Here is an 857,835-nt window from a genome sequence, read left to right as displayed (position 1 = left end):
TGAGCTCGCTCCGCTGATCCCCCGCGCCGACCCGCGGCATCCGTTGCTCTGGATGCGACGCGGCGAGGGCATCGTGGGTCTCGGCGAGACGCTCCGCATCGAGTCGAGCGGCGCCACTCGCGTCGAGGACGCCGCCGCCGCGTGGATCGAGCTCTCCGCACTGGCCGACATCGACGACCGCGTGGGACTTCCCGGCACGGGGCTCGTGGCGTTCGGCGCGTTCGCGTTCGCCGACGAGTCCGAGGCGACGAGCGTGCTCGTGGTGCCCGAGCTCGTGCTCGGCCGGCGCGACGGGCGCGCGTGGGTCACCCGCATCTCGCTCGCGACGGGCGACGACGAGGCAGCGGATGCCGCGACATCCGTTCCCCTCGAGATTCCCGAGCCGACGCCCAAGCGTCGCGTGCCGCGCGTCACGTTCGCACCGGGAGCCGTGCCCCCCGAGGAATATGAGGCGGCCGTCGCCGAGGCCGTGCGCCGCATCGACGCCGGCGAGCTCGAGAAGGTCGTGCTCGCTCGGCAGCTCGTCGGTGAGCTGCACGAGGAGGACGGCCTCCGCGCGACCATCAACCGCCTCGCCGAGGACTACCCCGACACGTGGGTGTTCGCCGTCGACGGCCTCATCGGCGCGAGCCCCGAGACGCTCGTGCGCGTCGACCACGGCACCGTCTCGGCCCGCGTGCTGGCCGGCACGACCTCGCGCGGTGCGGGCGAGGCATCAGACCGCGAACGCGCCGTGGCCCTCGCCGCCTCGGCGAAGGACCGCGCCGAGCACGCCCTCGCCGTCGCGAGCGCAGTGAAGCGGCTCGCGCCGCACACCGCGCGCCTCGACACGAGCCCCGAGCCGTTCACCCTGCAGCTGCCCAATCTCTGGCACCTCGCGACCGACCTGAAGGGCACGCTCGGCGACGGATCGAGCGCGCTCGACCTCGTGCGCGCAGTGCACCCGACCGCTGCCGTCGCCGGCACGCCGCGGAAGGTCGCGCTGCCAGTGATCGCCGAGCTCGAGGGCTTCGATCGTGGGCGCTACGCGGGCCCGGTCGGCTGGATCGACGGCGACGGAGACGGCGAATGGGCGATCGCGTTGCGGTGCGCGCAGGTCGACGGCGACGGCACGGTCACGGCATATGCCGGTTGCGGCATAGTCCACGATTCGGTGCCGGCCGACGAGCTCGCCGAGACCGTTATGAAGTTCCGACCGATCGTAGAGGCCTTCGGCGGCTGAGGGACTTCACTGAAGCGGGTGCGTCGTCACGACGCGACGCCCGGCGCCGGCCCCGACGACCGACGAACCACCAGTTGCGGCGCCGGCGGACGGCCGATCCGAGGCGTTCCGGTACGTTCGATCTGAGCAATGAGCTTGTGGACCGATGAGCGCGCCTGGGCCTCGAAGTCGATGTGAAGGGTCGTGAGGGGCGGATCGAAGAATGCGGCCTCAGGGATGTCGTCGATGCCGACGACGCTGACATCCTCGGGAATGCGGCATCCGCGTTCCTTCAGGGCGAGCATGACGCCGAGGGCCATCTGGTCGTTCGCTGCGACGAATGCCGTCGCGTCGGGAAGGTGGGGCAGTTCCGAAACGGCCAGGTATCCCGACCGCGCCGACCAATCCCCGGAGAGGATGCCGACCGAGCGAAGTCCCTGCGCCTCGACGGCAGCGTCGAATGCGCCGATGCGGTTGCGGGCAGCCGACCATGTGACGGGCCCGGCGATGTGCACGAGCCTCGTGTGGCCGAGGCTCGCGAGGTGAGCGATGAGGGCCGGCATGCCCACACTCGTCAGATCCGAGAGGTGATTGCTGACGGCGTCGTCGGCCTCGGCGTCGATGTAGACCGGCACGCGGAACTCGATGGTCTCGAATGCGTGGGTCATCTCGTCGGTCGAGGACAGGGCGAGCACACCGGCGAGGTCGAACTGGGTGATGAGCTCGAGCGACTCCTCGATCGCGCGCGAGTTCCGCACGTCGAGTGACACCAGATCGAGGACGTACCCCGCCTCCCGGGCGGCCGCGCTCGCGCCTTGGGCGATACGGCTCGGCCCGACATTCGAGATCTCATGCGTGAGTGCGCCGATCCGGTGCGACAGCCCGGACTTGAGACTTCGCGCAGTCAGGTTGGGCCGATACCCCAGCTCATCGAGCGCCCGCACGACCTTTTCACGGGTTTCGGGACGAATGCCCTCGAAGCCCTTCAGGAAGCGGCTTACCGTCTGGTGCGACACCCCGGCTACCTGGGCGACGTCGTAGATCGTCGCGGCCTTCGCCGGCGTCACGCTGCCGCCTCCCGGCCCGAGCGTTCGTGTGCCCTCGGCCATTTTCGATCCTCCCGATGCGGTGCCGTGTACCGCCCCGACGCATCACCAGTGCAAGTTCATCACGATGGCGCGTTCTTGCTTGACACGGCGATGTTATCGGCAACATTATGGACCCGTCTGAATGTTGTCGGCAACATTCGACGGTCGTCCACAACCGAACGGCCAACGCCCACAACGGAGTACGCACGAGATGAAGCGCACCGATCCCGTCCAGCCCACCGGCATCCTCTTCGGCGCCGCCTATTACGCCGAGTATCACCGCGAGGACCGTACGGCGAAAGATCTCGACCTCATGAAGGACGCGAAGTTCTCGGTCATCCGCGTCGGCGAATCGGTGTGGTCGACGTGGGAGCCGCGTGACAACGAGTTCGACCTCGACTGGCTGCAGCCGGTGCTCGACGGGGCGCACGAGCGAGGCATCGCCGTCATCCTCGGCACTCCGACCTACGCGGTCCCGCCGTGGCTGCAGACCGCGTACCCCGAGATCGCGGCCGAGCGTCGCACCGGCGAACGCGTGCCCTGGGGCGCGCGGCAGGAGGTCGACTACTCGCACCCCGCGTTCCTCTTCCATGCCGAGCGGGTCATCCGTGCCGTCGTCGCCCGCTACGCCGACCACCCCGCGGTGATCGGCTTCCAGGTCGACAACGAGCCGGGCATGGAGCTCTTCCACAACCGCGGCACGTTCCAGCGGTTCGTGCGCCGCCTCAAAGCGAAGTACGGCGACGTCGAGACCCTCAATCGCGAATGGGGCCTCACCTACTGGTCGCACCGGCTCAGCGACTGGTCCGACCTCTGGACGCCCGACGGCAACACACTCCCCCAGTACGACCTCGCCTGGCGCCGGTACCAGGCCGACCTCACGACCGAGTTCATCGCCTGGCAGGCCGGCATCGTGCGCGAGTACGCGAACGACGAGCAGTTCGTGACAACGTGCATCGCCTATCCGCGCCCCGCGGTCGACGACGAAGCGCTCGTCGGCGCCCTCGACATCACCGCGGGAAATCCGTACTACGCGATGCAGGACCACCTCGACGCCGAGCTCGAGCTCGACGCCGTGACGGACTGGACGACCTCGGGCGTGGCCGGACTCTTCCGCCAGGCCGACCGGATCTTCTCCTCGAAGCAGTCGCGATTCCTCGTCACCGAGACCGACGCGCAGTCGATCGGCGGGTCCGAATTCAACCTGCCGCCCTACCCCGGCCAGCTCAAGCAGTCCGCCCTCGCGTTCGTGTCGCGCGGGGCCGCGATGATCGAGTACTGGCACTGGCACACGCTCCCCTACGGCACCGAGACCTACTGGGGCGGCGTGCTGCCGCACAGCCTCGTTCCCGGCCGGGTCTATGCCGAGCTGTCCGAGCTCGGCTCCGATCTCGCGGCCATCGGCGAGCAGCTCGACGGGTTCGAGCCCGACGCGGATGTCGCGATCCTGTGGTCGACCGACAGCCGGTTCGCGCTCGAGTTCTTCCCGCCGTTCCCGACCGAGCAGGGCGCGCCCGACCGGGCGTCGTACGCACGCATCATCGACGCCTTCCACCGCGGCGTCATCGACGCGGGTGCGCAATCGCGCATCCTGCACACCGGCCAGGCCCATGGGTTCGGGGCCGCCGAGCTCGCTGCGCGCTTCCCGGTGCTCATCGCGCCGGGCTTCTATGCGGCATCCGATGACGACCTCGACCTTCTTCGCGAGTACGCCGCGGCAGGGGGTCACCTCGTGATCGGCGTACGCACGGGATACGGCGACGACGAGGCGCGCGCCCGGGTCGCGATCGCACCCGACCGCCTCTACGAAGCGGCGGGCGTGCACTACGAGGAGTTCTCGAACCTCCAACAGCGCGTCGCCGTCACGGGTGAGGGCAGCCTTTCGGTGTCGACGGATGCCGCAGCCGACCTCTGGGCCGACGGCCTCATCACCGACGGCGCAGAGGTGCTCGCGCGATACCGCCACCCCCGTTTCACTGACTTCCCCGCCGTCACGACGAACGACCACGGCGAGGGGCGGATCACGGTGGTCGGCTGCGTCCCGTCGCCGACGTTCGCCGCCGATCTCGTGCGCTGGGCGGTTCCCGAGCCCATCGCCGACGATCTGGCGCAGCAGCGCGGCCCCGCCGTGACGATCTCGTCCGGCACGCTCCCCGACGGCCGCCGAGCCTCGTTCGTCTTCAACTGGAGCTGGAACGAGACGACGGTCACGCTCGCGCGCCCGGTCGTCGACGCCGTCACCGCCGCAGCACATGCGGCCGGCACTGAACTCCCCCTCGCCGCATGGTCGACGCAGACCCTCATCGATGGGTGAGACGACCGGGACGACACGTCTCCGGTCTTCACGAGAGAAGGAAAAGGACATGAGGAAAGCACCAAGAACAGCACTGGCGCTGGGCTCCGGCGCCGTGGCCGCAGCATTGATCCTCTCCGGCTGCACTCCCGGAGGTGGCGACGCCGGTGAGGATGCCGGCCCCATCACCGAAGAGCAGCGCGAGGAGGCCCTCAACACCGAGACCGAGCTCACGTTCTGGACGTGGGTTCCCGACATCGAGAACGAGGTCGCGCTCTTCGAGGAGAAGTACCCCGCGATCGACGTCAAGGTCGAGAACGTCGGCCAGGGCCTGCCCCACTACCAGAAGCTCCGCAGCGCGATCGAGGCCGGCGAAGGCGCGCCCGATGTCGCACAGGTGGAGTACCAGTACATCCCGTCGTTCGTGCTGCCCGAATCGCTGCTCGACCTGACGCCCTACGGTGCAGAGGACATCGCGGGCGACTACGTCGACTGGGCATGGGACCAGGTGTCGCCCGGCGACGAGGTGTGGGCGGTCCCGCAGGACGTCGGCCCGATGGGCAACCTCTACCGTGAAGACCTCCTGACGCAAGCGGGCATCACCGAGCCGCCGGCAACCTGGGAGGAGTACGCCACGGCCGCCAAGGCGGTGAAGGATTCCACGGGCTCGTACATCTCCAACCTCGGTGCCACCCAGGCCGGCCAGATGATCGGCTTCATGTGGCAGCGGGGAGTCAAGCCCTTCGCCTACGACGGCGAGGACACCGTGTCCATCAACGTCAACAGCGACGAGGCCAAGGAGGTCGCCGACTACTGGACGGGGCTGATCCAGCAGGATCTCATCTCGACCGACGTCGACTTCAACGACCAGTGGTACCAGGGCCTCGCGAGCGGGAAGTACGCCGGCTGGCTCACCGCAGCGTGGGGGCCGATCTTCCTCCAGGGCACAGCCGAGGGCACCTCGGGCCTCTGGCGGGCGGCTCCGCTGCCGCAGTGGGAGGAGGGCGAGGAGGTCGCCGGCAACTGGGGCGGCTCGGCCGACGCGGTGCTCGCGTCGAGTGAGAACCCCATCGCCGCCTACGAGCTCGCGAAGTTCATCAACAACGACGAGGAGTCCGCGATGAAGCTCGCGACGGAGCAGTTCCTGTTCCCGCCGCAGGTGTCGGTGCTCGAGGATCCCGCGTTCGTCGACCAGGCGTCCGAGTTCTACGGGGGCCAGGAGGTCAACAAGCTGTTCTCCGAGATCTCCGAGACGGTGGACACCGACTTCCAGTGGCTGCCGTTCATGGACTACGTCTACTCCACCTATGAGGAGACGATGGGCACCGTGATCGCGGACAAGGGCGACATCTCCGCAGCGCTCGACACCTGGCAGGACCAGCTCGTCAGCTACGCGGAGGACCAGGGCTTCACCGTCGAGTGAGTCCAGCGGGTGCTCGCCGTACGCAGCGGCGGGCACCCCGGCTCCGCCCGCGGGCCGGCCGTCGGGCCGACCCACCACCTACGAAGAGAGAAGGGATCGCCGTGTCGCACTCCCCGGCGCTCAGCGCCGAGCGCTCCTCCGCACCACCGCATCGCCATTCGAGCACGTCCAAGCGCAAGCAGAACATCGCCGCGTACCTGTTCATCCTGCCGTTCTTCGTCGTGTTCATCGCGATGCTCATCGTGCCCCTGGTCTACTCGGGGTACCTGAGCCTCTTCGAGAGCAAGCTCATCGGCGGCGAGGTCTTCGCGGGGCTCGCCAACTACGTCCGCGCGCTGCAGGACTCCGCGTTCCTCGCGAGCCTCGGCCGCATGGGGCTGTTCTTCATCGTCCAGGTGCCGATCATGCTCGGCCTGGCGCTGTTCTTCGCTCTCGCGCTCGACAGCGGCCGAGCCCGTGGGGCACGCGGCGCTCGCCTCCTGATCTTCATGCCGTATGCCGTTCCCGCCGTGGTCGCAACACTCATGTGGGGCTACCTGTACGGACCCGACTTCGGACCGATCGCCCAGATCGCCCGCGCGGTGGGCCTCGGCACGCCGGAGTTCCTCTCGCCCGAGAACATCCTCGGCTCGATGATGAACATCGTCACGTGGGAGTTCGTCGGCTACAACATGATCATCCTGTATGCTGCCCTCAGATCCATTCCGGGCGAGCTCTACGAGGCGGCCGAGATCGACGGCGCCGGCCAGTTCCGCATCGCGTGGAGCGTCAAGATCCCCGCGATCCGCCCGGCGATCCTGCTGACGGTGATCTTCTCGATCATCGGCACGTTCCAGCTCTTCGCCGAGCCGAGCCTGTTGAACGCGATCGCGCCCGATGCGATCACGAACTCGTTCACGCCGAATTACTACGCCTACAACCTCGCGTTCATCAACCAGGAACTGAACTACGCGGCCGCCATCGCCTTCCTCCTCGGGATCTTCATCGCGATCGTGTCGTACATCGTGCAGCTCAGTACGCAACAGCGCGAACGTCGCGAGAGGACCACCTCATGACCTCGATCGATACTCGCGCCTCGGTGACCATCGGAGAGGTCACCAGCCCGCGCCGCACCAGGCGCGGCTACGCCCCAGAGCGGCGACGGAGCCTGCTGCTCACGGTGCTGCTGTGGCTGTGCGTGCTGTACTTCGTGCTGCCGCTGTGGTGGCTCCTCGTCTCGGCGACGAAGGACAACTCCGGACTCTTCTCCACCTTCGGCCTCTGGTTCGGCGGGGACTTCTCGCTCTTCGAGAACCTGCAGACCCTGTTCACGATCCGCGGGGGCATCTTCACGCGCTGGCTGATCAACACGGTCATCTACTCGGTCGCCTCCGCGGCAGGGGCCACGCTCCTGGCCACGATGGCGGGATACGCGTTCGCCAAGTACGACTTCCCGGGGAGCAAGGCGCTCTTCAGCGCGACGCTCGGCGCGATCATGATCCCGCTCACGGCGCTGGCCCTCCCGACCTACCTGCTGTTCTCGAACGCGGGGCTCACCGACACCCCGTGGGCGATCATCATCCCCTCGCTCGTGAGCCCGTTCGGCGTGTACCTCATGCGGGTCTACGCGGCCGACGCGATCCCGACCGAGCTCATCGAGGCGGCTCGGGTCGACGGCGCCGGCGAGTTCCGCATCTTCTGGCAGGTGGGCCTGCGCCTGCTCGGACCCGGTCTCGTCACGGTGTTCCTCTTCTCGCTCGTCGCGACATGGAACAACTACTTCCTGCCGCTGATCATGCTGAACAGCTCGGAGCTCTACCCGATCACCGTCGGCCTCGCGCAGATCCAGGCGGCGGCCTCGGCCGGAGGCGGCTCGCAAGCGCTGTTCTCCACCGTCACCACCGGGTCGTTCGTGGCCGTACTCCCGCTGATCATCGCCTTCCTGTTCCTGCAGCGGTACTGGCAGAGCGGGCTCGCCACGGGAGGCGTGAAGGGATGACGATCTCATAGGGCGGCGTGCCGCATCCGTCGTGTGGCGGATGCGGCATCCGTCGCGAGTGGCGTCAGCTCGCCGCGAGGCGCGCCTTCTCCTCCGCCACGTCGTAGTCGGCGACCGGCCACTCGAGCTGCATCGCCTCGAGCGCCTCGATCAGCAGGTGCTGCACGGCGAGCCGCGCGTACCACTTGCGGTCGGCCGGAACCACGTACCAGGGCGCGATCGGGGTCGCCGTTCGGTCGAACGCCGTCTGGAACGCCTCCATGTAGTTCGGCCCGAGCAGGCGCTCGTCGATGTCGGCGGGGTTGAACTTCCAATGCTTCTTCGGCCGGTCGAGGCGCGCTTGCAGCCGGGCCTTCTGCTCTTCGGGCGAGATGTGCAGCATGACCTTCATGATGGCGATGCCGGATGCCGCGAGCTCCGCCTCGAACGAGTTGATCGCGCCGTAGCGACGCTCGATCTCTTCAGGCGGCGCGAGCTCGCGCACCTTGCCGATGAGCACGTCTTCATAATGCGAGCGATCGAAGACGCCGATCATGCCCGGCCCGGGAACCTCCTTGCGGATGCGCCAGAGGAAGTCCTGCTCGAGCTCTTCAGGTGTGGGCTTCTTGAACGCGGTGAGGTGCACGCCCTGCGGGTCGACCGACCCCATGACGTGCTTGACGATGCCGCCCTTGCCCGCGGTGTCGAGGGCCTGCAGCACGATGAGGACACGGCGCCCGTCGCCGCCCATGCGACTGTTGGCGAAGAGCTGCTCCTGCAGTTCGGCGAGGATGCCCGCGCCTTCGGCCAGGGCCTTGACGCCGTCGGCCTTGTTTCCGTCGAATCCGGGATGCGAGCGCGGGTCGACATCGGCGAGCCGGAACCCCTCGCCCACTCGCAGCAGTTCGCTCGGATCCGCGGTCCAGTACGACTCCCGGCTCATGCCACGCTCCCCTCGGCGACGGGCAACATCGCACATGTCAATCCTGCCCACCGGCGGCACCGCGAACAAGGGCGCCGCGCGGTCGTGAGCCGCTCAGCGCGGCAGCGGCACCTCGAGCAGCTGCGGGCTGTCGATGCCGCCCGTGAGCGCTTCGTCGAGCTCGCCGCGCGTCGTCGCGCGTGCGTATCCCCAGCCGTATGCGGCGGCGAGCGACGCGAAGTCCACGTGCTGCGGCGTGAACTGCACCCGGTCGAACGCCTCGGGCGGCGCCGAACCAGCCACCTCGAGTGCGTCGAAGATCGACCCGCCGCCGTCGTTGCCGACGATGAGCTGCAGTCGGGGCATCCGCTCTCCGGCGCCGAGGAGCAGCGACCCGACATCGTGCAACAGCGTGAGGTCGCCGATGAGGGCGCGGGTGACACCGGCGTCGGTGGTTACGGATCCCGCGGCATCGACGTCGGCCCCGGGCGGCGCGACCTGGCTCGCGATCGCGATGCCGAGCGCGGTGGCGACGGTGCCGTCGATTCCCGCGAGACCGCGATTCGCGTGCACGGTGATGCGGCGGCCGGGCACTGCGCGGTCGGCGTCGCGGATCAGCCGAGACGCGCCGAACACGAGCCGGTCATGAGGCCAGGTCGCGGCCCAGACGGCGTCGACGAGGGAGCGGCGCGTGATAGGCGCGCGCACCGTGGCGAGTTGGGCGCGCATGTAGTCGCGTTGGGCGGCGAAGTCGGCGACGTGTCCGTGCTCGCCGATGCCGCTCTGCGACGGCCCGGCCTGCGGCAGGCCCGCCTCGACGAGCGTGCGGCTCGCGTGCACCCAGCGTCCCACCCAGGCGCGCTCCTCTGCGGACTGCGGATGCTCCTCGGCGCGCACGGCGCGCTCGAACCGCCGCACCCGGCGCCCCGGGTTGAACCACTCGATGCCCGAGGGCGCGACGGCGATCGTCTCGACGCCGTCGCGGTGCACGAGCGCGGGCACCTCTCGGGAGAGCGTCGGATGTCCGAACACGACGACCCGCTCGACGAGGTCGCCGAAGCCCGGCTCAGCCAGGAGCTCCCGGTAGGCGACGACGAGATTCGGGCCGAAGTGCGCGCCGCTCGTAACCTCGGCGAGGAGCGGCCAGCCGCCGGCGCGAGCGAACTCCTCGGCGACCGGTCCGGCACCGGCGCCGGCGATCACCACCGTCAAGGGTCCGGGCTCGATGAGCGCGGCATGGTCGCCGTCGGCGTCGCGGTCGCCCTCGCCGGCCAGCGACGCCCGACTCATGCCGCTCGCGGCATCCCCACGCACCACTGACCCATCACCGAGCAGCATCCGCTCATCAAGGGTGATCGCGGCCGACAGCGGCTCGCGCAGCTGGAGGTTCAAATGCACGGGGCCGGGCCCGGGATGCGGCACGAACGCTCCGGAATCGTCGCGACCGAGTGCTGCGGCGACGGCTTCGCGGGCGAGGCGCGCTGCGGCATCCGTCTCGCCCGGCGCTCCCTCGGGAGCCGCGGCGTCGCGTTCGAGCCGCACCGCACCCGCGAAGATGCCGGGCTGCATCGTGGTCTGGTTCGAGCGGATGCCGCGGAGCTCGGCCGGCCGATCGGCCGAGAGCACGATGAGCGGCACTCCCGAGTGGTGGGCTTCGAGCACCGCCGGATGCAGGTTCGCGACCGCGGTGCCCGACGTGGTCACGACGAGGGTCGGGCGACCGGACTCGACGGCAAGACCGAGAGCGAGGAACGCCGCGCCCCGTTCGTCGATGCGCACGTGCAGCCGGATGGCGCCGACGCGCTCGAACTCGGCCGCGGCGAGCGCGAGCGCTTGCGACCGCGAGCCGGGCGCGACCACGACGTCGATGACGCCGGCCCGCACGAACGAAGCGAACAACGCCATGGTGGCGTCGCTCGCGGGACTTCTCCGGCGCTCGGGCGCCGGTTCAGCCATTCGGGCGACCGGATGGGCCGGACTCACCCGGCGTCTCTGGGGTATCGGGGCGCTGGCTCTCGGTGCCGAGCGTGTCGTCGCCGGCCTCGGTGGCGCCCGCACCGCCCGCGCCGCCCTTGCCGGCCGCGCCGGAGTCGTCGTCGAGCTCGGCGAGCTCCTGCTCGAGCCGGCGGATGCGCTCGTCTTGCGCGGCGTCGTTCTGGAGACGGCGCAGGAAGTCGGTGTCGTCGTCGGGGGCGACCTCGCGACTGCGGCCGGCGGGGATTCTGCCGACACGACCTCGCCCGATGAGGAACCACAGCACCGCGCCGATGACGGGCACGAACAGGATCACGACGATCCACCAGCCCCGGCTGAGCCCGCGAATGCGCGTGCGATCGAAGAACGCGCAGTCGGCGACGGCGTAGACCATGAAGATCACGGCGGCGACGCCGAGTCCGAAAAGCAGCCGGGCCATGACCACAGTCTAGGCGCGTCGCGCTGCACTACGGCTGGGAGACTCCACAGGCGCCACGCCTACACTGGCATGGTGAAATCCGTGCCCGTCTGGATCTGGTACACCCTGCTGCGCATCGCACTGTTCGCCGTGCCGCTCGCAGCGTTGCTCCTCGCCGGCGTGACCCCATGGATCGCCGCGGTCGTGGCGGCGGTCTTCGGGCTCAGCGCCTCGCTGCTGTTCCTGCGGGGCGCGCGCGAATCGATCTCGAGCGACCTCTACCGGGCGCGCCACCGTGAGCAGCCGGTCACGAGAGACGATGACGACGCGGAGGATGCCGCGGTCGAGGCATCCGTTCGCCAGCCGGCGCCACAGCGGTCAGAGCGCGAAGACGAGTCCTAGCCCGACGCCGTAGAGCAGCGCCGTGAGGCTCGCGAGCTGCAGCGCGGTGAGCAGTTCGCGCGGCGTCTTGCCCCAAAGCACGATCACGCACGCGGGCAGCGCCGCGAGCAGCGCGAAGAACACGAGGGTGGCCGTCGGGTACAGGAACGCCCAGAACACGACGATGCCGAACGGCGCGAGCATGAAGATCGTGAAGAGGATGCGCCCCGCGAGCGGGCCGACGAGCACCGCGAGGGTGCGCTTGCCTGCCGCCTTGTCTTGCACGACGTCGCGCAGGTTGTTGGCCATGAGCACGGCGCACGCGATGAGGCCCACGCCCACTCCCCCGAGCCAGGCCTCGAGGTTGACGGTGAGCGCCTGCACGAATGCTGAGCCGGCGGTGGCGACGAGGCCGAAGAAGACGAAGACGAACAACTCGCCGAGGCCGTAATAGCCATACGGATGCCGCCCGCCCGTGTAGAACCACGCGGCGACGATCGCCGCCGCACCCACCGCGAGCAGCCACCACTGGCCGGTCACGATCGTGAGGGTGAGCCCGGCGAGCGCCGCGAGCGCAAAGAAGCTCAGCGCGACGGCGAGCACGTGCCTCGGCTTCGCCGCGCCCGAGGCCGTGAGCCGTGCGGGCCCGACGCGGTGGTCGTCGGTGCCGCGCACCCCGTCGGAGTAGTCGTTCGCGTAGTTCACGCCGATCTGCAGCGCGAGGGCGACGACGAGGGCGAGCACGGCGCGAGCCGGATGCCACGGCCCGTCGGCGATCGCGACGACACCGGCGCCCGTGCCGAGCGCGACCGGCGCGATCGCGAGCGGGAGGGTGCGCAAGCGCGCTCCCGCGATCCAGTCGGCCGCGGTCGCCGGACGCGGGGGCGGCTTGGGATTGCCGCGCGCGGCTTTCGCCGGGTTGCCCGACCGGCTGCGCGGTGCTGCTTTCGGGGCAGAGTGGTTCTGCGCCTTCTTGGCGGAGCCGTTCGCCGCTTTCGGGGCGGAGCCGTCCGCTTTCGGGGCGGAGCCGTTCTTCGCGCGAGCTGCCTCACGCTTCGCGAGCTCGTCGGCGGGGTTCAATCTCTGGGGTTTCGGGCGGGCCACGCCACCATGCTAGACGGATGCGGCGCCGCGGCGGCGGCGCGGGGTCAGCCCTCGCGCTCGAGGAGCACCGCGAGGGCCTGGCGATCGGGCTTGCCCGAGTCGAGGCTCGGCACGTCGTCGACGACGACGAGCCGGGCCGGGCGGGCGGCAGGCGGGAGGCCGGCGGCATCGGTTGCGGCGGCGAGGGTGCTGAGGGCATCGGACGCCGCAGCGGCATCCGTCCCAGGAGCCGCGACCGCCGCTCGCTCACCCCATTCCAGATCTTCGATCCGCAGCACGACGGCATGCTCGAAGCCCGGCACAGCGCGCACGGCACGCTCGACCTCGCCGAGCACGACCTTGACGCCGCCGGAGATGATCACGTCGTCGGCACGTCCGGTGATCAGGAGGCGGCCGTCGTCGTCGTCGATCGAGCCGAGATCACCGGTGCGGTACCAGCGCCTGCCGGCGGCATCCGTCGTGAACACCGACTCGGTGAGCTCTGCGTCGCCGAGATACCCCTCTGCGAGCATCGGGCCCGAGAGCTCGACGACGCCGTCGACGATGCGCAACCCGACGTCCTCGAGGGGCCGGCCGTCGTAGACGCATCCGCCGGCCGTCTCGGTCGAGCCGTAGGTGCGCGTGACGAGCGCGCCCATGGCGCACGCGCGTTCGACGAGGCCCGTGGGCGCCGACTGGCCGCCGACGAGGATGCGGTCGTAGGAGCGCATCGCCTCCGCCACGGCAGGGTCGGTCTCAGCGGCGTCGACGAGCCGCGCGAGCTGTACGGGCACGAGCGACGTGAAGCGCAGGCCGGTCGGGTCGAGTCGGGCGGATCCCGCGGCGAATGCGACGGGATCGAAGCCCCCGCCCTCGAGCACGATGGGAGCGGTGCCAGCGATGATCGACCGGACCAGCACCTGGGCGCCCGCGATGTAGTGCGTCGGCAGAGCGAGCAGCCATTGCCCGTGACCGCCGAGCTCACGCATCACCGAGCGTGCACTCAACCGCAGTGCTTCGGACGAGAGCGCGACGCGCTTCGGCGAGGCCGTCGACCCGCTCGTCTCGATGACGAGCGCGATGCCCTCGGGCTCCAGTGAGACGACCGGGTCGTCGGGAACGCGTTCGCGGGGCATCGGCAGCACGGGCATGGCGTCGAGCAGCACGGCGTCACGCAACTGCGCGGTGAGCGCGGCAATGTCATCGGACGCCACCGCGAGGAGGGGCCAGCTGCCCCGAGCGCTCAGAAGTGCCATGGGTACGGCCCCCAGTCGGGGTCGCGCTTCTCGAGGAACGCATCGCGACCCTCGACCGCCTCGTCGGTGCCGTATGCGAGACGCGTCGCCTCGCCGGCGAAGACCTGCTGCCCCATCATGCCGTCGTCGACGGCGTTGAACGCGAACTTCAGCATGCGGATCGCCGTCGGCGACTTGGTGAGGATGGTGCGCGCCATGGCGATCGCCTCGCGTTCGAGGTCAGCATGCCCGACCACTCGGTTCACGGCGCCCATCTCGTATGCACGTTCGGCCGAGTACTCCTCGGCGAGGAAGAACACCTCGCGGGCGAACTTCTGTCCGATCTGCCTCGCGAAGTAGGCACTGCCGTAGCCGGCGTCGAAGCTGCCGACGTCGGCATCCGTCTGCTTGAACCGGCCGTGCTCTCGGCTCGCGATCGTGAGGTCGCAGACGACGTGGAGCGAGTGGCCGCCGCCCGCCGCCCAGCCCGGCACGACCGCGATGACGACCTTCGGCATGAAGCGGATCAGGCGCTGCACCTCGAGGATGTGCAGGCGCCCGAGGCCGGTCGCCGGCCCCGGTGGTTGAGTGGCGTCGGAGTCGTACTGGTAGCCATCGCGGCCGCGAATCCGCTGGTCGCCGCCCGAGCAGAACGCCCAGCCGCCGTCTTTCTCGCTCGGTCCGTTGCCCGTGAGCAGCACGACCCCGATGCGGGGATCGATGCGTGCGTGCTCGAGCGCCCGGTAGAGCTCGTCGACGGTGTGCGGGCGGAACGCGTTGCGCACCTCGGGCCGGTCGAACGCGATGCGGGCGATGCGGCCGTCGACCGAGTGGTGGTAGGTGATGTCGGAGAAACCGGATGATGCGGTAACGCCGGGCGCGGCATCCGTCCACTCGTTCGCATCGAACAATTGGGATACCTCGGGCGCCATGAGCCCAGCCTATTCCGCGGCAGCGTTCGCGACGTCGGCGATTCAGAGACCGGTGGGCGCTGCCTCGAAGAAGGACACGGTGCTCGCGATGACGAGCGAGCCCACCCACAGCGCAGCGGCGCTGATCGGGATGAGTGCTGCGATGATGATCGCCACGCCGATGACGCTGATGGCGATGTTGCGCGGTGTCGATTCGGGCGCCACTTCGCCGGCCTCGATCTCGCCGCCGAGCAGCTGGTCGAGTTCGGACCGGGGTGCGTCGACGCCTGCCGCACGAGCCGTCGCCTCTGCGCTCGTTGAGTGCGTGCCGTCGCCTGCCATGCCCCGAGCCTACCGCCAACCGGTTCGCCGGTACCGGCGCGCGCGCGTTCCGACACCGCGCCCGCCCGACACCGCGCCCTCCGCACACCGCGCCCTCCGCACGCGGGGCCGATCCGCCCGGCGTGACAGACTGGGCGCGTGAGCAACGACGTTCCGACCCTCGATCATCTGCTCGGCTCGGCGCGCGTCGTGGCGCTGCCGCTCGTGACGCGATTCCGTGGCATCGACGTGCGCGAGGCGGTGCTGCTCGAAGGCCCCGAGGGCTGGACCGAGTTCTCGCCCTTCGTCGAGTACGACGACGACGAGGCATCCGCGTGGCTCGAAGCGGCGATCGACTACGGATGGAACGCGCCGCCGCCGACCCTGCGCGACCGCATTCCCGTGAACGCCACCGTGCCGGCGGTCGACCCCGACAGCGTCGCAGCCGTGCTCGCGCGCTTCCCCGGTTGCCGCACCGCAAAGGTGAAGGTCGCCGCGAGCGACCAGACCCTCGCACAGGATGTCGCCCGGGTTCGCGCCGTTCGCGAGGCGCTCGGCCCCGAGGGCCGCATCCGCGTCGACGCGAACGGCGGCTGGAACGTCGACGAAGCCGAGCACGCGATCCACGCGCTCGCGCCGTTCGACCTCGAGTACGTCGAGCAACCGTGCGAGACCGTCGAGGAGCTCGCCGAGATCCGCTTGCGCACGAAGTACATGGGCATCCCGATCGCGGCCGACGAGAGCGTGCGGCGCGCGGCCGACCCGCTCGAGGTCGCTCGCCTCGGCGCCGCCGACCTGCTCGTCATCAAGGCGCAGCCGCTCGGGGGAATCCGCCGAGCGCTCGACATCGTCGAGTCCGCAGGCCTGCCCGTCGTGGTCTCGAGCGCCCTCGACACGAGCGTCGGCATCGCGATGGGGGCGCAGCTCGCGGCATCCGTTCCCGACCTCGAGTTCGACTGCGGGCTCGGCACGGCGTCACTGCTGTCGGCGGATGTCACGCACTCGCCGCTCCTGCCCGAAGACGGGTCGATCGCGGTACGACGGGTCCTGCCCGACCCCGAGTTGCTCGACCGCTACGCCGCGAGCGCCGAGCGCACCGAGTGGTGGCTCGATCGCCTCGGGCGGGCGCACGCGGTGCTGACGGCTGGGGCGACAGCCGCGGCGGTCGAGTAGCGCCGGGCGCTACTCGACCACCGGAGGCGTCTACCAGAGCGCGATCACGATGGGCGCCGATTGCGAGTCGGCGTAGCCCTCACCGCCGTCGAACGTGACCGTCAGCACGTGGATGCCGGCCCCGAGCTTCGGCAGCTTGACGTCGAAGCGTCCCGTGCCGTCGGCCGCGACCTGCGTCGTGGCGATGACGTTGTCGCCGTCGAGCACGGTGAGGGTGCCCACGGCGGATGTCCCGTCGGCGGCGGTCACCTGGCCCGTGAGCTTCACCGACGACCCGGCCTTCGCGAAGACCTTGTTCGGCACGGCGACGACCGAGGTTCCGACCTCCGGGGGCTCCTGTCCGTCGACGAGCACCGCCGCGGTGCGGGCGGGCACGGTGAGGGCGCCGGTCGCGGCATCCCACTCCGTCGCCTTCACGACCGGGTCGGCGCCGTTCGAGAGCGCGTCGGCGAGCGCGAACTCGCGCCCGGCGAGGCCGCCGACCGTCTCGGTGATCGCCTCGGGCGAGGCGTTGAACACGACGAGCGCACCGTCGAGCTGGGGGTCGACGTCGTCGCCCACGAGGTCGTCGATCTGCATCACGATGAGGCCAGGCGTGGCATCCGGTCCGCTGATCGGGAACGACACCTTCTCGTCGATGAGCGCCGCCGAGCCGAGCTGCAGCAGGTCCACTTCGTCTCGCACCCGCAGCAGGTCGAGCGCGGATGCCTCTGCCGCTGCGATGTCGGCAGCCGCCGGCTTCAGCGCGGGGTCGGCGAGCAGCGGCGCCATGATCGGCCACTTGCCCTCGTTGTCGGCCGCCGGCGGGAGGCCGGAGCCGAACGTCGACTCCTGCCCCGTCCAGTCGATGCGGTTGAACCAGTCGCCCGAGTTGTAGCTGTTCCGGTCGAGCGACTTCGAGCGGAGCAGCTCGGTGCCGGCGTGCCAGAACGAGGGCGACTGCGAGAGGGTCACCGTCGCGAGCGACAGCGTGTTCATGCGCACGCGGTCGGCCATCGGGGTGCCGGTCGGGAGCTTGAACACCGAGAGGTCGTAGAGCGTCTCGTTGTCGTGGGCGTCGACATAGTTGATGACCTCGTCGGGCTGGTCGGCGTAGCCGGCCGGCGAGCCCCGGTAATCGAGCGCGTCGCCGCGCACGACCTGGCCCGAGGCATCCGTCAGCTCGTAGGCGCGGAGGTTGCCCGCGAGGCCGAGCTTGACGAGGTCGGTCTGGTGCCTGAGGTCGGCGAGCGCCTGCTCGGGAGTGCCGTTGATCGGGTCGCCGTTCGGGTCGGTCGCGAGTCCGGTGCCGTAGCCCTGCACGAACGTCGACGCGCCGTCGACCGGGCTGCCGCCGTGTACCGCGTCGCGGAGCCGGTCGTTGAACGTGCCGATGCCCGTGCCACCGAGCTGGCCCTGCGTGGCCTGCTCGAAGAGCGCGTTGTTCGCGACCTCGCCGAAGTTCCAGCCCTCGCCGTAGAGGTACACCGCCGAACCGTCGACGCCGTCGTCCTCGAGCGTGAGTTCGTCGAGCGCCGCCCGAACCGCGAGCATGTTCGCCTTCGAGTGGTGACCCATGAGGTCGAAGCGGAAGCCGTCGACCTTGTACTCCTTGGCCCACAGCACCACGGAGTCGACCATGAGCTTCTCGGCGACCTCGTGCTCGGTCGCGATGTTCTGGCAGCACGTCGAGGTCTCGACACCGCCCACGGCGTTCAGGCGCTGGTAGTAGCCGGGCACGACCTTGTCGAGCACCGACTTCTCACCCTGACCGGATGCCGCGGTGTGGTTGTAGACCTCGTCGAGCACGACCTGGTGGCCCGTCGCGTGCAACGCGCCGACCATCTCCCTGAACTCGGCGACGCGGGCGCCGCCATTCGGATCCACCGCGTAGGAGCCCTCGGGCGCCTGGAAGTGGAACGGGTCGTAGCCCCAGTTGAAGCCGTCGAGATCGCGGATCGACTCGAGGCAGGCCTGCTGCTCGGCTGATGCCGGGCCGAAGCTCGCCAGGTCGCAGGCGGGAGTGGCCTGCGCCGCGCGGTTCTCCTCGATCGTCGCAATGTCGAACGTCGGCAGCAGGTGCACGGTGTTGATTCCGGCCTCGGCGAGCTCCTCGAGCTGCGCGGTGCCGGCCGAGTCGCGAGTGAAGGCACGGTAGGTGCCGCGCTCCGCCTCTGGCACGGTCTCGTCAGTGATCGAGAAGTCGCGCACGTGCAGCTCGTAGATCGCACGGTCGACCGCGCGCTCCACGACTGGCGCTGGCGTCTGCTCCCATTCCGCAGGACGGAGCGACTCGTCGTCGAGGTTCACGACGACCGAGCGAGCCGAGTTCGTCGTGAGGGCCACGGAGTACGGATCGGTGACCGAGTTCGTCTCGATCGCGCCGGTCGTCGGGGCGTAGACCTCGACCGACCAGCGGTACTCGTCGCCCACCGACGGGCCGTCGACGCTCCATGTTCCGGTGGCGGCGTCGAATGCTGCCGGGATGACGGTCGGGTCGCCGACGCCACCTGACGTCCACACCTCGAGTGCGACCGACTGCGCGGTGGGCGCCCAGAGCGTGATGGTCGAGTCGAGCCCGGTCACGTCCGCGCCGAGCGTTGCCGTGGCGAGCGCCTCGGCGTAGAGGTCGTCGAGCACGCCGGGCACCTGCACGCCGGTGAACGCGCTGAGCGCGCCATCCGTCGACTGTGCCACCGCCAGCTGCTCGGTCAGCAGCTGCTGTACGGCCGCGCGGTCGGCGCCGACCGGGTGCAGGGCGAGGAACCCCTCGAGCGCCGGGAACTTCGCGAGCTGCGCGTCGGTGAGGCCGGCCGGGTCGAGTGCGAGCTCGATGGGCGTGCCGCCACCGTTCACGGCACCGTCGGCCGCGACGAGCGCAGCGTCGGCCGAGTGCTCGAGGGTCCAGGTGGCCGAGGCAGCGGATGCCCCGCCCAGCAGTTCCGCGGGCCACGCGAGCGTGTCTTCACTCACCCAGTGCGCGCGCGACTGCCCGCTGCCCGCGAGCGGCGGATCGGTCACGATGATCTCGAGTACGTGGGTCGCGATCGTGTAGCGGAACTCGATGAGCTTGCCGCCCTCAGCCGTGAAGGAGTAGTTCGCACCGCCGGGCGCACCGCCGACGCCGTAGTTCTCGTTCCAGTTCAGGCCATGGGCGACCTTCACCTCGTACGAGCCGTCGGGGATCGACGTGGTCGACCAGGTGTAGACGCCGTCCTTGTCGCCGTCCTGCATGAGGGAGGCGAGGCACTCGGGCTGCCAGTCGCCGGGGCATCCGACCTCCGACTGGAAGCTGCCGGGCAGCGTGACCGTGGGGCCCTCGGCGGTCGAGGAGACGACCTTTGTGTTCGGGTTCCAGTAGAACGTGATCGGCCCGCCCGCGTGGGAGTACGAGACGTTCGGCCCGTTCGGCTCGCCGTTCGCGCCGTAGTTCAGGTCCCAGCTGCCGTTGATCGCGACCTTGTACTCGTAGTCGCCCGCGGGCACGTCGAAGGTGCCCGCGTAGATGCCGTCGGCGCGGAGCGTGAGCTTCGCCGCATCGCAGCCCGGGGTCCAGTCGCCGGCGCAACCCATCTCGGAGTTGTGCGAGCCCGGCACGGTGACCAGCTCGATGGGTTCCTCGGGCTCCTCCTCCTCGACGAGGTTGACGGCGTTGCCGACCGACGCATACGTACTCGCCGCCGAGCGGTGGCCCGCGGCATCCGTCGACACCGCGCGGTACTCGAGCAGCGTGCCGTTCGCGAGGCCGGCCGTGTCGTGGAAGACGCGGGGGCTCGTGTCCTCGGCCGTGCCGAGCGAGTTCCAATCGGCGGAGCCCGCGACGCGCCAGGCGAAGCTCGTCTCCTGCCACGTGTTGTCGTCGACGTCGGCGGCGACGGCGCTCACGCCGGTCACGCCGGCTCCGGCGACCGGAACCGAGACCGAGATGGCGGATGCCGCGTCGGGCGCGCTCACCGGCCGGTCGGCCTTCCACACCACGGCGCCGAGCGCCGGCACGGTGACGGATGCCACGCCCGCGGCATCCGCGGTGACCGCAGTACCATCGCCGTAGAGCACCTGGAACGCGCCGTCGCCCGTGAGCGTCGGCACGTCGACGGTCTTCGCGGCGTTCGAGTTGTTCAGGGCGACGAGGTACTCCGTCTTCTCGGTGCGGTCGACGCGCGAGAACGCGTAGACGCCCGCGCCGCTGTCGGCGTAGCGCTCGACCTGCGCGCCGGTCTCGAGGGCGGGGTGCGTCTCGCGGAGGGTCGCGAGCTCGGCGATGTGCCCGTAGAGCGGGGCATCCGTGGCGAAGTGCTCACCGGTGCCGAAGGTCTCACCCGTGACGAGCGGCTGGTTCTGGAACTCGGTGACCTGCGTGGGGAAGAGCGTCTGCCGCGCGCTCTGGTCGCCGCCGATTCCCGCGAAGCCCTGCTCGTCGCCGTAGTAGACGACCGGCTGTCCGCGGGTCAGGAACATGAGCTCGTGAGCGAGCTCGTCGCGCTGCAGCGGCTCGGCCGTCGAGTTCATGAAGTAGCCGACGCGACCCATGTCGTGGTTGCCGAGGAAGGTGGGCAGCGCCGTCGCCGACGAGTCGGGCGTCGTGTAGTAGTCGTCGCCCGCGAAGAGGGACTGCAGGCCCTTCGCCGAGTTGCCCGCCGCGAAGCTCACGGCTTGCGACTGGAAGGTGAAGTCGAGCACGGAGTTCATGTCGCTGTTGCGCACGTAGGGGCTCAGCTTGACCGGGTCGGCGTCGTACACCTCGCCGAACATGAAGAAGTCGGGCTTGCCGGCGGCGTGCGCGTAGTCGAGCACCTGCGTCGACCACTGCTCCCAGAACTCGAAGTTCACGTGCTTGGCCGTGTCGATGCGGAAGCCGTCGATACCGAGGTCGACCCACTGCTGGTACACGTCGACGAAGCCGTTCACGACGGTCGGGTGCTCGGTCATGAGGTCATCGAGGCCGACGAAGTCGCCGAGCGTGACCGACTCGCCCTCCCACGTCGAATCGCCGCGGTTGTGGTACAGCGTCGGGTCGTTGAGCCAGTCGGGCACCTTGAGGTCGGTGTCTTCGGGCGCGACGACGGGCGTGTAGGGGAAGCTCGTGGCCGCGTCGAGGGTCGGGAACGGCTGGCTGCCGTCGGCGAAGTCGGCCGGGTCGAAGACGTTGCCGTCGGCGTCGCGATACGGCTCGGTCGCCTTGTCGATGTACGAGTTCTGGCCCTCGGCGTAGTCGATGACGTCGGCCGTGTGATTCGTGATGATGTCGAAGTAGACCTTGATGTCCCTGGCGTGCGCCTCGGCGATGAGGGCCTCGAGCTCGGCGTTGGTGCCGAGGTGCGGGTCGATCTGGGTGAAGTCGGTGATCCAGTAGCCGTGGTACCCGGCGGACGCATTTGCGCCCTCGCCCTGCACTGGCCGGTTCTTGAAGCTCGGGGTGAGCCAGATCGCGCTCGTGCCGAGGCCGTCGATGTAGTCGAGCTGCGAGCGGAGGCCGGCGAGGTCGCCGCCGTTGTAGAAGCCCTTGTGAGTCGGGTCGAAGCCCGTCGTCAGGGCATCGCCGGTGAGTCCGCCCTGGTCGTTGGTCGCGTCGCCGTTCTCGAAGCGGTCGGTCATGACGAAGTAGAAGGTCTCGTCACTGCCGGGCTGACGCACGGGGTCGGACACGAGCGCGGCGTCGGATGCCTCGTCGTACGCGGTGCGGATGCCGGTCGACTCGAGGCCCACGCGCTTCAGGGTGTCGTCGAACACGACGCGAACCGGGGTGTCACCCGCGACGGTGAGCGGGATGTTGTCGCCGCCGCCGTTCAGGCCGTACGCCTCGTCCCACGAGTCGTTCACGGCGACCTTGTACTCCCAGGTGCCCGCGGGCACCGTGAAGTCGGCGGCGAAGACGCCGGGAGTGCCGGTCGCGGTGAGCTCGGTCGCGGCGCACGCGGGATCCCAGTCGGCGGGGCATCCGAGCTCCGATTGGAGCGAGCCGACGAGCGCGAACGTGCGCGGCTCCTCGGCGGCGGCCGCAAGGCCTGGAATCACGGCGATGGCGGATGCCGCGAGGGCCCCCGAAACCACCAGAGCGAACCAGCTTCGAGCGCGACCGCGTTGCGTCATCCTTGACTCCTGAATCCCGGCACGACGGCGTGCCACCGGCAATGCTGCGACGCTAGCAGCGCGGTGCGCACTTATGCAAGCGCTTGCAATTGTTGAGGACAGTTGGCTTTCAGTCTGTCGGTCACCGGCGAACCACGATGCAAATCGCGTTGTAAACGCTCTCATATCGGATGGTGACCGAGCGATCCAAGGCCGAACTCCTCGGCAACGTCGTTGGCCGCGCCATAATCGAGCATGGTCAGCGCGCACCGTCCCGCACCCATCCACGTCGACGAGCAGGAACTCGACGAGCTGCGAGAGCGGCTGCGCCGCACGCGTTGGCCGGAACCACTCCCTGCACCGGAGTGGGAAGCGGGCATCGAACTTGCTACGCTCCGCGAGCTGTGTCGATTCTGGGCCGATGACTACGACTGGCGGCCCCATGAGGCGTGGCTGAACAGTCTCGACCCGATCGGTGTGCCGGTCGACGGTCTGGAACTTCAGGTCTTCCGCGCTGCTGCTGGCGGGACCGACACCGTTCCCCTGCTGCTGCTCCACGGGTGGCCCGGCTCGATCGTGGAGTTCCGGCACGTGATCGAGCCCTTCATCGACCCTGCGCCCGGGCGGCCCGCGTTCGATCTCGTCATGCCCAGCCTTCCGGGCTTCGGGTTCGGCGGGAAACCGACCGAATCCGGTTGGGGGGTCACGCGCATCGCCGAGGCGCTGCACACACTCATGTCGGTGCAACTGGGGCACGCACAGTACGGCATCGCCGGCGGCGATTGGGGTGCGATCATCGGCTCTCGGCTCGCACAGCTCCACCCCGATGCGGTCGTCGGCTTCCACACCAACATGCCGCTGCTCAGCGCGCACCGGCGGCCCTCATGGGCAGATCAGCCCGACGAGCGCGAGCGCGGCCTGCTCGCCAGATGGGACGAGATGGATGCGACGGGTCGCGCGTATGCGCAGATTCAGTCGACGCGGCCGCAGTCGCTCGCGATGGCGCAGACCGACTCGCCTGCAGGGCTGGCCGCCTGGGTGCTCGAGAAGTTCCAGGCGTGGAGCGACGGCGGACTCGGAGTGTTCTCGACAGAGGATCTGCTGACGAACCTGATGTTCTACTGGATCCCGCGCTCCGTCGCGTCCTCCGCCATGATCTACTACGAATCTCGGCTGGACCCCGAGGGACGCGCACACCCGGTGCCCGAGGTGCCCACCGCCGCGGCCGTCTTTCCAGCTGAGATCAATCCAGCCGTGCGGCGATGGGTCGAGCCGCACTACCGCCTTCTGCGGTACACCGAGATGCCGCGCGGCGGCCACTTCGCCGCACTCGAGCAACCCGCACTGTATGCCCAGGACGTCAGTGAGTTCTTCGCACGTCTCAAGCGAGGCTGAGGCGGCGGGTGCGCGGGTCGTTTCTGCTCAGCCCTTTCAGCGGTCGTCACACGAGACGGCTGACGGCCACGTCGCGGAAGCGCTCCTCGCGCAACCGCGCGGCCTCCTGCCGCCGCTCGTGCAACTCGGCCAGCTGCTCGCGGCTCTGCTCGACGGGCGTGGGTCGCACGAGGTGGGAGATCCGGTCGACGAGCGTCTCGTGGCCGGTCGGGCGGGCGGACGCCGTTCCGGTTGCGATGAGTGCGGTGTTCATGATGACTCCTCGGGTTCCGTTCGGTTCGGCCCGATTCGGGGCCTGTATCCGTTGTACGGCGAGGGGTCGGTGCGGCTCATCGGCGACGACTACTGAGATCTCGCGCGCGCACTACCGAGATCTGCCCCGGTGGTCCAGTACGCCGAGCGAGGCGCGAAGCTACTCGTTCACCGGAGCAGGCACGAGCACCTCGGGCGCGAGTCGCGCGGCGTCCTGTCGCGACGGCACCCCGAGCTTCGCGAGGATCGCGGCGACGTGACTGTCGACCGTGCGCACCGAGAGCACGAGCCTTCCGGCGATCTCCGTGTTCGTGAGTCCCTCGGACACGAGCCGCAGCACGTCGACCTGGCGGTCGGTGAGGCCCGCCGGATTGCGCCGCGTCGGCGTCGACGGGCCACGTGGAATGCTCCGGACGCCGCGCTCCCGCAGGTCGCTGCGCACCCGGCGCGCGAGCGGCGTTGCGCCGATGCGGTCGAGGATCGCGAGCGCCTCGAGCAGGTCGGCGTCGTGCGGGCTCTCGGCGAGCGCGGACGCCTCGTGGTAGGGGCATCCTCGCGCCCGCCAGAGCTCGGCGGCGCGCGCCCAGTCGCCTCGCGCCTGAACGGCGAACGGGTGGTCGCCCTCGGGCACCTCGACCTCCTCGCCCGCGCGGCGCAAGTATGCGGCGAGCTCGGCCTGCTGGTTCACGGCCTGGAGACGCACTGCCTCCTCGTAGGCGGCCCTCGCGATGGCGCGGGCCGAGTCGAGGTCGCCGCGGAGCAGGGCGGCTTCGGCTCGTGCCGACGCAACAGGACCCGTTCGCTGCCACTCGCCGAGGTGCGTGGCGACGCGCCACGCCTCCTCGAGCGTCGCCTCACTCTGAGGGTCCCCGCGGCGCACTCCGACGAGGCCGACCACCGTGAGTGCGACGCAGCGCGCATGCGGCAGCGATTCACGCGAGAATGCGGCCGCAGCGATCGCGTCCTCCCAATGTGCCCGGGCAAGGTGCAGTCGCGCTCGCTCGACCTGCTGGTAGGTCCAGAGCCCCAAAACCTCGGTGCGCTGCGAGAACTCGAGCGCCGGGCCGAGGTGGTGTTCGGCGAGATCGAGGCGGTACTGGTCGAGCAGGCTCCACACGAGGTTGACGTGGGCGCGGGCGGCGTCGTCCATGAAGTTGGCGGCGGCCGCGACATCCGCCGCCTCCAGGAGCTCCTCGATGCCCTCGTCGCGGTTCTGCAGCAGGTGGGCGGTGCCGAGGTTGTTGAGAGCGTGCGAGAGCACTCGGTGGTCGCCGACCTCGCGCCCGATCTCGACCGCACGCGACGCGAGCTCGATCGTGCGCGGCACGTCGTGCGCGAGCATGGCGAGTTGCGCCTCATTGCTCAACGCGAGGGCGAACAAGCCGCGGTCGCGGGAGTCGCTCAGGACCTCGGATGCCTCGCGGGCCGTCGCCTCGGCGTTGCGCCGCTCCCCCGCGAGCCAGTGGATGCGCGACGACCAGCGCAGGCTCGCGCCGAGCGCCGTCGCATCGCCGAGCTCGCGCCGCAACCGCTCGACCTCGGCCTGCACCTCGACGGCTTCGGGAATCTGGCCGAAGATGTACTGCTCGATCGCGAGCTCCTGCAGGAGTTCGACGCGCTCGGACGCCTCGAAACGATCGGCGTATTCGAGCGCCGCGCGGTAGTGCGCGGCCGCCTGCCGGTGCGCCCCGCTCACGGCGGCGTCGCGAGCGGCGCGCGGCGCCCACTCCACGATTGCGTCGACGTCGCCGGCCTCGGCCGCGTGCGAGACGATGCGGCCCGGGTCGGCGCCGAGCTCGAGCAGCATCGCGAGGACGCGCGCGTTGAGCGCGATGCGACGGGACGCGGGCAGGGAGTCGACGACGGCTTGGCGCGTGAGCTCGTGGCGGAACTGCACTCCGTCTGGCCGCACCGCGAGGATCCCGCGTTCCTCGGCGGCGCCGAGCGCTCCCGGCCCGCCGGGCACGAGGCGCGCGAGCTCCGCCGATCGGACGGCGGAGGGGATGACGGCGAGCTGTTCGACGTGCGCCCTCGTGTCGGCGTCGAGGCGGCGCAATCGCCCCGTGACCGCATCGACGACCGTGCGCGGCACGTGCGCGGCATCCGCCGAGGCGACGAGCTCGCTCACGAAGTACGGATTGCCGCGCGTGAGGGCGAAGACGCGATCGGGGTCGAGCCCGCCCTCGGCGGCGAGCGCACCGACCGCCGACGGCGAGAGTCGTTGCACCGCAACGTGCCGCACGTTCGTCTGCACGTCGCCGAGGAGCCGAGTGAGCGGATGACCGCCGTCGAGCTCGTCGTCGCGATACGTGAGCACGAGCACGGCGGGAAGCTCGTCGATGCGCCGCGTCAGGAAGCGCAGCGCATCGAGCGTGGCCTCGTCGGACCAGTGCACGTCCTCGACGACGAGCACCGTTCCGGGCGCTGACTCGAGCTCGTCGCGCAACGACTCGAAGACCTCCTCGCGATCGCCCGAGCGCAAGGCATCTGCGAGTCGCGGCCCGACGAACGGCGTCAGATCGCGCAGCGGTCCGAGCGTCCGCGGCGTCGCGAGGGCATCGCACGCGCCCACGAGCACGCGGCAGCCCGCGGGCGGGCGCGACCGCAGCGCTGCCACGAGGCTCGACTTGCCGATGCCGGCTTCGCCGTGCACGAGCAGCACGCTGCCGCTCCCCTCGCGAGCGGCGCGCGCGGCGTCATCGAGCTCACCGAGTTCGTGCTCGCGCTCCAGCAGGGTCATAGTGCGATCGTGCTCTCGCGGCGGCGGGCGCGCAAGGAATCAGAGACCCGAGTAGGCGTGCAGTCCCTTGAAGAAGAGGTTGACGATGGTGAAGTTGAACAGCACCGCCGAGAAGCCGATGATCGCGAGCCACGCCGAGCGCGAGCCCCGCCACCCGCGGGTCGCCCGCGCGTGGATGTAACCGGCGAAGATGACCCAGATGATGAAGGTCCAGACTTCCTTCGTGTCCCAGCCCCAATAGCGGCCCCACGCCTTCTCGGCCCAGATCGCGCCGGCCATGAGCGTGAAGGTCCACAGGATGAAGCCGATGATGTTGACGCGGTAGGCGAGGTTCTCGAGGGTGATCGAATCGGGAAGCGTCGCGAGGAAGTTCTGCTTCATCTCCTTCGCCGTCTCGGCAATGGATTCGCGCCGCGACTGCAGGAGCTGCACGACCGAGAGGGCGAAGCCGAGCGCGAAGAAGCCGACCGACGACGACGCGACGAACACGTGGATCACGAGCCACGGCGACTTCAGCGCGGGCGGCAGCGGCACGACGCCCACGTAGAAGTTCACCGTCGCGACCCCGAGCAGCACGAGCACGAGGCCCGTCACGAACGTGCCGAGGAAGCGCAGGTCCTGCTTCACGAGCACGAGCACCACCAGGAACACGGTCGTGATGATGAGCGTGCCCGTGAGCGCGAACTCGTACATGTTGGCCCACGGCACCCGCCCGGCGGCGAGACCGCGCAGCACATCGGCGGTGAGGTGCAGCAGCCATGCGACGACCGTCATGGCCACGCCCACGCGCAGTGCCGGCGAGCGGCCGTAGACGACGGATGCCGCAGCGCCCGCCCGGTTCGCAGGACGCGCGATGCCGTCGGTGCTCCCCACCGCCGGCGCGCCCGCAGCGACCGGCACCTTCGCCTCGTCGACCGCGCGCGTCGCCGCAGCCGAGCGCCTCGCGAGGTCGATCGCGTACGCGATGAACGCGATCGCGTACACGGCCATCGCCGAATACACGCAGAGGATGGAGATCTCGTCGAGCGTGAACGTCACGGTTTCTACCTTACGTCGAAGAGGAATCGCGGTCGTGGGGCGGTTCGGCGGTCGGGAGCCCAGTCGAGAGCCCGGTCGGGAGCCCGGCGGCGTGCCGGTCGGCGAACGCGGCGACCGCGGCCTCGAGCCCCGGGTCCTCACCGCGCGCGAGTGCCGCGTACTCGAGCACGACCCGGCCGTCGGCGCGCGTCGCGGCCTTCACCCACATGCGCCGTCGCGGCACGAAGAGCGAGACGAGGAGTCCGGCGAGGATGAGGATCGCGAACACGAGCACCCACAGTTGCGACGGGTCGTGGTGGATGTCGAACGACGCGAAGCGCGGCACGCTCTGCGAGAGGTCGCCCTCGGCGGCATCCGGATCCGCATTGTCGAAGGAGACCGAGCCGAGCCCGTTCGGCAGCTCGGCCGTCTCGCCGGGCTTCAGCTCGATCGAGTCGACGCCCGTCGAGCCGCCGGTGAGCTGCTCCATGCTCGAGGGGTCGAGCGTGTACACCGAGGTCGGCTCGCCGCCGTCGATGCCGAGATCGCCCTGGTACACGTTGAGGGTGAGCACCGGGAAGATCAGGTCGGGGTAGCTCGACGTGTAGGCCCCCGAGGCGAGCTCGCTCTGCGTCGGATAGAAGAAGCCGACCATGCCGACCTGCTCCTCGAGGCCGTCTGGCACCTTGACGACGCCGATCGAGGTGAGGTTCGCGTCTTGCGGCAGGAACGGCACCGAGTCGGTGAACACCACCTCGCCGTCGGCATCGCGCACCGTGATCGTCGGCGCGTAGCCGTTGCCGAGCAGGTAGACGTCGGTGCCGTGGGTGTTGAGCGGCTCGTTGACCTTGACGGTCTCCTCGGTCGCCTGCTCGCCCTGGCCCTGCACGGTCACGTGCGCAGTGAAGTCGATCGCCTGCCCGATCGCGTCCTGGTTGCGCGTCTCGTAGACGGCGTCGAGCTCTTCGAGCGAGATCCGGTACGGCTTGAGCGACGTGTCGTCGAAGAAGCGGCCGGGGTTGAACGAGTCGTACGCCGCGAGCGTGTTGACGAACGACTGGCCCTCGACGATCACGCGCTGCCCCGCGAAGCCGAAGCCGCCGCCGATGCCCACGGCCACGAGCACGCCGAGCAGTGCGGTGTGGAACACGAGGTTGCCGGTCTCGCGCAGGTAGCCGCGTTCGGCGGAGACGGATGCCTCGCCACGCGTGTCGAAGCGCTCGACCCGGTATCCCGCCTGACGGAGCTGCTTCGCGGCGGCGGCGATCGCGGCATCCGCTTCACTGCTGGTCGAGCCCGTCGAAACCGCGCCCGGTGCAACCGGCAGCGGCCGTTCGGTGTACCCGGCCAGGCGCGAGAGCCGAACCGGGGTGCGCGGGGGGCGGGCTCGCAACGCGTCGAGGTGGTGCTTCGTGCGCGGGATGACGCAGCCGATGAGCGAGACGAACAGCAGCAGGTAGATCGCCGAGAACCACGCCGACGTGTAGACGTCGAACATCTGGAAGCCGTCGAGCACGGGCGCGAGCCCGGGATTGTCGGTGAAGTACTGCACGACGCCGTTGGGGTCGCTCGAGCGCTGCGGCACGAGGGAGCCGGGCACCGCGGCGATCGCGAGCAGCAACAGCAGGAGCAGTGCGGTGCGCATGCTCGTGAGCTGTCGCCACGCGAAGCGGATCCAGCCGACGAAGCCGAGCTTCGGCTGCGTGACGGAGCCGTCGGATGCCGCGTCGGGCGCACCCTCGACGGAGTCGATGTGATCGGCGGGCCGCGACGGCGCGCCCGGATCAGATTGCGGGGACAAAACCGGTGATCACCGCCTGCAGCTCGTAGATCCAGACCGTCCAGAGGCCCGAGACCATGAGCACGCCGATGAGCATGAGGAGCGAGCCTCCGATGATGTTGATGACGCGGATGTGCCGGCGGAGGAACGCGAGCGAGCCCGTGACCCAGCCGAAGCCGAGGGCGACGAGCAGGAACGGGATGCCGAGGCCGATGCAATAGGCGAGGCCGAGGAGCGCCCCGCGGCCCGCCGAGGCCGAGTCGGCGCTGAGGGCGAGCACGACGGCGAGGGTCGGGCCGATGCACGGGGTCCACCCGAGGCCGAACACGATGCCGAGCAGCGGTGCGCCCGCGAGGCCCGTGGCGGGCCGCCATGAGGGCTTGATCGTGCGCTGCAGAAACGTGAACTGTCCGATGAAGACGAACCCCATGACGATGAGCACGATGCCGAGCACCCGCACGAGCACGTCGGCGTAGACCTGGAGCCACGCGCCGATCACGCCGAACGCGGTCGTGAAGATGAGGAACACGAGCGTGAAGCCCGCGATGAAGAGGAGCACGCCGAGGAGGAGGCGTCGACGGTTGCGGCGTGCCTCGACGGCGTCGGCCGAGGCATCCGTGAATCCGCCGACGTACCCGAGGTAGCCGGGCACGAGCGGCAGCACGCACGGCGAGAGGAACGAGACGATGCCCGCGGCGAGCGCGATCGGCATCGCCGCGAACAGTTGCCCGTTCAGCACGATCTCACCGACGCCCATGCCCGCCGCCCGGCCTACGCCTGCTCGGCGAGCAGCTGGTCGATGATCGACTCGAGGATCGACGCGCTGTCGAGCTGCCCGAGCACCCTCGCGGCCACGCGGCCCTCCTGGTCGAGCACGATCGTCGTCGGCACGGCGGCCGGCGGCACGGGGCCCGAGAACGCGAGCTGCGCCTCACCCGAGTTGACGTCGAGGATCGACGGATACGTCACGCCGTACTTCTCCTCGAAGGAGGCAGCGGTGCCGGCCTGGTCGCGCACGTTGACGCCGACGAAGTTCACGCCCTCATCGGCGAACGCCTCCGCCACCTCCTGGAGGATGGGCGCCTCCGCCCGGCACGGCGCACAGCCCGCGTACCAGAAGTTCACGACCTGCACCTCGCCCTCGGCGTCGGCCGAATCGTAGCGTTCGCCCTCGACCGTCTCGCCCGAGAACTCGATGCGCTCGCCGCGCTGCGGCTCGTCGAACTCCGAGATGGTGCCGTCGCCCGCGATGTAGTTCTTGCCACTGCCCTCGCGGTATTGCTCGGCGAGCGGGTCGCTCGTGCAGCCCGTCAGCAGGAGAGCGGATGCCACGGCGAGCGCAACCCCGACTCTGCGGGTCGCGTGCATCACACCGCCCCCACGTCGGTCGCCTGCGCGGCGATACCCGCCGCCGGATCGCGGTAGCCGACCTCGACGAACCCGGCGCCGCGACGCTCGAACGTCGTGATGCTCGAGAGCGCGCAGCGACGGCGGCGAGGGTCGTGCGAGAGCGACATGCCCACGACACGGCGATGCACCATCCAGATCGGCAGCTGGTGGCTCACGATCACGACGTCGCCGTCGTCGACCGAGGTCCAGGCGTCGTCCATCGCGTGCAGCATGCGGGTCGCGATCGAGCGGAACGGTTCGCCCCAGCTCGGCTGGAGCGGGTTCACGAGGTAGCCCCAGTTGCGCACATCGCGGAGGGCGCCGGCACGGCCGCTCATGCGCTTGCCCTCGAATCGGTTCTCGGGCTCGATGACGCGGTCGTCGAGCGAGGCCTCGAGCGAGAACACGCGGCCGATGGGCTCCGCCGACTGCTGGGTGCGCTGCAACGGAGAGGAGATGAGGGCCCGTACCGGGCGTGATCGGGCGGCGAGGTCGTCGGCGGCGGCTTGCGCCATCTCATGCCCGAGGCTGGAGAGTCCGTAGCCCGGGAGACGACCGTAGAGCACGCCCTGGGGGTTGAATACCTCGCCATGGCGCACGAGATGGATCTGCTCGGCCGGCACGGTCTCCAGTCTACGGAGCGGTTCCCTATGAAAGCGCCGAGCGCCGAGGCCCACCGACCCGTCGAAACGCCGGCGGCCGAGACGGCCGTCGGCGCTCGCGTCGCGGCGAAGGCCAGAACTGGCCTTCGCTCCCGGCTCCAGCGCGCAAGTAGGATGGTCGATCGTGAACACCCGCACCCTCGTCAAGAACCTCGCCGCGCTCCCCGACGGCCCCGTCACCGTGTCCGGATGGGTCGAGACGGTGCGTGATCAGAAGAAGGTGCAGTTCGTCATCCTGCGCGACGAGTCCGGGGCGGTGCAGCTCGTGAACCCCGCGACCCGCGAACTCGAGGAGGGGGCGGATGCCGCGGCATCCGCTCGGCTCGCGACGACCGAGTCGATCTCGGCGCTTGCGCACGGCACCTTCCTCACCGTGTCGGGCGAGCTGAAGCACGACGAGCGCGTGAAGCTCGGCGGCCTCGAGGTGAAGATCGGCTCACTCGAGGTGGTCGCCGAGGCGAACCCCGAGACGCCGATCGCGGCCGACTCGAGCCTCGACAAGCGCATGGACTGGCGCTTCCTCGACCTGCGCCACCCGAAGCAGCACCTCATCTTCCGCATCCAGACGACGTTCGAGCACGCGCTGCGGCAGTACTGGATCGACAACGACTTCATCGAGATCCACACCCCGAAGCTCATGGCGAGCGCGAGCGAGTCGCGCGCCGAGCTCTTCGAGGTCGACTACTTCGAGGGCAAGGCCTACCTCGCCCAGAGCCCGCAGTTCTTCAAGCAGATGGCGCAGCCGGCCGGCTTCGGCAAGGTGTTCGAGATCGGCCCGGCATTCCGTGCCGACCCCTCGTTCACGTCTCGGCACGCGACCGAGTTCACCTCGATCGACGCCGAGATGAGCTGGGTCGACTCCCATGAAGACGTCATGCGAATGCACGAGGAGCTTCTCGTGGCCGCGTTCACGGCGGTGAAGGAGAAGCACGGCGCCGAGATCCTCGAGCTCTTCGGCATCGAGCTCGAGGTGCCCACGACGCCGTTCCCGCGCATCCCGCTCGCCGAGGCGAAGCAGATCGTCGCCGACCGCGGCTACGTCATCCCGCGCGACGACGCGGACATCGACCCCGAGGGCGAGCGCCAGATCTCCGCGTACGTCAAGGAGACGTACGGGCACGACTTCGTGTTCCTCACGAACTGGGACATCAGCCTGCGGCCGTTCTACCACATGCGTCACCCCGAAGACTCGGCGCTCACCAACTCGTACGACCTCATCTACAACGGCGTCGAGATCTCGACCGGAGCGCAGCGCGAGCACCGCATCGACGTGCTCGTCGAGCAGGCGAAGGAGAAGGGGCTCGACCCTGAAGAGCTCGAGTTCTACCTCGACTTCTTCCGCTACGGCGTGCCCCCGCACGGCGGGTTCGGCATGGGCCTCGCCCGCGTGCTGATGCTCATGCTCGAGGAGCACTCGATCCGCGAGACGACGTACCTGTTCCGCGGCCCGACGCGCCTGCTCCCCTAGCTCCCGCCTCCCTGCCAACTCGCGCGCTCGCCCGCTCGGGCGCGCTCGTTGCCCGATCCGACGCGCGTGAAGTGACGCAAATCGACGTTCGCACGTGGTCGAGCGTCGATCTGCGTCATCTCGCGGCATCCGCAACCCAGCCCGCCGCGAGCAGCGCCTGACGGACCCGTTCCAGACGCTCGGTTCGGCGGATGCCGCGGTGCGAACGGTTGAAGCGGATGACCCACCACCCCGCGTGGGCGAGGTCGTCGAGCCGATCGACGTCGCGCGCGTACTGCGCGGGGTCGTCGCGGTGGTGGTCGCCGTCGTACTCGACGAGCACCCGGAAGCCCGGGTACGCCAGGTCGCCGATCGCGATCAGATCACCCCACGCGTCGAGAATCGGAAGGTTCACCACCGGTTCGGGCAACCCGAACTCGACGAGGTCGAGCCGCAGCTCGGTTTCGGCGGGCGAATCGACGCCCTCGCGCACGAGCTCCAAGGCAGCGCGCAGCACACGGTTGCCCCGCTTCCCCGTTTGGCGCTTCACCGCCTGGACGAGCTCCGACATCGAGGCGAGCGGATGCTGCCGGCGCACGAGCGCGTCGCCGATCTGCACGAGCTGACGCAACGTGAGCTCGGGTGCCACCTGGCACCACGCGTCGAGCGCCGACGCCGTCGGCAGGCCGCGCACCGTCACGACCGTGATGCTGCCGGGTGACATGCGGTGCCCGCCGACGCCTGCCGCGCGGGGCAGCCCGTGCGGCGCGAAGGCCGAGACATCGAGACGGTCATCGCGACCGAACGGGAGGGGCAGCCCGTGGAGCGCAGCAGCTGTGCGGTGCGTGAAGACCTCGCAGTCGCGCATCCTCGTTCGGTAGGCGCGGCAGCGCTCCTCCATCGAGAGCGGTTGGTGGTGCGGCATCCGTACGCCGTGGAAGGGTCGGCGAAGGTCGGGCCCTCGAAGGCGCCCTTCCCCGAGCGACACCGCACGCGGGGCGGCCACCGTGAAGGCATCCGTGGAGAATTCGGCTGGCAGGCGTTGTCGTGGCGGCACGTTCCGACCCTGCCTGACCGGCACGCGACCAACACCGCGATCTTGCTCGCCTGTGGACTGTCGCCCCCTCCACAGCCGCCGCGCGGCCGAGTGGCCAGCGCTCGTGCGCCGCCGCGGGTCGGCGAGATGACGCGAATCGACCTTCGGACGTCTGTGAACGTCGATTTGCGTCATCTCGCGGGCTCGAGACGCCGCTCCCCGGCCCGCAGACGGGCGACGTAGGCTCGGAGGGTGACCGACATCACGCGCGCGGTCCGCATCGGAGGCGGTACGTTCCGCATGGGGTCGAGCGAGTTCTACCCCGACGAGACACCAGTGCACGAGCGCACCGTGGGCCCGTTCGAGATCGACCTGCACCCAGTCATGAACGAGCAGTTCGCGGCGTTCGTCGACGCGACCGGCTACGTCACCGTCGCCGAGCGCCCGCTCGATCCCGCCGACTTCCCGGGCGCCGACCCGGCGGACCTCGTGCCGGGCGGTCTCGTGTTCACGCCGACCGACGGCCCCGTCGACCTGCGCGACTGGCGGCAGTGGTGGCGCTGGGGCGCCGGCGCGAGCTGGCGGCATCCGTTCGGGCCCGGGTCATCCGTCGACGACAAGCTCACCCATCCCGTCGTGCAGGTGAGCTTCGCGGATGCCTCGGCCTACGCGGCGTGGGCCGGCAGGCGCCTGCCGACCGAGGCCGAGTTCGAGTTCGCCGCGCGCGGCGGCCTCGACGGGGCGCGGTTCGCGTGGGGCGACGAGGAGCGTCCGGGCGGGCGGCTCATGGTGAACCGGTGGCAGGGCTCGTTCCCCTACCGCAACACCGGCGCCGAGGGGTGGGTCGGCACGTCGCCGGTGATGACGTTCCCGGCCAACGGATACGGGCTCTTCGACGTCGCCGGCAACGTGTGGGAATGGACGACCGACTTCTACACGCCGCGGCACGAGGTGGCCGGCCAGGTGGCGGTCGACCCGGGCGCCCGCGAGAACCTGCTCGCCGAGGCATCCGCCGAACCGGGCTCGCGTATCCCCCGCCGCGTGCTCAAGGGCGGCTCGCACCTGTGCTCCCCCGAGTACTGCCTGCGCTACCGCCCCGCCGCGCGCTCACCGCAAGCCGACGACACGGCGACGACCCACATCGGGTTCCGCTGCGCGCGCGACGTCGCCTGACGGTCAGATGTCGCCGTCGGGCCGCTCGGTGGCCTCCAGGTCGCGGAACGCCGGCCCTTCGATGAGGCGACCGGATGCCTCGAAGCGCGAGCCGTGCAACGGGCAGTCCCAGGTCGCTTCAGCATCGTTCCAGCACAGCACGCCGCCGAGGTGGGTGCACACCGCTCGCACGGCGCGCGTGGTGCCGTCGACGGTCGAGACGCCGATCGGTACGCCTCCACGTGAAGCCACTACGCCCTTCCCCTCCGCTGGCTTCGGCACGGGCGCACGGCGCAGCTCGGCGCGCACCCATCCTGCGACGAGCTCGCGCCCGACCGTGGCGTTCTCGGCGATGCCGCGGCCGACGTCGGAGGGCATCGTGACGCGGGTGGCGAGCGTCCGGATCCACGGACGCTGCTCCGGCCACGGGTCGCCGAGGATCTCCGCCGAGATGCGCAGCGCCGCCGCCGCGCCGTTCGTGAGTCCCCACTTCGCGTACCCGGTGGCGACCCACACGCGGCCGCGGCCCCGCGGCATCCGTCCGGCGAAGGGCACCAGGTTGGCCGACTCGTAGTCCTGCGCCGACCACCGGTGGGTGAGTTCGGCTCCGGGGAAGTACCGCTTCGTCCACTCGAGGAGGTCCTCGACGCGCGCGGCGGCGGAGTCCACCCGGCCCACCGGGTGCTCGTTGCCGCCGACGACGAGCTGCTGCGGGGCATCCGGTGACTCGGGATCGGGTGCTGTGCGCAGCGAGCGGGTGCGCCCGTCGACGGAGATGAACAGCCCAGGCGTCGGCGGGTCCTCGACCCGGAACGACGCGAGATAGGAGCGGGAGTGCCGCGTCTTCGCGAAGTACAAGCCCCGATACAGCACCGGAGCAGCGGTCGTGATGACGACGTCGTCGGTGAGCAGCTCGCCGTCGTCGGTCTCGACGATGGCCGGATCCGACGCGCGCACGCCGGTGACGCGAACGCCGGTGGTGAGCGCGCCGCCGTTCCGCACGAACTCCCGCGCCATCTCGAGGGCGAGCCGATACGGGTCGAGGGCGAGCTGGCCGGGGAGCGCGACGGCGCCCGCAAAGGGGAAGGGCACCGGCATCCGCTCGACTCGCTCGACCGGCAGGCCGGCCTCGAACGCGGCCTGGAACACGTCGTCGAGCGTACGCAGCCCGCCCTGCTCCTGCGCATAGCTGTAGTCCGTCTCGAAGGCGAACGGCACGCCATGCTCTCGGCTGAACTGCTCGATCCAGCGCTGGCCGTCGAGGTTCGCCTCGATGTAGGCCCGCGTCACGCGGGCCGAGTGCGACCGCCGGATCATGCTCAGCCGCTTGCCCTGCAGCACGCTCGCTTTGCCGGTGTTGCCACCGGTCGCGAGCGCGGCGACGTCGCGTGCCTCGATGACGGCGACGCTGCGCCCGGCTCGCTGGAGCTCGAGCGCCGTGGCGAGACCGGTGATCCCCGCGCCGACCACGACGACGTCATATCGATCGCCGGGCGCCGCCCCGCGTTCGGGCAGCACGAGCGGCCGCCCCTCGAATTCGCCGGTCGCGGTCGCTTTCCAGATCGACGTCATGGCACCAGTCAAGGGGCATGGTGCTGAACCGGCAATGGCTTGACGAAGCGTGCGGCGCAGGGATACGAGGTCGATCGCGACGAATCAGTCGCCGAGCAGCGCCGTCCGCAGTCGCGTCGCGTCGACGCGCCAGAAGTCGTGCACCTCGCCGTCGATGAGCAGCACGGGGATCTCCTCGGCGTACCGCGCGTGCAGTTGCGCGTCGTCGAGGATCGAGCGCTCGTCGAGCACGATGCGCGGCGCAGCATCCGTCGCCGCCTCGAACTCGGCGATCACCCCCTGCACCACCGCTCGCGCGTCGTCGCAGAGGTGGCATCCGGGCTTGCCGAGGAGGGTCAGGCGGATGTCTCGTGCGGTCACCCTGCAAGCCTACGCATGCCGCCCGGGCGCAGCGAAAAGCGCCAGGCCTGATGCCTGACGCTCAGCTGTGTTGCGAAGGACTACTTCTTGTTGCGGCGCTGGTGGCGCGTCTTGCGGAGCAGCTTGCGATGCTTCTTCTTTGCCATGCGCTTGCGACGCTTCTTGATGACAGAACCCATCAAAACCTCACAGAAAGATCGAGACGGCCGCGCGTGCCGCAGCCGAAGGCATGAAAGCCTCGCGATAGTCTAGCGGATTCGGGCCGCCGCCCTTCGCCGATGCGTTAGCGTCGAAGGATGTCCCAGCACGACGTCGTCATCCGCACCACCGAGGCCGACGACTGGCAGGCCGTTCGAGCCCTCCGCCTCGAGATGCTGCGGGACTATCCGATCGCCTACGGCGAGACCCTCGAACACGCGCTGCTCGCCGACGAGGCCACGTGGCGGCTTCGCGGCGCGCGCGGCACGACCCGCGGCCAGACCGCGATCGTCGCCATCATCGGCGAGCGCTGGGTGGGCACCATGGGTGGATACATCCCCGACGCCAAGACCGGGCCCTCACTCGTCGGCGTCTACGTCGCGCCCGACCAGCGCGGCGACGCGGCAGGGGTGTCGCGCCTCCTCCTCGACGCCGTGGAGGAATGGGCCCGCGACTGGGGCGACACCCTGCGGCTCGAGGTGCATGAAGACAACGTTCGCGCCCGACGGTTCTACGAGAAGCTCGGCTTCACCTTCACCGGCCGCAGCCGTGCGTACGAGCTCGCCCCCGGAGGGCTCGAGCTCGAGATGATCAAGCCGCTGCGCTGAGCGAGCGGCGGGCGGCGGGCGGCGGGCGGCAGGTGCCCTGCCTCCCGGCGCCGGGAGGCCGCGTGGCGGCTAACGGATGTCGTCCGCAGCGGACAGACTGGCGCCATGCACACGTTCGCAGACATCCTGCTCATCGCCGCCATCGTGGGCACCGGCATGGTGGCCGGCGTCTTCTTCGCATTCTCGGGCTTCGTCGTGCAGGGATTCGACCGGCTGTCGCCCGCTCACGCTGCGCGGGCGATGCGCGAGGTCAACGTCACGGCCGTGCGCGCGCCGCTCATGCTCGCGATCTTCGCCACTGCGCTGCTCGTCGCGATCCTGTTCGTGTTCGCGTTCCTCGGCGAGCCCGAAGGGGGCACCCAGTGGGCGATCATCGGGGCCGCGCTCTACCTCGTGTGCGTCATCGCAGTGACGGGCGGAGCGAACATGCCGCGCAACAACCGGCTGGCGGCCGTAGCCGAGACGGATGACGCGGCCCTCGCCGCGGCCTGGCTCGAGTTCCGGCCCGGCTGGGCCGCCTGGAACCACGTGCGCACGCTCGGTTCGACGGCAGCGTGCCTCTGCCTCGTCGCCGCGCTGATCGCGAGCCATGGAGGGCTTCGCTGAATCACTCAGCAGCTGATCAGCGGCGCCGCTTCGGCGCGACGACCGCCGTCACCTGGTGCGCCGTGTCGGCGAAGGCCTTACCGATCGCCGACGCGAACGCGCGCTGGTCGTCGTTCAGGGCGATCTCGCCATTGGACTCGACGCCCGCGAGCGCAACGGCATCGGCTGCGGCATCCGACGACAGGAACGGGATGAGCCAGTCTTCAAGGGTCTCGAGCGGCCCGCGGTCGAGCTTGTAGTACCGGTGTTGGCCCTCTTCGCGCACCGCGACGAGCCCCGACTCGCGCAGCACCTTGAGGTGCTTCGAAACCGTCGGCTGGCTCGCGCCGAGCGCGGTCACGATGTCTGAGACGCTGATCTCGCCGCCCGACTGCGGCACCCCGCGTTCACGCTCGAGGAGGACCGCAAGGATGTCGCGCCGCGTCGAGTCCGCCACCACGTCGAAGATGTCCGCCATGTGCCAAGGCTAGTCACTCCCGGCGGGGAGTACCATGACATCGCGTTCGGTGACGGCACAGAGGGGGGTCGATGCGCGTACAGCCCGTGGCCCGTTTGGGTGGAGTCGACCGACGGTCGTGGCTCGGTCGGGCACGCGACGCGATCGACTCGCTCGTCAAGAGCTCCCCGTCACGATTCGCGATCCTCATCTTCACCGCACTCATCCTCGTCACCACGCTCCTGCTGTCGCTGCCGATCGCGCGAGCGGGCGAGGGGCGCGGCACTCCGCTCGCCGACGCACTGTTCACGGCGGTGTCGACGATCTGCGTCACGGGCCTGAGCACCGTCGACATGGCCACCCACTGGTCGCCGTTCGGCAATGCCGTCGTGTTCATCGGCATGAATGTCGGTGGAATCGGCGTGCTGACGCTCGCGTCGATCCTCGGCCTCGTCATCTCCCGTCGGCTCGGACTCCGTGCGAAGCTCATCGCTGCGAGCGACACGAATCCCTCGCGAATCCACGTCGGGCCGGTCTCCGAGAGCCAGGCGGTGCGACTCGGCGAGGTCGGCAGCCTGCTCCTCACCGTCGCCTCGAGCCTGATCGTCATCGAGGCGGTCATCGCGATCGGGATGGTCCCGAGCATGCTCGCCGCCGGATACGACTTCGGAACCAGTGTCTGGTACTCGAGCTACTACTCGGTGAGCGCCTTCACGAACACCGGGTTCAACCCCAATCCGGCCGGACCGGTCGAGTTCGTCGGAGACTACTGGTTCCAATCGCTGCTGATGCTCGACGTCTTCCTCGGCAGCCTCGGGTTCCCGGTCATCTTCGCGCTGCTCCGCACCTGGCGGATGCCACGCCGGTGGAGCGTGCACGTGAAGCTCACGATCGCGACCACCGTCATCCTCTTCGTCGCGGGTGCGTTGATGTTCCTGCTCCTCGAGTACAACAACCCGCGCACCTACGGTCAGCTCGATGCGGGCCCGACGATCTTCGAGTCGTTCTTCATGTCGGCGATGACCCGCTCGGGCGGGTTCGCGACGATCGACATGCACGACCTCAACAGCTCGAGCCTGCTCGTCTCCGACATGCTCATGTTCGTCGGCGGCGGCTCCGCATCGACCGCGGGCGGCATCAAGGTCACGACGCTCGCCGTGCTGTTCCTCGCCGCGTTCGCGGAGGCTCGCGGCGCGCCCGCGATGGAGGCCTTCGGGCGCCGCATCCCCCGCGACATCCTGCGCCTCGCGGTCAGCGTCGTGCTGTGGGGCGCGACGATCGTGGCGGTCTCGACGATCATCCTCACCCAGATCACGAAAGCCCCCCTCGACTTCGTGCTGTTCGACGTGATCTCGGGCTTCGCCACGTGCGGACTCTCGACCGGATTCACGGCCGAGCTTCCCTCCGAGGGCAAGTACGTCATGGCTGCCACCATGTTCATGGGGCGGGTTGGTACAGTGACACTCGCCGCAGCACTGGCGGCCAGCCAGCGCCGGCAGTTGTACCGGCATCCGGAAGAGAGGCCCATCGTTGGTTGATCGCATCAAGCACGATGCCCCAGTGCTCGTCATCGGACTCGGCCGCTTCGGTGCAGCAACGGCCGGACAGCTCGACCGCCTCGGTCGAGAGGTACTCGCCGTCGACGACGACGAGGCTCTCGTGCAGAAGTGGGCCGAGCGGGTGACCCACGCCGTCGTCGCCGACGCGCGGAACATCGACGCGCTGCGCCAGATCGGCGCGGGCGACTTCTCGATCGCCGTGTGCGCCGTCGGTTCATCGATCGAGGCATCCGTGCTCATCACCGCGAACCTCGTCGACCTGAAGGTCCCGCAGATCTGGGCGAAGGCGATCTCGGCGTCGCACGGCAAGATCCTGCAGCGCATCGGCGCGAACCACGTCATCTACCCCGAGCGTGAGGCGGGTGAGCGGTCGGCGCACCTCGTGAGCGGCCGGATGCTCGACTTCATCGAGTTCGACGACGACTTCGCCCTCGTGAAGATGTACCCGCCGAAGCCGATCCGAGGCAAGAACCTCAAGGAGGCCGGCGTTCGGTCGAAGCACCGCGTCACGGTCGTCGGCGTGAAGAGCCCCGGCAAGCCATTCACGTATGCGACCGAGAACACGGTGGTGTCGAACCACGACCTCATCATCGTGTCGGGCACCGAGGGCGACATCGAGAAGTTCGCGGCGCTCGAGTAGCGGCGAACCGCAGGAGATTCCGCATCATGGGCGTGTATGTCGCCCCATGATCGAGAATCTCCTGCATTCCAGCGAGCGGATGCCGCAGCCGACCGCGCGGGCGCCTAACTGAACAACAAGGGCACGGTGCCCACCGCGCCCGCGACGAAGGCGATCGCGAGGAGCACGAAACCGACCGTGCGGAGGATGCGCCGACCGGCGGGCGGGTCGTGCAGGCGGAGCCGATCGGGTTCGCGCTCCTTGTAGTACGCGGGTTCCTCTTCGGGCCGCAGGACATGCGCCCGCTCCTCGGAGCTGAGGCGCCGCTGGTGGAACGCGCCCTCCGCGAACCAGCGCACCGTGCTGCCGTGCTCCTGATCGACGACGACAGCCTCGGTGCGGAGCCAACGGCCGTCGGCGACCCGGATGAGGAGAGCGAGGAGAAGGAAGGCGAGGGCACCGCCGAGGGCGGTCCAGCCGATCACCTCGGCGACCACCGAGACGACCTCTGGCGCTTCCACATCCTCACGGTAGCGGACCGCCCGGCCTCATGGGATCCCGGTTGGGGAGCGACTCATTCGAGGAGGTCCGCCGTCAGTGCGGCGAGCTCGGCGAGGCGCTCGGCCTTGTCCCGGGGCGCGCCCGGGACGCCCGGGCGCTGCTGCCAGGGGTGGGCGCCCGCGAGGGGCCGATAGCCCACCCCCATCGCGTCGTAGATCGCGAGTTGCTCCGGCAGGCGGGCGGCGAAGCCGCGCCAGTCCTTGCCCGGCGCGCTCCACGCCACCTCGGCGAACGCCGCGAGTCGCGGGAACACCGCGTAGTCGAGGCGCGCGGCGGTGTCGAGGTGCTCGGTCCAGGCGTTCGCCTGCACGCCGAGCAGGTGCCGGCGCATCGCGTCGTCGGCGCCGACGGGCAGCGGCTCGAAGTCGTAGACGTCTCGGAGGGCGAGCACCGTGCCGACCGGGATCGGCTCCTCGGCGGCATCCGACTGCCGGTAATCGAGATAGGCGAAATCGTCGGGGCAGAGCACCACGTCGTGGCCGCGGGCGACGGCCACTTGCGCCCCGCGAATCCCACGCCACGACGCGACCACGGCACCCGCGGCGAGCGGCCCCTCGAGCACCTCGTCCCAGCCGTACAAGCGCCGCCCGGCAGTGGTCAGGTGGTCGTCGAGCTGACGGATGAACCAGGCCTGCAGCTCGTTCGGCGTCTCGATGCCGCGCTCCCGCATGAGCTCCTGCGTGCGCGCATCGAGCGCCCACTGCGTCTTGCGGGCCTCGTCTCCGCCGACGGCGATGATCTCCGACGGGAAGACCTCCATGACCTCGTCGAACACGTTGCGGAAGAACTCGACGGTCGACTCCTCAGCGTTCAGCACGTCGTCGTTGATGCCGTAGCCGGTCCACACCTCGTACGGGCCGCCGGTCACGCCGAGCTCGGGGTAGGCCGCGAGGGCGGCGCGCACGTGCCCGGGCGTCTCGATCTCCGGCACGACGGTGATCGCCCGCTCTGCGGCGTACGCCACGATCTCGCGCAGGTCGTCTTGCGTGTAGTAGCCGCCGTGGGGCCTCCCGTCGAGCGTCGATTCCGGGCCGTGCCCGAGTTGCGACTCGCGGCGCCACGCGCCGACCTCGGTGAGCCGCGGATAGCGCCGGATCTCCATGCGCCAGCCCTGGTCGTCGGTGAGATGCAGCTGCAGCACGTTCACCCGGTGCAGCGCGAGCAGGTCGATGAGCCGCAGCACCTCGTGCTTCGGCCGGAAACTGCGGGCGACGTCGAGCATGAATCCGCGCCACGCGAAGCGCGGGGCGTCGTCGATGACGGATGCCGCAGCCGTCCAGTCGCGGCCCGGCAGCGGCGCCCGGCGGAATGCGTCGGGCCCGAGCAGCCGCCGGAACGCCTGGCCGCCGTAGAACGCGCCGGCGTCCCTCCCGCCCGTGATGCGGACCCCGTCGGGTGCGACCTCGAGCCGGTATGCCTCTCGCGGCATTCGGTCGTCGATGGTGAGGTCGATGTCGCCCGGACCCGGCGGTCGAGGAGCGCCCGGCGCAGACGGAGGCGTATCGAGGCCCGACTCGCCGAGCAGCGGCAACTCGAACCCGGTCGCCGCAGCGAGGTCACGCTGCAGGCGCAACGCGGCTGAGCGTGCAGCCGGCGCGGCTGCGATTCGCGTGTCCGGGCGAAGCGCGAACCGACCGTCACCGGCTCGCTGTTCGCGCGGACGCGGGATCACGCGCCGGCCGCCTGCTCGCGGGCGCGAGCGAGCGCGGCATCCGTCGCCCGGTCGAAGGTCTGCTTGAACGCGGCCTCTTCGAACACCGCGATGGCGCGTTCGGTGGTGCCCTTGGGGCTCGTGACGCGGCGGCGCAGCTCCATCGGCGAATCGTCGGATGCCGCGAGCAGCTCACTCGCCCCCCGGAACGTGCCCTGCACCATCACGGCGGCCTGCTCGGGCGTGAATCCCTTGTCGACGGCCGTCGCCGTGAACTGCTCGATGAGGTAGAAGACGTAGGCGGGGCCGGAGCCCGAGATCGACGACAGCGCGTCGAGCTGCGACTCGGGCACGACGAGCACCTCGCCGACCGCCTCGAAGAGCGTGACGGCGAGCGCGAGGTCGTCGTTGCTCGATCGCGTGCCTCGGGAGACGCCGGTGACCGCGCGACCGACGACCGCGGGCGTGTTCGGGATCGTGCGGATGACCGCGACCGACTCGGGCAGCAACGACTCGAACGTCGCGACGGTCACGCCCCCGGCGACCGAGATGACGACCGTGCCGGGATCCAGTGCGTCGGAGATCTCGCGCAGGAGGTCGGGGACCATCGCGGGCTTGACAGCGACGACCACGATCTTCGCGCCGGCGACGGCAGTGCGGTTCGCCGCGGCATCCGTCTCGGTGGCGAAGGACGTGACGCCGGGAAGGTCGTCGAGCTCCGCCGCCCGTGCTGCGCTGCGGTTGGTGGCACGGATGCCGCCGTCGACGACGACACCCGAGTGCAGCAGGCCGGAGAGGATGGCGCGAGCCATCGACCCCGCTCCGAGGAAGGCGATCGAGGGCAGGTGGATGGGGGCTTCGACGGTCATGCGACCCATCCTAGGATTGGCGTATGAGCGCATCAGGCGGCACCAAGGCCATCATGGCGGCATTCCTCGCGAACACCGGCATCGCGATCACGAAGTTCATCGCGTGGGGGTTCTCGGGCTCGGCGTCGATGCTTGCAGAGGCCGTGCACTCCGTCGCCGATGCCGGCAACCAGCTGCTGCTCATCTTCGGCGGTCGCCAGGCCAAGCGGGCTGCCGACGAGGAGCACCCGTTCGGCTACGGTCGCGAGCGCTACGTGTATGCGTTCGTCGTCGCGATCATCCTCTTCTCCGTCGGCGGCGTGTTCTCGATCTACGAGGGCGTCGACAAGCTGCAGCACCCGCACGAGCTCGATCACTGGTGGCTGCCGCTGCTCGTGCTCACGATCGCGATCGTGCTCGAGTCGTTCTCGCTCCGCACCGCGGTCAGGGAGTCGAACCACGTGCGCGGCAAGCAGAGCTGGGTGCAGTTCGTGCGTCACGCGAAGGCGCCCGAGCTCCCCGTCGTGCTCCTCGAAGACATCGCCGCCCTCCTCGGCCTCGTCTTCGCGTTCATCGGCGTCGGCCTCACCGTGCTGACCGGCAACCCCTTCTTCGACGCACTCGGCACGCTGTTCATCGGCACGCTGCTCATCGTCGTCGCGATCGTGCTCGGCATCGAGACGAAGAGCCTCCTCGTGGGCGAGGGTGCCACCGAAGCCGACCACGAGAAGATCGAGCAGGCGATTCTCGCCGGCACCGAGGTGGAGCGCATCATCCACATGAAGACCCTCTACCTCGGCCCCGACGAACTGCTCGTCGCCGCCAAGGTGGGATTCCAAGCCGACCAGCGGCTGCTCGAGGTCGCCACGGCGACGAACGTCATCGAGCAGCGCATCCGGCACGCCGTGCCCGCAGCACGCGTCATCTACGTCGAGCCCGACGTCTACGTCGACCCGAACCTCACGGCTCCGCCGACCGACGCGATCGTGATCAAGGGACTCGAGTAGCCGGCAAGCGCGTGACGTCGCGTCAGTGGCGACGCAGCGGGTCGTCGAAGAACTCGACGAGCAGCCGCGCCGCGGCATCCGCCTCGACTCCCGGAATCACCTCGACACGGTGGTTGAGCCTGCGGTCGCGCAGCACGTCGTAGAGCGAGCCGGCGGCACCGGCCTTCTCGTCCCACGCGCCGAACACGACGGTCTGGATGCGGGCGGCGAGGATCGCCCCGGCGCACATGATGCACGGCTCGAGGGTGACGACGAGCGTGCAGTCGGTGAGGCGCCAGTCGCCGTACGCCTCGGCCGCGGTGCGGAGTGCGAGGAGCTCGGCGTGCGCGGTCGGGTCGCCCAGCAGCTCCCGCTCGTTGCGCCGCGCGGCGATCACGACGCCGTCGCCGTTCACGACCACGGCTCCGACCGGCACGTCACGAGTGGCGGGTGCGGCCTCGGCCTCGGCGAGCGCGAGTCGCATCCACTCGCGGTGGATCTCGAGCTCACGCATCGACATGGGCCTCCTGTACACGCGACTCTCGTATCGTATCCGGCGCTGGCCGGCGGGAACCCGCTCAGTAGACTCGAGCCCATGCGAGTCCACGTTGCCGACCACCCGCTCATCACCCACAAGCTGACGGTGCTCCGCGACGCGAAGACCCCGTCACCGCAGTTCCGATCGCTCGTCGAAGAGCTCATGACCCTGCTCGCTTACGAGGGCACGCGGGGCGTGCGCGTCGAGCCGATCGACATCGTGACCCCGGTCGCGCCCACGACCGGCGTTCGCATCGCCGACCCGAAGCCGCTCATCGTCCCGATCCTGCGGGCGGGCCTCGGCATGCTCGAGGGCATGGTGAAGCTCCTGCCGACGGCCGAGGTCGGCTTCCTCGGCATGGCCAGGAACGAAGAGACGCTCGAGCCGACCACGTACGCCGAGCGCCTGCCCGAAGATCTCTCCGACCGGCAGTGCTTCGTGCTCGACCCCATGCTCGCGACGGGCGGCTCGCTCACGGCCGCCATCGAGTACCTCTTCGACCGCGGGGCCACGGATGTCACGGCCATCTGCATCCTCGCCGCCCCCGAGGGCCTCGCCGCGGTCGAACAGGCCCTCCACGGCCGCGAGGTCACGATCGTGCTCGGCGCGGTCGACGAGCGCCTGAACGAGCTGGGATACATCGTGCCGGGCCTCGGCGATGCCGGCGATCGCCTCTACGGCACGGTCTGAGTTCTGCTAGGCATCCGTCGCTCCGAAGGATCTTCGACGGGTGCCGCGCCGCTTGGCAGCGCCACTGGGGAAGATTTTCTGAATTCGCGTTTCATCGCAGAATCTTGCAGCGGTGACATCCGCTCACCCGGTTCCTCCGAATGGTGGGCGCTGGCGCGCACCGCGTGCGACGTCACAGCCCGTCATGTGCACGTCATGAATTGACACATGCGCGAACATCGGTTTGACTGACGCCCATGACTGACACCGCACGCACCCTGACCGCCCCCGGCGATCTCAGGACTCACGGCATGATGATGCCGATGCGCGCGCCCATGTGTTGTCGAATGTGCCGCTGACCGCGACCCCACCGCCGAGTCCCGCAGCCGATCAGCATCCCGATCGGCCCCGACTCCACTGAACCGTCGTATCTCGAGGTTCGCCCGGCCGCACGGCCATTCGCTCCGACCCCGCTCCGGGGTCTGTTGTTGCACCCTTCACGCAAGGATTTCGTCATGTCTCTCGCTTTCGCTCCCGCCCGCACCGCTCCCACTCCCGTTCGCACCGCTCCGTCGCAGCCCGGTGCACCGCTCCGCTCCGTCTCGATCTCACCCCGTCCGGCCTCGACGCCCACAACGGATGCCGCGACCGAGGCCTCCCGCTCCGACGCGCCGCGCGTTCGCGCCGTGCCCGAGGGCACCGAGGCCCGTGGCTTCGTGCTCTACGTCGGCATCGACGAGACCAAGGCCACCGAAGACGGCACGACGTTGCACCGCATCGTCGAGGCGCTGCGCGCCCTCACCGCCGAAGTGGCCCCCTCGGCCGAGACCTACGCGGCCGTCGCTCTCGCTCCCGAGGGCGCAGGCGGCCGTGACGTCGACGTCGTGCGCCTCGCCCTCCAAGACCCCGCCGCGCTCGCCAAGCAGCGCCGCGACACCAACGACGACACCGACCGCCACCCCAACGGCGTCATCATCGACATCTCCCGCAAGCGCGTGCTGCTCGACGGCGAGGCCGCCGGCCTCACCTACAAGGAGTTCGAGCTCCTGCAGTTCCTCGTGCTGCGCGAGGGTCGCACGATCGACCGCCAGGAGCTCATCGAGAACCTGTGGGACGCCGACGACGAGGCTCCCAGCGAGCGCACGATCGACGTGCACGTGCGGCGCCTGCGCTCGAAGCTCGCGCACTACCAGGACATCGTGCGCACCGTGCGCGGCATCGGCTACCGCTTCGACCGCCACGCCGACGTCTCGATCCGCCAGGCCTCGACGCCGTCGCCCGACCTCTACTGAGGTCGCGGCGGCCCGCCACTGTTCAGGCGAGTGACGCGATCGCCATGAGTGCGGTCATGAGTCCCATCGCGGATGCCTCCACGGCGCCGACGAGCGGGGAACGGCGGCTGATCGAGCGCACCACGAGCCAGACGGTGAAGACCAGGTAGCCGGCGGCTCCCGCGAGCGTCACGGCGAGGGGTGACCCGAGCGACGGATGACTCGGATGCCCGGATCCCGCGACTCCCTCGTGAGCTGCAGCAGCAACGACCAGTAGCGCGGCGCCGAGCACCAATCCGAGCGCCCGATGCAGCTGCATGTGCCGGGCGTGCCCGCCATCGCCACCCGCATGGACCCTGATGAGGGCCGCGGCTGCGACGCCGAGCGCCAGGAGCGCACCGGCCCACACGAGCGGCGGCACCGCCGGCCACCCGGTCGCCATGGCGATCATCGCGATCAACATCGCCGCCGCCGGCACGACCGATCGGGCCCTGCCGCGGCGGTCGCCGACCGCACAGCAGAGCCCGACCGTGGCCGGGACCACCGCGGCGAGGTGGAGCACCTCGACCACCGGGGGTCCTAGTGGCCGTGGTGGTCGTGACCGCCGTGACCTGCGTGGTCGTGATCGGCGGGAGCGCAGTGCGGCGCGGCATCCGGAGCCGGCACGTTGAGTGCCGGATTCCTGCCGAAGAAGCCGTGCGGCTTCAGGGTGAACTTCGCGTAGTCGACGGGCATGACCGGCCAGTCCTCGGGGCGCGGGAAGTGCGTCGGCCCGAACGTGTGCCACACGACGAGGTCTTCGCCGTCGACGGATGCATCGTCGGCGATGTACCTCGTGATGCCGTCGCCGCCGGGGTTCTGGTGCACGAAGTCGCCCGCCGCGTACCGTTCGGCAGGATCGTACTTCGTGACGAAGAGGTGCTTCGTGGCGAACTCGGCGCGCTTCGCGATCGACGACGCATCGTCGGCCAGGAGCACGGGCGCCTCCTGCGGGTACAGCACGTAGGACGTCGGCCGGCCCATGCGGTTCACCTTCTCGGTGTTCGAGATGAACCACGCTCGTGAGACCGAGGCATCCGCAACCCGCCCTGAAGCGGCTTCGCTCGTGAGGCGCGTGACCTGCTTGGTGAACGCGTTCCCGTGCTCGTTGCCTGCGCCCATCGGTACTCGCGCGACGTCGACCTCGTCGACGGCGTTCGAGACGCCGTCGATCATCATGTCGAGTCGTGCGCTGAAGAGGTGCTGGTGGTACGGGCCGCCGAGGCCGGGGGCCACCTCGCTCGCAAACGGGTAGTCGTTGCCGTCGGCGTCGAGCCCGGGGTAGGCCGACGTGAAGAGGATGCCGGTGAGCCTCGCCTCGCACTCGATCGTGCCGTCGAGGTAGAGGTACCAGTAGAAGCCGTAGTCGTAGTTGCCGACCGTCGTGAAGAAGCTGATCACGAGGCGGCGAGAGCGGCGCACCTCGTTCGAGCCGGTGAACATGTCGGAATGCTTCCAGAGCGTGCCGAAGTCCTCCTCGTGCATGCAGATGCCGTTCTCGATGGTGAACGGGTTGCCGAGCTCGTCGGCGAGCACGGCATCGAAGTAGCGGATCTCGCCGACGCAGTCGCATCCGAGTGCGAGGGAGTTCGTGAAACGCCCGAAGAGGTACTCCCCCGTGTCGAAGTAGTTCTGCCAGAAGCGCACGGGCGACGGGTCGGCGTAAGGCACGAGCATCTCGTTGATCGAGGCGCGGTAGATGATGGGGCGCTCCTCGCCGGCGTCGGTGAACGACAACTGGCGCAGCACGAGGCCCTCGCGTGTGTCGAAGCCCACCTGGAAGCGCCAGTTCGCCCAGCTCACCCACTCGCCGTCGACCGAGTAGCTCGGGCCTTCGGGCTGGGTGATCGAGATCGGCTTCAACGTCGTGAGCGGCCCACCCTGCACCACCGGGTCGTCGAAGTTGCCGCTCTCAGCGGGGATGGGGATGAGTGCCGCATCGATGAGCCGGGTCACCTCGCGGTTGGCGACGTCGACGTAGGCGCTCAGGCCGTCGACGGGGTGCGCCCACGGGTGGTCGGCCGGGTGGTCCTGGCGGAACGCGAGAACCCGCAGAATGCGGCGGCCCTCCTCTTCGGGGTAGTCGTAGTACCCGGCCGAGAGGGGCACGCAGACGACGTCGTCCGGGGTGCATCCGCGAAGGGCGAGGGCCTCGACCCAGCGGGGGTCGTCGGCGACGATCGCTCCGATGGCCTCGAACTCCTCGAGGAGCACCGGCAACTGGCCGCGTGACCCGTCGAGCACGGTCGTCGACACGAGCACACCCGAGGTGAGCGACACGATGTTGTCGGTGGAGCGTCCGGTCGCCATATCGAGCAGCATCACGCGGACCCGGCGCTCGGGCAGCGGCCCGTCGCCGCCCTGCCATGCGAGCACCTCGAGCTTGTGCGGCTCGTCGAGGCCCACGTAGGCGAAGCGGGTGGCCGGAGTGAAGTCGGGCGTGGCGGCGATGAGGTCGCGGATTCGCACGAACTCCTCGGCGGAGAGGCTCGAGAGCGGGTGCGCGATGCTCGTGACGGTGTCGGTCGGCGTGGCGACTGGATCGAGGATGGTCATGTCGTCGTTTCCTTCGTGGTGGTGTCGGTCTGCGGGTCGAATCCGGGGTTGTGCCGCGCGGGTCATCCGCCGATCGCGTCGGTGATGCGCTCATACGCCTGCGGGTCGCGCACGCGCAGCACCAGCGCCTGCACGTAGCCGGCGACCGGCACGAGCGCGATGAACGCCAGGAGCGAGAGGCTCAGGACGCCGAACACCGGAATGCCCTCGGCGTCGACGTCGCCAACGAGCATCGGGAAGTACGCGGTGATGATGATCGCCGAGGCGATGAGGCCGGCGAGACCCAGCGCCGGGGCGATGACCGTGTGCCAGACGCCGGCCGCGCCGCGGTTCTTCCGCGTGAAGTACACGATGATCGCCACGCTCGTGATCGCCATGAGGATCGCGATCGCGAGCGTGGCGACGCCCGAGAACCAGGTGAACACGGCGAGCACCGGGTCGAGCCCGAGGAACGCGAAGGCGGCGATGAACACGACGCCCGTGGCGGTCTGCACGATCGAGGAGGTGTGCGGCGAGAGATGGCGGTGGTGCACGTCGCCGAGACGACGGGGCAGCACGCCGGCCGTCGACATCGAGTGCTGGTAGCGCGTGATGACGTTGTGGAACGAGAGCACGCACGCGAACATGCTCGTGATGAGCAGCACGTTGATGACGACCTCGCCGATCGGGCCGAGGTAGTTCAGGGTCGTGATGATGACCATGGCGCCCGGGTCGGCGGCGGCCGCGTCGACGACGCCGCTCGGGCCCCAGGCCATGACGATGCCCCATGACGCGATCGTGTAGAACACGCCGATGCCGATGACGGCCACGTACGTCGCGATCGGGATGGTGCGGCTCGGGTTCTTCGCCTCGTCGCGGAAGATCGCGGTCGCCTCGAACCCGATGAACGCCGCGATCGCGAACATGAGGCCGACGCCCGGGGGCACCAGAGACGATGTTCGCGGGCTCGAACGGTGCGAGCGAGAGGCCCTCGGGCCCACCGGATGCCACGACCGCGACGACGAGCGCGAGCACGATGAGGATCTCGCCGACGAGCAGCACCCCGAGCACCTTCGAGCTCAATTCGATGTGGCGGTAGCCGAGGATGCCGACCAGGGCGATGACCGCGAGGGCGTAGAGGTACCACGGCAGGTCTGGCCCGCCGACACCCGCGATCGTCACCTCGAGCACGTAGCCCATGTAGCCGTACACCGCGACCTGGATGGTCGTGTAGGTGAGGAGCGCGAGGTAGGCGGTCGCGAGGCCCATCGGCCGGCCGAGTCCGTACCCGACGAAGGTGAAGAAGGCGCCTGGCTTCGGCACGTGCTTCGCCATGGTCGCGAGCCCGACCGAGAAGAGCAGCAGCACGATGGCGGAGATGGCGAACATCGCCGGGTAGCCGACGCCGTTGCCGAGGAGGATGCCGAGCGGTGCCGCGCCGCCCACGACGGTGAGCGGCGAGGCGGCCGCGACGACCATGAAGACGATCGCCGTGACGCCGAGGGATCCGCTGAGGGTGCGGCCGTGGCTCGGGCGGGCCTCGGCGTCGATGGTGCTGGTGCCGGCGGTGCCTGGGGACTGGTTGAGTGCGGTCATGGCGACTCCTCGGGGGGTGGGAACGGATGCCGCAAGCCTGTCGAGCACGTGTTGCCCCCGAATGCCCCGCCGGTGAACAGTCGCGCACGCCCTCTGAGACACCGGGAGCAGCGCCGTCTCACCCACGGTCACACGAACGAAACGCAATGGATGCCTCGGCCGAAACCTGGCCGACTTACGATCGCGCTCTGCGACCGATCGGCCCGTCGACCCCGAAACGCGACGGAGCCGAACGTGGCGCCGAACGAGAGGACCCGCCAATGGATGCGCTCGCCCGCGCCATCGCCCGCCCCGAGCGGATCGAGGGCCTCGCCGAGCGCTCGCCGCTCTCGGGTCTGGCGAGGCGCAGCGTCGGCTTCGCTGATGTCCTCGCTCAATCGGTGTCGGCGGTCGCCCCGGCGGGCGCGGCCTTCACGACGCCGCTGCTCGTGTCGGCGGTCGCGGGCGCGACGAGCCTGCCGGCGCTCGCCGCGGCACTCGTCATCGCGCTGCTCACCGCGAGCACGATCAACGAGTTCACGCGACGGATGGCCGCGACCGGTTCGCTCTACACCTTCGTCGCTCGCGGGCTCGGCACAGGGCCGGCCTTCGTCGCCGGTGTCGGGCTCCTCATCGGGTACGGCTTCATCGCGATGTTCGCACTCGCGGGCGCCGGGTACTACCTGGCGCTGCTCATCACGCGGATCGTTCCGATCGGGCTCGGTGCGGTGGCGCTCGGCACGGGCGCGATCGTCACGCTGGGGCTCGCGTGCCTGCTGCTGCTCGCCCGCGGCATCCGGCTGTCGACGCGGGTGACCCTGCTTGTCGAGGCCACCTCCGTCGTGCTGATCCTCGCGCTCATCGTCGCGCTCATCGCGGCGCACGGCGATGGTCTCGTCGCCATCGTCCCCGACCCGCGTGATTTCGACCTCGAGGGATTCGCCGTCGCGGCGACGCTCGCGATCACGGCGTTCGTCGGCTTCGAGAGCTCAGCCTCGCTCGGCGTCGAGGCGAAGCGGCCCTTCGCGAGCATCCCCCGCGCGATCAGCTGGACGGTGCTGCTCTCGGGCCTGCTCTACCTCGGCTCCGCAGCCGCGCAGACCATCGGGTTCGAGGTGACCGGACTCGACGCGACGTCGAGCACGTCGCCCGCGAACGATCTCGCGGCGGCGTTCGGCGTGCCGTGGGCGGGATTCGTGCTCGACGTGAGCATCGCCGCATCCCTCTTCGCGTGCGCGGTCGCGTCGTCGACGGCGCTCGTGCGGGTGCTGTTCTCGATGGGCCGCGAAGGGCTGCTGCCCCAGGCGTTCGGCACCGCGCACTCCCGATTCCGTACGCCGTTCGTGGCGAGCGCGATCGCATTGCCGGTCGTCACGGCGGTGCCCGTCGCCCTCGTGCTGGTGGTCGGCGACATCTGGGCGGCGATGACCGTGCTCATCATCTTCGCCGCAGGCGGGTACATCCTCGCCTACGTGCTCGCGTGCGTCGCGGCCCCGGTGTTCCTGCACCGCATCGGCGAGTCGAGCGCCTGGGCGACGGCGAAGGCCGCGATCGCGGCGAGCGCGCTCACCGGCGTCGTGGTGGTCTACCTCATCGAGGAGACTCGCGGCGATCGGGCGATCGGAGTGTGGGGCTTCGTCGCACTGCTCGCGGCGGGCATCGCCGTGTACTGGCTGCGGATGCTGCGGCGCCCGTGGCTGCGGCATGCGATCGGGGTCTACGACCACGCCGTCGCAGGCGACGTGCTCGGCGGCATCCCCGAGGCGGAGTGGGTCGACGACTCGGGTGCGGGCGGACGACGTGGGGGCTGAACTCGGGGCTCACGGCGTGCACGCCCGGCAGCCGAAGGCGATCCACAGCGCATTCACTGTGCTGGAGGAGGTCGCGCGGTGCGGCGCCGGCGTCACGGCTCGCGAGGTGTCGGCGAATCTCGGCATGCCGCGCGCGACCGCGTATCGGCTGCTCAACGTGCTCGTGCAGGAGGAGTACCTCGTGCGCCTCGGCGACCTCTCGGGATTCGCGCTCGGGCGCAAGGTCGCCGAGCTCGCGAACCTCGTCACTCCCGCCCGTCCGCCGCAGGCCGTACGGAGCATCGTCGCCGGCCTGCGCACCCACGTGCGCGGGGGCGTGCACCTCGCGGGCTACGCGGGAACCACGCTGCGCATCCTCGACGAGGACCCCGATTTCCGGCTCTCGGATGCCGCGCGGCTGACGCGTGACCTCGGCGTCTCGGCGATGGGCCGGCTCCTGCTCGCCGACCTCGAGCGGCAGGGCGTGCGGTCGGGCATCCTGAGCTCCGGACTCGTCGCCGAGACCATCGGTCGGGGCTTCGCGGTGCAGACGGGCGCATTCGATCCGGCGCTCGGATGCCTCGCCCTGCCGATCCGCGACCTCGAAGGTCGCCTCGTCGCGGCACTCAGCCTGTCGACCACGACGGACCGCATCGAGCGCCCCGGGCGCCTCCTCGACTTGCTCCGCGACGGCGCGAGCCGGCTCGGGCCGTTGCTCTCCTAGTGCCGCTCACCGATCGCGTTGGCGGTCGGCGACGTCCGAAGCCGCCGGCGCAGATGCCGACGCGGCATCCGTCGCCGACGCGGCATCCGTCACCGTCGCAGTATCCGCTGTGGTCGCCGCCCAGCTCGCGAGGAGCTTGAGTCGTTCCTCACTCGGTGAAGCGGGCTCGGCTGTATAGGCGAACATCGTCAGCCCGGGGTCGGCCGGCAGCACCATCGCCTCGTACGAGAGCTCGAGGTCGCCGACCACCGGGTGATGGAGTCGCTTCACGCCCGTTCGGTGGAACCGCACGTTGTGGTTCGCCCACTTGGTGCGGAAGGCCTCGCTGCGGGAGGAGAGCTCCCCGATGAGCTCCATGAGGCTGCGATCGTTCGGGTTGCGGCCCACGCTGCTGCGGAGGATCGCGACGAGGTCGTTGGCCCCGCGCTCCCAGTCGACGTAGAAGTCCTTCGATCGCGGGTTGAGGAAGACGAACCGGGCGTTGTTCGGCGGCTGCACCGGCTCGGCGAACAACTCGGAGTACAGCGCGCGGCCGAGATCGTTCGCCGCGAGGAGGTCCATGCGGTCGTTGCGGATCCACGCCGGCGCGCCGACCCACGCGTCGAGGAGTCGCTGCACGCTCGGTCGCACGAGCTGTTGCGGCGCGTTGGAGCGGCGTCTCGGCGTGAGCGTTGCTCGGGCAGCTCGGGCGAGGTCGAACAGGTGCGCGGTCTCGGCCTCATCGAGCCGCAGTGCGCGGGCGATGGCATCGAGCACTTCGTCGGAGACGCCGCTGACGTTGCCCCGTTCGAGGCGGGCGTAGTAGTCGACGCTCACCCCGGCGATCATCGCGACCTCCTCGCGACGGAGGCCGGGCACGCGCCGGTTGCCGCCGTAGGCGGCGAGGTTCGCCTTTTCCGGTGTGATCCTGGCCCGCCGCGAACGCAGGAAGTCGCGGATCTCCACGCGATGGTCCATGGCTCAACCGTACGGCGATCCGCTGCGCGAAGGGAGGCACTGGCAGTACACGGACGGACCGCACTCCCAGCTCGTCGCGGTCGAGCCGTCAGGCGACGCGAACGGCGATTTCCGGGTAGTCGAGCACGAGGCCAGACTCGTCGAAGACGAGCACGCACTCGAAGTCGAACGCCGGAGATCGGTAGTCGTACCGCGCGCCGGCGCGCGTGGGGCGTGGCTCGCGCGACCCGGAATCGGCGTCGGCATCGGCATCGGCGTCGGCATCGGCAATGCGGCGATAGTCCTGTTCCAGCCGCTCGACGCTGAGATCGAACATCCGCACGTAGGCGGCGGGAGCCTCGGCTTGCTCGCCGACCTCGAGCTGCATCCGGTGCACGGGGAGGGTGTTGGTCGTGGCCGACGACTCCAAGTCGACGTCGAGGCATCCGTCGAGCAGTGGTGCCCGCTCGCCGTCGATACGCCAGCGTCCATGGCCGTCGGATTCGAGGAGAAGTCGCCGGGCGCCGGACTCCGATTGCAGCGCCACCGTTGCGCGCCTCGTCGCCCAGCCCGCGTCGACGATGAGGTCGTAGCTCACCACAGCGGTCTGACCGGCCTCGACGGCGGTCGTGCAGCCGATGAGCCGCCATCCGGATCCGTCGACGTGGAAATAGGCGACCTCGAACCCGTCGCGGGAGAGCTCATGCCGCCACGCTGCAGCAGACGGGAGCGGTGCGAAGACCATGGCAGCAGTATCGCAGGGATCGAAATTCGGGTCGATGTCGACCGGACTCTGTGGGATTCGGCCAACCGATCGAGGCTCGGGTAACCGATTTCCGCCAATTTCGAAAAATCACAGAATGATAACTAGCGCCCGTTATCGATCCGTTATATATTCGGAAGTGCACCGACTGTTTGCTGTGGCGGTCGGTGCGGAATGTGATTGCAGGACACTCTTGGTGCAAGGGAGAGGGCCGGTCGTCAGCCTCTACGACCGGCCCTCAACCGATTTCTCCTGCGGTTCCCTATTCTTGGATCAGTTCCAATCGATAAGGGGGCCCGAATGGCGGATCGAGCGATCACCGTTGCAGCTTGGGAGTCGCTGTTCCGCGCCCAGGTCACCGTTATGCGCGCGCTCGCGGCCGAGTTTCCGAGCGAGGTGCTCTCGCTCAACGAGTACGACGTGCTCTTCAATATTTCGAGGGCGCCCGGCCGACGGCTGCGGCTGAAGGAACTGAACCGCAGCGTGCTCATCACCCAGCCGAGCGTGAGCCGGCTCGTCGACCGCCTCACCGCGCGAGGCCTCATCGCGAAGTCACACGATCCTGAAGACGGCCGCGGCACCATCGTCGCCCTCACGACCGAGGGCTTCGACCTGTTCCGCAGGGTCGCGATCACGCACATGCAGACCATCAACCGGCACGTCGGCCACGCACTCGACGACGAAGAGCTCCGCAGCCTCATCGAGCTGTGCGACCGGCTCCGGCTGGGTGTCGCGCCGACGGCCGCCCGAGAGTGATTGACGGCGGGGCGGGAACCCTACCTCCCGCCCCACCGCGGCCTCCGTGGAGGCCGTTCTCGGCGGGCGACCCGAACTGAGCCCGACGAGACCGCCCCCGAGCGAAACGACCGGAAATCGTTCGCAGGTTCGCCGGCGCACAACGAACTCGCCTGACGACAGTCGGGTTCGGGCCCGACTCGGGTTTGGTGGAAGCGTAGTCCTCGCGCGCCGCACGCGCACTGCCCAAATCGAGGGTCAGTGCAAACGGGGCCGGTCGAGGCACGCGTCGAGCTCAGCGGGCGGTCACGGCCAGTCGACGGATGCCTCGTACTCGGTGTGCCGTTTCAGATACGCGCCGATGAACGGGCACTGCGGCACGATCGTCAAGCCGTCGGCGACTGCGTCATCGAGCACGCGCTTCGCGAGCCGGCTGCCGAGTCCCTCGCCCTCGTGTTGCGGATACACGACCGTGTGCGTGAACACGATCCGCCCGGGCATGGCCCGGTACTCCGCGTAGCCCGCACGTTCTCCGTCGACGGTGAGTTCGTAGCGGTTTCTGTCGTCGTGTCGGGTGATCTGGACTCGGTCGGTCTCAGTGGGCATGCTTCCTCCATGACGACAGCTGCGAACCTCGATGGCTCACAAGGGTTAACGCGGTGGGCGGCCGGAGATTCCGTGGTCCGGGGGGTCGTCTGAACTCACGCCGGCACGCCACATCGAGCGCTGCTCGTGGGAGAGGGATCCTGTTCGGCGTGATCGCCGGCGGACACGCGCATTCATCACCCCGGTCGAGCTTCGAATACTGCGCGGAGCACGTCGATCTGGGGTGTGGCTCACCGGCCCGGCCGCCGCCGTCGTGGCCCGCCGCGCGAACGAATCGACCGCGAGGTGCCGGCGGACCGAGGCATCCGGGAGCGCCTCGGCCGACTGCGATTGCGGGTGCATGGCCGTGGTCGCAACGAGCGCGATGAGCCAGACGAACACGAGGGTGAACGCGACGATCTCGAACACCGTGAGGCTGAAGAATCCGAGGCGGTCGTAGGCGATCATCGCCACCACCTCGAGGCTGAATGCCACGTACGAGAACAAGACGAGCAATCGCGGCATCTGCCGTGCCCAGACCTGCACTCCAAGGCACAGCAGTGCGAACGCGCCCGCCGCTGCCGCGGCAAAGGCGTTGTGCAGCGCCATGGCACCGTCGATCGGCACGAATCCGAGGCCGATCAGGCACACGCCGATGATGATGATCAGTGCCTTCATCGTGCGAAGTCCGCCCCGGCGGGTGCTGAACCGGCCCCCGGTGAGGGCGCGGGTGAGGCTGCGGGCGAGCCCCGCCATTCCGGCACCAGACACGATGATCGCCACATTGAAGCACGCGGCGGCGACGTCGTCGGAGGTTCCGAGGGTGCTGAAGTTGAGCGTCCACCACTCCCCTGTGGGCGTCATGCTCATGCTCGCGAGTATGCCGGTGGCGAGCAGCATCGCGACGAGATTGAAGGTGCGGTACGCGTCGTGCTCGATCGCGTGCCGATGCAGGCGATAGGTGCCGAAGCCGAGCGAACCGCCGAGGATCGCGCCGACCAGGCTGTGGCCGCCGGGCAGCACCGCGAACGCGTTCGCCGTGAAGTGCACGCCGAGCAGCGCGATGGCCGCCCACGTGAGCCCGTTCGAGAGCGCGCGCGCGCCGGCTCCCAAGCCGGGCAGGCCGACACGAGCCATGCCCTCGAGTGCGGCACGCGAAGCGGAGGCCACGACGATGGCGGCACCTGCCGCTGCTCCGCCCGCTGCGGCAGGCAGCAGCCACAGCACGTCGGCCGTCAGCGGAGTGCCGTGGAGAAGCATCCCGCGCTGCGGTGCGAAGATGCGGAAGAGCACGATCGACACGGCGATGGCGATCAGCAGCACGTAGACGCGTCGGACGAACGATCGGAACCGCCGCTCGAGCACGACCTCTGGCCGACCGTGTCCCCCACAGTCGGCAATGCCGGGAGCGGCTGCTCGCTGCCGCACGAAGCCCCCCAGTTTTGACGTGGCCGGAACGAGTCCGGCTCGGTCACCACTCATATCCGAACTCTCGATCACGGGACTCAGATTGTTCGTGAGCCTATCCAGAGGCGGGGATGCGGCTCACCGGGGGACAGAGTTGGACGCGCGGATTCTCGGCGAATTCCCAGCAAAATGTGGGCCAAGGCATGATATTTGTGCCCCGCATTGGGGCTACCGCACTCGGACACCTCCGATCAGCCGAACTTCGGCGATGCCGACGATGTACCCCATCCTGGCGAGGTCAGGGAGACCCGGGACGTCGGCGCCCTGCCATGCGGCCAGCCTGCCGGCGACCACCGACGCACCAGTGGCATCCCGCTCGGCCACGTGCCGACCGCGCCCGACAGCCGCACCTGCGTGATCGGAGGTCCGGCTGTTTCGTCGCGGGCGCGGCGCCTCACCGCGGGAGCGAGCGCTCCTCGATGCCGAGGGTCGGGGGGTACGGTCGCGGAACCGACGTACGCTCACGGGCGGTATGCATGTCACTTTTGGGCATGCGTCGAGTATCGACGAATCGAAGGGTCGCCACCGAGGGGGACACCACCAAATTGTCCAACGAGCTGCTCGACACTTGACGAAAGGAGAAGACGAGAACGGCCCGCCGAAGCGAGCCGTTCTCCTACTGTCTCAACCAGTGTGCGCCCGGAGGGATTCGAACCCCCAACCTTCTGATCCGTAGTCAGATGCTCTATCCGTTGAGCTACGGGCGCATGGGTTGTCGCCCGCGCGAAACTCGCTGATCAGGCAACCACGCCACTCTATCCCACGCGTCTCGATCTCGCCAATCGGCGCGGACCCTCGGCAGACCGCGATCAGCCGCCCGCATGCGCGGGCCGCAGCACGTCGAGTGCCGTACGCTGACGCACGTTCGCGACCTGCCGATACGAGGTCTCGATGAGCTCGGCGAGCAATTGCCAATCCGTGTCGGGCGCATCGATGTCGACGCCCACCCAGTGGTTGCGGTCGTAGTAGGGCGGGCCGAAGAAGCGCGGATCCTGCACGAGCGCGAGGTGCTCCTCGGGGTCGGTCTTCACGACGATCGAGAATGGCCGCTCCATCGACGCGCTCACATGCACGAAGATCGGCTTCGCCGCCCGGAACGTCGGCCGCCCCCACGCCTCGACCTCGACAGCCTCGGGCAGTTCGAGGCAGATCTCCCGCACCCGCTCGACGAGTGGATGCGCCGGATCGACCACCTGCGGATGCCCCATGGCCGCCAGCCTATCGAGGCACTCGGCGCCGCATCAGGTGATGACCCTGTCAAGCCCTTGCTGCTTCACAGGCGCCCCGAGAGCATCAATTCAACGGAACGCTCTCGAAAAAGGGAGGCATCATGACGAAGGCCACCACGGCTCAGAGGGCCGATGCGGCCGGTCGTGCCGGCCAGTGGGTCTACGAACACTCGCTCTTCCTCGTGTGCATGGCCATCTTCGTGCTCTGCCTCGCCGGAATGGCGATCAGCGGCCTGCAGGTCTACAACGACGAGCAGCTCCAGCACGGCGCGGCCATCGTGCCGTTCGCCGAGTACCTCACGTCTGGGCACTTCTTCGAGGCGACATTCGAGAACTGGGAGTCCGAGTTCCTGCAGATGGGCGCGTATGTGGTACTGACGGTCTTCCTCTTCCAGAAGGGCTCGTCGGAGTCCAAACCGCTCGGTGAGCCGACCGAGCAGGACCAGGATCCGCGCAAGGTGAAGGTCAACGCCGGCACCCCATGGCCCGTGCGCAAGGGCGGGTTCGTGCTCGTCCTGTACGAGAACTCGCTCGCGATCTTCTTCTTCCTGCTCTTCGCCCTCTCGTTCTGGTTCCACGCGGTCTCGGGCGCGGTGACCTACTCCGAGGAGCAGGCCCAACACGGCGAGCCCGGCGTCGGTGCGATCGAGTACCTCGGCACCTCTCAGTTCTGGTTCGAGTCGATGCAGAACTGGCAGAGCGAGTTCCTCGCGGTCGCCGCGATCGTCGGGGCATCCGTGTACCTCAGGCAGCGCGGTTCACCGGAGTCGAAGCCCGTCGCGACTCCGCACCACGAGACCGGTGCCTGAGTCGCGACGGGGTGGTTCGGCACGGGCGCGGGCGCTCGCTTCACTCCTGGCCCTCATCGTCGTGCTGTCAGGATGTTCGAGCCCTGCGTCGACGTTCGACCAGGCCATCGGGCAGGGCATCGCCGCCATCGAGACCGCGCGCATCGCGGTCGACCAGCAGCTCGACGACCGCATCTTCCCGACCACGACCATCACGGCGCTCGGCGATGCGCGACGCGAGCTCGTCGACGCATCCATGTCGGTGTCCGAGACCGATACCTCCACCGAGTCGGATGCCGCGCTCCGCACCGACCTGCTCGAGGCGCTCGCACTCGGCGTGACGGGCATCAACCAGGCGCGCGATGCGATGGGTGGCACCGGTTCCCTCGAGGAGGCGGTCCCCGCGCTGGAGCGCGCGTCGGATGCCCTCGATGCGCTCGAGGAACGCGCGTCGGCGGCGGAGGGCGGGAGACGATGAAGCGCATCTTCGCCGTCGCCCTCGGCATCCTCACCGCCATCGGCGGATTCGTGGACATCGGAGACCTGGTCACGAACGCGATCGTCGGCTCGCGGTTCGGGCTCGGACTCGCCTGGGTCGTGCTCGTCGGCGTGGTCGGGATCTGCGTGTACGCGCAGATGTCGGGCCGCGTGGCGGCGGTGAGCGGGCGGGCGACGTTCGAGATCATCCGTGAGCGGTTGGGGCCGCGTGCCGGGCTCGCCAACCTCGGGGCATCCTTCCTCATCAACCTGCTCACTGTCACGGCTGAGATCGGCGGCGTGGCACTCTCGCTCCAGCTCGCGACGAGCGTGGACCCGCTGCTATGGGTCCCCGTCGCCGCGTTCGGAGTGTGGATCGTCATCTGGCGCGCCCGATTCAAGCTGCTCGAGAACGTGACCGGGCTCCTTGGCCTCACGCTCATCGTGTTCGCGGTCGCGCTCTTCATGCTCTCGCCCGACTGGGGCTCCCTCGCGGGCCAGGCGCTGCAGCCCGGCCCGCCCGCCGACGAACAGATGTCGACCTACTGGTTCTACGCGATCGCCCTCTTCGGCGCGGCGATGACGCCGTACGAGGTGTTCTTCTTCTCCTCCGGCGCGATCGAGGAGAAGTGGACGGAGAAGGATCTGGCAACGTCGCGGGCGAACGTGCTGGTCGGCTTCCCCCTCGGTGGGGTGCTCTCGATCGCGATCGCCGGATGCGCCGCGGTGGTGCTGCTGCCCGCCTCGATCGATGTGACGAGCCTCAGCCAGGTCGTGCTGCCGGTCGCCGAGGCAGGCGGCAAGCTCGCGCTGTCGTTCGCCATCGTCGGCATCCTCGCCGCGACGTTCGGCGCGGCGCTCGAGACGACCCTCTCGAGCGGCTACACGCTCGCCCAGTACTTCGGGTGGTCGTGGGGCAAGTTCCGCCGCCCGGCGAAGGCGGCGCGGTTCCACCTCGCGATGATCGTCTGCCTCTTCGTCGCGATGGCGATCCTGGCGACCGGCGTCGACCCCATCCTCGTCACCGAGTACTCCGTGGTCTTCTCCGCTGTTGCGCTGCCGCTCACCTACCTGCCCATCCTCATCATCGCGAACGACCGCGAGTACATGGGCGACAAGGTCAACGGCCGTGGCATGAACCTCCTCGGCTCCGTGTACCTGGTTGTGATCCTCGTCGCGGCGATCGCCGCGATCCCCTTGCTCATCGTCACGGGAGCGGGCTCATGAACGATCCTCACCGACCCGCAGGGCGCGTGCTCGACGCGCACCTGCACATCCTCGACCGTCAGGTGCTCGATCGCGACGGCGTGCCGGTGACGACCGTCGACGACCTCGAGCTCGACGGCATCGAGCCAGGTGCGCCGATCGAACCCGACGCTCCGCCGCCGACCGTCGCCGCAATCCTGACCGGACCGGACCTCGCGACGCGGATCTTCGGCGGAAGGCCGCCCGAGTCCCGACACATCCGCATTCCATGGAAGCTGGTGTCCGAGGTCGGCACCACGATCCGCCTCGGCATCACCGGCTACATCCTCGACGCCACCTGGACCGAGCGCTGGGTCAGCGACCACATCATCGCCCGCATTCCGGGAGGTCGCCATGATCCTGAGTGACCTGCTCGGCTCGGAGGTCGTCGACGCCGCCGGACAGCACCTCGGCGCGCTCATCGACGTACGGCTCGAGATCTCAGGCGCGCCGCATCAGCTGCTTGCCGAGACGGTCGTCGTCGGCATCCTCGTGAGCCCGCACAGCCGGACCTCGACGTGGGGGTTCGAGCGCCGCGGTGCGAACGCGCCGGCGATCATCGCCCGACCGCAGCACTGGCTGCACCGCGGCATGTTCCTCATCGCGTGGGCCGACGTCGCGCAGATCGACGAACGTCGAGTGACGCTGCGCGACGGGTACGAGCGGCTCGACCCGGTGCTGGCCTCCACGGCACATCCCCATTGACGGATGGCGGCCGACGTTGGAATAGCCCCGGGCGACACGAAGGTCAATCCCCTACCGGCTTCACGCTCGACTTCCTAGCGTGGAGTTAGCGGATGACCCGACATCCGTCGCCGGAAGGAGCAAACATCATGGGTGAGCCGCTCAGCCGGATCCCCGGAAACCTGACAGAGGAACGAGAGAACAAAGAAGAACGAAGAGAGCCCCCGGCCCGAAACGAACAACGGCGGGACGAAGAACGGGGTGGTGTGTTCGGGGAGACCTCGCTCAGCGACCCCGACCGTCCCAAGACGGTCGACCCCCTCGACCCGCGCAAGCCGGGAAGAGCGACGGGCGACCCGCTCGACCCTGACGGGCACGTGATCTGAACGCGCAGCAGCCGGCCGTCGCGCAGCAGCCGGCCTGAGGCGAGCGACATCAGCCCTTCAGGCCGGTCGACGCGACCCCGTCGATGATCTGACGCTGGGCGAGGAAGAAGACGATGATCATCGGGATCGTCGTGATGACGCTCGCCGTGACGATGATCTCCCAGTGCCACTCCCCGCCGAAGCCGAACGCGTCGACGAGCGACTTGAGCCCTCGCGGGACCGTGAACGTCTCCGTGTCGCGGAGGTAGATCAGCGCGCGCATCAGGTCGGTCCAGACCGCCTGCACCTCGAACACGAGCGTCACGGCGAGTGCCGGCTTGCACAGCGGCAGGGCGATGCGCCAGAAGACGGCCCACTGGCTCGCGCCGTCCACCCGCGCCGCCTCGAACAGGTCGCGAGGCAGGCCGAGGAAGAACTGCCGGAGCAGGAAGATGTAGAACGCGCTCCCGAAGAGGTTGCCGGCCCAGAGCGGGGTGAGGGTGCCCACTTGGCCGAGCCCGTTCCAGATGAGGAAGACCGGGATCATCGTGACGGCGCCCGGCAGCATCATCGTGGCGAGCACGAGGCCGAAGAGCGCGCCCCGCCCGCGGAACCGGAAGTACGCGAATCCCCACGCGACCATCGCGCTCGAGATCGTGACCGTGACCGAGGCGAGCACCGTGACGATGACCGTGTTCAGGAGCCAGAGCGCGAGTGGCGCCTCCTGCCATACCTGCACGTAGTTGTCGAACGTGAAGGTCTCAGGGATCAGCCGGTTGTCGAACACCTCGCTGCGCGGTTTGAACGACGCGCTCACGAGCCAGACGAACGGGTAGACGAAGACGACGCCGAGGAGCGCGAGTGCGACCCACGCGAAGAGGCGGGTCGCCTTCCCGCGCCGACGTCGGCCGCCCCGGCGCAGGGCCTCGACATCCGTGGGCGGCACGGCCGTCGCGGCCGCGGGCAGGGCGGCGTCCCGCTTGGGACCGGGCGCGGCAGGTCCTCCGACGGGCAGGTCGACGTCGAGGCCGGTCATCGCTCCCCCTCGTAGTAGACGAGCCTGCGCGACACGATGAGCTGGATCGCGGTGACGATCATGATGACGAGGAAGAGCCCCCACGCCATCGCCGACGCGTAGCCCATGTGCAGGAACTCGAATGCCTGCTGGAACAGGTAGATCACGTAGAACAGCGCGGCGTCGTTGCTGTAGGTCGTGTTGCCCGCACCGAAGAACGCCGTGTAGGCCTCATCGAAGGTCTGCAGTCCCGCGATGGTGTTCACGATGATGATGAAGAACAGCGCCGGGCTGATCATCGGCAGGGTGACGCTCATCGAGGTGCGCCAGAAGCCCGCGCCGTCGAGCTTGGCCGACTCGTAGAGCTGCTCCGGCACGTTGCGCAACGCCGCGAGCAGGATGATGACGGATGCCCCGACCGTCCACAACGACATGAAGATCAGTCCCGGCTTCACCCAGGCCGGATCGGTGGTCCACGCGGGGCCATCGATGCCGAACCATCCGAGCACCGTGTTGACGAGTCCGTTCTGCCCGTTGAAGAGGAGCAGGAAGAGCACGCCGACCGCGACCGGCGGTGTCATCTTCGGCAGGAAGAACACGGTGCGGAAGAAGCTCGACGCGCGACCGGCCCGATCGAGGAGCAAGGCGAGCGCGAGCGACACGAGGACGTACAACGGCACCTGCACCACAGTGAAGAACGCCGTGTTGCCGAGCGCGAGGAGGATCTTCGGATCGGTCGCCATCTCGGCGTAGTTCGCCAAGCCGACGAACTCCGGGTCGTTGATGACGTCGTAGTCGGTGAGCGACAGGTAGGCGCTGTAGATCATGGGCCACGCCGTGAACACGAGGAAGCCGATGAGCCACGGGCTCAGGAACAGGAGCGCCGAGCGCACGTTGCGCCGGCTCGCCCGCCTTCGACTTCGCTCCCGCTCTTGCCGGGCGTCGGAGGGCCGTTGCCGGGCTCCGCCGCCCACGCGGCTCGCGGTGCTCGTCATTCGTCGCGGCTCTCGAGCTTCTCCCAACCCTCGTCGAGGGCTTTCTGCGCGGTCGTCTGAGCCTCGGCGAGCGCCTCCTCGGCGGTCGCCTCCCCGTTCAGCACGCTGTTCACTGCGTCCTGCATGGCCTGCTCGAACTCCGCGTCGGCGGGGTTCGCAGGCAGCGACACCGTGTTGTCGTTCGCCTCGTACATCGCCTCGACGCCGGAGTCCCACGGCTCTCCGCCGGAGGTAACCATGTCGCGGATCTCATCGTCGGCGACCGAATTGCCCGTGAGGATGCCGGTGAAGGGCTTGCCCTCCTCCTCGCGCACCGACAGCCGGGCCTCGGCAGCGGCACGCCATGCGTCGAGCGACGTCATCGCCTTCGCCCAACGGCACGCCGCCGCGGGGTTCTCGGTTCCGGAGGGGATGGCCCATGCCGAGCCACCGGCGAAGGCGATCGGCTCGCCATCGGTGGTGCGCACGGTGTCGAACGCCATCGGGGCATCCGGTGACACCTCGTTCAGCACGTTGATGTACCACTGCTCCATCGGCATGGCGCCGAGGGTGTTGGTCGCGAACTGGTTGCCCTCACCGAAGAAGTCCGCGGAGTCGCGGAACGCCTTCACGGCGCTGAACCCGCCTTGGTCCTCGTAGATGCCGACCGCCCACGCGAGCGAGTCCACGGCCTCCTGCGAGTCGAGCATCGCCGTTCGCCCGTCGTCGGAGAGCAGCGCGCCTCCGGCTGCGGCGACCCAGAGCGGCAGGAACTCGGGAAGCTTCGAGTCGAAGCCGATGACCGAGACCCCTCCGCCGCCGGTCTTCGCGAGCGCCAGGTTGGCTTGCGTCACGGCCTCGCGGTCCGACCCGTTCACGTCTTCGATGCTCACTCCGGCAGCGCTCAGGAGGTCGGCGTTCGCCATGGTGACCTGCACCTGGTTGAACTCGGGGATCCCGTAGACCCGGCCATCGAGGGTGACCTGCTCGACCGCCGACTCCCGGAACTGGTCCATCTCGATCCCCTCGCCCTCGATGCAGCGATCCACAGGGATGATCGCGCCGCGAGCGGCGAGCGAGCCGATCTGGTCACGATCGGCGTAGAGCAGCTCAGGAGGTTCGCCGGATGCCACGGCCGAGAGGAACTGCTGTATGTCGAGATCGCCCTCGATGAGCTTCACCTCGACGTCGGCACCGAGCTCGGCCTCGGTCACCTCGACCCGGGAGGTGGCGACCTCGTCGACGCCCGAGAAGCCCATCACCGAGAGCTCGCCGCTGAGCTCCGCGTCGGGGTCGTAGTCGGCGTCGTCGTCGGCGCCCCCGCCGGTGCCGACGGCACACCCGCCGAGCATGAGCGCGACGGCGGCGGCACCCGCCACGATCGCGCCGGCGCTGTGAAGTCGATTCATGATCGGTCCCCCCTCGGAACAGCTGGGGCACCCGACCCCGGCACACGGTCACGGTACTTCCGGGTGGCGTTCGGCAGTAGGGCTTGACAGCAGCGCTTGTCCGGAGAAAGGCTGACCACAGATCACGGCTTCAGCACGACCTTGATGCAGCCCTGCTCCTTCGCTTTGAAGAGCTCGTACATGTCGGGCGCACGGTCGAGCGGCACCCGGTGCGTGGCGAGATCCTCGAGGCCGAGGGGGTCGGACTCCTGTTCGGCGAGGGGAAGCAGCTCGCTGATCCAACGGTGGACGTTGGACTGCCCGAACCGGAAGGTCAGCTGCTTGTCGAAGATGCGCAGCAGCGGCATCGGATCGAGCGTGCCGCCATACACGCCGCTCACCGAGACCGTGCCGCCACGACGTACGAGGTCGATCGCGAGGTGCAGGGCGGCGAGCCGGTCGATTCCCGCCTTGGTCATCACCTGCTTCGCGATGCCGCTCGGCATCACGCCCACGGCATTCTGTGCGAACGCCGCGCCGGGGCTGCCGTGCGCCTCGAGGCCCACCGCGTCGACGACGGCGTCGGGCCCGCGCCCGTCGGTCGCGTCGCGAATGGCGGTGATCGCGTCATCCGTGAGATCGAAGACCTCGGCGCCGTATCGCTCGGCCATCAGTCGCCGCTCGACCACGGGTTCGATCGCGAACACGCGCACCCCCTCGTGCTTCGCGATGCGCGCGACGAGCTGGCCCACGGGGCCGAGGCCGAGCACCGCGAGCGAATCGCCGGGCGCGACGTCGGCGTAGCGCACCCCCTGCCACGCCGTCGGGAGGATGTCACTGAGGAAGAGGTACCGCTCGTCGGGCAGGTCTCGCCCCACGACTTGCGCGTTGGCGTCGGCAAGCCGCACGCGCAGGAACTCCGCCTGTCCGCCCGGCACCGACCCATAGAGCTCGGTGTAGCCGTAGAGCATCGCACCCGTGCCGCGGTCCACATCCTGGGTGGTCTCGCATTGCGTCGTGAGCCCCTTTGCGCACATGAAGCAGTGACCGCACGCGATGACGAAGGGCACGACGACCCGGTCCCCCACGGCGACGCGACGTACTGCGTCACCGATGTCTTCGACGACCCCCATCGCCTCATGTCCCAGGATGTCGCCGCGGTGCATGAACGGACCGAGCACGTCGTAGAGGTGCAGGTCGGATCCGCAGATCGCCGCGGAGGTCACGCGGATCACGGCATCCGTGGGCTCCAGCACCGACGGTTCGGGAACCTCCTCGACGCGAACGTCGCGTGCAGCGTGCCAGGTGACGGCTTTCATGATCCGTTCCTACCCGCCCGTCGGCGCCCTCGGCAGGGGCTTGACAGGGAAGAGCGGCCGATCTGATCACCCATTGCACATCGTCGCGGGATAGATTCGAAGCATGGGCAAGTTCATCTACAACTCCTCACCACGCGAGATCGAGATCGACGATCGCACCCTCGCCCATTTGCGCGTGGCCATCCTGAACAAGCTCCGCCGGTCGGAGAGCTTCGCGATGACGTGGGAGCACGGCGTGGAGAACGGCAGCGGTCGCACGACGATCTGGCTGCACGAATCCATCCCCCTGCAGTTCGTCTTCAGCGGCAACCGCCCCCCGAAGCTCAACCGCCTCTGGATCGAGCAGATGCTCCTCTCGGCCAACAGCACGGCCGGACTGCAGTTCGTGCCCGAGCCCGACGAATCGGCCACGTTCGAAGGCGAGTGACACGACTCAGTTGCGAGCTACGCGCTCAGTCTTGAGTGACGCGACTCAGTCGACCGGTTCGATCTGGGTTCGGATGAAGGCCTTGTCGCCGTCACCGAGCCGATCGCCCGCCGGTTCGCCGGTGATCTTGGAGATCTCGTTGCGCACGACGTCATCGAGCTCGCCGTCGAGGTCATCAAGGAGGTGATGCTTGGCCGTGATCGACAGCTGCGGCCACCAGCGCTCGGCGTGGATTCCCTGCTCGTGTTCGCTCATCGTTCCCTCCAGGCTTCCGACGCGGCTCTCGGGCTCGTCGCCCGCCGACGCCGTGGCGTACTGTTCCCTTACTCCGTGGTAGCAGCCGCGTATGCGGCTGGCAACCCCCTCGTGGTCGCGTCGCGCCGTGCCTAACGTGTCATCCGAGCGCGATAGGCGCGCTCGGAACGAGAGGATGATCATGACCACGACAGTGACCGCAGACATCGAGGTCGACGTGCCCGCGCGGGTCGCCTACGACCAGTGGACACAGTTCGAATCGTTCCCTGAGTTCCTCGGCGGCGTCGACTCCGTCAGGCAGATCGACGACGCGATGACCCAGTGGACCGTCTCCATCGGCGGCGTCAAGCGCGAGTTCGATGCCGAGATCGGCGACCAGGTTCCCGACGACCACGTGACGTGGCGGAGCGTCGGCGAAGTCGTGCACAACGGACGGGTGGACTTCCGCGCCCTCGGGGCCGAGCGCACCCGAATCGACCTCACCATCGAATGGGAGCCCGAGGGGTTCGTCGAAGCGGCCGGGGCTGCGCTCCAGCTCGACGACCTCCAGGTGAAGAGCGACCTCAAGCGATTCAAGGAGTACATCGAGGAGCGCCGCACACCGACCGGCGCCTGGCGCGGCGAGATCCACGGCGGCGAGCCCGCCGTTCCCGACCAGAACGTGAGCGGCCGGCCCACGCCACGGGACCCCTTCACCCAGCCCGGCGAGGGCATTCGAGGAAGTGACGCCGATCTGCTCTAGACCGTCTGCTTCTCTGCGCCCCGGCCCGAGGAATCGGTTTCGATCGGTTGCACGTCGACGCCCACCTGCACAGGTTGGGCGTCGGGTGTGCTGATGGGTTCTTTGTCGAGCTGTTCGGGCACGAGCTGGATGCCGCCGGTGCTGTTCGCCGAGCGCATGAGGTCTTCGACCCAGGTGCGGCTGAGCTCGGGCCCCTCGGGCTCGTCGAAGACGAAGCGGAGCGGGATCGACGGATGCAGCCACAGCGTGCTTCGACCGCGAGGCTGGTCGTCGGCGTGCTGCCACGAGAGGGTGAAGCTCTCTCCGCGGCGCAGCTTCGTGGTGATGGCGATCTTCAGATGCGCGAGGGCGCGGTCCTCGATGCCGATCGGGGTGCCTGAGTCGCCGTAATAGAGAGTGCCCACATCATTGAGATTACGCCGAGTGCGCCACCGGCGATACGTTCGAGCGCCGCGGCACGCCGCAGGTCTTCTCGCTCGAACTGCGGATGAACAGGAGAGGAGGGCGGCCCGTAGGCCGCCCTCCTCTTGCTGACCGGGTCTCAGGGCCCGATCACGCAACGCTTCGAGCTATACGGTTCGGTTCCCGCCGAGGTACCGCACGAGGAACACGATGACCGCGATGATCGCCAACGCGAGTCCGACCCAGAGCAGGAAGTTCAGGGTCTCCACGAGTCCGCCTGTGATCAGCAGCACGACGGCGACGATGGCGATGATGGCGACGAGAATGTTCATGATCTCTCCTTCTCGGGTGCCGTCCCGTCGTGTTGGACGAGCGCGGCTGGTCCTCGTCGAACTCGACGAGGGCTTGGGGCGCGGTGACGCCCGTTGGTTCGACGTTAGGGAGTCGCGAGCCCCGCCAACTAGGGGTTGACCGCCGTTTCAGCGGCGTGCTAGCCGTCGGCGCGAACTTGGAAAGCGTTCCGCTCGCACGTTCGCCACTGTCAACCCCCTGTAGGCATCGCACGCGCGCGCGTAGCTTTGGCCACTGCAATGAGGGGGGCTTTGCCATGAAGGAGGCTTTGTGATGACCGATGATCAGCTCATCGACCCTACGATCAAGCACGCTACGGGACCGTTCCCCCGCCAGGAGCAGCAGCCGCCGGGGATGACCGATCGGATGACGCCGCTTCCCGACCACGGTGAGCAGAGCTACCGCGGCAGCCGCCGGCTCGTCGATCGACGAGCACTCATCACGGGCGGCGACTCCGGCATCGGCCGCGCAACGGCCATCGCGTTCGCGCGCGAGGGCGCTGATGTCGCGATCTCCTATCTCCCGAGCGAAGAGGCCGACGCCGAGGAGACGGCACGCTGGATCGAGGACGCCGGGCGGATGCCGCTCCTGCTCCCGGGTGACCTGCAGGATGAGTCCTATTGCGAGGAGATCGTGCGCCGAACCGCGGGCGCCTTCGGCGGGCTCGACCTGCTCGTGCTGAACGCCGCGCACCAGCGGAATCGAGGGGGCATCGAGGAGATCCCGACGGCCGACTTCGAGCGCGTGATGCGGGTGAACATCTTCGCGCCGGTGTTCCTTGCGCGCGCCGCGGTGCCCGTGATGCGCGCCGGGTCGAGCATCATCACGACCACGTCGATCCAGGGCTTCGATCCGTCGTCGGCGCTCGTCGACTACGCCATGACGAAGGCCGCGCTCGTCGCGTTCACGAAGGCGCTCGCCGAAGAGCTCGGGCCACGCGGCATCCGTGTGAACGCCGTCGCACCCGGCCCGATCTGGACGCCGCTCATTCCGGCGACCGGATGGCCCGACAAGGTGCCCGACTTCGGCGGCAACACGCCGCTCGGGCGAGCGGGCCAGCCTGCGGAGCTCGCCGGCGCCTACGTCTACCTGGCCTCGGACGAGGCATCATACGTCTCGGGCGCGATCCTGCCGGTCACCGGTGGGCGCGGCCTCTGAACGTCGAGAAGGAAGGAGCACACCATGCCGGGCCGCAAGAACTCATCGCTGAAGGACCCGAAGCTCTACGAAGAGCTCCGCGACGACGGCGCCTCGAAGGAGAAGGCCGCGCGCATCTCCAACGCGGCGGCCAGCCGGGGTCGCAGCAAGGTCGGCCGCAAGGGCGGCAAGGCCGGCGATTACGACGAATGGACCGTCGACGCACTGCGCAAGCGCGCCAAGGAGCTCGGCCTCAAGGGCTACAGCGGCAAGCGCAAGTCGGAGCTCATCAGCGCCTTGCGCAACCACTGAGCGGCCGACGGATGCCGCGGCTGCGGCGCGTCGAACCGTACGTCTCACCCGGATTCATCCGGGTGAGACGTGGTCGTGGGTTCGGATACGTGCACTCTGACGGCGGCGTCGCCGGGCGCGCCGAGCGGCAGCGCATCGCCGACCTCGCCGTGCCGCCCGCCTGGGAGGACGTCTGGATCGCGGATGCCCCGAACGCGCACATCCTCGCCGTCGGCGTGGACTCGGCGGGTCGCCGCCAGTACCTCTACCACCCGGTGTGGCGCGAGCGGCAGGACACAGAGAAGTTCCTGCGGATGACGGCACTGGCCGAAGTGCTCCCCGGTGCTCGCAAGGGCGTCCTGCGCGACCTGCAGCTCACCGAGCTCCCGCGCGAACGCGTGCTCGCCGCGGCCTTCCGCACGCTCGACCTCGGCGCGATCCGCATTGGTTCGGAGGAAGCGCTCTCGATCGCACGCAGCCGTGGCCTCACGACGCTGCTCGTGCGCAACGTGTCACTGCTCGACGACGAGGCGGTGCGCTTCCGGTTCCGCGCCAAAGGCGGCAAGACGCAGAACGTTCAGGTGGCGGATGCCTCGCTCGCGGCGTTCGTGGCCCGCGCGACGCAGCGCTCGGCTGCCGCGCGGCTCTACGCGTGGAGCAATGGGCGCGGCATGCGCGCCGCCGGAGCCACCGACGTCAACGAGGACATCCGTTCGCGCACGGGAGGAGCGTTCACCGCGAAGGACTTCCGCACCCTGCGCGGCACCATCGCCGCCGCCGACCGGCTCGCCGAGCTCGGCCCGGCCGGATCGGCGCGTGCACGACGGGCCGCCGTGCGCGACGCGATCGAACACGCGAGCTCGCTGCTCGGCAACACCCCGACGATCGCACGCGGCAGCTACATCGATCCGCGCGTCATCGCAGAGTACGAGCGTGGACGGGTCATCGCCACCGCCGGGGTGCGCGAGACGGCACTGCTCGAATTGCTCGTCGAAGACGGCGGCTGAGCGTCAGGCGTCGATCTGCTGCGTCGCGCCGCCGGGCGCACGGTAGGTGTGGACGTGCTCGTCGACGAGCAGCACGCCACCCGTGCTGTTGGCCGACCGCATGAGGTCTTCGATCCACTCCCTGCTGAGTTCTGGCGGCTCGACGTCGTCGAACACGAAGCGCAGCGGGATCGTATGGTGCAGCCAGAGGGTGCTGCGGCCCCGGGGCTGGTCGTCAGCGTGCAGCCACGACACGGTGAAGCTCTCACCCCGCCGGAGCTTGGTCACGATCGCGACCTTCAGGTGCGCGAGCGCCTGGTCTTCGATGCCGATGGGGGTGCCTGAGTCGCCGTAATAGAGGGTGCCCACGAGTGAAGGGTACTCGACCCGGTGCTCACCGCTGTTTCATCGCTAGCACGACCGTGTTACGGCGCCGAACCGCCCGGATCGCCCTCCCGCACGACGTCGCCAGGCGCCTTGTCGGGACGGAGTCCGCGCCATGACGGATGCCGCGCCACGCCCGACCTCGTCCACTCGCCGAACTCGATCTCGCCGACGAGCTCGGGCCTCACCCACACGGCGTCCGAGGCATCCGCTCGGGGTACTTCGATGAACGCGGACGCGGGCTGCTCGAGCGGGCGCAGTGCCGCGATCAGGCGGTCGAGGTCGATCTCGCGGAAGCCCGTGCCGACCCGCCCCGCGTACTCGAGTCCGTCATCGCCGGGCACCCCGACGAGCAACGATCGGATGCGGCCGGTACGACTCCCGATGCCGGGGCGATAGCCGCCGATGACCACCTCCTGCGTTCGCGTGACCTTCAGCTTCAGCCACTCGTCGGAACGCACCCCCGGCCGGTACGGCGAGTCCCGGCGCTTCGCGACGATGCCCTCGAGACCGAGTCGACGGCTCTCCTCGAGCGCCTCGGAGACCGTGCCGCCGACCTGCTCCGGCAGCTCGAGCGGCACCCCCTCGCGCTCCCGCACGAGCCGCTCGAGCCGCGCGCGCCGGGTGACGTACGGCTCGTCCATCACTTCGTATCCCGCGATCTCGAGCACGTCGAAGAGGCGCAGTCGCACCGGAACGGATGCCGCGACTCGCGCGATCTCACGAAGCTTCGACAGGTTCATCCGCTGCTGCAGCAGCCCGAAGCTGGGCCGCCCATCCTCATCGAGGGCGACGATCTCGCCGTCGACGAGCGCGTCGCCGCGAAGCGCGGAGGAGATGTCCGCGAGCTCGGGGTACTTCGCGGTCACGTCATTGCCGTTCCGCGTGAGCAGGCGCACGCCGCCGTCCTCGGTTCTCGCGAGCACCCGGATGCCGTCCCATTTCCACTCGATCGCCCAGCCCGCGGGGTCGAGCGAGGCGGCGACGGCGGGGTTCGTCGCGGTGGCGAGCATCGGCCGTTGCAGGATCGGGCCGACGCGGCCTGCGGGTTTCGCCTCCGCCTTCGGTGGTCGAGTAGCGCCCGCCGCAGGCGGACGCGTATCGAGACCAGGCTCCGGGGAAGCATCGGCCCCGTCTTCGGGCGCCTCGCTCGCGTGCCGCGCCTTCGACGTCGGGCTCCAGTGCCCGGGCCGCTGATCCTTCATGCGGTGCATGAGCCACGTGCTCTTCTCGCCCTCGCCGTCGGTGCGGATGAGCGCGAGCCGCACCCGACCGAGCGGCCCACCGGGGCGGCCGTCGACGTCGACGATGACTTCGTCGTCGCGCCACTTCTCGGTCTCGTACGTGCCGGAGTCCCAGATCGTCACGGAACCCGCGCCGTACTCCCCGGCCGGGATGGTGCCCTCGAACGAGCCGTACTCCATCGGGTGGTCCTCGGTCTGCACGGCGAGATGGTTCGTGCCCGGGTCATCCGGCACCCCCTTCGGCACCGCCCAGCTCTTCAGCACGCCGTCGCGCTCGAGGCGGAAGTCGAAGTGCAGGCGGCGCGCGTGATGCTCCTGGATGACGAACGTCGGGTCGCCCCCGCCCGCGGCGCCCCAGCTCGAATCGGGCATCGGCTCGGGCGTGGCCTCGCTCGAGCGCATCGAGAGGTAGGTGGCCAGCGGACCCGCCCCGCTGCCGCCTGAGCGGGCGAGCGGTGCGGTGGGATCGAGGCCGTCGGCGACCCGAGCGAGCACCTCGTGCGCGTCGAGGTGTCGCAGGCCGGGGCGCTCGAGCTCCTCCCACGTGCGGGGCGCCGCCACCGTGGGACGGAACTGCCCGCGCAGCGAGTACGGCGCGATCGTCGTCTTGTTCTGGTTGTTCTGGCTCCAGTCGATGAGCACGCGACCTTCGCGGAGCATCTTGCGCATGCTCGAGACGATGAGCTCGGGGTGGTCGTCTTCGAGCGCCTTGGCGAGTTCGTGCGCGATCTTCGACGCCTGCTGCGACGTCTGCGATCCGTCGAGCGGGGCGTACAGGTGGAGGCCCTTGCTGCCGCTCGTCACCGGGAACGCCTCGAGGCCCATGCCCTCGAGGATGTCGCGCACGAGCAGAGCGACCTCGGCACACTCCGCGAGGCCCATGCCCTCGCCGGGATCCAGGTCGAACACCATGCGGTCGGGGTTTCCACGCGACCCGTCGGGCTGGAACCGCCACTGCGGCACGTGCACCTCGAGCGAGGCCTGCTGCGCGAGCCACACGAGCGTGGCCCGGTTGTCGGCGATCGGGTAGGTCTTCGGACCGTCGGAATGCTCGATGACCCCGTGCCGCACCCAGTCGGGCGCGTGCTCGGCGAGCGCCTTCTCGAAGAAGACCTGGCCTGGGGCATCCGGAGTGCCGACGCCCTGCACCCAGCGCTTGCGCGTGACCGGCCGGCCGGCGACGAGCGGCACCATGACCTTGGCGACCTCCGCGTAGTAGGAGATCACCTCGCCCTTGGTCATGCCCGTCTCGGGATACATGACCTTGTCGAGATTCGTCAGCCGGAGTCTCCGGCCGTCGACGTCGACGAGCTGACGCGTGCCCTCGGCCATGCACCCATCATGCCCGTGCCGGGCATTGGCGCGCCGCAACTCGACCAGATCAGGGTCGCGCACGTGATTCGCCTCGCCCCACTCGTCGAGGTGACGCAAATCGACCATCGGCCGGGCCGTGAACGTCGATTCGCGTCATCTCGGCGCGGGTCGCAACCGATCCGGGCGACGGAAGGGGTACCGGTGGGGGGTGCGCCGGGTGTCTACTTGAGGCATGCGAGCCGTCTGGAAGGGCGCGGTCACATTCGGCCTGGTCAATGTGCCCGTCAAGCTGTACAGCGCCACCGAAGACCACGACGTGTCACTGCACCAGGTGCACGACGAAGACGGTGGGCGCATCCGATACCAACGCAAGTGCGAGGTCTGCGGCAAGGTGGTGGCCTACAAGGACATCGACAAGGCATATGACGACGGCGAGCAGACCGTCATCATCACCGACGAAGACCTGAAGGCGCTTCCCGCCGAGCGCAGCCGCGAGATCGAGGTCATGGAGTTCGTGCCGAGCGACCAGATCGATCCGATCATGTTCGACCGCAGCTACTACCTCGAGCCCGACTCGGCGTCGTCGAAGGCGTACGTGCTGCTGCGGCGCACCCTCGAGTCGACCGATCGCACCGCGGTCGTGCAGATGGCGTTGCGGCAGAAGACGCGGCTCGCCGCGCTGCGCGTGCACGGCGACGTGCTCATGGTGCAGACCCTCCTCTGGAGCGACGAGGTGCGCGAAGCCGCATTCCCGGCGCTCGACGACTCGGTGAAGATCTCGGCGAAGGAGCTCGACCTCTCGAAGCAGCTCGTCGAGAGCCTCGTCTCGGATTTCGATCCCGAGCAGTACGTCGACGAGTACCAGCAGGAGCTGCGAACCCTCATCACGGCGAAGCTCGAGCAGGGCGAGGCGCTCGACACCGCGGCGACGTTCGGCGAGGTCGAGGAGGAGGAAGGCGGCGAGGTCATCGACCTCATGGAGGCCCTCAAGCAGTCGATCGCCGCGAAGCGCGGCGGCGGCGCGAAGTCGGAAGAGGGCGAGGAGACGGCGTCGAAGTCCTCGCGATCGAAGGCCTCGGGGTCGAAGTCGACGGCGTCGAAGTCCTCAGCGTCGAAGTCCTCGGCGTCGGGCGACGGCGCGAAGAAGAAGGCGCCCGCCGCGAAGAAGAAGGCCGCCTCATGAACGAGGACGCGCGGCATCCGTCGATCGGATGCCGCGCGCCGCTCTCGTTCTGAGGGACTAGCCCTCGGTGTCGCCGGAGCAGCTCGCGGTGACCTCGGCGGCCGCCGCTGAGATGGCCTCCTGCTGGGCGGCCAGCGCGTCGGCGTCGACCTCGGCCTCGGGGTCGCTCGGCAGCGTCGCGGCGTACTCGGCGGCCTCGTCGATCTTCTCGCCGAGCGCCTCGAGCGCGTCGGACAGCCCGGCGTCGTCGCCCGCCGACTTGTCGATCGCATCGACGCGCTCACGGTAGCCCTCGACCGCCGACTGGACATCGCTCGGGTCGCCGCCCGCCGCGAGGGCGTTCTGTGCGCCGTTCGAGATGTCGCGCACTTCGGAGCGCACGGTCTCGCACGGGTCGGCCGTGGCCTCACCACCGCCACCGCCACCACCGGTGGCGCAGCCGGTCAGCAGCAGCGCGCCCGCGAAAACGAGCGCCACGGACGTCTTCATTCGTTGCATGTGTGAATCCCCCTGATCGTGGTATTGACAAGCCTAGCGACGACCCTCCGACAAGTGGTGGCCGGCGCAGTCGACTTGCGGGAGCGTTCGGTGTTCTTGCCGCGGTAGTACCCGCGTCTCTGTCGCTCAGGCTCTGTGCCGTGCGAGCAGGCTGTACGCATTCGGGACACTGGCCGTTCCAAGCGGCTGCGTCCATGCCGCCGGGCCGCCAGAACGGTTCGGGATGCTCCTCCAGGTGCAGGATCTCGAAGCCTGAACCGCTGATCGCCATGATCGTCTCGGCGAATGTTCGCTGGTACTCGACAGCACCGCCTGCAGGAAACGAATCATTGACATGGCTTCGGGCGAAGTACCCACGGTCGCGCCGGACCTCGACCTTGTCTGGGTCCCAACTCCACAGCGGCGTCAGTGGGTGCGCTTCGTAGATGAAGAGGTGGCCTCCTGGTCGCAGCAGGCGGCCCATCTCGGTCAGCCATGCCTCCAGATCGTCGACCCAGATCAGCGCACCCTTGCCGGTGTAGACGAGGTCGGCCGAGTCATCCATGAGTCCACTCGCCGGCAGCGTCGCGGTCACATACCTGCAGTCGACGCCGAGCCCGTCTGCCCGGCGCTGCGCTGCGGACGCGGCTGTGGGGCTGTAATCGACACCGGTGACGCTGCGGGCACCGAGGTGTATCAGAGCAACGTCGTCGATGCCGTGGCCGCTCATCGGGTGCACCACGTCGGCGTCGACGACGATGTCGCGAAGTACGGATTCCTCGACGGGGAGCAGACGCGCGGACTTCGCCTCGTCGAGCAGCTCGTTGTACTCGCGGATGTGCTTCTGGGACGCTGATTCCCAGGCCTGCTGCGTGCGGCTGTGAACAGTCATCAACCCACACTCTCAGAAGATCAGTGCTCACACCATCGCTCAGTCAGGGAGCGGCGCGAGTCAAGGGGCTGCGGATGCCGCGTGATACGGCTTATGCTCGCCGCATGAACGGAGCAGACGAGAACGTCGAGCGCGAGAACCCCGCCGCCGGGCGACTGCGACCAGAGCCCCTCACCGACGACGAGCTGATCCGAAAAGACGTCAGCTACAGTCCCGCAAGTGAAGCCGAAACGGCCGCGAAGCAGGATGAGTCGCTGCCCGAGGAGGTCGACGACGACATCGACGAGTCGCGCGTCAGGGCCGTGCCCGGAACGGGCGGCCCCGACGACACGGGCGACGTGGACGTCGACCCCGACGAGCTCAACATGCCGCACAACCCCAGCTGAGCGGGTCGCGCGGGCGCGCGTCATCCGCCTGAGAGTTGGGTGAGAGCGCGACCAAATATTGTGGGACGTCTGGCAGAACCGACTTGACCTGCGCCGAGAACTTGTCGTAAAAGTGTCTATGACAACGATGTCAGACCATCGGCGGGGGGACCGAGCAACACCGAGGAGGACCCTGCCCATGCACCACCGGCCGCCCCGCCGCGCCTTGGCAATGCGCCGGCGCGACGTGACTCCCAGCAGCGCCCCGCTCAGAGAAGGGCGCTCGACGTGATCTCGAACCGTGACATCGGCGTCATCGCCGACGCGCAGAGGCACCTTCCGATACCTGAACACACGATCGAGCATTTCCGTCGGCTCGGCCTTCAGCCGGCTGATGTGTACGGCGCGATCCAGCACCTTGCCACCCTGCTGGCCTGCGATCCACATCACCGCGCACAGAAGGAGCTCTCCGCCGCCGACCGGGCTCGGATGCAGCAATCGCTACTGAGACGTCTCATCACCACAGCTCCGGTGATCGTCTCCGAGCTGCTCCTCAACCCCGAGCTGCTCGAATCCGGCACACCGCACCAGGAAGTCGCGTAACGAGCTGCACCGACCACAGAGGTTGGTGCCGGTATCCGCGTACTCGGTGGGATCAGCTTGATCTTCGCCGCGGCTCGCCGCCGGCAGGGCCACCGGGCATAACCCCGGCTCGAGCGACCGCGCCACACGGGATCGTCCCGTGTGGCGCGGTCGCGCGCTCGGCGACCTCTCTCGTTCGTCAAGCTGGTCGGATTCCCGGACCGCGAGTAGCCTGCCAACCGGGTGTGCAATTCACGATGTTGAAGGGTCGGATCATGGGGAAGGTGTTCAGCGACATCGCGGTCTCGGCCGACGGCTTCGCGACAGGATTGAACCAGCGGGAGGAGGCGCCGTTCGGCGACATCGACGAGAACTGGCTCCATGCGTGGATGTTCGAGACGTACGACGAGAACCGCGCAGAGGTCGACGCGATCGTCGACTCGGGCGCGACGATCATGGGCCGCAACATGTTCGGTCCGGTCCGCGGCGAGTGGGACCGCGACTGGCGCGGCTGGTGGGGCCCGAACCCTCCCTACCACGGACCCGTCTTCGTGCTCACGCATTTCTCGCACGATCCCATCGAGATGGAGGGCGGTACCACGTTCCACTTCGTCACCGACGGCATCCACTCCGCCATGGAGCAGGCGCGCGCCGCGGCGGGCGACCAGAACATCTCGATCGCGGGCGGCGCCACGACGGTCAACCAATACCTCGCCGCCGGCCTCCTCGATGAGCTGCGGCTGCACGTGACGCCCTGCATCCTCGGCGCGGGCGAGCGTGTGTTCGACGGCGTGCCGCCGCAGGCGCTGGAGCGGGTGTCGGTGCGAGCGGCGTCGCTCGTGACGCACATCACCTACCGGCCGGTGCGAGCGTAGCCTCCGCGCGACGACCCCGACGATTGTCTACGCTGGCGGAATCAGCCCGCCCTAGACTGGCCTCCCAGGGGAACATTCGAACCGCCCGTAGCTGAGGGTTGTTGCCATCGGGTCTCCCTGTATCTATTGGGAAGGCACGACAATGGAGCCTGACGACAACAAAGCGCTGGTGCGCCGTTTCTACGCCGAGATCGATGCAGGCAATATCGGTGCGATGGACGAGCTGGTCGCCGAAGACTACCTTGATCACAACCCGCCGTTTCCGGGGCTTTCGGCAGGACGGGAAGGCCTGAAAGAGGCATTCCTCATATTCCTGAAGGCAACACCGGGCCGCCACGAGATCGATGACCAGGTCGCCCAGGGCGACAAGGTGGTAACCCGGCTCACGGCTTCCGGTCGACATGAAGGGGACCTTCCCGGTCCACTCCCGGCTACCGGAGCAGAGCTGCGGGAGACGGCCGTGGCCATCCATCGAGTAGAAGACGGAAAGATCGTCGAGCACTGGTCGAACCGCGACGACCTCGGACTCATGCAGCAGCTCGGCGTGATCCACATGCCCGGGGCCTGAACGAGGCGAACGACGGGCAGGGATCGCGGAAACCAGAATCCCCCGCCTCGCCCGGATTCTCGGGGCCGACGGGGGAACGGATGGAGCGGAGACGGCGGGATTTGAACCCGCGGTCCCCTTACGGGGACTCCACCTTAGCAGGGTGGTGCACTCGGCCGGACTATGCGACGTCTCCTCGTGAACGCTTGCGCGAACACGCGAGAGCCATCATAACCCGGCCGTGCCGCCGATGACGATTCGACCGGATCGCGGCGCTACTGGTCGTCGAGGCTGCGGCCTGCCGAACAGCGCGCCTCGGCGGCGGTCTGCCCGGTCACGTCGCTCGGCAGCGCCTCGACGGGCGCCGCAGCAACGGGCGCGTCGGCCGGCGCCTCTTCGGCGGGAACCTCTTCGGCGGGCGCTTCAGCCGGAGGCGCGGCGACCGCGTTCGGGTCGCCCACCGAGGCGAAGTCCGAGTCGGCTGCGGCGGGGTCGAACGTCACCGGCAGGTCGTTCTGCAGCGCCGCGTTGACGAGCTCGGCCGAGTCGGTCGGGGCAACCGCGCCGCCGCCGTTGACGTATGCGGTGGGGTACTGGATGAATGCGATCTTGTTGAGGTCGGTGTCTTTCAGCGCCTTGGCGATGGAGATCATGCGCGTGGGATCCATGAGGCTGTCGGACAGCTGCATGTTGGCGAGCGCTGCCTTCGCGATCGAGTAGAGCTTCCCTGGATCGGAGAGGGTGCCGCTCGACTGCAGCGTGCGAGCGAGCGAAGAGAGGAACACCTGCTGGTTCGAGATGCGAGCGAGGTCGCTGCCGTCGCCGACGCCGTGGCGGGTACGAAGGAACTGCAGTGCGTCGACGCCCTTGAGCGTGTGGATCCCGGGGTCGAGGAATGTGCCGGTGTACTCGTCTTCGATCTTCTCGGCAACGCAGACATCGACGCCGCCGACCGCCTCGGAGAGCCCCGCGACGCCCATGAACTGCACGATGCCGGCGAAGGGGATGACCAATCCGGTGAGCTCCTCGACCGTCTTCAGGACGCACGGCATACCGCCGTACGAGAGCACCGAGTTCATCTTCACATCGGACTGCTCGTAAAGCGTGTCGGAGGGGTCTTCGGGATCGGTGCACTCGGGCACGTCGACGAGCATGTCACGGGGGAAGCTCACGACGGAGGCATTCGAGTGGTCTTCTGAGATGTGCATGAGCATCGTCACGTCGTTGAGGACCGCGGTCTCCTCATCGGGGTCGCCGAAGGCCTCGCCCTGGCCCGCTCGGCTGTCGCTGCCCACGATGAGGATGTTCACGCCACCCTCGATGGCGCCGACATCGGGCACACCGTCGAGCACGGCTTCATTGCCGAGGGTGATGGTGGGCTGCGCGGTGCTTGCGAGATCCCAGGCGGCGTAGGCCGCGACTGCTGAACCGGAGACGAGAGTGACGGCGACGACGGAGCCGACGACCTTTGCGAGGGTCCTCCAGGCGTTGCGCCGCTTCAGCCGACCGTGACGCGCGACGGCAGGACTCTTTGCTGCGCGACGGGAGCTGTGACGCAACTCTTCGTTCACCGGTGTCCTTTCTCTCAGGTTCGCGCGGAGGGCGTGGGATTCGAACCCACGAGGCATTGCTGCCCACTGGTTTTCAAGACCAGCTCCATCGGCCGCTCGGACAGCCCTCCTCGCCCGCACACCGCATCACCGTCTCTATGACGGCACATCCACGTGCAGGCAGGCCCCGATTCTAGCCGACGCGCATTCCGACGAGCCTGTCAGTGCTGACTGGGAGTGTCCTGATGCGGGCCGGATGCCGCGATCAGCCCTCGTTGGCGCTCGCGCAGCGCACTTCAGCGGCCGTCTGGCCGGTGACGTCGCCTGGCAGCGCCTCAGGCGGTGCGCCGGCCTCGGCAGGGGGGTCAGTGGGATCGGCCGGGCGCCTCCGCCGGCGGCGGCGCCGTGGGATCTTCGACCGTGCCGAACTCCGCGCCCGCCGTGGCATTCGGATCGAACTGCACGGGCCGGTCGGCCTGCAGCGCCGCATTCACGATCGCCGCCGACTCCGACGGTTCGACGGAGGCGAAGTCCTCGGTGTACACCGTCGGGTACTGGACGAAGGCGATCTTGGACAGGTCGACGTCCTGCATCATCCGCGCAATCGCGACGAGCTGCGTGGGGTTCTGCAGCTCCGTCGACAGGGTCATGTTCGAGAGCACCGCCTTGGCGATCGAGTAGAGCTTCAACGGGTCGGCGAGCGTGCCCTCGCTCTGCAGGGTGCGCATGAGCGACGCGAGGAACGTCTGCTGGTTCGAGATGCGGCCGAGGTCGCTGCCATCGCCCACGCCATGACGCGACCGGAGGAACGCGAGCGCCTCCATTCCCGAGATGGCATGTCTGCCCGCTTCGAGGTCGAGACCCGAGTATTCGTCGACGATTGGCTCGGCGAGGCACACCTCGACGCCGCCGACCGCCTCGGAGAGCGCCGCGACGCCGTAGAACTCCACGATCCCGCCGACCGGAATCTGCACTCCGGTGAGCTGCTCCACCGTCGAGGCGACGCAGCCGAGCCCGCCGTGCGAGAGCACGGTGTTGAGCTTCACGCCCGACATCGCCGGAAGCCGTTCGCCTTCGGGGTCCTCGCGATCGGTGCACTCGGGCACCTCGACCACGAGGTCGCGTGGGAAGCTCACGACCTCGACGTGCGAGTGATCCTGCGAGATGTGCAGCAGTATCGTCACGTCGTTGAGCTCGGCTGACTCCTCTTCGGGATCGCCGAACGCACCGTCGTCGGGACGCTTGTCGCTGCCGACGAGGATGAAGTTGAGCCCGCCCTCCATCGCGCCGATGTCGGGCACGCCCTCGAGCATCTCCTCGCTCTCGAGCTCTACAGGAGGCTTCAGCGATCCCACGAGGTCGATCACCGCGAATGCCGCCACCGATCCGGCGCTCACGGCGAGCACTGCGATGACGGATGCCGCGAGTTTCAAGTACGAGCGCCCCGTGCCGTGTCGCGGCAACCGCCCGTGTCTCGGCGCGCCGGCGGCATCGGCGATCGAGATCTGCTCATCGACGACCGAGGCCTGCTCAGAGCCACCGCTCACGGAACCCTCCCCGACCTGGATCTTATCCGCGTGACCGGGAATCCGCCCGTGGATGGCTCAGGAGAGCGAGTCGAGCACCGAGGCGAGGCCGGCGTGGTCGATGTCGCCCGTCACCTCGCCGGCCGCTTCCCGCACCTCGGCGGGGGCCTGGCCCATCGCGACCGACCGGCCGGCGGCGCCGGCCCACGTGAACATCTCGATGTCGTTGCGGCCGTCGCCGATCGCGATCACGCGGTCGACCGGCAGGTCGAGCCAGCCGCGCACGCGCTCGAGGGCCGTGGCCTTGCTGACGCCCTCGGGCGCGATGTCGAGCCAGGCGGTCCAGCCGATCGCGTAGCTCACCTGGTGCAGGCCCATCTCCTCGACGATGCTGAGGAACTCCTCGAGCTCGTGGTCGGGTGAGACGACGACGACACGGGTCGCCCGCTGGTCGAGCAGCTGTTCGAACGGGACCTCGCGGGCATTGTCGAGGTTCCAGTCGCTCATGCCCTCGGTGTACAGGCGGAACCCGTTGGGCTCCTCGACCATGAACCGGCCGTCGGGCAGGAACGAGCGGATGCGTTCGAGCACCTCGGTGGGGTCGAAGGTCTCGACGTGGGCGCGGACATAGCCGTCGGATGCCTCGTCGTCGCGCCGCATCGTGATGGCGCCGTTGGCGCACACGACGTACTCGGGCGTGAGCCCGAGCCGCTCGAGCACGGGATGGGTCGTCGCCCACGAACGGCCGGTCGCGAGGGTGACCTCGTGCCCGCGATCGCGGACCGCGGCGACCGCGTCGGCGACGACCTGGTCGATCGACTCGTCTTCGTGCATGATCGTGCCGTCGACGTCGAGCACGACGAGCCAGCGCCCGTCGGGGGCGACGTCGACGGCGTGCGGGCGCTGCGACGCGGGCGCCCCGTGGCGTTCGGGCGCTCGGTTCTCGCCGGGAGCGGGTTGCTGCGACATCCGAATCGCCTATCGAGCCGCGACGGGCTCGAGCACTTCGAGGCCGCCGAGGTAGCCGCGCAGTGCCTCGGGCACGAGCACCGAGCCGTCGGCCTGCTGGTGGGTCTCGAGGATCGCGACGATCCAGCGAGTGGTGGCGAGGGTGCCGTTGAGGGTCGCGACGGGAGCCGTCTTGCCGCTCTCCGTGCGATGGCGGATGTCGAGGCGGCGAGCTTGGAACGTCGTGCAGTTCGACGTCGACGTGAGCTCGCGGTAGGCCGCTTGCGTGGGCACCCACGCCTCGATGTCGTACTTGCGGGCGGCGCTCGAGCCGAGGTCGCCCGCGGCCGTGTCGATCACCCGGTAGGCGAGGCCAAGGTCTTGGAGCATGCCCTCCTGCCATCCGAGCAGTCGCTCGTGCTCGGCCTCGGCGTCGGCCGGGTCGACGTAGCTGAACATCTCGAGCTTGTTGAACTGGTGCACCCGGATGATGCCGCGCGTGTCGCGCCCGTGGCTGCCGGCCTCGCGGCGGTAGCACGTCGACCAGCCCGCGTACCGCAGCGGGCCGTTCGAGAGGTCGATGATCTCGTCGGCGTGATAGCCGGCGAGCGCGACCTCGCTCGTGCCGGTGAGGTAGAGGTCGTCGTCGGGCAGGTAGTAGATGTCTTCGGCGTGGGCCCCGAGGAATCCGGTGCCCTGCATGATCTCGGGCCGCACGAGCGTGGGCGTGATGAGCGGCGTGAAGCCCGCGGCGAGCGCACGATCGAGGCCCATCGACATGATCGCGAGCTCGAGGCGCGCACCGACGCCCTTCAGGTAGTGGAACCGCGCTCCCGACACCTTCGCGCCGCGCTGCATGTCGATCGCGTCGAGGAGCTCGCCGATCTCGAGGTGGTCGCGCGGCTCGAAGCCGAAGGCGGGAATCTCGCCCACCTCGCGGAGCACGATGTAGTTGTCTTCGCCGCCCGCGGGCACACCGTCGAGGACGACGTTGCCGATGCGCTGCACAGCCTCGGTGAACGCAGCTTCGGCGTCGCCGGCCTGCTGGCTCGCGGCCTTCACTCGTGCGCTGAGCTGCTGCACCTCGGCGACGAGCGCGGCCTTCTGCTCTTTGGGCGCTTGCGCGACCTGCTTGCCGAAGCTGTTCTGCTCGGCGCGGAGCGACTCGAACGTGGTGATCGCGCTGCGGCGCGCGGCATCCGCTTCGACGGCCTCGTCGACGAAGGCCACGGACTCGCCACGGAGCTCTTGCGAACGCTTGATCAGTTCGGGGTTCTCGCGGAGCAGCAGGGGGTCGATCACCCGAGCAAGTCTAGCCGTGGGCATCCGCCGGTCCGGTCTCGTGCATGCGCGTGGTTCCGGGCCTGCGCACGGCTGGATGGAATACCGTTGGCAGCGTGGCGAGACCGGGGAGGCAGGGTTCGACGGATGCCGCGAGCCCGCGCCCGCGCGCCGCCGTTATCTTCAATCCCACGAAGCTGGGCATCGACGCGCTGCGCGAGGCCGTGCGGCAAGCCGAATCGCGGCAGGGGTTCGCCCCGTCGCTGTGGATCGAGACGCTCGAGCACGACCCGGGCAGCAGCATGGCGCTCGAGGCCGTCGCCGCCGGGGTCGACCTCGTGATCGCAGCCGGGGGCGACGGCACGGTGCGCGCGGTGGCGGGGGGACTCCGCGGCAGTGGCGTGCCCCTCGGCCTCGTTCCGCTCGGCACCGGCAACCTGTTCGCACGCAACCTCGAGATCCCCGTGAACGACCCCGACGACGCCGTCGCGCTCGCCTTCTCGGGGTTCGAGCATGCCGTCGACGTGCTCGTCGCCGACGTCACGAGGCCCGACGGCACCAACGAGACGCACGTCTCCCTCGTCATGGCCGGTATCGGCATCGATGCGGCGATGATCTCGAACACCAATCCCGACCTGAAGAAGAAGGTCGGCTGGCTCGCCTACGTCGACGCAGGGCTGCGCGCGATCCCCGCGTCGAAGCCGTTCCGCATCACGCACCGGCTCGACCTCGGCCGGCACCACCGCTCGCGGGTGTCGAGCATCCTCGTCGCGAACCTCGGCTACCTGCCGGGCAACATCGAGCTCATCCCCGACGCGGAGGTCGACGACGGCAAGCTCGACGTCGTGCTGCTGCAGCCACGCAACGTCTTCGGCTGGATCCTCATCTGGCGCAAGGTGACGTGGGAGAACCGGGTGCTGCGCAAGAGCGCGGTCGGTCGCCAGTTCATCGCGCTCACGGGCGACAAGCGGCGAAGCGAGATCCTCTACTCCCGGGGCCGCGCCGTCGACATCGACATCGAGGGTGCGCCAGAGGAGTTCGAGATCGACGGCGACGAGTTCGGCACGGTCGCGTCGGTGCGGTTCCGGGTCGACCCGGCGGCGCTCATCGTTCGCGTCGGTCGCGGACTTCGACTCGGTCGCTGACCTCACGCCGGTCGCTGCGGCGGCGAAGCGCCGTCGAGAAGGACCACGTGAACACGAGGCCGAGCGCGGATGCCGCGCCCGCCATTGCGAGCGCGGGCATCAAGAGGGTGTAGGCCAGGTTCTGGAACGCCCACATGGCGATGATCTCGTCACTCGGCTCCTCGCCGCTCCACGAGACGCCCTGCATCTCGAGCATCACCGTCGTGATCCACCACAGCCCGATCAGCGCGAGTACGCAGAGGCCCCCAAGGGCGATCTGCGCCGGATGGGGCGCCCTCACCGGCCAGACTCCTTACGGCGTCCGAAGATCGCCATCGAGGCGAGCGCCACGACCACGCCGATCACCCCGGCCTGCACGAGTCCGGGTGCGAGCGACATGACGAACTGGGCGAGGGTCGCGTCGTACCCGGTGCCCGGGCGACCCATGTAGCCTCCGGGATCCGAGGCGTAGCTCCAGAACAGGCCGACCCCGAGCATGACGCAGCCGACGCTGGCACCCAGCGCGATCCAGAGCCAGCGCCAGCGAGTAGGGCGCTCCTCAGCCTCGTCGACGCCTTCGAGGTCGGGCTCCACGAACACGGCCGGATCGACCGATGCGTCGGGCTCCGCGGCATCCGCCGACGCGACCTCGGAGGTCGTGGGCGGCATTGCGACGTGCGCGTGCTCCGCAGGCTCGGCAGACCGCGCCGCGAGCCGTGGGATGCGCCCGGGCGCAGGCGCGGTCGGGGCCGGCGGCGATCGCACCACCTTCTGCGGCGGTGTCTCCACCGCTGCCGCCTCCGATTCGGGCGACGGCACATACCCGCGCTGGAACCGTGGATCGAACCTCGGGTCGATACCCTGTGCGCTCCTGCCCTCACTCATGGTCACCCCTCATGATCGATCAGGGTCACAGTACCGCGCACGAGCCATCGAGGGCGCCGACCACCGGAGCTGTCCGACTCCGATCAGCGCACGAACGAGAGCGAGCTCCACCCCGTTCCGACCACCGATTGGGGCTTCCATCCCGAGAATCCGTCGCCCGGGTAGAGCCAGAGCCGGCCGGAGGAGTCCCGCCCCATCACGTCGTCGTTGCCGTCTCCGGTGAAGTCGCCCGAGCCGAACACCGCATCGAACGCGTCCCAACCGGTGCCAGCCAGAGGCTGCCCGCGCCATCCCGCGCCAGCACGTCGACGTGTCCGTCTCCGGAGACGACGTACCCCACGTTGCGCGACATAGCCGGAACGTACCAATGTTGAGGACTTCTCGCAACGATCGATCGCAGACGACAGCGCAGCCGCGGCAGGCTCAGTCGGGCTCGCCGCTCAGCAAGGCCCGCAACCAGTCGCGCGCCTCGATGAAGATCTCGTCGTCGTACTTCGAGTGATAGGAGACCTCCTGGCGATCGGCCCGCGGATACGACCCGAGGAACAGCACGTTGGGGCTCGTGCGGCGCAAGCCGAGCAACGCGTCGGCGACGCGCTCGTCGGCGATGTGGCCGTCGAGGTCGACGACGAAGCGGTAGCGGCCGAGGGCGTCGCCGATGGGCCGCGATTCGAGGAGCGACAGGTTCACGCCGCGAGTGGAGAACTGCTCGAGCATCGCGAGCAGGGAGCCCGGCTCGTCGCTGGGCAGCTCGACGATGAGGCTCGTCTTGTCGGCCCCGGTAGGCGCGGCGAGCACTCGTGAGCGGCTCACGAGCACGAAGCGCGTGACGGCGTTGGGGTTGTCGCCGATGTCGCGGGCGAGCACCACGAGGTCGAGGTGCTCGGTGATGCCCGGAGGAGCCACCGCGGCATCCGCCTGACTGCTCTCGAACAGGGATGCCGCAGCCTGCACGTTGCTCGTCGCGGGGATGTGCCCGTGGTCGGGCAGCTCTCGTTCGAGCCAGCCGCGCGACTGCGCATAGGCGACGGGGTGGGCATTCACGACATGCACGTCGGCGAGCGTGGTGCCCTCGCGTGCCACGAGCACGAAGTTCACCGGCACGAGGTACTCGCCGATGATGCGCAGCCCCGGCACGGTCGCGAGCGCGTCCTGTGTGGCCGAGACCCCGCCCTCGACCGAGTTCTCGATGGCGATCATCGCCGCGATCGAACGGCCGCTCGTGACATCCGCGAGCGCCTCGCCCACGTTGTTGACCGAGCGCCAGTGCTTGCCCGCGGCCTCGGGCACCTGCTTCAGCGCCGCTTCGGTGAAAGTGCCGGCCGGCCCCAGGTAGGAGTACGTCTCCTCGGGCGAAGCGGGCGCGGCATCCATCATGCAGGCAAGCCTAGCCAGCCGTTCAGAATTCAGGAGCGTTGCGCGCCCGGAGCACGGTCAGGGCGGGAAACACGTAGCTTGGAGCTCGGAGGTGGCATGGATCTCCTGAATTCTGAAGCCGGCAATGTCGGTAGCGCCGAGCTTGCGACGGCAGCGCGACGCGCCCCTGTGCCGACGGATGCCGAGCGGCTCGTCGCGTTGCGACGCATGAAGCGCGTGGCGACGAGCCTGCTCGCCGTCGCCGCCGTGGTGTTCGCGGTGTCGTTCGCGCTGCAGGACGCCGTGCCGTGGCTCGCCTATGTTCGCGCCGCCGCGGAGGGCGCGATGGTCGGCGCGATCGCCGACTGGTTCGCGGTGACGGCGCTCTTCCGGCATCCGCTCGGGCTGCCGATCCCCCACACCGCGATCATCCCGAACCGCAAGGACGAGATCGGCGCGACCCTCGGCGCGTTCGTCGAGAACGAGTTCCTCTCCGACGAGGTCGTGCTCGGCAAGCTCGAGTCGATGGGCATCGCGCGGCGCCTCGGCGAGTGGCTCACGATGCCCGAGCACGCCGAACGGCTCACCGCCGAGGTATCCGTCGCTGCACGCGGGGTGCTCACCCTCCTCGGCGACGAGGATGTCGAGGACGTGATCGAGAACCTCGCCCGGCGGCATGTCTTCGCGCCCGAGTGGGGTCCGGCGATCGGGCGGCTCGGCGCTCGGCTCGTGGAGTCCGACCAGCAGCGTACGGCGATCGACGTGGTGCTCGAGAAGGCCGAGGGCTGGCTCGAGGCGCATCCCGAGGCGTTCGGCAGCATGGTCTCCGACCGCCTGCCGCGCTGGCTTCCCGGGTTCGTCGACCGCATCGTCGATGACCGCGCCTCACGAGAGGTGCGGTCGTTCGTGCGCGCCGTGCGCTCCGATCCGGGGCATCCGCTGCGGATCGCGATCGACCGCTACCTCGCCGACCTCACCCACGACCTCCAGCACGACCCGGCGATGATCGCCCGCGTCGAGTCGCTGAAAGCCGAGCTCCTCGAGAGCCCGCGGCTGCGCGAGTTCGCCGGTGAGGTGTGGGAGTCGGTGAAGCACACGCTCGCCGAATCGCTCGCCGACGAGCAGAGCGAACTGCGCGCCGGGCTGCGCGCGGCGGTCATCGAGGTGGGGTCGCGACTCGCCTCCGACGAAGAGCTCGCCGCCAAGGTCGACGCATGGGTCGCGGATGCCGCCGCCTACGTGGTGCGCACCTACCGGCACGAGATCGCCGGGGTCATCACCGAGACCGTCGAGCGGTGGGACCCCCGCGAGACGACGGAGAAACTGGAGCTGCAGGTGGGCCGCGACCTGCAGTTCATCCGTATCAACGGCACCGTGGTCGGCGCGCTCGCAGGGCTCACGATCTTCACGGTCGCGACCGGGGTGGGCGCGCTCCTCTGAGAAATGACCTCGTGACGGACCGAGGCACCGGTGACAGACTGGGGGGATGCACGAGCGAGCGGGAACCCCGGCGACCGAATCCGATCTCATCAACGTGGAGGCCCTCGTCAAGGCCTACTACGATCGCGATCCGGATGTCTCCGAGCCCGACCAACGCGTGGCCTTCGGCACCTCGGGCCACCGCGGCTCGTCGCTCACCACGAGCTTCAACGAACAGCACATCCTCGCGATCACCCAGGCGATCGTGGAGTACCGCAGGTCGCAGGGCATCACGGGCCCGCTCTTCATCGGCGCCGACACGCACGCCTTGAGCGCGCCAGCCATGACGACGGCTCTCGAGGTGCTCGTCGGCAACCAGGTGCGGGTGCTCGTCGACCGGTTCGACGACTTCGTGCCGACGCCGGCGCTCTCGCACGCGATCCTGAAGTGGAACAACGACCCGGTGCGCCGGGCCGAGGGCGAGGCCGACGGCATCGTCATCACGCCGAGCCACAACCCGCCCGGTGACGGCGGCTTCAAGTACAACCCGCCGCATGGCGGTCCGGCCGACTCCGAGGCCACGAGCTGGATCGCGCACCGCGCGAACGGGCTCATCGCCGACAACATGCGCGGCGTGCTCGAGGCCGAGCCGAGCGGCGTGGAGACCTACGACTTCCGCGGCAACTACGTCGACGACCTCGAGAACATCATCGACTTCGACGCGATCCGCCGGTCGGGGGTGCGCATCGGCGCCGACCCGCTCGGCGGGGCATCCGTCAACTACTGGGGCGCCATCCGCGACCGATACGACATCGACCTCACGGTCGTGAACGAGCGGGTCGACCCGACGTGGTCGTTCATGACCCTCGACTGGGACGGCAAGATCCGCATGGATCCGTCGAGCCCCTTCGCGATGGCGTCGGTGCTCGCGCACGCCGGCGAGTTCGACATCCTCACCGGCAACGACGCCGACGCCGACCGACATGGCATCGTCACGCCCGACGGCGGCCTCATGAACCCGAACCACTACCTCGCGGTCGCGGTCGAGTACCTCTTCGGCCACCGATCCGGATGGCGGGCGGATGCCGCGATCGGCAAGACGCTCGTCTCGAGCTCGATGATCGACCGCGTCGCCGCGGCCCTGCGCCGCCGCCTCTGGGAGGTTCCGGTCGGCTTCAAGTGGTTCGTGCCCGGGCTGCTCGACGGCTCGGTCGGATTCGGCGGCGAGGAGAGCGCGGGCGCCTCGTTCCTGCGCTTCGACGGCACGGCCTGGACCACCGACAAAGACGGCATCCTGCTGTGCCTGCTCGCCTCCGAGATTCGGGCGGTCACGGGCCGCTCACCCTCACAGCTCTACGCGGAGCTCGTCGCCCGCTTCGGCGATCCGGCCTATGAGCGCACGGATGCCGCGGCGACCCCCGCCCAGAAGTCCGTGCTCGGCAAGCTCGACGCGGCCTCGATCGAGGCGACCGACCTCGCCGGCGACCCGATCACGGCCAAGCTATCGGATGCCCCGGGCAACGCCGCCGCGATCGGCGGGGTCAAGGTCGCGACGGCCGACGCATGGTTCGCGGCACGACCGAGCGGCACCGAGAACGTCTACAAGATCTACGCGGAGTCGTTCCGCGGCCCCGAGCACTTGAAGTCGGTGCAGGCCGCGGCGAAGCAGCTCGTCGACGACGCGCTCGCCGACGCCTGACGGCGCTCCCCAGGTGATCGCGTAGCGCCGGAGCTACGCGAGCGAGAAGTAGCTGACGTAGCCGCCGCCGGTGGCGAGCGCCTGGTCGACGTCCCAGTAATCGGCGTCCTTCGTGTGCCCGCCGACCCAGACCTTGGTTCCGGTCTCGGTGTGCTCGACGCGCGTGACGACCGCCGTGTGGTCGCGGTCGCCCGAGGAGTCCCAGTCGAACTGTGCGATGTCGCCCACCTTCACGAGCGACCGCTGCGAGTCGTCGAGCGCCGTCGCCCGGTCGGGGCGGGCAGCGAGGTAGTCGCGCAGCGCGGTGGAGCTCGCCCACGCGGCACCCATCGCGCCGGTGGCCGCGTCGTGGTACCACTCGCCGTCCATCGTCCAGCCGCGAGCGATGAGCGACTGGCTCGCGAAGTTCGCGCAGTCGACACCGCTCAAGACGGTGTACTGCGCGGTGTTGTAACTGCTCCAGTAGGTGAGCACGTACCCGACCTGCGCGTCGATGGCCGCGTTGGTCGTGTACGAGAGCGTGAGTGCGTGCGGCACGGACTGCGTCGAGGCGTGCACGATGCCCGGGAGCTCGGTGGTGGATGCGATGGGAACGGATGCGCCGGCGGCGACGGTCGCGCCGGGCGCCTCGACGTCGACGGGCGCGCCGGCGACATCCGCGAATCGCACCTCCGCGCTGCCGAGCGCGTTCTCGGCAACGGCCGGGACGGCGAACGTCACCTGGCTCTCGTCGATCGCGACGATCGCCGCGGGAACGCCGGCGACGGTGACGGATGCGACCTGATCGAGCTCCTCGCCGGTGACCGTGACCTGCGTACCGCCGGTGAAGGGGGCCTCGGCGACCGACAGTCCGCTCGTGATCGCGGGACCGTCGTCCGTGTCGATGAGCGAGACGAGCTCGTCGACGGCGGCCGCTTCAGCAGGATCGACCGTCTGGGCGACCGAGGCGACCGCCTCGCGAGCCGAGACGACCCTCGTCGCGCCCTCGCCGGCGGACGCGGCGACCGTGCCGAATGCGCTCACGCCCATGATCGCGGCGACGCACCCGAACGCGATGGAACGGCGCATCCCCGGCGACTGTCGTCGATTGCGAACCGGTTCGGCGCGATGGCGAGGCTCGCCCGACCGCTCCGAAGTCGCCTCGGGTTCGGCGGGCGCGGCCGCGGCCGAATCGGACGAGTCGGACGAGTCGGACGAGTCGGCGGGAACCGGGTCGCCGATCGCAGGTGAATCGGCGGGAGCCGGGTCACCGATGGGGTACGAATCGGCAGGAGTGGGCTCACCGAAGGCGGGGTACGAGACGGAAGCGGGTTCGCGGAACGTCGAACGGCGGCGCGAGGGCAGCGTGAAGTCCTGGATCACGTGGGGGAACTCCGGTCGGCATTTCGGGGGACCGCGTTACCCCATCACGACAGATTGTGAGGGAACCTCCTAAACGCTGGGAGAAGCGTGAGAGCGCGCTCACCCAGTGTTCAGGCGGGCACGCTCGTACGCCGCAGTGCCAGGCGCAGCACGGCGATGATGAGCGGTACGAGCACGAGCACCGCCACCACGTTCACGACCGCGAAGCCGCCGATGCCGAGGATCACCCCGGAGAGTGCAGCGGATGCCGCCGCCGTCACATTCATCGCGGCATCCGTCGCGCCCTGCAACGGCACTCGGATCGCCGGGTCGACCGAGGTCGTGAGCAGCGTCGATCCGCCGATGAGGCCGCACGACCAGCCGAGCCCGAGGAGACCGAGCGCGACGGGCACGAGCAGCATGTCGTCGCCCGCGGCGAGGATGCCGATGAGCGTCGCCGCGAAGAGGATGACCGCTCCCCCGGCGATGACGCGCACCGGGCCGACCCGGTCGACGAGCCAGCCGACGATCGGGCTCGCCCCGTACATGCCGAAGACGTGGATGCTGATGACCACCCCGACGAGCGTGAGCGACAGCCCGTGGTCGGTCATGTGCACCGGTGTCATGACCATGACGCCGACCATCACCGTGTGCGAGCACACGATGGCGAGGACCGCGACGAGGGAACGCGGATTGCGCACCGCCGTGCGCAGCGCCTGCCAGGCGCCGACGCGCTTGGCGCCGGAGGCCTTGTCGGCGACTGCGGCTGCCGGCGCATCTTCGGCGACGTCGAGGGCCGGCACGTCGGCGGCGACCGGAGCCGAGCCGGCGACGTCGGCGACCCCATCGGGAGCGATCGGTCCATCGTCATCGGGGTCGGCGGCGGGCGCGCTCGTCGCGGCATCCGATGCGAGCGCTCCGGCCCGCGGCACCCGCAGGAGCGCGGCGACGAGCACCGTCGAGAGGCCGAACACGGCACCCGAGAGCAGGAACGGCCCGACGAACGGCGGGAGTCCGAGCGCGCGGCCCAGGACGTCGCCCGTCTCGGCGAGCAGGGGGCCGGCGACCGAGCCGAGTGTCGTCGCCCACAGCACGAGCGACATGGCGCGAGCCTCGAAACCGGGTGCTGCCACCTCGGTGGCCGCGAATCGCGCCTGCAGGCCCGCGGCGGCGCCCGCGCCGAACACGGCGAGCGCGAGGAAGACGAGCGCGATCCAGCCGCCCGCCGACCCCACCACGATGAGCACGGCGCCGACGAAGGCGAGCCCGTAGCCGGCGGCGAGCGCGACATGGCGGCCGGAGCGCACCGCGAGCCGCGCGAGCGGAATCGCCGAGAGCGCGGCCCCGAGCACGGTCGCGGACTGGGCCATGCCGGCGAGCACGGCGGTGCCCGTGAGGTCTTGGGCGAGGAGCGCCGCGACCGCGACGCCGGATGCCACGCCGACACCCGCGAGCAGCTGGTTGACGATCAGCACCGCGAGCGAGACGCCGCGCCGCGGCATCCGTTCAGCCATAGTCTGGCGCAGCCGGAAGGCCGAAGAACTCTTCGAGGGTCACGACGCCAGTCTCGTGCATCTCGGTCGCGAGGGGCACCCCCACATAGCGGAAGTGCCAGGGCTCGAACGAGTATCCGGTGACCTCGGTCTTGTCCGCCGCGTAGCGCAGGATGAAGCCGAAGCGCCAGGCGTTGTCGCGCAGCCAGATTCCCTCGGCGGTGTCGGCGAAGCACGGGTCGAGCGAGCACTCCCCCGACACCGAGCCGATGTCCATCGTGAGGCCGGTCTGGTGCTCGCTGTAGCCGGGCCGTGCCGTGTACAGGTCGTCGCCGTCGTAGACCGACTCCTGGGCGCTGTACGAGCGGTAGGCGCTGTTCGAGGCGAGCTCGAGACCGGCCTCGTCGAGCGCTGCCTGGAACATCACGACCACGGCGTCGGATGCCTCCTGCCGAAGCAGCGGCTCGTTGGTGTGCTCGACCGGCACGTCGACGAGGTCTGGCGGCTCGAAGTCCTGCGGGGTGAGCGGCCGGAGCTTGTTGACGACGACCCAGATGCTCATGGGGTCGTCGAGGGAGTGCGCGGCCCGATCGAACGTGTCGACGGGCGCCGGCGGCGGCGGCTCGGCGGGCGCGGGTCGCACTGTCGGAGTCTCGGTGGGGTCGGATGCCGCACCGGGGCCGGCATCGCCGTTCGAATCGTCGCCCGCAACGGCGCCGATCACGACCACGCTCGCGGCGATCAGCACGAGGCTGAGGGAGAGCGCCACGACGAGGCGCCGGTTCTGCCTGACGCGATCGGACGGCTCTCGACGCTCGCTTGCAGACACGGTTTCGAGTGTACGCCCGCGACCGCGGGGTGCTTGGGCGGGTCACGTCCTGGTAACGGTCGAACGGAATGAGAGCGCTCTCTTGACATGAGGATTCATGGCTGCTTATCATCGGGGCTGCATCGTGAGAGCGCTCTCACCCAGTGGGCCGGCGCGTCCTCACGTGACCATTCCGACACCACGCACACAAGGGAGTGACCGTGAAGCTTTCACGACGCACCAAGGCGATCGCAGGCATCGCAAGCGCCGCATCCATCGCCATCATCGCCACCGGTTGTTCGGCGCCGTCCGATTCGGGCGGCGGCGACGGCAAGGTCGAACTGACCATCGCCACGTTCAACGACTTCGGCTACTCGGACGAGCTCCTCCAGGAGTACATGGACGAGAACCCGAACGTCACGATCGTGCACAACCGGGCCGCCACCTCGAACGACGCCCGCGCGAACTACTTCCAGAAGCTCGGCAAGGAGGGCCTCGCCGACATCGAAGCCGTCGAGGTCGACTGGTTCACCGAGGCCATGGAGTACTCCGACCTGCTCGCGGAGGTCCCCGCGGACGCCAAGGGCCGCTGGCTCGACTGGAAGGAGGCTGCCGCCACCGACGGTGAGGGCCGCCTCGTCGGCTTCGGCACCGACGTCGGCCCGCAGGGCGTCTGCTACCGCTCCGACCTGTTCGCCGCAGCCGGCCTGCCGACCGACCGCACCGAGGTCGCTGCACTCCTCGAGGGCGACTGGGACAACTTCTTCAGCGTCGCCGACCAGTACAAGGCCGCGACCGGCAAGCCCTTCATCGACTCGGCCAACTCCGTGCTCCAGGGCATCGTGAACCAGCTCGAGACCGCGTACGAGGAGCCCGACGGCACCGCCGTCGCCACCGAGAACGCCGACATCGAAGACGCCTACAACACCGTCGTCGAGCGCGCGGTGCCGATCTCGGCCTACGCAGGCCAGTGGAGCGACGACTGGTTCGCCTCGATGGCCAACGGCGAGTTCGCCGCGATGCTCTGCCCGGGCTGGATGCACGGCGTCATCTCGGGCGGCGCGCCCGAGGTCACCGGCTGGGACGTCGCCGACGTCTTCCCCGGCGGCGGTGGCAACTGGGGCGGCTCGTACCTGACGGTCCCCGCCGATGGCAAGAACGTCGACGCTGCCCTGAAGCTCGCCGACTGGCTCACCGCGCCCGAGCAGCAGGTCAAGGCGTTCGTGAACGCCGGCACCTTCCCGAGCCAGTCCGACGCCTACGAGGACGAGGGCCTCACCGCCTTCACCAACGAGTACTTCAACGACGCGCCCACCGGTGAGATCGGCATCAACCGCGCCGAGGCCGTGACCGTCGCGACCTTCAAGGGTCCGAAGTTCTTCCAGTTCCACGACGCGCTCCAGAACGCGGTCACCCGAGTCTTCGACGGCGTCGAAGACCAGTCGACCTCGTGGAACACGTGGGTCACCGAGGTCAGCGCCTTCTGACCGAACGGCACGGGTCGCGCCTCCGGGCGCGGCCCGTGCCTCCATCCGACCCACCCACGCCAAAGGGAGCACCCGTGACCGCCACTGCGACGCGCGTCGACGAGTCAGCGCCGAACCGCCCCGTGCGGCCGCCGCGTGTCATCTCGTTCAGCCAGCGCCTCAGCCGATGGGACCTCAAGGTCTCGCCGTACCTCTACATCTCGCCGTTCTTCATCATGTTCGCGGTCGTCGGGCTCTTCCCTATCGCGTTCACCGCCGTCATCTCGTTCATGGACTGGGACCTCGTGCGCAACTCGGGCCAGTTCATCGGCGTCGACCAGTACGCCTGGATCCTCGGCCAGCCGCAGTTCTGGACGGCGCTGCGCAACACCTTCAGCATCTTCCTGTTCTCGGCCGTGCCGCAGCTCATCGCCGCGATCTTCATCGCCGCGATGCTCGACCGCAACATCCGGGCGAAGACCTTCTGGCGCATGGGCGTGCTCGTGCCCTTCGTCATGGCGCCCGTCGCCGTCGCGCTCATCTTCAGCAACATGTTCGGCGACAACCACGGGCTCGTGAACAACATCCTCACCGATGTCGGCCTTCCCGCGATCCAGTGGCACAAGGACGCGTTCTGGAGCCACGTCGCGATCGCCACGATGGTGAACTTCCGCTGGACGGGCTACAACACGCTCATCCTCCTCGCGGCCATGCAGGCGATCCCACGCGACTACTACGAGGCCGCGACCGTCGATGGCGCCGGCCCGTTCCGCCAGTTCCGCAGCATCACGCTCCCGTCACTCAAGCCGACGCTCATCTTCGTCATCATCACCGCGACGATCGGCGGCCTGCAGATCTTCGACGAGCCGCGCATGTTCGACCAGTTCGGCCGCGGCGGCGCCGCACAGCAGTGGCTCACGATCACGCTCTACCTCTACGACATCGGCTGGGGACAGTGGAACTTCGGCAGGGCGGCAGCGCTCGCGTGGATCCTCTTCCTGATCATCCTGATCATCGGCCTCATCAACCTGCTCGTGACGAGACGACTCGTCCGAGACGAAGGGCGGCGATAGCCATGACCGCACTCGAGACTCCTCAGGTCTCCAAGACCGAGGCATCCGACAGCGAGCGGGTGCCGCAGCCCCGCGCGACCCGGGGCCGCAACCGCACCACCAAGATCCGCGGCGTGCGCGCCGGGTTCTGGGTTTACGTCGGCCTCGGCGTCGTGCTCATCGGCGCCCTGTTCCCCTTCTATTGGTCGTTCCTCATCGGCTCGGGCGACTCGTCGACGATCAATGACCCCAACATGTCGTGGATCCCGGGCGGCAACTTCCTCGAGAACGCGGCGACGGTCGTGAACGACCCGGCCGTGAACTTCTGGCGCGCGCTCGGGAATTCGATCGCGAGCTCCCTGCTCATCGCGGCATCCGTCGTCGTGACCTCGACGCTCGCCGGATGGGCCTTCGCGAAGCTGCGGTTCCCTGGCAGCAAGCCGCTGCTCGTCTTCGTCGTCGCGACGATGGCCGTGCCGATGCAGCTCGGCGTCGTGCCGCTGTACATCCTGTTCTCGGACCTCGGCTGGACCGGCAACATCGGCGCCATCGTCATCCCGGCCGTCACGAGCGCCTTCGGGGTGTTCTGGATGACGCAGTACCTGCAGCAGTCGGTCCCCGATGAGCTCATCGAAGCGGCACGCGTCGACGGCGCGTCGATGATCCGCACGTTCTGGACGATCGGGGTCGTCGCCGCGCGGCCGGCCGCCGCGATGCTCGGCCTGTTCACCTTCGTCACGGCCTGGAACAACTTCTTCTGGCCGTTCATCGTGCTCGATCGCAGCGACCCGACCCTGCCCGTCGCCCTCTCGCTCCTGCAGTCGAACCACTTCGTGGACTACTCGATCGTGCTCGCCGGCGTGCTGCTGTCGACGCTGCCGCTGCTGCTGCTCTTCGTCTTCGCCGGCAAGCAGCTCGTTTCCGGAATCATGCAAGGAGCCGTCAAGGGATGACCACCGCCCAGTACCCCGCCGCCGCCCGACCCGACGGCTCGCTCGTCGAGCGGGCAGCGGATGCGGCATCCGTCGCCCGGCCCTTCCCCGCCGACTTCCTCTTCGGCGCGGCGACCGCGGCCTACCAGATCGAGGGCGCGGCGTTCGAAGACGGCCGCACAGCTTCGATCTGGGACGCCTTCAGCCGGGTGCCGGGCGCCGTCGTGAACGCCGACAACGGCGATGCGGCGTGCGACCACTACCACCGGATGCCGCAGGACGTCGCCCTGATGCAGCGCCTCGGCCTGCAGACCTACCGGTTCTCGACGTCATGGTCGCGCGTGCGCCCCGACGGCGGGCCGGTGAACCCGAAGGGCATCGACTTCTACTCGCGGCTCGTCGACGAGCTGCTCGACGCGGGCATCAAGCCGTGGCTGACCCTCTACCACTGGGACCTGCCGCAGGCGCTCGAGGAGCAGGGCGGGTGGGCGAACCGCGACACCGCGTTCCTGTTCCGCGACTACGCGCTCGACGTGCACGAGGCGCTCGGCGACCGGGTCGACGTGTGGACGACGCTCAACGAGCCGTGGTGCTCGTCATTCCTCAGCTACACGGGCGGGGCGCATGCGCCTGGGCGTCAGGATGTCGCGGCCGGGCTCGCCGCCGGGCACCACCTGCTGCTCGCCCACGGCCTCGCCGTGCAGGCGCTGCGCGAGCGCGATCCCGGGCTCGAGCTCGGCATCACGCTCAACCTGACCGTCGCGAAGCCCGTCGACCCGACGAGCCCGGGCGACCTCGACGCAGCCCGCCGCATCGACGGGCAGTTCAACCGGTTCTTCCTCGATCCGATCTTCCTCGGCGCCTACGCCGACGACCTGGTCGCGGATGTCGGTCACCTCGGCCTCGACGCGGTCGTGCAGCCCGGCGACCTCCAGGTGATCTCGACGCCCATCGACACGCTCGGGGTGAACTACTACCACGGCGAGCTCGTGAGCGACCGGCCCGCCGAGCACCCGCTCCTCGCCGCGGCGCCGACCGACCGGCCGACACGGTCGCCGTACCCGGCGGCCGACGGGGTCTTCAACCATCCCCAGGGCCTGCCCCTCACGGCGATGGAGTGGGAGGTGCAGCCCGACGGCTTGCGCGAACTCCTCGCGCGCGTGCAGCAGGACTACGCGGCATCCGCCGGCGTCCGTCTCTACGTGACCGAGAACGGTGCCGCCTACGAGGACGTCGTCGCGAGCGACGGCCGCGTGCACGACACGGAGCGCACGGAGTTCCTCGAGGCGCATCTCGGCGCGATCCTCGATGCCATCGACGAGGGCGTGCCGGTGCACGGCTACTTCTACTGGTCGGTCATGGACAACTTCGAGTGGGCGTGGGGCTACGACAAGCGCTTCGGTCTCGTGCGCGTCGACTACGACACGCAGGAGCGCACGGTGAAGGACAGCGGCCTGGCCTACGCGTCGATCATCCGCGAGCGCTCGCTGCCGCGAACTCTCGCCGCACGAACCACCGATCGCACCGCTGCGGAAATAGACTGACCATATGCACGGGGGTGGTGGAGTCACGGCACGGCCCTCAGCGCCGACGCTCGAGGCGGTCGCGCGTGAGGCGAATGTCTCCCGCGCGACGGTGAGCCGGGTCGTGAACGGCTCCCCCAAGGTGCGGCCCGACGTGGTGACGGCCGTGAACGCGGCGATCGCGAAGCTGAACTACGTGCCGAACCGCGCGGCCCGATCGCTCGCGAGCCGCACGACCCAGACGATCGCGCTCGTCGTGCCCGAAGACACCACGAGGTTCTTCGGAGACCCCTACTTCGCCGCGATCGTGCAGGGCATCACCAGGCGTCTCGACGCGAGCGAATACCTGCTGAACCTGCTCATCTCGACGAACGACCCCGGCCGCAAGACCATGCGGTACTTGCGATCGGGCGTGGTCGACGGGGCACTCGTCGTCTCGCATCACGTGGGCGACGACTCGCTGTGGGAGGCCGTGGGTGCAGTGCCGATGGTGTTCGGCGGGCGCCCGTCGCGCGAGACCGACTCCGAGATCTACGTCGACGTCGACAACGTCGAGGGCGGCATGACCGGCACCGAGCACCTCATCGCGATCAACCGACAGCGCATCGGTACCATCACGGGCCCACTCGACATGCCCGCGGGCATCGACCGGCTCGAGGGCTTCCGCCAGGCGATGGAGCGCGCAGGCCGGCCCTCCGACGCCGTCGAGACCGCGGACTTCACCGTGGCCGGCGCCGTCGCCGCCACCCGCCGGCTGCTCACCCAGGTGCCCGACCTCGACGGTCTCTTCGTGGCGAGCGATCTCATGGCGACCGGCGCCCTCTCGGTGCTGCGCGAGCGCGGGCGCCGTGTCCCGGAAGACGTCGCCGTAGTCGGATTCGACGACAGCCCGGCCGCGACGTCGTCGGCGATCCCGCTCACGACGGTGCACCAGCCCTCGGCCGACATGGGCTTCGCGATGGCCGACCTGCTGCTGCGGGTGCTCGCAGGCGACACCACGGTGCCGCGTCGCAACATCATGCCGACGCGGCTGGTGCGGCGCGCTTCGGCGTAGCCGCCGGCATCCGTCACACCGCCGGCGCGCCGACCTGGAACTCGACGTCGGCGATGCCCGAGAAGCGGGCGCGCATGACGGCGATCGCCTCGGGGTTCTCGTCGACGAGCACGAAGCGCCGGCCGAGCGTCGCCGCGACGGCGCCCGTCGTGCCGCTGCCGGCGAAGAAGTCGAGCACCCAGTCGCCCTCGCGCGTCGACGCCTGCACGATGCGGCGCAAGATGCCCTCGGGCTTCTGCGTCGGGTAGCCCTTCTTCTCGCGGCCCGTGGGCGAGACGATGGTGTGCCACCAGACATCCGTCGGCAGCTTGCCGAGCTCGGCCTTCTCGGGCGTGACGAGCCCGGGCGCCATGTAGGGCTCGCGGTCGACGGCGCTCGAGTCGAACCAGTAGCCGCCGGGGTTCTTCACGTACACGAGGATCGTGTCGTGCTTCGTCGGCCAGCGACGCTTTGCCCGGGCCCCGTAGTCGTAGGCCCAGACGATCTCGTTGAGGAAGCACTCGCGCCCGAAGAGCGCATCGAGCAGCACCTTCGCGTAGTGCGCCTCGCGGTAGTCGAGGTGCAGGTAGAGGGTGCCGTCGTCGGCGAGCACGCGCCACGCCTCGGCGAGGCGCGGCTCGAGGAAGCCCCAGTAGTCCTCGAAGCGGTCGTCGTAGCGCAGCAGGTCGCCGCGGATGCGCTCGTAGCGCTTGCCCTGGAAGCCCGTGATGGCTCCGGATGTCGCGGTGTGCGCCACATCCGTCGCGTCGGGGAGCCGCACGTGGCGCGTCGACCGCCGCTCCTGGGCACGCCCGGTGTTGAACGGCGGGTCGAGGTAGACGAGGGTGAACTGCCCGTCTGGCAGGGTCGGGAGCACTTCGAGATTGTCCGCATGGATGATGCGGCTGGGTTCGTCGGCGCTCACTCGCCCAGTCTGCCAGCCCGGGGTTCCAGCGGAGTGCCGATCGGCGTAGCGTGAGCCGCGTACGAGGGGGCGCCATGCACGCAGTCGTGATCTTCGAGTCCATCTGGGGAAACACCGAGCAGCTCGCCCGCGAGGTCGCCGCCGGCATCGGTGGCGAGCGCACCGACGTGATCGACGCGGCATCCGCGCCGGCAGCGCTCGACGACGACGTCGACCTGCTCGTGGTCGGCGGACCGACGCACGCCTTCTCGATGTCGACTGCATCGACGCGAGAGTCGGCGAGGCAGCAGGGCGCCGTGCACATCCCGGCGTGGGGCATCCGGGAGTGGATCGAGTCGCTCGCCTCGCCCGCCCGAGCCGTGCCGGTCGCGACGTTCGACACGCGAGTCGTCAGTCCCCGACTGCCGGGGTCGGCCGCGAAGAAGGCGATGAAGCGGCTCGTTGCGGCCGGGTTCCGTGCGGCGGCGAAGCCCGAGACGTTCGACGTGCACGGCTACTCGGGCCCTGTCGCCGACGGCGAGCTCGAACGCGCACGGACGTGGGGCACGGAGATCGCCGGGCGGCTGCCGCTCGGGTGAGTGTTGCGCACAGGTGATTTCGATACGCGTCCGGCTTCGCCGGGCGCTACTCAACCACCGGCGGGCCGGCGTCAGCCGCGGTCGACGTCGAGGCGGATGCGCCCGCGGAACCGGTCGGGATCACCCTCCTCGGCGTCGGCCGCCACGAAGGAGATGCCCTTGTCGCCGTCGGGCGTGGGCGCCTGAACGGGGAGCCGGCTCTGCCGGTCGAGCTCAGCCTGCGCCTCGTGCTTGCGGGGGGCGAACACCTCGTCGCCGATGAACATCACACCGCCACCGCCGCCGCCGCGACGCGTCTTGTCGGAGAGGTCGACCCAGCCGCGCCCCACGGCGAGCCAGATGAAGGCGACGACGAGTGCGGCGATCCCGAGCCAGATCCACCAATCCACCCGGCGATTCTAACGGGGATCTCTGGGCGTTCCGTCCGCCGTCCACAGGCGCTCGCCGGCCGGGCGTGTCGCACCGCCGACCGGCGCCGGCCCGACTCACGGCACGCGGTAGAGCCACTCCTCGGTCGCGAACTTCGACTCGGCGAGCGCCTCGGCCTCGGCCAACTCGTCAGCGGTGACGCTGCCGGCCGTCGCCCCGTAGAGGTCGGTGAACGTCTGCTTCAGGCTCTCGATGATGGCGGCGCGGCTGAGACCAGTCTGGCTGCGCAGCGGGTCGACGCGCTTGGCCGCCGACGCGATGCCCTTGTCGCTGATCTTCTCGCGCCCGATGCGCAGCACCTCGAGCATCTTGGCGTTGTCGAGGTCGTAGGCCATCGTGACGTGGTGCAGCACGCCGCCGGAGCCGAGTCGCTTCTGTGCGGCGCCGCCGATCTTGCCGAGCGGGCTCGCGATGTCGTTCAGCGGCTGGTAGGTCGCCTCGATGCCGAGGCCCCTGAGCCCCTGCAGCACCCAGTCGTCGAGGTACGCGTAGGAGTCGGCGAAGCTCATGCCCTGCACGAGCTCGCCCGGCACGTAGAGCGAGTAGGTCACGACGTTGCCGCGCTCCATCATCATCGCCCCGCCGCCCGAGATGCGTCGCACGACCTCGAAGCCGTACTTCTCGGCACCCTCGGGATCGACCTCGTTCTTCACCGATTGGAAGCTGCCGATGACGACGGCCGACTCGTCCCACTCCCAGAAGCGCAGGGTGGGTTTGCGGCGGCCCTCGCCGACGCGGGTCGCGAGCACCTCGTCGAGCGCGAGGTGGGTGCGGGGAGGTACCGCGGCGTCGTGCACGACCTCCCATTCGAAATCGGCCCAGCTCCTGGCATCCGTCATCGCCCGGCGCACCGCCACCGCGACGGCCTCTGCCGAGAACCCGAGCAGCACGGTGCCGGGCCGAAGCGCAGCGGTGATGGCCTGCGCGATCTGCTTGGCGTCGGATGCCGCGGGCAGCCCGTCGAGCGCCCGGTCGAAGTCGCCGAGCGCCTCGTCGGGCTCGAGGAAGAAGTCGCCGGCGACGCGGGGATTGCGGATGACGTCGTCGACGACGTCGAAGTCGACGACCACGAGCTTGCCGCCGGGCACCTTGTATTCACCGTGCATGCGCTACAGCCTACGGATGCGAGAGGACATGCGAGCGCGGATGCCGCGGGTGCGCCTACGATCCCATGAGGAGGGGACCACGGATGACGACGCTCTACCTTGTTCGCCACGGCGAGACCGAATGGCATGCCGAGCACCGGTATGCCGGCTCATCCGACGTGGCGCTCACGGCGCGCGGACGCGAGCAGGCCGCTGCACTGCGCGACTGGGCCGCGACGGCGCAGCTCGCGGGCATCGTGGCGTCACCCCTCAGCCGGGCGAGGCTGAGCGCGGAGCCCGCCGCGCAGGCGACCGGGCTCCAGCTCCGCATCGACGCGAGGCTCGTCGAGATCGACTTCGGCGCCGGCGAGGGCATGTCGCCCGGCGAGCTGGCAACGACCTACCCCGACGAGTGGTCGGACTTCGAGCGACGGCCGGCGTGGCATCCGCTGCCCGGCGGCGAGCCCGGCGTCGATGGCATCGCCCGTGCGATGCCCGCACTGATGGAGCTCTCGGAGGAGTTCCCCGACGGGCACGTGCTGGTGGTGATGCACGCGACGCTCATGCGGCTGCTGCTGTGCGAGCTCATCGGGCTCGACCCCGATGCGTATCGCGACGTGTTCCCGGTGGTCGACAACTGCGCGCTCATGCCGGTCGAGTTCCCCTGGCCGGGTGAATCGGCTGCGCCGGCACGTGCGCGACTGCTCGGGCTCAACGTGCCGCCGGTGCCCGCTCGGCCCTGAGCTCCGAGTGTCGGCGCACCTCAACATCTCGGAGGACATGCTGGCCACGTTCCCGCGCAGCGCCCAGGGCATCACACCGCTGCGCTGCCCGTCGGGGTTGCAGCCGTTGAGGCGAGTGGTTGACGGTCGTACGATGTGTGCGACCGGGTGCGGTCGCGACGGGCGATCCCTTCGCCACACCTGCGCTCGCCTTCCTCAGGCGAGACCCGAGCGAAGGAGTCGAAGATGGGCGACGTGCTCGGAGCGTCCTCGACTCCGGTCGAGCGACGACTGGTCGGGCGAGAGCAGGAGCGCGCGGCGCTCGAGACCTTCCTCGACCACGCGCTGGCTCGGGGCGGTGCCCTGACGCTGAATGGTGAGGCCGGTGTCGGGAAGACGCACCTCTTGCGAGAAGCCGAGGTTCTGGGAACGGCCCGGGGCGCGAAGGTGCTGCGAGCGTCAGGGGTACAGTACGAGGCCGAGCTGAGTTTCGGCGTCCTGCATCAACTCATCCGATCCGTCCTGCACCGAGTCGATGAGCTGCCGCTTCCAGCAGCTTCGGCGCTGAGGGCGGCGTTGGCGATGGGAAGTGAGCCCGCGACACGGCCGCTCGCGGTCTACACGGGTGTGCTGACCCTCTTCGAACTCGTGGCCGAGGATGCGCCGGTCCTGATCGCGATCGACGATCTCCAGTGGGTCGACGCCTCGACCGCGGCCGTCGTCCGATTCCTGGCGCGTCGCGTCGACGGGCGCCCCATCGCCATCACCGGCACCGTCCGTCTCGGCGAGCGATCGTTCTTCAATGCGGATGATGTGCCCGGCGTCGTTGTGCTGCCACTCTCGTCGGAGGACTCGCAGCGGCTCCTCTTGGAGCGGTTTCCGAGTCTCTCGACAACGGCGCGACGAACACTCGTCGAGATTGCGGCAGGCTATCCGCTCGCGCTCACGGAGTGGGGGGCGGCATTCGAGCAACGGCCCGAAATGTCGATGGATCGGCACATCGAGACACTCCCGCTTCCACGGCGAGTCGAGTCGCTCTTCGGCTCCCGCGTCGCACGCCTTCCCGTGGCAGCCCGTCGGGCCCTCCTCCTCCTCGCGCTCGACGGACGCTCGTCGCTCCGCGACCTCATCGCCGTCGGATTGCCCGTCGAAGACCTCGCGCCCGCCGAGAACGTCGGCGCGATCACCATCGACGCAAGCGGCGGATCCATCCAATTCACCCACCCACTGATGCGCTCGGCGCTCGTGTCCGCCGCCTCGACCACCGACCGCCGACGCGTCCACCTCTCCCTCGCCGAGCGACTGGGCAACGATCCGGACCGTCGCGCATGGCATCTGGCACAGGCTGCTCTTGGCCCCGATGAGGCCGTGGCGCAGTTGCTCGAGCAGGTCGCGCGTCGGTCGTTCGCGCGTGGTGATGCGGGTGGCGCCACCGCGACCTTGATCCGCGCCGCTGACCTGAGCCCGCACGAGGGAGAGCGCTCACGGCGCCTCGCAGAGGCCGCGTACTTCGGCGCCGACGTCATCGGTGAGCGCACTGACGCCTCGGAACTGCTCGACGGCGCCAGCGGACTCGGCGCCGGGCCGGGTTCGCTCTACGCCGCGGCCGCCCGCGCGCAAGTGTCGGTGAACGGCGCCGGTGATCATCGCACGTCGCTCGAATCGATCGAAGCGGCCGTCAACGCCGGCCGACATGGCTGGCGGGCGGATGACCGCGAGCTCGTCGACACTCTTCGAACCTGGCTCTTCCTTTGCTCGTATGCCGGAGACGAATCATGCTGGCGCGCCTATTTCGCGGCGCTGGGCCGCCTCACTCCCGACATTCCACACGTGCTCCGTACTCAGAGCAGCGCGATCGCCGACCCCGCACGATGCGGCCCCGAGGTCCGGGCCGATCTCATCGCGCTTGCCAGCGATCGGGATATCTGCGCCGACCCTGCGATCCTCACCACACTTGCGACGGCAGCGTTGTACTTGGATGCGCTCGAACCCTATCGAGTGCACAACGAGCGATTCGTCGACGAAGGACGGCGTGGAGGCGCAGGGCTCCCACACGCGAAATCGCTCGCGCACCTGTCGATCGACGACGTGGTGCACGGACGCTGGGATGACGCGCTCGCCCTCGCCGCAGAGGGCAAGGCCATCTGCGACGAACGCTTCTCGGCGGCCGGCAGCTGGTTCTTCGCCTACATCCAGGCGGTCATCGCGGCAAGTCGCGGCGACACATCGGCGGCGCGAGAATCGGTCGCGGAGATCGAGCAGCTCTGCACGCCACGAGGCAGCTTCGGCGCAGCGCGGTTCGCATCTCAACCGTCGGTGCTGGCGGCGATCGCCGACGACGATTGGGAAGAGGCCTACCGGCTGGCATGCGACGTGAGCGCACCTGGAGAGTTCGCACACTTCGTCCCGGTCGCGATGTGGGTTGCGTTCGATCTCGTCGAAGCGGCACTGCGAACCGGAAGGCAGGACGAGGCCCGCACCCACGCCGCCGCGATGCTCGCCGTCGGGTTGCCGAACGTGTCCGGTCGCATGGCACTGCTCACTGCGGGCGCGGATGCGCTCGTCGCCGATGAAGAGCATTGGGCCGACGCGTTCGAACTCGCGGTTAGCACCCCGGGGGCGGCCACGTGGCCCTTCGACCTCGCCAGAGTGCAGCTCGCCTATGGGGAGCGGCTTCGTCGATCCGGTCACCCAGTCCACGCCCGAGAGATGCTCGACGTAGCACTCCACGGATTCGAGCAACTCGGTGCGCGACCCTGGGCGATGCGGGCGAGTGAGGAACTGAGGGCAACCGGTGATCCCCGCTTCCGTTCCGGGACGTACCTGCAGCCTTCCGCACTTGATCTAACGCCTCAGGAGCTCGCGACCGCCGAGTTGGCCGCGAAGGGCCTCACCAACAAAGAGATCGCTCGACGGCTCTTCCTCTCGCCGCGCACAGTCAGCGGGCATCTCTACAACGCGTTTCCCAAGCTCGGCGTCACGACCCGTGCCGCCCTGCGCGACGCGCTGAACGATCGTTCCCCCAACGCGAACCGTCCACCGCACCAGTGAGGCCGCACCACCGGTCTCGAAGCGGCGTTCGACGCCGGTCGCCGAGGCGTTCTACTCGTCACCGACCAGCGGCCGTGAGAATGAGGCTCGCAATCTCGTCCGGACCAGTCCCGAGGTCGCAGGTGAAGTGGGATACCGCGCGGCGAGGGCCCCGTAGTCTTCGTTCGCATCGGGTGCTCGTGCGGCGATGTACACCAGCGCGCTTACGCTGTCATCGGTACCGGCCTCGGATATGACCGTTCCCGCCGATCGAGGTAGCCACAGCGGCTCCTTTCATCGCGGGGGTGGGATCGTGAGGGATTTCGGGGCATGCTCTTTCGCCTCGCGCGGATGGGAACGAGAAGTCGAGTAGAGGAAGTACACCGGGATAGCGACATATAGCCCGAGCGAGATGACGGGATTGACGAAGGCGAGGCCGAGTGCGATCAGGACGGGAACTCCGGAAAGCGTCGCCTCGGTAGCGCTTCGTCGCATCCATGCCACGTCGCCAGGTCGCCTGAGCAGGTGAGCGCGACGTGCAAATGCCCGAGTCATCGCGGACCACGCGACCATCACGATGAGGGCGACCAACGCGAAGGCTGCACACGCGACCACCCCACCCGTCTGGTCCTCATCCCGGATCGATACCGAGATCAGCGAGGCCGGCCACGGCAGGAGTGAAACTCCAAGTAGTAGCAGCAGGTTGTACAACACGATGACGGGCTCGACTCGCCTGACTCGTGCGTAGACGGTGTGGTGATGCACCCATATCCCGGCGATCGTCAGGAACGCCGCAAGATAGGCGACGAAGGACGGCCAGTCGTTGAGGAGCGCCTCCAGTAACGACCCGGATGCTGGCACGGGCAGATCAAGCACCAAGAGTGTGATCGCGATGGCGAACACGCCGTCGCTGAACATCTCGACGCGACGCGACTCGTTCAACGGAACCTCGCGCTCAGCGGACCGCGCTCGCACCCCGGACATCCGGTCTCCTCCCGGGCTGTCAGCGGGGCTCGCGACGCCCGAGACCAGACCATCACCACCGCTCGGTGGTGTGCACCGGACATATGACTCGGATCACTCGCGAGCCGCGAATCGAGTCGTTCACCTGAGGCGGAGACCCGCCGTCCTTTGATGGTCTGAGGATGCCAATACTTGACGACTCGCAACCGTCATCGTCTGATAATCCCCTCGTCAGGAGACGCACATCAAGAGCGAGATCCCCCAAACCATCGAGAACCTCATCGCGGCAACCAACCGCGCCGACGATGCAGCGTTCCTGCACGCGTTCACCTCCGACGCCACCGTCATCGATGGCGGAAGGACGTTCAGCGGCCGAGAGAACATCGCGCGCTGGAACGAAACGGACAACATCGGCGTCGGCATGCACTTCGACCTCGTGTCGATCACTGCCGTCGGTGGCGAGAGTTATGACGTCACCCTCTCCGCGACCAGCCGACGGTTCAGCGGCACCGGCACCATGCGCGTCAGCCTGCAGGAGAACTTGATTGCTCACCTGATCATCAGCTGAGGCGATCCCAAGCGCGCACTCTGTCCGACAAATCGAGTCAAATGCCCGGCGCCAGGTCGTCGGCGGTTAAGCGACGATCGCAGACATGAAGACAGTGCTCATCACAGGGGCGAACAAGGGCTTGGGCTTCGAGACCGCCCGCCGATTGCTCGAAGCCGGCCACACCGTCTACATCGGCGCGCGTCATGCTGAACGCGGTCGCATCGCAGCCGACGCGCTCGGCGCGCGTCTTGTTCTGCTGGATGTGACCGATGACTCGTCAGTCGACGCCGCGGCCGCCACCATCGCGGCGAAGGGTGGGCTCGACGTACTCATCAACAACGCAGGCCTCGAGGAACGCACCGCCGAGAACGGCGTACCCGGTGCGGGCGACGAGACCGCGGCAAGCATGGAGCGAATCTTCGAGACGAATGTGTTCGGGGTCGTCCGGATGCTGCACGCGTTTCTGCCGCTGCTGCAGCGCTCTCGCGAGCCAGTGATCGTGAACGTCAGCAGCGGCCTCGGCTCGCTGAGCGACCTCAGCGAACCCGACCAGCCCACCTACTTCTATCCGGGGGTCGCCTACCCGGCCTCAAAGACCACACTGAATGCGATCACAATTCAGTATGCGAAGGCGTTCCCAGATATGCGAATCAATGCCGTCGATCCGGGCTACACGAACACGGACCTCAATGGCCGCACGGGTACGCAGAGTGTCGAGGAGGGCGCCTCGATTATCGTGCGCATGGCACAAATCGGCTCTGACGGACCTACAGGCGCATTCCTCTCCGCGCAGGGCGCCGTGCGGTGGTAATCGGAACCCCATTCGCGGCGCCGGCCCGCGGCATCCGACGTCCTCGCGCCTCGGTCAGCCGAACGACGGCACCGCGACCTCGACGCGTCCGCGCGTGCTGCCCCTCGAGGGCGCCCGCGGCCGCGATAGTCGTGCTGTCGGGGTTCGTCCAGAGCCTTGCTCCACGCGACTCAGGCGTGTCAAGGGTTCGCGGACGACCGTTCAGTCGGTCGCGAATCGCTCGTCGAGCCACCGGATCAGGTCGGCCCGTACCTCGGCGCGATTCGGCTCATTGAAGATCTCGTGCCGGTCGCCCTCGTAGACGATGAGCTGCGCGTCGACGAGGCCGCACCGGCGCACGTAGTCGCGGAGGAGGCGCACGGTGTTCCGCTCGGAGGAGACCGGGTCGTCCGAGCCGACCATGATGAGCAACGGGAGCTCGGAGGGGATGCGCCGCGACGGCCAGGTCGTGAGCCGGAACACGTCGACCCAGCCGAGGAGCTGCTGGATCGTGCGATCCGTCGTGTACGGATCGGCCTGGAACGCCTTCGCGACGCCCGGATCGCTGCTCAGCCATTCGACGGAGGTGCCGCCGGGTCGCTCGAAGCCCTTGTTGAGGTTGCCGAGGTTCCCGTACCCCGGGATGAGCCGCGCGGTGCCCGACAGCACGACCCCGTCGAACGCGTTCGGCATGCGATTGAGCACATGCTGCGCCATGAACGATCCCCACGAGTGCCCGAGAAGCACGAGCGGCACGTCGGGTCCCTCGGTCTCGCGGATGATTCCGGTGAACTGCTGCATGGCATCGATCGCGGCGCGCACGCCGCCCGGGCCGAGCCGCCCCATGCGGGTGAGGTCGCCGCCGTGCTGCTCGAAGCCGGTCTGCCCGTGGCCGCGGTGATCGTCGGCCCACACCGAGTACCCCGCTTCGTTCAGCGCCTCGATGAGCTCGGAGTATCGGCCGATGTGCTCACCGATGCCGTGCGCGAGCTGCACGACCGCGGTCGCCTCGGGCACCCGCCACGACCGGTAGTGGATGTGCACGCCGTACGCGTCGGTGAAGATCGGCATGCGGCCATTGTGGCATCGCGCGGTCAGGCGACGCGGGTGATCTCGACCGTGACGAAGAGTTCGGAGGTGCTCGCTCCCGCGTAGACGCCGCGCAACGGCGGCACATCGCTGTAGTCGCGGCCCCGACCGACGAGCACGTGGAGGTCGCCGACCTCGACGAGGTTCGTCGGATCGTAGCCGTGCCATTCCCCCGCGAACCACTCGACCCACGCGTGCGATTCGCCGACGACCGTGTCGCCGATCGCGGCGCCCGCGTCGGGATGCAGGTATCCCGAGACGTAGCGCGCCGGGATGCCGATCGAGCGCAGGGCACCGATCGCGAGGTGCGCGATGTCTTGGCAGACTCCCTTGCGTTCGCCCCACGCCTCACTCGCGGTCGAGTGCACGCCCGTGACCCCGAACATGTACTCCATGGCTCCGCCGACGGCGCGGCACACCTCGAGTGCGGTCTCGCCTACCGGTGCGCCCTCGGCCGCGATCTCCGCGGCGAGCGCGGCGACGTCGGGCGGCGGCGCCGTGACGGGCGAGGGAGTGGATGCCTCGACGAGGGTGAGCGTCGACTTGGCGGCCTCTGCCAGCTCCTCCCACGAGAGCTCGCCGCGACGGTGCGGGGCTGGGCGCACCTCGACGAGGCTCGTCGCCGTGACGGCGAGCTCGCGGTGCGGGGTCAACACCTCGAACGTGGAGACCCTCGTGCCCCAGTAGTCGAGGTAGGAGTGCTGGGTCGCGCCCGGCCGGATGTCGAGTCCGGCCTGCAGCACGAACTGCTCGCCGCCCGAGTGCGGCAGCATGCGCGCCTCGTTGTACGACGCCGTCGCGGGCTGCTCGTAGCTGAAGCCCGTGCGGTGCACGATGCTGATGCGGCTCATGAAACCTCCCCGATCCAGACCGGCGCGACGCTCGTCGGGAAGTAGCGCTGCCGGATCGCCTCGCTCGCCGACGAGGTGACCGATTGGATATGCTCCATGTGCGCCGTCAGGTCGGTGAGGATCTCGGCGATCGGACGGTACTCGAGCTCGGAGCGGATCTGGCCGAGCAGTCGCTGCCCCTGGTCGGTGACGCCGACACGGCCGGCACGCGGGTCGATCTCGCGCAGCGATTCCTCGGCACGGATGACGCTCGAGATGATCGACCGCGGGAAGAGTCGGTCGAGCAGCAGGAACTCGGCGGCCGACTGGGTCGACGGCACCCCGCGATAGCTGCGGAGGTAGGCCTCATAGCCGCCGCAGCTGCGCAGGATCGTGGTCCAGCTCGGGCCGCTCGCCTCGGTGAGCGAGCGCGTCGCGAGGAGGCGGGCGGTCATGTCGGCGCGCTCGAGGGCGCGTCCGAGCGAGAAGAACTGCCACGCCTCGTCGCGACTCGTCGCGGAGTCGACGACGCCGATCGCGAGCGCGGAACGGTCTCGGACCCAGCGGAAGAACTCGTGCGTCTTGTCGCCGGCGACGCGTCGCGGCATCCGTGCATTCGTCTGGTTCAGCGCCTCCCACAGCTCGGTCGAGACGATCTCGCGGGCGCGCCTCGCGTTCTCGCGGGCGGCGGCGATGGAGTGCGCAATCGACGCCGGGTGCGTGCGGTCGACGGCGAGGAGGGCGATGACGTCGTCGCGGCCGAGCGGCACGTCTTCGTTCGCCTCGCTGCCCATCACGGACAGGAGCGACCGGCAGGCGGTGTCCTCGTCGATCCACGGGTCTTCGAGCAGGAGCTGCAGGTGCACGTCGAGGATGCGCGCGGTGCCGTCGCTGCGTTCGATGTACCGGCCGATCCAGAAGAGGGACTCGGCGATGCGGCTCAGCATGGGAACGCCTCCGCCCCGCGGGCCTGCTGCTGTTGTTGCTGCTGCTGGCGCACGGGCGCCTCCTCGTCTTGCGGTGAGGCCTCGGGTGGATGCAGCCCATGCGTGGAGCCCCCGGTGGACCCCGCATCGGCGGCCGCCACGACGGCGATCGCGCTCGTCTCGACCGCCTTCGTGGCCTGGTCGGCGACGAGCGCGCCCATGCCCGCAGTGGAGCGTCCGGCGCGCATCGTGCCCGCGGCCCCGGCACCAGCCCCGTTCGCGGAGTCGCCGTCGAGCACCCACGTGTCCTTCGAGCCGCCGCCCTGGCTCGAGTTCACGACGAGCTGCCCCTCGGGCAGGGCCACTCGAGTGAGGCCGCCGGGCAGCACCCACACGTCGGTGCCGTCGTTCACGGCGAAGGGCCGGAGGTCGGCGTGACGAGGCCGCATGCCGTCTTCGACGAGCGTGGGGATCGTCGAGAGCTGCACGACGGGTTGTGCGATCCAGCCGCGCGGGTCGCGGAGGAGCTGCGTTCGCAGCTGGGCGAGCTCGGCCTTCGAGGCATCCGGACCGATGACGAGGCCCTTGCCCCCCGAGCCGTCGACGGGCTTCACGACGACTTCGTCGAGCCGGTCGAGCACCTCGGCGAGCGCCTCGGGCTCCTCGAGCCGCCACGTGTCGACGTTGGGCAGGATCGGCTCCTCGCCGAGGTAGTAGCGGATGAGGTCGGGCACGTAGGTGTAGACGAGCTTGTCGTCGGCGACGCCGTTGCCCACGGCGTTCGCGATCGTGACGTGCCCGAGACGGGCCGCGAGCAGCATGCCGGGCGCGCCGAGCACCGAGTCGGGCCGGAACTGCTGCGGGTCGAGGAACTCGTCGTCGACGCGGCGGTAGATGACGTCGACGCGCGTGGGGCCGGCGGTCGTGCGCATCCACACCCGGCCGCCCGAGCAGAAGAGGTCGCGGCCCTCGACGAGCTCGACGCCCATGAGGCGGGCGAGCAGGGTGTGCTCGTAGTACGCGGAGTTGTGCACGCCCGGCGTCAACACCACCACGGTCGGGTCTTCCACGCCCTCGGGCGCGCTCGCGCGCAGCGCCTGCAGCAGCTTGTTCGGGTAGTCGCCCACCGGCCGCACGCGCATCGAGACGAAGAGCTCGGGCAGGGTCTGCGCCATCACCCGTCGATTCGAGATGACGTAGCTCACGCCGCTCGGCACCCGCACGTTGTCTTCGAGCACTCGCCAGTCGCCGCGCTCGTCGCGGATGACGTCGATGCCGGCGACGTGGATGCGCACGCCGTTCGCACTCGAGATCCCGGCGGCCTGCCGGTGGTAGTGCGTCGAGGAGCTGATGAGCGCGGCCGGGATGACGCCGTCGCGCACGGCCGCCTGGGGCCCGTAGACGTCGGCGAGGAACCGCTCGAGGGCGCGCACCCGCTGGGCGACGCCCGCTTCGACGATGGTCCACTCGGGTGCCGCGATGACGCGCGGCACGGCATCGAGCGGGAAGGGCCGCTCCTCACCCGCGAAGTCGAAGGTGACGCCCTGGGCGAGATACGAGCTCGCGAGCGCGTCGGTGCGCCCGCGGAGCTCCTCTTGCGTCATGCGGGCGAGGGCCGGATACAGCTCGCGGTAGGGCTCGCGCACACTCACCCCGTCGGTCGGGAACATCTCGTCCCACGGTTGCGCTCGCCGCTTGCGCTTGCGGCCCGAGCGAGCCGGGGTGTAGCCGTCGAAGAGCGTTCCCATGGCACGAGGCTCCCAGTCTGTGGTTACCGCGATGTTACCGGGGTGCGTCGCGCGTGCGGCGTGGGCGGCGCAGGCATCCGCAGACTTTACTTAGCAAGGCTAATGAGCTATGCTAAGTAATCTATGGCAACGATCGCGGAGCAGAGCACCGAACTCCGTCTCGCGACCTTCCGGCTGGCCCGCCGCATCCGTGCGCAGAAGGCCGACCAGGCCCTCTCCGACGCGCAGTTCGCGGTGCTCGGCGAGCTCTACCGGCACGGCAGCCAGACTCTCACCCAGCTCGCCGAGCGCGAGCGGGTGTCGGCGCCGTCGATGAACCGCACGGTCAACCACCTCGAAGAGGCCGGCTATCTCGCGCGCACCCTCGACGACGTCGACCGCCGCAAGACCAACATCACCCTGAGCGACGCCGGCCGCGACGTCGTGAAGGCCACGCTCTCGAAGCGCGACGCCTGGCTCACCACGCGCCTTCGCGAGCTCTCGAAAGAAGACCGCGCGACCCTCGCCCGGGCCGCTGAACTGATGGGAGGACTCGCCACCCAGTGAGTGCAATGTTCCGCTCCCTCGTCCACCGCAACTACCGAATCTGGTTCATCGGCGCCCTCGTCTCGAACGTCGGAGCCTGGATGCAGGCCACCGCCCAGAACTGGGTGGTACTCACCGAGCTCACCGACAACGACGCCTTCGCCGTCGGCATCACGATGGCACTGCAGTTCGCCCCGCAACTGCTGCTCGTTCCCGTCACCGGGCTCATCGCCGATCGCTTCGACCGGCGCAAGATCCTCATGGTCACGCAGACCGCGCTCATGACGCTCGGCGTCGCGCTCGGCCTCCTGCTCGTGTTCGGCGAGGCCGAGCTCTGGCACCTCTACGTGTTCGCGCTGCTCCTCGGCATCGTCAACGCCGTCGACACGCCCGCTCGCCAGACCTTCGTCGCCGACCTCGTGTCGAGTTCGCACATGTCGAACGCCGTGGCGCTGAACTCCGCCTCGTTCAACGCTGCGCGGATGATCGGCCCCGCCTCGGCCGGCTTCCTCATCGTGCTCGTCGGCTCGGGCTGGGTGTTCATCATCAACGGAGCCACGTTCCTCGCCGTGCTGGTCGCACTCGCGATGCTGCGCGGCAGGCAATTGACACGGATGCCGCGAGCCCCTCGCGCGCGCGGCCAGTTCGTTGCGGGCTTCCGCTACGTCGCCCGTCGCCCCGACCTCGTGATCGTGTTCGTCATGGTGTTCCTCATCGGCGCATTCGGCATGAACTTCCCGATCTTCTCCTCGACGATGGCGGTCGAGTTCGGCCGCGGAGCGGGCGAATACGGCCTGCTGTCGTCGATCCTCGCGATCGGCTCGCTCACCGGGGCGCTCCTCGCCGCTCGTCGCGACCGAGCCAGGATGCGCGTGATCATCCTCGCGTCGGGATTCTTCGGCGCCGCCGTCCTCATCGCCGCCCTCATGCCCACGTTCTGGACCTTCGCGGCCTCCACGATGCTCATCGGCTTCGGCGCGGTGACCATCCTCACCACGGCGAACGGCTATGTGCAGACGACGACCGAGCCCGAGCTCCGCGGCCGGGTGATGGCCCTCTACATGGCGATCCTCTCGGGCGGCACGCCGCTCGGAGCACCCATCGTGGGCGCCGTCGCCGACGCGTGGGGTCCGCGCTGGGCGCTCGGCGTCGCCGCGGTCGCCGCCGTCGTCGCGGCTCTCATCGGGCTCGGCTGGCTCTTGTTCGCACGGGGCATGCGCGTGGTGCGGCATCCGCGATCCGCTTGGCGACCCGCAGTGCGATTCGCGGATGCCCCGACCGCCGCGATCGCCGTCGTCGCCACCCGGCCCGTGCGGCTCGTGCACGACCGTGCCAAGCCGGGCGAGGGCGAGCTCGTGCCGCCCGTGCCGAATGACCGGCTCGTGCCGGCCGACTTCTCGGAGCAAGTGGCGCTCACCTCGCCGATCCCCCTGCCGCGGCCGCAGCCTCGCGACCGCGCCGACGCCGTGCCGCGCCGCGACCACGACGAGGCGCAGCACCGCGATCACGACGGGGCGCGCCAGGCGGCCACCGGCCCCAAGCCGCGGCCGAAGCGCGCCGACCGGCACCGCACCGACGCCCGGCCGCGCCCTCCGGTCTGATCGCCGCCGCGGCGCCGCACCCGGAACTTCCGACGAGCGAGCAATGCACGCACCAGGGCAATCGTGTGCTTGTCCTGCATACTCATCGCTATGAGCCACGCGCGAGTATCCGAAGGCGAGGTCGTCCTGGAGACGGATCGGCTGCTGCTCCGGCGTTGGCGTGTGTCCGATGCCGCCCTCCAGCGTGAGCTGTGGACCGAGCGCGATCCTCGCGTCCCTCCGCATCGTCGGATAACCGCCGATGGTCACCCGACGCTGGAGGACATCGAGGGCTGGATCCGTCGCGGAGACCCGGATGCCTCCCTGGGGCTTTTGGCGGCAGAGCGAAGGGGTTCCGGCGAGGTCATCGGCTACTGCGGCCTGATTCCAAACGCCCACGGACAGGAAGGCGAGCCAGAACTGGCCTATGAGTTTCTCCGTAAGGTCTGGCGTCAGGGATATGCAACTGAGGCCTCGTGGGCAGTGCTCAGCTGGGCGGAGGAGTCAGGCTACCGACGCCTGTGGGCGACAGTCCGTGATTGGAACACGGCTTCTCGTCGTGTTATGGCCAAACTCGGATTTGTCGAAACCACTCGAGTTGAACCTGACGACACCCACGGGAACTCGCTGTTCTACATGAAGGACTTGTAGTCGCCTTCGCGATCCAGCGAGGTGCATATGGTGGGACCGTTCTTGTTCGCGCGGGTAAGGGGATGACTGTGACGCTGTATTCAGATTTTCCCGGGCGACGAACGATGCAGATCGTGGGTGACGTCTTCGCACTCGTGGTGCTTCTCGGCGGAATTGTTGTGGCCGTGTCGATTCACAACGCGATCGCCGCGTTCGATGCGATCGGTCGGGATGTGGAGCAGTCAGGAACCGGCCTCGCGTCGACGATGAGCGACATCGGCGACAGCCTGGCTGCGATACCGCTGATCGGCGGGAGCATAAGGGCACCGTTCGACGCCGCCAGCGACGCGGGTGGGACGCTCGCTGCCGCCGGCGACGATTGGCAGCGGACCGTGCAAAGTCTCGCGGCTTTCACCGCATGGACGGTTGTCGGTCTGGTCGTGTTGATCTTGCTGTTCGGTTGGATCCGTCCTCGAATCACCGGCATCGCTCGCCGCGCCGCGGCGAAGCGCCTCACCGACTCCCCGACATCCCTGGACCTGCTTGCGTTCCGGGCACTCGCCACCCGGTCGCCGCAGGACCTCGCACGCGTGAACGCGGACGTCGCCGGCGCCTGGCGCCGCGGCGACACGGACGTCATCAGGCAACTCGCGGCCCTCGAGTTGAAAGCCTCGGGAATTCGCCTTTCCGGCTCGTAGTCTGAATGCGTGGCCGAATGGGATCAGGGGCTCCTCGACAAGATGCAAGCGGCCTTTGTCGAGCGTCACCTCGGCGTACCCGCGCTGGTGGAAGACATGTCGTGGGGCTTGGTGGACACTCACGTGCTGCATGTACGGACGGGAGACCAGGACTTCGTTGTGAAGGCGGCGGGCCCAGACAATCACCACATCCCGCGGGAGATCACAGCTTACGAGTCCTACACCGCCCCACTTGCGAGAAGTGGGCGCGCCGCCCGGCTCGTGACGAGCGATCGCGCGACCAATCTGCTGATCACCGAGTACCAGCCCGGAGTGCTCGTCGAGGAGACGCCCTTCGAGTGGGCGTCGGATGTCCATGCACAGGCCGGCCTCCTGCTTCGCTCGCTCCACGATCAGCAGGAACGAGTCGACACCGACTATGAGCGCCGTGCCACGGCCAAGGCGCTTTCCTGGCTCGATCGACCACACCGGATCTCCCCGCGGGTCGACGCAGAGGCGCGGCGCATCCTTGGCGCGTACCGCCCGGCACCTGTCGTAGTCGTTCCCACTCACGGCGACTGGCACCCGCGGAACTGGCTGATCGACGATGACCGAGTGAGGGTGATCGACTTCGGGAGATTCGACTTCCGGCCACGCGAAACAGACCTCTGCCGGCTTGCCAACCAGCAGTGGAGGGAGATCCCCGCCCTCGAAGTTGTCTTCCTCAACGGCTACGGCGCCGATCCACGTGGCGAAGAGGTCTGGCCGATCGAGCTCCTACGCGAAGCCATCAGCACCGCCGCATGGGCGTTCCTCGTCGGCGATGTCGCGTTCGAAGCGCAGGGGCATCGGATGCTCGACGAAGCAATCTCCCGCTTCTGATTCGTGCCGCGTTTGTTCGTTGCACTCGAGTGCGTCATCAAGAGCCGACAGTCACAAAGGGATGAACTGCCAGCTCCTAGAATGCGCGGGTGGACCTTTGGCATCTCGGCGCGCCGATCGGGCCGATGATTCGCGTCCACGGCGGGTTCGCCAACCGGATGTACCGGCTCGACACCGACCAGGGGTCGTTCGCGGTGAAGGAGTTGAACCTCGTCGACCGCCGCTGGACCTATCGCGTCGAGGATGTGTTCAGGTTTGAGCGGGCGGCCTTCGCTGCCGGCATTCCGATGCCGGAGCCGATCTCGGCCAGCGACTACACGCTCGTTCACCGATGGGTCGAAGGCGAGAAGGTGCCCGAAGCGCCGGTGTCGGCGGCGTACGCGTTTGAGATCGGTGAGATCCTCGCGCGCATCCATGCGCTCGACGTCGCGTGGACCCATGTGCCGATCGAGGACCCGACGTCACGGGACTGGTCCGAGCTCGCCGCGCGGGCGGCGGCGACCGGACAGCCGTGGGCCGACGAGCTCGCCTCTCACGTCGAGACGTTCCTCGCGATTGCCCACTTCGTCGACACCTGCGAACGGCCGGGCCCCGTCGTGCTGACCCACAGGGACATCCAACCGTGGAACCTGCTCGCTCGAGAGGGTCGGCCGGTGGTGCTCGACTGGGAGCTCTCGGGGATGCTCGACCTGTCCAGTGAGCTCGGCTCGACCGCGCTGAGCCTCGCGAAGGGACCTGGCTTCGACGACATCAAGCCCGCTATTTTCCGCTCGGTTCTCGACGGCTATGTCGCGGGGGGCGGAGCGCTGCCGCCGTCAGGTCCAAGCTGGTTTGTGTTCATGATCGGCGGCTGGCTGGGGCACACGAGGTGGAACATCCTCCGGTGCCTCGCCGGTGTCGAGGCGAGCACCGGCCCTGACCTCGCGCTGTCGCACGAGTCCGTGCGCAAGGGGGTGCGCGGCCTCCCCGACCTGTTCGGCCGACTTCCGGAGCTCGAGGCGCTGCTCGTGTGACAGTGACCTGCGCCGGTGCGCCCCGCAGCAGACGCCGACCGCGGCAAGCCTGCTCTCGATCGGGCGCCTGGATGCGGTCCTAGATCGCGCGAAGTACGAACTTGTTGCCGTCGGGATCGCTGAGGACGGTCTCACCCGTCTGGCTGATGGCCTGACGAGAGGCCCCGAGGGCCAGCAGTCGGCTTACTTCATCATCGAGCTGATGTCTCGCGACGGAGAGCACCAAGTATCGACGATCTCGAGCAGTCTTTGGATTTACGGTTTCACCGTTCCAGGCGATCTTTGTTCCACCGGCAGGAGACTGGATGGAGGTTTCTTCGCCCTCGTCCCACACAAGAGGCCATCCGAGTACCAGGCTCCAAAACAGTCCAACAGTTCGCGTGCCATCGCACGTGACCTCCCCCAACGGACCACATCCGGCCAAGTAGGAGTTCCTGTCTTCGATCACACAGAACTCATCTCCGACCACATCGGCCATGACCGCGTAACTGTTCTCCGGTACGTGACCGCTGCCGAGAAGCCGCGCCCCGAGCTTCAGGCACACCGCGATGGTGTCACTCTGATCACGGGGTCCGTCAGCGAGATGAAGGTGAAGGCGATTCTTCTCCTCACCATGAGGAGCGCCGGCGGTAAACCGGATACCCACCTGTCCTGACTCCCCGGCGAGCAAGATCCCGGCGCCGTCGCCTTCAAGGGGTCGGTTCAACACGGCTCCCCAGAACTCTGCGTCGCGCTGCGGATTCTGAGAGCGGAACGTCACCGACTGTAATTCGATGGTCACTCTACGAAGTTAGTACGACCTCTCCAGAGGTCGGTCGCCGGCGCGGAACATCCCGAAAGCAGAACCGCCAGAACTGCCACGGCCGCCGTCCCGATTCGCTTCATCGCATCTCCCACCTTCGCGCGACGCGGCCGAAATGCTGGCAGCGCGTCTCTCTCAGCCATCGAAGACCGAGACCCGCGAATAGAGAAGGCGCCCGCCGTCCGCCGGCGAGCGCCCCTCCAGTTGCCAGCTCTACTCGATCGCGAACAGCGTGTAGGAACCCGCGTTGTCGGCGTTGATCACGATGCAGTCGATGGACTGCTTCTCGTCTTCGCCGGTCTCGCCGGTCGTGATGAACCGGTCGGCCTGCTGCACGGCGAGCTGCGAGATCAGCACGGCCGGCTGCAATCCGGTGGCGAGGAGCTTGCCGTCGGCGATGGCCGCCACTGCATCAGGGCTCCCGTCGAAGCCGGCGATGACGACCTTGCCGGTGAGTCCCGCGGCCTCGACCGCAGCGACGGCGCCGAGCGCCATCGTGTCGTTGCCCGCGATGATGCCCTGGACATCGGGATCACGCTGCAGCAGCGTCTCGATCTTGCTGAACGCCTCATCCTGGCTCCAGTTGGCGGTCTCCTTCGCGACCTGGGTCAGGTTCGGGTACTGGGAGATGACGCTCGCGAACGCCTCGGAACGAACGCCCGCATTCGTGTCGGACTCCTTGCCGGTGAGCTCGAGGTACTTGCCGCCATTCGGAAGTGCCGCGACGAACTCCTCGGCGACCGCTGCCGCACCCTGCGCGTTGTTGGCGACGATCTGCGCCTTCGCGATGCCGGTCTCGTTGATCTCACGATCGATCAGGAAGACGGGGATGCCGGCATCCTCGGCCTTCTGCACCGGACCGATCGAGGCGTCGGCGCCGGCATTGTCGAGGATGATCGCCTTTGCGCCGTTGCTGATGGCCGCGTCGATGAGTTCGCTCTGCTTGTTCGGGTCGTCGTCGTGAGATGCGACGGATGTCTCGTATCCCAGCTTCTCGGCCTCGGCCTGGGCCGCATCCGCCTCCGCCTTGAAGAACGGGTTGTCGTGAGATGGCGTGATGATCGCGATGAGCCCGCCCGCCTCACCGTCTCCGCCAGTACCGCCATCCGCTCCGCTGGGAGACGAACAGCCCGCCAGCGCCAGTGCCGTGAGTGTGGCCGCAGCAGCCGCGATGATCCTGCGTCGCATGTCTTGCCTTTCGATCGGGTGTTTCACTAACGGGCACCGGCCGACGGCCGGCGCCCTCTCGGTCAGTTGTCCGCCTGCGGCGCCTGACGCGAAGACTGTCGGTCGGCCGCGGCGAGGGCGGCGTTCTTGGAGCGCTTGATGCGCTGCTGGGCTTGATCGAGCATCACGGCGAGGATGATCACCGCGCCCTTGATCGTGATCTGCCAGAACGTCGACACGCCCAGGAGCACGAGACCGTCGCTGAGGAAGCCGATCACGAAGGCGCCGATCAGCACGCCTCGCACGTTGCCCCGGCCCCCGGTGAGCGCTGCACCGCCGATGACGACGGCGGCGATCGCGTTCAGCTCAAACGTCTCGCCGAGTTGCGGAGCCGCGCTCGTGAGTTCGGACGAGATGATCAGTCCGGTCGTGGCCGCGCAGAAGCCGCTGATGATGTACACGCGCATCTTCACCTTCTTCACCGGCACGCCGGAGAGCTCGGCTGCGCGCTCGTTCCCGCCGGTGGCGTAGACCCAGCGGCCGAAGGGGGTCTTGCGCAGCACGAAGACGGCGATCAGGGCGAAGACGACCATGATCCAGATGGCGGTCGGGATGCCGAGAATGCGGCCGCCGCCGATCAGGAGGAATCCCTGGTTGCCCAGCTCCTCGCTGCCCGCGAGCCGCGGGTAGGTGGTGCCGTTCGAGATCAGCAGGGCCGCGCCGCGGGCCACGTACAGCATGCCCAGTGTGGCGATGAACGGTGCGACGTTGAACCTCGTGACGAGCACCCCGTTGACCGCCCCGACGAGGGTTCCGACGGCCAGCGAGGCGACCACGACGACCCAGACCTGCGGAAAGGCGACGATGTCGAACAGCTCCAGCTGCCACCCCTGCAGCAGGGTGCCGGCGACGACGCCGGACAGGCCGACAGTGGAGCCGACCGACAGGTCGATGCCGCCCTTGAGGATGACGAACAGCATGCCGATCGCGAGGATCGCGTTGTAGGCGACGTGCTTGGTCATCGTGATCAGGTTGTTCATGGTCAGGAACGAGTCCGACAGCGACGCGAAGACGATCACGAGGAGGATCAGCGCGATGAAGGCGCGTCCCTCCATGAGCAGCGACCAGATGTCGACGTTGCGGGACGGCCGCTTCGGGTCGGGCGTCGGCTTCGTGGTCGTGGGTTCGACGTGCTGGGTGGTCATGGCGTTCATCGGTGTGCGCTCCCCGTCAGTTCTTCCTCGGTCGCCTCTCCGGAGGCGATCATCAGGTCTTCGCGTGTGGCGTTCTTCGGGTCGAACTGGCGGACGATGCGGCCCTTCGACATCACCACGACGCGGTTCGAGACGCCGAGCGCCTCGCTCACCTCCGACGTGGCGAAGAGCACAGCGAGGCCGCGCCGGGCCTCACGGGCCATGAGGGCGAAGATCTCGCCCTTCGCTCCCACATCGATCCCCCTCGACGGTTCGTCGAGCAGGATGACGTCGGGTTCGGTCATGAGCACCTTTCCGATGACGACCTTCTGCTGGTTCCCGCCTGACAGCGAGGTGATCGACGCTGAGGGACCGGATGTCTTGACGCGAACGTCGGCGATGCCCTTCTCGACGGCCTCCCGCTCGCAGCGATCGCCGATCCAGAAGCCCCGCACGTACGCGATCAGGCTCGCGAGGGAACTGTTCTCCCCCACCGACATGGTCTGCACGAGTCCGTCGCGCTGCCGGTCCTCCGGAACGAGTGCGAGCCCCATCCGGATGCGGTCGGCGATCGACTCGCCGCGCAGCTCCTTCCCGCCGACGGTGACCGTGCCGCGCTGGATCGGCGCCCGGCCGGCGAGTGCTTCGAGCAGTTCCGTGCGGCCGGCGCCCATGAGTCCGTAGAGGCAGACGATCTCGCCGGCCCGGACGTCGAGGCTGAGGTCATCGACGGCGAGACGAGTGGGATTGGATGGGTCGGCGACCGTCACGTTCCGCAACGACAGTGCGATCTCGCCGAACTCGTCGCGCAGGTCGGGGCTGAGGTCGTCGGCTGACCGTCCGACCATGTTGGAGATCACCCACGCGATGTCGATCGCGTCGCGTTCCCCCGTCGCCACGAGCTCGCCGTCACGGAACACAACCGCGTGGTCGGCGATCTCGAGCGCCTCCTCGAGGTGATGGGAGATGTAGACGATGGCCACTCCCGAGTCGGTCAGCTCGCGGATGAGCCGGAACAGCACTTCGACCTCGTTGCCCGAGAGCGCCGACGTCGGTTCGTCCATGATCAGCACCCGCGCATCGCCGGCGAGCGCGCGTGCGATCTCCACGACCTGCTGCTGCCCGAGGCGGAGGTCCGCGACGAGGGTGCGCGGGTCGAGCTGCTCCTCCAGCCGTGCCATCAGTTCGCGTGTTCGCACGTTCTCGGTGCGTTCGTCCACGACGATGCCCCCGCGAACGAGCTCCCGGCCCATGTAGATGTTGTCCCTGATGCTCAGGTTCGGACACAGGCTGAGTTCCTGGTGGATGATCGCGATGCCGTGCTCCGCCGCGTCGACGGTGCTGGCCAGCTGGATCTCACGGCCGTCGAGCTCGAGGATGCCGCTCGTCGGCGTCTCGACCCCGGAGAGGATCTTCATGAGCGTCGACTTGCCCGCACCGTTCTCGCCGAAGAGCGCCGTGACCGCACCGCTCCGGATCTCGAAGTCCACGCCCTTGAGTGCCCTCGTGGCGCCGTAGGTCTTCGTGATCTGCCGTGCGCGCATCACCACGGCGTCCCGTTCGATCGCCGCGTCGCTCACGGCTGCACCTCGAACACCACGGGGACGATGGACACGAGTGCGGGATTGACCCTCGTGAACGCGCCGACGACGTGCAGCGTCTTCCCCTCGAGCGAGACGGGGTCGAGATCGCTCAGCGCCGTCTCGCGCACGCTGTTGTTCAGCTCGGTCGCGACCTCCTGGAACTCGAGCTGGTTCTTGAACTCGTTGAAGGAGACCGTGCCGGTGACGTCGCGGATCGCCGTTCCGTTGATCGCCGGGCCGATCTGCACCTGCACGGTGACACCGCCCGGGATTCCTTCGACCGTGACGGGCAGGATCGATCCGTTCGGGGCTCCCGCGACGGCCGTGAACTCCACCGGGAAGCTGTACGAGCTGCCCGCTCCCGGCGTGTGCCCGAACTCCGCTTCGTCGGCCCCGGCCGCCAGCTCTTCCAGCAGGCCGGCGAGGTCGATCGCGTCGGCCTCGATCTGCGGCGCGATCTCCGACTCGTACCGTTCGGCGGCATACCCGGCGGGGTCGAACGCCTTCCCGCTCGTGGCCGCCTGCGCGTCATCCGTCGTGACGAACCTGGTGCTGGCCACCGCGGCGGAACCGAGCACGAGCACGGCGATGGTCCACACCATCCACGGCCTGATCGGTGGGCGTCTGCGGGTCGGACGGGTCATGGGCTGCTCCTTTGCAGGTCGTGCGGGGTGGGTTCGCGGTCCGCCGGGATCAGCGTTCGATCTTGTCGAGGTGGAGCATGCGGGCGAGGTTCTTGTCGAGCTCGTCGTCGCGGAAGACGCGCTTCCAGTCGTCCTTGATGATCGCCTCGCGCCCGTAGTCCATCGCGATGAGGCACGCGTCGCTGAACGGGTTGTCGCCGCGCAAGCCGTTCGCGAGCGCGACCTGCGTGTGCCCGAGCAGGATCGAGCGAGCCGCGGCCTCAGGCACGCCCATGGTGTTCACGGCTTCGTCGAGTGCCTCCTTCAGGAGTGCGCCCACCATGCACGCGATCGTCTCGACGAGGGTGGGCTCGAGCTGGGCGAGCTGCTTCACCGTGACCCAGTGCACGTCGATGACCGGAGCGTAGATCGCCCGCACGGTGGCCTCGACGATCGCCTGCTTGGCCGGGTCATCCGACTCGATCGCCGCGATCGCGTCTTGCGGCGCCGCGATGCCGCCGAACGTGTCGGCGTACTCCTCGGGGGTGGTGCGCTGGAGGAAGATCGACGGATGGCAGGGGTGCGCCACCGCCTGGATGACGTCGTCGCGCGTGGTGAGCAGGCCTGCGTACGCGGCCGCCGGGTCGAGCGTGAGCACGATCGCGCCGGGCTTCAGCTGCGGCACGAGATCGGCCGTGACGGGACCGAGCGCGAGATCGGGCACCGCGAGCACGACGATGTCGGCATCGCGAACGGCTTCGGGCGAGTCGGTCAGCTCGCGGCCGGCCGCGCGGACGCGCTCCTGACCGGCGGGGGAGTTCTCGCTGTAGTAGACGGTGTGATCGGTCTTCACGAGGTTGTCGGAGACGCGCATGCCCATCTTGCCGCCGGCGCCGATGACGGCGATCGTGTGCGTCTGCGTGGTGGTGGTGGTGCTCATCGGATGCTCCTCAGGTAGTCGAGTGCGGTGGTGGTCCAGGCGATCTCCGCCTGGACGGTGGTCTCGGGGTCGCCCTGCCAGGGCAGCCAGTGTTCGACGATCTCGTTCACGCCGCGGGCCTCGGGATCCACCGCGGCGAATAGGTGCGCGTAGTCGTGGAGCCCCTCCCCCATGGGCGCGCCGCTGTAGGTGAATCCGACCCAACCCTCCTGCCGGGAGAAGGCGAAGTCCTTGGCGTGCACGTTGCGGGTGAGCGGCGCGCACCGCTCGACGGCGTCGCGCGGCAGCTCGAGGCCCGCGACGACGTTGGCCGGGTCGAGGCAGATGCCGATCCGATGGCTGCCGACGCGCTCGACGAGCCCGACGAGGTCGGCGGTCGACACGTGCTCGTAGGTCTCGAGGGCGAGCGTGACGCCTTCGACCTCGTAGGCGGGCATGACCTGGCGCAGCATCTTCTCGGCATCGTCGAGGCTTGGTCGGAAGCCCGGCGCGTAGATCATGCTCCGCACGAGACCGGCGTCGAATCGCTCTGCAAGGCGGAGGAACGTCATGAGGTGACCGGGCGAGACACCCTTGGTGCCGAGCTCGATCCGGATGCCGAGCCGGCGTGCCGCGAGCGCCGCCTCGTGCAGCTCGGCCGACGACATCATCAGCAGCGGTGCATAGTCGCAGATCTGGAACAGGTCGACGTCGAGCTCGCGGGTGCGTTCGAGTGCCCCGATGAGGTCGAGCGGCTCGGGTACGCGGTCCGACTGCTGCCAGAAGAAGGCGTAGCTGCCGAGGCCGATCACGCGACGACCCCAGCTCGTCGGTCGGCGAGTGCCGCCGCTTCGTCGAGCACGTCGGCGAGCGCGGCGGGGTCGTGCGCGAAGCGCCCGAGGAAGAGCCCGTCGACGGCCTCGCCCAGCCGGGTCAGCAGTCCCGGCCCCGCCGAGCCGCCATAGATCACCGTGCTGTCGTCGCGGTCGTCGAGCGCATCAACGGCGTCGCGGAGTGCGCTCGCCACGATGGCGATGTGGTCGGCGGGGGCGGGCTCAGGTGCCCCGATCGCCCACACGGGCTCGTACGCCACGATGACGCGCCCGGCGGGGGCGCTGTTGAGCGCCGCATGCAGTTGCCGCACGACCTCGGCCGCGGCATCCGTCGCCTCGAGCCGCTCGGACTCGCCGAGGCAGAGCACGGGGGTGAGCCCGTTGCGCAGGGCCGCGGCCGTCTTCGCGGCCACGACCTCCTCGCTCTCGCCGAAGAGCCGCCGCCGTTCCGCGTGCCCGACCTCCGCAAGCCGCACACCGACCTCGGCGAGCTCGGCGGCGGACACCTCGCCCGTGTACGCGCCGGCGTCTTCCGTCGCGACATCCTGCGCGCCGATGACGACTCGTGTGCCACGGAATGCCTCGATCGCCGGCAGCACCTGCACGTAGGTGGGGATCACGAAGCACTCGACTCGGCCGTCGACGACCCCCGGATGCCTCGCCGCGAGCTCCGCGACCCGCTCGAGCCAGCGGCGCGCGTCGGCGTGCCCGAAGTACATCTTCAGGCTCACCCCGACCGACACGCTCGCGGGCATCAGCAGGATCCGGTCGTCTCGTACTGGCCGATCGCCGCGACCTTCTCGGCGGAGGCCGAGGCCGGGTCGAAGCGGTAGTCGACCCACTCGCGCACGAGCCGGCGCGCGAGCTCGATGCCCACCACGCGCTGGCCCATCGTGAGCACCTGGGCGTCGTTCGAGAGCACGCTGCGCTCGACCGAGAAGCTGTCGTGCGCGGTCGCGGCGCGGATGCCCGGCACCTTGTTCGCCGCAATGGCGACACCGAGGCCCGTGCCGCAGATGAGCAGCGCCCGGTCGGCCTCACCGGCGGCGACGAGCTCGGCGGCGGCGACGGCGACTCGCGGATACGACGTGTGCCCCTCGGCGTCGACGCCGACATCGACGACGGATGCCACGCCGCCGTGCTGCTCGAGATCGCGCTTCAGGATCTCCTTGTAGTCGAACCCGGCGTCGTCACTGCCGACGACGATGCGAAGCTGTTCAGGCATGCTCGTGTTCCTTCCCCTCGTCGGTCGATCCGACGAGCACTTCCCCCACTGCGTGCACGATGAGGGCGAACGAGTGGGCGCCGGGATCCGGCGTGCCGAGGCTCTTCTCGGCGTGCGGGCGAGCGCGGCCCATGCGCGGCAGGAGGTCGGCGGTCGCAGCAGCCGCGGTGGCCGCCGTGCTGTCGGCGGTCGACCACGCCCCCGCGAGTCGCGCACCCCCGGCGATCTCGCGCTCGAGCGACTCGGCGAACGGGAGCAGCGCGTCGACCATCGTCTTGTCGCCGAGCTGCGCCTTCCCGTACGCGACGACGCCATTGGCCGCCGAGCGCACGCCCGCCGCCACCGCGTCGCGCGTCGGCGCGTGCTCGTCTCCGAGCGCCTCGCCGACCGAGCGGAGCACGACGCCCCACAGTGCGCCCGACGTGCCGCCGGCCCGGTACGACCAGGCGTCGGCCGCCCGTGCGAACACCGTGCCGGCGCCGGCGCCCGCATCGGCGGTGTCGCGCGCCGCCGCGAGTGCTGCGTGTGCGCCGCGTTGCATGCCGATGCCGTGGTCGCCGTCGCCCGCGATCGCGTCGAGGTGTCCGAGCTCGTCGACGTTCGCATCGACGACGGCGGCGATCGCGGCGATCGCCTCGACGGCGGTCGCGGCCGCCCTGCGCGACTCGGCAGATCCTTCAGGGATCGCGTCGGCCGCGGCATCCGTCGCCTCGGCGATCTCGTCGAGCTCTGCAGCCACGACGGAACCCTTGCGATAGGCGGGGGTGTCGGCCGGGGCGTTCCAGAGCCGTTCGAGCTCGTCGTCGAGCCAGAAGAGCGTGAGGGAGGTGCCGGCCATGTCGAAGCTCGTGCAGTACTCGCCCACGTGCGGGTCGACGATCTCGATGCCCGCCTCCTCGAGGAGCCCGGCGATGCGGCGATAGACGACGAACATCTCCTCGTACTTGAGGGCGCCGAGCCCGTTGAGGATCGGCACGACGCGCGCGCCCCGCGCTTCGGCGACGCCGTCGGGGAGCTCGGCGAGAAGGCTCCCGACGAGCAGTTCGGCGAGCCCGTCGGCCGTCGGCACGTCGGTCTCGTCGATGCCGGGCTCGCCGTGGATGCCGAGGCCGACGGCCATACGCCCCTCGGGCACGGTGAAGAGCGGGGCATCCGCGCCCGGGAGGGTGCAGCCCGTGAATGCGACGCCGAACGAGCGGGTGCGCTCGTTCGCGTGGCGAGCCACCCGCACGACCTCGGGGAGGTCGTATCCGGCCTCAGCTGCCGCGGCAGCGGCCTTGAACACCGTGAGGTCGCCGGCGATGCCGCGTCGGCGGTGCTTCTCGACGGCGGGCGCGCTCGAGATGTCGTCGGTCACGGTCACCGTCTCGCACGGAATGCCCGCGGCCCGCAGCTCCTCCTGCGCGGCGTCGAAGTTCAGCACGTCGCCGGCGTAGTTGCCGTAGGTGAGCAGCACGCCGCCGCCGTTCTGGGCGGCGGTCGCGACCGAGCGCACCTGGCCCGTCGCCGGCGACGCGAAGAGGTTGCCCATCGCGGCACCGTGCGCAAGGCCCTGGCCGACCAGTCCGCCGAAGGCCGGGTAGTGCCCGGAGCCGCCGCCGATCACGACCGCGACCTGGCCCTCGGGCGATCGCGTCGAGCGCACGACTCCCCCGGGCACGTGGCGCACGTAGCGGCGGTTCGCGGCCACGAAGCCCTCGATCATCTCGTCGGCGAAGTCCTCGGGCCGGTTGTGCAGGCGCGTCATCGGCGCGCCTCCGAGACCTCGTCGTCGGCGGCCGATGCGGCATCCGATGCGATGACGGATGCCGCGGCATCCGGCCCATGACCGCGTGCCACCCTCACCCGGCCGCTGCGGGCGAGCCCGACCATGAGCAGGGCCGACACGAGCATGAATCCGCCGACGAGAACCATCGGCACCTCGTAGCCGCCGGTCCAGTCGTGCACGACGCCCGTGATGTAGGGGGCGCTGAATCCCGCGAGGTTGCCGACGGTGTTGATGAGCGCGACTCCGGCAGCGGCGGCGGCCCCCGTGAGGAACTGCGTCGGCAGGGTCCAGAAGTTCGGGAGCGCGGCGAAGATCGCCATGGCCGTGATCGAGATGACCGCGATGGTGGCGGCCGGCGACCCGGCGAAAAGTGCGAGCGGGATGCTCACGGCGCCGGCGATCGCAGGCGCGGCAATGTGCCACGTGCGCAGGCCTCGGCGGGCGGCGTCTCGCGACCACAGCCAGAGGGCGATCGCTGCGGGAACGTACGGGATCGCGGTGATGAGCCCCTTCTGGAGCACGTCGAACTCGACGCCGGCCTGTGCCTGGAAGCCCTCGATGATCGTCGGGAGGAAGAACGCGAGTGCGTAGAGGCCGTAGATGAATCCGAAGTAGATGAGCGAGAGCATCCACACCCGGCCGCTCTTGAAGGCGTGCTTCATGGAGACGTGGTGCTGCGACTTCTCGGTCGCGGCCTTCTCGGAGGCGAGCGCGCCGGTGAGCCAGGTCTGCTCGGCCGGGGTCAGCCACTTCGCGTCGGCCGGGCGGTCCTTGAGGGTGAACCACGCGATGACGCCGATGACGATCGCGGGGATCGCGACGCCCAGGAACATGAAGCGCCAGCCCTCGAGACCGAGGAACACGCCGTGCTGCTGAATGAGCACGCCCGCGAGCGGTGCGCCGATCACGGTCGTGAGGGGTTGCGCGAGGTAGAAGAGCGCGAGGATCTTGCCGCGGTGCGCGGCCGGCACCCAGAGGCTCAGGAAGAGGATGGCGCCGGGGAAGAAGCCCGCCTCGGCGACGCCGAGCAGGAACCTCAGCACGGCGAGCTGCTCGAAGTTGCCAACCCACGTGAACAGGGCGGCGACGATGCCCCAGCTCACCATGATGCGCGCGAGCCACTTGCGGGCCCCGAAGCGGTGCAGCGCGAGGTTCGAGGGCACCTCGAGCAGGATGTAGCCGATGAAGAAGACCCCCGAGGCGAAGCCGAACTGCGCCGCCGAGAGCGCGAGATCCTCGTTCATGCCGTTGGGGGCGGCGAACCCGATCGCGGTGCGGTCGAGGTAGTTGATGAAGAACATCAGCGCCACGAAGGGCACGAGGCGCACGGCCACCTTTCGGATCGCGGATCGCTCGACGTCGCTCATCACAGCTGGTTGCGCTGTCCTGGTGTCCACTCTGACTCCTGTCTGTCCGACTCTGGTCCGGGCCCGACGATCGCCCCTTGCTACGTCGGGCCCGGCTCACCATATTGGCAAACCGGTTGACCAATTGCAAGCCGCGCGTCACGTTCTACCGCAGGTTCCGGTTGGTAGGTTTATGCGTATGCCCGCATTCCGCGACGACAGTTCGGCTGAGATCGCCGCCGCGCTCGGCGCGCTTCCGTCGGGTTCAGCGGTCTCGGTGGTTGCCACGCAGCTCCTCGATCTCTTCACGAGCGGCTCGATCCCGCCAGGCACCAGGTTGCCGCCCGAGCGCCAGCTCGCAGCGCGCCTCGAGGTGGGTCGCTCAGCCGTGCGAGAGGCGCTCGCGGCGCTCGAGATCCTCGGCATCGTCGACGTGCGCCCCGGCTCGGGCACTTACCTCCGCGGCACGGTGAGCGAGCTCCTCCCCCAGAGCCTCAGCTGGGGCGTGCTCATCGGCCAGCGCAGCACGACCGAGCTGCTCGAGCTGCGCTCGGGCCTCGAGATCTACGTCGCGCGCCTCGCGGCCGACCGGCTGACCGACGAACAGCTCACCGCCCTCGCGCGGCACCTCGACCGCATGCGCGCCTCGGTCGACGACGACCTGAAGTCCTTCGTGAAGGCTGATCTCGCCTTCCACCACGAACTCGCGACGAGCGCCGACAACTCGGTGCTCCTCGACCTGCTGCAGATCGTGCGCTCGCTCCTGCGCGTCTGGGTCGATCGCGCCGTGCAAGACGAAGCCAAGGCTCGCACCGCCCTAGAGGAGCACGAGGCGGTCTATCGCGCCCTTGCCGCCCGCGACGCCGACGCGGCCGCCTCGGCGATGGCGGCGCACATGGCGACGGCTTCGGCGCGACTCGCGGCCGCCCACGAGAGCGACGCCGCGGAGACCGCCTGAGTCGATCAGCCCTGCGAGGCGATCAGCCCTGCGAGTCGAGCACCGCGACCTCGAAGGGGGCCACGATGAGGTGGCGTTCACGTCCGCCGTGGGGAATGCGGAGCGCAACGGTCCGGTCGGCGAGGCTCGCCACGAGCACGCGCCATGAGCCGTCGGGCCGCGCTCCGCCGACGATCCAGATGCCGTCGGGCGTTGCGCCCCGCGGCGTGAGCAACCTGGTGCCGGCGATCGAGGCGATCTCCTCGATCGCGCGCGCCACGGGGAACGGGCCGGCTGCGTCGCGGATGCCTCGGGGCCCGACCGACTCGAAGTAGTCGACGCTCGCGACCAAGCCTGTGCTGTTGCCGGTGTCGGTAGCGGTTCCTGCGCCGGCGCCGGCGACGGCGCCCGCGCAGATCGCCGCGAAGCTCGCGACCGTCCAGGCCTCCAGCGCGACGGATGCCTGGCGGGGGTCCGTCGCACCCTCGACGACCTCGGCGCCATAGCCCTCGGCGAGCGCCGCAGCCGTCGCGAGGCGGGCTCCGCCTCCGCTCGTCGCCACCGCGTTGAAGCGCGATCGCAACGTGATCGGCCCCACGTGCAACGGTCGCCCATCGGCGATCCGCACCGCATCTCGCACGACCGTCGCCTGCATCGCCACGGACTCGACGAGCTGGGCGCGCTCCGTCGCGTGCATCTGCGGCGTCATCGCGAACGTGATGCCCTGGAGGTCCGCCGGCAGCTCGTGATGCTGCCGGTTGAGTTCCGTGAAGTGCGAACGCGCGCCGCCGATGAGTTCGGCTTCGGGCAGGCTCGTGCGCGCGGCATCCGTGAGGGCATCCCACAGTTCGGGCTCGGTGACGTGCCCGCGACCGCCGAAGACGCCGATGCGGGAGACGGCGCCGGATGCCGCGGCGACGACGACCGCTTCGTGCACGGAGGCCGGGTCGTCGGCTGTGATGCGCACGTCGAGCGGCAGCCCGCCCGCCTCCACGGCAGCGCGATCGAGCGCCGCGCGCCACGACGGCGACCGGGTGTCGAGCTCGACGAGGAGCCCGGCGACGCCGGCGGGCAGGCCGTTTGCCGAGAACGCGGCGTCGGGCACGGTAGAGGCGCCCAGAGTCAGGGTGGGCACGCGGTGGTCGGTCTCGTCGAACTCGATGATCCGATCGGCGCCCGTCGCGGCATCCGTCACCCGGCGCTGCTCCACTCGCGTCGACTCGAACTCGACCGACTGCTCGATCACGGCACCCGCCGGGATCGCGACGGGGAACGGGCGTGCGAGGGGCGTGCTGTACGTTTTGAACGAGGCGTCGGTCCAGTTGCGCTGGTCCTCCATCTCGAACACGTCGCCCGCGAACGTCGCCGTCGTCACGACGCCGTCGTGGGTCCACGCGAGCGAACGGATGTCCATGGCCGGCTGATGCGGCGCGACCTCCACAGGAAAGGCGGTGTTGCGGATGCCGCCGCTCGCCGTGGCGATCGTCAGGTCCGCGCCCGCCACGACGGGCGGATGGAGCACGATGAGGCCGAACCGGTTGCTCAGGAACTCGACGCGAGACGTCGCCACGAGCCGCACCGCGAAACGGGCGTCGTCGGCGCGAACCACGATCGCAGCCGCGATATCGGCTCCCAGGCCACGGAGCGCGAACTTGAGATCGAGGCCGTCGTCACGCTCGCCGACCGACTCGACACTGGCCGGCACGGTGGCCCAGTCCCGGTCGCGCGCGACGGCGCGCACGCTGCGCACGACGGGTGTGCCGTCGAAGGTCAGGTCGGCGAGTTCGTCTCCCCGGAGTTCGAACCGCCATGGGCCGACGGTGAACGGCATGGGCTCGGGTTCGTGGTCACCCCAGGCCCGCTCGCGCGCGGCCCAGCTCTCGCGGGTCACAGGCTCGACATCCCGCCGTCGACGGCGAACGCGGCGCCCGTCGCGAACGCGCTCTCGTCGCTCGCGAGGTAGACCATGATGCCCTCGACATCGGCCGCCGAGCCCGCGCGGCCCATCGGGATGCGACTGACGATCGCCGTGCGCGCGTCGTCATCGCCCGTGAGCGTGGAGACGAGCGGCGTCTCGGTGTACGCGGGGATGACGGTGTTGACGCGGATGCCGTCGCGCGCGTAGGCCGCGGCGACGGTGCGCCCGAGCCCGTGGATGCCGGCCTTCGACGTGCTGTAGGCGGTGAAGACGTCGCCCTCCCCGCGCACCCCGGTGGGACTGCCGGTGAGGATGATCGAGCCGCCGCCTCCACCGCCGTCGCGCGCGAGCATCGCCCGCACCGCGTGCTTCACGGTGAGGAAGGTTCCCGTGAGGTTGACGTCGATCGTGCGGCGCCAGACCTCGAGGTCGAGGTCGCCGGCTTTGGCATCGTGGCCGAACAACTGCACGCCGGCGTTCGCGACGACGACGTTCGGGCTCCAGCCGTCGGCCGCGAGCAATGCCATCGCCGCCTCGACGGATGCCTCGTCGGAGATGTCCATGACGACGCCCCGGGCCGCCCCGGCTCCCCCGGCCGCCCCGCCTCCGTCGGCTCCCTCGCCGAGCCCGGCCACGACCGTGGCGAGCGCCGCTTCATCGCGGTCGGCGAACACGACGCGCGCGCCCTCGCCCAGGAATCGCAGCGCGACCTGCCGCCCGATTCCCGAGGCTGCGCCCGTGACGAGTGCGGTCTTTCCGGTCAGGCGGTCGGTCATATCGGGCCCCTTCAACGAATCATCCTTGATAACCGGTTCGCCGGTTCATCGGTCACGTTACCGCCTCGGCGACGGTCCCTCAGGCGCGCGTCGACTCGCGAACCACGAGTTCGGGCTGGAACGTCACCTGCTCCGGGGTGAACTCGCTGCCTGCAGCCGCCTCCTTGAGCAGGAGGTCGACGGCGGTGTAGCCGATGAGCGAGGCCGGCTGCCGAATCGAGGAGAGCGGCACGACCGCTGCCGAGGCGAAGTCGATGTCGTCGTAGCCGATGAGCGCGATGTCGCCCGGCACCTCGACGGTGCCGAGCATCTTGAGGGCCTGGAGCACGCCCATGGCGAGCAGGTCGTTCGCCGCGAAGATCGCATCGGGACGCTCGGAGACCGGCCGCTCGCGGATCTGCTCGCCCGCCGCGCGGCCCTGCAGCACGGAGAGCGAATCGGTCTCGATGACTTCGAGCGACATCCCGGGGGTCGCCTCGACGGCACGACGCGCACCTTCGAGCCGGTCGACCACCTGCCGGATGCTCGACGGGCCACCCACGAACGCGACACGACGCCGTCCGATGTCGGCGAGGTGGCGCACCGCGAGCTCGCCGCCGACGACGTCGTCGACCGCGACCGACGAGTAGCTCCGATCGGCCGACTCGCGGTCGACGAGCACGACGGGAGTGCCGCGCTTCCGCAACCGCTCGAGCCGCGGCAGGTCGTCGGTGAGCGGCGAGATGAGCACGCCGTGCACGCGCTGCTGCTCGAAGAGGTCGAGGTAGGCGCCCTCACGATCGGGGTTCTCGTCACTGTTGCCGAGCAGGAGCGTCATGCCGTCTTCGGCCGCGCGATCCTCGGCGCCGCGGGCGACATCCGTGAAGAACGGGTTGCGCACATCGAGCACGATGAGGCCGATCGAGCTGCTGCGCCCGGCCCGCAACTGGCGAGCGGCGTCGTTGCGCACGAAGCCGAGCTCCGCGATCGCAGCGCGCACGCGCTCGACGGTCTCGGGCGAGACCTTCTCGGGCCGGTTCAGCACATTCGAGACCGTGCCCACGGAGACGGATGCCGCAGCAGCGACATCCCGCACGCTGACTACCACTCCGCCTCCTTCGCCGGGGCCATCTCCCACCGATACCGATACCGATCGCGTTCGGCCCTCGCCGAAACGATTCAGTCGCTGCCGTCGAGAGTACTGCCCCGATGTGCCTCGCGCGACTTCTCAGGGCACCGACACGGCGGCGAATTCCGCGACCTGACGATGGACGCCGGGCCCGAGCTCTCGCTCCCCCTCGCCGGCGAGGTCGAGCACGGCCGTCGCGCCCAGCGGCACCGTCATCTCGACCTCGAGCCGATCTGCCTCGATCCGCCAGGAGATCGCAGCGCGACCGTATGGCGTCTCGTGCTCGGCCCTGGCCCAAGTGAGCCCGCCGCCCGGGCGCGGAGCGAACCGGATGCGCCGGTACCCAGGTGCGTCGGGGGCGATGCCGGCGACCGTCCGGTGCATCCAGTCGGCCACCGCGCCGAGTGCGTAGTGGTTGAACGACGTCATGGTGCCCGAGTGCACCGTGCCATCGGGAAGCATGCTGTCCCAACGCTCCCAGATCGTCGTCGCCCCGTGCGCCACGGCATAGAGCCACGACGGACAGCTCCGCTCCATCAGCAGGTCGTAGGCGACGTCGGTGTGTCCCGTGATCGAGAGCGCATCGGCCACGAGCGGCGTGCCGACGAAGCCGGTCGAGATGCGATTGCCCGACTCGGCGACGAGCTCGGCGAGCCGCTCCCCCGCGGGCTGGCGCACCAGTTCGGGCAGGAGGTCGAATGCCAGCGCGAGCGCGTACGCCGTCTGGGCATCGCTCGTCATGATGCCGTCGTCGCCGACGTAGGCCGAGACGAACGCCGTGCGAACCTCGTCGGCCAACCGGGCGTACCTCGTCGCGTCGCCGGCATGACCGAGCACGTGCGCCATCCGCGCGACGAACCGAGCGGATGCCGCGAAGTAGGCCGTCGCGACGAGATAGCGGTCGGTCTTGCCGTCGGCCGGGTCCTGCGGAGGAGCGTCGGGGTCGAGCCAGTCGCCGAGCTGGAAGCCGTGGTCCCACAACCGGTCGGGACCCGCCAGTCGCGCCTGCAGGTCGACCCATCGTCGTGCGCTGTCGTACTGCGCGCGAAGGATGCCCACGTCGCCGAACCGCTCGAAGAGCGTCCACGGCGTGAACGTCGCCACGTCTCCCCAAGCTGCGCCCGGACGGATCGGCGTCCACATGTGGTGCGCGGGGATCACCGGCACGTACCACGGGATCGTGCCGTCGGGGAGCTGCTCGACCGCGACATCCGTCAGCCAGCCGGCGAGCATGCCGCTCACGTCGTAGAGGAACGACGCTGTCGGGGCGAACACCTGCAGGTCGCCGGTCCAGCCGACCCGCTCGTCCCGCTGCGGGCAATCGGTGGGGATGTCGACGAAGTTGCCGCGCATGCTCCAGACGACGTTCTCGTGCAACCGGTTGAGCTCAGGATCGGAGCTCTCGAACCAGCCGGTGCGCTCGAGGTCGGTGTGATAGACCGCCGCCACGAGATCGCCGCGGGCCGCGGCGACGTCGAGGTCGCCTGGCCAGCCCTCGACTTCGGCGTACCGGAATCCGTGGAAGGTGAACCGCGGCTCCCACTCCTCGATCGCGCGGCCGGCGAGGACGTAGTGGTCGGTCGACTTCGCCTCGCGCAGCGGGCGAGTGTAGAGCTCGCCGTGCTGGAGTACTTCCGCTGTGCGGATCGTGACACGATCGCCGGCCTCGCCCGAGACGCGGATGCGCACGCGGCCCACGAGGTTCTGGCCGAAGTCGATGATCCGCTTGCCGGTCGGCGACGTGAGCACCTCCACGGGGGCGATCACCTCGGTGCAGCGCACAGGCGGGCCCTGCGGTGCGACGAGCGAGGCGCGGTCTCGCTTCCGTGTCGCCACTGCGGACCACGCGGCGTCGTCGAAGCCGGGAGACGACCAGCCGGGCTGCTCGAGCCGGGCGTCATACTCCTCGCCGTCGTAGTTGCCGGCTCGCAGGATCGGCCCGACGCTCGCGCGCCACGCGGCATCCGTCGCGATGACCTCCCGACGACCGTCGGCGTACGTGAGCTCGAGCTGCGCGAGGAACGACTGGTCGAAGCCGAAGATGTTCCGGAAGCCGCCGCGCCAGCCGAGTCTTCCCCGGTACCAGCCGTCGCCGAGCCACGCGCCGATCGCGTTGCGCTGAGCGGGTGCGAGCAGCTCGGTCACGTCGTAGGTGTAGTACCGGAGCCGGCGCGGGTAGACGGTCCAGCCGGGTGCGAGCGCATCATCGCCCACCCTGCGCCCGTTGATCTCGGCCTCGTAGAGCCCGTGCGCGGTCGCGTACAGCCGAGCTGAGACGAGGTCGTCGCCGACCTCGAACTCCCGGCGCACGAGCGCGGGCCTTCGGTCGTCGGAGTCGGGGTCCTCTGGCCAGGCGCCGCCGACGGGCACCGCGGCCCAGTCGTCGGGCTCGAGCAGGCCAGCCTCGAGGTCGCTCGGGTCACTCCAGGCGCCCCAGCTCGCGCCGTCACCGCGGACGCGCACCCGCACGATCGCGTGCTCTCGCGAGCGGAGCGGCTCGTCGGGCCAGTCGACGAGCACCTGCTGTTCGGTCTCGATGACCCAACGGCGCACGCCGCCGCGGCGCACGATCTCGAGCTCGGCAGCGGCCTGGCGCCAGCCCGGCTCGCCCGACACCTTCCACGACAATCGCGGAGTCGGTTCCCCGATGCCGATCGGCGAGCGGTGGTGCTCGATCGTCGGCGGTGCCGGAGTAGCCATCATTGGAGTACCTCGTCACTTGATCCTGACACGTTTCAAACGGATGCTACATGAATGCGCCACCACTGGGGTAAAACTTGTTGAGACGTTTCAAGATGCAGTAGCATCACTCACGGCCGGCAAGCAGGCGCCGGTCGCCGCGAGGGAGAATCGATGCCGATCTACGCACCGGGTCACTGGCTCAACCCTGAGACCCGCCCCGAGGGGTGTTCGATCGCCGGAGCGGGACGAATCGCGGTCCGGGCCGGAGATCGCTTCGATCGCCACCATCACGAGGGCGACGAGGTCTGGTTCATCGCGAGGGGCCGCGCATGGATCCTCGTCGAGGGCGCTGAGCGAGAAGTGGGCCCGGGCGACATCGTGCTCGTGCCCGCGGGCACGAGCCACGATATCCTCGCCGTCGACGGCACGTTCTCCGGCTTCTTCCTCGAACAGGAGGTGCCGGGTCAGGCGACCGGGCACCTTCATCGGGATGTGGTCGATGCGGCCGGGCACGAGGTGGTCGCCCTCGCAGAGGTGGCGGGCGATGGGCAGACTGGTGGTTTCGATACGCGTCGGGCTTGGCCCGGCGCTACTCAACCACCGGGTACCGGGACGGAAGACTGATGCGGATCGCGATCCCCGGGAGCAACGGGAAGCTCGGCCGCGCCGTCGTGGAGCGCTTGACCCGCGACGGGCACGAGGTGGTCGGCTTCGACCGCAGCGGGCCGGCCGGATCGACCTTCACTCGCGTTGATCTCCTCGACTACGGGCAGACGCTCGACGCGATGCTCGGGGTGACGGCGCGACACGAGGGCGTCGACGCCCTCGTGCACCTCGCGGCGATCCCGGTGAACGGACTGGTTCCCGACGCGACGACGTTCCACAACAACCTGACGGTCAGCTTCAATGTGATGTTCGCCGCGCAGCGTGCCGGCGTGCGCACGATCGTCGCGGCATCGAGCATCACGGCGATGGGCTTCCCGTTCGACGAACCGCCGCCGTATCTCCCGGTCGACGAGGGCTTCACCGCCGCGAACAACACGTACGGCCTCGCCAAGGTGCTCGAAGAGGCGATGTTCGCGCAGCTCGTGCGTTGGCAGGAGTCGACGTCGATCACCGCGCTGCGCTTCACGAACGTCGTCGGCGAAGACGAGTACGACTCGTTCGCTCGCGCAGACGACCCGTCGTACCGACGCGACCTGCTCGGCTCGTACCTCGACGTGCGCGACGGCGCCGAGCTCGTCGCACTCGCGCTCGCGCACGCGCGCCCCGGGCTCGAGACCTACGTCGCCGCAGCGCCCGACAGTGGGCTCGAGATCCCGTCTCGAGAGCTTGCGGCGCAGTGGTGCCCGGGCGTCGAGCTGCGCCATCCCCTCGGAGAGTACGAGTCCCTCGTCTCGAGCGAGAAGGCGCGCCGCGAGCTCGGGTTCGAGGCTCGGCATCTCTGGAGGGACGAGTATCGGGGACGCAACGACACGATGAGGAAGGGAACGTCATGACCTTGGCGACCGGATCACTGGGCACGACCGGAATGCAAATCACGACCGTGGGCCTCGGCGCCTGGGCGATCGGCGGCGGCGACTGGGCCTTCGCGTGGGGTCCCCAGGACGACGAGGTGTCGATCGCGACCATCCATCGCGCGATCGAGCTCGGCGTCAACTGGATCGACACCGCGGCCGTCTACGGCCTCGGTCACTCGGAGGAGGTCGTCGCGCGCGCCCTGCGCGATGTGCCCGAGGTCGACCGGCCGTTCGTCTTCACGAAGGGCGGTCTCGTCTGGGACGACACCGACCGCCGAGCCCGCGCCGACCGGCGCGGATCGCCCGAGGCCATCCGCGGCGGCGTCGAGGGCTCGCTCCGGCGACTCGGGGTCGACCGCATCGACCTGTACCAGATGCACTGGCCCGCCGAGGATGGAACGCCGCTCGAGGAGTACTGGTCGGTCTTCGCCGCACTCCGCGACGAGGGCAAGGTGCGCGCGATCGGCCTCTCGAACCACGGCCTCGCCGAACTCGAGCGCGCGGAGGCGATCGCCCACGTCGACACGCTGCAACCGCCGTTCTCGGCCATTCGTCCGGACATCGCGCACGACGGCCTGCTCGATTGGTGCATCGACCACGGCACCGGCGTCATCGTCTACAGCCCCATGGGGTCGGGACTGCTGACGGGAGCGTTCACCGCAGAGCGCGTCGCGGCGCTTCCCGACGACGACTGGCGCAAGTCGAGTCCCGATTTCGGCGAGCGCCTCGACCGCAACCTGGCCGTCGGGCGCGCGATCGCCGACGTCGCCGAGCGCCACGGCGTCTCACCGGCATCCGCCGCCGCAGCCTGGACGCTCGGATTCCCCGGCGTGACCGGCGCGATCGTCGGCGCGCGCCGACCCGACCAGGTCGACGGATGGATCGACGCCGTCCGGCTCGAGCTCGACGATGCCGACTACGCCGAGATCACCGGCCTCGTTCCGACACGGGGAACCGCGTGAGTCACGGACCCGAGACCGTCGAGCGGTGGGGCGTCTGGGAGGGGCTGTTCCCGGGTCCGAGCGAGCCCAACGCGTCGAATGAGCCCACTGAGGCATCCGCTGCACGGCCCGACTTCGCCGTGGACTTCGAACGCGACGGCACCCGCATCTCGGTGCCGGGCTTCTTCGACGGCGACGGGCGCTACCTCGTGCGCTTCTCGCCACCAGAGACCGGCGCCTGGACCTATCGGAGCCGAAGCTCGAGCGACGACCTCGACGGCCATGAGGGCGCCTTCACTGCCGCTCCGCCGGGCCCGGGGAATCACGGCCCGGTCGGCGTCGCCGGCACGTTCCACTTCGCCCACGCCGACGGCACCCGGTACCGCCCGGTCGGGGCGACGGTGTACAACTGGGTGCACCAAGCGCCCGAGCTGTACGAGCGCACGCTCGACGCCATCGCCGAGGCCGGGTTCACGAAGCTCCGCTTCCTCGTGTTCCCGCAAGGCGGCGGCCATGTCGAGTACGTGCCGCCGACCTTCCCGTTCGCTCGCACTGCCGACGGCGGCTGGGACGTCGACCGGCCCGACCTCGAGTTCTTCCGAGCGATCGATCGCTCCGTCGCCGACTTGCTCGAGCGCGGCATCCAGGCCGACGTCATCCTCTTCCACCCCTACGACCGCGGCGAGTACGGCCTCGACGGGCTCAGCCCCGAAGAGGACGCGCGCTACCTCGACTACGTGATCGCGCGGCTGTCGGCGTACCGGAACGTCTGGTGGTCGCTCGCGAACGAGTACGACCAGCTCGAACGGCCCGACGAGCGCTGGGACGACGTGTTCCGGCAGATCGTCCGCATCGATCCGCACGAGCGCCTCCGCTCCATCCACAACTGGATCCAGCTGTACGACTACAACAAGCCGTGGGTCACCCACGCCTCGATCCAGAACGGCTGGGCCGTTGCCGAGCCCGGTCGGGCGGTGCTCTATCGCGACGCATACCGCAAGCCGATCGTGCTCGACGAGATCAAGTATGAGGGCGACACCGTCGAGCGCTGGGGCAACCTCAGCGCACAGGAGCTCGTGCATCGCTTCTGGCTTGCGACGGTCGGCGGCACCTACGCGACGCACGGCGAGAGCTTCCTCACCGCCGAGGGCACGCTGCACATCGTCGTCGGCGGGGCGTTCCGCGGCGAGAGCCCGGCCCGGCTCGCGTTCCTCCGCCGCATCCTGGAGGAAGTCGACGGCGCCGGGCTCGACCCGATCGACAAGTGGGATGACACGACGTCGACCGTCGGCATCCCCCGGCGCCTGTACCTGCAGTACCTGGGTCGCGACGCTCCCGCGAGCTGGGCGTTCTCGCTCCCCCAGGGCGTGCTCGGCGAGCGCGTGGAGCTCGGCGACCGCTACGCCGTCGACGTGATCGACACCTGGAACCTGACCGTGACGCGGCATCCGCAGGTCTTCACGATCGACGACGTGCAGCGCAACTCGGCGCACGCGCCGGGCGAGGTGCAGCTCCCAGAGGGGCAGGCGATCGCACTTCGGGTGAGCCTCGTCGACTGATCAGGAGACGGATGCCGAGGGGCCGGTCGCCGACCGGCCCCTCGCGTTCGACGTGCTGCGTCAGCCCTTCACGGCGCCGGCCGCGAGTCCTTGCATGATGCGCTGGTTGAGGAAGAGGTAGAGCGCGAGGATGCCGCCCATCGTGATGCAGATCGCCGCGAACAGCGGCCCGTAGTCGAGCTGGCCGTACTCGCCGCTGAAGCTCAGCAGGCCGGCCTGCACCGTGTTGAGCTCCTTGCGGTTCGCGAAGGTGATCGCGAACAGCAGGTCGTTCCAGATCAGGAAGAACTGCACGAGTGCGACGGTGACGACGGCGTTGCGCACCATCGGGAACCCGATCGAGAAGAACGAGCGGATGATGCTCGCGCCGTCGATCGTCGACGCCTCGAAGATCTCCCGTGGAATCGCACGGAAGTAGGTCGCCATCATGAAGATCGTGAGCGGCAGCCCATGACCGACGTAGGTGATGATGAGCGGCCAGAGCGTGCCCGTGAGGTGGATGTTGTAGTAGATCGTGAAGAGCGGCAGCAGGATCATCTGGCCGGGAACCATGATTCCCGCGAGCACCGTGAGCAGCACGGCGTTCCGCCCCTTCCAGACCATCACCTCGAGCGCGAAGCCGGCCGCGACGCCCAGCAGCACGATGAGCAGGAGCGACGGCACGGTGGCCAGCATGCTGTTGCGCACGGTGGTGGCGAGGTTGCCGGCCTCCCACGCGACGGCGTAGTTCTCCCAGTGCCACTCGGACGGCAGCCACCACGACGGCGACGAGATGAACTCCTGGCTCGACTTCAGCGAGTTCATGAACATCCAGAACAGCGGGTAGATCTCGATGACGAGCAGGAGCACGACGACGAGCGCGACGGGCGCGCGCTTGACGTAGTGCAGCGGTCCGCGACTGCGCCGAGGCGGCGGCGGCGCCACGACCGTCGGCTGGGCCACGGTGGAGTCGGTCAGGAGAGCGGTCATGTCCGGGTCCTCAGTTCGTGATGTCGCGACGGGCGGACCGGAAGATGACGATCGTGACCAGCAGGCACATGATCGTCAGCAGGAGCGCGATCGTGCTGCCGTAGCCGTAGTCGCTGAAGGCGAACGCGGTTCGATACATGTAGAGCGTCAGTGGCGTGGTGCTGTTGCCCGGCTGGCCGCCGGTCAGCGCGAGCACCGAGTCGAACACTTTGATGGTGCCGTTGATGCTGAAGATGATCGATGAGAACAGGATCGGCAGCGACAGCGGCACGATGATGTGGCGGAAGAGGCTCCAATGCCGCGCCCCGTCGATGCGTGCGGACTCGATGATGTCCTCGGGGATGTCGATGAGCCCGGCGAAGAGCAGCACGGCGTAGAACCCGACCGATCGCCAGATGTCCATGACGACGATGACCAGGAACGCGGTGTCGGCCTGCCCGAGCCAGTCGACGCTGCCGAGCCCGACGTTGACGAGGAGCTCGTTCACGACCCCGTCTCGCGGGGCGGACTGGAACAGCTTCTGGAAGAGCAGCGCGATCGCGACCGTCGGAACCACGACGGGGAAGAAGACGAGCGTGCGGATGAGCACCGACGATCGCCGCAGCACGAAGATGTAGAGCAGCGCCAGCCCGTAGCCGATGATCACCTGGCCGGCCGTCATCACCACGGCGTACTTGATGGTGAAGAAGAGGGCATCGCGGATGTCGGGATCGACGAACAATCGCGCGAAGTTGTCGATGCCCGAGAACCGGAACCCCTCGAGCGGATTGCCCTTGACGAACGTGTAGCCGAACGACCACACCACCGGGACGAGCATGACGAGCGTGTAGACCAGGAGCGCCGGACCCAGGAGGATCGCGATGGCGCGGCGGTCACCGAGTACGGATTTCATGGTGCCTTTCTGCGCGAGCGATGTGGTGACATCATCTCGCTGGTGGTGTCACGGGTGGTGGATGGCCAGGCCGCTCCACCACCCGTTCGACGGGGAGCCTTCTCGCTCGTCAGCCCGCGTCGAGGTCGGTCTGCAGGAGGCCCATGAACTCCTCGGGGCTCATCTGCCCGGTCACCAGCAGCGAGACGTTCTTCGAGGAGTCCTGGCCGGCCTTCGCGTTGAACAGCGCCTCGAACCAGAGCACGCTCTCGGTGCTGCCCGAGATCCGCTCGTGCACGTCTTGCGTGAGCTGTGGCTGCTCAGCCCAGACCTCGTCGGGGACCTTGAAGCCCGAGATCGTGTTCTGCTCCACGAGTGACATCTCGCCGAAGTTCTCGGTGATGCACTTGACCCACGACTGCACGTTGGGACCGTATGTCGCCGAACCGAACGTCGACGGAAGGCCGACATTCGACGGGTACTGGCCGATGTCACCGGCGCCGCCCTCGACGGCCGGGAACGGCATGAAGCCGACGTTGTCGACGCCGATCTTGTTGCCCTCGGGGTCGTTGATCGCGGTGAGCGCCCACGTTCCCATGTAGAACATCGCGGCGTTGCCCTCGAGGAACTCGTTCTGCGCGCCGTCGTAGTCGAGCGAGGCGATGTTCTCGTTCAGGTAGCCCTTCGCTCCGAGGTCCGCGATCGCCGCGGCCGCTTCGACGTACTTCGGGTCGGTGAGCTTGGCCTCGCCGTCGGCGACCTTTCGGAGCGCATCGGGGCCGAGCGAACGGAAGATGTACCCGCTCAGGAGGCGCGTGATCGGCCAGCCCTGTTCCCCGGATGCCGTGAACGGAAGCACACCATCGGCCTTCAGCGCCTCGGCGACCTCCATGAGTTCGTCCCAGGTCTTCGGCTCCTCGAAGCCGTGGTCGGCGAACAGCTGCTTGTTGTAGAAGATGCCCTCGATGTTGTACTGGAACGGCAGGAAGCTGAAGGCGCCCCCGTACAGCGCCTTGATGGTCGAGATCGCCCCCGGCTCGATCTGGTCGTGTACGCCGAGCTCTTCGAGCGACGTGTCGAAGTCGACGAGCTTGCCGGCGTTCCAGAGCTTCGCGCCCTCTGCCGGGGTGCCGCCCGCGGCGAACATCGCCGGCAGTGCGTCTTGGCCGACGAGGAGCTGGATCTGGCCGTCGAGGTCGGCTTGCGGGATCGAGTTGATCTCGAGCGGTAGCGCCTCGTTCTCGGCCTCGCAGACGCCCGACGCCATCGATTCGAGCACGGGCGGGATGTTGCCGTTCTCGGCGTTGACCAGATATTCGAGCTTCTGCGGGTCGGCGCCTTCGCCGGCGGGCGCTCCGCCGCCGCTGCACGCGGCGAGCACGAGCGCCGACGCGGTGGCCGCGGCGACGAACAGAGAGCGGCGTCCGAGGCGCCGCCATTGTGCTGTGGTCACAATTCCTCCTTGAAGTGCGACGCCCCGTTTGAGACGTTTCAACCGAGATGCTAACTTTGGGCACCGCGGGTGTCAAGGCTGATCATGCAACACGTACCCTGCAATGTCGGCCCACACGGGCGAACGTGGAGTCGGAATCGAGCGGTCAGGCGCAGTCGGGCAATGGTGTGCGTGAAACGTCACAACGCCAGGCGAGGATCGAGCCCGAGATGTGCATGTCGTGACGAGCTGCGCTAGTGTTCTGTTCTTGAAACGTTACAAGATGTTCACCGGACGTGAGGACCTCGAAGGGGAGAGCCGGAAATGAGTTCGATCACCGTCATCGGCGATGGCGTCGAGTGGCGAGCGAAGCACGAGGTGGCGGATCGGCGGCGCGGGAACCGGCGCGAACTGGGCGGGGGCCTGACATGACGCGATTGCAGGGCAAGCGAGCACTCGTCACGGGCGCGGCCGGCGCGCTCGGCCAGGTGATCTGCCGACGACTCGTCGCCGAGGGGGCGGACGTCGTCATCGTCGACCTCGCTCGCGACCGAGCCGAGGCGCTCGCGGCGGAGCTCGGCCATTCCCGCGCCGAGCCCGTGGCCGTCGACCTCACCGATTTCGACGCGGTCGGCGAAGCGCTGACGGCAGTGCAGCGAGAGCGTGGAGTCGACATCCTCGTGAACGGCGCAGGCGGCGGTGCCGTGGTGCCGTTCGCCGAGCTCGACGCCGAGACGTGGCGCACCCAGCTGTCGCGCAACCTCGACACAGTCTTCAACGTCACGCGCTGGGTGCTTCCGGGCATGCTCGATCGGCGCGACGGCCGCATCATCAACATCGCCTCGATCGCGGCGGTCTCGGGTGGGCGGCTCGTGCGCAATGCCACCGCCTACGCCACGGCGAAGGCAGGGGTCGTCGGGCTTACGAAGGCACTCGCCATCGAGGTCGCGGATCGGGGCGTCACGGTGAATGCCCTCGCGCCGGGGGCGCAAGCGACGCCCGGACGCGACCTGGACTCCGCCGAGCGCCGAGCGGCGTTGCTCGACCAGATCCCGACGCGCCTCCTCGGCGAGCCGGAGCACCTCGCCGAGACGATCGTCTTCCTCGCCTCCCCGGCCGCCGTCAACATCACCGGCGTCATCCTGCCGCTCGACGGCGGACATTCGATCTAGGAGCAGTCATGACCGAGCGCCTCGACAAGGGCAGACACTGGTTCGACGCCGTCTATGGCGAGGGGGCCTCCCAAGGCCTCGTCGCCATGCAGCAGGGTCGCGCGCAAGACCTCGCGCGACTCGGCATCGAGTTCAACTTCGGCGACATCTACTCGCGGCCGGGCCTCACGCTCGCACAGCGGGAGTTGCTCTCGCTCGCGTCGCTCGTGACGATCGGTGGCCTCGAGCCGCAATTGCGCGGGCACACCCGCGGCGCCATCCGTGCCGGATGCTCGCCGACCGAGGTACTCGAGACGGTCATCCACGTCGTGCAGTACTGCGGCTTCCCGAAGGCGCTCAACGCGATCCGCGTCGTCACCGACGAACTCGTCGAACTGGGCGTGGAACTGCCCGAACCGCTGGGCGGGAATTGAAACGTCTCGAAGCGCGCCGGTGCGCGCAGATCGCTCGGGTACAGTCATGTCGAGGCGCTCTTCGGAGCCCCGCAGAGGAGGCGTCATGACCAGGGTCGGCATCCGCGAGGTCGCGGGACTCGCCGGCGTCGCCGTCGGAACCGTCTCCCACTATCTCAACCACCCCGACAAGGTCTCGGAAGAGAAGGCGGCACGCATCCGCGCCGCGATCGAGACGCTCGGCTTCGTGCCCAACAACGCCGGCCGTCAGCTCCGGCTCGGCCGGAGTTCGGCGATCGCCTACATCGCTCCGGATGTCTCGAACCCGTTCTTCGCCGAGATCGCCGAGAGCGTCGAGCTCCGGGCGTCGGAACGCGGCGTCTCGGTCTTCATCGCGAACTCGCATCGCAGCCGCGAACGTGAAGACGCGTATCTCGCGCTGTTCGAGCAGCACCAGGTGCTGGGGCTCCTCGTGGCCTCGCACGAGCCGATCGAGGATCGTCTCGCCCGCAGCCGCCAGCGCGGCACGCCCTCGGTGCTCGTCGCGCAGGCCGCCCTCTCCCCCGACCAGCCGTCGGTCTCGCTCGACGACGTCTCTGGCGGCCGACAGGCGGCGCGGCACCTGCTGGAGCTCGGCCGGCGCCGCCTCGCGTTCGTCGGCGGGCCGCTGGGGATTCGTCAGGTCGGCGATCGCCTGACCGGCGCGAGCGACGAGGTCAGCACGGCGGGCAATGCCACACTCGAGGTCATCAACGAGACCGATCGCACTCTTCGCGGAGGCCGGCCGCGCCGCCGAGGCGGTGCTCAGCCGGCCGCCCGAGCTGAGGCCCCAGGGCATCTTCGCGGTCAACGACCTACTCGCGCTCGGCATGATGCAGGCGCTCATCGACGGCGGCGTGCGCATTCCAGAGGACATCGCCCTCGTCGGCTACGACGACATCGAGTTCGGTGAGTCGTCGCTCATTCCGCTGACTTCCGTGCGCGGCCGCCACGAGGAGTTCGGGTCGACGGTCGTCGATGTGCTCTTCGACGTCATCGCCGGAGAGCCGATCGACCCGATCCATCGCGTGTTCGAGCCCGAACTCGTCATCCGGGCGAGCTCGGCAGGTCGACCGGCCTGACCGCTGCGGACTCCGAGCGGCTCCGGCATCCGAGCGCCTTGGCATGGCCCGGCCGGCGAACATTCCACCGGCCGGGCCACCTGCGGAGATGACCTAGAAGTCGAAGTCCCCGATGTTGTCGGCGTTGAAGACGAACGGGTCACCGAGCAGCACGACGCCGTCGGCGCCGACCTCGTACTCGCCGAGCTTGCCGGCCTCGAACGAGTCGCCTTCCTCACCCGTGATCTCGCCCTCGATGAGCGCCTTGGTGGCGTACGCGGCGAGGTAGCCGAGGTCTGCCGGGTTCCAGAGGGCGAACGCCGTGACGGTGCCGTCCTCGACGTACTCGCGCATCTGGTTCGGCGTGCCGAGCCCGGTCAGTGCGACCTGTCCCTTGTACTCCGAGGTCGAGAGGTAGCGAGCTGCGGCCGCGATGCCGACGGTCGTGGGCGAGATGATGCCCTTGAGGTCGGGGTAGGTCTGCAGCAGTGCGGCGGTCTTGTCGAACGAGGTCTGGTCGTCGTCGTCGCCGTAGACGGTCTCGACGAGCTCGATGTTCGGGTGGTTCGCCGCGAGCTCCTCCTCCATGAGCTCGATCCACGCGTTCTGATTCGTCGCGTTGGCGGATGCCGAGAGGATCGCGATCTGGCCCTCGTCACCGATCTGCTCGGAGATGAGGTCGATCTGCGACTTGGCGATGCCCTCTGCGGTGGCCTGGTTGATGAACAGGTCGCGGCAGTCGGCGTTCGTGTCGGAATCGAACGTGACGACCTTCACCCCGGCATCGCGTGCCTCGTTGAGGGCGTCGCAGATGGCCTCGGGGTCGTTCGCCGAGACGACGAGTCCGCCGACGCCCTGCTGCGCTGCCGTCTGGATGAACGTGACCTGCGACGTCGGGCTGGCCTCGGACGGGCCGACCTCGGCGAAGGTGCCGCCGAACTCCTCGATGGCCTCTTCGCCGCCCGCGTTCGACGTGTCGAAGTACGGGTTGCCGAGGTTCTTCGGGAGGAAGGTGATGGCGAGGTTGGCGTCGCCGCCCCCGTCGCCGGCGTCATCGCCGCCGCCGTTGCCTCCGGCCGCGCACCCCGTCAGGATGAGCGCGGCGCCGAGTGCCAGTGCTGTGAACGTCGCGCCCGCGTGGCGACGAGTTCGGTCATGATTGAACATCGTTGTTTCCTTTCATGGTGCCGGATACCGGCCTGTGTGATGTGCAGGTGCTGAGTCAGATCGGCTCTGGTGCGGTCGAACTACGACCCTTCTTCCTCCCGATCGCCGAGATCCGCCTCGAGCGGAGCCAGGCGAGGAAGCTTGCGGACACCACCGAGAGCACGAGGAGCACGCCGGTGATGACGTTGATGATGTCGGAGGTCACCCCGGCGAGGCGGAGGGCGCTGCCGAGCGTGCCGATGAGCAGCACACCCGCGATGACGCCGTGGAGTGCACCGCGCCCACCGAAGATCGAGACGCCGCCGAGCAGCACGGCCGCGATGACCGAGAGCTCCATGCCCGTGGCGTTGTCGCCTCGGGCGTTGCTGTAGAGCAGGGTGAAGTACACGCCGGCGAAGCCCGAGACGGTGCCGCTCACCATGAACAGCAGGAACTTCGTGCGGCCGACGTCGATTCCCGAGAACGCCGCGGCCTCCTTGTTGAGGCCGATCGCGTAGAGGGATCGCCCGAACGGGGTGAAGTGCAGGACCAGGGCGAACGCGATCGCCAGCACGGCGAACGGCACCATGATGCCGGGGATCGGAGTGCCGGGGATGTTGTCCTTCGCGAGGTCGGTCCAGAACTCGGGGAACTCCGTGATCGCGGTGGTGCCGAGCAGGCCCACGGCGATGCCGCGGAACAGCGCGAGGGTGCCGATCGTCACCGCGAGCGACGGGAGGCCGACCACGGTCACGAGGAACCCGTTGAGGCAGCCCGCGATGGTGCCGACGAGGATCGCCGTGATCGCCGCGATGGCGAACGGCCAGCCGGCTTGCGTGAGGATGCCGGTCATCACGCTCGTGAGTCCGACGATGCTCGCCACCGAGAGGTCGATCTCCTCGGTGATGATGATGAGCGTCATCGGCAGGGCGATCAGGAGGATGGGCGCGAGATCCCGCAACAGGTAGGTCACCGTGAGCGGGCTGTCGAAGTTCGGCACGCTCGCGATCGCGGTCACGATGACGATGGCCAGGAGCGCGATGACGGCTGCCTCACGCGTGACGAGCACGCGTCGCCAGGCCGGGTGCGCGTGCGCCTTGTAGGTTCGCACGGTCTGGGTCTCGGGAGCGGTGGTGGTCATCGCTCGACCTCCCTGGCTTCGAGGAGCTTTCGAGATTGTCGGAGGGCGAGCACGCGGTCGAGCACGATCGCGCCGATGATGAGGGCGCCGACGACGGCTCGCTGCCAGAAGTCCTCGATCCCGACGATGGGCAGCGCCCGGTTGATGGTGAGCAGGAGGTAGGCGCCGATGGCGGCACCCCAGACGGTGCCGACGCCGCCCGAGATCGCCACGCCGCCGATGACGGCCGCGCCGATCGCCTGGAGCTCCAGCCCGGTGCCGGCGCCCGAGCTCACGGTGCCGTAGCGCGCGGCGTACAGCACGCCGGCGAGGCCGGAGAGCGCACCGCTCACGAGGAACGCGCCGAGCACATTGCGGGTGACGCGCAAGCCGTAGAGGTGGGCCGCAGCGGGGTCGGATCCGATCGCGTAGAGCTCGCGACCGCTCCTGAGGTTGCGGAGGTACCAGGCCGCGACGATGAGCACGATCGCGGCGATGATCGTGAGGAACGGGATGCCGAGCAGCTGTCCGGTGCCGATGCCGCGGAAGTCGGACGGCAGGTCGGAGGCGTTGACGCGGTCGCCGCCCGCCCATGCCACGTTGATGCCGCGATAGATGTACAGCGTGCCGAGGGTGATCACGAGGGCGGGCACCTTGGCGAAGGCGACGAGCGCGCCGTTGATGAGCCCGAGGAAGGCGCCGAACCCGATGCCCACGACGAACACGAGGATCGGCGGGATTCCCGGGAGGTCGATGAACAGCCGCCCGGTGAGATACGCCGTGAGTCCGAGGACCGAGCCGACCGAGAGGTCGACGTTGCGCGTGATGATCACGATCGCCTGGCCGACGGCGACGAGCAGCAGGAGCGATGGCGTGAGGAGCAGGTCGCGGAAGCCGTCGTTGGAGAAGAGGAACGCCGGGTTGCGGATCGTCGCCACCGCGATGATCGCGATGAGCGCCAGGAGGATTCCGGTCTCGCGCGCCTTGAACGTGCGCCCGGCTGCCCGGGTCACGGAATTGCCGGTGCGCGGCATGGTCGCGGTCACAGCGCGCCCTCCTTCTCTGCGGTCGCGGCGAACATGACCGCTTCGGGCGTTGCTTCGGATCGGGGGAACTCACCCGTGAGGTACCCCTCGCGCATGACGAGCACACGGTCGGCCATGCCGAGCACTTCGGGCAGCTCGGACGAGATCATGAGGATTGCGAGTCCCTGCTGGGCGAGCTCGGAGAGGAGCCGGTGCACCTCGGCCTTCGTGCCGACGTCGATGCCGCGAGTCGGCTCGTCGACGATGAGCACCTTCGGGTTCGTCGCGAGCCACTTGCCGAGCACGACCTTCTGCTGGTTGCCGCCGCTCAGGGTGCCCGTCTCGGCATCGAGCGAGGCCGTCTTCACCTCGAGCCGGCTCGACCACACCGCGGCGGCCTCGTTCTCGGGGCCGCCCCACATGAGGCCGGCCTTCGCGAGCGAGGAGCGGATCGCGAGGGTGATGTTGCGCGACACGCTCTCATCGAGCACGAGGCCCTGCTTGCGGCGGTCTTCGGGAACGAGCGCAAGGCCACGCGCCATCGCGACTCGCGGGTTGTTCTTCGGGAGCGGCCGGCCGTCGACGTGCACGGATCCGCGCTCATAGGGGTCGACGCCGAAGATCGCCCGCACGACCTCGGAGCGACCGGCGCCCACGAGACCCGCGAGGCCGACGATCTCGCCGGCGCGGACGGTGAAGCTGATGTCGTGGAAGACGCCCGTGCGCGTCAGTCCGTCGACGACGAGGAGATCGCCGCCGATCTCCGCCGGGAGCTTCGGGAAGAGCTCCGCGACATCCCGACCGACCATCTGCCGCACGAGCTCGGCGACGCTCGTCTCGCTCATGGGCGTGGTCGCGATGTAGCTGCCGTCGCGCATCACGGTGACCGTGTCGCAGAGTGCGAAGACCTCGTCGAAGCGGTGCGAGATGAACATGAGTGCGCGACCCTCGTCGCGCAGGCTGCGGGCAACCGCGAAGAGCCGTTCGACCTCGACGCCGCTCAGGGCGGCGGTCGGCTCGTCCATGATGAGCACGCGCGCGTCGAGCGAGATCGCCTTGGCGATCTCGATGATCTGCTGGTCGGCGATCGAGAGACCCTCGGTCACGCGGTCGGGGTCGATCGAGACGCCGAGCCGGGCGAAGATCGCCTGCGCCTCGGCACGCATCGCCTTGCGTTCGATGCGGCCGAAGCGGTTCGTGGGCTGGCGTCCCATGAAGATGTTCTCCGTGACGGAGAGGTCGGGGAAGAGCGTCGGCTCCTGGTAGATCACGGCGATGCCGGCGGCCTTCGACTGCGCGGTGGTGTGGAAGTCCACCTCTTCGCCGCGCAAGCGGAACGTTCCCGCATCACGGCGGTAGAGGCCGGCGATGATCTTCACGAGCGTGGACTTGCCCGCGCCGTTCTCGCCGATGAGCGCGTGGATCGAGCCCTCCTCGAGGGTGATCGTGCCAGACCGCAGTGCGACGACGGCGCCGAACGACTTCACGACCCTCGACAGCTCGAGCGCAGGTGGCGCCGACGACGATGCGTCCTCATGCACGGGCACGTCCTCCTCCTTGAGGTGAAACTGATATGAATCGATTCAGGTTCGATTCAGGCATACTCTATGTAGGTCCCGAGCGGCGGTCAAGTCGGCCTCCGCAAATGATCCCGAGCACTCGACGATGAAGGAGCACGGATGGCAGCGGCGAGCATCCGCGATGTCGCCCAGCATGCGGGCGTCTCGGTCGGCACCGTCTCCAATGTGTTGAACCGCCCCGGCGAGGTGTCGGCGGAATCGATGCAGCGCGTGCACCGTGCGATCGAAGATCTCGGCTACGTCCGCAACGATGCCGCCCGCAAGCTCCGCGCCGGAACGAGCAGCACGGTCGGCTTCGTCGTGCTCGACGGACAGAACCCGTTCTTCGGCGACGTCGTGCGCGGCGCGGAAGACGAGGCGTCGAGTCACGGCATCGCGGTGCTCTACGGGAACACCGATGAGGACGTCGCCCGCGAGCGCCTCTACCTCGACCTCTTCGAGGAGCAGCAGGTGCGCGGCGTGCTGATCTCCCCCTACAGCGACATCAACCCGAGGCTCGAGCGCTTGCGCACTCGCGGCATCCCCGCCGTGCTCGTCGACCGCTTCAGCGGCGACGGCCGCTTCAGCTCGGTCTCGGTCGACAGCGTCGTCGGCGGACGGATGGCCGTCGAGCACCTCATCGACACGGGCCGGCGCCGGATCGCGTTCGTCGGCGGACCGTTCGAGATCCGCCAGGTCACCGATCGCCTCGCCGGCGCACGTGTCGCGGTGGAGAACAGCGCCGAGCCGGTCGACATTGAGGTGGTCGCCACTGAGGCGACCACCGTCGCCGAGGGAGCGGCGGCCGGCGTGCGCATCATCTCGCGCCCGCGCCGCGAGTGGCCCGACGCCATCTTCGCGGCCAACGACCTGCTCGCGCTCGGGTTGCTGCAGGCCCTCATCGTCGACGGACGGATGCTCGTGCCCGAAGACATCGCGCTCATCGGGTTCGACGACATCGCGTTCGCCTCCGCCGCCGCCGTGCCCCTCTCGTCGATGCGACAGCCGAGCGCCATGATCGGCCGTACGGCGCTGCGGATCCTGCTCGAGGAGACATCCGACCCCGATCTCATCCCACGCCAGACGGTGTTCCTTCCCCAACTGGTCGTGCGGCGATCGACGGCAGCGAGGGGCACGTCGGGCAGCACGTAGGCGGTGCGCCCGGGTTGCGAAGTTCGAAACGGTGTCGTATCTTGAAACGATTCACAAGGAAACGGAGAGCTCGACGATGAGCACAGGCACGACCGAGCGGGTCTGCTTCCAACTGCAGGTGAAGGCCGACCGATTGGACGAGTACCGGGCGCGGCACGCGGCCGTCTGGCCCGACATGCTGCGGGCGATCGAGGCATCCGGTCGACGCAACTACTCGCTCTTCCTCCGCGACGACGGCCTGCTGATCGGCTACTACGAGGTCGACGACGACGCGGCCGCCCAGGCAGCACTCGCGGCAGATCCACGCACCGTGGCATGGGAGGCCGAGATGGCCGACTTCTTCGTCGCGCTCGACGGCCGCCGCCCCGACCAGGGCGCACCGCGCCTCACCGAGGTGTTCCACCTCGAAGACCAGCTCGCCGCACTCGCCGCCGGTGCGGCATCCGACTCCGCCTCCATCTCCGACCCCGACGACCCCGACGACTCCGAACCGGCCGCGGTCGGCACCGACACAGAAAGCAGCGACTCGTGAGCACCATCTCCACCGAACAGCTCGCCCAGCTCGAGCAGCAGGCCATCGAACTCCCGTCATGGGCGTTCGGCAATTCGGGCACCCGCTTCAAGGTGTTCGGCACGCCGGGCACCCCGCGCGATCCCTTCGAGAAGATCGCGGATGCCGCGCAGGTGCACAAGTACACGGCGCTCGCGCCCACCGTGGCCCTGCACATCCCGTGGGACAAGGTCGATTCCTACGATGACCTGCGCAAGCACGCCGAAGACCTCGGCGTCGGCCTCGGCACGATCAACTCGAACACCTTCCAGGACGACGACTACAAGTTCGGCGCGCTCACCCACGAAGACGCCGGCGTGCGCCGCAAGGCGATCGACCACCACCTCGAGTGCGTCGACATCATGCACGCGACGGGATCGCGCGACCTGAAGATCTGGCTCGCCGAGGGCTCCAACTACCCCGGCCAGGCCGACATGCGCGGCCGTCAGGACCGCCTGCAGGAGTCACTGCAGGAGATCTACGCGCGCCTCGGCGACGAGCAGCGCCTCGTGCTCGAGTACAAGTTCTTCGAGCCGGCGTTCTACCACACCGACGTTCCCGACTGGGGAACCTCCTACGCCCAGGTCGCCGCCCTCGGCGACAAGGCCAAGGTGTGCCTCGACACGGGCCACCACGCGCCTGGCACGAACATCGAGTTCATCGTCATGCAGCTGCTGCGCCTCGGCAAGCTCGGCTCGTTCGACTTCAACTCGCGCTTCTACGCCGACGACGACCTCATCGTGGGCGCCGCCGATCCGTTCCAGTTGTTCCGCATCCTCGTCGAGGTCGTGCGCGGCGGTGGCTTCAACAGCCCCGACGTCGCGTTCATGCTCGACCAGTGCCACAACATCGAGGACAAGATCCCCGGCCAGATCCGCTCCGTGCTGAACGTGCAGGAGATGACCGCTCGCGCGCTGCTCCTCGACCACGAGGCGCTGCGCACGGCCCAGCTCTCGGGCGACGTGCTCGCCGCCAACGCCGTATTCATGGACGCCTTCTACACCGACGTGCGCCCGGCGCTCGCCGAGTGGCGCGAGTCGCGCGGCCTTGCCGCCGATCCGATGGCGGCGTACGCGGCATCCGGCTACCAGCAGCAGATCGCGGCCGACCGCGTCGGCGGCACGCAGGCCGGATGGGGCGCCTGAGGTGGCCATCGAAACGTCGCAGATGACAGGTCGCACCCGCAATGTGCGACGTCTCAATGAAGGAGTGAGCGGATGTCGCAGCTGAACGAACCGTATGGCGCCGTCGACGGGCTCGTGCGGGTGTATCCGGCGGATGCCTCGGCGATGCGCCCGACGCCGGGACTCGTGTGGGCTCACGGCGGCGGTTTCGCGGGTGGCGATCTCGACATGCCCGAGGCCGATTGGGTCTCGCGCTCGCTTGCCGAGCGCGGAGTGACCGTCGTCTCAGTGGACTACCGGTTGGCCGGCGACGGATGCCGTTACCCGGTGCCGTCCGACGACGTGCTCGCCGCCTGGCGCTGGACTGTCGAGCACGTCGACGAGCTCGGCATCGATCCCGAGCGGCTCGCGATCGGCGGGGCGAGCGCGGGGGCGAACCTCGCGGCGGGAGCGGTGCTGCGCCTGCTCGGCGAGCCCGTGGTGGGTTCCGATGCGGCTGCTGCGCTGCCTGCTCAAACCGCAGCGGCCCTGCCCGCGGGGGTGTTCCTCGCCTATCCCACCTTGCTCGCCGTGCAGCCGGCGCCGGATGCCGCCCTCCGCGCGCTCCTCGACGCGAACCCCGGCGCCGACCGCTTCGGCCCGGCGAGCGTCCGAGCGATGTACGAGACCTACCTCGGCGGCCCCGTCGAGTTCGCGCCGCTCCCGGCCGTCCCCGGACTCGCGACGCCCGACGACGTGCGCGGCTTCCCACCCACCCTCATGATCAACGGCGAGACCGACGAGCTCCGCGTCTCGGGCGAGGTCTTCGCCGCGACCCTCGCCGCCGCCGATGTGCCGATCGAGCTGCACACCGAGCCCGGCACCGATCACGGGCACTTGAACCGGCCGGATGCCGCCGCGGCATCCGACTCGCTCGATCGCGTTGTGCGCTGGATCGCCACCTTGACCGACATTCGAATCACCGAAGGATCACCCTCATGACGAACCAGGCAGCATCCGACCTCATCGCACGGTCGAATCGCCTCGGCGCCGACCCCAAGAACACGAACTATGCGGGCGGCAACACGTCTGCGAAGGGCACCGAGACCGATCCGGTCACGGGCGAGCCAGTCGAGCTCATGTGGGTGAAGGGCTCGGGCGGCGACCTCGGCACGCTCACCGAGCAGGGTCTCGCGGTGCTGCGCCTCGACCGCCTGCGCGCCCTCGCCGACGTCTACCCCGGGGTCGACCGCGAAGACGAGATGGTCGCCGCGTTCGATTACACGCTGCATGGCAAGGGCGGCGCCGCCCCGTCGATCGACACCGCGATGCACGGCCTCGTCGACGCCGCGCACGTCGATCACCTGCACCCCGACTCGGGCATCGCGATCGCGACATCCGCCGACGGCGAGGCCTTGACCGCCACGATCTTCGGCGACCGCGTCGTGTGGGTGCCGTGGCGACGTCCCGGCTTCCAGCTCGGGCTCGACATCGCCGGGATCAAGGCGCAGAACCCGCAGGCGATCGGCTGCATCCTCGGCGGCCACGGCATCACGGCGTGGGGCGACACGTCTGAGGAGAGCGAGCGCAACTCGCTGTGGATCATCGACACCGCCGCGGCGTACATCGCCGAGCACGGGAAGGCAGAACCGTTCGGTTCCACCTTGGACGGTTACGAGCCGCTCGAGCCCGCCGAGCGGCGCGCGAAGGCCGCGGCCCTCGCCGCGACGATCCGCGGACTCGCTTCGCATGACCGCCCGATGGTCGGCCACTTCACCGACGCCACCGAGGTGCTCGAATTCCTCGCCCGCGCCGAGCATCCGCGCCTCGCCGCGCTCGGCACGAGCTGCCCCGACCACTTCCTGCGCACCAAGGTGAAGCCGATGGTGCTCGACCTGCCGGCCGACGCGCCGATCGACGAGTCGATCGCTCGCCTGAAGGAGCTGCACGAGGCGTACCGCGCCGACTACCAGGCGTATTACGCGCGCTGGAGCTCAGAGAATCGCGCCAGCGATTCCGCGACGCCAGCGCCGAGCGAGCCTGCGAGCGAGGTTGACGGCAATTGGCCGCCCATCCGCGGCGCCGACCCGCTCATCGTGCTGATCCCCGGCGTCGGAATGTTCAGCTACGGCGCGAACAAGCAGACCGCGCGGGTGGCCGGCGAGTTCTACGTCAACGCGATCAACGTGATGCGCGGCGCCGAGGCGCTCTCCACGTACTCCCCCATCTCCGACGAGGAGAAGTTCCGCATCGAGTACTGGGCGCTCGAAGAGGCGAAGCTGCAGCGCATGCCGAAGCCGAAGCCGCACGCCACGCGCGTCGCGCTCGTGACCGGCGCGGCATCCGGCATCGGCAAAGCCATCGCCACCCGGCTTGCGGCCGAGGGCGCGTGCGTCGTCATCGCCGACCTCGACCTCGAGAAGGCGCAGGCCGCGGCATCCGAGATCGGGAACTCGGATGTCGCGATCGGCGTGCAGGCGAACGTGACGGATGCCGCCGCGGTGCAACGCGCCATCGACGACGCGGTGCTCGCCTTCGGCGGCATCGACCTCGTGGTGAACAACGCCGGACTCTCGCTCTCGAAGCCGCTCCTCGAGACCACCGAGGCCGACTGGGACCTGCAGCACGACGTCATGGCGAAGGGCTCGTTCCTCGTGTCGAAGGCTGCCGCCCGCGTGCTCATCGACCAGGGCCTCGGCGGCGACATCGTCTACATCTCGTCGAAGAACTCGCTGTTCGCGGGCCCGAACAACATCGCCTACTCGGCGACGAAGGCCGATCAGGCCCACCAGGTGCGACTGCTCGCGGTCGAGCTCGGCGAGTACGGCATCAAGGTGAACGGCATCAATCCCGACGGCGTGGTTCGCGGCTCGGGCATCTTCGCTTCGGGCTGGGGTGCGAACCGCGCCAAGACGTACGGCATCGAGGAGGAGGACCTCGGCAAGTTCTACGCCCAGCGCACGATCCTGAAGCGCGAGGTGCTGCCCGAGAACGTCGCGAACGCGGTCATCGTGCTCACCGGGCCGGAGCTTTCGCACACGACGGGCCTGCACATCCCGGTCGACGCGGGCGTCGCCGCCGCCTTCCTGCGATGAGCGGGGCGACGGGCACCGTCGCGGCGGTCGACCTCGGCGCGACGAGCGGCCGCGTCATCCTCGGCCGCGTCGACGGCCGCGGGGCGGGCGCGCTCGAGATCCGCCAGGTGGCGCGCTTCGCGAACGACCCCGTTCGACTCGCGTCGGGCCTGCACTGGGATCTCACGGGCCTCTACCGCAACGTCACCGCGGGCCTCACCCAAGCGCTCCGCGAGGCGCCGGATGTCGCGTCGATCGGCGTCGACTCGTGGGCCGTCGACTACGCCCTCCTCCGCGGCGAGCGCATGCTCGGCGAGCCGTTCCACTACCGCGACGAGCGCACGGCCGCGGGCGTCGAAGCCGTGCACGCGATCGCCCCGTTCGACGAGCTCTACCGCCGCAACGGGCTGCAGTTCCTGCCGTTCAACACGCTGTACCAGCTCGCGGCCGAGCAACGCGACGCGAGCGACGGTGTCCGTCCGGGTTGGCTCGACCTCGCCGACACGCTCTTGCTCGTGCCCGACCTCATCGGCTTCCAGCTCACCGGCCGGCGCGTCGCCGAGCGCACGAACGCGTCGACGACGGGGCTCCTCGGCATCGGGTCCCGCGAGTGGGACGACGAGCTCATCGAGCGGCTGCGGCTTCCGGCATCCGTGTTCCCGCCGCTCGTCGAGCCCGGCGAGACGATCGGGTCGCTGCGGCCGGAGGTTGCAGCCGAGCTCGGCGCGGGCTCGCGGCATCCGCTCTCCGTCGTCGCGGTGGGCTCGCACGACACGGCGTCGGCCATCGTGGCCGTGCCCATGCAGCCCGGGTCGGCCGCCTACATCTCGTGCGGCACGTGGGGACTCGTGGGCGTCGAGCTCGAGCACCCGGTGACGTCGGATGCCGCGCGCGCCGCGAACTTCACGAACGAGGGCGGCGTCGACGGGCGCGTGCGCTTCCTGCACAACGTCATGGGGTTGTGGCTGCTGAGCGAATCGGTGCGGGAGTGGGAGCGGGACGGCCAGACGGTCGATCTCGCCGGATTGCTCGCGGCCGCGGCATCCGTCACCGCTCCCGTTGCCGTCTTCGACGCGAACGACCCGCGCTTCCTCGCCCCCGGCGACCTGCCCGGGCGCATCGCCGAGTGGTGCCGCGAGCACGACGAGCCGATTCCGGGTTCGCCGGCCGAGTTCGCGCGGTCGATCATCGAGTCGCTCGCGCAGGCCTTCGCCGATGCCGTGCGCACCGCGTCGATCCTGTCGGGCGTCGATGTCGAGACGATCCACATCGTCGGCGGCGGGGCGCTCAACGAGTTGCTCTGCCAGCGCACGGCCGACCGCTCGGAGATCGCCGTGCTCGCCGGCCCGGTCGAGGCGACGGCGATCGGCAACGTGCTCGTGCAGGCGCGTGCGCAGGGCTTCACCGGGGCGGGCATCGAGTCGCTGCGTGCGCTCGTCGCCCAAGCGTTCGCGCCGCGGCGCTACGAACCGCGCTGACCTGAGCCTCGGGCGGCATCGGCCCGGCGAGCGAGCAGCGCGCGCTCGCGCTCGTTCGAGGTCAGCGCCGCGGCCCGTTCGAACTCGACAGCGGCCTCCTCGGTGCGGCCCAGTCGTTCATAGAGGTCGCCGCGTACGCTCGGGACGAGGTGGTAGTCGCGCAACGCGGGCAGCGACTCGAGCTGCACGAGCAACGCGAGTCCCACCTCGGGACCGTACGCCCGGCCCAGGGCGACGGCCCGGTTCAGCTCGGCGACCGGCGAACCGGTTCTGCGTCCGAGGTCCTCGTAGAGTCGGGCGATGCGCGTCCAGTCGGTGTCGTCAGCGGATGCCGCACGCGCATGCTCCGCGGCGATTGCCGCCTGCAGCGCATACGGCCCCGGCTCCGCTGCGCTCGCCGTGGTGAGCTCGTCGGCGCGGGCGAGCGCGTCGAGTCCGCGGCGAATGCGTGAGGCATCCCACCTGCTGCGGTCCTGGTCATCGAGCAGCACCGCCTCGCCGTCGGGACCGACACGAGCGGCGAGGCGAGAGGACTGCAGCTCCATCAGGGCGGTGAGGCCGTGCACCTCGGGGTCATGCGGCGCGAGTGCGACGAGCATTCGGCCGAGCCGAAGGGCTTCGTCGCAGAGCGCCGGCCGCATCCAGTCGGCGCCTTCCGTCGCGGCGTATCCCTCGTTGAAGAGCAGGTAGATGACGCCTTCCACGGTGGCGAGCCGCTCGGCGCGTTCCAACCCGCTCGGCTCCTCGAGCTCGGCGCCCGCCTCCGTGAGGGTGCGCTTCGCACGGGAGATGCGTTGTGCGACCGTCGACTCGGGTGCCAGATAGGCGCGGGCGATCTCCCTGGCGGTGAGGCCGGCCACGAGGCGCAGGGTCAGCGTGGTCTGCGCCTCGCTCGTCAGCGACGGATGCGCGCAGATGAACATGAGGCGCAGCATGTCGTCCTCGATGTGATCGATGCCCGCCGCCGGATCGTCTTCGACGGTCTCGGCCAGGTCGTGGGCGAGGGCCGCAGCGGCGCGGTCGTGCTTCGCGCGGGAACGGAAGACGTCCATGGCGCGGCGCTTCGCCGTGGTCATCAGCCAGGCGCCCGGATTGTCGGGGATGCCGCTGGTGGGCCACTGCGCGAGCGCCGCGACCACGGCGTCCTGCGCCACGTCTTCGGCAACGCCGACATCGCGCACGATGCGCACGAGCGATGCGATGAGCCGCGTCGACTCGAGGCGCCAGATCGCCTCGATCGCGGCACGCGTCGCCTGGTCCGCCCCGGGATCATCCCCCACGGGAGCGATCAGACCACACGCGCCGCGCGAGGCGCAACTGCCGGCCTCGATACGCGGCGGCCTCCGGCCTGCGCTACTCGATGATCGGTCAGTATTCCGCCAGTTGGCGGATCTCGACGTGCCCCTCCCAGCCGGGCCAGTGGTCGACGTGGATCTGCATGAGCCGACGACCGAGTTCGACGGCCTCCTCGCGGGAGTGCACGTCGATCACGGCGTAGCCACCGACCAGTTCCTTCGCTTCGGCGAACGGCCCGTCGATCGCCTTGATCTTCCCGTCGGCGAGCGAGACGATCGCGCCGGCGGCGCTCGGCAGCAGTCCCTGGCTGTCGATGAGCGTTCCGTTCAGTCGGCCCTCTCGGTCGTACTCGGCCATCGCCTGGTAGAGCTCGGGCGGCGCCTCGCCTTGCGGGTTCGCCTCGTCCATCTTGACCATGCACATGAATCGCATCGCGACCTCCTTGGTTCCGGCACCCCCGTCGGTGTGCCCTCACCCTAACGTCGCCAGTTTCGCCGGCTTCTCGACACGGGGTGCGAGAAATCCCAGAACCGATTCGATGAGCGGATGTCGAGAACGGATGCCGCGCGGCGACGTCATGGTGAACGACCCGATCACCACCGATCGGATCGACCGATGAAAGGACACGTCATGGCAACCGACACCACGAGCCGAATCACCTCAGCTCGCTCCGACGACCGCCGCTCCGCTCCTGCCACCGATCCACTGACCCGTGCGCTCGTGGCGGCGGGCACCACCGCCGGGCCGCTCTTCGTCGTGGTGGCTTCGGTGCAGGCCGTCACCCGCGAGGGATTCGACCTGACGCGGCATCCGCTCAGCCTGCTCTCGCTCGGCGACCGGGGGTGGGTGCAGATCGCGAACTTCATCGTCGCGGGCGTGCTCATGCTCGCGTTCGCCATCGGAACGCGGCGAAGCCTGGGTGCAGGGCCCGGACGTCGCTGGGCGCCGGTGCTGTTCGGCGTCTACGCCGCCGGGCTGATCCTCGGTGGCGCATTCGCGGCGGACCCCGCCCTCGGCTTTCCCGCCGGGGCGCCCGCCGGCTACCCGACCGAGCTCACCTTCCACGGCATCGTGCACGCCATCGCGCCGCCCCTCTCGTTCCTCGCGTTCGTGGCGGCGACGTTCGTGGTGGCACGGCGCCTGTCCTGGGAGGGACACCGCGCCGCTGCCGTGTGGACACGCATGGTCGGCGTCGCGTGCTTCGTGCTCACCCTGCCGTTCGACCTGTGGATGAGCGTGCGCCTGTTCCTCGGGGTGGCGCTCGCGTTCGCGTGGATCGCCGCCTACGCCTTCGCGCTGCTCCGCCGCCGGCGTTGAAACCGACCTCGGATCCGAGCCGGCGCGCTCGGCTGAATGGCTCAGACGAACCGGAAGGGGATGCCGAGCAGGTTCGCCGCGGCGCGGTAGTCGGCGGCGCGGTGCCCGATCGACAGCGACCAGTGGTGCCCGACCCCCGTCGCGGCCCACTCGTCGACCCACTCGCCGGGATCGCGCCCGAAGTCGACCCGGCTCGTCGTGTTGCCGATCGCGAGGAGCGGGCCCGGCACGACGGTTCCCTCCGACGCGATGAACGAGAGGGTGCCGTCGCGGTCCTGGCCGAGCCCGAGCAGGGTCACCGGGCCGGGCTGCACGTCGAACTCGACCGAGACGCCCCAGCCGCGCTTGCCGTGGTAGATCCCGAGTCCGCGCAGGAGCGGGTCGCGACTCGACACCGCGAGGTGTGCGGGGCCGTCGTGGCCCATCTCAACGACGCCGTCCTCGAAGTTCAGCGCCTGGATCTCGCAGAACGAGCCGCCCGCTCCGACCACCTGCGTCACGAGCTGCGCGACCGAGGTACGCAATTCGTACTCCCCCGAGGCGGGGATGCCGCGGGCCGTGAGCAACGAGGCGCCGAGGATCATGCCCGCACCGAGCCGCTCGTGCTGCTCACCGTCGAGCCCTCGGTGGTAGTACGCGAGCGAGTCGAGGTCGAAGTCGTCGGCGAGGCGGTCGAGGCCGACCGAGACCCGCGCACCCCACGCGAAGTCCTCGTCGACGACGCTCTCGTCGAGGGTGAAGACCTGTCGTGCGAGGTCCATCCGCTCGGATGCCTCAGCGTCGGTCACCTGTTCGACGCGCACCCGCAGGTCGTCGAACTCGAGCACCTCGACGTGCGAACCGAACGTGACGGGCAGCAACGACAGGTCGGTGGAGACGTCGAGCATGCCCGGGTACAGATGACCCATGAGGCCATGACGAGCATGCCGGAGTGCGGCGCGCACGTGGGCCGCACTCACCCACTGCTCGATGCGTCGCCACGCCGACTCGTGGCGGAGGTGCCCGGAGACCGACCGGAACGGTACGCCGGCTCGGCGGAACACGTTCCCCACCTCGGGCACCGAGCACTGGCCGCAGTACGCGAGCCACGCTCCCGTGTCGAAGTTCGGATGGTCCATCCGCGCGGTCGGCTGCAGGTCGATGACGAGCACCGGCGTGTTCGATCGCTGGGCGATCGGCAGCACCATCGACGAGGTCAGGTACGTGGTGAGGAACATCACGATGAGGTCGCAGTCGGCCTGCCGCAGCTTCTCGGCGGCGACGGCGCCCTCCTGCGCATCCGAGATGAAGCCGACGTCGACCACGTCGGCATCCAGTCGACGGAACCGGTCCGAGACGTATCGGGCGGATTCCTGGAGTTGCGGAAGCAGGTCGGGGAACTGCGGCCAGTAGGTGCCGAGCCCGCCGGCGACGAGCCCGATGCGGGTCGAGCGACGGACCTTCGCCGCGAGCAGAGGGTGGACCGGTGCAGTCGTGTCGGACATGGCTTCCTTGTTCTCGAGCATTTTCAATCGATTCAATCTGTGTCTCGGTTTGTGGAGGGCTCGGGCTCGGGTGCGGCGCGTCTCGATTCCGAGTCGCCGTCAGCGCCCCGTCGACTCCCTGACGACCAGGCGTGGCTGGAACGTGGTGGCCGAGTGCCGGTGCGCTTTGCCCTCCTGCAGCTCGGCGAGGAGCTTCGCGACGGCGACCTCTCCCATCTCCTGCTTCGGCTGGCCCACTGTCGTGAGTCGGCGCGCCTCCTCGGTGCCGAACGCGAGGTCGCCGTAACCGACGACCGCGGCATCGCGGGGCGTCTCGACCCCTGCCTCGGCGAGGCCGCGCATCACGCCGATCGCGAGCTGGTCGTTCGTGCAGAAGACTCGCCGGGGCGCACCGCTCGCCGCGATGCGCCGACCGGCCTCGACCCCCGCCTCGATGGTCATCTCGCGCATCTCGAACTCGACGAGGCTGTCGGGATCGAGGCCCGCGGATGCCAGCGCCGAGCGGGCGCCCGTGCGCCGATCCTCGCACTGCACGATGGTGTGGCTGCCGTTGACGATGCTGATCCCGTTTCCCGGCACCCCGAGGAGGTGTTCCACCGCGATCTCGCCCCCGTGCACGTCATCGATCGCCACGGAGCACGCCTCCGACTCGTCGATGCGGCGGTCGACGACGATCAACCTCGTTCCGACCATGCGCAACTGCGACAGGCGCGACCAGTCCGCGCTGATCGGCACCACGAGCGCACCCGCCGCGCGCTGCTCGGCGAGCATGTCGAAGTGGCGCTGCTCCCGCGCGGGATCCTCGTGGCTCACGCAGAGCACAACGGCGTAGCGGTCACGGTCGGCGGCAACGACGACGGCGTCGACGATCGCCGCATAGAACGGGTTCACCACGTCGGGGATGACGAGTCCGAGCACGCGGTTCGTGCCCTGCCGCAACGTCGCCGCCGCCCGATTCGGCACGAAGTCGAGCTCCTCGATGGCCGCCATCACCCGTTCCCGGGTGGGCACGGCAACGACGTGCGGACGGTTCAGCACGTTCGACACGGTCGCCGTGGACACGCCGGCCAGCCGCGCCACGGCGGCGAGCCCGAGATTCCGCTGTCCCATCACGATGTCAGTCAAGCACGCTGGACGAACGGTCGTTCGAGTGGATCTTCGTCATCACGCTTCCTTTCGCTGAGGCGAGCTGCCCGGTGTCATCTCGCGCCGTTCCATCCCAGATCTCGAGGCGGACGGGCCCGAAGAGACCGTGACGCGTCTGCCCGGCCATCACGGCCGACGTCGGCGACGCCACGTCGAGGTAGGGAGCGAGGGTGCCGCGCACGGTGACCTCGACGAGGTACTCGCGTGCTTCCTCGACCGCCTCGCTCACATCGCTGCGCCAGGGGCCCGCGAAGAGCGTGTCGACGAGCACGCCGTCGACGCGCACCTCCGCCGTGCCGCGCACGAGACCGAGGTCGAGCACCGCTCTCGCCCCCTCGGGGCGATCGATCCGGCACCGCCGCGCGTACCGCACCGCGCCACCGAGTGCCGAGAGCCCGAGCTCGTTCCACGGGCGCAGTTCCGCCGCGACCGGGGTGACCTTCACGGCAATCGGTCCATCGAGCAGGGCGCCGCCCCTCCTGCCGTCCTCTGGCCGGAACGAGATCGTGAGCCGTCGATCCATGGCCGCGGGCGGATCGAAGACGAGCCGGTCGCCGATGCGCACGACATCCGACGCCTGCACCTCCCACGGGATCGAGGTGGGCACCGTGGCCTCGATGGTTCCGATCGGCACGTCGAAGGTGAGCGTCTCGACCCGCCCTGCCCGGGGCGCGACATCGGGCACGAGCGTGACGACACTGTCGTGCGCCGACTCTCGCTCGAGCCAGGCGGCACGCTGCAGCGGGTGGGGACGCGGCACGAGGCATCCGTATCGGGGGTCTTCGTACTGCATCAGCCGCTGACGAACGGGAACCGGCGCGAGCTCTCGCGTGACGGTCCACGAGGCATCCGACCGGATGCCGAGGCCTCCGTCGACCGCGGGAACCGAGTCGAGCCGGATCGCGACGGGCCGCCCGACATCCGTCGACCGCACCTCGAGCACGTTGCGGCCGTCGCGCAGCACGTCGCGGAGATCGTACGGGTGCACGCGCGTGAACCGTCGCGCCGAGTAGGGGTCGAAGTCGCTCTGCCGGCCGATCTCGACACCGTTGACGACGAGCGTGCTCGGCGCCTCGCTGCTCAGTTGCACGCGCGTGTCGGCGACGGCCGCGCTCGCCTCGAAGATCGTCGAGAACACGACGGAGGTCGAGCGGGATGGTGCATCCGCCGCCTCGATCCATTCGGGCCGTGCGAACCGCTCGATATCGGTCGTCAGGGCGAAGAAAGCTCGCAGATCGCCCGACTCGGCCGCGGTGAACTCGATCTCGAGCACTCGGGGGCCACGCGGAAGGTCTGCGTGGAAGGTGAGGTAGCCGGGCTCGCCGGGCGCGAGCTCGACGCCGTCGATGCGGATGCTCCGACCGGCGTTGGCACCGACGGCAAGCCGGATGGCGGTGTCGTCGGGCATGGAGATCGTGGTGCGCACGTGATAGCGCCCGCCCTGGGTGACGTTGCGCCAGAGCAGGAACTCCTCGGGGACGTATCCGTTCGGGCCGAGGCTCTCGTCGTGGATCGGGTCGTTACGGATGCCTCGCGAGAGCGACCATTCGGCCCGCGTCCAGTCGCCGTCGGGGCCGGCGACCTCGGCGAACGGACCGAACGTCGCGAGGACGCGCCGGCGCTCGCCGCTCTTACCGCCCTCGCCGCCCTCGCCGCTCTCGTGGTCGAACTCCCACACCTGGATCGGCACGATCCCGTGGCGCTCCACGTCGTCGAGGTCGCCCCACGAGTTGTCGAGCGTCGACTCGGGCGACACGAGCCAGGGGCCGTCGAGCTCCTGAGTCGAACTGAACTCACCGAGGGCGGGAGCGGTGGCGTCCGGGAGCCCGGGCCCGACGACGAGGAGGGCGATGGATCCGACGCTGAAGTCCACGTGCGCCTCGAGCACACCGTCGCCGAGCCGGGTGAGCGGAACGTCGCGCCGCAAGCCGGTGCGAGGATCCCAGAGCTGGCCCGCGACGCCATCGAGTCCCGCGCCGTTCAGCCGCACTGTGAGGGTGCGTCCCGTCGGCGGCACGAAGCGGTAGCCCTCAGTGCTCAGGCGCTGCCAGTAGTGCTTCCAATTGAAGTCGCCGGATTCCCAGGCCTCGCCGAACTCGGGCAGCATCGGCTGAACGGTGCCGGAGTGCTCGTCGTGGGCGATCGCCGCGATCAGGTGCGTGTCGCCGATGACGCGATGGAGCACGGAAGCGTCGGCGACGACCGAGACGGCGGATGGCCGCAGCATCCGTGGCACGTCATCGACGTCGTCGATCCGGAGGATGCGTCCCGCCGCGATCAGTGCCGCGAAGCGCCCCGGCGCATCGGGGGCGAGTTCGGTGTCGACGAAGCGAGTCGGGGCGGCGCCGATGCAGATCACCCGGCCGCCCTGCTCCGCGAATGCCGCGAGGAGTGCGGCGACGTCGGCCGGGATGACCTCGGTGGCCGGCAGCACCACGTTGCGGTATCGCTCGCCGCGCAGGCGCAATTCGTCGCCCGAGACCTCGGCGACGCGCAGCGAGTGCGCGCCGAGCGTGTCGTAGTCCACGCCGGCGCGCTCGAGGATGCCCCGCTGCTCGGCGTACCAGGGCGTCAGGCCGTTGAGGGCGAAGTACACGCGCTCAGCATCGCCGGCGCCGAGGTCGCGCCCATCGGCGGTGAGCCGAGACTGGACGAACTCGGTGGGGAAGAGGACCACGGTCGACGCGACATGCTCGCCCGCGGTCAGTACCGAGGAGAGCCTCGTCACCGCCTCGGCGAACACGTGATAATCGGGCCAGTAGGGCTGTCGCCAGCACGTGGAGGGCGGCGCCCACTCGAACCAGCCCGACCGGGTGGAGTAGTAGACCGCGTGGGGGTCGTACAGGTTCGCACCCCGCCGGAGGAACGGCGAGAGCCAGTCGTAGGTCTCCTCGAGCGTGCCGCCCCAGCCCGACGAGTGGAACGCCTCGATCCAGACCCGCTCGTGCCCATGGGCGTGGGCGAGCGACGAGTGGATCTTCGAGTCGCCCCAGTGGTCGCTGCCCGGGATCGCGTACGTCGAATGCGTCTCGAGGTAGTCGCCGTAGTGCGCGGTCGCGCCGATCGGCTCGCCCTCGCGCGCCGGGCTCTGCTGGTCGAAGCCGCACGCCAGGCCGGCACGATCGAGGCGGGCGGCGAGCGGATCGAAGAAGGCGGCACGGGCGAACCGGGCGCGAGCGCGGTGGTAGTCGAGCCGCACACGATCGGCGTCCACATCTGCATCGCCCGGCAGTGCGTCGCCCCAGAGCGCCGGCAGTACGCCGAGGAGGTCGTAGCCCGCGTCGTCGCGGAAACGCGACGGGAAGTCATGGGACCACGTGGGGACATCCGGCAGCTCGTCTTGGAACACTCCGCCGATGCCGCGCCCGAAGTGCTTCCCGACCCGGCGCTCGTACTCGCCGTAGACGGAGTCGAGGAGCGCGTCGCACGCGGCCGGGGAGAAGTAGTCGAAGCCGCGCATGCTTGCGAAGCACAGCACGAGCTCGCCCGGCGCCTGCCGGTGCCGCGCCCGACCTTCGTCGATGGTGACGGGCACGACCGGCGAGCCGTCGTGCGCCGCGAACCACGCGCCGAGCGGCTCGGCATCTTCGGGAACGGCCAGTTCGACGTCACCGGATGTCGCATCGGCGCGTGCCTGCGAGAGCGACCGGCCGGCATGCTCCGGATGCCTCGCGATCACGCGCCCCTGCAGGTTCGCGCCGGAGAAGCCGATCTGGTCGTAGAGCCAGATCTGGAATCCCAGCTCCTCGGCGTCGGCGCAAGCGCCCGCGAAAATCTCCCACCAGTCCTCTGACATGAAGGGCGGGTCGTCGGCGAGTGCGCCGTAGAGCGGGCCGGTCGGCGCCAGATTCATCACGACCGCCTGCCAGACGCCCTGCTCGACGAGCTGCCGCATCTGCCAGCGCAGGCGCTCGGGATCGAGTCGCTCGCCGCTCCACCACCACAGCGGCACTGGACCGTAGCGCACGGAGGGGCGCTCGAAGCGGGCGACGAGCTCGGTGGACATCGACTCTCCTGAGGGATCGGACGGGATCGGACGGGGTGAGAAGGGAGCGGCAGCCGGCGCATCCGCCGGCTGCCGCGGGACACGCTCATCCTTCGGCGTAGGCGGCATCCATCTGCGAGAGAGCGCCCTTCGCGTCGACATCACCGGCCAGGAGCTGTTGAACCACCTCGAAGTGCACCTGCTGCACCTTCGCGTTGGGCCAGAGCTGGTCCATGAAGGGATCGGTCTTGCCGGTCTCCAGGTACTCGAGCAGCGAGTCGAGCGCGGGGTCGGGCTCGAACGTCGACGACCCGAGCGCGGGGATGGCCGCGATCGGGGTGTTGTAGACCGACTGGCCCTCGTCGGAGGTCAGGAACTCGATGAGCTTCTTCGCTCCTTCGGGGTTCTTCGCCTTGGCGTTGATCCCGTAGGCGGCGCCCATGGCCGCGGCCATCCGGGTCTGCGACTCGTCGTCAGTGGCGGGAACCGGCGCGAGCGTGAACTCGGTGCCATCAGGGGCTCCTTGGCGGATGGCCGCCAAGGAGGCGTTCACCTGCACCGAGGCCATGGCCTCGCCCTTCGCCACCATGTCGAGGGCGTCCTCGTACACCGTGCCGAGTGCGTTCTCCTGGAAGCATCCGGCATCCTGCATCGCCACGTACTTGTCGAGGACGTCGACCCATGCGGAATCGGCGAAGGTCACGTCGCCCGCGGACATCTGCGCCGCGAAGTCGGGGTCGGGCCCGTACACGAGAGTCGGTGCGAGCGCGTACGAGATGAGCTGCGTGTTCCACGGCGTTGCGCCGGCGAGTGCGAAGGCCGTCTTGCCCGCGGCCTTGGCCTGCCCGCAGAACGCGAGGGTGTCGCTCCAGGTGGTCGGGATCGTCCAGCCGTTCTCCTCCATCGCGGTGAGGTTGAACGCCGACCCGATGCCGGCCGAGCTGATCGGCGCAGTGTAGGTCTTGCCGCCGTTCTGGCTGACGGACTTGAAACCCTCGGGGATGCGGGAGGCGAAGTCCATGTCGGAGAGGTCGGCGACGAGCCCGGCATCCGACACGACCTGCATCGCCATCGGGTTGCCGTCGCCGGCCCAGACGAAGAAGACATCGGGGGCCGTGCCGCTCGACAACTGGGTCCGTGTCGTCGTCTGGTACTCGTCGACGCCCGACGCCGTCACCTCGACCGAGATGCCGGTCTCGGCTTCGAACGCCGCCGCAGCCTCTTCGGCGGCCGACTTGTCGCTCGTGACGGTGGCCCACGTGAGGGTGTCTCCCCCGCCCCCGCCGCCGCCCGTGTCGTTCGAGCATCCGGCGACGGATGCGACGACGGCCGCGCCGATCGCCATGGTGACTACTGCTCTGTAGCGCATGTGTTGCTCCTTTCGTTCGTGAACCGGCCCGCGGACGCTGTGCAGCGGACCATCTTCCCCGTCGGCCAGGGCGCTAGCCCTTGAGTCCGCTGGCGAAACCTTGGATGACCGTGCGTTGCAGCACGAAGTAGACGAGCAGGATCGGGGCGATGCTGATGACGAGTCCCGCGAAGACCAGGTTCCACTGCGAGACGTACTGCCCGACGAAGCTGTAGAGCGTGACGGGCACGGTCTGCTGTCCGCTTCCGCTCAGGTACAGCAGCGGCGTGAGGAAGTCGTTCCACACCACGATGACGTTGAGGATCACGACCGTGCCCGTGATCGGCCTGAGGAGCGGGAACACCACCCGCCAGAAGGTGCCGAACGATCCGGCGCCGTCGATCGCGGCCGCCTCCTCGTACTCGATCGGCAGCGCACGCAGGAAGCCCGTGTAGAGGAAGATCGAGAACGGCATCTGCAGGCCGATGTAGAAGAGGACGAGCGACCACACGGTCCCGAGGAGTCCGAGATCGCGCATCGTCGTGTAGAGCGGGATGAGCGCCAGCTGGAACGGCAGCAGGAGTCCGATGAGGAAGCCGAAGTATGCGACCTTCGACCATCGACGACCGACTCGTGCAAGGGGGTAGGCGGCGAGCGCCGACAGCAGGACGAGCACGACGACGCTCACGACCGAGACGACCGTGCTGTTGACGAGCGCGTTCCCGAGGTTGCCCTGCACCCAGGCGTCGGCATAGTTCTGCAGCGTGAACGTCGTCGGCAGTTCGAGCGGACCGGCGGCGTCGTTGGACTCCCGGAACGAGAGGTTGATCAGCACGTAGGCGGGCACGAAGAACAGCACCGCGACGGCGATCATGACCACTTCGAGGATGCCGGTCCTCCACGTGTAGCGCTGGTACATGGCGTTCAGTCCTTGTTCTGGCGGCTGAGGACGAAGTACTGGCCGCTCGAGAGGATCGCGACCAGCACGGTCAGGACGAGGGCGATCGCGATGCCGTAGCTGAAGTCGCCGAACTGGAACGCGTTCTTGTAGAGGAGGGTCGACATCGTCTCGGTCGAGCCGCCGGGGCCTCCGCCGGTCATCACCCACACCTGGTCGAACAGCTTCAGCCCGCCGATGATCGAGAGCATGAGGTTGATGGTGATCGAGGGTGCGAGCTCCGGCCGGATGATGCTCCAGAACCGACGGAACGGCCCGGCGCCATCGACGTACGACGCCTCGATCACCTCGGTCGAGATGCCCTGCATGTTGGCGAGGAAGATCACCATGGAGTAGCCGGCGAACTGCCAGATCACGACGAGGCAGATGGCCCAGATGGCCACGTCGCCGTCGCCGAGCCAGTTCTGCGTGAGCGCGCCGAGGCCGACCCCCTCGAGGAGCGCGTTGATCGCACCGTTCGGCGAGAAGAGGTTCTGCCAGAGGTAGGCCGTCGCCACGGGTGTGATGATGGCCGGGGCGAACAGGAGCACGCGCAGCAGATTGCGGCTCTTGATCCGGCTGTTCACGCCGAGCGCCAGGAGCAGGCCGACCGCGTTCTGCACGATGGTGATCGTGAAGGCGATGAGCAGGGTACGCCCGATTGCACCTGCCGCCTTCGGGTCGTTGACCAGCTGGATGAAGTTGTCGATGCCGACGAAGGCCCGGGTCGGCGAGATGCCGTCCCAGTCGGTGAAGGCGAGGCCGGCGCCCTGGATGCTCGGCCAGAGCACGATGAAGAGGTAGAACACGGCCGCCGGGATGATGAAGACCCACAGCTTGGACGTGCCCCGATGCAGACCGCCCCGGCGCCCGGTTCTCCGTCGCGCCGATTCGGGCGAAGCCGGGCTTCGTTCTTCGAGCTCGGCTGGCACTGCGGCAGGAAGGGTTGTCATCGCGTTCTCCGACCTCCTTGTCGTGAATTCAATCGATTCAATTGCACCGATCACCCACCGTAGGCAAGGTTGCCCGCATTCGTCAAGACCCAGTCTCGAGGGGCTTTGACTGAGCTGACGGCCGGTGTACTGTCGGTGATCACGCTCCAGGCATGTCCAGCCGTGTCGAATCGGCTCGGATGGTGCATCCGATATTGAATCGATTAAGGAGACAGTCGGTTGACCTCCACCCTCAGCGCGTACGACCTTCGCACCGAGCACCTCACCGAGCCGCTCGGCATCGATGTCTCCATCCCCCGGTTCTCGTGGCGTCTGCGAAGCGGGCGGCGGGGCGTGGCCCAGTCCGCCTATCGGATCGTGGTGCGCAGCGGCGACCGGGAGGTCTGGGACACCGGGCGGGTCGAATCGTCGCAGACGTCGGGGATCGAACTCGGCACCCGACTTGCGTCACGAACCCGGTACCGCTGGTCCGTCGAGGTGTTCGATGAGACCGCCGCGCCGAGCGAGCCAGCGACTGCCTCCTTCGAGACCGCCCTGCTGTCGCCCTCGGAGTTCCGCGGAGCCTGGATCGGCCGTGACGTGCACTGGGATGCTCCCGACAATGAGCTCGATCCCCCGGTCGACGACGACATCCCGGCGAAGGTCAGGCACATCCCGCCGGCAGCGCACCTCCGCCGCGAGTTCGGCGTGACGACGCCCGTGATCCGTGCGCGCGCCTACGCCAGCGCGCGCGGCCTCTACACGCTGCACGTCAACGGCCGGCGGGTCGGCGACCATGAGCTCGCGCCCGGCTGGACGGACTACCGCGACCGCATCCTCTACCAGACGTACGATCTCACCCCCCTCGTCCGCGACGGAACGAACGCGATCGGCATCGTGCTCGCCGACGGCTGGTGGTCGGGTTACGTCGGCTTCGATTCGCGTCGCCAGGGCAAGCACTACGGAACCGCCCCGCAGGCGTGGGCCATGATCGTCCTCGAGCACGACGACGGCACGGAGACGGTCATCACGACGGATGCCGCGTGGCGGGAGCACCGCGGCGCGATCAGCTACACGGACCCCCTTATGGGCGAGCTCGTGGACGCCCGCCAGGAGCTCCACGGATGGACGGAGCCCGGCTTCGACGACTCCGCGTGGGCTCCTGCTCGTGAGCTCGCCCACGATCACGATCTTCTCATCGCGCAGGTCGACGAGCCGATCCGGGCGACACTGCAGGTGCCCGCCGCCGAGCGGCTCGCGGATCCCGACGGACGCGCTGTCTACGACTTCGGCCAGAATCTCGTCGGTCGGGTACGCGTCGAGCTCGGCGCGATGTCCGCCGGCCAGCAGGTGGTGCTGCGGCATGGCGAAGTGCTCGATGACGACGGCCGGCTCTATACGGCGAATCTGCGCACGGCGGAGGCGCGCGACGTCTATGTCTCGGCGGGATCGGCGAGCAACCTCTTCGAGCCGACGTTCACCGTGCACGGGTTCCGCTACCTCGAGCTCTCGGGGCTCGATCATCCGCCGGCACCCGATGAGGTCACCGCCGTCGTGCTCCACAACGACACCCCGTTCGTGGGCGAGATCACGACGTCGAGCGCCGACGTGAACCAGCTCGTGAGCAACATCCGCTGGGGTCAGCGTGGAAACTTCGTCGGCGTGCCCACCGACTGCCCACAGCGCGACGAGCGGCTCGGCTGGATGGCGGACGCCCAGGTGTTCCTGCCGACGGCGGCCCTCGGCGCCGACGTCGCGGCCTTCTTCACACGATGGCTCCGCGATGTCCGGTTCGCGCAGAGCCCCGAAGGTTCATTCCCCGACGTGGCGCCGGTCGTCTCGGAGTTCTTCGCCGACGGGGCGCCGGCCTGGGCCGACGCCGGCGTCATCATCCCGTGGCATCTCTACCGGGTCTACGGCGACCGGCGACTCCTCGCGGACTCATTCGAGTCCATGACCCGCTGGGTGGACTTCGTGGAACGGGAGAACCCCGACCTCGTCTGGCGACGGCGCGTGGGCAATCACTACGGAGACTGGTTGCAGATCGACGCCGAGACACCGCGGCCGGTGCTCGCAACCGCCTACTTCGCACGATCCGCCGAACTCGTGGCACGTGCAGCGAGTGTGCTCGGCCACGACGTGCAGGCGGCGCGCTACGACGAGCTCGCCCGTCGGGTGCGCACCGCGTTCGTCGAGGCGTTCGTCGACGACGACGCCCGGATCGAGGGCGACACCCAGACCGCCTACCTCCTGGGCCTTGCATTCGAACTCCTCCCTGAGCGGCTCCGCAAACGGGCGGCCGACCATCTCGTGCGGACGATCGAGGCGCACGATCGGCTGCTCACCACCGGGTTCGTCGGCGTCTCGCTGCTCTGTCCTGTGCTGAGCGAGATCGGTCGCAGCGATCTCGCCTACGCGCTCGTCGAGACCGACCGCTATCCGTCATGGCTGTACTCGGTGCGTCACGGTGCGACGACGATCTGGGAGCGATGGGACGGATGGACCGAACACGCCGGTTTCCAGTCGGTCGAGATGAACTCGTTCAATCACTACTCGCTCGGATCCGTCGGCGAGTGGCTCGTGCGGTTCGTGGCGGGAATCGACCAGACGCCGGAGTCCGTCGGATACGAGCAGCTCCGCATCGCCCCGCAGATCGGCGGTTCGCTCACCCGCGTGGCGGCCCACTACGAGACACCGCGCGGACTCGTCGCAACCGAGTGGTCGATCGAGGGCGACGACGTCGAGGTCGCGGCGTCCGTGCCGCCCGGCACGACGGCGCGGGTCTCCCTCCCCTCCGGCGACGTGCTGGAATCCGCAGGGACGCTCGTGGAGACGCCGGGAATCAGCGACATCGCGGCCGGAAACGGTCTGACCGAGTTCACGATCGTCTCGGGCGACTATCGCTTCCGTTTCCCACGCGCCGCGGGTTAGCGACGCGAAGCCCCGCATGCCGCATCCGCTCTGGAAGGATTGACGCATGACCGATGCCCCGCTGCTCGTCTCCGTGCCCGGCAACACGCTTCGCGACGCACTCGGCACTCCGCCCGACGGCGTCGAGGTTGTCGTGTGGGACATGGAGTCCGCGCCGGCGGCATCCCACATCGACCTCGTCGTGCCGCCGTACATGGGAACCGCTGCACTCCTCGGCGCACTCTCCGACGTCACCACGCGGCTCGTGCAGTCGCAGTCCATCGGCTACGACCACGTGCTCGGAGCGCTCCCGCCCGGGCACGTCTTCGCGAACGCCGCGAGCGTGCACGAGACGTCGACCGCCGAGCTCACCCTCGCGCTCGTGCTGGCGTCGCAGCGCGGCATCCCCGAGTTCGTTCGGGCGGCATCCGAGGGGCGGTGGGCGCCCGAGCAGCGCGAGAGCCTCGCCGACCGGCGGGTGCTGCTGCTCGGGTACGGCGGCGTCGGCCGTGCGATCGAGGCACGGCTCGCCCCGTTCGAGGTCGAGGTCGTGCGCGTCGCGAGCCGGGCACGCACCGACGAAGCGGGCCCCATCCACGGCCTCGACGAGCTGTCGGCCCTCCTGCCGACCGCCGACATCGTCATCGTCGGCGTTCCGCTCACGGATGCCACGACCGGCCTCGTCGACGACGCCTTCCTCTCGGCGATGCCCGATGGAGCCCTGCTCGTGAACATCGCCCGCGGACACGTCGCCGACACCGCGGCGATCCTCGACCACGCCTCACGCCGACGGCTCCGCTTCGCGCTCGACGTCACCGACCCCGAGCCGCTTCCCGAGGGGCATCCGCTCTTCGCCCTGCCGAACGTGCTCATCTCGCCGCACGTGGGCGGCGCGTCGACCGCGATGATGCCCCGCATGGCGAGGCTGCTGCGAACGCAGATCGAGCGGATGCTGCGCGGCGAGGAGCCGCTCAACGTCGTGCTCCGCAGCTGAGGGCCGGGGTTTCGACAGGCTCAACCCAGACACCGAGAGGACCCCGATGCCCCGCTTCGACCATGCCTTCGACTGGGCTCGCCGCCACGTCGAGCACGGCCCGCTCCCCACGGCGGTGCTCGGCGTCGCGACGGCCGACGGGGTGGTGGCACTCGACGCGTTCGGCACCGAGCGGGGGCGCGCGGCATCCGTCGACGACCACTACCCGTTGTTCTCGATCACGAAGCCGATCGTCGGACTCGCCGCGCTGCACCTGATCGAGCAGGGCCGGCTCACGCCCGAGACGCCGCTCGACCGGGCGCTCTCGGGCTTCGGCGCCGACCGCGACGACGTCGTGCAGCTGCGCCACCTCGTGAGCCACACGTCGGGCATCATCGAGCCGCCGCTGGACGCCCCTGGCCTGCGAGAGTTGCTGCTCGAGCCGGGGCGCGAGTTCGAGGCGGGCACCGTCTCGCGCTACTCGACGCTCGCGTTCGAGGGCATCGCCGCGCTCATCGAGCACGCGGGCGGGGTGGCGTTCGAGCGCGCAATCGCGGCGACGGCCGAGCGAGCGGATGCCGCGGGGCTCACGTTCGACGCCGACGCGAGCCCGCACGACGTCATCGACGCAGCCGACCAGGGCGTCGACTACGAGCGCTTCGCTTCGCTGCGGCATCCGGGCGCCGGACTCCTCGGACGCGCCGCCGACCTGCTCGCGATCGGCACCGCGCTGCTGCGGAACGACGGATCCCTCGTGGCACCCGTCACGTACGACGCGATGCTCACTCCGCTCACCGCCGGCATCCCGAAGCTCGAGCCATACGTTCGCATCGCGCGGGCAGGACTGGGGCTTCACGTGGAACCTCCGCCACTCGGCGCCGGGCCTGCTCGCGCGCGACACGTTCGGGCACGGCGGCTGGGCCGGCACCGAGTTCTGGATCACGCCGTCGGCCGGGGTCTGCTTCGTGCTGCTCACGAACATCGCGTCGCCGGGCCGCCTCGGGATCGACACCGACGAGCTGCACAACGCGGCCGCCGCGGCGGCCTGAGCGGTCGTCTCACTCACCGGCGGGGCTTCGCCCCGGCACGGACCGGGCCTACGATCGAAGGAACCCACAACGACGAAAGGTCCATATGGCCGTCACGGCTGAACCTCGGGTCGCGCTCTACTTCGACTTCGACAACATCGTCATCTCACGCTACGACCAGCTGCACGGCGACAGCGCGTATCGCAAAGACACCTCGCGCGGCAAGACCATCACCGCCACACCGACGGTGACGAAGCTCAACGAGGCCACCGTCGACATCGACGCGGTGCTCGACTTCGCCGCCACCTTCGGCACCATCGCGATCGCACGCGCGTACGCCGACTGGTCGACCCCCGTGAACGCGAGCTACCGCGGGCAGCTCATCAACCGCGCCGTCGACCTCGTGCAGTTGTTCCCGCTGTCGGCGACCAAGAACGGCGCCGACATCCGCCTCTCCGTCGACGCCGTCGAAGACATGTTCCGCATCGACGACCTCTCGCACATCGTCATCGTCGCGGGCGACTCCGACTACGTCGCGCTCGCGCAGAAAGCCAAGCGCCTCGGCCGTTACGTCGTCGGCATCGGCGTCGCTGGCGGCACGAGCCGCGCGCTCACCGCAGCCTGCGACGAGTACGCCGACTACGACGCGCTGCTGGCAACGGATGCCGCGGTGAGCGACGACGAGGCGACGGGCGGCGCGACGACGCCGTCGGGGGGTCGCGCCGCGGCTCCTGTCGCAGCGGCACCCGAACCCACTGCGGAGCCGGCCGCCGAGCCGGCCGCCGAACCGGCCGCCGAACCGGCACCGGCCCGTCGCCGGCGGGCTTCGACGAAGAAGGCGACGGATGCGGCATCCGCCGATGTCGTGGTCGACGGAGGCGCGACGAGCCCTCCCGAGGAGCCCACGGCGCCCTCCACGGCGATGAAGTTCGTAGCCCCCGTGGAGCAGTCCGCAGCGGGTGACGATGACGAGACGCCATCGGGCAGTCCCCGCAATCCGGGGCGCCTCCTGCTGAAGGCACTCGAACTCATGCGCGCGAAGAACGACGAGGAGTGGCAGACGATGCGCGCGGTGAAGAACCAGATGCTGCGCATGGACCCCACGTTCCAGGAGCGCCGGCTGGGCTTCGCCTCGTTCACCGACTTCCTGAAGTCACGCGGCGGTGTGGTCGAGCTCGACGAGGCCGGCGGAAACCGCGTGCGGATCCGGCCGAAGAAGGGCTGAGGATGATCATCAACTTCGCCGCCGAACTCGCCGCCGTCACCGACCACTGGACGCCACGTGTCGTCGGCCAGGTCAACAACGAGTACGTCAAGGTCGCGAAGTTGCTCGGCGAACTCATGTGGCACGACCACGCCGACGAAGACGAGCTCTTTCTCGTCGTCTACGGGCAGCTCGTCATTCAACTTGAGGATCGCGATGACGTCGTACTGAACCCCGGCGAAGCGTTCGTCGTTCCGAGAGGAGTGCGCCACAACCCGGTTGCGAAAGCGGAGTGCGGCATCGTGCTCGTCGAGACCGTGACGACGAAGCACACTGGCGACGAAGTCAGCGATCGCAGCGTTTCGCTTGACCGGCAGCTGGACCGATTCGCTTGACGCGCAGTCGTTAGATCCAGCCCGCTAAGAGGAGCGCGAGGGACCCGACCGCGAACGCGAAGAAGAGTCCGGGGAACGCGATGCTGTGGAAGACGCGCGCCCGAACGTGCGCGATGAGGGCACTGAAATAGAACAACGTGAGCCCGATGGCTGCCACGATCCCGATCACGGGAAGTCCTGCCAGCCCGACGACAAGCCCGACTGCGCCGGCTCCTTTGAGAATGGCGAGGACCGGCAGCCAGCTGTCCGACACACCGACTTCCCGCGAGTTCGCGACCACGAACTTTGCTTGCGCAATGTCCCCGATCACGATCACGACATTCATGAAGACGGTGATGCTGATCACGATGATGGTCACGGTGGGCAAGTAGGGTCCCCCTCCGGTTCAGTTCGGTGTCGCCTCTGGCAGGGTAGCGAGGCAGCACCGTGAGGCGCGACGTGGAGCAGCAGCACCTCGGCGATGTCGACTCGCCCGCCGTACCTGCTCCGTCCTCGACGCATGCGCCATGCGAGCACCGCGCTCAGCCTGACACGCTGCTCTCCCTCCTCGCCGGCACGATGATCGACGCGACTTCCTCGAGCCGGGGATGCAGCTCGTCTCCGTGGTCGACCACACCGGTGTGCCACGTCATCGTCAGCCCATCCGAGCTGTCATGCAGCACCGCCAGGTTGTTGTCGAACCAGGGACCCTTCACGATCTTCCAGCGAAAGGGCGGATCGGGAACCTTCACCGAACGGGCGGCCGCCGCACCCAAGGGCGTCGCCGGGCCGAACGACATGACCACCGCGAACCAGCGCAGGAACCGCGGCAGGGGGTTCCGCACAGGTGAGCAGACTGCCTGCAGGATGCGGCCTCCCTCCTCGCGTTCCACCTCTGCCAGGTAGGAATAGTGCACGTCACCGGACAGGAAGGTGACGGTCAGCGGCGACGGGCCGCGTTCGCCGTCCGCCACTTCCGCCGCGATCCGCGCCACCGCTTGGAAGCTGTCCTGGAACGCCGCCCAGTGCTCCAGGTCGACCGCTTGCCGCAGCTTCTCCCCCACCCAAGCGGCCGGCTTGCCCCAGGCGCCTTGGGCGATCGCCTCATCCCATGCCTCCACGTGGTGCAGGCCCAGCGGCAGGAGGAACGGCAGCGAGCTGGCGACCAGAACGTGTCGGAATCCGCCACGCATCCGTTCGCCGAACCACGCGAGCTCCTGTGCATTCAACAGTCCTCGACCGGACGGCGTCAGGTCTCGCCCCACCCGCGAGTCGACGACGATCAGGCGCACGTCGCCGATATCCCGTCCGTAGCTCCAACGGTAGCTGTCGGGTTCCTTGTCGCACCGGTCGGCGAACGCGTCGAGTGCATCGCTGAGGTCGAGCGCTTCGGTGCCGTCATGCCCGCTGATCTGCCGCCACAACTCGTCGGCTGCGCGGTCTCGGGGGGACAGATTGCCGAGGTGCTGGTACACCCAATACGACGCCAAGCCCGCGACGATGCGACCCTGCCACCATGAGGTGGCTTCCATCTTCTTCTTCCAGTCGAGCGACGCGTTCCAGTCATCCCGGATGTCGTGGTCGTCGAAGATCATGGCGGTCGGCACGCACGAGAGCAACCACCGATTGGCCTCGTCCGACCACGCGAGCTGATAGAGGTGCGCGTACTCTTCGAAGTCCTTGAGCTCCTCGCCGGGCTCCTCACGGATGTCTCGCCGGCTGCGGATGAACTTCTGCATCTCCTCTGTGGTCGAGTCGGCGTACACCTGGTCACCGAGAAACAGCAGCAGATCCGGTCGGATGTCGCGGCCCTCGGCCACCGCGAGCGCGAACGCACGCAGCGAGTCGACACCATGCGTGCGGTTCCCCGACCTGTCGTGGGCGACGCTCGTGCGGCACGAGCCGTAGGCCATCCGCAGGGGGCGTCCCGGCGTGAGCGTGGCGATCGTCGACGCCGGGTACTCGGACTCCGGCTCCGGCCAGACCGGCATACCGTCGATCTCCACCTCGTACGGCCGCTCCGTGCCCGGCTCGAGCCCATCGACCTCGACGAGGGCGTAGTGATGGCCGTGCACGGCGAAGCTGCGTGCGTGCCACGATCGTCCTTCAGCATGGACACTCACCCGGCAGTCGGCTCGCGTCTCCACCCAGATGCTGGCCGAGGTCTCGTCGACGTATCGCAGCATCGGACCCAACAGCAGCGGTGATCTTGCCATGGATGCCGTCCTCAGACGCCGACACCTTCGGTGTGCGGCTCGGCGTGCTCACGCGGGTTCGGCGTGTCGATGTGGGACATCCGTATGCTCCCCTCTCGACGCCGGCAGCGTCGTCTCGGCAAGTATCCGCCGATGCACACGACCTCCCCAGGGGGTTGCGGACCCAGCTGGACGCGCCTAGGGGCGGGCGGGTGCCCGGGCAGCACCCACCCGCCTCGACGCGTTCAGCGGTCGTCGTGGAGCAGCTGCACCTCGGCGATGTTGACTCGCCCGCCGTGCTCGTCGAGCACACGGAGCCGTTCGACGTGCGCCTCAGCCGGCAGCGGGAAGCTGTACCACTGGTCCGCGGCGACGCCGGTGAAGGTGACGAGGTTCTGCCACGTCGCACCGTCGTCGTTCGAGCCCTGGAGCACCGTCCCGTTCGCACGCGCGAGCTGCGACGACCGCGGCCGCATCCGCACGAGGTCGAAGGTGAACGTCGTCTCATCGGTGGGCACCACGGTCACCCAGCCGTTGGCCGTGGTCGTGTCGGGGAACGTCGTCAGGTCGCCGTCGAACAACCGCCATCCGTTGTCCTGCGTCGTTCCCGAGGTGCCCGGCCACGGCACCGTGGAGGCGTCGACCCATTCCCGTTTGACCTCGAGGGCGCTCACGTGGGTGTTCCAGAGGGCGAGTGACGATCCGTCGGTGGTCTCGATGACCGTCGCGCCCTGGCCGCCGGACGCGGTGCGATAGTCGGCAGCGAACACGAGGTTCCTCCCGTAGTCGACATCGTCGGGCAGCACGAGCTCCGCGGTCCACGTGAGCCCGTCGCTCAACGAGGCCGTCGCCGGGCGACCTTCGATCGTCACGTCGACGCCGGCGAGCGGCTGGTCGGCGACCAGTGTCAGCTTCACCGTGTCGCCGTTCACCGCTTTCCCCGCCTCGGCATTCGTCGACGTGAGCGCGGCCGAAGCGATCGCGTCGACCATCTCGTGGCGTTCGCCGTGGATGCGGATCTCGCTGAACGACGAGATCCCGGGATACACGGGGTCTGTCGGCACACCGGGGTGGTCGACCTGCACCTTGAGGTACCGCCACGTCGAGTCCTGCAGCTCGGCGATGACCGGGATCGTCTCGATCGCGAAGTTCTGCGCAGTCGTGTTGGTGGTCTCCCGCGACGTCAGCAGGGTCCAGGTTCGGCCGTCGTTGGATCCGTAGACGTTGGCGCCCTGCGATCGGTTGGCGAAGTTGTACCGCGCCTGGAGTCCGATCGCGTCGGCCGCGACCCGGAACCCGGCGCCGAAGTCGAACGTGAAGGGTGCACGCAGGTCGCCGGTCGTCGTGTTGAAGTCGCCGTCGACGAGGTTCGAGACGTTGGCCGCCGACAGCGTCGAGGTGACGAGTCCGCGGTAGTCGAACGAGCCATCGTCGGCCAGGCGCGGGGTGAGCAGTTGCAGCGCGGCCACGGCCTCCTGCAGCGCGGCGAGTCCGGTGAGGAAGGTCGCGTCATCTGCGGTGTCGACGGATGCCTCGGCGCTCGCGAGCACCGACTCGAACTCGGCGAGCGAACCCGACACGTAACGCTCGTCGGGGTCGTAGCCGGCGAGAGCAGTCTCGAGCGCCACCTGCCGCGTGGCGGCGACCTCGAGCTCGACCTCGAGCGTGGTGACGACCTCGCCGTTCGACGCCGCGAGCGTGAACCGGTGGTTGCCGACCTGCTTCGCGGAGGGCGTCCAGGTCAGGCGACCGGATGCGGCATCCACGCTCGCTCCATCAGGAAGCCCGAATGCCTCGTACTGGAGGGTCACGCCCTTCGGATCGGTCGCGGCGAGGTCGCGCGCGGACTCGGCACCCGCAACGCCGACGAGCCGGGTCGCCGAGCCCTGCGCGAACGCGGGGATGTCGAGCTTCCCCTTCGCCTCGAGCTCGACATGGTCGAGGTCGACGTTGACTCTGCCGGAGCCCTTCGCCGTGTAGTACGCCAGGTTGTCGCCCAGGGTGCTGCCGGGCAGCACATTCGTGTCGACGTCGTACGTGACGTAGCGCCACGCGCCATGCGTGTCGGGCAGCCGCAGCACATGGTACGGCGCGAGATCAGGATTCTTGCGGATCTCGAGGGTCGCGGGCCCATCGGTGCGGATCCGTACGCCGACCGGGCTGTAGCCGGTGCGACTGACGTACATGAGCGTGCGCACGGCGACCGTGCTGCCGCCCTTCGAGGCCTTCAATCGCGCGAACGTGGTGTCGCCCTCGGTTTCGACCTTCGTCGTGCCGTCGATGTGTACGCCGCGCTGCTCGAGCTGCACCTTTGAGTCGGTCGGAGCGGGCGGCGTCACGCCCGCGACCTCCTCAGGCAGGGAGAGCCAGTAGTCGGGCGCGTAGTCGGGGTTCGGATCCCAGAAGTTGTAGAGGTTCGCGCCCCAGTGGAAGATCGGGCCGTCGGCCTGGTCGTGCCACTGTTCGAGATGCGGTGCCTCCTTCTCGAGGTCGCGCCCGAGGTCGTAGCGGTAGACGTGGTACATCTCGTCGATGGGGTTGAACAGCCGACCGCGGTATGCCTCCGAGAGCACGCCCGCGCCGCCCGTCGTGTCGATCCACGGGATCTCGTGGCCGAGCATGTACCCGACGAACTGGTTCGCGCCGTGAAGGAGCCGGTCGTCGAGGAAGGCATACGGCGACACCGCGTCATCCGCGGTGGAGCGGGTACCGGTGACCGGATCGACCTCGGTGCCCTGCACCGTGAGGATGCGTGCCATGACGCCGAGCGTGTTGACGTCGTCCCAGCCGTGCGCCTGGTCGCGCCCCATCTCCTGGTGCTGGACGAAGCTGTACCCGTAGGGATTCAGCGGATCGTTCTTGTCGATCAGCGGATAGATGGCGGCGATCGCGCCGTTCTGCTCGGGCCTCGACGTCGTCGAGTTGACCGTGAACCATTCGACGCCCTCGTCGTAGCGTTCGCGGTTGTCGGTGAAGATGTAGCCCGACATGGCTCCGATGAGCGGATAGATGTGCTGGTTGAGGTACCGCCAGTTCGTGTGCAGGAAGGTCTCGGTCATCGGCACGATGAGGTTGTCGGTCAGCTTCGCGGTGTCCGAATCGTGCCACGCGAGGTCATATGCCGTGTAGCCGTCGGCGACCGACGAGTAGCGGAAGATCTCTGCCGCCATGAGGAGCCGCTGCAGCGGCACACCAGAGTGAATGTGGGCGTCGGGATAGTACGCGTAAGCGGCGGGATCCATGTTCGACCAGATCCGGATGATGCGCATGCCGTTGTCGCGATGCACCGGGTCGCCGGTGATCACGTAGAGCACCGCTTGCGTGTACGCGCCCCAGGCATCCTGGATCAGCCTGGACTGCACCGCCTGCGAATTGAAGGCCGTCACCGCGGGCTGGTCGAGCACCGCGGACTGGTTCGCCGAACGCAGGGCCATCGAGGCGTACTTCGTCGCCACCATCGCGTCGTAGTAGGTCGCCCATGGCTCGGCGTCCTCCTGGACGTGATCGCGTGCCCTGAGGAGGTTGTCGGCGCTCACGCCGATACCTGGGTGCGTGAAGCCGTCGTCGCTTGTGCTCACCTGGAACGACACCTCCACGTGCTGCGGCTCTTCATCGGCGGCCAAGGCGGGCACCGGGGTCGCCACCAGCGTGAACGCGGCCACGATCGCCGCGAGGCTCAGCCACCTCCGCCGGATCCGTTCGAACGGACGTTGCATCACAGGACTCCTTCGTCGTCGGATGGGCACACGCGACGTGCCGCTCGGGCAGGTCGATTGGATAGCGTTGTCCACTATGGAGTCGGCGGAGTCGAGCTGTCAAGGAATGTGTTCGGCAAGTTGGAAATCGCTATCCGCAGCGTGACGGCGGACCCGACGACCCTCGCCCGAGGGCGGATCCAACAAAAAAGAGGGATGCGGCGAGCATCGTGTTCACCACACCCCTCCTCCGGGCGTACTACTGCGGCAGTCGCGCTCGCTCAGACTCCGATGCCGGTCGCATTGGCACCCGGTTCGTCGGATCCGTCCTCGTCGAGGGCATCACTCGCATCGGGAACGCCGGGCACTTCGGACTCCTCGGTCGGAGGCGGCTGGATGTCGAACGCCATGTCCTCGTCGGGCGCGGCGTGCTCGATGTCGTTCGGCTGTGCGGTTGCGTCATCGGGTCCTTCTGCGGGCGCCTCCGTGTGCTCGCGCGGGTCTGGCGTGTTGATGTCGGACATCCATGTGCTCCTGTCTCGGCGCCGGCTGCGCCGTCCCGCCAAGTCTTCGCTGAAGGTCGCGTCGCCGGGAGGGGGTTGCGGTGTTCGGATCGGGTTCAGACTGGAAGCGTCAGCGCTGCGCATCACGCGCAGCGCACGCACCCTGTGGTCTGACCACATCTGCTACCGTGGTCTGACCACACCGGAGCGGCGAGAGGACGAGCAGCATGGCAGCTGACGCATCCGACGCTCCCCGCGCCTGGCAGAGCGTGCTCGAGCACATCGAGTCACAGCTCCTCGAGGGTCGGCTGCGCCCGGGCGATCGGCTTCCCGGCGAGCGCGCCCTCTCGGTCGAGTTGGGGGTCGGCCGCTCGAGCGTGCGCGAGGCGATCCGCGTGCTCGAGGTGCTCGGACTCATCCGCACCCAATCGGGCTCGGGGCCGAGCGCCGGCGCGATCATCATCTCGACGCCGGGCGGCGGCATGAGCGCCCTCATGCGCCTGCAGGTCGCGGCGAGCGGATTCCCCGTCGCCGACATCGTGCGCACGCGCCTCATCCTCGAGGCCTCCGTCGCGGGCGACCTCGCCGATGCTACTCCCGCGCCCGACCTCACCGCGGCCGACCGGCTGCTCGACGCCATGGACTCCCCCACGCTCACGCCCCAGGAGTTCCTCGCGCTCGACGCGGCCTTCCACCTCGCACTCGCCGAGGCCTCCGGCAACCAGGTGATCACCGCGACGATGGCCGGCCTGCGCAGCGGCATCGAGGGCTACGCGCTGCAGGGGCTCGCCGCCCTCACCGATTGGCACGCGACATCCGCTCGCCTTCGAACCGAGCACCGCGGCATCGTCGAGGCGATCAGGGCCACGGATGCCGCAGCCGCCCGCACCCGCATCCACGACCACATCTCGGGCTACTACGCCGAGACCTTCATCGATCCCGCCCGCATCCCCGCAACCGCCGCCCCGACCGACCCGACCGCCCCCACCCCGACCCCCACCACCACACCCGCGAGATGACGCGAATCGACCTTCGCGAGCGCGCGAGGGTCGATTCGCGTCACGTCGCGGCACCCGACCGAGAGAGAACCCCAGCATGGTGAAGCGCCAGTTCCCGAATCCCCGCGAGCTCACCGAGCTCATGCAGTTCAAGAAGGCCACCCTCAACCCGACCGACCGGCGGCTCGAGCGGGCGCTCACGATCGACGACCTGCGCACGATCGCCAAGCGCCGCACGCCGAGGGCGCCGTTCGACTACACCGAGGGGGCCGCCGAGGGTGAGCTGTCGCTCGCTCGCGCGCGGCAGGCGTTCCAGGACATCGAGTTCCATCCGTCGATCCTGCGCAACGTGCCGATCGTCGACACGAGCCGCGAGGTGCTCGGCGGACCGAGCGCGCTCCCGTTCGGTATCGCGCCGACGGGCTTCACCCGCATGATGCAGACCGAGGGCGAGGTCGCGGGCGCCGGCGCCGCGGGTGCTGCCGGCATCCCGTTCACCCTCTCGACCCTCGGCACGACGTCGATCGAAGACGTGAAGGCCGCAAACCCCGACGGGCGCAACTGGTTCCAGCTCTATGTGATGCGCGAGCGTGAGATCTCCTACGAGCTCGCGCGCCGCGCCGCAGCGGCGGGCTTCGACACCCTCTTCTTCACCGTCGACACCCCGGTCGCCGGCGCCCGCCTGCGCGACAAGCGCAACGGGTTCTCGATCCCGCCGCAGCTCACGCCCGGCACCGTGCTCAACACGCTGCCCCGCCCCGCGTGGTGGATCAACTTCCTCACGACCCCGAAGCTGGAGTTCGCCTCGCTCTCGTCGACGGGCGGCACCGTCGCCGACCTGCTCAACTCCGCGATGGACCCGACCATCTCGTTCGATGACCTCGACATCATCCGCGAGATCTGGCCCGGCAAGATCGTGGTCAAGGGCGTGCAGACGGTCGAGGATGCGAAGCTCCTCGCCGACCGTGGCGTCGACGGCATCGTGCTCTCGAATCACGGCGGACGCCAGCTCGACCGGGCGCCGATCCCGTTCCACCTGCTGCCGCACGTCGCGCGCGAGGTCGGTTCCGACCTCGAGGTGCACCTCGACACGGGCATCATGTCGGGTGCCGACATCGTCGCCTCGATCGCGCTCGGCGCGAGGTTCACGCTGGTCGGCCGCGCCTACCTGTACGGCCTCATGGCGGGTGGGCGCCGCGGCGTCGACAAGACGATCGAGATCCTCCGCAGCGAGATCGTGCGCACGATGACGCTCCTCGAGGTGGCGACGCTCGACGAGCTCGGTCCGCAGCACGTGACGCAGCTCGCGCGGCTCGTGCCGATTGCGAGGCCGGTGACGGATGCCGCAGAAGCGGCCGTCTCCTCGAAGCCGAAGACGGTGCGCAGCCCGCGTGCGGCCTCCGCGGCGAAGAGCTCGGCGTCGGCGACGAAAGCTGCGTCAGCGAAACCCGCATCGCGGAACTCCGTCACGAAGTAGGCCGCGCCGCCAGCGCTGTCCCCGCCGCCGCCGCCGCGGAACGTCGCCACCCCGCCACGTACCGGGGAACACGCTCGCGGTAGCGTGCGAACTCGTCGCCGAACTCACGTTCGAGCATTCGTTCCTCGTCGACGATGCCGCGGTGCTCGACGAGCACGGCGGTGGGCACGGTCGCGGCCACCCAGGCGGAGCCGCGTAGCAAGCCGACCCCGAGGTGGATGAACCACCATCCGACGTACATCGGATGGCGGCTCCGAGCGTACGGGCCGGTCGTCACGAGCGACTGCGGCTGCTCGAGCTCGAACGTTCCGGTCGTGCGACGGCGTCGCTCCGACAGCGCCCACACGTTGAGCGCACCGCCCGACACGAGCAGGAGAGCACCGACTACCCGGTGAACTGCACGCGGGCCGGGGAGCCGCGCCGGGAACATCCGATCCAGCGTCACTCCGACGATGATGCCGACGACCTGGCCCGGTGGCAGGGGCAGGTTGCGGTACACGCCGACGAGATCCATCACGAACTCCCTCCGGCCGCGGGTTCCAGGTGCGCCAAGCGGCCTCCGCGGGCCGCCCGCCCGACGTTCGCACGGGTCGTGGCCGGCGAAGCCGGACGCATCCGGCGGGCGAGGTATCGGGCGTCGCGCCCGACGCCGGGGATGGTCGCCGAGGTGAACGCGTAGAGGAACTCGAGACCGAGGAAGTACAGCCCCGGAACGGACTCGACCACGCCGCGGTTGTGGCGGGGTTCGCCGTATTCGTCGAACGCCGGCAGGTCGATCCAGCCGAAGTCGTCGCGGTATCCCGTGCACCAGATCACGCTCGATACCTCAGGGGTGGTGCCGTCGGCGAGGACCGGCTGGCCGGCACGCACTCCGGTGACTCGCGGAACGCGTTGGACACCGGCATCCACGAGGTCCGCGACCTTCGTGCGGATGAGCGGGGCGCCACGGAAGGCCGAAGCGGCGGCACGACCGACCGGATTTCCCCGGGTCAGCACGTGGGTGCCCGCGAACCGGATCACCGGGAGGACGAAACGCGCAGTCCCACGGGTCGGTCGCACAGGCAGCTCACCGCTCGGCGTTCCCGCGATCGACGTGGGGTGGTTGGCAGTGACATCCCGCGCGATCTCGGCACCGGAGTTGCCCATGCCGACGACGAGCACCGGGCCCGCCGGCAGCTGCGACGGGTTCCGATAGTCGTTCGAGTGCAGCTGCACGATGTGGTCGGCGAGCTGATCGGCGAAATCCGGCACCTTCGGCACCTGGCATCCGCCCGTGGCGACGACGACGTTCCGCGATTCCCAGCGGCGTTCGCCGGCGGATGCCACGAAGCCCTCGCCCTCGCGTCGCACCCGGTCCACGCGCACCCCGGTGCGCACCGGGAGATCGAACCGCGACGCGTAGTCCTCGAGGTAGGACGCGACATCGTCCTTACCGGGAAACGCGAGCGGGTCGCCGGGGAACGGCATCCCCGGCAGTCCATCGAATTTGGCGGGCGTGAAGAGCTGAAGCGAGTCCCAGCGCAGCCGCCAGGCGTCGCCTACCCGACGCCCAGCGTCGAGGATGACGAATTCGCGACCTTGTCGCGCCAGTTCGCGGCCCAGTGCGAGTCCCGCCTGTCCGCCGCCGATGACGACGGTGTCGACGGTCTCCGTGCTGTCGAGCATCATGTCGTGCCTCCCTGATCGAGGGTGTGAACGAGGTTCATACCGCCGACGGTACGAGGCGGCACCGCTCGGCCGCATCGGAAGAATGACCCATCTCCGCAGGCCGAGGCCCGGCCCCGGCGTACACGCCCGATCGCTAGACCAGCGCGTGCTCATACGCGTAGGCCGTCGCCGCCGCCCGGGATGCGAGCCCGAGCTTGCCGAACACATTGCTGAGGTGGTGCGCCACCGTCTTCTCACTGAGGTAGAGCTCGCGCGCGATGGCCCGGTTCGTCATGCCTGCAGCGACCAGACGCACCACCTCGACCTCACGTGCGGTCAGCGGACCGAACGCGGCGTTTGTGGCCGAACGCGCGATCGTGTCCAGCCGTGCCAGGTCCGGCGCCGCACCGAGATCCGCGAACACCGCCCGCGCGGCGTCGAGTTCCATCGCCGCGGAGTCCTCGTCGCCGAGTGCCAGGCAGGCACGAGCCACGAGGACACGACATCGCGCCGCCTCGTAGGGCGCTTCCAGCTCCTGCCAGAGCGTCCACGAGCTGCGCAGTCGCACGAGTGCGCTCCGGGCATCGCCCTCCTCGAGCAGCACCGCGCCCTCGCATCCGTCGGTCACCGCCTGCAGCATCGGCATCCAGGCGATCGGCGTCATGGCCGTCAGCTCGTCGACGGCCCGACGAGCCGCGGCGACATCTCGCATGGCGAGCTCGATCTCGATCAGCGCGGGCAGCATCCGTCGCCGGGTGGCGGGGTCGGCTTCAGCGGCCGCGTCACGGACGAGCGATTGCGCGAGCTTGGCCTTGCCCTGCGCCAGTCGAAGCAGCGCGAGACCCGGCTCGGGTGCGATTCCGGTCTCGGCGGCGCGGTGGTAGGACTCCTCCGCCGCATCGGTCTCCCCGCGGAGTCGCCGCACCTCTCCCTGCTCGTACCATGCCCCATGGATTGCGATCCGGTCTCCGCGGCGAGCGCGCACCAGGCCGGCGCGCGCGGCCGCGACCGCGTCGGGCCAGGCGCCGTGCAGGCGATAGAGCTCGGCGCGGCGCATCTGGCATTCGCCGCTGAACATCACCATGTCGGGTCGGTCGCTGCACCAGTGGTCGAGCGCGACGGTCCATTCCCTGGCCCGGCTGAAGTCGTATGCGAGTTGACAGACCCCGATGACCGAACAGTACGCGATGCCCGAGGGCACCGGCGAGAGCTCCCCGGCGGTGACGGCGACCATCACCTCATCGAACAGGGCGAACCCGGCGTCGACCTCGCCGAGCCTGATCTTGAGCTCTCCGATCCCGAGCCGGGCCAATGCGATCGTGTCGCGGTCATGGAAGCGCTCGCCGATCGTGAGCGCCTGCTCGAACGCACGGAACGCGCTCGGGGCATCGCCGCAATACAACGCGGTGAGTGCCTGCGGGACGAGCAACAGCCCTCCCGCGGACTCGGCACCGCTGTTCGATCTGACGACGCGCTCCGCGCGTGCCAGCCAGCCCGCACTCCTGGCGAGCTCACCCATTTGCATCAGGTACATGCCGATCCACACGGCGGCTCGCGCTGCGCCCGCCTCATCGCCGGCCTCGAGGAACGCTTCATGCGCCCGGGTCGCCGTGTCGAGGCCGGTCTCGCGCCCGATCAGGAGCATCGCGGTCGCGAGCCGTTCGAGGTCGTCGGCATCGAGACCGTCCCGAGCGTCGGCCTCCGTCAACGCGTCGACAGCATCGGTCCACCGCTGCTCGGCGAAGGCATCGAGTCCACGTTCGAGAGCGGCAGAGGAAGTCATGGCGCCTCCCGCGACGAGTGCGCCCAGCACACCCCTGCGGGCACCGGGCGCCCGTGGATATCGCTCACGGTACCGCCGGCTGTCGTTGACGGCAAGGTCGTCGGCCGCAAGGTCGGCGACGCACGCTCGATGCGCTGGAGTCAGACCATCGACGACGTGCTCGCGACCCGCATCTGCGGTTCGGATTGAGCCGCGATCGTCGGGCGCCCGCGCTCCCAGGCCCTGCGGTACCGCAGGAACCAGATGAGCATGAGCGCGGATGCCACGAGGTAGAACGTGTGCAGGAACCAGATCGGGCCGAGGGGCAGACTGAACACGTACAGCGAGTGCACGGCGTTGCCCACGTTGGTGATCGCGATGTTCCCGAGGCTGTACGAGGAGAGGTCCTTCGTGCGCGCGGCCTTCACCAGCATGGGCAGGTAGCTCATGGCGAAGAGGCCGGTTGACAGGATGCCGGCGATCACGGCGAGATCCATGACTCAAAGCTACGAACGACGTCGAGTCACGACATCGGGGGAATCACCCATATGCGTCTACCCATATGGATGGCGTTCATCGACGACTCCCCTTACGCCTCGAAGCCGGGCCGCCTCGCTACACGAGGGCGTGCTCGTAGGCGTACGCCGTCGCCGCCGTCCGCGACGTGATCCCGAGCTTCGAGAAGATGTTGCTGAGGTGCCGCTCCACGGTCTTCTCACTGAGGTAGAGCTCGCCGGCGACGGCCCGGTTGCTCTTCCCTGCCGCGACGAGCCGCACGATCTCGACCTCGCGTGGCGTGAGCGGTCCGACTGCGGCCGATGGCCCGCGTCGCGACAGCGCGTCGACCGCCGCCACGTCGGGCGCGGCCCCGAGTTCGAGGAACGCCGCCCTCGCGGCATCCAATTCCATCGAAGTGGATGCCTCATCGCCGAGCGCTCGCCAGGCACGCGCCGTGAGCACGCGGCACCGGGCCGCCTCGTACGGCGCCTCGAGTTCCTGCCAGCATGCCCACGCGGTGCGCAGCGAGCTCAGCGCTCCCCGCGGATTGCCCTCCGCGAGTCGAACTGCGCCGTCGCAGAGGGCGGTGACGGCCCGCAGGAGCGGCTTCGCGTCGCGAGGCATCCCCTCGGTCATCTCGTCTGCGGCCCGTCGCGCCGCCTCGACGTCGCCCGCGGCGAGTTCGATCTCGGCGGCGGCGGGGAGCCACTGGCGGCGGGTTGCCGGATCGGCCTCCTCGGCGGCCTGACGGATCATGGAGCGCGCGAGTCGCGCGTTGCCCTGCGCGAGTCGGAGGAGCGCCAATCCGGGCTGCGGCGGGTAGCCTGATTCGGCGGCGCGAAGGTACGCCTTCTCGGCCGCGTCGATCTCGCCCCGCAACCGGTGTACCTCAGCCTGCTGGTACCAGGCCCCCCATGCACCGGTCCAGTCCCCGTGCCGAACACGATCGGCGGCCACCCGGGCCGACTCGAGCGCATCGGCCCATGCGCCGTGAAGCCGGTACAGCTCGGCACGATGCGCCTGGCACTGGCCGCTGAACATCACCATGTCGGGTCTCGCCCCGCACCAGCGGTCGAGCGCGATCGTCCATTCCAGGGCCCGCCGCACGTCGAATGCAAGGTGGCAGCTGCCGATGACCGAGCAGTACACGATGCCGGAGGTGATTGGAGACACCTCGCCGGCGGTGATGGCGACCATCACCTCATCGAGGAGCGAGAGGCCGTCGTCGGTCTGGCCGAGCATGATCCTGGCCTGGCCCAGGCCGAGGTGGGCCAGCGCCATGGCATCTCGATCGCGGAGCCGATCGCCGATCGCGAACGCCTCGTCGAACGCGCGGGCGGCGGTTTCGGCATCACCGGCGTACAGCGCCCCGAGGCCGGCTGGGATCCGCAGGAGACCAGCCACCGACTCGGCGCCGTGGCCGCTCTCCGCTATGCGGTTGGCTCGCGCGAGCCAGCCGCCGCTTCGCGCCAGGTCGCCCTGGCCCAGGAGGTACATGCCGATCCACGCGGCGGAACGGGCCGCGCCCGCCGCGTCGCCGGCATCGAGGAACGCCTCGTGCGCCCTCGTCGCGTAGTCCACGCCGAGGTCCTCTCGGCCGAGGAGGAGCGCCGCGGTGGAGAGGCGTTCGAGGTTGGCTCCCCCGAGTTCGCCCTCGCCGTCGGCCTCGGTCAATGCGTTGAACGCGTCGGTCCACCGGTGCTCGGCGAACGCCGAGAGACCATGATCGAGAGCGGCGGACGAGGCCATGGCGTGCCTTTCGGCGACGAGCGCCCAACGCCCCGGGCAACGCGACGGGCGCCCGTCGGATATTCGTCACGGTACCCCTCAGCGACGCGCCCCGGCAAGGGCTGGCCATGCGGGCCTCGAGCGGCGTCGTCGTTGACTATGACCGAGCGGATGAGTCCATCATCCTGCCGCGGGATGCCGAATCAGCGCGTGCGCAGCGTGACCCGCCGCGACGATCCGTCGAGCGGCCACACGCGAGTCACGACCTCGGGCACGCGGAAGCGGGAGTCGGCGGCGAGCTCGTGCAGCTCTGGCGGGGTGACGGCAGGGTCGGCGATACGCGCCGCGATGCGGTCGAGATCCGCGGCGAGCGCGGCATCCGGCCCGTCTGCGCCGATCTCGTCGTCGATGCCCCACGTCGCCCAGAGGAGGGTCTCGTGGCCGTCGAGCGCCGTGAGGTCGAGCACGAGATTGTGCGTGAGGTACGGCCACGATCGCAGCTCGGGCACCTCGAGTTCGGGCATCACCGCGACCTGCTCGGGGTCGAGACGGCCGGCGCGAGCGGCGATCCACGCGTCGGCTCCCGTGAGGAAGCGGTCGCGTGGCACGTCGAGGAGGTCGAGCGGCGCTCCGGTCGAGGCGTCGAGGAAGCCCTCGTGCATCTGGGCCTCGACGAGGCGCCAGCGCGAGGCATCCGCGTCCCACACCTCGGCGACGACGTGGTCGAGCCACCAGCCATCGACGAAGTACCCGCCGAAGCCCACGCGGGAACGCGCCGGAACGCCGATGCGACGCGCGAGCGAGACGAAGAGCAGGGTGAAGTCCCGGCAGCAGCCGAGGATGCGCTCGGTGGGCTCGCGAGCCACACCGAGGGGCCCGGGCTTCAGCTCGGCGAGGCGGGCGAACTGCTCCTCGGCGTATCGCAGGTCGATCTCGCCGAGCCGATCAGGGGTGAACCCGTGGCCGGCGACGTCGCCGTTCGCGCGGTAGTGGAAGACGAGGCCCGAGACGAGCCGTCGCAGCTCGCCCAGATCGCGCGGCACCTCGCCGATCCATTCGGACATGCGACCCGGATCGCTGCAGACACTCTGTGCGCGGTACGGATCGAGGAGCGTGTCGGTCATCCCTCTGGTCTAGCGTGATTTGGCCCGCTTTTGCGAGACCGGCAGCACGCCACGGGCATCCATCTCGGCGCCCGACGGCCTGCGCCGCCGTTTCTCGTCGGTTTTGCGCTGCTGCTCCTCGGTCGGGGTGACGACGGCGGTCACGATCGCGTGCAGCGCGACGAACTTCGCCATCTTCTGCACTTGCTTCGCTTGCTCGCGATGCCGCTTGATCGTCTTGGCGCGTCGCTTCGCATCGGCCGCGGCGTCGGCGTACGGGGTCATCCGCATCGACGCGCTCTCGAGGCGGGCCGACGCGCTCTTGGCCGTGCGCTCGGCTCGGCGGGGTCGAACGCCGACCTCGCGCTTCGCCTCGCGGATCTCGGCGCGTGCCGATGCCTCGATCGCGGCGAGGCTCGCCCCAGCATCACGCGAGAGGGTCTTCGCGAGCTTGTGCGTCTCTTTGGCGGCACGCTTCGCCTCGTCCACGGCCTTGCCCGCGGCGCGTCGGTCGGCGCGCTCGGTTTCGGTCTTCGGTCTCGTCATGGCCCCTCCATTCCGATCCTCGCCAGTCTTCCACCGGCCCCCGCGGGTGCACAGCGCTTGACGACCGGCGCCCCGTCGACTACACGCCGATTGAGGTCCGGACATGAGTGAGCATTGCTCATTTGGGCATGGACCCCGAATGCGGATCGGAGCATACTGGCCCTGTCAGCACGTGGACAGGCGCTTCGGCGCCGACGAGCGGGCGTTGGGCCTATGCCAACGCCGTCAACGCCGCGTTGCTGCTGCCTGTCAAAGGAGACGGAGCGATGACGAGACGAAGCGCAACGCATGGTGTCGGATGGCTCAAGGGAACCGTAGGCGCACTCGGTGCCTCCGCCCTCATGGTGATGATGCTGGCTTCCCCGGCAGCGGCCGATCCTCCCACACCTGATTCCGGCCTTATCAGCTTCCCCGACGTCAACCCGTGCACCGGTGAGACCCACACGGTCACCATCGAGTTGACCTTCTACCAGCATGATCACGGTGACGGCTTCATCGAGCGCGGCGTATCGTCGGTCACCACCAGCTCGGGGTTCGAGGGCGGCGGCACGAGCACGATCGTGGAGACCGAGGGGGCCTTCGTGTTCCGACTCGTCGACGTCCTATCCGACGAAGCCGGCAGCCGCATCATGGCGCGCACGATATTCATCGTCGACCCGGCGACCGGTGCGGTGCGGGTCGATCGCAGCGACCTCACCTGCATTCACGCCGCAGGGTGACCATGATCCAGCAGTGACCGGCCGAGCGGCATCCGCTCAGTCCTCGTCGATGAGCTCAAGCAGCTTTTTCGACTCGTCGCGGATATCGTCGTGGTCGAACTGGCCGGCGCGGCTCTCGAGCGAGATCACCCCGCAGCGATGCACCTTGCGGAAGTCGCCGTACGGGAAGCTGTAGTGGCCCTTCGTCTCGCGGTCCTCGTCGTCGTCGACGCCGAGGTGCCACTTGCCGTACTCGGCCCAGCCGTGCTTGTCGATGAAGTCGTTCTCGTCGTCGGCGCTCGGGGCGTGCTCGCTCCAGTCGTCGCGTTCGTCGCGCACGACCTTGCCGTCGCGAACGAGCGACCTCGCGTGCCGGAGCCCGATCTGGTTGAGCTTCACGGTCATCTCGGTTCCTTCCCTCCCGGCGGGGCGCCGTGCCGTTCGGCGGCACGCGCCACGCACCTTGTCGGGTCTACCCGCCGCGTCACCGAGCGTCAACGGGGTTGCCAATCACCAGAACACATCCATCACGATCGGAGAAGCGGCCGCGGATGCCGCGGCATATCGTCACGGTCATGACACTCCTCCTCAGGCCCTCGATCCGTTCCGTCACCCTCGATGTGCCCGACCCCACCGCCGCCGGCGCCTTCTACGCCGCCGCCTTCGGGCTCGACGATCAGGTGCGATTGCGAACCGCGGATGCCCCGCCCACGGGCTTCGGCGGATTCATGCTGTCACTCGCGGTGTCGCAGCCCTCCACCGTCGAGGGCCTGATCGAGTCGGCCGTCGAGGCAGGCGCCGCGACACTGAAGCCGCCCGCGAAGTCGGCGTCCGGTTACGGCGGCGTCGTGCAGGCCCCCGACGGAACGGTCTGGAAGATCGCGACCGCGGCGACGAACGGCAACGGTCGGGCTACCAGGCAGATCGACCAGATCGTGCTGCTGCTCGGGGCCGAAGACGTGGCCGCGAGCAAGGAGTTCTACCTGAACCGCGGTTTTGGCGCGGCCAAGAGCTTCGGCAGCACCTACGTCGAGTTCGCCACTGCGTCGAGTCCCGTCAAGCTCGCACTCTCCCGGCGCTACGCCCTCGCCGAGGACGCCGGCGTCGCACTCGACGGCACCGGATCGCGCCGACTCTCGATCGGCGGCAACGCCGGCGCGTTCACCGACCCCGACGGGTTCGCGTGGGAGCCCGCATCCGTCTGAGTCAGTCCGAGCGCACCCGCCGCGCCCGCACCGCCATGAACTGCCGGGCGGGCAGCTCGACACGTACGGCACCGCGGTGCACTCCCGGCATCCGCTCGACCGTCATGTTCCAGGTGTCGATCACGTCGAGCTCGAAGTCGCCCTCGGGCAGCACGAGGTTGCGGAAGCTCGGCCGGTTGAACCCGAAATACGCGATGAGGTAGTCGCCCGCGACGCCGCCCCACGGCACGTCCCAATCGGAGGGCAGCGGATCGAGCACGCCCCCGGGCGCCTCGCCGACGATGCCGTCGAGGAAGCCCAGTCGCGACGGGCTCGCCCCAATGAGCTCGCCGCCCTTCGACCACCAGAGCTCCTCGCGTTCGTTGAGGTAGGTCTCGCCGTGGCCGACGTACCCGCCGCGCACGGCGCCCTCCCACGCCCGTCGCACGAGCTCCTCGCCGGTGAGGTTGCCCCAGCCCTGGTCGATGTCGCCCTCGTAGCCGATCTCGTCGATGACGACGGGCTTGCCCCACGTGTCGCGCCACTCGTTCGTGTTCTCGGCGGTGCGGTAGACGTCGACGCGCTGGGCGCTCACGTGGGTGATCCACGGCCGCGACTGGTCGTAGAACGCGTGGCAGTTGTGGATCGAGCGGAGGTGGTCGTGCGGGTCTTCGGCCTCGATGATCGCGGCGATCCGCTCCCAGTCGTCGGTGGTCTTCGCCCACAGGAGGTCATACTCGTTGGCGAGGGCCCACCACACGTTGGCGGATGCCGCGAGCCGGCGCACGACGTACCGCATGAGTCGCTCGTCGACGGCGGGCCCGAGGTCGGCGAACCCCCATCGGTCATACGCGTGGAAGAGGATGAGGTCGGCCTCGATGCCGAGCGCCGCGAGCTCGGCGATTCGCCGTTCGAGCGCCCGGAAGAACTCGACGTCGAACCGCTCGAGGTCGAAGCCGTCGGCGAGCGACCCCGGAAATGGAAACCGCTCGGGCTCGTTCGCGTTGTAGAGGTACGACTTCGGGAAGAGGCACATGCGCAGCTTGTTGAACGGCGCGTCCGCGAGCGCCGAGAGCGTGCGCTGCTGCACCTCCTCAGGCTGGTGCGTCCACGCGTACGCGGTCGTGCCGACCGGCCGGTACCGCGAGCCGTCGGCGTGGGCGAAGTGCAAGCCGTCGGCCCGCACGGGGCCGTGGGTTCCGGATGCCGCAGGCCCCACGTGCACGGCGCCCGAGATGCCGTCGAGTGACCTGGCCGTCGAGGCGGTCTCGAACCGCCACTCCCCCTCGGCCTCGGCGAGGAACCGGATCAGGTACACGCCTTCGCCGTCATAGAACCCGCCGATCTCGAACGAGCGCTCGCCGTTCGTCACGATCGCGCCGAGCTCGACGTCGACGAACGGGTTGCCGTGCGACGGCCCGTCGAAGCGCAGCTCGACGACGCCCCAGCGCGGCACCGCGTCCGTCGGCACGGTGACGGCCGCGGATGCGCTCGGCACCTCGTCGCCCTCGTAGGCGGGGTCGGGCTCGATCGCGGGCGCGTACTCCCGCTGCGCGGAGTCGCCCCCGCCCACGTCGGCGAGCGACGCCCAGAACCGCTCCTGCTCCGCGGTGTCCTCACGAAGCGCGGGCGAGATCGCGACGAGCTGGCCGAGGCGGGCGTCGCGGAACTGGCCCGCCATGGGCGAGGCGGCCACGCCGGGCAGGAACGTCTCGAGCACGGCACGGGCGCCCGCGTCGTCGAGTGCGTCGCCGAAGGTGGAGGAACGGTCGAACATCGGATGCCTCTCAGTCGAGTTCTCAGTCGAGTTCCGCGAGTGCGCGCTCGATGTCGGCGAGCACGACGGGCGGGGTGAACATGAGCGCTTGGCGCAGCGAGCGTCCCTCGGCCCACACGGTGTCGGTACGCACCGCGTCGGCGCGGGCCTCATCGTGCATCGCGAGGGTGTCGAGGAGGGTGCGGTATGCCTCGTGGTCGTCGATGATCGCCGCGGTCGGCGAATCGAGTCCGAGCGGGCGCCGGCTCGCGGCATCCGTCGACTCCGTGAACCGCCACTCGTGGCGGCCGGAGCCCACGACGACCGGCTCGAGACCGGGCAGGTCGACGACCGCGTCGGTGTTCGGCGGCACCTCGGCGACGACGATGACCGCGGAGCCCTCTCGGCGCCAGGCCACCGACGCGGCACCGTAGGGCGTGCGGTGCGAGGCCCGGGCGTGATCGAGCGCGGCGAGCGGCCGCGGCGCGATGCGCAGGCGCCGGTAGCCGGGGGCATCGGGAGCAAGGCCAGCGACCGTGCGGTGCATCCAGTCGGCCACCGCGCCGAGCGCGTAGTGGTTGAACGAGGTCATCTCGCCCGGGTTCACCGAGCCGTCGGGCAGGAGGCTGTCCCAGCGCTCCCACACCGTGGTGGCGCCCATCGTCACGGAGTACAGCCACGAGGGGCACTCGGTCTGCAGCAGCAGGCGCTCGGCCGTGGCGCGATGGCCGGCGTCGACGAGGGCATCAGCGACGAGCGGCGTGCCCACGAATCCGGTGGCGATGCGGTAGCCGCGCTCGCGCACGAGATCGGCGAGGCGCCCTGCGAGCGCGGTGCGCTGTGCGGCATCCGTCACGAGGTCGAAGCCGAGGGCGAGCGCGTAGGCCGTCGGCGCGTCGTTCATCATGCGACCGGCGGGCGTGACGTACTCGTCGGTGAACGCGGCGCGCGTGCGTTCGGCGAGCGCCGCGTACCGCGTTCGGTCGCCCGGCTCGCCGAGCAGCCCGGCGGCGTCGGCCACGATGCGCAGCGATCGCGCGAGATAGGCGGACGCCACGAGGTCGCCGTCGACCTTCGCCTTGCCGGGCTTGTCGGGCGGAGCATCGGGATCGAGCCAGTCGCCGAGCTGCATCGCGCCAGTCCAGAGCCCCTTGGCGTCGGTCACGGCGAGCACCGTGTCGACCCAGTCGCGCATGCTCGGGTAGGCGTCGTGCAGTACGCCGAGGTCGCCGAACCGCTCGTAGAGCACCCACGGCACGATCGTCGCGGCGTCGCCCCACGCGGCCACGCCTCCCCCGCCGCCGAACGACGGCAGCGCGGCGGGCACGACGAGCGGCACCACGCCGTGCTCGCGGCGCTGCTCGAGCGCGAGGTCGCGGAGCCACGAGGTGAGGAACGCGTCGCAATCGGCGAGGAACGACGCCGTCGGCGCGAAGACCTGGATGTCCCCGGTCCAGCCGAATCGCTCGTCGCGCTGCGGGCAATCGGTCGGGATCGCGAGGAAGTTGCCGCGCATGCCCCAGACCACGTTCTCGTGCAGCCGGTCGAGCAGCTCGTGCGACGAGTCGAACCAGCCCGTGCGCGGCAGGTCGCTCGCGATGACGACGGCCGTGATGTCGGCGCGGTCGAACTCGCCGGGCCAGCCCTCGATCGAGGCGTAGCGGAAGCCGTGGAAGGTGAACCGCGGCTCCCACACCTCGACGCCGTCGCCGGCGAGCTCGAGCACGTCGGTCGCGGCAGCGTTGCGCAGGGGGCGCAGCGAGAGCTCGCCGTGCTCAAGCACCTCGGCGTGCCGCAGGGTGAGGCGGGTGCCCGCCGGCCCGCTCACGCGGAGGCGCAGCCGGCCGACGAGATTCTGACCGAAGTCGAGGATGGTCGCCCCCGAGGGCGACTCGAGCACCTCGGCGACGGGGAGTTCCGCGATGCGGCGCACGGGCGGTGCGATCCTCGCCTCGGGCACCGGCACGTGCTCATACCCCTCGCGAGCGGATGCCCCGCGGCGGGCGGCGGGCCACGCGGAGGCGTCGAAGCCCGGGGCCGACCAGCCCTCGACGGCGGCCGCACGGCGCAAGTCGGCGTGCTCGCCCGCGTAGATGCCGCTGTCGACGACCGTGCTCTCGCCGAGGGCGCGCCAGCCGTTGCCGTCGCCCGTCGCCACGACTTGCGAACGACCGTCGGCGTACTCGACATGGAGTTGTGCGAGGAGGCTCGGCTGGTCGCCGTAGACGCGATCGGCGAACTGGAAGAAGCCGTACTGCTCGGTGTACCAGCCGCCGGCGAGCGTCGCGCCGAGCACGTTCTCGCCGTCGCGCACGAGGGCGGTGACGTCGACGGTCTCGTGCACGAGGCGGTCGCGATAGCTCGACCAGCCGGGCGCGAGCACGTCGCCGTCGACGCGGATGCCGTTGAGCTCAGGCTCGGCGACGCCGAGCACCGTGTAGAACAGGGTGGCGCGCCGCACGGCGCCGTCGACGGTGAACGACGTGCGCACGAGCGCCGGGTGCGCGGGTCGCGTCACGTCGGCGAGGCCGATGGGCTCGGCCACCCAGGCGCCCTCGTCGAGGAAGCCCGCGACGATCGTGAGCGGGGCGCTCCAGTCGGTCTCGGTTCCGGATGCCGCGGCCACCCGCACCCGAACCTCGCGCGTCTCCCCCGCGGCGAGGGGCACGAACGGCCAGTCGACGAGCACCGATTCGTCGGTGTCGAGGCGCACGGTCTCGTCTCCGCTGCGGAGCTCGGCCGAGGCCTGCCGCCAGCCGGGCTCGTCGGTCTCGACGGTCCAGCTGAGGCGGGGGGTGGGCCTTGCGACGAACGCGCTGTCGTCGCGCAATTCGGCGCGGAGGGTCGCGATGCGCGCGATCACGCCTTCAGCAGCGGCATCCGTCATTCGTCATCGCCCTCGTATGCGAACCAGTCGACGGCCACGGTACCCCGCCGCGCCGACAGGCCGGTGACGCGACCGGTGAACGACTCGGTGACCTCGGAGGAGAGGAAGCGGCCGTCGATCTCGGCGAGCACGCGCTCCATGCCGCCGACGACGGCGCCGAGTTCGATCACGTCGGACGTGCGCGGGAACCCGCCGTTGTCGTTCGGCCGCCGGGTGCGGAGCACGAGCTCGACCTCGGTGCCGTCGAAGGGCTCCGACCACTCCTGCCAGAGACCGCCGAGCTGCGCGTGGGCGCGAAGCCGACCGTCGCCCGCCTCGATGCCGACGTGGAACCGCTCGTCGTAGCGCACCGCGAGGCCGCCGACCCCCGCGGAGACATCTACCAGTGCACGCGACGTCGAGCGGAGGTGCTCCTGGCGACGGCCGACGAACACCGGCCGCGTGTCGTCGAGCGTCGAGCCGTCGGCGTGCAGCACGAGCGAGCCCGGGCGCTCCGTCAGCGAGCCGGCCTCGTGCGGCAGGCGGCGCACGGCAACCCAGTCCGACGCGAACTCGGCGTCGTCGAAGTCGTCGCGCGCTGCGCTGCCGGGCCGTGGCGCGAGTTCGACCGGGTCGATCTCGGGCCAGCCGTCGTCGCGCCAGCGCACGCGGGTGACGAAGGTCTCGCGCCCGAGCGCCGAGAACGCCCGCGTCATGCTGCGCGGCCGCACGCCGAGGAGCACGACGAGCCACTCGCCATCAGGACCCACGACGAGGTCGCCGTGACCGGTGTTCTGAATCGGCCGGTCGGTCGAGCGGGCCGACACGAGCGGGTTCGATGGGGCGCCCTCGAAGGGGCCTTCGGGCGAGTCGCCGCGCGCGATGCTGATGCCGTGGCCGCGCTCGGTGCCGCCCTCGGCGATCAGGAGGTACCAGCGTCCGTCGTGCCGGTAGAGGTGCGGTGCCTCGGGGAACATGAGGCCCGAGCCCGACCACAGCGAGCGCGGCTCCTCGAGCGCGCGGTGGCCGTCGAGGTCGACGCGCACCTGCTGGATGCCATGGTGCGATCCCATCTCGTCGCCGCTCAGGATCAGGCCCGAGTAGGTGATGTATGCCGTGCCGTCGTCGTCCCAGGCGAGGTCGGGGTCGATGCCGTCGACGCTCGCAGAACCGTCGGCCTTGAGGATGAGGTCGCCGTCGCTCCAGGGGCCTGCGGCATCCGTCGCCGTGAAATGCAGCATGCCCCGGCCCATCGCGTCGGTGATGACGAGGTGGAAGACGCCGTCGCGGTGCCGGATCGTGGGCGCCCACGCGCCGCCCGCCGTGGGCACCTCGTCGACGCCGAGCTGGCCCGGCCGCGTGGCGACGTGCCCGATGCGCTCCCAGTTCACGAAGTCGCGCGAGCGGTAGATCGGGATGCCCGGCAGGTACTCGAACGTCGACGTCGCGATGTAGTACTCGTCGCCGACGCGCACGACGCTCGGATCGGGGTTGAACCCCGAGATGAGCGGGTTCGGGTAGGAGGTCACGCCGCGAACACCTCAGCCGTCGAGTACGTCGCGGTGAGCGGCAGGTCGTCGACCGACGCGCCCGCGCTGAGCGTGTAGGCGCCCGGTTCGACCTTCCAACCGCCGTCCCAGTGCGCGAGACGGCGCGCGGCCACCGGCACGGAGGCGACGACGGTCTCGCCCGCCTCGGCACGCACGACCGCGAACCCGACGAGCCAGCGCACCGGCCGGTCGACAGCGGAGTCCTCGCGCTCGGCGTAGACCTGCACGACGTGCTTGCCGGCGCGGTCGCCTGTGTTCGTGACGGTCACGTGTACGAGGGCGTCGGATGCCTCGCCGTCGCCGCCCGCGGCATCCGTCACCTCGATCGCCTCGAACGACCACGTCGTGTAGCCGAGCCCGAACCCGAAGGGATAGGCGGGCGTGCGGCCGGCGCGCAGCCACGCGCGGTAGCCGAGGTGGATGCCCTCGGCGTACTCGAGGCGGTCGTTCTTCGGCGTCACGTCGACCACGGGCACGTCTTCGAGCGAGGCGGGCCACGACGTCGTGAGACGCCCGCCCGGCTCTGCCGCGCCGAACAGCACATCGGCGATGGCCTGCCCGAACTCCTGCCCGCCGAACCAGCCGAGGAGCACCGCCGCGACGTCGTCGCGCCACGGCAGCAGCACGGGCGAACCCGCGTTGACCACGACGACCGTGCGCGGGTTCACCGCGGCGACGGCACGCACGAGCTCGTCCTGCCGGCCGGGGAGGTCGAGGTTCGTGCGGTCGTAGCCCTCGGACTCGACCTTCGAGTTCGTGCCGACCACGACGACGGCGACCTCGGCGTTGCGCGCCGCCTCGACGGCCTCGGCGATCAGGCCCTCGGGATCGGTGTCGTCGGGCGCGATGCCGAAGGTGACGCTCAGCGCGCCGGCGAGCGGGCTGTCTGCGGAGCCGAGGTCGAATTCGGCGCGCACGTCGAGCGGAACGCCCGCCTCAACGGTGATCGCTCCCGTCGCTGAGGGTGGCGAGAGGAATGCGGCACCGAGATCTGTGCCGACGATCTCGGGCTGCTCGTCGACGAGGAGCACACCGTCGACGTAGACGCGGCCGTGCTTCGCGGTCGCGAAGCCGAGCAGGATCTCGCCCGACTCCGCGGGGGTGAACGTCGTGTGCAGCTCGACCGTCGACGACGCCGCGATCGGCGCGCCGCCGCCGAACCACACGAGCGCCGTCGACCGGCGGTGCTCGCTGAAGAGCTCGGCGCCGTCGGCGTCGCGGAACGAGACGACGAGTCCGGGCTCGCCCGTGCGGGGGTTCGCGATGCGGTCGAGCGGGATCTCGGCGACGCCCTCCTGCACGACCGCGCCGAGCGTGTACGTCACGTCGGCGTGCGGCAGGGCGGCGCGGATGCCGTCGATCGGGGTGACGATGTGCTCGGGCAGCACCGTCGCGCTGCCGCCGCCCTGGGTACGCGCGTCGCGGGCGTTGTGCCCGATCACGGCGACCTTCGCCAGCGACGACGGATGCCACGGCAGCTCGCCGTCGTTCTTCACGAGCACCGCGCCCTCGACGGCGGCCTCCCGCGCGAACGCCCGGCCGTCGACCTCCGGCGGCGTTACCGCCGACGAGCCCTCGAGCGCGCCGACACGCTCGGCGAGGAGCAGGAGGCGCAGCACCTTGCGGTCGAGGTCGGCCTCGTCCAGGCGCCCGTCGCGCACCGCATCGGCAAGGTCGACCCACGCCGGTGCCGGGCCGGGCATCGCGAGATCCTGCGCGGCGGGCACCGCGTCGAGGCTGCGCACGGCGGTCCAGTCCGAGACGACGACGCCATCGAAGCCCCACTCCGAGTTGAGCGGCGTCTCGAGCAAATCGTTCTCGGTCATCGTGACACCGTCGACCGAATTGTAGGCACTCATGACCGCCCACGCGCCGGCCTCGACCGCGCGCTCGAACGGCAGGAGGTAGACCTCGCGCAAGGCGCGCTCGTCGACGCGCACGTCGGCCGTGAAGCGCTCGGTCTCCGAGTCGTTCGCGACGTAGTGCTTCGGCGTCGCGGCGACGCCATTCTGCTGCAGGCCCTCGACATACGAGGCGCCGAGCTCGCCCGAGAGCCACGGGTCCTCGCTGAAGCACTCGAAGTGACGGCCGCCGAGCGGCGAGCGGTGCAGGTTGATGGTCGGGCCGAGCACGACGTCGACCCCCTTGCGGCGGGCTTCGGATGCCGCGGCGGCACCATAGCGGTGGGCGAGCGCCGTGTCCCACGAGGCGGCGAGCGCGGTGCCCGACGGGAGATTGAGCGACGGGTCGCGCTCGTCCCACGCCGGCCCACGCACACCCGCCGGACCGTCGGAGAGCGTCATCGCGCGCAAGCCGATCTGCGGCAGCGGCACGGTCGTCCAGAAGTCCGCGCCCTGCACGAGCGCGACCTTGTCCTCGAGCGAGAGGCGCTCGAGCAGTGGTCGCAGGTGGTCGGTTGACGCCGTCATACGGTGGTTCCTTCGTTCAGTGCGGTGGTGATCGACGAGCGGATACGGCTCATGCGACGGCTGCGGCATCCGTGACCCTGGCGTTGTCAGCTTCGGCCTCCTGGGCCGCGATGAAGTCGCGGTACCAGTAGGCGCTGTCCTTCGGCATGCGGGCGAGGCTGGGGTAGTCGACGTAGACGATGCCGAATCGCATCGAGTAGCCCCACGACCACTCGAAGTTGTCGAGGAACGACCACGCGAAGTAGCCCCGCACGTCGGCACCGGCCGCGACTGCATCGGCGCAGGCGCGCGTGTAGCCGGCGAGGTAGTGCACCCGCTCGGGGTCGTGCACGCGTCGGTCGTGCGTCGGGTAGTCGGCGAAGGTCGCGCCATTCTCGGTCACATAGAGCGGCAGCGGCGTGAACTCGCGGCTCACGCGCAGCAGCACGTCGCGGAGCGCGTCGGGGGTGTCCGACCAGTCGAACGTCGTCGGCGTCGGCTCGACCTGTGTCATGCGCGTGCCGGTCGGCGACTCGGGGTCGGCCGCGATGAGCGTGTTCGTGTAGTGGTTGACGCCGGCGAAGTCGGTCGGCGCCGAGATGAGCGCGAGGTCGCCGCGGCGCACGAGGCCGTCGTCGGTCTCGTCGACCGTGATGCCGTGCATGCCGAACACCCCGGCGACGTCCTCGCCGTACGAGCCGTGGAAGACGGGCTCGAGGAAGATGCGGTTGAAGCGGATGTCGGCGACGCGCGTCGCCGCGGCATCCGCTTCGCTGTCACTCGCCGGATTGAGGTTCGAGATGAGGTTCGTGATGCCGAGCTTCGCGGCCGGCCGTCGCTCGCGGAAGGCAGCGAGCGCAAGCCCGTGTGCGAGCAGCAGGTGGTGCGCGGCTCGGGTCGCCTCGGAGTCATCCGTATGCCCCGGCGCCTGCATGCCCCACGAGTAGCTGAGGAACGACGCGCACACCGGCTCGTTGATCGTGATCCAGTTGTCGGCGAGGTCGCCGAGGGCGTCGGCGACGAGCGCCGCGTACTCGCCGAAGCGGTACGCCGTCTCGCGGGCGGGCCAGCCGCCCTCGTCCTGCAGCGCTTGCGGCAGGTCCCAGTGGTAGAGCGTGACGTAGGGCTCGATGCCGCGAGCGCGGCACCCCTCGAGCAGCGCACGGTAGAAGGCCACGCCCTCGGGGTTGAGCGCGCCGTGGCCGGTCGGCTGCAGCCGAGCCCACGAGAGCGACAGCCGGTACGCGGGGATGCCGAGCTCGACCATCAGGTCGAGGTCCTCCGCCCAGCGGTGGTAGTGGTCGACCGCCACGTCGGCGTTCTCGCCGTGGAAGATCGCGCCGGGCTGCTTCACGAACGTGTCCCAGATGCTCGGGCCGCGGCCGCCCTCGGCGACGCCGCCCTCGATCTGGTACGCGGCGGTTGCGACGCCCCACGCGAAGTCGGCGGGGAGGTCGAGGCGGGCCGGGGTGAGGTCACGGGTGGTCTCGGTCATCGTCATCCTTCTGCTGCGATCGCCATGAGGCGCCGGCGCGCGATGCGCCGCTCCTCCTGCTGGTCGGGGTCGGGCACGGGCGCGGCCATGAAGAGCTTCTGGGTGTACGGATGCTCCGGCCGCGCCGTCACCTGGTCGCCGTCGCCCGACTCGACGATCTCGCCGCGGTACATCACCGCGACGCGATGGCTCACGTGCCGAACGACCGCGAGGTCGTGGGAGATGAAGAGGTAGGCGACGCCCGTGCGCTCCTGGATCTCGATGAAGAGGTCGAGTACGCGCGCCTGTGTCGACAGGTCGAGCGCCGACACGGGCTCGTCGCACACGATGAGCTTCGGGTCGAGGGCGAGCGCGCGGGCGATCGCGACGCGCTGCCGTTGCCCGCCCGAGAACTCGCGCGGGAGGCGCGAGCGGGCGTCGACCGGCAGGCCGACCTGCTCGAGCAGGGTCGCGACGCGCTGCTTCGCTGCAGCGGTGGAGACGCCACGCACGGTGAGCGGCTCGATGAGGATCTGCTCGATCGTGAGCGCCGGGTTGAGCGAGGAGTAGGGGTCTTGGAAGACGACCTGGATCTCGGAGCTCAGCTCACGCCGCTCGCGACGGTGCAGCTGGCCGATCTCACGGCCCGCGTAGCGGATCGACCCACCCGTCACCGGCGCGAGGCCGAGCACGGCGCGACCGAGCGTGGTCTTGCCCGAGCCCGATTCGCCGACGAGGCCCACGGTTTCACCCGGCAGGATCTCGAGCGAGACGCCCTTCAGCGCCTGGAACGGCTTGGCACGGAACCCCTTGCCGGGGTACTCGACTTCGAGGTTCTCGACCTCGAGCAGTGGCGCGCTCATCGCGCACCTCCCTTCACGATGTCGGCCTGTTCGATGCCGGCCTGTTCGATGCCCGCCTTCTCGATGCCGCCGCCGAGCGGGGCTCGCGCCGGGCCCTCGTCGAGGATCGCGCCGAGGAGCGAACGGGTGTACGGATGCTCCGCACGCCCGAAGATCGCACGAACCGGGCCGTGCTCGACGATGAGGCCGTGCTGCATCACCGACACCCGGTCGCAGAGATCGGCGACGACGCCGAAGTTGTGCGTGACGAGGAGCAACGCCATCTGGCGCTCCGCCTGCAGGTCGCGCAGCAGGTCGAGCACCTCGGCCTGCACCGTCACGTCGAGGGCCGTGGTCGGCTCGTCGGCGATGATGAGGTCGGGGTCGGTCGAGACCGCGCCGGCGATGAGCACGCGCTGCGCCATGCCGCCCGACACCTCGTGCGGGTAGGCGGCGAACGTGCGCTTGGGATCGGGGATGCCGACCCGCTCGAGCAGCGCGAGCGCCTTCTCGGTCGCGTCCTTCTTACTGAGGCCGAGGCCCACCCGCAGGGGTTCGACGAGCTGGCTGCCGATCGTGAACGACGGGTCGAGGTTCGACATCGGCTCCTGCGGGATGTACCCGATGCGCCGCCCGCGGATCGCGGTGTACTCCCGCTCCCCCAGGGTGTCGAGACGCACGCCCTCGTAGTCGACGGAACCGCCCGTGATGTGGCCGCCGCGCGGCAGGAGGCCGAGCACGGCGAACGCGGTCTGGGTCTTGCCCGAGCCCGATTCCCCGATGAGGCCGTGCACCTCGCCGCGGCGGATGTCGAGGGAGACGCCGTGCACGACCTCGAGCGTGCCGCCGTCGTCCTGCCCGTAGCCGATGCGGAGGTCGCGCACGTCGAGGATCGTGTCGCCGGCGCGGGCCGCGGCGCGTTCGTCGTCGGCGTGACGGATGGTCGGCTCTGCTTCGGCGTCGATTCCGATCCCACCGGTGACGGTCCCGATCGACGTGGTCACGGCGGCGATCGACCCGGTCGCGGTGGCGACGGCCCGGCGACGCCGGCGTCGCACCTGCACGGTGCGCTCGAGCGCGTCGCGCATGACGTTCGCGAGCAGGGTCAGGGCTATGGAGGTGAGGGCGATCGCGAGCGACGGCCACATCATGAGCAGCGGCGCCTTGTAGATGTTGATGAAGCCGTCGTTCAGCATCGACCCCCACGTCGGCACCGACATATCGCCGAGGCCCAGGAACTCGAGTCCCGACTGGATCGCGATCGCGATGCCGGCGACGATCGCCGACTGGATGATGATCGGCGCGCGTACGACCGAGAGGATGTGGCGCGAGATGATCCGCAGGTCGCTGAGGCCCGACACCCGGGCCGCGTCGACGTAGAGCTCGGAGCGCACCGCCGAGACGGCGGCGTACACGAGCCGGAAGTACGCCGGCGCGAGCAGGATGCCGAAGATGAACATCGCCGCCCACACCGACGGGCCCACGACCGCTCGCGCGGCCAGCAGCACGACGATGCCGGGCAGTGCCATGACGAGCGCCGTGAACCACGACGCGACGTTGTCGAACCAGCCGCGGTAGTACCCCGCGATGAGGCCCGCGATCACACCGATCAGGAGCGCGGTGACGAGGGCGACGAGCGCCGCGGCGATGCTGATCTGCGTCGCCGCGAGCAGGCGGGAGAGCACGTCGCGGCCGCCGCTGTCGGCACCGAGCGGATGCTCCGCACTCGGCTGCGCGAGCACGAGCTGCAGCGAGGCCTGGTTCGGGTCGTACGGGGCGATCAGCGGGCCGATCACGGCGATGACCGCGACGACGAGGAGGAACGCGAGCGAGATCGTGCCGAGCGGGCGGCGGATCACCCGGCGCAGCAGCGACGTGCGACCGGTCGGCGTGGGGATCGTGTTGGGTGGCGTGATGGCGGTGGTCATGACAGTCTCACCTTCGGGTTGAGGGCCGCCTGCGCGAGGTCGATGAGGAGGTTCACGATGACGACGATGATCGCGCTGACGATCACGACGCCCATGACGACGGGGATGTCGCCGGCGCCCGTGGCCTGCACTGCGAGCTGCCCGAGGCCCGGGAGCGCGAAGATCTGCTCGACGATGACGGCGGCGCCGAGCAGGCCGATGAATTGCACGGCGAGCACGGCGAGCGCCGGCCCGCCCGCATTCCGCAGCACGTGCTTGTAGACGACCCGGTTGGTGCTGAGCCCTCGGCTGCGGAGGGTGCGCACGTAGTCGCGCGAGAGCGCGTCGAGCACCGACCCGCGCACCTGCTGGGCGACCGTTGCGATGGCTCCGATCGAGAGCGCGACGACCGGCAGGGTCACCGATGTGATCCATCCGCTCGGCGACGAGGCGAACGGAACGTACCCGGTCGCCTTGAACAACCCGAGGTTGATCGCGAAGACGAGCACGAGCACGAGGGCGATGAGGAAGCCGGGGATCGCGAACCCGATCACGGACACGAACTGCACGACATTGTCGATCCAGCCGCCGCGGCGGGCCGCGAGCACACCGAGCACGACCGCGACGATCGCCGCGATGATCGTCGCGCCGATCACGATCGAGAGGGTGACGGCGAGCCGGCTCGAGACGCTGACCGCCACGAGCTGGCCCGTGAACCACGAGCGGCCGAGGTCGCCGCCGAACGCCGAGGTGAGCCAGTCGAAGTACTGGGTGAGCAGCGGCTGGTCGAGGCCGAGATCGGCGGCCTTCTGCGCGACGACGTCGTCGGTCGCGTTCTGGCCGAGGATGCGGCGGGCGATGTCACCGCCGCCGAGGTAGAGGAGCGCGTACGCGATCACCGAGATCACGAACACGAGCACGACGCCCGATGCGAGGCGGCGCAACACGAATGGCAGCATGGGTACTCCGTGGTTGTCGGAACGGGCCGGGCCCGAGGCCCGCGGTGGGACCCGGCCCGCCCTGGTCTTCCAGGACGGGCCGGGAGACTTCGTCAGCCCTTCGGCTGGAAGTCGTAGATGGCCGGGTACACGTTCGTCGGCATCATCTCGACGCTCGTGTTGGCGTCGGTCGGGACGCTGTTCTGCACGCGGTAGAACGGGGCGAACCAGGCCTGCTCGACGATGTACTCGTTGAGCTGCTTGGCCACCTCGGCCTGGGTGGCCTCGTCGCCCGCCTGGATCTGGGCGAGGTACTCGTCGACCTGCGGATCCGCGTACTTGAACGGGTTGAATACGGAGTTCGGGGCGATCATGAACTGGATGAGCTGCCAGTCGGGGTTCTGCTCGAGTGCCATGAACGACGCGGGGAACTTCGGCGCGAGCAGGTCGGCGATGAAGTTGTTGCCCGGGTCGGTGTACTCCGCCGTGATGCCGATGTCGGCGAGCTGCTGGCTGAGGAGCGTGTAGGTGGTCGAGCCGAGCACCGTGGAGCTCGGCATCGAGAGTGTGAACCCGTCGGCGTAGCCCGCCTCCGCGAGCAGGTCCTTGGCCTTCTCGGGGTCATAGGGGTAGCGCTCGTCGAGCGCCGGGTCGAACGCCGGGCTCGACTCGGGGAAGACCTGGCCGGTGACGGTGCCGTGGTCGCTCTGCAGCGCGGTGAGCAGCGCCTCGCGGTCGAACGCGTAGTTGATGGCCTGGCGCACGCGCACGTCGGAGAGCGGTTCGCTCATGGTGCCGGCGCGGTCGAGCAGGAGGAGGCCCTGGAAGTCGAGTTCGTTGGCATTGACGGTCCAGCCGGCGCCTTCGACCTCGGCGAGGTTGTCGTTGCTCGCGAGCTTGATGCCGTTGACCTCCCCGGCCTTGATCGCGTTCAGGCCTGCCGTGGCATCGGCGAGCACGTTGATCGTGAGGGTGTCGTAGTGCTGGAGGTCGGGGTTCCAGTAGTCGGGGTTCTTCGTGTACGTGTAGCTCGTTCCGGTGACGGTCGCCGCAGTGTCGAGCACGTACGGGCCCGAGCCGACCGGGTCGGTGGCGAGCGAGTCGGGGTCGGCAAGTGCCTCGGCACTCGCGATCAGCCCCGGGTCGCGGGTGAGGTAGTTCAGCATCGCGGGGTCGGGCGCCGCGAGGGTGATGACCACGGTCGTGGCGTCGGGTGCCTCGACCGAAGTGATGCCCGCGAAGTACCCGGCGTCGGGAGACGTGCCGGTCTGGAACCGCTCGAGGTTCTGCTTCACGACATCGGCGTCGAGCTTGGAGCCATCCGTGAAGGTGACGTCGTCGCGGATCGTGAGGGTCAGCACGGTGTTGTCGTCGTTGTACTCGAACGACTCGGCCAGGAACGGCTCGATCTCACCCTCGGACGTGGCGAGCAGGAGGGTGTCGTACACCGCCTGGTAGAAGGGGGCGCGGTTGCCCCATTCCGAACCGGCGGGGTCGAACGTCGTCGGCGCGACGATGGCACCGAGCGTGAGCGTGCCTCCTCCCCCTTGGGTGGATCCCGTATCAGCGGCGCAGCTCGACAGTGCGAGTGCGGCGGTGATGGCGACAGCTGCTGTGGCGGTTCTCCATCGGAGCATCTTCGGTCCTCTTGGTCGGCGGCGATACCCCTGCGGATCGCCTCGTGAGACGAGAAGTTACCATGAAACCCGAGTGACCACTAGGTTTTTATTTCAGAGCGTGACACGATGATCTTCGACGGGCCGACGGATGCCCCGCCACACGCGGCGGTTAGGCTCGTCGAGATTGAGCAGGAGGGCGTAGTGAACAAGGCCACTGCCACGACCGGGCGGAACAAGCCGCGAGGCTCGTATGCCAAGACCGGCATGAAGCGGGCCGCGATCCTCGAGGCCGCGCTCGCGGTGTTCGCCAAAGGCGGGTACCGGGCCGGTTCGCTGCGCGAGATGGCGAGCCACGTCGGCATGAGCGAGGCCGGGCTGCTGCATCACTTCCCGAACAAGAGCGCGCTCCTCGCGGCCGTGCTCGAACTCCGCGACGAGCACGCCATGGAGATGGTGCCGTTCGATGCCGCGGATCCGCTCGAGCCGATCCGCGGCCTCATCACCCTCGCCCGCTACAACGCCTCGGTACCCGGGGTGGTCGAGCTGTACTGCACACTCTCAGCCGAGGGAACCTCGCCCGATCATCCGGCTCATGACTACTTCGTCGGTCGCTACGATCTCACCGTCAGCAGGCTCACGCACAATTTCGCCCGCTGCGCAGAGCGCGGCATCCTGCGACCAGGGCTGCGCCCCGAGAGCGCCGCCCGTGCCACGGTCGCGCTCATGGACGGCCTCCAGGTGCAGTGGCTGCTCGACCGAGACGGCGTCGACATGGCCGACGAGCTCGAGGTCTACCTGCGCGGCATCGTCGACCTCGACGCCTGACCGGGCGCAGGTCTTACGGAACGCGAACGATTCGCCGATGCGAGGCGCCGCCTCCGCAGGGCGGTCGTAGTCTGTGAACGTGCCTCACCTTCCGCCGTCGTCGATCGGCAATGAAGATCTCGTGGGCCGTCGAGTGCTCCTCGTCGACGACGATCCGACGGTCGCCGAGGTCGCGTCGAGCTACCTGCGCGCCACGGGCTTCGTGGTCGAGGAGGCGAGCGACGGATTCGCCGCACTCGAGGCCGCCGAGCGGGTCGCACCCGACCTCATCGTGCTCGACCGCATGCTGCCCGGCATCGACGGACTCGAGGTGTTCCGGCGGCTTCGCGAACGCATGTCGACCCCGGTCATCCTGCTCACGGCTCTCGGGTCCGAAGACGATCGCATCGCGGGTCTCGAGGCGGGTGCCGACGACTACCTCTCGAAGCCGTTCTCGACGCGCGAGCTCGTCTTGCGGGTGCAGTCGGTGCTCCGCCGGTCGATCGGGGAGTTCACGCCCGAGTCCGTGCTCGAGTACGGCGAGTTCCGCCTCGACCCGTCGGCGCACGTCGCGACCCGGGCGGGCGTCGAGCTGGCCCTGACGGCGCGCGAGTTCGACCTGTTCGAGTTCCTGCTGAAGCATCCGAACCAGGTCTTCAGCCGTGAGGAGCTGCTGCGAACCGTGTGGGGCTGGACCTACGGCGACCTCTCGACGGTGACGGTGCACGTGCGCCGCTTGCGGGAGAAGATCGAACGCGACCCGCGCTCGCCCGTCTTGCTGACGACCGTCTGGGGCGTCGGCTATCGATTCACGATGGGCGGTGTCTCCGATGCCGTGGTCTGATCTCGTCGCGGTGGCGGTCGTCGCGCTCACGACGACTGCCGTCGTCGGCGGGCTCGCGCTCCTGGCGCTGCTGATGCTGCGGCGAACGTCGGTCGTCGTGCAGGTGTGCGTGCTCGTGCTCGCCGCGATCGTGTCGGTCGTCGCGAGCATGGTCGGCGCCGCGAACCAGATGTACCTCTCGGAGCACGACCTCACGGTCGCGATCGCCGTCTCGGCGATCTCGGGGGTCGTGTCGCTCGTGCTCGTCGCCGTACTGGGGTGGCTCGTCGCGCGCAACTCGCGGTTGCTCTCGCTCGCTGCGCGTCGCATCGGCGCGGGCGAGCGGCTCGAGTCGGCGGGCCGGTACTCGAACAGCGAGCTCAACGCGCTCGCCGACGAGCTCGTGGCGACGAGCGCGAAGCTCGCCGAGTCCCGCGAGCGCGAGCAGCGCATAGAGGCCTCCCGCCGGGAGCTCGTCGCGTGGATCTCGCACGACCTGCGCACACCGCTCTCCGGCATCCGTGCGATGGCCGAGGCCCTCGAAGACGGCATCGCGGCCGATCCCGCCCGCTATCACCGCCAGATGCGCATGCAGGTCGACCAGCTCTCGAGCATGGTCGACGACCTCTTCGAGCTCTCGAAGATCGACTCCGACGCGCTGCGCCTCTCACTCAAGGAGGTGTCGCTCTACGACATCGTGAGCGACACGGTCGCCGACCTGCGGCCCGCGTCGCAAGGGCGCGAGATCCGCGTCGAGGCGCCGCTCGCGCAAGAGCTCGTCGTGATGGCCGACCCGCGACAGCTCTCGCGGGCGATCGGCAACCTGCTCATGAACGTGATCCAGCACACCCCGCAGGGCTCGCCCATCACGGTCGCCGTCGATCTCGTCGACGACCGGGCGATGGTCTCGGTCATCGATGCGGGCGGCGGCATCGACGAGGCCGACCTCGACCGCGTGTTCGAACCCGCCTGGCGTGGCTCGAAGGCGCGCACACCCTCACTCGAGGACACCCGATCTAGCGGCGGCGCCGGCCTCGGCCTCGGCCTCGCGATCGTCAAGGGCATCATGAGCGCGCACCGCGGCGAGGTCTCGGTGCGCAATGTGCCCGGCGGATGCCGCTTCGACCTGCTGCTCCCCCGCGACGCGTCGATCGGGGCGTGAGGCCCCGAATTCGGCTCCCACCGGCGACGATCCGCGCTGATCAGGTGCGCCCTACCGGTGTTCGGTCGAGGGCGCCCGAGGCGTCCTCACGACGTCGCTTCGGGGTCGTCTGCCCGTGACCACGCGATCGCGATCAGCTGGCGCAGCACCTCGAGATCGAGGTCGTCGAGCTTCTTGGCGTACACGCAGCTGACGCCCTCCGTGAAAGTGCCCAGCTTCGGAAGCAGTGCGGTGGCCTCCGGCAGGTCGTTCAGTCCGTAGAACGTCAACTGCGCCTTGCGGGGCGAGAACCCGGTCTTGAACCAGTTCCCGCGCGTGCGCGGGTTCGCCCGCGAGATGTAGCGGAAGCTGCCGTATCCCACCATCGTGGGACCCCACATGACCGGATCCGTGCCCGTGACCTCGCCGAAGATCTCGGCGAGCCGAAGCCCTTCCTCACGGCGGCGGGCAGTCGCGGCCGCGTCGAGGAACTGGTGCACGTCCGCATCCGTCGGCACCGTCTTCGGTTCACCCATGACTTAAGTGTGGCACCGACTGCTGCTGGCCCGTCACTCACGAGAGCGGGCTGATCCGCAAAGCGATCGTTCAGCGCGACGACATGGCCCGCGCCCGTCGTTCAAGCAGAAACGGCGTCTCGACGAAGCCGAGGGCTTGATAGATGGCGAGGGCCTGCGAGTTGGCGCTCACCGTAACTCGTGGGATGCCGAGATCGTCAGCGACGACGGTCAATGTGCGGATCAATTGACTGCCTATTCCGCGAGCTCGATGACTCGGCTGCACGAACACGCTCTGGATGTCTCCTGTGCGCCGCTGTCTGTTTCGGATGTCCGGCACTCGCTCGAACACGATGAGCCATGCCATCCCGATGAGCGCCCCCTCGAGCTCCGCAACCTGGCAGATCACGCTGTCGCCCCGCTCCTGCATCCATCGAGCGAGCGAACCAGCGAACTCGGTCCGCTCCGCGTCGGTCGCGGGACTCGGAAGATCCGCCCAGGCTTCCTTCAGCCGGGCCAGCCCGATCGCATCCGCCGGACCCGCGGTTCGTATGCACACCCTGCTATCCACAATATGAGCGTCGGCGCTTGCCCTGCCGAGCGCAAGCGGATCCTCACATGAGCCGTCCGTTTGAGGATCCCAAACGGGCGAAGCCGGCGCAGGTTGACGGCGTCCTCCCGTCCAAGCGTGCCACCTCGGCGGTCAGTCGTGAGGTGGGCGACGCAGTCGCTTGACGTCGGTGCGCCGCTTCTTCGCTTCCAAGCGCCTTTCCTTGGCACCGCGACTCGGACGCGTCGGTCGTCGCGACGGTGACGGCGGCCGCAGAGCGTCGGCCACGACAGCGGCGAGCCGAGCACGCGCAGCATTCCTGTTGCGCAATTGCGCGCGGTGCTCGGATGCGGTGATCGTCAGTACTCCGTCGACAAGGCGACTGCTCAGACGCTCGAGCAGTCGCTCCCGCTGGAACGGAGAGAGGACGGCCGAGCCGGCCACATCCCACACGAGTTCCGCTCGGGAGTCGGCAGTGTTCACGCCTTGCCCGCCGGGACCGGATGACCGCGAGAACCGCCAAGACAGCTCAGACTCGGGGATCGTGAGTCCGGAGCCGATCCGAAGACCAGGACGGTGGGCAGCGGGCATGCATCCATCATCCTCCGATCGGGATGGTTGACCCCGCTCACTGTGTCCCCCACAGTTGAACGGTGCAATGGGCCCTGGCCATCCTCACCGTCGTCGCGTACGCGACGCTGCCGCTCGGCTCCGCGAGCTTCGAGCAGCAGCCGGTGCCGACCCTGCTCGTCGGGCTCGCCTACTCCGTGCTCGCGATCTTCGGGTTCCGCTTCGTCGAGGGGCGCTCGGTCTGGTGGGCGGTGGCGTTCGTCGCTGTGCAGCTGCCGCTCGGGTTCACCGTGTTCACGCTCTCGGGCGCGGCGGTCGGCGCCGTCCTGCTCCTCGTCGTGCTCGTCTCGCAGAGCGTCCTGCTCCTGCCGCTGCCGGTCGCGGCCGTGGTGGCCGCCGCCATTCCACTCGTGCACCTCGGCATGCAGTGGCAGGACGGGTTGCGCGAGGGGCTCGGCACCCTCGCGGTCACGTCCTTCACGCTCGTCGTCACCGAGCTCCTCGTGCGGGAACGGAAGGCGAGAGCCGAGCTCGCCGAGGCCAATGAGCGGTTGCGCGGTTACGCCGCCCAGGCCGAGCAGCTGGCCACCATCCAAGAGCGCAACCGGCTCGCGCGCGACATCCACGACGGCGTGGGTCACCACCTCACCGTCGTGCAGATGATGCTCGAGGCGGCCCGAGCCGTCATTCGCACGGCCGGCCCCGAGCGCCTCGACAGCATGCTCGCCAAGGCGCAGGAGCAGTCAGGCCAGGCCCTCGCTGAGGTGCGTCGATCGGTCGGCTCGCTGCGCGAGCAACGGCCCGCCCTGGCCGAAGCACTGCAGACGCTCGCCGCGGAGTCGACAGACGCGGGCGTTCCGACCGCGCTCGACGTCCATGGCCTCGCCCGCCCGCTCCGCGCGGAGGTCGAGGAATCGCTCTTTCGTGCGGCACAGGAGGGGCTCACCAACATCCGCAAGCATGCCGGCGCGAGCACCGCGGCCGTCGTGCTCGACTACCGGGAGGCCGACCAGGTACGGCTCGAGGTGCGCGACGATGGCCGGGGCCTTCCCGAGATGCCGGCCACGGGCTTCGGGCTCAGGTTGCGCGAGCGAACGACAAGCCTGGGCGGTCGGATGTCCCTGGGCCCGGCCGGCGATGCCGGACTCACGCTCATCGTGGAGGTGCCGGGATGACCGTGCGCGTGCTCGTCGCCGACGACCAGGCGCTCTTCCGCGAGGCGCTCACGACCCTGCTCGAGGTGCAGCCGGGGATCGAGGTCGTCGGCGAGGCGGCCAATGGCGAGGAGGCCGTGCGCTCGAGCGCCGAGTCACGTCCCGACGTCGTGCTCATGGACCTCCGGATGCCGGTGCTCGACGGCATCGCCGCCACTGCACGCCTCCGCGCCGAGCAGCCCGCCGTTCGGGTGCTCGCGCTGACGACGTTCGACGACGACGAGGACGTGTTCGCGGCCTTGCGCGCCGGCGCCGTCGGCTACCTCCTCAAGGACGTGTCGTCGGCGAAGCTCGTCGAGGCGCTCGTCGCGGCCGGGCAGGGCGAGACCGTGCTCCAGCCGTCGGTGGCGGCGAAGCTCGTGGCACGAGTGGCGCGAATGCCGCAGGATGGGCCCTCAACGCGGCATCCGCTCTCCGATCGGGAGGTCGACGTCGTGCGACTGCTCGCCGAGGGACGCAGCAACCGCGAGATCGCCGGCGCCCTCTTCCTCGCCGAGGGCACGATCAAGAACCTCGTCACGAGCGTGTTGTCGAAGCTCGACGTGCGCGACCGCACGCAGGCAGCCCTGCGAGCGCGCGACCTCGGCATTCTCTGACCGGCCGGACACCGACGGTGTCACCGGGTCACCGGCCACCCCGGAACATGACCCGAGGCATGACCTTCGGCACCTGACGGCACCCCTGTGCTCCGCCGAGGATTTCGTGTGTCCGAACGTGAGTCACGAGGAGTAGAGATGAACCACCAAGAGGCGACCGTCCGCCGGCACCCGGCGCTGCGGTTCGCGCAACACGCACTCGAGATGGTGATCGCCATGGTGGTGGGCATGGTCGTGCTCGAGCCGATCTGGTCGTTCGCGTGGCCGGGGCTCAGCGAGAACGTCACCACGCACGTGCTGGTGATGGCCACGAACATGTCGCTCGGCATGGCCGTGTGGATGCGCATCCGCGGCCACGGGCTCGCCGCCATCGCCGAGATGTTCGTCGCGATGTACCTGCCGTTCCTGGTGCTACTGCCGTTCCACTGGGCGGGGGCGATGCCCGCCATGGCGCTCATGACGGCCGGCCACGTGCTGATGGTCCCGGCGATGCTCGTCGCGATGCTGCGCCGCCGACGCGAGTACGGGTGGTGACCGTGCGCACCGTCCTCAAGATCGTCGTGCTCGTGCTCGCCGCGCTGGCGCTTCCCGCCGCCCTGGGCGCGCCCGCCGTCGTCGGTGCGCTGGCTCTCAACGTGCCCCGCACCGAGGCGCATCCGCCACGCCCGCATCGGTAACGCATGATCCGGCCAAGCCGACCGCGGTCGTCGTGGTGGGAGAGCGGGGCGCCGTCGTGTCGGATACGCTCGCGCCCTACGAGATCCTCGCCACCACGGGCGCGTTCAACGTCTACACCGTGGCATTCGAGGCGCACCCGGTTCCGCTGACCGGCGGGCTCGATCTCGTGCCCGCCCTCACCTTCGCCGACCTCGAGCACATGCTCGATGGGCCGGCGGACGTCGTCGTGGTTCCCGCCATGCCCGACGTCGGCCAGCCGACGACGAAGCCCGTCACCGATTGGCTCGCCACCCAGGCGAGCCGCGGGGCACTGCTCCTCAGCGTCTGCAACGGGGCCGGAGTGCTCGCCTCGGCGGGGCTCCTCGACGGGCACCGGGCCACCGCGCACTGGCTGCGGATCGACGAATTCGAAGGACGGTACCCGGCCGTCGGGTGGGTGCGCGGCACGAGGTACGTCGACGATGGCGGAGTCATCAGCACGGCGGGCGTGCTGTCGGGCATCGATGGCACGCTGCACGTCGTCGAACGACTCATCGGAGCGGATGCCGCAGCCGACGCAGCCCAGGCGATCGGGTGGCGGCACCACCACCCGGGCGGCCCGGCTCGAATGGAGCAGTCGGGGCTCGGGCCAGCCGACGCCGTCGTAGCCTTCAACACGGCGTTCGGCTGGGACCGGCCTACCGTCGGCGTACTCCTCACTGAGGGTGTCGGGGAGATCGAGCTGGCCTCGGTGTTCGACACATACGGCGAGTCGCTCGCGGTCGGCACCGTCGCCGTTGGCGCGGGACCGGTGCGGTCACGCCACGGCCTCACGTTCATTCCGAGGGCCGAGACGGCGGCCGGTCTCGACCGTCTCGTCGTGCCCGGCACGCCCGCGCACGACGCAGTCGCCGGGCCCGAGCCGGAGTATCTGCACAACGGTCAAGGATTCCCGTACGACGGCGCGCTGCAGGATCTCGCACGCATCACGGATGTCTCGACGGCGCAGTGGGCGGCGAAAGTGCTCGAGTACCCCATCGACGACCTGGCCCTCAGCGGGCCGGCCTGGCCATGGACGGAGACGCTGCGGTTCGTCGGCCTCGCCGCGGGCGGAGTGCTCGCGGCGCTCGGGGTGTTCGCGCTGGTGCGGCGGGCGGGCGTGCGCGGCGGTTCAGCCGAGGCTCGCCGCGAACGCGATCACGTCGGGGGCAGCATCCTCGAGGGTCGGGAAATGCCGGTGAGCGCCGGCGACCGGGGCCGCGCCGTTCACGCTCCACACCGTCATGCCGGCAGCGAGCCCGGCGGCGACGCCGGAGGGTGAGTCCTCCACGACGAGGCAGCGGGCGGGATCGACCCCGAGCGCCGCGGCGGCCGCAAGGTAGGGATCGGGATGCGGCTTGCCTCGAGCCGTGGTCTCGGCGTCCACGATGACCGCCGGCACGGGGAGGCCGAGCCTGCGGAACCGGCCCTCGACGCGCTGGCGGAGATTGGCGGTCACGAGCGCGCACCGCCCGGCGTCGAGGGCGCGCAGCATCCGCTCGGCACCATGGAACGCCGTGTAGAGGCCGTCGCGCACGTCGTCATCTTCGAGGTCGTCGAAGTGCGCGAGCGCGCCAGCCCTCTCGGCTTGCGGGAGCAACTCGGCCACCGTGTCGACGGGTCGCGTGCGCAGCGCGAGGGCATAGACCTCGTCGCCGTCGAGCCCGAATCGCTCCGACCATGCAGCCCAGATGCGCCGCTGGTTCGCGACGGCGTCGACGAGCGTGCCGTCAACATCGAAGAGCACGGCGCTCGATGGCGGCGTCATGTGATCGCTGCTTGTCAGCTCAGGAGCTGCGGAAGGAAGATGACCGCGAGCACGACGACCAGTATCAGCGCGAAGATGGCGAGGGATCGGTTGATGCGACGGCGACTGATCGTGCCCTTTCTGAACGAGGATCGCGACATCCGGTCCAGGTTGGGAAAGAGCGCCTGGTACGGGGGCTCCTTCTCGGGAGCAGCATCCGACTCCTGCTCTGGCTCGCGATCGTCCTCTTTGCCCATGCCTCCAAGCGTACGCAACGGCTGATCGCTCGTTGTGGCGGCAGGAGATGATCGCCATGGAGCGATTGTCAGGGAGCGTCCCAGAAGCGGTCCTCGGCAGACCCGTCCTCGGAGAACAGGTGCACTGCAGCGATCGCGCCGTCAGCGATGGTGAGCAGGTCGATGCCGGTCATGTCCATGGCGACGCTCTCACGTTGACCGGTGAAACGCACCGGGACGGCAACGAGGTTGCCGTTGACCATCGCCGGGCCCGTAACGGCGAGCTGGAAGGTTCCCCCGCTCACCTCCATCATTTGACCGAGGAGCGCACCTACCCCGTCCAGTCCATGGTGGTCGCCCGAGAAGCGGTTCGCGCCGGGCTGATGCCAGACGACATCGGGGCTGAGGAGCGCCATCGCTGCGGGAACGTCACCGTCGGCAAGCGCATCGAAATAGCGGGTTGCGACGGCTGCGGGGTTCTGGTCGGTCATCTGGGTTCTCCTTCGAGTGTGGACGAGGTAGCCCAAATGGTTACAGTCGGTAACCTGTTACCTCAACGTAACTAAAGGGAAAGATGTGGCGGCACCGGTTTGGGATGTGATGTTGGCCACGTGCCCGTCGCGGACGTCGCTGGCGAGAATCGCGAACAAGTGGACCGCGATGATCGTGATCGCCCTCAGCGAGCGGCGGATGCGGTTCGGTGAGCTGCGCACGAGAGTGGCCGGCATCAGCGGCAAAGTGCTCACGGATACGCTGCGAGATCTCGAGCGGGACGGCATCGTCACCCGGATTGCGTTTGCGGAGATGCCTCCGCGAGTGGAGTACGAACTGACCGCGCTCGGGCGAACCCTCTCGGAGCCGTTGGGGGCACTCGGCCTTTGGGCAGAGCAATACTTCGATCAGGTGCAGCAAGCCCGCGACGCCTTCGACGCGCGGCCGACCCCTTAGTTCGTCTGCTACCGGAGCGCTGCGGTCATCTGAACACGTCGCCCGTACCGAGCAAGCCCGAGTCGGTCCTCCACCTCGACGAGGAACTTATGGAAGTCGGTTGCGGGCTCGGTTTCGACGAAGCCGACGCGTGCGTAGAACGGTGCGTTCCAGGGCACGTCGGCGTAGGTCCGCAGACTCAACTGTTCATACCCGCGACGACGACTCTCATCCATCGCGGCTTCGACGAGACTCCGTCCGTAGCCACGTCGGCCAGCCTGAGGAAGCACCGAAATCTGCTCCAAGTGAGCGTTCCCGTCAATCTCAAGAACGTGCACGAACCCGACGATGCTGCCTGCCTCGGTCTCCTCCGCCACCAAGACGAACCCGGGCTCCGACGCTCTCGACAAGCCAGACGGAGCGGGCTCCCAACCCTCAGGGCTCAGCCGATCGATGAGCATCTGATCGGCGGCGTTCTCAATCGACTCGACCGCCAGGTAATCGTCAGGCGCAATGGGACGGATGGAAATGGACACGAGAAAAGCCTATGGTCGCCGTCCGATGGCCGAGCCGCCTCAGTGCATCAGAGCACGGACCTCCACTTGCGAGAACGTCGTCTCCTCGAGCTTTCCCGCGATCTCGATCGCCCGGTCGAGTGCGTCGACCTCGACGATGTAGAACCCCCCGATCATCTCCTTCGACTCGGTGAACGGCCCGTCGGTGACGAGCACGCGATCGTCGGCGCGTCGCACGACCTTCGCGTCGGTCGGGCTGAGCTCGTTGGAGAGGACGAGCTCGCCGGAAGCGGTGAGCTCTGCGAACACCTCGCGGTGGGCGGCATCCAGCGCCTCCTGGCCGTTCGTGGCCAGATCGTTCCACGCTTCTTCGTTGCCGTAGATCAACAGCATGTACTGCATGAGTGCTCTCCTATCGATGTGGCGAATCATCCGTCACACACACGACGAACGGCAAGCGTCGAATTCGACACCCGTGCGCGTGACTCCGCCACTGATGCGATTTCAGCATCAGCGGCGGAGTCACGGCCGACAGCTGGGCGTGTGCCCCCGGCCCAACTCGCAGCTCGATGCCGGTGCGGTGCGAAAATGAGGAGTGCGCCCGATCTCGACTCGCCCCCTCGTTCGCCGGGCCATCCTGGGCGGCGAAGATTCAGCGGAGGTGGGGCGTCTCGTCGAGGCCTACTTGCGCCAGACGGAGCGGGAGAAGGCGGCGCACTTGCCCGGCGCGCCCAGCGACAATGACGAGCTCCCAGCGAGCTACCGGGCGGAGGCCGAGAATCCGGATGCGGCGTACGCGGGGTCGTCGGTGTACCTGGCGGAGCTGGCCTCCACCGCTGTCGGCGTCGCGGTGCTCAAGAGAGCCGAGGGCGCGACGGAGATCAAGCGTCTCTGGGCTGACCCGGGTGCACGTGGGCACGGTGTCGGATCCACGCTCCTCGACACCGTGCTGCAGGAGCATCCGGGGCCATTGCGCCTCTCGGTATGGGACTGGCGAAGTGACGCGATGCTGCTGTACCTCTCGCGGGGATTCATCCGCGTACCGTCGTGGGATGAGCGGCCTCGCCTCGTCTGCATGGAGCGAGCCGTGGCTTCGGCCTAGCGCCCGCGGCACCGCTACGCTTGACCGCCATGGTTCCCGCGGACGGATTCCGCGTGCGAGACCGCCGAGCCGATCGACTGGCTGCTGGCCGAAGAGCTGCTCGACGAGCGTGGCATCGGCCCAGAAGCATCCGCGTCAGTGGTTGACGTACTGCATCTCCGACGGGTTGTACCGGGCGCCGTGCACGCCGATTCGCTGCGCGAGGGTGTCGAGGTCCGAGAGCTCGTCGGCCGACAGCGGCACATGGGTGGCGCCGGCGTTCTCCTCGATCCGTGAGGTGCGACGCGTGCCGGGAATCGGGACGATCCAGGGCTGCTGCGCGAGCAGCCACCCCAGCGCGATCTGACCGGGTGTGGCGTCCTTGAGGCGGGCGAGCCGCGCGACGTGGTCGACGAGCTCGGCGTTCGCGGCCCGGTTCTCCTCGGTGAACCTGGGGATGGTGGCACGGATGTCGCCGTCGGCGAAGTCCGTGGTCGGAGCGACCGTGCCGGTGAGGAACCCCTTGCCGAGCGGGCTGAACGGCACGAATCCGATGCCGAGCTCCGCGAGCGTGGGCAGCACCTCGGCCTCCGGGTCGCGGGTCCACAACGAGTACTCGCTCTGCAGCGCGGTCACGGGGAACACCGCATGCGCGCGGCGAATGGTCTGAGCGGATGCCTCGGACAACCCGAAGTGGCGAACCTTGCCCTCCTTGACGAGCTCAGCAACCGTGCCCGCGACATCCTCGATCGGCACGTCAGGGTCGACACGGTGCTGGTAGAACAGGTCGATCACGTCGGTGCGGAGTCGCTTCAGGGAGGCGTCGGCGACGCGGCGGATCTGTTCGGGGCGGCTGTCCACCCCGACGCTCTTGCCGTCCTCGATCCGCCACCCGAACTTGGTGGCGAGCTGCACCTGGTCGCGGATCGGCTCGAGGGCCTCACCCACGAGTTCCTCGTTGACGTACGGCCCGTACACTTCCGCGGTGTCGAAGAAGGTCACGCCGAGATCGAGGGCCGAGCGAAGCACGGCGATCATGTCGTCGCGGGTTCCGGGGTTGGGGCCGTAGCTCTGCGACATCCCCATGCAGCCCAACCCGACCGCGGAAACCTCGAACCCCTGACCAAGAGTGCGTCGATGCATGTCACACCTCCGTTGCGTTGCGGTAGTCCTCGTCGGTGACGTGCTCGAACCAGCCGTCGGTCGCGTCGGACCCGTCGCCGGTTTCGAGCATCGCGAGGTGCTCCATGAAGTCGTCGGGCGTGGCGCCGTGCCAGTGCTCCTCGCCGGGTGGGGTGTAGATCGTCTGGCCGGGGGTGGCGCGGATGACGTTCCCGTCGCGGGTGCCGATGAGCGCGACGCCTTGGGTGATGTGGAGGGTCTGCCCCCGTCCGTGCGCGTGCCAGGCGGTGTGGGCGCCGGGGGTGAACCGGACGCGGCTGACCAGCATCCGCTGGTCCCCCTGCTTCGGTGCGGCGAGCGGGTCCACGTACACGTCGCCCGTGAACCGCTCTGCGGGTCCCTGAGTTGTGGGCGGTTTGGATTCGATGTTCATCGGCGCTCCTCTGCTTCGCGGCGGCACGTTCACCGCATGCTGCGATCGCGACCGACGATACGCCGGCGAAAGCGCAAGAGGGATGCCCTGCCAGAACACCTCTCGTTCGATTGCGGAACGCCGGATGCCGCGCTCCGCTGCCAGCACACCCCACCGACCCTGATCAGTGTTGCGTGGCGCTCTCAGCTCATCCTCGTGAGATCGCGTATTGGCAGGGTGCTCGGGTGGGTCGCGATTATCCTTTTCGTGCCGATTGCCGTGCTGACGCTCGCCACGGGTTGGATTCACGACGGTTGGAATGTTCCGACCATCCAGTGCCTTAGCGCCCCTTATCCGGCAAGTGGTGGCCCGTTTCACGAGGGCACCGACGTTTCCGGTCATGCCACGCTTTTCCCGTTGGGGCTTGATTGCACCTACGACGTTCCCGGTGATGCCTTTGGGCCGCAGACGATCCACAATTACCGGTTCGATTCCACGCTCGTGCTCGTGGTCAGCCTGTCCGCAGTCGTTGGCGGCGCGCTCCTGATCAGGCGAGCGCGACGCGTCGAGCAGGAGATCAAGGCATAGCCGGCGCGGCCGAACGGCAATCCAGGGAACGACGACACTTCGACAGCACAGCCGAGCACTGGACAGACTAGGCCGCGGAAAGATAGGGTCCGTAAATACCGAGCGGGCGCTCGGTATTTACTGTCACATCGGACAAAGGAGTCCCATTGCCTGAGATGCCCGATCGCCCCCGAACCACGCATGCATCCGCTCAGCCAGTCAGGATGCTCCTTGGCTTCGCTGCTATCTCGACCTTCGCCATCAGCTCGCTTGGAGTGCCCGCCGCCCAGGCCTCCGAGCCAGCGGGTATCCCGGCCAGCACGGGGAGCGCGTGCGTTCGAGTCATCCCCGCAGGCACCTCGATCTTCGACGTCGCCTTCGAGGGAGAGAGCTTTGCCGTACGTGTGCACGTTCCTGACGCGCCTGTACGCCGCAGCCTGCCGTTGGTCCTCGATCTTCACGGCTCGAACAACAACGCCACGACACAGGCCGATATCTCCGACCTGGAGTCGCTCGCCGACGCGGAGGGCTTCATCGTGGCCACGCCGACGGGCGACATCGCGTTCCCGCAGACCCTGCCCGACGGCAACTGGGCATGGAACGTGCCCGGCGTGCCGCTGACCTCCGGCACCTACCCACCAGCAGGCTCGCGCGACGACGTGGGGTTCCTCACCGCGGTGGTGGACCAACTCGACACGGCCGGATGCATCGACGACCGTCGCGTGTACGCGACCGGGTTCTCAGGCGGCGGCCGCATGGCCTCTGCGCTGGCATGCGATGCCTCTGATGTCTTCGCCGCGATCGCCCCGGTCGCAGGTCTGCGTGCCGGCCGGCCCGATGCGGCCGACCTCTCCAAACCCGAGCCGGGGACGTGCGATCCGGAGCACCCGGTTTCCGTCTTGACATTCCACGGAACGGACGATTTCATCAATCCGTATCAGGGCAACGCCGACCCCCGCTGGGGCTACACCGTGCAGACGGCCGCCTCGACGTGGGCGAGCCTGAACGGGTGCCGCGTGGGTCCCACGACGACCTCGGTGAGCGAGTCGGTCGTCGCATACTCGTGGACCGAGTGCGCCAGCCGCGCCGATGTCGTGCTCTATGAGGTCGCCGGCGGCGGCCACACCTGGCCCGGCACCGACGTGCCGCTCGACCAGTTCGGGCTGGGCGCGGTGACGCGTGAGATCAACGCGTCGTCGCTGATATGGGACTTCTTCAAGGCACATCCGCGCCGCGGCTGATCACGCCGGGCGTGCCCGACGAAGGGCCGAACATATGATGCAACTGTCGCGGCTCGTCATTGCGCCGCGAGCGATAGGAGAGGATCGCACATGCCGCTGACCGGAACCGACACGACCGTCGAGGTCGACATCACGGCGGGCCGCGTGCGCGGCCGTTGGCGCGCGGATGCCGCGGGCCACCGCTCGGCGGCGTTCCTGGGCATTCCCTTCGCCGAGCCGCCCGTCGGCGAGCTGCGCTTCGCGGCTCCCGTGCCGCACCGCACGTGGCACGGCGTGCGCGACGCGCTCGAGTACGGCGCGACCGCGCAGCGCGGCGACCCCGGCGTGACGTTCATCCCCGAGCCGTCGATTCCCGGCGAGTCGACGCTCAACGTCAACGTGTTCACGCCGGCCCCCGGCGACGGATGCCTCGACGGCTGCTGCGCTCCCGGTGCTCGTCTACATCCACGGCGGCGGCTATTTCGCGGGCTCCCCCGCGAGCCCGTGGTACGACGGCGCCGCGTTCAACCGCGACGGCGTCGTGACGGTCTCGATCTCCTACCGGCTCGGCTTCGACGGCTTCGGCTGGATCGCGGATGCCCCGATGAACCGCGCTGTGCTCGACTGGCTGCTCGCCCTCGAATGGGTGCGCGACAACATCGCGTCGTTCGGCGGCGACCCCGAACGCGTCACCATCGTCGGACAATCGGCCGGCGGCGGGGCCGTGCTCACCTTGCTCGGCATGCCGCGCGCCCAGCCGCTCTTCGCGGGCGTCTACAGCATCTCGGGCGTGGCGGCCGACGTCACCCTCGAGCGCGCCGAGGCGTTCGGCCGCCGCCTCGCCGAGGCCGCCGGCGTCGAACCGACGCGTGCTGGCTTCTCTGCGCTGAGCGAGGAGCGTCTCCGCGAGGTGCAGGGCGAGCTGAGCGCTCGCGAGCAGGGCGGCAGCCCCTTCGACGAGCTGCGCCGGTTCATCGTCGGCGGGCTCGAGTTCGGCCCGGTGATCGACGGCGACGTCGTGCCGATGCCCACGGTCGACGCGATCGCCGCGGGCATCGGGGCCGACAAGCCCCTCGTGCTCGGCGCGACCGACGACGAGTTCTCGACGATCCTCGACGGCGCGAAGGGCAAGCTCCGTTTCGTTCCCGCGCGGTTCCTGCTCGGCAGGGCTGGGCTCGAGCGCGCAGCCCGTTCGCCCTATCTCGCGGCGAATCGCGACGTCGCGAGGCTCGGCGGCGCCGCGGTCGTCGGCCGCTACCTCACAGATCGGTTGTTCCGCACCCTCGCCCTCCGCATCGCCCGCGCCCGCGGCGCTGCACCTACCTGGCTGTACCGCTTCTCGTGGGCCTCGCCGATATCGGGACGGGCCGTGCACTGCCTCGACGTGCCGTTCTTCTTCGATTGCCTCGATGCCGAGAGCGCGTCGACGTGGTCGCGGGCGACGCGCCCCCTCAGGCACTCGCCGACGAGGTGCACGGCGGCGCGGTCGCGTTCGTCACGAACGGCGACCCGGGATGGCCTCGATTCACGGATGCCGCAGGCTCCGTCCGGGTCTACGACACGACTTCCACCGTGGTTGGACACGGCTTCGCCGCGGTGCGGCCGCTGCTCTCGAACTGAGCCGCGCCGGCGACACGGCGGTGGCGAAGAGGACGATCCCGGGGGCTCCCCGAACGAGCGCCGCCGTGCTTACGATGTGGTCATGGCCCTCCCCGCGCTCTGGAACCTCGATGGGCGCGTCGCCATCGTGAGCGGCGCCGGCAGCCCCATCGGCATCGGATTCGCCGCCGCCCGCGCCCTCGGCGAGCTTGGTGCGGGCATCGTCCTCACCGCGACGAGCGAGCGTGTGCTCGAGCGCGCCGAGGAGCTCCGCGAAGCGGGCATCACCGCGGTCGGCTACGTGGCGCGACTGGACGTCGAGGAGGAGGTCGATGAGCTCTCCGCAGAGCTCGCGGCCACCGGCATCCGTCCCAACATCGTCGTCAACAATGCGGGCCTCATCGCGACCGGCGACCCCGAGATGATCGGCGGCGACGCCATGATGTCGCTTGACGAGTGGAACGCTCGATTCGCCATGAATCTCACGACGGCGTTCCTCCTGACGCGCGCGATGCTTCCCGGAATGCGGGAGACCGGCTGGGGCCGCATCATCTGCGTCTCGAGTGTCACCGGTCCGGTCATGGCGTCGCGCGGCGACGTCGCCTATGCCGCGGCGAAGGCCGGAATGCTCGGGTACGTGCGCGCCCTCGCGGTCGACGAGGCGGCCTACGGCATCACCGCGAACGCCGTCGCACCGGGCTGGATCGCCACCGCGAGCCAGCTCCCGAGTGAGGCCGAGGAGGCGCTGCTCGTGCCGCTCGGTCGCAGCGGCCGGCCCGAGGAAGTCGCATCGGCAATCGCCTGGCTCGCGACACCCGGAGCTGCGTACACGACCGGCGAGCTCATCGTCGTCGACGGCGGCAACGCCATCGCCGAAGAGCGCCGTTGAGTGGTGACCTGCCCATTCGCGGGAATGATCGGGGGCGCTACGCGCTTGAAGCTCACATGAGCGCGATCGAGGCATCCGCAGTCCCCGACGTCCTCGGCGAAGCCGAGCGCAGCATCGACGCCGTGCTCGAACGCCTGCACTGGAGCGTGCTCGAGTTCGGAGATCGCGAGCTGCCCGCCGGTGTCAAGGCGCGCGACGACGGCCCCGGCATCCGCTTCCACTACGTCGCGACGGGCGCCATCGAGGTACACCGTCGCGGCGACGAGCCGCTCGCCATGCAGGCCGGCGACTTCGTCATGATCCCGCACGGCGGGCCCGTCGAGATGCACACGAGGCGCGACACGATGCTGCTGAGCGGCTCGCTCGCCCTCAACGGCAGCGACCCGATCTCGGCGCAAGCCATGCCGGCCGTGCTGTTCACGTGCGGCTTCCGGGTGCACGAGCCGATCTTCGCCTCGCTGCTCGACACGATGTACCGCGAGGCGTCAAGCGATCGAGCCGGCAGCCACTCCGTGATCGAGCGGCTCGCCGACGTCGTGGCGTCCGCTGCCGTGCGCATCTGGCTCGAACGCGGATGCGGCAGCGCGCTCGACCTGCTCGCCACCGGGCGCGACCCGCACCTGAGCCGCGCGCTCGAGGCGATCCACGACGACCCGGGCTCGCCCTGGACGGTCGAGTCCCTCGCCCGCCTCGCCCGCGCCTCCCGCTCGCAGTTCGCCGAGCAGTTCAAGGACGCGGTCGGCGACTCGCCCGCCCGCTACCTCACGCGGGTGCGCATGGAGCGAGCCGAGCGGATGCTGCGGGCCGGGGCATCCGTCACCGACATCGCCTTCCAGCTGGGCTACGAGAGTGACGCGGGATTCAGCCGCGCGTTCCGGCGGCACACCGGCGTCTCGCCGAGCCTCTGGCGCCGCGCGGCCGTGCACGCCGTGGCGTAGCACGCCGCGCGACGCCGGCCGCTAGCGGGCGCGAGCCGAGCTCAGAACGCCGGCGCCGAGCACCGCCGCGATGCCGCCGCCGACGAGCGCCGCCTGCACCCCGACCGAGTCGACGAGGAGTCCGCCGACCGCCGCGCCGATCGTGATCGCGATCTGGAACGCGGCGACGACCAGGCCGCCGGCGCTCTCAAGGCGTTCGGGCACGACGTGCGCCATCCAGGTCTGCACCATGGTCGGGATCGCACCGAAACCGACGCCCCAGACGAAGACCGTGACGGCAGCGAGGGCGACGCTCGATCCGGCGAGCGCGAGCACGATCGTGCCCGCGCCGATCGCGACCGGTGCCGCGATCACCAGCACGGGCAGCCGGCGATCGGCGAGCGGCCCGGCGACCATGTTGCCGATGAAGCTCGCGACGCCGAAGATCATGAGCAGCAGCGCGAGCAGGCTCGGAGTGATGCCGTCGATCGCCTCGAAGGCTGGTCGCAAGTAGGTGAAGCCCATGAAGTGCCCGCCCGCGAGCAGGACGATCGCGAGGACGCCCAGGGCGACCACCGGGATGCGAGCCGTCTGCAGCAGGGTTCGGAAGCCCGGGGCACCGCTCGGCGGGATCGACGGCAGCGTCGCGAGCTGGGCCGCGAGCGTCAGCACGCCGGCCACGGCCGCGAGCAGGAACACCGCACGCCAGCCGAGCAGTTCACCGAAGTACGCTCCTGCCGGCACCGCGGCGATCGTCGCGAGCGAGACGCCGGTGTTCACCACCGTCATCGCGCGGCCGAGCCGGTCGGCGGGCACGAGCTGCGCCGTCACGGCGAGCGACATCGCCCAGAAACCCGAGATCGCGATGCCGAGCAGCAGGCGCGAGGCGAGCATGAGGCCGAACACGGGTGAGATCGCGACGAGCAGACTCGACGCGATCGCGAGCGTGGTGAGGCCGGCCATCACCCATCGGCGGTTCACGCGCGGGAGCGCCGAGACCACGAGCGGGCCGCCGATGACGCCGATGATGCTCGTCGCGGTGACCAGCTGGCCGGCCGTGCCCTCGGTGATGCCGAGCTCGGCCGCGATCGGCGAGAGCAGGCTCGCCGGCAGGAACTCGCTTGCGACGAGCGTGAAGATTCCGAGGCCGAGCGAGACGACGGCGAGCCAGGCGGATGGCCGGACCGCCGGGGTCGCGACTTCGGGCGGCGTGTCCGGGGACTGCGTCGGTGTCGACAGCGTGTTCGTTGACATGGTGCTCCTTCAAGTCGACTCCCAGCCTCCCGCGCTCAGCCGACATGCGCCCGACCGATCGTCCTCCTGACCCGACCGTTCCTCCGGAAGGCGCGGCGGCCGCGGCTGGCCAGCGCTTCGCTGTGAAGGCCTAGGCTGGCGTCGTGAGCGAGCTCGACCATCTTGTCGTGGCGGCCGCCGACCTCGACGAGGGCGTCCGATGGGTCGAGGAGCGCCTCGGCGTGGCCATGGACGCCGGTGGGAGGCACGAGGTCTTCGGCACGCACAATCGCGTCCTCTCCCTCGGCCCCGACTGCTACCTCGAGGTCATCGCCGTCGACCCCCAGGCACCCGCGCCGGGCCGGGCGCGATGGTTCGAGCTCGACACCGAGGCCATGCGCGCACGGCTCGCCGACGGGCCCGCGCTGGTGCATTGGGTGGTGCGCGTCCCATCGCTCGACGGAGAGCGGCACGTGATGGAGTTGAGTCGGGGAAGCAACCGTTGGGCGCTCACGGTCGCGCCAGATGGTCGGATGCCACTGGGTGGGCTCGCGCCGTCACGCATCCTCTGGCACACTCCGCCGCCGGCTACGCGCCTGCCCGACAAGGGCATTCGTCTGGATACGCTGAGCATCTCCACTCCCGATGAGGCGGCGCTGCGCCTTCTCGTGGCCGGCGTCGTGGGCCCCGTCACCGTTAGCCCGGGCGACTCGGGTCTCGCCGCGACCTTCTCAACCCCGTCGGGTCTGGCTGCGATCGGCGGCCCTACCGGCGTGGGGGGTGAGCGACCCCGGTACGACATCGCCGTCAGCTTGCCACTTGGCGTCGACCCCGAGCCGTACGCGAAGGGCGGCGCGACGTGGTGGCTGCCGGAAATCGATCCGGGTGCGCGACTCGAGACCGTGCGCGGCGTCCTCCGCGACGGCCCAGCGGCGTAAGGACCTTCAGGGTGCGATTGTCAGTCCTCTGTGTGATCGTGACCCCATGTACGAATGGGAAACGAGCGTTGTGGTGGTCATGAACTCGACCAACCAGGTGCTGCTCGTCCGCCAGGACTACGGCTACCGGTTCTTCGGCCTGCCAGGAGGAAAGATCGAAGACGGTGAATCGCCCGACGAGGCAGCAATCCGTGAGTTGTTCGAAGAGACGGGCCTGCGCACCAACGCCGTCACTCCGCACAGCGTCCACGATCTTGTGTACCCCGGGAGCGGCAGCAAGTACCGGGCACATGTATTCAGCTGCGATCAGGCCACTGGCGTACTCGACGTGCAGATGCCAGATGAGATCTCCTCGGTGGGTTGGTATGCCTTGAACGAGCTACCTTCCCCACTCACCCCCTCGGCTCAGGCAGTGCTGAGCATGACGTGACGACCGGAAGCGACCGAACGAACTCGGTTCGCGCCGTCAGGCGTGGGAGCTCGGCGAGGAGCCGTCGCTGCCTGCGGCCCGCCTCGGCCGGCGCTTGAACAGGCTGCGGATGCCCCACGCGCTGACGCGCACCATCGCCTCGACCACGATCGCCGGGCTCATCTTCGATCGGCCGTGCGCTCGCTCGACGAACGTGACCGGCACCTCGGCGACCGTGAGCCCAGCCTCGCGCGCGTGCCAGAGCATGTCGACCTGGAAGCCGTAGCCGCGAGTGTGCACGTCTTCGAGCCGGATGCGGCGCAGCGCATCGGCCCGGAACGCGCGGTAGCCGGCGGTCGCGTCGCGAGTGTCGAGCCGCAGCACGGCGCGGGCATAGGCGCTGCCCCAGCGGGAGAGCAGCTCGCGGCGACGCGGCCAGTTCTCGATCGAGCCGCCCGGGATCCACCTCGACCCGATGACGAGATCGGCGCGCCCCACGGCATCCGTCGCCTCGAGCCGTTCGAGCAGGCGCGGCAGTTGCTCGGGCAAGTGCGAGCCGTCGGCGTCGAGCTGCACGATCGGATCGAACCCACGATCGAGCGCCCACGCGAAGGCCTCGAGATACGCGGCGCCGAGGCCGTCTTTCGCGGTGCGGTGCAGCACCTGCACGACCGGATCGCCCGCTGCGAGCTCGTCGGCGAGCTCGCCCGTTCCGTCGGGTGACGAGTCATCGACCACGAGCACGGATGCCGCAGGCACCGCCGCGCGAACCCGGGCCACGGTGTCGGCGAGGTTCTCGAGCTCGTTGTACGTCGGGATGACCACGAGGGGCCGCGACATCCGTTCTCCCCTCGGTGCGTGCTCGGACCATCGTATGGGGCGCGGCAGGCGGGTGGCTGCGTGCGGTCGACGGCGAGGCCTTCCTCCGCATTGCCGCGGCCCTACCTCAGCTTCGCTGCAGCCACGCCGTGGCGGCCGCCGTCATGAGCTCCGCGGCGCGGTCGTCGTCGAGGCCTTCGCGAGTCAGGCGGCGCCAGGTCCAGAAGTCGAGTCCCAGTCGAATCAGTGCACGGCGTTCCGCACTCTCGCCCAACCCGGTTGCGAGCGTGTCGGCGAGCTGATCGAGCCGCGCATCCGCTGTGCGTCGCATCAACGAGTCGAGCGCGGGCACGGCGCCACGGTCGCGCTGGACCTTCTCAGCCATCGGCTCGGTCTCCCGGTACCAGCCGTACTGGGCGCGGAAGACGGAGCGAACCCGTTCGGCCGGATCGTCGGCCGTCAGGGCGGTGGCGACATCAGGGAGGGGATGCTGCTGCATCCAGTGCGCCTGGCAGGCACCGAAGAGGCCGGCGTCTTCGGGGAAGTGGTTGTACACCGTGAGCCGCTGGACGCCGGCCCGACGGGCGACTTCGGCAACCGTCGTCAGGGCAGGCCCCACCTCGGTGTGCAATTCCACCGTGGCGGCCACGATGCGCTCGCGCGTCTGCTGCTGGCTCGCGGCACGAGACTTGAGCTCGTATTTCCGCTTTTCGATTGACATGGTGTTCAACGATGTTAGCATCAAGAATCGATTAACGCTCTGTTCATTGAAAGAGGGCACATCATGCTGACCACACAGGCGCGGGTTCTTCGGGCCAACGAGGGCAAACTGGCCCAGCTCGGCTCGATCGGAGTTCGCTTCATCGTCGATTCGGTCGACTCGCGCGGAGCGTTCTCGCTCGTCGAGCATCCGATACCACCGCGCAAACTCGCGGCGCCGCTGCATCGGCATCACCGCGAAGACGAGTACACGGTCGTTATCTCCGGCGAGATCGGCGTGCTGCTGGGCGACGACGTGGTGTTCGGCGCACCCGGTGATGTGATCTTCAAGCCGCGTGGGCAATGGCACACGTTCTGGAACGCGGGCTCCGAGCCGGCTCGGGTTCTGGAGATCATCTCGCCGGCGGGTTTCGAGGTCTACTTCCAGCACTTCAGCGACCTGCTCGCCGCAGAGGGGTCACCGCCCGACCCCGCGAAGGCCGGAGAGATCGCAGCTCGCTTCGGGCTCGAGCTCGATCTGCCGAGCATCCCGCGACTGACCGCGGAGCACGGGCTGACCTTCGGCAGGGGCTGACGCGGGCCGGGTCGCCCTCGCCGGTTCCCCTCGACTCGGGCGGCCCGAATTCCCCACCGGAGCAGGGTCGGTGACGCTGCTCGTGGGCCACCATACTCTCGGGCGCCGGGGCAACGGGCGAATTCCGAGCCGTTCTCGCTATCGATCCGACTCGATGCCTACCCCAGTGAGGGGCACAACCCGAGTCAGTCGCACGATCACGCGGAGGAGGAGGAACAGCAAAACCGCGCCGCCGACATATGCGAGCAGGTCGAACGGATCGAACGCGCTGCCGAAGACCAAGCGTGCCGGTGGGACCACGGTGCCGATCGCGTCGGGGATGCCGGTGAGCTGAAAGAGCTCGATCGCCGTCGCGATCGCGAGCGCGGCCGAAGCGACCACGAGTGCTGGAAGCGTGGGCCGAACGAGCAGCACCAGCAGACCGACGAGCACGACGTACAGCACGCTGCCGATCCCATCGAGGAGCGGGGATCTGCCGAGCAGCTGCAGGCCGAGTCCGAGAGCAACGCACACCACAGCGGCCAGTGCGCCGAGCACCCTGGCGTTTCTCAGCGGAGCGTTCAGGCGAGGCATCCGATCAGTGAAGCACACCGACCTCTCGTCAGGTCGCCAGCCACGACCCCACCAGCTCACGAGTCGCGTCGGGGTCGTCGTAGTGCGGTGAGTGTCCCGCACCCTGCACCACGCGGTAGTCGACGAGCGGGGCGCGCTCGGCGATCGCCTCGGCATCGGCCGGATGCAGCATCGTGTAGACCTGCGGGTCGCCGCTGACCACGAGCGTCGGGACGTCCAAGCTGCCTGCCGCATCCATCAGGTCCCAGCGACCGGTGTCGGTGAACGTGCGCGTCACGGCCTCTGGGTCGACCTGGGCAATCGACTCCAGTTTCGCTTCGACGTCGCGGGGATCCCAGTGCGGCTTCTCCGCCTCGAGTTGCGTACGGGTGAGCGCGAGCTCCGCCTGCTGGTCGGCGATGATCGCCGGCTCATCCTCGGTCGGAATGCGCCACACGGGCTCGAGCAGCACGAGCCGAGCCGCCCAGCTGGGATCCGCAGCGGCGACGAGGGTCGCGGCGCTGGCACCGAGGGAGTGCGCGACCACCGCATCCCACGGTCCGGTCGCCGCCAGGTCGGACGCGTACGACGGCAGCGCGTAGTCGACTGCCGGGCGTTGCCCGCCATGCCCGCGCAACGCGACCGCCTCGGTCGTCCATCCGGCATCCTCGAGCCAGTGCCGCACACGCCACAAGCCTTCCGGGCTCGAGCTCAGGCCGTGGACGAGGAGTACGCGGGGCATGTCGCCAAGCTAACCGAGCGGAAGGGTCATCCGGATGTCAACACTGCTGTTTGGCCGGATGTTGCGGTGGCTCGGCGCGAAATCGGTGACGGCTCATCGCATGACGCCGAGGACACCCGCCCGATCGACGGCGTTCAAATCACGCGATGATCCCCTCGGCGAGCAGCTCCTGCAGGCCGCGAGCAAACTTCTCGCGGCCGCCGTGGGCCGGATGCCGCACACGTGGCACCGTGAGTCCGCTTCGCACCAGGCTGTTGTGGGCCACGGTCCCGACCGCGATCACCGTGCGGATCGAGAAGAGGTCCTGCAACGCCAGCCACGACCACGACCATTCCGCCGCTTCCGTCGCCGAAGGCGTTCGGTTCGAGAGTGGGATGCCTGGTCGATGCGGATGCAGCGGGTAGGCGCTCCACAACACGGGGAGGAAGTCGAGCTCCACGAGCGTGCGCCACATCACCGTCGCCGTCGGCTCGGCGGCGACGACCGGGAGCTCGTCGGGCACCTCGTACCCGTTGGCAGACCCGAGCAGACCGAAATGCTCGACTCCCTGCTGCAGGATTCCGGTGTTCGTGAACGGGACGCCCGTGATCCGCATCCCGCGATACCCGGGCGCCTCCCCCACGAGCAGCACCGCCGGCCGACGCTCCGCGAGCTGGTTGAGGTACAACGCGAGGTTCCGGCGCCGGATCGCATTGTTCGGGCGCGAGAAGTCGAACTGGTTCACGCTGTTCGGGCCGGCGGAGCTCGTCGCCAGCCGCTCGACGAACGCGTCGATAGTCAGGGTGGGCACGGTCACGTCGTCGCTTGCGGCCGCCCCTTGCGGGCGGCATATGCCTTCTGCATCTTGACGATGTTGCCGCAACCGGCCATGGTGCACCATCGGCTCGATCGGTTGCGCGAATGGTCGTAGTACGCCCAGCGGCAGGAGTCGCGCGCGCACGCCTTCAGCCGAGCCCAGGTGCCGTCTTCGGTCGACTGCCGCACGGCATCGAGCATGCCGGCGAGCGCGCCTCGAACCGGCCGGGTGCTTGCCGGGACGAGCCCGAAGCTCTCCGATTCACCGAACGACACCCGCACCGGCAGTTCTTCGAGCGCTTCGTTGAGGCGCTGGATCGATGACGCGTCGGCATCATGGCCGGCGTGCAGCTCGAGCACGCCGCGCAATCCCTCGCGCAGCTTCTTGGCGAACGCGAGATCTTCCGGCGTCGCCGTGACCGCCGACGTCAGGAGTCCGCGAGCGCGCAGCCAGTCACTGAGATCGCTCGGCTCCTTCAGGCGTTCGTCGTCGAGTTGGTACTCGACCGTGTTCACGAAGTCCCGCACGAGCCGAAGGGCCGGCGGGATGACGTCGTCTTCCTTCTGAAACGCCAGATCCGTTTGTGCACCCATAACACCAGCGTAACCCCTTGACAGGTGTTACGACCAGAGGCAAGGTGGATAACACCGATAACAGCAGTTCAGTGGTGTTACGAGACGGAGGCTCGAAGATGTCGGGATACGACGAAGCCAGCGAATACGACGCTCCATTCCAGAGAGCGAGCGCACGTGTGAACGAACGCGGGGCGACGAATCCCGCGAGATCCCGCCTGCTGCGGTTCGCCGAGTGGCGTGCCAAGCGACGCGCAACCAGGCCCGAGCGGCGCGCCGCCAGGCAAGAGGAGTGGTCCGACCAGATCCCGCCTTGGTCGTTCGGCATCTTGCACAGGTAAGCGAATTGCGCTCACCCGCGCCGTGCCCAGTCAGCCTTGGGCGATGACGCCCGTCTGCGCGACCTCGCCGAGCCAGGCGAGGCTCGGCTTCGGCAGCCGCTCGAACGTGCGCGGGTCCCAGCCGATGAGCCCGAACGTCGGCTTGAAGCTCCCCCACTCGTAATTGTCGAGTGCGCTCCAGTGCAGGTATCCCTGCACGTCGATGCCATCGGAGATCGCGGATGCCACGGCGCCGAGCGCGCCCCGCGTGTAGTCGATGCGGCGGCCGTCGTCTGCCGTGGCGATGCCGTTCTCGGTCACGTACACCGGCAGCCCGTTGCGGGCCCACGAGTTGCGGATGCCGTCGCCGATCGCTGGCGGGTAGTACTCCCAGCCCGTTAGCGTGAGCTCCGCGTCATCGGGAATCGGAAGCGGCCCGTCGGCCCCGATCTTCGTGCGCGTGTAGGCCTGCACGCCGACCCAGTCGTCTCCGGATGCCGCGTCGAGGAACACGTCCTCGCGCGACCGGCCGTACTCCGCCGCGACCTGCTCGGCCCCGGGCTCGGCCTGGTAGGCCTGCGTCGCGATCGACCACCCGGCGCGGCTGCCGGCCCCGCGCACGAGCTCGACGGCGCGCTTATGCGCGTCGATCAGCCGGTCGGTCACGTGCGGCACGCCGGGCGGGAGCCCGATCGACGGAAATCCCACGGCCGGGTCGGCGAGCACCGAGACCATGTTCGGCTCGTTGATCGTGCACACGAGGTCGACCTCGTCGAGCACCGGCAGCGCGGCCTCGACGAACCGGGCGAAGCGGTCGGTCGCGGCATCCGTCAGCCAGCCGCCCTCGCGCGCGAACCACACCGGATTCGTGAAGTGATGCAGGGTCACGATCGGCTCGAGTCCGAGCCCGCGGGCGGTGTCGACCATGCGGCGGTAGTGGTCGATCATCGCCCGAGAGACGAACCCCTGCTCGGGCTCGATGCGCGCCCACTCGATGCTGAACCGGTAGGCGTTCAGCCCGGCCCCTGCGAGTAGGGCCATGTCCTCGGGATAGCGGTGGAAGCTGTCGGCGGCGTCGCCCGAGGGCGTCTCGACCGGGGCGCCGGGCAAGTGGCCGTGCTCGCGATGCCACCAGTCGGAATTGACGTTGTTGCCCTCCACCTGGTGGGCGGCGGTCGAGGCGCCCCAGAGGAAGCCGTCGGGGAAGCGGATGTCTGCCATCCAGCCCTCCTTCACTTGGATCGAAACTCGGATCGGATCGGAATCACTTGATTCCCGTGAGCGCGATGCCCTGCACGAAGTAGCGCTGCAGCACCACGAAGATGAGCAGCACGGGCACGACCACGACGACCGCGCCGGCCATCATGAGCCCGTATTGCGCCGCGTTCTGGCCCACCGAGTACAGCGCGAGCGCCACCGGCAGGGTGTACTTGTCTTCGCTCGTGGCCACGACGAGCGGCCAGAGGAAGTTGTTCCAGCTCCCGAGGAACGTGAGGATCGTGAGCGTCGCGACCGCCGGTCCGCACAACGGCATGATCACGCTGAGGAACGTGCGCCACTCCCCCGCGCCGTCGATGCGCGCCGCCTCGATGATGTCGTCGGGCAGGCTCAGCATGAACTGGCGCATCAGGAACACCCCGAGCGGCGTGATCAGGAACGGCAGGATCATTCCCGGGTAGGAGTTCACGAGCCCGAGATTCGCGGTCAGCACGAAGAGCGGAACGAAGGTCACGACGCCCGGCACCATGAGCGTGCCGAGCACGAGCACGAAGAGCACCTTCTTGCCGCGGAACTCGAGCTTCGCGAGGGCGTAGCCGACCATCGACGAGAACACGATGTTGCCGAGCGTCACGAACACGGCCACGATGATGCTGTTCGTGAAGAACGTCGCGAAGTCGAGCCTGCCGAACAGCTGCGTGTAGTTGTCGATGGTCGGCTCGATCGGCCAGAAGTTCGTCGGGTACTGGCGGATCTCGGCGGTGGTCTTGAACGAGCCGAGGAGCATCCACACGAACGGCATGACCATCGCGACGAGACCGAGCGTGAGCACGACGTAGAGCCACCAGCGCGGTCGCGGCCGGCGTCGACGACGACTGGGCGAACCGGTCGAGGTCGAGCGAGCGGATGCCGCGTCGCGGGCGGCATCCGACACCGCAGTGTCTTTCGTGGTCGCCGACATGTCAGTCCTTCTTTCCGAGCAGCCGGAACTGGATCAGCGACAGCGCGACGATCGCGAGAAAGAGCACGTAGCTCGCCGCGGAGGCGTACGAGTAGTTGCCGAATCCGAACTGGTTGAACGTGTACATCGCGGCCGACAGGGTGGCGTCGAGCGGCCCGCCTCGCGTCATCACGAACGGCTCCTCGAAGAACTGCAGGAAGCCGATTCCGGTGATGACGGCCGCGAAGAGCAGCGTGGGGCGCATCGCCGGGATCGTGATGTTGCCGAAGCGCTGGAACGCGTTCGCGCCGTCGACCATCGCCGCCTCGTGGTGCTCCTTCGGCACCCCCTGCAGTCCGGCGAGGAAGATCACCATGAGGGTGCCGATGTTGCGCCAGACCGCCATGAGGATGAGCGAGGGCAGCGCCCACGTCGTGCTCTGCAGCCAGCCGGGGCCGGCGATGCCGAACCAGCCGAGGAACCCGTTGAGCAAGCCGTCGGGCTGGAGGATGAACCGCCAGACGATCGCGATCGCCACGATGCTCGTGACGACCGGTGCGTAGTAGCCCACCCGGAACACCGTGCGGAACTTCGCGATGCCCGTGTTCAGCGCGAGCGCCACGGCGAGCGCGAGGGCCATCGTGAGCGGCACACCCACGATCACGAAGACCGCGGTGTTCAGGAGCGACCGCACGAACCGCGGGTCGGCGAAGAGTTCGGCGTAGTTCTCGAAGCCCACGAAGTTCACGTTGAACGGCGTCTGCAGGTCTCGCGTCGTGAGATCGGTGAAGCTCATCATGAGCGACGCGACGATCGGTCCGGCCATGAACACGAGGAACAGGATCAGGAACGGTGCAGCGAAACCCCACGCGACGAGCGTGGCGTGCCGGCTCCGACGCGACGCGCGAGCGCGCGCCGGAGCCTGCGGGGCGAGGGTGGCCATGATCCCTACTGGCCCGTGCCGATCGACTCGGCCTGCTGCTGCACCGCAGCGAGTGCATCTTCGACGTTGGTCTCGCCACGCGTGACCTTCTCGAGCTCCTGGTCGACGATCGCCGAGACTTGCGCCCACGTGGGGATCGCCGGCGGGGCCTTCGAATCGGCGAGCTGCTCGCCGAAGACGCTGAGGTACGGGTCGTCGGCGAACACCGGGTCGTCCCATGCGGCCTCGACGCTCGGCAGGTCGGTCGAGATGTCGTACCACTGCACTTGCGTCTCGGGCTGGCTCAGCCAGCGCACGAACTTCCACGCGGCGTCGCGGTTCTCGCTGTCATCGAAGACGGCGAGGTTGCCGCCGCCCGTGAAGCTCGTGCGAGTGTCGGCGCCCGGCACCATCGCGACGGCGAACTTGTCGGCGAACTCGGCTCCGCCCTGTTCGCGCAGCAGGCTCACGTGGTACGGCCCGCTGAAGAACGATCCGACCTCGCCCGAGATGAACTTCTGCTCGATCTCGCCACCCTCGAGGCGCACGGGCTCGGAGATGCCCTCCTCGAAGAAGCTCGCATAGAACTCGAACGCCTCCTGCCACTCGGGGCTGTCGAACTCGAACGTCTCGCCGTCGGAGTCGAGGATGTCTCCACCCTGCTGCCAGGCAAGCGGTGCGACGTACTGCCACGAGTCGAATCCGCCGGGCGGGAGTGAGACACCGGAGGTCGCGCCCTGGCTCTTCAGTGCCGCGGCGAAGGTCTTGTACTCCTCCCACGTCGTGGGGGCTTCGACGCCGGCCGCCTCGGCCAGGTCGGTGCGGTAGTAGAGCACGCGGGTGTCGACGTACCACGGAACGCCGTAGGCCACGTCGTCGACGACGGTGGTGTTCCACGAGCCCTCGAAGAAGTCGCCCTCGTCGACGAGCCCGTCGGGCGTCGGCTCGAAGGCACCGGTGGCGGCGAACTCGCCGACCCACGTGGTGCCGAGCATCGAGATGTCGGGGGTCTCGCCGCCGGCGATCGCGGTGGCGATTCGGTCGTGCGCACTCTCCCACGGCACGGCGGTGACGTCGATCGTGACGTCGGGGTTCTCCTCCTCGAACTTGGCGGCGAGCTCGCCGAGCACTTCGCCCTCGTTGCCCATCGCCCAGATCTCGACCGTGCCCGTGGCGGGCTTGTCGTCGATCTCGCCCTTGCTCTCAGGGCCGCCGGCCGCTCCGTCGCCTCGTCCGCACGCGGTCAGCATGATCGCGCCGGCAGCCACGATCGCGCCGGCTGCCACCATGCGCCCGGTTGCTCGCTGTGATCTCCATCGATTCATCGTCTCGGCCTCCATTGGTCGGTGCCCGCTTGGGCTCGTGCGACGGCTACCCGACGCAACGCGTCCCAACATAGCGCAGAAACCTTTCATGCGATAGGTTTTAGATATGGAAGGCCGGTAGGTTTTGGGTATGAACAGCAATGAGGCGACGGATGCCGCGAGCGGCACAAGCGCGTCGACGCCGACGCCCGAGGCATCGGGGCACGAGGCATCCGGTGCCCCCTCATCGCGCGCGCCGCGCGGCAGTTACGCGAAGGGGCAGGCCAAGCGCCAGGAGATCGTCGACGCAGCGCTCGTGGTATTCGGCCGCAGCGGGTACCACAGCGGATCGCTGCGCGAGATCGCGAAACGGGTCAACCTCACGCTCGCGGGACTCATGCATCACTTCGCCGGCAAGGAGGAGCTCTTCACCGAGGTGCTCCGCCAGCGCGATGCGCGCGTGCAGGAGGCCGCCGGCGACGTGTCGGAGTTCACGCTGCTCGAGCAGATGCGCAAGGTCGTCGCCTACAACCAGACCACTCGCGGCCTTACCTCGCTCTACACGGTGATCTCAGCTGAGGCCACCGACAGCGAGCACCCCGCGCACGAGGAGTTCGCACGGCGGTATGCCGACACCGCGACCTCGACGCGCGGCGTGCTCGTCGATGCCCAACGCGACGGCATCATCCGCGCCGACATCGACACCGCGCACGCCGCCCGACTCATCGCCGCCGTCATGGACGGCCTGCAGCAGCAGTGGCTGCTCGACGAGTCGGTCGACATGACGGCGGCGTTCGACGAGTTCGTGCGTGGCTACCTGCTGGCACCGCGCGGCGACGCCTGAGACCTCAACTCGCCGCCACCCCGCGCTTGACCCTGGCGTAGTGGCGGCGCGCCTTCTCGCGGTTGCCGCACGTCTCCATCGAGTGCCACTTGCGCGCGTTGGCGCGGCTCTCGTCGATGAGGAAGTGCTGGCAGTCGGAGGCGGCGCACGGCCGGATGCGGGAGCCCTGCTCCCCCTGCAGCGCGCTCCACTCCTCGATGGCCTTCGCGCCGATCGCGAGCGCGGGGTCGACCTCGTCGACCCACTCGAGGCCGCCGTCGCGCAGTTCGGCGCGCTTGCGCATGGCGCCGGCCCACGGCGCGAGCGCAGTGGCATCCGCCTGGCCTCGAAGGAACCGCACGAGCACCTCGCGCGCCGCCCGCGCATCGGCGATCTCAGCGCGGGTGCCGGCGTGGCCGTGGGCCTTGAGCCACGCGGATGACGCGGTGTCGTCGGCGAGCTCGTCGCTGACCTCGTCGCCGAGCACGAGGCGCGAGTTCACGAGATCGAGCAGCAGAGAGGTAGACATGAGGGGTCTCGATTCGGACGATGATGTTCTAACCATGTTAACGCACTGGACAGGTTGGAATAATCCCGCTATCGTAAAGTTATAACCAGCAGGGCCGGGCAATCCGGTTAGAGCATCTCACCTCAAGGAGCAGAACGAATGTCGACCATCACCGTCGGAACCGAGAACAGCACCCCCATCGAGCTGTACTACGAAGACCACGGCTCCGGCCAGCCCGTCGTGCTCATCCACGGCTACCCGCTCAACGGCCGCTCGTGGGAGAAGCAGGCCGCAGCGCTGCTCACCGCCGGCTACCGCGTCATCAGCTACGACCGCCGCGGGTTCGGCCTGTCGAGCCAGCCCACCGTCGGCTACGACTACGACACGTTCGCCGCCGATCTCAACACCGTGATGGAGACCCTCGACCTGCGCGACGTCGTGCTGGTCGGATTCTCGATGGGCACCGGCGAGGTCGGCCGCTACCTCAGCACCTACGGCAGCGAGCGCGTCGCCAAGGCCGCGTTCCTCGCCTCGCTCGAGCCCTTCCTGCTCCAGACCGACGACAACCCCACGGGCGTGCCCTCGTCGGTGTTCGAGGGCATCGAGCAGACCGCGAAGGCCGATCGCTACGCGTGGTTCGACGACTTCTACCAGAACTTCTACAACCTCGACGAGACCCTCGGCAGCCGCATCAGCGAAGCCGCGGTGCGCGCGAGCTGGAACGTCGCCGCCGGCGCCTCGTGGTTCGCGTCCTCGGCCGTGGTGCAATCGTGGCTCACCGACTTCCGCGCCGACATCGAGAAGGTCGACGTGCCCTCGCTCATCCTGCACGGCACCGCCGACCGCATCCTGCCGATCGACGCGACGGCCCGCGAGTTCGCGAAGCGTCTGCCCGACGCCGACTACGTCGAGATCGAGGGCGCCCCGCACGGGCTGCTCTGGACCCACGCCGAAGAGGTCAACGAGTCGCTGCTCGCGTTCCTCGCGAAGGAGTCGACGCAGGGCGGCGCTGCTGAGTCGCGCGCCGAGTCGTTCGTGAACTGAGCCCCTGCACCGCAGCGCACAGCAGAGGGACGGATGCCGCAGCGGCATCCGTCCCTCTTCATGTCACTCGCCGCGCAACTCCTCGAGCACGGCCTCGAGCTGGTCGACCGCCCAGTCGAGATCGCCCTGCTCCACGACGATCGGCGGCGCGAGCCGGATCGTCGAACCGTGCGTGTCCTTCACGAGCACGCCCCGGCGCATGAGCGCCTCGCACACCACGCGACCGGTCGCGAGCTCGGGGTCGATGTCGATGCCGGCCCAGAGTCCCGCGCCGCGCACCGCGACGACGCCGCGCCCGACGAGCGCCTCGAGTCGATCGTGCAAGTGCGCGCCGAGGGTTCGGGCACGCTCCTGCGGCTCGCCCGTCGCGAGCATGCGCACGACCTCGAGGCCGACCGCTGCTGCGAGCGGGTTGCCGCCGAACGTCGAGCCGTGCTGGCCCGGCTGGAGCACTCCCAGCACGTCGCGGTTGCCGACCACCGCGGAGACGGGCACGATGCCGCCGCCGAGGGCCTTGCCGAGCAGGTAGAGGTCGGGCACGACGCCCACGAGGTCGCACGCGAACGTCGAGCCCGTGCGGCCGAGGCCCGACTGGATCTCGTCGGCGATGAGCAGCACGTTGTGGCGACGGGTGATCTCGCGCAGCGCCGGCAGGAAGTCCGCCGACGGCACGAGGATGCCCGACTCGCCCTGGATCGGCTCGACGAGCACCGCGACGGTGTCGTCGTCGATGGCCGCCTCGACCGCCGCGGCATCGCCGTAGGGCACCGTGCGGAAGCCGGGGGTGTACGGCCCGAAGTCGTCGTGCGCGACAGTGTCGTCGCTGAACGAGATGATCGTCGTGGTGCGGCCGTGGAAGTTGCCGGCCATCACGATGATGTTCGCGGCATCCGCGGCCACGCCCTTCACCCGGTAGCCCCACGCGCGAGCGACCTTGATGCCCGACTCCACGGCTTCGGCGCCCGTGTTCATGGGCAGCACCATGTCCTTGCCGGCGAGCTCGGCGAGCTCGGTCACGAACGGGCCGAGCTGGTCGTTGTGGAACGCGCGGCTCGTGAGCGTGATGCGGCCGAGCTGTGCGCGCGCCACCTCGAGGAGGCGCTCGTTGCCGTGGCCGAAGTTCACGGCCGAGTAGGCGGCGAGGCAATCGAGGTAGCGGCGGCCGTCGACATCCGTCACCCAGGCGCCGTCGCCGCGCTCCACGACGACGGGCAGCGGGTGGTAGTTGTGCGCCGCGTGCTCGTCTTCTGCGCGGATGGCCGCGGCCGTGCGTTCGCTCACGCCCGTCGCCTCGGTCACGTCCGTCGCCTGGGTCACGTCGCGGCTCATCGGCGCAGCTCCAGCGTGCAGCATTTCACTCCGCCGCCGCCGCGCAGCAGCTCGGAGAGGTCGACGCCGATCGGGTTGTAGCCGTGCTCGCGCAACTGCCGCTCGAAGTCGGCCGCCCGCGAGGCGATGACGACGTTGTGGCCGTCGCTGAACGAATTCAGGCCGAGCACCGCGGCATCCGTCTCATTGACGATGATCGCGTCGGGGTACCGCTCACGCAGCACGGCGACGGATGCCTCGTCGAACGCGCTCGGCAGGTAGGCGATGTGCTCCTGGCCGGGCGTCGGGTCGAGCACCGCGATGGCGGTGTCGAGGTGGTAGAAGCTCGGATCCACGAGACGGAGGGTCACGATCTCTCGACCGGAGATGCGGCCGAGCTCCTCGTGCGAGAGCGAGTCGCTGCGGAAGCCCGTGCCGGCGAGGATCGTGTCGCCGACGAGCAGGAAGTCGCCTTCGCCCTCGTTGATCTCCTCGGGGACGCGCACGTCGAAACCGGCCTCGCGGAACCACTCCATGTAGGCGGGGCCCTCGGGCTGGCGCTCAGGGTGGGTGAACTTCGCGCCGTAGGCGATGCCGTCGATGACGAATCCGCCGTTCGCGGCGTAGACCATGTCGGGCAGGCCCTCGATGGGGTCGATGAGCTGCACCTCGAAGCCGAGTCCGACATAGGTCTCGTAGAGCGTCTGCCATTGCGTGAGCGCGAGGCTCGTGTCGGTGGGCTCGGCCGGGTTCATCCACGGGTTGATGCGGTACACCACAGTGAAGTGCTCAGGACGGCACATCAGGACGCTGCGGCCGGTGGGTCGGCGTTCGGGCCGGATCTCCGGCTGGTCTTCGGTCTGGATCACGGTCGACATCTCACTCCTCGAGTGAACTTGCGGAGGCTGCGACGCACCGTATCCGGTGGAACAGGGTCGCCTCGGTCCGCGGTATGGGCAAAGACGGCGGACCAGGTCACTCTCGCGAGCCTCGACGACGACGTTCGAGTTGCCGCCGTCGAGACGCCACTTCCAGTGTGAACGCAATCGAGCTGCGGTTCCCGGATTGCGGCGCAACTTTCGTGCCCGTTCAGGGCAGATTCGCGGCATCCGTGCGTGAATCTGCGGTCGGATGCCGCGACCCGCGCGTCTCGTCACCGGTTTTCCGCGCAGCGGGGCGGGTGTGGCATGAGAGCCGATCAGCCGCCCTCAGCCATTCTTGCCGTCGCGCCAGCGGAGCCAGTGCTGCACCCGATCGAGGTCGTAGTCAGGCCCCGAGATGCCGAGCGTGAACAGTCGCACACCGGCATCGTAGAGCGCGTCGGCGTGCTCGACGTCGTAGCCGCGGCCGAGCTCGTTCGACACCGTGATGCCCGAGACATCCCGGCCGTCCTTCTCGCCCCAGCGGGCGATCACGTCGAGCTTGTGCGCGATCTCCTCGGGCGCCACGAAGGAGTGCCAGATGTCGGCGTGGTGCGCGACGATCCGGAGCGTCTTCTGCTCGCCCTTGCCGCCGATCATGATCGGGATGCGGCGCGTGGGCGGCGGGTTCAGCTTCGCCCAGCGCTCCTCGATGCGGGGCAGCGCGTGGGCGAGCGCGGTGAGCCGTGTTCCGGCGGTGCCGAACTCGTAGCCGTACTCGTCGTAGTCGCGGTGGAACCAGCCCGACCCGGTGCCGAAGATGAAGCGCCCCACGCCGGCGCCCTTCGCGCTGATGTGGTCGATGGTGCGGGCCATGTCGGCCTGCAGGTCGGCGCCCCGATAGGAGTTGCAGTTCACGAGCGTGCCGAACTCGATGCGCTCGGTCTGCTCGGCCCACGCGCCGAGCATCGTCCACGCCTCGAAGTGCAGGCCGTCGCGATCGCCCGAGAGGGGGAAGAAGTGGTCCCAGTTGAAGACGATGTCGGTGCCGAGCTCTTCAAGGCGGAGCACGGTGTCGCGGATGGCGGTGTACTGGGCGTGCTGCGGCTGTACTTGGATACCGAGACGCACGGGGGAATCAAGACGCATTCCGCCAGCCTAGGACGATCGGATGCCGCGGCGGCGGCGAGCGCGCGATTTCCTAGCGTTCGACGCCGAGGAGTCGTTCGAGCAGTTCGAGCGAGGGGGCGGGATCGACGTCGGGGTCGAGCAGCCACTGCACCTGCAGGCCATCGGATGCCGCGATCACGAGCGAGGCGACGGATGCCACGTCGACGTCGTCGCGCATCCGGCCGGCGGCCTGCTCCCGCTCGATCTGCGCGACGAGCCCGGCGCGGACCCTGGCGAAGCGCGCTGTCGCGAACTCGCGGGCGTCGTCGTGCCCGCGCTCGAGCGCCGACGCGACAAGGGTCGTGTAGAGCTGCACGAGACCGGGAACGGCGTGATTGCGGCGCGCGGCATTCGTCATCGAGCCGACGGCGGTCGTTCCTGGGGGGTTCGGGTCTTCACGGTGCGTGCGCTCCTCTGCGGCGCGGTACACGGCGACGAGGAGCTGTTCTCGTGAGTCGAAGTAGTGGCGCAGCGCAGCGTGCGAGATCCCGATCGCCTCACCGATCGCGCGCAGCGACGTGCCCTCGGCGCCGCGCTCGGCGAAGACCTCGATGGCTCGGTCGAGGATCTCCTGCCGTCGTTCGACGCCCTTGGCGTATGACCCCCGGCGGCGATCGTCGGGGTCGGCACTGGGCGACTCCATGCGGCCATCGTAAGCCGTGCAACAAAAACCTCCACGCGGAGGTTTTCGGTGCTATCGTCATTCGGGTGACCTCATCGACGACCTCACCCACGACGTCCCCGACGACCTCCATCCAGCTGTTCACCATTCGCGAGCACCTGGAACGCGACCCCGACGAGGCGCTCGGTCGCCTCGCCGACATCGGCTATACGACGGTGGAGCCCTACGACTTCGTGCGCCGTGCAGGCGAGCTCGCCGCCGCGCTCAGCCGGCATGGGCTCACCGCGCCCACGGGCCACGCGTTCCTCGCCTCGCCGTCGTTCATCGCGCCCGACGGCAGCGGCACCGCGATCCCGGCCCCCGGCCACGACGAGGTCTTCGCCGCGGCGCGCGAACTCGGCATGTCGATCGTGATCGAGCCGTACACCGACCCCGAGCGCTGGTCGACCCGAGAGCAGATCGAGGAGACCGCCGACCTCCTGAACGCGGCCGCCGCCACAGCGGCCACGCACGGCCTGCGCGTCGGCTATCACAACCACGCGCACGAGCTCGACCGCGACATCGACGGCCGGCGTGGCCTCGAGATCCTCGCCGACGCACTCGACCCCGAGGTCGCGCTCGAAGTCGACCTCTACTGGGCGGCCCGCGCGGGCGTCGACGTCGTGGCCCTCATCGGACGGCTCGGCGAGCGCGTGCGCGCCGTGCACGTGAAGGACGGCAGCCTCGACCCCGAGCTCGTCACGGCCTACCCACCGGCCGACCAGGTGCCCGCCGGCCGTGGAGCGGTGCCGCTCGGCGCCGCCATCGACGCGGCATCCGCCCTCGAGTTCGCGGTCGTCGAGTACGACGCCTACGACGGCGACCTCTACGACGGACTCGCGCAGAGCCGCGAGTTCCTCGCCGCGCGGAGTGTCCGCTGATGGGCGCGCGCACCGGCAACGCCGTCGGCGTCGGCGTCATCGGCGCCGGCAACATCAGCGACACCTACCTCGAGCACCTCACGAGCTTCCCCGACCTCGAGGTGCACGTCGTCGGCGACCTCGACCTCGACCGCGCGCGAGCCCAGGCCGAGAAGCACGGGGTACGCGCATCCGGGGGCGCCGACGCCGTGCTCTCGCATCCCGACGTCGAGCTCGTCGTGAACCTCACGATCCCCGCCGTGCACGCCGAGGTCTCGTCGGCCGCGGTGTCGGCGGGCAAGCACGTGTGGAGCGAGAAGCCCATCGGCATCGACCGGGCGAGCGCCGCGGCGCTGCTCGACCAGGCCGCAGCGGCGGGCGTGCGCATCGGGGTGGCGCCCGACACCGTGCTAGGCCCCGGGCTGCAGTCCGCCCGGCGCGCGATCGCCCGCGGCGACATCGGCCGCCCCCTGTTCGCCCAGACGACGTTCCAGTGGCAGGGCCCCGAGCTGTTCCACCCCAACCCCGGCTTCCTCTACGCGCGTGGCGGCGGGCCCCTCCTCGACATGGGCCCGTACTACGTGTCGGCGCTCGTGCACGTCTTCGGCCCCGTCGCCGAGGTCGCCGCGCTCGGACAGCGCGGCACCGACATCCGCTCGGTGCAGGTCGGCCCGCTCGCCGGGCAGTCCTTCCCGGTCGAGGTGCCGTCGACCGTGCAGGTGCTGACCCGCTTCGAACAGGGCGGCCAGGCCCAGAGCCTCTACAGCACCGACTCCCCGCTCCTGCGGCAGGGCGTCGTCGAGATCTCGGGCACGGAGGGCACGATCGTCATCCCCGACCCCAACACGTTCGGCGGCCGCATCGCCATCGTGCGCCCGCTCGCCTCACTCGACAACGGCCCCGTCCAGGAGTGGATCGACATCGAGCAGGAGGGTGTCATGGTCGGGCGCGGCCTCGGCGCGCTCGATCTCGCTCGCGCGGTGCGCAACGGCCACACTCACCTCGCGAGCGGCGAGATCGGCTACCACGTGCTCGACACCCTGCTCGCGATCGAGGAGTCGGTCGAGCACGGCGGGTTCGTGCCCGTCGAGAGCACCGTCGACGTGGTCGGCATGATGCCCGCCGACTTCGACCCGTTCATGCGCACGGTCTGACGGTTTGCGGTCGGAGGGCGTGCTCGGCCATCTGGAACGATTCGCGCAGGAAACCCGCGTTCAGCGCTGTCCCAACGCAATGAATCCGCATATACTGCGGGGATGGACAACCTCGACCGTGCCATCCTCGACCTGTTGCGGCAGAACTCCCGGGCTGGGTACGGCGACATCGGGTCGTCCGTGGGCCTCTCGGCGTCGGCCGTGAAGCGGCGCGTCGACCGGCTCGTCGCCGACGGCGTCATCCGCTCGTTCACGATCCAGGTCGACCCCGCGGTCGACGGCATGAGCACCGAGGCCTACGTCGAGCTGTTCTGCCGGGGCACCGTCGCACCCGACGAACTGCAGCGCATCCTCCAGGGCGTACCCGAAGTGGTCTACGCGGGAACGGTCACGGGCAGCGCCGACGCGATCGTGCACATGCGCGCCCGCGACATCACCTCGCTCGAAGACGCCCTCGAACGCGTGCGAATCGCCCCGAACGTCGACCACACCCGCAGCGCGATCGTGCTTTCGCGACTCGTGAATCGAAACCGGGACTGAAGATGACGGATGCCGCGAGCAGCACGCCGAGCGAGTCGGCGCCGAACGCCCTCGACGAAGACGGCCGCAAGCACGGCCACTGGCAGGAGCATTTCGCCGACGGCCGGGTCTCGGCCGAAGGCCGCTACGAGCACGGCGTGCAACAGGGCCCCTGGCGGTACTGGTACCGGAACGGCCAGCTGAAGGCGGCCGGCAACCGGCTCGACGACACGCTCGACGGCCACTGGCGCTGGTGGCGCGAAGACGGCGGCCCGCTGCAGGAGGGCGCCTTCGTGCGCAACGAGCAGCACGGCGAGTGGCGGCGGTGGCACTCGAGCGGCGAGCTGCTCGACGAAGGCGAATACGACGAGGGCCGCAAGATCGGCATGTGGCGCAGCTACCACCCCGACGGCAGCCTCAAGCAGGAGAGATCGCATCAGCCGCTCCACTAGCGGGGATGCAGGAGTGCCGATGTTCGAGGTCGATCCGAGCAGTGCGGTAGCTCCGTTCGAGCAGATTCGCGTGCAGGTGATCGAAGCCGTGCGCAGCGGAGACCTCGCGCCCGGCAGCCGGATGCCCACGGTGCGCCGGCTCGCCGAGGAGCTCGGCCTCGCCGCGAACACCGTCGCCCGCGCCTACCGCGAGCTCGAACACGACGGCGTCATCGAGACGCGAGGACGGAACGGCTCGTTCGTGTCGGCGACCGGCGACCCGGTCCGCCAGCAGGCGCAGCTCGCGGCATCCGCCTATGCCGATCACATCGCCCGGCTCGGAGTCGACGCCGAAGATGCACTCGTGATCGTGCGCTCTGCACTGGGGCTCCCCGCTCAGCGAGGCTGATCAGGCCGACCTGGTCTCGGTTCCCGGCTGCCGGTTCTCAGCTCTCGGGGATCGGCTGCTTGGGCAGCTTCCGCACCTTCGCGCGACGCCGCCGCCGCTCGGGGATCATCGAACGCATCTCCTCGAGCTTGCCGAAGCAGAGCAGCCGGTCTTCAGCCTGCAGCTCCACGCTGCGCCGCGGGTTCGGGATGACGGTCGTGCCGCGGTGCAGCGTGAGCACGGTGATGTCGCGCTCGGAGAGTCCCGAGTCGCCGAGGGTCGTGCCGACCAGGTCGGCTCCGCCGTGCACGACGAGCTCGGCGACGCCGTAGCCCGTCGAGACGGTGAGGCGCTGGCGCACGTCGATCTCGGGGAACGCGACCTGGTTCGCGATGTGGTCGACGATCGCGCCGGCGACGTCGAGCTTCGTCGCGGTTTCGATGCCCTCGAGGCCGGGCGAGGAGTTCACCTCCATCACGAGCGGACCCTCGTCGCCCTCGAGCATGTCGACCCCGGCGACCCTGAGCCCCATGATCTGCGCCGAGCGCACCGCCGCCTGCTCGAACTCCGGTGTCAGCTCGACGGCCTCCACCGTGCCACCGCGATGGACGTTCGACCGGAACTCGTCGCCGCTCGCGCTCCGGCGCATGGCCGCGACCACGCGATCGCCGACGACGAGGGCGCGGATGTCGCGTCCGCGGCTCTCCTTGATGAACCGCTGGATCAGCACGTTCTGCTTCGTCGAGTGCAGGGTCTCGATGATCGCCTCGGCGACCTTGACCTCTGGCGCGAGGATGACGCCGATGCCCTGCGTTCCCTCGAGCAGCTTGATGACGACCGGCGCTCCGCCCACCCGCTCGATCGCGGGCCGCACGTCGGCGCGATTCCGCACGAAGGCCGTGGCCGGCATGCCGATGTTGTGCCGGGAGAGGATCTGGTTGGCGCGCAGCTTGTCACGTGAGTTCGTGATGCCGTTCGCCGTGTTGGGCGTGAAGACGTCCATCTGCTCGAACTGCCGCACCACGGCCGTGCCGTAGTAGGTGACCGAGTTGCCGATCCTCGGCAGCACCGCGTCGTAGTCGGACAGCGGCCGCCCGCGGTACTGCAGGTCGGGCTCGGGGCCCGAGAGATCGATCGCGAAGCGCAGGGTGTCGAGCACCTTCACCTGGTGTCCGCGTTGTTCCGCGGCCGCTCGGAGTCGCTGCGTCGAGTACGCCTGCGGGGCGCGCGAGAGGATCGCCAGTTTCATCAGTTGTACCCCTGCGAAGATGGTCGGGTGAACGAGACTCCCCATTCAAACACCATCGTCGGATGGCGCGAGTGGGTACGTCTGCCCGGAGCCGGCGTGCCGTGGATCAAGGCCAAGCTCGACACCGGCGCGCGAACCTCGTCGCTGCACGCCTTCGACGTGGAGGAGGCGCAGCATGGCGACGCGTCGATGGTCCGATTCGGCATCCACCCGTGGCAGGACACCGGCGAGGACGCCGTCGTCGTCGAGCTGCCGATCCACGATCGCCGACAGGTGCGCAGCTCTTCTGGCCACACCGAGGAGCGCATCGTCGTGCTGATGGAGATCGTGCTTCGAGAACGCGCCATCACCGCCGAGGTGACGCTCACGAACCGCGACGAGATGGGCTTCCGCATGCTCATCGGCCGTGAGGCCCTGCGCCGGGGGTTCATCGTCGACGCGGCGCGATCGTTCCTCGGCGGACGCGCGCCCCGACGCATCCGGCGTCGCAACCGCGGCCGGACTGCCGCGGTGGTCGAGTAGCGCTAGATGACGCCGTCGGAGAGCGAACTCGGGTTGCCGAAGCGGTGGTTCGTGATCGAGACGGCCTGCTCGCGCAGGAACGGCAGCAGCTCCACGCGGCCCGAGGGCGTCACGGGGTGCGACCACACCGCGACATCCGGACTTCCGCCGAGCGCTTCGGTGAGTGCCGAGGCGCCGCCGCCGACGAGCCGCACTCGCGTGGTGGTGATGCCGCCCTTCGCGGCGCGGGCGAGCCATCCGGCGTCCTTCTCGCGAACGATGCGCACGTCACGCGCGGCGAGCATATTGCGCACGCCCTTCGGCAGGTCGATCGCCGTCGACACCGCGAGCGGCGCCTTGGCGAGCACGCCCGCAGCGATGACGCGGAGCCCCTCGGCGAGGGTCGCCTGCTCGCCGATGCGGATCGTGACGGGCAGGGGGCGGTAGCGGAACAGGTTGCGCTCGACCTCGACGCCCGAGACATCCTTCACGACGCCGTACTCCTCGGCCCATGCGAGCTCGTCGGAGAGGGCCGAGCGGCGCAGCAGGTCGAACTCCTCGTAGCCGAGCGCCGACTGCGAGGCCTCGATGATCTCGGTGACGCGCTTCTCGAGCCCGCGCAGGTGCAGCGTGGAGCTCGCCGGGCCGTGCTCGGGCACCCACTCGCCGAGACCGAACAGGTAGTTCGGGCCGCCCGCCTTCGCGCCGGCGCCGACCGACGAGCGCTTCCAGCCGCCGAACGGCTGGCGCTGCACGATCGCACCGGTGGTGCCGCGGTTCACGTAGAGGTTGCCGGCCTCGACGCGGTCGAGCCAGATGGCGAGCTCGGCGGGATCGAGCGAGTGCAGGCCCGCGGTGAGCCCGTAGTCGACGGCGTTCTGCATGCGGATCGCCTCGTCGAGGTTCCTCGCGTGCATGACGCCGAGCACCGGGCCGAAGAACTCGGTGAGGTGGAAGTAGGAGCCGGCGGCGACGCCCGAGCGGATGCCGGGAGACCAGAGCTGCCCCGTCTCGTCGAGTTGCTTCGGCTCGACGAGCCATTCCTCGCCGATGCCGAGCTGCGTGAGCGCGTGCAGCAGCTTGCCGTTCGCGGGCTCGATGATCGGGCCCATCTGACTCCGCGGGTCTTCGGGCCAGCCGACCTGCAGTGACATGGTCGCGTCGACGAGCTGCCGGTGGAACCGCTCGGACTTCGCTACCGATCCCACGAGGATCACGAGCGAGGCGGCCGAGCACTTCTGCCCCGCGTGCCCGAAGGCGCTCTTCACGACGTCGGCCGCGGCGAGGTCGAGGTCGGCCGAGGGCGTCACGATGATCGCGTTCTTGCCGCTCGTCTCGGCGAGGAGCGGGAGGTCTTTCCGGAACGAGCGGAACAGCTGTGCGGTCTCGTACGCGCCCGTGAGGATGACGCGGTCGACCTCGGGCGCCGAGACGAGCTGCTTGCCGAGGTCGTGGTTCGCGAGGTCGACGAGGGCGAGCAGGTGGCGCGGCACGCCGGCCTCCCAGAGCGCCTCGACCATGACGGCGCCGGAGCGCTGGGCGAGCTTCGCGGGCTTGATGATGACGCCTGAGCCGGCGGCGAGCGCGGCGAGCACACCGCCGGCCGGGATGGCGACCGGGAAGTTCCACGGCGGCGTCACGACGGTGAGCTTCGGCGGCACGAACGAGGCCCCCTGCACGTGGTCGAGCTCGCGGGCGCGCTCAGCGTAGTAGTGCGCGAAGTCGATCGCCTCGCTCACCTCGGGGTCGGCCTCGGCGATGGTCTTGCCCGTCTCGGCGGCCATCGCCTCGATGAGGCGGTCGCGGTTCGCGGCGAGCGCGATGCCCGCGCGATGCAGCACGGCCGCACGCTCGGCGCCCGGCAGCTTGCCCCACGCCGCACCGCGGGCGTGCACGGAGCCGATGATGGAGTCGAGCGTCTCGGCGTCGTCGACGCGAGCGGCGGCGACGGTGTCCATGCCGACGCGCGAGCCCGGCACGCGAGCGAGGATGCGGCGTCCCCAGTCGCGGTTCGCGGCGAGCGCCGGGTCGGTGTCGGGTTCGTTGCGGAATCCGGGAGTGGCGCCCGGGCCGGTGGGCACGGCCGGCGCGGCTGGCGTCGAGTGAGCAGCGGATGCCGCGCCATCCGCGAGTTCGATGCCATCGATGCCGTCGGAGCCGCGCACGAGACCGAGCACGACGCTCGTGAGCGACTCGTCTTCGTGCTCGGTGCCCGGAGCCGGGCCGTCGGGAATCGCCATCGCCGCGGCGAGCGACTCCTCGCTCCACTCGGTGCGCCGGTTCTGCGTGCGGTTCGGGGTGGGTACAGCCGTGGTCGCGGCATCCGCTTCGAGCGCTTCGACCGAGCGGAGGTAGCGCGCCTGCTCACGCGCGAAGAGCCGCTCGTCGCCGGCGAGCTCGAACACGGCCGACATGAAGTTGTCGTCGCTCGCGTTCTCCTCGAGGCGGCGGATCAGGTAGGCGATCGCCACGTCGAACTCCGCCGGGTTCACGACGGGCGTGTAGAGCAGCAGGTTGCCGACGGTGGCGCGCACCGCTTCCGCCTGGCCGGTCGCCATGCCGAGGAGCATCTCGAACTCGACGCGATCATCGACGCCGCGATCCTTCGCGGTGAGCCATGCGTCGGCGACGTCGAAGAGGTTGTGGCCGGCGACGCCGAGCTTGACCGCGTGGGTGCGCTCGGGCGTCATCGACCAGCGGAGCACCCGCTTGTAGTTCGTGTCGGAGTCCTGCTTGGTGCCGTACGTCGCGACCGGCCAGCCGTGGATCGTGGCGTCGACGTGCTCCATCGCGAGGTTCGCGCCCTTCACGACCCGCACCTTGATCGGTGCGCCGCCAGCGGCGCGCCGGGCCGTCGCCCATGCGGTGAGGTCCTGCATCGCGCCGAGCGCGTCGGGCAGGTAGGTCTGCAGCACGATGCCGGCTTCGAGGCCGCGCAGCTGCGGCTTGTCGAGCAACGTCTTGAACACCGCGATCGTGAGGTCGAGGTCGCGGTACTCCTCCATGTCGAGGTTGATGAACTTGGGTGTCGGGCTCTTCGCGGCGAGCTCGTAGAGCGGGGTGAGCTTCTCGACGACCTTCTCGACGGCCTCGTCGAACGACCACATCGAGAGCTGGCTCACGACGCTCGAGACCTTGATCGACACGTAGTCCACGTCGTCTCGAGCGAGGAACTCGTAGGTGCCGCGCAAGCGGCGGGCGGCCTCGTCTTCGCCGAGCACGGCCTCGCCGAGAAGGTTGAGGTTCAAGCGATTGCCGCTCTCGCGCAGCGAGGCGATCGCGGGGCCGAGCTTCTCGGGCGTCGCGTCGAGCACGAGGTGACCGACCATGCTGCGCAGCACCCGACGCGCGATCGGGATGACGATCCACGGGAACGCCAGCGCGACGAAGCCGCCGAGCCGGATCGCGGCGCGCAGGTACCAGGGCAGGAACCGCGGCGTGAGCTTCGCGACCTGTTCGAGGTTGCGGCCTGCGACGCCGAGGTCTTCGGGCCGCATGACGCCGTCGACGAAGCCGACGGTGAAGTCGAGGCCGCGCGGGTCCTTCAGCACGCCGGCGAGACGCTCGGCGGCTGGCTCGGCGGGATACTCGGCGCTCTCGGCGAGCCAGCGTCGCACGAGAGCGACGACGTGATCGGTGCTCGGTCGTGCGTCCGTGGCAGCGTTCGACATGGTCACGAGGCTAGTGTCCTTTGCTTCTGGCGCGCCGGGGCCGCGCGCCGCTTGAGATAAGTGTGCGCCGATGCATCCGTTCGGTACAGCGAATGAATCCGAAGGATACTGTTCAGAGGAACTAATTGATTTCAACCGCCGGCCGAGACGGCCGTCGGCGCTGGCGTCGCAGCGAAGGTCAGAAATGACCTTCGCTCTGAGCTCCAGCGCGCTGGGAGGCCAAGATGCTCGATGTGCGCCGCTTGCGCCTGCTCGTCGAGCTCAGCCAGCGCGGTACCCTCGCGGCGGTCGCCGAGGCGCTCTCGTACAGCCCGTCGTCGGTGTCGCAGCAGCTCAGCCAGCTCGAGCGCGAGGCGGGGGTGCCGTTGCTCGTGCAGGTCGGTCGCAGGGTGCAGCTGACCCCGCAGGCCGAAGTCCTCGTCGAGCACGCCCGCGCCGTGCTCGACCGCCTCGAGGAGGCGGAGTCGGATGTCGCGCGCTCACTCACGACCGTCGGCGGCACGGTCCGCATCGCGGTGTTCCAGTCGGCGGCCCACGCGATCGTGCCGCAGGCCCTCACGCTGCTCCGCGCGGAGCATCCCGACCTGCGGGTCGAGGTCACCGAGCGCGAGCCCGAGCTCGCCCTCTTCGATGTCGCGGCGCGCGACTTCGACCTCGTGATCGCCGAGCAGTACCCCGGCCACACGCGTGCCCACCGCGACGATCTCGACCGCGTGCACCTCGCCGCCGACGTGATCCGGCTCGCGCTGCCGCCCGACGCCGGGAAGCATCTGCGGGTTGAGGAGCGCCCGGCGCAGCCGGACGCGTCTCGAAACCCAGCGACGCGGTCATCGGGTTTCGAGACGCCCGCTGCGCGGGCTCCTCAACCCGCAGCATCCATACTGGCCGCGGCATCCGGCCTCCCCTGGGTGCTCGAGCCCGCCGGAACAGCCTCTCGCGAGTGGGCTGAGCAACTCTGCCGCGAAGCCGGCTTCGAGCCCGACGTGCGCTTCGAGACGGCCGACCTCATGGCCCACATCCGCCTCATCCGCTCGGGCAACGCAGTGGGGCTCCTGCCCGATCTCGTCTGGGCCGGCGAGGTGCCCAACGTGACCCTCATCGACCTGCCGGGGCATCCGCAGCGCGAGGTGTTCAGCTCCACCCGGCTTGCGGCGGCCACGCGGCCGGCCGTGGTCGCCTGTCGCGACGCCCTCGCCCGCGCCGCCCGCGCAGACGCGGCCCCCAGACGCAGCTGAGCGATCCTCGGAATAGACTGTGGCCATGGCACGAATGCCTCGTTCCACGACACGTATCGGCGCAATCGTCGTTGCAGCGGTCGCCGTCCTGACGCTCACCGGCTGCCCGTCGAACGGCGGCGGCACCGGCGGCGGCGGGTACGGACTGGGCCCCGACGTGTCCGTCGTCGTGGACGCCCCGACCGGCGCGGTGGGCACCTAGACGATGCCCACAGGCGGCTCTGCGGGCTCGCGACGGCGAGCACCGGCCGCTGACCGCGCAGCAAGCCGGCGGCGTTACGCTGACGGCATGGCACGGATGCTGCGATTCTCGGCTCTGACCGGTGCGTTGCTCGTCGCGGCGACGCTCGCGATCGCGGGCTGCGCGACGAACGCGGGCCCCGGCGCGGCGCCCGATCCGATCGGCACCTGGGGCGACCCGTCGGAAAGCACCGAGCCGTCGATCGTGCTCGCAGCCGACGGCACACTCACCGGCACCGACGGCTGCAACCGCCTCACCGGCGCCTGGAGCATGGACGACACCACGGTCACGTTCGAGCACGTCGCGACGACCCGAATGTTCTGCGAAGGCGTCGACACCTGGCTCTCGGAGCTCGCCGCGGCGACGATCGCCGACGAGACGATGACCGTGCTCGACGAATCCGGTGCGGAGATCGGCACGCTGCCCCGCACCGAGTGAGCGGCGCTCGTCGGCTGGAGTTCCCAACTGTGCTACAGCGACAGATGGAACCTGATCGCGTCGTCGATCGCGTCGAGGACACGGGCAGGGCATCGCCCGATCGTGCCGCGAACACGTTCGACCGAGACGGCGCGAACCTGCGCGGCCTGCGCCTTGGACGGCGCACCAAGACCCATGGTGGCGAGTTCGTCGCGCTCGGAGACCAGGGCTTCGAAGCCGTTGAAAACACGCGCGACGTTCGAGGTGAGCGGAACAATGGTCACCACCCCGCGACCGAGACGACTCGCCATCGTGTTCGCGCCGTCATTGCTCACGAGCACGCACGGGCGGGCCCTCGATGCCTCGGCAGGCAGTGCGGGATCGAGTGAGACGATGACGACGTCGCCGCGTCTCACTCCGAGAGCCCGTCGGCCGTCGCGGACTCCCAGGCAGCAGCGTCGCCGGATGACTCCCATTCGTCGAAGGCTGCGGCGTAGTCATCGGCGGCGGCGAGCTCGCGCCCGAGCCGCACGAGGTCGTGAATGGCAGCAGAACGATTGCCGTCGAACCGCACGGCGATCGAGTCGATGAAGGCCACGTCGGCGGGCGGGAGACTGACGCTCAACTTGGTCATACTCCGATCCTACCCGAGCACTACTCGTCGCCGCGAGCGATGGTCGCCGCAGACGCGGAGCGGGTAGCCGCCGCGAACCGTTCGGCCTGCACCGCGAGGAACTCGAGCACCTCGGGCGGCCCCTCCACGCGGTAGGGCACGTCGCGGGGCATCCACATGAGCCCCATCATCAGGTTCTCGAGCGAGTCGGCCTCCAGCGGCCAGGCGCTCTGGGTCGCGCCGTGCGCCGTCACGTCGCGCCCGTACCATCCGAGGTAGTCGGCGAATTCAGGGTGCGGCAGGTCGACGATGACCGTGGCCTTGAAGCTCCGCTCGCGCCAGCGGAGCGCAGCCTCGACGCGATCCCGCGCCGCTTCGTCGGTCAGCCGGCGCGGCTCGAAGTGCACGCGCGTCGGGAACACCTCGCTCACCCGGTCGAGCCGGAACGTGCGCCAGTCGTCGCGCTCGCGGTCCCATGCGAGGAGGTACCAGCGGCGCGCCAAGGGTACGAGCCGGTACGGCTCGACGACGCGCGACGACTCCTCGCCCGCGGCATCCGTGTACCTGAAGCGCAGCCGTTCGGAGTCGCGGCAGCCGAGCGCGAGCAGCCCGAGCAGCTCGGCGTCGATCTCGGGAACGGGGCGTCCGGATGCTCCCCGCCCGCCGGCCCCGACCGTCGCATGCGATTGCAGGGCATCGATGCGGCGGCGCAACGCAGGCGGGAGCACCTGCTCGATCTTGGCGAGCGCGCTGAGCGTGGTGTGCTCGGCGCCGCGCAGCCCCGCCGTCGCCTGGGAGCGCAGGCCCACCGCGATCGCCACGCCCTCGTCGTCGGTCAGCAGCAGCGGCGGCATGCCCGTGCCGGCCTCGAGCCGGTATCCCCCGGCGCTGCCGCGAGCCGACTCGATGCCGTAGCCGAGCTCGCGCAACCGCTCGACGTCGCGGCGCAGGGTGCGGTCCGAGACGCCGAGCCGGTCGACGAGCTCGCGCGCCGACCAGTGCCGGTGGCTCTGGAGCAGGGAGAGGAGCTCGAGGGCTCTCGAGGTGGTTGCGGCCATGTCTTCATTCTCTCCGCAATAAGGACAGAATGTGTCCGGATGCTTCGAAAGACTGTGGACATGACGAACCACACGAATCAGATGATCACCGCTCGAGGCCTCACAAAGACGTTCCGCTCAAAAGGGCAGACCGTCGAGGCCGTCCGCTCCGTCGACCTCGATGTGGCCGACGGCGAACTCGTCGCCTTCCTCGGCCCGAACGGCGCCGGCAAGTCGACGACGCTCCGCATGCTCACCACGCTGCTGCCGCCCACCGAGGGCGAAGCGACGGTCGCGGGCTACGACATCCGCCGCGATCCTGCCGGTGTTCGCCGTCGCATCGGCTATGTCGGCCAGGGCAACTCGGGCGGGCACACCCAGCGCGTGCGCGACGAGCTGTACGCGCAGGGCTCGTTCTACGGAATGGGCCGCCGCGAGACCCGCGCGCGCGCCGACGAGCTCATCGAGTCGCTCGAACTCGGGCAGTCCGCGTACCGCACCGTGCAGTCGCTGTCGGGCGGCCAGAAGCGTCGGCTCGACATCGCGCTCGGCCTGATCCACCGGCCCGAGTTGCTCTTCCTCGACGAGCCCTCGACGGGCCTCGACCCGCACAGCCGCGCCAACCTCTGGGAGCACATCGTGGAGCTGCGCCGGCAGACCGGCACGACGATCTTCCTCACGACGCACTACCTCGACGAGGCCGACCAGCTCGCCGAGCGCGTCATGGTGATGGACCACGGCGCGGTCATCGCCGACGACACGGCGTGGGCGCTCAAGGAGTCGCTCGCGGGCGACCGCATCACCCTCGAGTTCGAAGGGGCGACGGATGCCACAGCCGCTGCGGCCCGCATCGGCGGCGAGATCTCGGGCCGGGTCGTGACCCTCACGGCTCGAGGCGGGGACCGCGCGTTGCCCCGCTTCATCCGCGACCTCGGCGACGCGGGCCTCGACGTGGTGGCCGCAACGCACCGGCAGCCCACGCTCGACGACGTGTTCCTCGCGCTCACGGGGCGCAGCCTCCGCGACGAGGGCGCGCACGCGGCGGACTCGACGGACGCTGCAGCCGAACACGTCGCCGCCTGACGCCGGCGCCACTCGACCACCGACACGCTCGACCACAACGAAGGAGCACCCAATGTCCACCACCACTTCCCCTGAGACATTCGCTCGCCCGACCGGATTCGTGCGCGACACCGCGAGCGTCTTCGTGCGCGAGTCCCGTCCGCTCGTGCGCGACCCGTTCAGCGTCATGTTCAGCCTTGTGCAGCCGCTCGTCTTCCTCGGGCTCTTCGGGCCGTTGCTCGTCGGTGCCGCGGGCGGCGACGTCGCGGGCACGCTGCAGTGGTTCGTGCCCGGCATCCTCGTGATGGTCGCGCTCTTCGGCACGGCCTCGACCGGCGCGAACCTCCTCTTCGAGATGCAGACCGGTTCGCACGAGCGCACGCTCGTGGCGCCGCTCTCCCGCAGCGCGCTCCTCGTCGGCCGCGCCCTGAAGGAGGTCGTGCCGCTCGTGATCCAGGGCACGATCGTCGTGCTCGTCGCGGTGCCGTTCGGATTCAGCGTCGACCCGTTCGGGCTCGTCTCCGGCCTCGCGGTGCTCGCGGTGTTCGGCATCGGCTTCGGCGCGCTGAGCTACTCGCTCGCCCTCGCGTGCCGCAACCGCGACTGGATGTTCTGGATGGTGCACCAGACGCTGCTGTTCCCGCTGATGATCCTCTCGGGCATGCTGCTTCCGCTCGAAGACGGTCCCGACTGGATGCAGGTCGCGGCGGCCGTGAACCCGCTCAGCTACCTCGTCGGCGCCGAGCGCGCACTGCTCGCGGGTGACTTCGGCGCCCCTGCCGTGCTCGGCGGCATCCTCGCTGCGGTGGCGACGTGTGCGCTCGGCGTGTTCGTGGGCGTGCGGTCCATGCGCCGCGCCAGCTGACGGTCAACCCCTTCTCACAATTCAGGAGGCCCCGGCGTGTCGACCGCGACACGCCGGGGCCCGGGCGCGCCACGCCGAACGCGCTCTTGAATTGCGAAACAGAGCCAGGCGGATGCCGCATCCGCTCGTTACGCTCGTTGGATGCGCCAGCCCCACGACGTCGTGATCATCGGCGGCGGCCACAACGGCCTCACCGCCGCCGCCTACCTCGCCAGCGCCGGCAAGCGCGTGCTCCTGCTCGAGCGCGACGACCACCTCGGTGGCGCGGCCGTCTCGGCCGAGGCGTTCGACGGCGTCGACGCACGCCTCTCGCGCTACTCGTACCTCGTGAGCCTGCTGCCGCAGCGCATCATCGACGATCTCGCCCTCGACGTGCAGCTCGTACGCCGCCGCTACTCCTCCTACACACCCGACCCGGCCGATCCGTCGTGCGGGCTGCTGATCGACCGCGAGGCCGGCGCCGAGGCCTCCGCCGCCGCGTTCGCCGACATCGGGGCCGAGACCGACGCACACGCGTGGAACGGGTTCTACGCCGACACCGCCCACGTCGCCGAGCGCCTCTTTCCGACCCTCACCGAGCCGTTGCCCACTCGCGCCGAGGCGCGCGCCCTCATCGGCGACGATCGGGTGTGGCGCGAGTTCGTCGAGCGCCCGCTCGGCGAAGCGATCGAGGCGCGATTCGAGAGCGACCTCGTGCGCGGCGTCGTCGCGACCGACGGCCTCATCGGCACGTTCACGAGCCTCGACGATCCGGCGCTCGACGCCAACCGGTGCTTCCTGTATCACGTGGTCGGCGGCGGCACCGGCGATTGGGACGTGCCCGTCGGCGGCATGGGGCGCCGTCAGCGGCGAGCTCGCCCGGGCCGCCCGAGAGGCCGGCGCCGAACTCGCGACGGGCGCCGAGGTGCTCGCCGTCGATCCGGGCGGCCGAGTGCGGTATCGCCTCCAAGGCGCCGAACTCGAGGCGACCGCGGGCACCCTGCTCTCGAACGTCGCACCGGCCGTGCTCGACCGGCTGCTCGGCGCCGGAGCAGCGGATGCCGCGGCGCACGCAGCACGCGAGGCTCGCGAGGCATCCGGCTCGATCGCACCTCGTGACCAGCCGCCGTTCACGCCCGACACGAAGATCGACGTCCCGCCCGTCGTCCGCGAGCGGCTTCGGCTCGCCGCCGAGCCCGAAGGCGCACAGGTGAAGGTCAACCTGCTGCTCACGCGACTGCCGCGCTTACGCGACCCGAGGATTGCTCCCGAGGTCGCGTTCGCCGGCACGTTTCACATCAACGAGCTCGAGTCGCAGCTCGACGCCGCCTACACGGCTGCTGCGCGCGGTTCGATCCCTTCGCCGCTGCCGTGCGAGATCTACTGCCACACGTTGAGCGACCCGTCGATCCTCTCGCCCGAGCTCGCGGCCTCGGGCGCGCATACCCTCACCGTGTTCGGGCTGCACGCGCCCCATCGACTGCTCGAGCGCTTCACCAACGACGAGCTGCGGTCGCAGTTGCAGGCGGCGGTGCTCGCTTCGCTCAACTCCGTGCTCGCCGAACCCATCGAAGACGTGATCGCGACGGATGCCGCCGGCCGCCCCTGCATCGAGACGAAGACCACCCTCGACCTCGAGGAGGCATTGCGCATGCCGGGCGGCAACATCTTCCACGGCCCGCTCTCCTGGCCGTGGGCCGAAGACGGCGCGCCGCTCGACACGCCCGCCGAGCGATGGGGCGTGGCGACGCGGCATCCGCGGATCCTCGTCTGCGGCGCGGGCGCCGTACGCGGCGGCGGCGTGAGCGGCATCGGCGGCCACAACGCGGCGATGGCCGTGCTCGAGGGCGACCTCGGCTGACGCACCGCGGCAGGAACTGAACTGCAGGGGATTCGCGGTCATAGCCCCGCATCGGCGCCTCTGATGCGGAATCCCCTGCATATCGCGAGCTCGAGCCTGTGCGCGAGAGCGTCAGCGAGTTCCGCAGGCGACTGGGCCACCTACGCCGCCGCGGTCAGCCAGCGGCCGAATCGGGACAGATCGACGGCACTAACGTCGTGTGGTGAAGCCAGACAGGAGAAGGATGCGATCCGAACGATATGAAGCGGCTGCCGACGCCGCAGCGTTGCGTGAACAGCTGCGGCGTGTCTACTGGATCGGTGGCGGAAGTGGTGCCGGCAAGTCGACGATTGCTCGCCGTTTGGCGAATCAGTACGGGTGGCGTCTCTACGCGACCGACGACATGATGTCGGAGCACGCCCGCCGGACCACACCCGAAGAAACCCCGTTCCTGCAGCAGTTCATGGCCATGGATATGGACGAGCGATGGGTGAACCGGCCTCCGGAAACCATGCTCGAGACCTTCCACTGGTTTCGCGGTGAGGGCTTCGGGCTGATCATCGAAGACCTCCTTCGCCTGCCACCGGAACCCTGTGTCATCGTCGAGGGCTTCCGACTGTTGCCACACCTCGTGAAGCCGCTACTTTCCGTGTCCAGTCACGCGGTTTGGCTCCTCCCCACACCCGAGTTCCGCCGGACCGCAATCCAGAGTCGGGCCACGCCCGGCGAAGGGTTCATCTGGAAGACCAGTGATCCGGAGCGAGCCGGCCGCAACATCGCTGAACGCGACCAAGCCTTCGTGAAACGTCTCTACGAGGAAACGAAGCGTCTCGAACTGCATGCCATCGAGGCTGACACCACGATGACCGAAGATGACTTGGCCAAGCGGGTGACCGAAGTGTTCTTGGGCAGTCGCTCGACGCCTCCGGGATGAGAAGCAGATCACCGGGCTCCCAGGAACGGGGCACGACGGGCCGCCCGCACTCAGCGCGGATCAACGCGGGCTGGCCCGCCGGCGCCCGTCAGCGCTTGGACTTCGGCGCCTTCGGCGGCAGCTGCGCGACCTCGTCGAACGCTCGCTCCACCCACTCCGTGAGGCGTTCGGGCTCGCGATCCCATGCTTCGGGCACGGAGACGTAGCCGCCCATGGGCCGCTCCTCGGGCCCGAACGGTCCGGCGCCCTCGGTCGACTCCAGCTCGGTGCGAACCCCCTCGTCGAGCACTCGCACGCCGATGCGATCGCCGAAGAGACCCGCGAACATGTTGCCGTTCACGAACGCGCCGAGGTTGCCGAACATGGGCTTCACGACGACGCGCGGGTCATCGGGCATCGACGACGTGAACCGCTCCTTGGCGGCATCCGATGGCTTCGGTATCTGCATTCTCCCCCGCCTCGCTCGGGTCTGATCAGGAGCGGCGACACGCCCTCCCGCAACCCATGGCGCCACTCTAATGAGCCCGATCGCTCGCGTGAAGCTCTAGTGAAAGCAGGCCGACCGCATTAGCCTGAAGAGCACGACGAGCGGGGGTCGAAGATGATCGCGAAGCCGACCGGACACTATGCGTTGAAGCCTAACGGCCTGTACCTGCAGTTCGACCGCTTGTTCCATGCGCCGATCGTCGACGTCTGGTACAGCCTCACGAATCCCACCGCGATGCAGTCGTGGATCGGCACCTACACCGGCAGCCCCGCCACGGGTGGCGTGCGCTTCATCATGTCGGCCGAGCCCGACGCCGAGTGGGAGAACGTGAGCATCCTCGAGTGCACGCCGCCGTATCGCTTCACCGCCGATGCCGGTTCGGGCGACAACGCGTGGCGCGTCTTCTGCCACCTCCTCGAGGGCGGCGGCATGACGACGCTCACGCTCGGCCAGCGATTGAACAGTGCAGCGGATGCCCCGAGCATCGGCCCCGGCTGGGACTACTACCTCGACCGCCTCAGCGCCGCCCGCTCGGGCGCGGCCCTGCCCGAATGGGATCACTACTACCCGGCGTTCTCGGAGCACTACCGCGATCTCAACGTGCCCGACGCTGCTCGGCGCTGAGCGCGATGCAGTCGGCTCGCGTAGCCACGCCTCGGCCGCTCAGTGCCAGACCGACGGCGCCTCGGCGCGCGTCGCGGGCAGCGCGACATCCGCTCCCCATCGCTCGATCCACTCGGGCAGGCCCTCGCCCTCGACGGTGCCGAACGCCTCGATGAGCTCGGGCACCGGCACGATGCCGCCCGATTTGCGCAGGAACCGCCCGCGGATGAAGCCCTGGGCGAAGACCTCGGGCACGCCGTCGGCGCCCGGCCGCACGAAGCGCTGCTCGACATAGACGGCCTTCTCGTCGAAGCCGAGGATGCGCGACTCGATCGTGAACCGCTGCCAGAGGTTCAGCGACTTGCGGAACGTGATCGTCTCGCTCGCGACGACGGGGTACCAGCCCTTCTCGCGCATGATGCGCCAGACCCCGTTGCGCACGAGCATGTCGAAGCGCGCGACATCCATGATCGAGAAGTACACGCCGTTGTTCATGTGGCGGTTGATGTCGAGGTCGGTCGGCAGGGTGATGAAGTTCGTGCGCGCGATCTCGTAGTGCCCGAGATCGTGCTTGCGGCGCGAGAGGAACAGCACGTGGAGCAGCGTGCGGAAGAACATATGCATAGTCCACGACTGTATGTCCGATTCGTGGTCGATGTTCCATCATTGGCAGGTCGCCACAGTCGGCGAGCGGATGCCGCGGCTCGCGTTGTGCGGAACTGAAAGCAGGCGCGCGGGCGACGTCGAACGGTCAGGGCAGCGTGCCCGCGACCACGCGCCCTCGCGAGACGACCGCGACGATGCCGGAAGTGTCGAGGTCACGGATGTCGCGCCACGGCCGGCCCCGCACGACGACGAAGTCCGCAGCGAACCCCTCACGCACCCGGCCGAGGGAATCGGCTCGGCCGATCGCTCGGGCGGCCCGCGTGGTCGCCGCCTGCAGGGCACGCTCGGCGGTCCATCCCAGCGTCGAGGCCATCGCGCGCACCTCCGCCATCTGGTCGCCGAAGCCGACGTGATGGCCATTGGCATCGGTGCCGAGCACGAAGTCGACGCCGGCATCGGCCGCCGAGCGCATGAGCGCATCGCGCTCGGCGACGAGCTCACTCGCCTTCGCCGCCTGTTCGGGTGTCACGCCGAACTCGCCCGCGGCGATCCGGTCGTTGATGAGCAGGGTGGGCGCGATGCTCACGCCTCGAGCGGCGATGCGCTCGGCTTGGGCGCGCGAAACGAGCGTGCCGTGCTCGATCGAGTCGACGCCCTCGTCGAGGGCGATGCCGATGCCCTCCTCGGTGTGGGCGTGCGCGGCCACGAGCATGCCGAGCGCGTGCGCCTCGTCGACGATCGCCGCGATCTCGGCCCGCGTGTGGTTGCGCCACGAGCTCTTGTCGCCGACCGACAGCACGCCGCCGCTCGTGGCGATCTTCACGCCGTCGGCGCCCGCCCGTGCCCACTGGCGCACGAGCTTGCGGCACTCGTCGACGCCGTCGGCGACGGGCTTGCGCGCCGCGACGGCAGGCGGCACGAACAGGTCACCGTGGCCCGCGGTCATGCTCACCATGCCGTGCGCGAGCACGCGCGGTCCCTCGACGATGCCGGCGTCGAGCGCCCCGGCGAGCGAGAACTGGATGTCATCGGCGGAGAGGTCACGCAGGGTCGTAACGCCGCCTCGGGCCGCTTGCCGCGCGTGCGCGAGCCCGTGCAGCACCTGTTCCTCGGGTCGCGTGGTGAGCGGCCACGTGAGGAAGTCGACGCGCCCCTCGCCGGCGTGGCCGATGAGGTGCACGTGCGTGTCGATGAGACCGGGGATGACGGCGAAGGCGGGTGCCTCGGCGGCGTCGCTCGGCCGCACGGCGACGATCGAATCGTCGCGGCCGCCGCCGCCACTCCACTCGATCGTGCGCGGCCCCTGGGCGGACTCGCCATCCCACAGCTCGACGTTCGCGAGCACCCGAGACCTCACGACCGCGCGTTCTTTCGTGGGAACACGTGGCCGAGCGCAGCGGGCGGACGCATGGTGACACCGGCGACGACGAGCACCGCGAGCGTCACGAGGTACGGCGCGGCCGTGGCGAGGCCGCTCGGCAGCGGCACGAACAGGAAGACGAGCACGAGCACGACGCCCAGCACGAGCGGGGCGATGCCGCCGCGCCGCTCGCCCTTCATGATGCGGGTCATGCCGACCACCACGAAGACGATCGCGAGGATGAACAGGAGCGCCCGGAACGTCGCGGGCCGGCCGAGCCCGACCGCGTCGCTGAAGCCGAACAGCGATGACCCGAGGAACACGCCCGATGGCATCCAGTTGCCGAAGATGAGCGTCGCGAGTCCGATGAAGCCGCGGCCGGCCGTCTGGTGCTCGACATAGCCCTGCGAGATCAGCACGAGGTATCCGCCGGCGAAGCCTGCCATGCCGCTGCCGATGAGCACGGCGAGCCAGCGTGTGCGGTGCACGTCGCCGCCGAGCGCCTGGAGCGCCGCCGGCCGTTCGCCCGCCGCGCGCCACCGGAGCCCGAAAGGGGTGCGCCACAGCACGTACGCGGTGGCCGGAATCAGCAGCAGCCCGATGACGGCGGTGATCGACACGTCGCGAGTGAGGCCGCCGACGATACCGCCGAGCTGCGCGACGACCGGCAGGCCCGACGCCTCCATGACACGAGTGAGGTCGAACGTGCCGTATCCGCCCGAGAGGAACGGAATGCCGATCGTCGGAAGGGACCCGCCGATTCTCGGCGAGTGCGCGATGGTGCCGCCGTCGACCCCGTTGAAGACGATGTCGGCCATGAAGCGGGCGAGCGCCGCCGCGATGACGTTGATCGAGACGCCGACGATGAGCTGGTTGAGCCCCATCTCGATGCAGAGCAGCGCCATGAGCAGTCCGAAGATCAGCCCGCCGACGATGCCGCCGCCGAGCGCGGCCCAGGGCCCCCAGAACCAGCCGAACAGGCCCGCCATCCAGGTGCCGCCGATCATCATGCCCTCGAGGCCGACGTTGATGATGCCCGCGCGCTCGGAGTAGAGGCCGCCCATCGCCACGACGGCGATCGGCACCGTGAGGCGCAGCGCGGATCCCCAGGTGGAGGAGGCCGCGATTCCCGGGGCATCGGCGACGTACTGGGCGATGACGATGAGCCCGAATCCGAGCAGCGTCCAGCGGAGCCCGGTGCGAAGCGCCGCCCGTCCGGGGGCGAGTCTCGTCGGCGACGGGCGCGCTGCAGCCTGCGTGATGGTGTCGGTCATCGTGCGGCCCCCGCATCATCGGCGGCGAGCGGGATCCGTCGTCTCGCCTTGATCGCCCGCCAGAGCGCGATGCGCTGGTCGGCCTTCTCGGTGAACCAGTAGCCGATCGCCGAGCTCAGGAGGATCACCGCCATGAACACCGACCCGACCTCGGTCGGCAGCTGCACCAGGCCGAGCACTTGTGAGCTGCGCTCGACGAAGGCGAGCAGGAACGCGCCGAAGGCCATGCCGATCGGGTGCATCCTGCCGAGGAGCGCGGCCGCGAGTCCCGTGACCATGAGGTCGATCGGCAGGGTGCCGTCGAAGCGGTGCGCCGTGCCGAGCACGTGCGGCAGGCCGATGAGGCCCGCGATCGCGCCCGAGCCGACCATCGCCCAGATGATGCGGCGCTTCACCCTGATGCCGGCGGACTCCGCAGCCTCGGGAGAACGTGCGGCGACCTGCAGCGTGAAACCGAACACCGTGCGGTACTGCACCAGGTAGAACAGCACGCCGAGCACGATCGCGACGACGAGGAAACCCGAGATCGCGGTGCGATTGCCGATGCCGAGGTCGACGAGCACCGGCATCGCGCCGTTCTCGTCGATGATCGCGGTGCCCGTGTCCTGACCGCCGCCTGCACGGAAGACGTCCGCCAGCAGGATGGCCACCACGGTCGTCGCGATCGCGTTCATGAGGATCGAGGTGATGACCTCGTTCACGCCGCGGTACACCTTGAGCAGCGCGGGCACGAGCGCCCAGAGTGCGCCGGTCACGCAGCCGACCAGCAGCGAGAGCGGCAGCCGCACGGCGAGATCGAACGGGAGCTGCGCGGCCGCGACGGCACCCGCGAGCGCGGCGACGCGGTACTGGCCATCGATGCCGATGTTGAAGAGCCCCATCCGCAGGGCGAACGCGGCGGCGACCCCCGCGATGTAGAGCGGCACCGCGTTGTTCAGTGCCGACACGAGCGAGGCCGGCTCGATGCCGTAGTTCCACATGACCTCGTAGGCGGATGCCGCGGAGTAGCCGCTGAGGCTGAGGAAGAGCGTCGTCACGAGCAGGGCGAGCAGCACCGACACGACCGGGCCGCCGAGGGTGAGCACGATGCGCCGGATCATTCGGCCGCCTTCCCGTCGATCGGCGCCGCGATGCGGTCGCTGCGCACGCCGGTCATGTATTCGCCGAGGGTCTCCGCGTCGGTCGCGCGAGGGTCGAGTTCACCCACGATCGTGCCGCGATAGAACACGAGCAATCGGTCGGAGAGGGCGAGCAACTCGTCGAGGTCGGCCGAGATGAGCAGCGTGCCGAGCCCGCGGTCACGCGCCTCGATGAGTTCGGCCCACACCGCCGATTGCGCGCCGATGTCGACACCACGGGTCGGATGCGCCGCAATGAGCACGCGCGGATCGGAGCCGAGCTCGCGTCCGACGATGAACTTCTGCTGGTTGCCGCCCGACAAGGCCGACGCGAGGGTCATCGGCCCGCCGCCGCGAACGTCGAATCGTGCGATGACCCGCTCGGCGACCGCCGCCGCGCCCGACCGGCTGAACCATGGCCCGCGCTTGACCGGGGGCCGGGAGTGATGGCCGAGTGCGGCGTTCTCGCGGAGCGGCATCGAGAGCACGAGCCCGTCGTGGTGGCGATCTTCGGGGATGTACGCCATGCCGACGCCGCGCCGTTGCTCGGTCGACAGCCCCGAGACATCCGCTCCCCCGACCGACACCGTGCCGCGTGCCGCAACGCGTCCGAGCACGGCGAGCATGAGCTCGGACTGGCCGTTGCCCTCGACTCCGGCGACGCCGAGGATCTCGCCGGATCGAACCGAGAACGACACGTCGTCGAGCGCGGGCACCTCGCCGTCGTCGCTGACCGTGAGCCGTCGGCCCTCGAGCACGATCTCTTCACCGGGCGGTTCCACGCGAGGTGCCACCGAGGGCATCGCGACCTTCACCATGAGCGAGGCGAGTTCGCGTGCGCTCGTCGCGGCCGGCGTCGTGTGCCCGACGACCTCGCCGGCGCGGATGACGGTGATCTCGTCGGCGAAGTCGAGCACCTCGTCGAGCTTGTGCGAGATGAAGATGACGGATGCCCCGGCCTCGGTGAACGTGCGCATCGCCGCGAAGAGCGACTGCGCCTCGCTCGGCACGAGCACCGCGGTCGGCTCGTCGAGGATGATGATGCGCGCGTCGCGGTAGAGCACCTTGAGGATCTCGACCCGCTGCCTCGCCCCGACGCCGAGGTCGCGCACGACGGCGTCGACATCGACCGAGAAGCCGTTGGCCGCGGCGAGGTCGGCCACGCGGCGACGCGCGGCGACGGTGTCGAGCCGGAGCGCGGACCCCGGCTCGTCGGCGAGCACGACGTTCTCCCACACGCGAAGCGCGTCGGCGAGCAGGAAATGCTGGTGCACGATGCCGACACCGGCACGTTGCGCGTCCCGAGGGGACCGGAACGCGCGCCCGACGCCCGCGATCTCGATCGTGCCCTCGTCGGGGTTCTCCTCACCGGCCAGGATCTTCATGAGGGTCGACTTGCCCGCGCCGTTCTCCCCGACGATCGCGTGCACCGTGCCGGCCTTCACCGACAGGTCGATGCGATCGTTGGCGACGAAGGTGCCGAACCTCTTGACGATGCCGGTGAGTCGCACCAGCTCTTCCCGCTCCACCATGTGCGCGCCCGACCGCGCTCTACAGGGCGCTCGGCACCGTGATGGCGCCCTCGATGATGGCCTGCTTGGCTTCTTCGATCTGCGCCTCGAACTCGTCGAGGAATCCGCCGCTCGTCGAGTACCCGACGCCGTCGTTCGAGAGGTCGAAGGTCTGCTCGCCCGGCTCGAGGGTTCCGTCGAGGAAGGCGGCGATGCTGTCCTCCACGGCGACGTTGACGTTCTTGATCGCCGAGGTGAGGATGTACGGCTTGATCGACTCGTCGACCTGCTGGTACACGTCGCCGTCGACGCCGATCGCCCACACCTGCGCATCCGGCGTGCTCGACGCGAGAGCCTGCTCGTACACGCCGAGGCCCGATCCGCCGGCCGCCGCGTAGATGACGTCGGCTCCGCCCGCGTACATCGAGGCGGCCGCCTCCTTGCCCTTGGTGGGGTCGGAGAAGCCCGTGAAGTCGCCGAGCGGCGACAGGTAGGTGCTGTCGACGACGATGTCGGGATTGACCGACTTCGCTCCGGCCTCGTAGCCGACGAAGAAGTTCTGGATGCTGGGCTGGTCGACGCCGCCGATGAACCCGACGTGCCCCGTCGTCGAGGCGAGTGCCGCGGCGACGCCGACGAGGTACGACGACTGCTCGGCCGCGAACGAGATGGTCGTGACGTCGGGGATCGTGGTGCCCTTGTCGATGTCGACCGCGACGAAGGCGGTGTCGGGGTGGTCGGTGGTCTCGGCCATGGGCGTGGCGTACTGGAACCCGATGCCGATCGCGAGGCCCGCGCCCTCTGAGATGGCGAGATCGATACGGTCCTGGAAGTCGTCGGAGTTCGGGCTCGAGAGGTCGATCGGGGTGAAGTCGTACTCGTCCTGCGCGTCGGTGAAGCCCTTGTAGGCGCTGTCCATGAACGAGAAGTCGCCGGTGGTGCCGTAGATCATGGCGATCTTCGGCGCATCGGGGTCGCCGCTCGGCTGGCTGGCGGCCGTCTGGCCGGAGCACGAGGAGAGCACGAGGGTGGCGGCGAGCACTGCGCCGCCGACCGAGATCACTCGGGAGGTTGCTGAACTGGACACACTGACTCCTTCTGCTGTGGGGGTCTTCGAGAAGTTACGCCGCAAAAGGCTTTGCGTGATTTCGCTGATGTTTCATTCACGAAACAATTCGGGCAACTGCCCCAGTGTTACGGGAAAGTCACGTCAGGGAGGTGCCGAATCGCCCTCAGATTGTTGCCGAGTGCACAAAACGTTCAGTGGACGGCTAGCATGCAGGCATGAGCGACGACACCCGCAAGCCCGCGGCCACGATCCGCGATGTGGCGCGGGTCGCGCAGGTCAGCATGACGACGGTGTCGCACGCATTGTCGGCGAAGCGCCCGGTGAGCCCCGAGACTGCGGAACGGATCCAGGCGGCGATCGAACACCTCGGCTACGTGCCGCACTCGGGGGCGAGAGCCCTGCATGCTGGCAAGTCCCTCATGCTCGGACTCGTCGTGCCCGATGTCTCCGATCCCTTCTTCGGACGCCTCGCCGCGAGCGTCGAACGCGCGGCCGACGAGGCCGACTACGGAGTCGTGCTCGGCGGCTCGAGCGGTGCCTCATCCCGCGAGGCGCGCTACTTCAACCTCCTCCGCTCCAGGTCGATCGACGGCCTGATCTACGTCGCCGGCGCACTCCGCCACGACGATCGCCTCAGCAAGCTCGCGCAGAGCCATCCGATCGTGCTCGCCGACGAGTGGGTCGAGGGGCTCGATGGCATTCCCCTCGCGGCGGCCGACCACGAGCAGGGCGGACGCCTCGCCGGCGAACACCTCGCCTCGCTCGGGCACCGCGACGTCGCCGTACTCACCGGCCGGCGCGGGCTGCGTTCGGCCGAGGAGCGGGTCGCAGGATTCCACTCGATCTACCCTGATGCCCTCGTTGTCGACGCCGACTTCTCCGAGGAGGTCGCCTACCACCGCACCGCGAAGCTGCTCGCGCGCGGGGGCGCCGGCGCCCCGACCGCGATCTTCGCGTCGAACGACCTCGCGGCGTTCGGCGTGCTCGACGCCGCACGCGATCACGGCCTCGTCGTGCCGCGCGACCTCTCGGTCGTCGGATTCGACGACGTGCCGCTCGCGCAGCGGGTCTCGCCGCCGCTCACCACCGTGCGCCAGCCGATCGACGAGATCGGCCGGCTCGCAACCGCGACGCTGTTCGAGGTGATCGCCGGCCGCGATCCCGGCGAGCTCGAGCGCTGCCCCGTCGAGCTCGTCGTGCGCGAGAGCACCGCCCCACCAGCCCACACCAACTGAAGGAGCCCTGTGGCCCGTGTCCTGCTCATCGGCGAATCCTGGTTCGTCCACTCCATCCACCAGAAGGGCTTCGACTCGTTCACGACGTCCGAGTACACGCTCGGCGGTTCGGAGTTCGTAACGGCCCTCGAGGCGCACGGGCACGAGGTCACCCACGTGCCGGCACACGAGGTGCCGACGCGCATTCCCACCACGGTCGAACTGCTGCGATCGCTCGCCGACGTCGTCGTGATCTCGGATGTCGGTGCGAACACGTTCCAACTGCCGCCGCAGACCTTTTCCGCGTCGGTCGCCGACGTCGACCGCACGGAGGTGCTGCGCGCCTTCACCGAGCGCGGCGGAGGACTCTTCATGGTCGGCGGCTACATGACGTTCTCGGGCATCGACGCCAAGGCCCGCTGGGGCCGCACGCCGCTCGCAGAGGCACTGCCGGTCACGGTCCTCGACCGCGACGACCGGGTCGAGCTTCCGTCGGGGATGGTCCCCCGCGTCGCCACGGCGCATCCGATCACGCACGGCCTCGACGCGGAGTGGCCCGCCCTGCTCGGGCTCAACGAGGTGAAGCTGAAGGAGACGGCCCTCGGCCTCGCGACGTGCGCGGGGCATCCGCTGCTCGCTGTCGGCCAGTACCGTGCGGGCCGCGCCGCCGCGTTCACCTCAGACCTCGCGCCGCACTGGGCGCCTCCCGCCTTCCTGACCTGGAGCGGCTACGGCATGCTCTTCGACCGCACCATCCGCTGGCTCGCCCGAGAGGAACTGCCGTGACCGACGCCGCCACCATCGACGCCACCCGCATCGACACCGTGATCACGGGAGCGACCGTGCTCTCACACACCACCCGCCCTGCATCCGACTACCCCTCGCTGCCGCGAGACGATCTCGAGGCGCGGGGTACCGCCGTCTTCCTGCCCGACCACGCGATCGGCATCGCCGACGGCGCGATCGCCTGGGTCGTGCCGACGAGCGAGGTCGACCCGGCGTCGCTCGCGGGCGCGACCGTGATCGACGGGCGCGGACACGTGGCGATCCCCGGCCTCATGAACTCGCACACACACTCGCCGATGACGATGTTCCGCGGCTCGGCCGAAGACGTGCCGACGAACGAGTGGTTCAACAAACACATCTGGCCGATGGAGGTGAACCTCACCGATCGTGACGTCGCCCTCGGCGCGCAGCTCGCGATCGGCGAGATGCTCCTCGCCGGCGTGACGAGCTTCGCCGACCACTACTTCGCGACCGACCGCATCGCCGAAGCCGTCGAGGCGAGCGGGGCACGCGCCCTCCTCGCCTCGACGTTCTTCTCCTCGGAGGGCGAGAAGGGCATCCGCAGGTCGGCCGAGTTCGCCGAGCGCTGGAACGGAACCGCCGACGGTCGCATCACGACCGCGATGGGCCCGCACGCCACCTACACGGTCGACGACGGCGACCTCGAGCAGACTGCCGAGCACGCCCGCCGCCTCGGCGTGCGCACCCACATCCACGCCTCCGAGGCGCCCGCCCAGACGGAGTCGAGCCTCGGCCGTCGCGGCGTCACACCGATCCAGGTGCTGCACGACACGGGCATCCTCGAGACCGGGGCGATCATCGCCCACGGCGCCGGCATCATCGAAGACGACCTCCAGTGGCTCGTGCCATTCGCCGATCGAGTGGCCGTGGCATCCTGCAGCAAGGTCTACCTGAAGCACGCCCAATCGGGCGGAACCCCGGTGCGGATGCTGCACGACGCCGGCATCACCGTGGGCGTCGGCACCGACGGACCCGCCTCGCACAACACCCTCGACGTGCTCGAAAGCATGCGGTTCCTCTCGCTCGTGCAGAAGGACGTGCACAGCGACGCGACGTGGCTCACCTCGCAACATGCCCTCGACCTCGCCACGCGGCAGAGCGCCGACGCGTTCGGCCTGGGCGACCGGCTCGGACAGCTGCGCCCCGGATACCGCGCCGACATCGTGCTCATGGACACCATGGGCCCCCACATGCAGCCGATGCACGACCTCGCGGCAGCGCTCGTCCTGAGTGTCAAGTCGAGCGATGTGCGCACGGTGCTCGTCGACGGCCGGGTCGTCGTCGAGAACGGGCGGCTCACGACGATCGACGTGAGCGCGGCCATCGAGGAGCTGAACCGGCGCATCCCCGAGCTCACCGACACGTCCCACGGCAGCGCGATCCAGGACTACGCGCCGTGATCGAGGCCGTGAACGCGTCGTGGACGGATGTCGCGGCGCACCTCGCCGGCGGCGCTGGCGGTGCCGGTGGCTCCGGCCTCGCGATCCTGCCGTTCGGCGCGCTCGAGCAGCACGGCCCGCACCTGCCGCTCGGCACCGACACGGTCACCGCCGCCGAGGTGGCGCGTCGCCTCGCCGAGCGCCTCGACGCCGTACTCCTGCCGCCGGTGCACTACGGGGAGACCTGGAACAACGCGGGCTACCCGGGCACGCTCTCGCTCTCGCCGGCCACGGTGACGGCGATCGCGGTCGACCTCGGACGTGCGCTCGCGGCATCCGGTGCTCGCGGCTTCGTCATCGTCAACGGCGACTGGGGCAACCGGATGCCGCTGCACGCCGCGATGCGCGCCCTCAACGCCGATGGCGTGATCGCCGCCATTTCCCTCGACTACCCGGGCATGGATGCCGCCATCGACGAGCTGCGCGAGAGCGCGCCCGCCGCGCCCGGCCTCAACCACGCCGAGGAGATCGAGACCTCGATCATGCTCGCGATCGCGCCCGAACAGGTGCTGCCTGAGCGGTATGTCGCGGAGTACCCGGAGTTCCCGAGCGACTTCGGTACGCTCCCAATGCAACTGCACCCGTTCTCGCAGAGTGGCGTGTTCGGCGACCCGAGCACGGCAACCGCCGCCAAGGGCGAAGCAATACTCGCCGCGACCGTCAAGGCGTCGCTCCGGGTGCTCGAGGACTTCAACGCCGGCGTCGCAGGCGCGCGAGAGCCGTCGTAACCGCCGCTGGCAGTTACCGTTCGACCTCGGCACGCACCCGATACCGCAAGTGCGTGGCGAGCGCACCCTGCTGGACCCCGAGCGGATCGAGCTCGATGCGGTATGGAGAGGAATCGGGGAACAGCCTCGAGCCGCCGCCCAGCAGCACGGGCGCAAGGTGGAGGCGCACCTCGTGGACGAGTCCGAGCGCGAGCGCCTGGCGTGCGACATCCGCTCCGCCCATGATGCAGACGGATGCCGCGCTGGCCACGTCGTCGGCCCGAGCCACCGCCTCGGCGACCCCGCCGGTCACGAACTCGTAGCGCGATCCGCCCCGCTCGAGCGGCTCGCGGTCACGGGTCGTCACGACGAAGACCGGGCGACCCTCGAACACCGGGTCGTCGCCCCACGGTCCCTCGCCGACGTCGAACGTGCGGCGTCCGATCACGAACGCGCCGGTCGATTCGAACATGCGAGCGGCAACGCTGCGGTCGATCTCGTCGGGTGAGGCATCCGGTGCCCCCTCGGTGCCGCCGCCGCTGAAGGCGCCCACGAAGTTGCCACCGAGCCACTCCTGCACGCGCTCGCCGCCCACGCCGAGCGGATCCTCGAGGCTCACCGCGGGTGCGGCCGTGAAGCCGTCGAGCGTCATCGTCATCTCGAGGAAGATGTGCGACACCGCTCAGCCCTTCGCCGGGACGTGCCGTTCGTCGGGGCCGTTGTAGACGGAGAGCGGCCGGATGAGGGCGTTCGACGCCGCCTGCTCCATGATGTGCGCCGTCCACCCCGTGATGCGGCTCGCCACGAAGAGCGGCGTGAACGTCTCGGTGTCGAAGCCCATGACGTGGTAGGTCGGGCCGGTGGGGTAGTCGAGGTTCGGCTTGATGTTCTTGCGCTCGGCCATGCCGTTCTCGAGCGCCTCGTAGAGCTCGAGCAGGTCGCGGCGATCGTAGTGCTCGAGCATCCGCTCCATCGCGTCGCGCATGGTGGGCACCCGTGAGTCGCCGTTCTTGTAGACGCGGTGCCCGAAGCCCATGATCTTGCGCTTCTCGGCGAGCGCGGCGTCGAGCCACGCCTCGGTGCGGTCGGCGGTGCCGATCTCGCCGAATGCGTGCATGACCGCCTCGTTCGCCCCGCCGTGCAGCGCCCCCTTGAGTGCGCCGATCGCACCGGTGACCGCGGAGTACAGGTCGGCGAGCGTCGACGTGATGACGCGTGCCGTGAAGGTCGAGGCGTTGAAGGAGTGCTCGGCGTAGAGGATCATCGACACGTCGAACGCGTTGACGACCGCGAGCTCGGGAGCTTCGCCGAATGCCTGCCAGAGGAAGTTCGCCGAATAGCCGAGGTCGGCGCGGGGTTCCACGAACTCGAGGTCGTGGCGGCGGCGCTGGTCGTAGCTGATGATCGAGGGGAGCTTCGCGAACAGGCGGATCGACTTGTCGAGGCTGGCCTCGCGCGATTCGTCGGGCGTGTTCGGGTCGCTCGCGCCGATGACGCTCACGGCGGTGCGCACCACGTCCATCGGGTGCGCCGTGAGCGGGATCTCGTCGATGATGCGCTTCACCTCGTGGTCGAGGCCGCGGTACGAGCGCTCGAGCTCCTCGAACGCGGCAAGCTGCTCGTCATCGGGAAGCTCGCCGTACCAGAGCAGGTAGGCGACCTCTTCGAAGGTGACGGATGCCGCGAGCTCCTGCACCGGGTACCCGCGGTAGAGCAGCGAGTTCGTGTCGGAGTTGACCATCGACACGGCCGTGTAGTCGACCGGCACTCCAGCCAGGCCCTTGTAGATGACGGGCTCTGCCCCCTGCTGATCGCTCATCGTGCTCCTCGCGTGACGATGCGGCCGCTGCGGCGCGACCGCTCCCCCAGCCTACGACCACGGCGCGCTCCGCCGCGCGCCTGCTCGGTCAGCGAGCGACGCGGAAGTTGAAGATCGAGGTGTCGAAGCGGTTGTAGCCCTCGTAGTCGATGAGCTCGTAGAGGTCGGCGCGGTGCTGCATGGTGCCGAGCATGCCGCCCAGCGATCCGGATGCCTCGAGCTCGTCGAGTCCGCGCCCGGCGGCGCCCATCGCGAGCCGCAGCAGCGACACGGGCCAGATCACGAGATTCATGCCGACATCCGCCAGCTGCTGCACCGTGAAGAGGTCGCTCTTGCCGAACTCGGTCATGTTCGCGAGCAGCGGCACGTCGACGGCGGCGCGGATCGCGGCGAACTCCTCGAGCGAGGCCATCGCCTCGGGGAAGATCGCGTCGGCGCCCGCATCGACGAGCTTCTTCGCGCGGTCGACCGCGGCGGGAAGGCCATCGACGGCACGGATGTCGGTGCGCGCCATGATGAGGAAGTTCGGGTCGCGGCGGGCGTCGACGGCGGCACGGATGCGCTGCAGGGCCGTGGACTCGTCGACGACCTGCTTGCCGTCGAGGTGACCGCACCGCTTCGGGTTGACCTGGTCTTCGATGTGGAGGCCCGCGAGGCCCGCGTCCTCCATCTCCTGCACGGTGCGAGCGACGTTCATCGGCTCGCCGAACCCGGTGTCGGCGTCGATGATCGCGGGCAGTTCGGTCATCCGGGCGATCTGCTTGCCCCGGCCCGCGACCTCGGTGAGCGTCGTGAGGCCGATGTCGGGCAGCCCCAGGTCGGCCGAGAGCACGGCGCCCGAGATGTAGACGCCCTCGAAGCCCTTCTGCTCGATGAGCCGCGCGGAGAGCGGGTTGAACGCACCCGGGAACCGGAGGACCTCGCCGCTCGCGAGCCGTTCGCGGAAGAGCCGGCGCTTCTCGGCAGGCGGGGTCTGGGCGTAGAGCATGGTGGGCCTCCTCCGATCCACCCTAGCCGCGCCGGGCGAAGGGGCCGCCGGGGCTAGAAGAGGCCCTGCGGGATGTCGATGCCGACGAGCGCACCGGGCGCCGCCGTGATCGTGAGGCCGCCGAGTTCGTCGGGGCCGAGTTCGGGCAGGCGCTGCGCGAGCTCGAGGAACCGCTCGATCTCTGCCTCCTCGAGCACCCACTCGGCGAGCGAGCGGAACTTCTGCACGTACTGCTCGCGACCGAACGGACGGGCACCCAGCGGGTGCGCGTCGGCGACGGCGATCTCGTCGACGATCTCGCCGCCGTCGGCGAGCTTGATGACGACCCGGCCGCCGAACGCCTTCTCGGCCATGTCGAGCGAGTGGTAGCGGCGCGTCCACTCGGCGTCTTCGACGCTCGTGACCTTCTTCCACAGCTCGACCGTGTCGGCGCGGTGGGCCCGCTCGGGCGAGTAGGAGTCGGCGTGGTTCCATGCGCCGTCCTGCAGGGCGACCGCGAAGATGTAGGGGATCGAGTGGTCGAGCGTCTCGCGCGAGGCGTCGGGGTCGTACTTCTGCGGGTCGTTCGCTCCCGAGCCGATCACGAAGTGCGTGTGGTGCGAGGTGTGCAGCACGATCGACTCGATGCGTTCGGGGTCGTCGAGGATGAGCGGGTACTCCTCGTGGAGCTTGCGCGCGAGGTCGATCCACGCTTGCGCCTGGTACTCCGCCGAGTGCTCCTTCGTGTACGAGTCGAGGATGGCGCGCTTCGACTCGCCCTCGTCGGGCAGCGGCACCTCGTACGTGGCATCCGGGCCACCGAGCAGCCAGGCGATCACGCCGTCTTCACCCTCGTAGATCGGCACGGGGCTCGTCTGCCCGCGCATCGCGCGATCGACCGCTTCGACGGCCATCTTTCCGGCGAACGCTGGAGCGTGCGCCTTCCACGTCGAGATCTCGCCCTTGCGGGACTGGCGCGTCGCCGTGGTGGTGTGCAGCGCCTGGCCGATCGCCTGGAAGATCGTCTCCTGGTCGAGGCCGAGGAGCGTGCCGATGCCCGCGGCGGCCGACGGACCGAGGTGCGCGACGTGGTCGATCTTGTGCTCGTGCAGCGAGATCGCCTTCGCGAGGTCGATCTGCACCTCGTAGCCGGTGGCGATGCTCCGCACGATGTCACGGCCGCTGAGCCCGCGGCTCGCGGCGAGGTGCTGGGCGACGGCGACGATCGGCGGGATGTTGTCGCCGGGGTGCGAGTATTCGGCGGCGAGGAACGTGTCGTGGAAGTCGAGCTCGCGCACGGCGACCCCGTTCGCCCATGCCGCCCACTCGGGAGACGTGCGGCGCGCGGCATCCGCGCCGAAGACGGTGGCGCCGTCGCCCCCGATCGAAACCGGGTGGGCGAGTGCCTGGCTCCGCGCCGACACCACCGGCCCGCGCCCGAGGGAGGCCGCCGCGACCGCAGCATTGTCGATGACCCGGTTGACGACCATGTCGACGACGCCGTCGTCGAGCTCGACTGGATCGACCGCGACGCCGGCCAACTGCCAGGCGAGCTGGCCCTCGCGAGCGAGGTTCTCGTCACTCCGGTGTGTGCGCAAATGGTGGGTCTTCACCCGTCCAACGCTAGCGGTTGGGCTGCCGGATGCCGCGGTGGAACACGTTCTCCCAGCGCTTGCGCGGGTCAGCTCGGCCAGACCGGCTCGTGCACCTGCTCCTCGAGCACGCGTGCCGCGAGCCCGCGATCGACCTCGCCGAGGGTCGCCGGACGCCACTTCGGCGAGCGGTCCTTGTCGATCACCTGCGCGCGAATGCCCTCGCGCAGATCGTGCTGTTCCATGAACCACGACACGAGCCGGAACTCCTGCTCGAGCGCGTCTTCGAGGCGCGGCAGGGTGCGGGCGCGGCGCACCGACTCGAGCGTCAGCGTGAGCGCGGTGGGCGAGAGCGTCTCGAGCTCGTCGGCGGCAGCGGCGGCGTATGCGGAGGCGGCAGGGTCGAGCGGATGCCGCAGCAGGGCGTCGGCGGGCGCGCTGCCGATGCGGCCCGCGGCATCCGCCCTGCCCTCGGAGAATGCGCGCAAGCGCTCGATGATCTCGGCGACCGTGGGCGCGGAGTAGCAGGCGTCGACCCAGTCGCGTGAAAGGGCGAGCGTCGACGGGCCCGGCGTCTCGTCGAAGAGCATGACGATCTCGTAGGGGCTGCCCGGGTCGGCGCGCTCGGTGAGGGCCTGCAGGAGGTGCGGGATGAGTTCGGAGGTCACGAACGCGTCGGCGAATCCCGCGTGCAGGGCGTCGGCGGCGTCCATCGTGCGCGAGTTGAGGCCGACGTGCACGCCGAGCTCGCCGGGCGCCCTGCCGAGCAGCCACGATCCGCCGACGTCGGGCGTGAATCCGATGCGGGTCTCGGGCATCGCCACGCGCGACCGCTCGGTGACGATGCGGATGGCCGCGTGCCCGGCGAGGCCGATGCCGCCGCCCATCGTGATGCCGTCCATGATCGCGACGACCGGCTTCGGGTAGCGGGCGATCATCGCGTCGAGGCGGTACTCCGCCCGGAAGAAGGCGCGCGCCTCTTCGTGCCGATCATCGGTGGCGTAGCCGTAGAGCTCGCGGATGTCGCCGCCGGCCGAGAAGCCGCGCTCGCCCGCGCCGTCGAGCACGACGAGCTCTACCTGGGAGTCGTTGCGCCATTCCTCGAATACGGAGGTGAGCGTGCGGATCATCTCGTAGCTCAGGGCGTTGAGCGCCTGGGGCCGGTCGAGCGTGACGTGGCCGACACCGTCGGCGACGCTCGTGGAGATATGGTCGCTCACGAGTCACACCGTAGCGGCATCCCGCCCGGCGGCGTAGCCTCCCCTTCGAGGAGGGGTCATGATCGAATCCGCGTTTCCGATTCTCGAGGTGCCCGACCTGGAGGCCGCGCTCGGCTTCTACCGCGACGGGCTCGGTGCCATGGTCGTCTACCGGTTTCCACCCGAGGGTCCGCCGGCGTACATCTCGCTGCAGGCCGGTTCCTCCTCGATCGGCATCGGCTTCGCCGAGACGGTGACGCCGCCGTCGAACATCCTGCTCTGGTTCTACGTCGACGACGTCGATGCCGTCACGGCCGCGCTCGCCGCCCGCGGCGCCGAGGTGATCGAGGAGCCCGTCGACCAGGAGTGGGGCGAACGCACGTCGCTCGTCACCGATCCGTTCGGCACGCGCGTGCGACTCGGCGCCGCGATCTCTCCGCCGCCCGACGAGGAGTGACCCGGCCGGCTCTGGCGGACGCGGGGGTAGCATCGCTCCATGGTCCCCGTCGAGAACCTCTGGGCGTTCGCCCTGGCATCCGTCGTGCTCATCCTGATCCCCGGCCCGAGCGTGCTGTTCGTGATCGGTCGCTCCCTCGCCCTCGGCCGACTGGGCGGCCTGCTCAGCGTGCTCGGCAATGCGATCGGAATGCTGCCGCTCATCGCTGCCGTGGCGCTCGGCGTCGGCGTGGTCGTCGCGCAGTCCGTCGTAATCTTCACGATCATCAAGTTCGTCGGCGCGCTCTACCTCGTCTACCTGGGCATCCAGGCGATCCGGCACCGAGCGGATGCCGCTTCCGGCGTGAACGGCGAGCTCCCGTCGCGCTCGCACTGGCGCCAGCTCGGCGAGGGCTTCGTCGTCGGCGTCACGAACCCCAAGACCATCGCGTTCTTCGTGGCCGTGCTGCCGCAATTCGTCGACTTCAGGGGCGGATCGATCCCCCTGCAGATGTTCGAACTCGGCGTGGTGTTCGTGGTGCTCGCCCTCCTTTTCGACTCGGTCTGGGCCCTCGCCGCGAGTGGGGCCCGCACGTGGTTCGCCCGCTCGCCAAGACGCGCCTCGCACCTCGCCGCGACGGGCGGCGTCATGATGATCGGACTCGGCGGCGTGCTCGCGTTCAGCGGCAACAAACACTAGGTGTACGAGGCCAGGACGTTGTGCTGTCGGCGCTAGCGGGTGAGCGCGCGTTCACTGACCACGCTTGGTTGTCTCGGTGGGGCTGATGCGCTGGAGCTTTTCCTCGGTCAACTTGAGGCGGCTCGCGCTGATGTTCTGTTCGAGGTGGGCGATGGAAGTCGTGCCGGGGATCGGGAGGACGTTCGTTGCGCGCTGAAGCAGCCACGCCAACGCGACCTGGGAGGAGGTGACTTTGAGCTCGGCGGCGACATCATCGAGCGTGCCTCCAGGACGGGCGAGGTCGCCGATAGCGAGGGGGAAAAACGGGATGAAGGCGATGCCCGCTCCGGTCGAGTAGTCCAGCACGGCGTCGTGGTCCCGAGCCGAGAGGTTGTAGTGGTTCTGCACCGCGGCGATCGGCGTAGCGAGGCGAGCTTTGCTCAGCTCGTCGATGGTGACCTCGGAGAGCCCGATGTGCCGGACCTTCCCCTGCTCGCGAAGCTCCGCGAGAGCGCCGACCTGATCCGCAATCGTGTAGGCCGGGTCTAGGCGATGCAGCTGGAGCAGGTCGATCGTCTCTACGCGCAGCCGGCGCAGGCTCAGCTCGACCTGCTGCTTGAGGTATGCCGGGTTCCCGAGCGGCACCCACTCCGTCGGCGAGGGCCGCACATTCCCTACCTTGGTCGCGATCACCAGATCCTCCGGGTAGGGGTGCAGCGCCGCGGCAACGAGCTCCTCGCTCTCGCCAAACGCGTACGCGTCCGCGGTGTCGATCAACTGCACACCCAGCTCGACGGCACGACGGAGCAGGGCGATCGCTTCGGAGGGGTCCGCAGGTGCACGCCAGATCTGCGCACCGGCCTGGGTGCCGTCACCGGTCGCGTCGGTGAGACGCATGGTGCCGAGGCCGATTCTGCGGACGGGGAGGTCGCCGCCAAGCAGGAAGAAGTCGTCAGCGAGGGATGTTGCATCGGTCATGGTCGTCATGACCATCACGGTAGGAACTGACGCTAGCGTCACATGCAAATCGCCTCGAAGGAGTCAACGATGCCCGGTCTGTACGACGACACAATCCCCATCGGCGAGCTTTCCGACCGCACCGGTGTCAGCGTCCGCGCGCTGCGCTACTACGAGCAGAATGACCTCCTCAACGCGGTACGCACCAGCGCCGGGCACCGCAGGTTCCGACCCGCCGATGTCGAGAGCGTGCGTCGAATCCGACTGCTCCTCAACGCGGGACTGCCCCTCGCCGTCGTCTCCCAGGTCATCCCCTGCTTCCTGGACGACGGCGCACGACTGCACGCTTGCGTCAGCGACTACCTTCGCGCTCACCTGGAGACCGTCCAGGCGCGCATGGAGGCACTCGACGAGCAGCAGGGTACGATCCGTCTACTTCAGCAACTCGTCGTCGCATAGATGTCTCGCCAACCCGAGCGCTCGATCAGCGTGCCGGCTCCGAGAACCCGGGATGCGCGTGCGGGCGCCTGCCGGCGGCGCGGTTCAGTCGCCGGAGGCGGTGCCCACGAGGATGCCTCGACCGAGCCCGTGGAAGAAGAGCTGCATACCGAGGCCGGCGAGCGCGGCATCCGTCGACACGTCGACGTGCGGCACGTCGAGCGCGTGCACGACGAAGAAGTAGCGGTGCACTCCCGTTCCGGGCGGCGGCGTGGGTCCCGAGTAGCGGCGCTCGCGATCGTCGTTCGGCAGCATGAGGGCGCCCTCGGGGAGGTTCTCGCCGCCCGCGGCGCCGGCATCCGTCGGCAGGCTCGTCTGGGTCGCCGCGAGGTTCACGACCGCCCAGTGCCACCAGCCCGAGGCGCTCGGGGCGTCGGGGTCGAAGCACGTGACGGCGAAGCTTCTGGTCTGCGCCGGGAAGCCCGTCCAGCTGAGCTGCGGTGACCGATCGAGGCCGCCGTGGCTCGAGCCGAGTTGCGCTCGGTCGAGGGCGCCGTCGCCGCGCACATCGCTGCTCACGAGACTGAAGGTCGGAAGGGGCTTCAACCCCTGCAGGGCCTCGTACGGGTTGTAGTCGAACATCTCGATCTCCTCGAGTCGGACGCCATCACGACGGTGCACCTCGCCGCAGAGGCGCAGATCTCTCGCGACCAGCGTACGCCGCCCATTTTTCCGGGCGACAGGCGTTGCCCGGCGAACGGTGACGTGCTCCACGCACAACAGCAACCACCCAGCGAGCGCCCGTAAAATCTGCGGGTGGCCGTCGCCAAAATCCTCCTCTACTACGTCTTCACACCGCTCGCCGACCCCGACGCCATCCGGTTGTGGCAGCGTGACCTCGCCGACTCGCTCGGCCTGCGCGGCCGCATCCTCATCTCGAAGGACGGCCTGAACGGCACCCTCGGCGGCGAGCTCGACGCGCTCAAGCGCTACGTGCGCAGCACGCGCGACTACCCCGCATTCAAGGACATCGACTTCAAGTGGAGCGGCGGCACCGGCCTCGATGGCGAGAGCGGCAGCCTCGACTTCCCGAAGCTCAGCGTGAAGGTTCGCGACGAGATCGTGAGCTTCGGCGCACCCGGCGAGCTCGAGGTCGACGACGGCGGCGTCGTGGGCGGCGGCACGAAGCTCTCGCCCGAGGCGCTGCACGAGCTCGTGGCCGCACGCGGCGACGAGGTGGTCTTCTTCGACGGGCGCAACGCGCTCGAGGCGGCGATCGGGCGATTCCGCGGGGCAGTCGTGCCCGACGTCGCGACGACTCGCGACTTCGTGGCCGAGCTCGATTCGGGCAAGTACGACGAGCTGAAGGGCAAGCCCGTCGTCACGTACTGCACCGGCGGCGTGCGCTGCGAAGTGCTCTCGAGCCTCATGACGAGTCGCGGCTTCGGCGAGGTGTACCAGCTCGACGGCGGCATCGCGCGCTACGGCGAGCGCTACGGCGACGACGGCCTCTGGGACGGCTCGCTCTACGTCTTCGACGCGCGCGGCGCGGTCGACTTCAGCGATCACGCCGCGATCATCGGCCGCTGCGAGATCTGCGGTTCGCCTGCGGGTCGAACGTTCGATTGCACGGATGCCGCGTGCCGCGTCCAACTCGTCGCGTGCAAGGCGTGCGCCCCCGCGCCGTGCTCCGAGCACTCCCTCGCGGTGGTTGAGTAGCCCGCGAAGCTCGCTGGCTACTCACCACCGCGGCGGGGCCGGGGACGGCGGGCGTAGACGCGAGCGTTGTGGCTCGAGAGTGCGAGCAGCACGAGGATGTCGAGCGAGAGGGTGATCAGCGTCGTTCGCAGCGTGATCTCGGCGTCGTCGCTGAAGTAGTCGATCGCCGCGACCGTGATGCTGATCGTCGCGAACACCATGACGGTGATGCGGGCCCAGTTGCTCCCGCGATAGACGAGCAGGGCCATGGCGAGCACGGCCAGCAGGATGACCGCGCCGATGATGAGCACCACGGTGAGGATGACAGCGGATGCCGCGGTCTCATCGGTACCCGGCTCGAGCTCGATGTCGAGGTCCTCGGTGACCACGCGGTCCCACTCCAGGGCGAGCGCGATGAGCCACACCACGCCCGCGAGCGCGCGAAGCACCACGAGCACCGCGCCGAACGACGTGGCGATCGGTCGGCGCATCTGCGGCGGCGGGGTCTCGCGCTCCAAGAGCACGGCAGGGGGCTCGAAGGCCGGACGCTTCTCGACGCTCATGACGTCTTCACCCCCGGCACCACGCGAACGCGCTCAGGAGCGGCATCCGATGCATCCGACTCATCCGACGCCTCGATCGCAGCGGCGCCCACGGCGCCCGACTCACGCACGTCACTCACGTCGAGCACCGGCAGGTCGCCGTCGGTGCGCACGGAGTCGCCGCCGCCGTTGCGCGAGTGATAGCCGGTCGAGAAGTCACGCAGGATGACGACGCGCGCGTCGGGGTTCGCGCCGAGCACGGTGCTCACGATGTGGTCGCGCTCGACGTCGATGTCGGCGTCGATCTTGTGCGTGACCTGCAGCGTGAAGAGCGAGAACCCGACGGCGCGGTCGAACGTGCCTGCCGCGAGCCAGTCCACCCTGCGCCCGCCCGGCAGGAGCCAGCCGTCGGGGGTGCGCCAGAAGCGCACGTGATGGCGCTTGGCGGGATTGCCCAGCACCTCCTGCTGGTACGCGAAGTCCTGCTGTCGGCCGAAGAGGAAGAGCGGGCTCACGGGCGCCTCGTCGTAGCTGCGGCGCGTGATCGTCGAGGTTACGATGCGCCAGCTCGAGGCGAGGGTCACGTCGTCGGCGCGAGTCCAGGCGGCGGCCCGCATCGCGGCGTGCACGGATGCCTCGTCGCCGTCGAGCGCGAGGTTCACCGGATCGCCGAGCAGGCCGTCGCTCGTTCGTGCCCGGCCGATGAAGTAGTCGGGCACGTAGATCGCCGTGAGGATGCGGTGCAGGCGCGGCAGCACGAGGTAGGCGAGCACGAGCCAGAACACGACGAAGAACGCGATGCCGAACCAGCCGAACGCGAACGTCTCGCTGAGCACGAGCCAAGCGAGCCAGACCGCCGCGAGCCCGGCATAGACGAAGAAGAATCCGTCGAGGGCGGCGTTGATCGAGAGTCGCCGCGGTGGCGGCGGCTCGGATGTGTCGGCGCCCGGCTCGCCCATGTCTGCATGCTATCGCTCACCCATTCGCACCCGAGGCCTCCGACGCAACCGGCGCCTGTTCTAGGCTCGTCCGCATGGCCTACGACGTGTCGCGCATCCGTTCGGAGTTCCCCTCGCTCGAGAGCGGGTGGGCGCACTTCGACGGACCGGGCGGCACGCAGACTCCGCGGCTGGTGGGCGACGCCGTGGCATCCGTGCTCACCGGTCCGCTCTCGAACCGAGGCACGATCGGCGAGTCCGAGGAGCGGGCCGAGGCGGCGGTGCACGGGTTCCGGCTCGCGATGGCCGACCTCGTGAACGGCCACCCGCGCGGAATCGTGCACGGGCGCAGCGCCACGCAGCTCACCTACGACTTCTCCAGGCACCTCTCGCGGGAGTGGGGGCCGGGCGACGAGGTCGTCGTCACGCGGCTCGACCACGACGCGAACATCCGGCCGTGGGTGCACGCGGCCGAGCGGGCCGGGGCGAGGGTGCGCTGGGTCGACTTCGACCCGGCGACGGGCGAGCTGTCGACGGATGCCGTGACGGCGGCACTCTCCGATCGCACTCGCTTGGTCGCGGTGACGGCGGCCTCGAACCTCATCGGCACGATGCCCGACATCCCCGCGATCGCGGCCGCGGTGCACGACGCCGAGGCGTTGCTCTTCGTCGACGGCGTGCACTATGCGGCACATGAGCTGCCCGACGTCACCGCGCTCGGCGCCGACTTCTTCACGTGCTCGCCTTACAAGTTCCTCGGCCCGCATTGCGGTGTGCTCGCCGCCCGGCCCGAGCTGCTCGACACGATCTCACCCGACAAGCTGCTGCCGGCCACGAACGTCGTGCCCGAGCGATTCGAGTTCGGCACCCTCCCCTACGAACAGCTCGCGGGCGTCACGGCGGCCGTCGACGTGCTCGCTTCCCTCGACCCCGAGACGACGGATGCCGCGAGCTCCCGCCGCGACCGCCTCGCCGCGTCATACGGGGCGCTGCGCGAGCACGAGTCCGCGCTGCTCGAACGGCTCGAGGCGGGCATCTCGGCGCTGCCCGGCGCGACGACCTGGTCGCGGGCGGCGCGCCGCACGCCCACGCTGCTCGCGACGTTCGACGGCCACGCGGCATCCGCTCTCACGACGGCGCTCGCCTCGCGGCAGGTGCTCGCACCGAGCGGCAACTTCTACGCGCTCGAGGCTTCGCGGCACCTCGGGCTCGGCGATGGCGGCGGCCTGCGCATGGGACTCGCGCCCTACAGCGACGACGACGACGTCGAGCGGCTCCTGGCCGGCCTCGCTGACGTGCTCGGCTGAGAGTCAAGGCTGAAAGCCCAGAGGTCGAGTGAATCATCGGCTGAGCGCCCATAGGCTGAACGGATGACTCTCGCCGATACCGCCGCCGAACTTCGCCGCCTGCACACCGCCCCCGAGCTCCTCCAGGTGGTGAACGTGTGGGACGTCGTGAGCGCGAAAGCCGTCGCCAGCCTCCCCGAGACCCGCGCTCTCGCCACGGCGAGCCACTCGATCGCGTCGACGTTCGGCTACCCCGACGGCGAACAGATCCCGGTCGAAATCATGCTCGACATGGCGGGCCGCATCGCCCGGGCCGTCGACGTGCCCGTGAGCGCCGACCTCGAAGCCGGCTACGGCGACCCCGCCGAGACTGTGCGCCGCGCGATCGGCGAGGGCATCGCGGGAGCGAACCTCGAAGACGAGCTCAAGCCGCTCGCCGAGTCGGTCGCCGCCGTCGAGGGAGCGGTCGCCGCCGCCGACGCCGAGGGCGTGCCCTTCGCACTGAACGCTCGCACCGACGCGTTCCTCCGCGGCAGTGACCGCCCCCGAGACGTGTGGATCGCCGACGCGATCGAGCGCGGCCGCGCCTATCTCGACGCGGGCGCGACGTGCGTGTTCGTTCCCGGCATCTTCGGCGAAGACGAGGTGGTCGAACTCGTCGACGGCATCGGTGCGTACCGAGTGAGCCTCATCGGCCTGCCCGGCGTCCCGACTCCCGCGAGGCTCGCCGAGCTCGGCATCGCCCGGTTGTCGTACGGCCCCACCACGCAGCGTGTCGCGCTCGGTGCCCTGCAGGACCTCGCGGCCGAACTCTATGCCGGGGGCGTGCTGCCCAGCGGCATCCGCGCGCTCAACTAGGGCAGCACAGCAGCCGTAACTCGCGTGGGCCGGTATCGCACGGCGACCGCGCCCGACCGGAACTCATTGCGGTCCACGAGCTCGAGCTGGATGCGCTCGCGCAGGCCGGCGAGCAACGTCGGCCCGTGTCCGGCAAGGACCGGCTGCACAACGAACTCGTACTCGTCGATCAGTCCCAGATCTGCCAACGCCAGGGGGAGCGTCACGCCACCCACCCACAGGCCCTCGCCTGACTCCTGCTTGAGCCGTTGAACCGCTGGTCCCAAGTCACCTCGCACCAGCTCGGCATTCCAATCGACCCCGCTCAGCGTGCTCGACACGACGTACTTCTTCGCCCGGTCGATGGTCTCGGCGAACGGGATCTCCCACTCATCCATCCAGTCAGGCCACGTGCCCGTGGCCGGCTTCCGCCACGCCGACTCCATCATCTCGTAGGTCACCCGGCCGAATAGCAGGGCATCGGCTCGCTCCATCTCAGCGGTCCAGTAGCGCATCGACTCCTCGTCCGGGGGGAGCCCTGCCTCGTGATGGCAGCAGCCGTCGAGCGTGACGTTGATCGAGTATCGAAGTGGTCTCATCTCGTTGCTCTCCCTTGATGCGCGCCCCGCGTTCACCGGACCGTACTCAGACGATTGCCGGCGCCATTTCCCATCGGCGCCCCGATCGCACCTACCTTAACGCCGTCATGATGCGAACCCGGAGCAAATGTTCACGAGACTCGCCCTACGCCTGATAGAGCCACGCGACGTTCCCATCCGGGTCCTTGACCACGGACGATCGCGGCATGCCCTGAAGATCGTGTGGCGGGCGGACCTCCTCGGCGCCCGCCGAGATCGCCCGCGCGTGCGCAGCGTCGAGATCGTCGACGGTGATGCCGAACGTCGCGGGTCCCACGGCACCGAGCTGGTCCGCCGTCTGGAGGTGGATCAGGAAGAAGTCGGGGTGGTCCCAGGAACCGAAGACGAAGCCGTTGAAGTCCTCGTCGTCAGTTCTCTGCGTGGTCCGCCAATCGAAGCCGAACGCGTCGGCGTAGAAGGCGGCAGCCTCGTCCACGTCCCGGACGAGCAGCTTGATCTGGACAGGTCGAGCGGTGTTGAGCGTGCTGTTCATGGGTTTTCCCTCCATCATTCGGGTGATTTGTTGAATCGCATCGCCGTCGCGGCTCTGTCGACGGCGGAGAGCATCTCGGTGTCGATCGAGGGCGTCCCTGGCGGAGCCTCCGCCGTCGAGCACCACCGCGATCTCGTCGAGGGGAAGCCCGGTCCAGCGAAGGGCGCGGATTCGTCGCGCTCGTTCGAGTTGGCTGCGGTCATACCTCCGCTGCCCGCCGTCGCTCACATCCGCGGGCACCAGTAGACCGATGTCGTCGTAGTGCCTCAAGGTGTGGATGGAGAGTCCCGCAAGTCTGCCGAACTTCCCGATTGCGTCCAATTCGCTCACAAAGGCAATCTTGGGACCTCGGGCGGCCCGAGGGTCAAGTGCGTTCTGCAAAGGAGCACGCCCTGGCCGCCCAACGGGCCCACCCATCTGGGCCCATGCGCGAATCCCCCGCGCGAGGGATGCCCCGAACCGGCCGCGGTCGCTAGGGTGAGCCGTATGGCGGTTCCGGCCGTCGGGTCGTGCGGGGGTGCGACCAGCGCGGCCATGCTCGCCCCCAACAGGAGGAGAGCGCATGCAGAGCGGCATCCCCATCGAGATCACCGGTCTCAGCAAGCACTTCGGGCACGTCGTCGCGGTCGACGACCTGACGTTCACGGTGCAACCCGGCCGGGTCACCGGTTTCCTCGGCCCGAACGGCGCCGGCAAGACCACGACGCTGCGCGTGCTGCTCGGGCTCGTGCATCCGAGCGCCGGCACCGCGACGTTCGGCGGCACGCCCTATTCGGCACTGCCGCGGCCGCTCGAGACGGTCGGCGCCGCGCTCGACGCGAACTTCCATCCGGGGCGCACGGCTCGCGATCACCTCAAGGTCTACGCGACTGCAACGGGCCTCTCCAATGCGAGAGTTCCGGTGGTGCTCGAGCAAGTGGGCATGACCGAGTTCGCCGACCGGCGGGTCGGTGGCTACTCGCTCGGCATGCGCCAGCGACTCGCGCTCGCGTACACGCTGCTCGGCGACCCTGGCGTGTTCGTGCTCGACGAGCCGATCAACGGCCTCGACCCCGAGGGCATCAAGTGGATCCGCGGCTTCCTGCAGAACCTCGCCCACGAGGGCCGCACGGTGCTCGTGAGCTCGCACCTCCTGAGCGAGGTGCAGCAGAGCGTCGACGAGGTCATCATCATCTCGAAGGGCCGCCTCGTGAAGAGTGGCACGCTCGTGAGCCTCGAACTCGCCGCGGCACCGCGCACGATCGCCGACTCGCCCGACCGGGAGGCGCTCTCCGCCGCGCTCGACGAAGCCGGCCTCGAGTACACCGAGGGTCGCAACGGCTTCATCGTCAACGAGCCCGACCCAGGCCGCGTCGGCCACGCGGCGTTCCTCGGCGGCGTCGAGCTGAACACCCTGCACCGGTTGAAATCGGGGCTCGAAGAGTCGTTCCTCTCGCTCGTCGGCGGGGGTGAACAGTAGATGCCGTTCCTCCGCGCGATCGCCTCAGAGTTCCAGAAGGTCTTCACCACTCGCATGTGGTGGCTGCTCGCCCTCCTGCTCGCCGGCTATGTGGCCCTCATGTCGGGCGGGTTCGGCGCCTTCCTCGGCTGGGCGAGTGAGAATCCGGATGCCGCGGCCTCCGCCGGCGGCGGCACCACCATCCCGTCGGGACTCGACATCGCCCCGCTCGTCTACAGCTTCGCAACGTCGATCGGCTACGTCTTCCCGGTGCTCCTCGGCGCCCTCGCCGTCACGGGCGAGTTCCGGCACAAGACCCTCACGCCCACGTTCCTCGCCGAGCCGCACCGCACCACCGTGCTCACCGCGAAGTTCCTCTCGCAGCTCGCGATGGGTGCAGGGCTCGGCGTGATCGCGTTCGCCGTCTCGGTCGGCACCGGGGCCGCGGCCCTCGCTGGCTTCGGCCTCGACACGGGTCTCGACGACGCCGACACGTGGGCGCTCATCGGACGCGGCGTACTCGCGATGGCGCTCTGGGGTGCGATCGGCGTCGGGCTCGGCGCGCTCGTGCCCAACCAGGTCGCCGCGATCGTCATCGTCATCGCGTTCACCCAGTTCGTCGAGCCGATCCTGCGGTTCACGGCCTCGCTCAACGACGTCACCGCGAACATCGGCAAGTTCCTGCCGGGTGCCGCCAGCGACGCCCTCGTCGGGGCGTCGTTCTACAACATCGCCTCGCTCGGCACCGCGGCGACGCTCGAGTGGTGGCAGGGCGGTCTCGTACTGCTCGGCATCGCCGTCGTCGCGACGTTCATCGGGGCGGCGACCACCTGGCGAGGGGACGTGTCGTAGGCGTGGATCTGGCAACGCTCCGGCAGCTGCGGCTCCGCGTGCAAGGAGTGCGCGAGCCGGTTGCCGCCTCGGCGCCCGAGGTCGTCGAGCGTTTCGTCGCCGTGCAGTCGCAGGAGTTCGTGCCGGCCCAGTGGGGCCTCGCAGCGCGCGTGCGCTCCGAGCACCGCCCCGACGCGGCATCCGTCGCCGCCTCGATCGACCGCGGCGAGATCCTGCGCACGCACGTGCTGCGCCCGACGTGGCATTTCGTGAGCCCCTCGGATGCCAGGTGGTTGCTCGAGCTCTCGGCAGAGCGCGTGCATCGGCTGAACGCGACGTACTACCGCCGTGTCGGTCTCGAGGGTGAAGCGGCCGCTCGCGGCCTCGACGTCGTGGCGCGCGCCCTCGAAGGCGGACACCGCACCCGGGCGCAACTGACGGCGGCGCTCGACGAGGCCGGGTCGCCCATGGCGGGCCTCGCCTTCGGCTACCTGCTCATGCTCGCCGAGCTCGAACGCGTGGCGATCAGCGGCGCGAACGTCGGCAGGCAGCGCACCTACGCGGCGTTCGACGAGCGAGTGCCGGCCTCGGCGCCGAAGCCGCGCGACGAGGCGCTCGCCGAGCTCGCCGAGCGCTTCATCGGCTCACGCGGACCGGCGAACGAGCGCGACTTCGCGGCCTGGTCGGGCTTCACGCTCGGCGACGCACGACAGGCGTTCGCCGACGCCGCCGACCGGAGCGACGGTCGCATCACGACGGTCGAGGTCGACGGTGAGACCCACTGGCTGGATGCCTCGGCGGTGCCGGATGCCGCGGCGGCAGCCTCGGCGACCGAGAGCGACACCGACCGCGTCGACCTGCTGCAGGCCTACGACGAATACATCATGGGTTACGCGGCGCCACGCGCGTACCTCCAGTCGCCGGAGCGCCCGGCCCCCGTGGGCGCGGAGTTCCCGCTGCACGCGCTCATGATCGGCGGGGTCATGTGCGGCCGGTGGGCGCCGGTCGTGAACGCGAAGCGTGCGGTGGTGCGCATCGTGCCATGGCGCACGTTCTCGCCTGCCGAGGAGCGCTCGCTCGCGGCATCCGTCGCCGAGCTCGAACGATTCCTCGGCCTGCCCGTCACGGTCGAGCGGAGCTCATGAGGCGCTGATCATCCGGCGGTGCTTCACCTCGGCCATGTTCGCGTCGGCCCAGTCCTTCATGTGCCACACGATCGGCATCAGGCTCTCGCCCAGCGCGCTGAGCGAGTACTCGACGTGCGCCGGGAACACCTGCTTCACCTCGCGACCGACGATGCCGTCGCGCTCGAGCAGCCGCAGCGTCTCGGTGAGCATCTTCTGGCTGGCACCGGGTATCCGTGCGCGCAGCTCGGAGTGGCGCAGCGGCTGTTCCGACAGTTGGAGCAGCACGAGCGTCGTCCACTTCGTGGCGAGGATCTCGAGCACCTGGCGCGAGGGACACTCGGCCAGGTAGTCGGCGTAGGCGTCTTTCGCGACGGCGCGCCTCTGGTCGGCGGTGAGGGTCACTCGTCCTCCATGATCTCGGTCGGGGTCGGCACCTTCACCACCCCACGGCACTTCGAAGTGCCTGCTGTTCCGGATGCCGCAGCGCTGTGAGTATCGAAACCGCCGCGCAGCCACATCCATTCCGGCCTCGCGGCCCGACTGCCCGACATCCCTCAGCCGAAGGAACCCATGACCCACCTGCTGCACGTCAACGCATCCGCCCGTGGCGACGCGAGCCGCTCGCTCGAGCTGGCCACCCGCTTCATCACCGAGCTCGAGGAGGCCGACGACGGCCTGACCGTCGACCGGCTCGATGTCTTCGACGGATCGCTTCCAGAGTTCGGCACCGTAGCTGCAGGTGCGAAGATGGCGGTCTTCGCCAGGCAGGACCAGACGGTCGCGGAACGCCGTGCGTGGGAGGATGCACGCGCCGTGTTCGATCGGTTCGCCGCGGCCGACGTCTACGTCTTCAACGTGCCCTTCTGGAACGCCGGCGTACCGTACGCCCTGAAGCAGCTCGTCGACGTGATCACCCAGCCCGGCTGGACCTTCGCCTTCGATCCCGACCGCGGCTACCGCGGCCTCCTGCAGGGAAAGCGGGCGTTCGTGGTCTACACGAGCGGCGTGTACGCCGACGGGCGGCCTCCGTCGTTCGGCGCCGACTTCACGACCACCTTCTTCCGCGATTGGCTGGAGTTCATCGGCATCGCCGACGTGCACGAGGTGCGGTACGGGCCGACCGTCGTCAATGCCGATGTCGAGGGCACGCGCCGCACGGCGATCGACGCGACCGTGGCGGCCGCGCGGCGATTCGCGGCGTGATCGTCGGATGACGTCACAACTCCGGAGACGCGCACCGATGCGCCGGCGAGCCGACCGAGTCGCGCGGCGTGTCACACGGTATCTCCGGAGTAGTGCATCGGGCCGCTCGTACGATCGCGGCATGGCCGTCATCGCGAGCATCATCGTCGCCCTCGCCGCGCTCCTGCACGGCTACATCTTCCTGCTCGAGAGCGTGCTGTGGGCGAAGCCCGCCACGTGGAAGCGGTTCGGCGTCGCCGACCAGGCGAGCGCCGATGTGACGAAGCCCATGGCCTACAACCAGGGCTTCTACAACCTGTTCCTCGGACTCGGCGCGGCCCTCGGCCTCATCCTGTTCTGGACGGGAGCCGACTCGGTCGGGAAAGCGCTCGTGCTCTTCACGACAGGGTGCATGGTGCTCGCCGCTGCGGTGCTCATCACGACCGGGCGCGGCTACCTGAAGCCCGCGCTCATCCAGGGCACGCTGCCGCTCATCGGCTTCGTGCTGTTCCTCTTCGCCTGAGCCGGATGGCCGCCGTGCGGGCGCCGACGCGCCGGCTCAGTCGGATTCGGCGTCGGATTCGGCGGCGGGTGCTGCCGACGGCGGCGAGTTGAGCTTCAGCCGGTCGATGAGCGCACCGGCGTGATTGGTGCTCACGATGAGCCGCGTGAACTCGCCTGCGGCGAGCTCGATGACGACGGCGGGCCGCTTGCCCTTGGCGATCACGAAATCGCTGCCGCCGTGGTATTTCCAGACACCCACCGCGACGACGAGCGGAATCGCCGAGCCGCGCACGCGGATGCCGCGGATCCAGATCCACGGGTCGTCGGTGATCGTGGCCGACTTGATGTCGTCACGCTGCACCACGATGTCATCGGCGCGCAGCGCGAGCGACTTCTCGGCCGGAGTGAGGTGAACCTCGATCCGGTCGGTGTGCACGCGGAGGTGGGCCATGGTTCCATCCTGCCCGAGTCGACGGCCCGCCGTGGTGTCGATGCCCGACAAACCCGCAAACGATTCATGCACGATTCCTCGCGGCACCATCTCAACTGGTTACTTCCAATGAGCGGATGCCGCAGGCCCGATCAGGCAGAGCGAGCGGATGCCGCGGCGCGAGCCGCCCCCGGCAGCGCGTCGAGCACGCGGCCGATCGCGGCCTCGTCGTGCGCTGCCGTGACGAACCACGCCTCGAACACGCTCGGCGGCAGGGAGACCCCCGCCTCGAGCATCGCGTGGAAGAATGGGGAGTAGCGCCAGGACTCCTGGCGCAGCACTCCGGCGTAGTCGTGCACTCCCCCGGCAACCGCCTCTCCGAACACGAAGCTGAAGAGGTTGCCGGCGTGCTGCGCGCGGTGCGCGACGCCTTCTGCGGTGAGCGCCGCGGAGACGGCGTCGCTGATGGTCGCAGCCGTCGCGTCGAGATGCTCGTACACCGCGGCATCCGCTGCCCTGAGTGTTGCGATGCCCGCCGCGACCGCGACGGGGTTGCCCGAGAGGGTGCCGGCTTGGTAGACCGGGCCGAGCGGCGCGAGCTGATCCATGATCTCGGTGCGGCCGCCGAGTGCCGCGACGGGCATACCGCCGCCGATGACCTTGCCGAAGGTCAGGAGGTCGGGGGTGTAGGCGGATTCGGTGCCGTTCTCGAGGCCCCACCAGCCGGCGGCCGAGACGCGGAAGCCCGTGAGCACCTCGTCGGAGATGACGAGCGCGCCGTGCGCATGGGCGAGCTCGACGAGCGCGCGGTTGAAGCCGGGAAGCGGCGGCACGACGCCCATGTTCGCGGCAGCGGCTTCGGTGATGACGGCGGCGATGCGGTCGCCGTGCTCGGCGAAGACGGCGCGCAGGGCGTCGAGGTCGTTATAGGGCACGACGAGGGTGAGCGCGGCGATCTCGCGGGGCACTCCGGCCGAGCCGGGCAGCGCGAAGGTCGCGAGGCCCGAGCCGGCCTCGGCGAGCAGGCCGTCGGAGTGGCCGTGGTAGTGACCGGAGAACTTCACGAGCAGGTCGCGGCCGGTGAATCCGCGAGCGAGGCGGATGGCGCTCATCGTCGCCTCGGTGCCCGTCGAGACGAGGCGGAGTTTCTCGACGGGAGCGATGCGCTCCTCGACGAGCTCGGCGAGTTCGGTCTCGGCGGGCGTGGAGGAGCCGAACGAGAGACCGCGCGCCGCGGCATCCGTCACCGCCTCGACGACCCTGGGGTCGGCGTGCCCGAGGATCGCGGGGCCCCAGCCGGCGACGAGGTCGACGTACTCGCGGCCCTCGGCGTCGGTGACGTAGGGGCCACGCGCCGAGACGAGGAAGCGCGGCGTGCCGCCGACCGAGCGGAACGCCCGCACGGGCGAGTTGACGCCACCGGGGATCGCGGCCTGGGCGCGGGCGAAGAGCCCGGCGTTCGTCACATCCGGCGGCTGAGGAGCCAGCGAAGCAGGCGTATCGAAACCGCTGTCGCTCACGCGAGGTCTCCCTTCCGGATCCAGTCGGCCAGTTCGAGGGCCCAGTACGTGAGCACGGCGTCGGCGCCGGCGCGACGGATGCCGCGCACGGTCTCGATCACGGCGCGCTTGCGGTCGATCCAGCCGTGCGCTGCGGCGGCCTCGACCATCGCGTACTCGCCCGACACCTGGTACGCCCAGACGGGCACGACGCTCGCGGCCGAGATGTCGGCGAGCACGTCGAGGTAGCTGCCGGCGGGCTTGACCATGACGATGTCGGCGCCCTCGTCGATATCGATGAGCGCCTCACGCAACCCCTCACGGCGGTTACCGGGGTCGAGCTGGTAGGTGCGGCGGTCGCCCTCGAGCGTCGACTCGATCGCGTCGCGGAACGGGCCGTAGAACGCCGACGCGTACTTGGCCGAGTAGGCGAGGATCGGCGTGTTGGCGAACCCGCTGCCGTCGAGCGCCTCGCGCACCGCGGCGACCTGGCCGTCCATCATGCCCGAGAGGCCGAGGAGCTGGGATCCGGATGCCGCCTGCACGACCGCCATCTCCTGGTAGCGCTCGAGCGTGGCGTCGTTGTCGACCCGCCCGAGCATGTCGAGCACGCCGCAGTGGCCGTGATCGGTGAACTCGTCGAGGCAGAGATCGGTCTGCACGACGAGGGCCCCGTCGGCCGCATCGGCGGCGACTCGCGTGGCGAGGTTCAGGATGCCCTCGGGGTCGGTCGCGCCCGAGCCGCGGGCGTCGCGCTGCTCGGGCACGCCGAAGAGCATGACACCGCCGAGTCCAGCCGCCGCGGCATCCGTCACCGCTCCCGGCAGGCTCTCGAGGCTGTGCTGCACGACCCCCGGCATCGAGGCGATCGGCAGGGGTGCCACAGCGCCCTCGCGCAGGAAGATCGGGAGCACGAGGTCGGCGGGGTCGAGCCGGGTCTCGGAGACGAGCCGCCGCATGGCGGGGGTCGCGCGGAGACGGCGCGGACGGTCGCGGGGAGCGGGCGTGGGACTCACACGACCAAGCCTACGGTGCGGCACCGGCGACCCGAGCGTCGAGCGACAGGTCAGGCGTTCGCCGTCGCCGCCGTCACGACGGCGTCGATGAGGGACTCGGCGGTGCGCTCGCGCGCCACGACGTCGACGCGCAGGCCGAGCTCGGCGGCGTCGCGCTGCGTCTGCGGGCCGATCGCCGCGACGAGGATCGACTCGGGAATCGGCCCGAGTTGCTGCTGCACCTGCTCGGCCACGCTGCCGGAGGTCACGAGCACGGCGTTCACGCGGCCGGCCCGAACGTCGGCTGCAACCTTCGACGCCACCGGCACACCCACGGTGCGGTAGGCGACGACGGCCTCGACGTGGTGCCCGGCGCGGGCCAGGCCGAGGGAGAGCACTTGCTTCGCGATCGCCGAACGGAGCGCCAGGATCCGCAGCGGGGTGACGCCGCCGGTCGCGGCCTCCCACTCCTCGAGCAGGCCCTGCGCCGAGTTGTCTTCGGCCGGCACGATGTCGACGTGGTAGCCGGCGGCGAGGAGCGCGGCGGCCGTGGTCTCACCGACGGCGGCGACCTTGGTCTCTTCGGGGATGACCGCGCCGTAGGACGAGAGCACGTCGACCGTCGTCGCGCTCGTGACCGTGAGCCAGTCGAAGCCGCCGGCGGCGAGCTTCGCAAGCGCCGCCTCGAGGGCAGGCTGGTCGTCGGTCGGCGCGAAATTGATGAGCGGGGCCACGATGGGTGTTGCGCCGCGCGCACGAAGCGCCGCTGCGACCCCGTCGCCCCACGGTCCGCCACGCGGGACGAGTACTCGCCATCCGGCCAGGGGCTTGCCCCCGCCAGAAGGCAGATTGATCGCGCCGGTCATCGGCTCGAATTCGCTCACTGCGACTCCTCAGGTGGTGCGAGTTCGGCGGCGCCGTTGCCGAGGAGTTCTGCGACGGCCCGTTCGGCGACGTCGCGTGCCGCATCCGCCAGATCGGCGGCCGAGCGGCTGTCGGGGGTGGCCGCGTGCGAGCTCGTGAGCTGCCGCGTCCCGTCGGCACTGTACACCGTCGCAGTCAGGAACAGAAGTTCCCCATCGACGAACGCGGTCGCACCCACCGGGGCGGTGCAACCCGCCTCGAGGCCCGCGAGCACGAGCCGTTCGGCGAGCACCGTGGCACGGCTCGTGCCGTGGTCGATCGAGTCGAGTGCGAGTTCGAGCTGGCGATCTCCGCGCGCTCGGCGCACCTCGATCGCAAGGGCGCCCTGCCCCGGCGCCGTGGGCCAGTCGCTGAGCTCGAAGAGCTCGGTCACGGCCTCCATGCGCCCGAGCCGGCCGAGCCCCGCGGCCGCGAGCACGACCGCGTCGAGCTCACCGGTCTCGACCTTGCCGAGGCGCGTGTCGATGTTGCCGCGGATGTCGACGGCCACCACGTCGGGCCGAGCGGCGGCGAGCTGGGCGATGCGCCGCGGCGAGCCCGTGCCGATGCGCGCACCGGCCGGGAGGGTCTCGAGCGTCAGCCCGTCGCGCGCGCAGAGCGCGTCGCGCGCGTCGGCGCGCTTCGGCACCGCACCGAGCCGGAGCTGCGGGTGGTCGGCCGTCGGGAGGTCTTTCAGGGAGTGCACGACGACGTCGCACTCGCCGGCGATGAGCGCCTCGCGGAGGGCGGCGGCGAAGACGCCGGTGCCGCCGAGCGACGAGAGCGACGCCCGCGAGGTGTCGCCCTCGGTCGTGACCGGCACGAGTTCGATCTCGGCGCCCGTGGCCTTCGCAAGCCGATCGGCGATCTGGCGTGTCTGGGCCATCGCCAGGGCGCTCGCCCTGGTGCCCACCCGGATGACCGCGGTCATCGCGTTGTCGCCTCCACTGCCGGCACCGCGGGGTCGGACGAAACGACCGCCCCGCTCGCGACGCGCGCATGATCGGGCCACGGGCCGAGGCTCGTGAGGTGCGGCCGCTCTTCGGTCGGCACGTCGTTGACGCGTTCGAGCACGAGGTCGACGAGGCCGCGCACGAACGCCGGGTGCACGCCGGGCGTGGGCACGCGGCGCACTTCGAGGCGGTGCTCGCCGGCCGTCGCGACCGCTTCGTTGTCGAGGTCCCACATGACCTCCATGTGGTCGCTCACGAACCCGAACGGCACGATCACGACGGCGTCGGCGCGCCCGCCCACGGCGAGCTCGCCGATCGCGTCGTTGATGTCGGGTTCGAGCCACGGGGTGCGCGGGTCGCCCGATCGCGACTGGTAGGCGAGCGACCACGGTGCGTCGGGCGCGGCGGCCTCACTGATGACGGATGCCACGGCGAGGTGCTGCGCCACATACGCGCCGCCATCGCCGAACTCGGGACCCGATGCCACGGCTGCGGCGGTCGGGATGGAGTGCGTGACATAGAGCACGTGGATGCGATCGGGCGCGACGCCCGCCGCGACGAGGGAGGCGGCGGCATCCGTCACCCCCTCGACGAAGGGCTGCACGAACCCGGGGTGATCGAAGAACTCACGGATGCGATCGATCGAGACGCGCGTGCCTGCGGTGGCCTTCTCGAAGTCTTCGCGGTACTGCCCCACGCCCGAATACGAGGTGTAGGCGCTCGTGACGAGGCCGAGCAGCTCGGTGTGGCCGTTCGCCTCGGCCTCGGCGACGACGTCGCGGAAGTACGGCGCCCAGTTGCGGTTGCCCCAGTACACGGGCAGGTCGATGTCGCGCGCGGCGAGCTCGGCTTCGAGCGCCGCCTTCAGCTGCCGGTTCTGTTCGTTGATCGGGCTCACGCCGCCGAAGTGGCGGTAGTGGTGCGCGACCTCTTCAAGTCGCTCGTCGGGGATGCCGCGACCGGCCGTGACGTTGCGGAGGAACGGGATCACGTCGTCTTGGCCCTCGGGGCCGCCGAAGCTCGACAGGAGGATCGCGTCGTAGTGCGTCACTACTGCAGCACCTCCACGAGCTCGGCCGTCGAGATGCGGCGGCCGGTGAAGAACGGCACCTCTTCGCGCACGTGCATGCGTGCGTCGGTGGCGCGCAGGTCGCGCATGAGGTCGACGAGGTCGGTGAGCTCGTCGGCCTCGAGCGGCAGCAGCCACTCGTAGTCGCCGAGCGCGAACGACGCGACGGTGTTGGCGACGACCCCGCGGAAGGCGGCGCCCTTGCGGCCGTGCTCGGCGAGCATACGGCTGCGCTCGTCGGGCGGGAGGAGGTACCAGTCGTAGCTGCGCACGAACGGGTAGACGGTGAGCCAACCCTTCGGCTCGACACCGCGCAGGAACCCGGGCACGTGCGCCTTGTTGAACTCGGCGTCGCGGTGCACGCCCATGGCGTTCCACGTGGGGAGTAGCGAGCGCAGGAGCCGGGCGCGACGCAGCTCGCGGAGCGCCCACTGCAGCCCTTCGGCCGTCGGGCCGTGCAGCCAGAGCATCACGTCGGCGTCGGAGCGGAGGCCCGACACGTCGTAGATGCCGCGCAGGGTGATGCCCTCGTTCTCGACGAGCGAGATCACGCCGTCGATCTCGTCGACGAAGCGCGGCACGTCGTGTCCGTCGAGGTCGTCGGGTCGCTCGGGGTCTCGACGGAGCACGGCGAAAACCGTGTAGCCCTCGAGAATCTGCTCGGCGTCGGAATCGGTTTGGAGCGCGTCGGCTGCCGCTTCGGCAGCGGGGGAAGACATGCTCCTATCCTCCCCCTTCCCCGCTGTACCGCCAAAAGCGCTACGCAGACGCATCGATGCAGACGGTGCCGCAGACGGATGACGGATGCCGCCGGCCGGCGTCAGCGCACGAGCCGCGTGAAGCGGAACGACGCGAAGCCCTCGATCGGCAGCTCCTCGATGCCCGTGAAGCCCGCCTCTTGCGCATAGCGCTCGAGCGTCGACTGGCGCATGACCGTGCCGGTGCCGACCGACCCCGGGCTCGAGAGGCTGTCGGGCAGGCAGACGAGGATGCTGTAGCCGTACATGAGCCGCTCGACCTCGTCGCCGTCGGGCGCGAACCGCTCGGCGACGGCCTCGTCCATGATGACGACCTCGCCGTCGTCGCGCGCCGCCCTCCGGATCGCCGCGAGCACGTCGACGGGATACGGCATGTCGTGCAGCGCCTCGAACACGAACGCGGCGTCGAAGCGGCCCTCCGCGGACAGCTCCTCACCGCCGACGACATGGAACCTGACATGCTCGCCGAGCCCCGCTTCCGCGGCGTGCCGGCGCGCAGCCTCGATCGACGGCGCGTCGACGTCGAAGCCCTCGACGCGCGCGTCGGGGTAGGCCCGAGCAAGGGCGAGTGTCGACCAACCGTGGCCGCAGCCGACATCCGCTATTCGGGCGCCGGGCCGTGACAGCACCTGGTGCAGGGAGTCGACCGATGCGAGCGCAGGTGCGAGCCGCTGCTCGAACCACGGCCGGTTGATGTCGCCCTGTGACTCGTGGGCGTCGTCGCCGAGTTGCTGCCATGAGACGCCGCCGCCGGTGCGGTACGCGCCGGCGAGCTGCGGGAGTTGAACTGCGGAGGCGGCGATCATGCGGGCGACGGGCGCGAGGTAGTCGAGCGATGTCTCGTCGGTCAGCACCTCCGCGTGGGCGGCCGGCAGTGCGAAATGGCGGTCGGATGCCGCGACCTCCGCGAGGTCCGCCTCGGTCTCGTCGACGGTGAGGATGCCGCTCACCGCTTGCTGTTCGAGCCACTCCCGCGCGTACCGCTCGTCGGTCCCCGTTCTCCGGGCGAGCTCGCTCGAACTCAGCGGCCCGTACTCGGCGAGCGCGCGGTACCAGCCGAGCCGGTCGCCGAGGTTGATGCTGAGTATCTCGAACGCGCCGAGCACCGACCCGAACACGCGGTCGGCGAACTGCGTGGTGGCGGCGCCCTCGATCTCCTCGCTTCCCACCGTCGATTCATCGGACATGAGCGTTCCTTCCCTGTGCCGCGGTCGGATGCCGCGATCAGCCTCCGACGAGCAATCGCGTTGAGTGCTCGAGGTGTTCGCGCAGCGCCGACGGGCCGCGAGCGGGCAGCTCGTCGAGCAGGGCGCGATGCTCGGCGATGAGGCTCCCGAGCGTGTAGTGCGGGCGCACGTGCAACAGGAACAGCAGCAGTTCGCTGCCGAGTGCCGTATGCGTCTCGATGATGCGAGGGCTCGCGGATGCCGCGACGAGCGCCCGGTGGAAATCGGCGTGGATGCGCTCCACCTCGAGCCAGTCGACGGCCTCGCCTTGCGCCTCCCGTTCGCGTACCGCGTCGAGGCGGTCGAGCGCGTCGCGCGCGGGCGCGAGCACCGACTCGGGCCACTCCTCGCCGAAGCCGAAGCGATCCCCCGCGATGCGCACCGCCTCGACCTCGAGCGCCGCGCGCAGCTGCTGCAGCGCGATCACCTGGTCGCGATCGAAGCTCGTCACCCGCACTCCGCGGTAGGCCTCGGCGACCGCGAGCCGCTCGGCGACGAGGCGCTGGAATGCGGCTCGCACGGTGTGCCGGGACACCGCGTAGTGCTCGGCGGCGGATTCCTCGCGCAAGGGAGAGCCGGGCGCGAGCGCGCCGCTCAGGATGTCGGCGCGAACGGCGGCGGCGACCCGGTCGACGGCGGTCTGGGCGACCGCGGCGTGCGCGGGGGCTGCGGCACTCGTGGGCATCGCAGCATCCGCCCGCTCGCTGCTACCGGTCGAGGTTCGCACGCACGACGAGCCAGACCGTCACCCCGACGGCAGCGACCGCCGCCACGGCGACGCCGATCGCGACGACCGGCTGCTCGTCGGCGAACCTGCGCAGGCGCACCTTGGCCTCGGCCGTCTTGATCTTGAACTGCTTCGGCACGTTGAGCTTGTCTTCGAGCGCGCTGAGCGTCGAGACGAGATCGGCTCTCGCGGCCGCGGCGTTGTCGTGCGCCTGGATGCGGGTGAGGTTTCGTTCGGTCTTCTTGTTCAGCCGGGGCCGGTCAGTAGCGGTCATAGTCGCCGACTCCCTTCACTGCGTCGAGGTCTTGGCGCACGCTCTCGATGGTCTCGAGCGGTTCGCTGCCGCGCTTGAAGCTCAGCCAGGCGATGCCGAGCAGGATCAGCACGATGAGCAGCAGCACGCCCGAGACGATGAGCGCGGCCGCCCAGCCGGGCAACACGAGCGAGAGCGCGAGGATGCCCGTGGCGATGAGCGTGCCGAGCAGGAAGATGCCGACGAATCCGGCGATCACGATCAGCCCGGCGCCGATGCCGAAGTGCTTCGCCTTGTAGCCGAGTTCGGCCTTGATCTGGTCGATCTCGGCGCGAATGAGGGTCGAGAACCGCTCGGGGAGCTCACCGATGAGGGTGAGCAGTGAGCGCTCGTCGTTCACTGGTGCAGCCATCGCGTGGTCACCTTCCGCGCGATCAGGAGTCGGATGCCGCGGTCGACCCGCGCGGCTTCGTGGCGGGTTTCACGATCTTGGGCTTGGCCTTCTCGCCCGTGGCGCCCGGACCGCCCGTCGGCTCGTCGCCGACTCTCGTGGGCCCGGAGGACTCCGTCTTGCCGCCGGCCGACGACTTCGGCTTCGCGGTCGACGACTTCGCCCCGCTCTCGCCCTTCGTGACGGTGCGGACGAACGACTTCACGTTGTCGAGCACGACGTCGCTGAGGTCTCCCACCCGTGACGCGGCGAATTCTTTCGCGGTGTCGACGCCCTCCTGCACGGCGGGCGTGTTCCAGATCTTCTCCGCGCCCTTGCGGATCTGCTCATAGCGTTCTCGGCCCGCTCGCGTGCCGAGCACGTAGCCGACTCCCAACCCGACGGCGAAGAGGATCTTGCCCTTCATGTGAAACCCCATTCCATGTAGGCGTCTAACCAGAGTAGACCCCGCGCCGCGGCGCGCAAGGGGGTTGCGCCGCAATATTCCCCTCGGGCTATGCGATGTCGCCGGGGTGCACGACGTCGTGCCGGATGCGTCGTGCAGCCGCGAGCGCGTGCGGAATCACCGACGCCAGGCCCGTGCCCGAGACCCACGAGCCGGTCGCCTCGATGCCCGGTTCCGCGGCGAGCGCTTCGTCGAGTGCGCGCACCCGATCGCGCTGGCCGAGCGCCGCGTGCGAGAGCGCGTCGCGCCACGCGGTGCGCGCCGAGGCCCTCAGCATGGTCTTGTCGAGCGGAACGCCGAGCAGCGCCGCAGCGTCGGCGAGCGCGAGCCGCGCGACCTCGTCGTCGCTCAGGCCATCGAGCGGGTTGGGTTCGCCTGCCCGCCCGTACGAAAGGCGCACGACGTGGCGACCGCCCGCGGCCTCGGCGAGCCACGACCATTTCGCGGTCGCGTGGGTGAGTGCCTTCGCGCTCACGCCGGGGGTTCCGGATGCCACGAGCACGCCGGTTCCGCGCGGTGCGGCGTCGAGCGCGGGTGCCTCGAGCACGAGGGTCACGAGTTCGACGGATGCCGCGGCCGGCCAGCTCGAGGCATCCGCCCATCCCTCGACGGCGTCGCCGAGCAGGCGGCGCGAGGTCTGCGCCGGGGCGGCGAGCACGACATAGCGGGCGTCGACCAGGAGCTCGGCCACGGGAGTCGTCGCGGTGACGCGCCATTCCGGGGCTTCGGTGTGCGATCGCTCGAGTCCGTTCACCTCGGCGAAGGTGACGACCGTCACGCCGAACCGCTCGAGCTCGCGCCGCAACGCGTCGACGAGACGGTGCATGCCGCCGCGAAGGCCCAGCACGGCACTGCCGGCCTTGCGCGCCTCGACGAGCTCGCCGACGCCGCCCGAGAGCGAGCCGGCGCGGGTCATCGCCTCGTTGAGTCCGGGAGCCACGACGTCCAGGTCGAGGTCGTCGGGATCGGCCGAGTACACGCCGGCCGAGATCGGGGTCACGAGCCGGTCGAGCACGGCCTGCCCCATGCGTGATCGCACGAGCTGTCCGAGGCTGTGGGCGCGGCCGATGCGCACGATGGGCATGATCCGGTCGGCATACGCGCGGATCGCGCCGCCCCAGCCGATGATGCGCCGCACGTCGTCGCCGAGCGGGTTCGCGGGGATGCCGAGCACGCCCGTGCGCGGCAATGGCGCTGTCGTGAGAGCGCCGCTCGAGCCGGGCATGGCGAGCCACGCGCCAGCCGGGTTCGGTCGCTCGATGTCGCCCGCGAGGCCGAGCGAGCCGAGGAGCTCCTCGACCGAGCCGCCGCGGGTCGCGAAGGACTCGGCGCCGCTGTCGAGCGAGAGTCCGTCGAGCTCGACGCGGCCGACGCATCCGCCGACCTCCTCGCGCCGTTCGAGGACCGTGACGCGCAAGCCGACCTTGGCGCACTCGAGTGCCGCCACGAGGCCCGCGACGCCGCCGCCGACCACGACGACGTCGGCTTCGAGGCTGATGGTCTCGAGGTCGTCGTCGGACCCGAGCGACACGTTCGGCTCGTCGCTCATGCGCCTGCCTCGTGCACGAGCTCGACCACCCGGGTGAGCACGGTGGGATCGGTCTCGGGCGGCACGCCGTGGCCGAGGTTGAAGACGTGGGCCGGAGCGACCTGCCCGCGGCGCAGCACCTCGCTCACGGCGCCCTCGAGCACGGGCCAGGGCGCGGCGAGCAGTGCGGGGTCGAGGTTGCCCTGCAGGGGAACGCCCGCGCCGACGCGCTGGGCGGCGACGTCGAGCGGCACGCGGTAGTCCACGCCGACGGTGTCGACGCCGACGCCCTCCATCGCGCCGAGCAGTTCGCCGGTGCCGACGCCGAAGTGCACCACCGGCACGTGGCGGGTCACGGCCGTGCCCGCGGCATCCGTCGCCTCGTACTCGAGGTCGTGCACGAAGCTGAGCGCCTTCGCCGAGGCGGGCGCGACGTGGCGCTCGTAGTCCTCGAGCGAGAGGGCGCCGGCCCACGAGTCGAAGAGCTGGGCGGCGGATGCCCCGGCGAGCACCTGTGCACGCAGGAAGCGTCCGCTGAGTTCGGCCGTCCAGTCCATGAGCGCGCGCCAGGCGCCCGCGTCGGCGTGCATGAGCGTGCGGGCGGCGAGGTGGTCTTTCGACGGGCCGCCCTCGGCGAGGTACGCCGCGAGCGTGAACGGCGCCCCGGCGAACCCGATGAGCGGCGTGGCGGTGGCGGATCCGTTGTCGGTGATGTTGAGCTCGGCGATCGTGCGTTCGACCGCCTCCGAAATCGGCCCCGATGCATCATCAAGCCGAGCAGGATCAACGCTCGTCAACTCCGCGACCCCCGCGGCATCCGCGTATCCCCTACCGAACACGGGCCCGCGCCCCGGCTGGATCTCGACATCGACGCCCACGAGCTTCAACGGCACGACGATGTCGCTGAAGAAGATGCCCGCGTCGACCTTGTGCCGACGCACGGGCTGCAGCGTGATCTCGCTCGCCATCTCGGGGTCGAGGCACGCGTCGAGCATGCGCGTGCCGACGCGCAGGTCGCGATACTCGGGCAGCGACCGCCCGGCCTGCCGCATGAACCACACGGGCGTCGTGTCCGAACGCTCTCCCCTATATGCGCGCACGAGGCGCGAGTCAGACGTGAGGCCGGCGGAGAGCGGATGCTGCGGGGAGAGGATCACGCGTGACATTGTCTCGTATCGGGCTGAGGGTCTCCGTGCGAGCGCTGCTCCAGCACGATCTGCATGGACTGGGCCGTGACCGACCGACTGCTTTCCGACGTCGATCCGCGATCCTCTGCCAGATCGCCGGCGGCGTCGCGGCGGCGCCCGCGCACCCAACTAGCTTCAGTCTGTGAGCACTGCGCAACGAACGAAGACCGTGACCCCACTCGTCTACATCGCCATCGGCGTGACGATCCTGGCGTGGGCGAGCGCGTTCATCGTCGTTCGGAGCACCGCGCCCCACTTCACCGCCGGCGGGCTCGCGCTCGGACGGCTCATCGTCGGCTCCATCCTGCTGGCCCCGTTGCTGCTGCGGCACAAGTGGATCGCGCCGACGCGTCGCGAGTGGTTGCTCCTGTTGGGTTTCGGCGGCCTGTGGTTCGGCGGCTACAGCATTCTGCTCAACCTCGCCGAGCAGACGCTCGACGCCGGCACGACCGCGATGATCGTCAACATCGGCCCGATCCTGATCGCCCTCGGCGCCGGGATCTTCCTCGGCGAGGGCCTTCCGAGGTGGCTCCTGATCGGCACGGCGGTCGCGTTCCTCGGTGTCGTGCTCATCGGCGTCGGCACGGGCGGTTCGGTGCTCGGCGCCGGCATCGGCGTGTTCTGGGCGCTGCTCGCCGCCCTCACCTACGCCGCCGGCGTGCTGTTCCAGAAGCCCGTGCTCGCGAGGCTTCCCAGTGCGCAAGTGGTCTGGCTCGGCTGCGTGATCGGAATGGTCGTCTGCCTGCCGTTCGCCGGTGAGTTCATCGCGGGCATCCAGTCCGCCCCGGTCGAAGGGCTGATCGGCATGATCTGGCTCGGCGCGATTCCCACGGCGCTCGGCTACACGACGTGGTCCTATGCCCTGTCACGGATGCCCGCGGGCCAGCTCGGCGTCTCGACCTACATCGTCCCGCCGGTGACGATCGTGCTCAGCCTCATCCTGTTCGCCGAGGTTCCGGCCCTCCTCGCGATCGTGGGCGGCGTGATCGCCCTCGTCGGCGTCGCCCTGTCGCGCCGAAGGGTGCCGAGTCCCGAGCCGGCAGAGGTTCCTGCTGCGCGACCGCCCGAGCCGGTCGGCCGCTCGCGGAAGTGACGGTCTCAAGCCGGGTTGCGACAATCGACCATGGCCTTTGAACCACGGATGCTGCAGCCGCCGATCGAGCTCCCGGCCGATGCCGCTCTGCCGCGTGGCCTCGTGGTGCGTCGCCCTCGCGTCGCCGACCAACCGGCCGTCGTCGCCGCGATCCCGGACTGGTGGGGCATGCCCGCCACCTCGCTCCACCTGCTGCTGCCGCCGCTGTTCTTCCAGCATTTCAGCGACACGAGCTTCCTCGCCGAAGACGCCGACGGCCTGGCCGCCTTCCTCATCGGCTTCCATTCCCACGCCCAACCGGACGTCGCGTACATCCATTTCGTCGGCGTGCGCCCCGACCTCCGCCACCTCGGCCTCGCCCGCACCCTCTACGAGACATTCTTCGCCGAGGCCCGTGCCGCCGGATGCCACCGCGTCGACGCGATCACCGGAGTGCCGAACCGCCGCTCCCAGGCGTTCCACGCGGCGCTCGGCTTCGAGGCATCCGGCGACACCGACTACGACGGCGTGCGCGCCTGGCGCGACTACGACGGGCCGGGCGAGCACCGGGTGGCGTTCTCGCGGGCGCTCTGACAGGCGGGCGCACTCTGGCCCCGTATGAGTCCGAAGGTGAGTCACACTTCTCACCGCCGCGAAGCCGAGACAACGGGGATCGACATATGGAGCGCGTGACAGGCACCGGTGGAGTGTTCTTCTCCATCCCTCGCCTCGCCCGCTCTACGGTTGACCCATGCCACGGATCACCACCGCATTCATCCCCGTCGAGGACCCGAAGAGCTCCGCAGCCTGGTATCGCGACACCTTCGCCTTGACGATCCGGGAGACGGGCGAAGCGAGTGCCGTGCTCGGGGGCGACGACGGCACGGCCATCACTCTGCTCGGGCCGGCAAGCGGGATCGCCCAGCGTCCGGGCCTCGAGTGGGCCACGTGCAACTTTCTGGTGTCCAACCTCGATGGCACACGGGAGTCGCTTCGCGCGGCGGGGATGGACGTCTCGGGGATTTCGGGAGACCCCGATCAATGCCGGTTCTTCACGACACGCGACCCGGATCGCAACATGCTGCTCATCACCGATCGCTGATCGCGTCCGGTCGACGCCAGACCGCTCACGTCGCGCCTGCGCACGCGCCAAGTGGGACAAGCGCCCCAAAAAATACTGTCGCTGAGAGCGCTCCCGCGCTACAGTCGGTTCCGTCGTGTTCACCCAAACATGGCGACGCGCCGAGTTCCCGATGACGCGCCTCCGCCCCCCACGGAGAAGACATGCCCGATATCGTGCTGTGCCCCCGACCCGTTGAATCACACCTGACCTCGCCGCCAGGTCCGCCCGTGTCCAGATGCCGGGTGGTCGAGCGATGAACGTCGCCGCGCCCCACCGTCGCGGCCTCACCGCGGTGATCGCCGCCGCTGCGGCGCTCCTCATCGGCGGCATCATCGCCGGCTCGTCGTTCCTCGACCGGCTGATGACCCTGCTGCCACCGGTGCCCGGCCCTCGTGCCGCCGCCAGCTTCGTCGCGATCGTGGCGATCGGCGCGTTCGTCTGGCTGTTCATGCACCTCAACGATCTTGCCCGCGCCCGCTCGCGACGAGCGGCGCTCGAGGCGACCATGCGGGGCGAGGTGAGCTGCGGCATCCGGAGCCGGATGCTCGTGCGCAGCCTGAACGACCTTCTGCCCGAGGGGTCGCGCGAAGTGCAGCTCGCGCGACGCTATTCGATCGTCGTCGACCCCTTCGGCATCTCTTTCTGGAACGGCGGGCGCCGGCCGCAGCGCGCGATTCAGTTCCCGTGGCGCGAGGTGCGTAACATCCGCAGCGACACGATCGTGGTGGGCACGTCTCTCGTCCCGGTGCTCGTAATGCGCGTGCGCCGCGGCGGCACGAGCGTCGAGTTGCCGATCATGCTCGGCACCGAACGCCCGGGCTCGTTCGCGCTCAGCGAAGCCCCGTTCTACGCGGTCGTGCGCAGCTGGAAAGCCAAGCACCGCGACGCGCTGAAGGCCGAGGGCCTCGACCTGCGCCCCACGACGGCACCGACCTCGCTGGGTCGGTCGAGGTCGCAATTGGCGATGCGCTGAGCTGCGCGACATCCGCTCGATTCACCCGATGACGCGCCACGGCAAAAGCGGATTCGACGGCGGGTAGAATCGTCTCGTGCTCATCTGCCTCACCGCGAGTCACAAGAACGCCGGGTTCGACACACTCGAGCGTCTTTCGGCGAACGCGGAACACGCCGCGCCGCGCATCCTCGCGGTCGACGATGCGGTTCAGGGCGCCGTCGTAGTGGCCACCTGCAATCGCTTCGAGGCCTACCTCGACCTCGACGCGCCTGAGGGATCGTCGCCGGTTCCGCTCGTGCACGAGGCGATCCGCGCGGTGGGCACGGCTGCCGGCCTCGAGCCCGAAGAGCTGCGCACGACCTTCGGCTTCGTGCATGGCAACGCCGTGGCCGGCCACCTGTTCGCCGTGGCATCCGGGCTCGAATCCGTCGTCATCGGCGAGGGCGAGATCGCCGGCCAGGTGCGCCGTTCGCTCGAGCGCGCCCGTGCCGAGGGCACGACGACCCCCGACCTCGAGCGCCTCTTCCAGCGTGCCTCGCAGACTTCACGCCGCGTGAAGAACCAGACCGGCATCGGCGGCGCAGGCCGCTCGCTCGTGCGCCTCGCCCTCGACCTCGCCGAGAGCCGCGTGCCCGACTGGGCCGAGGCCCGGGTGCTGCTCGTCGGCACCGGCCGCTACGCCGGCGCGTCGCTCGCGGCACTGCGCGAGCGCGGCGCGATCGACGTGCGCGTGTACTCTCCCTCGGGCCGCGCGGGCAAGTTCGCGGCCAGCCACGCGATCGACGCTGTGACCAAGGCCGACTACGCGGTCGCCGCGGCGAGCGCCGACGTCATCGTCACGTGCACCACGGTCGAGCACCACGTGGTCGACAAAGCGGTGCTCACCGAGGGCCGCGCCGTGCTCGCGGCATCCGCTTCCGACGGGCTCAAGCCGGGCGCACGCCAGCTCGTCGTCGACCTGGGTCTTCCCCGCAACGTCGCCCCCGACGTCGCCGAGGTGCCCGGCGTCGACCTGCTCGACCTCGAGACCATTCGCATCCACGCTCCGCTCGAAGAGCTCGGAGCCACGGATGCCGCCCGCGAGATCGTCGGCCGCGCCGCCCGCACCTTCGGCGAGTCGCGCGAAGAGCTCGACGTCGCCCCCGCGGTGGTCGCCCTGCGCAAGCACGTCTTCGGAATCCTCGAAGACGAGATCGAGCGCGCTCGCGCCCGTGGCGACGAAGACGGCCGCACCGAGGCCGCGCTCCGCCACCTGGCCGGCGTGCTGCTGCACACCCCGATGGTGCGCTCCCGCGAGCACGCGCGTGCCGGCGAGCAGCGCGCGTGGGTCGACGGTGTCGCGGCGGTCTTCGGTGTGACGCCGGATGCCGCGGTGTCCGAGGTTTCGCGACCGCAGTCCGCGACCGGGGCGGCCGACGCGTCCTGAGTCTCGGTCCGTCGTGTGATCGTTTCGCTGCGGCATCCGCTCGTGGACTCAGTAGATTTGTAGACGTGCACGAGACGGCCGGGCCTGCAGTGAATGACGTGGATGATGAGCGCACGAACCTCGCGGCAGCCGACGGGCCGCCCGCCCTCGCCGTGCCGTACGACGCGACGCATCTCGACGCGACGCCGCTTCGCACCGAGCGCATGGTGCTCCGACCGCTCCTGCCGAGCGACGCCGACGACGTCTACGAGTACCAGCGACTGCCCGAGGTGCTGCGGTTCATCCCGTGGCCGGAGCGCGACCGCGAAGAGGGCCGGCAGCACACCGAGAAGCGCGCCGCGTGGCGCACCATCGCCGACGACGATGACGCACTGATCTTCGCGATGGTGCTCGTGGGTGAGCCATCGCTGTCGTTCTCGCGCGAAGGTACCAAGGGCGACCGCGTCATCGGCGACCTGATGTTGCGCGTGTCGAGTGCGGAGCATGCGCAGCTCGAGATCGGATGGGTCGTGCATCCCGCCTTCCAGGGCCGCGGCCTTGCGTTCGAGGGCGCGCGCGAGGTGCTGCGATTCGCGTTCGAGTCGCTCAGGGCGCACCGCGTTCAAGCCCTGCTCGCTTCACGCAACCTCGCCTCGGCGGCGCTCTGCGAGCGCCTCGGAATGCGCCGCGAGGGAACGATGCTCGAAGAGGAGTACCACTACGGCGAGTGGGAGGACACGGCGGTCTACGGCATCTTGCGGCGCGAGTGGACCGCGGAGGCCGCCCGATAGCGCAACCGCCGAACGACTCAGCTGAAGCCGAGGAACTCCTCGAGGCGTGCGATCGGCTCGTACCAGCCGAGATCGAGGATGAGCGTCTGCAGTTGCTTGTCAAGGCCCGCGACGACCGCGACGCCGACGAGGATGAACACGACGCCGATGGTGCGCCGGAACCACCCGTTCGGGTTCGCGAGCCAGCCGAGCCGGCGCACGAAGGCGCGCCCGAGGAGCGCGATGAGCAGCAGCATTCCGGCGAGGCCGACCGCGTAGGCCACGACGTAGCCGAGCCCCTCGCCGAACGAGACGGGCAGCACCGCCGCGACGATGAGGGCGTAGGTGGGGCTGCAACTGCTGAACACCGGCCCGAGCGCCGCACCGGTGAGGATGTCGCCGGCCACGCTCTGCCGGCGCACCGATCGATCGAGCATCTCTCCACTGCGCGACTGCAGGCGGAGCGCGCTCGAGAGCCGATCCCAGAGCACGGGGAAGATGAGGTCGACGCCGAGCAGGATGATGATGCCGCCGGCGATCACCTGCCAGACCTGCGGGGGAATGCCGAGCAGCGCGGTCGTCGCCTTCAGCAGCAGGGTGAAGACCACGACGCTCACCGCGAGCGAGCCCGCGATGACGAAGGGCCGCCACTGGGCACGCCGCTCGTCGCCGTCGCGCACGATCGATCCGCCGATGATCACGGGCAGGAGCGGCAGCACGCACGGGGCGGCGACCGTCAGCACGCCGGCGGCGAGGGCGAGGGCAAGCGAGGCGGTCACGGGCCGGCGGCGACGAGCGAGGCGACCGACGGCTCGTCGTAGATCACGGCGCTCGAGAGCATCTCGCCGGCGTCATCGACGTAGACGACGGTCGTCTGCAGGGTGACGCCGTAGCGCTGGCGCAACTCGGTCATGCTGTCGTAGTCGACCTTGATGACGGTGAGCCCGTCGGGCACACCCTGGGTGCGCAGCTCCTCATCGAGGGTACGACACTGCGGGCACCAGCTCGCGTGGAAGAACAGCACCTTCCGGCCGGCGGTCGTCGCGATGACATCGTCGGTGTAGTCGACGTAGGCGCCCGGGGCATCCGCCGCCGGCTCCTCGGTCGGCTCAGCTGTGGGCTCAGCTGCGGGCTCGTCGGTCATGGGCTCGTCGGTCATCGGCGATTCCGTCATCGGCGCCGTCGTGGTCGGAGCCTCGGTGCCGCCGGCACACCCTGCGAGCGTGAATGCGGCGAGCGCGATCGCGATCATCGCGCCGGTCGTTCGTGCCTGCTGCAGCATCTCCACCTCGATTCGCGAGTCACTGCGACTCTGCTCCTCTCACGCTAACCAAGCGTGCGAGCACAGACCCGGCGCAGACCTTACGGAATGCGGACGGGATGGAGAGCGACGGCGTCGCGAGGACTACGCGCCGACGAGTCGCGACGCGAGGTATCCCTGCAGCTCGGCGAGCGGCACGCGCTCCTGCTGCATGGTGTCGCGGTCGCGCACCGTCACCGCGTTGTCATCGAGCGAGTCGAAGTCGACGGTGATGCAGAACGGCGTGCCGATCTCGTCTTGGCGACGGTAGCGGCGCCCGATGGCGCCCGCGTCGTCGAAGTCGACGTTCCAGTTCTGCCGAAGGGATGCCGCGACCTCGCGAGCGAGCGGCGAGAGCCGTTCGTTGCGCGACAGCGGGAGCACCGCGGCCTTCACGGGCGCGAGGCGCGGATCGAGGCGGAGCACCGTGCGGGTGTCGACGCCGCCCTTCGCGTTCGGCACCTCTTCGACGTCGTAGGCGTCGATGAGGAAGGCCATGAGCGCTCGGGTGAGGCCGAACGCGGGTTCGATGACGTAGGGGGTCCACCGCTCGTTCTTCGACTGGTCGAAGTAGGAGAGGTCTTTGCCCGAGTGCTTCGAGTGGGTCGAGAGGTCGAAGTCGGTGCGGTTGGCGACGCCCATGAGCTCGCCCCACTCGCCGCCGGTGAACCCGAAGCGGTACTCGATGTCGATCGTGCGCTTCGAGTAGTGCGACAGCTTGTCTTTCGGGTGTTCGAAGTAGCGGATGTTGTCGGGCTTGAGGCCGAGGCCCGTGAACCAGTCCCAGCAGTGCTGGATCCAGTAGTCGAACCATTCCTCGTCGGTGCCGGGCTCGACGAAGTACTCCATCTCCATCTGCTCGAACTCGCGCGTGCGGAAGATGAAGTTGCCGGGAGTGATCTCGTTGCGGAACGACTTGCCGATCTGGCCGATGCCGAACGGCGGCTTCATGCGCGCCGTCTGCAGCACGTTGGCGAAGTTCACGAAGATGCCCTGCGCCGTCTCGGGGCGGAGGTAGTGCAGGCCGGCCTCGTCTTCGACCGGGCCGAGGTAGGTCTTCAGGAGGCCCGAGAATGCGCGCGGCTCGGTCCACTGGCCGCGCGTGCCGCAGTTCGCGCACGCGATCTCGGCGAGGCCGCCGACGGGCTCGCGGCCCTTCTTCTCCTCGAACTCCTCGATGAGGTGGTCTTCGCGGTAGCGCTTGTGGCACTGCAGGCACTCGACGAGCGGATCGCTGAAGACCTCGACGTGACCGGACGCCTCCCATACCTGCCGAGGCAGGATGACGCTCGAGTCGAGGCCCACGATGTCGTCACGGCTCTGCACCATGTAGCGCCACCACTGGCGCTTGATGTTCTCCTTCAGCTCCACGCCGAGGGGCCCGTAGTCCCACGCCGAGCGGGATCCGCCGTAGATCTCGCCGGCTTGGAAGACGAAGCCCCGGTGCTGGGCGAGGGTGATGACAGAATCGAGACGGCTGGGTGCGGCCACGGTGGCTCCAATGGTCCTGAGGGGAATCGGGCGAGGGCCCGGAAACGTACGGAGTCCATCTTATGGGCGGTCGCGAGGGCCGCCGTGTCCCCCCGACTCGGGGCATCCGGTTCATGGCCCGGGGCCCCCGCGAAGACTACGCTGGCGTCATCGTCACTCCTTGGGGCGAGGGGGCGCACTGTGTGGGATTTCCTGCTCGACGTGAACGTGGTCGACGGTCCGTTCATCGTGGTCATGTACGGGCTCAGCGCGCTCGTGGCGATCTACCTGCTCGGCCGCGAGGCATCCGGATCCTGGGTGCTCACGGCGATCGTGCTGATCATCGTCGGCGCCATGGTCGGCGCGGGCGTGCTCTGGGCCGCGGTGTACGTGCTCAACTGGTTTGGCGGACCCGTGACGGATGCCGCGTGGTTCTGGATTCCAGCGGTGTTCGCGGGCGTCTTCATCGCGATCTGGAACCTTTGGTTCACCCGGTGGTGGCGCAAGCTCGTCGCCCTGCTCGCGATTCCGATCTTCGCGCTCACGGCGGTCTTCGGCATCAACGCGGCATACGGGCTGAACCCCACGCTGGGGTCGATGCTGAACGCCTCCACCCTCCGCGCGATCGATCCCGAAGCCCCCGACCCCAACGAGGCGGACCCGGTCGACCCCCTCTACCTCACATGGCTGGCGCCCGCCGGGATGCCGGCCAAGGGCGCGATCGGCACCGTCGAGGGCGGGATCCCCAACACGAACTCGGGGTTCCCCGCCCGAGCGGCACAGATCTACCTGCCGCCGGCAGCACTGGTCGACGACGCCCCCCGATTGCCCCTCGTGATCATGATGATGGGCCAGCCGGGCAACCCCGACGCGAGCTTCATCGCCGGGGTGCTCGATGAGTACGCAGCCCATCACAACGGCCTCGCGCCCATCGCCCTCGTCATCGACCAGCTCGGCGACCCGGCCGACGATCCGATGTGCCTCAACACGGAGCGCGGCAACGTCGAGACCTACGTGATGGGCGACGTCGTGCCGTGGGCGCTGCAGGAGCTGAACGTGCTGCGGGGGCGCCAGTTCTGGACGGTCGCGGGCTATTCCAACGGCGGCGAGTGCGCGGCGTACTTCGGCACGAAGTACTTCGAGACCTTCGGCAACCTGCTCGCGCTGTCACCCGACGAGTTTCCGGGCGCCGAGCACTCCGACGAGGTGCTCAACACGATCTTCGCGGGCGACCAGCTCGCCTACGACGCCGTGAAGCCCGCGAACATGATGGCCGCCAGGGCGCCGTATCCCGACACGATGGCGATCTTCACGGTCGGCGCCGACGACTCGGGATTCGGCCCCGGAACGCAGCGATTGGCGGATGCCGCGGCGCTGGCCGGCATGCAGACGACCTTCTTCGCCGTGCCCGATGCCGACCACGGCGCGAGCGGGCTGAAGGGCGGCTTGCGCAAGGGGTTCGAGGTGCTTTACCCGCGGCTCGGACTCGCGGCACCGCCGGCAGCTTAGGAGCGCACGCATGAGCGACACCGATCGGGCGACTGCCTCCGAAGCCGATGTCGAACCCGCCGGCCGGCTTCAATCGACCACCTCGGCCGTCGCCGGGTTCGCGCGGCGCGTGCCGTTCAGCTTCGCCTTCGCGGTGCTCGTCATCGCCACGGCGGTGATCACGGGTTCGATCGTCGGCGCCGCGAGCGCGGACACCGAGGCGACCTGGGCGGCCGGCGTCGGGACCACGATCGAACTCGGTCGCTGGTGGAGCGTGCTCACGGCGCTTGCCATCCCCGCCGATCCGTTCCAGCTGGTGGCCGGCGTCGTGCTCGCGGCGACCCTGCTCGGCATCGCCGAGCTCCGCCTCGGCACCGCGCGGGCGATCCTCGCGTTCGTCGTCACGGGCGTCATCGGCGTGACCGTCGGCGTGCTGCTGCAGTGGCTCGGCAGCCTCGCCGGCGAGTGGTGGGCGACCGGCACCTCGATCGACCTCACGCTCGATCCGCTGACGGGCATCGTCGGCGCGCTCATCACCGCCACGGCATTCATGACGGCGCTCTGGCGCCGACGCATCCGTATCGTCACCTTCGCCTTCGTGCTCGTGTTCGTGCTCTACGACGGCGACTCCTCGAACGTCTACCGGCTGATCGCGGGCCTCGCCGGACTCGCGCTCGGCGCCGTGCTCACCCGCAATCCGTCGACGCTCGCGCCTCGCCGCAGCTCGCACCGGGAGACGCGCACGCTCATCGCGACGGCGGTGGCCATCACGGCGATCGGGCCCGATCGTGTCGCTCATCAACGGCGAGGAGCTGACGCCGTTCGCATTCTCGGCGAGCCTCTTCGGCGCCGAGGTGCCCGACGCCGACGCCGTGCTCACCGAGTGCGCGAGCGTCACCTCCGCCTTCTGCGACCGGCAGCTCGCACTGCTGAGCGCGCAGGGCCCGGGCGTCATCCTGCTCTCGTTCCTGCCGCTCGTGCTCCTGCTGCTCGCGGCGTGGGGGCTGCGCAACGGCCGGCGCTTCGCGCTCCTGCTCGCCGTCGCGGTGAACATCGCGCTCGCCCTGCTGGCGTGGTTCTCGTTCGACCTCGCGGCGACGATCGCCGACGGCGAGGAGTGGACCGGCTTCGACGTTGGCGAGCTCATCGTCTGGACGATCGCCGCCGTGCTGCTGCCGGTCGGGATGGCGGTGCTCCTGCTCGTGTTCCGGCGGCAGTTCGCCATTCGTGCCCCGAACCGCGCCGTCGCGCGCTTCACGGGCGTGGTGGTCGGCTCGTTCGTGGTGCTCGCCGGTGCGTATCTCATCACCGCGCTCGTGACGATCGAGGAGTTCGTTCCGGATGCCACGCCGCTCGACGTGCTCATCGACACCGTCAAGCGATTCGTGCCGGTTCACTTCGTGGCGGCCTTCGACCCGATCGTCGTGCCGGTGCATGACGTCACGTTCGTGCTGTACCAGCTCGTCGGGCCGCTGTTCTGGGCGATCTTCGTGATCGCCGCCGTGCCGTTCCTGTCGGCGACGGCCGATCGCTCGCATACACGCGACCGCGACCGGGTGCTCGCGAACCTGCAGCGCGGCGGGGGTGGTTCGCTCGGCTTCATGGCGACGTGGCCGGGCAACTCCTATTGGTTCAGCGACGATGAGCAGGCCGCTGTGGCCTACCGCGTGGTGAACGGCATCGCGATCACGATGTCCGACCCGATCTGCCGCGAGGCGCGCGATGGGCAGACGATCCGCGAGTTCGCGGCCTTCTGCGACCGCAACAGCTGGGTGCCGGTGTTCTACAGCGTGCACGACCGCTACCTACCCGTCTTCGAGGCGCTTGGCTGGCAGCACATGCCGGTCGGCGAGGAGACCGTGGTCACGACGACGGGCCTCGAGCTCACAGGCAAGCCGTGGCAGAAGGTGCGGCAAGCGCTCAACCGCGGCATCAAGGAGGGCCTCACGACCGTGTGGACGACGTGGGACGAGCTCCCGCTCGCGACGGTCGCCGCGATCAACGCGATCTCGGAGGAGTGGGTCGCCGAGAAGGAGCTGCCCGAGATGGGCTTCACGCTCGGCGGCATGGAGGAGCTGAAGGACCCCGAGGTGCGGCTCATGCTCGCGGTCGGTCCCGACGGACGGCTGCAGGCCGTGACGAGCTGGCTGCCGACCTACCGCGAGGGCGTGCCGATCGGCTGGACGATCGACTTCATGCGCCGAGCCGACGGATCGATGAACGGCGTGATGGAGTTCCTCATCGCCTCGGCGGCGCTGCACATGAAAGAGGAGGGAGCCGAGTTCCTGAGCCTCTCCGGTGCTCCGCTCGCGACGAAGCCGCTCGCCCCCGGCGAGGAGCCGCCGCCCGCGACCGTGATGACCCGCTTGCTCGACTGGCTCGCCAAGACCCTCGAGCCCGCCTACGGCTTCACCTCGCTCTTCCGCTTCAAGGCCAAGTTCAATCCCGAGTACCACACCATCTCGATGGCCTACCCCGACCCGCTCGCCCTCCCCGCGATCGGCGTCGCGATCGGCCGCGCGTACCTCCCCGAGGTGTCGCCGAAGGAGGCGGTCGCGCTCGTGCGCACCCTCACGAAGGTGTCGTAGCGCCCGCCGCTCACAGTGCGCCCGCCGCTCACGGTGCGCCCGCCGCTCACGGTGCGCCCGCCGCATAGGGTGGAACGGATGCCGCACCTGCCCGACCTCCTCGTCGCCGCGATCGCCCTCGTGCGCGAGCGCCGGGTGCTCATGGTCACCGCACGCGACCGCGACGTCTTCTACATGCCCGGCGGCAAGATCGACGACGGCGAGAGCGCAGCGGATGCCGCGGCACGCGAAGCCCGAGAAGAGGTCGCCCTCGACCTCGACCCCGCCACGCTCGACGAGCTCTTCGAGGTCGTCGTGCAAGCGCACGGCGAGCCAGAGGGCCGGCTCGTGCGCATGCGGGTGTTCCGAGCCGAGACGGATGCCGCGCCGGCAGCCTCGGCCGAGGTCGGCAGCGTGCACTGGGTGACCACGGCCGACGCGCACCGCTGCCCGCCCGCGGGCGCCGAGGTGCTCGCCCGGCTCGCGGCATCCGGCATCATCGACTGAATCTGCGGACGCGGCACCGAGCGCACCTGCGCGGGTCAGCCCGGCAGCACACCCAGACCGTCGACGACGGGGATGGCCGCGAGGAGCCGCTGCGTGTACGGATGCTCCGGCGCCGACCAGACCTGCGCGACCGGACCGCGCTCGACGATGCGGCCCGCGCTCATGACGGCGACGTCGTCGGCGATCACCCGCACAACGGAGAGGTCGTGGCTGATGAACAGCAGCGCCGCGCCCGTCTCGACGGCGAGGTTGCGCATGAGGATCGCGATGCGGGCCTGCAGCGACGCGTCGAGCGACGCGATCGGCTCGTCGCCGATGAGCAGCTCGGGGCCGGCCGCGATGGCGCGCGCGATGGCGACCCGTTGGCGCTGGCCGCCCGAGAACTGATGCGGGAACCTCGATCGGCTGGCGGGGTCGAGCTCGACGTGCTCGAGCAGGTCGGGCACGCTCCAGGCGTCGCGGTCGGGATTCACCCGGAGGCCGTCCTCGATCTGGCTGCCGATCGTGCGCCGCGGGTTCAGCGAGGCGAACGGGTTCTGGAACACCATCTGGATCCGCATGAGTGCGGGGTCGCGCTTCCGCAGGCCGAGCTTGCCGACGGGCCGGCCGTTGAACGAGATCGAGCCACTCGAAGCCGGCTCGAGGCCGCACACCGCTCGGGCGAGCGTCGACTTGCCGCATCCGGATTCGCCGACGAGCCCGAGCACCTGACGTGGTTCGAGGTCGAAGCTCACGCCGTCGACCGCCTTGAGCGAACCGCGACCGGGCAGCTTGTACGAGACCTCGAGTTGGTCGAGCTTCAGTAGGGTCATGATGCGGTCCCGTCGCTCGGGTGCGTGCCCGACTCGGGCAGCGCATCGATGAGTGCCTTCGTGTACGGATGCCTCGGGGCGGTGATGACCTGGTGCCGATCACCGTGCTCGACGATCTCGCCCATGCGCATCACCGCGATCGTGTCGGCGAGCGCCGACATCACCCCGAGGTCGTGCGTCACGAGGATGATCGCGATGCCGAGCTCGTCGCACAGCTTGCGCAGGAGGCGGAGGATGCCGGCCTGCACGGTGACGTCGAGCGCAGTGGTCGGTTCGTCGGCGATGAGCACCGACGGCTCGCACATGAGCGCCGACGCGATGGCGATGCGCTGCAGCTGACCGCCCGAGAACTGGTGCGGGTACTTCCGCAGTGCAGCCTCGGGGTGCGGCACGGCGACGAGGCCGAGCATCTCGAGCGCGCGCTCCCGCGCGGCGCGCTTCGACGCACGGGTGTGGTGGCGGTAGTGGTCGACGAGCTGTGCCTCGATCGTGAGCATCGGGTGCAGGCTCGCCGAGGGGTCCTGGAAGATCATGGCGATCTTCGCTCCGCGGAAGCGGTTCATGCTGCGCTGTTCGAGGCCGATGAGCTCGGTGTCCTCGAAGCGGATGCTGCCGCCGAGGTCGGCGCCGGCCGGGAGCAGTCCGCACACGGCCAGGCCCGTCATGGTCTTGCCCGAGCCCGATTCGCCCGCGAGACCCGTGATCCTCCCGGCGGGCACGTCGAGGTCGATGCCCCGGAGGATCTCCTTACGCGCCTCACCGCGACCGAAGCTCAGGGTGAGGCCCGAGATGACGACGCCGCTGCCCGGCGCGCCGCCCGGTTCGGTCGGCTCGAGTCGGTTCGTGGTGCTCACGGTGTTGTCGCTCACAGCGCCCTCCCCTGCACGGCCTCTTGCGACCGCGGATCGAGGGCGTCGCGGAGGGCGTCGCCGAGGAAGTTGAAGGCGAGCACGACCGTGAGGATGGCGAGGCCCGGGAACGCCGCGATCCACCACGACGAGAACTGCTGCACGCCGTCGGCGACCATCGAGCCCCAGTCGGGCGTTGGCGGCACCGCGCCGAGGCCGAGGAACGACAGCCCGGAGAGGAGCAGGATCGCCGTTCCGACGTCGAGCGTCGCGAGCACGACGACGGGAGAGATCACGTTCGGCAGGATGTCCTTGCCGAGCGACGTGAACGGGCCGTTGCCGAGCAGGCGGCCCGCGATCACGTACTCCGCGTTGCGCGCACCGAGGACGAGCGACCGGGTCACGCGGGCATAGGCCGGCCACGACACGATGAGCATCGCGATGACGGCGTTCGTCAGGCTCGGGCCGAGCGCGGCGGCGATCACCATCGCGAGGATGATCGTCGGGAACGCGAACACGAGGTCGGCGATGCGCATGATCGTCTCGTCGATCGCCTTGCCGAAGTAGCCCGCGATCGCCCCGAGCACTGAACCGATGAGCATCGCGAACACGACGAGCATGAGGGCGAGCGGGATCGACACCTGCGCACCCGAGACGACGCGCGACAGCACGTCACGACCGACCTGGTCGGTGCCGAACCAGTGCTCGGCGCCCGGCGCCTGCAGCCGCTCGAAGTCTTGGGCGAGCGGATCGTACGGGCTGACCCACGGCGCGAGCAGCGCGACGAGCAGCCAGAACACCACGATGGCGCCGCCTGTGATCGCGAGCGGCGTGCGGAGCTGCTTCGAGATGCGCAAGCGGCCCTTGCGACGCGTCTGCACAGCGAGCACGTCGGTCATGCCACGTTCGGTCATGCCACCCTCACCCTCGGGTCGATGAAGCCGTAGAGCACGTCGACCAGGAAGTTCAACCCGATGTAGACGCATCCGACGACGAGGCCGACGCCCATGATGGCCGGCAGGTCGAGCTTGGTGGCGGCCGAGTAGGCGTACTCACCCAGCCCGTGCCAGGAGTAGACCTTCTCGACGAGCACCGTGCCCGAGAGCAGCGAGCCGAACGCGACGCCGAGCACCGTGATGATCGGCACGAGCGCGCCGCGCAGCACATACCGCGTGAGGACCACGCGGCCGGGAAGGCCCTTGGCGCGGGCGGCGCGCACGTAGTCGAGATCGAGCACCTCGAGGATGGCCGACCGCGCGAAGCGAGTGAGGAGGCCGATCGTGTAGAGCGCGAGCACCGCAGCCGGCAGGATCAGGTGAGCGACCGCATCGGCGAACGTCGCCCACTGGCCGGCGAGCAGGGAGTCGACGGTGTACATGCCCGTCACCTTCGGCGGCGGGATCGTGGCGGGCGAGAGCCGGCCCGAGCCCGGGAACCAGCGCAGCTGCGAGAAGAACACGAAGTAGACGACGAGCGCCAGCCAGAACGACGGCACCGAGATGCCGATGAGGCTCACGACGCGGATGACCTGGTCGGTGATCGTGCGCCGCCGCAGCGCCGCCCACATTCCGAGGCCGACCCCGAGGACGATGGAGATCAGGATGGCGGCGAGCGCGAGCTCCGCGGTCGCCGGGAACGCCTTGCCGAGGTCGTCGGCGACGGGCGCACGCGTCTGCTGCGACACGCCCAGGTCGCCCTGGAGGACGTTGCCGAGGTACGTCACGTATTGCACCGGGAGCGGCTGGTCGAGACCGGCGTTCGCCCGGAACTGCGCAACGATCTCGGGGTTCGCGGCGGCTTGCTCGCCGAGCGCCGCTTGCACCGGATCGGCTGGGACGAGGTTCGTGAGGGTGAACGTGACGAGCGTCACCCCGAAGAGCAGGAGGATCGTCAGGCCCGCCCTGACGCCGAGGTAGCGCGCGAGCGGGTGGATGCCCGCTCGCGCGCCCTGCTTCCCGGGAGCCGTGCTACTCGATTCCGGCAAGATCGACGGTCCAGGTCGGGTTGAGCGGCACCGCGGTGATGGTCGTCGCGGTCACCACGTTCTGCGCCGGCTGAAGCAGCGGGATGAACGGCCCGCTCGCGTTCTGCGCCTTCTGCAGCTCTTCATAGGCGGCGGCACGTGCGTCGGGGTCGGTCGCCGTCACGGCGGCGGTCGCCAGGTCGGTCACCGCGGGGTCGGCGCCGGCTGCCCAGCCGGCCCGCAGGCCCACGAGCTCACCCGGCGTGAAGGCCAGGTAGTTCGACGGGTCGGGGAAGTCGGGGCCCCAGTACCAGAGACCGACCGTCTCCTTGCCGTCGCGGTAGGCGTCGAGCTCGGTGGCGACGGGGGCGGGGGCGAGCGTGATGTTGATGCCCACCTCCTTGAGCTGCGCCTGGATCGACTCCGCGACGCTCTGGAGGGAGAGCCCCTGCACGGTGATGTCGTTCGGGAAGTTCAGCGTGACCTCCTCGCCGGCGTATCCGGACTCGGCGAGCGCCGCCGCTGCCGCGTCGGCGTCGAACTGGTTGCCGTCGGCCGCGTCGAGGGCCCCGTTGAAGATCGACGGGATGAAGCCGCCCGGACGAATGGAGCCCTCACCGGCGAGATCCACGATCTTGTCGTAGTCGATGCCGAGCTTGAACGCCTCGAGGAACTTCGGGTTGCTCGTGATCTCGCTGACCGCGGGGCTCTGGTTCAGGAACAGGAAGATCATGTACCGCGAGGGGTTCGCGATGATCGAGACCTTCGAGGTGTCGAGCTCGGAGACCTGGTCGGGATTGAGGTCGAGTGCCACTTGCGAGTCGCCGGCCTCGACGTTGAGCTTCTGCGTCGGGCCCTGCACGTTGCGGAGTACCACCCGCTCGTACGCGGGCTTCGTGCCGGTGTACTCGGGGTTCGCGGTGAACACCACCTGGGATGCCGCGTCGAAGGACTCGAGGATGTAGGGGCCCGAGCCCGCCGACTCGGTGTTGAGGAACGTCTCGGCGTCGTCGTCGGCGGTGGCGCTGCCGCCGTTCTCCTCGACGACCTCCTGGTTGACCACGCCGAGCGCCGGGTTCGGGAGGATGAACGGAAGCGCCGGGTTCGGCGACTCGGAGGTCAGCGTGAGCGTCGTCTCGGAGGTCTTCTCGATCGTCACGCCGTCGAGCAGGAATGAGGGATTGCCCTTGAGGCCCTGCACACGCTGCAGCGAGAACACCGCGTCGTCGACGGTCACGTCGGAACCGTCGGAGAACGTGTGGCCCTCGTTCATGGTGAGCGTCACGACCGTGTTGTCGTCGCTGATCTCATAGCTCGCGAGTCCGTCGACGGGCGCCGTGACGTCGTCGCCGTCGAACGTGAGGAGCGTCTCGTAGAGGGCCTTCGCGACGATCCCCCCAGTGGTCTCGTACTCGCGATTGGGGTCGGCGGTCTTCAGGTCGAACGAGGCATCGACGACGAGCGACGTGCCGGCGGCGGAGTCGCTGGCGGGAGTCGGCGAGCAGGCGCTGAACGCGAGCGAGGCCGCAAGGGCCACGCCGAGGGCGGCCGCGCCGCGCCGGGCTGTGCGGCGGAACGATCGTGACAAGGTGGTGCTCCTTATCTGATTGGAGGGATGAGTGAGAAAGTAGTGTGCGGGCAGATCATTCGTCAATCATCGATGGGATAACGAAGAAGAATCGTCTCGATTCTGCCGAAGAAATGGCATATCCTCTCAGTCGGAGCCCTTCCTCACTGCTGCGACTGGACAGATGGAGTCTCGGATGCAACTCGATGACACGCACGTTCGCATGCTGGAACTGCTGCGCGAAGACGGCCGCACCTCCGTCGCCGCCTTGGCGGAGCACTTGGGCATCTCGCGATCCAACGCCTACACGCGCTACGAAGCCCTCGTCCGGGCGGGGGTCATCCAGGGGGTTCACGCCGAGATCGATCCGGCAGCCGTCGGGCTCGGCGTGGCGGCGATGGTGTTCATCACCCTCCGGCAGAGCCAGTGGGCCGACTTCCGGGCGCGACTGTCCTCCGTGCCCGAGCTCGAGTACTTCGCAGTCACCACCGGGGAGCACGATGCCATGCTCCTCGTGCGGGCGCCCGACGTGTCGGCCATCCACGAACTCGTCGCCACTCGGTTGGCGCAATGGCCGTCGATCAAGGCGACCACGACGGTCTTCCTCATGGACGAGGAGCGCGCCCAGGTCTCGCTCCGGATGACGCGCTCGGCGACCTCCTCCGTCGAGGACTCCGGTGAGCGCTTCGGCATGACCCGATTCGTGCGCACGAGCGACGATCGCGCGCAACGCGTCCCCGATCGACGGAGGCGTTGACCGCCGAGCCGGCCGGACCGGCCGCGCTCAGACGACCTCGCGGCAGACGCTCATGTGGAGCACGCCGTCGGGCGTGCGGAACTCCTCGGTGAGCAGGAGGGTGCCATCCGCGTTCCGCGAGATGATCGACGAGGCGTTCCCGGTGGTCGTCTCGGCGTCATGGCTCCGGTGCACGAAGGAGATGTCGATCCGGGCCTGGTTCCGCACACCGCAGAAGCGGCCGACCGCCACCGTGTCGCCCACGTACTCCCCCCACAGCACGCCGTCGGCCTCGTGGTAGACGAAGCGCGTCGGGGCATCGTGGTCGACGATGCTCGAGGTGGACGAGACCATGTCGAACACCCGCCGATCGAGGTCGACGTCGGGCGTGGCTGGAGTGGTCTGATGGTCGGATCCGGTCATGACGACATTGTGTGGAGGCGAGGAAACGAGTGTCAACCGAGTCGCGTTCCGTCTCGAATCGAGGTCCTGCACCGTCGTGATATGAGACAAACTGCACCGGATGCGGTCACCCGTCCGGATGTTTCGTCGAACAGCGTTGCGACGACTTGACGGCCTTTCGCGCACGCTGGCTTACTGGGGTCCATGCGTCCAGAGCCCTTCGCCTACCGCGACCCTCGCACCCAGCCGCTCCCCGATACCGAGGAGTTCCGGCGCTACCTGGCCTCCGATTGGGGGCCCGTCGATCGCCACGCAGACGTGGTCGCCGGCGCCGGCCCCGCCGCACGGCGGCATCGCGAAACGATCGGAGCGCAGTTCCCGGGGCGCACGATCGTCGTGACGGCCGGCCGATCGCACGTGCGCTCGAACGACACGGAGTTCGACTTCCGCCCCGACAGCGACTTCGTCTGGCTGACGTCCTGCCAGGCCGAAGGCGCGGTGCTCATCATGACGCCGGCCGGCGGCGGACACGACGCCGCGCTCTTCATTCCCGAGCCCGTCGCGGCCGGCGATGAGGCCTTCTACGCCGACCCGTTGCGCGGCGAACTGTGGATCGGCCCGGCTGCGGGCCTCGCGGAGTGGGCGACCGCGCTCGAGATCGAGGTCAGGTCGCTCGATGCCCTCGGCGACGCGCTCGACACGCTCTCCGCCGACACGCTCGGAGCGGGCGCCCCCGAGCCTCGACTCGTGGATCGGGTCGCCCCGTCGGCGGACCTCCACGTCGCGCTCTCGGCGGCGAAGCTCGTGAAGGACGACTGGGAGATCGCGCAGTTGCGTTCCGCGGTGGATGCCACGGTCGCCGGGTTCCGTGCGGTCGCCGCCGAGTTGCCGGCAGCCATGGAGTTCGGTGGCGAGCGCTGGTTGCAGGCCACGTTCGAGCGCCACGCGAGGACGTTCGGAAACGGAGTCGGCTACTCGACCGTCGTCGGCAGCGGCCCGCATGCTCCCACGCTGCACTGGACGAGGTGCGACGGCCCCGTGCTGCCAGGCCAGGTCGTGCTCATCGACGCCGGCGTCGAAGCGCGCTCCCTGTACACCGCCGACGTGACCCGCTCGCTGCCCGTCGACGGCACTTTCACGCCCGCGCAGCGGGAGGTGCACGACCTGGTCGAGCGCGCGCACCGCGCGGCGATGGCCGAGATCGGCCCCGGCAAGTCGTTCCTCGACATGCGGAGCACCGCCTACGAGTCGATCGCGACCGCGCTGCACGAGCTCGGCATCCTGCGGGTCTCCGTCGACGAGGCCATGTCACCGACGGGGCAGCAGCACCGTCGGTACCTCCCGAGTGGCACCGGGCACCATCTCGGACTCGACGTTCACGATTGCGCGAAGATCGGCGACGAGCGGTACCTCGCTGAGCCGCTGCGGCGCGGGACGGTCCTCACCGTGGAACCCGGCCTCTATTTCCAGGCGAACGACCTGACGGTGCCGCCCGAACTGCGCGGCATCGGCATCCGCATCGAAGACGACCTGCTCGTCACGGCGACGGGGCATGAGGTGCTCACCGCGGCGTTGCCGATCGACGCCATGGGTATCGAGGCCTGGCTACGGGAGTCGCCCGCATAGACTGCGGGCATGCCGACGACTCGCGAGTTCCGGAGGGGCGAGCACGTGATCGTCATCCGCGAGTCGGGCGTTCCCGACGGGCCCGAGTACGTGCTCGTGCACGGCCTCGGCATGGCGCACGAGTACTGGGACGGCGTCGCCGAGGTCCTCGAGCCGACGGGCACCGTGTACGCTCTCGACCTGCCCGGATTCGGCGACGCCCCCGAGCCGCGGGAACCGCTCAGCATCGCCGCGTTGGGCGAGCTGCTCGCCGAGCTGCTCGTGGCCGAGGGCATCGAGCGACCCGTGCTCGTCGGCCACTCCACGGGCGCACAGGTCGTCGCGGAGACCGCGGCGCGACATCACGAGCTCGTCGAACGGATCGTGCTCATCGGAGCCAGCGTGAACCCGCGGGAGCGTACCCTCGCGATGCAGACGCTGCGATTCCTGCAGGACATCGCCGTCGTGAACCCCAAGGTGCTCGTACAGGGGATCGCCGCATACACGCAGGCCGGGCCGCGTTGGTTCGTCGCGAACCTGCGGCCGATGCTCGAGCACCGCATCGAACAGGCACTGCCGCTGATCGAAGCCGGCACCCTCGTGATCCGCGGGGAGAAGGACCACCTCGTGCCACGCTACTGGGCTGAGGAGATGGCGGCGCTGGCTCCCAAGGGCCGCTTCGCCGAAGTGCCCGGCCGTGGCCACGACACGATGGTCGTCACCGGGAGCCAGGTCGGCGAGATGGTCGCCCGGTACGCGCGCGGCGAGCCGGTCGGTCGTGACGTGAGCATGCCCGACGAACCCCTGAAGGCCGAGCGGATGAATCGGCTGAGCGCCGTCGGCTGGTGGGTCCGTGACTATGCCTACGCCGCCGGCCGCCAGCTCGCCCTCGTAGGCGCGCGGCGGCCACCGGCGCACTGGCGGAGGGGTGACCCCGCCAAGTCCGACATCGTGCTGCTGCCCGGCGTGTACGAGCACTGGTCGTTCCTGCGACCGCTCGGCGATGCGCTCAACGCCGCGGGCCATCGTGTGACCGTCGTACACGGACTCGGACCGAACCGGCTCGGCATCGCCGAGACGGCGGCCCGGCTCGAGCTGGCCCTCGCCCGGGTGACGGTGCCTCGGGCCGGCCGCGTCATCGTCGGGCACAGCAAGGGCGGGCTCATCGGCAAGTACCTGCTCGTCGGCGGCGACGACAGCAGCGATCGCGCCGGCGCGCTCGGCATCCGCGGGGTCGTCGGCGTGTGCACCCCGTTCGGCGGTGCGCGGCGGGCACGGCTGTTCCGCGACCCGAGCATCAGGGCGCTGCTGCCGAGCGACGAGACGATCGTGATGCTCGGCAGCGCGGCATCCGTCAACGCCCGCATCGTCTCGGTGTTCGGCACGTACGATCCGCACGTGCCCGACGGCAGCGTGCTCGACGGCGCCACGAACGTGCGGGTGCCCGTGGCGGGGCACTTCCGGGTGCTCGCGGCGCGCGAGACGCACGTGGCGGTGCTCGAGGGGATCGCGATGCTCGCGGGCGACGGGTAGGGCGCGGGGCGGGTCAGTGGACGTACTCGAGCAGGTCGAGGCCGACCTGGTGCATGCCGTCGAGCACCGCGAGGCGCGACGAGAGCATCGTGTCGGCGAAGTACATCGACACGGCGTACGACACGCTCGCCCGCGGTCCGCGGAGCACCCCGACTTCGCTGCGCACGCCGCCGTCGGTGCCGGTCTTGTTCATGAGCAGCACGTTGTGGTCGGGCATGCGGTGCGCGAGCGGGTCGAGGCCGAACGCGCTCGCGACCATCGACAGGTCGGAGTTGAGCGAGAGCCATCCGACGACCCGTTGTGAGACCTCGGGGCTCACGATCTCGCCGCGCGCGAGCGAGGCGAAGAGCCACGTGAGCTCTTTCGCCGAGCCGATCGAGAGCTGCGGGGCGTCATCGGGGCCGCGATGGTCGCGCACGAGGTCGAGCAACGCCGTGCGGGTCAGACCGAGCGTCTCGGTGCGGGCGCGCACCGCTTCGAGGCCCACGTAGCGGATGAGCACGTTCGTGGCGAGGTTGTCGCTCGTCGCGCCGATGAGCGACGCGAGGTCGGCGAGCGGCAGCGACGGCGACTGCATGTGCTGCCAGATGCCCGAGTCGCCGACGGAGTCGCGCGGGGCACGGTCGAGCACCGTGAACGCCTCGGCGCTCGTGCCCGCGAGACGGGAGGCCACCTCGACGAGGAGCAGCACCTTGCCGATCGAGGCCGTGGGCATCACGACGTGGTCGTCGACCGAGAACAACACCTTGCCGGTCGCGAGATCGGTCGCGCGTGCCGAGACCTGCACGCCGGCGAGCGCCAGTTCGCCGAGGGAGTGGAAGCCGCGCGAGAAGTTCTCGTTGGGCTCCTCCGTGCGATGCCGTCCGCGCCGGATGCTGGCGTGTCGCGCTCGTCGCTCGGATCCCTGCGACGACGTCACCACGGTGCTTGCACGATCTTCCTCAGACGGTCGGCGCTCCCCCACCGCGGTCTGCGGCGCGCTCGAACTTGGTGAATTTGGCGGTTGCGAGAAGTCGACTACCAGATCGTCACCCGCTCGGCTGGATCCAGCCAGAGGGCGTCGTCGGAGGTCACTCCGAAGCCAGCATAGAACTCGTCGATGTTCCTGACGATCTGGTTGCAGCGGAACTCGTTCGGCGAGTGCGGATCGATCGCGAGCAGGCGCACGACCTCCTCGTCACGGCCCTTCATCTGCCAGGCCTGCGCCCATGAGAGGAAGAACCGCTGCGAACCCGTGAGGTCGTCGATGACCGGCGGCTCGGCGCCCTCGAGCGAGATGACGTAGGCCTTCCACGCGATCGCGAGCCCGCCGAGGTCGCCGATGTTCTCACCGATCGTGAGGGCGCCGTTGACGTGGTGGTCGGGCACCTGAGCCGGGGCGAGCGTGTCGAATTGCGCGATCAGGGCCTTCGTGCGCTCCTCGAACGCCTCGCGATCGGCTGCGGTCCACCAGTCGGTGAGCCGGCCGTCGCCGTCGTACTTCGAGCCCTGGTCGTCGAAGCCGTGCCCGATCTCGTGCCCGATCACGGCGCCGATCGCGCCGTAGTTGGCTGCGGCATCCCGCTCGGGCGTGAAGAACGGGTACTGCAGGATCGCCGCAGGGAAGACGATCTCGTTGAAGCCCGGGTTGTAGTAGGCGTTGATCGTCTGCGGGGTCATGAACCACTCGTCGCGATCGATGGGCTTGCCGATCTTGCCGAGCTCGCGGTTGAACTCGAATTCGGCGGTCGCGCGCACGTTGCCCACGAGGTCGTCGCGGATCTCGAGCGCCGAGTAGTCGCGCCACTTCACGGGGAACCCGATCTTCGGCGTGAACTTGTCGAGCTTGTCGAGCGCCTTCGCGCGGGTCTTCGGGCCCATCCAGTCGAGCCCGGCGATCGACTGGCGGTACGCCTCGACGAGGTTCGCGACGAGCTCGTCCATCTCGGCCTTCGCCGCGGGCGGGAAGTGCCGCTCCACGTAGATGCGGCCGACCGCCTCGCCCATGGCGCCCTCGACGAGCGAGACGCCGCGCTTCCACCGCTCGCGCATCTGCGGCGTGCCGGTGAGGGTGCGCCCGTAGAAGTCGAAGTTCGCCTCGACGAAGTCGTTCGAGAGGTAGGCGGCGCTCGACCGGATCACCTGCCAGGCGAGCCAGTCACGCCACGCCGACAGTCGGTCTTCGGTGAGGAGCGCACTCAGGCCCTCGACGAACGAGGGCTGGCGCAGCACGAGCTCGTCGAAGGCGCCCGCGGGCACCCCCATGGCGTCGCGCCACGTGGCCAGGTCGACGCGGCCGCCTTCGGTGGTTCCGGATGCCGCTGCCGCGGCATCCGCCCACTTGTACAGGTTGTACGTCTTCTCGCTGTCGCGCGAGGCGACGTTGTCCCAGTGCGCCTTCGCGATCTCGGTCTCGAGGTCGAAGACCCGGACCGCGCGGTCGGCGGGATCCTCGAGCCGAGCGAGCCCGAACATCCGCTCGAGGTGGGCACCGTAGGCGGTGCGGATCTCGCCGAAGCGCTCTTCGCGGAAATAGCTCTCGTCGGGCAGGCCGATGCCGCCCTGCTCGACGAACACGAGGTAGCGCTCGGGATCGCCCGGGTCGTTGTCGACGTAGAGCTGCACGAAACCCGAGACGCCCTGGCGCTCGAGTCGGCCGAGGGTCTCGAGGAACGTGTCGATCGAGGCGATGAGCGACACCTCGACGAGCTGTCCGGCGATGGGCGTGGCGCCGAGGAGATCGGCGCGCTGCTCGTTCATGAAGCTCGCGTAGAGGTCGCCCACCTTGCGCGCCTCGGTGCCGGGCTCGGCATCCTGAGCCTCTTCGATGATCTCTCGCACCGCTTGCTCGGCCTCTTCGTGCAGCACGAGGAAGGAGCCGTAGCGCGCCTTGTCGTCGGGGATGGCGGTGCGTTCGATCCACTTGCCGTTGACGTGCCGGAAGAGGTCGTCTTGGGGGCGAACCCCCTCGTCGAGCTCGTCGTGCGCGATTCCTGAGGGGAGCGTGACGTCAGTCATTCCGCCAGCCTACGTCGCCCTCGGCCCTGAGGCGGATGCGACGTGCAGTGGATCATTCGCCCCTGCCGAGTCCTCGTCTGATCATGAACTCGACTGCCGAGTCCGTACGGACCGGGATGAGGCGGGTATCGGGATGGTCAGCGGCCCACACGCGGAACAGCTCGTCGACGAAGCCCTGCCCGACAAGATCGACGCCCTGGAAGTCGAGTTCGACCTCGGTGAACTTCTCGAGGCCCACGGCAAGCCGTTTTGCCTCACTACGACTCACGAATTCGGTGCCGAGTTCGAACAGCTTGATTCGATGCAATGCCATGCCTCGTCGGAGCCGGTTCGGTTCAGCGCAGCTGGGCGAAGTTCTCAGAGTTCGCCGTGGGACCCACCACGAGGATCGTGTCGCCCGGGCCGAGCACCGTGTCGGCGTCGGCGTTCTTCCACGCCTCTGCGTCGCGCTTGAACGCGGCGATCGTGACCCCGTACTCCTTGCGGATGCCGGTGTCGCCGAGTCGCTTGCCGAACAGCGACGACGGCGCCGACGCCTTCACGAGCGCGTAGCCGGCGTCGACCTCGATGTAGTCGAGCGCGGCTCCGCGCACGAGGTGCGCGACCTTGCGACCCATGTCCTTCTCGGGGTAGATCACGTGGTGCACGCCGAGCTGCTCGAGGATGAGCCCGTGCCGGTCGTCGACGGCCTTCGCCCAGATGATCGGCACGCCCATTCCGAGCAGCACGGAGCACGTGAGGATCGAGGCCTGGATGTCGCTGCCGATCGCCACGACGACGCGGTCGAACTCGTCGACGGCGAGCTGGCGCAGCGCCTCCTCCTTCGTGGAGTCGGCGCGCACCACCTGAGTGAGTTCACCGTTGTGCGCCTGCACGAGCTCCTCGTCGGAGTCGATGCCGAGCACATCGGTGCCCCGTGCCATGAGTTCGCGGGCCAGCGAGCTGCCGAATCGCCCGAGCCCGATGACGACGACGGAGTCGGCCTCAGCGATGCGGCGCGAGTTGTCGCCGCCGAAGATCGAGAATCTAGCCAATGGCGGGCCTTTCCTTGGGGTATTCGTAGAGGATGCGGCGGTCGCGGAGCGCGATGGCCGATCCGAGGGTCAACGGCCCGAGCCGGCCGAGGAACATGAGCGCGACGAGCACGAGCTTCGCGGCATCCGGAAGATCGACCGTGATGCCCGTGGAGAGCCCCACCGTGCCGAACGCCGAGATCGCCTCGTAGAGCACGCGGTCGAGGTCGAGGCCCGTGATGAACATCAGGGCGAGTGTGCCCGCCATCACCGCGGCGACCGCGATGAGGGCGACGGTGATCGCCTGGCGGTGCACCGCGCGAGAGAGTCGCTTGCCGAAGATGTTCACGGCACCCTCGCCGCGGAGCTCCGTCATGATGATGAAGAAGAGCACGGCGAACGTCGTGACCTTGATGCCGCCCGCCGTACCAGCGGGCCCTGCCCCGATGAACATGAGCACATCGGTACCGAGCCACGACTCGGGATGCATCGCGGCGATGTCGATCGAGTTGAACCCGGCGGTGCGCGCCTGCACCGATTGGAAGAAGCCCGCGAGAATTCGTGCGCCCGGGTCGAGGGCTCCGAGCGTCTTGGGGTTGTCCCACTCGATCAGGGTGATGTAGACGGTGCCGAGCACGAGCAGCACGACCGTGGCCCACAGCACGATCTTCGTGTTCATCGACCAGTGCAGCGGACGGCGGAACTCCTTTCGCAACTGCATGATGACCGGGAAGCCGAGGCCGCCGAGGATCACGGCCGCGGCGATGGGCAGGCAGATGAACGGATCGCTCACGAACCCCATGAGGTTGTCGCTGTAGAGCGCGAACCCCGCGTTGTTGAACGACGACACGGAATGGAACAGTGCGTGCCACGCGGCGTCGCCCAGGCTGTAGCCGTACCCGAACACGAAGCGCAGGAACAGGAGGAGGAACGTCGCGGCCTCGACCACGAGCGAGATGAGGACGATGCCGCGCACGAGCCCACGCACGTCGTCGTAGCCGACGGCCTTCGCCTCGGCCGCCGTGTTGAGCCGCGACCGAACCGAGAGCTTGCGCGCGAGCACGAGGCCGATGAGCGACGCGAAGATCATGATGCCGAGGCCGCCGAGCTGGATGAGCACGAGGATCACGACCTGCCCGAACGAGCTCCAGTACGTGGGGGTGTCGACGACCACGAGGCCCGTCACGCAGACCGCCGAGGTCGCCGTGAAGAGCGCATCGACGAAGGAAGCGCCCGTGCCGGTCGTGGTCGCGAAGGGCAGGGAGAGCAGCGCAGTTCCGGCGAGGACCGCCGCCGCGAAGCCGAGGACCACGGTCTGCGCGGGGTGCAGTCGAAGGCCGCGGCGGGCCGGACCGCGCCGCGTCGCGTCCACCGTCGAGCGTGTGGTCACCTCGGTACTCTAGACCTCCTCGCCCCTCGCCATGGTTCGCGGCGGGAAGCGCTCCTAGACTTCGGTCATGAAGACCGTGCTCAACATCATCTGGCTCGTGCTGTCGGGCTTCTGGCTGTTCCTCGGCTACATGCTCGCGGGCGTGATCATGTGCGTGCTCATCATCACGATCCCGTGGGGCATCGCCTCGTTCCGCATCGCGAAGTACGCGCTCTGGCCGTTCGGGCGCGAGGTCGTGCAGAAACCCACCGCGGGCGTGTGGTCGTTCCTCGGCAACATCATCTGGTTCGTGCTCGCGGGCATCTGGCTCGCGATCGCCCACGTCGTCTCGGGCATCGCGCTCTGCATCACGATCATCGGAATCCCCCTCGGCATCGCCGACTTCAAGATGGTGCCCATCTCGCTCGCGCCGCTCGGCAAGGAGATCGTCGAGACCTGATCGGGCGAGCGGATGCCGCGAGCCGGCCGTGTCGACCCCGCCGCGTAGGCTCGGAACCATCAGCACCACCACGTCCCGCGGCGTCGACCGCGACATCCTGCGCCTCGCCGTGCCCGCGCTCGGGGCGCTCATCGCCGAGCCGCTGTTCCTGCTCGCCGACACGGCGATGGTCGGCCACCTCGGGGCGACGCCCCTCGCGGGACTCGGTCTGGCGAGCGCGGTGCTGCAGACGATCATCGGCCTCATGGTGTTCCTCGCCTACGCGACGACCCCCGCGGTGTCGCGGCGACTCGGCGCGGGCGACGAGCGCGGCGCCGTGGCATCCGGCATCGACGGGTTGTGGCTCGCGCTCGGCATCGGCGCGGTGCTCGCCCTCGCCGGGTGGTGGGCGGCGCCCGTGCTGGCGGGCGCGTTCGGCGCTTCGGCCGACGTGACCGCCGCGGCATCCGTCTATCTCACGATCTCGATGGCCGGGCTGCCGGCGATGCTCATCGTCTTCGCGGCGACGGGCCTGCTGCGCGGGCTGCAAGACACGCGCACGCCGCTCTTCGTCGCCGGCATCGGCTTCGCCGTGAACATCGCCTTGAACTACGTCTTCATCTACGTCGCCGGCTGGGGCATCGCGGGCTCCGCCGTGGGCACGGTCATCGCGCAATGGGGCATGGTCGCGGTCTACCTCGTGGTCGCCGGCCGGCATGCCGCGAGGGTCGGCGCGAATCCGTGGCCGCACCACGCGGGCGTGCTGCGCGGGGTGGCCTCGGGAGGCTGGCTGTTCGTGCGCACCCTGAGCCTGAGGGCCGCGCTCCTGCTCGCGACGTGGGCGGCGACGGCGCTCGGCTCAGAGGAGCTCGCGGCGTTCCAGGTCGCGATCACGATCTACTTCACGCTCGGGTTCGCGCTCGACGCGCTCGCGATCGCCGCGCAAGCACTCATCGGGCACGGGCTCGGTTCGGGCGACGTCGACGCGGTGCGGATGGTGCTGCGGCGCTGCCTGCAGTGGGGCGTCGCGAGCGGCGCCGTGGCCGGTGCCGTCGTCGTCGCCACGGCGTGGGTGCTCCCGGCGGTGTTCACGAGCTCGGGCGAGGTCGCGGCGCTCCTGCCGCCCGCGCTCGTGGTGCTCGGCATCTCGGCGCCGCTCGGAGGACTCGTGTTCGTGCTCGACGGCGTGCTCATCGGCGCCGGCGACGTGCGCTACCTGGCCTGGACCGGCCTCCTGAACCTCGCCGTGTTCGTGCCGCTCGCCGTCGCGGTCGTGGCGGTGGCGCCCGCCGGGGCTGCCGGGCCCGCGTGGCTCGTGGCCACGTTCGCGATCGGCTACCTCGCCGCCCGCGCCGTCACCCTGTCGCTCCGCGCTCGAGGCTCGGCCTGGATGGTCACGGGCGTGCCGGCGTGAACTCGTGAACTCGTGAACGAAAGGCAAAGATGACCACCATCCTCGTCACCGGCGGCACGGGCCGACTCGGCAGGCCCACGGTCGAACTCCTCCGATCCGCCGGGCACGACGTTCGGGTGCTCAGCCGCCACGAGGGCCCGGGTCGCGTCGTCGGTGATCTGCGCTCGGGCCAGGGAATCCGAGAGGCGGTCGCCGGCACCGGCACGATCGTGCACCTCGCGACGCGGAGCAGCTTCGGCGACGTCCCGCTCATGCGAACACTCCTCGATGCGTCGCGAGCGGCCGGCGTCGGCCACGTCGTCTACGTCTCCATCGTGGGCGTCGACCGGATCCCGCTCGGCTATTACCGGCAGAAGCTCGACGTCGAGCACCTGCTCGAGTCGTCGGGCCTCCCCCACACCATCCTCCGCGCGACGCAGTTTCACGAACTCGTCGTCGGGCTCTTCACGGCGCAGCGGTTCCTGCCCGTCGTGTTCGCCCCGAAGATCTCGTTCCAGCCGATCGCGGCCGGCGACGTCGCGGCCCGGCTCGCCGAGCTGGCCGGCGGCGAGCCCGCGGGCCGCGTTCCCGACGTCGGCGGGCCCGAGCAGCTGCCTGCACGGGAGCTCGCGCGGCAATGGGCGGCAGCGGCATCCGTGCACCGCAGGATCGTGCCGGTGGCGGTGCCGGGCCACACCTTCGCCGCGCTGGCCGCCGGCCACAACCTCGTGCCCGGTCCCGCCTTCGGCACCACGACGTTCGCCGAGTTCCTCGCCGCGAGATACGGGGCGAGCGTATGACGCTCTCGCTGCGCATCGGCCTCGCCGTGCTCGCCCTCATGGAGCTCGTGCTCGGCGTGTGGACGTCGCTGTTCCCCGAGAACTTCTACCGCGACGTGCCGACCGTGAACCTCACGCCGCCCTACAGTGAGCACCTGTTCCGCGACTTCGGCGGCGCCACGCTCGGGCTCGCCATCGTGCTCGGCGCGGCCGCGATTTGGCCCACAACACGACTCGTCGTCATCGCGCTGCTCGCGTACCTTGCGTTCTCGGCGCCGCATCTCGTGTTCCACCTCGGGCACCTGCACGACGCGACGGCCATCGAGGCGAGTCTGCTCACGGTGGCGCTCACCGCGACGGTCATCCTGCCACTCGCCCTGATCGCGGTCGCGACCATCCGTGCGCGGCGCGCTCGCGACGGGCTCAGCGCTCCCCGAGCCACTCCCGAGCCGCAGTGACGAGGGTGCTGACACCGACCGTGAGCGTCGGCTCGATCACCGGTGCGAACTTCGGCGAGTGATTCGACGGCAGGTGGTCGGGCAACCGCCCCGTGCTGTGGAAGTCGGCGAAGAGGGCCGGGTCGGCCCCGCCGAGGAGCCAGTAGCAGAGGGGTGCGCCCGCCGAGGTGGCGAGCACGTTCACATCCTCGCTGCCCGAGACGACGCCCGGGTCCAGCACGCGATCGTCGCCGAGCAGCCGGCGCAGGGCCGCGGCCGTACGCGCCGTCGCGGCCTCGTCGTTGACGGTGCGCGGGTAATGGTCGTCGTGGTGCACCTCGGGCTCGATCATGGCGCCGGATGCCGCGGCCTCCGCCTTCACGACGCGCTCGATCGCTGCGAGCACCCTCACGCGCACGGCGTCATCGAACGTGCGCACCGTGAGGCCGAGCCGCGCTTCGGACGGGATGATGTTGTTCTTCGTGCCGCTGTGCACCTGGCCGACCGTGACGACCGCACCCTCGGCGGCCGCGATCTCGCGGGACGCGATGGTCTGCAATCGCATGATCGTCGCCGCGGCCATCACGATGGGGTCGACCGTGGTCTCGGGGCGCGACCCGTGACCGCCTGCTCCGTGCAGCACGACGGTCAGCGAGTCGCTGCTCGCGAACGCGACGCCCGCCCGCACTGCCGCGAACCCCGCTGGCAGTGGGCCGACGTGCTGGCCGAGCACGATGTCGGGCTTCGGCACCAGGTCGTACAGCCCGTCGTTCACCATCACGCCGGCGCCGCCGCCCCACTCCTCGGCGGGCTGGAACACCACGGCGAGGGTGCCCGTCCACTCGGCGCGGTCGCCGGCGAGCCGCTCGGCCGCCCCGAGCAGGCACGTGACGTGCACGTCGTGGCCGCACGCGTGCATGACCGGCACGTCGTTGCCCTCGTGGTCGACGCCGCGCGCGCTGCTCGCATACGGCAGGCCCGTGTCCTCTTCGACGGGCAGGGCGTCCATGTCGGCGCGGAGCAGCACGGTCGGCCCGTCGCCGTTGCGCAGAAGGCCGAGCACGCCGGTCGTGCCGATGCCCGTCGTGACGTCGTAGCCGAAGGATCGGAGCCGGTCGGCGACGATGCCTGCGGTGCGATGCTCCTGGAAGGACAGCTCGGGGTTCGCGTGCAGGTCACGATAGGTCGCTTCGAGGTCGACGCTCATGTCGTCAGCCTACGACCGCGCGGCCGATCAAACCCGTCAAGGTTCAGTGACGCGCGGCGCCGTCGTGTCACCGATGTGCAGGGTGCTGACGAAGGCGACGGATGCCGGGTGACTCACCCGCGAGCATCCGCACGACCGCCTCTCCGGCCGCACGGCCCTTCGCGACCGAGGGCTGCACGAGGGTCGTGAGGTCGTGCTGCAGGCCGTCGACGCGGATGCCGTCGAAGCCGAGCACGCTGAGCTCGCGCGGCACGGCGATGCCGAGCTCCTCGGCCGCCTGGATCACGCCGGCCGCGAGGAGGTCGCTCTGCGCGATGATCGCTGTGGGCCGGTTCGCGGTGTCGGCGAGCAGTGCCCGGCCCGCCTCGAGTCCCTCTTCGATCGAGCTCGCGGCGGCTGCGCGGCCGGTGGCGCCGGGAAACACGGCGCGAGCGCCCGCGAGGCGTTCGGTCGCGACGGCCGTGGTGCTGTCTCGTTCGAGCGCGGCGGTGAGCGGGCCGCGGGTGCGCTCCGCATCGAGGGGCAGGGTGACGAGGGAGACTCGCGTGTGGCCGAGCTCCCGCAGGTACTCGGCGCCGCGGCGAGTGGCGTTGCGGTTGTCGATCGAGATCTCGGGGATGTCCTCGCCCGTATCCCCCTCGATCGCCACGGCGGGGATGCCGCGCCGCCGGAGCACCTCGACCGAGTGCGCGAGCCGTGGACTGCATCCGATGAGCACGACCGCGTCGACCGGGGCGCTCTCGATGCCCACGGCCTGGCCGCCGGCCTCGCCGGTGTCGGTGAGGAGCAGGAGGCCCGCCCCGAGCGGAGCGATGCCCTCGGTGATGCCGTCGAGGGTCTGGATCTTCACGGGGTCGAGGAAGGCGGCGCGGACTCGCTCCTCGAGCACCACCCCCACGATGCCCGAGCGGCCCTGGCGGAGCGAGCGCGCTCGCGGGTCGGGCCCGGCGTAGCCGAGGTCGGTGGCGGCGGCGAGCACGCGCGCCTTCGTGGCATCCGACACCGGTCCTGAGCCGCTGAAGGCGAGCGACGCCGTCGACGCCGACACCCCGGCCTTCGCCGCGACGTCGGCGAGTGTGGGGCGCGGAGCGGAATCCGTCTGCATACGCCGATTGTAAGCCGAATCGATTCGAGTGGGCCCTGATGGGCGGCTGGCGAATCCGCGCCGAAGAAATGCAGGGGAAACGCGCCTATGCCCCCGCAGAGCGGATGCATACGTCGAAATCGCCTGCATTTGCGCCGCGGTCAGACGGCTGCGGCCACCTCGTCGCACGCCGCGACGAACGCCTCGACGCAGCGCCGGATCTCGTCGTCGGAGTGCGCGGCCGACAGCTGCACGCGAATGCGCGCCTTCTCTCGCGGCACGACGGGGAAGCTGAACGCCGTGACGAACACGCCGCGCCGCTGCAAGGCCTCGGCCATCCGGCCCGTGAGCACGGCATCGCCGAACATCACCGGCACGATCGCGTGCTCGCCGGGCAGCAGGTCGAACCCGGCATCCGTCATCAGCGACCGGAACAGCTCGGCGTTGCGGCGCAGCGTGGCCCGCAACTCACCCGACTGCTCGACGAGGTCGAGCGCCTGCAGGGTGCCCGCGACGATCGCGGGCGCGAGCGTGTTCGAGAAGAGATACGGGCGCGCTCGCTGGCGCAGCAGGTCGACGATCTCGCGTCGGCCCGCGACATAGCCGCCGGATGCCCCGCCGAGCGCCTTGCCGAAGGTGCCCGTGGAGATGTCGACACGGCCCTCGACCCCGCAGAACTCGGGAGTGCCGCGGCCGTGCTCCCCCACGAAGCCGACGGCGTGCGAGTCGTCGACGAATACGAGGGCGTCGTAGCGCTCCGCGAGGTCGCAGATCTCGGCGAGCGGGGCGAGGTAGCCGTCCATCGAGAAGACGCCGTCGGTCACGACCACTCGGCGACGGGCGTCGGATGCCGCGGCGAGCTGGGCCTCGAGGTCGGCCATGTCGCGATTCTTGTAGCGATACCGAGCGGCCTTCGAGAGACGGATGCCGTCGATGATCGACGCGTGGTTGAGCTCGTCGGAGATGATCGCGTCATCGGGCCCGAAGAGCACCTCGAAGATGCCGCCGTTCGCGTCGAAGCACGAGGAGAAGAGGATCGTCGCGTCGACGCGGAGGAACTCAGACATCCGCTCCTCGAGCCGGAGGTGGAGCTCTTGCGTGCCGCAGATGAATCGCACGCTCGCGAGCCCGTAGCCCCACTCGTCGAGCCCGCGGCGGGCGGCCTCGACGATGCGCGGATCGTTCGCGAGGCCCAGGTAGTTGTTGGCGCAGAAGTTCAGCACCTCGCGGCCGGCGACCTCGATCTCCGACGACTGCGGTCCTCGGATGCCGCGTTCGCGCTTCGTGAGCCCCGCCGCCTCGATCTCGGCGAGCTCGGCTCGCAGCTGTTCCTTCACCGTTCCGTACATCACAGCTCCGTCCAGTCGAGGATGACCTTGCCGACACCGCCGGATGCCGCGGCGTCGAACGCCGCGCGCCACTCGCGTGCCGGATAGCGATCCGAGATGATCGAGGCGACGCGATCGTGCAGCGTCTCGCTCGTCTGCAGCATCGCGCTCATCGAGTTCCAGGTCTCGAACATCTCGCGCCCGTAGATGCCCTTCATCGTGAGCATGTGCGTCACGACCTTGCCCCAGTCGATCGCGAAGGGCTCGGCGGGGAGGCCGAGCAGGGCGATGCGGCCGCCGTGGTTCATGTTCTCGATCATCTGCGGCAGGGCGGATGGCGCTCCGCTCATCTCGAAGCCGACGTCGAAGCCCTCGCGCATGCCGAGTCGGTGCTGCACGTCGTGGAGGTTCTCGACCGTCACGTCGACCGCGGCATCCGCGCCCATCTCCATCGCGAGTTCGAGCCGCGAGGGGCTGACATCGGTCGCGACGATGAAGCGGGCGCCGACGTGCCGCGCGACCGCGATCGACATGAGGCCGATCGGGCCGCAGCCCGTGACGAGCACGTCTTCACCGACGACCGAGAACGTGAGCGCGGTGTGCACCGCGTTGCCGAACGGGTCGAAGATCGCGCCGACGTTCGGCTCGATGGGCGACGTGTGCACCCACACGTTGGCCCCGGGGATCACGACGAACTCGGCGAACGCTCCGTCGCGCTGCAGGCCCACGCCCTGCGTGCGGATGCACATCTGCCGTCGCCCCGCGCGGCAGTTGCGGCACATGCCGCACACGATGTGGCCCTCGCCCGACACTCGGTCGCCCACGATGACGTCGTGCACGAGCTCGCCGACCTCGACGACCTCGCCGTAGAACTCGTGGCCCGGAATGAGCGGGGCCGCGATCGTGGAGGCCGCCCAGTCGTCCCAGCGCTCGATGTGCAGGTCGGTGCCGCAGATGCCCGTGCGCAGCACCCGGATCTTCACATCGGCAGGGCCGGTCTCGGGCTCAGGGCGATCGACGTACTCGAGCCCCGCGCCGGGTGCGGGCTTGAAAAGGGCCTTCATCGAAACCTCGGTGTTTCTCTGGAACGCGAGCCGGCTCGTCTCCGGCTCTGGGTCGGGGCGGGATTGTGTCCGGATGCCCCGAGTGCCAGTCAGCTCATCGTATCCACGGATGCCGCGGCATCCGTCACTCCTCGCACCTCGAACTCCCCGGTCACGCTTCGAGAGTGCAGTTCGTGTCGTTATTCGGCCGCCATTCCGACACCAACTGCACTTTCGACGTCGCGGAAGACGGGTGTGCGAGTGGTGTTGCGGACCTCGGGGGTCATCGATATGGTTCTTCAACCGGGGGTTGTCGAATCGATTCGACCTTCACGGCCGGGTCCGAGACAATGAAGTAGAGATCATGACGGAAACACCACGCGAAATGACACGAACGAGCCGCTCCACCCGTGAACTCATCGGGTGGCGCAACGCCATCTTCACGGTCTTCTTCCTCAGCGGACTCAGCCTCGCGAGCTGGGTGGCTCGCATCCCGGCGATCCGCGACGACACGAGCCTCAACACCCAGGGCGTCGGCCTCGTCATCTTGAGCGGGTCGATCGCCTCCGTGGTGGGTCTCATCGCCGCGCCAGGAGTCCTGGCACGCTTCGGCGCACGCGCCGGCATGATCGGCGCGCTCGTGACCGTGTCGGCGGGTCTCGTGCTGGTGGGACTCGGCGGTTCCGTCATGCCGTCGATCCCGCTCCTCGTGATCGGCCTCGCGCTATTCGGATTCGGCAACGGCGCGGTCGACGTGATGATGAACGTCGAGGGGGCGGAAGCCGAACGCGAGATCGGCCGCACGCTCATGCCGCTCATGCACGCGTTCTTCAGCTTCGGCACGGTCGCCGGCGCAGGGCTCGCCGCCGCGGCATCCGCTCTCTCCATCAATGTCGCCGTACATCTCGTCGTCATCGCGGTGCTCATCGCGATCGGTGTCATCGTCGCCGTGCGCTTCGTGCCGCTGCGCGAGGAGCTCGGCGACGACCCGCACACCGAGGCGCCCCGAGTGCCATGGCGCGAGCGCTTGCGCGAGAGCCTCTCGGTCTGGTCGGAGTTGCGATTGATTCTGATCGGCGTGGTGGTGCTCGGCATGTCCTTCGCCGAAGGCAGCGCCAACGACTGGCTCGCCCTCGCGGTGGTCGACGGGCACGGGTACGACGAGACGATCGGCGCCGCGGTCTTCACCGTCTTCACCGTGGCGATGACGGCGGCGCGCGTGCTCGGCGGCCCGTTCATCGACCGCTTCGGCCGTGTGACGATGCTGCGCGTCCTCGCGGCCACCGGTGTCGCCGGCCTGGCGCTCTTCATCTACGCCACCGAGCCGTGGATGCTCATCGTCGGCACCGTGCTCTGGGGCATCGGCGGCGCGCTCGGCTTCCCCGTCGGCATGTCGGCCGCGGCCGACGTGCCCGACCGCCGCACCGCCGCCGCACGCGTGAGCGCCGTGGCGATCATCGGATACTGCGCGTTCCTCGCCGGCCCGCCGTTCCTCGGGTTCCTCGGCCAGCAGTTCGGCATCCTGAACGCGCTGCTCGTGATCCTCGTCCTGATGGTGATCGCAGGGCTCGCGGCCCCGGCAGCTCGCGAGTCCCGGCGTGGCGCGTAGCGACGCGCCAGCTCCCCGTACACTCAACAGGTGCGTCTCGTCATCGCCCGCTGCTCCGTCGATTACGCGGGCCGCCTCACCGCCCATCTCCCGCTCGCCACGCGGCTGCTCATGGTCAAGGGCGACGGCAGCCTGCTCGTGCACTCCGACGGCGGCAGCTACAAGCCGCTCAACTGGATGAGCCCGCCGTGCACGCTCGCGACGCTCGAGCCCGACGAAGACCAGCGCGAGGCCGGCATCCGCGAGCTCTGGAAGGTCACGCACACGAAGACCGCCGACCAGCTCATCGTGTCGATCCACGAGGTCCTGCACGATTCGGCTCACGAGCTCGGCGCCGACCCGGGCCTGCAGAAGGACGGCGTCGAGGCGCACCTGCAGAAGCTGCTCGCCGAGCAGATCGAGCTCCTCGGCGAGGGCCACCGGCTCGTGCGCCGGGAGTACATGACGGCGATCGGCCCGGTCGACATCCTGGCGACGGATGCCTCGGGCGCCTCGGTCGCGGTCGAGCTCAAGCGCCGCGGCGACATCGACGGCGTCGAGCAGCTCACCCGTTACCTCGAGCTCATGAATCGCGATCCGCGGCTCGCGCCGGTGCGGGGCGTGTTCGCCGCGCAGGAGATCAAGCCGCAGGCCCGCATGCTCGCCGAGGACCGCGGCATCCGCTGCCTCGTGCTCGACTACGACGCGATGCGCGGGCTCGACGACAGCGACTCCCGCCTCTTCTGAGGATTCCCTGACTGTTCCCTGATGAAGCACCGGCCAAGGCTTTCCTGAGAATGGCTCACGTCTAAGTCCGCGTAGGATGTCACGGTGACTTCCCCGACCACACCCATTACGACGACCGTCGCGCCGACGCGCACCTGGTCCGCCGTGCTCTTCGATCTCGACGGCACGATCGTCGACTCCGCATCGGACATCACGGCGTCGCTCGCCCACATGTTCACGGAGCTGAAGCTCGACGTGCCCTCCGAAGACGTGCTGCTCGCCTACGTCGGACCGCCGCTGCTCGACAGCCTGCGGCTGAGCGCCGGGTTCGACGACGCCGAAGCGTGGGCGGCCCTCAACATCTACCGCGACCACTACGCCGACAACGTGCTCAACTCGCCGGTCTTCCCGGGCGTCGCGGGCGTGCTCGAGCGGCTGCACGCCGCGGGCATCCCGGTCGCGCTCGCGACGAGCAAGCCCGAGTCCATGGCCCGCAAGGTGCTCGATCACGCCGACCTCACCCGCTTCTTCGACGTCATCGCGGGCGCGAGCGACGACGAGGAGCGCAGCACCAAGGCCGACGTCGTCGCCGAGGCGCTCCGCCGGCTGCAGGCGAAGGGCATCGACACCGGCAACGCCGTCATGGTCGGCGACCGTGGCTACGACACGCTCGGCGCTGCCGCGAACGGCGTGCCGACGATCCTCGTCGAGTGGGGCTATGGCTCCCCCGCCGAGGCCGGCGACGCGATGGCGGTCGTGCACTCCGCCGACCAGCTGCGCAACCTGCTTCTCGGCTGAGAGCGCTCCCTAGTACCCGCCCGTCGTCTTCGGCACGACCTCGACCGTGAACGTCACGATGTCGCCGGTCTCGCCGTTCTCGAGGGTCACCTCGGTCTCGCCAACCGACTTCGCCGCGAGGCCCGGGTTGAACTGGGCACTCCCGTCGTCTCGGCCGGGCTCGAACTCGACCACATCGGAGTCGGCAATGTCGGCCGTCCACTCGGTGAAAGTGTCGTCGTCTCCAGTCAGGTCGATGGTGCCGCCCTCCGGCACCTCGACCGTCGTTCCGTCGGCCGACTCGAGCTCCACGATCACGGGCGGGAGCGCCGATGAGTCTCCCGGCGTGCAGCCGATGAGGCCGACCGCCAGCACGAATACTGCCACGACGGATGCCGCGACGCGGCCCCGCACGATCGATCCGTTGATACCCGACATCGCGCACCACCCCCGGGGCCGATCGTACGCCTGGTACGGGTGCCGCGGGGCGTGAATCGCCAGCGTGCCATCGCATCGCGAACTACGCTGAGGCAATGACCGATGCCGCGCTGATCGGTCCGGTGTCGCCACCTGACCTGCATGTGATGACCTTCAACATCCGCCGGCGCTTCGCCCGCGTCAGGCCGGGAAGTCCCGATCGTTGGGTCACGCGCAGGCAGCTCGTCCAGCGCATCCTCGCCGCAGAGCAGCCGACGCTCCTGGGCGTGCAGGAGGCATTGACCGACCAGGTCGACTTCATCGCGGACGCCCTCGGGCCGCACTACCGATGGATCGGGCGCGGCCGTAATCCGACGGGTACCGGCGAGCATTGCGCCATCTACTACGACTCGCGGCGATTGAAGATGACGAACTGGCAGCAGCTCGCCCTGTCGGCGACGCCGGATCTGGACGGCTCCAGGTCGTGGGGCAACGTGACACGGCGAATCGTCGTGTCGGCCACCTTCACCGATCGGGCGACCGAAGCACCGCTCGTCGCCTTCAACACCCATCTGGATCATCTCTCGTGGCGGTCGCGGCTCGAGTCGGCGCAGTTCATCCTGAAGCTCGTGCAGGAGGCTCGTGACGCCCAGCCGGGCACTGCGATCGTCGTGACCGGGGACTTCAACGCGGGCGAGGGTTCGGCCGTCTACCGCCGGCTGACGACGGACGGGGTGCTCCGTGACGCCTGGGAGGTGGCGGCCGAGCAACTGACGCCGCAGTGGGGCACCTTCTCGAACTATCGGGGCCGCCGCCCGGGCGGCAAGCGCATCGACCTCATCCTCCTGGGCGAGGGAGTCGAGGTGGTGAGCACGGGCATCAACGCCGCGCGGTTCGACGGCATGGCGGCATCCGATCACGAACCAGTGCAGGCGGTTTTGCGCTACGACAACCCCTCGTCGAAGGCGTCGGGGCGGGGCTAGTCTGCTGCCATGATCCGCACACTGCTGCGTGCCCCTCAAGGGGCCGGCGAGGTGGCCGCCGACGCGCTCCGGGTGCTTGCGGCGACCAGCATCGTCGTCGCGGGCATCGGCTGGGGTCCGCTCTCCGGGCTGAGCTTCGTGCTCGTGACCGGCGCGATGTTCCTCCCTCGTCTTCTGGGCGTTCGGCCCGCCTTCGACATCGTGTTCGGTGTCGCGTCGCTCGCCGCTGCCTGGAGCAGCGTGCTGGACATCTACATCACGGTGCGCTGGTGGGACCTCCCGATCCACTTCCTCACCAATGGAATCTGGGCGGCGCTCGCCTACCTCCTGCTCGTGCGATTCGGCATCGTGGCGGATGCCGCGACGCTCCCGCGCCCGGCGGTGTCGGCCGCACTCATGACCACCGCGCTCGGACTCTCGCTCGGCGTGTTGTGGGAGATGTTCGAGTGGTTCGGGCACAACTTCATCGACGGCGAGATCTACGTCGGCTACACGGACTCGATCGGAGACCTGCTCATCGGCGGTGTCGGCGCCCTGCTCGCCGGGTGCAGCATGCGCTACCTCGCCGCGCGACCCGGTGTCGCCCACGACCGGGAGCCCTCCCCGGTTGTTGAGTAGCCAGCGCCCGCTGGTTGAGTAGCCAGCGAAGCAGGCGTATCGAAACCACCCGCGCCGCGCCGCGCCGCACCCGTGGGCATCCGACACACCCGCGACACACGCCATTGCTACAACGGTGGGCATGCTCTCCCTCACCGGCGCCGAAGCGATCCTCATCGACCCCCGCACCGTGCGGGGCGGCGACCTCCATGTGGCCGACGGCGCGATTGTCGAAGAACCGCAACCGGCGGCCGAGTCGATCGACGTGACCGGTTGCGTGGTCACCGCCGGCCTCGTGAACGCCCATCACCACCTCTTGCAGAGCGCGTTCCGCACCCTGCCCGGCACCCGCAGCGTGCCGATGGCGGAGTGGTTGCCGGCGATGGCGGCCGCGTACTCGACGGCTGTCGTCGACCCCGAGCTCGCCTCGGTCGCCGCACGAGTCGGGGTCGCCGAGGGCCTGCTGTCCGGGGTGACCACAGTCGCCGACCATCACCTCACCTGGCCGAGCGGCACCGACACCGTCGGCATCGCACAGGCGACGGCAGATGCCGCCCGCGACCTCGGTGCGCGTCTCGCCTTCGTCCGCGGCGCCGCTCGCGACGATCCCGATGAGGCTGCGACCTCCGCCGAGGCGATCGCGCAGGCGCTCCCGCTCGGCGCAGGCGGCGTCTCGGCCGACGGCATGCTGCAGCTCGCGGTCGGGCCGGCCGGCGTGCACAGCGACGGCGAGGCGACGTTCCGCCTGCTCGGCGAGGTCGCCGCGCGACACGGACTCCGCCGCCGCACCCAGGCGAGCGAGCAGGTCGACGTCGCGATCGCGCTCGAGCGGTTCGGCCGGCGCCCGCTCGACCTGCTCGAGGAGTGGGGCTGGCTCGCGCCCGATGTCACGATCGCCCACCTCTGCGGCGTCACCGACCACGAGATCGGCCGGCTCGCGGCATCCGGCGTCACCGCGACCCACGCGCCGGGCTGCGACGTCATGATGGGCTGGGGCGTCGCCCCCGTCGCCGCGCTCCGCGATGCGGGCATCGTCGTGGGGCTCGGCACGAGCGGCGGCGGATCGAACGACGCGGGCCACCTGCTCGCCGACGCGCGGCTCGCGATGCAGGTCTCCGGACTTCTCGGCCCCGCGCTCGCAGCGCAGGACGTGCTCGGGATGGCCACCGAGGGTTCGGCACTCGGCCTCGGCCGGCCCGAGCTCGGGAACTTGCGGCCCGGCGCTGCCGCCGACCTCTGCGTGTGGGATGTCTCGGGCGTCGCGGATGCCGGCGTCGCCGACCCGGTCGGGGGGCTGCTGTGGGCGTCACCGGGGCGTCGGCCGAAGTACGTGATCGTCGCCGGCCGTGTGGTGGTGCGCGACTCCATGCTCGTCGGCGCAGATGAGCACGACCTCGTCGCGGCGATGCGAGCCCGCATCGGACGCTGAGCGCCCGCACTATAGCTCGAGCACGAGGCGGGGACATGCCGCCCGCGAGACGCAGATCATCATGCGATCGTTCGCGCGCTGCTCCTCGGGGCTCAGGATCGAGTCACGGTGGTCGACGTCGCCCTCCACCACGACGGTCTCACACGTGCCGCACGTGCCCTCGCGGCACGAGGAGAGCACGAAGAGCCCGGCCTCCTCGACGACGTCGAGCACGGTGCGCTCCGGGGGCACCGTGAGGGTCTCGCCCGAGAGCAGGAGCTCGACCTCGAAGGACTCGTGCAACACGGGCTCGGCGAGCGGCTTTGCCTCGAAGCCCTCGACGTGCAACGTCGAGGGCGGCCAGCCGTTCGAGAGCGACGTGAGCTCGTCGATCATCCGCGCCGGGCCGCACGCGTAGACGAGTTCCCCTGCCTGCGGGGTCAGTGCTGCGAGATCGAGGCGGCGACCCTCGTCGGCGGCGTGCAGCCGCACCCGTTCACCTCCGAGCGAGGCGAGCTCGCAGGCGAAGGCCATCCGCGACGTCGCTCCTCCCGCGTAGTCGAGAGTCCAGGAGGCACCGGATGCCTCGGCGGCGCGGATCATCGGCAGCAGCGGCGTGATGCCGATGCCACCGGCGACGAAACGGTAGCCCGCGGCATCCGTCATCGCGAAGTGGTTCCAGGGGCCGCGCACGCGAATCGACCCGCCCACCTCGAGGACATCGTGCACCCAATCGGAGCCGCCGCGGCCGCGCTCCTCGCGGAGAACGCCGATCGTCCAGACATCGCGATCAGCCGGGTCGCCGCAGAGCGAGTACTGGCGTTCGACGCCGATCGGCAGCACGAGGTCGAGGTGCGCACCCGGCCGCCAGTCGGGGAACGGCTCGCCGTCGGCTCGCTCGAGGTCGACACGCACGACGCGCTCGGCGATCGCCGTTCGGCCGCGCACGATCACCTCGAATTCGGGAGCGACCGTGGTCATGAGCCGGTGCGCTCCGTGCCCGGCGTCGGGCCGGGCGAGGTGCCGGCATCCGGTTGGATCCGCTGCTTCACCACGAGCACCCGGTACACGCCGCCATCGGGTGAGCGCCAGCGGTGAGGGGTGCCTCCGCGGTAGTAGAACGCCTGGCCGGTGTGCAGGACGCGGGTCTCGGTGCCGCCGAAGTCACCTTCGACCAAGCCGTCGACCACGTAGCAGAACTCCTCCTCGTCGTGCACGAAGTACTCGCCGAAGTCGCGATTGCGTGCGATGAACTCCATGGGCGTGAAAGCGGATGCGCCGGTCACGAGCACCCGGGCCGAGCCCTCTGCGAACGGGCCGGAGACACCGACCCCCTCGTCGATGACGACGGCACCCGACGTCGGCATCGCGGCGGGCGCGGATTGCGCGAGCGCCGCGAAGAGCTCCAGCTGCGTGGTGCCGAGTGCGCGGGCGATGCGTTCGAGGGAAGCGAAGCTCGGTCGCGCCCTGCCGTTCTCGACCTGACTGAGGAACGAGTGGGAGAGGCCCGAGAGCTCGGCAACCTGCACGAGCGTGAGGGACCGCGCCCCGCGCAGGCTGCGGATGCGGGCACCCACGAGTTCGACCTGCCGGTCGATGGCGACGCCCTCGTTGTGCGCGCCGTGTTTCACCCTCGGCATCTCATCTCCCTCCCTGCGCCAGCACTTTCGGCGCTGAGCGCCGCGGCGTCTTGGAACCGAAACATTCGGGTTACGCAGGCGAAACCACGCGTCCGTACGCTCGAGTCTGTTGAGAACATCAACATTGAGAGTATCAACATCCGCCGCCCGACGCCGTGCAGCATCCACACCCACGACCCTTGTCAGGAGGCGAACACGTGCGTCCCGAGCCCGTCTCATTACTCCGCCAGGCCACGCTGATCGACGGCCGTGTCGCTGACGTCGCCATCGCCGGCGACACCGTGACCGACGTGCTCCCTGCTGGCACGGCGGTCGTGACGGATGCCGCGAGCACCGTCGACCTCACCGGCTACGTGCTGCTGCCGGCTGCCGCCGAACCGCACGCGCACCTCGACAAGGCGCTCACGTGGGACATGATCAACCCGCCCTTCGGCGACCTCGAGCGTGCGATCGAGAGCTTCCACGCGTTCCAGGAGCATCTCTCCGAGGAGGACATCTACAACCGGGCGCGGGCTGCCGCCCTGAAGCTACTGCGCGCGGGCACCACCGCGATCCGCAGCCACGTGAACATCCTCCCGGGCGACCGCCCGTATCGCGGCGTCGACGCCCTCGTTCGGCTCCGCGACGACCTCGCCGGCCTCATCGACCTCGAGCTCGTCGCACTCCCCCCGGTCGGCATGGACGACGAGACCATCGAGGGGGCGCTCGACCGCGGCCTCGATCTCGCGGGCGGCGCACCTCACCTCGCTGCCGACCCGCACGCAGAGGTGCGGCGACTCCTCGCGATCGCCGACCGCCGCGGCATCGGCGTCGACCTCCACACCGACGAGTCGCTCAACGGACCTATGACGATGCGCGAGTTCGCGCGAATCGTGCGCAAGTGGCCCGAGCACCTCGTGCGCACCGCGGGTCACAGCGTGCGGCTCGGCACGTTGCCCGCAGAGGAGCTCGCCGTAGTGGTCGCCGAGCTCATCGATGCCGGTATCGGCGTCGTGAGCCTGCCGATCACGAACCTCTACCTGCAGGGCCGGCGGCATCCGGTCTCGACGCCGCGCGGGCTCACGGCACTTCGCTCGCTCATCGACGCGGGCGCCATCGTCGGTGCAGGAGCCGACAATGTGCGCGACCCCTTCAACCCGCTCGGCCGCAGTGATGCGCTCGAGACCGCGGCCCTCCTGGTCCTCGCCGGGCACCTCGACCTCGAGGACTCCTGGCACCTCGTCTCGAACGGCGCGCGCGCCGTGATGCGCATACCTCCGGCCGGCGCCGTGCCGGGCGCGGCAGCCGAGTTCGTTGCGGTGCGCGGGGCGAGCCTCGGCGAAGTCATCGCCGAGGCATCCGCTGAGCGCATCGTCATCCACGCGGGCCGCCTCGTGGCCCGCAGCACCGTCGTCCACCAGATCGCCGAGCCGGCACCCCAGTCGGCCGGACTCCTCATCGGAAAGGGGTGAGTGGCGCATGGCCATGACCGACAGCGCACCCGCGACGGCGTCGACACTGCTCGACTTCCAGAACGTGCAGCTGACGTACCCGAACGGAACGATCGCGCTCTCGGGTGTCGACCTCACCGTCGAGCGCGGCGAATTCGTCACCGTCGTCGGCCCCTCGGGCTGCGGCAAGAGCACCCTGCTGCGCATCGCATCCGGGCTCGAGTCCTCATCGGAGGGCACTTCGATCGTCAACACGAAGCGCGTCGGCTACGTCTTCCAGGATGCCACGCTGCTGCCGTGGCGGAACGTGCGGGCGAACGTCGAGCTGCTCGCCGAACTGCAGTGGGACACGCAAGCCGTGCGCCGCGAGAAGGCGCAGAAGGCCATCGATCTCGTAGGCCTCACGGGCTTCGAGAAGCACCTCCCGCGCCAGCTCTCCGGCGGCATGCGCATGCGCACCTCGCTCGCGCGCTCGCTCACCCTCGACCCCGAGCTCTTCCTCTTCGACGAGCCGTTCGGGGCGCTCGACGAGATCACTCGCGAGTACCTGAACGACGAACTCCTGAAGCTGTTCGTCGAGCAGCAGTTCGCGGGCCTGTTCATCACGCACTCGGTCTCCGAGGCCGTGTACCTCTCCACGAAGGTCATGGTCATGTCGGGCCGCCCCGGACGCATCGTCGACACGTTCGACGTGCCGTTCCCGATGCCGCGTGACCCCGACATCCGCTATACCGGCGAGTTCGCCGCCCTTGTCGGCGAGGTCTCGCATGCACTCCGAGAGGGGCACGGCGCATGAGCACCGAGCGCGTCGTCAATGACGGTATCGACACGGCCGAGGCGACCCGAGACCTCACGGGCGCCGAGGGGCAGGCGCTCGGGCATCACGAGGCCGAGCAGGAGATCGCGCCGAACACGGTCGCCGCGGCGCCGCTGAAGCGTCGCGGCTCGCGTGGCGGCATCGCCAACTGGGGACCGCCGGTCGCCGTCGCCATCCTCATCGTGGGCCTCTGGTACTTCGTCGGATCGGTGATCCTCGAGCCCTCGAAGTCCTACCTGCTGCCGCCGCCGCACGAGGTCTTCGCGGTCTACTTCAACCCGAAGGTCGCGCCCGACATGTACGAAGCGCTCTGGAACACGGCAGTCGTCGCACTCAGCGGGCTCTTCATCGCGATCCTGCTCGGCATCGTCTGGGCCGTCGCGATGAACCAGGCGAAGTGGATCGAGCGCTCGCTCTACCCCTACGCCGTCATCCTGCAGACGATCCCGATCCTCGCCCTCGTGCCGCTCATCGGCTTCTGGTTCGGCTTCGACTTCGCGGCGCGCGTCATCGTGGCGATCCTCATCGCGCTCTTCCCGATGGTCTCGAACACGCTCTTCGGCCTGCAATCGGTCGACGCCGCCCAGCGCGAGCTCTTCACACTGCAGCGGGCGAGCCGGTGGATCGTGCTGAAGAAGCTGCAGTTCCCCGCCGCGCTTCCGGCGATCTTCGCCGGCATGCGCATCTCCGCCGGCCTCGCGGTGGTCGGCGCGATCGTCGGCGACTTCTTCTTCCAGCGCGGCACGCCGGGCATCGGCGCGCTCATCTCGAAGTACCAGGCGCGCCTGAACGCCGAGCCCCTTTTCGCGGCGATCATCCTTGCCTCGCTCTTCGGCGTCGTCGTCTTCTGGTTCTTCGGCTGGCTCGGCAAGCGGGTCGTCGGCAAGTGGTACGACTTCGCCTGACCCCCCAGCGGTATCCCACGACATCACCCCCGCACCACCGGCATCCGCCACAGCACCCCCACCACAGAGGAGATCCCATGCGCACCACAACCAAGCGCGCGGCCGCGGTCGCCGGCTTCATGGCCGGCAGCCTCGCCCTCGCGGCCTGCAGCAGCTCCGCGAGCGGCGACACCGCGGACGCACCCGACCTGGAGATCGGCTCCGTCGACCTCGCGGCCGCCGGCTGCCCCGCCGACATCAAGATCCAGACCGACTGGAACCCCGAGGCGGAGCACGGCCATCTGTACGAGCTCGTCGGCGACGGCTACACGATCGACGACTCGATCAAGTCGGTCACGGGGCCGCTCATGGCCGGCGGCGAGTACACGGGCGTCGACGTCACGATCCTGGCCGGAGGCCCCGCAACCGGGTTCACCCAGCCGAACGCGCAGATGTACGACGACGACTCCATCTTCATGGCCTACGTCGGCACCGACGAGTCCATCGCGCATGCGAGCGACCTGCCGACCGTGGGCGTGTTCGCACCCCTCGAAAAGGACCCGCAGATGATCATGTGGGACCCAGAGACCCTCCCCGACGTGACGAGCATCGCCGACCTCGGCACCGAGGGCACGACGATCCGCGTCTTCCCCGGTGGCACGTACGTCGACTACTTCGTCGGCGCCGGCATCCTGCAGGCAGACCAGGTGGACGCGACCTACGACGGCAGCCCCGCCGTCTTCGTCTCCGAGGGCGGCACCGTCGCCCAGCAGGGCTTCGCCTCGGCCGAGCCGTACATCTACAAGAACGAGATCACGGAGTGGGGCAAGCCCGTCGAGTACGAGCTCATCAACGACGCCGGCTACCCGAAGTACGCCGCCGTGCTCTCGCTCAAGCCCGAGGCCGTGACCGAGTACGCCGACTGCCTGACCGAGCTCGTGCCGGTGCTGCAGCAGGCCGAGATCGACTTCTTCGCGAGCCCCGACGCGACGAACGAGCTCATCCTCGAGCTCATCGACGCGTACGACACCGGATGGCTCTACTCGCAGGAGGTCGCCGACTTCTCGGTCGAGACCATGAAGAGCGAGCTCGTCGGCAACGGCCCCGACGACATCCTGGGCAACCTCGACCCCGAGCGTGTGCAGGAGCTCTTCGACATCGTCACGCCGATCTACGTCGAGCAGGGCTTCGAGGTCCCCGAAGACCTGACCGCCGAAGACCTCTACACCAACGAGTTCATCGACGAGTCGATCGGCTTCTAGCCGGCGACCGGATGCCGCGCGCCGAGCTCCGATCGAGCTGCAGCGCGCGGCATCCGCACCCCGTTCTCGCACCCCGAAGGATTCCGAATGACCCCGACCACTTCCGACCTCGCCGGTCTCGTCGCCACACTCACCGAACTGCTCGGCGAGCGCGGCGTGAGCTTCGACCTCGCAACGCGTGAGCGCGCCTCCGTCGACGGCTGCAAGCTCTCGCCCGTGATCTCCGCCAAGCTCCCCCTCGGACTCGCCGATGTCGTCGCCTACCCCACGTCGGCCGAGCAGATCGCGCACGTCGTCGCCGCCGCGGTGCGCCACGGCGTTCCGATCACCCCCCGCGGCAAGGGCACCGGCAACTACGGCCAGGGCATCCCGATGTCCGGAGGCCTCGTGCTCGACATGAGCCGTGCGCGCACCGTCATCGAGATCGGCGACGGGTTCGTCACGGCCGACGCGGGCGCCGTGCTGGCCATGATCGAGAACCAGGCGTGGTCGGCGGGCCAGCAACTGCTGCTCTACCCGTCCACGGCGCAGAGCACACTCGGCGGCTTCCTCGCGGGCGGCTCCGGCGGCACGGGTTCGATCGCCCACGGCGTCATCGCCGGCGGGCCGTTCGTGATCGCCCTCGACGTCGTGCATGCGACCGGCGACGCCGAGCTCGTGCATGTCGAGGGCGAGGCCGCGCAACCGTACCTGCACAACTACGGCACCGCCGGGATCATCGCGCGAGCGACCGTGCGGCTCGAGCCGCTGCAGGAGTGGCGTGCGTTCTACGCGAGCTTCGACGACTTCTCGCAAGCGCTCTCGATCATCCGTCAGGTCGGCGACCTCGTGCCGACGCCACGGCTGGTGTCGGCCGACCTGCCCACGCTCGCCGACGCCCTGCCGTCGAACGCCGGCATCTCGAAGGGGAGGGCGAGCCTGCGGGCGATCCTCGATGAACGGGCGGTGGCGGCGGCATCCGCGCTCGTCGAATCGGCCGGCGGCACCGTCGTAGACGTGCGCGAAGGCGCCCAAGAGGTCATGAGACTCAGCATGATCTCGTACAACCACCCGATCGAGTGGTTGCAGAAGGCCTACCCCGGCACCTACTTCCATGTCGAGGTCGGCGGCGACGCCCTCGTCGAGCGCATCGACGAGGTGCACGCCGTCTATCCCGGCGGAATGCTGCACATCGAGGCCCAGAAGGGCCGGCCGATCGGCATGCTCGCGGGCGAATACGAGAGTGAAGAAGCGGTGGTTGCCGGGTTCGCGACGCTCGCCGAGCTCGGCGTGAACACGCACAATCCCCACCAGTGGTACGTCGACGTCGAGATCGAGCGCACGCGCGAACTGAAGGCCGAGACCGACCCGCAGGCACTGCTGAACCCCGGCAAGCTCCCGGCCCCGGCGCTCACGACGGCCGCGAGCAATCCCCTCATGGTCAGCGGAACCACCAGATGAGCCGACTGCTCGAGGAGCTCTCGGGGCCGGCCGTGTCCCGCACCCTCACTGCGGATTCGGTGCTCGTGCTGCCGATGGGGGCGATCGAGCACCACGGCGACCACCTTCCGCTGGCGACCGACCGCATCATGGCCGAGGCCGTCGCGACCTCCGCTGTCGAGCGTGCGGTTGCGCGCGGCATCGACGCGTGGCTCCTGCATCCGCTCGCGTACACGAAGTCCGACGAGCACAGTTGGGCGCCCGGCACGATGTGGCTCTCGGGCGAGACGCTCATGGCGACCCTCGTCGATCTCGGCCGGTCGGTCGCAATGACGCCCGCTCGGAAACTCGTCTTCCTGAATGGCCACGGCGGCAACGTCGCTCTGCTGCAGGTCGCGCTCCGCGAGTTGCGTCGGCGCTTCGGCCTGCAGACGTTCCTCATGGGCTTCCCCGTGCCGGCGGGCGACGGCGAGGCGGGCCCCGACGAGCTCGGGTACGGCATCCACGGCGGGCACGGCGAGACCTCGCTGATGCTGCACTTGCGCCCCGATCTCGTCGACCTCGACCGCGCCGAGCGGCGGGTGCCCGATCACTTGGGCGCCTACCCGCGCATCGGGTTCCACTCGAAGCCCGTGATCATGGGCTGGCTGAGCAACGACTTCCATCCCGACGGCGTGATCGGCGATCCGACCGCTGCGGATGCCACGCACGGGGCAGCGATCTTCGAGGCCGCCGTCGAGGAGAGCGCACGCTCGCTCGATGAGATCGCGCGGTTCGACCCTGCGCCGCAGATGAGCAGATGCTCCGCCGAGCCGACCGGCGACATCCCCAGCGGGACGCGCCAAGCTTGATGCATCCGGAACAGGAGAGGAACGCGCGCATGAGTGCACCTCGGCACTACCCCGTGACCATCACGAGCACGCAGACGTTCGGCGAGGACCAGCCGAACCCCGACGAGACGCTGTCCGAACCGCTGGTTCTCCTCGGCCGGTGGCTGCCCGAGAACACCGACGAGCTCCGGCCGCTGATGACGCTCTCGACGATCGACGCCGAGGGTTACCCCGACTCGCGCAACGTGCTGCTCAGCGAGTTCGACGGCGAGGCGCTCTACTTCCACACCGACGCCGGGAGCCGGAAGGCGGGCGAGCTCGCGGCGAACCCGCGCGTCTCGCTCACCTTCGTCTGGGTCGAGCTCGGCCGGCAGCTCACCGTCGTGGGCGACGCGGAGCCGGCCTCCGCCGAGGAGGCCGCCGCCGTCTTCGCATCGCGCTCCCGCTACCTGCAGCTCCTCGCCTGGTCGAACACCGCCGAGCTCGCCGAGCGCGGAGTCGCGGCGCGCCGGAAGGCATGGGCGGCCTTCGCCGCGGAACACCCCGACGGCACGCTCGACGCGCCACCGACTTGGGTGGGGTTCCGAGTGACGCCGCGCCGGATCACGTTCTGGCGGGGCGACCTCGACGGTCCGAGCAACCGGGTCGAGTACACGCGGGCCGGCGATGGCTGGAGCGCCGAGCGCCTCCCCGGCTGACCCCCGCGGGTGGTTGAGCAACTCGCGAAACAGGCGTATCGAAACCACCTCCGCCCCGCCCCGCCCCGTCGAACCGGAGTCATCGTGAACACTTCCGCAGCACCCGCACCGCTCGCAGGCCGACGGGCGATCGTCACCGGGGCCGCGCGAGGCATCGGCGCCGCAATCGCCTCCCGGCTCGCGGCCTCGGGCGCACGGGTCGCGATCCTCGACCTGCTCGAGGAGCCGGGGCGCGAGCACGCCGAGCGGATCGGAGGCGTCTTCCACCGCGTCGACCTCGGTGACGCCGACGACACGAGGCGTGCCGTCGGTGCGGCGATCGACGGGCTCGGCGGTATCGACGTGCTCGTGAACAACGCCGGCATCCTGCGGTTCGCGCCGCTACTCGAGCTCGAGGTGTTCGACTGGGACCAGACGTTCTCGATCAACACCCGCTCGATGCTCGTCACCACGCAGACGGCGGCGCGGGCGATGATCGCAGCCGGGCATGGCGGCAAGATCATCAATCTTGCGAGCATGGCCGGCAAGGCCGGCGGCCAGGGACATGCGCATTACGCGGCATCGAAGGCAGCGGTGATCGCGCTCACCCGCGTCACCGCGCTCGAACTCGGCCGGCACGGCATCACCGCCAACTCGCTCTGCCCCGGGTATGTGCTCACCGAGATGGGGGCGGCGACACGCACCGAAGCGGATGTCGCAGAGTGGTCGTCGTACTCGCCGCTCGGGCGCCTCGCCCTCGCCGACGACGTGGCCGGCGTCGCGCACTTCCTCGCGACCGACGATGCCGACTACCTCACCGGCCAGGCGTTCAACGTCACCGGCGGCATGATCATGCACTGAGCCTCGGGTCGATCGCCCTCTGCTCGGCAGAGTCCGAGGCATCCTCACCACCGGGAGGCGGATGCCGCGGCATCCGCACGCCCGCGATCGCCCCCGAATGAGGGCCAACCGAAGGATTCGTGCGCGCTCGCGCAACGGACCTGCGTCGTTCTCCACAAATCCCGCGCGGCTCTTCCATAGGCGCCGAGCTGCACGGGAGGATGCGATTTACGTCCGCCCACCGGCGGGCGCATTTCATGCCCTGCGGTCACCTCCGCGGGGCTCGAGGGGAGAAGCATGACTGGAAGCACCACACGGGCGCGTCGGCGCTCGGTGGCCGTGATTCCCGTGCTCGCACTCGTCGCCGCCGGATTGGTGACGACGAGTACGACGGGAGCGGCCACGGCGCCATCGCAGGGGGCGGCGCCCGTGATCAGCGATTCCGAGCACTACATCAACTACGTGGAGCCTCGGGCCGAGCAGGCGTTCGGCACCGACCTCAAGGTCACCGAGGGCGGCCTCGGCGCGAAGCAGTTCGCGGCCGACGCGATCGAGAAGGCGACTGCGCTCGACCGCAAGTTCTCACAGGGAAACCCGGTCGCCGCACGAGGGCTCGCGAAGCTCGAGTCGAAGTCGATCGAGACGGGCGAGAGCCCGAAAGACCTGAAGAGCCGGTACAAGCAAGCCAAGTCGACCCAGGAGGCGAAGCTCCTCACGATCCTCGTCGAGTTCAGCGAAGCGGCGAACGACGACTTCAGCGGCGTGCAGGTCCCGACCGAGTTCGGAGCCACCGAGTGCAAGCCCGGTGACGTGCAGAACGGGCCCCTCCACAACAACATCCCCGATCCGGCGAGTTACGACCGGCTCGACAACAACTCGATGTGGGTGCCCGACTTCTCGCCCGAGCACTTCGACAAGATGCTCTTCACCGATGAAGGCATCACCGACCGCGTGCGCACCGATCTCACCGGTCCCGACGGGCAGCCCGGCTTCGACATCTCCGGCTACACGATGAAGGCGATGTACGAGGAGATGTCGCACGGCGCCTACACCGTCTCCGGTGAGGCGACCCCGTGGGTCGAGGTTCCGCACTCCGAGGCCTACTACGGGGCGAGCGTCTGTTTCCTGAACGAAGAGGGCGTCTACGAGGCCGGAGCCGTGCAGGATATGCAGGGTCACCCTGACAACCCGCTGGGCCCGGGCCAGCTGCCGATCGACGCCGTCGAGGCGCTCGCGGCGGCGCAGCCCGACTTCCCGTGGGCCGACTACGACATCGAGGACCAGGGCGACCGCGACGGCGACCTCGACTTCAACGAGCCCGACGGCGTCATCGACCACGTCGTGCTCGTGCACGCCGGTGAGGACAAGTCGGGCGGCGGCGGAGCCGAGGGCACCAATGCCATCTGGGCTCACTCGTCGACCGTCATCGGCGGCGCCGACATTCCCGGCACCGACCTCACGCTCTCGAACTACATCGTGCAGCCCGAGGACTCGGGCGTCGGCGTCTTCGCCCACGAGTACGGTCACGATCTCGGCCTTCCCGACCTCTACGACACGACGGGTGCCGGTGACTCCGACATCGACTTCTGGGACCTCATGTCGTCGGGTTCGCACGCCGGCCCGATCTTCCAGTCGATGCCGACCCACATGGGCCTCTGGGACAAGTGGGTGCTCGGCTGGGCCGACCCGGTGCAGCTCGATGCCGGCGACGACGCCTCGACCGTGAAGGTCGGCCAGAACTCGCGCCCGCTCAAGGGCAGCGCCGACGGCGTGAAGATCAACCTGCCCGACAAGGTCGTGACGCTCACCGAGCCGCACAGCGGCGAGAACATGTGGGCCACCGGAGCCGACCAGGACTGGGCCGACGTGCGCCTGAGCCGCAGCCTCGGCACCGTTCCCGCCGATGCGAAGTTCTGGATGTACAACGACTATGTCATCGAGGAGGAGTGGGACTACGGCTTCGTCGAGGTCTCGACCGACGGCGGATCGACGTGGACCGAGGTCAAGGTCTACGACGAGGCCGGCGCCGAGGTGACCACACCCGACGGCTACACCGACCCGAACGGCCGCATGGTCGACTTCGGCAACAAGAAGTACGGGCTCACGGGAAGCACCGGAGGATGGCAGCACCAGTACGCCGACCTCTCGGCCTTCGCGGGAGAGTCGGTCGACGTGCGCTTGCGTCTCGCGACCGATGAGGCGTTCCTCGAGCGCGGCTGGTTCGCCGACGACTTCTCGCTCACGAGCGGCACCGAGACCGTCTGGAGCGACGACGTCGAGAGCGGCGACGCCGGGTGGACGCCCGAAGTCGCGTCGTTCACGGACACGACCGGTGAGGGCTGGCACCTCGACACGGGCACCTCGACGCAGGCGCAGTACTACCTCGTCGAGTGGCGCAACTTCGATGGCTTCGACGAGGGCCTGAAGTACGCCTACGACACGGTGTACAGCGACGGCGCGTGGAAGGTCGACAAGATGCAGTACAACGCGCCCGGCGCGCTCGTCTGGTACCGCGACACCACTTACGGCGACGCGAACCACGTGCAGAGCAATCTCACGTCGATGCCGAGCGGCGGTGCGAAGGGCGGCCTGCTCATCGTCGACAGCCACTTCGACCCGCTGCGCCGCACCGGCGAGGCGGCGGCGGCCGACCCCACCGTGCTGAAGAACATGCCATCGCGGGCGCAGTCCTCGGATGCCGCGTTCGGCGTGCGTGACACATACCCGTTCACCGAGTGCTTCACCGACGCGGCGTTCGCGGAGTACTGCACCGACGTGCCGACGCGAGCGGGAGTGAGCAACTTCACCGACGCTCAGGGCTGGGTTCCCGGCCTCGAGTACGTGCAGACCGGCGACCCTGAGGTCAACGGTCTCTACTGGCGCTACGCCGACGGTTCGACGGTCGTGCCGTCGAAGGGCAACGCGCCGTACACGACTCGCATCGTGGACTCCGCGGGCAGCCCGCTCGAGAGCCTCTACGGGCTCGACCTCGGGTTCACCGTGACCGGCACCGGCAACCCCGGCGATGCCGGCGTCGGCTTCGGCACCGTCATCGAGGTCGCCAAGACGCTCGACGGCAACCGCTCGGCGCTGATCCGGATCACCCCGCCGAGCGCGGAGTAGCCGCACCAGCAGCATCGCAGCACCAGCACCACACCACCGGCGAGGCGTCGGCCCTTCCCAGGGCCGGCGCCGCGTCGCGATTCGGGGTGCACGCCTCGTCATGATCCGCTGCGGATTCGCTGCCCTGACACGCGGCCCCCGCAGCAATACACTGTGCACAGGGAGCACGAGATGAGGAGGTCGTGTGGGCGACGCGAACACGCCGCTGACGCACGAGCGTGAGCTCACCGGTCCGGTGACGCTCTGCCTGCCGAATGGCCGACTCGATCCCGAGTCGGTGGGCTGGACCCGGCATCCGCTGCACGACACCTCAGGCATCGGCCGCGGCGGCGTCGGCCGCGGCCGCAACAAGCGCTGGGAATACTGGGTGTTCACCTCACCGCACCTGATCGCGGCCGTCACGATCGCGATGCTCGACTACGCCACCACCTCCAAGGTGTGGGTGCTCGATCGGAGCACGCTCGAGTTCGTCGACAGCGGCGCGACCATGCCGCTTTCGCGGGGCGTGTCGCTACCCCCGTCTCACGGCAGCGGCCCGGCCACGGCGAGCATGCGCGACATCGAGGCCACGATCGTCGAGGAGCGCGGCGGCACGCGAATCCGGGCGGCGAGCGCGCGCGTGACGCTCGACGTGCTCGCCGAGCGGCCCGACGGCCACGAGTCGATGGGCGTGGTGGTGCCGTGGAGCGATCGCAGGTTCGAGTACAGGATGAAGGATGTCGCACGCCCCGCCCTCGGCACCATCACCGTCGACGGCACCCGCCACGACCTTCCGCCGGGCGACAGCTGGGCGGTGCTCGACCACGCCCGCGGACGCTGGCCGTACCGCATGACGTGGTACTGGGGTGCGGCCTCCGGCATCGAGCGCGGGCGACGGCTCGGGTTGCAGCTCGCCGGCGGCGCGACCGACGGCACCGGTTCGACCGAGAACGCGGTCTCGCTCGACGGCCGCCTGCACAAGCTCGGCGACGAGCTCGAGTGGCGCTTCGACCAGGAGGACTGGCTCGCGCCGTGGTCGATCAGGAGCGTTCGCGTCGATCTGCGCTTCGAGCCGCTCTACGAGCGGGCCGAGCGCACCGCGCTCGGGGTGATCTCCTCCGAGACACATCAGTGCTTCGGCACGTATCGCGGCACCGTCACCGACGACTCCGGCGAGATCATCGCGGTCGAGTCGCTGTTCGGATGGGCGGAGTACGTGCGCAACCGCTGGTAGCCGCGGCGCCGCCTCGACCCTCAGGCTCAGGCGCTACGCGCCGGCACGCTGCCGAGCAGGCCGTCGAGCAAGCGATCGATTCCCCACGCGAACTCGTCGTCGGCTCCCGCGGGGAGCGCGAGATGCGCGGTCGCCTCGGTGAGCGGGTAGCGCGAGGCATCCGTCCAGAGGGGGCCGGATGTCGCGCGGCCCGCGCCCTCGGCGGCACCAGCTTCAGCCCCCCGCCCGGCGCGCTCTGCCGCTTCGAGGGCGCTCACGCCGAGCACGTGCGCCCGCACGGCCACGGCGGCCCGCGCGGCGTCGTCGACCGGCAGGCCGGCCTCGACGAACAAGCGGATGAGCGCCTCGCCGAGCGCGAGGGCGTGCGGTCCGTCGAGCGGCCCGCTCGTGACGAGCACCATGGCGCCGGTATGCTCGGCGAGCCTCGCTCGCACGGCGAGCGCGAGGGCGTGCACGCGGTCGCGCCATCCGCTCGACGTGTCGGATGCCCCGGCCACGTCGACGCCCGCGAGGAGCTCTTCGACCATGGCCCGCATGAGCGCGTTCTTCGACGGGAAGTACGTGTAGATCGCGGTGGGCGTGAGCCCGAGCGCCGCCGCCACGCCTCGCACGGAGACCGCGGCGAAGCCCTTCTGCTCGAGGATATCGAACGCCGCGTCGACGATGTCGACCTGGCTGACGCTGCGTCTCGGTCCGGGTCTCATGGTGCTCCTCGGGGTCAGCCACCCACGCTAATGCACGCCGCGGAGGAGCCTGTTCCGTGGGAGCGACCGAACTCGGTCACTCCCACGCGATCCGGGCCCTCCACCGCGAGCGGGACGATCGTGAGAGGAGACGGTCAGCCGAGGCGCCTGAGGAACGTGAGCGCGGAGCGGTCCTCGACGATGAGCGGATGCAGCGCCGCGTTGAACGCCGCACCGTACGACCCCGCGAGGTGGTCGGCGAACGCCTCCCGGTCGCGATAGGCCTCCGTCACGACGAAGCGGAAGCCCACGGGTGCGGGACTTGTCGCGACCACAGCCTCGGCGGGAGCAGGGGCGACGCGGTGCGGCGTGAACTCGAGGCATCCGGGCTCGTTGCGCACCTCGGCCGTGAGCGCGAGGAGGAGGCGCTCGACCTCCTCCTCGCGGCCGGGGAGCGCCGTGAACTCGGCAACGAGTTCGACGACGCCCTCGGGTTTCGACGAGCTCACACGCGGGCCGCGCCGGTCATGATCGCGACCGCGTCGGTCATCGAGTGCGACTCGGGCGTGATCGTGGCTGCGCGCTTGCCGAGCCGCTGGATGTGGATGCGGTCGGCCACCTCGAACACCTGCGGCATGTTGTGCGAGATGAGGATGACGGGGATGCCGCGGTCGCGCAGGTTCTTGATGAGCTCGAGCACCTGCTGCGATTCGCGCACGCCGAGCGCCGCCGTCGGCTCGTCGAGCACGACGACCTTCGACCCGAACGCTGCGGCACGTGCGACGGCGACGGCCTGCCGCTGCCCGCCCGAGAGGTTCTCGACGGCCACCGTGACATCCTGCAGCGTCGAGATCCCGAGCTCCTTGAGCTCGTCCTTCGCCCGCTGCCGCATGCCCTTCTGGTCGACCATGCGGAAGACCGAGCCGAGGATGCCCTTCTTGCGCACCTCGCGACCGAGGAAGAGGTTCGCGGCCACGTCGAGCGCGGGCGAGACGGCGAGGTTCTGGTACACGGTCTCGATGCCGGCGGCGTGTGCGTCCTGCGGACGCTTGAAGTGCACCGGCTTGCCGTCGAGGAAGATCTCGCCCTCGTCGGGGATCTCGGCGCCCGTGAGGCACTTGATGAGCGTCGACTTGCCGGCGCCGTTGTCGCCGATGATGGCGAGCACCTCTCCGGGGTAGAGCTCGAGGCTCACCCCGTCGAGGCCGACGACGCGGCCGAACGTCTTCACGAGGCGCTTGGCGCGGAGGATCGGCGTGCGGCCATCGGATGCCGCTGCAGCCGCCGCTCCGGCAGCGGTGGTGTCGGTGGTGTCGGTCATTTGCGTACCTTTCGAATCCACTGGTCGACGGAGACGGCCACGACGATGAGCACACCGACGGCGAACGTCTGCCAGAGCACGTCGAGCCCCGCGAGCGAGAGCCCGTTGCGGAAGATGCCGACGATGAGCGCGCCGAGGAGCGTGCCCCAAACGGTGCCCCGACCGCCGAAGAGGCTCGTGCCGCCGATCACGACGGCGGTGATCGAGTCGAGGTTGAGGTCGGCGCCGGCGTTCGGCGACGCGGCGTTCGTGCGCCCGATCTGGATCCAGGCGCCGATCACGAGGATCGCGCCGGCCGCGAGGTAGACGCTCATGAGCACCCGGTTCACGCTGATGCCCGCGAGTCGCGCCGCCTCGGGGTCGTCGCCGACCGCGTAGACGTGCCGGCCCCATGCGGTCTTCTGCAGGATGAACGCGAGCACGACGTAGAGGATCAGCATCATGAGCACGCCGATCGTGATGTTCACGCCGCCCAGGTTGAACGTCGCCCCCATCGCGGTGAGGAGGTCGGGCATCTCGCCGCCACGAACGGTCGCGCCGCCGGAGTAGAGCAGCGTGAGCGCGACGAAGATGTTGAGCGTGCCGAGGGTCACGATGAACGGCGGCAGCTTGAGGCGCGTGACGAGGAAGCCGTTGAGGGCGCCCGCGCCGAGCCCGACGACGAGGCCGAGGAAGAGGCCGAGGATGGCCGGCACGCCCATGTGCACCGTGGTCTGGGCGACCACCATCGAGCTGAGCACCATCACCGCTCCGACCGACAGGTCGATGCCCGCGGTGAGGATGATGAGGGTCTGGGCGAGGGCGAGGGTGCCGACCACGGCGACCTGCTGCGTGATGAGCGAGAGGTTGGCCGGGTTCAGGAAGCGGTCGTTGAGCAACCCGAACACGATCACGGCGAGCACGAGCACGATGGCCGGGCTGAGAGCGGGGTAGCGATGCAGGGTGTTGCGGATGCGGCTGAGCGGCGTGCTGCGGTCGAGGAACTCCTCGGCCAGATCGAGCGCCGAGGTCGGCGGCTCTGTGGTTTGCTGACTCACGTTGATTCTCCGATTTCTCAAGGGTGAGGCGGTGCGGATCGGGCGGCTGACGGATGCCGCGGCCCGGGACGGCTCACGCGACATCCGTCGCCCGAACCGCACCGCCTCACGTTGCGGTGCTGGTGATTAGCCCCAGCAGATCTCGCTGCCCTCGGCGGTGTCGATCGACTCGACGCCCTCCTGGGGGTCGTCGGTCACGAGCGCGACACCCGTGTTGAAGAAGTCGAGGCCTTCAGTGGTCTCGGGCTTCTTGCCGGTCTTCACGAGGTCGTGGATCGCCTGCACGCCGAGCTCGGCCATCTTGACCGGGTACTGCTGGCTCGTCGCGCCGATGGTGCCGTCCTTGACGGCATCGATTCCAGCACAGCCGCCATCGACCGAGACGACGACGAGACCGTCGGTGGTGCCGGCTGCCTTGAAGGCCTCGTAGGCGCCGTAGGCGGTGGGCTCGTTGATCGTGTAGACGACGTTGATGTCGGAGTTCTTCGAGAGCAGGGTCTCCGCGGCGGTGCGGCCGCCGTCTTCTGCACCCCCGGATACCTCGTTGCCGACGATCTCGTATTCGCCTCCCGAGTACGTGCCCGTCTTCGCCTCGTCGCCGTTCTTCGTCTCGTCGCCGACGTCGATGCCCATGCCGTCGAGGAAGCCCTGGTCGCGGGCCACGTCGACTGAGACGACCTTGTCGTCGAAGAGGTCGATGAGCGCGATCGTGGCCTTCTCGCCGCCGAGCTTCGCGGCGGTCCACTTGCCGATCTCCTGGCCGGCGAGGAAGTTGTCGGTGGCGAACGTGATGTCCACCGACTCGGGGTCGCCGGGCGGGGTGTCGAGCGCGATGACGTAGAGGCCGGCGTCGCGGGCCTTCACGAGTGCGTCCTCGACGGCGGGTCCGTTCGGCGTGATCAGGATGCCGGCGTCGCCCTTCGAGATGGCGTTCTCGATGGCCTGGATCTGCGTGTCCTCGTCGCCATCCTCCTTGCCGGCCGCGAACGTGAGGTCGACGCCGAGTTCGTCGGCAGCCTCTTCGGCGCCGTCCTGCATGGCGACGAAGAAGGGGTTCGTGCTCGTTTTCGTGATCAGCGAGACGCTGATGTTCTCGTCATCGCCGCCCGCGGTGCCGCCGCCGGTGTCCGAGGACGCGCATCCGGTGAAGGCGAGAGCTGCTGCGGCGGTGAGCGAACCGGCCGTGATGAGTCGGCGACGGAGTGCGCCGGGTGCTGCGTGATTCATCGATGAATCTCCTCTTGTGTGGGTGACCGTTGCCGCCCTGACAACGATGTCATATCTAGGTCTAGCCTCTTTCGTCATGTACAGTCAAGTCCAGATTGCACATTGGGGAGCGAATTGTGACACCGTTGTCAGACCAGAATTCGGCGGCTCACGGTTCCCGCCGCCCGACGATGCGCCAGGTGGCGGCACTCGCCGGCGTCGGCGTGAAGACCGTCTCACGCGTCATCAACAACGAGCCGAACGTCTCGGCAGCGACGATCGCGAAGGTCATCGCCGCGGCCCGCACCCTCGACTACGAGCCCGACCTGCACGCCGGGAACCTGCGGCGTGCCGACGGACGCACCCGCACGCTCGGGCTCCTCGTCAGTAGTGTCGACAACCCGTTCGCCGGCGCCGTGCATCGCGCCGTCGAAGACGTCGCCCTCGAACGCGGCGTCTCGGTCTTCGCCTCGAGCCTCGATGACGACCCCGACCGCGAACAGGCCGCGGTGTCGGCCTTCCTCCGGCGCCGCGTCGACGGTCTCATCCTCACGACCGTCTCCGAGAGCCAGGCCTACCTCGCGCCCGAGCTCCGGCGCGGCACGCCCGTGGTCTTCGTCGACCGCGAGCCCGCCGGCATCACCTCCGACGCCGTCGTGAGCGACAACTACGACGGCGCCGCCCTCGCCACTCGGCACCTGCTCGAGCGTGAGCACCGGCGCGTCGCCTACCTCGGCGACAAGGCGAACATCCGCACCGCTCGCGAACGCCGTCAGGGCTTCCTCGACGAACTCGGCCGTTTCGGCGTCGCCACACGCGACGTGCCCGTCGTCGAAGGCCTCCACGACGCCGAGACCGCGCGGCTCGCGACGCTCGCGCTCTTCGACTCGCCCACTCCGCCGACCGCCATCTTCAGCAGCCAGAACCTCGTGACCATCGGCGTGATCCACGCGCTTCGCGAGCTCGACCGGCATCGTGACACCGCCCTCGTCGGCTTCGACGACGTGCCGCTCGCCGACCTGCTCGAGCCCGGCATCACCGTCGTCGCACAGAACCCGCAGCAGATCGGCCGCGTCGCCGCCGAGCGCGTGTTCGCCCGGCTCGACGGAGACAACTCCCCCGCCGCTCGCACCATCATCCCGACGCGCCTGATCGAGCGCGGCTCGGGCGAGATCGCACCACGCCAGGAAGGCTGACGGATGTCCCACCCCGCCCCCGCTCCATCGACGCAACGGATCACCGTCGTCGGCGACGCCCTCATCGACGAGCTCCGCGATCCCCAGGGATCCCGCGAGTTCGTGGGCGGCGCCGCGCTCAACGTCGCCGTCGGACTCGCGCTCCTCGGCCAAGACGTGACCCTCGTCGCGATGCTCGGCGATGACGAGCCGGCGCAGCACATCCGCTCGTACCTCGACGACTACGGCGTGCGGCTCGTCGAGAGCCCGTCGGCGCTCGGCACCTCGCGGGCGATCTCGGATCGCACCGACGGCGAGCCGCGATACGAGTTCAACGAGGCGGCGCAGCACCGCAGCCTCCGCTTCGACGACGCGACTCGAGCGGCGCTCGACGAGGCCGACCTCGTGGTCGTGAGCTGCTTCCCCTTCGACAACCCCGCGCAGTATGCCGAGCTCGTCGACGCGATCGCGCGGCCCGAGGAGCGGGTCATCGTCGACGGCAATCCCCGGGCCGGCATGCTCGCCGATCGCGCCGCGTTCCTCGAGAACTTCGAGGACTTCGCCTCCCGGTCCCTGCTCGCGAAAGTCGGCGATGAAGACGCCGAGCTGCTGCTCGGCGACTCGCTCGACGCGTTCGTCGCCCGGCTCAGCCGGGATCCCGTGGCCGACGACGCGCCGGGCTTCGGCCCCGCGATCCTCGCGACCGCCGGTCGAGAGGGCGCGACCGTCCATGACGGCCGGCTGGTGGTGCACGCCGACATCGTCGAGCTCTCGGGCCCGGTCGTCGACACGATGGGCGCCGGCGATGCCACCCTCTCGGCGATCGTGCAGCACGTAGCCGAGCGTGGCCTCCCGCAGACGACGATCGCCTGGGAGGCGGCACTCCACGAGGCGATGACCATCGCCGCCGCGACGGTACGCCACGAGGGCGCGCTGCTTCGCACGCCCGCGCACGATCCGGTCTACCCGAGCTGACGTCCGGCCCGGACGCCGGCCGGACGCCCGGTCCTGACGCAGGTCGTGACGACCGCTCGCGGACGTCCGAGACATCCGACGTTCGATGACGCTCTTGCAATGTCCACCGGACAGTGCGTAGCGTCGCGCCGAACGGATTGACAACGATGTCATGGTGACATCGAGAATCGCGCAATGAAGGGCGAAACAACACGATGACGAGCAAAACACGCTGGCGGAACGCCGCCGCGGCGGTCGCCGTTGCGGCACTCTCGCTGGGCACGTTGGCGGCTGTGCCTGCGATGGCCGAGGAGCCGGCGCCAGACCCGGCTGCGGAGCAGTACCGGCCGTACCTGCACTTCTCACCGGAACGCAACTGGATGAACGATCCGAACGGCCTCGTCTACGACGACGGCACGTGGCACCTCTTCTTCCAGCACAACCCGTCCGGCACCCGCTGGGGCAACATGAGCTGGGGCCACGCGACGAGCAACGACCTCGCGCACTGGGAGGAGCAGCCGGTTGCGATCCCGCAGACCTTCGACGAGCAGGGCGCGGCGATCGAGGACATCTTCTCGGGCTCGGTCGTCGTCGACGAGGGCAACACGAGCGGCTTCGGCACGGCCGAGGATCCGCCGATGGTCGCGATCTACACGAGCGCGTACACCCCGGCGCATCCGACGCACGCCGGCAAGCAGGCGCAATCGCTCGCCTACAGCACCGACGACGGCCAGACCTGGACGAAGTACGAGGGCAACCCCGTGGTCGACCGCGACTCGGCGAACTTCCGCGACCCGAAGGTGATCCGGTACACGGATGCCGCGACCGGCGAGGCGTACTGGGTGATGGTGGCGGTCGAGGCGCTGCAGTACAAGGTCGTGCTGTATCGCAGCGACGACCTGAAGACCTGGACCCATCTCAGCGACTTCGGCCCGGCCAACGCGAAGGGCGGCATCTGGGAGTGCCCCGACCTGTTCCCGCTCGCGGTCGACGGCGATCCGGCGAACACGAAGTGGGTCATGGTCGTGAACCTCAACCCCGGTTCCGTCGCGGGCGGCTCGGGCGGCCAGTACTTCGTCGGCGAGTTCGACGGCACGACCTTCACCTCGGAGAGCACCGTCGCCGACGAGACGCTGCCGACGGGTGAGGTGTTCGCTGGCTTCAACGGCGGCGACTACGAGGGCTGGACCGTCGCCAACGAGCCCGGCAACTGGGCGAACGGCCCCTGGACGGATGCCCCGGCCGCCGGGACCCTGCCCGGCCAGAACCCCGTCTCTGGCTTCGTGGGCGCGGGGCTCGTGAACGGCTTCGCCGACCACGACTGGCCCGTGGGCACGATGGAATCGCCGGCGTTCACGATCGACGAGCCGCACGTGAACCTGCTCGTCGGCGGCGGCAACCACCCGCACGTCGACGGCACGCAGCTCGGCAACGAGCCGCCCGCGGGGCGCCTGCTGTTCGACGGGTTCGAGTTCGCCGACGGCACGACCCTCGCCGACACCGGCTGGGCGGCGACGGGCGACTTCACCACCGAGCCGTGGCGCAACCCATCGACGGCCGGCGGCGACTACCACCTCGGTCAGAAGCGCATCAACACCTGGGAGGGCGGCCCCAAGGGCGACGACAACCTCGGCGACCTCACGTCGCCGGCGTTCACGATCGCCGATGGTGAAGACCACCTGTCGTTCCTCGTCGGCGGCGGCAAGCGATTCAACGGCACCCTCGAGGTACGCCTCCTCGTCGACGGCGAGGTCGCACGCACGGCCACCGGTCCCGAGGCCGGCCAGCTCAACTGGCAGTCGTGGGATGTCTCGGAGTTCGCCGGTCGCGACGCGAGCTTCCAGGTGCACGACGACGCGACGGGCGGCTGGGGTCACCTCACCGTCGACCATCTCGTGCTCGGAGCGGAGCCCGCGCAGGCTCGCTCCGAAGAGACCTCGGTGAACCTCGTCGTCGACGGCGAGATCGTGCGCACCACGACCGGGCGGAACAGCGAGAGCCTCGACTGGACGTCGTGGGACGTTTCGGAGTTCGCCGGGCGTGAGGCATCCGTTCGCATCATCGACAACAACCGCTTCGGATGGGGTCACGTGCTCGTCGACGAGGTGATGTTCTCGGATGCCCCTGCCGCGCCGCGCATCGAGGGCTACGACTGGCTCGACTGGGGCCGCGACTACTACGCGACGGTCTCGTTCAGCAACGCGCCCGACGATCGCCGCGTGATGCTCGGCTGGATGAACAACTGGGACTACGCCAACGACATCCCCACGGGTTCGTGGCGGAGCGCGATGGCCCTGCCTCGTGAGGTGTCGCTCGTCTCGACCGCGCGCGGCCCGCGCCTCACGCAAGACGTCGTGCCCGAGTTCGACGAGCTCGAGCAGACGGAGCTCGCGTATACGGATGCCTCGCGCCCCATCGCGTCGGGCTCCGAGACGCTGCCCGTCAAGGGTGAGGTCGTGCGCATCGACGCGGTGATCGCGCCGGGCGACGCCGAAGCGGTCGGGCTCAGCGTGCTCGGAGACGACGAGTCGGCGACGCGGATCGGGTACGACGCGGCATCCGCTCGCCTCTTCGTCGATCGCCGTGACTCGGGGAGCACGGGCTTCCACCCGGCATTCGCCTCGCTCGACGACGCGCCGGTCGCGCTCGACGACGGGCGCCTCGCGCTCACCGTGTACGTCGACCGCTCGTCGGTCGAGGTGTTCTCGGGCGACGGACGCACGACGATCACCGACCAGGTGTTCCCGAACGCGGGCGCCGATGCGATCGGCCTCTGGGCCGAGGGTGACGGCGCGACGCTCGAGTCGCTCACCGTCACGCCGATGCACGGGGCGATGTACGCAGAGGCGGGTGTCGACGGCGCGACGGCGGCACCGCCCGTCGCGCAGGTCTCGGCGCTCACCGGCCCGAAGCGCGGGCCCGACGCCGACGGCGACTTCGTCGTCAAGGTGAAGGTCGGTCAGGGCGAGCCGACGACCGTGGTTCGCCTGCTCGAGGACGGCCACGTGATCGACCGCGTGTACCGCAGCTCCGACTCGGAGCGCGTGGTCGCCTTCGCGATCACGGATGCCGCGCCTGGCGAGCATCGGTACACGGTCGAGCTCGAGAACTCGGCCGGCACCACCGACGGGGGCAGCCTCGTCGTGCGAGTCGCCGGTTGAGCCGTGCGGGTGGGATGCGGCGCTGCTGACCGCCGCATCCCACCCGCTGTCGGAACGACGCGACTCGAGGACTCGTGGGCTAAACGTCCGACGAAAGCTTGACGGCATTCCGTGAGAGCGTGTAGCATCGCCGCATTCGCTGACAACGATGTCATCCTGACATCGCCAATTCCCCCAACGAAGGCGACTCCCCCAATGACGACGAAAACCGACTGGCGTACCGCCGCCGCCGCGGCCGGAGCAGTTGCTGCACTCGCCGCGCTCGGCGTGCTCGCAGTAGGCATCATGGGCGCCATGCCCGCGTTGGTCCTCTAGACCACGCCATACCGCGCCCGGCGAGCCCCCGACCCGCGACGCACAACCCGAAACACCGCCACAGCAGGCATGCGGGTGGGACGCGGCATGCTGACCGCCGCCTCCCACCCGCACTCGGATGCCCCGAGGCCCGACGGCCTCGGAGCATCCGTGCCCGCGGTTGCTATTGCACCTTGCCGCCAGGATTGACGTCGATGTTCGCCGGGATGTCAGCCCAGCCTCCCAAGCCGTCGCCGCCGTAGGAGTAGTCGACGGCGCTGCTGGCACCATCGAGGTCGATCTTCACGGTCGGGGCGAGCGTGCCGCCGCGCACGAAGTTGTCGCTCGTACCGATCGTGTCGATGAACGACTGCACCAGCCCACCCGGCATGACGTAGTGCGAGTACGCCTGGAAATGACCGGGGTGCTGGTTGAAGTCGGGTGCGAACGGCTGGCCACCGGCGAAGTTCAGGTTCGTCGGATTGCCGAGCGCCAGGCCCGAACCACTGTTCAGCGGCTGGAAGTCGCTACGGATACCGTCGCCGACGAATGCGTAAACGCCCTCGGGTCCGTCGAGGCCCTCCGCGAACGTGCTGCGGTGGCTGATCGTGAAGAGGTAGGACTTTCCGTCCTTGAACACGAACTGCGGCCGCTCGGTCTGGTCGGTGACGCAGTTCGCCGAGAGGATCGGCGGCAGGAACTCCCATTCGGTGAGCTCGTCGTTCTTCGCCTTCGCGAGGCCGATGTTCCCGATGTTGAGGGTCGCATCCGAGGCATTGACCTCCTCGACCGTCTCGGCATTGGGGTCGCCCTCGCGGTAGCCGAGGTCCTCCTCCGTGCACTGCGCGGATTCGCGCTCCATGGCCGAGTTGCCCTCGAAGACCATGTAGGTCTCGCCCGGGTGCGCCGGGTCCTCGAAGGTGAACGGGTCGCGGAAGTTGAAGAACGGGTTCTGCTCACCGGTCTGGTAGTACGTGCCATCAGCCTGGAGGAGGTCGGTGACCTTGTCGAACCCCGTGAGCTTCACGCCGTTCTTGTTGGCGTGCGCCTTGCCGACGCTGAGCGCGATGCGCGGGTCGTACGGCTTGACGTCGTTCCCGGCGGCGTCACGGTAGAAGGCGACATCCGTGAAGAAGAGCTTGATCTCGCCGCCCTTCATGATGCGCGCGGATCCCGACCACTGGGTCTGGTGGCTGTACGACTGGTCCTCGAAGATCTGCCCCGTGACACCCTCGTCGAAGACGAGGCCGCCGTAGGTCCAGCCGCCGTTCTCGGGCCGCTCCTCGGCCGGAATGCCGGCCGGACGGAAGAAGTAGCCGATCTTCGCGAAGACGTGGCGGTCGTCGAAGCCGAGGCTGCGGTCGGCCACGAGCGAGAAGATGATCTCCTGGCCGTTGATGCTGTACTGGTTGCCGTCCTCATCGGTCAGCGGCCAAGTGTCCCAGACCCACACCTCGCCGTTCGACATGTCGGGGAAGTCCTGCGGAACCTCCGGCATGGTGAGCGCGTCGGGCATGGAGTTCTCACGGGGGCCCGCAGTCGGGTCCGACAGCCGCTGGAGCTGCCGGGCATCGGCGCGGGTCCACTTCGCGGTGAAGTCGTCCTCGGGTGCGTACGCCTCCTGGGTGTGCACGGTGGGCTCCGGGCCGGGCTGCACATCCGGGGCAGCAACGGCTCCGGCCGTGCCGGTGAAGAGGGTCGCGACCAGAACTCCGGTCGTGACCACTCCTCCGGTGATCAGGCGCTTGAAGCGCCGAGTGGGTGTTGACATGTACTCGCCTTTCATAGTGAAGGGACCGGCTGCTGCCCGATCCGCGGGAATTCGATCTCCCGAGACACGGTCGTGGCCATGGCCGCGCGCAGTCGGCATCCGACGAACGGTTCGTCCGTGGATGGGTGGAGGATCCCAACGCGGGACCATCCGTGGATCGCCGCGGCGTGTGCGGCGATTGCGGGGACGGATGCGGCGACCGTACGTGGTCGCGGTCACGGCATCCGACTCCGCAGTGCCCGACTCGTTCGGCGTCAGCCGATCGATCGGGAGTCGTCGTGCGTCATCAGTCGGCGAACGGAGTCGTCGGTATGCGCACGGCGCGAGCTGGATATGGCGTGCTCGATGCACAGTGTGATGTGTTCACGTTCTTCGCTCTCCTTCGTGACCGATCTGAGCGGTGGACGAATCCTCGAGAACGTGACGTTGCGCTTCCCCCGAGACAGGAACCTATGCGCAGGCTCAGAACGCTGTCAAGTCACAACCGGGGACGCCGAAATCGATGCGTTCGCATGGAGATCGGATTGATCGCCGCCCTGTCGCCGATGGTCGCGCTCTCATTCGTTCGAGATTCGAGGAGAAGTTTGCAAAACGATTTGGTCGGGGTTAGCGTGGCCACCGATTCCTTGACTGGCGCTTGCGCTTCTCCCAACAGACAGCTGCGAAGCCGCACGGCCGATTTCGACGGACGCCCTTGCAAGACGGACGGCCTTGCAAGTGGGCTCGAGTGTCGGCGGTGTTCGAACCACGACGGAAGATCATGAACCCAGCACACCCACGCGACGCGCCGCCGGGCGCGCCCGAGCGTGCTCGGGAACGACCACGACCGAGACCCGCCGCGTGGCTCGCCGCTGCGCGTTCGCGCTTGCGGCGCTGGCCGCGATCGCTCACCTGGGTGATCGTCGCGGTCGTGGCGGCCACCGGCGTGGTGCTCGCACTCGTGCTGGCCCCCGGCGGCCGTTCGGGTGGGCCCGCGCCGACCCCCGAGGCATCCGCTGGCCCAGCGCCTGAGTACCAGCGCCCTGCGGACTGGTCACCGTACCGCCCGGCGGTGCACCTCACGCCCGGTGAGCGCTGGATGAACGACCCGCAGCGGCCGTTCTGGCTCGATGGCCGCTGGCACTACTACTACCTCTACAACGGCGACTACCCCGAGGGGAACGGCACCGAGTGGTACCACGCGACCTCCACCGACCTCGTGCACTGGCGCGAGGAGGGCGTCGCGATCGAGAAGTACGACAACGGACTCGGCGACATCGAGACCGGCAGCGCCGTGATCGACACCGAGAACACCGCCGGCTTCGGCGCCGGGGCCGTCATCGCCATCATGACCCAGCAACTCGAGGGCGTCCAGCGGCAGTCGCTCTTCGTCTCGACCGACGGCGGCTACCGGTTCGAGCCGTACAAGCGCAACCCCGTCATGGACAACCCCGGCGAAGCCCACTGGCGCGACCCGAAGATCATCTGGGACGACGCGAGCGGGGCGTGGCTCATGGTCCTCGCCGAGGGGAACAAGCTCGGGTTCTACACCTCACCCGACCTCAAGGACTGGACCTACCGCTCGGCATTCGCACGCGACGACGTCGGCATCCTCGAGTGCCCCGACCTGTTCCAGATGTCGGTCGACGGTGACCCCTCGAACACGAAGTGGGTGCTCGCAGCCGGCGTCAACGGCGGCGAGCACGGCATGACGACCGGCACCGCCTACTGGACGGGCGAGTGGGACGGCACGTCGTTCGTCGCCGACGACGAGGAGCCCGCCTGGCTCGATCGCGGCGCCGACTTCTACGCGACCGTCACCTGGGACGACCCTCGCCTGCCCGAGGCCGAACGGCTCGGGTCCAGGTACGCGATCGGCTGGCTCAACAACTGGGCGTACGCCGGCGACCTCCCGACCGACGACTGGCACGGCGGCGCCGACTCGATCGTGCGCGAGCTCGGGCTCCGCAACGTCGACGGGCGGCCGACGCTCGTCTCGACGCCTGCCGGCGCGCTCGACTCGCTCGAGGGTGAGGCGGAGACCCGCACCGATCTGCGCGTGACGGATGCCGCAACGGATGCCGCAGCCACACGGCTCCCCCCGCCGAGCTCCGACGCCTACCGGCTCCGCCTCGAGGTCGCGCCCGACCCGCGCGACCCGGCGTCGGAGGTGCGGTTCCGCATCAAGGAGGGCGACGGCTCGTTCGCCACGGTCGGCGTCGACTTCCGGGCGGGCGTCGCCTTCGTGTCACGCGAAGCGGATGCCGCAGCCGCCGACATGCCCGACGTCTACCGCGAGACGCGCACGGCTCCCGCGCCGTCTCGCGACGGGGTCGTGACCCTCGATGTCGTCGTCGACGCCTCCTCGGTGGAGGTCTTCGTGAACGACGGCGAGTCGGCGTTGTCGAGCCTCGTCTTCGGTGCGCCGGGCGCAAACGGGCTCTCGGTCGAGTCGGTCGGCGGGATCACCAACGTCAGCTCCTTCCGGCTCGCGCCGCTCGCGATCGCGAAGGTCGAGCGGGCTACGGACGTCGCGGGCTGAGTCAGCGCGCCGCGCGCACTCATTCCAGTCGCCGAATCGAGTTGCCACTTGAGGCCGCGAGGACGAGATCAATGCGGCCAGAACTGGCAACTCGGGGTGACCTGGCGCGCACGGCTGCCCGGCGCGCGTCAGCTCAGCGCGCCCGCCCGGTACGCCGCTTCGGTGCGGGTCGCGGCGCCGAGCTTGCGGAGGATCGCCGAGACGTGCACGCTCGCCGTCTTGCCGCTGATGAAGAGGCGCTCGCCGATCTGCCGGTTGCTGAGACCCTCGGCGATGAGTTCGAGCACCTGGCGCTCGCGCGCGGTGAGCTCTGCCGTCGCCGCAGTCGCCGGATCGGCCACGCCCGCCGCTGTGCCGCCGTCGGCGGCCGTCGATCCATCGTCGAGACCGAGCCCTGCCGCCCCGCAGACCCGCACGACGCGGTCACGCACGGCGCCCACGCCACTCGATTCGGAGACGTCGAACGCCGCTTGCAGCGTCGCGCGCGCCGCGACCCGGTCGCCCGCCGCGAGCTCCGCCTCGCCCTGTCGGAGCAGGGCGTACGCGGCGAGGTAGACCGGGGCCGTGGGACCTGCAGCGACGGTGACCGCATCGCGCCACGCCGCGATGTCGGTGCCGGGCCCCTCGGATGCCGCGCCGGCGAGCTCGGCCTCGAAGAACGCACCCCACAGCGGCTGGCTCGGCCAGAACCCGAAGCGGCCGAGAAGCGAGCGCAGGGCCGGCTCGGCCGCGGCGATCTCGGACGCGGTGTCGGCCGGCACGGCGTCGGGGTGTCGGTGCGCGTCGGCGATGAGGCGCCCGCCCGCCCAGATGATCGGCAGTGCATAGCCCGGCAACGGGAGTAGTCGTTCATGCAGGAGGCCGCGAACCTCGCGCCAGGCTGCAACGAGATCGCCGTTCGCGAGGGCGATGTCGGCGGCGACCCGCGCGACGCCGAGTCGCGTCTGCATCTCGACCTCCATGATGGGGGCCATGAAGCTGCGCGACGCCCGCAAGGCTTCAGCGGCTGCGGCCGGGTCGCCTCGCCAGAGCAGCGACCAGATGCGCGCGCGCTGCAGGTAGGCGGTGAACGGGGCCGGCGGGTCGAGGGCGATGGCGCGATCGATGAGCTCTTGCGCACGGTCCCACTCGCCGAGAGCGAAGAGGGGATCGACGGCATTGGAGGCGAGGATGACGCCCGAGCTGCGCTCGACGCCTTGCGTGCGCGCGGCCGCGAGACCCTCTTCAGCGAGCCGCACCGCTTCGCGATGATTGCCGACGAGGTAGTGCAGGTCGGAGGCGTTCACCCAGTACCGCAGCAGCGCGCCGCCATCACCCTCGGCGAGCACGCGGGCGCGCTCGAGCACCTCGATGCCATGCTCGACCTCGCCTCGCTGGGCTCGGCTCACGCCGGCGATGTTCGTGGCGATCGACGCGAATCGCGGCGACCCGATCTCGAGCGCCATGTCGAGCGCCCGCTCGGCCGTCTCGAGCGCCTCGTCGAGACGGCCTTCGATCATGAGCCGCCCGGCGAGCCCCGTGTAGGTGGTGGTTCGCAGTTCGCTCGGTTCGTCGCCGAGCACCTCGAGGGCCTCTTCGAGCAGGGGAATCGACCCACCGCGTCCGACGTTCGCGAGGTTGAGCGCCTTGTCGCGCAACAGTCTCGGATAGTGCGGATCGTCGCGCGGGCATTCGGCGAGCGCGGCCTTCACGAGGGCGAGGCTGCGTTCGCCCTCCCCTGCGTTGCGCAGGTGCGAGGCGGTGCGGCCCATGAGCTCGAGCTTGCCCATGCCGGCGGCCTGCTTTGGATCGGGCACGACGTCCCACAAGCCGAGGGCGCGTTCGCCGAGCTGGGCTGCGGTCTCATAGGCGGCGGCGTCACGAGCCTCACGCATCGCCTGCATCGTCGCGGGGAACGCTCGCACCGCGTCGTGCGCACCGAGCCAGTGGAAGGAGATCTCGGCCGCGAGTCGCCTCGTGCCGGCCGCAGCCATCGCCTCGTAGGCCTCGGCGTATCGCGCATGGAAGCGCGCGCGCTCACCCGGAAGCAGGTCGGAGAGGATCGCCTCACGCACAAGTGCGTGGCGGAAGGCGTAGTCGTCGCCCTCGATCGTGAGCACTCCGAAGAGCACACTCTGACGAGCCGCGGCGTCGAGTTCATCTGCTGTGCCGGCGTAGACCTTGGACAACAGGGCGTGGGAGACACGCACGCCGCCAGTGGAGATGAGGCGCAGCAGCTCTTGGGCCGATTCGGGCAGACGTTCGTAGCGGGCGAGCAGGAGCTCACGGAGGGTGTCGGGCACGAAGCCCTCGTCGCGGCATCCGTCGATGCCGACGAGCTCTTCGACGAAGAACGGCACGCCGTCGCTGCGGCGGAACAGCGTGTCGAGCACGCTCTGGCTCGGTGTCGTGTCGACGATGAGGGACTTCGCGAGCTTGCGCACCTGCGCACGGGTGAGCCGGCTGAGCTCGAGGCGCTCGACCCAGCGGTCGCGCTCGGCTTCGGAGAGGAATGCCCGCACCGGGTGGCCTCGCGTGACGTCTTCGGTGCGGTAGCTCAGCACGGTGAGCACGCGGCTCGACCCGAGCGCGCGCATGAGGAAGCGCAGCAGCGCGAGGCTCGCCGCGTCGATCCAGTGCAGGTCTTCGATGACGAACACGATGGGCCGCTCGCGCGAGAACGTCTCGAGGAGCACCGCGATGGCCTCGTGCAGCTGGCTGGCGGCCGCGCCAGCCGGCGCCGGCGCAGTGTCGGTGTCGGCACCGGATGCCGCGAGCTCGGGCAGGAGCGCCACGAACGCGGCGCGCCCGGGGCCGACCGCCTCGAGCACGCGATCGGCGCCGACCTCGGAGACGAGGGTGCGCAATGCGGTCTTCACCGGCGCATACGGCGCAGCGACGCTGCCGAGGTCGACGCACTGACCGGCGAGCAGTCGGACGTCTGACGCGAGCCCCGCCGTGAACTCGCGCACGAGCCGGGTCTTGCCGATGCCCGCCTCGCCGCCGATGATGACGGTGAACGGGGCGCCGGCACGCACCTCGTCGAGGCGTGCTTCGAGCCTCGCGAGGTCGGCGTGTCGGCCGATCATGGCCGGCGCTGACATGGTCACTGATTCATCGTCCCACGTACCGCCGACACCGAGGGAGGCCGCGTCGGGCACGGCGACCCGCGCAGTCATCGCAGGGCGAGGCGCACCGCGAAGTGGTGTCCGCGGTTACGGCTCGGCGCCGCCTCGGGCGACGACGTCGCGTCGCCCGAGCGCCGCTCCTCGATGCTGCGTCGCACGGCGAGCTCCCGCTCGGAGCGGTGCACGTCGGCGCGGTGCATCTGCAGGGCGACGAGATCAGCCGAGAACTGCATGATTCCTCCAGGTTTTCGATCCGGCCTCTCCGACCGGATGTCTCCAGCGTGCTCGCTAAGGCCCCACCCGCTCATCGGGCGATCGCCCTATTTCTCCATACGAGGAGGCGGGCGCGCCTCAGACCGTGGAGTTCCACGGCCTGAGGAGGGTGTGGGGTCGAGCGCGACTGGTCGTTTCTTCAGCTCAGCGCTGCAGCGTCGGCGTACGGTGGTAGCCGTCGCGCCGGAACTGCACGAACGCAGCGGCGATCGCCAGTGCGGCGATCAGTCCGATGACGAGCATGGTTGCGAACATCACGCACCCCCTTTCCAGCAGTCGAGTCTTCAGTTCGCGGCATTCGATGTCGCCAGTGCCGCCACCGATTTCGGTGTCAGGGTGCCGGCAGGTGTCAGCCCGGAGGGAACAGGCGCTCCCCAGGCGCGCCCGAGCGGCACCACGCCGGCCCAGGTCGTGTGGTCCTCGCCGTCGTCGGCCGCCTCCGACGGCCCGGCTGCGCGCACCTTCATGACCACGTCGTCGAGCGAGAGGCGCAGCACGCGAGTGGCCGCGACCTCCTTGCGGGTCATCGCGCGCACTTCGGCGGAGCGGCCCGGCATGAGCTTCTCCGAGAGTGCCAACAGGGCGGCATCCGCTCGCTCGCCCTCGACCGGTTCGAGCACCCCGTAGACGACCGCGCTGCGGTAGTTCATCGAGCTGTCGAAGAGCGAGCGCGCGAACACGAGCCCGTCGAGCGCGGTGACGGCGAAGGCCACCATCGCCCCCTCGGCCGCGGCGCGCAGGGCGAACCCGCCGCCGGTCGAGCCGTGCACGAGCACGTGCTCGCCGTCGCGCGCGAATCCCATGGGCACGACGACGGGCGTGCCGTCGACGGATGCCGCGAGGTGGCCGACGAGCTCGCTGTCGAGCAGCTCGAAGAGCGCGTCGCGGTCGTGGGTCTGGCGCTCGGCGAGGCGGCGGATGCGACGCTGGGCACTGGTGTTCGTCATGGTCACGCTGCTAGTGTCGCGGGCATACTGGTCGCCTCGGCAGTCCACTTCACGCGGCAACGACCAGTCCAGTTGAGGAGGACGCATGGACGGCCCCCTGCTCGTCATCGACCGCGACGCTGCCCAGCCGATCGGGGTGCAGCTCGTCGCCGGACTTCGGCGCGGCATCCTCACGGGTTCGCTGCGCCCCGGCGATCCGGTTCCGTCGACGCGGGCGCTCGCGTCGGAGCTCGGCGTCTCGCGCAGCGCGGTCGTCGCGGCGTTCGAGCAACTCGCCGGCGAGGGCTACCTCGAGATGCGGCAGGGCGCGGCCACGCGCGTCGCGGCGATCGAGCATGATCGGGCGGCGGTCGCGGCGAGCCCGATTGCTCCAACGGCACCGACGAAGCCGGGCCGGCAGGCGGGCGGATCGACGGATGCCGCGGCGCCTCCGCCGAGTGCCGATGGCACCATCCGCGCGCACGTCGACCTGCTTCCCGGGCGCCCCTCGACCGCGCGGCTCGACACCCGCGCCTGGCGCGCGGCCTGGCGGCACGCCGCATCGCTCGAGATCCCCGCAGGGCCGCCGCTGCCGTTCGGGGTGCCGCGCCTCCGCGCCGAGATCGCCGACCACTTGCGGCAGGCCCGCGGGGTGGCGTGCTCGGCCGACGACGTCGTCGTCACGGCGGGAACGAGCGAGGCCGTGGCACTCGCGGCATCCGCTCTCCGCCTGGTGGTCGACGGCATGCCCGTGATTGCCGTCGAACATCCCGGCTACCCTTCGGCTCGGCGGACGCTCGAGCACCGCGGCGCCCGCACGGTGCCGGTGGCCGTCGACGCCGACGGACTCGTCGTCGAGTCACTCGCACGGATGCCACCTCCGCTGCATGCCGTCATGGTCACGCCGAGTCACCAGTACCCGCTCGGCGGGCGCCTTCCCGTGGCCGCGCGGCTCGAGTTGCTCGAGTGGGCGCGCGCCGCCGGCGCGCTCGTCATCGAAGACGACTACGACAGCGAGTTCCGCCACCTCGGCGCTCCCCTGCCCGCGCTCGCCTCGCTCGATCGCGGCGAGCGCGTCGTGCTCGTTGGCAGCTTCTCGAAGGTGCTGACGCCTTCGCTCCGGCTCGGCTACCTCGTGCTGCCGCGGGGCTCGGGGCTTCGCGAGGCGATCGGCGACATCCGGGCCGACGAGCCGTGCCCGGTGCCCGGCGTCGCGCAAGAGGCGGTCGCTGCGCTGCTCGCGAGCGGGGCCGTGCGCCGGCACATCGCGGTGACCCGGCGCGACTACGCGCACCGGCGGCGACTCGTGCTACATGCCCTCGACGGCATAGACCGGGCACCGCTCTCGGGACTCGACGGCGGCCTGCATGCGGTGGTGGGGCTCGCGAGCCACGCGGCATCCGTCGCCGTCGTCGCCCGGCTCGCCGCCGAAGGGGTGGCCGTCGCGCCCCTCGCCGACTACTCGGCGGTGCCAGGAGACGAGCAGCCCGGCATCGTGTTCGGGTACGCGGGCCCCGGCGACACGCTGCTCGCCGAGGGCCTCGATCGCATTCGCGAGGCACTGCTCGCGCTCGCCTGAGCACACCGGCTATGGCGGGGGCGAATTGCTCACATCAGCGTGGAAAGCGTGGACCGGACTCCCAGCGAATGTCAAGGGTCTACGCAAATGGGGCCACTCGTGGTGCAGTTGAACTGCAGTCGCGACGAGATCGCGACCAACCGAAGGAGGCAGACCATGAGTGAAACCAGGAGCGTCGCCGACCGCGGCTACGCAGAGACCGCAGTGCAGAAAACCGCACTGGTCGTCGGGATCGTGTTCCTCCTCGTCGGCATCGCCGGATTCATCCCCGGACTCACGACCGGCGTCGAGACCATGACCTTCGCAGGCCACGAATCAGGTGCCCTGCTCCTCGGTGTGTTCCAGGTGTCGATTCTCCACAACATCGTGCACCTGCTCTTCGGTGTCGCCGGCTTGGCCTTCGCCCGAAGCGCAGCCGGATCGCGGAACTTCCTGATCTGGGGCGGCGTGGTGTATCTCGTGCTCTGGGTCTACGGCCTCATCGTGACCGGTGACAACCCCGCGAACTTCGTGCCGATGAACGCCGCAGACGGCTGGCTGCACCTCGTGCTCGGCGTCGGCATGGTCCTTCTCGGCATATTCGTCGGGCGGAACCTGGCGACGACCAGGGCGCGCACGCCACGCGGACGCACAGCAGTATGACCGCGGCGTGATCGAGCCAGGTGGTCGGTCGGAAGGCCGGCCACCTGCTCGCGCCGCGCTGACCAACCGCGCGTTCCAACCACGCTTTCCACAGGTGCTTGTCGGCGGGCGGGGCTACCCTGCTGGCATGAGCCGATGTGGCATCGTGCTCGCCGATGGGCGCCCGTGCTTGGGCCCGGTCGACGCCGATGCGCCGCTGAACCTGTGCAACGAGCACTTGCTCGTCGCCTACGACTGGGTGGCTCGCGACGCCGGTGTCGTCGACCTGCTGCCGAGCCCCTGCCTGGCCTGCGGTTCGCGCATCGGCGTGCGGTATCCGTCGGGATGGCTCTGCGCCGAATGCGAGTGGCGGGTGGGCGACATCCCCGACGACGAGTTCGAGCGTCCGAGGGTCGAGGTCGTCTACTACATCCGGTATCGCGACCAGATCAAGATCGGCACCTCGGCGAATCCCGGGCTACGGCTCGCGGGCATCCCGCACGACGTGGTGCTCGCGTTCGAGCGTGGCGGACGCGCCCTCGAGCGGCGACGACACGAGCAGTTCGCGGCGCACCGCTATCCGGGCACCGAGTGGTTCGCCGTGCACGACGCGCTGCTGGCGCATCTCGCCGAGGTCGGCGCGGGCGTCGACGACCCGTGGCTCGAGTACGAGCGCTGGCGTCTGCGCCAATCCGCGCTCCGCGGGTAACGGATGGAGTCGATCCGCACTCCGCGGGGAGCCGGATAGAGTGGTGCGACGGGCGCCGCAACGGGGGGCGCCATCGGCATCGGCGGGGGGCCGTGTGGCGCGCAACATCGGCATGGCAGCGGCATCCGCGAGCCTTACGGCACTCCTCCTGAGCGGATGCACCGCACCCCCGATACCCACACCGCCACCCGTGACGATCACGGCGACGGTCACCGCGACGCCGGCGCCCGAGCCCACGGCCGCTCCGGCGCCGCCCGCCGCCGAGCCGGCGCCGCCGGCCGAGCCCGTGCCCAACGCGCCGGCGCCGGTCGTCGAATGGGGGCCGGCCTACGACGTCGGCGCGACGACGGGTGCCAACGGCACACCCGTGACCGACGGCAACGGGATGCCCGTGAGCTACACCGTCGTCGAGGGCGACCACTTCTTCGACATCGCGCAGCGCTTCGAGCTACCGCAGCAGCAGCTGTTGCGCATGAACCCGCAGATCCACGACTTCGGCGAGACCGTCTACATCGGCGACGTCATCAACCTCGACTGGACGAAGACCGGCTGACCTCGGCCGATCCTGATTCGGATCTTGCTTCAGCCGCGAAGGCGGGCCACCGAATCGCGCTCGACGAGCTCGCAGCGGTATCGCTCATGAACAGGCGTGGCCTCCTCCTGCTCGAGCAGGCGCTCGACCTGCTCGATGGCCCATCGCCCCATCTCGTAGTGGGGCAACGCAATGGTGGTCAGTCCCGGGAGCAGCGCGCCCGCGACGAGCTGGAGGTTGTCGACGCCGACCACCGAGAGATCGTCGGGCACCTGCACGCCGCGCAGCGCCGCGACCTGGTAGAGGCCCATGGCCATCTGGTCGTTGAAGCAGAATGCCGCGGTCACATCGGGATGCCGCTCGAACAGCTGTTCGGCGGCCTCGCGTCCGCCGGCGGCCGTCGCGCCCTCGGGCGTGCTCACGATGATCGGTGAGAGCCCGTGCTCCTCCATCGCCGCACGATATCCGTCGACACGGCCGTCCCTCCCGAGCCCTGGCTGCTCGATCGTGAGGTGGGCGACGCGTTCGTGCCCGTGATCGATCAGGTGGCGCGTGGCATCCCTACCGATGTTGAACGAGTCGGGGACGATCCACGATGTATCGAAGCCCTCGTCTCGCGTGTTCACGAGAACGGCGGGGATCGTGCGCAGTGCTGCCGGCAATGAGGACGGACGGTGGTACATGGTCGCGTACACGATCGCGTCGACCTGCTGCGCCAGCAACGTGTCGATCTGCCGCTGCTCGATGAGCCGGTCGTTGCCCGAGTTCACGACCACGAGCAGCCAGCCGCGATCGGATGCCGCCTCTTGGGCGCCGAGCACGATTCGCCCGGCGAACGGCGTCGTCGCCACTTCGTCGCTCACGAGGCCGATGACCCCCGTGCGCTTCGAGCGCAGCCCGCTGGCAAGCCGGTTCGGGGCATAGCCGAGCTCAGCCGCGATATCGATGACCCGCTGTCGCGTTCGATCGTTCACCTTGCCCTGGCCGCTCAGGGCATGCGACACCGTGGTGATCGACACCCCGGCAGCGGCCGCGACGTCGGTGATCCCGACTCTCTTTCCGCTCATGCCTGCTTCCCCAACGCGATCGGCTGTACCGCCACCCGTTCACGTTTCGGCCCTTCGGGAGGCGAGGAAGCGTCACCCCCCTGGCTACCATCCTGCACGACGTGGCGGGCAGTTCGTGAGTCCCGCAAACGGGGCGAGCGCTCAGGCGAACAGCGCCTGGCCCACGAACTCGCCCTCGGCGATGCCGCCCGGAACGGCGAAGATCGCCGAGCCTACGTGCTTCAGGTACTCGTTGAGGCCGTCGGCTGCGAGGCTCCGCTGCACGGTGATGAACTGCTCGGGCGAGCGCTGGAACGAGAGGAAGAAGAGGCCCGCGTCGAGGCGGCCGAGCTCGTCGTTGCCGTCGACGAAGTTGTAGCCTCGGCGCAGCATCCGTGCTCCGCCGTTGCCCGAGTGGTGCGCGAGCCGCACGTGCGCATTCGTGTCGATGAGGGGCTTCTCGGCCGCGCCGGTCGCGTCGAAGTCGGGCTCGGTGAACTCGGTGCCGCCCGACAGCGGTGCGCCTTCGCCCTTCGAGCGGCCGACGAGCATCTCCTGCTCGCCGAGCTGCACGCGGTCCCAATTCTCGATGATCATGCGGATGCGGCGCGCGACGAGGTACGAGCCGCCGGCGAGCCAGGCCGGTTCGTCGGATGCCGCGACCCACACCTGCTCGTCGAGGGTTTCACCCTCTTCGGCCTTCACGTTGGCGGTGCCGTCCTTGAACCCGAAGAGGTTGCGCGGCGTCTTTTGCGCGGTCGACGTCGAGGACGTGCGGCCGAAGCCGAGCTGCGACCAGCGCAGGCTCGCGCGACCGAAGGCGATCCGGCTGAGGTTGCGGATCGCGTGCACGGCGACCTGCGGGTCGTCGGCGCACGCCTGGATACAGAGGTCGCCGCCGCTGCGCTCGGGCTGCAGCGCGTCGCCTTGGAAGCGCGGCAGTGGTTCGAGCGCCGCGGGCCGGTGGGCGGCGATGCCGAAGCGGTCGTTGCCGTCGGCGTCGGTGAAGAGGCCCGGTCCGAACCCGAACGTGATCGTGAGGCCGCTTGCAGCGAGACCGAGCGCTTCACCCGTGTCGGCCGGCGGCGCGTAATCGGATCCGCCGACGGCACCGCCATCGACGACCTCGAGCCCTTGGGTGAGGCGCGCCGCGGCATCCGTCCACTCCGTGAGCAGCTCGATGAGCCCGGCGCGATCGAGCGTGGAGCTCACGTCGAAGGCGGCGAAGTGCAACCGGTCTTGCGCGGGCGTGACGATGCCGGCCTGGTGGTCGCCGAAGAAGGGGTAGACGGATGCCGCGGCGCCGGCCCCACCCGTCGGCGCGCCCGTCGCGGCGATCGCGACGCCCGCTCCCCCGGCCGCGCCGGCGGCGGCGCCGGCGGCTCCAGCGCCGAAGAGGCCGAGGAGCTGCCGGCGGCTCACGCCCGCGTGCGGATCCGCTTCCATCAGACCCCGAGCACCGTCTGGGTGAGCTGCGAGAGGGGCTCGGCGAGGGCGTTCACCTGGTCGCTGAGTGCCTTCTTGTCGGCGTCGGTGAGCTCGGCGTAGTTCACGAAGCCGGCCTCGAGCGATCCGTATTCCGCGAGGGCGTCCTCGAGCGCGACGAATTGCTCGTCGATCTCGGCGGCGAGCGCCTCACCCTCGGGTCCCTTCGACTCGGCGAGCGCGCGCACCGCGCCGAACGCGACGCCGGCGCCCTGCACGTTCGCGGCGAAGTCGGAGAGGTCGGTGCCCGACCACCAGTCCTCTTCGCCCGTGATCTTGCCGGAGGCCACTTCGTCGAGGAGGGCGATCGCGCCGTTCGAGATCGCGTCGAGCGATACCGCGAAGTCGTCGGCGGTCACGAGGTCGTGCAGCTCGGTGACATCCGCGACGAGACCGTCGGCGAAGGCCTGGCGCTCCTCGGGCGTCGACGGCGCCCAGTCGGCGAGCGCGTCCTGGCCGTCGGAGTTCAGGTCACCCGCGGCCGGCGGCCAGAGGTCCTTCTCGATGCGGTGGAAGCCCGTCCAGTCGAGGCCGTCGGCCACGGCGTCGACCTCGCGAAAGTCGATCTTCGGGTCGAGGTCGCCGAACGCCTCGGCGGTCGGCTCGATGCGCTCGTACGGCACGCGCGTCGCAGCGAAGAGCGAACGCGCGGTCTCGTCGTCGCCCGCGGCGTACGCGGCGGCGAACGCCTCGACGGCGGGGATGAGCTCGGCAGCCTGCGAGCGAACGTAGGCGATGTACTCGGTCACGGCCTGGTCGGCGAGCGCCTGCTCGTCGGCCGAGACGGCGGATGCCTCACCGGTGACCGTGAACTCGGCGAGCCCGACGGGAGCGCCCACCTGCTGGAACTTGCACGCCGTGTAATAGGTGCCGGGTGCGAGCTGCGCGACGAACTCGACCTCCTGACCCGGCGTCACGTTCTCCTTCTCGCCGATGATGCGCAACTGGTCGTCGGCGAGGATCTCGAACTCGTTCACGTCGCTGCCGTTGTTGGCGAGGGTGAACGTCACTGCGCCGGCATCGGCCGTCGAGGTCGCCACGGCGCATCCGTCGTCGGTGATGTCGACGGCGATCGCCGCGGCGAGGTCGGACTTCGCGACGCACCCCGAGAGGGCGAGCGCGAGTGCGGTCACGGCAGCGGATGCCGCGAGGGCACGTCGGGTCATGTGTTGCTCCTGATCGGGGTGGGGGTGGTCGTTGTGGGCGTGGTCGGCGCGGGTGGCCTCGATACGCGTGCTGCGCTCGCTACTCGACCACCGGAACGCCGCCGCTGGAGCATGCCGAGGTAGAGCGTCGTCGTGATGGAGACGTAGACGAGCCATCCGATGGCCTGCGCCCACGTGGGTTCGGGCGTGAAATTGAAGATGCCGGCGAGGAGCGTGCCGTACCAGCTGCCGGGCGGCACGGCGGCGACGAGGCTGTACGCGGGCTGCCCCCACCCGGGGATGACGGATGCCTCCTGCAGGTCGCCGATGCCGTACGCGAGCACCCCGGCGGCGACGAGCACGAGGAAGAGCCCTGTCCACGTGAAGAAGACGGAGAGGTTGATGCGAACGAGTCCACGTGAGATGCCCCACGAGATGACCACCGCGGTGAGGATGCCGAGCACCGCGCCGGTCGTGCCGAGCACGGGATCGCTGCCTCCGGCGACGTTCGCCCACACGAAGAGGGCGGTCTCGATGCCCTCGCGCCCGACGGCGAGCGCGCCGAGCAGCACGATCGCGAACCACGAGCGGTCGACCGCGGCATCCACTTGACCGCGGAGCTCCTTCGACAGGCCGGCGCCGTGCGTGCCCATCCAGAAGATCATCCACGTGACGAGCGCCACCGCCACGATCGAGAGCGTGCCACCGAGGATCTCCTGCGCCTGGAAGCTCAGCGCGTAGGGACCCCACGTGAGGATCGCGCCGACGCCGAGCGAGATCGCCACGGCGATGCCGATGCCGAACCAGAGCCGTCCGAACAGGTCGCGCCGCTCGATCTTGCCGAGGTAGGCGATGAGGATGCCGACGATGAGCCCTGCTTCGAGGCCTTCGCGAAGGCCGATCAGGTAGTTGGCGAGCACGCGCGTCTCCCGGGATGGAACGAGTGGATTAGCAAAGGCTAACCTAACCTCGCGAATCTCGCGAACCGCGCGTGAACCGCTCGAGGCGAGGGCGTAGCGTGGACACGTGCTGACTCCTCCTACAACCGAGAAGCGACCCATCCAGCGCGTGCACCACGGCGACACCGTGGTCGACGACTACGAGTGGCTCCGAGCGAAGGACGATCCGGCCGTCGTCGCGCACCTCCACCACGAGAACGCCTACACGAAGGCGAAGACCGAGCACCTCGCGATCCTCCAGGAGCAGATCTTCGAGGAGATCAAGGCGCGCACCAAGGAGACCGACCTCAGCGTGCCGAACCGCGAGGGCGACTGGTGGTACTACTCCCGCACGGTCGAGGGCGAGCAGTACGCCATCCACTGCCGCGCTCCGATCGCCGGTCCAGACGACTGGGAGCCGCCAGTGCTGCCCGCCGCCGGCGAAGACGAGCTGACGGATGCCGCGAGCGGCACCCTGCCCGGCGAGCAGGTGCTCCTCGACGACAACGCCGAGGCCGCGGGCCACGACTTCTACTCGCTCGGCAGCTTCGACGTGACGATCGACGGATCGACGCTCCTCTACGCCATCGACACCGAGGGCGACGAGCGCTACACGATCCGCTTGCGCGCGATCGACGGCACCGACCGTGCATACACCGACGTCATCGAGGGCACGGCCGCCGGCGCCGTCTTCGACCCGAGCGGGCGCTACCTCTTCTATGCGACCGTCGACGAGTCGTGGCGGCCCGACACCATCTGGCGGCATGAGGTCGGCACCGCGGCATCCGACGACGTCTCGGTCTTCCACGAGCCCGACGAGCGCTTCTGGCTCGGCGTCGGCCTCACCCGCAGCCGCAAGTACCTCGTGATCGAGGCCGGCTCGAACATCACGAGCGAGACGTGGCTGCTCGACACAGCCGACCCGACCGGCGAATTCGGGGTCGTCTGGCCGCGCAAAGACGGCGTCGAGTACGACGTCGACCACATCGTGGCCGGCGGGAAGGATCGCCTGCTCATCGTGCACAACGACGGGGCCGTGAACTTCGAGCTCGTGAGCGTCGCGGCATCCGACCCCCGAGGCGACCGGCGGATGCTGCTGCCGCACAATCCCGACGTGCGGCTCGAGGGCGTCGACGCGTTCCGCGACTTCGTCGCCGTGGAGTACCGCCGCGAGGGTCTGCCCAGGGTCGCCATCGCGAAGGTGCCGCCCGCCGGTCTGCCGGCCGACGCGCGTGCCGACGACGCCCTGCACGAGCTCACCTTCGACGAGGAGCTCTTCTCAGTGGGCGTGGGCGGCAACCCCTCGTGGGAGCAGCCGACCCTGCGCATCGGCTACACGAGCTTCGTGACGCCCTCGACCGTGTACGACATCGTCGTGGCCACGGGTGAGCGGCGGCTCCGCAAGCGCCAGCCCGTGCTCGGCGACTACGACCCAGCGCGCTACACGCAGCGACGGGAATGGGCGATCGCCGACGACGGCACGCGCATCCCGGTGTCGCTCGTGTATCGGCACGATCTCGTGAGCCTCGGCGATCCCGCGCCGACGCTGCTCTACGGCTATGGCTCGTACGAGCACTCGATCGATCCGGGCTTCGGCATCCCCCGGCTCTCGCTTCTCGATCGCGGCATGATCTTCGCGGTCGCGCACGTGCGCGGCGGCGGCGAGATGGGCCGGCTCTGGTACGAGAACGGCAAGAAGCTCGAGAAGCGCAACACGTTCACCGACTTCGTCGCCGTCGCGCGCCACCTCATCGACAACGACATCACGGCGCCTGACCGGCTCGTGGCCCAGGGCGGCAGCGCGGGCGGACTGCTGATGGGCGCCGTGGCGAACATGGCGCCGCGCTACTTCAGCGGCATCCTCGCCGAGGTGCCGTTCGTCGACCCGCTCACGTCGATCCTCGACCCGTCGCTCCCGCTCACGGTGATCGAGTGGGACGAGTGGGGCGACCCGCTGCACGACGCCGAGGTGTACGCCTACATGAAGTCGTACTCCCCCATCGAGAACGTGCACGAGAACCATTACCCGCGCATCCTCGCGGTGACCTCGCTGAACGACACGCGAGTGCTCTACGTGGAGCCGGCGAAGTGGGTGGCCCGGCTTCGGGAGTGCGGCGCCGACCCGTTGCTGAAGATCGAGATGGCGGCCGGACACGGCGGCGTCTCAGGACGCTACAGCGCGTGGCGCGAGCGGGCGTTCGCGTACGCGTGGGTCATCGATGCGGCGCGAGCGCACCCGAGCGGTGAGTAGCGGTTGCCGCCCGGAACGCACGTATGCGAAGCGATGAGTTCCGCGCTGAGCGAGCAACGTTTCGCATGTCGGGGGCCGCTGCCAAACTGACGGAATGTCCATCCTCTCTGAATTGAGTGAGCGTGTTCCAGGCCGGGCGCATGGTCCCGGCGCAACCCACTATGACGCCGGCCGTACCGTGTTCGCGGGCGTCGGCGAACCCGACGCCGTCGTCCGGCCGCACACGGCCGACGAGGTCGCGATCGCCGTCAGCCTCGCCGCAGCAGCCGGCCTGCCCATCGCCGTCCGCAGCGGCGGCCACGGCATGCTGCCGGTCGACGGCGGGCTCATCGTCGACCTCGCCGAGTTCACCTCGATCGACGTCGGAGCCGACGGCCTCGTCACCGTCGGCGGCGGTGCCCGCTGGGGCGACGTCGCCGCGGCTCTCGCCGAACACGGGCTCGGCATCAGCTCGGGCGACACCCGCGACGTCGGCGTCGGCGGGCTCGCGCTCGGGGGCGGCATCGGCTGGTTGGTGCGCGAGCATGGCCTCACGGTCGACGCGGTCCGCGAGGTCGAGCTCGTCACCGCGGCGGGTGAGGTGCTCAACGTCAACGCCGACGAGCACCCCGACGTGTTCTGGGCGCTTCGCGGAGGCGGGGGCAACTTCGGGGTCGTGACGCGGTTCGTCTTCCAGGCGTCCCCGGCCGACGGTCTCGTCGGCGGGCACGTGCAGTTCGACCAGTCCGAGATTCCCGCGGTGCTTCGGGCTTGGCGCGACGTCATGCGTGCCGGGCCCGACGAGCTCAACTCGACGCTCATGGTGCTCCCGCCGTTCGCCCCCGAGATGCCGGCCGGTCCGCAGCTCGCCGTCGCACTTCGCGGCAGCGAAGAGCAACTGCGCGAGCTGCTCGAGCCGCTGCTGTCGCTCCCGTCGGTGACCAATGTCTCGCTCGCGCCCGTCGCCTACGGCGACCTGCTCGAAGATGCCCCTCCCGGTCGACCGCCGTTCCAGTTCGTCGGCGGCAACGGGTTCGTTCCCGACCTCTCCGATGAGGCGCTCCTTGCGATCGCCGGCGCGTTCGATCGCGAGGTGCCGACGATGATCCTGCTGCGGGCGCTCGGCGGGGCATTCTCCCGAGTCGCTCCCGATGCCACGGCGATCGCCCACCGCGACGCCGAGGCGCTGCTCATCGTGAACGGTCTGCTCCCGGGCGACGCCACGCCCGAGCAGGTGGCGGCAACGAAGGTCGGCAGCGATGCCGCCCTCGCCTTCACCACCGGCACCTACGGCAACTTCTCGGTCGAGCGGGGCGACGAGGTCATCCAGGCGATGTATCCGCCGGCGACGCTCGAGCGGTTGCGCCGCGTGAAGGCCGAGCTCGACCCGGGCAACGTGTTCCGGCAGAACCACAACATCACACCGGCCGGCTGAGCGCGCGGGCGGCGGCGGTCGGGGCGACCCGGCCGCCGCTGCTCGGTCGGGCAGTTCAGGCGATCGGCGGGTCCTCGTGCAGGTCGGTGTCGAGGGCGACGTGCGCCCAGCGCGTGAACCTCACCTCGAGGTCGGCTCGCATCGGCGCGCAGAGCAGCGGACCCGCCCATGCCGCGCCGGCGGTGAACGGCGCGACCCTGAGCGTGCGCCATCCGCTCGACTCGGTGCGCGCCCGCAGCACCACCGCGTCGCCGGCCACGCCGGCGCGGCTCGCCCGAATGGTCACGAGGTGTCCGGCCCACTCGGGCACCGGCGCGAGCGACCAGTCCGAGACGCCGTTCGTGACGACCGCGCCGAGGTGCAGCACCCCGTCTGACAGCTCGAGGCCCGACTTGATCCACTGCTCGGGGCCGACGTGCAGCATGAGGCCCGCCTGGTCATAGAGAGCGGTGAGACTCGAGGCGTCGAAGGTCACCTCGACCGCGACATCCGTGGGCCAGTCGGCGAGCAGCGCATGGCCGTTGTCGTGCACGAAGCCGTAGTGCGTCGTGCGCCAGAAGTCGCTGTCTTCGATCGCGGTCGCAGTGAGTGCGCCGTCGGCTGTTCGCGTTGCGGCCGGTTCTCGCGTCCACTTGCCGGCGGTCCAGTCGAGCGTTCCCAGTTCATGCGCCATGCTCACACCGTATCGAAGGCGGTCGCGCTATGAGGTGGTCGAGGGCGCGGCCTCTGTCGACTCAGTGCGCGCCGGCGCGGGCATCGGCATCGGCGCCGGCATCGGCATCGGCATCGGCAACAGCCAGCGCACGAGCGCCAACCCGAGCACCGCGCCCGCGAGCTGCGCAGCGATGAACCACGGCGCCGAGCCCGGCGCGATGCCGGCGAAGCTGTCGCTGAACATGCGGCCGATCGTGATCGCGGGGTTGGCGAAGCTCGTGGAGCTCGTGAAGAAGTAGGCCGATCCGATGTAGGCGGCGACGACGGCCGCTGCGAGGTGCGCCCGCCCCGAGCGCACGAGCGCGAAGATCGCGAGGATCAGTCCGGCGGTGGCCACGATCTCGGCGACGAGGTGGCCGGGCGACACGCGGTCGGTCGTGCTGATCGAGACCGCGGCGGCGTCGAACATGACGTTCGCGAGCATTGCGCCGGCGATGCATCCGGCGATCTGCGCGGAGATGTAGGCGCCCACCTCGCGCGCGCTCCGGTGCCCGAGCACGAGGTCGACGAGCGAGACGGCCGGGTTGAAGTGCGCGCCGCTGATCGGGCCGAGCACGGTGATCAGCACGAAGAGCCCGAGGGCCGTCGAGACCGCGTTGATGAGCAACTGCACGCCCACATCGCTCGAGAGGCCGGTAGCGGCGATGCCGGAACCGACGACGATCGCCGCGAGCAGCAGGGCGCCGAGGAACTCGGCCGCGACCCGGCGGGTCACGGCCGCGACCGGCGCGCTCACACTGAGACCAGCGGTGCTGCGACCGCCTCGAGCGAGCCCGGCACGAGCCGGTAGTACGCCCACGTGCCGCGCTTCGAGCGCGAGAGGAAGCCCGCTTCGGTGAGGATCTTCAAGTGGTGCGAGACAGTCGGCTGGCTCAAGCCCACGGGTTCGGTGAGGTCGCAGACGCACGCCTCGTGCCCCTCGGAGGCGGCCACGATCGAGACGAGGCGCAAACGCACCGGGTCGGCGAGGGCCTTGAGCCGGCGCGCGAAGGTCTCGGCGTCGGCGGGGCTGATCGTCTCGCGGGTTAGCGGCCCGCAGCACGCGGCATCCGGCGCCGAACCGATTGCGACGGTGGCGGTCTCGCGCGTGACGAGGGGCAGGTCGATGGTGGTCACGAGGCGAGTCTAGCGGAATATTGACATCCGTCGATATAGTCGCCACACTCTGTATATCGACGAACGTCAATGAACGAAGGACAGCGGATGACCCTCATCGACCTCACCACGCCGAAGCCGACCGCCTCCCGACTGCACGGACTCCCGGTCGCCATCATCGGCGCCGGTCCGATCGGCCTCGCGACGGCCGCGAACCTCACCGACCGCGGCATCGACTTCGTGGTGCTCGAGGCGGGCGACCGCATCGGCGCGAGCGTGCTCGAGTGGGGGCACGTGCGGCTCTTCTCGCCATGGAAGCACCTCGTCGACCCTGTTTCGCGGCGCCTGCTCGCCGACACCGGCTGGACCGAGCCGCCCGCCGACTCACTGCCCACTGGCGCCGAACTCGTCGAACGCTTCCTCACGCCGCTCGCCGCGCTGCCCGCGATCGCGTCGCGCATCCGGTTCAATGCGACCGTGTCGGATGTCACACGCGAGGGCATGGACCGCACCCGCACCACGGGCCGGGCACAGGCTCCCTTCCTGCTCCGCGTGCACACGCCGGCCGGCATCGAGGAGCTCACCGCGCGCGCCGTCGTCGATGCCTCGGGCACCTACCGCACGCCGAACAGCCTCGGCTCGTCGGGCCTCGATCCGCTGGGACTTCCCGAGGTCGCCGAGCTCGTGAGCCACGCGCTGCCCGACGTGCTGGGCCGCGAACGCGCCGCCTTCGCCGGGCGTCACACAGTCGTCGTCGGGACCGGGCACTCGGCCGCGAACACACTGCTCAATCTCGCGGACCTCGCCGAACAGGAGCCGGGCACCCGCATCACCTGGGTCATCCGCAACGCCACGGCGGCACGCGTCTCGACCTCGCCCGACGACGAGCTGAAGGCCCGCGCCGTGATCGGCGCTCGCGTCGATGCGCTCGTCGACGCCGGCCGCATCGAGCTCGTCGATCGTTTCGAGATCGTGCGCCTCGAGCGCACCGTCGCCGACTCGGCCGCCGACGCCACCGCCGCTTCTGCGGGAGCCGCGCGCATCACCGGCCGCCGCGGCGACGGCCTCGAGACCATCGTCGCCGATCGCATCGTGAACGCCACGGGCTTCCGCCCGAACCTCGACATGCTGCGCGAGATCCGTCTCGAGCTCGACGAGATCGTCGAGGCGCCGCGCCGCCTGGCCCCGCTCATCGACCCGAACGTGCACAGCTGCGGCACCGTCGAGCCGCATGGCTTCGCCGAGCTCACCCAGCCCGAGCGCGACTTCTTCATCGTCGGCATGAAGAGCTACGGCCGCGCGCCGACCTTCCTGCTCGCGACCGGCTACGAGCAGGTGCGTTCGATCTCGGCGTGGCTCGCGGGCGACGAGGCCGCGGCGCGCAACGTCGAGCTCGTGCTCCCGTCCACGGGCGTGTGCTCGACGGATGCCGCGCCCGCCGGCGGCGGCGCCTGCTGCGGGTAACCCCGGGGCCAAACACCCGGAATGCAGGGGATTCCGGTTCAGAGGGGCCGAATAGGCGCCCATGACTTCGAATCCCCTGCAGTTCCGGAGGCACGACGCGTGAGAGCCGGGAGTGTCGCCTGCAGGTCATCGCCGTGGCCAGTCGAATAGACTTCCGTCTATGGATGGGATGGACACGGCGCGCGGCATCCGTCTGCTGACTGATCCGACGCGGTTGCGAATCCTCGGGCTCATCGAGGCGAGCCCCGACGGTCGCGCGCTCGTCGGCCGGCTCGCCGCCGAGCTCGGACTGCGCCAGCCCACCGTGAGCCACCACGTGAAGGCCCTGCTCGACGAGGGCGTGCTCGAGCGCACGCCCGAGGGCCGCCAGGTCTGGTATTCGATCGCGCCGTCCGCCGCCGAGCGGGTGAGTGAACTGCTGCAATCGGATGCCGCGAGCCACGCGTCAGACGAAGTGCTCGAACGCGTGGCATCCGACCTCGCCCAGCGCTTCGCTGGCGTCTTCTCGCGAGAGACCGTCGAACGCTACGTGCACGAGAGCCACGACCTGCTCGCGGAGCGCTCGCGCATCACTCGATACCTCCCCTCGCTCACCTCCAGGTTCGCTGCCGACCGGCTGACGGCGCTCGCCCGGGAGCAGGCGCCGCGAGGCGACGAGCCGCCAGAGGTGCTGTTCGTGTGCGTGCAGAACGCGGGCCGCTCGCAGATCGCCGCGGCGATCCTCCGGCATCTCGCCGGCGATCGCGTGCGGGTACGCACGGCGGGGTCGGAGCCGGCGAGCGCGGTGCGCTCGACGATCATCACGGCGCTCGACGAGATCGGCGTCGCGATGGGCGGGGAGTATCCGAAGCCACTGACCGACGAGGTCGTGCGCGCGGCCGACGTCGTGATCACGATGGGTTGCGGCGACGCCTGCCCGGTGTATCCGGGGCGGCGGTATCTCGACTGGGAGCTCGACGACCCGGCGGGGCTGCCGCTCTCGCAGGTTCGCGGCATCCGTGATGACATCGAGGCGCGGGTGCGGCAGTTGCTCGACGAGCTCGAGGTGAATGCTGCATGAACACGGCCGCCACGCCGTCGGCCCGCTGGAAAATCGATAGACGCTGATCTATGCTTTGAATGTCGAAAGCGAGGGAACCATGTCTGAAAACCCCACTGTGCTGTTCGTCTGCGTGCACAACGCGGGCCGCTCCCAGATGGCCGCCGGGTATCTCCGCGAACTCGGGCGAGGCCGCGTCGAGGTGCTCTCCGCGGGCTCGGAGCCGAAAGACACCATCAATCCCGTCGCCATCGAGGCGATGGCCGAAGAGGGCATCGACATCACAGGCAACACGCCGAAGATCCTCACGGTCGACGCGGTGAAGGAGTCCGACGTCGTCATCACCATGGGCTGCGGCGACGCGTGCCCCATCTTCCCGGGCAAGCGCTACGAGGACTGGGAGCTCGAAGACCCCGCGGGCAAAGACCTCGAGACCGTGCGCCGAGTGCGCGATGACATCCGCGGCCGGGTCGAGGCCCTGCTCGCCGAGATCGTAACGACGGCGGCATAGGCCATGAGCGAGCGCATCGACCCCGTCGCATCCGCTGCGTCCGAGGCATCCGCCGCCGCTGCCGCGGCTGACGCCGAGACGCCCATCGAGGCCGACATCGAGAACGTCGTCGTCATCGGTTCAGGCCCAGCCGGTTACACGGCTGCCGTCTACCTCTCGCGAGCCGGCCTCGCCCCGATCGTGCTCGCGAGCTCGGTCGAAGCGGGCGGAGCGCTCGTTACCACGACCGAGGTGGAGAACTTCCCCGGCTTCGCCGAAGGCATCATGGGCCCCGATCTCATGGAGCAGATGCGGGCCCAGGCCGAGCGCTTCGGCGCGCGCATCGTCTACGACGACGCGGTCGACGTCGAACTCACGGGTGACGTCAAGGTCATTCGCACGATCAACGGCGACGAGTACCGGGCGCACACCGTGGTGCTCGCGATGGGCTCGGCCTACCGCAAGCTCGGGGTCGAGGGCGAGGAACGACTCACCGGCCGCGGCGTCTCGTGGTGCGCCACGTGCGACGGCTTCTTCTTCAAGGGCAAGGACATCGCCGTCGTCGGCGGCGGCGACTCGGCGCTCGAAGAGGCCATGTTCCTCACCCGGTTCGCCGACTCCGTCACGCTCGTGCACCGCCGCGACTCGCTGCGCGCCTCGCGCATCATGCAGGAGCGCGCGTTCGCGAATCCGAAGATCACCCCGTACTGGAACGCCGAGGTCATCTCCGCCGAGGGCGACGACGGCCTGGAACGACTACAGGTGCGCGACACCAGGACGGGCGAGCGCTCGTCGCTCGACGCGACCGGGCTCTTCATCGCGATCGGCCACGACCCGCGGAGCGAGCTCCTCGCCGGCCAGGTCGACGTCGACGACGAGGGCTACGTGCTGGTGGAGCATCCGTCGACCCGCACGAACCTCGAGGGCGTGTTCGCGTGCGGCGACCTCGTCGACAAGCGGTATCGCCAGGCGATCACCGCGGCGGGCACCGGATGCGCGGCCGCGCTCGACGCCGAGCACTTCCTCGCCGAGCGCGGGCTCGCCGACCCGGTCGAGGAGCAGGTCGCCGTCATCTTCGAGACGTCCTGATCCCGATCGCCCGACCCGGATGCCGCGAAGCGTCCGCTCTAGGTGAGTCGCGCCGTCGACCGCCTCCCAGGTCACCCGACGAAGTCGCGGAAGGCGTCGCCCGCCTCAGCGCGACGTGCACGTTCCGCCTCGGCCTCGCGGAGGTCGCGTTCGAGATCGACCAGCAATTCGCGCGTTCGCTCGTCGCGCTCGAGCTCGTACTCCGCGTCGACCTCGATGTCGGACCATTCACGGTCGAGGCGCGCGTCGATCGCGGCCGCGATGTCCTCCCACGCCGCATCGCGCGCGTGCTCGGTGAACCGCTCGAGGTAGTCGGGATCCTCGCGCAGCTCCCAGAGCCGCTTCGCCACCCCGGCGTACACCCGCTCGCGGTGGCGGAGGTTCACGGTGTCCACCCGGTGGTAGTCGTGCTGGTGCGCCGAACGCCCCTCGCGCTGCGATGCGCTCTCCCGCTCGACGGCGGCGCGTTCGGCGGCCTCGTCGGCCTCCTGCACGAGCTCGTAGAGCACGTCGCGCGCGATCGCCTCGGCACGCGCCGGCTCGAACCGCTCCTCACCCCGCAACGCGAACACGATGAGCCGGTTCTTCAGCGCCATCCGGCCTGCGGATTCCGCGACGAGCACGCCCTCGGCGAGCATCTCGTCGAACGACGGTGACGGCGGCTTCGGCAACGCGGATCGGTCGAAGGGCTTGAACGGCGTTCGACGAGGAAAGAGACGACTGAAGAGACGACGGAAGAAGTGCTTCATCCGCTCACCTCCGCACTCCGATCGTCCGTCGTTCCGAGCCTACCGATCCGCGCACCGGCACGAGCGGGCCGAGCGCGCGACAGAGCGGACCGAACGCCACAAGGTCGACCGGCTGCACTCACCCCACGAACACGAGCCGCATGTGGTCGGCGGGCAACGCAGGGAAGTGCCGCAGGTTCGAGCTCAGGTCTTGCGGCGGTACCCGGAAATCCGCATCGGCGATGAAGCGCGCGAACTCCTCCATGAGGGCGATCGTGGCGCCCTCACCCGGGCAGCGGTGGCCGTCGTCGACGCTTCCGGGACCCTGAGGGATAAGCGCGTTCACGTCGCCGTCCCAGGTCGCGAAGCGATCGGGGTCGAACCGGTCGGGCTCGCGCCAGATGCGCTGGTCGTGGTTCGTCGCCCAGAGGTCGAGCAGCACCCAATCACCTGAGCGCACGCGGCTGCCGCGCCAGTCGAACGCCGCGCGCGCGGTGCCGCCGACGACCGGGAAGAACGGTGCCGTGCGCCGCACCTCGTTGACGAACCAGTCAACATGGTTACCGCGCTGGATCGGCTCCTTCCATTCGGGATGCTCGATGAGGGCGAGCGCCGTGAACGTGAGGAACCGGCTCACGGCCGCGATCGGACGCAGCAGGTTGAGCAACTCCACGCCAGCGTCCTCGCCGGAGAGCGGATGCCCCTCGGCGTCGCGGTGCCGGGCGAGTCGAGCGATCGGCGAATGCTCGGCGACGGCGATCTGCCCGTGGCGCACGGCGATGATCGCCTCGCTCGCCCATCGCTCGGTACCGCGACGCCTCGCTCTGGCGCGCCAGTTCGACGGCCCGACCCGCCCGGCGTTGTCCACCATCGAGATGAGGTGCTCGGTGAGCTTCTCGGTGTCGACGAGTTCGATGGGGATGCCGCTCCAGCCGAGCGCCGCCCGCGTGAGGGCGAGCGGTGTCGCGTCGGCGATCGCGAGCGGCCGACCACCGGCGGCCGCGACCTGGGCACCCCACGCCACGGCGAACCGCTCGCGGAGCCGCTCGAGCTCGGCCGGCTCCAGCACGTCGATGAAGAGCGACTTGCGATGCCGATGCGCCTTGCCCTCGAGGGTCTGCACGCTGCCCTTGTCCTGCAGCAGGTGCTGCACGGTCGACGGCATCGCGCGCTCCCGAGAGAACCGGCGTCCCTCGGTGAACATGCGCGCCGCCTCGGCGCCGAACACCACCGTCACCGGCCGGCCCATGAGGCGCGTGCGGAACGCGTCGCCGCCCACCTGCTCGAAGCGGCGGCGGCCGAACTCGTAGCCGTCGGCCAGGAATCCAGCGGTGCTGTCGGGCACGCCGAGCAAGGGGATGCCGCCATCGCTCGATCGCCGCGCTGTCGCTCCCCGGGCCGCTCCCGGCGGTCGCGCGCTCGTTGTCCGCACCGTCGTCATCGCTCGTATCACGGTCATCGCTCGCGCCGTGTCCGCAGGAAGGAGACCAGCGCGAGCAGCAGGAGCAGCGCCCCGACGCCCATGAACAGCGCCGACCCGATGATCACACCCGATTGCCACGCGGCATCCGCCGGCGCATCGCCCTCGACGGGCGTGTTCCGCGGCGTGAACGTGTAGATCGCGACGCCGACGATGCCGATGGCCAGGGCGATCACCCCAGCGATCGTGAGCACCCCGGTCTTCGCGCCGCTCGCCTGGATCCCGTCACTCTCGTCCATGCTCCCGACGCTACGGCCGCCCTGTTCGACTGCACAGGGGGTTGACGCGCGCCGCGTCACACGCTCGGGTCGAACCCCTCCACCGTGCCGTCGGCCGAGGCGTACTTCACGATGAGGCTGCAGTCCTTGCCCCCGTAGCCCTCTTCGATGAGCTGCTCGAACTGGTCGAGCGCGAGCCTCGCGCCTGGAAGGTGCAGCCCCGCCTCCTCGCCCGCGGCGAGCGCGAACGAGAGATCCTTCTCGGCGAGCAGCGTTGTGAACGACGCGTCGAAGTTGCGGTTCGCGGGGCTCGTCGGCACGACGCCCGGCACCGGGTACCACATGCGCAGCGGCCACGAATCGCCAGATGAGACCGACGCCACCTTCCAGAACGTCTCGGCGTCGAGCCCGAGCTCGGCCGCGAGCTGCGAGCCCTCTGAGAGGCCGACGAGCGAGACGAAGAGCATGAGGTTGTTCGCGAGCTTGGCGGCGATGCCCATCGTGGGGCCGCCGACCGCGAAGACGTGGCCGGCCATCGGCTCGACGAGCGCGGTCGCCTCCCGCACGTCGGCATCCTCGCCGCCGAGCATGAACGTGAGCGTGCCCGCCGCCGCTCCCGCGATGCCGCCCGAGACGGGGGCGTCGACGAACCGGAAGCCGTGATCGACGGATGCCTCGTGGCAGTAACGCGAGGTCGCCACGTCCACCGTCGACGTGTCGAGCAGCAGCGCCGAGCGCGGCGCGTTCGCCCACACCCCATCGGGCCCCTCGAGCACCTGCCGCACGTGCTCACTGCGCGGCAGCGACGTGAACACGGCATCGGCGCCCGCGACGGCGTCGGCGATCGTATCGACCACCAGCACGCCGCGTTCGGCGGCAGCGGCGCGCGCGGCCGGCACGACGTCGACTCCCCGCACCTCGTGACCCGCGGCGGCGAGATTGCCCGACATCGGGCCGCCCATGTTCCCCAGACCGATCCACGCGATGGTGGCCATGGCCCCTCCCGACGTCGTCGACGCGAAGTGCAGTCGGCACCGGCGCCGCGAGGGCGCCCATGCGCTTCCAGCCTATGGTCGGGGCATGCGCCGGGCAACGGATGCCACGCCGCCGCGTCAACCCGCGAGCTGCTCGCGAAACGCCCGCGGGCCGCCGGGCACGGCATGAGCGGATGCCTCGGCCGCGACGAATCCGTCGCGCCGCACGAGGTACACCCGATCGGGTCGCAGCCGCCGGTTCGGATCGCGCCCGAACGCGTGCGCCTCGATGCCGAGCTCGCCCGCGATGCGCTCGACCTCGGCTGGCAGCACGCCGTACCCGTGCACCTGCCACGTCATCGAGCGCAGCACGCCGTAGTTGCCGCCCGCCCACGGGAGGCGCCGGCCGACGACGGCATCGCGGCGGCCGCCACGACCGCGACGCCCACGACCGCCGGAGTCGCTCGCCCGCGTCATCCGATAGTGGATCCTCGTCTGCGACAGGTAGCCGAGCACCCGCTCGCCCCCGATGAGGCGCGGCACGAGTCGCACGGCGATCGGGCCGAGCAGCGGCACGATGCGACCGCGCACGAACTGGGCGAAGCGCGAGTCCGAGGTGATCGTCGCGAAGGCCCGATCGGTGGTGCTCACTAGTCGCGCCGCGACCGGTCGGCGCTCCACCTCGTAGCGGTCGAGGCGCGCATCGGGCATGCCGCCGACGAGCACGTCGGCGAACGCGCATGCGAGGTTGTGCGCCTCCTGCAGCCCCGTGTTCATGCCCTGGGCGCCGACCGGCGAGTGGATGTGCGCCGCATCGCCGGCCAGGAAGAACGCGCCGTCGCGGAACCGCGCCGCGAGCCGGTGGTGCAGGCGATAGGTCGCGAACCAGCTCGAGTCGCGATAGCGCACGCCGAAGCCGCGCTCGGCGCGCTCACGCACGAGGGACTCGGGCAGGGTGCCGTCGGCGGCGAGATCGTGGTCGCGCACGATACCGAGGAGCCGGGTGTGCCCGCCGGGGCCCATCGGGAACGCGAGCAGGAAGTCGTCGGTGTTGAACCGGATGTTCACCGCGCCGTCGACGAGTCCGGTCACCCCGTGTGCATCGACCACGTAGAAGGTGTGCTCGTTCGTGATGCCCTCGAACGGGATATCGCGGAGGCCCCGCACGATCGAGTGCGCCCCGTCGGCGCCGATGCAGTACCGCGCGCGCACCGTGACGGGCCCGTCGGGCGAGTCGAGCGTCGCGGTCACCGGATGCCGCCGCCCCGCGGCATCCGCTCGCCCCGATGCCTCCTCGAGCGACGCGAGCCGGTGCTCCCAGCGCACCGCGCGCCCGAGCTCCGCGAGCGCGTCGACGAGGATCGCCTCATTGCGGCTCTGCTCGAGCACCGTGATCTCGGGGTACGGCGTGACGCCCGCGCCGAGCCCGCGCAACGCGACGCTGCCGAACGGCCGGTCGCGGAAGCCGGGCACGGCGCTGCGGGCCGGATTGCTTTCAGCGAGCACGCGGTCGATGAGCCCGAGCTGGTCGTAGAGCTCCATCGACCGAGCCTGCACGGCGAGCGCCCGCGACTCGCGCGTCGGTCCCGACTTGCCGTCGACGATCACCGCGTCGACGCCCAGTCGCGCGAGGCACACGGCGAGCATGAGGCCGCTCGGGCCCGCGCCCACGATGAGCACGTCGGTGCTGAGCTCCGTCGAGTCGCCCATGCCCCAACTCTTTCACCGCCCGGCGGCCTCGGCCAGCCCGTGCGTCGCGGCGCGCTGCGATCAGAGCAGGAGGTCGGCGGATGTCTCGAGCCGACGCCAGCCGGCCGCGGCGATCGTCTTGGGCAGGCGGTCGGCCCCGACGAGCTCGGGCATCTCGAGCTTCGTGAGCGCCGCGACATCCGCTACCGGAACCTGGAACGTGCGGAACGGCCCCAGGTCGGGCACTTCGCCCGGCAGGGGTGCCCTCGCTTCGCTCGTGTCGACGAGCGGCGCCTGGTCGACCACGAAGCCGGCAGCGGCGAGCTCGCCGCCCGAGTTCCACGCGGCGACCTTCCAGTACCTGAGCGGCACGCGGATGCCGCGATAGGCCGGATCGCCCGCGGCGAGGATCGGAGCCGTGAAGACGCTGAGCCGCGACCTGTTCACGCTCGCGTGCGCGAGCACGTGGTCTTCGAGTCCGAGCCAGAGCTCCTTCGACTGGTTGAAGCCCGACGCCTGGGGTGCGGCGTTCGGATAGCGGAACGTCTCGGCGTTCGCGCGGGCCGCGACCTCTGGGCTGCCCCACACCGGGTCGCGCCGGCGCACGAGGTGCCCCCGGTCGAGATCGTTGCGCGCGTAGATCGCCGGGCCGGCCTGCCAGTCGGCCGGGATTCGCTCGTCGAGCTGCCAGTCGTCGCCGCCGCGATCGAGCTCGACGAGGGAGGCGCCGTCGACGTTCACGCCCGTGACCCGTGCGAGGCGCCTGGCGGTGTCGAGCACCACCGAGAAGTGCACGTAATCGAGTTCGACGGATGCCGCGGCATCCGCTTCACTCACTCGCGGCATCGCCGCGTCCAGCTCGAGGAACCGTGCGTCGAAGCCCATGGCCCCACTCGACCACGAACCGCCGACACGGCGCCACTCGGCGCAGCCCCCGGTGGTCGAGTACGCCGCGAGACAGCCGTTCGAAACCAGACACGAAGATCTCCTCCGTCCGGCCCACCGGCGGCGCGGCGGGCTTCGCCCGGGGCTATCACTGGGGGTCGTGCCGAATCGGCATGAATCCTTGGCGGGGAGCCGACAGCGGCCCGAGGATGCAGGTATGCAGCCAGAACAGTGGGATGTCGTGATCATCGGCGGCGGCGCCGCGGGACTCAGCGCGGGCCTCGTGCTCGCTCGGGCGCGACGGCGCGTGCTCGTCGCCGATGGCGGAGAACCACGGAACCGATTCGCAGGCCACATGCACGGCGTGCTGACTCGTGACGGGTTCCCGCCGCTCGAGCTCGTCGCCGCCGGTCGACGCGAGGTCGAGGGATACGGCGGCGTCATCGCCGACACGACCGTCGTGCGAGTCGAGCAGGCCGACGACGGCGCCTTCGACGTCGAGCTCGCCGATTCACGGATGCTTCGTGCGCGCCGCGTGATCGCGGCATCCGGCCTCACCGACGAACTGCCCGACGTGCCGGGGCTCGCCGAGCGCTGGGGCATTGACGTCGTGCAGTGCCCGTACTGCGACGGGTGGGAGCACCGCGACGAGCGCATCGGCGTGCTCGCTACGAGCCCTGGCAACCTGCATCAGGCGCAGCTCCTGCGGCAGTGGAGCGACCGGGTCGTGTTCATCCGGCACGACGTGGAGGCGCTCGAGCCCGACGACGAACGGGGGCTCGCAGCTCGCGGCATCCGCGTCATCGACGATCGGGTGAGCCGTCTGCTCGTCGAAGGCGACCGGCTCACCGGTGTGGAGCTCGCCGGCGGCGAGGTCGTTGAGCTCGACGTGATCTTCACCGCCGGTCGCTTCGTGCCCCGCGACGGTCCGCTCGCCGGCCTCGGCGCCGCGACGACCGAGACGCCGGTCGGGCCATGGATCGCCGTCGACGGCACCGGCCTCACGAGCGTGGCCGGGCTGTGGGCGATCGGCAACGCGGCGACGCCGTTCGCGCTCGTGCCGATGGCCATGGGCTCGGGCGTGCAAGCGGCGGCGGCCGTGAACGCCGACCTCGTCGCCGAGGAGGTGCGTGCCGCGGTTGCGGAGAGCGAAGCGGTGAGCGCGGCGGCACCGTCGGTGTGAGTGTCGTGCGTCGGTGGTGTTTTCTACTCAACCACCGGGGTGCGTCCGGCGGGCGGGCGCCGCGCGCAGGTGCATCCGCTCGCCGTGCTCGCCGAAGATGCTGAGCATCTCGACTCGGCCGCCGTCGGCGCTGCCCATCCAGTGCGGCGTGCGGGTGTCGAACTCGGCAACCTCGCCCGGCCCGAGCGTGAGGTCGTGCTCGCCGAGTACGAGCCGCAGCCGTCCGCTCAGCACGTAGAGCCACTCATAGCCGACATGCGTGACCGGCTCTGGCTCGGTCACGATCCCGTCGATGGTCGTCTTGAAGGTCTGGAGTGGGCCACGCTCCGTCGTGAGGGGCTGCATCGAGACGCGGCCGCGCCGGGTGCGCCGGGTTCGCACCCTCGGGTCGGGCGTGCCGGTGCCGACGATCACGTCGAGTCCGACGCCGAGCGCGCGGGCCACTGGCTCCAGCAGCTCGAGCCGCGCTTGCCGCTGCCCGCGCTCCAGACGTGAGATCGTGCTCGGCGCGATGCCACTCGCCACACCGAGCTCGGCTTGCGAGAGGCCGCGCTTGCGGCGCCAGCGGCGAACGCGTTCGCCAGGGGTCGACGGCGCACCTTCGGCATCCGGCTCGAGTGGCATATGTCCTCCCTCCGCGACGATAGCGCCACCCTCGCGCAACGCCCCACCGCATCGACGGCCCCGCATCGACGCCCCGCGTCGACGACGCCGCGCTCACTCGTCGAACGCACCCGCCGGGAGCCGCTCGACCATCGTGACCTGCAACTCGTCGAGCGCATCGTGCACCGCCGGCTTCGTCTTGCCGCAGCCGTCGCGCGGATAGTGCACTGGCACGAATCCACCGGATCGGGCTTCGAGCCAGAGCGGCGGCACCATCTCCATGTCGGCAGTGCAGATGAGCCCTTCGGGTGGCACATCATCGGCCTCCGCGAGGGCTTCGAGCAGCGGCCCGAGGTCGCCTTCGAAGCGTTCGACCAGCCAGACGACCTCCATCTCGTCGCCCGCCTCACCGGGCTCGCCGAATTCGACGGAACAGCGAACGGCAGCGGATACCTCGAACCCCTCGGGTACCCGGCCAGGCACCGGAATCGACGGGTCGGCGGTGGGCTCCTCCGCGTTCGGCAGCAGGGAGCTCGGCTCCGACCGGCAGTCGATGGCCTCATGGAGCTCGGCCTCGGGGCGGTCGGACGGGTTCGCCCCTGGGCCGTCGGGCGCATTCTGCGCGCAGCCGCTCACCAGGATCCCGGCGAGGACCGCGAGGGTCGCGAAGCCCAAGCCACGGCGTCGGCCGTGACCGCTTGTCGTGTTCATGTCGTCTCCATCCGAGGGTGGCCGTTACTCTCTGAGACGTACGAGCGTCGGGAAACGTTGGGTTGAGAGACGCGTTGAAATTCATTGAACTTCTGGGTTCAGTGTTATACACTGAACCACATGGTTCAGCAACACACATTGGACCGGGCGTTCGCGGCTCTCGCCGACGAGACCCGCCGCGGCATCCTCACCCGCCTCGGCGACGGCCCGGCCACGATCACCGAGCTCGCCGAGCCCTCGGGCATGACGCTCACCGGCATCCGGAAGCACGTCGACGTGCTCGAGTCCGCGGGCCTCGTCACCACCGAGAAGGTCGGCCGCGTGCGGCAGGTCCAGCTGGGCACCGAGCGTTTGGACGACGCGATGGCATGGATCACCTTCTACCAGCGGCTCTGGGAGCGTCGACTCGACGGTCTCGAGGTCTACTTCACCCTCAAGAAAGGAACGGAATCATGAGCGAGACCGAATCCGGTCAGTCGACGCAGACGAGCGAGATCGGCCTGCGGATGACGCGGCAACTGCCCGCCACTCCCGAAGAGGTCTTCGACGCCTACACCGATGCCGAGAAGCAGAAGATCTGGTACTCGATCCTCGACGAGGAGCCCGGCATCGTCGAGATCGAGGTCGACCTGCGCGTCGGCGGCAAGCAGACCGCCGTGTGGGGGCCCGACCGCGACACGCTCTTCCGCGAGACCCAGGTGTTCCTCGAGATCGACCGCCCGCACCGACTCATCACCCAGTCGAGCGGCAGCGACCCGAGCGGCGTCACCATGACGACCAGGGTCGAGGTCACCTTCGAGGCCCTCGACGGCGGCACGCTCGTGACCGTCGAGCAAACAGGGTTCCCGACGCCCGAGATCCGCGATTTCTTCGAGACGATGGTCTGGGTGGGCGCATTCGACCGCATCGAGGCGTACCTCACGCGCGCCTGAGGCGAGGCATCCGTGGGCCAGCTCGGCCGGACATTGTCCCCCGCGCTGGCCCCGCTCGTCTCAGCCGGCGACCACACCGGTGGATATCACAGCGTCGCGTGTCACCCGAAAGGGGCCACGCGAATCCCACCACGGGTCGGCCGGCTGCGGCAGTATGGAGCCGTCGACGCCGAGTACCGATCGTTCGCGACCAGCACGGGCGCCGGCAGCGCGAACGAACGAATGCCGCAGCGCCGGCACCATCCGTCTGACACGCATCGAAGGAGCAGCATGTCCACTGCAGTCACCGCCGATGGGATCCCCCTCTCGGCCCCTCTCTACGGCGCCAGCCTCGGGCAGGCCGTCTCCCGCTTCTTCCGCAAGTACGCCACCTTCACCGGTCGCGCGAGCCGCAGCGAGTACTGGTGGTGGGCGCTTGTAGGCGGGGTCGTCTCAACCGTGCTCTACGTCATCGCGCTCACCCTGGGCACCACCGGCGCGACCGTGTCCGAGACCGGGACGGCCACCCTCGGTGCGGGGTTCTGGATCGGCATCGCGCTCTACAGCGTGTGGGGGCTCGCCGTGCTCATCCCGGGGCCTCGCGCTGGTGTGGCGTCGCCTGCACGACACGAACCGGTCGGGCGCGTTCTTCTTCCTCGCGTTCATCCCGTTCGTCGGCAGCATCATCCTGCTCGTCTTCATGCTCATGCCGTCCGACCCGGCCGGCGCCCGCTTCGACTGATCGGACATGTGCCGCGATCGTCTTGTCGTGGCACGGTCTGGAAATGCCCTTGGGGCGGTGCGTTGCTCGCACCGCCCCAAGGAGTTTCGCGTGTCAGAGGACGCCGGTGACGGCCGTGCCGTTGCGGGTCACCGTGTACTGCAGGGTCTGGCCGCTCCAGAAGTGGAACGTCAGGTAGGCCTGCTCGCCGTCCTTGAGGCTGTCCAGGTAGAGCTTGGTCAGCAGGATGGTCCCGTTCTCGTAGTCGGGCCGGAAGTCCTCCCAGAACCCCGGGAAGGTGGTCCAAGCGATGGAGCCGGCCGCGGTGCCGTCGGCGTAGACCGACTCCATCATGGACAGCTTGTCCCCGTTGAACGCCGCCGGGATCGCCAGCCCGGCGTTGGTTCCGGTGGCGCCCTCGATGACGACGTCCTCGGAGTTGATGAAGTTGAGCTTCCATGGCATGCCGGCCGAGAAGTGGACCGTGAGCTGACCGCTGCTGCCGATCTCCCGGTCGTCGAGGACGCTCTTGAGCAGCTTCGCCCTGATCGTCAAGGTGGTGCCGTCCAACGTGTAGTCCTTGCCGGCCTGCAGCGTGGTGTTCCCGTACTTCAGCTTCTCGAACTCGAGGCCGTTGAGGTTCAACGTGACCGATTGGTCCTGGATCTTGTCCGAGGCGTCGACGAACACGTTGTCCGTGGAGGCGGTCCCGGAGCGGGTGGTCCAAGCCGTGGAGATGTAGTCGAACTGCTCCTGGTCGCGCCACTGACGCTTGTAGCGGTCGTAGTGCCTTCCGTTGTCCCACCACATGGTCGTGATGCCCGAGGTGCGGGCCAGGTAGCCGAAGTGCTCGAAGAACTTCAGCGCCTCGCCGCGCTCGACCCTGTTCTCGTAGTTGTCGTGCAGGCTGTACTCACCGATGATGACCGGAATGCCCTGGGAGACGAAGGTGTCGACCTGTCGCTGGAAGTCCTCCTCCAAGAAGTTCTGGACCTCTTCGTTGTAGGACGGGTATCCGGCGAGGTTGGCGCTGAAGGGATAGAAGCCGTAGTTGTGCGTGGTGGCCGCGAGCATCGGGTCGTCGAGCGCCTCGATCTCGGCGGCGAGGGCGTCCATGTCGCCCGGGTCGGATCCGGTGCGGATCGTCGGCAGGACCAGGAGGCGGTCGGCGTTGTCGCCGCCGGAGGCGCGCACGATCTCATGGAAGGAGCTGTTCAGCTCCGCGATGAGCTCGTGGTCCTTGTCCGTCCCAGGGCCCCAGCCCCCGAAGCCCACCTCGTTGACCGGCTCGAACATCAGTTCCTGCGGATAGTCCTTGAAGGAGTCCGCGATCTGGGTCCAGGTGGCCGTGTACTGGGCCATGACCGCGTCGTGCTGCTCGGGCTCGGCGATGTGCTCGATCCACTGCCACGAGTCGTGGTGCGTGTTGATCATGACGTAGAGGTCCGCGTCGAGGGCGTAGTCGACGATCTCCTGCACCCGAGCCATGGTCGCGGGCTCGATCGTGTAGTCGGGCGCGGGGCCGGTGCGGGTGCCCCAGCTGACGGGGATGCGGACCGAGTTGAAGCCTTCGGCCTTGATGTCATCGAAGAAGGATGGGTCGACGCGCGGGTTGCCCCACGCGGTCTCGTCGGCGCCGGGGCTGCAGCACATGGCGTCGAGCGTGTTGCCGAGGTTCCAGCCCGGCTGCATGGCCGCGACGATCTCCTGAGCGGACAACTGGGCGGTGTCGGCCTCTTCCTGGGCCTGCGCTGTGGTCGGCAGGGCCACCATGGCGAGTGCGAGTGAGGTGGCGACGAGCAGTTTCGAAGTTCTGCGTATCAACGGACGTCATTCCTTCCGTCGCGCCATGAACTGGCTGCGTCGGTGCAGCAGGTGGCGCGCTCCCTAGAGAGAGTGGCAATATTCGCGCGCAGATGTCAACCAAAGATTGGATCTCTGACGCACGAGAATTGGCGGTTTCGGGGATGATCGCGCGCTCAATTTGGCGATGACCGGGGATTCATACGACCTTACGTCGGTGAAGCGCTTCGACAAAAATCGTGGGTGATGACCTCGTGACGGTGGGCTGCGGCAGGATGGAGCGGCACCATCCGAACGCCACGCACCTAGGAGCGCAACCGGTGACCGAGCACCTCTTCATCGCCGGGCCCGCCGCCTGGAATCGCATCGTCTACCTCGACCGGCTGCCCGAGCCGGTGCCGCACATGCAGTTCGCGCTCGACGAGTACGAGACGGTCGGCGGCACCTCGGCGGGCAAGGCGCTCGGGCTCGTCGGCCTCGGCCGGCGCGTCATGCTGCACCTGCTGCTGGGCCGCGACCCCGACGGCGCACGGCTCCGCGGCCTGCTCGAGGCCGCCGGCGTTGAGCTGCTCGCCGAAGACAGCCCCGCCACCGAACGGCATCTCAACCTGATGACCCCGGCCGGCGAGCGCGTGTCGCTCTACCTGTCGTCTCCCGGCGATCCGGTCGAGGGCCCCGGCCCCGCGGTCGAGTCGGTGATGACGGATGCCGCTGCCATCGTGCTCGACCTCGGCGAACGCTCCCGCCGACTCATCCCGGCGGCGCGCGCGACCGGTCGCCCCATCTGGACCGACATCCACGACTACGACGGCGAAGCCGACTTCCATCGTCCGTTCATCGACGCCGCCGACGCGATCTTCATGAATGCCGACCGCATCGGCGACCCGCAGCCGTTCATGGAGCGCTGCATCCGCGGCGGGGCCGAACTCGTCGTCTGCACCCTCGGCGAGCGCGGCGCGATCGCGATCGACGAGCGGATGACGCTCCACGAGGTCGCGGCGGAGCCCGTCGACGTGCTCGACACCAACGGCGCCGGCGACGCGTTCATGGCCGGCGTGCTCGATGCGACGCTCGACGGCGCCGAGCTCCCCGACGCATTGCGGGCGGGAGCCCGGCACGCGGCATCCGTGCTCGTGACCAGGCACCTGCACCCGAGCCTCGACGCGCTGCTCGCCTGACGGCACGGCCCCCGAGGCCACTGGGCCACTGGGCCACTGGGCCACTGGGCCACCGCCGCACTACACCTCGGTGTGGCCGAGGCTCGGTCGATCGACGAAGCTCGCGCTCGCGCCCGTGAACACGTCGAGCTCGAGCACGACGAGCTCGTTCACGCCGTCGCGCGTCGCAGGGCCGGGCACGTACAGCGTCTGCTGCGGCCCGCGGCGCCAGTAGCGGCCGAGCGCGAAGCCGTTGATCCACGCGAATCCCTTGCCCCATGCGCTCGTGTCGAGGAAGAGGTCGGTCGCCTCATCGAGCGTGAAGCTCGCATGCGCGATGACGGGGCCGGTGACCGGCGCGGCGGGGGCGGCCGCCGCGACAGGAAGGATGCCGCCGCCTGATGACGTGGTCGCCGCGGTCGCCACTCTTGGCACGAGTTCGAGATCGAGCGGGGTCACGCTCCAGCCGGTGATCGGAACACCGTCGAGCTGGGCGCCGCCGATGAGCCCCTTCTCCTCGCCGATCCGCGTCCCGTAGTCGACCCGGCCCTGGTCTTCGACGAGCACGGTCAGCTCACCCCGGGTGGCGGGAAGCGCAAGCACCCGTTCGTGAGCATCGCGAGAAAGCACGCCGACCGGCACGCCGTCGAGGAACAGCCATGCGCGATCGCGCACCTCACCGAAGCTCAGGATGCCGGCCCCGCCGTCGCCCTCGAGCCGGGTGCTGTACAGGGCGAGCCCGCGGTCGTGGTGGAGTTCGTCGAAGGTCGGCAGGTCGTGGTGCGCCCGCCGTTCGCCGAGCTGCGCCTCGACCGCGAGCAGCGAGGCGGTGACCTCCAGCGGCACGTCGAAGGCCGGGGCGGGAACGGATGCCGCAGGCTGCTCCTCGGGCACCGGCGCGTACTTCGCGATCACGTCGCGGAACGCGAAGTACTTCTCCGTCGGATTGCCGGCCTCGTCGAGCGGAGCGTCGTAGTCGTATGACGTCGTGATCGGCAGGTAGCGACCCTTGTGGTTGGCGCCGTTCGTGAGGCCGAAGTTCGTACCTCCGTGGAACATGTAGAGATTGACCGACGCGCCGGCAGCGAGGAGCGCGTCGAGGTCGTGCGCCGACTGCTCGGCGGACGTCGTGTGGTGGTGGGTGCCCCAGCTGTCGAACCAGCCGTCCCAGAACTCCATGCACATGAGCGGGCCGGTCGGCTGGAACTCGCGGAGCGTCGCCAACCGCTCGACGGAGCGCGAGCCGAACGAGGCGGTCATGTGCAGGCCGGGGAGCCTTCCAGCTTCGAGCATCTCGGGCACCGGCTGGTCGATCGTCGTCAGCGGGAGGGTGATGCCCGACTCGCGCGTCACGCGCACGAGCTCGGCGAGGTAGTCCTTGTCGTCGCCGTAGGCGCCGTATTCGTTCTCGACCTGCACGAGCACGACCGGTCCGCCGTGCTGCACCTGCAGCGGCGCCACGATCTCGTAGACCTGGCGGAGGAATTCCGTGACGGCGCCGAGGTAGGTCGGCTCAGAGCTGCGCGGGCGCACTGCGGCATCGCGCAGCAGCCAGGCCGGCAGGCCGCCGTTGTCCCACTCGGCGCAGATGTAAGGGCCGGGTCGCACGATCGCGTGCATCCCCTCGGCCGCGATGAGCGACAGGTAGCGACCCAGGTCGAGCCCGCCGTCGGTGATGAACTCGCCCTGGCGCGGCGCGTGGGCGTTCCATGCGACGTACGTCTCGATCGTGTTGAGCCCCATGAGCCGGGCCTTGCGGATTCGATCGGCCCACTGGTCGGGGTGCACGCGGAAGTAGTGCATCGCTCCGGAGATGACCTGGTGCGGCTTCCCGTCGAGCAGGAAGTCGTCTGCTCCGATGGCGAACTCTGGCATGAGGCTATATTGCCTTCCGATAGTGGGCGAACGTGTGCGGGCCGGTCTCCCGGCCCGCACACGTCGGACTGCGGCGATCAGCCGCGGCGATGATCAGCGCCGATCACGGCTCCGATCGGCTGCGATGATCAGCCCTTGACGTCGAAGCCCTGCTCGTTGCCGTAGTCGACCAGCTGCTCCTGCCAGGTCGCGAGTCCGGCATTGAGGTCGGACTTGTTCGCGTAGGCCTGGCCGACGGTGTCGCCGAAGATGCTGTTGGCGTACACCTGGTAGGGCAGGTACGACCAGCCGGGCAGGACGTCGCTCGCCGCCTGGGTCAGCACTTCGTTGATCTTCTGGCCACCGAAGTACTCGGACTCCTGGTTCACGAAGTCCTCGGACTCGAGCTCGGCGACCGTCGACGGGAACCCGCCGCTCTCGCCGAAGATCTTGATGGACTCGGGGTCGCTGTTCAGCCACTGGAGGAAGGCCGCGGCGAGCGCCGGGTTCTTGCTCTGCTTCAGCACGGCCTGGCCGCCGCCGCCGTTCTCGGCGGACACGGGCTCCCCGTCGTAGGTCGGGATGGGCGCGACGCGCCAGTCGCCTGCGGCGTCGGGAACGCTCGACTCGAGCACGCCCGGCATCCATGCACCGACCACGAGGCTGGCGATCGTGCCGTCAGCGAGGCCCTTGAACCACTCGTCACTCCAGCCCGGGATGTCGGAGAGGAGGTCCTTCTCGAGCAGCTGGTTCCACTTGTCGGCCCACTTGGCGCTGCCCTCGTCGGCGAGGTCGACGGTGATGTCGGCGCCGTCGACGCCGAACGGGTGGCCGCCGGCCTGCCAGATCATGCTGGTCGCGAAGCCGGAGTCGCCGGTGTCGTTGGTGATGTACTTCGTCGGGTCGGCAGCGTGCAGCTGCTCACCGGCGGCGATGTACTCGTCCCACGTCGTCGGCACGGCGATGCCGAACTGCTCGAACACCGTGGCGTTGTAGAACAGCGCCATGGGACCCGAGTCCTGCGGCAGGCCGTAGAGCTTGCCGTCGATGTTCACCGAACCCCACGTCGAGGCGGTGTACTGGTCTTCGAGCTCGTCGAGGCCGTAGGCCGAGAGGTCGACGAGCGAGTCCGACAGTGCGAACTGCGGCATCGCGTAGTACTCGATCTGTACGACATCGGGGCCGCCCGAGCCGGCCTTGATCGCGTTCTGGAGCTTCGTGTACTCCTCGGTGTTGGTGCCCGCGTTCACGAGCTTCACGTCGACCTTCGGGTAGGCCTCCTCGAACGCCGCGACCTGGGCCTCGGCGGAGGGGGTCCAGCTCCAGTAGGTGATCGTGCCGCCCGCTTCGAGGGCTGCCTCGAGGTCGGATGCCGATGCATCGCCGGTGCCGGCGCCGGCACTGGGTGCACAGGCGACGAGCGCGCCGCCGAGGGCTGCGACGGTGACGACGGCAGTGGCCATCCGGCGGAAGCCGGACCTGCTGCGCTTAGTGGTCATGGTGTTCCTTTCACTTCGTTGTAATCGGTGATCGTGATACGGGGGATCGGTGCAGGACGCGCCGGGTGAGAGGGATGGTGCTCGGCAAGACAGCGCCTCTCGTCACTGCTTGACGCTTCCGGCGCTCAGGCCCGACTGCCAGTACCGCTGCAGCACGAGGAAGGCGACGACGATGGGGACGATTGTGAGCAGCGATCCGGTCAGCACGAGGTTGTAGATCGGATCCGCCGAGGCACCCGTGGCCTGGTCGTTCCACTGGTCGAGGCCGACCGTGAGCGGATACCACGCCGGGTCGCTCAGCATGATGAGCGGGAGGAAGTAGTTGTTCCAGGTCGCCACGACGGTGAAGAGCAGCACCGTGACGACGCCCGGCGCGAGGAGCCGGAGCGAGATCGTGAAGAACGTGCGGAACTCCCCCGCGCCGTCCATGCGCGCCGCCTCGAGCAGCTCAGTGGGCACGGAGTCGACCGCGTAGACCCAGATGAGGTAGAGCCCGAACGGGCTGATGAGCGACGGGATGATGATCGCCCACGGCGTGTTCGTGAGTCCGAGCTGGCTGAACATGAGGAACGTCGGCACGGCGAGCGCGGTGCCCGGGATCGCGATCGCACCGAGCACGATGGCGAACACGGCCCGGCGTCCCGGGAACCGGAACTTCGCGAGGCCGTAGCCGGCCACCGTCGCGAGCAGCGTCGCCCCGCCGGCACCCAGCACGACGTAGAGCAGTGTGTTGCCGAGCCAGCGCACGAAGATGCCGTCGCGATAGGTGAGCGTCTCGACGATGTTCTGGCCGAGCACGAACTCGTCGCCGAACCACAGGCCGAACGTCGTGAAGAGGTCGGCCTGGGTCTTGCTGGCGTTGATCACGAGCCAGACGAGCGGCACGAGCGTGTAGATGATGAAGACCGACATCAGCACGGTGAGCGTGATCGACTTGCGAGTGCGCGGGCTGGCGTTGCGGGGTCGGCCCGCGTACGCGATGCGGCTCATCGTTCTTCCTTTCGCGACCCGCGCAGTTGCACGACGTACGCGATCACCGCGGTGATCAGGCCCATCACGATCGCGACGGTCGCCGAGTAGTTGTACTGCTGCCCCGAGAACGACAGGTTGTAGGCGTACATGTTCGGGGTGAAGAAGGTCGTGATGATGTTCGGCGCCAGCGGTTTGAGGATGTTGGGCTCGTTGAAGAGCTGGAAGCTGCCGATGATCGAGAAGATCGTCGAGATGACGATCGCGCCGCGGAGGGCGGGGATCTTGATGCCGGTGATCACCCGGAACGGACCCGCCCCATCGAGCTCGGCCGCTTCGTAGAGCTCATTGGGGATGGTGCGCAGCGCCGCGTAGAAGATCAGCATGTTGTAGCCGACGAACTCCCACGTCACGATGTTGCCGATCGAGACGAGGATCCACTCGCGCGCGAACGGCGTCACGGCCTCGAAGCCGAGCAGGTCGTTGATGTTCCCCGCGAGGCCGAAGTTGCCGCCGTAGATGAACCCCCACATGAGCACCGCGACGACCGCGGGCACCGCGTAGGGCAGGAAGATCACGATGCGGAAGAACCCGGAGACGTGCAACCGGGCGCTGTCGATGGCGAGCGCGGCGGCGAGGGCGAGCACGAGCATGATCGGCACCTGCACGACCAGGAAGAGCAGCACCCGCAGGAAGGACTCCCAGAACTGCGTGTCGGTGAACACCTCGCCGAAGTTCTCGAGGCCGACGAACGCGTTGCCCCCCATGAGCTGCTCGCGGAAGAGGCTGAGGTAGATCGCGTAGACGATCGGTGCGATGAACACCAGCACGAACACCGCCATGAACGGTCCGACGAACGCCCAGCCGCGCCAGTCGAGGCGGGCCTTCACCTTGCGGGCGGGAGGCGGTGGGCCGTGCACCGTGCTCGGGCTGGCGGCCGCCGGGGCATCCAGTTTCGACAACGTCGTCATTTCGCTCTCTCGGGCTCGGGCTATGTTCACGTAAACATGAGTCCAGCGACTGTAGCATGTTGACGTAACCATCACCAAGGGGGACCGATGACCGTTGCCGACGAGGCCACCGACGCAGGCCAGCCGCGCCGGCGGAGTCCTTCGATGGCGGATGTCGCGCGCGAAGCGGGCGTGTCCGGCCAGACCGTCTCTCGCGTCTCGACCGGCCGCCCCAACGTCGACGAAGACACCCGGAACCGCGTACTCGCGGCGATGCGCAAGCTCGGATACCGGCCGAACAGCGCCGCTCGAGCGCTGCGCTCGGGTCACTTCCGCAACCTCGGCGTCATCATGTTCACGCTGTCGTCGTTCGGCAACATGCGCACGCTCGACTCCATCGCCGTCGCGGCGGCAGCGGCCGGCTACTCGATCACGCTCATCCCGGTGCAGCACCCGACGCAAGGCGAGGTGACGGTCGCGTTCAGTCGATTGAGCGAGCAGGCCGTCGACGGCGTGATGATCATCATCGAGGCGCACGCCCTCGACGAGGCCGACATCGAACTGCCGCCAGGGCTCCCGGTCGTCGTGGTCGACTCGAGCGCCCGCTACCAGTACCCGGTCGTCGACACCGACCAGGCCGAGGGTGCCCGGCTCGCGACCGAGCACCTGCTCGACCTCGGTCACGACACCGTCTGGCACATCTCGGGCCCCGTACACTCCTACTCCGCCGAGCGGCGGCGCGAGTCGTGGGCAGAGACGCTCGCGACCCACGGGCGCACCGTTCCCGACGTCATCGTCGGCGACTGGTCGTCGGAGGCCGGCTACCGCGCGGGCCTCGAACTGGCCTCGCGTCCCGAGGTCACCGCGATCTTCGCCGCCAATGACCAGATGGCGCTCGGCGTGCTCCGCGCCCTGCACGAACGCGGCCGGGCGGTTCCCGCCGACGTGAGCGTCGTGGGCTTCGACGACATGGAGGAGTCGAAGAGCTTCTGGCCGCCGCTCACGACCGTTCACCAGAGCTTCGAAGAGGTCGGCCGGCACACCGTCAGCCAGCTCATCGAGGAGATCGAGGGCGCACCCCCCTCGTCGGTGAGCGTGCTGGTGCCGACCGAGCTCGTCGTGCGGTCGAGCTCAGGGCCGGCGCCGCGGCATCCGACCGCCGACGCCTAGCCAGACACCTCGCGCACGGCTGGTCCGGCTGCACTCCGGATGCCTCTGGACCGCGCCTCCCACAGCGCGATAGCGTGTGTGCGCGTCAAGCCCCGGAGGTCAACGATGTCCATCTATCAGCGCAGCGGCGACCAGACCGACGACGACGACTGGAACGAGAGCATCGAGGGTGTCGCCCTTGGTTCCGAGGTCTCGGTGATCCTCGTGCACACGTCCAGGCCGGGCGCCGGGCCGCGGCTGCACCGGCATCCGTATTCCGAGACCTTCGTCGTGCGCCGGGGCCGCGCCATGTTCACGGTTGGCGACGAGCGGCTCGAGGCCCACGGCGGACAGGTGCTCGTGGTGCCCGCGCTCACCCCGCACAAGTTCGAGGTGATCGGCGGCGAACCGTTCGTGTCGACGAACATCCACGCGAATCCGACCTTCGAGACGGAGTGGCTGGAGTAGAGCACGGATGACCGACTACGGGCATGACCTGATCTTCGGCACGTTCAGCACGCCGATGCACGAGAACGCCGAGCAGGTCGTTCGCGGGGCGCAGCACGCCGAACGGGCGGGGCTCGACCTCGTGACGTTCCAGGACCATCCCTACCAGCGGCGGTTCCTCGACACCTGGACGCTGCTGAGCTACGTCGCCGCGCGCACGGAACGAGTCCGCCTCGCCGGTGACGTGCTGAACCTGCCGCTCCGGCCGCCGGCGGTGCTCGCGAAGTCGGTCGCGAGCCTCGACGTGCTGAGCGGCGGACGCGTCGAACTCGGCCTCGGCGCGGGCGGCTTCTGGGACGCGATCGAGGCGTACGGGGGCCGACGGCTCTCCCCCGGCCAGGCGGTGACGGCGCTCGGCGAGGCCATCGACGTGATCCGGGCCATCTGGGACGTCGACGCACGAGAGGCGACGGCGATCCGGGGCGAGTACTACCGGCTCGTGGGCGCGAAGCGCGGCCCGGCGCCGGCGCATCCGATCGAGATCTGGCTGGGTGCCCACAGGCCGCGGATGCTGCGGCTCACGGGCACGAAGGCCGACGGATGGCTCCCCTCGATCGGTCGCATGAGCACCGACGAGATCAGGGCGGGGAACGAGACCATCGACGAGGCGGCGATCGCCGTGGGCCGCGAGCCCCGGCACGTGCGGCGGCTCGCCAACATCATCGGCCAGTTCGGACCGACGAGCCCGCGGCTGCTGTCGGGACCGCCCGAGCAATGGGTCGATCAGCTCGCGGCGATGACGATCGAGCACGGCTTCTCGGGCTACATCCTCGCCGGGGACAATACCGACGACTACGACCGCATCGGGCAGGAGGTCATCCCTGCGGTGCGAGAGCTCGTCGCCGTCGAACGAGGCCGAAGCGTGGCATCCTGACGTCGCGGTTTCGAGACGCCGCTTCGCGGCTCCTCAACCCGCGGCCCGGGTCAGATCGCCCGGTGGTCGACGAACGACATGCGCGGACCACGCCGCGGGCGCCCGCGCACCCCGGCGGCGCCGAGCAACCGCACGACCCGGTAACGGTGCCCCGCCCACGGGGTCATCGCCTCGAGCATCTCGTCGTCGGTCATGTCGCGGCCCCAGAGCGCGTGGCCGAGGTAGTTCGAGAGGTGGTAGTCGCCGACCGAGAGGGCGTCGGCGTCGCCGAACGCCCGCTGGGCGACTTCGGCGGCCGTCCACACGCCGATGCCGGGCAGCACGGTGAGGCGGGCCGCGGCATCCGCCGGGCTCATTCGCACCGCCTCTTCGAGCCGCGCCGCGTACCGGGCGGCATTGACGATGGTGCGGGCCCGGCGCGGGTCGACGCCGGCCTGGTGCCACTCCCAGCTCGGGATCGACGCCCAGCCGCTCGGCGACGGCACGACGTGCATGGGTCGCGGCGTCGGGCCGGGCGCGGAGCCGCCGTGCCGCTTCACGAGCCGCCGCCAGGAGGCGTGCGCCTGCAGGGTGATCACCTTCTGCTCGAGGATCGCCGGCACGAGCGCCTCGAAGACGCGCCCGGTGCGAGGGATGCGCAGGCCCGGGTTGCGCCGGTGCGCGTCATCGATGAGCCGGATGCGCGGCTCGAACTCCGAGGGGTCGTCGAGGCTGCCGGCCAACTCGGGCGCCGCCTCGACGGCAGCGCTCGCGCCGGGGCCCCACCCGAGGCAGCGGAGCTCGCCGGGTGACCGTTGCTCGATGCGGATCGTCGCGGGCCCGTCATCGGTGAGCGTCGTGCGCCACACGGTGCCTGCAGCCTCGATGTGCAGCGTCGGGTCGCCGCCGCCGCGCCCGAGACCCGCGAGCGTCTGCAGCAGGTCGGTCGGATGCGCCGGGCTCCACGTCAGTGCATGGTCGGCGATCATCCCTCCAGTGTGCAACACCGCACCGACGACTCAGACCTGGATGCGTACACCGCCGTCGCGCGCATCGGTCACTCGCCGGGTCGCACGACGATCGTGGGAGACGTCATCGAGACCAGCACGTCGTGGCTCACCGACCCGATCAGGAATCGGCCCACCCAATTGCGGCCGTGGCTGCCGACCACGAGGAGCGACGCATCGCGTGCCGCGAAGATGAGCTCCGCGGCTGCGCCGCCCTCCTCGAGCCGCCCCTCGGCCACCGCGCCACGCGACGACGCGATGTCGAGCGCGTCGTCGAGGATCTGGCGGTGCATGTCCTGCACGACCGCGACGTCCTCCGCGTAGTCGTCGTAGACGGACTGCCATTCCGTGGGCACTCTCCAGACGTGCACGAGCGTGAGCTGCTCGCCCGTGCGTGCGGCCTCGTCGGCGCCGATGCCGATGGCCTCGATGGACGCCGCGGATCCGTCGACGCCCACGATGATCCCCGCCCGCACGGCAGGATCGAGGCCCTCGGGTATCACGGCCACAGCGCCGCCGCCGGGCCGTCCGGCGAGGCGCGAACCGAGTGTCCAGCGTGACGAGCGGCCGTGGGATGCCGCCCCCACGACGAGGAGCGTGCCCTGGGTGAGATAGTCGTCGAGCTCGCGGAGCGGGTCGCCGTGCACGGTCGCGGTCGTGAGCCGAAGCTCTGGGTAGGCTTCGCGCACCTCGTCGGTGACCTCCATGAGGTCGACGTGCGCGTCCGCCGGTGAGCCGGCATCGCGGTGCTCGGCCGACTGGCCCGATTGGCCCGACTGCTCCCGGCCCTGCATCACCTGCACGACGACGAGCGGAACCCCGTCGGCGTGATCCACCGCCCACTGGAGGGCGTCTCGAGCTGATGGCGCGTCATCCCAGCCCACCACGATCTTGTCGAACACCGTGATCACCTGCTCTCGCACGTTGGTCGCCCTCTGTCCATTCTCCCACCGACGATCGCGCGGCACTCGGATCGAAGGGCACATGGATGTGCCTCAACCCGGCTAGCTGGCCAGTCGCAGGTTTGTCAACGGTGTTCCGTCATCACGCGAGCGGTGTTCTCCTGAGGGAGGCGGCCGACCGGTCGTCGGATCGCAGCGGCAAGGAGAAGAGCATGGCTGAACCGAACCTGACCGCCTTCGAGCCGACGCGGGCCATCGTCACGGCGTCGGACTCTGGCATCGGTCGCGCAACCGCCGTCGCGCTCGCGCAAGCGGGCATGGACATCGGCATCACATGGCGCAGCGACGAGGCAGGCGCCCTCGAGACCGCGGCCGAGGTCGAGCGACTCGGGCGAACGGCGCACGTCTCCCGACTCGATGTCACCGAGTTGACGGATGCCCCAGCCATCGTCGATCGCCTCGCCGATGCGCTCGGCGGGCTCGACGTCTTCGTGAACAACGCGGGCGCCGGACTCTCGACGCCGTTCCTCGAAGTGAGCCTCGACACCTGGCGCTCTATCATGGCGACCGACCTCGACGGCGCCTTCGTCTGCATGCAACGCGCTGCCCGCCGTATGGTCGATGCCGGGACTGGCGGCCGGATCATCGCCGTCACGAGCGTGCACGAGCACCAGCCGATGGTCGGGTCATCCGCCTACGACGCGGCGAAGCACGGCCTCGGCGGGCTGGTGAAGGCAATGGCGCTCGAGCTCGCCTCGCAGGGGATCACGGTCAACGCGGTCGCGCCGGGCGAGATCGCCACCCCGATGACGGGCAACGAAGACGTCGATCCGCGAGAGGAGCACCGCTCGGGCATCCCGGCGGGCCGGCCCGGCGACGCTCGCGAGGTCGCCGCGGTGATCGCGTTCCTCGCGTCGCCGCCGGCGGCCTACGTGACGGGTTCCTCCGTCGTGGTCGACGGCGGGATGCTGCAGATGGGGCCCCAAGCCGGGGCGGCCGTCACGAGCGACGACTGGCGGTCGCTTTAGCCACGGCGGCTGCCGGCTTCATCCCTCGAAGCGCGAGAGCACCGACGCCGGCGACGAGCAGCAGTCCGGCGAGGAGTCCGGCGGGAACCGGGTCCTGTCCCGTCGCGGCGAGCCGGGCCTCAGTTGCGGCGGTTCCGGCCACTGCGACGGGAGGAGCCACGGACGCGGATGCGGCGGTGACGGTGATGTCCTCTGAGGCGTACCCCCTGGCCTCATCATCGACGAGCACGAGGTGATGCACGCCGGCCGGAGTGGTCGCCGGTATGGCAACACTCGCCGTGATGGCGCCATCCGCGTCGGCGACGACCGTGCCGAGCTTGACGAGCGTGCCGGGCTTGACGACGGTGGTCGACCGCAGCCACATCGCAAGCGACTTGCCGGGTTCGAATCCCTGCGCGGTCACCGAGAGGAGGCCGCCTGCGGTGACCGTCTGTGCTTTCGTCAGGTTCTTCGGTCCCGCTTCTGCGGGGGGCGTGGTCCCGAACACGACATCGATGCCCGTGACAGACTCCCCGTCTACGACCGTGATGACCGCTGCCTCTTCGAACGTGGAGGCGTTCTTCCACCACCCGAGCACCTGCCGCGACGGCATGTCGAAGTCGGCCACGAAGGAGATCTTGTACGAGCCCGCGGGAATCGAATCGATGGTGAACGTGCCGTCAGCCTGGACGCCCGCCGCAGCGACCGTGCTCTCCGGCTGATTGCGTACGGAGACCAGGATCGAGTCGGGCAGCTCCGTGCCAGGCGCGGCGCTCACCCGCCCGGAGATCGAGGCGCCACGAACGAGCGTGACATCCGCACCGGTCACGTCGGCGTCTGCGACATCGACGCCGGAGATCACCGGGCGCAACGGAAGGACCTCTGCGGCGGCGATGACCGTGCCGTCACCCTCACCGGTCACGGCGCCGCTGGTCGACGCTCCAGAACTGAGGGCGGCCGCGGGACCCGCGGCGACACCCACCAATGCCAACCCGGTCATGGTCGTCGCCAACCAGATGAGCGCGCGTCGTCGAGCCGAGATCGCCATGCTTGCCTTTCGCAGGAGCTCGCAAGGCGAGCACGGTGGGTACCCCGGAGAGTCTACGAACATCCTGCGGAAAGCGCTTGTCCCCGTTCGGGAAGAAAGCGGCGTGGCCGCTTCGATCGAGAAGCGGCCACGCCGGGTGTCGGTCTGCGGCTACGCCGCCAGAAGTCGCTCGGCCCGATCGAGGTTGGCCTCGAGCTCCTCGCGGTTCTGCCGCACGACATATGCGGGCTGGTCGCGTTCGATGCGCCAGCTCTCGGAGAGTGGCCCGACGTTCACGGTGTCGTACCCGAACTCGTCGTAGAGCGCCGTGACGAGCTGGATGGCGTCGTCGAAGTCGCTCGCCGTCGCAAGGGCGCGGCGATTCGGTGAACCGGCGGGGCTGCCGTCGGTGAGGATGTCCCCCGCGTTGATCTGGTTGAACGCCTTCACGACTCGCGCCTCCGACAGGTGCGCCTGCACCAAGCTGGACGTGGTGGTGCGGGCCTCCTCGAGATCGGGGATGCGCCCGGCGCTCTCCCAGTAGTAGTTGGTCGTGTCGAGCACCACCTTGCCGGCGAGCGGGGCAACCGGAATCGACGGGTACGCCTGGAACGGCACGGTCACGATCACGAATTCGCCGGCTGCGGCAGCGGCCTCGGGGGTGCTTGCAGTCGCCCGCGGGCCGAGCTCGCCGATGAGGGCGCCGAGCGTCTCGGGGCCCCGCGAGTTGCTGATGGTCACGTCGTACCCGCGCTGGATGAGCCCGCGTGCCAGGGTTCCGCCGATGTTGCCCGCGCCGATGATTCCGATTCTCGTCATGCGAGAGGAGAACGCAGGCGGGTCGGGTGTATTCCGCCCGAAGTCGAAACCGTCGCGAAGCTCGCCGCCCGCCGTACCGTTCACGGGATGAGGCGCTGGTCGCGAAGGTCCTGGAAGATCCGGAGAAACATTGACTCGGTGTCGACGTACTCGTGGAAACCCGCCCGGCGCGATTTCGAGGTATCAGCGATGACGTCGTAGTCCCAGCCGAAGACGAAATCACCGAACTGCCACGATGACACGTCCTCGTAGGGCGTCGGAACCAGACCGTGACGTTCCACCATCTCGCTCCAGAGGCCGGCCTTGTCGGCCATGACGTCGGTAAGACCGATCGTGAGTGGCGGGGCGACGTCGAGGTCGAAGAACGCGGCGAGCTTCGGCCACATCGACGACCAACGGAACAGGTCACCGTTGGCGATGTTGTAGGCCTGGTTCCGGCTTTCCGGGTTGGTCCCCGCCCAGACGGTCGCCTTCGCGAGCAGGTCCGCGTCGGTCATCTCGATCAGGCTCGTGTACGCCCCGGGCTCTCCGGGGAAGCGAAGCGGAATCCCCAGCTCCTTGCTCATCGACGCATAGACGGCGATGACCATCGCGAGGTTCATCGGATTGCCGAGGCCGACGCCGGCCACGACGGACGGGCGAAGGGCCGACCACGACCAGCGCGCGCCATCCTGGCGTCGTTCGAGGAACTGCTGCTGGTCCACATTGAACTCGGGCGGCATGTGCGGCGGGTCGTCCTCCTTCGCCGGCGTGGCGAAGGGACCCAGATGCGCGCCGTAGACCTTGTACCCCTGCATGAGGCTGATGTGCTCGAGTGCCGGTGCCGCGGGCTCGATCGCGTCGACGACGTTCGTCAGCATCGCCAGGTTCGGTCCAACGAGTTCCGCCCAGGTGGGGCGGTCCTGGTACGCGGCGTAGAAGACGTGCGTCACGCCGGCCAGCTCGCCCAGCTTCGCGATCGCCTCATCGCGGTCGAGGAGATCCACCGCCACATGCCGAACGGCACCGGCATCCGTTCCGCCTCGGCGTGAGAGCCCCACGATGTTCCAGCCGCCCTCGCGCTCCAGGTGAGCGATGATGTTGCCCCCGATCACTCCCCGCGCTCCGACTACCAGCGCCGTCTTCTGATCCATGTCGCCCCCATCGTTACATCGTGATTTACCGATCTACTGTCTATCACACCATCGGTAAATCGCGATGTTGCGATATACTCAGCGATGTGGCTGAGTTGACGGAAGACGAGATGGTCGCAGCGTTCAAGGCGCTGGGCCACCCCACTCGGCTGGCGATCCTCGGCTGGTTGAAGGAGCCCGAATCGTTCCCGCCGCAAGACCGGCCGGCTGCCGAGGTCGGGGTGTGCCTGAAGCACATCCAAGCTCGGGCCGGGGTATCGCAGTCGACGGCCTCCCAGTTCATGGCCACCCTGCAACGCGCCGGACTGGTCACGTGCACCAGGGTCGGCCAGTGGTCCCACTACCGCCGCAATGAAGGCGCCATCGCCGCTCTCGGCCAGCAGGTCGCGCTCAACGTATAGATCGCTGGATCCTTCGACGCTCGCGGGTGGACAATGGAGAGGGGCCAGCTGCGTCCGCACGTCGCGCCCGCTGCCGTGGCCTCACCCGATCGCGGAGTCGAAGAGATGACAGCGACGCCCCCTGAGCACGGCCGGCCGGTGCCGAATGCCGATTCGCCCCCTTCCGAGGCGCGCACCGATCCGCCCGTGCCGCCGAGACCCAATGCCCACGTGACGGCGCTCATCGTGTGGCTCACGATATTCCCGCTCGTCGCCATCTTCAGCACGCTGCTCGGCCCGGTGATGATCGACTGGCATCCCGTGCTCAGAGCGTTGGTGCTCACCCTCGTCGTCGTTCCGATCGCCGCGTACTGGCTCATGCCGCAGATGTTCCGGTGGTACGGGGCCTGGGGGCGGCGTCGGGCCATGCGGCGCGCAGGCAAGCCTGCTCAGTAGCGCGGACACGTGCGCCTGTCGGCTGGCGGGTGCAGACTGAGGGCATGTGCGGACGCTTCGCGAACGACGCCAAAGTCGACGAGATGATCCAGGAGTTCGTCGCGCAGGGCAACGACTACCGCGACTGGAGACCCCAGTACTCGCTCGCCCCTACCCAGCTGGTGCCGATCGTGCGCGAGCGCCAGAACAAGGAGACGGGCGAAATCGTGCGGTCGATCGAGCCGGCTGTCTGGAACTTCCACCCCGCCTTCATGAAGGAGTCGAAGCGCCCGCAGTTCAACACCCGCATCGAGACCGTCGCCACGAACGGGCTGTGGAAGGGTGCGTTCGCGTCATCCCGATGCCTCGTGCCGATGCGCGGCTATTACGAGTGGACGGGCGAGCCGGGCAACAAGCAGGCGTTCTTCCTGCACGGCCGGCAGCCGATGCTCGCCGCGGCCGGCATCTACACGGCGCGCAAGGTCGGCGACGAGTGGGAGGTGTCGACCTCGATCATCACGCGCGAGGCTCGGGATGCCTCCGGCGAGGTGCACGACCGCATGCCGGTCTTCCTCGACCGCGACGCGTGGGACGAATACCTCGCCCCGGTCAAGCTCGACGACGCCGGCAAGGAGGACATGGTCGCGCTCCTCAACGCCGAATCCGAGAAGGTGGCCTCGACCATCACGAACTACGAGGTCGATCGCAAGGTGAACAACACGCGCGCGGTCGACCCCGAAGACCCCACGCTCATCGAACCGCTCGAGTGACCCGATGAGCACCGCAGGCCCGCCGCGCGCGGTTCTCTTCGACGTCGATGGAACCCTCGTCGACTCCAACTTCCTGCACGTCGAGGCTTGGCATCACGCGTTCGAGCGGCTCGAAGTGGCCGCCGATGCGTGGCGCATTCATCGCGCCATCGGGCAGGATTCCGCCCGGCTCATCACGATGGTGGCCGGCGAACGCGACGAGGCGTGGATCGAGCGGGCGAAGGGCCTCCACAGCGACTTCTACCGCGACCTTGCGCCGCGCCTGCGCGCGTTCGACGGGTCTCGAGAGCTGATCGCGGCATTGGCCGGTCGCGGCATCCGTGTCGTGCTCGCCACTTCGGCGCCTCGCGACGAACTCGAGCTGTCGCTCGAAGCGCTCGACGCGGGCGACGCCATCCATGCGACCACCTCGGCCGACGACGTCGAGACTGCGAAGCCCGATCCGGCCATCATCGGGGTCGCGCTGGAACGCGCGGGAGCCGAGCCATCCGACGCCGTCTTCGTCGGCGATTCCACCTGGGACATGATCGCCGCCGGGCGCGCGGGAGTCACGGCATACGGGCTCCGCTCGGGCGGCATCACCGATGTCGAGCTCACGGATGCCGGTGCTCGAGCAGTCTTCGATGACCCGGGCGACCTCCTCACCAACCTCGATGAGATCGTCGGCGGCTGAGCGACGAACGTGCTCAGCGAGGGGCGAACGCCGCGTGGAAGAGCGCCCACGCCCGCCGCGCGACGTCGCGACGATCCTCGGGGTCGCTGCGGGCGAGCACGCCACTGAGCATCGAGACGGCGAGCAGCAGGTCGTCGGTCGCGACGTGGACACCGATGCGGCCCGCCCGCCAGCTCCCGTTCGAGCGCGCGCTCGGCCGCCTGACGATCAGGCTCGAACGAGCCGGGCGATGGCCTCGGATGCCTCGCGCAGCTTCGCTTCGGCCTCCTCGCCGCCTTCCTGCGCAGCCGTGAGCACGCAATGCGTCATGTGGTCGTTGAGCAGGCCGAGCGCGACGGCCTCGAGCGCCTTCGTCATGGCCGATACCTGGGTGAGGATGTCGATGCAGTACTTCTCGTCGGAGACCATGCCCTGCAGCCCGCGTGCCTGGCCCTCGATGCGCTTCAAGCGTCGCAGGTACTCGTCTTTGTCGCTGATGTAGCCGTGGTGGCTCGTGGCCGTGTGGCTCGTGTGGCTCGTGTAGCTCATGTGCATCCTCGTTCCGCTCGTGCGAGCTGCGCTGCCCTCGGTTGACAGACTACCCCTGTGGGGTATAGGAAGAGTGTACCCCATGGGGGTATATACTTCGATGAGTTCGAGTGAGGACACACCAATGCGCGACACCAACGGATCCCACGAGCACGGCTACGACCACGCATTCGAGCAGGGCCACGCCCACGAACACGGCGCTCCGGCGCCGGCTGTGGTCACCGCCGACTTCGGCGTCGCGGGCATGACCTGCTCGCACTGCGTCTCGTCCGTCTCCGAGGAGCTCGCCCGCCTCGACGGCGTGAAGCACGTCGACGTCGAGCTCGTCGCCGGCGGCGTGTCCCGCGTGACGGTCGCAAGCGAGGCCTCCCTCGACGAGCACCGCGTCGCGGCCGCCATCGATGAGGCCGGTTACGAGCTCGTCGGTGGCCTGTCACGATGACTGCCCAGCAGGTCGAACTGCTCGTCGGCGGCATGACCTGCGCGTCCTGCGCCGCTCGCATCGAGAAGCGCCTCAACCGGATGCCAGGGGTCGAGGCGACGGTGAACTATGCGACCGAGAAGGCGAGCGTGCACCTGCCCGACGGCGTCAGCGTCGATGATGCGATCGCGACCGTTGAGGCGACCGGCTACACCGCCGAGCTGCCGGCGCCCCCGCCGACCGAATCGACCGAGACCGGCGGCAGGCCCGAGATCGGCGCCGAAGCGGCATCCCTCCGCCAGCGCCTGTTGGTCTCGATCGCGCTGACGATCCCGGTCGTGGCGATGTCGATGATCCCGGTGCTGCAGTTCACGAACTGGCAGTGGCTCGCCCTCGCCCTCGCCGCCCCGGTCGCCGTCTGGGGTGCGTGGCCGTTCCATCGCGCCGCGTGGCTGAACCTCAGGCACGGCGCCGCGACGATGGACACCCTCATCAGCGTCGGCGTCCTCGCCGCGCTCGGCTGGTCGCTCTACGCGTTGTTCTTCGGCATGGCAGGAATGGCCGGCATGACGATGAACTTCGTCCTGTTCAGCGAGCCGGGCGGCGGGGCCGACGAGGTCTACCTCGAGGTCGCCGCAGCCGTCACGGTCTTCATCCTCGCCGGGCGATACGTCGAGGCCCGCGCGAAGCGGCGTTCCAACGCCGCCATCACGGCGCTCCTCGAGATGGGCGCCAAGGAGGCGACCGTGCTCCGCGGCGGAGTCGAGCTGCGAGTGCCCGCAGCGAACCTCGTGGTGGGCGACCTGTTCGTGGTCCGCCCCGGCGAGAAGGTCGCGACCGACGGCAGGGTCGTCGAGGGCAGCTCGGCCGTCGACGCGAGCATGCTCACGGGCGAGGCCGTTCCCGTCGAGGTCGGGCCCGGCGACGAGGTCGTCGGTGCCACCATGAACGCGGGCGGGCGACTCATCGTGCGCGCCAAGCGAGTGGGCGCCGACACGGAACTCGCCGCCATGGCCCGTCTCGTCGAGCAGGCGCAGACCGGCAAGGCCGACGTGCAGCGCCTCGCAGACCGCGTCTCGGCCGTGTTCGTGCCCATCGTCATCGCGCTTGCGCTCGCGACGCTCGCCGTGTGGTTGCTCATCGGCGCGAGCCCCGAGGTCGCGTTCACGGCTGCTGTCGCGACGCTCATCATCGCGTGCCCGTGCGCGCTCGGCCTCGCGACCCCGACGGCATTGCTCGTCGGCACCGGGCGCGGCGCACAGCTCGGCATCCTGATCAAAGGCCCGCAGATCCTCGAGTCGACTCGCCGCGTCGACACGATCGTGCTCGACAAGTCGGGAACGGTCACGACCGGGAAGATGAGCCTCAGCGCCGTCGTCCCGGCAGCGGGCGAGGATGCCTCCGAGGTGCTGCGGCTCGCCGGTGCGGCCGAGACCGGCTCCGAGCACCCGATCGGCGCGGCGATCGCTGCCGCGGCCCGCGACGGCGGCGAGCCCTTGCCGGCGTTGGAGTCGTTCAGCTCCGAGCAGGGGCTCGGTGTGCAGGCCGTCGTCGACGGGCACCTCGTGCTCGTCGGTCGCCCCTCGTGGCTCTTCGCCCAGTGGGGACTCACGCTTCCGGCTGACCTCGCCGAACAGCAGGCGTCGCTCGAGATCACCGGCGGCACCGTCGTCGCGATCGCCTGGGACGGTCGGACTCGAGGCATCCTCGCGGTCTCCGACAGGGTGAAGGTCACGAGTGCCGCGGCTGTGGCACAGCTCAAGGCGCTGGGGCTGAACCCGATCCTCCTCACCGGCGACAACGAACGGGCGGCTCGCGCGGTCGCGACAGAGGTGGGCATCGACGACGTGCGCGCTGAAGTGCTGCCCGCTGAGAAGGCCGACGTGGTGCGCGCCCTGCAGGAGGGTGGCCACGTCGTCGCGATGGTCGGTGACGGCGTGAACGACGCCGTCGCCCTCGCGACGGCCGACCTCGGCATCGCGATGGGAACCGGCACGGATGTCGCGATCGAAGCCAGCGACCTGACCCTCGTGCGCAGCGACCTGGTCGCCGTCGTCGACGCGATCCGCCTCTCCCGGCGAACGCTCGCAACCATCAAGGCCAACCTCTTCTGGGCGTTCGCGTACAACGTCGCGGCCATCCCGTTGGCGATGCTCGGCATGCTGAATCCGCTCGTCGCGGGCGCGGCGATGGCGCTGTCATCGGTGTTCGTGGTGAGCAACAGCCTCCGGCTGCGCCGCTTCCGCGGTGCCCCCGACACGACCGCCGCGCCGTCCCTCCGTCAGCGCCGAGACGAAGTCGTGGTCGTCTCGACATGAGCCGCCGCTTCCGCGCCGTCCGGCGCACCATCCTGAGCACGCTCGGCATGGCGGCCGTCGTCATCGGGCTCCTGGCGATGCACTCCTCCGGAGCGGAGCATCCGGCAGTCGCCCGACTGCCCGCCGTGACCGCGACCGCGGCTGCCGTGCACACCGTGCACACCGGGCACACCGGGCACACCGGGCACACCGGGCACACCGGCCACGCTGCCGAAGCGCCGTTCGTCCTGACCGCCACCGCGGCCGCCGCCTCGACCGCGCTCGTCAGCGAAGCGGCATCCGCCGTGCACTGCGATGACGCCTGCATGCACGGCGTGCTCGATTGCGCCGCGATGGTGATGACGTGCGCGATGCTCCTCGCGGCGGCTGCGCTGATCGTGTTCGCTCGCCCGGTCGTGTATCGCGAGCCTCACGACGCCGGCGCCCGCATCCTCGCCGCCCTCCCCGACATCCCACTGCCCGTTCACCGTCCCGACCTGACCGCCCTCTCCATCAGTCGCACGTAAGCCGACCGACCTCCTCTCGCCGATTCGGCCGCATTCGCCATGCCCGTCGGCAGTTCCGGCTCGACCAATTCCGACGATGAAAGAAGATCACCATGCTGAACACACGCAAGATCGTCCTCGTGACCGCCGCGGCGGCGGTCGCCCTCACCCTGACCGGCTGCGCGGGAGGAGGCATGTCCGGAATGGACATGAGCGCCTCGGATGCCCCAGGTCCTGAAAAGTCCGCCGGCTTCAACGACGCCGACGTCATGTTCGCCCAGATGATGATCCCGCACCACGAGCAGGCCGTGGAGATGAGCGACCTGCTCCTCGCCGAAGACGGCATCGACGATCGGGTCCGCGATCTCGCAACCCAGATCAAGAACGCCCAGCAGCCCGAGATCGACCAGATGACGGAGATGCTCTCCGAGTGGGGTCAGGAGGAGAGCGGCATGGGCGGCATGGACGGCGGTGGCCTCTTGTCCGACGAGGACATGACGGCGCTCGAGGATGCCACGGGCGATGACGCGGCCCGGCTGTTCCTCGAGGGGATGATCGTGCATCACGAGGGCGCCATCGAGATGGCCGAGGCCGAGGCCGCCGACGGCGAGAACGCCGAGGCGAAGGAGCTCGCCGAGACGATCATCGCCGCCCAGACCGACGAGATCGCCGTCATGCAGGAACTGCTCGCCGACTTCTAGTCACTCGGGCAGTACGCAGCGCTCCACACCCGTCGCGTTCCAGGCGGGGGCCCTTCCTTCTTATAGGGGCCCCCGCCCAGCCTCTACTCAGAACCCGCCGCCGCTGGCAACCCCTGTCGTGCTCGTCATCCAAGCGCGACGATGAAACTCGACCCGCAAGGCGCCCGCGTTGCCGCGCGGACGAATGACGGAAAGGACACCGACATGGTTCAGCAGACATTGAAGAGCCCGACGGACCTGCTTCACTTCCAGCTCCGTACCGCGATGACGATGGAGAACGACTCGCTCGCCGCTCTCGGCGAACTGCAGAAGGCGGCGAAGACCGCCGAGATCAAGCAGCTCTTCCGCCACCACGCCGGTGAGACGAAGGAGCAGATCGCGAACCTGCAGCAGGTGTTCCGCCTCCTCGAGTTCAAGGAGTCGACGGCTCCGTCGCCGAGCACGAAGGGCATCTCCAAGCAAGCGGCATCGCTCCTCGAGCGCAGCGCCCCGAAGCTCCGCGACCAGGTCGCGCTCACGAGCGCGCTCGGCAACGAGCACTACGAGATCTCCGCCTACCAGTCGCTCATCGTGCCGACCACGGCGATGGGCTTCTCCGAAGTGGTGAGCCTGCTGCAGGCGAACCTCGACCAGGAGGTGCACACGAGCGAAGAGCTGCAGAAGACCCTGCAGAAGATCCTCGCCTGAGAGCTTGCGTGATGAGTGTCACGCACCGGCTCGAATTCGAGCCGGTCGAAATGTCAGGTGGTGCGCGAGGGGGGACTTGAACCCCCACACCCTTGCGAGTACTGGCACCTGAAGCCAGCGCGTCTGCCAATTCCGCCACTCGCGCACGTGCAGCGCGCCGAAGCGCGCCAACCAAGCGAGATTATCACCCTTGGGCGGCCAAAGCCATTCGAGCGGCGCGTCGCCGGCCGCGCCAAGCCGAGTCGCGAACCCTTGGCGATTCCTTCGAGTCTGCATTCTGCCTCGCGCTCGCCCGTCCTCGGGAATAACATCGTCTCGCGGGTTCTGGCGCCCCGGCCGACACGATGAAAGGAACGCCCGTGACCCCCTCCCCCACCTCAGACGCTGCTGCCGTCGATCTCACCGGCATCCGCGGCTATCTTTTCGACCTCGACGGCGTGCTCACGCCGACCGCCGTCGTGCACATGCACGCGTGGTCGCGCCTGTTCACGCCGATCCTCGAGGCCCACGGCGTCGCGCCGTACACCGACGACGACTACTTCGCCTACATCGACGGCAAGCCCAGGTACGACGGCGTTCGGAGCCTCCTCGAGAGCCGCGGCATCCGCGTGCCTGAAGGCGCGCCGACGGATGCCCCGACCGCCGATACCGTGCACGGCTTCGGCAATCGCAAGAACGAGGCGTTCAACGCGACCCTCGCCGAAGAGGGCGTCACGGCCTACGCCGGAAGCGTCGCCTTCCTCGACGCCGTAGAGCGCGCAGGCCACAAGGTCGCCGTCGTCTCGAGCTCGAAGAACGCGCCGTCGGTGCTCGAGGCCGCGGGCCTCGCCTATCGGTTCGACGTGGTCGTCGACGGCGCCGTCGCCGTGCGCGACGGCCTGCCGGGCAAGCCCGAGCCCGACACCTTCGAGCGCGCCGCCGAGCTGCTGGGCCTGCCGACCACCGTGTGCGCCGTCGTCGAAGACGCCGAGTCGGGCGTGAAGGCGGGCGCGGCGGGCGAGTTCGGCATCGTGATCGGCGTCGACCGCGGTGTCGGGCGCGCCGCCCTCGAGGAGCTCGGCGCCGACGTGATCGTCGACGAGCTCGATGAACTGATCCCCGCGGTCGAGCGTGCCGCCGCGGCATCCGACCCTGGGTCTCGAGACGCGACGTCGTCGCTCGTCGACCCGCATGCCAGCACCTCTATCCCCCGAGAGGACCCTGAATGAGGTTCGCCGACCACGACCCCCTGAACCGCAGCCGCTTCCCCGTCGACGAGTGGGCACTCGTCGAGACCGAGTTCGGCGTCGGCGACCTCGGCCGCACCGAGACGCTCTTCGCCGTCGGCAACGGCTACCTCGGGCTCCGCGGCAACGTCGAGGAGGGTCGCGACGGGCACATGCAGGGCACGTTCGTGAATGGCTTCCACGAGACGTGGCCGATCCGTCACGCCGAGGAGGCGTTCGGCTTCGCGCGCGTCGGGCAGACGATCGTGAACGCCCCCGATGCGAAGATCATCCGTCTCTACGTCGACGACGAGCCGCTCGTACTCACCGAGGCCGAGCTGCTCAGCTATGAGCGCCGCCTCGACTTCCGCCTCGGAGCGCTCTCGCGTTCGATCATCTGGCGCACCCCGTCGGGCAAGCGGGTGCTCATCACGAGCCGCCGTATGGTCTCGTTCACCGACCGACACCTCGCCGTGCTCGACTACGAGGTCGAGATGCTCGACGCGGATGCCGCGGTCACGATCTCGAGCCAGATCCTCAACCGTCAAGACGGCCGCGACGAGTACCGCTCGGGCGTGCTCGAGGCGGCGGGCGCATTCGACCCGCGCAAGGCCGAGCAGTTCACCGAGCGCGTGCTGCAGCCGCGCCACAAGCGTCGCACCGAGGGTCGCTACGTGCTCGGCTACCAGTGCACCAACTCGGCCATGACGATCGCGATCGGCGCCGAGCACTCGATCACGACCGACAACGCATTCACCGAGTCGGGTTCGATCGAAGACGACCTCGCGAAGCACATCTACAAGGTGCATGCCAAGCAGGGCGAGCCGATCCGCATCACGAAGACCGTCAGCTATCACACCGCACGCCGGGTGCCCGCGCGCGAGCTCGTCGACCGGTGCGACCGCACGCTCGACCGCGCCGCCGAACTCGGCGTCGGCGAGGTGTTCGCGCAGCAGCGCGCCTGGCTCGACGACTACTGGGCCCGCTCCGACGTCGGGATCGCGGGTCAGCCGGCGATCCAGCAGGCTACGAGGTGGAACCTCTTCCAGCTGGCGCAGGCCACCGCCCGCACCGACGGCGGCGGCGTCGCCGCGAAGGGCGTCTCGGGTTCCGGCTATGGCGGCCACTACTTCTGGGACAGCGAGGTCTACGTCCTCCCGTTCCTGAGCTACACGGCCCCGATCGTCGCGCGCAACGTGCTGAGATTCCGGCAACGGATGCTCGACGCCGCACGCGCCCGTGCGCTCGAGCTCAACCAGCGCGGGGCCCTGTTCCCGTGGCGCACGATCAATGGACTCGAGTCGTCGGCGTACTACGCCGCGGGCACCGCCCAGTACCACATCGACGCCGACATCTCCTATGCCGTGTGCCAGTACGTGGCGGCCACGGGCGACGAGGACTTCCTGGGCCGCGGAGCCATCGACATCCTCGTCGAGACCGCTCGCATGTGGGAAGACCTGGGCTTCTGGCGCACCAACACCGACGACGTGTTCCACATCCACGGCGTGACCGGCCCCGACGAGTACACGACCGTCGTGAACGACAACCTGTACACGAACGTCATGGCGCGCTCGAACCTCGCGGCGGCGGCATCCGCCGTCGACAACCTGCAGGTGCTCGACCCCATCGGCTACCACCGGCTCGTCGACCGTCTCGGCGTCACCGCGGCCGAGGTGGCGAGCTGGCGGCGCGCCGCCGCGCACATGCACATCCCGTTCGACCAGCAGCTCGGCATCCATCCGCAGGACTCGGCCTTCCTCCAGAAGGAGCTCTGGGACCTCGAGAACACTCCCGAAGACCGCCGGCCGCTGCTCCTGCACTACCACCCGCTCGTCATCTACCGCTTCCAGGTGCTGAAGCAGGCCGACGTGGTGCTCGCGCTCTACCTGCAGGGCGACCGCTTCACGACCGAGGAGAAACGCGCCAACTTCGAGTACTACGACCCGCTGACCACGGGCGACTCCACGCTCTCGGCGGTCGTGCAGTCGATCATCGCCGCCGAGGTCGGCTACCACGAGCTCGCGCTGCGCTACTTCCGCTCGGCGCTGTTCGTCGATCTCGCCGATCTCCACCACAACGCCGCCGACGGCGTGCACGTGGCGTCGGCCGGCGGCGTGTGGAGCACGCTCGTGTCGGGATTCGGAGGATTCCGCGACCACAACGGCATCTTCAGCTTCGATCCGCGCCTGCCCGATGGCTGGGAGCAACTGATGTTCCGCATCACCTTGCGAGGTACCCGCCTGCGGGTCGTCCTCACGGGCGATTCGATCACGTTCTCCGTCGAAGAGGGCGTGGAGGCCCGGGTACGCGTGCGCGGTGCCGAGGTCGTCGTCACGACCCTCTCCGAGGTGTCGGTGCCGCTGCACGGACAGGGCCCGCGACTCTACGGTTCGCCCACGATGCGCGACGTCACCGGCTCGCGCCGGGCCGACGGCACCCTGCTCACCGCGTCGATCCCGACCCTGTCCCTCGACTCCGAAGAGGCGGAATCCACAGTCCCTGTCGACTGATCGCAACTGGTTCACAGTCGCTCGGGCTACCATGTCACACAGTCACGGAACCGGATCGGGAGACCTGTGGGCCTACTGGACAACTTCGAGAAGGGTCTCGAGCGCGCCGTCAACGGCGCGTTCGCGAAGACCTTTCGCTCGGGACTGCAGCCCGTCGAGATCACCTCGGCACTGAAACGCGAGATCGACACGAAGGCCGCAGTCGTCTCGCGCGACCGCGTGCTCGTGCCGAACACGTTCACCGTGCGCATGGCGCCGGCCGATCATGACAACATGGCGAGCCTCGGGCCGGCGCTCATCGACGAGCTCGTCGACCTCGTGCAGAAGCACGCGGCGACCCAGCGCTTCCAGTTCGCGGGCGGCATCTCGATCGCGCTGCAGGCCGACCCCGGCCTCAGCGTCGGCATGGTGCAGGTCGACTCGCGCAACGTGAAGGGCCAGGTCGCCTGGACGCCCGTGCTCGAGGTCAACGGCAAGCGGCATCCGATCCTCAAGGGCCGCACGGTCATCGGGCGCGGCAGCGAGGCCGATCTCACCCTCGACGACTCCGGCGCCTCGCGCCGCCACGCCGAAGTGCAGTGGGACGGAACGCGGGCCCGCGTGCGCGACCTGGGCTCCACGAACGGCACCCAGCTGAACGGATCACCCGTCAAAGACGCCATCCTCGAACCTGATTCGGTCATCACCATCGGGCGCTCCCGCATCACGTTCCGGGTGCTTGCGCAAGCGACGCCGGGGGCCTCCGACTCCCGCGGTCGCACCGACCCGGCCACCGAACGCCATGACATGGGCGGGTTCTGGGGGCCCGGCGAATGAGCGAACTGACCCTCCTCGTCCTGCAACTCGGCTTCCTGCTGCTCCTCTGGGTGTTCATCTTCGCGATCATCTACGCCCTGCGCAGCGACCTCTTCGGCCAGCGGGTGCGCAAGCTGCAGCCCGATGCCGTCGCCGCACCGGTCGCCGCCGCGGCATCCGTCTTCCCGAGCTCGCCGGTCACGCCGCCGCCGACACCCGCGGTCACCTCCCCGGTCGGTCGCCCGGGCGCCGGCGAGCTCGCCTCAACCGAGAACGCCACCCGGCTCGTCATCACCTCCGGAGCGAAGGCCGGGGCCGAGTTCCCGCTCGGCCGAGACGAGATCACGATCGGGCGCTCGAGCGACTCGGCGATCATCATCCGTGACGACTACACGTCCACCCATCACGCGCGGCTCATGCTGTGGAACGGCCGCTGGATGATCCAAGACCTCGACTCCACGAACGGCACGTTCCTCGGCGGCTCACGAGTGACGGTGCCCACCCCGGTGCCCCTCGGAGCCACGGTGAAAGTCGGAGCAACGACGTTCGAGCTGCGACGGTAGCCCCGATGGCGACTGTCAAGGCGAGCGCTGCGGTCTCGCACGTCGGGCGGATCCGCGCGAACAACCAAGATTCCGGCTATGCCGGCCGGCAGTTGTTCCTCGTCGCCGACGGCATGGGCGGCCACGCCGGCGGCGACGTCGCGAGCGCCATTGCGACCCGCCGCATCGCCGAGGCCGATGCCGACTACAACGGCATCACGGATGCCGCATCCGAACTCCAGTCCGCCCTGATCTCAGCGAACCGTCAGCTCGCCGAGACCGTCGCCGAGCACTCCGAGCTCACCGGCATGGGCACCACAGTGAGCGCGCTGCTCCTGCACGACGACCACGTGGTGATCGCGCACATCGGCGACTCCCGCATCTATCTGCTGCGGTCGGGCGAGCTCAGCCAGATCTCCACCGACCACACCTTTGTGCAGCGCCTCGTCGACGCCGGCCGCATCACCGCCGAGGAGGCGATGGTGCACCCTCGACGTTCCGTGCTCATGCGCGTGCTCGGCGACGTGGAAGCGTCACCCGAGATCGACACGATGCTGCTCGACACGCGCGCCGGCGACCGGTGGATGCTGTGCTCCGACGGGCTCTCGGGCGTTGTGAGCTTCGACGACATCCACGAGCTGATGTCGGCCGAGGCCGGCGCGAAGCAAGTCGCCGACCGGCTCGTGAAGGCCTCGCTCGACGGCGGCGCACCCGACAACGTCACGGTCGTGGTCATCGACATCGGCGAGCCGCCCGCGCCCGCCACCCCTCCGCTCGTGGTGGGCTCGGCGGCGGCGCCGCTCGCGTTCGGCGCGCCCGAGCCGGTGCGAGCCCGCGGCATCCGGCTCACGCCCTTCCGTCCGCACCCCGTGCAGGAGACGCACTTCGAGCCCGACTCGGCCGATTACTTCGACGAGATCATCGAGGAAGACGCCCGCCGCCGACGCCGGCGCCGATGGATGTGGGGCTTCTGGATCGTGCTGCTCATCGGCGCGATCTTCACGACCTTCGCACTCGGCTACCAATGGACCCAGACCCGCTACTACGTGGGCGAGTCGAACGGGCGGGTCGCGATCTTCCAGGGCATCCAGCAGGACCTCGGGCCCATCTCGCTGCACGAGCTCCACACCGAGACCGGCCTCGACGTCGCCGACCTCCGCACCTACGACCAGCAACGCGTCGAGCAGACGATCAGCGCCGGCTCGTTCTCCGAGGCGTACCGTATCGTGCAGCGACTGGAGGACTCCCTTGACTGACCAGAGCGGGCCCATCGTGGGCGCCCCGCGGTCGGCCGCCCCGCCGACCGCGAGCGTGCGACGCATCCGGCTGCCCCAGAAGCTGCGCAACCTCGAGCTGGGCCTCCTGCTCGTCGCGTGCATCATCAACGCCGGAGCGATCGTGCTCGTGCAGCTCGGCGCGCTCGGCCGCGTCGACACCCAGCTCGTGCTGCTCGGCGCGGGCCTCTCGGCGCTCGTGTTCGGATTGCACATCTGCATGCGGTTCGTCGCTCGCGACGCCGACCCGTTCCTGCTGCCGATCGCGACCGTGCTCAACGGCCTCGGCATCGCCATGATCTACCGCATCGACATCGCGTTCGGCGACACCGGATGGGAGAGCGCCGCGGTGCGGCAGATCGCATGGAGCGCCATCGCGATCATCGCCGGCATCGCCACGATCCTCGTCATCCGCAACCACCGGGTGCTCTTCCGGTACACCTACCTCTCGGGGCTCGTCGCGATCGTGCTCCTGCTCCTGCCGCTCGTGCCCGGACTCGGCCGCCAGGTGAGCGGCGCCCGCGTGTGGATCGGCTTCGGCGACGTCGCCACCTTCCAGCCCGGCGAGATCGCGAAGATCGCCCTCGCGGTCTTCTTCGCGGGGTACCTCGTGCGCAACCGCGACAGCCTCTCGATGGTGGGCACCAAGCTGCTCGGCATGCGGTTCCCGCGGGCTCGCGACCTGGGTCCGCTCCTCGTGGTGTGGGCGCTGTCGATGGCCGTCATCGTGTTCCAGCGCGATCTCGGCACCGCGCTCCTCTACTTCGGCCTGTTCCTCGTGATGCTCTACGTCGCGACCAGCCGGTTGTCGTGGGTCGTGCTCGGGCTCACGCTGTTCTTGAGCGGCGCGCTCATCGCGAGCCAGACGCTCGACTACGTGAACGGCCGATTCCGCAACTGGCTCGACGCGTTCAACCCCGAGGTCTACAACGCCGACGGCGGCAGTTTCCAGCTCGTGCAGGGGCTCTTCGGCCTCGCGCACGGCGGACTGATCGGCAGCGGCCTCGGCGAGGGCCGGCCCGACATCACCCCCGTGCCGCAGAGCGACTACATCATCGCGAGCCTCGGTGAGGAGCTGGGCCTCGCGGGCGTCTTCGCGATCCTCGCCCTCTACGTGCTCTTCGTGGCACGAGGCTTCCGCATCGGCTTCGCCGGCCAAGACGACTTCGGCAAGCTGCTCGGCGTGGGCCTCGCGTTCGTCGTCGCCCTGCAGGTGTTCATCGTCGTGGGCGGCGTCACCCGCGTCATCCCGCTCACCGGACTCACGACGCCGTTCCTCGCGGCGGGCGGTTCGTCACTCGTCGCGAACTGGATCATCGTCGGGCTGCTGCTGCGACTGTCCGACACGGTACGCAACCACCCGAGGCTGGTGATCGACGGATGAATCGCGAGCTCAAGCGCGTCTCGATACTCGCTCTCCTCATGTTCCTGACCCTTCTCGTCGCCTCGACGATCATCCAGTACGCGCAGGCGGAGTCCCTCGGGGCCGACCCGCGCAATTCCCGCACGCTCTACGACAGCTACTCGGTCGAGCGCGGCCCAATCCTCGTCGGCGGCGATCCGATCGCCTATTCCCAGCCCTCCGACGACGACTACAAGTTCCAGCGCGTCTACGCGAACGGCCCGCTCTATGCCCCGATCACCGGGTTCATCCCGGTGAACGGCGAGGCGACTGGGCTGGAGCGCTCGCTCAACGACTTCCTGAGCGGACAATCGAGCAGCCAGTTCTTCGACTCCATCAACCGCTTGATCTCCGGACAGGATCCGATGGGTGCCTCCGTCGAGGTCGCGATCGACCCCGTGCTGCAGCAGGCGGCCTGGGATGCGCTCGGCGACTACACCGGCGCCGTCATCGTGACCGAGCCGAGCACCGGACGCATCCTCGCCATGGTCACGAAACCCACGTACGACCCCAATACGCTCGCGGTGCACAGCGGAGACCAGGTGGAGGCCACCTACGAAGGGCTGCTCGCCGACCCGGGCGACCCGCTCTTCAATCGCGCGACGGGCGGCGATATGAACCCGCCCGGCTCGGTGTTCAAGCTCGTGGTCACTGCGGCCGCCCTCGAATCCGGCCGGTACACGCCCGACAGCACCTTCCCGAACCCCGGAACGCTCACGCTGCCCGGCAGCGACGCGGTGGTGCGCAACTCCGGTGGTGGCACGTGCGGCGGTGGCGCCGAGGTCACGCTCGCCACCGCGCTGCGGCTCTCGTGCAACATCCCGATGGCGCAGCTCGGCATGGAGCTCGGCGACACCGCGATCCGAGAGCAGGCGGAGAAGTTCGGCTTCAACCGTGAGTTCGAGATCCCCACCCTGACGGAGTCGAGCGTCTACCCCCGTGCCCTCGACGATCCCCAGACCGGGCTCAGCGCGTTCGGTCAGGGCGAGGTTCGCGCCACACCCTTGCAGATGGCCATGGTTTCGGGGGCGATCGCGAACGGAGGCATCGTCATGAACCCGAATCTCATCGACGCCATCGTCGCGCCCGACTTCACTCCGTTGCAGGAGTTCGAGGGCTCGGAATTCGGCCGTGCGATCAGCGAGTCGACGGCGAACACCATGGTGCAGATGATGGTCAACGGCGTCGAAGACGGTGCCGCGAGTAATGCAAGAATAGACGACGTCAGCGTGGCCGGTAAGACGGGTACAGCAGAGAACGGTGAGAGTGACCCCTACACTCTCTGGTTCACAGGTTTTGCCCCCGCCGACGACCCTCAGTATGCAATCACGGTGCTCGTGGAAGATGGCGGGGGACTTGGTCAGGAGGGGTATGGCAATCTCATTGCTGCACCCGTCGCAAAGCAGGTACTAGAGGCGGTGCTGAACAAATGAGACCGAGCGCAGGGCTCACCTTCGGAGGGCGCTACGAGCTGCAATCCCGCATCGCGATCGGCGGGATGGGCGAGGTGTGGCAAGCCACCGACCTCGTCATCGGCCGTCAGGTAGCGATCAAGATCCTGAAGGATGAGTACCTCGGCGACCCCGGTTTCCTCGAGCGCTTCCGCGCTGAGGCCCGGCACGCCGCCCTCGTGAACCACGAGGGCATCGCGAACGTCTTCGACTACGGCGAGGAAGACGGCAGCGCCTACCTCGTCATGGAACTCGTGCCGGGCGAGGCGCTCTCGACCGTCCTCGAACGAGAGCACGTGCTCTCGACCGACAAGGTGCTCGACATCGTCGCCCAGACGGCGGCGGCGCTGCAGGCTGCCCACGCGGCCGGTCTTGTGCACCGCGACATCAAGCCCGGCAACCTGCTCATCACGCCCGACGGGCGCGTGAAGATCACCGACTTCGGCATCGCTCGCATCGCCGACCAGGTGCCGCTCACCGCCACGGGCCAGGTCATGGGCACCGTGCAGTACCTCTCGCCCGAGCAGGCCTCCGGCCACCCCGCCTCGCCGACGACCGACATCTACTCGCTCGGCATCGTCGCCTACGAGGCCCTCGCCGGCCGGCGCCCCTTCACCGGGGAGTCGCAAGTGGCGATCGCGATGGCGCAGATCAACGAGACGCCGCCCGACCTGCCCGTCACCGTGTCCGAACCGGTGCGCAATCTGGTCTACGCGTGCATCGCGAAGAACCCGGCCGACCGTCCGCAGTCGGCCGCACACCTGGCTCGTGCCGCGACCGCGCTCCGGCGAGGCGACGTGCAGGCTGCGGCAGCAGCCGTTCCCGCCGTGCTCGGCGCCGGCATGACCGCGGCCACGATGCTCATGCCCAACCAGGGCGCAACGGCGGCGACCACCGTGCTGCCGTCTGCAGCCGCAGCTGGCGCCGCCGGTGCCGGTGCCGCTGGTCTCGGCGTCCCCGCCGACGGCGAGGAGCCCACGAAGAAGCGCAGCCCGTGGACCTGGCCGCTCATCGTGCTCATCGCGCTCCTCGCGATCGTGCTCATCGGCACGATCATCGCATTCGCACTGAACGGTGGCGGCGGAGGCGGCGCGACACCGTCGACCTCGACAAGTCGGACGACACCAACGCCCACGCCCACGCCCACCACGCCACCGCCCGCTCCACCCACGAGCGCGGCACCCACCACCGCGCAGATCACGCGCGAGGAGTACCTCGGTCTCACCGTCGATGAGGCGCGAGCCAAGCTCGAGGGTCTGGGCATGGTCGCGAACGCCGTCGAGGGCAACGCGGCGACGACCCCCGAAGACGCCGGCCGCGTCTACGAGGTGAACCCCACCGGACCGGTGCCGATCGGCGACCAGGTGACGATCACGTACTACGCCAACCCCGTCACCCCGTCGACTCCGACCGACGCGCCCACCACCGACAAAGACTCGGTGAACAGCGGCGGCACGGTGAAGGTGTCGTGGAGTGCGCAGAGCTGCCCCGCCGGGCAGACGCTCTCAGGCTACGAAGTGCAGGTCACCGGAGACGCAGCGATCCAGGGCGGTGGAGTCGTCGGGCCGGGCAGCACCACCGTCAACGTCACGGCAGGCAGTCAGCCGTTCGACGTCTCGTACCGCTACTTCTGCGGCCAACTGAGTTCGGAGTTCTCTCCGACGACCAGTGTCGCGATCGACGGCCTCGACCTCGACGGCTGAGCGCAGTCGACCACTGACGAGATGACGAGCAGAAGGGACGGAACTGCACGGTGAGCGATGAAGGACGCATACTCGCGGGGCGATACCGCGTCGGTGCCCTCATCGGGCGCGGCGGCATGTCCGACGTGCACGTCGGTTCCGACACTCGTCTCGGCCGTCAGGTCGCGATCAAGCTCCTGAAGCCGCAGCTCGCCACCGATCCGGCGTTCCGCATGCGCTTCCGACAGGAGGCGCAGTCCGCTGCCCGAATGGCGCACCCCACGATCGTGCGGGTCTTCGACGCCGGCGAGGAGACCGTCGTCGACGCGGCCGGGCAAGAGGTGCAGCTGCCGTTCATCGTCATGGAGTTCGTCGAGGGGCGACTGCTCAAGGAGATCATCCACGACGGCCCGCTCGAGGCCGCCGCGGCAGTGCGCGTCATCGACGGCGTGCTCACCGCGCTCGAGTACTCGCACCGCGCCGGCGTCGTGCACCGCGACATCAAGCCCGGCAACATCATGATCACCACCACGGGCCAGGTGAAGGTCATGGACTTCGGCATCGCCCGTGCCGTCTCCGACGGGTCGACGACCGTCGCGCAGACCACGGCGATCCTCGGCACCGCCTCCTACTTCTCGCCCGAGCAGGCCAAGGGCGAGGTCGTCGACGCGCGCACCGACCTCTACTCGACCGGCGTCGTGCTCTTCGAGATGCTCACGGGCCGTCCGCCGTTCCGCGGCGACACCCCCGTCGCAGTCGCCTACCAGCACGTCAGCGAACGCCCGGTGAAGCCGAGCGTCATCAACCCGAAGGTCTCCCCCGCGCTCGATGCCGTCGTGCTGCACGCCCTCTCGAAAGACCGGGCTCAGCGGTACCAGTCCGCCGCGGAGTTCCGCGCCGACGTCGACGTCGCGGCATCCGGTCGCGTTCCCGTTCATCGGGAACCCAATCAGGCGACCCTGCTCTTCGGTGCACCCACCGGCTCGCTCTCGACCTCCGAGCTCGCACTGCGCCAACTCACCGAAGATGAGACGATGACGCGCACCCAGCGTCGCCCTCCAGCGATCTGGATCTGGTCGGGCATCATCGCCGTCGTCGTCATCGTCGTCGCCGTCATGTACTGGGCGTTCAACCTGCAACCCACCGACGACCTACCATCGACCTCGCGTGAGATCCCGGTGTTCACCGGCATGACCTTTGAACAGGCCGCCGAGCAACTGCAGGAGCTGGGCCTGCCGGCGACGCGCATCGACCAGACCGACGACGAGGTGCCCGCGGGCGAAGTCATCCGCACCAACCCCGCCTCCGGCGAGATCGTGAACGTCGGCGTCGCCGTGAGCATCTACGTATCGACCGGGCGCGAGGCGGTGACGGTTCCCGATGTCAGGAACAAGCCCCTCGACCAAGCGAAGGCAGACCTCGAAGCGGCCGGGCTCGTTCCGGGCACCGAAACCCGGCAGACCTCTCCATCCGTGCCGGCCGACACGGTGATGGGCACCAGCCCAGAACCGGGCACCTCGGTGGAGACCGGGTCCACCGTCGACTTCACGCTCTCGAGCGGCCTCGTGACGCTCTCCGACCTCACCGGGCAGACGCTCGCCGCTGCATCCTCCTACCTCTCCGCCGAGAACCTGCAGCTGAACCCCGTGCCGAAGCCCGACCCGTCGTGCAAGTCGCAAACCGGGTCACCGGTAACGCAGCAGTCGCTCGCCCCCGGCGACGTGCCGCAGCATTCCGACGTCGAGCTCACCTACTGCGCAGGTTGACCCGCGCGGGGGTCGAGTAGCGCCGGGCGAAGCCCGACGCGTATCGAAACCACCCACGCCCTGACGCCGCGAGCCAGCGACCCGACCGCTCAGCTCACCCGCACGAGCGGGTTCAAGTGGAGGGCGCGCTCACGAGCCTCCGGCAGGCCGGCCACGGCGAGCCAGTTGCCGAGCATGCGATACCCGCCCTCGGTGAGCACCGACTCGGGGTGGAACTGCACGCCGTAGATCGGCGCCCGTTCGTGCCGGAGCCCCATGATGACCCCGCCTTGTGTGCGACTCGTCACGATGAGTTCGCTCGGCACAGTGCCGTCGACGACGGCGAGCGAGTGGTATCTCGTGGCCGTGAACGGCTGCGGCACCCCGTCGTAGAAGGCGCTGTCGTCGTGCGTGATGCGCGAGGTCTTGCCGTGCATCAGCTCTTCGGCGTTCGTCACGACGGCCCCGAACGCCTCGGCGATCGCCTGGTGGCCGAGACACACGCCGAGGATCGGCTGCCCGGTCGCGAGTGCGGCATCGACGATCGGGATCGACACCCCGGCGTCGGCAGGCTTCCCCGGCCCGGGCGAGATGAGCACCGCGTCGTACTGCGCGATGCGAGCAGGCACGTCGGATGCCTCGATCGCGTCGTTGCGTACCACTTCGGTCTCGGCGCCGAGCTCCTGCAGGTAGCCGTTCAGCGTGTAGACGAAGCTGTCGTAGTTGTCGAGTACGAGAATGCGGGTCATTGCTCCCCTACCGTGACGTCGATCGGATTCAGGTAGGCGTCGACCAGTGGGAACACCCACGTGAAGAGCGCGAACACCACCGCCGCAGCGAGGATGAGCACGAGGATGATGCGCAGCCACACGGGGCCGGGCAGCACGCGCCAGAGTGCACCGTACATATCAGGACTCCCAGGTGGCGACGATCGAGGCGATCTCGGCGGGTGGGCCGGCGGAGATGGGCTGCCATGACTCGAGCACCCCGTAGGCGACGATGCGCTCGTCGGTTGAGTAGAGGGGGTTGCAGGTCGTGAGCGTGATGATGCGATCGGTCGGCTGCAGCTCGGGGCGGTGCGGCACCGGCGAGAGCACATCGACGGCCTCGGGGACCACGTACTCGAAATCACGGAATCGGTAGGTGTACCAGCCGTCTTGCGTCTGGATGTAGATCGCGTCGCCGAGCTGGAGCTGCTCGACCTCGTGCATGCCGCCGCCGTACGCACTGCGGTGAGAGGCGATCGCGAAGTTGCCCACCTGTCCGGGCATCTGCGTGCCTGGGTAGTGGCCCACACCGAGGTAGTTGCTGTTCAACACATCGAGCCCGATGCCTTCAGCCACGCGCCGCTGCGAGTCCTCACCGAACCGGGGCACGTACATGATCGCGAATGCCTCGCCGCTGGCGCGTTCTGCCGGGCCGACGACCGGGTCGCCGTAGTCCGCCGGCTCGGGCGGCGCCTCACTGCCGCGCGCGGCGCGATCGGCCTCGATCCATTCGGAGCTGAGGTCGGATGCCGCGCTCGACTGCTGACCGGCCATGATCGCGTCATTCCACCACAACTGCCAGCCGAGGAAGAGCAGGATCAGCACACCGGCCGTGAGGAGCAACTCGCCGAGGATGCCGACGATGCTCACCGGGCGACGGCGACGCTCATGACGTCTGGCACGCCGATCGTCGCTCATCCCGGGCTCCGAATCGGACATACTCGCGATTCTAGCTCGCACGCTGAAGAGCCCGGCTGTGTGGGGCCGGTTCACTCGGATAGAATCTCCCTCATGGCACGTACGAAATCATCGAAGCCCGCGCGCGCAGAACCGGCAAGCGGCGAAGAGGCGCCGAACCCGGTGTGGTTCAAGCCCGTCATGTTCGGCTTCATGCTGCTCGGGCTCGCCTGGATCATCGTCTTCTACGTGAGCCAGGGTCGGCTCCCCATCCCCGACCTGAACTCGTGGAACATCCTCGTCGGCTTCGGCATCGCCTTCATCGGCTTCCTCATGACCACTCGCTGGCGCTGACCAGCTCATACGACGAAGAGGGCGGGTGCTGCGGCATCCGCCCTCTTTCGTCCATTCCCCCGTGCCTTCCACCGAGTTATCCACAGGCTCACGATCAGGCCGGAGACCCATTGGCCCCCGAACTGGCCACAACTACATGCGTGTAACTCTCCCCAGCTGTGGAGAGAGCTGTGGATAACTCAGCAGGTAGCCGATCGGCAGCATGAAGTACCGCAGGCTGAGCAGCAGGAGCACCACTACGAGCGCGGCGAGCAGCCACACCTGCAGCGCCTGTTGCGATCGCTTCCGCGTCTCGATGTAGATCCAGCCGACGATCGCGCCGACGAGGAAGCCGCCCAGGTGCGCCTGCCACGCGATGTTCAGCCCGGGCAGGAATCCGATCACGAGGTTGATGCCGAGCAGCACCAAAAGCTGGGTCGTCTGCCCTCCGAGCCGCCGTTGGATCACGAGGAATGCGCCCATGAGCCCGAAGATGGCGCCGGATGCCCCGACGACGGGCACGAACGGACTGCTGAGCCAGAGCACGCCGATCGAGCCGCCGAGGCCCGCGATCAGGTAGAGCGCAAGGAATCGCGAGCGGCCGAGCATGCCCTCGAGCAACTGGCCGAAGATCCACAGCGTGTACATGTTGAGCAGCACGTGGAAGATGAGGCCGGTGGAGTGCACCAGCATCGTCGTGAGCATGCGCCACGGCTCGAAGCTGCCCGGGGCCGAGTAGCCTCCCGCGTACAGCAGCTCGCTCGTGACGCCGAGGCCGGGAACCAGCTGCAGGAGGAAGACCGCGAACGTGACGGCGATGATCGAGTACGTGACGATGGGCCCGCCGCCGCGGGCGACAGAGCGAAAGCGTGTGAGCGCGACCGGCTTCGTGCGCGGCACCGAGGCGCGCTGCTCACGCATGCACTCGGGGCAGATCACTCCGACCGGTGCCGGTGTCTGGCACTCGTGGCAGATCGTGCGCCCGCATCGCTGGCACAGCACAAAGCTCTGCCGATCCGGATGCCGGTAGCAGGTGTTCGCACGCTCGGGCCCGGCCTCACTCACTGCCGTGTCAGGCCTGCTCGATGGTGACGCTCTCGAGCACGACGTCTTCGAGCGGCCGGTCGCGGCCGTCGGTGGCCACGGAGGCGAGCTTGTCGACCACGGCCTGGCTGGCGGCATCCGTCACCTTGCCGAAGATGGTGTGCTTGCCCTGCAGCCACGTGGTGGGGCCGACGGTGATGAAGAACTGCGAGCCGTTGGTGCCGCGGCCGCCCTGGAGGCCGGCGTTCGCCATCGCGAGCACGTAGGGCTCCGTGAAGTCGAGCTCGCCGTTGATCTCGTCGTCGAACTGGTAGCCCGGTCCGCCCACGCCCTGGCCCAGCGGGTCGCCGCCCTGGATCATGAAACCGGGGATGATGCGGTGGAAGACGACGTCGCGGTACAGCGGGTCGGTGGTCTTCTCGCCGGTGGCGGGGTGGGTCCACTCGATCTCGCCGATCGCGAGGCCGACGAAGTTCTTGACCGTCTTCGGTGCCTGGTGGCTGTAGAGGTCGACCTTGATCGGGCCATGGTTGGTATTGAGGGTCGCGACAGCGGTGGGAATGGGCATGCCCTTATTCTGTCACGCACGGATTCGTCAACCGGCATGCGGTATTCGCACTCCCACCTCGCGTACAGCCGTTTCGGTGGCAAGATGGAGGAGTTCGCTGCACAACGATGGAGGTCGAGATGAGCCTGTCACGCAAGCGCCGGAAGGAACTCAAGCGGCTGCAGAGCAGTGCGGAGGAACTCTGGGGGGACCAGCAGCACGTGCTCGAGCACGCCAACGCCGTCGCTCGCGAGGCGAGCCGCCAACTGGGCCACATCACACGCGAAGAAGTCGTTCCGCGTGTGCGCACGGGGTACGAGAGTTATGTTCGTCCGGGAGTCGACCAGGCACGCCACGTCGCGCGCAGCACCGGCGAGGCCGTCGAGCGCAAGGTCGTTCCCGCGATCGGCAACGCTCTCGGCGCCGTGATGTCGATCGGTGACGTCGCCAACGACGCCCGAGTGCGCCGGGCCGTGGCCCGTATCGCGCCTCGTTCGCTCGTTCCCCAGAAGAAGGGCCCCGGAGCGGGCACCTATCTCGCCATCGGCGCCGGCATCATCGCGGCCGCCGGAATCGCGTATGCCGTCTGGCAGACCTTCCGGGCCGATGACGAGCTCTGGGTGGCCGACGACGAGCCCTCAACTGGTGCTGCAACCGACATCTGAGTACCGTAGGTTCACGAACGGCCTCGCCTCTCCACAGGCGGGGTCGTTCACCAGTTAACGCGTTGGATCCCGATTCTCGACGAATCTGAGAATCGACCTTGCACTCCACGTGAGAACACCGATAGTGTCGCATTCGGTAACGAACGACCGAAGCCCTGAGAGGAGTTGATCCCAATGATGAAGCACATCTTCGTCCCAGCATCCTCTGCCGCCCACACGGGAGTCCTCCTCACGTATCGGGCCGGCTGATTCAGCCCCGGCGACACGCCTCCTTGCGCGTGATCGCCACCTCCGCCCCTCGGGCGTGACCCGCGGCGCGTGCCGCAGCATCCGTCGACCGATCGCGTCGCCACCGCAACGACTTCGGTGAATCGGATGCCGCGCACGGCTTCCCGGCCATCCCGTCCCGGCGACTGACGCCCAGCGCGCTGCGATTCGGCGCGCCTCGCGATCCGAACGCCCACTCTGCCCACCACCGCGCCATGCCTGGCCCCTGTGCCTCGACGCGCATTCAGCACCATCCACCACCCACACCAGAAGGAAACGAAGTGAATACCAGTTCTCTCACCGCAAGTCCGCCCCGATCGGAGCAGGCAATAGTGATCCGTGTCCAGGCACGCCAGCTGCGCGAGCGCATCGCCGTGCGCGCCGGTCTCGCGTTGATCGCGTGGGGTCGACGTCATGACGAGCACCGCACCCACGTCGCCATGTACGAGCGCCGTCACAACGAGCAGGTCGCGAACCGGCTTCGTGACGACGAGTTCATCCGGGCCGTGCTTCTCGCGCGTCCGCTCATCTGACGCCATGCGCGCCAACACCACGATTCCCCCGCTGGTCGACGTCGTCGCCCGCCGCGACGGCGCCGGCCGCGGGGGATCGTCATGCACACTGCGCGGCTGCGTCGCGGATGGTTCGGCCTGTCGGGTCGGAGCGTCGGCGTCGCGGCCGCGCAGCGTGCCTTCGTCAGCACACCCCGACAACGGCGGCCGGCTTCGGCCATGCCGCCTCGGCTACGGAGCGGCCGGCGGCACTCCGTCGGCGGGCTCTGCAGCGTTCAGTCGCAGCGCGATGTCGAGCAGGCTCACACGCCGGAGTCCAGGCACCTCGTCGAGCGCGAACCAGCGCGCCTCGTCGCTCGAGCCACCGATCTCGTTTCGAAGCTCGCCGCTGATGACTTCCGCCCGGTAGACCACCCGCATGGCATAGAGCGGCGACGCACCGGTGTGTCGCTTCGACGCGGGCACGACCATCGTGTCGATTCCGAGCAATCGATCGACGGATGCCTCGTAGCCGGTCTCCTCGAGGATCTCGCGCTTCACCGCCTCGATCGGGTGCTCCGCCCCTTGCACACCGCCGCCCGGCAGCGTCCATCCGGACCGGCCGTGCTCGTTCCAGTGCGAGAGTAGGATCTGCTCGTCACGAATGATCACTCCATAGGCGGCGATGCGGATGTCCATCCCGTCACTGTAGCGGGAGCATGGCGCAGCGGCGCCGGTCGGCGCTAGGGTCGTGACATCCGATGCCGCAAGGAGCCCGCGTGACCGATAGGACGAACGGCGCCGTTCGCTCGACCGAGGTCGACGAGTTCCTCGTCGGTCTGGAGCATCCGCTCGCCTCGGAGCTGGCCCAGATGCGCGAGCGGATCCTCGAGATCGCGCCCGCGGACGCGGTCGAGAACGTGAAGTGGAAGGCGCCGAACTATGCAATCGACGGCGTCGATCGCGTCACGCTCGGGGTGGATCCGCGCGGCCGCATGAGGGTGGTGCTGCACCGCGGGGTGAAGCGAGTGGACGCCGACGGCTTCACGTTCGACGACGACACCGGCCTCATCGTCTGGCCTGCTCCCGACCGCGGTGTCATCACCCTCGCTTCAGGAGCGGAATACGCCGAGCACGCCGACGCCATCAGCGGACTCGTCGCCCGCTGGTTCAGCGTCTAGCGGGGAGCAGCGCAGCGACGGGAGTCCCTAGCGGAGGAACGACACGCGACTGGCGGCGACCGCGGTGCCTATCGTGCTGATGAATACTGTGGAGCCTAGGAGATTCGAACTCCTGACATCCTGCTTGCAAAGCAGGCGCTCTACCAACTGAGCTAAGGCCCCGAACCCGGACGCCGGAGCATCCGAGAATTATTTTCTGGAATTATCTGAGTGGGGATACGAGGACTTGAACCTCGGACCTCTTCGTTATCAGCGAAGCGCTCTAACCGCCTGAGCTATATCCCCGAAATTGGCCGAGTGAAAGACTACCCGACCCGGCGGGATTCTCCGAATCCTCGCCGCTCTTCATCAGTTGTTGGTGAACCCGACGAGGATGCCACCCGTGATCTTGACGCTCAGGTTGTAGAGCACCGCGAGGATCGCTCCGAGCGCGGTGATCACCACGAGGTTGAGCAGCGAGGCGACGACCGCGAAGCCCATCACGTTGCCGAGAGAGAGCACCGCCGTGAGGTCTCCACTTGACCCGGCGACGTCTTGCACGAGCGAGTTGACCTGCTCGAAGATGCCCGTCGAGTTCAGCACCGTGTGGACGAGGAACGTCGCGACGATGCTGACCACTGCGAGGCAGACCGCGACGAGGAACGAGAGCTTCACCGCCGACCAGAAGTCGATGTAGACGAGCCGGAGGCGCACCTGCTTGGCAGGGGTCTTCCGGTTCGACTTGCGGGCCAGCTTGTCGGCGACGCTACTCATAGACGATTACTCCTCTTCCGCGGTTTCGGCTGCCTCGGTCTCGGCGGCCTCCTCCACGAGGTTGCGCTCGGAATTCTTCGCGATCGCGATGATGCGGTCGTCTTCAGCGAACTTCGCGAACACGACGCCCATCGTGTCCCGGCCCTTGGCTGGAACCTCGGCGACGTCAGAGCGTACCACCTTGCCGCTGGCAAGGACCACAAGCACCTCGTCGCTCCGAGAGGCGATGAGCGCGCCCGCAAGATCGCCGCGGTCTTCACTGAGCTTCGCGACCTTGATGCCGAGGCCGCCGCGTTGCTGCTTGCGGTACTCCTCGACCCGGGTGCTCTTGGCGTAGCCGCCCTCGGTGACGACGAAGACGTAGGTGTCGGAGGGGCTGAGCTTCTGGCCGTTGCTCTCCTCGCCGCCGGCGGCGGACTCGATCGCCTCGGATTCGCCATCCGAACCGGCGACGACGGATGCCTCGAGCAGGCTGTCTCCGCCGCGGAAGCTCATGCCCTTCACGCCAGATGTGCTCCGGCCCATCGGGCGGAGCGCGGCATCCGTCGCCTCGAAGCGGAGCGACATGCCCTTCTTCGAGACGAGCAGGATCTCGTCGTGTTCGTCGGCGAGCATCGCCGAGACGAGTTCGTCGTCTTCACGCAGGCTGATCGCGATGATGCCGCGCGAACGGTTCGTGTCGTAGGCCGTGAGCTCGGTCTTCTTCACGAGGCCGTCGCGCGTGGCGAGTACCAGGTACTGCGCGACGGCGTAGTCGCGGATGTCGAGGATCTCGGCGATCTGCTCGTCGGGCTGCATCTCGAGGAGGTTGGCGAGGTGCTGGCCCTTGGCGTCGCGGCCGCCCTCCTGGATCTCGTAGGCCTTCGCACGGTAGACGCGGCCCTTGTTCGTGAAGAAGAGGAGCCAGTGGTGCGTCGTGGTGACGAAGAAGTGCTCGACCACGTCGTCGGCGCGCAGCTGCGCGCCCTTCACGCCCTTGCCGCCGCGGTGCTGCGAGCGGTAGTTGTCGCTGCGCGTGCGCTTGACGTAGCCGCCGCGAGTGACGGTCACGACCATCTCCTCTTCGGGGATGAGGTCTTCGACCGACATGTCGCCGTCGTAGCCGGGCATGATGTGCGTGCGGCGCTCGTCGCCGTACTTGGCGACGATCTCGGCGAGCTCTTCGGAGACGATCGTGCGCTGGCGCTCGGGCGACGCGAGGATCGCCTGGAAGTCGGCGATCTCGGTCGCGAGGGCGTCGGCCTCATCGATGATCTTCTGGCGCTCGAGGGCCGCGAGGCGGCGCAACTGCATCTCGAGGATGGCGCGTGCCTGCAGGTCGTCGATCTGGAGCAACGACATGAGCCCGTCGCGGGCTTCGTCGACGGTCGGCGAGCGGCGGATGAGCGCGATGACCTCATCGAGCGCGTCGAGCGCCTTGAGGTATCCGCGCAGGATGTGCATGCGCTCCTCCGCCTTGCGAAGACGGAACTGCGTGCGCCGCACGATGACGTCGATCTGGTGGTCGACCCAGTGCGCGATGAAGCCGTCGATCGACAGGGTGCGCGGGATGCCGTCGACGATCGCGAGCATGTTCGCGCCGAAGTTCTCCTGCAGCTGCGTGTGCTTGTACAGGTTGTTCAGCACGACCTTCGCCACAGCGTCGCGCTTCAGCACGATCACGAGTCGCTGGCCGGTGCGGCCCGAAGTCTCATCGCGGATGTCGGCGATGCCCGACATCTTGCCGTCTTTCACGAGGTCGGCGATCTTGATGGCGAGGTTGTCGGGGTTCACCTGGTAGGGCAGCTCGGTGACCACGAGGCACGTGCGGCCCTGCAGCTCTTCGACGCTCACGACGGCGCGCATCGTGATCGATCCGCGGCCCGTGCGGTAGGCGTCGTTGATGCCCTTGACGCCGAGGATCTGCGCACCCGTGGGGAAGTCGGGGCCCTTGATGCGCTGGATGAGCGCTTCCTGCAGCTCTTCACGCGTGGCTTCGGGGTTCTCGAGGTACCACTGGGCGCCGGATGCCACTTCGCGCAGGTTGTGCGGCGGGATGTTCGTCGCCATGCCCACGGCGATGCCGACGGAGCCGTTGACGAGCAGGTTCGGGAAGCGCGCCGGCAGGATGGCAGGCTCTTGCGTGTGCCCGTCGTAGTTGTCTTGGAAGTCGACGGTGTCTTCGTCGATGTCGCGAACCATCTCGAGCGCGAGCGGGGCCATCTTCGTCTCGGTGTACCGAGGCGCGGCGGCGCCGTCGTTGCCGGGCGAACCGAAGTTGCCCTGGCCGAGCGCGAGCGGGTAGCGCATGCTCCACGGCTGCACGAGTCGCACGAGCGCGTCGTAGATCGCGGTGTCGCCGTGCGGGTGGTACTGCCCCATCACGTCGCCCACGACGCGAGCGCACTTCGAGAAGGACTTGTCGGGCCGGTAGCCGCCGTCGTACATGGCGTAGAGGACGCGGCGGTGCACGGGCTTGAGGCCGTCGCGCACCTCGGGCAGCGCCCGGCCCACGATCACGCTCATCGCGTAGTCGAGGTAGGAACGCTGCATCTCGAGCTGCAGGTCGACCTGGTCGATCTTTCCGTGCACGCCGGGGCCGTCGTACCCGTCGTCGCCGGGATTCAGAACATCAGATGTCAAGGAAACGCACGTCCTTCGCGTTCTTCTGGATGAAGTTGCGGCGGCTCTCGACGTCTTCGCCCATCAGCGTGGTGAAGATCTCGTCGGCGGCTGCCGCATCGTCCATGGTGACCTGGAGGAGCGTGCGGGACTCGGGGTTCATCGTGGTCTCCCACAGCTCCTGGTGGTTCATCTCACCGAGGCCCTTGTAGCGCTGGATCCCGTTGTCTTTCGGGATGCGCTTGCCAGAGGCGACGCCGGATTGGAGCAGCACGTCGCGCTCCTTGTCGGAGTACACGAACTCGTGCTCGGAGTTGGTCCACTTCAGGCGGTAGAGCGGCGGCTGGGCGAGGTAGACGTATCCGAGCTCGATAAGCGGCCGCATGTAGCGGAACAGCAGCGTGAGCAGGAGGGTCGTGATGTGCTGGCCGTCGACGTCGGCGTCGGCCATGAGCACGATCTTGTGGTACCGGGCCTTCTCCGTGTTGAAGTCTTCACCGATGCCGGCGCCGAACGCCGTGATCATCGCCTGCACCTCGTTGTTCGCGAGCGCGCGATCGAGTCGAGCCTTCTCGACGTTGAGGATCTTGCCGCGGAGCGGGAGGATCGCCTGCGTCTCGGGGTTGCGGCCCTGCACGGCGGAGCCGCCGGCGGAGTCGCCCTCGACGATGAAGATCTCGGACAGCGACGGGTCTTTCGACGAGCAGTCCTTGAGCTTTCCGGGCATGCCGCCCGACTCGAGGAGGCCCTTGCGCCGGGTCGCCTCACGCGCCTTGCGCGCCGCGATGCGAGCCGTGGCCGCCTGAATCGCCTTGCGGATGATGTCGCGTGCCGGACCGGGGTTGCGCTCGAACCAGTCGCCGAGCTGGTCGCCGGTGACCTTCTGCACGAACGACTTCGCCTCGGTGTTGCCGAGCTTGGTCTTCGTCTGGCCCTCGAACTGCGGTTCGGCGAGTTTCACCGAGATCACTGCCGTGAGGCCCTCGCGCACGTCGTCGCCGGAGAGGTTGTCGTCCTTCTCCTTGATGATGCCCTTCTCGCGGGCGTACTTGTTCACGAGCGACGTGAGCGCCGCACGGAAGCCCTCTTCGTGCGTGCCGCCCTCGTGGGTATTGATCGTGTTCGCGTAGGTGTGCACCGACTCGGTGTACGACGTGGTCCATTGCATCGCGACCTCGAGGGCGATCTTGCGATCGGTGTCTTCGGTCTCGAAGGAGATGATCTCCTCGTTCACGACGTCGTTCTTCTTCGAGCGGTTCAGATATTCGACGTAGTCGACGAGACCGCGCTCATAGAGATAGGAATTGGTGCGAGGCCCGGCTGGCACGGTGTCGGACGCCGCCGTGTCGTCGGGGTCGATCTCGATGTGGCCGCTGCGCTCGTCGGTGAGGGTGATGCGCAGGCCCTTGTTGAGGAAGGCGTACTGCTGGAAGCGGGCGCGGAGCGTCTCGTAGTCGAACTCGACGGTCTCGAAGATGTCGGGGCTCGGCCAGAACGTGATGGTCGTGCCGGTCTCGTCGCTCGGGCCCGCCTCGATGAGCGGAGCGTCGGGCACGCCGACGGTGTAGGACTGGGTCCACACGGAGCCCTGGCGCCGAACCTCGACATCGAGCCGTGAGGAGAGGGCGTTGACGACGGATGAACCGACGCCGTGCAGCCCGCCGGAGACCGCGTATCCGCCGCCGCCGAACTTGCCGCCGGCGTGCAGCACCGTGAGCACGACCTCGACCGTGGAACGACCCTCGGTCTTGTGGACGTCGACCGGGATGCCTCGGCCGTCGTCGATGACGCGCACGCCGCCGTCGGGGAGGATCGTCACGTCGATCGTTGTGGCATGGCCCGCAAGCGCCTCATCGACGGAGTTGTCGACGATCTCGTAGACGAGATGGTGCAGGCCTCGGGGACCCGTCGAGCCGATATACATACCCGGCCGCTTGCGAACCGCTTCGAGCCCCTCGAGTACCTGGATCTCATCAGCACCGTATGCCGGCGTCTGGGGCTTCGTCGGTTCCGCTGTCATGGGTGAATCGGGCTCCTGACCGTCGTTCTAGCGACTCTCGATCTTATCAAACGGAGAGTCGCTCCGAGGCCGGAAGCGCCGATCTGCCGCGATGAAGCAAGCGGATCGACCGATTTTGTCCGATCAGCCGTAGGTATCGCGTGGACCACGCCCTGGAACCGATCTGGGGACCCCTTTTCCAGGTGGGGGCGTCAGGCCCCTGGAAGCGGATCGTCTCGACACCCGCGCCGGGGAACCGGGCGACGATCTCGGTGACCAGTTGCGTTCGCATCAGACGCAATTGCGTGGCCCACGCGGTGGACTCGCAACGCACCTGCAGCACACCGCCTTCGATCGCGATCGGCTCCGAGTGCTTCGCGGTCTCCTCGCCGGCGATCTCGCCCCACGACGCGAGCACTTCGTGCTGCGACATCGGTCCGCTCCAGCCGAGCTGGTTCGTGAGGCCGGCGATCGCGTCGCCGAGGGGCTTCGGGTCCCGGCCGGGTGTGAACGGCTCACTGCCCGAGATCTCCTTCGCGCGGTTGCGGGCCCGCGCCGACCGCGGCCTCGACTCGCCGCCGAAGACCTCGCGGAAGTGCTGGTACACGCGAGAAGCCTCAGTCATGGCCCACCTCCGCCGCCATTCCCGTTTCGGGAGCGCCGGATTCGACGATTGTTCCGGCGTCGATCTGCACGATACGCGCCGTGAGCGGCACCGGCACGTCTTCGAGCACCGCGGCGGTCACAAGCACCTGCTCGAAGCCCGCGATCGCGAGGGCGAGCCGCTCGCGGCGAAGCCGGTCGAGTTCGGCGAAGACGTCGTCGAGCACGAGCACGGGATCACCCGTCGTCGAGTCGCGGCGAAGCAGTTCGGCGGATGCCAGGCGCAGCGCGAGCGCGAACGACCACGACTCGCCGTGGCTCGCGTAGCCCTTCGCGGGCAGGCCGTTGAGCAACAGCACCACGTCGTCGCGGTGCGGTCCGGCGAGCGTGACGCCCCGCTCGAGCTCCTTCGGCCGGAGGCCGCGGAGGGCCTCGACGAATCGGGTGCGGGTATCGCCGCGAGCTGCGGATGCCGCAGCGGCATCCGTTTCACCGCGCTCGTCGTCGGGATCGGCGCCATCGATCGACAGGAGTGGGCGCAGCCCAGGGGCGTGGTCGGCATCGACGATGGAGCGGTAGGCCGCGGCGAGGGGATCGGCGAGCTCGGCGACGAGGGCGAGACGCTGGTCGATGAGTTCGGAGCCGAGCGCGACGAGCCGTTCGTCCCAGATGTCGAGGGTTGGGAGCTTGTCGGCCGAAAGGCCGCGGGCACGCGCGCTCTTCAGGAGGGAATTGCGCTGCTTGAGCACGCGTTCGTAGTCGGCCATCACGCCGGAGAGTCGTGGTGTGCGCTGCACGAGCAGCTCGTCGAGCATCCGCCGACGCACCGAGGGTTCACCGCGCACGATCGCGAGGTCTTCGGGAGCGAAGAGCACGCTGTGCGCGTAGCGCGGCAACTCGCGCGTCTTCACCGGCGACCGGTTGAGCTGGGCGCGGTTCGCGCCCTGGCGGTTCAGCTGCAGTTCGACGAGCAACTCGCGATCGCCGTGGCTCAGGAGCGCCCGCACGATCGCGGCGTTGGCCCCGGCGCGGATCAGCGCCTGATCGCCGGAGACCCGGTGCGAGCTGAGCGTCGAGAGGTAGCCGATCGCCTCGACGAGGTTCGTCTTGCCCTGGCCGTTGCGGCCGACGAACACCGTGGCTCCGGGGCCGAGCTCGAGCTCGGCCCGCTCGTAGTTGCGGTAGTCGGTGAGGGAGAGACGGGCGACGTGCACGCTGGGCTCCCTTCGACGACGCGGCATCCGCGGCATCCGGATGCCCCCTGACGCACCGGATCGCGCTTCACCACGCTACCGCCCGCCGCCGACGGTGCCCGGCGTCAGCGCAGCAAGAGGTTCGGCTGCAGGAGGTAGCGGTAGGTGTCGGGGCCGGCCTGCTCGCGCGAGGACTGGCTCGTGATGAGGACGGGGCCGGGTTTGTTCGGGTTCTCGGTCTTCGTGAACGAGATGCGCACGAACTCGGAGTGCACGGCGCCGAGCCCGTCGAGGAGGAACTGTGGCTTGAGCGAGACGACCGTGTCGTCGCCGGTCAGGATCGCGTCGATCGTCTCGGATGCCTGGGCCTGCTCGCTGCCGATCGCCTCGAGGGTGAGACCGTCGGCGCTGAAGCTGTATCGAAGCGCGGCCTCGCGCTCGAGCACGAGCGCGACACGACGCGTGGCCTCGATGAGCTCAGCCGTGTTCATGACCGCGTAGTTGTCGACCGTCTCGGGGAAGAGCCGGCGCACGGGCGGGAAGTTGCCCTTGATGAGCAGCGACGTAACGGTCTTCTTGTCGGCGCTGAACGCGATGAGCTCGCGATCGTCGCGGCTCGTGATCGCGACCGAGATCGTGCCGGAGTGCCCGAAGGTCTTTCCGACCTCCTGCAGGGTGCGAGCCGGCACGAGCGCAGTCATGGTCTCTACGCTCGCGACCGTGCCACCATCCCAGTTGATCTCTCGCACCGCGACGCGGTAGCGGTCGGTGGCGACGAGGCTCAGACTGTTCTCGCGAACCTCGAGCTGCACGCCCGTGATGACGGGGGTGACGTCATCGCGGGAAGCGGCGACGGCGACCTGGGCCACGGCTGCTGCGAATTCCTCGGCCGGCACGACGCCCGACTCGGCGCCGATCTCGGGGATGCTCGGATATTCCTCGACCGGCATCGAGAGCAGCGTGAAGGTGGCGGTGCCGCACGAAACCGTGATGCGGCTCTCCTCGGTCGCGATGCGCACGGGAGCGTTCGGGAGGCGTCCGGCGATCTCGGCGAGGAGCCGACCGGAGACGAGCACCGTGCCGGTCTCTTCCACGTCGGCCTGGATCTCGGTCTGCGAGGAGACCTCGTAGTCGAAGGAAGAAAGCACGAGTCCGCCGTCGTTCGCCTCGATGAGCACTCCGGAGAGGATCGGCAGCGTCGTGCGCTGCGGCAGCAGCTTGACGGCGAAGGAAACGGCCTCACTGAAGACGTCGCGATTGACCTGGAACTTCACGGTTCTCCCGTCGTGGTGGTCGCTGGGTGCGTCCCATGCTATCCGCAGTGCCTCACCAGGCGACGGCCATTCTCGAGCCCGACTCGCACCTGCTCGCCCGATGTGGAATGTGGAGGTTCTTGGCTCCCCCGGTTAAACATCTATCTCTTAACAGTGTTAACCGCTGTGGAAACTGTGGATGGTGTCATGCGATCCGCAGAACGACGCCGATCGGGCGCCATCCGATCTGTGCACAGTGTGTGGGTTCATCGACGGATGCCGCAAGTGAGCGGCATGGCTCATGCCGAGTTGTGCACAGGCGGGGCATCCGTCTCAACAGCTCTGGCCGGGTTGCTCGTTAACATTCCACAAGTTCTCCACAGCTGTGGGAATCGCCTCGAACGACCTCGCAGAGGCGCTCACGGCGCGCCCGAGGCGCGCTGGAGGAGGTCGTGTGCCGGCGGTGCGACTAGCGGTAGCGGCTGACCTGCTTGATGCGCGCCGTGAGTTCGGTGACCTGGTTGTAGATCGAGCGGCGCTCTTTCATGAGCTCCGAGATCTTCTTGTTGGCGTACATGACCGTCGTGTGATCACGGTTGCCGAAAAGCTGGCCGATCTTCGGCAACGACAGGCTCGTGAGCTCACGGCACAGGTACATCGCGATCTGGCGTGCCGTCGCGACGGCCTGCGACCGGCTCGAACCGTAGAGGTCGTCGACCGTGAGCTTGAAGTAGTCGGCGGTGGCGGTGATGATGTCGACCGGCGCGACGATGTTGTCGGTGTCATCCGTGATGAGGTCTTTCAACACCGTCTGCACGAGCGGCATGTCGACGGGCGTGCGATTGAGGCTCGCGAACGCCGTGACCCGGATGAGCGTGCCCTCGAGCTCGCGGATGTTGCTCGAGACCTTCGACGCCATGTACTCGAGGATCTCGTCGGGCACCTGGAGCCGCTCGGACTGCGCCTTCTTGCGCAGGATCGCGATGCGCGTCTCGAGGTCGGGCGCCTGGACGTCGGTGATGAGACCCCACTCGAACCGACTGCGCATGCGGTCCTCGAAGCCCGTGAGGTGCTTGGGCGGAACGTCGCTCGTGATGACGACCTGCTTGTTGTGGTCGTGCAGGGTGTTGAACGTGTGGAAGAACGCCTCTTGCGTCTCGGCCTTGCCCTGGAGGAACTGGATGTCGTCGATCAGCAGGATGTCGATATTGCGGTAGCGCTGCTGGAAGAGCGACCCGCGGTTGTTGGCGATCGAGTTGATGAAGTCGTTCGTGAACTCCTCGGAGCTCACGTAGCGCACGCGGATGCCGGGATAGAGACTCATCGCGTAGTGGCCGATGGCGTGCAGGAGGTGGGTCTTGCCGAGTCCGGAATCACCGTAGATGAACAACGGGTTGTAGGCCTTGGCCGGTGCCTCGGCGACGGCGACCGCGGCGGCGTGCGCGAAGCGGTTGGACTGGCCGATGACGAAGCTCTCGAATGCGTACTTCGGGTTGAGCCGAGAGTCGCGTGGCCGGTCGGGGCCGGCATGCTCGAAGACCGATTGCGGTGACGCGGGCATCTCGACCGGATCGGTCAGGTCGTCGGCGAGCATCGACTGCGGTTCGGCGGCGCGTGACTCCTCGAGCTCGGGGTTGACGACGACATAGAACGACGTGACCGCCGACGGCGCCTCGACGACGCTCATCGCGGAGAGAAGGGAAACCCGCATCCGCTGATTGAGCATGCTCGCGGTGAAGTCGTTCGGCACCTCGAGATAGAACGTGCCGGCAGCGATCCCCTTCGGCTCGACGAGATTGAGGAATCCCTGCAGCATCGGAGTGATCGCGTCATCGTTCGACAGTCGATCGAGGATCGTGGCCCAAGTATCTGAAATGGGCTGCTCTGTCATCGTTCCCCGCAATCAATCCGGTGCATCGTCTGCCGCTCATCGATCCCCCGATCGACGGAGCAAGCGGCGCGAGGCGAAGTATTCACAACGTTATCCACCTCCTGTGGGCAGATATCGGGAGTCGCCCGAGATTCCGCGCACGAAGCTGGGGATAACTGGTCTCAAACGCTATCCAATGACAGGCCCCGCGACAAATGCCGGTCGAGGGATTCGACGACGCGGGCGTGTCGGTGCTCAGGCGATCCTGAGGATCGGACGATAATGTCTCTTTTGAGCTGGGTCCGGTTTGACCGCGAGGCCGCGAGGCCGTAGTTTTAATCAGTTGACCCCTGCCCTTATCGGGCACCCAGTTTTCCCGACGCCGCGCTGCATTCACTGTGCGGCGAGGAGAGCCGACAGCCGGAGAAGAAGAATGAGCAAGCGTACGTTCCAGCCGAACAACCGTCGTCGCGCCAAGGTGCACGGCTTCCGCCTTCGCATGCGCACCCGTGCGGGCCGTGCGATCCTCGGTGCTCGCCGTCGTAAGGGCCGCACCGAACTCTCCGCATAGTCACTCGGTGCTCGCCAAAGCCAACCGCATCACGAGCGCCGACGACTATCGAGTCATCGTGCGCCGTGGCGCGAAGGTCGCCGGTGCCCACACTGTGAGCTATGTCCGCTCACGGGAGTCGGCCACCGACGCACGCTTCGGCTTCATCGTTTCGAAGAAGGTCGGCACCGCTGTGCGCCGCAACCTCGTGCGCCGGCGACTCAAGGCCGCATGCGCCGACGCGGTCGCCAACGGCACCACAGGCCTCGACGTCGTCGTGCGCGCCCTGCCATCTGCCGCCGACGCTGACTGGCAGGCGCTGCAGGCCGAAGTGGCGGCAGCGATCGCGACCAGAGGCATTCGCTCGCGACGCGACTCCGGTGTCCTCGCCGCTCCGACCGGCGCGGAGGTTCCCATTGGGGTCGCAGGCGCTGCGCGCCATGCCGGCTCCATCGACACCGTCGCGGTCGGCACCGTCGAATCGAAGGGTCGCCATCGTGCGTGACGCGGCTCTCTTCCTGGTACTGATCCCGCGCAACATCGGTGTGCTGCTCATCCGGGCCTACCGCGCGGTGATCTCGCCGCTCTACGGCGATGTCTGCCGCTATTACCCCTCATGCTCTGCCTACGGGCTCGGCTCGGTGCAGCAGCGAGGACTCCTGATCGGCTCGGTGCTGGCCGGCTGGCGAATCCTCCGCTGCAATCCCTGGTCTTCGGGCGGCATCGACGATGTCCGACCGGCCAGGCATGGTCGCTACCGCATCACGAATTTCGGGTGGGTCGTTCCCGCCGGCTTCGGCACTGGCACGGATGCCGCGGCTGATGCGCCGCGTGGCGCGCACTCGCACTCGCGTTCGAACTTGCACTCGCACGACGCGGCGGGCTCCCAGTCGCTCACGTTCTCCTCCCCCACCGTGTCCCGGAAGGACTGATTCACCCAATGGATTTCCTCAGCCTGATCCTCTGGCCCATCAAATGGGTCATCGAGCTGATCCTCGTCTCGTTCCACACGATGTGGGATCTCATCGGTCTCGACCCCGACGCCGGAGTCACCTGGGTGCTGTCGATCGTGGGGCTCGTGATCGTGGTTCGCGCCGCGCTCATCCCGATCTTCGTTCGCCAGATCAAGAGCCAGCGCCGGATGCTCGAGGTCGCGCCGCAGCTGAAGAAGATCCAGGACAAGTACAAGGGGAAGAAAGACCAGTTCTCCCGCGAGGCGATGTCGCGCGAGACGATGGAGCTCTACAAGCGCACCGGCACCAACCCGCTGTCGTCGTGCCTGCCGCTACTGCTGCAGATGCCGATCTTCTTCGGACTGTTCTCGGTGCTGAACGACGCCTCGGTGCATGACAAGGCCGGCGTGGGGCTGTTGAACCAGGGCCTTGCCGACTCCTTCGCCGATGCCGTCTTCCTCGGCGCCCCCCTGAAGGCGACCTTCATCAACGCGTGGAACAACGGGGGCCCGTGGCAGGTCCTCGTCGTGGCCGTCATCATGATCGTGCTGATGACCGCGTCGCAGTTCATCACCCAGCTCCAGATCGTCTCGAAGAACATGTCGCCCGAGACCAAGGCGAGCCCCATGTTCCGTCAGCAGCGGATCATGTTGTACCTGCTCCCCCTCGTGTTCGCATTCTCCGGTGTCGCGTTCCCACTCGGGGTCATGTTCTACTGGCTGGTCTCGAACTTCTGGACCATGGCCCAGCAGTTCGTCGTGATCCGGAACATGCCGACTCCCGGCAGCGAGGCCGCGAAGGCACGTGAAGCGCGCCTCGCGAAGAAGGGCAAGCTCGTCGAGCCCGAGCCCGGAGTGGTCCAGGTCATCGAAGAACCGAAGAAGGCCCAGCGCCAGCAGCCGATCGGCAAGGCGCGCGCCAAGAAGCAGAGCGGGAAGTAACCATGACTGACGTGCAGCACGAGACCGAAGACCGATCGATCGCCCAACTCGAAGAGGAAGGCGACATCGCGGCCGACTACATCGAGGAGCTCCTCGATATCACCGACCTCGATGGCGACATCGACATCGACGCGCGCAATGGGCGCGCCTACCTCTCAGTGAACGCCGGTGAAGGTGCGAACCTGAATCTCCTCTCGAAGCCCGAGACGGTCAGTGCTCTCCAGGAGCTCACTCGTCTCGCGGTCCAGACGAAGACCGGTGTCTTCTCGCGACTGATCCTCGACATCGGCGGCTCGCGAGACACCCGCAAGGGGGAGCTTGCGACCCTCGTCGCTCGAGCGGTCGAGCGCATCGACGGTGGAGCCGCAGAGGCGTCGCTCCCGCCGATGTCGTCATACGAGCGCAAGCTCGTGCACGACCTCGTGGCCGAGCGCGGATTCCACTCCGAGTCGCGGGGCGAGGGCGCAGAGCGTCACACCGTCATCACACGCGTCGGCTGACGTTTCACGTGAAACGATGATCGACGGACTCGAGAAAGAGCCCGCTGCAGCTGAGGCCATCTTCGGTGACCACCTGACCGCGGGCCGCGCTTTCACCGAGGCCCTTGCCCGCCACGGGGAGGAACTCGGCCTGATCGGGCCACTGGAACTCCCCCGGCTCTGGACACGGCACATCCTGAACAGTGCACTCGTTGCGCCGTTGCTTCGCCCCGGTCGGGTAGGTGACGTGGGCTCAGGCGCCGGCCTACCCGGATTGGTGCTTGCGATCATGCGACCGGATGTCTCGTTCACGCTCATCGAGCCGATGGAACGACGGGTCGCATGGCTCGAGCGACAGGCGGCCGAGCTGCAACTCACGAATGTGTCCGTGCTTCGCGCTCGGGCCGAGGAGTCGAAGCTCTTCGGGGCGCTCGATCAAGTGACGGCCCGGGCGGTCAGCGCGCTGCGCACACTGATCCCGGTCACCGCTCCCCTGCTCCGTCCGGGCGGCGAACTGGTGCTCATGAAGGGCGCCGGCGTCGACGCAGAGATCACGGCGGCCCAGAAAGCCATCCGCAAGTACCGGCTCCACGATGAAGAGGTACTGGTACTCGGTGAAGGCCTCGTCTCCGAGGTCACCCGTGTCTTTCGCGCGACCGTCGACTAGGTGCACGATCCCCCGTGGTCGAGTTCGCCGCTCGCGGCGGTGTCGAGGCCACCATTGGGAGTGACGCGGGCGCTCGAGGACGTCCCGGGTAGTCGAGTAGGACGCTTGCGGCCGTATCGAGGCAACCTCCGCCCCGACGTGCCGGGCCGGGCCGGGGGATCTTGAATTGCGATAGCTGCTCGCCCTGCCTTGAAACGCTGATACGTCGCTTCAGGCAGTCGTCGCGTGTGTTGATGGTGCGGCGTCGATGCGGAAGACGACGCCGAGCCGCGCTCGTCATGCGGTTCCTGGAGCGAGTGATCGTGCCGCTCGTCTCTCCCCCGGACTCGATGGCACGCTCCAAGGTGCCCAGTTCCGGCCGCGCGTGGGCTGTGGGAAGCTGGACCCGTGACGTTGGAGGACCTCGTCCGGCTGCGCCGGGCACGAGACTTGATGGACCGCGACTACGCGAAGCCGCTCGATGTTCCCGCGCTGGCAAGCGCCGCTCTCATGTCGCCGGGCCACTTCTCCCGCAGCTTCCGAGCCGCCTTCGGCGAGACGCCGTACAGCCACCTCATGACCCGTCGGATCGAACGGGCGAAGGCGCTGCTGCGACGAGGTGACCTGTCCGTGACGGAGGTCTGCTTCACGGTCGGATGTACGTCGCTGGGGTCATTCAGCTCGCGGTTCAGCGAGCTGGTCGGCGAGAGCCCGAGTTCGTACCGGGCCCGCAGCCATGACGAGGCCGCCGCGATCCCGGCGTGCATCGCCAAGATCTACACTCGGCCGGTCAGGAATGGAGAAGCACCTGCCGCTTCCCGGCCCGTATCGTGAAACGCATGGATATCAAGCTTTCACAGACGTTCATCGCCGTCGATGACCATGACAAGGCGCTCGCCTTCTACCGGGATGTGCTCGGCCTCGAGGTGCGCAATGACATCGCGTACGAAGGGATGCGTTGGGTGACCATCGGCTCGCCCTCTCAGCCTGACGTGAACATCGTTCTCGAACCGCCCATCGCAGATCCGAACGCCTCGCCCGCCGACAAGCAGGTTGCAGCGGAGCTGCTGGCGAAAGGGTTGCTGCGCGGTGTCATCTTCAGTACCGACGACTGCGACGCGACATTCGAGCGCATCAGCGCCGCTGGTGGCGAGGTCCTGCAAGAGCCGGCCGACCAGTTCTACGGTGTCCGCGACTGCGCTTTCCGTGATCCGTCCGGAAACATGCTGCGCTTCAGCCAGCCTCGCGCGCAGTGACCCCTGGCGCTGTGAATCGCCTCGCGCGACCCTGAGATGAAGCATTCGGATCGACCCACCGAAGCGCAGCGCCCGGCCAACGCCCGCTGGTCGTACGTGCCTGCCGGATGACCGTGACTCAGCTGCGATTCCGCAAAGTTGGAAGTGTTTCACGTGAAACATTGACTCGGCGTCCGGTCACACCGCCCGGCGGACAGGGCGTTGTTTCACGTGAAACATCCCCTTCCTACTCGGCCGGCTCCCGTTAGGCGTGGTCTGGGTCTCGATATCCGGAATCTTCCCCTCGCACGGCCAGCTCAGAAGAAGCGAAGAAAAGCCGCGTGGAAGTTCAGGCAGCTCGGACCGCACCTTCCCGCGCTTCGGACAGGTTCTCGGCGGCGGCTGCGGCGCTGGCTTCGCAGCTCTCGCGTCGACGCCGCCGTTCTTGTGGCTCGAGTTCTCCCGGTCGGTCGCACCGTTCCTAAGGCTCGGGGTCTCGTGTCGGCGGCACGGTTCTCCTGGCTCGTGGTGCAGTGTCGGCGGACCCGTTCCCGTGGTTCGAGTTCGTGCGTTCTGCCGCGTTGGCGGCACCGTTCCGGTGACGCGAGTTCTGCCAGGTCGGCGACACCTTCCGGTGATTCGAGCTCTCGCGGGTGAGCGGCACCGTTCCCTTGGGCTCGTGGTGCAGTGTCGCCGGCACCGTGCCGGTGGCTCGCGTTCTGCCGGGTTGCGGCACCGTTCCGGTGACGCGAGTTCTCGCGGGTCGGCGGCACCATCCCCGTGCCTCGGGGTCCTGCATCGGCGGCAGCGTTTCGTCGCGCGCGTCTCTCGTGTCGGCGGAAGTGTTCCCTGTCGCGCGGGTCCCCCGTCGGCGGCGGCACGTCTCGCGTGGATTCCATTTCCACTGAGCCACACATCACCGGCGAGGTGTCGACGCACAGTCCGATCTCGACCGCGGAAGCGGTCGTACGGATATGCGGTGTGTCCGCAGTAGGCAGGCTGCGGGCAGATGCCACAGCAATCGAATCGCGGGCGCTGCGCAGGGTCGCGTTGCTGCCGAGTCTGGGCTGCGTGCGCTTGATGGATCGCGCACTCCCGTCCCCACGGCTGTCCGGTCGCCGACGCCGTGGGAGTTCTTGGTTCCACGATGCGGCGGGGCTTGGAACCGAACTCGATGGAACGACGGCGGGGTCGGCGGTCCCATCCGGGATGAAGATCAGCTCCGGGTCGCGGCTGAAGGCGACCGTCGATGACACTCCCATGGCGCGTGCTGAGGTGTGGCCGAGACTCTCAAGGAGATTCGCAGCCACGACTTTGTTGAGCCGAACTGTTTCACGTGAAACGGCGCGGGCCTGGACCGTTTCACGTGAAACGGCACGGTTTCCGCCCGCGGCCAGTGGTGGCCATTCTCTAGGTGCCCAGGGAGAACTGGTCGGGAGCGTCCCCGCACGTGTGGAGGAGTCAGGAAGGCAACGGCTCGCCACGTCAGTCGCCCTCCGCAACAGGGTGAGAGCGGAAATCTCCCGGCAAGCAGTTGGAACACGCGTGCGTGTCGATGGGGCCGGTTAGGCTTGACTCTCGGATCGACCCCGGTAGGGAACGAGCCGCGAGAGATGCACACCTGCAGTGATTTGGAGTAGTCGGCATGGCACAAGGTGGGGGACGTGGGTGGTTTCATCGCAAGCGCTCCCAACCGAACCCCGAAGAACGTGCTGACAGCACCATCCATGCGAGAACTGGCAACGAGCCCCGCGAGACGGATTCAGGCGACCCGGCCGCTGGCCACGACGATCTCCGGCAACGGAGTCCGGAGGTACGCCGCGTCGTAGCTACCGACGAGACCACCACTGGCAGCCCCTCTCCCTCGTTGGGTTCCGCTGTCTCGAATCGCGCCGAGCCGTTCCCAGCTGGAGCCGACCCTGATCGACCAGAGTCGGCCGTCGCGTTCGTTGAGCAGGCGGTCGAGCAACCTCTTCGGTCCCAGCCACAGGAAACGGAGTCGCGCGCGGCAGCTCCCGCCGCGGTGGAGCCCGCATGGGCGACGCCGAGCAGCTCTGACGGTGAAGCCGATGGCGTTGAGTCGCAGCCTGTTGCATCCGCCCCTCCCGCTGCGCCGTCAGGCCCGGTGCTCACCTCGGGCATCGATTGGGATGCCGCGACTGCCGCTGCATTGAGTGAGGAACCGGTGCACGGGCACCCGACGACCGCCGCGGACGGCGGCCCGCCATCGAATGCCGACCGCCTCCTCGAAGACATCATTCGGGAGATCGTCGGAGATGCTGCGGCCGACACCGTCTCGTCATTGGGCGGGCCGCGACCTGATGTCCAGCGGGCCCAATCGCAATCTCCAAGCGCCGAGGCGCCACAGCCGCACTCCGAGGCCGCGGTGCGATCACTCGCGTTCGGCGTCGACCAGCCTTCGTCGGCCGCGCCGGCGGAGTCGGCTTCAACATCTGCGCTCGTGGCGCCTGGAGCAGTCGCGCCGGCCGAAGCGGGCGAGCACCCGGATGCAGGCGAGTACGTCGGAGTTGGCGAGCATGCGGAAGCGACTGAGCACCCAGAGGCAAGCGAGTACACCGAAGTGGGCGAGCACCCGGGAGTGGCCGAGCACCCGGAAGCGGCCGAGCACCCGGAAGCGGCCGAGCACCCAGAGGCGACCGAGCACCCAGAAGCGGACAAGTACCCAGAAGTGGACAAGTACCCAGAAGCTGGAGAGCACCCCGGAGCTGGAGAGCACCCCGGAGCTGGAGAGCACCCGGGAGCGGATGAGCGCTACGTGGCAGTCGAGCACCGAGGACCGATGGTTCACGAAGAGCCGGCCCGAGATCCTGCGAAAGTTGCCTTCGAGACATTCCCATCACGCGAGTACGACTCCACCCCAAACTCGGCGGTCACCCCTCGCGAATGGCCTTCGACGTCTCGATTGGTGGACATCCCGGCTGAAGCGGTCGACGATATACCGCAGGAGCCGGTTGCCGCTGCTCCATCGATCATCCCGATCGATGCCCCGATCGCAACACAAGCCCTCGATGTTTCACGTGAAACATCCCACGACTACGGAGGAACTCCCCTGGCCTACGAACTTGCCAATGAGACGCGACGTCGCATGGCGCTCGATGAGGCGGTACTCCCCCTACCCCCGGCAACGCGAATCTTCACGATCTCGAACCAGAAGGGTGGTGTCGGGAAGACCACCAGCGCGGTGAACCTCGCGGCAGCGCTCGCCCGATCCGGCGCTCGCGTGCTCGTCGTCGACCTCGACCCGCAGGGAAACGCCTCGACGGCACTGGGCGTCGACCACCGGTCCGAACGACAGAGCGTTTACGAGGTGCTGGTCTCAGACCTGTCCTTGGGAGAGGTCGTTCAACCCTCGACGGAGCACGAGCGGCTCGATTGCGTGCCGGCGACGATCCATCTTGCCGGCGCCGAGATCGAACTTGTGTCTCTCGTCGCTCGCGAACAGCGCCTCAGGCGAGCGCTCGACGCCCATCTTGCGTCGATGGAGAAGCCGTACCATTACGTCTTCATCGACTGCCCGCCATCGCTCGGACTCCTGACGATCAACGCCTTCGTCGCCGCTCGCGAGGTGCTTATTCCGATCCAGTGCGAGTACTACGCCCTCGAGGGTCTCTCCCAGCTCCTCAGCAACATCGAGCTCATCGAGAAGCACCTCAATCCCGAGCTTCGGTTGTCGACGATCCTGTTGACCATGTACGACTCGCGCACGAACCTCGCGCAGCAGGTCGCCCAAGAGGTACGCGACCACTTCCCCACGCAAACCCTCGAGACGATCATTCCCCGCTCGGTGCGGGTTTCCGAGGCGCCCAGCTATGGGCAGAGTGTGATCAGCTACGACTACGCGTCGAGCGGATCGCTGTCATACCGAGAGGCCGCCGCTGAGATCGCTCGGCGTAGCGTTTCGAACCCCGAGGAGTCACACTGATGGCAGCAACGAAGCGAACCGGACTCGGTCGAGGCATCGGAGCACTGATCCCAGGCGGGGATGACTCGAATCGCCACCCGGCGCGTCCTGTTGATGTCTTCTTCCCCGGCGCGGAGACCACGGCGACCGCGATGGCTGCGGTGGAGCAGGCCGCGGAAGCCGAGGGGCTGCTGGCGGTACCGGGTGCTCGTCTGGCACGACTCGATCCGAACGACATCCTGCCGAACGCGCAGCAGCCTCGAAACAACTTCGATCCCGACGACCTCGCCGAACTCGTACACAGCATCCGTGAGTTCGGTGTGCTCCAGCCGATCGTCGTGCGACCTCACCCCGAGCTCGCGGGGAAGTACGAGCTCGTCATGGGCGAGCGTCGCCTGCGCGCGACCAAGCAGGCCGGACTCGACACGATACCGGCGGTGGTCAAGGACACCGCGAACGAGGCCATGCTTCGCGACGCGCTGCTCGAGAACCTGCACCGGTCGCAGCTGAACCCGCTCGAAGAAGCATCGGCCTACCAGCAGCTGCTCGCCGACTTCGGCATCACGCAGGAAGAGCTCGCTTCGCGCATCGGACGATCCAGGCCACAGATCTCCAACACGCTGCGGCTCCTGAAGCTGCCTGAGGCCGTACAGCTGAGGGTCGCCGCCGGAGTGCTGAGTGCCGGGCACGCGAGGGCGATCCTCTCCCTCGGTGAACCGAGCGAGATGCAGCGCTTCGCCGACAAGATCGTGAACGAAGAGCTCTCAGTGCGTGCCGCAGAGGCGATCGCGACCAGTGAGCCCAAGCCGTCGCGTACGAAACCTGCCGCGGGGAGGCGGCAGGACTTCCTCGACGACCTGTCGTCGCGCCTCGGAGATCGCCTGAACACGCGAGTCAAGATTGCGATCGGTGCTCGAAAAGGACAGATCAGCATCGATTTCGCGACGGTTCAGGACCTTCGGCGGATTCTCTCCGAGCTCGGCGAGGAACTCGAAGGCGTCTGAACGTCGCAGCTGTCGAGTCGGCGATCGATCGCTCGAGCCTCACGCGGTGCTGCTTCGAGAAGAGCTCGCCGGGCCGCCGTCGTGCGGAGTCAGCCCTGTGAACGAGCGATCGCCGATCGCACGAGTCCGTCGTACACGGTCGGCGCGTCGGTTCCGGATGCCTCGATCGCGAGGGGTACGAGGGACGTCTCGGTGAGGCCCGGCAACACGTTCGCCTCGAGGAACCACGGGCGACCCTCGGCATCCACCATGAAGTCGACGCGCGAGAGGTCGCGGAGCCCCAGCGTGCGATGCGCGAGGATCGCGGCATCCGATACCGCCGACACTCCCGCCTCGTCGAGGCGAGACGGAGCGTAGAACGTTGTCTCCCCCGCGTTGTAGCGGGCTTGGAAACTGTAGACACCGGCCACGGGTTCGATCTCGACCACGGGAAGCACCTCGGGCCCGGCGCCCGTGTCGATGACGGCGACGGCGACTTCGGTGCCGAAGATCCGGCGTTCGACGACCGCGACCTCGGCATAGGTGAACGCCTCGACCATGGCGCGCGCCAAGCCGTTCGGGTCGTCGACGATCGTGACGCCCTGCGCCGATCCGCCAGAGGCCGGCTTGACGACGAGGTCGCCCTCGAGTGCGGAACGCACGACCTTCAGCACGCTCGATGCACCGAGCTCACGAAACGCCTCGTGGGACAGAACGATGGATTCGGGCACCGCGAGACCGGCTTCGGCGACCAGGGAACTCGCGACGGGCTTCGACCACGCGCGCCGGGCTGCGGCGGCCGACGATCCGACGGTCGGAACGCCGAGTGCGGCAAGAAGTTCGAGCAACGACCCGTCTTCACCGCTCGAGCCGTGCAAGGCGGGGAAGACCACGTCGGGGCGCTCGTTCGCGAGGAACGGCAGCAACCCGGCATCCGGATCCCGCAGCACCACGCGGTGCCCTGCAGCAATGAGCGCATCAGCGACTCGTCGCCCGGAACGAAGTGAGACATCGCGCTCATGCGAGATGCCTCCCGCGAGTACGACGACGTGCAGCGCGTTGGAATCGCTCATGATCTGGGGTTTCTCCTACTTGAGATCGGAAGGCGGAGCGGAGTCGTAGCCATTGCCCTGCGGGAGTTGCAGCGAGCCGGTGCCGGCGAAGGTGTCGAGCAGGTCGAGCTCCCCATTCACCACCGTGGCGAGCCGGCGTACGCCGAGCCTGATGGCCTCGGGTGTCGGATAGCAGAACGAGAGGCGCATCGCATGACGGCCGCGGCCGTCGGCGAAGAAGGCGGTGCCGGGCGTGTACGCCACGAGCTCCTTCACCGCGCGCGGCAGCATCTGCTTCGAGTCGAGCACATCGGGCATCGTGACCCAGACGTAGAACCCGCCGTTGGGGTTCGTCCAACTCAGCTGCGGCAGGTACTCCCCCAATGCCTCGATCATCGCGTTCTTCCGGTCGCGGTAGACCCCACGAAACGTGTCGATCTGCGCGCGCCAGTCGGCGGTCGCGAGGTACTCCGAGACCACGAGCTGGCTGAATGAGCTGGGCGACAGGATCGCGGACTCCGCGGCGAGGATGAGCTTCTCGCGGATCGCGTGTGGCGCAAGCGCCCATCCCACTCGGAAACCGGGCGCAAGTGTCTTCGAGAAGGACCCGAGGTAGATCACCCGGTCTTCGTCGAGGGAGCGCAGCGCGTTGGGTGCGGGCTCGTCGAAATGCAGGAGCCCGTAGGGATTGTCCTCGAGGACGAGGATCTCGTTGGAACGGCAGATCTCGAGGATCTCGGGCCGCCGCTCTGCAGAGAGCGTCACTCCCGCCGGATTGTGGAAGTTCGGGATCGTGTAGAGGAACTTGATGCGTCGGCCCTGGCCACGGAGGTGGGCGATCGTCTGCCGCAGGGCTTCGGGGATCAACCCGTTCTCGTCCATCGCCACGTGCACGACGTTGGCTTGGTACGAACGGAACACCCCGAGCGCTCCGACGTAGCTCGGCGACTCCGCGAGGATGACGTCGCCCGGGTCGATGAAGAGCTTCGCGACGAGGTCGAGGGCTTGTTGCGACCCGGTGGCCGTCACCACGTTGTCGACCGTGCCGCGGATCCCTTCGATTGCCATGACCTCGAGGATCTGCTCGCGAAGCTTGGGAATTCCCTGACCAGAGCCGTATTGCAGGGCAACAGCGCCCTGCTCTCGCATCACTCGCTCCATTGCCGAGGAGATCAGGTCGTGCGGCAACGCCGACACGAACGGCATTCCACCGGCGAGCGAGACGACCTCGGGTCGGGAGGCGACGGCGAAGAGGGCTCGGACTTCTGAGGCGGCGAGACCGGCGGCTCGCTCGGCGTAGTTCGCGTACCAGGGGTCGAGATTGTTGCCGGTCCGCTGGGGGACGCCGTCAGAAGTCACAGCTTTTCCGTTTCTGCTCAGGATTTCCATGCTAGTTGGGGTGCGGGAATGCGAAAGACCCGCCCGGCGTGTGCCGGACGGGTCTTTCGAGACCACCGACTACGAGATGTAGGCGGCGAGGTCGGCCTCGAGTGCAGGCTTCGGCTTGGCGCCGATGACGGTCTTCACGACCTCGCCTGCCTGGAACACCTTGAACGCGGGGATCGCAGTGATCTGGTACTTCATCGCGAGCCCGGGGTTCTCGTCGACGTTCAGCTTCACGATGTCGAGCTTCTCGGAGTGCTCGGTCGCGATCTGGTCGAGGATCGGGCTCACGGCGCGACACGGGCCGCACCACTCGGCCCAGAAGTCCACGAGGACGGCCTTGTCGTTCTTGAGGACCTCCTGCTCGAAGGTGGCCTCGGTCACTGCGCGTGCAGTCATTGCATTCTCCTTTTGGTGGAAGCGGATGTCGCGTCGCGTCAGTTGACGACGGCGAACTCGTTCTCGATCACGGCCTCGGCGGCCGCAGGGTTGCCGAGCGCGGCCAGGTAGTGTTCCGCGTCGAGCGCGGCGGCCGCACCGGATCCGGCAGCCGTGATGGCCTGTCGGTAGTACGGGTCGATGACGTCTCCGGCGGCGAAGACGCCAGGCACGGAGGTTCGTGAACTGCGGCCCTCGACGGCGATCGTGCCCTCAGGCGTCAGGTCGAGCTTGCCGTGCACGAGGTGGGTGCGGGGATCGTTGCCGACGGCGACGAAGAGGCCGTCGAGGTCGAGCCCACGCTCCTCGCCGGTGACCGTGTCGCGCAGGGTCACGCCGGTGACGGCAGTGGTGCCGTGGATCGCCGAGATCTCGGCGTTCCAGATGAACTCGATCTTCTCGTTGTCGAACGCACGCTGCTGCATGATCTTGGAGGCCTTGAGCGTGTCGCGGCGGTGGATCACGTAGACCTTGTCGGCGAACCGCGTGAGGAAGGTCGCCTCTTCCATCGCCGAGTCACCGCCGCCGACCACCGCGATGGTCTTCTGGCGGAAGAAGAAGCCGTCGCACGTCGCGCACCACGAGAGGCCGTGCCCGGAGAGCAGTTCCTCTTCGGCAAGGCCGAGCTTGCGGTAAGCGGAGCCGGTGGCATAGACGATCGTCGCAGCTTCGTGCTCATCGCCGTTGCCGAGCTTCACGCGCTTGACCGGGCCGTCGAGCTCGAGCGACACCACGTCGTCGTAAACGACTTCGGTTCCGAACCGCTCGGCTTGCGCCTGCAGTTTCGCCATCAGGTCGGGTCCCATGATGCCGTCAGGGAAGCCCGGGAAGTTCTCGACCTCGGTCGTGTTCATGAGCTCGCCGCCGATCTCGACCGAACTCGCGATGAGCAGCGGCTTCAGCTCGGCGCGCGCGGCGTAGATCGCGGCGGAGAACCCGGCCGGTCCAGAACCGATGATGATGATGTCGCGCAACGCTGACTCCCTAGTGCTCTCGCCTGTAAGTGGCATCCGCTCGATTCCGGAGGCCACGACATGGTGAACACAGTCTAGGTGCCGCCTATTCCGAGTCGCGAAGCGCACGCGGCCGAGAGCGGCGGATGCATCGGGAGCGACTCGCTCACGCTCAGCGGCGGCGCACGCGGCCGAGCATCGGCGCGGCGAAGCCCCGGAACTCGGGCGAACGGAGCAACCAGAGGCCGGCGAAGTACAACAGGGTCATGACCGTGCCGATGATGGCCATGGAGACGATCGCGCTGAACTTGCTCGAGAGCGCGAAGCCCGCGGCGTGCGTGCCGCCGAGGGCCACGAGCAACAGCACGCCGGCGATCACGGGAATGACGAGTGCGACCAGCGACCTCGCGAAGGTGGTCACGATGCGACGACCGTCGAGCGGTCCGATGCGCTTGCGCAAGAGCACGACGGCGACCGTGAGCTGCACGGAGCCGGCGAGCGTCGTGACGAGTGCGATGCCGAATGCCACCCAGGAGCTCGGAAGCGCGATGCAGATGAGGGCGCCCACGATGAAGAGGATGACCTGCACGAGCGTGAACATGAACGGCGTCTTCGTGTCACCGAGCGAGTAGTACGTGCGCTGGACGATGAACAGCACGCTGAATCCGATGAGCCCGATGACGTAGGCGATGATGACGTTGCCGAACGACCACACGAGCGGTTCGACGTCGGTGAAGACCCTCGCGAACAGGTAGGCGCAAACGATGAGCACCGCAGCCGCGACGACGATGATCACCCCGACTCCGCGTACGGCGCTCGAGAGGTCGGCTCGCACCCTGTCGATGGCGCCGACCGCTGCGTGCTCGCTCATGCGAGTGAAGTAGGCGGTCGCGATCGACACCGTGATCACCGAGTGCGGCAGCATGAAGATGAGCCACGCGGTCTGCAACGCGTACACCGAGGCCTCATCGGAAACAGATGCCGACACTCCGACCACGGATGTCTCGACGAAGCCCGCGACGGTCGTGAGCAAGAGCATGCCGAAGGTCCAGCCCGCCACTCCGGCGGTCGATCGGAGTCCGACGCCGCGCCACTGGAAATCAGGGCGGTACCGCAGGCCGGCGCGACGCCAGAACCAGAACAGGATGAGCGCCTGGCTCGCCACACCGAGCGTCGCGCTGCCGGCGAGGAGCATGATCATGCCCACGCTCCACTCGCCGGCTGAGCGGAGACCGTCGGGGTCGGCGCCGAAGATGAGCGCGAAGGCCGCCAGCCCAGCCAGCCCGACCACGTTGTTGAGGACGGGGACCCAGGTGAACGGACCAAAGACACGGCGGGCGTTCAGCACCTCGCCGAGGAGCGAGTACATGCCGTAGAAGAAGATCTGCGGCAGGCACCAGAACCCGAAGGCGACCGCGAGCCCGAACACGCCGGCGCTCATTCGCGAACCGATGAGCAGTGTGAGCACCGGGGTCAGCAACGTGGCGATCAGCGCCGCGCCAGCGAGAATCGTGAAGCCGAGCGTGATGATCTTGTTGATGTAGGCGGATCCGCCGTCGGCATGCGCGGCGGATCGCACGATGAGCGGCACCAGCACGGCACTCAGCACGCCACCGGCCACCACGACGTAGATCGTGTTCGGCAACTGGTTGGCTGCCGCGAACGCGTTGGCACCGGCTCCACTCGCTCCGATGACCGCCGCGAGCAGCGCGGTCTTCACGAACCCGAGAACGCGCGAGACGATCGTGCCTGAGGCGAGCAGGGCGCTCGCGCGGCCGATGCGGTCGTCAGTCATTCCGCTGCTCCGAGGCCGGCGCGCCGGTCGTCACGTCAGGGTTCGACACGGTGGAGTCGGACTCGGATGCCGCTGGCGGCATGGAAGCGTCGGAAGCGTCGTCAGAAACGTCGGCGCCGGCCTCGGTCTCGGTGGCACCGGCGGCGGCATCCGACTGGGCCGCGGCAGCCCGCTGCCGCCGGCGACGGCTGATATTGCGCCAGATGCCGATGCCGAAGACGAGCACGACGACGATGCCGAGCACGGCAGCGCCGAGTCCCTCCCAATCGGCCTGGACGTTGGCAGGGATGAGCACCGGGGTGCCGATCGGAACTCCCGTCGGCGAACTGAGGCTGACGGCGAGCGAGACCTCGCCGCTGCCGACGCCCGCCGCGACGGGCACGCGCACCGTGCTGCGGGACTCCGCCTCGATCGTGGCTTCCACCCGGTCGCCGACGATGAGCCGGCCGTTCGAAGGATCGACGTCGACGACGATGGTGACGGGGTAGGGCAGTGCGTTCAGCACGGTCGTGGGCACACCGGTTTCGCTGGAGACGACGTTGATCGGGCTGCCCGGCACCACCGAGACGGCGCCGAGGGTGTCGCGCTGCGCGAGCAACCAGTCGCCGACGGCGCCGTGCCACGCCTCCTCTTCGTCGATCCAGGAGACGTCGAGGAGGGCGAGGAGGTTGCGGCGCGTCGGCCCGCTGAGGAGACGCTCGTCGGTGAGCACCGTTGCGAACGCGGCGATCTCGGCTTCGGTGCGTACCATCCGATCGATGTTCGAGCGGCGGGCGTCGGATTCGGGCAGGCTCGCGAGCGCCCGGTCAGCAGGCGGGGCGCCGATGGCAGCGGAGAGGCCGACGGGCTGCGACCACCTGATCGTGGCGAGTTCGTCGATCGTCGCCGACACGCGGCTCGCCTGCACGCCGGTACCGCGGTCGAACGTGGCGAGCACCGTCGTCGGCTCGGTGCGCTCACCGGCGCCGAGGGCGAGCTCGGCCACGAGCCGGCCGGTCGCCGACCGCCACTCGGTGTCGGTCGCCGCGACGGATGCCGCGCGCAACGGCGCGGTCAGCCGCTCGTGGGAGACCACCGCGCTCGAACCGTTGATCGTCGAGGCCGCGTTCGCTCCCTCGGCGGCGGGCTCGACGTTGCCCGGCGCGAGGATCGTCGTCGTCAGCCCGGCCGCCTGGAGGAACTCGAGGTCACCGGCCGCGACGGTGTCGTCGGCGGGCCATGCGAGATCGGACCGCGTGTACGGCCAGTCGAGGAGGTCCTCGGTGGTCGGCACCTCACCGGGGGGCGGCGACGGTTCGGCCGTGACATCCGTTTCGCCGTCGCCCTGGGTGTCGCCGGCATCATCGCCTTCGCCTTGCGCTTCCGCGTCGCCGGCGCCCTGGTCGCCGTCACCACCCGTGAAGTTCGCGGGGTCCATCGCGTCGGAGAAGGAGGTGGGAGAGAGGATGCCCGTGAGCCCGAGTTGGGCCTGAACGGCGAGGTCGGAGTCGGCATACGCGAGGGGGAATACTTCGTTCGGCACACCGCGGAGGCGGTCGAGCCAAGCGGTGGCGGTGGCGGGGGCAGCCGTGCCGAGGGCACGGATCGAGGCGATGATGCGGGGATCGACCGCGATCGCCACCGAGCGGCCCGCCACGGCGTCGAGCTGGCGGGTCAGGAGCCCGAGGGGGCTCGTCCAGGTCTGGAGCTGCTCGGCATCGAGCAGGCCGGTGGCGTCGGCCGGCACCGTGAGCGGATAGGCGAGGGCGAGCGAGAACGGCGCACCCGCCGGCGCGTTCGTGTTCGCGAAGACGTCGGCGCCGGCGGCGACGACCACACCGTCGACGAGGAGCTCCGCGCCGAGTCCGATGATCGGCGACTCGGTGACACCGTCGAGCGAGGTGGGCGGAAGCGTGAAGGAGACGGACGTGGCGGACCCGGCCGAGAGCGTGCGTGCCTCGGCCTCGCCGAGCACCACCTCCGCCGCGTCGGATGCGTCGGGGGAGCCGGCCTCGTCGCCGGCGGCGGCGGCCACCCACGCGTCGAGCTCGGCGACCTCGTCGATCGCGTCGGCCGAACGCGTCAGCCGCACGGTGGCCGCGGCAAGCGACTCCGCCGTGGCGTTCTCGATCTCGACCGAGACGGTGACCGGGGCTCCGGGCGTGAGTGTGGTGCCGATCGTGGGGGCGACGTGCACGGCGATGCCGCCTTCGTCGGTGGGCGCGGCTTGGCCCGCGCGCTCCTGCGCGGCAGCGGCGGTGCCCTCGCTCGATGACCCGGAGCTGATGAGCGAGACGCCGGAGTCGTGAACGGAGACGAACGGGAACTCGGGCTCGAGGACGGCCCCTGCATTCGCGGCGAGGGGTGCAGCGACGACGGCGACGGCTGCCGCGGCGGCGAGCCCGATGAGGGCTGCCCGACGCCGTCGAGGGCGAGGCGAGAGGGTCGAGTTGCCGCTCGAGGCGCCGCTCGAGGTGGCGGGCTCCGCGGCATCCGTGGCCCGCTGCGGTCGGCGGTGGTGTCGACGCGCAGGGTTCGACTCGGCCACCATGCAGGCGATTCTATTGCGTGCCACTGAGGCGCCCACTCGACGTCCACAGGCCATCCACAGGCAGGCGCCACGGGCGCCGCCGACACGGAGGCAGCAGCTCGCCGGCCTTCCGCTCCCTCATCGGCGCCGGCCCAGCGCGATGTCACCGTCACGGAGCGCGCCCCACGCGCCGCTTAACATGGGGAGCATGCAGACTGTCGCTGCGGCACTCGATCGGCTCGGTGAGCTGGCTGCTTCGCCGACCGTCGCCCGACTCGCCGCGGCGTTCGAAGCCGGCGGCCACGAGCTCGCCCTCGTCGGCGGTCCGGTGCGCGACGCCTTCCTCGGGCGTGCGGTGAGGGACCTCGACTTCACGACCGACGCGACGCCCGACGAGATCCTCGCCATCGTGAAGCCCATCGCCGAAGCCCATTGGGACATCGGGCGCGCGTTCGGCACGATCGGCGCGAAGATCGCCGGCGAGACCGTCGAGATCACCACGTACCGCGCCGACTCATACGACGGTGCCTCGCGCAAGCCCGAGGTCGTCTTCGGATCGAGCCTCGAGGGCGACCTCACCCGCCGCGACTTCACCGTCAACGCGCTCGCCCTGCGATTGCCGCAACTGACCCTCGTCGATCCCTCGGGCGGCGTCGAAGACCTCGTCGCTGGCGTCCTGCGCACGCCCGCGACCCCCGAGCAATCGTTCGGAGACGATCCGCTCCGGATGCTCCGAGCGGCCCGGTTCTCGTCGCAACTCGGGTTCTCCCTCGACGACGACACCCGCGCGGCGATGTCCACCCTCGCGGGTGCGATCGAGCGCATCTCGGCCGAGCGGGTTCGCGATGAGCTGTCGAAGCTGCTGCTCACGGGGTCGCCCCGCGGCGGCATCCGTCTGCTGGTGGAATCGGGCCTCGCCGAGCGGGTGCTGCCCGAACTGCCGGCACTCAGCCTCGAGATCGACGAGCACCACCATCACAAAGACGTCTACGAGCACAGCCTCACGGTGCTCGACCAGGCGATCGACTACGAGATCTCGCGGGGCAACCTCGACTCCCCCGACCTCATCGTGCGCCTCGCGGCGTTGCTGCACGACATCGGCAAGCCGGCCACCCGGCGGCTCGAGCCGGGCGGCGTGGTCTCGTTCCACCACCACGACGTCGTCGGAGCGAAGCTCGCACGCAAGCGCCTGCGCGACCTGCGCTTCGACAACGACACGATCGCAGCGGTTTCACGGCTCATCGAGCTGCACCTGCGGTTCTTCGGGTACGCGGATGCCGCGTGGAGCGACTCCGCCGTGCGCCGCTACGTTCGCGACGCCGGCGACCAGCTCGAACGCCTGCACATCCTGACGAGGGCCGACGTCACGACCCGCAACCGGCGCAAGGCCGATCGACTTGGATTCGCGTACGACGACCTCGAGGCGCGCATCGCCGTGCTTGCCGAAGAGGAGGAGCTCGCCGCGGTGCGTCCCGAGCTCGATGGCCAGCAGATCATGGCGCTGCTCGACGTGCCGCCCGGCCCCGTCGTGGGCGAGGCGTACCGCTTCCTGCTCGAGTTGCGGCTCGACGAGGGCCCGATCGGTGCGGATGCCGCGGCCGAGCGCCTGCGCGCCTGGTGGGCGGCTCGGGGCACCCAGCCCTAGCAGCCTCGGGGGTTACGTCCCCGCAACGATGTGTCGCCGGCCGGGTGCATCCGGGTCTCGCGGGAGTACGCTCCGAACAGGAGCGAAGGCGATCCCGCGCATGTTCATTCGAGGCACGCTGGCGCTCGCGACCCTTGTGGCCGCGGCGGCGCTGACGTCGTGCTCACCGGGTTCCGGCCCGTCCCCGACAGCCTCGCCAACCGGTGCACCGACGCCGAGTTCCCCAGAGACGACGGCGGGCCCGGCGATCGTGATCGCGAGTCCCGCGGAGGGAGCGACCGTCTCTGTTCCGTTCACGGTCAGCGGCGAGTCGAACACCTTCGAGGCCGCCCTGACCATCGAAGTCGTGGACGAAGCGGGCATCGTGGCCTGCGTGCGCCATCTCACGGCGACATCGGGGAGCGGAACCCCGGGCACGTGGGAGGGCACGCTCGCCTTTCCTCCTGAGGTGAACGACCTGCCGGTCATGCTGCGGGCGTTTGCGCACAGCGCGGAGGACGGCTCGGTGATCGACCTCGTCGAGTACCCGATCACGATCGCGCCCGATCGACCGCCGATCTTCCTCACGAGTCCCACGTGCGGCCAGGTGTATGAGCCCGGCGGCGTCGTGTTCTTGACGGGCCTGGCGGCGGTCTTCGAAGCCGCGCTCAACGTCGACGTGCGAGACGCCTCGGGCACGGCGGTCGCCACGCTGCCGGTGCTTGCGGACGCGTGCTGCGAGCACTCGAACTTCAGCTCGAGCCTGACGCTGCCGGCAGACATCCAGCCGGGGCTGTACGACGTGGTGGCGTACAACCTGAGCGCGGCGGACGGCAGCGTTGAGAACGAGTTCCCGGTGCAGATCGAGATCCGCGGGTAGGCGGATCCGATCAGCGCAGCACCATCGCCGCGCCACTTGCCGGGGCACGCGAGGGATGCTCAGAGCCGAATGGCATGCTGGGGCGGCATCCGCTACGATAGGCAGGTTGCCCGTGCGCCGCACTTGCGGCCTCCTCGGGTCGACGTATGCACAACCCTCCTGCTGCAGAGAGTCTGTAGCCGTTTTAGTCCGAAGGAGGTGGGTTAGTCATGCACCAGTACGAGCTGATGGTAATCCTCGATCCCGAGATCGATGAGCGCACCGTTGCTCCCAGCCTTGACAAGTTCCTCAACGTCATCAGAAATGATGGCGGCACCGTCGACAAGGTCGACATCTGGGGACGTCGTCGTCTGGCTTACGAGATCAACAAGAAGGCCGAGGGCATCTACGCCGTCGTCGACTTCACCGCCGAGTCCAAGACCACCAACGAGCTCGACCGCCAGCTGAACCTCAGCGAGGCTGTCATGCGCACCAAGGTGCTCCGCGCCGAAGAGGCCATCGCCCAGGTCGCCGCTCACGCCAAGGCGCAGGAGGAGAAGGCCGCGAAGAAGGCCGCCGCTTCCGCCAAGGCCGGTGCGAAGGCTGCAGCTGCAGCCAAGGCCCCCGCCCAGAAGGACGCCTAGTCCCCATGGCCGGCGAGACCATCATCACCGTGGTGGGCAACCTCACTGCAGATCCCGAGCTGCGTTACACGCAGAACGGACTGGCGGTTGCCAACTTCACCATCGCATCCACTCCCCGTACGTTCGACCGTCAGGCGAACGAGTGGAAAGACGGTGAAGCGTTGTTCCTGCGCGCGAGCGTCTGGCGTGAATTCGCCGAGCACGTGGCCGGTTCACTCACCAAGGGATCCCGGGTCATCGCTTCCGGGCGTCTCAAGCAGCGTTCCTACGAGACGAAGGAAGGCGAGAAGCGCACCACCATGGAGCTCGAGGTCGACGAGATCGGCCCGAGCCTGCGCTACGCCACCGCGTCTGTGACGCGCGCTGCGTCGTCCAACCGCGGCGGCGCTGCCGGCTCCTTCGGGGGCGGCGGCGGCACCGACGAGCCGTGGGCGCCGAGCGCTCCGGCGACGCAGTCGGGCGCTTCCGCAGGCGGTGCCGGCGGCGATGTCTGGAACACTCCGGGCACGAGCTTCGGCGACGAGACACCCTTCTAGTACTCAGCGGATTCGAGACGGTCGCTGCGCGACCTCCTCGACCCGCGCATCATCAAGACAGGATCAGAAATGGCTGGAAAGAGCAGCGGCGATCGCCGCAAGCCGACCCGCGGGAAGGGCGCGAAGAACGCCGCCCCCGCGAAGTCGATCAAGGTCGGCATCATCGACTACAAAGACGTCGCGACCCTTCGCAAGTTCATCTCGGAGCGTGGAAAGATCCGCGCCCGTCGCATCACCGGTGTCTCCGTGCAGGAGCAGCGCCTCATCGCCCGCGCCGTGAAGAACGCGCGCGAGATGGCCCTCCTGCCCTACTCGGGCTCCGGCCGTTAAGGAGCACGACAATGGCTAAGGTAATTCTGACGCACGAGGTCACCGGCCTCGGCACGGCCGGCGACGTTGTCGAGGTCAAGAGCGGCTACGCTCGCAACTTCCTCGTCCCCCAGGGCTTCGCAGTGGCGTGGTCGCGCGGTGGCGAGAAGCAGATCGAGCAGATCAAGGCAGCCCGCGCTGCACGTGAGCTGCACTCGCTCGAAGACGCGCAGGCCCTCAAGGCCAAGCTCGAGTCGAGCAAGGTCAAGCTGTCCGTGAAGGCGGGCCTCGGCGGCCGCCTCTTCGGTTCGGTGAAGACGGCGGATGTCGCGGCTGCCGTCGCGGCCGCCGGCCTCGGCGAGCTCGACAAGCGCAAGATCGAGATCCCGACCCCCATCAAGGCGACCGGCGACCACGAGGCGACCGTTCGCCTCCGTGACGAGGTCTCTGCGACGATCACCCTTCAGGTGGTCGCGGCGAAGTAACTCGCACGCACGAACACGGCGGCGGTCCGGGCTTCGGCTCGGGCCGCCGCTTCGTCGTCTTCGGGCGCCATCAGCGTGCCTTCGGGGCCCCCATGCCGGCGAAGTCTGCAAGTGTCGTGCGCGGTGCTCGACCGCGTTCCTGTCCGCCTCTGGCCTACACCCGCTGGCGGTGCGAGCGCAAGTCCGCGTTCGCGTTTCCCACGATGTTGTACACAGGTGGGGGACACGTGAGGGTGGACTTCTGAAGAACTTTTCGTTCACAGGTGTGGAAACACAAAACACCTGATCGATTCAGAATTCAACCCGTGTAATTCGCCAGAATTCCACAGTTTTCCACAGGCTGAGTGCACACCTTCTTCGGCGTTTCGCCCAGTTTGTCCCCAGAGTTATCCACAGGCTGGCTTGTGGTGTTGGCAGCGCTTCCATATCGTGAAGCAGCGTCCTTCGATCAGCGGGTTCCCACCCGGTCGGCCCACTCATGTCAGAGGGTCAGACCACACTGGAGTTGCGGGCGCGGGTTGCTCGCCCGGCGGAGTCGAAATCGGAGGTCATCGAGTTGTCGATCGCGCACATCGGGCTCGCCGAACCACACGACGGTGAACCCCGTAGAAGCGGCGAACGCACTCCCCCGCACGACCTGCTGGCCGAGCAGAGCGCGCTCGGTGGCATGATGCTCTCGAAAGACGCGGTCGCCGATGTCGTCGAGACGCTCCGCGGCGTCGACTTCTACGTGCCGAAGCACGAGCTTGTCTTCAACGCCATCCTCTCGCTCTACTCGCACGGCGAGCCCACCGACGTCATCGCCGTCACCGATGAACTCACGAAGACCGGTGAGCTGCAGCGTGCCGGCGGCGTCGAATACCTGCACACGCTCACGGGCATTGTGCCCACGGCGGCGAACGCGGGCTACTACGCCTCGATCGTCGCCGAGCGCGCGTTGCTGCGCCGCCTCGTCGAGGCGGGCACCCGCATCGTGCAGATGGGGTATGCGGGCGAGGGCGAGGTCGTCGAGCTCGTGAACAACGCCCAGGCCGAGATCTACTCGGTCACTGGCTCGGTCGAGAGCGAAGACTACGTTCCGCTCACCGACGCGGTGACGGCCGCGATCGACGAGATCGAGGCAGCCAAGCACACCGACGGCAAGTTCACCGGAGTGCCCACGGGCTTCGCCGATCTCGACGACCTCACCAACGGCTTCCACCCCGGTCAGATGATCATCGTCGCCGCCCGCCCTGCACTCGGTAAGTCGACGCTCGCCCTCGACTTCGCCCGCGCCGCCGCAATCGGCAACGACCAGCCCACGATCTTCTTCTCCCTCGAGATGGGGCGCAGCGAGATCGCGATGCGCCTGCTCGCCGCCGAGGCATCCGTTCCCCTGCAGAGCATGCGCAAGGGCACCGTCGACTCCCGCGACTGGACCACGATCGCCTCGACGCGCGGGCGCATCAACGACGCCCCGCTCTACATCGACGACTCGCCGAACATGACGCTCGTCGAGATCCGGGCGAAGTGCCGGCGCCTCAAGCAGCGGGTCGGCCTGAAGATGGTCGTCATCGACTACCTCCAGCTCATGACGAGCGGCAAGCGAGTCGAGAGCCGCCAGCAGGAGGTCTCCGAGTTCTCGCGTGCGCTGAAGCTGCTCGCCAAGGAGCTGCAGGTTCCAGTCATCGCGCTCTCGCAGCTGAACCGTGGTCCTGAGCAGCGCGCCGACAAGCTCCCCGCCCTCTCCGACCTGCGCGAGTCGGGCTCGATCGAGCAAGACGCCGACATGGTGATCCTGCTCCACCGCGAGAGCGCCTACGAGCGCGACAACCCCCGCGCCGGCGAGGCCGACCTCATCGTGGCCAAGCACAGGAACGGCCCCACGCGCACGATCACGGTCGCGTTCCACGGGCACTTCTCGAGGTTCGCCGACATGGTGCAGGTCTGAGCCCCACCCTGTGTGAGCTACGCGAAGTGGCAGGCTCCATGAAGGATGGCCGGCACCTGGCCGGTCGGCCATATCGCATGGACGCGCAGCGGCAGCGACCTGCGTCGCCCACCTGGCGCAAGAACTTCTGGAAGTAGTCGGGCTGGGATCCGGCGGGTCCTGATGAGCTCGGCGTACCAGCGCGCACTGTCCTCGGACAGACGCTCGAGCGATGCCGCCGTCGAGCTCGAGTACTCGAGCCTTGGGTGCGAAGACGCGGGAGACCCGAGAAAGGCCCCTCCAAGAAAAACCGCTATTCAGTGTTGCTAACTACCGGTACTCATGCCTACTATGTACCAGTAGTCAGCAACACCGAGTAGTTGAGAGGAGGGGTTCCATGAGCAAGCAAACGACGGAGATGCTGAAGGGCACGCTCGAGGGCATCGTCCTCGCGATCCTGGCCGTGCAGCCGGCATACGGCTACGAGATCACGGCCCGGCTGCGCGACCAGGGCTTCTCCGACCTCGCCGAAGGCACCGTGTACGCCCTGCTGGTCAGGATCGAACAGCGCGGCCTCGTCGACGTCGAGAAGGTTCCGTCAGAGAAGGGGCCGCCGCGCAAGGTCTACACGCTGAACGCACGGGGCGGCGAGTACCTCGAAGAGTTCTGGAGGACATGGAGCTTCCTCGCAGAACGGATCGAACAGCTCCACCAGAACATCGAGAACACACAGGACGAAGGAGCGTAATCATGGCGGCGAAGTGGATCGAAGCCCTCACCGGCTCGCTCGAGCAGAAGAAGCAGTACAAGCAGTACAAGGCCCGGATCGAGGCCCTCCCCGAGCCGCACCGCACCGCTGCGAAGGCACTCGATCGGTACTTCATGTACTACGGCGGCATCACCGACGGCGACACCCTCGTCACGATGCTCGGGGACTCCGCCGACCTCTGGGAGCGGGCCGCCATCGACGGAACGCCCGTGAGCGCGATCGTCGGCGATGACCCGGTCGAGTTCGCCGAGACGTTCGCACAGTCCTACGGCGGTGCGCACTGGATCGACAAGGAGCGCGCTCGCCTCATCAAGGCGATCGATACCGCGACCAGCGAGAACGGAAAGGAGACGAACGCATGACCACCTCCAACCAGGCCCTCGGCCCCGCGATCAGGGTGCAGGGCATCACGAAGTCCTTCAAGGAACTGCACGTGCTGCGGGGCGTGGACTTCGACGTGAAGGCGGGAAGCATCTTCGCGCTGCTCGGCTCGAACGGCGCAGGCAAGACCACGCTCGTGCGGATCCTGTCGACGCTATTAAAGGCCGACGCGGGCATCGCGACGGTGTACGGCTTCGACGTCGCCACGAACGCCGGCGACGTGCGCGAGTCGATCAGCCTGACCGGCCAGTTCGCCGCGGTCGATGAAGTGCTCAGCGGCCGGGAGAACCTGGTGCTGATCGCCAAGCTCCGTCACCTGAAGAACCCGGGTGCGATCGCCGACGACCTGCTCGCCCGCTTCTCGCTCACCGAAGCAGGCAGTCGCAAAGCGGCGACGTACTCGGGTGGCATGCGACGCCGGCTCGACATCGCGATGAGCCTGATCGGCAACCCGCCGATCATCTTCCTCGACGAGCCGACGACCGGACTCGACCCTCAAGCGCGCATCGAGGTGTGGCAGACGATCAAGAAACTCGCGAAGGACGGCACGACCGTGCTGCTCACCACGCAATACCTCGACGAGGCCGAGCAGCTCGCCGACCGCATCGCGATCCTGCACAAGGGCACGATCATCCAGAACGGCACCCTCGCCGAACTCAAGCAACTCCTCCCGCCCGCCAAGGTCGAATACATCGAGAAGCAGCCCTCCCTCGAGGACGTCTTCCTCGCCCTCGTCGGCGAGACCGGCGAAACCGACGAGACCGACACTGATACCGCCGCCGCCGCCGCCCGCACCGAGACGGTCCCGGCAGGAAAGGAACTCCGATGACCACCCACGTCCTCGGCGACACCGGCGTCCTCACCGGCCGCTCGCTGCGCCACATCCTCCGCAGCCCTGACACGATCATCACCACCGCGGTCACCCCGATCGCGCTGATGCTGCTGTTCGTGTACGTGCTCGGCGGAGCAATCAACACCGGATCCGACGAGTCGTACGTCAACTACATGCTCCCCGGCATCCTGCTCATCACGATCGCGTCTGGCATCGCGTACACCGCGTACCGGCTGTTCCTCGATCTGCAGGGCGGCATCTTCGAACGCTTCCAGTCGATGCCGATCGCGAGGTCGAGCGTGCTCTGGGCGCATGTGCTCACCTCCCTGGTCGCGAACCTGGTCTCGGTTGCGATCGTCATCGGCGTTGCGCTGCTCATGGGGTTCCGCACCGGGGCATCCGTGGCCGTCTGGCTCTCGGTCGCCGGCATCCTGGTCATCTTCACCCTCGCCCTGACCTGGCTCGCCGTGATCGCGGGGCTCTCGGCGAAGACCGTCGACGGCGCGAGCGCCTTCAGCTATCCGCTGATCTTCCTGCCGTTCATCAGCTCGGCGTTCGTGCCCACCGACACGATGCCCGGGCCGGTCGCCTGGTTCGCCGAGAACCAGCCCGTGACCTCGGTCGTGAACTCCATTCGCGCCCTGTTCGCCCAGGAACCCGTCGGAAGTGACATCTGGATCGCCCTCGCCTGGCTCGTCGGCATCCTCGTCGTCGCCTACGCCTTCGCGATCGCCGTCTACCGTCGCAAGATCAGCTGAGACCGAGCGCTGCTCGCGCACGGCACGACCACGACGAAAGCCGCCCGCCTCCCCTGGGGACGCGGGCGGCTTTCGTCGTCCACCGTCGTCGAATGGTTGTCCGTCACGACGCAGGGGCTTACGATGGGCTGAGCGATATCAGAACCCGGCGTTCTATTATCGAACGTGCAACTCGAAGCATCCGCAGTGCCCACAACGAAGTGAGGAGAAGTCGTGCAGTTCCACCACTACGGCTACGTGTCCGGTGACCCGCGCGTGAAGCCCGTCGCGGGTGTCGGGATCGACCGCCCCGAGGAACTCCCGCACGAGGTCGACGTGCTCATCGTCGGCGCGGGGCCCGCGGGCATGATCGCCGCAGCGCAACTGTCGCAGTTCCCCGACGTCGTGACCCGCGTCATCGACCGCCGCCCCGGTCGGCTCGAGATGGGCCAGGCCGACGGCATCCAGGCACGCAGCGTCGAGACGTTCCAGGCATTCGGGTTCGCCGAGCGCATCGTCGCCGAGGCCTTCTGGCAGACCGAGATGGTCTTCTGGAAGCCCGATCCCGCCGATCCGTCGCGCATCGTGCGGGCGAAGCGCACCCCCGACGACCCGAGCGGCGTCAGCGAGTTCCCGCACCTTCTCGTCAACCAGGCACGCGTGCTCGACTACTTCGCCGAGGTGATGGCGAACTCGCCCACGCGCGCGAAGCCCGACTACGGGCTCGAATTCGAGAGCCTCGAGAACGCCGAGCAGGGCGAGTACCCGGTGACGGTCACCCTCGTGCACACCGCCGGTGAGCGCGAAGGCCAGCGCCGCACCGTGCGCGCCAAGTACGTGATGGGGGCGGATGGCGCGCACAGCAAGGTGCGCGCGGCGATCGGATGCCACATGGAGGGCGACCGGGCCAACCACGCGTGGGGCGTGATGGACGTGCTCGCGGTCACCGACTTCCCCGACATCCGGCTCAAGGCCTCCATCCAATCGGAGGCGGGCAGCATCCTGCTCATCCCGCGCGAGGGCGGCTTCCTGTTCCGCATGTACGTCGACCTCGGCGCGGTCCCGCTCGACGACCATCACCACGTGCGCGAGACCACGATCGAGCAGGTCATCGCCAGGGCGAATGAGATCCTGCACCCGTACACGCTCGACGTGAAGAACGTCGCGTGGCACAGCGTGTACGAGGTGGGTCACCGCCTCACCGACCGGTTCCACGACGTCGAGACGGATGCCGTCGGCACGCGCACGCCGCGCGTGTTCATCGCCGGCGACGCCTGCCACACGCACAGCGCCAAGGCCGGCCAGGGCATGAACGTGTCGATGCAGGACGGCTGGAACCTCGGCTGGAAGCTCGGCCACGTGCTCGAGGGGCGCGCCCCCGAGAGCCTGCTCGCCACCTACTCCGCCGAACGCCAGGTCGTGGCGCAGAGCCTCATCGACTTCGACAAGCAGTGGTCGGCGATGATGGCGAAGAAGCCCGAGGAGTTCGCCTCGCCGTCGGAGCTCGAGGAGTTCTACGCGCGCACGTTCGAGTTCCCCGCCGGGTTCATGACGCAGTACGCGCCCTCGTTGATCGTCGCCGACGCGACGCACCAGCCGCTCGCCGAGGGCTACCCGATCGGCAAGCGGTTCAAGTCGGCCATGGTCACCCGCGTGTGCGACGGCAACCCGGTGCACCTCGGCCACCACGCGACGGCCGACGGCCGGTGGCGCATCTACGTGTTCGCCGACGCGGCAGGTGTCGGCGAGTCGCGGCCGGGAGCGGCATCCGCTGTCCTCGATCTCGCCGAGTGGATGGCGACGTCACCGGACTCGCCGGTTACCGCGACCCCCGAGGGCGCCGACCGCGATGCGTGGTTCGACGTGAAGCTGATCACCCAGCAGCCGTACACCGAGGTCGACCTCGGGGTCGTGCCCGACTTGTTCCTGCCGCGCACCGGGCCGTTCCAGCTCATCGACTACGAGAAGGTGTACGCCGCCGACCCCGCCGACGACATCTTCGAGTCGCGCGGGATCGACCGCGCCGGCGCGGTCGTGGTGGTGCGTCCCGACCAGTACGTCGCGAACGTGCTGCCGCTCACGGCGACCAACGAGCTGGCCGCCTTCTTCGAGCCCATCCTTCGTGCCGGCCGGCCTGCCGTTCAGGCGCCGTAGGCTCGTGCCACGCTCTCGGCAGCGAGCTTGAGGCGGTCGGCGATCTCGGATTCGGGTCGCGGGAACGAGACATGTATCACCGCGATCGCCGCCGGCGGCTGCCCCGGCAGCGTCAGTGGCACGGCGACCGACCTGAGCGACGGCACGACCTCGTCGTGGCTCCGCGCATAGCCGCGCGCACGGCTGTCGGCGATCTCGTCGCGGAGCTCGCCGGGCATGTCCGACGGCCACGCGCTCTCGGGAAGGCCGAGCAGGATCGCCTTGCCTGGACCGCCGCGGGTGATCGGATGCCTGTGGCCCGGTCGGTACGACACGACGGCCACCGTCTGGCGCGGCGACGCGCTCACGAGCGTGACGGCCTCATCGGTGTCGACGAGCACGGCGAGCAGGCACGTCATGCCGAGCTCGTTCGCGACGTCGTTGAGCTCAGGCAGCGCGAGCTGCTGGAGGTCGCGTGCCACCCCCGAGGCGAGCGCCGCGAGGCCCGTTCCGAGAGCGAGGCGACCGGCGGCGTCGCGCGTCACGAGGCCGTGATCCTCCAGCGTGCGCAGCAGTCGATACGCCACCGAGCGATGCACGCCCAGTGCGCCCGCGAGCTCGTCGATCGAGAGGTTCCGGTCGGCGGCGGCGAGGATCTCGAGCATCCGGATGCCGCGACTCAGCGTCTGCGAACCCGCCGGCGTTGTCGCGCTTCCTGCCATGAGCCGTGCCCTCCTGCGATGCCGGGCAGGATGCTTGCGACGCTCGCTCGCTTCCACTCCCGCTCGTTCGATACTAGGACGACTCGACCGGTAATCGAACGTCAGGCCCGCCGCGCCGTGAGCGTCACCTGCACCGTTGCACCGGCCTCCTTGCCGATCGCGCGACGTACGGGCGCTGTGACCGCCAGCTTGTGACGTCCATCGCCGAGCGCCATGAACGAACCGAGGAACGGAACGCCGTCGACCGTCCCCTCGACCTTGACGAGTCCTCGCGTGCCGAAGAACTCGGCCGAGCGGGGCCAGATCACGTAGGTCCAGCCGCCTGCCGCAGGGCTGCGTTCGAGTACCGCATCGAATGACACGTCGATCGGGCCGATCTCCGCTCGCGCGTGCGATGCGCTCGTCATGGTGACCATGATCTCCTCCTTGAATCCGGTGTACAAGTGAGTCGGAGCCGCGGCCCGCGATCTCGACAGCACGCGACGCAAGACACGCAAGAAAGTTCCGCACAGTGAAGGAACCCGCCATCTTTCGCGCGGGAATCGGGCGAATCATCGAGCGGATGCCGCGTCGCCACGTACGCTGAACGACACGTGCAGCGCCGCCGCCCGGACCTCTCCGCGAGCGACACCGCTGCACTCCCCTGTCGAGAGGAGCGCCCGTGAGGGTCGGCATCGCGAGAGAGCGACGTAGCGGCGAGCGGAGGGTCGCCGCCACACCGGATACCGTGCGCCAATTGGCGGGGCTCGGCCTGGAAGTGCTCGTAGAGCACGGCGCGGGCGAGGAATCCGGTCATTCGGATGCCTCCTACGAGGCCGCCGGCGCCGACGTCGTCGACGCCATCGAACTCGGCGATCTCGACGTGCTGCTGCACGTGCGGCCACTCGAACCCGAGACGCCCGCGCGCCTGCGCCGCGGCGCCGTCACGATCGGGCTCGCCTCGCCGTCGACGGAGCTGCCGACCGTGAAGGCCCTGCGCGACGCCGGCATCACGGCCTTCGCCCTCGAACTCGTGCCGCGCATCTCCCGCGCGCAATCGATGGACGCCCTCACGAGCCAGGCGCTCGTCGCCGGCTACCGCTGCGTGCTCGAGGCGGCGATGCGGTTGCCGCGGTTCTTCCCGCTCTACATGACGGCGGCGGGCACGATCCCACCCGCGAAAGTGCTCGTGCTCGGCGCCGGGGTCGCCGGGCTCCAGGCGATCGGAACGGCGAAGCGGCTCGGCGCCCGGGTCTCGGCGAACGACGTGCGTGCGGCATCCGCCGACGAGGTGGCGTCGATGGGCGGCACCTTCGTGCACCTCGATCTCGACGCGGCCGACGCGGGAGGCGGCTACGCGAAGGAGCTCGGCGCCGATCGCGCCGCTCGCCAGCGACAGCTGCTCGCCCCGCATGTCGCCGACGCCGACGTGCTCATCACGACCGCCGCGATCCCGGGGCGCCCGGCGCCGCTGCTCGTCACAGCCGAGATGGTCGCCGCGATGCGGCCGGGCGCTGTCGTCGTCGACCTCGCCGCTGAGTCGGGCGGCAACGTCGAGGGCTCGGTCGCGGGATCGGATGTTGCGGTGCCGACCACCGACGGCGGCGGAACAGTGACGATCGTCGGCATGAAGGATGCCGCGTCGACGATGCCCGGCGACGCCTCGCGTCTCTACGCGAAGAACGTCGCGAACCTCCTCGCCCTCATGACGCACGACGGCTCGGTCGAACCCGACTTCACCGACGTGGTGGTGGTGGACGCGTGCCTCACACACGACGGCGAGGTGCGGCATCCGGCGACCGCCGATGCGCTCGAGGCGGTAACTGCTGAAGGTGGTTCCAGTGGGGCCGACGGACAGGAAGGAACGCGCTGATGGACGACGGCATCGCTCTCCTCACGATCACCGTGCTCGCCGTGTTCGTGGGCTTCGAGGTGGTCTCGAAGGTCTCGAGCACTCTGCACACGCCGCTCATGTCGGGCGCGAACGCGATCCACGGCATCATCCTCGTCGGCGCGATCATCGTCGCCGGCCAGGCGGGCGACGGCTGGACGCTCGCCCTCGCGCTGCTCGCGGTCGTGCTCGCCACGGCGAACCTCGTCGGCGGCTTCGTCGTCACCGACCGCATGCTCGAGATGTTCCGGGGGCGCAGGTCGAAGCCCACGGAGCCCGCGGCATCCGCTGCATCCGCGGCATCCGCTGCACCGCCCGCCCCCGCGGCGTCCGGCAACGGCGCGAAGGAGGCCGGCCGATGATGCTGCTCTCCCCCACCTGGACGGCGATCCTCTACCTCGCGGCGGCAATGTGCTTCATCCTCGCGCTCAAGGGCCTGAGCTCGCCGAAGACCGCCCGCCGCGGCAATCTCATCGGCGCTGCCGGAGCGCTCGTCGCGGTCGTCACCGTGTTCCTCTCGGTGAGGCTCGAGAACATCCCGTGGATCATCGCGGCGATCGCCGTGGGCTCAGCGATCGCCGCCCCCGTGGCACGTCGGGTGCAGATGACGCAGATGCCCCAGCTCGTCGCGCTCTTCAATGGGGTCGGCGGCGGTGCAGCGGCGCTCGTGGCACTGCTCGAACTGGGGCACTCGGATGACCCGTCGGTGCGCCTCGCGATCGTGTTCACCCTGCTCGTGGGCGCCGTCTCATTCGCGGGCTCGATGGTGACGTTCGCGAAGCTGCAGGAGCTCATGACGACCAGGCCCGTGGTGTTCCCGGGGCTGCCGGTCATCATGGCCGCCGTGCTCGTGGCGGCGATCGCGGCATCCGTCGTCATCATCTTCACGGGCGCCATCTGGATCGCGGTCGTGCTCATCGTGCTCGGCCTCGCCACGGGCGTGCTCCTCGTGCTGCCCGTCGGCGGCGCCGATGTGCCGATCGTCATCTCGCTGCTCAACGCGTTCACGGGCCTCGCCGTCGCGGCCTCTGGGCTCGTGCTCGGCAACGTGCTCCTCGTCGTCGCGGGCACGCTCGTGGGTGCGAGCGGAACGATCCTGACCCGGGCGATGGCGTCGGCGATGGGACGCAGCGTCGCGGGCATCCTCTTCGGCGCCTTCCGTGGCGGTTCGACGGCCGGGTCGACCGTGGCATCCGATCGACCGGTGCGCTCCTCGAGCGCGGAAGACGTCGCGGTGCTCCTCGGCTACGCCCAGCGCGTGATCATCGTGCCGGGGTACGGCCTCGCGGTCGCGCAAGGCCAGCACACGATCGCCGAGCTGCAGTCGGCGCTCGAGGCGCGCGGTATCGAGGTGATCTTCGCGATCCACCCGGTGGCTGGGCGCATGCCGGGCCACATGAACGTGCTGCTCGCCGAGGCGAACATCCCGTATGAGGCGCTGAAGGAGATGAGCGAGGTGAACCGGGAGTTCAAGACGGCGGATGTCGCGCTCGTCGTGGGCGCGAACGACGTCGTGAATCCCGCGGCGAAGACCACGCCCGGCTCGCCGATCTACGGCATGCCGATCCTCGAGGTCGACGCCGCCCGGCAGGTCGTGTTCCTCAAGCGCTCGATGCGTCCGGGCTTCGCGGGCATCGAGAACGAGTTGCTCTTCGAGCCGCAGACGACCCTCCTGTTCGGCGACGCGAAGGACTCGCTCGGCAAGGTGCTCTCGGCGGTGAAGGCGCTGTAGAGCGGCGCGCGGCGCGCGGCGCTGCGCGGTGCCTCAGACGGCGGCGCTCGGCCCGGCGCGTAGGATGGATCGGTACCCCATCGGATGAAAGAGGTCGCCGTGGCCGCCGCCCGCGATACCGCTCCGGAGCTGTCCCGATTCTGGACCGTTCCGGTCGTCCGCGGCATCTTGGCGATCGTGCCGGCCGTGGTCATCACATTCTCTCCGAACCACTCGCCCGAGTTCGGCCTGCTTGTGTTCGGCGTGTGGGCGATCGTGTCGGGGCTCGTCGTCGGCGCACTTGCGATGCGGTTCACGGCCGATCGCGGCATCCGCTCGCTCTTCGTCATCACTGCAGTCGTCACCGTCGTGGCGGGCCTGCTCGCCGTGTCGGTTCTCGGCGGCCTGCCGTTCCTGCTCTACCTCGTGAGCGTGTGGGCGGCGGTCACCGGGTTCGTCGAGCTCTACGCGGGCCTGCGTGCCCGCGGGCGCACCCCGGCAGCACGCGACTGGATCGCGGCCGGCGGGCTCACGGCGCTGCTCGCGCTCGTGTTCCTGCTGCTGCCGCCCGACTCGGTGACGGCGGTCGGACTCCTCGGCGGCTACCTCGTGATCCTCGGGGTCTACCTCGTCATCGGCGGGTTCTCGCTGAAGTGGGCCGCGGCGCCGCGCGCCGACGCCTCCCGATCGGAGCCCCAGTCGTGACGCAGCCCTCCGGTGAGTACAAGCCGAGCCGCCGTGAGGTGCTGCGGCCGGCCGAGTACGTCGGCGGCGCCGCGATCTCGGCGATCTTCACGGGTGTCGTCGTGCTCATCGTCACGCGCGAGCTCACGCTCTCCCTGATCGTGGCGGGCGGCGTGTTCATCGTCGTGCTCGTCGTGCTGGCGCTCCTGGCGATGGCCGTGAAGCCGGATGCCGCGGAGTCCGCCGAGCTCGGCGAACCGCGCCGTCCCGACGGACCCGACGGGCCCGACGAACCGGGCGCGCCGGGTCGCGGCGGCCACTGACGACTCCCCCGGCCGCGCGGCGGGCCCCGGCGGTCCACTCGAGGCTGAAATGCAGGAGATCCCGCCCTATAGCGCCGACACCGGGCGCATGATCGAGCATCTCCTGCAGTTTCGAAGTGGCGTGAGCGCGGGCGGGGGCAGCTCAGCCGAGCCCGCCCGGCCCCGCGCTCAGCCCAGCTCGTCGACGAGCTTCGACGCGATGCCCGTGTAGCCGCCGGGCGTGAGGGCGAGCAGGCGCGCTTTCGCGTCATCGCCGATCTCGAGCCCCTCGACAAAGGCGGCGAGCTCGGCCGCGCCGACGCGCTTGCCGCGCGTGAGCTCCTTGAGCAGCGCATAGGGGTCGCTGATCGACGAGCGGCCGGCGACGACCTCGGCGCGGATGACGGTCTGGATCGCCTCGCCGAGCACCTCCCAGTTGTCGTCGAGGTCGGCGGCGAGCAAGGCCGTGTCGAGGTCGATCTCGCCGAGGCCGCGCTGGATGTTGTCGAGCGCGAGCAGGGAGTGGCCGAAGCCGACGCCGATGTTGCGCTGCGCGCTCGAGTCGGTCAGGTCGCGCTGCAGGCGCGAGGTGACGAGCGTCGCGGCGAGCGAGTCGAGCACCGCCGACGAGAGCTCGAGGTTCGCCTCGGCGTTCTCGAACCGGATCGGGTTGATCTTGTGCGGCATCGTCGAGGAGCCCGTGGCGCCGGCCTGCGGGATCTGGCGGAAGTAGCCGAGTGAGATGTAGGTCCAGATGTCGGTCGCGAGGTTGTGCAGCACGCGGTTCGCGTGCGAGACGCGGGCGTAGAGCTCCGCCTGCCAGTCGTGCGATTCGATCTGGGTCGTGAGCGGGTTCCACGCGAGACCGAGCGACTCGACGAACTCGCGGGACACGGTCGGCCACGCGACATCCGGAGCCGCGACCACATGCGCGGAGAACGTGCCGGTCGCGCCCGAGAACTTGCCGAGGTACTCGGTGGCCTCGACCTGGTCGGCGATGCGCGACAGGCGGTGCACGAACACCGCGAGCTCCTTGCCCATGGTCGACGGGGTCGCGGGCTGGCCGTGCGTGCGCGAGAGCATCGCCGCGTCGCGGTGCTCGACGGCGAGGGCGGTGAGCGCGTCGATGACGGCGCGGTACTTCGGCAGCCACACGTCGCGCACCGCGTCGCGAACGGTGATGGCGTACGAGAGGTTGTTGATGTCCTCACTCGTGCAGGCGAAGTGGGTGAGCTCGGCGATGGCGTCGAGGCCGAGCAATTCGAGACGGCGGCGCACGTAGTACTCGACGGCCTTCACGTCGTGGCGCGTGGTCGCCTCGAGGGAGGCGAGCTCGTCGATGTCGGCCTGCCCGAAGTCGGTGACGACCGTTCGCAGCTGCAGCCGCTGCTCGTCGGAGAGCGGCGTCGTGCCGAAGAACCCGCGATCGGTCTGGGCGATCAGCCACTCCACCTCGACGAGCACTCGCGCCCGATTGAGGCCCGCCTCGGAGAGGTACTCGCCGAGTTCGCCGACGGCCGAGCGGTACCGGCCGTCGAGGGGGCTGAGCGGCTGGGGAGGCAGCGAAGTCATCGAGTTCCTTGTCTGAGTGCTGGAGCGAGTTGCCGGAAGAGCGCCGACGTCGACCGCTCTATCATCTCAAGCACTCGATCGAACATGACCGCGTCGGAGTAGTAGGGGTCGGGCACGTCCTGCAGGGCGGCGAGTTCGGGGTCGAACTCGAGCAGCAGCCGCACCTTGTCCAGCTCGATCATGCTCGGCGCCCAGTTGCGCAGGATCCGCATCTGGCCGCGGTCGAACGCGACGATGAGGTCGAGCCTGGGAAAGGCCTCGGCCTCGAACTGTCGTGCCCGGTGATGCGAGCCGTCGTAGCCGGCGCGAGTGAGCGCCTCGATCGTGCGGAGATCGGCAGGCTCACCGACGTGCCAGTCGCCGGTGGCCGCAGACTCGATCGCGAGCCGGTCGGCGAGCCCGGCGCGTTCGGCGAGGGAGCGCAACACGACCTCGGCCATCGGTGAGCGGCAGATGTTGCCGGTGCAGACGAACGACACTCGGAAGGGCTGCGCGGCGTCCCCGGCGGGTTCCGCTCGCGTCATGCTCCCATTGTGGACGAGATGCGGCGCGTGCGCAGCAGTCGATCCGCTGGCCAGGCTGGCCGTTCGTCCGGTGAACCTCCGGGTCTCGCCCGTCACGCGGGAGCGCCCGGCGCGCTCGGCGACTCACCCTCCACAGGCGCGGTGCGGGCCCGCTTGTGTACGGCACCGGAACGATACGGCGAGCGGATGCCGCGACGCCGCCAGACTCGTGGCGTGTCCGACTCCGACTTCGACTCCGTGATCGCCGCGCTCACGGGCAACGCCGCGACCCCGGCGCGAATCGACGCGGCGGAGCGCCACCTCGTGATGCTCCGCTCCCTGCTCGGTGACGTGCGTGATCGCCGTGCATCGCTCGTTCCCCGTGGCACCGACGGCTGGCGGTCGACGGCGGCCGATCGCTACGTCGAACGACTCGACGAGCTCCGCGCCGTTCTCGAGGCCGTGATGGAGTCGCTCGTCACGGCCGAGGCGCAGCTCGCCGAGGGCATCAGGGGAATGCGGTACGAGCTCGAGGCACGAGAGACGGCGGTGCGTGCTGAGCTCGAGCGCGCGCAGGCCGGCTCGACGGAGGGCGTGACTGCATGGACGACTCGCTGAACGTCTCCGGCGGGGGATCGACCGCCGTCGCGACCGACGAGCTCTTCGTCGACGCCGTGCGGCTCGGCGCCGTCGAGACCGTCACGACCGATTGGTCGGAGCGCGTGGGCGTGATCTGGAGAGGCCTGCTCGACCTCGACCTCGACGAGCCGCGGGTAGGTGGGGGCCTGGCTCCGGGCTGGCAGTTGCAGGTCACGACGTGGCGCCTCGCGGAGGCAGGCGAGCAGGCCGGCCGGCTTCGGGCATCCCTCATCGAGAGCGCCGAGCGGTATGGCGCCACGGAACGCATGATCGATGCCCTCTGGGCGGCGGGCGGCCGGTTCGGCGCGTGGACGCTGGGGTGGTTCGCGCCGGCGATTGTCGGCGTCGGGCTCGCCGGCGCGGCCGGGCAGGGCCTGGCGTCGCTCTTCGGCATGGGGCAGACGCCGGCCGCGGCGTGGCTGGCCGAGCGCCGCGAGCTCCTCTCCGACCCGGCCTTCGTGCGGCTCGTTCGCGCCGCTGCGGATTCCGCCGACGAGTTCACTGCCGGGCTCCTCCACCTGCCGAGCACCACGGCCCCGATCGGCACCCGGGTCGGTGCGCCCGAGAGCGCCTCGGTGCTGCTCGCGCTCGCCGGCGGACTCGGACTCGCCGGTGGCCGGCTGCTCGTCGACGGGCCGGTGCAGGTGTCCCGCGTCGGAGTGAGCCCCTCCTCTCCCGGCGCCGCCGGCGATGGCAGGGCAGGCCCGCCCGACCCCGGCCGCTCGGTGGCGGCCCCGAGCGGCGTCGGCGACCTCGCGCAGCGCGTGCCCGCGAGCGGCGACACGCAGATCCGCATCGAGCGCTACGGCCCGCCGGGCGACGCGCGCTGGATCGTCTACATCAGCGGCACGATCGAAGCCGGGCTCGTCGCCGGCGAGCAGCCCTTCGACATGACGTCGAACGTGCACGGCATCGCCGACGACTCCGCGCTCGACGACCTCCGGTTCGCCGGTGCGGACTCGGGCGCCGGCGAGCGGGCGGTGCGCCAGGCGATGGCTGATGCCGGCATCGCGCCGGGTGAACCGCTGCTCGCGGTCGGCCATTCCGGTGGCGGCGTCATTGCGGCGAGCCTCGCCGGCGATCCCGAGCTCAACACCGTGGGTGTCCTGAGCCTCGGCAGTCCGGTCGCCTCGGCCGAGCTGCGCGAGGACGTGCGGATGCTCTCGATCGAGCACGAGGAGGATCTCGTTCCGGCGGTCGGCGGTGCGGGGCATCCGTCCGACCAGCGCACGATCGTCTCACGCAGCGTGCTCGAGGCCAACGCGGAGTACTCCTCGCTGCTGCCCGCGCACGAGCTCTCGCGCTACCGCGAGACGGCAGCACTCGCCGACGAGTCCGAAGAGGAGCGGCTCACCGGGTTCCGCGCGCTCGTCGCCGACGTCGCCGGTGACGGCGAAGGCCGTTCGACCGAGTGGGTGGCCAGTCGCGACCTCAGTCGCTCGACGACGACGACGGCCGAACGATGAGGCCGATGAGCCAGCTGACGATGCCCATCACGAGCGCGCCGAGCACGCCCCACCAGAAGCCTTCGATGACGAGCCCGAAGCCCATGAGGTCGCTGATCCACGCGACGAGCAGGAGCAGCAGGCCGTTCACGATGAAGGAGATCAGGCCGAGCGTGAGCACGTAGAGCGGGAATGCGATGACCCTGATGAACGTGCCCACGATGGCATTGACGAGCCCGAAGATGAGCGCGATCAGCAGGTACGTGAGCACCGTGGCGATGGTGGTGTCCTCATAGGGCACCACGTTCACGCCCGCGACGATGAACGTCGTGAGCCACAGGGCGAATGCGACGACGATGACCTTGACGATGAACCGCATGGCTCAACTCTGGCAGAACGCCGCGGCGGTGCGAAGGGGTACGGTGGAATCCGTGACCGCACCGGAGCCCACAGGGGCAGGCGTCCGCCTTCGCCCCGAGATCGCAGCCCTTCCGCCGTACCGCCAGGGCCGTCCCGCGCCCGCCGACGGGTTCAAGCTCTCGAGCAACGAGAACCCCTTCGATCCGCTGCCCTCCGTCATCGAGGCGATCTCATCGTCGGCGAAGCAGATCAATCGGTACCCGGATGCCTCGGCCCTCCCCCTGCGCGAGGCGCTCGCCGCGCGATTCGGCGTGAGCGCCGACGAAGTGCTCGTGGGTGCCGGATCCGTCTCCCTCCTCGCCCAGTTCATCGCGGCCGCCGCCGCGCCCGGTGACGAAGTGGTCTACTCCTGGCGCTCGTTCGAGGCCTATCCGGGGCTCGTCGCCGTCGCCGGCGCCACGAGCGTGACCGTGCCGAACCAGCCCGACCACCGCCACGACCTCGAGGCGATGGCCGCGGCGATCACCGATCGCACTCGCGTCGCCATCGTGTGCTCGCCGAACAATCCCACGGGCACCATCGTCACGGCGGCAGAGTTCGACGCGTTCATGGCCGCCGTGCCCGCCGACCTGCTCGTGCTGCTCGACGAGGCGTACATCGAGTTCGTGCGCGACGACGCATCCGTCGACGGGCGCTCGCTCATCGGCCGATACCCGAACCTCGTGGTGCTGCGCACCTTCTCGAAGGCCTACGGTCTCGCGGGCCTCCGCGTCGGCTACGCGGTCGGTCCGGTCGGCATCCTCGACGCCGCACGGTCCACCGCGATCCCGCTCGGCGTCACGGCGGCGTCCACCGCCGGTGCCCTCGCCTCGCTCGAGCCGGCCGCCGAAGCCGAGCTCCTCGAGCGAGTCGAGGCCATCACCGTGCGTCGGAGGCGCCTTTACGAGGCCCTCCTCGCGCAGGGCTGGCCGGTGCCCGAGCCCCACGGGAACTTCGTCTGGCTGCCCACCGGAGCCGCGACCGCCGAGGTCGCTGATCGCCTGTTCGAGGCCGCTCTCGTCACGCGCGCGTTCCCGCCCGAGGGAATCCGGATCTCGATCGGCGAGGAGGAATCTGGAGATATCCTCCTCAGGATTCTCGGCGAGCTTGTGCCGGCTTTACAAGAACAGCTCCCTTCATAGCTGTAGCGTGGAACGGTGTCTGCCCGAGAAAGAGACTTCACCGCACCGACGGTCCAGCTCCTGACCCCTGACGGCGAGCTGCGACCGACGCCCGAGGCCGAGGCCTATCTCCCGCTCGTCGAGGCACTCGACGACACCATGCTCGAGCGGTTCTACCGCGACATGGCGATCTCCCGGCGCATCGACATCGCCGGCGCGAACCTGCAACGGCAGGGCCAGCTGGCGCTCTGGGTTCCGAGCCACGGGCAGGAGGCCGCACAGGTCGGCTCGGCGCACGCGGCCCGACCGCAAGACCACCTGTTCCCGTCGTACCGCGAGCACATCGTCGGCATCATCCGCGGGCTCGATCCCGTGAACATCCTGGCGCTGCTCAGGGGGGCGACGCTAGGCGGCTGGAACCCCGCCGAGAACGGCAACTTCCACCTCTACACGCTCGTGCTGGCCTCGCAGACCCTGCACGCGACGGGCTACGCGATGGGCCTGCAGTTCGACGGCGCCACGGCCACCGGCGACCCGGAGACGGATGCCGCCGTGCTCGTCTACTACGGCGACGGCGCCTCTTCGCAAGGCGACGCGAGCGAGGCGCTCGTGTTCGCGGCGAGCTACCAGACACCGCAGGTCTTCTTCATCCAGAACAACCAGTGGGCGATCTCCGTGCCGGTCTCGCGGCAGTCGCGCAGCCCTCTCTCCCTCCGGGGCGGCGGTTTCGGCATGCCGGGCGTGCGCATCGACGGCAACGACGTGCTCGTGAGCTACGCCGTGACCCGCCAGTCCCTCGAGGAGGCGCGCGCGGGCGAGGGCCCGAGCCTCATCGAGGCCGAGACCTACCGCATGGGCGCGCACACCACCGCCGACGACCCCACGAAGTACCGCACCGACGACGAGGTCGAGTACTGGGCCCAGCGAGACCCGATCACGAGGTACCGCACGTGGCTCGAGGGCCGCGGGGCATCCGCTGCCTTCTTCGACGACGTTGATCGTGAGGCGGCCGATGTCGCCGCCGACCTGCGCCGCCGGGCGCTCGACGTGGTCGCACCGACCCGCGAGGTAATCTTCAAGCACGTGTACAGCGAGCCGCATCCGCTCATGACCGAGCAGTCCGAGTGGCTCGAAGCCTACGAGTCGAGCTTCGAGGGCGGGTCGTCGGCATGAACGCACGAACCGAAGAGGAGCTCCGGGTGACGGATGCCACACAGGGGTCCGCCGAGGGTCTCGAGACGCAGTCCGCCGCGAGCGAGACCACGGCGACCGACGCTGCCTCGACCGACACCGCCGCCGCGGCATCCGCTGCGCCTCCGACCGAACGGGGCGTGCCGGGCGTGCAGACGCTCTCGCTCGCGAAGGCGATCACCGCCGGCCTCCGCGAGGCGATGCGCGCCGACGAGAAGGTGCTGCTCATGGGCGAGGACATCGGCCCGCTCGGCGGCGTGTTCCGTGTGACCGAGGGGCTCCAGGCGGAGTTCGGCGACAAGCGAGTGCTCGACACGCCGCTCGCGGAATCGGGCATCGTCGGCACCGCGATCGGCCTCGCAATGCGCGGCTATCGGCCCGTCATCGAGATCCAGTTCGACGGCTTCATCTTCCCCGCCTTCGACCAGATCACCACGCAGCTCGCTCGCGTCACGGTGCGCCACAACGGCACCGCGTCGATGCCCATCGTGATCCGGGTGCCCTACGGCGGACACATCGGATCGATCGAGCACCACCAGGAGAGCCCCGAGGCGTACTTCGCCCATACGCCGGGCCTGCGCGTGGTGAGTCCGTCGAATCCGCACGACGCGTACTGGATGATCCAGGAGGCGATCGCCTCGAACGACCCCGTGCTGTTCTTCGAGCCGAAGAGCCGGTACTGGCCGAAGGGCCCCGTCGACCAAGCGCACGCCGGCCTGCCGCTGCACGCGAGCCGCATCGTGCGCGAGGGCACGGATGTCACGGTCGTCGGCCACGGCGCGATGGTCGCCACCCTGCTGCAGGCTGCCGACATCGCCGCCCAAGAGGGACGGAGCCTCGAGGTCGTCGACCTGCGCTCGCTCTCCCCCATCGACTACGGCCCGCTGCTCGACTCGGTCCATCGCACCGGGCGACTCATCGTCGCCCAAGAGGCCTACGGCAACGTGAGCATCGGCTCCGAGGTCGCCGCCACCGTCGCCGAGCGGGCGTTCTACTCCCTCGAGGCACCCGTGCTGCGGGTCTCGAGCTTCGACACCCCATTCCCTCCGGCCGCGCTCGAGAGCGAGTACCTGCCGAGCCCCGACCGGGTGCTCGAGGCCGTCGACCGCGCACTGGCATATTGACCTGCGGCTCCGGCCGCGACCTGAGAGAGGCGTGAGATGAGCGAGATCCGATTCCCGCTGCCCGACGTCGGTGAAGGACTCACCGAGGCCGAGATCGTGCAATGGCGCGTCGCCCCCGGCGATCGGATCGCGCTCGACCAGGTATTCGTCGAGATCGAGACGGCGAAATCGCTCGTCGAGCTGCCGAGCGCCTTCGAGGGCGTCGTCTCCGAGCTACTCGTCGACGAGGGCAACACCGTCAACGTCGGTACGCCGATCCTGGTGATCCAGACGGATGCCGGGGAGTCGACGGATGTGTCGGCGCCGGCGCCTGCTGCAGCCGCCGCGCCTGCCGCCGCGCCCGCAGCGGCTCCCGCTCCCGCGGTGCCTGCTGCACCGGCGGCCGAGGAGGGCGGCGGCGCCGTGCTCGTCGGACACGGCAGCTCGGGCCCCTCGGCGACTCGCCGGCGGCGTCATCCGTCTCCCGGTGGAGCGCACGAGAACTTCACAGCACCCACTCCCCCGCCGCCCGCGGCGGCTCCCGCGGCGCCGGCGCCGGCTGTGGCTGCAGCCCCGGCCGCACCCGCTCCCGCCGCGGCATCCGCTCCCGGACCGCGACTTCCGGTGATCGCGAAGCCACCGATCCGCAAGCTTGCGAAAGACCTCGGCGTCGACCTCTCGCGGGTCGCCCCCACCGGACCAATCGGCGACATCACGCGCGACGACGTGATTCGCGAGGCAAGCCAGGCCAGCGTCTTCCGCAACATCCAGACTCCCGAATGGCCGGAAGGCCGCGAGGACCGCATTCCGGTGAAGGGCGTTCGCAAGGCGATCGCCAACGCCATGGTGCAGAGTGCATTCCAGGCACCTCATGTGAGTGTGTTCGTCGACGTCGACGCGAGTCGCACGATGGAGTACCTGAAGCGACTGAAGGCCTCCCCCGACTACGCGGGCGTGAAGGTGTCGCCGCTGCTCATCATGGCGAAGGCCATGATCTGGGCGGTGCGCCGCAACCCGACGGTGAACGCGCAGTGGACCGACAGCGAGATCATCGTCAAGCACTACGTCAATCTCGGCATCGCCGCGGCGACCCCCCGCGGTCTGCTCGTCCCGAACGTCAAGGAGGCGCAGGCGATGACGCTCGTGGAGCTCGCCGCCGCGCTCGAACAGCTCACGCTCACGGCTCGCGAGGGCAAGACGCAGCCCGCCGAGATGCAGGGCGGCACGATCACCATCACGAACATCGGCGTCTTCGGCATGGACACCGGCACGCCGATCCTGAACCCGGGCGAGGTCGCGATCGTGGCGCTCGGCACGATCAAGCAGAAGCCGTGGGTCGTCGACGGCGAGGTGCGCCCGCGATTCGTCACGACGATCGGCGCCTCGTTCGACCACCGGGTCGTCGACGGCGACGTCGCGAGCCGCTTCCTCGCCGACGTCGCGTCGATCATCGAGGAGCCGGCGCTGCTGCTCGAGTGATCGGGGTCGGATCGGGGCCGGTGTTCTGCGCGCCTCGTCCTCTCGACCCGGGTCGCCTCTCCCCCGCTGACGTCAGCCGAACTCCACGAAACCGTCGTCGTCGGGAGGACCGAAGAAGCCGAACCCGCCGATGGCACGTTCGTCGCGGTCGAGTCGGATGACATACGGCGCGAAGGGCGTGGGGTCGCCGTGCGACCTGATGAGGCTGAGATACATCCGTGCGACATCGAGCTCGTCGTCGGTCGGATATCCGGGCGCCCACGTGTCGTCGTGCGGGTCGCCGTCGAGGAGGCGTCGTGCGTGTGCCGTCGTGTAGGGCACGAGCTGGAGCCGATCGGTGCGGATCACCCGCAGGTCGGTCCCCGTACCGCTCGACGCATCCGCTGGGAAGGGCTCAGAGACGGATCTCATAGGTGATTGCCGCCTTGGAGCGCCGGGTCTCGACCATGCCGGCGTGCTCGAGCGTTCGGCGGGCCGGCAGGTTGGCGATCTCGGTCTCGGCACGAGCAATGGCTGCGCCAGCCGAGCGGGCGAGGGCGATGGTCGCCTGCACGATATGCAGCGCGAGGCCCTGGCCGCGCACGGCGGGAACGAGGCCGAAGTCGAACTCGACGACGCCGTCGGCGCTCGGCGGGCCGAACAGGTTGACCCCGCCGATGGCGGCGCCGTGTTCGCCGCGCCGCACGAGATAGGGCCCGAATGGCGCGGGATCGCCGCTGTCGCGCACGGTCTGCACGAAGGCGCTGAGGAGCTCGGGCTCGTCGGTGAAGGCGTAGCCGCCCTCCCACCCGTCATGCGGGTCGACCTCGCCCGAGAGCACGCGCATGGCATCGGCGAGGGTGAACGGATGCAACGTCAGCGGGCTTGTCGTCGTATCCACGGGCTTCACTCTCGCACGTCGGTACGACACTTGCCAGACCCTTTCCACAGGATCGGGGGAATGCCGTCAGGTACCTCGCGTTGCATTCTCACGAGATGGAGAGCCGCCTTCATTTTCGTGATTTTGACAACCATTATCAATAAGCGTAGCGTCGGTGACATGAGACGACGCCACGCTGAGTTCCGCCGCCCGCTTGCGCCCATTGCGGGAGTCGCGATGCTGGCAGCCGGGGCGCTCGCGCTCACCGGATGCGCTGCTACGGCGGCATCCGGCGACGGTGCTGACGGCGGTGCCAAGATCGTCGCGACGACCACACAGGTGGGCGACTTCACGCGAGAACTCGTGGGTGATGGCGCCGAGGTCACCCAGTTGCTCTCAGCCGGACAGAGCGCCCACGGCTTCGACCCGTCGGCAGCCCAGCTGCTCGCCCTCACCGAGGCCGACGCGCTCGTCGTGAACGGTGCCGGACTCGAGAGCTGGCTCGACGACGCGGTGCAGGCCTCGGGCTTCGACGGCGAGCTCATCGACGCGAGCTCCGGCATCGAGCTCTTCGGCACCGATGACCACGAGGCGCACGCCGACGAGGGCGCTGAGGAAGAGGCGCACGCCGACGAGGCCGAGGAGCACGGCGAAGAGGAGGAGCACGCCGACGACGAGCACGCCGAGGGCAACCCGCACATCTGGACCGATCCCGAGCTCGCCGAGCACATGGTCGAGAACATCGCCCACGGCCTCGCCGCAGTGCCCGGAATCGACTCCGCAACGGTCGAGGCGAACGAGTCGGCCTACCTCGACAAGCTCACCGCCCTCGACGACTGGATCGAGGAGAACGTCGCCACGGTGCCGGTCGAGCAGCGACTGCTCGTGACGAACCACGACGCGTTCACCTACTTCGTCGCCGCGTACGACCTCACCTTCGTCGGAAGCGTCATCCCCGGATTCGACGACAACGCCGAGCCGAGCGCCGCCGAGATCGACGAGCTCGTCGTCAAGATCCGCGAGACGGGCGTCAAGGCCGTGTTCTCCGAGGCATCGATCTCGCCCGAGGCCGCCGAGACCATCGCGACCGAATCCGGAGTGAAGGTCTACTCCGGCGAGGACGCACTCTATGGGGACTCGCTCGGTGCCGCAGGCACCGATGGCGAGACCTACCTGGGCAGCCAGGAGCACAACGCGCGGCTCATTCTCGAGTCGTGGGGCGTCGAGCCTTCCGCGCTCCCCGCCGTGCTGCAAGGATGACTGGATGACTGACGCCTCCGTGCTCCGCCTCGAAGGCGCCGCCTTCACCTACCCTGGCGGGGCCGGTGTGAGCGAGCTCGACCTCGCGGTCGAGGCGGGCGAAGCGGTGGCACTCATCGGGCCGAACGGCGCCGGCAAGTCGACGCTGCTGAAGGGCATCCTCGGGCTCGTGCCGCTCACTGCGGGCACCGTGCAGGTGGGCGCCGCGGCGGCGTCGGCGAACGCGAGCGCCTCGAACGACCCGACTGCATCAGCCGAGCCCGCGGCTCATGCCCGGAACGGCATGGTCGGGTTCCTCCCCCAGTCGGCCGAGCTCGACCCCGACTTCCCGATCAGCCTCGAGCAAGTGGTCATGCAGGGCCGATACCGCGGGCTCGGGCTGCTGCGGTGGCCCGGTCGGGCCGATCGGCAGGCGGTTCGCGAGGCGATCCAGACCGTCGGCCTCGCCCCGCTCGCGAAGCATCGCTTCGGTGAGCTCTCGGGCGGGCAACGCCAGCGGGGCCTGCTCGCTCGCGCCCTGGCATCCGAGCCTCGACTCCTGCTGCTCGACGAGCCGTTCAACGGCCTCGACCAGGCGAACCGCGATACGCTCATCGATACCATCCGCACACTCAAGCACCGTGGTGTCGCGGTGGTGGTGTCGACGCACGACCTCGAGCTCGCGAGGCTCGTGTGCGACACCGTGGTGCTCGTGAACGGCACCCAGCTGGCGAGCGGACCCGTCGACGAGGTGCTCACGCTCGGCAACGTGCAGGAGTGCTTCGACGGGCTCGGAGTCGAGATGGACGAGCACACGCTCGTGGTGCCCGGCCACGAGGGCCACTGAATGCCGCAGATCGCATACAACGTGGAAGCCTGGGGGAGTGGCGCCCGATGAACCTGGTCGACGCGCTCTTCGGTTCCTTCGCGATCCCGTTCATGGGGCGGGCACTCCTCGTCATGCTCGTGCTCGCGGTGGTCGCCGGCCTCGTCGGAGTCCTCGTGAACCTGCGCGGGCTCGAGTTCATCAGCGATGGGCTCACCCACGCGGTCTTCCCCGGCCTCGCGATCGGGCTCGCCGTCGGCGGCACGACCGGCCTCATGCCGGGCGCCGCGATCGCCGCGCTCGCGGGCGCCCTCGCACTCACCTGGCTCGACCGTGCGGGCATCACCTCCGATGCCGCGATCGCCATCGTGCTCACGGCGACGTTCAGCGTCGGCGTCATCGTGGTCTCACGCAGCTCCGACTATGCGGGCGAGCTCGAGGCACTCCTGTTCGGCCGCGTGCTCACCATCCCGCCGTCGGAGGTCGTGCCGCTCGTCGTGGTGAGCCTCATTGCACTCTCGGCCGTCGCGCTCACGCTCAAGCAGCAGCTCTTCCGCGCATTCGACGCGCGTGGCAGCCGCGCAGCCGGCGACTCCTCGCTCGTGCTCGACCTCGTGCTGAACGCCGCAGTCGCGCTCGTCGTGGTGGCGGCGGCGAGCACGATCGGCACGCTCCTCGTGCTCGCGCTGCTGATCGTCCCGGGCGCCGTGGCCCGCCTCGCCACCGAGCGCATGTGGTGGCTGTTCCCGGCTGCCGCGGCCTTCGCCGCCATCGCTGCGTGGCTCGGCCTCGCGGCAGGATACGCGATCTCGGTGGGCGGCGGCTTCGATCTCCCGGCCGGAAGCACCGTCGTCGGCGTGTTCGTGATCGGCTACGGGATCGCGCTGCTCGTGCGTCTGTTCCTCGATCGGCGTCACGCGCGGGCGGGCCACCGCCGACCGGCGCTCGAAGACGCTCGCGAAGCTCGGCGCGGTGCGGATATGGCCGATGTGCTCAGCACGCCGCTCCTCTCCCCCCGGAAGACCAGCTGATGGGCTACTTCGAGCGAGCGCTGTTCGCGGCCGTGGTGATCGGTGCAGGGGCGGGGTTCGTGGGCGCCCTCGTGGTGCTGCGTCGCCGCACGTTCTTCGCACAGGCACTGACGCACGCGACCTACCCCGGCGCGGTCGCCGCGGCGGCGCTCGGCGTGAGCGTGCCGCTCGGCGCGGCCGTGGCGTCCGTCGTGCTCGTAGCCGTGATGGCGGCCATCGCCCGCGTGCGCCGACAGGGCGCCCAGGTCGCGGCCGGAATCGTGCTGACCGGTGGGTTCGCCGCAGGAGCGCTGTTGCAAGCGGCGATTCCCGGGCTCCCCGTGCGCGCCGAGTCACTGCTCGTCGGATCGATCCTCAACGTGAGCGACGGAGATATTCTGCTAGCGGCATCCGTCGCCGTCGTCGCCGCCGCGCTCGTGGCGGCGTTCGGCAAGGAGATCGCCTTCTCGACCTTCGACCCGGCCGGATTCCGGGCGGCCGGCTTCAGGGAGTGGCCCATCGAGGTGCTCGTGCTCGGGCTCATCGCCGCGTCGGTGGTGAGCTCCCTGCCGGCGGTCGGCGCCATCCTCGCGATCGCCCTGCTCGCCGCCCCGGCCACGGCCGCGAGGCTGCTCGTGCCGAGGTTCCGAGGCATCCTGATCGCCGCTCCGATCATCGGCGCGGCATCCGGCGTGCTCGGAGTGCTCGCCTCCCGCACGTTCGCGATCGCGGCCGGGCCCGCGATCGCCCTCGCCGCGACGGCGTTCTTCCTCCTGGCACTGGGAATCTCCAAGCTGCGCGGGCTACCGTTGAACCGAGTCGCCTCACCTGTCGCGACCGCAGAGGACGCACGAATCGCATGAAGAGAAACACCTGGCAACGCGAAGCCGTACGCGAAGCGCTCGATGACACCGAGGGCTTCATCAGCGCGCAGGCGCTCCACGGGGCGCTGCACCAGACGGGTTCGCCGATCGGCCTCGCCACGGTCTACCGCGCGCTCGGCGACCTTGCCGCCAACGGTGAAGCCGACTCGTTGCAGTCGCCCGACGGCGAGTCGCTCTACCGGGCGTGCAGCACGACCGGCCACCACCACCACCTGATCTGCCGCAACTGCGGACTCACCGTCGAGATCGCTGCCGACGAGGTCGAGGCCTGGGCCAAGATGGTCGCCGCCGACCACGGCTTCACGGCCGCCGCGCACGTCGTCGACGTGTTCGGCCTGTGCGCCAACTGCACGAAGCTGCTGGCCGCGGGGGAGTAGCCACTCCGGTAACCAGCTGGTGTGGTTGCTCCGATGCACCGTTCAGCGGAAGCCCTGATCGCGGCTGATTTCACCGGCGCGCATTTGGGTGGCGCCTGGTTCGTCGCTACGGTTGTCCTCGGTCCACAAGACCCAACCGCCCAGTCCGCGATCTCGAATTCCGGTTTCGGAACACGTGATCGTATGGTTCGGCGGCGTGGCATACGGCCCCGATGGCCGTGTGTGACGAGGCCTGGATTCGCCTGGAGACGATGAACTCGTCCCGCGCTTGAGTCCGGGCTTCCGACGCGTCGTCAACCCGGTCGTCAACCATGAGCTCGCCCCACCGAGCGATGATGGCGCACGTCCTCGTGCGTGTCATCCGGCGTGCCTCCCGGAGCACCGATATGACCGAACCGCCCGCAATCGCGGCACGCAACCTCAGCAAGTTCTTCGGCCGCAAGCCGGCCGAAGCGATCGAGCGCCTGCGCGCCGGCGCCAGTCGCACCGAGCTCGCGCCGCTCGGCACGCCAGCCGTCGTGGACGCCGATTTCACCGTCGAGCGCGGCGAGATCTTCGTCGTCATGGGGCTCTCGGGCTCCGGCAAGTCGACGCTCATCCGCATGCTCAACGGGCTCATCGAGCCGACCGGCGGCACCGTGACCGTGATGGGGGAGGAGCTCACGGGCATCTCACCGAAGCGGCTCCGGCGGCTGCGCCGCAGCCACGTGTCGATGGTGTTCCAGCACTTCGCGCTGCTTCCGCACCGGAGCGTGCTCGAGAACGCCGCCTACGGACTCGAGATCCAGGGCGTCGCCGAGGCAGAGCGGCGCCAACGCGCCGAGCACGTGCTCGATCGCGTCGGCCTCACCGGCTGGGGCGAGCGCATGCCCTCCGAACTCTCGGGCGGAATGCAGCAGCGCGTCGGCCTCGCCCGCGCCCTGGCCTCCGACACCGACATCCTGCTCATGGACGAGGCCTTCTCGGCACTCGATCCGCTCATCCGTCGTGAGATGCAGGAGCAGCTCGTCGAACTCCAGCAGGAGTTCGGCAAGACCATCGTCTTCATCACGCACGACCTCAACGAGGCGATGTTCCTCGGCGATCGCATCGCCGTCATGCGCGACGGTCGAATCGTGCAGCTCGGCACCGCCGACGAGATCCTCACCGATCCCGCCGACGACTACGTCGCCCAGTTCGTGAACGACGTCGACCGTGCGCGAGTGCTCACCGCGGCATCCGTCATGGAGGCGCCTCGCGCGCTCGTCTCGTCGTCGGCCGGGCCGCGCACCGCGCTGCGGACGATGCGGGACCTGCAGACCTCCTCGGTGTTCGTCGTCGGACAGGGACGCCGCCTGCTCGGCGCCGTGCAGGACCGTGATGTGATGCGGCTCGTGAAACGCGGCGACCGCTCGCTCGACTCGGTGATCCGCGACGACGTGGCGTTCGTCGATCGCCAGACCTATCTCTCTGACCTGCTCGAGAGCGCGGTCGAGAGCGTGCTCCCACTGGCGGTCGTCGACGACCAGCATCGGCTCATCGGCGTCGTGCCTCGCGTCACCCTGCTCGCCGCGCTCGGCAACGTGTCGTCCACGACGGGCGAACACGCCGTCATCGAGCCGGCGGCGACCATCGCGGTCGAGACGATCACCGCCACGCTGCACGAGACCGCCCTGCTGGGCGAGTCGGATGTCGCAGAGGAGAAGGCCTTCGCATGAACGACTTCCGTTTCCCCCTCGGCCAAGTGGTCGAAGACGCCATCGACTTCGTCACGGAGGTCTTCGGCGGGCTCTTCGATGTGATCCGCATCGTCTTCCCCGGACTCTACGACGCCGTCGACCTCGCGCTCTCGACGCCCCCGTTCTGGATCGTCATCGTCGCCATCGCCGCGCTCGGCTACTTCGCCCGTGGTTGGGTGCTCGCCGTGGGCAGCGCAGTCGGACTGCTCCTCGTCGTCGGTGTCGACCAGTGGGACAACGCGATGGACACCCTCGCCCTCGTGCTCGTCTCGAGCCTGATCGCGGTGGCCCTGAGCGTGCCGCTCGGCATTCTCGCGGCGCGATCGGAGCTCGCTTCTCGAATCATCCGCCCGATCCTCGACTTCATGCAGACGATGCCGGCCTTCGTCTACCTGATTCCCGCCCTCATCCTGTTCCGGGTCGGCATCGTGCCCGGCATCGTCGCGACGATCGTGTTCGCGATGGCGCCCGGTGTGCGCCTCACCGAGCTCGGCATCCGTGGGGTCGACAAGGAAGTGGTCGAAGCCGGCCACGCCTTCGGGTCGTCACCGTCGCGCATCCTCCGCCAGATCCAACTTCCGCTCGCGATGCCGAGCATCATGGCCGGCGTCAACCAGGTCATCATGCTCTCGCTCTCGATGGTCGTCATCGCCGGCATGGTCGGCGCGGGCGGACTCGGCGGCGAGGTCGTCGCCTCGCTCGGCCGCATCGACATCGCGCTCGGCTTCGAGGCCGGCCTCTCCGTCGTCATCCTCGCGATCATCCTCGACCGGCTCACCGGCGCTCTCGGCTCGCAGCGGCGGAAGCCGAAGCGTCGCGCATCCGGCGACCCCACCACCCGGATCGGCACCCCCGATCCCCGTCGCGCGGAACCGCGCGACTCCGCATCGGCCGTGCCACAGCACGCGGGAGGAAAGGAACACCTATGAGAACACGTCGACTGACCAGTCTCATCGCCCTCGGAGCAGCAGGAGCGCTCGCGTTCACGGGCTGCGCGAGCGGTACCGGCGCAGCGAGCGGCGACCTCCTCGAGAACGGCGATCGCAGCGAGCTCACGATCGCCGTGTTCAACGGATGGGACGAGGGCATCGCCGCGAGCGAGCTCTGGAAGGCCATCCTCACCGAGCGCGGCTACGACGTCACCCTCGAGTACGCTGACCCCGCGCCCGTCTACTCGGGCCTCAGCACCGACGACTACGACGTGACTCTCGACACGTGGCTGCCGATCACCCACCAGGACTACATCGACCAGTTCGGCGACGACCTCGTCGACCTCGGCGCCTGGAACGAGGACGCCAAGCTCACCATCGCGGTGAACGAGGACGCCCCGATCGACTCGCTCGAGGAGCTCGCGGCGAACGCCGAGAAGTTCGACGGCCGGCTCATCGGCATCGAGCCGGGTTCGGGCCTCAACCGGGTCACGACCGACGACGTCATCCCGACCTATGGCCTCGACGACCTGGAGTACATCACGTCGTCGACTCCGGCCATGCTCGCCGAGCTGACGGCGGCGACGGAGGCCGGCGAGAACGTCGCGGTCACGCTGTGGCGCCCGCACTGGGCGTACGACGCGTTCGCGCTCAAGGACCTCGAGGACCCGGAGGGCACGCTGGGTGACGCCGAGGGCATCCACTCGTTCGGCGGCAAGAGCTTCGAGGCGAACTTCCCGACGCTCTCGGAGTGGCTGACCGGCTTCACGATGGACTCCGAGCTGCTCTACTCGCTCGAGAACGCCATGTTCAACCAGGCAGAGACGGATGACTACGGTCCCGCCGTCGAGAAGTGGATCTCCGAGAACCAGGAGTACGTCGACTCGTTGACGTTGTAACGCAGATCAACGGCGGGTGAGCGGATGCCGCGGCATCCGCTCACCCGCCGTTGTCATCCCTGGGCATGCACCCCCGGGCCCCTCGCTCGTGAGATACGCCTTGACCACCGCCAGCTTTTATGCATAAAATTCTTCCCGGTATCGACTCAGGAACACCGAGGGGAGGCGGCCGAATGAGCGGCGAATCGACCCGCGGGCGGCGCAAGGCGAGCATGTCCGACGTCGCCGAGCTCGCGGGCGTCTCGACGATGACGGTCTCGAACGTCATCAACCGGCCGGAGGTCGTCTCCGAGGCGACCCGCGAGAAGGTCCACGCCGCGATGCGCGACCTTCGCTACCGCAACAACCTGGTCGCCCGCAGCCTCAGGCTCGCGCAGCCGCGGCAGATCGCCTACGTGCTCCCCGCCCAGGACGCCGGGGGCAACCAGTACATGGACACGTTCCTCCACGACCTCGCCGCCGCCTGCCAAGCGGTCGAGCGGAACCTCACCCTCGTCACCGAGCGCGATGCCGAGGCGCTCATGACGGCGTGCGAAGACCTCTACTTCGGACAGTCGGTGGCGGGCTTCGTCATCTCCAACGTGTGGTCGACCGACCCGCGCCCAGTCGGTCTGCGCGAGCGCGGCATTCCGTTCGCGGCCTACGGCAGGACCGCCGAGGCCTTCGCGACCCCGTGGAGCTGGGTCGAAGGCGACGCCGCACTCGGTATCGCGCTCGCCGTCGAGCATGTCGCCGAACGCGGGCACCGCGAGCTGGCGTTCGTGGGCGCCGACCCCGGCAACGTCACCATGGCCCTGCGCGAGACCGGCTACCGCGAGGCCTGCGTGCGACTGGGGCTCACCGGATCGCTCGACGACACCCGGATCGTCCCATGCGCCGGCGACCTCGCCTCCGGCGTGCGCGCCGCCGCCGACCTCCTCGACGCCCCCTCGCGGCCGACTGCGATCATCTGCGTCTCGGACCCCCTCGCGGCGGGCGCCCTCATCACGCTGCAGCGCCGCGGTCTCGCTCCGGGCCGGGATGTGGCCGTCACCGGCTACGACGACACGACCCTGACATCTTTCGGCACGGTCGGCATCACCTCGGTCCGCCAGCAGTCGGCGGCCATCGCTTCGGCACTGGTGCGCCTCGTCATCGAACGGCCCGACGAACCCGAGCACCTCCTGCTGCCGCCCACGCTCGTCATCCGCTCCAGCACCGACGCGACGGCGTGACCGTTCTTCATGCCGCCAAAGGATTTTTCAGCTCACAACGCACCAACAAAGAGGAGAAGGTCCATATGGCCAACCAACCGATCCGAGTCGTCGTATGGGGCGAGAACCGGCACGAGCAGGTCGAGCCGTCCGTGGCCGAGCGCTACCCCGACGGCATGCACGGCGCCATCGCCGACGGCGTCCGTGAATGGCTCGGCGACACGGCGAGCATCACCACCCACACCCTCGACGAGCCCGAGCACGGGCTGACCTCCGACGTGCTGGACGAGACCGACGTCCTCGTCTGGTGGGGCCACGCGGCCCACGGCGACGTCGCCGACGAGATCGTCGAGCGCGTCCACCGGCACGTCCTCGCCGGCATGGGCCTCGTCGTCCTCCACTCCGGGCACTGGTCCAAGATCTTCATGAAGCTCATGGGCACCACCTGCACGCTGCGCTGGCGCAGCGAGCACGACCGCGAACTGGTGTGGACGGTGAACCCGCAGCACCCGATCGCGCGCGGCATCCCGAACCCGATCGTCATCCCCGAGCAGGAGATGTACGGCGAGTACTTCGACGTGCCCACCCCCGACGAGCTCATCTTCATCAGCGGCTTCACCGGCGGCGAGGTCTTCCGCAGCGGCATGACCTACCGTCGCGGTTTCGGCCGCATCTTCTACTTCAGTCCCGGCGACCAGGACTTCCCGGTCTACCACCACCCCGACGTGAACCACGTGATCGCCAACGGCATCGAATGGGCCCGGCCCGACCGCGAGCGCGAGACGCCGACCCTGCTGCGCTACGAGACCGACGACTTCTTCAACGGTCAGGGCTACCGCGGAGCGTTCGCGCGATGAGCTTCCGAACCATCGAATCCGAAGGGCCCCTTCGCCTCATCGTGGTCGGCGCGGGCGGCATGGGACGGGCCTGGGCCCAGACCATCAAGGCCAATCCAGACGCCGAACTCGTCGGCATGGCCGACCTCTACGTCGAAGCGGCCGAATCCGCCGCCGCCGACACCGGCATCCCCGGCCTCGCGGTGGGCACCGATGCGGTTGAACTCGCGCGGCGCGTCGGCGCGGACGCCATCGTGAACGCCACCATCCCAGAAGCGCACCACCCGGTCACGATCGCGGCCCTGCACGCGGGCTTCCCCGTGATCGGGGAGAAGCCGGTCGCCGCCACCGTGGCAGAAGGCCTCTCGCTCGCCGCGACGGCCGAGCACACCGGGCAGTTGTTCATGGTCAGCCAGTCCCGCCGCTACCACCCGGCGCTCCACCAGGCCAAGCGTCAGCTCGCCGGGCTCGGCGCCGTCGGGATCGTCGCGGTCGACTCCTTCCGGTCCCCCCGCTTCGGCGGCTTCCGCGAAGAGATGGCCAGCCCGCTCCTGCTCGACATGGCCATCCACCAGTTCGACATGGCCCGGTTCCTGCTCGACGCGGACCCCGTTTCCGTCTCCTGCGAGGAGTACAACCCGGGCTGGAGTTGGTACGCGGGCGACGCGGCCGCGAACGCGGTCTTCGCTATGGAGGGCGGCCGCCCGGTTCACCTACAACGGCTCTTGGTGCAGCCCCGGCCACGAGACCTCCTGGAACGGTTCTTGGCGGATCTCGGCCGAACGCGGCTCCGTCCTCTGGGACGGCGAGAATGACCCGATCACCGACCCGTACGAGGAGGCCGAGCCCGGCGACGACCCCGGCAGGGACATCGCGGGATCACTCCGCGAGTTCATCGCCGCCGTCCGGCACGGCCGAGAACCGATGGGGCGCGTGCACGCCAACATCATGAGCCTCGCCATGGTCGAGGCCGCGACGCAGAGCGCGTCCCAGGGGCGGCGGGTCGCGATCGACGACGTGCTCGACCGCTCCTACGGCGTCGCCCTCGCAACCGAGCAGGACGCCGAAGCGCTCGCCGTCCTGAAATCGTGGCCGTCCGTTCGCGAGGCCCTGAGCCCGAAAGGGGAGCGACCGTGAGCGAAACCCTCAACGTCGGCATGATCGGCTACGCCTTCATGGGCGCGGCCCACTCGCACGCGTGGCGGACCGCGCCGCGCTTCTTCGACCTGCCGCTCGCGCCCCGCATGACCGCGCTGGCCGGACGCGACCCCGAGCGGGTCGCCGCGGCCGCGACGAAACTCGGCTGGGATTCGAGCGAGACCGACTGGCGCCGCCTCATCGAACGTGACGACATCGACCTCATCGACATCTGCGTCCCAGGGAACCTGCACGCCGAGATCGCCATCGCCGCGCTCGAAGCGGGCAAGCACGTGCTGTGCGAGAAGCCCCTCGCGAACTCGGTGGAAGAGGCCGAGCGGATGACGGCCGCCGCCGAGGCTGCGAAGGCGCGCGGCGCTTTCGCCATGTGCGGCTTCAGCTATCGCCGCACGCCGGCGCTCTCGCTCGCGAAGCGTCTCGTCGAATCGGGCGCGCTCGGGCCGATCCGCCACGTGCGCGCGCAGTACCTCCAGGACTGGCTCACCGACGAGAACGCGCCGCTGACGTGGCGTCTCGACAAGTCGAAGTCCGGTTCCGGTTCCCTCGGCGACATCGGCGCGCACATCATCGACGCCGCGCAGTGGGTGGCAGGGTCGAACGTCACCGGGGTCTCGGCGATGCTCGAGACCTTCGTCAAGGAGCGTCCGGTCGGCGGCGACTTCGTGGGACTCGGCGGCCACGGCGGCACGGACGGGCCCAAGGGCGCGGTCACTGTCGACGACGCCGCGATGTTCACCGCCCGCTTCGACGACGGCGCGGTCGGCGTCTTCGAGGCGACCCGGTTCGCGCTCGGGCGCAAGAACGCGATGCGCGTGGAGCTCAACGGCACCAAGGCCTCTCTCGCGTTCGACTTCGAGGACATGAACTCGCTGTGGTTCTACGACTCGGCCGATGAACCGAACGCGGGCTTCCGCCGCATCCAGGTCACCGAGCCCGAGCACCCGTACACGGGCAACTGGTGGCCGGTGGGGCACGGGCTCGGCTACGAGCACGCCTTCACGCACCAGGTCGTGGACCTCGTCGGGGCCATCGCGAATGGCGAGCAGCCGACTCCGTCGTTCGCGGACGCGCTCCGCGTGCAGCGGGTCCTGGCCGCGGTCGAGGCGAGCGCCGCAGACGAGAGCCGCTGGACGGCGGTCTGATCCGCACGGGAGTGCGTCGATTCGTTGACGTTGTAGGGGTCGTTTCGGCCGCACCGCCCGAACCTGATAAGATCGACCTTTGGCTGGGCACTTCCACTGCCCAGACCGCGACAATCCCTATCGAACTTCGCGAGCGATCGCGGGCATTCGTGGGGATTCGTCAGCAGACAAGAGACCTTGGGAGGGGCATCCGCCCCTCGGTATTGGAGGAAACCACTATGGCCGCAGTGTGCCAGGTGACCGGAGCCGTTCCCGGCTTCGGACACAACATCTCGCACTCGCACCGCCGGACGAAGCGCCGCTTCGACCCGAACGTGCAGAAGAAGACCTATTACGTGCCGTCGCTTCGACGTAACGTCACCCTCAAGGTGTCCGCCAAGGGCATCAAGGTGATCGACGCTCGTGGCATCGAGTCCGTCGTGAAAGACATCCTGGCCCGCGGGGAGAAGATCTGATGGCAAAGCAGCAGGACATCCGCCCCATCATCAAGCTCCGCTCCACGGCCGGCACCGGGTACACCTACGTGACCCGCAAGAACCGCCGCAACAACCCCGACCGTCTCGTGCTCAAGAAGTACGACCCCGTAGTGCGCAAGCACGTCGACTTCCGAGAGGAGCGCTAAGACATGGCCAAGAAGAGCAAGATCGCGCGCAACAACCAGCGCCAGGTGATCGTCGACCGTTACGCGGCCAAGCGCCTCGAGCTGAAGAAGGCGCTCGTCGACGAGAACGGCACCGACGAGTCCCGCGAAGCGGCCCGCAAGGGTCTGCAGAAGCTTCCCCGCGACGCGTCGCCGGTTCGCCTGCGCTCGCGTGACGCCATCGACGGCCGCCCCCGTGGCATGCTCACGAAGTTCGGCGTCTCGCGCGTCCGCTTCCGTGACATGGCGCACCGCGGCGAGCTGCCCGGCATCACCAAGTCGAGCTGGTAACCCACAGCCTTGCCGAGAGGGGCGTCCCGCAAGGGGCGCCCCTTTCGTCGTCCCTGTGGACCGCGGATGCCTCGGTGCGGGCGCCCGGCATCTGCGACACGCCGGAGCCAGTCTGCGAGATGCATCCGGAAATCCGCGGGATTCCGCGGATCTCTGCTACATTCAAGGCGGCCCGATCGGCCACGGGGGCGGTTGAACGATCGTTCCCGAGAACTCACTATTGCTGTACCGAACAGCGAAGGTCCGAGGAGGACATTCAATGGCTGACAAGTCGCTCAACAAGACCGAGCTCGTCGCGAAGGTCGCTGCATCGACCGGGCAGAGCCAGGCCACCGTCGACGCCGTGCTCGGCGGCCTCTTCGAGGCGCTCGCCGAGTCCGTGGGCAACGACACCAAGGTCTCGATCCCGGGTTGGCTCGCCGTCGAGCGCACCTCGCGTGCCGCTCGCACCGGCCGCAACCCGCAGACGGGTGCCACGATCGAGATCCCGGCCGGACACTCGGTCAAGATCTCGGCGGGCTCGAAGCTCAAGGCTGCTGCCAAGTAGCATCTGAGACTCCCGAAGGGGCGCCGGCGCAAGCCGAGCGTCCCTTCGTCGTCGCCGGGGCCGCTCACGGCAGCGCCGTCTAGGCTGGTTCGGTGCCCCGCTCCGTACGCGTGCTCGGCCCTGCCGTGCTCCTCGCCGTCGCGCTTCTCGCGACGTTCGCCGGCCTCGCCTACGGCGGGGGAGCGGAGCCGTACCTCATCCAAGACCCCGGCCCGATCGCGCGGTTCGGGGTGCCGGTCGCGAAGCTGCTCGTGAACCTCGGTGCCGCGGGAATGCTCGGCGCGCTCGTGCTCGCGGTGTGGGCGCTCACCCCCGAGCGCCGCGAGTTCGATCTCGCGCTCGACGTGGCCGCGGCATCCGCAGCCCTGCTCACCGTCGCGAGCGCAGCGACCGGGTTCTTCACGTTCCTGGTCGTGACCGCGGTACCCTTCGACCTGAGCGAGTCGTTCGGGCAGAAGGTCGGCCAGTTCGCGACGACCATTCCGCTCGGCCAGGCGTGGCTCACGACGACACTCATCGCGGCGGCCGTGACGGTGCTGTGCTTCGCGGTACGCAACCAGACGGCGCTCGTCTTCGTCACCGTGGTGGCCGTCGCGGCCCTCGTCCCGCTCGCCCAGCAGGGGCACGCCGCCGGGGCAGCCGGACACTCCGAGGCCATCACTGCACTCGGGCTGCACCTCGTGTTCGCGGGCGTGTGGGTGGGCGGGCTCGTCACGATCGTGCTGTTGCGCCGCGAGCTCGGCATCGACCGGCTGCCGGTGGTGCTCACGCGCTACTCGACGGTCGCCCTCATCTGCTTCATCGTCGTGGCGCTCTCGGGGTATGCGAGTGCCGCGCTGCGCATCGGCACGTGGGACGAGCTCGGCACCCCCTACGGCTCGCTCGTGCTCGTGAAGGTCACGGCGCTCATCGCGCTCGGCCTGTTCGGCGCGGCGCAGCGGCGGTTCCTGATCGGGCGGATCGTGGGGGCAGGGGAGGGGCGGCAGCCGGCGTTCTGGGTGCTCGTCGTCGCCGAACTCGCCTTCATGGGGCTCGCGTCGGGCGTCGCAGCGGCCCTCGCCCGCACGCCGACCCCCGTGCCCGAGCAGACGGGTTCGCTCGCCCGCACGCCCGCCGAGATCCTCACGGGCGAGCCGCTGCCGCCGTGGCCCGTTTGGTACCGGTTCTTCACCGAATGGAGCCCCGACCTCATCTGGCTGCTCGCGAGCGGCTTCGGCATCTTCTTCTACCTCGTCGCCGTGCGCCGGCTCCGCAAGCGCGGCGACCACTGGCCGGTCTACCGCACGGTGCTCTGGGTCGCGGGCCTGCTGCTGCTCGCCTACATCACGAGCGGCGGCGTGAACGTGTACGAGCAGTACCTCTTCTCCGCGCACATGGGAGCGCACATGGTGCTCACCATGGCGGTGCCCGTGCTGCTCGTGCCGGGCGCGCCGATCACCCTCGCAGCACGCGCCATCCGTCCCAGGAAAGACGGCAGTCGCGGCGGCCGCGAGTGGATCATGCTCGCCGTGCACTCCAGGTTCGCGGGCGTCATCGCGAATCCGATCGTCGCGGCGCTGCTCTTCGCCGGCTCGCTGTGGGTGTTCTACTACTCGCCGCTCTTCCGCTGGACGATGCTCGACCACATCGGCCACGAGTGGATGATCGTGCACTTCCTCATCACCGGCTACCTCTTCGTGCAATCGCTCATCGGCATCGATCCCGTGCCCTACCGGCTGCCGCACGCGTTCCGGCTCGTGCTGCTGCTCGGCACCATGGCGTTCCACGCCTTCTTCGGCCTCGCCATCATGTCGGGCACCGGGCTGCTGCTCGCCGACTGGTACGGCGCGATGGGCTGGGGTACCGACGCGCTCGTCGATCAGCAGCTCGGCGGCGGCATCGCGTGGTCGATCGGCGAGATCCCCACGGTGGCACTCGCGATCACCGTCGCGATGCAGTGGGCCCGAAGCGACGAGAAGGAGTCGCGACGCCGAGACCGCCACGCCGACCGCACGGGCGACGCCGAACTCGAGGCGTACAACGCGCGGCTCGCGGCGATCGCCGAGCACGATGAGAGCAGATCATGAACCGGCCGGCGGATGCCGCAGCCGGCGCGAAGTCCGCGCCCGCGCGGATCGTCGTGATGGGCGTGGCCGGCTCGGGCAAGTCGACCGTGGGCGAGGCCCTCGCTGCACGCCTGGGAGCGGATTTCACCGACAGCGACCAGCTGCATCCGCCCGCGAACATCCAGAAGATGTCGAACGGCATCCCGCTCGACGACGACGACCGCCGGCCCTGGCTCGACCTCGTGGGGGCGACCCTCGCTGCGGCATCGGGAACCGGCAAGGTCGTGGCCTGCTCAGCATTGCGCCGGCGCTACCGCGACCGGATCCGGCTCGCCGCGCCCGACACGGTCTTCGTGCACCTGCACGGCGACCGGGCACTGCTCGCAGCGCGGCTCGGAGCCCGGCAGGGGCACTTCATGCCCGCGTCGCTGCTCGACTCGCAACTCCGTTCGCTCGAGCCGCTCGACGACGACGAGGCAGGCGTGGTCGTCGAGCTCGGAGTCCCGATCGATGAGGTCGTCGACGCCGCGCTCGCAGGGCTCAGTGGGTTGCGCCGCTGACGGTACCTGCGGGGGTCATCTCAGCTGGATCGCGATGTTTCCGTCGGGCTTGATCACGGCGGTGAGTGCCAGCGTGAACGGCCGATCTTCTTCGAGGGTGTAGAAGTCACCGTCGAAGAGGGACTGCGCCTCGACGGTCATGTGTGCGACCCCTTCGGTGGGCGGCATCTCGAACGACGACTCGCCCGGCGTGAGCGTCACGACGGGTATCGAGACCAGGCTCCACTGCGGTTCGCTCACGACACGGTCGTCGATCTCGATGCCGAAGGGGCAGTCGGTGGGCTGCAGCACCGGTTGGTCGGCGCACGCCTGAAGGAACTCGTCGACCTTGACCTGCACGCGATCGACGAACTCGGCGGTCGGCTGGGCGTCGACGACGACCGACGTGCGCACCGACGCCTCGGCTTGCACCGCGACGTGCGGGGCGTCGAGCAACGTCGAGTCGTAGTGGAACTCGTAGGCCGCAGGTGCCATCGCGAGGTAAGGGGTGACCTGCGTGAACGCGGCGAGCTCCTCGCCGGACTTCGCCGCTCGCGTGTCGAGCGACAGCGAGCCGACGGTGAAGAGCGGGTTGTGGGCGGCGGTCACGTCGATGACGGCGAGCGGGCTGACCGCGAACTCCCACCGATCGAGGAAACCGTAGAGCGGGTCGATGGGTCGCACGTCGAAGGTGGACTCGATGATCGCGGCCTCGAGCCGATAGCTCGCCGTGACCGAGTGGGAGCCATCGGGGAGCGTTTCGTCGTTCAGGATGCGCACGTCTTCGGGGCCGGCCTCGATGACCCCCGAACGCAGCATCGCGGTGGAGATGTTCGCGGGCAAACCGAGCTCTTCGAGCTCGGCCTCGTCGAGCGCGACCCCGGGAGTGGTCGACGCGGTCGCGATGTCGTCGTCGGCGATCGCCTCGAGATAGCGTTCGACGAAGCTCGAGGCGCCGTAGATCGTCTGGTTCAGACCGCCGAGGGCCGCGAGGAAGGCGCCGGCGAGGAGCACCGCGAGCCCTGCCCATGCGGCGACGGCCAGCGGTGACACCCGTCCGCCACGCACGCGAGAGCTCCCCACCCGCACAGTCTATGCGGGGTCGCAGATCGAGCCCGCGATATCCCCAGGCCCGGAGATCGCACACCGGAGCGGGGTTACAGTGGGATCGCGCCCGCGCAAGGGCGCACTCGCCGCGCGGCGCCGACTCGCGGCATCCGCCAGCTCTTCGGAAAGAACCGTCGTGCAGAACGTGACCCTCTCCCGCGAACAGGCCGCGGTGTTCCAAGCCATCGAGGGCACCCGCGAGCACGTGTTCGTCACCGGGCGTGCCGGCACCGGCAAGTCGACGCTGCTCAACCACTTGAACTGGAACACGAGCAAGCAGATCGTCATCTGCGCGCCCACGGGGGTCGCCGCGCTCAATGTCGGCGGTCAGACCATCCATTCGCTGTTCCGGCTGCCGATCGGGGTCGTCGCCGATCACGCCATCGACCAGAACGACGCGGTGCGCAAGATCCTCAACGCGATGGACACGCTCGTCATCGATGAAGTGTCGATGGTGAACGCCGACCTGATGGACGCGATGGACCGCTCGCTGCGCCAGGCGAGGCAGCGCCCCCATGAGCCGTTCGGCGGAGTACAGGTCGTGCTCTTCGGCGACCCCTACCAACTCGCCCCCGTGCCGGGCGACGGCGATGAGCGCGCCTACTTCGCCGACACCTACGAGTCGATGTGGTTCTTCGATGCCAAGGTCTGGCGCGAGGCCGACCTGAGGATCTTCGAGCTCGGCGAGATCCACCGCCAGCACGACGACGAGTTCAAGCTCATGCTGAATGCCGTGCGACATGGCATGGTGACCGCCGAGATCGCGGGCGTGCTCAACAGCATCGGCGCGCGGCGGCCGCTGCCCGAGCACGGCGCCATCACGCTGGCGACTCGCAACGACACGGTGAACCGCATCAATGCGACGCAGCTTCACCGCTTGCCCGGCACCTCGCAGGCGAATGAGGCCGACGTGAACGGCGACTTCGGCGGCAGGGCGTTCCCCGCCGACGAGCGGCTCGAGCTGAAGATCGGCGCGCAGGTGATGTTCCTCCGCAACGACAACGCCATCGGTCCCGACGGCCAGCGCTGGGTGAACGGCACGATCGGCACGGTGACGCACCTCAAGCGCGCCGTGCGCGTCGAGATCGACGGCGACGAGCACGAGGTCGAACAGGTCACGTGGGAGAAGTTCAAGTACACGTGGGATCCCACTCGCAAGAAGCTCGAGCGGCAGGTCGTCGCCGAGTTCACGCAATTCCCGCTGCGCCTCGCCTGGGCGGTCACGATCCACAAGTCGCAGGGCGCAAGCTACGACGCGGCGATCGTCGACCTCGGCCAACGCGTCTTCAGTCCCGGCCAGACCTACGTCGCCCTCAGCCGGCTCACCTCGCTCGAGGGCCTGTACCTGTCGCGGCCGCTGCGTCCGAGCGACATCATCGTCGACCGAAACGTCGAGCGCTTCATGGCCGGGGCGTCGCGGGAGATCGGCGCCGCGTTGCGCCCCAGCCCGGGCGCATAGCGCGTCTCCCCTACGGCATCGGCCCCGGCCGACGAGCATCGCGGCGGGTCCCGGGGATGGAGTCGGGACGCATCGCTGCGTATCCTCGTAGGATGCCGTGCCCCCCGAACGGGGTGGCGCAGCGACGACGAGGCGAGGTGAGCACGTGTCCGACTGGGAGCAGCGCCACGAGCCGATGCGTCGACCCCGCGGTCGTCGTGCTGCGCCGCCGGCGGCTGAGACGGTAGTTGCAGGTGGTCGCCGAGCGCGGCGCGCGGCAGCCGCGACCCCGGTTGCGGCATCCGTCGAATCGCGCATCCTGGCCGCAGCCGCGTGGCTGTTCGAACGCCGCGCGCGCGTGCTGATCTCCGCCGTCTCGGTTGCGACGGTCGCGATGATCGGCGGCGCGCTGGCGTTCATCCCCTTCGCGGGCGCACCGCGGCCCGACGGTGGGGCGGCGACGATCGTCGACACCGGCCGCCCGACGCCGAGCGATCCGACGACGCCGAGCAGCTCTGCGCCGGTCGTCGCGAGTCCGGGGCCGCGGCCATCGCCCGGTCCGACGAGTCCGACGAGCCCGACACCGCGGCCCGAAGCGCCGGCGGCTCCGGTGACCGAGGCGCCCGTCGTGCCGCCGGCCGGCCCGGGAGCAGCCGAGCCACCGCAACCTGGCACCGCACCCGCCCCGGCGAGCCCGGCCGAGACTCCGAGCGCCCCCGATCGGGCCGACGAATGCGACGAGCCGGACGGACTCCTCGGCCTGCTCTTCGGGCCGCCGTGTCCATGACGTCTCATTCGAAGCGAGGCGGCTGAGAGAGCAGCAGACGGCGTCAGCGCGCCCGGTGGCGCCCGAGCGCGCTCGTCGGCGCCCGTCTGGAATCCGACGATCCGCACGCGCGTGCGACGGTCCGAATCCGCCTTCGCGGGCTAGAATCGAATCGGACACGCAGCTAGGGGGCTAGGTGGCTGACCGCCTGGGGAAACGGCGGCGATGGAGCGCTTTCGTCGCCGTCTTTGCAGCGACGCTCGCGGTCTCCGGGTGCACCGGAGGAACCGCAGACCCCGAGGCGCGGTTCGACCAGGTCGACGCGGCGTTCAGCGACGAGGTGACCGGCAAACTCGCGGCGGTGCTCGACGAGGCCGTCGCGCTCAGCGGGTCGAGTGGCGCGATCGCTGGGGTCTGGGCACCATGGGCCGGCGAATGGTCGAGCGCGTCGGGTGCCCTCGATTTCACCGATGGCGCGCCTGCTGCGACATCCGACACCCGGTTCCGCATCGGCACGCTCACGACGGAGATCACCTGCACCATCCTGCTGCGGCTCGTCGACATCGGCGAGGTCGCACTCGACGATGAGGTGAGCGACTACGTCAGGTGGATACCCGACCTCGACGGTGTCACCCTCGAGCAGCTCTGCCGGCACACATCGGGGCTCGCCGACTACTACCCGTTGCTCCGCAGCCACTTCGTGTCGAACCCCGAACGCGTGTGGCCGCCGAATGAGCTCGTGTCGAACGCGCTCGCGATGAGCCGCGTCGGCGAGCCGGGCGAGCAGTGGGCGCACTCGCGCTCCGGCATCGTGTTGCTCGGCATGGCGCTCGAACGAGCGACCAACCGCTCGTGGGCCGACCTCGCAAAGCAGTACGTCTTCGACCCGCTCCAACTCGAGAGCACCGGCATCCCCGCGCCGAATGACACCGAGCACAGCGGCCTGCTCGGCTCGTATTCGGCGGCGATCCTGCCGGACGGCAACGTCGACTGCGCCGTGCTCCTCGACGATTCGTCGCAATCGAGCTCGATGGGCGGCGTCGCGGCCGGCGCCGTCTCGAATCTCGAGGACATGCGAAAGCTCAGCGAGGCGTTCGCGACGGGAGTCCTCCTCGACGAGGACACCATCCGCCGGCAATGGAGCCCGACCCCGATGGGCGCCGAGTCGCCCGCGTGGCAGGCGTGGGGCCTCGGTGGCGGCCAGTACGGTTCGTTGCGCGGCACCGCCGGCGAGACCGCCGGCGCATTGACGGCAGCGTTCACCGATCCCGAGACCGGCCTCACCGTCGTGGTCGCGCTCAACAACTCGTCGTCGGGGGCCGACTTCGTGCGCGAGGTCGCGTTCGCCCTGGCATCGATCGCGTCGAAGGCCGAGGCGCAGGCCGACCGTGAGCGCCCCCTTGTCGAGCTGCCGTGGTCGATCGAGCAGGCGACCGAGAACATGCGCGCGCTCGCGAAGTGCCCACGAGCGCCGGAAGCGGCGCCAGCGGAAGGCTGATCCGCACCGGAGCGAAGGAGGCGAGTCATGGGCAAGCTCATCTGCAGCGGCATCATGTCGCTCGACGGGTACATCGCCGACGATCAAGGGGACTTCAGCTGGGCTGCACCCGACGAGGAGGTGCACACGTTCATCAACGAGCTCGAGCGGCCGGTCGGCACCTACCTGTACGGACGCCGCATGTACGAGGTGATGCGCTACTGGGAGACCGCCGACGAAGCGCCCGAGCAGCCCGAGGTCGAGCGCGAGTACACGGCGCTGTGGAAAGCCGCCGACAAGATCGTCTACTCGTCGACGCTCGACCAAGTGACCACACCCCGCACCCGCCTCGAGCGGCAGTTCGACCCCGAGGCGCTGCAGCGGATGAAGGCGGTATCGGAACGCGATCTCACGATTTCGGGCCCGAACCTCGCGGCGCACGCGATCCGGGCCGGACTCGTCGACGAGTTCCGGATGTTCCTGAGCCCGGTCTTCGTCGGTGGAGGCACGCGATTCCTGCCCGATGGAGTGCACGTGCGCCTCGAGCGGATCGAGGAGCGACCGTTCGACAACGGGTTCGTCTTCCTGCGCTATGGCATTCGCGAGGGCGATTTCGCCTGACCACTGCTGGTGAGCGCTGACTGGTGAGCACCGACAGATGACCGGCGCCCGCCGACCGCACTCGTTCAGATCAGCTCGGCTCCACGATCACGCAACCCGTCAGCGAGTCGTGGATCGAGCTCGGCAGCGGGATCGACGACGATGCCCGCGGTCTCGTCGAACTCGAGCACCGGGTACGCCGACGCGACCCCGAGCTTCTCGGCGCTCGCGAGGATGTAGGACTCGGATGCCTGTTCGGCGAGGGCGCGCTTGGTGGCGGCATCGTCGAGGTCGCCAGTTGTGAGCCCGGCGTCGGGATGCACGCCGGTCACGCCCAGGAAGCAGACATCGGCCCTGACTCGCCGGATCGCCTCGGCGGCGAGCGGCCCGCTCGTCACCATCGAGTGCCGCGAGAGCCGGCCGCCGATCAGCACGATCTCGACGAGCGGATGCTCCGCCAGCGCGATCGCGACGGTGGGACTCGGCGTGATGATGGTGACCTCGAGGTCGGCGGGCAGCAGTCGCGCCATCGCGAGGGTCGTCGTGCCGGCGTCGAGGATCGCGCTCGTGCCCGGACGGATGAGCGCCAGCGCCGCGCGCGCGACCCGCTCCTTGCTCTCGGTCGCGAGCGAGAGCCGATCGCCGTACGGCCTGATCGCGGCCGAGACCGGGAGTGCCCCGCCGTACACCCGCTGGCACAGCCCGGCTTCGGCCAGGGCGCGCAGGTCGCGTCGGATGCTGTCTTCCGAGATGCCGAGCGCGGTGGCCACGTCTTTCGCGACGACGCGCCCATCGGCCGCGAGGATCGCGAGCAGATGATCTCGACGTTGGGCACTCAGCATCCGTACTCCTTCGTGGTGTTGCACGATTGTGCACGGTTAACGCTACGCTACCCGACATGGAAACTCCACTGCTCATTCTCATCGCCGGCCCGTACCGTTCGGGAACGAACGGCGACTCCGACGCCATCGCCCGCAACCTGGCACGACTCGAGGAGGCCGCCTGGCCGATCTTCCGTCGAGGGCACGTGCCGATGATCGGCGAGTGGGTCGCGCTGCCGGTGCTCCGCGGCGTCGAGGAGGCCGCGCAGGCCGACGGCGGCGGCGACGTCATGTACGAGACGGCTGCGCGGTTGCTCGAGCACTGCGATGCCGTGCTGCGACTGCCGGGGGAGTCGAGCGGCGCCGACACGGATGTCGCGATCGCCCGTCGGCGCGGCATCCCCGTGTACTTCGATCTCGAGGAGATCCCGCAGCGCGCGTGAGCCGGGAGGCGACGCTCAGCGGAAGCCCTCCGCTTGCGTGCGCTCCTCGGCGACGCGAACGCCGTAGTAGTACGCGAGCTTGCCGCCGAGCCATCCTGAGACACCGATGATCGCAAGTCCGATGACGGTGAGCACGAGGCCGACGACGCTGACCTCGTCGTGATCGGATGCCGCGCGCACGAAGTAGTTCACGGCGAACAGCACGGTGGCGGTGAGGTTCAGCGTCATGTGGATCACGGCGGTTCGCTTCGCGGGAGTCCGGGCAGGGATGACCGAGAAGTCGAGGAATCCGAACACCGCCGCGACAAGCGCCCCGATGACGCCGATGGCGATCAGCACCTGCGCGCCGAGTGCGAAGGGCGTCGGGTCATCCACGATCAGGCCGATGCCGTCGAACACGACGCTCGCGATCCAGGTGCCGATCGGGATGGTGACGAGGATCGGATGGAAGGGATGGCCGTACGGCCCGGCCAGCACAGTGCGCGGATGCTTGGCCAGATGGAGTCGAGTGAAGTCGTCCACGATTCCCCCTTCGTTCGAGCGCCGTTCGGCGGACGAGGAGTACTTGCGCGTTCCACAACCCGGTCGTGCTCTTCAATTGTCCACGGGGTGGCTCAGCCCTTGTCAAGGGGCCGCGGCGTGGACGCCCGCGGCGTAGCGTGCATGTCGTCCGGCTGGATGGACGGAGGCTGTCGCGCATGAACGGTTCATCACACGTCATCGTCATCACCGGTGCGTCATCCGGTATCGGCCGCGAGACGGCGCTCGAATTCGGACGCCGGGGCGCGCGTGTCGTGGCTGCCGCGCGCAATCACGAGGCGTTGGAGACGCTTGCCGCCGAGATACGCCGGATCGGCGGTGAGGCCCTGCCCGTCGTCACCGACGTGAGCGACTTCGACCAGGTGGCCGCGCTTGCGAAGCACGCCGCCGAGCGTTTCGGTCGCATCGACACGTGGGTGAACAACGCCGCCGTCTCCACGTACGGCACCGTCGAGCAGATGGAGGCCGAAGAACTCCATCGAGTCGTCGAGGTCAATCTGATGGGCCAGATCTACGGCATGAAAGCTGCACTTCCCTACCTTCGCGAGTCCGGCGGATGCCTCATCAACGTCTCCTCCGCGCTCGCCGAACGTGCGATCCCGCTGCAGGCCGCCTACTGCGCGGCCAAGCATGGCGTCGACGGCTTCGGGGAAGCCCTTCGGATGGAGCTGCGGGCCGCAGGATCGTCTGTCCGGGTGGTGGACGTGCTGCCGTCGTCGATCAACACTCCGTTGTTCACCCACGCTCGCTCCAAGATCGGGGTGAAGCCCAAGCCGGTGGGGCGGATCTACGAGCCGTCCGTGGTCGCCGAGGCGATCGTGATGGCGGCAGACCATCCGGTGCGTGAGGTCTATGCGGGTTTCGCCGGCCGATTGCTCACGATCGGCCAGCGCATCAGCCCTCGGCTCACCGACTGGTACTTGAGCGGACCGGGTGACGCCGTCGCCGGCCAGCGCACCGATCGTCCCGATGAGGGCGTCGACAATCTCTTCACCCCGAGCACGGGGCCGGGCAGCACGACCGGCGAGTTCGGACAGCGATCGAAGTCCACGAGTGTCTACACGAGGGTCTTCGCGCCGCATCCGGCCGCCACCCGCGCCGCCGTCATGGTCGGCTTCACCATGGCGGCGGTCATGCTTCGTCGCGCCCGGTGGTCGCCGATGAACCGGGTTCGGGATCTCCGAGTCCGGCCAGACCTGCTTTATGTGTCGAGCGGATGGAACGTGCTGATCACCGACGTGCACGGCGCCGTCGCCGGCGTCGACCCGGAGGGGTTCTACGCTCGCAATACCCGCGTGCTCAGCCGGGAACGCATCACCGTGAACGGTCAGGAGCCGAGGGCGTTCAGCACGGCCAAGGTGGGCGCGCACGCGCAGCTCTCGTACGCGAGACTCGTCGACGGCGACACCCTGCCGCGCCGCGGCGCCTACCTGATGCTGGATCGATTCCTCGGCGAGGGCCTTCGCACCCGGATTCGGGTACGGAGCTACTCCGACGTCGAGCACCGCTTCCAGCTGCGCATCGAGCTCGATGCCGATTTCGCCGACACCGAGGAAGCCGAGCGAGGGCAACGACGCCAGCGCGGCGCGGTGAGCCGGGCGTGGGATGCCGAGCGCAAGACCTTGCGGCTCGACTATGAGCATGAGGGCCTCGAGCTGGCCGTTGAGACCACCGTCGAGACATCCGTCGCCGTTGCAGACCAGGATGGCGTGCTCACCCTCGAGCTTGCGGTCGCCCCCGGCGACACCACCGTTCTCGACCTGGTGACGGAACCGCTCATCGACGGCACCAGATACCGCGCGCCACCGGCCACGTACGCCGAACCGGACGATCCGGCTGCGCAGGCCCGCACCGTACTGTGGAACGAATTGGCCACGCTGCGGTCCACCAACATCGATGTCGCCACCGCGTGGCAGACGGCCGTGGGCGATCTGTCCTGCTTGCCCCTCGGCGAGCCGCCCGGCCCCGCCGCACCCATCGCAGGACTGCCCGTCTACCAGCAGATCTTCGGTCGCGACACGCTCACCACGAGCTGGCAGGCGTTGCTGGCCGGTCCGACCATGCTGCGCGATTCGCTGCTGCTCAACGCGGCACACATCGGACGGCGCATCGACGACTGGCGCGACGAGGAGCCGGGGAAGATGTTGCACCAGGCGCGACACGGCCCGCTGTCGAAGCTCGGTCTCGATCCGTTCACCGGCTACTACGGCGACATGTCCACGACGCCCGACTTCCTCATCTTCCTCGGCCAGTACCTCGCGTGGACCGGCGACCTCGACACCGTCCGCCGGTTGCTCCCGGTGGCGCGGCAGGCACTCCAATGGCTCGCCCGCTACGCAGACCCCGATGGCGACGGATTCATCGAGTACGAGACGCGATCCGAGGGCGGCGTCAAGAACCAGGGCTGGAAGGACTCGGACACCGCGATCGTCGATGAACGTGGGCACGTCGTCGACAATCCGCTTGCCACGAGCGAGCTGCAGGGCTATCACTATGCCGCGCTTCGCTACGGCGCACTGGCCTTCGGCGCCGCAGGAGACCGTGCATATGCCGTCGACCTGACCGCTCGTGCCGCCCGCCTCCGACGCCGGTTCCACGACGAGTACTGGATGCCCGAGCACGGATGCTACGCACTGGCGCTCGGCCCCGACAAGCAGCAGGTGAGATCGGTCAACTCGAACGACGGCCAACTGCTGGCCACCGGCATCGTCCCCACCCGGTTTGCGCCGACCGTCGCGCGACGGCTCCTGGCGCCCGACATGTTCAGCGGCTGGGGAATCCGAACGCTCTCGGCGGACCACCCTGCATACGACCCGTTCAGCTATCACCGGGGCAGCGTGTGGCCCGTTGAGGCCGGCACGTGCGCCCTCGGCCTGGCACGATACGGATGCTGGGACCAGCTGCACCTCCTCGCCGAAGCCACGTTCGGCGCGGCCGCGCTGTTCGAGGGGCACCGCCTGCCCGAGGTGATCTCCGGTCTCCCGCGGGACGATGCGCATCCGTACCCCGGCGTCTATCCATACGCGTGCTCGCCGCAGGCCTGGTCGGCCAGCGCGATCGTCGCCCTCGTGCAGGCCTTGCTCATGATGCGGCCGGTGGTGACCTTGCGGACCCTCCTCGTCGACCCGCACCTGCCGCCCTGGCTCCCCGACCTCACCCTCGAGGGCCTTCGGCTCGGAAGCTCCACCTTCGACCTGATCGTGCGACGTGACCGTCGTGGCGGCGCCGTCGTGAAGGCTCGCGGCGATCGCATCGGGGTCGTCCACCAGCCGACCATGCAGGCGCGGCGTACCCACCTCGGCATCCATATTCCGCCGTCGGCATAGGCATTGGCGGAGTCTCGATCATTGTGGATGATCAGATCGCGTGGAGTCTCGCTGTCCTATGCTCTCTGGTCATGGCTGAAATTGAGGGCGCACTCCCCCGCTCAAACCTCCGCCGCATGCCCTCATCCCGTTCGGTCCCCGGCAAGGGCATCAATGCCGACGCCTTCCCAGCGGTGCTCCTTGCAGCCCAGTCGGGTGCGTCGTGGGCGTGCACGAATCTGTGGGTCGACCATGCCCCAGCGGTCACCGCCTTCCTCAGGGCTCGCGGGTCGTACGAGCCCGAAGACCTGACGAGCGAGGTGTTCCTCGCGGTCTTCGACCAGCTCGACCGCTTCCGCGGAGGCGAGGCGGAATTCCGCACGTTCGTGTTCACGATCGCGTATCGGCGGCTCGTCGACGAGCTGCGCAAGCGGTCGAAGCGCGGCCACGACGTCGAGTGGAGCGACGAGCTCGACGCGCGTCGAAGCCCCAGCGCAGAGCACGAGGCGATCGAGAATCTCACGGATGCCTCGGCGCGAGCGGTGCTCGACGGGCTCCCGCCCGACCAGCGAAATGTCATGGTGTTGCGCATCGTCGCCGACCTCACCGTCGAGCAGGTTGCCGAGATCCTCGGCAAGCGCCCGGGCGCCGTGAAGGCGCTGCAGCGACGCGCGCTCCAGTCACTTCGAAAAAAGTTCTCCGCAGGGCGTACCCCTACGGCGGCATCCGGCGATAGCAGGGAGTGAGATGAGAGACCACCGGATCACAGACGAAGAGGCTTCGGCCGTGCTGCGCGGGGAGACCCCCGAGGCACGCCAAGACCTCGTCGCTGTGGCAGACGCCGTTTCGATGTTCCGGCAGGCCTCTTACGAGGCGCCCCCTCAGCCATCGGCTGCGTTGGCGCTTCGCCTCGACCTCGAGAGGGTGGAGAGGATCTCAACTTCTGCAGACGGAATGACCGCATCGACTTCGGTGCTGGCGCCTGTGGCGTCGACGCCGAGAACAAGGAGAAGAAGAGTGTCTTTGAGTGGATTTGTCGGCCTCGGCCTGGCAGCGAAGATCGCAATCGGCGCGAGTGCCGCGGCGGCAGTGGGTATCACCGGCACCGGCGTGGCCGGCGCCACCGGCGTGCTGCCCACCGCAGCCCAGGAGGTCTTCAACGAGGTCACCGGGCAGGTTCCGGCCGAGCTGGTGACCGACTCGGGCGTCGACACGAAGGTCGACGTGAAGACTTCGCAGGAGGTCAAGCTCGACGCCGAGGTGCAGGCCGAGCTCGACGAGGAAGCCGCGCTGAAGGCCGCTGAAGACGCGGTTCAGAGCGGACTCGGCACGGTTGAGGAGCAGCGCCAGGCTGCGCTCGATGCTGCCGAGGAGCTGGGCCAGACCGGCGTCGAGAAGGTCGAAGAACTGGGCCAGACCGGCCTCGAGACCGTCGAAGGAGTCGGCGGCGCCGTCGACCTCGGGGGCGACGCCGGCGTCGACGTCGGAGCTGGAGTCGAGGGCCACTGACCCGCGCCTGACGCACTCGAGAACGGACCCTCGCCGATCGGCGGGGGTCCGTTCTCGCATTGAGCACGGCCGACCTCACCAACCCCGCGGAGAGTCCTCATCCATGCGCCGCAGCGACCTCGGCCGCCGATCGAGGTGGATGCCGGCGATCATGCAGCGGACGGAGCCGCCGGCGAGTTCGATCGTCTCGACGTCAACGGCGAGGATCCGGCAGCTCCGCTCGATGATCTCGCGCTGGGCGGTGGTGAGGCTCGCCTCAGCCCGGCGAGACATCGCGAGAATCCGCCCGCGCGAGCCGCGAAGCTCGATCGCATTGCCGGCGAACTCGTGCACCTGGCCCGCGCTGAGCACGACGACCTCCCGGCCCGAGTCGGCAAGGCGGCTCGCAACCTCCTCCCGGCGCTCTGCCGGAGTGATCAGGTCGAGTCCGACCAGGGCGAAATCGGTCGCGACGGCCATCATCACATTCGTGTGATAGATCGGCACGCCGTGCTCGTCGACCGCGTCGAACAGCATCGGCTCGTACTCGAAGTCCGCGCAGAACCGCTCGAACGCGACCGGGTCGGCCCGATGCGACCGCGCCACGTAGGCGATTCTGTTGACGTGGTCGAGCACCATTGCGCCGGTGCCCTCGAGGAAGATGCCGTCGCGTTCGAGTCCGGAGTAGTCCACCACCTCGCCGACGACGTACTCGCGCTCAAGGAACTCGATGACGTCCCACCGTCGCTCGGCTCGTCGATTCGGGGTGAACATCGGATACGTCGCGACGCGACCGTCGGGATGCGTCGAGAACCAGTTGTTCGGGAACACGCTGTCGGGGCGACTGCCATCGGGGTCCTCGAAGAGGTGCACGCCGACGCCGGCGCTCTCGAGCGCCGCGGCCGCGGCCGTCACCTCGTTATAAGCGGCGAGTGCGATCTCCTCATCGCTACGGCCGGGATCGAGCGACTGGAAGGCGTTGTCGACGGCAGTCTCGGGGTTCGGCCGGAATCGGTGCGGGCGGATGAGCACGACCGCGCTCGGCGCCTGAACGCTCAACGACGTGCCTCCTCTGCTCGTTGCTCTCACGGTACGAGTGCGCGATATGCAGCGGCAATGTGCTGAGTGCGTCATTTCGCCCAGTCAAATGTGCAGAAGTGAAGCGGGTGTTATACGGTCTGATCATGGCGATCCCGCTCGATGACCTTGACCGGCGTCTCCTGGCGGCCTTACGGGCCGATGCCCGGGAGCCGATCGCCAGTCTTGCCCGCAAACTCGACGTGACGCGGGCCACCGTGAACAGCCGGATCGATCGGCTCATCGCCTCGGGTGTCATCGTCGGGTTCTCCGCGGTGATCCGTGAGCAGGACGACCTCGACTCGGTGCGGGCGATCGCGCTCATCGAGGTCGAGGGGCGCACCACGACCGACGTCATCCGCCACCTACGGGGCATCCCCGAGATTCGCTCGCTGCACACCACGAACGGCAGCTGGGACCTCGTGGCGGAGATCCAGACCGACAGTCTCGGGAACTTCGACCGGGTGCTCGGCGCGATCCGGTCGATCCACGGCGTGCAGAACAGCGAGACGAGCCTGCTGCTCAGCTCGGTGATGCTCTGAGTCGTGGAGCGCGGATGCATCTACGCGAGTAGCGTGCTGGTTGCAAACGGCCGGTTCTTCTCAGTGGATCGCGGACACCGAGAAGTTGTCACGAGTAGACAAGGGTGTCAGAATGACCAAGTCCATCGTCACAGGGCATCCATGAGCAATCGCTCCTCGAAAGGCTTCACATGATCTCCATCGGAGTGGTGGGAGCTGGGCAATTCGCCGCCCAGTTCGCCACGCTGTTCAAGATGCACCCCGACGTGAGCGCCGTCATGGTGACGGATCTGCTGCCCGAGAGGGCAACGGAGCTGGTGGACCGTGAAGAGTTGGACGGCACGGTTGCCGACTTCGAGGCACTTCTTGCCTCCGACGTCGATGCGATCGCGCTCTTCACTCAGCGCTGGACGCACGGACCGCTCGTCGTCCAGGCGCTTCGTGCCGGCAAGCATGTGTACTCGGCTGTCCCGATGGCGATCTCTCAAGAGGAGATCTCGGCGATCATCGACGCGGTACGCGAGACCGGTCTGACCTACATGATGGGCGAGACCAGTCACTACAACCCGGCCACCGTCTTCGCGAGGAAGAAGGTCGCCGAGGGAGCTTTCGGCCGCATCTTCTATGCCGAGGGTGACTATGTCCACGACATGGACCTGGGGTTCTACTCCGCCTACCAGTACAGCGGCGGTGCCGAGTGGAAGAAGACCGCCAGCTACCCGCCGATGCTCTATCCCACCCACTCGGTCGGTGGGGTGCTGGGTGCGATCCCGGGCCATGCGGTGAGTGTCAGCTGCATCGGAGTCCGAGACGACCGCAACGACGGAGTCTTCGACAAGGAGATCAGCCAGTTCGACAACGACTTCTCGAACGCCAGCGCCCTGTTCGAGCTCGACAACGGCGGCGTCATGCGCATCAACGAGATGCGGCGCGTGGGCTACCCCTCGCAGATCAGGGAGTCCCGGTTCCGGTACTTCGGCACCGAGGCCAGTTTCGAGCAGCTTGCCACGGTCAGCGTGTGGCAAGACAAGCACGATGTCTTCGACATCAGCGACCAGATCGAGACCAAGCCGACGATGTCCCTCGACGACCCCTCGCTTGCAAACGTCGCACCCGAATTGCGGGAGGCGTTCGTGTCGGGCTACGCCGAAGTCCACGACGTCGATCGACTCCCCGAGGTTTATCACGGCGTTCCGAGTGGGCACGAAGGCAGCCACCACTTCCTCGTCGACGACTTCGTTCGTGCCGTCGTCGATCGAACCCTTCCTCCCGTGAACGCGTGGGTGGCTGCCCGGTACACGCTGCCCGGCATCATCGCGCACCAGTCCGCTCTCCAGGGCGGCGCTCGCCTCGAGATCCCCGATTTCGGGGATGCCCCAGCCTCGGCTGACGCGTCGAATACACTCGACCGACAAGCAAGCTGAGAGGTATGTGAAGCCGTGACCAACGGTGCATCGTCGCACGAGCGAGTCACGCGCTCCGACGTTGCCCGCTATGCCGGGGTGAGCACCGCTGTCGTCAGCTACGTGGTCAACGAAGGACCGCGGCCGGTCGCCGCCGCCACAGCAGAACGCGTCCGCAACGCGATCCGCGTGCTCGGCTACCGTCCCAATGTCAGCGCGCGAGCCCTCCGAACCGGAAGCACACGGCTTCTCGGGTTCATCTTTCCCGAGATCGACAACCCGCTGTGGGCGGAATTCGCGCTCGCCGTGGGGGACGCGGCGGCCAAACGCGGCTTCGATCTGATCCTCGCCAACAGTGAGGGCGATGCGACCGTCGAGCGGCAGCACATCCTCAACATGGCAGCACGGCAGGTCGACGGCATCATCATCACGAGCGTCTTGGCGCGCCCGGATGTCGCAGCTCTTCCCGATACCGGGATACCCACGATTCTGCTGAATACGTTCCGCGAGGTGCACACCTTCAACAGCGTCGGCGTCGACGCATTCAAGGGAGCTTATGAGGGCGTGCAGCACCTGATAGGCCACGGTCACACCACGATCGGTCTCATCATCGGTGGCAGCGGCGGCGCCGACATCGAGCTCCGAGAGGCAGCCTGGCTCCAGGCCATTCGAGATGCGGGCCTGCCTGACGGGCCGATCGCTCGCGACGCGTTTTCCCGTGCGGGTGGCTACCGGGCCGGCCTTCGACTCTTCGCCGGTCCCAACTGGCCGAGTGCCGTCTTCGTCAGCTCCGATCTGCAGGCCATCGGCCTGTACCGCGCGCTCTACGAGTCGGGACTCTCCGTGCCGGGCGACGTCGCGGTGGTCGCCTTCGACGGCACGAAGGAATCCGAGTTCACCAATCCCCAACTCACGGTCGTGCAGCAACCGGTGCAGGAGATGGCCGCCACCGCCGTCGAGCAGGTCCTCGACAAAGAGGTCGATGCCCCCCGGCGTCTCGTGCAGCCGGCGACGCTGGTGATTCGTCAGTCATGCGGGTGCGAGTAACCCCGCCTCGCGGCATCCGCTGCCATCAGGGACGTGACGACGCGTTCGGAACGACGGAACCGACCGATCTCATTCGTCGCTGGTCGACTCGCGTTCGATGATGCGGAACGGCGACTGCAGCTCGCGCGGTGGAACGTCGTCGGTGGTGGCGCCGCCGATACGCTCGAGCAGCAGATCGACCGCCATCGAAGCGATCTCAGAACGACCCGGGTCGACGGTCGAGAGGCTCGGTCGCGAAAAGCGTCCATCGTCGACGTTGTCGAATCCGATGAGCGCGACGTCGGTCGGCACGTCGATGCCATCTTCCTGCAGCACCCGCAGGGCGCCGAGCGCGAGTTCGTCGTTCATGGCGAACAGCGCATCGAATGGCTCGCCCCGCGCGAGCAGTTCGCGCATCGCCTTGGCGCCGTTGCTGCGGTGCCAGAGGTCGACCTCCACGACGAGCTCGTCGCGCAGCTCGATGCCGTGCTCCTGGAGCGCCTGCACGTAACCCTCGTAGCGGAGAACGGCGGAACCGAGGCGTGCATCGAGATGCGCGCCGATGACGGCAACCCGCTCACGCCCCAGCTTCAACAGGCTCGCAGTCGCCGCCGCGCCCGCCTCGACATTGCGCATGGTCACGCGGTCGGCGTTCGCGCCGGGCAGCCGCTCGCCGAGCAGGACGAGCGGCGAGCGGATGTCGAGGAGCTCGGTGTCCTCCTCCGTCATGCCGAACGGGCTGAAGATGAGCCCATCGGTGAGCTGTCGTCGCGGGCCGCGCAGGAGCTCGAGTTCACGGGCACGGTCGCCGCCACGCGTCTGCTCGATGAGGACGACGAGGTCGCGTCGCTCGGCCTCCTCGATCACTGCATCTGCGAGTTGCGCGAAGTAGGCGAGTGACAGCTCGGGGATGGCGAGGCCGATGACGCCCGTTCGACCGGAGCGCAGGCTGCGGGCGGACAGGTTGGGTCGGTAGTCGAGCTGGGCGATCGAGGCGAGCACCCGCTCGCGCGTCGCCGCGCTGACCCTGCCGAGCCCGTTCACGACGTTCGAGACGGTCTTGATGGAGACGCCGGCGTGATGTGCGACATCGTGCAGCGTCGTACTCACTCGTCCTCCGATCTCGTTCGACACCACGCAAGCGTACAACGTTGTATCTACCGCTTGACACTGGAGCCGGGTTGGGTTTAGATGCTGGTACAACGTTTACCTTACAACGTTTACCCATCGCCCGTAACGCAGGGCGCCCCCCAACCCGACGACGTCGAGCGGGATGACGACGACGTCACCACAGAAAGGCAACTTCGATGAGGAAGACGGCAACGGCACTACTTGCCGCGGTGTCGGCCGGGGCGCTTGCCCTGACCGGATGCGCCCCGGCTCAGCCCGCTTCAGATGGTCCGACGACGATCACCTTCTGGCACGGCTACACGGAAGCCGATGGCGACGTGCTCGAGCAGATCGTCGACGACTTCAACGCCTCGCAGGAAGAGGTGGTCGTCGAGACCGAGGTGAAGACCTGGGATGTCATCGACGACACGCTCCTTCCCGCACTCTCGGCAGAGGAAGGTCCCGAGATCGTCGCGATGCCCGCCGAGCGCATGCCCGTCTACGCCGACAAGGGCGCGTTCGTCGACCTCGGCGAGCTCTACGCCGACGACGAGAACGTCGCCGAGATCGTGCCCGCTGCGATCGACATGGTGACGGCAGATGGCACCCAGTTCGGCGTGCCGACCGGGTTCGTGCCCCTCTCGGTGTTCTACAACCGCACGCTGTTCGACGCCGCCGGGATCACTGAATTCCCCGCCACGTGGGACGAATGGGTGACCGTCGCCACGCAGCTCACCGTTGACGAGAACGGTGACGGCACTCCCGAGCAGTACGGGCTCGCCCTTCCCGACCACGCCACCGTCGCGAACGGTCTCTGGCCGAGCCTCTTCTACGGTGGCGGCGGCGACCTCGTCGCCGACGGCGAGGCCGTCATCGACTCGCCCGAGAACGTGGCCACGCTCGAGTACTGGTCATCCGCCGTCGCGACGAGCAAGATCTCCCCGACCGGGCTCGACGGCATCGGTGCCGACGAGCTGTTCAGCTCGGGCAAGGCGGCGATGCATGTGGGCGGACCGTGGATGGCGTCGATCTCCGAGGCGAGCGGCATCGACTACGGCATCGCCGCGATCCCGGCCGGCCCAGCGGCGCAGGCGGCGAGCGCGATCGGCGTCGGCATGGGCATCACCGCGCAGGCCGACGACGCCCAGGTCGAAGGCGCCGAAGCGTTCTTCTCCTACTTCTTCAGCGAGGAGGTCGCGACGGAGTGGTCGCTCGGCTCGGGATGGCCGCCGCTGCGCGGAGACATCCCCGCCTCCGCGGTCGAGTCGAACCCCGTCGTCGCGTCGCTCACCGAGATCGCCGAGACCGGCCGCCCGCTGCTGCCGGGCGTGACGGCGAGCGTGGACGTGCTGTCCGCCATGGACACGGCGACGCAGAAAGCGCTCGCGGGCGATGACCCAGGCACGCTGCTGGCGGACGCACAAGCCGAGATCGAGGCCGCACTGGCCGACTGAGCGTTCGGCATCCCGGGTGGGGGCGGCAACCCCGCGCCAGCCCCCACCCGATCGGAACGGAGAACCATGTCCACCACCCTGCACAAGCCGGCGGCGCGATACCGGCCGCCCGCCCCGCTCGGCGGCCGTGGCGCCGGCCCCCGGCGCTCCCGGAGCAGCCTGCTCGCGCTGCTGTTCCTCGCGCCGGCGCTCGTTCTGCTCGGGGCCTTCGTCGCCTGGCCGATGCTCTCGGCGTTCCGGCTCTCGTTCACCGACTCGAGCGGATTCGGCCGTGAGAGCTGGGTCGGCTTCGAGAACTATGCGACGGTCTTCACCGACCCGGCGGTGCTCCGGGCGCTCGGCAACACCGGGCTCTACGCCACGCTGTTCACGCCCACCGCGGTGATCGTGGCGCTCGCGCTCGCGCTTGCCCTGAATCATCCGCGCCTGCCGTTGCGCGGCGCATTCCGCACGGCGCTGTTCCTGCCGTTCGTGGTGTCGCTCGCGGTGGCGGCGTTCGCCTGGTCGTACCTGCTCGATCCGCAGATCGGGTTGCTCAACTACTGGCTGCGCGGTGCCGGGCTCCAGCTCGGCAACGTGCTGCAGGACCCTGCGCTCGCGATGCCGACCGTCGCCCTCGTGGCGGTCTGGAAGAACTTCGGCTTCTACATGGTCATCTTCCTCGCGGGCCTTCAGGAGATCCCGGCAAGCCTGCGAGAGGCCGCCGTCGTCGACGGTGCGAACGCCTGGCAGCGGTTCGTGCACATCACCCTGCCGATGCTGAGCAACACCTTCGCCTTCGTGCTCATCATCGCCCTCATCGCCGCGCTACAGGCCTTCGACCAGATCTACGTCATGACGGGCGGCGGTCCGTTCGGATCCACCCAGACGATCGTCATGGAGATCTACGAGTCGGGCTTCCGCGAACTCGAGCTCGGCTTCGCCTCGGCGCTGTCGTATGTGCTGCTGGCGATCACGCTGCTCCTGAGTCTCGTGCAGTTCGTCTTCTTCGGCCGTCGAGAGCAGGACACCCAATGACCGCGACCGATCTCCGTCGCCCGCGTCGCGTGCGCGCGGCATCCGTCATCCTCGGGCTCGGCATGCTGCTCGCGGCCGCGGCCGCACTCCTTCCGATCGCCATCATCCTCTTCACGGCGTTCAAGCCCATCGCCGAGGTGAACGCCTACCCGCCGACGCTCGTGCCAGGTGAGTGGACGCTCGAGAACTTCGCGCGCATCTTCGACGAACTGCCCTTCGCCCGGCTGATCGTGAACAGCGTGGTCTTCGCCGGCGGAGTCACCCTCTTCGCGCTCGTGTTCGACTCGCTCGCCGCCTACGCGCTCGCCCGGATCGACTTCCGCGGCAGCCGGGTGCTCCTGATCGCGATCATCGCGAGCCTCATGATCCCCTTCCAGGCGACGCTGATTCCGATATACCAGCTCGTCGCCGACCTCGGGTGGGTCAACACGTTCGCCGGACTGATCGCACCTCGCGCGGCCGACGCCTTCGGCATCTTCTTCCTGCGGCAGTTCTTCCTCTCGCTGCCACGCGACCTCGACAACGCGGCGCGGATCGATGGCGCGAGTGAGTTCCGGATCTTCCGCAGTGTCATCCTGCCCAATGCGGTCCCCGCCCTGCTCACCCTCGGCATCTTCACGTTCGTCAACAACTGGAATGACCTGTTGTGGCCGCTCGTGTTCACGACCGACGCCGAGATGGGCACCATCACCTCGGGGCTCACGTTGCTGACGGGGCCCGGCGGGATCATCCCGCAGGGCGTGATGATGGCGGGCTCGCTCATCGCGGTGCTGCCGCTCGCGGTGATGTTCTTGATGATCCAGCGACGCTTCATCGAGAGCGTCGCGACGACGGGAATGAAGTAAGTGACGACGAAAGCTCAGTGGTGGAATGACGGCCGGCTGCACTTCGGTGCGGGCATCGAGAACACGTTCGTGCCGCAGGAACGGGCGGGGGAGCGGCCGATCGACGAGTACGAGCTCACCGAGCACTACGACCGGTGGCACGACGATCTCGCGCTCGCGAAGTCGGTCGGTGCTGAGTTCCTCCGATGGGGCATCCCGTGGCATCGGGTCAGCCCGGCGCCGGGCATCTGGGATTGGGATTGGACCGACCGCGTCATGGCGCGCTTCGGCGAGCTCGGTGTGCGCCCGATCGTCGACCTGCTGCACTACGGCACGCCGCTCTGGCTCGAAGACCAGTTCCTGAATCCCGACTACTCGAAGCACGTCGCCGAGTTCGCGACGCGAGCGGCCGAGCGGTATTCGGATGTCGCGACCGACTGGACGCCCGTCAACGAGCCGATGATCCACGCGCTGTTCTGCGGCGAGTACGGCTACTGGCCACCGTATGGACGCGGGCCGGCCGGGCTGGTGGCCATGTCGGCGGCGCTCGCGCGGGGCTTCGTGGAGACGCAGCGCGGCATTGCCGACGTGCAATCCGATGCCACGTTCGTCCACGTCGATGCCTCGCTGCGCTACGTCGGCGACATCGATGCGCCGGAACATCGCGCGGAGGCACGGCGACTCAGTGAACAGGCGTTCCTCGTGGAGGATCTCGTGACGGGGCGCGTCGGCGACGAGCATCCCCTCGCACCGTTGCTCGCCGGGCACGGCGTCGGCGATGACGAGCTCGCCTGGTTCGCCGACCACGCGGTCAGGCCAGATGTCATGGGCGTGAACTACTACCCGCGGCATTCCACCGAGGTCTTCGAGGCGGGCGTCCATCACAGCGGAGGGTTCGCCGATCCGCGGCCGACGCGCGACGACGGCACCGCGGGGCTGACCGAGATGCTCCGCATGTACGCCGACCGATATGGCGCGCCCGTGATGGTCACCGAGACGTGTTTGACCGGAAGCCCTGCCGAACGAATCGAGTGGCTGGAGTCGTCGCTCGCCGCGATCGAGGGCATTCGCTCGAGCGGCGTCGACGTCGTGGGCTACACGTGGTGGCCCCTGTTCGACATGATCGAGTGGACCTACCGCCATTCGACCGAGCCACCCATGGCGCACCGACTCACGATGGGTCTCTTCGACCTAGCCGAGACGCAGACCGGCCTCGAACGACGCCGCAATGCCGTCGCCGCCCGATTCGAAGCGCATGCGCGCGCCGCGCGCCTGCCTCCCCGTGTGAGGGAGACAGGCGCGCTTCAGTAGCAGCCGACCGCTATCCGCGAGTCCACTGCTGGGTGGTGGCGGTCGCGTCGCATGGTGCGAGCACCGGGCCCCACTCGTTCTCCGGGGTGGCGAGGCACAGGCCGGCATCCGCGGCGCTGCTGATCGTGAGGTCGGCGTTGAGCTCCCACTGCTGGTCGGGCGTGCCCGTGCAGTCGGCGATCATGAGCCGGCTGCCGGCGGCGACCCCGTCGACGGGCGCGACGCACAGGTCGCCGTAGACGGAGAGCTCGCGCTCGGCCGTCCAGTTGAACGACTGGTTCCCGCCGCCGTTGCAGTACCAGAGCCCGAGGGTGGTACCGGCCGTGGTCGAGAATCCCGGGACGTCGACGCACACACCGTGCTTCACGCTCACGAGCGGCTCGCCGGGAGGGGCGGGGGGCAGGTCGTTGAGCTGCTCCTCCTTGAGGAGACCCCAGCCCCACTGGATCTGCGCCAGGCCCGACTCGTTGGTCACCTCGAGCTCGCCGTCCGCGCTCAAGGTAGTGAGCGTGTAGGCGTCGTTCGTGCGCAGGCCGGGCCAGTAGACGAGGCCGATGCCCTGGTCGCGGGCCACCTCGGTGAGCGCGCCGAGGTACGACGTGTAGACGTCGCCCTCGTGGTTGCCGTAGTTGAGGCCCGTGGTCATGGGTGAACCCGCCTCGGAGACCACGGTGCGCCAGCCGTACTCGCCGATTCGGGGCAGGAGGTTCTGCTTCCACTCCTCCTCGGTGGTGTGGTCGGCCCAGAAGCCGTAGAAGTGCAGCGACAGCAGCGTGCCCTCGAGCTCTTCGGCCGCGCCGACGCCCGTGACGTCGTCGTTGTAGCCGGTGCCCGAGATGATCACGCGCTTGCGCGGGACGTCGCTGTGGTCGTCGAGCCAGCCCGAGGTGAGGGAGACCCACTCGTCGAGGGTGTAGCCGAACGGCTCGTTCATGGGCTCGAAGTACACGAGGGGGTTCTTGCCGTACTCCGCGACCACGGTGTCCCACATGGCGTCGAACGCCGCCGGGTCGTCGGCTCGGCCGTCCTTGGCGTTGTCGGCCTCCCAGTAACTCAGGATGACCTTGAAGCCGTGGCGCGTGGCGGCGTCGATCGCGCCTTGGTACGACTCCCACCATGCCGTGCCGACGCTCGACGGGTTGATGGGCAGCCGCACGGTGTTGGCGCCCACCTCCTTGCGGAACTCCAGCACGATGTCCGACGCCTTGGCGTAGGTGGTCCGGTAGTCGTCGTCAGTGTCCAGTCCGGACGGCACGACCTCGTCGTCGGCATAGTTGTCGCGCGGGTCGGCCCAGTTGACCCCGCGGAACTCACTCGTACCGCCGGGGCCGATCGAGGGAGCGGCGACGGCGGGGAGTGGGGCGGCCACCGCCGTGAGGAGGGCCGCCGCGAGGACGATGCCCATTGGGTTTCTCATCGGTCTCCAATCTTCGCGGGGCGTCGATGCGCCGCGATCTCGGGATGTTGACGTCAACATCAGAGTCCCGAAGCTCTCACACCTCGGCCCCTCAGCGCAAGAGGTCTCGTCCGACCGTCCCGGATTACGTCGATTTCGGCACCTACCGTGAAGGCCGATCTGCCGGGCGTCGCTCGACCGCGATACCATATGCGAAAGCAGCATTCGTATATGAAAGTGGGCCGACATGTCCGAACTCCTCGAGCGCGGTGCCTCTCGCACCAGATGGATCAGGTCCCGGATGCCGCTCCTCGCCGCAACCCGTCGCGAGTTCGCCGAACGCCTGCCGTTCGCCGGCCGCCGCGTCGGCATGTCGCTGCACCTCGAGCCGAAGACCGCGGTGCTCCTCGAGGTGCTCGCCGCCGGCGGAGCCGAGATCGTCGCGACCGGCAACCACGGCTCGACGCAAGACGACGTCGTCGCCTACCTGCGTGACGCCGGCATGACCGTCTTCGGACGCCGCGACGACACCCTGGCCGAGCACGAGGCGAACGTGGCATCCGTCGTCGCGGCACGACCCGACATCGTGCTCGACAACGGCGCCGACCTCGTGGCGGGCATCGTCGCCGCGGGTGCGGCCGGCTCGGTGATCGGCGGAACCGAAGAGACGACGAGCGGCGGCATCCGTCTGCGCACCGAGCTCACGGGCCGCGTGCCGTTCCCGACGATCGTCATCAACGACAGCCAGTTGAAGGCCATCGGCGAGAACCGGCACGGCGTCGGCCAGTCGGTCGTCGAGAGCATCATGCGCATCACGAACCTGATGATCCCGGGGCGGCGGTTCGTGGTCGCCGGCTACGGCTGGTGCGGGCGAGGAATCGCGCAGTACCTCAGGGCGTTCGGCGGGCGCGTGGCCGTCGCCGAGATCGACGAGATCAAGGCGTTCGAGGCGGCGCTCGACGGTTACCGCGTCGACGAGCTCGGCAACCTCGCCGAGTGGGGCGAGTTCTTCATCACGGCGACCGGCCATCCCGGCATCATCACCGAGGAGATCATCGAACGGATGCCGAGTGGCGCCGTGCTGGCGAACGCCGGCCACTTCCCGTGGGAGATCGACACCGAGGCGCTGTACCGCGGCTCGACGGCGGTCACCGAGCTCGATGCGGCGATCGAGCAGATCGACCTCCCCGACGGACGCGAGCTCATCCTGCTCGCCGGCGGACGCATGGTGAATCTCGCGGGCCGGGAGCCCAAGGGCAACTCGCTCGAGGCGATGGACCTCGGGTTCCTGCTGCAGTCGCTCTCGCTCGAGCGGGTCGCCACGGCGGCGGCGTCGCTCGCGCCGGGCGCCCAGCCCGTGCCCGACGACCTCGAGCGCGAGATCGCCCGCTTGTTCGTGCGGGCGCTCGGCGCGAACCGCTGAGCAGGGCGTGAGGGGAGGCATCCGCATGACTGAACACGCTGCCGATCGCAGTGCCGGCCGCGCGACCGACTACTCGGCGCCCGCGCTCGACAAGGCGCTCGACATCCTCGAGCTCCTCGCGGGCGAGGCCGGCGGACTCACCCAGACCGAGATCGCCGAGGCGGTCGGCCGCAACGTCAGCCAGATCTACCGGGTGCTCGCGACGCTCGAGCGCCGCGGCTACCTCACGCGCGACGGCTCGGGGCGCTACGTGCTCTCGATGGCGCTCTTCGACCTCGCTCACCGTCACCCGCCGTTGCGCGGCCTCGTGCAGCTCGCCGCCGGGCCGATGCGCGCGCTCGCCGACGAGATCCGCCAGTCGTGCAACCTCAGCGTCGACGACGCCGGCGCAGTGCGCGTCATCGCACAGGCCGAGTCGCCCGCCGACTTCGGGTACCAGGTGCGAGTGGGCGCGCGCTTCCCGCTCGAGAGCACGGCCACCGGGGCGGTGCTCTCGATGCGGTCGACGGATGCCGCTGCCGCCGCCGAGCCCGCTGTGCTCTTGTCGGGCGACGCCGAGCAGCTCGCCGCCGGCTACCTCACCCGGCCCGACCGGCTGCAGGCCGGCATCACCGACGTCGTGGTGGCGATCACCGATCGCAGAGGCGACACGGTCGCGGCGCTCACCGTGCCGTACATCGGCACGTCGTACAGCGCCGTCGAACTCGACGACGTGGTGGCCGCAGCCCGCGCGACTGGGGCGGAGATCTCGGCGCGCCTCGGCGGGCGCTGACGGCGGCCGTCGTACAGGGCGATTCTCGAACCGCGCGGCCAGATAGGCACGTCGCCCCGTGATGGGCGCGGATGCCCGGGGCCCACCCCGGGCACCTCCCGGGCGCGACATCCGAGGCCCGCGGGCCACAGTGGCCCCATGAAACGACAGACCCTGCTCTTGGCGGCCATCGTGCCTCTCATGGTGGCGATGATTCCGGTCGCCGCCCAAGCCCACGATCTCAGCCGTGGCGGCGCGGGACGCGGCGAGCCCACACGGTGACTACGAGGCCGATGTGCTCGGCGGCGTCTACGACGTGCACTGGCCGGAGTGGTACGCGCGGCACATCGCCGGCACGCTCGTCGCTCGAGGATTCTGCCTCGTCGGCCCCGAACGCTGACTCGCAGCGGATGTCGCGCGGCGAGTGAGTGCGCGTGAGCGGGCCGTCGTGCTCCGCGGTGTGCACCGGGCCGTCGCTCAGCTTAAGGATGAACGTGCCGCACGTGCCGGCCGCGCCGACGGCGCTCAGAACACGATCACCGGCTTGACGGTGACGCCGCGGTGCATGTCGTCCGCCGCGCGACCGATCTCGTCGAGCGGGTAGCGCTTCTCGAGCCTCTCGAGCGGCAGCTTCCCCTCGGCGTGCAGCTCGATGAGGAGCGGGATGAGCGTCGCCGGGTCCGTGTCGCCCATCGTGACCCCGCGCAGCACCTTCCCCGACAGGATTCCCTGGATGTCGACGGGGATCTCGGTCCCGGGAGGCGGGGCGCCGCACACGAGCACCGTGCCGCGCACCGATGCGGCATCGAGGGCTCCGCGCGCGACCCTCGGGTTGCCGGTGGTGTCGAAGCTCAGGCTGACGCCGCGACCGCCGGTGAGCGCGGCGAGCCGCGCGCCGACGTCCTCGTTGGCTGCGTTGATCGTCGCCGTCGCGCCGAACTCCTCCGCGAGCCGCAGCCGCTCATCGACGAGATCAATGGCGATCAGCTGGGACGGATTCCGCTGCGCCGCCGCGATGACCGCTGACAGGCCGACGGCGCCGGCCCCGTAAACCGCGACGATGTCGCTCTCGCCGGGATCGAGCACGTTCCACATCGATCCGAAACCGGTGAGCACCCCACAGCCGAGCGGGGCGAGCACCGTGAGATCTGCCCCTGCGTCGACCTTCACGGCTGAGCGCTCGTCGGCGATCGCGTACTGGGCGAACGACGACTGGCCGAAAAAGTGGCTCGCGACGGGCGTGCCGTCGCGCGTGACATCCGCAGAGCCCTCCGGGCGGAGCATCCCGAGGAGGTTCCGCGGCAGCCAGGTCTCGCAGTAGGCCGGGTGCGCCGAGTCGCACGCCTCGCACGATCCGCATGAGGTGAAGCTCAGCAGCACCTTGTCGCCGACGGCGAGGCCCGTCACGCCCTCGCCGACTCGGTCGACGATGCCGGCGCCCTCGTGGCCGATGATCCCGGGCGAGGGGAAGGGGATCCCACCGGCGATCACGCCGAGGTCGGTGTGGCACAGGCCCGAGGCCACGAGCTTGACGAGCACCTCTCCGGGTCCGGGGTCGGCGAACTCGACGTCACTGACCAGCAGTTCGCCCGGCGCCTCGAGGACGGCGGCGCGTCCCGCCGTCACTGGGCGGTCCCCTGCTCGAGGTTGAACACGATCGAGTGCGAGCGCTGATACGAGGCCATCGCCTCTGGTCCCCCCTCGCGACCCCACCCCGAGGCCTTGACCCCGCCGAAGGGAGTGGCGGGGTCGAGCAGGGCCCAGCCGTTCACCCAGGTGATTCCCGCGTCGAGCCGCGCGGCGACGCGGTGCGCCTTCGCGAGATCCGAGGTCTGGATGCCGCTCGCGAGCCCGTAGCGGGTGGAGTTCGCGAGTTCGATCGCCTCCTCTTCGGTGTCGAAGGGCTGCACGGTGAGAACGGGGCCGAAGACCTCCTCCGCCACAGCCTCGGCGTCGCCGGCGAGGTCGGCGAGCACCGTCGGAAGGAAGTAGAAGCCGTCGAGCTCGGACTCCTCGCCTCCCGCGATCACCCGGGCGCCGTCCGCCTTGGCACGGTCGACCATCGCCGAGACCTTCTCGAGCTGGTTCGCGCTCGCGAGCGGCCCGATCACCGTCTCGGGATTGGTGATGTCGCCGAAGGGCACCTGCGGCACCGCCTCGGCGAGGATGCCCAGCACGACCTCGTAGATGGGACGTTCGACGAGGAGCCGGGGTCCCGCCATGCAGAACTGCCCGGTGTTGAAGACGAATGCGGCGATGACGGTGTGCATCGCCGTGTTCAGGTCGGCATCCGCGAAGAGGATGTTGGCGGCGTTGCCGCCGAGCTCCGCGGTGAACGGCTTGAGAGTGCTGCCCGCGAGCTGCGCCGCGTGCGCGCCGATCTCGGTCGAGCCGGTGAAAGCGACCTTGTCGACGCCCGGATGCGCGACGAGGTGATCGCCGATCACGGCGCCCGAGCCGGTCACGACGTTGAAGACGCCGTCCGGCACGCCGGCCTCCTGCAGGATCTGCGCCATCAGCAGCGCACTCAGAGGGGTATCGCTCGCCGGCTTGTGCACGATCGTGTTGCCGGCGATGAGTGCGGGGGCGATCTTCGTGCTCGACAGGATGAGCGGGAAGTTGAACGGTGTGATCGCCGCGACGACGCCGATCGGCTCGTTCTTGACATAGACGTGCGTCTGGCCGGTGCTCTCTCGCACCGAGCCGTCGAGGTGGTGCCCGAGGCTCGCGTAGTACTCGTACAGTTCAGCGGCATTGTTGACATCGACGACCCGGGCGAAGGTGATCGGCTTGCCGACGTTCGAGCTCTCCGCCTGAGCGAGCTCCTCGGAGCGCTCGCGCATGAGCGTGTAGGCGCGCTGCAGGATGCGCGCTCGTGCGCGACTGGACAACCCCGACCACACCCCCGAGTCGAACGCGGCGCGCGCGGCCGCGACCGCGGCATCCACATCGGCGGTCGTCGCTTTCGCGACCTCGGTGAGCTTCTTCCCGGTCGCGGGGGCGATCACGTCCATGCGGCCGCCGTCCGAGGCGTCCCGCCACTGCCCGCCGATGAACAGTCGTCCGCGTGGGGGAGCGGTGGTGGATGCGGGGGTCTGGGTTTCGGTGAGGGTCATCGTCCTGCTCTCCTCTGAGTGGTGGATGCGGTCATGGGGTGAGTCGTGAGTTCTGGTGCTCGGTTGTCCGACTGGCGCAGTCAATTCGCGACGGACGAGAGCGCCGAGACGCGCTCGAGCAGGTCCGCGAAGCCGGCGGGGTTCTCTTGGAACGGCGCGTGACCGTGCGGGATGCGCACGATCTCGGCGCCGCTGCGCAGGGCGAGCGACTCTTGGAACTCGGGCGCGACGACGCCGTCGTTCTCGGTGAGGATGTACGTCGCAGGCTTCACCCGCCACGCGACGCGTGAGACCTCGTCGCCGAACGAGGCCAGCGACTGCGGCCGGAACAGATCGGCGAGCTGCTCGGATGCCTCGCGCGGAACTCCGGCGGGCATGTCGGCGGCGATCAGGTCGACGCGCTCGTCTCGGCTGCGGCCCATCGTCACCTGACCGTCGGCGATGCCCCACGCCTCGGGGAGGGAGCCGCCGACCGAGGAGATGACGCTCTCACCGGCGTCGAGCGCGAACGCCGCGACGTACACGATGCGCTCGACCGCGGGGTGATCGCCCGCCTCCGTCACGGGCACGCCACCGTAGGAGTGCGCGACGAGTACGACCGGCCCGTCGGCGCGATCGATCGCGGCGGTGATCGCCGCGGCATCCTGGAGCATGCTCTCGGTACTTCCGGTCGAGGGAAGATCAAGCGCGTCGACCTCCCAGCCGCGCTCGCGCAGGATCTCGATGAGCGGGGCGAATTCCCACGGGCCCACCCAGGCGCCGTGGACGAGGATGATTCGAGGGCGGAGTTGCGCAGTCATCGGGATTCCATGCCTTTGCGGACGGGATGCGCACGGGTTCGCTCTCGCGATGCCCGACGTTGCGCATCTGCTGGGTGGACGTCGGTGTCGTTTCCCCAGCGTGCCTTCGCGCGTCGCGAGGCGGTATCCGTAGGACTACGTAATCGGCGACGTGGACGCGAACGTCGCCTCGTACCAGGCCGCGATCTGAGCACGCGAGGAGAAGCCGAGCTTGCCGAGGATGCGCTGCACGTGAGTGTCGACGGTGCGCACCGACAGCACGAGTTCCCCGGCGATCTCGCGATTGCTCATCCCGCGATGGATGCGCATCGCCACGTCGCGCTCACGCGCGCTGAGCCCGCCGGCGACCGTGGTCTTCGACTCGAGGGCGAACGCGACGGCCTCGTCGGAGTCGAGGTGTCCGCCCGCACCGACGAGCTTGTCGTACCGCTGCGGGCCGAGCCGCCGCCGGAGTTCATCGACGCACCGATCGTGATGCGCGGCGAGCTGCGGCCCATGCACCGTGATCGCCGACCCGATGAGCCGCCAGCGGGCGTCGGTCGCCCCCAGGAGGATCGCGGCCCGGTCCGCCAGGCCGCGCTCTGCGTCGACCCAGCTGAGCACCTCGAGCATGAGGCACTCGCCGACGGGATCATCGAAACCGCGATCGGTCACGATGGCCTCCCGCGCGAATCGCTCCGCTGCATCCAGGTCACGCTCGACGAACGCGGCGAGGCCGAGCGACCACAGCGCGTGCGCGCGCATCCAGGTCTCGTGCACGGATTCGGCGTAGGCGAGGGCGTCCCTCCCGGCACGGGCCGCCTCGGGCTCGCGGAGATGGCTCAGCGCCGTGGTCAGCTGGAACTGCGCGAGAAGGGCCTCCTCGGGGTGGCCGCACTCCTGAGCGGCGCGGATCGACGCTTCGAATCGGCCTACCGCATCCTGCGGCCGGCCCGAGAACATCGCATGTGTGCCGCGCCAGCGGTCGATCTCGACGCGGATGGTGGCCGCCCGGTCTGCTGAGAACGAGGCGCCCTGCGTCTGGCTGTCGGCCTCGTCGAGTCGTCCCGCCGCTTCGACGAGGTCGCCCTGCAGCAGGCACAGCCAAGCGGCGTTGATGAGAGCTGGAACCCGGTGGGTGGCGGACCCTCCCGGCAGGGCGAGCACGCGGGTCGCCCAGCCGCGCCCCTCGGGGATGAACCCGCCGACCGCCCAGTGGTAGCAGAGATCGGAGAACAGGGCGAGGGCCGTGTCCGTGTCGACCGCGGTGGCCACGGTGAGAGCGGCCTGCAGTTCGGCCCGGTCGGCGCGCAGTCGCGCGAGGACGGCGGTCTGCCCCGGGCCATACCAATCCACGCGCGAACTCGCCGCGACGGCCGCGAAGTGGTCGAGGTGGCGCCGGGTCAGCACCGGCAACCGCCCCTCCTCCTCGGCGCGCTCGCGCCCGTAGCCGCGGATCGTCTCGAGCATCCGGAATCGACCGGTCTCATGATCCGCCTCGACGACGGACTGCGCGACCAGCTCGTCGAGCGGGTCGACGACGTCCTTGATCGTGTAGCCTCCGACCGCCGCGGCAGCCTCGAGTTCGAACGGGCCGGAGAACACCGCGAGCGCGCACCAGAGTTCCCGCTGCTCGGGCGAGCACAGCTCGTAGCTCCAGTCGACAACCGCCCGCAGGGTGCGTTGACGCCCGACGGCGCTGCGAGAGCCGCTGCGAAGGAGGGTGAACCGGGAGGAGAGACCGCTCGCAAGCTCCGCGATCGAGAGGGTCCGCAGCCGCGTCGCGGCAAGTTCGATCGCGAGCGGCAGCCCATCGAGGGAGCGGCACAGCTCGGCGGCGGACGCCTCCTCCGTCGGACCGAGCTCGAAGGCGGCGTCGGCGGCACGTGCCCGGGCCACGAGGAGCGACACCGCATCGGATGTCCCCTCCGACGCCGCTTCCAACGAAAGCGGTGGCACCGGGTAGACGAGCTCGCCGTCGAGCTCGAGCGGACGGCGGCTCGTCGCGAGCACGGTGAGCTGCGGGAGCGCGAGCAGAAGTTCGTCGGTGAACGAGGCGGCAGCATCGATGATCTGCTCGCAATTGTCGAGAACGAGGATCGCAGGCGTATCGCGAAGTGCGGCGACGACGACCTCGAGCGGATCGCGCCCCGATTGGTCCGCGAGCGGAAGGGCGCGCACCACCGCGAGCGGCATGCGTTGCGGGTCCTGCACGGACTCGAGTGGGACGAACCAGCAGTCGATGCCCTCGTGCTCCGAATACCGGTTCGCCGCGCGCATCGCGAGCCGGGTCTTGCCTGCACCGCCGACGCCCGTGAGGGTCACGAGCGAAGATGCGTCGAGGAGCGACTGGAGAGTCTCCAACTCGCGATGGCGACCGACGAACGCACTTCGCGGCTCTCTGATCATCACGACTCCAGCGTCGTCGCCCGCAGCAGGCGGGTGAACTCGGGTGGCTCGATTATCGCAGCGTTCCAGCGCCGATCGGCTATCGTGCCCACATGACGACTCTCGAGGGAATCGCGCCGAGCGGCGAGCGGCGGACCCCCACTGCGGTCGCCGCGTTCGTGTTCGGGCTGCTGGCGATCACGGGTTGTGCTACCTTCGCGCTCGGGAAGGCGCTTCCGGACGCGATGGTGTTCGCGGTGATCCAGGGGATCCTCATCGCCGCGCCCGCGCTCTGGCTGGTCGTCGTCGTGCTCGCGGTCGCACTCGGGCATACGGGATTCGCGCAGGCCCGTCGACACGGCGGCGCGGGGCGCGGCCTGTCGATCACCGCGTTCGTCCTCGGCTACCTCGCGCTCGTACCGATGGCCATCATGCTGTGGCTCACAGTTTCCGGCCTGGCGCTGTGGGGGCCCTGGTTCGGCATGCTCCGCTGAGCAGCCTCGTTCGACGGTGCGCACGAACTCGACTCAGTGCGCCTGCTCGATCCAGCCGTCGCCGGTGACGGGCTCGCCCTGGAACGTGCCGTCCACCGAGCCGATGCCCTCGTACACGGGAGCGCCCTGGACCGGGAACTCCTGGTCAGGGATCGCCGCCGTCACGGTGAAGTCCGCATCGAAGAGCGGGATCTGCACCCGGATGCGCGTGTAGTACGTCTCCCCGGTGACCGGGCTCGTCCACGACGGCGCAAGCGGCGTCATCGTGCTCCCGACGTAGTACATCTGCCCGTCAGGGCTCTGGAGTGTCGAGAACGACGGGACCGCCACATCCGCGGGAGGATCCTCGCCGGCCTTCGAGAGGAAGTAGTTCGACAGCGTCCAGCCGTTGTCGAGCTGCTGGTCGGAGAGGTTCCACTTGACCGGATTCGCCGAGTCCCCGAACACGCCGTACTCGTGGTCCATCCAGGTCTCGCCGGTGACGGGGATCTCCTCTCCGTCGAGCGTGATCGTCCCGGTCGTCTGCAGGTGAGTGAGCGAGAAGTAGTAGTTCTTGTGCTGCAGATCGAGCGAATGATCGGCCGAGTTCACGCCGGTGCCGAAAACGATGAACGGGCTGCCGTGTTGCGTCTCCGTCAGGTCGAACTGCACCGGCGTCAGCGTCGCCTCGTCCGCCAGGAGTGCCTCCACCCGCAGCCCCTGCGTCGGGTCGTCCCCCGGCGCCGACATCGCGACGTACGAGGAGTAGGCAACGGCCTTCGCGCCGGGTCCCGTCGCCGCTGATCGTGATCTCGGGCGTCGAGGTGTAGCCCGCGCCGGGGTCGCTCACCAGGACGTCGCCCACCCCGCCGTCGGCGCCGAGCGTGGCGATCGCGGAGGCACCGGTTCCGCCGCCGCCGGCGATCGTCACCTTCGGCGCGCTCGTGTACCCGGTGCCGGGGTCGGTGACCACGATGCCGCCGAGCTGGCTCGCCGGGTCACCGAGGCGGGCGAACCAGTTCTTCGTCGGGTCCGACTCGGCCCAGTGTTGCGGGTCCCAGGACTTCGGGGGGAGGTAGACGGTGGTCGACTGGTAGTGCTTCCCGTTCTGCACATCGGTGAGCATGATCTGTGTGAAGGCAAAGCCGTTGACAGGGAACGCGGCCGCGTTGATCTCGAAGCCGAACACCCGGTCGCCCGCCCGGAGCGTCCCGATGTTCCACCACCACTCGGTCGGAGCGCCGAGGTGGAGGTACATGTCCTTCGGCAGTCCGACCGCGGCGCTGTCTGCGGGAACCGGAATCGGCGTGCCAGTCGACTGCGGTACAGCCGGCGGCGCGGGTGATGTGCACCCGGTCAACGCCGCAATCGCGGCGGCCACGATCAACGTGCCGACCATCCGACGCACCCGGCCTGCTGCTCGCACGCTCACGCCCCCCAGCGTTGGTTGGTGCTGAACGTACCACGCGGGGTGCGTTTCCGCAGGTGCCTAGGTGGTGACGGGCACACCCGCCTCGGCGCGGACTTCCGCCGCCTCACGCCTCGCGCCCACGAAGCGCTCCGTGTCCGACACGGCGGAGGTGAGCAGCGCGACGAGTCGATCGTCGGGATCCGCGACGCATGCCCGTGCGATCCCATCGACGGCGCCGGTCACGATGTCCCGGCACTGCCGCGCCGTCATGCCCGGGCGGCCCGGACCGACTTCCTCGATGAACCGGATGGCCCAGGCGTCGGCGGCAGGTGCGGCGTGGAGGGCGGCCTTTGCCAGTTCGCGCGATTCCGCGGCGAGCTCGTGGTCGCGTTCCGCGAGGACGGTGAGGGCGACGCGCAGGCCCACCGCCTGCGAACGCTGGCGCTCCTCAGCGGCGATCGGCAGGGCGGCGTGGGCGGCTCGCACGGCGAGCAGGACATCGAGCAGCGGGTCGTCGCTCGTCAGGCCGATGACCGTCGGGATGAGCGGCGTGAGCCGGGCGCGTCCGGCGTCGCTCGTCTGGTCGTTCACCATGCGTGCGAGATGTGCGAGCGTGCCGTGCGTACATGCGGGATGGTCGCTCCAGCGCTCCCCCGCGAGGTACGACGCAAGTTCCATGAAGCAGGCCCCGCGCAGCGGCGAACGGTGCCGGCCAGGGGAGAGGATCGGCATGACCTCCGGGTGAGCCATCCAGTCGCGCATGGGACCTCCTCACTCCTTCCACTGTGCGCCTGCCGCAGCCGAGATTCAAGCGCCTCGGCCGGATGTCCCAGCGCGGGGGACGTGGCCGCGATATTGTGACGGGTGGTGGGTTCTCGGGGCGTGGGAGTGATTCGAGTCGGGGCGTGTCAGACGCCCGAGATCATTGGCTCCGTTGACGATGCTCTGGCGTGCATCCGTCGTCTTGCGGCGCTCGCGGCGACCGATGATGTCGACTTGGTGCTGTTCCCGGAGTGCTTCCTCCAGGGCTATCTCGTGGAGCGGGCTCACGTCGAGGGTTCGGCAATGGGGCTCGATTCGCCTGAATTCGCGGAAGTTCTTCGTCGACTGCGGGATGTATCACCAACGTTGGTCTTCGGCATCATCGAGCGTGATCGCCAGCGGATCCTGAACACTGCCGTCGTCGTCCGTGAAGGCGAGCTTCTCGGCGCGTACCGCAAAACTCATCTCACCGCGGGAGAGTCACTGTTCGACGCGGGTCGCGAGTATCCGACGTTCGATCTGCGCGGGGTGAGGTTCGGAATCAACATCTGCCACGACGCCAACTTCAGCGAGCCGGCCAACCGCGTGGCAGCGGGCGGTGCAGATGTCCTGCTTCTGCCCGCCCAGAACATGATGCGGCGATCGAACGCCGAGCTGTGGAAGGACGAACACAGTGTGGTCCGCGCTCGTCGCGCGCGGGAGACCGGCATGTGGCTGGTGTCTTCAGATGTCACGGGAGCTAGGGACGCTGAGCGAGTCGGCTGGGGGCCGACATCCGTCATCAATCCGCGTGGTGAGGTCGTCGCCCAGGTTCCGCAAATGGAGGTCGGGCTCGTTACCGCGGATGTGCCTGCGAGGCCGTTCCGGGAGCATGTCGTTGCCCGTTGAAGCTCGCCGTCGGACTCTGTAGCGTTACATGCCGGCTGATCAGACGGTTGCTCGATCTCCCGATTCCCCATCGCAAGCATAAGGAGCTTTCTCCATGCCGGATCAGTCCTGGGTTCCTCCGCGCGTCGTCCCCGACGACGATGCTGCCGCCCTTGCCCGAATTGATACCGTTATCGCCGACGGCCCCTTCGAGGACACCTGGGAGTCGCTGCGCGGCTACCGCCCCGCGAAGTGGTTCGGCGATTCCAAGTTCGGGATCTTCATCCACTGGGGCGTCTATTCGGTTCCCGCATACCGCGACGAGTGGTACTCGCGAAACATGTATCGCGAGGGCACCGCGGAGTTCGAGCACCACCGCACGACGTATGGCCCGCACTCGGAATTCGGCTACAAGGACTTCATTCCCCAGTTCCACATGAACCACTACGACCCCGACGCCTGGGCGGCCCTGTTCCGCCGGGCCGGCGCGCAGTACGTGGTTCCCGTGGCCGAGCACCACGACGGATTCGCCATGTACCGCAGCGATCGCACGCGCTGGGACGCGAGCCGCGTCGGCCCGCGGCGCGACGTGTTCGGTGACCTCGCCGTCGCGGTTCGCGAGCAGTCGATGACCTTCGGTGGATCCTCTCACCGCGCCGAGCACTGGTTCTTCATGAACGGCGGAGCCAGGTTCGAGTCCGACGTGCGCGACCCCGCGTTCAGCGACTTCTACGGCCCGGCCCAGCGCGAGGAGACCGAGCCATCGAGAGCGCACCTCGAAGACTGGCTGCTGCGCACCGTCGAGATCATCGACCGCTATCGCCCACAGCTGTTGTGGTTCGACTGGTGGATCGAGAACCCGGCGTTCGAACCCTATCTTCGCAAGCTCGCGGCCTATTACTACAACAGTGCCGCCGCGTGGGGTCGCGAGGTGGTCATCAACTACAAGTGGGATGCCTTCGCCGACGGCAGTGCGGTGTACGACATCGAACGAGGAGCGATGGGCGTCGCTCAACCGTTCGTCTGGCAGAACGATTCGGCGGTGTCACGCAGTTCGTGGTGCTGGACCGAGGGTCACGTGTACAAGAGCGTCGTCGAGCTCCTCAGTGAGCTGCTCGACGTCGTCTCCAAGAACGGCAACCTGCTGCTGAACATCGGGCCGAGGCCCGACGGCACGATCGCCGAGACCGAAGTCGCCATCCTCGAGGCGATCGGGGCCTGGCTCTCGGTCTACGGAGAGGCCGTGTACGGCACGGTTCCGTATGCAGTGCCCGGCGAGGGGCCGCTCCAGGTCAAGGGCGGGTCCTTCGTCGACGGCGAAGCATCGAGCTTCTCATCCGACGACCACCGATTCACGGTGCGCAACGATGTCACCGGCTCGTACCTCTATGCGTCGACGGTGGCCTGGCCGGAGACCGACGAGGTCGTGCTCACGACGCTCGGACTCCGCCACCAGGTGGAGCCGAGAGAGATCGACGAGATCCGGATGCTCGGTGTCGCCGAGCCACTCGTCTGGCGTCGCGAGCTCGATGCGCTCTATGTCGAACTGCCCGGAGCCCGCCCGAACCCGCACGGTTATGCGCTGAAGCTCAGCTTCGTGACGCCGGCCCCGCCCAAGCGCACGGACTTCCTGCATCAGCTCTGACATGTCGCACAAGACTCAGGACAAGGTCGGCAGGACATCCGTGGCCACGGTGTCGAGGATCGCCTCGTCACCCGCGAACGGGCCCTCGTGCCGCGGCCATGGCGCCAGGACGTCGGTGAAACCCAGTTCTGCGGCACGGCCCAGGAAGTCGCGGTAGACGTCGACGCTCGACAGGCTGAAGACCGGCGCGGCGTCGGTCTGGAGGAAGCGGCGCACCGTGGCCGGGTCGCGGGACTCGGCAGCCAGGGCCTCGTCGAACCGGGCCGACAGCTCGGCCAGCGACTTCCACCACCCGTCCAGGCTGTCGTGGACGGTGCCGATGGTGATCCAGCCCTGGCCGTGTCGGGCGGTCAGCGCCAACGCTTTCGGACCGTTCGCGGCGAGCACGAACGGGGTGCGCGGACGCTGGACGCAGCCGGGGGCGTTGCGGGCGTCCGCGGCCGTGTAGTACTCGCCGGAGTAGTCGACCCCGTCTGTGGTCAGCAGCGCGTCCAGCAACTCCACGAACTCCTTGTACCGCCTCGACGGGCTCGCGGCCTTCGTGGTGCCGCCGAAGACGTCCACGTCGTAGCCATCCACTCCGCCTGCACCCACGCCCACCGTCAACCTGCCGTCCGACAGGTCGTCCAATGCCGTGACGTCCCTCGCGAACGACACCGGATGCCGGAAGTTCGGCGACGCCACCATGAAGCCCAGCCCGATCCGCGACGTCGCCAGTGCCGCCGCGCTCAAGGTCGGCACCGAGCCGAACCACGGGCCGCCGACCAGCGGCCCCCAGCCGAGGTGGTCGAACGTCCACGCGTGGGCGAAGCCGTACGCCTCGGCCGCCTGCCACCTCGGCTTCGCCTCGGCCCAGCGGTACTCCGGAAGGATCGTGATCCCCGCCCTCATCGATCTTCTCCCCTGTGTCGATCCCACCCAGCTGCACAACTGCCGTGCTCATTCGAACAGAATGCCCATTCATGGTCAAACGGCGGACGAGCACCCGCCTTCGACAAGCAGACCCAAAATCAGCGCCACCTCATCGAGACGTTCGCGCAGGCTGCCGATACGTCGCGTCCTGTTTCAAACTGAGGGCGGAATCCCCAGCCCGGCATGGGCGAACGGGCCGGGGATTCCGCATGCACTGAACGGCCGCGGCCAATGAACACCGGCCCGGACCCGGACAGCGGTTCCAGGCCTTTCGTGCCGTTATGCACCGGCCGGCTGCTGGCCGGGCCGGAGCAGCAGCACGACGCTCGTGGCCAGGACCCAGACCAAGAAGAGCAGGAAGCCGCTGAAAGCGGCGATGCCGACCACTCCCTCGACGGTGGTCTGGAATACTCCCGCGAGAGAAATGAGCTGCAGCACGGCCGTGGCGGCAGCCAGCCAGCCCAGCCACCGCGGTAGCGCCCGGGTGGTCAGGATGGCCACCGTCGCCCCGAGGAACATCGCGACACTGGGGGGCAGAATGGCCGCACCCACCCACTGGTTGAGGTCGGTGAGGGCGGGAAGCACCGCCGGGTCGGGCTGGCCTCCGGAGGCGTACTGGACGAGCGCCAGGTGCAGGCCCCCCGAAATCAGCATGAGTGTGACAAAGGCAGCGCCGGCGGCGAGGATCAGCGCAGCGAACATCCCGGCCGGGCCCTCCCATCGGCGCAGCCTGCTCCAGAGGCCGGCCAGGAATACCAGGAAGGCGACGTCCGCGAGGAATCCCAGCAGCAGCGAAAGCCGGTGGGCGGTGTTGTCCGCGGCAAGCTGGGCTGCGATGTCCTCCGCCGGGCTGTCGCTACTGGGTATATCGGGCATGAAGAAGCTGGCCACAACCAGGGCAGTGAACACCAGACCAGCCACCGCGGCCCAGCGGTCCGGTCTCCCAGTCGCCCCTCCGGTTCTAACCTGGCCGGACGTGGGGCCGCCCAGCGGCTCGGAATTCTCTCTGGCATCCATGGCGTTCTCCCCTGGCGCTGCGCCCTGAGCGTACCGCAAGCACGAAGGGTGCAAACCTACGATCAGTGTAGACCGTTCTTCGCATCTCTGATCAGGCATTTCATCGCCTGCGAGGCCCGCGAGTGCCGATTGCAAACCGACCTTGTGGTCACCTAATAGTCACAAATTCCGACGCGGCCCCACCTGGGCGGCGGTCGTAGCGGAATCGTCTGCGGCCCGCTGACCGATCCACGTGTGCGGTCGCGACATCGTGAGTGGGGTTCCTCAGCAGCTCCGTCAACGCGACTACGAGCGGTAGCGCTTCCTGTTGCCAGAAAACTGACCTGATCAGGGCGGATGACGGGAATCGAACCCGCGCTATCAGCTTGGGAAGCTGAAGTTGTCAAGTGGTGGTTCACAGCACTTCACAGCGCCCTACTTTCGCCAGATTTCGCGGCTCCATGAGCTACTCCCATCCACGCGCCGAATGCGGCTGCTTGTCGATTCCGGGGAAGTCGGTTGTGTACTCGCCCCAGCCCATGTGCTTCGTAGTACAACGTCATGGCCTCAAAGTGATTGCGGGCCTCCACTGACCAAATCAGCTCGGCGCTCGACGACAAGTCGGATCGGGCATCGTCTCGCAGCGGACCTGCCAAGCAGAGCGTCAGACGACCGGTTCTGGGTCTTTCCAGAGAACTTGTCTCGAGTCTGCGGAAGACGTCGAGGCAGCGAGTGAGCAGCTCGGGCATTCCGGCTTTCGCATCACGGCGCGGTTCTGAGTCCCAGCATGGAGCTGAGGCGCCGCCAACGAACGCGACGATGTGCCGATGATCTTCTGCTTCCACCTGAGGTTGCCCTATCCGTCTGGGCTCGTCCTCCGCTACTGTGTGGCAAACCCGACGCGACCGTGTGCGGACCTGAAACTGATCAGAAAGCTCCGTCATGACCCATGCTCGCCCAGGAGGGGTCACCCTCGTCGCTGTCATCGCCTGGATCTCAGGCGCCGTCAACATCATCGCTGGCATCCTGCTGCTCATCGCCGCTCTGATGGCACCGGCTGCCTTGTGGTTCGGGTTGATTCAGCTCGCGCTCGGAATCATCACGATCGTCGTGAGCCTCGGCCTCCTTCGCGGGAGAAGCGGGGCGCGCATCCTGGTCACGATCGTCTTCATCCTGAACCTAATCTCGGCGTTGTTCGTCATCTTCGCGCAGCACGCGCAACTCTGGTCCGGGATCGCGTCGGGCATCCTCGCGGTGATCGGCATCGTCCTGCTCTACACACGCAGGGCGAACGAGTTCTTCCAGTCCTGACAAACGCCCGCCGCCAAGTTCGTCGCTAGCCGCTCGTCCAGCGCTCGGACGTGCTTCGGCTACGGCTCGTCCGTGACAGAGGACAACTCTCTCTAGACCTCCAGCCGGTGGTGACAGATCCTCTCAGGCTGGAAGGACCCGAGCGTTCCAGGGCGCGAGCCGCCTCGAGGAACTCAACGTGGCGGAGCGGCATTGTGTGCGACCCGCGCCACCCCGTACGGTCGACTCGTGCCGACTCGGAGACCAACGCTGACCGCCGCCGTTGCCGTGATGCTGCTCCTGTCGGGTTGCGCCGGCGCCGCCGAGGGACCGAGCGCGCAGGCCGCCCTCCTGGGCTGCGACGAGCTGGCGCCGTCCGGCGACCTCGTCGCCGCGGCACTCACCGACGTCGCGGGCGTTGAGCCCAGCCCCGTGCCGGCGATGCCCCCGCTGGAGTTCGACCCGTTCCCGATGCTCCTGCCGGCGGCCGGCGGTCTCCGCTGCTCGTGGAACGCTGGCACGCCCGCCGTCGACTTCACGAGCGATTGGGGCTACCTCTCGGTCGAGGCGCTTCCGTACGACGGTGATGCCGTCGCGGTGCGAGGGGTCGACGGCGAGCCGATCGCGTCATCGCGGTCGATCGGGGGCTACGACGCGGTCGCGGCGTGCCGGGACTGGGCGTTCGAGTGCGTCGTCGCCGCGTCGGTCGAGGGCGTGTGGATGCAGGTGCGGCTGCAGTGGCCCGCGTTCAACAGCGTGTCGCGATTCGCAGCGGTCGATGACGAGCTCATGCTCGACCGGCTTGCCGCGGTCGCCGAACCCGCGTTCGCGGCGGTCGCAGTGGCCGAGCCCGAGCGCCTCGACTGGCCGGTGGTCACCGGCGAAGCCACCTGCAGCGGGATCGCACCGAAGGCGCCACCCGGAGGCATGCCCGCCGACGTGCTGCCCGAGTTCACCCGGGTGATCGTCGAGCGCGCCGGAGTCGTGGCGTGCGCGCTCGAAGGCGGACGGCTCTACATCGTGCCGGGAGGGAGCGAGCTGGTGGAGGGGATGCTCCGCGAGCCCGACTTCGACGGGGCGTTCGAGCCGCTCGACGATCGCGTCGGCTATCCGGCGCTCGGCCGGGTGTCGGGCCCCGGCGGCATGCTCGTCGTGCTGACGATCGAGGAGGACGCGTATCTCATCGACGCGGGCGAGGCGGTGGCGTACGCCCGCGACATCCTCACCGCTCGCGTCGCCGACTACGAAGGGCCGCAGCGCGACGAGTCACTGAACGCGCCCCACATCGACACCGCGGAGGCAGAGGGGCTCGCGCTCGTCGAGGCGACCGCGGCGGAGCTCGGACTCACGATCGCCACGAGCTATCCACCCGAACGCCGTCGGTGCGAGCATCCCGATGGATTCCCCGGCGTCACGTCGCAGATCGCAGCGACCACCGAAGCGTCGTCGACGCCTGATGAGGAGCTCTTCGAACGCGTCGACCGGTACTGGTCGACGCGGGGCCTCACGGTGTATCGGCCCGACAACGGCATCGCTGCAGAAGGGGCAGAGGGCGATGTCCTCAGCACGGTCTCCCTCACGACGTCGGAGTACGGCGGCGGGCCGAGCATCCTCGTGCAGCTCGCCTGCGCGGTGGATGAGCTGAGCGGCGAGCCCGAGGCGTGAGCCTCAGTCCGTGCCCCAGAACACGTCCTCAGCCGCGCCATCCTCCGAGAACAGGTGCACCGCAGCGATCGCGCCGTCGGAGATCGTGAGCAGGTCGATGCCCGTCATCTCCATCGCTGAGCCCTCGCGCCGGCCGGCGAACCGCGCGACGCCCAGGCATCCGTCGCCTGGGCCGTACGGCCACCCGAATGCTCACAGGGCAACACTAGACCTCCACGCCGACCGGCATCGGAAGGTTCCAAAACCATCCGGACGGGATCTTCCACGGCCGACGACTGTTCGCGCCGCGAGCGTACGCTGACGACGTGGCTATCTTTATGCAAGGTCTCGAGGTGGCGCTCGGGGTACTCGCTCTCGTGGCACTCGTGGTGGGGATTGTGGCTTTCATCCGCTGGTTCGCCGCGCCTCGCATGGGAGCGGAGCCGAGTCGTGAGCAAGTGCTGGAGCGCGTGTGGATCAGCGCGCTTGTTGTTGCGGCAGTCCTCGGGCTCCTGGTATTCGTCATCGGGCGTGATGTGATGCACCTCTTGTGATTGCGTTGACGCACCGAGAGCCATGGGGCACCCTCGATGACCGGTGCGTTGCCGACGGTCAAGTCTCGGGATATGTGCGGTCTCTGCCACGGTGCAATGATTTATCGTCCGTCGCCGACGGCTTTGCAAGAGGAGATGTCCATGCGTGATTGGACGGAATTCGAGTTCCCTGCCACGGTGCAGGGTTCGTCAGTGAGCCGCCCGGGAACGTCGCTCTCTCGATGGCTGTTCCAGCACACTGTCCAGCCTGTCGGCCCGGAGAGCACGGAGTCGACCGTCGAACAGCACTCTTGGTGGAAGGTGATGTGCCTCACGGGTGTCGACTACTTCTCCACATTGTCCTACCTGCCCGCCATCGCCGTGCTCGCGGCAGGGGCGTTGTCGCCATTGGCCACGCTGCTGATCGTGGCCTTGACTCTGCTCGGCATGCTGCCGATGTATCGCCGCGTCGCGAAAGAGAGTCCGAACGGACAGGGTTCGGTTGCGATGCTCGAGCGGCTGCTTCCGTTCTGGCAGGGGAAGATCTTCGTCCTCGTTCTGCTCGGCTTCGTTGCCACGTCGTGGATCATCACCATCACGCTGTCGTCCGCGGATGCGTCGGTGCACCTCATCGAGAACCCCTTCATGCCCGAGGCGCTGAAGGGGCAAGCAGTCGCCATCACGATCGTGCTGCTGCTCGTGCTCGGTGGGGTGTTCCTGCTCGGATTCACTGAGGCGGTGAACGTCGCGATCCCGCTCGTTGCGGTATTCCTCGGGCTGAACGCGATCGTGATCTTCGCGGGCCTCTTCGTGGTGTTCACCGATCCAGTGCCGGTTGACGATTGGCTCGCCGCGCTGACCGCCGGCGGTGGAGGATTCTCCGGGATCGTGCTTCCTGCCGTCCTCGCGTTTCCACTGCTGGTGCTCGGGCTCTCCGGTTTCGAGACCGGTGTCAGCATGATGCCCCTCGTCGCCGCGAAAGGTCAGACACCACAAGAGCGTCTCGTCTCCCGGATCCGCAATACCAAGAAGCTCCTCACCACAGCGGCCGTCATCATGAGTGCATACCTGATCTCGAGCAGCGTGGTCACGACGTTGTTGATCCCCGCCGAGGAGTTCGAGCCGGGCGGAGAGGCCAACGGCCGCGCGCTCGCGTACCTCGCCCACGGGTTCTTCGGGGACGCGTTCGGAACGGCCTACGACATCAGCAGCGTGCTCATCCTCTGGTTCGCCGGGGCATCCGCGATGGCGGGACTGATCAACATCGTGCCCCGCTATCTGCCGACATACGGAATGGCGCCCGAATGGAGCCGCGCGGTTCGTCCTGTCGTGCTCGTGTACACCGCGATCAGCGTGATCATCACCGTCGCGTTCAACGCCGACGTCGACGCACAGGCGGGCGCGTATGCAACGGGGATCCTGGCGATGATGGTGTCCGCGGCGGTCGCCGTCATGATCTCGGCGATTCGCCGGCGTCGAATCCCCTCCATCGTGGGATTCGTCGTCCTCACGGTGGTCATGGGTTATGCACTCGTGGAGAACGTGATCGAGAAGCCGGACGGGCTCGCGATCTCGGCGCTCTTCATCGTCGGCATCGTCATCGTGTCGGTGATCTCGCGGGTCTCGAGGACGACGGAGATCCGCGCCGAGCGCATCGAGTTCGATGAGACTGCACGCCGATTCATCACGGAGTCACTGATCCACGACGGCCGGCTCAGCGTGATTGCCAACCGACCCGGCACCGGCGACGCCGCCGAATACGCCGAGAAGGAAAAAGCACAGCGTCGGCTCAACCCGGTCCCAGGCCCAGCCGACGTGATGTTCCTCGAGATCCACATCGTCGACCCATCCGAGTTCCGGGAAGTGCTGCAGGTGAGGGGTATCCAGGTCGACGGCCATCGCGTGCTGCGGGCCGACAGCCCGGCGGCACCCAACGCGATCGCGGCGATCCTGATGGCGATGCGCGATGCCGCGGGCGTCTACCCTCACGCCTACTTCGAGTGGTCCGAGGGTAACCCCCTCATGCATATGTTCCGCTACCTCCTTCTCGGGCGCGGTGACACCGCCCCTGTCGTGCGGGAGATCATCCGGGAGGCCGAGAAGAACCCAGCAGACCGGCCGGTGATCCACGTGGGCGGGTAGCCCAGAAGGGGTGTCTACTGCGCGAGGCCGTTTGCGGATTTCTTTGAGCGTGCGCCCTTCGGCGCGGCGGTGGGCCGCTCCGCAAACTTGAGCGGAGCCCACTCATGAAAACAAGTTGAATCCTTAACCGTGAGTAAACGGCTACCAAGTCGATCGGCGGCAGATCGCGGCTGCTTGTGCGAGGATCGAAAGTGCCGCTGATCAGGCATAATTTCCGAAGAGCGGATGACGGTTGGGAAGCTGAAGTTGTCAAGTGGTGGTTCACAGCGCTTCACTGCACCTCACTTTCGCTAGATTTGGCGGCTCGGTGAGTTCCTGTGAAGCCAGGTGAACTCCAATTTGTGGCGATTAAGCGGAGACTTCGGAAGTGACTACGAGCGTATGGACGCGGCGGGTCGCCGGTATCGCATCTCGACCTTCCCGTCATCCTGGGCCTCGATCGAGACGCTCGAATCGAACGACGCCCGCCCGGCGTCCTGATCGCCGATCGACTCACGTTCATGTGAAGCGATCGCTTGCCCCGAGAGCTGGTGGAGCCCCCTTGGGACGCGTTGAGGGCGCGAGTAGTGTTCTGACCAGATCGCGGTGCTGCGACAAAGGGATGCGACATGCATGGAAAGCCAATCTGGTGCCGGCTCGGTTTCCACAAGTGGGTGCTCCGGCGTGAACCCGACGTGGAACCCTACTTTGAATGCGCCCGTTGTTCGAAGGTGCAGGTGACGGCGCCGCGCCCAACCGATCTCGGCGGGGGCTTCTGATAGCGGTAGACACCCAGTCAGAGCGGATGACGGGAATCGAACCCGCGCTATCAGCTTGGGAAGCTGAAGTTATCCAGTAGTGGTTCACTGGGCTTCACCAGGGCTCACGAGCCCCGGAATCACGGGGAAGTGTGAACTCGGGTGAACCAACGTGATGCCGAAATTGTGACTATTAAGTGACTACGAGCCGAGCCACGAGTGGTGCGATCAGCCGCGGACCTCCTCGAAGGTTTGGGTCGGTCTCCGCCCGAGTTATCGGCTCAGTGTGTAGCGGCAAGCACCACGCCGAAGGCAAATACGCCGCCAGACCCGTCAGGAGTGCCGTCGACAAGATGAGTAGCGGACCTGGAAGAGCATTCGAATCGGCGCCGGTGAGGGTCGCTGTTCTACGCGAACACCGACCCAGGACTCGTCAACCTCTTCGTCGACACCGCGCAGCACTGCATCGCCTCGGTCGACCCGGTCGAGTTCTACGAGCGGTACGTCGACCGTGTCACCGGGTTCCACTTCAAGGAAACCCGACACCGCGACGTGATCGGCGACTACCGCCGCCGTCCGTACTCCGAGATCATGGCCGGGACCACCCCGCGCTGGTTCCACGAGATGGGCGACGATGGCGGACTCGGGAGGGGATGACGGGAAGCGAAGCGCTGCTAGCCGATGAGCGAGTCCAGCCACTCGAGTGGCTTCCGGTCTTCCCGGGCGCCGACGGCGGCCGCTCCTGACTCGAAGATCAGGGCGATGGTCACCGCGCCGGGATCGAGCACGCCCCTGGCGAGTTCGCCGACGTAGCTGGCTCGGCCCCGAGATGCGACAAGATCGGCAGTGGATTCTGCACCAGCTCGCGCTGCGAGTGCTGCGGCGGTGAATGCGGCCGGCAGTGACGCGCCCTGGCCAGCGGACTCGCTGAGCGCATCGGCTGCGGGCGACAGGGCGTCGATCATGGTGTTGTCGCCGACCTTCGCTCCGCCGAGTTCCTGGATGGTGGCGAGTCCGGTCGCGACGCCGTCCGCGAGTTCGGCGGCGCTTGCTCCGGTGAGGGAGGCCGACCGGGAGATGTCTCGGAACCACATGCCGAACAGAGGGCCGCTTGTTCCGCCGGTTGCGAGGAAGCCGCGCGAGGTGGCGCCGAAGACCGTCGCGAAGCTCGCGATCTCGCGGTCGGGGAGCGCGTCGGTGGCACGTCGCAGGGCGGAGGCGATGTTCGTTCCGAAGTCGCCGTCTCCGGCGAGCCGGTCGAGCTCAGTGAGCCGATCTTGCGCTGCGTGGAAGTTGTCGGCGAAGTGGGTGATCCAATCGAAGGCGATCGTGCCGGAGATGGAGATAGTCATGGTGCTGGTCATTCCTTACCAGGTCAGGTTGGGGGTGCGGACGGGGGCGTCCCAGGCGCGAACGAGTTCGTCGTCGGCGCCGGTCAGGGTGATGGACGCGCCGTGCATGTCGAGCGAGGTGACGTAGGAGCCCACGAGCGATCGGGCGATGGTGACGCCGCGGTCCTCGAGCAGTCGGTAGACCTGGCGGGCGATGATCGAGAGCTCGAGGGGGTACGTGCCGCCCAGCCCGTTCACGATCGCGACGACCGACTGACCGCGCTTCAGCCCAAGATCCGCCGCCAGTGGGGAAACGAGTTGCTCGACGAGTTCATCGGCCGAGGCGAACGGGATACGGGAGGTGCCTCGTTCGCCGTGAATGCCGACGCCGAACTCGACCTCGTCGGGAGCGAGCTCGAACGCGGCCCGTGATTCACCCGGATGGGCGCAAGCATCCAGCGCCAGGGCGAGACTCCGGGAGCGGGTGACGACGTCACGCCCGCGAGCGGCGACGGTGGCGAGGTCGGCGCCGGCCTCCGCGAGGGCTCCGCAGATCTTCTCGACGGTCACGACGGCGGCGGTTCCGCGTCGACCCGGGCCGTCGCTTGCGCCGTCGGAGGCGAGGTCGTCGTCGACGATGACCGCCTCCATCGGGATGCCGTCGTCGCCGACGAGCTCGGCCGCGATCTGGAAGTTGAGGACGTCTCCCGTGTAGTTCTTCACGATGTGCACGACTCCGGCGCCGCTGTCAGCGATTCGGGTGCCGGCCTGCACCTGCTCGGAGGTGGGGCTTGCGAAGACGGCTCCACAGACGGCGGCGTCGAGCATGCCGGTGCCCACGAAGCCGGCGTGCAGTGGCTCGTGCCCGGAGCCCCCGCCGGATACCAGGCCTACCTTGCCGACGGCGGGAGTTGCCCGTGAGACCACGTTGGCGGTGGCGTCAAGAGCAAGGAGCTTCGGGTAGGTGCGCACGAGGCCGTCGAGGGCTTCCGCGATGACGTCGTCGGGCCGGTTGACGAACTGGCGGCGGGTGGTGGTGGTGGTGGTGAGTGTGGTCATGGTGTCTCCTGTCGTTGCAACTGCGGAATGGGGGGTATCGGTGGAGGAGGTGAGGGCTTGGAATAGGAGTGCCGTGGATGCGGCCCCCGGGTCGAGGTGGTCGGCGCTGCGTTCGCCGAGGTAGCTGGCGCGGCCCTTGCGGGCGATCAGCGGGATGGTTGCGTCCCGCCCTTTCGCGGCCGCGCTGGATGCTGACCGCAGAGCATCCTGCAACGGTGCATGATTCGCCGCGGCATGCGTCAATGCGTCGATTGCCGGAGTGAGGGCGTCGACCATCGTCTTATCGCCGGTCTCGGCGCGGCCCAAGGCGACGACACCGGCGAGGCCGGCTCGAAACGCTCCCGCCAGGGCTGAGGAATCGAGTTCCCTGGCGGAACCGATGTGGCGCGCCATCTCGACGAACATCGTCCCGTAGAGAGCACCGGCAGCCCCGCCGACCGTTGAGACGAGCGTCATTCCGCATTTGCTCAGCAACTCGCCCGCGTCGGCGGGAGTGTCATCTCGGAGCCGCTGTCGCAGTGCGGTGGTTCCCCGTGCGAGGTTGACACCGTGATCGGCGTCCCCGATCGCGGTGTCGAGCTCGGTGAGCCAGGCGAGATGGCGGCCGGTAAGGTCATCGAAGCGCTCGATCCAGGCAGTAAGGTCTGCGACGGTGAGGAGGTCATCCCAGCGCCCGCCGGCCTCGACATCAGACACGAACGTCCTCTTCGACCGGTGCCTCGGTGGGGATGGCGCGGTCGGCCCTGGTGCGTGAGATCACTCCGAACAACAGCCCGGCGGCGACACCCGCGGCGAGCTCGGCGAGCACATAGACGGGCCACTGTTCCCAGTGCACGGTGCCGCCAAGGAATTGCTGCACGAGCATCGGCCCTGACGTGCGCGCTGGGTTGATCGAGGCGCCCGTGGCAGGTGCGATGGGGATGATCGCGGCGAAGACGACCAAGCCGATCACGACACCGGCGAAACCTGGGGCGGCCTTGCGGTGGATCACACCGAAGACAGTGAAGACCAGGATGAACGTGCCCAGGAACTCTGCGGTGAAAGCCTGCCAGACAGGGATGTCTCCGTACGACGCGACGCCGAGGCCGACCTCGCTCGCCTGAGGCCCCAAGCTGCCGACGATTGCGAAGGATCCGGCGACCGCGCCGAGCACCTGGGCGACGAGGTACCCGGGAACGTCCCGCCAGGCGAACTTCCCTGTCACAGCGAGAGCGATCGTGACGGCCGGATTGATGTGGTTGCCCGAGATGTACCCGAATACGTAGACGGTGGCGATGACGACGGTGGCGAAGGCGAGAGAGATGAACCCCAGACTCGCCATCGTGAACGGTGCGTCGCCGTTGATGATCAGAGCAGCCGGAACCGATCCGACGCCGATGAACACCAGGAAGGCTGTGCCGAGGAATTCGGCGGCCAGTCGCTGCCAGGTTCTGTTCTCGTCCATGTAGCTGTTCTCCTTTGAACTTGATCGACTGCTGATCTTCGTTGAACGCAAACTCCCGACTTCCATTCGACATTGTCGAACTCAATTCGGTAATATCGAATAATGCACCGTCATCCAAGAGATGTCAAGAACTCCGCGAGAATGGGCATGGCACGCGCGACGGCGGGCAAAGGGAGTACGCAGTGATCCAATCGATCGACCGGGCGGCGAAGATCCTCTCGCTGCTGCAGGGCGCGCGCCGGCTGGGCATCTCCGAGCTGGCCGCCGCCCTCGAGCTGCCTCCGTCCACGGTGCACGGCATCGTGAAGTCGCTGCAGTCGCACGGACTCGTGGCCCAGGAACGCGCGGGCAACCGCTACGTCCTCGGGCCGGCGCTCGTCAAGCTCTCGAGCGTCTACCTCGACACGCTCGACGTTCGGGCCCGCTCCATCCGTTGGATGCACGACCTCTCGCGCAACACCGGGTACGCCTCGCGACTCGGCGTCGAGCTGTTCGGTGAAGTGCTCGTCATCCATCACGATCGACGTCCCGACGGCTCGGAACAGATGCCCGAGACCGGCGTCACGATTCCCAGCCATGCCTCCGCGCTGGGGAAGGTGCTGCTGGCCTACGACCTCGATCATGCTCGGGACGCGCTCAGTCGTCCCTTGGGGACGCTGACCGGTTACACCATCACCGATCCGACACAGCTCGAGGAGGATTTCGAGCGAATTCGGCGAGGCGCGTTCGGGTTCGAGGCGGAGGAGGCCGTCATCGGAGAAAGCTCCGTTGCCGCCCCGGTCTGTGACGGAACCGGGGGTGTCGTCGCCGCAATCTCAGTCGTCGTCCCGGCCACGGAGTGGCCCGTCGAGAAGTCCGTGCTCACCCACCTTGGTGACGCCGCGAGGAACGTCTCCCGAGAGCTGGGCGCACCGAGCTGGTCCCCTGCATCGGCTTAGAGAGTGTTCCAGCGCTTGAGGTTGACTCAACAGGAAGTGAGCAGCGCCACGAGTCGATCGTCGGCCCCTCAGTTCCAAGAAACGAGCTGTCTCGGGCCGTGAGTTTGAGAACAATGTGGCGAATAAGTGACTACAAGCCACGTTTTGCCATCGAAAACCGGGGCTGGAGGAGCTCTAAAACCCCTGATCAGAGCGGATGACGGGAATCGAACCCGCGCTATCAGCTTGGGAAGCTGAAGATATCCAGTAGTTGTTCACTCGGCTTCACCAGCACTCACGAGCCCCGGAATCACGGGGAGGCGTGAAGCCGGGTGAACCAACGTGATGCCGAAATTGTGACTATTAAGTGACTACGAGGGGCAACGCATGCGCTACTTGGTTTCGTTCGGGTGGTGGGTGTGAACCTGCTCAAGGTAGACCACTTGACCTTCGACGTAGAACCAGATTCGTGCGTCTCCCTTGGCCGTCGGCTTGTGCTGCCAGCGCTCGTGTCGGACGCCGTCGCGCATGATCATTCCGAGTTCTCCTCGGAGGGGATAGTTCGTGGGTGTGTTCGCCAACGGGGTGCGTGTCAGGAAGTCCCAGGCGTCCGTGAGCGGGCCGCGGATCGTGGCGCGGAGGTCGTTCCAGCCGCGTTGCGCGGATGCGCTCGCGAATCGGATTTCGTACTCACTCTTCTTGGTGGGTCGTTCGACCTTGAGGTTTCTGGCCATGCTTAGGGACGTTCGACCGGTTCGCCGTCCTCGAGCCACTCAATCGTGGCGTGACCCAAGCCGGCAGCGATGGCTGTTGCCGTTTCCTTCCAGGCGGTCAGTTCCGCGACCGCAAGGTGTGGCTGTCCGGTCGCAAAGGAAGCGCGCGCGGCATCGACAAGGTCCTTTGCGCACTGGACCTGGTCCTCGGCGCTGAGCGCGAGCATCCAGGGGAAGCTGTTCGACATCCGTTCTGCAAGGGATCCGCGCTCGTCCGTGGCCACCGCGATCAGCTGTGCTGCGAACTGGAGGAGCTGCTCTCGCGCGTCTGCCTCGCGTTTCGACATGAGCACCAGGTCTTCGCCGTCGCGGCGCGTGACTTCGACGGGGTGGTCTTCCGCCGCGGCGAAGACCTTCGGTGCGTGGCGGCTCAGGTCGGACGACTGGAAGGTCCGACCCGACCGAGATTGAGTGGCGGCAGGCATGGATCAAAGCATACTTCAGAATACGTTCAGATTTGCTGGTGCGTCTGAACGTTGTGCGGAGCCTGCTGCGCTATGAGTTCACGGCTCTATCGACCCAGGGCGATGATCGCCCGGGTCAGTTTTCCTTGCTTAGCGCGTCGCCGTCGTCAGAGGAACGGTCGCGGTACGCACCGACCGCGGGCTCGGCAACGGGGTCACCTCCCTGGTCACCGACCACCACGGCACCCCGATCGCAGCGATCCCGAACGGCGGCCACCCCGGCTGCGACTTCGATCAACCGGCTCTACACCGATCCGTTCGGCGCCACCCGTGGGAACTCGGATGCCACAACCGTGCCCGGTGATAGCCAATTCCTCGGGAAGACCCGCGACGGACCGGGTGCACCAAGAATATGCTTAGATCGCGCCCTAGCGGGGTGTCAACCGTACGACAACGCATTCAAAGTCTCGAAGGCCGTCGATCCGTAGTTCACCCTCCTCCACGAGGAGCGAGGTGGCACCACCCTGAGGTGGCTCTCCCCAGTCCGGTGGATCAGCGTGTGCTCAAGGCTCAAACCGTCGGCGGACCGCAGCGCGGTGACAATGCGGGTCACGTGTCCGACACGCTCAACCACGTGGTCCGCTGGGCGAAATCGGGAGGTGGAAGGCGACCACCGCATCGTGCGTCCTTGCCCCCACCCGCCTGTCGCAGCATCGCCCCGTAGCGATACGTGCACCAACGGATCTAGTGAGCGCGTGAGCGGGTTGCCGGCCCCAGGTCGAGTTGCCATGTACGTCTCGTCGCCGATTCCACTGCGCGCCGTTACTGGCTGAACCGAAGTAGGACGAAGCACGAGTCCCACGGATTTCGGTTGCAGTCCGCGGGCTCCACCACCCGGCGCGGAGGGCGCCGAGCGCCACTGCCACGGCAGTGAGGTTCACGAGCTCTCCCCCAAGGAACCAGGGCAGGTCGACGCCGACGCAGAGAGCGGAGTCGATCTGGGTCGGTGCCAGCACGCGGAACGCGCCGAACCACAGGAGCACCAGGGATGCCACGAGGGCGAGTGCCCACGTGACGACGACGACCACACGCTTCACTCGACTCCCTTGTCAGCGCCCAATCTGTCTCAGCGCGAGCGCGATCAGGTGTCGTGGCGGACGGCCAGCGCGACGTAGCAGACTGCGCCAAGGAACGAACACCGATAAAGATACGATGTATCCGCTCAAGATCGGCAGACATACAGAAGGGGAAGCCCGTCGGTGTGCGGATACGCCGCGATGTGGCTCAGATCCGCGAATCATTCATTAGATCTTTTGGATAGAGTGGATACCGCCCGCATCGAAGCGAGGCTGAAGATCGACTGAGGAGCGGGCATCGTGAGCGTGCGAACAGGGTTCTGGAGTTCCTCCGTTGCACCCGACTGGGAATACGGACTCGTCGCGGGCACCGGGACGATCGGCGCCGTACTCTCTGGCGATCCTGTGCGGCACACCGTCCACGTCTGCCACGAGGAATTCTTCCTCCCGGTGAACTCCGCCAAGCCGGCGCCAGCTATTGCGCCTCGCATCGCCGAGGTTCGCGCGGCGGCGATCGTCGGCGATTCGGACGGCGCTGCCGAACTCACGGCCGAGCTAGCGCGCGCCGACGGATACGACGGCGCCATGGTCTGGACGGACCCCTTCGTCTACATCGCAGCGATCGACTGGATTCCGGACTCGAGCGAGTCGACGCGCGACTATCGGCGCGCCGGCGACTTCACCACCGGGCGGGTCGAGACCGCGTGGTCCGACGCCGGCGGTGGTCGCAGCGGCATCGCGCTGGTTCCCGACCGGGCATGCGGAACTTTCGCGATCGAGCTGTCGTCTGACACCGAACTGTCCGGGGTTCTCGCCGTCGGCTTGGGCGACGACGCCCGGGCCGAGAACGAGTATCCTGCCATCGACTACAACGCCTACCTGCACCCGGCCGTCGCGTCGTTCGAGGGAACACGAGTGACGCTCGACGTGCGGGTCGATGAGAGCACGCTCAGCTCGTTCGTTCGTGAGTACCCGCCGAGTCCCTCCCAACCAGACCATGCGCGGCTCACCCTCACCCTTCCGAGCGGAGTCGACGCCGAGGCGGCGCCTGGCGGCGTGCGTCTGCGGGCCGCGGGAGGCGCGGCCGTCGTGCTCCAGGTAGCGATCGAGCTGTTCGGCGGCACCATCGCTTCCGCCGAGCCGACGGGCGAGTCGCATGAGTCGCTGTTCGGCGCGTCCTCGCTCGACCTGCACAGCGGCGTGGACGAGAGCGTCGCGTACGACACCGTGCTCGAGCTGGCGAAGGCCGGAGACCCGGCGGCGACACTCGCGGCGGTCGAGCTCGCGTTTGCCGCCGGACGGCACACGATCATCTCATCAACCGGCGTGCTCCCGCCGACGCTGGTCGGAATCTGGCAGGGCACCCGGCGACCAGCCTGGTCTGGCGACTGGACCCAGAACGGCAACGTGCAGCACGGCGGGGTTGCGTCGCTGGTCTCCTCGGGCACTCCGGAGCTGTTCACCTCGTACCTGCGCGCGATCTTCCGCCATGTCGAGGACTACGCCGACAACGCCGAGCGTGTATTCGGAGCTCCGGGATGGTTGCTGCCTGCTCGATTCGATTCGCACGGCCATGCCAATCACTTCGCGACGGCGTACCCGCACCTCTATTGGATGGCCGGTGGCGCGTGGGCGCTACGGATGGCCTGGGACCAGTTTTCGGCTACCGGCGACCTCGAGCTACTACGAACCTACGCCTGGCCGCTCGCGCAGAACGTGATGGCCTTTGCGGTCGCCGTCGCCGAGCTCGGCGAGGATGGGACGCTGCACCTTGCACCGTCATACTCACCGGAGAACACCCCGGCCAATCGCCCGAATCCGATCGCGGCGGACGCGACGATGGACGTAGCTTCGTTCCGAGATGCCGCGCGCATCGCCGCGCGCATCGCCGGCCGGCTGGGAGCTGAGGCCGACCTCCAGCGGTGGCGCTCCCTGGCGGACGGACTGCCGACCTTCCGGGTCGCCGCCGACGGCACATTCTCGGAGTGGCTCAATCCCTCGTTCGAGGAAGAGCTCGGTCATCGGCATGCATCGCAGCTCTACCCGTTCTGGTATGAGGACGACCCGGCGGCGTCCAGTCCTGAACTGCGGGCGGCCGCGCGCGAGACCATTCATCGCAAGCTCGCGTGGCGCGACGAGCGGCCGTGGGGCGGCCGGGAGGGGCGGATGGAGATGGCGTTTGGGCTGGTTGGGCTCGGACTCGCCGCCGCCCGACTCCGTGACGCTGACGCTGCTCGGCGCTGCGTGGAGTCGCTGGCGAGCGACTTCTGGCGTCCCAATGCGGTGTCCACCCACGATGGCGGAGCGATCTTCAACGTTGACGCGAGCGGGGGGCTCCCGGCGCTGGTGATCGAGATGCTCGTGCAGTCCCAGCCCAATCGTCTGTCCCTCCTTCCCGCCCTGCCGGAATCCTGGGGTCGAGGCACCATCCGCGGCGTGCGATCGCGAGGCGGCGTGGTCGTCGAGCGGCTCGACTGGGATGAGGACGGTCTCGACGTGACGCTGCTTGCCGCGCCCGGTTCGTCGGCAGCGCGTGATGGCGATCTCGTCGAGGTGGCCGGCCCCGACGGCACGACCGTGCTGATGGATTTGTCCAGGGGTCCGGTGACGGCCCACATCCCGCGGTCCGCAACTGCGCAAACGAAATCAGGAGAACCACACGATGGGTGAACGCAGGCGAGCACTGGTGGTGCGCGGTGGATGGGAAGGTCACGAGCCGGTGCAGACCACCGATTCAGTGATTCCCTTCCTCGAGCGCAATGACTTCGACGTGCGCGTTGAGGAGGGAACGAGCGTCTATGCGGACGAGGAGACGATGCGAGCGACCGACCTCATCGTGCAGGTGAACACGATGAATACCATCGCGGATGCGGAACTCGCCGGTCTCGTCGGCGCAGTGGTCCGTGGGACGGGCATGGCCGGGTGGCATGGGGGCATCGCGGACTCGTACCGCAACAGTGCCGACTACCTCCAGATGATCGGTGGCCAGTTCGCGCACCACGCCGCGGTGCCAGCGGCGGAGCGGCTAGGCGAGCAGTCCGACAACTACCTCGACTTCCGGGTCTCGATCGTCCCAGAGCAGCGCACTCATCCCATCGTCGAGGGACTCGACGATTTCGACCTGCACACCGAGCAGTACTGGGTGCTCTCCGACGCCTACAACGACCTTCTCGCGACGACGCAGATCGTGCACAGGGACTTCGACGCCTGGCACAACTCGTTTACCGCGCCCGTGGTGTGGACACGCCTCTGGGGCACCGGCCGCATCTTCGTGTGCACCGCCGGCCACAAGCTCAACGTACTCGAGGAACCGTCTGTGCGCACGATCGTAGAAAGGGGACTGCTGTGGGCGAGTCGATGAATGAGGGTGCCGGGACACCATTACGGGTGGGACTGGTCGGGGCCGGCTTCATCTCACGGATGTACTTCGACACCCTGAAGCGCATCCAAGACGAGGTGCGCCTGGTGCGCATCGCCGACGTGGATCTCGCACGCGCGGTCGAGACGGGTGCCGCGCAGGGGGTGCCCGGCGGCAGTGTCGACGAGCTCCTCGCCGACCCCGAGGTCGACGTGGTGCTGAACCTCACCATTCCGATGGCGCACGCCGAGGTGGCCACCCGGTCGCTTGAGGCGGGAAAGCACGTCTACGGCGAGAAGCCCCTGGCCGTCACCGTGGCAGAGGCCCGGTCAGTGCTCGACCTCGCGCAGCAGCGTGGGCTCTGGGTCGGCTGCGCACCCGACACGGTGCTCGGCACGGGCATCCAGACCGCGCGTCGCGCCGTCGATGACGGGATGATCGGCCCACCGGTGGCGGCCACCGCGACGATGGCCATCCCCGGGCACGAGGCGTGGCACCCGAATCCCGATTTCTACTACGCGCCCGGCGGCGGCCCGCTGTACGACATGGGGCCCTACTACCTGCATGCGCTGATCACGTTGCTCGGCCCGGTGGCGCGAGTCTCGGCATCCTCGTCCCGACCGGTGACGGAGCGCGTCATCGCATCCGGTCCGCGGGCTGGCGAGCGGGTGCCCGTGCTCACCGACACGCACATCACGGGGCTGCTGGAGCACGTCGACGGTGCGATCACCACCCTCACGATGAGCTTCGACACCGTGGGCACACGCACTCTTCCGATCGAGGTGCACGGGGTCGAGGGATCGCTGCTCGTGCCCGACCCCAATGAATTCTCGGGGACCACGTCACTCAAACGTCGCGGCGAAGACTGGGTGGAGCTGCCGATTTCGGCCGGCTACGAGAACAGCGCTCGCGGGTTCGGCCTGCTCGACTTCCATCGCACTCCTGCCGGTGAGGCGCCGCGTGCGGATGCCGGGATTGCCTTCCACGCGCTCGAGATCATGGAGAGCATGATGCGGTCGTCGGTCGAGGGCGCACGCCTCGATCTCGGGGCAACGGCGGGGCGGTCCAGGCCCGTCCCCCTCACGTCGATCTGAGACGAGTCATGCGCTCCGTGGATCGGGTCCGGGCGGCGCTGGCCGGCGCGCGCTGAGCGTCAGTTCGCCACGAGGTCGACCGAGGTCGAACCCAGCCCGGCCGCCGTCGCTGTCACCGTGATGCTCCCGCTCCCGGACGGGCGGACGACGGCGAGCGCGCGCCCATCGTGCAGCGTGTGCCGAGCATCCGCGAACGACTCCTCGGTCGACATGACCGCACTGCCGAACCCCTGGAGCGCACCCGGCCCGTCGACCCGCACCTCGACCTCAACGTCGCCGTCGGTAGCCCTGACCCCGCCTGCATCGACCAGTTCGACCACAATGAACGCCAGGTCCCGACCGTCCCCACGTAGTGCCGTGCGCTCTGCGGTCAGTGCGAGCCGGCGCCTGCTCTCCGCCGTCCGCACGGCGGTTCGCTCGGCGGCGACCCCCTCGCGGATTGCGACGGCCTCGAGGCTGCCCGCGGTGTACTCGACGGCAAACAGCGCCCGGTAGCGGTGGCCGGGCCCCGCAGGCTGTCGTCCGAGCGATCGACCATCGATGAACAACTCGACCTCTGCCGCGTCGCTGTAGACCTCAACCTCCAGCGGCTCGGTGCCGACGTCTGACCATGTCCACGACGAGATGCTGTCCGTCCACGACCACGGAGCGGACTTCATGGCCTTCCCCCGGGTATGCGGCCGCCGCACCACGATGTATGGCACCCGCCGCAGCCCGAACACGATCTCCCGGTAGTACGACGCGGGGCGACGTTCGCCCGTGATGTCGATGTCGCCGGCGCCGGAGGTCAGGAAAGGGTATGCACCCAGCGGCCCGCCTCCCGCGGGATCATCGCGATAGTGCATCCGACCCAGGCCTGGTTCGCCCAGATAGTCCCAACCCGTCCAGGTGAAGTCGCCGATGACATGGGAATGCTCGAGCACCAGCGCCCAGAGCCTGTCGATGTGCGTGGGGAAGGTCTCCGACCCGACGATCACGCGGTTGGGGTACAGCCGGTGGTCCAGCGCATAGCGCGAGTCCTGGTAGTTCATGCCGGCGATATCGGGGCCGCCGTAGGCCTCCTCCGTCAACTCGGTAACCGCCTCGGTGACCGCGAGGGCGCTCATCCACTCCTCGAGGCTCAGCTTGCGGCCATTGATCTCCTCGGCCTCGTCCAGCGACGCCCCGCCGAGCAGTTCCGGTTCGATGTCGACGTGACCGGGCATGACGAACAGGGCACCGTTGACCGCCGCGGTGACGTACCGGGTGGGATCCAGTCGCCGGGTCGCCGCCGTCATGCTCCTGGTCAACTCGGCACCCGAGCGGGTCGCCGCCTCCGGTATCTCGTTGCCGATCGAATAGATGATGACGCTCGGGTGATTGCGATCCTTCGCCACCATCGCCTTGAGGTCGGCCTGCCATCGTTCGAGGAACTGGTCGGCACCATCTTCGGGTGACTTGGACCGGGTCCACACGTCGGTGAGCTCGTCCATCACGAGCATCCCGAGCCGGTCGCAGGCATCGAGCATTCCGCGGCTCATCGGTTGGTGCGCGCTGCGGATCGCGTTGAAGCCGGCTGACTTCAGGATTTCGACGCGGCGTTCTTCTGCGCGGTCGAAGGTCGCGGCACCGATCACGCCGTTGTCGGCGTGCACGCAGGCCCCGCGCAGGTTCACCGGTTTGCCATTGATGCGCAGGCCGCGCGCGGCGTCGAGGTGCAGCGACCGGATGCCGAACTGAACCTGACTGCGGTCGACCTGCCCGTCGTCGCTGACCGAACTGAGGGTCGAGTCGACGCGGTAGAGGGCGGGCGAATCGACGGACCAGCGCTGTGGTGCCATCACGAGAATGCGCTGGCTGACCTCCGCGGTGCCCCCGGCGGGCACGCTCACCCTGATGGCGTCGACGCCCACGACCTCCCCCGATGGGTCGAAGATGCTCGTCTCCAGTCGCCGCATCGCCGGAACGAGTTCGGGGTTGCACACCGTCGTGACGACCTGCACGAGCGAGGCCTCCCCGTCGTGCTCGGGCGTCGTCACGGCGACGCCATCCAGCGGAATGTGCACTCGCGGAGCTATCGCGAGGTACACCGGCCGGATGATTCCGCCTCCGGTGTACCACCTCGCGTCCCGATTCGCCCGGGCCTCGACGACGATTTCGTTCTCCGCTCCGAAGCGGAGGTGTCGATCGAGGTCTACCACGATCGCGGTGGCGCCCGCGGGCTGGCGCGCGGCCAGATTACCGTTGACGAACACGGCGGCCGAGCGGTAGATCGCCTCGAACTCCAGCACGACGTGCCGGTCTCGCCATTGCTCGGGAGCGGTGAACCGCGTCCGATACTCCCAGGCCCCGGCCGGGAAATATCCCGACGCGAGCTGCGCCGGGTCGTCGACGCGCCCCGAAGCGAGCACAGCGTCGTGCGGGAGCACGACCGGCACGAAGTCCTTCGGGTCGCCGGTGTACCGATCCCGATACTCCCACTCGTGCGGATATGGCTCACGATTCATTCCGACCTGTTCCCTGTCGACATTTCCCGCCACGCTAACATCGCGGGTAGCATGTGTAAACATCTGATCTTAGGAGGTCGTGTGGAACCATGCGACATCGCGTCGATTCGGCCGCGCGAGGCCAGCGAGGGCCGCGATTTCGGCGTCATAACGGCGAAGTCGGCCGCCCGGACCGCCGGTCTTTCCGCGCGGCGGACCCGAGCGCGGTTGGTGGTCGGGGGACGAGATGGCGCGATAGATCGAATGATCTAGGTTCCGATCGACCACCACGAAGGGACGATTGATGACAGTCATCAGTGGTGTTCGTGTGCCTGACGTGCGTTTCCCGACCGCCCGACCCTGCATAACCACTCGACTGAGAAAAGCGGCCTGAGCGGCCACACCTGAGCACGTGACCGGATTCGAGGAGAGAATGAAAGCGACGCCTGACTGGAACGACCCCGCCGTCTACGAGTGGGGGAGTGAACCCGCTCATGCCACTCTCGTGTCGTACGACACGCTGACGCAGGCGGTGCGGGCCGATCGCTCGGCATCGCTCTTCCGGGTCAGCCTCGACGGGGACTGGAGGTTCCGGTGGTCACCGAACCCAGAATCGCGGCTGTCTGATTTCGCAGACGAGAACGCCGACGATTCGGGCTGGGACCTACTCCCGGTTCCCTCGAGCTGGCAACTGCACGGGTACGACTACCCGATCGGGGTCAACACGGTCCTGCCATGGACCGGCGAGAACGGTAAGAACGAACAACCCGCTCCCACCGGCGACTACCCGCACGCCCCAACGCGCTACAACCCGGTCGGACAGTACCGGACGACATTCGAGCTCCCTGACGGCTGGACCGGCCGACGAACGTTCATCCAGTTCGAAGGCGTGGAATCCGCGTACTACGTCTGGATCAACGGCCAGCGCGTCGGATACCGCGAAGACAGCTATACCCGTGGCGAATTCGACCTGACTCCGTACGTACACAGCGGACGCAACGTGCTGGCCGTCGAGGTGTACCGGTGGTCCACAGGGTCCTACCTGGAGAACCAGGACAATGTGCGGCTCTCGGGCATCTTCCGCAGTGTGCTTCTGCTCTCTCGCCCGCCGGTCCTCATTCGGGACTTCACCGTCAGAACTTCGCTCGCTGACGATTTCTCTGAGGCGGCTCTCGAGCTGAGCGTCGAGGTGCGCGACTACGCCGGCACGCACACCGGGGAGGACTTCCAAGTCCGGGCGACGCTCTTCGACGGAACGGATGCGGGGGCTGTCGAAGTCTGGTCACGATCCGCGCCGGTTGAACCGGTGACGCCCGGCCGAGACGTATCCGCGGCGCTTACGGAGCCAGTAGTGTCGCCTCGGCTCTGGTCCGCTGAGCGCCCAGAGTTGTACACACTGGTCGTCGAGCTCTGCGACGCGAATGCGTCGGCCGTGGATCGCGTATCTACCCGCGTCGGCTTCCGCCGAGTCGAGATCGTTGACGGCGTGTACCGGATCAATGGGCAGGCGATCTCTCTTCGAGGCGTCAACCGACACGAGTGGAATCCGCGAACCGGTCGCAGCCTCAGCTCGGCCGACATGATCGCTGATATCACTCTGATGAAGCAGAACAACATCAACGCCGTCCGCACCTCCCACTATCCGAACGACCCGCGGTGGTATGAACTCGCCGACGAGTACGGACTGTACGTGTTCGATGAGGCGAACAACGAGACCCACATCAACCGCGTCGACGCTGACGGGCGACCGAACATCCCGGGCGATCGCCCAGAACTTCGGGCGCCCCTGCTGTGGCGGATGCGGAACATGGTCGACCGGGACAAGAACCACGCGTGCGTGATCGCCTGGTCGATCGGCAACGAGTCGGGAGTCGGCTCAAATCTGAAGGCCATGTACGACTGGGCCAAGGGGTGCGACCCGACCCGCCCGGTGAGCTATCAGGATGCAACCGGCTCCGGCTCGCCGGTCGTCCCCTCGGACAGTTCCGATTTCGACGGTGACTTCTACCCGCCGGTGGCCGCACTGATCAACCGCGCCGGCCGTGATCCGAGGCCCTACCTGCTCATCGAGTACGCGTTCAGCCAGGGGAACACGTCTGGCTACTTAGATGAATATTGGGCGGCCATCCGCGAAAACCCGGGTCAGGTGCTGGGTGGCTTCCTTTGGGACTGGGCCGACAAGGGGCTGTGGTGGGAGATCCCGGGACGGCCGGGTGAGGAATTCCTCGCCTACGGCGGCGATTGGGGCGACGATCCCAACGAAGAAGGCGCACACATGAGTGGCCTGCTGCTTTCCGACCGAACACCGACACCGAAGCTGGAGGAGGCCAAGCTGGCCTACCAACCAGTGAGCATGACCCTTTTAGACCTAGACACCTGGATCATAGGGATCACGAACGAGTATCTGTTCACGAGCTTGCATGGGCACAGACTGCAATGGGCGGTCACTGAGGACGGAAATGCGATCAGAAGCGGAACGATCCCTGGCTATCAGCTCTCCATAGGACCGCTGCAAAGCGGGGAAATCACACTTCCGTGCTCACTGCCGGAGCAGCTGCGGGCCGGTTCCGAATACCGGCTGGAGCTCTCGATCGTTCTCGACGCTGCTACTTCCTGGGCGGAAACGGGCCACGTCGTAGCCAGAGCACAAGTTGCACTTCCCGTCGTTGCTCCCACCCTCTCGCTCATTCCGTCGGCGGAGCTGGCCTCGCCGCAAGTGCGCCAGACCGAGGAGATGATCGAGGTCGCTGGCGAAGGCTACGCGGTCAGGGTCGACCGCTCCACCGGCCGGCTGACGTCTTTGCGATATGACGGCCGCGAAATGCTGGCAAGCGACCTGATGCCGAACTACTGGCGTGCCCCGAATGATCCGGAGCTGTCGATACCTGAATTCAGAGCGACCCTCCCGGAGCCATCTCAACCGTGGCGCGGCGTCGGTGAAGACTGGGCTATCAGCGAGATTGAATCGTCGTCTATCCCGGGTGGTGTCCGGGTAGCCGTGCGCGGAAGCGTTACCACCACGATGCCGTTCCGTCCCAGCCACCACATCACGACTTCGCCCCAGTCGATCGTCTACACGATCTACGGCAACGGGCAGGTGGATGTGCTGTCGACATTCGAGCCGGTGCCCGGCACCCCCAACCCGCAGGTCGTCGGGACGACCTTCGGGCTTCGGGCCGAGTTCGCATCCATCGAATGGTATGGCCGTGGCCCGTGGGAGTCGACCGTTGACCGGCGGGGTTCAGCATTCTTCGGACGCTACTCGGGATTCGTTGCGGATCAGGTCACCCGATACAGCCGACCACAGGATAGTGGGAACAAGGCCGACACCCGCTGGGCTGCTCTCACCGACGATGCCGGTAGGGGAGTGCTGCTGGTGGCTGGAGGAAGCATGTACCTCAACGCCCAACCGAACAGTCCAGATGAACTGGCCGGACACCGTCACTGGCACGAGGTGCCGGAATCGTGGCGGACTGTCGTTCGCGTAGACGCTGCGCAGGAAGGCCTCCTAGGCGGCAACTGGGACCTGCTGACGCGCCCGGACAAGTACAGCAACACGCCGGCCAAAGGGTCATACAGCCTGCTCTACCGCGTACTTCCCCTACGCGAAGGGCAGAATCCGGCAGCTTTGGCAACGCAATACGTGAAGACCGACCTCCCGTATTCGCCGCCGGCGACCCCGCACGAAAGTCCGTCTACTGGCTCGTCGGCCCTCACGACCAGCAACACGTTCGGTTCAGAACTACCGCTACGAATGAGCAATAGATGACAGTCATCACTGGTGTTCGTGTGCATGATGTGCGTTTCCCGACCTCGCTCGATGCTGACGGGTCTGACGCGATGAATAAAGACGGCGACTACTCCGCCGCGTATGTCGTGCTGGAGACTGACTCCGATCTGCGCGGCCACGGGTTCACGTTCACGATCGGGCGCGGCAATGACCTGTGTGTCGAAGCGGCCCGGCAGCGCGCGCTGCCGCTCGTGGGCCGCGACGTGGACCTGCTCTTGGATGATCTCGGTGGTATCTACCGCGAACTCGCCTCGGACTCGCAACTGCGTTGGCTCGGACCGGAGAAGGGCGTCGTGCACCTGGCCATGGCCGCGGTGATGAACGCGCTGTGGGACATGGCCGCACGCCGCGCAGGGGTGCCGCTCTGGCGACTGCTCGTCGACATGACGCCGGAGCAGCTCGTCGATGCCGCAGACCTGCGCTATCTGTCTGACGCCCTCACACGGGAGGAGGCGCTCGAGCTGCTGCGCGCCGCAGAGCCTACACGGCAGCGGCGGATCGACGACCTCACCGACCGCGGCGGCTACCCCTGCTACACGACCAGCGCTGGCTGGCTGGGTTATTCCGACGACAAGCTGCGCACTCTCCTCCTGGAGGCGGTCGACGAGGGTTACCGCCACTTCAAGCTCAAGGTCGGCGCCGACCTCGAGGACGATCGGCGACGCCTGCGGATCGCTCGCGAGGTCATCGGATGGGACGCCGAACTCATGATCGACGCCAACCAGGTGTGGGACGTGCCGCAGGCGATCGACTGGATCAACTCCCTTGCCGAGTTCCGACCGCTCTGGATCGAAGAGCCGACGAGCCCCGACGACGTGCTCGGTCACGCCGCCATCCGCAAGGCAGTCTCGCCGATCGGCGTCGCGACCGGCGAGCACGGCATGAACCGCGTGCTGTTCAAGCAGATGTTCCAGGCTGGGGCGATCGACTTCTGCCAGCTCGACTCCGCCCGGCTGGCCAGTGTGAACGAGATCCTCTCGGTCTACCTCATGGCGCACAAGTTCGGCGTGCCGGTGTGCCCGCACGCCGGTGGCGTCGGCCTGTGCGAACTCGTGCAGCATCTGTCGGTTTTCGATTACGTCGCCGTCTCCGGATCACTCGACAATCGCCTCACCGAATACGTCGACAACCTGCACGAGCACTTCGTCGACCCGGTGGTCGTCGCCAACGGCCACTATGTGCTGCCCTCGCGGCCCGGTTATAGCGCGGAACTGTACGTGGAGAGTGTCGAGCGCTACCAGTTCCCGCTGGGCAGCTACTGGCTCGCGCGAAGCAGCGAGGGCGCGCTCGTCGGCTAGCCGCCGAGCTCTGGTTCCATGGTCGACGGCACGTCGACCGCAACCGGGTGCTCAGCCGCGAAGACCTCGACGCCCAAGAGGTGCGCGGCCATCCGGATGCGCGCCCGCTCTGCGTCGCGCGTGCGGAGGGCTGCGAGGATCGCGCGGTGTTCGGCGTGCGCCTCACCGACAGAGTCCCGCTCTGTGATCGCGCGCCAGAGCCTGCCGCGCAACGTACGGGTCATGAGGCTGTCGATGAGCGCCGCTAGCGCCGCGTTGCCGCTGGCAACCGCGATCCGGCGGTGGAAGGCGGCATCCGCGTCGATGAACGCCTCGGGGGCGAGGTTGCCCGTGGTCAGTCCGACGTCGATGTCGGCGAGGATGCCCTCCAACTCGGCAAGTTCGTCGTCGGTGAGCCGCACCGCCGCAAGCCCAGCGGACTCGGTCTCAAGCACACGACGAACCGCGAGGAGTTCGGCGGACTGCGTCGCCTCCTGCAGGCGGGCCCAGAACTCGAGCGGGCGCAACAGCGAACCGGAATCGAGCTTTGTCACGTAAGTACCGTCACCCTGTCGGGTTTCGAGCACACCCAGGGTTGCCAGCGACCGCACCGCCTCGCGGAGGGAGCCGCGCGAGACGCCCAATTGGGCAGCTAGATCTTTCTCGATGGGCAAGCGGTCGCCCGCCTTGAGTTCGCCAGATCCGATCATCAGCATGACGTGGTCGATTACATGATCTGATCGCGACCCCGACCCTGCGGGGAAGTCTCCGGTGTCGGTTACCACGCGATCAGTGTATGGGGCTATTCGGCTCGAATCGCCCAAAGATTCTACCAAATGGCGTGTCCGGCCCGGGGCAGCTGTTGAGGCATTGAGTCAAGGAAGCCACGGCAGATGCGTGAAGTAGCGATGTCTTATGGTCAAAGCAGCCCTCGGCATCCTTATCTCGAATGAATCGTCAACGAAACTCGCGACGAGAACGTCATACGAATTTACCCGGATGGCATTCACGGAACGATCGCATCAGCCCTGCGACGGCACCTGCCGGAGGCTGTGGTGCGCACCGCCACGCTCCAGGAGGAGGAGCACGGTCTCACCGAAGCGGCGCTCGATGAGACCGATGTGCTGCTCTGGTGGGGGCATACCGCGCACGACGCCGCGACGATGCGGTGGCGCAGCGCGGGCGAGGGGGAGCTGGTGTGGACGGTTTGACGTCTCGCACCCGATCACCGAGGGGGTGCCCAACCCGATCGTGATCCCTGAGCAGGTCTATCACCACCGCGACATCCAGCGGGTCATCGCTAACGGCGTGCAGTGGGCCGCCCCGCGCACGCGGACGCGGACCGTCCCCCAGCTCGATGGGCCCGTGAATCCCGTCTAACCGGACCCGAATCGCCTTAAGACCGCGCAGCCCCAATGAGGGGCAAGCGTTCCGGTAAAGATTCAATCAATTAGCGTCGCTGGAACCTCCCCGCCGCCAGACGCTGCTGCACTGAGCCAGATCAACATAGTCGTTGACACATATTGATCAGACGATTACGGTGAAGTGAGCCTGCACTGTTGCAGAGAGGAGAACCCGGATGACATCCCACATGAGGTTGCTCACGAGCTTCGCTTTCACTGTTTCTCCTCTGCACTACCGCCCCGCGAGGTGCGCATGGTGATGCCGGGCGGCATCGCCCTCGACGTGGGCGGTGTCACCCGAAAGATCAGCGCCCGCGGCAACGAGCGCGGTTTGCGCGGCTTGAAGCGCAGTTGGCGGCGGCACTGGCAGCTGTACCTGCTGATCCTGGTTCCGATCGCCTACTTCATCGTCTTCAAGTACGTGCCAATGGCGAACACCATCATCGCGTTCAAGGACTACAACGTCGTCGATGGTGTCTGGGGCAGCGACTGGGCCGGGCTGAAGCACTTCGAGCGCTTCTTCAACAACCCGGTCTTCTGGCCGCTGCTGCGAAACACATTCCTGCTGTCGGCCTACGTGGTGCTGGCGAGCTTCCCCATTCCGATCATTCTCGCGCTCGCGCTGAACGAGGTGCGGCTCAAGTTCTTCAAGAGCACCGTGCAAATGGTCACCTACGCGCCGTACTTCATCTCGACGGTCGTCGTGGTGTCGATGACCATCCTCTTCCTCTCTCCCCGACTCGGACTCGCCGGGCACGTGACAGAGTTCTTCGGACTCGGTTCAATCGACTTCCTCAGCAACCCGGACTACTTCCGCCACATCTACGTCTTCACCGATGTCTGGCAGACGATGGGCTATTCCGCCGTCATCTATCTCGCGGCTCTCGCCGGAATCGATCCCACCCTGTACGAGGCGGCCCGCGTCGATGGAGCGAGCCGGTGGCAGAAGATCGTCAACGTCGACATCCCGGGCATCCTGCCGACAGCGATGATCGTCCTTGTCCTGGGTGTGGGCAACGTGATGGCGATCGGGTTCGAGAAGGCTTACCTGTTCCAGAACAGCCTGAACGTCTCGCAATCCGAGATCATCGCCACCTATACGTACAAGGTGGGCCTGCTGAGCGCGGACTTCAGTCAGGCGGCGGCTATCGGATTGTTCAACGGCATCATCAACCTCGCCCTGCTGCTCGGCGTGAATGCTGTCGTCAAGCGACTGACGGGAAACGGATTATGGTGAGCTCGACCCTTGAAGAACGTCCGACCAGAACCCGCAAGCTGCGGGTTCCGGAGCCCCCGAACGGGCGGAAGCCCACGCGCATCAAAGACCCGCTTGTCGACCGTGTCTTCATGGTCGGCGTTTACATCCTGCTGACCACGTTCCTGTTGGTAGTGCTCCTTCCCCTCATCTATATCGTCGCAAGTTCGTTCAGCGATCCGCAGGCCGTCTCATCCGGCCGGGTCACCTTCTGGCCCATCGACTTCACCCTCGAGGGCTACCAGCGGGCGCTGAGCGACAACTCGATCCTCACCGGCTTCGGCAACTCATTGATCTACACGATCGCCGGCACAGCGATCAGCCTCGTGCTCACGGTGGCGATCGCCTACCCGCTGTCGCGCGCCGATTTCTGGGGGCGCCGCGGGATCACGATCTTCGTCATCTTCACCATGCTCTTCGCCGGCGGCATCATCCCCACCTATCTCGTCGTGCAGAACCTCGGCATGCTAGACACCCGTTGGGCGCTCATCCTGCCGCAGGCCGTCGGCGTATGGCAGGTCATCATCGCAGTCGCCTTCTTCCGAACGTCGATCCCAGACGAGCTCTACGAGGCGGCGCAGATCGACGGCGCCAGTGACCTGCGCTTCCTGATCACTACGGTAATCCCGCTTTCCAAGCCGTTGCTCGCAGTCATCGCGCTCATGTACGCGATCTACCAGTGGAACTCGTACTTCGATGCCCTGCTGTACATACGGGATCCAAGCCTGTATCCACTCCAGCTCGTGTTGCGGAACGTACTGATTCTCAACCAGGCCGCCCCTGGGCTGGATGCCGCGGCCGCCTTTGAACGTCAGCAGCTCGCCAGCCTCCTCAAGTATTCACTCATCGTCATCTCCACCGTGCCGGTGATGCTCGTGTACCCCTTCGTTGCTCGATTCTTCAACAAGGGAATTCTTGTGGGCGCTGTGAAGGGGTAATGCGACGTCTCGCGCCACGTCCATTTTTCCAAGTAAGTGTCCAACCCACAGAAAGGCAACACCGTGAACAGACAAGCACTGTCCGACAGGAGGCGACGGCGTAGTCGCTCCATCGTTGGCATGGCGTTGGTGGCGACCGTCGCCGCCTCTCTCGCTGGCTGCGTACCAAACACCGAGGATGACCAGAAGGTCATTACGATTTTTGGCTCGCAAGGCGGCCAGATGGACCTCAATACCAACTCGTTCACGCTCCTTCTCGAGGAGAAGTTCGACGTAGACATTGAGTTCGAGACGACGGGCTATGGGTCCGCAGAAGCGAACGAAGCTCGACAGATCTCGCTCGCGGGCGGTGACTTGCCCGAGGCGTACATGCTCGTGCCCTGGGCGTCGCAGTTCAGCAAGGCGGAGCTGCAGCGCTACTCCGATCAAGGCGTGATTGTTCCGTTGAACGACCTGATCGACGAGTACGCGCCGAACATCGCCGACGCGCTCAAGGCCGAGCCCGCGTTCGCGGAGCTCGCCACCACCCCAGACGGTAACATCTTGGGCCTCCCGCAATGGAACGACTGCTTTCACTGCTCGTATCCGTACAAGTTCTGGATCAATTCGCAGTGGCTCGAGAACCTTGGCGTTGAGATGCCCACCACGCCCGACGAGTTCTTCGATGTGATGACCGCATTCAAGACCGGGGACCCGAACGGCAACGGCGTCGCCGACGAGATCCCGATCACCGGCAGTTCGCAGTGGTCGATCGTGCCCTACATCATGAACGCATTCATCTCCAACTCGTTCAACACCGGCGCAAACGCGAACGGCCAGCCCGTCTCCCTGGGGCTCGACGGCGACACCGTGCAGATGCAGACGATGCAGGACGGTTGGCGCGAGGGTCTGAAATTCCTGAACAAGATGTGGGCTGCTGGCCTCTTCGACCCCGCATCGTTCTCGCAGGGGGATGACGCGATGCAGGCGACCGGAAACTCCGTGGAAGGTGTATTCCTGGGCGGTGCCACAGTCATCCACCCCGGCCTCTTCGTGAGCTTCGCCCCACCGAACCCGGACGCCCGCGAGAACCAGTACGACGCCGTACCGCCGCTCAATGGGGCCGAGGGTCAGATCGCCACATATCAGCTGCCAAGCGCTCCCGGCGCGACGTTCGTGATCACGAAGGCAGCCGACGAGAATGAGCAGAAAGTCATCATGGAGATCATGGACTACATCTTCACCCCGGAAGGCCACCTCCGCGCCCAGGCCGGCGAGGAGGGCATCGGCTGGCGCGCGCCAGAGGAGGGTGAAATCGCCCTTGACCAGTCGCTCGAGCCGAGCTTCGTCGATCTCCCGTTGGATGAGGAAAACGAGGCGGATTACAACGGCAACTGGGGCCCGATGGCGCAGGTCTTCGACACCGAGGAGTGGCGGAACGCCCAGGTGCAGCCGCTCGACATCTACACCATTGAAGGGGCCGAGCGGCGGTTCTTCGAGGCCACCGAACTCTACGAGGGCCTGGAGTCCGACGCGCTGTTCCCGTACTGGAACCTCTGGGTTGCGAATGAGGACGCCAGCGAGCTCTCCACGCTCACGACCAATATCGAGAGCAATGTTGCGACGTCGACAGCTGAGTTCATCACCGGTGTTCGTGACCCGAACAACGATGGTGAGTGGCAGGCCTACCTCGACGGTCTGGCTGGTCTCGGAGTAGACCGCTACATCGAGATCTGGCAGAAGGCGTACGACCAGTAACGCCCCCTTAAGTGAACGGGCGCGGTCGATTCGGCCGCGCCCGTTCTTATTGCACCCGGACACCAAGAGCACTGCAAATGAAATGAAGACGTCGAATCGAGAGTGAACATGCCGCAGAACGACATAATCCAATGGCGCCCGGGCGCCGTCGAGCTCGACCTCGACCTCGGTACCGACGGGCCGCCCAGCGTTCGACGCCTGGTGTCCGTCGGCGACCCCAGCACGTCGGACGCATCGACGGGCCTCCCGATCGCCGAGGTCCATCTCGGCGGCGAGGGCTCCGGCGCCAACTCGTCGGAGCGGCTCGCGGGCAGCGCCGTCGGCCGGCGGCTGCGCGCGGCTGAGCACCGCAGCTGGGATGAGGGCGGCATGGCCCACCTTGAGGTGACGGCGCGGGACCCGCGCTCCGGCATCCTTACGATCTCACGCTGGTCGGCCTGGCCCGACCTGTCCGTCGTGCGCACCGACACCGAGATCGTCGCGGGCGGCGGCGCGGTCGAGCTGCGAGCGGTGTCGTCGGTCGCGCTCGGCGGCATCTCGGCGCCCGGCTCGCAGTGGTGGCACGACCACGAAGTCGGCTTCGCGCACAACACCTGGTTCCGTGAAGCGGTCTGGCAAGCCCGCACCCCCGCAGAGCTCGGACTCGACGACATGGGGTTGCGCACGTGGGACATCCAGAGCTCGCGCGCGTCGTTCGCGCTCGGCCAGCGCGGCAGCTGGTCAACCGGCGGACACCTGCCGATGGGCATCCTTCGGTCGCGCACGGGGCGTCGATCGCTGCTGTGGCAGGTCGAGCACAACGGCGCGTGGGGCTGGGAACTCGGCGACCAGGGCGACGCGCTCTACCTCGTCGCGAGCGGCCCGACCGATCAGAGCGCGGCATGGATGCGGCGGCTCGAGCCGGGAGAGCGATTCCGCTCCGTGCCGGCGACCCTCGTGCTCGGCGGCGACGACGACGAGCTGTTCGGTGCGCTGACCGCGGCCCGGCGGAGGGTGATGCGTCCGCATCCCGACCACGAGCGGATGCCCGCCATCGTCAACGACTATATGAACGCGCTCATGGGCGACCCGACCGCCGAGAACATGCCGCCGTTCATCGATGCTGCCGCGCGCGCCGGAGCCGAGATCTACTGCATGGACTCGGGGTGGTATACCGACGGCGCCACCTGGTGGAACGACCTCGGGGGCTGGGAGCCATCGGCGCGCCGTTTCCCCGAGGGGCTTGAGGCGATGACGCAGCTCATGCGCGACGCCGGCATGGTGCCGGGCCTCTGGCTCGAGCCGGAGGTCGTGTCGGTGGCGAGCCCGGTAGCCGATCTGCTGCCGGCCGAGGCGTTCTTCCAGCGGGACGGTGAGCGCGTAGTCGAATCCGGCAGGTACCAGCTCGACCTCCGGCATCCCGCCGCCCTCGCCCATGTCGACGGCGCCGTCGAGAAGCTCATCACCGACCTCGGGCTCGGCTACCTCAAGTTCGACTACAACATGGACGTCACCCAGGGAACCGACGTCGACGCTGACAGCCCCGGCGACGGCCAGTTCGGCCACCAGGCAGCGCTGCTGGCCTGGGTGCGCGACCTCATGGACCGCCACCCAGGGCTCGTCATCGAGAGCTGCTCGAGCGGCGGGCAGCGGATGGACGGCGCGACGCTCGCCGTGCATCCCGTGCAGTCCACGAGCGACAACCAAAACCCGCTGTTCACCGCCGCGATCGCCGCGGCGGCACCGACGGCTGTCCTCCCCGAGCAGGGCGCGGTGTGGGCGTATCCCGACCCGTCCTGGTCCTACGAGCGGATAGCGTTCTCCCTCGCGAGTCCGCTCTTGGGCCGCGTGCACCTCGCGGGGCAGATCCATCGGCTCTCCGACCCTCAGATGGCGCTCGTGCAGGAGGGGATGGCCGCCTACCGCGCCACCCGCGCGCGCACCCGGACGGCGCTGCCGTTCTGGCCGCTGGGGCTGCCCGGCTGGCACGACCCCGTCGTCGCCCTGGGGATGCGCGACGACGAGGGCGAGCTCGTCACGGTCTGGCGCCGTTCGGGGCCGTCAACGGTGCGGGTGCCGCTCCCCGGTCACGTGGGGCGCCCACTCGAGATCGAGGTCGTGTTCCCCACTAGCCTGCCGACGGGGGTGCATTGGGACCGCGATGCCGGCGCGATCGTGCTCGAGCTCCCCGACGAGCCCGCGGCCCGCACCCTGCGCCTGGTGCTCGTCCGGTAGGGCGGGACTCAGCCCAGGCGAGTTCCACCGTCGCGAAGGAGTGCGGCGCAGACCCAACCACGGATCAGGGTCGCGAGTACCGGCCCGGTAAGACTTGTACCAAGCGCGAATCGCGCCCCGGCGCAGAGGAGCACCCACGCAACGCGAGCAGTGAAGCGTTGTTCAAGAACTCGGGCCAGCGCAGGGTGCCGTGGCGAGCTCACGCCATGCTTCGAGGCACTCGCCAGCGGCGAATCAGCTGCAAGAAACCAGCTGTTTCGGCCTTTGAGCTTGAGAACGAACTGGCGAATAAGTGGAGACAAGGCCATTGGATTGCCACGAAACCAGCCCAAGCAGAGGTCTAAAACGCCTGATCAGAGCGGATGACGGGAATCGAACCCGCGCTATCAGCTTGGGAAGCTGAAGTTCCTAAGTGCCGTCTCACATTGCTTCACTCGGGCTCACGAGCCGCGGAATCACGCGAAACGTGAAACGTAGTGAGTTCGGGTGAACTCGACAAAACCGTGAGTAAACCGTGAGCAGCCCCAAGCGAAGCGGTTGGAGCGCGCCCCGGGGTGGACGATCGATTTCGGTATGACGGCGGCGCGCAGCCGCTGAGCCTGATGGGCACCGCCGACTACTTCAAGTCGCCCCCATGCGCGCTCTACCTCGGCAAGCACTGCCGCGCCGGCGCGTTCTGCCCGGCAGCAACCCACACCGAAGACTGCGAACCCTGCCGGTCGTCCACGATCTTCCTCATCCCCGCTATCCTCACGACCGCGGGGCCGGTAGCGCCGGATACGAAACCGGGATGGCTTTGAACTACCACCGCGCCCTGGAAGAGCTCGCCGATCCGGACGTCACCGTCGCGCCGTTGAGGTTTTCAGTCCACACGTCGTACCCAAGTTTGAGGATCAGCACTGTGACGACGCTGAGGAAGATGATGCGGATGAAGCGGTTGCCTCGCGCAATTGCCATCCGTGAGCCGAGGTAGCCGCCGACCGTGTTGGCCAACCCCATACCGATGGCGAGAGCCCACAGGACGTCCCCGTTGGGGATGAAGAACAGTAGGGCGCCGATGTTCGTGGCGACGTTCACGATTTTTGCTTTAGCGCTGGCGAGGACGAAGTCGTAACCCAGTGCGGCGATGAGGGCAATGATCAGGAATGTGCCTGTTCCGGGACCAATGAGGCCGTCGTAGAAGCCGATCAGGACGCCGAGTGCTCCAGCGATCACGAGGTGCTTTCGTCCGGCGTGTCGTAGCAGATTGATATTGCCCAGGTTGGGTTTAGCGATCGTGACTGCGGCGACGACCACGAGCGCGACGACGATGACTGGTTTGAAGATCGATGCCGGGAGGGTCGCGGCGAGGTTGGCGCCGCCGTAGCTGCCGATGAGGGCGACGCCTGCCATCGGGAGCGCTGTCCGAAGGTCGGGTCGTGCCCGACGGTACCAAGTGACGGCGCTGGTGGTGGTCCCGAAGAGGGAGGCGAGTTTGTTGGTGGCGAGTGCTTCCACGGGGGTGATCCCGGGAACGAGCAGCAGAGCGGGCAGCTGCAAGAGGCCGCCCCCGCCGACGACCGCGTCGATCCATCCTGCGGCGAGGGCTGCGGTCAGCATCAGGATCGCGACTGTGATGGTGATGTCGCCGAAAAGTGATGCGTGTCCCACGAGTGCCTTTCATGGTCATCAGACGGTGAGAGAGCATCTGGTGCGTGCGGTCGAACGCACACCAGCTGCTCGATCAGGAGCACAAACGGTCAGAGCGCGTAGTCGTACTGTTCGATATATCGGGGCTGGGCGCCGAGGGTTGTTGCTGCGTTGTTGATCCAGGATGCGTCGCGAAGAAGGGGACGCCCGAGGAACAGCGCGTCGGCGTGGCCGTCGGCGATGAGTTCGGCGGCCCACACGGCGTCGTTAATGCGACCGACGGCAGCCACGGGGAGTGCTGTTTCGGTGCGGATGCGTGCGGCGTTCCGGGTTTGGTAGTCGCGCTCGCGGGGAATGGGTGCGGGTTCTGTCCCGCCGCTTGAGCTGTCGACGAGGTCGACCCCGTGCTCCGCGGCGAGACGGGAGAATTCGATTGTTTCCTCGACCGTCCACCCGGTTCGTTCGTCAGCCGGGTTTTCCTGGATCCAGTCCGTCGTCGAGACTCGCAGGAACACGGGACGGTCCTCGGGCCACACCGCGCGAACTGCGTCAATGACTTCGAGGGGGAACCGGATTCGATTGTTGAAGCTGCCCCCGAAATTGTCTGTCCGGGTGTTCGACGCGGGCGAGAGGAACGAGTGCAGCAGGTATCCGTGGGCGGCGTGAACCTCAACCACCTGGAACCGCGCCTGAAGTGCCCGGGTGGCTGCCTGGGCGAACGCGTCGACGATGTCAGCGATCTCCGTCACGGACAGCTCCGCTGGCGCCGGGTAGCCGGGGAATGCAGTCTCGCTCGGACCTACGATTGGCCACCCGTTCTGTGTCTCGTCGAGGGGGCTACCTCCAAGCCAGGGCTTGTCAACAGAGGCCTTTCGTCCGGCGTGGGCGAGCTGGATGGCCGGCACGGCACCTGCGGCTGTAATCGAGGCGGCGAGGCGGGTGAACGCTGCGGTCTGGGTGTCATCCCACAGACCGAGGTCATAGGGCGAGATGCGGCCGTCGGCGCGGACTCCGGTGGCTTCGATCATGACCAGGCCTGCGCCGCCTGCGGCGCGGGCGGTGTACTGGGCGAGGTGGAAGTCCGTGGGGCTACCGGTTGCGGGCCCGGTCGCGTTGGCGCTGTAGGTGCACATGGGTGACATCCACAGCCTGTTGCTGATGTCGAGATCGCGAAGGCGGAGAGGCGTGAAGGGGGTGGTCATTGTTCTTTCTTTGGGTGATGGTGCTGGCAGGTGAGAGACGCAGTTGAGGTGGATCGACCGGTGTGGTGGACTCCAGCGATGGAGTAGAGGTAGCCCTTGATGTTGGTGTCGATCATCTTCTCCCAGTCGTCGACGGCGAGGTCGGACCAGTAGGAGAACAGCATCAGTCCAGCGTTGTTGACGAGGATGTCGATCGACCCGTAGGTGTCATTGGCGAAGCGGGCTAGAGCTGCGGCGTCGTCACGGTCGGTGACGTCGGAGACGCGGAAGACGGCGGTGCCGCCGGCTTTCTGGATGTCGGCGACGAGGGCGGTGAGGCGTTCTTCGTTCCTCGCGGCCAGGACGACGCGGGCACCCTGAGAGGCGAGGGCTTTCGCAGTAGCCGCGCCGATGCCGGAGGAGGCTCCGGTGACGATGACGGTCTTGTTGTCGAGGTGGTTCATATGCATTTCCTTCGAGGGGCGACCGTCGAGTGACCGGATCTCCATCGGTGGGGTTGTGGGGCGGCAGGTTCAGCCGCCCCACAGGAGTCGCTTTGGAGTTAGGCGGGCTGCCGTGTGTCAGCGATGAAGTTGATCTCGAGCAGTTGGCCGGGGAAAAACAGGGCCTCGACCCCGACGGTGGTGCTGGTGGGCCGGTGCTCTCCGAAGTAGGCGAGGTGGGAAGAGGCAACGGTGGCTGCGTTCTCAGGAAGGTTCACCACGAATACGCCATCCTGAACGATCTGGTTGCGGGTGATCCCGTAGTGGGCGAGGACCTTGTCGAGGTTTGCCCAGACCTGCTGGAACTGGCCGTCGAGGTCGTCGGCGTGGAGAAAGTCGCCTTTGTCGTCGTGCGACAACTGCCCGGAGATGTAGATGGTGTCACCGACCTTGATGGCTTGGGCGAACCCGAACTCCTTTTCGCCGGAGACGTCGTGGCTGAAAGTGTCGATCGTGCTCATAGTGGTTCCTTTCTTGAGGTTGGGTGAGAACTTGCGGAGTTAGTGAGCTGCGAGGCGGGTAGCGGCTTCGCTGACCGGGATGGTTCCGTCGGTGAGTTCGACGATGACTTTGTTGATGCGTGGCTCGTGCAGTGCCGCGTCGATGAATGCGGCGACGTTGTCACGGCGAACGTCGCCGTACTCGATGGCGAGTCCTGCGGTCACCATGCCGTCGCCCGGCTCGTCGCGCAGCAGGCCCGGCCTGACGATGACCCAGTCCAGATCGGTGTGGGTGAGGTAGACGTCGGCGGTCTTCTTCACCCTCGTGTAGTGCTCGAAGCTCTCGCCCAAGCTCTTGGCGCGCTCGGACTCCGGAAACGCCGACACGAGCACGAATCGGGACACTCCTGCCTGTGTTGCGGCGTCAGCTGCCTTCTCGAGTCCCTTTCCGTCGATCAGGGTTGTCATGTCCTCGCCGGTGCCGTGTGCGCCGGCGGAGAACACAACCGCGTCGTGCCCAGCGACCTTCGCTGCGAGCTCATCCACGGTGTCCGCGATGAGATCCCCGAGGAGCGGGGTCGCGCCGGTCGCGGCGATGCTCTCGGCCTGGTCGGGGCGACGATGCATGCCCGTGGCGTGCTCGCCGCGGGCGGTCAGCAGTTTCGCCAAGCGCCGGCCGACTCCGCCTCCGGCGCCGATGAGGAACACGTTCATGGCATTCGTCCTTCCGTTCGTTTCGACACCACTAGCCAACCGCCGCTGCCGCAGTTGCCTTCCGCAGTAGCGAGCCTTGTGCTGCCTAGGACTGCCAGTGCCACCCACGGCCAGGCGCAAAGCCGCGGTCAGGAGCGAAGATGGGTCCATGACAAGAAACGCCGAACTGGGCGAGTTCCTGCGGGCCTGCAGAGCGCGCCTCCGGCCCGAGGATGTCGGGCTCGATGAGGAGCGCCGAGCGTCCAGCGCCGCGGCCCGCCGGGTTCCCGGCCTGCGACGTGAAGAGGTCGCCCACCTTGCCGGTGTCAGCGTGGACTACTACTCCCGGCTCGAACAGGGGCGCACCAAGCGAGTCTCACACTCTGTCCTCAACGCGGTGGCGACGGCGCTGCGCCTCAACGACACCGAGCGGGAGTACTTGATCACCCTCGTCGATTCCCATGTGCAGGCCCCCCGAGCCGGTGCCGCGAGTGCCGCACGGGTGCGCCCTGGCGCTCGGAGGCTGCTCGAACTCTTCGACAACGCTCCAGCGTTCATCCTCGGGCGAGGCACGGCGATCCTTGCAATGAACGAACTGGCTCGGAGCCTGCTGTTCGATGTCGACGAACGACCCCTCGCGGAACGCAACCTCGCAGTCTGGACCTTCCTCGACCCCGAAGCGCGCACTCGATACGTCGACTGGGACAGCGTGGCGTCGGACACCGCGGCGATGCTCCGAATGGACGCTGCGGACGACCCCAACGACCCTGACCTCAACGCCATCGTCGGGATGCTCTCGGTAAGGAGCGAGGACTTCCGTCGTTTCTGGAGCGAGCACAACGTCTTCGAATGCACGTACGGCCGCAAGCGCTTCTCTCACCCCCTGGTCGGGCGGCTCGACCTCGACTACGAAGCCCTCGATGTTCCGGATGCACCGCCTCAGAAGCTTCACGTGTACAGCGCACCGAACGGTTCTCCGTCCAATGATGCTCTTCGACAACTCGCCGCATGGATCGACCCGGCGGCGAACATCACCGCCCTACCGGACTCGACGAAGCGTGCACCGCACGCCTGAGTGGTTGAGAGAGACAGGCGAGACATGCGCGCCCTGATAGTGAACGACGCTGACCCTCGCCGAATTGGCATACACGAAGCTCCGCGGCCATCAGAGGCGCCAGGCGGAGTACGCGTGGACGTGAAGGCCATCTCCCTGAACCGGGGCGAGATGCGCATGCTCAAATCCGCGCCCGAGGGGATGGTTCCGGGGTGGGATTTCGCTGGCATTGTTCGGGACGACCACAAGCACCTCAAAGCCGGCACTCGCGTCGCCGGGATCGTGGAGAGTAGCTCCTGGGCAGAGGAGGTGGTGGTTCGCGCGGACTGGTTGGCGCCGATCCCGGATGCCGTCTCCTTCACCGATGCCGCCGCACTGCCGACCGCCGGTCTCACCGCACTCCGCACGCTGCGAATGAGCGGTGCAGGGCTGGGCGATGACGTCCTCGTCACCGGCGCTGCCGGCGGCGTCGGCCGATTCGCCGTGCAATTGGCCGCGAGGAGCGGCGCCCGAGTCACCGCACTCGTCACTCGCGGCGGCGACCTTGGGAAGATACTCACCGGCCTCGGCGCGAGCTCAGTGGTCACCAAGCTCGAGGAACTGTACGGGCCGTACGACGCCATCATCGAGTCGGTGGGCGGCGACGTCCTGGGACGAGCGCTTACCATGCTGGACCCGCGAGGAACACTCGTCACCTTCGGGAACAGCGCTGACCAGCCAACGACGTTCGACGTTCGCGACGTGTACAACGCCGCTCTGGTGAGGATCCTCGGTTTCGAGCTGTTCTTCGATCCGCTGCCGTTCGGCCGGGACATCGGCAGGCTGCTTGCGCTTGTCGAGCACGGCGAGCTCGACCCGCACGTCGTGGACGTCATGTCATGGACACGCATGGCCGACGCGCTCGAGCGGTTGGGCCACCGCTCCCTCGGCGGCAAACTGGTCCTTACCGTCGACTGATCGAGGGGCGAGGGCACACGACGCACCATCGCCCCACTTCGCACGTCATCCGCTTAGAAGCCTGAGGGGAACCGGTGCGAAATGCAGTTACGGCGCCGGTCCGTCTGCTTTGCACAGAGTGCCCTGCGACGTGAAGACTGTGGTGATGAACGATTCCCGCGCCCTGCCCGCCTTGCCCGCGCTGACTGCGCGGAGCACGGGTGTGTGGTGCATGGATTCAACGCCAAACATGGTCCATCTCCTGGCCAGGTCCGGTTTTGACTGGGTGTGTCTCGATGCCCAGCACGGAACGTTCGGCCGGGCCGAGGTCACCGCGGCTGCAACCGGCTATCCCGGCGGTGATGCGGCCGGGTTTGTCGTGCGGGTGCCTGGCGTTGACCCGAGCTGGATCGGGTTTGCCCTGGACGCGGGGGCGGCCGGGATCATAGTTCCCCAGATTGAATCACGGGCAGACGCTGAGGCCGCCGTTGAGGCCGCATATTATCCGCCCATGGGTAACCGGAGCTGGGGGCCCATGGCGGCGCTCTCCGGGCAGCCCGTACCTACCGCAACAGAGGCCAACAGCACCATCCGCTGCGCCGTCATGATCGAATCCGCACTGGCCCTCCAGAACGTCGCTGACATTGCCTCCGTGCCACGTGTGGACATGCTGTTCGTCGGTCCTTACGACCTTTCGTTGTCCCTGGGCACAACCGTCGCCGAACTCCTTGACGACACCGACGCATCCTCCCCGCTCCGGGTCATCGTTGCCACCGCGGCCGCGGCAGGAATTGAGGTGGGCGTTTATGCCGGCAACCCGGAAACCGCCAAACGCTTCCGCGAGCTCGGGTTTGAATGCGTCGTCCCGGCCAGCGACATCGCGCTCCTCCAAGCAGGAATCCAAACCATCCTGCGATCATCATTGCCAGAACAGCCGCGGACCTACTGACGCCGCCAAGGTAAGCCTCAGATGACTGCGGAGTTGGTCAGATGTCCTCTTCGCCTGTGGACAGAATTTCCTGGTAAACGGCCGGGGCCTCAAGCCCTGCCAGGTGACCGGTCAAAGCCAACAGCTCCTGACGGAACCTATCCCAAGCCAAACAAGCCTCTCGGGTAAGGTTTCGGGTTTTCAAGCAGAACTTATGGGCCCCACCGATGACTAGCCATCCGGGAGAAACTACGCCGCCAGCGACGTCAATTCCGGCGCCGAGCGGCCCGATGCCCGCATCCCGCGGCCGAACGTGACGGAACACCGGCGACGGAGAGTTGCGGAACGATCGCCGCAATGCGCGTAGGGCGCTACGTCGGGCAACCTCGATCGCGAGCCGTGAGTGAAGATCGATCGACACGACGGGCGCGCGGGCGCTATGCCTGCGCGAGGCGCGCGTAGCGTGTGCCCATCTTCCATTGACCGCGTTCGCTGGGGTGGAGTCCGTCGGGGAGAAGGCCGGCCTCAACATCGTGCTGACCAAGGAGCAATCGACCGTCGAGGTAGCTGAGGGCTTCGCCGACGCCAGCGCGTTCCGTTACGATCCGTTCCAGTTCCTCCCGGACCTTGAGAAGAGTGAGTTGATCGTCGTCGTACGGCATCTGCGCCTTCGAGAAGATCAATCCGGTGCGCGAGTCGGTGAAGGTGGGGCCGGGGGAGCCTTCGACGGCCGGACATAGCACGGGCGAAATGACTTCCACGGGTGTCTCCGGATGCCCATCGCGGATCGTGTCCAGGAACCCGTGAACGGCCGGACCGAAGGCACGGAGTCTCATGAGGTCGGTATTGACGATGTTGATTCCGAGCTTGAGCGTGATGACGTCTGCTGGAGCATCGCGGATTGCTCGTGCCACAAACGGGTCCAAGAGCGCATTGCCGGCGAACGCGAGGTTGAGTAGGTCATAGTCGAGCGTGCGCGCAGCGATAGCAGGCCAAGTGGATGTTGGGCGGCGTGCTTCGCCAGCGTGGGTGATGGAGGATCCGTGCACTACCCATCGCCGTCCGGCGAGTGCGGTGGAGGGTTTGAGGGGCGCATTCGCGCAGAAGTCGAACAGGTCGGTGACTGCCATGTGGGGCAACCAGAGCTCGATGTCCTTGGTCACGGGCGCTAGCGAGTCGAACACCAGCGTGGATGGCCGAGACCGTGTAATTTCTACGTGGTCTCGGTCAAAATCCAGTCGTGCGGGCGAACTGCTCGCCTCGACGGCGCCGATCAACTGTTTGTCGACGACAAGATCGACGGCGGCAGAATGCGCCCGCGTGCCAATCACCTGAAGCGGATGGATCGCAGCGCGAAGTTCGAGGCGAGTCGCCGTGGTTGTGAAGCGGATCCGCACCCCAGCGCTCGTGGCCACCATGAGTCGCATTGCTGAGGTCGGAACACGATCGAGCAGATGCTCGGGAAGGCGATGCGGACGGACTGCGCCGCCGCCGATGGGCTCCACGAACGCGGCCCCGCGTAGGTCGATTGCAGGATCCGTGAGGGGATAGCGATGCATGTTCGTCCTCCGACTGCTGGTCAGGATACGACGACTAGCGGCCCACTCTTGAGGTGGATCGTTCTATCAGCTTCACGGGGATGACCTCAGTTCGCGCCTCGGTTCGTCCGGCGATTCGTTCGGTGAGTAACTCGATTGCGGTGCGTCCCATGCGGTGAGCGTCCTGGTCCACCGTTGTGAGCCCGACGAGTGGATGACCAGCGATTGCGGCGTTGTCGTATCCGACGACCGCCACACTGGCCCAATCCGTACCAGGGTTCCGAGTCGCTTGCAGGGCGCCGATCGCGAGGTCATCGTCGCCCGCGAAGATGGCGCTTGCGTACTGATTTTTAAGCGCCGCGCCGACGACATCCGCTCCGCTGTGATCGGCTTCCGACGCGCGAATGACGCGCACCTCATCCGCTAGGTCGTGCGCCCGCATGAACGACTGGTACTCCGCTAGCCGGACGGCATGTGTTGTCCCGGTCCGCGCATCGGTGACCTGCTCGGCGCGAGTCAGGTGCGCGATCTTCCTGTGTCCGAGTTGGAACAGGTGCTCCATAGCAAGTTGGGTGCCATGTATGTCGTCTCCGACGACACAGTCGAAGGAGTTGCTCCTGGTGTGCAATCCGAGCGTCACCAAAGGAACCCGCTCTGCAACACGCTCCAGCCACCCGGTTGACACCAATGGAGCGATCGTAAGGATTCCGTCGACCTGCTGATCCATCAAGGTCTCGATCGCATTTACCGCGTCGTCGTTGGTACGCGTGGGTGCCACGAGAAGTTGATACCCGGTCCCCGCAATCGCGCTGGATGCGCCGTCGAGAATCTCGGCAAGGAACTGGTTGTGCAAGGAGGGCAATTCGATACCGAGAGTGAAGCTCGACCCGCGCATAGCACGGGCGGCTACTCGCGGACGATAGTGCAGCTGCTCGATGGCTGCACGAACCTTGGACTTCATCGCCGGGCTGACACCGTACGCGTTTCGGATCACTTTCGATACCGCGGCCTGCGAGACCCCGGCAAGGTTTGCGACGTCCGCGATCGTTGCGGCCCGTTCACCTGCGTTTCGATACAAGACGGTTCCTTGGGTTCTCGACTAGTCCAGAAGTGTACTTGCGAACTTTTGTATAGCGGTCTACATTCGTATCTTACATCGCGTAGACCGATGCACATCCAGTGCGATCGCGATCACATCAATCGAGGTGCACACAGCAACCTCACTCATTCAAGGAGGAATGAAATGCCCCCTCGCACAGCAGTTCGAGCGGCCGCCATAGTCTCGGCCGCCGGTCTCGCACTCGTGGCACTCACGGGTTGTGGTGGTTCCGCAGCGAACAACACATCGGCACTCAAGAACTTCACGATGCTGACGTACACCGAGAACACGTCGGTACCAGCGACTTTCGAGGCTCTCGCGAATGGTGCTTGCTCCGCCGAGAACGAGGCTCTCCCCATCACCACGGACAACGTTCCTCAGGCGAACCTTGACCAGAAGCTCCAACTGCTCGCGAGCCAGGACGATCTCCCGGTCGTCTTCCCGGCGGGCAACGTGGAGCTCGACAAGGACCTGGCCGACGGCGGATACCTCACCGATCTCGGACCGGTGTTCGAGGATCTCGATGCGACCGCCGACATCCAACCCGCCGCAGTTGCCACCATCAAGGCGCTGTACGGGGACTTCCTTGTATTGCCGACCCAATACAACATCGAGGGAATCTGGTATAACAAGGCCATCTTCGACAAGTACGGCCTCGAGGTGCCGACCACCTGGGACGAGTTCCTGACAGTTGCCAAGACCCTCTCTGACAACGGTGTTCAGCCGCTCACTGCGAGCGGCGAGGCGGGCTGGCCCCTGACCCGCTTGATCTCGAGCTATCTCTTCCGTAGCGTCGGCGATGACGCCATGGAGAAGGTGATCTCGGGGGAGAAGAAGCTCACCGACCCTGAGTACGTCGCCGCTGCACAGGCCGTCGCCGATCTTGGTGCGGCCGGCTACTTCGGCCCCGGTGTCGGGTCAGTTGACTACGACTCCGCGACAAACTCGTTCCTCAACGGGACGGCGGGCATGGTCTACATGGGAAGTTGGATCCTCAGCAACTTGAACTCCGACTCCAACAAGATCGGCAACGACAACGTCGGCTTCTTCCCGTTCCCGGATGTCCCTGGGGGCAAGGGAGCGTCAGGCGCACCGGCATCGAACGTCGGCCTGCCGTTCGCGTTCAACGCGAAGTACCTCGACAACAAGGACGTCAAGAACTGGGTCAAGTGCATTGCTGAGAACTACGGCAGCGTGGCACTGAGCGAGCAGAACGTGATCTCGGGCTTCACCGTCAATGAGCCCGTCGAGGTCGATGCCCTCACCCAGGGTGTTCAGGACACGATTGCCAACACGAGCGACACCACACTCTGGTTCGAGGCGCTCATGGATCCGAAGGCAACGGCGACCGCGCAGACCAACGCAGCACAGCTCGTGACCGGCGCCATCACCGCTGAACAATTCATGGAAACCGTCCAGAACGACATTACGGTCAAGTAGAACAGGAATGGGTGGGGGTCGGCCCTGGCGGACGGCCCCCACCCGAACTCTTTCATGAACCCACTTATCGGTGACCGCAAGACCTTGCTGATCCTGGTCGGCCCGGCACTTCTCGTCTATACAGCTTTCACGCTCATCCCCATCGTGTGGTCCTTCGGATACATATTCACCGATGGGAACGCCATTACCGGATTCACCTTCACCGGAATCGACAACTTCGTCGAACTGTTCCGAGATGCCAAGGTGCGGGACGCACTGTTCTTCTCGCTGAAATACGGCGTGGTGATGACCATCGGCCAGGTGACCCTCGGTTTCCTGCTGTCGCTCGCCTACGTCTTCCTTCTGCGCCGGTCGTCGTCCTTTGTGCGAACGCTCGTCTTCTTTCCCGTCGTGCTGCCCACCGTCGCCGTCGCGCTGTTGTTCCAGCAGCTTTTCGCGATCGCTCCCGCTGATGGGCTTGTCAATTCGTTCGTCCACCTGCTGGGTGGAGACTCGATTGATTGGCTCGGCAACAGCACGAGCGCGTTCCTGGTCCTGCTGACCATGGACCTGTGGCGCTCCATGGGCTTCTACGGTGTGCTGCTGTACGCGGGCATCCTCGACATCCCTGAGGAGATCATCGAATCCGCAAGAATCGATGGCTCGGGTGGGCTGCGACTGGTCCGCCACATCGTACTTCCGTTGTCGATGCCGGTGCTGTTGTCAGCGCTGGTGCTCTCGATCAACGGCACGCTCAAGGTCTTCGACAGTGTCATTGCCCTGACGAACGGTGGGCCGGGCAACACCACGACCCCCCTGACCGTCTACATGTTCCAAACTTCGTTCCAATACGGCGATTACGGCTACGGCAGCGCCCTGGCGTTCCTGCTGACGCTGATCTGCCTGGCGGCGACGATCTTCATCGTGCGCGCGAACCGCCCCGACATGAAGAAGGTCCGATAATGACCATCACAATTCCAAGCCGCGGCACCACGAGCGTGCAATCGGAGAGTCGCGTGACGAGCGTGCGGTCGGTGAGTCGAGTCCTGAGACGGATCCCGGCTACCATCCTCGCCGTGTTCCTTGGCGCGATCGTCATTGTGCCGATGCTGTGGATGGTGCTCAGTTCCTTCAAGACTCAAGGTGAGTTCCTGAGTGGTCATTTCTGGGAACTGCCGCAGAGCTGGAACCTCGACAACTACGTCGAAGCGTGGACTCGCGGCCGCATCGCAGAGTACTTCACCAACACAGCCGTCACGGTTCTGCCGGCACTGTTCGTGGGCCTGCTCATCGGTGCGGCCGCCGGATTCGCCCTCCAGGTCCTGGTGTGGAAGGGCCGCAGCGCGGTCCTTCTGATATTTCTGGCGGGAATCATGGTTCCTGTTCAGATGACCCTCCTTCCGCTGTTCACGATCTATTTCCAAACGGGACTCACGGGTACCCTCTGGCCGCTCTTCCTCACTTATACGGCGGACATTCTGCCGCTCACGGTGTTCCTTCTTGCCACATACTTCCGGGCCATTCCGCGGGAGATCTTCGAGGCGGCGACCATGGACGGAGCGAGCCTCATCCGGTCCTTCTTCTCCATCGGGTTGCCCATGATTCGAAATGCCCTGTTCACGGTTGGCCTGGTGCAGTTCTTCTTCCTCTGGAACGATCTGCTTCTCGCGCTGACCTTCGTCAACTCCTCGGATCTGCGCACGTTGCAGGTTGGTCTCCTCAATTTCGCAGGAGAGTACGGATCGCTTCAGTACGGTCCACTCTTCGCGGCCATTTGCCTGAATGTCGGGGTCATGTTCTTCGTGTACCTGCTCCTCAACCAGCAGATTCAGAAGGGCCTGGTGGCGGGCTCCGTGAAGGGATAGCGCGCTCCACGATCCGGATGGCACATGCCGATCCGTCGAGTCCTTACTTCGATGCCCGCAGTACGCCGCACGTTCGGGCACCCTTCTTCACTCCGAAAGGACCATTGTCTTGACCACGAGTTCCGGCATCGCCGAGACCCCCATGACCGCGTCATTGTTGGCCGGGCGAGCGCTGCCATCAGCACCCAGGTTCGAGCACGCAGATGATGCGCTCGGAATCGGATGCACGCAGCCACGCATCAGCTGGACGACCACCGCACCTACCGGGTGGGTGCAAGCCGCCTATGAGCTTGAAGTGACACGGGGCGAGGTCTCGGAAGTCTTCAAAATGACGAGCGCAGCCCAAGTCCTGGTTCCCTGGCCAACGCACCCATTGGCCTCACGCGAACAGGCAACGGTCCGTGTCCGAGTTCACGGTGAAGACGGCACGCTCAGTGCATGGTCGATGGCCAGTGTTGTCGAAGTCGGGTTGGTGGATCCACTCGATTGGACCACGTCGGGAATCATGCCGCCGTGGCCTGAAGATCACTCGGATCCGGACCGACGCCCACCCTTGTTCCGTCGCGCGTTCTCGCTGCCCTCGGCACCTGTGAAGGCTCGTCTCTACGTGACGGCCCACGGTCTGTACGAAATGGAACTCAACGGTTCCCGAGTCGGCGCTGAGGCCCTTGCGCCCGGATGGTCGGTCTATTCCGATCGCCTCCAGCACGCGACCTACGACGTGACCGAGATGCTCGTCGAAGGCGACAATGCCATCGGGTCGTGGATGGGTGATGGGTGGTGGCGAGGCCGCTACGGCTTTCACGGCGGCACCCTGAACATTTACGGCACCGATATCGCTCTGCTCGCCCAGCTCGAGGTCAAATGCGCAGACGGGTCCAAGATCGTCATCGGTACCGACAAGCATTGGAAGGCGAGTCCCTCACCCATCCTGAGAAGCAGCCTTTACGTCGGTGAGGAGTTTGACAACGACGCGATGCCCGGGCCGTGGTCGTCTGCGGAGTTCGACGATATGGGATGGGCCCCCGTGAAGATCGCGCAGTTCCTTACTGGCACGATCGTGCCCCAGGAGGGTCCGCCGGTGAGATGCACCGAGGAATTGGTGCCCGTCTCGACCGAGCGTCGAGATGACGGCAGCATCCTCGTTGACTTCGGTCAGAACTTCGCCGGCCGACTTCATCTTCGCGCGCCCTCAGGGGTGGGTAGGGAGTTGGAGGTCAGGCATGCTGAGGTGCTCCAGGACGGGGAGCTCTACGTGCGTACTTTGCGGGACGCAATCTCCATCGACCGCTATCTCGGCTCAGAAGGATCAATAGATTGGGAACCCCGGTTCACAATCCACGGATTCCGATACGCCGAGATCTCCGGGTATACCGGAGATCTCAGCGACTTGAGCATTCTGGGCCGGGTGTATCACTCCGATATGCGACGCACCGGCTGGCTCACCACATCGAATGAGAGCCTCAACCGGCTTCACGAGAATGTCGTGTGGAGCATGAAGAGCAACTTCGTCAGTATTCCCACCGATTGCCCGCAGCGCGACGAGCGGCTGGGGTGGACAGGCGACATCCAAGTGTTCGCTCCCACTGCGAGCTATCTCTTCGACGTCGACGGCTTCCTGTCTGGCTGGCTCAAGGATGTGGCACTCGAGCAGAATCGCTTCGGCACCGTTCCCTGGTACGTGCCCGTCATTCCGGGAGCCCCACAATGGACTCCGATCGTCCCTGGGGCGGTCTGGGGTGATGTCGCGGTGCTGACGCCATGGACACTATTCGAGCGTTACGGGGATAGCGGAGTCCTCCGGCAGCAATACCAGAGCGCCCGCGACTGGGTCGACCAAGTGGCACGATTGGCTGGGCCCTCACGCTTGTGGGACACCGGACGCCAACTCGGTGACTGGCTGGACCCGGCCGCCCCGGCCGACCAGCCGGCCATGGCGCTCACGGATCCATACCTTGTCGCCACGGCGTACTTCGCCTGGTCTAGCCGACGCCTGTCGTTGATTGCCGAGACGCTCGGGAAGCTCGACGACGCTCGCTACTACCGTTCCCTCGCCGACGAAGTCCGCGAAGCCTTCCTGACGCGCTGGTCGACCGGCGATGGTCGGCTGGTCAATCCGACCCAGACCGGCTACGCCCTCGCCATCGTCTTCGATCTGGTCCGCGATGAGGCAGCTCGCCGGGCTGGTGCTGAACTTGCGGCGTTGGTGACGGAGCGAGGCAACAGGATCGGCGTCGGGTTCGCCGGCGTGAACCTGATCTCGGATGCCCTCACCATGACTGGGCACCACGAGGAGGCCTTCGCCCTGCTGTTGGAGGAGCAGACGCCGTCGTGGTTGTCGATGGTCGCCAAGGGAGCCACGACAATCTGGGAGCGGTGGGACAGCCTTCTCGATGACGGGACGGTGAACCCGGGTCAGATGACATCTTTCAATCACTATGCCCTCGGGTCAGTCGCGGACTGGATGCATCGGACTATTGGAGGAATAGCCCCGACCGAAGCGGGATATCGATCCGTGCGCGTAGCGCCGATCCCGGCCGGAGGGCTCACCGGTGCCCGGGCAGACTTCGACAGCCCCTACGGCCGGATCACCTCGGACTGGAAGGTCGATGACACGACGTTCCACCTCGACGTCGTCGTGCCGGTTGGCTGTTCTGGTGTCGTGGACCTCCCTGACGGTTCTTCGCGCGAGGTCGAACACGGATCTCATCACTTCACGGCATCACTCATTGGCTCGTCGACTCAGAGAGAAGCTTCATGACAACGCTTGACTCCTTCCGGCCGGGCGCGACTTGGTTGGACACCTCGGGTGAGCCGATTCAAGCGCACGGCGGCTCCATCTTCCGCGAGGGCGACACCTACTACTGGTACGGCGAGAACAAGGAGCGAACGAAGCCCGGAAGCGGGATCTGGCACTGGGGAATCCGACTGTACGCCTCTCGCGATCTCTACAACTGGGAGAACCTCGGAAACATCATCGAGCCCGAACCCGACGACGCCACGTCGCCGTTTCATCCGGCCCGGCAGGTAGATCGCCCCCACATCATCTTCAACAACCGCACCGGGAAGTACATCTGTTGGGTGAAAATTCTCGGGGATGTCCAGACAGTCACCATCCTTGAGGCCGACAAGATCACCGGCCCCTACACCATCTTGCGCACCGGCCACCGACCGCTCGGGATGAGCGCCGGAGACTTCGACCTGGTCGTGGATCCGGAAGGCGGCAAGGCGTACTACTACTTCGAGCGAGTGCACAGCGAACTCATCTGCGCCGACCTGACCGATGACTACACGGATGTATCGGGCTACTACTCGACTCACTTTCCCCATCCCCACCCTCCGGCCGTACGGGAGGCGCCTGCTTACTTCCGGCGCGGATCGACGCACTACCTCATCACCTCTGGGACGTCGTGGTACTACCCGAATCCCTCGGAGATCGCCTCGGCGGCCACATATCACGGCCCCTGGGACGTGCTGGGCAACCCGCATCCGGAAGATACGACCGGCACGTCCTTCCGCACGCAGATCAGCTCGGTCTTCAAGCACCCGGACAAGGACCTCTACATCGCCCTCGGCGACAGGTGGCTCCCCAACGCAACGCCCGCCGAGTCCGCGAAAGTCATGGATCTCTTCGACAGGCACTTCTCCGGAGACGAAACCGTGCGGGAGGAACTCCACTCATACCTCGGCGACGACGACACGTCTGTCGCGACCTATGTGTGGCTCCCGGTGACTTTCGACGACGGGATGCCCCGCATCGATTGGCACGACAAGTGGCGGATCGAGGACTTCGGCTAGGCCGAAGAAGCCGATGGAATCGAGCGTGAAATGATCGAAGGAACAGTCGCTCCCGGGTATGAGCGGGTCAGGTCGGCGTTTGCGGACGGGCAGGCAAGCGACCCCGGCGGTGCGCAACTCTGCGTTCACGTCGACGGAAGAGTCGTCGTGGATCTCGTCTCCACACCTGCCGACACCAAGGGCTTCGATCGCAATTCACTCACGATGGTGTGGTCGACCACCAAGGGAGCCATTGCGATCTGCGCTGCCATGCTCATGGAAGCGGGGGAGCTCGATGTCGACGCACCGGTGACCAAGTACTGGCCAGAGTTCGGCGCGTACAACAAGCGGGAGGCCACAACCGCGCATCTTCTCGCACACACCGTAGGTCTCCCTGTGTTCCCCTCGGCAGCTGGCATCACAGCGGAAGACTTGGCCGATCGAGACAAGTGCCTGAACGCGTTGGTCGGTGCCGAGCCCATGTGGCAGCCCGGTACCACTCGCGGCTTCTATCACGCGTTCACCTTCGGGTATCTCGTGGGCGAAGTCATCCGCAGGATAACCGGACAGACCGAGGGTGAGTTCTTCGCGGAGAACGTCGCTCGTCCTCTCGGTCTTGATCTTTGGATCGGCCTCCCAGAAGAGCAGGAACCTCGAGTCTGGCCACGGTCCCAGTGGGGAACGCCGCCCGCGCTGGGAATCAGCGAAACATGGGCGACCAGCGGTGTAGACCCGACCGCCCCCGTCATCAAAGAACTCCTACTGGGGCTCGCAGCACAGGACAACTTCCTTCCCTTCCTCAACACTCGGGAAGGGCGCGCCGCGGAGATCTCCTCAGCGAACGGCGTGGGCACCGCCAAGGCAGTATCCAGAATGTACGCGGCCCTAGTGGGTGAAGTGGACGGACACAGACTCCTCAACTCGAACACGCTGGATGCCGCACGCGTCAGCCGCGTCGCGCAGCTTCCGCCGTTCAGACCCCTCGCCAGCGTTGACCAGGGATTCGATCGTGGACTGGGCTTCTGGCTGTCAGACCCGTCAGGACCGTACCTATTGCCCGGTGGATTCGGCCACCCCGGCGCGGGAGGTGTCCACGGGTTCGGCGTCCCCGACAAGAGACTGGCCGTTGGTTACACCTGCACGAGCATGAATATTTCGGACCAAGATCCTCGAAAGACCTGGGTACAGGCCCTCGCGCAATGCGTTGAAGACCGTCGCTGACCCATTCATCACTCAAGGCAAAGGAAGGAGCCGGCGTTTGGTCACCGTGGTGCTCGATGACGATCCGACTGGCACGCAAGCGGCCGCGAACGTATCGGTGTTGCTTGAGTGGAACGCTGACAGCATCGCAGCTGTTCTGCGGTCGGAAGGCTCGGTGTATCTCCAGACCAAATCCCGCGCCATTCCCTCGAGTGAGCCCGACTGCTCGCGGAGTCGATCCGGCGCGACATCCGGTCCGCCGAACGCACAGCCGTGGGCATCAGCCGGCACCGCGGCTGCCACGGGACAACGGCATCGTGTTCTACGTCGCGCGCGGCCGCGCCGAAGGCTTGGATGCTATGCGACCTCTGTACGGAGATGAGTGCTCCGCAGCGCGCCTTCATCGCCGCGGATTGTTCAGTTGGCGCCGCGAACGGCCGGAACCAGGGCATCACCCCGTAGGTACCGTGCGGGGATGGTATGAATGGGCCTGGGAAGAGGAGGCGCCGGTGGCTGCAACGATGGCTGACGTCGCGCGTCTCGCCGGCGTGTCGAAGAAGACGGTTTCGAATTTCTTCAACGGGTACCGTTACATGACTCCGGAGACTCGCTCCCGTATCGAGGCTGCGATCGAGGCGCTCAACTACAAGGTGAATATCTCCGCCCGAAATCTCAGTTCGGGACGCACTGGGACGATCGCGCTTGCGGTGCCCGAAATCGCGCACCCCTACTTCGCGGAGCTGGCGCAATCGGTTGTATCGTCGGCGCAGCATCGCGGGCTCAACGTCGTTGTCGAGGTGACGGATGGAGACCACGACCGCGAGCTGGCGCTCCTGCACGGTGAGCAAGGGCGATACGTCGACGGTCTCATCCTCCACGCCATCGCACTCGGACCGGACGACATCGAATCGGCCACGCTCGATGTGCCGGTGGTGCTGATCGGTGATCGCATATACGGCGGCCGGTTCGACTTCGTGACCGTCGCGAATGTGGAGGGCGCGTATGAGATGACCCGCGTTCTGTTGGATCATGGCCGTCGCCGCATCGTCGCACTCGGGATGGAGCGTTCAGATCTTCCGACCGCGGCGGCCCTCCGGTTCAACGGCTACGAGCGGGCACTGGCAGAATATGGTGTCGCATTGGACGGCGACCTCTTGCTCGGACCGATCCCCTGGAATCGCCTGTCCGGCGCGCGGGCGATCGCCGGCGCGATCACGGCGGGTGTCGAATTCGACGCTGTGTTCGGATTCAATGACGCCCTGGCGCTTGGTGCGCTGGGCGAGCTGCAGCGGAGTGGGTTCGAAGTGCCACGAGATGTCTCGGTGGTCGGGTTCGATGACGTTGAGGAGGCGGCGCTGGCGTTCCCCCAATTGACGACCCTCGATTCGGGTCGGAACTGGATCGCGGAGAGCGCCGTCGAGCGCCTCGCGCAGCGGTTGCGGGAACCGGATGCACCGCCGCAGGTGGTCGTCGCGGAGCACCGAGTCGTTCGCCGGGCCTCCGTCTAGCTCACGGTTCGAAACTCAGCGCCATCTCGAACACATCGCTCTTGCGCAGGTAGTACACCGGTGTACTATGACATTCGTGCACCGGTGTACTGCCGGCTTCTCGCATCCATCCCGCTCAACGAGGAGAACCATGGTTAGCCCCTCACCATCGCTCGTGGTCCCGGCCGCGCCCGCCCGCGCGACCGCGCGGCGCCCGCTGGATCTTCGCCGGGTACAGCTCAACGGCGGCTTCATCGGCGACTGGCAGCGCGTGAACCGCGAGGGCACGATTCCGCATTGCATCGAGCGGATGGAGACGAGCGGCGTCATGGACAACCTGCGCCGACTCGTCGGCGCGAGCGAGGCGTCATTCCGCGGACCGTTGTTCGCGGACTCCGATCTCTACAAGACGCTCGAGGCCATCGGATGGGAGGCCGCGCGCGGTGACGTCACCGAGTTCCTCCCCTTCGTCGACGAGGCGATTCGCCTGCTCGAAGCTGTCCAGGAAAGCGACGGGTACCTCGACAGCTACTACCAGGGCCCGCGCGCGGGCGAGCGCTTCACCGACCTGCCGCAGGGGCATGAGATGTACAAGCTCGGTCACCTGGTGCAGGCTGCTATCGCCTGGGCGCACGCCGGCCGCACCGACCTGCTCGATATCGCGATGCGATATGTCGAGCTCGTGCATGACACGTTCGGCGAGGGCGGCCGCGACGACATCGATGGTCACCCCGAGATCGAAACTGCACTGGTCGAGCTCTCGCGCCTGACCGGCGACCCACGCCACCGAGCGCTCGCGAAGCGGATGATCGAGTTGCGAGGGTACCGCACCATCGGCGAGGGCCAATTCGGCGGAGCCTACTACCAGGATTACACGCCCGTCCGCGAGGCGCGTGAGGCGATCGGGCACGCCGTCCGTCAGCTGTACCTGCTCGCCGGCGTCGCCGACCTTGAACTCGACGAGGAGGCCGCCGGATACCGAGAATCGCTCCACGCGCTGTGGACGAGTGTTCACCATCAGAAGATGTACATCACAGGAGGTCTCGGCTCCCGGCACCGTGGCGAATCGTTCGGTGACCCGTACGAGCTCCCAGCCGACCGGGCCTATTCAGAAACGTGTGCGGCAATCGCGAACCTGCACTGGAACTGGCGCATGCTGCTTCTCGACGGCCACGTGCGGTACGCCGACGAGATCGAGCGCGGGCTGTACAACGCGATCGCGGTCTCGACCTCCATCGACGGCAAGTCGTTCTTCTACTCGAATCCGCTCCAACTGCGCAGCGGACACACGCACGAAGAGGACGCCCCCTCCTCGCGTCTGGACTGGTACTTCTGCGCCTGCTGCCCACCGAACCTCGCACGACTGTTGTCATCCATCAACGCGTACCTCACGACGGAGTCAGACGACGCAGTGCAGTTCCACATCTACACACCCGGCACCGTCGAGATCGGCGACGGAATCGTCGCGACCATCGAGACGAACTTCCCGTGGGCCCCTGACGTCACCATCACCTTCGATGCGCCGACAACGCGACCCACCGAGTTCCGAGTGCCGGCATGGGCCGACGGCGCAACCGTGGCGTTCGACGGCGGCGCAGCGCTTCCGGCATCGCCCGGTTACCTCGTTGCGGATTCCGGCACCACCTCGGTACGCCTGAACTTTCCCGTGGAGCCCGTGTTCGACCGTGCACACCCATGGGTCGACGGAGCCCGCGGCACGCTCGCACTCCGACGCGGACCGGTGTACTACTGCCTCGAAGAAGCCGACCTCCCGGAGGGCCTGCACTTAGAGGACATCGTCATCCCCGCGCACCCGACGGCAATCGACGTCGGAACGGATGTCGAACTCGGCGTTCCTGTGCTCGACATCGTGGGTGCCCGGACACAGCCCGCAAAGACGGCGCTCTACCGGCCGGTCGCCAACATGGAGCTGGCAACTGACTCCCGAACCGTTCGCGCCATCCCGTACTACCGGTGGGCAAACAGGACCCCCGGAGCCATGCGCGTCTGGATGCCCACCATCTGAGCATGCAGGCGCGGCCGGTCCGCCGGCCATCCCTTACACAGAGAGGAACCACGCAATGAGGCGTCACACCACTTCGCTCATCGCGCTCACCACGGTCGCCGCCCTCGGGCTGGGCCTCGCAGGTTGTAGCTCGGACAGTGGCGGCGGAGGCGATTCCAGCACAGTCAAGCTGTGGGTGCGCGACTCCCAGTCCCGATTCATGCAGCAGCTCGCTGACGCATTCAATGAGTCCCACGACACGCAAGTCGAGGTCACGCTCGTGCCGGCCGCCGACTATGTGCAGAAATTCGGGACGGCCGCAGCGGGAGGTGACGCCCCTGACGTTGCGTCCATCGACCTGGTGTACGTGCCGTACTTCGCGTCCGTGGGCGCGCTGACCGACATCAGCGACCAGTGGAACGACCTGCCCTACAAGGACGACATGAGCCCGGGCCACGTGGCTCAGGGTGAATACGACGGCGGCGTCTACTCGGTGCCGTTCACCGCGGACGTCTCAGCGATGTTCTACAACAAAGACCTCTTCGCCGCCGCAGGCCTCGACCCCGAGACCCCGCCGGCCACCATGGCCGAAGTACAGGCCGCGGCGGAGGCGATCTCGGCGACGGGCGACGGCAACTACGGGTTTGCGTTCTCGGGGGCATGCGGCGGATGCAACATCTTCACGATCACGCCCTACGTCTGGGCGAGCGGCGGGAACGTGCTCTCGGATGACGGCACGGAAGCGCAGCTCGACTCTCCCGACGTGACGGCGGCGATGCAGATGTATCGCGACATGTGGGACGCCGGGGCCATGCCCGAGCTCGTACAGTCGGATTCCGGGTCCAACGCTGGAGACGCGTTCAAGCAGGGCAAGGTCGGCATCTTCAACTGGGGCACGTTCTACATCGGCTCGCTCGAGGACGAGGCCGACGGCGCGAAGTTCGACTGGGGATTGGCTCCGATCCCGGGAGCCGAAGCGGGCGAGATCGGCTCGTTCGCAGGCGGCGACAACCTCACCATCCCCGCAGGAGCTGAGAATCCCGAAGGAGCTTGGGAGTTCCTGGAGTGGGCGACTGGAGACGAGGCGCAGGGAGTCATCGCCGACAACGGTGTGATGCCCACCCGCATCGACCTCCTGGAAACGCTCTACATTTCCAAGGACCCGCGATTCCAGGTGTTCGCCGACGCGCTCGAGGTCGGCAAGGTCCCGTACAGCGTCATCGAGAATGAGCTGTTCAACGACCCCAACGGTGTGTGGTCCACGATGATCCAGGAGGCCGTGTTCGGTTCCGGCTCGGTCGACGACGCCTTGGCGAAGGCGCAAGAAGCCGCCCAGGCTCTGCTCGACGAGTCCAACGAGTGACCACCATCGTGCGACGGGGCGGGCCGCCGGGCCCGCCCCGTCACGGATCGGGAGCAACGACGATGACTGCACTTCAGCAAACCGCACCACCACAGCGCGCACGCGCCGGGCGCATGGCGCGTCGGCGAGGATTGCTGGGCCTGGCGATGAGCCTGCCGGCCTTCGTGCTGCTCGGCATGTTCTTCATCTGGCCGCTCATCCGGACGGTCACCATGTCACTTCACGACTGGCCGCTGCTCGGCGTGCCCGAGTTCATCGGATTCGACAACTACGTCAAGGCCTTCCGCGACAACCAGTTCCTCGGGGCCGGCGCGTTCACCATCTTCTACACGGTGGTGATCACCCCGATCCTGCTGATCCTCTCTTTCGCCCTGGCGTTCCTCGTCCGCCGCGGCACACGCGCGCATCGGTTCTTCCAGACGATCTACTTCCTTCCCGTCGTCATCGGCCTCGCCTCGGGAAGCTACATCTGGTTGTTCATGTGGCAGTCCGACATCGGCCCGACCACGTTGCTGCTCGGCGACCTGGGGCTGCTGGATCCGAGGACGAACTACTTCGCCGATTTCTGGTCGGCGTTCGCAATCGTCGTGACGATGGTGACATGGAAAGTCGTCGGCTTGCAGATGCTGCTGGTGCTCGCCGGCATCCAAGGCATCCCGGAAGACGTCACCGAGGCAGCTCGGATCGACGGGGCCAACGCGTGGCAGAGTTTCTGGCACATCACGGTGCCGCTCCTGCGTCCCACACTCGCGCTCGTGCTGGTGTTCTCAGTCGACGGCTCGCTCTTGGCGTTCGACCAGTTCTACATCATGACCACGGGCGGTCCGGCCGGCTCCACCATCACCGCTGTCTTCCAGATCTACCGCACCGGCTTCGTGCAATTCGACGTCGGCTACGCCTCAGCGCTGTCTCTCATCCTCATGCTCGCGCTCGGGCTCGTGAGCCTCGGGCAGATGCTTCTCCTTCGGAACTCGGACAATTCATGACCACAACGCTCCCGGCCACCACTGCAACACTGCTTCCCGACGCGGCCGAGGTGCCACGACGTCAACCGGTCCTTCCCCGCATCGCGTGGTGGGCAATCAGCATCTGCCTCGCCGTGCTGTTCCTGTATCCGATCGGCGTGATGCTCTCGCAGGTCGGTCCCGACGACATTGCGCAGATCTTCGACTCCAGCAAGGGACTGAGCGTCGTACAAAGCGCCGGGAACTCCGCCTTCGTGTCGTTGGTGGCGACCGGTGTGGCGGTCCTGGTGAGCACCCTGGCTGGCTACGCGTTCGCGAAACTGCCCTATCGGGGCAGCCGGATCGCGTTCTTCGTCACACTCGTCACCTTCATGGTGCCCTTCCAAGCAATCATCACGCCGTTGTACCTCGTACTACGTGATATCGGCCTCCAGAACAACCTGCTCGGCGTCGCCCTAGTGATCGCGACGTTCAACCTGCCGTTGGGCATCTTCCTCATGCGCAACTCGTTCGCCGCGATTCCCGCGTCGCTCGAAGAGGCCGCGCAGATCGATGGAGCGAGCGCATTCAGCGCGATGTGGCGGGTCATGCTGCCGGTGGCCGTCCCCGGCCTGGTCTCTACGGCCCTGCTCTCGTTCTTCGCCGCGTGGAACGAGTTCTTCGCCGCGCTCATCCTGATCACCGATCAAAGCCTGTACACGCTGCCGGTCTCAATCGGCATCCTCTCGGCCGACGCGAACTTCCAGCTCGACTTCGGGCTCATGCAAACCGGTGTCGCGGTCACCGTCATCCCGTGCGTGATCGTCTACCTCGTCCTGCAGCGTTACTACGTAGCCGGCCTGCTCGGCGGGGCATTGAAGTAAGCAACCGCGATCCAACCCAGAGGGCGGCACCGTCGCGCCCGAAAGGAGCATGAATGCACATCCCTCCTGGTTTCCTCCTCGGCTCCGCGACCGCGGCTTACGAGATCGAATCCACAAGTCTCCACAAGGAGAACACCTAGGTCGTCTCACCGCGCACGAGTTGGACGAGGGCCGTGGCCTCAACTCGCGTCGTCGGCGTCTCCTGACCGGAAACGGACTTGTCACGTATCGTCGTCAGCTCCGAGACGAATGACTCCATCAGGGAGGGCATGTCGATGGCGACCGTGGTCAGGCGTGGCGAAACGAGCTGCCCGACGTCGGTTCGGTCGACCCCGATGACGGAGACGTCGTCGGGGATGGTCTTCCCGACACGACGGAGTGCGGCGATCACCGCGATCGCGACGTCGTCGTTGTAGCAGCAGATACCGATCGGTCCGTCGCCGGCTCCGACCAGCACTTCGGCCAGGGCGGCATGGGCGCCGGCGAGGTCCAGCGGCACGCGGATCTCCGCGGCGTCAGGCAGACGGTGCTCCGCGAGCTCTCGCCGGATCCCCTCCAGGCGCGGTGGTCCGAACGGGTCGAGTCGATCGTCGGCCAGTGCCGCATAGACGATGGTGCGAGATCCCCGCCTGACGAGCTCGCGCACCTGGACACGACCGATCTGGATGTCGATCGGGTCTTGGTCTTCGCCTGCTTCCATGACCTGCGTTGCCGAGGGGATGGTGCGGATGCCCGCGGCGTTCAGCTGCGCGCGCTGCGACGGTGCGAGTACCCCGAGGTCGACGACCGCGGTCGGGCGGATGTCCAGCACCGACGTGAGGGTGCTCTCGTCGTCGGGGCGGCCGAAGCGAACGACGACGCTCAGTCCCTGCGGTCGCCGATGCGTTCGTGATGCGGTCTACCGAATCCTGCAGGTGAGGGCCGAACGTCGCATACGGCACGAGCACGACGACGATGTCACTGAGGCCGGTGACCAGGGCCCGGCCGGCTCGAGAAGGGCGGTAGCCGAGCTGTTCGGCGGCAGCCCTCACCTTTGCCCGCGTCTCCGCCGGGAACCGGGCATCCCCGTTCAGGACCTGGCTGACGGTCGACTACGAGCCGGGGGCATTGGTCGCGGTCGCCTACCGCAATGGAAAGCCGGCCGAGCGGCACGCGCTTCGTACCGCCGTCGGGTCACCGCGACTCGTCGTCGGGGAGGAGACGGATGCCTCGGCGGGGGTCGCCTCGGACCTCGTCTACGTTCCCGTAGTCCTGGCTGACGACGCGGGCAACGTCTTCACCGATTCGGATCGCCCTATCTCGGTGGAGGTCACTGGCGACGGCGTGCTGCAGGCGCTCGGCAGCGGGAATCCCGCTCCTGAGCAGGCCTACGGCGCGCCGAGTCACGCGACGTTCGATGGTCGCGCGCTCGCGATCATCCGGCCGACCGGGAGCGGCCCGATCACCGTGGAGGTGAGCGCGGACGGATGCCTCCCGGTGACCGTCGCGCTCCGCGGTGAGCCGGCCCTAGCCGAGTTCGTCGCGACGGCGTGACAGATAGGCGGTCTGTTCGCCAGGCTCATCGGCCTCGGCTGGCTCAGCTGGCGCGTCGTCGGAGCACTTGCAATAGCAGCCTCGATCCCACTGCTCGCGATCGTGCCGCCCATGGCGGCACTCGCGGCCGTGGCGGCGCTCATGGGCGCGATGCTCGTCGCGGAGGCGACCACGCTGCCGTCGTCTCCGCTCCCAGTCACAACGCCTACCTAAGGCCGCTAGTCCCGGCCGCGACCGTCGAGAGCGAGGCTGGGCAGCCACGTCAGACAGGCGTTTCAGTTTGACGGGGCGGACCGGCTCACCCAGGGCCCGAGGCTCATCATCGCCCTGGGCGGGCGCGAACGCGGGCGTGATGTGAGCCGCAGGGGCTTGATGTACGTGCGTCTTTCGTACGGCCAAAGGCCTTTCGACGGAGTTGAGCGTGGTTTGCTCACGAAAACAAACTGATGATCGGACGTTGTGGATGATGAACCCGGACAAGCTGTCCGGGGTTACGAGGGTTGGCACCTGAGCTGTGGGCTGTCATTCTGAGCCTGTGATAGGCACCGACGGTAATGGAGGACCTGTGTGTTGACGTTCCTGATCCTGATGGTGGGCTCGATACTCGGCGTCGTGGCGTCCGCCGAGGCCGCGCCGTACTCGACCCGCCCCGATGGGGCCTCGCATCCGCTCTCAACCTGCCTCCATAATGTCTGAGATTAACCCGGCCAAGCGGCCTCTGCGAGTGCGTATGAGGGCCCGTGCGGCGGACGAACCCCACCGCCCTGCCAGCCAGCTGGAACTGCTGTTCGATCTTACTTTCGTGGTCTCCGTCGCAAGCCTTACAGCGCAGCTGGCGCACGGGGTCGCTGAGAATCATGCCGCGGAGTCGATCCTGCCGTTTCTGCAGGTGTTCTTCGCGATCTGGTGGGCGTGGATGAATTTCACCTGGTTTGCGTCCGCGTTCGACACAGACGATGCGTTCTACCGGCTGCTGACGATGGTACAGATGGGAGGCGTACTGCTGCTGGGCGCAGGTGTGCCTGCGGCGTTCAACGACGGTGACTATCTGGCGGTCACCCTTGGGTATATTGTGATGCGCATCGGTTTGATTGCCAACTGGCTACGGGCTGCGGTTGAAGAACCGGCCAGCCGCAGGACCGCGTTACGGTACGCGGCCGGGTTCGCGGTCCTTCAACTGGGGTGGCTCCTGCGGTTGGTGTTGCAGCAGACCGGGTTATTGCCGGAACAGCTGCAACTAGTCGCGTTCGTCATGCTCGCCGCCTTGGAGCTCACAGTCCCGAGGTGGGCCGAACGCACCGGTCACACCAGTTGGCACCCTTATCACATTGCCGATCGCTTTGGCCTGTTCGCGATCATTCTGCTCGGCGAAAGCGTGCTGGCCGCATCGAACGGCGTGGCCGCCGCATTGAAATCCGGCGGCGTGAGCGCATCACTGATCGCTATCTCGGCCGCCAGCCTCGTGCTGTTGTTCGCCCTGTGGTGGATGTACTTCCTCCAGCCGGCGGGCGAGACACTGTCCACAAATCGTGACAAATTGTATCTGTGGGGATACTGGCACTTCGTTATCTTTGCGGCGTTAGCCGCCCTCGGAGCAGGCCTGGAAGTTGCGATCACGCTCCCGCTGACCGGTCCTCAGCTCCACGCGGAGGCGTTTATCGTCGGGTACTCTGTCGCTATTCCGACCGCCGTTTTCATGGCGTTGTTGTGGGCGATTCACGCGCCGCTCACGGTCCGGCGAGTCATCCGTCCGTCGGTTATATTGCCCGCGGCGGTGACGGTGCTGGCGCTGCCGGCGGGCGTCAGTGCGTTCGGGGTCGTCGGGGTGGTGGGCGGAATCGCGGTTGTGTGTGCGCTGGTCGTCGTGGTGACCGTGATGCAGGCCGGACAGAAGCGGGAAGCGAGCTGATGGGATCACGTAGTCGGCCAGCGACGATGATGCGGCCACCATCGGGCAACGCTCAGGCCTCCTGAAGGGTGAAGAAAGTTGCCGCGGATGTTGATGTTGACGACGCGTTCGAAGTCTTCCTCCGTGAGGTCGACCATCGGACGGTCAATGATCTCGACTCCGGCGTTTGCCACGACGACATCGATCTGCCGAACGACTTCGGACCTCGGCGAAGAGGTTCCGCCACCTGCTGCGACTTCGATACATCACTCTGCAGGACCAGGTGCGTGCCGCCGACGTTCTCCAGATCGCTGGAGAGTGCGTTCGCGGAAGCCATGGTTATTAGTGCCTTTGCGGGCGTCGTCCAGAGCCCGCTTGCGCCACGGCTGTCGCTAGGTGTTGCCGTGCGCAAGCGGGCTGAACTGGCCTGCTGCGAGGATGGTTGTGGTGTCAGGCGGAGTGATTGAGCGCCGTAACGGCGGCGTCGTATCGGTTCTCAACTTCGGCGAACCGGAGGAACTTCACCGCCTCGACGAGGATCTCCGTTGCGTCGGGCTGGGTTTCGATGAGCGACATGACCTCGTCGGCAAAGGCGTCGAGGGGCAGGTAGTGCTCGTTCACCGACCCCCCGGGCATGAGTTCGGTCTGCACGGCCGGGGGCACGATCTCGACGACCTTGACGCTGGTTTCAGCGAGCTGCAGCCGGAGGCTCTCGCTGTACTGGTGGATGAACGCCTTCGACCCGTTGTAGGTCGGGGTGTAGGCCAGGGGCGTGTGTGCCAGGCCGGAGGAGACGGTGATGAGCGTGGCGGCGGGTCGGGTCTGGAGGTGTTCGATGAACGCTGAGACCAAGCGAAGCGTGCCGTTGATGTTGGTCTCTACAATCTGTTCGGCGATCTCGAAGGAGCCGGCGCTACGCACGTCCTCGGGGATCATAATTCCGGCCATGGCGACAAGGATGTTTAGGTCGCCGTGCTGGGCCAACACCTGGTCGCGGGCGGCCAGAACTGATGCCGGGTCGGTTGTATCGATGGAGACGGTCGAGAAGCCGTGCTCGGCGGCGAGGCGTTCCAGAACGTCGGTGCGGCGCCCGCCGATGACGACAGTATTGCCGGCCGCCTGCAGCCGCAGGGCGAGAGCGAGTCCGATGCCTGACGTGGCGCCGGGGATGAAGATGGTGTTTCCGTGAATGTTCATGTTACTAATCTGAGCCAACTCTTCCGATAGCGGGAGAGGAGCCGTTGTCGTAGGATCCCCGGTCCCTGTATAACGGCCGATTCGTAACGGATACTGAAGTCATGGATCGCCCTGCTCTCGCCGAATTCCTTCGGTCCCGCCGCGATGCGCTGCGCCCGGAGGACGTCGGGCTTGCAACGGGATCCCGCCGCCGAGTACCCGGCCTGCGCCGCGATGAGGTTGCTTCGCTCACAGGAATGTCGACGGACTACTATGTGCGATTGGAACAGGCGCGCGGTCCGCATCCCTCCGAGCAGATGCTTGCGGCGCTGGCGAGGGCGCTCCGGCTCAGCTACGACGAACGCGACTACCTATACCGTCTCGCCGACCTCAACGCCCCGGCGCGTTCGTCACTCGACACTCATGTTGTTCCCGCGCTAGCGCGCGTCCTCGACCGTCTCGACGACACGCCCGCCCTCATCCTTTCCAGCCTCGGCGAGACGCTGCTGCAGAACAGACTGTCGAAGGCCCTCCTCGGAGACCACTCCCGGTACGCCGGGCCGGCGCGCAGCAGCGTCTACCGATGGTTCACAGACCCCACGGAGAGAGAGTCCTATCCGGCCGCCGACCGTGCGCGGCAAAGCCAGGCCCAGGTGGCGAACTTGCGAGCGGCATACGCAGCAGCTGGGCAACAGTCGCGCGCGGGAGTGCTGGTAAGACAATTGCAGAAGCAGAGCGCTGAGTTTGCCGAGATCTGGAGAACGCACGTTGTCGGGACGCGATTTGGGGACCATAAGACCTTGGTTCACCCCCAAGTCGGCCACATCGAGCTCGATTGTCAGGTGATGTTCAACGAGGACCAGAGCCAGGCGCTTCTCGTGCTCACCGCTGCACCGCGAAGCGAAGCAGCTGACAAGCTCGCGCTCTTAGCCGTTCTCGGACAACAGCAATTCACAACTTCTGCACCCACCACAAGTTCATAGCGTTTCGGGCAGTCGTTTTTCCGAATTGCCCAGCGCACACCTTCGCCCAATGGGTGGAACAGAACCGAAAGGTATTCGCATGAACGACGAGACACTGCGCGGGCGAGAGCCACTGGACCGATCGCCCTCTAGCCTGCTGCCCGAAGCTGCGCAGAAATTTATCGACGCGACGAACAATGAGGACCGCGAAGCACTCCTCGACGTCTTTACTCCGACTGGCACCCTCGACGACTTTGGGCGCACCTTCACCGGACGTAAAGAAATCGGCGTGTGGAGCGATCAAGAGAACATCGGTACCCACAACCGAATAACCGTTCAGCGCGTCACCGAGACAAACGAGACGATCCTCGCCGAGATCACGGTCTCGGGTCTTGGTTACAACGGACGCGGCACATTTGTCTTCCACCTCGCCGACCACTCGATTCAAAGGCTTACCATCCGCTGATGACGTAACGTTGGCGACTCGGAAAGCAACCGGTTGCTAAGACGGAACGTCGGCGGCGTCACCCGGTCGGCAGGTCCCCGGAAACCCGGGAGTCATCTTGTCTCAACGTGAGCACTGCAGAGCAGTCTGCCGAGCTTCAGACAAAGGCGCTGAAGAAGGCCGGCTGTGACCGGGAAACGCCGGCACACGGGCTCAGCCAAACCGTGTCGTCGACTGTGACCCCACCCGGTGGCGCCCCGTCTTCGACGGTGCTCGAGCAAAATCCCGTCGGGCAGGTGGAGAAGGTCATCGTCGATGGCCTGTGAGCTTGAGAACAAGCCGGCGAATAAGTGGAGACAAGGCCATGATTTGCCACGAAATCAGCCCGAGTGGAGAAACAAAAAACCCCTGATCAGAGCGGATGACGGGAATCGAACCCGCGCTATCAGCTTGGGAAGCTGAAGTTCCTAAGTGCCGTCTCACATTGCTTCACCCTGTCTCATGCGCCGCGGAATCACGCGAAATGTGAAACGTAGTGAGACACGGTGAACTCGGCAAAACCGTGAGTAAACCGTGAGCGAAGCGCCCAGTGGACATACCAATGCCGAGTGGCCGTCGGCGGTAGCGAAGCCCGAGACGGGTGTGTTTTCGAGAGGGCTGCGCGCGAACGTCCATAGTCCATTGCCAGTGCCTCGCTCACCGTCTTCGATGCCCTGCGATTCGCAGGTACGCGGCGGCCACGAATCCCCGTTAGTCAGACAGGAGATTCGTCCCCCGCGACCACCCTGCAATTCGAACCGGCAAAGCGCAAGAGCGCGCGCGAATCGCTGCGGGCTCAGAAGTGCGCCTGGAACCGACAGTTGCGCGAGTACAGGCGAGGAGCCGAATCGTGAAACGCAATAGGACGATCCGCTGGAGCCCCGCCACCTACGGTCCCCAGCAGATGACGATGCCGAGGCTCGCCTCTCTCACCGGTCGCGAAGGCTTTCGCGGTGCGTTCCGGGAATGCCTTTCGGAGAATCACGTCGGCGATGGCCGCCCCGCGTCGCGCGGAGCGGCCATCGCCCGTCAGGCGGCGATGTCGCCGTAGATGATGCCGCGGCCGTTGGTGGCGAGATAGACGCGGCCGTAGAGGAGCGGGTCGCCGGTGATCGCGGCCCCCGCATAGGCCCACTGGTGCTCGTCGTCGTTAATGCGGTACCACTTGTTGCCGCCGTCGATTGAACGGTAGATGCCGGCCTTGCCCCCAGTCAACGCCGACGTGTAAATCGCCGGATATCCGGACCGCTTGGCGGCCTTGCCGAAGCCGATCGAGTCCGCCGTTTCGAACTTGGTGACTTGCTTCCAGGTGGCGCCACCGTCCTTGGAGCGCCACATGCCCCCGACGATGCCTTCCTTCTCGTCCCCGCGCCCGGCCAGCCAGACGTGGTTCTTGCGGCCGGGGACGGCCCGGAAGTCTTCGACGGCGCCGGTGGGCAGGCCGGTCGCGCCCGTGTCGGTGAACGTCGCGCCCCCGTCGGTGCTCCGATAGAACGTGCCGCCCGAGAACGAGTAAAGGACCGACGCCTTAACGCGGTCGGACCGAATCTTCGCTCCCGCCGGGAGTCCCCGTACCGGGTTCCACGTCTCGCCCAGGTCGGTGCTGTACACCGGAGTGACCTCGGTTTCGCTCGGCGACCAGAAGATCCTGGACCCGTCGGCGCTGATCGCGACGGTGCCGCCGTGGCCGTCGCCGGGGACGCCTTCGACGCGAGCGGCGTTCCTCCAGGTCTTGCCCCGGTCGGTGGAGACGCCGACGTGGCCCTTCTCGTTGCCGTGCACCCTGCCGGTGCCGACGACGACGTCAGGGTTGGACTGGGCGAAGTCGACGCTGGTGCCCGTGGACCAGTCGGTGTCGATCATGGGTTCCGCCCGGTCGAGGTCGGTGTGGACGAAGCCGCCGACATCGCCGACCGCTGAGACGAGTGTTCCGCCGAGCGCCGCGAGGTCGAGCACTGCTGTCTCCTCCAAGCCTTCGACGCGGACCCCCACGGTGAACTTCTCGACCGGCAGGGCGATCCGCCGGCCGGCCTCGTCCTCGCCGATCAGCTCGCCCTGCGAGTCCCACCGCGTCAGCTCTTCGCTGCCCCAGATGGTCGCGCCGGTGCCCCACATGATGCGATCGGGGTCATGCGGGTCGATCGCGAGGGCGTCGATCATCCACCCGTGCTTGACCGCGTATGCCGCGCCCTGGTCCTCGCCGTTCCACGACAGCCAGGGGCTGCCCGAACTGTCCATGTCGAAGCGGTCGGTGCGTTCCTCGCCTTCGGCGTAGTCCCAGCTGAGCTGCCAGGTCTGGCCGGAGTCGGTGGAGCGGTAGATGATTTCGTCGGGCCACCAGTTGTTGCGCGTGGCCGTCATGAGAGTGCCGGGGTTCTGTCGGTCGACCGTGATGCCGCCGAAGCCCGGGATCATGCCGCGCGGGTTGTAGGTCGGGGTGACGTCGGTCCATTCGCCGGTCTGGGTGGTGAGCCGCATGATCTTGCCGCCGTTGCCCGAAGCGGCCGGACCGTTGCCGGGGCCCGGGTCGTGGCTGGTGGCGATGTACAGGTATCCGTTGGTGTCGTCCACTGCGGACTGGTTGGGAATGGTGCGGTTCCCGTCGACTGCGCCGAGCGCTTCGGCGGCGCCGGGGACGGCCTGCCAGGTCGCCCCGCCGTCTTCGGAGGCGTAGAGCGGGTCGACCGGGTCGGCAACGCCCACATAGATCTTGCCGCCGATCTGGTCGAAGTCGATCCAGATCACGCCCTGGTTGTCGGCGAAGATGATGTTGCCCGGGTCGATGACGAAATTGCCGGGGTTGGGGAAATTCTCCACCGCGGCCCAGGTGCGGCCGTAGTCCTTGGAGCGCCATAGGCCGTTCCCGTTAGGGGTGCCGAGGTACAGCTCGGCGTTGTCGGCGGGGTTGACGACCAGTCGCTCGCCCATGCCGCGGCCGGGCATGTTGCCGCCCTGCTTGAACGGGAGCTCGGCGATGCCCCAGGTCTCGCCCCTGTCGTCGGAGTAGAGGATCGCGCCGCTATTGGGGTCCCAGTCGAGGGTGTAGGTGCCGACGGCGGCGTAGACGCGGTCGGTCTCGACCGGGTCGGTGGCCATGGAGACAACGCCCGCATAGCCCCACTTGTCGCGGCCCACCCAGTCCAGGAGCGGCTTCCAGGTCCGGGAGTCCTCTTGCCACCGGTAGCAGCCGCCGATGTCGGTGCGGGCGTAGATCAGGTTCTGCTCGGTTTCGTTGAACACGATGCCGGACACGAAGCCGCCGCCGTTGATGACGGCGTTCTTCCAGGTGTAGCCGTTGATCTGCTTCGAATCGGAGTCCTCACCAGCCCAGGCGGAGAGGGGCCCGGAGAAGGGGTCTACCGCGACCGCGGCGACCGCCACGCCGGCTCCGGCGAGGAAACCTCGACGTGACAGCCCGGCGCCTTTGGGGAATGTGGTCATGGTGCGTTCCTTCCTAGATGTGATCGAACGTGTGGTGCGGGGGTGGTGTTGGGTGTGCTGTGTCTCGAGACCGGTGGATCAACGCTGCACTGTGAAGATCCTGGCGGCGGGCCCCGCAGGAACCTCGACGACCGGCGTCTCGCCGTCGGTGCGGATCGTCCACTCCGGCAGGGCGACGGGGTAGACCTGCTTCAGGTCCAGCCCGCGCAGCCCTGGCAGCGCGACCTGGGCAGCCTCACCGCGCGACCACAGCGCCAGCAGCGACTCGGATCCGGTGTTGAGCTGGAGGGCGATCACCTCGTCCCCCCAGCCCGGGAGTCCCAGCGGCCATACCGGATGCGACCTGGCGATGCGATGCCGCCATTCCTTATGCAGCGCAATGGCTTCGCTTACCAGTGCGGACTGCTCCGCGCTCAACTCATTGAGGAATCCGGAGAGGTACAACCGCCCCATGACACCAGCCGTCATCGCGAACGCCGTTTCCTCCAAATTCATCGACGCGGCCGGATACGCCCAGTTCCCCGCCTGCTCGGGCAGGACACTCGCAGGCGCCGCCGCCGCGATCGGCACGTACTTCCGGAAGTCCTCCTGGTCTGAGGTCGACTGCAGATGAGCCACCGATAGAAGGTTGTAGTCCATGCGCAGCGCACCCGAACCGCAGTTCTCGAACAGCACTCCCGGATGCCGGCGGTGCACGCCGAGCAGCCAGTCGCGGAAGGCTCGGGTGTGACCGAGCAGCCCTGCCCCTGGCGCGTCGGCGTCCACTTCAGTCCCGCCGCCTATGTTCCTGTTGTAGTCGAGCTTGATGAACTCGAGCCCGAACTCGTCCACCAGCCGGTCCACCGTCTCGTCCAAGTGTGCGCGCGCCGCCGGATGCCGCAGGTCGAGCTGGAAGTTCCCCGCCACGATCACTCGCTCGCCGAACCGCTGGAAGAACGCCTCTTCCGGCAACCGCCCCGCCATCGGCGACTCGAACCCGACCGACTCCGGCTCCAACCACAACCCGGGCCGCATGCCGTTGGCGCGGATGGCATCGATGACCGACAACAAGCCGCCGGTGAACCGCTCGGGAGCCTCGAGCCACTCGCCCGCGCCGACCCACCAGGCGCTGCCGGGCGTGGCGTACCACCCGGCGTCGATGCAGAAGTACTCCGCGCCCGCCTCGGCCGCCGACTCGATGAGCGGTAGCAGCTTCTCCGTCGACGGCTCGCCCATGAGAGTGTTCATGTAGTCGTTGTAGACCACCGGAAGCCGAGCGTCGACCGGGCGCACCTCACGGATCGCGCGCCGGTAACCCGTGAGCGCCGCGAAGGCCGCGTCCCGGCCGCCATCGGCGACGCAGAGTCCAGCCGGCACCGAGGTGAACTCCTCACCCGGCGCCAGCCGCGCGGCGAACTGGTGGTGCCTGTCGGTCGCGCCGTGCACGCCCACCGTCACGCTGCTCCCAGCCTGTGCCACCTCCCAGTGCCAGCCAGCGCTGGTCTCGACCTGCCACGCGATCGAAGGGACGGTCTCGGCCGCGAGGACCCCGGTCGGCAGGAACGAACCGGTCGACCAGCTCCCATGGCTGGTCAGCGAGAAGAGCCCGCGCGGGTGCTGGCCACCGTGCATCACGGGATCGATGTCGGGCAGCAACTCGCTCAATGGGCGCTGTCGCCAGCGCCCCTCGGCCCGCCATTCGCTCTCGCCCCAGAAGAGGTCGTGCGCGCCGTCGGCGGGCACGGCCACGAGCGCTGAGCTCACCGAGAGCAGTACGAGACTCCGGTCGGCCACGTTGCGAAGGGTGTGTCGGATCTGGAGGCCCGGTCCAGCGACGCGGAAGACGCTGAGCACCTCGAGGCCGAACTCCGGTGCGCGCTGGCGAATCCGCAGCTCGGTCTCGTCCGATTCGTGGCCCGCGTAGCGGAGCCGCTGCCCGGCACTCGAGTAGAGGAGGCCCTGGTCGTTGCTGGCGCGGTGCTCGACGCCGGCGGTGATGACGTCGATGATCGCCCAGGGCGCGGCCGCGGATGGCGCCTCGGGTGCGGTCGCGAGGCGCGCGAGCCGCACGGGCCGGTCGTCGCGGTGGTCGAACTTCAGGTGGAGCCCGGGGAGGGCCCACTCGAAGACCGGATCCTCTTCACGACGCAACTGCGCTTGCGATGTCATTACCACTCCGCTCTCGATTGAAATACGTCTATGCATCAACGGTGCCGGGGCTCGCGAACTTGGTCCCGGTCGCGCCGCCGTCATTCGAAGGACGCTTTGGGGGATTCCTTGCCGCTGAGGATGGCACCGGGTCAGAGGGTGGATTCGGCTGGATCCCACGACTCCGCGAACGGCGTTGGCTTCTCCACGGTTGAAGTCACCTCTACCCCCTCACGGCGCTCAGCGGAGTCGGCGATCGCGAGGAGCGTGTCGAGAACATGACTCGCGAGTGTACCGCTGGCCGTTTCGGTAGGCCCACCGCGCAAGGCTCGAGCGAGGTCGACGACGCCGGAGCCACGGCCATGGAATGAACCGGTGGCCGTGATGACCTGCGGCACCTCCGAGCCGAAACGATAGAGCGTGCTGTCGCCCTCGAAGGTGTTCGGGTCGGGAAGCACCAGGGTGCCCTCCGTTCCACTGATCTCCACCATTCCCGCGCGGGACAGCGCGTTCTGGAAGCTGAAGGTCGTCTGTGCGGACTGTCCCGATTCGAAGCTGACCAGTGCTGCGTGATGGGTGGGCACCTCGACCGGGAACTGCTCCCCCTGCCGGGGACCGCTGCCGATGATCCGGCGGTCGTGGGATCGGGAGGACACCGCGGATATCTGATCGACCGCGCCGAATGCATGGACCAGAGCCGTGAGGTAGTACGGCCCTATATCCAGCAGCGGACCGGCACCGATCGCATACAGGAAGTCAGGATTGGGGTGCCACAGCTCCGGGCCAGGAACGTGGAACATCGTCGTCGCGGTCAGCGGCTCACCGATGTCACCGCGGGCGATCGCACGCATCGCCGTCTGGATCCCCGCTCCCAGGACGGTGTCGGGCGCGCAGGCCACCCGGAGTCCGGCCGCCGCTGCTTCGGCAAGCAGGTCCGATGCCGCGTCTCGGTCGAGCGCGAGCGGCTTCTCACTCCACACGCTCTTTCCGGCCGCGATGATCCGCCGGTCGACCTCCACATGAACTCTGGGGATCGTCAGATTGACGACGATCTCGATCTCGTCGATCGCAAGCAGCTCATCTACGGTGCCGTGGGATGGGACGTTGTACGCCTCCGCCTGGGTGCGCGCCCTATCGAGGTCGAGGTCAGCGACGAACAGCACCCGAAGGTCGGGGAAGCTCGTCATGTTCTCGAGATAGGTGTTGCTGATGACGCCGGCGCCGATGATGCCGACGCCGACGGGTCCCGTGCCGCTCACTTGTCGTTCTCCTGCAGCCAGGCGAGCGACTCCGCGACACCTTCGAAGATGTCGTGTGCGTAGTCGTCGAATTCGACAACGCGGATGGCGTCCGGTGCGGCGGCGAGGATCGCCGCTACGTCGACGTTGCCCTGACCGGCGGGGGTCTGTTCCTTGAACGCCGCGGCCAGAGCGTCGGGTACGTCGAGCGCGCTTTCGCTGCTGGGAAGGGCGGTGGCGATGTCGCCGTTCACGATTCCATCCTTGACGTGCAGAAACTTCACACGATCAGCGAGGGCTCGCAGGAGCGCAGGCGTGTCCTCGCCACCGACGGTCGACCAGAACGTGTCGAGCTCCAGGATCACGTCGGGCGAGAGCCGCTCGACGAAGAACGAGTAGACCGATCGTCCCTGGTCCTTGTTCGCGAACTCCCACTGGTGGTTGTGGTACCCGAAGCGGAGATTGCGCTCCCCCGCAAGCGAGGCGAGTTCATTGACGCGGTCCGCGAGTCGGAATGCATCATCGGCGGTCTGCCACCTCTCACTGGGCACGAACGGATCGATGACCGACTCGATCCCGAGCTGCTCCGCAGCGTCGAAGACCAGGGCGGGGTCTTCTGCATCGATGACAGTGGCATGGCCGGAGGGTGCGGTCACGCCGGCCGCGGCGAATGCGCGCGCCAGCTCATCCGTACGCTCAGCGAAGGCGTACGGCTCGACGCGGGTGAACCCGATTTCCGCGAGTCGGGCGATCGTGGCCGTGAGGTCGTTCGCGATCGCGTCCCTGACGGTATACAGCTGGACGGACGGTGACGAAGGCATGACGTTGCTCCTTGCTGGTGGGTGGAAACGCAATTCGGGAAGATCGTTGAAAAGAGACTGCGAGCGGGCGGACATCAACGTGCCGGCTTCTCACCGAGACGAGCGAACCGCGCGAGCTTGTGGAACATGTCCTCCAAGAGCCACCTCGTGTCTAGGGACTCGCAGACCCGGACAGTCCGATTGGCCACATCGCTACTGAGATATCGGATTCCGGTACCGAGGAGAACCGGGGCGGAAGCGAGGTGTGGTTCGATCATGCGGCAGTCAGGGGTGAATCTCGGCCGGGGGTAGTCCCGCCAAATCGCTCCACTCGGGTTCATGACCACCCCGATCGCTGGACTGTCGCCAAGGGTGCGCAGTTCGAGCCCCGGCTGGTGTTCTGCGTTGAAGTCAATGAGATACTGCGTCAAGTACTCGCCAAGCGGTCCACACGGCCGCACCCGCTCCTCGAGCTCGGCGTAGCCCACGCCGACCATCGTGTACACATTGATCGGAATCTGCCAGATCATTAGCGATGATGCGAAAACGACGTTAGCTGCGTGCACGTCGTTCGACAGGTTGAACTCGTGCGAGTACTCAGGGACTGTGCCGCCGTACGGCGGTCCACCGATCCACACCACAACGACATCACGATCCTGGAGAGTCGGCTCCTCCAAGATCGCGGAGGCCATGTCGGTGAGGGGACCGAGGAATGCGACGTAGAGACGTTCGTCTGTGGCGAAGGCCTCGTCGATGATGAGTCGCGAGCCTGCGGACGGGCGTGGCGTGCGTTCGTCCGGCAAGGCGGCGTCAGCGCCATTTGCGACGACAATGTCTCCGTTCATCCCGAGGTAAGCAAGAAGGAGGTCCACTTCTTCGCGGGAGTCCTGCCTGCTGTTCGACGTACGGCGGTCACCGAAGTGTGCAGGGATGATCCCGCGGATGTCGAGGGAGTCGGACAGCAGGCCCTGAACGATGGCGAACTGGTCGTCTGCCTCGTTCTTCGCATCAGTGTTGATGATCAGTCTGTGTCGGGTCATGGTGATTCCTATGTGGCGGGTCAGGGTGGTCTGCGGAGGCGGCCGGCTCCAGGGGTGAAGGAGACGGCCGCCCCGGCGGACCGGGTCAGGCGAGTGTCAGCTCGATCGTCGCGAAGGAGTGCGGCGGCAACGTCACGGTCAGGGTGCCGCCTTCCAGTCGTGCCTCCAGCGGCCGCGGCGCGACACGGCCCGGCCGGTCGGTGTCGTTGAAGTCTGTAGTGCTCTCGCCGGTGAGCACCCTGGCGCGAGTGAGCGCCGCTCCGCGGCCGCGCAGGTCGATGCTCAGCTCGCAGTCCACGTCGGCGGAGAGGTGCGTGAGTGAGAGCAGAGCTTTCCCGTCCTTGGTGGATGCCGACATCGAGACGAGCGGCAGATCCTCGCCGCGCACGCCCCGCACCGGGCCCTCAAGCAGATGCGCGACGAGCTGCTGCGCATCCTGATGGCCCTTGTTCATCTCGAAGACGTGGTACGTCGGGGTGAGGACCATCTGCTCGCCGTCGGTGAGGATCATCGCCTGCAGCACGTTCACGGTCTGGGCGATGTTGGCCATCGTCAGCCGACGCGCATGACGGTGGAAGATGTCGAAGTGCAATCCGGCCACGAGGGCGTCTCTGACCGTGTTCTGCTGGAACAGGAATCCGGGATTCGTCCCCTCCTCGGCGCTCCACCAGGTGCCCCACTCGTCGCAGACCAGGCCCACCCGGTTGTGCGGATCGTAGGAGTCCATGACGGCGATGTGCCCGCGGATGACGCGATCGATGTCGGCGACGTGGGCCATCGTCTCGTAGTACTGCGCATCGCTGAAGGATGCCGCCTCTTCGGTGTTGGCGCCGGATCCGGAGTGCGAGTAGTAGTGGAACGAGACGGCCTGGTAGGGCAGGCTCCCCCAGAGGGTGCAGCCGTGGCACTCCATCAGGGTCTTCATCAGCACGCGGGTCCACTCGAGGTCGTCCTCGTGGGCGCCCGCCGCGATGCGGACGAGTCTGTTCTCGCCGTGATTGTGGCAGAAGGTGGCGTACCGCCGCGCCTCCTCCGCATAGTGCGCGGCCGACATGTTGCCCCCGCAGCCCCACGCCTCGTTGCCCAGCCCCCAGAACGGAACCAGCCAGGGTTCGTCGCGGCCGTTCTCGCGGCGAAGCTGCGCCATCGGACTGTCGTCACCGCGGGTGAGGTACTCGACCCACTCCGCCATCTCCTGCACGGTGCCGCTGCCGACGTTGCCGTTGACATAGGCGTCGGCGCCGAGCAGGTCGCACAGGTCCATGAACTCGTGCGTGCCGAAGTGGTTGTTCTCGACGACGTCGCCCCAGTTCGTGTTGGCGATCCTCGGGCGGCTCTCGCGCGGGCCGATACCGTCGCGCCAGTGGTAGGTGTCGGCGAAGCATCCGCCGGGCCACCGGAGGTTGGGAATGTCCAGGGCGCGCAGTGCCTCGACGATGTCGAGCCGGATGCCGCGCTCGTTCGGGATCGTCGAATCCTCGCCGACCCAGAACCCGTCGTAGATGCAGCGGCCGAGGTGCTCGGCGAAGTGCCCGTACAGGTGACGGCTGATGTGATGGCCCGTCACATCGAGATCGATGATGGCGCGCGCAGATGCGGTCATCGCATCCTCCAATTCTTTTCATTCGTGAACGGAACGAGCGTCGGGCGCTCGGCGGTGGTGGTGAGCGCGATGCGCCTACCGACGCAGGCCGCCAGGCGTGAGAGTGCATGCGCCCATGAATCCGGTCCCGATGATCGCCACGCGCAGTGTCGTCGCCATTGATCTCATCCTTCGCCGTTGATGGAGTGTGTGCGGATTGCATGAAACTCTGCCAGTCGGGGTGGCGGAAGGCGCAAAATTTGCGCAAAATAGGCAGATGCCCGCATCTAGTCGAGTCACGCTCGCGCGCGTGGCCGAGGATGCCGGCGTCAGCGTCTCGACCGTGTCGCGTGCCCTGCGCGGCCGCGGCGACATGGCGCCGGATACGCGGTCACGGGTGCTGCGCTCGGCCCAGACAGTCGGCTACACCTTCGCCGGCGAGTCGCGGGGGCGCCCGCGCCGGGGGACCTCCTCTCTCGTCTTCGACCTCGTGCTGTCGCATTTCCACGGCCCGTACACCGATGAGGTCACTGCCGGTGCACGCACAGCGGCTGCGCAATTGGGATACGACCTGGTGCTCACGGCCGAGCGCGAGGACCCCGATGATGACTGGCCCCAGCGGATCCGCTCGCGTGGCACGGCCGGGGTGATCCTCGGGCTGATCGTTCCCACCGCAGCGCAGATGGCGGTGATGCGCCGGGCGGGAATCCCGGTCGTGCTGCTCGAGCCGTCATCGGAACCGCCGATGAGACTGCCGAGCGTGCGCACCACAGACCGCGTGGGCGGGAAGGCGGCCGCCGAGCATTTGATCGACAACGGGGCCCGACGCTTCATCGTCATCGGCGCTACGCCGTCCTACCGGTACGGTCGCGGTCGGGTGGAAGGGTTTCTCGAAGCGCTGACGCGAATCGTCCCCGGTGCGCCCAGTGTGCGCGCGGATGCTGATTGGAGCGCGATGGACGCCTGGCGCTCGTGTGCGAGGGCGCTGTCCGAACTTCCAGGGGAGGGGCCGATCGGCCTGTTCGCATGCTCGGACGAGATGGCGGCTGGCGCCTACCGGGGCATCGCCGAAGCGGGGTTGACGATTCCCGGAGATGTTCTCGTCATCGGCTTCGACGATGTGCGCGGGGCCCGGTGGCTGCATCCTTCGTTGACGACCATCCGCCAGCCGATCAGAGAGATGGCGGCAGCGGCGGTGCACACTCTCGCCGGGGCGGTGGCGGGTGCGGAACTCGGCGATGAGGTCATCGAACTCCCGACAGAGCTCATCGCGCGCGGCTCGACAAGGGCGACGTTCCCGACCGTGATCAGGGCTGCCAGGGCCTAGAGGTACTGCCCCGAATCATTCGTTGACTTAGGAGATCTCCGGTATCGAGTTGGAGCTGTCTAGTTGTTCTGCCGCTCGTTCGTACGGAGGTCTCGTGTCTCACGCTGATGCCCGGCTGACTCCGGCTGGCAGGTTGATCATGGTCCGATGCCTCGGGTCCAGGCGTGCATGTTGCGGCGGAGATGGGTACCTCCCGCACGACGGCGTGGCGGTGGTGGCGCCGGTTCCGCGATCAGGGCGTTGCCGGCCTCGTCGACCGTTCGAGCGTCACTCACTCACACCCGAACCGGACGGGGCCGTGCGTGGAGACGCGACTGCGGATCCTGCGGCATCTCACTCGTCGGAGACCGGCGTGCATCGCGAGCGAACTCGGGATGCAGGCGTCGACCGCGGGCTGGGTGCTGCACCGCTACCAGGTGCCGCTGCTGTGGGAACTGGACCCGGTGACGGGGACCGTGATCCGCGGGACCCGAAGTAGGTCTCCCGGCTGCGGATGCCGCGGGTCATGAACCCGGGAACCGAGCCGTCCGAGCCGTGCGGATCGGGAGTGTCGCCTCCGGTGCCCCATCCGCTGCCCTGGCCCCGGGTGCCCATCAGCACGTGCACGTAGCCTGCCGCTGTCCACTGCAGACGCTCGCCCAGGACGCCCCGGCCGCCGTTGTATCCGATGTACTCGAGGACCGTCGGCAGCGGGGAATCCGAGTGCGGCCGGGCGACCCAGGCGCGGATCGGTTCGCCGCCGTGGCCGCTAGAAGTGAGGTCCTCCACGATCAGCTGAGTGATCGGAGTGGCCACCGGCCGCGCCTGCGGCGCGCTGGCAAGAGCCCTCGATTCGGTGAGGGTGCACGCCCAGAAGTCGTCGAGATCCGCGGGCTCGGCCACGTCGGGGTCCTCGCGCTCGGCCGTGAGCACCAGGTCGTATCCCAATTGCGCAGCCGCTGTGCGTGCACCGGCAGTGACCTCATCGGTGTACGGGCCGTGGAAATGCGACAGCACGAGGTCGAAGACGAGAGAGGAGGTCCCCCGGCGCGGGCGCCCCCGCGACTCGCCGGCGAAGGTGTAGCCGACTGTCTGGGCCGAGCGCAGCACCCGTGACCGCGTATCCGGCGCCATGTCGCCGCGGCCGCGCAGGGCACGCGACACGGTCGAGACGCTGACGCCGGCATCCTCGGCCACGCGCGCGAGCATGACTCGACTAGATGCGGGCATCTGCCTATTTTGCGCAAATTTTGCGCCTTCCGCCACCCCGACTGGCAGAGTTTCATGCAATCCGCACACACTCCATCAACGGCGAAGGATGAGATCAATGGCGACGACACTGCGCGTGGCGATCATCGGGACCGGATTCATGGGCGCATGCACTCTCACGCCTGGCGGCCTGCGTCGGTAGGCGCATCGCGCTCACCACCACCGCCGGGCATCATGCTCGGCGCGGTCAAGGGCTGACCGCCTCCGGGCACAATCTGAAAGGAAAGCAATGAAGCTCCCAAAGAAGGCGGTCGCGATTGCGTCCGCTCTGGCGATGGTCGGCCTGCTGACCTCGTGCATCGGCGGCGCGCCAGAGGCCGAACGCGCCACCATCTCCGAGTTCCCCGACAAGTGGGATGAGGAGATCACGATCGATGTCTTCGACGAGGTCGCGAATTACATGGGCAGTCAGGAGGGCTGGTTCGGCGACCTCGTGAAGAAGAAGTTCAACATGAAGCTGAACTTCATCGCCCAGAATGTCGCCGGCGGCGGCGACACGCTCTACAACACCCGCGTCTCGGCCGGCAATCTCGGTGACCTCATCGTCATCAGCAAGGGGAAGAAGCTCGACGAGCTCGTCCAAGGCGGCCTGGTGTTGGACAACGCGCCGTTCTACCCTGCGATGGAGAACGTCGAGAAGTTCGACACCGCGGTCACGCATCTCAACGACGGCAAGGACGGCGTCTTCGCCTTCCCGACGATGATGTCGTCGATCAAGCCCACCGAACCCGATGGGGGGGTCGACCCGACGTTCGGGCCGTATCTTCGCTGGGACCTCTACAAGCAGCTCGGCTACCCGGAGCTGAACACCCTCGAGGACCTCCTTCCGGTGTTGAAGGACATGCAGGACCTCGAGCCCACCGCCCCCAACGGCGCCAAGGTATATGCCATCTCCCTGTTCAAGGACTGGGACGGCAACGGGATGGTCACGGCGGGGCAGCCGCCCGCGTTCTACGGCTACGAGGGGCAGGGCTTCGCGGCAGCCAAGCCGGACGGCTCGGACTACCAGGCGATGCTCGATGACGACAGCGAGTACCTGCGCGCGCTGAAGTTCTACCACGAGGCCAACAAGCTCGGACTCATCGACCCCGAGTCGACGACGCAGAACTACGACACCATGTTCTCGAAGTTCCAGAACGGGCAGGTGCTGTTCTCCTGGTGGCCGTGGCTCGGACAGTCCGCGTACAACACCGATGCCAACACCCAGGCCGGCAAGGGCTTCCAGATCGCCCCGCTCAAGGATATGAACGTGCTGTCTTTCGGTGCCGAGATATACGGCGGAGCGCAGACTTTGGCGATCGGCTCGAAGGCGAAGGACCCCGAGCGGATCGCCGCGTTCATCGATTGGCTGTACTCGCCGGAGGGGCGCTACGCCAACGACGGTAAGGTCATGGCGGCCGCAGGTCCGAAGGGTCTCACCTGGGAGCTGGATGACTCCGGCCAGCCCGCGCTGACCGAGTTCGGCAGGAAGGTCTTCATCGAGGGCGATGCCGAGGTTCCGGCCGAGTGGGGCGGTGGCAGCTTCGTCGACGGGGGATCTCAGCTGAACGTGTCGACTGTGCTCCCGGCCGACATCGACAAGGAGACCGGCATGCCCTTCAGCTACAGGAGCTGGCCGACGTATCAGGCGCTCGTGGAGACGCCGCTCTCGGCGGACTGGAAGGCCAAGATGGGCGGGGCGCCGACCACGATGGACTACCTGAAGGACAACGACCAGCTGCTCGTCGCGACCGGCGCCAGCTACACCACGCCGACGGACTCCTCGGAGATCCAGACCCTGCGCAAGCAGGTCGAGCCGGTGATCGTCCAGTACTCGTGGAAGATGGTGTTCGCCGGCAGCGACGCCGAATTCGACCAGCTGAAGGCCGACATGCAGGCAGAGGCCAAGGGGCTGGGGTACGACGAGGTCCTCGAGGTCGACCTGGAGCGCGCCAAGGAGCGCAACGCGGACCGCGAGAAGGTCGCTGAAGAATTCGGCTGACCGATCCGCGTGACGGAGCACCCCCGGGCATCGTGCATGCGCCCGGGGGTGCTTGCGTGCGCGGCGCGAGTGCTGCGCGGCGGATGCTACAGGCGATGAGGTGCGAAGACGCCTGATGACCTGCGCCGGACGGTTGAGTTCCTCGCCTCCCCGGCCCACTCACAGCCGGGAATACGAGGAATGACGATTACCATACCCACCTTGAGTTCGAAGATCGCAGCTGCGAGCCGGACCTTCGAATCCAGGTAACCGAACGATCACCTAGCCGCAGTTGATCCAGCTCTCCACACAGTGAGATCGCAACCGGCGCCGGCCACCTTTCTGTGGAGAGCTCCGGCTCCTTTACTGGACAGTCCCTCAAGGGGGTGGAACGAGACGACTCTTCCGTGCGGTGAGCAAACCGACTCGCCTTCCGGGTACACGTTCGACGCGGCGGGCCGGCTCACCCAGGGCACCCTGCCAGACCGCACCATCGGTTACGGGTTCGGTGACAGCACCGGCTGCGCGGCACACGCGTTCGTCAAGGTAGTTCGGCCTGCATTCCATTCAGACTCTGCTTCCCTGCCCGCGGTTCGCGTGGGGCGGGGCGCCAAGGTGTAGGGAGTGGTAGGGCCCGAGCTCATCATCGCCCGGTGCGGGCGCGAACGCGGGCGTGATGTGAGCCGCAGGAGCTGCACGTGGCGTCGTTCGGTGTCCACCAAAGGCCGCTCGACGGAGTTGAGCGTGGCTTGCTCACGAAAACAAACTGAATCATTTACCGTGAGTTGACCGTGACGCGACAAAAGAAGTCGAATTCACGAGTGTCGATATTGAGCCAGAAATAAGTTCTGATCAGGCAATATTCACAAAGAGCGGATGACGGGAATCGAACCCGCGCTATCAGCTTGGGAAGCTGAAGTTGTCAAGTGGTGGTTCACAGCGGTTCACGGCGCCTCATTCTCGCTAGATTTCGCGGCTCCGTGAGTTCCTGTGAAGCAAGGTGAACTCCAATTTTTGGCGATTAAGCGGAGACTTCGGACCGCGCTCGGAGCTGCGATTTGTCTAGCGTCTGTTCGGACACGACACAAATGTCGGCCTACTTACTGCCACGGGTTTGATCGGCATCTAGAGCTCAGGACGGCGCGCCCGTGAGCACGAGAATCGCGACGTCGGCGCCGGGCGCTGAGTACATAAAGCAGTCCGATGAGCTCGCAACCGTTCAGAGCGCGAGGAGCCCGTTTGGATCAGCATCGCAATGCCGGCGAGCACAGCACCCGGGTTGCCGGATCCGGGGAATGCCTGTCGGATCCGGATGGTTATCCATGTTGCATAAATGCAACGCTGGGTGCATTCTTAGTGCAGTGATGTGAGAAAGGATGTGGTGGTGATGGCCGCCGAAGATGTTTTCTGGGAAGACCTCCAGGAAGACCTTAAGGACCCGGAGTTCGTGCGTAGTTATGTCACACACTGGGTGCGCATCGCTACGACGGATGCGATCGTAAACGCCCTTGATGACGCTCGGGAAGGTGCCGGGCTCAGCAAGGCTGCGCTCGCGCGGGCGATCAACGCGGACCCGTCGGCACTTCGGCGGCTGTTCGCGCATGGGAACCGATCGAACCCGACGATCGGGACGGTTGCTGAGCTCGCGGCGGCGCTTGGTATGCGACTCACTCTGGAGCCGATGCCGGATGAGGATCGTGAAGCGACGACTCGTCCGTTGCTCGAGGGTGAGGTCGAGGATGCGCGAGCCTTGGTCGAGCGTCTAGGAGCTCCTGCGCTCGTATAGCGACCTGGGGTTGCGCGACCAGTACTCTTTGCCGAGCATGCGGACCTCAGCGTAGTCGTCGGACGCCAACTCGGTCATGAAGGGTTTCACGCGGCCGTCGATGACCACGAGTAGCGGCTTCTCCTTCCCGATGGCTTCGTAATCGAGAAGGCAGAAAAGTCGGTGGTGGGTCCGGCCTGGGCCATCGACCCGGATCTCGTGCCACCCGGTCATCTCCCCGTGCATCGCTTCCCAGTAACCACCGCCCGAGAAACGCTTCGGTGGCGCCGCAGCGACCGCAGCCAGAACCGCCATCGCCTGCGACCTGACACCGAACGGCCAAGAACGGAGCTGGGCGTATCCGGGCGCCGGCCGGCGCGGATCGTCCGCAGGATGCCGCTGGAAGAACACCACGTCGTGCGCATCGTCGCTTGAACGGATCGTCGGCGCGGGCGGCACGCCGACTGACTTCTTCGGCTTGGCCTGCTTTCGCGCGCGACGGTCTGGTGTCATAACGATCTGAACCTATCTACTCCGTGCGACATCCTGTCTTCCCGGGAGTACCGAGTGGGCAGAGCGTTCCGGACACTCCGAAGTCCGAGGCATCGGTCGGAGAACCAACGCTTGTGCCGCGATTCGCGCTCGACATGCTCGCGCGTCGTCTCATCGATCGATGCGTACTCGGAACTCATGTTTGCGTCGGCCCGGAGGTTCTCCAGCCGAACGAAGCGCGAGAGCGGAACTGTCGAGTACCGAGACGCACGCGAGCGATGCCTCAGACGTTACGCATCCACGGCCCCCGTTATGGGGTATTCGTTCTAGCCAGACGTGCGCATACAGTCGAGCCACTGCGTGTCTTTGTCCCCCAGCTGAGTGGGATAAGTTTCGTTCCCGAAACGCCCGCGCGCGGTCGCGGGTGCGGGTTCTGCGCCAGTGTTGTGCGGAACGGAAGGTTCTCAGTTGAGGTCGTGGCTGGCGGCGGGGTGTCGCTTGTGTCCGGCGACTCAGGCAGCCAACCTTCGGCAAGCAGTGGTGAAGTACTCTGGCGGTGAACGATGATTGTCCGGTCATTGCGTTGGAAGACCCTCGGAGCGTACAGCTACTTTGGTGCTTTGTTCGCTGGCGGGTTGACACTTGGAGTGGTCGGGGTTTTCATCTCCCGTAACCCTGCAAACGCCATGTGGGCCGTCTTTGCGTCTCCCCTGTACTGGGCGGCGTTCTTTATTGTCGCGGAGATTGTCGTCGTCGCCATTGTCCTTCTCAGGCGCATGGAATTGAGGTTGAGTGGGGGATGGCGAGTCCTTGCGTTGGCCGTGCCAGCTGCATTGGGCGGAATCGCGATCGGGTATGTCTTCTGGTGGTGCATCGAGTTCGAAGCTCCTCCGCTCTGGGCCGCGGCAATTGCGGCGTTTGGTTCGGCGGCGGCGTTCGGGTGGTACGCGCGGCGCTATGAGCTCAGTCACGCTCAAGGACGGCCAATCAATCGCTAAGTACTTCAAGACATAGCCGGACGGGACTCAGGTGTGGGCCGAGGTGCGAACTGGCGAGATCACGAACGGAGGCCCCAATGTTATCCCCCGATAGCCGCAACTCGGACGCTGACCTGATTTCGACCAGGGAAGCCTTCCTTGCGATGACTGACTTCATCTGGCAGTTTGCGCAGCGCGCCGGCGATGATCTGCTGACTCTGATCGGTGACACCGGAATCGAGGCCGATGGCGGACCGACCGACTCTGCCGCTTGGGATGACTGGCTCGCGTCCGTCGCGAAGATCCGTGCGGGCCTCCCGCCGCGGAGCGAGTGATGCAGCCCTGCGTGCCGGGATCCTGGGCCGGCATCTCGAAGTTCATCGAAGATGTCTTGGGAAGTTCAAAGGGGCTCGCAGTCGAGGGCCCCGATGGAGAGACTCGTCTGTCGTTCACGAGCGGCACCGTCCAGGTGATCACCGAGAACAACATCGTCATCACGGCAACTAATAGATGATTCTTTCCGACTACAACGCCTCGAACGCCATGCATTGCGTGATGCGCTCGATGACGCGTTGCGAGGATCGGACTACGCTCGGGCGAGTGTCTAGTCGGCCGTCCGGATGGCGGGCTCGTTCTTCCGACAAACGGCTTGTGGTGCAACCGACGCTGGGGCAGTGATGATGGCAGATTCGGGTAGTAACGTGGACGGCCTTGTGAGTCACCTCGAGTCGGTGCTCGGCCCGATTCAGGAGGGGTGGGCGCTTGATCCAGCTGGCGATCGCATGCCATTTCAGATCGTGCGCTTCAAACACGGATCCGGCCCTGGCTCGACTGCGTACGCAACGCTCGGTCTCGGCAAGCACGGACTGACATCTCGTGCGTCTGGTCGTTCGATCAGGCAGGAGTTGCTATTGCTCGCCCCCGATGACATCAGCCGCGACGTAGTTGCTTCCCTTCTCCACGACGCCGGCAGCGCCGCGCTTCGAACTCACATGGCGTATCTGCGCTGAGACGTCCTCGGACCGCGCGGGCACATGTTTCCCGGGGCGACTACCAGCGCGCTGTACGTGACGGCACCGGTCTACTTTCCTGACGAGTTCGCCACGGTTCGGGAAGCTGGCCACGATGTGGTCATCGCCTGGCTTGTGCCAATTACGACGAGCGAGGCGGAGTATGTCAAGGCACACGGTTGGGAGCGTTTTGAGGACGTGCTCGTGGAACAAGCCCCGGATCTGATCGACTTCAGTCGCGCCGCGGTTCAGCCGTAGAACGCTATTCGGAGACGGACAGGGCTATTCACGCAATGACACGGAAGGAGCTAGGAAGAGTGTGAATATCGGGCAAGTTATTGGGGGCTGCGCGGCGATAATCATCGGCACTGTGCTCGTCGTTTACCGGCAGGCAGTATCGAGAATCAGCCAGGATTCACAACGTGCTTTTTTCGGCAAATTGGCTGAAGATTCCGCCCGTAACGCGACGCCGGGCAACACGCTGCTCGTGAGCGTCGGGTTTATTCTCCTTGGCGCGGGGCTCGTATTGTCGGGCTTGGGCGTCCTCACTTGGGGTGGGTAGTCGGGTGCCCAGTTGGAGTTGAGCAATATCCTCATCGTCGGGATCGGCGTCTTGGACATCGTCATCGGCGGAGTTCTACTGTTGCGTCTCAACGCTGTGAAGGGATGGCTCGCGAGGAGATACGCTCGCCTAGCCTTGCGAGATTCGGACGAAGAAAGCGCTCGGCCCGGCGGTCCATGGGTTCCTGGCCGTCCTGCCATTGTGGCTGTCGCCGTCGGCGCAGTCCTCGTCGGTGCGATCTCGATCGGAGTCGGCCTGATCGGCTGAGAAATGGCGAGATGGCCTGAGCGAGCCCGAACGGCGATCTCGTGTCGGGGAATGGAGCGGTTCTCGCGCACCTCGACGCGCTTCGTTGGCGGCACCTCAGCTGCAAAACGAGCTGTTTCGGCCTTTGAGTTTGAGAACGAACTGGCGAATAAGTGGAGACAAGGCCATCGGATTGCCACGAAATCAGTCCGAGCGAAGGGACTAAAACCCCTGATCAGAGAGGATGACGGGAATCGAACCCGCGCTATCAGCTTGGGAAGCTGAAGATATCCAGTAGTGGTTCACTCGGCTTCACTCTGGCTCACGAGCCCCGGAATCACGGGGAAGTGTGAACTCGAGTGAACCAAGGTGATGCCGAAATTGTGACTATTAAGTGACTACGAACCGTTCAAGACCGTGTGGCCTCGACCCCGCTGATCGATTCGTGGCGTGGCTGGCGCATCGTGAAGCAATCTATCTGTTGGGAGGCAAGAGACCCTCCGGCGGTTATGGTAGGTGCCCGATAGGGGATCCCTCAGTGGGGCTGGAGGAATTGGCGTGGGGATCCATCGGCGTGCGCATTGAAAGCGCTGAGGGCGGCGCCAGCCTTGGCGATCGGCGACTCGATTGCCCAGATGAGAGGTTGCGTTGGCGTCAATTTGACACCGTTGGGGTGCGCACGCCATGCTGCTCTCGGCGTGCGGCAGCCCGCCCGTGTGACGACGCATAACGCGCCTCGTCGTGAGACTCGCAACGAGGAGTTCGCAGTTGAATAATGAGGGCGGCGTAGTCCCGGACAGCAGTGAGGCCATCGCCGAAGGGGGGCTCGACAGCGCAACCGATTCAATGTCGCCTCAGGCTGAGGCGACTATCCCTGCCGAGTTGGCGAAGAAGCGTCGTCCGCCCCTTGCCGTGCTCATCGTTGTGGGCTTGCTCATCGCGGTGGGGTCGTGGTGGGCGACCAGCGCGTTGCTCAGTACTTTCGAATCGGCTGATCTCGGCGAGCCGGCACAGGTCGGCGGTCATGTCTACACCTCAGCCGCCGGCGGGTATGAGATCACCTTCCCGGGAGAGCCGGAGGTGACTAGCGCGGTCATCCCGATCGGCGACCTCGAGGTCGAGCAGATCACGGCGGCATGGTCGAACGACTCCGGAGCGCACGTCGCTGCAACAGCCGAGTTCCCCGCCGATATCGTCGCTGCGGCCGGAGCCACCATCCTCGACGCAAGTCTCGAGGGGATGGTCGCCAACCTCCCCAATTCGGAGTTGCGCGAACGAACCGAGATCACGCTCGACGGCGAGCCAGCGTTGACCGGCATGATTGCGAAGGACGGCAATGACATCTGGTTCACGGTTGCGATGCACGGCAACACCCAGGTCATCCTGAACGTGTTCGTCCCGACTGGCGAGCCGGCCCCGACGTTCGCTGAGACGTTCCGGTTCATCGACTAGGCAGTCGGAGGAGCGGAGGCAACTCACGGCGAATCCTGAGTGATCCGCTCAGGGATCGCGATCAGGCATCCTTAGTCTTTGCTTCAGCGCCCGGCGAGGGCATCCTCACTGGATGGGGCAGCTTCGAAGTCGGACTCGTCCCTGCTCGTCCGCGTGAGCGAGGGAGACGACGCTGCGTGGGCTCGGTGAATCAAGCCTGCCCCATTCGTAACCAGGCGGCCCATACGCGCACGCGCGCAAAGGGATGGACCATCGGGCAGGGTGCGGTGCGCTCACGGAGCGGGCGCTGTAGCGCACTAGTTTTGGCACATGGATTCGTGGAGCGGACTGAAGATCGACACCGGGGAACTTCGCGAGGTGTTCGACCGTTTGATCACACATCTGGAGCAGACCCGGGGCAAGTCCGTAACGCTGCAGGAGGACTACTTCTATTCGCTCCCGTTTCCTGAAATCTATGATGTGACGAACGACCCGCCGTCGCCAACTATTGGTCAGCTCACCGAATCGTGGACGAACCTCCACCGCACCCAGGACATCGAGTCCACCACCACGTTCGAGCTTGTGTGGTTAAGTGACCTACTCAAAGCTCTCGGCCATTCGGCTTAGAGGGATCGATCGGGCGCCATGCTATGGGCGGAGAGTGATCGCATGAACGACGAGCAGAGCCGATCCGACGGAGTGGCGTGGGCTGTTCTGCTCGAGCGTCCCGAGCTGTCGACGCGGCCGGCCGCGACCGACGCTGAAGTGATCGCTGCTGAGGTGGAGCTCGCCACCAGCTTTCCTCCCCAATTGCGACAGCTGTATCTGCACACCGATGGCGTGTTCGATCGATCCGGACTTTGGCACGTCATCTGGCCCCTGGGTGACCTGCTGGAGCGGAACAGCGGTTCCGCTGGAGAGCGCGGCGCTATCGCGTTCGGCGACGACGGCACAGGAAATCCATTCTGTGTCCACCGAGATGGGACCGTCAGCTACTGGTCAGAGATCGACGCCGAGCACACGTTTCTCTCGCCGGATCTCACGTCCTTCTGGACGGCCTGGCTTCGCGACGACCTGCCTCCCCATTAATGCTAAATGGCGCCATCAATATCACCCGCGTCAGCGGCGTCAACCCGGAGTTCTGAAATGAAAAATGCTGGCCCCACCTTGTATCTGAGTTCGCTGGAGAGTGAACGATTCGTCCCCGTACGAACGTGTCGATTTATTCGGCCCATTACGGTTGGCGATAGCAAGCCGGGGATGCTCGTTCACCTCTCGCCCGGCGTGCCGGGGCAGGAATTTGGGTCTGGCGATGACCTCACGTCGGTTATCCTCACGACGCGTTTTGAAGGCGCTGACATTGGACGAATTGAAGAGTTTCCCTGCTTCGTGTTTATCGCTCTTCCGCGCGAGACCTGGAATCCCGATACCGACCGCGTGACTGCCGAAGAACTGCAGGTGATTGGCTGGGGCGAGCTTTATCGAACGGCGTCTGATGCACAGGAGCATCGATTCGGATGAAAGCGTTTGACGGACGTTTTCGCAAGCATTCGGAGGCGGGACAGGACCCTTGACGCAATGACACAGAAGGAGCTTCGGGCACGGTGGTTGACCCCGGCCGGCCGGACACTTCGTGACAACGCAATTGAGTGGCTCTCCGGTGCCAGGCTCCAAGGCGGCGGAGAGGTTGTTGATTATGCCGTCGATGTGGGCGGAGGTGAAGAAGGCGTGCTCCTGGTGTTCGGGAAGCCACGAGCCGACCACTGGCGTCGCCACGCTCAGGCCAGCCCGCGCACGGTCAGAAGCTCACGCGCCCTCAGAGTCGAACGCTCCATGGAGTCATATTGGCCCAGAATCCGGTGCGATGAGTGATCTGCGGTGGGCGCTGCATGATTCGACCGGGTGGTTGACCGTAGCCGGTCGCTACGTAATCCCGTAGGCGGATCCTGTTGTGGACGCGAGGCATGCGCGTATGGTTCTGCCGGCGCCGTGCTTGACGTACCTCCTTGAAGGGCGGCGCTCCTTTCCTGAGTGACATGTCGGGCAGACTACCGCCGTGACCAACCATTCTTTCGACTCATTGGATTTCGCCCGTGCCGACCAGCCCGAGCCGACGGGCGACCCCAGGGAGGATCTCCTCGCCTGGTTGGCGTATCAGCGTCACGAGTTTCTGCGGAAGCTGCGCGACCTCAGCGTCGACCAGCTGGTGGAGTGGTCCGTGCCGCCAGTACAACTGTCTGTACTCGGCCTCGTGCGCCACATGCGGCAGATGGAGCACGTCCATCTCGTCTGGGGTCTGGGCGGCGGCGAGCAAACCGAATACTACGGTGAGGACGACTACGCCGGCGGTAGCGCCGCCACCTTCAAGGACGACCTGCAGGGCTATTTCGCCGAGGTGAGCCGAGCGGATGCTGCCATCGCGGCGCTGCCGACTTATGACGCTCCCGGTCTCGGACACGGTCGACCACTCGGCTACACGCTGATCAAGATCTTGCACGAATACACGCTGCACAGCGGTCAAGCGCACATGCTTCGGTTCGCCGCGCTCGGCGATCTCCGGCGTTGACTGGCGCCCTGGGTGATCAAGGGCGGCGCACTATGGCGTGACCCTTAGCGCGGTCGCGTGAAGCGTCCGCCGGCGGACGTCCGCAAGCGGATCCCTCAGTGCTTCAGTCGGACGCTCGTGGGGGCCGTGCACGGAATTTGTGACTATTAAGTGACTACAAGGGTGGTTTGCAATCGAAAGTCGCGGGCCTCGCAGGCGATGAAATCCCTGACGAGAAGTGGGAACGTGTTCGGTCGCGACATCGTGACTGCGGTTCCTCAGGAAGTCCGTCAACGCAACGACAAGCAGTAGCGCCTCAGGTCGCCAGAAAACGCACCTGATCAGGGCTTTCGCATCAGAGCGGATGACGGGAATCGAACCCGCGCTATCAGCTTGGGAAGCTGAAGATATCCAGTAGTGATTCACTGGGCTTCACCCAAGCTCACAAGCCCCGGAATCACGGGGAGGTGTGAACTCAGATGAACCAACGTGATGCCGAAATTGTGACTATTAAGTGACTACGAACCGTTCACGAACGTCTGGCCTCGACCCCGCTGATCCTTTTCATCCGTGCAAGAAGTCGTGACGGGGTGGCCGAGCCTCGTCTTCGAGGTAGAGCCGCACGACCGGACCCGCTGCCGTCGCCGATTGGGCCGGCAACGTCACATCAAGCGACTCAGCGGATCGCTGCCAAGCAACGTCTTCGGCAGAACCGAGGACTCGAACCTCCCGGATTCCTCGGTTAAGGAGCCCGGCGCCGCTTCCAAACGATCGGATTCTGGCGATTCCGTCCAGCGGATATGCAAGCAATGTCGCGTACACGTAGTCGCCGGTGACGTGGGTCCGTGTCGTGAAGCGGATATCCGCGGCGGTGTATTCGGGCGAGGAGCTGTCGACGAACGAGCCGGCGGTGACCTCCGTCGGGCCCTCCCCGGGAATGATCCACGGCCGACTGCCGTAGATGGCCTCGCCGTTCCGGGTCAGCCATTCGCCGATGGATTGGAGAAGTCGACGTTCCTCCTCCGGGATGGTGCCGTCCGGCTTCGGGCCGACGTTCAGCAGGAGCACGCCGTTCTTCGACACGGTGTCGGCCAGCTCGGCAATCAGTTCGTGGGCGCCCTTGTAGTCGTGTCCCTCGACCCAGCTCCAGGAGGTGCGCGACACCGAGGTGTCGTTCTGCCACACGACATCGCGGATGCCGCCCATGGCGCCGCGTTCGATGTCGTAGACGGCGCTTCCGGGCGCGAAGGAGTCCCACTTGAAGTTGATGACGACCTCACGGCCCCACTCGGCGGCCCGGTTGTAGTAGTACGCCGCGAAGCGACGCAGATACGGCTCAAAGGCGGCCGACTCGATCCACCAATCGAAGTAGAAGATCTGCGGTCGGTACTTGTCGACGATTTCGACGCATCTCAGAAGCCAGTCCTCGAGGAAGCGCTCATTCGGCGCGATCTCTTCACGCTGGGCCGGACCGTAGAAGTCTGCGTAGGCGGGATCGCGAACGTCGGAGTCGAACCGGCTCCCCCCGTTCATGAAGAACCAGTGCTCTGCGCGATGACTCGACGCGCCGACAACCATCCACGCATGATCGACCGCGTCGCCGAGCTTACGGAAGATGTCCTGGCGTGGGCCCATGTTCGTCACGCTCCACCGCGAACGATGGGTGTCGTATAGGGCGAATCCGTCGTGATGCTCAGCCACCGGAACTACGAACTGCGCGCCGGCCTCCTTGAACAGGGCGGCCCAGTCGTCGGGCTGGAACTTGTCCATGGTGAAGCTCGGGATGAAGTCCTTGTAGCCGAACGCGTTCTGCGGTCCGTATGTCTTGACGTGATGCTCGAATGCCTTCGTCCCTTCGAGGTACATGGAGCGGGAATACCACTCGTCGCCAAAGGCGGGAACGGAGAAGACCCCCCAGTGGAGGAAGATCCCGAACTTCCCGTCCTGGTACCACAGCGGTGCCCGGTAGCCCTGAAGCGACTCCCAGGTCGAGTCGAAAGGTCCCGCGTCGATGACCTGCTTCACGCCGGCCAAGGCTGCGGTGTTATCAGAAACGTCGACCGGATCGGGGAGGTCGTCAGGGTTGATCAAGGGCAACGTCATTGTGGATCCTTCTCGCGGCCATCATCGAAATCGAGGTCGTGTCGACCAGAAGTCGACCTGGATGGCAGTTGACAGCATGGGCGCTCTGCGGAACAGTGTATCCGTACTTGGAGCGCTCCAAGAAATGACCGTTCAAAGGAGAATGGATTCCCATGCTGACTAGACCGAAACATCAGCGAGGCCTGCTCGCGCTCCTCGCCGCCGCGGTCCTCGCGGTGACGGTACAAGGCAACGCCGGGGTGGCAAACGCCGCGGGATCAGATCATTTCGTTGATTGCTCCGCGAGCGCGAATGGCCTGGGGACTCAGGCGAGTCCGTGGAATTCCCTTGCACCGGTGAATTCCATGCAGTTCGGGCCGGGCGAGCGCGTCCTGTTCAAGGCGGGAACGACCTGCGTTGGTCAGCTCACACCCTCCGGGTCGGGGGCGGCAGGCAGCCCCGCCGTCATCACGAGCTATGGATCTGGCGCCAAGCCGGTCATCGACGGCAACGGCGTGGTGGGTGCGGTGATCAAGCTCCTGAATGTCCAGCAGTGGGAGCTTTCGGGTCTCGAGGTTCGCAATGCCGCGGCTTCTCCCGCGTTCAGGTCGGGAGTCCTCGTCGAGAATTCGTCGGGGACGACGCTCTCCGGCATTTCCATCACCAACATGACGGTTCGCAATATCTCTGGATGGTCGGGCGGCTGGTATTCGTCGAACGCGGGAGTCGGTATCCAGACCGACCACACCACGCCCATCTCCACCTGGAACGACATCACGATCGCCAACAACACCTTCGACCACGTCGACCGCATCGCGATTGCTGTCACACCAGAAGGCAACGGTGACGGCGTTGGGCAGACCACGAACGTTCGCATCCTGAACAACAACATCCGGTACTCGGGTGGCGACGATATCCTGGTGGTCCACGGCGCCGGCGCGCTCATCGACGGCAACGATGCGGCGTATGGCGGGTCCAAAGCAACGACCGGATGCCCACCGTCGGGAAATATCTGCAATACGGCAGCAGCTTCGATCTGGGTGGCAGGCAGCGACGACACGACGATCCAGAACAACACCGTGGCATGCACAATTAACAAGCAGGACGGTATGGCGTTCGACGTTGACTGGGGCAACCACAATACGACGATCCAGTACAACTACTCGCGCAACAACTCGGGCGGTTTTCTGATGATGATGCCGAAGATCTCGGGCTGGACCGAAGAGCCCCGCTCTGCACTGGCGAGCGATGGAACGGTCGTCCGGTACAACGTGAGCGAAGACGACACGAACACGGCCGGCTGCCCGAACCACACTACCTTCAACCGAGCTCACAATGTGTTCGACTTTTCCGGGCCTATTCCCAACCGGCCTGGCTCAGCGGCGCCACTTCCCGACATCTACAACAACACGATTTACATCTCTTCCGGACAGCCGACGTCGGTGGTTGGAACGCGATCCGGCACCACGCAGTCCGGTTCCTACAAGTTCCGAAACAATCTGGTGCTGAACTTCGGATCCAAGGGCTACCTCCAGACGACTGGTTCCGTCTTCGCCAACAACCTGCTGTATGGGCCGCGCAACTTCAATGAGCCGACGACGGGGACGATCTACCTGTCGCCACAGGTGGTCGGTCCGCTGCAGTCCGCGACCCAGGCCTCGGTCGGTGCGGCGGCCTATCAGCCGCGCGAATCGTCGCCGGCCTTGGGCGCTGGTGCGCCCATTGCCTCCAACGGCGGCCGGGATTTCGCCGGCAACCCGATTGCGGCGGTCCCCAGTATCGGTGCCTATGAGACCGCCACCACGAATCTGGTTCCGAATGGCAGCTTTGATTCGGGGGCCCTTGCGCCCTGGACGCTCAGTGGGTCAGGATCGTCGCTGACGACCAGTACGCGGTTCAACGGCACCTCTGCCGTGCAGACCGGGAACGCGAACAGCGGAGTCGAGAACGTCGTCAGCGGGCTCACTCCGTCGACCACGTACCTCCTCTCGGCATGGGTCAAGGTGGGTGTCGTCGGCGAGCAGCTCGCGATCGGGGTCAAGAACTACGGCGGAACGGAGACCTACAGTAAATCGACCGACTCTGCGTGGGCGCTCAATACGGTGGCGTTCACGACCGGATCCACCAACACGACCGCGACGGTCTACTGCTACAAGAACGCCGGGACCGGCCCGGGCTTCTGCGACGACTTCAGCATCGTCAAGTTGACGAACCCCGCGAGCCTGGTGGCGAACGGGGGCTTCGAGACGGGTTCCCGATCACCCTGGGGCCTGTCCTCGCCGGTCGCCGTCAGTGTGACGGCGTCAGCTGCCCACAGTGGGTCGTTCGGGCTCACAACCGGAGCGGCGAACAGTGGGGTGCAGCAGACGATCAGCGGACTCCAGCCCGGCACGACCTACGTCCTCACCGGGTGGCTCCATGCCGCGTTGGGCGAGCAGATCGCCCTCGGCGTCAAGTCCTTCGGTGCCGCCGAGTCGTTCCATCAGGTGGCCGGGGCGGCATACGCCCCCGCCGCGGTGGTGTTCACCACGGGCACTGCCAGCACACAGGCGACCGTCTACTGCTATAAGAACACTGGATCAGCTGCGGGGGCGTGCGATGACCTCGCCGTGACGGCCGTGGGCTAGGTCATCCCCTCACGGTGGTCGTGTCGGCAACTCACCGACACGGCCACCTTCCGCGCGCGGCTCGTGTGTTTGGTACGCTCCAAATGAGGTGCCGCGAGGGGCCCTCCGCGCGGTGGGCTGAGGATCGAAGGATGCAATGGGTCGGCAAGTAACACTCGAAGACGTCGCCGCCGAGGCGCAGGTCTCGAAGAGCAGCGTTTCGAACGTGATCCGGAACCATCCGCACGTTCGGGAGTCAATGCGCCAGCGCGTCAACGCTGCGATCGAAAAGCTTGGCTACCGGCCGCAGGCAATCGGTCAGAACCTCGTTTCGGGGCGGACGGGTCTTGTGAGTCTTGCGATCCCCAATTTTGCGCAGCCCTACTTCGCCGAGTTGGCGCGAGCTGCGGTGGCCGCAGCAGGCGACGTGGGGATGCGTCTGATCGTTCAGCAGACCGACAACCTGTTGGAGCGCGAACGAGAAGCTGCAGACTCGTGGAACCTGGGCTCTGCCGACGGTCTCATCTTCAGCCCCTCGGTGATCGAGGACGAGGAGATCGAGTTGAGGCGTGGTCGCGCCCCGCTCGTTCTGTTGGGCGAGCGATCGAAGTTGTCGTCCGTCGATCGCGTCGGGATTGATTCAGTGGCGATCTCGCATGCTGCCACCAAGCACCTGTTGGATCAGGGTCGCTCGCGACTGGTGATGATCGGCGACAAGACGTTCGGTGACCCGTTTGTAGTCTCGGAGCGTGAGGCGGGTTTCCACCGGGCACTAGAGGAGGCCGGCTTGCGCGAAGCCGGGCCCGTTGGAGGGGTTCGAGATTGGACTCGCGAAGACGGAGCTCGCTCTGTCGATGAGTTCCTCGACGCGGGCCTCGAGTTCGACGGGCTTTTCTGCGCGAACGACTTGCTCGCTCTGGGGGCGATGTCGGGGCTTCGGCGCCGCGGGCTGAGGGTGCCGGAGGACGTCGCGGTGATCGGAATCGACGACATTGAAGATGGCCGATTTGCCTCACCTACGCTGTCGACCATGTTCATCGACAAGGAGTGGATGGCGCGTGAGGCTGTCCGACTTCTTGCCAAGCAACTCGCCGACCCAGACTCGCCGCCGGAGCAACTCACCGTTCCGTTCCACCTCGTCGCGCGCGAATCAACCAGATTGTCCCGCTGACTTGACAAAACGATCAGGGGTGCGCATCCTGTAGCTTACGCGCATTTGGAGCGCTACAAATTCTCAATGGAGAGGACGCCATGAATCACAGCACCAGCCACGCTCGCGGGGCTATTGCTCCTGCTAGGGGCACCCGAGTACGCCGGAGGCACCTCGTTGCGGTGGCTGTGCTCGCCGCAGCCACCCTTCTTGTCGCGGGCTGCGCGCCGACCAGCGGCAGCACAGAAGACGGAAAGACCGTCCTGAAGGTTTATGGCTGGAAGGGCGGGGACGCTGAGCCAGCGAACGTGAAAGAGATCAACGCCACCTTCGAAAAGGCGAACCCGGACATCACGCTCGAGTACGAATTCATCCCGTCAGCCGGATATCCGCAGCGGGTGCAGTCGGAGCTTCTCGCTGGCAACACCGCCGATGTCCTCATGACCGACTCGGCCAAGGTTCAGGACTGGGGATCGTCTGGATACCTTGAGGACTTGTCTTCCCAGCCTTGGGTGAGCGGTGTGCGCAAGGAGATCAAGCCGTTCATTGAGAACGACGGCAAGACGTATGCGCTGCCGATGGAGGTGATTGGCATCTCGCTCTTCGCCAACAACACCCTCCTTCAGGAGGCAGGGATCGAGGAGATCCCGGTGACGTGGCCCGAGTTCGAGGCGGACCTCCAGAAGTTGAAGGACGCCGGCATCACGCCGCTGTCTTTGCCCAACAAGGGTGGGTGGACGGGGGACGCGGTGATCAATGCCATTGCTGCCACCCTGGTCTATCAGGACAATCCGTCGTTCGACGCGGACTTCGTTGAAGGAAAGGCGTCGTTCTCTTCGTGGGAGTCGTCGCTGGAGCAGATGATGGATCTGCAGTCGAAGGGGTTCGTCGACTTCAAGAGCGAGCTCGGTATCGATGAGTGGAGCACTGGCATCTCGGACTTCCAGGCGGGCAAGAGCGCCTTCTACGTGCAGGGTGCGTGGAACCAGTCGACGTTCACGGCGGCCGGACTGGACGACTCGTTCATCCCGTGGCCGGCCACCGACCAGGACGATTCGAACGCGAACCTGTTCGTGGGCACGATGTTCAGCGTCAACGCGAAGTCGAGTGTCAAGACGGCCGCAGAGAAGTACGTCGAGTTCTGGTCTGAGAATGAGAACGCGTCGCTCTACCTTCAGGCGGAGAACGCAGTGTCGCCCTTCACCAACGGCGACAGCCCCTCCTCAGCCGCGACAACGGAGTTCGTCGAAGCGGTCAACGACGGAAGGTACCGCATCCTTCCTTCTAACACGTGGTTCAGCGCTGCGGGCGAGAAGACACTGCAGGAGCAGATCCAGGCCCTGTGGCTCGGTCAGCAGAGTATCGATCAGACGATCAAGAACCTCGACGAGAAGCTCAAGCCCACGAAGTGAGCAACGGCGGGGGCCGAGCGCCATCCAGCTCGGCCCCTGCCGTTCAGTTTGATTGAAGGAAATCCGATGATCCACCGCAAACCGCTCATAGCCGTCGCCTTCATGGCTCCGGCCGTGGCCATGTACCTCGCCATAATCGTGTACCCGCTGGCGCAAGGGCTCGTCTTGAGCGGCACGGACAGCAAGATCGGCAATCCCGGCGCCTTCGTCGGGGTATCCAACTACGTCGCGCTGGCAAGCGACAGCGACGTAATGCGAGCACTGGGCATCACGGTGGCGTACGCCGTCGTCGTGGTCATCGTGCAGAACGCGGTCGGCCTGAGCCTCGCCAGGGCTCTGTATATACGGCCCCGTGTCCGTCAACTGGGCAGCACGCTCATTCTCGTCCCAACCCTGATGTCGGCAGTGATGGCGGCGTTCGTCTGGAACTCGCTTCTTGCACCAGACGGAGCGATCAATTCCCTGCTTGAGTCGCTGGGTTTGAGCTCGCTTGCGCACGTGTGGCTCGGCGATCCCTCCACTGCGCTCTGGGCGATCGCGCTGGTCAACATCTGGATGTTCTCGGGCTATTCAGCCGCCATCTTCCTGGCCGGGTACATGAATATGTCGAGTGAACTCCTCGACGCGTCGAGTGTGGATGGCGCAGCAGGCTGGCGCAGATTCGTCTCAATCGAGTGGCCCCTTCTGGCCCCGGCGACGACCGTGGCTGTGACCCTGTCGCTGATCGGGTCCCTCAAAGTCTTCGAGCTGCCCTTCGTGATGACGAATGGTGGACCAGCAGGCTCGACCACGACCCTCACCATGCTGATCTTCGCCAAGATCTTCGGAGGACAGGGGAGCTTTGCGTACGGCGCGACCATCGCCGTCCTGCTTCTCGTGGTTGTCGTGCTCTTTGCCGGAGTGACCCAATCACTTCTTCGACGTCGCGAGGAGCGAATCTGACATGGCGAACACAACAATCAGCGAACCTGACATGGCGAACACAACAATCAGCGAATCCGACATGGCGAACACAACAATCAAGGCAGCCCCTACGGCGTTTCGAGCGCAACGTCGAGCTGGCGGACGACGAGTACGTCGGGGACCCTTATCGCGGATCGGCGACGTGATCCTGGCCATCACGGTGATTCTGATCTCTGCGCCGTTCGCCTACACGGTGGTGACGTCGTTGCGCCCCGCTTCGGACGTGATCAACGATCCGCTTGGCTGGCCGACGAGCCTGACGGTCGACAACATCGCCAACGCCTATTCGAAGATGAACTACACGCAGGGATTGCTCAGTTCGACGATCGTCCTGGCCGGCACAATGATCTTGACCATCGTCGTCGGATCGCTTGCCGCCTACCCGCTCGCCCGTATCAGCCGATCGTGGACGACCTGGGTGTACCGCATCTTCATTGCGGGCTCGACAGTGCCGATCTTCGTTCTGATCGCTCCGCTATACCTCTTTCTTCGAGACCTTGGTCTGCTGAACAGCTACGCAGGAGTTATCCTCACCTACACCGCCATCAACCTTCCGGTCGCGATCTTCTTCTACACGTCGTTCTTCCGACAGATTCCGATCGAGCTCGAGGAGGCGGCCGCGATCGACGGATCGGGACCCGTTCGCACGTTCTTCGTTGTGCTCTTCCCGCTGCTTCGACCGGTGACGGCGACGCTTGCGACGTTCCTGACTCTCAGCGTCTGGAACGACCTGATCGTGCCGCTGGTCTTCGTCCAGGATCCGTCATTGAAAACGGTGATGGTGAATGCCTACTCGCTCGTTGGCAGTTACACCTTGGACCCGAGTTTGCTCTTCCCCGCCGCATTGCTCGGCGTCGCGCCACTGCTCATCGTCTTTGCCTTCTTGCAGCGGTACATCGTGAGCGGACTCACGATGGGTGCCGTGAAGTCCTGACAATGGCGAACAACAAATCACAACAGGCAACCGCTCTCCACTCCACGAACCCACGCCACGCCACGATCGAACGGCCCGACTTGCGCATCCGTGACCCGTACATCGTGGAGTACGACGACCGCTACCTGCTCTTCGGGACGACGGATCCGAGCCCCTGGCACGGACTCGTCGTTGCACTCATCCTGATCCCATTCGGATTCACCGTGCTCACGGCCTTCCGACCGGAGCGGATGTCGCGGCAAATATTCACCACCGATCCCACCGTGCTGTTCCCCGCAGCACTCCTCGGCGCGGCCCCGCTTCTCATCGTCTTCATGGTGTTCCAACGACACGTCGTCGCCGGCCTCACCATGGGCGCGGTCAAATCCTGAGCACCACCCAACCACCGAAAGGACAATGATGACCTTTACCAATACGCGTGACCGGAGATCCGGAGTGCGACGCATGCTCACGATGGTGGCTGCCGCCGCCATCGGACTCGGCGGCTCCGTGATCGCGGCGCAACCGGCCGCTGCGGTCGACACGGATTTCTACGTGGACTGCGCGGCGCCATCCAACGGCACGGGGACACAAGCCTCTCCCTGGAACGCACTCGCCGCAGTCAACGCACCGACGTTCGGACCCGGTGATCGCATTCTCTTCAAGTCAGGGACGACGTGTACAGGCCAGATCGAGCCGAAAGGATCGGGCGTGCCGGGGAATCCCATCGAAATGGGTGCGTATGGCACGGGCGCGAAACCAATCCTCACGGCGGCCGGCGCTACTGGGGCCGTTATCACACTGCGGAACGTGCAGCAGTGGGAGGTCTCGGGCCTTGAGCTCCGCAACCCCGCAGCAGCGCCCGACTACCGCTCGGGCATCCTGGCGATCAATTCCTCGGGCGGCGTGCTCCGGCACATCCAGATCACCGACATGACGATCAGCCAGATCAGCGGGTACTCGGGCGGATGGTACTCGAGGAACGCTGGTGTCGGGATCCAGACGGACCACACCACACCGGTATCGACTTTCGACGACATCGTCATCGCGGGCAACACGTTCGACAGGGTCGACCGCATCGCGATCGCCGTCACACCCGACCGGGACGGCGAGGGCACGGGGCTCACCACGGGAGTCAAGATCCGGAACAATGTCATCCGCTACTCGGGCGGCGACGACATCCTCGTGGTGAAGGGCCAAGGTGCTCTCATCGAGGGCAACGACGCCGCATACGGAGGAACCAAGTCGAACTGGGCCTGCCCGCCGTCCGGCCAGTATTGCAACGGGGCCTCCGCGAGCATTTGGATGGCCGGGAGCCTCGACACCGTCGTTCAGGGCAACAGCTCGGTCTGCCACGTCAACGAGTCAGACGGCCAGGCCTTCGACGTCGACTGGGGCAACCGCAACACGCTCATCCAGTACAACTACAGCCGCAACAACCGCGGCGGGTTCATCTTGATAATGCCGCCCATCAACGTGTCTGGAGAGCCGATGTCGCGCGTTCCATCCGACGGCACCGTCATCCGGTATAACATCAGCGAAGACGACACCCGCACGGATCCGTGCCCGGTGCAGCCTCGCTCGAACGGGCCGCGCGACGTCATCCACTTCGCCGGTAGCGTGCCCAACCGAGCTGGCAGCGCGAGCGCCCAACCCGACATCTACAACAACACGATCTACATTCCGCAGAATCGCGGGACGTACGTGATCGGCAGCCGGAGCGGCGTCAACACCAACGGTTCCTTCCTGTTCCGCAACAACCTCGTCGTGAACTACGGTACCGGTGGCTACGTGAACACGACTGGATCGACGTACGCGAACAACCTCCTCTACGGAACCGCCCATTCGACGGCGCCCACCGCGGGCACGATCACGGAGGATCCGCAGCTCACCGGTCCGCTCCCCACCGGAGCAACCGGAATGGCGGGCATCGAGGCGTTCCGACCCGTGGCGTCCTCGCCAGCGGCGCGTGCCGGCGTAACGATTGCGAACAACGGTGGTCGCGACCTGTTCGGTACGACGCTTCCGACCGCCGCACCGGGGATTGGCGCCTTCGAGGCGACCTTGCCGAACCCGATCCAGAACTCCGGCTTCGACTCCGGGTCGCTCGGGGCGTGGGCGACGTCAGGTTCGGGAACTACTTCCTCGGTCTCGTCGGTGTCGCCGGCTCGAGGCACCCATGCCGTGCAAACGGGCGCGGCGAACAGTGGCGTACAACAGACGGTGTCCGGGCTCGTGCCCGGTGCGACCTATCGCCTGACGGCCACCCTCAGAGTCCAGACCGCCGACGAACAGATCGCCCTCGGGGTCAAGAACTACGGTGGAACCGAGGCGTACGCGAAAACGACCAGCTCGGTGAACACGCCCATCGCCCTGACCTTCACCATGGGCGCTTCGTCCACAGCGGCGACCGTGTACTGCTACAAGAACAGCGGAACGGGCGCCGGGTACTGCGACGCGTTCAGCCTCGTGCGCGTGACGGCGCCGACCAATCTGGTCGCTAATGCTGGGTTCGAGACCGGAGTTCTCACGCCGTGGGCGGCCACCGGGTCGAACGCGTCGGCGACATCCGTCTCTGCGTCGGGTGCCTCATCCGGCTCCTTCGGCCTCGTCACCGGGGCATCGTCGAGCGGAGCGCAGCAGACCGTCGGAGGGCTTGCCCCGTCGACGACCTACGTCCTCACCGGGTGGCTGCGGGCGGCTGCAGGGGAATCGATCGCATTGGGTGTGAAGGGCGCCGGCGCCGCAGAGGCTTTCCGGAGTGTCTCGGGGGCGACGTACAGCCCGGCGAGTATCGCCTTCACCACCGGTAGCGCCAGCACGACCGCGACGATCTACTGCTACAAGAACAGCGGATCATCGACCGGCGCATGTGACGAGCTGACCCTCACCAAGCTCGGCTAGCTCGACAAGGGGGCGGCCACGAGAGTCGTGGCCGCCCCCGCGCTCAGCGGAGCCGCCGGAAAACAATAGGAAGATAACGTGCAGAGACTCGACGACATCCACATCCGCGACCCGTTCATCCTCCCCGTGCCGGAGGAGGACGCGTATTACCTCTTCGGTACCACTGATGAGACCGTGTGGGCGGGCCCTGGGGAGGGCTTCGATTGCTATCGGAGCACCGATCTCGTGGTCTGGTCCTCTGCGCATCCGGCGTTCCGCCCGCCAGCCGGCTTCTGGGCAACGGAACACTTCTGGGCTCCGGAAGTGCACCGCTGGCACGGGCGGTACGTCATGCTCGCGACATTCGCCGGCCACGGAGATAACGGGCGCCTGCGGAGAGGAACCCAGTCCCTCGTCGCCGATCACCCGGCTGGCCCGTATGTGCCGCTGAGCAAGGGCACTCTCACTCCGGCCGACTGGCTCTGTCTCGACGGAACGCTGTTCATCGACGCATTCGGCACCCCGTGGCTCGTCTTCTGCCGGGAATGGCTCGACGTGAACGACGGACAGATTCTCGCTCAGCGACTGAGCGAAGACCTCGCCTCCGTGGAGGGTTCCCCACGCCTCCTATTCGCGGCGTCGGAGGCGCCGTGGACTCGTCCGCTCGACTCGGACACCGGGTCCGACTACGTCACGGACGGCCCCTCGTTCCGTCGACTCAGGGATGGCGGCCTCGCCATGCTGTGGTCAAGCCGCAGCTCGAAAGGCTACGCGGTCGGCGTCGCCTACTCGAACAGCGGCGAGCTTTTCGGACCATGGGAACACGAATCGACACCGATCTGGGACCACGACGGCGGACACGCCATGACCTTCGACGCCGACGGTACCTCCTACCTCGTGCTGCACCGACCGAACGAGGCGCCACTCGAACGAGCCGTGCTGACTGAACTGGTGGAGGACGCCGATCCGGGCGCTCCACGGCTTCGCATCGGCGCGCACGACCCACTCACCGTCTGACGCCACCAGTGAAGGACCCGAAAGACACCATGAACTCCGCAACGACGCCGTCACCCGCCACTTCCGAGCCGAACTGGTCGGACCTCGATCGCCCGATTCCGCACTGGTTCGACGAAGCGAAACTGGGCATCTTCATCCACTGGGGCCCGTATTCGGTGCCGGCCTGGGCTGAGCCGATCGGTCCGCTCGGCACGATTGACGGACCGACCTGGTTCGCTCACAACCCGTACTCGGAGTGGTACGCGAACACGATCCGGATTGCCGACTCTCCCGCCGCGGTGCATCACCGCGACGCCCACCGGAACGCACCGTATGAGGACTTCCTCGACGACTGGAAGGGAGACCGGTTCGACCCCACTGACTGGGTCGACGTGTTCCGCCGAGCCGGCGCCGACTTCGTCGTCCCCGTGACGAAGCACCACGACGGTATCGCCCTCTGGGACGCGCCGGGGACACCCGAGCGCAACACGATCACCCGGGGACCAGGCCGCGACATCGTCGGCGAGCTCGCCGATGCCGTCCGAGCAGCGGGTCTCGAGTTCGGCGTGTACTACTCAGGGGGACTCGATTGGTCTGTCACGCCGCATCTCCCGCCCATCCGCGACCATCACGAGGTGCACTCGATCCGGCCACTTGACGACGCGTACCACCTGTATGCGTCCGGGCATGTGCGAGACCTCATCGATCGCTACCAGCCCTCGATGCTCTGGAACGACATCAACTGGCCGGACGCCGGAAAGCACCTGGGTGACGGGGGACTCTACGAGCTCTTCCACTATTACCGGTCCGTCGTGCCGCACGGTGTCGTCAACGATCGATGGGGTGTGCCGCATCATGACTTCCTCACGAGCGAGTACGCGTCCGACGCCGACAACGAGACAGGATCGTGGCAGCACACGCGAGGGCTGGGCTACTCGTTCGGGCACAACGAGTTGGAGGACGAACAGACGATGATGAGCGGTGCTGAGTTGTCGACGCTCTGGGTCGACATCGTCGCTCGCGGCGGGCAGCTCCTCCTCATGTCGGGCCAGACGCGGAAGGTCGCATACCGGATCTCCAACGCGCGGCGCTCGATGACTTCGGCTCGTGGCGATCGGCGCTCGACCGGCTGCCAGGCGGCGTCCGGGCGTGGGCAGATCCCAACGACGCCAGGGAGGCGACTGGCGAGCCCTGGACACGGTTCTGGAACCTAAATGACCGAGTCGTGGTTTTTTCTTCCGCAAGCGGAGCTCGCGACGTGCGCGTACCTGGCATCGGCACCGTGTCTCTCTGGTTCGACGACTCAGCCGTCGGACCAGCCTTCGCGATTGTGCCGAGAGAGGTTCGCTCGTAGCGACACCGGCTGGTGGCCGGCGCTGAGAGAGCCGGCCGGGCGCCGGCCTTTTGCTTGCCCGCCCGCGGGCATCCCGTCCGACTACTCCATGCTCGCGGCCCACGGCGGCCTGGCTCACCCCGGGGCCCGTGGCTCATCATCGACCGGTGCGCGCGAACGCGAGCGTGATGTGAGCCGGAGGAGGCAGATGTACGTGCGTCCTCGGTGCGCCAAAGGCCGCTCGCCGGAGTTGAGCCTGGTTTGCTCACCAAATCAAACCGAATCATTAACCGTGAGTAGAGCGTGACGCAGCGAGAACAAATCGAATCGACGGGGTCGATCTTCATCCAAAAATTGGCTTTGATCAGCGATTATTCACGAAGAGCGGATGACGGGAATCGAACCCGCGCTATCAGCTTGGGAAGCTGAAGATATCCAGTAGTAGTTCACTGCGTCTCACTCGGGCTCACGAGCCCCGGGATCACGGGGAAGTGTGAACTCGGGTGAACCAACGTGATGCCGAAATTGTGACTATTAAGTGACTACGAACCGTTCACGACCGTGTGGCCTCGACCCCGCTGATCGATTCGTGGCGTGGCTGGCGGAGCGCTCGGATGGATCACGTTGAATCGACGTAACTACCGGACGATGATCGCGGTCGTGCGAGCGGCGCTACATGGGGCGTCCCCTCACCGGGCAGAAATGCGGGCGAGTCATACGGGAATCGGACCACGGTCGGACGCCGCGGATTCGCAGTCCGGCTCGTGAACGAGCCGACCTTCCTCGTGACCGACCGGCTTTCGGGCAGTCGAGTGCGGGGTCTCGGTGGGTCGAATGTGGCTGATTAGTACAACCCGAGCTAGGGAGCTTCATTGTCCGCCGGTGGCACCAGTTACCTCTACCAAGGCGGACAAGGTGCCGGTGCTCGACCTGCATACCTATCGAACGGCGGTCGCCACGGGGTCCAGCAGGAACAGGCACGAGCTGGCTTCGTAATCGTTGATCTCAGCCGTGACGTTCAGATTCGTTCCCACACCGATCGTGTCGGGCGTGGTGCCGACGAACTTCAGATCGTTCGTCGTGTTCACGTCACGGAACTGGAAGGCGGGGCCGAGCGCCGTGGTTTCACTGAAGTCGCCGGCGCCGATGAGGATGTCGTACCTGGTGGTCGCGCCGTCGTGAGGGGCCAGCGCGCCGATGTGTCCCGGGAACGCGATCGTCTGACCGCGGTACACGTCCGCGAATGCCGCGATAGAAGGGTCGCAGTAGTCGGTGAGTGAGAGGAGGGCTCCCAGTTCAGCGTTGTTCTCAGGCGTGAGCACGACGTCTCCGGGATCCAGTGACGATTCCGACGCGCCCGGGGACGAGGATTCGCTCGGCGTGGCAGATGACTTGATCAGCGCCCCGCTTGAGGTCTCGCCGGGCGCAGCGTTCCGTTCCCCGATAATCCCGAAAATGATGATGACAGCAAGGACGATCGCGAGGACTGCGCCGCCGGTCGCCCAAAGGAGCCAACGCGTCTTCGGCATCGGACGCCGGAATGAGATTTCCGTCTGAAACTTTCCTGGGGTCTGGGACACGAGTTCCCATCCGTCGGCCTCCCACTTGGTCACCGTCCGCGACTCCATGCCGCGGATTGCCCGGGCCGTTTTCGTCTCGTAGGTGACCTCGGCGTCCGCCATAACATCTCCCAGCCTGTTTCGCGCCGGAACGGTACCGACCTCGCCGAGCCTACCGACCCGGCAGACCTCAGAATCGCGGTCGCACCTGACCCGATCAAGGATCGGCTGCCGGGCACACCGCGGAGCTGCGGCGCGCGAGCGCCTGTCGGCGTCAAGCTCGAGGAAGTCCAACCCGGTGCGGGTCGGGCGGATGCCGCTACTCCCGAAGAACGAGCGACTCTACCGCTCGACATCCACCAGTAAGAGCGCGGTGGGAATATGCCGCCAGCCCGGCCGTTGCGGGAGTCGTCCGCCCGACGGACGCCGCCCGCGTCACGCGCTGAGGGCCACCGCCTCGCCCGAGTCGGCAACGCTCGCTCGGACGGGCTCCGTGCGGAACGCCGGCTGCGTCCGCTGCGTTGGCTGCGTCGGGGCTCCCTCGGCGGAGCGGAAGCGTCGCTGGTATTGGGATGGGGAGATGCCGAGCCGGGCGACGAAGGCACGACGCAGCGACTCGGCGCTCGAGAGGCCCGCGTCGATCGCCGTCTGGGCGACCGAGGCGCCTGCCTCGAGCCGGCAGCGGGCGAGGTCGAATCGGAGCTCGGCGAGGTATTCGGCGGGCGAGGCGTCGAGCTCTTCGCGGAAGAGCCGTGTGAGGTGGCGCACGCTCACGTTCGCGTGCCGCGCGAGGTCGGTGACGGTGTGCGTCGCGGCAGGGTCGGCCTCGAGCAGGTCGGTCACCCGGCGCACGACGCTCTCCTGCGGGGCTCGCGCCCGCAGCGGCGTCGAGAACTGCGACTGGCCGCCCGAGCGCTGCAGGTAGACGAGCAGGCCCTGGGCCACTCGCCGGGCGACATCGGGTCCGTGATCGTCTTCGACGAGTGCGAGCGCAAGGTCGATGCCCGCGGCCACCCCGGCCGACGTTGCGACGTGCCCATCGCGCACGAAGATGCGGTCGGCCTGCACGTCGATACGCGGGTAGCGGCGCGCGAGGTCGGCGGCGAACTTCCAGTGCGTCGTCGCGCTCCGGCCGTCGAGCACGCCGAGGGCGGCGAGCACGAACGCGCCGCTGCAGATCGAGACGACGCGTCGACTGCGAGCCGCGAGCGCCGCCGCCGCGACGAGCAGCTCACCGCGTGCGAAGACCGAGGGCGGCTGCTCGCTACCCGGCACGACGAGCGTGTCGAGGTCGGCCACGTCCGCGGCCGACGCGTGTACCGAGACCCGGCCGCCGAGCGAGGTCGTCACGTCCTCGCCGGTCGGCGAGAGCAGGACGACCTGGTAGTCGTCGACGGTCTGGTTGGCCTCGACGAACACCTCGGCCGGACCGACGTAGTCGAGCGCCTTGACGCCGTTGAAGAGCAGGAACCCGATGCGGCGGGATCGACCCGACCGGGTCGGCGTGGGAAGCGCTGCCATGGGCACCATCATTCTGGAATGATCGCTCCAGCAAAAGTCGAACCAGAGAAGCGCCGGTCGCAGCGGCGATTCGTTTTCCTCAGTTCGCACGAGCAACGGGCTCGCCGGGCGAGGCGGATACGCTGGTCGGATGGCACGGCCTCGCCAGTTCGATGACGCCTCCTTGCGCGCCGCCGCGATGGAGGAGTTCTGGTCGCGCGGTTTCGAGGGCGCCTCGGTCGGTGACATCGCCGCCGCCAGCGGTATCGGCAACGGAAGCCTGTACGCCGCCTATGGCAGCAAGCTCGGGCTCTTCCTGCTCGTGCTCGAGGCATACTGCCGCACCCGGATCGACCTCGTGCGCAGCGCCATGGCCACCGAGGGGTCCGCGGGTGCCGCCATCCGGGCGCTGCTCGATGCGATCATCGACGATTGCGCCGCCCAGCCGGGGCGGCGCGGATGCCTCATGCTGAACAGCATCGCCGAGTTCGGCGAACGCAATACCGAGGTGCTGGAGCTCTGCCAGGCGACGACGCGCGACATGGAGGCCGAGATCGAGCGGCGTCTCGCCGCGGAAGTCGGCACGGGTACGGGCGACATCGGGCCGGCTTACGTGCTCGCCGCCGAAATCCTGCTCGTCTCGCAGGGCCTCATTCAGGCGAGCCGCCTGCACGCGCCAGCGACCGAGCTGCGGGAGATCGCCCGCGCGTACGCCGACCGGCTCGGGCTCGACTGAGCGTCTCGCATTCGGAGCTGTCCCGATTCGAGGGATAGTCGGCCGCTGGAGCGGGGGCATCCGCTGCCGGCCCGCCTGAGGATGGCCGAGACCCATTCCATCTCGAGCTCGGGAGCAGCATGCCCACCTTCACCACGTCCGACGGAACCGACCTGTACTACTCCGACTGGGGCACCGGCCAGCCGGTCGTCCTGAGCCATGGCTGGCCGCTCAGCTCCGACGCGTGGGCCGTCGAGCGCAAGCTCCTCGCCGACCACGGCTACCGCGCCATCGCGCATGATCGTCGCGGTCATGGCCGCTCGGCGCAGCCCTGGAACGGCAACGACATGGACACCTACGCCCGCGACCTCGCGGAGCTCATTGACGCGCTAGACCTGCGCGACGTCGTGCTCATCGGGCACTCGACCGGAGGCGGCGAGGTCGTCCGTTACGCGGCCCAGCACGGCGCCGGCCGTGTCGCCAAGGTGATTACCGCAGGTGCGGTGCCGCCGGTGATGGTGCAGTCGGAGTCGAACCCCGAGGGCACGCCGATCACGGCGTTCGATGACATCCGGGCCGGCGTGCTCGCCGACCGCTCGCAGTTCTTCCAAGATCTCTCGCTGCCCTTCTTCGGCTTCAACCGGGAGGGTGCTGCGGTATCGCAGGGCGCGCGCGACGACTTCTGGCGGCAGGGCATGCTCGCTGGCATCCAGGCCGCCTACGAGTGCATCACGGCGTTCTCCGAGACGGACTTCACCGAGGACCTGAAGGCCCTTGACGTGCCGATCTTCATCGCGCACGGCGACGACGACCAGATCGTGCCGATCGCAGCCGCCGCACTGAAGTCGATCGAGCTCGTCAAGCACGGCACCCTCAAGGTCTACGCGGGAGCGCCGCACGGAATCTTCGGCGACTACCAGCAGCAGCTCGATCGCGACATCCTCGAGTTCATCAAGGGCTGATCGCAACGCGAAGCGGCCGCCCACCCGAACGGGAGGACGGCCGCTTCGTCGTGTCGACGAGGTCGACTCAGGAGGCGAGACGCTCGCCCTCGCTGCCCTCGGCGAGCTCGGCGATCGCGCTCGTGATGACCGCGGCGACCTCGGCCGGATGCGTCTGCATGACGAGGTGCGGCGCGTCGAGCTCGACGACCGAGCGGAGGCCGGCGCGGGTGTAGCCGAAGCGCTCTACCTCGGGGTTGATCGTGTGGTCGGCGCTCGAGACGATGCCCCAGCCCGGCTTTTCCTTCCACGCCGCCGCCGGGGCCGGCTCCCCGAACGCGACCGCGGTGAGGGGCCGCTGCGAGACCGCGAGCACACGCGCCGTCTCGTTGGGCACGCCGGCCGCGAAGACTGCGGGGAATGCGTCGATCGCGACCGAGACATCCGTACCGTCCTCACCGGCTGCGACCGGGTACGGCGTGGTACACGAGGTTCGCGGCAAGGTCGGAGTCGGGGAATCCGCCTTGCAGCTGACCCAGGCTCTCGCCCTCGTCGAGGGCGTAGCCCGAGACGTAGACGAGGCCGACGACGTTCTCGGCGACGCCGGCGACCGTGATCACGGCGCCGCCGTAGGAGTGGCCGGCGAGCAGCACTGGGCCGTCGATCTGCTCGACGAAGGCGCGGATCGAGGCCGCGTCCTCGACGAGACTGCGGTTGTAGACCGGAGGCACGCGAACGGTGTGGCCCTGCTCGAGCAGCGCCGCGGTGACGGGGGCCCAGCTGGCGGCGTCGGCGAACGCGCCGTGCACGAGCACGATCGTTGGAGTGGCGGACATGAGATCTCCTTCAGAGATTCGACGGGCGTGCGGCCGCACGGGCGGCGACCGCCCGTGCGGCGTCGCGTTCCCGGTTGGCTCCAGCTTCGTTCTCAATGCCGTCTCGCATCCGGTCGCGCACGGCCGGGTATCCCTCGCTTTCGGACGGATGCCGCGAGCCTCAACTCCGGCCGCACGCGCGAACCGCACCATCCTGACGGTGTGACGCTCTCGCCCCGCTCCGCCGCAGTCCGCTCCGTCGGCGAACACCTGCCCTGCCTCCGAGAGCCTGATCGTGCGACCGGTGCGCACGAGCAGCGGCACGCCGAGGCGCGTCTCTGCTCGCTGCAGATGCTGGCTGATCGCCGGCTGGCTGAGCCCGAGTCTGTCGACCTCGAGATCCATGGGTCTCCCATCGTAGCCAATGGTCATCGGGCCGCCGCGTGGCGTTCCCAGGACGCGGTCGTGAGGGCCGCGGCGATGACGAGAGCCGCGACGAGGAACAGCACCGCCAGCGAAGGAAGCCCCACGGCAACCACGCCGAGCACGGTCGAAGTACCCGCGGCGATCAGAGGCGGGCGGCTCCAACGGCCGACCATCACTCGGGCGAACAAGCCGAGGCCGAGTAGAAAGCACGCGAGCCCACCAGTGAGTGCGATCACCGCGACCCAGTGTGCCGGAGCGCCGGGCGCGACGAGGACGTCCTGGAGGATGAGCCGGATGCCGAGCGCGACGTACATCACCCCGGCGACCAGTGGGAGGTGCCCGAGGGTGTAGCCGTCGCGGGCGAGCGCGGGGCGACCTTTCGGCCCGGCACCCAGCAGGGCATGCTGTGCTGCGGCTGACGGACCACGGAAGTAGGCCCACCAGAGCCCGACGACGACGACGAATGCGAGCGCGGCCGCGAGAATCGACAGACCCTGGACCGTGCCCTCGTTCAGGGTCGAACCCAGCCCGGCTCCCGACGAGAGGACCGTCTCGCCGAGCGCGATGATCAGGACCAGGCCATGCCGCTCGACGAAATGCGCCGGACTGGTAACCCGCCATCCGTTGTACCGAGAGACGAGCCATCCCACACCGAAGTCCAGCCCGAACGCCACGGCCCAGCACACACTCTGCAGGTCCCCTCCGAGCACGGCTCCGACGATCAACAGAACGCTGGATAGCGTCTGCGGGATCGCATCGATCAGCACCTGCGTGCGTAGTCGCCGGTCGCCGCGCGAGGTCCAGAGGAACGTCGAGACGTAGCTGGACCGAACCACGGTGAAAGCCAGCGCGAGTACAAGCGCCGGGCTCAGCCAGCCGGAGTGCGGCTCCCAAGCGTACGGAATCACCAGCGCGGCGATAAACAGCGCCGCCATGGACACGAGGATCGCGACAACGACACGACCGCAGTCGAGGCGCACCCGGTTGCCGAGCCAGATGAACGCGCACCACGCCCACCAGAGCAGGAGCAGCAACAGCAGCCCCCGCCCGAGGCCAGCCCATCCCGGCTGCGTCTCCATAAGCTCGATCACGCGCATGAGGGCGAACACGAAGACGAGGTCGAAGAAGATCTCGAACATCGTGACGCGATCAGCCCCGGGCAGCACGGAGGCGGCCCCGGCGGCTTCGGTCACTCGGCGCGGTGGGCCGGCCACGCGGAGTGGCCTCACGGTGTCGTCGCGGTTCGCGTTCACAGCACCGCTGGCCCGCTGCCCGGGAAATCGGTGGATGCGGCAAGCTCACGACCGGAGTCGAACTCGGCGTGGAAGCGGCTCAGCTTCTCGCCGATACGACGGTACGCATCGCTGCCGAGGACCAGCCAACGCCTTGGGTCGGGAGCGCGAACGTTGCGGACGATCGCCTCCGCGGCGCGGTCGGGATCGCCGGGGAATTGCTCCGGCCGCACGGCCGACACCGCTCGGATGAACGACCCCGAGGTCGCGTCGTAGTCCGGGATCGTCCGTCCCGACACGTGCGTGCGCTTCTCGATGCCGGTGCGGAACGATCCAGGCTCGACGAGGAAAGCCCGCAGCCCGATCGGCTCGATCTCCTGCCAGAGCGACTCGGTGAGGCCCTCCAGTGCGAACTTCGTCGCCGAGTAGTACCCGTTGGCGGGCAGGCTCGAGATGCCGTCCATCGACGAGATGTTGACGATGATGCCGCTGCGGCGGGCCCGCATGCCCGGGAGCACCAGCCGGATCAGTTCGATCGGTGCGAAGACGTTCACTTCGAACTGGGCACGGATGTCGCGTTCGTCCTGCTCCTCGAGCGCGCCGAGGAAATCGATCGCGGCGTTGTTGACGAGCACGTCGACCCCGCCCGCCCACGTCTCGGCTGCCGCGATCGCCTGCCGGCGCTGCTCCGCGTCGACGACGTCGAGCTCCACGGGCAGCGCGGTCTCGGGGTACCGGTCACGGACCGCGGAGAGATCGTGACCGCTGCGCGCCGCCAGGACCACCCGATCGCCGGCATCGAGTGCGGCCTCGGCGAGGGCAGCGCCGAGGCCGCTGCCGGCGCCGGTGATGAACCAGGTCAGGGTGACGCTCATGCTGCAGCTCCTTCCGCTGCCTCGGCGCCGGGCGAGCGGAAGTCGGCTGAACGGCTGACAGGTGCCCACGCCTGCGCCTCGTTGAGACGACGTTGTTCCCCGTCCAGCACGCGGGCGACCGCGTCGCTGCCGAGCGGCAGCCGGAGGGGCAGGTCGGCGCCGGCTCGGCCGAGATCGCCGTGGGCGAGGCCGACCAGCACACGTGCGCCGCGCACCGGGTCACCCGGCTGCTTGCCGTCGCCCTGATCTCGCAGCGCGTGGATCGCGCCGACTGTCGCCTCGTAGTCCGATCCGACTGGGTGCTTGGTCATCGAGTCGCCCTGCCAGTCGGTGCGGAATGCACCCGGCTCGACGATCACGACCCGCACCCCGAAGGGGGCCGACTCGGCGGCCAGCACCTCGGAGAAGCCCTCGACGGCGAACTTGGCGGCCTGATAGGCGCCCAGGCCCGGCGTTCCGCCGATGCGGCCGCCCACAGAGGAGAACTGCAGGAAAAGACCCGCCCGCTGGGCGCGCATGACCGGCAGCGCCGCGCGGGTGACGTTGACCACGCCGAAGAAGTTGGTCTCGACTTGAGCCCGGAAGTCCTCCTCCGGAGTCTCCTCAATCGACCCGCTGTTCGCGTACCCGGCGTTGTCGACCACGACGTCCAGCCGGCCGAACCGGTCAACGGCGCGGCCAACGACCTGTCTCGCAGCCTCGGCGTCGGTGACGTCGAGCTCCGCGACCACTATGCGATCCGGGCCGTACTGCGCGGCGATTTCGTCGAGTGCCGACGCGCGCCGGGCGGTGGCAACGACGAGGTCGCCGCGTTCGAGCGCGGCTTCGACGATCCGCTTGCCGAAGCCACGCGAGCTTCCCGTGATCAGCCAGACCAGGCTGTCCGTGGCCCTCCGTCGCTCGTTCATGAGTCTGTCCCTTCTGCGCCTGCCGTGCGCCGACGCTCTACTTGATCCAGCGTGCTGCCCGATGGTGCGGCATCGCGCCCGGGTAACTGCCCGGAAGGGCCCCCGGTGTCGCGGAACCGGTGAACCCAGGGGCCGAGTAGCCGGTGCGCAGCTGATGCCGTGACCCACCGGTCGACGGTCGGCACCCGCCCGGGGGTCGACCGGTCGTCCACCCGGGCGCGGGGGCGGGCAGCTCCGCGAGAACGTGGTGCGGTGTCGATCGTTCGGTACCACCGCTCAGCACGTCGGAGAAGGAAGGGAACCCCATGCCGACCGTCAGATTTCACCTCATTTCCACGTTGACTACGCCTGAACTCATGGCCGTGCTCACCGATTTCAGTCCGTCTCGTGCCGAGCGCTGGCCCACGATCGACGCCGAGCACTTCGAGGTCCATGCCCTCGGTGACCACTGGGCCGACGTGACCGAGGGGACCGCCTCCGCTTGGGAGCACGCCCACTACGACTGGGATGACGACGCGAATCGCGTCACCATTACCACCATCGACTCGAAGGTGTTCGGGCCCGGGGGCGGCTGGGTCTTCCAGCTCACGCCGCTGGCCGACGGCACCCGCGTCGACGTGGAACTTACCCGGCAGCCCGTCACGCTTAAGGCCAAGCTGCTCGCGACGCTGCTCCCGCTCGTCGCCCCGAGCTCGCTGCGCACGTCGTTCAGCGGCCCGCTCCAAGCCGCGCCGGTCGCGGCCGACTAATTGCGCGACACGCAGAGAGGAACCACCCATGCGAATGATCGACCGAATCTTCGGCCGCAAGGTCGAATTGGAATCCGAGCCGGTGCCAGTGGGCGTGCCGATCGCCGATGCCCGAGCCGTCGACCGATACCAGCGGATGCTCCGCACCGCGCCGCCCGAAGTCATCGAGCGTGCCCACGTCGAGGCCTTCGAGCGGCTCACACCGGCACAGCTCGACTTGTTGTTCGAGCGCCTCACCAAGGACGCCGAACAAGCTGACGAACGGCCCGCCGATGCCCTGCCGGCCAGCCTGGCCCGGTCGGTCGAGCGCGCCGAGCGTCGCCGTCCGGGCGCCATCGCGCGGTCGGTCGAAGCGGTGGAGCCTGGCGTCGGCGCGAGCGCCTGGCTGGGCGCGTCGATCCTCGACGCCGTCGTGTGGTACTTGATCGCGTCCGTCGCGTGGAGCGTCTGGAGCGCACCGGAGGAGCAGGCGGGTGATCCGTCCGCCGCGGCTGCCGACCCGCCCGACCCAACCGACGCCGGGGACTTCTGGGACTGGGGCTTCTGAACAGCGACTTGTGGTGTACGCCCCCGGTCCCGGGTGGCCACCAGTGTGTCGCACGGGCGCCTCCGCCCACCGGGCGGCGGCATCCTCGAATCATCCGAACGAAGGAAAGGGATGTTCCCATGGACACCGAAACGAAGGACGTCGCCGCGACCGTACCCGGCACCGCGACGCACGACACGACCGCTGCCATGAAGCTCGAGGTTGTCGTCATCCCCGTGACCGACGTCGACAGGGCGAAGGCGTTCTACGCGGGCCTCGGGTGGACGCTCGACGTCGATCTCGATATCTCCCCCGATTACCGGGTGGTCGAGTTCACACCTCCCGGCTCGCCGACGTCGATCATCTTCGGCACCGGCGTGACCGACGCCGAGCCGGGGTCGGTTCGTGGACTGCAGCTCGTGGCATCCGATATCGAGGCGGCGCGCGCGGACCTGCAGGGCGCCGGTGCGCCGGTCAGTGACGTCTTCCACGACGCGACCGGCATCTTCCACCACGGCGGCACTACTGCTCGCGTGCCCGGCCTCGCGCCCGAGCGTCGTTCGTACGGCTCATGGGTCGCGTTCGAGGACCCGGACGGCAACGAATGGCTCGTGCAGGAGGTCACTGAGCGGATCCCCGGCCGAATCGTGCAGACGCGGTACGACTCGCCCGCCGAGTTGGCAGCGGCCCTCCGCACGGCCGCTGAGGCGCACGGCGTGCACGAGGCCAGGATCGGGCACGAGGATGCCGGGTGGCCTGAATGGTATGCCGAGTACATGGTGCGTGCGGCAGCGGGCCAGGAGCTGCCTGAATGACCGACCGTTCCGCACCGCTATCCCGTCTGCTCGTCTTCGAGGAGCTCCGCTCCCTGCAAGGCCGGCTCTGCCGTTCCGCCGGTGACCGAGCCTGGGACGAGTTCGAGCGATGCTTCGCCGACGGAGGGCAGCTGCGGGTGTTTGACCCAGACGGTTCCCTGGCGTGGTTCGCCCTCAGCCCCCACATCGGAGCAACGATTGACCTCGAAGCGGGCGACGCCACCCTTGTCGTGCATGCGTTCGGCGCCGAGCTCACAGTCCGATCGGAGACGCGTGCCGAAGGTGTGTGGGCGGCGGAATATGTCGTCGGTCGGGATGCCTCACCGGGCCGGGTTCGGCGCGGATACTGCCGGCTCCACCAGACCTACATCCGGGATGGCGAGCGATGGGTCATCCGATCGATCGATCTCATCCGACAGCTGCGGAACTGAACCCGGCGGTGGGACCGCGTCGGCGAAGCACATAGGATCGGCCATCATGGAGCACCGCACGCCTGGCCCGTCACTGTTGGGCCGTCGGCGTGAGTGCGAGGCGATCGGCCGAGTGGTCGCGAGCCTCGGCGGTGGCCAGAGTCGCGCGCTCGTGCTGCGCGCCGAGGCCGGCGCCGGCAAATCGGCGCTGCTCGACTACGCAGCCGAGTGCGCCGCCGCCTGCCAGGTGCTGCGCGCGACCGGCGTGCAGTCCGAGATGGAACTCGCCTACGCCGGTCTGCACCAACTGTGCGCCCCGGTGCTTGACCGCCTCGACGCGTTGCCAGAACCTCAAGCGGCGGCGCTCGGCGTCGCCTTCGGCCTGCGAGGCGGGGACGTGCCGGATCGGTTCCTGGTCGGACTCGCGGTCCTCGGGTTACTTGCGGAGGCCGCGGCTTCTCGACCGGTGCTCTGCCTGATCGATGATGCACAGTGGCTGGACCGCGCGTCCGCTCAAGTGCTCACGTTCGTCGCACGCCGGCTCGTCGCCGAGTCGGTCGGCCTCCTCTTCGCGGTGCGCGAGCCAGTGGGCGACGACTTCACCGGTATCGAGGACCTCGTCGTCGAGGGGCTCGAGCCCGCTGACGCGCGGCTGTTGCTCGAGTCGGTCATCTCCGGTCCGATCGATCCCGATATCCGGGAACGGCTGATCGGTGAGGCCCGCGGCAACCCTTTGGCGCTCCTCGTCCTGTCGCGCGGACGAGGAACGGTGGAGATTGCCGGCGGGTACGGCATGACTTCACCGCCGAGCCTGACGAGTCGCATCGAGGACAGCTTCGTCAACCGCATCCGGACCCTGCCGCCCGAGGCGCGGTCGGCGCTGCTGGTCGCAGCTGTGGAACCCATCGGCGATCCCGCGCTGATCCAGCGGGCGGCAGACGCGCTCGGCATCGAGGCGGAGGCGATAACTCCTGCGATCGAGGACGAACTGATCGAGTTCGGCGCCCGCGTGAGATTCCGGCACCCGCTCGTGCGGTCCGCTGCGGTGCGCGCGAGCCCGGTCGGCGCGCGAAGAGCCGCCCACCGGGCACTCGCGGCCGCGACCGATCCGTCCTCCGACCCCGACCGGCGTGCCTGGCACCTGGCCGAGGCCGCCATCGGCTTCGACGAGGCGGTCGCCGCCGAGCTTGTGCGCTCCGCGCGGCGCGCGCAAGCACGAGGCGGGGTTGCCGCAGGCGCGACGTTCCACGCTCGCGGTGCCGAACTCACGCCGGACGCGGGCCTTCGGTCTAGGCGCGCCCTCATGGCGGCGGAGGATACGTACCGGGCGGGCGCGATGAATGAGGCGCTGCGGCTGCTCGACCTCGCGAATCCTGCACTACTCGACGAACATCAGCGGGCCCGCATCGAGCTGGTGCGCGCGCACGTGGCATCGAGTACTACCCGCGGACGTGACGCCGCTGCGGGCTTGGTGGCGGCAGCTCGCCTGCTCGAACGACACGACGGAGAGACCGCCCTGGCGACCTACGCCGACGCGATGATCGCCGCGATCTCGGCCGGAACGCACGCCGAAGCCGTCGGACTTCCCGAGGTCGCGGTGGCAGTTCTCGCCGCCGACCCAGCGCCACCCCTCAGCGTCCCCGCCCTCGCGGCTGCCGACGCCCTGCGCGGACTCGCCATGCTGATCACCGACGGGTACACGGCGGCGGCGCCGGTGCTCCGGGACGCGCTCGCCCGGCTCGTGACGCTGGCTGCCTCCGACGAGCCGACTGTGCCGACGGCCGACCCTGACCCGCGCCGGGGCCTCGGCGAGGACGCCGCGCCGCCCGGCAGTCTGCTGCAGTGGCTCCCCATCGCCTGCGCCGTCGCACGCGTCCTGTTGGACGACGACGCCTACGACGTGCTCGCGTTGCGTGCCGTTCGCATCAGCCGCAGTCAAGGCGCGTTTTCGCAGCTGCCCCTGGTCATGGCCGAGCGCACGTCGGTCCTGCTGCTCAGCGGCAGAACCGACGAGGCTATGTCGATTGCACAGGAGCTCCAGCCGATCATCGAAGCGACAGGAATGCCGACATCGATGACCCGCAGCGGCTGGCTCGCCACGTTCCGGGGCGACGAGTCGGTGAAGGCGGAGGTGACCGAGCGGCTCCGTCCGGAGATCCTCGAGCGCGGCGAGGGCCAATGGTTCATCACCGTGGCCTGGCAGGACGCGCTGCTGTACAACTCACTTGGGCGCTACCCCGAGGCGCTCGCGGCGACTGAGCCCGCAGCCGGTCACCCGTACGACATCGGGCTCGCCGGCTGGATTCTGCCCGAGCGCGTCGAGGCGGCCGTGCGCGCCGGCGCCCCGGAACGAGCAGCCGAGCCTCTCGCCCGGCTCGAGGAGCTGGCAGCGGCATCCGGCACCCACTGGGCTCGAGGTCTCGCCGCCCGCGCGGCGGCGCTCGTCGCCGACGACAACACGGCCGAAGGCCGCTACCTCGAGGCAGTCGCATGCCTCAGACGCACTCGGATCCGCACCGCGCTCGGTCGGGCACACCTTCTCTACGGCGAGTGGCTGCGACGCCAGAACCGCCGCGTCGAATCCCGCGAGCACCTGCGCCTCGCACACGAGATCTTCGTGGATACCGGAAGCGATGGGTTCGCGGAGCGCGCCCGACGTGAACTTGCCGCCACGGGCGAGGTGGTGCACAAGCCCGCATCCGGCCCAGTCGACGAGCTCACGGCCCAGGAACGCCAGATCGCCGTCCTCGCCGCCGCCGGCAGCACGAATCCCGAGATCGGCGAGCAGCTCTTCCTCAGTCCGCGCACCGTCGAATGGCATCTGCGCAAGGTGTTCGTGAAACTCGGTATCTCATCTCGACGGCAGCTCGCGCGAGCACTTCGCATTGCGCATCCGGCGTCGGTGTAGCCGCCGGCTCGGACCCGAACCGGCAGTCTTCGCCGCGAGCGGTACGCCAACGCGCTGGATGCCCGGCAACCGTGCCCCCCGTGCACCCGGGTCTGCGGTGTCGGGACACCCGGGTGCTCACCCGTCACCGGCACGGGTGCCCGCGGAGAGCAACTTTCGGCACCGTGGTGCCATGAACATCAACTCGCCAAATCAAGTCGCACACACCTCGGTACGCACTGTCGACGTGAAGCGCATCGCCTTCTCGATCGCGGCGGTCGCCGCCGCGATCGTCGTCCTCCTCACCTGCTGGGCGTCGATCGTTCCGGCGGCGCATGCCGAGACCCTCACAACTGCCGCGGCGGGCACCGCTGCCAGCGATGCACCGATCGTGCAGACCGCCAACGGACCCGTCCGGGGCCTCGCGACGCCCGCCGGTGTCGAATTCCGCGGCATCCCCTATGCCGCGCCACCCACCGGCGAGCTGCGGTGGACCGCGCCGCAGCCCGTCACCCCGTGGTCGGATACCCGTGAAGCCACCGTCTTCTCACCGGTCTGCCCGCAGGGACCACCGAGTCCGTGGGGGCAGAACGAGGACTGCCTCTATCTGAACGTCACCGCCCCGGCCGCAGACGCCACATCGGTCAGTGCTCTGCCCGTGATCGTATACATCCACGGTGGCGGATTCTCCTACGGGGAAGGCGCCGACTACGACCCGGCGAAGCTCGCAAGCGAGGGCGCCGTCGTCGTCACCGTCAACTACCGAATCGGTCTGCTCGGCTTCCTCGCACACCCGGCCTTCGCCGAGAGCCCCGACGGAGCCACCGGCAACTTCGGCTACCAGGACCAGCAGGCAGCGCTGCAGTGGGTGCAGCAGAACATCGAGCAGTTCGGCGGCAACGCGCAGAACGTCACGATCGTCGGCCACTCGGCCGGAGGACTCTCCGTGCTCGCGCAGCTGGCCTCGCCGGGCGCCAAGGGGCTATTCCACCGCGCGGTGATTCAGGCCGGCGCGTTCGCGCTGGAGCAGCAGTCGCTGGCAACGGCGGAGCAGGCAGGCCAAGCCAGTGCGATCGCACTCGGCTGTGCCGACCAGTCCGCTGAGTGCCTGCGAAACGTGCCCGTGGACGCGTTGGTCGCGAACGCCCAACCATCGTTCACGCCGGGATACGTCGACGGCGAGGTGCTCCGCGAGTCGGTCGGCTCGGCGATCGCCAGCGGCAGATTCAACCGGGTGCCGATCATCAACGGCACGAACACGCAGGAGGAGCGGATCTTTACCTCGATCGGGCTCAGCGTGACCAAGGGCGCAACCATTCAACTGCCGAGCCTGAACATCGATGCATCGAGTTACGTGCCGACGATCGCGACGAACTTCGGCATCAGCAAGGCGAAGGCGGCCATCATCGCGGCCGCATACCCGCTGTCGAAGTACGCCACCCCAGCGCATGCGTTCGCCACGCTGAACTCCGACGCGAACTTCTCCTGCCCCGCGTACGGGCTCGACATCGCCGCGTCCCGGTACGTGCCGACGTTCGCGTACGAGTTCAACGACGCCCTCGCGCCCCAGCGAGACGTCCCCGACGCGCTCGGCGAGCCGCTCGCGGCCACGCACCAGTCGGAGCTGCAGTACCTGTTCGACCTGCCCAACGCGTCGTTCCCCGGCGGGCTCTCGGCCGACCAGGAACAGCTCGCCTCGAACATGCGCGCAGCTTGGGTCCAGTTCGCAGCAACCGGATCTCCGTCGACGGATGCGGTCTCCTGGCCGAAGTTCAAGACGCTGAACCCGCGCATGCTCTCCCTCGAGGCGCCTGCGTCCAGGGTGGAGAAGGATTTCGCCTCCACGCACAAGTGCGGGTTCTGGGCTGCCGCCGCCCTGTTCGGGAACCGCTGAATCCATCCATCCGCCCATCCTGCTGGGGGTGTCAATGGCACCCCCAGCAGGGAGCCGGACCAGCCTTCGGGGAGGCCGCCATGTTCCACGCACCCGTTCGCGACATCCGCGTCGTGAAGCGGTACGAGCGGCGGCATCCGCTCGGCCGATCGATGATCACCACTGTCGAGGTCGCCGAGTTCGACCAACTCACCCCCGCCCAAGCCGACCTGCTCTGGACGAGGTCGAGCAGCGGCATCGCCGTCAAGGCGCATGCTCGCCGGAATCGCGTCGAAGCCGCGATCGATTGGCTGACCGGCACATCCGCTTCCTCAGCGGGCGCCTTCTGCGTCGCCGTGAACCCCTACAGCCCAGCCTACGGCTGGTGGGCGATCGAAGCCGGGCCGCGAGCGGACCGTTCCGAGACAACGTAACCGCGAGAGGACCAGACCATGCTGAGCGAGCTCGAAACCGCCAACCGAGTGGTCGATCGCCTCGACTCTCGCTTCCCCGGCGCTCCACTTACTGTGATCAAGGGCGCCGTCGCGAGCGAGCAACACGAGTACGCCGACGCGGCCGTGCGCGGTTACCTGCCGGTCCTCATCGAGCGCGCGGCACCTGCACGGTGACCTCGCCGATCTCGGTCCGCACCGTCTTCGGACTCGACCCGTTCCGGCTGTTCCCGCTCCCGCGACCTGCCGGCGCGTACCGGTCGTAGCTGAGATGATCCGACAGCTCGGCCTCTAGCGCGGACTGCAGCATTTGCCGGGTCAGCCCCGTCAGCAGCCCGTCCGGACCGGTCAACTCGATGCCCTGCGCCTGCGCCTGCGCGACCAATTGTTCCGCGAGTGCGGACAGATCGACGTCCGCCTCGATGAGCTCGCCGGTTTGCGCGTTCACGTGCGTGACCCGTTGCAACTCCTTACCCATGCGCGATTCTCCTCACGCCACGGCTCACCGCGGCAATCACGCCGAGCCAGTTACACAAAGTTCCTGACAGTCCCGACGCACCCTCTTGCCGGCAGAGGCTGGCCAGCGGTACTCGTTGAGCATGGGCGAGCGGATGAGCTGGGAAGAGTATCGCCGCGCAAATGACATCAGCGACGGGGCGGAGGGCGAGGCGTTCGCCGCGTATCTGCACTACCTCTCGGGCGGCACCTGGGACGGCGAGGCCCGCGAGGTCAAGGGACCAGCAAAGCCCGGCTGAGCCAGCGGCGACGGTCGGCCGCGTGTGCGGATGATGTACGCCGCGGCGGCCGTACTTTCCCGGCCGCACTCGCTCCCCTGTCATAATCAGCGCAGATGAATGAAGGACAGGACAGCTCGGAAGTGGGCGCGCAGATCGACACATCTCGTGCGCCGCTTGGAGTGCGAGCCGCCTTGGCTCTGGTGCAAGCAGTGGCCGCGAGTGACGATCGAGTCGAACGGCACTATCTAGAGGTCAAGGGCGATCTCGACCTCACCAAGAAGAACGACATCGCCAAGATCGCCAAGTTCATCTTGGGCGCGGCGAACCGACTCCCAGCGGTCGCGAGCGCCGCGTTCGAAGGGTACGGCGTGATGATTATCGGTGTCGTGCCCGGTGAGATACGGGGCGTGCCTCCGATTGAGGTTCTCGACATCGACAAGATCGTGAGCCAATACCTTGGAGTGGCCGGCCCGCATTGGGACTTGGTGCGCGTGCCTGTGAAGGGCTCGAATAACGAGGTGCTTGTCATTCTTGTTGATCCGCCCCGAGACGGCCAGGACCCCTTCCCTTGCCGGAAGGAGGGCGACAACCTCTTCAACGGCCGCATTTATGTACGTGCTGACGGCGAGACCCGTGAGGCTAAGGCTGAGGAGCTCGACCTGCTTCTGAGGCGCGGCAAGTATCAGCCAGCGGCAGAGGTCGCCTTCGAGGTCGAGATTCTCGGCCTCGCTCGGCCTGTGCAGATCGACCACGAGAAGACAATCGAGGCTTACATCGCCCGCACGAAGTCGTGCCTGCTAGATGCGCTACCCAAGCCCGAGCCCGAGCCGGAGGTCAAGCCCGTTCACCTGAGCCGCGGCTTCGACGCCCCGGGCGCGGTGCTGCGGGCGTCGGCGGCCGAGATGATGCAGGAAATGGGCAAACGAGCGGGGTTCCCCAGCCTGGGCATGTCAGTCTTGGGGTCCGATCCCGAAAAGCGAACCGAAACTCAGTACCACGCTTCAATCGAGCGGTGGGAAGGGCGGGTGCGTGAGAAGTGGGGTGACGCGCCGGACATACTTGCCGGCTATGCACTCAAAGGCGTGGCCGTACGCGTTTCAAATGCCACAAAGATCTTCTTCCACAAGGTGGAGGCGCGAGTACACCTGGACGGAGATGTCCGCGGCATCCTTTGGAGAGACGGCTCCCTACCTCTAAAAGATCTTGATCTTGACCTTCCTACGCCGCCGAGGGCATGGGGGCCAGTACCGCGCAGTCCGTTCAATCCGTACATGTCGGGGCAACCTCAATACGCCTCGCCATCCATCGCACTTCCCTATCGCTCACCTCTCGACTGGAACAACTCAGGGTCCGTTGACCTCACATTGGACGTCGGGGACTTACGCCCCCGCCAAACCTTCACCCCTGACGACGATGAGCTGATCCTCGTGCTGCCGCCGACAGCACAGGGCGAAGTGCACGGAACGTGGGAGATCACAGCTCGCGACCACAACGAGATCTACACCGGTGAGATCGGCGTCAAGATCGGAGCACCGCTGGACCTCACCGGCGCCGTACGCGAGTTCTTCGAGCTCGACTAACCCGATATCGGGTGTCCGTATGGCGATCCGTCACCGGGCGTCTGTTGCGTCCTTCGCTCGGACCATTCGAACCTCTCGCACGTCGTCTTCGGTTTTGACCGCCCCGTCGGCCACGAAGCCGTGCTTTCGGTAGAAGGCTTGCGCGGGCGGGTTAGGGTCGGCGACCCAGAGCGCGGCAGGCGCGCTCCGGTCGATGACCGCATTGAGGAGCGCCGTACCGACGCCCGAACCGTGGAACGCGGCAAATACGTAGAGGACGTACAATTGCTGCGCCCCGTCGTCGTCGCCAAGGGAGGGGCCTGACATTGCAACGCCGATCAGCTTGCCTTCATGCGAAGCGACGGCGGCGGTGTTCTGGCCGTATCGCGGATCGGTCAGGGCCGCGGTCCAGAACCTCTCGCGCGAGCTCAGGAGTCCTGGATCGTCGAGCACGGCATCGCTCATCAGTCCCCTGTATGTCTCGCGCCAGGTGTCCACATGAACTTTCGCAATGCTTGGCGCGTCGCCCGGCTCGGCGCGACGCACGGCAAAGTCGATAGTCATTGGTCCACGGTACTGGCAGCGATTAAGCACGTTACGGCTCACGGCAAACAAGGCGGCAGCAGTGTCCGATTGACGGTCCCTTAGAGGGCATCGCGGCGTCGGGCGACGAGAGCTGCCAGCGGGCGCTGGCCGGTGGTCTTCCTGATGTGTGATTCGAGCACGTCGAAGCCAGTCGCGTTCAGCTCGGTGCCGAGGTCATCCACTGGCCATCGGTATGCCGGTGTGACGGCGTGAGCGAATTCTTCAACCGCCTGGCCTTCGAAGAATCCGACAAGCAGCGTGCCGCCGGGCTTGAGCGCGCGACTGAACTCCAGTAGAGGAATCCGTATCGTCTCAGGCTCGTAGTGAATAAGGGAGTACCACGAAAGGATCCCACCGACTGAACCCGTGCCAGCATCGAGCGAGTCGAGACTGCCGAGCGTGAAGCTCACACCGGGAAAGGTGTTCTTGGCATACTCGACGAACTCGGGCACCAAATCGACGCCGCGAGCAGCATGGCCTTGCTCCGCGAGAAAGTTCGTCCAATGACCGGGACCAGACCCGGCATCGATGATCTCCCCGTGGACATCGCGGGCCCACGTGGAAACGAGTTGGAGATCCAATGGATGCACGGCAGTCATCGATCCCAAGAGTTCGATGTACTCCGCCGCTCGGCGTGCGTACGCTGCCCTGCTGGCCTCGTTCACCATGCGATCGAGTCTAGGCAGGACCGATTTGCGTGCCCGTTGGCGGTGCCTGACCGGGACGCTACATGGCCGTCCGGTCTTGCCGCGGACGGTGTGATCATGCGACGCCGGGATGAGGAGAATGTGGGTCAGGTCGGTAACCCTGCGCGTCGCTGAGCGGTGACGAGATAATTCGGTTGGGTCGCGTCGTACGTGGACCCTGCGAGGCTTAGACCTGCGGCCGCGACATCGGCTAGGAGTTCCTCGTGGTGGAAGGGCCAGATCGGCAGCAGTTCGGTCGTCACCTGCAGCTGGTCACCGTCCTGGAGTGCTGCCACGGAGATCTGCAGGTGGTGTTCGGCGTCCCATGAAGGCGGCACCTGCCAGGAGTACACCACCATTGCCTTGCGGCCGGCGCGTTCCACGAGCCGGTCCCAGACGTCCAGCCTGCTGCCTGCTGAGCGGATCTGCTCCCAGTTGCGGGAGGTCAGCGCCAGCACCCCACCTGTCGCCAACACGAATGCCATGCCGTCGAGTGCGGCGCGCCGGCCACTGCGTCCGACCGCGTGCGCGAGCGAGTTCCCGACGCACAACACAGCGTCGAACCGGTCCTGCCAGCCTTGATCGGGTAGCTGGTCCCAGCGGCATACCCGCGTCGACACCTCGACTCCGTGAGCGCGAGCCAGCGCCTGGGTCCGCTCGACCATCGCCGGGCTGGCATCGCACGCGGTGACCCGGAACCCGGCCTCAGCCAGCCCCACCGCCAGCAACCCAATCCCGCAGGCGCAGTCCAAGATCTGTCCCCCCGGGTCGAGCCCCGCCGTCACCATCTCGAACGCCTGCGCATTTCCCGCCGGGGACGCCTTAGCATCCGGTACCAGCCACTCATACACCGACGCCAATGACCCGTAAGCAACCTCACCCACAGTGATCCCTCCCCACGCACATCGTGGCACGCCCCTTGTCGTTTTGTTTGCCTTCCTGGCCGTTCATCGCAGATCCCTCCGCGCGGATGCTCGGCTCAAGGTTCAAGGCTCGATCGCGCCTAGCGGCGCAAAGCTCGTTCCTCCACCGGTGGGCCATGCGCGGGCTGCTGGCCATCGCATACCCCGATCCACTGAAGACGAATCGAGCGGCCTCATGCGCTCGTGCAAGGTCCGCCCCAAGGCCGGTCCGTAATGGGACGTGCGCAAGCAGATCGCTCAGCGGGCCCGCTGGTTTAGCTCTCGTGACTCATCGCGATCGGCCGGGGCCACCTCAGCGCAGCTGGTCGCCGGACTCATGTCGCCGGCCGCCGGTCGCTCGTGCCCGCCACCGAAGTTAGCCGGTCGCGTCCGAGCGTCGACGAAAGCGGGTTCTCAGTCCGCACGAGGGGTGAGCTGCAGGACCGGGATTCGGCGATCGGTCTTCTTGAGGTAGTCCCCGAACTGCGGCTCCTCGGCCGCGATCGCGCTGTACGCTTCCCGCCACTCGTCGCCCGTGATCTCGGTCGCCATCACCGGCACCGTCACGATCTCGCCGTCCACGAGAGCCTCGATCTCGAACGACGGGTTCGCCCGCAGGTTGTAGTACCAGGCGGGATGCTCCGGCGAGCCGCCCTTCGACGCCACCACCCGCCACCCAAGCTCGTCGCGGAAGCCAACGACGGGATTCAAGTGCGTCTCGCCCGACTTCGCCCCGATCGAGTGCAAAATGATCAGCTTCGAACCCCAGTAATTCTCGGTGCCCTTGCTGCTGCGGAACGTCTCTACGACGTCGTCATTCCAGCCCATACAACCGTCAACGGAGGTGCAACCGAGAACCTTCCCGCTCCAGCCGATCAGTCGATGCCGAACGCAACGCATTGAGCCATCGGTCAGCGGGCAGACGATTCCGCTACGACCGCCGCCGAGGTGGGGGCCCGCGCAGGGAATTTGTGACTATTAAGTGACTACAAGGGCAGTTTGCAATCGAAAGTCGCGGGCCTCGCACGCGACGAAATCCCTGACCAGAGATGGGAACGTTTTCCGTCGCGACATCGTGAGTGAGGTTCCTCAGGGAATCCGTCAACGCAACGAGAAGTAGCAGCGCTTCTGGTAGCCGGAAAGCCGATCTGATCAGGCTTTTTATCGGAGAGCGGATGACGGGAATCGAACCCGCGCTATCAGCTTGGGAAGCTGAAGTTCTACCATTGAACTACATCCGCGCGCGGCATCCGTCTCAGGATGCACGGTGACCATGCTAGCAAGACGAGCCGCGCTGTTCCTCCCGATCCGGCGCTACTCCGGAAGCTCCGACCCGAACTCGAACGCTTCGACGAGCGGGCGCACCGCGTCTTCGAACGCGTCGTCGACGAAGTACGCCTTGAGGTGGTCGCGCTTCAGCTCATTGCCGATCGCACCCATGATCATCGACTGGTCGAGGCTCAGGTACCGGTCGGCGATCGTGCCGCTGCCCACGGCAACGGAGTCGTAGAACCCGCCCGGGCCGTACGCGCCGAGCTCGTCGCGAAGGCCGTCGAGGTTCTCGAGCACCGCGTCCTTCGCGTACGGGAGCGCGAGGAAGGCCGCGTGCGGCGTGACCACGCCGTCGCCGAAGTCGGGCGCGGGGTTGGTGGCCTCGCGGCATCCGTCATATCCGGCGTCGACGTTGGTGCGCTCGACGTCACTCGCGTACCCGTCGGAGCTGATGCCGATCGCCTCGACACCGTATTCGCGGTATTCGGCGAAGGGGTCGGATGCCGGTGAGAAGCCCCAGTAGCCGTAGCCTGCCTCGTCGAGCCCGTGCTCGATCTGCGCGCGCACGGTGGCGGGGTGATTGACCGCCCAGGACTCGGCGCCCCACTCCGCCTCGGGGATGAACAGGTCGGGCATGAGCGCCTCGAACATGCTGCCGCCCCACGCGGGCACGAGCTTCAGGTCGCGGTACTCATAGACGCCTTCGTAGACGGGCACGCCGAGGTACTCGCGCCACTCGCCAGCGGGCTTCTGCTCCTGCCAGGCCCAGTCGCAGCCCTGGTCGGGCATCGTGCGGAGTGTGCCGTAGTAGCCCTCGGCGGGGATCTGCCCGTTCGCGATGCCGAGGTACGTCGCGATGCGCGACTCGCTCACCGTCGTGTCGTACCAGTGGCAGGTGTAGAAGACGTCGGGGCCGTCGTCGCCGTAGTTGCCGGGCACCGAGCAGCCCGGAGGCGCCTCGACCCAGAAGCCGCCGCGGTTGATGCCCACCTCGGGGCGGGCGGCGAGGTCGTGGAACCATCCGAAGTCCATCGACGCGTAGAGCGCCTGGGCGTCGTGGGCGAGCTTCGGCTCGGCGCCGGCGACGACGCGCAAGGCGGCCGCGAGCCATCCGTTGTCCACGGTCGAGAGGAACGGATGCACCGTGCTGCCGTTGGCCGGCCACGTCGTGAGCTTGGCGCCGTCGGCCGGCGAGTACCAGTTGTAGTACATGCCGCTCGGCTCGTGCCGTTCCATCGTCGTGAGCGTCGAGAGCGTCGTGCTGATCCGCTCGCGCGCCTCCTTCTTGGAGATGAGCTCGAGGTCGCGCGCCACGACCGTGGACCAGAGGTACCCGCCGATGTTCGTGGGACTCGTGTACCCGCTCGCCGCCGTGAGATCACCCTCGATGTTGTCGGCCACGAGCCCGGTGTCGTCGTCGGTCATGGCGACGAGCGAAGTCCAGGTGTCGGCGGCGTAGGTGCGCAGCACCTGATTCGCGGATCGTCCGCCACGGGCCGCGTCGTCGTCGCCGCCGTCGCTGGCAGCGGCGGCGGACGCGGCCGTCGGTGGGATGGCGAGTGCCGCGAGTGCCACCACCATTCCGGTGATGGTCATCGCACGCAGAGTCGATCGCATGTGAACTCCTTCGTTCGCGTCCTCGGCAGGACGTCGTCCTGACAGAGTTGCATTAAAACCTGCCACATGAAAGGTATTGCTGCGAGGTCGACGGATGACGCATCCGCGGCTCGACGGATGACGCATCCGCCGATCGATGCGGCACGCCGTTGCTACGCTGGCACCGTGCTTCTCTCGGATCGCGACATCAGGGCCGAACTCGACCAGGGCCGCATCGGTCTCGCGCCCTATGAACCGGCGATGATCCAGCCGTCATCGATCGACGTGCGCCTCGACCGCTACTTCCGGTTGTTCGACAATCACAAGTACCCGTTCATCGACCCGGCCGAAGACCAGCCCGAGCTCACCCACCTCATCGAGGTGCGGCCCGACGAGGCGTTCATCCTGCACCCGGGGGAGTTCGTGCTCGCCTCGACGTTCGAGGCGGTCACCCTGCCCGACGACGTCGCGGCTCGCCTCGAGGGCAAGAGCTCGCTCGGCCGGCTCGGCCTCCTCACCCACTCGACGGCGGGGTTCATCGACCCCGGCTTCACGGGGCACGTCACGCTCGAGCTATCGAACGTCGCGACCCTGCCCATCAAGCTCTGGCCCGGCATGAAGATCGGCCAGATGTGCTTCTTCCGCCTCTCGTCACCGAGTGAGCGGCCGTACGGCTCGGCCGAGTACGCGAGCCGCTACCAGGGGCAGCGCGGGCCCACGGCGTCGCGCTCGTTCCAGAACTTCCATCGCTCGGATGTCGGCGTGACGGCGGCCGGCTCACCTGGACACTGAGTACCATGCAGGCGCTGCTCATTCGGCCGGTTCGGGTGACGGATGCCGCTGCGCTCGTGCCGCTCATGGGCGAACTCGGGTACCCGTCCACGACCGAGGAGATCGAGTACCGCCTTGCGCGCAACGCGCACCAGCACGAGTCCGAGGCCTGGGTCGCCGTGCATGACGGCGCGGTGGTCGGCTTCGCGGCGGGACTCATCCTATGGTCGTACGTGTCGAACGGGGCATCCGCTCAGCTCACCTCGCTCGTCGTCTCGTCGGAGACTCGCGGCACGGGCGTGGGTCGGCAGCTCGTCGCCCACTTCGAGGTGTGGGCTCGCGGCCGTGGAGCGAAGCGGGTCGTCGTGACCTCCGCCCTGTATCGAGACGACGCGCACGCCTTCTACCCCGCCATCGGCTACCCCGAGACCGGCAAGCGCTTCGGCAAGCCGCTCGACTGATGAGTGCGGCTGGCTCAGAGGAAGCCATGAGGCGGCAAGTCGCCGGCGGCGCTATCGTGTGGGCATCAACGCCGCGTGTCGGCGGCCGGCCGGGTGCAGGATTCACGTATTGGGGGCCAATCATGAACGACAGCAAGGATGAAGCGGTGCGGAACCTCGGGGGCGAGCTCACCCTCGAGGACCTCAGGGAGGCGACGATCGCGCAACCCACGAGGGCCGGGCGGATGACACCCGCGAAGCTGCGCGACCTGGTGACCGAGCGCGAGGGACAGAGTTACGACATCCTCGACGCGCCAGCCGTCACGCTCTCGGCGCGGCACCCGTGGGACCCGGCGGCGAGGCTCGACGTCTACCAGCCTGGACGCTGGGATACCACCTACAACCTCATCTACATGTCATCGGACTTCGCGCCGAACAGCGCGTCGTTCGGATATGTCGACTTCGTCGCGCCGGCCGACAGCGTCTACCTCGCGAGCGTTCGGTTCAGCGGCCATCAGACATCGCTACGCGTGAACGGACCTTGGGGCGTCGTGTCCGCGTCGTCCGCGACGACGAGCGACCACCCGACGGTCACGGGCGTCTGGAACGGCACGCTCGGTGCGAACCTGCACTTCAACTTCTCGTTCAGAGGCGGGATCATCGGGTACATCGAGTCGATCGAGATCTACCAGGTGTCATAGTGGGGTCTCTCGTGTAAGGAATGGAGACTTGCCCCGGCAAGCCTCCAAGCCCCGCTTCCCTCGAGTTCGAGTACGGCCAGCGGGCGCCTACGACGCCGCGACTCGAGCCAGCTCACCGGCCTCTTGGAGCCGGGATCCGAAGGCTCCTCCGGTTGCGCCGGCTCCGGCGACGAGAACGCGCATTTTCGATCCCTTTCCGTGGTGCTTCGGCTTGCGGGGTATCCGCATCCAGATTGTCAGCTTGAACGTGGTACGGCAGCAGGCCGGTCGCCCGCGACGAACAGCACGCCGATCACGATGAACAGCCACGCTCCCGACGCCGGTAGCAGGGCTGCGCAGAAGACGCCCCAGATGGCCAGTATCCAGCCGAGCACACCCGGCACCCGGTTGCCCTTCCTGGCGGAGAACACCACGAGGATTCCGAGCGCGAGCAGCGGCACGGCGAAACTTCCCGGGGTGAGCCAGAACGCCTCGGCGAACCGAAGCTGCTCAGCGCTCGGCCGCAGCGTCACCGTGCCCCACCAGCCGGCCGAGACGATGTCGCGCCAGACATCCGCTCGCGCGATCGACGTCAGCACCAGGTGGATCACGCTGCCGCCGATCGCCAGCCAGCCGCCAGCCGCTGTGAGGCCGAACCTCTTCACTTCACGTTCTGCTTCGGTCGCCGTCATGGTCTGATCCTTGCAAGGACACCGGAGCGAAAGATCACCCGTTCGGAGGATGTGCGCGAGTTGGCGCGCGCGGGCCGATCCAGGTCAGGCGACGGATGCCGCGACGCCCGCTTGCCCGAGCCCTGCGCGATCGAGCGCCTCGATGCCGCCGTTCACGAACGCCGTGACTGCGTCGAGCGTGGCGTCGGCGCCGAGGATGCGCGAGTGGCCGGCGCCCTCGGTGACGATCAGGCGCGAGCGCTCGCCGTGGGCGGCGTGCAGCCGCGTTCCTTCGCTGGCCGCCACCTCGCGATCACCATGATCGTGCACGACGAGCAGCGGCACCCCGGCGGGGAGCGGCGTGGCCACGGCGTCGAACCGCGCGTAGGGATCCTGCTGTTCGTGCATGACGAGTCGCGCGAACTCGCGAGCGAGCACGTCGGCGGTGGGCGCGCTGAGTCCCAGACGGCCGGCGAACGAGTCGACGAGGAAGCGGGCGTCGGCCATGCCCGAGATCGCCACGACGCCGCCGGTTGCCAGTCCCTCGCGCACGGCGGTGAGCGCGGCGAGCCCGCCGAACGAGTGTCCGATCACGGCGCGGAATCTGCCGTGGCGTGACTGCAGTGCCTCGATCGCGGCGAGGTAGTCGCGGATGTCGGTGCGCCGGGCTCTCGACTCCCCGTTCGCGGGCGCATCGAAGGCGACGAGTCGATACCCCTCGGCCCTGAGCTCCCGCACGATCGGCGCAAACTGGGCGGCGCGGCCGCGCCATCCGTGCACCAGCAGCACGGTCTCAGGGCCGTGACCCCATTCGTACGTGGCGACGTCGCGGCCGCGAACGTGGAGCGAGCTGCGGGCGGCCGACTCGTGCACCGCTCGCTCGCCGGGGCGTACCGGCAGGGCGGGCCCCACCCTCTTGAAGAGTGGCAGCGCCAGTCGTGCCGCGACCTCGGGCGAGACGCGATCGGCGGCGCGGATGGCGGCGAGTGTGGCGGTCAGGGCGGGGTGCATGGTGTCTCCGATCCGGGAAGCGAGTCGCGCCGAGGTGCGAATGCGCAATCAATACGAACGGTCGTACGTACACTATACGAACGATCGTGCGTAAACTGAAGAGCATGGAGGAAATTGATGGCCGACGCTTGCGCGGCGACGCCTCACGGCGCGCCGTACTCTCGAGCGCGGCCGACCTGGCGTCCGTCGAAGGCCTTGACGGGCTCTCGATCGGCCGCCTCGCAACGGCCGCCTCGGTGAGCAAGAGTGGGGTCGCGACGCTCTTCGGCAGCAAGGCGCGGTTGCAGCTCGCCACGGTAGAGGCGGCACGCGAGCGCTTCGTCGCCTCGGTGATCGAGCCGGCGCGTTCCGAGCCGCGCGGCCTCGGCCGAATCGTCGCGCTCCTCGACAACTGGATCGCCTACTCGCGCGACCGTGTGTTCCCGGGGGGCTGCTTCTTCGCGGCCGCGGCGGCCGACTTCGATTCGAAGCCGGGCGACGTGCGCGACGCCCTCGAGCGCGCGCTCGACGACTGGAGCGGCTACCTCGCCGCCTCATTCCGCTTCGCGATCGAGCTCGGCGAACTGCCCGAGCTCAACGACGCCGAGCAGCTCGCCTTCGAGTGCACGGCGCTCCTCGACGCGGCGAACACCCGCTCGGTCATGCACGGCTCGAACACGCCGTACCGCTTCGCGCGCGTCGGCCTCGCCGACCGCCTCACGTCACTCGGCGGCTTGGCCGAGGTGATCGCCCGATTGCGCGACGTCGACGACGAAGCGGTCGCGGCGCCACGCTGATCCGCGAGGGTCAGCGGCCCGGGGCATCCATGTCAGCCATGCTCGTCTGCCTGTGGGGGCAGCACGGCCACGACGGGGTGGTCCTTCGCGATCATGCCGACCTTCGCGGCGCCGCTCCGCGCGCTCCTCTCGTCGCGGAAGCCACCGACAGCCGCATCCGGATGCCGCGGCACTCGACGTGCTCGAGGAGCGCTCGCGGCTCGTGCTCGAGACCCTCGCTGATGCGGGCAGTGTGCGCGCTACGGCATCCGTGCTCTGCATGGCACCATTCGAGCGGGCAGGCACGCCTCGATGCCCTCACGGGCCAGTTGGGGATACGACCCGCGTTCGCCCGCCGGACGGACCCGCTACGCACTCGCCCGAGCGCTTGCGGCGCTCGAGCGACCCGGGCTGGGCTGACCGCTCCGTCGGCCCCACTGTGACGTCTCGGTCGCGGACGGAGCGGATGACGGGCTTCGCAGCCCACCCAATTCGGGGGACAGCTTCCCCGACATCCGCGAGATTCCGGGCCACGACGCCAAAACACCCCATAGGCGGCGCCACCATCGCGGCGTAGTATGCCGCCAAACGCGATACCCGATCGCACTGCAAACCCGAAACACCCGAATACCCGATTTACCCGATTACCCGGTTCACCCGAACCACGGTTCACCCGGACCGTGATTCACCCGAACCACGGTTCACCCGGACCGTGATTCACCGAACCCGGGTCGCCCGAGCCACGGTTCGCCTGAGCCACGGTTCAACCGCCCCATCACCCATTTACCCGATTTCCCGGTCTCCGGTGCCGAGTCAGCTCGACGTACCCGAGCCAGCTCGACGTACCCGAGCCAGCTCGACGTACCCGAGCCAGCTCGACGTACCCGAGCCAGCTCGACGTACCCGAGCCAGCTCGACGTACCCGAGCCAGCTCGACGTACCCGAGCTACCCCTGTTACCCGACCCATCTGCAGTGTCGTCTCAAGGTTTCGCGGGATTGGGATTCCCGTGCCCGAGATCATCCTCGCCCACGACTACCTTACCCAGATCGGTGGCGCCGAACGCGTCGTCGCCGAGTGGGCGAAAGCACTGAGCGCGCATACCGTCGTCACGCTCGCGTACTCGCCGGAGGACACGTTCGACGACTTCCGGCACATGGAGGTGCGCTCGAGCATCCCTCGGTCGCTCGCGAACCAGGTGGAGCGGATGCTGCCCACGCTCCCCTCGATCGCGGAGCACACGGTGGTGTCGGGCGGCGACGTCGCGCTCGTCTCCAGCAGCGGCTGGGCGCATCGATTCGAATTCAAGATCCCGCACGTGGTCTACGTGCACAGTGCTGCCCGTTGGCTCTACGCGGCGGAGGACTACCGGCTGCGGCTGAGTCCCCTGCGCCGGGCCGGGCTCAAGGCGAGCACGCCGCTGTTGCGACGGGGCGATCTCGACGCCATGCGCCGCGCCGACGCCATCCTGTCGAATTCGCTCGTGACCCGCGATCGGATGTGGTCGGCCTACGGCCTCGACTCGGTCGTCGTGAGCCCGCCGGTGGAGCCCGTCGCTCGCGAGGCCAGGCCACCGGCGCGGCGCCTGCCCGATGAGTTCGTGGTCATCGTGGCGCGGGATCGCGGATACAAGAACGTGCCGCTCGCGGTCGATGCCGCGACGATGGCCGGCCTGCCGATCGTCATCGTCGGCGCCGGCTCCGAGGTGCTCGACGCACCCGAGCAGGGCGTCTACGCGCTGGGTCGCGTGACGGATGCCGAGCTGTGCTGGGTGTACCAGCGCGCCTCCGTCGTCGTCGGGGCGGGCCGGGAGGACTTCGGCCTCACGGTGCTCGAGGCGTCGCTCGAGGGTACGCCCGCCGCCACGATCGCCCTGGGCGGCTACCTCGAGACCGTGCGGCCGGGTGTCAACGGTTTCCACGCGGCATCCGCCACGCCGGAGGCACTCGCGACCGCGATCCTCCGCGCACGAGACCTCGACGCCGGCGCCTGCCGAGCCTGGGCCCATCGATTCAGTCGTGACACGCACCTCGCTCGTCTCGCTGGAGTGATGAAAGAGGTGATGCATCGGGTGTGAGCGAATCCCAGGTCAGCCGTTGTCCCGTTGCCTCGCGACGACCGCCTCGCGAACGTCCTCCTCGACGAGGTCCCCGTTGATGTCGCTGCCCGCGAGGTTCCCGGCCGCCATCGCGACGGGCACCGACGACTGAGCGGTCGCGATGTTGCCCGCAGCCCAGAGCCCGCGCACGTTGGTGCGACCCGACGCGTCGACGAGCACCCAGTTGACGCCGTTCTGGCGAATGGAGCGCGCGCGGAGATCGCTCAGCAGGCGGTCGTTCGGCACGGGGCGCGGGGCGACGAAGATCGAGTCGGCGTCGTGCTCGGTTCCGTCGTCGAGGCGGATGCCGCGGAGGCCGCCCCTCTCGTCGCCGACGACCTCCACGGCCGTGCGCGACTCGATCGCGATGCCGCGTGCCTCAAGCCCGACGCGTGCCGCATCTGGGAGGCTCACTCCTTGGGAGTAGAACGTGACGTGTGGCGAGAGCTGCCGCATCAGCTGTGCCTGGTGGGTGTTCGCCGCGTCCGTGGCGATGACGGCGATGCGGCGGTCGCGCACCTCCCATCCGTCGCAGTACGGGCACAGCGCGGCATTGCGGCCCCACTGCTCGGTGAGGCCGGGGATGTCGGGGAGCTCGTCTCGCAGGCCCGTGGCAACGAGCATTCGTCGTGCCGTATGGCGTTCGCCGGTCTCGAGCACGACGTCGAAGCCGATGTCATCGACGTCGAGCGGGGTCGCTGAGACGACCGTGCCTGACTCGATGACGACGTCGTCGTAGCGCGTGAGCTCGGCGCGCCCGGCGGCGAGCAGGTCGAGCGGCGGGGAGTGGTCATGGCCCAGCACGCCGTGCATGTGCGCGGAGAAGCGATTGCGCGGCTCGCCGCCATCGATGACGAGTACGCGGCGGCGCGAGCGGCCGAGCATCAGCGCGGCGCTGAGGCCTGCGCTACCGCCGCCCACGATGATGACGTCCCATTCGGACCGGTGCATGCGTCAACTATGTCAGGAGGCGTCACTCCCGGGCGTAAGATGCCGCAGACGCGACACCGCGAGAGGGGAAGCCGTGCCCGAAGTCGTCCTCGCCCACGATCACCTCGTGAAGGTGGGCGGCGCGGAGCGCGTCCGCCGCGACGCGCACCTCGCCGACTCGGTAGGGTGATCGAAGAGGTGGTGCAGCGGGCGTGAGCGAATCCCAGGTAAGCGTGCCCCTTTCCGTGCGCCTGCGGTTCGGACATGCGGCTGTGCAGCATCTCGCCGATCGAATCGGCGTCGAACTACTCCACATCAAGGGGGCTGCTGTCGAACCATCGTTGCGGCCCGGCGGCTACATGGGCAGCGACGTCGACGTACTGGTGCGGCCGGCGCACATCGCCACGCTCGATCGGGCGATGCGGCGGCACGGATGGCACCTCTACAGCACGTTCGATTACGGCTCGCCGTTCGGCCACGCGCAGACCTACCTCCACCACGCGTGGGGCTACATCGACATCCACCGCTTCTTCCCGGGCATCCGGCTCGAGCCCGAGCGCGCGTTCGACGTGTTCTGGACCGGCCGCCACGAGATCGAGATCGCCGGCATCGGATGCCAGGTTCCGAGCGTGCCCGCGCAGGGCGTGTTGCTCGTGCTCAATGCGGCGCGCTCGACGATGCGTACCAAGCCCGATGTTCAGGTGGTCTGGCACGAAGCCTCCGAGGAGCGCCGCGCGGAGATGCAGTCGCTCGTCTCGGAGCTCGGCGCCCATGTCGCCTTCGCCGCAGCTACCGGCGGCCTTGAAGAGCACCGTGGCGAGCGGGACTACCGGCTATGGAAGATCGTCTCCGAGGGCGGGGCCCGCTCGGCCGAGTGGTGGGCACGCCTGCGCGCTGCCCCGAGCCTCGGGACAGCAATACGCGTCGGGGTCCGCGCGCTGTTCGTGAACGTCGACCACCTCGCGCACCGACTCGGGCGGCCGCCGACTCGCTCCGAGGTCGTCAGTGAGTTCTTCCGACGCCCGGCCCGTGCCCTCCGGGAGGTATGGCTCGGCCTGCGTCAGACGGGAGCGCGACGATGACCCGTCTGCGGCAGGCGGGCGGCGTCGGGATCGTCGAGGACGACGGCACCGTCTACGCGGCGCGCCTGCCCGACGGCCCGATCGTCGTGCTCGACGGAATCGCCGGGCTGATCTGGAGCGAGGCCTGCGGGGGCGACCGCGAGTCGACCGCCGATCGCGTGGCCGAGGCGACGGATGCCGCGCCCGACGCGATCCGCGCCGACGTCGAGGACTTCGTGGCCGACCTCGTGGCGCGCGGGCTGCTGGAGTAGCGCAGAGACCGCGCTCCCCCCACGCCACGAGCTGTGCATTCGCGCGGCTATGATGCCGTGAGGCCCGCCCTCCCGAGATCGAGGGCGAGGTGCGGAGGGAACAGATGGCACGAAGCGGACGCGGCCGGAGTCTGACCTCACAGCTGCGCATGATGCTCGACATGGCCGGCGCTGACCCGAAGCGGTGGCTCATCGGGACGGTCGCCGCGTCGCTCGTGCTCGCGGCGCTCGACACGATCGGCGTAGCTGCGATGGTGCCGCTCACGCAGCTGCTCACCGGCGACACCGAGAGCTGGTTCGTCGAATGGCTCTCGGAGCAGCTCGGGACAACCGACCTATCCACGCTGATCCCCGTCGTGGCCGCGTTCATTACGCTCGTGTTCATCCTCAAGAGCGTCGGCGCGATCGCATTCCGGTGGTGGTTGCTCGGCCGGACGACCCGGATCTCCGCGCTGTCGTCCGCCGAGCTCGCGCGCCGGTACGCGCTCGCGCCGTACGCCGACCACCGGTTGCGCCGCATCAGCGAGATGTACCGCAACATCAACGATGCGACCGTCCAGTCCGCGAGCGTCCTGCTCGGGATTGTGAGCACCGCCTCGGACGCGATCGTACTCCTCGCGATCACCTGCGTGCTCGCGCTCACGTCGCCCGCGGTCACGCTCTTCGCAGTCGTGCTCTTCGGAGTGCTGGTATTCGGCGTGCAGATGCTGCTGCGTCGCCGGCAGTACCGCATCGGCGAGGAGCTCGCCGCGGCCGGGCTCGAGGCTTGGCAGTTCCTCCTGCCCGGACTGGACGGCTTCCGAGAGGCCCGCCTGACATCGAGTGCGAACGCATTCATCGACGGGTTCCGTGCGGCAAGGTTGAAGCGTGCCAGGGCCTCGCGCGTCATGGGCATCCTGGCAGACGCGCCGCGGTACCTGCTCGAGATCGGATTCGTCGTCGCAATCATGGGCATCTCGGCGATCCTGTTCACCACAAGCACTCCCGCCGCGGCGCTGACGGTGCTGGGCGTATTCGCCGCAGCGTCCCTCCGCGCGCTGCCGGCGATGAACCGCGTCGCCGCCAATCTCGCCACCGTGCGGACCGGGCGGGCGGGTCTGGGGATCGTCTCGGCGGCCGTCGACGAACTCGCCGCCGGCGGTCTGCACGACGAACTGCCACGCAACTCGGAGGGGTTCTCGGGCGGCATCACGCTGCGCGACATGAGCTTCCGATTCCCCGACTCCGATGAATATGTTCTGCACGGGATCTCGCTCGGTATCGCCGAAAACCGCACGACCGCGTTCGTAGGCTCGAGCGGCGCCGGCAAGAGCACTCTGCTCGACATCGTCCTCGGCCTGCTCCAGCCCACGGAGGGCTCCGTCGAGGTCGGTGGCCGGCCCATCGCCGACGACCTCGCCGGGTGGTACGCGGGGCTCGGCGTCGTGCCGCAGGACGTATTCCTGCTCAACGACACGCTCATCAGGAACATCGTGTTCGGCGTCGCGCGCGACGACGTCGACATGGTGCGGGTCCGCGAGGTCATCCGGATGTCGCAGCTCGACGGCCTCGTGGCCGAACTGCCCGATGGGCTTGACACGGTCGTCGGCGAGCGCGGTGTTCGGCTCTCGGGCGGGCAGCGGCAGCGCATCGGACTCGCGCGCGCGCTCTACCGGCGGCCCCGCGTGCTCGTGCTCGACGAGGCGACATCAGCGCTCGACAACGTCACCGAGCACGAGATCGCCAAGACGCTCGGCACGCTGCAGGGCACGCTGACGATCGTGATCGTGGCGCACCGCCTGTCGACCGTGCGGCACGCCGACACGCTCGTGTTCCTCAGGGACGGCCAGATAGAGGCTGAGGGCACCTTCGAGGAAGTTCGGGCGCAGAGTCCCGACTTCGCCCGCTTGGTCGAGCTCGGCGAACTCGACTGACTAACCCTGCCGCTGCGGGCCGGCGAGCCGACGTCGGCTTGTAGCACGTGAGCTGTCCGCCCTCAGTGCGGATCCCCGGCGCTCCGATACGCATGGCGCAGTCTAACTGACCGCGCTCGCCGAGCGCCGCCGGGCCCTACCGGTCAGTGATTCAGCTCCCCACAGCGCGGCTACAATCGGCTCACGAGCTGATACGAGGAGCTGATGGGCGGGAAACCAGGGCTGAGTGTTTGCATCGTGACATATGAGCGTCCTGAGTTCCTCGTGCGTTGCTTGCTCTCCCTTCAGGACTCGCTCAGCGATGACACAGAGGTCGTCGTCGTCGACGCATCCGCGGCGGATCAACGCGAACTCGTGCATGCGATCGATCCGTCGATCGTCTACGTCCACGCGGCGCATCTTGCGGGTTGGATGACTCGCTCACGCAATGAAGCCTTGAGATGGGTGCGCGGTGATATCGTCAGCTTCCTCGATGACGATGTGGTCGTTCGTCCGGGCTGGGAAGAGGGTGTCCGGGCGGCCCTCAGCGATGCCAGCGTGGCTGCAGTCTCAGGACGCACCTGTAACGGCGTGCCCGGCGAGGAACTGTATCATCTCCCGATCGGGCGATTACTCCCGGACGGGACCCTCACGGATGGATTCGCGTCACTTCCGGATCGACATATTGTGGATGTCGATCACGGCATCGGCGCGAACATGTCGTTCCGTCGTTCGGTGCTCGCCGTTCTGGGCGGGTTCCGCGATGATTATCCTGGGACTGCCCTTCGCGAGGATACTGACATCTTCCTGAGGCTTCGCGCGATCGGCGCGAGGGCAGTATTTGCCCCCGACGCGGCGGTCGACCATCGGCCTGCGCCGCATGTCCGCGGCGCACGCTTCGACACGCGGTACAAGCTCTACGGTCGCCGAAATCACATGGTCCTGCTCGCCCGTGCCGATGGCATCGGCTCACCGATGCTGAGAAGGTGGATGATTCGGCAATTCCGGTCTGTAGCTGCTGTCCCCGGGGTAGCGGCTAAAATTCGCCGACTGGGGGTCACGGTCATCGGTCTGGCATGGGGGCTCGCCGCATTGCCGCGCGCCGCGCGCTGGCAACCCTTGCCTCCTGAGCGCGACGATCCAACAGGTCGCGAAATACGCGGTCTGCTGGACAGTCGGGCTGGTACGGGAGACCAGTGAGATACTGGGGCGGATCGGCCAGTAACTTCTCCACTCGACCGTAATCCGAGCTATTCTGCGCATGCCGCAACGAGGTGATGAATGCCAGCTGCGGCCAGAAGTGAAGGGAAGACGCCGATGTCGGCAGCGTCTCCGTCCGCGAGTGGTGGGCGCTCGCCGTCTGTCAGCATCGTGCTGGCGACCAATCGCGACAGCCCGTATCTCGCGGAGACGCTGCGAAGCGTCCGGGCACAGACGATGCGGGACTGGGAATTGCTCATCGTCGATAACGGCATTCCGCATCCTCAGCGAGTCGAGCAGTTCATCGAGGGCGACGACCGCATGAGCAAGATCACGATCGAGTCATCGGCAACGGCGGGCGTGGCGAGAAACGTTGGTGTATCGCAAACGACGGCCGAACTCATCACCTTCCTAGACGACGATGACGTGTGGGCTCCGGAGCGGCTCGAACGACATCTCCGCGCGCATTCTGAGCATCCGACTTCACCTGCCACGTTCTCGGGTTACTGGCATATCGACAATGAGGGGCGTCCTTTTGGCGACGACTGGAGGTCACGTCAGACCGACTCGGCTGCGATGTTGAGTGGACGGGCGGACACGCCGCTTGGACCGACTCTCGTCATTCGTCGGTCGGATTTCGTGGCTATCGGTGGGTTCAGTTCTGAGATCCCGATCCTTGCCGACTTCGAGCTCGCCCTTCGGCTCGCGCTTCGAGGTGATCTCGTTTACCTCGACTCGCTCCTGGTCGGCTACCGGCGCCATGCGAACAACATGACATCGACTGCGCCCTCGAATGCTCTGCTACGACGGAATGCTATGGAGGATATGGTCGACCGCCAGCGCTGGGCTGCGGTCGGCCGGGGCAACGTAGAGGCAGCAGGGCTCTTCCGCGAACGACTTGAGCGATTTCGACAAAATGAAGCACGGCTCGCGGGTACAGCGCTGTTCCGATTCTTGAAGCGCCGCGACTACTACCACGCTTGGAGCGAGTTGGCCTGGGGGTTGTCGCGGGCGCCGGTCACCTTCCTAATCACGGTCGCGACCGCGCCTCTCGTCAAGACGAAGGCGATGCTTCGTCGTGGGCGACGCTAGTCCAGGCTCCGCGTGTCGGTGGCGGACCAGCGGGCTCAGGTTCTCCTTTCGTGCGCCTGTGGGAGTCTTCTCGTATGACACGTGAGATCGACACGGGCGTGGGAGGGCGTCCTGACCCCAGGCCGCCAATCGTCACGATTGTGATCCCGCTGTACAACGGCGGCCGGTTCATCGACGAGACGCTGCGGTCGGTGCTCACACAGACGTATAGCCAATTCGAGGTGGTCGTCGTCGACGACGGATCGACCGACGACGGACCGGGCATCGTCCGCACGCACCTGTCGGATCCACGCGTTCAATTGGTGCAGAATCCGCTCCTCGGAGTTGCGGAGGCCCGGAACATGGGAGCAGCACGTGCCTCGGGGCACTCGATGTACCTAGTGTTCCTCGACGCCGACGACCTCTGGGATCCGGAGGCGCTCGGAGCCTTGGTCGACGCAGTCAACCGTCGGCCCGACGCGGCGGGCGCGTTCGTACTCGCCGAGTACATCGACGGTGATGGCAATGTGCTCTATCCTGGCGACTTTCCGCGGCACATGCGCGGGCGTGAGGATCTACGTGGTGAACGTCTGGTCCCGCGCGACAGCACCGCCGACGTGCAGTTCGAGCACCTCTTCCTGTCGAACCTCGTGTACCCGCCCAGCTGTCTTCTGGTGCGCCGTACCGCGTTCGAGGCCGCCGGGGGGTTCGACGGCCGATATCTCGCCGAGGACTGGGAGTTCGTGGTGCGACTGGCGAAACAGGGCCCGTTCGTTCCGGTCGATCGTGTGCTGGTCGGGTATCGCCGGCACGCATTAAACACCTCGGGGAACCGTGCGCGGAACGTCCGAGGCGCGCGTCAGATCTGGGCGGCCGTGTACCACGGCGACTTCGAATCGGACGGCACGCGAAAGCTCATCCGCGGCATCTGGCGAGCACATCAGGCCCGCACCGCTCGACGCAAGCTCGCCGAGGCTCGCGCCCTCATCGTTCGCGGCAAGCTCTTGTGCGGGATGTCGCGGGCCGCTGACGGGATCGCGCACGCGTTGCTGCGCCAGCCGCCTCGCATCTGGATGGCGCAGGGTGCGAAGGTGCGCGAACACGAAGTCCGGTCGACCGTGTTATCCCGCTTCGCCGGCTGAGGAGTCGAGCGCGCCACGCAAGAAGATCAGCGACGATGCGCGGAGTTTCTCGCGTCGTGCCTCGACGGCCTTCCAATCGGTATCTGTGAGCTTCTGCAGCCCTTCCACGCCCGTCGGCTGGGTTGCCAGGCCGTGCTGCGAGATGAGCTCCTCCCAGCGCGCATCCCGCGCGAAGCGGGAGCGAAGCACGATCGGGCGGTGGAACAGCAGTGCGAAGATGCCCGCGTGGAATGAGTCCGTGTACACGACGCTGGCACGTGAGATCGCAGCGACGAAGCCCGCGGGGCCGACGTCGGCGAACGCCTCCTGGTCAAGAGCATGCAGGTCGACGATTGCGAGATCGGCGTCATCGGCATGGAGTCTCAGCCAGGCGTCCTGCTCGGGCGTCGGTCGGCCGAGGAGGAAGCGCACCGCGTAGGGTCCGCTGGTGATGGGTGGCTGCCTCGCGATGAGATCATCCCAGACGGGCCGGCCCACCAGCATCGTGGGATCCACGACGACGGGGACGTCTCGGCCGGTCAGCTCTGCGACGATTCGGCGGCCGTTGGATTCCCGAACCGACATGTTCGGGATCCCTTGCAGCCACGTGCGGTACCGGGAGCGGAGGAACCCCTGCACGTGCTCGACGCCGAAGCTCGCGGCATATGCGATCCGCTGCGACTCGCCGACGAAGTCCAAGAAGTCGATGCCCTGCGCCCGTCGGTAGGTCGGGTTCCACACCTGATCCGATCCGACGATGGCGCAGGAATAGCGGTCCGCCCAGTAATCTGAGGGCATCTCTGAGTAGCGATGCGGCGAAGAAGCGAGGTGTGCGCGGGCGAACTCTCCGATGGCAGATCGTCGTTGCTCCAGGAAGGCCGGCGACTGCGGAGATCCGCGGCCCAACCGCCCTCTGGTTCGAGTCCAGGCCCTGCCCGCGACGCCAACGGCGTCGTGACGGAGATCGTCAAGGATCCGCGGAGCGAGGAGTGCGCGCTCCCACGCCGGTGGCCGATTCCGGAGGGTCTCCGGCTCCCACCCGAGCGAGCGCACGACCTCCTGGAGCGCGAAGTTCTGCAGCCGGTTGCCGTAGTTCGTGTCGTCGTTGATCGTGACGATCGCCACCCTGCGGTCGATCATCGAGGTCGACCGCGCCGCTGGACGGATGGGATGCCCATTCAGTCAGACTAATGGCGCACCGCATGTGGGGTGCGATACTGGACCGAATCACACCGAAGGACCGGGCATGACTTCGACGAGCACGCGCCGAGAACTCTGGCGTGAGCGGATCGCCGACTTGTGGGCGAACACGTGGCGCTGGGTGCTCGCCGCTTTCGGTGCGGTCACGGCCACGTATTTCATCCTCGAGCGCGGGGTTGTGGGCGGCGCCACGTTCGCCGTGGTCGTCGGCGCGTTGGTCATCGCGGCCGTTCTCACCACATCGACGCCTCTCGCCATCGCGTTGTTCGCGATGCCGGGCCTGCTGATCTCCCAGCGCATCGGCCTCGGCGGGGGCGACCTCTCAGTATCGGATGCCGCGCTCGCGGCTGCCTTCGGCACGGCACTATTGCTCGGCCATCGGCCCTACAGCAAACCGTTGCGTCAACTGCTGCTGATCAATCTCGTATACCAGTTCGCCACGCTGTTCACCGTCGTCGTGAACCCATACGCGCTCAACACGATCGAGTGGTTCCACGCGTGGATACTCGTTTCGGGCGCGCTCATCGTCGGGTGGGCGCTCGGCGCTGCGGGGCACGCGAGGCTCGCTCTCTCCCTCATCGTGTTCACCACGTGCGCATTCGCGATGCTCACGGTCGTGGAGGCCGCATTCCAGTATGCGGTCGGAAACTTCGGTCCGGCGACACCGAGCTGGCCGTTCTCGATGCACAAGAATTTCATCGGAACGGTGCTCGCGTTCGGAGCGATCATCGCGTACCTCAACCCCGACTGGGTGGGATGGACGAAGGGCTGGGCACGGTTCGCGTTCGGGCTGATGGCCGCGGGAATCGTGGTGGCACAGTCCCGTCAGGCACTCATCGGCCTGGCGGCCGCCATCGTGGTCGCGGTGCTGCGCCGGAGTACCACCGGACGCTCCCGACTGGTACTCCTTCTGCTGATCCCCGCGGCCTGGCTCGTGATCTCGATGGTGGTCGACCAGATCGAATCACAGAACCGGCACAATTCGGTGTTCCAGCGAGTCGAGTGGCTCCGCGAGGTGTACCACTTCTGGCGAGAGTCGCCGATCTTCGGGCACGGACTCCGCTACTGGTACAACCCCGGCGAACTGCCATACCAGCCGCCGCAGGCAGAATTGGAGGTTCTCGCCTCCGCGGGGGTCGTCGGGCTCATCGGGTTCCTCGTGATGTGGATCGGCGTGCTCGTCGCGCTCTGGCATGTCGACCCGCGGTTCGGCACCCTGGCTGTCGCGGTGCTGCTCAGCCGCTTCGTGCAGTCGCAGTTCGACCTGTTCTGGGTTGCCGTCCAGGTCTCGGTTCCATTCGTGGTCGCGGGCATCTGTCTGGGCGCGATGGATCATGAGCGAAGCACGAAAGAGGGGCCTGACGAGCTCGTCACCCGAGTGCCCCTCGGCCGGCGCGTGCCATTCAGTGCCGGCGTCGGCTGGCGTCGATGAACCCGATTGCACGCACATCGGGGACCATTGGCATACCATGGACCCTACCCATGGAAGGGTCTGCCGCGCCGCGGTAACTCCTTGGCCAGCAGGGAGGTTGCATGGAGCTCCGCGACTACCTGCGCGGACTGCGCAGGCACTGGATCGCCATCCTGCTGATGACGATCGTCGGCGCCGGCGCGGGATACGGCTGGACGCTGCTCCAGACCCCCGTCTACGTCGCGGGTGCGAGCGGCTACGTTTCGTCGACCGGTGTGGAGGATCTCGGCACCTCGACACTCGGCGACTCGCTGGCCAGGTCCAAAGTGGCCACCTACCTCGAGATCGCGGGATGGCGCACGGTCGCCGAGCACGCGATCGAAGAACTCGGTCTGAGCACCACGCCCGAGGCCCTCGTGCAGCGGATCGAGGTGTCGAACCCCGTCGACACGACGTTCATCAAGGTCAGCGCACAGGGCCCGTCGCCGGAGTCTGCCCGAGCGCTCGCAGAGGCGTGGATCGATGCGATGAAGGTCGAGATCGACGGCCTGGACGGTGACGGCAGCCCGGGCTCCGCCCCCGTCACAGTTCTTCCCCGGCGATGTGGCCTCGCTGCCCTCATCACCGAGCTTTCCCGACGTGCAGACCGCGGTGTCGGTCGGCGGCATTCTCGGTCTCGGCTTCGGCATCGCGTTCGCGATGATCCGCACGGTGTCCGATCGGCGCATCCGGGCGGCAGACGATGTCGAGCAGCGCACCGGCGTCGCCGTCGTCGGCACGATTCCGATCGTGCCGGGCCTCGACGACGAGACCAGGCTGATCGAACCTTCGACCCAGTCCACCGGCAAGAACGGCACCTTCGCGGTTTCCGAGGCACTCCGTGCGCTGCGCACCAACCTCCAGTTCATGGACGTCGACCACCCGCCCAAGACGATCGTGGTCACCAGTCCGCTTCCTGGCGACGGCAAGTCGACGATCGCGTGCAACCTCGCGCTCACGCTCGCGGCGGGTGGGTCCCCTGTGGTGCTTGTCGATGGCGACCTGCGCAGGTCGATGGTCGCGAAGACGATGGGGCTGCCCGGCGGCGCCGGGCTCAGCGACGTACTCGCGGGCCGGGCAACTCTCGTCGAGGTTCTCCAGCACACGCCGAAGGCGAGCAACCTCCTGGTGCTCGCGGCAGGCAGTGTTCCCCCGAATCCGAGCGAGGTGCTCGGCTCGGAGCGCATGCACGCGCTGATCGCTGAACTGACCAAGCACGCGACCGTGATCATCGACGCCCCGCCGCTCCTGCCTGTAACGGATGGCGCAGTGCTGACCCATCAGGCCGACGGCGCGCTGGTTGTGATCACCCTCCGGAAGACGACCTTCGACCTGCTCGACAAGGCCCTCGACACCTTGCACAAAGCGCGCGGTCGGGCGCTCGGCATCGTGCTGAACCGGGCGCCGCTGCGCGGAGCCGACGCGGCGGCCTACTCGTATGAGTACCGTCGCGACTACACGACATCGGCGGATGGGGAGGCGCTCCCCGCCGAGGAACCCACCCCCGCCGTGGCGTCGCGCGACGCCGACTCCGACTCCGACGACCTCGTGGCCGAGACTCCGGCGGCGCCGTCACGCCGGAGTGGGCGCCGCACGTGACGCGTGGACCACGGAGCTCCTGACACCGCGGATCCAGCGGTCGTCGCGCGACCGCGTATCGCACTCGTCAGCTCCTCGTACGCACCGTATGTCGGCGGGGTCGAGGAGCATGTGCGCCAAGTCGCCCGGCAACTGAAGAGCGACGGCGTCGATGTCGAAGTCTGGACAGTCGATCGCGGCGAATCGCTCGGCATCCGCGATGTGGAAGGCGTGACCGTGCGCTACCTGCCGACACCGCTGCCCGCTGCGTCGCCGGGCGCCGTACTCCGGTTCCTGCTTCGGCTGCCGTCCGCGTGGCGTCGCTGGGCGGACGCGCGTCGCCGGTTCGAGCCCGACCTCGTGCACGTCCAGTGCTTCGGCCCGAACGGCGTCTACGCGCTCGCGATCGGACGGCGCTTCAAGCTGCCGCTCATCGTCACGTCGCACGGCGAGACGGTCGCCGACGATCACGCGGTGTTCTCGCGTTCGGCGTTGCTCCGCTTCGCTCTGCGGCGCGCCCTGGCCGCGGCGACAGCGGTCACCGCTCCGTCGCAGTTCGTCATCGACGATTTGCGGGCGAGCCACGGCCTGATCGGCGGCACAGTCGTGCCGAACGGCGTTGACCTCGAAACTCCGGATGACCCCGAAGGTGCTCCCGAGGGTCGGTACCTGCTCGGCGTTGGGCGTTTGGGCCACATGAAGGGCTTCGACCTGCTGATCGACGCATTCGCCCGAGCAGAGCTCGCTCGCGACATCCGGTTGGTCATCGCGGGCGATGGACCCGAGCGGGATCGCCTGCAGGCGGCGGCGGAGCAGCTCGGCCTCGGAGATCGCGTCGAGTTCGCGGGCCGACTGGATGCCGCGGCAGTCGCCGGCGCGATGTCGGTCGCGCTCGCCGTGGTCGTTCCGAGCCGCATGGAAGCGTTCGGCATCGTGGCGCTCGAGGCGTGGCGCAGTGGGGCGCCGCTGGTCATGACGAACCGGGGAGGCGCGTCCGAGTTTGTGCGCGACGGGGTCGACGCGATCCTGGTCGACCCCGAGGACCCGGTCGCGCTCGGTAGTGCGCTCTCGCGCGTGAGCGCCGACGAGCGTTTCCGGGTGCAACTCGCCGCCGCCGGTCGCACGCGGGTCGGCGAGTTCACGTGGGTGCGCGTGGCGCGCGCGTACGAGGAACTGTACGCCGCGATACCCCTCAGAGACGGGGCCGCGGCATGAGCTACTCCGGGGCACTCACGAGACGACTCCGGCAGTTGAGGCGCGCTGCAGTCGCCACCACCCGACGCCCGATGTGGCGTGGCGGCATCGTGGTGCCCACGCACTGGTGGGACGGTCATCCGAACTTCGGTGACGACCTCACGCCGTGGCTCCTCCCCAATTACGGGGTATTGCCGATCCACCGGGTCGCCTCCCGTGCGCGGCTCGCGGGCGTGGGGAGCATCCTGGAGTTTCTGCCAGCCGACTGGGACGGCGTCGTCTGGGGAAGCGGCCTCTTGCATGGAGAGCCGCACCCGCTGCCGCGGGCGCGGGTGCTCGCGGTGCGCGGACACCTGACGCGAGAACTGATCGGCGCACCCGACGTGGTTGCGCTCGGCGACCCGGGGATCCTCGTGGCGCGTCACCGGCCGCGGCCGGAGCAGCGATGGGACGTCGTGCTCGTGCCGCACGGCCACCACCGATCGCACGTGCCGTTCCTCGCGCTCGCCGAGTCGGCCGGCCAGCGCGTGCGTATGGTGAATGTGCATCAGTCTGCGGAACGCGTGGTTCGCGAGATCGCGGCCAGCGGTGTCGTCATCACCACGTCCCTGCACGGACTGGTCACGGCCGATGCGTACGGGATCCCTGCCGTTTGGACCACGCTCGATCCACCGCTCAGCGGCGGCGCCTTCAAGTTCCACGACTACGAGTCGGTGGTCACGCCCGGCATGTCGCGGTTCGTTCGATTCGGGCTCGGGATTTCGCTCGCAGAGATGCTCGCATCGGCGACTGCTGCGCCGCGGGAGACCGTCGAGGCGTCCTGCAATGCGCTCGAAGCCTCGGCGGCTTTGCTGCCTGAGGTGCTGGCTTCGCCCGGCCGGTTCCCGAGAGACGTGCTCCGGTTGCTCGCGGGTCGCGCATGACCGTGGTCATGCCAGCGACGCCCACACGCGGGCGTGCTCCTCGGCGCACCGTTCCCACGTGAAGCGGGCGGCTCGTTCACGCGCCGCCCGGACAAGGGCACCGGTCGCGTCCCCGCGGGTCGCCTCGAGCAGGCCGCCCGCAATTCCCGCACCGGTCGGGTCGACGAGGATGCCGGTGCCCCCCACGACCTCGGGCAGCGAGCTCGTCGCCGCGGCGACGACCGGCACGTTCGCGGCCATCGCCTCGAGCGCGGGCAGGCCGAATCCCTCGTACAGCGAGGGAACGACGACGGCGCCCGCGGCTGCGACGACGCCGGGCATGACCTCATCAGGCAGGCGCCCCGTCAAAACGACACCCGGCATACCGTCGAAGAGTTCATTGCGACGTCGATGCGGCGGACCGGCGAGCACGAGACTGAGGCCGGGTCGTTCTCGATGCACCAGCGGCCAGGCCTCGGCCAGTGCCTCGAGGTTCTTCCGGCGGGATGCGCCGCCGGCGTGCAGCACGTACTCTTCGGGTATTCCGAGCGATCGACGGGTGTCGATGGGCAGCGGGTCGGCGTCGAAGAACCGATCCTCGACGCCGTTGTGCACCACGTGCGGCTCCGTGATCCCCAGCAACTCGACGGCCTCGCGCGCGCTGAACTCCGAGACGCAGATCACCGCCGCCGCTCGCCGCGCTTCCTCGATCGCCGCGGGCACCGGCAGCGATTCATCGGGGAATCGCCACGCGACGACATCGTGAATTGTGATCACGTCCATCCCAGGGGCGGGCGGGAGTTCGAGGTTCATCCGGTGCGTGACCGTGTTGCGGCCGTACAACAGCCTTCCGAGCGCCCGTCGTACCGCTGGCGACGCCGACGATACCCGTGCGACCGGAAATCGCCGGTCACCAGGAAGCTTGGACCGCAATGAACGCACGACGAGGCGGCGGACATTCCAAGCGCGATCGTCCACAGATTGCAACCCGGCCGCAGCGCGACGGGTGACCTGGTCCTGGTACATCTGCGCACCCATCGGAGTCTCGGTCGCCATCGTCACGATGGTCAACCGTGGGTGCGTCGGATCAAGTCCGATGGTGCTCACCTCCGACCTGGTCCGAAGCCGAACGGGTTGGGCTGCAGCAGCCATTGGATTCCCAGAGTAGAGGAGTCCTGAGTTCGGCGTGCGCCGTCCCCCCTTCTGGGCCTCCGATCGAGGCTGAAAGAGGCGTGGGGGCGGGTAGGCTCCGTGGTATGCCAACAGCCTTCGACGTGCGTGCACTGGAGAGCAGGGTGCGCATCGAGCTTGATGACTCGTTGAGTGCCGCCGACCAGGAGTCGATCAAGGCGCACTGGGTCGACCTCACCCACGACGGAGCCGGCGAGCCCGACCTCGTCGTCCGCGCCGGCCTGGGCGACCACTCAGATTCATCCCACGGTTCGTACTCGGTGCGCGCGGACTCGGCCGAGGCGCTCGCCCAGCGAATCAGCTCGGACGTCACGATCGGGGCCATCGGTGGGCTTCGGGGCGAGGCGCTCATGCTCCACGCAAGCGCCGTGGCCCTCGATGACGGGCGCGTGATCGGCTTCGTCGGGCCATCAGGCCGTGGGAAGACCACTGCCTCCCAGACGCTCGGCCGCATCTACGGCTACGTGACCGACGAAACGCTGGCGGTGCGCGCCGACGGTTCGGTCATAACGTATCCCAAGCCGCTTTCGATCGGGTCGTGGCCTGGGGTGAAGGTCACGGAGCCTGCTTCGACACTCGGCCTCCGTGCTGCGCCAGCCGACGGCCTGCGCCTCGCGGCGATCGTGCTGCTCGACCGGCGGCCGGACATTGAGCAGCCGTTCGTGGAATCGGTGCCGATCATCGAGGCGCTGTCCGAACTCATTCCGCAGACGAGTTACCTGTCGGCGCTCGAGCGCCCGCTCCGGACCCTCCTCGAGGCGATACTCTCGACCGGCGGAGTGCGCCGAGTCGTATATTCCGAGGCAGCGTCGCTGCCCCCGCTCATCGATGGCGTGCTCCGGGAGATCGACGACGATGCGCCAGTGCTCACGGATGTCGCGAGGATGTCCGAACGCGAGTGCGACTGCTTCTCGGGAGCTGCAGAGAGGCGGTCTGATCCTTCACTGGCCGAGCGACCCGGCGCGTTCTGGCGGGCGACGTATATCGATGCTCTAATTGTCGATGACTCGCTGATCGTGTTGGTGTCGGGTAGTGCGGTCGTCCTCGCCGGCGTCGGCCCGACCCTGTGGCTTGCTGCCGATGGCCTCACCGAAGCGGAGTTCCAAGAGATCGCGTTGCGAGAGCTTCCTGACCCCCCTTCCGGCATTGACGCCGCCGTGGTCATTTCCGACGCCGTGCAAAGCATGGTGGAGAAAAGGATCCTCGTCCGCACGTGAGCCGGTCCCCCGAATGAGGGGTGATATAGCGCTCGACGAACCTTTAGAGTTGGCTGAGTAACCCGAACTGCGGCCATACCCACCGCACAGGAAGGCACTATCATGAGTGACCTCGAAGAACCGAAGCCTGGCGTCAGCCGCCGCACGGTCGCGAAGGCGATGGCGTGGTCCGTTCCTGCGGTTGCGCTCGCCGTCCCGACGCCTGCCTACGCGGCGTCGCCCGGCGTCATCACGGTCACCGGCGCAGGCTGCAAGCTGCCGGGCGCCTCGCAAAACGCCGTGTTCAAGGGATACGCGTTCAGGGCAACCATCTCCAACACGACGAACACCGCGATCACCGTCACGATCGTCGACATGACCCTGGATGGCGACGATCTCGGTAACGTCGGCGTCATCCGTCTCGACCCCTGTACAGACCTGGGAACGAATACGTTCACTGTGGCGGCGAACAGCACCTTCGATGTAGCACTCCTCACTCAGAACGCCGCCACCAGTGCGAACGGCCAGCTCATCATCAGCTACACGGTGGATGGCGGTCCCGTACAGCAGGTGAGCACGGATGCGAACGCTTCACCCCCGATCCAGGGAGCATCCTGCACGGCGTTCTCGGACAGCGAGCAGGACTGCATCGTCAGCGAAGCATAGTTCGGCTGCGATGGCAGAGACCGGTGGGCCGCTCGGCTCGCCGGGTCTCTGCGGTTACGGGGCACATCCGACGGACCGAGCGATGGCATGTTCGACCGGGCTTCGTGCTGTCGTGTTGAGAACCCCAGCGCTGGCTAGCATCGGCCACATGCGGAGAACGGCCGGGCGCTCGTGACCGACGTATTTCACGCCATCACCCCCGGCGACCACTTCTCGCCCCGCACCGGATCGGCGATTCCTACCGTGGTCGACGGACTCGCCGCTGCGGCGGTGCGCGCCGATGCGCCGTTTCGGCAGTTCGTGGTGCTCGACCGCACGACAATGCGGCCACGATACGACAGCGCGGCCATCATCGAGTACTCGGGTGCAAACAGCCCTACACGACGTGAGCGCGTGATCGACCTTGCTCGGGGTCGGGTGGGCCTCCCGCGCACAGCTGTGGCACGGTACTACGCGCCCGTCGCGCAAGAGATCCGCACGCGAGAGCCCGCGTTCGTGCTCGCGCACAACGCCCCTGTTCTCCCCTGGCTGCTGCGTGACACGGAGCATCGGGTCGTGCTGTACGCACACAACGACCTCCTGCGCACCTACTCGCGCTTCGACTCCGGTCGCATGCTCGACACCGTTGCGGCGATCGTCTGCGTCAGCGAGTCGCTGGCCGACCGCACGCGGGCCGCGCTCCCCAGGCGACTCGCCGAACGGGTTCGGGTCGTACGCAACGGCATCGACTGCGAGTGGTTCACACCCGCGGCGAATGGTGAGGGCGCGGCATCCGTCACCCCTGATGCGAGGCTGCGCGTCGTGTTCGTGGGCCGAATGGTCGCCGAGAAGGGGCCCGACGTGCTGATTCGGGCCGCGAAGCACCTCGGGCGTCGCGATCTCGAGTTCCTGCTGGTGGGGAGCCAGGGGTTCGCCAGCGATTCCCCGTTGTCGCCGTATGAACACGAGTTGCGCGGGCTCGCCGATGAGGCAATGGCCGCGTCGGGCGCCCGCATTCGCTTCGAACCGTTCGTCGACCGGATGGCACTGCCTTCCCTGCTTCGTGGCGCAGACCTGCTCGTGGTGCCGTCTCGCTGGGAAGAGCCGAGCGGTCTCACCGCCGCCGAAGGTCTCGCCACCGGACTCCCGGTGATCGTCAGTCGCGTGGGCGGGCTGCCGGACGTTGTCGGGTCGGCCGGCCTGCTGGTCGAACCGGACGACCCGGCGGCGCTCGCCGAGGCGATCGCCATGCTCGCCGATGATGCGGAGGCGAGGCGGCGGATGTCGGAACGCGCCCGGGCGCACGCGATCGCACACGACTGGTCGTGGGCCTGGTCGAATCTGCGGCGGGGTGCTCGAGGAGCTTTGACGCCGGGGACCTATCCTCGGGAGACTTCGAGACCCCGCAGCACCGCGGCCATCGCGGCAGCGCGGTCGCTCCAATCGGCGACAGCCCCGTCGGCGCCGGCCGGGAAGCGCGACGGCGCCGGCACCGCAGCGGCGACCGCCGCCGCGAACGCGTCGCCGGAGGCGATCATGATGCGCGGGTCATCCTCGTCCCGGAAGCCCGCGACAGCGGTCGAAACCACGGGCCTCCCGACCGCCTGATATTCGTAGAGCTTGATCGGGTCGAGGCTGTCGGTGAACGCGGTCACGACATGCGGCACGACGAGCACGTCGGCGTGCTGCAGGTAGCCGATCACCTCGTCACGCGAGCGCGGGCCGAGCAGTCGGGCGCCAGCCGCGTGCAGGCGCGCCGCCTGATCCGGCGAGAGCAGGTTCGGGCCGACGAGCACGAGCGTGCCCGTCGAGCCGAGTGCGCGCGCGGTCGCCTCGCACAGGTCGACGTCGATGCGGTCAGGGTGCACGGTGCCGAGATAGAGGGCGACCGGACCATCGGGCAGATCCGTTGGCCGCGGAGCGGGGCGGCGGTAAGCGTCGACCTCGACGGCGTTGGGGATGAGCGTCACGGGTCGGGTCGCGCCCTTGCGGCGTGCCAGCTCGGGTGAGCACACGACCACCTCACGGGCGAGTTCGAACAGCCGCGCCTCGTTCGCCGCGACCCGGCGAAGTTCAGCAGCCGGCCGGTCTGCTGTGAGCCAGTCGTCGGTGATGTCGTACAGCGTCGGCCAGCCCGATCGTTCGGCGAGCGCGACCGCGCCGGGGTCGTTGATCCAGAGCAGCGGATGCCGCATGTCGAGCGAGTCGGCGGCCCGCATCACGGCGCGCGCGAGGCGCTCGTCGGTACGCGGGTCGAGCCGGCGGGGCATCCACTTCACGGGGCGCACCGTGAACAGCCGGCCGGGCGCGACATCCGGAACCTCCCGCACGCCCCGGGCGAACGATGGACGCCGCCGCGAACGCAAGTCGTGTGTCGGGTCGGCCGGGGGTTCGACGAAGAGCACGCGCAGCGCGGCATCCGTTCGCAGAAGGCCCGCGACGAGGTGCTGGTTGCGGCGCCACACGTCGTCCCACGCCTCGAGCGACATCACCACGAGATCGGTCATCGCGCACTCAGGTAGACGGCCTCGGTTGCGGCAGCCTGCGCGCGCAGGGAGAACTCGCCCTGTTGGCGCTTGCGCACCGCGAGCGACAGTGCGTTGCGGCCGGTGTCGTCTTCGGCGAGCGAGCGCAGGTTGCGGGCGGCCGCGTCGGCATCGCCCGGCGGAAACATCGCGCGCGGATCGAGCCCTGCGAGCACGTCGAGATGTCCGGCCGCACTGGCGGCGACGACCGGGAGACCGCCGGCCATCGCTTCCAGGAGGGTCAGCCCAAGCCCCTCGACCGGGCACGGGGCGATCAGAATGCCGGCGCGATCCATGACCTGCGGCAGATCGCCGCGATACCCGAGGAACTCGACCGCCGACGAGATGCCCAGCTCTTCGGCCAGCGACTCCAGCGCCTCGCGCCCGGGTCCGATGCCGGCGATCTCGAGGGTCCAGCCGTCGTCGGCGAGACCGGATGCTGCGAACGCGCGAATCCCCACGTCCGTGCGTTTCTCGGGCTGGAGCCGCTGCGCCATGAGGACGACGCGTTCGCGCAGAGTGACGTCGCGCAGCGGGCGGCTCTCGATTCCCGAGTGGACGACAATGCTGGGGCCGTCGGCGGAGTCGGCAACGGCGCGGCTGATCGAGATCTGCCCGTCGATGCGGCGTCGCACGAAGGGGCCGATCGGCACTGGGCCGACTCGTCCCCGCGCCTTTGCGAAATGCCGCGTTGCGACGACGGCCGGGCGGCGCGACCGGCGAGTGAACCAGAGCGCCACTGCCATACCGACCTCGGCGGCGGTCATGTGGGTGTTCACGACGTCGAACCCGCCCCGGAGCTCTCGCACGGCGCGAGTGACCTCGATCGTGCGTGCCGCCGGGACGTGCTCGATGCCGGCCTCGGCGAGGGGAGGCCGCATCCGGTCGGTGGCGCCGCCGATCACGGTGACGCGGTGGCCGTCGGCAGCCTGTGCGAGCGCGAGGCGCAGCACGAACTGCTCGACGCCCGAGAAGCCATCGGAGCGGATCGCGTGCAGAATGCGAAGCGGCCGCGTCATCTTGTTCCCGTCGCCGAGGCTGACGTCACTGTCCTCGCCTTCGGCGCTGTCGCGCCGCAACGACTCGATGAGCGCGAGATACCGACGCGCGATCTGGGGCCAGGCGTACTGCTCCGCCGTGCGCCGTGTGCGGTGGCGCCACTCGTCGAGCGGCTGTGACGCGAGCTCGGCCAGGCGCGTGCCCACCGACGCGGCGTTGCGTTCCACGATGAAACCGTTGTCTCCGTCGACGAGGATGTCGGGCGCAAAGCCCACGCGCGTCGATACCACCGGCAGACCGCACGCGAGCGCCTCGAGCACGACCAATGCATTCGCCTCATAGGCGCTCGGCAACACGAGCACATCGGAGGCCCAGATGAAGGGGATGGGGTCGCGCTGGGAGCCTGCGAAGTGCACGCGTTCACCGACGCCTGCCTGCCGTGCCTGTGCCCGCGCCCTGCGGATCATGTCGGGTGAGCCGCCGACCACGAGGAGCAGCACGTCGGGTGCCGTCCGTAGGGATTCGATGGCGATGGGGAGGCCCTTGCGTTCGAACTCGTGGCCGATGAACAGCGCGATCGTGCGCTCGTCGTCGATTCCGAGCTTCGACCGAGCCTGCACGCGCTCCGCGGCATCCGGCGGCCGGAACCGCTCGATGTCGACGCCGTTGGGAATGACGTGGATCGGCGCGTGCACGCGGCCGTAGGTAGAGCGCAGCAGTTCGGCCTCGGTCGTCGTGAGGGCGACGACGGCTCGGTGTGTGCGACCGCGATACCGGATGCGGTCGCGAAGCGCGGTGAACAGGTGCACCGGGTTGCGCACCATGCGCCAGATGTATTCGCCTCGCGCGCGCATGGCGGCCTGCAGGAGGCCGTGGTTCACGTAGACGTCGCCTGCCATGACGTCGTTGTGCGTGATCGAGACGGCATCTGGACGCGCGGCGAGGAACTGTCGGGCTCGCCGCGTGCCCACGGTGCTGAACCAGATGACGTTGCGTGCACGAGTGAGATGGGTGGCAACGGGTGTGCGCACGCGCGGCCTTCCCGGTGGCCTGCCGGCGTCAGCGGCCGTGAACCGCTCGACGGTCGCTCCCGCGGCGACGAACTCGCGCTCGAGCGCGTACGCCACACCCGCGACGCCGCTGCCGGGAGCGATCGCCGGGGCGATCTGCACGATGTGCGTCATCCGCCGGTCCTTGCAACCGGATGCCCCGAACCGCCGTGCTCGCGCTCGGCCTGCAGCTCCTCGGCGAGTTCGAGATACCGCTCGGCGATCCTGCGCCATCCATAGGGCTCGACGGACTCGCGGGCGCGGCGACCCCAAGCGGCGAGCTCGGTCTCGTCGAGGTTCGCGAGCTGCTCCATCCGTTCGCCCACCGCGCGCCCGTCGCGCTCGACGAGGAATCCGTTCACTCCGTCGACGACCACCTCGGGCGCGAACCCGACGGGCGTGGCGATCACCGGCAGCCCGGCGGCGAGCGCCTCGAGCACGACGAGCGCATTCGCCTCGTAGGCGCTCGGCAGCACGAAGAAGTCGGAGGCGTGCAGGAATGACACCGGCGGCCGTCGTGGACCGAGGAACAGGACGCGCTCGCTGACACCGAGCTCCTTCGCCTCGGCGTAGGCCTCGGCGATGATGTCGTCGTTGCCGCCGATGATGAGCAACAGCACGCTCGGCGCGTGAGACAGCCCCTGGATCGCGAACGAGAGCCCCTTGCGCGAGAACTCGTGCCCGACGAAGACGGCCACGCGCTCCTCGGTTCCGAGCTTCAGTTCGGCTCGCGCGGCGTTGCGTTCGTCGGGCGTGGGAGGTCGGAACTGGTCGAGGTCGACGCCATTCGGGATGACTTCGATCCTCGGGTGGACGGGGCCGTACGTGGTGCGCAGGTCCGTGGCATCCGCTTCGGAGAGGCATACCACCGCGCGGTGCGTGCGCCCTCGATACCTGATGAGGTCGCGGAGGTAGATGAAGACATGGATGGGATTGCGGTAGATGCCCCAGAACGACCGTCCCCGCGCCCGCATGGAGGCGAGAAGGAGGCCGTGGTTGACGTAGACGTCGCCGACCATCACGTTGTTGTGCGTGATCGTCATCGCATCCGGCCGGTCGGCGAGGAACCGGCGAACGCGCAACGTGCCGATCGTGCTGAACCAGACCATGTGCCAGCCGCCGAGGATGCGCTTGAGGACGGAGTTCTTCGGCGTTCGTCGCGTTCGTCGCGTTTGGGCGTCGATGAACGTGAAGCGCTCGACGTCGACGCCGAGCGCGCGGAACTGCTGATCGAGGTGGAATGCCACTCCGGCTACGCCGGTACCCGGGCCCATGTAGGGGACGATCTGCACGATGCGGGTCATGCGGTGGTTCCCTCGGTCGGGGTCGGGGTCGGGGTCGGGGTCGCCGTTGCTGCCGTCGCTGCGAGGGCCGGCCTCGTCGCAGACGCACGGTACTGCGCCTCGATGCGCACGGGCCCGAGGCGATACAGGGCCGCGCGCCTGCGGGCCGCTCGCCCGCGCTCGCCAGGCAGCACGACCGAGCGCGTCATCGCACCGAGCCATTGCCCGGCGCGCGCCCACTGCCAGCCCAGCGCACCGTAGTGCTTTCGCAGGAACCGCTCCTGCGACGCGTGGAAGTGCGCCTCCCGGCGCCGCGGATCGCCGCCGGTACCCGCGCCGACGTGCATCGCGCGCGCCTCGGGCACGCCCGCGTGACGCCAGCCGAGCCGACTCGCGCGATACGCCCAGTCGGCCTCTTCGGCATAGAGGAAGAAGCGCTCGTCGAAGTGGCCCACCTGGGCGAGCGCCTCAGCGCGCAGCAGCAGCACCGACCCGATCACGTAGGTCGGGTCACGGCGGAGGCGTGCGAGCCCGACCGCCTCGAGCCATGTGCCGCCGGGCGACGGCAGCCACCAGTCGACCCGTGCCGGACGGCCGTCGTCGTCGACCTGCGCGGGCCCGACGCTCGCGAGGTCGGCGCGGGCCCGCAGGCCGCGCTGCAGCACGGAGACGTCGTCGGCCGCGATCGTGGCGTCGGGGTTCAGGAGGAGCACGTCGGCTCCCGGCACGAGTCGCTCGCGCAGGGCGACGTTCACGCCCGCAGCGAAGCCGCCGTTGCGCCCCGGGTCGAGGTAGCGCACGTCGAGTTCGGCGCAGAGTGCGGCGATGTCGGCCATCGACGAGTTGTCGACGACCGTGACGGGCAGGGTGGCGAGGGGCTCGAGCGCCCGCCGGAGCAGCTGGGGCGAGCCGTACGCGACCACGATCACCTCGACGCCGACCTTCGATGCGTGGGCGGATGCCTCGTGCACGACCGAACGGTAGAGATCGAGGTACTCGCGACCCACGGCGGTCCAGCTGCACGCGGCGGCGCGTACGTACCCGCTCGACCGCAGCTCGGCGGCGCGGTGCCCGCCGGCCTCGGCCAACGCGGCCGCGAGGGCTGGCGCATCGCCTGCCGGCACGACGATCCCGGCACCGCCCACGACGTCGGGCAGGGCGCCCGCGTCGCTCGAGACGACCGGAATGCCGCAGGCCATCGCCTCGACGGCTACGCGTCCGAACTGCTCGGTCCATGTCGGGGTCGGCAGCGATGGCACGGCGAGCACGTCGAGCGTGCGGTAGAAGGCGACGACGTCGTCGGGGTCCACCGGTCCCAGGAACTCGACGCGGTCCGAGAGGCCGGTGGCAGCAGCGGATGCCTCGAGGGCGGCTCTGAGCGGTCCGGAGCCGCCGATCCGGAGCCGGAGCCGTGCGTCTTGCGCGACGGCCTCCAGCAGGACCGTGAGGCCCTTCTCGGGCACGAGACGGCCGAGGTACCCGACAAAGATCGGAGCGAGCGAGTCGGGGTTTCGATACGCGTCGCTTCGCGTCGCTACTCGACCAGCGATGATCGGCGCATCAACGTCTGCGGCGGCATCCGCGGGCCTGAAGCGTTGTTCGTCGACGCCGAGCGGGATGACCCGGGCGCGCCCGGCGAACCCCTTGCCCTCGACGATGCGGGCGGCCTCTGCGTTGCACGCCGAGATACCCGATGCCTTGCGGAGCGCCCATCGCTCGAACCAGCGGAAGGGCACGAGGTAGCGCTTGCGGATGTTCTGCGCCGTGTAGAGCACGACGGGCGTGCGGCGGGAGCGGCGTCGGAGGGCACGGAGCAGGAGGATCTCGGCGGTCGCGAGCGCGAACGGCTCCTCATGGATGTCGATCACATCCCAGCGTTCACCGACTGCCCGCCAGATCGGGCGAGGGTGGAACAGGAAGAGGGCTGGATGGCGACCGACGGTCGGAACGCCAGCCACCTGCTCACCCGCGCGTGGCTCGAGCGACACCTCCGCGCCGCCCGCATGCCAGCGGCGCGCGCTCAACAGCACCACGTCGACTCCGGCGACCGTGAGCGCGCGCTCACGACCTCGCCACTCGTCGACGACGGCGCTGTGTGAGACCCTGAGTACGCGCACCGCACCCCCTCGTAGACTCCTAATGGAAACCTTATCCGGGGAGCGGTCCCGGATCGCCGGCCGGCCATTTGGGGGGGGTGGGGGAGTGAGTCCTGACGCGTTCACGGTGCTCGTGGTCTGCACGGGCAACGTCAACCGATCGGCACTCGGCGCCACGCTGCTTGAGCGATGGGCGGAGTGGTATCTCCCCGAGCCGGTGGCCGCAGGCATGCGAGTGACGAGCGCGGGCCTTGGTGCTCCGGTGGGCACTCCCATGGGCCGGCGAGCCCGGATGATCGCTGAAGCGCTCGGCGCCGACGCCTCCGTGCACCGGGCCGTGCAGCTCACCGAGCAGGCCATCCGCGACGCCGACCTCGTGCTCGTCGCGTCGGCACGCCAGCGCGACGATGTGCTCGGGCAGGTTCCCGGAGCCCTGCATACGACCTTCACGATCCGTGAGGCGGGGCGCATCGCCGCCAGCCTCCCCGATCTGCCCGCACCCGACTCCGTCGCGGCACTGCGCAAACGGGTCGAAGCGATCGCCCAGAATCGGGCGAGCAACGAAAAGGGTGACGAGGACATCATCGACCCGCAGGGCAAAGACGACGAGGCCTACCGGCTCATGGCGCGTCAAGAGGTGCCGGCGCTCGCGCGCATCGCGCACACGCTGTTCGGGATGCCACAGGGCGAGGTTCTCGCCTACGACGCGGTCGCCGAGGCAGCGGCATTCGCCTTCGCGAAAGACGCCGCTTCCGATTCGTCAACCGACACTCGCACTCGCCCGCGTGGGCGGCGAGGCGTGACCGCCCTGGGCCGCCCTCGCGGCACTGACCGCGAGTCGGCATCGTCGCGCCGCGCGCTCCGCGTGCTGCACCTCGACCACACGAGTGTTCCCGGCGGTGCCGAGTTCGCACTGCTCCGGATGCTGCAGGCGGAACCGGCATGGTCTCCGTTTCTGCTGCTCGCGCCCTCGAGCGAAGGGTTGGGCGTCTACGCCGACCTTCCCGACCGGGTTCCGAGCCGGATTGCGGGAGTTCGCCAGCCCGCAGGAGTGAGCGCCGGCGGAGCGCGTGCGGCGCTCGCCGGCGGCGCGCGCGTGCTCGCCCAGGCCGTGGCCACCCGGTGCGCGCGGGTGTTCCGCGGTGCCGACCTCGTGGACGCCAACACCGCCCGTTCCGCCGCCTACGGCGCGCTCGCCGCGCGGTGGTCGCGCACGCCGTTCGTCGTGCACCTGCGCGATGTCGTCGACCCTGACGCGCTCGGCCGGTCGGGGCACGCGCTCATGGTGCGCGTCGTGCTGCCGCGAGCTGACGGGGTCATCGCCAACTCACGTGGCACGCTCGAGTCGGCACGGGCGCACCTGCGGCCCGGCGTTCTCGCCGAGGTGATCCCGAGCGCCTCGGGGGTTCGGGTCGGCGCGGCGGTGGGGCCGACGCCGAGCGACGATTCGAACGACGGTCCCGTGCGCACAGTCGGAATGCTCGCGCGCATCGACCCGTGGAAGGGCCAGCATCTCCTCCTCAAGGCGTTCGCCCGCGTGTATGGCCGCCGCGAAGTGCGCCTACAGCTCGCCGGTGACGCACCGTTCGGCCACGAGCGGCATCTCGCCGAGCTCCGTCGCAGGGCGGAGGCGCTCGGTGTCGCCGGGCAGGTCGACTTCCTCGGGCACGTGAGCGACATCGATGCGCTGCTTGCACGGTGGGATGTCGCGGTGCAGGCGTCGACGCGTCCTGAGCCGCTCGGCCAGAACGTGCTGCAGTACCTCGCGGCCGGCCTGGCCGTCGTTGCGGCCGACGAGGGCGGCCCGACCGAGTGGATCGCCGATGGCGTGAACGGCCTGCTCGTGCCTCCTCGCGATGTGGATGCACTGGCATCCGCCCTCACCCGCCTGGATACGGATGCCGCCCTGCGCGCCCGCCTCGGAGCCGCCGCGGCGGCAACACCCGGGTTGCTCGACGACGCCGCCGTGACGCGGGCCCACGCCGCGTTCTACGAACGCGTAGTGCGCCTCGTCGCCGAGCGTCGTCGTTCGGTGGTCGAGTAGCGCCCGGCGGAGCCGGACGAGTATCGAGACCGGGTGCCCGCGTTCGAAATACCACCACGTCTCGATACGCGTCGCCTCCGGCGGCGCGACTCGATGTTGAATGGCTGTGTGTACCATCCGCCCCTTACGCCCGAGCCGCCTCGGCCTGCGGCGGCAACGCGGCGACGAGCGGGTGGTCGAAGTCGAGCACGCCCGTCTTCGCGGCGCCGCCGGGCGAGCCGATCTCGTCGAAGAACTCGACGTTCGCCTTGTAGTAGTCGGCCCACACGTCGGGCAGGTCGTCTTCGTAGTAGATCGCCTCGACGGGACACACCGGCTCGCACGCGCCGCAGTCGACGCACTCGTCGGGGTGGATGTAGAGCGAGCGCTCACCTTCGTAGATGCAGTCGACCGGGCACTCGTCGATGCACGCGCGATCCTTGACGTCGACGCACGGCAGCGCGATGACGTAGGTCACGAGCCGACCAGTGCGCCGTCGCGGGAGATGCCGACCTGCTCGTCGCGGGGCACGACCTTCACGCGCTCGCGCACGAAGGCATCGGTCTCGCCGAGGGCGCGCTCGTGCGCGTCGAGCGCGAGCCAGCCATCCCACGTCGTGTAGTGGATGCCGCGGTCGTCGAGCAGCTCGAGGAGCGCGTCGGCTTCGGCGACGGTCGGGGCGGGCAGCGAGTCGCGATCCTCGATGAGGTTCGCGATCGTCTCCATCGCGTCGCCCTTCGTGTGGCCGATGAGGCCCACGGGGCCTCGCTTGATCCAGCCGGTCGCGTAGAGGCCCGGCACGGGCGTGCCGTCGGCGTCGAGCACGCGCCCGCCGTCGTTCGGGATGACGCCGCGGCGCTCGTCGAACGGCGCACCGGGTACGGGCGAGCCGTAGTAGCCGACCGCGCGGTAGACCGCCTGCACCGGGTAGTCGACGAACGTGCCGGTGCCGACGACGGCGCCTGATCCGTCGCCGACGGGGGCGTTCCGCTCGAAGCGCATGCCCTCGACGCGTCCCTCGCCGAAGACCTCGACAGGCGTGTGGAAGAAGTGCAGGTGGAGCCGGCGCGAGGCGCTGCCGACCTCGCGGGTGCGCCAGCTCTGCAGCGTGCGCAGCATGACCTTGATCTGGTTGTTCGCGGCGGCCGCGGCATCCACGCCGGCGAAGTCCTCGTCGGAGACGACGATGTCGACATCGGGCACCTCGCCGAGCTCGCGCAGCTCGATCGGGGTGAACTTCACCTCGGCGGGACCGCGACGGCCGAAGACGTGCACGTCGGTGACGGGCGAGCCCTCGAGGCCCGCGTAGACGTTGGCCGGGACATCCGTCGACCGCAGGTCTTCAGGGTGCTTCGCGAGCACGCGGGCCACGTCGAGTGCGACGTTGCCGTTGCCGATCACGGCGATGTCGGTCGCGTCGAGCGGCCACGTGCGGGGCACGTCGGGGTGGCCGTCGTACCAGGCGACGAAGTCGGCCGCGCCGTAGGAGCCGGGCAGGTCGATGCCGGGGATGTCGAGATCGGCGTCGCGGATCGCGCCCGTCGCGAGGATCACGGCGTCGTAGTGCGCGTGCAGCTCGTCGAGCGAGATGTCGCGGCCCACGGTGACGTTGCCGATGAGCCGGATGATGCCGGCGTCGAGCATCTCGTGCAGGGAGTTCACGATGCCCTTGATGCGGGGGTGGTCGGGCGCGACGCCGTAGCGGATCAGGCCGTAGGGGGCGGGCAGCGACTCGAAGAGGTCGATCGCGACCTCGCTGCCGCGCTCGCGCACGGCGTTGTTCAGGATGTTGCCGGCGTAGATCCCGGCGGGGCCGGCTCCGACGATCGCGACGCGAAGGGTCGGGAGGGTCATGGCTGTTGTGCCTTTCGATTGGAGATGGCCTCGGGGGCGTAGGGGCTGAGGGTGACGACATCGCCGACGACGATCACAGCGGGAGAGCGGATGCCGCGATGCGCCGCCTGCACGGCGATCGTCTCGAGCGTGCCGACTGTGACCCGCTGGCCGGGTCCGTAGCCGTCTTCGACGATCGCGACCGGGCAGTCGCCGCCGCGCTCGCCGCGGGCGAGGGTCGCCGCCGAGTTCGCGAGGGTGTTCATGCCCATGAGCAGGACGACCGTGTGGTCGCGGCCGCCGCTGAGCTCGCGGAGCTGCTCGTGGCCCGTGACGACGCTGAACGCCGTGGCGAGGCCGCGGTGCGTGAGCGGGATGCCCGCGATCGCCGGCACGGAGATCGCGCTTGTGACGCCGGGGACGACCTCGACGTCGATGCCCGCGGCGCGGCAGTACGCGACCTCTTCGCTGCCACGGCCGAACACGTAGGGGTCGCCGCCCTTCAGGCGCACGACGCGCTTGCCCTCGAAGGCGAGCGACACGAGCAGCTCGTTGATGCCGTCTTGCGGCACCGGGTGGTGGCCTGGGAGCTTGCCCACGTCGATCACCGGGGTGTCGAGCGCGAGCTCGTCGAGCACGGCGCGAGCGCCGAGCCGGTCGGCCACGATGACGTCGGCGGCTTCGAGGGCGCGCAGGCCGCGCACCGTGAGGAGGCCGGGGTCGCCCGGTCCGGCGCCGACGAGGGTCACACGGCCGGCGGTGACGGGTGCCACTCGAGCACGCGGGCTCATCGCACGCCTCCCGGCAGCAGGCCGCGGCGTCGCAGCATCCGTCGCTCGAGGGGGGCGAAGAACGCGAGCTCGATGAGGATGCCGATCGCGAGGATCACGAGGATCGTCGCGAGCACGCCGGCAAGGTCGGCGAGCTCGCGGCTCTGGTCGAGCATCGAGCCGACGCCGAAGCCGATCGTGCCGCCGGTCGCGATGATCTCGGCGGCCATGAGCGAGCGCCACGAGAACGCCCAGCCCTGCTTGAGGCCGGCGACGTAGCCCGGAAGGGCGGCCGGCAGTACGACGAGGGTGGCGAGTCGCGCAGGTCCGGCGCCGAGCACCGTGCCGACGCGTCGGAGTTGCGGCGGCACCTGCTCGACGCCGGCGATGAGTCCGTTCACGATCGACGGCACGGCGCCCATGAGCACGACGAAGTACGCCGTGGCATCCGTGAGGCCGAACCAGATGATCGCGGCCGGCACCCAAGCGACCGACGGCAGGACCTGGAGGCCCGAGATGATGGGACCCATCGCGCGACGGAGCGGCTTCACCTCGGCCAGCAGCAACCCGAGCGGGGTTCCGATCACCACCGCGATGAGGAATCCGAGCACACCGCGCTCGAGGCTCGTCGCGACGGCGAGCTGCAGACGACCCGACTCCCATGCCTGGCCGAGCGCGGTGAAGACATCGAGCGGGCTGGGCGCGAGGTCAGGACGAGGCTGGGCGATCACGATGTACAGCTGCCACGCGACGATGAGCGCGACGACGAAGACGATCGGGGGCAGGACGCTCGTGGTGAAGCGATTCCACGCGCTCGGGGCGCGGTCGGGGTCGGTCTGCAGCCGGTCGAGGCCGGCTTCGAGGCTGCGGAAGTCGTCGTGGGCGTCGGTACCGCGGGTCGAGGAGCCGCGCAGCGGCGTCTCGAGACCCGGTGCTCGGGTGTCGCTGGTTTCGACAGGCTCAACCAGCAGGTGTGCGGTGTCATGCGGCATTTCGGCGGATCTCCTTCCGGAGCTGCTCGGTGATCTCGATCGAGAGCGCCGCGACTTCGGGCGACTCGATGCGCCGGCCGGTGGTCTCGGCGATGCGCCATTCTCCGGCGACTCGGCCCGGCCGGCTCGAGAGCAGCACGACGCGCTGCCCGAGGCGGGCGGCCTCGCGCACGTTGTGCGTGACGAACACGATCGTGCGGCCGGTGCGGCGCCATACCCGCTCGAGTTCCTCGTGCAGGAGGTCGCGCGTGATCGCGTCGAGCGCGGCGAACGGCTCGTCCATGAGGAGCACTGGCCGGTCCTGGGCGAGGGCGCGGGCGAGGGCGACGCGCTGCCGCATGCCGCCCGAAAGCTCGTGCGGGCGCTTCTCGGCGGCATCCGCGAGGTTCACCGTGTCGAGGAGTTCAAGCGCTTCGCCCCGCCGCGATGCGCGCGGCACTCCGCGCAGGCGCAGCGCCAGCTCGACGTTCTGCCGGGCGGTGAGCCACGGCATGAGTGCCGACTCCTGGAACATCACGGCGGCGCCCTCGGGCGGCACGTCGATGCTGCCCGTCGTGGGTCGGTCGAGACCCGCGATGAGGTTCAGCAGCGTCGACTTGCCGCAGCCCGAAGCGCCGAGCAGGCAGACGAACTCACCCGCCTCGATCGAGAGGTTCACGTCGTCGAGCACGAGGGGTCCTGCGCCGAAGCGCTTGCCCAGCTGCTCGATGCGGATGGCCGTCTGCCCGCTCATGTGGTGCTCCTACTCCTCGCCGAGGCCGCCGGCGGAGACCGGCTCCTCGCCATCGGTCTCGAGGAGGCCGTTCAGCAGCCGCAGGTCGAAGAGCCCGTCGATCGAGCCGTCCTTCTGCGTGCCCGCCGCAAGGCCGTTCTTCACGAGGGTCTCGAAGGTCTCGGCGTGCGGGTCGACCGAGAAGGTCACGTGCTCGAGCGCGCGGGTGATCACGGCGTCGGCGAGCGGTTTGCCCGTCTCAGCCTCGAGTGCGGCGTTGATGACGGCGGGAGCCTCGTCGGCGTGCTCATCGAGCCAGGCGACGGATGCCACGTGGCCCTCGAGCAGCGCCTCGACCGTCTCCGGGTGTTCGGCGAGGAACTCCGCACGCACGAGCAGCACCGTGGTCGGGAACGCGCCGTCCTCCCACAGGTCGGCCTCGTCGACGAGCACGTGCGCGCCCGCATCGACGACGAGACGCGAGACCCACGGCTCGGGCAGCCAGGCCCCGTCGATGCCGCCCTGCTGGAACAGGGTGAGGGCCTGGGCGTTCTCGGTCGGGGTGACGTGCACATCGCCGCCACCCGTGGTGTCGGTCTCGAAGCCCTCGTCGGCGAGCCATGAACGGAGCGCGACATCCTGCGTGTTGCCGAGCTGCGGCGTCGCGAGCGTGGTGCCCTCGAGGTCGTCGACCGAGTCGATGCCCTCGCGCACGACGAGTGCTGCGCCCCCGGTGGCCGCGCCGGCGACGATGTGCGCCGAAACACCGCGGCTCTGGATGAACGTGTTGATCGACGGGTTCGGGCCGATGTACGTGGCATCGATCGCGCCGGCGGAGAGCGCCTCGATGGCCGCGGGGCCGGCGTTGAAGACCTGCGTGCTGAGCTTCGTCTCGCCGAGCGCGTCGGCGAAGAGGCCCTCCTCGAGCCCCACCAGGGCGGGGGCGTGGGTGACGTTCGCGAAGTAGCCGAGGCGCAGCTCGTCGGCGGGCCCGGTCGTGGCCGCTGCATCCGCCTCGGATGCAGCGCCCTCGGAGGCGGAGCAGCCCGTGAGCATCATCGCCGCCACTCCAAGAGCGGTGATCGTCAGGGTGGTGCGGGTGGTACGGATGTTCACGGTTGTCGCCTCCTTGCTTACTGTTCGGTGATGCCGGCGGCCAGGGTCTGGCCGTCGGCGGGGTGAATGACGAGGAACGAGCCGGCGTGGCGGTTCGCGCCGTACGGCTCGAGCGGCAGCGGTGCCGCGAGACGGAGGCGAGCGCGGCCGATGTCGTTCGCCTCGAGCGTCTCGGCGGGCTCGTGGGCGAGCGTGTCGAGGTCGCGCTTGGAGTCGACGGATGCCACGAGTGCCTGCACCGTCGCCGTGCCGTGCTTCACGAGCACCCGGGCCCCGGGCAGCAGCGGTCGCGGGTCGAGCCAGAAGAGCTCGGCGTCGACGTCGCGGCGCCCCTCGGGGAGTGTTCCCGTCTCGACGATCACGGCGCCGCGAGCGGCGTCGATGTCGTCGGCGAGGCGCAACGCCACCGACTGGGGTGCCACCGCCTCGTCGAGGGATGCTCCGGCCTGGTCGATGCCCGCGACGGTCGTCTCGATGCCCGAGGGAAAGACGCTCACCCGGTCACCGACGCGCACGCGGCCCGAGCCGATGCGGCCCGCGAACGCGCGGTAGTCGCGGAACGACTCGGCGCGCTCGGGGTCGCTCGCGACATCCGGAGCCAGACCTCCCTGCGGGCGGAGCACGAGCTGCACCGCGAGGCGGAACGCGTCGAGCTCGGTCTCGAGCTCATCGAGGGAGGGCAGCTGCTCGAGCAGTTCGAGGAGCGCGGGGCCGTCGTACCAGGGGGTGCGCTCGGAGCGCGTGACGATGTTGTCGCCCTCGAGCGCCGACACGGGCAGCACGTGCACGTCGTCGAGGCCGAGCTCGGCGGTGACACGTCGCACGTCGGCGTCGACCTCGATGAACGCCTGCTCGTCGTAGCCGAGCAGGTCGATCTTGTTGACCGCGATGATGACGTGCGGCACCCGGAGCAGCGCGACCACGGAGAGGTGGCGCCGGGTCTGCTCGAGCACGCCCTTGCGGCCGTCGATGAGCACGACGACGGCGTCGGCCGTGGTCGCGCCGGTGACCATGTTGCGCGTGTACTGCACGTGGCCGGGGCAGTCGGCGAGGATGAAGCTGCGCGCCCCGGTGGTGAAGTACCGGTAGGCGACGTCGATCGTGATGCCCTGCTCGCGTTCGGCGCGGAGTCCGTCGGTGAGGAGTGCGAAGTCGAAGCCCGTGCCGTCGCCGAAGCCGCGCTCGGCCGAGGTGCGCGCGACGGCCTCGAGCTGGTCGGCGAGGATCGCCTTCGAGTCGTGCAGCAAACGGCCGACGAGCGTGGATTTGCCATCGTCGACCGAGCCGGCGGTCGCGAAGCGGAAGAGCGTGCCGGTCATCAGAAGTACCCGTCTTTCTTGCGGTCCTCCATGGCAGCCTCGGAGATGCGGTCGTCGGCGCGCGTGGCACCGCGCTCGGTGAGGGTGGACTGGGCCACCTCGCGCACGACGCCGGCGACGTCGGCGGCATCCGACTCCACGGCGCCCGTGCAGCTCATGTCGCCGACAGTGCGATACCGAACCGTGCGGAGTTCGACCGTCTCGTTGGGACGCGGGGGCGAGACCTCGCCCACTGCGCGCCACATGCCGTCGCGGCGGTAGACCTCGCGCTCGTGGGCGAAGTAGAGCCCGGGCAGCGGAATGCTTTCGCGCTCGATGTAGCTCCACACGTCGAGCTCGGTCCAGTTGCTGATGGGGAACGCGCGCACGTGCTGGCCCGGGGTGTGGCGCCCGTTGTACAGGCTCCAGAGCTCGGGGCGCTGGTTGCGCGGATCCCACTGGCCGAACTCGTCGCGCAGCGAGATGATGCGCTCCTTGGCGCGGGCCTTGTCTTCGTCGCGACGCGCTCCGCCGAAGACGGCGTCGTGCCGGCCGGCCGCGATCGCGTCGAGGAGCGGCTGCGTCTGCAGCGGGTTGCGGGTGCCGTCGGCGCGCTCGTGGAGGCGACCGTCGTCGATGTAGTCCTGCACGGCGGCAACCTCGAGGCGCAGGCCGAGGCGCTCCACCGTGGCGTCGCGGAACGCGATGACCTCGGGGAAGTTGTGGCCCGTGTCGACGTGCAGCAGCGGGAACGGCACGCGCCCCGGCCAGAACGCCTTCGCGGCGAGGTGCAGCACGACGACGGAGTCCTTGCCGCCCGAGAACAGCAGCACGGGACGCTCGAACTCCGCGACGACCTCGCGGATGATGTGGATGGCCTCGGACTCGAGCACGTCGAGCGCGTCGAGTTCGGTGCGCGCGCCCTCTTGAACCCGCGAGAACGTGGTGTCGGTCATAGGTGCAATCCGCATTCGGTCTTGGCGAGGCCGGCCCAGCGGCCGGACCTCGGGTCTTCGCCCTCGGCGACGGGCTTGGTGCACGGCTCGCAGCCGATCGACGGGTAGCCGTGCGACATGAGGAGGTTCACCGTCACCTGGTTGGCGCCCGCGTAGTCGAGCAGTTCGTCGAAGGTCCAGGCCGCGAGCGGGTTCACCTTGATGAGCCCGTTGCGCTCGTCCCACTGGAGGAGCGGCGTGTTCGCGCGGGTCGGTGCCTCTTCGCGGCGCACGCCCGTGAACCACAACTCGTAGCCGCCGAGGGCTCGCTGGAGCGGCTCGACCTTGCGGCGTGCACAGCAGAGGCCCGGGTCGCGGGCGAAGAGCTCGGCGCCGAACTCGGCGTCCTGCTCGGCGACGGTCTGCTCGGGCAGCACGTCGACGACGCGCACATCGAGCGCACGGGCCACCTCGTCGCGGGTCACGTAGGTCTCGGTGAAGTGGTACCCCGTGTCGAGGAACAGCACGTCGACGCCGGGCAACTGTGCGGCGACCACGTGCGGCAGCACGGCGTCGGCCATCGAGCACGCGACCGCTGCGGCATCCGCCGAGAAGTTCTCGGCCACCCAGGCCACGACCTCGGCAGCGGATGCCTCGGGGCCGCCCTCGGGCGAGAGCAGCGCGTTGCCCGATTCGACGAGCGCGCGCAGGGTGTCGGCGTTGCGGCGGGTCGTGGCCTCGATACGCGTCGCCTCCGGCGTCGCTACTCGACCACCGGGAGTCGCCACTCGACTCCCGGAGGCACCGAGGTTGCGGGCGCTCACTGGAGTGCCTCCTCTTCGGCTCGGTGCGCCCACTCGGCGAAGGTCTCGTCGATCGCGGCGTCGCGGTCGGCGAGGAACCGCAGCACGAGCCGCTCGACGTAGTCGACGAGCCCGTCGGCGGTCACCTTGAGTCCGCGCACGGTGCGGCCGAGGCCGGCCTCCTCGCGGTCCTTCGACGCGAGTCCGCCGCCGAGGTGCACCTGGAAGCCGGGCGTCTGGCCGCCGTCGCCGTCGGGGAGGAGCTGGCCCTTGAGCCCGATGTCGGCGGTCTGGATGCGCGCGCAGGAGTTGGGGCATCCGTTCACGTGCAGGCTGAGCGGATGCGGCAGGTCGAGCCCGGCGAGCCGCTCCTCGAGCGCGAGCACCGCGTCGGTCGCGGTCTGCTTCGTCTCGACGATCGCGAGCTTGCAGAACTCGATGCCCGTGCACGCGATCGTGCCGCGGCGGAAGACGCTCGGCTTCGCCGAGAGGCCGAGCTCCTCGAGCTCGGCGACGACCTGCTCGACGTCGCGCTCCTCGATGTCGAGCAGCACGAGCTTCTGGTGCGGCGTCGTGCGCAAGCGGCCCGAGCCGTGGCGCTCGAGGAGGTCGGCGAGGGCGGTGAGCTTGGAGCCCGAGACGCGTCCGACGAACGGCGTGACGCCGATGTAGTAGCGGCCGTCGTGCTGGCGGTGCACGCCCACGTGGTCGCCCTGCGTGCGCGGCTTGGGAGCTGCCGGGCCGTCGGGAAGCGGGGCGCCGAGGTACTCGGTCTCGAGCACCTCGCGGAACTTCTCGGGGCCCCAGTCGGCGACGAGGTACTTGAGGCGCGCCTTGTTGCGCAGGCGCCGGTAGCCGTAGTCGCGGAAGATCGCGGCGACGCCGAACCAGACGTCGGGAACCTGCTCGGGGGCGACGAACGTGCCGAGCCGCACCGCGAGGTGCGCGCTCGTCGAGAGGCCGCCGCCGACCCACAGGTCGTAGCCGACGCCGAGTTCGGGGTGGGTCACGGCGACGAAGCCGACGTCGTTGATCTCGTGCACGACGTCTTGGCTGGGGTGGCCCGTGATCGCCGTCTTGAACTTGCGCGGCAGGTTCGCGAGTTCGGGGATGCCGATGTACCGCTCGGTGATGGCGTCGATCGAGGGCGTCGGGTCGATGAGCTCGTCGGCGGCGATGCCGGCGACCGGGGAGCCGAGCACGACTCGCGGCACGTCGCCGCACGCCTCGGTCGTGCCGAGCCCGACGGCTTCGAGGCGCCGCCAGATCTCGGGCACGTCTTCGACGCGAACCCAGTGCAGCTGCACGTTCTGGCGGTCGGTGAGGTCGGCGCTGTCGCGGGCGAACTCGGTGGAGATCTCGCCGATCACGCGGAGCTGCTGCGTCGTGAGCTGGCCGCCGTCGATGCGCACCCGGAGCATGAAGTACTCGTCTTCGAGCTCGTGCGGTTCGAGGGTTGCGGTCTTGCCGCCGTCGATGCCGGGCTTGCGTTGCGTGTAGAGGCCCCACCAGCGGAACCGGCCGTGCAGGTCGGTCGGGTCGATCGACGCGAAGCCGCCCGCGGCGTAGGTGTTTTCGATGCGCTCGCGCACGGCGAGGCCGCCGTCTTCCTGCTTCCACACCTCGTTGGCGTTGAGCGGAGTGGTGCCGTCGATCTTCCACTGGCCGTGCGGACGCGAAGCGGGGCGTGGCGGGCGGTTGCCACGGTCGGTGCCGGCCGGGCGTTGGGGAGCGGCATCCGTTGTCGTCGGGGTCGTCACGGGCTTCCTCCTTCCTCAACCGGCGCAGGTGCGCGAACGGTGGTATTCGCTCGAAGCTAGGCGAGGTCGGCGGCTGCCGACAATGTGCGTTGTCACGCCCGGTCACGTCGTGTCGCATTACGTCACAGAGCGACGCACGAATGCGCGCACGGGTTGCGGGGCCGAGACTGGCGGACGAAGTGACGCGAATCGACCTTCGCGCTGTCGCGAAGGTCGATTCGCGTCATCTCGCGGGCCTGGCTGAGATGGTGCCGGCCGTTGCGGCGCGTTCAGTCGAGCTGAGCGGATGCCGCGGCGTAGCGGTCGAGCACGATGTCGACGAGCTCGGACGGCGCCGGCTCATCCGGCACCAGGAGCGGGCGCGCGGTCACGTCGGCCCCGGCGCGCACGGCGAGGCGGTCGAAGTAGCCGGGAGCGAGCAGGTAGTTCGCGACGACGACGCGCTCGCCGTCGGCCGCGGCCAGGCGCGCGGCGGCCACCGCGTCGGGAAGGGACGGCTCGGCGGCCGACAGGAAGCCGAGGGAGATGTCGCGGCCGGATGTCTCAGCGAGCCGCGCGGCCATGTCACGACAGTGATCGACGGCCCGAACGTCGCTCGACCCGGCGACCGCGAGCACGACGTGGTCGCCCTCACGGAGCCCCGCCTCGTGCAGGCGGCGCTGGAGCACGGCGACGAGTCGATCGTCGGGTCCGAGCGCGCCGGCGAGCACGACCGTACGGTCGGTCTCGGTTTCGACGGCCTCGGTGAGGTCGACGTGCACGTGGTAGCCGGCCGAGAGGAGCAGCGGCACGACGACCGCGGGCTCGCCCGGAGCCAGGGTGGCGAGCGTCGCCGGCACGTCGGGTTGCTCGACGTCGACGTGCCCCAGCCGAACGGAGGAGGCAGCCGACGGATGCCGCGCGGCCACGGCCGCCTCGACGGCCTCGTGCAACCCGCGCACCGCCCGCCTTCCCTCATCGGAGGACGTGCCGTGCGAGATGCCGACGAGTGCAGGAGGCCGTGCAGTCATCCGCCCATGGTGCCAAATTCGCGGCGGCGACGCATTCCGGTGCGTCGTCTCGTGACGTCAGCCGGCACCTGGAGGTCGAGGAGAAGCCGCCTCAGCCCTCGAGCACGAGCGCAAGCGACGTGTCGCCGCACGGCACGACGGTCGCGCCGCCGGGCAGCGCCGCGGCATCCGTCTCCGTGACCGCATCGCGCAACGGCGTGAGCGCGTCGACGAGGCCGTCGAGCCGGAGCAGCGCACCGGTGGCACGATGCGGGTCGGTCGACGTGACGATGCGGCCCGAGGCGTTCACGAGGGAGCACGGATGCCCCGACTCGCGGATCACCGGGAGCAGCACGCGCTCGAGGCGCGCGACGTACAGGTCGGTGCCGACCATGCCCGCGAGCTCTCCGGCGGCCATCACGGGTGTCGTGATCGTCACCGTGTAGTCGTCGGTGCAGAGGTAGTCGACGTAGGGGCCGGTGAGGTGCCGGGTGCCGGTGCGCTCGGGCACCCGCCACCACTCGAGCGTCGTATAGTCGCGGAACTGCTCGGAGTCGGGGTCGTTCACCGCGTCGAGGCGGCGCAGCCCGGCGTCGGGCGCCGCGCGGAAGGTGTTCGCCCCGCTCAGCCACCACGCGAGATGCCACGGTGCGTCGAGGAGGAACCCGGGCGTCGCCACGAAGCCGGCGCCCGTGATGAGGCTGCCGGTTCGCTCGAGCTCGGGAGCCACGAGGGCGGCGATGAGCGGGTCGAGCGTCGCGGCACGCGGCTCGGGTTCGGTCGCGATCGCGCGCTCGACCGCGTCGCGCCAGCCGTCGATCATCGCGAAGACGGGATCGATGGTCGAGGCGATGCGCTGCGCGATCAGTTGCGCGGTGACATCGACGGTGACGGTCATGTCGCGCCTCCTTCCGTTCGTTCGGCGACGGATGCCCCTGGCGGCCCGGTTGCTCCGGACGCCCCTGGCGGTTCGCTCGCCTCGAGCCGCACCTTCTCTTCGATGAGCCATTCGACGGCCGAGGCGATGTGCTCGGTCGTCACCCGGCGGGCCCGTTCGGGCTCCACCGCTCGGATCGCCTCGATCACCTCGAGTCGCGCCTGCCTGCTTCGGTCACGATAGTCCTGCTCACGCAGGCAGAGCCAGAGCAGACTTCCGGTCTCGGCCTGCAGGCGCAGCTCCTCGTGCACGAGTCGAGGCGACTGGCTGACCGCGGCGATCTCCAATTGGAAGCGCCCGACAGCCCGACGTGCGCCGCCCGGAGTGGTGAGGTCGGCGCGCTCGTCGATCTCGACGAGGCTCTGCACGTCGTCGTCGCTCGCGCGATCTGCCGCGACCTCGGCGGCCATGCCGGCGATCGCCGCATAGTGCAGCGAGAGGTCGCGCAGCTCGATGCGGCTCTGCGATCGCACGCGCTGGTCGACCATTCGTGTCGTCGTGTCGCGGTCGTGCGTGACGAAGCTGCCGCCGTCGCGACCGCGCCGAGTGAGCACGAGGCCCTTGTCGCGCAGCGACTCGAGCGCCTCGCGTGCCGTCACGACGGCAACGCCGAGACTGCGGGCGAGCTCGGATTCGCTCGGGAGGCGCTCGCCGTCGCGCAGCACGCCCGCGACGATGGCGTCGGTCAGGCGCTGCTCCACGAGCTCGGCGCGCCCGGCGCCGTCGAGCGGCGAGAAGACGACCGCGCGCGTGGCGTCGGCGCGGCCCGTGGCCTGCGGCATCCGACCTCCCGGCATCCGTGCTGGCGAATCTGTGACATGACCGTAACACGGGCCTCTGGACATTTACATCTGGAGCCATATGATTTTGAGACACGAACATCTGGTTCCAGATGTTTTGGTATGTCGAAGGAGATCCCATGACCGACTCGCAGCCGGCCATCCGCCTGACGGGGCTCACAAAGGAGTTCGGTTCGGTCACCGCCGTCGACCACGTCGACCTCGAGATCGCGGCCGGCGAGTTCTTCTCGATGCTCGGCCCCTCGGGCTCGGGCAAGACCACCGTGCTGCGCCTGATCGCGGGCTTCGAGCAACCCAGCGGCGGCACGATCGAGCTCTTCGGGCGCGACGTCACGAAGCGCGCGCCGTTCGACCGCGACGTCAACACGGTCTTCCAGGACTACGCGCTCTTCCCGCACATGAACGTGCTCGACAACGTGGGCTACGGTCTGCGAGTGCGCGGCATCGGCCGCAAGGAGCGAAACGAGCGGGCGATGCGCGCGCTCGCCGCGGTTCGGCTCGAGCAGATGGCCGCCCGCAAACCCTCGCAGCTCTCGGGCGGCCAGCGACAGCGGGTCGCGCTCGCCCGCGCCACCGTCGTCGAGCCGAAGGTGCTGCTGCTCGACGAGCCGCTCGGCGCCCTCGACCTTAAGCTCCGCGAGCAGATGCAGGTCGAGCTCAAGGAGATCCAGCGCGAGCTCGGCATCACCTTCATCTTCGTCACGCACGACCAGGAGGAGGCGCTCACCCTCTCCGACCGCATCGCCGTCTTCAACGACGGCCGCATCGAGCAGCTCGGCACGCCCGCCGAGCTCTACGAACGACCCGGCTCTCGATTCGTCGCGGACTTCGTCGGCACCTCGAACCTCCTCGACGACACGCGTTCGCGCGAGCTGCTCGGCCGAGCGGGCGAGCACTCCGTGCGGCCCGAGAAGATGACCGTCGGCACGGGCGAGCTCGCGGGCGACGGGGTTCGCAACGCGTGGGGCACCGTCGTCGAGGCGATCTACCTCGGCAGCGGCATCCGTCTCGTCGTCGACCTCGACGCCGGCACTCGCGTGACCGTGCTCGAACAGAACGACCGGCACCGCACCCACGACGACGAACGCGGCGATCGCGTCGTCGTGAGTTGGCACGACGCCGACGTCGTCGCGCTCGCTGTGGCGGCGGATGCCGCGGCGTGAACAGACCAGCACCACACGGCACACCACACAGGAACAGGAGAGAACCATGAAGCGGATTCCCCGCACGGCACGCCGTGGCGCGACAGTGGGCCTCGCGATCGCCTCGATCGCGCTACTCACCGCTTGCGGCACGACGGCTGCCAACGATGGAGGCGGCGAGGCGGCCGACGAGCTCGGCGAGTTCGAGGGCCAGGTCTCGCTGCTCGCGTGGCCCGGCTACGTCGAAGACGGCACGAACGACCCCGCGGTCGACTGGGTGACGCCGTTCGAGGAGGACACCGGTTGCGAGGTCACCTCGAAGACCTACGGCACGTCGGATGAGGCGTTCAACCTCATGAAGACGGGCGAGTACGACGTGGTCGCGGCATCCGGTGACGCGTCGCTGCGCCTCGTCGCCGCGGGCGACGTCGCGCCCGTGAACACCGACCTCATCCCGAACTACGAGGGCATCTACGACTTCCTGAAGATGCAGTCGTGGAACTCGGTCGACGGCGAGGCCTACGGCGTGCCGCACGGCTACGGCGCCAACCTCCTCATGTACAACACCGAGCTGTTCCCCGAGGCGCCCACCTCATGGGACGTCGTCTTCGACAAGGCGAGCGAGCACTCCGGCAAGGTCACGGCCTACGACTCGCCCATCTACATCGCGGATGCCGCGCTGTACCTCATGCACCACCAGCCCGGGACCGGTATCACGAACCCGTACGCGCTCGACGAGACGCAGTTCAAGGCGGCCGTCGACCTGCTGAAGGAGCAGCGCGCGCACATCGGCGAGTACTGGTCGGACTACCTCAAGGAGATCCAGGCGTTCGAGACGGGTGACACCGTCGTCGGCACGAGCTGGCAGGTCATCCAGAACGTGCTCGAGAGCTCGGGAGCGCCGACCGCGGTCACGCTGCCCGAGGAGGGCGCCACCGGATGGTCCGACACGTGGATGATCGCGTCCGAGGCGAAGAACCCGAATTGCGCGTACGCGTGGCTCGACTACATCGCGAGCCCCGAGGCGAACGCCCAGGCGACTGAGTACTTCGGCGAGGCGCCGTCGAACGAGGCCGCGTGCGAGTTCCGCTCCGAGGGATCGTGCGAGGCGTTCCACGCCGGTGACGAGGAGTACGCGTCGCAGATCTGGTACTGGTCGACCCCCATCGCCGAGTGCCTCGATGGGCGCACGGATGTCGAGTGCGTCGACTACTCCGGCTGGACCGAGGCCTGGTCGGAGATCAAGGGCTGATGACCTCGACCCCCGCGGAGCTCCGTCCTCGTCGCACAGCGGCGAGGGCGGGCTCCGTCTTCCTCAGCACGCACCCGCGGGCGCGGCTCGCGCTGCTGCTCAGCGCACCGCTCTTCTGGCTCGGGCTCGTCTACATCGTGGCGCTCGTGCTGCTGCTCGTGACCGCGTTCTGGTCGGTCGACAGCTTCACAGGGCAGATCAGCCAGACGTGGACGCTCGACAACATCCTCACCGTCATCACGGGCTCGCTCTACCAGACGGTGACGCTGCGCACCCTCGGCGTGGCGCTGCTCGTGACCCTCATCGATGTCGCGCTCGCGCTGCCGATCGCGTTCTACATGGCGAAGGTCGCGACGCCGCGGATGCAGCGCATCCTCGTCATCGCGGTGCTCACGCCGCTGTGGGCTTCGTATCTGGTCAAGGCGTATGCCTGGCGCTCGGTGCTCTCGCAAGACGGCATTCTCGAGTGGCTCGTCGCGCCGTTCGGCGGGCACACCCCGGGCTACGGACTGCCCGCGACGATCATCACGCTCGCCTACCTGTGGCTGCCGTACGTGATCCTCCCGATCTATGCGGGACTCGAGCGCGTGCCCGATTCGCTGCTCGAGGCATCCGGAGACCTCGGCGGCAAGACCTGGTCGACGCTGCGGCTCGTCGTCTTCCCGCTCGCGCTGCCGGCCATCATTGCCGGCACCATCTTCAGCTTCTCGCTCTCGCTCGGCGACTACATCACGGTGAACATCGTGGGCGGCGCGAACCAGATGCTCGGCAACCTCGTCTACACGAACGTCGGTGCGGCGAACAACCTGCCACTGGCATCCGCGATCGCACTCATCCCGATCGTGATCATCTTCGGCTACCTCTTCCTCGTGCGCCGCACCGGTGCGCTCGACAACCTCTAGGGATCACGGATGCGACTCTCCCGCCTTTCCCGCACGACGCTCGGTCTCGTGACCGGGCTCATCCTCCTGGTCGTCTACGTGCCGCTGCTCGTCGTGCTCGTGAACTCGTTCTCGACGTCGACGTCGCTCACGTGGCCGCCGCCGGGCCTCACCCTCGAGTGGTGGGGGCGCGCGTTCCGGAGCGCCGGCGCGCTCGAGGCCGTCGGCACGAGCGTGCAGGTCGCGATCGTCTCGACGATCATCTCGCTCGTGCTCGGCACGCTCATCTCGCTCGCGCTGCAGCGATTCGAGTTCTTCGGCCGCGAGGCGATCAGCCTGCTCATCATCCTGCCGATCGCGCTGCCGGGCATCATCACGGGAATCGCGCTCAACAACTTCTTCCGCACGATCATGGGCGTGCCGCTCTCGATCTGGACGGTCGTGATCGCGCACGCGACGTTCTGCATCGTCACGGTGTTCAACAACGTCATCGCGCGGCTGCGGCGGCTCGGCACGAATCTCGAGGAGGCCTCGGCCGACCTCGGCGCCGGCGTCTGGACGACGTTCCGGCTCGTGACGTTCCCGCAATTGCGGTCGGCGCTCCTGGCGGGTGGTCTGCTGGCGTTCGCGTTGAGCTTCGACGAGATCATCGTCACGACGTTCACGGCGGGGTCGGGGGTGACGACGCTGCCGATCTTCATCCTGAACAACATGTTCCGGCCGAGCCAGGCGCCGATCGTGGCGGTCATCGCGGTGGTGCTCGTGCTCGTGTCGATCATCCCGATCTACATCGCGCAGCGGCTGTCGGGGTCGGAGCAGCAGCGACGCTGAGTGCGAGGAGGCAGAATGTCCGATATGGATGCCTCCCTCGCCACCGATTTCTCCGCGTCGCTGCCCTCGTGGCTCGTCGACGACCTGCCCGCGCTCGCCGCGTCGCCGCTCCGCACCCCCGAGGATCGGATGCGGCTCGTGAACGAGCTCGCCGATCGCAACTGGCGTGCGGGCAACGGCGGGCCGTTCGCGGCGATCGTCGTGGACGCGGCATCCGGAGCCCTCGTCTCGATGGGCGTGAACGTGGTGCTCGCGAGCGGAATCACCTCGATGCACGCCGAGGTCATGGCGCTGAGCCTCGCGCAGCGCGCGGTCGGCCGGTGGGATCTCGGCGCGGGCGGCGCCGACCTCGAGCTCGTCGTCAACTGGCGGCCGTGCGTGATGTGTTACGGCGCGACGATGTGGTCGGGCGTGCGGCGGCTCACGATCGCGGGCGAGGGAGCGGAGCTCGAGCGGCTGACGGGGTTCGACGAGGGGCCGATGACGGAGGACTGGGAGGGCGAGTTCGAGCGGCGCGGCATCCGCGTGTCAGTCGGCGTCGGACACGACGACGCGCTCGAGGTGTTCCGCGCCTACGGGGCGTCGGACGCCGTCGTCTACAACGCCCGAGGCCTGACGGAGACCGGCGGCGCGTAGCGGCAGGCTTCCCTTTCGGCGACGGCGACGGCGACGGCGGCGGCGGCGGCGGGCGTCGCGGGCGACGCAATCCAAGGGGATGTCTCTCTGCAAAACCGGTAGATTCGTCGATTTGCTTACCGGTTTCGCGGAGAGAACATCGCCTGGGTTGGACCCGGTGGGTTACCGGGTCACTCGGTAGTGTCCGTGTGGTCGGTGTCGCTGTCGCGACCGTGCACGTGATCGCGGTGGCCGAAGCGGTGGCGGTGTTCACCGTCGTGACGGTGGTCGAACCCGTGCCCGCGCTCGCCGTCGTGAGAGTGGCCGAAGCCGTGGCCGCGTTCGCCGGGGCGACCGTGGCCGAACGAGCGGCGGCGCTTGCGCGGCATCCGCTCGTCTTCGCTCCAGCCGAGCTTGCGGGCGATCGCCTCGAGCGAGCTCATGGTGGTGGCGAAGTCCTCAGGGCTGACGGCCTCAGCGACGGTCGAGCGGAGTGAGGAGACGCGCCCGTGCAGGGACTGCAGGGCGGCCTCGCCGGCTTCGGTCAGGCTCCAGGAACCGGGTTCGCCGGTGCCCAGCCGCGTTCGGCGAGCGGAGCGATGCGCTCGGGGCGCGCTGCCAGCCGCTCAGTCATGCGCGGGTCGGAGACCGTACCGGCGATGAGGTTGAGCCGACGCCAGTCGCGGCGGCTGATGCCCTCCGCGGCGAAGAGGTCGCGCATCGTGTCGTCTAGGCGACGGTCGATGACGCGGAGCCAGTAGCCGAGGGGCCGCGGGCTCGTGGGGGCGGTGGTTTCGTTGTGGTTGTCGTGGGTGGTCATGCGTGTTCCTTTCGTGACGCGGTGCGCGTCGGTGTTGCGGGCGGCACTCGAGGCTCGCCCGCTCGGGGAGGTGCTCACGGGCGGCGGATCCGCTCACGCCGGTGTCGGGCACCTGATCAATTACATGCACTAGTACATGTGTATGTAGAATGACATACATGAACGGATCGCGTCAAGTCCCGCCCGGTGAACGCTCAGGGTCGGATGGCCAGGCCGACCCGAACGACCCTGTCGCCCTCATCGAAGCGGCCCTGGTTGCCATGCGCCGCGACCAGGGCCGGAGGCGGCTGCAGCGTCGCGCCGAGGCCAACGAGCAAGGGTTCGGTCATGTCGACGGCGATGCCTCCGGGCATGCCCACGCGCACGACGAGCACGCGCACGAGGAGCACTTTCGCGGACACGGCCACCGACGTGGTGGTCGCTGGGCAAGCGGGCCCGACGCTGGCGACGCCGAGGGCGACGCCGGGCTGCGGCATCCGCATCATCATGGCGGCCGCCGCGGCGATGGACTCGCGCAGGCCGCGCGCTTCCGCTTGCTCGACGCGCTCGAGGGCACCGATCGCCCGCCGTCGGTCAGCGAGCTCGCCGACGCGATCGGGGTCGACCAGCCGCGCGCGAGCCGTCTCGTGCAAGCGGCCGTCGACGCCGGCCACGCGCGGCGCGAAGCCGACCCGGCCGATGCGCGCCGCAGCGCCATCGTGCTCACGGCCGCCGGCCGGAAGCTCCTCGCCGACGCGAGGGGCACGCGGCGCAACGCCGTCGTGACCGCGCTCGCCGACTTCACCCCCGACGAGCGCGCCGAACTCGCCCGCCTGCTCTCACGCTTCGTCGCGGCCTGGCCGCGCGACTGACCCCGGCGTTCACGCGCGCCGCGCGCCGCTCCCCTTCACCGGGATCAGCAGTGCGAGCCCGAGTGCGAGCACGAGCACGATGCCGAGGATGCCGAAGTACGGTGCCCCTCCGATCGTGACGAAGAGCGCGAACGCTGTCGGCGCGAGGAAGCTCACCGCGCGCCCGGTCGTCGCATAGAGCCCGAACACCTCGCCCTCGCGTCCAGGCGGGATGAGTCGCGCGAGGAACGTCCGGCTCGCCGATTGCGCCGGCCCGACGAAGAGGGTGAGCGCGAGGCCGGCCGTCCAGAACACGAGCTGCCCGCCGTCGTGCAGGAGGAAGATGATGAGCCCGCTCACCACGAGGCCGATGAGCGCGGCGATGATCACGGGCTTCGCACCGAGCTTGTCGTCGAGCGCGCCGACCGCGATCGTCGAGGCCCCGGCGACCACGTTCGCGGCGATCGCGAAGATGATCACCTCGCCGGCCGAGAATCCGAAGACGGATGCCGCGAGCACCCCGCCGAACGTGAACACGCCCGCGAGGCCATCGCGGAACACCGCGCTTGCGAGCAGGAACCAGACCGTGTTCCGCTGCTCCTTCCAGAGCCGCTTGATGTCGCGGCCGAGGCGCGCGTACGACGCGAAGAAGCCGACACGTTCGCGGCCGACTGCCGCCGGATGCCGGTACTCGGGCACGGCGAAGAACACGGGCAGCGCGAACAGGCCGAACCACACCGCCGCCACGAGCATCGAGACGCGAACCGCGAGTCCGTCGTCGCCGGTCACCCCGAACCATCCGACCTCGGGGGCGATGAAGCCGAAGTACACGATGAGCAGCAGCACGATGCCGCCGACGTAGCCCATGCCCCAGCCGAAGCCCGACACCCTTCCGATCGTCTTCGGAGTCGACACCTGCACGAGCATCGCGTTGTAGTTCACGCCCGCGAACTCGAAGAACACGTTGCCCGCGGCGACGAGGAAGAGGCCGAGCAGCAGGAACTCTGGCGCGGGCAACACGAAGAACATGCAGATCGTGATGGCCACGACGATGTACGTGTTGACGGCGAGCCAGAACTTGCGACGCCCGCTCGTGTCGGAGCGCTGCCCGGTGATCGGCGCGAGCGCCGCGATCAGCAGCCCCGCGATGGCGAGCGCCCAGCCGAGCTGCGCCTCGACCGTGCCGGTCGGTCCGAATGACTCGCCCGTGAGGTACACCGTGAAGACGAACGTCGTGACGACGGCGTTGAACGCGGCCGAGCCCCAGTCCCACAGGCCCCACGCGAACACCTGTCGGCGCGGGATGACCCGCCCCGTCTGCAGCTCGAGGCCCATCACCTTCACGGCTTCGCTGTCGACGGGGGACGGGTCGGGAGGAAGGGTCATGGCTGAAGCCTCGTTCGGTCGGATGAACGGGAGGTGACGCGAGCGGCCGGGCGTGGCATCCGTCTCCGTTCGTCCGGCGCTGATCTTCGAGCACTGTAGCGCTCACGGATGCCGCTGCGGTAGCGGCTCGCGCACGCGCGTTCGCCCGTGGCGATCACCTGTGAGACGCCTCCCGGCGGCTGCTTCACTGGACACATGGCAGAGCACGACGAACTGTTCGACTACCTCCGCTCCACCGACACCGTGCACATCGTCACGACGACCCGCGACGGGCGCACGATTCCGACGCCGATCTGGGCCGTCGCGGTCGACGACGCGATCTACGTGCGCTCGGCGTATGGGCCCGACGCCAAGTGGTACCGGCGTGCGACCACCAATGGCGGTGTCGCGTTCGACACTCCGGCCGGGGCTCGCGCGGTCGCGATCGAGGCGCCCAACGATGCGGGGCTCGAGGCTCGGATCGACGACGCGCTCCAGGAGAAATACGCTGCAGAACCGGCATCCGTCGCCGAAATGCTCACCCCGCTCGCCCGGGGTACGACGCAGCGGGTGACGCCCGTGTCCTAGCCCGAGTGAAGGGCCCGAGCGCGGGCAAGGGCACGAGCACGGGCAAGGGCACGAGGACAGGCAAGGGCACCGGCACGCCGAGCCTCGCCGCTCACCGGTACACCTCGGCGATCAGCTCGCTGAAGAGCTCGTCGGCGTCGCACTCGAGGCGCTGCCGGCTGAACCAGTCGCAGACGTTGACGCAGTCGCGGTGCAGCAGGTCGAAGCCCTGCGGATTCGAGACGAGGTCGACGACCTGCGGCAGGTCGATCGCGACCACCCGCCCGTCGTGCACGAGCAGGTTGTACGGCGAGAGGTCGCCGTGGGCGAGCCCAGAGCGCGCGAGCGTGCGCGTGAATTCGACGATCTGCTGGAACAGCTCGCGCAGCTCGTCGGGTGTCGCCCGCACCTGGGCGAGCCGAGGTGCGGCGACGCGGCCATCGCCGATGAACTCCATGAGCACTTCCGTGCCGCCCACCTGCACCGGGTAGGGCACGGATGCCTCGAGCTCGGTCAGTCGCTTGAGCGCCTCGAACTCGGCATAGGCCCATTGCACGCGAGCGACCTCGCGACCGAACGTCGTGCTCTTCGCGACGGCGCGGGCGTCGCGGCTGCGGCGGGTGCCGCGGCCCTCGGTGTAGACGTTGGAGCGATGGAACTGGCTGTGCTCGCTTCCGCGGTAGCGCTTGGCCGCGAGCAGCACGCTCTGTCCCGGCGTGCCGGGCTCGGCTCCGGGCACGGCACGTTCGATGAGGTGGAGGTCGGCCTCCTTGCCGGTCTTCACGACACCGAGCTCGGTGTCGATCGCCGCGGCATCCGTGACGAGCCAATCGGGACGCGGCAGCGGGCCGCGTTCGGAGGGAGTGGTGGCCGGCCAGGTCGACCAGCGCTGGTCCTCGCCGGGCTCCGTGAGCTGGAACGCGAGGTCGCCCGCGTCGAAGCGCGGGGTCGTGAAGGGGCGGGATGCCACGTGCGAGCGCACGACGGCGGATTCGTCGAGTGACGGGGTGATGTGCAAGGTGGTTTCTCCGAGATTCACGGAGGCCACCGAATGCCCGGCGCGACTGCGCTACAGGCGGGCGGCCTCACAGGGAAGGGTGTCTGCGATGCGCACGACAATGACGGTGTTCATCGATTTCTCCTTCCGGTCTCGGGCGACGGATGCCGCGACGGGCGGCCCGCACGAGAGCATACGCCGCCGGGCAGCGCCGTGTCTATGGAAATCCTGCAGCTGTTCGCGCCCGGACCGACTTGCCGTTTGCGGCCGCTTCGCGGCCTGACATGCGGCCGAAAGTGGCAACTCAGCGCGCCGACCCGCTCCAACCGCGCGCGCGAAGCGCCCGATCGAGCTGCGCGAGTGCGCGGCGAAGAGGCAGGCGACGCCCGACGCGGATGACGATCCAGCTATCGGTTGCGAGGTCGTTGAGCCGCTCCACGTCCCGGTGGAACTGTCGATCGTCGGTGCGGTGTTGCTCGCCGTCGTACTCCAGCAACACGCGGTACCGACGGAAGACGAGATCGCCATGCGTCATCCAGCCGGCCGAGAGCTCGATCGCGCCGTTGCATTCGGGTTCTGGGTAGCCGTGGCGCAAGACGTTGAGTCGCAACAGAGTCTCCCTTCGTGATGCAGAGCGCGGCCGGATATGGATGCGCGCACGGCGTAGCGCCGCCACGCCGGGTCTCGAGCCGAAACGAACGATCGCCTGGTCGAGCTCGTCGAGCGTGGCGAGGGCGTCTCGCCAGCCGAGCAGTCGATCGCCTGCAGCGACGAGGTCATCGGGGCCGAGTGAATCGGCGAGCTGACACCACGCGTCGCATGGTGCGACTACCGGCAAGCCGGCGATGAATCTCGTTTCGGCGTGGGTTCCGAGCCGGTGCCCCACCACGCCCTTCATCCGCGGCTGTCGCAGCGGGGCGGGGACGGCGACGTGCAGGGGAAGCGGAGCCGAGTCAGGGAGCGGTAGCTTCCAGAGCATTGCCGCGGTGCGATGGCTGAAGACCTGGCCCTGCGGCATCCTCGTGGCATACGCCTTGCAGAGGCCGATCAGGTCGAGGTTGTCCGGGGAGGTGCGCACGCCCCGGAACGGTGTCGTCAGGTCGCGCGCCCGGGTACGCCGACGCGTGAGGCCGTAGGCGGCCGCCTGTCGCACCGTGAACGGCGCGGTTTCCAGTTCGGCCGGGAGTCGAGATGGTTTGGCCACGCGCGATATCGTCTCCCGGCCACGGGTCGCGATTGCCGCATCCGCTCGAAGTGTGGTCTGGCCGCGTGCCATCTGTTCCTGTCGAGGACCAGTCCAGCTGCCCGATTGCCGGTTTGGGCCGCCTTCGGGGTGGCTGGGCGGCCAAAAGTGGCAATCCGCTCGGTGGACGGGCGATGCGATTCTGAGGGTGCGAGGTAGGGTCGGCGCCATGTGGGGAGGCGAGCAGGTCGAGGCATCCGCCACCGTCGTGCTCGTCGAGGGCGAGAGTGATCGGCTCGCGGTCGAGACGCTTGCGGCGCGGCTCGGGTGCGACTTGGTCGGAGCGGATGCCACGATCGTCTCGATGGGCGGCGTCACGAACTTGCGCCGACACCTCGCCGAGCTGTCGGCGGCTCCGGTCCGCCCGCGGGTGCTCGGCCTCTTCGACGCCGGTGAGCTCGCGTACGTGCATGCCGTCGTCGAGCGTGACCGACTTCGAGATGCCGGCGCCGGCGACGGCACAGGCATCGGCGCACCCGGGACGCTCGCCGGGCTCGCGTCGCTCGGCTACTTCGCGTGCAAGCCCGATCTCGAGGGCGAGCTCATCCGCGCGCTCGGCACCGATCGGGTGGAGCAACTGCTCGCCGAGCACGGTGAGCTCGCGCGATTCCGCGGCTTCCAGCAACAGCCCGCGCAGCGAGCGAGGCCGACGGACGCGCAGCTCAGGCGATTCATGGGCACGCACAGCGGCCGCAAGGCGCGCTTCGCACCGATTCTCGTCGGCGCGCTCGAGGAGTCGCGCATCCCCGTGGCCCTCGCCGCTCTGGTCGCAGCGATCGGGGCGGGCGCGGGCTGACCGTGGTGGTTTCGATTGGGGTGCTTCGCGGCCTACTCAACCACCGCATCGATGAATGGGCGGAGGGCGTCGACCTCAGCCGGGTCGAGGTCGTCGGCGTAGAAGCGGTGGATGTTCGCCACCTGAATCGCCGCGGCTCCTTCGGCGTCGCGAGCGCTGATCGCCTCCACCAGCCGCGCCCCGTCGAGGGCGCTGCGCTGCACGATCGCCAGCTGGTCGGCTTCCGTGTGCAGTCGCCTCACCATGAGCTCCGCCGTGATTCCGCCGATGACATTGCCGCAGATCTCGATGAGCTGGTTGCCGGAGGCGCGGCGGATCGAGGCATGGAATCGGGAGACGTGCTCGCTGAAGAACTTCGCGCCGTCCGCCTGGATGCTCGCCTCGAGCTCCCGGTGCCGGGCCCTGATCAGGTCGAGATCGGCCTCGCTCCGGTTCCTCGCGGCGAGGCGGGTCGCGCTGCCCTCGAGGAGCAGCCGGAACTGGAGCACCTCGACCCGCGAGACGCTGTCGAGCCGGGCGAGCTGCGACATGGACTTCTCCAGCAGGCGGGGCGAGTAGTGCGAGATGACCGGCCCGCGAGGGTCACCCGGGCGGGGGACTCGACCACACCCGTCGCCTGCAGCACGCGGAGCGCCTCCCGCACGGTCGCGCGGCTCACCGAGAAGTCCGCCATGAGCTTGCGCTCGCCGGGCAGGCGGTCGCCCGCCTTCAGGTCCCCGTTCGCGATCGCGCTCTCGATCTGCAGGACGATCGACTCGTAGGCACTGACCTTCTGCACGGGGGTGAATGGCACGCGGCTCCTTCGGTCTCAGGGGGCGAACGTAAAAAGTGTGTTTCGGGGGCTTGACGGCTCCGGCGGATTCATCATAGCTTTCCGTGTACTGGTCAGACCAGTACCAATCCCGCTCACCACATTGGAGCCGTGCAGTGTCCCCCACCACTCGAACTCTCGCCGCCACGGCCGCCGTGGGCGGCCTCCTCGCCCTCACGGCCTGCACCGCCGGTGCGACCGCCTCATCTCCGAGCGGCGAAGCCCACGACGCATCCGTCACCATCGGACTCACGGGCGAGCCCGTGAACTTCGACCTGACGACCACCGCGGGATCGGCGATCCCGCAAGTGCTCATGAACAACGTCTACGAGGGCCTCGTCGCGCTCGACCAAGACGGAGAGCTCCAGCCGAAGCTCGCCGAGTCCTGGACCGTGAGCGACGACGGCACGACCTACGATTTCGTGCTCCAGGAGGGTGTGACCTTCGCGAACGGCGAGGAGTTCACCGCCGACGACGTGAAGTTCTCGCTCGAGCGCATCGCGACCGACTGGGCGATCAATCAGCCCAAGATGGCCCTGCTCGACCACGTCGAGGTCGTCTCGCCCACCGAGGCGAGGGTCGTGCTGCAGAAGCCGAGCAACATCTGGCTCTACGACATGGCCGGAACCGTGGGCCTCATGTTCGACGCGAGCGGCATCGGCGATCTCGCGAACACGCCCGTCGGCACCGGGCCGTACACCGTCACGGAGCGCGTCACGGGCGACCACATCAGCCTCGCCGCTCGCGAGGACTACTGGGGCGAGGAGCCTGCGATCACCGACGTCGAACTGCGCTACTTCGCCGATGTCGTCGCGAGCACCAACGCACTGCGCGCCGGTGACGTCGACATGCTCTACAACATGCAGGCGCCCGACCTGATCCCGCAGTTCGAGGCCGACGACGAGCTTCAGGTGATCCAGGGCTCTTCGAACGGCGAGATCCTGCTCTCCATGAACAACAAGGTCGCGCCCTTCGACGACGTGCGCGTGCGCCAGGCGATCGCCTACGCCCTCGACCGTCAGGCGATCATGGATGCCGCGTGGGCCGGTTACGGCGAGAGCATCGGCGCCATGGTGCCGCCGACCGACCCGTACTACGAGGACCTGAACGACCTCTACCCCTACGACCCCGAGAAGGCCGAGGAACTGCTCGCGGAGGCCGGCGTCGAGAATCTCTCGATCACCTTCGACGTGCCGACGCGCCCGTACGCCACGGCGGTCTCCGAGGTCGTCGTGTCGCAGCTCGCCGAGGTGGGCATCACCGCGACGATCGCGAGCGACGAGTTCCCGGCCGTGTGGCTCGACAAGGTGTTCACGAAGCACGACTACCAGATGTCGGTCATCCTGGCCGTCGAAGCCCGCGACCTCCTCACGACCTTCAACAACCCCGGCTACTACATCGGCTACGACAACAGCGAGATCGCCCCGATCGTCGCCGCCGCCGACGCAGGTTCGGAAGAGGAGTGGGTCGAGGGAATGAAGGAGGTCGCCGAGATCACGGCAACGGATGTCGCGTCGCTGCCGTTGTTCCTGTTCCCGAACATCGTGGTCGCCGACGCACAACTCGGCGGGATCGCGGGGAACGCCGTGACCGAGTCGCTCGTGCTCTCGGGCCTCCACTGGAACTGATCGCCTGACCGCCTGACCGCGCGCGACCCGCGCGTGTTCGCGCCCGACCCGGGCGTGGCATCCGCTCCACTCGATCCTGAAAGGGGGTGACCGTGGCCGTTCGATTGCTGAAGCTCCTTGGGAGCTTCATCGCCACGGTGCTCGTCTCCACCGTCGTGGTCTTCCTGCTCCTGCGCGTCCTGCCCGGAGACCCGGCCACGGTCGCCCTGGGGATCGAGGCGACGCCTGATCAGCTCGCCGCCTGGCGCGAACAGCACGGCATGAACACGCCGCTCGTCGTGCAGTACTTCGAATGGCTCGGCGGGCTCCTCCGCGGCGACTTCGGGGTGTCGTACGTGACCGGGCAGAACATCAGCCCGGTGATCACCGACCGGCTGCAGGTCACGCTCATCCTCGTCGGGCTCGCCATGGTGATCGCGATCGCGGTCGCCGTGCCGCTCGGCACGATCGCCGCCATCCGCCACCAGCGGCTGTCGGGAGCGGTCATCTCGGCCGTCTCGCAGTTCGGCGTGGCCGTTCCCAGCTTCCTCGTCGGCATGCTCCTCATCGTGTTCTTCGCGATCGAGCTGGACTGGCTGCCGTCGGGCGGCTGGGTGCCGCCGTCAGAGCCCGCCGAGTTCCTCCAGCACGTGACGCTTCCCGTCATCGCGCTGGGCACGGTGCAGGCGTCGATCCTCACGCGCTACGTGCGCTCGGCCGTGCTCGAGATCCAGCGTGAGGACTTCCTGCGCACCGCGCGCTCGAAAGGGCTCACCGCGAACCTCGCGCTCGTGCGCCACGGACTGCGGAACGCAGGCATCCCGGTGCTGACCGTCGTCGGCCTGCAGATGGCGGGACTCCTCGTGGGCGCGGTCGTCGTCGAACGGGTGTTCACGATTCCCGGACTCGGCAGCTACCTCGTCGACTCCGTCGGAAACCGCGACCTGCTCGCGGTGCAAGCGGTCGTCGTGGTGCTCGTCATCGCGATCGTGCTGATCAACTTCCTCGTCGACCTCGCCTTCACCCTGCTCGACCCGAGACTCCGGAGGGCCGCATGAGCATCGTCACCACCCCGTCGGGGGAGGCATCCGCTTCCGCCACCGCCGCTGCCGATCCCGCGGCTGACACGACGAGGGATCACGGCACCGAACCCGTCGGCAGCTCGCGCCGACGTCGCCGCGGCCCGAATGCGCAGCTCGTCGTGGGCGGCGGTCTCATCGCCCTCATCGCGCTGGCGGCGCTCGTCTCCCTCGTCTGGACGCCGTACGACCCGACCCACGCGGTGGCGGTCGACCGCCTCCAGTCGCCGAGCCTCGCTCACCTCATGGGCACCGACCGCTACGGGCGCGACGTGCTGTCGGGGATCATGGCGGGCGCCCAGATCACCCTCCTCGTCGGCACCGTGTCGGTGCTCATCGGTTCGGCGATCGGCGTTCCGTTCGGAATCCTCGCCGGCATGCGGCCGAAACGGCTCGGCGTGCTCATCATGGGCGGCAGCAACGTGGTGATGGCCTTCCCGGGCCTCCTGCTCGCGATCGTGTTCGGCGCCGTGTTCGGCGGCGGCACGCTGAGCGCCATGATCGCGCTGGGCATCGGCTCGGCGCCCGCCTTCGCGCGCGTCGCCCGCTCGGGAACGCTCCAGGTGATGTCGATGGACTACATCTTCGCCGCACGGGCGGCCAACCGCTCGGGCCTTGCGATCGCCCTGCGCCACGTGGTGCCGAACATCGGCGGCATGGTCATCGTGCAGTGCTCGGTGAACTTCGCGATCGCCGTGCTCGCCGAGGCCGGCCTCTCCTTCCTCGGCCTCGGCACGCTGCCGCCGACCCCGTCGTGGGGCCGGATGCTGCTCGACGCGCAGCAGTTCCTCGCCACCAGCGCGTACCTCGCCGTCTTCCCCGGCGTTGCCATCGCCCTCGCGGTGCTCGGGTTCAACCTCCTCGGCGACGGGCTCCGTGACCGCTTCGACCCCAAGATGAGGAACCGATGACCTCCACCGCGCACCCCTTGGCGAACAGCATCCCCCTCGCCGACCGCCCGGCACTCGAGGTGACGGGCCTCACCGTCGCCACCGACGATCACGAGCTCGTCTCGAACCTCGCCTTCCGCATCGAGCGCGGCGAACGGGTCGGCCTCATCGGTGAATCGGGCTCGGGCAAGTCCCTCACCTCACTCGCCGTCATGGGCCTCCTGCCAGACTCGCTCACCGCGACCGGCCGGGTCACCGTCGGCGGCGACGACCGCAACGTCATCGGGCTCGGCGAGGCGCAGGCCGCGAAGCTCCGCGGCGCGAACATGGCGATGGTCTTCCAGGAGCCGATGACCGCGCTCAACCCGCTCATGCGCGTCGGCCGACAGATCGCCGAGTCGATGCTGATCCACGGCACGCAACCGAATCGGTCCGCCGCCGAGCGGCGAGCGGTCGAGCTGATGACGGATGTCGGTCTGCCGACGCCGACCGAGACGGCGCGCGCCTACCCGCACCAGCTCTCGGGCGGCCAGCGCCAGCGCGTCGTGCTCGCGATCGCGCTCGCCAACGACCCCGAGCTGCTCGTCTGCGACGAGCCGACGACGGCCCTCGACGTGACCGTGCAGAAGCAAGTGCTGAAGCTCGTGCTCGAGACGGTGTCCCGCAGGTCGACCGGGCTGCTCTTCATCACGCACGACCTCGCGGTCGTCGGCGAGACGTGCGAGCGAGTGCTCGTCATGAACAAGGGCGTCGTGGTCGAGGAGGGCCCGATCGACCGGGTGTTCACGAGACCGCAGCATCCGTACACCCGAGGCCTGCTCGCGGCATCCGACCTCGATGCCACCGACACCACCGGCCGCCTCTTCACGGTCGCGACCGCCGCCGACTACGTGCCCGGCCGATCGGTGACACGGGTGGCTGCCCGGCCGGTCGCGCCGGTCGCGCCGGTCGCGCTGACAACGCCGACCGCCCCAGGCGACCGCCCGAGCGAGGTCGGGATCTCGCCGCTTCCGTCGTCGACGCTCGTGCGCGCCGAGCAGCTCACGAAGCAGTACCGCCGCGACCGCACGTCGCTGCGCACGCCGGCGCCGACCGTCGACGCGCTTCGCGGGGTGTCGTTCGAGATCGAGGCGGGGCAGCGCTTCGGGATCGTCGGCGAGTCCGGATCGGGCAAGTCGACCCTGCTCCGCATCCTTTCGGGGCTCGACCAGCCGACGTCGGGAACCATCGACGTCGTCGGCCGGCGCCTGAACGGCGCGCGGCATGCCGACCTCGCCGAGCTCCGCAAGAACCTGCAGATCGTCTTCCAGGATCCGATGGCGTCGCTCGACCCGCGCATGCGCATCGGCGAGATCATCGCCGAGCCGCTCATGAACGCCGCGAACCTGCAGGGCGGAATCGCGGTCTCGCGCAAGGAGCGCGCCGCCCTCGTCGCCGAGATGGTGCACGCCGTCGGCTTGCCGACCGACTCGGTCGAGCGGTTCCCCCACCAGTTCTCGGGCGGGCAGCGCCAGCGCATCTCGATCGCCCGCGCACTCGTGTGCCGGCCCCGCATCCTCGTCGCCGACGAGCCCGTCAGCGCCCTCGACGTGTCGGTGCGAGCTCAGGTGCTGAACCTGCTCGCCGACCTCGTCGACGAGTACGAGCTCACCCTCGTCTTCGTCTCGCACGACCTCGGCGTCGTGCGTCACCTCTGCGACCGCGTCGCAGTCATGCAACGGGGCGAGATCGTCGAGCAGGGGGAGACCCGCGCGATCTACAAGAACCCGTCCCACCCGTACACGCGCAGTCTCATCGAGGCGACGCCGACCATCCGACACACGCAGGAGCAGGAATGACCGAGTCCGCCGCAGCGGCAACCTCCACCGCCGCCACGACCGCCTCGGCCGCCCGAGCCTCGCTCTCCGGCGCGGCTCTCACCACTGCCTACGCTTCGGGCGACCTCTCGCCCGTGGAGGTCGCCGGCGCGATCCTCGACGACATCGCCGAGCGCAACCCGGTCATCAACGCGTTCAGCGATCTCGACCCCGAGCAGGTGCTCGCCGACGCGCGCGCGAGCGAAGCGCGCTGGGTGCGCGGCGAGCCGCGCGGCCGCCTCGACGGGATCCCCTGCACCGTCAAGGAGAACCTGTACCGTGCCGGCATCCCGGCCTTCGCGGGATCGGGTGCGAGCGTGCCCGTCATCCCCGCTCGGAACTCCCCGGTCGTCGACCGCATCCTCGAGGCGGGCGGCGTCATCATCGGCTCGACGACGATGCCCGACTGGGGGATGCTCTCCTCCGGAGTCTCGAGCGTGCACGGCATCACGCGCAGCCCGTGGGACTCCACTCTCACGGTCGGCGGATCGAGTTCGGGAGCCGGGGCCGCCGCCGCTGCGGGATTCGGCACCTTCCACGTCGGCACCGACATCGGCGGATCGGTGCGACTGCCCGCCACGTGGCTCGGCCTTGCGACCCTGAAGCCGAGCGACGGCCGAATCCCCATCGACAACCCGTACCTCGGGCGAGCGGCGGGCCCGATCGCGCAGTCGGTCGCCGACGTCGCGCTCGGCATGTCGGTGCTCTCGCGTCCCGATGCGCGCGACTACACGTCGCTGCCGCCCGAGGACCTCGACTGGGACGACCTCGAGGTCGACGTGCGCGGCAAGCGCATCGCCGTGCACCTGGAGCCTGGCGCCGGCTTGCGCGTCGACCCCGAGGTGCGAGCCGCGATCGAACGCGCCGCTGCCGCGTTCTCCGACGCGGGCGCCGAGATCGTCGAGCTCGCGCCGTTCATCAACGACCGATTCCTCGACGAGCTCGACCTGTTCTGGCGCGTGCGCTTCTGGCGCACCTATGTCGACCTGAGCCCCGAGGCCAAGGGCCGGGTGCTCCCATTCATCTCGACCTGGGTGCACGGCGGTGCGGATGTCTCGGGCCGCCGCGCACTCGAGGCCTACGACGCGATCGCCGAGATGCGCCGGGTCACGGTGGAGGCGACGCATCCGTTCGACGCCGTGCTCTCGCCGGTCTCCCCGGTCGCCGCGTTCCCGGCGGAATGGCCCATGCCGTGGGGAGACGACGATCAGCGGATGTCGCACATCGCCTTCACCGCGCCCTACAACATGACGGGACAGCCCTCGTCGAGCGTCAACTGCGGCTTCACCGCCGATGGACGCACGATCGGACTGCAGATCACGGGCCGGCGCTTCGCCGACCTCGAGACGCTGCGGTTCACGGCCTGGTACGAGCGCACGCGGCCGGCGTCGGCGGTGCCGGAGTTCCCGACGGGCGGGTAGGTCGGCTGCCTAGCCCTGGCGGGCCTTCATGCGCGGGTTCTGCTTGTTGATCACGAACGTGCGGCCTCGACGGCGCACGATCTGCGCCCCCGGGATCTTCTTCAGTGCCTTGAGCGAGTTGCGAACTTTCATGGATGCCTCCTAGTTGAGAATGATTATCAGATAGCCTAGCTCCCTGATGACACGAAACGGGGCAGCATGCGGCAGGATCCACCGAACGGGCGCACCGGGCCGGTGCTCGACGTCACCCTCGTCAGCGGCTTGCGCCGAGCCGACCGGAGCCGCTTCGCGGCATTGACCAGCGGCGCAGCGGCCGCGCAGCAGGTGGAACCGTCTTCGACCGGCCACGAGGAGTTCCACCTCGAGCTCGCCGATCGTCTCCTCGAGCTCGCGGCACGCGGCCGCGCGGGCAGCGTCGTCGTCGACCTCGACCCACGCGTTGACTGCCTCGAGGCCGGCCTCGTGCTCCGCCACATCTTCGCGGCAGAGGCATCCGATGGCATCCCGGTGCAGTTGCGCGAACTCGTGACGATCGCCCGCGTCGCCGACATCCGCCGATGGCTCTTCCGTGAAGGACCTGACCACACGCGGCGCGGCGAATACGACACGAGCGAACGACTGGCGGCGCAGCTGGAGTCGGCGAGCACGATCGTATTGGCCGACCTGACGGATGCCCCGTCGGTCGCCGCCCGTGAGGTCATCGCGCTCCTGAATCGCCTCAACCCGAGCGCGAGGATCCTCCCTCCGAGCGAAGCGGAGCATCCCGCAGCGAGCTCGGTGCCGGCGAATGACCGGCTCGATGCACTCGGCCGGGACATGGGATGGATGCTCGAGCTCGAGGGGCGCGCGGGCCTGCCGACGACCATCTCGGGGATCGGTGCATTCGTGTTCCGAGACCCGCGCCCGTTTCATCCGACACGGCTCGGACACGTCGTCGAGCACTTCCTCGATCCCGAAGACGCCGGCCTCATCGTGCGAAGTCGGGGCCTCGTGCGCCTCGCCTCACGGCCGGGCAGGGTCGGCTCCTGGTCGTCGGCGGGGCGAGTGCTCTCGCTCGACCCGACCGCGATGCTCAGCTGGGACGTCGACTCGCCGCAAGGACAGGAGCTCGTGTTCTTCGGCCGGGAGCTGCAGCCCGAGTATCTCGCCAACGTACTCAGTGCGGCGCTGCTCGCAGACGACGAGCTGCTCGCCGGTCCGATGGAGTGGGCCGGGTATCGCGATCCGTTCCCGGCTTGGGGGCTCGAGCACGATCACTGAGGTTGGCGCGGTCGCGGGCAGGTGGCTTCGATACGGCTGCTTCGCTGCCTACTCAACCACCGAGTCGTCGAGGACCGAGGCGCGCGCCTCCGCGATCACGAGTCCGATCTCCTCGAGGTGCACGGCCATCGCGCGTTCGGCCGCGTCGGCGTCGCCGGACTCGATCGCCGCGAGGATCCGGGCGTGACCCCGGCGGGAGACATCCCGGCCGCGCGGTTGCAGATGCGAATACGCGCGTTCGCTGATCGTCCAGCTCGCGGTGAGCCCGCTGAGCGAGGAGAGCAGACGGTTGCCGGCGGTCTCGGCGACGGCGAGGTGGAACGCGATGTCGAGCGACATGGATGCCTCGACGTCGAGTTCGGTCGCGGAGGCGTCGAGGATCCTCCGCATCTCGGCGACGGTGTTCGGGGTGGCGCGATTCGCGGCGAGGCGCGCGATCTGCGGCTCGACGACCGCGCGGAGCTCGGCCGACTCCGCGAAGTCGCGCTCCTCCTGCGAGAGGTGGGCCACGAGCCGGGCCGATGACGACGGATCGTGCGTGACCCTCGTTCCGCTGCCCTGCTGGCTGTGCACGAGTCCGGCGCTCTGGAGCTGTTGCAGCGCCTCGCGCAGTGCCGCTCGCGAGACGCCGAGCTCTGCCGCGAGCGCGCGCTCGGCCGGCAGGCGTCCGCCGTTCGGGAATGCGCCGGTGACGATGAGCCGCTTCAGGTGCCGAGCCACGTCGTCGGCGACCGACGCACCATGCCTCGGCATGGGCCCCATCGGTTCAGTGGCTGAGGGCATCGAACTCATTCTCGACGTGAAGACGGAACTGGTGGGTGCCCTTGACGCGACACCCACCAGTTTCCCACGTGCGGTTACGCCTTCGCGGTCTCGAGCTGGACGGCGTCGACGTTCTCAGCCGAGAACGCCGCCCACATCTGGTCGTAGTCGAGCTGCTTCTCCCAGCGCGACACGACGAAGGCGGCGACGCAGTTGCCGAGCAGGTTCACCGAGACGCGCATCGAGTCCATGATGCGGTCCGCTCCGAGGAGCAGGGCGACGCCGGCGACGGGGAAGAGGCCGAGCGCCGTGGCCGTCGCCGAGAGTGCCAGGAACGACGACCCGGGAACGCCCGCCATGCCCTTCGAGGTGAGCAGCAGGATGCCGAGGGCGCCGAGCTGCTCGCCGAGCGAGAGGTCGACCCCGAACGCCTGCGCGAGGAAGAGGAGGGCGATCGACAGGTAGATGGCGGCGCCGTCGAGGTTGAACGAGTACCCGGTCGGCACGACGAGGCCCGTGATCGAACGCGGGCAACCGGCTGCGGTGAGCTTGGCCATGATGCGGGGCAGCACCGCCTCGCTCGAGGCGGTGCCGAGCGCGAGCGCGAACTCCGAGCGCGAGTACTTGATGAACTGCCAGAGCGGCACCCGAGCGAATCCCCAGGCGACGAGGAAGAGCAGGCCGATGAAGATGATCGCGGCGCCGTAGCAGGCAGCAATCAGCACGGCATAGGTGCCGAGCGTCGCGATGCCGTACTGGCCGATGATGAACGCCATCGCACCGAACGCACCGATCGGCGCGACCCTCATGATCCAGCCCATGATCTTGAAGATGATCGTCATTCCCGAGTCGAGCAGGTCGACGACGGGCTTCACCTTGTCCTTGCCGATCACGACGATCGCGGCGCCGACGAACACCGAGAAGAACAGCACCTGGAGCAGGATGTTGCTCGCGAACGCGCCCATCACGCTCTCGGGAATCACGTTGAGCAGGAACTCCGACGCGGTCGGCAGCTCGCCGCCGGCCGTCTTCGCCTCGAGGGCGGACGTGTCGAGCGACGCGGGGTCGATGTCGAGTCCGGCACCGGGCCTGACGATGTTCGCGACGATCATGCCGAAGACGAGCGCGAACGTCGAGGCGATCAGGAAGTACGTGAGTGCCTTCACGCCGACCCTGCCGACCGACCTCACATCGCCGACGTGCGCGATGCCCGTGACGATGACGAGGAAGATGAGCGGCGCGATGATCATCTTGATGATCCGGATGAAGGCGTCGCCCAGTGGCTTCAGCTGCGCGCCGAGGTCGGGGAAGAGCCATCCGATGCTCACACCGAGCACGATCGCCACGATGATCTGGAAGAACAGGGACTTGTAGATCGGTTGCTTCACACGGATGTCGTGCTCGGGTGTCTCTTCGAACAGCCCGTCAGAGGTCTTCGCCATTGGTCGGTTCCTTCGCGTCGGTCCGAATGGACACGGAAAGTGGTCTGACCAATTAAGGCGGTGCGATGTTGCCCCGGCTTCGCCTCGGTGTTACGAGGGCGTAAAGCTTTCGAGCGGTCCGGGTGTGGTGCGCGACAGCGGCATCGGTCAGAGTGGACCCGTGAACACGCTCATCGCCCCCGTGCCAGCGAGCTTGCGCCAGAGTGACATCCGCCTCATCGGACAGGCCATCCACTCGCGCGGCCTCAGCCCGATCCGCCTGGACATCGGCGAGCCCGACCTGCCGGCGTCACCGCATGTGATCGAGGCGGCCATGCTCGCTGCCGGGGGCCCCACGAGCTATACGCCCGCGGCCGGCACCGATGCCTTCCGCGACGCCGCAGCCGACTACCTGCGGGTCCGCCATGCGCTTGAGGTCTCGCCCGACGACATCGTGATCGGGAATGGCGCGACCGGTGCCCTCATGAGCTGCTTCCAGCTCCTCACCCGCGCGGGCGACGAATGGCTCGTTCCCGTGCCGGCCTTCCCGTGCTACCGAACGCAGATCGCGCTCGCCGGGGGCGTCGCCGTCGGCTACCCGCTCGCTGCGGAGCACGACTGGATCCCCGGCCTCGCCGACCTCGAGGATCGCATCACGTCCCGCACCCGCGGCATCGTCATCAACACTCCGGGCAATCCCACCGGCGCGGTCATCCCGGCTGAAACTCTGAGTGCCATCGCGGGCCTCGCCGGGCGGCGAGGGCTGGCGATACTGAGCGACGAGGTCTACGCCGACATGGCCTTCGATGCGCCGGCCGTCAGCGCACTCGCGGTCGATCGCGCCCGCACGTTCTCGGTGTTCAGCCTGTCGAAGACGTTCTCGATGACCGGATGGCGCGTGGGCTTCACGGTCGCGCCTCCCGGCACCGGGGCACAGCTCGCCGCCGTCAACTCGCAGAACATGGCCTCGGCGAACTCCGTGGCCCAGGCCGTCGCGATCGCCGCCCTCACGGGGCCGTGGGCCGACGTCGAGACGCGACGGGAGACCTTCGCCCGGCGGCGGGACGCAGTTCACGCCTGGCTCGGCGAGCGCAGCATCCCGCATACAACTCCGGGCGGAGCCTTCTACCAGCCCCTTCCGCTCCAGAGCGGGACCGACTCGTTCGATGCGGCCATGTCGCTCCTCGACGATGGCGTCGCGCTGGTTCCCGGGCGCGCGTTCGTCGAATCGGCGGCACAGCCGTTTCTGCGGATGAGCCTCGCCGCCGACATCCCGATCCTGCTCGACGGCCTCGCGATCGTGGAGCAGCGCTTCTGGAGATGACGGATGCCCCGACGGCGTGCTGCCCGCCCTCGTGGGCTTCAGTCGACGTCGGTCGGCCTCTCGCCCGCGAAGACATGCGCGAGCGCGTCCCGCACTGCGGCGACACTGGTCCGTTCGAGCGCGGCGCTCCGCGCGATCGCGACGATGTCGCGCGTGGATCTGCCCGGGAGCGGGGCGATCGGACTCTCCGTCGGATGCAGGACCATCATCAGCGGCGTCGCCAGGGTGATCCCGATGCCGGATTCGGCCATGGCGATCGACACCGCCGTGTCGGTCACCGTGTGGATGACGTGCGGATCGATGTCTGCCGCAGCGCAGGCCAGCCGGGTGGCCCTGCCGAACGACGAGTCGATGGGCGGAAGGATCCACTCGGCCTCGTTGGCGTAGGCGAGCAGCTGCTCTGGCGCATCGAGGAGCTCTCGGGCGGCCGACGGCAGCACCATGTGGAACGGTTCCCGGCGCAGCAGCGAACTGACGACGCCTCGTTGCGGTGGCACGGGAGCGTCGGAGTAGTTCAGCCCGAGCGCGATGTCGATCTCGTTCGCGAGCACCGCTTGCGGCATCCGTTCGACGTCGACCTCGAGCGCTCGCATGTCGACGTTCGGAGCGACTTCGCGCAAGCGCTCGGTGACCGGTCGGATCGCCGACACCGCCGCCGAGCCGAACACCCCCAGGATCACGACCGTCTCGTGTGCCGTCTCGGGGCCGCTCAGTGCCGCCTCGGCCCGGCGTTCCGCGTCGAGCACCTGTCGAGCATGGTGCCGCAGGATCCGCCCGGTGTCGGTGAGGGTGAGGACGCGCCCCGATTTCACGAACAGCGGGCGGGCGAGGGTCGCCTGCAACGCGCTCATCTGCTGGGAGATGGCACCGGTCGTGTAGCCGAGCCGTTCAGCCGCCGCCGTCATCGTTCCGAGCTCGGCGACCGCCGAGAAGGTGCGGAGCTGGTCGAGCGTCCAATGCATATAGCAATGCTAAACGGTTGATGAAAATTACCTCGATTGTCCTAAACGCCTTCCGCGAGCATGCTGGAACCAGCCCGGCGAGAGGAAGCCATGCAAACCGACCACGTCGAGAACGTCGTTCCCCTGGTCGAGCAGCCCGAGACGAAGCTGCCCTCCAGCGCGGAGGTCGTCATCATCGGAGCGGGCATCATGGGCACGAGCATCGCCTTCCACCTCGCCGAGGCGGGCGTCCGGAACATCGTGCTCCTCGAACGCAACACGCTCGGTTCGGGCTCATCGGCGAAGCCATTGGGAGGCGTGCGCGCAACCTTCTCGGACCCCGGCAACATCCGTCTCGGCCAGCGCAGCCTCGACGCCTACGAACGTTTCGACGAGCGGTTCCGGACCGACATCGGGCTCCGGCAGGTCGGCTACCTCTTCCTCTGCCGGGACGAGTCCGAGATGGCGTCGGTCGAGTCGAGCACCCTGGTGCAGAACAGCCTGGGATGTTCCAGCCGGATGGTCACTCCCGCCGAAGCGCGAGAGATCAACCCGTTCCTCGATCCTGAGGCGCTGCTCGGCGGTTCGTTCTCCCCGCGAGACGGATTCGCCCAGCCCGCTCGCGTCGTGAAGGCCTACGCAGAGGCGGCCGTCGAGCTCGGCGTCTCGATCTGCGAGTACACCGAGGTGCTCGACATCGACGCCGACGGCGGCGCGGTGCGCGAGGTGCACACGAACCGCGGATCGATCACCACGAGCGCGGTCGTTCTCGCGGCTGGCGCGTGGTCGACCAGGTTGGGAGAGATGGCCGGGGTCTACCTGCCCGTCGAGCCGGTGCGCCGCCAGATCGGCTTCACGCGGCAGCAGGCCAGGCCGCTTCCCACGGTTCCGTTCACCCTCGACCTCTCGACGACCCTGTACTTCCACAACTACCGCAACGCGATGCTGCTGGGCATCTCCAACCAGGACCAGGAACCCGGCTTCGACCGCGAGTTCTCCTACCGGTGGAAGCCGGCGTTCGATCGGGCCGCCGAGATCATCGCTCCCACATTGGCCAACCTCCCGCTCGAGGCCGGTTGGGCAGGACTCTACGAGAACACGCCCGACCACAACGCGATGATCGGCCGGTCCGACGACGTGCAGGGCGTGCTCTACGCCACCGGGTTCTCGGGGCACGGATTCCTGCAGGGGCCGGCTGTCGGTGAGCTCGTTCGTGACCTCTACCTGGGACGCGACTCGTTCATGGACGCCACCTCGTTCAGCGCCATCCGATTCAAGGGCCTGCAGGCCCGACTCGCCGAAGTCCACATCATCTAGCCGGTCCAGGGAAGGAAGAAACCACCGATGACCGCCACCACCGAGCTGACGCTGTCGGATCTGCGCGCAGCCTTCGCACTCCGCCTCGCGACGCTGTACGGCAACGAAGTGCCCGTCTACAACACGCTCGTCGACGTGTCCAAGGAGGTCAACGAGGACTTCATCCGCAGGAACGGAGCGGATGCCGAACGACTCGGCAGCATCGAGCGGGTCACCGCTGAGCGCCACGGTGCCATCCGCGTCGGCTCGGCCCGTGAACTCGCGCAGGTCGCCCGGGTCTTCGCCGGGTTCGGCATGCATCCGGTCGGCTTCTACGACCTGCGCGACGCATCCGCGAGTTCCGTTCCGGTCGTCTCGACCGCGTTCCGTCCGATCGACGCCGACGAGCTGGCCAGGAACCCCTTCCGCGTGTTCACCTCGATGCTCGCGCACGACGACCGCCGGTTCTTCGACGAGGAGACGCAGCAGCAGCTGGAGACCTTCCTCGACGCACGAACCCTCTTCGGCGAAGAGCTGCTCGGCCTCGCCGACAGGTCGGCTCGGGACGGTGGTCTGGAGGAACCGGATGCCTCGCGCTTCCTCGATCTCGCGACCGCCGCGTTCGAGCTCTCGCAAGAGCCCGTCGACCACGACTGGTACTTCAAGCTCGAGCGGATCTCGGCCGTGGCGGCGGACATCGGCGGGGTCCCCTCGACGCACATCAACCACCTCACGCCCCGCGTTCTCGACATCGATGACCTGTACGAGCGGATGGAAGCGCGCGGCATCACGATGATCGACGAGATCCAGGGTCCGCCCGATTGGGACGGACCCGATGTCCTGCTGCGCCAGACGTCGTTCAAGGCGCTCGCCGAGGAGCGCCGATTCCGCCACGCCGACGGCGAGGTGCGCACGGGATCACTCCGCGTGCGATTCGGTGAGGTCGAGCAGCGGGGCATCGCCCTCACCGCGAAGGGCCGCGACCTCTACGACCGCCTGGTCGCCGAAGTCGACTCGCGCCGTGCCGCCGCCCCAGCGGGAACAACTCGAGTCGAGGTAGCCGAGGTCGTCTGGAGCGAGAGCTTGCCCGCCACCGAGCGTGAGCTCGCCCTGCAGGACCTCGCCTTCTTCACGTACCGGGTTGCGGATGCCGCTGCGCCCGAGACGCAGACGGAGTCCGCGACGTTGCGCGAGCTCGTCGAATCCGGCGCCCTCATCCCCGAACCGATCGTCTACGAGGACTTCCTGCCGCGCTCCGCGGCGGGCATCTTCCAGTCGAACCTCACCGACGACGGATCCCGCGACGACGAGCAGGAGGGCACGTTCTACGACATCGAACGGCTCTCCGAGGTCATCGGGATCCGCATCAGCGATCCGACCGACCTCTACGCCGCCCAGCAGCGAGCCTCCCTCACCGCCGCAGAAGCCGCGCTCGACCTGCGTATCATCACCGACGCCTGACCAACCGGGTTCGCCCGGAACACAGAAAGCAGACACCCATGACGAACTTCCCCAGCACCGCCTCGATCACCGACGACGTGCGTCGCGCGCTCGAGGCGACCGGCGTCGACCTCGACGCCATCGGCGGCGACGCCGAAGTGCGCTCGCCCATCACGGGAGAGGTCATCTTGCATACCCGAACCCACGACGACGAGGAGATCGACGCCGCCATCGCCGCAGCCGCTGAGGCGTTCAAGACCTGGCGTGAGGTTCCCGCACCGGTGCGCGGGGCGCTCGTGAAGCGATGGGGGCAACTCCTCACTGAGCACAAGGAGGACCTCGCGACCCTCGTCACCGCCGAGGTCGGCAAGATCCGCTCCGAAGCGCTCGGCGAGGTGCAGGAGATGATCGACATCGCCGACCTCGCCGTCGGGCAGTCCCGCCAGCTCTTCGGCAAGACGATGCCCTCAGAACGACCGGGCCACCGACTCGCTGAGGCGTGGCATCCGCTCGGCGTCGTCGGCATCATCTCCGCCTTCAACTTCCCCGTCGCCGTCTACGCCTGGAACACGGCGCTCGCCCTCATCGCGGGCGACACCGTCGTCTGGAAGCCCGCGGATGCCGTGCGGCTCTCCGCCCTCGCCACCGATGCGCTGCTCGCGCAGGCGGTGCGCGAGGTCGGAGCACCGGAAGGCCTTCACCACGTGTTGCTCACCGACCGCGTGGGCGGCCAGCGACTGGTGGAAGACGAGCGGGTCGCCCTCGTCTCGGCGACCGGATCGGTGCGGATGGGGCGCGAGATCGCACCGCTCATCGCCAAGCGGTTCGGCCGCGCGCTGCTCGAGCTCGGAGGGAACAACGGCGCCATCGTCGCGCCATCCGCCGATCTCGACCTCGCCTTGCGCGGCATCGTGTTCGCCGCCGCCGGCACCGCGGGCCAGCGCTGCACCTCGCTTCGGCGCCTCATCGTGCACTCGTCGATCGCCGAGACGCTCACCTCGCGCATCATCGAGGCGTACAAGACCCTGAACATCGGCAGCCCGACCGTCGAGGGCACGCTCGTCGGACCGCTGATCAACAGGGCCAGCTTCGAGGCCCAGCAGAAGGCCCTCGCACGGGCCGTCGACGAAGGCGGAGCAGTGCTCTACGGCGGCACCCGTGTGCTCCACGACGAGCATCCCGAGGCGTACTACGTCGAGCCCGCGGTGGTTCGGGTTCCCTCGCAGTCGGGCGTCGTGCAGGAGGAGACGTTCGCACCCATCCTGTACGTGCTCACCTACGACACGTTGGACGAGGCCATCGAACTCCACAACGGCGTCCCGCAGGGCCTGTCGTCGGCGATCTTCACCAACGACCAGACGGAAGCCGAGCGGTTCCTCTCCGCCAGCGGCTCGGACTGCGGCATCGCCAACGTCAACATCGGAACGTCGGGAGCGGAGATCGGCGGCGCGTTCGGCGGCGAGAAGGAGACCGGTGGCGGCCGTGAGTCGGGCGCCGATTCGTGGAAGCAGTACATGCGCCAGGCCACCAACACGGTGAACTTCTCGGGTCAGCTGCCGCTCGCACAGGGCGTGAAGTTCCTCTGACGGTGAACCCCCTTTCCGACCTCATCGCCAGGCTCGGCGGCCGGGTCCTCACCGATCCGGCCGACCTCGCCAGCTACAGCACGGATGCCTCCCGCGCCCGGCCCGAGGGGCTGCCCGCCGCCGTCGTGGTCGCCCGGAGCAGCGCCGACGTCGCGGCCGCGGTGGAATGGGCGAACCGCAACGACGTCAAGGTCTCGGTCCGCGGCAGCGGCACGGGGCTCGCGGGCGGGGCCGTCGCCTACCCCGGCGGCCTCGTCATCTCGCTCGCAGGGATGAACAGGATCGTCGCGATCGATCCCGCCAACCGGCTCGCCGAGGTCGAGGCAGGGGTCATCACCGCAGACATCGACAGGGCCGCGGCGGAGCATGGCCTGATGTACGCGCCCGACCCCGCCAGCTACCGCGAGTCGACGATCGGCGGCAACATCGCCACCAACGCCGGAGGGCTCCGCTGCGTGAAGTACGGCGTCACCGCAGACAGCATCGCCGCCCTCGAGGTCGTGCTCGCCAGCGGCGAGATCATCCGCACCGGCTCGAGGACCCGCAAGAACGTCGTCGGCTACGACCTGACGAATCTCTTCGTGGGATCCGAGGGCACGCTCGGCATCGTCACCGCCGTGACGGTGCGCCTTCGGCCGCGGCCAGTCGGCACGACCGTCACCTTCCGCGCGGCGTTCCCGACTATCGCCGCGGCCGGCCGCGCCGTCAGCGCGATCATGAGCAGCGACGTCGTGCCCGAGGTGCTGGAGCTCATGGACCGCACGAGCGTCGACGTCGTCGAGAAGTTCTATCCGACCGGGCTGAGCACCGACGGAGCTTCCGCCCTCCTCGTCGGCCAGTTCATCGGCCGCACCGCGATCGGCGATCTGGAGCAGGCGACCACGATGTGTCGGAAAGCAGGGGCAATCAGCGTCGAGCAGGCGGAGGGCGACATCCTGCTCGAAGCGCGTCGCGTGTCGAGCCGGGCGCTCTCGGCCGAAGGCCTTCGGGTGTCATCGGATGTCGCGGTGCCCATCGCTCGCCTCGCCGACATGTTCGAAGCCGTCGAGCGGATCAGCGCCGAAGAGGGCGTGCCGATCCCGACCTTCGCGCACGCCGGCGACGGGAACCTGCACCCCTCCGTCATCGTGCGAGGTGACGACGACGAGACCTACGTCGATGCCGAACGCATCCTCGACCGGATCACCGACACCGCCCTCAGCCTTGGGGGCACCATGTCAGGGGAGCACGGAGTCGGATCCCTCAAATACGGCTCGCTCGCGAAGCAGCTCGATCCGGCGACGCTCGCCGCCCACCGGCTCATCAAGACTGCGTTCGACCCGAAGGGGATCCTGACGCCTGGGCGCGGCGTCTAGGTCATTGTGCCCGTCGTGTCGCGGTGGCGCTGTCTCTCGCGTGTCAATACCGTGGATGAGGAGCGTCATCCCGTCGGCGCTGCCACGGAAAGGATGTTGCTGATGAAGGTCACCGTGAACCCCGTCACGTGCATTGCCTCGGGGAACTGCGGGCTCACCGCTCCGAACGTGTTCCGCAACCCGCCGGAGGAGGGCGGCTTCGTGGAACTGATCGACGGGAACCCACCCGAGTCCGAGTGGGCGGCCGTGCGCGAGGCGAAGGAGCTGTGCCCGTCGGCAACCATCTACGTCGAAGACGACGCCGTGCGAACCTGAGGCTGCAGGTCCTTGTGGTGGATCACGAGATCGCACGGCGTCGCCAGATGAACAGCGAGCGCCGGGTAGGACTCCTCGAGGCGACCGGTGCGAACCGGGCGATAGCCGATTCGGGTGTACCAAGCGGTGAGGAACTCCTTCGACGGATGCGACCACTCGCGCGGCACGAGGAGCTCGAGCTGCATGATCTCCCGGCCGTGCTCCACCGCGAAGGCCTCGGCGAACCGCACCAGCTCGCGACCGATTCCGGCGCCTCGCCGATGTGGGGCCGCCGCGAGCATTCCGAACTCGCAGATCCGATCGGACAGTTCGTGAATCCGAACGCATCCGACGAGCTCGCCGTCGAGGAACGCGGCGGTGATCTCACCTGAACGGAGGAGCGACGCGACTTCCTCGGCCGTCGTCCTCGCGCTCTGCGGCTCCCAAAGTCCCTGCTCCGCGACCTCGTAGACGCCGTTGACCAGGTGCGAGAGCGCCGAGACGAGCTCGGCATCGTCGGCGTGAGACGCCGAGAGGGTCGTGAGTCGGATGCCGCTGGTCATGCGCCCATTCTTGCGGGTCTCAACTGTCGAGCAATTCGCGCGCGGCGGCGGCGATGTGGTCTGCGTCCAAGCCGGCCCACGCGAGGAGCTCGGGGCCGGATCCGGAGCCGGGCATGCCGCGAACCGCGAGGTGCGCGAGAGACAGGCTCGTCGGCCCCGCGGCGAGGAGCGCGTCGGCGACGGCCGACGCGAGTCCGCCTTCGGGGTGGTGGTCCTCGGCGACCACGATCCGCCCGGATGTGGTGCCGATCGCGGCGGTCAGCGTGTCGGCGTCGATCGGCTTCACCGAGTAGCAGTCGATCACCCGGGCCGCGACACCCTCCTCCGCCAGGATCTCGGCGGCGCGCAGGCACGCGTGGAGCGTCACGCCGGCGCCGACGAGGGTGACCTGGTCGTCATCACCTGAGCGCAGCACCTTGGACCCGCCCACCGGGAACGCCTCCCCGTCCTCGTACAGCACGGGATACGCGCCGCGAGTGGTGCGCAGGTAGCTGATGCCCGGCGTCGATGCCATCGCCTCGACGAGCGCGGCGGTGCTCGTCGCATCGCTCGGATACAGCACCGTCGAGCCGTGCACGGCGCGCATCATGGCGAGGTCCTCGAGCGCCATCTGCGATGGACCATCGGCCCCGATCTCCACGCCGGCGTGCGAGCCGACCAATCGGAGGTCGACCCCCGAGATGGCGCCCATCCGGATGAAATCGTGCGCACGGGTCAGGAACGCCGCGAAGGTCGACGCGAACGCGCGGTAGCCGCGAACGCTGAGGCCGGTCGCGGCGGCCACGAGCTGCTGCTCGGCGATGAACATCTCGAAGTACCGGTCGGGAAAGGCGTGCGCGAATGCATTGGAGTACGTCGAGTTGCTCACCTCGCCATCGAGCGCGACGATCCGCGGGTCGGCAGCTCCGAGCGCGACGAGCGCGTCTCCATAGGCCTTGCGCGTGGCCACCTCGTCGCCGAGGGCGTACCGAGGCAGGATCGCGGCGGCCCCGGCCGGTTCGGCACTCGCGTCGGTGGAGGTAGCGGAAGCGGGCTCAGGACGCGGGCCGCGAAGCACGAGATCGCGGATGCCGCCGAGCTCGGCGATCGCCCGGTCGGCCATGTCGGCGGGGAACGGCTTGCCGTGCCAGTCGGGCTTGTCCTCGACCTCGGAGAAGCCACTGCCCTTCACCGTCTTCGCGAGGACCACCGTCGGCCGTCCATCCGTGGGATCGGCGGCCGTGCCCAAGGCGTCGTCGATGGCGCTCAGATCATGCCCGTCGACGACGAGCACGCGAGCGCCGAACGCCTCGGCACGGCGGGCATACGCGTCGAGATCCCAGCCCAGCTCGGTCGGCCCGCTCTGGCCGAGGCGGTTGACGTCGACGATGGCGATGAGGTTCGACAGCTCGTAGTGGGCGGCCTTGTCGAGCGCCTCCCAGATGGATCCCTCGGCGAACTCGCTGTCGCCGCAGAGCACCCACGTTCGATAGGGCAGCCGATCCAGGTACTTGCCGGCCAGCGCGATCCCGACGCCGTCGGGCAGACCCTGGCCAAGCGACCCGGTCGCGACATCCACCCATGGCAACACCGGAGTCGGGTGGCCCTCCAGGCGTTGCCCGAAACGCCGGTACCCGTTCATCAGCTCGTCGTCCGAGACGACGCCGACGGCCTTGAACACCGAGTACAGCAGCGGCGAGGCATGACCCTTCGAGAAGATCAGGTGGTCGTTGCCGGGCGCCGTCGGGTCATCCCAATCGAAGCGCAAGTGCCGGGTAACGAGCACGGCGAGCAGGTCGGCCGCCGACATGCTGGAGGTCGGATGCCCCGAACCGGCGCTCGTGCTCGAGCGGATCGAGTCGACGCGCAATTGGGCGGCGAGCTCAGCCACGGTGTCGAGGTCGATGTGGGACGTCTGGGTGATGGTCACGGTCGCTCCTTCATGACTGCGCCGACGACGATGCGCCGACGACGCTCCTGACTACGATGCGAGGAATCTGTTCCCACCCTTATTCACCCACGAGCTTGGTGCCGCCTGAATGCATTCGATGCGTACCCTGTGTTGCGGGGTGGCGGCCGTGACGAAGCCCGGAATTCTGGGCATCCGCTGTGAGTTGAGTCAGGTGCACTCAAGTTCCACGGCGCCAACTTGACACGTCGAAACGGCGTTGAGACACTTGAGTCGTCAGGGCTCAAGTCTTGACACACCGACTTCGGTCGCGGGCCAGCACGGCCGGGCCGACCGCTCTGGAGCGCTGCGGCATCCGCTCGCGAAGCCTCCAGGCAGAAGGAGAGACACACATGTCACGAGCAGTAGGAATCGACCTCGGCACGACCAACTCGGTCGTCTCGGTCCTCGAAGGTGGCGAGCCCACCGTCATCGCCAATGCAGAGGGCTTCCGCACCACCCCCTCGGTCGTCGCATTCACGAAAGACGGCGAGGTGCTCGTCGGCGAGACCGCGAAGCGCCAGGCCGTCACGAACGTCGACCGCACGATCGCCTCGGTCAAGCGCCACATGGGCACCGACTGGAAGTCGTCCGAGATCGACGGCAAGAACTACACGCCGCAGGAGATCTCGGCGCGCATCCTGCAGAAGCTGAAGCGCGACGCCGAGCAGTACCTCGGCGACACCGTCACCGATGCGGTCATCACCGTGCCGGCGTACTTCAACGACGCCGAGCGCCAGGCCACGAAGGAGGCCGGCGAGATCGCGGGCCTCAACGTGCTGCGCATCATCAATGAGCCCACAGCGGCAGCGCTCGCCTACGGTCTCGACAAGGGCAAGGAAGACGAGCTCATCCTCGTCTTCGACCTCGGTGGCGGCACGTTCGACGTCTCGCTCCTCGAGGTGGGCAAAGACGACGACTTCTCGACCATCCAGGTGAAGGCGACTGCCGGCGACAACCGGCTCGGCGGCGACGACTGGGACCAGCGGGTCGTCGAGTGGCTCATCAAGCGCTTCAAGGACTCCACCGGTGTCGACGTCTCGAAGGACAAGATCGCCCTCCAGCGTCTCAAGGAGGCCGCTGAGCAGGCGAAGAAGGAGCTGTCCTCGAACATGAAGGCCAGCATCCAGCTGCCCTACCTCTCGCTCACCGAGAACGGCCCCGCCAACCTCGACGAGACGCTCAGCCGCGCCGAGTTCGAGAACATGACGAGCGACCTGCTCGACCGCACGAAGAAGCCCTTCGACGACGTCATCCGCGAGGCCGGCATCAAGCTTTCGGATGTCGCGCACGTCGTGCTCGTCGGCGGATCCACGCGTATGCCCGCCGTCTCCGAGCTCGTGAAGCAGGAGACCGGCCAGGAGCCCAACAAGGGCGTCAACCCCGATGAGGTCGTCGCCGTGGGTGCCGCCCTTCAGGCGGGCGTCCTCAAGGGTGAGCGCAAAGACGTGCTGCTCATCGACGTCACCCCCCTCAGCCTCGGCATCGAGACCAAGGGCGGCATCATGACGAAGCTCATCGAGCGCAACACCGCCATTCCCACGAAGCGCAGCGAGACCTTCACGACCGCCGACGACAACCAGCCGTCGGTCGCCATCCAGGTCTTCCAGGGTGAGCGCGAGTTCACGCGCGACAACAAGCCGCTCGGCACGTTCGAGCTGACCGGCATCGCGCCGGCGCCCCGCGGCATCCCGCAGATCGAGGTCACCTTCGACATCGACGCCAACGGCATCGTGCACGTGTCCGCGAAGGACAAGGGCACCGGCAAGGAGCAGCGCATGACGATCTCCGGCGGCTCCGCGCTGCCGAAGGAAGACGTCGAGCGCATGGTGCGCGACGCCGAGGAGCACGCCGCCGAAGACAAGAAGCGCCGTGAGTCCGCCGAGACGCGCAACTCCGCCGAGCAGCTCGCCTACTCGATCGACAAGCTCATCAAGGACAACGACGACAAGCTGCCCGCCGACGTCAAGTCCGAGGTGCAGGGCGACGTCGACGCGCTGAAGTCGGCGCTCGCCGGCGACGACGACGAGGCCGTGAAGACCGCGTTCGACAAGCTCTCGCAGTCGCAGGGCAAGCTCGGCGAGGCCATCTACGCCCAGAGCCAGACGGCGGATGCCGCGGCCGGCGCCGGAGAGGACTCGAACCCCACCGGCGAGCAGGCCACCTCCGATGAAGACGTCGTCGACGCCGAGGTCATCGACGACGAAGACACGTCGACGAGCTCAGAGGCCAGGTAATCATGACCGACGAGAACCAGATCCCCGAAGAGCCGGTCATCCGCGACAAGCGGCGGATCGACCCCGAGACGGGCGAGGTTCGCCGTCCGGCGCAGGAGGCCGAGACTGCCGAAGCCGCCGAGGCGCCGGCGGCAGCTGAGGCGGTCGAAGGAGCCGATGGCCCCGAAGCCGCCGCCGGCGAGGCCGACACGATCGAGGAGACGGATGCCGCGGCATCCGAATCCGACGACGACGACGTGCCGCTCACGGTCGACGACATCCTGAACGCGGCCACCGCCGAGATCCGGGAGCCGAGCGACGAGCACCTCGCCGACCTCAAGCGGGTCACCGCCGAGTACGCGAATTACCGCAAGCGCACCGAGGCGAACCGTGAGGTCGAGCGCGAGCGCGCCGTCGGCGCGGCCGTCGCGGTGCTGCTGCCCGTGCTCGACGACCTCGACCGGGCCGAGAAGCACGGCGACCTCGAGGGCGACGCCCCGTTCTCGACGATCGCGGCGAAGCTCCGCGCGGCCGTCGAGAAGCTCGGGCTCTCGTCGTTCGGCGAGATCGGCGAGCCGTTCGACCCGCAGCGCCACGAGGCGATCTTCCAGCAGCCGAGCGACGAGGTCGACACCGACACCGTCGCCGACGTCGTCGAGACCGGCTACCTGCTCGGCGGCACGCTGCTTCGCGTGGCGAAGGTCGTCGTGAAGACTCCGCAGTAGTTCCCTCAGGTGGGTGAGTAGCGTCGGGTTTCGCCCGGCGCTACTCGACCACCAGGGGCTACCGGGCGAGTAGATTTCGAGAGAGGAGGTGCCGATGGCCAGTCAGGATTGGTTCGACAAGGACTTCTACGAGGTGCTCGGCGTCTCCAAAGACGTGAGCGACGCGGAACTCAAGAAGGCGTACCGCAAGCTCGCGCGCAAGTACCACCCCGACTCGAACCCCGGTGATGACGCGGCGGAGGCGAGGTTCAAGGAGATCAGCGAGGCGCACTCGGTGCTCTCCGACCCCGAGCAGCGCAAGGAGTACGACGCGATCCGGGCGATGGGCTCGGGTGCGCGATTCACCGCGCCCGGCGGCGGCGGCGCGGCAGGCGGCTTCGAAGACGTCTTCGGCACGATGTTCGGCGGCCAGGGCGGTCGCACGTACCAGCAGGGTGGCCAATACGACGACCTGCTCGGCGGGCTGTTCGGCGGCGGCCGCTTCGGCCAGCCCACCGGTGGATTCCGAGGCTTCGGCGGCCCATCGAAGGGCCGCGACGTCACCGCCTCGACGACCCTCGACTTCATCACCGCCACCAAGGGGCAGCAGATCACCCTGCAGGCATCCGACGGCAGGCCGATCACCGTGAAGATCCCCGCCGGGGTCGCCGACGGGCAGAAGATCCGGCTGCGGGGCAAGGGCCAGCCCTCGCCCGACGGCGGCGAACCCGGTGACCTCGTGCTGAGCGTCTCGGTGCGCAAGCACCCCGTGTTCGAGCGCGACGGTCTCAACCTCCGGGTGACCGTGCCCATCACGTTCGCCGAGGCGGCGCTCGGCGCGACCATCCAGGTGCCGACGCTCGGGGGTGACCCCGTGAAACTGCGCGTCGCCCCCGGCACTCCGAGCGGACGCGTGCTGCGCGTGAAGGGCCGCGGCGTCGAGACCTCGAAGGGCACGGGCGACCTCCTGGCAGAGGTGCAGGTCGCAGTGCCCTCGCACCTGTCGAAAGACGCCGAGGAGAAGCTGCGCACCTTCATCGCCGAACTGCCCGACGAGAATCCCCGAGACGGGCTCATCGCGAAGGCCAGGGGCTAGGAGCGACCATGAACGAGCTGAGTCCGCTGTTCGTCATCTCCGTCGCGGCGGAGCTCGCGGGAATGCACCCGCAGACGCTGCGGCAGTACGACCGGCTCGGTCTCGTCTCTCCGACGCGCACGGCCGGCAAGTCCCGCCGGTACTCGATGCGCGACGTCTCGCAGCTGCGCGAGATCGCCCAGCTCTCGAGCGAGGGCGTGAGCCTCGAGGGCATCCGGCGCGTGCTCGGCCTCGAAGACCAGGTCGCGTCGCTCGAGACGCGCGTGCGCGAACTCGAGGCGGCGCTCGCCGACGAGATGCTCAACCGCCCGGGTCGTCGCGTCTTCGCGGCCGGTGCTGCAGGCGAGGTCGTCTCGATGCGCGCGGGCACGCGAGTGCGCCGCGAGAACGCCGTCGTGGTGTGGCGTCCGCTCGACCGCCCCGGTGGCTAAGTAGGCGGGATATCGCCGGTGTATCGAAAACCGCATACGTCCTGACAACACCGGGCTGCCTTGACTGGAGGCATGGCCAACAGCGAACACGCACGAACAGCGCCCCGCGGCATCCGATCGCTGCCGTCCACGTTCTCCTCGGCTGCCGCTGACCATCGCGGTGCGTTCGGCAGGGCGGATGCCGTCGGCCCGGGAATGGGAATCTCGATTTATGGGTGCGGGCCGGATGAGGCCGTCGTGTTCCGCGAGGTGGCGCCTCGCTTCGGCGTCGCACTCACGATCACCGATGCCGCGGCATCCGAGTCCACGCTCGGGATGGCCGTCGGGAATCGATGCATCAGTGTCGGCCACAAGACCCCCATCACCAATTCCACACTTCGCTCGCTCAGCGAAGCCGGCGTCGCCTACATCTCCACCAGGAGCACGGGGTATGACCACATCGACGTGGACTTCGCGCGCGACGTCGGCATCTCGGTCGAGGCCGTCGAGTACTCGCCCGACGGCGTGGCCGACTACACGCTCATGCTGATGCTGATGGCCGTGCGGAACGCGCGATCGATCGTCGCTCGCGCAGAAGCTCATGACTTCAGGCTGAATCGCGTGCGCGGCAGGGAGCTCCGCGACCTGACCATCGGAGTCATCGGAACCGGCCGCATCGGCGCAGCAGTCCTGGAGAGGCTGCAGGGCTTCGGATGCCGCGTGCTGGCTCATGACCGCAATCCCAAGACCTCTGCGGACTATGTCCAGCTCGATGAGCTGCTCGAGCGGAGCGACCTCGTCACGCTGCATACGCCACTCAGCGCGGAGACGAGACATCTCCTGGATCGTCAGCGGATCGAGCAGATGAAGGATGGCGCAATCGTCGTCAACACAGGTCGCGGTTCGCTCATCGACACCGAGTCCCTGCTCTCCGCGCTTGAGAGCGGCAAGTTGGGCGGCGCGGCGCTCGACGTGCTCGAGGGAGAGGAGGGCATCTTCTACACCGATCAGCGGAACCGGCCGATCGAAAGCCGACTCGTCCTGCGATTGCAACGGCTGCCGAATGTACTCATCACTCCGCACACCGCCTATTACACGGAGCACGCACTGTACGACACGGTCGAGAACACCATTCGCAATTGCCTCGAGTTCGGACGGCGGCAGCATGGCTAGGTTGAGGGTCGCGGTCATATTCGGAGGCGCCTCGGAAGAGCACCCCGTCTCGGTCAAGTCTGCGCAAGAGGTCGCGCGAAACCTTAACCTCGCCAAGTACGAGCCGTTCTATCTCGGGATCACCACAAGCGGCGAGTGGAAGCTCTGCGAGAGCCCTGACGCGGGCTGGGAGGACGGCGACGGTCGTCCGGCAATGCTGTCACCCGACCGAGGCGTCCACGGATTGCTTGTTCAGGCGGATGGCGGATACGACACGGTTCACCTCGACGTGGCGCTTCCCGTCTTGCACGGCAAGCTCGGCGAGGACGGCGCTGTCCAAGGCCTGTTGGACCTCTCCGGCATCCCGTATGTGGGGTGCGACGTCCAGAGCTCTGCCCTGTGCATGGACAAGTCCCTTGCCTATCTCGTCGTTCGAAGCGCAGGAATCGCCACCCCGAGGTTCTGGACGGTCGCGGCCGACGGGCAGGTCGACCCCGACAACCTGACGTATCCCGTCTTCGTGAAGCCGGCCCGATCGGGATCGTCCTTCGGCGTCAGTCGAGTGGACCGAGCGGAAGACCTGCCGAGCGCGGTGGCGGTCGCTCGACAGTACGACTCGAAGGTGCTGATCGAGGAGGCGGTCCACGGCAGCGAGGTCGGGTGCGCGGTGCTCGAGAGCGCCACGGATCTGGTCGTCGGCGAGGTGGATCAGATCCGTCTGTCTCACGGCTTCTTCAGGATCCATCAGGAGGACGCGCCCGAGGTCCGCTCCGAGAACTCGACCGTGGTCGTTCCCGCCGACATCACGGCGGAGGCGCGCCTCCTCGTGCAGCAGGCGGCTCGAGCGATCTATCGCGCGTTGGGATGCAGGGGACTCGCACGGGTCGACATGTTCCTGAAGGAAGACGGAGAGGTCGTGCTCAACGAGGTCAACACCTTCCCGGGCATGACCTCATACAGCCGCTATCCGCGAATGATGGCGGCCGCCGGGCTCCCGCTCGCCGAGGTCATCGACCGGCTGGTGTCGTTCGCACTGAACGGTCAACGTCGATGAGTGATGACTTCGTTTTCGTGGACGAGCTGGTTCCCGGCATCCGCTGGGATGCGAAGTACGCCACTTGGGACAATTTCACCGGCAAGCCCGTCGACGGATACCTCGCCAATCGGGTCGTCGGTACGAAGGCCCTGTGCGGAGCTCTGGAGCGCGCGCGCGACAGAGCCGCAGCCCATGGCTTCGGTCTGCTCCTGTGGGATGGCTATCGCCCTCAGCGCGCAGTGGACGACTTCCTGCGCTGGTCACGGCAGCCGGAGGATGGCCGCACGAAACTCCGGCACTATCCGAACATCGACCGACCCGAGATGTTCGAGCTTGGCTACGTCGCCGCGAAGTCGGGCCACAGCCGGGGCAGCACCGTCGACATGACGCTCTACCATCTGGCGACCGGCGAACTCGTCGCCATGGGCGGCGACCATGATCTGATGGACTCGGTCTCGCATCACGGAGCCGAGGGAATCCCAGAAGCCAAGGCTCGAAACCGGCAACACCTGCGTTCGATCATGGAGGCCTGCGGGTTCAGCTCCTATCCGGCCGAGTGGTGGCACTACACGCTGCGGGACGAACCGCATCCGGACACCTATTTCGACTTTCCCATCACCTGAGCCTGATCGTCATCAGCCAGTCCGCGGTGGCGCGGCAGGTAACTGCACCGTGACGCGGAGCCCTCCAGCGGCGAGCGGAGTCAGCGTGAGGGTTCCGTCGTGTGCTCGGGTGATGCTCTTGACGATGGCCAGGCCGAGGCCGACACCTGCGTGGTGAGCGCGGATGCGTCCGGTGCCGCGCTGGAACGGTTCGGTGAGGGTCGAGACCAGTTGTGGAGTGAGCTTGTCGCCGGTGTTCTCGACCGTGAGCACGACGGACTCGGGGCGGGCGGTGGTGCTGACCTGCACGGTGCCGTGTTCGGGGACGTTGTGGACGATGGCGTTGTGCAGGAGGTTCGTGGTCAGCTGCAGCAGGAGCGCGTGCGAGCCGATGGTGGGGGAGATGTCGCCGGAGGTCTCGATGGTGAGGCCGCGTTCTTCTGCAAGGGGGAGGAGCGTCTCGGTGGCTTCTTCCGCGATGAGCGACAGGTCGACGTGTTCTCGCGTGAAGGATCGCTGGTCGGTGCGGCTGAGCAGGAGCAATGCCTCGGTGAGGTCGATCGCTCGGGTGTTGACGGAGTGGAGGCGTTCGACGAGCTCGACGGCGTCGCGGTTCGGATCGCTGCGGGCGACGTCGAGCAGCGTCTGTGTGATCGCCAGTGGGGTGCGCAGTTCGTGGGACGCGTTGGCCGCGAACCTCTGCTGTTCGGCGACGTGGGCTTCGAGCCGTGCGAGCATGGCGTCGAACCGGTCGGCGAGCTCGCGGAACTCGTCGTTCCGGCCGTCCAGCTCGATCCGGTGCGACAGTGATCCTCCCGCAGCGATGCGCGTGGCCTCCGTGATCCGGGCCAGGGGCGCGAGCATGCGGCCGGCGAGGATCCACCCTCCGAGCAGACCGAATCCGAGCAGGAAGACGAGCGCCCACGCCACGGCCGGGACGAAGGCGCGCACGAGGTCGTCGCGGTTGGGCACGCCCGCCCCGAGTGTCATGATCGGACCGTCGGGCACGTAGCGCAGAAGGAACACCCAGACGACCGCGAGCAGCAGGGCACCCGCGATCATGAGGAAGCCCGCGTAGCTGAGGGTGAGCTTGAGGCGAACGCTCAACCCGGGCGCCCTACTCATCGTCGCCTCCGCCGAGTCCCGCGCCGGGCGCCGTGTCGATGCGGTAGCCGACCCCGGGAACCGTGGCGATGATCGAGGGTTCGCCGAGGCGTTTGCGCAGTGCCGAGACGGTGATGCGCACGGCGTTGGTGAACGGATCGGCGTTCTCATCCCACGCTCGCTCCAGGAGCTCTTCGGCGCTGACGATCCCTCCCTCGGCGGCGACGAGTACCTCGAGCACGGCGAACTGCTTGCGGGTCAGCGCGACATAGCGGCCGTCGCGGTAGACCTCGCGGCGGAACGGATCCAGACGCAGCCCGGCGATCTCTCGCACGGGCGGCCTGCTGTGGGCGCGCCTGCGGTCGAGTGCCCTGAGACGCAGCACGAGCTCTCGGAGCTCGAACGGCTTGGTGAGATAGTCGTCGGCGCCGAGCTCGAATCCGGAGGCCTTGTCGTCGATTCGGTCGGCCGCGGTGAGCATCAGGATCGGCATGCCGCTGCCGGAGGCGACGATGCTCTGGGCGATCTCGTCGCCGGATGGCCCGGGGATGTCGCGGTCGAGGACGGCGATGTCGTAGGCGTTGATGCTCAGCAGTTCCAGAGCGGTGTCGCCGTCGCCGGCGATGTCGGCCGCGATCGCCTCCAGGCGCAACCCATCGCGGATGGCCTCCGCCATGTAGGGCTCATCCTCGACGACCAACACGCGCATACTCGCAATGCTAGGAGCCGGTGCATATCGTCGGCGTATCGAAAGCCGCATACGGGCTGGCAACACCACTCCGCCTTGACTGGCAGCATGAGGCGATCTGCTCGAGGCCCTGCGCGAAGCGGGAACGGATGCCGCTGACGTCGGGATCGAGGTCCACGTCAACAGTGGCTGGCGTTCCGCGGAGTACCAGGATCAGCTGCTTCGTGAGGCGATCTCGACCTACGGGTCCGAAGAGGAGGCCGCACGATGGGTCGCCACTCCGGACACTTCCGCTCACGTATCAGGGGACGCCGTCGACATCGGATCCTTCGACGCCACGGCGTGGCTGTCGGAGCACGGCGCCGAGTACGGGCTGTGCCAGATCTACGCCAACGAGCCCTGGCACTACGAACTGCGCCCCTTGGCGATCGATGGTGGTTGTCCTCCCATGTACGCCGACCCCACGCATGCGGCGGCCGAGTAGCGCGGTCACCAGGCGGAGGGCGGGGCCTGGATGATCGGCACGGGCGAGGTGGTCCAGTTCGCGCCGTTGCCGTAGTGGCTCGACGCCCACGGTGACGCCCAGATCGCCTGCGCCACCGCCGCTGCCGACGTGCCGTCCTCGAGCGCAGCGACGATCGCCGTGTAGAACGAGCGCTTCACCAGGTTGTCGGCGGCGTAGAACGCCGCGGTGTCGAGGCTGTCGTAGCTGCCGAGTCCGCTGCCGCCGCCCGAGCCGTGGCCGTTGTTCAGCGGGTTGTTGCGATTCCACCAGTTGTCGGGGCCGTTCTCCTCGCGCATCCACTGCAGGATCACGGTCACGTTCTGCTCGGTCACGGGCCAGTCGCCGTAGATGAGCACGAGCTTCGCCCAGTCCGCGTTGGTGCCGCTCGCGATGAGCGTCTCGGGGCCCGTCGCCGCCGTGTACGACTCGTGCGAGACCGGCGGCGCCGTGACATCCGGAGCGACGGTCACCGTCTGTGCCGTGCCCAAGGATGCGCCGGCCTCGGCGATCGACATGTCGACGCCGGCCGGTGTGACCGGCGCGAGCGCGAGCGTGGCCACGATCGCGATCACGGCGATGGCAGCGCCCGGAGCGGTGAACCGACGCTTCGACCTGCGGGCATGAGCGCCGCGCGCTGCGGCCGAGCTCCTGGCCGCGCGCGATTCCGCTGGTTGCTCTTCTTCTACGCCCCGCATGCGGACCCGAGGGTAGCAAACGTGCCCGGGAACCGCACCCAGCCACGCGAATGGCCCCGGCCGCCCGGCCCCGTACCCTTGGGGCATGGCCTTCGACTTCGGCGCCCTGCGGCGTCATCCCGACGTCGAGGGCCACGGACTCGAGGCGTCGGATGCCGCAGACCGCCTCATCCTCGATGAAGCCGCCGCCCGCATTCGCGCGGCCGGCCCGGGCGAGCTCGTCGTCGTCGACGACGCGTACGGCGCCCTCGCGCTCGCCGCCGCAGCAGCCGGAGCCCGCGGCATCCGCTCGCACGAAGACCCGATCACGGGCGAACGCGCGCTCGCCGAGAACGCCGAACGCGTCGGCCTCGCCGACGCCGTGCGATCGATGCCGCTCGCCCCTGAGCTCGTCGCGGGCGCACGACTCGTGCTCCTGCGCCTGCCGCGATCACTCGACCGGCTCGACGAGGTGGCGGGCCTCATCGCCGCGCACGCGGCCCAAGACGTCGCCGTGGTGGCCGGCGGGCGGATCAAGCACATGTCGCTCGCGATGAACGACGTGCTCGGCGCGTGGTTCGAACGGGTCGACGTGAGCCACGCCCGGCAGAAGTCGCGCGTGCTCACCTCGACGGGGCCGCGCGGGTCGCGGCATCCGGTGGCCGAGCCTTGGCCGCGCAGCGAGCGGCACGACGACCTCGACCTCACGGTGGTCGCGCACGGCGGGGTGTTCGCGGGCACGGGGGTCGACATCGGCACGCGATTCCTGCTCGAGCAACTCCGCGAGGCGGTTCCGGATGCCGCGAGCGCCGTCGACCTCGCGTGTGGGACCGGGATCGTGGCGGCGTGGCTCGCGCGCGCAAGGCCCGCGCTGACGGTGACGGCGAGCGATCGCTCGGCGGCGGCCGCGGCATCCGCTCGCCTGACGGCCGAGGCCAACGGCGTCGCCGACCGAGTGCTCGTGCACCGGGCAGACGGACTCGAGCCGCTCGCCGATGCGAGTGAGCCGCTCGTCGTGCTGAACCCGCCCTTCCACAGCGATGCCGCCGTGCACGCGGGCATCGCCGGCCATCTCTTCACGGATGCCGCGCGCGTGCTCGTCCCCGGCGGCGAACTGTGGTGCGTGTGGAACTCGCACCTGAGGTACCGGCCGTTGCTCGAGCGGCTCGTCGGCCCCACGCGCCAGATCGCACGCAACGCGAAGTTCACCGTGACGGCGTCGACGAAGCCCGACGGCGCACGCTGACGCGCGCTGACCCACGCCTGACGGGACGGGTGCCACAAGACGACACGCGCGTTTGCATGATCGCAACGCAACCGGGTTCCCTCGCGGGAAAGGTCGTGTCAGGCTTGTGGGATGACCGACACTCTCGAGCACCTGGACACGGAAAGCGTCGTGAACACCGCGATCGACGTGCCGTGGAGCACGATCGTGTGGGACGACCCGGTCAACCTCATGACCTATGTGAGCTACGTGTTCCGCAGCTACTTCGGCTACCCGCGCGAGGAGGCCGAGCGGCTCATGCTGCGGGTGCACCAGGAGGGCCGTGCCATCGTGGCCACGGGCAACCGCGAGGCGATGGAACGGCACGCCGAGGCGATGCACGGCTACGGCCTGCAGGCGACGGTCTCGAAGGCCGCGCCATGATCGTCGCGGGCCGCGACGGCGGCGAGGGGGTTCGGCTCGTGCTCGAGACCGAGGAGGCGATGCTCCTCTCCGAGCTCGCCGACCAGGTCGACTCGGTGCTCCTGCTCGGCGAGGTCGACGACCCGGCGCTCGGCCGGCTGCTCCCGAACGCGTATCCCGACGACGTCACGGCGGCTCAAGACTTCACCCGCTACACGCGCGACAGCCTCGTCGACGGCAAGCGGCAGGCCGCCCAGCAGGTGCGCGACGCCACCGCCGTCGACGACGACACCGGCCTCGTGCAGATCGAGCTCGACCAGGCCGAGGCGTGGAGCTGGCTCACCTTCCTCACCGATTTGCGGCTGATCCTCGCCGAGCGGGTCGGCATCGTCGAGGAGGGCAGCGACGAATCCGACGAGACCCGCGACGACTACCTCCGGGCCGCCTATGAGTGGGCGGGATTCGTGCAGGGGTCGATGCTCGAGGTGCTCGACCCGATCAAGGGCTGACGCGCCGCGGGCCGACGCGCCGCATTCCTCGCGCCGCACCCTCGCGCCGCTGCCGCCGGGCGCGAACGTCTGCCTAGACTGAATCATGGCCGTCACGCTCAGAGCTGTTTCGACCGCGGTCCCGCCGACCACCCTGGTGCAGAGCGAGGTGCGCGACGTCTTCGCGGCGCAGCCGGGCCTCAACCGGCTCGCGCAGCGCATCGTCGCCACGTCGTTCAACGTGTCGGGCATCGAGACCCGGTACACCGTGCTCGACGAGCTGAGCTGGGACGCGCATCCCGAGGAGCCCGTGTTCTTCGACATCACGAGCGGCGAGCTCCTGATGCCGGGCACGAAGGCGCGGAACGAGGTCTACGCCGCCGAGGCCACCAAGCTCTACGTCGAAGCCGGCCGAGCTGCACTCGCTGCGGCTCCGGGCATCGAGGCATCCGATGTCACGCACGTCATCACCGTCTCGTGCACGGGCTTCTACGCGCCGGGCCCCGACTTCATGCTCGTCCGCGACCTCGGGCTCGGCCCGGCCGTGCAGCGCTACCACCTCGGATTCATGGGCTGCTACGCGGCGATGCCCGCGTTGCGCACCGCGAAGCAGTTCTGCGCGGCCGACCCGAACGCCGTGGTACTCGTGGTGAGCGTCGAGCTCTGCACGCTCCACCTGCGCTCGTCGAACGACCCCGACACGATCGTCGCCTCGTCGCTCTTCGCCGACGGCGCCGCAGCCGGCATCGTCTCGTCGCGACCGCTCGGTGCCGATGAGCGAGCGCTCGACCTCGACCGGTTCGAGACGCGCATCACGCCCGTCGGCGAGGGCGACATGGCCTGGAAGATCGGCGACCACGGGTTCGAGATGGTGCTCTCGAACGCGGTGCCCGCGATCATCGACGACCACATCACGGGCGCCCTCGAGCCGCTCCTGGCGCACGAGCCGGCGCTCGGCGAGGCGCTCGCGACGGATGCCTCGAGCGACGCGATCGAGCACTGGGCGATCCACCCCGGCGGGCGCAGCATCCTCGACAAGGTCGAGTCCCGCCTGGGCCTCACCGAGGCCCAGCTCGTGCCGGCCCGCGAAACGCTTCGCGACTTCGGCAACATGTCGAGTGCGACGGTGCTCTTCGTGCTGAAGAACATCCTCGAGTCGGATGCCGCGGGCGACGGCGATCGCGTCGTGGCCATGGCGTTCGGCCCGGGCCTCACGGTCGAGTCCGCGCTCATGACGGTGCGCACGTGACGCCGTGACCGGGGGGCTCAGGGGCATCCGCTCGCTCGATGCGCTCGGTGCGTTCGATGCGTTCGATGCGCTCGGTTCGCTCGGTTCGCTCGGTTCGCGTGACGAGTCGGCGACCGAGCTCATGGACGACCCCGCCGCCGATCTCGCGATGCTCGAGCGCACCTACGACCGGTTCCGCCTCGTGAACGTCGTCGTCTCGAACATGCGCGCCGTGTACCGCCGCTGGATCCGGCCGCGGCTGTCGCCGACGCGCACCTGCCGGGTGCTCGACATCGGAACGGGCGCCGCCGACGTGCCGCGCGCCCTGCTCGCGTGGGCTCGGGCCGACGGCGTGCGGCTCGAGGTCGTCGCGATCGATCCCGATCCGCGCGCCCTCGATTGGGCGCTCCGCCAGCCGGCAGAGCCCGGCCTCTCGCTGCGGCGCGTCTCGAGCCGCGAGCTCGCCGTCGCGGGCGATCGCTTCGACGTCGTGATGTCGAACCACGTGCTGCACCACCTCGACGGTCGCGAGTTCGGCGAACTGCTCGCCGACTCCGAGCGCCTCACGGCGGAGAGCGGCGTGGCGGTGCACTGCGACATCGAGCGCTCCCGGCTCGGGTACGCGGGATTCGCCCTCGGCACCTGGCCGTTCGCCGGCAACCTGCTGGCGGGTTCGTACATCCGCGCCGACGGGCTCACCTCGATTCGCCGCAGCCATACCGCGGCCGAGCTCGCGGCGTCGCTGCCGCCCGGGTGGCGAGTTCGTCGCGGCTTCCCCTCACGCCTCGAAGTGTTCTGGAGCGCGGATGCCGCGAGCTGACGCGCGCCGCGAGGCCCAATCCCGACGCGAGGCATCGGGTCCCTCGGCCGCGCAGCCGCACCACGACGTCGTGATCGTCGGTGCCGGCGCCGTCGGACTCCTGCTCGGATGCCTGCTCGCCCGCCGCGGGCTCGACGTCGTCGTGCTCGAGCGCCGCACCGAGCGCGGCGGACGGTCGCGCGCGATCGGCATCCACCCGCCGGGGCTGCGCGCACTCGGGCTCGTGGGACTCGAGCACGAGGTGCGATCGCACGCAGCGGAGATCCGCTCCGGCCGGGTCATCTGCCGCGGGCGCGTGCTCGGCGCCCTGTCGTTCGCGCGCGCCGGCACGGTGCTCTCGCTGCCGCAACTCCAGACGGAGGACGTGCTCGAGCGCCGCCTCGAAGAGCTGCGGCCCGGGAGCCTGCGCCGCGGCGTCGAGGTGGTCGGACTCCGCGACCGCGGCACGCACGTCGAGGTCGCGGGTACGGCCGGCGGCGAGCCGGTGCACGTGAGTGCGCGCTACGCCGTCGGCGCCGACGGGGTGCGCAGCGGCATCCGTCACCTGCTCGGACTCGGCTGGGAGCAGCGGCGCGGACGCGGGCACTACGTGATGTGCGACACGCGCGACGACACGGGCGAGCCGTCGACGGCGTTGCTGCACTTCGAACCCGCGGGCGTGGTCGAGTCGTTCCCGCTGCCGGGGGGTGGGCGTCGTTGGGTCGCGTGGGTGCACCGGCCGCCGGCCGAGCCGTCGGCAGTGCAGCTCGAGACGATCGTGCGCTCGCGAACCGGCGCCGCCTTCGACCTCGACGACGCGGGCGTCCCGAGTGCGTTCGAGGCCCGCCAGCATCTCGCCGAGCGGATGTCGCGCGGCCGCGTAGCGCTCGCCGGCGACGCCGCGCACGAGATCAGCCCGATCGGCGGACAGGGCATGAACCTCGGCTGGCTCGACGCGGTGCGCCTCGACCACGAGCTCGCCGCGGCGCTTTCGGCGGGCGCACCGTTCGAGGCGTTCGAAGCCTACGACCTGGTTCGTCGGCGGGCCGCCGCGCGCGCCATCCGGCAGGCCGCGTTCAACATGGCGATGGGGGCGCCGGCGCACGGCCTGCGTCTCGCCGCCCGCAATGCCGCGGTGCGCGTGCTCGCCATGCCGCCCTTGCGTGCGGTTCTCGCCAACGCGTTCACCATGCGCTGGCTCTGAGGGGCCGCGCCTCCGCGCCTTCACCTGTTTCCGCGGCCGGCCGCCGTTCCTTGCGGCGGGCTGCGAAACGAGAGAATTTCGAATCGGCTCTTGACAACGATGTCAGCAGGTGGTCAGAATGAATCCGCTCAATCGTTTTAGCAACCACGACGAAGTGGAGGTGCCGTCACAATGCCAATGCCACGAGTTCGAATCTCGGATGTCGCTGCTGCCGCCGGCGTGTCCATCTCCACCGTTTCGCTCGTCATGAACGATCGCGACGCCCGGATCCCGCTCGAGACGCAAGAGCGTGTGCGAGCGGCCGCCGCCGCGACCGGGTACACCCCGAACTCCGTCGCCCGGGGCCTGCGGATGCAGACCACCCGCACCATCGGCCTCGTCTCCGACACGATCGCCACGACGCCGTACGCGGGCCGCATGCTCGCGGGCGCCCAGGATGTCGCGCGCGAGCACGGCCACCTCGTGATCCTCGTCGACACCGGCGCCGACGTCGAGGTCGAACGCGACGCGATCCGCGCCCTCGCCGACCACCAGATCGACGCACTCATCTACGCGTGCATGTGGCACCGGGTCGTCGACGCGCCCGAGCACCTTCCGGCCCGCACGGTGTTCCTCGACTGCCGACCGGTCGACGGCGGCCACCCGGCCGTCGTGCCCGACGACCGCGCCGGCGGCGCCACGGCGGTGCGAGAGCTCGTGGCGGCCGGCCACCGTCGCATCGCCTTCGTCGACGTCGACGAGCCCAACCCGCCCATCGCCTCGGCGCTCCGCTTCGAGGGCTACCTCGAGGTGCTCCGCGAGGCGGGCATCGAACCCGACGCCGAGCTGCACGTGCACGGCGCCACCACCACCGCGGCGGGCGGCCGCAGTGCCACGGAGCTCCTGCTCGACCTGCCAGAGGCGCGCCGCCCGACGGCGCTGTTCTGCTTCAACGACCGCATGGCGGCGGGCGCGTACGTCGCCGCGCGCCACAGAGGTCTCGAGATCCCGCGTGACCTCTCGATCGTCGGCTTCGACGACCAGCAGCTCGTCGCGGCCGAACTCGACCCGCCGCTCACGACCGTGGCCCTGCCTCACTACGAGATGGGGCGATGGGCGACCGAGGTCGCGCTCGGCGTACTGGCACCGGATGACCCCGGTGCCGTGCACCTCATGGAGTGCCCGATCATCCGACGGGACTCCGTGGGCCCGCCGCCGGCAGCAGGTGGTGACCCCGGCCGACGGCGGACCTGACGAAACCCAGAGACCGCAGAAGGCGGTCGCCGAGTGGTACCCGACCTGGACGTCGGGCACCGTGAAAGGAATCAAGCAATGAAGCGCAGATCCCTCCCAGTGATGGTATCGCTGGCTGCCGCGTCAGCCCTCGCGTTGACGGCGTGCGGGCAGGCCGGACAGGGCGGCGGGTCCGGAGACGGGCCCATCGAACTGACGATGTGGACGCACTCGGCGGGCAACCCCGCCGAACTCGAGGTCTACGAGAAGATCATCACCGAGTTCAACGCGTCGCAAGACGAGTACAAGGTCGTCGAGGAGTCGTTCCCGCAGGGTGCGTACAACGACGCGATCACCGCGGCAGCCGCATCCGACGACCTGCCGTGCCTGCTCGACATGGACGGCCCGATCATGCCGAACTGGGCGTGGGCCGGATACCTCGAGCCGCTCGACCTGCCCGAGAGCATCACCGACGAGCTCCTGCCGACCACGGTGGGCACCTACGACGGCGAGATCTACTCGGCCGGATACTGGGATGCCGCGTTGTCGATCTTCGCTCGCAAGTCGGTGCTCGACGCGAACGGGATCCGCATCCCGACGATCGACGAGCCGTGGACGATCGACGAGTTCGACGCTGCGCTCACCACCCTCCAGTCGGCCGGGTATGCCACGCCCCTCGACATCGGCGCCGAAGACGCGGGCGAGTGGTGGTCGTACGCGTACTCGCCGATGCTGCAGAGCGCCGGCGGCGACGAGGTCGACCGCGACACGATGCTCACCGCTGACGGGGCCCTGAACGGCCCCGAGGCCAACGAGTTCTTCACGTGGTTCCAGGAGGCCTTCGAGAAGGGCTGGGCGAGCAACGCCGGCACCCTCGGCAACCAGGAGTTCGTCGACGACGAGGTCGCGCTGAGCTACACGGGCGTCTGGAACGCGCTCGCGTCGATCGAAGCGGTCGGCGACGACCTGCTCATCCTTCCCCCGCCGGACTTCGGCAACGGGCCGAAGATCGGCGGCGGATCCTGGCAGTGGGGCATCTCGTCGTCTTGCAACTCGCCCGAGGGTGCCCGCGCCTACCTCGAGTTCAGCTTCCAGGACGAGTACATCGCCGAGTTCGCCGACAAGCAGGTCGTGATTCCCGCGACGGCGGGCGCCGAGGCGCTCACGGAGCACTTCAGCGAAGACGGTGCGCTCCGTCCCTTCGTCGAGCTCTCGCAGAAGTTCGCGCTGGCACGCCCGGAGACCCCCGCGTATCCCGTGATCTCGAGCACCTTCGAGAAGGCCGCGAAGGACATCATGAACGGTGCCGACGTGAAGTCCACGCTCGACGGTGCCGTGCAGGAGATCGACGCGAACATCGAATCCAACGACGGGTACGGCTTCTAGGCCGACCGTCCTGAGCGGTGGGGGCGGCGTTGCCGCCGTCCCCACCGGATCGGATCTCATCATGCTCCAGACGACGACCTCGAGCGCCGCATCCGCGGCGCCGCCGGCTCCGGTTCCCGAGAAGGCCGACCGCACCCGCGTGCCGCGGCGCTCGAACCGCGCGGCACGCCGGGAACGGCGTACCGGCCTCGCGATGGCGGCACCCGCGGTGCTGCTGCTCATCCTCTTCCTCATCATCCCCGTGCTCCTCGCCTTCGGCCTGTCGTTCACCAACGCCCGCCTCATCTCGCCGAACCCGCCGCGGCTCGTGGGCATCGACAACTTCCTGCGCGCCTTCAGCGATCCCGTCTTCCTGCGCTCGACGCTGAACACCTTCGTATTCGCCGCCGTCATCGTGCCCGTGCAGGCCGCCCTCGGGCTGCTGCTCGCCGTGCTCGTGAACCAGAAGATCCGCGGCGTCACCGCGTTCCGGGTCATCTTCTTCATCCCGGTGGTCACCTCGATCGTCGTCGTGTCGATCCTCTGGAAGTTCATGTACCAGCAGGACGGCCTCGTCAACTCGTTCATCGACACGATCACGTTCGGCGCCTGGCAGGGCACCGCGTGGCTCAACGATCCGAACACCGCCCTCGGCGCGATCATCGTGCTCTCGATCTGGCAGGCCGTCGGCTTCCACATGCTCATCTGGCTGTCGGGACTCCAGACCATCCCTGAGGAGCTCTACGAGGCCGCGCGCATGGACGGCGCGAGTCCGTGGCAGCAGTTCGCCAACGTCACCTGGCCGGGCCTGCGCTCGACGATGGTCTTCGTGCTCGTGACGATCACGATCGCCGCACTGGGCCTCTTCGTGCAGGTCGACGTGATGACGCAGGGCGGCCCGCTGAACTCGACGTCGACCCTCGTCTACCAAGCGGTGCGCAAGGGCTACCGCGAGCAGGAGATCGGCTATGGAGCCGCGATCTCGCTCATCTTCTTCGTGCTGGTGCTCATCGTCTCCCTCGTGCAGCGCCGCCTCACTCGTGACAAGGAGGACTGAGCCGTGACCACGCTCACCCGCAACATCCCCGAGGTGCGCTCGACGGGCCGCCGGGGCGACCTCGGCGAGCGGCAGTTGCGCCGCCGCCGACGCAACTGGACGTACGTTGCGATGACGGCGCTCGCCGCGTTCTTCCTCTTCCCGCTCGTCTTCATGTTCGTCTCGAGCCTGAAGCCCTCCGGGCAGATCCTGTCGGATGTCGACTCGATCCGTGCGTTCCTGCCCGTCGGCGACATCAGCCTCGACAACTACGCCGGCGTCTTCGATCGCGTGCCCGTGGTGCAGTTCCTGCTCAACTCGATCTTCGTCACGGTGGCGATCGTCGGGGTCGGCCTCGTCGTCAACTCCCTGTGCGGCTTCGCGCTCTCGCGATTGGAGTGGAAGGGCCGGGGGCTCGTGCTCTCCGTCGTCATCGCGACGCTCATCATCCCGTTCGAGACGATCGCCGTGCCGATGGTCTACTGGGTCTCGAAGCTGCCGACGCTCGTCTTCGAGGACGGACTCCTGAAGTACGACTTCGGGTGGCTGAACACGTACCACGTGCAGATCATCCCGTTCATCGCGAACGCGTTCTCGATCTTCCTGTTCACGCAGTACTTCTCGACGATCCCCAAGTCGATCGACGAGGCCGCGCGCATCGACGGGGCCGGCTGGTTCACGATCTACCGCCGCATCATCGTGCCGCTGTCGGGCCCGGCGTTCGCGACCGTCGCGATCCTGACCTTCCTGCCGGCCTGGAACCAGTACCTCTGGCCGCTCATGGTGGTGCAGCAGGAGGAACTGCGTCCCGTCATGGTCGGCATGCAGTACTTCTTCCAGCTCAGCCCGCAGTGGGGCGAGGTCATGGCGTATACGACGATGATCACGTTGCCCGTGCTCGTGGTGTTCCTGTCGTTCCAGCGCGCGTTCGTCTCGAGTGTCGCCGCGAGCGGCGTGAAGGGTTAGCGGATGTTCGCGCTTCCCGACTCCTGGGTGTGGGACTTCTGGTTCGCCGACGACGGCGAGCGGTACCACCTGTTCTTCCTCTACGCCTCGCGTGCACTGCACGACCCCGAGGCCCGGCACCACCGTGCCTCGATCGGACACGCGGTCCTCCGACGATCTCGAGGAGTGGACGCGCGTCGCCGACGCGCTCGTGCGCGGCGATGCGCCCGCGTTCGACGACCTCGCGACGTGGACGGGCTCGGTGGTGCGGCATCCCGACGGCACGTGGTTCATGTTCTACACGGGCACGAGCCTGACGCCCGGCGGCAATATCCAGCGCGTCGGCTACGCGACCTCGGCCGACCTCATGGAGTGGCAGAAGTCGGCGTCGAACCCCGTCGCGCGAGCCGACCCTCGCTGGTACGAGACGTTCGGCACGGGTGAATGGCGCGAGGAGGCGTTCCGCGACCCATGGGTGTTCGCGGACCCGGCGGGCGACGGATGGCACATGCTCGTCACCGCGCGCGCGAACACCGGCCCCGCCGACGACCGGGGTGTCGTCGGCCATGCCTGGTCGCCCGACCTGCGGAACTGGGAGGTGCTTCCGCCGCTCAGCGAGCCCGGTCAGGGCTTCGGCCACCTCGAGGTGTTCCAGGTCGAAGTCGTCGACGGGCGGCCGGTGCTGCTCTTCTCATGCACGGCGGCCGACTTCGCGGCGAGCCGGCGCGCGAGCGGCAAGACCGGGGGCGTCTGGGCGAGCCCCGCGGCATCCGTGCTCGGACCGTACGACCTCGCGGGCGCGCAGCTGGTCACCGACGACTCGCTCTACGTCGGGCGCCTGCTGCGCCGGCGCGACGACGGCGAATGGGTGATGCTCGCGTTCCACAACATCGCGCCCGACGGGTCGTTCATCGGCAGCATCAGCGATCCGATGCCCGTGCGGTGGGAGGGCCGTGAACTGCACGTGACGCCGGCGGCCGTCCCCAGCCCGAGCAGGTGACCCCGCCTCGAGCGGGCCGCGGCAGGGTGGGCCGCGTCAGCCGTCAGTGCGCGTGAGCAGGAACACCGGGATGACCCGGTCGGTCTTCGTCTGGTACTCGGCGTAGGCCGGCCAGGTCTCGAGGGCCCTCGCCCACCAGGTCGCGCGCTCGTCGCCCTCGAGCTCGCGCGCGAGGTAGTCGTGCTTCTCGGCTCCGTCTTGCAGCTCGACGTGCGGGTTCCTCTTGAGGTTCCAGTACCAGGTCGGATGCTTCGGGGCGCCGCCCTGGGAAGCGACCACCGCGTACTCGCCGTCGTGCTCGACGCGCATGAGCGCGGTCTTGCGGAGCTTGCCCGACTTGGCGCCGATCGTGGTCAGCACGATGACGGGTCGGCCGCGCAGCGTGTTGCCCTTCTGTCCGCCCGACGCCTCGAAGGTCTCGGCCTGCTGTCGAGCCCAGGCTGAGGTGCTCGGCGCGTATTCGCCCTTGAGTGGCATGTGTCTCCTCGAAGATTGGTGGGTCCGCTCACCCCAACGACACTGCGCCGGCGGGAATTCCTTCCCGCCGGCGCACGTGATCATGATCGTGAGACGTCACGCCTGCCGGATGACGAGGGAGAACTCCACGAAGCCGTCGGGCTCGACTGAGACGAAACCGAGGTTCGGCGCCTCGACGCCGTAGTCGGCGAACGTGATGGGGATGCTGCCGGCGACCTGTCCGCCGGAGCCGTCGAAGACGGCCTCGAGGTCGACCGTGACGGTGTTGGTGACTCCCGCCACCGTGAGATCTCCCGTTGCGGTGAGCTGCTGCACCTCGCCGGCGACGGGAGGAGCCTCGGCCGTGATCGGCCCGGTGAGCTCGAACGTCGCGGTCGGGAACTCGGCGACGCGCAGTGCGGTGTCGCGGAAGTAGGCGTCGCGGTTGTCGGAGTCGGTCGCGATCGAGGCGACGTCGACGGTGAACTCCGCGTCGGTGAGCGTGAGGTCGTCGACGGTGAGGGTGCCGGTGACCTGTTCGGTGCGGCCGGTGACCGTGACATCCGTTCCGTTCAGCACCTCGTCGACGCGGTAGCCCGCGAACGAACCCTCGCCCACGGTCCATGAGCCTGAGAGCTCCGAGGCGTCGACCGAAGCATCCGTCGACGGCGCTGCCGTCACCGAGGGCGCTGCTTCTGCCGGGCCCACGATCAGGTCGCGGTAGACGATCGGGCCGGCCACGGCCGCCGTCGTGCCGAGGACGACGGCCCCGGCGATGATCGAGACGATGACGGTACGTTTGCGCATGGGCGGCTCCTGAGCGTTCGGGGAGCGGTAGGTGCTCCGCATTCGAGCCTGCCGAAGATCTGTTTGAACTCTCTATGTGTTGCCTTGGATGTGGCTGGGAGGTGATCGAGTGCCCCTGGCCGGTTAGCGGAAATAGCACTCGCTCGGGAAAAGTTGACTCTAGTAGACTCAAGTTTGTCGAAGGGAATAGCTGTGGCCAATATGCAGGGTGCGCCGGGCACGCAAGAGGAGCAGAAGTCGGCGCTCGAGCAGTTCGGCATCAACCTCACCGAGATCGCCAAGGCGGGCAAGCTCGATCCGGTGATCGGGCGCGACGCCGAGATCCGTCGTGTCAGCCAGGTGCTGACGCGCCGCACGAAGAACAATCCCGTGCTCATCGGTGAGCCCGGCGTCGGCAAGACGGCCGTCGTCGAGGGGCTCGCACAGCGCATCGTCGCCGGCGATGTCGCCGACTCGCTGAAGGACAAGCAGCTCGTCGCGCTCGACATCTCGGCGCTCGTGGCCGGTGCGATGTACCGCGGCCAGTTCGAGGAGCGCCTGAAGGCCGTGCTCCGAGAGATCAACGACGCCGAGGGCCAGATCATCACCTTCGTCGACGAGTTGCACCTGCTCATGGGTGCCGGCGGCGGCGAGGGCTCCGTCGCTGCCTCCAACATGCTGAAGCCGATGCTCGCGCGCGGCGAGTTGCGGCTCATCGGCGCCACGACCCTCAACGAGTACCGCGAGCACATCGAGAAGGACGGCGCGCTCGAGCGCCGCTTCCAGCAGGTGTACGTCGGCGAGCCGAACGTCGAAGACACGGTGGCGATCCTCCGCGGGCTCAAGGGCCGGTACGAGGCGCACCACGGAGTGACGATCTCGGATGCCGCGCTCGTCGCCGCGGCATCCCTCTCCAATCGCTACATCCCGGCACGCCAGCTGCCCGACAAGGCCATCGACCTCGTCGACGAGGCGATGTCGCGCCTCAAGATGGAGATCGACTCGTCCCCTGTCGAGATCGACCAGTTGAAGCGCCAGGTCGACCGCCTGAAGCTCGAGGAGCTCGCGCTCAAGAAGGAGAAGGACGAGGCGTCGAAGGAGCGGCTCGCGAAGCTGCGCGAGACCCTCGTCGACCAGGAGCGGGAGCTCGCGTCGCTCGAGGAGCGGTGGGCGCGCGAACGCATGAGCCTGAACCGAGTCGGCGAGCTGAAGAAGCGGCTCGACGAGGCGATCACCGAGCGCGACCGGGCGATGCGCGAGGCCGACTACCAGCGCGCCTCGAAGCTCGAATACGAGACCATCAAGCAGCTCGAGCGTGACCTCGCTGCGGCCGAGCAGGCCGAGAGCGCACCCGACGAGCCGCGCATGGTCAACGAGCAGGTCACCGAGGAGGACATCGCGCAGGTCATCGCCGCGTGGACCGGCATCCCCGTCGGCCGGCTGCTGCAGGGTGAGACCGAGAAGCTCCTGCAGCTCGAGAGCGAGCTCGGCAAGCGGCTCATCGGCCAGAAGCGAGCGGTCATGTCCGTCGCCGACGCCGTGCGCCGTTCGCGCGCAGGACTCAGCGACCCGAACCGCCCCACCGGCTCGTTCCTCTTCCTCGGCCCCACGGGTGTCGGCAAGACCGAGCTCGCGAAGGCGCTCGCCGAGTTCCTCTTCGACGACGAGCACGCGATGGTGCGCATCGACATGTCGGAGTACGGCGAGAAGTTCTCGGTCTCCCGGCTCGTGGGTGCCCCTCCCGGGTACATCGGCTACGAACAGGGCGGACAGCTCACCGAGGCCGTGCGTCGGCGCCCCTATTCGGTGATCCTCCTCGACGAGGTTGAGAAGGCGCACCCCGAGGTGTTCGACGTGCTGCTGCAGGTGCTCGACGAGGGGCGGTTGACCGACGGCCAAGGCCGCACCGTCGATTTCCGCAACGTCATCCTCGTGCTGACGTCGAACCTCGGCTCGCAGTACCTCATCGACCCGACGCTTAGCTGGGATGACAAGGAGCAGGCCGTGCTCGCCGCCGTTCGCCAGGCGTTCAAGCCCGAGTTCGTGAACCGGCTCGACGACATCGTTGTGTTCTCCTCGCTCTCCGAGGAGGAGCTCGGCGAGATCGTGAACCTCTATGTCGACCGGCTTTCTGCGCGGCTGCACGAGCGGCGACTCGAGCTCGGCGTCACGCCCGATGCGCGGGCCTGGCTCGCCGAGCGCGGCTACGACCCGCTCTACGGTGCTCGCCCGCTGCGCCGCCTCATGCAGCACGAGATCGACGACCGGCTCGCGCGGGCGCTCCTCACGGGCGACATCCGCGACGGCGACACGGTCATGGTCGCGCTCGCCGACGACGGCGAGTCGCTCACCGTCGCCAAGGCCGACGTGCTCGCCGACGACCGTGACCCGGGTGCCGAAGGTGACGAGGTCATCGACGCCGAGATCATCGACGACGAGCTGTGACGATGTGCGGCGTCAGCCGCTGACCGGCTCCGACGTGCGAACGCCGTTCGCGCTCGCCGGGATGCGGCGTTCGAGCGCGGCGGCCAGCACGCCGATGCCGACACAGCCGAGGACCATGACGACGATGTACACCTCGTTCAGGCCCCAGTCGAGCAACAGGCCCGCGGCGATCGGCCCGGTGATCGCACCACCCTGGAACGCCGCCGAGTTGATCGCGTTGTAGCGGCCGCGGTTGTGATCGGAGGCGAGGTCGTTGTAGATCGCGGGCACCGTCGGTTGCAGCAGGGTCTCGCCGAACGCGAAGACGCCCATGAATGCCAGGACGCCGATCGCGGCCGCCACAGAATCGGGCAGCAGCCCGGCGGCACCCAAGACCAGCCACGAACACGCCCACACCGCCGCCATCACCCACATGACGCGCGTGCGACGGCGCCCGCTGATGCGCTTGAGCACGGTGAACTGCAACAGCACGATCACCGCGGTGTTGACGGCGAACGCGAGCCCGACCACCCTGGTCGAGACTTCGGCGACCTGCCGTGCGTAGGCCGGGAACCCAGCCTCGAACTGGCCGTAGCCGACGAAGACCGCGAGGAAGGTGAGCAGCGTCAGCCACAGCACCGCGGGCTGCCGGAGGATCTCGCGATAGCCGCCGACCGGTGGGGCGTCGTCGTCGTGCTCGGCCTGCGTGCGGACGTGCCGGAGCGGACCGAGCAGCAGTGCCACCGGCACGAGGCAGCTGATGGCGTCGACGAGGAAGATCGCGGTGAAGGTGGCGGGGGAGTCGACGTCGACGAAGAACCCGCCGATGACGCCGCCCACGCCGATGCCGAGGTTGACGAGGGCGAAGTTGACACCGAAGTACTGCTGCCGCAGGTCGCCCTCGACCACCGCCGCGATGAGTGCGTTGAAGCCCGGCCAGGAGACGCCGAAGTTCACGCCGATGAGCACGAGCGCGACGGCCGCGACCGCGGGGTGGGTCGCGAACGCGAGCAGGGTGCAGCCGGCGATCATCGCCGCGAGCCCGATGAGCAGGACCTTGCGGGCGCCGAACCGGTCGATGAGGGTGCCGCCCGGGCCGGTGACGATCAGTCCGACGATCGCGATCAGGCTCATCAACCCGCCGGAGAGCCCGAGGTCGAAGCCCCGCACCTCGTGCAGGTAGATGATCGTGAACGGCAGGGTCAGCCCGCGGCCGAGCGTCTGGATCGCGACCGTCGACAGCAGCCATCGACCTTCGGTGGGCAGCGCGCTCCAGAACCCCCTGATGCCGATCACCTCAGTATTCTGCCCGACCCCACCGACATCGCACGACGGTACCTCCTGTTGGGTATGGATGCCGGGCCACCGGAGTGCCATCGTGGGTTCATGACGCGCATCGTCGAAGCGGACTATCTCGTGGTCGGAGCCGGAGCCATGGGGATGGCCTTCACGGACGCCCTGACCGCCCAAGCCGACGTGCGCGTCGCCCTCGTCGATCGCCGCCACGGCGTGAGCGGACACTGGCTCGAGGCGTATCCATTCGTCCGGCTGCACCAGGCGTCCGCCTTCTACGGGGTCGCCTCGACCCTGCTCGGCGGTGGGCAGGTGCAGCAGCGCGGGCCGGAGAAGGGCCTGCAGGAGCGCGCCACCCAGACCGAGATCTGCCTCTACTACGCGCGGGTGCTCGACCGGTTGGTCGAGTCCGGCAAGGTCGAGTTCTTCGCCAACAGCGAGTACCTCGGCGGCCGTGCCTTCGTCTCGCGCATCTCCGGCGAGCGGTTCGAGGTGCCGGAGCACTGCCGGATCGTCGACGCACGCTACCTGGCGCCGAGCATCCCTGCGGAGAAGCCTCCCCCCTTCGGGGTCGCCGACGACGTACACGTGCTGCCGGTCAACGACCTCGCCCGGCTCGAGGACGCGCCGAGTCAGTACGTGATCGCCGGTGCCGGAAAGACGGCGACCGACGCCTGCATCTGGCTGCTCTCGCACGGCGTGGACGCCGACGCGATCTGCTGGGTGCGGCCCCGCGAACCGTGGATGCTCAACCGCGCCGTCGTGCAGCCCGACCCGCCCGTCTTCCTGGGCATGGCCGCCGACACGATGCAGCTGGCGGCGGGCGCCACCTCCCTCGACGACTTGTTCCTCCGGCTCGAGGACGCCGGCGTCATGCTGCGGATCGATCGCTCGGTCATGCCGACCATGGCGAAGGCGCCCACGCTGGCGACGTGGGAGCTCGACCAGCTTCGGACCCTCGAGAACGTCGTGCGTCGCGGGCACATCGTGACCGTCGACCGGGGCAGGCTCGGCTTCGCCGACGGATCGGTCGCCGTCGCCGACGACGCGGTCGTGGTGCACTGCGCGGCGGACGGGCTCAAGTATCCGCCGCTGATCCCCGTTTGGCGGCCCGAGGCCATCACCCTGCAGCCGATCCGGGCAGGCTTCCCCTGCTTCGGAGCGGCGCTGATCGGGTACGTCGAGGCGACCCGCCACGACGACGCGGAGAAGAACCGGATCTGCGCGCCCTCGCCCTTCCCTGACTCGCTCGCGGCATGGGCGCGGATGGTGCTCGTCGGCACACGGTCCACGATGTCGTTCGGTGCGGAGCCGGACATCGCCGAGTGGTCCGCCCGCGTGGCGATCAACCCGGCGCGGATCCCACCGGGGCATCCCGGATCGCCGGCGCTCGACGACGCGCGGGCGCGGCTGCGGGAGTACAGCCGGCCGGGGCTGGAGGGGCTCGCGCGGCTCATCGGGGAGTCGCTCGCGTAGCTGGAGTCAGCTTCTCGGTGGTGCAGCGTCATACGCCCTCCACCGACATCCGCACACCGGAGGTTCACCTTTCGGCTCTACGCTGCGGACATGCTGTTGCGCGAGGGGACGCCACGCGAACTCGTGGTCGAGACCGACGCGGGCGCACTGCGCGGCATCCGCCGTCGAGGGGTGCGCCTGTGGCGGGGCATCCCGTATGCAGCGGCGCCGGCGGGTGAGCTGCGGTTCCGCGCACCGCGACCGTCGCCCGGCTGGGACGGCGTGCGCGACGCCTCGGTGTTCGGTCCGGTCGCTCCCCAGAAGCGCAAGGGCCAGTTCATCGGCGCCGCCGACCACCTGCCGCGCAGCGAGGACTGCCTGAGCCTGAACGTCACCGCGCCCGACGACGGCGAGGCGCCGGGTCGCGGGCGCCCGGTGATGGTCTTCATCCACGGCGGCGCGTACAGCGTCGGCTCCTCGGGCGAGTATCCGCGCCAGGGCGAACGCCTCGTGCGGCGACACGGCGTCGTCTACGTGAGCCTCAACTATCGCCTCGGGGCCCTCGGGTGGCTCGACTTCCGTGCCTATTCCACCGCCGATCGCCCCATCGAATGCAACCTGGGACTCCGCGACCAGGTGGCCGCGCTCGAGTGGGTGCGCCGCAACATCCGCGCCTTCGGCGGCGACCCCGACAACGTCACCCTGCTCGGCGAGTCCGCCGGCGCCAACTCGGTCACGACGCTCATGACGGTGCCCTCTGCAGAGGGGCTGTTCGCGCGGGCGATCGCCCAGAGTTCGCCGGCGAACGCGGTCTACCTCCCCGAGACGGCGGCGACCTGGGCGCGCGAGTACGTGGGCATCCTCAGCGGCATCGTCGACGACGACGACCTCGAGAGCGAGTCGACGGATGCCGCGGCGGCGATGCTCTGCGCGGCCGACCCGATGGTGCTCGCCGAGGCGACGACCGCCCTCACCATCCGCACGCCCGACGAGAACCCGGGCACGATCAGCCTCGCGCCCGTCATCGACGGGGAGTTCCTCCCGCACCGCCCACTGGACGCATTCCGCGACGGCCTCGCGCACCGCCTACCACTCATCATCGGCACGAACGACCGGGAGGGATCACTCTTCGAGGGGCGCATCAGCATCCTGCCGACGACGAAGCCGCGCATCCGCGCGATCTTCACGAACACGAGGAAGAAGTCGCGCAAGGCCATCAAGCGGCTGTATCCCGGACTTCCCGAACGCAGGCCCGCCGCCGACTTCGCCGGCGACTTCACGTTCTGGTTCCCGACCGTGAAGGCCGCCGAACGGCACTCCCGCTACGCGCCCGTATTCTTCTACCGGTTCGATGCAGCACCCCGGACCGCTCGACTCATGGGTCTCGACGCGACGCACGGGCTCGAGCTCTTCGCCCTGTTCGAGCGGTTCGACACGGTCGTCGGCACGGGGCTCACCCTGCTCGGCGGGCGCCGGATGTTCCGTGAGGTCGGGCTCCGGATGCAGCGGCACTGGACCCGGTTCGCGGCATCCGGCGCACCGGGCCCTGAATGGCCCGCATACGAGGAAGGCGAGCGCCGCACCCTGGTCTTCGACGGCGTGGACCGCGTCGAAGCCGACCCACGCCGCGAGAAGCGACTCGCGTGGCAGGCGTTCGTGCCCCACGTGTGAGGCGCCGGCGGGCCGGCCTCGAAACCAGCCGGTCATCTCGTTCGAATAGGCTCGATTCCATGCTCGCGACCCTCATTCACGCCGAACGTGACATCCGCGTCGAGACCGTGCCCGACCCCGTGCTGTCGACCGGCGTCGATGCGATCGTCAAGGTCGTCGCCGCCTGTGTCTGCGGCTCCGACCTCTGGCCCTACCGCGGCATCACGCCGACGCGCGAGCCGCACCGCATCGGGCACGAGTTCGTTGGCGTCGTCGAGGAGATCGGGCCGGATGTCGCGAACGTCGCCGTCGGCGATTTCGTGATCGCCCCCTTCTACGTGTGCGACAACACGTGCGCGAACTGCCGCAATGGCGTGAGCACCTCGTGCCTGGGCGGCGGTTGGTGGGGCGGCAACGACCGGACGGGCGCCTTCGCCGACGCCGGCCAAGGCGAGCGAGTGCGCGTGCCGCTCGCCGACGGCACCCTCGTGGTCGTGCCCGGACCGGTCCCCGATGAGCTCGTGCCTGGGCTGCTGACGCTCAGCGACGTGATGGGCACCGGCCACCACGCCGCGGTGTCGGCCGGCGTCGGCGAGGGCGACACGGTCGCCGTCGTCGGCGATGGCGCCGTCGGGCTGTGCGCGATCATCGCGGCGAAGCGGCTCGGGGCGTCGGTGATCATCGCGATGTCGCGGCATCCCGAGCGCCAGGCGCTCGCGCGCGCGTTCGGCGCGACCCACGTCGTCGAGGAGCGCGGCGACGAGGGAGTCGCCCGGGTGCGTGAGCTCACCGGCGGGATCGGCGCCAACCAGGTGCTCGAGTGCGTCGGCACGAAGGAGTCGATGGACCAGGCGATCCGCTCGACGCGCCCCGGTGGCATGGTGGGCTACGTCGGCGTGCCGAACGGCGGGCCCGAATTGCCCGTGCGCACCCTGTTCGACCGCAACGTGGGCGTCAACGGCGGCGTCGCGCCCGTGCGCGGCTACATCGAGGAGCTGCTGCCCGACGTGCTCTCGGGCGCGATCGAGCCCGGCCGGGTCTTCGACCTCGAGCTGCCGCTCGCCGAGGCCGCCGAGGCGTATGCCGCGATGGACGAGCGCCGGGCGATCAAGGTGCTGCTGCGCCCCTGAGCAGCGAGCGCAACTCCGGATGGCGGTGCGACACGCCGCTCCCGCGGAGTGGGCGAGCGGTGTGTTCAACGGATGCTCCGGAGTTGCGCACGCGACGAACCCGAGCGGCGCAAGATTCGTTCATCCGACGCACGTTCCTGCCGCGTCACGCCGGAGCACGCCGATTCGGCGGCTCATGCGCGCGTCGCTCCTGTCCCCCGTTCACGGGGCATGGAAGTATCGCGCTCATTGACCGCTCACGGATTGGACGCATATGCCCGGATTGAGATCTCTCGCCGCGACATCCACCCTCGCACTGGCCTTGACGGCGCTCGTCGCCTCGCCGGCCGGTGCGATCACTTCGGCCGACAGCGAAGTGGCGGGTGAGCAGCAGTATGTCGTGCTGTTCGCCGAGGGCGCCTCTGAGTCGGCTACGCGAGCCGCAGTGGAGGCAGCCGGCGGCACGATCGTCGCCGAGAACACCGAGGTCGGCGTCGCGACGGTCGTGACCACCGACTCGGACTTCGCCGCCCAAGCCGCGGCGCAATCGGTGATCGAGGGGACGGCCCTCAACCGTGTCATCGCCGACGTGCCCGAGGCGCAGAAGGGCGCGGGTGCCGGCAAGAAGCTCGATTCAGCGAAGGCCGACCTCCGCAGCGCCGGGACTGGGGCAGCTGCCGTGACCGGAGCCCCTGCGACGCGCCCCTCGCAGGGGAAGCCGATCGCCGAGCCGCTCGCCGACCTCCAATGGGACATGCAGGCGATCGGCGCGACGGTCGACGGCTCGTACCGACACGACAAGACCAAGGGCGTGCTCGTGGGCATCATCGACACGGGCGTCGACGGTTCGCACCCCGACATCGCCCCGAACTTCGACGCTGAACTGAGCCGCAACTTCACGGTCGACATCGAGGTGGACGCGAACGGTGATCCGGTCGACGGCCCCTGCGCCGACGAGCCCGACCAGTCGTGCGAGGACGCAGCCGACGTCGATGAGAACGGACACGGCACCCACGTCGCCTCCACGATCGGCTCGCCCATCAATGGCATCGGCATCGCGGGCGTCGCGCCCGACGTGACGCTCGTGAACCTGCGCGCCGCCCAGGACTCGGGCTACTTCTTCCTGCAGGCATCCGTCGATGCGCTCACCTACGCCGGTGACGTCGGCATCGACGTCGTGAACATGAGCTACTACGTCGACCCGTGGCTGTTCAACTGCACGTCGCACCCGGCCGACTCAGCTGAAGACCAGGCCGAACAGCAGACGATCATCACCGCCATGCAGCGCGCCCTCGACTACGCGCGCGATCACGGTGTCACGCTGGTATCGGCGGCCGGGAACGGCGCGACGGACTACACCAAGGCGATCTCGGATTCCTCGAGCCCCGACTTCGCGAGCGAACCCGGCGAGGTCGCGTACACGCGTGACCTGCTCGACCCGGCTTCGTGCATCTCGATGCCGAGCGAGGGCGAAGGCGTGATCACGGTGAGCAGCACGGGCCAGAGCGACCGCAAGGCCTACTACTCCGACTACGGGAACGGGTACGTTGATGTCGCCGCTCCCGGCGGTGATGTGTACGACAACGCCGAGGGCACCCGCCAGTACCCCGGCGGCATCCTCGCGGCCTACCCGGCCGCTCTCGCTGAGGAGGAGGGCGCGATCGACGAGAACGGCGACGTCGTCGTTCCGTGGGCGGTGAAGAACTGCGACGCCTCGGGCGAGACCTGCGCGTACTACCAGTACCTGCAGGGAACGTCGATGGCCTCTCCGCACGCTGCGGGTGTCGCCGCGCTCATCGTCGGGCAGTACGGCAAGTTCGACAAGGCGCACGGCGGCACGACGCTGTCGCCCGCGAAGACCGAGTCGATCCTGCTCTCGACGGCCGTCGACACGGCGTGCCCCGACCCGGCGGCCTTCACGTACGTGCGGCACCTGCCGACCGGTGCGACCGCCACGACGACGCACACCTGCGAGGGCGGGCCGACGAAGAACGGCTTCTTCGGCGACGGCATCGTGAACGCGCTCGCTGCGATCGGACGCTGATCCGCGGCATCCGCTGACGCACACCGACCGGGCCGGTCTCTTCGGAGGCCGGCCCGTTGCGTTGCCGGCGAGCGCTTCGGAAACGCCCGCCGTCACTCGCCGGCGAGCACGAGCTCCTCGAGCGGCTTGCGCAGGCGCGGCGCGACCTCGCGCTCGCGCAGTACGTCGGGCAGGGTGTCGAGGTCGCCGAGCACGCCGATCGCGGTGATCGACACGACCTCGAAGCGCGCGTCGAGGTCGAACTCGGCGTGGAGCCTCGCGGCGTCGAACCCGCCCAGCTGGTGGGTGTGCAGGCCCTCGTGCTGCGCCTGCACCGTGAGGTGGGCGACCGCCTGGCCGAGGTCGTAGCGGGCCCACGGGCGTGCCTCGCCCTCGGTGTCGATGATCTCGGCGACGTTCACGATGAGCACGGCGGCCGAGTCGGCCCACGCCTTGTTGAAGCCCGCCATCGCGTCGTGCACCGTGGTGAACGCGTCACTGCCGCGACGCGCGACGATGAAGCGCCACGGCTGGGTGTTGTTCGCCGACGGCGCCCAGCGCGCGGCCTCGAGGATCGTTCGGATCACGGCGGGGTCGACCTCGGCGGTCGGGTCGTAGGCGCGCGGGCTCCAGCGCTCGACGAGCGGGGTGATGAGCGGGGCCTCGGTCTGGGCGTTGCGGGAGGTGACATCGGTGATGAGCGTCATGCGATCACAGCTTTCATGGGGATGAACGGGTGCCGGGGCGCCATCGTCCCGCGTGATGCAACGTGCCGTGGCATCCGCTATTCCATGATTATGCATATTCTCAGGCGAGGGCGCCCGTTCGCGGGCCCAAGCCGCTTACGCGCGCGCGAGCTCCTCGCGGATGCCGGCGACGAACGCGTCGATGTCGGCCTCGCTCGTGTCGAACGAGCACATCCAGCGCACCTCGCCCTTCGCGGCATCCCAGTCGTAGAACCGGAAGCCACGCTCGCGAAGCCGGTCGGCGACGCCGGCCGGAAGCGTCGCGAACACGCCGTTCGACTGGGTCTGCTGCGTGAAGCCGAGGCCGGGCAGGTCGCCGGCGGCGATGCCCGCATCGAGCGCGTCGCGCAAGCGCCGCGCCATCGCGTTCGCGTGCCCGGCGCTCTCGAGCCAGAGGTCGCCCTCGAGCAGCGTGATGAGCTGCGCCGAGACGAACCGCATCTTCGACGCGAGCTGCATGTTGAGCTTGCGCAGGAACTTCAGGCCCTCGGATGCCTCGGGGTTCAGCACCACGATCGCCTCGGCGCCGAGCGCGCCGTTCTTGGTGCCGCCGAAGCTCAGCACGTCGACGCCGGCGTCGCGCGTGAAGGCGCGCAGGGGGAGGCCGAGGGATGCCGCGGCGTTCGAGGCGCGGGCGCCGTCCATGTGCAGCTTCATGCCGCGCTCGTGCGCGTGGTCGGCGATCGTGCGGATCTCATCGGCCGTGTAGGCCGTGCCGAGCTCGGTGGTCTGCGTGATCGACACGACGAGCGGCTGCGCGCGGTGCTCGTCGCCCCAGCCCCACGCCTCGCGGTCGATGAGCTCGGGGGTGAGCTTGCCGCCGGGCGTCGGCACCGTGAGCAGCTTGATGCCGCCGACGCGCTCGGGCGCCCCGCCCTCGTCGGAGTTGATGTGCGCGGTGGTCGCGCTGATGACCGCGCCCCAGCGGGGCAGCATCGACTGGAGCCCCGTGACGTTCGCGCCCGTGCCGTTGAAGACGGGGAAGACCTCGACGCCCTCGCCGAAGTGCTGCGCGAACACCTCTTGCAGGCGGTCGGTGTAGACGTCTTCGCCATAGGCCACCTGGTGCCCGCCGTTCGCCGTGGCGATCGCGGCGAGCACCTCGGGGTGCACCCCGGAGTAGTTGTCGGAGGCGAAGCCGCGGACGGCGGTGTCATGGAGCTGCTCGGTCACCGAACCATCCTCCCACCCGCCGGCATCCGCTCAGCCGCGGAGCGCCTCGGCGAGCTTCACACGCGCACCCGTCTTCAGCAGCGAGTTGCTCGTCGCCTCGACGATGTCGAGCTGGTGCGACGAGAAGAGCACTGGGGCGCCGGATGCCGCGACGTCGGCGAGCACGCCCTGCACCGTCTCGACGGCCATCGGGTCGAGCCCGGAGAACGGCTCGTCGAGCACGAGCACCTCTGGGCGATGCACGAGCGCCGCCGCGATCTGCGCGCGCTGCTGGTTGCCGAGCGAGAGCGACTCGCCGAGCGGCATGCCGCCGAGGGTGACGCTGCCCGAGTCGGCGGCGAGCACGCCGAGGATGATGCGCATCGCGGTGGTCTTGCCGGCGCCGTTGCCGCCGACGAATCCCGTGAGGCGGCCGTCGCCGGCGGTGAAGCTCACCGCATCGAGGGCGGGCCGGTCGCCGTAGCGCTTGCTGACGTCATGGAGTTCGAGCATGGCTCCACGCTACGGATGCCGCGTGGCCGGGGCATCCGCCGCACGATGGGTTCTCGTGCTCCGTCGTGCTCCGTCGCGCGGCGTCGCGCAGCGGACGCGGAGGGGGCTTCCGGATGTCGCTGCCGCTGGTTAGGATCGCACGGTGACCAACGGATTCAACGGATCCGAGGCGGGGGAAGCGTCGACATCGACGTCGACCCCCACGTCGTCTACCGCCGTGTCGCCTCCGCCGGGCGGCATGCGGATGTTCCTGCACGTGCTCGCGAACACGATGATCGCGAACGTCACGACGAGCTTCCTCTGGTTCGCGCTCACGTTCTGGGTGTACCTCGAGACCCGCTCGGTGCTCGCGACCGGCATCATCGGCGGTGCGTACATGCTCCTCATCGCCGTGTTCTCGATCCTCTTCGGCACGATCGTCGACCGCCACCGCAAGCACCGGGTCATGGTGCTCTCGAGCGTCATCACCCTCGGCTCGTTCATCGTGGCCGGGCTCCTGTACCTGGCGCATCCCGAATCCACGCTCGTCGATCTCCGCGGGCCGTGGTTCTGGCTGTTCTCCGGCATCATCCTCTTCGGCTCGGTCGTCGAGAACATGCGCAACATCGCGCTGTCGACCACAGTCACCCTGCTCGTGCCCGAGGAGCGGCACGCGAACGCGAACGGCATGGTCGGCACGGTTCAGGGGCTCGCGTTCATCGTCACGAGCGTGTTCAGCGGGCTCGCCATCGGCTTCGTCGGCATGGGCTGGACCCTCGCGATCGCAATCGCGGCGACCCTCGTCGCGCTCGTGCACCTGTTCTTCGTTCGCATTCCCGAGGACCACCCGGTCGCCGATGGCGAGCGGCCGCCGCCGATCGACCTGAAGGGCAGCATCTCCGCGATCCGGGCCGCGCCCGGACTGTTCGCCCTCATCCTGTTCTCGACCTTCAACAACTTCATCGGCGGTGTCTACATCGCACTGATGGACCCGTACGGCCTGACGCTCTTCCCGGTGGAGGCGTGGGGTGTCGTGCTCGGCGTCACCGCGACGGGGTTCATCATCGGTGGACTCGTGATCGCGAAATGGGGGCTGGGTCGCAACCCGATCCGCACGATGCTGCTCGTCGTCGTCATCATGGGGCTGCTCGGTGCGCTGTTCACCATCCGTGAGTGGTGGCTGCTGTACGCGCTCGGCATCTGGCTCTACATGACGCTGATCCCGGTGGTCGAGGCGGCCGAGCAGACCGTCATCCAGAAGGTCGTGCCGTTCCGTCGCCAGGGCCGCGTCTTCGGCTTCGCGCAGGCGTTCGAGGCGGCGGCCGCGCCGATCACGGCGTTCCTCATCGCCCCCATCGCCCAGTTCTGGATCATCCCCTACATGGACTCCGCCGACGGGCGAGCGACCTGGGGATGGCTGCTCGGCGAGGGTGACGCCCGCGGCATCGCGCTCGTGTTCTTCTTCTCCGGGCTCATCATGGTCGCGATGGCCCTCATCGCGTTCGGCACGCGCTCCTACCGCCTGCTGTCGGCGGAGTACCAGGGCGCTGAGCCCGAGGAGCCGGAGGGCGAGACGCATGTCGAGGGCGAGGCCGGGGAGCCGGAGGGCGAGCCCGAGGCATCCGACCCCGCGTCGACTCAGCGCACGACGTAGCGGAGGCTGACGACGCCGCCCGGCCTCGCCTCGACGTGGTCGAGCTCGAGCCGGCGGTCGCCGACGTCGGCCGGGATGAACGAGCGGCCGTCGCCGAGGAGCACCGGCACGATGCGCAGGTGCAGCTCGTCGACGAGTCCTGCGCGAAGCAGCGCGTCGGCGAGGGTGAGGCTTCCCCACACGATGACGGCCTTGAAGCGCTCCTTCAGTGCGGCGGCGGCCTCGGCGCCGTCGCCGCGGAGGATCTCGATTCGTCCGTCGCCCCACGGCGCTTCCGTCAGCGTGTTCGAGACCACGAACTTCGGCAGCCGGTTGATGAGCTCTGCGACCTGCTCGACCTTCGGGTCGACCGCCGGCCAGTAGTCGGCGAACATGCGGTAGGTCGTGGCGCCGAAGAGGATCGCGTCGGCCTGCGAGACGTAGTCGAGCTGCTCGGCGTCGTTGAGGTCGACCTCGCCGTTCTCGCCGGGCCGCACGAGCGCCTCGAAGAACTCGATGCCACCCTCGAGGTCGGACGCGTAGCCGTCGGCGGTGACGACCTGCTCGACGATGAGGCGTCCCATCAGCCTTGCCTTCCTTCGTCGAGCCGCTCGACGAGCACGTCGAACGCCTCGCTCCAGCCGTCGTAGACGTTCTCGTCGCCGGGCACGCCCGCGATGCCGTCGAGGTGGAAGGTCATCTCCGTTCGGTCGCCGAGCTCGGCGAGGGTCACCGTGATGAGCGGTGCGACGTCGTCGGCATCGCCGGGCGACCCCCACGTGAAGACGAGTCGCTCGGGCTCGACGACCTCGCGGTAGACGCCCGCGGTTGGGTACTCGGTGCCGTCGGGTGCGATCATCGTGTACCGGTAGCGGCCTCCGGGGCGCACGTCGATCTCGACCGATTCGCGTGGAGTGGTGACCCCTCGAGGGTGCCACCACGTGGCGGCCTCGTCGGGATCGGTCCACGCCCGCCAGATGGCCGCGCGGGGTGCGTCGAAGACCCGCGTGATGGTGAACTGCTGCTCGCTCGTGGCGGTCTGTTCAGGCATCCGTCTTCCCTTTCAGTTCGCGGAGTCGCTCATCGAGCAGGTCGAAGCGCTCGGCCCACTCGCCGCGGTGGCGATCGACCCAGGCGGATGCCTCGTCGAGCGGTTCGGTGCGAAGGGTGCACGTGCGCCACTGTGCCGAGGCGGTGCGCTCGATGAGGCCTGCCCGCTCGAGCACCTTGAGGTGCTGCGAGATCGCGGGGCGGCTCATCGCGAAGGGCTCGGCGAGTGCGCCGACGGTCATCGAGCCGTCGCGGAGGCGCGAGAGGATCTCGCGTCGCGTCGGATCGGCGAGCGCCTGGAACACCCGGCTGAGCTCGTCGGGCGAATCGGCCAAGGTAAGCAACTCCTTATGTAAGGATTTCCTTAAACGTAACGCGGGATGCCGGCTCCGTCAACCCTCGGCGCACAATGGGTGCATGAGCTCCGAGCTGCGAAACTCCGACGTGCGAAACCTCACCGCGACCCTCGACGCGTTCACCGAGCACTGGGCTCCGCGCCGGCTCGTGACCGTGAACGACTACGACGTGAAGGTCTTCAAGGCGCAGGGCGAGTTCACCTGGCACTCGCATCCCGACACCGACGAGCTCTTCCTCGTGATCTCTGGCCGCCTCACCATCCAGCTCCGCGACGGCGACGTCGAGCTCGGACCGAACGACGTGTACGTCGTGCCGCGGGGCGTCGAGCACTGCCCGCGCGCCGACGGCGAGGTCTCGGCGCTGCTCATCGAGCCGCAGGGCACCGTCAACACGGGCGACTCTCCGAGCGAGCGCACCGCCCCCCTGCAGGACATCGGCCTCGACTGAATCGCGACGGCCCGAGATCGCCTCGCCCGCCGAACGCAGGGGAATCCGTGTCATAGGTGCTGAATAGGGGGTCATGGCGCTGAATCCCCTGCATTTCGGCAGGAGGCGCTTTGTCAGCCGCGCCACCAGACCGCCGAGCACGCGCCGAAGGAGAGCAGGTTGGTGATCACATTGATGAGCCCGTAGGCGAGGTACGGCGAGAGCGGCCCGTCGCCGCCGCGCGAGAGCTCGGGCAGGTAGTCCTGTACGGCCGAGTAGAAGATGAGGTTCCAGACCCAGAGCGCCGACCCCCACCACGGCGCGCCCTCGCCGAAGCCGGTGGCGCGATAGAGCACGACCCTCCCGGCCGTGCCGGCGGCGAGCACGAGCGCGACCACGAGATCGCGGCGGAGCCCCAGGCGATCCGGGCGGGGGCGCACCCATTCGACCCCGTCGATGACGGGCGATGCCGCGATTTCGGACATGATCCAACGGTATCGGCGGGTGTCACCCGAGCGGATCCGTCGCGCGGCGGAGACCCGGCCGCGGCGCGCGCGTGACGCACGCCGCGCCTCTTGGCGTGACGCGTCGAGTCGAGCAAGATGAATCCATGAGCCGTCGGGGGAGCACATGAGCCAATCCGCCGCGCCCGCCGCGCCCAACCCGGCCGCCCGCCGCGTGCAGTCGATCTACTTCACGCTCCTGGTCGGCAACACGCTCGCGGCATCCTTCATCTGGGGAATCAACACGCTGTTCCTCCTCGATGCGGGCCTCACGAATCTCGAGGCCTTCGCCGCCAACGCGTTCTTCACCGTCGGCATGGTGCTCTTCGAGGTGCCGACGGGCGTGGTCGCCGACACTTGGGGCCGGCGCGTGTCGTACCTGCTCGGCACCGTGACTCTGTCCGTGACGACCTTCCTCTACTACCTGATGTGGGTCGTGTCGGCGCCGTTCTGGGCCTGGGCGGTCGTCTCGGTGCTGCTCGGGCTCGGCTTCACGTTCTTCTCGGGGGCGGTCGAGGCGTGGCTCGTCGACGCGCTGCACGCCACGGGCTACCGTGGCAGCCTCGAGAAGGTGTTCGGCCGCGGCCAGGCGGCATCCGGCGCGGCGATGCTCGGCGGCTCGGTGCTGGGCGGAGTGCTCGCGCAGGTGACCGACCTCGGCGTGCCGTTCCTCGTGCGCGCGGGCATTCTCATCGTGATGTTCATCGTCGCCGCCGTCGTCATGAGAGACCTCGGCTTCACGCCAGCCGGGCGGGCCAACCCGCTGCGGGCGACGCGCGAGGTGTTCCAGGCATCCGTCAGGCACGGGCTCGGCAACCCGCCGGTGCGCTACGTGATGCTCGCGTCGTGCTTCAGCGCTGGCGTCGGCATCTACGTGTTCTATGCGCTGCAGCCGTACCTGCTCGAGCTCTGGGGAGACGAGGGCGCCTACTCCATCGCCGGTCTCGCCGCCGCGATCGTCGCCGGCGCACAGATCGCGGGCGGATGGCTCGCGCCGAGCGTGCGCCGCCTGTTCCGCAAGCGCACGACGACGATCATCATCGCCACCATCTCGAGCGCGTTGATCCTCGTGGTGTTGGGCCTGAACCGCAGCTTCTGGGTCGCGATCGTGCTGCTTGCGCTGTGGGGCCTCGTGTTCGCCGCGGCCGGACCGGTGCGGCAGGCCTACCTGAACGACATGATCCCATCGAGCCATCGGGCGACGGTGCTCTCGTTCGACTCGCTCCTCGGCAGCGCGGGCGGCGTCGTGATCCAGCCGGTGCTCGGGCGCTCGGCCGACGTCTACGGCTACCCGGGATCACTCCTGATCGGCGGGCTCATCGACCTCATCGCGGTGCCGTTCCTGATCGCGAGCCGGCGGCAGGGATCGGCGTCGGATGTCTCGACCGGCGTCGCGTCGGAGCCCGAATCCGATGCCGCGCCCGATGCCGCCCCCGATGCCGCCCCAGGGGCGCCGCCGGCGTCATCCGCCTGACCGTCGCCGTTCACGTCCGCGTCACCGTCAAGCCCCCCGTTCGCGGGTCAACCGTGTAACATGACCGGACACGCCGAACGGCCGAGGGGCCGACCGGTGCAGGCGAACTTGGGGGTGCGCGGTGCGAAAGGTCATGCTGGCGAGCGTCACCGCGATGGCCCTGCTCATCGGCGCGGTGTTCGTGGGGGTCGCTGCAGCCACGACTGGCGCGCCGATCCGTGAAGACGCCCGCTACGTGCAGCCGGCTCCCGTGGCGACCGACCGATTCGGCGTCGTCGAGGGCCCTGACGGCGAGGTCGCTCCCGACGCGGCTGCGCCCGTCGACGAGGCGGACACCGACGACGCTGCACCGCCGAGCCCCGAGCCGACGCCGGCTCCGGCTCCGGCTCCTGAGCCGACTCCGACGCCGACTCCGGAGCCCACCCCGACCCCGACCCCGACGCCCACGCCCGCGCCGACTCCGACGCCCGATCTCGACGGCACTCCCGATCCCGACGCCGCCCCAGAGGCGACTCCGTCCGAGGCCGAGCAGGAGGCGTGGCTCGCGTTTCAGCGGCTCGTGCGCGACTGCATGGCCGGTGCCGGCCAGGGCTACGTCATGTGGGAATGGTGGAACACCGATCATTCGACCGGCACCCACCCCGGCATGCCGACCGGCCTCACCGAGGCGCAGGCCGCAGCGTGGGAGCTCGCGCTCGACGGCAACACCGGAACGGGCGACGACTACCGCTGGGAAGACGCCGGCTGCTGGGGCTACGCCGTGCACGCTTCGGCCGGCGCGAGCTGAGCCGCCGCGACGAGCGTCCCGGGTCAGGCGGTGAGTTCCGTCACGGTTCCGTTGAGCGTCGCGGCATCCGCTCGCCAGAGGTCGACGACGGAGGTCGCGAGCCGGTCTTCGAGCCCCGCGAGCGCGCGCACGCGGAACGTGACCGCCGCGGCCGTCGCGCCGCCCCCCTCCCCGGCCGCCGTGAAACCGTGCGCGAGCGATCGCATCCACGACTCGCTCGCGGCCTTGACGGCGGCGTAGTTCGCCCCGCCCGCGGTGGGAGCGGCGACCGTCGTCGAGGAGACGATCGCGATGCGACCGGCATGGGAGGCGAGCAGGTCGTCCCAGAATGCCCGGCTCACGTGCCGCAGCGCGGTGAACGAGCGCTCGAGGAATCGGTAGTCCTCGTCGCTCTGGCCCGGGATGCCGCCGCCACCGCGCCATCCGCCGACGAGGTGGATGATCCCGTCGATGTCGCCCACCCTGGCGTGCACGCGCATCGCGAGCTCGAGCACGTCGTCGACGTCGGTGAGATCGGCGTGCTCACCGATGGCGCCGGGCAGCTCGTCTTCGAGGGCGCCGAGGCGGTCCTCATCGCTGCCGATCGCGATGACTCGCGCGCCCGCGTCGAGCAGCGCGCGAACGACGATGCGGCCGGACGCGCCGGTCGCTCCGGTGACGAGCACCGTGCGACCGGTCACGCCCACCTCAGCCATCGGCCCGCGATCCCGTGATGCCGACGGTCGACTCGATGACCGGCTTCATCTTCTTGTCGAGCGCCTCGTAGAACATCGAGAGCGGGAACTCGTCGTCCATCACGAGGTCGGTGTAGCCCTTTGGCGGGCCGGCGAGCACCTCGCGGGGCAGGCCGGCGGCCCACACCGACGCCGGATTCGGCGTCAGCACGCTGCGCACGAGTTCGTACGCTGCGAGCCAGTGCGCCGTCTTCGGGCGGTCGATCGACTTCCAGTACAGCTCGTCGATCGCGTCACCGAGCGCCACGACGGCGTCGGGCACGGCGTCCCAGTCGAAGCTCAGCGAGACATCCGTCCACTCGAGCACGCCCTTCTGGTGCAGCCACGCGAAGAGCAGCTGCCCGCCGAGCCCGTCGTAGTTGCGCACGCGCGAGCCCGTGATCGCGAACCGGAAGATCCGGTCGAAGATCACGGCGTACTGCACGAGGGTCGCGTGCTCGAGCATCTCGCCCTCGAGCGCGCTGAGCGTCTCGCCCCCGGCGACGCGGGCGCGCAGGGCCCGCGTGATCTTCACCGACTCTCGGAACGCGGTGAGGTCGCACCGCAGCTCCTCGAGCGAGTAGAGGAAGAACGGCATGCGCTGCTTGATCATGAACGGGTCGAACGGCAGGTCGCCGCGCATGTGCGTGCGGTCGTGGATGATGTCCCACATCACGAACGTGCGCTCGGCGAGCTCCTGGTCGTCGAGCAGGCGCGCAGCGTCGTCGGGAACGTCGAGCTTCGTGATCTCGGATGCCGCGCGCACGACGGTACGGTACCGCGCGGCCTCGCGATCCTGGAAGATCGCCCCCCACGTGAACGCGGGAATCTCGCGCATCGCGACGGTCTCGGGGAAGAGCACCGCCGAGTTGGTGTCGTATCCAGGCGTGAAGTCCACGAAGCGAAGGCTCACGAAGAGCTTGTTCGAGTAGTCGCCCGCCTCGAGCGCGGCGATGAACTCGGGCCAGATCGTCTCGACCACGAGTGCCTCGACGTGCCGGTCGGTCGACCCGTTCTGCGTGTACATGGGGAAGACCACGAGATGACGGATGCCGTCGATGCGATGCCGCTGCGGCTGGAACTCCTGGAGCGAGTCGAGGAAGTCGGGCACGCCGAGACCCCCGGCCTGCCAGCGCCGGAAGTCCTGCACGGATGCCGCGACGTACGCCGCCTGGTGCGGGAATCGCGGTGCGAGCGCCTGGATCGACTCGACGATGGCGTCGACGAGGTCGGATGCCGCGGGCCGGTCGCCCTCGTCGGGAACCGAGCCGTCTTTCACCTGCAGCGCCTGCAGCGCGGTCGCCGACTCCTTGAGGCGGAGCCATGCCGGGTCGTGCTCGACGCCCTCGGCGAGGGCGAGCTGCGTGGCCGTGATCTCGTCTTCGAGAACCTCGGGTTCGCCGATGATGGCGTCGACACTGGTGGTGCTCGACATGTGAACCTCCGTTCCCGGTTGCGTGCCCGCGCGTGCGGCGCGATGCGGGGTGATGCGGCCGATCGGCCCTGCATCAAGGCTAGGTGCAAGCTTCCCGCGATGTGTTGCGGCCCGGTGCAGCCTTCTTGCGCGCACGCAGGATTTCGCGGCGGACTTCGCCGCTCCGCGCAACGCCCGCGCCGCGCGAGGGCTCTCAGGGTGGGGAGGCTCTGTTCGGAGTGGTCGCGCGGCGTCGACACTGAGGAAGTCTCAGGAAAATTCCGAGGTCGAGGGCCGGGGCTCCCCGGATTCCGCGCGCCCGCGTCGCGCATACCTTCAGGGCATCCCACTCGAAAGGAATGGAACCATGAACACAAGGAAAGCGGCACCGGTGCTCGTCATCGGGTCGCTCGCAGTACTCCTGAGCGGTTGCGCTGGAGCAGCCGTGGAGAGCCAGGTGAACGACAACCTGAAGCCGCTGGCCAACGCCGCGGCCATGGGTCTCGCACGTGGCCACGTCATCGACAAGGACGCCTTCTCGTCGCAGCCGTTCAGCGCCGAGGCGATCCGTGAGTTGAAGGGCAGCGCACCGACCACGGTCGAGCAGCCGTTCAGCGCCGAGGCGATCCGTGAGTTGAAGGGCAGCGCACCGACCACGGTCGAGCAGCCGTTCAGTGACGCAGCGAAGCGCGAGCTGAAGGGAAACGCACCGGTCGCCGAGAGTGCAGCAGACACGCAGGGCAGGCGTCTCAGCGCGTACGCGGAGGCATACGCAGCTGCCAGCGTGACCGCTGCAGAGATGCAGGGCGCGCGCCTCAGCGAGTACGCCGAGGCATGGAGCGATGCAGCGAAGCGCGAGCTGAAGGGCAGCGCACCGGTGCCCGTCGACGACTACCTGTCGCCACTCGGAGGCCCACGCTGACCGGCGATCGGGAATCTCCCGCTGACGGGCGCGGTGTGTCGATGATGACACCGCGCCCGTCCATGTGCGCGAGTGGCTGTCGTGTCGCCGATCGAGGTGATTCGCGGCCGAGTCTCACAGGGGCACGTTGAACCTGATGAGCGCCCCTCGTTCGACGAGCGCGGCGGCGTCGGCGGCCGACGGAAGCTCGACCGTGGTCACGGCGGTGTTCGCGAGACCGGGGAAGCGCCTCCGGTACTCGTCGAGCGGCAGCCCGAGCACGCAGCACAGCACGAGCCGGATGAGCGTCGAGTGCGCCACCACGAGCACCGTGCCGTCGGCACCGGCGACCCGCGTGAGCCCGGCGACGGCGTCGAGCCCGCGCGCGACCGCCGCCGCGCCGGGTTCGCCACCCGGAAGCGGCGATGAGGCCGGTGCGGCGACGAACGCGGCGAGCTGCTCGGGGAAGAGCTCGGTCATCTCGGCGCGCGTGAGGCCCTCGCCGGAACCGAAGTCGACCTCGCGCAGCCGGGCATCGATCACGAGGTCGACGCCGAGCAGCTTCGCGGCCGCGTCGCCCGTCTCGACCGCTCGCGAGAGGTCGGAGGTCGCCACCACGTCGATGCCGGCTTCCGCGGCCCACCGGGCGAGCGCGGCCCCCTGCTCCCGGCCGAGAGGGGTGAGGGGCACGTCGCTCGAACCCGCGTAGCGGTTCTCCGCGTGCCAGGTCGTCTCGCCGTGGCGTGCGAGGTGAACGGTCGTCATCGGATGCTCCGTTCCCGTGCGGATGCCGCGAGCTCCGCGCCGATCCAGCCGCGCGCGTCGAGCTCGTCGACGAACCGGTTGTACGCGGGCATCAGGCGCTCGTGTCGATCCGCGGCGGCGGGCACGATGCGCGGCGGCCGGAGCATCCGTTCCGCTGCTGCTGCAAGCGGGTCGTCGGAGGTCGCGCCTGCGCTTGCACGAGTGCTTGCGTCTGAAGCGGCGGTGGCGCCCGCGGCGGCGAGCACGGCCATCCCGGCCGCGCCCTCGCCGTGCTCGGGCAGGTGCACGGGCCGGCCGAGCACATCGGCACGGAGCTGCGTCCACACGGGATTGCGCGCGCCCCCGCCCGTGACGAGCACGGGTCCGTTCACGTCGTAACCCGTCGCGGCGAGGAGATCGAAGGCGAGGCGCTCGACGAACGCGACCCCGTGCAGGATCGCCGCGAACAGCGAGGCGTCATCACCGTCGCCCGGCAGGAAGGCCTCGGCGTGAGACGAGACGAACGGGAATCGCTCGCCGCTCCCGACGAGCGGGTAGGCAACGGGCGGCGGAGCACCGGCGTCGAAGGCCCCCGTCAGCGCGTTGAGGTCGCGGCCCGGCAGCCACGCCGAGATCGCTCCCGCGCCCGTGCTCGAGGCGCCGCCCGGGTACCAGCCGGAGCCGAACGGCGCGCGGTGCGAGTACACGGCACCGCTCGGGTCGACGCGGCGCTCGAGCGCCACGCCCTTCAGCACGAGGGTCGTCCCGAGCACGGAGTTCCAGGCGCCCGGCGCGAGTGCTCCGGCGGCGATCTGGGCGGCGCAGCCGTCGGTCATGCCGGCCACGATCGCGCAGCCGGCGGGCAGGCCCGTCTCGCGCGAGGCGGCGTCGCTCACCTCGCCGACCAGCGCGCCTGAGGGCGCGAGCTGCGGCATCCGCTCGACGTCGAGGCCGAGCTCCTCGAACACCGAGATCGGCCAGGAGACCGTATCGAGGTCGGCACCCGATTTCAGGGCCGAGCTCAGGTCGCTCGGCATCGGGTGCCCCGCGAGCCGGCTCGTGATCACGTCGGGCTGGTGGGCGATCGCGCTGCCCCGCGGCAGCGCGCCCTCCTCGAGCATGGCCAGGAGCTTGGGCAGCGCCCACGACGCCTGCATGCGGTAGCCGAGTCGGGTCCAGACGGCGGACCCCGCGGCCGCCACCCGGTCGAGGTGCGGCGCGCCCCGGCGGTCGTCGTACATGACGGCCGGTCCGGTCGCGCGGCCGGAAGCGGCGTCGACCGGGACCACGGTGCCCGAGGTTCCCGAGACGGCGACCGCTCGCACTTCCACCCCGGTCGGCAGCTGCGAGGTCACGTCGCCGAGCACCGACACGATGGCCGACCACCACTGCTCGGCGTCCTGCTCGTGCCGGCCGCCGTGCCGCGAACTGCGCAGCGGCGACGACGCCGAGGCGAGGCTGCGGCCCTCGTCGTCAAGGGCGATCGCACGCACGCTCTGCGTGCCGAGATCGACGCCAACCCAGGCCGGCTCGCTCAACGGCGCGGCTCCGCGGCCCAGGCGGTCCACCGCTCAGCGAGTGCAGCGCGGGTGGCGAGGAAGTCGTCGTGGCGCTCGTCGAAGAACGCGCGGCGTGAGGCATCCGGTTCGAAGATCCCGCTCGTCGCGACGAGCGCGTCCGCTGCGTCGGCGAGCGAGGAGTAGCGACCCGAGGCCACGAGCGCGGCGAGCAGCGCGCCCTTCGCGCCCACCTGGGTGCCGTCGACGCGCCGCGTTGGCACGCCCGTGATGTCGGCGATGCTCCGGCACCAGAGGTCGCTCGCTGAGCCTCCGCCCGAGAGCACGAGCTCCGACGGCGATGCGCCGGATGCCGCGAGGCAGTCGCGGATGACGTGCGCGAGCCCTTCCACCGTGGCTCGCGCGAGGTCGGCCCGGGTGTGCTCGAACGACATGCCCGCGATGACGCCGCGTGCGGCCGGGTCGAGGAAGGGCGCCCGCTCGCCGGCCGGAGAGAAGTACGGCCAGACGCGCACCCCGGATGCCCCGGGCTCCGCTTCGCCCGCGAGGGTGGTGAGCTCGGCGGCGTCGGCGAGGCCGAGGAGCGCGCGCATCCACTCGATGACGCCCGTGCCCGCGAGCGTCGGGAACGCCCGTACGACGGCATCAGCGCGACCGTCGAGGAGGGTGAGCCCCGAGGGTTCGCCGGTGGTGTCGGGGGCGTCGAGGAGGATGCCCGTGCAGAGCGTCGTGCCGAGGATGCAGAACGCCGAGCCCGGTGCGACCGAGCCGCCGCCGAAGGCCGTCGACACGACGTCGTAGGCGGCAAGGGTCACGGGGATGCCTGCGGGGAGGCCGAGTCGCTCGGCGATCTCGGGCAGGAGCGGCTGGGTGAGTTCGTCGTCGTGCAGCACCGCGGGCACGAGCGATCGCACGTCGGTGAGTCCATAGAGTTCGAGGAGGTCGTCGGAGATCGTTCCCGTGGCGATGTCGAGCCACGGCGCGGATGCCTCCGACGCGTGCAGCCCGTGCGTTCCCGTGAGCGAACCGAAGATCCAGCTGCCGCACGTCGTGACCTCGGCGACGCCGTCGAGCGCCGACGGGTCGTTCGCACGGGTCCACGCGAGGATCGCGTGCGGCAGGCCGAGGTTGCCGAGGGAGCCGTTGGTGCGGAACGCCGCCTCGAGCACGCCGTCGCGAGTCCATCGATCGATGACGTCGTGCGCGCGCGCGTCGTTCCACAGCACGGCGTTCCCGACCGGGAGGCCCGCGGTATCGAGCATCCAGGCGCCGTCGCCCTGGGCGGTGAGGGCGAGCGCGTCGATCGGCAGGGGCGACTGGCGTGCGGCCTCCTCGACGCACTCGAGCACCGCGCCGAGCACTTCGTGCATGTCCTGCTCGGACCAGCCCGGACGCGGGGAGCGGATCGCGGTGGTGCGCCGCGTGACGACGAGCTCCCGGCCGGCATCGTCGAAGACGACGGCCTTGATGAGCGTCGTGCCGGCGTCGACGCACAGGGTGGCGGCGGTGGGGGTCGTGCCCGTAGTGGCGGTCGTCATCGCGCGACTCCTGGCCGCAGCCGCTCGAGCACCGCGGGATTGGCGAGGTGCTCTGGAGTGCGGCCGGCGACGAAGTCGGCGACGTCGCCCGCGACGATGTCGGCCGCGCGCATCGCCGTCTGGCGGGTGGCACCCGCGAGGTGCGGCGACACGACGACGTTCGGGGCGCTGAAGAGCGGCCAGTCGGCGGGGGGCGGCTCGACGTCGTACACGTCGAGGGCGAGCCCGCCGAGGCGCCCGGAGCGCAGCAGCTCGGGGAGCGGGGCGTAGTCGAGAAGGCCTCCGCGGGCCGAGTTCACGAGCACGGCGCCCTCGGGCATCAGGTCGAGTGCGCGCCGATCGATGAGGTGCCGGGTCTCGCTCGTGAGCCGGGCGTGCAGGCTCACGACCGAGCTGCGCCGGAGGAGGTCGTCGAGCTCCACGGTCGCCACGCCGTCGGACACGAGCGCCGCCGGATCTGCGTAGGGATCGAATGCGAGCACGTGAGCGCCGAACGCGCGGAGGATCCGGGCGACGATACGACCGATCGCGCCGTACCCCACGAGTCCCACGGTGGCGCCGCCGAGCTCGCCCCCGACGTTCTCCCACGCGTAGTGGTCGCCGCGCCAGTCGCCCTGCTTCAGCGCGGCATCCGTCATCGGGATGCCGCGCATGGCCGCGAGGATGAGGCCGATCGTGAACTCGGCCGCCGCCTGGGCGTTGCGTCCGGGGGCGAAGGTCACGAGCACCCCTGCTGCCGTCGCGGCCTCGAGGTCGACGTTGACAGGGCCGCCGCGGCACACGCCGATGAAGCGGAGTGCCGGACTGGCGGCGAACACCTCTTCGGTGAACGGCGCCATCTGCGTCACGGCGATGTCGACGCCGTCGAGTGCGGCGATCGTCTCGTCGACGGTGCCGCTCGCCTCGTGCACGCTCGCGACGTCGCCGAAGGGCTCGTGCGGCCACGGCAGGGTGAGCTCGGTGTACCGCGGCGATTCGGTCTCGGGCAGCTCGCGGTCGAGCGCGGCCCTGAACAGTCCAGGGGTGACGAAGTGGTCGCCCGCGATCAAGATGTGCGTCATTGCGCGCCTTCCTGCAGTGCAGCAGACCGTGCATGGTGCATCGGTCGAATCGTGCCGAGCGTAACACGCAGGATGTTATTTTTACCAGTCGTGGTGGGGGCGGTGGTGATGAAGGGTCACCGGATGACCCCGCGTGAGGGGATCGCCGCAACGTGCACGGTGGCGTGGTCGCCGATGCGCTCGACCATGGCGGGGTCGACATCGTCGGTGAGGATCACGTCCGTGAACTCCGCGATCGGCACGAAGCGGTGGAGGGAGGTGTGCCCGACCTTCGAGCCGTCCATCATGAGCACGCGGCGCCGGCCGGTCTGCAGCATCACGCGCTTCATGCTCACGACGTCCTGCTCCTGGTGGTAGGTCATGCGCTCGTCCATCGTCGACGTCGACTGGAACGCGACGTCGACCGCGTAGGCCTCGAGGTTCGTCTGGTCGGGCGGGCCGATGAACGAATCGTGAGTGCGCGAGTAGGCCCCGCCGATCATGATGAGGTGCACGTCGGGCGCTTCACGGAGCTCCTCGAGCACCTGCCGGTAGTTGGAGACGACCGTGAGCGGAGCCTTGTCCTTCAGCAGTCCGGCGAGCGCGAGCACCGTCGTGGAGTCGTCGAGCATGATGGCCATGCCCGGTTCGACGAACGACTGGGCGACCTGGGCGAGCGCAGCCTTCTCCTCGGCCCGGCGGTGCATGCGGAACTCCGAACTCGACTCGAACACGCTCGTCGGGAGCGCCGAGACGCCGCCGTGGAACTTCCGCACGAGCTGGCGGGCCGCGAGGTCTTCGAGATCGCGGTGCACGGTCATCAGGCTGCGTCCCGTGAGCTCGGCGAGCTCCGCCGCGGTGGCGGAGCCGGCGGTGAGCACGTGATCGAGGATCATCCGTTGCCGTGCGCTGCGCGAGGACGGGCCGTTGCTGTTCGAACTCATGGGTCCTCCTTCGAGCCTGCCGAACTTTACCAAGCCGATCGAGAGAACGACCAGCACCGGGTATCGACGAAAACCCGATCTACCAAACAAGTTGACAGTTATAACGCGCGGTTTGGTAGAGTTCCCGGCAACGGCCCAGTGAATGCGTCGCGACACCACAGGGCCGCCCTTGCACCGGACATCCTCCCCGCCCCGGGGACCCACCGAGGAGATTCAATGAAGAAATCCCAAAAGCGACTCGCAGCAGTACTCGGGTCCATCACGCTCGTCACGGCGCTCGCAGCATGTGCGGCCGACACCACCGGCTCCGGCGGCACCGGCGACGGTGCGGCATCCGGCAAGATCGCCTTCCTCATGCCCGACCTCGCGTCGACCAGGTACGAGCAGCAGGACAGCCCGCTCTTCACGGCGAAGATGGAGGAGCTCTGCCCCGACTGCGAGATCATCTACCAGAACGCCGACTCCGACCCCGCGAAGCAGCAGCAGCAGGCGGACTCGGCGATCGCGCAGGGCGTGAAGGTCATCGTGCTCGACGCGGTCGACACGAAGGCCGCGGCATCCATCGTCGTGAACGCCCAGTCTCAGAACATCCCGGTCATCACGTACGACCGCCCCATCGTCGACACCCCCGCCGACTACTACGTGTCATTCGACAACGAGGGCATCGGCGAGCTCATCAGCACCTCGCTCGTCGAAGGCCTCGCGGCGGCCGGCGCGAGCGGAGGGGTGCTCATCGTCAACGGCTCGTCGACCGACGACGCCGCCCAGCTCATCAAGAAGGGCATCCACACGGGCGTCGACTCGAGCGACTTCGAGGTACTCGCCGAGTTCGACACCCCCGGTTGGGAGCCGCAGAAGGCACAGGACTGGGTCTCGGGCCAGATCACGCAGTTCGGCCCGCAGATCGTCGGGGTCGTGGCGGCGAACGACGGAACGGGCGGCGGATCCATCGCGGCCTTCAAGGCGGCCGGCGTCACGCCGACGCCACCCGTCACGGGCAACGACGCCGAGATCGCCGCGATCCAGCGCATCATCGCCGGCGACCAGTACAACACCATCTCGAAGCCGATCCGCATCGTCGCCGAGGCGGCGGCCGAAGTCGCCTACGCCTTCCTCACGGGCAACCCGCCCGAGGGCGAGACGACGCTCTTCGACACCCCCTCCCAGTTGTTCACGCCCGAGGTCGTGACGCAGGAGAACGTCAAGGAGATCATCTTCGACGGCGAGATCTACACCGTCGACGAGGTATGCACCGCCGAGTACGCTGCCGCGTGCGAGGCGCTCGGCATCGCCTGATACATCGGATGCCGCCCGCGCACGTCGCGGGCGGCATCCGGGCGGATTCACCCACCCGACTCACACCCCACCGCATCGCACCGACGAAGAGGTCACCCCGTGAACGCAAGCACCGCAACCGACACCGCGGCCGCGCCGGACGGCGCCAGCCCGAACATCCATACCGTGCTCTCGATGCGGGGGATCTCGAAGAGCTTCGGAGCCGTGGCCGCCCTCACCGACATCGACCTCGACGTCGATTCGAGCGAGGTCGTCGCGATCGTCGGCGACAACGGCGCCGGCAAGTCCACCCTCGTCAAGGTGCTCTCGGGCGTGCACGCGCCCGACTCGGGCACGATCGACTTCGGCGGTGAGCGGGTGACCCTGCCGACCCCGATGGCTGCGCTCGAGCGCGGCATCGCCACGGTGTTCCAGGACCTCGCCCTCTGCGACAACCTCGACGTCGTGCAGAACCTCTTCCTCGGCCGCGAGCGGCGCCCGTTGCGGCTCGACGAGGTGGGCATGGAGGTGCGCGCCTGGGAGCTGCTGCGGCAGCTCTCGGCGAAGATCCCGTCGGTGCGAATCCCGATCGCCTCGCTCTCGGGCGGCCAGCGCCAGACCGTCGCGATCGCTCGCTCGCTCCTCGGCGACCCGAAGCTCATCATCCTCGACGAGCCCACTGCAGCGCTCGGCGTCGCGCAGACGGCCGAGGTGCTGAACCTCATCGAGCGGCTGCGCGAACGCGGGCATGCCGTCATCCTCATCAGCCACAACATGGAGGACGTGAAGGCCGTCGCCGATCGCGTCGTCGTGTTGCGACTTGGCCGCAACAACGGCGAGTTCCGGGTCGGCGACGTCTCGACCGAGGAGATCATCTCCGCCATCACCGGCGCAACCGACAACGCCGTCACGCGCCGACGCTCCCGGGGCGACGCGGCATCCCCGACCACCGACGCCATCACCACCGAGGACGCGGAACGATGACCACCACAACCACCCCCAGCCCGACCCCCACCGACCTCCAGGACGAGCGGCTCCGTGCCGACACGGGCGTGGGCGGCGCCATCCGTGCGGGCATCGACCGCATCCGGGGTGGCGATCTCGGGTTCCTGCCCGTCATCGCCGGGCTCGCGATCATCTGGACCATCTTCCAGGTGCTGAACCCGTACTTCCTCTCCAGCGGCAATCTCACGAACCTCCTCATGGAGTCGGCCCCGGTCGGCGTCATCGCACTCGGGATCGTCTTCGTGCTGCTCGTCGGCGAGATCGACCTCTCGGTGGGATCCGTGAGCGGCCTCGCCGCCGCCATCATGGCGATCAACTTCATCGACAACCGCTGGCCCCTGCCGCTCGCCATCGCGGCAGCCGTCGGCATCGCGGTCGTGATCGGGTTCGCCTACGGCTTCATCTACAACCGGATCGGCGTGCCCTCGTTCGTCATCACGCTCGCCGGGCTCCTCGGGTTCCTCGGACTGCAGCTGTTCGTGCTCGGCCCGAAGGGCACGATCAACCTGCCGTTCGACTCGCCCCTCGTCTACTTCGGCCAGCTCGCCTTCGTGCCCCAATGGCTCGCCTACGCGTTCATCGCGCTCGCCGCCGCGGCGGTGCTCATCGGCGGGATACTCCGCGCCCGCATCCGCCGAAACGCCGGCCTCTCGGCGCCCGCGCTGAGCCTGATCCTCATCCGCGCCGGCCTGCTCGCCGTGCTGCTCGCCTTCGCGGTCTGGTACCTCTACCAGGCGCGGGGGGTCGGCTGGATGGTCGTCTTCTTCGTCGCGCTCGTGCTGTTCGCGAACTACGCCCTCACCCGCACGAGCTGGGGCCGCTCGCTCTTCGCGGTCGGCGGCAACCGGGAGGCGGCGCGGCGCTCCGGCATCCGTATCACCGCGATCTATACGTCGGCGTTCATCGCGTGCACGACCCTTGCCGCGGTCGGCGGCCTGCTCGCGGCCGGGCGACTCGCATCGGCCGCGCAATCGAGCGGCGGCGGCGACGTCAACCTCAACGCGATCGCTGCGGCTGTGATCGGCGGCACGAGCCTGTTCGGCGGGCGCGGATCGGCGTTCGCGGCGCTGCTCGGCATCCTCGTCATCCAGTCGATCTCGAGCGGCTTGACCCTGCTCAACCTCGACTCGTCGATCCGCTACATGGTGACCGGCGCCGTCGTGCTCATCGCGGTCGCGCTCGATGCGGTCGCCCGTCGCTCCCGCAGTTCGCACGGTCGCGCTTGACCGGGCGGCCGGCGCTGACGGCACAGCGCCGGCACATGGGCACCGCTTTCCATTGACAGCGGCACGCGAGCGCTGCCAGTATGCGTTCGGCAGTTCGCCGATCTCAAACACAGCAAGGAACCCTCATGACTACTCCCGCGCCCGCTCCCGTCCCCGCTCAGTCGGCGCCCGCCGAGAAGTGGAATGTCCTCTCGATCGTCGCCTTCGTGCTGTCGCTCGTCGGCTTCAACGTCATCGCGATCGTGCTCGGCTTCATCGGCCTCAACCAGGTGAAGAAGACCGGTGAGCGCGGCCGCGGCCTCGCCCTCGCTGCGATCATCATCGGCTTCGTGTCGCTCGTCTTCATCATCATCTGGGTGATCGCGGGCATCGCGCTCGTCGCGGCGAACCCGGAGCTCACGACCTACTAGGCCCTCGGCTCCCGAGGTTCCAGGGAGGTTCCACCGAGGTTTCACGCACACGGAGTCCCCGATCGGCCAGGCCGGACGGGGACTCCGTTGGCGTCTCCGGCGCTGGCCGGCGTCCGACGACGAGGGCCCCGCTTCCATGTGCGCAGGCATTCATGCTGTCGCCGGCCGCCACGCCGCGCCATGATGTGGAGCATGGAATCCTCGGTGGCGAAGCCCGACCGCACCCTCATCGTCATCCTCGGCGTGATCGGCGTGCTGGTGATCGTGGCGCTGATCGTCGTGTTCGCGAGCGGTGAGCCCGAACCCCTCGACGAGTCCACGCCCGAGGGCGTCGTGCAGCGCTACTCGGCCGCGGTGATCGAGGGCGATGAGGCGGTCGCCATGGAGTACCTGGTTCCCGAGCTCGCCGACTCCTGCGAGCGCACGGCGATCGGCCCCGTCGACGGCATGCGGGTGACCCTCGTCTCCACCACGGAACGCGACGACTCGGCCGACGTGAACGTGCTCATGGTCACGTCGTACGACGGCGGCCTGTTCGGATCGTCGGAGTACGAGGAGGAGGCCGTGTTCGACCTCGTCGCGGCCGACGGAGGCTGGCTCATCGAGTCGGCCCCGTGGTCGCTCTCGGTCTGCGCTCCGAAGGTGGTGCAGTGATGACCGCCACGACACTCCCCGCCGGACCAGGCCCCGGCCCCGGCCCGGGCCCGAGCCCGGTCACGGGTTCGGCGCAACGTACCGTGCGGCGCCTCATCGTCTACACGCTCCTCTTCGTACTGGTCACGATCGCCGCCGTCGGCCTGAGCGGCCTCCTCGCGCGGCTGCTCGAGACCGGCACTCCGCTCACCGCCGGCGGCAATGCGGGCCTTGCGCTGTCGCTCGCCTTCATGCTCATCGGAGGGCCGCTCGCGGCGCTGCTCTGGTGGGTGGTGTGGCGCCGGCTCACGGATGACTCGGAGCGGTCGTCGCTGGCATGGGGCCTCTACCTCGCCCTCATGTACCCGGTGTCGCTCGTCGTGGCGACCTCGGCGCTCGTGGGCACGTTGTCGTCGCTCGTGGGCGACGGGTGGCGTCCGGGGGACTTCTCCATCGGCGTGGTGTGGGCTCTCGTGTGGGCCTGGCACCGATGGATGTGGCGGCATCCGGCCAGGGGCCCGATCAGGCTGGGCACGGTGCCCGTCGTCACCGCCTCGGTGTACGGCCTCATCATCGGCATCGGTGGCGGCGTGACCGCACTCGGTTCGCTCTTCGACACGGCGATTCGGCGAGCCTCCGAGCAGGTGTTCGCCGGCACCACGTGGTGGCAGGCGCCGCTCGAGTCGCTCATCTGGGCCGTGGCCGGCGCGGCGATCTGGTCGTGGCACTGGTTCCGCGACGATGCCAGGCGACTCGACGCCGGCCTCGCCCGAGTGGCGCTCGTCGTCATCGGCGTGCTGTGGGCCGGCTTCGTGATGCTCGCCGGACTCGGCACCGTGCTCTTCGTGCTGCTGCGGCTCGCTTTCGACCCGAGTGACCCGGCGAGCGAGATCCTCCGCCCACTGGGAACGGCGCTCGCCGCGGCATCCGTCGGCGCTCTCGTGTGGGTCTACCACCGCGGCATCGTGGCCGGGCACTCGGCGGGCACGCGTCGTGCCGGCGCGCTCGTCATGTCGGGTCTCGGCCTCGTGGCGGCCGCGTCGGGAATCGGCGTCATCATCAACGCGACGCTCGCCGCGCTCGTCAGCCCCCTCGCGGCATCCGACACCCGCTCGCTCCTCCTCGGCGGCATCAGCGCGCTCGTCATCGGCGGACCGGTCTGGTGGCTCAACTGGAAGCCCGCCCGGCGAGTCGAAGCAGCGGAGGTCGGCTCCACCGGTCGCCGCGTGTACCTCATCGCCGTGTTCGGCATCAGCGCCATCGTGGCGCTCATCACCGTGCTCGTGGTCGGCTACCTGCTGTTCGAGTTCGGGCTCGATCCCACGACGACGGCCAGCCTCGTCGACGAGGTGCGCGCGCCGTTCGGCCTCCTCGTCGCGACCGGGCTCGTGTTCGGCTACCACTTCGCGCTCTGGCGGCGCGACCGCTCGGTGATCGCCGCCGAGGGCCTGGCGCCTGCGCGACGGATCGGGCGGGTCATCCTCGTGACCTCCGGCGACGCCGTCGCACTCGAGCAGGCGATAGCGGATGCCACAGGCGCGTCGGTCGCCGTCTGGCGCTCGCTCGACGAACCGGGTTCTGGTCCGGATGCCGCAGCGCTCGCCGGCGCGCTCGAGGGCGTGACCGGCAAGCGCGTGCTCGTGCTTGCCGGCCCCGGGAGTCGCGTCGAGGTCGTGCGCCTCGCGGACTGAGTCGGCGGCTTGGCTGGGTCAGAGCCGCTTCTGCTTGTGCATCGCCGCCGTCTCATAGCCGAGCTGGTCGTAGAGGCGGATGGCCCCCTCGTTGTCGGCGAACACGTTGAGCCGCACCGACGTCGCGCCCTGCGAGCGGGCGACGTCTTCGGCCAGCAGCATGGCGGCCCGGCCGATCCCGCGCCGCCGCAACGCATCATGCACCCTGATGTCCCAGACCCACCAGCTCGACGCGTCGCTCGAGGGCCCGATCCAGAGCCATCCGGCGTCCTCCCCGTCGGCCACGATCGTGAAGAGGAAGTGACCGTCGATGAGCGTGCCGTCGGGGAAGAACTGCTCCTCGGAGGCCTGCCGGGCGATGGCCGCAGCCTCGGGGGTGTCGCCTGCGGCAATGCGGGCCTCTTCGTAGGCCGACATCGCGATCGGCAGCCATTCCGCGGTCTCGTCGACGGACTTCGGCACAAGGCTCAGGTCGTTCGTCACCATCCGTCCATGCTCGCATGACGATCAGGACCATCATTGAACTATCTGGTTCAGTGATTTACACTGAACCGTATGGTTCAGCAATCGCTGGTCTCACGTCCCACGCGGCGCCTGCCCGGGCGTCCCGCGATCGTCGCCGCGACGGTGGCGGTCGCGGTCCTCGTCAACGTCGTCATCTCTACAGCCGGGCGCGCGGCCGGCGGATCCTTCCGGTTCACGACGCAGTCCGGCCCGGCCGAGGTCGACGTGCTCACGGTCGTCGGGTTCACCGTCGTCCCGTTGCTCGTCGGCATGACCGTCGTCGCGCTCCTCGTGCGCGTCTGGCCCTGGGTCGTGACCGTGGCGCTCTTCGTCGCCCCGGCTCTCGCGCTGACGACCATCCCGCTGATGACCCTTCCCGCGGCGTTCGACGCGACGAGCACGGTCACGCTCGCGCTCTGCCACGTGGCACTCGTGCCGACGACCGTCCTGGGCCTGCTCGCCCTGCGAGCCGCCAGCGGGGGCAGACTGTGAGCATGACAGTGGCATTCGAGACGGTCGACGAGTACATCGCCTCCTTCCCTCCCGACGTACAGCCGGTGCTCCAAGCCGTGCGTGAGGCGATCCACGCGAGCGTGCCGGGGGCCGAGGAGAAGATCCGCTACGGCATCGCCGCCGTCATGCTCGGAGGACGGTACGCGATCCACTTCGCCGGCTGGAAGCACCACGTCGGCCTCTACCCCGTGCCCGTGTTCGACGGCGACCTCGAAGCGGAGGTGGAGCCGTACCGCGCGAAGAAGGACTCGGTGAACTTCCCGTACTCCCGGCCCGTGCCATACGACCTCATCAGCCGGATGTCGGCAGAGATCGTGCGGCGTCGAAGCGGGGCATCCGCCGACTGAGCCAGGCGCCGCTCACGGGCGACCGCGCATTGATTGCGAGAATGGGGGGATGACGAGAACGGTGCGCGGCGCGAAGGTCCTCATCACCGGCGCGGCCGGTGGCATGGGCCGCCTGTTCGCCGATCGAGCGGTGGCCGAGGGCGCGACCTCCGTCACCCTCTGGGATCGCGACGTCACCGCGCTCTCTCGCGCGGTCGACGAGTTGGGCGCCGCCTCACGCGGGATCACTCGCGTGCAGTCGTACGTCGTCGACGTCAGCGACCCCGGCGCGATCGCGAAGCACGCGCAGCGGGTGCGGCGCGACGTCGGCAATCCCGACGTGCTCATCAACAACGCCGGAATCGTGCGCGGCAATCGCTACTTCTGGGAGACCGACAGCGGCGACGACACCCGCCCGACGATGCAGGTCAACGCGCTGGCGCCCATGTACATCACCCGCGAGTTCCTCCCGGGAATGATCTCCTCGTCGTACCGCGCGGCGCGCATCGTCAACATCGCGTCGGCCGCCGGCACGCTCGCCAACCCGCGCATGGCTGTATATGCGGCCTCGAAGGCCGCGCTCATCGGCTGGAGCGAATCGCTGCGCATCGAGCTCGAGCAGGCCGGCCACACCAACGTGCGGGTCACGACGGTCACGCCGGGCTATGTCTCGACGGGAATGTTCGCGGGCGCCAGGGCGCCGGTCCTGGCTCCCATCCTCGAGCCCGAGTATGTCGTCGACCGAGTGTGGCGCGCGATGCTCGCGGGCAAGCCGCTCCTCGAGCTGCCACGCAGCGTCGGGCTCTCGCGGGCGGTGCGCGGCATCCTGCCGACGCGGGTGTTCGATCGCGTCGTGGGCGACGCCTTCGGGGTCTACCGCTCGATGGAGCGGTTCACCGGTCGCTCGTAGCTGCTCGACGAGCGCCCGTCAGAGCCCGCGTTCGCCGAGCCAGTCGAGCAGCACGAGCTCGAACTCCGTCGGCCGCTCGAGGTTCGGCAGGTGCGCGGCATCCTCGAAGCTGAATCCGGTCGCGTCGGGCAGCGCCTCGAGCACGTGTTCGTAGTGTGCTCGCGTGGGCCCCAGGTCGTACTCGCCGACCAGGATGAGTGCGGGGATCCGGATGTCGGCGAGCCGGCCGTACGCGGGCGGTTCGAGCGGCTCGGGGCTCACCGCCTCCTCGGCGTGCGCGACGTTCGGCGCCGCGATCTCGTGGACGAGCGCGACGAACTCGGGATCGAGATCGTCTTCGAGCCGACCGCTGCCCGCGGCCCACATGGCGGTCTCGAGACGGGCGAGGCGTCGCCAGTCGGATGCCGCGAACGCCGCGTCGAGCTCGTCGATGCGGCGATGCTCCTCGTCGGAGAGCGGGAGCTCGGGGAATCCGCTCGGGCCCGATCCCACCGTCACGATGCCAGTGACGCGGTCTGGGGACTCGAGCGCGAGGTCGAGGGCGGTGGTGCCGCCTCGGCCGGCGCCGATCATCGTGGCACGCTCGACGCCGAGGTGGTCGAGCACCGAGCGCACGTCGTCGCGATCGGAGAAGGGCGCGCCGTCGTGCCGCGTGGCACCGAATCCGCGTGCGTCGAGTCGCACCACGAAGTGACCCGTTGCGAGCGCCGGCACTTGCGGTTCCCACATACGCATCGTCGCGATTCCCGAGTGCAGCAGCACGAGGGCGGGCGCCGACGCGTGACCGGCGGATTCGTAGGCGAGCTCGGCACCCGGGACGGCGAGGTGGGGCATGTCTCGAGGGTACGGGACACGATGCGCGCGGCCAGCCGGCCACCGGCATCCGTCAGTCCTTGCCCGAGCCCTTGCCCTTGTCGCCGTCTTTGCCCTTGTCGCCGCCCTTGTCGTCGCCGTTGCCCGGCCCATCGTCGTCTTCGGGCGCGGGCGTGGGCGTGGCGATCGGGGTCGGGGTGCTCGCCACCTCTGCCGCCTCGAGGTCGGCCCGCACGAGCGCGATGGCGTCGCGGATGTCGCGCTCGCGCGCCGCGTCGAGATCGCCGTCAGTACCGGCCTCGGTGACCTCCGCTTCGAGGAGGTCGAGCGCAGCGCGGGCCGCCGCGAAGTCGCCGCTTGCAGCATGGTTCGCGATGCTCACGACGGTGCCGTGGAAGTCCTCGGACTGCGATGGACCCTGTGCCGCGCACGAGCCGAGACCGAGGCCGAGCGCGAGTACGAGTGCGACCGCGGCAGCACGGGAAGCGGATCGACGGGTGCGCACGCGAGCGCCCGCGCCAGATCTTGCGACCACGGCGCTCAGCCCTCGCCCTCGTCGTCGGGAGGGTCGGTGGCGGGTGGCTCGGTGGTGGGTGGCTCGGTGACCGGTGGCTCGGTGACGGGGGGCTCCGTGGCAGGGGGCGCAGTGGCGGGTGGCTCGGTGCTGTCGCCCGAGCCGCTTCCGCCGCCGTTCCCGTTCCCGTTCCCGTTCCCGGAGTTCCCGCCGTTCTCGTTCCCGTTCCCGTTGCCGTCCCCGTCGTCTCCCTCGTCGTCGTCGTCGGGCGCAGGCGCGGGCGAAGGAGTCGCGGCGGCCAGGGCCGCCTCGAGGTCGGCGCGCACGAGATCGATGGCCGCGCGGATCACCTGCTCGCGATCGGCATCGATGCTCCCCGCGTCGAGCGCGACCGTGACGTCGCGATCGAGCAGTTCGAGCTCGGCAAGGGCACCGACGAAGTCGCCCGCCACGGCCCGTTCGGCGATCTGCACCACCGACGAGTGCATCGCGTCGGCCGTCTGCTCAGCCGAAGCGCACGCCGACACTCCGAACGTGAGGGCGACGGCGATCGCCACGGCGGGAAGGACCGCGTGCCGGCGCGGGAGGCGCTGCGCACTGCGCGTCATTCGCCGGTCACCGCCTCGTCGAGCTCTTCGAGGTGCACGCCCAGCTCGCCCGGCACGGCCGGCAGCGGCTCGGGCGTCGTCGCGGCCTGCTCGGCGTTGAGCGACGAGAACACGAGCACCGCGACCACGGCGCCGATGACGGCGAGGAGCGAGATCGCGATCGTCGGCCGCACCCAGCGGCGCGAGCGCTGCTCGGATGCCGCGTGGGCCGCGCCCGTCGTCGGCTCCGCCGTTTCCGTGCCGGCCGGAGCCTCGAAGAACGACCGGTCGGGCGACGGGAGCACCTGCGTGGCAGCCGTCGCGGAGCCGTTCTCCGATGATTCGGCCCCTGATGACCCGACCCCCGATGCCGCGACCTCGGCCGGCTGGGTTGCTGCAGCTGAGACGTCGGCGAACGAGATCGTCGGCGCGGTGACCTCGCGATCGGCGGTGCTCGACGGGTCGAGCGAGGTGTCGAGGGTCGTGGCGGCGACGGCGACGTCGAGTGCGCTCGGCCGGTCGCCCGGCTCACGAGCGGTCATGCTGCGAAGCAGCGACACCCAGTCGGCGCCGAGCGAATCGGGGATCTCGGGATCGCGCACGAGCCGGGCGCTCGCGGCCTCGACGGCCGGCCCGGGGAACGCCGTCACGCCCGTGCGCGCCTCGAGCACGAGGAGGCCGAGCGAGTAGATGTCGGCGGCGGGACCCGGCGCCGCACCGCTGACCTGCTCTGGGCTGAGGTAGCCGGGGGTGCCCACGAGGAGCCCCGTGCGGGTGAGCCGGGCGTCGTCGATGAGCCGCGCGATGCCGAAGTCGGCGAGCTTCGCGTTCCACGCGCGCCCGGGCAGATGCGCGGGTTCGAGCAGCACGTTCGCGGGCTTCACGTCGCGGTGCACGATGCCGCGGGAGTGGATGACGTGCAGGGCCTCGGCGAGGTCGGCGAGCATGCCCGCGGCATCCGCGGGGCCGACGGACCCGAACTTCAGGGCCTCACGCAGGTCGCGGCCGTCGACGAGCTCCATCACGAGGAACTCGCGACCCGTCGCGGGATCGCGGCATGCGTCGTACAACCGCACGAGCGCTCGGTGCGTGAGGCTCGCGAGCAGCGCGGTCTCGGATTTGCGGCGGTCGCTGTCGTCGATGCCCTCGGCGGCCTCGGCGAACACCTTCACCGCGACGGCGCGGCCCAGGGCCAGGTCTTCACCGCGGTACACGGCCGCCATTCCGCCGCGGCCGATGAGGGCGTCGAGGCGGTAGCGGGAGTCGAGCGTGGCGCCGACGAATGGATCGCCGACCACGCGATCAGGGGAGGTCGTCACATCTTCGAGGGTACCCGCCCCGCCTGAAAGAGCTCCGTTTCACGACCGGGGTTGGCTGTGGAGCCGAGGTGCGGTATTACGCCGACCTGTCAGCCGGATGTCTGTCGAAGGTCAGCCGAAGATCATCGGGAGGTCATCGGCATCTTCGGAGAGGGCGACCTCGACGAGCACGGGCACGTGGTCGGACGGCACGTCACCCTTGCGCTCATTGCGGTGGATGGAGGCATCCGTCACCGCTTCTGCGAACTTCGCCGAGCCGAGGATGAAGTCGATGCGGAGCCCCTCGTTGCGCGGGAACTTCAGCTGCTTGTAGTCCCAATAGGTGTAGCCCTCGGGGATGCGCGGGCGCACCACATCGGTGACGCCGGCGTTCTCGAGGTTGAAGAAGGCCTGCCGCTCGGGCGGCGACACGTGCGTCGTGACGCCCTCGACGACGGCCGGGTCGCCGTTGTCCTGGTCGAAGGGCGCGATGTTGAAGTCGCCCATGAGCACGAACGGCAGCTCGGGCCGTGAGGAGGTCTCGGCTCGGGTGTGCTCGGTGAGGGCCGCGAGCCAGTCGAGCTTGTAGGTGTAGTGCGGGTCGCCGAGCGAACGGCCGTTGGGCACGTAGAGGCTCCAGATGCGCACGCCGTCGACGGTCGCCCCCATGGCTCGCGCTTCCTTCGGCAGGTCGGGGCCCTCCTCGCCCTTCAGGAAGCCGGGCATGCCGGGGAAGCTCGTGGCCACGTCGAGGATGGGCGAGCGACTCGCGATCGCCACGCCGTTCCACTGACTGAAGCCATGGATCGCGAGCTCGTAGCCCGCCTCCTCGAACGCCGCCGCCGGGAACTGCTCGGGAGTGCACTTGATTTCCTGCATCGCGAGCACGTCGACGTCTTCGCGCACCATCCAGTCGACGACACGGCTGAAGCGGGTGCGGATCGAGTTGACGTTCCAGGTGGCGATGCGCATGGACCAAGCCTAGGACGGCCGGGCGACAGGGCAGGTGCTGTCGGTGAGCGTCAGTCGCCGGCGGCCGCGTCGCCGGCATTCCGCACGCCGGCGGCCGCGTCGACCACGTCCGCGTCGTCGCCGACCTCTGCGGCCTGCAGGCGCGGCAGCACGAGCCAGAGGGCCGCGAGGATGACGGCACCGATGCCGAGCGCCACGAAGCCGGCGATCCGGCTGAGGGCGAAGTCGAAGACGAGGCTCGTCACGCCGATGACGAGCAGAGCGACCACGGCGAGGTCGGCGATGAGCAGCCGGTTGCCGGTGCGCACGACTCGTTCCTTCGCCTGCCGCCGGAACAACGTGCGGTGCAGCGTGACCGGGGCCAGCCCGATCACCGTCGCGAGCCCGGCGAGGGCGACGAGCACGAGGTAGAGCGTGAGCTGGTAGGCGTCGAGCTCCTCGAACCGCGGCTGGAACGCCACGGCGAGCAGGAAGCCGCCGATGAGCTGCGTGCCGGTGAGCGCCACGCGCAGCTCCTGGAGGATGTCGTTCCAGTTGCGGTCGCTGCGCTCGTTGGGCGTCTCATTGCGTCCGTCGTCGGCGCGGTGATTCACGCGGTTCGCGGGATCGACGCGGCCACTGGTGCCGACGGGGCCGACCTCGGGCCTGGCGTGGCGACGGTTCATGCTCGATCGTAGCCACGAGGAGGGAGACAGGTTCAAGCCCTTGCGCGCAATCGTGGAACGCGCCAGCCTCCATCGTCGCGGGATCCACCGCCCGCGATCGCATTCTGGCGGGCCCGCAACCGCATTCTGGCAGGGGCGCACGGATGCTGCCAAGATCGAGGAGTATCGACGAGCTGGGGGTGGCCGTGAAGTTCAGCATCGAAGGCGTCGAGGGGCTCCCCGAGATCACGCGAGGCGACGACCTCGCCGCGCTCATCGTCGACGCGGTCGATCTCGCCGAGGGCGACATCCTCGTCATCACGTCGAAGATCGTCTCGAAGGCCGAAGGGCGCTTCGTTCAGGCCGCCGACCGCGAGCAGGCGATCACCGACGAGACCGTGCGCGTCGTCGCGACGCGCGTCTTCGAGGGCGGCGTCACCCGCATCGTCGAGAACCGCCAGGGCATCATCGGCGCGGCGGCGGGCGTCGACGCGTCCAACGCCCCAGACGGCACGGTGCTGCTGCTTCCGGTCGACCCGGATGCCTCGGCGCGAGCGCTCGCCACCGGCATCCGTGCGCTCACGGGCGCTGCCGTCGGCGTCATCCTCTCCGACACCCTCGGCCGGCCGTGGCGCGAGGGTCAGACCGATATCGCGATCGGCGCCGCCGGCGTGCACGTCTTCGAGGACCTTCGAGGGTCGACGGATGCCGCGGGCAAGCCGCTCGCCGTCACGATGCCGTGCGTCGCGGACGAGATCGCGGGCGCGGGCGAGCTCGTGAAGGGCAAGAGCTCGGGAGTGCCGGTCGCCGTGGTGCGTGGACTCGGCCGGTTCGTCGGCGACCTCGACCTGCCGGGTGCGCGCAGCATCCAGCGCCCCGCCGACCGCGACCTCTTCCGCATCGGGGCCGATGAGGCGTACAACGAGGGGTACCGCGACGGCTTCGACGAGTCGCAAGCCGAGGGTCCGCTCGATTCCGCCTGACCAGAATTCAGGAGCTCGCCCTTCAGAATTCAGGAGGGGTCGTCTCGATCGGCCGATCGGGTGCGCGAAATCACGCGTCTCGGGCCGGTGAGACCGGTGGGTTCCTGAATTGTGAACAGAGCCGACAGGCTGGTTCCTGAATTCTGGAGATTGCGAGGGCCGAACGCGGGAGGATAGGGGGATGCCAGTGCACATCGGCTATGCCGCGATGCTCGAACGGTTCCCGCCCGCCGAAGCGGTGACGCTCGCCGCGCTCGCCGAGTCGCACGGCTTCACGGGCGTCATGGCGAGCGATCACTTCCAGCCGTGGCTGCCGGCGCAGGGGCAGTCGTCGTTCGTGTGGAGCGTGCTCGCCGCGCTCGGGGAGCGCACCACGGGCGACCTCGGCCCCGGCGTGACGACACCGACGTTCCGCTGGCATCCGGCCATGGTCGCCCAGGCGAGCGCGACGCTCGGCGCGCTCTACCCCGGCCGGCACTGGCTCGGCATCGGCTCGGGCGAGGCGCTCAACGAGCACGTCGTCGGCCACTACTGGCCAGAGGCCCCCGAGCGCATCAATCGCATGTTCGAGGCCGTCGACGTGATCAAGAAGCTCTTCGCGGGCTCGCTCGCCGGTCGCGACGTGCGCCATTCGGGCCAGTACTTCAAGCTGGAGTCCACGCGGCTCTGGACGATGCCCAAGGTCGCGCCCCAGATCTTCGTCGCGGCATCCGGCCCCGTGACCGCTCGCCGTGCGGGGCGCAACGTCGACGGACTCATCACCACGGGCGCGCCCACCGACCGGCTCGCCGCGCTCCTCACTCGCTTCGCCGAGGGCGCGCGCGAGGGCGGGCGCGACCCCTCCAAGATGCCGAAGGTGCTGCAACTGCACCTCTCCTGGGCCGCGACCGACGAGGAGGCGATGCGCAACGCCCTCGTCGAATGGCCGAACGGCGGCATGCGCTTCGCACGCAGCGACATCCGCTCGCCGTTCGAGTTCGAGCAGCTCGCCCGTACGGTGCGCGCGGAGGACTTCGAGGGCCAGATGGTCGTCTCGGCCGATCCTGACGTGCATCGCGCCGACATCCAGCGGCACCTCGACCTCGGCTTCGACCGCGTCTACCTCCACAACGTCGGCCGCAACCAGGCCGAGTTCCTCGAGGTCTTCGGCCGCGAGGTGCTGCCGGCGCTCCGCGCATGAGCTCGACTGTCGCGCGTTGGACCGTCGTGATCCCCGTCAAGGCGCCCGCCGTCGGCAAGACGCGACTCTCGCCGGCGCTCGCCGACGACGCTCGCGCGCTGCTCGCCCGGGCGTTCGCGCTCGACACGATCGCCGCCGCCCTCGCGGCCATCTCGGTCGAGCGGGTGATCGTCGTGGGCGACGACGCCTCCCTCGCCGACGGAGCGGAGTTCCTCGCCGAGCCGGCCGGGGCCGAGCGCGGCCTGCTGCCGGCGATCCGCCACGGTATCGCGCATGCACGTTCCATGGGGCCGAGCGCCGTCGCCGTGCTGCTCGGCGACCTGCCGGGACTGCATCCTGATGAGCTCGACGCGGCGCTCGAGGCCGCGGCGCGGCATCCGCTTGCCTTCGTCCGCGATGCCGACGGCACGGGCACGACGCTCGCGACCGCTGCAGCCGGGGTGCCGTTCGAGCCGCGGTTCGGGCCCGGTTCGGCGGCGCTGCACGTCGCGGCCGGGTTCGTCGAGCTCGAGGCATCCGCCGCCCCTGGCCTCGCCCGGGACGTCGACACCGTCGACGGACTCGAAGCCGTGCTGCACCATGGAGTGGGCGACCACACCGCCGAAGCCGTCGCGCGCCTCGCCGACCGAAAGGGAACACCATGACGCTCACACTCGGATACAAGGCCTCGGCCGAGCAGTTCGCCCCCCGGGAGCTCGTCGAGATCGCGGTCGCGGCCGAAGGGCACGGCATGGAGTCGGTGTTCACGAGCGACCACTTCCAGCCGTGGCGGCACGAGGGCGGGCACGCGCCCTTCTCGCTGGCGTGGATCGCCGCGGTGGGCGAGCGCACTTCGAACATCCGCATCGGCACCTCGGTGATGACGCCGACGTTCCGCTACAACCCCGCCGTGCTCGCGCAGGCGTTCGCGTCGTTCGGCTGCCTCTACCCCGGCCGCATCATCCTCGGCGTCGGCACGGGCGAGGCGCTCAACGAGATCGCGACGGGATTCCGCGGCGCGGGCGCGCAGGACTGGCCCGAGTTCAAGGAGCGCTTCGGGCGGCTGCGCGAGTCGATCCGGCTCATGCGCGAGCTCTGGACCGCCGATCGCGTGAACTTCGAGGGCGACTACTACTCGACGCACGACGCGTCGATCTACGACCGCCCCGAGGGCGGCGTGCCGGTCTACATCGCGGCAGGCGGGCCGGTCGTCGCGAAGTACGCGGGCCGCGCGGGCGACGGGTTCATCTGCACGTCGGGCAAGGGCATGGAGCTCTACACCGAGCAGCTCATCCCCGCCGTCAAGGAGGGGGCGGATGCCGCGGGCCGCTCGTACGACGCGATCGACCGCATGATCGAGATCAAGCTCTCGTACGAGGAGACCGAGCACGCCGCGCTCGAGAACACCCGCTTCTGGTCGCCGCTCTCGCTCTCGAAGGAGCAGAAGCACGACATCACCGACCCCGTCGAGATGGAGCGCGCGGCCGACGCGCTGCCGATCGAGGAGATCGCGAAGCGCTGGATCGTCGGCACCGACCCCGACGCGGTCGTCGCCGACATCAAGCAGTACGTCGACGCGGGCTTCAACCACCTCGTGTTCCACGCGCCCGGCCACGACCAGCGCCGGTTCCTCGAGCTGTTCGAGCGCGACCTGGCGCCGCGGCTGCGGGCGCTCGACGCCTGACGGCGGCTTCGACGGCGTCATTCCCGACACTCGCGATGCCGGCGGGCGTACCATCAAGCATGGCCAGTACGACCCGGCCGGACCCCAGCGGCGAGAACGCCGCCCCATCGCCGCGCCTGCAGACCTTCATCGTCGACGGCGTCATCGAGCGGCAGTCGGGGGTCGAACTCGAGGGCGTGCCCGACGAGGTGGTCGAGGCCCAGAGCCGCCACGGCTTCGTCTGGCTGCACCTGGTGGATCCCGACGAGCAGACCGTCGACGACGCGCGCAAGGTCCTGGGCATCCATCCGGTGGCCGCGGCCGACGTCGTCTCGGGGCGCCAGCAGCCGAAGGTGCAGCTGTTCGAGGGGCATCTCTTCGTGCTCCTGTGGAACGTCCTGGAGAGCACCGAGACCGACGAGCTGGTGCTCGGCCAGACGTACCTGTACATCGGCGACGGGTGGTTGCTCACCGTGCAGCGCGGCAACGGCGGGAGGCTGCCCGACCTACGGCAGCTGCTCGAAGACGGTCCGGAGGATCTCCACGATGGCGCGATGGCCGCGGCGTACACGATCATGGCGGATGTCGTCGACGGCTATGCCAAGGCCGCCGCGAGTGTCGAGGCGTACCTGGGGGAGCTCGAGGAGCAGGTCTTCAGCGACGCCGGCGACACGGACCACCGGCGCATCTACAAGGTTCGCAAGGACATGGGTCGCATCGACCGTGCCGTCTCGAGCATCGCCGCCGCTCTGCGGGAGAGCACCGATCACCTCGAGGAGACGAAACTCGGCAAGAACCTCATCGTCCCCTACCTCCACGACCTGCTCGACGACACCGCGGGCACCGTCGCATTGATCAACAACCAGTCGAGGGCGCTCGACGCCGTGCTCTCGAGCCATGAGAACAACGTCGCCGCCCGCCAGAACCAGGACATGCGAACGATCTCGGCGATCGCCGCGCTCCTCGCCGTGCCCACGGTCATGGCGGGGCTCTGGGGGATGAACTTCAAGAACCTCCCATTCGTGCAATTCGAGTACGGCTGGATCGTGGTCGGCGCCGTGATCGTGACCATCGATGTGATCGTCTACCTGATATTCAAACGCCGCCGGTGGTTGTAGGGGCCGCTGCCGCGATCGGTCAGTCTGCGGGCTCGACGACCAGCCCAGTGCCCCCGCCACGGCGTACGGGTTCGGCTGCGGCGGTCATGAGCCCGCTCGAATCGACCTCGATCGCGGCGGCGGCCCCGATCTGCGCGGCCGAGGTGAACTGGTCGCCCGACGGTACGAGCACCTGCCCGTACGGCGTGAGCACCTCCTGGTAGGCGGCGATGAACTCGGGCTCGGCCGTCGTCGCCGCGGTGTTCCGTTGCGCGGCTCGCGGCGCGGCGACCGCTTCGGGCAGCGTCATGCCGAGGTCGATCCGGTTCATGAGGATCTGCACCACGGTCGTGATGATCGTGGATCCGCCCGGCGAACCGACCACGAAGCGCACGGCGCCGTCTTCGAGCACGATCGTCGGCGACATCGACGACCGCGGGCGCTTGCCTGGCTCGACGCGGTTCGGGTCCGTCTCGCTCGGGAGGAAGCTGAAGTCGGTCAGCTCGTTGTTCAGGAGGAATCCCCGCCCCGGCAGCGTCATGCCCGACCCGCCGGTCTGCTCGATCGTGAGCGTGTACGCAACCGCGTTGCCCCACTGGTCGACGACCGAGAGGTGCGTGGTCGAGACGTTCTCGGTGTCCTCGCGCTCCTCGAGCGCGACCGCGGCGCAGCCGGCGGCATCCAGATCGCCGGGGGGAACCGGCCTCGTCGAGGCCTGGGCCGGATCGATCTCGCAGGCGCGGGCGTCGGCGAAGTCCTGGCTGAGCAGGGTCTCGGTCGGCACGTCGACGAATGCCGGGTCGCCGACGTACGCGTTGCGATCGGCGAAGGCGTGAGCCGTGGCCTCGAGGTACAAGTGCAGGCTCTGCCCGATGTCGTCGGCTGAGAGGTCGTAGTTCTCGAGGATGTTCAGGGACTCGCCGACCGTCGTGCCGCCCGACGACGACGGGGCCATGCCGTAGACGTCGAGCCCGCGGTACTCCACGTGGGTCGGCGCCTGCTCGAGGACCTCGTATGCCGCGATGTCGTCCGCCGTCATGAAGCCGGGCGGCGCGGGCAGCGGCGAGGCCGGATCCTTTCGCGGCTCCTGCACGAGTTCGGCGATCTCGTCGGCGATCGGTCCGGTGTAGAACTCGTCGGTGCCCTTGAGGGCGATGGTGCGCAGGGTCGCGGCGAGATCGAGATTCTTGAAGATCGAGCCGACCTGCGGCGCATCCCCATCGGGAAGGAACAGCTCGGCCGTGTCGGGGAAGGCCGCGAATCGAGCCTTGTTGTCGAGCGTCTGCTGCCGGAACGTCTGGTCGACGGTGAACCCCTTCGTCGCCAGGAGGATCGACGGCTCCAGGATGTCGCGAAGCGACTCGGTGCCGAACCGGTCGAGCGCGGCCTCCCACGTTGCGAGTGTGCCCGGCACACCGACCGAGAGGCCCGAGGACACGGCGTTCGCGAACGGGTACGGCTGGTCGGTTGCCGGGTCGATGAACGCATCCGCCGGCATCGTCGCCGGCGCCGTCTCACGTCCGTCGATGGTGGTGACCTCTCCCGTCGCGGCATCGAAGTACACGAAGTATCCGCCGCCGCCGATGCCCGCGCTGTACGGCTCGGTGACCCCGAGCGCAGCGGCCGTGGCGACCGCGGCATCCGCTGCATTCCCGCCTTCGCGAAGCACCTCGAGGCCGACTGCACTCGCCGAGGCATCCACCGACGAGACGGCACCCCCGTACCCGGTCGAGGTGGACGGAGCCGGCGGCGTCGGGCGACCGGTCGAGGCGGTCGACGGGGCGGCGAGTGACTGCGCGGACGCCGGCGCGGCCGTGGCGACGGCTCCCGCCGCGAGTGCGGCGGCGAGACCGAGCGCCACCCGGCGGAGCGCGGAGCGGTCGTGGGCGACGTAGCTGACCATGTGATTCCCCCCGAACTGGGTACAGAGCATCTGGTGCCTCACGCTAGACCCGAGCAGGGACACGGGGCAATGGTTGGTCATGGGGGCTGCGATGAATATCGGTCTGAGCCAGGTGAGCGGCGCCGTGATGATCCTGGGATCGGTGCTCTTCCTCGTCGCCGCCTTCATGCCCATTTCCGCCCGGGTGTTCCCCGAGACCTCCCCGGCGAAGAAGCTGGAGCGCATCTCCGAATCCATGAGGGCCTGGATCGTGTCCCAGGTGCTGTTCGGTCTCGGGTCGCTCGTCACCGTCATCGGGATCGGCCTCCTCGCCTCCGACGGGCGCGACGGGTCGTTCGCCTGGCTCATGTTGATCAGCACGGCGCTGCTGATGCTCGCGCTGGTTCCGTGGTTCGGGCACCTGTACGCACGTGCCGCGGATCCGGCGGCGTTCGCCGAGGGGGCGATGCCCGCCTGGCTGTTCCTGCTCTACGCCGCGCTGACCGAGGTGGGCCTGGCGATCTTCGGCGTGGCGCTCCTCGTGAGCCCGTATCCGGACTGGCTCGGGTGGGTAGTGATCGTCGGCATGGCGCTGCTGATCGTCCTGACGATCGTCCTTCGGGACATGCCACCGTTCTTCTTCTACGTCGTCACCCTGCTGGCGGGAGTGGTGATCCTCCTCACGTCGCCGTCGCTCGCGCCGTAGGGACGTGCCGTAGAGACGACCTCGCCTGGAAACGACTGAACCGTGGCGCCCCCCAGAAGCGTCACGGTTCAGTTCGGGGTCAGCCGCGGTTCGGGCGCGGCGACGCCGACGTTCGCGAGCAGCATGTCGCTCGCGTCGCATCAAGCTATCTCGATGGCGGCGTCGGCGCCTCTCCCCAGTTCGGGGTGCGTTCGCCGATCGGCGGCGAGCGATAACGCCCGTGATCCTGAGTGTTCCCACTGATCAGGTCCCGGATGCCGCGGGCAGGCGTAGCCTGAACCCATGCGCGCCCGCGACACCGGGGCCTCCCACAGGCTCACCCGCTGGATCCCCGCCATCGTCGCGCCGATCGCGATCGGCGTCGGCGTGGTGCTCGTGCCGTTGCAGGCGAATGCAGCGGTCGACCTCCCCGATCTCACGCCCGCCGAGCTCCTCGAATTCGCCGCGTCGAGCGACGTCGAGTCGCTCTCGGGCACGATCGAGCAGCGCTCCGAGCTCGGCCTCCCCGACCTGTCCGGTCTCACGGGGGCGATGGGGGGCGGCAGCGGTGGCGGCGGCACCGAAGACTTCGGCCACGGTGACAGCGAGGGCGACGGCGACGGCGGCGCCGCAGCATCCGCCACCGATCTCGACGACCTCATCTCGCTCGCGACCGGAACCCACACGGCCAAGGTCTACCTCGACGGCTCGAACGCGCGCCTGCAGGTGCTCGACCGGCTCGCCGAGCGCAACGTGTACCTCTCCGAAGAGGGCGCATGGATCTACGACTCCGCTGAAAAGGCCGCGACGCACTTCACCGTCGACCAGGCTGCACTCGACGCGCTCGAAGCCAAAGCGCAGGCGCACCACGACGAGGCCCGCGATCGGCTCGAGGCCGAGCTCAGCGCACCACTGCCGACCCCCGAGCAGATGCTCGACGAGGCGCTCGCGAAGCTCGACCAGACGACCGACGTCTCCGTCGGCACCGATGGTCGCGTCGCCGGCCGTGAGGTCTACGAGCTCGTGCTCGAACCGCGCGACGCCGACACGCTCGTGGGCGACATCACCGTGGCGATCGACGGCGACACGGGCGTCGCGCTCGCGGCATCCGTCACCGCTCGTGGCGCCGACGAGCCGGCGTTCAGCGTCGCGTTCACCGATGTCTCGTTCGAGGCGCCGGATGCCGCGGTGTTCGCGTTCACCCCGCCTGAGGGCACCGAGGTGACCGAGCACGCCGTGCCGATCCCGACCGTCGCAGAGCTCGAGCTGTGGAAGGCCCAGGCGGAGGCGGAGTCCCAGGCCGATGCCGAGCCCGGCGACGAGACGGCTCGCGTCGTGCACGGCGAGGGCTGGTCGGCCGTCGTCGAGCTGCCGGCGGCAGCCGTCGGTGGCGCCGGCTTCAACGGCGAGGCGGCCGCGATGCTCGGCACACTCACCGAGCGCGTCGACGGCGGACGCATCCTCTCCACCTCGCTCGTCACCGTGCTCATCACCGACGACGGCCGCGTGTTCGCCGGCGCGGTGACCGCCGATCGCCTGCTCGACGCCGCCGCAACCGGGCGCTGACGGCAGCCGCAGTGCCCGACCTCGCGATCGAGACGCACGGCCTCACCAAGCGCTTCCGCTCGCAGGTCGCCGTCGACGGGCTCGATCTCGCCGTGCCCGAGGGCTCGGTCTTCGGATTCCTCGGTCCGAACGGCTCGGGAAAGACCACGACGATCCGGATGCTGCTCGGCCTCGTCGCGGCGACTGCGGGCGATGCCCGCGTGCTCGGTGCCGAGATGCCGCACCACGTCGACTCGGTGCTGCCGCGCGTCGGCGCACTCGTCGAGGGACCGGCCTTCTCGCCGTACCTCTCGGGCGAGGCGAACCTGCGCCGCTTCGACGCCGCCGACCGGCACGCGCCGCGCGGCACCCGATCGGACCGTGTGACCTTGGCCCTCGAGCGCGTCGGGCTCTCGCACGCCGCGAAGAAGAAGGTGGGCGCCTACTCGCTCGGCATGAAGCAGCGGCTCGGGCTCGCGAACGCCCTGCTGATGCGGCGGGAGCTCCTCGTGCTCGACGAGCCGACGAACGGGCTCGACCCGCAGGGCACGCGCGAGGTGCGCTCGCTCATCCGCTCGCTCGCCGACGGCGGCACGACGGTGTTCGTGTCGAGTCATCTCCTCGCCGAGGTCGAACAGGTCTGCACGCACGCCGCCGTGATGAGCGTGGGCCGACTCGTGGCACAGGGCACGCTCGACGAGCTGCGCGGCAGCGGCTCCAGTGTGCTCGTACGCACGCCAGACCCCGGCCGGGCTCGTGCCGTGCTCGCGGAGCTCGGGCTGCCGATCGGGGAGACGGCGGCGGGCGGCATCCGCTCGGCGATGGATGCCTCGGGCGACGAGCTCGTCACGGCTCGGCTCGGCAGCCGAATCGAGCGCCATTCGGCGGACGGCGGCTCGGGGGACGGTGGCTGGGCGGATGGCGCTTCGGCGGATGGCGGCTACACCGATGCAGCACCTGAGGCGATCGTGGCCGCGCTCGTGAACGCCGGCGTGCGGGTGCGCGGATTCGAGATCGAGCGAGCGAGCCTCGAGCAGCGCTTCGTGGACCTGACGGGCGAGGGATTCGATGTCGTCGCGTGAGGCGAACGACGGGCCGGTGGGGCTCGACGCGCGCGTGGGCCGCAGCGGCGGCGCTGGCGGCGGCACGCTCTCCCTGCTCGGCTCCGAGCTGCTCACGCTCTTCCGTCGCCGGCGCACGTGGGCCCTGCTCGGAGCGCTCGCGCTCATCCCGATCCTCATCGCGCTGGCAGTCCGCCTGTCGGGCGGGCCGCCGACCGGGCGCGGGCCGGCCTTCCTCGACCAGATCACGAACAACGGGTTCTTCGTCGGCGTCACGGCGATCCTCGTCGCGATCCCGCTCTTCCTGCCGCTCACGATCGGCGTCGTGGCGGGTGACGCGATCGCCGGAGAGGCGAGCCACGGGACCCTCCGCTACCTGCTCATCGCGCCCGCTGGCCGCATCCGGCTGCTCCTCGTGAAGTACGTCGCCGCCGCCGTGTTCTGCGTGGCCGCGACGCTCACCGTCGTCGTGGTCGGCACGCTCATCGGCTGGGCGCTGTTCCCGATCGGGCCCGTCACGCTCCTCTCGGGGGCGACGGTGGGCGTCGGCGACGCCCTGCTGCGCTTCCTCGCGATCGCGGCGTACGTGACCGTCTCGCTTCTCGGCCTGTCGGCGATCGGTCTCTTCCTCTCGACCCTCACGACGGTGCCGATCGGGGCGATGGCTGCCACGGCGATCCTCGCGGTCGTGTCGCAGATCGTCGACGCGCTCCCGCAGCTCGAGTGGCTGCATCCGTGGCTCTTCACGCACTACTGGCTCGGCTTCGGCGATCTCATGCGCGATCCGATCGTGTGGGACACGTTCGCCGACAATGCGCTGCTCCAGGCCGGCTACCTCGTGGTGTTCGGCGCGCTCGCCGTCGGCCGGTTCCTCACGAAGGACGTGCTGTCGTGACGGATGCCGCGACGGATGCTGCCGCGACTCAGCGTCGCTCGCCCACGCTCGGCGGCAGCTTGCAGAGGTCGTAGAAGTACCGCTTCGGGGCGGACTCGTCGGTGACGTCAACGATGACGTTCACGCCGGCGTGCGGCAGTTCGTCTCCGGCGAGTGTCCACGCCGAGAAATGCCAGATGCCGCGAACGGAGTCGTTCAGCAGTCGGCGCCCGTCGACGACGAGCACCGCGTCGGCGGCCTCCGCGCCCGGAAGGATCCCGGCGCGGAACGGCTCGATGGTCTCACGGCGCAGCGTCGCCTCGTCGACGTCGCCGAGCGAACGGCGCACGACGGTCTGCCCTCGCGTTGCGAGCACCGCGGCCAGGTCATTCGCGAAGCGGGCTGCGGGCTCGTCGGATGCACCCTCTACCGCGACGAGTCGTCGCCCTGCCCACGAGTTGTGCAGGAACTCCTCTGCGATCCAATCGAGCAGTGAGCGCCTGTTCTCGCTCAGCTCGCCGAGCTGGCTCAACTCCCTCAGCTCGCCCTGCTCCCTCACCTCGCTCATGCGATCAAGGCTACGCCTCGGTACTGCCCGTCGGGACGGGTCGTGCGTGCGGCATCCGCTCATCGGCGACATCTGAATAGGCGATGAGCGGACGACCGGTCACCGGATGCTCGAGCACCGCGGCCTCGACACCCCACACGAGGCGGATGCGTTCGGGCGTGAGCACCGTGCGCGGCTCACCGGCAGCGACCACACGGCCGTTCGCGAGCACGATGACGTGCTCGGCGTAGCCCGCGGCGAGGGAGAGGTCGTGCAATGCCGCGAGCACCGTGAGCCCGCCGTGCGCGAGTTCGCGGAGCAGCCGCAGCATCGTGAGCTGCGCACGTACGTCGAGGTGGTTCGTCGGCTCGTCGAGCAGCAGCAGCTCGGGCTCCTGCGCGAGGGCGCGTGCGATGTTCACGCGCTGGCGCTCGCCGCCCGAGAGCGATGCGTACTCCCGGTCGGCGAGCTCGACGAGCCCGGTGTCCTCGATGCAGCGGCGCACGACCGCGCGGTCGAGCTCGCCCGGTCCGGCGAACGCCCCGAGGTACGGGGTTCGGCCGAGTGCGACGACCTCCGCGACGCGCAGCCCCGGGGCATCCTGCACGTCCTGCTCGGCGAGGGCGATGACGCGTGCACGGTCGCGTCGACGCATCGCGGCGAGATCGCGGTCGCCGAAGTGCGCGGTCCCGGCATCCGCTCGCTCGATGCCCGCGATGAGATGGAGCAGGGTGCTCTTGCCGGCGCCGTTCGGGCCGAGGAGCGCACCGACGGTGCCGGCCGGCACGGTGCAGTCGACGTCGTCGATGATGAGAGCGCGTCCCCGGGAGAAGCGCACGCGGTCGGTATGGAGGGTCCCGGTCATGTGAGCCTCCGGTTGCGGAGCATGAGCACGGCGAACACGGGGCCACCGATGAGGGCGGTGAGGATGCCGACGGGCAGCTCGCGCGGGTCGAAGAGGGTGCGTGCGCCGGTGTCGGCCCACACGAGGAAGATCGCGCCGGCGAGGGCGGAGAGCGGCAGCAGCGCGCGGTGGCGCGAACCGACGATCAGGCGCACCGCGTGTGGCAGCACGAGACCGACGAAGCCGATCGAGCCGCTCACCGCGACGAGCGCGCCCGTGAGGAGGGCCGTGCCGGTGAGCAGCAGGGCGCGGGTGCGGCCGACGTGCACGCCGAGCGCCGCCGCGGCCGTGTCGCCGAAGGCGAACGCGTCGAGCGTCGTCGCGCTCGTGAGCAGCGGCACGCCGATCACGACGACCGCGCCGCCCGCGATGGCGACCGAGCTCCAGTCGGTGCCGGCGAGCGAGCCGAGCAGCCAGTTGAGGATCTCGCGGTAGCTGTCGCCCGTCGCGCTCCAGAAGATGACGAGACTCGTGATCGCGCCGAAGACGGCGGACACGGCGAGGCCCGCGAGCACCGTTCGCGTCGGGCTCAGCGGGCCGGCGGCGTTCGCGAGGGCGAGGGTCGCGACGAGGGCGACGAGCGCGCCCGCGAATGCCGCGAACGGGAGCACGAGGCCCGCGCCCAGCACGATCACGATGACCGCGCCGACCGACGCGCCCGACGAGAGGCCGAGCAGGTAGGGGTCGGCGAGCGGGTTGCGCGTGAGCGCCTGCATGACGGCGCCGCAGAGTGCGAGGCCCGCGCCGACCGCGGCGGCGGTGAGCACTCGCGGCATCCGGAGCTGCCACACGATGCCGTCGCGCAGCGGGCTGAGCGTCGGTTCGCCGATGCCGAGGTGCGCGAGCACACTCGCCCACACGTCGGCGGGGCTGAGACCCGCGGGTCCGATCGCGACGGCGGTGACGACGGATGCCGCGAGCAGCACCGCGAGCCCGACGGCCCACGCCGCGGTGCGCACGCCGCCGTCTCCCGCGCCTCCGCGCGTCTTCCGCTCCCCCTGCGCCTGTGTGCCCGCGCCCACGCCCGGCTCCGCGCCCGGCTCCGCGCCCGGCTCCGCGCTCACGCTCGCATCCGCATTCACGCCCGACTCCGCGTCGCTCGTCGAACGCGTCACATTGGGCCGATCCGGGGCGGATTCGTCGCCCGGAGGTCGCGAAGTGACGCGTTCGTCGGCGTCGGAGTGCGGGGGAGGCGGCATCGCTACCCGAGTTCCTCGAGCTGCTCGACGAGCGACGCCACCGCGCCGACGTTCCGCACGCCGGCCTCGGTCGCGGGGAAGTCGACGACGAGGTATCGCTGCTGCTGCACGGCGGGAAGGGCGGCCGTCGCGGGATTCGACTCGAGGTGGGCGATCTTCTGCTCGGCGGTGTTCCAGGCGGCGTCGACGAGCACGATGACGTCGGGGTTCGCCTCGACGATGGCCTCCCAGCCCATCGCGGTCCACGTGTCCTCGACGTCGGCCGCGATGTTCTCGAGGCCCGCTGCCGCCATGATCATCTGCGGTGCGCCGATGCCGGCGCCGACGTACGGGGTGTCGTCGCCCGAGCTGTACCAGAGCGCGGTGAGGCCGGCCGTGCTGGGCTCGATCGCGTCGAGTTCGGCCTGCTGCGATGAGACGAGGTCGGCTGCGGCATCCGTCACTCCGAAGATCGCGCCCGCTTCTTCGAACTCGCGGAAGACCTCGTCGAACGTCAGCGGGTTCGGCATGTAGCCCTCGCCCTTGCAGGCCGCCGGCGCCACGTAGCTCGCGACGCCGAGGCTCGCGAGGGCGTCGCGGTCGCCTGCACCCTCGGCGGTGAGGTTCGACTCCCAGCCGGCGAAGACGAGGTCTGGCTCGGCTGCGAGCGTCACCTCTTGCGAGGGCACCTTGTCGGAGAGCACCTCGAGGCCGGATGCCGCGTCGGCGTACTCGTCGGGCACCGGGCCGTCACCGAAGGCCGTGCCGACGATGCGGCTCTCCAGCCCGAGGGCGAGGAGCAGCTCGAGCGTCGACGACTTGATCGTCACGACGCGCTCGGGCGCGGATTCGAAGGTCACCTCGGTGCCGCAGTTGTCGAGCGTGAGCGGGTAGCCGGATGCCGCGTCGCCGCCCCCAGCGGCCGCGTCGTCGCCGTTCGGCGTCGCGGTGCCCGGGGTCGCGCACCCCGCGAGCAGGAGCGCGAGTGCGGGAACGGCGAGGAGCGCCGCGCGAGCACGACGGGGCGATGCGTTCACGCTGGATCGGGGGAACGACGGGAATTCGGGCATGAGGCCTCCGGGACGGGTGTGCAATCGGAATCCGACGACGTCGGCGACTCGCGGCCCAATCCCGGGCCACACTCACCGGTGATTCGAACCGGCGGGTCGCCTCAAGTCTATTGGGTGCGGTGCCGGCGGGTGGCGCTTGCGGCGAGGTCGATGGCGGCGCCGGCGAGGGCCGCCGAGGTGTCGAGGTCGTGCATCCAGAGTGGGACGGATGCCGCGTGCAGGCCCGATGCCTCGAGCGAAGCCGCCGCTGCGTCATCCGCTTCGTCGACGAGCCAGACGTCGAGCAGGCCGCCGCTCGCGCGTGCCCCGTAGTGGCGCGCCACGGCTTCGGCGCTCGTCGCCACGCCGATGGCGCTGAGGCACGCGTCGGCCATGCCGCGCACGACCTTGCCGCCGATGATCGGCGAGACGCCGACGACGGGGGCCGACGTCTCGGCGAGGGCCTCCCGCATGCCGGGCACGGCGAGGATCGTGCCGATCGAGACGACGGGATTCGACGGCGCGATGAGCACGACGTCGGCGCCGAGGATCTCCTCGACGACGCCGGGAGCTGGCCGAGCCGTCTCGATGTTCCGTTGCCGGAATGCGATCGCGGGGAGAGCGGCGCGATACCGCGTCCACCACTCCTGGAAGTGCATCGTGCGCTCGCCGCCGGGCTCGTCGGGGTCGGCGACGTCGACGTCCGTGTCGACCTCGGTGTCGGTCGCGGGGATCAGCCGGACCCCGAGCGGCCACCGGGTCTGCAGTCGGGTCGCGACCTCTGACGGCGTCGCGCCCTCGCGCAACCACGACGTGCGGGCGAGGTGCGTGCCGAGGTCGAGGTCGCCGAGCGTGAACCACGGCCAGCCGACGCCCCACTCGCGCAGTTCGGCGGCGACGCGCTCGCTCTCACCCGCGCGCCCCCAACCGCGCTCGGTGTCGTTGACGCCGGCGAGCGAGTAGAGCAGCGAGTCGAAGTCGGGCGACAGGCGCACGCCCGCGAGCCAGAGGTCGTCGCCGGTGTTCACGATCACGGTGACGGATGCCGTCGTGCCGCCGTTCCCGTCGGGCCATCGCCTCGCGCACTCCTCGCGCACTCCGCGCACGAAGCGCGATCCTCCGACTCCGCCAGCCAGCACCGTGATTCGCACGAACCCAGCCTAGGGATGTCCGTGCCTCTGGCATTCCCGGCCCGATCGGTCCACGATGGACGGACAGATCCGCATCGCCGCGGGAGGCCCCATGAACTCGGCATCGATCCCGACCCACCGGACCGTCGCCCTGGTGGGCGGCACAGGTTCGGGCAAGACGACTCTGGCCGAAGGGCTGCTGTTCCGCGCCGGCGCGATCTCGCGAGCCGGTGACGTCGAGCACGGCACCACGGTCGGTGACCATGACCCCGAGGAGATCGCGCGAGGCACGACGCTCGGGCTCTCACTCGCCCCGTTCAACTGGACCGGCCCCGACGGCGCCGAGCACGCCATCACGCTCGCCGATACGCCGGGGCATCCCGACTTCGTCGGCGGTGTCGACACCGCGCTGTCGGTGGCGGATGTCGCGGTGCTGGTGGTGAGCGCGGTCGACGGCGTCACGGCGGGCACCCTTGCCATATGGACCGCTGTCGAGGCGGCGGGCGTGCCGCGCATCGTCGTGATCACGCAGGAGGACAAGGCCCGAGCCGACTTCCGCAAGGTGCTCGGCGAGCTGCACGCGGCGTTCGGCGACCACCTCTGGGCGGTCGAGCTGCCGCTCGGCGAGGAGCAGGCGTTCCGCGCGATCGCGGATGTGCTCAGCGAGCAGGCGCTCGTGTACGACGACGCCGGCGGTCATCGGAACGCGCCGTTGCCTCCCGAGGCCGAAGCCGAGGAGCACCGGATGCACGTGGACGTGACCGAGGAGATCGTCTCGCACGACGACGAGCAGCTCGAGGCCTACCTGGAGGGAAGGGAGCCGGCCGCTGAAGACCTCGAGCGGACGCTCGCCAAGGAGGTTGCGACGGGTGAAGCTGTGCCGGTGATCGTGTGCTCGGGTGTCACGGGCACGGGGGTGGACCGTCTCGCCGATCTGCTGTGCTCGCTGGCGCCGTCGGCACTCGAGCATGATGGCCGGATCGTGCTCGGGGGCGCTGGGGGCGCTGAGGATTCCAGGGGCGCCGGGGGCCTCGGGGGCGAGGGTGGCGGCGAGGCGGGCACCGAGCTCAGGGTCGCTCCGAACCCCGAGGGCGAACCGCTCGTGCACGTGTTCCGCACCGTCGCCGACCCGTTCGTCGGGCAGGTGTCGATGCTCAAGGTGCTGTCGGGCGTCGTGCGCACGGGTGACCGGTTGCACAACGCGACGAGCGGCGCTGACGAGCGCATCCACGGCCTCTTCCTGCTCCGCGGCGCGGAGCACCTGCCGATCGACGCGCTGCGAGCCGGCGAGGTGGGTGCGGTCGCAAAGCTGACGGAGTCGCCGTCGGGATCCCTGCTCTGGTCGCGGACCAACGGCACAGCGCGACCCGCGCCGCTGCCGAGGCGGGCCGCGGTGTTCGCGGTGACCCTCACGCCGGCGTCGCAGTCGGACGACGAGAAGCTGTCGACCGCGCTCACCCGGCTCGTCGCGGAGGATCCGACGCTCGTCGTCGATCGTGTCGGTGGCACGCCGATCCTGCGCGGTCTCGGCGACGTGCACGTCGCGGTCGCGGTGGAGCGCCTTGCGCGCGTGTTCGGCGTGCACGTGACCACGGGGCCGGCGCCGGTGGCGTATCGCGAGACGATCGCGAGGCCCGCGCAAGCCGAGGGCAAGCTCAAGAAGCAGTCGGGTGGCCACGGGCAGTTCGCGATCGTGCAGTTGCGCGTCTCGCCGCTTCCGACGGGCCAGGGATTCGAGTTCGTCGACAAGGTGGTCGGTGGCGCCGTGCCCAGGGCATACATCCCGGCCGTCGAGAAGGGCGCGCGCGATGCGCTCGCCGCGGGCGGGCCGCAGGGCCACCCGGTGGTCGACGTGCGCGTCGAGCTCTACGACGGCAAGTCGCATTCGGTGGATTCATCGGAGATGGCGTTCCGCACCGCGGGGTCGCTCGGGGTCAAGGCTGCGCTCGCTGAGGCCGGCACGGTGATCCTCGAGCCACTGTCGGTCGTGACCGTCACCGTGCCGTCGGAGCTGCAGGGCACGGTGCTCACCGACCTGTCGGGTCGGCGCGGGCACGTGAGCGCGACGGAGTCGGCCGAGGATGGCCGCACCCGGGTCGTGGCGAGTGTTCCCGACGTGGAGCTGAGCCGGTACGTGCTCGACCTGCGGTCGATGACCGGCGGGCAGGCGGAGCTCACGATCGCGCCCGACCGGTACGCGAAGGCGCCGAACTCCTCCGTCAAGGCATGAGCGAGGATTCGTTCAGGCGCGGCGTTCAGTCCGCTGCATCCGCTCGATGCGCCCCTAACCGCCCACAATCCACCCCGCGGCATCCGCCGGGCCCAGCCTCGACGCTCCGGAACGCCCAGCCATCACGCCGCGGCATCCGTGTGCAGCCTCGACACGCCCGTAATTGCACACACGTGACGCCACGGCATCCGTGTGCAGCCTCGACGCCCCGGAACGGCCGCATCACGCCGCCGCATCCGCCTCGCCCATCTCGAATCGCGCCCTCCCGCCGAGCCTCGGAACCTGTTGCGGATCGATATGCGGCGGCGGAATGAACCAGACCTCGCCCGCCCTCACCCGAATGCGCCAATCTTCTCGATGCACGGTGTGATGGCAGAAGCTGCAAAGCATCACGCCGTTGGCGATGTCTGTCGGGCCCCGGTCGCGTTCCCACCAGTCGATGTGATGGGCCTCGACATATCCGATGTTCTGGCCACAACTGGCGCAGCCGCCATCGCGCTCGGCGAGTGCGAGTCGCTGTGCGCGAGTGAACAACCGCGCCGCTCGCCCGAGGTCGAGTGGAAGGCTCTCACGCCCGAACACCGCGGGGATGAGGTCGGCGTCGGCGGCCATGCGGCGAGCGGTCGACGCGGAGATCGGCTGGTCGATGCCGTCGATGCGGGCATGGCCGAGGCCGTCGAGAAGCGTCTCGAGGTTCATCCGCACCACGACCGTGGTCTTCGCGAGTGGAGTCACGGTCTGCGTGCATCCGAGCGTGTGACGAGCGAGCGCCGCGAGAGCGTCGGCCTGGATCTGCGGGATCGACCGCGAGTCGTCGAGCACCGGACCCGCTTCACAAGACTGGGGCTCACGACGACGCAGCACGTCGCTCACGAGTGCCTCGATCGCCGCCTTGACTGGGGCGGCGCTCTCAGGGTCGAGTCGCGCATGCAGGTGCACCATGCCGTTGCGGTCTTCGCGCATCGTGAGCGAGCGCTCTTGGCGAAGCTCTTCTTCGCGAGGTTCGACGCCGTCTTGGTCGAGCCGCGCCTCGGCTTCTCGCACCCCGCGAATGAGCAGCTCGAGCGACGCCTGCGACGCCAGCCGGACGAGTGCGACCTCCGCGATCTCGGCCTGTGCCGGGTCGGCCCGAACCGCCACGCGGTCGAGCATTGAGGTGATCGCGCATGCCGCCTCGAGGCTGAGATCGGCCGTCTGAAGGGCGGCCGCGACATGCGGATGCCGCGACGGCAGGCGCTCGCCGCCGAACGTCTGCCGCTCTGCCGTGGCAGTGCCGACCGCGATGAGTTTCGCGGCATCGCTGCGGGACGCCCCAGTGGATGCGGCGATGAGCCGCTGCGGGCTATGGAAGCCGTGGGTCTTCGCCAGTCCGGTGTCGCCGAAATCTTGACTTGAGCGGTTGGCGACTTCGGCCGCCACGCGTGCGAGCAAGGCATCGGCATCGCGTCGCACTTGAGCGAGCAGGTCGGTCACACGCACGAGCCCGGTGTCGCTCATCTGCTCGATCTCGGTCTGGGCGCCGCCGAACGTCGCCCCGAATGCCGGCATCGAGTCGGCCCACGCCGCACGCAGCGCCTCGAGGTCTCGCTCGAGGGTGTCTAGGGGCCGCTGCATACTTCGATCATGCATCCACCCACTGACATTCGAGCGGCGCACGAAATCGCGCCTGATCAGCACATCTCCTGTGGATAGATCGCACGAAGGTCACCCTGTGGAGGACAAGTCGATTGGGCGCCTCGGTGGTGTCTGGTCGAGCAACGCTGGCGGCTGGCGGCTGGTGGCTGGTGGCTGGTGGCTGGTGGCTGGTGGCTGGTGGCTGGTGGCAGCTGGTCGGGGTCACCCGTCGGTCCTAGTCTGAGCAGGCGATATGCCTCCGCCTCCAGGAAGGTCCCGGCACAATGACCGAGAACAACACGACAGCAGCCCAGCCGAATACACCAGCCGCCCACATCAGCACGGCAGCCGCCGCCGACGCCCTCGTCCGCCTCGGCCTGCCGGCGAACACCGCCTCCTCCGCCTTCCGGCCGGTGATCCCCGGCGCACACGCGAGTGGCCCGGCGATGCCGATCACGCACCTCGGCAGCGTCGACGTGCTGCTCGAGACGATCGCCGAGGCGCCGCCCGGAGCCATCATGGTCGTCGACAATGGCGGCCGCCACGACGAAGCGTGCGTCGGCGACCTGTTGACGCTCGAGGCCAAGCTGGCCGGCCTCGCGGGCATCGTCATCTGGGGATGCCACCGCGACACGGCCCAGCTCGTCGACATCGGCCTCCCCGTCTTCAGCCTCGGCGCCTACCCTCGCGGGCCGATCCGGGTCCCTCCGGCCGGCCCGGCGATGCGCACGGCGATCATCGACGGGATCCCCGTGCTGCGCGACGACTGGGTGATCGCCGACGACGACGGCATCCTCTTCGTGCCCGGGGCATCCGCCGATGCGGTGCGCGAATCGGCGGCATCCATCATCCAGACAGAGCAGGTGCAATCGCAGCGGATGCTCGATGGTGCCTCACTGCGCGAACAGATCGGCTTCGCCGACTATCTCGCAGAACGCGCCGCGAATCCGATGTACTCGCTGCGCGACCACCTCAAGGCCCGGGGAGGCGCCGTCGAGACCTGAGGTCGAGACCTGACGTCGAGACCTGAGCGCGCGAGCGAGGCGCGCTTCACGCTTCCGGGCGACGGGCGACGGGCGCCGACCGCGCGCCGCCACCCCGCATCCGCGCCGCTCACCACCCCTTCAGTACCCGCCCGCCGCCAGATGCTGCGCCGCGGTCGCGAGCGCGTCGGCCACTTCCTCGGCTCCCTCGCGCAGCACGCCGACCGTCACCCGCACGAACTCGTCGCCGGGTCGCCCGCGCCCGGCGTTCGAGGCATCCGTCGAGTCCGCCGCCGCGAGGAACGGCGTACCGGCAGCCACTCGGATGCCGGCGGCCGCGAGCTGCACGAGCGCCGAGCGTTCGCTCAGCACCGGCATCCACAGGTTGATGCCGTCGGCGGGTGCGACCGCGACGCCACGCGCGCGCAACGCCTCGCCGAGTGCGCGTTGCCGTGTGTAGTACTGGCGCCGTGCCTCCGCGACGGCGTCGATCGACGCGCCGTCGGTGAGGAGGTCGAGGAGGATCGTCTGCAGCATCCGCGAGGTCCAGCCCGGCCCGAGCATGCGCCGGGCGGTGATCCGCTCGATGAGGTCGCGCGGGCCGCCGACCGCGGCGATGCGGAGGTCGGGTCCGTGCGACTTCGAGAAGCTCCGCACGTGCACGACGCGGTCGGGCAGGGAGTTCCCGAGCGTCACGTCACCTTCGGTCGAGATGAGCCCTGAATGGTCGTCCTCGACGACGATGAGCCCGTCGACGTCGTTGGCCGAGCGGATGACGCGGGCCAGCTCGGCCGCGCGCGAGGCGGTCATCGACGCGCCCGTCGGGTTCTGCGCGCGGGGCTGGAGCAGCACGGCGACCGGTCGACGGAGGAGCGCCCGGGCGAGCGCCTCGGGCACGATCCCGTGCTCGTCGAGCCGCACGGGCACCGCCTCGGCGCCGAGCACGTCGAGCAGGTCGAGGAACGGCGGGAAGCCCGGGCTCTCGACGACGACGCGATCCCCGAATCGTACGAGTTGCCCGAGCGTGCGCGAGATCGCGTCGAGGGCGCCGTCGACGACCATGATCGACTCTGCCTGCGACGGCCACGAGTCGGCGAGCACCGCGGCGAGCGCGGGGATCACGGGCTCGTCCTGGTAGCTGTCGGTCTCGGCGCGAACCGAGACCCGCGAGAGCGCCGGGCCGAGGGCCGGCAGGAGCAGCGGGTCGGGCGTCCCTCGGGAGAGGTCGAGCCGAACCGGATCGTTCGGCGGCGCCATGCCGCGCATGCGCGGCGCGAGCCAACCGGGCGAGCTCTCGCGCACGAAGCTGCCCGCGCGGCCGCGCGACTCGATGAGGCCGGCCCGCGACAGGGCCTGCCACGCCTGGCTCACCGTAGCGGGGCTCACGGCGAGCTCGCCCGCGAGCTCGCGCACGGTCGGGAGTCGGGCGCCCTGCGGCAGTTCACCCGTGTTGATGAGGCGCGCGAGCACTCCGGCGATGGCTCGCGGCGTCGTCTCGGGGAACTCGGCGAGCGCGATCAGCGCCGAGACGTCGACGCGAACGCCGGTCAGCTGAGCACCTGCCATCTGAGCACCTGCCATATGAATACCTGACACGACCATTGCCTCCTCACGAAGCAAGAGACAAGATAAGTAACCACAGCGTCACAGGGTGAAACAAAAGAGAAATGTT

812 protein-coding genes, 10 tRNA genes and 17 pseudogenes are annotated in these 857,835 nt (G+C 68.6%); 442 read left to right on the top strand and 397 right to left on the bottom strand.

Annotated features, from left to right (window positions below):
* Positions 1-1,222 (top strand): isochorismate synthase (locus tag QFZ29_RS20335; RefSeq protein ID WP_306896545.1); only part of this gene is annotated, 1,222 nt, incomplete at its 5' end.
* A gap of 26 nt (positions 1,223-1,248) precedes the next feature.
* Here QFZ29_RS20335 and QFZ29_RS20330 read toward each other — a convergent pair.
* The gene (locus tag QFZ29_RS20330) at positions 1,249-2,310 is read right to left on the bottom strand and encodes a LacI family DNA-binding transcriptional regulator (RefSeq protein WP_306896544.1); all 1,062 of its coding nucleotides are present in this window, start codon (positions 2,308-2,310) and stop codon (positions 1,249-1,251) included.
* A 190-nt stretch (positions 2,311-2,500) separates the two neighbouring features.
* Here QFZ29_RS20330 and QFZ29_RS20325 point away from each other — a divergent pair, with 190 nt between their 5' ends.
* The 4 genes from QFZ29_RS20325 (at position 2,501) to QFZ29_RS20310 (ending at position 7,983) form a co-directional block, all read left to right on the top strand.
* The gene (locus tag QFZ29_RS20325; protein ID WP_306896541.1) at positions 2,501-4,603 is read left to right on the top strand and encodes a beta-galactosidase; all 2,103 of its coding nucleotides are present in this window, start codon (positions 2,501-2,503) and stop codon (positions 4,601-4,603) included.
* 49 nt (positions 4,604-4,652) lie between these two features.
* Complete coding sequence (locus QFZ29_RS20320) at positions 4,653-6,005, top strand: ABC transporter substrate-binding protein (RefSeq protein WP_306896540.1); 1,353 nt, start codon at positions 4,653-4,655, stop codon at positions 6,003-6,005.
* Positions 6,006-6,106: 101 nt separating this feature from the next.
* Positions 6,107-7,060, top strand: coding sequence for a carbohydrate ABC transporter permease (locus QFZ29_RS20315; RefSeq protein WP_306896539.1), 954 nt, complete (start codon positions 6,107-6,109; stop codon positions 7,058-7,060).
* On the top strand, positions 7,057-7,983 hold the full coding sequence (locus QFZ29_RS20310) for a carbohydrate ABC transporter permease (protein ID WP_306896537.1): 927 nt from the start codon (positions 7,057-7,059) through the stop codon (positions 7,981-7,983). Before QFZ29_RS20315 ends, QFZ29_RS20310 begins: the two co-directional genes overlap by 4 nt.
* A gap of 64 nt (positions 7,984-8,047) precedes the next feature.
* Here the strand turns inward: QFZ29_RS20310 and QFZ29_RS20305 are convergent, their stop codons facing one another.
* From QFZ29_RS20305 to QFZ29_RS20295, 3 genes are all read right to left on the bottom strand, one after another.
* Positions 8,048-8,905 carry a polyphosphate kinase 2 family protein gene (locus tag QFZ29_RS20305; RefSeq protein WP_306896536.1) on the bottom strand — a complete coding sequence of 286 codons (858 nt, stop codon included), beginning with the start codon at positions 8,903-8,905 and terminating at the stop codon, positions 8,048-8,050.
* A gap of 93 nt (positions 8,906-8,998) precedes the next feature.
* Positions 8,999-10,840 carry a 2-succinyl-5-enolpyruvyl-6-hydroxy-3-cyclohexene-1-carboxylic-acid synthase gene (gene menD / locus QFZ29_RS20300; protein ID WP_306896534.1) on the bottom strand — a complete coding sequence of 614 codons (1,842 nt, stop codon included), beginning with the start codon at positions 10,838-10,840 and terminating at the stop codon, positions 8,999-9,001.
* Positions 10,833-11,297, bottom strand: a complete 465-nt coding sequence (locus QFZ29_RS20295; protein WP_306896532.1) for a PLD nuclease N-terminal domain-containing protein — start codon at positions 11,295-11,297, stop codon at positions 10,833-10,835. The genes menD and QFZ29_RS20295 overlap by 8 nt, the downstream gene beginning before the upstream one ends.
* 72 nt (positions 11,298-11,369) lie before the next feature.
* Here QFZ29_RS20295 and QFZ29_RS20290 point away from each other — a divergent pair, with 72 nt between their 5' ends.
* Positions 11,370-11,678, top strand: a complete 309-nt coding sequence (locus QFZ29_RS20290) for a DUF4229 domain-containing protein (protein ID WP_306896530.1) — start codon at positions 11,370-11,372, stop codon at positions 11,676-11,678.
* Here the strand turns inward: QFZ29_RS20290 and QFZ29_RS20285 are convergent.
* The 4 genes from QFZ29_RS20285 to QFZ29_RS20270 are packed head-to-tail and all read right to left on the bottom strand — an operon-like array spanning position 11,655 to position 15,228.
* The gene (locus tag QFZ29_RS20285; RefSeq protein WP_306896528.1) at positions 11,655-12,761 is read right to left on the bottom strand and encodes a 1,4-dihydroxy-2-naphthoate polyprenyltransferase; all 1,107 of its coding nucleotides are present in this window, start codon (positions 12,759-12,761) and stop codon (positions 11,655-11,657) included. The two genes, QFZ29_RS20290 and QFZ29_RS20285, sit on opposite strands and share 24 nt — an antisense overlap.
* Before the next feature lie 44 nt (positions 12,762-12,805).
* Entirely contained in the window at positions 12,806-13,996 is a 1,191-nt protein-coding gene (locus QFZ29_RS20280) for an AMP-binding protein (protein WP_306896526.1), read from the bottom strand.
* Positions 13,984-14,907 (bottom strand): 1,4-dihydroxy-2-naphthoyl-CoA synthase, encoded by a 924-nt coding sequence (locus tag QFZ29_RS20275; protein ID WP_306896524.1) that lies wholly within the window; start codon positions 14,905-14,907, stop codon positions 13,984-13,986. Before QFZ29_RS20275 ends, QFZ29_RS20280 begins: the two co-directional genes overlap by 13 nt.
* 42 nt (positions 14,908-14,949) lie before the next feature.
* The gene (locus tag QFZ29_RS20270; protein WP_306896522.1) at positions 14,950-15,228 is read right to left on the bottom strand and encodes a hypothetical protein; all 279 of its coding nucleotides are present in this window, start codon (positions 15,226-15,228) and stop codon (positions 14,950-14,952) included.
* A 138-nt stretch (positions 15,229-15,366) separates the two neighbouring features.
* Here QFZ29_RS20270 and QFZ29_RS20265 point away from each other — a divergent pair, with 138 nt between their 5' ends.
* Complete coding sequence (locus QFZ29_RS20265) at positions 15,367-16,380, top strand: o-succinylbenzoate synthase (RefSeq protein ID WP_306896519.1); 1,014 nt, start codon at positions 15,367-15,369, stop codon at positions 16,378-16,380.
* A gap of 30 nt (positions 16,381-16,410) precedes the next feature.
* Here QFZ29_RS20265 and pulA read toward each other — a convergent pair whose 3' ends face one another.
* On the bottom strand, positions 16,411-22,449 hold the full coding sequence (pulA, locus tag QFZ29_RS20260; RefSeq protein WP_306896517.1) for a pullulanase-type alpha-1,6-glucosidase: 6,039 nt from the start codon (positions 22,447-22,449) through the stop codon (positions 16,411-16,413).
* A gap of 234 nt (positions 22,450-22,683) precedes the next feature.
* Here pulA and QFZ29_RS20255 point away from each other — a divergent pair, with 234 nt between their 5' ends.
* Positions 22,684-23,823: an epoxide hydrolase family protein gene (locus tag QFZ29_RS20255; protein WP_306896516.1), complete on the top strand. Its 1,140-nt coding sequence runs from the start codon at positions 22,684-22,686 to the stop codon at positions 23,821-23,823.
* Positions 23,824-23,869: 46 nt separating this feature from the next.
* Here QFZ29_RS20255 and QFZ29_RS20250 read toward each other — a convergent pair whose 3' ends face one another.
* The 7 genes from QFZ29_RS20250 to QFZ29_RS20220 all read right to left on the bottom strand — a co-directional run bounded on the left by QFZ29_RS20250 (position 23,870) and on the right by QFZ29_RS20220 (position 31,624).
* Positions 23,870-24,076, bottom strand: coding sequence for a hypothetical protein (locus QFZ29_RS20250; protein ID WP_306896515.1), 207 nt, complete (start codon positions 24,074-24,076; stop codon positions 23,870-23,872).
* Positions 24,077-24,235: 159 nt separating this feature from the next.
* Positions 24,236-26,815, bottom strand: a complete 2,580-nt coding sequence (locus tag QFZ29_RS20245; RefSeq protein WP_306896514.1) for an ATP-binding protein — start codon at positions 26,813-26,815, stop codon at positions 24,236-24,238.
* A 39-nt stretch (positions 26,816-26,854) separates the two neighbouring features.
* Positions 26,855-27,805, bottom strand: a complete 951-nt coding sequence (gene ccsB, locus QFZ29_RS20240; RefSeq protein WP_306896829.1) for a c-type cytochrome biogenesis protein CcsB — start codon at positions 27,803-27,805, stop codon at positions 26,855-26,857.
* 58 nt (positions 27,806-27,863) lie between these two features.
* Complete coding sequence (gene resB / locus QFZ29_RS20235; RefSeq protein WP_306896513.1) at positions 27,864-29,633, bottom strand: cytochrome c biogenesis protein ResB; 1,770 nt, start codon at positions 29,631-29,633, stop codon at positions 27,864-27,866.
* Positions 29,617-30,369: a cytochrome c biogenesis CcdA family protein gene (locus QFZ29_RS20230; RefSeq protein ID WP_306896511.1), complete on the bottom strand. Its 753-nt coding sequence runs from the start codon at positions 30,367-30,369 to the stop codon at positions 29,617-29,619. The genes resB and QFZ29_RS20230 overlap by 17 nt, the downstream gene beginning before the upstream one ends.
* Positions 30,370-30,383: 14 nt before the next feature.
* The gene (locus QFZ29_RS20225; protein WP_306896509.1) at positions 30,384-30,980 is read right to left on the bottom strand and encodes a TlpA family protein disulfide reductase; all 597 of its coding nucleotides are present in this window, start codon (positions 30,978-30,980) and stop codon (positions 30,384-30,386) included.
* Positions 30,980-31,624 (bottom strand): histidine phosphatase family protein, encoded by a 645-nt coding sequence (locus QFZ29_RS20220; RefSeq protein ID WP_306896508.1) that lies wholly within the window; start codon positions 31,622-31,624, stop codon positions 30,980-30,982. The genes QFZ29_RS20225 and QFZ29_RS20220 overlap by 1 nt, the downstream gene beginning before the upstream one ends.
* A 163-nt stretch (positions 31,625-31,787) precedes the next feature.
* On the opposite strand from QFZ29_RS20220, the gene aspS reads away from it, so the two are divergent.
* The gene (gene aspS, locus QFZ29_RS20215) at positions 31,788-33,131 is read left to right on the top strand and encodes an aspartate--tRNA(Asn) ligase (RefSeq protein WP_306896506.1); all 1,344 of its coding nucleotides are present in this window, start codon (positions 31,788-31,790) and stop codon (positions 33,129-33,131) included.
* 115 nt (positions 33,132-33,246) lie between these two features.
* Here the strand turns inward: aspS and QFZ29_RS20210 are convergent, their stop codons facing one another.
* On the bottom strand, positions 33,247-34,035 hold the full coding sequence (locus QFZ29_RS20210; RefSeq protein ID WP_306896504.1) for a hypothetical protein: 789 nt from the start codon (positions 34,033-34,035) through the stop codon (positions 33,247-33,249).
* 363 nt (positions 34,036-34,398) lie between these two features.
* Here QFZ29_RS20210 and QFZ29_RS20205 point away from each other — a divergent pair, with 363 nt between their 5' ends.
* The gene (locus QFZ29_RS20205; RefSeq protein ID WP_373426254.1) at positions 34,399-35,319 is read left to right on the top strand and encodes a formylglycine-generating enzyme family protein; all 921 of its coding nucleotides are present in this window, start codon (positions 34,399-34,401) and stop codon (positions 35,317-35,319) included.
* Between the two features lie 3 nt (positions 35,320-35,322).
* Here QFZ29_RS20205 and QFZ29_RS20200 read toward each other — a convergent pair whose 3' ends face one another.
* From QFZ29_RS20200 to QFZ29_RS20190, 3 genes are all read right to left on the bottom strand, one after another.
* Positions 35,323-36,870 (bottom strand): FAD-dependent oxidoreductase, encoded by a 1,548-nt coding sequence (locus tag QFZ29_RS20200; RefSeq protein WP_306896503.1) that lies wholly within the window; start codon positions 36,868-36,870, stop codon positions 35,323-35,325.
* An 84-nt stretch (positions 36,871-36,954) separates the two neighbouring features.
* The gene (locus tag QFZ29_RS20195; RefSeq protein ID WP_306896501.1) at positions 36,955-37,230 is read right to left on the bottom strand and encodes a glutaredoxin family protein; all 276 of its coding nucleotides are present in this window, start codon (positions 37,228-37,230) and stop codon (positions 36,955-36,957) included.
* An 80-nt stretch (positions 37,231-37,310) separates the two neighbouring features.
* Complete coding sequence (locus tag QFZ29_RS20190) at positions 37,311-37,409, bottom strand: 30S ribosomal protein bS22 (RefSeq protein WP_003792170.1); 99 nt, start codon at positions 37,407-37,409, stop codon at positions 37,311-37,313.
* A gap of 117 nt (positions 37,410-37,526) precedes the next feature.
* On the opposite strand from QFZ29_RS20190, the gene QFZ29_RS20185 reads away from it, so the two are divergent.
* Positions 37,527-38,036, top strand: coding sequence for a GNAT family N-acetyltransferase (locus tag QFZ29_RS20185; RefSeq protein WP_306896499.1), 510 nt, complete (start codon positions 37,527-37,529; stop codon positions 38,034-38,036).
* 105 nt (positions 38,037-38,141) lie between these two features.
* Positions 38,142-38,642: an anthrone oxygenase family protein gene (locus tag QFZ29_RS20180; RefSeq protein WP_306896496.1), complete on the top strand. Its 501-nt coding sequence runs from the start codon at positions 38,142-38,144 to the stop codon at positions 38,640-38,642.
* Between the two features lie 16 nt (positions 38,643-38,658).
* Here the strand turns inward: QFZ29_RS20180 and QFZ29_RS20175 are convergent, their stop codons facing one another.
* Positions 38,659-39,099 carry an ArsR/SmtB family transcription factor gene (locus QFZ29_RS20175; RefSeq protein ID WP_306896494.1) on the bottom strand — a complete coding sequence of 147 codons (441 nt, stop codon included), beginning with the start codon at positions 39,097-39,099 and terminating at the stop codon, positions 38,659-38,661.
* 71 nt (positions 39,100-39,170) lie between these two features.
* Here QFZ29_RS20175 and QFZ29_RS20170 point away from each other — a divergent pair, with 71 nt between their 5' ends.
* Together QFZ29_RS20170 and QFZ29_RS20165 are read left to right on the top strand one after the other, a co-directional pair.
* Positions 39,171-40,616 (top strand): TrkH family potassium uptake protein, encoded by a 1,446-nt coding sequence (locus QFZ29_RS20170; RefSeq protein ID WP_306896493.1) that lies wholly within the window; start codon positions 39,171-39,173, stop codon positions 40,614-40,616.
* Positions 40,609-41,277 (top strand): potassium channel family protein, encoded by a 669-nt coding sequence (locus QFZ29_RS20165; protein ID WP_129519337.1) that lies wholly within the window; start codon positions 40,609-40,611, stop codon positions 41,275-41,277. Before QFZ29_RS20170 ends, QFZ29_RS20165 begins: the two co-directional genes overlap by 8 nt.
* A 104-nt stretch (positions 41,278-41,381) precedes the next feature.
* Here QFZ29_RS20165 and QFZ29_RS20160 read toward each other — a convergent pair whose 3' ends face one another.
* From QFZ29_RS20160 to proC, 3 genes are read right to left on the bottom strand one after another with little or no spacing between them, the layout of a single operon-like run.
* Positions 41,382-41,777 carry a hypothetical protein gene (locus QFZ29_RS20160; protein ID WP_306896490.1) on the bottom strand — a complete coding sequence of 132 codons (396 nt, stop codon included), beginning with the start codon at positions 41,775-41,777 and terminating at the stop codon, positions 41,382-41,384.
* 53 nt (positions 41,778-41,830) lie between these two features.
* On the bottom strand, positions 41,831-43,489 hold the full coding sequence (locus QFZ29_RS20155) for a beta-N-acetylhexosaminidase (protein ID WP_306896488.1): 1,659 nt from the start codon (positions 43,487-43,489) through the stop codon (positions 41,831-41,833).
* Positions 43,486-44,337, bottom strand: a complete 852-nt coding sequence (gene proC, locus QFZ29_RS20150; protein ID WP_306896487.1) for a pyrroline-5-carboxylate reductase — start codon at positions 44,335-44,337, stop codon at positions 43,486-43,488. The genes QFZ29_RS20155 and proC overlap by 4 nt, the downstream gene beginning before the upstream one ends.
* A 23-nt stretch (positions 44,338-44,360) precedes the next feature.
* Here proC and QFZ29_RS20145 point away from each other — a divergent pair, with 23 nt between their 5' ends.
* Positions 44,361-45,323, top strand: coding sequence for a cation diffusion facilitator family transporter (locus QFZ29_RS20145; protein ID WP_306896485.1), 963 nt, complete (start codon positions 44,361-44,363; stop codon positions 45,321-45,323).
* Positions 45,324-45,345: 22 nt separating this feature from the next.
* Here QFZ29_RS20145 and tadA read toward each other — a convergent pair whose 3' ends face one another.
* On the bottom strand, positions 45,346-45,822 hold the full coding sequence (gene tadA, locus QFZ29_RS20140; RefSeq protein ID WP_306896483.1) for a tRNA adenosine(34) deaminase TadA: 477 nt from the start codon (positions 45,820-45,822) through the stop codon (positions 45,346-45,348).
* 75 nt (positions 45,823-45,897) lie between these two features.
* Here tadA and upp point away from each other — a divergent pair, with 75 nt between their 5' ends.
* Both upp and QFZ29_RS20130 read left to right on the top strand, forming a co-directional pair.
* Positions 45,898-46,530, top strand: a complete 633-nt coding sequence (gene upp / locus QFZ29_RS20135; protein WP_306896482.1) for a uracil phosphoribosyltransferase — start codon at positions 45,898-45,900, stop codon at positions 46,528-46,530.
* Positions 46,531-47,024: 494 nt separating this feature from the next.
* The gene (locus QFZ29_RS20130; protein ID WP_306896480.1) at positions 47,025-47,801 is read left to right on the top strand and encodes a winged helix-turn-helix domain-containing protein; all 777 of its coding nucleotides are present in this window, start codon (positions 47,025-47,027) and stop codon (positions 47,799-47,801) included.
* A gap of 22 nt (positions 47,802-47,823) precedes the next feature.
* On the opposite strand, the gene QFZ29_RS20125 is transcribed toward QFZ29_RS20130, so the two are convergent.
* The 3 genes from QFZ29_RS20125 to QFZ29_RS20115 form a co-directional block, all read right to left on the bottom strand.
* Positions 47,824-48,351, bottom strand: a complete 528-nt coding sequence (locus QFZ29_RS20125; RefSeq protein WP_306896478.1) for a hypothetical protein — start codon at positions 48,349-48,351, stop codon at positions 47,824-47,826.
* An 8-nt stretch (positions 48,352-48,359) separates the two neighbouring features.
* Complete coding sequence (locus QFZ29_RS20120; protein WP_306896476.1) at positions 48,360-50,375, bottom strand: primary-amine oxidase; 2,016 nt, start codon at positions 50,373-50,375, stop codon at positions 48,360-48,362.
* Positions 50,376-50,437: 62 nt separating this feature from the next.
* Positions 50,438-51,301, bottom strand: a complete 864-nt coding sequence (locus QFZ29_RS20115; RefSeq protein WP_306896474.1) for an APC family permease — start codon at positions 51,299-51,301, stop codon at positions 50,438-50,440.
* Between the two features lie 909 nt (positions 51,302-52,210).
* Between QFZ29_RS20115 and QFZ29_RS20110 the strand changes: the two genes are divergently transcribed.
* Positions 52,211-53,740, top strand: a complete 1,530-nt coding sequence (locus QFZ29_RS20110) for an APC family permease (RefSeq protein WP_306896472.1) — start codon at positions 52,211-52,213, stop codon at positions 53,738-53,740.
* Complete coding sequence (locus tag QFZ29_RS20105; RefSeq protein WP_306896471.1) at positions 53,730-54,443, top strand: IclR family transcriptional regulator; 714 nt, start codon at positions 53,730-53,732, stop codon at positions 54,441-54,443. The genes QFZ29_RS20110 and QFZ29_RS20105 overlap by 11 nt, the downstream gene beginning before the upstream one ends.
* 6 nt (positions 54,444-54,449) lie before the next feature.
* On the opposite strand, the gene QFZ29_RS20100 is transcribed toward QFZ29_RS20105, so the two are convergent.
* Positions 54,450-55,400 carry a helix-turn-helix transcriptional regulator gene (locus QFZ29_RS20100; protein WP_306896469.1) on the bottom strand — a complete coding sequence of 317 codons (951 nt, stop codon included), beginning with the start codon at positions 55,398-55,400 and terminating at the stop codon, positions 54,450-54,452.
* An 88-nt stretch (positions 55,401-55,488) separates the two neighbouring features.
* The gene (locus QFZ29_RS20095) at positions 55,489-56,124 is read right to left on the bottom strand and encodes a putative glycolipid-binding domain-containing protein (protein WP_306896468.1); all 636 of its coding nucleotides are present in this window, start codon (positions 56,122-56,124) and stop codon (positions 55,489-55,491) included.
* Positions 56,125-56,442: 318 nt separating this feature from the next.
* On the opposite strand from QFZ29_RS20095, the gene QFZ29_RS20090 reads away from it, so the two are divergent.
* On the top strand, positions 56,443-56,898 hold the full coding sequence (locus QFZ29_RS20090) for a MarR family winged helix-turn-helix transcriptional regulator (protein WP_306896466.1): 456 nt from the start codon (positions 56,443-56,445) through the stop codon (positions 56,896-56,898).
* 285 nt (positions 56,899-57,183) lie between these two features.
* Here the strand turns inward: QFZ29_RS20090 and QFZ29_RS20085 are convergent, their stop codons facing one another.
* The 4 genes from QFZ29_RS20085 to QFZ29_RS20070 form a co-directional block, all read right to left on the bottom strand.
* Positions 57,184-57,483, bottom strand: a complete 300-nt coding sequence (locus tag QFZ29_RS20085; RefSeq protein WP_306896465.1) for a GNAT family N-acetyltransferase — start codon at positions 57,481-57,483, stop codon at positions 57,184-57,186.
* Positions 57,484-57,528: 45 nt separating this feature from the next.
* Positions 57,529-58,944 carry a hypothetical protein gene (locus tag QFZ29_RS20080; protein ID WP_306896463.1) on the bottom strand — a complete coding sequence of 472 codons (1,416 nt, stop codon included), beginning with the start codon at positions 58,942-58,944 and terminating at the stop codon, positions 57,529-57,531.
* 619 nt (positions 58,945-59,563) lie between these two features.
* Positions 59,564-59,636, bottom strand: a tRNA-Arg gene (locus QFZ29_RS20075).
* 102 nt (positions 59,637-59,738) lie between these two features.
* On the bottom strand, positions 59,739-60,137 hold the full coding sequence (locus QFZ29_RS20070) for an MmcQ/YjbR family DNA-binding protein (protein WP_306896461.1): 399 nt from the start codon (positions 60,135-60,137) through the stop codon (positions 59,739-59,741).
* A 122-nt stretch (positions 60,138-60,259) separates the two neighbouring features.
* Here QFZ29_RS20070 and QFZ29_RS20065 point away from each other — a divergent pair, with 122 nt between their 5' ends.
* The 6 genes from QFZ29_RS20065 to QFZ29_RS20040 all read left to right on the top strand — a co-directional run bounded on the left by QFZ29_RS20065 (position 60,260) and on the right by QFZ29_RS20040 (position 63,738).
* A complete protein-coding gene (locus tag QFZ29_RS20065; RefSeq protein ID WP_306896459.1) occupies positions 60,260-60,967 on the top strand; it encodes a DUF6766 family protein in 708 nt (235 codons plus the stop codon).
* Entirely contained in the window at positions 60,960-61,424 is a 465-nt protein-coding gene (locus tag QFZ29_RS20060) for a hypothetical protein (protein WP_306896457.1), read from the top strand. Before QFZ29_RS20065 ends, QFZ29_RS20060 begins: the two co-directional genes overlap by 8 nt.
* The gene (locus QFZ29_RS20055) at positions 61,421-62,650 is read left to right on the top strand and encodes an Nramp family divalent metal transporter (RefSeq protein WP_306896455.1); all 1,230 of its coding nucleotides are present in this window, start codon (positions 61,421-61,423) and stop codon (positions 62,648-62,650) included. The genes QFZ29_RS20060 and QFZ29_RS20055 overlap by 4 nt, the downstream gene beginning before the upstream one ends.
* Positions 62,647-63,036, top strand: coding sequence for a hypothetical protein (locus tag QFZ29_RS20050; RefSeq protein ID WP_306896453.1), 390 nt, complete (start codon positions 62,647-62,649; stop codon positions 63,034-63,036). The genes QFZ29_RS20055 and QFZ29_RS20050 overlap by 4 nt, the downstream gene beginning before the upstream one ends.
* On the top strand, positions 63,023-63,373 hold the full coding sequence (locus QFZ29_RS20045; protein ID WP_306896451.1) for a PRC-barrel domain containing protein: 351 nt from the start codon (positions 63,023-63,025) through the stop codon (positions 63,371-63,373). Before QFZ29_RS20050 ends, QFZ29_RS20045 begins: the two co-directional genes overlap by 14 nt.
* Before the next feature lie 128 nt (positions 63,374-63,501).
* Positions 63,502-63,738 carry a hypothetical protein gene (locus QFZ29_RS20040; protein ID WP_306896449.1) on the top strand — a complete coding sequence of 79 codons (237 nt, stop codon included), beginning with the start codon at positions 63,502-63,504 and terminating at the stop codon, positions 63,736-63,738.
* Positions 63,739-63,787: 49 nt separating this feature from the next.
* On the opposite strand, the gene QFZ29_RS20035 is transcribed toward QFZ29_RS20040, so the two are convergent.
* The 4 genes from QFZ29_RS20035 to QFZ29_RS20020 form a co-directional block, all read right to left on the bottom strand.
* The gene (locus tag QFZ29_RS20035) at positions 63,788-64,753 is read right to left on the bottom strand and encodes a carbohydrate ABC transporter permease (RefSeq protein ID WP_306896447.1); all 966 of its coding nucleotides are present in this window, start codon (positions 64,751-64,753) and stop codon (positions 63,788-63,790) included.
* Positions 64,750-65,727, bottom strand: a complete 978-nt coding sequence (locus QFZ29_RS20030; RefSeq protein ID WP_306896445.1) for a carbohydrate ABC transporter permease — start codon at positions 65,725-65,727, stop codon at positions 64,750-64,752. Before QFZ29_RS20030 ends, QFZ29_RS20035 begins: the two co-directional genes overlap by 4 nt.
* Positions 65,724-67,115, bottom strand: coding sequence for an ABC transporter substrate-binding protein (locus tag QFZ29_RS20025; RefSeq protein ID WP_306896443.1), 1,392 nt, complete (start codon positions 67,113-67,115; stop codon positions 65,724-65,726). Before QFZ29_RS20025 ends, QFZ29_RS20030 begins: the two co-directional genes overlap by 4 nt.
* A gap of 122 nt (positions 67,116-67,237) precedes the next feature.
* On the bottom strand, positions 67,238-68,413 hold the full coding sequence (locus tag QFZ29_RS20020; RefSeq protein ID WP_306896441.1) for an alcohol dehydrogenase catalytic domain-containing protein: 1,176 nt from the start codon (positions 68,411-68,413) through the stop codon (positions 67,238-67,240).
* Between the two features lie 103 nt (positions 68,414-68,516).
* Between QFZ29_RS20020 and QFZ29_RS20015 the strand changes: the two genes are divergently transcribed.
* Positions 68,517-68,840, top strand: coding sequence for a DUF7882 family protein (locus tag QFZ29_RS20015; protein ID WP_214871237.1), 324 nt, complete (start codon positions 68,517-68,519; stop codon positions 68,838-68,840).
* A gap of 45 nt (positions 68,841-68,885) precedes the next feature.
* On the opposite strand, the gene QFZ29_RS20010 is transcribed toward QFZ29_RS20015, so the two are convergent.
* Positions 68,886-69,095: a hypothetical protein gene (locus QFZ29_RS20010; protein ID WP_306896438.1), complete on the bottom strand. Its 210-nt coding sequence runs from the start codon at positions 69,093-69,095 to the stop codon at positions 68,886-68,888.
* A 181-nt stretch (positions 69,096-69,276) separates the two neighbouring features.
* Between QFZ29_RS20010 and QFZ29_RS20005 the strand changes: the two genes are divergently transcribed.
* The gene (locus QFZ29_RS20005; protein WP_306896436.1) at positions 69,277-69,837 is read left to right on the top strand and encodes an SRPBCC family protein; all 561 of its coding nucleotides are present in this window, start codon (positions 69,277-69,279) and stop codon (positions 69,835-69,837) included.
* On the opposite strand, the gene QFZ29_RS20000 is transcribed toward QFZ29_RS20005, so the two are convergent.
* Entirely contained in the window at positions 69,834-70,241 is a 408-nt protein-coding gene (locus tag QFZ29_RS20000; protein WP_306896434.1) for a DUF7882 family protein, read from the bottom strand. The genes QFZ29_RS20005 and QFZ29_RS20000 overlap by 4 nt on opposite strands.
* Positions 70,242-70,406: 165 nt before the next feature.
* Positions 70,407-70,571 carry a hypothetical protein gene (locus tag QFZ29_RS19995; protein WP_164990367.1) on the bottom strand — a complete coding sequence of 55 codons (165 nt, stop codon included), beginning with the start codon at positions 70,569-70,571 and terminating at the stop codon, positions 70,407-70,409.
* A 292-nt stretch (positions 70,572-70,863) separates the two neighbouring features.
* Between QFZ29_RS19995 and QFZ29_RS19990 the strand changes: the two genes are divergently transcribed.
* From QFZ29_RS19990 to QFZ29_RS19980, 3 genes are all read left to right on the top strand, one after another.
* A complete protein-coding gene (locus QFZ29_RS19990; protein WP_306896432.1) occupies positions 70,864-71,748 on the top strand; it encodes an SDR family oxidoreductase in 885 nt (294 codons plus the stop codon).
* A gap of 24 nt (positions 71,749-71,772) precedes the next feature.
* Positions 71,773-72,039: a DUF7218 family protein gene (locus QFZ29_RS19985; protein WP_306896430.1), complete on the top strand. Its 267-nt coding sequence runs from the start codon at positions 71,773-71,775 to the stop codon at positions 72,037-72,039.
* Between the two features lie 89 nt (positions 72,040-72,128).
* Complete coding sequence (locus QFZ29_RS19980; protein WP_306896428.1) at positions 72,129-73,025, top strand: DNA topoisomerase IB; 897 nt, start codon at positions 72,129-72,131, stop codon at positions 73,023-73,025.
* A 3-nt stretch (positions 73,026-73,028) separates the two neighbouring features.
* Here QFZ29_RS19980 and QFZ29_RS19975 read toward each other — a convergent pair whose 3' ends face one another.
* Positions 73,029-73,373: a DUF7882 family protein gene (locus QFZ29_RS19975; protein WP_306896426.1), complete on the bottom strand. Its 345-nt coding sequence runs from the start codon at positions 73,371-73,373 to the stop codon at positions 73,029-73,031.
* Positions 73,374-73,429: 56 nt separating this feature from the next.
* Complete coding sequence (locus QFZ29_RS19970) at positions 73,430-76,072, bottom strand: ATP-dependent DNA ligase (protein ID WP_306896424.1); 2,643 nt, start codon at positions 76,070-76,072, stop codon at positions 73,430-73,432.
* A gap of 106 nt (positions 76,073-76,178) precedes the next feature.
* Here QFZ29_RS19970 and ku point away from each other — a divergent pair, with 106 nt between their 5' ends.
* Complete coding sequence (gene ku, locus QFZ29_RS19965) at positions 76,179-77,129, top strand: non-homologous end joining protein Ku (protein WP_306896422.1); 951 nt, start codon at positions 76,179-76,181, stop codon at positions 77,127-77,129.
* A gap of 57 nt (positions 77,130-77,186) precedes the next feature.
* Here the strand turns inward: ku and QFZ29_RS19960 are convergent, their stop codons facing one another.
* Positions 77,187-77,627, bottom strand: coding sequence for a hypothetical protein (locus QFZ29_RS19960; protein ID WP_306896835.1), 441 nt, complete (start codon positions 77,625-77,627; stop codon positions 77,187-77,189).
* On the bottom strand, positions 77,536-78,336 hold the full coding sequence (locus tag QFZ29_RS19955) for a class I SAM-dependent methyltransferase (protein ID WP_306896419.1): 801 nt from the start codon (positions 78,334-78,336) through the stop codon (positions 77,536-77,538). The genes QFZ29_RS19960 and QFZ29_RS19955 overlap by 92 nt, the downstream gene beginning before the upstream one ends.
* Here QFZ29_RS19955 and QFZ29_RS19950 point away from each other — a divergent pair.
* The 5 genes from QFZ29_RS19950 to QFZ29_RS19930 all read left to right on the top strand — a co-directional run bounded on the left by QFZ29_RS19950 (position 78,298) and on the right by QFZ29_RS19930 (position 80,888).
* The gene (locus QFZ29_RS19950) at positions 78,298-78,462 is read left to right on the top strand and encodes a hypothetical protein (protein ID WP_306896834.1); all 165 of its coding nucleotides are present in this window, start codon (positions 78,298-78,300) and stop codon (positions 78,460-78,462) included. The two genes, QFZ29_RS19955 and QFZ29_RS19950, sit on opposite strands and share 39 nt — an antisense overlap.
* A 140-nt stretch (positions 78,463-78,602) precedes the next feature.
* Positions 78,603-78,884: a hypothetical protein gene (locus QFZ29_RS19945; RefSeq protein ID WP_306896417.1), complete on the top strand. Its 282-nt coding sequence runs from the start codon at positions 78,603-78,605 to the stop codon at positions 78,882-78,884.
* A 267-nt stretch (positions 78,885-79,151) separates the two neighbouring features.
* Complete coding sequence (locus QFZ29_RS19940; protein WP_306896416.1) at positions 79,152-79,466, top strand: hypothetical protein; 315 nt, start codon at positions 79,152-79,154, stop codon at positions 79,464-79,466.
* A 254-nt stretch (positions 79,467-79,720) separates the two neighbouring features.
* The gene (locus QFZ29_RS19935) at positions 79,721-80,320 is read left to right on the top strand and encodes a dihydrofolate reductase family protein (protein WP_306896415.1); all 600 of its coding nucleotides are present in this window, start codon (positions 79,721-79,723) and stop codon (positions 80,318-80,320) included.
* A 142-nt stretch (positions 80,321-80,462) separates the two neighbouring features.
* Entirely contained in the window at positions 80,463-80,888 is a 426-nt protein-coding gene (locus tag QFZ29_RS19930; protein ID WP_306896413.1) for an ester cyclase, read from the top strand.
* 86 nt (positions 80,889-80,974) lie between these two features.
* Here QFZ29_RS19930 and QFZ29_RS19925 read toward each other — a convergent pair.
* The 6 genes from QFZ29_RS19925 to serS form a co-directional block, all read right to left on the bottom strand.
* A tRNA-Ser gene (locus QFZ29_RS19925) sits at positions 80,975-81,063 on the bottom strand.
* Positions 81,064-81,142: 79 nt separating this feature from the next.
* Complete coding sequence (locus tag QFZ29_RS19920) at positions 81,143-82,438, bottom strand: LCP family protein (RefSeq protein WP_306896410.1); 1,296 nt, start codon at positions 82,436-82,438, stop codon at positions 81,143-81,145.
* Positions 82,439-82,463: 25 nt separating this feature from the next.
* A tRNA-Ser gene (locus QFZ29_RS19915) sits at positions 82,464-82,548 on the bottom strand.
* A 234-nt stretch (positions 82,549-82,782) separates the two neighbouring features.
* Entirely contained in the window at positions 82,783-83,964 is a 1,182-nt protein-coding gene (locus tag QFZ29_RS19910; protein ID WP_306896408.1) for an LCP family protein, read from the bottom strand.
* 57 nt (positions 83,965-84,021) lie between these two features.
* A complete protein-coding gene (locus tag QFZ29_RS19905) occupies positions 84,022-84,912 on the bottom strand; it encodes an HAD family hydrolase (RefSeq protein ID WP_306896406.1) in 891 nt (296 codons plus the stop codon).
* Between the two features lie 9 nt (positions 84,913-84,921).
* A complete protein-coding gene (serS, locus tag QFZ29_RS19900; RefSeq protein ID WP_306896404.1) occupies positions 84,922-86,193 on the bottom strand; it encodes a serine--tRNA ligase in 1,272 nt (423 codons plus the stop codon).
* 95 nt (positions 86,194-86,288) lie between these two features.
* Between serS and QFZ29_RS19895 the strand changes: the two genes are divergently transcribed.
* Positions 86,289-87,317 (top strand): diacylglycerol/lipid kinase family protein, encoded by a 1,029-nt coding sequence (locus QFZ29_RS19895; protein WP_306896402.1) that lies wholly within the window; start codon positions 86,289-86,291, stop codon positions 87,315-87,317.
* Here QFZ29_RS19895 and QFZ29_RS19890 read toward each other — a convergent pair.
* The 4 genes from QFZ29_RS19890 to pheA form a co-directional block, all read right to left on the bottom strand.
* On the bottom strand, positions 87,277-87,597 hold the full coding sequence (locus QFZ29_RS19890) for a hypothetical protein (protein ID WP_306896400.1): 321 nt from the start codon (positions 87,595-87,597) through the stop codon (positions 87,277-87,279). The two genes, QFZ29_RS19895 and QFZ29_RS19890, sit on opposite strands and share 41 nt — an antisense overlap.
* On the bottom strand, positions 87,594-88,181 hold the full coding sequence (locus tag QFZ29_RS19885; protein WP_306896398.1) for a hypothetical protein: 588 nt from the start codon (positions 88,179-88,181) through the stop codon (positions 87,594-87,596). The genes QFZ29_RS19890 and QFZ29_RS19885 overlap by 4 nt, the downstream gene beginning before the upstream one ends.
* Positions 88,182-88,264: 83 nt before the next feature.
* Positions 88,265-88,423 carry a hypothetical protein gene (locus QFZ29_RS19880; protein WP_306896394.1) on the bottom strand — a complete coding sequence of 53 codons (159 nt, stop codon included), beginning with the start codon at positions 88,421-88,423 and terminating at the stop codon, positions 88,265-88,267.
* A gap of 181 nt (positions 88,424-88,604) precedes the next feature.
* A complete protein-coding gene (pheA, locus tag QFZ29_RS19875; RefSeq protein ID WP_306896392.1) occupies positions 88,605-89,558 on the bottom strand; it encodes a prephenate dehydratase in 954 nt (317 codons plus the stop codon).
* 96 nt (positions 89,559-89,654) lie between these two features.
* Between pheA and QFZ29_RS19870 the strand changes: the two genes are divergently transcribed.
* Both QFZ29_RS19870 and pgm read left to right on the top strand, forming a co-directional pair.
* Positions 89,655-90,977 (top strand): DUF445 domain-containing protein, encoded by a 1,323-nt coding sequence (locus tag QFZ29_RS19870; protein ID WP_306896390.1) that lies wholly within the window; start codon positions 89,655-89,657, stop codon positions 90,975-90,977.
* A gap of 46 nt (positions 90,978-91,023) precedes the next feature.
* Positions 91,024-92,655 carry a phosphoglucomutase (alpha-D-glucose-1,6-bisphosphate-dependent) gene (gene pgm / locus QFZ29_RS19865; RefSeq protein WP_306896388.1) on the top strand — a complete coding sequence of 544 codons (1,632 nt, stop codon included), beginning with the start codon at positions 91,024-91,026 and terminating at the stop codon, positions 92,653-92,655.
* Between the two features lie 33 nt (positions 92,656-92,688).
* Here pgm and QFZ29_RS19860 read toward each other — a convergent pair whose 3' ends face one another.
* From QFZ29_RS19860 to QFZ29_RS19850, 3 genes are all read right to left on the bottom strand, one after another.
* Complete coding sequence (locus tag QFZ29_RS19860) at positions 92,689-94,017, bottom strand: amidase domain-containing protein (protein WP_306896385.1); 1,329 nt, start codon at positions 94,015-94,017, stop codon at positions 92,689-92,691.
* Positions 94,018-94,127: 110 nt separating this feature from the next.
* Entirely contained in the window at positions 94,128-95,498 is a 1,371-nt protein-coding gene (locus tag QFZ29_RS19855; RefSeq protein ID WP_306896383.1) for an MFS transporter, read from the bottom strand.
* Between the two features lie 4 nt (positions 95,499-95,502).
* Positions 95,503-96,318: a M15 family metallopeptidase gene (locus QFZ29_RS19850; protein ID WP_306896382.1), complete on the bottom strand. Its 816-nt coding sequence runs from the start codon at positions 96,316-96,318 to the stop codon at positions 95,503-95,505.
* A gap of 194 nt (positions 96,319-96,512) precedes the next feature.
* Here QFZ29_RS19850 and QFZ29_RS19845 point away from each other — a divergent pair, with 194 nt between their 5' ends.
* The 5 genes from QFZ29_RS19845 (at position 96,513) to QFZ29_RS19825 (ending at position 102,324) form a co-directional block, all read left to right on the top strand.
* Complete coding sequence (locus QFZ29_RS19845; protein WP_373426249.1) at positions 96,513-97,784, top strand: ABC transporter substrate-binding protein; 1,272 nt, start codon at positions 96,513-96,515, stop codon at positions 97,782-97,784.
* Positions 97,785-97,858: 74 nt separating this feature from the next.
* On the top strand, positions 97,859-98,836 hold the full coding sequence (locus QFZ29_RS19840; RefSeq protein WP_306896379.1) for a carbohydrate ABC transporter permease: 978 nt from the start codon (positions 97,859-97,861) through the stop codon (positions 98,834-98,836).
* Between the two features lie 2 nt (positions 98,837-98,838).
* A complete protein-coding gene (locus QFZ29_RS19835) occupies positions 98,839-99,768 on the top strand; it encodes a carbohydrate ABC transporter permease (protein ID WP_306896378.1) in 930 nt (309 codons plus the stop codon).
* Positions 99,765-101,291 (top strand): GH1 family beta-glucosidase, encoded by a 1,527-nt coding sequence (locus tag QFZ29_RS19830; protein WP_306896377.1) that lies wholly within the window; start codon positions 99,765-99,767, stop codon positions 101,289-101,291. Before QFZ29_RS19835 ends, QFZ29_RS19830 begins: the two co-directional genes overlap by 4 nt.
* 4 nt (positions 101,292-101,295) lie before the next feature.
* Positions 101,296-102,324 (top strand): LacI family DNA-binding transcriptional regulator, encoded by a 1,029-nt coding sequence (locus tag QFZ29_RS19825; RefSeq protein ID WP_306896374.1) that lies wholly within the window; start codon positions 101,296-101,298, stop codon positions 102,322-102,324.
* Positions 102,325-102,337: 13 nt separating this feature from the next.
* Here the strand turns inward: QFZ29_RS19825 and QFZ29_RS19820 are convergent, their stop codons facing one another.
* Positions 102,338-103,228, bottom strand: coding sequence for a DNA-methyltransferase (locus QFZ29_RS19820; RefSeq protein ID WP_306896372.1), 891 nt, complete (start codon positions 103,226-103,228; stop codon positions 102,338-102,340).
* 74 nt (positions 103,229-103,302) lie between these two features.
* Here QFZ29_RS19820 and QFZ29_RS19815 point away from each other — a divergent pair, with 74 nt between their 5' ends.
* The gene (locus tag QFZ29_RS19815; RefSeq protein WP_306896370.1) at positions 103,303-103,806 is read left to right on the top strand and encodes a flavodoxin family protein; all 504 of its coding nucleotides are present in this window, start codon (positions 103,303-103,305) and stop codon (positions 103,804-103,806) included.
* Between the two features lie 71 nt (positions 103,807-103,877).
* On the opposite strand, the gene QFZ29_RS19810 is transcribed toward QFZ29_RS19815, so the two are convergent.
* Both QFZ29_RS19810 and QFZ29_RS19805 read right to left on the bottom strand, forming a co-directional pair.
* On the bottom strand, positions 103,878-104,195 hold the full coding sequence (locus QFZ29_RS19810) for a hypothetical protein (protein WP_306896368.1): 318 nt from the start codon (positions 104,193-104,195) through the stop codon (positions 103,878-103,880).
* Positions 104,196-104,291: 96 nt separating this feature from the next.
* Positions 104,292-105,341 carry a lipoate--protein ligase family protein gene (locus QFZ29_RS19805; RefSeq protein ID WP_306896367.1) on the bottom strand — a complete coding sequence of 350 codons (1,050 nt, stop codon included), beginning with the start codon at positions 105,339-105,341 and terminating at the stop codon, positions 104,292-104,294.
* 83 nt (positions 105,342-105,424) lie between these two features.
* Here QFZ29_RS19805 and QFZ29_RS19800 point away from each other — a divergent pair, with 83 nt between their 5' ends.
* Positions 105,425-106,063, top strand: a complete 639-nt coding sequence (locus QFZ29_RS19800) for a histidine phosphatase family protein (protein ID WP_306896366.1) — start codon at positions 105,425-105,427, stop codon at positions 106,061-106,063.
* Between the two features lie 225 nt (positions 106,064-106,288).
* A complete protein-coding gene (locus QFZ29_RS19795; RefSeq protein ID WP_306896364.1) occupies positions 106,289-109,093 on the top strand; it encodes an ATP-binding protein in 2,805 nt (934 codons plus the stop codon).
* A gap of 273 nt (positions 109,094-109,366) precedes the next feature.
* On the opposite strand, the gene QFZ29_RS19790 is transcribed toward QFZ29_RS19795, so the two are convergent.
* Complete coding sequence (locus QFZ29_RS19790; protein WP_306896361.1) at positions 109,367-109,990, bottom strand: TMEM175 family protein; 624 nt, start codon at positions 109,988-109,990, stop codon at positions 109,367-109,369.
* Positions 109,991-110,456: 466 nt separating this feature from the next.
* Here QFZ29_RS19790 and QFZ29_RS19785 point away from each other — a divergent pair, with 466 nt between their 5' ends.
* Entirely contained in the window at positions 110,457-110,603 is a 147-nt protein-coding gene (locus QFZ29_RS19785) for a hypothetical protein (protein ID WP_306896359.1), read from the top strand.
* An 85-nt stretch (positions 110,604-110,688) separates the two neighbouring features.
* Complete coding sequence (locus QFZ29_RS19780) at positions 110,689-111,396, top strand: SDR family NAD(P)-dependent oxidoreductase (protein WP_306896357.1); 708 nt, start codon at positions 110,689-110,691, stop codon at positions 111,394-111,396.
* Between the two features lie 201 nt (positions 111,397-111,597).
* On the opposite strand, the gene QFZ29_RS19775 is transcribed toward QFZ29_RS19780, so the two are convergent.
* From QFZ29_RS19775 to QFZ29_RS19760, 4 genes are read right to left on the bottom strand one after another with little or no spacing between them, the layout of a single operon-like run.
* The gene (locus QFZ29_RS19775; RefSeq protein WP_306896355.1) at positions 111,598-112,446 is read right to left on the bottom strand and encodes an alpha/beta fold hydrolase; all 849 of its coding nucleotides are present in this window, start codon (positions 112,444-112,446) and stop codon (positions 111,598-111,600) included.
* 23 nt (positions 112,447-112,469) lie between these two features.
* Positions 112,470-113,315, bottom strand: a complete 846-nt coding sequence (locus QFZ29_RS19770) for a transglutaminase family protein (protein ID WP_306896353.1) — start codon at positions 113,313-113,315, stop codon at positions 112,470-112,472.
* Positions 113,312-114,241 (bottom strand): alpha-E domain-containing protein, encoded by a 930-nt coding sequence (locus tag QFZ29_RS19765; protein WP_306896351.1) that lies wholly within the window; start codon positions 114,239-114,241, stop codon positions 113,312-113,314. The genes QFZ29_RS19770 and QFZ29_RS19765 overlap by 4 nt, the downstream gene beginning before the upstream one ends.
* Complete coding sequence (locus QFZ29_RS19760) at positions 114,235-115,968, bottom strand: circularly permuted type 2 ATP-grasp protein (RefSeq protein WP_306896349.1); 1,734 nt, start codon at positions 115,966-115,968, stop codon at positions 114,235-114,237. The genes QFZ29_RS19765 and QFZ29_RS19760 overlap by 7 nt, the downstream gene beginning before the upstream one ends.
* A 123-nt stretch (positions 115,969-116,091) precedes the next feature.
* On the opposite strand from QFZ29_RS19760, the gene QFZ29_RS19755 reads away from it, so the two are divergent.
* The 6 genes from QFZ29_RS19755 (at position 116,092) to QFZ29_RS19730 (ending at position 121,275) form a co-directional block, all read left to right on the top strand.
* Positions 116,092-116,514 (top strand): MarR family winged helix-turn-helix transcriptional regulator, encoded by a 423-nt coding sequence (locus QFZ29_RS19755; protein WP_306896346.1) that lies wholly within the window; start codon positions 116,092-116,094, stop codon positions 116,512-116,514.
* Positions 116,515-116,519: 5 nt separating this feature from the next.
* On the top strand, positions 116,520-118,094 hold the full coding sequence (locus QFZ29_RS19750) for an MFS transporter (protein ID WP_306896345.1): 1,575 nt from the start codon (positions 116,520-116,522) through the stop codon (positions 118,092-118,094).
* 90 nt (positions 118,095-118,184) lie between these two features.
* Positions 118,185-118,724, top strand: coding sequence for a GNAT family N-acetyltransferase (locus QFZ29_RS19745; RefSeq protein WP_306896343.1), 540 nt, complete (start codon positions 118,185-118,187; stop codon positions 118,722-118,724).
* Positions 118,725-118,786: 62 nt separating this feature from the next.
* A complete protein-coding gene (locus QFZ29_RS19740) occupies positions 118,787-119,401 on the top strand; it encodes a hypothetical protein (protein ID WP_306896341.1) in 615 nt (204 codons plus the stop codon).
* Positions 119,402-119,410: 9 nt separating this feature from the next.
* Entirely contained in the window at positions 119,411-120,262 is an 852-nt protein-coding gene (locus QFZ29_RS19735) for a phosphotransferase (RefSeq protein WP_306896340.1), read from the top strand.
* Positions 120,263-120,351: 89 nt separating this feature from the next.
* Positions 120,352-121,275, top strand: a complete 924-nt coding sequence (locus QFZ29_RS19730) for a phosphotransferase family protein (protein WP_306896338.1) — start codon at positions 120,352-120,354, stop codon at positions 121,273-121,275.
* A gap of 79 nt (positions 121,276-121,354) precedes the next feature.
* Here QFZ29_RS19730 and QFZ29_RS19725 read toward each other — a convergent pair whose 3' ends face one another.
* The 11 genes from QFZ29_RS19725 to QFZ29_RS19675 form a co-directional block, all read right to left on the bottom strand.
* The gene (locus tag QFZ29_RS19725) at positions 121,355-122,056 is read right to left on the bottom strand and encodes a VOC family protein (protein WP_306896336.1); all 702 of its coding nucleotides are present in this window, start codon (positions 122,054-122,056) and stop codon (positions 121,355-121,357) included.
* A gap of 234 nt (positions 122,057-122,290) precedes the next feature.
* Complete coding sequence (locus QFZ29_RS19720; protein WP_306896335.1) at positions 122,291-123,265, bottom strand: D-ribose ABC transporter substrate-binding protein; 975 nt, start codon at positions 123,263-123,265, stop codon at positions 122,291-122,293.
* Between the two features lie 62 nt (positions 123,266-123,327).
* On the bottom strand, positions 123,328-124,449 hold the full coding sequence (locus QFZ29_RS19715; RefSeq protein WP_306896334.1) for an ABC transporter permease: 1,122 nt from the start codon (positions 124,447-124,449) through the stop codon (positions 123,328-123,330).
* A 5-nt stretch (positions 124,450-124,454) separates the two neighbouring features.
* A complete protein-coding gene (locus QFZ29_RS19710) occupies positions 124,455-126,017 on the bottom strand; it encodes a sugar ABC transporter ATP-binding protein (protein WP_306896332.1) in 1,563 nt (520 codons plus the stop codon).
* On the bottom strand, positions 126,014-126,664 hold the full coding sequence (locus QFZ29_RS19705) for a DUF2291 family protein (RefSeq protein ID WP_306896330.1): 651 nt from the start codon (positions 126,662-126,664) through the stop codon (positions 126,014-126,016). Before QFZ29_RS19705 ends, QFZ29_RS19710 begins: the two co-directional genes overlap by 4 nt.
* A gap of 49 nt (positions 126,665-126,713) precedes the next feature.
* Positions 126,714-127,583: a phosphogluconate dehydrogenase C-terminal domain-containing protein gene (locus QFZ29_RS19700; protein ID WP_306896329.1), complete on the bottom strand. Its 870-nt coding sequence runs from the start codon at positions 127,581-127,583 to the stop codon at positions 126,714-126,716.
* Positions 127,580-128,374: a TIM barrel protein gene (locus QFZ29_RS19695; RefSeq protein ID WP_306896328.1), complete on the bottom strand. Its 795-nt coding sequence runs from the start codon at positions 128,372-128,374 to the stop codon at positions 127,580-127,582. Before QFZ29_RS19695 ends, QFZ29_RS19700 begins: the two co-directional genes overlap by 4 nt.
* Positions 128,371-129,150 (bottom strand): triose-phosphate isomerase family protein, encoded by a 780-nt coding sequence (locus QFZ29_RS19690; RefSeq protein ID WP_306896326.1) that lies wholly within the window; start codon positions 129,148-129,150, stop codon positions 128,371-128,373. Before QFZ29_RS19690 ends, QFZ29_RS19695 begins: the two co-directional genes overlap by 4 nt.
* A complete protein-coding gene (locus QFZ29_RS19685; protein ID WP_306896324.1) occupies positions 129,150-129,620 on the bottom strand; it encodes a ribose-5-phosphate isomerase in 471 nt (156 codons plus the stop codon). Before QFZ29_RS19685 ends, QFZ29_RS19690 begins: the two co-directional genes overlap by 1 nt.
* Complete coding sequence (locus QFZ29_RS19680) at positions 129,613-131,367, bottom strand: dihydroxyacetone kinase family protein (protein WP_306896322.1); 1,755 nt, start codon at positions 131,365-131,367, stop codon at positions 129,613-129,615. The genes QFZ29_RS19685 and QFZ29_RS19680 overlap by 8 nt, the downstream gene beginning before the upstream one ends.
* Entirely contained in the window at positions 131,364-132,755 is a 1,392-nt protein-coding gene (locus QFZ29_RS19675) for an MFS transporter (RefSeq protein WP_306896320.1), read from the bottom strand. Before QFZ29_RS19675 ends, QFZ29_RS19680 begins: the two co-directional genes overlap by 4 nt.
* Positions 132,756-132,933: 178 nt before the next feature.
* Between QFZ29_RS19675 and QFZ29_RS19670 the strand changes: the two genes are divergently transcribed.
* Entirely contained in the window at positions 132,934-133,692 is a 759-nt protein-coding gene (locus QFZ29_RS19670; protein WP_306896317.1) for a FadR/GntR family transcriptional regulator, read from the top strand.
* A gap of 22 nt (positions 133,693-133,714) precedes the next feature.
* On the opposite strand, the gene QFZ29_RS19665 is transcribed toward QFZ29_RS19670, so the two are convergent.
* The 4 genes from QFZ29_RS19665 to QFZ29_RS19650 all read right to left on the bottom strand — a co-directional run bounded on the left by QFZ29_RS19665 (position 133,715) and on the right by QFZ29_RS19650 (position 140,173).
* On the bottom strand, positions 133,715-135,562 hold the full coding sequence (locus tag QFZ29_RS19665) for a hypothetical protein (RefSeq protein WP_306896315.1): 1,848 nt from the start codon (positions 135,560-135,562) through the stop codon (positions 133,715-133,717).
* A complete protein-coding gene (locus QFZ29_RS19660; protein WP_306896313.1) occupies positions 135,559-136,365 on the bottom strand; it encodes an SDR family NAD(P)-dependent oxidoreductase in 807 nt (268 codons plus the stop codon). The genes QFZ29_RS19665 and QFZ29_RS19660 overlap by 4 nt, the downstream gene beginning before the upstream one ends.
* Before the next feature lie 79 nt (positions 136,366-136,444).
* Positions 136,445-137,452: a LacI family DNA-binding transcriptional regulator gene (locus tag QFZ29_RS19655; RefSeq protein ID WP_306896311.1), complete on the bottom strand. Its 1,008-nt coding sequence runs from the start codon at positions 137,450-137,452 to the stop codon at positions 136,445-136,447.
* A 120-nt stretch (positions 137,453-137,572) separates the two neighbouring features.
* Positions 137,573-140,173, bottom strand: coding sequence for a glycoside hydrolase family 78 protein (locus QFZ29_RS19650; protein WP_306896309.1), 2,601 nt, complete (start codon positions 140,171-140,173; stop codon positions 137,573-137,575).
* A 153-nt stretch (positions 140,174-140,326) separates the two neighbouring features.
* Between QFZ29_RS19650 and QFZ29_RS19645 the strand changes: the two genes are divergently transcribed.
* From QFZ29_RS19645 to QFZ29_RS19630, 4 genes are read left to right on the top strand one after another with little or no spacing between them, the layout of a single operon-like run.
* On the top strand, positions 140,327-140,779 hold the full coding sequence (locus QFZ29_RS19645; protein WP_306896308.1) for a cupin domain-containing protein: 453 nt from the start codon (positions 140,327-140,329) through the stop codon (positions 140,777-140,779).
* Positions 140,779-141,654, top strand: a complete 876-nt coding sequence (locus QFZ29_RS19640) for an NAD-dependent epimerase/dehydratase family protein (protein WP_306896306.1) — start codon at positions 140,779-140,781, stop codon at positions 141,652-141,654. The genes QFZ29_RS19645 and QFZ29_RS19640 overlap by 1 nt, the downstream gene beginning before the upstream one ends.
* Entirely contained in the window at positions 141,651-142,637 is a 987-nt protein-coding gene (locus QFZ29_RS19635) for an aldo/keto reductase (protein WP_306896304.1), read from the top strand. The genes QFZ29_RS19640 and QFZ29_RS19635 overlap by 4 nt, the downstream gene beginning before the upstream one ends.
* Positions 142,634-144,175: a DUF5060 domain-containing protein gene (locus tag QFZ29_RS19630; protein WP_306896302.1), complete on the top strand. Its 1,542-nt coding sequence runs from the start codon at positions 142,634-142,636 to the stop codon at positions 144,173-144,175. Before QFZ29_RS19635 ends, QFZ29_RS19630 begins: the two co-directional genes overlap by 4 nt.
* 60 nt (positions 144,176-144,235) lie before the next feature.
* Here the strand turns inward: QFZ29_RS19630 and QFZ29_RS19625 are convergent, their stop codons facing one another.
* From QFZ29_RS19625 to QFZ29_RS19615, 3 genes are all read right to left on the bottom strand, one after another.
* Positions 144,236-145,144 carry a carbohydrate ABC transporter permease gene (locus tag QFZ29_RS19625; protein ID WP_306896300.1) on the bottom strand — a complete coding sequence of 303 codons (909 nt, stop codon included), beginning with the start codon at positions 145,142-145,144 and terminating at the stop codon, positions 144,236-144,238.
* Positions 145,145-145,154: 10 nt separating this feature from the next.
* The gene (locus QFZ29_RS19620; protein ID WP_129522018.1) at positions 145,155-146,036 is read right to left on the bottom strand and encodes a carbohydrate ABC transporter permease; all 882 of its coding nucleotides are present in this window, start codon (positions 146,034-146,036) and stop codon (positions 145,155-145,157) included.
* Between the two features lie 109 nt (positions 146,037-146,145).
* On the bottom strand, positions 146,146-147,468 hold the full coding sequence (locus QFZ29_RS19615) for an ABC transporter substrate-binding protein (protein WP_306896297.1): 1,323 nt from the start codon (positions 147,466-147,468) through the stop codon (positions 146,146-146,148).
* A gap of 407 nt (positions 147,469-147,875) precedes the next feature.
* Between QFZ29_RS19615 and QFZ29_RS19610 the strand changes: the two genes are divergently transcribed.
* The 4 genes from QFZ29_RS19610 (at position 147,876) to QFZ29_RS19595 (ending at position 150,132) form a co-directional block, all read left to right on the top strand.
* Positions 147,876-148,619, top strand: a complete 744-nt coding sequence (locus tag QFZ29_RS19610) for an SDR family NAD(P)-dependent oxidoreductase (protein ID WP_306896295.1) — start codon at positions 147,876-147,878, stop codon at positions 148,617-148,619.
* A gap of 8 nt (positions 148,620-148,627) precedes the next feature.
* Entirely contained in the window at positions 148,628-149,032 is a 405-nt protein-coding gene (locus QFZ29_RS19605; protein ID WP_306896293.1) for a carboxymuconolactone decarboxylase family protein, read from the top strand.
* A gap of 85 nt (positions 149,033-149,117) precedes the next feature.
* Positions 149,118-149,963, top strand: coding sequence for a LacI family DNA-binding transcriptional regulator (locus QFZ29_RS19600; RefSeq protein ID WP_373426248.1), 846 nt, complete (start codon positions 149,118-149,120; stop codon positions 149,961-149,963).
* Positions 149,848-150,132, top strand: coding sequence for a substrate-binding domain-containing protein (locus QFZ29_RS19595; RefSeq protein ID WP_373426280.1), 285 nt, complete (start codon positions 149,848-149,850; stop codon positions 150,130-150,132). The genes QFZ29_RS19600 and QFZ29_RS19595 overlap by 116 nt, the downstream gene beginning before the upstream one ends.
* Before the next feature lie 93 nt (positions 150,133-150,225).
* On the opposite strand, the gene rhaS is transcribed toward QFZ29_RS19595, so the two are convergent.
* Genes rhaS through QFZ29_RS19575 form a run of 4 tightly spaced genes read right to left on the bottom strand, consistent with a single transcriptional unit; the run spans position 150,226 to position 154,949 of the window.
* Positions 150,226-151,278, bottom strand: coding sequence for a rhamnose ABC transporter substrate-binding protein (gene rhaS / locus QFZ29_RS19590; RefSeq protein ID WP_306896291.1), 1,053 nt, complete (start codon positions 151,276-151,278; stop codon positions 150,226-150,228).
* A 55-nt stretch (positions 151,279-151,333) separates the two neighbouring features.
* Positions 151,334-152,398 carry an ABC transporter permease gene (locus QFZ29_RS19585; protein WP_306896288.1) on the bottom strand — a complete coding sequence of 355 codons (1,065 nt, stop codon included), beginning with the start codon at positions 152,396-152,398 and terminating at the stop codon, positions 151,334-151,336.
* Positions 152,395-153,411 (bottom strand): ABC transporter permease, encoded by a 1,017-nt coding sequence (locus QFZ29_RS19580; protein ID WP_306896826.1) that lies wholly within the window; start codon positions 153,409-153,411, stop codon positions 152,395-152,397. Before QFZ29_RS19580 ends, QFZ29_RS19585 begins: the two co-directional genes overlap by 4 nt.
* Before the next feature lie 8 nt (positions 153,412-153,419).
* Positions 153,420-154,949 carry a sugar ABC transporter ATP-binding protein gene (locus QFZ29_RS19575; RefSeq protein ID WP_373426247.1) on the bottom strand — a complete coding sequence of 510 codons (1,530 nt, stop codon included), beginning with the start codon at positions 154,947-154,949 and terminating at the stop codon, positions 153,420-153,422.
* Positions 154,950-155,081: 132 nt separating this feature from the next.
* Between QFZ29_RS19575 and QFZ29_RS19570 the strand changes: the two genes are divergently transcribed.
* The 6 genes from QFZ29_RS19570 to QFZ29_RS19545 all read left to right on the top strand — a co-directional run bounded on the left by QFZ29_RS19570 (position 155,082) and on the right by QFZ29_RS19545 (position 162,318).
* Entirely contained in the window at positions 155,082-156,113 is a 1,032-nt protein-coding gene (locus QFZ29_RS19570; protein ID WP_306896285.1) for a LacI family DNA-binding transcriptional regulator, read from the top strand.
* A 76-nt stretch (positions 156,114-156,189) separates the two neighbouring features.
* Entirely contained in the window at positions 156,190-156,645 is a 456-nt protein-coding gene (locus tag QFZ29_RS19565) for an L-rhamnose mutarotase (protein ID WP_306896283.1), read from the top strand.
* Between the two features lie 5 nt (positions 156,646-156,650).
* Positions 156,651-157,808, top strand: a complete 1,158-nt coding sequence (gene rhaI, locus QFZ29_RS19560) for an L-rhamnose isomerase (protein WP_373426279.1) — start codon at positions 156,651-156,653, stop codon at positions 157,806-157,808.
* Between the two features lie 72 nt (positions 157,809-157,880).
* Positions 157,881-158,768 (top strand): alpha/beta hydrolase, encoded by an 888-nt coding sequence (locus QFZ29_RS19555; protein ID WP_306896279.1) that lies wholly within the window; start codon positions 157,881-157,883, stop codon positions 158,766-158,768.
* Entirely contained in the window at positions 158,765-160,861 is a 2,097-nt protein-coding gene (locus QFZ29_RS19550) for a bifunctional aldolase/short-chain dehydrogenase (protein WP_306896277.1), read from the top strand. The genes QFZ29_RS19555 and QFZ29_RS19550 overlap by 4 nt, the downstream gene beginning before the upstream one ends.
* Complete coding sequence (locus QFZ29_RS19545) at positions 160,858-162,318, top strand: rhamnulokinase (RefSeq protein WP_306896275.1); 1,461 nt, start codon at positions 160,858-160,860, stop codon at positions 162,316-162,318. The genes QFZ29_RS19550 and QFZ29_RS19545 overlap by 4 nt, the downstream gene beginning before the upstream one ends.
* Here QFZ29_RS19545 and QFZ29_RS19540 read toward each other — a convergent pair.
* Positions 162,303-163,598 carry an RNA polymerase sigma factor gene (locus tag QFZ29_RS19540; RefSeq protein ID WP_306896273.1) on the bottom strand — a complete coding sequence of 432 codons (1,296 nt, stop codon included), beginning with the start codon at positions 163,596-163,598 and terminating at the stop codon, positions 162,303-162,305. The two genes, QFZ29_RS19545 and QFZ29_RS19540, sit on opposite strands and share 16 nt — an antisense overlap.
* 88 nt (positions 163,599-163,686) lie before the next feature.
* Positions 163,687-164,046, bottom strand: a complete 360-nt coding sequence (locus tag QFZ29_RS19535) for a YciI family protein (RefSeq protein WP_306896272.1) — start codon at positions 164,044-164,046, stop codon at positions 163,687-163,689.
* A gap of 198 nt (positions 164,047-164,244) precedes the next feature.
* On the opposite strand from QFZ29_RS19535, the gene QFZ29_RS19530 reads away from it, so the two are divergent.
* Entirely contained in the window at positions 164,245-164,931 is a 687-nt protein-coding gene (locus tag QFZ29_RS19530) for a DUF998 domain-containing protein (RefSeq protein WP_306896270.1), read from the top strand.
* A gap of 41 nt (positions 164,932-164,972) precedes the next feature.
* On the opposite strand, the gene QFZ29_RS19525 is transcribed toward QFZ29_RS19530, so the two are convergent.
* The 6 genes from QFZ29_RS19525 to QFZ29_RS19500 form a co-directional block, all read right to left on the bottom strand.
* The gene (locus QFZ29_RS19525; RefSeq protein ID WP_306896268.1) at positions 164,973-166,415 is read right to left on the bottom strand and encodes an L-fucose/L-arabinose isomerase family protein; all 1,443 of its coding nucleotides are present in this window, start codon (positions 166,413-166,415) and stop codon (positions 164,973-164,975) included.
* Between the two features lie 99 nt (positions 166,416-166,514).
* A complete protein-coding gene (locus tag QFZ29_RS19520) occupies positions 166,515-167,540 on the bottom strand; it encodes a LacI family DNA-binding transcriptional regulator (RefSeq protein ID WP_306896266.1) in 1,026 nt (341 codons plus the stop codon).
* The gene (locus QFZ29_RS19515; protein ID WP_306896261.1) at positions 167,533-171,567 is read right to left on the bottom strand and encodes a hypothetical protein; all 4,035 of its coding nucleotides are present in this window, start codon (positions 171,565-171,567) and stop codon (positions 167,533-167,535) included. The genes QFZ29_RS19520 and QFZ29_RS19515 overlap by 8 nt, the downstream gene beginning before the upstream one ends.
* Positions 171,568-171,652: 85 nt before the next feature.
* The gene (locus tag QFZ29_RS19510) at positions 171,653-172,915 is read right to left on the bottom strand and encodes an ABC transporter substrate-binding protein (protein ID WP_306896259.1); all 1,263 of its coding nucleotides are present in this window, start codon (positions 172,913-172,915) and stop codon (positions 171,653-171,655) included.
* Between the two features lie 73 nt (positions 172,916-172,988).
* A complete protein-coding gene (locus QFZ29_RS19505; RefSeq protein WP_306896257.1) occupies positions 172,989-173,813 on the bottom strand; it encodes a carbohydrate ABC transporter permease in 825 nt (274 codons plus the stop codon).
* A 5-nt stretch (positions 173,814-173,818) separates the two neighbouring features.
* Entirely contained in the window at positions 173,819-174,784 is a 966-nt protein-coding gene (locus tag QFZ29_RS19500; RefSeq protein WP_306896256.1) for a carbohydrate ABC transporter permease, read from the bottom strand.
* Between the two features lie 219 nt (positions 174,785-175,003).
* Here QFZ29_RS19500 and QFZ29_RS19495 point away from each other — a divergent pair, with 219 nt between their 5' ends.
* From QFZ29_RS19495 to QFZ29_RS19470, 6 genes and pseudogenes are all read left to right on the top strand, one after another.
* Entirely contained in the window at positions 175,004-177,694 is a 2,691-nt protein-coding gene (locus QFZ29_RS19495) for an alpha-L-rhamnosidase (RefSeq protein ID WP_306896255.1), read from the top strand.
* Between the two features lie 46 nt (positions 177,695-177,740).
* Positions 177,741-178,667, top strand: a complete 927-nt coding sequence (locus tag QFZ29_RS19490) for a 2-hydroxyacid dehydrogenase (protein WP_306896251.1) — start codon at positions 177,741-177,743, stop codon at positions 178,665-178,667.
* A 46-nt stretch (positions 178,668-178,713) separates the two neighbouring features.
* Positions 178,714-179,463: pseudogene (locus QFZ29_RS19485) on the top strand (serine hydrolase domain-containing protein); the annotation flags it as partial.
* 67 nt (positions 179,464-179,530) lie between these two features.
* Positions 179,531-179,695: a serine hydrolase gene (locus tag QFZ29_RS19480; RefSeq protein WP_373426278.1), complete on the top strand. Its 165-nt coding sequence runs from the start codon at positions 179,531-179,533 to the stop codon at positions 179,693-179,695.
* An 85-nt stretch (positions 179,696-179,780) separates the two neighbouring features.
* Entirely contained in the window at positions 179,781-180,899 is a 1,119-nt protein-coding gene (locus QFZ29_RS19475) for an NYN domain-containing protein (protein WP_306896249.1), read from the top strand.
* A 2-nt stretch (positions 180,900-180,901) separates the two neighbouring features.
* Complete coding sequence (locus tag QFZ29_RS19470; RefSeq protein WP_306896247.1) at positions 180,902-181,273, top strand: cupin domain-containing protein; 372 nt, start codon at positions 180,902-180,904, stop codon at positions 181,271-181,273.
* A gap of 10 nt (positions 181,274-181,283) precedes the next feature.
* Here QFZ29_RS19470 and QFZ29_RS19465 read toward each other — a convergent pair whose 3' ends face one another.
* The 4 genes from QFZ29_RS19465 to QFZ29_RS19450 all read right to left on the bottom strand — a co-directional run bounded on the left by QFZ29_RS19465 (position 181,284) and on the right by QFZ29_RS19450 (position 187,666).
* Positions 181,284-181,631: a DoxX family protein gene (locus QFZ29_RS19465; protein ID WP_306896245.1), complete on the bottom strand. Its 348-nt coding sequence runs from the start codon at positions 181,629-181,631 to the stop codon at positions 181,284-181,286.
* A gap of 163 nt (positions 181,632-181,794) precedes the next feature.
* On the bottom strand, positions 181,795-183,468 hold the full coding sequence (locus QFZ29_RS19460; protein ID WP_306896243.1) for an alkaline phosphatase D family protein: 1,674 nt from the start codon (positions 183,466-183,468) through the stop codon (positions 181,795-181,797).
* A 224-nt stretch (positions 183,469-183,692) separates the two neighbouring features.
* The gene (locus tag QFZ29_RS19455; protein WP_306896241.1) at positions 183,693-187,163 is read right to left on the bottom strand and encodes a putative Ig domain-containing protein; all 3,471 of its coding nucleotides are present in this window, start codon (positions 187,161-187,163) and stop codon (positions 183,693-183,695) included.
* Between the two features lie 260 nt (positions 187,164-187,423).
* The gene (locus QFZ29_RS19450; RefSeq protein WP_306896239.1) at positions 187,424-187,666 is read right to left on the bottom strand and encodes a hypothetical protein; all 243 of its coding nucleotides are present in this window, start codon (positions 187,664-187,666) and stop codon (positions 187,424-187,426) included.
* A 206-nt stretch (positions 187,667-187,872) separates the two neighbouring features.
* Here QFZ29_RS19450 and QFZ29_RS19445 point away from each other — a divergent pair, with 206 nt between their 5' ends.
* Both QFZ29_RS19445 and QFZ29_RS19440 read left to right on the top strand, forming a co-directional pair.
* Positions 187,873-188,664, top strand: coding sequence for a FadR/GntR family transcriptional regulator (locus QFZ29_RS19445; protein WP_306896236.1), 792 nt, complete (start codon positions 187,873-187,875; stop codon positions 188,662-188,664).
* Between the two features lie 76 nt (positions 188,665-188,740).
* Positions 188,741-190,120, top strand: a complete 1,380-nt coding sequence (locus QFZ29_RS19440) for an alpha-hydroxy acid oxidase (RefSeq protein WP_306896234.1) — start codon at positions 188,741-188,743, stop codon at positions 190,118-190,120.
* On the opposite strand, the gene QFZ29_RS19435 is transcribed toward QFZ29_RS19440, so the two are convergent.
* The 7 genes from QFZ29_RS19435 to QFZ29_RS19405 form a co-directional block, all read right to left on the bottom strand.
* Positions 190,110-190,634 (bottom strand): methyltransferase family protein, encoded by a 525-nt coding sequence (locus QFZ29_RS19435; RefSeq protein WP_306896232.1) that lies wholly within the window; start codon positions 190,632-190,634, stop codon positions 190,110-190,112. The genes QFZ29_RS19440 and QFZ29_RS19435 overlap by 11 nt on opposite strands.
* The gene (locus QFZ29_RS19430; protein ID WP_306896230.1) at positions 190,634-191,788 is read right to left on the bottom strand and encodes a flavin-containing monooxygenase; all 1,155 of its coding nucleotides are present in this window, start codon (positions 191,786-191,788) and stop codon (positions 190,634-190,636) included. The genes QFZ29_RS19435 and QFZ29_RS19430 overlap by 1 nt, the downstream gene beginning before the upstream one ends.
* 133 nt (positions 191,789-191,921) lie before the next feature.
* Positions 191,922-193,550 (bottom strand): helix-turn-helix transcriptional regulator, encoded by a 1,629-nt coding sequence (locus QFZ29_RS19425; RefSeq protein WP_306896228.1) that lies wholly within the window; start codon positions 193,548-193,550, stop codon positions 191,922-191,924.
* 140 nt (positions 193,551-193,690) lie between these two features.
* The gene (locus QFZ29_RS19420; RefSeq protein WP_306896226.1) at positions 193,691-194,026 is read right to left on the bottom strand and encodes a hypothetical protein; all 336 of its coding nucleotides are present in this window, start codon (positions 194,024-194,026) and stop codon (positions 193,691-193,693) included.
* A 118-nt stretch (positions 194,027-194,144) separates the two neighbouring features.
* Positions 194,145-195,776 carry a helix-turn-helix transcriptional regulator gene (locus QFZ29_RS19415; protein WP_306896225.1) on the bottom strand — a complete coding sequence of 544 codons (1,632 nt, stop codon included), beginning with the start codon at positions 195,774-195,776 and terminating at the stop codon, positions 194,145-194,147.
* A 182-nt stretch (positions 195,777-195,958) separates the two neighbouring features.
* Positions 195,959-196,879 carry a transglutaminase-like domain-containing protein gene (locus tag QFZ29_RS19410; RefSeq protein WP_306896223.1) on the bottom strand — a complete coding sequence of 307 codons (921 nt, stop codon included), beginning with the start codon at positions 196,877-196,879 and terminating at the stop codon, positions 195,959-195,961.
* Positions 196,880-196,888: 9 nt separating this feature from the next.
* A complete protein-coding gene (locus QFZ29_RS19405) occupies positions 196,889-197,404 on the bottom strand; it encodes a hypothetical protein (RefSeq protein WP_306896221.1) in 516 nt (171 codons plus the stop codon).
* Between the two features lie 128 nt (positions 197,405-197,532).
* On the opposite strand from QFZ29_RS19405, the gene QFZ29_RS19400 reads away from it, so the two are divergent.
* Positions 197,533-198,123, top strand: coding sequence for a hypothetical protein (locus QFZ29_RS19400; RefSeq protein WP_306896219.1), 591 nt, complete (start codon positions 197,533-197,535; stop codon positions 198,121-198,123).
* Between the two features lie 36 nt (positions 198,124-198,159).
* On the opposite strand, the gene QFZ29_RS19395 is transcribed toward QFZ29_RS19400, so the two are convergent.
* Positions 198,160-198,507: a hypothetical protein gene (locus QFZ29_RS19395; RefSeq protein ID WP_306896218.1), complete on the bottom strand. Its 348-nt coding sequence runs from the start codon at positions 198,505-198,507 to the stop codon at positions 198,160-198,162.
* A 170-nt stretch (positions 198,508-198,677) separates the two neighbouring features.
* Between QFZ29_RS19395 and QFZ29_RS19390 the strand changes: the two genes are divergently transcribed.
* The gene (locus QFZ29_RS19390) at positions 198,678-199,307 is read left to right on the top strand and encodes a VOC family protein (protein WP_306896216.1); all 630 of its coding nucleotides are present in this window, start codon (positions 198,678-198,680) and stop codon (positions 199,305-199,307) included.
* Between the two features lies 1 nt (position 199,308).
* Here the strand turns inward: QFZ29_RS19390 and QFZ29_RS19385 are convergent, their stop codons facing one another.
* From QFZ29_RS19385 to QFZ29_RS19345, 9 genes are all read right to left on the bottom strand, one after another.
* Positions 199,309-201,063, bottom strand: a complete 1,755-nt coding sequence (locus tag QFZ29_RS19385) for a DUF5605 domain-containing protein (protein WP_306896214.1) — start codon at positions 201,061-201,063, stop codon at positions 199,309-199,311.
* Positions 201,064-201,085: 22 nt separating this feature from the next.
* On the bottom strand, positions 201,086-203,929 hold the full coding sequence (locus tag QFZ29_RS19380; RefSeq protein WP_306896213.1) for an alpha-L-rhamnosidase: 2,844 nt from the start codon (positions 203,927-203,929) through the stop codon (positions 201,086-201,088).
* On the bottom strand, positions 203,926-205,437 hold the full coding sequence (locus tag QFZ29_RS19375) for a glycoside hydrolase family 43 protein (RefSeq protein WP_306896211.1): 1,512 nt from the start codon (positions 205,435-205,437) through the stop codon (positions 203,926-203,928). The genes QFZ29_RS19380 and QFZ29_RS19375 overlap by 4 nt, the downstream gene beginning before the upstream one ends.
* Positions 205,434-207,887: a beta-glucosidase family protein gene (locus tag QFZ29_RS19370; RefSeq protein ID WP_306896209.1), complete on the bottom strand. Its 2,454-nt coding sequence runs from the start codon at positions 207,885-207,887 to the stop codon at positions 205,434-205,436. The genes QFZ29_RS19375 and QFZ29_RS19370 overlap by 4 nt, the downstream gene beginning before the upstream one ends.
* A gap of 49 nt (positions 207,888-207,936) precedes the next feature.
* Positions 207,937-209,361, bottom strand: coding sequence for a GH1 family beta-glucosidase (locus QFZ29_RS19365; RefSeq protein ID WP_306896207.1), 1,425 nt, complete (start codon positions 209,359-209,361; stop codon positions 207,937-207,939).
* 2 nt (positions 209,362-209,363) lie between these two features.
* The gene (locus QFZ29_RS19360; protein ID WP_306896204.1) at positions 209,364-210,203 is read right to left on the bottom strand and encodes an ATP-binding cassette domain-containing protein; all 840 of its coding nucleotides are present in this window, start codon (positions 210,201-210,203) and stop codon (positions 209,364-209,366) included.
* A complete protein-coding gene (locus tag QFZ29_RS19355) occupies positions 210,200-212,110 on the bottom strand; it encodes a dipeptide/oligopeptide/nickel ABC transporter permease/ATP-binding protein (protein ID WP_306896202.1) in 1,911 nt (636 codons plus the stop codon). Before QFZ29_RS19355 ends, QFZ29_RS19360 begins: the two co-directional genes overlap by 4 nt.
* On the bottom strand, positions 212,107-213,048 hold the full coding sequence (locus tag QFZ29_RS19350) for an ABC transporter permease (RefSeq protein WP_306896200.1): 942 nt from the start codon (positions 213,046-213,048) through the stop codon (positions 212,107-212,109). Before QFZ29_RS19350 ends, QFZ29_RS19355 begins: the two co-directional genes overlap by 4 nt.
* Before the next feature lie 92 nt (positions 213,049-213,140).
* Positions 213,141-214,664, bottom strand: a complete 1,524-nt coding sequence (locus QFZ29_RS19345; protein ID WP_306896198.1) for an ABC transporter substrate-binding protein — start codon at positions 214,662-214,664, stop codon at positions 213,141-213,143.
* 183 nt (positions 214,665-214,847) lie between these two features.
* On the opposite strand from QFZ29_RS19345, the gene QFZ29_RS19340 reads away from it, so the two are divergent.
* From QFZ29_RS19340 to QFZ29_RS19330, 3 genes are all read left to right on the top strand, one after another.
* Entirely contained in the window at positions 214,848-215,471 is a 624-nt protein-coding gene (locus tag QFZ29_RS19340; RefSeq protein ID WP_306896196.1) for a TetR/AcrR family transcriptional regulator, read from the top strand.
* A gap of 73 nt (positions 215,472-215,544) precedes the next feature.
* Positions 215,545-216,294: a response regulator transcription factor gene (locus QFZ29_RS19335; protein WP_306896194.1), complete on the top strand. Its 750-nt coding sequence runs from the start codon at positions 215,545-215,547 to the stop codon at positions 216,292-216,294.
* Complete coding sequence (locus tag QFZ29_RS19330; protein ID WP_306896192.1) at positions 216,281-217,435, top strand: sensor histidine kinase; 1,155 nt, start codon at positions 216,281-216,283, stop codon at positions 217,433-217,435. The genes QFZ29_RS19335 and QFZ29_RS19330 overlap by 14 nt, the downstream gene beginning before the upstream one ends.
* A gap of 86 nt (positions 217,436-217,521) precedes the next feature.
* Here QFZ29_RS19330 and QFZ29_RS19325 read toward each other — a convergent pair whose 3' ends face one another.
* The 3 genes from QFZ29_RS19325 to arfB form a co-directional block, all read right to left on the bottom strand.
* Positions 217,522-217,950, bottom strand: a complete 429-nt coding sequence (locus QFZ29_RS19325) for a DUF1801 domain-containing protein (protein WP_306896190.1) — start codon at positions 217,948-217,950, stop codon at positions 217,522-217,524.
* 70 nt (positions 217,951-218,020) lie between these two features.
* Positions 218,021-218,500, bottom strand: a complete 480-nt coding sequence (locus tag QFZ29_RS19320; protein ID WP_306896188.1) for a GNAT family N-acetyltransferase — start codon at positions 218,498-218,500, stop codon at positions 218,021-218,023.
* Positions 218,501-218,632: 132 nt separating this feature from the next.
* Positions 218,633-219,070, bottom strand: a complete 438-nt coding sequence (gene arfB / locus QFZ29_RS19315) for an alternative ribosome rescue aminoacyl-tRNA hydrolase ArfB (protein ID WP_306896187.1) — start codon at positions 219,068-219,070, stop codon at positions 218,633-218,635.
* 62 nt (positions 219,071-219,132) lie between these two features.
* On the opposite strand from arfB, the gene QFZ29_RS19310 reads away from it, so the two are divergent.
* The 5 genes and pseudogenes from QFZ29_RS19310 to QFZ29_RS19290 all read left to right on the top strand — a co-directional run.
* Positions 219,133-220,224: a sensor histidine kinase gene (locus QFZ29_RS19310; protein WP_306896185.1), complete on the top strand. Its 1,092-nt coding sequence runs from the start codon at positions 219,133-219,135 to the stop codon at positions 220,222-220,224.
* The gene (locus tag QFZ29_RS19305; RefSeq protein ID WP_306896183.1) at positions 220,221-220,859 is read left to right on the top strand and encodes a response regulator transcription factor; all 639 of its coding nucleotides are present in this window, start codon (positions 220,221-220,223) and stop codon (positions 220,857-220,859) included. The genes QFZ29_RS19310 and QFZ29_RS19305 overlap by 4 nt, the downstream gene beginning before the upstream one ends.
* A gap of 138 nt (positions 220,860-220,997) precedes the next feature.
* The gene (locus tag QFZ29_RS19300; protein WP_306896181.1) at positions 220,998-221,393 is read left to right on the top strand and encodes a hypothetical protein; all 396 of its coding nucleotides are present in this window, start codon (positions 220,998-221,000) and stop codon (positions 221,391-221,393) included.
* The gene (locus tag QFZ29_RS19295; protein ID WP_306896179.1) at positions 221,390-221,536 is read left to right on the top strand and encodes a hypothetical protein; all 147 of its coding nucleotides are present in this window, start codon (positions 221,390-221,392) and stop codon (positions 221,534-221,536) included. The genes QFZ29_RS19300 and QFZ29_RS19295 overlap by 4 nt, the downstream gene beginning before the upstream one ends.
* Before the next feature lie 32 nt (positions 221,537-221,568).
* Positions 221,569-222,051 (top strand): annotated as a pseudogene (locus QFZ29_RS19290) (DJ-1/PfpI family protein); the annotation flags it as partial.
* Positions 222,052-222,687: 636 nt separating this feature from the next.
* Here QFZ29_RS19290 and QFZ29_RS19285 read toward each other — a convergent pair.
* The 3 genes from QFZ29_RS19285 to QFZ29_RS19275 form a co-directional block, all read right to left on the bottom strand.
* Positions 222,688-223,323 carry an HAD family hydrolase gene (locus QFZ29_RS19285; protein ID WP_306896177.1) on the bottom strand — a complete coding sequence of 212 codons (636 nt, stop codon included), beginning with the start codon at positions 223,321-223,323 and terminating at the stop codon, positions 222,688-222,690.
* A 14-nt stretch (positions 223,324-223,337) separates the two neighbouring features.
* The gene (locus QFZ29_RS19280; RefSeq protein WP_306896175.1) at positions 223,338-223,559 is read right to left on the bottom strand and encodes a hypothetical protein; all 222 of its coding nucleotides are present in this window, start codon (positions 223,557-223,559) and stop codon (positions 223,338-223,340) included.
* A gap of 68 nt (positions 223,560-223,627) precedes the next feature.
* Complete coding sequence (locus QFZ29_RS19275) at positions 223,628-224,029, bottom strand: nuclear transport factor 2 family protein (RefSeq protein ID WP_306896173.1); 402 nt, start codon at positions 224,027-224,029, stop codon at positions 223,628-223,630.
* 109 nt (positions 224,030-224,138) lie between these two features.
* Between QFZ29_RS19275 and QFZ29_RS19270 the strand changes: the two genes are divergently transcribed.
* Positions 224,139-224,486, top strand: a complete 348-nt coding sequence (locus QFZ29_RS19270; protein ID WP_306896822.1) for a winged helix-turn-helix transcriptional regulator — start codon at positions 224,139-224,141, stop codon at positions 224,484-224,486.
* 8 nt (positions 224,487-224,494) lie between these two features.
* Here the strand turns inward: QFZ29_RS19270 and QFZ29_RS19265 are convergent, their stop codons facing one another.
* Together QFZ29_RS19265 and QFZ29_RS19260 are read right to left on the bottom strand one after the other, a co-directional pair.
* Positions 224,495-225,001 carry a GNAT family N-acetyltransferase gene (locus QFZ29_RS19265; RefSeq protein WP_306896171.1) on the bottom strand — a complete coding sequence of 169 codons (507 nt, stop codon included), beginning with the start codon at positions 224,999-225,001 and terminating at the stop codon, positions 224,495-224,497.
* A gap of 39 nt (positions 225,002-225,040) precedes the next feature.
* The gene (locus tag QFZ29_RS19260; RefSeq protein WP_306896169.1) at positions 225,041-225,382 is read right to left on the bottom strand and encodes a YciI family protein; all 342 of its coding nucleotides are present in this window, start codon (positions 225,380-225,382) and stop codon (positions 225,041-225,043) included.
* Between the two features lie 259 nt (positions 225,383-225,641).
* On the opposite strand from QFZ29_RS19260, the gene QFZ29_RS19255 reads away from it, so the two are divergent.
* Entirely contained in the window at positions 225,642-226,082 is a 441-nt protein-coding gene (locus QFZ29_RS19255; protein WP_306896167.1) for a GNAT family N-acetyltransferase, read from the top strand.
* A gap of 135 nt (positions 226,083-226,217) precedes the next feature.
* Here QFZ29_RS19255 and QFZ29_RS19250 read toward each other — a convergent pair whose 3' ends face one another.
* Both QFZ29_RS19250 and QFZ29_RS19245 read right to left on the bottom strand, forming a co-directional pair.
* Positions 226,218-227,204: an aldo/keto reductase gene (locus QFZ29_RS19250; RefSeq protein WP_306896165.1), complete on the bottom strand. Its 987-nt coding sequence runs from the start codon at positions 227,202-227,204 to the stop codon at positions 226,218-226,220.
* A gap of 1 nt (position 227,205) precedes the next feature.
* A complete protein-coding gene (locus tag QFZ29_RS19245; RefSeq protein WP_306896164.1) occupies positions 227,206-227,616 on the bottom strand; it encodes a (R)-mandelonitrile lyase in 411 nt (136 codons plus the stop codon).
* A gap of 246 nt (positions 227,617-227,862) precedes the next feature.
* Here QFZ29_RS19245 and QFZ29_RS19240 point away from each other — a divergent pair, with 246 nt between their 5' ends.
* The 5 genes and pseudogenes from QFZ29_RS19240 to QFZ29_RS19220 all read left to right on the top strand — a co-directional run bounded on the left by QFZ29_RS19240 (position 227,863) and on the right by QFZ29_RS19220 (position 232,808).
* Complete coding sequence (locus QFZ29_RS19240; RefSeq protein ID WP_306896162.1) at positions 227,863-228,183, top strand: hypothetical protein; 321 nt, start codon at positions 227,863-227,865, stop codon at positions 228,181-228,183.
* Between the two features lie 155 nt (positions 228,184-228,338).
* Positions 228,339-229,403, top strand: a complete 1,065-nt coding sequence (locus QFZ29_RS19235; RefSeq protein ID WP_306896820.1) for an extracellular catalytic domain type 1 short-chain-length polyhydroxyalkanoate depolymerase — start codon at positions 228,339-228,341, stop codon at positions 229,401-229,403.
* A 90-nt stretch (positions 229,404-229,493) separates the two neighbouring features.
* Positions 229,494-229,736, top strand: a pseudogene (locus QFZ29_RS19230) (carboxylesterase family protein); the annotation flags it as partial.
* Between the two features lie 97 nt (positions 229,737-229,833).
* On the top strand, positions 229,834-231,870 hold the full coding sequence (locus QFZ29_RS19225; protein WP_306896160.1) for an SDR family oxidoreductase: 2,037 nt from the start codon (positions 229,834-229,836) through the stop codon (positions 231,868-231,870).
* 56 nt (positions 231,871-231,926) lie between these two features.
* Positions 231,927-232,808: an AraC family transcriptional regulator gene (locus QFZ29_RS19220; protein WP_306896158.1), complete on the top strand. Its 882-nt coding sequence runs from the start codon at positions 231,927-231,929 to the stop codon at positions 232,806-232,808.
* Positions 232,809-232,829: 21 nt separating this feature from the next.
* Here QFZ29_RS19220 and QFZ29_RS19215 read toward each other — a convergent pair whose 3' ends face one another.
* Positions 232,830-234,041 (bottom strand): MFS transporter, encoded by a 1,212-nt coding sequence (locus QFZ29_RS19215; RefSeq protein WP_306896156.1) that lies wholly within the window; start codon positions 234,039-234,041, stop codon positions 232,830-232,832.
* 143 nt (positions 234,042-234,184) lie between these two features.
* On the opposite strand from QFZ29_RS19215, the gene QFZ29_RS19210 reads away from it, so the two are divergent.
* A complete protein-coding gene (locus QFZ29_RS19210; protein ID WP_306896155.1) occupies positions 234,185-234,958 on the top strand; it encodes a VOC family protein in 774 nt (257 codons plus the stop codon).
* 46 nt (positions 234,959-235,004) lie between these two features.
* Complete coding sequence (locus QFZ29_RS19205; protein ID WP_306896153.1) at positions 235,005-235,388, top strand: NUDIX hydrolase; 384 nt, start codon at positions 235,005-235,007, stop codon at positions 235,386-235,388.
* A 36-nt stretch (positions 235,389-235,424) separates the two neighbouring features.
* Here QFZ29_RS19205 and QFZ29_RS19200 read toward each other — a convergent pair whose 3' ends face one another.
* Positions 235,425-236,207, bottom strand: coding sequence for a polyprenol monophosphomannose synthase (locus QFZ29_RS19200; protein WP_306896151.1), 783 nt, complete (start codon positions 236,205-236,207; stop codon positions 235,425-235,427).
* A gap of 106 nt (positions 236,208-236,313) precedes the next feature.
* Positions 236,314-236,907, bottom strand: coding sequence for a TetR/AcrR family transcriptional regulator (locus QFZ29_RS19195; RefSeq protein WP_306896149.1), 594 nt, complete (start codon positions 236,905-236,907; stop codon positions 236,314-236,316).
* A gap of 63 nt (positions 236,908-236,970) precedes the next feature.
* On the opposite strand from QFZ29_RS19195, the gene QFZ29_RS19190 reads away from it, so the two are divergent.
* Complete coding sequence (locus QFZ29_RS19190; RefSeq protein ID WP_306896147.1) at positions 236,971-237,480, top strand: cupin domain-containing protein; 510 nt, start codon at positions 236,971-236,973, stop codon at positions 237,478-237,480.
* Positions 237,481-237,618: 138 nt separating this feature from the next.
* Here QFZ29_RS19190 and QFZ29_RS19185 read toward each other — a convergent pair whose 3' ends face one another.
* The 8 genes from QFZ29_RS19185 to QFZ29_RS19150 form a co-directional block, all read right to left on the bottom strand.
* On the bottom strand, positions 237,619-238,017 hold the full coding sequence (locus QFZ29_RS19185) for a DUF2809 domain-containing protein (protein ID WP_306896145.1): 399 nt from the start codon (positions 238,015-238,017) through the stop codon (positions 237,619-237,621).
* 64 nt (positions 238,018-238,081) lie between these two features.
* Positions 238,082-238,774, bottom strand: coding sequence for an alpha/beta fold hydrolase (locus QFZ29_RS19180; RefSeq protein WP_306896143.1), 693 nt, complete (start codon positions 238,772-238,774; stop codon positions 238,082-238,084).
* 139 nt (positions 238,775-238,913) lie between these two features.
* Entirely contained in the window at positions 238,914-239,564 is a 651-nt protein-coding gene (locus QFZ29_RS19175) for a uracil-DNA glycosylase (RefSeq protein WP_306896141.1), read from the bottom strand.
* Positions 239,565-239,566: 2 nt separating this feature from the next.
* On the bottom strand, positions 239,567-240,163 hold the full coding sequence (locus QFZ29_RS19170; RefSeq protein ID WP_306896138.1) for a CGNR zinc finger domain-containing protein: 597 nt from the start codon (positions 240,161-240,163) through the stop codon (positions 239,567-239,569).
* A gap of 350 nt (positions 240,164-240,513) precedes the next feature.
* Complete coding sequence (locus tag QFZ29_RS19165) at positions 240,514-241,683, bottom strand: glycoside hydrolase family 1 protein (protein ID WP_306896136.1); 1,170 nt, start codon at positions 241,681-241,683, stop codon at positions 240,514-240,516.
* A 43-nt stretch (positions 241,684-241,726) separates the two neighbouring features.
* Positions 241,727-242,641 (bottom strand): carbohydrate ABC transporter permease, encoded by a 915-nt coding sequence (locus tag QFZ29_RS19160; RefSeq protein WP_306896134.1) that lies wholly within the window; start codon positions 242,639-242,641, stop codon positions 241,727-241,729.
* Between the two features lies 1 nt (position 242,642).
* Positions 242,643-243,563 carry a carbohydrate ABC transporter permease gene (locus QFZ29_RS19155; RefSeq protein ID WP_306896132.1) on the bottom strand — a complete coding sequence of 307 codons (921 nt, stop codon included), beginning with the start codon at positions 243,561-243,563 and terminating at the stop codon, positions 242,643-242,645.
* A 5-nt stretch (positions 243,564-243,568) separates the two neighbouring features.
* On the bottom strand, positions 243,569-244,831 hold the full coding sequence (locus tag QFZ29_RS19150) for a sugar ABC transporter substrate-binding protein (RefSeq protein WP_306896131.1): 1,263 nt from the start codon (positions 244,829-244,831) through the stop codon (positions 243,569-243,571).
* Between the two features lie 166 nt (positions 244,832-244,997).
* Between QFZ29_RS19150 and QFZ29_RS19145 the strand changes: the two genes are divergently transcribed.
* Positions 244,998-245,690, top strand: coding sequence for a TetR/AcrR family transcriptional regulator (locus tag QFZ29_RS19145; protein WP_306896129.1), 693 nt, complete (start codon positions 244,998-245,000; stop codon positions 245,688-245,690).
* 4 nt (positions 245,691-245,694) lie between these two features.
* On the opposite strand, the gene QFZ29_RS19140 is transcribed toward QFZ29_RS19145, so the two are convergent.
* Complete coding sequence (locus QFZ29_RS19140; RefSeq protein WP_306896127.1) at positions 245,695-246,198, bottom strand: CGNR zinc finger domain-containing protein; 504 nt, start codon at positions 246,196-246,198, stop codon at positions 245,695-245,697.
* 138 nt (positions 246,199-246,336) lie between these two features.
* On the opposite strand from QFZ29_RS19140, the gene QFZ29_RS19135 reads away from it, so the two are divergent.
* Positions 246,337-247,221, top strand: a complete 885-nt coding sequence (locus QFZ29_RS19135) for an alpha/beta fold hydrolase (RefSeq protein WP_306896126.1) — start codon at positions 246,337-246,339, stop codon at positions 247,219-247,221.
* 63 nt (positions 247,222-247,284) lie between these two features.
* On the opposite strand, the gene rocD is transcribed toward QFZ29_RS19135, so the two are convergent.
* The 4 genes from rocD to QFZ29_RS19115 all read right to left on the bottom strand — a co-directional run bounded on the left by rocD (position 247,285) and on the right by QFZ29_RS19115 (position 251,202).
* Positions 247,285-248,550: an ornithine--oxo-acid transaminase gene (rocD, locus tag QFZ29_RS19130; RefSeq protein WP_373426245.1), complete on the bottom strand. Its 1,266-nt coding sequence runs from the start codon at positions 248,548-248,550 to the stop codon at positions 247,285-247,287.
* The gene (gene ddaH, locus QFZ29_RS19125) at positions 248,547-249,332 is read right to left on the bottom strand and encodes a dimethylargininase (RefSeq protein ID WP_306896816.1); all 786 of its coding nucleotides are present in this window, start codon (positions 249,330-249,332) and stop codon (positions 248,547-248,549) included. Before ddaH ends, rocD begins: the two co-directional genes overlap by 4 nt.
* A gap of 405 nt (positions 249,333-249,737) precedes the next feature.
* Positions 249,738-250,538 carry an LLM class F420-dependent oxidoreductase gene (locus tag QFZ29_RS19120; protein WP_306896124.1) on the bottom strand — a complete coding sequence of 267 codons (801 nt, stop codon included), beginning with the start codon at positions 250,536-250,538 and terminating at the stop codon, positions 249,738-249,740.
* 52 nt (positions 250,539-250,590) lie between these two features.
* A complete protein-coding gene (locus QFZ29_RS19115; RefSeq protein WP_306896122.1) occupies positions 250,591-251,202 on the bottom strand; it encodes a TetR/AcrR family transcriptional regulator in 612 nt (203 codons plus the stop codon).
* A gap of 65 nt (positions 251,203-251,267) precedes the next feature.
* On the opposite strand from QFZ29_RS19115, the gene QFZ29_RS19110 reads away from it, so the two are divergent.
* The 5 genes from QFZ29_RS19110 to QFZ29_RS19090 all read left to right on the top strand — a co-directional run bounded on the left by QFZ29_RS19110 (position 251,268) and on the right by QFZ29_RS19090 (position 254,593).
* Positions 251,268-252,101, top strand: a complete 834-nt coding sequence (locus tag QFZ29_RS19110) for a sugar phosphate isomerase/epimerase family protein (protein WP_306896120.1) — start codon at positions 251,268-251,270, stop codon at positions 252,099-252,101.
* Positions 252,101-253,234: a Gfo/Idh/MocA family protein gene (locus tag QFZ29_RS19105; RefSeq protein ID WP_306896118.1), complete on the top strand. Its 1,134-nt coding sequence runs from the start codon at positions 252,101-252,103 to the stop codon at positions 253,232-253,234. Before QFZ29_RS19110 ends, QFZ29_RS19105 begins: the two co-directional genes overlap by 1 nt.
* A gap of 102 nt (positions 253,235-253,336) precedes the next feature.
* On the top strand, positions 253,337-253,774 hold the full coding sequence (locus tag QFZ29_RS19100) for an Lrp/AsnC family transcriptional regulator (RefSeq protein WP_129518914.1): 438 nt from the start codon (positions 253,337-253,339) through the stop codon (positions 253,772-253,774).
* 2 nt (positions 253,775-253,776) lie between these two features.
* Positions 253,777-254,205: a toxin-antitoxin system YwqK family antitoxin gene (locus QFZ29_RS19095; protein ID WP_306896116.1), complete on the top strand. Its 429-nt coding sequence runs from the start codon at positions 253,777-253,779 to the stop codon at positions 254,203-254,205.
* Between the two features lie 19 nt (positions 254,206-254,224).
* A complete protein-coding gene (locus tag QFZ29_RS19090) occupies positions 254,225-254,593 on the top strand; it encodes a GntR family transcriptional regulator (protein WP_306896114.1) in 369 nt (122 codons plus the stop codon).
* Positions 254,594-254,630: 37 nt separating this feature from the next.
* On the opposite strand, the gene QFZ29_RS19085 is transcribed toward QFZ29_RS19090, so the two are convergent.
* Entirely contained in the window at positions 254,631-255,821 is a 1,191-nt protein-coding gene (locus tag QFZ29_RS19085) for a RimK family alpha-L-glutamate ligase (RefSeq protein ID WP_306896112.1), read from the bottom strand.
* 27 nt (positions 255,822-255,848) lie between these two features.
* Between QFZ29_RS19085 and QFZ29_RS19080 the strand changes: the two genes are divergently transcribed.
* Complete coding sequence (locus tag QFZ29_RS19080) at positions 255,849-256,343, top strand: ATP-dependent zinc protease family protein (protein WP_306896110.1); 495 nt, start codon at positions 255,849-255,851, stop codon at positions 256,341-256,343.
* A 2-nt stretch (positions 256,344-256,345) separates the two neighbouring features.
* On the opposite strand, the gene QFZ29_RS19075 is transcribed toward QFZ29_RS19080, so the two are convergent.
* A complete protein-coding gene (locus tag QFZ29_RS19075; protein WP_306896109.1) occupies positions 256,346-259,993 on the bottom strand; it encodes a proline dehydrogenase family protein in 3,648 nt (1,215 codons plus the stop codon).
* 224 nt (positions 259,994-260,217) lie between these two features.
* On the opposite strand from QFZ29_RS19075, the gene QFZ29_RS19070 reads away from it, so the two are divergent.
* From QFZ29_RS19070 to QFZ29_RS19060, 3 genes are all read left to right on the top strand, one after another.
* Complete coding sequence (locus tag QFZ29_RS19070) at positions 260,218-261,228, top strand: LysR family transcriptional regulator (RefSeq protein ID WP_306896106.1); 1,011 nt, start codon at positions 260,218-260,220, stop codon at positions 261,226-261,228.
* A gap of 25 nt (positions 261,229-261,253) precedes the next feature.
* On the top strand, positions 261,254-261,430 hold the full coding sequence (locus QFZ29_RS19065) for a hypothetical protein (RefSeq protein WP_306896104.1): 177 nt from the start codon (positions 261,254-261,256) through the stop codon (positions 261,428-261,430).
* An 87-nt stretch (positions 261,431-261,517) separates the two neighbouring features.
* On the top strand, positions 261,518-261,907 hold the full coding sequence (locus tag QFZ29_RS19060) for an META domain-containing protein (protein ID WP_306896102.1): 390 nt from the start codon (positions 261,518-261,520) through the stop codon (positions 261,905-261,907).
* Positions 261,908-261,939: 32 nt separating this feature from the next.
* Here the strand turns inward: QFZ29_RS19060 and QFZ29_RS19055 are convergent, their stop codons facing one another.
* Genes QFZ29_RS19055 through QFZ29_RS19045 form a run of 3 tightly spaced genes read right to left on the bottom strand, consistent with a single transcriptional unit; the run spans position 261,940 to position 263,557 of the window.
* On the bottom strand, positions 261,940-262,362 hold the full coding sequence (locus QFZ29_RS19055; protein ID WP_306896100.1) for a type II toxin-antitoxin system PemK/MazF family toxin: 423 nt from the start codon (positions 262,360-262,362) through the stop codon (positions 261,940-261,942).
* Positions 262,299-262,520: an antitoxin gene (locus QFZ29_RS19050; protein WP_129518923.1), complete on the bottom strand. Its 222-nt coding sequence runs from the start codon at positions 262,518-262,520 to the stop codon at positions 262,299-262,301. Before QFZ29_RS19050 ends, QFZ29_RS19055 begins: the two co-directional genes overlap by 64 nt.
* A gap of 20 nt (positions 262,521-262,540) precedes the next feature.
* Complete coding sequence (locus QFZ29_RS19045) at positions 262,541-263,557, bottom strand: helix-turn-helix transcriptional regulator (RefSeq protein WP_306896097.1); 1,017 nt, start codon at positions 263,555-263,557, stop codon at positions 262,541-262,543.
* 60 nt (positions 263,558-263,617) lie between these two features.
* Here QFZ29_RS19045 and QFZ29_RS19040 point away from each other — a divergent pair, with 60 nt between their 5' ends.
* The 4 genes and pseudogenes from QFZ29_RS19040 to QFZ29_RS19025 all read left to right on the top strand — a co-directional run bounded on the left by QFZ29_RS19040 (position 263,618) and on the right by QFZ29_RS19025 (position 268,216).
* The gene (locus QFZ29_RS19040) at positions 263,618-264,619 is read left to right on the top strand and encodes an ATP-binding cassette domain-containing protein (RefSeq protein WP_306896095.1); all 1,002 of its coding nucleotides are present in this window, start codon (positions 263,618-263,620) and stop codon (positions 264,617-264,619) included.
* Positions 264,620-264,671: 52 nt separating this feature from the next.
* A complete protein-coding gene (locus QFZ29_RS19035; protein ID WP_306896093.1) occupies positions 264,672-265,463 on the top strand; it encodes an ABC transporter permease in 792 nt (263 codons plus the stop codon).
* 141 nt (positions 265,464-265,604) lie between these two features.
* Positions 265,605-267,303: pseudogene (locus tag QFZ29_RS19030) on the top strand (phytoene desaturase family protein).
* Positions 267,304-267,526: 223 nt separating this feature from the next.
* Positions 267,527-268,216, top strand: a complete 690-nt coding sequence (locus QFZ29_RS19025; protein WP_306896091.1) for a shikimate kinase — start codon at positions 267,527-267,529, stop codon at positions 268,214-268,216.
* 88 nt (positions 268,217-268,304) lie between these two features.
* Here the strand turns inward: QFZ29_RS19025 and QFZ29_RS19020 are convergent, their stop codons facing one another.
* The gene (locus tag QFZ29_RS19020; RefSeq protein ID WP_306896089.1) at positions 268,305-268,664 is read right to left on the bottom strand and encodes a TfoX/Sxy family protein; all 360 of its coding nucleotides are present in this window, start codon (positions 268,662-268,664) and stop codon (positions 268,305-268,307) included.
* A gap of 183 nt (positions 268,665-268,847) precedes the next feature.
* On the opposite strand from QFZ29_RS19020, the gene QFZ29_RS19015 reads away from it, so the two are divergent.
* Positions 268,848-269,327: an SRPBCC domain-containing protein gene (locus tag QFZ29_RS19015; RefSeq protein ID WP_306896088.1), complete on the top strand. Its 480-nt coding sequence runs from the start codon at positions 268,848-268,850 to the stop codon at positions 269,325-269,327.
* 39 nt (positions 269,328-269,366) lie between these two features.
* On the opposite strand, the gene QFZ29_RS19010 is transcribed toward QFZ29_RS19015, so the two are convergent.
* The 6 genes from QFZ29_RS19010 to QFZ29_RS18985 form a co-directional block, all read right to left on the bottom strand.
* Entirely contained in the window at positions 269,367-269,924 is a 558-nt protein-coding gene (locus QFZ29_RS19010; protein WP_373426244.1) for an acyl-CoA thioesterase, read from the bottom strand.
* A gap of 133 nt (positions 269,925-270,057) precedes the next feature.
* On the bottom strand, positions 270,058-271,269 hold the full coding sequence (locus tag QFZ29_RS19005) for an amidohydrolase family protein (RefSeq protein ID WP_306896084.1): 1,212 nt from the start codon (positions 271,267-271,269) through the stop codon (positions 270,058-270,060).
* On the bottom strand, positions 271,266-272,546 hold the full coding sequence (locus QFZ29_RS19000; RefSeq protein ID WP_306896082.1) for an ABC transporter permease: 1,281 nt from the start codon (positions 272,544-272,546) through the stop codon (positions 271,266-271,268). The genes QFZ29_RS19005 and QFZ29_RS19000 overlap by 4 nt, the downstream gene beginning before the upstream one ends.
* Positions 272,543-273,646, bottom strand: coding sequence for an ABC transporter permease (locus QFZ29_RS18995; protein ID WP_306896080.1), 1,104 nt, complete (start codon positions 273,644-273,646; stop codon positions 272,543-272,545). The genes QFZ29_RS19000 and QFZ29_RS18995 overlap by 4 nt, the downstream gene beginning before the upstream one ends.
* Positions 273,643-275,196: an ABC transporter ATP-binding protein gene (locus QFZ29_RS18990; RefSeq protein ID WP_306896078.1), complete on the bottom strand. Its 1,554-nt coding sequence runs from the start codon at positions 275,194-275,196 to the stop codon at positions 273,643-273,645. Before QFZ29_RS18990 ends, QFZ29_RS18995 begins: the two co-directional genes overlap by 4 nt.
* A gap of 19 nt (positions 275,197-275,215) precedes the next feature.
* Positions 275,216-276,262, bottom strand: a complete 1,047-nt coding sequence (locus tag QFZ29_RS18985) for a BMP family lipoprotein (protein WP_306896076.1) — start codon at positions 276,260-276,262, stop codon at positions 275,216-275,218.
* A 197-nt stretch (positions 276,263-276,459) separates the two neighbouring features.
* On the opposite strand from QFZ29_RS18985, the gene QFZ29_RS18980 reads away from it, so the two are divergent.
* Genes QFZ29_RS18980 through QFZ29_RS18965 form a run of 4 tightly spaced genes read left to right on the top strand, consistent with a single transcriptional unit; the run spans position 276,460 to position 280,432 of the window.
* On the top strand, positions 276,460-277,479 hold the full coding sequence (locus QFZ29_RS18980) for a LacI family DNA-binding transcriptional regulator (protein ID WP_306896074.1): 1,020 nt from the start codon (positions 276,460-276,462) through the stop codon (positions 277,477-277,479).
* Between the two features lie 9 nt (positions 277,480-277,488).
* Entirely contained in the window at positions 277,489-278,244 is a 756-nt protein-coding gene (locus QFZ29_RS18975) for a glutamine amidotransferase (protein WP_306896072.1), read from the top strand.
* Entirely contained in the window at positions 278,241-279,665 is a 1,425-nt protein-coding gene (locus tag QFZ29_RS18970) for an amidohydrolase (protein WP_306896070.1), read from the top strand. Before QFZ29_RS18975 ends, QFZ29_RS18970 begins: the two co-directional genes overlap by 4 nt.
* Positions 279,662-280,432: a creatininase family protein gene (locus QFZ29_RS18965; protein WP_306896068.1), complete on the top strand. Its 771-nt coding sequence runs from the start codon at positions 279,662-279,664 to the stop codon at positions 280,430-280,432. The genes QFZ29_RS18970 and QFZ29_RS18965 overlap by 4 nt, the downstream gene beginning before the upstream one ends.
* Before the next feature lie 13 nt (positions 280,433-280,445).
* Here the strand turns inward: QFZ29_RS18965 and QFZ29_RS18960 are convergent, their stop codons facing one another.
* The 5 genes from QFZ29_RS18960 to QFZ29_RS18940 all read right to left on the bottom strand — a co-directional run bounded on the left by QFZ29_RS18960 (position 280,446) and on the right by QFZ29_RS18940 (position 286,009).
* Positions 280,446-281,090 (bottom strand): dihydrofolate reductase family protein, encoded by a 645-nt coding sequence (locus tag QFZ29_RS18960; RefSeq protein ID WP_306896066.1) that lies wholly within the window; start codon positions 281,088-281,090, stop codon positions 280,446-280,448.
* A gap of 3 nt (positions 281,091-281,093) precedes the next feature.
* A complete protein-coding gene (locus QFZ29_RS18955) occupies positions 281,094-282,230 on the bottom strand; it encodes a bifunctional 2-methylcitrate synthase/citrate synthase (RefSeq protein WP_306896064.1) in 1,137 nt (378 codons plus the stop codon).
* Between the two features lie 88 nt (positions 282,231-282,318).
* Positions 282,319-283,218: a methylisocitrate lyase gene (prpB, locus tag QFZ29_RS18950; RefSeq protein WP_306896063.1), complete on the bottom strand. Its 900-nt coding sequence runs from the start codon at positions 283,216-283,218 to the stop codon at positions 282,319-282,321.
* 53 nt (positions 283,219-283,271) lie between these two features.
* Positions 283,272-284,810, bottom strand: a complete 1,539-nt coding sequence (locus QFZ29_RS18945) for an MmgE/PrpD family protein (protein ID WP_306896062.1) — start codon at positions 284,808-284,810, stop codon at positions 283,272-283,274.
* Positions 284,811-284,878: 68 nt separating this feature from the next.
* Entirely contained in the window at positions 284,879-286,009 is a 1,131-nt protein-coding gene (locus QFZ29_RS18940) for an enoyl-CoA hydratase/isomerase family protein (RefSeq protein ID WP_306896060.1), read from the bottom strand.
* A 58-nt stretch (positions 286,010-286,067) separates the two neighbouring features.
* Here QFZ29_RS18940 and QFZ29_RS18935 point away from each other — a divergent pair, with 58 nt between their 5' ends.
* Positions 286,068-286,445 (top strand): VOC family protein, encoded by a 378-nt coding sequence (locus tag QFZ29_RS18935; RefSeq protein WP_306896059.1) that lies wholly within the window; start codon positions 286,068-286,070, stop codon positions 286,443-286,445.
* Positions 286,446-286,484: 39 nt separating this feature from the next.
* Positions 286,485-287,123: a LysE family translocator gene (locus QFZ29_RS18930; protein WP_306896057.1), complete on the top strand. Its 639-nt coding sequence runs from the start codon at positions 286,485-286,487 to the stop codon at positions 287,121-287,123.
* 51 nt (positions 287,124-287,174) lie between these two features.
* On the opposite strand, the gene QFZ29_RS18925 is transcribed toward QFZ29_RS18930, so the two are convergent.
* On the bottom strand, positions 287,175-288,089 hold the full coding sequence (locus QFZ29_RS18925) for an aldo/keto reductase (protein ID WP_306896056.1): 915 nt from the start codon (positions 288,087-288,089) through the stop codon (positions 287,175-287,177).
* Between the two features lie 60 nt (positions 288,090-288,149).
* On the opposite strand from QFZ29_RS18925, the gene QFZ29_RS18920 reads away from it, so the two are divergent.
* A complete protein-coding gene (locus QFZ29_RS18920) occupies positions 288,150-288,518 on the top strand; it encodes a MerR family transcriptional regulator (protein WP_306896054.1) in 369 nt (122 codons plus the stop codon).
* A gap of 84 nt (positions 288,519-288,602) precedes the next feature.
* Here the strand turns inward: QFZ29_RS18920 and QFZ29_RS18915 are convergent, their stop codons facing one another.
* Entirely contained in the window at positions 288,603-289,139 is a 537-nt protein-coding gene (locus QFZ29_RS18915) for a YbhB/YbcL family Raf kinase inhibitor-like protein (protein ID WP_306896052.1), read from the bottom strand.
* A 174-nt stretch (positions 289,140-289,313) separates the two neighbouring features.
* Between QFZ29_RS18915 and trhO the strand changes: the two genes are divergently transcribed.
* Positions 289,314-290,216: an oxygen-dependent tRNA uridine(34) hydroxylase TrhO gene (gene trhO / locus QFZ29_RS18910; RefSeq protein ID WP_306896050.1), complete on the top strand. Its 903-nt coding sequence runs from the start codon at positions 289,314-289,316 to the stop codon at positions 290,214-290,216.
* Between the two features lie 17 nt (positions 290,217-290,233).
* Here trhO and QFZ29_RS18905 read toward each other — a convergent pair whose 3' ends face one another.
* Both QFZ29_RS18905 and QFZ29_RS18900 read right to left on the bottom strand, forming a co-directional pair.
* Positions 290,234-290,758, bottom strand: coding sequence for a hypothetical protein (locus QFZ29_RS18905; RefSeq protein WP_306896048.1), 525 nt, complete (start codon positions 290,756-290,758; stop codon positions 290,234-290,236).
* Positions 290,755-291,696: an LssY C-terminal domain-containing protein gene (locus QFZ29_RS18900; protein WP_306896046.1), complete on the bottom strand. Its 942-nt coding sequence runs from the start codon at positions 291,694-291,696 to the stop codon at positions 290,755-290,757. Before QFZ29_RS18900 ends, QFZ29_RS18905 begins: the two co-directional genes overlap by 4 nt.
* A gap of 74 nt (positions 291,697-291,770) precedes the next feature.
* On the opposite strand from QFZ29_RS18900, the gene QFZ29_RS18895 reads away from it, so the two are divergent.
* A complete protein-coding gene (locus QFZ29_RS18895; RefSeq protein WP_306896044.1) occupies positions 291,771-292,982 on the top strand; it encodes a cysteine desulfurase-like protein in 1,212 nt (403 codons plus the stop codon).
* Positions 292,983-293,045: 63 nt separating this feature from the next.
* The gene (locus tag QFZ29_RS18890; protein ID WP_306896042.1) at positions 293,046-293,819 is read left to right on the top strand and encodes an isocitrate lyase/PEP mutase family protein; all 774 of its coding nucleotides are present in this window, start codon (positions 293,046-293,048) and stop codon (positions 293,817-293,819) included.
* Here the strand turns inward: QFZ29_RS18890 and QFZ29_RS18885 are convergent.
* Complete coding sequence (locus QFZ29_RS18885; protein WP_306896040.1) at positions 293,816-294,397, bottom strand: dihydrofolate reductase family protein; 582 nt, start codon at positions 294,395-294,397, stop codon at positions 293,816-293,818. The two genes, QFZ29_RS18890 and QFZ29_RS18885, sit on opposite strands and share 4 nt — an antisense overlap.
* Positions 294,398-294,542: 145 nt before the next feature.
* Positions 294,543-295,259, bottom strand: coding sequence for a MerR family transcriptional regulator (locus tag QFZ29_RS18880; protein ID WP_306896038.1), 717 nt, complete (start codon positions 295,257-295,259; stop codon positions 294,543-294,545).
* A 232-nt stretch (positions 295,260-295,491) separates the two neighbouring features.
* On the opposite strand from QFZ29_RS18880, the gene QFZ29_RS18875 reads away from it, so the two are divergent.
* From QFZ29_RS18875 to QFZ29_RS18865, 3 genes are read left to right on the top strand one after another with little or no spacing between them, the layout of a single operon-like run.
* Positions 295,492-296,388 carry an ABC transporter ATP-binding protein gene (locus tag QFZ29_RS18875; RefSeq protein WP_306896036.1) on the top strand — a complete coding sequence of 299 codons (897 nt, stop codon included), beginning with the start codon at positions 295,492-295,494 and terminating at the stop codon, positions 296,386-296,388.
* Positions 296,389-297,219: an ABC transporter permease gene (locus tag QFZ29_RS18870; protein ID WP_306896034.1), complete on the top strand. Its 831-nt coding sequence runs from the start codon at positions 296,389-296,391 to the stop codon at positions 297,217-297,219.
* 2 nt (positions 297,220-297,221) lie between these two features.
* Entirely contained in the window at positions 297,222-298,343 is a 1,122-nt protein-coding gene (locus QFZ29_RS18865; protein ID WP_306896032.1) for a winged helix DNA-binding domain-containing protein, read from the top strand.
* Here the strand turns inward: QFZ29_RS18865 and QFZ29_RS18860 are convergent.
* Positions 298,338-298,727, bottom strand: coding sequence for a winged helix-turn-helix transcriptional regulator (locus QFZ29_RS18860; protein WP_306896030.1), 390 nt, complete (start codon positions 298,725-298,727; stop codon positions 298,338-298,340). The genes QFZ29_RS18865 and QFZ29_RS18860 overlap by 6 nt on opposite strands.
* A 168-nt stretch (positions 298,728-298,895) precedes the next feature.
* Between QFZ29_RS18860 and QFZ29_RS18855 the strand changes: the two genes are divergently transcribed.
* Both QFZ29_RS18855 and QFZ29_RS18850 read left to right on the top strand, forming a co-directional pair.
* Positions 298,896-299,528, top strand: coding sequence for an FMN-dependent NADH-azoreductase (locus QFZ29_RS18855; protein WP_306896028.1), 633 nt, complete (start codon positions 298,896-298,898; stop codon positions 299,526-299,528).
* Positions 299,529-299,649: 121 nt separating this feature from the next.
* Positions 299,650-300,030: a DUF1304 domain-containing protein gene (locus QFZ29_RS18850; protein ID WP_306896026.1), complete on the top strand. Its 381-nt coding sequence runs from the start codon at positions 299,650-299,652 to the stop codon at positions 300,028-300,030.
* A 36-nt stretch (positions 300,031-300,066) separates the two neighbouring features.
* On the opposite strand, the gene QFZ29_RS18845 is transcribed toward QFZ29_RS18850, so the two are convergent.
* The 14 genes from QFZ29_RS18845 to hemE all read right to left on the bottom strand — a co-directional run bounded on the left by QFZ29_RS18845 (position 300,067) and on the right by hemE (position 312,414).
* Positions 300,067-300,462, bottom strand: a complete 396-nt coding sequence (locus tag QFZ29_RS18845; protein WP_306896024.1) for a hypothetical protein — start codon at positions 300,460-300,462, stop codon at positions 300,067-300,069.
* A gap of 131 nt (positions 300,463-300,593) precedes the next feature.
* Positions 300,594-301,907: a glutamate-1-semialdehyde 2,1-aminomutase gene (gene hemL / locus QFZ29_RS18840; RefSeq protein WP_306896815.1), complete on the bottom strand. Its 1,314-nt coding sequence runs from the start codon at positions 301,905-301,907 to the stop codon at positions 300,594-300,596.
* A gap of 50 nt (positions 301,908-301,957) precedes the next feature.
* Positions 301,958-302,956, bottom strand: coding sequence for a porphobilinogen synthase (gene hemB / locus QFZ29_RS18835; RefSeq protein ID WP_306896022.1), 999 nt, complete (start codon positions 302,954-302,956; stop codon positions 301,958-301,960).
* Between the two features lie 50 nt (positions 302,957-303,006).
* Positions 303,007-303,801, bottom strand: coding sequence for a uroporphyrinogen-III synthase (locus QFZ29_RS18830; RefSeq protein ID WP_306896813.1), 795 nt, complete (start codon positions 303,799-303,801; stop codon positions 303,007-303,009).
* A gap of 14 nt (positions 303,802-303,815) precedes the next feature.
* A complete protein-coding gene (gene hemC, locus QFZ29_RS18825; RefSeq protein WP_306896020.1) occupies positions 303,816-304,769 on the bottom strand; it encodes a hydroxymethylbilane synthase in 954 nt (317 codons plus the stop codon).
* Positions 304,766-305,842: a ferrochelatase gene (locus QFZ29_RS18820; protein WP_306896018.1), complete on the bottom strand. Its 1,077-nt coding sequence runs from the start codon at positions 305,840-305,842 to the stop codon at positions 304,766-304,768. The genes hemC and QFZ29_RS18820 overlap by 4 nt, the downstream gene beginning before the upstream one ends.
* Entirely contained in the window at positions 305,842-306,579 is a 738-nt protein-coding gene (hemQ, locus tag QFZ29_RS18815; protein ID WP_306896016.1) for a hydrogen peroxide-dependent heme synthase, read from the bottom strand. Before hemQ ends, QFZ29_RS18820 begins: the two co-directional genes overlap by 1 nt.
* A 101-nt stretch (positions 306,580-306,680) precedes the next feature.
* Positions 306,681-307,805 (bottom strand): class I SAM-dependent methyltransferase, encoded by a 1,125-nt coding sequence (locus tag QFZ29_RS18810; protein WP_306896014.1) that lies wholly within the window; start codon positions 307,803-307,805, stop codon positions 306,681-306,683.
* 37 nt (positions 307,806-307,842) lie between these two features.
* The gene (locus tag QFZ29_RS18805; protein WP_306896012.1) at positions 307,843-308,529 is read right to left on the bottom strand and encodes a GntR family transcriptional regulator; all 687 of its coding nucleotides are present in this window, start codon (positions 308,527-308,529) and stop codon (positions 307,843-307,845) included.
* Positions 308,530-308,551: 22 nt separating this feature from the next.
* Positions 308,552-308,845, bottom strand: coding sequence for a DUF3618 domain-containing protein (locus QFZ29_RS18800; RefSeq protein WP_306896011.1), 294 nt, complete (start codon positions 308,843-308,845; stop codon positions 308,552-308,554).
* Positions 308,832-309,236 (bottom strand): phage holin family protein, encoded by a 405-nt coding sequence (locus QFZ29_RS18795; RefSeq protein WP_306896010.1) that lies wholly within the window; start codon positions 309,234-309,236, stop codon positions 308,832-308,834. The genes QFZ29_RS18800 and QFZ29_RS18795 overlap by 14 nt, the downstream gene beginning before the upstream one ends.
* 22 nt (positions 309,237-309,258) lie before the next feature.
* On the bottom strand, positions 309,259-309,681 hold the full coding sequence (locus QFZ29_RS18790) for a YtxH domain-containing protein (protein WP_306896008.1): 423 nt from the start codon (positions 309,679-309,681) through the stop codon (positions 309,259-309,261).
* Positions 309,682-309,769: 88 nt separating this feature from the next.
* Complete coding sequence (gene hemG, locus QFZ29_RS18785; protein ID WP_306896006.1) at positions 309,770-311,269, bottom strand: protoporphyrinogen oxidase; 1,500 nt, start codon at positions 311,267-311,269, stop codon at positions 309,770-309,772.
* The gene (hemE, locus tag QFZ29_RS18780) at positions 311,266-312,414 is read right to left on the bottom strand and encodes a uroporphyrinogen decarboxylase (RefSeq protein ID WP_306896005.1); all 1,149 of its coding nucleotides are present in this window, start codon (positions 312,412-312,414) and stop codon (positions 311,266-311,268) included. Before hemE ends, hemG begins: the two co-directional genes overlap by 4 nt.
* 163 nt (positions 312,415-312,577) lie before the next feature.
* Here hemE and QFZ29_RS18775 point away from each other — a divergent pair, with 163 nt between their 5' ends.
* The 6 genes from QFZ29_RS18775 (at position 312,578) to QFZ29_RS18750 (ending at position 317,781) form a co-directional block, all read left to right on the top strand.
* Positions 312,578-313,528 carry a DMT family transporter gene (locus QFZ29_RS18775; protein WP_306896003.1) on the top strand — a complete coding sequence of 317 codons (951 nt, stop codon included), beginning with the start codon at positions 312,578-312,580 and terminating at the stop codon, positions 313,526-313,528.
* 30 nt (positions 313,529-313,558) lie between these two features.
* Positions 313,559-314,101 carry a GNAT family N-acetyltransferase gene (locus QFZ29_RS18770; protein ID WP_306896001.1) on the top strand — a complete coding sequence of 181 codons (543 nt, stop codon included), beginning with the start codon at positions 313,559-313,561 and terminating at the stop codon, positions 314,099-314,101.
* A 157-nt stretch (positions 314,102-314,258) separates the two neighbouring features.
* Positions 314,259-314,609, top strand: coding sequence for a VOC family protein (locus QFZ29_RS18765; protein ID WP_306895999.1), 351 nt, complete (start codon positions 314,259-314,261; stop codon positions 314,607-314,609).
* 274 nt (positions 314,610-314,883) lie between these two features.
* Positions 314,884-315,603 (top strand): hypothetical protein, encoded by a 720-nt coding sequence (locus QFZ29_RS18760; protein WP_306895997.1) that lies wholly within the window; start codon positions 314,884-314,886, stop codon positions 315,601-315,603.
* Positions 315,604-315,679: 76 nt separating this feature from the next.
* Positions 315,680-317,011 carry a glutamyl-tRNA reductase gene (locus tag QFZ29_RS18755; RefSeq protein ID WP_306895995.1) on the top strand — a complete coding sequence of 444 codons (1,332 nt, stop codon included), beginning with the start codon at positions 315,680-315,682 and terminating at the stop codon, positions 317,009-317,011.
* A 65-nt stretch (positions 317,012-317,076) separates the two neighbouring features.
* A complete protein-coding gene (locus QFZ29_RS18750) occupies positions 317,077-317,781 on the top strand; it encodes a GNAT family N-acetyltransferase (protein WP_306895993.1) in 705 nt (234 codons plus the stop codon).
* 17 nt (positions 317,782-317,798) lie between these two features.
* On the opposite strand, the gene QFZ29_RS18745 is transcribed toward QFZ29_RS18750, so the two are convergent.
* From QFZ29_RS18745 to QFZ29_RS18735, 3 genes are all read right to left on the bottom strand, one after another.
* Complete coding sequence (locus QFZ29_RS18745; protein ID WP_306895991.1) at positions 317,799-318,539, bottom strand: cytochrome c biogenesis CcdA family protein; 741 nt, start codon at positions 318,537-318,539, stop codon at positions 317,799-317,801.
* Positions 318,536-319,042, bottom strand: coding sequence for a thioredoxin (locus QFZ29_RS18740; RefSeq protein ID WP_306895989.1), 507 nt, complete (start codon positions 319,040-319,042; stop codon positions 318,536-318,538). The genes QFZ29_RS18745 and QFZ29_RS18740 overlap by 4 nt, the downstream gene beginning before the upstream one ends.
* A gap of 123 nt (positions 319,043-319,165) precedes the next feature.
* Positions 319,166-320,551, bottom strand: a complete 1,386-nt coding sequence (locus tag QFZ29_RS18735) for a glycine--tRNA ligase (RefSeq protein ID WP_306895987.1) — start codon at positions 320,549-320,551, stop codon at positions 319,166-319,168.
* Between the two features lie 180 nt (positions 320,552-320,731).
* Between QFZ29_RS18735 and QFZ29_RS18730 the strand changes: the two genes are divergently transcribed.
* A complete protein-coding gene (locus QFZ29_RS18730; RefSeq protein WP_306895985.1) occupies positions 320,732-322,039 on the top strand; it encodes an alpha/beta hydrolase-fold protein in 1,308 nt (435 codons plus the stop codon).
* A 69-nt stretch (positions 322,040-322,108) separates the two neighbouring features.
* Here the strand turns inward: QFZ29_RS18730 and QFZ29_RS18725 are convergent, their stop codons facing one another.
* Positions 322,109-322,570 carry a hypothetical protein gene (locus QFZ29_RS18725; RefSeq protein WP_306895983.1) on the bottom strand — a complete coding sequence of 154 codons (462 nt, stop codon included), beginning with the start codon at positions 322,568-322,570 and terminating at the stop codon, positions 322,109-322,111.
* Between the two features lie 236 nt (positions 322,571-322,806).
* Here QFZ29_RS18725 and QFZ29_RS18720 point away from each other — a divergent pair, with 236 nt between their 5' ends.
* Together QFZ29_RS18720 and QFZ29_RS18715 are read left to right on the top strand one after the other, a co-directional pair.
* Positions 322,807-324,606, top strand: a complete 1,800-nt coding sequence (locus tag QFZ29_RS18720) for a bifunctional lysylphosphatidylglycerol flippase/synthetase MprF (RefSeq protein ID WP_306895981.1) — start codon at positions 322,807-322,809, stop codon at positions 324,604-324,606.
* A gap of 78 nt (positions 324,607-324,684) precedes the next feature.
* The gene (locus QFZ29_RS18715; RefSeq protein WP_306895979.1) at positions 324,685-325,092 is read left to right on the top strand and encodes an NUDIX domain-containing protein; all 408 of its coding nucleotides are present in this window, start codon (positions 324,685-324,687) and stop codon (positions 325,090-325,092) included.
* A gap of 35 nt (positions 325,093-325,127) precedes the next feature.
* On the opposite strand, the gene QFZ29_RS18710 is transcribed toward QFZ29_RS18715, so the two are convergent.
* From QFZ29_RS18710 to QFZ29_RS18690, 5 genes are read right to left on the bottom strand one after another with little or no spacing between them, the layout of a single operon-like run.
* Complete coding sequence (locus tag QFZ29_RS18710) at positions 325,128-325,904, bottom strand: ABC transporter ATP-binding protein (protein ID WP_306895978.1); 777 nt, start codon at positions 325,902-325,904, stop codon at positions 325,128-325,130.
* On the bottom strand, positions 325,901-326,773 hold the full coding sequence (locus tag QFZ29_RS18705; RefSeq protein ID WP_306895976.1) for an ABC transporter ATP-binding protein: 873 nt from the start codon (positions 326,771-326,773) through the stop codon (positions 325,901-325,903). The genes QFZ29_RS18710 and QFZ29_RS18705 overlap by 4 nt, the downstream gene beginning before the upstream one ends.
* On the bottom strand, positions 326,770-327,666 hold the full coding sequence (locus QFZ29_RS18700) for an ABC transporter permease (RefSeq protein WP_306895974.1): 897 nt from the start codon (positions 327,664-327,666) through the stop codon (positions 326,770-326,772). The genes QFZ29_RS18705 and QFZ29_RS18700 overlap by 4 nt, the downstream gene beginning before the upstream one ends.
* Positions 327,663-328,736, bottom strand: coding sequence for an ABC transporter permease (locus tag QFZ29_RS18695; RefSeq protein ID WP_306895971.1), 1,074 nt, complete (start codon positions 328,734-328,736; stop codon positions 327,663-327,665). Before QFZ29_RS18695 ends, QFZ29_RS18700 begins: the two co-directional genes overlap by 4 nt.
* Complete coding sequence (locus tag QFZ29_RS18690) at positions 328,720-330,303, bottom strand: ABC transporter substrate-binding protein (protein ID WP_306895969.1); 1,584 nt, start codon at positions 330,301-330,303, stop codon at positions 328,720-328,722. The genes QFZ29_RS18695 and QFZ29_RS18690 overlap by 17 nt, the downstream gene beginning before the upstream one ends.
* Positions 330,304-330,478: 175 nt before the next feature.
* On the opposite strand from QFZ29_RS18690, the gene QFZ29_RS18685 reads away from it, so the two are divergent.
* The gene (locus QFZ29_RS18685) at positions 330,479-331,039 is read left to right on the top strand and encodes an Lrp/AsnC family transcriptional regulator (protein WP_306895968.1); all 561 of its coding nucleotides are present in this window, start codon (positions 330,479-330,481) and stop codon (positions 331,037-331,039) included.
* Between the two features lie 27 nt (positions 331,040-331,066).
* Here QFZ29_RS18685 and QFZ29_RS18680 read toward each other — a convergent pair whose 3' ends face one another.
* Complete coding sequence (locus tag QFZ29_RS18680; RefSeq protein WP_306895967.1) at positions 331,067-331,441, bottom strand: hypothetical protein; 375 nt, start codon at positions 331,439-331,441, stop codon at positions 331,067-331,069.
* A 183-nt stretch (positions 331,442-331,624) separates the two neighbouring features.
* Between QFZ29_RS18680 and QFZ29_RS18675 the strand changes: the two genes are divergently transcribed.
* On the top strand, positions 331,625-333,046 hold the full coding sequence (locus QFZ29_RS18675) for an aminopeptidase P family protein (protein WP_306895965.1): 1,422 nt from the start codon (positions 331,625-331,627) through the stop codon (positions 333,044-333,046).
* A gap of 9 nt (positions 333,047-333,055) precedes the next feature.
* Positions 333,056-334,558, top strand: coding sequence for an alpha/beta fold hydrolase (locus tag QFZ29_RS18670; protein ID WP_306895963.1), 1,503 nt, complete (start codon positions 333,056-333,058; stop codon positions 334,556-334,558).
* Positions 334,559-334,571: 13 nt separating this feature from the next.
* Here the strand turns inward: QFZ29_RS18670 and QFZ29_RS18665 are convergent, their stop codons facing one another.
* The 5 genes from QFZ29_RS18665 to QFZ29_RS18645 all read right to left on the bottom strand — a co-directional run bounded on the left by QFZ29_RS18665 (position 334,572) and on the right by QFZ29_RS18645 (position 339,958).
* Complete coding sequence (locus QFZ29_RS18665) at positions 334,572-335,477, bottom strand: serine hydrolase (RefSeq protein ID WP_373426243.1); 906 nt, start codon at positions 335,475-335,477, stop codon at positions 334,572-334,574.
* A 98-nt stretch (positions 335,478-335,575) separates the two neighbouring features.
* Positions 335,576-337,555 (bottom strand): M13 family metallopeptidase, encoded by a 1,980-nt coding sequence (locus QFZ29_RS18660; RefSeq protein WP_306895960.1) that lies wholly within the window; start codon positions 337,553-337,555, stop codon positions 335,576-335,578.
* A 52-nt stretch (positions 337,556-337,607) separates the two neighbouring features.
* Entirely contained in the window at positions 337,608-337,868 is a 261-nt protein-coding gene (locus tag QFZ29_RS18655; RefSeq protein WP_306895957.1) for an STAS-like domain-containing protein, read from the bottom strand.
* Between the two features lie 22 nt (positions 337,869-337,890).
* Positions 337,891-338,589: a potassium channel family protein gene (locus QFZ29_RS18650; protein ID WP_306895955.1), complete on the bottom strand. Its 699-nt coding sequence runs from the start codon at positions 338,587-338,589 to the stop codon at positions 337,891-337,893.
* Positions 338,582-339,958, bottom strand: a complete 1,377-nt coding sequence (locus QFZ29_RS18645; RefSeq protein WP_306895953.1) for a TrkH family potassium uptake protein — start codon at positions 339,956-339,958, stop codon at positions 338,582-338,584. Before QFZ29_RS18645 ends, QFZ29_RS18650 begins: the two co-directional genes overlap by 8 nt.
* A 67-nt stretch (positions 339,959-340,025) precedes the next feature.
* Here QFZ29_RS18645 and QFZ29_RS18640 point away from each other — a divergent pair, with 67 nt between their 5' ends.
* The 4 genes from QFZ29_RS18640 to QFZ29_RS18625 are packed head-to-tail and all read left to right on the top strand — an operon-like array spanning position 340,026 to position 343,006.
* On the top strand, positions 340,026-340,397 hold the full coding sequence (locus QFZ29_RS18640) for a YccF domain-containing protein (RefSeq protein ID WP_306895952.1): 372 nt from the start codon (positions 340,026-340,028) through the stop codon (positions 340,395-340,397).
* 28 nt (positions 340,398-340,425) lie between these two features.
* Complete coding sequence (locus tag QFZ29_RS18635) at positions 340,426-341,790, top strand: MATE family efflux transporter (RefSeq protein ID WP_306895950.1); 1,365 nt, start codon at positions 340,426-340,428, stop codon at positions 341,788-341,790.
* 29 nt (positions 341,791-341,819) lie between these two features.
* Positions 341,820-342,569, top strand: a complete 750-nt coding sequence (locus QFZ29_RS18630) for an SDR family oxidoreductase (RefSeq protein WP_306895948.1) — start codon at positions 341,820-341,822, stop codon at positions 342,567-342,569.
* The gene (locus QFZ29_RS18625) at positions 342,566-343,006 is read left to right on the top strand and encodes a DUF4345 family protein (protein WP_306895946.1); all 441 of its coding nucleotides are present in this window, start codon (positions 342,566-342,568) and stop codon (positions 343,004-343,006) included. Before QFZ29_RS18630 ends, QFZ29_RS18625 begins: the two co-directional genes overlap by 4 nt.
* Here QFZ29_RS18625 and QFZ29_RS18620 read toward each other — a convergent pair.
* The 4 genes from QFZ29_RS18620 to tdh all read right to left on the bottom strand — a co-directional run bounded on the left by QFZ29_RS18620 (position 342,972) and on the right by tdh (position 347,668).
* Entirely contained in the window at positions 342,972-344,192 is a 1,221-nt protein-coding gene (locus QFZ29_RS18620; protein ID WP_306895944.1) for an amidohydrolase, read from the bottom strand. The genes QFZ29_RS18625 and QFZ29_RS18620 overlap by 35 nt on opposite strands.
* A gap of 67 nt (positions 344,193-344,259) precedes the next feature.
* Complete coding sequence (locus QFZ29_RS18615) at positions 344,260-345,297, bottom strand: LacI family DNA-binding transcriptional regulator (protein WP_306895942.1); 1,038 nt, start codon at positions 345,295-345,297, stop codon at positions 344,260-344,262.
* Positions 345,298-345,437: 140 nt separating this feature from the next.
* Complete coding sequence (locus QFZ29_RS18610) at positions 345,438-346,625, bottom strand: glycine C-acetyltransferase (RefSeq protein WP_306895941.1); 1,188 nt, start codon at positions 346,623-346,625, stop codon at positions 345,438-345,440.
* Positions 346,625-347,668 (bottom strand): L-threonine 3-dehydrogenase, encoded by a 1,044-nt coding sequence (tdh, locus tag QFZ29_RS18605; protein ID WP_306895939.1) that lies wholly within the window; start codon positions 347,666-347,668, stop codon positions 346,625-346,627. The genes QFZ29_RS18610 and tdh overlap by 1 nt, the downstream gene beginning before the upstream one ends.
* 364 nt (positions 347,669-348,032) lie before the next feature.
* On the opposite strand from tdh, the gene QFZ29_RS18600 reads away from it, so the two are divergent.
* The 3 genes from QFZ29_RS18600 (at position 348,033) to QFZ29_RS18590 (ending at position 350,759) form a co-directional block, all read left to right on the top strand.
* A complete protein-coding gene (locus tag QFZ29_RS18600; protein ID WP_306895937.1) occupies positions 348,033-349,256 on the top strand; it encodes an MFS transporter in 1,224 nt (407 codons plus the stop codon).
* A gap of 30 nt (positions 349,257-349,286) precedes the next feature.
* The gene (gene nucS, locus QFZ29_RS18595; protein WP_129519014.1) at positions 349,287-349,982 is read left to right on the top strand and encodes an endonuclease NucS; all 696 of its coding nucleotides are present in this window, start codon (positions 349,287-349,289) and stop codon (positions 349,980-349,982) included.
* Between the two features lie 84 nt (positions 349,983-350,066).
* Positions 350,067-350,759 carry an HAD hydrolase-like protein gene (locus tag QFZ29_RS18590; protein ID WP_306895935.1) on the top strand — a complete coding sequence of 231 codons (693 nt, stop codon included), beginning with the start codon at positions 350,067-350,069 and terminating at the stop codon, positions 350,757-350,759.
* A gap of 9 nt (positions 350,760-350,768) precedes the next feature.
* On the opposite strand, the gene QFZ29_RS18585 is transcribed toward QFZ29_RS18590, so the two are convergent.
* Positions 350,769-351,152 carry a hypothetical protein gene (locus QFZ29_RS18585; RefSeq protein ID WP_306895933.1) on the bottom strand — a complete coding sequence of 128 codons (384 nt, stop codon included), beginning with the start codon at positions 351,150-351,152 and terminating at the stop codon, positions 350,769-350,771.
* A gap of 119 nt (positions 351,153-351,271) precedes the next feature.
* Here QFZ29_RS18585 and QFZ29_RS18580 point away from each other — a divergent pair, with 119 nt between their 5' ends.
* The 3 genes from QFZ29_RS18580 to QFZ29_RS18570 all read left to right on the top strand — a co-directional run bounded on the left by QFZ29_RS18580 (position 351,272) and on the right by QFZ29_RS18570 (position 354,164).
* The gene (locus QFZ29_RS18580; protein WP_306895929.1) at positions 351,272-352,138 is read left to right on the top strand and encodes an endonuclease/exonuclease/phosphatase family protein; all 867 of its coding nucleotides are present in this window, start codon (positions 351,272-351,274) and stop codon (positions 352,136-352,138) included.
* A gap of 9 nt (positions 352,139-352,147) precedes the next feature.
* On the top strand, positions 352,148-352,756 hold the full coding sequence (locus tag QFZ29_RS18575) for a hypothetical protein (RefSeq protein ID WP_306895928.1): 609 nt from the start codon (positions 352,148-352,150) through the stop codon (positions 352,754-352,756).
* A gap of 121 nt (positions 352,757-352,877) precedes the next feature.
* Positions 352,878-354,164, top strand: coding sequence for an amidohydrolase family protein (locus QFZ29_RS18570; protein WP_306895927.1), 1,287 nt, complete (start codon positions 352,878-352,880; stop codon positions 354,162-354,164).
* 9 nt (positions 354,165-354,173) lie between these two features.
* Here QFZ29_RS18570 and QFZ29_RS18565 read toward each other — a convergent pair whose 3' ends face one another.
* Together QFZ29_RS18565 and QFZ29_RS18560 are read right to left on the bottom strand one after the other, a co-directional pair.
* Positions 354,174-355,124 carry a PDR/VanB family oxidoreductase gene (locus QFZ29_RS18565; protein ID WP_306895925.1) on the bottom strand — a complete coding sequence of 317 codons (951 nt, stop codon included), beginning with the start codon at positions 355,122-355,124 and terminating at the stop codon, positions 354,174-354,176.
* On the bottom strand, positions 355,121-355,783 hold the full coding sequence (locus QFZ29_RS18560) for a helix-turn-helix domain-containing protein (protein WP_306895923.1): 663 nt from the start codon (positions 355,781-355,783) through the stop codon (positions 355,121-355,123). Before QFZ29_RS18560 ends, QFZ29_RS18565 begins: the two co-directional genes overlap by 4 nt.
* Positions 355,784-355,980: 197 nt before the next feature.
* Here QFZ29_RS18560 and QFZ29_RS18555 point away from each other — a divergent pair, with 197 nt between their 5' ends.
* From QFZ29_RS18555 to QFZ29_RS18510, 10 genes are all read left to right on the top strand, one after another.
* A complete protein-coding gene (locus tag QFZ29_RS18555; protein WP_306895921.1) occupies positions 355,981-357,234 on the top strand; it encodes an amidohydrolase family protein in 1,254 nt (417 codons plus the stop codon).
* 7 nt (positions 357,235-357,241) lie between these two features.
* Positions 357,242-358,009 carry an ABC transporter ATP-binding protein gene (locus tag QFZ29_RS18550; RefSeq protein WP_306895919.1) on the top strand — a complete coding sequence of 256 codons (768 nt, stop codon included), beginning with the start codon at positions 357,242-357,244 and terminating at the stop codon, positions 358,007-358,009.
* Positions 358,006-358,935: an ABC transporter permease gene (locus tag QFZ29_RS18545; RefSeq protein WP_306895917.1), complete on the top strand. Its 930-nt coding sequence runs from the start codon at positions 358,006-358,008 to the stop codon at positions 358,933-358,935. The genes QFZ29_RS18550 and QFZ29_RS18545 overlap by 4 nt, the downstream gene beginning before the upstream one ends.
* 77 nt (positions 358,936-359,012) lie before the next feature.
* On the top strand, positions 359,013-360,176 hold the full coding sequence (locus tag QFZ29_RS18540) for an ABC transporter substrate-binding protein (protein ID WP_306895916.1): 1,164 nt from the start codon (positions 359,013-359,015) through the stop codon (positions 360,174-360,176).
* An 87-nt stretch (positions 360,177-360,263) separates the two neighbouring features.
* On the top strand, positions 360,264-361,616 hold the full coding sequence (locus QFZ29_RS18535) for an FAD-binding oxidoreductase (protein WP_306895914.1): 1,353 nt from the start codon (positions 360,264-360,266) through the stop codon (positions 361,614-361,616).
* Positions 361,613-362,446 (top strand): creatininase family protein, encoded by an 834-nt coding sequence (locus tag QFZ29_RS18530; RefSeq protein ID WP_306895912.1) that lies wholly within the window; start codon positions 361,613-361,615, stop codon positions 362,444-362,446. Before QFZ29_RS18535 ends, QFZ29_RS18530 begins: the two co-directional genes overlap by 4 nt.
* 29 nt (positions 362,447-362,475) lie before the next feature.
* Positions 362,476-363,123, top strand: a complete 648-nt coding sequence (locus QFZ29_RS18525; protein WP_306895911.1) for a pyridoxine/pyridoxamine 5'-phosphate oxidase — start codon at positions 362,476-362,478, stop codon at positions 363,121-363,123.
* 84 nt (positions 363,124-363,207) lie between these two features.
* Positions 363,208-363,963 (top strand): SDR family NAD(P)-dependent oxidoreductase, encoded by a 756-nt coding sequence (locus QFZ29_RS18520; RefSeq protein WP_306895909.1) that lies wholly within the window; start codon positions 363,208-363,210, stop codon positions 363,961-363,963.
* 276 nt (positions 363,964-364,239) lie between these two features.
* The gene (locus QFZ29_RS18515; RefSeq protein ID WP_306895907.1) at positions 364,240-367,065 is read left to right on the top strand and encodes an immune inhibitor A domain-containing protein; all 2,826 of its coding nucleotides are present in this window, start codon (positions 364,240-364,242) and stop codon (positions 367,063-367,065) included.
* A 184-nt stretch (positions 367,066-367,249) separates the two neighbouring features.
* Positions 367,250-368,278 carry a DUF2804 domain-containing protein gene (locus QFZ29_RS18510; RefSeq protein ID WP_306895905.1) on the top strand — a complete coding sequence of 343 codons (1,029 nt, stop codon included), beginning with the start codon at positions 367,250-367,252 and terminating at the stop codon, positions 368,276-368,278.
* A 26-nt stretch (positions 368,279-368,304) separates the two neighbouring features.
* On the opposite strand, the gene QFZ29_RS18505 is transcribed toward QFZ29_RS18510, so the two are convergent.
* The 5 genes from QFZ29_RS18505 to QFZ29_RS18485 all read right to left on the bottom strand — a co-directional run bounded on the left by QFZ29_RS18505 (position 368,305) and on the right by QFZ29_RS18485 (position 372,546).
* A complete protein-coding gene (locus tag QFZ29_RS18505) occupies positions 368,305-368,982 on the bottom strand; it encodes a TetR/AcrR family transcriptional regulator (RefSeq protein WP_306895903.1) in 678 nt (225 codons plus the stop codon).
* Between the two features lie 134 nt (positions 368,983-369,116).
* Complete coding sequence (locus tag QFZ29_RS18500) at positions 369,117-369,470, bottom strand: putative quinol monooxygenase (RefSeq protein ID WP_306895901.1); 354 nt, start codon at positions 369,468-369,470, stop codon at positions 369,117-369,119.
* Positions 369,467-370,282, bottom strand: coding sequence for an ATP-binding cassette domain-containing protein (locus QFZ29_RS18495; protein WP_306895899.1), 816 nt, complete (start codon positions 370,280-370,282; stop codon positions 369,467-369,469). The genes QFZ29_RS18500 and QFZ29_RS18495 overlap by 4 nt, the downstream gene beginning before the upstream one ends.
* Positions 370,279-371,319, bottom strand: a complete 1,041-nt coding sequence (locus QFZ29_RS18490) for an ABC transporter permease (RefSeq protein ID WP_306895897.1) — start codon at positions 371,317-371,319, stop codon at positions 370,279-370,281. Before QFZ29_RS18490 ends, QFZ29_RS18495 begins: the two co-directional genes overlap by 4 nt.
* 126 nt (positions 371,320-371,445) lie before the next feature.
* Positions 371,446-372,546 (bottom strand): substrate-binding domain-containing protein, encoded by a 1,101-nt coding sequence (locus tag QFZ29_RS18485; RefSeq protein ID WP_306895895.1) that lies wholly within the window; start codon positions 372,544-372,546, stop codon positions 371,446-371,448.
* Positions 372,547-372,716: 170 nt separating this feature from the next.
* Here QFZ29_RS18485 and QFZ29_RS18480 point away from each other — a divergent pair, with 170 nt between their 5' ends.
* From QFZ29_RS18480 to QFZ29_RS18470, 3 genes are all read left to right on the top strand, one after another.
* Positions 372,717-373,721 carry a LacI family DNA-binding transcriptional regulator gene (locus QFZ29_RS18480; RefSeq protein WP_306896811.1) on the top strand — a complete coding sequence of 335 codons (1,005 nt, stop codon included), beginning with the start codon at positions 372,717-372,719 and terminating at the stop codon, positions 373,719-373,721.
* A gap of 3 nt (positions 373,722-373,724) precedes the next feature.
* Positions 373,725-374,675 (top strand): carbohydrate kinase family protein, encoded by a 951-nt coding sequence (locus QFZ29_RS18475; protein WP_306895892.1) that lies wholly within the window; start codon positions 373,725-373,727, stop codon positions 374,673-374,675.
* Between the two features lie 194 nt (positions 374,676-374,869).
* A complete protein-coding gene (locus tag QFZ29_RS18470) occupies positions 374,870-377,815 on the top strand; it encodes a GH32 C-terminal domain-containing protein (RefSeq protein WP_373426242.1) in 2,946 nt (981 codons plus the stop codon).
* Positions 377,816-378,293: 478 nt separating this feature from the next.
* Here the strand turns inward: QFZ29_RS18470 and QFZ29_RS18465 are convergent, their stop codons facing one another.
* Entirely contained in the window at positions 378,294-379,880 is a 1,587-nt protein-coding gene (locus QFZ29_RS18465; protein ID WP_306895890.1) for a glycoside hydrolase family 68 protein, read from the bottom strand.
* A gap of 760 nt (positions 379,881-380,640) precedes the next feature.
* Here QFZ29_RS18465 and QFZ29_RS18460 point away from each other — a divergent pair.
* Positions 380,641-382,401 (top strand): glycoside hydrolase family 32 protein, encoded by a 1,761-nt coding sequence (locus QFZ29_RS18460; protein ID WP_306895889.1) that lies wholly within the window; start codon positions 380,641-380,643, stop codon positions 382,399-382,401.
* Between the two features lie 128 nt (positions 382,402-382,529).
* On the opposite strand, the gene QFZ29_RS18455 is transcribed toward QFZ29_RS18460, so the two are convergent.
* From QFZ29_RS18455 to QFZ29_RS18445, 3 genes are all read right to left on the bottom strand, one after another.
* Complete coding sequence (locus tag QFZ29_RS18455) at positions 382,530-385,484, bottom strand: helix-turn-helix transcriptional regulator (protein WP_306896808.1); 2,955 nt, start codon at positions 385,482-385,484, stop codon at positions 382,530-382,532.
* A 71-nt stretch (positions 385,485-385,555) separates the two neighbouring features.
* Complete coding sequence (locus QFZ29_RS18450; protein ID WP_306895885.1) at positions 385,556-385,741, bottom strand: hypothetical protein; 186 nt, start codon at positions 385,739-385,741, stop codon at positions 385,556-385,558.
* A gap of 324 nt (positions 385,742-386,065) precedes the next feature.
* Positions 386,066-386,728, bottom strand: a complete 663-nt coding sequence (locus tag QFZ29_RS18445; protein WP_306895883.1) for a pyridoxamine 5'-phosphate oxidase family protein — start codon at positions 386,726-386,728, stop codon at positions 386,066-386,068.
* Positions 386,729-386,813: 85 nt separating this feature from the next.
* Here QFZ29_RS18445 and pdxR point away from each other — a divergent pair, with 85 nt between their 5' ends.
* The 4 genes from pdxR (at position 386,814) to QFZ29_RS18425 (ending at position 390,169) form a co-directional block, all read left to right on the top strand.
* Positions 386,814-388,286 (top strand): MocR-like pyridoxine biosynthesis transcription factor PdxR, encoded by a 1,473-nt coding sequence (gene pdxR, locus QFZ29_RS18440; protein ID WP_306895880.1) that lies wholly within the window; start codon positions 386,814-386,816, stop codon positions 388,284-388,286.
* A gap of 156 nt (positions 388,287-388,442) precedes the next feature.
* Positions 388,443-388,928 (top strand): DUF4383 domain-containing protein, encoded by a 486-nt coding sequence (locus QFZ29_RS18435; protein WP_306895878.1) that lies wholly within the window; start codon positions 388,443-388,445, stop codon positions 388,926-388,928.
* 127 nt (positions 388,929-389,055) lie between these two features.
* Positions 389,056-389,616: a GIY-YIG nuclease family protein gene (locus QFZ29_RS18430; protein WP_306895877.1), complete on the top strand. Its 561-nt coding sequence runs from the start codon at positions 389,056-389,058 to the stop codon at positions 389,614-389,616.
* A 94-nt stretch (positions 389,617-389,710) separates the two neighbouring features.
* Positions 389,711-390,169, top strand: coding sequence for a LysM peptidoglycan-binding domain-containing protein (locus QFZ29_RS18425; RefSeq protein ID WP_306895876.1), 459 nt, complete (start codon positions 389,711-389,713; stop codon positions 390,167-390,169).
* A gap of 29 nt (positions 390,170-390,198) precedes the next feature.
* On the opposite strand, the gene QFZ29_RS18420 is transcribed toward QFZ29_RS18425, so the two are convergent.
* The 4 genes from QFZ29_RS18420 to efeU form a co-directional block, all read right to left on the bottom strand.
* Entirely contained in the window at positions 390,199-391,215 is a 1,017-nt protein-coding gene (locus tag QFZ29_RS18420) for a LacI family DNA-binding transcriptional regulator (RefSeq protein WP_306895874.1), read from the bottom strand.
* A 141-nt stretch (positions 391,216-391,356) separates the two neighbouring features.
* Positions 391,357-392,640 carry an iron uptake transporter deferrochelatase/peroxidase subunit gene (gene efeB / locus QFZ29_RS18415; protein ID WP_306895872.1) on the bottom strand — a complete coding sequence of 428 codons (1,284 nt, stop codon included), beginning with the start codon at positions 392,638-392,640 and terminating at the stop codon, positions 391,357-391,359.
* On the bottom strand, positions 392,640-393,845 hold the full coding sequence (efeO, locus tag QFZ29_RS18410) for an iron uptake system protein EfeO (RefSeq protein WP_306895870.1): 1,206 nt from the start codon (positions 393,843-393,845) through the stop codon (positions 392,640-392,642). Before efeO ends, efeB begins: the two co-directional genes overlap by 1 nt.
* Complete coding sequence (efeU, locus tag QFZ29_RS18405) at positions 393,842-394,744, bottom strand: iron uptake transporter permease EfeU (RefSeq protein WP_306895868.1); 903 nt, start codon at positions 394,742-394,744, stop codon at positions 393,842-393,844. Before efeU ends, efeO begins: the two co-directional genes overlap by 4 nt.
* Before the next feature lie 106 nt (positions 394,745-394,850).
* On the opposite strand from efeU, the gene QFZ29_RS18400 reads away from it, so the two are divergent.
* Both QFZ29_RS18400 and QFZ29_RS18395 read left to right on the top strand, forming a co-directional pair.
* Complete coding sequence (locus QFZ29_RS18400; RefSeq protein WP_306895866.1) at positions 394,851-397,013, top strand: S9 family peptidase; 2,163 nt, start codon at positions 394,851-394,853, stop codon at positions 397,011-397,013.
* A gap of 94 nt (positions 397,014-397,107) precedes the next feature.
* A complete protein-coding gene (locus tag QFZ29_RS18395; protein WP_306895864.1) occupies positions 397,108-398,427 on the top strand; it encodes an FAD-binding oxidoreductase in 1,320 nt (439 codons plus the stop codon).
* A 55-nt stretch (positions 398,428-398,482) separates the two neighbouring features.
* On the opposite strand, the gene QFZ29_RS18390 is transcribed toward QFZ29_RS18395, so the two are convergent.
* The 3 genes from QFZ29_RS18390 to QFZ29_RS18380 are packed head-to-tail and all read right to left on the bottom strand — an operon-like array spanning position 398,483 to position 400,206.
* A complete protein-coding gene (locus tag QFZ29_RS18390) occupies positions 398,483-399,100 on the bottom strand; it encodes a DUF1349 domain-containing protein (RefSeq protein WP_306895862.1) in 618 nt (205 codons plus the stop codon).
* Positions 399,101-399,127: 27 nt separating this feature from the next.
* Positions 399,128-399,877 (bottom strand): aquaporin, encoded by a 750-nt coding sequence (locus QFZ29_RS18385; protein WP_306895861.1) that lies wholly within the window; start codon positions 399,875-399,877, stop codon positions 399,128-399,130.
* Positions 399,874-400,206, bottom strand: coding sequence for an ArsR/SmtB family transcription factor (locus QFZ29_RS18380; RefSeq protein ID WP_306896806.1), 333 nt, complete (start codon positions 400,204-400,206; stop codon positions 399,874-399,876). Before QFZ29_RS18380 ends, QFZ29_RS18385 begins: the two co-directional genes overlap by 4 nt.
* A gap of 138 nt (positions 400,207-400,344) precedes the next feature.
* Between QFZ29_RS18380 and QFZ29_RS18375 the strand changes: the two genes are divergently transcribed.
* The 4 genes from QFZ29_RS18375 to trxB (QFZ29_RS18360) all read left to right on the top strand — a co-directional run bounded on the left by QFZ29_RS18375 (position 400,345) and on the right by trxB (QFZ29_RS18360) (position 404,318).
* Positions 400,345-401,700, top strand: a complete 1,356-nt coding sequence (locus QFZ29_RS18375; RefSeq protein WP_306895858.1) for an NAD(P)-binding domain-containing protein — start codon at positions 400,345-400,347, stop codon at positions 401,698-401,700.
* Between the two features lie 160 nt (positions 401,701-401,860).
* On the top strand, positions 401,861-402,760 hold the full coding sequence (locus tag QFZ29_RS18370) for a metalloregulator ArsR/SmtB family transcription factor (RefSeq protein WP_306895857.1): 900 nt from the start codon (positions 401,861-401,863) through the stop codon (positions 402,758-402,760).
* Positions 402,761-402,839: 79 nt separating this feature from the next.
* Positions 402,840-403,250, top strand: a complete 411-nt coding sequence (locus tag QFZ29_RS18365; RefSeq protein ID WP_306895855.1) for an arsenate reductase ArsC — start codon at positions 402,840-402,842, stop codon at positions 403,248-403,250.
* A 3-nt stretch (positions 403,251-403,253) separates the two neighbouring features.
* On the top strand, positions 403,254-404,318 hold the full coding sequence (gene trxB / locus QFZ29_RS18360; RefSeq protein WP_306895853.1) for a thioredoxin-disulfide reductase: 1,065 nt from the start codon (positions 403,254-403,256) through the stop codon (positions 404,316-404,318).
* Positions 404,319-404,389: 71 nt separating this feature from the next.
* On the opposite strand, the gene QFZ29_RS18355 is transcribed toward trxB (QFZ29_RS18360), so the two are convergent.
* The 6 genes from QFZ29_RS18355 to QFZ29_RS18330 form a co-directional block, all read right to left on the bottom strand.
* Positions 404,390-405,067 carry a hypothetical protein gene (locus QFZ29_RS18355; RefSeq protein ID WP_306895852.1) on the bottom strand — a complete coding sequence of 226 codons (678 nt, stop codon included), beginning with the start codon at positions 405,065-405,067 and terminating at the stop codon, positions 404,390-404,392.
* A gap of 118 nt (positions 405,068-405,185) precedes the next feature.
* The gene (locus QFZ29_RS18350) at positions 405,186-406,391 is read right to left on the bottom strand and encodes a cytochrome P450 (RefSeq protein WP_306895851.1); all 1,206 of its coding nucleotides are present in this window, start codon (positions 406,389-406,391) and stop codon (positions 405,186-405,188) included.
* Positions 406,392-406,501: 110 nt separating this feature from the next.
* On the bottom strand, positions 406,502-406,765 hold the full coding sequence (locus QFZ29_RS18345; protein ID WP_306895849.1) for a DUF202 domain-containing protein: 264 nt from the start codon (positions 406,763-406,765) through the stop codon (positions 406,502-406,504).
* A gap of 56 nt (positions 406,766-406,821) precedes the next feature.
* Positions 406,822-407,739 carry an NAD(P)-dependent oxidoreductase gene (locus QFZ29_RS18340; RefSeq protein WP_306895847.1) on the bottom strand — a complete coding sequence of 306 codons (918 nt, stop codon included), beginning with the start codon at positions 407,737-407,739 and terminating at the stop codon, positions 406,822-406,824.
* A 117-nt stretch (positions 407,740-407,856) separates the two neighbouring features.
* Positions 407,857-409,428 (bottom strand): FAD-dependent monooxygenase, encoded by a 1,572-nt coding sequence (locus QFZ29_RS18335; protein ID WP_306895844.1) that lies wholly within the window; start codon positions 409,426-409,428, stop codon positions 407,857-407,859.
* A gap of 60 nt (positions 409,429-409,488) precedes the next feature.
* A complete protein-coding gene (locus tag QFZ29_RS18330) occupies positions 409,489-410,292 on the bottom strand; it encodes a DNA/RNA non-specific endonuclease (protein WP_306895842.1) in 804 nt (267 codons plus the stop codon).
* Positions 410,293-410,509: 217 nt separating this feature from the next.
* On the opposite strand from QFZ29_RS18330, the gene QFZ29_RS18325 reads away from it, so the two are divergent.
* On the top strand, positions 410,510-411,475 hold the full coding sequence (locus tag QFZ29_RS18325) for an NAD(P)/FAD-dependent oxidoreductase (RefSeq protein ID WP_306895840.1): 966 nt from the start codon (positions 410,510-410,512) through the stop codon (positions 411,473-411,475).
* Between the two features lie 27 nt (positions 411,476-411,502).
* On the opposite strand, the gene QFZ29_RS18320 is transcribed toward QFZ29_RS18325, so the two are convergent.
* Both QFZ29_RS18320 and QFZ29_RS18315 read right to left on the bottom strand, forming a co-directional pair.
* Positions 411,503-412,099, bottom strand: a complete 597-nt coding sequence (locus QFZ29_RS18320) for a helix-turn-helix domain-containing protein (protein WP_306895838.1) — start codon at positions 412,097-412,099, stop codon at positions 411,503-411,505.
* Positions 412,100-412,192: 93 nt separating this feature from the next.
* Positions 412,193-412,789 carry a hypothetical protein gene (locus QFZ29_RS18315; RefSeq protein WP_306895836.1) on the bottom strand — a complete coding sequence of 199 codons (597 nt, stop codon included), beginning with the start codon at positions 412,787-412,789 and terminating at the stop codon, positions 412,193-412,195.
* A gap of 120 nt (positions 412,790-412,909) precedes the next feature.
* Here QFZ29_RS18315 and QFZ29_RS18310 point away from each other — a divergent pair, with 120 nt between their 5' ends.
* The 4 genes and pseudogenes from QFZ29_RS18310 to QFZ29_RS18295 all read left to right on the top strand — a co-directional run bounded on the left by QFZ29_RS18310 (position 412,910) and on the right by QFZ29_RS18295 (position 414,442).
* On the top strand, positions 412,910-413,245 hold the full coding sequence (locus QFZ29_RS18310; protein WP_306895834.1) for an ArsR/SmtB family transcription factor: 336 nt from the start codon (positions 412,910-412,912) through the stop codon (positions 413,243-413,245).
* Positions 413,242-413,721: an SRPBCC family protein gene (locus QFZ29_RS18305; RefSeq protein ID WP_306895833.1), complete on the top strand. Its 480-nt coding sequence runs from the start codon at positions 413,242-413,244 to the stop codon at positions 413,719-413,721. The genes QFZ29_RS18310 and QFZ29_RS18305 overlap by 4 nt, the downstream gene beginning before the upstream one ends.
* A gap of 222 nt (positions 413,722-413,943) precedes the next feature.
* Positions 413,944-414,237, top strand: a pseudogene (locus tag QFZ29_RS18300) (DUF805 domain-containing protein); the annotation flags it as partial.
* Between the two features lie 70 nt (positions 414,238-414,307).
* Positions 414,308-414,442 (top strand): DUF805 domain-containing protein, encoded by a 135-nt coding sequence (locus tag QFZ29_RS18295; RefSeq protein WP_306895831.1) that lies wholly within the window; start codon positions 414,308-414,310, stop codon positions 414,440-414,442.
* A 93-nt stretch (positions 414,443-414,535) separates the two neighbouring features.
* Here the strand turns inward: QFZ29_RS18295 and QFZ29_RS18290 are convergent, their stop codons facing one another.
* Positions 414,536-416,245 carry a cellulase family glycosylhydrolase gene (locus tag QFZ29_RS18290; RefSeq protein ID WP_306895829.1) on the bottom strand — a complete coding sequence of 570 codons (1,710 nt, stop codon included), beginning with the start codon at positions 416,243-416,245 and terminating at the stop codon, positions 414,536-414,538.
* Between the two features lie 299 nt (positions 416,246-416,544).
* Between QFZ29_RS18290 and QFZ29_RS18285 the strand changes: the two genes are divergently transcribed.
* Positions 416,545-417,402, top strand: coding sequence for a carbohydrate kinase family protein (locus tag QFZ29_RS18285; RefSeq protein ID WP_306895827.1), 858 nt, complete (start codon positions 416,545-416,547; stop codon positions 417,400-417,402).
* 60 nt (positions 417,403-417,462) lie between these two features.
* Here QFZ29_RS18285 and QFZ29_RS18280 read toward each other — a convergent pair whose 3' ends face one another.
* The 4 genes from QFZ29_RS18280 to QFZ29_RS18265 form a co-directional block, all read right to left on the bottom strand.
* Complete coding sequence (locus QFZ29_RS18280) at positions 417,463-419,256, bottom strand: glycoside hydrolase family 35 protein (protein ID WP_306895825.1); 1,794 nt, start codon at positions 419,254-419,256, stop codon at positions 417,463-417,465.
* A 128-nt stretch (positions 419,257-419,384) separates the two neighbouring features.
* Positions 419,385-420,734: an ABC transporter substrate-binding protein gene (locus tag QFZ29_RS18275; protein WP_306895823.1), complete on the bottom strand. Its 1,350-nt coding sequence runs from the start codon at positions 420,732-420,734 to the stop codon at positions 419,385-419,387.
* Positions 420,735-420,836: 102 nt separating this feature from the next.
* Positions 420,837-421,724, bottom strand: coding sequence for a carbohydrate ABC transporter permease (locus QFZ29_RS18270; protein WP_306895821.1), 888 nt, complete (start codon positions 421,722-421,724; stop codon positions 420,837-420,839).
* On the bottom strand, positions 421,721-422,674 hold the full coding sequence (locus QFZ29_RS18265) for a carbohydrate ABC transporter permease (protein WP_306895819.1): 954 nt from the start codon (positions 422,672-422,674) through the stop codon (positions 421,721-421,723). The genes QFZ29_RS18270 and QFZ29_RS18265 overlap by 4 nt, the downstream gene beginning before the upstream one ends.
* An 87-nt stretch (positions 422,675-422,761) precedes the next feature.
* Here QFZ29_RS18265 and QFZ29_RS18260 point away from each other — a divergent pair, with 87 nt between their 5' ends.
* From QFZ29_RS18260 to QFZ29_RS18250, 3 genes are all read left to right on the top strand, one after another.
* On the top strand, positions 422,762-423,823 hold the full coding sequence (locus QFZ29_RS18260) for a LacI family DNA-binding transcriptional regulator (RefSeq protein WP_306895817.1): 1,062 nt from the start codon (positions 422,762-422,764) through the stop codon (positions 423,821-423,823).
* A 105-nt stretch (positions 423,824-423,928) separates the two neighbouring features.
* Complete coding sequence (locus tag QFZ29_RS18255) at positions 423,929-424,270, top strand: cupin domain-containing protein (protein ID WP_306895815.1); 342 nt, start codon at positions 423,929-423,931, stop codon at positions 424,268-424,270.
* Between the two features lie 7 nt (positions 424,271-424,277).
* Complete coding sequence (locus tag QFZ29_RS18250) at positions 424,278-425,183, top strand: LLM class flavin-dependent oxidoreductase (RefSeq protein ID WP_306895813.1); 906 nt, start codon at positions 424,278-424,280, stop codon at positions 425,181-425,183.
* A gap of 50 nt (positions 425,184-425,233) precedes the next feature.
* Here the strand turns inward: QFZ29_RS18250 and QFZ29_RS18245 are convergent, their stop codons facing one another.
* The gene (locus QFZ29_RS18245) at positions 425,234-426,151 is read right to left on the bottom strand and encodes a DNA-3-methyladenine glycosylase family protein (protein ID WP_306895812.1); all 918 of its coding nucleotides are present in this window, start codon (positions 426,149-426,151) and stop codon (positions 425,234-425,236) included.
* A 68-nt stretch (positions 426,152-426,219) separates the two neighbouring features.
* Positions 426,220-427,092, bottom strand: a complete 873-nt coding sequence (locus tag QFZ29_RS18240) for a universal stress protein (RefSeq protein ID WP_306895811.1) — start codon at positions 427,090-427,092, stop codon at positions 426,220-426,222.
* 191 nt (positions 427,093-427,283) lie between these two features.
* Here QFZ29_RS18240 and QFZ29_RS18235 point away from each other — a divergent pair, with 191 nt between their 5' ends.
* Positions 427,284-428,099 (top strand): SDR family oxidoreductase, encoded by an 816-nt coding sequence (locus tag QFZ29_RS18235; protein ID WP_306895810.1) that lies wholly within the window; start codon positions 427,284-427,286, stop codon positions 428,097-428,099.
* On the opposite strand, the gene QFZ29_RS18230 is transcribed toward QFZ29_RS18235, so the two are convergent.
* From QFZ29_RS18230 to QFZ29_RS18220, 3 genes are all read right to left on the bottom strand, one after another.
* Positions 428,071-429,126, bottom strand: a complete 1,056-nt coding sequence (locus QFZ29_RS18230; protein WP_306895809.1) for a carboxypeptidase-like regulatory domain-containing protein — start codon at positions 429,124-429,126, stop codon at positions 428,071-428,073. The two genes, QFZ29_RS18235 and QFZ29_RS18230, sit on opposite strands and share 29 nt — an antisense overlap.
* 150 nt (positions 429,127-429,276) lie before the next feature.
* Positions 429,277-429,924, bottom strand: coding sequence for an NADPH-dependent F420 reductase (locus tag QFZ29_RS18225; RefSeq protein ID WP_306895807.1), 648 nt, complete (start codon positions 429,922-429,924; stop codon positions 429,277-429,279).
* 80 nt (positions 429,925-430,004) lie between these two features.
* Positions 430,005-431,057, bottom strand: coding sequence for an SDR family oxidoreductase (locus tag QFZ29_RS18220; RefSeq protein ID WP_306895805.1), 1,053 nt, complete (start codon positions 431,055-431,057; stop codon positions 430,005-430,007).
* An 86-nt stretch (positions 431,058-431,143) separates the two neighbouring features.
* Here QFZ29_RS18220 and QFZ29_RS18215 point away from each other — a divergent pair, with 86 nt between their 5' ends.
* From QFZ29_RS18215 to QFZ29_RS18200, 4 genes are all read left to right on the top strand, one after another.
* Complete coding sequence (locus QFZ29_RS18215) at positions 431,144-431,458, top strand: ArsR/SmtB family transcription factor (RefSeq protein ID WP_306895803.1); 315 nt, start codon at positions 431,144-431,146, stop codon at positions 431,456-431,458.
* A 210-nt stretch (positions 431,459-431,668) separates the two neighbouring features.
* Entirely contained in the window at positions 431,669-431,893 is a 225-nt protein-coding gene (locus tag QFZ29_RS18210) for a hypothetical protein (protein WP_306895801.1), read from the top strand.
* 44 nt (positions 431,894-431,937) lie between these two features.
* Positions 431,938-432,642 carry an SOS response-associated peptidase gene (locus tag QFZ29_RS18205; RefSeq protein WP_306895799.1) on the top strand — a complete coding sequence of 235 codons (705 nt, stop codon included), beginning with the start codon at positions 431,938-431,940 and terminating at the stop codon, positions 432,640-432,642.
* Between the two features lie 4 nt (positions 432,643-432,646).
* Entirely contained in the window at positions 432,647-433,315 is a 669-nt protein-coding gene (locus QFZ29_RS18200) for an HAD family hydrolase (protein WP_306895797.1), read from the top strand.
* 207 nt (positions 433,316-433,522) lie between these two features.
* On the opposite strand, the gene QFZ29_RS18195 is transcribed toward QFZ29_RS18200, so the two are convergent.
* Positions 433,523-433,843 (bottom strand): metal-sensitive transcriptional regulator, encoded by a 321-nt coding sequence (locus tag QFZ29_RS18195; RefSeq protein ID WP_306895795.1) that lies wholly within the window; start codon positions 433,841-433,843, stop codon positions 433,523-433,525.
* Between the two features lie 124 nt (positions 433,844-433,967).
* Between QFZ29_RS18195 and QFZ29_RS18190 the strand changes: the two genes are divergently transcribed.
* The 5 genes from QFZ29_RS18190 to QFZ29_RS18170 all read left to right on the top strand — a co-directional run bounded on the left by QFZ29_RS18190 (position 433,968) and on the right by QFZ29_RS18170 (position 438,455).
* Positions 433,968-434,285, top strand: a complete 318-nt coding sequence (locus QFZ29_RS18190; protein ID WP_306895793.1) for a heavy-metal-associated domain-containing protein — start codon at positions 433,968-433,970, stop codon at positions 434,283-434,285.
* The gene (locus QFZ29_RS18185) at positions 434,282-436,582 is read left to right on the top strand and encodes a heavy metal translocating P-type ATPase (protein WP_306895791.1); all 2,301 of its coding nucleotides are present in this window, start codon (positions 434,282-434,284) and stop codon (positions 436,580-436,582) included. Before QFZ29_RS18190 ends, QFZ29_RS18185 begins: the two co-directional genes overlap by 4 nt.
* Complete coding sequence (locus QFZ29_RS18180) at positions 436,579-437,088, top strand: hypothetical protein (RefSeq protein ID WP_306895789.1); 510 nt, start codon at positions 436,579-436,581, stop codon at positions 437,086-437,088. The genes QFZ29_RS18185 and QFZ29_RS18180 overlap by 4 nt, the downstream gene beginning before the upstream one ends.
* Before the next feature lie 92 nt (positions 437,089-437,180).
* Positions 437,181-437,768 (top strand): DUF305 domain-containing protein, encoded by a 588-nt coding sequence (locus QFZ29_RS18175; RefSeq protein WP_306895788.1) that lies wholly within the window; start codon positions 437,181-437,183, stop codon positions 437,766-437,768.
* Between the two features lie 204 nt (positions 437,769-437,972).
* Positions 437,973-438,455, top strand: coding sequence for a YciE/YciF ferroxidase family protein (locus QFZ29_RS18170; RefSeq protein WP_306895786.1), 483 nt, complete (start codon positions 437,973-437,975; stop codon positions 438,453-438,455).
* A gap of 58 nt (positions 438,456-438,513) precedes the next feature.
* Here QFZ29_RS18170 and QFZ29_RS18165 read toward each other — a convergent pair.
* Positions 438,514-438,600, bottom strand: a tRNA-Leu gene (locus QFZ29_RS18165).
* A 199-nt stretch (positions 438,601-438,799) separates the two neighbouring features.
* Here QFZ29_RS18165 and QFZ29_RS18160 point away from each other — a divergent pair.
* The 9 genes from QFZ29_RS18160 (at position 438,800) to pknB (ending at position 451,082) form a co-directional block, all read left to right on the top strand.
* Positions 438,800-439,663 carry an HAD family hydrolase gene (locus QFZ29_RS18160; RefSeq protein ID WP_373426240.1) on the top strand — a complete coding sequence of 288 codons (864 nt, stop codon included), beginning with the start codon at positions 438,800-438,802 and terminating at the stop codon, positions 439,661-439,663.
* Positions 439,660-442,170: a glycoside hydrolase family 65 protein gene (locus QFZ29_RS18155; RefSeq protein WP_306895782.1), complete on the top strand. Its 2,511-nt coding sequence runs from the start codon at positions 439,660-439,662 to the stop codon at positions 442,168-442,170. Before QFZ29_RS18160 ends, QFZ29_RS18155 begins: the two co-directional genes overlap by 4 nt.
* A 66-nt stretch (positions 442,171-442,236) precedes the next feature.
* Positions 442,237-442,986 (top strand): FhaA domain-containing protein, encoded by a 750-nt coding sequence (locus QFZ29_RS18150; protein WP_306895781.1) that lies wholly within the window; start codon positions 442,237-442,239, stop codon positions 442,984-442,986.
* Positions 442,983-443,528 carry an FHA domain-containing protein FhaB/FipA gene (locus QFZ29_RS18145; RefSeq protein WP_306895779.1) on the top strand — a complete coding sequence of 182 codons (546 nt, stop codon included), beginning with the start codon at positions 442,983-442,985 and terminating at the stop codon, positions 443,526-443,528. The genes QFZ29_RS18150 and QFZ29_RS18145 overlap by 4 nt, the downstream gene beginning before the upstream one ends.
* A 5-nt stretch (positions 443,529-443,533) precedes the next feature.
* A complete protein-coding gene (locus tag QFZ29_RS18140) occupies positions 443,534-444,763 on the top strand; it encodes a PP2C family protein-serine/threonine phosphatase (RefSeq protein ID WP_306895776.1) in 1,230 nt (409 codons plus the stop codon).
* The gene (locus QFZ29_RS18135; RefSeq protein WP_373426239.1) at positions 444,756-446,165 is read left to right on the top strand and encodes an FtsW/RodA/SpoVE family cell cycle protein; all 1,410 of its coding nucleotides are present in this window, start codon (positions 444,756-444,758) and stop codon (positions 446,163-446,165) included. Before QFZ29_RS18140 ends, QFZ29_RS18135 begins: the two co-directional genes overlap by 8 nt.
* Positions 446,162-447,616, top strand: a complete 1,455-nt coding sequence (locus QFZ29_RS18130) for a peptidoglycan D,D-transpeptidase FtsI family protein (RefSeq protein ID WP_306895775.1) — start codon at positions 446,162-446,164, stop codon at positions 447,614-447,616. Before QFZ29_RS18135 ends, QFZ29_RS18130 begins: the two co-directional genes overlap by 4 nt.
* Complete coding sequence (locus QFZ29_RS18125; protein ID WP_306895773.1) at positions 447,613-449,337, top strand: protein kinase domain-containing protein; 1,725 nt, start codon at positions 447,613-447,615, stop codon at positions 449,335-449,337. Before QFZ29_RS18130 ends, QFZ29_RS18125 begins: the two co-directional genes overlap by 4 nt.
* A gap of 50 nt (positions 449,338-449,387) precedes the next feature.
* Positions 449,388-451,082, top strand: a complete 1,695-nt coding sequence (pknB, locus tag QFZ29_RS18120; protein ID WP_306895771.1) for a Stk1 family PASTA domain-containing Ser/Thr kinase — start codon at positions 449,388-449,390, stop codon at positions 451,080-451,082.
* Positions 451,083-451,171: 89 nt separating this feature from the next.
* On the opposite strand, the gene QFZ29_RS18115 is transcribed toward pknB, so the two are convergent.
* The 3 genes from QFZ29_RS18115 to QFZ29_RS18105 are packed head-to-tail and all read right to left on the bottom strand — an operon-like array spanning position 451,172 to position 452,767.
* A complete protein-coding gene (locus QFZ29_RS18115) occupies positions 451,172-451,810 on the bottom strand; it encodes an anthranilate synthase component II (RefSeq protein ID WP_306895769.1) in 639 nt (212 codons plus the stop codon).
* A complete protein-coding gene (locus QFZ29_RS18110; RefSeq protein ID WP_306895767.1) occupies positions 451,807-451,968 on the bottom strand; it encodes a hypothetical protein in 162 nt (53 codons plus the stop codon). Before QFZ29_RS18110 ends, QFZ29_RS18115 begins: the two co-directional genes overlap by 4 nt.
* 1 nt (position 451,969) lies before the next feature.
* On the bottom strand, positions 451,970-452,767 hold the full coding sequence (locus QFZ29_RS18105; protein ID WP_306895765.1) for a class E sortase: 798 nt from the start codon (positions 452,765-452,767) through the stop codon (positions 451,970-451,972).
* Between the two features lie 72 nt (positions 452,768-452,839).
* Here QFZ29_RS18105 and QFZ29_RS18100 point away from each other — a divergent pair, with 72 nt between their 5' ends.
* Complete coding sequence (locus tag QFZ29_RS18100; RefSeq protein ID WP_129520370.1) at positions 452,840-453,079, top strand: cell division protein CrgA; 240 nt, start codon at positions 452,840-452,842, stop codon at positions 453,077-453,079.
* Positions 453,080-453,211: 132 nt separating this feature from the next.
* Here the strand turns inward: QFZ29_RS18100 and QFZ29_RS18095 are convergent, their stop codons facing one another.
* Together QFZ29_RS18095 and QFZ29_RS18090 are read right to left on the bottom strand one after the other, a co-directional pair.
* Positions 453,212-453,979, bottom strand: a complete 768-nt coding sequence (locus QFZ29_RS18095) for a rhomboid family intramembrane serine protease (RefSeq protein ID WP_306895763.1) — start codon at positions 453,977-453,979, stop codon at positions 453,212-453,214.
* Between the two features lie 151 nt (positions 453,980-454,130).
* Positions 454,131-454,670 (bottom strand): peptidylprolyl isomerase, encoded by a 540-nt coding sequence (locus QFZ29_RS18090; protein WP_306895761.1) that lies wholly within the window; start codon positions 454,668-454,670, stop codon positions 454,131-454,133.
* 119 nt (positions 454,671-454,789) lie between these two features.
* Here QFZ29_RS18090 and QFZ29_RS18085 point away from each other — a divergent pair, with 119 nt between their 5' ends.
* Together QFZ29_RS18085 and QFZ29_RS18080 are read left to right on the top strand one after the other, a co-directional pair.
* Positions 454,790-455,314, top strand: coding sequence for a hypothetical protein (locus QFZ29_RS18085; protein ID WP_306895760.1), 525 nt, complete (start codon positions 454,790-454,792; stop codon positions 455,312-455,314).
* Between the two features lie 599 nt (positions 455,315-455,913).
* Positions 455,914-456,114, top strand: a complete 201-nt coding sequence (locus QFZ29_RS18080; protein ID WP_306895758.1) for a hypothetical protein — start codon at positions 455,914-455,916, stop codon at positions 456,112-456,114.
* A gap of 210 nt (positions 456,115-456,324) precedes the next feature.
* Here the strand turns inward: QFZ29_RS18080 and QFZ29_RS18075 are convergent, their stop codons facing one another.
* Positions 456,325-456,771, bottom strand: coding sequence for an NUDIX hydrolase (locus QFZ29_RS18075; protein ID WP_306895756.1), 447 nt, complete (start codon positions 456,769-456,771; stop codon positions 456,325-456,327).
* Positions 456,772-456,851: 80 nt separating this feature from the next.
* Here QFZ29_RS18075 and QFZ29_RS18070 point away from each other — a divergent pair, with 80 nt between their 5' ends.
* Positions 456,852-457,253, top strand: coding sequence for a DUF1801 domain-containing protein (locus tag QFZ29_RS18070; RefSeq protein ID WP_306895754.1), 402 nt, complete (start codon positions 456,852-456,854; stop codon positions 457,251-457,253).
* Positions 457,254-457,342: 89 nt separating this feature from the next.
* Here the strand turns inward: QFZ29_RS18070 and QFZ29_RS18065 are convergent.
* The 9 genes from QFZ29_RS18065 to dnaA all read right to left on the bottom strand — a co-directional run bounded on the left by QFZ29_RS18065 (position 457,343) and on the right by dnaA (position 467,546).
* Positions 457,343-457,415 (bottom strand) — tRNA-Ala (locus tag QFZ29_RS18065).
* 49 nt (positions 457,416-457,464) lie between these two features.
* Positions 457,465-457,538, bottom strand: a tRNA-Ile gene (locus tag QFZ29_RS18060).
* Positions 457,539-457,601: 63 nt separating this feature from the next.
* Positions 457,602-458,006: a DUF3566 domain-containing protein gene (locus QFZ29_RS18055; RefSeq protein ID WP_129520375.1), complete on the bottom strand. Its 405-nt coding sequence runs from the start codon at positions 458,004-458,006 to the stop codon at positions 457,602-457,604.
* A gap of 6 nt (positions 458,007-458,012) precedes the next feature.
* Positions 458,013-460,538, bottom strand: a complete 2,526-nt coding sequence (gene gyrA, locus QFZ29_RS18050; protein ID WP_373426277.1) for a DNA gyrase subunit A — start codon at positions 460,536-460,538, stop codon at positions 458,013-458,015.
* 79 nt (positions 460,539-460,617) lie between these two features.
* Positions 460,618-462,627 (bottom strand): DNA topoisomerase (ATP-hydrolyzing) subunit B, encoded by a 2,010-nt coding sequence (gene gyrB, locus QFZ29_RS18045; RefSeq protein WP_129520377.1) that lies wholly within the window; start codon positions 462,625-462,627, stop codon positions 460,618-460,620.
* A gap of 46 nt (positions 462,628-462,673) precedes the next feature.
* Positions 462,674-463,231 (bottom strand): DUF721 domain-containing protein, encoded by a 558-nt coding sequence (locus QFZ29_RS18040; RefSeq protein ID WP_306895748.1) that lies wholly within the window; start codon positions 463,229-463,231, stop codon positions 462,674-462,676.
* Positions 463,224-464,423 (bottom strand): DNA replication/repair protein RecF, encoded by a 1,200-nt coding sequence (gene recF, locus QFZ29_RS18035; protein WP_306895746.1) that lies wholly within the window; start codon positions 464,421-464,423, stop codon positions 463,224-463,226. The genes QFZ29_RS18040 and recF overlap by 8 nt, the downstream gene beginning before the upstream one ends.
* A 104-nt stretch (positions 464,424-464,527) precedes the next feature.
* The gene (gene dnaN, locus QFZ29_RS18030; protein ID WP_306895745.1) at positions 464,528-465,676 is read right to left on the bottom strand and encodes a DNA polymerase III subunit beta; all 1,149 of its coding nucleotides are present in this window, start codon (positions 465,674-465,676) and stop codon (positions 464,528-464,530) included.
* Positions 465,677-466,124: 448 nt separating this feature from the next.
* The gene (gene dnaA / locus QFZ29_RS18025) at positions 466,125-467,546 is read right to left on the bottom strand and encodes a chromosomal replication initiator protein DnaA (protein ID WP_129520381.1); all 1,422 of its coding nucleotides are present in this window, start codon (positions 467,544-467,546) and stop codon (positions 466,125-466,127) included.
* 412 nt (positions 467,547-467,958) lie between these two features.
* Here dnaA and rpmH point away from each other — a divergent pair, with 412 nt between their 5' ends.
* From rpmH to QFZ29_RS17985, 8 genes are all read left to right on the top strand, one after another.
* Entirely contained in the window at positions 467,959-468,096 is a 138-nt protein-coding gene (gene rpmH / locus QFZ29_RS18020; protein ID WP_010204566.1) for a 50S ribosomal protein L34, read from the top strand.
* Between the two features lie 7 nt (positions 468,097-468,103).
* On the top strand, positions 468,104-468,580 hold the full coding sequence (gene rnpA / locus QFZ29_RS18015) for a ribonuclease P protein component (protein WP_373426238.1): 477 nt from the start codon (positions 468,104-468,106) through the stop codon (positions 468,578-468,580).
* A complete protein-coding gene (gene yidD, locus QFZ29_RS18010; RefSeq protein ID WP_306895678.1) occupies positions 468,573-469,007 on the top strand; it encodes a membrane protein insertion efficiency factor YidD in 435 nt (144 codons plus the stop codon). The genes rnpA and yidD overlap by 8 nt, the downstream gene beginning before the upstream one ends.
* Before the next feature lie 8 nt (positions 469,008-469,015).
* A complete protein-coding gene (yidC, locus tag QFZ29_RS18005; RefSeq protein WP_306895676.1) occupies positions 469,016-469,969 on the top strand; it encodes a membrane protein insertase YidC in 954 nt (317 codons plus the stop codon).
* Between the two features lie 2 nt (positions 469,970-469,971).
* The gene (locus tag QFZ29_RS18000; RefSeq protein WP_306895674.1) at positions 469,972-470,469 is read left to right on the top strand and encodes a Jag family protein; all 498 of its coding nucleotides are present in this window, start codon (positions 469,972-469,974) and stop codon (positions 470,467-470,469) included.
* Positions 470,470-470,485: 16 nt separating this feature from the next.
* Positions 470,486-471,115 (top strand): 16S rRNA (guanine(527)-N(7))-methyltransferase RsmG, encoded by a 630-nt coding sequence (gene rsmG / locus QFZ29_RS17995; RefSeq protein ID WP_306895672.1) that lies wholly within the window; start codon positions 470,486-470,488, stop codon positions 471,113-471,115.
* 432 nt (positions 471,116-471,547) lie between these two features.
* Positions 471,548-471,928 (top strand): helix-turn-helix transcriptional regulator, encoded by a 381-nt coding sequence (locus QFZ29_RS17990; protein ID WP_306896802.1) that lies wholly within the window; start codon positions 471,548-471,550, stop codon positions 471,926-471,928.
* Positions 471,929-471,933: 5 nt separating this feature from the next.
* Positions 471,934-472,350, top strand: coding sequence for a VOC family protein (locus tag QFZ29_RS17985; protein WP_306895669.1), 417 nt, complete (start codon positions 471,934-471,936; stop codon positions 472,348-472,350).
* Positions 472,351-474,775: 2,425 nt separating this feature from the next.
* On the opposite strand, the gene QFZ29_RS17980 is transcribed toward QFZ29_RS17985, so the two are convergent.
* Positions 474,776-475,138, bottom strand: a complete 363-nt coding sequence (locus QFZ29_RS17980) for a hypothetical protein (RefSeq protein ID WP_306895667.1) — start codon at positions 475,136-475,138, stop codon at positions 474,776-474,778.
* 297 nt (positions 475,139-475,435) lie between these two features.
* Here QFZ29_RS17980 and QFZ29_RS17975 point away from each other — a divergent pair, with 297 nt between their 5' ends.
* Positions 475,436-476,272, top strand: coding sequence for a ParA family protein (locus QFZ29_RS17975; RefSeq protein ID WP_306895665.1), 837 nt, complete (start codon positions 475,436-475,438; stop codon positions 476,270-476,272).
* A complete protein-coding gene (locus tag QFZ29_RS17970; RefSeq protein WP_306895663.1) occupies positions 476,272-477,255 on the top strand; it encodes a ParB/RepB/Spo0J family partition protein in 984 nt (327 codons plus the stop codon). Before QFZ29_RS17975 ends, QFZ29_RS17970 begins: the two co-directional genes overlap by 1 nt.
* An 89-nt stretch (positions 477,256-477,344) precedes the next feature.
* Here QFZ29_RS17970 and QFZ29_RS17965 read toward each other — a convergent pair whose 3' ends face one another.
* From QFZ29_RS17965 to QFZ29_RS17940, 6 genes are all read right to left on the bottom strand, one after another.
* On the bottom strand, positions 477,345-478,307 hold the full coding sequence (locus QFZ29_RS17965; protein ID WP_306895662.1) for a D-alanine--D-alanine ligase family protein: 963 nt from the start codon (positions 478,305-478,307) through the stop codon (positions 477,345-477,347).
* 15 nt (positions 478,308-478,322) lie between these two features.
* Positions 478,323-479,645, bottom strand: coding sequence for an aminotransferase-like domain-containing protein (locus QFZ29_RS17960; protein WP_373426237.1), 1,323 nt, complete (start codon positions 479,643-479,645; stop codon positions 478,323-478,325).
* 99 nt (positions 479,646-479,744) lie between these two features.
* Positions 479,745-480,068, bottom strand: coding sequence for a thioredoxin (trxA, locus tag QFZ29_RS17955; RefSeq protein WP_129520392.1), 324 nt, complete (start codon positions 480,066-480,068; stop codon positions 479,745-479,747).
* 38 nt (positions 480,069-480,106) lie between these two features.
* A complete protein-coding gene (gene trxB, locus QFZ29_RS17950; RefSeq protein WP_306895657.1) occupies positions 480,107-481,081 on the bottom strand; it encodes a thioredoxin-disulfide reductase in 975 nt (324 codons plus the stop codon).
* Between the two features lie 151 nt (positions 481,082-481,232).
* A complete protein-coding gene (gene murJ, locus QFZ29_RS17945) occupies positions 481,233-482,855 on the bottom strand; it encodes a murein biosynthesis integral membrane protein MurJ (RefSeq protein WP_306895655.1) in 1,623 nt (540 codons plus the stop codon).
* Complete coding sequence (locus tag QFZ29_RS17940) at positions 482,848-485,385, bottom strand: DUF6049 family protein (RefSeq protein ID WP_306895653.1); 2,538 nt, start codon at positions 485,383-485,385, stop codon at positions 482,848-482,850. The genes murJ and QFZ29_RS17940 overlap by 8 nt, the downstream gene beginning before the upstream one ends.
* Before the next feature lie 187 nt (positions 485,386-485,572).
* On the opposite strand from QFZ29_RS17940, the gene QFZ29_RS17935 reads away from it, so the two are divergent.
* The 12 genes from QFZ29_RS17935 (at position 485,573) to QFZ29_RS17880 (ending at position 496,603) form a co-directional block, all read left to right on the top strand.
* The gene (locus QFZ29_RS17935) at positions 485,573-487,009 is read left to right on the top strand and encodes a CCA tRNA nucleotidyltransferase (protein ID WP_306895651.1); all 1,437 of its coding nucleotides are present in this window, start codon (positions 485,573-485,575) and stop codon (positions 487,007-487,009) included.
* A 100-nt stretch (positions 487,010-487,109) separates the two neighbouring features.
* Positions 487,110-487,868 carry a Gmad2 immunoglobulin-like domain-containing protein gene (locus QFZ29_RS17930; RefSeq protein WP_306895649.1) on the top strand — a complete coding sequence of 253 codons (759 nt, stop codon included), beginning with the start codon at positions 487,110-487,112 and terminating at the stop codon, positions 487,866-487,868.
* Positions 487,869-488,077: 209 nt separating this feature from the next.
* Positions 488,078-488,491 carry a 30S ribosomal protein S6 gene (gene rpsF, locus QFZ29_RS17925; protein ID WP_129520397.1) on the top strand — a complete coding sequence of 138 codons (414 nt, stop codon included), beginning with the start codon at positions 488,078-488,080 and terminating at the stop codon, positions 488,489-488,491.
* A gap of 5 nt (positions 488,492-488,496) precedes the next feature.
* A complete protein-coding gene (locus tag QFZ29_RS17920; protein WP_129520398.1) occupies positions 488,497-489,027 on the top strand; it encodes a single-stranded DNA-binding protein in 531 nt (176 codons plus the stop codon).
* Positions 489,028-489,096: 69 nt separating this feature from the next.
* Positions 489,097-489,357 carry a 30S ribosomal protein S18 gene (rpsR, locus tag QFZ29_RS17915; RefSeq protein WP_108596462.1) on the top strand — a complete coding sequence of 87 codons (261 nt, stop codon included), beginning with the start codon at positions 489,097-489,099 and terminating at the stop codon, positions 489,355-489,357.
* Between the two features lie 11 nt (positions 489,358-489,368).
* Positions 489,369-489,821 carry a 50S ribosomal protein L9 gene (gene rplI / locus QFZ29_RS17910; protein ID WP_306895643.1) on the top strand — a complete coding sequence of 151 codons (453 nt, stop codon included), beginning with the start codon at positions 489,369-489,371 and terminating at the stop codon, positions 489,819-489,821.
* Between the two features lie 556 nt (positions 489,822-490,377).
* The gene (dnaB, locus tag QFZ29_RS17905; RefSeq protein WP_306896800.1) at positions 490,378-491,751 is read left to right on the top strand and encodes a replicative DNA helicase; all 1,374 of its coding nucleotides are present in this window, start codon (positions 490,378-490,380) and stop codon (positions 491,749-491,751) included.
* Between the two features lie 376 nt (positions 491,752-492,127).
* Positions 492,128-492,478, top strand: coding sequence for a PadR family transcriptional regulator (locus QFZ29_RS17900; RefSeq protein WP_306895641.1), 351 nt, complete (start codon positions 492,128-492,130; stop codon positions 492,476-492,478).
* A 2-nt stretch (positions 492,479-492,480) separates the two neighbouring features.
* A complete protein-coding gene (locus QFZ29_RS17895) occupies positions 492,481-492,861 on the top strand; it encodes a DUF1048 domain-containing protein (RefSeq protein ID WP_306895639.1) in 381 nt (126 codons plus the stop codon).
* Entirely contained in the window at positions 492,858-493,709 is an 852-nt protein-coding gene (locus QFZ29_RS17890) for an ABC transporter ATP-binding protein (protein WP_306895637.1), read from the top strand. The genes QFZ29_RS17895 and QFZ29_RS17890 overlap by 4 nt, the downstream gene beginning before the upstream one ends.
* Positions 493,706-494,470: an ABC transporter permease gene (locus QFZ29_RS17885; protein WP_306895636.1), complete on the top strand. Its 765-nt coding sequence runs from the start codon at positions 493,706-493,708 to the stop codon at positions 494,468-494,470. The genes QFZ29_RS17890 and QFZ29_RS17885 overlap by 4 nt, the downstream gene beginning before the upstream one ends.
* A 213-nt stretch (positions 494,471-494,683) precedes the next feature.
* Positions 494,684-496,603, top strand: a complete 1,920-nt coding sequence (locus tag QFZ29_RS17880; protein ID WP_306895634.1) for an FAD-binding monooxygenase — start codon at positions 494,684-494,686, stop codon at positions 496,601-496,603.
* Here the strand turns inward: QFZ29_RS17880 and QFZ29_RS17875 are convergent.
* A complete protein-coding gene (locus tag QFZ29_RS17875) occupies positions 496,591-497,304 on the bottom strand; it encodes an IclR family transcriptional regulator (protein WP_306895632.1) in 714 nt (237 codons plus the stop codon). The genes QFZ29_RS17880 and QFZ29_RS17875 overlap by 13 nt on opposite strands.
* A gap of 101 nt (positions 497,305-497,405) precedes the next feature.
* Positions 497,406-497,720: a DUF1905 domain-containing protein gene (locus QFZ29_RS17870; protein ID WP_306895629.1), complete on the bottom strand. Its 315-nt coding sequence runs from the start codon at positions 497,718-497,720 to the stop codon at positions 497,406-497,408.
* 245 nt (positions 497,721-497,965) lie between these two features.
* On the opposite strand from QFZ29_RS17870, the gene QFZ29_RS17865 reads away from it, so the two are divergent.
* From QFZ29_RS17865 to QFZ29_RS17845, 5 genes are all read left to right on the top strand, one after another.
* Complete coding sequence (locus QFZ29_RS17865; protein ID WP_306895627.1) at positions 497,966-499,156, top strand: Re/Si-specific NAD(P)(+) transhydrogenase subunit alpha; 1,191 nt, start codon at positions 497,966-497,968, stop codon at positions 499,154-499,156.
* Positions 499,156-499,536, top strand: coding sequence for an NAD(P) transhydrogenase subunit alpha (locus QFZ29_RS17860; RefSeq protein WP_306895625.1), 381 nt, complete (start codon positions 499,156-499,158; stop codon positions 499,534-499,536). Before QFZ29_RS17865 ends, QFZ29_RS17860 begins: the two co-directional genes overlap by 1 nt.
* A complete protein-coding gene (locus tag QFZ29_RS17855; RefSeq protein WP_306895623.1) occupies positions 499,533-500,906 on the top strand; it encodes an NAD(P)(+) transhydrogenase (Re/Si-specific) subunit beta in 1,374 nt (457 codons plus the stop codon). Before QFZ29_RS17860 ends, QFZ29_RS17855 begins: the two co-directional genes overlap by 4 nt.
* Positions 500,907-501,005: 99 nt before the next feature.
* Complete coding sequence (locus QFZ29_RS17850; protein ID WP_306895621.1) at positions 501,006-501,590, top strand: DUF308 domain-containing protein; 585 nt, start codon at positions 501,006-501,008, stop codon at positions 501,588-501,590.
* On the top strand, positions 501,587-501,892 hold the full coding sequence (locus QFZ29_RS17845) for a hypothetical protein (protein WP_306895619.1): 306 nt from the start codon (positions 501,587-501,589) through the stop codon (positions 501,890-501,892). Before QFZ29_RS17850 ends, QFZ29_RS17845 begins: the two co-directional genes overlap by 4 nt.
* 168 nt (positions 501,893-502,060) lie before the next feature.
* Here QFZ29_RS17845 and purB read toward each other — a convergent pair whose 3' ends face one another.
* Both purB and QFZ29_RS17835 read right to left on the bottom strand, forming a co-directional pair.
* Positions 502,061-503,443, bottom strand: coding sequence for an adenylosuccinate lyase (gene purB / locus QFZ29_RS17840; protein ID WP_306895617.1), 1,383 nt, complete (start codon positions 503,441-503,443; stop codon positions 502,061-502,063).
* Positions 503,440-503,967: a low molecular weight protein-tyrosine-phosphatase gene (locus tag QFZ29_RS17835; protein WP_306895616.1), complete on the bottom strand. Its 528-nt coding sequence runs from the start codon at positions 503,965-503,967 to the stop codon at positions 503,440-503,442. The genes purB and QFZ29_RS17835 overlap by 4 nt, the downstream gene beginning before the upstream one ends.
* A gap of 213 nt (positions 503,968-504,180) precedes the next feature.
* On the opposite strand from QFZ29_RS17835, the gene QFZ29_RS17830 reads away from it, so the two are divergent.
* Complete coding sequence (locus tag QFZ29_RS17830; protein ID WP_306895613.1) at positions 504,181-504,564, top strand: hypothetical protein; 384 nt, start codon at positions 504,181-504,183, stop codon at positions 504,562-504,564.
* Entirely contained in the window at positions 504,549-506,051 is a 1,503-nt protein-coding gene (locus QFZ29_RS17825; protein ID WP_306895611.1) for a hypothetical protein, read from the top strand. Before QFZ29_RS17830 ends, QFZ29_RS17825 begins: the two co-directional genes overlap by 16 nt.
* On the opposite strand, the gene QFZ29_RS17820 is transcribed toward QFZ29_RS17825, so the two are convergent.
* Positions 506,017-506,409 carry a phage holin family protein gene (locus QFZ29_RS17820; RefSeq protein WP_306895609.1) on the bottom strand — a complete coding sequence of 131 codons (393 nt, stop codon included), beginning with the start codon at positions 506,407-506,409 and terminating at the stop codon, positions 506,017-506,019. The genes QFZ29_RS17825 and QFZ29_RS17820 overlap by 35 nt on opposite strands.
* A 52-nt stretch (positions 506,410-506,461) precedes the next feature.
* Here QFZ29_RS17820 and QFZ29_RS17815 point away from each other — a divergent pair, with 52 nt between their 5' ends.
* The 4 genes from QFZ29_RS17815 to QFZ29_RS17800 all read left to right on the top strand — a co-directional run bounded on the left by QFZ29_RS17815 (position 506,462) and on the right by QFZ29_RS17800 (position 511,323).
* Positions 506,462-507,571 carry a histidinol-phosphate transaminase gene (locus QFZ29_RS17815; RefSeq protein ID WP_306895607.1) on the top strand — a complete coding sequence of 370 codons (1,110 nt, stop codon included), beginning with the start codon at positions 506,462-506,464 and terminating at the stop codon, positions 507,569-507,571.
* A 15-nt stretch (positions 507,572-507,586) separates the two neighbouring features.
* Entirely contained in the window at positions 507,587-508,723 is a 1,137-nt protein-coding gene (locus QFZ29_RS17810) for a thiamine pyrophosphate-dependent dehydrogenase E1 component subunit alpha (protein ID WP_306895605.1), read from the top strand.
* A 158-nt stretch (positions 508,724-508,881) separates the two neighbouring features.
* On the top strand, positions 508,882-509,865 hold the full coding sequence (locus tag QFZ29_RS17805; protein ID WP_306896798.1) for an alpha-ketoacid dehydrogenase subunit beta: 984 nt from the start codon (positions 508,882-508,884) through the stop codon (positions 509,863-509,865).
* A 36-nt stretch (positions 509,866-509,901) separates the two neighbouring features.
* A complete protein-coding gene (locus tag QFZ29_RS17800; RefSeq protein WP_306895604.1) occupies positions 509,902-511,323 on the top strand; it encodes a dihydrolipoamide acetyltransferase family protein in 1,422 nt (473 codons plus the stop codon).
* 72 nt (positions 511,324-511,395) lie between these two features.
* Here QFZ29_RS17800 and QFZ29_RS17795 read toward each other — a convergent pair whose 3' ends face one another.
* Positions 511,396-511,734, bottom strand: coding sequence for a GNAT family N-acetyltransferase (locus QFZ29_RS17795; protein WP_306895602.1), 339 nt, complete (start codon positions 511,732-511,734; stop codon positions 511,396-511,398).
* A complete protein-coding gene (locus tag QFZ29_RS17790; protein ID WP_306895600.1) occupies positions 511,718-512,203 on the bottom strand; it encodes a GNAT family N-acetyltransferase in 486 nt (161 codons plus the stop codon). Before QFZ29_RS17790 ends, QFZ29_RS17795 begins: the two co-directional genes overlap by 17 nt.
* A gap of 159 nt (positions 512,204-512,362) precedes the next feature.
* On the opposite strand from QFZ29_RS17790, the gene QFZ29_RS17785 reads away from it, so the two are divergent.
* From QFZ29_RS17785 to QFZ29_RS17695, 19 genes are all read left to right on the top strand, one after another.
* Complete coding sequence (locus QFZ29_RS17785) at positions 512,363-513,442, top strand: metal ABC transporter substrate-binding protein (protein WP_306895598.1); 1,080 nt, start codon at positions 512,363-512,365, stop codon at positions 513,440-513,442.
* Positions 513,443-513,446: 4 nt separating this feature from the next.
* Entirely contained in the window at positions 513,447-514,268 is an 822-nt protein-coding gene (locus QFZ29_RS17780) for a metal ABC transporter ATP-binding protein (RefSeq protein ID WP_306895596.1), read from the top strand.
* Between the two features lie 47 nt (positions 514,269-514,315).
* Positions 514,316-515,278: a metal ABC transporter permease gene (locus QFZ29_RS17775; protein ID WP_306895594.1), complete on the top strand. Its 963-nt coding sequence runs from the start codon at positions 514,316-514,318 to the stop codon at positions 515,276-515,278.
* Positions 515,278-516,120 carry a metal ABC transporter permease gene (locus tag QFZ29_RS17770; RefSeq protein ID WP_306895593.1) on the top strand — a complete coding sequence of 281 codons (843 nt, stop codon included), beginning with the start codon at positions 515,278-515,280 and terminating at the stop codon, positions 516,118-516,120. The genes QFZ29_RS17775 and QFZ29_RS17770 overlap by 1 nt, the downstream gene beginning before the upstream one ends.
* Positions 516,117-516,518, top strand: coding sequence for a Fur family transcriptional regulator (locus tag QFZ29_RS17765; RefSeq protein ID WP_306895592.1), 402 nt, complete (start codon positions 516,117-516,119; stop codon positions 516,516-516,518). The genes QFZ29_RS17770 and QFZ29_RS17765 overlap by 4 nt, the downstream gene beginning before the upstream one ends.
* A 386-nt stretch (positions 516,519-516,904) precedes the next feature.
* The gene (locus QFZ29_RS17760; protein WP_306895591.1) at positions 516,905-518,215 is read left to right on the top strand and encodes a quaternary amine ABC transporter ATP-binding protein; all 1,311 of its coding nucleotides are present in this window, start codon (positions 516,905-516,907) and stop codon (positions 518,213-518,215) included.
* Positions 518,212-519,165, top strand: coding sequence for an ABC transporter permease (locus QFZ29_RS17755; protein ID WP_306895589.1), 954 nt, complete (start codon positions 518,212-518,214; stop codon positions 519,163-519,165). The genes QFZ29_RS17760 and QFZ29_RS17755 overlap by 4 nt, the downstream gene beginning before the upstream one ends.
* Positions 519,162-520,064, top strand: coding sequence for a glycine betaine ABC transporter substrate-binding protein (locus QFZ29_RS17750; protein ID WP_306895588.1), 903 nt, complete (start codon positions 519,162-519,164; stop codon positions 520,062-520,064). The genes QFZ29_RS17755 and QFZ29_RS17750 overlap by 4 nt, the downstream gene beginning before the upstream one ends.
* A gap of 173 nt (positions 520,065-520,237) precedes the next feature.
* Positions 520,238-521,278, top strand: coding sequence for a LacI family DNA-binding transcriptional regulator (locus QFZ29_RS17745; protein ID WP_306895587.1), 1,041 nt, complete (start codon positions 520,238-520,240; stop codon positions 521,276-521,278).
* Positions 521,279-521,343: 65 nt separating this feature from the next.
* Positions 521,344-522,114 carry a ThuA domain-containing protein gene (locus tag QFZ29_RS17740; protein ID WP_306895586.1) on the top strand — a complete coding sequence of 257 codons (771 nt, stop codon included), beginning with the start codon at positions 521,344-521,346 and terminating at the stop codon, positions 522,112-522,114.
* A gap of 41 nt (positions 522,115-522,155) precedes the next feature.
* Complete coding sequence (locus tag QFZ29_RS17735) at positions 522,156-522,908, top strand: Gfo/Idh/MocA family protein (RefSeq protein WP_306895584.1); 753 nt, start codon at positions 522,156-522,158, stop codon at positions 522,906-522,908.
* A 133-nt stretch (positions 522,909-523,041) separates the two neighbouring features.
* Positions 523,042-523,230, top strand: coding sequence for a hypothetical protein (locus QFZ29_RS17730; RefSeq protein WP_306895582.1), 189 nt, complete (start codon positions 523,042-523,044; stop codon positions 523,228-523,230).
* 20 nt (positions 523,231-523,250) lie between these two features.
* Complete coding sequence (locus tag QFZ29_RS17725) at positions 523,251-524,393, top strand: Gfo/Idh/MocA family protein (protein ID WP_306896796.1); 1,143 nt, start codon at positions 523,251-523,253, stop codon at positions 524,391-524,393.
* 218 nt (positions 524,394-524,611) lie between these two features.
* Entirely contained in the window at positions 524,612-524,848 is a 237-nt protein-coding gene (gene rpmB / locus QFZ29_RS17720; protein WP_129520113.1) for a 50S ribosomal protein L28, read from the top strand.
* Positions 524,848-525,015: a 50S ribosomal protein L33 gene (gene rpmG / locus QFZ29_RS17715; protein ID WP_021760158.1), complete on the top strand. Its 168-nt coding sequence runs from the start codon at positions 524,848-524,850 to the stop codon at positions 525,013-525,015. Before rpmB ends, rpmG begins: the two co-directional genes overlap by 1 nt.
* 3 nt (positions 525,016-525,018) lie before the next feature.
* Positions 525,019-525,324 (top strand): 30S ribosomal protein S14, encoded by a 306-nt coding sequence (rpsN, locus tag QFZ29_RS17710; RefSeq protein WP_129520114.1) that lies wholly within the window; start codon positions 525,019-525,021, stop codon positions 525,322-525,324.
* Between the two features lie 259 nt (positions 525,325-525,583).
* Positions 525,584-525,871: an HU family DNA-binding protein gene (locus tag QFZ29_RS17705; protein WP_129520115.1), complete on the top strand. Its 288-nt coding sequence runs from the start codon at positions 525,584-525,586 to the stop codon at positions 525,869-525,871.
* Between the two features lie 92 nt (positions 525,872-525,963).
* Positions 525,964-527,937: a bifunctional copper resistance protein CopD/cytochrome c oxidase assembly protein gene (locus QFZ29_RS17700; protein WP_306895553.1), complete on the top strand. Its 1,974-nt coding sequence runs from the start codon at positions 525,964-525,966 to the stop codon at positions 527,935-527,937.
* On the top strand, positions 527,934-528,476 hold the full coding sequence (locus QFZ29_RS17695; RefSeq protein WP_306895551.1) for a gluconokinase: 543 nt from the start codon (positions 527,934-527,936) through the stop codon (positions 528,474-528,476). Before QFZ29_RS17700 ends, QFZ29_RS17695 begins: the two co-directional genes overlap by 4 nt.
* A 15-nt stretch (positions 528,477-528,491) precedes the next feature.
* Here the strand turns inward: QFZ29_RS17695 and QFZ29_RS17690 are convergent, their stop codons facing one another.
* The gene (locus QFZ29_RS17690; protein WP_306895549.1) at positions 528,492-529,538 is read right to left on the bottom strand and encodes a hypothetical protein; all 1,047 of its coding nucleotides are present in this window, start codon (positions 529,536-529,538) and stop codon (positions 528,492-528,494) included.
* A 160-nt stretch (positions 529,539-529,698) separates the two neighbouring features.
* On the opposite strand from QFZ29_RS17690, the gene QFZ29_RS17685 reads away from it, so the two are divergent.
* From QFZ29_RS17685 to QFZ29_RS17670, 4 genes are all read left to right on the top strand, one after another.
* A complete protein-coding gene (locus QFZ29_RS17685; protein ID WP_306895547.1) occupies positions 529,699-531,021 on the top strand; it encodes an ATP-dependent DNA helicase in 1,323 nt (440 codons plus the stop codon).
* Between the two features lie 145 nt (positions 531,022-531,166).
* On the top strand, positions 531,167-531,787 hold the full coding sequence (locus QFZ29_RS17680) for a hypothetical protein (RefSeq protein ID WP_306895544.1): 621 nt from the start codon (positions 531,167-531,169) through the stop codon (positions 531,785-531,787).
* Positions 531,788-531,962: 175 nt separating this feature from the next.
* The gene (locus QFZ29_RS17675) at positions 531,963-533,264 is read left to right on the top strand and encodes a serine hydrolase domain-containing protein (protein WP_306895542.1); all 1,302 of its coding nucleotides are present in this window, start codon (positions 531,963-531,965) and stop codon (positions 533,262-533,264) included.
* A 27-nt stretch (positions 533,265-533,291) separates the two neighbouring features.
* On the top strand, positions 533,292-533,864 hold the full coding sequence (locus QFZ29_RS17670; RefSeq protein WP_306895540.1) for a dihydrofolate reductase family protein: 573 nt from the start codon (positions 533,292-533,294) through the stop codon (positions 533,862-533,864).
* A gap of 65 nt (positions 533,865-533,929) precedes the next feature.
* Here the strand turns inward: QFZ29_RS17670 and QFZ29_RS17665 are convergent, their stop codons facing one another.
* Positions 533,930-534,685 carry a DeoR/GlpR family DNA-binding transcription regulator gene (locus QFZ29_RS17665; protein WP_306895539.1) on the bottom strand — a complete coding sequence of 252 codons (756 nt, stop codon included), beginning with the start codon at positions 534,683-534,685 and terminating at the stop codon, positions 533,930-533,932.
* Between the two features lie 56 nt (positions 534,686-534,741).
* Here QFZ29_RS17665 and QFZ29_RS17660 point away from each other — a divergent pair, with 56 nt between their 5' ends.
* Positions 534,742-535,107 (top strand): DUF4406 domain-containing protein, encoded by a 366-nt coding sequence (locus tag QFZ29_RS17660; protein ID WP_306895537.1) that lies wholly within the window; start codon positions 534,742-534,744, stop codon positions 535,105-535,107.
* A 15-nt stretch (positions 535,108-535,122) separates the two neighbouring features.
* Here the strand turns inward: QFZ29_RS17660 and QFZ29_RS17655 are convergent, their stop codons facing one another.
* On the bottom strand, positions 535,123-535,629 hold the full coding sequence (locus QFZ29_RS17655) for a DUF2231 domain-containing protein (RefSeq protein WP_306895535.1): 507 nt from the start codon (positions 535,627-535,629) through the stop codon (positions 535,123-535,125).
* Positions 535,630-535,805: 176 nt separating this feature from the next.
* Between QFZ29_RS17655 and QFZ29_RS17650 the strand changes: the two genes are divergently transcribed.
* The 3 genes from QFZ29_RS17650 to QFZ29_RS17640 all read left to right on the top strand — a co-directional run bounded on the left by QFZ29_RS17650 (position 535,806) and on the right by QFZ29_RS17640 (position 540,461).
* Positions 535,806-538,973 carry an SDR family oxidoreductase gene (locus QFZ29_RS17650; protein WP_306895533.1) on the top strand — a complete coding sequence of 1,056 codons (3,168 nt, stop codon included), beginning with the start codon at positions 535,806-535,808 and terminating at the stop codon, positions 538,971-538,973.
* 116 nt (positions 538,974-539,089) lie between these two features.
* Positions 539,090-539,698, top strand: a complete 609-nt coding sequence (locus QFZ29_RS17645; RefSeq protein WP_306895531.1) for an RNA polymerase sigma factor — start codon at positions 539,090-539,092, stop codon at positions 539,696-539,698.
* A 271-nt stretch (positions 539,699-539,969) separates the two neighbouring features.
* Complete coding sequence (locus tag QFZ29_RS17640; RefSeq protein WP_306895528.1) at positions 539,970-540,461, top strand: hypothetical protein; 492 nt, start codon at positions 539,970-539,972, stop codon at positions 540,459-540,461.
* 75 nt (positions 540,462-540,536) lie between these two features.
* On the opposite strand, the gene ctlX is transcribed toward QFZ29_RS17640, so the two are convergent.
* The gene (gene ctlX / locus QFZ29_RS17635; RefSeq protein ID WP_306895526.1) at positions 540,537-541,499 is read right to left on the bottom strand and encodes a citrulline utilization hydrolase CtlX; all 963 of its coding nucleotides are present in this window, start codon (positions 541,497-541,499) and stop codon (positions 540,537-540,539) included.
* A gap of 125 nt (positions 541,500-541,624) precedes the next feature.
* On the opposite strand from ctlX, the gene QFZ29_RS17630 reads away from it, so the two are divergent.
* From QFZ29_RS17630 to QFZ29_RS17620, 3 genes are all read left to right on the top strand, one after another.
* Positions 541,625-542,059 (top strand): Lrp/AsnC family transcriptional regulator, encoded by a 435-nt coding sequence (locus QFZ29_RS17630; protein ID WP_306895524.1) that lies wholly within the window; start codon positions 541,625-541,627, stop codon positions 542,057-542,059.
* Positions 542,060-542,229: 170 nt separating this feature from the next.
* Positions 542,230-543,462 (top strand): Gfo/Idh/MocA family protein, encoded by a 1,233-nt coding sequence (locus tag QFZ29_RS17625; protein WP_306895522.1) that lies wholly within the window; start codon positions 542,230-542,232, stop codon positions 543,460-543,462.
* A 15-nt stretch (positions 543,463-543,477) separates the two neighbouring features.
* Entirely contained in the window at positions 543,478-544,488 is a 1,011-nt protein-coding gene (locus QFZ29_RS17620) for a LacI family DNA-binding transcriptional regulator (RefSeq protein ID WP_306895521.1), read from the top strand.
* 69 nt (positions 544,489-544,557) lie between these two features.
* Here QFZ29_RS17620 and QFZ29_RS17615 read toward each other — a convergent pair whose 3' ends face one another.
* On the bottom strand, positions 544,558-545,601 hold the full coding sequence (locus tag QFZ29_RS17615; RefSeq protein WP_306895519.1) for a LacI family DNA-binding transcriptional regulator: 1,044 nt from the start codon (positions 545,599-545,601) through the stop codon (positions 544,558-544,560).
* A gap of 173 nt (positions 545,602-545,774) precedes the next feature.
* Between QFZ29_RS17615 and QFZ29_RS17610 the strand changes: the two genes are divergently transcribed.
* The 4 genes from QFZ29_RS17610 to QFZ29_RS17595 all read left to right on the top strand — a co-directional run bounded on the left by QFZ29_RS17610 (position 545,775) and on the right by QFZ29_RS17595 (position 550,183).
* Positions 545,775-547,031 carry an extracellular solute-binding protein gene (locus QFZ29_RS17610; RefSeq protein ID WP_306895518.1) on the top strand — a complete coding sequence of 419 codons (1,257 nt, stop codon included), beginning with the start codon at positions 545,775-545,777 and terminating at the stop codon, positions 547,029-547,031.
* 66 nt (positions 547,032-547,097) lie between these two features.
* Positions 547,098-548,048, top strand: a complete 951-nt coding sequence (locus QFZ29_RS17605; RefSeq protein WP_306895517.1) for a carbohydrate ABC transporter permease — start codon at positions 547,098-547,100, stop codon at positions 548,046-548,048.
* A complete protein-coding gene (locus QFZ29_RS17600; protein ID WP_306895515.1) occupies positions 548,045-548,893 on the top strand; it encodes a carbohydrate ABC transporter permease in 849 nt (282 codons plus the stop codon). The genes QFZ29_RS17605 and QFZ29_RS17600 overlap by 4 nt, the downstream gene beginning before the upstream one ends.
* Complete coding sequence (locus tag QFZ29_RS17595) at positions 548,894-550,183, top strand: family 1 glycosylhydrolase (protein WP_306895513.1); 1,290 nt, start codon at positions 548,894-548,896, stop codon at positions 550,181-550,183.
* 10 nt (positions 550,184-550,193) lie between these two features.
* On the opposite strand, the gene QFZ29_RS17590 is transcribed toward QFZ29_RS17595, so the two are convergent.
* Complete coding sequence (locus QFZ29_RS17590) at positions 550,194-551,588, bottom strand: ricin-type beta-trefoil lectin domain protein (RefSeq protein ID WP_306895510.1); 1,395 nt, start codon at positions 551,586-551,588, stop codon at positions 550,194-550,196.
* Between the two features lie 238 nt (positions 551,589-551,826).
* Between QFZ29_RS17590 and QFZ29_RS17585 the strand changes: the two genes are divergently transcribed.
* The 3 genes from QFZ29_RS17585 to QFZ29_RS17575 all read left to right on the top strand — a co-directional run bounded on the left by QFZ29_RS17585 (position 551,827) and on the right by QFZ29_RS17575 (position 554,153).
* Positions 551,827-553,002 (top strand): adenosylhomocysteinase, encoded by a 1,176-nt coding sequence (locus tag QFZ29_RS17585; protein ID WP_306895507.1) that lies wholly within the window; start codon positions 551,827-551,829, stop codon positions 553,000-553,002.
* A gap of 25 nt (positions 553,003-553,027) precedes the next feature.
* The gene (locus QFZ29_RS17580; RefSeq protein ID WP_306895505.1) at positions 553,028-553,774 is read left to right on the top strand and encodes an IclR family transcriptional regulator; all 747 of its coding nucleotides are present in this window, start codon (positions 553,028-553,030) and stop codon (positions 553,772-553,774) included.
* Positions 553,775-554,000: 226 nt separating this feature from the next.
* A complete protein-coding gene (locus QFZ29_RS17575) occupies positions 554,001-554,153 on the top strand; it encodes a hypothetical protein (RefSeq protein ID WP_306895503.1) in 153 nt (50 codons plus the stop codon).
* Positions 554,154-554,278: 125 nt separating this feature from the next.
* On the opposite strand, the gene QFZ29_RS17570 is transcribed toward QFZ29_RS17575, so the two are convergent.
* The 4 genes from QFZ29_RS17570 to QFZ29_RS17555 all read right to left on the bottom strand — a co-directional run bounded on the left by QFZ29_RS17570 (position 554,279) and on the right by QFZ29_RS17555 (position 560,012).
* Positions 554,279-555,379, bottom strand: coding sequence for an NAD(P)-dependent alcohol dehydrogenase (locus QFZ29_RS17570; protein ID WP_306895501.1), 1,101 nt, complete (start codon positions 555,377-555,379; stop codon positions 554,279-554,281).
* A complete protein-coding gene (locus tag QFZ29_RS17565) occupies positions 555,376-556,869 on the bottom strand; it encodes an aldehyde dehydrogenase family protein (protein WP_306895500.1) in 1,494 nt (497 codons plus the stop codon). Before QFZ29_RS17565 ends, QFZ29_RS17570 begins: the two co-directional genes overlap by 4 nt.
* Before the next feature lie 80 nt (positions 556,870-556,949).
* Positions 556,950-557,669, bottom strand: coding sequence for an alpha/beta hydrolase (locus QFZ29_RS17560; RefSeq protein ID WP_306895498.1), 720 nt, complete (start codon positions 557,667-557,669; stop codon positions 556,950-556,952).
* Positions 557,670-557,804: 135 nt separating this feature from the next.
* A complete protein-coding gene (locus QFZ29_RS17555; protein WP_373426232.1) occupies positions 557,805-560,012 on the bottom strand; it encodes an ATP-binding protein in 2,208 nt (735 codons plus the stop codon).
* A gap of 137 nt (positions 560,013-560,149) precedes the next feature.
* Between QFZ29_RS17555 and QFZ29_RS17550 the strand changes: the two genes are divergently transcribed.
* Positions 560,150-560,530, top strand: coding sequence for a hypothetical protein (locus QFZ29_RS17550; RefSeq protein WP_306895497.1), 381 nt, complete (start codon positions 560,150-560,152; stop codon positions 560,528-560,530).
* Between the two features lie 33 nt (positions 560,531-560,563).
* On the opposite strand, the gene QFZ29_RS17545 is transcribed toward QFZ29_RS17550, so the two are convergent.
* Together QFZ29_RS17545 and QFZ29_RS17540 are read right to left on the bottom strand one after the other, a co-directional pair.
* Positions 560,564-561,220 carry a lipocalin-like domain-containing protein gene (locus QFZ29_RS17545; protein ID WP_306895495.1) on the bottom strand — a complete coding sequence of 219 codons (657 nt, stop codon included), beginning with the start codon at positions 561,218-561,220 and terminating at the stop codon, positions 560,564-560,566.
* A 778-nt stretch (positions 561,221-561,998) separates the two neighbouring features.
* Entirely contained in the window at positions 561,999-562,682 is a 684-nt protein-coding gene (locus QFZ29_RS17540; protein WP_306895493.1) for a hypothetical protein, read from the bottom strand.
* Positions 562,683-562,808: 126 nt separating this feature from the next.
* On the opposite strand from QFZ29_RS17540, the gene QFZ29_RS17535 reads away from it, so the two are divergent.
* Complete coding sequence (locus QFZ29_RS17535) at positions 562,809-563,570, top strand: carbon-nitrogen hydrolase family protein (protein WP_306895491.1); 762 nt, start codon at positions 562,809-562,811, stop codon at positions 563,568-563,570.
* Between the two features lie 94 nt (positions 563,571-563,664).
* Positions 563,665-565,194, top strand: coding sequence for an alpha-L-fucosidase (locus QFZ29_RS17530; RefSeq protein ID WP_306895489.1), 1,530 nt, complete (start codon positions 563,665-563,667; stop codon positions 565,192-565,194).
* A 15-nt stretch (positions 565,195-565,209) separates the two neighbouring features.
* Here QFZ29_RS17530 and QFZ29_RS17525 read toward each other — a convergent pair whose 3' ends face one another.
* The 3 genes from QFZ29_RS17525 to QFZ29_RS17515 form a co-directional block, all read right to left on the bottom strand.
* A complete protein-coding gene (locus QFZ29_RS17525) occupies positions 565,210-566,085 on the bottom strand; it encodes an LLM class flavin-dependent oxidoreductase (protein WP_306895488.1) in 876 nt (291 codons plus the stop codon).
* A gap of 300 nt (positions 566,086-566,385) precedes the next feature.
* Complete coding sequence (locus tag QFZ29_RS17520; protein WP_306895486.1) at positions 566,386-567,015, bottom strand: DUF4386 family protein; 630 nt, start codon at positions 567,013-567,015, stop codon at positions 566,386-566,388.
* Positions 567,016-567,452: 437 nt separating this feature from the next.
* A tRNA-Ser gene (locus QFZ29_RS17515) sits at positions 567,453-567,538 on the bottom strand.
* Between the two features lie 506 nt (positions 567,539-568,044).
* On the opposite strand from QFZ29_RS17515, the gene QFZ29_RS17510 reads away from it, so the two are divergent.
* The 4 genes from QFZ29_RS17510 to QFZ29_RS17495 all read left to right on the top strand — a co-directional run bounded on the left by QFZ29_RS17510 (position 568,045) and on the right by QFZ29_RS17495 (position 572,711).
* Positions 568,045-568,413 (top strand): hypothetical protein, encoded by a 369-nt coding sequence (locus QFZ29_RS17510; RefSeq protein ID WP_306895484.1) that lies wholly within the window; start codon positions 568,045-568,047, stop codon positions 568,411-568,413.
* Between the two features lie 228 nt (positions 568,414-568,641).
* The gene (locus tag QFZ29_RS17505; RefSeq protein WP_306895482.1) at positions 568,642-570,057 is read left to right on the top strand and encodes a hypothetical protein; all 1,416 of its coding nucleotides are present in this window, start codon (positions 568,642-568,644) and stop codon (positions 570,055-570,057) included.
* A 305-nt stretch (positions 570,058-570,362) separates the two neighbouring features.
* Positions 570,363-570,590 (top strand): hypothetical protein, encoded by a 228-nt coding sequence (locus tag QFZ29_RS17500; protein WP_306895480.1) that lies wholly within the window; start codon positions 570,363-570,365, stop codon positions 570,588-570,590.
* A gap of 141 nt (positions 570,591-570,731) precedes the next feature.
* Positions 570,732-572,711, top strand: a complete 1,980-nt coding sequence (locus tag QFZ29_RS17495; protein WP_306895478.1) for an amino acid transporter — start codon at positions 570,732-570,734, stop codon at positions 572,709-572,711.
* A 1,411-nt stretch (positions 572,712-574,122) separates the two neighbouring features.
* On the opposite strand, the gene dhaL (QFZ29_RS17490) is transcribed toward QFZ29_RS17495, so the two are convergent.
* The 3 genes from dhaL (QFZ29_RS17490) to QFZ29_RS17480 are packed head-to-tail and all read right to left on the bottom strand — an operon-like array spanning position 574,123 to position 577,282.
* Positions 574,123-574,800 (bottom strand): dihydroxyacetone kinase subunit DhaL, encoded by a 678-nt coding sequence (gene dhaL / locus QFZ29_RS17490; RefSeq protein ID WP_306895476.1) that lies wholly within the window; start codon positions 574,798-574,800, stop codon positions 574,123-574,125.
* Between the two features lie 15 nt (positions 574,801-574,815).
* Entirely contained in the window at positions 574,816-576,534 is a 1,719-nt protein-coding gene (gene dhaL / locus QFZ29_RS17485; protein WP_306895475.1) for a dihydroxyacetone kinase subunit DhaL, read from the bottom strand.
* Positions 576,527-577,282 carry an MIP/aquaporin family protein gene (locus QFZ29_RS17480; RefSeq protein ID WP_306895473.1) on the bottom strand — a complete coding sequence of 252 codons (756 nt, stop codon included), beginning with the start codon at positions 577,280-577,282 and terminating at the stop codon, positions 576,527-576,529. The genes dhaL (QFZ29_RS17485) and QFZ29_RS17480 overlap by 8 nt, the downstream gene beginning before the upstream one ends.
* A gap of 182 nt (positions 577,283-577,464) precedes the next feature.
* Here QFZ29_RS17480 and QFZ29_RS17475 point away from each other — a divergent pair, with 182 nt between their 5' ends.
* Complete coding sequence (locus QFZ29_RS17475) at positions 577,465-578,220, top strand: IclR family transcriptional regulator (protein ID WP_306895471.1); 756 nt, start codon at positions 577,465-577,467, stop codon at positions 578,218-578,220.
* Positions 578,221-578,591: 371 nt separating this feature from the next.
* On the opposite strand, the gene QFZ29_RS17470 is transcribed toward QFZ29_RS17475, so the two are convergent.
* Entirely contained in the window at positions 578,592-578,933 is a 342-nt protein-coding gene (locus tag QFZ29_RS17470) for a hypothetical protein (RefSeq protein ID WP_306895470.1), read from the bottom strand.
* Between the two features lie 2 nt (positions 578,934-578,935).
* A complete protein-coding gene (locus QFZ29_RS17465) occupies positions 578,936-579,397 on the bottom strand; it encodes a prevent-host-death protein (RefSeq protein ID WP_306895468.1) in 462 nt (153 codons plus the stop codon).
* Between the two features lie 1,355 nt (positions 579,398-580,752).
* Between QFZ29_RS17465 and QFZ29_RS17460 the strand changes: the two genes are divergently transcribed.
* The 3 genes from QFZ29_RS17460 to QFZ29_RS17450 are packed head-to-tail and all read left to right on the top strand — an operon-like array spanning position 580,753 to position 584,904.
* Positions 580,753-583,122, top strand: coding sequence for a glycosyl hydrolase family 95 catalytic domain-containing protein (locus QFZ29_RS17460; protein ID WP_306895467.1), 2,370 nt, complete (start codon positions 580,753-580,755; stop codon positions 583,120-583,122).
* On the top strand, positions 583,115-583,813 hold the full coding sequence (locus QFZ29_RS17455; RefSeq protein WP_306895465.1) for a ThuA domain-containing protein: 699 nt from the start codon (positions 583,115-583,117) through the stop codon (positions 583,811-583,813). Before QFZ29_RS17460 ends, QFZ29_RS17455 begins: the two co-directional genes overlap by 8 nt.
* Positions 583,814-583,839: 26 nt before the next feature.
* Complete coding sequence (locus QFZ29_RS17450; RefSeq protein WP_306895464.1) at positions 583,840-584,904, top strand: Gfo/Idh/MocA family protein; 1,065 nt, start codon at positions 583,840-583,842, stop codon at positions 584,902-584,904.
* 59 nt (positions 584,905-584,963) lie between these two features.
* Here QFZ29_RS17450 and QFZ29_RS17445 read toward each other — a convergent pair whose 3' ends face one another.
* Positions 584,964-587,390, bottom strand: coding sequence for a glycoside hydrolase family 2 TIM barrel-domain containing protein (locus QFZ29_RS17445; RefSeq protein ID WP_306895461.1), 2,427 nt, complete (start codon positions 587,388-587,390; stop codon positions 584,964-584,966).
* A gap of 391 nt (positions 587,391-587,781) precedes the next feature.
* Here QFZ29_RS17445 and QFZ29_RS17440 point away from each other — a divergent pair, with 391 nt between their 5' ends.
* Together QFZ29_RS17440 and QFZ29_RS17435 are read left to right on the top strand one after the other, a co-directional pair.
* Positions 587,782-591,138, top strand: coding sequence for a glycoside hydrolase family 2 TIM barrel-domain containing protein (locus QFZ29_RS17440; protein ID WP_306895459.1), 3,357 nt, complete (start codon positions 587,782-587,784; stop codon positions 591,136-591,138).
* Positions 591,135-592,457, top strand: coding sequence for an enolase C-terminal domain-like protein (locus QFZ29_RS17435; RefSeq protein ID WP_306895458.1), 1,323 nt, complete (start codon positions 591,135-591,137; stop codon positions 592,455-592,457). The genes QFZ29_RS17440 and QFZ29_RS17435 overlap by 4 nt, the downstream gene beginning before the upstream one ends.
* Here the strand turns inward: QFZ29_RS17435 and QFZ29_RS17430 are convergent.
* Complete coding sequence (locus QFZ29_RS17430) at positions 592,454-592,990, bottom strand: FadR/GntR family transcriptional regulator (protein WP_306896792.1); 537 nt, start codon at positions 592,988-592,990, stop codon at positions 592,454-592,456. The two genes, QFZ29_RS17435 and QFZ29_RS17430, sit on opposite strands and share 4 nt — an antisense overlap.
* A gap of 9 nt (positions 592,991-592,999) precedes the next feature.
* Positions 593,000-593,221: pseudogene (locus QFZ29_RS17425) on the bottom strand (FadR/GntR family transcriptional regulator); the annotation flags it as partial.
* Positions 593,222-593,491: 270 nt separating this feature from the next.
* Between QFZ29_RS17425 and QFZ29_RS17420 the strand changes: the two are divergent.
* The 6 genes from QFZ29_RS17420 (at position 593,492) to QFZ29_RS17395 (ending at position 600,783) form a co-directional block, all read left to right on the top strand.
* Positions 593,492-593,647, top strand: a complete 156-nt coding sequence (locus QFZ29_RS17420) for a hypothetical protein (protein ID WP_306895456.1) — start codon at positions 593,492-593,494, stop codon at positions 593,645-593,647.
* Between the two features lie 334 nt (positions 593,648-593,981).
* Positions 593,982-595,076 carry an ABC transporter permease gene (locus QFZ29_RS17415; RefSeq protein WP_306895454.1) on the top strand — a complete coding sequence of 365 codons (1,095 nt, stop codon included), beginning with the start codon at positions 593,982-593,984 and terminating at the stop codon, positions 595,074-595,076.
* Complete coding sequence (locus QFZ29_RS17410; protein ID WP_306895452.1) at positions 595,073-596,032, top strand: carbohydrate ABC transporter permease; 960 nt, start codon at positions 595,073-595,075, stop codon at positions 596,030-596,032. Before QFZ29_RS17415 ends, QFZ29_RS17410 begins: the two co-directional genes overlap by 4 nt.
* A 129-nt stretch (positions 596,033-596,161) precedes the next feature.
* Entirely contained in the window at positions 596,162-597,769 is a 1,608-nt protein-coding gene (locus QFZ29_RS17405) for an extracellular solute-binding protein (protein ID WP_306895450.1), read from the top strand.
* A gap of 108 nt (positions 597,770-597,877) precedes the next feature.
* Positions 597,878-599,983: a glycoside hydrolase family 36 protein gene (locus QFZ29_RS17400; protein WP_306895448.1), complete on the top strand. Its 2,106-nt coding sequence runs from the start codon at positions 597,878-597,880 to the stop codon at positions 599,981-599,983.
* A gap of 554 nt (positions 599,984-600,537) precedes the next feature.
* Positions 600,538-600,783: a hypothetical protein gene (locus QFZ29_RS17395; RefSeq protein ID WP_306895446.1), complete on the top strand. Its 246-nt coding sequence runs from the start codon at positions 600,538-600,540 to the stop codon at positions 600,781-600,783.
* A 1-nt stretch (position 600,784) separates the two neighbouring features.
* Here the strand turns inward: QFZ29_RS17395 and QFZ29_RS17390 are convergent, their stop codons facing one another.
* The 5 genes from QFZ29_RS17390 to QFZ29_RS17370 form a co-directional block, all read right to left on the bottom strand.
* Positions 600,785-601,582 carry a sulfite exporter TauE/SafE family protein gene (locus QFZ29_RS17390; protein ID WP_306896790.1) on the bottom strand — a complete coding sequence of 266 codons (798 nt, stop codon included), beginning with the start codon at positions 601,580-601,582 and terminating at the stop codon, positions 600,785-600,787.
* 140 nt (positions 601,583-601,722) lie between these two features.
* Positions 601,723-602,814 (bottom strand): NADH:flavin oxidoreductase/NADH oxidase, encoded by a 1,092-nt coding sequence (locus tag QFZ29_RS17385; protein WP_306895444.1) that lies wholly within the window; start codon positions 602,812-602,814, stop codon positions 601,723-601,725.
* Positions 602,811-603,257 (bottom strand): SDR family oxidoreductase, encoded by a 447-nt coding sequence (locus QFZ29_RS17380; RefSeq protein ID WP_306895443.1) that lies wholly within the window; start codon positions 603,255-603,257, stop codon positions 602,811-602,813. The genes QFZ29_RS17385 and QFZ29_RS17380 overlap by 4 nt, the downstream gene beginning before the upstream one ends.
* Before the next feature lie 98 nt (positions 603,258-603,355).
* Complete coding sequence (locus QFZ29_RS17375; RefSeq protein ID WP_306895441.1) at positions 603,356-603,757, bottom strand: RidA family protein; 402 nt, start codon at positions 603,755-603,757, stop codon at positions 603,356-603,358.
* A 39-nt stretch (positions 603,758-603,796) separates the two neighbouring features.
* Positions 603,797-604,450 (bottom strand): NAD(P)-binding oxidoreductase, encoded by a 654-nt coding sequence (locus QFZ29_RS17370; protein ID WP_306895438.1) that lies wholly within the window; start codon positions 604,448-604,450, stop codon positions 603,797-603,799.
* 148 nt (positions 604,451-604,598) lie between these two features.
* Between QFZ29_RS17370 and QFZ29_RS17365 the strand changes: the two genes are divergently transcribed.
* The 3 genes from QFZ29_RS17365 to QFZ29_RS17355 all read left to right on the top strand — a co-directional run bounded on the left by QFZ29_RS17365 (position 604,599) and on the right by QFZ29_RS17355 (position 607,368).
* Entirely contained in the window at positions 604,599-605,504 is a 906-nt protein-coding gene (locus tag QFZ29_RS17365; protein ID WP_306895436.1) for a helix-turn-helix transcriptional regulator, read from the top strand.
* 24 nt (positions 605,505-605,528) lie between these two features.
* A complete protein-coding gene (locus tag QFZ29_RS17360) occupies positions 605,529-606,440 on the top strand; it encodes a zinc-binding dehydrogenase (RefSeq protein ID WP_373426230.1) in 912 nt (303 codons plus the stop codon).
* 145 nt (positions 606,441-606,585) lie between these two features.
* Complete coding sequence (locus QFZ29_RS17355) at positions 606,586-607,368, top strand: HpcH/HpaI aldolase family protein (protein WP_306895431.1); 783 nt, start codon at positions 606,586-606,588, stop codon at positions 607,366-607,368.
* A 416-nt stretch (positions 607,369-607,784) separates the two neighbouring features.
* Here QFZ29_RS17355 and QFZ29_RS17350 read toward each other — a convergent pair whose 3' ends face one another.
* Together QFZ29_RS17350 and QFZ29_RS17345 are read right to left on the bottom strand one after the other, a co-directional pair.
* Positions 607,785-608,906, bottom strand: coding sequence for an SGNH/GDSL hydrolase family protein (locus QFZ29_RS17350; protein WP_306895429.1), 1,122 nt, complete (start codon positions 608,904-608,906; stop codon positions 607,785-607,787).
* Between the two features lie 34 nt (positions 608,907-608,940).
* Positions 608,941-609,963 carry a LacI family DNA-binding transcriptional regulator gene (locus QFZ29_RS17345; RefSeq protein ID WP_306895427.1) on the bottom strand — a complete coding sequence of 341 codons (1,023 nt, stop codon included), beginning with the start codon at positions 609,961-609,963 and terminating at the stop codon, positions 608,941-608,943.
* A gap of 288 nt (positions 609,964-610,251) precedes the next feature.
* Here QFZ29_RS17345 and QFZ29_RS17340 point away from each other — a divergent pair, with 288 nt between their 5' ends.
* From QFZ29_RS17340 to QFZ29_RS17290, 11 genes are all read left to right on the top strand, one after another.
* Entirely contained in the window at positions 610,252-611,424 is a 1,173-nt protein-coding gene (locus QFZ29_RS17340; RefSeq protein ID WP_306895426.1) for an ABC transporter substrate-binding protein, read from the top strand.
* A gap of 54 nt (positions 611,425-611,478) precedes the next feature.
* Positions 611,479-612,366 carry a carbohydrate ABC transporter permease gene (locus QFZ29_RS17335; protein WP_306895424.1) on the top strand — a complete coding sequence of 296 codons (888 nt, stop codon included), beginning with the start codon at positions 611,479-611,481 and terminating at the stop codon, positions 612,364-612,366.
* A complete protein-coding gene (locus QFZ29_RS17330) occupies positions 612,366-613,268 on the top strand; it encodes a carbohydrate ABC transporter permease (protein ID WP_306895422.1) in 903 nt (300 codons plus the stop codon). Before QFZ29_RS17335 ends, QFZ29_RS17330 begins: the two co-directional genes overlap by 1 nt.
* Positions 613,269-613,377: 109 nt before the next feature.
* Positions 613,378-616,029 (top strand): glycoside hydrolase family 78 protein, encoded by a 2,652-nt coding sequence (locus QFZ29_RS17325; protein WP_306895421.1) that lies wholly within the window; start codon positions 613,378-613,380, stop codon positions 616,027-616,029.
* Positions 616,026-617,066, top strand: a complete 1,041-nt coding sequence (locus QFZ29_RS17320; protein WP_306895418.1) for a family 43 glycosylhydrolase — start codon at positions 616,026-616,028, stop codon at positions 617,064-617,066. The genes QFZ29_RS17325 and QFZ29_RS17320 overlap by 4 nt, the downstream gene beginning before the upstream one ends.
* Positions 617,067-617,096: 30 nt before the next feature.
* Positions 617,097-618,266 carry a serine hydrolase domain-containing protein gene (locus QFZ29_RS17315; RefSeq protein ID WP_306895416.1) on the top strand — a complete coding sequence of 390 codons (1,170 nt, stop codon included), beginning with the start codon at positions 617,097-617,099 and terminating at the stop codon, positions 618,264-618,266.
* Positions 618,267-618,754: 488 nt separating this feature from the next.
* A complete protein-coding gene (locus tag QFZ29_RS17310) occupies positions 618,755-619,753 on the top strand; it encodes a LacI family DNA-binding transcriptional regulator (protein ID WP_306895412.1) in 999 nt (332 codons plus the stop codon).
* Positions 619,754-619,883: 130 nt separating this feature from the next.
* Positions 619,884-621,758 carry a glycoside hydrolase family 127 protein gene (locus QFZ29_RS17305; protein ID WP_306895410.1) on the top strand — a complete coding sequence of 625 codons (1,875 nt, stop codon included), beginning with the start codon at positions 619,884-619,886 and terminating at the stop codon, positions 621,756-621,758.
* 55 nt (positions 621,759-621,813) lie between these two features.
* Positions 621,814-623,100, top strand: coding sequence for an ABC transporter substrate-binding protein (locus tag QFZ29_RS17300; RefSeq protein ID WP_306895408.1), 1,287 nt, complete (start codon positions 621,814-621,816; stop codon positions 623,098-623,100).
* A 146-nt stretch (positions 623,101-623,246) separates the two neighbouring features.
* On the top strand, positions 623,247-624,086 hold the full coding sequence (locus tag QFZ29_RS17295; RefSeq protein ID WP_306895406.1) for a carbohydrate ABC transporter permease: 840 nt from the start codon (positions 623,247-623,249) through the stop codon (positions 624,084-624,086).
* Entirely contained in the window at positions 624,083-624,928 is an 846-nt protein-coding gene (locus tag QFZ29_RS17290) for a carbohydrate ABC transporter permease (RefSeq protein ID WP_306895405.1), read from the top strand. The genes QFZ29_RS17295 and QFZ29_RS17290 overlap by 4 nt, the downstream gene beginning before the upstream one ends.
* A 136-nt stretch (positions 624,929-625,064) precedes the next feature.
* On the opposite strand, the gene QFZ29_RS17285 is transcribed toward QFZ29_RS17290, so the two are convergent.
* Positions 625,065-625,739 (bottom strand): substrate-binding domain-containing protein, encoded by a 675-nt coding sequence (locus QFZ29_RS17285; RefSeq protein ID WP_306895403.1) that lies wholly within the window; start codon positions 625,737-625,739, stop codon positions 625,065-625,067.
* Positions 625,740-625,932: 193 nt separating this feature from the next.
* A pseudogene (locus QFZ29_RS20460) lies at positions 625,933-626,007 on the bottom strand (hypothetical protein); the annotation flags it as partial.
* A 28-nt stretch (positions 626,008-626,035) separates the two neighbouring features.
* Here QFZ29_RS20460 and QFZ29_RS17280 point away from each other — a divergent pair.
* Positions 626,036-626,461, top strand: a complete 426-nt coding sequence (locus tag QFZ29_RS17280; protein ID WP_306895401.1) for a hypothetical protein — start codon at positions 626,036-626,038, stop codon at positions 626,459-626,461.
* A gap of 730 nt (positions 626,462-627,191) precedes the next feature.
* Positions 627,192-628,370 carry a low temperature requirement protein A gene (locus QFZ29_RS17275; RefSeq protein ID WP_306895400.1) on the top strand — a complete coding sequence of 393 codons (1,179 nt, stop codon included), beginning with the start codon at positions 627,192-627,194 and terminating at the stop codon, positions 628,368-628,370.
* A gap of 5 nt (positions 628,371-628,375) precedes the next feature.
* Here the strand turns inward: QFZ29_RS17275 and QFZ29_RS20455 are convergent, their stop codons facing one another.
* Complete coding sequence (locus QFZ29_RS20455; protein WP_373426275.1) at positions 628,376-628,555, bottom strand: hypothetical protein; 180 nt, start codon at positions 628,553-628,555, stop codon at positions 628,376-628,378.
* A gap of 244 nt (positions 628,556-628,799) precedes the next feature.
* Complete coding sequence (locus tag QFZ29_RS17270; RefSeq protein WP_306895398.1) at positions 628,800-629,546, bottom strand: SDR family oxidoreductase; 747 nt, start codon at positions 629,544-629,546, stop codon at positions 628,800-628,802.
* A gap of 101 nt (positions 629,547-629,647) precedes the next feature.
* Here QFZ29_RS17270 and QFZ29_RS17265 point away from each other — a divergent pair, with 101 nt between their 5' ends.
* The 3 genes from QFZ29_RS17265 (at position 629,648) to QFZ29_RS17255 (ending at position 631,258) form a co-directional block, all read left to right on the top strand.
* Positions 629,648-630,508 carry a helix-turn-helix transcriptional regulator gene (locus QFZ29_RS17265; protein WP_306895397.1) on the top strand — a complete coding sequence of 287 codons (861 nt, stop codon included), beginning with the start codon at positions 629,648-629,650 and terminating at the stop codon, positions 630,506-630,508.
* 79 nt (positions 630,509-630,587) lie between these two features.
* Positions 630,588-630,953, top strand: coding sequence for a nuclear transport factor 2 family protein (locus tag QFZ29_RS17260; protein ID WP_306895395.1), 366 nt, complete (start codon positions 630,588-630,590; stop codon positions 630,951-630,953).
* A gap of 107 nt (positions 630,954-631,060) precedes the next feature.
* Positions 631,061-631,258, top strand: coding sequence for a hypothetical protein (locus QFZ29_RS17255; protein WP_306895392.1), 198 nt, complete (start codon positions 631,061-631,063; stop codon positions 631,256-631,258).
* Between the two features lie 742 nt (positions 631,259-632,000).
* Here the strand turns inward: QFZ29_RS17255 and QFZ29_RS17250 are convergent.
* From QFZ29_RS17250 to QFZ29_RS17225, 6 genes are all read right to left on the bottom strand, one after another.
* The gene (locus tag QFZ29_RS17250) at positions 632,001-634,412 is read right to left on the bottom strand and encodes a sialidase family protein (protein WP_306895390.1); all 2,412 of its coding nucleotides are present in this window, start codon (positions 634,410-634,412) and stop codon (positions 632,001-632,003) included.
* A gap of 78 nt (positions 634,413-634,490) precedes the next feature.
* Positions 634,491-636,560, bottom strand: coding sequence for a glycoside hydrolase family 36 protein (locus QFZ29_RS17245; protein ID WP_306895388.1), 2,070 nt, complete (start codon positions 636,558-636,560; stop codon positions 634,491-634,493).
* A 131-nt stretch (positions 636,561-636,691) separates the two neighbouring features.
* Entirely contained in the window at positions 636,692-637,798 is a 1,107-nt protein-coding gene (locus QFZ29_RS17240) for a Gfo/Idh/MocA family protein (RefSeq protein ID WP_306895385.1), read from the bottom strand.
* On the bottom strand, positions 637,795-638,598 hold the full coding sequence (locus tag QFZ29_RS17235; protein ID WP_306895383.1) for a sugar phosphate isomerase/epimerase family protein: 804 nt from the start codon (positions 638,596-638,598) through the stop codon (positions 637,795-637,797). Before QFZ29_RS17235 ends, QFZ29_RS17240 begins: the two co-directional genes overlap by 4 nt.
* A 74-nt stretch (positions 638,599-638,672) precedes the next feature.
* Positions 638,673-639,617, bottom strand: a complete 945-nt coding sequence (locus QFZ29_RS17230; protein ID WP_306895381.1) for a nucleoside hydrolase — start codon at positions 639,615-639,617, stop codon at positions 638,673-638,675.
* 85 nt (positions 639,618-639,702) lie between these two features.
* Complete coding sequence (locus QFZ29_RS17225; RefSeq protein WP_306895380.1) at positions 639,703-641,220, bottom strand: alpha-N-arabinofuranosidase; 1,518 nt, start codon at positions 641,218-641,220, stop codon at positions 639,703-639,705.
* Positions 641,221-641,509: 289 nt separating this feature from the next.
* Between QFZ29_RS17225 and QFZ29_RS17220 the strand changes: the two genes are divergently transcribed.
* Positions 641,510-642,526 (top strand): LacI family DNA-binding transcriptional regulator, encoded by a 1,017-nt coding sequence (locus QFZ29_RS17220; RefSeq protein WP_306895379.1) that lies wholly within the window; start codon positions 641,510-641,512, stop codon positions 642,524-642,526.
* Positions 642,527-642,708: 182 nt separating this feature from the next.
* Positions 642,709-642,771, top strand: a pseudogene (locus QFZ29_RS20450) (hypothetical protein); the annotation flags it as partial.
* Positions 642,772-642,859: 88 nt separating this feature from the next.
* Here the strand turns inward: QFZ29_RS20450 and QFZ29_RS17215 are convergent.
* Positions 642,860-643,714 carry an acetylxylan esterase gene (locus tag QFZ29_RS17215; RefSeq protein WP_306895378.1) on the bottom strand — a complete coding sequence of 285 codons (855 nt, stop codon included), beginning with the start codon at positions 643,712-643,714 and terminating at the stop codon, positions 642,860-642,862.
* 289 nt (positions 643,715-644,003) lie between these two features.
* Here QFZ29_RS17215 and QFZ29_RS17210 point away from each other — a divergent pair, with 289 nt between their 5' ends.
* Positions 644,004-645,755: an extracellular solute-binding protein gene (locus QFZ29_RS17210; protein WP_306895376.1), complete on the top strand. Its 1,752-nt coding sequence runs from the start codon at positions 644,004-644,006 to the stop codon at positions 645,753-645,755.
* A gap of 850 nt (positions 645,756-646,605) precedes the next feature.
* Here QFZ29_RS17210 and QFZ29_RS17205 read toward each other — a convergent pair.
* Positions 646,606-646,687: transfer RNA gene (locus tag QFZ29_RS17205), tRNA-Ser, on the bottom strand.
* A 434-nt stretch (positions 646,688-647,121) separates the two neighbouring features.
* On the opposite strand from QFZ29_RS17205, the gene QFZ29_RS17200 reads away from it, so the two are divergent.
* Positions 647,122-647,520: a helix-turn-helix domain-containing protein gene (locus tag QFZ29_RS17200; protein ID WP_306896788.1), complete on the top strand. Its 399-nt coding sequence runs from the start codon at positions 647,122-647,124 to the stop codon at positions 647,518-647,520.
* On the opposite strand, the gene QFZ29_RS17195 is transcribed toward QFZ29_RS17200, so the two are convergent.
* Positions 647,497-648,012, bottom strand: coding sequence for a hypothetical protein (locus QFZ29_RS17195; protein WP_306895374.1), 516 nt, complete (start codon positions 648,010-648,012; stop codon positions 647,497-647,499). The two genes, QFZ29_RS17200 and QFZ29_RS17195, sit on opposite strands and share 24 nt — an antisense overlap.
* A 1,054-nt stretch (positions 648,013-649,066) precedes the next feature.
* On the opposite strand from QFZ29_RS17195, the gene QFZ29_RS17190 reads away from it, so the two are divergent.
* The 5 genes from QFZ29_RS17190 to QFZ29_RS17170 all read left to right on the top strand — a co-directional run bounded on the left by QFZ29_RS17190 (position 649,067) and on the right by QFZ29_RS17170 (position 650,540).
* Positions 649,067-649,303: a hypothetical protein gene (locus QFZ29_RS17190; protein ID WP_306895372.1), complete on the top strand. Its 237-nt coding sequence runs from the start codon at positions 649,067-649,069 to the stop codon at positions 649,301-649,303.
* On the top strand, positions 649,303-649,482 hold the full coding sequence (locus QFZ29_RS17185) for a hypothetical protein (RefSeq protein ID WP_306895370.1): 180 nt from the start codon (positions 649,303-649,305) through the stop codon (positions 649,480-649,482). The genes QFZ29_RS17190 and QFZ29_RS17185 overlap by 1 nt, the downstream gene beginning before the upstream one ends.
* Before the next feature lie 187 nt (positions 649,483-649,669).
* On the top strand, positions 649,670-649,978 hold the full coding sequence (locus QFZ29_RS17180; protein WP_306895368.1) for a hypothetical protein: 309 nt from the start codon (positions 649,670-649,672) through the stop codon (positions 649,976-649,978).
* A 24-nt stretch (positions 649,979-650,002) separates the two neighbouring features.
* Positions 650,003-650,236: a suppressor of fused domain protein gene (locus QFZ29_RS17175; protein WP_306895366.1), complete on the top strand. Its 234-nt coding sequence runs from the start codon at positions 650,003-650,005 to the stop codon at positions 650,234-650,236.
* Between the two features lie 61 nt (positions 650,237-650,297).
* Positions 650,298-650,540 (top strand): hypothetical protein, encoded by a 243-nt coding sequence (locus tag QFZ29_RS17170; RefSeq protein WP_306895364.1) that lies wholly within the window; start codon positions 650,298-650,300, stop codon positions 650,538-650,540.
* A gap of 485 nt (positions 650,541-651,025) precedes the next feature.
* Here the strand turns inward: QFZ29_RS17170 and QFZ29_RS17165 are convergent.
* Positions 651,026-651,094 (bottom strand) — tRNA-Gly (locus tag QFZ29_RS17165).
* Between the two features lie 574 nt (positions 651,095-651,668).
* Between QFZ29_RS17165 and QFZ29_RS17160 the strand changes: the two genes are divergently transcribed.
* The 5 genes from QFZ29_RS17160 to QFZ29_RS17140 all read left to right on the top strand — a co-directional run bounded on the left by QFZ29_RS17160 (position 651,669) and on the right by QFZ29_RS17140 (position 654,783).
* Entirely contained in the window at positions 651,669-652,238 is a 570-nt protein-coding gene (locus tag QFZ29_RS17160) for a hypothetical protein (RefSeq protein WP_306895362.1), read from the top strand.
* Between the two features lie 309 nt (positions 652,239-652,547).
* Positions 652,548-652,844: a hypothetical protein gene (locus QFZ29_RS17155; protein ID WP_306895361.1), complete on the top strand. Its 297-nt coding sequence runs from the start codon at positions 652,548-652,550 to the stop codon at positions 652,842-652,844.
* A 42-nt stretch (positions 652,845-652,886) separates the two neighbouring features.
* Positions 652,887-653,306 (top strand): SMI1/KNR4 family protein, encoded by a 420-nt coding sequence (locus QFZ29_RS17150; RefSeq protein WP_306895359.1) that lies wholly within the window; start codon positions 652,887-652,889, stop codon positions 653,304-653,306.
* A 171-nt stretch (positions 653,307-653,477) separates the two neighbouring features.
* Entirely contained in the window at positions 653,478-653,738 is a 261-nt protein-coding gene (locus QFZ29_RS17145) for a hypothetical protein (protein WP_306895357.1), read from the top strand.
* A gap of 535 nt (positions 653,739-654,273) precedes the next feature.
* Positions 654,274-654,783 carry a mycothiol transferase gene (locus QFZ29_RS17140; RefSeq protein ID WP_306895355.1) on the top strand — a complete coding sequence of 170 codons (510 nt, stop codon included), beginning with the start codon at positions 654,274-654,276 and terminating at the stop codon, positions 654,781-654,783.
* A gap of 543 nt (positions 654,784-655,326) precedes the next feature.
* On the opposite strand, the gene QFZ29_RS17135 is transcribed toward QFZ29_RS17140, so the two are convergent.
* The gene (locus QFZ29_RS17135) at positions 655,327-656,865 is read right to left on the bottom strand and encodes an alpha-L-fucosidase (protein WP_306895353.1); all 1,539 of its coding nucleotides are present in this window, start codon (positions 656,863-656,865) and stop codon (positions 655,327-655,329) included.
* Between the two features lie 152 nt (positions 656,866-657,017).
* Here QFZ29_RS17135 and QFZ29_RS17130 point away from each other — a divergent pair, with 152 nt between their 5' ends.
* The 9 genes from QFZ29_RS17130 (at position 657,018) to QFZ29_RS17090 (ending at position 668,981) form a co-directional block, all read left to right on the top strand.
* Positions 657,018-659,471, top strand: a complete 2,454-nt coding sequence (locus tag QFZ29_RS17130) for a carbohydrate binding domain-containing protein (protein WP_306895350.1) — start codon at positions 657,018-657,020, stop codon at positions 659,469-659,471.
* A gap of 136 nt (positions 659,472-659,607) precedes the next feature.
* Positions 659,608-660,621 (top strand): LacI family DNA-binding transcriptional regulator, encoded by a 1,014-nt coding sequence (locus QFZ29_RS17125; RefSeq protein ID WP_306895348.1) that lies wholly within the window; start codon positions 659,608-659,610, stop codon positions 660,619-660,621.
* A gap of 161 nt (positions 660,622-660,782) precedes the next feature.
* On the top strand, positions 660,783-662,012 hold the full coding sequence (locus tag QFZ29_RS17120; RefSeq protein WP_306895346.1) for an ABC transporter substrate-binding protein: 1,230 nt from the start codon (positions 660,783-660,785) through the stop codon (positions 662,010-662,012).
* 66 nt (positions 662,013-662,078) lie between these two features.
* Complete coding sequence (locus QFZ29_RS17115) at positions 662,079-662,954, top strand: carbohydrate ABC transporter permease (RefSeq protein WP_306895344.1); 876 nt, start codon at positions 662,079-662,081, stop codon at positions 662,952-662,954.
* A 1-nt stretch (position 662,955) separates the two neighbouring features.
* Entirely contained in the window at positions 662,956-663,909 is a 954-nt protein-coding gene (locus QFZ29_RS17110; protein ID WP_306895342.1) for a carbohydrate ABC transporter permease, read from the top strand.
* Between the two features lie 80 nt (positions 663,910-663,989).
* Positions 663,990-664,280 carry a hypothetical protein gene (locus QFZ29_RS17105; protein WP_306895341.1) on the top strand — a complete coding sequence of 97 codons (291 nt, stop codon included), beginning with the start codon at positions 663,990-663,992 and terminating at the stop codon, positions 664,278-664,280.
* A 418-nt stretch (positions 664,281-664,698) separates the two neighbouring features.
* Entirely contained in the window at positions 664,699-666,792 is a 2,094-nt protein-coding gene (locus QFZ29_RS17100; protein WP_306895339.1) for a carbohydrate binding domain-containing protein, read from the top strand.
* Positions 666,793-666,870: 78 nt separating this feature from the next.
* Positions 666,871-667,788: a glycoside hydrolase family 43 protein gene (locus QFZ29_RS17095; RefSeq protein WP_306895338.1), complete on the top strand. Its 918-nt coding sequence runs from the start codon at positions 666,871-666,873 to the stop codon at positions 667,786-667,788.
* A 29-nt stretch (positions 667,789-667,817) separates the two neighbouring features.
* Positions 667,818-668,981 (top strand): alpha-L-fucosidase, encoded by a 1,164-nt coding sequence (locus QFZ29_RS17090; RefSeq protein ID WP_306895336.1) that lies wholly within the window; start codon positions 667,818-667,820, stop codon positions 668,979-668,981.
* Between the two features lie 1,057 nt (positions 668,982-670,038).
* Here QFZ29_RS17090 and QFZ29_RS17085 read toward each other — a convergent pair.
* Positions 670,039-670,953, bottom strand: coding sequence for a DUF4839 domain-containing protein (locus tag QFZ29_RS17085; RefSeq protein ID WP_306895334.1), 915 nt, complete (start codon positions 670,951-670,953; stop codon positions 670,039-670,041).
* A gap of 141 nt (positions 670,954-671,094) precedes the next feature.
* On the bottom strand, positions 671,095-672,180 hold the full coding sequence (locus QFZ29_RS17080) for a GlxA family transcriptional regulator (RefSeq protein ID WP_306895331.1): 1,086 nt from the start codon (positions 672,178-672,180) through the stop codon (positions 671,095-671,097).
* Between the two features lie 130 nt (positions 672,181-672,310).
* Between QFZ29_RS17080 and QFZ29_RS17075 the strand changes: the two genes are divergently transcribed.
* Together QFZ29_RS17075 and QFZ29_RS17070 are read left to right on the top strand one after the other, a co-directional pair.
* A complete protein-coding gene (locus QFZ29_RS17075) occupies positions 672,311-672,895 on the top strand; it encodes a TetR/AcrR family transcriptional regulator (protein WP_306895329.1) in 585 nt (194 codons plus the stop codon).
* A 119-nt stretch (positions 672,896-673,014) separates the two neighbouring features.
* Positions 673,015-673,836, top strand: a complete 822-nt coding sequence (locus tag QFZ29_RS17070; protein WP_306895327.1) for an alpha/beta fold hydrolase — start codon at positions 673,015-673,017, stop codon at positions 673,834-673,836.
* Between the two features lie 67 nt (positions 673,837-673,903).
* Here the strand turns inward: QFZ29_RS17070 and QFZ29_RS17065 are convergent, their stop codons facing one another.
* The 6 genes and pseudogenes from QFZ29_RS17065 to QFZ29_RS17040 form a co-directional block, all read right to left on the bottom strand.
* Entirely contained in the window at positions 673,904-674,317 is a 414-nt protein-coding gene (locus tag QFZ29_RS17065; protein WP_306895325.1) for an alpha/beta fold hydrolase, read from the bottom strand.
* Complete coding sequence (locus QFZ29_RS17060) at positions 674,271-674,651, bottom strand: alpha/beta fold hydrolase (protein WP_306896786.1); 381 nt, start codon at positions 674,649-674,651, stop codon at positions 674,271-674,273. Before QFZ29_RS17060 ends, QFZ29_RS17065 begins: the two co-directional genes overlap by 47 nt.
* 261 nt (positions 674,652-674,912) lie before the next feature.
* A pseudogene (locus tag QFZ29_RS17055) lies at positions 674,913-675,035 on the bottom strand (helix-turn-helix domain-containing protein); the annotation flags it as partial.
* 23 nt (positions 675,036-675,058) lie between these two features.
* Positions 675,059-676,249 (bottom strand): low temperature requirement protein A, encoded by a 1,191-nt coding sequence (locus QFZ29_RS17050; protein ID WP_306895323.1) that lies wholly within the window; start codon positions 676,247-676,249, stop codon positions 675,059-675,061.
* Positions 676,250-676,305: 56 nt separating this feature from the next.
* A complete protein-coding gene (locus QFZ29_RS17045) occupies positions 676,306-677,163 on the bottom strand; it encodes an SDR family NAD(P)-dependent oxidoreductase (protein WP_306895321.1) in 858 nt (285 codons plus the stop codon).
* Positions 677,160-678,071 (bottom strand): SDR family NAD(P)-dependent oxidoreductase, encoded by a 912-nt coding sequence (locus QFZ29_RS17040; protein WP_306895319.1) that lies wholly within the window; start codon positions 678,069-678,071, stop codon positions 677,160-677,162. The genes QFZ29_RS17045 and QFZ29_RS17040 overlap by 4 nt, the downstream gene beginning before the upstream one ends.
* A 356-nt stretch (positions 678,072-678,427) precedes the next feature.
* Here QFZ29_RS17040 and QFZ29_RS17035 point away from each other — a divergent pair, with 356 nt between their 5' ends.
* The 8 genes from QFZ29_RS17035 to QFZ29_RS17000 all read left to right on the top strand — a co-directional run bounded on the left by QFZ29_RS17035 (position 678,428) and on the right by QFZ29_RS17000 (position 685,960).
* Positions 678,428-678,820 carry a hypothetical protein gene (locus tag QFZ29_RS17035; protein WP_306895317.1) on the top strand — a complete coding sequence of 131 codons (393 nt, stop codon included), beginning with the start codon at positions 678,428-678,430 and terminating at the stop codon, positions 678,818-678,820.
* Positions 678,821-678,848: 28 nt separating this feature from the next.
* Positions 678,849-679,367, top strand: a complete 519-nt coding sequence (locus QFZ29_RS17030) for a hypothetical protein (protein ID WP_306895315.1) — start codon at positions 678,849-678,851, stop codon at positions 679,365-679,367.
* 119 nt (positions 679,368-679,486) lie between these two features.
* Positions 679,487-680,161, top strand: coding sequence for a VOC family protein (locus tag QFZ29_RS17025; protein ID WP_306895313.1), 675 nt, complete (start codon positions 679,487-679,489; stop codon positions 680,159-680,161).
* Positions 680,158-680,592, top strand: a complete 435-nt coding sequence (locus QFZ29_RS17020; protein ID WP_306895312.1) for a nuclear transport factor 2 family protein — start codon at positions 680,158-680,160, stop codon at positions 680,590-680,592. The genes QFZ29_RS17025 and QFZ29_RS17020 overlap by 4 nt, the downstream gene beginning before the upstream one ends.
* Before the next feature lie 46 nt (positions 680,593-680,638).
* A complete protein-coding gene (locus QFZ29_RS17015) occupies positions 680,639-683,479 on the top strand; it encodes a helix-turn-helix transcriptional regulator (RefSeq protein ID WP_306895310.1) in 2,841 nt (946 codons plus the stop codon).
* Positions 683,480-683,705: 226 nt separating this feature from the next.
* Entirely contained in the window at positions 683,706-685,352 is a 1,647-nt protein-coding gene (locus QFZ29_RS17010) for a carboxylesterase/lipase family protein (protein WP_306895309.1), read from the top strand.
* 80 nt (positions 685,353-685,432) lie between these two features.
* A complete protein-coding gene (locus QFZ29_RS17005) occupies positions 685,433-685,765 on the top strand; it encodes a hypothetical protein (RefSeq protein WP_306895308.1) in 333 nt (110 codons plus the stop codon).
* A gap of 18 nt (positions 685,766-685,783) precedes the next feature.
* Positions 685,784-685,960 carry a three-helix bundle dimerization domain-containing protein gene (locus QFZ29_RS17000; protein ID WP_306895307.1) on the top strand — a complete coding sequence of 59 codons (177 nt, stop codon included), beginning with the start codon at positions 685,784-685,786 and terminating at the stop codon, positions 685,958-685,960.
* Here QFZ29_RS17000 and QFZ29_RS16995 read toward each other — a convergent pair.
* A pseudogene (locus tag QFZ29_RS16995) lies at positions 685,935-686,261 on the bottom strand (transposase); the annotation flags it as partial. The gene QFZ29_RS17000 and the pseudogene QFZ29_RS16995 sit on opposite strands and share 26 nt — an antisense overlap.
* A 133-nt stretch (positions 686,262-686,394) precedes the next feature.
* Between QFZ29_RS16995 and QFZ29_RS16990 the strand changes: the two are divergent.
* Complete coding sequence (locus QFZ29_RS16990; protein ID WP_306895303.1) at positions 686,395-686,538, top strand: hypothetical protein; 144 nt, start codon at positions 686,395-686,397, stop codon at positions 686,536-686,538.
* A gap of 95 nt (positions 686,539-686,633) precedes the next feature.
* A complete protein-coding gene (locus tag QFZ29_RS16985) occupies positions 686,634-688,100 on the top strand; it encodes a hypothetical protein (RefSeq protein ID WP_306895301.1) in 1,467 nt (488 codons plus the stop codon).
* A 30-nt stretch (positions 688,101-688,130) separates the two neighbouring features.
* Here QFZ29_RS16985 and QFZ29_RS16980 read toward each other — a convergent pair whose 3' ends face one another.
* The 6 genes from QFZ29_RS16980 to QFZ29_RS16955 all read right to left on the bottom strand — a co-directional run bounded on the left by QFZ29_RS16980 (position 688,131) and on the right by QFZ29_RS16955 (position 693,141).
* Positions 688,131-688,643 carry a GNAT family N-acetyltransferase gene (locus QFZ29_RS16980; protein WP_306895299.1) on the bottom strand — a complete coding sequence of 171 codons (513 nt, stop codon included), beginning with the start codon at positions 688,641-688,643 and terminating at the stop codon, positions 688,131-688,133.
* Positions 688,644-688,723: 80 nt separating this feature from the next.
* On the bottom strand, positions 688,724-689,332 hold the full coding sequence (locus tag QFZ29_RS16975; protein WP_306895297.1) for a class I SAM-dependent methyltransferase: 609 nt from the start codon (positions 689,330-689,332) through the stop codon (positions 688,724-688,726).
* A 125-nt stretch (positions 689,333-689,457) separates the two neighbouring features.
* Entirely contained in the window at positions 689,458-690,201 is a 744-nt protein-coding gene (locus tag QFZ29_RS16970; RefSeq protein ID WP_306895295.1) for a class I SAM-dependent methyltransferase, read from the bottom strand.
* A gap of 465 nt (positions 690,202-690,666) precedes the next feature.
* Positions 690,667-691,080, bottom strand: coding sequence for a nitroreductase/quinone reductase family protein (locus QFZ29_RS16965; protein ID WP_306895293.1), 414 nt, complete (start codon positions 691,078-691,080; stop codon positions 690,667-690,669).
* Positions 691,081-691,422: 342 nt separating this feature from the next.
* Positions 691,423-691,493 (bottom strand) — tRNA-Gly (locus QFZ29_RS16960).
* 73 nt (positions 691,494-691,566) lie between these two features.
* Positions 691,567-693,141, bottom strand: a complete 1,575-nt coding sequence (locus QFZ29_RS16955; protein WP_306895292.1) for a glucoamylase family protein — start codon at positions 693,139-693,141, stop codon at positions 691,567-691,569.
* A gap of 165 nt (positions 693,142-693,306) precedes the next feature.
* Between QFZ29_RS16955 and dcd the strand changes: the two genes are divergently transcribed.
* From dcd to QFZ29_RS16940, 3 genes are all read left to right on the top strand, one after another.
* On the top strand, positions 693,307-693,912 hold the full coding sequence (gene dcd / locus QFZ29_RS16950; RefSeq protein ID WP_306895290.1) for a dCTP deaminase: 606 nt from the start codon (positions 693,307-693,309) through the stop codon (positions 693,910-693,912).
* Positions 693,913-693,917: 5 nt separating this feature from the next.
* Positions 693,918-694,352, top strand: coding sequence for a GNAT family N-acetyltransferase (locus QFZ29_RS16945; protein ID WP_306895288.1), 435 nt, complete (start codon positions 693,918-693,920; stop codon positions 694,350-694,352).
* A gap of 122 nt (positions 694,353-694,474) precedes the next feature.
* On the top strand, positions 694,475-695,032 hold the full coding sequence (locus QFZ29_RS16940) for a hypothetical protein (RefSeq protein WP_306895286.1): 558 nt from the start codon (positions 694,475-694,477) through the stop codon (positions 695,030-695,032).
* A gap of 236 nt (positions 695,033-695,268) precedes the next feature.
* Here the strand turns inward: QFZ29_RS16940 and QFZ29_RS16935 are convergent, their stop codons facing one another.
* Positions 695,269-695,703 (bottom strand): DUF6463 family protein, encoded by a 435-nt coding sequence (locus QFZ29_RS16935; protein ID WP_306895285.1) that lies wholly within the window; start codon positions 695,701-695,703, stop codon positions 695,269-695,271.
* A gap of 84 nt (positions 695,704-695,787) precedes the next feature.
* Positions 695,788-696,693: an alpha/beta hydrolase family protein gene (locus QFZ29_RS16930; RefSeq protein WP_306895283.1), complete on the bottom strand. Its 906-nt coding sequence runs from the start codon at positions 696,691-696,693 to the stop codon at positions 695,788-695,790.
* A gap of 104 nt (positions 696,694-696,797) precedes the next feature.
* Between QFZ29_RS16930 and QFZ29_RS16925 the strand changes: the two genes are divergently transcribed.
* Together QFZ29_RS16925 and QFZ29_RS16920 are read left to right on the top strand one after the other, a co-directional pair.
* On the top strand, positions 696,798-697,469 hold the full coding sequence (locus QFZ29_RS16925; protein WP_306895282.1) for a TetR/AcrR family transcriptional regulator: 672 nt from the start codon (positions 696,798-696,800) through the stop codon (positions 697,467-697,469).
* 987 nt (positions 697,470-698,456) lie between these two features.
* A complete protein-coding gene (locus QFZ29_RS16920) occupies positions 698,457-699,524 on the top strand; it encodes a glycosyltransferase (protein WP_306895280.1) in 1,068 nt (355 codons plus the stop codon).
* A 12-nt stretch (positions 699,525-699,536) separates the two neighbouring features.
* On the opposite strand, the gene QFZ29_RS16915 is transcribed toward QFZ29_RS16920, so the two are convergent.
* Complete coding sequence (locus QFZ29_RS16915) at positions 699,537-700,496, bottom strand: NAD(P)/FAD-dependent oxidoreductase (protein WP_306895279.1); 960 nt, start codon at positions 700,494-700,496, stop codon at positions 699,537-699,539.
* 191 nt (positions 700,497-700,687) lie between these two features.
* Between QFZ29_RS16915 and QFZ29_RS16910 the strand changes: the two genes are divergently transcribed.
* The 6 genes from QFZ29_RS16910 (at position 700,688) to QFZ29_RS16885 (ending at position 707,113) form a co-directional block, all read left to right on the top strand.
* A complete protein-coding gene (locus QFZ29_RS16910) occupies positions 700,688-701,557 on the top strand; it encodes a nucleotidyltransferase family protein (RefSeq protein ID WP_306895277.1) in 870 nt (289 codons plus the stop codon).
* Positions 701,554-701,808 (top strand): PqqD family protein, encoded by a 255-nt coding sequence (locus QFZ29_RS16905; RefSeq protein WP_306895275.1) that lies wholly within the window; start codon positions 701,554-701,556, stop codon positions 701,806-701,808. Before QFZ29_RS16910 ends, QFZ29_RS16905 begins: the two co-directional genes overlap by 4 nt.
* A 161-nt stretch (positions 701,809-701,969) precedes the next feature.
* Positions 701,970-703,721 (top strand): ABC transporter ATP-binding protein, encoded by a 1,752-nt coding sequence (locus tag QFZ29_RS16900; RefSeq protein WP_306895273.1) that lies wholly within the window; start codon positions 701,970-701,972, stop codon positions 703,719-703,721.
* Positions 703,722-703,925: 204 nt separating this feature from the next.
* Positions 703,926-704,900, top strand: a complete 975-nt coding sequence (locus tag QFZ29_RS16895; protein ID WP_306895271.1) for a glycosyltransferase family 2 protein — start codon at positions 703,926-703,928, stop codon at positions 704,898-704,900.
* 81 nt (positions 704,901-704,981) lie between these two features.
* Entirely contained in the window at positions 704,982-705,992 is a 1,011-nt protein-coding gene (locus QFZ29_RS16890; protein WP_306895269.1) for a glycosyltransferase family A protein, read from the top strand.
* 74 nt (positions 705,993-706,066) lie between these two features.
* Positions 706,067-707,113: a glycosyltransferase family 2 protein gene (locus QFZ29_RS16885; protein WP_306895267.1), complete on the top strand. Its 1,047-nt coding sequence runs from the start codon at positions 706,067-706,069 to the stop codon at positions 707,111-707,113.
* Here QFZ29_RS16885 and QFZ29_RS16880 read toward each other — a convergent pair.
* A complete protein-coding gene (locus tag QFZ29_RS16880; RefSeq protein ID WP_306895264.1) occupies positions 707,093-708,232 on the bottom strand; it encodes a polysaccharide pyruvyl transferase family protein in 1,140 nt (379 codons plus the stop codon). The two genes, QFZ29_RS16885 and QFZ29_RS16880, sit on opposite strands and share 21 nt — an antisense overlap.
* Before the next feature lie 106 nt (positions 708,233-708,338).
* Here QFZ29_RS16880 and QFZ29_RS16875 point away from each other — a divergent pair, with 106 nt between their 5' ends.
* The 5 genes and pseudogenes from QFZ29_RS16875 (at position 708,339) to QFZ29_RS16860 (ending at position 713,437) form a co-directional block, all read left to right on the top strand.
* The gene (locus tag QFZ29_RS16875; RefSeq protein ID WP_306895263.1) at positions 708,339-709,724 is read left to right on the top strand and encodes an O-antigen ligase family protein; all 1,386 of its coding nucleotides are present in this window, start codon (positions 708,339-708,341) and stop codon (positions 709,722-709,724) included.
* Positions 709,725-709,825: 101 nt separating this feature from the next.
* Positions 709,826-710,056: pseudogene (locus QFZ29_RS20445) on the top strand (Wzz/FepE/Etk N-terminal domain-containing protein); the annotation flags it as partial.
* 286 nt (positions 710,057-710,342) lie between these two features.
* A complete protein-coding gene (locus QFZ29_RS16870) occupies positions 710,343-711,341 on the top strand; it encodes a CpsD/CapB family tyrosine-protein kinase (RefSeq protein ID WP_306895261.1) in 999 nt (332 codons plus the stop codon).
* A gap of 3 nt (positions 711,342-711,344) precedes the next feature.
* Positions 711,345-712,535: a glycosyltransferase family 4 protein gene (locus QFZ29_RS16865; protein WP_306895259.1), complete on the top strand. Its 1,191-nt coding sequence runs from the start codon at positions 711,345-711,347 to the stop codon at positions 712,533-712,535.
* The gene (locus QFZ29_RS16860; RefSeq protein WP_306895257.1) at positions 712,532-713,437 is read left to right on the top strand and encodes a polysaccharide pyruvyl transferase family protein; all 906 of its coding nucleotides are present in this window, start codon (positions 712,532-712,534) and stop codon (positions 713,435-713,437) included. The genes QFZ29_RS16865 and QFZ29_RS16860 overlap by 4 nt, the downstream gene beginning before the upstream one ends.
* 6 nt (positions 713,438-713,443) lie before the next feature.
* On the opposite strand, the gene QFZ29_RS16855 is transcribed toward QFZ29_RS16860, so the two are convergent.
* Complete coding sequence (locus QFZ29_RS16855) at positions 713,444-714,193, bottom strand: glycosyltransferase (protein WP_306895255.1); 750 nt, start codon at positions 714,191-714,193, stop codon at positions 713,444-713,446.
* Between the two features lie 374 nt (positions 714,194-714,567).
* Here QFZ29_RS16855 and QFZ29_RS16850 point away from each other — a divergent pair, with 374 nt between their 5' ends.
* The 3 genes and pseudogenes from QFZ29_RS16850 to QFZ29_RS16840 all read left to right on the top strand — a co-directional run.
* Positions 714,568-715,824 (top strand): hypothetical protein, encoded by a 1,257-nt coding sequence (locus QFZ29_RS16850; protein ID WP_306895253.1) that lies wholly within the window; start codon positions 714,568-714,570, stop codon positions 715,822-715,824.
* A gap of 102 nt (positions 715,825-715,926) precedes the next feature.
* Positions 715,927-716,469, top strand: a complete 543-nt coding sequence (locus QFZ29_RS16845) for a hypothetical protein (protein WP_306895251.1) — start codon at positions 715,927-715,929, stop codon at positions 716,467-716,469.
* A 321-nt stretch (positions 716,470-716,790) separates the two neighbouring features.
* Positions 716,791-717,768 (top strand): annotated as a pseudogene (locus QFZ29_RS16840) (glycosyltransferase family 4 protein); the annotation flags it as partial.
* A gap of 236 nt (positions 717,769-718,004) precedes the next feature.
* Here the strand turns inward: QFZ29_RS16840 and QFZ29_RS20440 are convergent.
* The 4 genes and pseudogenes from QFZ29_RS20440 to QFZ29_RS16820 all read right to left on the bottom strand — a co-directional run.
* Positions 718,005-718,643 (bottom strand): annotated as a pseudogene (locus tag QFZ29_RS20440) (glycosyltransferase); the annotation flags it as partial.
* A 308-nt stretch (positions 718,644-718,951) separates the two neighbouring features.
* Positions 718,952-721,156 carry a glycosyltransferase family 4 protein gene (locus QFZ29_RS16830; protein ID WP_306895247.1) on the bottom strand — a complete coding sequence of 735 codons (2,205 nt, stop codon included), beginning with the start codon at positions 721,154-721,156 and terminating at the stop codon, positions 718,952-718,954.
* A complete protein-coding gene (locus QFZ29_RS16825; protein ID WP_306895245.1) occupies positions 721,153-722,325 on the bottom strand; it encodes a glycosyltransferase family 4 protein in 1,173 nt (390 codons plus the stop codon). Before QFZ29_RS16825 ends, QFZ29_RS16830 begins: the two co-directional genes overlap by 4 nt.
* Positions 722,322-724,421, bottom strand: a complete 2,100-nt coding sequence (locus tag QFZ29_RS16820; protein WP_306895243.1) for a glycosyltransferase — start codon at positions 724,419-724,421, stop codon at positions 722,322-722,324. The genes QFZ29_RS16825 and QFZ29_RS16820 overlap by 4 nt, the downstream gene beginning before the upstream one ends.
* 85 nt (positions 724,422-724,506) lie before the next feature.
* Between QFZ29_RS16820 and QFZ29_RS16815 the strand changes: the two genes are divergently transcribed.
* Positions 724,507-726,444: a glycosyltransferase gene (locus QFZ29_RS16815; RefSeq protein ID WP_306895242.1), complete on the top strand. Its 1,938-nt coding sequence runs from the start codon at positions 724,507-724,509 to the stop codon at positions 726,442-726,444.
* A gap of 124 nt (positions 726,445-726,568) precedes the next feature.
* Here QFZ29_RS16815 and fdxA read toward each other — a convergent pair whose 3' ends face one another.
* The 13 genes and pseudogenes from fdxA to QFZ29_RS16750 form a co-directional block, all read right to left on the bottom strand.
* Positions 726,569-726,901, bottom strand: a complete 333-nt coding sequence (gene fdxA / locus QFZ29_RS16810; protein WP_306895240.1) for a ferredoxin — start codon at positions 726,899-726,901, stop codon at positions 726,569-726,571.
* Complete coding sequence (locus QFZ29_RS16805) at positions 726,898-728,277, bottom strand: FAD-dependent oxidoreductase (protein ID WP_306895238.1); 1,380 nt, start codon at positions 728,275-728,277, stop codon at positions 726,898-726,900. The genes fdxA and QFZ29_RS16805 overlap by 4 nt, the downstream gene beginning before the upstream one ends.
* Positions 728,274-729,125, bottom strand: a pseudogene (gene cobA / locus QFZ29_RS16800) (uroporphyrinogen-III C-methyltransferase); the annotation flags it as partial. The pseudogene cobA and the gene QFZ29_RS16805, both read right to left, overlap by 4 nt.
* Positions 729,044-730,018 carry an ABC transporter permease gene (locus QFZ29_RS16795; RefSeq protein ID WP_306895236.1) on the bottom strand — a complete coding sequence of 325 codons (975 nt, stop codon included), beginning with the start codon at positions 730,016-730,018 and terminating at the stop codon, positions 729,044-729,046. The pseudogene cobA and the gene QFZ29_RS16795, both read right to left, overlap by 82 nt.
* Complete coding sequence (locus QFZ29_RS16790) at positions 730,008-730,751, bottom strand: ABC transporter ATP-binding protein (protein WP_306895233.1); 744 nt, start codon at positions 730,749-730,751, stop codon at positions 730,008-730,010. Before QFZ29_RS16790 ends, QFZ29_RS16795 begins: the two co-directional genes overlap by 11 nt.
* 9 nt (positions 730,752-730,760) lie before the next feature.
* Entirely contained in the window at positions 730,761-731,840 is a 1,080-nt protein-coding gene (locus QFZ29_RS16785; protein WP_306896784.1) for an ABC transporter substrate-binding protein, read from the bottom strand.
* A gap of 23 nt (positions 731,841-731,863) precedes the next feature.
* Positions 731,864-733,165 carry a sulfate adenylyltransferase subunit 1 gene (locus QFZ29_RS16780; RefSeq protein ID WP_306895230.1) on the bottom strand — a complete coding sequence of 434 codons (1,302 nt, stop codon included), beginning with the start codon at positions 733,163-733,165 and terminating at the stop codon, positions 731,864-731,866.
* Positions 733,165-734,100, bottom strand: coding sequence for a sulfate adenylyltransferase subunit CysD (gene cysD, locus QFZ29_RS16775; protein WP_306895229.1), 936 nt, complete (start codon positions 734,098-734,100; stop codon positions 733,165-733,167). The genes QFZ29_RS16780 and cysD overlap by 1 nt, the downstream gene beginning before the upstream one ends.
* Positions 734,097-734,822, bottom strand: coding sequence for a phosphoadenylyl-sulfate reductase (locus QFZ29_RS16770; RefSeq protein ID WP_306896783.1), 726 nt, complete (start codon positions 734,820-734,822; stop codon positions 734,097-734,099). Before QFZ29_RS16770 ends, cysD begins: the two co-directional genes overlap by 4 nt.
* 77 nt (positions 734,823-734,899) lie before the next feature.
* Complete coding sequence (locus tag QFZ29_RS16765; protein ID WP_306895227.1) at positions 734,900-736,642, bottom strand: nitrite/sulfite reductase; 1,743 nt, start codon at positions 736,640-736,642, stop codon at positions 734,900-734,902.
* 269 nt (positions 736,643-736,911) lie between these two features.
* Positions 736,912-737,652, bottom strand: a complete 741-nt coding sequence (locus QFZ29_RS16760; RefSeq protein ID WP_306895225.1) for a sirohydrochlorin chelatase — start codon at positions 737,650-737,652, stop codon at positions 736,912-736,914.
* Positions 737,653-737,743: 91 nt separating this feature from the next.
* Positions 737,744-738,529 (bottom strand): cache domain-containing protein, encoded by a 786-nt coding sequence (locus QFZ29_RS16755; RefSeq protein WP_306895223.1) that lies wholly within the window; start codon positions 738,527-738,529, stop codon positions 737,744-737,746.
* Entirely contained in the window at positions 738,526-739,350 is an 825-nt protein-coding gene (locus QFZ29_RS16750) for a FadR/GntR family transcriptional regulator (protein WP_306895221.1), read from the bottom strand. Before QFZ29_RS16750 ends, QFZ29_RS16755 begins: the two co-directional genes overlap by 4 nt.
* 137 nt (positions 739,351-739,487) lie before the next feature.
* Between QFZ29_RS16750 and QFZ29_RS16745 the strand changes: the two genes are divergently transcribed.
* The 6 genes from QFZ29_RS16745 (at position 739,488) to QFZ29_RS16720 (ending at position 744,586) form a co-directional block, all read left to right on the top strand.
* Entirely contained in the window at positions 739,488-740,531 is a 1,044-nt protein-coding gene (locus tag QFZ29_RS16745; protein ID WP_306895219.1) for an ABC transporter ATP-binding protein, read from the top strand.
* A 46-nt stretch (positions 740,532-740,577) separates the two neighbouring features.
* On the top strand, positions 740,578-741,762 hold the full coding sequence (locus tag QFZ29_RS16740) for an ABC transporter substrate-binding protein (protein ID WP_306895217.1): 1,185 nt from the start codon (positions 740,578-740,580) through the stop codon (positions 741,760-741,762).
* Positions 741,762-742,664: an ABC transporter permease gene (locus QFZ29_RS16735; protein ID WP_129520225.1), complete on the top strand. Its 903-nt coding sequence runs from the start codon at positions 741,762-741,764 to the stop codon at positions 742,662-742,664. Before QFZ29_RS16740 ends, QFZ29_RS16735 begins: the two co-directional genes overlap by 1 nt.
* Before the next feature lie 9 nt (positions 742,665-742,673).
* Positions 742,674-743,474: an ABC transporter permease gene (locus tag QFZ29_RS16730; RefSeq protein ID WP_306895213.1), complete on the top strand. Its 801-nt coding sequence runs from the start codon at positions 742,674-742,676 to the stop codon at positions 743,472-743,474.
* 24 nt (positions 743,475-743,498) lie between these two features.
* On the top strand, positions 743,499-744,110 hold the full coding sequence (locus QFZ29_RS16725) for a nucleoside deaminase (RefSeq protein WP_306895211.1): 612 nt from the start codon (positions 743,499-743,501) through the stop codon (positions 744,108-744,110).
* A gap of 188 nt (positions 744,111-744,298) precedes the next feature.
* On the top strand, positions 744,299-744,586 hold the full coding sequence (locus tag QFZ29_RS16720; RefSeq protein ID WP_306895210.1) for a hypothetical protein: 288 nt from the start codon (positions 744,299-744,301) through the stop codon (positions 744,584-744,586).
* 47 nt (positions 744,587-744,633) lie between these two features.
* On the opposite strand, the gene QFZ29_RS16715 is transcribed toward QFZ29_RS16720, so the two are convergent.
* The gene (locus QFZ29_RS16715; RefSeq protein WP_306895208.1) at positions 744,634-744,909 is read right to left on the bottom strand and encodes a hypothetical protein; all 276 of its coding nucleotides are present in this window, start codon (positions 744,907-744,909) and stop codon (positions 744,634-744,636) included.
* A 158-nt stretch (positions 744,910-745,067) separates the two neighbouring features.
* Here QFZ29_RS16715 and QFZ29_RS16710 point away from each other — a divergent pair, with 158 nt between their 5' ends.
* The gene (locus QFZ29_RS16710) at positions 745,068-745,760 is read left to right on the top strand and encodes a MarR family winged helix-turn-helix transcriptional regulator (RefSeq protein ID WP_306895206.1); all 693 of its coding nucleotides are present in this window, start codon (positions 745,068-745,070) and stop codon (positions 745,758-745,760) included.
* 9 nt (positions 745,761-745,769) lie between these two features.
* Here QFZ29_RS16710 and QFZ29_RS16705 read toward each other — a convergent pair whose 3' ends face one another.
* Positions 745,770-747,125 carry an MFS transporter gene (locus QFZ29_RS16705; RefSeq protein ID WP_306895205.1) on the bottom strand — a complete coding sequence of 452 codons (1,356 nt, stop codon included), beginning with the start codon at positions 747,123-747,125 and terminating at the stop codon, positions 745,770-745,772.
* Positions 747,126-747,320: 195 nt separating this feature from the next.
* Between QFZ29_RS16705 and QFZ29_RS16700 the strand changes: the two genes are divergently transcribed.
* On the top strand, positions 747,321-747,692 hold the full coding sequence (locus tag QFZ29_RS16700) for a DUF2255 family protein (protein ID WP_306895204.1): 372 nt from the start codon (positions 747,321-747,323) through the stop codon (positions 747,690-747,692).
* 91 nt (positions 747,693-747,783) lie between these two features.
* Here the strand turns inward: QFZ29_RS16700 and QFZ29_RS16695 are convergent, their stop codons facing one another.
* Positions 747,784-748,710, bottom strand: coding sequence for a serine protein kinase RIO (locus tag QFZ29_RS16695; RefSeq protein ID WP_306895203.1), 927 nt, complete (start codon positions 748,708-748,710; stop codon positions 747,784-747,786).
* A 262-nt stretch (positions 748,711-748,972) separates the two neighbouring features.
* Positions 748,973-750,082, bottom strand: coding sequence for a hypothetical protein (locus tag QFZ29_RS16690; RefSeq protein ID WP_306895201.1), 1,110 nt, complete (start codon positions 750,080-750,082; stop codon positions 748,973-748,975).
* Between QFZ29_RS16690 and QFZ29_RS16685 the strand changes: the two genes are divergently transcribed.
* Positions 750,081-750,707: a TOPRIM nucleotidyl transferase/hydrolase domain-containing protein gene (locus QFZ29_RS16685; RefSeq protein ID WP_306895198.1), complete on the top strand. Its 627-nt coding sequence runs from the start codon at positions 750,081-750,083 to the stop codon at positions 750,705-750,707. The two genes, QFZ29_RS16690 and QFZ29_RS16685, sit on opposite strands and share 2 nt — an antisense overlap.
* A 32-nt stretch (positions 750,708-750,739) precedes the next feature.
* Here QFZ29_RS16685 and QFZ29_RS16680 read toward each other — a convergent pair whose 3' ends face one another.
* A complete protein-coding gene (locus QFZ29_RS16680) occupies positions 750,740-751,237 on the bottom strand; it encodes a FadR/GntR family transcriptional regulator (RefSeq protein ID WP_306895197.1) in 498 nt (165 codons plus the stop codon).
* A 125-nt stretch (positions 751,238-751,362) separates the two neighbouring features.
* Positions 751,363-751,485 (bottom strand): annotated as a pseudogene (locus QFZ29_RS20435) (GntR family transcriptional regulator); the annotation flags it as partial.
* Between the two features lie 149 nt (positions 751,486-751,634).
* Here QFZ29_RS20435 and QFZ29_RS16675 point away from each other — a divergent pair.
* From QFZ29_RS16675 to QFZ29_RS16655, 5 genes are all read left to right on the top strand, one after another.
* A complete protein-coding gene (locus tag QFZ29_RS16675; protein ID WP_306895194.1) occupies positions 751,635-753,146 on the top strand; it encodes an ABC transporter substrate-binding protein in 1,512 nt (503 codons plus the stop codon).
* A gap of 92 nt (positions 753,147-753,238) precedes the next feature.
* Positions 753,239-754,183 carry an ABC transporter permease gene (locus QFZ29_RS16670; RefSeq protein WP_306895193.1) on the top strand — a complete coding sequence of 315 codons (945 nt, stop codon included), beginning with the start codon at positions 753,239-753,241 and terminating at the stop codon, positions 754,181-754,183.
* Positions 754,180-755,115 carry an ABC transporter permease gene (locus tag QFZ29_RS16665; RefSeq protein ID WP_306895192.1) on the top strand — a complete coding sequence of 312 codons (936 nt, stop codon included), beginning with the start codon at positions 754,180-754,182 and terminating at the stop codon, positions 755,113-755,115. The genes QFZ29_RS16670 and QFZ29_RS16665 overlap by 4 nt, the downstream gene beginning before the upstream one ends.
* A complete protein-coding gene (locus QFZ29_RS16660) occupies positions 755,112-756,932 on the top strand; it encodes a dipeptide ABC transporter ATP-binding protein (protein WP_306895189.1) in 1,821 nt (606 codons plus the stop codon). Before QFZ29_RS16665 ends, QFZ29_RS16660 begins: the two co-directional genes overlap by 4 nt.
* Positions 756,929-758,371 (top strand): amidase, encoded by a 1,443-nt coding sequence (locus QFZ29_RS16655; protein WP_306895187.1) that lies wholly within the window; start codon positions 756,929-756,931, stop codon positions 758,369-758,371. The genes QFZ29_RS16660 and QFZ29_RS16655 overlap by 4 nt, the downstream gene beginning before the upstream one ends.
* A 9-nt stretch (positions 758,372-758,380) precedes the next feature.
* Here the strand turns inward: QFZ29_RS16655 and ykgO are convergent, their stop codons facing one another.
* A complete protein-coding gene (ykgO, locus tag QFZ29_RS16650; RefSeq protein ID WP_306895185.1) occupies positions 758,381-758,503 on the bottom strand; it encodes a type B 50S ribosomal protein L36 in 123 nt (40 codons plus the stop codon).
* Positions 758,504-758,569: 66 nt separating this feature from the next.
* Between ykgO and QFZ29_RS16645 the strand changes: the two genes are divergently transcribed.
* The gene (locus QFZ29_RS16645) at positions 758,570-759,631 is read left to right on the top strand and encodes a GTP-binding protein (RefSeq protein ID WP_306895183.1); all 1,062 of its coding nucleotides are present in this window, start codon (positions 758,570-758,572) and stop codon (positions 759,629-759,631) included.
* A gap of 48 nt (positions 759,632-759,679) precedes the next feature.
* On the opposite strand, the gene QFZ29_RS16640 is transcribed toward QFZ29_RS16645, so the two are convergent.
* Both QFZ29_RS16640 and QFZ29_RS16635 read right to left on the bottom strand, forming a co-directional pair.
* On the bottom strand, positions 759,680-760,414 hold the full coding sequence (locus tag QFZ29_RS16640) for a FadR/GntR family transcriptional regulator (protein WP_306895181.1): 735 nt from the start codon (positions 760,412-760,414) through the stop codon (positions 759,680-759,682).
* 74 nt (positions 760,415-760,488) lie between these two features.
* On the bottom strand, positions 760,489-761,835 hold the full coding sequence (locus tag QFZ29_RS16635; RefSeq protein WP_306895179.1) for a cation:dicarboxylate symporter family transporter: 1,347 nt from the start codon (positions 761,833-761,835) through the stop codon (positions 760,489-760,491).
* A gap of 160 nt (positions 761,836-761,995) precedes the next feature.
* Here QFZ29_RS16635 and QFZ29_RS16630 point away from each other — a divergent pair, with 160 nt between their 5' ends.
* Positions 761,996-763,138 carry a pyridoxal phosphate-dependent aminotransferase gene (locus QFZ29_RS16630; RefSeq protein WP_306895177.1) on the top strand — a complete coding sequence of 381 codons (1,143 nt, stop codon included), beginning with the start codon at positions 761,996-761,998 and terminating at the stop codon, positions 763,136-763,138.
* A 38-nt stretch (positions 763,139-763,176) separates the two neighbouring features.
* Here QFZ29_RS16630 and QFZ29_RS16625 read toward each other — a convergent pair whose 3' ends face one another.
* The gene (locus tag QFZ29_RS16625; RefSeq protein ID WP_306895175.1) at positions 763,177-764,100 is read right to left on the bottom strand and encodes a LysR family transcriptional regulator; all 924 of its coding nucleotides are present in this window, start codon (positions 764,098-764,100) and stop codon (positions 763,177-763,179) included.
* 90 nt (positions 764,101-764,190) lie between these two features.
* Between QFZ29_RS16625 and QFZ29_RS16620 the strand changes: the two genes are divergently transcribed.
* The 5 genes from QFZ29_RS16620 to QFZ29_RS16600 all read left to right on the top strand — a co-directional run bounded on the left by QFZ29_RS16620 (position 764,191) and on the right by QFZ29_RS16600 (position 770,071).
* The gene (locus QFZ29_RS16620) at positions 764,191-765,396 is read left to right on the top strand and encodes an NAD(P)/FAD-dependent oxidoreductase (protein WP_306895173.1); all 1,206 of its coding nucleotides are present in this window, start codon (positions 764,191-764,193) and stop codon (positions 765,394-765,396) included.
* Positions 765,397-765,423: 27 nt separating this feature from the next.
* Positions 765,424-766,836: a 2-oxoadipate dioxygenase/decarboxylase gene (gene hglS / locus QFZ29_RS16615; protein ID WP_306895171.1), complete on the top strand. Its 1,413-nt coding sequence runs from the start codon at positions 765,424-765,426 to the stop codon at positions 766,834-766,836.
* Positions 766,837-766,874: 38 nt separating this feature from the next.
* Positions 766,875-768,401, top strand: coding sequence for an L-piperidine-6-carboxylate dehydrogenase (amaB, locus tag QFZ29_RS16610; protein WP_306895168.1), 1,527 nt, complete (start codon positions 766,875-766,877; stop codon positions 768,399-768,401).
* A gap of 2 nt (positions 768,402-768,403) precedes the next feature.
* On the top strand, positions 768,404-769,756 hold the full coding sequence (locus QFZ29_RS16605; protein ID WP_306895166.1) for an FAD-binding oxidoreductase: 1,353 nt from the start codon (positions 768,404-768,406) through the stop codon (positions 769,754-769,756).
* A 102-nt stretch (positions 769,757-769,858) separates the two neighbouring features.
* Positions 769,859-770,071, top strand: a complete 213-nt coding sequence (locus QFZ29_RS16600) for a ferredoxin (protein ID WP_306895164.1) — start codon at positions 769,859-769,861, stop codon at positions 770,069-770,071.
* Here QFZ29_RS16600 and QFZ29_RS16595 read toward each other — a convergent pair.
* Together QFZ29_RS16595 and QFZ29_RS16590 are read right to left on the bottom strand one after the other, a co-directional pair.
* A complete protein-coding gene (locus QFZ29_RS16595) occupies positions 770,041-770,613 on the bottom strand; it encodes a GNAT family N-acetyltransferase (RefSeq protein WP_306895162.1) in 573 nt (190 codons plus the stop codon). The genes QFZ29_RS16600 and QFZ29_RS16595 overlap by 31 nt on opposite strands.
* Before the next feature lie 19 nt (positions 770,614-770,632).
* On the bottom strand, positions 770,633-772,522 hold the full coding sequence (locus QFZ29_RS16590) for a transketolase (protein ID WP_306895160.1): 1,890 nt from the start codon (positions 772,520-772,522) through the stop codon (positions 770,633-770,635).
* 371 nt (positions 772,523-772,893) lie between these two features.
* On the opposite strand from QFZ29_RS16590, the gene dnaK reads away from it, so the two are divergent.
* The 7 genes from dnaK (at position 772,894) to vanX (ending at position 779,777) form a co-directional block, all read left to right on the top strand.
* Positions 772,894-774,777: a molecular chaperone DnaK gene (dnaK, locus tag QFZ29_RS16585; RefSeq protein WP_306895158.1), complete on the top strand. Its 1,884-nt coding sequence runs from the start codon at positions 772,894-772,896 to the stop codon at positions 774,775-774,777.
* A gap of 2 nt (positions 774,778-774,779) precedes the next feature.
* Positions 774,780-775,481 carry a nucleotide exchange factor GrpE gene (locus QFZ29_RS16580; protein ID WP_306895156.1) on the top strand — a complete coding sequence of 234 codons (702 nt, stop codon included), beginning with the start codon at positions 774,780-774,782 and terminating at the stop codon, positions 775,479-775,481.
* Positions 775,482-775,575: 94 nt separating this feature from the next.
* Entirely contained in the window at positions 775,576-776,556 is a 981-nt protein-coding gene (locus tag QFZ29_RS16575; RefSeq protein ID WP_306895155.1) for a DnaJ C-terminal domain-containing protein, read from the top strand.
* Between the two features lie 8 nt (positions 776,557-776,564).
* Positions 776,565-776,987, top strand: a complete 423-nt coding sequence (locus QFZ29_RS16570; protein WP_306895154.1) for a heat shock protein transcriptional repressor HspR — start codon at positions 776,565-776,567, stop codon at positions 776,985-776,987.
* A gap of 195 nt (positions 776,988-777,182) precedes the next feature.
* Positions 777,183-778,139 carry a D-isomer specific 2-hydroxyacid dehydrogenase family protein gene (locus QFZ29_RS16565; protein WP_306896781.1) on the top strand — a complete coding sequence of 319 codons (957 nt, stop codon included), beginning with the start codon at positions 777,183-777,185 and terminating at the stop codon, positions 778,137-778,139.
* Complete coding sequence (vanA, locus tag QFZ29_RS16560; protein ID WP_306895152.1) at positions 778,132-779,172, top strand: D-alanine--(R)-lactate ligase; 1,041 nt, start codon at positions 778,132-778,134, stop codon at positions 779,170-779,172. Before QFZ29_RS16565 ends, vanA begins: the two co-directional genes overlap by 8 nt.
* Positions 779,169-779,777 (top strand): D-Ala-D-Ala dipeptidase VanX, encoded by a 609-nt coding sequence (gene vanX, locus QFZ29_RS16555; protein WP_306895150.1) that lies wholly within the window; start codon positions 779,169-779,171, stop codon positions 779,775-779,777. Before vanA ends, vanX begins: the two co-directional genes overlap by 4 nt.
* Before the next feature lie 12 nt (positions 779,778-779,789).
* Here vanX and QFZ29_RS16550 read toward each other — a convergent pair whose 3' ends face one another.
* The gene (locus QFZ29_RS16550) at positions 779,790-780,881 is read right to left on the bottom strand and encodes a sensor histidine kinase (RefSeq protein WP_306895148.1); all 1,092 of its coding nucleotides are present in this window, start codon (positions 780,879-780,881) and stop codon (positions 779,790-779,792) included.
* Entirely contained in the window at positions 780,874-781,569 is a 696-nt protein-coding gene (locus QFZ29_RS16545; protein ID WP_306895147.1) for a response regulator transcription factor, read from the bottom strand. The genes QFZ29_RS16550 and QFZ29_RS16545 overlap by 8 nt, the downstream gene beginning before the upstream one ends.
* A gap of 97 nt (positions 781,570-781,666) precedes the next feature.
* Between QFZ29_RS16545 and QFZ29_RS16540 the strand changes: the two genes are divergently transcribed.
* Positions 781,667-782,032 carry a M15 family metallopeptidase gene (locus QFZ29_RS16540; RefSeq protein WP_373426274.1) on the top strand — a complete coding sequence of 122 codons (366 nt, stop codon included), beginning with the start codon at positions 781,667-781,669 and terminating at the stop codon, positions 782,030-782,032.
* A 5-nt stretch (positions 782,033-782,037) separates the two neighbouring features.
* Here QFZ29_RS16540 and QFZ29_RS16535 read toward each other — a convergent pair whose 3' ends face one another.
* A complete protein-coding gene (locus QFZ29_RS16535; RefSeq protein ID WP_306895146.1) occupies positions 782,038-782,748 on the bottom strand; it encodes a hypothetical protein in 711 nt (236 codons plus the stop codon).
* A gap of 85 nt (positions 782,749-782,833) precedes the next feature.
* Between QFZ29_RS16535 and QFZ29_RS16530 the strand changes: the two genes are divergently transcribed.
* The 11 genes and pseudogenes from QFZ29_RS16530 to QFZ29_RS16480 all read left to right on the top strand — a co-directional run bounded on the left by QFZ29_RS16530 (position 782,834) and on the right by QFZ29_RS16480 (position 793,631).
* On the top strand, positions 782,834-783,973 hold the full coding sequence (locus QFZ29_RS16530) for a class I SAM-dependent methyltransferase (protein ID WP_306895144.1): 1,140 nt from the start codon (positions 782,834-782,836) through the stop codon (positions 783,971-783,973).
* 111 nt (positions 783,974-784,084) lie between these two features.
* Positions 784,085-784,375 carry an ATP-dependent Clp protease adapter ClpS gene (clpS, locus tag QFZ29_RS16525; RefSeq protein ID WP_306895143.1) on the top strand — a complete coding sequence of 97 codons (291 nt, stop codon included), beginning with the start codon at positions 784,085-784,087 and terminating at the stop codon, positions 784,373-784,375.
* On the top strand, positions 784,372-784,863 hold the full coding sequence (locus QFZ29_RS16520) for a DUF2017 family protein (protein ID WP_129520261.1): 492 nt from the start codon (positions 784,372-784,374) through the stop codon (positions 784,861-784,863). Before clpS ends, QFZ29_RS16520 begins: the two co-directional genes overlap by 4 nt.
* Positions 784,864-784,948: 85 nt before the next feature.
* Positions 784,949-786,091: a type III polyketide synthase gene (locus tag QFZ29_RS16515; RefSeq protein ID WP_306895141.1), complete on the top strand. Its 1,143-nt coding sequence runs from the start codon at positions 784,949-784,951 to the stop codon at positions 786,089-786,091.
* Positions 786,092-786,095: 4 nt separating this feature from the next.
* Positions 786,096-786,890 (top strand): methyltransferase domain-containing protein, encoded by a 795-nt coding sequence (locus QFZ29_RS16510; protein ID WP_306895139.1) that lies wholly within the window; start codon positions 786,096-786,098, stop codon positions 786,888-786,890.
* Positions 786,877-788,073: an FAD-dependent oxidoreductase gene (locus QFZ29_RS16505; RefSeq protein WP_306895136.1), complete on the top strand. Its 1,197-nt coding sequence runs from the start codon at positions 786,877-786,879 to the stop codon at positions 788,071-788,073. The genes QFZ29_RS16510 and QFZ29_RS16505 overlap by 14 nt, the downstream gene beginning before the upstream one ends.
* A gap of 177 nt (positions 788,074-788,250) precedes the next feature.
* On the top strand, positions 788,251-789,306 hold the full coding sequence (locus QFZ29_RS16500; protein ID WP_306895134.1) for a LacI family DNA-binding transcriptional regulator: 1,056 nt from the start codon (positions 788,251-788,253) through the stop codon (positions 789,304-789,306).
* A gap of 78 nt (positions 789,307-789,384) precedes the next feature.
* Positions 789,385-790,671 (top strand): sugar ABC transporter substrate-binding protein, encoded by a 1,287-nt coding sequence (locus QFZ29_RS16495; RefSeq protein WP_306895132.1) that lies wholly within the window; start codon positions 789,385-789,387, stop codon positions 790,669-790,671.
* 61 nt (positions 790,672-790,732) lie between these two features.
* A complete protein-coding gene (locus tag QFZ29_RS16490) occupies positions 790,733-791,707 on the top strand; it encodes a carbohydrate ABC transporter permease (RefSeq protein WP_306895130.1) in 975 nt (324 codons plus the stop codon).
* A 111-nt stretch (positions 791,708-791,818) separates the two neighbouring features.
* The gene (locus QFZ29_RS16485; RefSeq protein WP_306896779.1) at positions 791,819-792,652 is read left to right on the top strand and encodes a carbohydrate ABC transporter permease; all 834 of its coding nucleotides are present in this window, start codon (positions 791,819-791,821) and stop codon (positions 792,650-792,652) included.
* Positions 792,653-792,655: 3 nt separating this feature from the next.
* Positions 792,656-793,631: pseudogene (locus tag QFZ29_RS16480) on the top strand (glycosyl hydrolase family 32).
* Between the two features lie 36 nt (positions 793,632-793,667).
* Here the strand turns inward: QFZ29_RS16480 and QFZ29_RS16475 are convergent.
* The gene (locus tag QFZ29_RS16475) at positions 793,668-794,108 is read right to left on the bottom strand and encodes a nitroreductase family deazaflavin-dependent oxidoreductase (protein ID WP_306895126.1); all 441 of its coding nucleotides are present in this window, start codon (positions 794,106-794,108) and stop codon (positions 793,668-793,670) included.
* 96 nt (positions 794,109-794,204) lie between these two features.
* Positions 794,205-794,894, bottom strand: coding sequence for a YceI family protein (locus QFZ29_RS16470; protein ID WP_306895125.1), 690 nt, complete (start codon positions 794,892-794,894; stop codon positions 794,205-794,207).
* A 192-nt stretch (positions 794,895-795,086) separates the two neighbouring features.
* Between QFZ29_RS16470 and QFZ29_RS16465 the strand changes: the two genes are divergently transcribed.
* On the top strand, positions 795,087-797,318 hold the full coding sequence (locus tag QFZ29_RS16465) for an ATP-dependent Clp protease ATP-binding subunit (RefSeq protein ID WP_373426228.1): 2,232 nt from the start codon (positions 795,087-795,089) through the stop codon (positions 797,316-797,318).
* A 12-nt stretch (positions 797,319-797,330) separates the two neighbouring features.
* Here QFZ29_RS16465 and QFZ29_RS16460 read toward each other — a convergent pair whose 3' ends face one another.
* Entirely contained in the window at positions 797,331-798,593 is a 1,263-nt protein-coding gene (locus tag QFZ29_RS16460; RefSeq protein WP_306895123.1) for an MFS transporter, read from the bottom strand.
* A 90-nt stretch (positions 798,594-798,683) separates the two neighbouring features.
* Between QFZ29_RS16460 and QFZ29_RS16455 the strand changes: the two genes are divergently transcribed.
* The 4 genes from QFZ29_RS16455 (at position 798,684) to QFZ29_RS16440 (ending at position 804,848) form a co-directional block, all read left to right on the top strand.
* On the top strand, positions 798,684-800,066 hold the full coding sequence (locus tag QFZ29_RS16455) for an NAD(P)-binding protein (RefSeq protein ID WP_306895121.1): 1,383 nt from the start codon (positions 798,684-798,686) through the stop codon (positions 800,064-800,066).
* A 90-nt stretch (positions 800,067-800,156) separates the two neighbouring features.
* The gene (locus QFZ29_RS16450) at positions 800,157-801,716 is read left to right on the top strand and encodes a carboxylesterase/lipase family protein (protein WP_306895119.1); all 1,560 of its coding nucleotides are present in this window, start codon (positions 800,157-800,159) and stop codon (positions 801,714-801,716) included.
* Between the two features lie 59 nt (positions 801,717-801,775).
* Entirely contained in the window at positions 801,776-802,825 is a 1,050-nt protein-coding gene (locus QFZ29_RS16445; RefSeq protein ID WP_306895117.1) for a zinc-dependent alcohol dehydrogenase family protein, read from the top strand.
* A 253-nt stretch (positions 802,826-803,078) separates the two neighbouring features.
* A complete protein-coding gene (locus QFZ29_RS16440; RefSeq protein WP_306895116.1) occupies positions 803,079-804,848 on the top strand; it encodes a S8 family serine peptidase in 1,770 nt (589 codons plus the stop codon).
* Positions 804,849-804,940: 92 nt separating this feature from the next.
* On the opposite strand, the gene QFZ29_RS16435 is transcribed toward QFZ29_RS16440, so the two are convergent.
* The 3 genes and pseudogenes from QFZ29_RS16435 to QFZ29_RS16425 form a co-directional block, all read right to left on the bottom strand.
* Positions 804,941-805,534, bottom strand: a complete 594-nt coding sequence (locus tag QFZ29_RS16435) for a nitroreductase family protein (protein WP_306895114.1) — start codon at positions 805,532-805,534, stop codon at positions 804,941-804,943.
* 135 nt (positions 805,535-805,669) lie between these two features.
* Positions 805,670-806,746, bottom strand: coding sequence for a threonine aldolase family protein (locus QFZ29_RS16430; protein WP_306895112.1), 1,077 nt, complete (start codon positions 806,744-806,746; stop codon positions 805,670-805,672).
* Between the two features lie 75 nt (positions 806,747-806,821).
* Positions 806,822-807,238, bottom strand: a pseudogene (locus QFZ29_RS16425) (ABC transporter ATP-binding protein); the annotation flags it as partial.
* Between the two features lie 238 nt (positions 807,239-807,476).
* On the opposite strand from QFZ29_RS16425, the gene QFZ29_RS16420 reads away from it, so the two are divergent.
* A complete protein-coding gene (locus tag QFZ29_RS16420) occupies positions 807,477-808,871 on the top strand; it encodes an MFS transporter (RefSeq protein ID WP_306896776.1) in 1,395 nt (464 codons plus the stop codon).
* Here the strand turns inward: QFZ29_RS16420 and QFZ29_RS16415 are convergent.
* The 3 genes from QFZ29_RS16415 to QFZ29_RS16405 are packed head-to-tail and all read right to left on the bottom strand — an operon-like array spanning position 808,856 to position 810,235.
* Positions 808,856-809,434 carry a dihydrofolate reductase family protein gene (locus QFZ29_RS16415; protein WP_306895111.1) on the bottom strand — a complete coding sequence of 193 codons (579 nt, stop codon included), beginning with the start codon at positions 809,432-809,434 and terminating at the stop codon, positions 808,856-808,858. The two genes, QFZ29_RS16420 and QFZ29_RS16415, sit on opposite strands and share 16 nt — an antisense overlap.
* Positions 809,434-809,901 carry an SRPBCC family protein gene (locus QFZ29_RS16410; protein ID WP_306895109.1) on the bottom strand — a complete coding sequence of 156 codons (468 nt, stop codon included), beginning with the start codon at positions 809,899-809,901 and terminating at the stop codon, positions 809,434-809,436. The genes QFZ29_RS16415 and QFZ29_RS16410 overlap by 1 nt, the downstream gene beginning before the upstream one ends.
* The gene (locus QFZ29_RS16405) at positions 809,894-810,235 is read right to left on the bottom strand and encodes an ArsR/SmtB family transcription factor (protein WP_306895107.1); all 342 of its coding nucleotides are present in this window, start codon (positions 810,233-810,235) and stop codon (positions 809,894-809,896) included. Before QFZ29_RS16405 ends, QFZ29_RS16410 begins: the two co-directional genes overlap by 8 nt.
* Before the next feature lie 82 nt (positions 810,236-810,317).
* Between QFZ29_RS16405 and QFZ29_RS16400 the strand changes: the two genes are divergently transcribed.
* Positions 810,318-810,704, top strand: a complete 387-nt coding sequence (locus QFZ29_RS16400; protein WP_306895106.1) for a cupin domain-containing protein — start codon at positions 810,318-810,320, stop codon at positions 810,702-810,704.
* A 113-nt stretch (positions 810,705-810,817) separates the two neighbouring features.
* Here the strand turns inward: QFZ29_RS16400 and QFZ29_RS16395 are convergent, their stop codons facing one another.
* A complete protein-coding gene (locus QFZ29_RS16395; protein WP_306895105.1) occupies positions 810,818-811,168 on the bottom strand; it encodes a hypothetical protein in 351 nt (116 codons plus the stop codon).
* A gap of 145 nt (positions 811,169-811,313) precedes the next feature.
* On the opposite strand from QFZ29_RS16395, the gene QFZ29_RS16390 reads away from it, so the two are divergent.
* Entirely contained in the window at positions 811,314-812,660 is a 1,347-nt protein-coding gene (locus QFZ29_RS16390; RefSeq protein ID WP_306895104.1) for an MFS transporter, read from the top strand.
* Positions 812,661-812,781: 121 nt separating this feature from the next.
* Complete coding sequence (locus tag QFZ29_RS16385; protein ID WP_306895102.1) at positions 812,782-813,447, top strand: hypothetical protein; 666 nt, start codon at positions 812,782-812,784, stop codon at positions 813,445-813,447.
* A 23-nt stretch (positions 813,448-813,470) separates the two neighbouring features.
* Here the strand turns inward: QFZ29_RS16385 and QFZ29_RS16380 are convergent, their stop codons facing one another.
* Both QFZ29_RS16380 and QFZ29_RS16375 read right to left on the bottom strand, forming a co-directional pair.
* Positions 813,471-814,142 (bottom strand): SDR family NAD(P)-dependent oxidoreductase, encoded by a 672-nt coding sequence (locus tag QFZ29_RS16380; protein ID WP_306895101.1) that lies wholly within the window; start codon positions 814,140-814,142, stop codon positions 813,471-813,473.
* Positions 814,135-815,595, bottom strand: a complete 1,461-nt coding sequence (locus QFZ29_RS16375; RefSeq protein WP_306895099.1) for a DUF6421 family protein — start codon at positions 815,593-815,595, stop codon at positions 814,135-814,137. The genes QFZ29_RS16380 and QFZ29_RS16375 overlap by 8 nt, the downstream gene beginning before the upstream one ends.
* Before the next feature lie 346 nt (positions 815,596-815,941).
* Here QFZ29_RS16375 and QFZ29_RS16370 point away from each other — a divergent pair, with 346 nt between their 5' ends.
* Positions 815,942-816,496 carry a hypothetical protein gene (locus tag QFZ29_RS16370; RefSeq protein ID WP_306895097.1) on the top strand — a complete coding sequence of 185 codons (555 nt, stop codon included), beginning with the start codon at positions 815,942-815,944 and terminating at the stop codon, positions 816,494-816,496.
* Between the two features lie 114 nt (positions 816,497-816,610).
* On the opposite strand, the gene QFZ29_RS16365 is transcribed toward QFZ29_RS16370, so the two are convergent.
* The 5 genes from QFZ29_RS16365 to QFZ29_RS16345 form a co-directional block, all read right to left on the bottom strand.
* Positions 816,611-817,240: a histidine phosphatase family protein gene (locus QFZ29_RS16365; RefSeq protein ID WP_306895096.1), complete on the bottom strand. Its 630-nt coding sequence runs from the start codon at positions 817,238-817,240 to the stop codon at positions 816,611-816,613.
* Entirely contained in the window at positions 817,237-818,757 is a 1,521-nt protein-coding gene (locus QFZ29_RS16360; RefSeq protein ID WP_306895095.1) for an FGGY-family carbohydrate kinase, read from the bottom strand. The genes QFZ29_RS16365 and QFZ29_RS16360 overlap by 4 nt, the downstream gene beginning before the upstream one ends.
* On the bottom strand, positions 818,754-820,274 hold the full coding sequence (locus QFZ29_RS16355) for an FGGY family carbohydrate kinase (protein WP_306895094.1): 1,521 nt from the start codon (positions 820,272-820,274) through the stop codon (positions 818,754-818,756). The genes QFZ29_RS16360 and QFZ29_RS16355 overlap by 4 nt, the downstream gene beginning before the upstream one ends.
* Positions 820,271-821,335: a 2-hydroxyacid dehydrogenase gene (locus tag QFZ29_RS16350; protein ID WP_306895093.1), complete on the bottom strand. Its 1,065-nt coding sequence runs from the start codon at positions 821,333-821,335 to the stop codon at positions 820,271-820,273. The genes QFZ29_RS16355 and QFZ29_RS16350 overlap by 4 nt, the downstream gene beginning before the upstream one ends.
* A 116-nt stretch (positions 821,336-821,451) precedes the next feature.
* Positions 821,452-822,258, bottom strand: a complete 807-nt coding sequence (locus QFZ29_RS16345; protein WP_306895091.1) for a DeoR/GlpR family DNA-binding transcription regulator — start codon at positions 822,256-822,258, stop codon at positions 821,452-821,454.
* 216 nt (positions 822,259-822,474) lie between these two features.
* On the opposite strand from QFZ29_RS16345, the gene QFZ29_RS16340 reads away from it, so the two are divergent.
* The 6 genes from QFZ29_RS16340 (at position 822,475) to QFZ29_RS16315 (ending at position 828,498) form a co-directional block, all read left to right on the top strand.
* Positions 822,475-823,554 carry a substrate-binding domain-containing protein gene (locus QFZ29_RS16340; protein WP_306895090.1) on the top strand — a complete coding sequence of 360 codons (1,080 nt, stop codon included), beginning with the start codon at positions 822,475-822,477 and terminating at the stop codon, positions 823,552-823,554.
* A gap of 174 nt (positions 823,555-823,728) precedes the next feature.
* Positions 823,729-824,517 carry an ATP-binding cassette domain-containing protein gene (locus tag QFZ29_RS16335; RefSeq protein WP_306896774.1) on the top strand — a complete coding sequence of 263 codons (789 nt, stop codon included), beginning with the start codon at positions 823,729-823,731 and terminating at the stop codon, positions 824,515-824,517.
* A complete protein-coding gene (locus QFZ29_RS16330; RefSeq protein WP_306895089.1) occupies positions 824,514-825,764 on the top strand; it encodes a sugar ABC transporter permease in 1,251 nt (416 codons plus the stop codon). The genes QFZ29_RS16335 and QFZ29_RS16330 overlap by 4 nt, the downstream gene beginning before the upstream one ends.
* A gap of 125 nt (positions 825,765-825,889) precedes the next feature.
* Positions 825,890-826,174, top strand: a complete 285-nt coding sequence (locus QFZ29_RS16325) for a DUF4190 domain-containing protein (RefSeq protein ID WP_306895088.1) — start codon at positions 825,890-825,892, stop codon at positions 826,172-826,174.
* A gap of 192 nt (positions 826,175-826,366) precedes the next feature.
* Entirely contained in the window at positions 826,367-826,828 is a 462-nt protein-coding gene (locus QFZ29_RS16320) for a hypothetical protein (protein ID WP_306895087.1), read from the top strand.
* Entirely contained in the window at positions 826,828-828,498 is a 1,671-nt protein-coding gene (locus QFZ29_RS16315) for a DUF5671 domain-containing protein (RefSeq protein ID WP_306895086.1), read from the top strand. The genes QFZ29_RS16320 and QFZ29_RS16315 overlap by 1 nt, the downstream gene beginning before the upstream one ends.
* A gap of 18 nt (positions 828,499-828,516) precedes the next feature.
* Here QFZ29_RS16315 and QFZ29_RS16310 read toward each other — a convergent pair whose 3' ends face one another.
* Positions 828,517-828,984, bottom strand: a complete 468-nt coding sequence (locus QFZ29_RS16310) for a GNAT family N-acetyltransferase (RefSeq protein WP_306895085.1) — start codon at positions 828,982-828,984, stop codon at positions 828,517-828,519.
* Positions 828,985-829,053: 69 nt separating this feature from the next.
* Between QFZ29_RS16310 and QFZ29_RS16305 the strand changes: the two genes are divergently transcribed.
* The 3 genes from QFZ29_RS16305 to QFZ29_RS16295 are packed head-to-tail and all read left to right on the top strand — an operon-like array spanning position 829,054 to position 830,751.
* Positions 829,054-829,494, top strand: coding sequence for a DUF6069 family protein (locus QFZ29_RS16305; RefSeq protein WP_306895084.1), 441 nt, complete (start codon positions 829,054-829,056; stop codon positions 829,492-829,494).
* A gap of 2 nt (positions 829,495-829,496) precedes the next feature.
* Complete coding sequence (locus QFZ29_RS16300) at positions 829,497-829,862, top strand: iron chaperone (protein ID WP_306895083.1); 366 nt, start codon at positions 829,497-829,499, stop codon at positions 829,860-829,862.
* Between the two features lie 49 nt (positions 829,863-829,911).
* Entirely contained in the window at positions 829,912-830,751 is an 840-nt protein-coding gene (locus QFZ29_RS16295) for an SDR family oxidoreductase (RefSeq protein ID WP_306895082.1), read from the top strand.
* Positions 830,752-830,769: 18 nt separating this feature from the next.
* Here QFZ29_RS16295 and QFZ29_RS16290 read toward each other — a convergent pair whose 3' ends face one another.
* The 6 genes from QFZ29_RS16290 to QFZ29_RS16265 form a co-directional block, all read right to left on the bottom strand.
* Positions 830,770-831,585: an alpha/beta fold hydrolase gene (locus tag QFZ29_RS16290; RefSeq protein ID WP_306895081.1), complete on the bottom strand. Its 816-nt coding sequence runs from the start codon at positions 831,583-831,585 to the stop codon at positions 830,770-830,772.
* Between the two features lie 52 nt (positions 831,586-831,637).
* A complete protein-coding gene (locus tag QFZ29_RS16285; RefSeq protein ID WP_306895080.1) occupies positions 831,638-832,099 on the bottom strand; it encodes a hypothetical protein in 462 nt (153 codons plus the stop codon).
* 5 nt (positions 832,100-832,104) lie between these two features.
* On the bottom strand, positions 832,105-832,686 hold the full coding sequence (locus QFZ29_RS16280) for a hypothetical protein (RefSeq protein ID WP_306895079.1): 582 nt from the start codon (positions 832,684-832,686) through the stop codon (positions 832,105-832,107).
* Entirely contained in the window at positions 832,683-833,984 is a 1,302-nt protein-coding gene (locus QFZ29_RS16275; protein WP_306895078.1) for a serine/threonine-protein kinase, read from the bottom strand. Before QFZ29_RS16275 ends, QFZ29_RS16280 begins: the two co-directional genes overlap by 4 nt.
* A gap of 111 nt (positions 833,985-834,095) precedes the next feature.
* Positions 834,096-834,935 (bottom strand): exodeoxyribonuclease III, encoded by an 840-nt coding sequence (locus QFZ29_RS16270; protein WP_306895077.1) that lies wholly within the window; start codon positions 834,933-834,935, stop codon positions 834,096-834,098.
* A 50-nt stretch (positions 834,936-834,985) separates the two neighbouring features.
* Complete coding sequence (locus QFZ29_RS16265; protein WP_306895076.1) at positions 834,986-835,600, bottom strand: DUF6328 family protein; 615 nt, start codon at positions 835,598-835,600, stop codon at positions 834,986-834,988.
* Between the two features lie 179 nt (positions 835,601-835,779).
* Here QFZ29_RS16265 and cofE point away from each other — a divergent pair, with 179 nt between their 5' ends.
* The 5 genes from cofE (at position 835,780) to QFZ29_RS16240 (ending at position 840,502) form a co-directional block, all read left to right on the top strand.
* Entirely contained in the window at positions 835,780-836,562 is a 783-nt protein-coding gene (cofE, locus tag QFZ29_RS16260) for a coenzyme F420-0:L-glutamate ligase (protein ID WP_306895075.1), read from the top strand.
* A gap of 181 nt (positions 836,563-836,743) precedes the next feature.
* Positions 836,744-837,742 carry a TIGR03557 family F420-dependent LLM class oxidoreductase gene (locus tag QFZ29_RS16255; RefSeq protein WP_306895074.1) on the top strand — a complete coding sequence of 333 codons (999 nt, stop codon included), beginning with the start codon at positions 836,744-836,746 and terminating at the stop codon, positions 837,740-837,742.
* Positions 837,739-838,386 carry a 2-phospho-L-lactate guanylyltransferase gene (cofC, locus tag QFZ29_RS16250; RefSeq protein ID WP_306895073.1) on the top strand — a complete coding sequence of 216 codons (648 nt, stop codon included), beginning with the start codon at positions 837,739-837,741 and terminating at the stop codon, positions 838,384-838,386. Before QFZ29_RS16255 ends, cofC begins: the two co-directional genes overlap by 4 nt.
* Positions 838,383-839,405, top strand: coding sequence for a glucose-6-phosphate dehydrogenase (coenzyme-F420) (fgd, locus tag QFZ29_RS16245; RefSeq protein ID WP_306895072.1), 1,023 nt, complete (start codon positions 838,383-838,385; stop codon positions 839,403-839,405). Before cofC ends, fgd begins: the two co-directional genes overlap by 4 nt.
* 59 nt (positions 839,406-839,464) lie before the next feature.
* On the top strand, positions 839,465-840,502 hold the full coding sequence (locus QFZ29_RS16240; RefSeq protein ID WP_306895071.1) for a CorA family divalent cation transporter: 1,038 nt from the start codon (positions 839,465-839,467) through the stop codon (positions 840,500-840,502).
* A 19-nt stretch (positions 840,503-840,521) separates the two neighbouring features.
* Here QFZ29_RS16240 and ggt read toward each other — a convergent pair whose 3' ends face one another.
* Positions 840,522-842,384 (bottom strand): gamma-glutamyltransferase, encoded by a 1,863-nt coding sequence (gene ggt / locus QFZ29_RS16235; protein ID WP_306895070.1) that lies wholly within the window; start codon positions 842,382-842,384, stop codon positions 840,522-840,524.
* 142 nt (positions 842,385-842,526) lie between these two features.
* On the opposite strand from ggt, the gene QFZ29_RS16230 reads away from it, so the two are divergent.
* From QFZ29_RS16230 to QFZ29_RS16215, 4 genes are all read left to right on the top strand, one after another.
* On the top strand, positions 842,527-843,069 hold the full coding sequence (locus QFZ29_RS16230) for a hypothetical protein (RefSeq protein WP_306895069.1): 543 nt from the start codon (positions 842,527-842,529) through the stop codon (positions 843,067-843,069).
* 282 nt (positions 843,070-843,351) lie between these two features.
* Positions 843,352-844,614 (top strand): LolA family protein, encoded by a 1,263-nt coding sequence (locus QFZ29_RS16225; protein WP_306895068.1) that lies wholly within the window; start codon positions 843,352-843,354, stop codon positions 844,612-844,614.
* 11 nt (positions 844,615-844,625) lie between these two features.
* The gene (locus QFZ29_RS16220; protein WP_306895067.1) at positions 844,626-845,675 is read left to right on the top strand and encodes an ABC transporter ATP-binding protein; all 1,050 of its coding nucleotides are present in this window, start codon (positions 844,626-844,628) and stop codon (positions 845,673-845,675) included.
* Positions 845,662-846,549, top strand: a complete 888-nt coding sequence (locus tag QFZ29_RS16215; protein WP_306895066.1) for an ABC transporter permease — start codon at positions 845,662-845,664, stop codon at positions 846,547-846,549. The genes QFZ29_RS16220 and QFZ29_RS16215 overlap by 14 nt, the downstream gene beginning before the upstream one ends.
* A 28-nt stretch (positions 846,550-846,577) precedes the next feature.
* Here QFZ29_RS16215 and QFZ29_RS16210 read toward each other — a convergent pair whose 3' ends face one another.
* The 5 genes from QFZ29_RS16210 to cofD all read right to left on the bottom strand — a co-directional run bounded on the left by QFZ29_RS16210 (position 846,578) and on the right by cofD (position 851,357).
* On the bottom strand, positions 846,578-847,096 hold the full coding sequence (locus tag QFZ29_RS16210; RefSeq protein ID WP_306895065.1) for a hypothetical protein: 519 nt from the start codon (positions 847,094-847,096) through the stop codon (positions 846,578-846,580).
* 10 nt (positions 847,097-847,106) lie between these two features.
* Positions 847,107-847,940: an ABC transporter ATP-binding protein gene (locus QFZ29_RS16205; RefSeq protein WP_306895064.1), complete on the bottom strand. Its 834-nt coding sequence runs from the start codon at positions 847,938-847,940 to the stop codon at positions 847,107-847,109.
* A complete protein-coding gene (locus QFZ29_RS16200) occupies positions 847,937-848,938 on the bottom strand; it encodes a putative F420-0 ABC transporter permease subunit (RefSeq protein ID WP_306896772.1) in 1,002 nt (333 codons plus the stop codon). The genes QFZ29_RS16205 and QFZ29_RS16200 overlap by 4 nt, the downstream gene beginning before the upstream one ends.
* A 242-nt stretch (positions 848,939-849,180) precedes the next feature.
* On the bottom strand, positions 849,181-850,227 hold the full coding sequence (locus QFZ29_RS16195; RefSeq protein WP_306895063.1) for a putative F420-0 ABC transporter substrate-binding protein: 1,047 nt from the start codon (positions 850,225-850,227) through the stop codon (positions 849,181-849,183).
* 107 nt (positions 850,228-850,334) lie between these two features.
* Positions 850,335-851,357: a 2-phospho-L-lactate transferase gene (cofD, locus tag QFZ29_RS16190; RefSeq protein WP_306895062.1), complete on the bottom strand. Its 1,023-nt coding sequence runs from the start codon at positions 851,355-851,357 to the stop codon at positions 850,335-850,337.
* A 91-nt stretch (positions 851,358-851,448) separates the two neighbouring features.
* On the opposite strand from cofD, the gene QFZ29_RS16185 reads away from it, so the two are divergent.
* Positions 851,449-853,566, top strand: coding sequence for an elongation factor G (locus QFZ29_RS16185; RefSeq protein ID WP_306895061.1), 2,118 nt, complete (start codon positions 851,449-851,451; stop codon positions 853,564-853,566).
* A 222-nt stretch (positions 853,567-853,788) separates the two neighbouring features.
* Here the strand turns inward: QFZ29_RS16185 and QFZ29_RS16180 are convergent, their stop codons facing one another.
* Positions 853,789-855,180 carry an HNH endonuclease signature motif containing protein gene (locus QFZ29_RS16180; protein WP_306895060.1) on the bottom strand — a complete coding sequence of 464 codons (1,392 nt, stop codon included), beginning with the start codon at positions 855,178-855,180 and terminating at the stop codon, positions 853,789-853,791.
* 284 nt (positions 855,181-855,464) lie between these two features.
* Here QFZ29_RS16180 and QFZ29_RS16175 point away from each other — a divergent pair, with 284 nt between their 5' ends.
* Positions 855,465-856,184, top strand: coding sequence for an RraA family protein (locus tag QFZ29_RS16175; protein ID WP_306895059.1), 720 nt, complete (start codon positions 855,465-855,467; stop codon positions 856,182-856,184).
* A 120-nt stretch (positions 856,185-856,304) separates the two neighbouring features.
* Here QFZ29_RS16175 and QFZ29_RS16170 read toward each other — a convergent pair whose 3' ends face one another.
* Positions 856,305-857,729 carry an aminotransferase-like domain-containing protein gene (locus tag QFZ29_RS16170; protein WP_306895058.1) on the bottom strand — a complete coding sequence of 475 codons (1,425 nt, stop codon included), beginning with the start codon at positions 857,727-857,729 and terminating at the stop codon, positions 856,305-856,307.
* Positions 857,730-857,835: the final 106 nt, after the last annotated feature.

The organism is Agromyces albus (assembly GCF_030815405.1).
Classification (GTDB): Bacteria; Actinomycetota; Actinomycetes; order Actinomycetales; family Microbacteriaceae; genus Agromyces; species Agromyces albus_A.
Note: the sequence above shows the minus strand (reverse complement) of the source record. Positions and strands in the feature narration are given on the sequence as shown.

Excerpts from the sequence above, each read along its gene's own strand:
- QFZ29_RS19120 (WP_306896124.1), bottom strand. The coding sequence starts at position 250,538 with ATGCGTCTTGATTCCCCCGTGCGTCTCGGTATCCAAGTACAGCCGCAG.
- QFZ29_RS19060 (WP_306896102.1), top strand. The coding sequence starts at position 261,518 with ATGGCACGGATGCTGCGATTCTCGGCTCTGACCGGTGCGTTGCTCGTC.
- QFZ29_RS16825 (WP_306895245.1), bottom strand. The coding sequence starts at position 722,325 with ATGACCCGCATCGTGCAGATCGTCCCCTACATGGGCCCGGGTACCGGC.
- QFZ29_RS17795 (WP_306895602.1), bottom strand. The coding sequence starts at position 511,734 with ATGAGATCCGTCTCTGAGCCCTTCCCAGCGGATGCGTCGAGCGGTACG.
- QFZ29_RS17370 (WP_306895438.1), bottom strand. The coding sequence starts at position 604,450 with ATGAACGTGTTCCTCATCGGCGCCGGAGGCGGAGTCGGCCGGCGCTTG.
- QFZ29_RS16725 (WP_306895211.1), top strand. The coding sequence starts at position 743,499 with ATGGATGCCTCCCTCGCCACCGATTTCTCCGCGTCGCTGCCCTCGTGG.
- QFZ29_RS19745 (WP_306896343.1), top strand. The coding sequence starts at position 118,185 with ATGAGCCACGCGCGAGTATCCGAAGGCGAGGTCGTCCTGGAGACGGAT.
- QFZ29_RS18515 (WP_306895907.1), top strand. The coding sequence starts at position 364,240 with ATGACTGGAAGCACCACACGGGCGCGTCGGCGCTCGGTGGCCGTGATT.
- QFZ29_RS18375 (WP_306895858.1), top strand. The coding sequence starts at position 400,345 with ATGACCCTCATCGACCTCACCACGCCGAAGCCGACCGCCTCCCGACTG.
- QFZ29_RS19585 (WP_306896288.1), bottom strand. The coding sequence starts at position 152,398 with ATGACCACCACCGCTCCCGAGACCCAGACCGTGCGAACCTACAAGGCG.
- QFZ29_RS17540 (WP_306895493.1), bottom strand. The coding sequence starts at position 562,682 with ATGCGCGACTGGATGGCTCACCCGGAGGTCATGCCGATCCTCTCCCCT.
- QFZ29_RS20005 (WP_306896436.1), top strand. The coding sequence starts at position 69,277 with ATGACCACGACAGTGACCGCAGACATCGAGGTCGACGTGCCCGCGCGG.
- QFZ29_RS19070 (WP_306896106.1), top strand. The coding sequence starts at position 260,218 with ATGCTCGATGTGCGCCGCTTGCGCCTGCTCGTCGAGCTCAGCCAGCGC.
- QFZ29_RS19690 (WP_306896326.1), bottom strand. The coding sequence starts at position 129,150 with ATGCCCGCGAGCGTGTCGGTCGGGGTGAGCCTGAAGATGTACTTCGGG.
- QFZ29_RS18600 (WP_306895937.1), top strand. The coding sequence starts at position 348,033 with ATGACACGAACGAGCCGCTCCACCCGTGAACTCATCGGGTGGCGCAAC.
- QFZ29_RS16930 (WP_306895283.1), bottom strand. The coding sequence starts at position 696,693 with ATGCACCCCGCCCTGACCGCCACACTCGCCGCCATCCGCGCCGCCGAT.
- QFZ29_RS19415 (WP_306896225.1), bottom strand. The coding sequence starts at position 195,776 with ATGGCCTCGTCCGCCGCTCTCGATCATGGTCTCTCGGCGTTCGCCGAG.
- QFZ29_RS19795 (WP_306896364.1), top strand. The coding sequence starts at position 106,289 with ATGGGCGACGTGCTCGGAGCGTCCTCGACTCCGGTCGAGCGACGACTG.
- QFZ29_RS16520 (WP_129520261.1), top strand. The coding sequence starts at position 784,372 with ATGATCGTCGCGGGCCGCGACGGCGGCGAGGGGGTTCGGCTCGTGCTC.
- QFZ29_RS17755 (WP_306895589.1), top strand. The coding sequence starts at position 518,212 with ATGAACGACTTCCGTTTCCCCCTCGGCCAAGTGGTCGAAGACGCCATC.
- hglS (WP_306895171.1), top strand. The coding sequence starts at position 765,424 with ATGACCGCCACCACCGAGCTGACGCTGTCGGATCTGCGCGCAGCCTTC.
- QFZ29_RS18280 (WP_306895825.1), bottom strand. The coding sequence starts at position 419,256 with ATGCCAGAGTTCGCCATCGGAGCAGACGACTTCCTGCTCGACGGGAAG.
- cysD (WP_306895229.1), bottom strand. The coding sequence starts at position 734,100 with ATGACCGACACCACGTTCTCGCGGGTTCAAGAGGGCGCGCGCACCGAA.
- tdh (WP_306895939.1), bottom strand. The coding sequence starts at position 347,668 with ATGAAGGCCCTTTTCAAGCCCGCACCCGGCGCGGGGCTCGAGTACGTC.
- QFZ29_RS19640 (WP_306896306.1), top strand. The coding sequence starts at position 140,779 with ATGCGGATCGCGATCCCCGGGAGCAACGGGAAGCTCGGCCGCGCCGTC.
- QFZ29_RS17005 (WP_306895308.1), top strand. The coding sequence starts at position 685,433 with ATGTTCCACGCACCCGTTCGCGACATCCGCGTCGTGAAGCGGTACGAG.
- QFZ29_RS20080 (WP_306896463.1), bottom strand. The coding sequence starts at position 58,944 with ATGAGTGGTGACCGAGCCGGACTCGTTCCGGCCACGTCAAAACTGGGG.
- QFZ29_RS18155 (WP_306895782.1), top strand. The coding sequence starts at position 439,660 with ATGAGGTTCGCCGACCACGACCCCCTGAACCGCAGCCGCTTCCCCGTC.
- QFZ29_RS16575 (WP_306895155.1), top strand. The coding sequence starts at position 775,576 with ATGGCCAGTCAGGATTGGTTCGACAAGGACTTCTACGAGGTGCTCGGC.
- QFZ29_RS18955 (WP_306896064.1), bottom strand. The coding sequence starts at position 282,230 with ATGAGCGATCAGCAGGGGGCAGAGCCCGTCATCTACAAGGGCCTGGCT.
- QFZ29_RS16665 (WP_306895192.1), top strand. The coding sequence starts at position 754,180 with ATGAGCATCGTCACCACCCCGTCGGGGGAGGCATCCGCTTCCGCCACC.
- QFZ29_RS19245 (WP_306896164.1), bottom strand. The coding sequence starts at position 227,616 with ATGAACATCGAATCCAAACCGCCCACAACTCAGGGACCCGCAGAGCGG.
- QFZ29_RS17645 (WP_306895531.1), top strand. The coding sequence starts at position 539,090 with ATGCCCTCATCCCGTTCGGTCCCCGGCAAGGGCATCAATGCCGACGCC.
- QFZ29_RS18875 (WP_306896036.1), top strand. The coding sequence starts at position 295,492 with ATGCAGAGCGGCATCCCCATCGAGATCACCGGTCTCAGCAAGCACTTC.
- QFZ29_RS17740 (WP_306895586.1), top strand. The coding sequence starts at position 521,344 with ATGGCCAACCAACCGATCCGAGTCGTCGTATGGGGCGAGAACCGGCAC.
- QFZ29_RS17315 (WP_306895416.1), top strand. The coding sequence starts at position 617,097 with ATGATCGAAGGAACAGTCGCTCCCGGGTATGAGCGGGTCAGGTCGGCG.
- QFZ29_RS17250 (WP_306895390.1), bottom strand. The coding sequence starts at position 634,412 with ATGACCACATTCCCCAAAGGCGCCGGGCTGTCACGTCGAGGTTTCCTC.
- QFZ29_RS16985 (WP_306895301.1), top strand. The coding sequence starts at position 686,634 with ATGAATGAAGGACAGGACAGCTCGGAAGTGGGCGCGCAGATCGACACA.
- QFZ29_RS17365 (WP_306895436.1), top strand. The coding sequence starts at position 604,599 with ATGACAAGAAACGCCGAACTGGGCGAGTTCCTGCGGGCCTGCAGAGCG.
- QFZ29_RS18570 (WP_306895927.1), top strand. The coding sequence starts at position 352,878 with ATGCTCTCCCTCACCGGCGCCGAAGCGATCCTCATCGACCCCCGCACC.
- QFZ29_RS19250 (WP_306896165.1), bottom strand. The coding sequence starts at position 227,204 with ATGCATCGACGCACTCTTGGTCAGGGGTTCGAGGTTTCCGCGGTCGGG.
- QFZ29_RS19435 (WP_306896232.1), bottom strand. The coding sequence starts at position 190,634 with ATGGATCTCGTCGGCGTGTACCGCAACCTGCCCCTGCCACCGGGCCAG.
- QFZ29_RS18305 (WP_306895833.1), top strand. The coding sequence starts at position 413,242 with ATGAGCGAGACCGAATCCGGTCAGTCGACGCAGACGAGCGAGATCGGC.
- QFZ29_RS19195 (WP_306896149.1), bottom strand. The coding sequence starts at position 236,907 with ATGTCAATCGAAAAGCGGAAATACGAGCTCAAGTCTCGTGCCGCGAGC.
- QFZ29_RS20280 (WP_306896526.1), bottom strand. The coding sequence starts at position 13,996 with ATGGCACTTCTGAGCGCTCGGGGCAGCTGGCCCCTCCTCGCGGTGGCG.
- QFZ29_RS19620 (WP_129522018.1), bottom strand. The coding sequence starts at position 146,036 with ATGAAATCCGTACTCGGTGACCGCCGCGCCATCGCGATCCTCCTGGGT.
- efeO (WP_306895870.1), bottom strand. The coding sequence starts at position 393,845 with ATGACCCGACGTGCCCTCGCGGCATCCGCTGCCGTGACCGCACTCGCG.
- QFZ29_RS19835 (WP_306896378.1), top strand. The coding sequence starts at position 98,839 with ATGACCGCACTCGAGACTCCTCAGGTCTCCAAGACCGAGGCATCCGAC.
- QFZ29_RS18270 (WP_306895821.1), bottom strand. The coding sequence starts at position 421,724 with ATGAGCCGCATCGCGTACGCGGGCCGACCCCGCAACGCCAGCCCGCGC.
- QFZ29_RS16805 (WP_306895238.1), bottom strand. The coding sequence starts at position 728,277 with ATGACCCTCCCGACCCTTCGCGTCGCGATCGTCGGAGCCGGCCCCGCC.
- QFZ29_RS19565 (WP_306896283.1), top strand. The coding sequence starts at position 156,190 with ATGAGCACAGGCACGACCGAGCGGGTCTGCTTCCAACTGCAGGTGAAG.
- rpmH (WP_010204566.1), top strand. The coding sequence starts at position 467,959 with ATGAGCAAGCGTACGTTCCAGCCGAACAACCGTCGTCGCGCCAAGGTG.
- QFZ29_RS17015 (WP_306895310.1), top strand. The coding sequence starts at position 680,639 with ATGGAGCACCGCACGCCTGGCCCGTCACTGTTGGGCCGTCGGCGTGAG.
- QFZ29_RS17630 (WP_306895524.1), top strand. The coding sequence starts at position 541,625 with ATGGCGATCCCGCTCGATGACCTTGACCGGCGTCTCCTGGCGGCCTTA.
- QFZ29_RS17585 (WP_306895507.1), top strand. The coding sequence starts at position 551,827 with ATGTCCGAACTCCTCGAGCGCGGTGCCTCTCGCACCAGATGGATCAGG.
- QFZ29_RS18805 (WP_306896012.1), bottom strand. The coding sequence starts at position 308,529 with ATGCCCACGAGTGCCGCAGCCCCCGCGCACGCCGCGGTCGCCCAGACC.
- rsmG (WP_306895672.1), top strand. The coding sequence starts at position 470,486 with ATGATCGACGGACTCGAGAAAGAGCCCGCTGCAGCTGAGGCCATCTTC.
- QFZ29_RS19960 (WP_306896835.1), bottom strand. The coding sequence starts at position 77,627 with ATGCAACGAATGAAGACGTCCGTGGCGCTCGTTTTCGCGGGCGCGCTG.
- QFZ29_RS16700 (WP_306895204.1), top strand. The coding sequence starts at position 747,321 with ATGGCAGAGCACGACGAACTGTTCGACTACCTCCGCTCCACCGACACC.
- QFZ29_RS18105 (WP_306895765.1), bottom strand. The coding sequence starts at position 452,767 with ATGTCCGATTCGGAGCCCGGGATGAGCGACGATCGGCGTGCCAGACGT.
- QFZ29_RS19155 (WP_306896132.1), bottom strand. The coding sequence starts at position 243,563 with ATGGCCACCCTCGCCCCGCAGGCTCCGGCGCGCGCTCGCGCGTCGCGT.
- QFZ29_RS19135 (WP_306896126.1), top strand. The coding sequence starts at position 246,337 with ATGTCGACCATCACCGTCGGAACCGAGAACAGCACCCCCATCGAGCTG.
- QFZ29_RS16895 (WP_306895271.1), top strand. The coding sequence starts at position 703,926 with ATGGGCGGGAAACCAGGGCTGAGTGTTTGCATCGTGACATATGAGCGT.
- QFZ29_RS16355 (WP_306895094.1), bottom strand. The coding sequence starts at position 820,274 with ATGACGACCGCCACTACGGGCACGACCCCCACCGCCGCCACCCTGTGC.
- QFZ29_RS18225 (WP_306895807.1), bottom strand. The coding sequence starts at position 429,924 with ATGACGAGAATCGGAATCATCGGCGCGGGCAACATCGGCGGAACCCTG.
- QFZ29_RS17530 (WP_306895489.1), top strand. The coding sequence starts at position 563,665 with ATGCCGGATCAGTCCTGGGTTCCTCCGCGCGTCGTCCCCGACGACGAT.
- QFZ29_RS17890 (WP_306895637.1), top strand. The coding sequence starts at position 492,858 with ATGACCACCTCCAACCAGGCCCTCGGCCCCGCGATCAGGGTGCAGGGC.
- QFZ29_RS19805 (WP_306896367.1), bottom strand. The coding sequence starts at position 105,341 with ATGCACGGTGAATACAAGGTGCCCGGCGGCAAGCTCGTGGTCGTCGAC.
- QFZ29_RS16455 (WP_306895121.1), top strand. The coding sequence starts at position 798,684 with ATGACGCGCATCGTCGAAGCGGACTATCTCGTGGTCGGAGCCGGAGCC.
- QFZ29_RS18900 (WP_306896046.1), bottom strand. The coding sequence starts at position 291,696 with ATGGGCGAGCCGGGCGCCGACACATCCGAGCCGCCGCCACCGCGGCGA.
- QFZ29_RS16595 (WP_306895162.1), bottom strand. The coding sequence starts at position 770,613 with ATGACCAGCGGCATCCGACTCACGACCCTCTCGGCGTCTCACGCCGAC.
- QFZ29_RS19930 (WP_306896413.1), top strand. The coding sequence starts at position 80,463 with ATGGAGCCTGACGACAACAAAGCGCTGGTGCGCCGTTTCTACGCCGAG.
- QFZ29_RS16885 (WP_306895267.1), top strand. The coding sequence starts at position 706,067 with ATGACACGTGAGATCGACACGGGCGTGGGAGGGCGTCCTGACCCCAGG.
- QFZ29_RS18180 (WP_306895789.1), top strand. The coding sequence starts at position 436,579 with ATGAGCCGCCGCTTCCGCGCCGTCCGGCGCACCATCCTGAGCACGCTC.
- QFZ29_RS18200 (WP_306895797.1), top strand. The coding sequence starts at position 432,647 with ATGAGCACCGCAGGCCCGCCGCGCGCGGTTCTCTTCGACGTCGATGGA.
- QFZ29_RS18580 (WP_306895929.1), top strand. The coding sequence starts at position 351,272 with ATGACCGATGCCGCGCTGATCGGTCCGGTGTCGCCACCTGACCTGCAT.
- QFZ29_RS17625 (WP_306895522.1), top strand. The coding sequence starts at position 542,230 with ATGATCTCCATCGGAGTGGTGGGAGCTGGGCAATTCGCCGCCCAGTTC.
- QFZ29_RS16600 (WP_306895164.1), top strand. The coding sequence starts at position 769,859 with ATGAAGGTCACCGTGAACCCCGTCACGTGCATTGCCTCGGGGAACTGC.
- QFZ29_RS18335 (WP_306895844.1), bottom strand. The coding sequence starts at position 409,428 with ATGGGCGACTCGACGGAGCTCAGCACCGACGTGCTCATCGTGGGCGCG.
- QFZ29_RS17775 (WP_306895594.1), top strand. The coding sequence starts at position 514,316 with ATGAACCTGGTCGACGCGCTCTTCGGTTCCTTCGCGATCCCGTTCATG.
- dhaL (WP_306895476.1), bottom strand. The coding sequence starts at position 574,800 with ATGACTATCTCCATCTCCGGCACGATCGCCTTCGATTGGATCACCCAC.
- QFZ29_RS20055 (WP_306896455.1), top strand. The coding sequence starts at position 61,421 with ATGAAGCGCATCTTCGCCGTCGCCCTCGGCATCCTCACCGCCATCGGC.
- QFZ29_RS19995 (WP_164990367.1), bottom strand. The coding sequence starts at position 70,571 with ATGAACATTCTCGTCGCCATCATCGCCATCGTCGCCGTCGTGCTGCTG.
- QFZ29_RS18320 (WP_306895838.1), bottom strand. The coding sequence starts at position 412,099 with ATGCCACTCGAGCCGGATGCCGAAGGTGCGCCGTCGACCCCTGGCGAA.
- QFZ29_RS16320 (WP_306895087.1), top strand. The coding sequence starts at position 826,367 with ATGGAATCCTCGGTGGCGAAGCCCGACCGCACCCTCATCGTCATCCTC.
- QFZ29_RS17275 (WP_306895400.1), top strand. The coding sequence starts at position 627,192 with ATGAGGGCCCGTGCGGCGGACGAACCCCACCGCCCTGCCAGCCAGCTG.
- QFZ29_RS17965 (WP_306895662.1), bottom strand. The coding sequence starts at position 478,307 with ATGAGCGATTCCAACGCGCTGCACGTCGTCGTACTCGCGGGAGGCATC.
- clpS (WP_306895143.1), top strand. The coding sequence starts at position 784,085 with ATGACCGACACTCTCGAGCACCTGGACACGGAAAGCGTCGTGAACACC.
- QFZ29_RS16420 (WP_306896776.1), top strand. The coding sequence starts at position 807,477 with ATGCGGATGTTCCTGCACGTGCTCGCGAACACGATGATCGCGAACGTC.
- QFZ29_RS19025 (WP_306896091.1), top strand. The coding sequence starts at position 267,527 with ATGCGATCCGAACGATATGAAGCGGCTGCCGACGCCGCAGCGTTGCGT.
- QFZ29_RS18890 (WP_306896042.1), top strand. The coding sequence starts at position 293,046 with ATGACTCTCGCCGATACCGCCGCCGAACTTCGCCGCCTGCACACCGCC.
- QFZ29_RS18920 (WP_306896054.1), top strand. The coding sequence starts at position 288,150 with ATGCCCGGTCTGTACGACGACACAATCCCCATCGGCGAGCTTTCCGAC.
- pheA (WP_306896392.1), bottom strand. The coding sequence starts at position 89,558 with ATGATGGATGCCGCGCCCGCTTCGCCCGAGGAGACGTACTCCTACCTG.
- rhaS (WP_306896291.1), bottom strand. The coding sequence starts at position 151,278 with ATGTTCAATCATGACCGAACTCGTCGCCACGCGGGCGCGACGTTCACA.
- QFZ29_RS18850 (WP_306896026.1), top strand. The coding sequence starts at position 299,650 with ATGGCCGTCATCGCGAGCATCATCGTCGCCCTCGCCGCGCTCCTGCAC.
- QFZ29_RS18100 (WP_129520370.1), top strand. The coding sequence starts at position 452,840 with ATGGCACGTACGAAATCATCGAAGCCCGCGCGCGCAGAACCGGCAAGC.
- QFZ29_RS18130 (WP_306895775.1), top strand. The coding sequence starts at position 446,162 with ATGAATCGCGAGCTCAAGCGCGTCTCGATACTCGCTCTCCTCATGTTC.
- QFZ29_RS18740 (WP_306895989.1), bottom strand. The coding sequence starts at position 319,042 with ATGCTGCAGCAGGCACGAACGACCGGCGCGATGATCGCGATCGCGCTC.
- dnaA (WP_129520381.1), bottom strand. The coding sequence starts at position 467,546 with ATGACAGAGCAGCCCATTTCAGATACTTGGGCCACGATCCTCGATCGA.
- QFZ29_RS18230 (WP_306895809.1), bottom strand. The coding sequence starts at position 429,126 with ATGGCGATCTCGGCTCGACGACGCGCGCTCATCTGGTTGGCGACGACC.
- QFZ29_RS20275 (WP_306896524.1), bottom strand. The coding sequence starts at position 14,907 with ATGGCGCCCGAGGTATCCCAATTGTTCGATGCGAACGAGTGGACGGAT.
- yidC (WP_306895676.1), top strand. The coding sequence starts at position 469,016 with ATGGATTTCCTCAGCCTGATCCTCTGGCCCATCAAATGGGTCATCGAG.
- QFZ29_RS19800 (WP_306896366.1), top strand. The coding sequence starts at position 105,425 with ATGACGACGCTCTACCTTGTTCGCCACGGCGAGACCGAATGGCATGCC.
- QFZ29_RS16545 (WP_306895147.1), bottom strand. The coding sequence starts at position 781,569 with ATGCGCGTGTTGGTCGTCGAGGATGAGCCCTACATGGCGGAGGCCATC.
- QFZ29_RS20295 (WP_306896532.1), bottom strand. The coding sequence starts at position 11,297 with ATGGCCCGGCTGCTTTTCGGACTCGGCGTCGCCGCCGTGATCTTCATG.
- QFZ29_RS20255 (WP_306896516.1), top strand. The coding sequence starts at position 22,684 with ATGGTCAGCGCGCACCGTCCCGCACCCATCCACGTCGACGAGCAGGAA.
- QFZ29_RS16735 (WP_129520225.1), top strand. The coding sequence starts at position 741,762 with ATGACCTCGACCCCCGCGGAGCTCCGTCCTCGTCGCACAGCGGCGAGG.
- hemC (WP_306896020.1), bottom strand. The coding sequence starts at position 304,769 with ATGACCGCGGTCATCCGGGTGGGCACCAGGGCGAGCGCCCTGGCGATG.
- pgm (WP_306896388.1), top strand. The coding sequence starts at position 91,024 with ATGCACGAGCGAGCGGGAACCCCGGCGACCGAATCCGATCTCATCAAC.
- QFZ29_RS17985 (WP_306895669.1), top strand. The coding sequence starts at position 471,934 with ATGGATATCAAGCTTTCACAGACGTTCATCGCCGTCGATGACCATGAC.
- QFZ29_RS20010 (WP_306896438.1), bottom strand. The coding sequence starts at position 69,095 with ATGAGCGAACACGAGCAGGGAATCCACGCCGAGCGCTGGTGGCCGCAG.
- trxA (WP_129520392.1), bottom strand. The coding sequence starts at position 480,068 with ATGACTGCACGCGCAGTGACCGAGGCCACCTTCGAGCAGGAGGTCCTC.
- QFZ29_RS17145 (WP_306895357.1), top strand. The coding sequence starts at position 653,478 with ATGCTCGTTCACCTCTCGCCCGGCGTGCCGGGGCAGGAATTTGGGTCT.
- QFZ29_RS18925 (WP_306896056.1), bottom strand. The coding sequence starts at position 288,089 with ATGACGACCATGACCGATGCAACATCCCTCGCTGACGACTTCTTCCTG.
- QFZ29_RS18315 (WP_306895836.1), bottom strand. The coding sequence starts at position 412,789 with ATGAACACGACAAGCGGTCACGGCCGACGCCGTGGCTTGGGCTTCGCG.
- QFZ29_RS16780 (WP_306895230.1), bottom strand. The coding sequence starts at position 733,165 with ATGACCGGCACGCTCTTCCGCTTCGCGACCGCCGGCTCGGTCGACGAT.
- QFZ29_RS17695 (WP_306895551.1), top strand. The coding sequence starts at position 527,934 with ATGAACCGGCCGGCGGATGCCGCAGCCGGCGCGAAGTCCGCGCCCGCG.
- QFZ29_RS17455 (WP_306895465.1), top strand. The coding sequence starts at position 583,115 with ATGGGTGAACGCAGGCGAGCACTGGTGGTGCGCGGTGGATGGGAAGGT.
- QFZ29_RS16205 (WP_306895064.1), bottom strand. The coding sequence starts at position 847,940 with ATGACCGGGACCCTCCATACCGACCGCGTGCGCTTCTCCCGGGGACGC.
- QFZ29_RS16345 (WP_306895091.1), bottom strand. The coding sequence starts at position 822,258 with ATGAGTTCGAACAGCAACGGCCCGTCCTCGCGCAGCGCACGGCAACGG.
- fgd (WP_306895072.1), top strand. The coding sequence starts at position 838,383 with ATGACGCTCACACTCGGATACAAGGCCTCGGCCGAGCAGTTCGCCCCC.
- QFZ29_RS19180 (WP_306896143.1), bottom strand. The coding sequence starts at position 238,774 with ATGCCCCGCGTACTCCTCGTCCACGGCCTGAGCTCGAGCCCGGAAGGC.
- QFZ29_RS17510 (WP_306895484.1), top strand. The coding sequence starts at position 568,045 with ATGACCCATGCTCGCCCAGGAGGGGTCACCCTCGTCGCTGTCATCGCC.
- QFZ29_RS16875 (WP_306895263.1), top strand. The coding sequence starts at position 708,339 with ATGACTTCGACGAGCACGCGCCGAGAACTCTGGCGTGAGCGGATCGCC.
- tadA (WP_306896483.1), bottom strand. The coding sequence starts at position 45,822 with ATGTCGATGCGTGAGCTCGAGATCCACCGCGAGTGGATGCGACTCGCG.
- QFZ29_RS18175 (WP_306895788.1), top strand. The coding sequence starts at position 437,181 with ATGCTGAACACACGCAAGATCGTCCTCGTGACCGCCGCGGCGGCGGTC.
- QFZ29_RS17245 (WP_306895388.1), bottom strand. The coding sequence starts at position 636,560 with ATGACATCGCAAGCGCAGTTGCGTCGTGAAGAGGATCCGGTCTTCGAG.
- QFZ29_RS16370 (WP_306895097.1), top strand. The coding sequence starts at position 815,942 with ATGAACACAAGGAAAGCGGCACCGGTGCTCGTCATCGGGTCGCTCGCA.
- QFZ29_RS16240 (WP_306895071.1), top strand. The coding sequence starts at position 839,465 with ATGGCCAGTACGACCCGGCCGGACCCCAGCGGCGAGAACGCCGCCCCA.
- QFZ29_RS19360 (WP_306896204.1), bottom strand. The coding sequence starts at position 210,203 with ATGAGCGCGCCACTGCTCGAGGTCGAGAACCTCGAAGTCGAGTACCCC.
- QFZ29_RS18905 (WP_306896048.1), bottom strand. The coding sequence starts at position 290,758 with ATGAGCGTCGAGAAGCGTCCGGCCTTCGAGCCCCCTGCCGTGCTCTTG.
- hemE (WP_306896005.1), bottom strand. The coding sequence starts at position 312,414 with ATGTCACGCGTGATCCTCTCCCCGCAGCATCCGCTCTCCGCCGGCCTC.
- QFZ29_RS19535 (WP_306896272.1), bottom strand. The coding sequence starts at position 164,046 with ATGCGATTCATGTGCATGGTCAAGATGGACGAGGCGAACCCGCAAGGC.
- QFZ29_RS17400 (WP_306895448.1), top strand. The coding sequence starts at position 597,878 with ATGCCGCAGAACGACATAATCCAATGGCGCCCGGGCGCCGTCGAGCTC.
- QFZ29_RS18565 (WP_306895925.1), bottom strand. The coding sequence starts at position 355,124 with ATGACCACGGTCGCTCCCGAATTCGAGGTGATCGTGCGCGGCCGAACG.
- QFZ29_RS20245 (WP_306896514.1), bottom strand. The coding sequence starts at position 26,815 with ATGACCCTGCTGGAGCGCGAGCACGAACTCGGTGAGCTCGATGACGCC.
- QFZ29_RS19055 (WP_306896100.1), bottom strand. The coding sequence starts at position 262,362 with ATGGGAGTCATCCGGCGACGCTGCTGCCTGGGAGTCCGCGACGGCCGA.
- QFZ29_RS19555 (WP_306896279.1), top strand. The coding sequence starts at position 157,881 with ATGTCGCAGCTGAACGAACCGTATGGCGCCGTCGACGGGCTCGTGCGG.
- QFZ29_RS17330 (WP_306895422.1), top strand. The coding sequence starts at position 612,366 with ATGACCATCACAATTCCAAGCCGCGGCACCACGAGCGTGCAATCGGAG.
- QFZ29_RS16340 (WP_306895090.1), top strand. The coding sequence starts at position 822,475 with ATGAAGAAATCCCAAAAGCGACTCGCAGCAGTACTCGGGTCCATCACG.
- QFZ29_RS20030 (WP_306896445.1), bottom strand. The coding sequence starts at position 65,727 with ATGACGAGCACCGCGAGCCGCGTGGGCGGCGGAGCCCGGCAACGGCCC.
- QFZ29_RS17230 (WP_306895381.1), bottom strand. The coding sequence starts at position 639,617 with ATGACCCGACACAGACTGATCATCAACACTGATGCGAAGAACGAGGCA.
- QFZ29_RS19955 (WP_306896419.1), bottom strand. The coding sequence starts at position 78,336 with ATGAGCGGCCACGGCATCGACGACGTTGCTCTGATACACCTCGGTGCC.
- QFZ29_RS16300 (WP_306895083.1), top strand. The coding sequence starts at position 829,497 with ATGACAGTGGCATTCGAGACGGTCGACGAGTACATCGCCTCCTTCCCT.
- QFZ29_RS19515 (WP_306896261.1), bottom strand. The coding sequence starts at position 171,567 with ATGTCCACCGAGCTCGTCGCCCGCTTCGAGCGCCCCTCCGTGCGCTAC.
- QFZ29_RS18325 (WP_306895840.1), top strand. The coding sequence starts at position 410,510 with ATGCAGCCAGAACAGTGGGATGTCGTGATCATCGGCGGCGGCGCCGCG.
- QFZ29_RS16570 (WP_306895154.1), top strand. The coding sequence starts at position 776,565 with ATGAACGAGCTGAGTCCGCTGTTCGTCATCTCCGTCGCGGCGGAGCTC.
- QFZ29_RS16410 (WP_306895109.1), bottom strand. The coding sequence starts at position 809,901 with ATGCCTGAACAGACCGCCACGAGCGAGCAGCAGTTCACCATCACGCGG.
- QFZ29_RS16505 (WP_306895136.1), top strand. The coding sequence starts at position 786,877 with ATGCCGCGAGCTGACGCGCGCCGCGAGGCCCAATCCCGACGCGAGGCA.
- QFZ29_RS20130 (WP_306896480.1), top strand. The coding sequence starts at position 47,025 with ATGTCTCTCGCTTTCGCTCCCGCCCGCACCGCTCCCACTCCCGTTCGC.
- QFZ29_RS19235 (WP_306896820.1), top strand. The coding sequence starts at position 228,339 with ATGCCCGATCGCCCCCGAACCACGCATGCATCCGCTCAGCCAGTCAGG.
- QFZ29_RS19765 (WP_306896351.1), bottom strand. The coding sequence starts at position 114,241 with ATGCTGAGCCGCATCGCCGAGTCCCTCTTCTGGATCGGCCGGTACATC.
- QFZ29_RS19275 (WP_306896173.1), bottom strand. The coding sequence starts at position 224,029 with ATGACCGACCAGAACCCCGCAGCCGTCGCAACCCGCTATTTCGATGCG.
- QFZ29_RS18625 (WP_306895946.1), top strand. The coding sequence starts at position 342,566 with ATGACGCTCTCGCTGCGCATCGGCCTCGCCGTGCTCGCCCTCATGGAG.
- QFZ29_RS19065 (WP_306896104.1), top strand. The coding sequence starts at position 261,254 with ATGGCACGAATGCCTCGTTCCACGACACGTATCGGCGCAATCGTCGTT.
- QFZ29_RS16435 (WP_306895114.1), bottom strand. The coding sequence starts at position 805,534 with ATGACGCTCATCACCGATGTCACCTCCCGCAACGCCCAGACCGAGGCC.
- QFZ29_RS16915 (WP_306895279.1), bottom strand. The coding sequence starts at position 700,496 with ATGCACCGGTCCGAATGGGACGTCATCATCGTGGGCGGCGGTAGCGCA.
- QFZ29_RS16790 (WP_306895233.1), bottom strand. The coding sequence starts at position 730,751 with ATGAGCGGGCAGACGGCCATCCGCATCGAGCAGCTGGGCAAGCGCTTC.
- QFZ29_RS17045 (WP_306895321.1), bottom strand. The coding sequence starts at position 677,163 with ATGAGCGTCACCCTGACCTGGTTCATCACCGGCGCCGGCAGCGGCCTC.
- QFZ29_RS18125 (WP_306895773.1), top strand. The coding sequence starts at position 447,613 with ATGAGACCGAGCGCAGGGCTCACCTTCGGAGGGCGCTACGAGCTGCAA.
- QFZ29_RS16350 (WP_306895093.1), bottom strand. The coding sequence starts at position 821,335 with ATGACGCACATCTTGATCGCGGGCGACCACTTCGTCACCCCTGGACTG.
- QFZ29_RS18085 (WP_306895760.1), top strand. The coding sequence starts at position 454,790 with ATGAGCCTGTCACGCAAGCGCCGGAAGGAACTCAAGCGGCTGCAGAGC.
- QFZ29_RS17470 (WP_306895470.1), bottom strand. The coding sequence starts at position 578,933 with ATGGCCAGAAACCTCAAGGTCGAACGACCCACCAAGAAGAGTGAGTAC.
- QFZ29_RS17070 (WP_306895327.1), top strand. The coding sequence starts at position 673,015 with ATGCCCACCTTCACCACGTCCGACGGAACCGACCTGTACTACTCCGAC.
- QFZ29_RS18550 (WP_306895919.1), top strand. The coding sequence starts at position 357,242 with ATGGCCATGACCGACAGCGCACCCGCGACGGCGTCGACACTGCTCGAC.
- QFZ29_RS19115 (WP_306896122.1), bottom strand. The coding sequence starts at position 251,202 with ATGGAGTCGCCCAGTGCCGACCCCGACGATCGCCGCCGGGGGTCATAC.
- QFZ29_RS17300 (WP_306895408.1), top strand. The coding sequence starts at position 621,814 with ATGAGGCGTCACACCACTTCGCTCATCGCGCTCACCACGGTCGCCGCC.
- QFZ29_RS19500 (WP_306896256.1), bottom strand. The coding sequence starts at position 174,784 with ATGACAACCCTTCCTGCCGCAGTGCCAGCCGAGCTCGAAGAACGAAGC.
- QFZ29_RS20090 (WP_306896466.1), top strand. The coding sequence starts at position 56,443 with ATGGCGGATCGAGCGATCACCGTTGCAGCTTGGGAGTCGCTGTTCCGC.
- QFZ29_RS16740 (WP_306895217.1), top strand. The coding sequence starts at position 740,578 with ATGAAGCGGATTCCCCGCACGGCACGCCGTGGCGCGACAGTGGGCCTC.
- QFZ29_RS19190 (WP_306896147.1), top strand. The coding sequence starts at position 236,971 with ATGCTGACCACACAGGCGCGGGTTCTTCGGGCCAACGAGGGCAAACTG.
- QFZ29_RS18630 (WP_306895948.1), top strand. The coding sequence starts at position 341,820 with ATGACCACCATCCTCGTCACCGGCGGCACGGGCCGACTCGGCAGGCCC.
- QFZ29_RS19525 (WP_306896268.1), bottom strand. The coding sequence starts at position 166,415 with ATGTCCGACACGACTGCACCGGTCCACCCTCTGCTCGCGGCGAAGGTC.
- QFZ29_RS16185 (WP_306895061.1), top strand. The coding sequence starts at position 851,449 with ATGAACTCGGCATCGATCCCGACCCACCGGACCGTCGCCCTGGTGGGC.
- QFZ29_RS16290 (WP_306895081.1), bottom strand. The coding sequence starts at position 831,585 with ATGCCCCACCTCGCCGTCCCGGGTGCCGAGCTCGCCTACGAATCCGCC.
- QFZ29_RS18000 (WP_306895674.1), top strand. The coding sequence starts at position 469,972 with ATGACTGACGTGCAGCACGAGACCGAAGACCGATCGATCGCCCAACTC.
- QFZ29_RS17000 (WP_306895307.1), top strand. The coding sequence starts at position 685,784 with ATGCTGAGCGAGCTCGAAACCGCCAACCGAGTGGTCGATCGCCTCGAC.
- QFZ29_RS19325 (WP_306896190.1), bottom strand. The coding sequence starts at position 217,950 with ATGGGTGAACCGAAGACGGTGCCGACGGATGCGGACGTGCACCAGTTC.
- QFZ29_RS17875 (WP_306895632.1), bottom strand. The coding sequence starts at position 497,304 with ATGGCAGGAAGCGCGACAACGCCGGCGGGTTCGCAGACGCTGAGTCGC.
- QFZ29_RS19440 (WP_306896234.1), top strand. The coding sequence starts at position 188,741 with ATGGTGAAGCGCCAGTTCCCGAATCCCCGCGAGCTCACCGAGCTCATG.
- QFZ29_RS16500 (WP_306895134.1), top strand. The coding sequence starts at position 788,251 with ATGCCACGAGTTCGAATCTCGGATGTCGCTGCTGCCGCCGGCGTGTCC.
- QFZ29_RS18455 (WP_306896808.1), bottom strand. The coding sequence starts at position 385,484 with ATGTCAGCGCCGGCCATGATCGGCCGACACGCCGACCTCGCGAGGCTC.
- QFZ29_RS19935 (WP_306896415.1), top strand. The coding sequence starts at position 79,721 with ATGGGGAAGGTGTTCAGCGACATCGCGGTCTCGGCCGACGGCTTCGCG.
- QFZ29_RS19705 (WP_306896330.1), bottom strand. The coding sequence starts at position 126,664 with ATGACCCGTCCGACCCGCAGACGCCCACCGATCAGGCCGTGGATGGTG.
- gyrB (WP_129520377.1), bottom strand. The coding sequence starts at position 462,627 with ATGACAGCGGAACCGACGAAGCCCCAGACGCCGGCATACGGTGCTGAT.
- QFZ29_RS19095 (WP_306896116.1), top strand. The coding sequence starts at position 253,777 with ATGACGGATGCCGCGAGCAGCACGCCGAGCGAGTCGGCGCCGAACGCC.
- QFZ29_RS16640 (WP_306895181.1), bottom strand. The coding sequence starts at position 760,414 with ATGCCCTCAGCCACTGAACCGATGGGGCCCATGCCGAGGCATGGTGCG.
- ggt (WP_306895070.1), bottom strand. The coding sequence starts at position 842,384 with ATGGTCAGCTACGTCGCCCACGACCGCTCCGCGCTCCGCCGGGTGGCG.
- QFZ29_RS17760 (WP_306895591.1), top strand. The coding sequence starts at position 516,905 with ATGACCGAACCGCCCGCAATCGCGGCACGCAACCTCAGCAAGTTCTTC.
- QFZ29_RS18830 (WP_306896813.1), bottom strand. The coding sequence starts at position 303,801 with ATGACCGGCGCGATCAATCTGCCTTCTGGCGGGGGCAAGCCCCTGGCC.
- QFZ29_RS20045 (WP_306896451.1), top strand. The coding sequence starts at position 63,023 with ATGATCCTGAGTGACCTGCTCGGCTCGGAGGTCGTCGACGCCGCCGGA.
- QFZ29_RS16685 (WP_306895198.1), top strand. The coding sequence starts at position 750,081 with ATGTGGGGAGGCGAGCAGGTCGAGGCATCCGCCACCGTCGTGCTCGTC.
- QFZ29_RS18615 (WP_306895942.1), bottom strand. The coding sequence starts at position 345,297 with ATGCAGACGGATTCCGCTCCGCGCCCCACACTCGCCGACGTCGCGGCG.
- QFZ29_RS16680 (WP_306895197.1), bottom strand. The coding sequence starts at position 751,237 with ATGTCGCAGCTCGCCCGGCTCGACAGCGTCTCGCGGGTCGAGGTGCTC.
- QFZ29_RS19670 (WP_306896317.1), top strand. The coding sequence starts at position 132,934 with ATGCCCGCATTCCGCGACGACAGTTCGGCTGAGATCGCCGCCGCGCTC.
- QFZ29_RS17305 (WP_306895410.1), top strand. The coding sequence starts at position 619,884 with ATGGTTAGCCCCTCACCATCGCTCGTGGTCCCGGCCGCGCCCGCCCGC.
- QFZ29_RS16620 (WP_306895173.1), top strand. The coding sequence starts at position 764,191 with ATGCAAACCGACCACGTCGAGAACGTCGTTCCCCTGGTCGAGCAGCCC.
- QFZ29_RS16750 (WP_306895221.1), bottom strand. The coding sequence starts at position 739,350 with ATGCCGCAGGCCACGGGCCGCGCCGACGCCACGCGCGCGGTCGTCTTC.
- QFZ29_RS16515 (WP_306895141.1), top strand. The coding sequence starts at position 784,949 with ATGGCCGTCACGCTCAGAGCTGTTTCGACCGCGGTCCCGCCGACCACC.
- QFZ29_RS18075 (WP_306895756.1), bottom strand. The coding sequence starts at position 456,771 with ATGGACATCCGCATCGCCGCCTATGGAGTGATCATTCGTGACGAGCAG.
- QFZ29_RS16475 (WP_306895126.1), bottom strand. The coding sequence starts at position 794,108 with ATGCCACTCAAGGGCGAATACGCGCCGAGCACCTCAGCCTGGGCTCGA.
- QFZ29_RS18525 (WP_306895911.1), top strand. The coding sequence starts at position 362,476 with ATGAGTGCACCTCGGCACTACCCCGTGACCATCACGAGCACGCAGACG.
- QFZ29_RS19000 (WP_306896082.1), bottom strand. The coding sequence starts at position 272,546 with ATGACCGACACCATCACGCAGGCTGCAGCGCGCCCGTCGCCGACGAGA.
- QFZ29_RS19140 (WP_306896127.1), bottom strand. The coding sequence starts at position 246,198 with ATGTCTACCTCTCTGCTGCTCGATCTCGTGAACTCGCGCCTCGTGCTC.
- QFZ29_RS16180 (WP_306895060.1), bottom strand. The coding sequence starts at position 855,180 with ATGCAGCGGCCCCTAGACACCCTCGAGCGAGACCTCGAGGCGCTGCGT.
- QFZ29_RS19220 (WP_306896158.1), top strand. The coding sequence starts at position 231,927 with ATGAGCGCGATCGAGGCATCCGCAGTCCCCGACGTCCTCGGCGAAGCC.
- QFZ29_RS19040 (WP_306896095.1), top strand. The coding sequence starts at position 263,618 with ATGACGAACCACACGAATCAGATGATCACCGCTCGAGGCCTCACAAAG.
- gyrA (WP_373426277.1), bottom strand. The coding sequence starts at position 460,538 with ATGCAGCGTTCCTACCTCGACTACGCGATGAGCGTGATCGTGGGCCGG.
- QFZ29_RS19650 (WP_306896309.1), bottom strand. The coding sequence starts at position 140,173 with ATGGCTACTCCGGCACCGCCGACGATCGAGCACCACCGCTCGCCGATC.
- QFZ29_RS16395 (WP_306895105.1), bottom strand. The coding sequence starts at position 811,168 with ATGTCCGAAATCGCGGCATCGCCCGTCATCGACGGGGTCGAATGGGTG.
- ykgO (WP_306895185.1), bottom strand. The coding sequence starts at position 758,503 with ATGAAAGTTCGCAACTCGCTCAAGGCACTGAAGAAGATCCCGGGGGCG.
- QFZ29_RS17150 (WP_306895359.1), top strand. The coding sequence starts at position 652,887 with ATGAACGACGAGCAGAGCCGATCCGACGGAGTGGCGTGGGCTGTTCTG.
- QFZ29_RS16225 (WP_306895068.1), top strand. The coding sequence starts at position 843,352 with ATGCGCGCCCGCGACACCGGGGCCTCCCACAGGCTCACCCGCTGGATC.
- QFZ29_RS17600 (WP_306895515.1), top strand. The coding sequence starts at position 548,045 with ATGACCGCGACCGATCTCCGTCGCCCGCGTCGCGTGCGCGCGGCATCC.
- QFZ29_RS17025 (WP_306895313.1), top strand. The coding sequence starts at position 679,487 with ATGGACACCGAAACGAAGGACGTCGCCGCGACCGTACCCGGCACCGCG.
- QFZ29_RS17480 (WP_306895473.1), bottom strand. The coding sequence starts at position 577,282 with ATGGACGAGAACAGAACCTGGCAGCGACTGGCCGCCGAATTCCTCGGC.
- QFZ29_RS18505 (WP_306895903.1), bottom strand. The coding sequence starts at position 368,982 with ATGAGACCCGGACCGAGACGCAGCGTCAGCCAGGTCGACATCGTCGAC.
- QFZ29_RS19425 (WP_306896228.1), bottom strand. The coding sequence starts at position 193,550 with ATGACTTCCTCTGCCGCTCTCGAACGTGGACTCGATGCCTTCGCCGAG.
- QFZ29_RS18185 (WP_306895791.1), top strand. The coding sequence starts at position 434,282 with ATGACTGCCCAGCAGGTCGAACTGCTCGTCGGCGGCATGACCTGCGCG.
- QFZ29_RS18845 (WP_306896024.1), bottom strand. The coding sequence starts at position 300,462 with ATGGCCCACCTCCGCGTGCACACCGACCGGATCGAGGTTCACCTCACT.
- QFZ29_RS16715 (WP_306895208.1), bottom strand. The coding sequence starts at position 744,909 with ATGACCACCCACGACAACCACAACGAAACCACCGCCCCCACGAGCCCG.
- QFZ29_RS20190 (WP_003792170.1), bottom strand. The coding sequence starts at position 37,409 with ATGGGTTCTGTCATCAAGAAGCGTCGCAAGCGCATGGCAAAGAAGAAG.
- QFZ29_RS19715 (WP_306896334.1), bottom strand. The coding sequence starts at position 124,449 with ATGACCACCCAGCACGTCGAACCCACGACCACGAAGCCGACGCCCGAC.
- QFZ29_RS17175 (WP_306895366.1), top strand. The coding sequence starts at position 650,003 with ATGTTTCCCGGGGCGACTACCAGCGCGCTGTACGTGACGGCACCGGTC.
- QFZ29_RS19625 (WP_306896300.1), bottom strand. The coding sequence starts at position 145,144 with ATGACCGCTCTCCTGACCGACTCCACCGTGGCCCAGCCGACGGTCGTG.
- ku (WP_306896422.1), top strand. The coding sequence starts at position 76,179 with ATGCGAGCCGTCTGGAAGGGCGCGGTCACATTCGGCCTGGTCAATGTG.
- QFZ29_RS19170 (WP_306896138.1), bottom strand. The coding sequence starts at position 240,163 with ATGGGTGCACAAACGGATCTGGCGTTTCAGAAGGAAGACGACGTCATC.
- QFZ29_RS18530 (WP_306895912.1), top strand. The coding sequence starts at position 361,613 with ATGAGCCGACTGCTCGAGGAGCTCTCGGGGCCGGCCGTGTCCCGCACC.
- hemG (WP_306896006.1), bottom strand. The coding sequence starts at position 311,269 with ATGAGCGACGAGCCGAACGTGTCGCTCGGGTCCGACGACGACCTCGAG.
- QFZ29_RS16195 (WP_306895063.1), bottom strand. The coding sequence starts at position 850,227 with ATGCCCGAATTCCCGTCGTTCCCCCGATCCAGCGTGAACGCATCGCCC.
- QFZ29_RS16745 (WP_306895219.1), top strand. The coding sequence starts at position 739,488 with ATGACCGACTCGCAGCCGGCCATCCGCCTGACGGGGCTCACAAAGGAG.
- QFZ29_RS18540 (WP_306895916.1), top strand. The coding sequence starts at position 359,013 with ATGCGCACCACAACCAAGCGCGCGGCCGCGGTCGCCGGCTTCATGGCC.
- QFZ29_RS19775 (WP_306896355.1), bottom strand. The coding sequence starts at position 112,446 with ATGCCGATCTTCACCGACGCGTACGGCGTGCACATCCACTACCGGTCG.
- QFZ29_RS19150 (WP_306896131.1), bottom strand. The coding sequence starts at position 244,831 with ATGGTGGCAGCCGGCGCGATCGTGGCTGCCGGCGCGATCATGCTGACC.
- QFZ29_RS20050 (WP_306896453.1), top strand. The coding sequence starts at position 62,647 with ATGAACGATCCTCACCGACCCGCAGGGCGCGTGCTCGACGCGCACCTG.
- proC (WP_306896487.1), bottom strand. The coding sequence starts at position 44,337 with ATGACCGTCGAAGCCCCCATCCACCTGCCCTCGATCGCCTTCCTCGGA.
- QFZ29_RS17190 (WP_306895372.1), top strand. The coding sequence starts at position 649,067 with ATGTTATCCCCCGATAGCCGCAACTCGGACGCTGACCTGATTTCGACC.
- QFZ29_RS19645 (WP_306896308.1), top strand. The coding sequence starts at position 140,327 with ATGCCGATCTACGCACCGGGTCACTGGCTCAACCCTGAGACCCGCCCC.
- rocD (WP_373426245.1), bottom strand. The coding sequence starts at position 248,550 with ATGAGCCGCGACGTGACCCAGGCGACGGACGTGACCGAGGCGACGGGC.
- QFZ29_RS17185 (WP_306895370.1), top strand. The coding sequence starts at position 649,303 with ATGCAGCCCTGCGTGCCGGGATCCTGGGCCGGCATCTCGAAGTTCATC.
- QFZ29_RS16535 (WP_306895146.1), bottom strand. The coding sequence starts at position 782,748 with ATGCGGGGCGTAGAAGAAGAGCAACCAGCGGAATCGCGCGCGGCCAGG.
- QFZ29_RS19505 (WP_306896257.1), bottom strand. The coding sequence starts at position 173,813 with ATGTACCAGCGCTACACGTGGAGGACCGGCATCCTCGAAGTGGTCATG.
- QFZ29_RS17525 (WP_306895488.1), bottom strand. The coding sequence starts at position 566,085 with ATGAGGGCGGGGATCACGATCCTTCCGGAGTACCGCTGGGCCGAGGCG.
- QFZ29_RS17215 (WP_306895378.1), bottom strand. The coding sequence starts at position 643,714 with ATGCTCGCGCGCGTGGCCGAGGATGCCGGCGTCAGCGTCTCGACCGTG.
- QFZ29_RS17745 (WP_306895587.1), top strand. The coding sequence starts at position 520,238 with ATGAGCGGCGAATCGACCCGCGGGCGGCGCAAGGCGAGCATGTCCGAC.
- QFZ29_RS19305 (WP_306896183.1), top strand. The coding sequence starts at position 220,221 with ATGACCGTGCGCGTGCTCGTCGCCGACGACCAGGCGCTCTTCCGCGAG.
- QFZ29_RS17705 (WP_129520115.1), top strand. The coding sequence starts at position 525,584 with ATGGCTGACAAGTCGCTCAACAAGACCGAGCTCGTCGCGAAGGTCGCT.
- QFZ29_RS17940 (WP_306895653.1), bottom strand. The coding sequence starts at position 485,385 with ATGGTGGCCGAGTCGAACCCTGCGCGTCGACACCACCGCCGACCGCAG.
- efeB (WP_306895872.1), bottom strand. The coding sequence starts at position 392,640 with ATGGAAGCGGATCCGCACGCGGGCGTGAGCCGCCGGCAGCTCCTCGGC.
- QFZ29_RS17935 (WP_306895651.1), top strand. The coding sequence starts at position 485,573 with ATGCAGACTGTCGCTGCGGCACTCGATCGGCTCGGTGAGCTGGCTGCT.
- QFZ29_RS19760 (WP_306896349.1), bottom strand. The coding sequence starts at position 115,968 with ATGGGAACGCTCTTCGACGGCTACACCCCGGCTCGCTCGGGCCGCAAG.
- QFZ29_RS18855 (WP_306896028.1), top strand. The coding sequence starts at position 298,896 with ATGACCCACCTGCTGCACGTCAACGCATCCGCCCGTGGCGACGCGAGC.
- QFZ29_RS18445 (WP_306895883.1), bottom strand. The coding sequence starts at position 386,728 with ATGACGAACACCAGTGCCCAGCGTCGCATCCGCCGCCTCGCCGAGCGC.
- QFZ29_RS17335 (WP_306895424.1), top strand. The coding sequence starts at position 611,479 with ATGAACCCACTTATCGGTGACCGCAAGACCTTGCTGATCCTGGTCGGC.
- QFZ29_RS16655 (WP_306895187.1), top strand. The coding sequence starts at position 756,929 with ATGACCGAGTCCGCCGCAGCGGCAACCTCCACCGCCGCCACGACCGCC.
- QFZ29_RS18915 (WP_306896052.1), bottom strand. The coding sequence starts at position 289,139 with ATGTTCGACTACAACCCGTACGAGGCCCTGCAGGGGTTGAAGCCCCTT.
- QFZ29_RS16905 (WP_306895275.1), top strand. The coding sequence starts at position 701,554 with ATGACCCGTCTGCGGCAGGCGGGCGGCGTCGGGATCGTCGAGGACGAC.
- QFZ29_RS20120 (WP_306896476.1), bottom strand. The coding sequence starts at position 50,375 with ATGACCATCCTCGATCCAGTCGCCACGCCGACCGACACCGTCACGAGC.
- QFZ29_RS17035 (WP_306895317.1), top strand. The coding sequence starts at position 678,428 with ATGGCCGTGCTCACCGATTTCAGTCCGTCTCGTGCCGAGCGCTGGCCC.
- QFZ29_RS18885 (WP_306896040.1), bottom strand. The coding sequence starts at position 294,397 with ATGAGACCACTTCGATACTCGATCAACGTCACGCTCGACGGCTGCTGC.
- QFZ29_RS19200 (WP_306896151.1), bottom strand. The coding sequence starts at position 236,207 with ATGTCGCGGCCCCTCGTGGTCATCCCGACGTACAACGAGCTCGAGAAC.
- QFZ29_RS17355 (WP_306895431.1), top strand. The coding sequence starts at position 606,586 with ATGAACGATTCCCGCGCCCTGCCCGCCTTGCCCGCGCTGACTGCGCGG.
- QFZ29_RS16315 (WP_306895086.1), top strand. The coding sequence starts at position 826,828 with ATGACCGCCACGACACTCCCCGCCGGACCAGGCCCCGGCCCCGGCCCG.
- QFZ29_RS18575 (WP_306895928.1), top strand. The coding sequence starts at position 352,148 with ATGATCCGCACACTGCTGCGTGCCCCTCAAGGGGCCGGCGAGGTGGCC.
- QFZ29_RS19945 (WP_306896417.1), top strand. The coding sequence starts at position 78,603 with ATGAACGGAGCAGACGAGAACGTCGAGCGCGAGAACCCCGCCGCCGGG.
- pulA (WP_306896517.1), bottom strand. The coding sequence starts at position 22,449 with ATGACGCAACGCGGTCGCGCTCGAAGCTGGTTCGCTCTGGTGGTTTCG.
- QFZ29_RS16170 (WP_306895058.1), bottom strand. The coding sequence starts at position 857,729 with ATGGCAGGTGCTCAGCTGACCGGCGTTCGCGTCGACGTCTCGGCGCTG.
- QFZ29_RS16755 (WP_306895223.1), bottom strand. The coding sequence starts at position 738,529 with ATGACCGTCACCGTCGATGTCACCGCGCAACTGATCGCGCAGCGCATC.
- QFZ29_RS20035 (WP_306896447.1), bottom strand. The coding sequence starts at position 64,753 with ATGACCGGCCTCGACGTCGACCTGCCCGTCGGAGGACCTGCCGCGCCC.
- QFZ29_RS18660 (WP_306895960.1), bottom strand. The coding sequence starts at position 337,555 with ATGACTGACGTCACGCTCCCCTCAGGAATCGCGCACGACGAGCTCGAC.
- QFZ29_RS18480 (WP_306896811.1), top strand. The coding sequence starts at position 372,717 with ATGCGCCAGGTGGCGGCACTCGCCGGCGTCGGCGTGAAGACCGTCTCA.
- QFZ29_RS16330 (WP_306895089.1), top strand. The coding sequence starts at position 824,514 with ATGACCACCACAACCACCCCCAGCCCGACCCCCACCGACCTCCAGGAC.
- QFZ29_RS17800 (WP_306895604.1), top strand. The coding sequence starts at position 509,902 with ATGAGCGAGATCCGATTCCCGCTGCCCGACGTCGGTGAAGGACTCACC.
- QFZ29_RS19490 (WP_306896251.1), top strand. The coding sequence starts at position 177,741 with ATGACCGATGCCCCGCTGCTCGTCTCCGTGCCCGGCAACACGCTTCGC.
- QFZ29_RS20225 (WP_306896509.1), bottom strand. The coding sequence starts at position 30,980 with ATGCACGCGACCCGCAGAGTCGGGGTTGCGCTCGCCGTGGCATCCGCT.
- QFZ29_RS20270 (WP_306896522.1), bottom strand. The coding sequence starts at position 15,228 with ATGGCAGGCGACGGCACGCACTCAACGAGCGCAGAGGCGACGGCTCGT.
- QFZ29_RS19785 (WP_306896359.1), top strand. The coding sequence starts at position 110,457 with ATGCACTTCGACCTCGTGTCGATCACTGCCGTCGGTGGCGAGAGTTAT.
- QFZ29_RS16365 (WP_306895096.1), bottom strand. The coding sequence starts at position 817,240 with ATGACGACCGTTCACCTCGCACGCCACGGCGAGACGACCTGGCACGCG.
- vanA (WP_306895152.1), top strand. The coding sequence starts at position 778,132 with ATGGCTAGGTTGAGGGTCGCGGTCATATTCGGAGGCGCCTCGGAAGAG.
- QFZ29_RS16705 (WP_306895205.1), bottom strand. The coding sequence starts at position 747,125 with ATGACCCTTCCTCCCGACCCGTCCCCCGTCGACAGCGAAGCCGTGAAG.
- QFZ29_RS16310 (WP_306895085.1), bottom strand. The coding sequence starts at position 828,984 with ATGGTGACGAACGACCTGAGCCTTGTGCCGAAGTCCGTCGACGAGACC.
- QFZ29_RS17650 (WP_306895533.1), top strand. The coding sequence starts at position 535,806 with ATGAACGGTTCATCACACGTCATCGTCATCACCGGTGCGTCATCCGGT.
- upp (WP_306896482.1), top strand. The coding sequence starts at position 45,898 with ATGCGAGTCCACGTTGCCGACCACCCGCTCATCACCCACAAGCTGACG.
- QFZ29_RS20020 (WP_306896441.1), bottom strand. The coding sequence starts at position 68,413 with ATGAAAGCCGTCACCTGGCACGCTGCACGCGACGTTCGCGTCGAGGAG.
- QFZ29_RS16710 (WP_306895206.1), top strand. The coding sequence starts at position 745,068 with ATGAACGGATCGCGTCAAGTCCCGCCCGGTGAACGCTCAGGGTCGGAT.
- QFZ29_RS18655 (WP_306895957.1), bottom strand. The coding sequence starts at position 337,868 with ATGGCATTGCATCGAATCAAGCTGTTCGAACTCGGCACCGAATTCGTG.
- QFZ29_RS17750 (WP_306895588.1), top strand. The coding sequence starts at position 519,162 with ATGAGAACACGTCGACTGACCAGTCTCATCGCCCTCGGAGCAGCAGGA.
- QFZ29_RS18715 (WP_306895979.1), top strand. The coding sequence starts at position 324,685 with ATGCCGCACCTGCCCGACCTCCTCGTCGCCGCGATCGCCCTCGTGCGC.
- QFZ29_RS18265 (WP_306895819.1), bottom strand. The coding sequence starts at position 422,674 with ATGACGACGTTGTCGAAACTGGATGCCCCGGCGGCCGCCAGCCCGAGC.
- QFZ29_RS19685 (WP_306896324.1), bottom strand. The coding sequence starts at position 129,620 with ATGCCTGAACAGCTTCGCATCGTCGTCGGCAGTGACGACGCCGGGTTC.
- QFZ29_RS19390 (WP_306896216.1), top strand. The coding sequence starts at position 198,678 with ATGACACTCCTCCTCAGGCCCTCGATCCGTTCCGTCACCCTCGATGTG.
- QFZ29_RS19700 (WP_306896329.1), bottom strand. The coding sequence starts at position 127,583 with ATGAGCACCACCACCACCACGCAGACGCACACGATCGCCGTCATCGGC.
- QFZ29_RS18610 (WP_306895941.1), bottom strand. The coding sequence starts at position 346,625 with ATGTACGGAACGGTGAAGGAACAGCTGCGAGCCGAGCTCGCCGAGATC.
- QFZ29_RS18110 (WP_306895767.1), bottom strand. The coding sequence starts at position 451,968 with ATGTACGGTGCACTCTGGCGCGTGCTGCCCGGCCCCGTGTGGCTGCGC.
- QFZ29_RS17895 (WP_306895639.1), top strand. The coding sequence starts at position 492,481 with ATGGCGGCGAAGTGGATCGAAGCCCTCACCGGCTCGCTCGAGCAGAAG.
- QFZ29_RS16935 (WP_306895285.1), bottom strand. The coding sequence starts at position 695,703 with ATGACGGCGACCGAAGCAGAACGTGAAGTGAAGAGGTTCGGCCTCACA.
- QFZ29_RS16645 (WP_306895183.1), top strand. The coding sequence starts at position 758,570 with ATGCGGCAGGATCCACCGAACGGGCGCACCGGGCCGGTGCTCGACGTC.
- QFZ29_RS19270 (WP_306896822.1), top strand. The coding sequence starts at position 224,139 with ATGTTGGCCACGTGCCCGTCGCGGACGTCGCTGGCGAGAATCGCGAAC.
- vanX (WP_306895150.1), top strand. The coding sequence starts at position 779,169 with ATGAGTGATGACTTCGTTTTCGTGGACGAGCTGGTTCCCGGCATCCGC.
- QFZ29_RS18195 (WP_306895795.1), bottom strand. The coding sequence starts at position 433,843 with ATGAGCTACACGAGCCACACGAGCCACACGGCCACGAGCCACCACGGC.
- QFZ29_RS18980 (WP_306896074.1), top strand. The coding sequence starts at position 276,460 with ATGAGCGACGACACCCGCAAGCCCGCGGCCACGATCCGCGATGTGGCG.
- QFZ29_RS16940 (WP_306895286.1), top strand. The coding sequence starts at position 694,475 with ATGAACGACAGCAAGGATGAAGCGGTGCGGAACCTCGGGGGCGAGCTC.
- QFZ29_RS18365 (WP_306895855.1), top strand. The coding sequence starts at position 402,840 with ATGTCTGAAAACCCCACTGTGCTGTTCGTCTGCGTGCACAACGCGGGC.
- QFZ29_RS18475 (WP_306895892.1), top strand. The coding sequence starts at position 373,725 with ATGTCCCACCCCGCCCCCGCTCCATCGACGCAACGGATCACCGTCGTC.
- QFZ29_RS16690 (WP_306895201.1), bottom strand. The coding sequence starts at position 750,082 with ATGGCGCCGACCCTACCTCGCACCCTCAGAATCGCATCGCCCGTCCAC.
- QFZ29_RS19035 (WP_306896093.1), top strand. The coding sequence starts at position 264,672 with ATGTCCACCACCACTTCCCCTGAGACATTCGCTCGCCCGACCGGATTC.
- QFZ29_RS20180 (WP_306896496.1), top strand. The coding sequence starts at position 38,142 with ATGCACACGTTCGCAGACATCCTGCTCATCGCCGCCATCGTGGGCACC.
- QFZ29_RS19400 (WP_306896219.1), top strand. The coding sequence starts at position 197,533 with ATGGACCCCGAATGCGGATCGGAGCATACTGGCCCTGTCAGCACGTGG.
- QFZ29_RS16760 (WP_306895225.1), bottom strand. The coding sequence starts at position 737,652 with ATGACTGCACGGCCTCCTGCACTCGTCGGCATCTCGCACGGCACGTCC.
- QFZ29_RS17580 (WP_306895505.1), top strand. The coding sequence starts at position 553,028 with ATGACTGAACACGCTGCCGATCGCAGTGCCGGCCGCGCGACCGACTAC.
- QFZ29_RS17825 (WP_306895611.1), top strand. The coding sequence starts at position 504,549 with ATGGACGACTCGCTGAACGTCTCCGGCGGGGGATCGACCGCCGTCGCG.
- QFZ29_RS16550 (WP_306895148.1), bottom strand. The coding sequence starts at position 780,881 with ATGAGTAGGGCGCCCGGGTTGAGCGTTCGCCTCAAGCTCACCCTCAGC.
- QFZ29_RS19105 (WP_306896118.1), top strand. The coding sequence starts at position 252,101 with ATGGGCGCGCGCACCGGCAACGCCGTCGGCGTCGGCGTCATCGGCGCC.
- QFZ29_RS17860 (WP_306895625.1), top strand. The coding sequence starts at position 499,156 with ATGGACGACGGCATCGCTCTCCTCACGATCACCGTGCTCGCCGTGTTC.
- QFZ29_RS19010 (WP_373426244.1), bottom strand. The coding sequence starts at position 269,924 with ATGTTCTTCCGCACGCTGCTCCACGTGCTGTTCCTCTCGCGCCGCAAG.
- QFZ29_RS20305 (WP_306896536.1), bottom strand. The coding sequence starts at position 8,905 with ATGAGCCGGGAGTCGTACTGGACCGCGGATCCGAGCGAACTGCTGCGA.
- QFZ29_RS16470 (WP_306895125.1), bottom strand. The coding sequence starts at position 794,894 with ATGCGCAAACGTACCGTCATCGTCTCGATCATCGCCGGGGCCGTCGTC.
- QFZ29_RS19825 (WP_306896374.1), top strand. The coding sequence starts at position 101,296 with ATGCACGGGGGTGGTGGAGTCACGGCACGGCCCTCAGCGCCGACGCTC.
- QFZ29_RS17350 (WP_306895429.1), bottom strand. The coding sequence starts at position 608,906 with ATGCATCGCTATCCCCTCACGGATCCTGCAATCGACCTACGCGGGGCC.
- QFZ29_RS19510 (WP_306896259.1), bottom strand. The coding sequence starts at position 172,915 with ATGCGCTACAGAGCAGTAGTCACCATGGCGATCGGCGCGGCCGTCGTC.
- QFZ29_RS18465 (WP_306895890.1), bottom strand. The coding sequence starts at position 379,880 with ATGTCAACACCCACTCGGCGCTTCAAGCGCCTGATCACCGGAGGAGTG.
- QFZ29_RS19215 (WP_306896156.1), bottom strand. The coding sequence starts at position 234,041 with ATGTCAACGAACACGCTGTCGACACCGACGCAGTCCCCGGACACGCCG.
- QFZ29_RS20065 (WP_306896459.1), top strand. The coding sequence starts at position 60,260 with ATGACGAAGGCCACCACGGCTCAGAGGGCCGATGCGGCCGGTCGTGCC.
- QFZ29_RS16980 (WP_306895299.1), bottom strand. The coding sequence starts at position 688,643 with ATGACTATCGACTTTGCCGTGCGTCGCGCCGAGCCGGGCGACGCGCCA.
- QFZ29_RS17930 (WP_306895649.1), top strand. The coding sequence starts at position 487,110 with ATGTTCATTCGAGGCACGCTGGCGCTCGCGACCCTTGTGGCCGCGGCG.
- QFZ29_RS18620 (WP_306895944.1), bottom strand. The coding sequence starts at position 344,192 with ATGAGCGTCGACCTCGAAGCGACCTATCGTGACCTGCACGCGAACCCC.
- QFZ29_RS17295 (WP_306895406.1), top strand. The coding sequence starts at position 623,247 with ATGAGCCTGCCGGCCTTCGTGCTGCTCGGCATGTTCTTCATCTGGCCG.
- QFZ29_RS18470 (WP_373426242.1), top strand. The coding sequence starts at position 374,870 with ATGACGAGCAAAACACGCTGGCGGAACGCCGCCGCGGCGGTCGCCGTT.
- QFZ29_RS17730 (WP_306895582.1), top strand. The coding sequence starts at position 523,042 with ATGAGCCTCGCCATGGTCGAGGCCGCGACGCAGAGCGCGTCCCAGGGG.
- QFZ29_RS17225 (WP_306895380.1), bottom strand. The coding sequence starts at position 641,220 with ATGACCGCATCTGCGCGCGCCATCATCGATCTCGATGTGACGGGCCAT.
- QFZ29_RS17060 (WP_306896786.1), bottom strand. The coding sequence starts at position 674,651 with ATGTCCGCCACTCCAACGATCGTGCTCGTGCACGGCGCGTTCGCCGAC.
- QFZ29_RS18340 (WP_306895847.1), bottom strand. The coding sequence starts at position 407,739 with ATGGCCACCATCGCGTGGATCGGTCTGGGGAACATGGGCGGCCCGATG.
- QFZ29_RS16305 (WP_306895084.1), top strand. The coding sequence starts at position 829,054 with ATGGTTCAGCAATCGCTGGTCTCACGTCCCACGCGGCGCCTGCCCGGG.
- QFZ29_RS19740 (WP_306896341.1), top strand. The coding sequence starts at position 118,787 with ATGACTGTGACGCTGTATTCAGATTTTCCCGGGCGACGAACGATGCAG.
- QFZ29_RS18260 (WP_306895817.1), top strand. The coding sequence starts at position 422,762 with ATGACCGTTGCCGACGAGGCCACCGACGCAGGCCAGCCGCGCCGGCGG.
- QFZ29_RS16925 (WP_306895282.1), top strand. The coding sequence starts at position 696,798 with ATGGAGGAAATTGATGGCCGACGCTTGCGCGGCGACGCCTCACGGCGC.
- QFZ29_RS18160 (WP_373426240.1), top strand. The coding sequence starts at position 438,800 with ATGAAAGGAACGCCCGTGACCCCCTCCCCCACCTCAGACGCTGCTGCC.
- QFZ29_RS20210 (WP_306896504.1), bottom strand. The coding sequence starts at position 34,035 with ATGCCGCACCACCAACCGCTCTCGATGGAGGAGCGCTGCCGCGCCTAC.
- QFZ29_RS17975 (WP_306895665.1), top strand. The coding sequence starts at position 475,436 with ATGGCGCTCGATGAGGCGGTACTCCCCCTACCCCCGGCAACGCGAATC.
- QFZ29_RS19260 (WP_306896169.1), bottom strand. The coding sequence starts at position 225,382 with ATGCAGTACATGCTGTTGATCTACGGCAACGAAGAAGCGTGGAACGAT.
- QFZ29_RS16390 (WP_306895104.1), top strand. The coding sequence starts at position 811,314 with ATGAGCCAATCCGCCGCGCCCGCCGCGCCCAACCCGGCCGCCCGCCGC.
- QFZ29_RS18485 (WP_306895895.1), bottom strand. The coding sequence starts at position 372,546 with ATGAATCACGCAGCACCCGGCGCACTCCGTCGCCGACTCATCACGGCC.
- QFZ29_RS18930 (WP_306896057.1), top strand. The coding sequence starts at position 286,485 with ATGGTCCCCGTCGAGAACCTCTGGGCGTTCGCCCTGGCATCCGTCGTG.
- QFZ29_RS19605 (WP_306896293.1), top strand. The coding sequence starts at position 148,628 with ATGACCGAGCGCCTCGACAAGGGCAGACACTGGTTCGACGCCGTCTAT.
- QFZ29_RS19755 (WP_306896346.1), top strand. The coding sequence starts at position 116,092 with ATGGCAACGATCGCGGAGCAGAGCACCGAACTCCGTCTCGCGACCTTC.
- QFZ29_RS20310 (WP_306896537.1), top strand. The coding sequence starts at position 7,057 with ATGACCTCGATCGATACTCGCGCCTCGGTGACCATCGGAGAGGTCACC.
- QFZ29_RS17040 (WP_306895319.1), bottom strand. The coding sequence starts at position 678,071 with ATGAACGAGCGACGGAGGGCCACGGACAGCCTGGTCTGGCTGATCACG.
- QFZ29_RS16490 (WP_306895130.1), top strand. The coding sequence starts at position 790,733 with ATGCTCCAGACGACGACCTCGAGCGCCGCATCCGCGGCGCCGCCGGCT.
- trxB (WP_306895853.1), top strand. The coding sequence starts at position 403,254 with ATGAGCGAGCGCATCGACCCCGTCGCATCCGCTGCGTCCGAGGCATCC.
- QFZ29_RS19085 (WP_306896112.1), bottom strand. The coding sequence starts at position 255,821 with ATGAAACTGGCGATCCTCTCGCGCGCCCCGCAGGCGTACTCGACGCAG.
- QFZ29_RS17375 (WP_306895441.1), bottom strand. The coding sequence starts at position 603,757 with ATGAGCACGATCGACACTTTCAGCCACGACGTCTCCGGCGAAAAGGAG.
- QFZ29_RS16375 (WP_306895099.1), bottom strand. The coding sequence starts at position 815,595 with ATGTCGAGCACCACCAGTGTCGACGCCATCATCGGCGAACCCGAGGTT.
- QFZ29_RS17125 (WP_306895348.1), top strand. The coding sequence starts at position 659,608 with ATGGGTCGGCAAGTAACACTCGAAGACGTCGCCGCCGAGGCGCAGGTC.
- QFZ29_RS17360 (WP_373426230.1), top strand. The coding sequence starts at position 605,529 with ATGCGCGCCCTGATAGTGAACGACGCTGACCCTCGCCGAATTGGCATA.
- QFZ29_RS18140 (WP_306895776.1), top strand. The coding sequence starts at position 443,534 with ATGGCGACTGTCAAGGCGAGCGCTGCGGTCTCGCACGTCGGGCGGATC.
- QFZ29_RS17260 (WP_306895395.1), top strand. The coding sequence starts at position 630,588 with ATGAACGACGAGACACTGCGCGGGCGAGAGCCACTGGACCGATCGCCC.
- rpsR (WP_108596462.1), top strand. The coding sequence starts at position 489,097 with ATGGCTGGAAAGAGCAGCGGCGATCGCCGCAAGCCGACCCGCGGGAAG.
- QFZ29_RS20100 (WP_306896469.1), bottom strand. The coding sequence starts at position 55,400 with ATGGACCATCGCGTGGAGATCCGCGACTTCCTGCGTTCGCGGCGGGCC.
- QFZ29_RS16485 (WP_306896779.1), top strand. The coding sequence starts at position 791,819 with ATGACGGCGCTCGCCGCGTTCTTCCTCTTCCCGCTCGTCTTCATGTTC.
- QFZ29_RS17610 (WP_306895518.1), top strand. The coding sequence starts at position 545,775 with ATGAGGAAGACGGCAACGGCACTACTTGCCGCGGTGTCGGCCGGGGCG.
- QFZ29_RS17785 (WP_306895598.1), top strand. The coding sequence starts at position 512,363 with ATGAGACGACGCCACGCTGAGTTCCGCCGCCCGCTTGCGCCCATTGCG.
- QFZ29_RS16955 (WP_306895292.1), bottom strand. The coding sequence starts at position 693,141 with ATGCGATCGACTCTGCGTGCGATGACCATCACCGGAATGGTGGTGGCA.
- QFZ29_RS17835 (WP_306895616.1), bottom strand. The coding sequence starts at position 503,967 with ATGACGCGAGCGGAACCCGCCGGGGACGCCGCGCAGCCCTTCCGAGTG.
- QFZ29_RS18435 (WP_306895878.1), top strand. The coding sequence starts at position 388,443 with ATGAGTGAAACCAGGAGCGTCGCCGACCGCGGCTACGCAGAGACCGCA.
- QFZ29_RS17265 (WP_306895397.1), top strand. The coding sequence starts at position 629,648 with ATGGATCGCCCTGCTCTCGCCGAATTCCTTCGGTCCCGCCGCGATGCG.
- QFZ29_RS17605 (WP_306895517.1), top strand. The coding sequence starts at position 547,098 with ATGTCCACCACCCTGCACAAGCCGGCGGCGCGATACCGGCCGCCCGCC.
- QFZ29_RS16255 (WP_306895074.1), top strand. The coding sequence starts at position 836,744 with ATGCCAGTGCACATCGGCTATGCCGCGATGCTCGAACGGTTCCCGCCC.
- QFZ29_RS17855 (WP_306895623.1), top strand. The coding sequence starts at position 499,533 with ATGATGCTGCTCTCCCCCACCTGGACGGCGATCCTCTACCTCGCGGCG.
- QFZ29_RS19420 (WP_306896226.1), bottom strand. The coding sequence starts at position 194,026 with ATGGATCTCGCCGTGATCGCCGGCATCCTGTCAACCGGCCTCTTCGCC.
- QFZ29_RS17550 (WP_306895497.1), top strand. The coding sequence starts at position 560,150 with ATGACGACTCTCGAGGGAATCGCGCCGAGCGGCGAGCGGCGGACCCCC.
- QFZ29_RS16625 (WP_306895175.1), bottom strand. The coding sequence starts at position 764,100 with ATGCATTGGACGCTCGACCAGCTCCGCACCTTCTCGGCGGTCGCCGAG.
- QFZ29_RS17560 (WP_306895498.1), bottom strand. The coding sequence starts at position 557,669 with ATGACTGCGCAACTCCGCCCTCGAATCATCCTCGTCCACGGCGCCTGG.
- QFZ29_RS17390 (WP_306896790.1), bottom strand. The coding sequence starts at position 601,582 with ATGCTGACCGCAGCCCTCGCCGCAGGATGGATCGACGCGGTCGTCGGC.
- QFZ29_RS18245 (WP_306895812.1), bottom strand. The coding sequence starts at position 426,151 with ATGATCGCCGACCATGCACTGACGTGGAGCCCGGCGCATCCGACCGAC.
- QFZ29_RS20325 (WP_306896541.1), top strand. The coding sequence starts at position 2,501 with ATGAAGCGCACCGATCCCGTCCAGCCCACCGGCATCCTCTTCGGCGCC.
- QFZ29_RS17780 (WP_306895596.1), top strand. The coding sequence starts at position 513,447 with ATGACTGACGCCTCCGTGCTCCGCCTCGAAGGCGCCGCCTTCACCTAC.
- QFZ29_RS19635 (WP_306896304.1), top strand. The coding sequence starts at position 141,651 with ATGACCTTGGCGACCGGATCACTGGGCACGACCGGAATGCAAATCACG.
- QFZ29_RS17660 (WP_306895537.1), top strand. The coding sequence starts at position 534,742 with ATGGAAACTCCACTGCTCATTCTCATCGCCGGCCCGTACCGTTCGGGA.
- QFZ29_RS20145 (WP_306896485.1), top strand. The coding sequence starts at position 44,361 with ATGAGCGCATCAGGCGGCACCAAGGCCATCATGGCGGCATTCCTCGCG.
- QFZ29_RS18095 (WP_306895763.1), bottom strand. The coding sequence starts at position 453,979 with ATGCGTGAGCAGCGCGCCTCGGTGCCGCGCACGAAGCCGGTCGCGCTC.
- QFZ29_RS16900 (WP_306895273.1), top strand. The coding sequence starts at position 701,970 with ATGGCCGGCGCTGACCCGAAGCGGTGGCTCATCGGGACGGTCGCCGCG.
- QFZ29_RS18725 (WP_306895983.1), bottom strand. The coding sequence starts at position 322,570 with ATGAATGCCGTGGCGGTGATGAGCGCGCCGACGATGCCCGTCAGCGGA.
- QFZ29_RS19365 (WP_306896207.1), bottom strand. The coding sequence starts at position 209,361 with ATGACCGAGACCACCCGTGACCTCACCCCGGCCCGCCTCGACCTCCCC.
- QFZ29_RS20095 (WP_306896468.1), bottom strand. The coding sequence starts at position 56,124 with ATGGTCTTCGCACCGCTCCCGTCTGCTGCAGCGTGGCGGCATGAGCTC.
- QFZ29_RS19470 (WP_306896247.1), top strand. The coding sequence starts at position 180,902 with ATGATCATCAACTTCGCCGCCGAACTCGCCGCCGTCACCGACCACTGG.
- QFZ29_RS18675 (WP_306895965.1), top strand. The coding sequence starts at position 331,625 with ATGCGTCCAGAGCCCTTCGCCTACCGCGACCCTCGCACCCAGCCGCTC.
- QFZ29_RS20200 (WP_306896503.1), bottom strand. The coding sequence starts at position 36,870 with ATGACGTCGATCTGGAAAGCGACCGCGACCGGCGAATTCGAGGGGCGG.
- QFZ29_RS17155 (WP_306895361.1), top strand. The coding sequence starts at position 652,548 with ATGGATTCGTGGAGCGGACTGAAGATCGACACCGGGGAACTTCGCGAG.
- QFZ29_RS18330 (WP_306895842.1), bottom strand. The coding sequence starts at position 410,292 with ATGGGCTTCGACGCACGGTTCCTCGAGCTGGACGCGGCGATGCCGCGA.
- rpmG (WP_021760158.1), top strand. The coding sequence starts at position 524,848 with ATGGCAAAGCAGCAGGACATCCGCCCCATCATCAAGCTCCGCTCCACG.
- QFZ29_RS17870 (WP_306895629.1), bottom strand. The coding sequence starts at position 497,720 with ATGGTCACCATGACGAGCGCATCGCACGCGCGAGCGGAGATCGGCCCG.
- rpmB (WP_129520113.1), top strand. The coding sequence starts at position 524,612 with ATGGCCGCAGTGTGCCAGGTGACCGGAGCCGTTCCCGGCTTCGGACAC.
- QFZ29_RS19045 (WP_306896097.1), bottom strand. The coding sequence starts at position 263,557 with ATGGCCGCAACCACCTCGAGAGCCCTCGAGCTCCTCTCCCTGCTCCAG.
- QFZ29_RS18545 (WP_306895917.1), top strand. The coding sequence starts at position 358,006 with ATGAGCACCGAGCGCGTCGTCAATGACGGTATCGACACGGCCGAGGCG.
- QFZ29_RS17820 (WP_306895609.1), bottom strand. The coding sequence starts at position 506,409 with ATGCGGTTCATCGTCAAGGTCATCGTCGTCGCATTCGCCCTGTGGCTC.
- QFZ29_RS19430 (WP_306896230.1), bottom strand. The coding sequence starts at position 191,788 with ATGATGCTCGACAGCACGGAGACCGTCGACACCGTCGTCATCGGCGGC.
- prpB (WP_306896063.1), bottom strand. The coding sequence starts at position 283,218 with ATGCTCTACGCCCAGACCCCGCCTGCCGAGAAGCGCCGGCTCTTCCGC.
- cofC (WP_306895073.1), top strand. The coding sequence starts at position 837,739 with ATGAGCTCGACTGTCGCGCGTTGGACCGTCGTGATCCCCGTCAAGGCG.
- QFZ29_RS18395 (WP_306895864.1), top strand. The coding sequence starts at position 397,108 with ATGTCCATCCTCTCTGAATTGAGTGAGCGTGTTCCAGGCCGGGCGCAT.
- QFZ29_RS17495 (WP_306895478.1), top strand. The coding sequence starts at position 570,732 with ATGCGTGATTGGACGGAATTCGAGTTCCCTGCCACGGTGCAGGGTTCG.
- QFZ29_RS19855 (WP_306896383.1), bottom strand. The coding sequence starts at position 95,498 with ATGCCGCGGCGCGGCGTCTCGCTCGCGGTGCTGATCGTCAACCAGCTG.
- QFZ29_RS18800 (WP_306896011.1), bottom strand. The coding sequence starts at position 308,845 with ATGACCGCTACTGACCGGCCCCGGCTGAACAAGAAGACCGAACGAAAC.
- QFZ29_RS17765 (WP_306895592.1), top strand. The coding sequence starts at position 516,117 with ATGAAGAGAAACACCTGGCAACGCGAAGCCGTACGCGAAGCGCTCGAT.
- QFZ29_RS17900 (WP_306895641.1), top strand. The coding sequence starts at position 492,128 with ATGAGCAAGCAAACGACGGAGATGCTGAAGGGCACGCTCGAGGGCATC.
- QFZ29_RS20040 (WP_306896449.1), top strand. The coding sequence starts at position 63,502 with ATGGGTGAGCCGCTCAGCCGGATCCCCGGAAACCTGACAGAGGAACGA.
- QFZ29_RS19050 (WP_129518923.1), bottom strand. The coding sequence starts at position 262,520 with ATGACCAAGTTGAGCGTCAGTCTCCCGCCCGCCGACGTGGCCTTCATC.
- QFZ29_RS17340 (WP_306895426.1), top strand. The coding sequence starts at position 610,252 with ATGCTGACGTACACCGAGAACACGTCGGTACCAGCGACTTTCGAGGCT.
- QFZ29_RS19790 (WP_306896361.1), bottom strand. The coding sequence starts at position 109,990 with ATGTTCAGCGACGGCGTGTTCGCCATCGCGATCACACTCTTGGTGCTT.
- QFZ29_RS20085 (WP_306896465.1), bottom strand. The coding sequence starts at position 57,483 with ATGCCCACTGAGACCGACCGAGTCCAGATCACCCGACACGACGACAGA.
- QFZ29_RS19815 (WP_306896370.1), top strand. The coding sequence starts at position 103,303 with ATGCACGCAGTCGTGATCTTCGAGTCCATCTGGGGAAACACCGAGCAG.
- QFZ29_RS17110 (WP_306895342.1), top strand. The coding sequence starts at position 662,956 with ATGGCGAACACAACAATCAGCGAACCTGACATGGCGAACACAACAATC.
- QFZ29_RS18040 (WP_306895748.1), bottom strand. The coding sequence starts at position 463,231 with ATGACTGAGGCTTCTCGCGTGTACCAGCACTTCCGCGAGGTCTTCGGC.
- QFZ29_RS18895 (WP_306896044.1), top strand. The coding sequence starts at position 291,771 with ATGGCCTACGACGTGTCGCGCATCCGTTCGGAGTTCCCCTCGCTCGAG.
- QFZ29_RS18790 (WP_306896008.1), bottom strand. The coding sequence starts at position 309,681 with ATGAAGGGCAAGATCCTCTTCGCCGTCGGGTTGGGAGTCGGCTACGTG.
- QFZ29_RS18310 (WP_306895834.1), top strand. The coding sequence starts at position 412,910 with ATGGTTCAGCAACACACATTGGACCGGGCGTTCGCGGCTCTCGCCGAC.
- QFZ29_RS18680 (WP_306895967.1), bottom strand. The coding sequence starts at position 331,441 with ATGACCGGATCCGACCATCAGACCACTCCAGCCACGCCCGACGTCGAC.
- QFZ29_RS17135 (WP_306895353.1), bottom strand. The coding sequence starts at position 656,865 with ATGACGTTGCCCTTGATCAACCCTGACGACCTCCCCGATCCGGTCGAC.
- QFZ29_RS18870 (WP_306896034.1), top strand. The coding sequence starts at position 296,389 with ATGCCGTTCCTCCGCGCGATCGCCTCAGAGTTCCAGAAGGTCTTCACC.
- QFZ29_RS20320 (WP_306896540.1), top strand. The coding sequence starts at position 4,653 with ATGAGGAAAGCACCAAGAACAGCACTGGCGCTGGGCTCCGGCGCCGTG.
- QFZ29_RS19570 (WP_306896285.1), top strand. The coding sequence starts at position 155,082 with ATGGCAGCGGCGAGCATCCGCGATGTCGCCCAGCATGCGGGCGTCTCG.
- QFZ29_RS17075 (WP_306895329.1), top strand. The coding sequence starts at position 672,311 with ATGGCACGGCCTCGCCAGTTCGATGACGCCTCCTTGCGCGCCGCCGCG.
- QFZ29_RS19970 (WP_306896424.1), bottom strand. The coding sequence starts at position 76,072 with ATGGTCGATTTGCGTCACCTCGACGAGTGGGGCGAGGCGAATCACGTG.
- QFZ29_RS17380 (WP_306895443.1), bottom strand. The coding sequence starts at position 603,257 with ATGAACCACCTCGACAACAAGACCGTCATCGTCACCGGAGCCTCCTCC.
- amaB (WP_306895168.1), top strand. The coding sequence starts at position 766,875 with ATGACGAACTTCCCCAGCACCGCCTCGATCACCGACGACGTGCGTCGC.
- QFZ29_RS19145 (WP_306896129.1), top strand. The coding sequence starts at position 244,998 with ATGAACAGCAATGAGGCGACGGATGCCGCGAGCGGCACAAGCGCGTCG.
- QFZ29_RS16270 (WP_306895077.1), bottom strand. The coding sequence starts at position 834,935 with ATGCGCATCGCCACCTGGAACGTCAACTCGATCCGCACCCGCTTCAGC.
- QFZ29_RS18090 (WP_306895761.1), bottom strand. The coding sequence starts at position 454,670 with ATGCCCATTCCCACCGCTGTCGCGACCCTCAATACCAACCATGGCCCG.
- QFZ29_RS18795 (WP_306896010.1), bottom strand. The coding sequence starts at position 309,236 with ATGGCTGCACCAGTGAACGACGAGCGCTCACTGCTCACCCTCATCGGT.
- QFZ29_RS19455 (WP_306896241.1), bottom strand. The coding sequence starts at position 187,163 with ATGCAACGTCCGTTCGAACGGATCCGGCGGAGGTGGCTGAGCCTCGCG.
- QFZ29_RS16580 (WP_306895156.1), top strand. The coding sequence starts at position 774,780 with ATGACCGACGAGAACCAGATCCCCGAAGAGCCGGTCATCCGCGACAAG.
- QFZ29_RS20070 (WP_306896461.1), bottom strand. The coding sequence starts at position 60,137 with ATGGGGCATCCGCAGGTGGTCGATCCGGCGCATCCACTCGTCGAGCGG.
- QFZ29_RS18765 (WP_306895999.1), top strand. The coding sequence starts at position 314,259 with ATGCCACGGATCACCACCGCATTCATCCCCGTCGAGGACCCGAAGAGC.
- QFZ29_RS18710 (WP_306895978.1), bottom strand. The coding sequence starts at position 325,904 with ATGACCCTACTGAAGCTCGACCAACTCGAGGTCTCGTACAAGCTGCCC.
- QFZ29_RS20015 (WP_214871237.1), top strand. The coding sequence starts at position 68,517 with ATGGGCAAGTTCATCTACAACTCCTCACCACGCGAGATCGAGATCGAC.
- QFZ29_RS16730 (WP_306895213.1), top strand. The coding sequence starts at position 742,674 with ATGCGACTCTCCCGCCTTTCCCGCACGACGCTCGGTCTCGTGACCGGG.
- QFZ29_RS18275 (WP_306895823.1), bottom strand. The coding sequence starts at position 420,734 with ATGACCACTAAGCGCAGCAGGTCCGGCTTCCGCCGGATGGCCACTGCC.
- rpsF (WP_129520397.1), top strand. The coding sequence starts at position 488,078 with ATGCACCAGTACGAGCTGATGGTAATCCTCGATCCCGAGATCGATGAG.
- QFZ29_RS18495 (WP_306895899.1), bottom strand. The coding sequence starts at position 370,282 with ATGACCGACACCACCGACACCACCGCTGCCGGAGCGGCGGCTGCAGCG.
- QFZ29_RS17970 (WP_306895663.1), top strand. The coding sequence starts at position 476,272 with ATGGCAGCAACGAAGCGAACCGGACTCGGTCGAGGCATCGGAGCACTG.
- QFZ29_RS16945 (WP_306895288.1), top strand. The coding sequence starts at position 693,918 with ATGCAGGCGCTGCTCATTCGGCCGGTTCGGGTGACGGATGCCGCTGCG.
- QFZ29_RS18250 (WP_306895813.1), top strand. The coding sequence starts at position 424,278 with ATGACCGACTACGGGCATGACCTGATCTTCGGCACGTTCAGCACGCCG.
- QFZ29_RS19395 (WP_306896218.1), bottom strand. The coding sequence starts at position 198,507 with ATGACCGTGAAGCTCAACCAGATCGGGCTCCGGCACGCGAGGTCGCTC.
- QFZ29_RS16280 (WP_306895079.1), bottom strand. The coding sequence starts at position 832,686 with ATGACGCGCAGTGCGCAGCGCCTCCCGCGCCGGCACGCGGTCCTTCCC.
- arfB (WP_306896187.1), bottom strand. The coding sequence starts at position 219,070 with ATGCCCGCTGCCCACCGTCCTGGTCTTCGGATCGGCTCCGGACTCACG.
- QFZ29_RS19610 (WP_306896295.1), top strand. The coding sequence starts at position 147,876 with ATGACGCGATTGCAGGGCAAGCGAGCACTCGTCACGGGCGCGGCCGGC.
- QFZ29_RS17080 (WP_306895331.1), bottom strand. The coding sequence starts at position 672,180 with ATGGCAGCGCTTCCCACGCCGACCCGGTCGGGTCGATCCCGCCGCATC.
- QFZ29_RS16795 (WP_306895236.1), bottom strand. The coding sequence starts at position 730,018 with ATGCCGCATGACACCGCACACCTGCTGGTTGAGCCTGTCGAAACCAGC.
- QFZ29_RS18935 (WP_306896059.1), top strand. The coding sequence starts at position 286,068 with ATGATCGAATCCGCGTTTCCGATTCTCGAGGTGCCCGACCTGGAGGCC.
- QFZ29_RS17920 (WP_129520398.1), top strand. The coding sequence starts at position 488,497 with ATGGCCGGCGAGACCATCATCACCGTGGTGGGCAACCTCACTGCAGAT.
- QFZ29_RS16295 (WP_306895082.1), top strand. The coding sequence starts at position 829,912 with ATGACGAGAACGGTGCGCGGCGCGAAGGTCCTCATCACCGGCGCGGCC.
- QFZ29_RS19720 (WP_306896335.1), bottom strand. The coding sequence starts at position 123,265 with ATGCGACGCAGGATCATCGCGGCTGCTGCGGCCACACTCACGGCACTG.
- QFZ29_RS19830 (WP_306896377.1), top strand. The coding sequence starts at position 99,765 with ATGACCACCGCCCAGTACCCCGCCGCCGCCCGACCCGACGGCTCGCTC.
- QFZ29_RS16565 (WP_306896781.1), top strand. The coding sequence starts at position 777,183 with ATGGGAATCTCGATTTATGGGTGCGGGCCGGATGAGGCCGTCGTGTTC.
- QFZ29_RS19205 (WP_306896153.1), top strand. The coding sequence starts at position 235,005 with ATGTACGAATGGGAAACGAGCGTTGTGGTGGTCATGAACTCGACCAAC.
- QFZ29_RS17885 (WP_306895636.1), top strand. The coding sequence starts at position 493,706 with ATGACCACCCACGTCCTCGGCGACACCGGCGTCCTCACCGGCCGCTCG.
- QFZ29_RS19770 (WP_306896353.1), bottom strand. The coding sequence starts at position 113,315 with ATGAGCCGCATCAGCATCGTGCACCGCACGGGCTTCAGCTACGAGCAG.
- QFZ29_RS19075 (WP_306896109.1), bottom strand. The coding sequence starts at position 259,993 with ATGTCGAACGCTGCCACGGACGCACGACCGAGCACCGATCACGTCGTC.
- QFZ29_RS19405 (WP_306896221.1), bottom strand. The coding sequence starts at position 197,404 with ATGACGAGACCGAAGACCGAAACCGAGCGCGCCGACCGACGCGCCGCG.
- rpsN (WP_129520114.1), top strand. The coding sequence starts at position 525,019 with ATGGCCAAGAAGAGCAAGATCGCGCGCAACAACCAGCGCCAGGTGATC.
- QFZ29_RS16210 (WP_306895065.1), bottom strand. The coding sequence starts at position 847,096 with ATGAGCGAGGTGAGGGAGCAGGGCGAGCTGAGGGAGTTGAGCCAGCTC.
- QFZ29_RS16380 (WP_306895101.1), bottom strand. The coding sequence starts at position 814,142 with ATGGCTGAGGTGGGCGTGACCGGTCGCACGGTGCTCGTCACCGGAGCG.
- QFZ29_RS16215 (WP_306895066.1), top strand. The coding sequence starts at position 845,662 with ATGTCGTCGCGTGAGGCGAACGACGGGCCGGTGGGGCTCGACGCGCGC.
- QFZ29_RS18355 (WP_306895852.1), bottom strand. The coding sequence starts at position 405,067 with ATGAAGCACTTCTTCCGTCGTCTCTTCAGTCGTCTCTTTCCTCGTCGA.
- menD (WP_306896534.1), bottom strand. The coding sequence starts at position 10,840 with ATGGCTGAACCGGCGCCCGAGCGCCGGAGAAGTCCCGCGAGCGACGCC.
- purB (WP_306895617.1), bottom strand. The coding sequence starts at position 503,443 with ATGACTTCGCTGCCTCCCCAGCCGCTCAGCCCCCTCGACGGCCGGTAC.
- QFZ29_RS18170 (WP_306895786.1), top strand. The coding sequence starts at position 437,973 with ATGGTTCAGCAGACATTGAAGAGCCCGACGGACCTGCTTCACTTCCAG.
- murJ (WP_306895655.1), bottom strand. The coding sequence starts at position 482,855 with ATGACTGACGACCGCATCGGCCGCGCGAGCGCCCTGCTCGCCTCAGGC.
- QFZ29_RS19385 (WP_306896214.1), bottom strand. The coding sequence starts at position 201,063 with ATGTTCGACCGTTCCTCCACCTTCGGCGACGCACTCGACGACGCGGGC.
- QFZ29_RS19330 (WP_306896192.1), top strand. The coding sequence starts at position 216,281 with ATGCCGTGGTCTGATCTCGTCGCGGTGGCGGTCGTCGCGCTCACGACG.
- QFZ29_RS18450 (WP_306895885.1), bottom strand. The coding sequence starts at position 385,741 with ATGCAGTTCTCGGCTGATCTCGTCGCCCTGCAGATGCACCGCGCCGAC.
- QFZ29_RS17090 (WP_306895336.1), top strand. The coding sequence starts at position 667,818 with ATGAACTCCGCAACGACGCCGTCACCCGCCACTTCCGAGCCGAACTGG.
- QFZ29_RS16415 (WP_306895111.1), bottom strand. The coding sequence starts at position 809,434 with ATGGGACGCCTCATCGTCGAGCAGGTCGTCACCGCCGACGGCTACGCG.
- QFZ29_RS18560 (WP_306895923.1), bottom strand. The coding sequence starts at position 355,783 with ATGCCGAGGGTGAAACACGGCGCGCACAACGAGGGCGTCGCCATCGAC.
- QFZ29_RS19580 (WP_306896826.1), bottom strand. The coding sequence starts at position 153,411 with ATGCCGCGCACCGGCAATTCCGTGACCCGGGCAGCCGGGCGCACGTTC.
- QFZ29_RS19100 (WP_129518914.1), top strand. The coding sequence starts at position 253,337 with ATGGACAACCTCGACCGTGCCATCCTCGACCTGTTGCGGCAGAACTCC.
- QFZ29_RS18145 (WP_306895779.1), top strand. The coding sequence starts at position 442,983 with ATGAGCGAACTGACCCTCCTCGTCCTGCAACTCGGCTTCCTGCTGCTC.
- QFZ29_RS19680 (WP_306896322.1), bottom strand. The coding sequence starts at position 131,367 with ATGACGCGCCTGCACAACCGGCCCGAGGACTTCGCCGACGAGATGATC.
- QFZ29_RS18770 (WP_306896001.1), top strand. The coding sequence starts at position 313,559 with ATGGCCTTTGAACCACGGATGCTGCAGCCGCCGATCGAGCTCCCGGCC.
- QFZ29_RS19280 (WP_306896175.1), bottom strand. The coding sequence starts at position 223,559 with ATGGGCAAAGAGGACGATCGCGAGCCAGAGCAGGAGTCGGATGCTGCT.
- QFZ29_RS18640 (WP_306895952.1), top strand. The coding sequence starts at position 340,026 with ATGAAGACCGTGCTCAACATCATCTGGCTCGTGCTGTCGGGCTTCTGG.
- QFZ29_RS19985 (WP_306896430.1), top strand. The coding sequence starts at position 71,773 with ATGCCGGGCCGCAAGAACTCATCGCTGAAGGACCCGAAGCTCTACGAA.
- QFZ29_RS17770 (WP_306895593.1), top strand. The coding sequence starts at position 515,278 with ATGGGCTACTTCGAGCGAGCGCTGTTCGCGGCCGTGGTGATCGGTGCA.
- QFZ29_RS18220 (WP_306895805.1), bottom strand. The coding sequence starts at position 431,057 with ATGGATCAGAAGACGGCGCTGGTAGTCGGAGCGCGGGGAGTGATCGGG.
- QFZ29_RS19160 (WP_306896134.1), bottom strand. The coding sequence starts at position 242,641 with ATGTCGGCGACCACGAAAGACACTGCGGTGTCGGATGCCGCCCGCGAC.
- QFZ29_RS17385 (WP_306895444.1), bottom strand. The coding sequence starts at position 602,814 with ATGACCACCCCCTTCACGCCTCTCCGCCTTCGCGATCTCGACATCAGC.
- QFZ29_RS17590 (WP_306895510.1), bottom strand. The coding sequence starts at position 551,588 with ATGGGCATCGTCCTCGCGGCGGCCCTCCTCACGGCGGTGGCCGCCCCA.
- ccsB (WP_306896829.1), bottom strand. The coding sequence starts at position 27,805 with ATGGCCGTGTACGCGATCGCGTTCATCGCGTACGCGATCGACCTCGCG.
- QFZ29_RS16530 (WP_306895144.1), top strand. The coding sequence starts at position 782,834 with ATGGCCTTCGACTTCGGCGCCCTGCGGCGTCATCCCGACGTCGAGGGC.
- QFZ29_RS16335 (WP_306896774.1), top strand. The coding sequence starts at position 823,729 with ATGCGGGGGATCTCGAAGAGCTTCGGAGCCGTGGCCGCCCTCACCGAC.
- QFZ29_RS16325 (WP_306895088.1), top strand. The coding sequence starts at position 825,890 with ATGACTACTCCCGCGCCCGCTCCCGTCCCCGCTCAGTCGGCGCCCGCC.
- QFZ29_RS18115 (WP_306895769.1), bottom strand. The coding sequence starts at position 451,810 with ATGACCCGCATTCTCGTACTCGACAACTACGACAGCTTCGTCTACACG.
- QFZ29_RS19475 (WP_306896249.1), top strand. The coding sequence starts at position 179,781 with ATGGCCGTCACGGCTGAACCTCGGGTCGCGCTCTACTTCGACTTCGAC.
- QFZ29_RS19545 (WP_306896275.1), top strand. The coding sequence starts at position 160,858 with ATGAGCGGGGCGACGGGCACCGTCGCGGCGGTCGACCTCGGCGCGACG.
- QFZ29_RS19460 (WP_306896243.1), bottom strand. The coding sequence starts at position 183,468 with ATGGCAAGATCACCGCTGCTGTTGGGTCCGATGCTGCGATACGTCGAC.
- QFZ29_RS16660 (WP_306895189.1), top strand. The coding sequence starts at position 755,112 with ATGACCTCCACCGCGCACCCCTTGGCGAACAGCATCCCCCTCGCCGAC.
- QFZ29_RS20175 (WP_306896494.1), bottom strand. The coding sequence starts at position 39,099 with ATGGCGGACATCTTCGACGTGGTGGCGGACTCGACGCGGCGCGACATC.
- QFZ29_RS19350 (WP_306896200.1), bottom strand. The coding sequence starts at position 213,048 with ATGCTGCCATTCGTGTTGCGCCGCCTCGCATCGGGCGTCGTGCTCGTG.
- QFZ29_RS18995 (WP_306896080.1), bottom strand. The coding sequence starts at position 273,646 with ATGATCCGGCGCATCGTGCTCACCCTCGGCGGCCCGGTCGTGTCGGTG.
- QFZ29_RS16495 (WP_306895132.1), top strand. The coding sequence starts at position 789,385 with ATGAAGCGCAGATCCCTCCCAGTGATGGTATCGCTGGCTGCCGCGTCA.
- QFZ29_RS20250 (WP_306896515.1), bottom strand. The coding sequence starts at position 24,076 with ATGAACACCGCACTCATCGCAACCGGAACGGCGTCCGCCCGCCCGACC.
- QFZ29_RS16845 (WP_306895251.1), top strand. The coding sequence starts at position 715,927 with ATGAGTGACCTCGAAGAACCGAAGCCTGGCGTCAGCCGCCGCACGGTC.
- QFZ29_RS17235 (WP_306895383.1), bottom strand. The coding sequence starts at position 638,598 with ATGCCTTCGTCACCGTCCGTCCAGCTGTATACCGTCAGGGACGCGATC.
- QFZ29_RS18990 (WP_306896078.1), bottom strand. The coding sequence starts at position 275,196 with ATGGTGGAGCGGGAAGAGCTGGTGCGACTCACCGGCATCGTCAAGAGG.
- QFZ29_RS18535 (WP_306895914.1), top strand. The coding sequence starts at position 360,264 with ATGACCCCGACCACTTCCGACCTCGCCGGTCTCGTCGCCACACTCACC.
- QFZ29_RS18810 (WP_306896014.1), bottom strand. The coding sequence starts at position 307,805 with ATGTCCGATGAATCGACGGTGGGAAGCGAGGAGATCGAGGGCGCCGCC.
- QFZ29_RS17020 (WP_306895312.1), top strand. The coding sequence starts at position 680,158 with ATGACCGACCGTTCCGCACCGCTATCCCGTCTGCTCGTCTTCGAGGAG.
- QFZ29_RS19550 (WP_306896277.1), top strand. The coding sequence starts at position 158,765 with ATGACGAACCAGGCAGCATCCGACCTCATCGCACGGTCGAATCGCCTC.
- QFZ29_RS16890 (WP_306895269.1), top strand. The coding sequence starts at position 704,982 with ATGCCAGCTGCGGCCAGAAGTGAAGGGAAGACGCCGATGTCGGCAGCG.
- QFZ29_RS17115 (WP_306895344.1), top strand. The coding sequence starts at position 662,079 with ATGATCCACCGCAAACCGCTCATAGCCGTCGCCTTCATGGCTCCGGCC.
- QFZ29_RS16975 (WP_306895297.1), bottom strand. The coding sequence starts at position 689,332 with ATGGTGAACGAGGCCAGCAGGGCAGCGTACGCACGCCGAGCGGCGGAG.
- QFZ29_RS19300 (WP_306896181.1), top strand. The coding sequence starts at position 220,998 with ATGAACCACCAAGAGGCGACCGTCCGCCGGCACCCGGCGCTGCGGTTC.
- QFZ29_RS17320 (WP_306895418.1), top strand. The coding sequence starts at position 616,026 with ATGACAACGCTTGACTCCTTCCGGCCGGGCGCGACTTGGTTGGACACC.
- rplI (WP_306895643.1), top strand. The coding sequence starts at position 489,369 with ATGGCTAAGGTAATTCTGACGCACGAGGTCACCGGCCTCGGCACGGCC.
- QFZ29_RS19600 (WP_373426248.1), top strand. The coding sequence starts at position 149,118 with ATGACCAGGGTCGGCATCCGCGAGGTCGCGGGACTCGCCGGCGTCGCC.
- QFZ29_RS20025 (WP_306896443.1), bottom strand. The coding sequence starts at position 67,115 with ATGAATCGACTTCACAGCGCCGGCGCGATCGTGGCGGGTGCCGCCGCC.
- QFZ29_RS18345 (WP_306895849.1), bottom strand. The coding sequence starts at position 406,765 with ATGGACGAGAGTGACGGGATCCAGGCGAGCGGCGCGAAGACCGGGGTG.
- pdxR (WP_306895880.1), top strand. The coding sequence starts at position 386,814 with ATGGACGGCCCCCTGCTCGTCATCGACCGCGACGCTGCCCAGCCGATC.
- QFZ29_RS19165 (WP_306896136.1), bottom strand. The coding sequence starts at position 241,683 with ATGGCAGACATCCGCTTCCCCGACGGCTTCCTCTGGGGCGCCTCGACC.
- QFZ29_RS20330 (WP_306896544.1), bottom strand. The coding sequence starts at position 2,310 with ATGGCCGAGGGCACACGAACGCTCGGGCCGGGAGGCGGCAGCGTGACG.
- QFZ29_RS17290 (WP_306895405.1), top strand. The coding sequence starts at position 624,083 with ATGACCACAACGCTCCCGGCCACCACTGCAACACTGCTTCCCGACGCG.
- QFZ29_RS16450 (WP_306895119.1), top strand. The coding sequence starts at position 800,157 with ATGCTGTTGCGCGAGGGGACGCCACGCGAACTCGTGGTCGAGACCGAC.
- QFZ29_RS18420 (WP_306895874.1), bottom strand. The coding sequence starts at position 391,215 with ATGAGCGGAAAGAGAGTCGGGATCACCGACGTCGCGGCCGCTGCCGGG.
- QFZ29_RS16830 (WP_306895247.1), bottom strand. The coding sequence starts at position 721,156 with ATGACGCACATCGTGCAGATCGCCCCGGCGATCGCTCCCGGCAGCGGC.
- QFZ29_RS16440 (WP_306895116.1), top strand. The coding sequence starts at position 803,079 with ATGCCCGGATTGAGATCTCTCGCCGCGACATCCACCCTCGCACTGGCC.
- QFZ29_RS19445 (WP_306896236.1), top strand. The coding sequence starts at position 187,873 with ATGGCAGCTGACGCATCCGACGCTCCCCGCGCCTGGCAGAGCGTGCTC.
- QFZ29_RS17990 (WP_306896802.1), top strand. The coding sequence starts at position 471,548 with ATGGACCGCGACTACGCGAAGCCGCTCGATGTTCCCGCGCTGGCAAGC.
- QFZ29_RS16880 (WP_306895264.1), bottom strand. The coding sequence starts at position 708,232 with ATGATCGACCGCAGGGTGGCGATCGTCACGATCAACGACGACACGAAC.
- QFZ29_RS16265 (WP_306895076.1), bottom strand. The coding sequence starts at position 835,600 with ATGAACCGTCGCCACGCCAGGCCCGAGGTCGGCCCCGTCGGCACCAGT.
- dnaK (WP_306895158.1), top strand. The coding sequence starts at position 772,894 with ATGTCACGAGCAGTAGGAATCGACCTCGGCACGACCAACTCGGTCGTC.
- QFZ29_RS16965 (WP_306895293.1), bottom strand. The coding sequence starts at position 691,080 with ATGGGCTGGAATGACGACGTCGTAGAGACGTTCCGCAGCAGCAAGGGC.
- QFZ29_RS19355 (WP_306896202.1), bottom strand. The coding sequence starts at position 212,110 with ATGACCACCGCCATCACGCCACCCAACACGATCCCCACGCCGACCGGT.
- QFZ29_RS17465 (WP_306895468.1), bottom strand. The coding sequence starts at position 579,397 with ATGCCTGCCGCCACTCAATCTCGGTCGGGTCGGACCTTCCAGTCGTCC.
- QFZ29_RS17200 (WP_306896788.1), top strand. The coding sequence starts at position 647,122 with ATGGCCGCCGAAGATGTTTTCTGGGAAGACCTCCAGGAAGACCTTAAG.
- QFZ29_RS17195 (WP_306895374.1), bottom strand. The coding sequence starts at position 648,012 with ATGACACCAGACCGTCGCGCGCGAAAGCAGGCCAAGCCGAAGAAGTCA.
- QFZ29_RS19750 (WP_306896345.1), top strand. The coding sequence starts at position 116,520 with ATGTTCCGCTCCCTCGTCCACCGCAACTACCGAATCTGGTTCATCGGC.
- QFZ29_RS19410 (WP_306896223.1), bottom strand. The coding sequence starts at position 196,879 with ATGACCGACACGCTCCTCGATCCGTACCGCGCACAGAGTGTCTGCAGC.
- QFZ29_RS19450 (WP_306896239.1), bottom strand. The coding sequence starts at position 187,666 with ATGTCCGACATCAACACGCCAGACCCGCGCGAGCACACGGAGGCGCCC.
- QFZ29_RS20230 (WP_306896511.1), bottom strand. The coding sequence starts at position 30,369 with ATGGGCGTCGGTGAGATCGTGCTGAACGGGCAACTGTTCGCGGCGATG.
- QFZ29_RS16635 (WP_306895179.1), bottom strand. The coding sequence starts at position 761,835 with ATGGCGAAGACCTCTGACGGGCTGTTCGAAGAGACACCCGAGCACGAC.
- QFZ29_RS17435 (WP_306895458.1), top strand. The coding sequence starts at position 591,135 with ATGACAGTCATCACTGGTGTTCGTGTGCATGATGTGCGTTTCCCGACC.
- QFZ29_RS16445 (WP_306895117.1), top strand. The coding sequence starts at position 801,776 with ATGCTCGCGACCCTCATTCACGCCGAACGTGACATCCGCGTCGAGACC.
- ddaH (WP_306896816.1), bottom strand. The coding sequence starts at position 249,332 with ATGTGCCGTCCTGAGCACTTCACTGTGGTGTACCGCATCAACCCGTGG.
- QFZ29_RS16175 (WP_306895059.1), top strand. The coding sequence starts at position 855,465 with ATGACCGAGAACAACACGACAGCAGCCCAGCCGAATACACCAGCCGCC.
- QFZ29_RS17130 (WP_306895350.1), top strand. The coding sequence starts at position 657,018 with ATGCTGACTAGACCGAAACATCAGCGAGGCCTGCTCGCGCTCCTCGCC.
- QFZ29_RS20170 (WP_306896493.1), top strand. The coding sequence starts at position 39,171 with ATGCGCGTACAGCCCGTGGCCCGTTTGGGTGGAGTCGACCGACGGTCG.
- QFZ29_RS18700 (WP_306895974.1), bottom strand. The coding sequence starts at position 327,666 with ATGACCGAACGTGGCATGACCGACGTGCTCGCTGTGCAGACGCGTCGC.
- QFZ29_RS19780 (WP_306896357.1), top strand. The coding sequence starts at position 110,689 with ATGAAGACAGTGCTCATCACAGGGGCGAACAAGGGCTTGGGCTTCGAG.
- QFZ29_RS17565 (WP_306895500.1), bottom strand. The coding sequence starts at position 556,869 with ATGACCCTCACCGAAACCCAGACCCCCGCATCCACCACCGCTCCCCCA.
- QFZ29_RS20110 (WP_306896472.1), top strand. The coding sequence starts at position 52,211 with ATGGATGCGCTCGCCCGCGCCATCGCCCGCCCCGAGCGGATCGAGGGC.
- QFZ29_RS19870 (WP_306896390.1), top strand. The coding sequence starts at position 89,655 with ATGGATCTCCTGAATTCTGAAGCCGGCAATGTCGGTAGCGCCGAGCTT.
- QFZ29_RS19090 (WP_306896114.1), top strand. The coding sequence starts at position 254,225 with ATGTTCGAGGTCGATCCGAGCAGTGCGGTAGCTCCGTTCGAGCAGATT.
- QFZ29_RS19660 (WP_306896313.1), bottom strand. The coding sequence starts at position 136,365 with ATGACCGACCGCCTGACCGGAAAGACCGCACTCGTCACGGGCGCAGCC.
- QFZ29_RS19885 (WP_306896398.1), bottom strand. The coding sequence starts at position 88,181 with ATGAGTGAGGGCAGGAGCGCACAGGGTATCGACCCGAGGTTCGATCCA.
- QFZ29_RS18430 (WP_306895877.1), top strand. The coding sequence starts at position 389,056 with ATGAGCCGATGTGGCATCGTGCTCGCCGATGGGCGCCCGTGCTTGGGC.
- QFZ29_RS18255 (WP_306895815.1), top strand. The coding sequence starts at position 423,929 with ATGTCCATCTATCAGCGCAGCGGCGACCAGACCGACGACGACGACTGG.
- QFZ29_RS17670 (WP_306895540.1), top strand. The coding sequence starts at position 533,292 with ATGGGCAAGCTCATCTGCAGCGGCATCATGTCGCTCGACGGGTACATC.
- QFZ29_RS18055 (WP_129520375.1), bottom strand. The coding sequence starts at position 458,006 with ATGAGTAGCGTCGCCGACAAGCTGGCCCGCAAGTCGAACCGGAAGACC.
- QFZ29_RS18190 (WP_306895793.1), top strand. The coding sequence starts at position 433,968 with ATGCGCGACACCAACGGATCCCACGAGCACGGCTACGACCACGCATTC.
- QFZ29_RS19675 (WP_306896320.1), bottom strand. The coding sequence starts at position 132,755 with ATGAGCGACGTCGAGCGATCCGCGATCCGAAAGGTGGCCGTGCGCCTC.
- QFZ29_RS19345 (WP_306896198.1), bottom strand. The coding sequence starts at position 214,664 with ATGCTCCGATGGAGAACCGCCACAGCAGCTGTCGCCATCACCGCCGCA.
- QFZ29_RS16860 (WP_306895257.1), top strand. The coding sequence starts at position 712,532 with ATGAGCTACTCCGGGGCACTCACGAGACGACTCCGGCAGTTGAGGCGC.
- QFZ29_RS19530 (WP_306896270.1), top strand. The coding sequence starts at position 164,245 with ATGGCAACCGACACCACGAGCCGAATCACCTCAGCTCGCTCCGACGAC.
- QFZ29_RS18670 (WP_306895963.1), top strand. The coding sequence starts at position 333,056 with ATGCCGACGACTCGCGAGTTCCGGAGGGGCGAGCACGTGATCGTCATC.
- QFZ29_RS18685 (WP_306895968.1), top strand. The coding sequence starts at position 330,479 with ATGCAACTCGATGACACGCACGTTCGCATGCTGGAACTGCTGCGCGAA.
- QFZ29_RS19380 (WP_306896213.1), bottom strand. The coding sequence starts at position 203,929 with ATGACGGATGCCGCTGCTGAAGGCGTGATCGCGCGCATCGCGACCCTC.
- QFZ29_RS17030 (WP_306895315.1), top strand. The coding sequence starts at position 678,849 with ATGCGAATGATCGACCGAATCTTCGGCCGCAAGGTCGAATTGGAATCC.
- QFZ29_RS18370 (WP_306895857.1), top strand. The coding sequence starts at position 401,861 with ATGGATGGGATGGACACGGCGCGCGGCATCCGTCTGCTGACTGATCCG.
- QFZ29_RS19990 (WP_306896432.1), top strand. The coding sequence starts at position 70,864 with ATGACCGATGATCAGCTCATCGACCCTACGATCAAGCACGCTACGGGA.
- QFZ29_RS18760 (WP_306895997.1), top strand. The coding sequence starts at position 314,884 with ATGAACGTCGCCGCGCCCCACCGTCGCGGCCTCACCGCGGTGATCGCC.
- QFZ29_RS18390 (WP_306895862.1), bottom strand. The coding sequence starts at position 399,100 with ATGGCGCATGAACTGGGAACGCTCGACTGGACCGCCGGCAAGTGGACG.
- hemQ (WP_306896016.1), bottom strand. The coding sequence starts at position 306,579 with ATGTCTTCCCCCGCTGCCGAAGCGGCAGCCGACGCGCTCCAAACCGAT.
- QFZ29_RS16400 (WP_306895106.1), top strand. The coding sequence starts at position 810,318 with ATGAGCTCCGAGCTGCGAAACTCCGACGTGCGAAACCTCACCGCGACC.
- QFZ29_RS16990 (WP_306895303.1), top strand. The coding sequence starts at position 686,395 with ATGAGCTGGGAAGAGTATCGCCGCGCAAATGACATCAGCGACGGGGCG.
- QFZ29_RS19370 (WP_306896209.1), bottom strand. The coding sequence starts at position 207,887 with ATGACGGCGTCAACCGACCACCTGCGACCACTGCTCGAGCGCCTCTCG.
- QFZ29_RS17270 (WP_306895398.1), bottom strand. The coding sequence starts at position 629,546 with ATGAACATTCACGGAAACACCATCTTCATCCCCGGCGCCACGTCAGGC.
- QFZ29_RS18205 (WP_306895799.1), top strand. The coding sequence starts at position 431,938 with ATGTGCGGACGCTTCGCGAACGACGCCAAAGTCGACGAGATGATCCAG.
- QFZ29_RS19020 (WP_306896089.1), bottom strand. The coding sequence starts at position 268,664 with ATGCAGATACCGAAGCCATCGGATGCCGCCAAGGAGCGGTTCACGTCG.
- QFZ29_RS18235 (WP_306895810.1), top strand. The coding sequence starts at position 427,284 with ATGGCTGAACCGAACCTGACCGCCTTCGAGCCGACGCGGGCCATCGTC.
- QFZ29_RS18460 (WP_306895889.1), top strand. The coding sequence starts at position 380,641 with ATGAACCCAGCACACCCACGCGACGCGCCGCCGGGCGCGCCCGAGCGT.
- QFZ29_RS19285 (WP_306896177.1), bottom strand. The coding sequence starts at position 223,323 with ATGACGCCGCCATCGAGCGCCGTGCTCTTCGATGTTGACGGCACGCTC.
- QFZ29_RS20185 (WP_306896499.1), top strand. The coding sequence starts at position 37,527 with ATGTCCCAGCACGACGTCGTCATCCGCACCACCGAGGCCGACGACTGG.
- QFZ29_RS17445 (WP_306895461.1), bottom strand. The coding sequence starts at position 587,390 with ATGAATCGTGAGCCATATCCGCACGAGTGGGAGTATCGGGATCGGTAC.
- QFZ29_RS19905 (WP_306896406.1), bottom strand. The coding sequence starts at position 84,912 with ATGTCGCAGCAACCCGCTCCCGGCGAGAACCGAGCGCCCGAACGCCAC.
- QFZ29_RS17725 (WP_306896796.1), top strand. The coding sequence starts at position 523,251 with ATGATCGGCTACGCCTTCATGGGCGCGGCCCACTCGCACGCGTGGCGG.
- QFZ29_RS17210 (WP_306895376.1), top strand. The coding sequence starts at position 644,004 with ATGAAGCTCCCAAAGAAGGCGGTCGCGATTGCGTCCGCTCTGGCGATG.
- QFZ29_RS17665 (WP_306895539.1), bottom strand. The coding sequence starts at position 534,685 with ATGCTGAGTGCCCAACGTCGAGATCATCTGCTCGCGATCCTCGCGGCC.